Annotated in this window: 731 protein-coding genes, 7 tRNA genes, 15 pseudogenes, 3 CRISPR repeat arrays, 4 riboswitches and 1 other annotated feature (1 of these 761 running past the window's edge); of the genes and pseudogenes, 159 read left to right on the top strand and 594 right to left on the bottom strand. The window is 51.0% G+C overall.

What is annotated here, in order from left to right:
- Positions 1 to 264 precede the first annotated feature (264 nt).
- The 14 genes and pseudogenes from PBOR_RS10115 to PBOR_RS10055 form a co-directional block, all read right to left on the bottom strand.
- Positions 265 to 1,884: a cobyrinic acid a,c-diamide synthase CobB gene (locus tag PBOR_RS10115; RefSeq protein ID WP_052429795.1), complete on the bottom strand. Its 1,620-nt coding sequence runs from the start codon at positions 1,882 to 1,884 to the stop codon at positions 265 to 267.
- A 36-nt stretch (positions 1,885 to 1,920) separates the two neighbouring features.
- On the bottom strand, positions 1,921 to 3,057 hold the full coding sequence (locus PBOR_RS10110) for a cobalt-precorrin 5A hydrolase (protein ID WP_042211563.1): 1,137 nt from the start codon (positions 3,055 to 3,057) through the stop codon (positions 1,921 to 1,923).
- Entirely contained in the window at positions 3,023 to 3,817 is a 795-nt protein-coding gene (gene cobM, locus PBOR_RS10105; protein ID WP_042219197.1) for a precorrin-4 C(11)-methyltransferase, read from the bottom strand. The genes PBOR_RS10110 and cobM overlap by 35 nt, the downstream gene beginning before the upstream one ends.
- Before the next feature lie 5 nt (positions 3,818 to 3,822).
- Positions 3,823 to 4,572 (bottom strand): precorrin-2 C(20)-methyltransferase, encoded by a 750-nt coding sequence (cobI, locus tag PBOR_RS10100; RefSeq protein WP_042219196.1) that lies wholly within the window; start codon positions 4,570 to 4,572, stop codon positions 3,823 to 3,825.
- A gap of 209 nt (positions 4,573 to 4,781) precedes the next feature.
- A complete protein-coding gene (locus tag PBOR_RS10095; RefSeq protein ID WP_042211562.1) occupies positions 4,782 to 6,005 on the bottom strand; it encodes a bifunctional cobalt-precorrin-7 (C(5))-methyltransferase/cobalt-precorrin-6B (C(15))-methyltransferase in 1,224 nt (407 codons plus the stop codon).
- A complete protein-coding gene (locus tag PBOR_RS10090) occupies positions 5,998 to 7,299 on the bottom strand; it encodes a cobalt-precorrin-5B (C(1))-methyltransferase (protein ID WP_245648115.1) in 1,302 nt (433 codons plus the stop codon). The genes PBOR_RS10095 and PBOR_RS10090 overlap by 8 nt, the downstream gene beginning before the upstream one ends.
- Positions 7,300 to 7,758: 459 nt before the next feature.
- Positions 7,759 to 8,424, bottom strand: coding sequence for a precorrin-8X methylmutase (locus PBOR_RS10085; RefSeq protein WP_042211561.1), 666 nt, complete (start codon positions 8,422 to 8,424; stop codon positions 7,759 to 7,761).
- A 2-nt stretch (positions 8,425 to 8,426) separates the two neighbouring features.
- Complete coding sequence (cobK, locus tag PBOR_RS10080; protein WP_081972351.1) at positions 8,427 to 9,257, bottom strand: precorrin-6A reductase; 831 nt, start codon at positions 9,255 to 9,257, stop codon at positions 8,427 to 8,429.
- Complete coding sequence (locus PBOR_RS38555) at positions 9,244 to 10,215, bottom strand: sirohydrochlorin chelatase (RefSeq protein ID WP_425415535.1); 972 nt, start codon at positions 10,213 to 10,215, stop codon at positions 9,244 to 9,246. Before PBOR_RS38555 ends, cobK begins: the two co-directional genes overlap by 14 nt.
- Positions 10,216 to 10,278: 63 nt before the next feature.
- Positions 10,279 to 11,943, bottom strand: a pseudogene (gene cobJ / locus PBOR_RS38550) (precorrin-3B C(17)-methyltransferase); the annotation flags it as partial.
- 29 nt (positions 11,944 to 11,972) lie between these two features.
- Positions 11,973 to 12,818 (bottom strand): energy-coupling factor ABC transporter ATP-binding protein, encoded by an 846-nt coding sequence (locus PBOR_RS10070; RefSeq protein ID WP_099052456.1) that lies wholly within the window; start codon positions 12,816 to 12,818, stop codon positions 11,973 to 11,975.
- Between the two features lie 254 nt (positions 12,819 to 13,072).
- Positions 13,073 to 13,843 (bottom strand): cobalt ECF transporter T component CbiQ, encoded by a 771-nt coding sequence (gene cbiQ / locus PBOR_RS10065; protein ID WP_281192347.1) that lies wholly within the window; start codon positions 13,841 to 13,843, stop codon positions 13,073 to 13,075.
- Positions 13,844 to 13,857: 14 nt separating this feature from the next.
- A complete protein-coding gene (locus tag PBOR_RS10060) occupies positions 13,858 to 14,154 on the bottom strand; it encodes an energy-coupling factor ABC transporter substrate-binding protein (RefSeq protein WP_042211559.1) in 297 nt (98 codons plus the stop codon).
- Positions 14,154 to 14,918: an energy-coupling factor ABC transporter permease gene (locus PBOR_RS10055; RefSeq protein ID WP_042211558.1), complete on the bottom strand. Its 765-nt coding sequence runs from the start codon at positions 14,916 to 14,918 to the stop codon at positions 14,154 to 14,156. The genes PBOR_RS10060 and PBOR_RS10055 overlap by 1 nt, the downstream gene beginning before the upstream one ends.
- Before the next feature lie 267 nt (positions 14,919 to 15,185).
- Positions 15,186 to 15,381, bottom strand: a riboswitch (cobalamin riboswitch).
- A 183-nt stretch (positions 15,382 to 15,564) separates the two neighbouring features.
- Here PBOR_RS10055 and PBOR_RS10050 point away from each other — a divergent pair.
- Positions 15,565 to 16,506 carry an ArsR/SmtB family transcription factor gene (locus tag PBOR_RS10050; protein WP_042211556.1) on the top strand — a complete coding sequence of 314 codons (942 nt, stop codon included), beginning with the start codon at positions 15,565 to 15,567 and terminating at the stop codon, positions 16,504 to 16,506.
- Between the two features lie 105 nt (positions 16,507 to 16,611).
- Here PBOR_RS10050 and PBOR_RS10045 read toward each other — a convergent pair whose 3' ends face one another.
- The 4 genes from PBOR_RS10045 to PBOR_RS36160 form a co-directional block, all read right to left on the bottom strand.
- Positions 16,612 to 16,887, bottom strand: coding sequence for a DUF6171 family protein (locus PBOR_RS10045; protein WP_042211554.1), 276 nt, complete (start codon positions 16,885 to 16,887; stop codon positions 16,612 to 16,614).
- Positions 16,888 to 16,903: 16 nt separating this feature from the next.
- Entirely contained in the window at positions 16,904 to 18,400 is a 1,497-nt protein-coding gene (locus PBOR_RS10040) for an alpha-N-arabinofuranosidase (RefSeq protein ID WP_042211553.1), read from the bottom strand.
- Positions 18,401 to 18,656: 256 nt separating this feature from the next.
- Positions 18,657 to 19,280, bottom strand: a complete 624-nt coding sequence (locus PBOR_RS10035) for a class D sortase (protein ID WP_218918895.1) — start codon at positions 19,278 to 19,280, stop codon at positions 18,657 to 18,659.
- 61 nt (positions 19,281 to 19,341) lie between these two features.
- The gene (locus tag PBOR_RS36160; RefSeq protein ID WP_167549530.1) at positions 19,342 to 20,862 is read right to left on the bottom strand and encodes an ice-binding family protein; all 1,521 of its coding nucleotides are present in this window, start codon (positions 20,860 to 20,862) and stop codon (positions 19,342 to 19,344) included.
- 233 nt (positions 20,863 to 21,095) lie between these two features.
- Here PBOR_RS36160 and PBOR_RS10020 point away from each other — a divergent pair, with 233 nt between their 5' ends.
- Positions 21,096 to 21,506 (top strand): peptide deformylase, encoded by a 411-nt coding sequence (locus PBOR_RS10020; protein WP_042211550.1) that lies wholly within the window; start codon positions 21,096 to 21,098, stop codon positions 21,504 to 21,506.
- Between the two features lie 121 nt (positions 21,507 to 21,627).
- Here PBOR_RS10020 and PBOR_RS10015 read toward each other — a convergent pair whose 3' ends face one another.
- From PBOR_RS10015 to PBOR_RS09950, 14 genes are all read right to left on the bottom strand, one after another.
- Positions 21,628 to 22,569 (bottom strand): 5'-3' exonuclease, encoded by a 942-nt coding sequence (locus PBOR_RS10015; RefSeq protein ID WP_042135106.1) that lies wholly within the window; start codon positions 22,567 to 22,569, stop codon positions 21,628 to 21,630.
- Between the two features lie 27 nt (positions 22,570 to 22,596).
- Positions 22,597 to 22,962, bottom strand: a complete 366-nt coding sequence (locus tag PBOR_RS10010) for an arsenate reductase family protein (RefSeq protein ID WP_042211549.1) — start codon at positions 22,960 to 22,962, stop codon at positions 22,597 to 22,599.
- A gap of 475 nt (positions 22,963 to 23,437) precedes the next feature.
- Positions 23,438 to 24,544 carry an RluA family pseudouridine synthase gene (locus PBOR_RS10005; protein WP_042211548.1) on the bottom strand — a complete coding sequence of 369 codons (1,107 nt, stop codon included), beginning with the start codon at positions 24,542 to 24,544 and terminating at the stop codon, positions 23,438 to 23,440.
- Entirely contained in the window at positions 24,541 to 25,107 is a 567-nt protein-coding gene (locus PBOR_RS10000) for a cob(I)yrinic acid a,c-diamide adenosyltransferase (protein WP_042211546.1), read from the bottom strand. Before PBOR_RS10000 ends, PBOR_RS10005 begins: the two co-directional genes overlap by 4 nt.
- A 101-nt stretch (positions 25,108 to 25,208) precedes the next feature.
- Positions 25,209 to 25,973 carry a class I SAM-dependent methyltransferase gene (locus tag PBOR_RS09995; RefSeq protein ID WP_245648111.1) on the bottom strand — a complete coding sequence of 255 codons (765 nt, stop codon included), beginning with the start codon at positions 25,971 to 25,973 and terminating at the stop codon, positions 25,209 to 25,211.
- A gap of 113 nt (positions 25,974 to 26,086) precedes the next feature.
- Positions 26,087 to 26,821, bottom strand: a complete 735-nt coding sequence (locus PBOR_RS35380; protein WP_052429412.1) for a phosphotransferase enzyme family protein — start codon at positions 26,819 to 26,821, stop codon at positions 26,087 to 26,089.
- A gap of 15 nt (positions 26,822 to 26,836) precedes the next feature.
- The gene (locus PBOR_RS09985) at positions 26,837 to 27,034 is read right to left on the bottom strand and encodes a hypothetical protein (RefSeq protein WP_042211545.1); all 198 of its coding nucleotides are present in this window, start codon (positions 27,032 to 27,034) and stop codon (positions 26,837 to 26,839) included.
- Positions 27,031 to 27,927, bottom strand: coding sequence for an alpha/beta fold hydrolase (locus PBOR_RS09980; RefSeq protein WP_042211541.1), 897 nt, complete (start codon positions 27,925 to 27,927; stop codon positions 27,031 to 27,033). Before PBOR_RS09980 ends, PBOR_RS09985 begins: the two co-directional genes overlap by 4 nt.
- Before the next feature lie 32 nt (positions 27,928 to 27,959).
- Entirely contained in the window at positions 27,960 to 28,694 is a 735-nt protein-coding gene (locus tag PBOR_RS09975; protein WP_052429411.1) for a TetR/AcrR family transcriptional regulator, read from the bottom strand.
- A gap of 1,255 nt (positions 28,695 to 29,949) precedes the next feature.
- Positions 29,950 to 30,204 carry an aspartyl-phosphate phosphatase Spo0E family protein gene (locus PBOR_RS09970; RefSeq protein WP_245648109.1) on the bottom strand — a complete coding sequence of 85 codons (255 nt, stop codon included), beginning with the start codon at positions 30,202 to 30,204 and terminating at the stop codon, positions 29,950 to 29,952.
- A 193-nt stretch (positions 30,205 to 30,397) separates the two neighbouring features.
- Positions 30,398 to 31,588, bottom strand: coding sequence for an aminotransferase class I/II-fold pyridoxal phosphate-dependent enzyme (locus tag PBOR_RS09965; RefSeq protein WP_042211538.1), 1,191 nt, complete (start codon positions 31,586 to 31,588; stop codon positions 30,398 to 30,400).
- Between the two features lie 13 nt (positions 31,589 to 31,601).
- Complete coding sequence (locus tag PBOR_RS09960; protein WP_042211536.1) at positions 31,602 to 32,102, bottom strand: Lrp/AsnC family transcriptional regulator; 501 nt, start codon at positions 32,100 to 32,102, stop codon at positions 31,602 to 31,604.
- Between the two features lie 205 nt (positions 32,103 to 32,307).
- Positions 32,308 to 32,703, bottom strand: coding sequence for a spore coat protein (locus PBOR_RS09955; protein ID WP_042211534.1), 396 nt, complete (start codon positions 32,701 to 32,703; stop codon positions 32,308 to 32,310).
- Positions 32,704 to 32,766: 63 nt separating this feature from the next.
- Positions 32,767 to 33,003: a hypothetical protein gene (locus PBOR_RS09950; RefSeq protein WP_042211533.1), complete on the bottom strand. Its 237-nt coding sequence runs from the start codon at positions 33,001 to 33,003 to the stop codon at positions 32,767 to 32,769.
- A 187-nt stretch (positions 33,004 to 33,190) separates the two neighbouring features.
- On the opposite strand from PBOR_RS09950, the gene PBOR_RS09945 reads away from it, so the two are divergent.
- A complete protein-coding gene (locus tag PBOR_RS09945) occupies positions 33,191 to 34,429 on the top strand; it encodes an NAD(P)/FAD-dependent oxidoreductase (protein ID WP_042211532.1) in 1,239 nt (412 codons plus the stop codon).
- A 112-nt stretch (positions 34,430 to 34,541) separates the two neighbouring features.
- Here the strand turns inward: PBOR_RS09945 and PBOR_RS09940 are convergent, their stop codons facing one another.
- Complete coding sequence (locus tag PBOR_RS09940) at positions 34,542 to 36,101, bottom strand: flavocytochrome c (protein ID WP_042211531.1); 1,560 nt, start codon at positions 36,099 to 36,101, stop codon at positions 34,542 to 34,544.
- A 179-nt stretch (positions 36,102 to 36,280) separates the two neighbouring features.
- Here PBOR_RS09940 and PBOR_RS09935 point away from each other — a divergent pair, with 179 nt between their 5' ends.
- Entirely contained in the window at positions 36,281 to 36,739 is a 459-nt protein-coding gene (locus PBOR_RS09935) for a hypothetical protein (protein ID WP_042211530.1), read from the top strand.
- Positions 36,740 to 37,147: 408 nt separating this feature from the next.
- On the opposite strand, the gene PBOR_RS09930 is transcribed toward PBOR_RS09935, so the two are convergent.
- The 6 genes from PBOR_RS09930 to PBOR_RS09905 all read right to left on the bottom strand — a co-directional run bounded on the left by PBOR_RS09930 (position 37,148) and on the right by PBOR_RS09905 (position 44,323).
- Positions 37,148 to 37,870 carry a response regulator gene (locus PBOR_RS09930; protein WP_042211529.1) on the bottom strand — a complete coding sequence of 241 codons (723 nt, stop codon included), beginning with the start codon at positions 37,868 to 37,870 and terminating at the stop codon, positions 37,148 to 37,150.
- A complete protein-coding gene (gene dcuS / locus PBOR_RS09925; RefSeq protein WP_099052455.1) occupies positions 37,867 to 39,516 on the bottom strand; it encodes a DcuS/MalK family sensor histidine kinase in 1,650 nt (549 codons plus the stop codon). The genes PBOR_RS09930 and dcuS overlap by 4 nt, the downstream gene beginning before the upstream one ends.
- A gap of 39 nt (positions 39,517 to 39,555) precedes the next feature.
- Positions 39,556 to 40,758: an MFS transporter gene (locus PBOR_RS09920; RefSeq protein WP_042211528.1), complete on the bottom strand. Its 1,203-nt coding sequence runs from the start codon at positions 40,756 to 40,758 to the stop codon at positions 39,556 to 39,558.
- Between the two features lie 78 nt (positions 40,759 to 40,836).
- Positions 40,837 to 41,382, bottom strand: coding sequence for a hypothetical protein (locus tag PBOR_RS09915; RefSeq protein WP_042211527.1), 546 nt, complete (start codon positions 41,380 to 41,382; stop codon positions 40,837 to 40,839).
- A 131-nt stretch (positions 41,383 to 41,513) separates the two neighbouring features.
- Positions 41,514 to 41,933 (bottom strand): DUF350 domain-containing protein, encoded by a 420-nt coding sequence (locus PBOR_RS09910; RefSeq protein ID WP_042211526.1) that lies wholly within the window; start codon positions 41,931 to 41,933, stop codon positions 41,514 to 41,516.
- Between the two features lie 23 nt (positions 41,934 to 41,956).
- Positions 41,957 to 44,323: an endonuclease MutS2 gene (locus PBOR_RS09905; protein ID WP_042211525.1), complete on the bottom strand. Its 2,367-nt coding sequence runs from the start codon at positions 44,321 to 44,323 to the stop codon at positions 41,957 to 41,959.
- A 152-nt stretch (positions 44,324 to 44,475) separates the two neighbouring features.
- Here PBOR_RS09905 and PBOR_RS09900 point away from each other — a divergent pair, with 152 nt between their 5' ends.
- Positions 44,476 to 44,823: a phage holin family protein gene (locus PBOR_RS09900; RefSeq protein WP_042211524.1), complete on the top strand. Its 348-nt coding sequence runs from the start codon at positions 44,476 to 44,478 to the stop codon at positions 44,821 to 44,823.
- A gap of 96 nt (positions 44,824 to 44,919) precedes the next feature.
- On the opposite strand, the gene PBOR_RS35375 is transcribed toward PBOR_RS09900, so the two are convergent.
- Positions 44,920 to 45,975 (bottom strand): GGDEF domain-containing protein, encoded by a 1,056-nt coding sequence (locus PBOR_RS35375; RefSeq protein ID WP_052429410.1) that lies wholly within the window; start codon positions 45,973 to 45,975, stop codon positions 44,920 to 44,922.
- Between the two features lie 309 nt (positions 45,976 to 46,284).
- Between PBOR_RS35375 and PBOR_RS09890 the strand changes: the two genes are divergently transcribed.
- Positions 46,285 to 46,674 carry a cupredoxin domain-containing protein gene (locus PBOR_RS09890; RefSeq protein WP_042211523.1) on the top strand — a complete coding sequence of 130 codons (390 nt, stop codon included), beginning with the start codon at positions 46,285 to 46,287 and terminating at the stop codon, positions 46,672 to 46,674.
- A gap of 116 nt (positions 46,675 to 46,790) precedes the next feature.
- Here PBOR_RS09890 and PBOR_RS09885 read toward each other — a convergent pair whose 3' ends face one another.
- The 10 genes from PBOR_RS09885 to pheS all read right to left on the bottom strand — a co-directional run bounded on the left by PBOR_RS09885 (position 46,791) and on the right by pheS (position 61,879).
- A complete protein-coding gene (locus PBOR_RS09885) occupies positions 46,791 to 47,984 on the bottom strand; it encodes a sugar ABC transporter permease (protein ID WP_081971980.1) in 1,194 nt (397 codons plus the stop codon).
- A 2-nt stretch (positions 47,985 to 47,986) separates the two neighbouring features.
- Complete coding sequence (locus tag PBOR_RS09880; protein ID WP_042211522.1) at positions 47,987 to 49,498, bottom strand: xylose ABC transporter ATP-binding protein; 1,512 nt, start codon at positions 49,496 to 49,498, stop codon at positions 47,987 to 47,989.
- 88 nt (positions 49,499 to 49,586) lie between these two features.
- Positions 49,587 to 50,642, bottom strand: coding sequence for a D-xylose ABC transporter substrate-binding protein (gene xylF / locus PBOR_RS09875; RefSeq protein WP_042219184.1), 1,056 nt, complete (start codon positions 50,640 to 50,642; stop codon positions 49,587 to 49,589).
- A 29-nt stretch (positions 50,643 to 50,671) separates the two neighbouring features.
- Entirely contained in the window at positions 50,672 to 50,839 is a 168-nt protein-coding gene (locus tag PBOR_RS37675) for a hypothetical protein (protein WP_157764006.1), read from the bottom strand.
- 41 nt (positions 50,840 to 50,880) lie between these two features.
- Positions 50,881 to 52,461 carry a helix-turn-helix domain-containing protein gene (locus PBOR_RS09865; RefSeq protein WP_042211520.1) on the bottom strand — a complete coding sequence of 527 codons (1,581 nt, stop codon included), beginning with the start codon at positions 52,459 to 52,461 and terminating at the stop codon, positions 50,881 to 50,883.
- A gap of 38 nt (positions 52,462 to 52,499) precedes the next feature.
- Positions 52,500 to 53,933 (bottom strand): sensor histidine kinase, encoded by a 1,434-nt coding sequence (locus tag PBOR_RS09860; RefSeq protein WP_042211519.1) that lies wholly within the window; start codon positions 53,931 to 53,933, stop codon positions 52,500 to 52,502.
- The gene (locus PBOR_RS09855) at positions 53,930 to 54,919 is read right to left on the bottom strand and encodes a sugar-binding protein (protein WP_042211517.1); all 990 of its coding nucleotides are present in this window, start codon (positions 54,917 to 54,919) and stop codon (positions 53,930 to 53,932) included. The genes PBOR_RS09860 and PBOR_RS09855 overlap by 4 nt, the downstream gene beginning before the upstream one ends.
- Positions 54,920 to 55,691: 772 nt before the next feature.
- Complete coding sequence (gene zapA, locus PBOR_RS09850; protein WP_342671124.1) at positions 55,692 to 57,857, bottom strand: cell division protein ZapA; 2,166 nt, start codon at positions 57,855 to 57,857, stop codon at positions 55,692 to 55,694.
- Positions 57,858 to 58,061: 204 nt separating this feature from the next.
- A complete protein-coding gene (gene pheT, locus PBOR_RS09840; RefSeq protein ID WP_042211514.1) occupies positions 58,062 to 60,506 on the bottom strand; it encodes a phenylalanine--tRNA ligase subunit beta in 2,445 nt (814 codons plus the stop codon).
- A 338-nt stretch (positions 60,507 to 60,844) separates the two neighbouring features.
- Complete coding sequence (gene pheS / locus PBOR_RS09835; RefSeq protein WP_042211513.1) at positions 60,845 to 61,879, bottom strand: phenylalanine--tRNA ligase subunit alpha; 1,035 nt, start codon at positions 61,877 to 61,879, stop codon at positions 60,845 to 60,847.
- 58 nt (positions 61,880 to 61,937) lie between these two features.
- Positions 61,938 to 62,225: a binding site (T-box leader), on the bottom strand.
- Between the two features lie 271 nt (positions 62,226 to 62,496).
- Between pheS and PBOR_RS09830 the strand changes: the two genes are divergently transcribed.
- The 5 genes from PBOR_RS09830 (at position 62,497) to PBOR_RS35370 (ending at position 70,747) form a co-directional block, all read left to right on the top strand.
- Positions 62,497 to 65,127 carry a hypothetical protein gene (locus PBOR_RS09830; RefSeq protein WP_052429408.1) on the top strand — a complete coding sequence of 877 codons (2,631 nt, stop codon included), beginning with the start codon at positions 62,497 to 62,499 and terminating at the stop codon, positions 65,125 to 65,127.
- Positions 65,128 to 65,189: 62 nt separating this feature from the next.
- On the top strand, positions 65,190 to 66,713 hold the full coding sequence (locus PBOR_RS38335) for an efflux RND transporter periplasmic adaptor subunit (RefSeq protein WP_042211512.1): 1,524 nt from the start codon (positions 65,190 to 65,192) through the stop codon (positions 66,711 to 66,713).
- Complete coding sequence (locus tag PBOR_RS09820; protein ID WP_042211511.1) at positions 66,710 to 67,411, top strand: ABC transporter ATP-binding protein; 702 nt, start codon at positions 66,710 to 66,712, stop codon at positions 67,409 to 67,411. Before PBOR_RS38335 ends, PBOR_RS09820 begins: the two co-directional genes overlap by 4 nt.
- On the top strand, positions 67,408 to 68,580 hold the full coding sequence (locus tag PBOR_RS09815; protein WP_042211509.1) for an ABC transporter permease: 1,173 nt from the start codon (positions 67,408 to 67,410) through the stop codon (positions 68,578 to 68,580). Before PBOR_RS09820 ends, PBOR_RS09815 begins: the two co-directional genes overlap by 4 nt.
- A 562-nt stretch (positions 68,581 to 69,142) precedes the next feature.
- Positions 69,143 to 70,747, top strand: coding sequence for a sensor domain-containing diguanylate cyclase (locus PBOR_RS35370; RefSeq protein WP_052429407.1), 1,605 nt, complete (start codon positions 69,143 to 69,145; stop codon positions 70,745 to 70,747).
- A 79-nt stretch (positions 70,748 to 70,826) separates the two neighbouring features.
- Here PBOR_RS35370 and PBOR_RS09805 read toward each other — a convergent pair whose 3' ends face one another.
- Both PBOR_RS09805 and PBOR_RS09800 read right to left on the bottom strand, forming a co-directional pair.
- The gene (locus tag PBOR_RS09805) at positions 70,827 to 71,771 is read right to left on the bottom strand and encodes an alpha/beta hydrolase (protein ID WP_042211508.1); all 945 of its coding nucleotides are present in this window, start codon (positions 71,769 to 71,771) and stop codon (positions 70,827 to 70,829) included.
- A gap of 37 nt (positions 71,772 to 71,808) precedes the next feature.
- Entirely contained in the window at positions 71,809 to 72,663 is an 855-nt protein-coding gene (locus PBOR_RS09800) for an SDR family oxidoreductase (protein ID WP_042211507.1), read from the bottom strand.
- A 171-nt stretch (positions 72,664 to 72,834) separates the two neighbouring features.
- On the opposite strand from PBOR_RS09800, the gene PBOR_RS09795 reads away from it, so the two are divergent.
- Positions 72,835 to 73,212 (top strand): MerR family transcriptional regulator, encoded by a 378-nt coding sequence (locus PBOR_RS09795; RefSeq protein WP_042211506.1) that lies wholly within the window; start codon positions 72,835 to 72,837, stop codon positions 73,210 to 73,212.
- Between the two features lie 137 nt (positions 73,213 to 73,349).
- Here PBOR_RS09795 and PBOR_RS09790 read toward each other — a convergent pair whose 3' ends face one another.
- From PBOR_RS09790 to PBOR_RS09700, 17 genes are all read right to left on the bottom strand, one after another.
- Positions 73,350 to 73,940 (bottom strand): hypothetical protein, encoded by a 591-nt coding sequence (locus tag PBOR_RS09790; protein WP_042211505.1) that lies wholly within the window; start codon positions 73,938 to 73,940, stop codon positions 73,350 to 73,352.
- Positions 73,941 to 74,444: 504 nt separating this feature from the next.
- Entirely contained in the window at positions 74,445 to 76,844 is a 2,400-nt protein-coding gene (pulA, locus tag PBOR_RS09785) for a type I pullulanase (RefSeq protein ID WP_042211504.1), read from the bottom strand.
- Between the two features lie 328 nt (positions 76,845 to 77,172).
- Complete coding sequence (locus tag PBOR_RS09780; RefSeq protein ID WP_042219181.1) at positions 77,173 to 78,447, bottom strand: MFS transporter; 1,275 nt, start codon at positions 78,445 to 78,447, stop codon at positions 77,173 to 77,175.
- A 149-nt stretch (positions 78,448 to 78,596) separates the two neighbouring features.
- Complete coding sequence (gene ptsP, locus PBOR_RS09775) at positions 78,597 to 80,309, bottom strand: phosphoenolpyruvate--protein phosphotransferase (RefSeq protein ID WP_042211503.1); 1,713 nt, start codon at positions 80,307 to 80,309, stop codon at positions 78,597 to 78,599.
- On the bottom strand, positions 80,302 to 80,577 hold the full coding sequence (locus PBOR_RS09770; RefSeq protein WP_039309348.1) for an HPr family phosphocarrier protein: 276 nt from the start codon (positions 80,575 to 80,577) through the stop codon (positions 80,302 to 80,304). The genes ptsP and PBOR_RS09770 overlap by 8 nt, the downstream gene beginning before the upstream one ends.
- Positions 80,578 to 80,675: 98 nt before the next feature.
- Positions 80,676 to 82,733 (bottom strand): glucose-specific PTS transporter subunit IIBC, encoded by a 2,058-nt coding sequence (ptsG, locus tag PBOR_RS09765; RefSeq protein ID WP_042211502.1) that lies wholly within the window; start codon positions 82,731 to 82,733, stop codon positions 80,676 to 80,678.
- 339 nt (positions 82,734 to 83,072) lie between these two features.
- Entirely contained in the window at positions 83,073 to 83,951 is an 879-nt protein-coding gene (gene glcT / locus PBOR_RS09760) for a glucose PTS transporter transcription antiterminator GlcT (RefSeq protein WP_042211501.1), read from the bottom strand.
- 143 nt (positions 83,952 to 84,094) lie between these two features.
- Positions 84,095 to 85,714, bottom strand: a complete 1,620-nt coding sequence (locus PBOR_RS09755; RefSeq protein WP_042211500.1) for a hypothetical protein — start codon at positions 85,712 to 85,714, stop codon at positions 84,095 to 84,097.
- The gene (locus tag PBOR_RS09750; protein ID WP_042211499.1) at positions 85,707 to 86,414 is read right to left on the bottom strand and encodes an ABC transporter ATP-binding protein; all 708 of its coding nucleotides are present in this window, start codon (positions 86,412 to 86,414) and stop codon (positions 85,707 to 85,709) included. The genes PBOR_RS09755 and PBOR_RS09750 overlap by 8 nt, the downstream gene beginning before the upstream one ends.
- Positions 86,415 to 86,503: 89 nt before the next feature.
- The gene (locus tag PBOR_RS09745; RefSeq protein WP_042211498.1) at positions 86,504 to 88,078 is read right to left on the bottom strand and encodes a flotillin lipid rafts scaffold protein FloT; all 1,575 of its coding nucleotides are present in this window, start codon (positions 88,076 to 88,078) and stop codon (positions 86,504 to 86,506) included.
- Positions 88,078 to 88,614, bottom strand: a complete 537-nt coding sequence (locus PBOR_RS09740) for an NfeD family membrane protein (protein ID WP_042211497.1) — start codon at positions 88,612 to 88,614, stop codon at positions 88,078 to 88,080. The genes PBOR_RS09745 and PBOR_RS09740 overlap by 1 nt, the downstream gene beginning before the upstream one ends.
- A gap of 226 nt (positions 88,615 to 88,840) precedes the next feature.
- Complete coding sequence (locus PBOR_RS09735) at positions 88,841 to 90,004, bottom strand: iron-containing alcohol dehydrogenase (RefSeq protein WP_042211496.1); 1,164 nt, start codon at positions 90,002 to 90,004, stop codon at positions 88,841 to 88,843.
- A gap of 501 nt (positions 90,005 to 90,505) precedes the next feature.
- Positions 90,506 to 91,327, bottom strand: a complete 822-nt coding sequence (locus tag PBOR_RS09725) for an IS3 family transposase (RefSeq protein ID WP_042211494.1) — start codon at positions 91,325 to 91,327, stop codon at positions 90,506 to 90,508.
- Complete coding sequence (locus tag PBOR_RS09720; protein ID WP_245648107.1) at positions 91,233 to 91,655, bottom strand: transposase; 423 nt, start codon at positions 91,653 to 91,655, stop codon at positions 91,233 to 91,235. Before PBOR_RS09720 ends, PBOR_RS09725 begins: the two co-directional genes overlap by 95 nt.
- A 456-nt stretch (positions 91,656 to 92,111) precedes the next feature.
- On the bottom strand, positions 92,112 to 93,695 hold the full coding sequence (locus PBOR_RS09710) for a UDP-glucose--hexose-1-phosphate uridylyltransferase (RefSeq protein WP_042211492.1): 1,584 nt from the start codon (positions 93,693 to 93,695) through the stop codon (positions 92,112 to 92,114).
- A gap of 93 nt (positions 93,696 to 93,788) precedes the next feature.
- On the bottom strand, positions 93,789 to 94,775 hold the full coding sequence (gene galE, locus PBOR_RS09705) for a UDP-glucose 4-epimerase GalE (protein WP_042135011.1): 987 nt from the start codon (positions 94,773 to 94,775) through the stop codon (positions 93,789 to 93,791).
- 1 nt (position 94,776) lies between these two features.
- On the bottom strand, positions 94,777 to 95,955 hold the full coding sequence (locus PBOR_RS09700) for a galactokinase (protein ID WP_042211491.1): 1,179 nt from the start codon (positions 95,953 to 95,955) through the stop codon (positions 94,777 to 94,779).
- A gap of 229 nt (positions 95,956 to 96,184) precedes the next feature.
- On the opposite strand from PBOR_RS09700, the gene PBOR_RS09695 reads away from it, so the two are divergent.
- Complete coding sequence (locus PBOR_RS09695; protein ID WP_245648106.1) at positions 96,185 to 97,042, top strand: AraC family transcriptional regulator; 858 nt, start codon at positions 96,185 to 96,187, stop codon at positions 97,040 to 97,042.
- Positions 97,043 to 97,141: 99 nt separating this feature from the next.
- Here PBOR_RS09695 and mgrA read toward each other — a convergent pair whose 3' ends face one another.
- The 4 genes from mgrA to PBOR_RS09675 all read right to left on the bottom strand — a co-directional run bounded on the left by mgrA (position 97,142) and on the right by PBOR_RS09675 (position 100,585).
- On the bottom strand, positions 97,142 to 98,146 hold the full coding sequence (gene mgrA / locus PBOR_RS09690) for an L-glyceraldehyde 3-phosphate reductase (protein WP_042211489.1): 1,005 nt from the start codon (positions 98,144 to 98,146) through the stop codon (positions 97,142 to 97,144).
- A gap of 97 nt (positions 98,147 to 98,243) precedes the next feature.
- Entirely contained in the window at positions 98,244 to 98,984 is a 741-nt protein-coding gene (locus PBOR_RS09685) for an NAD-dependent protein deacylase (protein WP_081971978.1), read from the bottom strand.
- Positions 98,985 to 99,019: 35 nt separating this feature from the next.
- A complete protein-coding gene (locus PBOR_RS09680; protein ID WP_042211487.1) occupies positions 99,020 to 99,790 on the bottom strand; it encodes an HAD family hydrolase in 771 nt (256 codons plus the stop codon).
- Positions 99,791 to 99,835: 45 nt separating this feature from the next.
- Positions 99,836 to 100,585, bottom strand: a complete 750-nt coding sequence (locus tag PBOR_RS09675) for an alpha/beta hydrolase (protein ID WP_042211486.1) — start codon at positions 100,583 to 100,585, stop codon at positions 99,836 to 99,838.
- Between the two features lie 261 nt (positions 100,586 to 100,846).
- Here PBOR_RS09675 and PBOR_RS09670 point away from each other — a divergent pair, with 261 nt between their 5' ends.
- The 3 genes from PBOR_RS09670 (at position 100,847) to PBOR_RS09660 (ending at position 104,314) form a co-directional block, all read left to right on the top strand.
- Positions 100,847 to 101,827 (top strand): acyltransferase family protein, encoded by a 981-nt coding sequence (locus PBOR_RS09670; RefSeq protein WP_245648105.1) that lies wholly within the window; start codon positions 100,847 to 100,849, stop codon positions 101,825 to 101,827.
- 389 nt (positions 101,828 to 102,216) lie between these two features.
- Positions 102,217 to 103,902 carry a dihydroxy-acid dehydratase gene (gene ilvD / locus PBOR_RS09665; RefSeq protein ID WP_042211484.1) on the top strand — a complete coding sequence of 562 codons (1,686 nt, stop codon included), beginning with the start codon at positions 102,217 to 102,219 and terminating at the stop codon, positions 103,900 to 103,902.
- A gap of 226 nt (positions 103,903 to 104,128) precedes the next feature.
- Positions 104,129 to 104,314 carry a hypothetical protein gene (locus PBOR_RS09660; RefSeq protein ID WP_042211483.1) on the top strand — a complete coding sequence of 62 codons (186 nt, stop codon included), beginning with the start codon at positions 104,129 to 104,131 and terminating at the stop codon, positions 104,312 to 104,314.
- 115 nt (positions 104,315 to 104,429) lie between these two features.
- Here the strand turns inward: PBOR_RS09660 and PBOR_RS09655 are convergent, their stop codons facing one another.
- Positions 104,430 to 105,815 carry a polysaccharide deacetylase family protein gene (locus PBOR_RS09655; RefSeq protein ID WP_042211482.1) on the bottom strand — a complete coding sequence of 462 codons (1,386 nt, stop codon included), beginning with the start codon at positions 105,813 to 105,815 and terminating at the stop codon, positions 104,430 to 104,432.
- A gap of 253 nt (positions 105,816 to 106,068) precedes the next feature.
- Between PBOR_RS09655 and PBOR_RS09650 the strand changes: the two genes are divergently transcribed.
- Positions 106,069 to 107,280, top strand: coding sequence for an AI-2E family transporter (locus tag PBOR_RS09650; RefSeq protein ID WP_042211481.1), 1,212 nt, complete (start codon positions 106,069 to 106,071; stop codon positions 107,278 to 107,280).
- Here PBOR_RS09650 and PBOR_RS09645 read toward each other — a convergent pair.
- The 3 genes from PBOR_RS09645 to PBOR_RS09635 form a co-directional block, all read right to left on the bottom strand.
- Positions 107,241 to 109,046, bottom strand: a complete 1,806-nt coding sequence (locus PBOR_RS09645; protein WP_042211480.1) for a peptidoglycan D,D-transpeptidase FtsI family protein — start codon at positions 109,044 to 109,046, stop codon at positions 107,241 to 107,243. The two genes, PBOR_RS09650 and PBOR_RS09645, sit on opposite strands and share 40 nt — an antisense overlap.
- A 147-nt stretch (positions 109,047 to 109,193) precedes the next feature.
- Positions 109,194 to 111,263 carry a methyl-accepting chemotaxis protein gene (locus PBOR_RS09640; protein ID WP_157764005.1) on the bottom strand — a complete coding sequence of 690 codons (2,070 nt, stop codon included), beginning with the start codon at positions 111,261 to 111,263 and terminating at the stop codon, positions 109,194 to 109,196.
- A gap of 170 nt (positions 111,264 to 111,433) precedes the next feature.
- Complete coding sequence (locus PBOR_RS09635; RefSeq protein WP_042211478.1) at positions 111,434 to 112,456, bottom strand: glycoside hydrolase family 130 protein; 1,023 nt, start codon at positions 112,454 to 112,456, stop codon at positions 111,434 to 111,436.
- A gap of 262 nt (positions 112,457 to 112,718) precedes the next feature.
- On the opposite strand from PBOR_RS09635, the gene PBOR_RS09630 reads away from it, so the two are divergent.
- Genes PBOR_RS09630 through PBOR_RS09620 form a run of 3 tightly spaced genes read left to right on the top strand, consistent with a single transcriptional unit; the run spans position 112,719 to position 116,116 of the window.
- Positions 112,719 to 113,681, top strand: a complete 963-nt coding sequence (locus tag PBOR_RS09630; protein WP_042211477.1) for a glycoside hydrolase family 113 — start codon at positions 112,719 to 112,721, stop codon at positions 113,679 to 113,681.
- 45 nt (positions 113,682 to 113,726) lie between these two features.
- A complete protein-coding gene (locus PBOR_RS09625; RefSeq protein WP_042211476.1) occupies positions 113,727 to 114,941 on the top strand; it encodes an AGE family epimerase/isomerase in 1,215 nt (404 codons plus the stop codon).
- Positions 114,941 to 116,116: a glycoside hydrolase family 130 protein gene (locus PBOR_RS09620; RefSeq protein WP_042211475.1), complete on the top strand. Its 1,176-nt coding sequence runs from the start codon at positions 114,941 to 114,943 to the stop codon at positions 116,114 to 116,116. The genes PBOR_RS09625 and PBOR_RS09620 overlap by 1 nt, the downstream gene beginning before the upstream one ends.
- A 99-nt stretch (positions 116,117 to 116,215) precedes the next feature.
- Here PBOR_RS09620 and PBOR_RS09615 read toward each other — a convergent pair whose 3' ends face one another.
- From PBOR_RS09615 to alaS, 11 genes are all read right to left on the bottom strand, one after another.
- Complete coding sequence (locus PBOR_RS09615; RefSeq protein WP_042211474.1) at positions 116,216 to 117,166, bottom strand: alpha/beta fold hydrolase; 951 nt, start codon at positions 117,164 to 117,166, stop codon at positions 116,216 to 116,218.
- Between the two features lie 415 nt (positions 117,167 to 117,581).
- The gene (locus tag PBOR_RS09610; protein WP_042211473.1) at positions 117,582 to 118,646 is read right to left on the bottom strand and encodes a LacI family DNA-binding transcriptional regulator; all 1,065 of its coding nucleotides are present in this window, start codon (positions 118,644 to 118,646) and stop codon (positions 117,582 to 117,584) included.
- Between the two features lie 250 nt (positions 118,647 to 118,896).
- Positions 118,897 to 120,867: a methyl-accepting chemotaxis protein gene (locus tag PBOR_RS09605; RefSeq protein WP_245648104.1), complete on the bottom strand. Its 1,971-nt coding sequence runs from the start codon at positions 120,865 to 120,867 to the stop codon at positions 118,897 to 118,899.
- 758 nt (positions 120,868 to 121,625) lie between these two features.
- On the bottom strand, positions 121,626 to 122,948 hold the full coding sequence (locus PBOR_RS09600) for a peptidase U32 family protein (protein ID WP_042211471.1): 1,323 nt from the start codon (positions 122,946 to 122,948) through the stop codon (positions 121,626 to 121,628).
- A 258-nt stretch (positions 122,949 to 123,206) separates the two neighbouring features.
- Entirely contained in the window at positions 123,207 to 124,139 is a 933-nt protein-coding gene (locus tag PBOR_RS09595; protein WP_042211470.1) for a peptidase U32 family protein, read from the bottom strand.
- A gap of 47 nt (positions 124,140 to 124,186) precedes the next feature.
- Positions 124,187 to 125,233: an endolytic transglycosylase MltG gene (gene mltG, locus PBOR_RS09590; protein WP_245648103.1), complete on the bottom strand. Its 1,047-nt coding sequence runs from the start codon at positions 125,231 to 125,233 to the stop codon at positions 124,187 to 124,189.
- A 134-nt stretch (positions 125,234 to 125,367) separates the two neighbouring features.
- Complete coding sequence (locus PBOR_RS09585) at positions 125,368 to 125,676, bottom strand: DUF1292 domain-containing protein (protein ID WP_039295631.1); 309 nt, start codon at positions 125,674 to 125,676, stop codon at positions 125,368 to 125,370.
- A complete protein-coding gene (locus PBOR_RS09580; RefSeq protein WP_036696606.1) occupies positions 125,669 to 125,977 on the bottom strand; it encodes a DUF1292 domain-containing protein in 309 nt (102 codons plus the stop codon). The genes PBOR_RS09585 and PBOR_RS09580 overlap by 8 nt, the downstream gene beginning before the upstream one ends.
- Positions 125,978 to 125,990: 13 nt before the next feature.
- On the bottom strand, positions 125,991 to 126,407 hold the full coding sequence (gene ruvX, locus PBOR_RS09575; protein WP_042219175.1) for a Holliday junction resolvase RuvX: 417 nt from the start codon (positions 126,405 to 126,407) through the stop codon (positions 125,991 to 125,993).
- Positions 126,407 to 126,682, bottom strand: coding sequence for an IreB family regulatory phosphoprotein (locus PBOR_RS09570; RefSeq protein ID WP_036696603.1), 276 nt, complete (start codon positions 126,680 to 126,682; stop codon positions 126,407 to 126,409). Before PBOR_RS09570 ends, ruvX begins: the two co-directional genes overlap by 1 nt.
- A gap of 319 nt (positions 126,683 to 127,001) precedes the next feature.
- Complete coding sequence (gene alaS / locus PBOR_RS09565) at positions 127,002 to 129,635, bottom strand: alanine--tRNA ligase (RefSeq protein WP_042211469.1); 2,634 nt, start codon at positions 129,633 to 129,635, stop codon at positions 127,002 to 127,004.
- A gap of 512 nt (positions 129,636 to 130,147) precedes the next feature.
- On the opposite strand from alaS, the gene PBOR_RS09555 reads away from it, so the two are divergent.
- Positions 130,148 to 130,224: transfer RNA gene (locus PBOR_RS09555), tRNA-Pro, on the top strand.
- A gap of 267 nt (positions 130,225 to 130,491) precedes the next feature.
- Entirely contained in the window at positions 130,492 to 131,637 is a 1,146-nt protein-coding gene (locus PBOR_RS09550; protein WP_218918894.1) for an MFS transporter, read from the top strand.
- 36 nt (positions 131,638 to 131,673) lie between these two features.
- On the opposite strand, the gene PBOR_RS09545 is transcribed toward PBOR_RS09550, so the two are convergent.
- Positions 131,674 to 132,090, bottom strand: a complete 417-nt coding sequence (locus tag PBOR_RS09545) for a MerR family transcriptional regulator (protein ID WP_042211466.1) — start codon at positions 132,088 to 132,090, stop codon at positions 131,674 to 131,676.
- 91 nt (positions 132,091 to 132,181) lie between these two features.
- Here PBOR_RS09545 and PBOR_RS09540 point away from each other — a divergent pair, with 91 nt between their 5' ends.
- Together PBOR_RS09540 and PBOR_RS09535 are read left to right on the top strand one after the other, a co-directional pair.
- A complete protein-coding gene (locus PBOR_RS09540; RefSeq protein WP_042211465.1) occupies positions 132,182 to 133,027 on the top strand; it encodes an SDR family oxidoreductase in 846 nt (281 codons plus the stop codon).
- 41 nt (positions 133,028 to 133,068) lie between these two features.
- Positions 133,069 to 133,659, top strand: a complete 591-nt coding sequence (locus PBOR_RS09535; RefSeq protein ID WP_052429404.1) for a Gfo/Idh/MocA family protein — start codon at positions 133,069 to 133,071, stop codon at positions 133,657 to 133,659.
- 104 nt (positions 133,660 to 133,763) lie between these two features.
- On the opposite strand, the gene PBOR_RS09530 is transcribed toward PBOR_RS09535, so the two are convergent.
- The 4 genes from PBOR_RS09530 to PBOR_RS09515 all read right to left on the bottom strand — a co-directional run bounded on the left by PBOR_RS09530 (position 133,764) and on the right by PBOR_RS09515 (position 141,999).
- Positions 133,764 to 137,795: a glycoside hydrolase family 10 protein gene (locus PBOR_RS09530; protein ID WP_042211464.1), complete on the bottom strand. Its 4,032-nt coding sequence runs from the start codon at positions 137,793 to 137,795 to the stop codon at positions 133,764 to 133,766.
- Between the two features lie 284 nt (positions 137,796 to 138,079).
- Positions 138,080 to 139,501 (bottom strand): flotillin family protein, encoded by a 1,422-nt coding sequence (locus tag PBOR_RS09525; protein WP_042211463.1) that lies wholly within the window; start codon positions 139,499 to 139,501, stop codon positions 138,080 to 138,082.
- A gap of 22 nt (positions 139,502 to 139,523) precedes the next feature.
- Positions 139,524 to 140,060, bottom strand: coding sequence for an NfeD family membrane protein (locus PBOR_RS09520; RefSeq protein WP_483823613.1), 537 nt, complete (start codon positions 140,058 to 140,060; stop codon positions 139,524 to 139,526).
- A 169-nt stretch (positions 140,061 to 140,229) separates the two neighbouring features.
- Positions 140,230 to 140,415: riboswitch (cyclic di-AMP (ydaO/yuaA leader) on the bottom strand.
- Positions 140,416 to 140,613: 198 nt separating this feature from the next.
- The gene (locus tag PBOR_RS09515; RefSeq protein WP_425415534.1) at positions 140,614 to 141,999 is read right to left on the bottom strand and encodes an MATE family efflux transporter; all 1,386 of its coding nucleotides are present in this window, start codon (positions 141,997 to 141,999) and stop codon (positions 140,614 to 140,616) included.
- Between the two features lie 210 nt (positions 142,000 to 142,209).
- Between PBOR_RS09515 and PBOR_RS09510 the strand changes: the two genes are divergently transcribed.
- Positions 142,210 to 142,389: a hypothetical protein gene (locus PBOR_RS09510; RefSeq protein ID WP_042211460.1), complete on the top strand. Its 180-nt coding sequence runs from the start codon at positions 142,210 to 142,212 to the stop codon at positions 142,387 to 142,389.
- A gap of 130 nt (positions 142,390 to 142,519) precedes the next feature.
- On the opposite strand, the gene PBOR_RS09505 is transcribed toward PBOR_RS09510, so the two are convergent.
- Genes PBOR_RS09505 through PBOR_RS09490 form a run of 4 tightly spaced genes read right to left on the bottom strand, consistent with a single transcriptional unit; the run spans position 142,520 to position 147,148 of the window.
- Entirely contained in the window at positions 142,520 to 143,179 is a 660-nt protein-coding gene (locus PBOR_RS09505; protein WP_157764003.1) for a metallophosphoesterase, read from the bottom strand.
- Between the two features lie 34 nt (positions 143,180 to 143,213).
- Positions 143,214 to 144,347: an ABC transporter ATP-binding protein gene (locus PBOR_RS09500; RefSeq protein WP_042211459.1), complete on the bottom strand. Its 1,134-nt coding sequence runs from the start codon at positions 144,345 to 144,347 to the stop codon at positions 143,214 to 143,216.
- On the bottom strand, positions 144,344 to 146,029 hold the full coding sequence (locus PBOR_RS09495; protein WP_042211458.1) for an ABC transporter permease: 1,686 nt from the start codon (positions 146,027 to 146,029) through the stop codon (positions 144,344 to 144,346). Before PBOR_RS09495 ends, PBOR_RS09500 begins: the two co-directional genes overlap by 4 nt.
- Before the next feature lie 6 nt (positions 146,030 to 146,035).
- A complete protein-coding gene (locus PBOR_RS09490) occupies positions 146,036 to 147,148 on the bottom strand; it encodes an extracellular solute-binding protein (RefSeq protein ID WP_042211457.1) in 1,113 nt (370 codons plus the stop codon).
- A 172-nt stretch (positions 147,149 to 147,320) separates the two neighbouring features.
- Here PBOR_RS09490 and PBOR_RS09485 point away from each other — a divergent pair, with 172 nt between their 5' ends.
- Entirely contained in the window at positions 147,321 to 148,232 is a 912-nt protein-coding gene (locus PBOR_RS09485; protein WP_042211456.1) for a LysR family transcriptional regulator, read from the top strand.
- Positions 148,233 to 148,394: 162 nt separating this feature from the next.
- Here PBOR_RS09485 and PBOR_RS09480 read toward each other — a convergent pair whose 3' ends face one another.
- The 8 genes from PBOR_RS09480 to PBOR_RS09445 all read right to left on the bottom strand — a co-directional run bounded on the left by PBOR_RS09480 (position 148,395) and on the right by PBOR_RS09445 (position 160,081).
- Positions 148,395 to 149,591, bottom strand: a complete 1,197-nt coding sequence (locus PBOR_RS09480) for a rhamnogalacturonan lyase family protein (RefSeq protein WP_245648237.1) — start codon at positions 149,589 to 149,591, stop codon at positions 148,395 to 148,397.
- A gap of 107 nt (positions 149,592 to 149,698) precedes the next feature.
- Complete coding sequence (locus PBOR_RS09475) at positions 149,699 to 150,499, bottom strand: polysaccharide deacetylase family protein (protein WP_042211454.1); 801 nt, start codon at positions 150,497 to 150,499, stop codon at positions 149,699 to 149,701.
- A gap of 81 nt (positions 150,500 to 150,580) precedes the next feature.
- On the bottom strand, positions 150,581 to 151,276 hold the full coding sequence (locus tag PBOR_RS09470; protein WP_042211453.1) for a DUF1961 family protein: 696 nt from the start codon (positions 151,274 to 151,276) through the stop codon (positions 150,581 to 150,583).
- Positions 151,273 to 153,948 (bottom strand): exo-rhamnogalacturonan lyase family protein, encoded by a 2,676-nt coding sequence (locus PBOR_RS09465; protein WP_425415519.1) that lies wholly within the window; start codon positions 153,946 to 153,948, stop codon positions 151,273 to 151,275. Before PBOR_RS09465 ends, PBOR_RS09470 begins: the two co-directional genes overlap by 4 nt.
- 164 nt (positions 153,949 to 154,112) lie before the next feature.
- The gene (locus PBOR_RS09460) at positions 154,113 to 156,479 is read right to left on the bottom strand and encodes a helix-turn-helix domain-containing protein (RefSeq protein WP_042211452.1); all 2,367 of its coding nucleotides are present in this window, start codon (positions 156,477 to 156,479) and stop codon (positions 154,113 to 154,115) included.
- A gap of 89 nt (positions 156,480 to 156,568) precedes the next feature.
- Positions 156,569 to 158,176 (bottom strand): extracellular solute-binding protein, encoded by a 1,608-nt coding sequence (locus tag PBOR_RS09455; RefSeq protein WP_042211451.1) that lies wholly within the window; start codon positions 158,174 to 158,176, stop codon positions 156,569 to 156,571.
- 35 nt (positions 158,177 to 158,211) lie between these two features.
- Positions 158,212 to 159,096 (bottom strand): carbohydrate ABC transporter permease, encoded by an 885-nt coding sequence (locus tag PBOR_RS09450; protein WP_042211450.1) that lies wholly within the window; start codon positions 159,094 to 159,096, stop codon positions 158,212 to 158,214.
- Positions 159,097 to 159,112: 16 nt separating this feature from the next.
- Positions 159,113 to 160,081, bottom strand: coding sequence for an ABC transporter permease (locus PBOR_RS09445; RefSeq protein WP_039306775.1), 969 nt, complete (start codon positions 160,079 to 160,081; stop codon positions 159,113 to 159,115).
- Positions 160,082 to 160,325: 244 nt separating this feature from the next.
- Between PBOR_RS09445 and PBOR_RS09440 the strand changes: the two genes are divergently transcribed.
- Positions 160,326 to 162,359, top strand: a complete 2,034-nt coding sequence (locus PBOR_RS09440) for a beta-galactosidase (protein ID WP_042211449.1) — start codon at positions 160,326 to 160,328, stop codon at positions 162,357 to 162,359.
- Between the two features lie 484 nt (positions 162,360 to 162,843).
- Here the strand turns inward: PBOR_RS09440 and PBOR_RS09435 are convergent, their stop codons facing one another.
- Entirely contained in the window at positions 162,844 to 163,959 is a 1,116-nt protein-coding gene (locus PBOR_RS09435) for a methyl-accepting chemotaxis protein (RefSeq protein WP_052429402.1), read from the bottom strand.
- Between the two features lie 17 nt (positions 163,960 to 163,976).
- Positions 163,977 to 165,008, bottom strand: a complete 1,032-nt coding sequence (locus PBOR_RS09430; protein ID WP_042211448.1) for an FIST signal transduction protein — start codon at positions 165,006 to 165,008, stop codon at positions 163,977 to 163,979.
- 298 nt (positions 165,009 to 165,306) lie between these two features.
- Between PBOR_RS09430 and PBOR_RS09425 the strand changes: the two genes are divergently transcribed.
- Positions 165,307 to 165,492, top strand: a complete 186-nt coding sequence (locus PBOR_RS09425; RefSeq protein ID WP_042211447.1) for a hypothetical protein — start codon at positions 165,307 to 165,309, stop codon at positions 165,490 to 165,492.
- Positions 165,493 to 166,814: 1,322 nt separating this feature from the next.
- On the opposite strand, the gene tyrS is transcribed toward PBOR_RS09425, so the two are convergent.
- The 4 genes from tyrS to licT all read right to left on the bottom strand — a co-directional run bounded on the left by tyrS (position 166,815) and on the right by licT (position 173,317).
- Positions 166,815 to 168,074 (bottom strand): tyrosine--tRNA ligase, encoded by a 1,260-nt coding sequence (gene tyrS, locus PBOR_RS09420; protein ID WP_042219166.1) that lies wholly within the window; start codon positions 168,072 to 168,074, stop codon positions 166,815 to 166,817.
- 427 nt (positions 168,075 to 168,501) lie between these two features.
- Positions 168,502 to 169,956, bottom strand: a complete 1,455-nt coding sequence (locus PBOR_RS09415; RefSeq protein WP_042211446.1) for a glycoside hydrolase family 1 protein — start codon at positions 169,954 to 169,956, stop codon at positions 168,502 to 168,504.
- A 502-nt stretch (positions 169,957 to 170,458) separates the two neighbouring features.
- The gene (locus PBOR_RS09410; RefSeq protein ID WP_042211445.1) at positions 170,459 to 172,366 is read right to left on the bottom strand and encodes a beta-glucoside-specific PTS transporter subunit IIABC; all 1,908 of its coding nucleotides are present in this window, start codon (positions 172,364 to 172,366) and stop codon (positions 170,459 to 170,461) included.
- 117 nt (positions 172,367 to 172,483) lie between these two features.
- Entirely contained in the window at positions 172,484 to 173,317 is an 834-nt protein-coding gene (gene licT / locus PBOR_RS09405) for a BglG family transcription antiterminator LicT (protein ID WP_042211444.1), read from the bottom strand.
- 347 nt (positions 173,318 to 173,664) lie between these two features.
- Here licT and PBOR_RS09400 point away from each other — a divergent pair, with 347 nt between their 5' ends.
- Positions 173,665 to 174,519, top strand: a complete 855-nt coding sequence (locus PBOR_RS09400) for a CPBP family intramembrane glutamic endopeptidase (protein WP_042211443.1) — start codon at positions 173,665 to 173,667, stop codon at positions 174,517 to 174,519.
- 59 nt (positions 174,520 to 174,578) lie between these two features.
- A complete protein-coding gene (locus PBOR_RS09395) occupies positions 174,579 to 175,160 on the top strand; it encodes an LOG family protein (RefSeq protein ID WP_042211442.1) in 582 nt (193 codons plus the stop codon).
- Positions 175,161 to 175,224: 64 nt separating this feature from the next.
- On the opposite strand, the gene PBOR_RS09390 is transcribed toward PBOR_RS09395, so the two are convergent.
- From PBOR_RS09390 to PBOR_RS09365, 6 genes are all read right to left on the bottom strand, one after another.
- Positions 175,225 to 176,862 (bottom strand): extracellular solute-binding protein, encoded by a 1,638-nt coding sequence (locus PBOR_RS09390; protein WP_042211441.1) that lies wholly within the window; start codon positions 176,860 to 176,862, stop codon positions 175,225 to 175,227.
- A 29-nt stretch (positions 176,863 to 176,891) separates the two neighbouring features.
- Positions 176,892 to 179,213, bottom strand: a complete 2,322-nt coding sequence (locus PBOR_RS09385; protein ID WP_245648102.1) for a helix-turn-helix domain-containing protein — start codon at positions 179,211 to 179,213, stop codon at positions 176,892 to 176,894.
- 233 nt (positions 179,214 to 179,446) lie between these two features.
- Positions 179,447 to 180,571, bottom strand: coding sequence for a glycoside hydrolase family 88 protein (locus PBOR_RS09380; protein WP_081971977.1), 1,125 nt, complete (start codon positions 180,569 to 180,571; stop codon positions 179,447 to 179,449).
- Positions 180,572 to 180,609: 38 nt separating this feature from the next.
- A complete protein-coding gene (locus PBOR_RS09375; protein WP_039306819.1) occupies positions 180,610 to 181,491 on the bottom strand; it encodes a carbohydrate ABC transporter permease in 882 nt (293 codons plus the stop codon).
- 9 nt (positions 181,492 to 181,500) lie between these two features.
- A complete protein-coding gene (locus PBOR_RS09370) occupies positions 181,501 to 182,457 on the bottom strand; it encodes an ABC transporter permease (RefSeq protein ID WP_081971976.1) in 957 nt (318 codons plus the stop codon).
- A 69-nt stretch (positions 182,458 to 182,526) separates the two neighbouring features.
- Positions 182,527 to 184,173, bottom strand: coding sequence for a type 2 periplasmic-binding domain-containing protein (locus PBOR_RS09365; RefSeq protein WP_042211439.1), 1,647 nt, complete (start codon positions 184,171 to 184,173; stop codon positions 182,527 to 182,529).
- Between the two features lie 72 nt (positions 184,174 to 184,245).
- Here PBOR_RS09365 and PBOR_RS36900 point away from each other — a divergent pair, with 72 nt between their 5' ends.
- The gene (locus tag PBOR_RS36900; RefSeq protein WP_157764002.1) at positions 184,246 to 184,440 is read left to right on the top strand and encodes a hypothetical protein; all 195 of its coding nucleotides are present in this window, start codon (positions 184,246 to 184,248) and stop codon (positions 184,438 to 184,440) included.
- A 151-nt stretch (positions 184,441 to 184,591) separates the two neighbouring features.
- Here PBOR_RS36900 and PBOR_RS09360 read toward each other — a convergent pair whose 3' ends face one another.
- A complete protein-coding gene (locus tag PBOR_RS09360) occupies positions 184,592 to 185,581 on the bottom strand; it encodes an aldo/keto reductase (protein WP_218918914.1) in 990 nt (329 codons plus the stop codon).
- A gap of 5 nt (positions 185,582 to 185,586) precedes the next feature.
- Positions 185,587 to 186,615 (bottom strand): oxidoreductase, encoded by a 1,029-nt coding sequence (locus PBOR_RS09355; protein ID WP_042211437.1) that lies wholly within the window; start codon positions 186,613 to 186,615, stop codon positions 185,587 to 185,589.
- Positions 186,616 to 186,833: 218 nt separating this feature from the next.
- Between PBOR_RS09355 and PBOR_RS09350 the strand changes: the two genes are divergently transcribed.
- Positions 186,834 to 187,808 (top strand): AraC family transcriptional regulator, encoded by a 975-nt coding sequence (locus tag PBOR_RS09350; RefSeq protein ID WP_042211436.1) that lies wholly within the window; start codon positions 186,834 to 186,836, stop codon positions 187,806 to 187,808.
- A 217-nt stretch (positions 187,809 to 188,025) separates the two neighbouring features.
- Positions 188,026 to 189,531 (top strand): amidase, encoded by a 1,506-nt coding sequence (locus PBOR_RS09345; protein WP_042211435.1) that lies wholly within the window; start codon positions 188,026 to 188,028, stop codon positions 189,529 to 189,531.
- Positions 189,532 to 190,085: 554 nt separating this feature from the next.
- Here PBOR_RS09345 and PBOR_RS09340 read toward each other — a convergent pair.
- The 13 genes from PBOR_RS09340 to PBOR_RS09280 all read right to left on the bottom strand — a co-directional run bounded on the left by PBOR_RS09340 (position 190,086) and on the right by PBOR_RS09280 (position 201,121).
- Positions 190,086 to 190,472: a hypothetical protein gene (locus PBOR_RS09340; protein ID WP_157764001.1), complete on the bottom strand. Its 387-nt coding sequence runs from the start codon at positions 190,470 to 190,472 to the stop codon at positions 190,086 to 190,088.
- Positions 190,448 to 190,903 (bottom strand): GNAT family N-acetyltransferase, encoded by a 456-nt coding sequence (locus tag PBOR_RS09335; RefSeq protein ID WP_042211433.1) that lies wholly within the window; start codon positions 190,901 to 190,903, stop codon positions 190,448 to 190,450. Before PBOR_RS09335 ends, PBOR_RS09340 begins: the two co-directional genes overlap by 25 nt.
- Positions 190,904 to 190,944: 41 nt before the next feature.
- The gene (locus tag PBOR_RS09330; protein ID WP_042211432.1) at positions 190,945 to 191,220 is read right to left on the bottom strand and encodes a hypothetical protein; all 276 of its coding nucleotides are present in this window, start codon (positions 191,218 to 191,220) and stop codon (positions 190,945 to 190,947) included.
- Between the two features lie 400 nt (positions 191,221 to 191,620).
- Entirely contained in the window at positions 191,621 to 192,532 is a 912-nt protein-coding gene (locus tag PBOR_RS09325; RefSeq protein WP_081971975.1) for an ABC transporter ATP-binding protein, read from the bottom strand.
- Positions 192,533 to 192,561: 29 nt separating this feature from the next.
- A complete protein-coding gene (locus PBOR_RS09320) occupies positions 192,562 to 193,698 on the bottom strand; it encodes a taurine ABC transporter substrate-binding protein (protein ID WP_052429400.1) in 1,137 nt (378 codons plus the stop codon).
- A 36-nt stretch (positions 193,699 to 193,734) separates the two neighbouring features.
- A complete protein-coding gene (locus tag PBOR_RS09315; RefSeq protein ID WP_081972347.1) occupies positions 193,735 to 194,634 on the bottom strand; it encodes an ABC transporter permease in 900 nt (299 codons plus the stop codon).
- Between the two features lie 307 nt (positions 194,635 to 194,941).
- Positions 194,942 to 195,256, bottom strand: a complete 315-nt coding sequence (locus PBOR_RS09310; RefSeq protein WP_042211431.1) for a DMT family transporter — start codon at positions 195,254 to 195,256, stop codon at positions 194,942 to 194,944.
- Positions 195,256 to 195,759: a DMT family transporter gene (locus PBOR_RS09305; RefSeq protein ID WP_245648101.1), complete on the bottom strand. Its 504-nt coding sequence runs from the start codon at positions 195,757 to 195,759 to the stop codon at positions 195,256 to 195,258. Before PBOR_RS09305 ends, PBOR_RS09310 begins: the two co-directional genes overlap by 1 nt.
- A 21-nt stretch (positions 195,760 to 195,780) precedes the next feature.
- Positions 195,781 to 196,689 carry a LysR family transcriptional regulator gene (locus PBOR_RS09300; RefSeq protein WP_042211430.1) on the bottom strand — a complete coding sequence of 303 codons (909 nt, stop codon included), beginning with the start codon at positions 196,687 to 196,689 and terminating at the stop codon, positions 195,781 to 195,783.
- 107 nt (positions 196,690 to 196,796) lie between these two features.
- Entirely contained in the window at positions 196,797 to 197,141 is a 345-nt protein-coding gene (locus PBOR_RS09295) for a thioredoxin family protein (RefSeq protein ID WP_052429399.1), read from the bottom strand.
- Positions 197,142 to 197,143: 2 nt separating this feature from the next.
- The gene (locus tag PBOR_RS09290) at positions 197,144 to 199,255 is read right to left on the bottom strand and encodes an alkaline phosphatase family protein (protein ID WP_081971974.1); all 2,112 of its coding nucleotides are present in this window, start codon (positions 199,253 to 199,255) and stop codon (positions 197,144 to 197,146) included.
- 246 nt (positions 199,256 to 199,501) lie between these two features.
- Positions 199,502 to 200,269, bottom strand: coding sequence for a helix-turn-helix transcriptional regulator (locus PBOR_RS09285; protein ID WP_245648100.1), 768 nt, complete (start codon positions 200,267 to 200,269; stop codon positions 199,502 to 199,504).
- 123 nt (positions 200,270 to 200,392) lie between these two features.
- Positions 200,393 to 201,121, bottom strand: a complete 729-nt coding sequence (locus PBOR_RS09280; protein WP_042211428.1) for a DsbA family protein — start codon at positions 201,119 to 201,121, stop codon at positions 200,393 to 200,395.
- A gap of 297 nt (positions 201,122 to 201,418) precedes the next feature.
- On the opposite strand from PBOR_RS09280, the gene PBOR_RS09275 reads away from it, so the two are divergent.
- Positions 201,419 to 203,968: a glycosyl hydrolase family 95 catalytic domain-containing protein gene (locus tag PBOR_RS09275; RefSeq protein ID WP_052429398.1), complete on the top strand. Its 2,550-nt coding sequence runs from the start codon at positions 201,419 to 201,421 to the stop codon at positions 203,966 to 203,968.
- Between the two features lie 146 nt (positions 203,969 to 204,114).
- On the opposite strand, the gene PBOR_RS09270 is transcribed toward PBOR_RS09275, so the two are convergent.
- From PBOR_RS09270 to PBOR_RS09260, 3 genes are all read right to left on the bottom strand, one after another.
- The gene (locus tag PBOR_RS09270; protein WP_081971973.1) at positions 204,115 to 205,746 is read right to left on the bottom strand and encodes an extracellular solute-binding protein; all 1,632 of its coding nucleotides are present in this window, start codon (positions 205,744 to 205,746) and stop codon (positions 204,115 to 204,117) included.
- A 99-nt stretch (positions 205,747 to 205,845) separates the two neighbouring features.
- Positions 205,846 to 206,736, bottom strand: a complete 891-nt coding sequence (locus PBOR_RS09265) for a carbohydrate ABC transporter permease (protein WP_042211426.1) — start codon at positions 206,734 to 206,736, stop codon at positions 205,846 to 205,848.
- A gap of 27 nt (positions 206,737 to 206,763) precedes the next feature.
- Positions 206,764 to 207,720, bottom strand: coding sequence for an ABC transporter permease (locus PBOR_RS09260; RefSeq protein WP_042211425.1), 957 nt, complete (start codon positions 207,718 to 207,720; stop codon positions 206,764 to 206,766).
- Positions 207,721 to 207,938: 218 nt separating this feature from the next.
- Here PBOR_RS09260 and PBOR_RS09255 point away from each other — a divergent pair, with 218 nt between their 5' ends.
- On the top strand, positions 207,939 to 209,693 hold the full coding sequence (locus tag PBOR_RS09255; protein ID WP_042211424.1) for a cache domain-containing sensor histidine kinase: 1,755 nt from the start codon (positions 207,939 to 207,941) through the stop codon (positions 209,691 to 209,693).
- Between the two features lie 94 nt (positions 209,694 to 209,787).
- On the opposite strand, the gene PBOR_RS09250 is transcribed toward PBOR_RS09255, so the two are convergent.
- A complete protein-coding gene (locus PBOR_RS09250) occupies positions 209,788 to 210,702 on the bottom strand; it encodes an NmrA/HSCARG family protein (protein WP_052429397.1) in 915 nt (304 codons plus the stop codon).
- A gap of 165 nt (positions 210,703 to 210,867) precedes the next feature.
- Entirely contained in the window at positions 210,868 to 211,434 is a 567-nt protein-coding gene (locus PBOR_RS09245) for a TetR/AcrR family transcriptional regulator (protein WP_042211423.1), read from the bottom strand.
- 236 nt (positions 211,435 to 211,670) lie between these two features.
- On the opposite strand from PBOR_RS09245, the gene PBOR_RS09240 reads away from it, so the two are divergent.
- The 6 genes from PBOR_RS09240 (at position 211,671) to PBOR_RS09215 (ending at position 217,429) form a co-directional block, all read left to right on the top strand.
- Positions 211,671 to 212,546, top strand: a complete 876-nt coding sequence (locus tag PBOR_RS09240) for a transporter substrate-binding domain-containing protein (RefSeq protein ID WP_042211422.1) — start codon at positions 211,671 to 211,673, stop codon at positions 212,544 to 212,546.
- 77 nt (positions 212,547 to 212,623) lie between these two features.
- Entirely contained in the window at positions 212,624 to 213,337 is a 714-nt protein-coding gene (locus PBOR_RS09235; protein ID WP_042211421.1) for an amino acid ABC transporter permease, read from the top strand.
- Positions 213,334 to 214,041: an amino acid ABC transporter permease gene (locus PBOR_RS09230; RefSeq protein WP_042211420.1), complete on the top strand. Its 708-nt coding sequence runs from the start codon at positions 213,334 to 213,336 to the stop codon at positions 214,039 to 214,041. The genes PBOR_RS09235 and PBOR_RS09230 overlap by 4 nt, the downstream gene beginning before the upstream one ends.
- The gene (locus PBOR_RS09225) at positions 214,038 to 214,790 is read left to right on the top strand and encodes an amino acid ABC transporter ATP-binding protein (protein WP_042211419.1); all 753 of its coding nucleotides are present in this window, start codon (positions 214,038 to 214,040) and stop codon (positions 214,788 to 214,790) included. Before PBOR_RS09230 ends, PBOR_RS09225 begins: the two co-directional genes overlap by 4 nt.
- A gap of 12 nt (positions 214,791 to 214,802) precedes the next feature.
- Positions 214,803 to 216,167: a lanthionine synthetase LanC family protein gene (locus tag PBOR_RS09220; RefSeq protein ID WP_042211418.1), complete on the top strand. Its 1,365-nt coding sequence runs from the start codon at positions 214,803 to 214,805 to the stop codon at positions 216,165 to 216,167.
- A 5-nt stretch (positions 216,168 to 216,172) separates the two neighbouring features.
- On the top strand, positions 216,173 to 217,429 hold the full coding sequence (locus PBOR_RS09215) for a metal-dependent hydrolase family protein (RefSeq protein ID WP_042211417.1): 1,257 nt from the start codon (positions 216,173 to 216,175) through the stop codon (positions 217,427 to 217,429).
- Between the two features lie 205 nt (positions 217,430 to 217,634).
- Here the strand turns inward: PBOR_RS09215 and PBOR_RS36895 are convergent, their stop codons facing one another.
- The 12 genes from PBOR_RS36895 to PBOR_RS09155 all read right to left on the bottom strand — a co-directional run bounded on the left by PBOR_RS36895 (position 217,635) and on the right by PBOR_RS09155 (position 239,841).
- A complete protein-coding gene (locus tag PBOR_RS36895) occupies positions 217,635 to 217,949 on the bottom strand; it encodes a carbohydrate-binding protein (protein WP_167549529.1) in 315 nt (104 codons plus the stop codon).
- Positions 217,950 to 218,385: 436 nt separating this feature from the next.
- Entirely contained in the window at positions 218,386 to 219,924 is a 1,539-nt protein-coding gene (locus PBOR_RS09205) for a response regulator (RefSeq protein WP_042211415.1), read from the bottom strand.
- 212 nt (positions 219,925 to 220,136) lie between these two features.
- Positions 220,137 to 222,470: a glycoside hydrolase family 95 protein gene (locus tag PBOR_RS09200; protein ID WP_042211414.1), complete on the bottom strand. Its 2,334-nt coding sequence runs from the start codon at positions 222,468 to 222,470 to the stop codon at positions 220,137 to 220,139.
- Positions 222,471 to 222,488: 18 nt separating this feature from the next.
- On the bottom strand, positions 222,489 to 224,543 hold the full coding sequence (locus PBOR_RS09195; RefSeq protein WP_042211413.1) for an alpha-galactosidase: 2,055 nt from the start codon (positions 224,541 to 224,543) through the stop codon (positions 222,489 to 222,491).
- A gap of 185 nt (positions 224,544 to 224,728) precedes the next feature.
- Positions 224,729 to 226,573: a right-handed parallel beta-helix repeat-containing protein gene (locus PBOR_RS09190; protein ID WP_052429396.1), complete on the bottom strand. Its 1,845-nt coding sequence runs from the start codon at positions 226,571 to 226,573 to the stop codon at positions 224,729 to 224,731.
- Positions 226,574 to 226,592: 19 nt separating this feature from the next.
- The gene (locus PBOR_RS35365) at positions 226,593 to 227,771 is read right to left on the bottom strand and encodes an SGNH/GDSL hydrolase family protein (RefSeq protein WP_052429395.1); all 1,179 of its coding nucleotides are present in this window, start codon (positions 227,769 to 227,771) and stop codon (positions 226,593 to 226,595) included.
- 145 nt (positions 227,772 to 227,916) lie between these two features.
- Positions 227,917 to 229,596, bottom strand: a complete 1,680-nt coding sequence (locus PBOR_RS09180; protein ID WP_042211412.1) for a type 2 periplasmic-binding domain-containing protein — start codon at positions 229,594 to 229,596, stop codon at positions 227,917 to 227,919.
- A gap of 94 nt (positions 229,597 to 229,690) precedes the next feature.
- On the bottom strand, positions 229,691 to 230,596 hold the full coding sequence (locus PBOR_RS09175; RefSeq protein WP_042211411.1) for a carbohydrate ABC transporter permease: 906 nt from the start codon (positions 230,594 to 230,596) through the stop codon (positions 229,691 to 229,693).
- A 15-nt stretch (positions 230,597 to 230,611) separates the two neighbouring features.
- Positions 230,612 to 231,496: an ABC transporter permease gene (locus PBOR_RS09170; RefSeq protein ID WP_039307795.1), complete on the bottom strand. Its 885-nt coding sequence runs from the start codon at positions 231,494 to 231,496 to the stop codon at positions 230,612 to 230,614.
- Positions 231,497 to 232,203: 707 nt separating this feature from the next.
- Positions 232,204 to 234,495, bottom strand: a complete 2,292-nt coding sequence (locus PBOR_RS09165) for a helix-turn-helix domain-containing protein (protein ID WP_042211410.1) — start codon at positions 234,493 to 234,495, stop codon at positions 232,204 to 232,206.
- A 257-nt stretch (positions 234,496 to 234,752) separates the two neighbouring features.
- Positions 234,753 to 238,676 (bottom strand): X2-like carbohydrate binding domain-containing protein, encoded by a 3,924-nt coding sequence (locus tag PBOR_RS35360; RefSeq protein WP_052429394.1) that lies wholly within the window; start codon positions 238,674 to 238,676, stop codon positions 234,753 to 234,755.
- Positions 238,677 to 239,334: 658 nt separating this feature from the next.
- Complete coding sequence (locus PBOR_RS09155; RefSeq protein WP_042211409.1) at positions 239,335 to 239,841, bottom strand: MarR family winged helix-turn-helix transcriptional regulator; 507 nt, start codon at positions 239,839 to 239,841, stop codon at positions 239,335 to 239,337.
- 203 nt (positions 239,842 to 240,044) lie between these two features.
- On the opposite strand from PBOR_RS09155, the gene PBOR_RS09150 reads away from it, so the two are divergent.
- Positions 240,045 to 241,679 (top strand): MDR family MFS transporter, encoded by a 1,635-nt coding sequence (locus PBOR_RS09150; RefSeq protein ID WP_042211408.1) that lies wholly within the window; start codon positions 240,045 to 240,047, stop codon positions 241,677 to 241,679.
- A gap of 87 nt (positions 241,680 to 241,766) precedes the next feature.
- On the opposite strand, the gene PBOR_RS09145 is transcribed toward PBOR_RS09150, so the two are convergent.
- Both PBOR_RS09145 and PBOR_RS09140 read right to left on the bottom strand, forming a co-directional pair.
- Entirely contained in the window at positions 241,767 to 242,234 is a 468-nt protein-coding gene (locus tag PBOR_RS09145) for a MarR family winged helix-turn-helix transcriptional regulator (RefSeq protein WP_042134894.1), read from the bottom strand.
- 82 nt (positions 242,235 to 242,316) lie between these two features.
- Complete coding sequence (locus tag PBOR_RS09140; protein ID WP_042211407.1) at positions 242,317 to 242,751, bottom strand: MarR family winged helix-turn-helix transcriptional regulator; 435 nt, start codon at positions 242,749 to 242,751, stop codon at positions 242,317 to 242,319.
- A gap of 118 nt (positions 242,752 to 242,869) precedes the next feature.
- Between PBOR_RS09140 and PBOR_RS09135 the strand changes: the two genes are divergently transcribed.
- Positions 242,870 to 243,325, top strand: a complete 456-nt coding sequence (locus PBOR_RS09135; protein ID WP_039309990.1) for a CBS domain-containing protein — start codon at positions 242,870 to 242,872, stop codon at positions 243,323 to 243,325.
- A 57-nt stretch (positions 243,326 to 243,382) separates the two neighbouring features.
- On the opposite strand, the gene PBOR_RS09130 is transcribed toward PBOR_RS09135, so the two are convergent.
- The gene (locus tag PBOR_RS09130) at positions 243,383 to 243,982 is read right to left on the bottom strand and encodes a TetR/AcrR family transcriptional regulator (RefSeq protein ID WP_042211406.1); all 600 of its coding nucleotides are present in this window, start codon (positions 243,980 to 243,982) and stop codon (positions 243,383 to 243,385) included.
- Between the two features lie 174 nt (positions 243,983 to 244,156).
- On the opposite strand from PBOR_RS09130, the gene PBOR_RS09125 reads away from it, so the two are divergent.
- From PBOR_RS09125 to PBOR_RS09115, 3 genes are all read left to right on the top strand, one after another.
- Positions 244,157 to 245,044, top strand: coding sequence for an ABC transporter ATP-binding protein (locus tag PBOR_RS09125; protein WP_042211405.1), 888 nt, complete (start codon positions 244,157 to 244,159; stop codon positions 245,042 to 245,044).
- Positions 245,041 to 245,853, top strand: a complete 813-nt coding sequence (locus PBOR_RS09120; protein WP_042211404.1) for an ABC transporter permease subunit — start codon at positions 245,041 to 245,043, stop codon at positions 245,851 to 245,853. The genes PBOR_RS09125 and PBOR_RS09120 overlap by 4 nt, the downstream gene beginning before the upstream one ends.
- 126 nt (positions 245,854 to 245,979) lie before the next feature.
- Positions 245,980 to 247,185: an ROK family protein gene (locus PBOR_RS09115; RefSeq protein WP_042211403.1), complete on the top strand. Its 1,206-nt coding sequence runs from the start codon at positions 245,980 to 245,982 to the stop codon at positions 247,183 to 247,185.
- A 660-nt stretch (positions 247,186 to 247,845) separates the two neighbouring features.
- Here PBOR_RS09115 and PBOR_RS09110 read toward each other — a convergent pair.
- The 14 genes from PBOR_RS09110 to PBOR_RS09045 form a co-directional block, all read right to left on the bottom strand.
- Positions 247,846 to 250,965: a glycosyl hydrolase gene (locus PBOR_RS09110; protein WP_042211402.1), complete on the bottom strand. Its 3,120-nt coding sequence runs from the start codon at positions 250,963 to 250,965 to the stop codon at positions 247,846 to 247,848.
- A gap of 9 nt (positions 250,966 to 250,974) precedes the next feature.
- A complete protein-coding gene (locus PBOR_RS09105) occupies positions 250,975 to 251,976 on the bottom strand; it encodes a glycoside hydrolase family 130 protein (RefSeq protein WP_174479810.1) in 1,002 nt (333 codons plus the stop codon).
- A 63-nt stretch (positions 251,977 to 252,039) separates the two neighbouring features.
- Positions 252,040 to 252,876 (bottom strand): carbohydrate ABC transporter permease, encoded by an 837-nt coding sequence (locus PBOR_RS09100; RefSeq protein WP_052429393.1) that lies wholly within the window; start codon positions 252,874 to 252,876, stop codon positions 252,040 to 252,042.
- Between the two features lie 13 nt (positions 252,877 to 252,889).
- Positions 252,890 to 253,792 carry a carbohydrate ABC transporter permease gene (locus PBOR_RS09095; protein ID WP_042211399.1) on the bottom strand — a complete coding sequence of 301 codons (903 nt, stop codon included), beginning with the start codon at positions 253,790 to 253,792 and terminating at the stop codon, positions 252,890 to 252,892.
- Positions 253,793 to 253,898: 106 nt separating this feature from the next.
- Positions 253,899 to 255,293, bottom strand: coding sequence for an ABC transporter substrate-binding protein (locus PBOR_RS09090; RefSeq protein ID WP_042211398.1), 1,395 nt, complete (start codon positions 255,291 to 255,293; stop codon positions 253,899 to 253,901).
- A gap of 204 nt (positions 255,294 to 255,497) precedes the next feature.
- The gene (locus PBOR_RS09085; RefSeq protein ID WP_042211397.1) at positions 255,498 to 257,129 is read right to left on the bottom strand and encodes a response regulator; all 1,632 of its coding nucleotides are present in this window, start codon (positions 257,127 to 257,129) and stop codon (positions 255,498 to 255,500) included.
- Between the two features lie 3 nt (positions 257,130 to 257,132).
- A complete protein-coding gene (locus PBOR_RS09080; RefSeq protein ID WP_042211396.1) occupies positions 257,133 to 258,941 on the bottom strand; it encodes a cache domain-containing sensor histidine kinase in 1,809 nt (602 codons plus the stop codon).
- Positions 258,942 to 259,681: 740 nt separating this feature from the next.
- A complete protein-coding gene (locus PBOR_RS09075; protein ID WP_042211395.1) occupies positions 259,682 to 260,680 on the bottom strand; it encodes an SGNH/GDSL hydrolase family protein in 999 nt (332 codons plus the stop codon).
- Complete coding sequence (locus PBOR_RS09070) at positions 260,677 to 262,101, bottom strand: FAD-dependent oxidoreductase (protein WP_425415518.1); 1,425 nt, start codon at positions 262,099 to 262,101, stop codon at positions 260,677 to 260,679. The genes PBOR_RS09075 and PBOR_RS09070 overlap by 4 nt, the downstream gene beginning before the upstream one ends.
- A gap of 37 nt (positions 262,102 to 262,138) precedes the next feature.
- A complete protein-coding gene (locus PBOR_RS09065) occupies positions 262,139 to 263,137 on the bottom strand; it encodes a glycoside hydrolase family 130 protein (RefSeq protein ID WP_042211394.1) in 999 nt (332 codons plus the stop codon).
- A gap of 36 nt (positions 263,138 to 263,173) precedes the next feature.
- Positions 263,174 to 264,076 (bottom strand): carbohydrate ABC transporter permease, encoded by a 903-nt coding sequence (locus PBOR_RS09060; RefSeq protein ID WP_042211393.1) that lies wholly within the window; start codon positions 264,074 to 264,076, stop codon positions 263,174 to 263,176.
- Between the two features lie 13 nt (positions 264,077 to 264,089).
- A complete protein-coding gene (locus PBOR_RS09055; RefSeq protein ID WP_042211392.1) occupies positions 264,090 to 264,989 on the bottom strand; it encodes a carbohydrate ABC transporter permease in 900 nt (299 codons plus the stop codon).
- 69 nt (positions 264,990 to 265,058) lie between these two features.
- Positions 265,059 to 266,480, bottom strand: a complete 1,422-nt coding sequence (locus PBOR_RS09050) for an ABC transporter substrate-binding protein (protein WP_042211391.1) — start codon at positions 266,478 to 266,480, stop codon at positions 265,059 to 265,061.
- A 117-nt stretch (positions 266,481 to 266,597) separates the two neighbouring features.
- Positions 266,598 to 267,845, bottom strand: a complete 1,248-nt coding sequence (locus PBOR_RS09045; protein WP_245648098.1) for a glycoside hydrolase family 130 protein — start codon at positions 267,843 to 267,845, stop codon at positions 266,598 to 266,600.
- Positions 267,846 to 268,071: 226 nt separating this feature from the next.
- Here PBOR_RS09045 and PBOR_RS09040 point away from each other — a divergent pair, with 226 nt between their 5' ends.
- Positions 268,072 to 269,577 (top strand): FAD-dependent oxidoreductase, encoded by a 1,506-nt coding sequence (locus tag PBOR_RS09040; RefSeq protein WP_042211390.1) that lies wholly within the window; start codon positions 268,072 to 268,074, stop codon positions 269,575 to 269,577.
- On the opposite strand, the gene PBOR_RS38010 is transcribed toward PBOR_RS09040, so the two are convergent.
- From PBOR_RS38010 to PBOR_RS09015, 6 genes are all read right to left on the bottom strand, one after another.
- Entirely contained in the window at positions 269,574 to 269,912 is a 339-nt protein-coding gene (locus PBOR_RS38010; protein WP_245648096.1) for a helix-turn-helix domain-containing protein, read from the bottom strand. The two genes, PBOR_RS09040 and PBOR_RS38010, sit on opposite strands and share 4 nt — an antisense overlap.
- A complete protein-coding gene (locus PBOR_RS38005; RefSeq protein WP_245648094.1) occupies positions 269,888 to 270,415 on the bottom strand; it encodes an AraC family ligand binding domain-containing protein in 528 nt (175 codons plus the stop codon). The genes PBOR_RS38010 and PBOR_RS38005 overlap by 25 nt, the downstream gene beginning before the upstream one ends.
- Entirely contained in the window at positions 270,412 to 272,049 is a 1,638-nt protein-coding gene (locus PBOR_RS09030; protein WP_042211388.1) for a response regulator, read from the bottom strand. Before PBOR_RS09030 ends, PBOR_RS38005 begins: the two co-directional genes overlap by 4 nt.
- A complete protein-coding gene (locus PBOR_RS09025; protein ID WP_245648092.1) occupies positions 272,039 to 273,802 on the bottom strand; it encodes a cache domain-containing sensor histidine kinase in 1,764 nt (587 codons plus the stop codon). Before PBOR_RS09025 ends, PBOR_RS09030 begins: the two co-directional genes overlap by 11 nt.
- A 1,821-nt stretch (positions 273,803 to 275,623) precedes the next feature.
- Positions 275,624 to 276,292, bottom strand: coding sequence for an SGNH/GDSL hydrolase family protein (locus tag PBOR_RS09020; RefSeq protein WP_042211386.1), 669 nt, complete (start codon positions 276,290 to 276,292; stop codon positions 275,624 to 275,626).
- Between the two features lie 57 nt (positions 276,293 to 276,349).
- On the bottom strand, positions 276,350 to 277,963 hold the full coding sequence (locus PBOR_RS09015; protein ID WP_042211384.1) for a GAF domain-containing hybrid sensor histidine kinase/response regulator: 1,614 nt from the start codon (positions 277,961 to 277,963) through the stop codon (positions 276,350 to 276,352).
- Between the two features lie 301 nt (positions 277,964 to 278,264).
- Between PBOR_RS09015 and PBOR_RS09010 the strand changes: the two genes are divergently transcribed.
- On the top strand, positions 278,265 to 279,239 hold the full coding sequence (locus tag PBOR_RS09010) for an aldo/keto reductase family protein (protein ID WP_042211383.1): 975 nt from the start codon (positions 278,265 to 278,267) through the stop codon (positions 279,237 to 279,239).
- A 211-nt stretch (positions 279,240 to 279,450) separates the two neighbouring features.
- Here PBOR_RS09010 and PBOR_RS09005 read toward each other — a convergent pair whose 3' ends face one another.
- Together PBOR_RS09005 and PBOR_RS09000 are read right to left on the bottom strand one after the other, a co-directional pair.
- On the bottom strand, positions 279,451 to 280,842 hold the full coding sequence (locus PBOR_RS09005; protein ID WP_042211382.1) for a helix-turn-helix domain-containing protein: 1,392 nt from the start codon (positions 280,840 to 280,842) through the stop codon (positions 279,451 to 279,453).
- A gap of 150 nt (positions 280,843 to 280,992) precedes the next feature.
- Positions 280,993 to 283,782: a YhgE/Pip domain-containing protein gene (locus tag PBOR_RS09000; RefSeq protein ID WP_042211381.1), complete on the bottom strand. Its 2,790-nt coding sequence runs from the start codon at positions 283,780 to 283,782 to the stop codon at positions 280,993 to 280,995.
- A gap of 265 nt (positions 283,783 to 284,047) precedes the next feature.
- Here PBOR_RS09000 and PBOR_RS08995 point away from each other — a divergent pair, with 265 nt between their 5' ends.
- From PBOR_RS08995 to PBOR_RS38330, 3 genes are all read left to right on the top strand, one after another.
- Positions 284,048 to 284,575: a hypothetical protein gene (locus PBOR_RS08995; protein ID WP_042211380.1), complete on the top strand. Its 528-nt coding sequence runs from the start codon at positions 284,048 to 284,050 to the stop codon at positions 284,573 to 284,575.
- Positions 284,576 to 285,123: 548 nt separating this feature from the next.
- Positions 285,124 to 287,730, top strand: a complete 2,607-nt coding sequence (locus tag PBOR_RS08990) for a beta-L-arabinofuranosidase domain-containing protein (RefSeq protein ID WP_342671107.1) — start codon at positions 285,124 to 285,126, stop codon at positions 287,728 to 287,730.
- 204 nt (positions 287,731 to 287,934) lie between these two features.
- Positions 287,935 to 288,069, top strand: coding sequence for a hypothetical protein (locus tag PBOR_RS38330; RefSeq protein ID WP_281192299.1), 135 nt, complete (start codon positions 287,935 to 287,937; stop codon positions 288,067 to 288,069).
- A gap of 197 nt (positions 288,070 to 288,266) precedes the next feature.
- Here PBOR_RS38330 and PBOR_RS08985 read toward each other — a convergent pair whose 3' ends face one another.
- From PBOR_RS08985 to PBOR_RS08970, 4 genes are all read right to left on the bottom strand, one after another.
- Positions 288,267 to 290,147 carry a beta-L-arabinofuranosidase domain-containing protein gene (locus tag PBOR_RS08985; RefSeq protein WP_042211379.1) on the bottom strand — a complete coding sequence of 627 codons (1,881 nt, stop codon included), beginning with the start codon at positions 290,145 to 290,147 and terminating at the stop codon, positions 288,267 to 288,269.
- Between the two features lie 15 nt (positions 290,148 to 290,162).
- Positions 290,163 to 291,068: a carbohydrate ABC transporter permease gene (locus PBOR_RS08980; protein WP_042211378.1), complete on the bottom strand. Its 906-nt coding sequence runs from the start codon at positions 291,066 to 291,068 to the stop codon at positions 290,163 to 290,165.
- Between the two features lie 27 nt (positions 291,069 to 291,095).
- Positions 291,096 to 292,052, bottom strand: coding sequence for an ABC transporter permease (locus PBOR_RS08975; RefSeq protein ID WP_042134843.1), 957 nt, complete (start codon positions 292,050 to 292,052; stop codon positions 291,096 to 291,098).
- Positions 292,053 to 292,163: 111 nt separating this feature from the next.
- Complete coding sequence (locus PBOR_RS08970) at positions 292,164 to 293,792, bottom strand: type 2 periplasmic-binding domain-containing protein (RefSeq protein WP_042211377.1); 1,629 nt, start codon at positions 293,790 to 293,792, stop codon at positions 292,164 to 292,166.
- 454 nt (positions 293,793 to 294,246) lie between these two features.
- On the opposite strand from PBOR_RS08970, the gene PBOR_RS08965 reads away from it, so the two are divergent.
- The 3 genes from PBOR_RS08965 to PBOR_RS08955 all read left to right on the top strand — a co-directional run bounded on the left by PBOR_RS08965 (position 294,247) and on the right by PBOR_RS08955 (position 297,101).
- A complete protein-coding gene (locus tag PBOR_RS08965; protein WP_042211376.1) occupies positions 294,247 to 295,101 on the top strand; it encodes an AraC family transcriptional regulator in 855 nt (284 codons plus the stop codon).
- Between the two features lie 142 nt (positions 295,102 to 295,243).
- A complete protein-coding gene (locus tag PBOR_RS08960) occupies positions 295,244 to 295,840 on the top strand; it encodes an RNA polymerase sigma factor (RefSeq protein ID WP_042211375.1) in 597 nt (198 codons plus the stop codon).
- A complete protein-coding gene (locus PBOR_RS08955) occupies positions 295,779 to 297,101 on the top strand; it encodes a DUF4179 domain-containing protein (RefSeq protein WP_042211374.1) in 1,323 nt (440 codons plus the stop codon). Before PBOR_RS08960 ends, PBOR_RS08955 begins: the two co-directional genes overlap by 62 nt.
- 734 nt (positions 297,102 to 297,835) lie before the next feature.
- On the opposite strand, the gene PBOR_RS08950 is transcribed toward PBOR_RS08955, so the two are convergent.
- From PBOR_RS08950 to arfA, 5 genes are all read right to left on the bottom strand, one after another.
- Complete coding sequence (locus PBOR_RS08950; RefSeq protein ID WP_042211373.1) at positions 297,836 to 298,798, bottom strand: glycoside hydrolase family 43 protein; 963 nt, start codon at positions 298,796 to 298,798, stop codon at positions 297,836 to 297,838.
- A gap of 65 nt (positions 298,799 to 298,863) precedes the next feature.
- Positions 298,864 to 299,697: a carbohydrate ABC transporter permease gene (locus PBOR_RS08945; RefSeq protein ID WP_042211372.1), complete on the bottom strand. Its 834-nt coding sequence runs from the start codon at positions 299,695 to 299,697 to the stop codon at positions 298,864 to 298,866.
- A gap of 1 nt (position 299,698) precedes the next feature.
- Entirely contained in the window at positions 299,699 to 300,592 is an 894-nt protein-coding gene (locus PBOR_RS08940; protein WP_042211370.1) for a carbohydrate ABC transporter permease, read from the bottom strand.
- A 90-nt stretch (positions 300,593 to 300,682) separates the two neighbouring features.
- Positions 300,683 to 302,014, bottom strand: a complete 1,332-nt coding sequence (locus tag PBOR_RS08935; protein ID WP_042211369.1) for an ABC transporter substrate-binding protein — start codon at positions 302,012 to 302,014, stop codon at positions 300,683 to 300,685.
- Between the two features lie 64 nt (positions 302,015 to 302,078).
- A complete protein-coding gene (arfA, locus tag PBOR_RS08930) occupies positions 302,079 to 303,602 on the bottom strand; it encodes an arabinosylfuranosidase ArfA (RefSeq protein ID WP_042211368.1) in 1,524 nt (507 codons plus the stop codon).
- Positions 303,603 to 303,967: 365 nt separating this feature from the next.
- Between arfA and PBOR_RS08925 the strand changes: the two genes are divergently transcribed.
- Both PBOR_RS08925 and PBOR_RS08920 read left to right on the top strand, forming a co-directional pair.
- Positions 303,968 to 304,927: an ArsR/SmtB family transcription factor gene (locus PBOR_RS08925; RefSeq protein ID WP_042211367.1), complete on the top strand. Its 960-nt coding sequence runs from the start codon at positions 303,968 to 303,970 to the stop codon at positions 304,925 to 304,927.
- Between the two features lie 152 nt (positions 304,928 to 305,079).
- Positions 305,080 to 305,238 (top strand): hypothetical protein, encoded by a 159-nt coding sequence (locus tag PBOR_RS08920; protein WP_042211365.1) that lies wholly within the window; start codon positions 305,080 to 305,082, stop codon positions 305,236 to 305,238.
- 137 nt (positions 305,239 to 305,375) lie between these two features.
- Here PBOR_RS08920 and PBOR_RS08915 read toward each other — a convergent pair whose 3' ends face one another.
- From PBOR_RS08915 to PBOR_RS38325, 17 genes are all read right to left on the bottom strand, one after another.
- A complete protein-coding gene (locus PBOR_RS08915; protein WP_042211363.1) occupies positions 305,376 to 306,146 on the bottom strand; it encodes a class I SAM-dependent DNA methyltransferase in 771 nt (256 codons plus the stop codon).
- 22 nt (positions 306,147 to 306,168) lie between these two features.
- Complete coding sequence (locus tag PBOR_RS08910; protein WP_042211362.1) at positions 306,169 to 307,086, bottom strand: CvfB family protein; 918 nt, start codon at positions 307,084 to 307,086, stop codon at positions 306,169 to 306,171.
- Entirely contained in the window at positions 307,083 to 307,430 is a 348-nt protein-coding gene (rsfS, locus tag PBOR_RS08905) for a ribosome silencing factor (RefSeq protein WP_042211361.1), read from the bottom strand. Before rsfS ends, PBOR_RS08910 begins: the two co-directional genes overlap by 4 nt.
- A complete protein-coding gene (yqeK, locus tag PBOR_RS08900) occupies positions 307,427 to 308,005 on the bottom strand; it encodes a bis(5'-nucleosyl)-tetraphosphatase (symmetrical) YqeK (protein ID WP_042211360.1) in 579 nt (192 codons plus the stop codon). Before yqeK ends, rsfS begins: the two co-directional genes overlap by 4 nt.
- Positions 307,977 to 308,579 carry a nicotinate-nucleotide adenylyltransferase gene (locus PBOR_RS08895; protein WP_042211359.1) on the bottom strand — a complete coding sequence of 201 codons (603 nt, stop codon included), beginning with the start codon at positions 308,577 to 308,579 and terminating at the stop codon, positions 307,977 to 307,979. Before PBOR_RS08895 ends, yqeK begins: the two co-directional genes overlap by 29 nt.
- A gap of 82 nt (positions 308,580 to 308,661) precedes the next feature.
- Positions 308,662 to 308,955, bottom strand: coding sequence for a ribosome assembly RNA-binding protein YhbY (gene yhbY / locus PBOR_RS08890; RefSeq protein ID WP_036697934.1), 294 nt, complete (start codon positions 308,953 to 308,955; stop codon positions 308,662 to 308,664).
- 37 nt (positions 308,956 to 308,992) lie between these two features.
- A complete protein-coding gene (gene aroE / locus PBOR_RS08885; RefSeq protein WP_042211358.1) occupies positions 308,993 to 309,889 on the bottom strand; it encodes a shikimate dehydrogenase in 897 nt (298 codons plus the stop codon).
- An 82-nt stretch (positions 309,890 to 309,971) separates the two neighbouring features.
- A complete protein-coding gene (gene yqeH, locus PBOR_RS08880) occupies positions 309,972 to 311,102 on the bottom strand; it encodes a ribosome biogenesis GTPase YqeH (RefSeq protein ID WP_042211357.1) in 1,131 nt (376 codons plus the stop codon).
- A complete protein-coding gene (locus tag PBOR_RS08875; protein WP_039308324.1) occupies positions 311,102 to 311,626 on the bottom strand; it encodes a YqeG family HAD IIIA-type phosphatase in 525 nt (174 codons plus the stop codon). The genes yqeH and PBOR_RS08875 overlap by 1 nt, the downstream gene beginning before the upstream one ends.
- 95 nt (positions 311,627 to 311,721) lie before the next feature.
- Positions 311,722 to 313,968 (bottom strand): transglutaminase-like domain-containing protein, encoded by a 2,247-nt coding sequence (locus PBOR_RS08870; protein WP_042211356.1) that lies wholly within the window; start codon positions 313,966 to 313,968, stop codon positions 311,722 to 311,724.
- Positions 313,965 to 315,215 (bottom strand): DUF58 domain-containing protein, encoded by a 1,251-nt coding sequence (locus tag PBOR_RS08865; RefSeq protein WP_042211355.1) that lies wholly within the window; start codon positions 315,213 to 315,215, stop codon positions 313,965 to 313,967. The genes PBOR_RS08870 and PBOR_RS08865 overlap by 4 nt, the downstream gene beginning before the upstream one ends.
- Before the next feature lies 1 nt (position 315,216).
- Entirely contained in the window at positions 315,217 to 316,173 is a 957-nt protein-coding gene (locus tag PBOR_RS08860; protein ID WP_042211354.1) for an AAA family ATPase, read from the bottom strand.
- 529 nt (positions 316,174 to 316,702) lie between these two features.
- The gene (locus PBOR_RS36885) at positions 316,703 to 317,023 is read right to left on the bottom strand and encodes a hypothetical protein (RefSeq protein ID WP_157763999.1); all 321 of its coding nucleotides are present in this window, start codon (positions 317,021 to 317,023) and stop codon (positions 316,703 to 316,705) included.
- A gap of 462 nt (positions 317,024 to 317,485) precedes the next feature.
- Positions 317,486 to 317,836 (bottom strand): stage V sporulation protein AE, encoded by a 351-nt coding sequence (spoVAE, locus tag PBOR_RS08850; RefSeq protein WP_042211352.1) that lies wholly within the window; start codon positions 317,834 to 317,836, stop codon positions 317,486 to 317,488.
- Complete coding sequence (gene spoVAD, locus PBOR_RS08845; protein ID WP_042211351.1) at positions 317,833 to 318,867, bottom strand: stage V sporulation protein AD; 1,035 nt, start codon at positions 318,865 to 318,867, stop codon at positions 317,833 to 317,835. Before spoVAD ends, spoVAE begins: the two co-directional genes overlap by 4 nt.
- Before the next feature lie 3 nt (positions 318,868 to 318,870).
- A complete protein-coding gene (gene spoVAC / locus PBOR_RS08840) occupies positions 318,871 to 319,335 on the bottom strand; it encodes a stage V sporulation protein AC (protein ID WP_425415533.1) in 465 nt (154 codons plus the stop codon).
- A gap of 166 nt (positions 319,336 to 319,501) precedes the next feature.
- Positions 319,502 to 319,630, bottom strand: coding sequence for a hypothetical protein (locus PBOR_RS38325; protein ID WP_281192298.1), 129 nt, complete (start codon positions 319,628 to 319,630; stop codon positions 319,502 to 319,504).
- Between the two features lie 279 nt (positions 319,631 to 319,909).
- On the opposite strand from PBOR_RS38325, the gene PBOR_RS08835 reads away from it, so the two are divergent.
- Complete coding sequence (locus PBOR_RS08835; RefSeq protein ID WP_042211349.1) at positions 319,910 to 320,983, top strand: M42 family metallopeptidase; 1,074 nt, start codon at positions 319,910 to 319,912, stop codon at positions 320,981 to 320,983.
- Between the two features lie 154 nt (positions 320,984 to 321,137).
- Here PBOR_RS08835 and PBOR_RS08830 read toward each other — a convergent pair whose 3' ends face one another.
- The 7 genes from PBOR_RS08830 to PBOR_RS08800 all read right to left on the bottom strand — a co-directional run bounded on the left by PBOR_RS08830 (position 321,138) and on the right by PBOR_RS08800 (position 328,924).
- Positions 321,138 to 322,283, bottom strand: a complete 1,146-nt coding sequence (locus PBOR_RS08830) for a mannitol-1-phosphate 5-dehydrogenase (RefSeq protein WP_042211348.1) — start codon at positions 322,281 to 322,283, stop codon at positions 321,138 to 321,140.
- Positions 322,283 to 322,717, bottom strand: coding sequence for a PTS mannitol transporter subunit IIA (locus PBOR_RS08825; RefSeq protein WP_042211347.1), 435 nt, complete (start codon positions 322,715 to 322,717; stop codon positions 322,283 to 322,285). The genes PBOR_RS08830 and PBOR_RS08825 overlap by 1 nt, the downstream gene beginning before the upstream one ends.
- Before the next feature lie 21 nt (positions 322,718 to 322,738).
- Positions 322,739 to 324,805 carry a BglG family transcription antiterminator gene (locus tag PBOR_RS08820; protein ID WP_042211346.1) on the bottom strand — a complete coding sequence of 689 codons (2,067 nt, stop codon included), beginning with the start codon at positions 324,803 to 324,805 and terminating at the stop codon, positions 322,739 to 322,741.
- A gap of 103 nt (positions 324,806 to 324,908) precedes the next feature.
- Positions 324,909 to 326,351 (bottom strand): PTS mannitol transporter subunit IIBC, encoded by a 1,443-nt coding sequence (locus PBOR_RS08815; RefSeq protein WP_042211345.1) that lies wholly within the window; start codon positions 326,349 to 326,351, stop codon positions 324,909 to 324,911.
- Between the two features lie 906 nt (positions 326,352 to 327,257).
- On the bottom strand, positions 327,258 to 328,121 hold the full coding sequence (locus tag PBOR_RS08810) for an aldo/keto reductase (protein ID WP_042211344.1): 864 nt from the start codon (positions 328,119 to 328,121) through the stop codon (positions 327,258 to 327,260).
- A gap of 121 nt (positions 328,122 to 328,242) precedes the next feature.
- On the bottom strand, positions 328,243 to 328,557 hold the full coding sequence (locus PBOR_RS08805) for a DMT family transporter (protein WP_042134787.1): 315 nt from the start codon (positions 328,555 to 328,557) through the stop codon (positions 328,243 to 328,245).
- A gap of 1 nt (position 328,558) precedes the next feature.
- On the bottom strand, positions 328,559 to 328,924 hold the full coding sequence (locus PBOR_RS08800) for a DMT family transporter (protein WP_042211343.1): 366 nt from the start codon (positions 328,922 to 328,924) through the stop codon (positions 328,559 to 328,561).
- Positions 328,925 to 328,981: 57 nt separating this feature from the next.
- Positions 328,982 to 329,094, bottom strand: a riboswitch (guanidine-I (ykkC/yxkD leader).
- Between the two features lie 160 nt (positions 329,095 to 329,254).
- Between PBOR_RS08800 and PBOR_RS08795 the strand changes: the two genes are divergently transcribed.
- The gene (locus PBOR_RS08795; RefSeq protein ID WP_042211342.1) at positions 329,255 to 330,184 is read left to right on the top strand and encodes an MBL fold metallo-hydrolase; all 930 of its coding nucleotides are present in this window, start codon (positions 329,255 to 329,257) and stop codon (positions 330,182 to 330,184) included.
- Positions 330,185 to 330,238: 54 nt separating this feature from the next.
- On the opposite strand, the gene PBOR_RS08790 is transcribed toward PBOR_RS08795, so the two are convergent.
- Positions 330,239 to 332,545 (bottom strand): glycoside hydrolase family 3 C-terminal domain-containing protein, encoded by a 2,307-nt coding sequence (locus PBOR_RS08790; protein ID WP_042211341.1) that lies wholly within the window; start codon positions 332,543 to 332,545, stop codon positions 330,239 to 330,241.
- 132 nt (positions 332,546 to 332,677) lie between these two features.
- Here PBOR_RS08790 and PBOR_RS08785 point away from each other — a divergent pair, with 132 nt between their 5' ends.
- Positions 332,678 to 333,967 carry a helix-turn-helix domain-containing protein gene (locus PBOR_RS08785; RefSeq protein WP_052429392.1) on the top strand — a complete coding sequence of 430 codons (1,290 nt, stop codon included), beginning with the start codon at positions 332,678 to 332,680 and terminating at the stop codon, positions 333,965 to 333,967.
- 138 nt (positions 333,968 to 334,105) lie between these two features.
- Positions 334,106 to 334,495, top strand: a complete 390-nt coding sequence (locus tag PBOR_RS37355) for a hypothetical protein (RefSeq protein ID WP_042211340.1) — start codon at positions 334,106 to 334,108, stop codon at positions 334,493 to 334,495.
- Between the two features lie 103 nt (positions 334,496 to 334,598).
- Here PBOR_RS37355 and PBOR_RS08775 read toward each other — a convergent pair whose 3' ends face one another.
- From PBOR_RS08775 to PBOR_RS08765, 3 genes are all read right to left on the bottom strand, one after another.
- Positions 334,599 to 335,039, bottom strand: coding sequence for a DUF5680 domain-containing protein (locus PBOR_RS08775; protein ID WP_245648090.1), 441 nt, complete (start codon positions 335,037 to 335,039; stop codon positions 334,599 to 334,601).
- 511 nt (positions 335,040 to 335,550) lie between these two features.
- On the bottom strand, positions 335,551 to 338,373 hold the full coding sequence (locus tag PBOR_RS08770; RefSeq protein ID WP_042211339.1) for a glycoside hydrolase family 3 protein: 2,823 nt from the start codon (positions 338,371 to 338,373) through the stop codon (positions 335,551 to 335,553).
- A gap of 180 nt (positions 338,374 to 338,553) precedes the next feature.
- Entirely contained in the window at positions 338,554 to 339,465 is a 912-nt protein-coding gene (locus PBOR_RS08765) for a helix-turn-helix domain-containing protein (protein ID WP_052429391.1), read from the bottom strand.
- Positions 339,466 to 339,601: 136 nt separating this feature from the next.
- On the opposite strand from PBOR_RS08765, the gene PBOR_RS08760 reads away from it, so the two are divergent.
- Positions 339,602 to 340,813, top strand: a complete 1,212-nt coding sequence (locus PBOR_RS08760) for a sugar efflux transporter (RefSeq protein ID WP_042211337.1) — start codon at positions 339,602 to 339,604, stop codon at positions 340,811 to 340,813.
- A 14-nt stretch (positions 340,814 to 340,827) separates the two neighbouring features.
- Complete coding sequence (locus PBOR_RS08755) at positions 340,828 to 341,247, top strand: LytR/AlgR family response regulator transcription factor (RefSeq protein WP_042211335.1); 420 nt, start codon at positions 340,828 to 340,830, stop codon at positions 341,245 to 341,247.
- Between the two features lie 74 nt (positions 341,248 to 341,321).
- Here PBOR_RS08755 and PBOR_RS08750 read toward each other — a convergent pair whose 3' ends face one another.
- From PBOR_RS08750 to PBOR_RS08700, 11 genes are all read right to left on the bottom strand, one after another.
- The gene (locus tag PBOR_RS08750; protein WP_042211334.1) at positions 341,322 to 342,020 is read right to left on the bottom strand and encodes an SDR family oxidoreductase; all 699 of its coding nucleotides are present in this window, start codon (positions 342,018 to 342,020) and stop codon (positions 341,322 to 341,324) included.
- Between the two features lie 30 nt (positions 342,021 to 342,050).
- Positions 342,051 to 342,503, bottom strand: a complete 453-nt coding sequence (locus PBOR_RS08745; protein WP_042211333.1) for a VOC family protein — start codon at positions 342,501 to 342,503, stop codon at positions 342,051 to 342,053.
- 566 nt (positions 342,504 to 343,069) lie between these two features.
- Positions 343,070 to 345,307 carry a helix-turn-helix domain-containing protein gene (locus PBOR_RS08740; protein WP_042211332.1) on the bottom strand — a complete coding sequence of 746 codons (2,238 nt, stop codon included), beginning with the start codon at positions 345,305 to 345,307 and terminating at the stop codon, positions 343,070 to 343,072.
- Between the two features lie 63 nt (positions 345,308 to 345,370).
- Positions 345,371 to 346,549 carry an MFS transporter gene (locus tag PBOR_RS08735; RefSeq protein WP_042211331.1) on the bottom strand — a complete coding sequence of 393 codons (1,179 nt, stop codon included), beginning with the start codon at positions 346,547 to 346,549 and terminating at the stop codon, positions 345,371 to 345,373.
- Positions 346,550 to 346,563: 14 nt separating this feature from the next.
- Positions 346,564 to 347,577 carry an ROK family protein gene (locus PBOR_RS08730; protein ID WP_052429390.1) on the bottom strand — a complete coding sequence of 338 codons (1,014 nt, stop codon included), beginning with the start codon at positions 347,575 to 347,577 and terminating at the stop codon, positions 346,564 to 346,566.
- 68 nt (positions 347,578 to 347,645) lie between these two features.
- Positions 347,646 to 349,352: a DUF8769 domain-containing protein gene (locus tag PBOR_RS08725; RefSeq protein WP_042211330.1), complete on the bottom strand. Its 1,707-nt coding sequence runs from the start codon at positions 349,350 to 349,352 to the stop codon at positions 347,646 to 347,648.
- A 25-nt stretch (positions 349,353 to 349,377) separates the two neighbouring features.
- Positions 349,378 to 350,250, bottom strand: a complete 873-nt coding sequence (locus tag PBOR_RS08720) for a carbohydrate ABC transporter permease (RefSeq protein ID WP_042211329.1) — start codon at positions 350,248 to 350,250, stop codon at positions 349,378 to 349,380.
- A gap of 36 nt (positions 350,251 to 350,286) precedes the next feature.
- Positions 350,287 to 351,189 (bottom strand): ABC transporter permease, encoded by a 903-nt coding sequence (locus PBOR_RS08715; protein ID WP_042219130.1) that lies wholly within the window; start codon positions 351,187 to 351,189, stop codon positions 350,287 to 350,289.
- 98 nt (positions 351,190 to 351,287) lie between these two features.
- A complete protein-coding gene (locus PBOR_RS08710) occupies positions 351,288 to 352,895 on the bottom strand; it encodes an extracellular solute-binding protein (RefSeq protein ID WP_042211328.1) in 1,608 nt (535 codons plus the stop codon).
- A 293-nt stretch (positions 352,896 to 353,188) separates the two neighbouring features.
- Positions 353,189 to 353,950, bottom strand: coding sequence for a metallophosphoesterase (locus tag PBOR_RS08705; protein ID WP_245648235.1), 762 nt, complete (start codon positions 353,948 to 353,950; stop codon positions 353,189 to 353,191).
- A gap of 161 nt (positions 353,951 to 354,111) precedes the next feature.
- On the bottom strand, positions 354,112 to 354,693 hold the full coding sequence (locus PBOR_RS08700; protein ID WP_042211327.1) for a TetR/AcrR family transcriptional regulator: 582 nt from the start codon (positions 354,691 to 354,693) through the stop codon (positions 354,112 to 354,114).
- A 234-nt stretch (positions 354,694 to 354,927) separates the two neighbouring features.
- On the opposite strand from PBOR_RS08700, the gene PBOR_RS08695 reads away from it, so the two are divergent.
- Positions 354,928 to 356,418, top strand: coding sequence for a DHA2 family efflux MFS transporter permease subunit (locus PBOR_RS08695; protein ID WP_042211326.1), 1,491 nt, complete (start codon positions 354,928 to 354,930; stop codon positions 356,416 to 356,418).
- Positions 356,419 to 356,552: 134 nt separating this feature from the next.
- Positions 356,553 to 356,843 carry a hypothetical protein gene (locus PBOR_RS08690; RefSeq protein ID WP_042211325.1) on the top strand — a complete coding sequence of 97 codons (291 nt, stop codon included), beginning with the start codon at positions 356,553 to 356,555 and terminating at the stop codon, positions 356,841 to 356,843.
- Positions 356,844 to 357,109: 266 nt separating this feature from the next.
- On the opposite strand, the gene PBOR_RS08685 is transcribed toward PBOR_RS08690, so the two are convergent.
- Positions 357,110 to 359,488 carry an ABC transporter ATP-binding protein/permease gene (locus PBOR_RS08685; protein ID WP_042211324.1) on the bottom strand — a complete coding sequence of 793 codons (2,379 nt, stop codon included), beginning with the start codon at positions 359,486 to 359,488 and terminating at the stop codon, positions 357,110 to 357,112.
- A gap of 249 nt (positions 359,489 to 359,737) precedes the next feature.
- On the opposite strand from PBOR_RS08685, the gene PBOR_RS08680 reads away from it, so the two are divergent.
- A complete protein-coding gene (locus PBOR_RS08680; protein ID WP_042211323.1) occupies positions 359,738 to 360,412 on the top strand; it encodes a response regulator transcription factor in 675 nt (224 codons plus the stop codon).
- Positions 360,409 to 361,452 (top strand): HAMP domain-containing sensor histidine kinase, encoded by a 1,044-nt coding sequence (locus PBOR_RS08675; protein WP_052429388.1) that lies wholly within the window; start codon positions 360,409 to 360,411, stop codon positions 361,450 to 361,452. The genes PBOR_RS08680 and PBOR_RS08675 overlap by 4 nt, the downstream gene beginning before the upstream one ends.
- Before the next feature lie 893 nt (positions 361,453 to 362,345).
- Here PBOR_RS08675 and PBOR_RS08660 read toward each other — a convergent pair.
- The 26 genes from PBOR_RS08660 to PBOR_RS08535 all read right to left on the bottom strand — a co-directional run bounded on the left by PBOR_RS08660 (position 362,346) and on the right by PBOR_RS08535 (position 391,408).
- Positions 362,346 to 363,302, bottom strand: a complete 957-nt coding sequence (locus tag PBOR_RS08660; protein ID WP_042211319.1) for an IS4 family transposase — start codon at positions 363,300 to 363,302, stop codon at positions 362,346 to 362,348.
- Between the two features lie 171 nt (positions 363,303 to 363,473).
- A complete protein-coding gene (locus PBOR_RS08655) occupies positions 363,474 to 364,154 on the bottom strand; it encodes a hypothetical protein (protein WP_042211318.1) in 681 nt (226 codons plus the stop codon).
- A gap of 280 nt (positions 364,155 to 364,434) precedes the next feature.
- Positions 364,435 to 364,827 carry a DUF4073 domain-containing protein gene (locus PBOR_RS08650; RefSeq protein ID WP_081971968.1) on the bottom strand — a complete coding sequence of 131 codons (393 nt, stop codon included), beginning with the start codon at positions 364,825 to 364,827 and terminating at the stop codon, positions 364,435 to 364,437.
- A gap of 286 nt (positions 364,828 to 365,113) precedes the next feature.
- Positions 365,114 to 366,211 (bottom strand): Gfo/Idh/MocA family protein, encoded by a 1,098-nt coding sequence (locus PBOR_RS08645; protein WP_042211316.1) that lies wholly within the window; start codon positions 366,209 to 366,211, stop codon positions 365,114 to 365,116.
- Between the two features lie 16 nt (positions 366,212 to 366,227).
- Positions 366,228 to 367,331 carry a Gfo/Idh/MocA family protein gene (locus PBOR_RS08640; RefSeq protein WP_042211315.1) on the bottom strand — a complete coding sequence of 368 codons (1,104 nt, stop codon included), beginning with the start codon at positions 367,329 to 367,331 and terminating at the stop codon, positions 366,228 to 366,230.
- Positions 367,332 to 367,377: 46 nt separating this feature from the next.
- Positions 367,378 to 368,982, bottom strand: a complete 1,605-nt coding sequence (locus PBOR_RS08635; RefSeq protein ID WP_042211314.1) for a response regulator transcription factor — start codon at positions 368,980 to 368,982, stop codon at positions 367,378 to 367,380.
- A gap of 96 nt (positions 368,983 to 369,078) precedes the next feature.
- On the bottom strand, positions 369,079 to 370,833 hold the full coding sequence (locus PBOR_RS08630; RefSeq protein WP_042211313.1) for a sensor histidine kinase: 1,755 nt from the start codon (positions 370,831 to 370,833) through the stop codon (positions 369,079 to 369,081).
- A gap of 101 nt (positions 370,834 to 370,934) precedes the next feature.
- Positions 370,935 to 371,780, bottom strand: coding sequence for a carbohydrate ABC transporter permease (locus PBOR_RS08625; protein WP_042211311.1), 846 nt, complete (start codon positions 371,778 to 371,780; stop codon positions 370,935 to 370,937).
- Entirely contained in the window at positions 371,777 to 372,739 is a 963-nt protein-coding gene (locus tag PBOR_RS08620) for a carbohydrate ABC transporter permease (RefSeq protein ID WP_042211310.1), read from the bottom strand. Before PBOR_RS08620 ends, PBOR_RS08625 begins: the two co-directional genes overlap by 4 nt.
- Before the next feature lie 207 nt (positions 372,740 to 372,946).
- A complete protein-coding gene (locus PBOR_RS08615) occupies positions 372,947 to 374,284 on the bottom strand; it encodes an ABC transporter substrate-binding protein (protein WP_042211309.1) in 1,338 nt (445 codons plus the stop codon).
- Between the two features lie 246 nt (positions 374,285 to 374,530).
- A complete protein-coding gene (locus PBOR_RS08610) occupies positions 374,531 to 375,388 on the bottom strand; it encodes a hypothetical protein (RefSeq protein WP_042211308.1) in 858 nt (285 codons plus the stop codon).
- Between the two features lie 32 nt (positions 375,389 to 375,420).
- Entirely contained in the window at positions 375,421 to 376,554 is a 1,134-nt protein-coding gene (locus PBOR_RS08605) for a DUF4367 domain-containing protein (protein WP_042211307.1), read from the bottom strand.
- Complete coding sequence (locus tag PBOR_RS08600) at positions 376,536 to 377,093, bottom strand: RNA polymerase sigma factor (RefSeq protein ID WP_245648088.1); 558 nt, start codon at positions 377,091 to 377,093, stop codon at positions 376,536 to 376,538. The genes PBOR_RS08605 and PBOR_RS08600 overlap by 19 nt, the downstream gene beginning before the upstream one ends.
- A 133-nt stretch (positions 377,094 to 377,226) precedes the next feature.
- The gene (locus tag PBOR_RS08595; protein WP_042211305.1) at positions 377,227 to 378,513 is read right to left on the bottom strand and encodes an N-carbamyl-l-glutamate amidohydrolase ErtE; all 1,287 of its coding nucleotides are present in this window, start codon (positions 378,511 to 378,513) and stop codon (positions 377,227 to 377,229) included.
- Positions 378,503 to 379,918, bottom strand: coding sequence for a dihydroorotase (locus PBOR_RS08590; RefSeq protein ID WP_042219125.1), 1,416 nt, complete (start codon positions 379,916 to 379,918; stop codon positions 378,503 to 378,505). Before PBOR_RS08590 ends, PBOR_RS08595 begins: the two co-directional genes overlap by 11 nt.
- 25 nt (positions 379,919 to 379,943) lie before the next feature.
- Positions 379,944 to 381,506 (bottom strand): HAL/PAL/TAL family ammonia-lyase, encoded by a 1,563-nt coding sequence (locus PBOR_RS08585; RefSeq protein ID WP_218918892.1) that lies wholly within the window; start codon positions 381,504 to 381,506, stop codon positions 379,944 to 379,946.
- Positions 381,493 to 382,596, bottom strand: coding sequence for a thiohydantoin desulfurase (locus PBOR_RS08580; protein ID WP_042211303.1), 1,104 nt, complete (start codon positions 382,594 to 382,596; stop codon positions 381,493 to 381,495). The genes PBOR_RS08585 and PBOR_RS08580 overlap by 14 nt, the downstream gene beginning before the upstream one ends.
- 14 nt (positions 382,597 to 382,610) lie before the next feature.
- Positions 382,611 to 384,254, bottom strand: coding sequence for a thiourocanate hydratase (locus PBOR_RS08575; protein WP_042211302.1), 1,644 nt, complete (start codon positions 384,252 to 384,254; stop codon positions 382,611 to 382,613).
- A 240-nt stretch (positions 384,255 to 384,494) separates the two neighbouring features.
- Positions 384,495 to 385,250: an IclR family transcriptional regulator gene (locus PBOR_RS08570; RefSeq protein ID WP_042211301.1), complete on the bottom strand. Its 756-nt coding sequence runs from the start codon at positions 385,248 to 385,250 to the stop codon at positions 384,495 to 384,497.
- 57 nt (positions 385,251 to 385,307) lie between these two features.
- Positions 385,308 to 386,012: an ABC transporter permease gene (locus PBOR_RS08565; RefSeq protein WP_245648086.1), complete on the bottom strand. Its 705-nt coding sequence runs from the start codon at positions 386,010 to 386,012 to the stop codon at positions 385,308 to 385,310.
- The gene (locus tag PBOR_RS08560) at positions 385,966 to 386,922 is read right to left on the bottom strand and encodes an ABC transporter ATP-binding protein (RefSeq protein ID WP_042211300.1); all 957 of its coding nucleotides are present in this window, start codon (positions 386,920 to 386,922) and stop codon (positions 385,966 to 385,968) included. The genes PBOR_RS08565 and PBOR_RS08560 overlap by 47 nt, the downstream gene beginning before the upstream one ends.
- A gap of 184 nt (positions 386,923 to 387,106) precedes the next feature.
- Positions 387,107 to 388,015 (bottom strand): ABC transporter substrate-binding protein, encoded by a 909-nt coding sequence (locus PBOR_RS08555; protein ID WP_042211299.1) that lies wholly within the window; start codon positions 388,013 to 388,015, stop codon positions 387,107 to 387,109.
- A gap of 20 nt (positions 388,016 to 388,035) precedes the next feature.
- Positions 388,036 to 388,680, bottom strand: a complete 645-nt coding sequence (locus PBOR_RS08550; protein WP_042211298.1) for an ABC transporter permease — start codon at positions 388,678 to 388,680, stop codon at positions 388,036 to 388,038.
- Between the two features lie 589 nt (positions 388,681 to 389,269).
- The gene (locus PBOR_RS08545) at positions 389,270 to 389,977 is read right to left on the bottom strand and encodes a DNA alkylation repair protein (protein ID WP_042211297.1); all 708 of its coding nucleotides are present in this window, start codon (positions 389,975 to 389,977) and stop codon (positions 389,270 to 389,272) included.
- Between the two features lie 103 nt (positions 389,978 to 390,080).
- Positions 390,081 to 390,476, bottom strand: a complete 396-nt coding sequence (locus tag PBOR_RS08540) for a hypothetical protein (protein WP_157763998.1) — start codon at positions 390,474 to 390,476, stop codon at positions 390,081 to 390,083.
- Between the two features lie 26 nt (positions 390,477 to 390,502).
- Positions 390,503 to 391,408, bottom strand: coding sequence for an ArsR/SmtB family transcription factor (locus tag PBOR_RS08535; protein WP_042211295.1), 906 nt, complete (start codon positions 391,406 to 391,408; stop codon positions 390,503 to 390,505).
- Positions 391,409 to 391,573: 165 nt separating this feature from the next.
- On the opposite strand from PBOR_RS08535, the gene PBOR_RS08530 reads away from it, so the two are divergent.
- Positions 391,574 to 393,064: a glycoside hydrolase family 43 protein gene (locus PBOR_RS08530; RefSeq protein WP_042211294.1), complete on the top strand. Its 1,491-nt coding sequence runs from the start codon at positions 391,574 to 391,576 to the stop codon at positions 393,062 to 393,064.
- A gap of 49 nt (positions 393,065 to 393,113) precedes the next feature.
- Here PBOR_RS08530 and PBOR_RS08525 read toward each other — a convergent pair whose 3' ends face one another.
- The 4 genes from PBOR_RS08525 to PBOR_RS08510 are packed head-to-tail and all read right to left on the bottom strand — an operon-like array spanning position 393,114 to position 402,197.
- Positions 393,114 to 394,400: a cellulase-like family protein gene (locus tag PBOR_RS08525; RefSeq protein WP_042211293.1), complete on the bottom strand. Its 1,287-nt coding sequence runs from the start codon at positions 394,398 to 394,400 to the stop codon at positions 393,114 to 393,116.
- Between the two features lie 22 nt (positions 394,401 to 394,422).
- Positions 394,423 to 396,777: a beta-galactosidase gene (locus tag PBOR_RS08520; protein WP_042211292.1), complete on the bottom strand. Its 2,355-nt coding sequence runs from the start codon at positions 396,775 to 396,777 to the stop codon at positions 394,423 to 394,425.
- A 16-nt stretch (positions 396,778 to 396,793) separates the two neighbouring features.
- On the bottom strand, positions 396,794 to 398,767 hold the full coding sequence (locus PBOR_RS08515; protein ID WP_042211291.1) for a glycoside hydrolase family 2 protein: 1,974 nt from the start codon (positions 398,765 to 398,767) through the stop codon (positions 396,794 to 396,796).
- A gap of 37 nt (positions 398,768 to 398,804) precedes the next feature.
- Entirely contained in the window at positions 398,805 to 402,197 is a 3,393-nt protein-coding gene (locus PBOR_RS08510) for a DUF5107 domain-containing protein (RefSeq protein ID WP_042211290.1), read from the bottom strand.
- Positions 402,198 to 402,542: 345 nt separating this feature from the next.
- Here PBOR_RS08510 and PBOR_RS08505 point away from each other — a divergent pair, with 345 nt between their 5' ends.
- A complete protein-coding gene (locus tag PBOR_RS08505; protein ID WP_042211289.1) occupies positions 402,543 to 403,439 on the top strand; it encodes an AraC family transcriptional regulator in 897 nt (298 codons plus the stop codon).
- A 73-nt stretch (positions 403,440 to 403,512) separates the two neighbouring features.
- Positions 403,513 to 404,529 carry an alpha/beta hydrolase gene (locus PBOR_RS08500; RefSeq protein ID WP_052429387.1) on the top strand — a complete coding sequence of 339 codons (1,017 nt, stop codon included), beginning with the start codon at positions 403,513 to 403,515 and terminating at the stop codon, positions 404,527 to 404,529.
- An 86-nt stretch (positions 404,530 to 404,615) separates the two neighbouring features.
- On the opposite strand, the gene PBOR_RS08495 is transcribed toward PBOR_RS08500, so the two are convergent.
- Positions 404,616 to 406,325, bottom strand: a complete 1,710-nt coding sequence (locus PBOR_RS08495; RefSeq protein WP_042211288.1) for an ABC transporter substrate-binding protein — start codon at positions 406,323 to 406,325, stop codon at positions 404,616 to 404,618.
- Positions 406,326 to 406,456: 131 nt separating this feature from the next.
- Here PBOR_RS08495 and PBOR_RS08490 point away from each other — a divergent pair, with 131 nt between their 5' ends.
- The gene (locus tag PBOR_RS08490) at positions 406,457 to 407,317 is read left to right on the top strand and encodes a helix-turn-helix domain-containing protein (RefSeq protein WP_042211287.1); all 861 of its coding nucleotides are present in this window, start codon (positions 406,457 to 406,459) and stop codon (positions 407,315 to 407,317) included.
- Positions 407,318 to 407,344: 27 nt separating this feature from the next.
- On the top strand, positions 407,345 to 408,355 hold the full coding sequence (locus PBOR_RS08485; RefSeq protein WP_245648085.1) for an NAD(P)-dependent oxidoreductase: 1,011 nt from the start codon (positions 407,345 to 407,347) through the stop codon (positions 408,353 to 408,355).
- A 92-nt stretch (positions 408,356 to 408,447) separates the two neighbouring features.
- Here PBOR_RS08485 and PBOR_RS08480 read toward each other — a convergent pair whose 3' ends face one another.
- From PBOR_RS08480 to PBOR_RS08435, 11 genes are all read right to left on the bottom strand, one after another.
- On the bottom strand, positions 408,448 to 409,971 hold the full coding sequence (locus PBOR_RS08480; protein WP_042211285.1) for a glycoside hydrolase family 43 protein: 1,524 nt from the start codon (positions 409,969 to 409,971) through the stop codon (positions 408,448 to 408,450).
- Positions 409,972 to 410,118: 147 nt separating this feature from the next.
- Positions 410,119 to 412,386 (bottom strand): helix-turn-helix domain-containing protein, encoded by a 2,268-nt coding sequence (locus PBOR_RS08475; protein WP_042211284.1) that lies wholly within the window; start codon positions 412,384 to 412,386, stop codon positions 410,119 to 410,121.
- Positions 412,387 to 412,487: 101 nt separating this feature from the next.
- The gene (locus tag PBOR_RS08470; protein WP_042211283.1) at positions 412,488 to 414,119 is read right to left on the bottom strand and encodes an extracellular solute-binding protein; all 1,632 of its coding nucleotides are present in this window, start codon (positions 414,117 to 414,119) and stop codon (positions 412,488 to 412,490) included.
- A gap of 201 nt (positions 414,120 to 414,320) precedes the next feature.
- On the bottom strand, positions 414,321 to 415,199 hold the full coding sequence (locus PBOR_RS08465; RefSeq protein WP_042211282.1) for a carbohydrate ABC transporter permease: 879 nt from the start codon (positions 415,197 to 415,199) through the stop codon (positions 414,321 to 414,323).
- Between the two features lie 11 nt (positions 415,200 to 415,210).
- Complete coding sequence (locus PBOR_RS08460) at positions 415,211 to 416,173, bottom strand: ABC transporter permease (RefSeq protein ID WP_042211281.1); 963 nt, start codon at positions 416,171 to 416,173, stop codon at positions 415,211 to 415,213.
- A gap of 306 nt (positions 416,174 to 416,479) precedes the next feature.
- Positions 416,480 to 416,857 (bottom strand): acetylxylan esterase, encoded by a 378-nt coding sequence (locus PBOR_RS34940; protein WP_052429386.1) that lies wholly within the window; start codon positions 416,855 to 416,857, stop codon positions 416,480 to 416,482.
- On the bottom strand, positions 416,760 to 416,963 hold the full coding sequence (locus PBOR_RS38450) for an acetylxylan esterase (protein ID WP_342671106.1): 204 nt from the start codon (positions 416,961 to 416,963) through the stop codon (positions 416,760 to 416,762). Before PBOR_RS38450 ends, PBOR_RS34940 begins: the two co-directional genes overlap by 98 nt.
- Positions 416,964 to 417,025: 62 nt before the next feature.
- The gene (locus PBOR_RS08450; RefSeq protein ID WP_042211280.1) at positions 417,026 to 418,129 is read right to left on the bottom strand and encodes a rhamnogalacturonan acetylesterase; all 1,104 of its coding nucleotides are present in this window, start codon (positions 418,127 to 418,129) and stop codon (positions 417,026 to 417,028) included.
- 63 nt (positions 418,130 to 418,192) lie between these two features.
- Positions 418,193 to 419,734: a glycosyl hydrolase family 28 protein gene (locus PBOR_RS08445; RefSeq protein WP_042211279.1), complete on the bottom strand. Its 1,542-nt coding sequence runs from the start codon at positions 419,732 to 419,734 to the stop codon at positions 418,193 to 418,195.
- Positions 419,715 to 422,318 carry an exo-rhamnogalacturonan lyase family protein gene (locus tag PBOR_RS08440; protein WP_042211277.1) on the bottom strand — a complete coding sequence of 868 codons (2,604 nt, stop codon included), beginning with the start codon at positions 422,316 to 422,318 and terminating at the stop codon, positions 419,715 to 419,717. Before PBOR_RS08440 ends, PBOR_RS08445 begins: the two co-directional genes overlap by 20 nt.
- 253 nt (positions 422,319 to 422,571) lie before the next feature.
- Positions 422,572 to 423,630, bottom strand: coding sequence for a glycoside hydrolase family 88 protein (locus PBOR_RS08435; RefSeq protein WP_042211276.1), 1,059 nt, complete (start codon positions 423,628 to 423,630; stop codon positions 422,572 to 422,574).
- Between the two features lie 156 nt (positions 423,631 to 423,786).
- Here PBOR_RS08435 and PBOR_RS08430 point away from each other — a divergent pair, with 156 nt between their 5' ends.
- From PBOR_RS08430 to PBOR_RS08415, 3 genes are all read left to right on the top strand, one after another.
- Complete coding sequence (locus PBOR_RS08430) at positions 423,787 to 424,647, top strand: AraC family transcriptional regulator (protein WP_042211275.1); 861 nt, start codon at positions 423,787 to 423,789, stop codon at positions 424,645 to 424,647.
- 258 nt (positions 424,648 to 424,905) lie between these two features.
- Positions 424,906 to 425,439 carry a hypothetical protein gene (locus PBOR_RS08420; RefSeq protein WP_042211273.1) on the top strand — a complete coding sequence of 178 codons (534 nt, stop codon included), beginning with the start codon at positions 424,906 to 424,908 and terminating at the stop codon, positions 425,437 to 425,439.
- Positions 425,432 to 425,899 carry a hypothetical protein gene (locus PBOR_RS08415; RefSeq protein ID WP_042211272.1) on the top strand — a complete coding sequence of 156 codons (468 nt, stop codon included), beginning with the start codon at positions 425,432 to 425,434 and terminating at the stop codon, positions 425,897 to 425,899. The genes PBOR_RS08420 and PBOR_RS08415 overlap by 8 nt, the downstream gene beginning before the upstream one ends.
- A gap of 57 nt (positions 425,900 to 425,956) precedes the next feature.
- Here PBOR_RS08415 and PBOR_RS08410 read toward each other — a convergent pair whose 3' ends face one another.
- The 4 genes from PBOR_RS08410 to PBOR_RS08395 form a co-directional block, all read right to left on the bottom strand.
- The gene (locus PBOR_RS08410; protein ID WP_042211271.1) at positions 425,957 to 426,592 is read right to left on the bottom strand and encodes a serine/threonine-protein kinase; all 636 of its coding nucleotides are present in this window, start codon (positions 426,590 to 426,592) and stop codon (positions 425,957 to 425,959) included.
- Positions 426,593 to 426,661: 69 nt separating this feature from the next.
- Complete coding sequence (locus PBOR_RS08405; RefSeq protein WP_218918891.1) at positions 426,662 to 427,789, bottom strand: sensor histidine kinase; 1,128 nt, start codon at positions 427,787 to 427,789, stop codon at positions 426,662 to 426,664.
- A 266-nt stretch (positions 427,790 to 428,055) separates the two neighbouring features.
- A complete protein-coding gene (locus PBOR_RS08400; protein ID WP_042211269.1) occupies positions 428,056 to 433,764 on the bottom strand; it encodes a HAMP domain-containing protein in 5,709 nt (1,902 codons plus the stop codon).
- Positions 433,765 to 433,768: 4 nt separating this feature from the next.
- Complete coding sequence (locus tag PBOR_RS08395) at positions 433,769 to 435,418, bottom strand: response regulator (RefSeq protein ID WP_042211268.1); 1,650 nt, start codon at positions 435,416 to 435,418, stop codon at positions 433,769 to 433,771.
- A 189-nt stretch (positions 435,419 to 435,607) separates the two neighbouring features.
- On the opposite strand from PBOR_RS08395, the gene PBOR_RS08390 reads away from it, so the two are divergent.
- On the top strand, positions 435,608 to 436,807 hold the full coding sequence (locus PBOR_RS08390) for an SAM-dependent methyltransferase (protein WP_281192297.1): 1,200 nt from the start codon (positions 435,608 to 435,610) through the stop codon (positions 436,805 to 436,807).
- 86 nt (positions 436,808 to 436,893) lie between these two features.
- On the opposite strand, the gene PBOR_RS08385 is transcribed toward PBOR_RS08390, so the two are convergent.
- Positions 436,894 to 438,180 carry a hypothetical protein gene (locus PBOR_RS08385; protein WP_042211267.1) on the bottom strand — a complete coding sequence of 429 codons (1,287 nt, stop codon included), beginning with the start codon at positions 438,178 to 438,180 and terminating at the stop codon, positions 436,894 to 436,896.
- 264 nt (positions 438,181 to 438,444) lie between these two features.
- Between PBOR_RS08385 and PBOR_RS08380 the strand changes: the two genes are divergently transcribed.
- Entirely contained in the window at positions 438,445 to 440,373 is a 1,929-nt protein-coding gene (locus PBOR_RS08380; protein WP_081971966.1) for an ATP-dependent DNA helicase, read from the top strand.
- Between the two features lie 52 nt (positions 440,374 to 440,425).
- On the opposite strand, the gene PBOR_RS08375 is transcribed toward PBOR_RS08380, so the two are convergent.
- Positions 440,426 to 440,878: a MarR family winged helix-turn-helix transcriptional regulator gene (locus PBOR_RS08375; RefSeq protein WP_042211266.1), complete on the bottom strand. Its 453-nt coding sequence runs from the start codon at positions 440,876 to 440,878 to the stop codon at positions 440,426 to 440,428.
- 126 nt (positions 440,879 to 441,004) lie between these two features.
- On the opposite strand from PBOR_RS08375, the gene PBOR_RS08370 reads away from it, so the two are divergent.
- The gene (locus PBOR_RS08370; protein WP_042211265.1) at positions 441,005 to 441,460 is read left to right on the top strand and encodes a GNAT family N-acetyltransferase; all 456 of its coding nucleotides are present in this window, start codon (positions 441,005 to 441,007) and stop codon (positions 441,458 to 441,460) included.
- Between the two features lie 58 nt (positions 441,461 to 441,518).
- Here the strand turns inward: PBOR_RS08370 and PBOR_RS08365 are convergent, their stop codons facing one another.
- The 9 genes from PBOR_RS08365 to PBOR_RS08320 all read right to left on the bottom strand — a co-directional run bounded on the left by PBOR_RS08365 (position 441,519) and on the right by PBOR_RS08320 (position 452,710).
- Positions 441,519 to 443,153, bottom strand: coding sequence for a type 2 periplasmic-binding domain-containing protein (locus PBOR_RS08365; RefSeq protein WP_042211264.1), 1,635 nt, complete (start codon positions 443,151 to 443,153; stop codon positions 441,519 to 441,521).
- Between the two features lie 58 nt (positions 443,154 to 443,211).
- On the bottom strand, positions 443,212 to 444,111 hold the full coding sequence (locus PBOR_RS08360) for a carbohydrate ABC transporter permease (protein WP_042211263.1): 900 nt from the start codon (positions 444,109 to 444,111) through the stop codon (positions 443,212 to 443,214).
- A 14-nt stretch (positions 444,112 to 444,125) separates the two neighbouring features.
- Positions 444,126 to 445,082: an ABC transporter permease gene (locus PBOR_RS08355; RefSeq protein WP_042211262.1), complete on the bottom strand. Its 957-nt coding sequence runs from the start codon at positions 445,080 to 445,082 to the stop codon at positions 444,126 to 444,128.
- A 230-nt stretch (positions 445,083 to 445,312) separates the two neighbouring features.
- Positions 445,313 to 447,580, bottom strand: coding sequence for a helix-turn-helix domain-containing protein (locus PBOR_RS08350; RefSeq protein ID WP_042211261.1), 2,268 nt, complete (start codon positions 447,578 to 447,580; stop codon positions 445,313 to 445,315).
- Between the two features lie 221 nt (positions 447,581 to 447,801).
- A complete protein-coding gene (locus PBOR_RS08345) occupies positions 447,802 to 448,287 on the bottom strand; it encodes a hypothetical protein (protein WP_042211260.1) in 486 nt (161 codons plus the stop codon).
- The gene (locus PBOR_RS08340; protein ID WP_042211259.1) at positions 448,265 to 448,810 is read right to left on the bottom strand and encodes a PadR family transcriptional regulator; all 546 of its coding nucleotides are present in this window, start codon (positions 448,808 to 448,810) and stop codon (positions 448,265 to 448,267) included. The genes PBOR_RS08345 and PBOR_RS08340 overlap by 23 nt, the downstream gene beginning before the upstream one ends.
- 222 nt (positions 448,811 to 449,032) lie before the next feature.
- A protein-coding gene (locus tag PBOR_RS08335) for an IS3 family transposase (RefSeq protein ID WP_099052451.1) occupies positions 449,033 to 450,210 on the bottom strand; the annotation gives its coding sequence in 2 pieces (ribosomal slippage) (positions 449,033 to 449,922 and positions 449,922 to 450,210; 1,179 coding nt in all).
- Positions 450,211 to 450,330: 120 nt separating this feature from the next.
- Positions 450,331 to 451,404, bottom strand: a complete 1,074-nt coding sequence (locus tag PBOR_RS08325) for an SGNH/GDSL hydrolase family protein (RefSeq protein WP_042211256.1) — start codon at positions 451,402 to 451,404, stop codon at positions 450,331 to 450,333.
- Between the two features lie 256 nt (positions 451,405 to 451,660).
- Entirely contained in the window at positions 451,661 to 452,710 is a 1,050-nt protein-coding gene (locus tag PBOR_RS08320) for an NAD(P)-dependent alcohol dehydrogenase (protein ID WP_042211255.1), read from the bottom strand.
- A gap of 120 nt (positions 452,711 to 452,830) precedes the next feature.
- Between PBOR_RS08320 and PBOR_RS34935 the strand changes: the two are divergent.
- Positions 452,831 to 453,125 (top strand): annotated as a pseudogene (locus PBOR_RS34935) (MerR family DNA-binding transcriptional regulator).
- A gap of 136 nt (positions 453,126 to 453,261) precedes the next feature.
- Positions 453,262 to 453,465, top strand: a complete 204-nt coding sequence (locus PBOR_RS08310) for a hypothetical protein (RefSeq protein ID WP_042211254.1) — start codon at positions 453,262 to 453,264, stop codon at positions 453,463 to 453,465.
- A gap of 64 nt (positions 453,466 to 453,529) precedes the next feature.
- Here PBOR_RS08310 and PBOR_RS08305 read toward each other — a convergent pair whose 3' ends face one another.
- Positions 453,530 to 454,195: a YczE/YyaS/YitT family protein gene (locus tag PBOR_RS08305; protein ID WP_042211253.1), complete on the bottom strand. Its 666-nt coding sequence runs from the start codon at positions 454,193 to 454,195 to the stop codon at positions 453,530 to 453,532.
- Positions 454,196 to 454,200: 5 nt separating this feature from the next.
- Complete coding sequence (locus tag PBOR_RS35355; protein WP_052429385.1) at positions 454,201 to 456,855, bottom strand: glycoside hydrolase family 28 protein; 2,655 nt, start codon at positions 456,853 to 456,855, stop codon at positions 454,201 to 454,203.
- Positions 456,856 to 457,038: 183 nt separating this feature from the next.
- Here PBOR_RS35355 and PBOR_RS36145 point away from each other — a divergent pair, with 183 nt between their 5' ends.
- On the top strand, positions 457,039 to 457,344 hold the full coding sequence (locus PBOR_RS36145) for an ATP-binding cassette domain-containing protein (RefSeq protein ID WP_342671123.1): 306 nt from the start codon (positions 457,039 to 457,041) through the stop codon (positions 457,342 to 457,344).
- 11 nt (positions 457,345 to 457,355) lie between these two features.
- Here the strand turns inward: PBOR_RS36145 and PBOR_RS35350 are convergent, their stop codons facing one another.
- From PBOR_RS35350 to PBOR_RS08285, 3 genes are all read right to left on the bottom strand, one after another.
- Positions 457,356 to 460,058 carry an S-layer homology domain-containing protein gene (locus PBOR_RS35350; protein ID WP_218918890.1) on the bottom strand — a complete coding sequence of 901 codons (2,703 nt, stop codon included), beginning with the start codon at positions 460,056 to 460,058 and terminating at the stop codon, positions 457,356 to 457,358.
- Positions 460,059 to 460,412: 354 nt separating this feature from the next.
- Entirely contained in the window at positions 460,413 to 461,534 is a 1,122-nt protein-coding gene (locus PBOR_RS36880; RefSeq protein WP_042211252.1) for a response regulator, read from the bottom strand.
- Positions 461,535 to 461,571: 37 nt separating this feature from the next.
- Positions 461,572 to 464,643 carry a hybrid sensor histidine kinase/response regulator gene (locus PBOR_RS08285; RefSeq protein WP_042211251.1) on the bottom strand — a complete coding sequence of 1,024 codons (3,072 nt, stop codon included), beginning with the start codon at positions 464,641 to 464,643 and terminating at the stop codon, positions 461,572 to 461,574.
- Between the two features lie 216 nt (positions 464,644 to 464,859).
- On the opposite strand from PBOR_RS08285, the gene PBOR_RS08280 reads away from it, so the two are divergent.
- A complete protein-coding gene (locus tag PBOR_RS08280; RefSeq protein ID WP_042211250.1) occupies positions 464,860 to 465,153 on the top strand; it encodes an S-layer homology domain-containing protein in 294 nt (97 codons plus the stop codon).
- Between the two features lie 50 nt (positions 465,154 to 465,203).
- Here PBOR_RS08280 and PBOR_RS36130 read toward each other — a convergent pair.
- The 16 genes and pseudogenes from PBOR_RS36130 to PBOR_RS08210 all read right to left on the bottom strand — a co-directional run.
- Positions 465,204 to 465,345: pseudogene (locus PBOR_RS36130) on the bottom strand (sigma factor-like helix-turn-helix DNA-binding protein); the annotation flags it as partial.
- Positions 465,320 to 466,513 (bottom strand): MFS transporter, encoded by a 1,194-nt coding sequence (locus PBOR_RS08275; protein ID WP_042211249.1) that lies wholly within the window; start codon positions 466,511 to 466,513, stop codon positions 465,320 to 465,322. The pseudogene PBOR_RS36130 and the gene PBOR_RS08275, both read right to left, overlap by 26 nt.
- A 71-nt stretch (positions 466,514 to 466,584) precedes the next feature.
- Positions 466,585 to 467,799 (bottom strand): M24 family metallopeptidase, encoded by a 1,215-nt coding sequence (locus PBOR_RS08270; RefSeq protein ID WP_042211248.1) that lies wholly within the window; start codon positions 467,797 to 467,799, stop codon positions 466,585 to 466,587.
- Positions 467,800 to 467,804: 5 nt separating this feature from the next.
- Positions 467,805 to 468,638, bottom strand: a complete 834-nt coding sequence (locus PBOR_RS08265) for an ABC transporter permease (RefSeq protein ID WP_042211247.1) — start codon at positions 468,636 to 468,638, stop codon at positions 467,805 to 467,807.
- A complete protein-coding gene (locus PBOR_RS08260) occupies positions 468,631 to 469,548 on the bottom strand; it encodes an ABC transporter permease (protein ID WP_042211246.1) in 918 nt (305 codons plus the stop codon). Before PBOR_RS08260 ends, PBOR_RS08265 begins: the two co-directional genes overlap by 8 nt.
- Positions 469,545 to 470,672: an ABC transporter ATP-binding protein gene (locus tag PBOR_RS08255; protein ID WP_042211245.1), complete on the bottom strand. Its 1,128-nt coding sequence runs from the start codon at positions 470,670 to 470,672 to the stop codon at positions 469,545 to 469,547. The genes PBOR_RS08260 and PBOR_RS08255 overlap by 4 nt, the downstream gene beginning before the upstream one ends.
- 42 nt (positions 470,673 to 470,714) lie before the next feature.
- On the bottom strand, positions 470,715 to 471,869 hold the full coding sequence (locus PBOR_RS08250; protein ID WP_042211244.1) for an ABC transporter substrate-binding protein: 1,155 nt from the start codon (positions 471,867 to 471,869) through the stop codon (positions 470,715 to 470,717).
- 73 nt (positions 471,870 to 471,942) lie between these two features.
- Positions 471,943 to 473,916 carry a hydantoinase B/oxoprolinase family protein gene (locus tag PBOR_RS08245; RefSeq protein ID WP_042211243.1) on the bottom strand — a complete coding sequence of 658 codons (1,974 nt, stop codon included), beginning with the start codon at positions 473,914 to 473,916 and terminating at the stop codon, positions 471,943 to 471,945.
- On the bottom strand, positions 473,913 to 475,958 hold the full coding sequence (locus PBOR_RS08240) for a hydantoinase/oxoprolinase family protein (protein WP_042211242.1): 2,046 nt from the start codon (positions 475,956 to 475,958) through the stop codon (positions 473,913 to 473,915). The genes PBOR_RS08245 and PBOR_RS08240 overlap by 4 nt, the downstream gene beginning before the upstream one ends.
- Positions 475,959 to 475,984: 26 nt before the next feature.
- Positions 475,985 to 476,773, bottom strand: a complete 789-nt coding sequence (locus tag PBOR_RS08235; protein WP_245648082.1) for an FCD domain-containing protein — start codon at positions 476,771 to 476,773, stop codon at positions 475,985 to 475,987.
- 327 nt (positions 476,774 to 477,100) lie between these two features.
- Positions 477,101 to 477,543, bottom strand: a pseudogene (locus tag PBOR_RS34930) (TetR/AcrR family transcriptional regulator).
- Positions 477,544 to 477,566: 23 nt separating this feature from the next.
- Entirely contained in the window at positions 477,567 to 478,646 is a 1,080-nt protein-coding gene (locus tag PBOR_RS08225) for an alkene reductase (RefSeq protein ID WP_042211240.1), read from the bottom strand.
- A 42-nt stretch (positions 478,647 to 478,688) separates the two neighbouring features.
- Positions 478,689 to 479,387 (bottom strand): SDR family oxidoreductase, encoded by a 699-nt coding sequence (locus PBOR_RS08220; protein ID WP_042211239.1) that lies wholly within the window; start codon positions 479,385 to 479,387, stop codon positions 478,689 to 478,691.
- Between the two features lie 143 nt (positions 479,388 to 479,530).
- Positions 479,531 to 479,611, bottom strand: a pseudogene (locus tag PBOR_RS36875) (TetR/AcrR family transcriptional regulator); the annotation flags it as partial.
- Between the two features lie 96 nt (positions 479,612 to 479,707).
- Positions 479,708 to 480,553, bottom strand: coding sequence for an alpha/beta fold hydrolase (locus PBOR_RS08215; RefSeq protein WP_042211238.1), 846 nt, complete (start codon positions 480,551 to 480,553; stop codon positions 479,708 to 479,710).
- Between the two features lie 59 nt (positions 480,554 to 480,612).
- Complete coding sequence (locus tag PBOR_RS08210) at positions 480,613 to 481,614, bottom strand: NADP-dependent oxidoreductase (RefSeq protein WP_042211237.1); 1,002 nt, start codon at positions 481,612 to 481,614, stop codon at positions 480,613 to 480,615.
- Between the two features lie 187 nt (positions 481,615 to 481,801).
- On the opposite strand from PBOR_RS08210, the gene PBOR_RS08205 reads away from it, so the two are divergent.
- Positions 481,802 to 482,350 carry a TetR/AcrR family transcriptional regulator gene (locus PBOR_RS08205; protein WP_042211236.1) on the top strand — a complete coding sequence of 183 codons (549 nt, stop codon included), beginning with the start codon at positions 481,802 to 481,804 and terminating at the stop codon, positions 482,348 to 482,350.
- A 144-nt stretch (positions 482,351 to 482,494) separates the two neighbouring features.
- Here the strand turns inward: PBOR_RS08205 and PBOR_RS34925 are convergent.
- Positions 482,495 to 482,807 (bottom strand): annotated as a pseudogene (locus PBOR_RS34925) (sigma-70 family RNA polymerase sigma factor); the annotation flags it as partial.
- An 86-nt stretch (positions 482,808 to 482,893) separates the two neighbouring features.
- Positions 482,894 to 483,370 carry a hypothetical protein gene (locus tag PBOR_RS08195; protein WP_042211235.1) on the bottom strand — a complete coding sequence of 159 codons (477 nt, stop codon included), beginning with the start codon at positions 483,368 to 483,370 and terminating at the stop codon, positions 482,894 to 482,896.
- 167 nt (positions 483,371 to 483,537) lie between these two features.
- Here PBOR_RS08195 and PBOR_RS08190 point away from each other — a divergent pair, with 167 nt between their 5' ends.
- The 6 genes from PBOR_RS08190 to PBOR_RS08165 all read left to right on the top strand — a co-directional run bounded on the left by PBOR_RS08190 (position 483,538) and on the right by PBOR_RS08165 (position 489,269).
- Entirely contained in the window at positions 483,538 to 484,143 is a 606-nt protein-coding gene (locus PBOR_RS08190) for a TetR/AcrR family transcriptional regulator (RefSeq protein WP_042211234.1), read from the top strand.
- Between the two features lie 186 nt (positions 484,144 to 484,329).
- Positions 484,330 to 485,094 (top strand): ABC transporter ATP-binding protein, encoded by a 765-nt coding sequence (locus tag PBOR_RS08185; protein ID WP_042211233.1) that lies wholly within the window; start codon positions 484,330 to 484,332, stop codon positions 485,092 to 485,094.
- 30 nt (positions 485,095 to 485,124) lie between these two features.
- Positions 485,125 to 486,195 carry an aliphatic sulfonate ABC transporter substrate-binding protein gene (locus PBOR_RS08180; protein ID WP_042211232.1) on the top strand — a complete coding sequence of 357 codons (1,071 nt, stop codon included), beginning with the start codon at positions 485,125 to 485,127 and terminating at the stop codon, positions 486,193 to 486,195.
- Positions 486,196 to 486,222: 27 nt separating this feature from the next.
- Positions 486,223 to 487,017 carry an ABC transporter permease gene (locus PBOR_RS08175; RefSeq protein WP_042211231.1) on the top strand — a complete coding sequence of 265 codons (795 nt, stop codon included), beginning with the start codon at positions 486,223 to 486,225 and terminating at the stop codon, positions 487,015 to 487,017.
- A 13-nt stretch (positions 487,018 to 487,030) separates the two neighbouring features.
- Positions 487,031 to 487,867, top strand: a complete 837-nt coding sequence (locus PBOR_RS08170; RefSeq protein ID WP_425415532.1) for an ABC transporter permease — start codon at positions 487,031 to 487,033, stop codon at positions 487,865 to 487,867.
- Between the two features lie 61 nt (positions 487,868 to 487,928).
- Complete coding sequence (locus PBOR_RS08165; protein ID WP_042211230.1) at positions 487,929 to 489,269, top strand: LLM class flavin-dependent oxidoreductase; 1,341 nt, start codon at positions 487,929 to 487,931, stop codon at positions 489,267 to 489,269.
- A 247-nt stretch (positions 489,270 to 489,516) separates the two neighbouring features.
- Here the strand turns inward: PBOR_RS08165 and PBOR_RS34920 are convergent.
- The 3 pseudogenes from PBOR_RS34920 to PBOR_RS34910 all read right to left on the bottom strand — a co-directional run.
- Positions 489,517 to 489,818, bottom strand: a pseudogene (locus PBOR_RS34920) (sigma factor); the annotation flags it as partial.
- A 134-nt stretch (positions 489,819 to 489,952) separates the two neighbouring features.
- Positions 489,953 to 490,204, bottom strand: a pseudogene (locus PBOR_RS36125) (hypothetical protein); the annotation flags it as partial.
- Positions 490,205 to 490,611: 407 nt separating this feature from the next.
- Positions 490,612 to 490,913 (bottom strand): annotated as a pseudogene (locus tag PBOR_RS34910) (sigma factor-like helix-turn-helix DNA-binding protein); the annotation flags it as partial.
- Between the two features lie 207 nt (positions 490,914 to 491,120).
- Between PBOR_RS34910 and PBOR_RS08145 the strand changes: the two are divergent.
- Positions 491,121 to 494,300, top strand: coding sequence for an amidase family protein (locus PBOR_RS08145; RefSeq protein ID WP_081971962.1), 3,180 nt, complete (start codon positions 491,121 to 491,123; stop codon positions 494,298 to 494,300).
- A gap of 178 nt (positions 494,301 to 494,478) precedes the next feature.
- Here PBOR_RS08145 and PBOR_RS08140 read toward each other — a convergent pair whose 3' ends face one another.
- The 43 genes and pseudogenes from PBOR_RS08140 to PBOR_RS07935 form a co-directional block, all read right to left on the bottom strand.
- Positions 494,479 to 495,594 carry a hypothetical protein gene (locus tag PBOR_RS08140; RefSeq protein WP_042211229.1) on the bottom strand — a complete coding sequence of 372 codons (1,116 nt, stop codon included), beginning with the start codon at positions 495,592 to 495,594 and terminating at the stop codon, positions 494,479 to 494,481.
- Positions 495,591 to 496,643: a hypothetical protein gene (locus tag PBOR_RS08135; protein ID WP_042211228.1), complete on the bottom strand. Its 1,053-nt coding sequence runs from the start codon at positions 496,641 to 496,643 to the stop codon at positions 495,591 to 495,593. The genes PBOR_RS08140 and PBOR_RS08135 overlap by 4 nt, the downstream gene beginning before the upstream one ends.
- On the bottom strand, positions 496,640 to 497,740 hold the full coding sequence (locus PBOR_RS08130; protein ID WP_042211227.1) for a glycosyltransferase family 2 protein: 1,101 nt from the start codon (positions 497,738 to 497,740) through the stop codon (positions 496,640 to 496,642). The genes PBOR_RS08135 and PBOR_RS08130 overlap by 4 nt, the downstream gene beginning before the upstream one ends.
- The gene (locus tag PBOR_RS08125; protein ID WP_042211226.1) at positions 497,727 to 498,833 is read right to left on the bottom strand and encodes a glycosyltransferase family 2 protein; all 1,107 of its coding nucleotides are present in this window, start codon (positions 498,831 to 498,833) and stop codon (positions 497,727 to 497,729) included. Before PBOR_RS08125 ends, PBOR_RS08130 begins: the two co-directional genes overlap by 14 nt.
- Complete coding sequence (locus tag PBOR_RS08120; protein WP_042211225.1) at positions 498,830 to 499,894, bottom strand: cysteine peptidase family C39 domain-containing protein; 1,065 nt, start codon at positions 499,892 to 499,894, stop codon at positions 498,830 to 498,832. Before PBOR_RS08120 ends, PBOR_RS08125 begins: the two co-directional genes overlap by 4 nt.
- A 126-nt stretch (positions 499,895 to 500,020) precedes the next feature.
- Positions 500,021 to 501,109, bottom strand: coding sequence for a radical SAM protein (locus PBOR_RS08115; protein ID WP_042211224.1), 1,089 nt, complete (start codon positions 501,107 to 501,109; stop codon positions 500,021 to 500,023).
- Positions 501,096 to 502,748 carry an ABC transporter ATP-binding protein gene (locus PBOR_RS08110; RefSeq protein WP_218918889.1) on the bottom strand — a complete coding sequence of 551 codons (1,653 nt, stop codon included), beginning with the start codon at positions 502,746 to 502,748 and terminating at the stop codon, positions 501,096 to 501,098. The genes PBOR_RS08115 and PBOR_RS08110 overlap by 14 nt, the downstream gene beginning before the upstream one ends.
- A 64-nt stretch (positions 502,749 to 502,812) precedes the next feature.
- On the bottom strand, positions 502,813 to 504,456 hold the full coding sequence (locus PBOR_RS08105; protein ID WP_042211222.1) for an ABC transporter ATP-binding protein: 1,644 nt from the start codon (positions 504,454 to 504,456) through the stop codon (positions 502,813 to 502,815).
- Positions 504,457 to 504,476: 20 nt separating this feature from the next.
- The gene (locus PBOR_RS08100; RefSeq protein WP_042211221.1) at positions 504,477 to 506,072 is read right to left on the bottom strand and encodes a B12-binding domain-containing radical SAM protein; all 1,596 of its coding nucleotides are present in this window, start codon (positions 506,070 to 506,072) and stop codon (positions 504,477 to 504,479) included.
- A gap of 42 nt (positions 506,073 to 506,114) precedes the next feature.
- Positions 506,115 to 507,275 carry a phenylacetate--CoA ligase family protein gene (locus tag PBOR_RS08095; protein WP_042211220.1) on the bottom strand — a complete coding sequence of 387 codons (1,161 nt, stop codon included), beginning with the start codon at positions 507,273 to 507,275 and terminating at the stop codon, positions 506,115 to 506,117.
- The gene (locus tag PBOR_RS08090) at positions 507,256 to 507,531 is read right to left on the bottom strand and encodes an acyl carrier protein (RefSeq protein ID WP_042211219.1); all 276 of its coding nucleotides are present in this window, start codon (positions 507,529 to 507,531) and stop codon (positions 507,256 to 507,258) included. Before PBOR_RS08090 ends, PBOR_RS08095 begins: the two co-directional genes overlap by 20 nt.
- Positions 507,515 to 508,978 carry a class I adenylate-forming enzyme family protein gene (locus PBOR_RS08085; protein ID WP_042211218.1) on the bottom strand — a complete coding sequence of 488 codons (1,464 nt, stop codon included), beginning with the start codon at positions 508,976 to 508,978 and terminating at the stop codon, positions 507,515 to 507,517. Before PBOR_RS08085 ends, PBOR_RS08090 begins: the two co-directional genes overlap by 17 nt.
- 11 nt (positions 508,979 to 508,989) lie before the next feature.
- Entirely contained in the window at positions 508,990 to 509,589 is a 600-nt protein-coding gene (locus tag PBOR_RS08080) for a YdcF family protein (RefSeq protein ID WP_042211217.1), read from the bottom strand.
- Between the two features lie 25 nt (positions 509,590 to 509,614).
- Positions 509,615 to 510,616, bottom strand: a complete 1,002-nt coding sequence (locus PBOR_RS08075) for a pyruvate kinase (RefSeq protein ID WP_042211216.1) — start codon at positions 510,614 to 510,616, stop codon at positions 509,615 to 509,617.
- A gap of 163 nt (positions 510,617 to 510,779) precedes the next feature.
- A complete protein-coding gene (locus PBOR_RS08070) occupies positions 510,780 to 512,351 on the bottom strand; it encodes a cysteine peptidase family C39 domain-containing protein (RefSeq protein ID WP_042211215.1) in 1,572 nt (523 codons plus the stop codon).
- The gene (locus PBOR_RS08065) at positions 512,335 to 513,153 is read right to left on the bottom strand and encodes a glycosyltransferase family 8 protein (RefSeq protein WP_052429382.1); all 819 of its coding nucleotides are present in this window, start codon (positions 513,151 to 513,153) and stop codon (positions 512,335 to 512,337) included. Before PBOR_RS08065 ends, PBOR_RS08070 begins: the two co-directional genes overlap by 17 nt.
- 69 nt (positions 513,154 to 513,222) lie before the next feature.
- Positions 513,223 to 514,251, bottom strand: a complete 1,029-nt coding sequence (locus PBOR_RS08060; protein ID WP_218918888.1) for a BtrH N-terminal domain-containing protein — start codon at positions 514,249 to 514,251, stop codon at positions 513,223 to 513,225.
- 70 nt (positions 514,252 to 514,321) lie between these two features.
- Positions 514,322 to 514,906 carry a nitroreductase family protein gene (locus PBOR_RS08055; RefSeq protein WP_042211213.1) on the bottom strand — a complete coding sequence of 195 codons (585 nt, stop codon included), beginning with the start codon at positions 514,904 to 514,906 and terminating at the stop codon, positions 514,322 to 514,324.
- A 29-nt stretch (positions 514,907 to 514,935) separates the two neighbouring features.
- Complete coding sequence (locus PBOR_RS08050; protein WP_042211212.1) at positions 514,936 to 515,658, bottom strand: thioesterase II family protein; 723 nt, start codon at positions 515,656 to 515,658, stop codon at positions 514,936 to 514,938.
- Positions 515,659 to 515,678: 20 nt separating this feature from the next.
- Positions 515,679 to 516,800, bottom strand: a complete 1,122-nt coding sequence (locus tag PBOR_RS08045) for a cysteine peptidase family C39 domain-containing protein (RefSeq protein ID WP_042211211.1) — start codon at positions 516,798 to 516,800, stop codon at positions 515,679 to 515,681.
- The gene (locus tag PBOR_RS08040) at positions 516,797 to 521,431 is read right to left on the bottom strand and encodes an SDR family NAD(P)-dependent oxidoreductase (protein ID WP_042211210.1); all 4,635 of its coding nucleotides are present in this window, start codon (positions 521,429 to 521,431) and stop codon (positions 516,797 to 516,799) included. The genes PBOR_RS08045 and PBOR_RS08040 overlap by 4 nt, the downstream gene beginning before the upstream one ends.
- 12 nt (positions 521,432 to 521,443) lie before the next feature.
- Entirely contained in the window at positions 521,444 to 526,108 is a 4,665-nt protein-coding gene (locus PBOR_RS35340) for an SDR family NAD(P)-dependent oxidoreductase (RefSeq protein WP_052429381.1), read from the bottom strand.
- 38 nt (positions 526,109 to 526,146) lie between these two features.
- Positions 526,147 to 528,402, bottom strand: coding sequence for a beta-ketoacyl synthase N-terminal-like domain-containing protein (locus tag PBOR_RS08030; protein WP_052429380.1), 2,256 nt, complete (start codon positions 528,400 to 528,402; stop codon positions 526,147 to 526,149).
- A gap of 14 nt (positions 528,403 to 528,416) precedes the next feature.
- A complete protein-coding gene (locus tag PBOR_RS08025) occupies positions 528,417 to 533,132 on the bottom strand; it encodes a type I polyketide synthase (protein WP_052429378.1) in 4,716 nt (1,571 codons plus the stop codon).
- A gap of 35 nt (positions 533,133 to 533,167) precedes the next feature.
- The gene (locus PBOR_RS08020) at positions 533,168 to 533,428 is read right to left on the bottom strand and encodes an acyl carrier protein (RefSeq protein WP_052429377.1); all 261 of its coding nucleotides are present in this window, start codon (positions 533,426 to 533,428) and stop codon (positions 533,168 to 533,170) included.
- A gap of 38 nt (positions 533,429 to 533,466) precedes the next feature.
- Complete coding sequence (locus PBOR_RS35335; RefSeq protein WP_052429379.1) at positions 533,467 to 538,275, bottom strand: SDR family NAD(P)-dependent oxidoreductase; 4,809 nt, start codon at positions 538,273 to 538,275, stop codon at positions 533,467 to 533,469.
- 14 nt (positions 538,276 to 538,289) lie between these two features.
- Positions 538,290 to 543,005: a type I polyketide synthase gene (locus PBOR_RS08010; protein ID WP_052429378.1), complete on the bottom strand. Its 4,716-nt coding sequence runs from the start codon at positions 543,003 to 543,005 to the stop codon at positions 538,290 to 538,292.
- A gap of 35 nt (positions 543,006 to 543,040) precedes the next feature.
- A complete protein-coding gene (locus PBOR_RS08005) occupies positions 543,041 to 543,301 on the bottom strand; it encodes an acyl carrier protein (RefSeq protein WP_052429377.1) in 261 nt (86 codons plus the stop codon).
- A gap of 38 nt (positions 543,302 to 543,339) precedes the next feature.
- Positions 543,340 to 548,148 (bottom strand): SDR family NAD(P)-dependent oxidoreductase, encoded by a 4,809-nt coding sequence (locus tag PBOR_RS35330; protein ID WP_167549527.1) that lies wholly within the window; start codon positions 548,146 to 548,148, stop codon positions 543,340 to 543,342.
- A gap of 61 nt (positions 548,149 to 548,209) precedes the next feature.
- Positions 548,210 to 548,818, bottom strand: coding sequence for a hypothetical protein (locus tag PBOR_RS07995; RefSeq protein ID WP_042211209.1), 609 nt, complete (start codon positions 548,816 to 548,818; stop codon positions 548,210 to 548,212).
- A gap of 12 nt (positions 548,819 to 548,830) precedes the next feature.
- Positions 548,831 to 550,099 (bottom strand): ACP S-malonyltransferase, encoded by a 1,269-nt coding sequence (gene fabD, locus PBOR_RS07990; protein WP_042211208.1) that lies wholly within the window; start codon positions 550,097 to 550,099, stop codon positions 548,831 to 548,833.
- A gap of 4 nt (positions 550,100 to 550,103) precedes the next feature.
- Positions 550,104 to 552,500 carry a non-ribosomal peptide synthetase gene (locus PBOR_RS34905; protein WP_052429375.1) on the bottom strand — a complete coding sequence of 799 codons (2,397 nt, stop codon included), beginning with the start codon at positions 552,498 to 552,500 and terminating at the stop codon, positions 550,104 to 550,106.
- A complete protein-coding gene (locus PBOR_RS07980; RefSeq protein WP_042211207.1) occupies positions 552,500 to 553,552 on the bottom strand; it encodes a BtrH N-terminal domain-containing protein in 1,053 nt (350 codons plus the stop codon). Before PBOR_RS07980 ends, PBOR_RS34905 begins: the two co-directional genes overlap by 1 nt.
- Before the next feature lie 295 nt (positions 553,553 to 553,847).
- Positions 553,848 to 554,300: pseudogene (locus PBOR_RS36120) on the bottom strand (sigma-70 family RNA polymerase sigma factor); the annotation flags it as partial.
- 49 nt (positions 554,301 to 554,349) lie between these two features.
- Complete coding sequence (locus PBOR_RS07970; RefSeq protein WP_042211206.1) at positions 554,350 to 555,006, bottom strand: hypothetical protein; 657 nt, start codon at positions 555,004 to 555,006, stop codon at positions 554,350 to 554,352.
- 30 nt (positions 555,007 to 555,036) lie between these two features.
- The gene (locus PBOR_RS38000) at positions 555,037 to 555,723 is read right to left on the bottom strand and encodes an HNH endonuclease family protein (RefSeq protein ID WP_245648230.1); all 687 of its coding nucleotides are present in this window, start codon (positions 555,721 to 555,723) and stop codon (positions 555,037 to 555,039) included.
- Positions 555,724 to 556,194: 471 nt separating this feature from the next.
- Positions 556,195 to 556,887: pseudogene (locus tag PBOR_RS37995) on the bottom strand (DUF262 domain-containing protein); the annotation flags it as partial.
- A 205-nt stretch (positions 556,888 to 557,092) separates the two neighbouring features.
- Positions 557,093 to 557,461: pseudogene (locus PBOR_RS07955) on the bottom strand (sigma factor); the annotation flags it as partial.
- Between the two features lie 52 nt (positions 557,462 to 557,513).
- The gene (locus tag PBOR_RS07950) at positions 557,514 to 558,113 is read right to left on the bottom strand and encodes an ATPase (protein ID WP_042211203.1); all 600 of its coding nucleotides are present in this window, start codon (positions 558,111 to 558,113) and stop codon (positions 557,514 to 557,516) included.
- A complete protein-coding gene (locus PBOR_RS07945; protein WP_042211202.1) occupies positions 558,106 to 558,285 on the bottom strand; it encodes a hypothetical protein in 180 nt (59 codons plus the stop codon). Before PBOR_RS07945 ends, PBOR_RS07950 begins: the two co-directional genes overlap by 8 nt.
- Positions 558,286 to 558,607: 322 nt before the next feature.
- Positions 558,608 to 558,901 carry a hypothetical protein gene (locus PBOR_RS37670; RefSeq protein ID WP_157763996.1) on the bottom strand — a complete coding sequence of 98 codons (294 nt, stop codon included), beginning with the start codon at positions 558,899 to 558,901 and terminating at the stop codon, positions 558,608 to 558,610.
- Positions 558,902 to 559,506: 605 nt separating this feature from the next.
- A pseudogene (locus PBOR_RS37990) lies at positions 559,507 to 559,682 on the bottom strand (sigma factor); the annotation flags it as partial.
- A gap of 132 nt (positions 559,683 to 559,814) precedes the next feature.
- Positions 559,815 to 560,522 (bottom strand): TetR/AcrR family transcriptional regulator, encoded by a 708-nt coding sequence (locus tag PBOR_RS07935; RefSeq protein WP_042211200.1) that lies wholly within the window; start codon positions 560,520 to 560,522, stop codon positions 559,815 to 559,817.
- A gap of 161 nt (positions 560,523 to 560,683) precedes the next feature.
- Here PBOR_RS07935 and PBOR_RS07930 point away from each other — a divergent pair, with 161 nt between their 5' ends.
- Positions 560,684 to 562,156 carry a DHA2 family efflux MFS transporter permease subunit gene (locus PBOR_RS07930; protein ID WP_042211199.1) on the top strand — a complete coding sequence of 491 codons (1,473 nt, stop codon included), beginning with the start codon at positions 560,684 to 560,686 and terminating at the stop codon, positions 562,154 to 562,156.
- Between the two features lie 77 nt (positions 562,157 to 562,233).
- On the opposite strand, the pseudogene PBOR_RS34895 reads toward PBOR_RS07930, so the two are convergent.
- Positions 562,234 to 562,593 (bottom strand): annotated as a pseudogene (locus PBOR_RS34895) (sigma factor-like helix-turn-helix DNA-binding protein); the annotation flags it as partial.
- A gap of 207 nt (positions 562,594 to 562,800) precedes the next feature.
- On the opposite strand from PBOR_RS34895, the gene PBOR_RS07920 reads away from it, so the two are divergent.
- Positions 562,801 to 565,974: an amidase family protein gene (locus tag PBOR_RS07920; protein WP_081971952.1), complete on the top strand. Its 3,174-nt coding sequence runs from the start codon at positions 562,801 to 562,803 to the stop codon at positions 565,972 to 565,974.
- 384 nt (positions 565,975 to 566,358) lie between these two features.
- Here the strand turns inward: PBOR_RS07920 and PBOR_RS07915 are convergent, their stop codons facing one another.
- Positions 566,359 to 566,781, bottom strand: coding sequence for a MerR family transcriptional regulator (locus PBOR_RS07915; protein ID WP_042211198.1), 423 nt, complete (start codon positions 566,779 to 566,781; stop codon positions 566,359 to 566,361).
- 183 nt (positions 566,782 to 566,964) lie between these two features.
- On the opposite strand from PBOR_RS07915, the gene PBOR_RS07910 reads away from it, so the two are divergent.
- Together PBOR_RS07910 and PBOR_RS07905 are read left to right on the top strand one after the other, a co-directional pair.
- A complete protein-coding gene (locus PBOR_RS07910) occupies positions 566,965 to 568,086 on the top strand; it encodes an NADH-dependent flavin oxidoreductase (RefSeq protein ID WP_042211197.1) in 1,122 nt (373 codons plus the stop codon).
- 443 nt (positions 568,087 to 568,529) lie between these two features.
- On the top strand, positions 568,530 to 569,495 hold the full coding sequence (locus PBOR_RS07905; RefSeq protein ID WP_042211196.1) for an NAD(P)H-dependent flavin oxidoreductase: 966 nt from the start codon (positions 568,530 to 568,532) through the stop codon (positions 569,493 to 569,495).
- 191 nt (positions 569,496 to 569,686) lie between these two features.
- On the opposite strand, the gene sigK (PBOR_RS07900) is transcribed toward PBOR_RS07905, so the two are convergent.
- Positions 569,687 to 570,244, bottom strand: coding sequence for an RNA polymerase sporulation sigma factor SigK (gene sigK / locus PBOR_RS07900; protein ID WP_081972339.1), 558 nt, complete (start codon positions 570,242 to 570,244; stop codon positions 569,687 to 569,689).
- Positions 570,245 to 570,346: 102 nt separating this feature from the next.
- Here sigK (PBOR_RS07900) and PBOR_RS07895 point away from each other — a divergent pair, with 102 nt between their 5' ends.
- Positions 570,347 to 572,464: a Piwi domain-containing protein gene (locus PBOR_RS07895; RefSeq protein WP_042211195.1), complete on the top strand. Its 2,118-nt coding sequence runs from the start codon at positions 570,347 to 570,349 to the stop codon at positions 572,462 to 572,464.
- A 204-nt stretch (positions 572,465 to 572,668) separates the two neighbouring features.
- On the opposite strand, the gene PBOR_RS07890 is transcribed toward PBOR_RS07895, so the two are convergent.
- The 10 genes from PBOR_RS07890 to PBOR_RS07845 all read right to left on the bottom strand — a co-directional run bounded on the left by PBOR_RS07890 (position 572,669) and on the right by PBOR_RS07845 (position 587,632).
- Positions 572,669 to 574,525: a hypothetical protein gene (locus PBOR_RS07890; RefSeq protein ID WP_042211194.1), complete on the bottom strand. Its 1,857-nt coding sequence runs from the start codon at positions 574,523 to 574,525 to the stop codon at positions 572,669 to 572,671.
- A 779-nt stretch (positions 574,526 to 575,304) separates the two neighbouring features.
- Complete coding sequence (gene sigK / locus PBOR_RS07885; RefSeq protein WP_038587424.1) at positions 575,305 to 576,006, bottom strand: RNA polymerase sporulation sigma factor SigK; 702 nt, start codon at positions 576,004 to 576,006, stop codon at positions 575,305 to 575,307.
- 130 nt (positions 576,007 to 576,136) lie between these two features.
- Positions 576,137 to 579,370: a DEAD/DEAH box helicase gene (locus tag PBOR_RS07880; protein ID WP_245648078.1), complete on the bottom strand. Its 3,234-nt coding sequence runs from the start codon at positions 579,368 to 579,370 to the stop codon at positions 576,137 to 576,139.
- Positions 579,371 to 579,426: 56 nt separating this feature from the next.
- On the bottom strand, positions 579,427 to 580,236 hold the full coding sequence (locus PBOR_RS07875; RefSeq protein ID WP_042211192.1) for a PP2C family serine/threonine-protein phosphatase: 810 nt from the start codon (positions 580,234 to 580,236) through the stop codon (positions 579,427 to 579,429).
- Positions 580,237 to 580,411: 175 nt separating this feature from the next.
- A complete protein-coding gene (locus PBOR_RS07870) occupies positions 580,412 to 581,695 on the bottom strand; it encodes a glycoside hydrolase family 27 protein (protein WP_042211191.1) in 1,284 nt (427 codons plus the stop codon).
- Between the two features lie 130 nt (positions 581,696 to 581,825).
- A complete protein-coding gene (locus tag PBOR_RS07865; RefSeq protein ID WP_042211190.1) occupies positions 581,826 to 582,431 on the bottom strand; it encodes a pentapeptide repeat-containing protein in 606 nt (201 codons plus the stop codon).
- 150 nt (positions 582,432 to 582,581) lie between these two features.
- Complete coding sequence (locus tag PBOR_RS07860) at positions 582,582 to 582,920, bottom strand: hypothetical protein (protein ID WP_157763995.1); 339 nt, start codon at positions 582,918 to 582,920, stop codon at positions 582,582 to 582,584.
- A gap of 2 nt (positions 582,921 to 582,922) precedes the next feature.
- Positions 582,923 to 585,790: an excinuclease ABC subunit UvrA gene (gene uvrA, locus PBOR_RS07855; protein ID WP_042211188.1), complete on the bottom strand. Its 2,868-nt coding sequence runs from the start codon at positions 585,788 to 585,790 to the stop codon at positions 582,923 to 582,925.
- A gap of 232 nt (positions 585,791 to 586,022) precedes the next feature.
- Positions 586,023 to 586,757, bottom strand: a complete 735-nt coding sequence (locus PBOR_RS07850) for a hypothetical protein (RefSeq protein WP_157763994.1) — start codon at positions 586,755 to 586,757, stop codon at positions 586,023 to 586,025.
- Between the two features lie 245 nt (positions 586,758 to 587,002).
- Positions 587,003 to 587,632 carry a YfbR-like 5'-deoxynucleotidase gene (locus PBOR_RS07845; protein ID WP_042211186.1) on the bottom strand — a complete coding sequence of 210 codons (630 nt, stop codon included), beginning with the start codon at positions 587,630 to 587,632 and terminating at the stop codon, positions 587,003 to 587,005.
- Between the two features lie 304 nt (positions 587,633 to 587,936).
- Between PBOR_RS07845 and PBOR_RS07840 the strand changes: the two genes are divergently transcribed.
- Together PBOR_RS07840 and PBOR_RS07835 are read left to right on the top strand one after the other, a co-directional pair.
- Positions 587,937 to 588,152, top strand: coding sequence for a PspC domain-containing protein (locus PBOR_RS07840; RefSeq protein WP_042211185.1), 216 nt, complete (start codon positions 587,937 to 587,939; stop codon positions 588,150 to 588,152).
- A gap of 48 nt (positions 588,153 to 588,200) precedes the next feature.
- A complete protein-coding gene (locus tag PBOR_RS07835) occupies positions 588,201 to 588,875 on the top strand; it encodes a PspA/IM30 family protein (protein WP_042211184.1) in 675 nt (224 codons plus the stop codon).
- Positions 588,876 to 588,985: 110 nt separating this feature from the next.
- On the opposite strand, the gene PBOR_RS07830 is transcribed toward PBOR_RS07835, so the two are convergent.
- The 9 genes from PBOR_RS07830 to PBOR_RS35315 form a co-directional block, all read right to left on the bottom strand.
- Positions 588,986 to 590,617: a glycoside hydrolase family 13 protein gene (locus PBOR_RS07830; protein WP_042211183.1), complete on the bottom strand. Its 1,632-nt coding sequence runs from the start codon at positions 590,615 to 590,617 to the stop codon at positions 588,986 to 588,988.
- A gap of 5 nt (positions 590,618 to 590,622) precedes the next feature.
- Positions 590,623 to 592,344, bottom strand: coding sequence for a glycoside hydrolase family 66 protein (locus PBOR_RS07825; RefSeq protein ID WP_052429373.1), 1,722 nt, complete (start codon positions 592,342 to 592,344; stop codon positions 590,623 to 590,625).
- Between the two features lie 43 nt (positions 592,345 to 592,387).
- Entirely contained in the window at positions 592,388 to 593,962 is a 1,575-nt protein-coding gene (locus PBOR_RS07820; protein WP_042211182.1) for an ABC transporter substrate-binding protein, read from the bottom strand.
- Positions 593,963 to 594,046: 84 nt separating this feature from the next.
- Positions 594,047 to 594,925 carry a carbohydrate ABC transporter permease gene (locus tag PBOR_RS07815; protein ID WP_042211181.1) on the bottom strand — a complete coding sequence of 293 codons (879 nt, stop codon included), beginning with the start codon at positions 594,923 to 594,925 and terminating at the stop codon, positions 594,047 to 594,049.
- A 12-nt stretch (positions 594,926 to 594,937) separates the two neighbouring features.
- Positions 594,938 to 595,867, bottom strand: coding sequence for an ABC transporter permease (locus PBOR_RS07810; protein ID WP_042211180.1), 930 nt, complete (start codon positions 595,865 to 595,867; stop codon positions 594,938 to 594,940).
- Between the two features lie 75 nt (positions 595,868 to 595,942).
- The gene (locus PBOR_RS07805; RefSeq protein ID WP_042211179.1) at positions 595,943 to 597,571 is read right to left on the bottom strand and encodes a helix-turn-helix domain-containing protein; all 1,629 of its coding nucleotides are present in this window, start codon (positions 597,569 to 597,571) and stop codon (positions 595,943 to 595,945) included.
- A gap of 3 nt (positions 597,572 to 597,574) precedes the next feature.
- Entirely contained in the window at positions 597,575 to 599,329 is a 1,755-nt protein-coding gene (locus PBOR_RS07800) for a cache domain-containing sensor histidine kinase (protein WP_245648077.1), read from the bottom strand.
- A gap of 71 nt (positions 599,330 to 599,400) precedes the next feature.
- On the bottom strand, positions 599,401 to 601,977 hold the full coding sequence (locus tag PBOR_RS35320) for a glycoside hydrolase family 66 protein (protein ID WP_052429372.1): 2,577 nt from the start codon (positions 601,975 to 601,977) through the stop codon (positions 599,401 to 599,403).
- Positions 601,949 to 604,531: a glycoside hydrolase family 66 protein gene (locus PBOR_RS35315; RefSeq protein ID WP_052429371.1), complete on the bottom strand. Its 2,583-nt coding sequence runs from the start codon at positions 604,529 to 604,531 to the stop codon at positions 601,949 to 601,951. The genes PBOR_RS35320 and PBOR_RS35315 overlap by 29 nt, the downstream gene beginning before the upstream one ends.
- A gap of 446 nt (positions 604,532 to 604,977) precedes the next feature.
- Between PBOR_RS35315 and PBOR_RS07790 the strand changes: the two genes are divergently transcribed.
- Positions 604,978 to 605,982, top strand: a complete 1,005-nt coding sequence (locus PBOR_RS07790; RefSeq protein WP_042211177.1) for a LacI family DNA-binding transcriptional regulator — start codon at positions 604,978 to 604,980, stop codon at positions 605,980 to 605,982.
- A 94-nt stretch (positions 605,983 to 606,076) separates the two neighbouring features.
- Here the strand turns inward: PBOR_RS07790 and PBOR_RS07785 are convergent, their stop codons facing one another.
- The 12 genes from PBOR_RS07785 to PBOR_RS07730 all read right to left on the bottom strand — a co-directional run bounded on the left by PBOR_RS07785 (position 606,077) and on the right by PBOR_RS07730 (position 617,267).
- Positions 606,077 to 607,315 (bottom strand): M20 metallopeptidase family protein, encoded by a 1,239-nt coding sequence (locus PBOR_RS07785; protein WP_052429370.1) that lies wholly within the window; start codon positions 607,313 to 607,315, stop codon positions 606,077 to 606,079.
- A gap of 5 nt (positions 607,316 to 607,320) precedes the next feature.
- On the bottom strand, positions 607,321 to 608,658 hold the full coding sequence (locus PBOR_RS07780) for an LLM class flavin-dependent oxidoreductase (protein WP_042211176.1): 1,338 nt from the start codon (positions 608,656 to 608,658) through the stop codon (positions 607,321 to 607,323).
- 29 nt (positions 608,659 to 608,687) lie between these two features.
- A complete protein-coding gene (locus PBOR_RS07775; RefSeq protein ID WP_042211175.1) occupies positions 608,688 to 609,179 on the bottom strand; it encodes a DinB family protein in 492 nt (163 codons plus the stop codon).
- Positions 609,180 to 610,358, bottom strand: coding sequence for an N-methyl-L-tryptophan oxidase (gene solA, locus PBOR_RS07770; protein ID WP_081972338.1), 1,179 nt, complete (start codon positions 610,356 to 610,358; stop codon positions 609,180 to 609,182).
- Complete coding sequence (locus tag PBOR_RS07765; protein ID WP_042211174.1) at positions 610,351 to 611,550, bottom strand: amidohydrolase; 1,200 nt, start codon at positions 611,548 to 611,550, stop codon at positions 610,351 to 610,353. The genes solA and PBOR_RS07765 overlap by 8 nt, the downstream gene beginning before the upstream one ends.
- Positions 611,547 to 612,569: an LLM class flavin-dependent oxidoreductase gene (locus PBOR_RS07760; protein ID WP_042211173.1), complete on the bottom strand. Its 1,023-nt coding sequence runs from the start codon at positions 612,567 to 612,569 to the stop codon at positions 611,547 to 611,549. Before PBOR_RS07760 ends, PBOR_RS07765 begins: the two co-directional genes overlap by 4 nt.
- 11 nt (positions 612,570 to 612,580) lie before the next feature.
- Complete coding sequence (locus PBOR_RS07755) at positions 612,581 to 613,333, bottom strand: amino acid ABC transporter ATP-binding protein (protein ID WP_042211172.1); 753 nt, start codon at positions 613,331 to 613,333, stop codon at positions 612,581 to 612,583.
- The gene (locus tag PBOR_RS07750) at positions 613,330 to 614,040 is read right to left on the bottom strand and encodes an amino acid ABC transporter permease (protein ID WP_042211171.1); all 711 of its coding nucleotides are present in this window, start codon (positions 614,038 to 614,040) and stop codon (positions 613,330 to 613,332) included. Before PBOR_RS07750 ends, PBOR_RS07755 begins: the two co-directional genes overlap by 4 nt.
- Positions 614,040 to 614,822 (bottom strand): amino acid ABC transporter permease, encoded by a 783-nt coding sequence (locus tag PBOR_RS07745; RefSeq protein WP_042211170.1) that lies wholly within the window; start codon positions 614,820 to 614,822, stop codon positions 614,040 to 614,042. The genes PBOR_RS07750 and PBOR_RS07745 overlap by 1 nt, the downstream gene beginning before the upstream one ends.
- A gap of 35 nt (positions 614,823 to 614,857) precedes the next feature.
- A complete protein-coding gene (locus tag PBOR_RS07740) occupies positions 614,858 to 615,739 on the bottom strand; it encodes a transporter substrate-binding domain-containing protein (RefSeq protein WP_042211169.1) in 882 nt (293 codons plus the stop codon).
- The gene (locus PBOR_RS07735) at positions 615,736 to 616,260 is read right to left on the bottom strand and encodes a GNAT family N-acetyltransferase (RefSeq protein WP_042211168.1); all 525 of its coding nucleotides are present in this window, start codon (positions 616,258 to 616,260) and stop codon (positions 615,736 to 615,738) included. The genes PBOR_RS07740 and PBOR_RS07735 overlap by 4 nt, the downstream gene beginning before the upstream one ends.
- A 110-nt stretch (positions 616,261 to 616,370) precedes the next feature.
- Positions 616,371 to 617,267, bottom strand: a complete 897-nt coding sequence (locus PBOR_RS07730) for a LysR family transcriptional regulator (RefSeq protein WP_042211167.1) — start codon at positions 617,265 to 617,267, stop codon at positions 616,371 to 616,373.
- A gap of 280 nt (positions 617,268 to 617,547) precedes the next feature.
- Here PBOR_RS07730 and PBOR_RS07725 point away from each other — a divergent pair, with 280 nt between their 5' ends.
- Positions 617,548 to 618,129 carry a GNAT family N-acetyltransferase gene (locus PBOR_RS07725; protein ID WP_042211166.1) on the top strand — a complete coding sequence of 194 codons (582 nt, stop codon included), beginning with the start codon at positions 617,548 to 617,550 and terminating at the stop codon, positions 618,127 to 618,129.
- A gap of 516 nt (positions 618,130 to 618,645) precedes the next feature.
- On the opposite strand, the gene PBOR_RS38320 is transcribed toward PBOR_RS07725, so the two are convergent.
- Together PBOR_RS38320 and PBOR_RS38445 are read right to left on the bottom strand one after the other, a co-directional pair.
- Positions 618,646 to 618,768, bottom strand: a complete 123-nt coding sequence (locus PBOR_RS38320) for a hypothetical protein (protein WP_281192295.1) — start codon at positions 618,766 to 618,768, stop codon at positions 618,646 to 618,648.
- Positions 618,769 to 618,944: 176 nt separating this feature from the next.
- Complete coding sequence (locus PBOR_RS38445) at positions 618,945 to 620,345, bottom strand: VWA domain-containing protein (protein WP_081971950.1); 1,401 nt, start codon at positions 620,343 to 620,345, stop codon at positions 618,945 to 618,947.
- A gap of 142 nt (positions 620,346 to 620,487) precedes the next feature.
- Between PBOR_RS38445 and PBOR_RS36110 the strand changes: the two genes are divergently transcribed.
- Positions 620,488 to 621,879, top strand: coding sequence for a TerD family protein (locus PBOR_RS36110; protein WP_081971949.1), 1,392 nt, complete (start codon positions 620,488 to 620,490; stop codon positions 621,877 to 621,879).
- A gap of 95 nt (positions 621,880 to 621,974) precedes the next feature.
- Here the strand turns inward: PBOR_RS36110 and PBOR_RS07710 are convergent, their stop codons facing one another.
- Both PBOR_RS07710 and PBOR_RS07705 read right to left on the bottom strand, forming a co-directional pair.
- Positions 621,975 to 622,931 (bottom strand): 3'-5' exoribonuclease YhaM family protein, encoded by a 957-nt coding sequence (locus tag PBOR_RS07710; RefSeq protein ID WP_042211165.1) that lies wholly within the window; start codon positions 622,929 to 622,931, stop codon positions 621,975 to 621,977.
- Positions 622,932 to 623,136: 205 nt separating this feature from the next.
- Positions 623,137 to 625,404 carry an FMN-binding protein gene (locus tag PBOR_RS07705; protein ID WP_042211164.1) on the bottom strand — a complete coding sequence of 756 codons (2,268 nt, stop codon included), beginning with the start codon at positions 625,402 to 625,404 and terminating at the stop codon, positions 623,137 to 623,139.
- Between the two features lie 488 nt (positions 625,405 to 625,892).
- Between PBOR_RS07705 and hemH the strand changes: the two genes are divergently transcribed.
- Positions 625,893 to 626,954 carry a ferrochelatase gene (gene hemH, locus PBOR_RS07700; protein WP_042211163.1) on the top strand — a complete coding sequence of 354 codons (1,062 nt, stop codon included), beginning with the start codon at positions 625,893 to 625,895 and terminating at the stop codon, positions 626,952 to 626,954.
- A 796-nt stretch (positions 626,955 to 627,750) separates the two neighbouring features.
- Here hemH and PBOR_RS37975 read toward each other — a convergent pair.
- The 16 genes and pseudogenes from PBOR_RS37975 to ggt all read right to left on the bottom strand — a co-directional run bounded on the left by PBOR_RS37975 (position 627,751) and on the right by ggt (position 648,299).
- Positions 627,751 to 628,677, bottom strand: a pseudogene (locus PBOR_RS37975) (IS4 family transposase).
- Positions 628,678 to 629,308: 631 nt separating this feature from the next.
- Positions 629,309 to 629,761 (bottom strand): IDEAL domain-containing protein, encoded by a 453-nt coding sequence (locus PBOR_RS07685; RefSeq protein ID WP_042219084.1) that lies wholly within the window; start codon positions 629,759 to 629,761, stop codon positions 629,309 to 629,311.
- Positions 629,762 to 630,132: 371 nt separating this feature from the next.
- Complete coding sequence (locus PBOR_RS07680) at positions 630,133 to 631,941, bottom strand: adenine deaminase (protein ID WP_425415517.1); 1,809 nt, start codon at positions 631,939 to 631,941, stop codon at positions 630,133 to 630,135.
- 146 nt (positions 631,942 to 632,087) lie between these two features.
- A complete protein-coding gene (locus PBOR_RS07675) occupies positions 632,088 to 633,320 on the bottom strand; it encodes a pyridoxal-phosphate-dependent aminotransferase family protein (protein ID WP_042219083.1) in 1,233 nt (410 codons plus the stop codon).
- Positions 633,321 to 633,385: 65 nt separating this feature from the next.
- The gene (locus tag PBOR_RS07670; RefSeq protein WP_052429369.1) at positions 633,386 to 634,720 is read right to left on the bottom strand and encodes a Zn-dependent hydrolase; all 1,335 of its coding nucleotides are present in this window, start codon (positions 634,718 to 634,720) and stop codon (positions 633,386 to 633,388) included.
- Entirely contained in the window at positions 634,684 to 636,078 is a 1,395-nt protein-coding gene (locus PBOR_RS07665) for an allantoinase (RefSeq protein WP_042211159.1), read from the bottom strand. The genes PBOR_RS07670 and PBOR_RS07665 overlap by 37 nt, the downstream gene beginning before the upstream one ends.
- A gap of 56 nt (positions 636,079 to 636,134) precedes the next feature.
- Complete coding sequence (uraH, locus tag PBOR_RS07660) at positions 636,135 to 636,512, bottom strand: hydroxyisourate hydrolase (RefSeq protein ID WP_042211158.1); 378 nt, start codon at positions 636,510 to 636,512, stop codon at positions 636,135 to 636,137.
- A 135-nt stretch (positions 636,513 to 636,647) separates the two neighbouring features.
- Complete coding sequence (uraD, locus tag PBOR_RS07655; RefSeq protein ID WP_042211157.1) at positions 636,648 to 637,166, bottom strand: 2-oxo-4-hydroxy-4-carboxy-5-ureidoimidazoline decarboxylase; 519 nt, start codon at positions 637,164 to 637,166, stop codon at positions 636,648 to 636,650.
- Between the two features lie 244 nt (positions 637,167 to 637,410).
- The gene (locus PBOR_RS07650) at positions 637,411 to 638,340 is read right to left on the bottom strand and encodes an ABC transporter permease (RefSeq protein WP_039301426.1); all 930 of its coding nucleotides are present in this window, start codon (positions 638,338 to 638,340) and stop codon (positions 637,411 to 637,413) included.
- A gap of 29 nt (positions 638,341 to 638,369) precedes the next feature.
- The gene (locus tag PBOR_RS07645) at positions 638,370 to 639,485 is read right to left on the bottom strand and encodes an ABC transporter permease (protein ID WP_099052449.1); all 1,116 of its coding nucleotides are present in this window, start codon (positions 639,483 to 639,485) and stop codon (positions 638,370 to 638,372) included.
- The gene (locus PBOR_RS07640; protein WP_042211156.1) at positions 639,482 to 641,014 is read right to left on the bottom strand and encodes an ABC transporter ATP-binding protein; all 1,533 of its coding nucleotides are present in this window, start codon (positions 641,012 to 641,014) and stop codon (positions 639,482 to 639,484) included. The genes PBOR_RS07645 and PBOR_RS07640 overlap by 4 nt, the downstream gene beginning before the upstream one ends.
- Before the next feature lie 107 nt (positions 641,015 to 641,121).
- Positions 641,122 to 642,294 carry a BMP family ABC transporter substrate-binding protein gene (locus PBOR_RS07635; RefSeq protein ID WP_042211155.1) on the bottom strand — a complete coding sequence of 391 codons (1,173 nt, stop codon included), beginning with the start codon at positions 642,292 to 642,294 and terminating at the stop codon, positions 641,122 to 641,124.
- 218 nt (positions 642,295 to 642,512) lie between these two features.
- The gene (locus PBOR_RS35310) at positions 642,513 to 643,136 is read right to left on the bottom strand and encodes an NTP transferase domain-containing protein (RefSeq protein WP_052429368.1); all 624 of its coding nucleotides are present in this window, start codon (positions 643,134 to 643,136) and stop codon (positions 642,513 to 642,515) included.
- A 41-nt stretch (positions 643,137 to 643,177) separates the two neighbouring features.
- The gene (locus tag PBOR_RS07625; RefSeq protein WP_042211154.1) at positions 643,178 to 644,752 is read right to left on the bottom strand and encodes a PucR family transcriptional regulator; all 1,575 of its coding nucleotides are present in this window, start codon (positions 644,750 to 644,752) and stop codon (positions 643,178 to 643,180) included.
- A 643-nt stretch (positions 644,753 to 645,395) separates the two neighbouring features.
- Positions 645,396 to 646,655 carry an amidase family protein gene (locus PBOR_RS07620; RefSeq protein ID WP_042211153.1) on the bottom strand — a complete coding sequence of 420 codons (1,260 nt, stop codon included), beginning with the start codon at positions 646,653 to 646,655 and terminating at the stop codon, positions 645,396 to 645,398.
- 66 nt (positions 646,656 to 646,721) lie between these two features.
- Positions 646,722 to 648,299: a gamma-glutamyltransferase gene (gene ggt / locus PBOR_RS07615; protein WP_042211152.1), complete on the bottom strand. Its 1,578-nt coding sequence runs from the start codon at positions 648,297 to 648,299 to the stop codon at positions 646,722 to 646,724.
- Between the two features lie 244 nt (positions 648,300 to 648,543).
- Between ggt and chrB the strand changes: the two genes are divergently transcribed.
- Complete coding sequence (chrB, locus tag PBOR_RS07610) at positions 648,544 to 649,122, top strand: chromate efflux transporter ChrB (RefSeq protein WP_042211151.1); 579 nt, start codon at positions 648,544 to 648,546, stop codon at positions 649,120 to 649,122.
- Complete coding sequence (chrA, locus tag PBOR_RS07605) at positions 649,122 to 649,661, top strand: chromate efflux transporter ChrA (RefSeq protein WP_081971948.1); 540 nt, start codon at positions 649,122 to 649,124, stop codon at positions 649,659 to 649,661. Before chrB ends, chrA begins: the two co-directional genes overlap by 1 nt.
- A gap of 46 nt (positions 649,662 to 649,707) precedes the next feature.
- Here chrA and PBOR_RS07600 read toward each other — a convergent pair whose 3' ends face one another.
- On the bottom strand, positions 649,708 to 650,085 hold the full coding sequence (locus PBOR_RS07600) for a PH domain-containing protein (RefSeq protein ID WP_039301572.1): 378 nt from the start codon (positions 650,083 to 650,085) through the stop codon (positions 649,708 to 649,710).
- Between the two features lie 426 nt (positions 650,086 to 650,511).
- On the opposite strand from PBOR_RS07600, the gene abc-f reads away from it, so the two are divergent.
- Both abc-f and PBOR_RS07590 read left to right on the top strand, forming a co-directional pair.
- Positions 650,512 to 652,443 (top strand): ribosomal protection-like ABC-F family protein, encoded by a 1,932-nt coding sequence (gene abc-f / locus PBOR_RS07595; protein WP_042211150.1) that lies wholly within the window; start codon positions 650,512 to 650,514, stop codon positions 652,441 to 652,443.
- 43 nt (positions 652,444 to 652,486) lie between these two features.
- The gene (locus tag PBOR_RS07590) at positions 652,487 to 652,960 is read left to right on the top strand and encodes an ASCH domain-containing protein (protein ID WP_042211149.1); all 474 of its coding nucleotides are present in this window, start codon (positions 652,487 to 652,489) and stop codon (positions 652,958 to 652,960) included.
- Positions 652,961 to 653,060: 100 nt separating this feature from the next.
- On the opposite strand, the gene PBOR_RS37345 is transcribed toward PBOR_RS07590, so the two are convergent.
- The 4 genes from PBOR_RS37345 to PBOR_RS07575 all read right to left on the bottom strand — a co-directional run bounded on the left by PBOR_RS37345 (position 653,061) and on the right by PBOR_RS07575 (position 655,569).
- Positions 653,061 to 653,216 (bottom strand): hypothetical protein, encoded by a 156-nt coding sequence (locus PBOR_RS37345; RefSeq protein WP_167549526.1) that lies wholly within the window; start codon positions 653,214 to 653,216, stop codon positions 653,061 to 653,063.
- A gap of 200 nt (positions 653,217 to 653,416) precedes the next feature.
- Positions 653,417 to 654,034, bottom strand: coding sequence for an NUDIX hydrolase (locus tag PBOR_RS07585; protein ID WP_042211148.1), 618 nt, complete (start codon positions 654,032 to 654,034; stop codon positions 653,417 to 653,419).
- Positions 654,035 to 654,112: 78 nt separating this feature from the next.
- Positions 654,113 to 655,063 carry a TRM11 family SAM-dependent methyltransferase gene (locus tag PBOR_RS07580; protein WP_042219075.1) on the bottom strand — a complete coding sequence of 317 codons (951 nt, stop codon included), beginning with the start codon at positions 655,061 to 655,063 and terminating at the stop codon, positions 654,113 to 654,115.
- Positions 655,064 to 655,107: 44 nt separating this feature from the next.
- Positions 655,108 to 655,569, bottom strand: coding sequence for a winged helix-turn-helix transcriptional regulator (locus PBOR_RS07575; RefSeq protein ID WP_042211147.1), 462 nt, complete (start codon positions 655,567 to 655,569; stop codon positions 655,108 to 655,110).
- Between the two features lie 114 nt (positions 655,570 to 655,683).
- Here PBOR_RS07575 and PBOR_RS07570 point away from each other — a divergent pair, with 114 nt between their 5' ends.
- A complete protein-coding gene (locus PBOR_RS07570) occupies positions 655,684 to 656,364 on the top strand; it encodes an SDR family NAD(P)-dependent oxidoreductase (RefSeq protein WP_042211146.1) in 681 nt (226 codons plus the stop codon).
- A gap of 159 nt (positions 656,365 to 656,523) precedes the next feature.
- Positions 656,524 to 657,879, top strand: coding sequence for a dipeptidase (locus tag PBOR_RS07565; RefSeq protein WP_042211145.1), 1,356 nt, complete (start codon positions 656,524 to 656,526; stop codon positions 657,877 to 657,879).
- Between the two features lie 144 nt (positions 657,880 to 658,023).
- Here PBOR_RS07565 and PBOR_RS07560 read toward each other — a convergent pair.
- The 3 genes from PBOR_RS07560 to PBOR_RS07550 all read right to left on the bottom strand — a co-directional run bounded on the left by PBOR_RS07560 (position 658,024) and on the right by PBOR_RS07550 (position 661,445).
- A tRNA-Gly gene (locus PBOR_RS07560) sits at positions 658,024 to 658,097 on the bottom strand.
- 77 nt (positions 658,098 to 658,174) lie between these two features.
- Positions 658,175 to 660,298, bottom strand: a complete 2,124-nt coding sequence (locus tag PBOR_RS07555; protein WP_042211144.1) for a putative bifunctional diguanylate cyclase/phosphodiesterase — start codon at positions 660,296 to 660,298, stop codon at positions 658,175 to 658,177.
- 187 nt (positions 660,299 to 660,485) lie between these two features.
- Positions 660,486 to 661,445 carry an aldolase catalytic domain-containing protein gene (locus PBOR_RS07550; RefSeq protein ID WP_174479809.1) on the bottom strand — a complete coding sequence of 320 codons (960 nt, stop codon included), beginning with the start codon at positions 661,443 to 661,445 and terminating at the stop codon, positions 660,486 to 660,488.
- A 246-nt stretch (positions 661,446 to 661,691) separates the two neighbouring features.
- Here PBOR_RS07550 and PBOR_RS07545 point away from each other — a divergent pair, with 246 nt between their 5' ends.
- The 4 genes from PBOR_RS07545 to PBOR_RS38315 all read left to right on the top strand — a co-directional run bounded on the left by PBOR_RS07545 (position 661,692) and on the right by PBOR_RS38315 (position 664,409).
- Complete coding sequence (locus PBOR_RS07545; RefSeq protein ID WP_042211143.1) at positions 661,692 to 661,934, top strand: FeoA family protein; 243 nt, start codon at positions 661,692 to 661,694, stop codon at positions 661,932 to 661,934.
- Positions 661,931 to 663,943 carry a ferrous iron transport protein B gene (feoB, locus tag PBOR_RS07540; RefSeq protein ID WP_042211142.1) on the top strand — a complete coding sequence of 671 codons (2,013 nt, stop codon included), beginning with the start codon at positions 661,931 to 661,933 and terminating at the stop codon, positions 663,941 to 663,943. The genes PBOR_RS07545 and feoB overlap by 4 nt, the downstream gene beginning before the upstream one ends.
- A gap of 43 nt (positions 663,944 to 663,986) precedes the next feature.
- A complete protein-coding gene (locus PBOR_RS07535; protein ID WP_042211141.1) occupies positions 663,987 to 664,169 on the top strand; it encodes a FeoB-associated Cys-rich membrane protein in 183 nt (60 codons plus the stop codon).
- Positions 664,170 to 664,277: 108 nt separating this feature from the next.
- Positions 664,278 to 664,409, top strand: a complete 132-nt coding sequence (locus PBOR_RS38315) for a hypothetical protein (protein ID WP_256704057.1) — start codon at positions 664,278 to 664,280, stop codon at positions 664,407 to 664,409.
- 114 nt (positions 664,410 to 664,523) lie between these two features.
- On the opposite strand, the gene PBOR_RS07530 is transcribed toward PBOR_RS38315, so the two are convergent.
- From PBOR_RS07530 to leuB, 5 genes are all read right to left on the bottom strand, one after another.
- Positions 664,524 to 666,068 carry a leucyl aminopeptidase gene (locus tag PBOR_RS07530; RefSeq protein ID WP_099052447.1) on the bottom strand — a complete coding sequence of 515 codons (1,545 nt, stop codon included), beginning with the start codon at positions 666,066 to 666,068 and terminating at the stop codon, positions 664,524 to 664,526.
- 144 nt (positions 666,069 to 666,212) lie between these two features.
- Entirely contained in the window at positions 666,213 to 667,316 is a 1,104-nt protein-coding gene (locus tag PBOR_RS07525; RefSeq protein WP_042211140.1) for an ATP-binding protein, read from the bottom strand.
- Positions 667,317 to 667,649: 333 nt separating this feature from the next.
- Positions 667,650 to 668,057 (bottom strand): hypothetical protein, encoded by a 408-nt coding sequence (locus PBOR_RS07520; protein ID WP_039301477.1) that lies wholly within the window; start codon positions 668,055 to 668,057, stop codon positions 667,650 to 667,652.
- Between the two features lie 229 nt (positions 668,058 to 668,286).
- Positions 668,287 to 668,826, bottom strand: coding sequence for a peroxiredoxin (locus PBOR_RS07515; protein ID WP_042211139.1), 540 nt, complete (start codon positions 668,824 to 668,826; stop codon positions 668,287 to 668,289).
- 238 nt (positions 668,827 to 669,064) lie between these two features.
- Entirely contained in the window at positions 669,065 to 670,147 is a 1,083-nt protein-coding gene (gene leuB / locus PBOR_RS07510; protein ID WP_042211138.1) for a 3-isopropylmalate dehydrogenase, read from the bottom strand.
- 335 nt (positions 670,148 to 670,482) lie between these two features.
- Here leuB and PBOR_RS07505 point away from each other — a divergent pair, with 335 nt between their 5' ends.
- Entirely contained in the window at positions 670,483 to 671,463 is a 981-nt protein-coding gene (locus PBOR_RS07505; protein WP_042211137.1) for an aldo/keto reductase, read from the top strand.
- A gap of 98 nt (positions 671,464 to 671,561) precedes the next feature.
- Here PBOR_RS07505 and PBOR_RS07500 read toward each other — a convergent pair whose 3' ends face one another.
- From PBOR_RS07500 to PBOR_RS07485, 4 genes are all read right to left on the bottom strand, one after another.
- On the bottom strand, positions 671,562 to 672,650 hold the full coding sequence (locus tag PBOR_RS07500) for a DUF4097 family beta strand repeat-containing protein (protein ID WP_042211136.1): 1,089 nt from the start codon (positions 672,648 to 672,650) through the stop codon (positions 671,562 to 671,564).
- A 19-nt stretch (positions 672,651 to 672,669) separates the two neighbouring features.
- Positions 672,670 to 673,167, bottom strand: coding sequence for a hypothetical protein (locus tag PBOR_RS07495; protein WP_042211135.1), 498 nt, complete (start codon positions 673,165 to 673,167; stop codon positions 672,670 to 672,672).
- 193 nt (positions 673,168 to 673,360) lie between these two features.
- The gene (locus PBOR_RS07490) at positions 673,361 to 673,825 is read right to left on the bottom strand and encodes a zf-HC2 domain-containing protein (RefSeq protein WP_042211134.1); all 465 of its coding nucleotides are present in this window, start codon (positions 673,823 to 673,825) and stop codon (positions 673,361 to 673,363) included.
- Complete coding sequence (locus PBOR_RS07485; RefSeq protein WP_042134488.1) at positions 673,822 to 674,364, bottom strand: RNA polymerase sigma factor; 543 nt, start codon at positions 674,362 to 674,364, stop codon at positions 673,822 to 673,824. Before PBOR_RS07485 ends, PBOR_RS07490 begins: the two co-directional genes overlap by 4 nt.
- Positions 674,365 to 674,639: 275 nt before the next feature.
- On the opposite strand from PBOR_RS07485, the gene PBOR_RS07480 reads away from it, so the two are divergent.
- Complete coding sequence (locus PBOR_RS07480; RefSeq protein WP_081971946.1) at positions 674,640 to 675,785, top strand: response regulator; 1,146 nt, start codon at positions 674,640 to 674,642, stop codon at positions 675,783 to 675,785.
- Between the two features lie 108 nt (positions 675,786 to 675,893).
- On the opposite strand, the gene PBOR_RS07475 is transcribed toward PBOR_RS07480, so the two are convergent.
- The 5 genes from PBOR_RS07475 to ilvB all read right to left on the bottom strand — a co-directional run bounded on the left by PBOR_RS07475 (position 675,894) and on the right by ilvB (position 687,932).
- On the bottom strand, positions 675,894 to 682,388 hold the full coding sequence (locus tag PBOR_RS07475) for a SpaA isopeptide-forming pilin-related protein (RefSeq protein ID WP_218918887.1): 6,495 nt from the start codon (positions 682,386 to 682,388) through the stop codon (positions 675,894 to 675,896).
- A gap of 482 nt (positions 682,389 to 682,870) precedes the next feature.
- Positions 682,871 to 684,412, bottom strand: a complete 1,542-nt coding sequence (locus tag PBOR_RS07470) for a 2-isopropylmalate synthase (RefSeq protein WP_042211132.1) — start codon at positions 684,410 to 684,412, stop codon at positions 682,871 to 682,873.
- A 106-nt stretch (positions 684,413 to 684,518) separates the two neighbouring features.
- Positions 684,519 to 685,511: a ketol-acid reductoisomerase gene (ilvC, locus tag PBOR_RS07465; protein ID WP_039301500.1), complete on the bottom strand. Its 993-nt coding sequence runs from the start codon at positions 685,509 to 685,511 to the stop codon at positions 684,519 to 684,521.
- Between the two features lie 184 nt (positions 685,512 to 685,695).
- Positions 685,696 to 686,175, bottom strand: coding sequence for an acetolactate synthase small subunit (ilvN, locus tag PBOR_RS07460; protein ID WP_039301592.1), 480 nt, complete (start codon positions 686,173 to 686,175; stop codon positions 685,696 to 685,698).
- Between the two features lie 5 nt (positions 686,176 to 686,180).
- Positions 686,181 to 687,932, bottom strand: a complete 1,752-nt coding sequence (gene ilvB / locus PBOR_RS07455; protein WP_042211131.1) for a biosynthetic-type acetolactate synthase large subunit — start codon at positions 687,930 to 687,932, stop codon at positions 686,181 to 686,183.
- Positions 687,933 to 688,553: 621 nt separating this feature from the next.
- Here ilvB and PBOR_RS07450 point away from each other — a divergent pair.
- Entirely contained in the window at positions 688,554 to 689,000 is a 447-nt protein-coding gene (locus PBOR_RS07450; protein WP_042211130.1) for a GNAT family N-acetyltransferase, read from the top strand.
- 22 nt (positions 689,001 to 689,022) lie between these two features.
- On the opposite strand, the gene PBOR_RS07445 is transcribed toward PBOR_RS07450, so the two are convergent.
- From PBOR_RS07445 to PBOR_RS07425, 5 genes are all read right to left on the bottom strand, one after another.
- The gene (locus PBOR_RS07445) at positions 689,023 to 689,376 is read right to left on the bottom strand and encodes a hypothetical protein (protein ID WP_042211129.1); all 354 of its coding nucleotides are present in this window, start codon (positions 689,374 to 689,376) and stop codon (positions 689,023 to 689,025) included.
- A 170-nt stretch (positions 689,377 to 689,546) separates the two neighbouring features.
- Complete coding sequence (locus PBOR_RS07440) at positions 689,547 to 690,497, bottom strand: ABC transporter permease (protein ID WP_042211128.1); 951 nt, start codon at positions 690,495 to 690,497, stop codon at positions 689,547 to 689,549.
- Positions 690,498 to 691,574: an ABC transporter permease gene (locus tag PBOR_RS07435; protein WP_042211127.1), complete on the bottom strand. Its 1,077-nt coding sequence runs from the start codon at positions 691,572 to 691,574 to the stop codon at positions 690,498 to 690,500.
- Positions 691,567 to 693,105, bottom strand: coding sequence for an ABC transporter ATP-binding protein (locus PBOR_RS07430; protein ID WP_042211126.1), 1,539 nt, complete (start codon positions 693,103 to 693,105; stop codon positions 691,567 to 691,569). Before PBOR_RS07430 ends, PBOR_RS07435 begins: the two co-directional genes overlap by 8 nt.
- A 173-nt stretch (positions 693,106 to 693,278) precedes the next feature.
- Entirely contained in the window at positions 693,279 to 694,358 is a 1,080-nt protein-coding gene (locus PBOR_RS07425; RefSeq protein WP_042211125.1) for a BMP family lipoprotein, read from the bottom strand.
- 303 nt (positions 694,359 to 694,661) lie between these two features.
- On the opposite strand from PBOR_RS07425, the gene PBOR_RS07420 reads away from it, so the two are divergent.
- Positions 694,662 to 695,204 carry an acyl-CoA thioesterase gene (locus PBOR_RS07420; RefSeq protein WP_042211124.1) on the top strand — a complete coding sequence of 181 codons (543 nt, stop codon included), beginning with the start codon at positions 694,662 to 694,664 and terminating at the stop codon, positions 695,202 to 695,204.
- Positions 695,205 to 695,284: 80 nt separating this feature from the next.
- Here the strand turns inward: PBOR_RS07420 and rplT are convergent, their stop codons facing one another.
- The 4 genes from rplT to PBOR_RS07400 all read right to left on the bottom strand — a co-directional run bounded on the left by rplT (position 695,285) and on the right by PBOR_RS07400 (position 697,956).
- Positions 695,285 to 695,644, bottom strand: coding sequence for a 50S ribosomal protein L20 (gene rplT / locus PBOR_RS07415; RefSeq protein WP_036649386.1), 360 nt, complete (start codon positions 695,642 to 695,644; stop codon positions 695,285 to 695,287).
- 31 nt (positions 695,645 to 695,675) lie between these two features.
- Positions 695,676 to 695,876, bottom strand: a complete 201-nt coding sequence (rpmI, locus tag PBOR_RS07410; protein ID WP_036696104.1) for a 50S ribosomal protein L35 — start codon at positions 695,874 to 695,876, stop codon at positions 695,676 to 695,678.
- Positions 695,877 to 695,933: 57 nt separating this feature from the next.
- Positions 695,934 to 696,431 carry a translation initiation factor IF-3 gene (gene infC / locus PBOR_RS07405; RefSeq protein ID WP_042211123.1) on the bottom strand — a complete coding sequence of 166 codons (498 nt, stop codon included), beginning with the start codon at positions 696,429 to 696,431 and terminating at the stop codon, positions 695,934 to 695,936.
- Positions 696,432 to 696,717: 286 nt separating this feature from the next.
- A complete protein-coding gene (locus PBOR_RS07400) occupies positions 696,718 to 697,956 on the bottom strand; it encodes a glycosyltransferase family 2 protein (protein WP_042211122.1) in 1,239 nt (412 codons plus the stop codon).
- A 410-nt stretch (positions 697,957 to 698,366) separates the two neighbouring features.
- Here PBOR_RS07400 and PBOR_RS07395 point away from each other — a divergent pair, with 410 nt between their 5' ends.
- A complete protein-coding gene (locus PBOR_RS07395) occupies positions 698,367 to 698,894 on the top strand; it encodes a phosphatase PAP2 family protein (RefSeq protein WP_042211121.1) in 528 nt (175 codons plus the stop codon).
- Positions 698,895 to 698,949: 55 nt separating this feature from the next.
- Entirely contained in the window at positions 698,950 to 700,065 is a 1,116-nt protein-coding gene (locus tag PBOR_RS07390; RefSeq protein ID WP_042211120.1) for a UDP-N-acetylglucosamine--LPS N-acetylglucosamine transferase, read from the top strand.
- Positions 700,066 to 700,155: 90 nt separating this feature from the next.
- On the opposite strand, the gene trmB is transcribed toward PBOR_RS07390, so the two are convergent.
- Positions 700,156 to 700,872 carry a tRNA (guanosine(46)-N7)-methyltransferase TrmB gene (trmB, locus tag PBOR_RS07385; RefSeq protein ID WP_042211119.1) on the bottom strand — a complete coding sequence of 239 codons (717 nt, stop codon included), beginning with the start codon at positions 700,870 to 700,872 and terminating at the stop codon, positions 700,156 to 700,158.
- A 299-nt stretch (positions 700,873 to 701,171) separates the two neighbouring features.
- Complete coding sequence (locus tag PBOR_RS07380) at positions 701,172 to 701,354, bottom strand: hypothetical protein (RefSeq protein WP_042211118.1); 183 nt, start codon at positions 701,352 to 701,354, stop codon at positions 701,172 to 701,174.
- A gap of 244 nt (positions 701,355 to 701,598) precedes the next feature.
- Between PBOR_RS07380 and mnmL the strand changes: the two genes are divergently transcribed.
- The 5 genes from mnmL to PBOR_RS07350 all read left to right on the top strand — a co-directional run bounded on the left by mnmL (position 701,599) and on the right by PBOR_RS07350 (position 705,738).
- Entirely contained in the window at positions 701,599 to 702,555 is a 957-nt protein-coding gene (gene mnmL / locus PBOR_RS07370) for a tRNA modification radical SAM protein MnmL/YtqA (RefSeq protein ID WP_042211116.1), read from the top strand.
- Complete coding sequence (gene mnmM / locus PBOR_RS07365; protein ID WP_042211115.1) at positions 702,555 to 703,160, top strand: tRNA 5-(aminomethyl)-2-thiouridylate-methyltransferase MnmM; 606 nt, start codon at positions 702,555 to 702,557, stop codon at positions 703,158 to 703,160. The genes mnmL and mnmM overlap by 1 nt, the downstream gene beginning before the upstream one ends.
- Positions 703,161 to 703,550 (top strand): VOC family protein, encoded by a 390-nt coding sequence (locus PBOR_RS07360; protein WP_042211114.1) that lies wholly within the window; start codon positions 703,161 to 703,163, stop codon positions 703,548 to 703,550.
- Positions 703,551 to 703,742: 192 nt separating this feature from the next.
- Positions 703,743 to 704,711: a type I phosphomannose isomerase catalytic subunit gene (locus tag PBOR_RS07355; protein ID WP_042211113.1), complete on the top strand. Its 969-nt coding sequence runs from the start codon at positions 703,743 to 703,745 to the stop codon at positions 704,709 to 704,711.
- Positions 704,712 to 704,775: 64 nt separating this feature from the next.
- Entirely contained in the window at positions 704,776 to 705,738 is a 963-nt protein-coding gene (locus PBOR_RS07350; protein ID WP_042211112.1) for an alpha/beta fold hydrolase, read from the top strand.
- Between the two features lie 676 nt (positions 705,739 to 706,414).
- Here the strand turns inward: PBOR_RS07350 and PBOR_RS07345 are convergent.
- The 6 genes from PBOR_RS07345 to recQ all read right to left on the bottom strand — a co-directional run bounded on the left by PBOR_RS07345 (position 706,415) and on the right by recQ (position 713,059).
- Positions 706,415 to 707,257: a P-loop NTPase family protein gene (locus PBOR_RS07345; protein ID WP_042211111.1), complete on the bottom strand. Its 843-nt coding sequence runs from the start codon at positions 707,255 to 707,257 to the stop codon at positions 706,415 to 706,417.
- A 296-nt stretch (positions 707,258 to 707,553) separates the two neighbouring features.
- Complete coding sequence (locus PBOR_RS07340; protein WP_042211110.1) at positions 707,554 to 708,021, bottom strand: histidine phosphatase family protein; 468 nt, start codon at positions 708,019 to 708,021, stop codon at positions 707,554 to 707,556.
- A gap of 105 nt (positions 708,022 to 708,126) precedes the next feature.
- The gene (locus PBOR_RS38545) at positions 708,127 to 708,303 is read right to left on the bottom strand and encodes a nucleotidyltransferase family protein (protein WP_425415516.1); all 177 of its coding nucleotides are present in this window, start codon (positions 708,301 to 708,303) and stop codon (positions 708,127 to 708,129) included.
- 5 nt (positions 708,304 to 708,308) lie between these two features.
- Entirely contained in the window at positions 708,309 to 708,842 is a 534-nt protein-coding gene (locus PBOR_RS07335; RefSeq protein ID WP_042211109.1) for a GNAT family N-acetyltransferase, read from the bottom strand.
- Between the two features lie 302 nt (positions 708,843 to 709,144).
- Entirely contained in the window at positions 709,145 to 711,217 is a 2,073-nt protein-coding gene (locus PBOR_RS07330) for a B12-binding domain-containing radical SAM protein (protein ID WP_042211108.1), read from the bottom strand.
- A 15-nt stretch (positions 711,218 to 711,232) separates the two neighbouring features.
- Positions 711,233 to 713,059 carry a DNA helicase RecQ gene (recQ, locus tag PBOR_RS07325; protein ID WP_042211107.1) on the bottom strand — a complete coding sequence of 609 codons (1,827 nt, stop codon included), beginning with the start codon at positions 713,057 to 713,059 and terminating at the stop codon, positions 711,233 to 711,235.
- A 188-nt stretch (positions 713,060 to 713,247) separates the two neighbouring features.
- On the opposite strand from recQ, the gene PBOR_RS07320 reads away from it, so the two are divergent.
- The 5 genes from PBOR_RS07320 (at position 713,248) to PBOR_RS07305 (ending at position 718,517) form a co-directional block, all read left to right on the top strand.
- The gene (locus PBOR_RS07320) at positions 713,248 to 714,897 is read left to right on the top strand and encodes a spore germination protein (protein ID WP_081971945.1); all 1,650 of its coding nucleotides are present in this window, start codon (positions 713,248 to 713,250) and stop codon (positions 714,895 to 714,897) included.
- A complete protein-coding gene (locus tag PBOR_RS07315) occupies positions 714,845 to 715,945 on the top strand; it encodes a GerAB/ArcD/ProY family transporter (protein WP_042211106.1) in 1,101 nt (366 codons plus the stop codon). Before PBOR_RS07320 ends, PBOR_RS07315 begins: the two co-directional genes overlap by 53 nt.
- On the top strand, positions 715,942 to 717,165 hold the full coding sequence (locus tag PBOR_RS07310; protein WP_042211105.1) for a Ger(x)C family spore germination protein: 1,224 nt from the start codon (positions 715,942 to 715,944) through the stop codon (positions 717,163 to 717,165). The genes PBOR_RS07315 and PBOR_RS07310 overlap by 4 nt, the downstream gene beginning before the upstream one ends.
- Positions 717,166 to 717,208: 43 nt before the next feature.
- Positions 717,209 to 717,394 carry a CLC_0170 family protein gene (locus PBOR_RS36860; RefSeq protein ID WP_157763993.1) on the top strand — a complete coding sequence of 62 codons (186 nt, stop codon included), beginning with the start codon at positions 717,209 to 717,211 and terminating at the stop codon, positions 717,392 to 717,394.
- Between the two features lie 82 nt (positions 717,395 to 717,476).
- Positions 717,477 to 718,517, top strand: a complete 1,041-nt coding sequence (locus tag PBOR_RS07305) for an RluA family pseudouridine synthase (protein WP_081971943.1) — start codon at positions 717,477 to 717,479, stop codon at positions 718,515 to 718,517.
- A 455-nt stretch (positions 718,518 to 718,972) separates the two neighbouring features.
- Here PBOR_RS07305 and PBOR_RS07300 read toward each other — a convergent pair whose 3' ends face one another.
- The 5 genes from PBOR_RS07300 to PBOR_RS07280 all read right to left on the bottom strand — a co-directional run bounded on the left by PBOR_RS07300 (position 718,973) and on the right by PBOR_RS07280 (position 723,376).
- On the bottom strand, positions 718,973 to 720,178 hold the full coding sequence (locus PBOR_RS07300) for a threonine synthase (protein ID WP_042211104.1): 1,206 nt from the start codon (positions 720,176 to 720,178) through the stop codon (positions 718,973 to 718,975).
- A gap of 194 nt (positions 720,179 to 720,372) precedes the next feature.
- On the bottom strand, positions 720,373 to 721,254 hold the full coding sequence (locus PBOR_RS07295; protein WP_042211103.1) for a transporter substrate-binding domain-containing protein: 882 nt from the start codon (positions 721,252 to 721,254) through the stop codon (positions 720,373 to 720,375).
- A 29-nt stretch (positions 721,255 to 721,283) separates the two neighbouring features.
- Positions 721,284 to 722,030, bottom strand: a complete 747-nt coding sequence (locus PBOR_RS07290) for an amino acid ABC transporter ATP-binding protein (RefSeq protein WP_042211102.1) — start codon at positions 722,028 to 722,030, stop codon at positions 721,284 to 721,286.
- A 22-nt stretch (positions 722,031 to 722,052) separates the two neighbouring features.
- Positions 722,053 to 722,730 carry an amino acid ABC transporter permease gene (locus PBOR_RS07285; RefSeq protein ID WP_042211101.1) on the bottom strand — a complete coding sequence of 226 codons (678 nt, stop codon included), beginning with the start codon at positions 722,728 to 722,730 and terminating at the stop codon, positions 722,053 to 722,055.
- The gene (locus PBOR_RS07280; protein ID WP_042219065.1) at positions 722,711 to 723,376 is read right to left on the bottom strand and encodes an amino acid ABC transporter permease; all 666 of its coding nucleotides are present in this window, start codon (positions 723,374 to 723,376) and stop codon (positions 722,711 to 722,713) included. Before PBOR_RS07280 ends, PBOR_RS07285 begins: the two co-directional genes overlap by 20 nt.
- 296 nt (positions 723,377 to 723,672) lie before the next feature.
- Here PBOR_RS07280 and PBOR_RS07275 point away from each other — a divergent pair, with 296 nt between their 5' ends.
- From PBOR_RS07275 to PBOR_RS07260, 4 genes are all read left to right on the top strand, one after another.
- Entirely contained in the window at positions 723,673 to 724,188 is a 516-nt protein-coding gene (locus PBOR_RS07275; protein ID WP_042211100.1) for a hypothetical protein, read from the top strand.
- A gap of 24 nt (positions 724,189 to 724,212) precedes the next feature.
- Entirely contained in the window at positions 724,213 to 724,608 is a 396-nt protein-coding gene (locus PBOR_RS07270) for a hypothetical protein (protein ID WP_042211099.1), read from the top strand.
- Positions 724,609 to 724,672: 64 nt separating this feature from the next.
- The gene (locus PBOR_RS07265; RefSeq protein ID WP_042219063.1) at positions 724,673 to 725,242 is read left to right on the top strand and encodes a TetR-like C-terminal domain-containing protein; all 570 of its coding nucleotides are present in this window, start codon (positions 724,673 to 724,675) and stop codon (positions 725,240 to 725,242) included.
- Between the two features lie 124 nt (positions 725,243 to 725,366).
- On the top strand, positions 725,367 to 727,013 hold the full coding sequence (locus tag PBOR_RS07260) for an oleate hydratase (protein WP_425415531.1): 1,647 nt from the start codon (positions 725,367 to 725,369) through the stop codon (positions 727,011 to 727,013).
- Positions 727,014 to 727,389: 376 nt separating this feature from the next.
- Here the strand turns inward: PBOR_RS07260 and PBOR_RS07255 are convergent, their stop codons facing one another.
- Together PBOR_RS07255 and PBOR_RS07250 are read right to left on the bottom strand one after the other, a co-directional pair.
- Entirely contained in the window at positions 727,390 to 728,112 is a 723-nt protein-coding gene (locus PBOR_RS07255) for a DsbA family oxidoreductase (RefSeq protein ID WP_042211097.1), read from the bottom strand.
- Between the two features lie 464 nt (positions 728,113 to 728,576).
- A complete protein-coding gene (locus tag PBOR_RS07250; RefSeq protein WP_042211096.1) occupies positions 728,577 to 729,860 on the bottom strand; it encodes a glycosyltransferase family 4 protein in 1,284 nt (427 codons plus the stop codon).
- A 270-nt stretch (positions 729,861 to 730,130) separates the two neighbouring features.
- On the opposite strand from PBOR_RS07250, the gene PBOR_RS07245 reads away from it, so the two are divergent.
- Positions 730,131 to 731,063: a glycosyltransferase family 2 protein gene (locus PBOR_RS07245; RefSeq protein ID WP_042211095.1), complete on the top strand. Its 933-nt coding sequence runs from the start codon at positions 730,131 to 730,133 to the stop codon at positions 731,061 to 731,063.
- 538 nt (positions 731,064 to 731,601) lie between these two features.
- On the opposite strand, the gene PBOR_RS07240 is transcribed toward PBOR_RS07245, so the two are convergent.
- From PBOR_RS07240 to PBOR_RS07230, 3 genes are all read right to left on the bottom strand, one after another.
- Complete coding sequence (locus PBOR_RS07240; protein WP_081972333.1) at positions 731,602 to 733,347, bottom strand: SGNH/GDSL hydrolase family protein; 1,746 nt, start codon at positions 733,345 to 733,347, stop codon at positions 731,602 to 731,604.
- Positions 733,348 to 733,612: 265 nt separating this feature from the next.
- Entirely contained in the window at positions 733,613 to 735,706 is a 2,094-nt protein-coding gene (locus PBOR_RS07235) for a YhgE/Pip domain-containing protein (protein ID WP_042211094.1), read from the bottom strand.
- A gap of 104 nt (positions 735,707 to 735,810) precedes the next feature.
- Complete coding sequence (locus tag PBOR_RS07230) at positions 735,811 to 736,383, bottom strand: TetR/AcrR family transcriptional regulator (protein WP_042211093.1); 573 nt, start codon at positions 736,381 to 736,383, stop codon at positions 735,811 to 735,813.
- A 246-nt stretch (positions 736,384 to 736,629) separates the two neighbouring features.
- Between PBOR_RS07230 and PBOR_RS07225 the strand changes: the two genes are divergently transcribed.
- Entirely contained in the window at positions 736,630 to 737,748 is a 1,119-nt protein-coding gene (locus tag PBOR_RS07225; protein WP_042211092.1) for an FAD:protein FMN transferase, read from the top strand.
- 67 nt (positions 737,749 to 737,815) lie between these two features.
- Here PBOR_RS07225 and PBOR_RS07220 read toward each other — a convergent pair whose 3' ends face one another.
- The 9 genes from PBOR_RS07220 to PBOR_RS07180 form a co-directional block, all read right to left on the bottom strand.
- The gene (locus PBOR_RS07220) at positions 737,816 to 738,526 is read right to left on the bottom strand and encodes an HAD family hydrolase (protein ID WP_052429366.1); all 711 of its coding nucleotides are present in this window, start codon (positions 738,524 to 738,526) and stop codon (positions 737,816 to 737,818) included.
- Between the two features lie 22 nt (positions 738,527 to 738,548).
- Positions 738,549 to 739,007: a GNAT family N-acetyltransferase gene (locus PBOR_RS07215; RefSeq protein ID WP_042219057.1), complete on the bottom strand. Its 459-nt coding sequence runs from the start codon at positions 739,005 to 739,007 to the stop codon at positions 738,549 to 738,551.
- A gap of 32 nt (positions 739,008 to 739,039) precedes the next feature.
- Positions 739,040 to 739,546, bottom strand: coding sequence for a metallophosphoesterase family protein (locus tag PBOR_RS07210; RefSeq protein WP_042211091.1), 507 nt, complete (start codon positions 739,544 to 739,546; stop codon positions 739,040 to 739,042).
- Positions 739,547 to 739,719: 173 nt separating this feature from the next.
- Complete coding sequence (locus PBOR_RS07205) at positions 739,720 to 740,925, bottom strand: anti-sigma factor (RefSeq protein ID WP_042211090.1); 1,206 nt, start codon at positions 740,923 to 740,925, stop codon at positions 739,720 to 739,722.
- Positions 740,918 to 741,421 (bottom strand): sigma-70 family RNA polymerase sigma factor, encoded by a 504-nt coding sequence (locus tag PBOR_RS07200; protein WP_042211089.1) that lies wholly within the window; start codon positions 741,419 to 741,421, stop codon positions 740,918 to 740,920. Before PBOR_RS07200 ends, PBOR_RS07205 begins: the two co-directional genes overlap by 8 nt.
- Before the next feature lie 249 nt (positions 741,422 to 741,670).
- Positions 741,671 to 742,957 (bottom strand): AAA family ATPase, encoded by a 1,287-nt coding sequence (locus tag PBOR_RS07195; protein ID WP_042211088.1) that lies wholly within the window; start codon positions 742,955 to 742,957, stop codon positions 741,671 to 741,673.
- Position 742,958: 1 nt separating this feature from the next.
- Positions 742,959 to 744,398, bottom strand: coding sequence for an RtcB family protein (locus PBOR_RS07190; RefSeq protein ID WP_245648074.1), 1,440 nt, complete (start codon positions 744,396 to 744,398; stop codon positions 742,959 to 742,961).
- A gap of 477 nt (positions 744,399 to 744,875) precedes the next feature.
- Entirely contained in the window at positions 744,876 to 745,949 is a 1,074-nt protein-coding gene (tnpB, locus tag PBOR_RS07185; RefSeq protein ID WP_042219056.1) for an IS200/IS605 family element RNA-guided endonuclease TnpB, read from the bottom strand.
- A gap of 142 nt (positions 745,950 to 746,091) precedes the next feature.
- Entirely contained in the window at positions 746,092 to 746,352 is a 261-nt protein-coding gene (locus tag PBOR_RS07180) for a YqkE family protein (protein ID WP_042211086.1), read from the bottom strand.
- Positions 746,353 to 746,443: 91 nt separating this feature from the next.
- Here PBOR_RS07180 and PBOR_RS07175 point away from each other — a divergent pair, with 91 nt between their 5' ends.
- A complete protein-coding gene (locus PBOR_RS07175) occupies positions 746,444 to 746,791 on the top strand; it encodes a winged helix-turn-helix transcriptional regulator (RefSeq protein WP_042211085.1) in 348 nt (115 codons plus the stop codon).
- A gap of 37 nt (positions 746,792 to 746,828) precedes the next feature.
- Here the strand turns inward: PBOR_RS07175 and PBOR_RS07170 are convergent, their stop codons facing one another.
- From PBOR_RS07170 to PBOR_RS07160, 3 genes are all read right to left on the bottom strand, one after another.
- Positions 746,829 to 747,332 (bottom strand): GNAT family N-acetyltransferase, encoded by a 504-nt coding sequence (locus tag PBOR_RS07170; RefSeq protein ID WP_042211084.1) that lies wholly within the window; start codon positions 747,330 to 747,332, stop codon positions 746,829 to 746,831.
- Positions 747,308 to 747,487, bottom strand: a complete 180-nt coding sequence (locus tag PBOR_RS07165) for a hypothetical protein (RefSeq protein WP_042211083.1) — start codon at positions 747,485 to 747,487, stop codon at positions 747,308 to 747,310. The genes PBOR_RS07170 and PBOR_RS07165 overlap by 25 nt, the downstream gene beginning before the upstream one ends.
- Before the next feature lie 285 nt (positions 747,488 to 747,772).
- On the bottom strand, positions 747,773 to 748,615 hold the full coding sequence (locus PBOR_RS07160; protein WP_042219055.1) for an SDR family oxidoreductase: 843 nt from the start codon (positions 748,613 to 748,615) through the stop codon (positions 747,773 to 747,775).
- Positions 748,616 to 748,797: 182 nt separating this feature from the next.
- Here PBOR_RS07160 and csaA point away from each other — a divergent pair, with 182 nt between their 5' ends.
- Together csaA and PBOR_RS07150 are read left to right on the top strand one after the other, a co-directional pair.
- A complete protein-coding gene (csaA, locus tag PBOR_RS07155; protein ID WP_042211082.1) occupies positions 748,798 to 749,127 on the top strand; it encodes a chaperone CsaA in 330 nt (109 codons plus the stop codon).
- Positions 749,128 to 749,187: 60 nt separating this feature from the next.
- Positions 749,188 to 749,988 carry an MBL fold metallo-hydrolase gene (locus PBOR_RS07150; protein WP_342671104.1) on the top strand — a complete coding sequence of 267 codons (801 nt, stop codon included), beginning with the start codon at positions 749,188 to 749,190 and terminating at the stop codon, positions 749,986 to 749,988.
- A gap of 512 nt (positions 749,989 to 750,500) precedes the next feature.
- On the opposite strand, the gene PBOR_RS07145 is transcribed toward PBOR_RS07150, so the two are convergent.
- Positions 750,501 to 751,832 carry a PQQ-dependent sugar dehydrogenase gene (locus tag PBOR_RS07145; protein ID WP_245648072.1) on the bottom strand — a complete coding sequence of 444 codons (1,332 nt, stop codon included), beginning with the start codon at positions 751,830 to 751,832 and terminating at the stop codon, positions 750,501 to 750,503.
- A gap of 252 nt (positions 751,833 to 752,084) precedes the next feature.
- Between PBOR_RS07145 and PBOR_RS07140 the strand changes: the two genes are divergently transcribed.
- Complete coding sequence (locus PBOR_RS07140; RefSeq protein ID WP_042211081.1) at positions 752,085 to 753,179, top strand: M24 family metallopeptidase; 1,095 nt, start codon at positions 752,085 to 752,087, stop codon at positions 753,177 to 753,179.
- Between the two features lie 67 nt (positions 753,180 to 753,246).
- On the opposite strand, the gene PBOR_RS07135 is transcribed toward PBOR_RS07140, so the two are convergent.
- Entirely contained in the window at positions 753,247 to 753,972 is a 726-nt protein-coding gene (locus PBOR_RS07135; protein WP_042211080.1) for a queuosine precursor transporter, read from the bottom strand.
- Between the two features lie 11 nt (positions 753,973 to 753,983).
- Positions 753,984 to 754,029, bottom strand: a riboswitch (PreQ1 riboswitch).
- Between the two features lie 366 nt (positions 754,030 to 754,395).
- Between PBOR_RS07135 and PBOR_RS07130 the strand changes: the two genes are divergently transcribed.
- Positions 754,396 to 756,084, top strand: a complete 1,689-nt coding sequence (locus tag PBOR_RS07130; protein WP_042211079.1) for a methyl-accepting chemotaxis protein — start codon at positions 754,396 to 754,398, stop codon at positions 756,082 to 756,084.
- A 385-nt stretch (positions 756,085 to 756,469) separates the two neighbouring features.
- Here PBOR_RS07130 and PBOR_RS07125 read toward each other — a convergent pair whose 3' ends face one another.
- The 13 genes from PBOR_RS07125 to cobD form a co-directional block, all read right to left on the bottom strand.
- A complete protein-coding gene (locus tag PBOR_RS07125; RefSeq protein ID WP_042211078.1) occupies positions 756,470 to 756,796 on the bottom strand; it encodes a YnfA family protein in 327 nt (108 codons plus the stop codon).
- A 2-nt stretch (positions 756,797 to 756,798) separates the two neighbouring features.
- Positions 756,799 to 758,352, bottom strand: coding sequence for a cobyric acid synthase (locus tag PBOR_RS07120; RefSeq protein ID WP_042219049.1), 1,554 nt, complete (start codon positions 758,350 to 758,352; stop codon positions 756,799 to 756,801).
- Positions 758,353 to 758,634: 282 nt separating this feature from the next.
- On the bottom strand, positions 758,635 to 759,444 hold the full coding sequence (gene cobS, locus PBOR_RS07115) for an adenosylcobinamide-GDP ribazoletransferase (protein WP_042211077.1): 810 nt from the start codon (positions 759,442 to 759,444) through the stop codon (positions 758,635 to 758,637).
- Complete coding sequence (gene cobU, locus PBOR_RS07110) at positions 759,441 to 759,998, bottom strand: bifunctional adenosylcobinamide kinase/adenosylcobinamide-phosphate guanylyltransferase (protein ID WP_042211076.1); 558 nt, start codon at positions 759,996 to 759,998, stop codon at positions 759,441 to 759,443. The genes cobS and cobU overlap by 4 nt, the downstream gene beginning before the upstream one ends.
- Positions 759,995 to 761,056: a nicotinate-nucleotide--dimethylbenzimidazole phosphoribosyltransferase gene (cobT, locus tag PBOR_RS07105; protein WP_042211075.1), complete on the bottom strand. Its 1,062-nt coding sequence runs from the start codon at positions 761,054 to 761,056 to the stop codon at positions 759,995 to 759,997. The genes cobU and cobT overlap by 4 nt, the downstream gene beginning before the upstream one ends.
- Before the next feature lie 203 nt (positions 761,057 to 761,259).
- Entirely contained in the window at positions 761,260 to 762,474 is a 1,215-nt protein-coding gene (locus PBOR_RS07100) for an aminotransferase class I/II-fold pyridoxal phosphate-dependent enzyme (RefSeq protein ID WP_081971939.1), read from the bottom strand.
- On the bottom strand, positions 762,471 to 763,433 hold the full coding sequence (locus PBOR_RS07095; protein WP_281192294.1) for a D-alanine--D-alanine ligase: 963 nt from the start codon (positions 763,431 to 763,433) through the stop codon (positions 762,471 to 762,473). Before PBOR_RS07095 ends, PBOR_RS07100 begins: the two co-directional genes overlap by 4 nt.
- 12 nt (positions 763,434 to 763,445) lie before the next feature.
- A complete protein-coding gene (locus tag PBOR_RS07090) occupies positions 763,446 to 764,906 on the bottom strand; it encodes an aminotransferase-like domain-containing protein (RefSeq protein ID WP_042211074.1) in 1,461 nt (486 codons plus the stop codon).
- A 310-nt stretch (positions 764,907 to 765,216) separates the two neighbouring features.
- A complete protein-coding gene (locus PBOR_RS07085) occupies positions 765,217 to 766,362 on the bottom strand; it encodes a histidine phosphatase family protein (protein WP_218918886.1) in 1,146 nt (381 codons plus the stop codon).
- A complete protein-coding gene (gene cbiB / locus PBOR_RS07080) occupies positions 766,341 to 767,306 on the bottom strand; it encodes an adenosylcobinamide-phosphate synthase CbiB (RefSeq protein ID WP_042211073.1) in 966 nt (321 codons plus the stop codon). Before cbiB ends, PBOR_RS07085 begins: the two co-directional genes overlap by 22 nt.
- Before the next feature lie 52 nt (positions 767,307 to 767,358).
- Positions 767,359 to 768,171, bottom strand: coding sequence for an adenosylcobinamide amidohydrolase (locus tag PBOR_RS07075; protein WP_245648071.1), 813 nt, complete (start codon positions 768,169 to 768,171; stop codon positions 767,359 to 767,361).
- A gap of 147 nt (positions 768,172 to 768,318) precedes the next feature.
- Positions 768,319 to 773,295: an S-layer homology domain-containing protein gene (locus PBOR_RS07070; protein ID WP_052429364.1), complete on the bottom strand. Its 4,977-nt coding sequence runs from the start codon at positions 773,293 to 773,295 to the stop codon at positions 768,319 to 768,321.
- A gap of 860 nt (positions 773,296 to 774,155) precedes the next feature.
- Positions 774,156 to 775,247: a threonine-phosphate decarboxylase CobD gene (gene cobD / locus PBOR_RS07065; protein ID WP_042211072.1), complete on the bottom strand. Its 1,092-nt coding sequence runs from the start codon at positions 775,245 to 775,247 to the stop codon at positions 774,156 to 774,158.
- 508 nt (positions 775,248 to 775,755) lie between these two features.
- On the opposite strand from cobD, the gene lplA reads away from it, so the two are divergent.
- Positions 775,756 to 776,760, top strand: coding sequence for a lipoate--protein ligase (lplA, locus tag PBOR_RS07060; RefSeq protein ID WP_042211071.1), 1,005 nt, complete (start codon positions 775,756 to 775,758; stop codon positions 776,758 to 776,760).
- A gap of 166 nt (positions 776,761 to 776,926) precedes the next feature.
- On the opposite strand, the gene PBOR_RS07055 is transcribed toward lplA, so the two are convergent.
- Positions 776,927 to 777,649, bottom strand: a complete 723-nt coding sequence (locus PBOR_RS07055; RefSeq protein ID WP_042211070.1) for a metal-dependent hydrolase — start codon at positions 777,647 to 777,649, stop codon at positions 776,927 to 776,929.
- A 229-nt stretch (positions 777,650 to 777,878) separates the two neighbouring features.
- Between PBOR_RS07055 and PBOR_RS07050 the strand changes: the two genes are divergently transcribed.
- The 3 genes from PBOR_RS07050 to PBOR_RS07040 all read left to right on the top strand — a co-directional run bounded on the left by PBOR_RS07050 (position 777,879) and on the right by PBOR_RS07040 (position 780,193).
- The gene (locus tag PBOR_RS07050; RefSeq protein ID WP_042211069.1) at positions 777,879 to 778,790 is read left to right on the top strand and encodes a DMT family transporter; all 912 of its coding nucleotides are present in this window, start codon (positions 777,879 to 777,881) and stop codon (positions 778,788 to 778,790) included.
- A 117-nt stretch (positions 778,791 to 778,907) separates the two neighbouring features.
- Complete coding sequence (locus PBOR_RS07045; protein ID WP_042211068.1) at positions 778,908 to 779,711, top strand: Cof-type HAD-IIB family hydrolase; 804 nt, start codon at positions 778,908 to 778,910, stop codon at positions 779,709 to 779,711.
- A 116-nt stretch (positions 779,712 to 779,827) separates the two neighbouring features.
- Positions 779,828 to 780,193 (top strand): hypothetical protein, encoded by a 366-nt coding sequence (locus PBOR_RS07040; protein ID WP_042211067.1) that lies wholly within the window; start codon positions 779,828 to 779,830, stop codon positions 780,191 to 780,193.
- Positions 780,194 to 780,239: 46 nt separating this feature from the next.
- Here the strand turns inward: PBOR_RS07040 and PBOR_RS07035 are convergent, their stop codons facing one another.
- The 8 genes from PBOR_RS07035 to PBOR_RS06995 form a co-directional block, all read right to left on the bottom strand.
- A complete protein-coding gene (locus PBOR_RS07035; protein ID WP_052429363.1) occupies positions 780,240 to 782,072 on the bottom strand; it encodes an ABC transporter ATP-binding protein in 1,833 nt (610 codons plus the stop codon).
- Between the two features lie 14 nt (positions 782,073 to 782,086).
- Positions 782,087 to 782,668 (bottom strand): GNAT family N-acetyltransferase, encoded by a 582-nt coding sequence (locus PBOR_RS07030; protein WP_042211066.1) that lies wholly within the window; start codon positions 782,666 to 782,668, stop codon positions 782,087 to 782,089.
- Between the two features lie 711 nt (positions 782,669 to 783,379).
- Positions 783,380 to 784,102, bottom strand: coding sequence for a 5'-methylthioadenosine/adenosylhomocysteine nucleosidase (locus PBOR_RS07020; RefSeq protein WP_042211064.1), 723 nt, complete (start codon positions 784,100 to 784,102; stop codon positions 783,380 to 783,382).
- Positions 784,099 to 785,304: an iron-containing alcohol dehydrogenase family protein gene (locus tag PBOR_RS07015; protein ID WP_099052446.1), complete on the bottom strand. Its 1,206-nt coding sequence runs from the start codon at positions 785,302 to 785,304 to the stop codon at positions 784,099 to 784,101. The genes PBOR_RS07020 and PBOR_RS07015 overlap by 4 nt, the downstream gene beginning before the upstream one ends.
- A gap of 61 nt (positions 785,305 to 785,365) precedes the next feature.
- Positions 785,366 to 786,025 (bottom strand): methionine ABC transporter permease, encoded by a 660-nt coding sequence (locus tag PBOR_RS07010; RefSeq protein WP_039296489.1) that lies wholly within the window; start codon positions 786,023 to 786,025, stop codon positions 785,366 to 785,368.
- A complete protein-coding gene (locus PBOR_RS07005) occupies positions 786,025 to 787,044 on the bottom strand; it encodes a methionine ABC transporter ATP-binding protein (RefSeq protein ID WP_042211063.1) in 1,020 nt (339 codons plus the stop codon). Before PBOR_RS07005 ends, PBOR_RS07010 begins: the two co-directional genes overlap by 1 nt.
- Entirely contained in the window at positions 787,037 to 788,251 is a 1,215-nt protein-coding gene (locus tag PBOR_RS07000) for an aminotransferase class I/II-fold pyridoxal phosphate-dependent enzyme (protein WP_042211062.1), read from the bottom strand. The genes PBOR_RS07005 and PBOR_RS07000 overlap by 8 nt, the downstream gene beginning before the upstream one ends.
- Before the next feature lie 124 nt (positions 788,252 to 788,375).
- On the bottom strand, positions 788,376 to 789,233 hold the full coding sequence (locus tag PBOR_RS06995) for a MetQ/NlpA family ABC transporter substrate-binding protein (protein WP_042211061.1): 858 nt from the start codon (positions 789,231 to 789,233) through the stop codon (positions 788,376 to 788,378).
- 240 nt (positions 789,234 to 789,473) lie between these two features.
- Here PBOR_RS06995 and PBOR_RS06990 point away from each other — a divergent pair, with 240 nt between their 5' ends.
- Positions 789,474 to 789,929 (top strand): S-ribosylhomocysteine lyase, encoded by a 456-nt coding sequence (locus PBOR_RS06990; protein ID WP_042134385.1) that lies wholly within the window; start codon positions 789,474 to 789,476, stop codon positions 789,927 to 789,929.
- 21 nt (positions 789,930 to 789,950) lie between these two features.
- Positions 789,951 to 790,721 carry an SDR family NAD(P)-dependent oxidoreductase gene (locus PBOR_RS06985; protein WP_042211060.1) on the top strand — a complete coding sequence of 257 codons (771 nt, stop codon included), beginning with the start codon at positions 789,951 to 789,953 and terminating at the stop codon, positions 790,719 to 790,721.
- Positions 790,722 to 790,893: 172 nt separating this feature from the next.
- On the opposite strand, the gene PBOR_RS06980 is transcribed toward PBOR_RS06985, so the two are convergent.
- The 3 genes from PBOR_RS06980 to PBOR_RS06970 all read right to left on the bottom strand — a co-directional run bounded on the left by PBOR_RS06980 (position 790,894) and on the right by PBOR_RS06970 (position 791,804).
- Entirely contained in the window at positions 790,894 to 791,241 is a 348-nt protein-coding gene (locus PBOR_RS06980; protein ID WP_042211059.1) for a VOC family protein, read from the bottom strand.
- Between the two features lie 90 nt (positions 791,242 to 791,331).
- Positions 791,332 to 791,547, bottom strand: a complete 216-nt coding sequence (locus PBOR_RS06975; protein ID WP_042211058.1) for a hypothetical protein — start codon at positions 791,545 to 791,547, stop codon at positions 791,332 to 791,334.
- A gap of 2 nt (positions 791,548 to 791,549) precedes the next feature.
- Complete coding sequence (locus PBOR_RS06970; RefSeq protein ID WP_042211057.1) at positions 791,550 to 791,804, bottom strand: Cif family virulence factor; 255 nt, start codon at positions 791,802 to 791,804, stop codon at positions 791,550 to 791,552.
- A 226-nt stretch (positions 791,805 to 792,030) separates the two neighbouring features.
- Between PBOR_RS06970 and PBOR_RS06965 the strand changes: the two genes are divergently transcribed.
- A complete protein-coding gene (locus PBOR_RS06965) occupies positions 792,031 to 792,345 on the top strand; it encodes a MazG-like protein (protein ID WP_042211056.1) in 315 nt (104 codons plus the stop codon).
- A gap of 103 nt (positions 792,346 to 792,448) precedes the next feature.
- On the opposite strand, the gene PBOR_RS06960 is transcribed toward PBOR_RS06965, so the two are convergent.
- From PBOR_RS06960 to cysT, 5 genes are all read right to left on the bottom strand, one after another.
- Positions 792,449 to 793,231, bottom strand: coding sequence for an MBL fold metallo-hydrolase (locus tag PBOR_RS06960; protein WP_042211055.1), 783 nt, complete (start codon positions 793,229 to 793,231; stop codon positions 792,449 to 792,451).
- Positions 793,232 to 794,375: 1,144 nt separating this feature from the next.
- Entirely contained in the window at positions 794,376 to 795,443 is a 1,068-nt protein-coding gene (locus PBOR_RS06950; protein ID WP_042211053.1) for a sulfate ABC transporter substrate-binding protein, read from the bottom strand.
- A gap of 52 nt (positions 795,444 to 795,495) precedes the next feature.
- Positions 795,496 to 796,560 carry a sulfate/molybdate ABC transporter ATP-binding protein gene (locus PBOR_RS06945; RefSeq protein ID WP_042211052.1) on the bottom strand — a complete coding sequence of 355 codons (1,065 nt, stop codon included), beginning with the start codon at positions 796,558 to 796,560 and terminating at the stop codon, positions 795,496 to 795,498.
- A 2-nt stretch (positions 796,561 to 796,562) separates the two neighbouring features.
- Positions 796,563 to 797,360, bottom strand: a complete 798-nt coding sequence (locus PBOR_RS06940; protein ID WP_042211051.1) for a sulfate ABC transporter permease subunit — start codon at positions 797,358 to 797,360, stop codon at positions 796,563 to 796,565.
- Positions 797,357 to 798,172: a sulfate ABC transporter permease subunit CysT gene (gene cysT, locus PBOR_RS06935; protein WP_042211050.1), complete on the bottom strand. Its 816-nt coding sequence runs from the start codon at positions 798,170 to 798,172 to the stop codon at positions 797,357 to 797,359. The genes PBOR_RS06940 and cysT overlap by 4 nt, the downstream gene beginning before the upstream one ends.
- Before the next feature lie 195 nt (positions 798,173 to 798,367).
- Between cysT and PBOR_RS06930 the strand changes: the two genes are divergently transcribed.
- On the top strand, positions 798,368 to 798,769 hold the full coding sequence (locus PBOR_RS06930; protein WP_042211049.1) for a secondary thiamine-phosphate synthase enzyme YjbQ: 402 nt from the start codon (positions 798,368 to 798,370) through the stop codon (positions 798,767 to 798,769).
- A gap of 152 nt (positions 798,770 to 798,921) precedes the next feature.
- On the opposite strand, the gene PBOR_RS06925 is transcribed toward PBOR_RS06930, so the two are convergent.
- The 3 genes from PBOR_RS06925 to PBOR_RS06915 all read right to left on the bottom strand — a co-directional run bounded on the left by PBOR_RS06925 (position 798,922) and on the right by PBOR_RS06915 (position 801,623).
- Complete coding sequence (locus PBOR_RS06925; RefSeq protein WP_042211048.1) at positions 798,922 to 799,503, bottom strand: TetR/AcrR family transcriptional regulator; 582 nt, start codon at positions 799,501 to 799,503, stop codon at positions 798,922 to 798,924.
- A 3-nt stretch (positions 799,504 to 799,506) separates the two neighbouring features.
- Complete coding sequence (locus PBOR_RS06920) at positions 799,507 to 800,139, bottom strand: YigZ family protein (protein WP_042211047.1); 633 nt, start codon at positions 800,137 to 800,139, stop codon at positions 799,507 to 799,509.
- Positions 800,140 to 800,267: 128 nt separating this feature from the next.
- Positions 800,268 to 801,623 (bottom strand): glucose-6-phosphate isomerase, encoded by a 1,356-nt coding sequence (locus PBOR_RS06915; RefSeq protein WP_039296447.1) that lies wholly within the window; start codon positions 801,621 to 801,623, stop codon positions 800,268 to 800,270.
- Between the two features lie 264 nt (positions 801,624 to 801,887).
- On the opposite strand from PBOR_RS06915, the gene PBOR_RS06910 reads away from it, so the two are divergent.
- The gene (locus tag PBOR_RS06910; protein ID WP_042211046.1) at positions 801,888 to 802,790 is read left to right on the top strand and encodes an NAD(P)-dependent oxidoreductase; all 903 of its coding nucleotides are present in this window, start codon (positions 801,888 to 801,890) and stop codon (positions 802,788 to 802,790) included.
- Between the two features lie 348 nt (positions 802,791 to 803,138).
- On the opposite strand, the gene ppnP is transcribed toward PBOR_RS06910, so the two are convergent.
- Entirely contained in the window at positions 803,139 to 803,456 is a 318-nt protein-coding gene (ppnP, locus tag PBOR_RS06905) for a pyrimidine/purine nucleoside phosphorylase (protein ID WP_042211045.1), read from the bottom strand.
- Between the two features lie 34 nt (positions 803,457 to 803,490).
- Positions 803,491 to 805,542, bottom strand: a complete 2,052-nt coding sequence (gene tkt / locus PBOR_RS06900; protein ID WP_042211044.1) for a transketolase — start codon at positions 805,540 to 805,542, stop codon at positions 803,491 to 803,493.
- A 332-nt stretch (positions 805,543 to 805,874) separates the two neighbouring features.
- Between tkt and PBOR_RS06895 the strand changes: the two genes are divergently transcribed.
- The gene (locus tag PBOR_RS06895; RefSeq protein ID WP_174479808.1) at positions 805,875 to 806,519 is read left to right on the top strand and encodes a hypothetical protein; all 645 of its coding nucleotides are present in this window, start codon (positions 805,875 to 805,877) and stop codon (positions 806,517 to 806,519) included.
- An 82-nt stretch (positions 806,520 to 806,601) separates the two neighbouring features.
- Here PBOR_RS06895 and PBOR_RS06890 read toward each other — a convergent pair whose 3' ends face one another.
- The 14 genes from PBOR_RS06890 to PBOR_RS06830 form a co-directional block, all read right to left on the bottom strand.
- On the bottom strand, positions 806,602 to 809,997 hold the full coding sequence (locus PBOR_RS06890) for a hypothetical protein (protein WP_157763992.1): 3,396 nt from the start codon (positions 809,995 to 809,997) through the stop codon (positions 806,602 to 806,604).
- Positions 809,998 to 810,372: 375 nt separating this feature from the next.
- The gene (locus PBOR_RS06885) at positions 810,373 to 812,631 is read right to left on the bottom strand and encodes a hypothetical protein (protein WP_042211042.1); all 2,259 of its coding nucleotides are present in this window, start codon (positions 812,629 to 812,631) and stop codon (positions 810,373 to 810,375) included.
- An 11-nt stretch (positions 812,632 to 812,642) separates the two neighbouring features.
- Positions 812,643 to 813,275, bottom strand: coding sequence for a hypothetical protein (locus PBOR_RS06880; protein ID WP_042211041.1), 633 nt, complete (start codon positions 813,273 to 813,275; stop codon positions 812,643 to 812,645).
- 56 nt (positions 813,276 to 813,331) lie between these two features.
- Positions 813,332 to 813,829 carry a hypothetical protein gene (locus PBOR_RS06875; protein ID WP_042211040.1) on the bottom strand — a complete coding sequence of 166 codons (498 nt, stop codon included), beginning with the start codon at positions 813,827 to 813,829 and terminating at the stop codon, positions 813,332 to 813,334.
- A 20-nt stretch (positions 813,830 to 813,849) separates the two neighbouring features.
- Positions 813,850 to 814,230, bottom strand: coding sequence for a hypothetical protein (locus PBOR_RS06870; RefSeq protein ID WP_042211039.1), 381 nt, complete (start codon positions 814,228 to 814,230; stop codon positions 813,850 to 813,852).
- Between the two features lie 15 nt (positions 814,231 to 814,245).
- A complete protein-coding gene (locus PBOR_RS36855) occupies positions 814,246 to 814,389 on the bottom strand; it encodes a hypothetical protein (RefSeq protein WP_157763991.1) in 144 nt (47 codons plus the stop codon).
- A 5-nt stretch (positions 814,390 to 814,394) separates the two neighbouring features.
- On the bottom strand, positions 814,395 to 814,604 hold the full coding sequence (locus PBOR_RS06865) for a hypothetical protein (RefSeq protein ID WP_042211038.1): 210 nt from the start codon (positions 814,602 to 814,604) through the stop codon (positions 814,395 to 814,397).
- A gap of 61 nt (positions 814,605 to 814,665) precedes the next feature.
- Complete coding sequence (locus tag PBOR_RS06860; RefSeq protein ID WP_157763990.1) at positions 814,666 to 815,535, bottom strand: hypothetical protein; 870 nt, start codon at positions 815,533 to 815,535, stop codon at positions 814,666 to 814,668.
- 11 nt (positions 815,536 to 815,546) lie between these two features.
- A complete protein-coding gene (locus PBOR_RS06855) occupies positions 815,547 to 816,611 on the bottom strand; it encodes a hypothetical protein (protein WP_218918885.1) in 1,065 nt (354 codons plus the stop codon).
- Complete coding sequence (locus tag PBOR_RS06850) at positions 816,608 to 818,179, bottom strand: P-loop NTPase family protein (RefSeq protein WP_042211035.1); 1,572 nt, start codon at positions 818,177 to 818,179, stop codon at positions 816,608 to 816,610. The genes PBOR_RS06855 and PBOR_RS06850 overlap by 4 nt, the downstream gene beginning before the upstream one ends.
- Positions 818,176 to 819,240, bottom strand: coding sequence for a CpaE/TadZ family protein (locus tag PBOR_RS06845; protein ID WP_042211034.1), 1,065 nt, complete (start codon positions 819,238 to 819,240; stop codon positions 818,176 to 818,178). The genes PBOR_RS06850 and PBOR_RS06845 overlap by 4 nt, the downstream gene beginning before the upstream one ends.
- Positions 819,241 to 819,271: 31 nt before the next feature.
- Positions 819,272 to 820,051 carry a hypothetical protein gene (locus PBOR_RS06840; protein ID WP_042211033.1) on the bottom strand — a complete coding sequence of 260 codons (780 nt, stop codon included), beginning with the start codon at positions 820,049 to 820,051 and terminating at the stop codon, positions 819,272 to 819,274.
- A gap of 260 nt (positions 820,052 to 820,311) precedes the next feature.
- Positions 820,312 to 821,208 carry a formyltetrahydrofolate deformylase gene (gene purU / locus PBOR_RS06835; RefSeq protein ID WP_042211032.1) on the bottom strand — a complete coding sequence of 299 codons (897 nt, stop codon included), beginning with the start codon at positions 821,206 to 821,208 and terminating at the stop codon, positions 820,312 to 820,314.
- Positions 821,209 to 821,254: 46 nt separating this feature from the next.
- Positions 821,255 to 822,382 (bottom strand): deoxyribonuclease IV, encoded by a 1,128-nt coding sequence (locus tag PBOR_RS06830; RefSeq protein ID WP_042211031.1) that lies wholly within the window; start codon positions 822,380 to 822,382, stop codon positions 821,255 to 821,257.
- Between the two features lie 171 nt (positions 822,383 to 822,553).
- Here PBOR_RS06830 and PBOR_RS06825 point away from each other — a divergent pair, with 171 nt between their 5' ends.
- On the top strand, positions 822,554 to 823,018 hold the full coding sequence (locus PBOR_RS06825; RefSeq protein ID WP_042211030.1) for a DUF2621 domain-containing protein: 465 nt from the start codon (positions 822,554 to 822,556) through the stop codon (positions 823,016 to 823,018).
- Between the two features lie 50 nt (positions 823,019 to 823,068).
- Entirely contained in the window at positions 823,069 to 823,971 is a 903-nt protein-coding gene (locus PBOR_RS06820) for a TIGR01777 family oxidoreductase (protein ID WP_042211029.1), read from the top strand.
- A gap of 49 nt (positions 823,972 to 824,020) precedes the next feature.
- Here PBOR_RS06820 and PBOR_RS06815 read toward each other — a convergent pair whose 3' ends face one another.
- The 10 genes from PBOR_RS06815 to PBOR_RS06770 all read right to left on the bottom strand — a co-directional run bounded on the left by PBOR_RS06815 (position 824,021) and on the right by PBOR_RS06770 (position 834,785).
- Positions 824,021 to 825,721, bottom strand: a complete 1,701-nt coding sequence (locus PBOR_RS06815) for a DUF6382 and FHA domain-containing protein (RefSeq protein WP_042211028.1) — start codon at positions 825,719 to 825,721, stop codon at positions 824,021 to 824,023.
- A 41-nt stretch (positions 825,722 to 825,762) separates the two neighbouring features.
- The gene (locus PBOR_RS06810) at positions 825,763 to 826,275 is read right to left on the bottom strand and encodes an A24 family peptidase (protein WP_042211027.1); all 513 of its coding nucleotides are present in this window, start codon (positions 826,273 to 826,275) and stop codon (positions 825,763 to 825,765) included.
- 27 nt (positions 826,276 to 826,302) lie between these two features.
- Entirely contained in the window at positions 826,303 to 827,289 is a 987-nt protein-coding gene (locus PBOR_RS06805) for a TadE/TadG family type IV pilus assembly protein (protein WP_042211026.1), read from the bottom strand.
- Between the two features lie 15 nt (positions 827,290 to 827,304).
- Positions 827,305 to 829,464 carry a hypothetical protein gene (locus PBOR_RS06800; protein WP_052429362.1) on the bottom strand — a complete coding sequence of 720 codons (2,160 nt, stop codon included), beginning with the start codon at positions 829,462 to 829,464 and terminating at the stop codon, positions 827,305 to 827,307.
- 265 nt (positions 829,465 to 829,729) lie between these two features.
- A complete protein-coding gene (locus PBOR_RS06795) occupies positions 829,730 to 830,401 on the bottom strand; it encodes a TadE/TadG family type IV pilus assembly protein (RefSeq protein WP_042211024.1) in 672 nt (223 codons plus the stop codon).
- Positions 830,398 to 830,586 (bottom strand): Flp1 family type IVb pilin, encoded by a 189-nt coding sequence (locus PBOR_RS06790; protein ID WP_042211023.1) that lies wholly within the window; start codon positions 830,584 to 830,586, stop codon positions 830,398 to 830,400. The genes PBOR_RS06795 and PBOR_RS06790 overlap by 4 nt, the downstream gene beginning before the upstream one ends.
- 12 nt (positions 830,587 to 830,598) lie before the next feature.
- Positions 830,599 to 831,471 (bottom strand): type II secretion system F family protein, encoded by an 873-nt coding sequence (locus PBOR_RS06785; RefSeq protein ID WP_042211022.1) that lies wholly within the window; start codon positions 831,469 to 831,471, stop codon positions 830,599 to 830,601.
- Between the two features lie 19 nt (positions 831,472 to 831,490).
- Positions 831,491 to 832,234, bottom strand: a complete 744-nt coding sequence (locus tag PBOR_RS06780) for a type II secretion system F family protein (protein ID WP_042219037.1) — start codon at positions 832,232 to 832,234, stop codon at positions 831,491 to 831,493.
- Positions 832,235 to 832,356: 122 nt separating this feature from the next.
- Positions 832,357 to 833,628: a TadA family conjugal transfer-associated ATPase gene (locus PBOR_RS06775; RefSeq protein WP_042211021.1), complete on the bottom strand. Its 1,272-nt coding sequence runs from the start codon at positions 833,626 to 833,628 to the stop codon at positions 832,357 to 832,359.
- Positions 833,625 to 834,785, bottom strand: a complete 1,161-nt coding sequence (locus PBOR_RS06770) for a P-loop NTPase family protein (protein ID WP_042211020.1) — start codon at positions 834,783 to 834,785, stop codon at positions 833,625 to 833,627. The genes PBOR_RS06775 and PBOR_RS06770 overlap by 4 nt, the downstream gene beginning before the upstream one ends.
- 294 nt (positions 834,786 to 835,079) lie before the next feature.
- On the opposite strand from PBOR_RS06770, the gene PBOR_RS06765 reads away from it, so the two are divergent.
- Complete coding sequence (locus tag PBOR_RS06765; protein ID WP_042211019.1) at positions 835,080 to 836,282, top strand: copper amine oxidase N-terminal domain-containing protein; 1,203 nt, start codon at positions 835,080 to 835,082, stop codon at positions 836,280 to 836,282.
- Between the two features lie 69 nt (positions 836,283 to 836,351).
- Here the strand turns inward: PBOR_RS06765 and PBOR_RS06760 are convergent, their stop codons facing one another.
- The 3 genes from PBOR_RS06760 to PBOR_RS06750 form a co-directional block, all read right to left on the bottom strand.
- Positions 836,352 to 836,750 (bottom strand): thiol-disulfide oxidoreductase DCC family protein, encoded by a 399-nt coding sequence (locus PBOR_RS06760; protein ID WP_042219035.1) that lies wholly within the window; start codon positions 836,748 to 836,750, stop codon positions 836,352 to 836,354.
- 125 nt (positions 836,751 to 836,875) lie between these two features.
- Entirely contained in the window at positions 836,876 to 837,154 is a 279-nt protein-coding gene (locus PBOR_RS06755) for a hypothetical protein (protein WP_042211018.1), read from the bottom strand.
- A 283-nt stretch (positions 837,155 to 837,437) separates the two neighbouring features.
- Complete coding sequence (locus tag PBOR_RS06750; protein WP_042219034.1) at positions 837,438 to 837,857, bottom strand: organic hydroperoxide resistance protein; 420 nt, start codon at positions 837,855 to 837,857, stop codon at positions 837,438 to 837,440.
- 187 nt (positions 837,858 to 838,044) lie between these two features.
- Here PBOR_RS06750 and PBOR_RS06745 point away from each other — a divergent pair, with 187 nt between their 5' ends.
- The gene (locus PBOR_RS06745; RefSeq protein WP_042211017.1) at positions 838,045 to 838,524 is read left to right on the top strand and encodes a glutathione peroxidase; all 480 of its coding nucleotides are present in this window, start codon (positions 838,045 to 838,047) and stop codon (positions 838,522 to 838,524) included.
- A 126-nt stretch (positions 838,525 to 838,650) separates the two neighbouring features.
- On the opposite strand, the gene PBOR_RS06740 is transcribed toward PBOR_RS06745, so the two are convergent.
- From PBOR_RS06740 to PBOR_RS06730, 3 genes are all read right to left on the bottom strand, one after another.
- Positions 838,651 to 839,589 carry a polysaccharide deacetylase family protein gene (locus PBOR_RS06740; protein ID WP_042219032.1) on the bottom strand — a complete coding sequence of 313 codons (939 nt, stop codon included), beginning with the start codon at positions 839,587 to 839,589 and terminating at the stop codon, positions 838,651 to 838,653.
- Positions 839,590 to 839,699: 110 nt separating this feature from the next.
- Positions 839,700 to 839,782 (bottom strand) — tRNA-Leu (locus PBOR_RS06735).
- 118 nt (positions 839,783 to 839,900) lie between these two features.
- Positions 839,901 to 840,269: a helix-turn-helix domain-containing protein gene (locus PBOR_RS06730; protein ID WP_042211016.1), complete on the bottom strand. Its 369-nt coding sequence runs from the start codon at positions 840,267 to 840,269 to the stop codon at positions 839,901 to 839,903.
- Positions 840,270 to 840,415: 146 nt separating this feature from the next.
- On the opposite strand from PBOR_RS06730, the gene PBOR_RS06725 reads away from it, so the two are divergent.
- Both PBOR_RS06725 and PBOR_RS06720 read left to right on the top strand, forming a co-directional pair.
- Entirely contained in the window at positions 840,416 to 840,613 is a 198-nt protein-coding gene (locus PBOR_RS06725; protein WP_042219029.1) for a Rha family transcriptional regulator, read from the top strand.
- Positions 840,614 to 840,648: 35 nt separating this feature from the next.
- Positions 840,649 to 841,293 (top strand): PAS domain-containing protein, encoded by a 645-nt coding sequence (locus tag PBOR_RS06720; protein WP_042211015.1) that lies wholly within the window; start codon positions 840,649 to 840,651, stop codon positions 841,291 to 841,293.
- Positions 841,294 to 841,305: 12 nt separating this feature from the next.
- Here the strand turns inward: PBOR_RS06720 and PBOR_RS06715 are convergent, their stop codons facing one another.
- The 45 genes from PBOR_RS06715 to PBOR_RS06495 form a co-directional block, all read right to left on the bottom strand.
- Entirely contained in the window at positions 841,306 to 841,557 is a 252-nt protein-coding gene (locus PBOR_RS06715; RefSeq protein WP_042211014.1) for a hypothetical protein, read from the bottom strand.
- A gap of 276 nt (positions 841,558 to 841,833) precedes the next feature.
- Positions 841,834 to 842,178 (bottom strand): hypothetical protein, encoded by a 345-nt coding sequence (locus PBOR_RS06710; RefSeq protein ID WP_042211013.1) that lies wholly within the window; start codon positions 842,176 to 842,178, stop codon positions 841,834 to 841,836.
- Positions 842,179 to 842,224: 46 nt separating this feature from the next.
- The gene (locus tag PBOR_RS06705; RefSeq protein WP_042211012.1) at positions 842,225 to 843,181 is read right to left on the bottom strand and encodes a zincin-like metallopeptidase toxin domain-containing protein; all 957 of its coding nucleotides are present in this window, start codon (positions 843,179 to 843,181) and stop codon (positions 842,225 to 842,227) included.
- A 147-nt stretch (positions 843,182 to 843,328) separates the two neighbouring features.
- Positions 843,329 to 843,736: a hypothetical protein gene (locus PBOR_RS06700; RefSeq protein WP_042211011.1), complete on the bottom strand. Its 408-nt coding sequence runs from the start codon at positions 843,734 to 843,736 to the stop codon at positions 843,329 to 843,331.
- A gap of 11 nt (positions 843,737 to 843,747) precedes the next feature.
- Positions 843,748 to 845,013, bottom strand: coding sequence for a deaminase domain-containing protein (locus tag PBOR_RS37665; protein ID WP_218918883.1), 1,266 nt, complete (start codon positions 845,011 to 845,013; stop codon positions 843,748 to 843,750).
- A 266-nt stretch (positions 845,014 to 845,279) separates the two neighbouring features.
- A complete protein-coding gene (locus tag PBOR_RS06690) occupies positions 845,280 to 845,648 on the bottom strand; it encodes an Imm3 family immunity protein (protein WP_042211010.1) in 369 nt (122 codons plus the stop codon).
- A gap of 26 nt (positions 845,649 to 845,674) precedes the next feature.
- Positions 845,675 to 847,813 carry a deaminase domain-containing protein gene (locus tag PBOR_RS37970; protein ID WP_245648067.1) on the bottom strand — a complete coding sequence of 713 codons (2,139 nt, stop codon included), beginning with the start codon at positions 847,811 to 847,813 and terminating at the stop codon, positions 845,675 to 845,677.
- A gap of 107 nt (positions 847,814 to 847,920) precedes the next feature.
- On the bottom strand, positions 847,921 to 848,220 hold the full coding sequence (locus PBOR_RS06680; RefSeq protein ID WP_042134296.1) for a WXG100 family type VII secretion target: 300 nt from the start codon (positions 848,218 to 848,220) through the stop codon (positions 847,921 to 847,923).
- A gap of 189 nt (positions 848,221 to 848,409) precedes the next feature.
- The gene (locus PBOR_RS06675) at positions 848,410 to 851,106 is read right to left on the bottom strand and encodes a DUF5704 domain-containing protein (protein WP_157763988.1); all 2,697 of its coding nucleotides are present in this window, start codon (positions 851,104 to 851,106) and stop codon (positions 848,410 to 848,412) included.
- A 701-nt stretch (positions 851,107 to 851,807) separates the two neighbouring features.
- The gene (locus PBOR_RS06670; protein WP_042211009.1) at positions 851,808 to 853,031 is read right to left on the bottom strand and encodes an S-layer homology domain-containing protein; all 1,224 of its coding nucleotides are present in this window, start codon (positions 853,029 to 853,031) and stop codon (positions 851,808 to 851,810) included.
- A 40-nt stretch (positions 853,032 to 853,071) separates the two neighbouring features.
- Complete coding sequence (locus tag PBOR_RS06665) at positions 853,072 to 854,022, bottom strand: hypothetical protein (protein ID WP_157763987.1); 951 nt, start codon at positions 854,020 to 854,022, stop codon at positions 853,072 to 853,074.
- A 16-nt stretch (positions 854,023 to 854,038) separates the two neighbouring features.
- Positions 854,039 to 854,590, bottom strand: a complete 552-nt coding sequence (locus tag PBOR_RS06660; RefSeq protein WP_042211007.1) for a hypothetical protein — start codon at positions 854,588 to 854,590, stop codon at positions 854,039 to 854,041.
- A 15-nt stretch (positions 854,591 to 854,605) separates the two neighbouring features.
- Positions 854,606 to 854,968 carry a hypothetical protein gene (locus tag PBOR_RS06655; RefSeq protein ID WP_042211006.1) on the bottom strand — a complete coding sequence of 121 codons (363 nt, stop codon included), beginning with the start codon at positions 854,966 to 854,968 and terminating at the stop codon, positions 854,606 to 854,608.
- Positions 854,965 to 855,501, bottom strand: a complete 537-nt coding sequence (locus tag PBOR_RS06650) for a hypothetical protein (RefSeq protein WP_042211005.1) — start codon at positions 855,499 to 855,501, stop codon at positions 854,965 to 854,967. The genes PBOR_RS06655 and PBOR_RS06650 overlap by 4 nt, the downstream gene beginning before the upstream one ends.
- A 24-nt stretch (positions 855,502 to 855,525) precedes the next feature.
- A complete protein-coding gene (locus tag PBOR_RS06645) occupies positions 855,526 to 856,026 on the bottom strand; it encodes a hypothetical protein (protein ID WP_042211004.1) in 501 nt (166 codons plus the stop codon).
- Positions 856,027 to 856,085: 59 nt separating this feature from the next.
- Positions 856,086 to 856,589 (bottom strand): hypothetical protein, encoded by a 504-nt coding sequence (locus PBOR_RS06640; protein WP_042211003.1) that lies wholly within the window; start codon positions 856,587 to 856,589, stop codon positions 856,086 to 856,088.
- A gap of 13 nt (positions 856,590 to 856,602) precedes the next feature.
- Positions 856,603 to 858,684: a hypothetical protein gene (locus PBOR_RS06635; protein ID WP_042211002.1), complete on the bottom strand. Its 2,082-nt coding sequence runs from the start codon at positions 858,682 to 858,684 to the stop codon at positions 856,603 to 856,605.
- Positions 858,681 to 860,528, bottom strand: coding sequence for a Flp pilus assembly complex ATPase component TadA (locus tag PBOR_RS06630; RefSeq protein ID WP_042211001.1), 1,848 nt, complete (start codon positions 860,526 to 860,528; stop codon positions 858,681 to 858,683). Before PBOR_RS06630 ends, PBOR_RS06635 begins: the two co-directional genes overlap by 4 nt.
- Complete coding sequence (locus PBOR_RS06625; protein ID WP_167549523.1) at positions 860,521 to 861,354, bottom strand: hypothetical protein; 834 nt, start codon at positions 861,352 to 861,354, stop codon at positions 860,521 to 860,523. The genes PBOR_RS06630 and PBOR_RS06625 overlap by 8 nt, the downstream gene beginning before the upstream one ends.
- 1 nt (position 861,355) lies before the next feature.
- Positions 861,356 to 861,934: a hypothetical protein gene (locus tag PBOR_RS06620; RefSeq protein ID WP_042210999.1), complete on the bottom strand. Its 579-nt coding sequence runs from the start codon at positions 861,932 to 861,934 to the stop codon at positions 861,356 to 861,358.
- Between the two features lie 5 nt (positions 861,935 to 861,939).
- Entirely contained in the window at positions 861,940 to 862,986 is a 1,047-nt protein-coding gene (locus PBOR_RS06615; protein ID WP_042210998.1) for an SAF domain-containing protein, read from the bottom strand.
- A gap of 21 nt (positions 862,987 to 863,007) precedes the next feature.
- On the bottom strand, positions 863,008 to 863,361 hold the full coding sequence (locus PBOR_RS06610; RefSeq protein WP_157763986.1) for a WXG100 family type VII secretion target: 354 nt from the start codon (positions 863,359 to 863,361) through the stop codon (positions 863,008 to 863,010).
- Positions 863,362 to 863,381: 20 nt separating this feature from the next.
- The gene (locus PBOR_RS06605; protein ID WP_042210996.1) at positions 863,382 to 864,833 is read right to left on the bottom strand and encodes a ribosomal eL19 family protein; all 1,452 of its coding nucleotides are present in this window, start codon (positions 864,831 to 864,833) and stop codon (positions 863,382 to 863,384) included.
- Between the two features lie 27 nt (positions 864,834 to 864,860).
- Positions 864,861 to 865,112, bottom strand: a complete 252-nt coding sequence (locus PBOR_RS06600; RefSeq protein WP_042210995.1) for a hypothetical protein — start codon at positions 865,110 to 865,112, stop codon at positions 864,861 to 864,863.
- Positions 865,081 to 865,707, bottom strand: a complete 627-nt coding sequence (locus PBOR_RS06595) for a hypothetical protein (protein WP_157763985.1) — start codon at positions 865,705 to 865,707, stop codon at positions 865,081 to 865,083. The genes PBOR_RS06600 and PBOR_RS06595 overlap by 32 nt, the downstream gene beginning before the upstream one ends.
- Before the next feature lie 156 nt (positions 865,708 to 865,863).
- Positions 865,864 to 869,853, bottom strand: coding sequence for a type VII secretion protein EssC (gene essC, locus PBOR_RS06590; protein ID WP_052429359.1), 3,990 nt, complete (start codon positions 869,851 to 869,853; stop codon positions 865,864 to 865,866).
- A gap of 556 nt (positions 869,854 to 870,409) precedes the next feature.
- On the bottom strand, positions 870,410 to 871,222 hold the full coding sequence (locus PBOR_RS06585) for a carbohydrate ABC transporter permease (protein WP_042210993.1): 813 nt from the start codon (positions 871,220 to 871,222) through the stop codon (positions 870,410 to 870,412).
- On the bottom strand, positions 871,219 to 872,148 hold the full coding sequence (locus PBOR_RS06580) for a carbohydrate ABC transporter permease (RefSeq protein ID WP_042210992.1): 930 nt from the start codon (positions 872,146 to 872,148) through the stop codon (positions 871,219 to 871,221). The genes PBOR_RS06585 and PBOR_RS06580 overlap by 4 nt, the downstream gene beginning before the upstream one ends.
- 75 nt (positions 872,149 to 872,223) lie before the next feature.
- Positions 872,224 to 873,576, bottom strand: coding sequence for an ABC transporter substrate-binding protein (locus PBOR_RS06575; protein ID WP_042210991.1), 1,353 nt, complete (start codon positions 873,574 to 873,576; stop codon positions 872,224 to 872,226).
- 141 nt (positions 873,577 to 873,717) lie between these two features.
- Positions 873,718 to 875,448 carry a histidine kinase gene (locus PBOR_RS06570; protein WP_042210990.1) on the bottom strand — a complete coding sequence of 577 codons (1,731 nt, stop codon included), beginning with the start codon at positions 875,446 to 875,448 and terminating at the stop codon, positions 873,718 to 873,720.
- A 2-nt stretch (positions 875,449 to 875,450) separates the two neighbouring features.
- A complete protein-coding gene (locus PBOR_RS06565) occupies positions 875,451 to 876,989 on the bottom strand; it encodes a response regulator transcription factor (RefSeq protein WP_042210989.1) in 1,539 nt (512 codons plus the stop codon).
- A gap of 246 nt (positions 876,990 to 877,235) precedes the next feature.
- Positions 877,236 to 877,318: transfer RNA gene (locus PBOR_RS06560), tRNA-Leu, on the bottom strand.
- A 56-nt stretch (positions 877,319 to 877,374) separates the two neighbouring features.
- A tRNA-Glu gene (locus PBOR_RS06555) sits at positions 877,375 to 877,449 on the bottom strand.
- 172 nt (positions 877,450 to 877,621) lie between these two features.
- Positions 877,622 to 878,758: an alanine dehydrogenase gene (gene ald, locus PBOR_RS06550; RefSeq protein ID WP_042210988.1), complete on the bottom strand. Its 1,137-nt coding sequence runs from the start codon at positions 878,756 to 878,758 to the stop codon at positions 877,622 to 877,624.
- A 168-nt stretch (positions 878,759 to 878,926) separates the two neighbouring features.
- Complete coding sequence (locus tag PBOR_RS06545; RefSeq protein WP_042210987.1) at positions 878,927 to 880,123, bottom strand: ABC transporter substrate-binding protein; 1,197 nt, start codon at positions 880,121 to 880,123, stop codon at positions 878,927 to 878,929.
- Between the two features lie 78 nt (positions 880,124 to 880,201).
- Positions 880,202 to 880,903: an ABC transporter ATP-binding protein gene (locus PBOR_RS06540; protein WP_042210986.1), complete on the bottom strand. Its 702-nt coding sequence runs from the start codon at positions 880,901 to 880,903 to the stop codon at positions 880,202 to 880,204.
- A gap of 4 nt (positions 880,904 to 880,907) precedes the next feature.
- The gene (locus PBOR_RS06535; protein WP_042210985.1) at positions 880,908 to 881,690 is read right to left on the bottom strand and encodes an ABC transporter ATP-binding protein; all 783 of its coding nucleotides are present in this window, start codon (positions 881,688 to 881,690) and stop codon (positions 880,908 to 880,910) included.
- On the bottom strand, positions 881,659 to 882,600 hold the full coding sequence (locus PBOR_RS06530; protein WP_042219019.1) for a branched-chain amino acid ABC transporter permease: 942 nt from the start codon (positions 882,598 to 882,600) through the stop codon (positions 881,659 to 881,661). The genes PBOR_RS06535 and PBOR_RS06530 overlap by 32 nt, the downstream gene beginning before the upstream one ends.
- 39 nt (positions 882,601 to 882,639) lie before the next feature.
- Entirely contained in the window at positions 882,640 to 883,545 is a 906-nt protein-coding gene (locus PBOR_RS06525) for a branched-chain amino acid ABC transporter permease (protein WP_042219017.1), read from the bottom strand.
- A gap of 451 nt (positions 883,546 to 883,996) precedes the next feature.
- Entirely contained in the window at positions 883,997 to 885,079 is a 1,083-nt protein-coding gene (locus PBOR_RS06520; protein ID WP_042210984.1) for a Gfo/Idh/MocA family protein, read from the bottom strand.
- 18 nt (positions 885,080 to 885,097) lie between these two features.
- Positions 885,098 to 886,015 carry a helix-turn-helix domain-containing protein gene (locus PBOR_RS06515; protein WP_042210983.1) on the bottom strand — a complete coding sequence of 306 codons (918 nt, stop codon included), beginning with the start codon at positions 886,013 to 886,015 and terminating at the stop codon, positions 885,098 to 885,100.
- A gap of 36 nt (positions 886,016 to 886,051) precedes the next feature.
- Complete coding sequence (locus PBOR_RS06510; RefSeq protein ID WP_042210982.1) at positions 886,052 to 887,056, bottom strand: Gfo/Idh/MocA family protein; 1,005 nt, start codon at positions 887,054 to 887,056, stop codon at positions 886,052 to 886,054.
- Between the two features lie 330 nt (positions 887,057 to 887,386).
- Positions 887,387 to 887,475, bottom strand: a tRNA-Ser gene (locus PBOR_RS06505).
- A 6-nt stretch (positions 887,476 to 887,481) separates the two neighbouring features.
- Positions 887,482 to 887,557 (bottom strand) — tRNA-Asn (locus tag PBOR_RS06500).
- Between the two features lie 104 nt (positions 887,558 to 887,661).
- Complete coding sequence (locus PBOR_RS06495) at positions 887,662 to 888,414, bottom strand: MBL fold metallo-hydrolase (RefSeq protein WP_042210981.1); 753 nt, start codon at positions 888,412 to 888,414, stop codon at positions 887,662 to 887,664.
- Between the two features lie 127 nt (positions 888,415 to 888,541).
- Here PBOR_RS06495 and PBOR_RS06490 point away from each other — a divergent pair, with 127 nt between their 5' ends.
- The gene (locus PBOR_RS06490) at positions 888,542 to 888,970 is read left to right on the top strand and encodes an Lrp/AsnC family transcriptional regulator (RefSeq protein ID WP_042210980.1); all 429 of its coding nucleotides are present in this window, start codon (positions 888,542 to 888,544) and stop codon (positions 888,968 to 888,970) included.
- Between the two features lie 894 nt (positions 888,971 to 889,864).
- On the opposite strand, the gene PBOR_RS35305 is transcribed toward PBOR_RS06490, so the two are convergent.
- On the bottom strand, positions 889,865 to 896,815 hold the full coding sequence (locus tag PBOR_RS35305; protein WP_052429358.1) for an S-layer homology domain-containing protein: 6,951 nt from the start codon (positions 896,813 to 896,815) through the stop codon (positions 889,865 to 889,867).
- A 227-nt stretch (positions 896,816 to 897,042) separates the two neighbouring features.
- On the opposite strand from PBOR_RS35305, the gene PBOR_RS06480 reads away from it, so the two are divergent.
- Positions 897,043 to 897,684, top strand: a complete 642-nt coding sequence (locus PBOR_RS06480; RefSeq protein WP_042210979.1) for a pentapeptide repeat-containing protein — start codon at positions 897,043 to 897,045, stop codon at positions 897,682 to 897,684.
- Here the strand turns inward: PBOR_RS06480 and PBOR_RS06475 are convergent.
- On the bottom strand, positions 897,681 to 898,166 hold the full coding sequence (locus tag PBOR_RS06475) for a SprT family protein (protein ID WP_042219013.1): 486 nt from the start codon (positions 898,164 to 898,166) through the stop codon (positions 897,681 to 897,683). The genes PBOR_RS06480 and PBOR_RS06475 overlap by 4 nt on opposite strands.
- 122 nt (positions 898,167 to 898,288) lie before the next feature.
- Between PBOR_RS06475 and PBOR_RS06470 the strand changes: the two genes are divergently transcribed.
- Positions 898,289 to 898,648, top strand: coding sequence for a hypothetical protein (locus tag PBOR_RS06470; RefSeq protein WP_042210978.1), 360 nt, complete (start codon positions 898,289 to 898,291; stop codon positions 898,646 to 898,648).
- Between the two features lie 121 nt (positions 898,649 to 898,769).
- Positions 898,770 to 898,907: a cortex morphogenetic protein CmpA gene (gene cmpA / locus PBOR_RS36605; RefSeq protein WP_099052445.1), complete on the top strand. Its 138-nt coding sequence runs from the start codon at positions 898,770 to 898,772 to the stop codon at positions 898,905 to 898,907.
- Positions 898,908 to 899,017: 110 nt separating this feature from the next.
- On the opposite strand, the gene PBOR_RS37335 is transcribed toward cmpA, so the two are convergent.
- Together PBOR_RS37335 and PBOR_RS06465 are read right to left on the bottom strand one after the other, a co-directional pair.
- Positions 899,018 to 899,185, bottom strand: coding sequence for a hypothetical protein (locus PBOR_RS37335; protein ID WP_167549522.1), 168 nt, complete (start codon positions 899,183 to 899,185; stop codon positions 899,018 to 899,020).
- Positions 899,186 to 899,309: 124 nt separating this feature from the next.
- Positions 899,310 to 899,804: a DinB family protein gene (locus PBOR_RS06465; RefSeq protein WP_042210977.1), complete on the bottom strand. Its 495-nt coding sequence runs from the start codon at positions 899,802 to 899,804 to the stop codon at positions 899,310 to 899,312.
- Between the two features lie 183 nt (positions 899,805 to 899,987).
- On the opposite strand from PBOR_RS06465, the gene PBOR_RS06460 reads away from it, so the two are divergent.
- Positions 899,988 to 900,563 (top strand): CGNR zinc finger domain-containing protein, encoded by a 576-nt coding sequence (locus PBOR_RS06460; protein ID WP_042210976.1) that lies wholly within the window; start codon positions 899,988 to 899,990, stop codon positions 900,561 to 900,563.
- Between the two features lie 3 nt (positions 900,564 to 900,566).
- Here PBOR_RS06460 and PBOR_RS06455 read toward each other — a convergent pair whose 3' ends face one another.
- From PBOR_RS06455 to PBOR_RS35300, 10 genes are all read right to left on the bottom strand, one after another.
- Positions 900,567 to 901,700 carry a GGDEF domain-containing protein gene (locus PBOR_RS06455; RefSeq protein WP_245648065.1) on the bottom strand — a complete coding sequence of 378 codons (1,134 nt, stop codon included), beginning with the start codon at positions 901,698 to 901,700 and terminating at the stop codon, positions 900,567 to 900,569.
- Positions 901,701 to 901,990: 290 nt separating this feature from the next.
- A CRISPR array of direct repeats spans positions 901,991 to 905,138; the repeat unit is 32 nt; unit sequence ATTTCAATCCACGCTCCTGCACGAGGAGCGAC.
- A gap of 167 nt (positions 905,139 to 905,305) precedes the next feature.
- Entirely contained in the window at positions 905,306 to 905,596 is a 291-nt protein-coding gene (gene cas2 / locus PBOR_RS06450) for a CRISPR-associated endonuclease Cas2 (protein ID WP_042210974.1), read from the bottom strand.
- Between the two features lie 9 nt (positions 905,597 to 905,605).
- Positions 905,606 to 906,637 carry a type I-C CRISPR-associated endonuclease Cas1c gene (cas1c, locus tag PBOR_RS06445; RefSeq protein ID WP_042210973.1) on the bottom strand — a complete coding sequence of 344 codons (1,032 nt, stop codon included), beginning with the start codon at positions 906,635 to 906,637 and terminating at the stop codon, positions 905,606 to 905,608.
- Positions 906,634 to 907,293, bottom strand: coding sequence for a CRISPR-associated protein Cas4 (cas4, locus tag PBOR_RS06440; RefSeq protein WP_042210972.1), 660 nt, complete (start codon positions 907,291 to 907,293; stop codon positions 906,634 to 906,636). Before cas4 ends, cas1c begins: the two co-directional genes overlap by 4 nt.
- Positions 907,283 to 908,146: a type I-C CRISPR-associated protein Cas7/Csd2 gene (cas7c, locus tag PBOR_RS06435; RefSeq protein WP_042210971.1), complete on the bottom strand. Its 864-nt coding sequence runs from the start codon at positions 908,144 to 908,146 to the stop codon at positions 907,283 to 907,285. The genes cas4 and cas7c overlap by 11 nt, the downstream gene beginning before the upstream one ends.
- Positions 908,147 to 908,149: 3 nt before the next feature.
- Complete coding sequence (cas8c, locus tag PBOR_RS06430) at positions 908,150 to 910,093, bottom strand: type I-C CRISPR-associated protein Cas8c/Csd1 (RefSeq protein WP_042210970.1); 1,944 nt, start codon at positions 910,091 to 910,093, stop codon at positions 908,150 to 908,152.
- The gene (cas5c, locus tag PBOR_RS06425; protein ID WP_042210969.1) at positions 910,090 to 910,812 is read right to left on the bottom strand and encodes a type I-C CRISPR-associated protein Cas5c; all 723 of its coding nucleotides are present in this window, start codon (positions 910,810 to 910,812) and stop codon (positions 910,090 to 910,092) included. The genes cas8c and cas5c overlap by 4 nt, the downstream gene beginning before the upstream one ends.
- 115 nt (positions 910,813 to 910,927) lie before the next feature.
- Positions 910,928 to 911,146 carry a hypothetical protein gene (locus tag PBOR_RS06420; protein ID WP_042210968.1) on the bottom strand — a complete coding sequence of 73 codons (219 nt, stop codon included), beginning with the start codon at positions 911,144 to 911,146 and terminating at the stop codon, positions 910,928 to 910,930.
- 269 nt (positions 911,147 to 911,415) lie between these two features.
- Positions 911,416 to 913,863 carry a CRISPR-associated helicase/endonuclease Cas3 gene (locus PBOR_RS06415; RefSeq protein WP_042219011.1) on the bottom strand — a complete coding sequence of 816 codons (2,448 nt, stop codon included), beginning with the start codon at positions 913,861 to 913,863 and terminating at the stop codon, positions 911,416 to 911,418.
- A 255-nt stretch (positions 913,864 to 914,118) separates the two neighbouring features.
- Positions 914,119 to 916,582: a CRISPR direct-repeat array (repeat unit 33 nt; unit sequence ATTTCAATCCACGCACTCCACACGGAGTGCGAC).
- A 291-nt stretch (positions 916,583 to 916,873) separates the two neighbouring features.
- A complete protein-coding gene (locus PBOR_RS35300) occupies positions 916,874 to 917,515 on the bottom strand; it encodes a hypothetical protein (protein ID WP_052429357.1) in 642 nt (213 codons plus the stop codon).
- Positions 917,516 to 917,669: 154 nt separating this feature from the next.
- Between PBOR_RS35300 and PBOR_RS06405 the strand changes: the two genes are divergently transcribed.
- The gene (locus PBOR_RS06405) at positions 917,670 to 917,903 is read left to right on the top strand and encodes a helix-turn-helix domain-containing protein (RefSeq protein ID WP_039301959.1); all 234 of its coding nucleotides are present in this window, start codon (positions 917,670 to 917,672) and stop codon (positions 917,901 to 917,903) included.
- A gap of 128 nt (positions 917,904 to 918,031) precedes the next feature.
- Positions 918,032 to 918,668: a CRISPR direct-repeat array (repeat unit 29 nt; unit sequence ATTTCAATCCACACACTCCACACGGAGTG).
- A 384-nt stretch (positions 918,669 to 919,052) separates the two neighbouring features.
- On the opposite strand, the gene PBOR_RS06400 is transcribed toward PBOR_RS06405, so the two are convergent.
- The 4 genes in view from PBOR_RS06400 to PBOR_RS06385 are tightly spaced (at most 26 nt apart) and all read right to left on the bottom strand, a layout consistent with a single transcriptional unit that may run on beyond the window.
- A complete protein-coding gene (locus tag PBOR_RS06400; RefSeq protein ID WP_042210967.1) occupies positions 919,053 to 919,859 on the bottom strand; it encodes a hypothetical protein in 807 nt (268 codons plus the stop codon).
- A 12-nt stretch (positions 919,860 to 919,871) separates the two neighbouring features.
- Positions 919,872 to 921,170 carry a radical SAM family heme chaperone HemW gene (gene hemW, locus PBOR_RS06395; protein WP_042210966.1) on the bottom strand — a complete coding sequence of 433 codons (1,299 nt, stop codon included), beginning with the start codon at positions 921,168 to 921,170 and terminating at the stop codon, positions 919,872 to 919,874.
- A gap of 4 nt (positions 921,171 to 921,174) precedes the next feature.
- On the bottom strand, positions 921,175 to 922,458 hold the full coding sequence (locus PBOR_RS06390; protein ID WP_042210965.1) for a B12-binding domain-containing radical SAM protein: 1,284 nt from the start codon (positions 922,456 to 922,458) through the stop codon (positions 921,175 to 921,177).
- A 26-nt stretch (positions 922,459 to 922,484) separates the two neighbouring features.
- Positions 922,485 to 922,746, bottom strand: partial view of a B12-binding domain-containing radical SAM protein gene (locus tag PBOR_RS06385; RefSeq protein WP_042210964.1) — the 3' portion only. The gene runs 1,022 nt beyond the window's last position; 262 of the gene's 1,284 nt are visible here — the last part of the coding sequence; its start codon lies off the right edge, out of view; its stop codon occupies positions 922,485 to 922,487.

Raw genomic sequence — 922,746 nt, 5'->3', positions numbered from 1 at the left:
CTGCCAGGCTGATTGTATTATGTACATCAGATTCCGTTAAAAACGTCCCATAATTGGACTCTAATGTATTTACTGCAATAGATTTCGAGCAATCTCCTATTTTACAGAAAAAATCCAAAAATCAATTGCAGGAAATACAACAGAATGTAGAAAATGGCGGATTTCCAGCCGTTTGATTGCACGAAAACCAACAGATCATTGTTGACATGATCCGGGTATCCGCGCCGCTTCCATTTGTAGTGCCAGAGAGGCTGCGACCGATGTTCAGGGCCGCTGCGCGGTGTGCTTCTGTTCCCGATACGTACGGCAGGCTTCCACCAGCCGCCCGGCAGCCGGGAGGTGGGAAGCCAAATGAATATGCGCATAAGCAGCCATAATGTTGCCACTGATGTAGCCCTCAGGATGACTGCCCCCTCTGCCTTTGCTCTCATAGGCATACGTCCGGGCTTCACCAGGAGTGTAGCTCATGCTGGAATAATGGAATTCATGGCCGCGCAGACGCCCGCCCTGCTTCAGCAACAGGCAATCGTGGAGTGCTGTCACCTCACGGTATCCGAGAGCGGCACGGCGCTCCTGCATTACGGTATGTGCCGGAATGATTCCGGCCATCTCATGCACAGCGCCGGAGCGGTCGGTCAGGCTGCGGGCCAGAATCATATAGCCGCCGCATTCCGCATACAGCGGCATTCCGTCTGCAGCTGCAGCTCTTAAGCCGTCCAGGAAGAGCGAATTCGCTGCAATCACGGCTGCGAATTCCTCCGGAAACCCGCCGCCGATATAGATTCCATCGGCTTCCGGGGGGATTCCCTCTCCGCTCAGCGGGCTGAACGTAACCAGCCGCGCACCCGCCCGCACGAGCAGCTCCAGATTATCAGCATAATAGAAATTGAATGCCGCATCCCGGGCAATGGCAATGACCGGCTGCATGGGAGTGGACGCCGGCCCGTTCGTATCCGCTAGCATTTCCAGTACTGCCGGAGAAGGCAAAGGAGATCCCGCTGCCCGCGGCTGCTCATATGATGCAGGGTCTATTGCTTGCGGACAGCTCAAACCTGAAGTATCAGTTCCCTTACACGCCTGCTCTGCTTGCTCCGGTATACCCGGGCAATTCAGCCGAGCCCCTTCTGCCTGCAGCACCGTTTCCAGTACCGGTGGGTACTGCAATGCAGGCGCAGCAGCAGCAAGCTCCAGCAGCCGCTCCAGATCGGTGCCTTGCGCCAGCAGACCGGCGGCATGTTCGAACAGCGGCTCCAGCTCTCCGCGCTCTACTGCCGGAAGCAGCCCCAGATGGCGCTCCGGGATATCAAGGCCGCCGTCCCGCGGCAGCCAGCCGATGACCGGAATGCCGCAGGCCGCTTCAACCGCTGCCCGGACCATCCGGTAGTGCCCCTCACTGCCGCAGCGGTTCACGATAACCGCAGCTATCCGCACCTGCGGCTCCAGCTGCTGAAAGCCCAGGACAATGGCCGCAGCACTGCGTCCCATACTGCGGACATCGACTACAAGCAGCACCGGACTGTCCGTCAGGATGGCGATTTCGGCCGTTGATCCGGTGAGTGCAGTGTCCTCTTTGCCGTCATACAATCCCATTACGCCTTCAATGACCGACAGGTCCGCCTCCTCCGATGTGCTCAGGAAATACTCCTGCATATAGCTGCTTGAGGTCATCCAAGAATCCAGGTTGCGGGAGGGGCGGCCAGTAACTGCACTATGATATGCGGGGTCGATATAGTCAGGTCCGCATTTGAAGCCCTGAACCTTCAAGCCGCGCCGGGCAAACGCCCGCATCAGTCCCAGCGTGACTGTCGTTTTGCCGGACCCGCTGCCTGTGCCCGCCACTACAAAGCGGGGGCGTTTCTGCATTAAAGGCTCCCGGTCCTTCATTTCATTCCATGTCTCACTCACCGCTTCTCCCCCGCTCTAATCCGCAAAGACAACCCGCGCTACGGCGATTGTCACATTTCCGTTTTTTTGCTTACTCTGCAGTAGCGCCTGCGCGCCTGAAGACAACAATGCAGCAGGCTCACAGACTCCGTACGCTCCGGTCGCTCTGAATACTACCTCCGAAGGATTGTCCAGTACGATTGTATTCAGCTGATCCGGTGAGTACAAAACCAGCTCCCAGCCGTATTTGGCACACAGAGCCAGCAATCCGGCCTCGTCGCCCTTTATTCCGGCAGTCGCCACATTCCGCACACTGTATAGCGATAGCCTCAGTTCTGCCAGCGTATGCAGCACTACAGCTTCAAGCTCCTCCGCAGAGGTTCCGCGGTTACAGCCCAGCCCAAGCACCAGGCTGCGCGGACGATACACTACAGAGCATTCAGCTAGTGCAGCTTCCTCCGGCTCCTCACCATCCGTCAGCCGGTCACTCACCACAATTGCTGCGCTGAAGCTGAAGCCGCTATTCCGCAGCTCATCCCTGCTGGCGAATAACCGCACATGCTCCGGCAGCACTGCATCCGGCGGCAGCCAACCCGGCTCTCCGCTCTCCTGGACAAAAGCTACCGGTTCCCCGTTAACGAGCGCAGCACTGACACTTTTCATACGGGTAAAGCTGTCCGCGCGCCAGCCGTATTCCCGGCCCAGCAGATCCACAGCGAAGGTGCCCTGCACATCGGAAGCCGTCGTAATGACCGGATGACTGCCGAGCAGCCCAGCGATCTGCAGCGTCAGCCTGTTGGCCCCCCCAAGATGGCCGGACAGCATGCTGATGACATGCTCCCCGCGCTCATCGGTGACGATGACGGCGGGATCAATTCTTTTATCCTGCAGCAGCGGAGCAATGAGCCGGACCGCAGCGCCCAGCGAGAAGAATAGAATTACCCCTTCATAGTTACGGAAGAGCTCCGGAAGTAATTCTTTGACCGGCCCGTCAAAAATCGTAATCTCCCCAGGCCGCGCCTCCACCCCGCCGCTATACTTGGCATAACAAAAAACCTCCGTCTCCCCAAGCCCCGCCCCCAGCTTCAGCGCCAGCCCGATGCCATTTCGCGTGATGGCTACAGCTGCATACCGCCGCTTACTCACCAGAGCCTGTTCCTTCCCGGCAGCCATGGGTAAACGCCTTATCATAGAGCTTGGAGCGGTGCTGATCGCGGTCCGTCAGTCCGGGGTCCAGCGCCCATCCGGCCAGGATCATGGCATGCATGGTGATGCCCGCATCACGCAGATCTGCCTCCAAATTCTGCACCGTTGTCCGCAGAATCTGCTGATCCGGCCAGGTAGCCCGCTTCACTACAGCAACCGGTGTATCCGGACTCCAGCCGGCAGCCAGGAATTCCCCGGCCGCATGCCCGGCCAGTGAAGCACTCAGGAAGAGCGCTACTGTACAGTGATGCTCGGCCAGCTTGCGCAGCTGCTCACGCTCCGGCACCGGTGTGCGTCCTTCCGCGCGGGTCAGAATCACCGTCTGCGTCAGCTCCGGCACGGTCAGCTCTGCGCCAAGCGCCGCTGCGGATGCAAAGACCGAGCTTACACCCGGCACGATTTCATAGCGGACGCCGCACAGCTTCAGCAGCGACATCTGCTCCAGAATCGCGCCGTACATGGACGGGTCGCCCGTGTGGACGCGGGCTACGCTTTTACCGGACTGGACTGCTGCCGCCATTAGCTCCACCTGCTGCTCCAGATCCAGTCCTGAGCTTCGCAGTATCTCTGCACCGGGCTTCGCGCTGTGGATCAGCTCCTCACTGACGAGTGAATCGGCATAGAGCACCACGTCCGCCGAGCGCAGAATCCGGCTGCCTTTTACTGTAATCAGCTCCGGATCTCCGGGACCGGCACCCACAATATATACTTTAGGTTCAAGCACGATATCTGTCATTTGCTCACCACCATCAGACTTAAGTACTCCAGTTCCTTGCCCCGCAGATCCCGCGCATCGCGCCATACGGTTTCATATGGAGAGGTTACCTTGGTAACGACGGATGCTTTGCCGGACAGCCCCAGTTCATCCAGCACATCCAGCACCAGATCCAGCACCTTGGCCACCTTAAGGAACACCACCGTATCGTGATGCAGCAGCGCTTCCTTCAGTGCGTCTCGGTCATCAGTCGCCGGAATAATTCCCACCCGCTGATCTCCGTCCGCCAAGGGCTGCTCCAGGGCAGCCGCCGCGCCAAGGACCGAGGAAATCCCCGGAATGGAGACGATTGGCACACCGGGATGCAGCTCCTGCATCAGCCGTGCCAGGTGAATGAAGGTACTGAAGAGATTCGGGTCCCCCTCCGTTACAAAAGCCACATCCCGGCCCTGCTTCAGCTCACCCCAGCACAGCTCCACGGTGCGGTTCCAGCCGCTGGCCAGCAGCACCGGATCCTTCGTCATCGGGAAGATCAGTCCGAGCATGATTTTCTCATCCGGATTCACATGCATCTCGATGATTTCGTGGGCGTAGGATTTGCCGCCTTTTTTGGTTGCCGGGTAGGCAATCACCGGACATTCCCGCAGCAGCCGGCAGGCCTTGAGCGTAATCAGCTCCGGATCACCGGGGCCGACACCGACACCGTACAACGTCCCGACCGCCCGGGGAGTCAGTCTTTCCTCCAGCTTCAGCTCTTCCTCATCCATCGCATCATAGAGCGCACTCGCGGCCTGCATCGCCGCTTCTGCCAGCTGCGTTTCAGCGGCAATCCCTTCTCCTTCGCATGCTTCCTGCCCGTCCACAGCCTGCACAGCCTGCTGAACCGCCTCCGTTACATGGGTCTTCATCACGTATTCCTCCTTTGTTTCTGCTCGCTTCTTGTTTCCTTATATCTGAATATCTGATCTGGTCTGCCTCAGCTCTTCCGTCCACTAACCACATACACGGGATTCATACCCTCGAACCGGGTCATGCCGAGAATCGGCTTGCTGCGTGACGCCTGAAGCATCGTTACCGCGCAATCCAGGCCTGCCTGCTTCAACGCTTCCATGCTTCCATATAGCGTCTCAATGGTGATCGCTCCCACGACAATCCGCCCTTCCGGCCGGAGTCTCGCGGCGCAGAGCGCGATAATATCCGCCAGCTCCCCGCCGCTGCCGCCGATGAACACTCCATCCGGATCAGGCAGATTCTCCAGCCCCTGCGGCGCTTTTTGATGTATGATCCGGAAATCGGCGCGGAACCTCCGGCGGTTTGCTTCCATGTTCGGCAGATTCTCCGCTCCCTTTTCCAGAGCATAGACCTTGCCGAGCCGGGCAATCCGCGCACATTCCGCCGCAACCGCTCCGGAGCCGGAGCCGATGTCCCAGACCACTGCATCCTCGGACAGATTCAGCTCCGACAGGACCAGAGCCCGGACCTCACGTTTCGTAATGAGGCCTTTCTCCGGCTTCCGCTGCTGGAACTCCTCGTCCGGATAAGCGAAGCCGCGCCGCAAAGTTGAGCCGGTTCCCTGCTTTCTGCGCAAGATAACTACATTCAGCGCCGCAAATTCACTGGCCTCCATCTCATCCAGCGTCCAGAAGCGGCAGACTTCCTCCGCTCCCCCCAGCCGTTCGCACACAAACGCTTCATATTCCGTCATCCCGAACTCACGCAAATAAGCGGCAATCACCGCAGGCGTATTGCTCTCATCCGTTAGCAGAGCCACCTTGTGCTTGCCGTCTATGCGCTGGGCCAATCCCTGAATGGGACGCCCGTGCAGACTGATCAGCTCAGCATCCTGCCAGCTGTCCCCCAGCCGGGCAAATGCGAGCTGCACACTGCTGTAGTGCGGAATAACCTCAACATGCTCCGGCCCGAACTTGCGGACAAGATACCCGGCGATGCCAAAAAAGAGCGGGTCCCCCGAGGCCAGAACCACGGTCCGCCGCTCCCTCCACAATCCCTCCAGCTTATCTGTAAAAGGCTTCAGCCCGCCTTGCAGAACGATTTTCTCACCGGTATATCCGCCAAAAAAATTCAGTTGCCGTTCTCCGCCGAGCAGCACCTCACTGTTATTCACTTTGCTTAAGCTATCCGGTGTCAGGCCGCCGGCGCCATCCTCACCGATACCGATAACATAGATCAAATTACCCACGGATTTCCGCCCTTCCCAGCACTCGGCCCTTCATTGTCATCAATACCATTTCCACAACCATGCCCCCGTTCATATGCTTCAGACTTTGTTCACAGGCATGCCGGCACAGGCTCTCAAAAAAAGCGGAATTCCCCGCCTCGGTCATCATATCCACCACTTGCGAGGCGGTATTGGCGGCAGCAATCTCCTTCACCTGCTTATGATCTGCCCCGGCCTCCGCCGCCACGGCTGCCAGAAATCCGAAGTCAACAGGTGCGTTCTTCGAGTGGATCAGCATGGCACCCTGTGCTACTTTGGAGAATTTACCGGCCATCCCCACAAAGGTAACTTTCTTGATCCCATAAGCTTTGGCATGCTCCAGAGAGAAGCCTACATACTCCCCCATCTGGATAAAAGCTTCCTCCGGAAGCCCGGCGAACATCACCATCGCATATTTCTCACTGCTGCCGCCGGTAGTCAGAATGATCTGCCCGTTCCCCGTCGCCGCCGCAACCGAAATCGCCTGGACCACACTCGCCTTGTAGGCCTCGGTGGAGAACGGCGTAACCACGCCCCGCGTGCCGAGGATGGAAATGCCGCCGAGGATGCCGAGCCGAGGATTCAGCGTTCTTAGGGCAATCGCTTCGCCTTCCGGCACGCTGATGACCACCCGCAGCCCCCGCGCCGCGCCATGCTCCTCCAGCACACCGGACACTGCCTCCAGAATCATCCGCCGCGGCACCGGGTTGATCGCCGCTGCTCCGACGGGCACCGGCAGCCCCGGCTTCGTCACCCGGCCGACCCCACGGCCGCCGTCGATCTCCACACCGGGATGATCCAGCCAGCTCACCGTTGCTTCAATCCAGACCTGATGCGTGGCATCCGGATCATCTCCGGCATCTTTGACCGTGGCACAGACTGCAGAGTCCGCCCCTTCGCGCTGCCAGCCCGTAAGTTCAAAGGAGTGCCGGAAGCCAGCCGGAATATCTATCTCTACAGCAGGAAGCCTGTCACCTGTAATCAACAGCAGTGCCGCACCTTTGGCTGCGGCGGCGGCACAAGCACCTGTCGTGTATCCCCTGCGCAGAGGGGCAGCAGGGGTTGAGGAGGCAGGAGAAGCACAATGTGACGATGATATTCCGCTTGGGTTGGCAGCGTACTCAACAACATGCTCAGATTCTCTTTTTGCTGCATACTCTGCATTCTTCTCAGACTCCCGCTTTGCAGTGTACTCTGCTGCGGACTCATTATCATGCCTCACCTCCGTTTTCCTCCTATTCTGATCTGCCCGGTTGTCCGCTGTTTCCTCGGTCATGGTAATCCCTCTTTGTGATGAGATATGCTATCTATTTGGAGCATCGTAGATATTACTAGACACACTAATAACTAAAGAAGTGAGTTCATTCAAGAATGCAGCGATTGATGCACTCAGTTTTCCAGTGAAAATTCCGTGAAATCTGTGATAGTTGTATACTGTGCAATTAAAATCAGCCAAAAGGCAGGCTAGCATCTTATAACTGTAGTCTGTACAACTAAATCTGCCCCAATGGGTGAGAACAAGCCAAAAACGGTAGTTTAATTGTACGAAATACAACTAAACGGATAATTGGTTCTAAATCAGACGTTTTAGTTGTACAAAATGCAGTTAAGCATACCTTATAAGCCTAAGCATATGGATCAGAACTTGTTCATATCCTGTTCAAACCCCGCTCCTATAGAGTTTTGAGTTTTTTTCCCGGCGTTAACACAGTTCCCGTTTTTTCCTTGCGCAGATCTATTTCAATTCGCCCGCTGCCCGGCGGACCGCCAGCAGACTCAGTGCGTTGACGGCCGCAACGACGATCGTGCTTCCGCCCTTGCGGCCGACATTCGTGATGTAAGGAATGTCGAGCTTGCACAGCTCGTCCTTGGATTCCGCTGCCGAGACGAAACCGACCGGCATACCGATGACAAGACCCGGCTGGGCTGCGCCTTCTTTTACCAGACGTATCAGTTCCAGCAGTGCGGTCGGTGCGTTGCCGATCACATAGATTCCTCCCGGAGCCTGTGCACATGCTTTGCGCGTAGCTATGATGGCCCGGGTAGTCCCCAGCGCCTTCGCTTCTTCCATCACATCCGGATCGGAAATATGGACTCTGACTTCCCCGCCGTACCGCTCAATCCGCTCCTTGGCAATGCCCGCCTCCACCATCCGCACATCGGCAATAATCGGCTTGCCCTGCAGAATGGCGCTGATCCCGGCCTCAATCGCCCGCGGGTGAAAAACAAGACTGCGCCCCAGCTCAAAATCGGCAGAAGCATGAATGATCCGCTGCACTATTTTGTACTCCAGCTCGCTAAAGGAATGTTCACCCATCTCTTCTGTAATCATCTGAAAACTCAGACCCTCTATTTCCTGCGGCTGTACCGTCACCGGCTTGAAATCCGTACCAAAATCCACAGTTATCCCTCCTTGTTCATTTGCAGCGCAGTTCTCACGGCCTCCGTAATCTCGTCAAATGAGTCAAACACCATCCCGCTATCTCTAGGCCGCATAATCAAAATGACGTAAAGCCCCATATCCAGCGCGGCGTGCAGCTTCTCATCCACCGAGCCTTCCGCCCCGCTCTCCTTGGTAATCATCACCTGTGTCCCATATTGCCGGTAGAGTGCCTCGTTCATTTCTCTGCTAAAAGGGCCCTGAAGCGCGATAATATTCCGCTGCTCAATACCAAGGGCTAGACATTTCTCCATATTTTCCAGGCAGGGCAGCAGTCTGACCGTCAGCCGGATATCGGGATCTCCCAGCAGCTCCTCTGCAAACACCTCAAGCGTCTTGCCGCCGGTTGTCAGCATAATGGAGCCCTTCAGTTCCCTGGCCTTGCGCGCAGCCTCTTCATAGGAATGCACTACGATCAGCCGGGGGTGGCTGTCATAGATAAGACTTTGCCGTTCGTAGCGAAAATAGGGCAGGCCCAGCGCTGCAGCTGCTCCCATAGCATTGGCATGTGCCTCCAGCGCAAAAGGATGGCTGCCGTCCACCACGGCACGATAGCCGCCATCCTGCAGCAGAGAGATCATGGCCGTCCTGTCCAGCCTGCCGACACGGGTGCGGATAGCTGCGGCTTCTAGACGTTCCGCAGCACTGGGCGTCACGACAGAAGCCTGCACCGGCAGGCCTTGACGTGACAGGTTCAGTGCCAGCTCCCGGGCATCGCTAGTGCCGCACAGCATGAAGATCTTCGCGGCTGATGCGGCTCCCGGCTGTCTGCTGTCCCGGTTACTGCCGCCCATGATGCCCATGCCTGTGATGCACACGACCGTGATGCCCATGTTCGTGATGCCCATGCCCTCCCTCACCATGGTGATGGTGATGATGGTGGTGCAATGCCGCTTCATCGCGGTACTTGCAGTTATCGCAATTACTGAAAGACTGGCCCTCCATTGTCTCCTCGATGCGCTCTGTCAGCATATCTACAAGCAGCGGATGTGTGCCGAGCTGGCGGCCGATTTCCACCTCAATCTCAGGATGCTCCGCGGCGAAGCGCGAGACCATTTCGGCAAACTGCTTCATCAGCACGCCGGTGAACAGCAGGTACGGCACAACTATAATCTTACGCGCACCCAGTGCCAGGCAGCGTTCAAGTCCTTCCGGAAGCGACGGCTTCGTGATGGCGATGAAGCAGCTCTCAACGCTCAGGTAAGGCGTTCTTTCCCATAGCAGCCGGCCCAGCTTATAGAAATCACTATTGGCATCCGGATCACTGCCCCCGCGCCCCATAAGCAGCACGATAGTATCCTTATCCTCTACTTCGGATGTGCGGGCTTCCTGTAAACTTAAGGCCGCAGCTCTGTCTTCATTACCGCTGTGTCCCACTGAACCGGAGAGCAATTCAGCTTCACGGATCCGGTCCAGCACAATATCAACAGCCCGCTCCTGAACACCCAGCGGACGCCCGTATACAAACTCTACCCCCGGATATTTCAGCTTGGCTTCATCAATTGCCATCGGAATATCCAGCTTGGAATGGCCCGCCGCGAACAATATAATCGGCACAATATAAATTTGCGTTGCGCCTTCCTCCACGCATTTGGCAATTCCGCCCGCGATTGAAGGTGAGGCTAGCTCTATGAAGCAGGTCTCAAACTTAAGCTCCGGCTTGCGGGCGGCAAGCTGGCTGGTGAACTGCAGCAGCTCATCATTTCCCGCTTGAATCCGGCTTCCGTGTCCAACCAGTAATACGGTTCTCATCATGCGTGCTCCCTCTATGCTGTCATTATTATCTATACTTCCTGCAGTGCTGTTCACCTGTTCTTCAATACTGCCCATCCGTTCAAAAAAAGCATGAAACCGCTCCTTCTCCCGGCCTTGCGCAGTATAATGCTCCACTGCTGCAGCTACAGCTGCCACTGCCTCATCTTCGTCCATACCTTCCCGGACCAGAGTGCCGGCATGCGCTCCCCGGCCCGACTTCTTGCCGCCCAGATATAGCTCGAAGCTTCCCTTCGAGCAGACCAGTCCGATGTCTTCCAGAACGGCCGAGCTGCAGGCCATGCCGCACCCCGCCACGCTGATATGCAGCTCTTTGGGTACAGCGAGCCCGTGCAGCAGGGTATGCAGGCGGACCGCCGCGTTTAATGCGCTGCTCCTCCGCAATTCACAGAACCCGCAGGTTTTCACTTTCACATAATCTCCTGGGATGCTCACGTTCAGTTCTGCCTCAGTCAGTCTCGCCGCCAGCTCAGCCCGGTCTCCCGGATGGCTGCGCAGCAGAAAATGTCCATCCTTCGTATAGATCAGCTGCCCATCATCGCCTGCCAGCTCCGCCAGCAGCTTCATCTGGGTACCGCTGAATCTGCGGCTGCCGATGACAGGAGAAACCTCAAGCTCGAAGGTATCATCAGCGTGTTCCGCCAGCTGGACGGCAGGAATACGCGGCCGCTCCACGCGAGCAGACGCGGCCAGGCTCAGTGCTGCTGCGCCTTCCGTCCGTCCCGCCTCAGCAGCCTCACTCTCCGCCGCCAATCGCTCTCCCCGTCCGGTTTCACCCGCAGCTGCACTCGGTGTCACTGGTCCATCTGCCCGCCCTGGCTCAGCCGCTGTCACACTCTCCGCCGCAGCACCTTCTACCTGTCCCGCCTCAGCCGCAGCCAGCGACCAGGGCTCGGCCGCGGTGCGCAGCCGCTCATGCGGCTTCAGCGCCTGCGTCTGTGCGGTGAGGTTGTACTTACGCTCATATCCGCGCGGCGTAACCATAAGCCCCTCATATACAACTGTCGCCGAATTGCCGACGACAACCGTAGAGAGCATGCCGATCTCATGCTCCAGCATCTCCTGCAGCGTAGTTACGATCGTCTGCTGACGGTCACGGTAGGCGCTTTTGACAATGCCGACCGGCGTGGAAGGATCGCGGTAACGCAGCAGAATATTGCGCGCTTCTTCAATCTGACGCGTACGCTTGCCGCTGCGCGGGTTATAAAAGGCGATCACGAAATCCGCAGCACCCGCCGCTTCCACACGTGCGGCAATGCTCTCCCATGGAGTAAGATGATCGCTGAGGCTGATTGTGCAGGAATCATGCATAATCGGCGCTCCCAGCAGGGAAGAACAGGATTGAATCGCCGATATTCCGGGGATCACCTCGACCTCGACACCGTCAGCCCGGTTCCAGCCCCGTTCAATCAGCACCTCGTAGACGAGACCAGCCATTCCGTATACACCGGCATCGCCGCTGGATATTACGGCAATCGTCTGTCCTTCCTCTGCTCTGCGGACGGCCTCCTGCGCCCGGCTGACCTCTTCAGTCATACCGGTGCCGACAATCTCCTGATGCCGCAGCAGCGGTCTGATCAGGTCGACATAAGTGTTATAGCCGATTACAGCCTCACTCTCTTCGAGAGCAGCCAGCGCCCGGCCGGTAATATGCTCCAGCGCTCCGGGACCGAAGCCGATAATCAGCAGCTTTCCTTGTTTCTTCATCCTTCTTCCCCCGTTCGTGAATGCCTGTATTAACTGTTCAGCAGCCTGTTTAGTGCGGCTTTGAAATCTCCCGCCGTGCGGGGGGCCGGCTGGCCGGCGGTGAGCCGTGCAGGCAGGCTGTGCCATAAGTCAGCCAGCAGCGGCAGATCGAGGCCAATGGCCTGCAATTCTTCCGCCCCGGCAAAAATCTCCTCCGGCGTCCCCTCAGCCCGGCACCTGCCCTGATCCAGTACAATGATCCAGTCCGCCCAGCGGTACGCCAAATTCATATCATGCGTAGCCATAACTACGGTTGTGCCCTTCTCATGTATAACATCAAGACCCTGCAGCATCTGGAGCTCGGATAACGGATCCAGATACGAGGTCGGCTCATCCAGCAGGATCAGCTCCGGCTCCATCGCCATTACTCCGGCGAATGCGGTGCGTTTTTTCTGCCCCAGGCTGAGCTGATGAACCGGTTTGTCACTCAGCTCCGTCAGGTTCAGCAGTTCCATGACGCTGCGGCAGCGCTCAGCGATTGCGGCTTCGTCCATCCCCGTTCCCCGCAGCCCGAAGGACACATCCTCCAGAGGTGTGCTCAATATGAGCTGCTGCTCAGGGTCCTGAAATACAAGGCCGATACTGCGCCGCAGCGCGGCCAGCTCTTTTTTGGCATAGGACAATGTCTTGCCTCCTTGCTGAACCGTACCCTTCTGCGGGCGCAGAATGCCGACAGCATGCAGGAACAGGGTGGATTTGCCCGAACCATTGTGGCCAAGCACCGCCGTTTTGCGGCCTTTGGGAATGGAGACGGTTAGTTCACGCAGCGCGGCTTCCTTCGTATCCGGGTAATGAAACACCACCCCGTCAAAAGCCAGACTATATTCCATGTCCATGGCGTACTCCTCTAATGTGATTTAGCAAATCGGATAAATGTTGTACATTTTGCAGCTTTGATTCCTGGATAATCCGGTCTTCGGGATGATTGTTGTATGAAATACAAGAATTGTCCCGCGAAGCCGCCTGGAGAAGGCGAAATGCTGCCTTTTGTACAACAATATTGGCCTGCGTCCGATATCTCGGGGAAATTGTTGTATTTTGGGCATGATTTCAAAAAAGCCAGCAGATTTCCTGCACTAAAATCTTAAATTCACCCCCGCAGCCACAGCCAAAGCTGCGCCAGCACCAGCACAGCGATCCCGGCATACGCCCGGACAGTGTAACGCCGCGGCACAGGGCGCGCAGTATACGGCGGCAGAATAATCTCACCCGTGAACCCGCGCGTCAGCAGCCCCTGCGACAATCCGTAATAACGGTGCATCGTATTGCCGAAGAGCGCCCCGGCCATAGCTGCGGTCTCGCGCAGCCTCGCCTTATACCCTCTGCGGCCTCCACGCAGCTTCCGGGCCAGCATCAGCCCATGGGCTGCATCTGTCAACAGGAACAGGAAGCGGTACATGATCAGCATCAGCTCCAGCACAATCTGCGGCATACGCAGCTTGCGCAGCACCTGCAGAAGCTCGCTGAACGGGGTGGTGAACATCAGGAAGAAGAAGCAGCTCATGCAGGCCGAGACTCTGGCCAGCAGTTCACCGGCCCGCTCCAGTCCTGCTGCTGTGATATACATCGGGAGCGGCGGCCCCGAAATCCGGAATACGCCAGCTTCCCCGGCAGCCGGACGGCCGAATTCCACGAGCAGTGCCGGTACACTCAGGCAATAGAACAGCAGCGCCGTGCCAAACAGCAGCCCGTAGGCGCGACAGGGAATTTTGGCATGCAGGGTGCACCAGAGCATCATCCACACCGTAATCCCAATCTGCAGCACCGGATGCACTGTATAGGAGAGCAGGAACATCAGTGCCGCGAACGAGCTTTTCCACATAGGGGACAGCTGCCGCAAGGCATTATTATAAGAAAGCACATCAATACGTCTTATCACTTGCTGATGCTGTTCTGCTTCGGCTGGCCTTGCTTCCCTTTCAGCAGCCCCAGTGAATATCCGATCACGCCGGCGCCAATCGCCGCCTGAAGTGCGAACAGCATACTCTCCGTCTCACCCGGGAGTTCGGTCAGCGGCTTGAACCAAGGTTCATATTCCGGGTTAATCTCTGTGATTACCCCTTCGGCCGCATCATCGGCCCCGCCGAATTCACCATTAACGAACAGCAGCGGCAAGACACACAGCAATACTACGGCCAGCAGCATTAATCCATTTTTCCATTTATTGCTCATTATGCATTTCCCCCTTTGACCTTGCGTTTCAGGAGCGACATTTCATTCGGACTATACGATTTCAGCCAGTTCCACAATAATACGGTCAGCAGCCCTTCGCTGATAGCCAGCGGAATCTGCGTCACGGCAAAGATCCCCCCGAATTTGAGAAAAGACGCCAGGACCCCGCCATCCGCAGCCGGAAAAGCCACCGCAAGCTGAAAGGAAGTCACTACATAGGTCATCAGATCGGCAACCGCTGCCGCACAGAACAAGGCCAGCTTCTCGCGGTCAGGCAGCTTCATCATCAGCTTATACACTGCATATCCGGCAAAAGGCCCCGCGACCGCCATCGAGAACGCATTCGCCCCAAGCGTAGTGATTCCCCCGTGCGCCAGAAGCAGCGCCTGAAACAACAGGACGACTGAGCCGATTACGCCCATCGGGAGCGGCCCCAGCATAACTGCGCCAAGTCCGGTACCTGTTGGATGCGAGCTGCTTCCTGTAACGGAAGGCATTTTGAGCGCCGATAGAACGAAGGTGAACGCCCCTGCCAGACCCAGCAGCAGCTTCAGCTCCGGATTCTCCTTGGTCATCGATCTAAGCCTGATAATACCGAGCACAAAGAACGGTAAGAACGCCACCCACCAGAACACAGCCCAGCCTACCGGCAGAAAACCTTCCATAATGTGCATAGCCTGGGCCGTTCCCGGTTCATTCAGCATAAAGTACACTGTAAATCCGGCAATCAGCGCCGCAAAACTCCAAAATCCGCGTTTCTTCATTCGTCAGCCTCCAAGTTTCTTAAATTTAGCAAACCAAAAAACTCCCGCCCTTCAGGGTGGGAGTGTATGTACGCAGGTATGATTCGATAGAGAGCACTGCCGTGCGCCAACAAGGGGTTCTGCACCCGGTCTGCTCCGCATGGCCGCTCAACGCTGTGTCTGCATAACATTGAACCGGCTCTGATCTTCAAGATTCCCTCCGGTCCTGCAGGCACATCGCCTCATCTCATTAACCTATCCGTACACCGCTCCTATCCGCGTAGAGTCGTGGTGTGCGTAATCAAGGTAGGTCTCCTGGCTTGGAATACGGGCGCTACATCCTTCGTCTTCCCCGGGGATTTCCCCAAGTGACTTCTTGAAGTTCAGCTCTTCCTTACAGTGGCGGGACCGCTCGGGACTTGCACCCGATTCCCTGTTATCCCTTGCCTGATCCGGCAAGAGCACCTTGTTACATCGCTAATCCATCCTACATCATAGCGGAACAGGCTCTGCATGTCTGTGATAAAATTGGAGCGGCTGCGATGCGCAGTGTTCATTTGCTTGTAAGGCAGCTTCATTTATTTGTGAGGCAATGTTCATATGCTTGTAAGAATGTCATTTGAGTAATATAATTATTAACTATATAACCTGAACGTGGAGGCATCGCATGAAACTTGATCTAACCGAACATTCCTTACCCGTGTACGAAGCGTTATCCAGTACTGTGCGCCTGCAGATGCTGCGGCTGCTGTCTGAACAGCCCATGAACGTCAAGGAACTGGCCGGCGCGCTGAAGCTCAGCAGTGCCATTATGACGATGCATGTGCGCAAGCTGGAAGCAGCCGGGCTGATCCGCAGCCACATGGCTCCCGGACGGAGCGGACTGCAGAAGATTTGTACACTGGCCACCGAGGGGGCAGAGATTATTTTTCCCGGACAAGCCAGAACACAGCGCCGGGGCTACCGCAAGGAGATACCGGTCGGCCACTACTCCGATTTCCAGATTGAACCGACCTGCGGCTTATCTACGACCGAGCGGGTAATCGGCAACTTTGACGATCCGCGGTATTTCTGGGATCAGGAGCGGGTGAATGCGGGTATTCTGTGGTTCGGCAAAGGATTCGTGGAATACAAAATCCCGAACTTCCTGCTGTCCAGCCAGAAGCCTGAGGAACTGGTCATCACGATGGAAATTGCCTCCGAAGCCCCGTCCATCAATAATAACTGGCCTTCTGACATCACCTTCACATTGAACGGTCAGCGGCTCGGCTTCTGGACCAGCCCCGGAGACTACGGGGACAGTCCGGGCAAATACACTCCAGCCTGGTGGCCTGCGCTCACCAATCAATATGGACTGCTTAAGCAGCTGCGGATTACACCCGCAGGCACATTCATGGACGGGCAGAAGCTGTCAGAGGTTACGCTGGAGCAGGTCGGCATCCGTGATAAGCAATGGACGTTCAAGGTCTCTGTGGAAGAGGATGCGGAGCATATCGGCGGCCTTACCTTGTTCGGCAAGGGGTTCGGCAACTATAACGAGGATCTTGTGTTTGAACTATTCTATACAGATGCAGTTGAAGCTTCGGCAAGTCCCAGCCGGACGGAATGACCCGGACAGGATGGGGCAGCAAACAGCGGCAGCGGGAGACCTTAGGCTCAGGTCCCCCGCTGCCGCTGTTTTGATTACGGGTATATTACAGGCCAGCTTTGCAGTTTAATCCGTCAACGGCTGCCACAGGCCGCCGCCCGGCAGCGGACAGCCGCGCGCCTTCAGCCGGGCCACAACCGGTATAATACAGCCGCAGGCAATGCAGGTTACACCATCCTGCAGCTTGGGACAAGCTTCGCATAGCGCAACCCGCTTGGCATAGACTTCGTCCGGGGCTGTATTCTCCGGATTGAACATGGAGGAGGCGAGAATCCGGGCAATCTGCGCTTCCGTCACTTTGTAATCCTCCCGGCATCCTTTACACGCTGAAGTTGTAGTCATGCTGCTTCCCTTCTCTTTAAGCTCCCGGAGTAATTGCCAGTACTGTCACCGACATTGGCGGCAGTTCAACTGTAAGCTTATTTCCTTCAAGCTTGAAGGCGGTGAACGGCTGCGGCACTACCGCTTCCGGCTGCTCGAAGGTATTGTGGGCATCGATGGAAGACCCGGCAAGTGTAGTACCGCTTACGGTTGCAGGTTGTCCGGCAAGGCCCCGCAGCTCCAGCGGTAATGCAGCCGATGCTTCATGATTCAGGTTGCACAGGCTGACATGAATCACGCCCTCTGCTGTTACAGAAGCCGAAGCAGATACTTCAGGAATCTCCGCACCCTCATAGCTGTATAACGGGCTATCCACTGTCAGATCCAGCAGCTGCGCATCCTGGTGGACCTTGTACATGTTGAATACATGATAGGTTGGAGTCAGCAGCATTTTCTCGCCTTCGGTCAGAATGACCGCCTGCAGCACGTTAACGGTCTGGGCAATGTTCGCCATCCGCACACGGTCGCTGTGCTTGTGGAAGATATTCAGGGTCAGACCGGCAACCAGCGCATCGCGGATCGTATTCTGCTGGTAGAGGAATCCAGGGTTCGTACCGGGTTCCACATCATACCAGGTGCCCCATTCATCAACGATCAGGCCCACTCTTTTGTCCGGATCGTATTTGTCCATAATGACACTGTGGCGGGTAACCAGCTCATCCATGAACAGCGCCTTCTTCAATGTGTTGAAATATTCATCCGTTCCATAGCCGGTAGCTGCACCTTTATTCGCCCAATCCGAAGTCGGCAGGGTGTAGTAGTGCAGGGTAAGCGAATCCATGAACCGGGTCGCTTCACGCATCAGCACTTCGGTCCAGTTATAATCATCCGAATTGGCGCCGCAGGCGATCCGGTGAATTTTGTTATCCCCATAATTGCGCACATAAGTCTGGTAACGGCGGTACAGGTCAGCATAATATTCAGGACGCATATTGCCGCCGCAGCCCCAGTTCTCATTGCCCACGCCGAAGTAAGCTACACTCCAGGCCTCTTCCTGGCCGTTCTTCTGGCGCAGCTCAGCCATTGGCGATACACCGTTAAAGGTCAAATACTCAACCCACTCGGACATCTCCTGTACCGTTCCGCTCCCTACATTGCCGTTGATGTACGGCTCACATTCCAGCATGGCGCAGAGCCGCATGAATTCATGTGTACCAAAATGATTGTTCTCAACCGCACCGCCCCAATGGGTATTGATCATCCGCTTGCGTTCTTCACTCGGTCCAATGCCGTCCTTCCAGTGGTATTCATCGGCGAAGCAGCCGCCCGGCCAGCGCAATACGGGAATCTTCATTTCCTTAAGCGCTTCCACTACATCGTTGCGGATCCCCTTCGTGTTCGGAATCGCCGAATCTTCCCCTACCCAGATGCCTTCATAGATACAGCGTCCCAGATGCTCAGCGAAATGTCCATAGATGTTGCGGTTAATTGTGCCTTTGCGGATGTCAGTGTTCAGTACGATGCGTTCTGCCATTTCAGTTAACGCTCCTCTTTAAGTTAATATATTTGTTAATCATTTAACACTTATATTAATATTATAGTCAGGCTTCCGCCGGTTCGTCAATCTTTAAATTATGTGGCTCGTGCTACCGTTTCTTAAGAATCTTTCCATCCTTCGCTGAGGTGGCACATAGGATAAAGTACCGCTTTGGGTTGTCAGGCCCGTTTTCCCTCCAAAAAAAATCCTTTGACACCAAGATGTCAAAGGATAAAGGAAAGCCGAAAGGTCTTCATGTTTGGGGGGAACGGACTTCATCGATCAGGTCTGCGATGAGAATATAACGGTCGGGAGCTGCGCCGATAAAGTGAAAGGGATAGCAGGTGCTTACGGTTAGGACAGCGTGGTCTGTAGGTACAATAATCGTTTTATCGTCTTTATGAACAATCCGTATAGCACTTATCTTATAGGTGAAAGAACCGGCTGATGTATCAACGACAAGCTCGTTTCCTATTTCCAGCTCGCCTAATTTGGCAAAGACTGTATCCCGGTGTCCGGAGAGAACCGAATTGTTATTCTCACCCGGCAGGACGCTTTCCGGGAAATGTCCAATTCCTTTCTCCAGCTCATCCTCGTTCGTCCCGTGAATAATCGGAAGAATTTGCTGTAATGCCGGAATTATCAGCTGTCCGATAACATCGCCTTCAAGCGGCCTAATAGGATAAAGGATATCATCCTGCGGCGGCAGGCTGCCGGAATCGCCTGCTTCTGCCGGAACGGCGATGCTGCTCCTTGCACTATTACGCAGATCAGCCTGAATTGGGATAAGATCAGTATTCTCATTATAAGCAACGGGAACGGCTTGCGCCTGAATATGAATCAGGGCCCAAGAGATAGACAGGATCCCCAGAAGCATTGATCCCAGGGAGATCATGTATATTAGTTTTCCGGCTTTTACTTTATGCCCAGTGTGCCGTTTATTCACGAAGCTTTCTCCTCCATAAGATTACTCCTCCCATTATGGTTAATAGAGATCCGGAGAGAAGCAAGTTGTACCACGGCGTCGCGGTAGCCGGAAGCTGGCCTCCGTTGACTGTAGGTACAGATACGGGAACCGCCTCAAACTTAAACACTGTTCCGTTATGGGAGGTGAATGTCACCAGAATATTATAAGTCCCTACCGGTGCTTTAGCGATCCTATACTTGACACTTTCAGTTCCTTCTATATTGTATACCTTTCCCCCCAGATCGAAATTCCACACACCAGTTTCTTCTTGATGATCAGGAAGCTTTGCATCAATAACTATATCCCCGTCTGGAAGTAAGCCTACTTTAAGCCATTCCGTTGCAACAATCCAATCAGGCACTGCAGGCAGCTCCGCAGGAGATGAAGCGGCAGGAGTATTGGCAGATGAAGCAGCGGGGCCAGGCGTTGCTGTAGCCGGCATTAGCGTTACTGTTGCTGGCGTTGGCGTGGCCGGCATTGGTGTTACTGATGCTGATATTGGCGTGGCCGTGGCCGGTACTGGCGTTGCTGTGGCCGGTACTGGCGTTGCTGTGGCCGGTACTGGTGTTGCTGTGGCTGGTACTGGTGTTGCCGTGGCTGGTACTGGCGTTGCTGTGGCCGGTGCTGGCGTGGCCGTGGCTGGTACTGGCGTTACTGTAGCCGGTACTGGCGTTGCTGTGGCTGGTACTGGCGTTGCTGTGGCCGGTATTGGCGTTGGTGCATCTGTTACTACAGGCGGTTGTACCGGTGGTTCCACAGGCGGCTCCTGTACACAAACCGGAACAGTAATGTTAGACGGGCCCGGGCCAGTGAATGTAACTGCATTTTGTGACAGAATTCTGCCATTTATAATAGTATTAATACCAACCGTGGTTGCTGAAGATTGACTCAATAAACTGCCTTTGAACTCCGTATTGGCCGCGAGTGTCGTGGCCCCGTTTACCACCCAATAGATATTACAGGCTTGTGCCCCGTCTGTTAATAGAATTTTCGTACCGGCTGCTGTATCCAATGTCCCTGCAATTTGGAAGATAAAAATATCATCACCGCTAAGAGTTACATCTGCACTGATATTAACTGCACCTGGATAATTATATATACCGGGCAGCAGGATTTCGCCTCCCAGATCCGCTCCAGCCGTTCCATTAACAGTAGGCACCTGTGAATTTGCATACCCAATGGCATTTCCCAAATCAATATCAGCAGCATGATAAATACTATCATCTAAATAATTATTCCCGTTCGTTATATGTGGAATTACGGTCTGGGTAATAGCTCCCGTATCTCCGGAAACGGAAGTCTCAACCGTTGTCATCGTCTTGGCGAGTAGCCCGAAAGTGGCCGCTGAACCCAAATTCATGTCTATTACCGCAGCTGAAGCGGGCAGCAAAATCCTTGAAAACGACAGCGTGAAAACCAGCACAATTACGGTGATTCTTAGATATTTCAGTTTCATACGCATGCTCCCTTTTTTGTTGCCAATTTTTACCATTATATACTCATTAATTCTACAGTAGTTTTGTCGAATAAGCAAAGTTAATCTGTAATTCCGCTCCACACACGGTATACGGCCCCTCCCGTACCCCACAATACACCGCAAAAAACCATCATATCCCCGAAAGTGTCTGACGGCTTTACATGTTTGTTCGGCATGATTCATTTCATTGTCGATGCAAAAGATGATATTATGGCAGTGGCATCCAAATAAAACACATGGAGAGTACTATGATCAGACCTATTTGCAAAGATATGACGATTTTAGGCCAGAAGTCCACTCCGGCTACTAAAGAGGATCTGCCGGTGTTGGAGGATCTTCTGGATACCTTGCGGGCGAACGCAGACCGCTGTGTCGGCATGGCAGCTGACATGATCGGTGTCAACAAGCGCATCATAGCGTTCAGTATCGGACCGGTAAATGTCCCTATGATCAATCCGGTCATCAGCAAGCGTAATAATCCCTATGAAACCGAGGAGAGTTGTCTGTCACATGATGGCGTACGCAGAACTGTGCGTTATGATTCCATTGAGGTAGAGTTCCTCGACCGTAATTTCAAGCCGCAGAAGCAGACCTTCACCGGCTTTACTGCGCAGATCATTCAGCATGAGATTGACCATTGCGACGGAATTATCATCTGAGCCCGGCATGATCGTATTTCAAATTAGTTGGGAAAATACAAAAAGACCCCTTACGCGAGACTTTCGCGAGGGGTCTTCTGCTATATAAGGAGTCTCAGGCCTGCCTAAGCCTAAGCTCTTGTCAGCCCAAATCTCCGAGTTCAATCTGTACGATTCCCCGGTCATCCCGCACCTCGGCGATTCCGCCGATCAGGTGCATCAGGCTGCCGAACTCCAGCTCGTTGAACTTACGTGCCGCAGTATCCCGCTGCAGCGCCCACAGGCAGTCCGCCAGTTCACAGACTACCGGCACATCGCAGCGGATTTCCGCCAGCTCCCGCGAGAGATGCAGCATATCGAGGTCAGCCTCGATTTTGGCCCGCACGCCTTTGGGCAGCAGATGCAGATTCTCGATCACGCCTTCTACAGTGCCATATTCGGTCAGCAGCTTGGTTGCTGTCTTCTCGCCTATGCCCTTCACACCGGGATAATTGTCGCTGGTGTCGCCCATGAAGCCCTTCAGGTCAATCACCTGTGCAGGGGTGAGGCCACGTTCAGCCAGGAGCTCCGCAGGATCATACACTTTATAGTTGGAGCGGCCTTTTTTCATAATCACGACCTTGACGCTGTCATTCACCAGCTGCAGCATATCGTGGTCACCTGTTAGAATATAGACCTCCGACTCCCCGCTGTAGCACGAAGCCAGTGTACCGATGCAGTCATCTGCCTCATAACCCACCAGACCGATATTCGGCACGCCCAGCTCGGCCACTACCTCTTTCACGAGATCAAACTGCGGGATCAGCTCCAGCGGCGCGTCAATGCGGTTCGATTTGTAACCGTCATACTTCTCCGTACGGAACGTACCCTTGCCCATATCCCAGCAGCAGACCACGTGTGAAGGCTCAAACGTACTCACCGCGTCGAAAAAATACTGCAAAAATCCATACACCGCATTCGTCGGAAGCCCGGCGCTGGTCTTGCGGATATATCCTCCATAAGAGGTAGCATAAAAAGCCCGGAACAGCAGAGCCATTCCATCAACGATCATTACCCGGCCCTTAGTTTCTGTTACTGTGCTCATGTGTAACCTCTCCTTGTGTTCCGTAATTTAGGTATTACTCCAGGCTTCAGCGTACTGCTCTTCTTTGTAGCCGACTGTAACCTTCTTGCCGTCAGTGACAACCGGACGCTTGATCAGCATTCCGTGGCTGGAGAGCAGCTCAAGCTGCTCGTCTTCGCTAAGACCGGTCAGCTTGTCCTTAAGATTAAGTTCCTTGTACACCTCACCGCTCGTATTAAAAAACTTCTTCAGCGGCAGTCCGCTGTTCTTCAGCAGGACGCGCAGCTCCTCCACTGTGGGCGGCTGCTCGGCAATATGCTGCAGCTCCAGCTCATGCCCCTGCTCCTTCAGCCATTTCACCGCGCTGCGGCAGGTGCTGCATTTCGGGTATTGATACACTTTCAAGTCACTCATCGGGTTCTCCTTCTATTATATGCGCAGCGGCAGTGTTGCAGTGCGCTGATTATTAGGGCTGTCGGCGCGCAGCCATATTCGTGGGCCGGATGGGCCGGAATATTGGCGCTCCTGCGCACCTGCGTTCCTACGTTTAACCACTCCTCTAGCCGCCTATTCCGGTAAAGGCGTCCGGGCTATGTGCGGAGTGATTCAGTAAAATTATAATAAGTGGAAATTGTTCATTTATTCAGCGTGAATTCGCAGGTTAACAGGAATTAGTTGGATTTTCAACACTTAATTTGAGCGCGTTCGATACTTTTCAGCCAAACCTCTGAAATTAGTTGTACTTAATCCACTTGTTGGCCTTAGAGTGACTAAAGAGCTGAGAATAAGTGCAGTCTCGCACTTATTTCACAATCTCACGCTGGCGCCTGGCTGTACCGGCCTGCGGAATCCTAAGCGGCCTTCATATAACGGCTGGCAGCTGAGACGGTTATTCCAAGGCCCCAGTCTCACGCAGCTTCGCCTGCAGCAGCGCCATATCCGGCGGCAGCGGAGCTTCGAAGACCAGTTCGGCATGCGTGACCGGATGCCGGAAGGACAGCCGCACCGCATGCAGCGCCTGGCGCGGAATGGACGCGTCCAGCTCCGCGATCTCCGCCAGCTGCGCCGCTTCCTCCGGCGACAGCTCTGCCTCTTGCCTCTCTCCGCCCAGCAGCGTCAGCCCGGCTTCTTGCGCCTCACCGCCCGGCAGCACCAGCCCAGCCTCCCGCTCTCCGCTGACCGGCGGAGCCAGCCCGCCTAACGCCTGCACGCGGGCGTACAACGGGTGACGGTACATGCCGTCACCGATCAGCGGACAGCCGATCGAGCTCATATGCACCCGGATCTGATGGGTGCGCCCGCTCTCCAGCTTCAGCTCCACGCGCGAAGCCGCGCGCGGATAGACCTCCTTGACCTCGTACCGGGTCAAGGAAGGATAACCATCCGGCGTCACGATCCGCCGGTGCGGCTCCAGCGGGTCGCGGTCGATCGGACCGTCGATGTCGCCGCTCTGCACAGCCGGAACGCCGTGCACAAAAGCAGCATACCGCTTGTCCACCGTTCCGGCGATCATCTGCTCGGAGATATGCTGGTGGCTGTACGGGTTCTTGGCAATGACCAGCACACCGGAGGTCTCCTGGTCCAGCCGGTGGACCGGGCGGAAGCGGACCCGCTCCCCCTTCTCCGCCCAGTAATGAACCACTCCGTTGGCGAGTGTCTCTGTATAATGACCGTGGGTCGGATGGACAATGATCCCCGCGGCTTTGTTCACGACGAGCAGATGCCCGTCTTCATATAGAATCTCAAAAGGAATCGGCTGCGGCAGGATATCCTCTGACGTTTCTTCCTCCATCCGGATCTCTACCCGGTCTCCGCTGCTTACCTTAACACTAATATACACACGCTCTCCGTTCAGCGTAATTCCGAGGTCTGTCATCTTCAGACGGGACAGCAGCTTGCGGGAGACATCCATCCGCTTCTGCAGAATGGTTTTGAGCAGCCAGCCGTCTTCATCCGGCGGCACAATATAGGTAATCGGCGGATAATAGCTGGTCATTTGTTCCGGAACACCTTTTTACTGCGCACATACTCAACGTCAGCAACTTCCAGCCGTGTATTGGCAACACGGGCCAGTGCGAAGAAATAATCAGACAGTCTGTTCAGATAGATGACCGCCTCCGGGTTGATGTCCGCACTCCGTCCCAGGGTCACAGCCCGGCGCTCCGCGCGGCGGCAGACGGTCCGGCAGACATGCAGCACCGAAGACAGCTGGCTTCCGCCGGGCAGAATGAAACGCTCCAGCACCGGATTCTCCGCCTGCAGCACGTCGATCCAGCCTTCCAGACGTACGGCCATTTCGCTTTTCACCTTATATTTGTTCTCGCTCAACTTCACGAACGCCAGGTCTGAGCCGCAGTCAAACAGCTCATGCTGAATCTCCAGCAGCTGCTCCCGGACATCCGCGAACCGCTCGTCTTCCATCAGGCTCCGTGCCTGGCCGACGAAACAGTTCAGCTCGTCTATGGTGCCATAAGCCTCGACGCGGACATCGTCCTTGCCCACACGGCCGCCGATGACTGAGGTTTCCCCTTTATCCCCCGTACGCGTATAGATCGCCATAGTATTTCCCTCCTAAGTTGCAAATCACATAGTAATAGTGTAATCGTTCTTATGTATGTAGGCAAACAAAGATCATCATTTCTGACATGTAAATAACTCCCTTAAGGCTTGCGGAAGGTGATGCAGTACATCAGGCCTTTGCACACTTCCTTATACCCTATCTCCAGCATATTGTGCGGGATGAGTCCAAGAACCCCCGGCAATTCCTCCCCCTGCTGAAAATACCCCTTAACCACCGGCACCTTCCCGTACGTTCCCTTAACCAGCTTCTCCGTCTCATCGGCAATCATCAGTCTGGTGCCCGGCTTCGCCACCCGGATCATCTCCAGTACCGCAGCTCCCGGATCACTGAAATAATTGATGCCGCCGACATGGTAGACACAATCAAAGACGTTATCCCGAAAAGGCAGCTTCTCCGCCTGTCCCTGGAACAGATGTCCCTTAAGCTTCCAGCGCCGCAGATTGCGCACCGCCTGCTTCAGCATTCCGCTGGAGATATCCAGCCCGTACAGCTCTGCCTGTACACCCAGATAGGGGAAATTATCGCCGCTGCCCACCGAGGTTTCCAGTAGCCGGTCACCGCCATGCAGCTCAAGGGAAGACAGGAACTGCTCTCTGTAGCTGCGTTCCCCGCCGAATTTCAGGGCGAAATAAGCTTTGTTGGACAGCCGGTAGAAACGGGCGATTCTGTTATATAGCTCCAGGTATTTTTTGTTGCTGCCTTCGGCATCCGCTTCTCCCAAAAAAGCCAGAAATCCGTGCTTCAACGGATATTCCCGCCCGCTCTCCAGATTAACAGCTCCGTTTCCTTGCAGCTTCAGTTCACCATGGGTGTAAGGGTCCTGCAGCATTTGTGCCTGTAACATGAATATCATCCTCTTTCTGCTTCAGATTCGTGAATATTCATTATATGCCTGCGGCAGGAGTCCGCCATCGGGCCCCGGGTCCACCACTTCCTCCGCCCCGGGACGTACAAGCATTACAGCAGTCTGAATCCCAGGCAAGGTTCCCCGGCTTCGATCGTCCGCCTCATTCGGGCAAGATATGTCTTCTGGCCTTCCGTAAGCGCGCCCGGGTCTGTGTGCACCATATGATAGGTATAAGAATAAAGATGCCTGTAATCTATAAAGTAGCCGATCTGAGCCATGAATCCGGTATCGGGGTTCCCCCTGCGGTAGCCTTTCATAAAAGCGTGATAAAATGCCAGCACAGCATCCTTCTTGCCGGCACCTTCCGGCACAGTCTGGGCCATATGATAGACGGCAATGGCAATATCATACGCAAACCAGTGGTATTCCGCATCCCCGAAATCTATCACTGTCAGCGTGCCGCCATGCAGCAGGAAGTTATGCGGGTGAAGGTCGCCATGAATCAGGCCGAATTCATTCCCGGAGGTGCCAAGGCGGCTGAATTCTTCCTGGTATACCTTCCACTTTTGCGACAAAAGAGGGGCTGTTTCTATCCTCTCTGCCAGCAGAAGTATATTCTCCTGCCAATGCGGATGCGGATGGACTGCCTGGTAGCTCCGGGCACAGGAATGCAGCCTTCCCATCGCCTCTCCCCAGTGCTCGAATAACAGCGGATTCCAGACCGTCTTGTCTTCCCGGTTCACATGTGTACCTTTAACCTTATGGAACAGAATATAATAAAAAGACTCTGACACCGGGTAAATATACTTCCCGGGCTCCAGGCACAGCGGGCGGATCGCATTCACTTCATTCTCCTGCAGCTAGTTCAGCCATTCCAGCTCCGGCAAAGTGTGTTCCTTGGGGACCACGGTGTGATCCAGTATTTTGACGACTATATTCTCCGCTCCTGCCCGCTCAAGCTCAAATACATTGTCGTTATACCCTCCAAGCGGCTTGACCGCTTCAGGAGGACAGCAAAGCTCTGTGAACACCTGCTGCCGGATACTCTCTGGAATCATTGCACTCCCCCCTGTATCTGCAAAAATTCTATCAGCTCCCGGTTGACCCGCTCCGGCTGTTCCATATTGATGCCATGGCCTGCCCCCCCGATCACCCTATAGCGGAATTCCCCGTCCTGAAGTATGCCTATAAAATCCTTCTTATGCTGCAGCCTGTAATCACCGATCAGGAAATACAGCTTATCCCTGACTATAGCCGCGCGGGCCTTGTCATAGAGCTCAATCCTCTGGACAAACATCGCCTGCTGGTTATGATTCTTCATGAGCAGCACGACATGCTCGGCCAAATTAGGATGTTTTTCCGCAAGCCGTGATTCCGGCGAACTGAGCTTATTAAATACCTTAAGCAGATTTTTGCGGGTGGGTACCATGATTTCCGGGAACATCATCAGCAGCGTCTGGATCATGCTTTTTAACGGGGCAGTGACCATTCCTCCTTCCATACAGACCGCCTTCAGCACCCTTCCTGGCTCGTTAACCGCATAATTGAAGGCCATGTACGCTCCGTTCGATACACCTGCCACATAGAATTGTTCCCGTTTCAAACCGTCAGCGACGCTGTTAATCCAATCCACCTGATTGAAATTCTGCTTATTGAACCTGGCACCCGGAATACTCTTTCCCGGCCCTCCCAGCGTATCCACTGCAATGCAGAAGAAATGCCGTGACAACTCCTTCATGTTCAGCAGCCACATCACCGCCGAATTATCGCCAACCCCATGGAACAGCAGCAAGGGCGGTAAGCCGGCCTCTCCCGCTGTTATACAATGTGTTGTCCCGTAAGGAGTCTCAATATCCAGCTCCTGAACCTCTGTCCCCCAGCCCCCGAGCAGTTCATTATAGGAACGGAGAACCTGTTCTTTGCCGGCATCGCTTTTAAATACCTTGACCATGGCTGACTCCACCTTTTCGGATATAGAATGGGCTAACGCTCCCTCTTCATGAAGCGCAGAACCAGTTCTGTAGATGGAAAAGGAGCAGCGGACGTGGTCTGCAATCTCGCAATACCAAGCCCTTGTATGAATGAAAAATACGCGATGGCGATTTCCACGGGATCTCCCGGAACAATCTCTCCCGCCTGCTGCCCGGCAATAATCAGGGGAACGAGATGCTCGAACGGCTTCATAATCTTCTCCTTCGCTACACGCTTGGCTTCCTCCGGAATGGCTTCCGAAGTGGCCGTCTGCAGCAGAATGAGCCGGAAGTGCTGCAGGGCAATACTGTCCGGTGAGAGGAAGGCCTCCGTCAGCCAGGTGATCCGCTCCATCGGGCTCCCCTCTAATTCTGCTGCATATTGCACCGACATTCCGGCTCCGTCTGAAGCCAGCTCAACGATCCTGGTGAAGATATCGTCTTTGGATTTGAAATACATATAGACATACCCCTGGCTGAAGCCTGCACTGGCGGCGATATCCTTGATTTTGGTTCCCGCATAGCCTTTCTTGGAGAATACCTCTACAGCATGATAGATAATCTGCCGGATCGCTTTGTCCGGAGCTAATTGCTCAAAGCCCTCAATGAATTTACGTTCCAGCAGCTTGCTATTATCACTCTTGCTGTTATCATTCTTGCTGTTATCACTCTTGCTATTATCACTCTTGCTGTTATCATTCTTGCTGTTATCATTCTTGCTGTTATCACTCTTGCTGTTATCACCCATGATTCCCATCTCCCTCAAAATGAATGACTGTTCATTCATTATACTGTGAAAGGATATTTATGTAAATTAAAAGGTTGACTACTTTGCCGCCGGCAAGTTATAGCATGCAGCCTATCATTTCATTCATTCAGCATAAAATCACCCTCACGGGTGAATCAAGCTGGAGCTCTTATGCGGTCTGTGCAGCTTTGGTAGTATTAAGGTTACCTCTCATCTCAATGCTTCCCTCAGACTACTTCCGGGCCAGTCCCCGGCGAAATCACATGCCAGAGCTCCTCTTTCCCGCTTCCCGCACACTTTTGGCGTAATCAGAGGGATTTATCCTTTTAATTTTCCTCCTGCCGCCCACTTTCGGCGGATTCAGAGGGATTTATCCCTTTAATTTTCCTCCTGCCGCCCACTTTCGGCGGATTCAGGGGCACTTTTGCTCCTCATTCACATATCCCGTCCATTTTCGGTGGATTCAGGGGCACTTTTGCTCCTCATTCACGCCTGCCGGTCATTTTCGGCGGATTCAGGGGCACTTTTGCCCCTCATTCACGCATCCCGCCCACTTTCGGCGGATTCAGGGGCACTTCTGCCCCTCATTCACGCCTGCCGCCCACTTTTGGCGGATTCAGGGGCACTTTTGCTCCTCATTCACGCCTGCCGTCCATTTTCGGTGGATTCAGGGGCACTTTTGCCCCTCATTCACGCATCCCGTCCATTTTCAGTGGATTCAGGGGCACTTTTGCTCCTCATACACGCCTGCCGGTCATTTTCGGCGGATTCAGGGGCACTTTTGCTCCTCATTCACGTATCCCGTCCATTTTCGGTGGATTCAGGGGCACTTTTGCCCCTCATTCACGCATCCCGTCCATTTTCGGTGGATTCAGGGGCACTTTTGCTCCTCATACACGCATCCCGTCCATTTTCGGTGGATTCAGGGGCACTTTTGCCCCTCATTCACGCATCCCGCCCACTTTCGGCGGATTCAGGGGCACTTTTGCCCCTCATTCACGCCTGCCGGTCATTTTCGGCGGATTCAGGGGCACTTTTGCCCCTCATTCACGCATCCCGCCCACTTTCGGCGGATTCAGCGGGATTCCTGATACAAGAATAATTCCGCCTTTCGGGCGGATCAGTTCCAAGTACAAAGCGACTCATCCACAACAGACGAAAATCATAATCACCTAGATTGTGCAACTGTGTGGCGCAATAAAAAACGGATATCCCCCGCAATGGAAGATATCCGTTTCAATATGAATTAGCCGTATTACTCGCTCTTGCGGCGGCGGCCTTTCATGTACTCATTAATCTTCAGATCCAGCAAGCTGCTGATGGCAATCACATTATCTGAGGTAAAGGAGTTCTCCTGCAAAAAAAGCTGTTCCATTCTGCTGCGGAGCACCTGAATTTCATTCTCCAGCGAGAGCCTGTGTGCATTTGCATCACCCCTGGGAGGATGTTTCCCGCTTCCGGAACTACATTCCCCGCCATAGGAAGGTAAGTAATAATCTGCGCTTAGCACAATCATCCCTCCTAATGTATTATTGCGTGATCCCCGGATATTGAGACTGAATTCTTCCTGCCCGGACCCTGCGCCCTATTCCAGAATAAGAGTTCCATGTAAGTGTATTACAGGTGTTTCTTGTCCTTAGAGTAAAATAATACCATATAGAAAGGTGATAGGCTATAGTTCAATTTACTTCATTCTGTGTGCATTACTCCGTCCGCTCGCGGGCCAGTTGTGAGACAAATGCCCCAATCCGTTCTACGGCTTCGTTCAATTGGGACACCGAGGTTGCATAGGAGCAGCGCAGGTATCCTTCTCCGCCCAGACCGAAGACACTACCCGGAACTGCGGCAACCTTATATTCCAGAAGCAGACGCTGGGCAAATTGATCTGAGGTAAGTCCGGTGCGCTGAATACTCGGGAATGCATAGAACGCACCTTGCGGCTCATGGCAGTCCAGCCCGGCATCGCGCAGCCCTTTGACGATCAGCCGGCGCCGCTGATTATAGGAATCCGCCATCCGGTCCTTCTCTTCCATTCCATTCGTCAACGCTTCAAGTGCAGCCACCTGCCCCATCGAAGGTGCACACATCACCGTATACTGGTGAATCTTCAGCATCGCGGAGATCAGATCGGGATGGCCGCAGGCGTAGCCCATGCGCCAGCCGGTCATGGCGAAGGCCTTGGAGAATCCGCTGACCAGAATGGTCCGGTCGAGCATACCCGGAAGGGAGGCAAAGCTTACATGATTGCTTCCATACGTCAGTTCAGCATAGATCTCATCCGAAATTACAATAAGATCATGTTTCTCTACCACTTTGGCAATGGGCTCCCAATCCTCGCGGCTCATAATTGCGCCAGTCGGATTGCTCGGATAACAGAGAATGAGAATTTTGGAGCGCGGAGTAATCTTGGCTTCCAGATCAGACGCGGTAAGCTTGAAGTTATTCTCTCCGAAGGTCTCAATGCCGACCGGAATCCCGCCGCCAATTGCTGTTATTGGTGAATACGAAATATAACAAGGCTCAGGAATCAGAATCTCGTCTCCCGGCGAGATCAAGGCGCGAAGCGCCAGATCAATCGCCTCACTGCCGCCGACGGTGGCGATAATCTGATTCGCCGGATTGTATTCCACCGCGAAGCGGGTCTGCAGATATTCGGCAATGCCCTCACGAAGCTCCGGCATGCCGGCATTTGAGGTATAGCCGGTGAAACCGCGTTCCAGCGAGTAGACGCAGGCTTCCCTGACATGCCAGGGAGTCTTGAAATCCGGTTCGCCGACACCGAGTGAAATAATATCCTTGCTGCCAGCAGCCAGATCAAAAAACTTACGGATGCCCGATGGCTGAATCTGCTGGACCAGCGGGGCCAAATAGGAATTCATCGACTTCGTAATCATGACATTACATCCTTCACGGAGATATCATCAGACGGTTGTCTTCTTCATGCTCTTCAAAGATGATACCGTCCTGTTTGTATTTTTTGAGCGTAAAGTTAGTTTTGGTAGAGAGCACCGCATCAATCGGCGACAGCTTCTCGGAGACGAAATTAGCAACTTCCCGCAGATTGCGGCCTTCCACTTCGACCAGTAAATCGTAGGCACCGGACATCAGATAGACGGATTTGACTTGCGGATACAGATAGATCCGCTCCGCAATGCCTTCGAAGCCCCGGCCGCGTTCCGGTGTAATCTGAACCTCGATCAGCGCCGTCACCCGTTCGTCGTCCACCTTATCCCAATTGACCACAGTCGCATATTTAACGATGACATGGTCCTGTTCCATTTGTGCAATCACAGTTTTGACATTTTCTTCTTCCGCACCAAGCAGGGTCGCCATAAGCGCTGTCGAGCTTCGCGCGTCCTCCTTAAGCAGTTCCAGCACTTTCCTCTTTAATTCATTCATTTCCTTCATGCCTTCCCTCCGGATAGTTCGCCAGACCGGTACCCTGCTTCAGGGCAAAGCGCCTGCGAAAAGAGTTTAGTATTAATATGACACGAAAATGACAGTTCTGCAAACAAAATAACCCCGCCGGGGCGGGGTTAAATGGATCTTTTTATTTGTGTTTCTCCACACCAGCGGACGGGCAGTCCTATGCTTCATCCGCCCCGGGTGAGGGTTACATATAGTAGGAACCGTTATTATGCTGCACATTGGGCTGATGCAGCGGAACATTGGAAGCCTGATTATAAGCACCGGCTCCGCCAGTTTTCTCACGCACGAACTGCTGGCATTTCTGCTGGGTCTGCTGGGCAGTCTGAATCTGCTTGTCGATATCCTGGCGCAGGGCTTTGCCCGGAGGCGTGTACATGTTAAGCTGCGACATTTGGGTATACAGCTCACCCTGAATTCTAAGCGTGTCCATCGTCAAATCGTTGAACACACGGCGTACCGCCGGACAATTCGACTCTGTGGCTGCTGTTGTATATTCCCGTACCGTCCGCTTCAAATCGGCCAGCACAGTGTTTAATAAATCCTCATCCGCCATGAATGGCGTTCCATTTTGTGCGTACACAATAAAACCTCCTTAAAGTTTGTGGAAACAAATTCGTGAGCTTCTGCCTCCTGCGCTCATCAACTATTGCTGCGGCTGAGTTGGTGCATATTGCTGGTGCTGATGCAGCAGCTGTACAAGCATATCCATATGGTGGGTATGACTTTGAATTTGCTGTACACAGATTCCGTGCACTGTGGAGTTCTGGGTGTTCCCGGCTGTAGCAGCCAGCTGCTTAATCAGCAAATCTTCGTTGGAAATGGAATCAGCGATGTATTCCAGTTCTTTTCCGCTAAGTGCCTGCATTTGGTTGGATTGCATGTTCGGTATTCCCTCCTTCTGGATGTTCAAGCGTTCCTTAGTATGCCGCAGAGTGAAGTTCTTTATGTGCCAAAAAGCGCAAAGACGCTTCTGCAACATTGGGATTCAAACCATAAAATCAGCGCATGAGCGGCCGTAAAATTGCAAACAATACCTTACCTTGATTATAAAAAGGAGCGACCAAACCATGAAACTCATCAGCGGGCAGCTGCCCTGGGAAAATACACTGCTTCATCCGCCGGTTTATCCGGTGCTGGATGGGGATATCACCTGCGACTGTCTGATTGTAGGCGGCGGTATGGGCGGGGCGATGATGTCCTACCGCATGTCCCTCAGCGGAGCCGATACCGTACTCATCGACAAAAGGGCGGTAGGCAGCGGAAGCTCCCACGCCAATACGGGACTGCTGCAAATTGCAAATGACAAGTCGCTGACCGCCTGCATAAATACCTTCGGGGAAGAGAACGGCGTGCTGTTCTATAAGCTGTGCCAGCAGGGCGTCCGCGCGATTCTCGACCTGCCGGCCAAACTGGAGATTGATCCGCAGATTATAGAACGCAGCAGTCTGCTGTATGCCAGCGTACCTGAGGATGTGCCCGCGCTTAAGCAGGAGCATGAGAACCTGATCCGGCACGGGTTTGATTCCGAGTTCTGGGAAGAGGATAAAGTACGTTCGCATTATTCCTTCTCCAAACCAGCCGCACTCTTCTCCCGGGGAGATGCAGAGACCAATCCGTTCCGGACCGTGCACAGCCTGATTGATAAAGCCTACTCCGGCGGAGTCCGGGTCTATGAGCATACTGAAGCCCTTAATTACGAATATAGTGCTGACGGCGTGGTCTGCCATACGGCGAACGGGCGGATCTATGCGAAGAATGTTGTGTTTGCTATGGGGTATGAAACCCAGGAGATGAAGAAGGACCGGGGGGCGGAGCTGATCAATACATATGCCATTATGACCAAGCCCCTGACGAGCTTTCCCAAATGGCATGAACAAAGTCTGCTCTGGGAAACCGCGCGGCCTTATCTGTATTTCCGCACCACGCCGGACGGACGGATTATTGCCGGCGGCAAGGACGAGCAGCTTACCAGTCCCGAGCGGCGCGATATCCGTGTGCTCTCGCAGTGCCAGCGGCTGCTGGAGGAGCTTGTGGCCCTGTTCCCGGAACTTCAGGGAATAGAGGCTGAATACTCTTGGGGAGCAGTCTTCGGCTCTACCCGTGACGGCTTGCCTTATATGGGGCCGCATCCGGAGTACCCGCACTGCTACTTCATTGAAGGCTATGGGGGCAACGGAACCGTCTACAGCATGATCGCCGCCGAGCTGCTGGCAGATACTCTTGCCGGCAAACAGCGCCCGGAGCTGGAGCTGTTCTCACTGACCCGGACGGCCAAGCCTGCACCGTCTCCGGCAATTCAGGCGTAAGCGGCAGAGGATACCGGAGAAGCAGAGATTATATGCAAAGAGGGATGCCGCCAAAGCCAGCAGCTTCGGGGCATCCCTTTATCAAGATAACAATGAGTTATGGAATAATGGCTTATTGTGCTTTTACAAATTCTGCAGATTTGATCCCTGCCTGGCGTCCAAAGATAATAATCTCAGCTACAGAGTTACCGCCGATACGGTTCTGGCCATGTAATCCGCCGACTACTTCACCTGCTGCAAAAAGTCCTGTAATCGCGTTGCCGTCTTTATTCAAGACTTCTGTATTGGTGTTAATAACCACACCGCCCATGGTGTAGTGAATTCCCGGGCCGATTTGAATGGCATAATACGGAGCGCCGGACAGATCATTGTCCATGCCTGTAGTTCTGCCGAATTCCGCATCCGACTTATTCTTCACTGCGCTGTTCCAGGTATCCACTGTCGTCTTCAGCTGATCCGCCGGAACGTTCATTTGTTCAGCCAGTGCCCGGGTGGTATCTGCTGTTAAGACCACACCCATCTTGATGTACTGGTCCACCGCTTTGACGCGGGATTTCACGCCGGAATCAAACACCAGATACGCTGATTTCTCCGGAAGGGTATTGATGGAAGCTGTAACTTTATCACGGGTATCCATTTCGTTGCCGAAACGTTTGCCCTCGCTGGATACGAGGATAGCCCCTTCGCCCCGGACTGCTTCACCGATCAGGTAGGATTTCTCCTGCTGTACTGTCGGGTGCACCTGAATCTGATCCAGATCTACCGTTGTGCCGCCAACCTGTTCAATCATCCGGATGCCGTCGCCGGTGCTGCCGATCTGGTTCGTGGTCACATAACCTTCGAGATCAGGTCTGACTTCGGTAATCATCTCCATATTAGCCCCGAAGCCGCCGGTTGTTACGATTACTGCTGATCCGGTGATTGTTTTCTCATCGGCCTGGTTGAACAGTACCTTAACGCCGTTGACCTTACCATCCTGTACGGTAAGTTCCTTCACATCCGCATTTACGAAGAGGGGAATCCCTTGCTCCTGAACGTTTCTCACGAGTCCTGCAACCAGGTATTGTCCGACTGCAGAGCCGTCTTCCGGACGGTGGGTACGCTTCTCTTTCATTCCGCCGGTGATCGTAATATTATTCAAACGGATTCCGATTGAATCCAGCCAGTCAATGGCACTTGCGGAATTGTCCACGAAAAAGCGGAGCAGCTCCTTGTTGTTCGTATCATGGCCGCCTGCCATAGTCTCTTCATAGAACAGATCATTGGTGTCCTCGATGCCCTGCTCCTTCTGGAACTTCGTCTGCGAAGCGTTCATACCCGAGGAGGATTTGGTGGTGTTACCGCCGGCAACCGGCATTTTCTCCAGAACGACCGGGTTCATGCCGTTTGCTTTGGCTTCCAGCGCCGCAGACATTCCTGCCCCGCCCGCACCGACAATGATGATGTCATATTTATCTTTTAACTGATCGTACGGTGTATAGCTCGCTTCGGACGCTCCCGATACGGCTTCAGCTGTCTCTTTAGGTGCAGTGGTTGCTGCAGGTTCTGTGGTTGCGCTGTTCTTGCCCTGGCTCTCATTGACACTTCCGTTAGCATTGCTGTTACCGCAGCCTGCGATAACCAGCATGACGGAAAAAACGAGTATAAGAGTCGCTGCTAATCTCTTTTTCATAGTAACGCTTGCCCCCTTGTGCATATTTTCACAATAATCATAGCGGCAAACAGGCCGTACTTGGAAGCTTACGTAATTAAAGAAACCGTTTAGTAATTAAAGTAACTGAATTTGCGTGGACGAGTCTATAGATTTATAATTGGGACTTACACAATCGTATGACTAGGAGGAACAGAACCATGGAAAAAAGCAAAAAATATATGCTTGCCGGCGCAATCCTGACAGCAGCAGGTGTTTCTCTAATGACCTATACAGCCAACCGCTACACTTCATTCAAAAAAGTGGTGGCCAGAACCATCCGGCTGGAAGACATCGCCTCACTTGAAATTACCCGTCTGTCCTCTGTTCCCGGCGAACAGAAGGATATTGTGGTTACTGAACCTGAGGCTATCAAACAAATATGTGAGGATTTCGCTGACGTCAAATTAATGAAATCAGCACGGAATGTAAGCACCGACAACAAATACAGCTATTATATTACCATCGTACAGGCTGACCGGAAGCAGCGGTTTGATATCATTCTGAAGGGCAAGCAGCATATGATTATTTACGATAACGATATGAACAACCCGCATTTAAAGGCTTATAAGATTATGGGTTCATTCCAGCCGCAGGCGTTGAAACTGGCTTTTGCCTAATTAGTGCAGCTGCATGCGAAACGGTATAACTGATGCTGTAGATAGCGTGCCCTGGTCAAACTATCAGGCGTACGCTATCGCTCCAGCAGTTCTTATCCTTAAAATCCTGCTCAAAATACAACATTTCATTTATATTATCTTCCATAATCGAAAAATGTTGTATAAAAGGCAGCAATTCTCCTCTTTTAAGTGTTCTAGCAGGTCAATTCTTGTATTTTGTACAACATTCCTCCCTAACACCCTGGTATACATAAACCCAAGTTGTAATTCGTACAACATATCGGATACATCGCTTCACTAATGATGAATGAAGTGAATTCTATTCTCCCGCCAAGCAACTGATTGGTTAGTGGGGAGTAAAGTGTGGTCAAAAAAAGGACCCGAAGGTCCCCCTAACGCTCTGTCCGCTTATAAATATCTACTTATAAGTTCATGTCCCTCCGGCTTCACCTTGTACATATACACCGGTCTGCCTACCGCACCGTAGCTGAGCTCCATCTCCAGAATGCCTGCCTCAGTCAGAAAAGCCAGATATTTGCGGACGGATATCCGCGAGATCGGTGCGTGGCTGCTGATATCTTCAGTGGAGAATACCGGGCTCTGCAGCCGGTTGATCGTACTCCAGATACTCTCTAGCGTGCCTTCTGTAAGACCTTTCGGTAAAGTTAGCACCGAAACTTTGTCTTCTTCTGCCTCGTGAACGGAATGGCGCAGCAGCTTATCCAGCTGTTCCTGGCTCAGATGCTCCTTATGCATTAGCTGAAAGTTCTCACGGTATGCCGACAAAGCCGCTTGAAAACGGGCAAACTCAAATGGCTTGATCAGGTAATCCACCGCCCCGTTCTGCAGCGCTTTACGGATACTGGCATTATCACTGGCCGCGGAAATCACAATAATATCCACCTTGCTCCCCTGCTCCCTTAGAGAGGACAGCAGCTGCAGACCGCTTGTATGGGGCATATAGATATCCAGCAGCATGAGATCGATGTCCTGGCCGGCCAGCATCTTCAAAGCCTCATCTCCTGAAGCGGCCCAGCCCGCGAACTCGAAGCCCTGAATCTGTTCGAGATAATGGCGGTTAAATTTCGCAACCATTGGGTCATCTTCTACAATCAGCACTTTAATGTTCATAGATTCTCCTCACCCTTTGCAGCGTATGGCACATCAACGATAAATGTGGTTCCCGGTCCGTCATTGGCGGCAATGTGCAGATGTCCCTGCAGTTTGTCCACGCTCTTCCTGACCAAATACAGCCCGATTCCCCGGTGTTCCCCCTTGGAGGAGAAGCCCTGGGCAAAAATCTGTTCCCGGAGCGCTTCCGGAATCCCCGGGCCGTTGTCGCTAACCTCACACAGCAGCCGCCCCTTTTCATAGTGAAAAGCAAGTTCAATCTGCTTGCTGTTGTGTTCACCTCTGTTATGTTCGCCTCTGCCATGTTCACCCGGCCCGGACCCTCCCAGCGCTTCCATCGCATTATCCAGTAAATTACCGGCAATGGTTATCAGCTCATGAATCACCTGAGGATCTTCAGGCTCCGGCAGATAACATTCTTCCGCCAGCAGCAGTTCAATTCCCGATTCGCGCGCCCGGCTCAGCTTCCCCAGCAGAAAACCCGCCATAACCGGGTCCTTAATCTGTCTCGTGATGGCCCCGATCTCCTTCTGGTAGTTACTTGCTGTTCCCAGAATATACTGCTGCAGTTCATCATACAGGCCCATATGCGTCATGCCCATAATGACATGGAGCTTGTTCATGAACTCGTGGGCACCCGCCCGCAGAGCATCTGCATAGACAGAAATACCCGACAGCCGTTCCGCCAGCACTTCCAGTTCAGTCTTGTCGCGAAACGTCGCTATGGCTCCGGCAATCTCACCGTCCACGCGGACCGGCAGGCTGCTTACGAGCAGTGAGATGCCGCCCAGCTCCAGTTCCTGGTCCTGCCTGCCTTCCCCGCTGGCCAGCACATGCTCCAGACGCAGCTCCGGCCAGTAATCGGCGATCTGACGGTTTACGACAGCTCCGGTAATCCCTGCCGCCTTGAGGAGCCGGTGCGCCTCCATATTGATAAGTGTGATGCGCCCTTCCTGGTCAATTGCAATAATCCCCTCGCGGATCGATTCCAGCATGGCGCTGCGTTCCTGCAGGAGCTTAGAAATATCCGCCGGTTCCATGCCGAACATCATCTGCTTGATTCTCCTGGCCAGAACAAACGCCCCACCGGCTCCAAGCAGAGCCCCTGAGACCAGAATGGCAATAATCGTCCATTCGTTCTGCCGGACCAGACGCTCGACCCGGTCCATAGACAATCCAGCTACCACGACACCGAGCTGATGTCCTCTTCCGTCATAGACCGGCACAAATGCCCGCAACGAGTTTCCGAGCGTCCCCGTTCCTTCAGAGATACTCTCTTGTCCGCGAAGCGCAGCCTCCTGCCCGCCTCCTACAAAAGGCAGCCCGACCTTGGAGGCATCCGGATGCGAATAGCGGATGCTGTTCATATCCATCACCACGACAAACAAAATATCATTGCGGCGTGTAATCTTGGAGGTATAGGCTTGAATCCCCTTGCTGTCCCCTTCGCTTAAGCCTTCTGACAGCAGCGGCATTAATGCAATCGTGCGGGCAATCGTAACTGCTTTATCCTCCAGTGCATGCCGGGTCTGCGGAATAATCAGATTACTGAATATAATATATAAGACCAGTAGAACCAGAAATACTACAGCAGATACCATCACCGCTACCGTTGTCCTTAGGCTGTAGTTTTTTTTCTTGGCCAAGGGTATAGCTCCCTCCTCTTCCATGAACCTTAAGAATGCTCAAGCCCCGCCCCCCTGCTTCAGCAACCGCCGCAGCACCAGCCAGCCGCCCAGCGGTGCCGTACCCAGCAGCAGCATAAGCAGAGTGACAGCCTGCGGGGACTGATTGACCGAGAGCACTGCGATGAACATAAACAGGCCTATCAGCCGCCCGGTCATCAGGCTCAGCTCTCTAAGCACAACCAGTTCCACCCGTTTGGCGGCACTTTCTTCGGATACACCCATCAGGTCGAAACTCGTAGAAGTCATCGGCAGCATGTAGAGCGGGATGCACAGCGAGGTTCCAATACCCATAATAAGCAGAGTGGTGTAATTCACCTTCCACAGAAGCGGCAGAATGAAAGCGACCAGCAGCAGACTTCCGGCCAGCATCCCCTTGAAACGGGTACCGGGCTTGAACCATTTACCCGCCGCATAGTAGCTGATCAACGAAACTGCCGAGGTTATCAGCGCGAACTGCCCAAGCTTACTCTCCTCCCGGGCCGCAATGTAGACCAGCAATCCGATCAGGAACGAAAATACGCCCTCCCGTACTCCCTGGAACATTAGCGCAGCCGCAGCCGGCCGCCATGGGCTCTCCTTGCGGCTAAGCTCGCGCCATGGCTCCAGCCACAGGTAGGTTCCGCCGCGCGGCCGCTTCTCCAGCCCGAAGCTGAGTACAGCAGCCACTCCATAGATGCAGAGCGATAGAATAAATACGATACGATATCCGCGCTCTCCCTGCCAGTGGGAGATCAGCACCCCGGACACCCACGGACCCACAATGCCCGTCAGCGAACCCAGCAGCCCCATCCAGCCGTTGAAGAAATCACGGTTGCCCGCCTCGGTAATCTCAAAGAAAACAATATTAAAGGCCAGCCAGTAGAACCCGATCGAGAGTCCGAGAATGAGTCCCAGCGGCCAAATATAATGTACAGCGTCTCCGCGCAGCCAGAGCACCAGCAAATAAAAAAAGCCCGAAACGGCAATTCCCAGCCGCAGGGCATTCATTTTGTTATGCTCCTTCACCCATTTGCCGCCCAGCCAGAAGCTTAAGCCGACTGCGATTTGCTGGGCAACCGTAAACCAGCCGATCATCGTGAAGTTCTGACGGCTTTTCCACAAATACACATTCAAAAAAGTACCTGCCAGCACTGTAGCCAGCAGGTAGAGCCCGCCCACGGCAAGCAGCAGCGCTGCCTGGTTCCGTAATAAACCTCTCATGCTATACCTCCCTGCTATTCTGGACACCTCATGTATAACTAACATGTCCAAATCGCAGGGAAAGCATGAATCCGAAGCTTACTGAGGTGCAGTGCTAAGATTGCGCACAAGCTGGATACGGTCTTCCTGCGCCAGACTGTGCTGCACATGGAAGCAGGAAGGACACACGAACAGATTCAGCGAGAAGGGCGGTTTCAGTACGGCTCCGCCGCCCAGCGCTTCCGGCGTTGCCGGGGTAAATCCGCTTACCTGCTGCGTGCCGGAGTGGATCATCAGCTCATGGCATTGCGGACATTCCGGCGCTTCCAGCTGTGCAGCCAGAATGGACGAGACACTCTGCTCATAACGCGTCAGATCATAATCGTCGCCGAACTGGACCAGGGTGTTGAAAATAGGTACGACACTATCCTTATCGTCGTCATCCCATAAATTCTCGTCACCGGCCTCTTCCTCGCCGGAAGCATCCTCAGCCACCAGCTCTTCATCTTCCAGATCATCCGCCCCGATAGTAACCGTGCGGTAACCGCTAAGCTCATTATTGCAATGAGGACAGGTATCCTCCGGACCAAATTCCTCATCCCATACAATCTCGGTATGGCACCAAGGACATACTGTCGTTTCCATCTGTATAATCTCCTTCGTTCCTCACATAAGGTTCAGTTAATTGTTAAATAAATGATGCCGGCCGCTATAAACGCCAGAGCGGAAAAGAACAGAACCCGAACGAGAATCTTCATAATTTCCTGCTCCCTATTTCAAAATATAGCGGCGCCGATGACATAGGACAATGAAACGGAGATCAGCAGCGCTGTCAGTCCCACGGCCCGGTTATCCGCGGCAATCTCGTCATCAATCGAAAATACGGGGGTGAGAAATTCAAACAGAAAGTAAGCCAGCAGCAGCAGCAGGAAACCTACAACCGACCATTTCATGGTCTCATAGATCGATGCTCCCGCTTCAATGCTGAAGCGCAGAATATTGCAGATTCCGAAGATTTTGCCTCCGGTTGCCATGGCTACGGCCACATTCCCCTTGCGGATTTCTTCCCAGCAGTTATATTTAGTCACCATTTCAAAGAAGGACAGGAATACCACCAGGCCCAATATGGCCACAGTGAAGTAGCCGAGCAGCGCTCCCAGCGGGTGATCCAGCAAAAGATCAATATTTTCTTGCATAACTCTCCCTCTTTCTGCCGGATCTACTGCAGTTCAGCTACCGTCACGCCTGCGCCGCCTTCGTTGTAATTCCCAAGCCGGTAGCTTTTGACATGCTTATGCTTGCGCAGATACTCCTGTATCCCTGTCCGCAGGACTCCCGTACCTTTACCGTGAATGATCGAGATCTGCCCAAGATTACCGAGGAACGCTTCGTCGATGAAGCGGTCGGTCTCCATGATGGCTTCTTCCAGATTGGCCCCGCGCAGATCGAGCTCGGTGCGGACATTCTCATCGCGCGTGCGTTTGACTGTCGTGGCCCGGCGCAGTGCCGGCGGAGGTGCATCCGGTGCGGAGGCCAGGAACTCCAGATCACTAAGGTTGACCTTCATCTTCATGATGCCGAACTGCACAACGGCTTCCTTGGCACCGCTCAGCTCTACAACTAGGCCCTTCTGGTTCACATTCGCCACCTTGACTTCATCCCCGGGCTGAATCTTCCGCGGCGCCTTAGTGGCAGTGCGGGTGACAACCTTCTTACGCGGTGCAGGCTCCGCTTCATCCAGTCTCCGGCGCGCTTCGATCAGCTTGTGCTCCTTGACGGACGCCCCTTCCTCCATCGCCAGGCGGCGGAGGTCGCTGATGATCTCCTCGGCCTCCTTACGCGCCTTGGCGAGGATATCGCCGGCATCCTTCTCCGCCTTCTCCAGGCGTTTGTCGCGCTGGCCTTCCAGCTTCTCCAGCTCCAGCTGCTGCCGCTTGCGGAATTCTTCCGCTTCACGGCGCAGGCCCTCGGCCCGTATACGCTCATTCTCGGCAGTGAGACGGTTCTCTTCGAGTGACGCAATCATGTGCTCCACGCGCATGTCTTCTTCCTTGACTTCGCCGCGCGCATGCTCAAGAATAGCATTCGGCATCCCCAGACGCTCGGCAATGGCGAACGCATTGCTTCGTCCCGGCACGCCGACTAACAGCCGGTAAGTAGGACTCAGACTCTGCACATCAAATTCCATACTGGCATTGATGACACCTGCACGTTCATAAGCATAAGCCTTCAGTTCACTGTAATGCGTAGTTGCCACCATCCGGCATTCGGTACGGTGGATATTCTCCAGAATGGCAATTGCCAGAGCTGAACCTTCCGCCGGATCTGTACCTGCTCCAACTTCATCGAGCAGGATCAGACTCTTCGGAGTCATCCGCTTCAGAATGGAGATAATATTGGTCATATGGCTGGAGAAGGTACTCAGACTCTGCTCAATGCTCTGCTCATCGCCAATGTCGGCATAGATCGCATCGAAGACACACATCTGGCTGCCTTCCTCTGCCGGAATGAACAACCCCGACATCACCATCAGGCTGAGCAGGCCAATCGTCTTCAGCGTAACCGTCTTACCGCCTGTGTTCGGACCGGTCACAATGATTGAGCTGTAGTGGTTCCCCAGCTCCACATCTAGCGGCACGACCTGCTCTGCAGGGATAAGCGGATGGCGCCCTTTGCGCAGGCGCAGATATCCGCGGTCATTCATACGCGGCTGGGTAGCCTTCATATCGCGTGCCAGACGCGCTTTGGCGAAGATGAAATCCAGTTCGCCGAGAATATCGATATCATAAGCCATCTCTTCCGCAATATCGCCCACGAGTGCGGTCAGGCGGTGCAGGATGATCTCGATCTCCCGCTCCTCCCGCAGCCGTGTCTCGCGCAGCTTGTTATTCATCGCCACAATCGATTCCGGCTCAATGAACAGCGTCGCCCCGGAGCCGGACTGATCATGCACAATGCCGCCGAAATGGGCACGGTACTCTGCTTTGACCGGAATGACAAAACGGTCACCACGGATCGTCACAAGCTGATCCTGCAGCATCTTCGATACCGAAGAAGAGCGGATCATGGAATCCAGCTTCTCGCGGATCCGGGTCTCACCGCCGCGAAGCTCACGGCGGATAGAGGCCAGTTCCGTACTGGCCGAATCCATGACGTCCGCATTCTCGTCAATACACTGGCGGATGGCATCCTCCACATGCTTCTGCTCAGACAGCAGATCGCTCTGTGCGAACAGCATAGGAATCTTCTCATCCTCATGCATCGCCCCGAGGAACCGTTTCACTCTGCGTGCTCCGCCAATCGTATTGCCGACAGAGAGCAGTTCAGTGGTACCCAGCATCCCGCCGATCGAAGCGCGTTTCAGCGCGGGCTTGATGTCAGTCACACCGCGGAAGGAAGGAATGCCCTTCAGCCGGTCGACATTAGCAGCTTCATCCGTAGCCTGCAGGAGCAGCTTCACCCCTTCGAAATCCCCGGAAGGCTTCAGCAGCTCAGCGGTGAGCCGGCCCATCGGCGTCTGTGTATACTGCATCAATTTATTTAAAATCTTGCGATATTCAAGCGTATGCAAAATTTTGTCGTCCAATTACCGTCACAGCTCCCTTCATAGATGGTTACATTATACCTAATTTATCCCGGTTTCGCTATTTGGGTATGATTTCTGGGCATAGAAAAGCGGCTGAGGGCCACAATAACAACGCACATATCCTTACGCGAACGCCAAAGGAGGTTAGTTAGGTGAGATTCTTAGGTCATGTGGTACGTTTCGTGGTCGCGGCAATCGTTCTGATGGTGGTCGGCTGGATTGTCCCGCAATTCACGGTTGGAGGGTTCTGGAGCGCACTCATGCTTGCGCTGGTTATCGCTCTGCTCGGCTGGGTTGTTGAGGGCATCTTCGGCAAAAAAACAACGCCCTTCGGCCGCGGTATCGTCGGCTTCCTGGTCAGCGCCCTGGTCATCTGGATTGCCCAGTTCATTGTGAGCGGGGTCAGTGTCACCATTCTCGGAGCGCTGCTCGCAGCCCTGGTCATTGGTATTATCGACCTCTTCCTGCCGGTATCCACTCCATTTGAAGCGGGTAAATAACGCTCCTCTGCCGCGCGCAGACAACGAAACCCCCAATCCCGGATTATACCGGACGCTGGGGGTTTTTTGTAAATAAAAAATTTTTAAAAATAATATTTACGCATAGGACACAATCGGACCGCCGTCATGGGTGACAGCAGCAGTGACGACAGCATTTTTACCGCCCCGTTTGGCCGTATACAGCGCATCGTCGGTCTTGCGGAACAGCATCTCCTTGCCGTCCCCAAGCTGATAATTGCAGAATCCGATACTGACCGTTATCGGCTTACCTCCGGCATAGGGATGCTCCATTGCGGCAATGTTCACCCGCATCTCCTCGACGGAAGCGTAGGCTTCCTGAAGGCTTTTTTCCGTAAAAATCACCGCAAACTCTTCACCGCCGTATCTTGCCGCGAAATCATTCAGCCCGATCAGACCGTTCACCTTCGCAGCCACCTCCTTGAGCACGAGATCGCCGACCCAGTGTCCGTACGTATCATTCACACGCTTGAAGTTGTCGATATCAAACAGCGCCAGCTGCAGCCTGAGCCCGTTGCTCTCGCATTGCTCCAGCAGGGAGTCGAGATATTCATGAAAGGTTTTGTGATTGTACAGGCCGGTAAGCGCATCGATCTTCAGCAGCTTGTCAGAAATCGCCCGTTCCACCATCAGCCCCTGCTCCGACTTCGTCAATTGCTCTAGATACTCGCGGGTCTCACGGGCCCGGATAATGACCGCCTGCGCCATCACGGCGAACACAATAAACACACATTCCACCATCAGAAACTCCAGCAGCGGCTTGTCCAGCAGCGGCCGCTCAAGCCCGAAATAAATCCCGCTATAGAATATTGTGCTGAATACCCCCAGATAGTACAGCAACCGCTGGTCGAAATAGATCAGGGCAATCATAATCGGCATCATAAGGGTCATCTGGGCACCGTCTACAAAAGGCTCCAGCACAAAATACATCAGATAAGAAACAATGAATCCGCAGATCACGACGGCCTGCTTATGATAATGAAGGGCCATACGCAGCCAAATCTCGGCAGCAGCCATAGCTGTAATGATCATCAGATTGCAAGCAATGAATAAGTGGCCCTTACTGGGGATGAGGATGGTCTTAGTCTCAGCGGAGTGGGAGGACAGCATAAAAATAAATTGGGCAGCCAGCATACAGAGCACAATAATCCAGTACCCGTTTAATATTCTGCGGTGCCATTTCTCCGAACTTATCGATTCATGGGCTATAATAATGTGGATCCCCTACTTCTAACCAAATAATATGAGCTTTCATTATACTAGCTTTAATTATAATAAATTTTAATTGTTTTTGCATCATATTTTTGCAATTTTCGACAAACTTTGGAGTGAGCTTCGGGTCAAACAAATTCTCACAGATTATCCAAGACAACCATCCGGATTTGAGCTATGCTATGGTCACCTGTTATCCAAACTCATTACACAACTTTTAGGAGGATGCATATGATCAGGAAGACGGCTATTCTTTGTTCTATTGTGTTTGCACTTATACTTACGGCTTGCGGATCTAACAGCAGCAGCAATTCTGACAGCGTTGACAACGCAGCGGCCGGGACCAATCTTACGGCGGAAGAAGAACTCGTTATTACAGCAACTAACTACAGCTTTGACCAGAAAGAATACCACCTGAAGAAGGGCGTACCTGTCAAAATCACCTTCAAAAATGAGAGCGGCAACCACGGCATTCTTGTGCCTGAGATGAAGCTGCGGCTGGACGCCAAGGATTCCTCCCGGGTCATTCTCCCCGAGGAGGCCGGAACCTTCGAGGTGACCTGCGCGATCATGTGCGGCTCCGGCCACAGTGAGATGAGCGCCAAGATTATTGTCGAATAAGCAGCTCTATATGTACAGCAAAAAGCCGGCCAGGGACAACCATGGGACTGATCCCATTGTCCTTGACCGGCTTATTGGTTGTTCTGCTGAAACTTGTTGCCCGGCTAAAGCTGCTGCTACTTCACACCCTTGCTGCGGCCGGAAATATCCAGCCAGACGGCAATGACCAGAATCGAGCCTTTGACGACATATTGCCAGAAGGATTCCAGTCCCATCAGCGACATCCCGTTATCAAGCGAGGTCATCACCAGCGCCCCGATAATGGCGCCGATGACTGTGCCGGCTCCGCCCATCAGTGAGGTGCCCCCGATGACACAGGCGGCGATAGCGTCCATCTCCGCCATATTACCGGCAGTGATGGTAGCCGAAGCCAGGCGGGAAGTCAGCACGATGGCGGCGATCGAACCGAGCAGTCCGCTCAGCACGAAGATCAGCATCGATTTGCGCTTGATGTTAATGCCGGAGAGGCGCGCAGCCTCAATATTGCCGCCTATCGCATAGATATGACGGCCGAAGGTGGTCTTGGTCGAGAGGAAATAGAAGATGGCCGCCAGGACAATTACGAATATAATCGGGAACGGAATGCCCTTATAGTTGTTCATTACGGCTACAAAAACCACTACCAGCAGAGCGAGTCCTGTTATCTTGGCGATGTCGAGGCCTAGCGGGGCGATGGCGAAGCCGTATTTCTTGCGGGAGCGGCGTTTATTGAATGCGCTCAAGAGCAGCAGAGCCACCGCGATTACACCCAGAATGATTCCGAAGCCCGGGGCAAAATAAGCATTGCCGAGCAGGGCCAGCACCGGATCGGACACCGGAATGGTCATCGACTCGGTCACGCCCATCAGCACGCCACGGAACACCATCATCCCCCCGAGGGTGACGATGAAGGCGGGAATCATTTTATATGCCACCAGCCAGCCCTGAATCAGGCCCAGCACCGCACCAGCAGCCAGTGTGCCAAGAATGACTACGATAGCCGGCAGCTCCAGCCAATTGCTGAGTATAGCCGCCATCCCGCCGGTCAATCCGACAATGGAGCCGACCGACAGATCGATATGCCCTGCCACGATGACCAGCACCATGCCGATGGCCAGAATAGAGGTCACCGACATCTGTGTGAACAGATTAGACAGATTCCGTGAGGTCAGGAAGGTCGGACTCAGCACTCCGAACAAGACCCAGATCAGAATCAATGCGCCAATCATCGTGTACGCACGCATATCCATTTTGCCGAACAAGCCGCTTAAGCGCGATCCTCCGGCAGACGGAACCGCTTCAGGTTCCTTAAGCTCTTTTTGCAGCTGCATCTCTATCTACCTCCCGTAGCGGCCAGCATAATATTCTCCTGCGTTGCTTCCCGCCAATCATATTCCCGCACAAACTGCCCTTCACACATCACCAGAATCCGGTCGCTCATGCCGAGCACCTCCGGAAGCTCCGAGGAGATCATAATAATGGCCACTCCCTGCTCCACCAGTTGGTTCATCAGATTATATATTTCGTACTTCGCCCCGACATCGATTCCCCGGGTGGGTTCGTCCATAATCAGAATTTTGGGGCCACTCATCAGCCATTTGCCGATGACCACCTTCTGCTGGTTCCCCCCGGACAGTGTGCCTACCTGCGTCTCCAGCGAAGCTGTTTTGGTCTTCAGATCCTGCACATACCGTTCTGCCCACTTGATTTCCTCATTCTCATTGATGACTCCCAGCTTTGCGACTTTGCCCAGTGTGGCTAACGTGGTGTTTCTTTTGACATCCATCCCCATGACCAGTCCCTGGCGTTTACGGTCTTCCGTCACCAGGGCAATGCCCGCCTTGATCGCATCGGCTATGGAACGGATCTTAATGGGTTGCCCTTCGATCAGTACAGTCCCTTCGGCCCGGCCTCCATAGGCACCGAACAGGCTGCTGACAAGCTCCGTGCGTCCTGCCCCCATCAATCCGGCAATCCCCAGAATCTCACCCTCACGGAGTGTAAAGTCAATATCACGGAGCACCTTCTGCTGGCGCTTCTCCGGGTGCCACACATTATAATCCCTGACCTCAAGCACCTTCTCCCCGGGCGAATGCTCCACCCGCGGATATCTCTCCGTAAGCTCACGTCCAACCATTAGGGAAACAATCTGGTCGTCATTTGTCTCCTTGCGGTCAAGTGTAGCTACCGTCCGCCCGTCGCGCAGCACTGTGATGGAGTCAGCCAGCGCGAATACTTCCGGCATTTTGTGGGAGATATAGACACAGGTAACCCCCTCCCGCCGCAGCTGGTTCAGAATGCCCATCAGGATGGACACCTCACTCTCGGTCAGGGCTGCCGTCGGTTCATCCAGAATAAGGATCTTGGTATGCTTGGAGAGTGCCTTGGCGATCTCCACCAGCTGCTGCTGGCCGATCCCGAGATTGCCGATCTTCGTGTCCGGCGGCAGATTCAACCCGACCTTCTTGAGCCACAGTGAAGCCTGATGGTACAGCTCATTCCACTGGATCGCCCCCCGCTTCACCGGCTCTGCCCCCAGAAAGATGTTCTCGCCGACCGTCATTTCCTTCACGAGCGCCAGCTCCTGGTGAATGATCGCAATGCCGGCCTGCTCCGCATCCGTTATTCTATGAAAAGACTTCTTCTCCCCATTGATCAGTATTTCCCCGCCATACGTCCCCGCAGGGTACAGCCCGCTCAGCACCTTCATCAGTGTGGATTTACCGGCGCCGTTCTCACCGCATAATGCGTGAATCTCCCCTTGCTTGACCTTGAAGTTCACATGGTCCAGCGCCTTAACACCGGGGAAGGTCTTGCTGATCTCCACCATTTCAAGTACATTCATGCCTGCCGTTCCTCCTTCCGGCCCTTAAACCTGCAAGCAGATGCGGTAGCGCCACAGGCGCCGCATCTGCTTGCAGGACAGGCCGCCCTTATTGTTTCGGCCACTGGTCCTTCGGAACATTCTTGTAGACATCCTCAAGCTTGTGGAAGCCGTCCTTGATCAGTACATCCAGGTTATCCTTATTGACCGCCAGCGGATCGAGCAGCACTGAAGGAACATCAATTTTACCGTTGTTAACTGACTTTTCAGTCGAAATACTTTCGCCTTTAGCCGCTGCTATTGCCATTTCCGCAGCTTTCGTTGCAATCGCGTTGATCGGCTTGTAGACCGTCATCAGCTGCGTGCCTTCGGCGATGCGCTGCACAGCCGCAAGGTCAGCATCCTGGCCGGATACCGGTATTTTGCCGGCCATGCCCTGTGCTGTGAGTGCCTGGATAGAACCGCCGGCAGTCCCGTCGTTGGCAGCTACCACTCCTTGAACATCATTATTGTTCGCGGTCAGCGCATTCTCCATATTCTTGAGCGCTTCTTCCGGCTTCCAGTCCTTGGAGAACTGGTCGTAGACAATTTTGATGTCGCCTTTCTCTTCAAGCGGCTTCAGGATATTCATGGCCCCTTCTTTGAACATATGGGCATTGTTATCCGTATCTGCACCGCCGATATAGACGATATTGCCTTTAGGAGCCTTATCAATGACCGCCTGAGCCTGGAATTCTCCGACACGCACGTTATCAAACGAGATATAATAGTCTACCTCGGCATTATTGATCAGACGGTCATAGGCGATGACCTTGATGCCTTCCTTGTGAGCCTTCTCAACGATCGGAGCCGTTGCTTCCGCGTTATGGGCAATAACCACAAGCACATCCACGCCTTGAGAGATCAGCTGTTCCGCCTGGCTTAGCTGGGTAGCGTCATCGCCGTTTGCAGCCAGCACCTTCACTTCACCGCCAAGCTCCTCCACTTTTGCCGTGAAGATATCCCGGTCCTTCTGCCAGCGTTCTTCCTTCAAGGTATCCATCGACATGCCGATGACAATTTTGTCCCCGTCCTTCGCAGCGCCGGATGTCTCCTGCTTCTGATTGTCACCGTTTGAGACCACTCCGCAGCCCGCCATTGACGCTGCCAGTACTAATGCTGCCATCCCCAGTGAAATTGCTCTTCCGTATTTTCTCACTCTGCCCTACGCCCCTTTTCATTAGCCATATATTTGATTGCGCTTACAAAAAAAGTGTAGCACGGATCATCCGCCCCAGGAGCCGCTATTCCCAGCACTTTCTTGCCTTCCGCCTGCATTCCGTTATCCTCTGCTGTAATGTAATTCTTCCCGGCCGCTTTCATAGGATAATCCGGGGATGAAGCACAAAAAAGTCCTTGCTCTATCAGCAAGGACCCTGCTTCTCATGCTGCTGCCGGAATTCGCTTGGCGTCATGCCTGCTGCTTTTTTGAAGACCCTGCTGAAGTAATTCGGGTCCTTGTAGCCTACCTCATAACAAATCTCCTTAAGGTTCAGCTGATCTCCGGCGATCAGGCGCTTCGCTTCGTTAATTCTTAGCCGTGTGATGTAATCAATGAAGGTTTCGCCCGCATGCTGCCGGAACAATTTGCTGAAATAATGCGGGCTTAAATTCACATACTCAGCCGTCTGCTCCATGGAGATATCCTCTTTATACTTCTGGCTGATGTAGAGCAGCGCCCGCTGATGGACATGGGAACGGTTATGCTCCTGTTCTTGCTCCAGACTGTGGAGCAGCCGCTCCAGCCAGGATTCTGCGCTCAGCCTGAGGGAGGCCGGGTCTTCCGCCGCACTTAAGGAAGCGAGGATCTCCGCTCCTGCTGCAGAATGAACCCCTCTGGCGAGGAACAGCAGCAGCCCGGTCACCTCTCCCCGTACCACGGGCAACGGCCGCTCGCCGTCTTGCTCGAAATAGGCATACAACATACTGAAACGCTCTAACGCTTCCTGCTTGCTCCGCTGCAGCAGGGCATCCAGCAGCCGCTTCTCCTCATCCAGGGATACGGCCGTCTGCCCGGAGCTATGGATGATATCATCATAGTGGTGCACGCTGAAGGAATCATGGTGATCCGCACAGACCCGGACCGCTTCCCGGTAGGAACGGCTGAGCCCGTCCCAGCCCTCACGGATCGAGCCGATGCCGATGCTGACCGGCAGCCCGAACCGCTGCTCCATCAGTGTACGGAGCCGCTCCCCCCAATCCATGGAGCTGACACGCTGGGAGTAACCCGTCCGCCCGGGCGGCAAGGGGATGAACAGCGCCAGCTGATGGCCGATCAGCGGCCCTGCCAGACAGCCGAGACCCGCTTTGGCAAACTGCTTGACCGTCTCATAAATTTCGCGCTTGGCCTGCTGGAATTCCTCCCAGGCTGCACCCGAATGCCGGGGGAACGACAGCACCATCGCGTAGCCTTTGCTCCACTGCAGCTCCAGCAGGCCGGCCAGCTGTTCCAGCTCCAGACCCTGCACATGCTCCAGCATGAGCATCAACGTCAGCTCGTTCTCGGCCAGCGGCAGCAGATGCGCCAGCTTCTCCTGCAGCTCCAGCTGCTCATTCCGGCGGCGCTTCTCCTCCTGAATCACAGCAATCGCCTGTTTCAGTACATCTGCCACTTCCTCCCGCCTGGCCGGCTTTAGCAGATAATCACGCACCCCCAGCAGCAGCCCTTCCTTGGCGTAGGAGAAGTAATCATGAGCGGTAATCATCACAATCTGCGCGGACGGAAGCTTGGAGAGAATCTGCCGCACGGCCTCCAGTCCCTGGATGCCCGGCATCTTAATGTCCATGAATATAATATCAGGCCGGTGCTCCTCCGCCAGCTGAATGGCTTTCCGCCCGTTCTCGGCATGCAGAAATTCAAATTCATCCGGGAAAATATGCCGGATCATCAGCTCCAGCCCTTCCCGTTCCAGCGCCTCATCATCGGCGATAAGCAGTCTGTACATGTTATCTATCTCCTTTCTTTATCTGTGGATCAGGCGGATCAGGCGGACGGGCGGAATGGTACTTTGAACAGCACCGCCGTCCCCTGCCCCTCACTGCTGTCGATCTCGATCAGCTGCTGCCCGTCAAAGAACAGATGCAGCCGTTTGAATACATTATGTGTACCCAGTCCGGTGGATTGGCCTTTGCCGCTGAAATGCGGAGCTTCCTCCTGAATAGATCCCATCAGCCTCGCTACGGTCTCCCGGTTCATGCCCACACCATTATCGCTGATCTCTATCTCTACAAGTCCGTTGCGGTAGCGGATCGCCAGTGAGAGCACTGCTCCTTCCTCCATTTGCTCCAGCCCGTGGACAAAAGCATTCTCGAAGATCGGCTGGAGGGTCAGACAGGGAATCATTCCGCCGAGCGCCTGCTCATCAATATCCATCACGAAGGCGATCCGGTCACGAAAGCGGGCCCGCTGAATGTTAATATACTCGTTCACATGCTCTACTTCCTCACGCAGCGGTACAGCCTGGTCGAGCTTCTGGAGGTTATACCGGAGCAGGCGGGATACCGATACGGTCAGATCGCTGGTCCTCGCCGCCCCTTCCAGATAAGCCAGCTTGGCGATGGAATTCAGCGTGTTGAACAGAAAATGCGGATTGATCTGGCTCTGCAGCATTTTCAGCTCCAGCTCTTTAACCAGCCGGTCCTTCTCTACGCTCTTGATATTCTCCTTCATCAATTCCTGGATATTGTCAATCATCCCGTTGAAAGCCCGGCACAGAATGCTGATCTCATCGTTGTTAACACTCTCCGGCGCTTTCGTATCCATCCGCCCCTTGGAGATTTGCTTAGCGGTTGCCACAAGCCGGCGGATAGGTCCTGTAATGCTCCCGGACAGCCAGACCGCCATACAGATACTAAGCAGCGCAGCTGTAATTACCAGCAGACCCCCCAGCCGGTTCAACTTGTCCGTTGTAGACATAATCTCCGCATATATCGGCTTATACTGGTCAAGTTCAAGGTCAACCAGCTCCTGTGCTTCCTCGCGGATGAAGCGCTGCGTCTGCTCCGCCTCGATATAGGCACCGGCCAGTGTGTTGGAGTCCTGGCCGTCTATCTCAGTAATCATCTGCCCGGCCTGCTCCAGAAACGTATCAATGATATGGCTGTAGTTCATCAGCGGGAGGTTGTTTCCCCCGATTGTTGCCATCCCGTCCAGCTTGCCCCGCAGCTCCTGCACAGCATTCAGATGCTTCTCCACCTCCGGGAAGCTGCCCGCATCCACCTGCATAATGAATCGGTTCAGGGAGCGCATATTCTCCCCTACCTCATAGGATACTTCCTTGTACAGCATGATCCGGTTCATCATCAGGTGGTAGCTCTCCTGCACATTCTTTCCGCTCTCAAACAGCACAAAAGAAACCGAACTCATCAGCAGCACAAGCAGCGGAATGCAGATGAGCAGCTTATGGCGGATACTCATAGGCTCTCTCCCTCCTGCACATTAGACTTGTCCAGCACCTTCACGCTGGTGAAATACTTCGTCTCCAGCTGCATTCCCTGAAAATGCTCATGGAGCAGCCGTACGGACGTAGCCCCCATAAGATAAGGCTGCTGCGCCACTGTGGCCGTGATATCCCCGCGGCTGATGGCAGCCAGGGTCTCTGCCTGGTTATCGAAGCCGATAATCGTCATCGGAAGACGCTTCAGGCTCTTCGAGGCCTGCAGCACACCCAGCGCATCCGTTGAGCTGGTGCCGACCATCACATCAATCTCCGGATGCAGCCGCAGCATGTCGGCGGCCTGCTGGATCGCCTCCATATGCGAGATGTTGGAGCTGCGGACATCCACGATTGCGAGGCCGCTGTAGTTCTTCACAATATTGCTGAGGCCGTTGAGACGCTGAACCTGATTCTTGGCCTGGTCGCTGCCGATGATCACACCTATCTTCCCTTTACCGCCGGTTGTCTGCACCACCATGCGGCCCAGTGCCTCACCAGCTGCGACATTGTCGGTGCCTACATAGGCCAGCCGCCTGCTCGCCGGAGCATCGGTATCTATGGTGATGACCGGAATCCCCCGGTTCACGGCCTTATCGATCACGGGGGTAAACTTCTCGTCGTTCAGCCCCTGCACGATGATCGCATCCGCCTGTGCGGCAATCGCTTTTTCCAGCAGGCTGATCTGCTCCTCCATGTTATTGCGCACCGGCCCGGTGAACTCGATATCAATCCCGTATTTCTCTGCGGCCTCCTTGGCCCCCTTCTCGACCATTTCCCAGTACGGATGGTACCGCTCCTGCTCGATCAGTACAATATGATAGCCGGGGTTATCCCCGCCGGGATGGCCGCTCAATTCCTTGACGATACTGCCCATTCGTGCCGAATGATTGGCAAAGTCTATAAACAGATATGCCAGCAGCAGAAAAAGCACAATGACTCCCGCGCCGCTGACCCATTTTTTATCCATCACGTTCACCTCAATCCACATCCTAACCCGGGCTGTAAACGGTTGCAATACTTAATTTATGAATAAGTTATCATATGAAAACTATGAAACCTATAAATCCTTAATTGTTGCAAGAATTACGTAATCGCAGCCAAAACCACCCGATGGCGAATTAAGCGGCACACCAGTGTTTGAATTGTCTCTACTTGCCTATTACGAAAATCCAAAGGGATTTATCCTTTTGATTTTCTCGTTCTGCCTGCTTCTGGCCGTTTCAAAGGGATTTATCCTTTTGATTTTCTCGTTCCGCCTGCTTCTGGCCGTTTCAAAGGGATTTATCCCTTTGATTTCCTCATTCTGCCTGCTTCGGCGGATTCAGGGGCACTTCTGCTCCTCTTTTCCTCCTATCGCCCGTTTTTGGCGGATTCAGGGGTACTTCTACTCTCTCGAAGGCACATTGTACTCAGTTTTTCGCATACATTCGGCTCATCTACCCTCTCGGAGGCACATTGTATTCGGTTTTTCGCATACATTAGGCCCATCTACTCTCTCGGAGGCACATTGTATTCGGTTTTTCGCATACATTCGGCTCGTCTACCCTCTCGGAGGCACATTGTACTCGGTTTTTCGCATACATTCGGCTCATCTACGCTATCGGAGGCGCATTGTATTCGGTTTTCGCATACATTCGGCTCATCTACTCTGCCTGCCGCTCACATCCCCCTAAACAGCAAAAGAGCTGTTCCAAGCAGCATCCTGCTTACAACAGCTCTTTCGTTAATGCATCCGCCATTCAACTGTCCTGTTCGATCAGTTGAATCCATTCATTATATTCACTCTGCAGCTTGGCATATTCCGCCTGCAGGCTGCGGTGCTCCTGGGAGAGCTTATCCAGCTCACTCTGCTGCAGCTCGAACTGCGCCTGAACCAGACGCAGCTGGCCCTGGACGAGCTCGTAGCTCTCGCCGATCTCCCCAAGCTGCTGCGCGGTCTCACTGCGCGAGCGGCTCACGGATTCCGCCTGAGCTTCAGCTTCCCCGGCTTCCTGCTGCCAGATCTCAATCTCCTCTCGCAGCTTCGCTTCCTGCTCGATCCACTGCTGCTCACGCTGCTGCAGCTCTTCGTACTTCTGCTTCCATGAAGCTTCGTACTCTCGGGTCTCGCGGAGCGCTTCCTGCTGCTCCACCGCCGCTGCGGCAGCTTCTCGGCCCGCTTCGTACAGCTCTTCCAGACGGCGCGCGGATTCCTCGCCCTCGGCTTCCAGCAGTTCATAACGTTCCTTCAGCTGTTCGCCATCCTGCAGAATCTCATCATACTGGGCGATCAGCTCTTCATAACGGCCGCGCAGCGCCGCCAGTTCCTTGCGGGCTGTCTCTGCCTCTTCCTGGTGAAGCTTGCCTTCCCGCTCTGCTTCGGCACGAAGCTGAGCCTCCAGGTCCAGCTGCTGTACCATTCCATCCGCCTGTCCGCGGAGGGTCTCGACTTCACGCTGCAGCGCCGCAGACTTCTCCCCGGCTTCCAGAAGATTCATCTCCAGCTCGCCGATATCCTCCATGTGCTTGTTCGCCAGCTCCTGCCAGGAGCTGGCTTCGAGCGCGGTCCGGTCAAATTCCGCCTGTGTCCGGCTCAGATTGTCCGTCGTCTCCCGCAGAGATTTGCGGAGAGCCGCCGCTTCTTCCTGCGTCAGCTCATAACGCTGGCGCAACCCTTCCAGCTCATCATTCAGCAGACCGCTGAGCTCATTGGCAGTCTGCAGTTCTTCCAGCGCCGCGCTAAGCTTGTCCGCTGTTTCCTGCAGCGCACGGTTAAGTCCCGCCGCTTCTTCCTGCGCCTGCACGTAACGCTGGCGCACTTCTTCAAGCTCTGCGCTATGCAGCTGCCTTTGCTCTGCCGCCAGGCGCAGCTCTTCGCCCAGCTGCTCTTCCCGCTTCAGCACAGCTTCGTACTGCGCAAGCAGCGTCAGCCGCGCATCGCGCTCGCCCTTGAGCCCTGCTTCCGCCGCGCGCAGCCGGGACTGCAGCTGCCCGGTTCCGCCGCGCAGCTCACCAAGCTGCTTCTCCAGCTCCTGAAGCTGCTGCTTGTGTCTGTGCTCCTGCGTCCCTTGGGACTGCCGCAGCTCCTTGTTCTTGGCCAGCTCCTTCTCAAGCGCTTCGCGCTCTCCGCTGAGCTCACTGGTGAGTGCTGCCTTGGTATCGGCGAGCTCCTTGCTCAAGGTTGAACGGATCTCAACAATCTCATTGCCCATAGATTCACGGGTCTGGATCAGTTCCTGCTCCAGCCCCGACAACGTCTCTGCTTTCTCCCGGGTCAGCGTCTCGCGGAGCTGCTCCAGCTCCTGCAGGTGGGCAGCCTTCAGCTCTTCAAGCTGCTGCAGCCGTAACGCTTCAGCGGCTTCCATCTCCTGTCTTGCAGCTTCCCGGCTTGCCGCCTGTTCTGCTTCGTAAGTCTCCCGCAGCGCTTTCAGCTCCGCTTCGCGGGCCTGCAGCTCCTCCGTCAGCTGCCCGCGGCTGGAAGCAGCAGACTGCTTCTCTTCCTCCAGCAGTTGTGCGTGCGTCTGGCGCTCCTGCTCCTGCAGCTCCAGATGTCTTGCGCGTTCTTCTTCCACGGCGGCAATAAGACGTGCCGCTTCTTCCTTGGCAGCCGCTTCAAGCTTCTCGTATTCTTCCTGCCGTTCGCGCTGCACCTCCTGAAGGCGTGACACCTCCACGCGCAGCTCGGTTCGTTCACCGGTCAGCATATTCAGTTCATTCTTGAAATCCTGAACCTGGATAGCCTGCTCTGCCATATGTACAGCTGTAAGCACCGCGATCCGCGGGGTATCCAGTCTGGAATGTGATTTGGATATTGCACGCATATGCTCGTCGACATAACGGGCAACCTGCTTCATATATTCAGTGCTGCTTCCGACAAGTTTATAGGAAGTTCCGTATATCTCCACGGCGACACGGGTCCGGTCCATAGCCACAGTTGTGCCCTCCTTTGTATGTGTGCGGATTCTAAGCTGATTTCCTTACTTCTTATTGTAGCGTTATTCCTTAACCTTTGGCAAAAAAAACGTGTTCATTTCATAGAATTAAACCGGCCTCCGTACTTCACAAGGGTACAGCAAAGCCGCAGCGAATCGGTTTCTAAATGGATTCGCTGCGGCTTTGCACAATTCCTGCTATTTTCTTAATTCTGCGCCAAAAGTTTGCTCCAGGGCAGAAACGACTCTGTCATGTACTTCAACAACCTCTTCATCAGTAAGCGTACGTTCGGTATGACGGTACAGAAGCGAGAGGGCAACGCTCTTCTTCCCAGCTTCCATTTTGCCGCCGGTATAGACATCGAACACTTGCACATTCTGCAGCAGCGTTCCGCCATGTTCACGGATGGAAGCCATCAGATGGCCTGCAGGAACTTCAGCATCTACCACTACCGCAATATCCCGTTCCATGCCCGGGAAGCGGTGCAGCTCACTGTACTGTAATTGGGCGCGCGCCGCATCATAGAGCGGCTGCAGCAAGACTTCAGATACATAAGTATCCTCCAGATCCATCTGGCGCTGAAGCTCCGGATGCAGCTGTCCGATGGTACCGATCTTATCGCGGCCTTCAGCCTGCAGCAGGTAGACGGAAGCGGAGCGTCCCGGATGGTAACCTTCAGGGGCATCCCCTTCATAGATTATGCGGTCCGTAAGGCCAAGATGGGCAATTACAGTTTCAAGCGCCCCCTTGAGATCGAAGAAATCCACCGGCTCCGCAGCTACATTCCACTGCTTGGCAGCACGCGTGCCGCTCAGCAGCAACCCAAGTACCGGCAGCTCGTTCGGCTGGCGGGTAAGCACTTCTTCATCGGTGAAGAAGACATTGCCGATTTCGAACAGCGCCAGATCGCCTTGACGGCGGTTGGTGTTATAGAGGGCAATGTCCAGCAGCTGCGGCAGCAGGCTGGTACGCAGCACGCTGCGTTCCTCGCTCATCGGCATAGCCAGCTTCACGGAGAGCTTGCCTTCCGACAGCGCCGGGAAGAGCTTGCTCTGTTCCGGCTGGATGAAGGAATACCCCATAACCTCCTGATATCCGCCAAGGGACAGCAGGCTGCGGAGCTCACGGCGCAGGAACTGCTGTCTGGTGAGTGCACCCGGAGTAGTAATCCCTTCAATCAGGGTTGTTGGGATGTTGTCATACCCGTACAGGCGGGCAATCTCTTCAATGAGATCCACATCATAGCTGATGTCGCCGCGCCGCGTGGGAACCTGAACTTCGACGATTCCCTGGGCAGCATCACCGCACTTGAAGTGCAGACGGCCGAACAAGGTCTTCACTTCCAGCAAAGACAGCTCGGTACCCAGGAATTGATTCAGCTTCTCCAGTGACAGGGTCAGCACTTTCTCCCCGACAGAGGCACTGCCTGCCTGCACAATGCCTTCATGCACGGAGCCACCGGCATAGCGGGCGATCAGTGCAGCTGCACGGTTAAGTGCAGGAATCACGGCACTCGGATCTACTTCCTTCTCGAAACGCTGGGAAGCTTCAGAACGCAGACCCAGCTGACGCGAGGTCTTGCGTACGGTTCCGCCGTCGAATTTGGCGGATTCCAGTACGATATTGACAGTATTTGCTGTAACCTCTGTTGACAACCCGCCCATTACCCCAGCCAGGCCGATAGCCCCTGACCCGTCAGCAATGACCAGCATCTGCGGCTCCAGCTTGCGCTCCTGGCCGTCAAGTGTAGTCAGCAGCTCGCCTTCACGGGCGAAGCGCACGCCAATAGTACCGCCTTCCAGCTGTCCGCCGTCAAACGCATGCAGCGGCTGTCCGTATTCCAGCATCACGTAGTTGGTAATGTCAACGATGTTGTTGATCGGTCGTACCCCGGCCGCCATCAGGCGGTTCTGAATCCACAGCGGGGATGGAGCAGTCTTCACTCCGGCAATATAACGCACTGCATAATGACTGCAGTATTCTTCATTCTCAATATTAACAGTGATGGAATCCGATGCCCGTCCGCCTGCTTCCACAAGCTCAGCTGCCGGATCAGCCAGCTGCAGTTCACGTCCCAGAATTGCACTCACTTCATAAGCAGCACCGATCATGCTCAGACAGTCGGAGCGGTTAGGGGTCAGGTCGAAATCCAGGATCTCATCGTTCAGGCCAAGCACCTTGAGGATATCCTGGCCGACTTCTGTATTCCCAGGCAATACGAGAATGCCTTCCTGCAGCTCTTTGGGCAGCAGCTTGTCGTTCAGCCCCAGCTCTTTGGCCGAGCAGATCATTCCCTGCGACAATACGCCGCGCAGCTTGGCTTTCTTGATTTCCAGTCCAGGCAGCTTAGCGCCTACCAGTGCGACCGGAACCTTTTGGCCGGCAGCGACATTCTTGGCTCCGCAGACGATCTGCAGATCCTCTCCCTGTCCCGCATCTACGATACAAATATTCAGCTTATCTGCATCCGGATGTTTTTCTTTGGATTTCACATAGCCGGTTACAATCCCGGAAATTCCTTTGTTTCGGCGTTCGACTCCGTCAATCTCAATGCCGGCGGTAGTGATTTTGTCCGCGAGCTCATCAGCGGTCACTCCGTCCAGCGATATATAATCAGAGAGCCAGGCGGTTGATACTTTCATTATGGCACACTTCCTTTTGTTTCAGATGTATTTATCTCCATGCCGTCTGTGCTTGACGCGCTTGCCAGTAAGCCGTTGTGCGATCTTTCCTTCCCGCTTCAAAACTCTCTGTTATTAGTGCCCCTGCAAGGAATATTTGGACTTCCGGCCGCTGTTGTATTTGGATTTCCTGATTCAAACCGCTCTTCGCGGTAGAAATCCAAATACAAAGGCGGACGCTGACGCTCCTACAGTTCCAAAATTCCTCTCCGGTTCATTGTTAACAGTTAATTGAAACAGTAAATCAAAATCCACAGCAGCCATTTCTGCCCCGCTCACCCCGCACACCCGCCAAATCTCTAAATTCCCTTGAACTGCTTCACAAAACCCATATCATTGGTGTAGAAGTAGCGGATGTCGTCGATGCCGTACTTCAGCATTGCGATCCGCTCGGCGCCTACGCCGAAAGCGAAGCCGCTGTAGATCTCAGGGTCGTATCCGCCCATCCGCAGCACATTCGGGTGAACCATACCGGCGCCGAGAATTTCCAGCCAGCCGCTCTGCTTGCAGAGACGGCAGCCTTCGCCGCCGCATTTGAAGCAGCTTACATCTACCTCAACACTCGGCTCGGTGAACGGGAAGAAGCTTGGACGCAGGCGGATGCCTGCCGTAGGACCGAACATCTCCTTCATGAACTGCTGCAGGGTGCCCTTCAGGTCGCTCATGCGGATATTGCGGCCGATAACCAGACCTTCAATCTGATGGAACTGGAAAGAGTGGGTCGCATCGTCGTCATCGCGGCGGAATACTTTGCCCGGACAGATGATTTTGACCGGAGTTTCGCCCTTCATGGCCTGCATGGTACGGATCTGCACCGGAGAAGTCTGTGTGCGCATCAGAAGATCCTCCGTTAAATAGAAGGAATCCTGCATATCGCGGGCCGGATGGTTCTTCGGCAGATTCAGAGCCTCGAAGTTATAGTAGTCTGTCTCCACCTCCGGACCTTCTGCAATCTGGTAGCCCATGCCGATGAAAATATCCTCAATCTCCTGAATTACGCGGTTCAGCGGATGAATTCCGCCTTGCGGCAGGCCGCGGCCCGGCAGCGACACATCGACCTTCTCCGCATTCAGTCGGTTCTGTGTCTCCTGCTGCTGGAAGATCTCCTGCTTTGTGCCGATTACCTCTTCAATGGCACTGCGAACCAGATTGGCCACTTGGCCGATCACCGGACGTTCTTCCGCGCTGAGTCCGCCCATACCGCGCAGAACCTCTGTAAGCTCACCTTTTTTGCCAAGGTATTTGACGCGCAAATCATTCAGAATCTGCGGATCGGTGACCTCCTGCAGCTTAGCCAATGCCTCGGCCTTCAATGCTTCCAATTTCTCTTTCATGCCTTGTACTGCCCCCTTAAATCTCGTATTGTCAACAAAAAAAGGCCTTTCCTCCCGGTAAAGGGACGAAAAGACCGTGGTACCACCCTTGTTAGACGGCTGCGACGCTTCCCTTAAGAGCAATATTCCCTCTTTCGGACCGGCGGAGACCTGTCTCACTTTAACAGAAATAACGGTCTGCGGCCGGTATCCCCTACTGTGTCCCTCAAGGAAGCCTTGAATGGAATTCAGGGAACTGCTCCGGAGTGAACTTCGGCAGCTCTGCTCTCTTAGAAACGCTCTCAATCTGCGGCGCTTCCTCCCTGTAAGCCAGGCACTGCGTACTTTTCTCCTTCAATGCATTTATGCGGATTGTGTCAAATATACTCGATCTTCCAGTTCAGAAGATATGTCTATTTATTATATGCAAAAACAGCGATTTTGACAAGTTGCATAATTTTAGGTTAATTTTTATCTTCTTTTAAGCTTCCTTTAAGCTTCAGCGCGGTTTAAGGGGTCTTTTTTCAGCGAACGTTCAGCCAATTTTGATATTTTCCCTTTTGAGATAAGCCTGGCTGTCCTCATTAGAACAGGGCGGCTTTAGGATAGTATCGGCTTTTATACAGGGAGGGAAATTCATGCTTAAACGAAGAAAAGCATTTGTTCTGCTGTTACTCAGTACATTTGCTGCAAGTCAAATCGCGGGGATCGCGGGAACCACGGCTTTTGCTGCCACAGCCAGTACAACCACTGCCAAATCAGCTGCCACAGTAACGGAAATTTCCACACTCACAGGCATCAGCGCAATCAAGCTCGGCACTACGCTTAGTGTGAAGCTGGGCAATGTAGGCATTCAGAGCCAAACCGGCGGAAATATTCTTACTTATACACTTACCTATACTAACAATGCAAGCAGCAGCGTCAACATGGTCAATTATTTCTCCAAAATCGTGACTGCCGGAGGAAGCATCATTAAGGGAATCCCGGTCAGCGCAGACAGTGCTGTTAAAAAGATCGCTGCTAAGCAGAGCACCAGCATTACATATTATGCGAATATCGGAACAGCCGCCTCGGCCAAAGGGCTCAAAATCAACATGTACGGCTGGAACTTCAGTGCCGCCAATTACGAACAGCGCATCGGTACTTTCACCATTCCATCTAATTACTCGCTGTCCTCCCTTACCGGTGAGACCCGCAAAATTGAACTCGGCAGCATTCCGGTCAACACCAAAGCTGAGTCTGCACAAATCTACAAATATAACGGCAAGGTCTACGCCAAGGTTGGACTCAGTATAACGAATATGGGCACCAAAGTACTCACAGACCCAGGCTACAGCCTGTACCTGAAATCCTCGGGCGGCTCTACCTTCACACTTACGCTGGATGACAGCAGCTCCGAATACAGGATTCAGCCTCAGGAGAAGAAGACGCTCTACTATATGACTGAGATTCCATCCTACATGAACGTCACCAAGATGACGCTGCAGATCGCTAAGCTGGATGAAGGACTAAAGCTCTATCTGCCGGTCTCCTCCTATTCACTGCCTGCTGCGGGTACAGCTGATTTCACCGTGGCGGCTGGTTATACCAAGAAGATCTCCATCGACAGCAATATTGTAGATATGAAGCTCGCGGACGCAAGTGTCCATGCAGACAATGGCAATGCCGTCTGGAATTATCAGCTCACAATAAAGAATGCAGGGACCAAAGCAGTTACTTTGCCTGCGTATGAGCTTGCTGTCAAATCCGCTGAAGGCTATACCTTCCCGGTTACAACTACCGCGTTCAGCTCCCTTACCTTGAAGCCGCTGGAAGAGAAGCTGATTGAGCTGACCGCCAGCGTTCCGCTGGAACTGGGTCAGGATAAGCTCGAACTGCAAATGGTGGCCCCTGCAAGCAGTAGCAGTAACAGCAGTAACAGCAATAGCAGCAGTGAGACCAGCACCAGTTCAAGTAAAGTAATACTGCCTGTAGCCTATTTCAAAATCCCTTATTCCCTGGCGGGCAATACTCACATCGCTACAGAGAACAGCATTACCAACAGCTACGGCACCTTCGGCGTCACACTGAATTCCCTGCAGCGTCTGCCATGGGGCAGTGAAGATATCGTACAGGCTAAGGTCACCATCAGCAATCATTCCTCCAAAACGATTACTTTGCCTGCCCTTACCGGTGTTCTGAAAGTTGACCAGACGGATTTGAGCTCGTCCTCACAGCTGTACACGGAGAGTACCAGCACAGTTCTTGCTCCTGGAGCCAGCACACAGGTCTCGGTTCTTGCCCGTGTGCCTTATACGCTCGATTTCAGCCAAGCCCAGATCATTCTTCAAGAAACATCCGGCACCAGCACTACCCAATTCCTCTCCCTTGGCACAACGGACGGGCTTAGCAGCGGTATTACGCCTCTGGCTGTGGGTGAATCGTTCAAGATTACCTCGACCGGCAAAAAAGCCAGCGTGAAGGAACGCTCAACCCTTGTGTATAGCGGAACCAGCAATAACCTCGTCTATAGTGAAGTCGAAATGAACAGTGAAGAAACCCGGCAGACTGACCTGGCCCGTCTATATGGACAATTCAAAACCGCCGACGGACAGTATTTCGAGGCAACCGCAGTCCAGTCGGAGAGTTCCACCAGTCCGGCAGGCAAGACCCTGGTCGCCTTCTGGGCTAATACACCGGCTGCCGTGGACACAAGCGGCCTTCAGCTGTATGTCAGCCAAGAGATTGCCGGCGGCAAGCTGACTTCAGCCGGAACTGCGGCTACAGCCTATGTGAATACCTCAGCATTGACTCTGGCTCCTACGGTGCCTACACCTGCTGCTAACCTGACTTCTGTGACCCTGTATCCTTACACACTGGCCATTTCAAATTCCACAGGCACAATTACATCAGGCACCACCAGTCTTGTATTGGCGTTTAATTATAATCTTACACGGGATACGACTTACCAGATGGGGGCATTCGACCATAAGCTGATTCTGCACATCACTGACCCGTACGGACAATATTTCGAGAAAACCCTGTCACTCGGGACTGATTTGGCGGTAGGGAATTATAGCTCCTACACCACAACCATTACCAATACACTGTTCAAGAACTTAAGCGGAGGCACTTACAAGCTTACCCTGTACGATGAATTCCAAGGCCAGCGGACAGAGCTTGGCGGACAAGTCTACTCCATCGATGTTGTGACCAAAGCAGCTTCAACTGCGGATACCGGCACTGCAGCGGCCGCAGCCACGGGCAGCACCGAAGAAAGCGGTTCTTAAGCTCCTGAGATTCTTAGGTACACTTAACCCCTTATATCATTTGAGTAAGATGGAGGATCGGAATGAAAAAGAAGAAGAAAATTATTATCGCCTCAGCGGTTGTTGTCGTTGCTATTGCAGGTATTTTGAGCTATGTATTGTGGCCGGAGCAGAACCGGCAGATTAATGCCGCTCCAATGAACACGTCTGTTGTGACCAAGGGAAATATCCTCGTTGGTGTCTCAGGCTCCGGTTCAGTTTCGGCAATCAACAGTGAGAGCATCCGCACTAAAGAAGCCGGCGAAGTGGATACAGTCATGGTTAAAAAAGGTGATGTCGTCAAAAAAGGCGATGTGCTGATCACCTTTGTGGCGGGCGATTTCGATGACAAGCTGAAAGAAGCCAACAAATCGCTGGAGAACCTCAAAACCGAGCTTACAAACAAGCAGGAAAACTACAAAACGATCGCGATGAATAATGCTACAGATGAAGAGCTGGAGTCGGCAAAAACAGCCATTGATAAAGCCAAAAGCGATATTGCCGATCAACAGGATTCCATTGCTGCCATCCATGAGGATATGGTTCCCCCAGATCCGTTAACCGCTCCTATAGACGGAACGATTACAGCTGTAAATATTACAGACGGCGAACAGGCTCAGAATGGTACAGAGCTGTTTACCATGACTGACTACGTCAACCTGAGCGTAACGGTACAGGTGGATGAACTTGATATTCCCCAGATTAAGCTCGATCAGGCATCAACCATTACTCTTGATGCGCTTGAGGATAAAGAGTTCGCCGGTAAGGTTATAGATATCGCCAAGGAAGGAACCTCTTCTAACGGCGTCTCCCTGTTCAATGTTACTGTAGGCTTAAATGACTCTGAGGGGGTGCTGGTCGGCATGTCCGCAGAAGTGGCGATTACCATTGAAGAGAAAAATGATATTCTGACCGTGCCGATCGAGGCGGTATCCGAAGTGAACGGCAAATATTACGTGAATGTGCCTGTGACCGAAGGCGGGGAATCTGCGGCAACTGATATCGGTGCGGCAGGCGGGCAAGCTCCGAGCGGTGACGCGGCGGGTGGCCAGGCTCCGAGCGGTGACGCGGCAGGCGGGCAAGCTCCGAGCGGTGACGCGGCGGGCGGCCAGATTCCGAGCGGCGATGCGGCGGGCGGCCCTCCTAGCGGTGAATGGCAGGGCGGAGAAGGTCAGACAGGCGGCCGGGGCATGCGCAGCGGCGGTTACGGCGGCGGTGGTTACGGCGGCGGTGGTTACGGCGGCGGTGAATTCCCGGGCGGCGCATCCGGCGGTAGAAATGCAGCAAGTTCAGCATCCGGCATGAAACGGGTGGCCGTAGAGGTCGGCATCCACAATGAGAGCAGCATCGAAATCGTGAGCGGCTTAAATGAAGGTGATGAAGTGGTCATCCCAACCGTGATCTCCAGCGGCAGCAGCTCCTCCCAGCAGACCATGCAGCAAGGCGGTATGGGCGGCATGGGCGGCGGATTTACCGGCGGCGGGTTCACAGGCGGCAGTACCGGCGGTGGATTTACCGGCGGCGGTGGTGGCGGTGGCGGCTTCTCCGGAGGCGGTGGCGGACGATGAGTGCCTCCGAACCATTAATCCGGGTTCAGAATATGCAGCACAGCTATACGATGGCCGGAGAATCGATGTCGATTCTCAAGGGCCTGACCTTCAACATTGATTACGGCGAGTTTGTTGCGATTATCGGCCCCTCCGGTTCGGGCAAGTCGACCCTGATGAACATGCTGGGATGCCTTGATGTAGCGAATGAAGGCGATTATTTCCTGGACGGCCAGGAAATCCGCAAGCTGTCAGACAACAAGCTGGCCCAGATCCGCAACGAGAAAATCGGCTTTATCTTTCAGAACTTCAATCTGCTGCCGAAATTATCGGCAGTAGAGAATGTCGAGCTGCCGCTAATTTACCGGGGAATGTCTCACCGGGAGCGCAGAGAAGTTGCCCGCAACGCTCTGGTCAGGGTAGGTCTTGAGAGCAGGATTGATCATCGTCCGTCTGAGCTGTCAGGAGGTCAGCAGCAGCGTGTGGCTATCGCCCGCGCGCTTGCCGGCACCCCTCCGATTCTCCTTGCCGATGAACCGACCGGCGCGCTTGATTCCAAGACAGGCAAGGAAGTTCTGGAGATGATCAAGGAGCTGAATCAACAGGGGCATACCATTATATTAATCACGCATGACCTCGAAATCGCCGAGCAGGCCAAACGGATTATCCGGATTCAGGACGGGGATCTCGTTGAGGATCGGAAGGTGTCGCAATCATGATGCTGTATCAGAGTATGAAAATGGCTTTTAAAAGTATTCTCAGCAGCAAAATCAGAGCTTTCCTGACGATGCTGGGCATTATTATCGGTGTATCCTCCGTTATCGCACTCGTCTCGGTAGGGCAGGGAACGACTTCACAGATTACGGAGTCCTTAAGCTCCCTCGGAACCAACCAGCTGACGGTTAACATTATGGGACGCGGGGCGACGACTTCTTTAACCTATGAGGAAGCTCTGGCACTTGGAGAAATTGAAGGTGTAGAGAATGTGTCTCCCGTAATTACAGGGAATGTTACCGCCAAGAATGGCACCGAGAACGTTTCAGTATCCGTAGAAGGAATAACACCTGCCTATGAGGAAGTCCAGGATTTCCATGTGCAGTCCGGACGGTTTCTGCTGGAGATTGATACAGAATACCGGCAAAAGGTGGCTTTGATCGGATCAGATACGGCAGAGGATCTGTTCGGCACGGATAATCCTGTAGGCCAAAAAGTTCAGCTTAACGGAAGCAGCTTTAAGATCGTCGGGCTTCTGGAGAGCAAGGGTTCAACCAGCGGCGGGTCCAGCGATGAGAAGATTCTGATTCCTATTTCAACCGCTGAACGGTTCCTGCAGAGTAAGGGGGTCCGCTCGATTACCATCACAACCACTTCGAATGACAATGTAGAGGATGTAAAAACCGAGCTGGAGTCTACACTTGATGCCAAATTCAGCGGTGCCGAGAACTCCTACTCTGTATTCGATTCCCAGGAGATGCTGGAAACAGTGAATGAGACCAGCGCTACTCTCTCTATGGCGCTGGGCGGCATTGCCGGCATTTCACTATTCGTCGGCGGCATAGGCATCATGAATATTATGATTGTCTCCGTTAACGAGCGGACACGGGAGATCGGGATCCGCAAAGCTATCGGGGCCAAAAAAATCAACATCATGATGCAGTTCATGATTGAGTCTGTAGTCTTAAGTGGAACAGGGGGCCTGATCGGAGTCGGGCTGGGACTTGGCGCCAGCTGGGCCGTGGGGAAATACACGACCATGAATGTGGCGACATCCTGGAATATGGTCCTGATCTCCTTCACGTTCTCCTTGATCATCGGGGTTGTATTCGGAATGATCCCGGCAAACAAGGCAGCCAGAATGCGGCCTATCTACGCGCTCCGTAACGATTAACATTCTTGTATACCCGTAGATTCACACTTTGTTTACTCTATCCGTCCGTCTCAGATTTGCTTGAGGCTGGCGGATTTTCTTGTTCCATCCATCTTTTCCATGTTTCCCGGAGCAGTTGCAGCAAATTACCTTTTAAATGATGCCGGGGGAGTATCGTTTGCTTTAAATGTGGGTAATAGGTCTCACAGGGTAGAATACTTATAATAGTAGGTTATACATAATTCTTCGTAATAAGCAGCAAAGTGATACGTCTCAGGTACTCTCCTTCCCGGTCCTGGTTCGCTTGACGACCCGTAAACCCGGCAGCAGGAGAAGATGAGGCTTATTATTTATTTCAGCAATTGCTCTGCATGAAGGATGTCCTATATACTGGTGAAAAGAAACTGCGGTTAACCGGGAGTTTTTCTTTCATTTACCTCCCTCTTCCCCAACTTATAGGACCCGCTTACATACTCTCTTTATCATGCCAGCAAACAGCCATTTGCCGCATAAGGATAAGATCCGCATGCACCCAAGGTACACCAATGAGATTCGTAAAGTTCTATGCGGGGAGAGGATGACAGTGGCAGTTTTTTCCGAAATCACAAACACACGCAGATTAATCCTATTATTCACCTCCATCTCCGTTCTTCTGGTTGGCGTCAGCGTTGCCTCCCTGTTGTATCTGAATCATACGATGAATAAACTGTCGGACTCCCTATACAACGATGTATACCAGAACTCCGAGCTCGTGCTGAATGCCGACCGTGATCTGCATCAGGCGGCCATTGCGCTTCAGACTTCCCTGGGCGGCAATATAACCGATGCGCAGCGCAGCGCGTTCTCGCAAGAGTTCGAGGACAATAATGCCCAGGCGCAGCAGCGGGTGAGTACCGCCCGCTACAATCTGGATTCTGTAGACAGCCCATACAATGGAATGAAGCAGAGCGAACTGCTGCTGGGTGAGCTCAGAAGCGAGCTGGAGCAGTTCGAGACCTCAGTTGAGCTCTGGAAGGATAACGGAAGGGAACTGATCTCACAGCGGGTACAGAATAACTGGAACCCCGCGGTCTACTCCCCGCTGGCGGTTCATACCCAGCTCAACCAGGTAAGGGGGACGCTGGATACCGCGGAGGATCTGATCGACAGCTATGCCCGGCAGGTTATTCTCGAGTTCCGGAACTTGAAAAGCTCGCTGTTCGCTGTCTATTCAGTATTCCTGTTCCTGCTGGTCCTGGTTATTATTTATCTCTGCCGCAGACTCATCTCATTGCAGAATGAAATGCTGGAAGAGAAATCACTGTACCAGCTGATCGGTGAAACCATGTCGGATTTCATTATATTGACCGATCATAACGGCCTGATCCTCTACGCCTCCCCTTCACATTCCAGTGTGCTTGGTTATGTTCCAAGCAAGGGAGTACCCCTCTCCAACTATATCCGTGAAGCCGAGATCTCCTGGGCTAAGCTGAAGAGTGTAGTTCAGGCTTCACCGCGGATTTCCGAGCTGCGTATGCGTTCGGCAGAAGGCCACTGGGTATGGCTGGAGACCAAAGTAACACCGATTCCCGGAAGCAGAGCGTTCCCTGCGCAATTCATGCTGGTATCCCGCGAGATTACCCAGCGCAAGCAGTATGAGGAAAGGCTGCACAAGCTGGCCTTCTATGATCATTTAACCGCCATTCCCAACCGGGCTCATTTCAAAATGTATATGGAGAATCTGATCAATCAGCCGGAGGAACGCCGGCAGGAGATTGCCGTGGCTCTGCTCGATTGCGACCGGTTCAAACAGCTTAATGATACTCTGGGCCATCTGGCCGGGGATGAATTTCTGCAATTGCTCTCACGGGAGCTGCAGCAGACCGTCAAGGGCTCAGGCCAGGCATTCCGTATCGGCGGCGATGAATTCGCGGTTGTGCTGCACCGGTTCACAAGTCCGGAGATGCTCGATGAAATGCTGGCACGTCTGCTCCAGCTGTTCAATAAGTCCTGGTCGGTCAACAAAGGCTCCAGCTTCCATACCTCTGCCAGCATTGGTGTAGCCCTTTATCCGCAGCATGGAAGCAGCATCAATGATCTGCTCCGCGCAGCCGATCTGGCCATGTACCGTTCTAAGAATCATGGCGGCAATGAAGCCAATCTGTACAGCGAAAATGTGGATGAAAAATACACCCGCCAACCGAAATAACGCAAGGCCTGCAGATAGAGGGCGCGCATTCCTTAGCGAATGCGCGCCCTCTATCTGTTTTGCTGAAGAAATCAGCCGTTTATTTGTATAAGGCCCGTTTTAAAGCTGTTTGATATTCTTTCACCACTCTTTGGCTGACCTCCGCAGAAGGAAAGTATTCTTCGAAACCATGAAAACATCCGGGATACAAATGAAATTCTGTCGGCACACCTGCCTGCGTAAGCCTTGATACATAATTAATGGTTTCATCGCGAAACGGATCTAAATCACCAACGCATGTGTATGTGGGCGGAAGCCCTGACAAATCAGCTGCCCGGGCCGGAGCAGCATAAGGGGATTCCTGGCCTTTTTCTCCTAAATACATTTCCCAACCCAATTGGGATTTGGCTTTGTTCCATACTCGGTCATCCGTTATTTCATTACTGGACTTTGTAAGGAGCTGATCATCAAGCATCGGATAGAGGGGCATTTGAAACATAATCGGTGGGCCATTCCTATCTCTGGCCAGCAAGGAGACAGCTGCCGTTAATCCGCCGCCGGCGCTTGGGCCGAAGACTGCGATTCTGGATGAATCGCTTCCCAGTTTCTCTGCGTTTCCGGAGAACCAGGTGAGTGCAGCGTAGCAATCTTCGAGAGGAGCTGGAAACGGATGCTCAGGGGCCAACCGGTAATCCACAGAAACGATAACACATTCGAGTTCCGATACCAGTTCCTGCAGGGTATAATCCATCATATCAGCGGAGCCCAGAATATATCCTCCGCCGTGAATATATAAGAGCCCAGGTAGAGTATGATTCTTCACTCTAGGCTCATATATTTTGATGCGGACATCCGGATCTCCTTCTGCCCCCGGAACAGTTCTTTCTGAGATCAGGACTTCATCATTAAGGGGCAGCGCTGCGGCCATTCCGGCAGCAAATTCATACATCTCTTTCCTTTGGTCTGCCAAATTCTCTCGGGTATATACAACCTTTGGCAGGGCAGCAAACATATTTTTAAGTTCCGGATGTACTTTTTCCTCCATTGTCCAACCATCCTTTGTGAAGCAGAATTATTATTCTTTATTGAATGCCGGCTTGTCTATTTCGCCACGCCGTTTGCCCCAACAGCTCCCGCATGGTACTCATGTACTTCTCTTCTGACTGGGACCATCTCAGTTTGGCTGTTTCTTCTGCGTCCGGACCTGCCAGATAGCGCAGCCGGTCAGACGGATCGCATGCCGCGGCATACACCTGATCTGCAGCCTGATTCTCATCTGAACTCTCAAACGGATAGTCCAGCATGCAGTTCATCATATGTTCAAAGTAAGGCTGGTACGCTTGCGGAACGGACAGGTTTTGAGTTGCGGCCATGGTGTTTGACGAGAAATTCGTTGTAATCATGGCTCCGGGTTCCACAAGCTTAACGGAGATATTTTGCGATTCCAGCTCGTACGCAAGAGATTCGGACAGCCCCTCGATGGCATGCTTGGTTGAGACATATACGGCCAGAAGAGGATTGGAGGCAAAACCAACGTTTGAAGTGATATTGATGATAGTGCCGCCGCCTTGCATTCGGAAATAAGGGGTGATTGCCTGAATGACGTTCATGACACCGAAGACATTAGTCTCGAAGATCGCGCGCGTAACGTCCATGGGTGTTGCTTCAAATATCGAGAGGATACTAATTCCGGCGTTGTTCACGACGGCGTCGATCCGGCCGAATCTGCTGATGCCTGCAGCTATAGCCGCTTCGATGGAAGCGGGCTTAGTAACATCAAGTTCTGTTACGAAAATCCGTTCGGGATTGTCCTCCGTCAAGCTCTGGTCCGGTTTGCGCATCGTCGCAACCACATTCCATCCTTCCTTCGCAAACTTCTTCGCAGTTGTATTTCCCAGTCCGGTCGAACTCCCGGTGATTAACACTGTTTGAGTCATTGAACATCCTCCTTATTATTTGCTGTTCTCACAGCTTACCGGATTGAAGCGGCTCTAAGTCAAATCTATCAATTCAAGCCTTTTATATAGGGATCTTATGGACTGGAGGCAACTCTGGATTGTAGAATATACTAGAGTCACTCTAACATTCAATAGGCGGTGAAACATCTTATGGCTTATACGATTAGGGATATCGTTGAGAGAACGGGCATTACCGCATATACATTGCGTTATTATGAGAAGGAAGGCGTATTGCCGACGGTTGAACGGGATGCAAACGGGGTCCGGCAATTCAACGATCACTACATCGAGTGCGTGGAGACGGTTCAGGCTCTTCGTTCGACAGGGCTGCCTCTGTCAGAAATCAAACAATACGTTGAGTTGTACAAGCGTGGAGCTCCTACACTGCACCTAAGAAAATTGATGCTGTTCACCCAAAAAAGCAAGGTAGAGGAACAATTAACAAGAATGTTAAAAATGCTGGAAAAAATCAATTACAAGCTCGCCTTAATCGATGCCCAGGAAAACAAACTAAACAGACTCCCCTAATGAAAAGAGCTGATCTAACTGGTGGAATAAGAAAAGCAGTTAAGGATAATCTACAAACTACAAAAAGCCCGCACTGGTATGACCAACTTGGATCATCCACAAATGCGGGCTTTTTATAGTTATGATTATAGTTAAGGTTATTGTATACTCAAGGAACCACCATTAGCAGTATTAAGAAACTCTCCCCCTGCATTAACGAATATACTCTCATCTTCATTTATAGGAATATAACGTTCATCATTAAGCCTTTTTAAGAATAATGTCACCTCTTGATCCTTTAATAACTTGGTAGAACCCTCTGCAACGACATTCACACTTCCGTCAGAACCTCCCATTTGAGATACTCTAATGGCTTTTTGATCCTCAGCTGGATCACCTTTGATTACCTTGGTGACTTCCAAGCTAACATCTGTGTAATAAGAATAGTAGGCTCCCTTATTGTCAATGTTACTTCCCAGATCCTCCTTAACGATCCCTTGAACCACTAGATCTGCAGCATCAGCCAACTCATTGTCATCCTTATAGTAAACTGCCCAGTTAGGATGCAAATGAATTGTTTTTTCGCTAGAAGAATTTACTGAATTAGGCTCGGCAGTTTCACTATTGCTATACCATTTAGCAGCGCCGGAAGCCCAAGCAGTAGTAACAGCTGCAAAAGCAAGCGAACCGCCAACAACTAATAATAATGCGGCAATAGTAAAAAGTTTGGAGAGCTTATTTTTTTTCATTTCCTTCCTCCCTGTTACTTATTATGATTTTATTTGTTGTAATGAAAGTCCGCTTTGCTTTAACTCTAAGATATGAAGGCTACTTAGGAGGTACAATAGACATAAATGTTGTACATTTTGCAACTTAGATTCAATGGTAACCGGGCGTTCGGAAAGATTGTTGTATAAAATACAAGATTAATCCTGCTAAGCCGCTTGATCAAGATAAAATCCTGCCTTTTATACAACAATTTTGGATTTGGGCCGGAATGATGGCGGAAATGTTGTATTATGGGCAGGATTATATAAAAAGTTACCAGATCTCTGCCACAGAAAGCCGAATGAATCAAGGAATTCCTGCGACAACAGCAGCCGCCCGGAAGTCCAAATATACATTGGGTGAAAGATTGGTTTTATGTTAAAATCTTAAGTTCAATAAAAGCGAAAACAAGAGTCGGAGCATAAAGAAGCTATCCTGCGACTCCCACTAAGGGGAGATATGCAGGACAGCTCTTAATTTATTGCTTAACTACTCCGTTGAAGTGGTCCTTCTGTATCTCCCTCATGCTCGTGCCGGCGGTCACTGACCCTTACCTTAACCGGATCCGCGCTGCCGGAGCAGTCGATGAAGCGGTCACCCATGCTGTCTTTTTCTTCCCAGTCATTCAGCCGCAGGATATATCCGATAGACGCTGTGCCTGGCAGCACCTCGATCCGCGCTACTGCGTGACCGTCCTCCATGTGCTGGAAGTCCCGTTGTCCATCCTGAATGCCTGTACCCCATACCCAGAGATTCCAGCCCCGGTAATCGCCGTCCGGCCGTTCATAATGAACCTCCACTACCTTCGATCTCGGTTCGGGTTCGCCGTATTTATCGTAGAGCACCATCATCGACAACCCGGCAACTTCGATACTGCCGTTCTCTGTCTGCCGGAAGGCCTCCGGTCCTGCATGGGTATGATCAACGACGATATTCCAGCAGCCTGAGGATTCAGGGAGACACTGGGTTACCGGTCCCATATTAGCATTGAAGATCACAACAATATTATTCCATACATCGCCGCCGGCATGATTCTTCAGCACATAGGCAACCACTCCGTCCTCACAGCGCAGGAACTCAAGACTGCGCTCAATCTCCTGGCGTCCATGCAGCCGGAAAGCCGGATGTCCCCGCCGCAGCTCAATCAGACCTTTGTAATATTGAAACACGGGAATGAACTTCTTCTTGTTCTCCCAGCGGATGGCATTGATGCAGTCAGGACTTCGGTAGCTGTTATGGTCCCCGTATTTGCTGCGCAGCAGCTCATCCCCGGCGTGCAGGAATGGTATTCCCTGCGAGGTCAGGATGATCCCGTTAGCCAGCAGAGAACGCCGTACGGTCTCATTCTCCAGCACATCCAAGGTATCAATCGCGAAATACGGGTCAGCCTGCTCCACGGCGGTTTCCAGATCCCCGCCGCCCCGCAGCTTACCATTCTCAAGCTCCAGCAAACGCGCTTCCTTGCGCAATCCCTGAGTGGCGAGAATTTTGTCCCACAGATTCAGATTATCATGCGCCGTTACATAGTTTACTGTCTCTACAGGCGAATCAGTGAACTCATGTATCGCTCCCTTGATCCCGGAAGCAACCGCGCCTTCTTTACCGTATTCTCCGGTAGCGAATCCCTTGCCCCAGCCGTCACTGTCTCCCTTGATGGCAGAGCGGAAGTTATCGTTGAAGACGGCATACCCTTTGCCGCGCTGCACACCCTTGAGCGTCTTAGTGGCAAGCGGAGAGTCTCCGCCCGTCCAGGGCTCACCGTAGAGCAGCAGGGCCGGATTGATCTCCAGCCGCAGCTCTTCCGTGATCTCGCGCATGGTCACACTGTCCATCAATCCCATCAGATCAAAGCGGAAACCGTCGATATGATATTCCGAAGCCCAGTAAGACAAAGAGTCTTTGATATATTTGCGTACCATCGGCTGCTCGGTAGCCAGTTCATTGCCGACACCCGAGCCGTTGGAGAGCCGGCCGCTATAGTCGTGGCGGTAGAAATAATCCGGCACAAGCGGCTGGAAGGGGCCTTGTTCAATAGAATACGTATGATTGTAGACCACATCCATAATGACAGAGATCCCGCGGCTGTGCAGTGCCTGCACCATCTCCTTGAATTCACGGATCCGGACAGGCGGACTGGCCGGGTCTGTGCTGTATGAGCCTTCAGGCACATTATAGTGCTGGGGGTCATAGCCCCAATTGTAGTCTGTGAATAGTGGAGACCGCGGTGCTTCACCGGGAACCTTCAGCTCATCCACCGTCTGGAAGTCGAATACCGGCAGCAGATGCACATGAGTAATCCCCAGCTCAGCCAGATGGTCAATGCCCAGCGCATGACCTGCAGAATCCCGCAGTCCTATCTCAGTGAACGCCTTGAATTTCCCCTTATGGGTAAGACCCGAGCTTTCATGAGCCGAGAAATCACGTACATGCAGCTCATAGATTACAGCATCGGCCGGATGCGGCAGAACAGGAGAAGTATCCTGATCCCAACCAGCCGGATGGGTATCCTGCAAATCGATTATCGCCGTCCGCAGTCCATTAGCAGATACGGCCATTGCATAAGGATCTGCAGCTTCATTAATGCTTCCGTCCGCAAATACAGTCCGGTACATATAGTACTTACCCTTAAGATCACCGGAAACCCGGACTCCCCAGATCCCGCCGTCTGAGCGCTGCATATTGATAATCCGGCCGCTGTCCCTGTAATCTCCGGTATGACCGGCGGATATGCCATTGCCGCCGGTAGTATACAGCACCAGCGACACTGCGAACGCAGTCGGCGCCCAGACTTTAAACATACTGTACTCCGCTGAATACGTTAAGCCGAGGTCTTTGCCTTCATAGGTCTCCATTACTGACTCTGCATTTATATAATTGCTGCTCATTCATATTCACCATCCTAATGCTCTCTGCCATCCGGCCGAAAACTGATCACTCTATTACAACCAAGCTATTTCCACATATCACCAATCTAATACTTGCACAGCTCTGCAAGCGGGTATTGCTGAGAATTCTTACTCACGGTTCATCTTATAATATGTAACATTATGTTCACAGGTTTGGGTTACGGGGTAGAATTGCATCTGCTTGCTATATCCTATATCGGCATGAAGTCCCGGGTATTTAAGCCCATGAGGTGACAGCTGCGAATCTACCCGGAAGTATACTTGTCCTGCTGCCAAATAACAACTGTTAAATGTTGTTTTGCTTCCTTTAGCGCTTACGCATGACCTTTCCGAACAACGCCATAACTGGTAGCAGCAGGAAGCCTGCAGCCAAAAGTGAGGCTCTGATGGAGAACCGGCTGCCTATATAACCTACAACCGGACCGCCTGCGGACTGGCCAAGTGCATCCGATTGACTGATCATGGACAGGACTGTGGCCCGGTTCCGGCTTGGAAGCTTCGAGTTCAGCCAGGTAGTGTAGATAGGATCGCTCACGGAGCCGGCCACCCCCAGGAGAAGCACCGCAAAGATCGCGGCCGTGAAATTCGGCGCAAGCGCAAGCAGCAGGATGCAGCCCATGCGGATACAGGTCAGTATGAACAAAGTGGCAGAGACCTTTCGTTCCAGGAGCAGGTCCATTCTTTTCCCGGCAAAACGCACGGCCAGCATCCCCAAAATTGTAGCCGCTGCGCTGATCAGGCCGAACCATACCGCCATTGACACGGAGGCTTCCGGGAAGCCGATTTCATCAATCAGGTGGATTTGCCACAGGCGGTCATACCCTTCAGACGCAGCCCCGTTAAATAATGTTACAACGGTCAGCAGCAGAAGCAGCGGGTGATGTCTGAGTACGGATACGCCGCTTACCCAGGTCTTGCCCAGTTCACGGATTGGTGAGGTGTGCGGCTCACGCTCACGCCGGATAAAGCCCGTTTCCTTCATATAACGGATCAATACCAGCCCAAGTATAAAATAGACAGCGCCTCCTGCCAGAAACGGCATATTAGGCGCAAGCAGTGATAATCCTACACTGACAACGATGCCCAGCAGAGACGCAGTTAGCGCAAATATTTTGGAACGCATAAAAAGTCCACCCGTCTGCTCCTCATCCAGTTCGTCAACAATCCAGGCCGTGTCCGCCCCGCTGACAAACGTCCAGCCGATACCATACAGCATCTGGGACATAATCAGCCAGGCAAATGCAGGCAGCATGGAGGCCGGATGCATCATCCAGACAATACATCCTTCCAGCACAAAAGCACTTCCCAGTACGAACATTCCGATAATAACCGACAGCTTACGGCTATATGTATCCGCAACAACACCTGTAATTCCTTCGGACACCAACACTGTTATCTCCAGAACCGTTCCAGCCAGTACCAGCTGAAACGGGCTTAGTCCAAGCTTGGTAACATAATAAATACTATACGTTGTAAATATAATGCTGCCTGCTAAAGACATCATAAAAACCATAAACAAATAAAGCTGTGAGGCACTGAACTTCTGCAAAATGGTTCCGCCCTTCGGAAGTAATGGCCTCATTATATAAAATGCTGCAAGAAAAGGCGGTTCCGTTCTTGCTGAAGTACATTTGTTCTTATACATCAAAAAAACCGGCCCCCTATATCGGAGACCGGCTAAAGTAGTTGGAAAAGTGGAATTGCCTCAAACAGATTAAACCCCTAAACGAATTAATTCACACGGCTCTGCACAAGTGCTGCTACTTCCTCGGCAGTGCCGAGCTGCAGCGCCTGGCCAGCCATTTCCTTCATGTCAGCAGCAGAAAGCTTGGAAATCTGGCTGCGTGCCGGCAGAATGGAGGTTGCACTCATACTGAATTCATCCAGGCCAAGACCCAGCAGCAGAGGAATAGCCGTTGAATCTCCGGCCATTTCACCGCACATGCCGGTCCATTTACCTTCGGCGTGTGCAGCATCGATGACGATTTTGACCAGACGCAGAATCGCCGGGTTATATGGCTGATACAGGTAGGATACCCGTTCATTCATACGGTCCGCAGCCATTGTATATTGAATAAGGTCATTGGTACCGATACTGAAGAAATCTACTTCTTTGGCGAACTGGTCAGCCAGCACAGCTGTCGAAGGAATCTCAACCATGATGCCCAGCTGGATGTTATCGGATACTTCCTTGCCTTCTTCACGCAGCTTGGCCTTCTCTTCCAGCAGCAAATCACGGGCTGCACGGAATTCACCAAGCGTAGCGATCATCGGGAACATAATACGCAGATCGCCGTGGGCACTGGCTCTGAGCAAGGCCCGCAGCTGGGTGCGGAAGATATCCTGACGGTCCAGACACAGACGGATGGCACGGAAGCCGAGGAACGGGTTCATTTCCTTCGGCAGATCCAGATAAGGCAGCTCTTTGTCGCCGCCGATATCCAGTGTACGCACAACTACCGGCTTGCCTTGCATGTTCTCAAGCACGGTACGGTAGGCATTGTACTGAATTTCTTCGGAAGGCAGCTTGTCGCGGCCCATATACAGGAATTCAGTACGGTACAGACCTACGCCTTCTCCGCCGTTCTCGATAACACCCGTTACATCATTTGGTGTACCGATATTCGCAGCCAGCTCAACATGCTTGCCGTCAGCGGATACGGTGGGTTCATCACGCAGCTTCTTCCACTCGGCAATCTGCAGGTTATAAGCTTCCTGCTTCGCGGTGTATTCTGCTACCTCCGCTTCCGTCGGGTTGATCAGCACATCACCGTTCAGGCCGTCTACAATAATCAGATCGCCGGCTTTCACCAGGGACAATACATTCTTGGTTCCAACTACAGCCGGAATCTCCAGGGAACGGGCCATAATCGCCGAGTGGGAGGTACGTCCGCCGATGTTAGTCGTGAAGCCCTTAACGAAATTACGGTTAAGCTGAGCGGTGTCCGAAGGCGTCAGATCCAGTGCAATTACGATAACCTCTTCACTGATCTCTGCCGGGCTCACGTAGTGAATGCCAAGCAGGTGGTTCAGTACGCGTTTGGTTACGTCACGCATATCCGCAGCACGTTCCTGCAGGTACGCGCTCTTCATGTTCTGGAACATTTCTACAAACTGGTTAGCCACTTCATTTAGTGCATAGTCCGCATTAACCGATTCCTCACGGATTTTATCCATTACAGGCGTGATCAGCTCGGGATCATCAAGAATCAGCAGATGGGATTCGAAGATCTCCGCTTTCTTCTCACCAAGCTCAGCCAGGGTACGCTCTTTGATGCTCTGCAGTTCGCCTCTGGATTTATCCAGGGCGTCATTCAGCTTCGCAAGCTCAGCGTCTACATCAGTGACTGCTGTTTTGGTAATGGTGTAGTCCGGATGTTCCAGGATAAAGGCACGGGCTACTGCAATACCTGCGGAAGCCGCGATTCCTGAAATTTTACTCATGAACTTCTCCCAGCCCTTCTTTAACCATAATCTCCTGCAGTGCGCTCAGTGCTTCAGCTTCTTCACTGCCTTCAGTAATAAGGGTCAGGGTATCTCCTGCTTCAAGGCCCAGGGACAGAACGCCCAAGATGGATTTAAGAGTTACTTTTTTGCCTTTGGCTTCCGCGAAAGCCTCAGTGCCTTTGAATTTTGTAGCTGTATTTACCAGCGCTGTTGCCGGGCGTGCGTGAATTCCATCTTCGTCAATGATTCTGAAAGTTGTTTGCATAATAATATCCAACTCGCTTTCTATTAATTAGGATAGTTGCTTATGGTGAAGGCCGCGCTCCCTTTGATTATAATGGAAGCGCTTCGCCTTTGCACATTTTACTGAATGGTGATGATATCCTTATCACCGATGGTTACTTTGCCCGGCTTCTTCAGTGTGACGGAAGAACCTTCAGGCAAGTTGGAGAAGATGACCGGAGAGATTACCGAAGGTGCATTGGCCTTCACATACTCCAGATCCACTTCCATAATCGGCTGTCCGGCAGCTACCAGATCGCCTTCTTCTACCAGAACCGTGAAGCCCTGGCCCTTAAGCTTAACGGTATTGACACCGATATGCACGAGCACTTCCTTGCCGCCGTCGGACATAATGCCGATCGCATGTTTGCTCGGGAAGACATTGAACACCTTGCCGTATACAGGCGAAGCAATCTTGCCGTCATCCGACAGGAAGGCGAAACCGTCACCGGTCATTTTTTGCGAGAAGACCGCATCAGGAACCAGTGTAATATCCATCAGCTCACCGTTTACCGGGGATACGATATCCTCAGCGATAATAGCCTCACCCTGCTCGCCGGCCTGCTTCTCAAGCTCAGGCTTTGGCGCTACAGGAGCAGCAGTTGGTGTTCTGCCGTTCATGACATCCTGAATCTGCGATTTGATGGTGTCCGAACGGGTTCCGAAGATCGCCTGTACGTTGTTACCCACTTCCAGAACTCCAGAAGCACCCAGCTTCTTCAGCCGGTTCTTATCAACACCTGCTTTATCCTTGACTTCAACACGAAGACGGGTGATGCAGGCATCCAGATGCGTGATATTCTCTTTACCGCCCAGGGCGGACAGAATGTTGCGCGGCAGATCGTCGCCGGTCTTGGATACACTTTCTGTGCTTACTTCTTCCTCGTCGTCAGTTGCATCTTCACGGCCTGGAGTCTTCAGGTTAAACTTGCGGATAACGAAGCGGAATCCGAAGTAGTAAATCACCGCGAGCACCAGACCTACCGGGATGACCAGCCACCAGGCTGTACGGTTTGGAATAACGCCGAACAGCACGTAGTCAATGAAACCGCCGGAGAACGTCATACCGATTTTGACATTAAGGATGTGCATGGTCATGAAGGAAAGGCCTGCAAATACAGCATGTACAGCGAACAGCAGCGGAGCCACGAACAGGAATGAGAATTCCAGAGGCTCAGTAATACCTGTCAGGAACGAAGTCAGCGCTGCGGAAATCATCAAGCTTCCGACAACCCGTCTGTTCTCAGGTTTGGACTCATGGTAGATCGCAAGCGCGGCTGCCGGAAGTCCGAACATCATAAACGGATATTTACCGGTGGTAAATGTACCGGCTGTGAAATCCACACCGTCACGAAGCTGCTGCATGAAGATCCGCTGGTCACCACGGACCAGATCTCCTGCCTTATCCACATAACTTCCGAATTCATACCAGAACGGCGAATAGAAGATATGGTGCAGGCCGAATGGAATCAGGGAACGCTCAATGACCCCGAAGATGAAGGCCGACAGCGTAAGGTTGGTGTTGATCATACTCTGCGATACATAGTTCAGACCGTGTTGGATCGGCGGCCATACCAGTGTGAGCGCAAGACCGAGAATCAGGGAAGTTACCGCAGTCATGATCGGTACGAAACGTTTACCCGCGAAGAAGCCGAGATATGACGGCAGTTCGATACGGAAGAACCTTTTGTACATGGAAGCGGCCAATATCCCCACCAGGATACCACCGAACACCCCTGTCTGCAACGTAGGGATCCCCAGCACGCTGGAGTAGGCGAAATCTTTCCAGGTCAGCACGTACGCGTTAACGCCGACAACCGTTCCCATGGTTACGTTCATAACCAGGAATCCGATGATAGCCGCGAGACCCGCTACACCTTCGCCTCCGGCCAGCCCGATGGCTACGCCGACTGCGAACAGCAAGGAGAGATTATCAAATACAATTTGCCCCGAATTCATCAATACGGTAGCAATAGCTTGAACTACATGATTTTCCAGTGCAGGCACATACTGCAGGAAATCCGGATTAACGAGCATGTTCCCGATACCGAGCAGCAGCCCTGCTGCAGGCAGAATGGCAACGGGCAGCATAAGCGCTTTACCGACTCTCTGCAAAACGCCAAACAACTTTTTGAACATTGAGGTCACTTCCTAATCCTAAATTTCATTCAAAACAGAAGCCAAAAAAGGCATGAGCAATACAGCACACAGATTGTCGTCTAACGCTAACGTTAGAGTACCCCGAGATGGGGCAAGACAACCATAATACTGTAAATCACTCATGCCTGATCGTATCAGTTACACGTTTGTATTCTGTTTTGTTAATAACAGGGATCATTGTAGCACCGATGATTTGAAGTTGCAAGCACAAGTTGAAACGGCTTTGCCGTCCTTTTAAGGGACGGTACCGTTTCAGCGAGAAATATAAGGATAATTTATAGCGCAGAGGACACAAATTCTTATATTTTTAATTATGACCTAAATGCTGTCCTGCTGTTCCATACCGGATTCATCTTCCTTCTTCTGGGCAAGACGCTGCAGATGAATGGTCAGATAGCTTACCTCGGCAGGATATACGGGAATATGCACGCGCTGTTCTATGACCTTGGTCAGCTTCCAGGCAAGCATGTACATCTCGGGATATTCACGCTTCATCAGCCCGTCGAGCGACGAAGTCTCACGTACAGTCTCCCCCCGGCGCAGCCTCTCCAGCACAAACCGCAGATGAGTCACCAGACGTGAATAGTCCAGGGAATCACGCGGAATGCGGTATTCGAGATTATCCTCCACCAGTCCGACCATATCCCCGATCAGCTGGGAATGCTGCTTGACCTCTGAGATATGCCGGTTGCTGAGCGCACTGACAATATGAAGCGCCACGAAACCGATCTCATCCGGTGGCAGCGATACCTCCATAGCTTCGTTAATCCGGTCCACAGCATATTCCGCCAGACTGTATTCCTCCGGATAAATCTCCCGGGTCTCGTACAGAAAGGGGTTATGTATGGCTATATGCTGCTCGCTTCTGCGGATGGCAAAGGAAATATGGTCTGTGAGCGCGATATGAATATGTTCATTAAGCGCCTGCCGGCTGCTCTGCATAATATGCAGTACTATCTCCTGGACAACCTCAATCAGCTTCTCGTCCACCTGGGGCACCAGCTGCTTATACTGCTCCTGCTCCTCCTGGCTCCGCAGGATGAACATTTTCTCTACAGAAGAGAGGTTGATCCGGTCCCGTGTCTTACGGTTGAAGCCTATACCCTTGCCAATGACCACTACCTCGGCATACTGGGGATGCTCGGCAATGATCACGTTATTATTGAGTACCTTGGCCACTGTTATGCTGCTGCTCACTTGCGACACCTCTTTTAATTCTGAATACCCGATCTATTTGGCAGCACGATACACGTATCAGCATGTGAAGATTAACCTTGAGCTACTATCATAACATCAAGAATCTCAAATTAGAAGTGTGCGGCGCAGAGGGACAACGCGGGTCATTTCACCCGGAAAGTCCGGCCCGAGAACCTGTATACCAATATGAGGGCGGTCAGCATGTAGACAACGGCAGAGAGTACTACGACTAGAGCAAAAATTCCGGGTTCGCTATTGAACTGCATTGCTATAAAACCGGCTGCCAGCACGATACTATTCACAATGGTAAAGAACGGATTCTTCACATTCAGCTCGGTACTGTAAGGCTGGAAGATATAATACATGAACAAATGATGCACCGAGAAGAACAGGGACAGTGCCAGAATTGTGACGCAAAAGATAACCGCATCCGCCGCGCCCCAGCTCTGATCCGACAGCAGAATCAGCAGATTCACTCCCAGGCAGATTGCTGCAGCCGGAATCAGATTAAGCAGGCTGATGCGCAGCAGCCGGATCCGGAAGTTGCTCAGAATGGCTGACTGTTCGCGGTAGAACCCGTAACGCAGCAGACTGAGATCACAATTGTAGAACATAGCCTTACATACACGTTCGCCGATGGAAGTGTAATTCATAAGGATCAGGAAGGTAGGCAAGGCGCTGATCAGATAATGGGCCAGCCTGGTAAAAGCCGCTTGCGAGAACAGCATTGTCAGCAAAGCGGCTGCGAAGAGTGCCCCAATAATTACCAGACGACGCTGTACTGGATGAATGAGCAGCCGCCGGTGGCGCGAGAAGAAAATCGCGTTGAGATAAGCGTATCCGCTTTTGCCGGCGAATTGTCCGTGGTCCAGCTGCTCCGCCGTGTATTGCTGCTCCCGGGTTGCAACGTCCTTCACCCGTGCCTCCTTCATCATGCGTCCCATATCCAGCAGCGGATCATCAATCTTGGTAACGGCATCCACTGCATTGCGGTAATCCGGGTAACGGGCGATATAGACCGCACAAAGGGCTCCCAGCACAAGCACAGCAAGCACCAGAGGCATAGTAAACACCGTTTGACTATCCACCACCGCAAATCCCCGAAGCACAGGTACATAAGCCAGCAGAAAACCTGCCCCAATGGCGGTCCAGACCCAGCCTGTTTTTTTGACAACCACAATGTCATATTTAGCAAAAATCCATAAATGCAAAGCCTCGCAGGCAATCCGCCAGAACGTCAGCAGCAGAGCAAGAACGCCCCCCTGCCATAGAGGTGCACCCAGAAGACTCCCGAAGACCATCATCGCCGGGACAAAAGTAACCGCGAAGCTTATCCCGCGAAGCGCCAGCGTTGTACGCATATATTTCTCCGCAGGCAGCCTCATCAGCTTCACAAATATGTATTTGTCCCGTTTAGGCTCAAGAATAACCGCACTCGAAACTGCAGCAGCCAGAAAACTTAAACAGAGCAGTATCTGCAGATATAGCTGGTACTGTACAGAAAGGGTTAAGTTTAACTCACTGCCAGCAAGCTTCACCGGCAAAAAGACCATAAGCCCCAAATAGGCAAACTTGGACAAGAAGGCCCAGATGGCTTTGAGGATATAGACGATTACCGATAAAGTCTGCTTAAGCGCCGTCTCAGCATAGACTGAGGCCGGTACCAGCTTGCCTATAACAGGAATTTTTCTGTAATAGAACATAAGCCGGTTGGCGCCGGACATCCCGCGAATCTCCATGATCGCCTTCAGCGTGCTAAACATGATCCTCATCCTTCAGCAGCGCGATAATCTGCTCCTCGAATTCCGGACTATGCAGTGTTTCAGCGGGAATCTCACGGAGCGAGCCGTTATTCAGAATCACCAGCTCATCACAGAGGTCGGCGGCCAGCTGCAGAATATGAGTGGAGAAAATAATAATGTGATTCTGCTTCATCTCACGCAGCAGCTTCTTGATCTCCAGCGCCACCACTACATCGAAGGAGGTCAGCGGCTCATCCAGCAGAATCAGCGGCGGGCGGGAAATGATGAAGCAGAGCATCTGGATTTTGTTCTTCATCCCGTGGGAGTAGCCTTTGATCAGGCGGTGGCGGTCCTCCTCCTCAAAGCGGATGATATCAAAATAATCTTCGATACTCCGGCCCTGCTCGATCTTATCCCTATTGATATCCATGTAGAACTTCACAAACTCATAGCCGGTTAAGAAATCCGGCAGAATCGGCAAAGAAAAGACGTAGCCGATCTCCTCTTCGCGGAGCGGAAGACTCACTTCCTCCCGCCGCAGAAAAGCCCCGCCGCTGTCCATGCGTATCTCACCGCTCAGGCAGTTGAAAAGTGAGGTTTTGCCGGCGCCGTTGCGGCCCAGAAGCCCATAGATCTTACCTTGCTCGAAGGTGAAATCAATTCCTTTCAGCACTTCCTTACCGTCAAAGCTCTTGCGTATATTATCCAGAATGAGCTCCATGCCTGCACCTCCATTTCCTATTGGGGTAAATCTATAAAAAAGGTATGACAGGCGGTTAAACGTGCCGGCCATACCTCGGTAATTCGCTATTATTCCTCTGGCTGTTCAACCGGGGCGGCCGGTGGTATTACGGCCGGTTTCGGTTTGCCCGGGAGCGCGGTTACTGGCGTTCCGGTATACTCGGCAGCTGCTGACAGCTCCGGCTTGCCTTTGGTCTTGGTCAGTCCTTTGATAAGTGCCTCGACATCAATGCCGGACACGCTTTTCAGCATCTCAGGGGCTGTCGCCATCAGCTGGGTCACATAATTGCTGACCCGGGCCGCACCTTCACCGTTGCCGGTATCCACTACAGTCAGCTTGTCGATAGAAGCCAGCGGCTCGGCGATCTTTCCGGCCAGCTCCGGCAGCATTTTGACGATAATATCGAGCACCGCCGCTTCGCCGAATTTCTGGAACGCTTCCGCCAGCTTCTCCTTGGCTTCCGCTTCGGCCAGACCGCGCAGGCGGATAACTTCCGCTTCCGCTTTACCTTTGGCCAGCTCGGCATCGGCAACCGCTTGCCCTTCCAGACGTTTCTGCTCGGAGGTTGCTTTAGCCTGAGTCTCAATACTGTACTGCAGCGCATCTGCTTCACGCATCCGCTTGGCCTTGTCGGCTTCCGCCGCCTGCTCTACCGCGTAACGGTCAGCTTCCGCTTTCTTCTTCACTTCAGCGTCATACTGCTTCTCGCGCACCTGGATCTCCTTGGCCTGGAGGTCAATTTCACGTTCCTTTCGGACCAGTTCAACCTTCATCTGCTCTTCAACCACTGTCTGCTTGGCACGCGCCTCCTGGATATGGTACGCCTGGTCAGCTTCCGCTTTGGCGGTATCCTGATCGCGTTTGAAGGCAGCTACCTTCAGCTGGTTCTCCTTCGAGGCTTCGGCGATGTTGGTATCACGCAGCAGCTCCGCCTTCTGCCCCTGCTCTTCGGCATTGGCCTTCTGAATCCGCGCGTCACGCACAGCTTCGGCTTCGGCAATCTCTGCATCCCGCTTCACTGCGGCAATCCGCGGTTTACCGAGAGCTTCCAGATAGCCGTGCTTATCACGTACATCCTTAATGGTGAACGAGACGATCTGCAGCCCCATTTTCTTCAAATCACGGGCCGCCACGCCCTGAACCTCCTGAGCGAAGCGGTCCCGGTTACGGTAGACCTCTTCAACAGTCATCGAGCCGAGAATCGCCCGCAGATGGCCTTCGAGCACTTCCTGGGCCTCGCTCTTCAGTGCCTCAATCGGCTTGCCCATGAACTGCTCGGCTGCCGTCGCCACATCCTCGGTGGAACTCCCTACCTTGATGATCGCCACTCCATCGGCAATAACCGGAACCCCCTGCTCGGTGTAGACCTCAGGGGTCGTCACGTCTAGCTTGTGAGAGAGCAGGGACATGAATTCTGCCTTCTGGAAGACCGGCAGGATGAAGGCACCGCCGCCGCGGACGATTTTGATTTTGCGGCCGGAGCCGTCATCTGAGATGTGATTACTTCCCAGGAAGGAACCGGTGACGATCATGCCTTCATCAGGCCCTACCGTTTTGTAACGGGCCCAGAATGCAATCCCCAGTACAAATAATACAGCCACAACGACTGCGGGAATAAACAAAAAATCAGGAATACCGAACATTAAGAATCCACTCCTCTTCTGTCTTCGAATTCTGACACAAGGGCTACGCCCTCCCTGACCTCTACCACCACAACTTTAATACCGGCCGGCAGCGGATGCTGTTCGAAGCTGGCTGCGGTATGCAGACTGTTGCCTGCACCGAATTTCACCATAATCTCACCATAGCCTGCTGCTGGAACCGGAACCATAACCTCGCCGATTCTTCCCGGCAGATCGTTCATGGAGAACCCGTTCGACATTTCGCTGTTCTTCATCGGCTTCACTACAACAAGATGCAGCACCACACCCATAAACGCCGCAATCAGCAGGGACAAGGCAAGAATTGCGCCATCTTCCAGTCCGCTGTAGCGGCTGAGCAGCACCCCCGCTCCGCCGAACACCGTCACACCTCCTGCCAATATGGCAGGATTGAGGAAATCAAAGGATACGAAGTCAAAAACCCCGTGCAGAGCGCCTCCGATCAGGTCGCCTACAAGTACGCTGACCACGGCAAAGATAATACCCAGCGCCAAACAGCCCAAATACAGCGTTTGCATGTTTGTCTCCTCCCGTCTTTACTTCCGGACTGTCATACTAGTATAAACGCAGAAACCATGTCCTTGGTTTCACAAACTTGGGTATTAATCTCATTATTGTATCACTGGAGAGAATTTTTTAGCAGCTGTTCAAATGAAAAAGCCGCCCCTGCGAACGGGAGCGGCTGAATAATTTGTGCAGCAAACGTGTTATACGCTGCTGGTACGTTATACGCGGCTGGCTGGCTTACAGCGCCAGCTTGTAGATTTCTACAACATCCTCACGCTGCAGCTTGCGGAAGTTGCCGAACGGGCCGAAACGCACGGCCTTGTCAGCCATATTGCCGATTTCGCTGTCATCGATGTCATAATCGCCGAGCGTCTTCGGAGCTCCGATGGAATCCCAGAAGCTGCGAAGCGCTTCGATGCCTTCAAGGCCGACTTCTTCATCGGTTCTGCCAGCCGGATCAATCCCGAATACGTTCACCGCCAATTGGCGGAAACGGGCAGGATTCGCGCTAAGATTGTATTTCATCCATTGCGGGAACAGAATGGCCAATCCGCCGCCATGCGGAATATCGTACACTGCGGATACGGCATGCTCAATATTGTGCGTCGCCCAGTCTCCGGCAAAGCCCATGCTGACCATACCGTTCAGTGCCATGGTGCCGCAGTACATAATAGTCTCGCGCAATTCATAGTTGTTCAAATCTTCGATCAGCTTCGGCGCAGTCTCAATCACTGTACGAAGCAGAGTCTCGCAGAAGCCGTCCTGTACCAGCGTATTGCCGTCTGTGTGAAAATAATGCTCCAGCGTATGGGACATGATGTCCACCATGCCGTAGACCGTCTGGTCACGCGGCAGGGAGAAGGTGTTCTCAGGATCAAGAATCGAGAAGGCCGGATAGGCATGCACGCTGCCCCAGCCCATTTTTTCCTTGGTCACTTCATTCGTAATTACCGAGCCGTTGTTCATCTCCGAACCGGTAGCGGCCATAGTCAGCACTGTACCAAGCGGAAGCGCTCCTTGCGGTGCCGCTTTGCGCTCCACGAAGTCCCACATATCTCCATCATATTTCGCACCGACAGCTACAGCCTTGGCACAATCCAGCACACTGCCGCCGCCGACGGCGAGGATCAGTTCGATCCCGTTCTCGCGGCATAAATCCACGCCTTTATGTACGGTGGACAGACGCGGGTTAGGCTCAACTCCGGCCAGTTCAGTAACTACAGCGCCGATGGCATTCAGCTCAGCAATTACGTTGTCGTACAGGCCGCTACGCTTGATGCTGCCGCCGCCGTACATCAGCAGCACGTTCTTGCCGTATTTCGGCACTTCGGTGCGGAGTGCCTGCAATGTCCCTTGTCCAAAAATCAGCTTGGTAGGGTTGTAAAACTCAAACTTACGCATATGGGTAAACCTCCATGAGTATATGAATGTGACGCACTTGTATATTATAGACCTCCGGCTTGCCGCATTCAAATGGCTGCGAAGAAGGGGCAAAAGGTCGGTATCGTGTTTAAAAGACACGGCGTTCCCTTAACGCCTGCCTAGCACAAATTCAAAGGGATTTATCCCTTTATTTTCCCCGTACCGCCCACTTTCGGCGGAATCAGAGGGATTTATCCCTTTAATTTCCCCCATGCTGTCCACTTTCGGCGGAATCAGAGGGATTTATCCCTTTGATTTCCCCATGCCGCCCGCTTTCGGCGGAATCAGAGGGATTTATCCCTTTATTTTCCTCATGTCGTCCACTTTCGGCGGAATCAGAGGGATTTATCCCTTTATTTTCCCCGTACCGCCCACTTTCGGCGGGATCAGAGGGATTTATCCCTTTGATTTCCCCATTCCGCCCACTTTCGGCGGGATCAGAGGGATTTATGGACCTCTGTCAAGAAAGTAGACGTGAACCTAAGCGGTTTTCCGCTTAAATGTTGCTGCAAACTGAACCGGAGATACGTAACCCAGTGCCCCATGGATTCGTTTACAGTTGTAGAAAAATTCAATGTATTGGTAGATGGAATCATAGGCCTGCTTCTTTGTTTTAAATCGAGTCCAGTACACAAACTCTTTTTTCAAGAGGCTGTGAAAAGATTCGATACAGGCGTTATCATAACAGTTCCCTTTGCGGCTCATACTTGCAGTCATCTGGTACTTCTCCAGGCGTCCCCGGTAGTCTGCAGAGGCATACTGCGAGCCTCGATCCGAATGGTGAATCAAGCCCTTCCCGGGGCGTTTCGCTTGGTAGGCATCGTCTAGAGCGCCCTGTACGAGGTCTGTGGTCATCCGGTCGCCCAGCCGCCAGCCTACGATCTCCCGGGTGCATAGGTCCAGCACGCTCGCCAAGTACATCCGCCCTTCCCGACAGGGAATGTAAGTAATATCTGCCACCCACGCCTGGTTTGGCTTTTCGGTTTGGAATTGCTGGTTCAGCAAGTTAGGGGCAATGGGCAAAGGATGGTTAGAGTCGGTCGTGTGTACGCGAAACCTCTTCGCGACACAGGAGCGCAGGCCCAGTTCTCTCATGTACTTTCCTACTGTGCGTTCGCTTACCTTGTACCCCTCACGCTTCAAGAGAACCTTAATTTTGGGGCTACCGTAACGACCATGCGAGTCGTGAAAATGATAGGTAATCCGCTTAAGCAGTAACGCTTTGCGGGCGGCTTGGGGGCTGGGCTTCGCTGTTCTCCATTTGTAATAACCGCTCCGTGATACCTGAAAGACGTTGCACATCTTCTCCACTGGGAACTCGGAGCGATGATCTTCTATAAACTGGGTTGCTGAAGATGTGCACTGCTTTTTTTAGGATGGCCATTTCCTCCGTCAGGTCTGCCACCTGTTGGTCGCGTTCCTTCAGTTGACGTTCCAACTCTCTGACTTTGTCTGGGGTGGCTATGGGCTCACTCTGAAACGACCGGTACTTCCCCAGCCATTGGTGCAGGGTTTTGGCGGGGATGTCCAGTTCCAGGGCGAGTTCCGCCACCGTCTTGGTTTGCTCCTGAATATACTTTACGGTCTGTTTTTTATATTCTTCATTGTAGCTTCTCCGTGTTCCACTCATGTGGGCACCTCCTCGTTAATTTCATTATCCCTATTCTCTTAACGGGTGTCCACGATTAATACTAACAGCATTATCCCTTTAATTTCCCCCATGCTGCCCACTTTCGGCGGAATCAGAGGGATTTATCCCTTTATTTTCCCCATGCCGTCCACTTTCGGCGGAATCAGAGGGATTTATCACTTTAATTTCCCCATAACGCCCACTTTCGGCGGAATCAGGGGCACTTCTGCCCTTCATTTCCTCCCATCGCCCGATTTCGGCGGAATCTGGGGCACTTCTGCCCCTCATTTCCTCCCGTCGCCCACTTTCAGCGAAATCAGGGGCACTTCTGCCCCTTATTCCCTCCTGCCGCCCACTTCCGGCGGACACATCATTGCATCGTAGTTTACCGCTCAATAAAAAAATGCCCCCGCCGACACTCCGGCAGGGACATCTCATTTACAAGACACAGCAGTCTTAGTTAAACCCGCTGCTGTTCACGAACCGGCGGAATGCCGCCTGGCCTTCCGGTGTGCGTTTGTATACTCCCGCATGCTCCAGAATATGCGTGAACTTGGTGCCTACCTCGTTCTGCACCGTCTTCACCGCTTCCTCGCGGCTCAGGGAGGTGCCGAAACGGCCGGCCAGCTCCGCAATCCAGGCAGCATGAAGCGCGAGCGGATGATCAGCGCCCTGGCTCTGGACGGCCTCGAGCAGCGCAGTGTCACCGGCCAGAACGCCAGCGACAGCATCGAGCTCTTCCTTGAGGCGTCCCGGCAGAATCGCCAGGCCCATAACCTCAATCAGGCCGATGTTCTCCTTCTTGATGTGGTGCATTTCCCGGTGCGGGTGAAAAATCCCTTCCGGATATTCTTCGCTGGTCCGGTTGTTGCGCAGCACCAGATCCATCTCATAGCCGCCGTCTTCTGCCCGGCGGACAATTGGTGTAACCGTGTTATGCGGCACGCTCTCCCCGGCCTCTTCACTGAAAGCCAGCACATCGGCCTCCGGATCGCTGTAAGTCTTCCAGGCTTCATAGATACTGTTGCCGGCTTCCAGCAGCACGGCAGGATCTCCCCCTTGCATGCGCAGCACAGACATCGGCCATTTCACAGTGCTTAGGCTAACGCCTGGATATGCAGCATGGGTGAAGCTATCCTCCTTGGGCGCCTTCTGGATCGGGAAGGTGTGGCGTCCGCCCTGGAAGTGGTCATGGGTCAGAATTGAGCCGCCGACAATCGGCAGATCTGCATTCGAGCCGATGAAATAATGCGGGAAGGATTCAACAAAGCTGAGCAGACGCTTCAGCGTATCCTTCGTCAGCTTCATCGGCACATGATCATGGTGGAACACGATACAATGCTCGTTATAGTACACATACGGCGAGTACTGGAAGAACCATTTCTCATTGTTCATCGCAAGAGGAATTACGCGCAGGTTCTGGCGCGGCGGGTGATTGACCCGTCCGGCATAGCCGACATTCTCGCGGCAGAGCTGGCATTTCGGATAGACCGGCGGCGGAAGCAGCCGGGCCATGGCGATTTCCTTCGGGCTTTTCTCCGGCTTAGAGAGATTGATCGTCATCTCAATATTCCCGTAAGGCGACTCCTGAAGCCAATATACATTCTTGGCTACACGGTCCATACGGATATAGTTGGAATCAATACTGAGCTTATAAAAGCGGTCGGTAGCCGCCTGAATTCCCTGCTCCGCCTGAATCGCGGCGAATTCAGCATTCACCTCGGACGGACGGGCCATCAGAAGGCCCATGATCTTGGCATCCAGCAGATCGCGGTACGTATCCGTATTCTCCGGGATCAGCCCGATCTCTACCCCGTAGTCGATCAGTTGATCGAGCGGTGCCTGCGGACTTTCAAGCGGGTCTTCGGTGAACTCACCGGCATACGGCTCGCTGAAGCCGAACTGGTCAAGCAGTTCATTGCGGCTGTAATCAACGTCAGCGGGCTGAATCAGCTCCTTGTGCTGCGCGAACAGGACCAGCTGTTCAATCGCATACAACGCCTTCTCCCCGGCCCCAGCCGTAATATTATCGTTCTGCATTTCAATTCTCCTTATGTGCTGCAACCTAAATTGCTTTATTTCAATTCCAATTGCCTTTCATCCGTCCACAATATCATCAATTGCGAGCTAGGCTTAGCCGCCGTATCCTTCCGGATTCGCGGAATGCCAGTTCCAGGCGCTTTGGATGATGCCTTCCAGATCAGCATGCTGCGGGTCCCAGCCCAGAATCGTCCGGGCTTTGGCGGAAGAAGCGACCAGTACTGCCGGATCGCCGGCGCGGCGTTCCTGGATTACAACCGGGATGTCCAGGCCGGTTACCTTCTTCGCAGTCTCAATTACCTGCTTCACGGAGAAGCCCAGGCCGTTGCCAAGGTTGAAGATATTGCTTGCACTGCCGCTGCGCAGGTAGGTTACGGCACGGACATGCGCATCCGCCAGATCGCTGACATGGATGTAGTCGCGTACGCAGGTTCCGTCTTCTGTCGGGTAGTCTTCACCGAAGACCGCGATGTTCTCCCGCTGCTTAAGTGCAGCCTGAAGTACCAGCGGAATCAGGTGGCTCTCCGGACGGTGGTCTTCACCGATCTTGCCGCTGGCATGTGCACCTGCAGCATTGAAGTAGCGCAGCGCTACATATTTGATGCCAAGCACCTTGTCGAACCAGGCCATCATGCGTTCCATGGTCAGCTTGGTTTCGCCGTAGACATTCGCAGGTTCAGTGCGGTCGGTTTCTTCGATCGGCACCTTTTCCGGTTCGCCGTAGGTTGCGGCGGTGGAGGAAAAGACGATTTTGTCGACTCCCGCATGCTGCATCGCTTCCAGAAGACATTGTGTTCCGTACACGTTGTTGTCGTAATATTTCACCGGATCCTTCATGCTCTCGCCCACCAGGGAGCTGGCTGCGAAATGGATTACCGCTTCAATCTTGTTCTCGGAGAAAAGCTTGGCCAGCAGTGCCTTGTCGCGCAGGTCTCCCTCATACAGCTTACCGCCAAGCAGCGCCTCACGGTGCCCTGTCAGCAGATTATCGATAACTACAACCTCTTCGCCCCGGTCCAGCAGCTCCGCCACTGTGTGGGAACCGATATATCCTGCTCCGCCCGTTACCAGAATCGCCATCTTATTTCACTCCTTTCAGTTCTTCCACGCCGTTGCCGATCGTGCATACATAGAACTCGCCCGTCAGGCCGGATCTCTTCTTGTAAGCTTCGCCGACTTCAGCAATGAACCGTTCCACATCATCCTCATGCACCAGAGATACTGTGCAGCCGCCGAAACCGGCGCCTGTCATCCGCGAGCCGAGTGTTCCCGGAATACGCTGTGCTTCTTCGACCATGATGTCCAGCTCTTCGCAGCTGACTTCGTACAGGTCACGCAGGGAGACATGGGAGTCGTTCATATAGAGTCCGAATTGCTTCAGGTCATTGTTCTTGAGCACTTCAACCGAGTCAAGCACACGCTGGTTCTCTTCCACCACATGGCGGGCCCGGCGTCTGACGGTTTCGTCTGTAATTTTATCCTGATGAAGCTCGAATTGTTCAGGTTTAAGCTCGGCCAGGTAAGACAAGGTCGGCACCTCTTGCTTCAAAATAGCCAGAGCCTCTTCGCATTGGCTGCGGCGCTCATTGTACTTGGAATCCACCAGGCCGCGTTTCTTGTTCGTATTGCCGATAACCAGCTTATAAGAACCGGTCACAAAAGGTACCAGGCTGTATTCCAGTGTGTCACACATCAGCAGGATCGCCTGATCGCGTTTGCCGTTGGCGACAGCGAACTGGTCCATGATGCCGGAGTTTACGCCGACATACTGGTTCTCCGCGCGCTGGGACAGCAGAGCGATCTCTACAGTATCCGTGTCGCCGCCAAGCAGTGTCAGGAAGGCATAACCTGTTACTACTTCGATGGAAGCGGAAGAAGACAAGCCCGAACCGTTCGGAATCTCACCGTGGAACAAGAGGTCGTAACCTCCGGATACCGGAAGATCCTTCTTAGCCAGCTCCACCATTACACCAACCGGATAGTCAACCCACTCGCCGGTTTTGGCTTTGCCGATTTCGCTGTAGTCGATAGAGGCTTCATAAGGGAAATTCGTCGATGCGAATTGAACCTTGCCGTCCGAACGCGGACGCACGATAAGTGTGGTTCCGAAGTCCAGTGCTGCCGGGAACACGTAACCGCCGTTGTAGTCCAGATGCTCTCCGATGAGATTCACACGGCCCGGTGCGTAGAATACCCGCGCCTCTTCGCTGCTCTCCCCATATTTCTCGATAAATTTACTGTTAAGTTCCTGTACGCTCATTATTGCCACTCCATCCTTTCGCTGCTTGTGCTTGGGCTTGCAACTTGCTTCCTTCATGCTTACATTATAATAAAATCAGACTTGCCCTGATAATGCAATCATGTGTGCAATGTATGGACAAATGTGACTTCCAGCTACCGGGAAGATATACTGGAGATAATGATTCAATTCTGCGCTTTCCCGCATGTTAAGCTATGATAGCGTTATATTCAAGAAAGGCGGATGCCCGTTGGAACATACCTATTCCGTAGGATCAAATCCTGTGTATTTCGATCAGCAGCCTCTGCATGTGCTGTTCGCCGGGGAGAGCCAGACGCTTCCGCTGCATCAGGCCGGTCCCAAAATCTACGATTATTATCTGCTTCACTACATTGAGTCCGGCTCCGGTGTTTTCCGGACCGAGCAGCGCAAATATGAACTGGGGGCTGGAGACTGCTTCCTGATCCACCCGGCCCAGCTGGTCAGCTATATCTCGGATCAGCAGCAGCCCTGGCGTTACCGCTGGGCTGCCTTCACCGGAACGGAGGCGGAGCAGCTCGCCATGCAGGCCGGATTCACTCCGGAGAAGCCGGTCCTGACCACGGCTGAAGGCAGTTTGATTCCGGGGGCACTCGCCGGGATGATGTCCGCCTTCTATGCGGGCAAGGAGAGCGCGCATCTGACCTCGCTCGGATATCTTTACCTGATCATAGGCGAAGCATCCGGCCTGCTGATCTCCTCCTCAAGGTTGCCCGGGGCAGAGTCCCAGGTCAAACGTACAGTGAAGCAAATGATCAACTATATGGCTTCCCAATATGCCCATCCGGTCTCTATTGAACAAATGTGCGGCAGCCTGGGCTATAACCGCGCTTATTTGTCGCGCATCTTCAAGCAGGAGACCGGCCTCTCGCCGGTGACCTATCTGCTGAAGCTGCGCATCGAGAAGTCCCGCCAGCTGCTGCGCGAACGCCCGGAGCTGTCGGTAGAGCAGGTCGCAGCCTCCGTCGGCCTGACCGATGCCCTCTATTTCTCCCGGCAGTTCAAACGCTTCTGTGCACAATCACCCAGCACATACCGGCAGGCGACTGCGAATCCCGGGCCGAAATAGGCTCAGGAGAACATCCGGCGTTCTACCAGAACTCTGCTTAAGCCAACAGCCCGTCTCCTGTTCAGGAAGCGGGCTGTTCATCTCAATTCTATAAATTACTCAGGCTTCATCCTCTGTTCCAAGGATCGTCTCAATCCGTTCCAGCTCTTCCTGCGTGAATTCGCCATGAGTCAGAGCGGCGATATTCTCCTCAATTTGGCTTACCCGGCTTGCACCGATCAGCGCCGAGGTCACCTTGCCGCCGCGCAGCGTCCATAGGAGTGCGAACTGGGCCAGGCTCTGGCCGCGGGCTACCGCCATCTGGTTGAGCGCGTGGATCTTGCGCAGCACCTCCGGCGTAATCCGGCTCTCGTTCAGGAACGCGGAGGGTCCGGCGGCCCGTGAATCGCCGGGAATACCGTTCAGGTATTTATTGGTCAAGAGACCCTGGGCCAGCGGGGTAAAGGCGATACTGCCGATGCCATGCTCCTCCAGCACATCCTGCAGCCCTCCTTCAATCCAGCGGTCGAGCATGGAATACCGCGGCTGATGAATCAGAAGCGGTGTACCGAGCTTCTTCAGGATTGCAATTGCCTGTTCGGTCTGCTCAGCGGTATAGTTGGACAAGCCGATGTAGAGCGCTTTGCCTGAACGTACGGCATAATCCAGTGCACCCATGGTTTCTTCCATCGGTGTTTCCGGGTCCGGACGGTGGGAATAGAAAATATCCACATAATCCAGTCCCAGCCGTTTCAGGCTCTGATCCAGGCTGGACAGTATATATTTGCGTGAACCCCAGTCCCCGTAAGGGCCGGGCCACATATAATATCCCGCCTTGGTGGAGATTACCATCTCGTCACGGTACGGAGCCAGATCACGGGCAAGAACCTTGCCGAACAGTTCCTCTGCCGAGCCTGCCGGAGGGCCATAGTTGTTAGCCAGATCGAAATGGGTAATACCGAGATCGAAAGCGCGGGTTATCATCTCGCGGCCATTCTCATAGGTGTCGATGCCGCCGAAATTATGCCAGAGGCCCAGTGAAATTGCCGGAAGCTTGAGGCCCGACCTGCCGGTGCGGTTGTAACGCATGACTTCATACCGTTTATCGCTAGCCACATATACCATTGCTTATCCCTGCCTCTCGTTTCCTCAGTTAATGCATTACCCTAATTTAAACTCCGGACAGACTTTGTAATCTTCTCACGAGAAAAAGCTTGAATCCTCATCCGAGCAGCCCTTGTATTCTGCCCATCACATCGCCGATCCGGTCCGTAATAATCAGATCTGCCTGGTGGTCATAAGGGGTCGGATCGCCGTTAAGCAGTACCGTATGCCTTCCGCGGAAATAGGTGATCAGACTCGCCGCCGGTTGTACGGTAAGTGAAGTGCCGCCAATAATCAGCAGATCCGCCGCCGCAATCGCCGCCACTGCTTCGACCAGTACATCGTGATCAAGCGCTTCCTCATAGAGCACCACATCCGGTTTGATGATGCCTCCGCACTCCGGGCAGGCCGGCACAGCACCCGTCTGCTCCAGTATCTGCTCCAGACCGTAATAGGTATTGCAGTCCATGCAGTGATTGCGGTGAATCGAGCCGTGCAGCTCCAGCACCCTGCGGCTTCCCGCCAGTTGGTGCAGACCATCGATATTCTGTGTTATAACCGCCTTCAGCTTGCCTTTCGCTTCAAGGTCAGCCAGCAGCTTATGTGCCCCGTTCGGCTTCGCCTCCGGATGAATCATCTTGCTGCGGTAGAAATCAAAAAAAATGTCCGGCGAGGACATGAAAAAGCTGCGGCTCAGCATGACTTCGGGTGGATAAGGAGAGTTGTGCTGAGTCTGGTAAAGACCGGCAGCCGAACGGAAATCCGGTATGCCGCTTTCTGTTGATGTTCCGGCTCCGCCGAAAAAAACAATATTTCCGCTCTCTTTGATCCAGGAAGCCAGTAGCTGTAATTGATCCATAGTCTCCACACGTTTCCTCTCTGTGCGTAATGAAATCAGATAGTTAACCGGAGCTGCGCATACCCGGAAACAACGATATCCGCATCCAGCAAGTGGGCTGCGGCCCCGTCTGGAGACAGACCCACAGCGAGGCGCAGGCCTGCGCCTTTGCCCAGCTGCATATCCGCATTACTGTCACCGATAATGACCGTTTCTCCAGGCAGCAGTCCCAGTTCCCGGCAGGCTGTTTCAGCCATCTCTGGCGATGGCTTGCCGTGCTTCACTCTGTCTCTGGTGACAACGGAGTGAAAATACCCGGATAACCCAAGCCACTCCAACTGCTCACGGGTAGTGGCCGCATTGTCTGAGGTCACTACACCGAGTTTCAGGGAAGCGGCCGCACACTGCTCCAGAAAAGCATGCAGCCCGGGCATCGCTACCGCCGTCCTCCGCCGGCACAGCTCTTTCATAGCTTCCTTGGAGACCGCATTCACCACCGTTACCGCTTCATTCCAGGGAACGCCGGCAGCATACAGCTGCCAGGCCAGAATCCCGGTCGTTTCTTCGGCGGTCGCCATGGAGAGTGGTCCGGCGGGATCATACCCGGTCACCTTGCCGCTTGCATCATGAACCGTTCCCAACACTGCGGCAAGATCCGTCCCTGAACCCGGACCGTTGCCGATTAATGCCAGTTGGCTGCCCAGCCCTTCGAGAATCAGATCGGCCCAGCTTCCCCAGGTCGCAAGCAGATCCAGCAGCGTTCCATCCTTGTCGAACAAGATGCCCCTGCAGGGAACGGAAAGCTCATTAATATGCAATTCAGGCATTCAGACTCTCCTCTCCGCCAGCGGCGTTACTTCGTGATTCCGGCCTCACTTGCTCTGGCGCAGATTGCCTATCCAATCCAGCATAGCCCGCGCAGTGCGTGTCTGCTGTTCTTCCTCTGTGATAGTGGCTGTCCCGTCACCCTTTTGCGGGCCGTAGCTGCCGAACTGGGCATGATTGCCGCCGTTGACCGGCGTATATACAGTGTTGCCAGGAAGATAGGCCCGGCCTTCGTTATAGCTCTCCTGATCAACCACCTTGTCCTCCGTACCCAGCACCGACAATACGGACAGCGTCGTATCCTTCAGGCTGCCTTTCTCATCCGGATAGGAAGCCAGAAAAAAAACGCCTTCCAGCTGGTCGGCATGATCTGCGGCGAAGCGCGAGGCCATTACCCCGCCAAGCGAGTGCCCGCCAAGCACAAAGGATTGCTTCGGATGCACGCGGATAATCTCTTCAGCTGCATCTCCCTTGATCACGGCCAGATTGAGCGGCATTCTGGCGATATAAAACGGGTGGCCGGCTGCTGCAATTTTTCTGGCAAGCGGAGCATAAGCTTCTGCCTCGACCAATGCACCGGGATAAAAGATTACGCCGGTGCCGAGCACAACCGAAGGTTCAAACGAGATCCAATTGTCATTCTGCTCTACGGTAACTCCCCCGGCAGAGACAAGCGCCGATTCAGCTCTTTCAGCAGGCTTATACGGAGTCAGATACTTCCATATAAACAACCCTGCCACCAGCAGAATCAATACAATTCCTATAAGCACATAGCGTTTGGTATTCCTTCTTCTCAATAGAGTTCACTCCCGAGTACTGCATACAGAAAATTATAGTGTAATCATTGAAATCAAACAACCTTCAAGACTTCGCCACATCTGCCTGTCGTGAGAGCGCTTACCATTGTGATGTATTTCACAATTTATTTACCGGAAATCATGTATTTTAAAATTAAAGTATTAAACCGCACGCAAACCGCATTTATTGGAGGTAACGTCATGACCCGGGAAAGCTCGCTCGAAACGCGTGGAGAAACTTTTTTTCTTAACTTGCGCTTCATGCTTATTGTAACTGTCTTTGTGGCCAATGCGATCGAACCCCTGATTCTTGAAATGAGCGGACTCCACACCCTGTACCAGTGGATCTTCAGTTTTCATATGCCGCTGTTTGTGCTCGTGACCGGTTACTTTGCCCGTAAAAGCTTAAATGGCGCTGCCGGCCGTAAGGTGCTGCTGCAAATCGGACTGCAATATATTATTTTTCAAAGCTTATACTCAGCATTGGACGTTTCTGTATTCCATGTAAACAACATACATTATTCCTTCTTCGCTCCTTACCTGCTGCTGTGGTTCCTGGCCAGCCACGCCTTCTGGCGTCTGCTGATGCTGGGCATGAGCCGCTGGAGCAAGAGCGCCCAGTTTGCCTTCGCCATTGCCGCAGGTGTGGCTGTAGGTTATCTGCAGCTGGATGGAATCTGGTTCAGCATCAGCCGCACCTTTGTATATCTGCCATTTTTCGTTATCGGGTATCATTTCTCATTCGGAGCTTTCGTCAAGCTGTACCAGCAATATGTCAAAACCGCTGCCGCCGCTGCTTCACTCCTGCTGCTCGTTGGAATGGGAGTGCTCGGACATTATCTCCCGCTCGGCTGGCTGTACGGAAGCATGACCTATATGCAGCTTGGCGCTCATGAATGGTATGCAGGTGTGTTCAGGCTGGCTGTCTATGGCTTGCAATTTGCCGCATCGCTGGCATTTCTTGGCCTGGTTCCATACGGGTTAAGCCGGATGACAGACCTGGGACGCCGCACACTGTACGTCTTCCTGCTTCACGGCTTCATTGTCCGGGCGGCAGCCGTCTCCGGCGTGTATGCCTATATCGGAAATGCTGCCGGTGCCGCTGTTCTTCTGGTCTGCGCTGTATCCTGCACGTTGTTGCTGGCCCAGCCTGCGGTCAAACGCGTGCTGAATCCGCTGGTTGAGCCGTCTGTAGACTGGGTGATTTCGCTGCGGCGCGCTGCCATCAGACGCTCACTTTAGCATCATTGCTATTGAAACAGCCTCTTCACTTATTAATATGTAGAAGCCTGTCCTGTCCGGGATAGGCTTTTTGGTATAATTTCCTTTAATGATCGATGTAGCCGTTTCCACCTGTCTGCCGGGAGATGACTGCGACAAACTTCACATTGCCCGGTAGAAAAATGAGGTTTTTTGTGATAGACTCTCTATTAACGTTCGTATCCAATCCGCTTGTTTTTTATAGAAACGGCTCCGCCCTACTTCTGTTTACTGCAAGAAGCTGGACCTTGTTCCTTCTATAAACCGCAGACACGCAGCTTTTGGGATTGCAATGCGTTAATGCGGCACTATATTTGTTCTCACCGTTCCAAGAGGTTAGGCTCACAATACTTTTAGGGGGAAATGTCATCATGGCAAACAAAAAAATGCGTTCAGACATGATCAAAAAGGGCTTTGACCGCGCACCACACCGCAGTCTTCTGCGTGCTGCCGGCGTTAAGGAAGAGGATTTCGGCAAGCCGTTTATCGCAGTCTGCAATTCCTATCTCGACATTGTACCGGGTCATGTGCATCTGCAGGAATTCGGCAAGATTGTAAAGGAAGCCATCCGTGAAGCCGGCGGGGTTCCGTTCGAATTCAATACCATCGGCGTAGATGACGGCATTGCCATGGGACATATCGGAATGCGTTATTCATTGCCAAGCCGCGAGATCATAGCCGATTCTGTGGAAACGATGGTTTCCGCTCACTGGTTCGATGGAATGGTCTGCATTCCCAATTGTGATAAAATCACCCCGGGTATGATGATGGGCGCACTGCGCGTCAACATCCCGACGATCTTCGTCAGCGGCGGACCGATGAAGGCCGGCGTAGACAGCAAAGGCAAGAAGCTATCTCTGACTTCCGTGTTTGAAGGCGTTGGCGCCCATCAGGTCGGCAAGATCAATGACGCTGAGCTGCTTGAACTGGAACAATTCGGCTGTCCAACCTGCGGATCATGTTCGGGTATGTTCACAGCCAATTCCATGAACTGTCTGGCTGAAGCTATGGGCCTTGCTCTCCCGGGCAACGGCACCATTCTGGCAGTTGCGGAAGAACGCAGAGATTTCGTCCGCAAATCAGCTACCCAACTCATGGAGCTGATCAAGCTGGATCTGAAACCGCGTGATATCGTAACCCATGAATCACTGGACAATGCCTTTGCGCTGGATATGGCGATGGGCGGCTCCACCAACACTGTGTTGCATACCCTGGCACTGGCTCAGGAAGCTGAAATCGACTATCCGCTGGAGCGCATCAATGAAGTAGCCAACCGCGTACCTTACCTGGCCAAGCTGGCTCCTGCCTCCGATATCTTCATCGAAGATGTGGACCGGGCGGGCGGCGTCAGCGCTGTGCTGAACGAGCTGCTGAAGAAGCCGGGCGCCATCTTCGGCGACTGCATGACCGTAACCGGCAAGACTTTGGCCGAGAATGTCACCGGTCATGAGATTCAGGATACGTCAGTTATTCATACAATAGACAACCCTTATTCCCCAGTAGGCGGATTGGCTGTACTCTACGGCAACCTGGCTCCGGAAGGCTCCATCATCAAGGTTGGTGCCGTAGATGCTTCCGTTGGCGGCTACCACAAAGGACCTGCCATCTGCTTCGACTCCCAGGAGCAGGCGCTGGAAGGGATCGCGAACGGCAAGGTCAAAGAAGGCCATGTCGTTGTTATCCGGTATGAAGGTCCGAAGGGCGGACCGGGTATGCCGGAAATGCTGGCACCGACTTCGCAGATCGTCGGTATGGGTCTTGGCGCCAAGGTCGGCCTGATCACCGACGGACGGTTCTCCGGAGCTTCCCGCGGAATCAGTATCGGCCACATCTCGCCGGAAGCGGCTGAGGGCGGACCGATTGCTTTTGTCGAGGATGGCGACATCATCGAACTGGATCTGATCAACCGCAAGATCGAGCTGCTGGTTGAAGAAGAAGTCCTGGCTGTCCGCCGCAGCGGCTGGAAAGATTTCGAGCCGAAGGTGAAGACCGGTTACCTGGCCCGTTACTCCAAGCTGGTTACCAATGCAAGCAAGGGCGGCGTGCTGAAGATCTAATCACTGATCCGGCTGCCGCAGCCTGAGATATAAAGAATGAACTGGAAGAGCAGTCACGTCCGCAGATGCGGCGGGACTGCTCTTTTTTTGCATATTAGGGCCCGTTAATGCAGGTGGCGCAGATAGCAGAGATCACACAAATGGTCTCTGTAGCTGGTCGCTAGGAAATGTTGTACGCTCTGCAACTTTGATTCACCGATAAAGGGTTGTTCAGAAGGATTGTTGTATGAAATACAATAATCTTCCTGCTAAGCCGCCGAAAGAAGGCGAAATGCTGCCTTTTGTACAACAATTCCGGATTATGGCGGTTTTGATGAGCAGAATGTTGTATTTAGTGCAGGAATTTGAATCTGACAGCGGTCACGGTATCTGGGATCTCCGCCGCAGGCAGTGGACATATCGGCGGGAATAGCTGCCGGATATATAAAAAGCCCCGCCAGCCATTCAGGCCAGCGGAGCATAGGAAACAGCTTCGGTTACAATCCGGATAAATGTCAACTTATAAGTGCTAAATAGCCTGCTGCAATTCAATGAACAACCGTTGCTCCGGGCAGTTCTAGTTCAGCTTCAATCGACCGTTCCTCTTCCCGCACACGTTCCCGTTGCTTCACCGGCTTCTGCGGCCGCTGCTGATTCATCTGATCAAGCAGCTGCGACACGGGCATCAGCATCATTTTGGGTACCAGCAGCTCACTGCGGACTTTAAGCCTCGCTCCGCCTGACGGATGAATAACGCTGAGCAGAATACTGAGATAGAATTTGGTAGAGCTTGCGAACAGGCCGCTTGGCAGATCCAGAACCATGAACCCGAATTTCTCGGGCCCACGGTTCAGCAGGCTTACACCATAGAGTGCCTTGGCTTCAGCCAGATCCACATCACCGGCAATCCGCTCCGCCAGCACCGGCAGATCCTTCTCCATGCGGCGGATCATGCGGATCGCGAGCTGTGCCGACGAACGGGAATGAATGCCCAGCTCGAACAGCTGCCTGTTGTCGATATGCAGCTCAATGATCTTGTCGCCTTTGCTTAATGTCTCACCGTTATCCATCTGCACGGGATTCCCCTGATATTTACGCAGCCTGTAATGCAGGAACGGATCGGCCGGAGAGATCGTCTTGATCTGGAACATTAGCTGGAATACCTGTTCCCAGGCCAGCCATAAGCCGACAACCAACCGTTTGCCGAAAGACAGCCTTGTGATCGGTGAGCTCTGCACCGCCTTGATCATCTCATCAATCCGGATACTTCGCAGCCCCCGTCTATCCGCTTCCTGCAGCATCCGCTCCAGGGCAATCAGCATATGCTCAGGGGCATGCGGATCGGCACCGAGCGTTGTACCGCAGTCATGCAACAGCATGACTTCACCCGGATCCAGCTTGGAGATCAGCTTGTCGGTCAGGCGTTCCGCTCCAAGCTTCTCCTTCCAGTCGCCGAACATGGCCGACCATAGTACAATCTGCACCTGACGGCGCTTGGAGAAGTCAAACAGGTTCACAATTCCCCACGGCGGACGGTAGTAGGTGCTGCGCTCGCCGGTTATTTTGAAGATAATATCATCGGTCCGCTGAATCTGCTTCCTCACCGTTGCCGGACGCATCAGCCAATTCGTCTTGTGCACATAATTGTGAATTCCGATAAGATGCCCTTCATCGTGCATACGCTTAATAATCTCCGGATGCGCTTCAGCGTGGGCACCGACCACGAAGAATGTCGCCTTAGCTCCATAACGCTTAAGCAGATCCAGCAATAACGGTGTATAATGCGGGTCAGGTCCATCATCGAAGGTCAGGCCATAATCCGTACGCCCGATTCCTTTGCGAAAGACGCGATAACCAAATATACGGCTGATCATTCCGGGAATAAAAGCATAAAAGGTCGAGATGTAAAATAGCCAGAGCAGCAAAGTCTGCATGTAAATTCCCCGCTTTTCCAGAGTTGACTTTGGCTCGTCTTACGTGTGATACGGCCAAGTAGAGTAAGTAGAAGCGTCTGCTGTCCTGCAAGAGGACAATAACCGTTGTGGCAACAAGTAGTACATTCAAAAAAAACGTTACCCCCTATTTTAACACAGCTGCCAAAGAAATAGACGCTTTTTTATTAAAATCGTGTACAATGAATTGAAGTGAATATTGTAAATTTATCTAGAAAAGGAGTCGTTTATCTCTATGCTGCCGCTGTACAAAAAATATTGGCGCACTTTTTTCGACATCGGATTGGTTATTCTGACGCTATATCTCGTGATGCTGGGATTCAGTAAGCTGTATCAGCTGGCCGCTCCTGTGTTCCTGTCCTTTTTTGTTTTCCTGCTGATTGAGCCGCTGGCCCGGTTCCTGAACCGCAAGGGAATGGCTAAGCCTTTCGCCTCCGCTATCTCCGTGGTACTCTTCTTAGTGATCCTGCTTGGCGCATTATTTGCTGCCGGACTGCTGATTACGACTCAGGTCATTCAATTCCAGGAAAATCTGCCCAGATATACATACATAGTCCAGCAGCATTTTACTGAGGCTACCACCTATCTCCAGCAAAAAATCGATGCGCTCCCGCCCGATCTCACAGATAAACTGAACGGTTATTTCACTGATGCGACTAATGTTCTCTCGACGTGGATGGTCACCTTCTTTAAATATATGATCGGTGTGCTTGGCTCCTTCTCTTCCTTTATGGCTAATTTCGGCATTGCGATTATCCTGGCCTTTTTCCTCAGTATGGAGATTAAGGACTGGCGCCGGATCGCCCATGACAAGCTGCCCAAGACCTTTAAGACGGCTTACGCTTTCCTGCAGGGGAATGTGTTCAAGGCTATCGGTTCTTATCTAAAAGCCCAGCTGATTCTGATCAGCATTACCTTCGTGATCGTTCTCGCCGGACTGCTGATCCTGCAGACTGGAAATGTCATTACCCTGGCTCTGATCTGCGCCTTGTTCGACCTGCTGCCGCTTCTTGGAGTACCGGCAATTCTGATTCCCTGGATTATTTATTTGTTCATTGTCGGCAATACCTCACTTGCCATTGGTCTAATCATTCTGCTGGCAGTGGTAATGGTGATCAGACAGCTGCTGGAGCCCAAAATCACCGGAAATTCAATCGGCGTCTCCTCCGCCTTCCTGATGCTCTCGTTCGTGATTCTGTCTTCCTCCGTATTTGGCATCGCCGGACTTATTCTGTCGCCGATCCTGCTGATCCTGCTCAAGGAGCTGATCCAGCAGGGGTATCTGCAGCGCTGGATCTATCTGCCGCAGGAGGAGTTCATCGTGTCTCCGTTTGCCGCTTCCGGACCCTCCACAGCAGGAGGTACCGTTTCGGGTGATACTGCTGGTACAGCAGACAGTGAAGTGACTCAGGCCCCCGCTGACCCGGACAACAGCTCGAATACTTGACCGAATAACTTGGCAGCTGCCTGCGGACTGCTTGGAGCCACGTTCTCAACAGCAACGGACACAGCATACCTTGGATGGTCTGCCGGGCCATAGCCGATGAACCATTGATTGTTGCGGGCCACGCCTTTGACGAGCGTCTGCGCTGTACCTGATTTGCCGGCAACCGGCCATTCAAGGCCCTGCAGCGTCTTGCCTGTTCCTTCTGTCACCACTTTACGCATCATGGACAGCAGCATGCGGGCGGTTGCCTTGGATATTCTGCCCTGCGGGGCAGGGGCCAGATGTCCCGGGAGCTCCTTAAGCGTCTGCCCGTTGGCAAAAGCAACCCGCTGCAGAATACGCGGCGCTCTAACCTCGCCGCCATGCAGCAGCGTGACTACGAGATTCGCCGCCTGCAGCGGCGTAATCCGCACATCGCGCTGGCCGATCGCGGTCTGCACCCTGGCCCCGCCATCATCCGGCAGCAGCGTGGTGAAGATCGTCCCCGTCTGCTCCCCGGAGAGCGGCCGGAGCAGCGGCAGACCCAGCGTATTCTCCGCCTGCCAGCCGATATCCCGGCCAAGGCCCAGTGCCAGAGCAGCAGCATTAAGCTGTGCTCCACTAAGCCGCTCGGCAAGCGTGGCGAACACGGTATTACAGGACACGGCGAACCCTTGCGCCATCGTAAGGGCGCCGTGTCCTTTGCCGTTCAGGCAGGTTAATCCGTACTTCCCGTATTCCCCTTTACAGTAGAACGGTTCCTCCGGTGAAGTTAATCCGGCTTCCAGGGCAGCAGCTGCGGTGACAATCTTGAAGATGGATCCGGGTACCGCAGCCTGCAGCGCCCGGTTGTTCCATTCTCCCCCTTGAGGCGAGACCTGCTCCGGATTGTAGAATGGCAAGGATACCATTGCGGCGATATCACCGCTCTGGCTGTCCAGGACTACAACCGCGCCTTCCTTCACCCCCGCTTCAGCCGCCAGCTGCTCAATGCGCTCCTGAAGCTTCTTATCAATCGTGGTATATAACGACAGCGGGTAATACGGATTACCCGGTGCCTTGACTATAATCGGACTGCCTGGAACACGGTTGCCGCGGGCATCCACCTGGGCAACCGCCTCCGTATGCCCCACTCCCTGCAGCAGCGGCTCCAGTGTCTTCTCCAGCCCGTCTGTACCTGTCCGTGGAATCCGCAGACCTGTCGGTGATTGCCGGAGAGCTTCACCCGAAGCTTCAGACAAGTAGCCGAGCCATTGCCGTCCTGAAGCGGAGCCATCATATCTGCGGGCAAAGGGCAGTGCTTTAACCCCCTCAATCCCCAGCTCTTCCACTTCCCGGGCCTGTGACAACGACAATGCCAGCGGAATGTTCCCTTTGCCGGAGGGCCAGAGCAGCGGTTCCTTAAGTCCTGTGCGTTTCGCCTGCAGCTGGCCATAGCTGACACCTAGAATTTCTGCCAGACGGTGCAATTGCTTATCTCCGGCAGGCTCTCCGGTAACCGTATGCAGCGGGAGTGACTCTTCCAGCGGAAACAGTACCGCTGTCCATACAGTCTCTCCGGCCAGCGGTTCTCCGTTCTTGTCATACAGCCGGCCCCGCCCGCTGTCCAGCACGGTCTCCCGCTCACTCTGAATTTCGGCCATTTGTGCCATCGTATACCTTGTTCCGCTTACCGCCTGATTCTTCTGCAGCAGCTGAACCCAGGCCAGTCTGATGATCAAGCCTGCAACGAGCACAGACAGAATCAGCAGACTCCAAAATATACGTTTATGAATCAGCTTCTGCAAGTGTTATTCCTCCATCAAGTGGGCTACGGAACTCTGGGTTATATTATGCCCAACCGAAAAGGCAAAAAACCGCCTTTCCATGGAGGAAAAGCGGTTAAAATGGCTGTTCTGCCTCTACATTCCCGGCAGGAGCAGCACAGAAGCGTGCTACACGCTAAATTTAGACAATCGTTCATTAAGCTTGGACGAGGCGTTCTCCAGTTTGGCGGAGAGATTGACCAGATATTCGCTCACACTCTCCTGCTCGCCGGTGAGGGATGCAACCTCCTCGGAGGCGGCGGAGGATTCTTCCGCGAATGAGCTGACATTACCTATCGTCTCCGACAGCACTCTCTGCGAATGGTTCAGTCCGTCAATGGATGTTGACACGGAATCCAGCCGGGTGATCAGATGATTCATTTGACCCTGTACACTGACGAAGATCTCGCTGGTGTTCTGAACATACGTCATCTGTTCTCCAAATAACGGAGCCACCTCAGATAATGCGGCTACGGTCTCATGCATGTCATTCATGATTCTATCGGTAATCCCGGCCACTACTGCAATGGAACGCTTGGACTGTTCAGCCAGCTGACGGATTTCATCAGCGACCACGGTGAAGCCTTTGCCTGCTTCGCCAGCCCGTGCTGCTTCGATAGTAGCATTAAGCGATAAAATATTGGTCTGCTGGGTAATGTTCTGCATGACCTCCAGCACCCGGATGACAGACGAGGTGGTATCCTTGAGTTCATTGACCTTAATCACGAGCTTACCCGTCATATCACCGGTCTCATGCGTTCTGCCCAGCAGCTCCTGCAGCTTGACGACACCTTCCCTGCTGGACTGCTCCACGCTATGTGCGGTCCCGCCAATCTCCTGGGCGGCAGCAATTACCGCATCCATCCGCTCGGAGATCTGGGCGGTCATTTCATTTCCGCGGTCTGCCTCCAGCGCCAGATTTCCTGCCCCGCCGGCAATCTGTTCAGTTGCTGCAGCGATATCCTGTGCGGCCACAGCCGTCTCACGGGATGCATTGCCCAGGGCATCTGCTGTCTCCAGTACTTCACGGGCGGTCTCGTTAGTATGTACAACCAGTTCTGTGATCCGTTCCATCATCATATTGAAGGAACCGGACAGCTGGCCAATTTCATCATGCGAGACTACCTTCGTCCGTACACGCAGGTCACCTTCTGCACCCTTAAACATGAGGTCCCGCAGGCGCGACAGCGGCCGGGAGACCATCCGTACCATCCAGAGGCCAATGAGAATGGCGACAACGGCAGCGGCAGCCACTGCAATGTAAGTCGTATTAAGGATACTTCCCGCATCCTTGATCAGATTCTCGGAAGGGACAACACCAAGCAGTCTCCAGCCCGAGCTTTCCAGCGTACCATATACAGCAAGAATGGATTTGCCCTGCTCATCCTTGGTCGGCAGCGAACCCGAACTCTCGCTGAGCCCCTTGAACAGGGTGCCGCCCAGGCGTAAGTAAGTGTCTGTCTCCTGATGCTGGGAAGAGGCAATCATCTCATCTTTGGTAGTCAGCAGCTGGATATAAGAGTCCATCCCTAGATCGACTTTGCTGAGCTGGCTGGCCAGCTCCGTTGTCTTAATGTCACAGACCGCTATGTACCCTAAGCTTCCGGCATCCCCCGCTACTGATTTGGCGAAATGGACCACGCCTTCTGCTTCACCTTGCTTCAGAGCCTCGGTAATCCATAAGCTCTGCGGCTTCTCCTGCAGCTGCTTATACCATGCAGCTCCGCGGATACCCGCCAGGAATTCATTGTCCACAGCTCCCGCTGACGCGGCAGGCAGTGCTTCATTCAGCGGAATCAGATAAACCGCTTGCACATTTGAAACCGCTGAGAGCCAGTGCTTCAATTCAGCGCTGATCAGACCGGCCTGTTCCGTGCGGTTCGCAGTACCTGCGGCAGCAGCACTCCCTTGTGAGACTGCCTGCTGAATATCCTTGTTGTAGAACAGCTGGCCCAGATTATCTTCAAAGCGCAGCAGAGTTACATCAAGCTTCTCTGCGGTTTGCTCGACTGTCTGCTGGTTAGCGGACAGCGCATTGTTCTCGATAGTTTGTTTGGCAACAGAATAGGATGTATAGCCCAAAGACAGAACGATTCCCATCGTCGCAACGAAAAACACGAGAAAGAGCCGCACCCCCAGCGACTTGGAGGGATGCAGCCGAGTAAGAATACTTTTATTGCGAACTGTTGACTTGCTCAAAAAATCACCGCCGGATCTGCTGTATTCTTGCAGGGAATGAATCCGCACAAGGCCAGTATTAATAATATACCATCAGATCTTGTAACGCTGTGATTTTGTTGTACGAGACGAATCGTGTCAAAAGCAGACTAACGGTATCAGGTCAAAAGGCAAATGCTGCCGTGTCCGACCTAGATTTTACCCAAATCCGCATCATCGCCAACCTCTTCATGGGTGTCGATCACGTAGTTGACGATTTCCTGCACCGTTGTATATGCAACACCTACATAAGTGTCAGCCGCCCCGTAGTAGATGGCAATGCGGCCCGTTTCTGCATCATTTAAGGTTGCGCACGGGAAGAGCACATTGTTCACGAAACCTCTCTCCTCATACCATTCTTCCGGTGTAAGCACGAAGTTCCGGGAGCGGTATTTGACTCTCGACGGTTCGTCTTTATCCAGAATAACCGCACCCATGCTATACACCAGCCCGTTGCAGGTTCCAGTTACACCATGGTAGAACATGAGCCAGCCTTCGGAGGTTTCAATCGGGGCCGGGCCGCCGCCAATCTTGGTGCTCTGCCACCAGCCCTGACCGCCTCTGCTCATCACATGGCGGTGTTTGCCCCAGTAGACGAAGTCAGGACTCTCACTCAGGAATACATCGCCAAACGGGGTATGACCGCTGTCGCTTGGACGGGAGAGCATCACGAAGTTACCGTTAATTTTCTTAGGGAACAGCACGCCGTTGCGGTTGAACGGCAGGAATGGATTTTCCAGGCTGATGAAGGTCTTGAAGTCCTGTGTTCTGGCAACACCGATAGCGGCACCGTAGAAATCCGTACACCAGATGATGTAGTACGTATCTTCAACCTTAACCAGACGCGGATCGTAGGCATATCTCGGCATATAGGAATTGCCTTGTTCATCAATGAACGGAATGGGAGCGTCTTCAATTTTCCAGTCCAGTCCGTCTTGGCTATGGCCCATCCGCAGATGCGGGCGGGTTGTATTATCCTCAACGCGGAATACGCCGAGGAAGCTTCCTTCATAGGCAATTACCGCACTATTGAAAATACGTGCAACCCCTTTGGCAGGATTGCGTTTGATCACCGGATTGTCACTGTGTCTCCATACCGGGTTCTCGTTCCCCTCGGGTCTGTCCTGCCAAGGCATATTAGGAATGTTAGCTCCAATCAGTTGAATTTCCTTCATATCAATAAGTCTCCCTTCAGGTTTGCGCAGCGCAGGCTGCAGTGGATAGATGATTCCAACCATTCCGCGGAATGGACATACATAGAGGCCGTTTCAGGCTTCCAGCTCAATTCCCCCTTGAAAACATTCATAAAAAGCGTTATAACTTAATTGTATTCTTGTTATCTTTAAATAACAATAACATAATAACAAAATACAAATAAATTATTATTTTTGTTTTTGCATTATATTTATTCATTCCATTGTAAAGCGAGGTAACCGCATGTCACTGCTAGACGAGTATGTCGGAGGCGTAACCTGGGGGTTCATGGGCAGACGGGGAACCTGGGCTAATGAAGCAGCGGAATCTTCCATGGAGCTGATGAAATCAGCTACCGGTGCCAACTGGACCGCCATTGCGTTCAGCGCGCTTCAAGCTACCCCGCAATCCACAGAGATTCCCTATTGGGCGGAACCTACGGTCAGCGATGAAGAGGTATGCTGGGCCATCCGCAAAGCAAAGTCACTTGATCTGAAGGTCTGCCTGAAGCCGATTGTGAATTGTGCAGACGGCACGTGGCGGGCTCATATCAACTTCTTCGACAAGGATGTTCCCTGCGAGCCGAAATGGTCGGAGTGGTTCCGTTCCTATACTGCTTTTATCCTCCATTATGCTGTGCTTGCCGAAGAAAGCGGTTGCGAGATGTTCTGTGTCGGCTGTGAGCTGGTGCAGGCGGACCGGCGGGCCGCAGAATGGCGCGTCCTGATTGCCGAGGTCCGCAAAGTGTACAGCGGTGTAATCACCTATAACTGCGATAAGTATCAGGAGGATAACGTGAGCTGGTGGGATGCCCTTGATGTAATCTCTTCCAGCGGCTATTACCCCGAGCAGGACTGGGAAATGCAGCTGGACCGGATTGAAGCGGTGGTCACAAGCCATGGCAAGCCCTTCTTCTTCATGGAAGCGGGATGCCCCAGCCGGACCGGAAGTGCCGCCATTCCGAATGACTGGAGTCTCAAGAGCGGCCCGGATCCTGAAGAGCAAAGCCGGTTCTACCTTGCCATGTTCGGCGCCTGCCGGAAGCGTGACTGGGTACAGGGCTTCATGCTGTGGGATTGGCCGGCCAAGCTCTATGCGCTGGACGAAGCAGCAGACAACGATGATTACTGCATGTACGGCAAACCGGCGGCAGGCATTATAGAAGCGTATTACAGCTACAAGACGAAATCTTCGCCTTCCTTGTAGACGGTTTTCAATATCTATCATTACTTTATAGGAGTGAACCACCATATGACGAAATCGCCCCTGATTTGGCGGAATGAAATGGAAGCAGAGCTGAAAGACAATATCCTCAGCTTTTGGATGAAGCATACCCTGGACGAAGAGCATGGCGGATTTGTAGGAGAAATTGACAACCAGATGAATATCAATCCGGAGGCCGGAAAAAGTCTGGTGCTGAACGCACGGATTCTGTGGACCTTTGCGAGCGCTTACCGCATATATGGCGACGCTGAATACCTGACTATGGCGGAACGGGCCCACGCCTATTTGACTCAATATTTCACCGACAGCGAATATGGCGGCTATTACTGGATGGTAGATGCGCTGGGTGCTCCTTCCGAACGTAAAAAACAGATCTACGGGCAGGCTTTCGCCATCTATGCCCTGGCAGAGTTCCATCATGCTACCGGACGCCAGGATGCGCTTGATCAGGCTGTGGCACTGTTCCGTCTGGTTGAGCAATATGGCTATGATCCGCTATATAAAGGTTATATCGAAGCCCTCTCTGAGCAGTGGCAGATGACAGAAAACTTAAGTCTGAGCAGCAAGGATATGAACGAAAAGAAATCGATGAACACCCATCTGCATGTGCTCGAAGGCTACACCGGCCTGTACCGCGTGTGGAAATCCGAGGAACTTCGGGTCCGGCTGGCTGAGCTGATTGAGGTCATGCTCCTCCACATCATTGATAAGGAAGGCAAGCATTTCCATCTGTTCCTGGATGAAGAGTGGAATATCAAGTCAGACCATATCTCCTATGGCCATGATATCGAAGGCAGCTGGCTGCTGGTCGAAGCGGCTGAAGTGCTTGGGGATGAAGAGCTGCTGCACCGGGTGCGGGCAGTTGCACTGTCCATGGCCGAAGCTACATTAGCTGAAGGCATTGACGCTGACGGCGGCATCTGGAATGAAGCCGATCATAACGGGCTGCTGGATAAGAATAAAGACTGGTGGCCGCAGGCTGAAGCCATTGTCGGCTTCTATAATGCTTATCAGCTATCCGGAGATGCGCGGTTCCGTGATGCTGCCGAGGCCGCCTGGACGTTCACTAACAGTTACATGGTCGATCATAAGCTAGGCGAGTGGTTCTGGGCTGTTGATGAGTCACTGCAGCCGCTTGCGCATGCTTCCAAGGTCAGTGCCTGGAAATGCCCTTATCATAACAGCAGAGCCTGCTTTGAAATGATCGGAAGACTGACAGCAACCTCAAAGGAGACTAAATAATGAGCACATTATTCACAGAACGCAAGGCGCAGTTGACGGAACGATATGAATCACTGATTGCCCGCAAAAATGAGAAGGTATCCTTTGGCAACGGCACTTATGACCGTTATCAATACCCGCTGCTCACAGCAGAGCATGCGCCGCTGATCTGGCGTTATGACTTCAACCCCGCAACCAATCCTTATTTCGCTGAACGGATCGGTGTGAACGGCATCTTCAATCCAGGGGCCATTGAGCTGGACGGCAAGTTCTACATTATTGCCCGTGTTGAGGGGAATGACCGTAAATCCTTCTTCGCTGTAGCCGAGAGCGACAGCGGTGTAGACGGCTTCCGCTTCTGGGATCATCCGGTTGTCCTGCCGGAAACTGAAGATCCGGATATCAACGTCTATGATATGCGTCTGGTGAAACATGCCGACGGCTGGATCTACGGCCTGTTCTGCACCGAGCGCAAAGATCCCGCTGCCCTTCACGGTGATCTGTCCAGCGCAGTTGCCCAGTGCGGCATCACCCGCACCAGGGACCTGAAGACCTGGGAACGCCTGGCCGATCTCAAGACCGGCTCAGCCCAGCAGCGTAATGTGGTGCTGCATCCTGAATTCGTAGACGGCAAATATGCCTTCTACACCCGCCCGCAGGACGGGTTCATTGATGCAGGCTCCGGCGGCGGCATCGGCTGGGGACTGTCCGATACCATTGAGAATGCTGTAATTACCAGCGAAACCATTATGGATCAGCGTTACTATCATACGATCAAGGAAGTGAAGAACGGCCAGGGCCCTGCACCGGTCAGAACACCTCAGGGCTGGCTGCATATCGCCCATGGGGTACGCAACACTGCTGCCGGACTGCGCTATGTACTGTATGCGTTCTTATCCGATCTGGATGAGCCTAACAAGGTTACCCATGCCCCCGGCGGACACTTCATCGCTCCGGACGGCGAAGAACGCGTCGGCGATGTATCCAACGTTGTCTTCTGCAACGGCGTAATCGCCCGGGACAACGGGGACATCTACATCTACTACGCTTCCTCCGACACCCGGATTCATGTGGTCACCACTACTGTGGATCAAATGCTTGATTATGTGCTGAATACTCCTGAAGATCCGCTCCGCTCTTATGCCTGTGTCCAGCAGCGCATTACCTTGATCGACCGGAATCTCCAGCTGCAATAGCAGTCTGTGTACAGGTTGTGCAAGCCGGCTGTACCAGCAAAAAGGCAGTACCTGCAGAATGTTCTGCGGGTACTGCCTTTTATTCGTCTGATCCGCTGGCTATAATGTGTTCAATAATTCCGTGACATATTTAACGACAGTCTCCGGCTTGTGTATGGGGATGGAGTGCCGGGGGTCTTCTTCGGTAATATGCTGTACGTTTGGGGTCAACCTGGCTAAGCGCTGCTGCCCCTGCTGCCATTCTTCGTCCGGATTGCCGGCACTAAGCACCGTAATAGGCAGCTTACTGCTAAGCGGCTCTGCCTTCTTCAGCTGCAGGGCACTCTCTTCCGCGCAGAGCAGCTCGGCATATGCGGCCCGGTATGCACTCTTGCGGTATCCCAGACTCGAGGCGTTTTTTTGGATAGCTGCCGGGAGTCTCCGTCCTCCTACAGGCCTCCTAAGCAAGCGGGGAATCCCCGCAGGCGCCAACAGATAACCCAGCTTATATTGCCGCCTGTTCGCCTCCCGCTGCTGTTTCCGGCGGTTGCTCATTTCATCCGTAAGATAACGGCTCTCATGTACAGCATCAACCAGCAGCAGCCCCTCCACTTCATCCGGATATTCCCCCGCAAAGCATCTCACAATCATACCTCCATAGGAATGGCCCACCAGAATATATGGAGGCTTGCAGTCCATTGCCTTCAGCAGTTCTCTGAGCTCCCTGACGTATTTCCTGCAGGTTGCGCTTTCCGGCTGGCTGCTGCTCCCGCTCCAGCCCAGGCCTGCGCGGTCATACGAGACCACCTTGGCATACAGTGACAGCTCCGGCTGCACCAGCGCCCAGTCCAGCGATGATCCCCCCATACCCGCTTCCAGAATTACGGTGTGCTCTCCCTTCCCCATGACATGGGCATGAAGGCAGGCATCCTGCACAGGAATCAGTTCTCCCGGAGGCTTGTATATTAGAGCATCACGCTTCGTAAGGACATATTGAACAATGGACAGCGGTGAACAAAGGACTGAAATGAACCGGTGCAGAGTCTGCTCGTTCTGCGGAATCGCGGCCATGTAACGTCACACCCTTCCCTGAACTTATGTCCAAATTATATAGGCATGTGCGTAGGGCAAAAAGAGAAACTATAACCATGCCATTTCCTATTTTAAAAGCAGATTATTTGAAATCCTGCACGTAATACAACATCTCCATCATAATCTCGGCCATATTTCACAATTGTTGTATAAAAGACAACATTTTCCTCCTCCAAAATGCTTAGCAGAACAATTCTTGTATTTCATACAACAATCCTCCTCCACACCTGGTTATCCGGGAGTCAATGCTGCACAATGTACAACATTGTCGCCTACGCCGCTTACCTAAGAGTACCTTATGCGGGCAACGAATCAATTGCGGGGAATTGACATCACAGCAGCATTTAGCGCGCGGATAGCGGACCCACCAGCTCAGCCAAATTAATAATTCCTGTTATCCTCTTGGTCCGGCCACCGAATCCCGGTGGACAATGTCGGCAGCAATCAGGATCTTCTCCAGCGGTGCGGAAGGATTATGGATACGGTTCAGCAGCTTCTCTACCGCCGCCCGGCCCATGGCCTCCTTAGGAACATGCACAGTAGTGAGTGGAGGAACACCCCGCGTAGCATCCTCAATATTATCAAAGCCGGTTACCGAAACTTCACCCGGAATCGTAAAGCCTTCTGCCTTGAGCACATCACTGATGGTGAGCGCAATGAAGTCATTGGCACAGACTAGTGCGGTTGGCAGACTTTTGGCTTTCTTACGTCTCTGCATCCATTGCTTAAAGCTCTCATCAAAAGTTCCATCATCCATTCCCTCCAGCTGGAGCATTTCATCATCTCCGGCAGGCGTCTTCATTGCATTCTCTTCCAGGGCACTGCGGAAGCCGATCCAACGGTCTCGGAAGCTGCGGGAGTAGCGGATATTTCCGATAAAATGCAGCTCTGTATGTCCCGTGCCCATCAGGTGATTGCTGAGCCGGGTCATGGAATCCGTGTTATTGGCGAATACCGTATCACTTGGAATAAGCGGATCTTCATGGTCAATCAGCACCATCGGCAGGCCGATGCGGTGCACCTCCAGCAGCAGTGAGGTAGAGATCTGGCCCACGCCAATCAGCCCGAGCAGTCCGTTAGGGTTGAGGATATTGATGAAATTATCCGTCCGGTGCTCAGACACTATGACCATGCCCAGACCTTCCTGGTCCAGTGCAAGTGCAATACCGTCTACAATCTTCCCCCAATACAGGGAATCCTGGGTTTGTGAACGGATATTAGGCATCAGAACCAGGACAGACTGTTTGTTCCGGTCACTGTCCGCAGGCTGCAACGGGCGTTTGATACTCTGAACATAGGCATTCTTCTGAGTGAAATAGCCTAATTGCGAAGCGGCCTGAATGACCCGCTCCCGGGTAGTTTCGTTGACACCGCCTTTGCCGGACAGGGATTTGGACACGACAAATTTGGAGACACCGAGATGGTCGGCGATTTTTTGCATGGTGACTTTCTTAGCCATTTATAAGACCTCCAGATACTATTCACGGATTAACATAGCGAGTCTTTATTCAGTGTTGCTAACTTTTTAAGAAATCATAACATTTAGCTAACAAAATAATTATACGGGGTCGTGAACTGTTGTACAAGCATAAAGAAACCGCTTCTTCCCTAAAGGAAAGAAGCGGTGGAATGTAGCATTTATATGCCCGGATATATGCCCGGATATATGCTCGGAACGGTTTAATTTGTTATTGTATGTTACCGCCTGCTTAAATCTTAAACAGCGACAGCTTGCTCTCCAGCTGGGTCGAAGCACTCTGCAGCTTGCCGGACAGCGATACGAGCTGATCACTGACATTCTGCTGCTCATTGCTGAGGGAAGCAACTTCTTCAGAAGTGGCCGAAGACTGCTGCGCAACCGCACTTACATTGCTCATGGCATCAGACAACACGCCTTGGGAATGATTCAGGCTGTCGATCGCACCGGTGACCGATTCCAGGCTGGTAATGAAGTCTTCCATTTGTCCCTTCACCGATACGAAGATATCGCTGGTACTCTTGACTGAACTCATCTGTTCCTTGAACAGCGGGGCCACTTCTGACAGCACTGCTACGGTCTCATCCATTTCAGCCATAATCTTGTCTGTGATGCCGGCAACCAAGGCGATAGACTGCTTGGACTGGTCAGCGAGCTGCCGGACTTCACCAGCTACGACCATGAAGCCTCTGCCCGCTTCACCCGCTCTTGCCGCTTCAATCGTCGCATTCAGCGACAGGATATTCGTCTGCTGTGTAATATTCTTCATTACATCCAGCACCTTAATCACGGAATACACCGTTTCCTTCAGGTTGTTGACCCTGTTAACCAGCGCACTTGTCATTTCACCAGTGCGGCCCGTCTGTTCCAGCAGCTCTTCGAGCTGGCTGGCACCGTGTCCGCTGGCTTCCCCTACTCCGCGGGCAGCCTGATCCATCTCGGCATTAGCAGCAATAACACTCTGCATCTGGGTAGCAATCAGATCCGTCAGTTCATTGCCGCGTTCCGCCTCCTGCGCCAGACTTCCGGCTCCGCCGGCAATCTCTTCTGTAGCAGCAGCAATCTCTTTGGCAGAAATTGCCGTCTTGCGGGAAGCATCACCCAGCTCATTTGCTGTTTCAAGCACCTCACGCGCAGTATCCGTGGTCTGGGCAACCAGTTCGGTGATCCGCGCCATCATCAGATTGAAAGAGGCAGACAGCTGGCCAATCTCATCCTTCGAGACGTACTCTGTACGGACGCTAAGGTCACCCTTAGCCCCCTGAACCATAAGATCCTTCAGACGTGCCAGCGGCTTGGCAATCATCTGCACCATCCAAAAGCCGACTAGAATAGCAAGCAGAGCTGCAGCTCCAGCCGCTATAAATGTTGTGAACAAAATCGGAGTTGCGGCTTTAACCAGCTCGCCGGTGGGAACGACTCCGGCGAGCTTCCAGTCCGCCTTCTCCATCGGGTTGTACACAGCCAGAACATCTTTGCCATTCGCATCCTTAGCTTCCTGGCTCTCGCTGTTCTTCTTGCTCTCCATAATAAAGTTAAGCTCCGATACCTTGCCGTCCTCTGCCGGTACGGAAGAGGCAACAACCGTTCCTTCCGGTGAAACCAGCTGAATCCGCGAACCGTCTCCAAGCTTCACACTCTCGAAGGCTTCTTCAAGCAGAGTGCTCTTAAGCTCAAGCAAAACAACATAACCTGCATTCGAACCCAGATTCTTGAGCGATCTGACCATAGCGATATTCTTGCCGCCATCACCTTCAACGGAAGTCGGGAACCAGTAGTTCTGTGCGGACTTCGCTTCCGAGGAATAATAAGGCTCATACGAAGTTGAATTTTTGACAGCAGTTTTGTACCATTCCTGGTCTCTTAAGCCGTCCATGGTAAGACCGGAGCTCCCGCTCGAAATGATCGTCATCGCCGGATCCTCTGGAATCAGCGAGATCGCTACGATATTCGAATCTGTTGTAGTCTGGCTGGAGAGCTTCTTGCTGATAGCGTCTGTAGCCACAAATTTATCATAACTGCTCGCAGCAGCGGCAAGCTCAGTCAGATTCGATTGCATTTGCGTATCGAAATACAACTGAAGCGCCAAATTTTCATACTGCTTCAAGGTAATATCAAGCTTCTCGGAAGTCTGAATAATCGTCTGCCGGTTGGCTTCGGAAACATTGTCCTTAATGGTATTCTTGGCTTTGTTGTAAGACATAATCCCCAGGAACAGCACAACAATCACAATAGAAGATAAGAATATCAGGAAAAGCTTAACACCAACTGACTTGAGCGGGTTAACTCTCTTTACCTGGCGTACTGAACCATTCAGCACATTTTTTAAAGTTAGTTTTTGAACTGCCGCTTTACTTGCTGTCTGGGTATCACCTGTTTGGCTTGTCTCAGCCTTTTGTACAACTTTAGGCTTTTTACTGTTCTTTCCCACTTTAATCCTTCTCTCTTTCGGTTTGTCTCTGTCGCTCTCCGGATTTGGAGCCCCCATTACAATCACCTGCCAATTAGATTAGAAGACGTATGTAAGCGTTACCTGTGATATATATCGGCACAAAGGCTCATTTTTCTTAGTATTTTATAGAAAACACTTCAGATTTTTTATATTTTTGTCGAACTGCATAAGTATTTTGGTCTAGAACAAACCTCCCCCCTGCGTGTGAATCAAAACGGAACTCAAGCAGCTTATCGGTGAAACATTTTCCATTTGTAACTTGGTGAAACTTGGTTGACTCCTCATGACACATCAGCTTGCGAGGAGGACTGAGATTCCGCTATTCGGCCAAATCTGGCGAAATCCCGCGACTATCGGACTGAGATTCCGTTAATTGTTCTGAATCAACTCATTTTAGGCTCAAAAGAACAATATAACGGATTCTCAGCCCACTTCCGGCGGATTCAGGGGGATATACGCCAAAAAGGACGCCCTTCTGGAAGAAGGACGTCCCTTTAAATCTGATGGCTCTATTTTCTTTTACGCATCATGTCAAAATAAGCTACAGGCTGATCCACCTTCATGCGCACCCGCTGCAGCGGATGACGGGCAACATCGAGCGGATTTCCCGCCTCGTCCCACAGCTCGCCGACGGTCTGCTTGAAGAAGGTATCGTCCGGTCCGAAGAATTCCACTTCCTGGCCCGGCTTGAAGTTGTTGCGCTGCTGAACGAGAGCCATGCCGCTCTCCGCATCATACTCAAGCACTAGGCCGGCGAAATCATACGGGGCTGCTTTCTCTTCCGGCTCATAGATATGATCCTCATGATCCGGCGTATCGTAGAAGAAGCCTGTATTCAGCGGACGGTTAGCAGCCTTCTGCAGCTCCTCCAGCCATTCCGGCTTCAGGACATAACCTTCCGGGTCCTCCATATAAGCATCAATCGCTTTGCGGTAGGCATTGACCACAGTTGCAACGTAGTGAATCGACTTCATCCGGCCTTCGATCTTGAAGCTGTCAATGCCGGCTTCGATCAGATCAGGAATGCTCTCCAGCATGCACAGATCCTTCGAACCCATCGAGAACTGATTATCCTCAGGCTGGTGCAGCGGCAGCTGGGTCACACCAGGCTGCAATGCCTGAGGCGCCTCAGCCTGATCCTCTTCAGATACCCACGTTCCTTCCGGGCGGGCATCTTCGAACAGATCATATTTCCAGCGGCAGGACTGGCAGCAGCCCCCGCGGTTGGAGTCACGGTCTGTGAAATGGTTGGACAATACACAACGTCCGGAATATGAGGAGCACATCGCCCCGTGGATGAAGCTCTCGATCTCAATATCCACATGCTGCTTGATCTCGGCAATCTCCTCCAGGCTGGTCTCCCGGCCAAGCACGACCCGCGGCAGCCCTTCCTGCTTCCAGAAAGATACTGCCTGCCAGTTAAGCGTGGACTGCTGGGTACTGAGATGCACCTCAAGTCCCGGTACCAGGCGAAGCGCGGTATCCACAATCACCGGATCAGCTACAATAATGGCAGCAATGCCGGCTTCATATAAGTTACGCAGGTATTCTTCAATCCCGGCGATGTCTTCATTGTGAGCATAGATATTAGTCGCTACGAATACTTTGGCGCCATACTTCTTGGCAAATTCAACACCTTCGCGCATTTCCTCAAAAGTGAAATTATCCGCCCCCGAGCGCAGGCCGTATTTCTGTCCTCCGATATATACTGCATCCGCACCATAATGCACGGCGAATTTCAATTTCTCTAAGTTTCCTGCCGGAGCCAGGAGCTCCGGTTTGTCCAGACGGTAACGTTTGCCCTTGAATTGGGGCTTGGTCATGGTTCCCATTCCTGTTCTCCCTCCTAATCTTTGCTGTCAAAACCGACCTAAAAACTTCCCTTTTAGATGGAACGTAACTGCGGGAATTGTTTGAACTTCCGGCCGCTGTTGTCTCCAGATGTTTTTGATTATACCGCTTTGCGGATAACATCCGGAGACAAAGGCGGACGCTGCCGCTCCTCCAGTTTCAAAAATCCCCTCCGTTACTTCATCTTTAAGGTTAAGCTTTAAGTCCAATTTAAAACAGCAAATTAAATATTTTATATTTTAATATACCTGTTCTTTGTAGAAGAAGCCGAACGACAGTTCACGCTCAGGGTCCTGCAGCGCCCGGATCTCATCCATCCAAGCCTCATCGTAAGCATATTCAGCCGGATCTGCAATAAACATGTCAATGGCATGGCGATACGCCTTAACCACAGCAACATTGTACGACACCGGCTTCAGCAGCCCTTCAATCTTCAGGCTGTGCACGCCGGCCTTCAGCAGGAAATGCAGATCCTCAAGGATACAAATATCGTCCGAGCTCATGATATGCGTTCCGTTCTCATCCTCATAAATCGGGAATTTCTCGTTCGGACGTTCCGCTTCGATCAGGAAGAGTCCGCGCTCTCTGCCAAGACTTCCGCCATCACCCGGACGCCCCTGATGGGACATATAGCTGGCTACCAGCTTACGCTTGGAATGATAAATATTCGTCATGCCATGCACCTGCACCTGGGCCTCAACTTGCAGATGGGGCACCATTTCGGTCATTTCATCCATATTCAGCTCACGTGCCAGAACGACCCGCGAAGCTCCCTTGCTGCCCCAATAGTTAGCTGTGGCATAATTGGTAGAAGTCATCTCTGCATTCCAGTGCAGCTTAAGTCCTGGCGCTTCTGCCTTCACGGCTGCCAGGACAGCCGGGTCTCCGAAATCAACCCCGTCTACACCCAGTTCGCCGATTGCCTTCACATAAGCCGGCAGCTCCTCCAGCATCTTATTGGAGATCAGCCCGTTTATGCTTACGTACACCTTGGCGCCTTTATCATGAGCAAGCGCTACAGCCGCTGCAGTATCTTCAAGCGAGAAATGCCCGGCGAGCCGCATACCGAAACGGTCATCTCCGATCAGCAGCGCAGTTGCGCCTGCCTCAAGCAAAGCCGCCGCTTCTTCCAGCGAGGCTGCTGTCGCCAGCAGCTCCGGTTTGTTATTCATTGTGTTACCTCCTGTGCCTATCGCATCCATACTATTGTAGCTCGTTCCTACTGATTTTGTTTGCTTTTTTCGATATTGGCTAAATGTTCCTTATAGGTCTTGGCGAATAAATGCCCCTGGGAACCATCCTTCTTGGTCACATAGAAGAAATATTCCGATATTTCCGGAGTCATCGCGGCTTCAATGGAGGCAAGCCCCGGGCTGCTGATCGGTCCAGGCGGAAGTCCCTCCTGCTTGTACGTATTATAAGGGCTCTCCACCTTCAGATCCTTCTCGTAGAGCCGTTCCTTCTGCTTGTCCAGCAAATACTGGACCGTAGCGTCAATCTCCAGCTTCTGCCCCTTGTCCAGTCTGTTATAGATGATTCCGGCGACCAGTGGACGTTCCTCGTTCACTACAACCTCACGCTCTACGAGCGAAGCAACAGTCATGAGCTCATGCAATGTAAGTCCGCGGTTTGCCAGCTTCGCCTTCCACTCAGGAATCGTATCCAGCTTCTTCACCAGCTGCTCCAGCATAGCCTCGATGACCTGCTGAGGAGTGCTGTCCTTGGCCAGCTCATAGGTTTCCGGGAACAGATACCCTTCAAGACGGTGCCGCAGCTCCTTATTCTCCGGAATCCCTAAAGTTCCTACTGCCTCAAGCCCAGCACCTGAATCTATCAACTGCAGGAAAACCTCAGCCTTCTGACCCCACGCTTCAGCCAGCTTATCTGCCACCTGAACCGCCGTGTACCCTTCAGGGATCGTGAATACAACAGTCTCTTCCTTCACAACATCCCCTTCGTTCATCCGGCTGATCAGGGTATCATATGAGTCGCCCGGACTCACGTTATAGGTTCCTGCCTTGAAGCTGGAGCCCTCCTGGACCCATTTCAGATACCCTTTAAAAAATAATCCGTTCTTGATAATTCCCTTTTCTTCGAGCAGGTCGGCAATTTGCGAGCTTCCCATACCCTTCTCTATCGTAACCGTTACGGCCGGCCCTGCGGGCTCTACCGGCTGCATTCCATTCCAGATGTACCATGCTCCTCCCCCTGCGGCAGCTGCCAGGACAAGAATTAAGATGAGCACAGTGCGGATCACGGCTTTCAAATGTTACGCCTCACTTTCCGACTATAAAGTATAAAATTGTATTGGTTTAAATTCAACACTTTTTTTATTTCCTGCATTCCAAGCAAAAAGAGCGCGGAAAAAAATCCGCCCTCTTCCGTGCTAGTGCTATGGTATTATTCGGTGTCTTCAGCAGGGAAGGTGAGCTCATCATACAGCTCGGAAACATCCTCCCACTCTTCATCGTCCATAATGCTCTCCAGCTCAGGAAGCCCGTCAGGGGAAACCACGATCCGCAGAATTTCCTGCTCCGCAGCTCTTCCTGAACCGGCCAAAACAGCATAAGCACGGTCACCGACAGCAAATTCAGCAATAATATCGTAAACGGAAGACTTCCCCTGCTCATCTTCCAGTTCTACTGTTTCTCCGTATACCTCTTTGAGCTTCGAAGTCCATACCGCTTGATCAGCGGAAAAATCAGTCATTCTCCGCTCCTCCATCCAGCTCATCTACCAAAGTATTGAAGGTTTCTTCTACAATAGCCCATTCCTCGTCATTCTCGATCATGAAGAGCTGCAAGTCATCGCCGTCTTCTTCGTAACGGAACGCATAGACCTCATCGGTCTCTTCATCCTCGGAATCGAGTGGAACCACCATCATATACTTCGCATCCGATCCGTCGACTTCAAACTTCATGATGACCTCAAATTCCTCTTCATTACCTTCCTCATCAGGGATATAGATAATTTCCGGTTCTTCTTCTTGGCCGATCTGCTCGTTTGTCATATCCGCACACCCCTCACCTTTTACTGTTAGCATCCAAAAAATTTTGCAAAATCAGGGCTGCGGCCATTTTGTCCACAATCCCTTTGCGTTTCTTCCGACTGACGTCCCCATCAATCAGCACCCGCTCAGCGGATACCGTCGTCAGACGCTCATCCCAAAGGTGTACGGGTAAATCAAGTTGCTCCCGCAGCTGGTCTGCGAATTCGATGCATATTTCGCCACGGGGTCCTACTGAGCCGTTCATATTCTTCGGCAGTCCAACGACAATCTCACCGATTTCGTACTCCTTGACCAGTTCACGGATACGGTCGAATTCGTTGCCGTTTCCGCGCCGCTCAATCGTCTCCAGAGCCTGCGCTGTCCATCCGAAAATATCGCTTGTGGCAACACCGATTCTGCGGTCGCCGTAATCCAGTCCCAGCTTCTTCATCATTTCGGCTGATCCACCCGATGATTGGCCAGATAGAAACGGACCAGTTCCTCAATCAGCTCATCACGTTCTTTTCTCCGGACCAAACTTCTCGCATTGTTGTGGCGCGGAATGTAAGCCGGATCTCCGGAAAGAAGATACCCTACGATCTGGTTGATCGGATGATATTCCTTCTCCACCAGCGCGTCGTACACGGCGAGTAAAATTTCCTGGGGAGAAGCTTCCTTTTCGTCGCCCTTCACATTGAATTTGACCGTTTTGTCCATGGAGTCCATTTGTGACACCTTCCTTCTGCAAAATCACCCCTATTCGGGCGGCTTCGCAAAGTTGCTGCTGTACAGCTTACTTGCTGCCTTCATCATAACATATTCATGGCCCAACGAGGAAATCCTGCCACTGTAAAAGCGCTTTTTTTGGCATTTTATCTACAAATATAGATGTTTTTTTGGTTTTTAAGCTATTGCAAGCCCCGGGTCAATAATGAATAACCCAAAAAATTATACATTTTGTGAATAAAGCAGCGGCACTGATATGTTGCCCTCAGTACCGCTGTATCTTCATCCGGGTGGTTTCTAAGCTATTTCAGGCATTCCCTTAAGCCAATGCAGCTACAAGCTCTTCGGCCTTCTTCAGTGCTTCGCCCAGCTTGGAGGCATCCTTGCCGCCAGCCTGTGCCATGTCCGGACGTCCGCCGCCGCCGCCGCCGCAGACAGCAGCGATTTCTTTAACCAGCTTGCCGGCGTGGAAGCCTTTCTTCACCAGGTCCTGCGGCACAGCAACCACAAAGTTCACTTTGTCATCCATCACTGCACCGAGTACCAGTACGGCATCCGGAAGCTTGGATTTCAGTTCATCTGCGGTCGAGCGCAGTGCATCGATATTGCCGGCTTGGACGGATACCGCCAGCAGCTGCGTACCGCCGCCTACTGTAATCACACTGCTGGTCAGCTCAGCTGCAAAGGTCGCGCTCAGCTTAGACTGCAGGGATTCATTCTCGCGGCCCAGCTCACGAACCTGGGCATGCAGGGCTTCGATCCGCTTAGGCACATCCGTAAGCGAGGACTTCAGCAGTGCTGCCGATTGCTTCAGCAAGTCCAGCTGGCTCTCTGTGAACTGGTAGGCATAGCGGCCGGTAACCGCTTCGATCCGGCGCACACCGGAACCGATGCCGCTCTCGCTGAGCAGCTTGAAGATTCCGATCTGCGATGTATTGGCTACATGGCATCCGCCGCACAGCTCAAGGCTGTAGTCGCCGACCTGCACGACACGGACGATATTGCCGTATTTCTCTCCGAAGAGTGCCATCGCTCCCATAGCTTTGGCTTCATCAATCGGCTTGTTCTCAATGACTACGTCCAGGCCGCGCCAGATCTGGGCGTTCACGCGCTGCTCAATGTCGCTAAGCTCCTCCGGCGTGATAGCTCCGAAATGCGAGAAGTCAAAGCGCAGGCGCGAGCCTTCTACTAACGAGCCTGCCTGATTGACATGGCCGCCAAGCACTTCCTTCAATGCTTTGTGCAGCAGGTGGGTTGCCGTATGGTTCTTCACGATATCTTCACGCTGTGCACGGTTCACTTCGGCACGGACTGTATCTCCAACCTTCAGGTCTCCGGCCTCGACAGTAACAAGGTGCACATGCTGGCCGTGCGGAGCTTTGAAGAGTCCGGTAACCTTGGCAGTCACAGCGCCGCCGGTCAACAGTCCGGTGTCGCTGACTTGACCGCCGCTCTCAGCGTAGAACGGAGTCGTTGCAAGAATAACCTGGCATTCAGCGCCTTCGCTGACGACATCTACAAGTGCGCCGTCAACAACAATTGCCAGCACTTTGGACTCGGTTACCGTGTCATTATATCCAACAAATTCACTTTTAACCGTCAGCTCGGCCAGTGCGCCGCCCTGGATCTTCATGCTGGCACTGTCCTGGCGTGCTGCTCTGGCACGGTCGCGCTGCTCCTGCATCGCGGCATCAAAGCCTTCACGGTCAACCGTAAGCCCTTGCTCGGAAGCGAAGTCTTCGGTCAGGTCAAACGGGAAGCCGTAAGTGTCATAGAGCTTGAATGCGTCGGCTCCGGCAATTGCACTCAGGCCGTCAGCTTTGGCTTTGGCGCTGATCTCGCCCAGGATAGCCAGACCGTCGGACAGTGTTTCATGGAAGCGTTCCTCTTCCAGACGGATGATTTTGGCAATATATTCACGGTTCTCCACAACGGAAGGATAATATACTCCCATAATGTCGCCAACGGTCTCTGTCAGCTCATGCAGGAACGGACGATCCAGTCCCAGGGTCTTGCCGTAACGTACGGCACGGCGGAGCAGACGGCGGATAATATATCCGCGTCCTTCATTAGAAGGAAGTACTCCGTCACCTACTGCAAAAGTAACGGTACGCACGTGGTCAGCAATGACTTTTAGCGCGATATCCTGTTCAACATTATCCTTGTAGGTTACACCGGCAAGACCGGCAGTCTTCTGGATAATCGGCTGGAACAGATCGGTATCGAAGTTGGAGTCCACATCCTGCAGGATGGAAGCGAAGCGCTCCAGACCTGCACCGGTATCAATATTCTTGTTAGGAAGCGGTGTGTAGCTGCCGTCCTTATTATGGTTGAACTGCGAGAACACGAGGTTCCACACTTCCAGCCAGCGTTCGTTCTCGCCGCCCGGATACATCTCAGGATCACTCATGTCATTGCCGTAAGCTTCGCCGCGGTCATAGAAGATTTCCGAGCAAGGGCCGCAAGGGCCCTCGCCGATATCCCAGAAGTTCTCGTCGCCCAGCTTGATGATGCGTTCTGCAGGCAGACCGACTTTTTCATTCCACAGCTTGAACGCTTCTTCGTCCTCTGCATACACGGTAACGGAAATCCGGTCGCCGTCAAAGCCGATCCATTCCTTGCCGGTCAGGAATTCCCATGCCCAGGTAATTGCTTCTTCCTTGAAGTAATCGCCGATGGAGAAGTTACCCAGCATCTCGAAGAACGTGTGGTGACGGCGCGTCTTGCCTACGTTCTCAATATCATTGGTACGGATACATTTCTGTGAGTTAGTCAGGCGGGGATTCTCAGGAATCTCCCGTCCGTCGAAGTAGGCCTTCAGCGGCGCCATGCCTGCGTTAATCCACAGCAGCGATGGATCGTTGTGAGGCACGAGCGATGCGCTCGGCTCAATGCGGTGACCTTTACTCTCAAAAAAATGCAGCCATTTGGAACGGATTTCACTTGCTTTCATCATGTACAGCTCCCGTCTCATCATTAGTGCGGCACTTTGGCCGGAAATCTCATTGTTACCCGAAAAAGTTACCCGAAAAATCAAAAACAAAAAACGCCCCTGAATTAGATTCAGGGACGATGATTATCGCGGTACCACCCTGGTTATCGCCTTGTTCCGTGAGAACACGGACTATTGCAGACGATCGCCTTGTGCGGCTGTTAACGGGTGCCCCCCGGCGGGATTGTCCCCGCACTCCGAAACTAGCTTTCTGCCGGCCTGCCTTCAAGGTTCTCACAGCCAATTGCGGGAAATCCGCAAAGGAACCTGTTCTCTGATGGAGCCATTCTCCGGCGTACTTGTTTTCATCAACGTTTTGTCCGATTTGCATTTTAACATTTTCAGTATAGCCAGCGGCCTGATATCTGTCAATCTCGGGCAGGGAAATTGCCTGGGTGAGGGCAGTAAACTGTACTAAAAAGGATATTTACAGCGCTTACATACAGGCGTATAATTCGAATTGTTCCACACGTCGAGACGTAGCTCAGCTTGGTAGAGCGCTTGCTTCGGGAGTAAGAGGCCGCAGGTTCGAATCCTGTCGTCTCGACCATTCTTAATAATCCATTGAGACAGTCCCATAAGTTGACGTCCTATGAATACCCGCAGCCGGATGGCTTGCGGGCTTATTTGCGTTCAAAGGCCAGGCTGGAATTCGTGTAGGATCGGGCAACAAGTGAAAGGGAACGGGCAAAGGTCACGATGAAGCGCAGATTATAATGAGTGCAGAGCAATACTCTATAACGAATACACATAAGAATGGATGATACTTTTGGCAGAACCTGTTCAGAAACAGATTGATTCGCCTGCACGGTATTCTATGATAACTGCCGTTCTGGTCCTTTGTTCACTTGTTGTCGTATCCGGCATCTATGTTACGCTGCCGTTAGGCTCCTTATTGGCTGATGCCTTTCAGGCATCGCCGGCCAGGGTGGCATGGGCAAGCAGTGCTTTTACGTTCGCTTACGCCTTGGGATTCCTGCTGTTTGCTCCACTGTCTGAGCGTTTCGGCCGCTGGCCTCTGATGCTCTCAGGTCTGCTGGCTCTTGGTCTTATCACCCCTATGCTGGGGCTGGCGCCGGGCCTATCTGCTCTGATTGCGCTCCGCGCAGTACAAGGACTGGCCGCAGCAACCTTTGCGCCGACGGTTATGATCTATGTCGCCGAGAGCTTCCCGCAAGAACGCAGAGTTGCCGCCATGGGCTTTGTAAGCACCGGATTTCTTGTTTCGGCCATCGCCGGGCAGCTGTTCAGCAGTGCGGTCAGTGAAAAATGGGGCTGGAGTTATGTATTTTATATTCATGGGGGCTTATGTCTCGTAGCCACAGTGTTGTTCAGCATCTTCATTCCGCGGGGTGAAGAGATCAGGACAAAGGCAGGGCTGGCCGCACTCTACAAACAGCTGCCCGCCTTATTCCTCCAAAAACGGCTTGTGCTGTGCTATCTGATCTGCCTGACGATTCTTCTCACGTTTGTCGGCATGTACACGATATTTCAGGACTATTTGACGAAGCTTTCCTTTGCTCTTACTGCCGCTCAGCTCATGCAGGTAAGAGCCGCAGGACTCGCGGGAATGATCCTGGCGCCGTTTGCGGGACGTCTGGCAGCCAAATTCGGCTTCAAGCGAACGCTCCAAGCCGGACTTCTGCTCGCTGCCGCAGGCCTTGGCGCAGTCGGATTAAGCTCCAGCCTGCCCGTACTTGTCGTAATGAGCATTGTTTATATTTCCGGCATCTCCGTCATGATACCTGTACTGATATCACTGATAGGCTTGCTCGCAGGAGAGAGGCGCGGCCCGGCAATCACCGTATATTCGCTTATGCTGTTCATTGGGGCCTCAGCGGGTCCGCAGGTTGCACTGAATCTGTTAAAAGCAGGCAGCAGTCTGTCGGCGTTTGAAGCACTGGCTGCACTTTTACTTGTTGCCTTCGGGTTATCCTGTTTCATTAAGGCGCCTGAAATATGATACAGGCGCTTGAAGCGTGTGGGAACTGTCATACGATCACACTGATGAGCCCGCCTGCCAGCTCTTCATCATCTCTTGCGCCCGCTGCGGATCTGTCATCAGCAGCGTCCGGTACTCCAGCATCCAGTTAAGGGTGACCAGCATTTGCTCATACTCTTCCTTCTTGTGTTCAATCACCAGCTTCTTGCTGTGAATCCAATCAATAATCTGCAGGTTGGTCCGGCCATTGGTATCGTGGTCCTGCAGAGCCTCTTTTAGCTCAGCCAGCGAACAGCCAATCGACTGAAACTTCTTGATGAGCTTCAGCCGCCGTACAGCCTCTTCTGAATAATTGCGGTAATTGTTGCTTTCCCGGCGCACATGCCGTTCATCGAGCAGGCCTTCCTTTTCATAAAAGCGGATCGTATGGATCGTGAGTCCCATCCTGTCCGCCAGTTCCTGAATTTTCATCATTAATTCTCCTTTGGACCGCTTGCCCTAGAGTTCACTTCATAGTTTATGCTTAATTTGATCAGGCAGTCAACTTATGAAGGAGGATATCATTATGCATGTTTTTGTTACAGGAGCAACGGGGTACATCGGTTCTGCGGTCGTCCGGGAACTGACCGGCGCGGGACATACCGTGACGGGTCTTTGCCGTTCTGAGGAGAAAGCCGCAGGATTAAAGGCGGCTGGGGCTGAAGTATTGTACGGCACACTGAAAGACCTTGATACTCTGCGCAGCGGCGCCGCTGCTGCGGATGGCGTGATTCATCTGGCGTTCACCAATGATTTCTCTGACTTCGAGGGGGCGCTGGCCCTGGATTTGGGGGCCGTTGAAGCTATGGGAGCGGTGCTGGAAGGCTCCGGGAAGCCGTACATTACCACGGCGCACGCGAACGGGCATGCCATAGATGCAGCAGTGATCGCAATGGCTGAGCGGGGCATCCGGGCATCCGTCGTCTCGCTTGCACCGTCCGTGCACGGCGAAGGCGATAGAGGTTTTGTGCCGATGATGATCCGCATCGCCCGGGAGAAGGGCTTCGCCGCCTACATCGGCGATGGAACGAACCGCTGGCCGGCGGTTCACCGCCTGGATGCGGCGGTGCTGTACCGCCTGGCGCTGGAATCCGCCCCGGCGGGCTCGCGGCTGCTGGGCGCCGGCGATGAAGGCATTCCGCTCCGCGGGATCGCCGCGGTCATCGGGCGGCAATTGAGCGTGCTGGCGGCCAGCATAACCCCTGAAGAAGCCGCAGACCACTTCGGCTTCCTTGGTGCTATCGCGGCCTTCGACATCACAAGCTTGTACAACACTGCGCAGGCAAGCGCGGCAACACGTGAGCTTCTGGGCTGGCAGCCGGTACAGCCCGGACTGATCGACGATCTGGAAGCAGGCCATTATTTCGCATAAACTGCAAGATTTCTCCTGCCAAGCCGCCTGGAGACGCGACAATGCTGTCTTACCGGAGAGGGCTTCCGCGCTTCCGCAAGGTCAAGGAGTGGCTGGATACGGGAGCGATCGGCGAAATCAGATTCGTGCGCACCCTGCATATGACTAAACCGCTCGCGGCGGTATGTGAGGAGAACTGGCGGGTGGACCCGGCCATTTCCGGCGGCGGCTTATTGCTGGATGTGGGCAGCCATACGCTGGATCTGCTCGATTTCCTGCTTGGCCCGATTAAGGATGTCAGCGGACATGCGTCCAACTTCGGAAGCCCTTATGCACCGGAAGATACGGTTTCCGGGCGGTACCTGTTTGAATCGGGCGTCCATGGAATGGGCATCTGGTGTTTCAATGCCTATTCAAACGAAGATGTTACAGAAATCGTCGGCAGCCGCGGCAGCATCACCTTCTCCACCTTTGCTGACCAGCCGGTTATTCTCCGGACGGAAGACGGGTCGCACCCTGAATCCATTGCCCACCCGCCCCATATCCAGCAGCCGCTGATCCAGTCCATTGTAGATGAGCTTCTGGGACGCGGCACCGCTATCCGCACCAGCCGCGTGATGGATGAGCTAGTGCGGAATTACAACGGACGCTGATCTGCTATACTTGAAAATAAACCTGCAACATAAACAGCCAGCCTCCGGGAATCCGCCCGGCGGCTGGCTGTTGCTGCGCTCAATCAGAAGACTCTAAATCCTAATTACAGCTTCCAGATCCGATACAGAATGACCGCAGCTTCCGCGCGGGTGAGTGTATCATCCGGGGCAAGCTTGCCGTTCCTGCCGTTCACCACCCCGTATTTCAGCAGAGCTGCCAGGCTGTCCCGGGCGTAAGCGGAGATTTGCTCTGCATCCGCATAAGCATCCAGAGTTCCGCTGCCGTGAGCCGCTATCCCGGCTGATTTCAAGGCGCGTGCTGCAATCACCATCATCTCCTGGCGGGAGACCGGATTGTCCGGTCTGAAGGTGTTATCTGCATAGCCGCTGACGATCCCCAGCTGCTTCGCGGCAGCAAGCTCCTTGCTATATTCAGCACTATTCCGGATATCGCTGAATCCCGCACCAGCTTCACCTGCGCCCTTGAGCTCAAGCACTCTCACTAGAGATGCGGTGAAATCTGCTCTGCTCATGGATACCGCTGGTGAGAAGCTGCTGCCGGAGGTTTCCGTGATGATCCCTCGGGCCGCCATGGCAGCGACAGCCTGCTCAGCCCAAGACAGGTTCCCCAGATCCGTGAACGTCAAGGGAGCATAGGCTGCTGCAAACGTGCCGGACTCTGATGTCTGGAATACAAGGGATCCTTCCGCCGCATTATAACGGCTGTTCACGACGGCTGTTATGTGTCCCTTCTCATTGAGATGCCTGACCACGAGTGAATCTGAATAGCCCAGTTCTTCTACTGCCGGCTTGTAAGGAATAGAGACCGTAATAGGTGCATCCTTGTTGTTCCAGGCAATACTCTGGCCGCCGGCCGACAGATTCAGCCCGATCACCGGACGATTGCCGGTCAGTCTGCGCGCTGCCGCGTCCAGGCTGGAGGCAGGGGACTCTTGTATACGAATGGATACGTATTCTGTAGTTGCTGTAAGGCCAGCCAGCTGCCCGCTAGGAATCGCGAGTGTTGCTTGGTCTGTCTTAATCACCAGCACGAAGCTCCCCTGCCCTTTCATGCTCTGCACCGGCAATTCTACCTCATAAGAGGAGGTACCCGTCTGCCCGGGTATGTCGATGACGATTTGTTTTCTGCCGTCTGCTGCCGGGACTGCCTGCTCCAGCGCTTTCCCTAGAATATCGCCCGTAACCGTGGCCTTCGCCACTCCTCCCTCGTTCTTAACCTCCGGTCTGATCGTAACCACGCCATCCTTAATCTCTGCGGTAACAGGCTTCGGGGTAGCTGCACTGCTGCTGAAGTTGTCCGTAACGCCGGGTGCCGGGGTTGGTGTAGCTGTTGGTGATGGTTCTGCGGTTGGTTCCGCAGTTGGTTCTGCTGTTGCAGCCGGTGTCGGCGTTGGCGTAGGTGTAGCTGCCGGTGGTTCCGTATCGCCATCTTTCGCCTTAAGGGTTAACACGCCGTATACAGAGGTATCCTGATAGCCGTTCCCGCTCGTATCATTCCATGCGGCAACACTTTGCCGGGCGCCGTCTTTGGCATCGTTGATCTGTGCGTCGAAGCCGATTTTGGCGCCGCCGGCTGGCGTTACCTTTTTGAACGGAATCTTCATTTCAACAGTGTAGCTTGTTCCGGATACCTTGGTTGCCGACTCGAAGCCTTCCCCGATAGCGACCGGACTGAAAGAAGTTTCGTTGTCATAATTGATTCTGAACTGTCCGTCATCGTCCTGGTAGAAGGAGGTCTTGCCATTATTCTCATCCAGGAAAATCTCGACAGAATCCTGCTCCCATGCATTCGCATTGCTCTTGTCGAGCTGCGCATCGCTGACCTGGATCAGCACATACAAATTCTGCTCATCCCACAGGGTACGGGCAGTTCCGCTTGCGCCCTGCCAAGCCAGCTGATACCGGTTAACCGCCAGCTCAGGAGCCGTGGTCCAGACTGTATCCGCCGTCCCGTCAATGACAGGTGTGCCGTAGACCGCCTCTGACACATTGGCATCTGTCTGATCCGGCTGATGCTCTGCCATATATTTAGCAGGATCAATGACACCGTAGTATGCCGGTTTGGCCTGCAGGTTCTTATCGAACAGCAGCGGATTCGCGGAAGCTCTCCAGCTTGTATGATCGTCCAGGCCCCAGAAGGTGACACGCTTAATATTGGCGGAGTGGGACTTGAAAATATCCATTAACTGCGCGTATAAGTACCCTTGGGCTTCCGCAAGCTTGTCAGGCAGCTGATTATTGCTTCCGGCCTGAATATCAAGCTCGGTAATGCTAACTTCCACCCCGGCGGAAATAAACTTCTCGAGGGACATTCTGACGTTGTCGGGATTCGTGTTAATACTGTAGTGCCCTTGCATTCCGATGCCATCAATCAGCAGCTTGCCGGGATGTGTAAGCGCATACGTATCATTGATGCCCTTGACCATACTGTAGATCGCCTGGGCTTTATTCTGGTTATCCTCGTTGTAATCATTGTAATAGAGCTTGATATTCCACTCCGGATGTTCATCCAGCACTTCTCTTGCTGCCAGGAAGGCCTGCTCCACATAGTCTGCCCCGATGGCATTATACCAGGGAGATTGACGCAGCGCCCCTTCCCAGTTCGCAGGATTGGCGGGATTATCATTCATCGCTTCGTTGACCACATCCCAGGAGATTACTTTATCAGCGAAATGCTCCATGACGGTCCGGATATGCGTTCTCAAATTCGTGAGGGCTTCCTCCCGTCCCAAGGGGATCGTCTTCCCTTCAGCATCTGTTGCCGTATTCATCCACACCGGAGACTGCTGATGCCACACCAGTACATGCCCGTGCATCTGCATGCCGCCGGCCAGAACTTTGTCCACCATGTCATTCGCCGCAGCAAAAGTGAAATTCCCCTTTGTCGGCTGCAGTGCATCCGGCTTCATGGCATTACCGGCTGTAGCGACATTGTGATGCATCGTCAGCAGCTCCTGCCGGACACCTTCCAAATCCTCCGCAGTAATGGCGTTGCCGATCAGAAAATCATGCTGATAAGCCTCTTTTACAGGAATCAGATCCTTCTGTATATCAACCGGGCCTGTGCCTGTCTGCTCAAAACGGATATCGTCGATATAAAAGGAGGCTGATGCGTTATTAGAGCTCTCCACATAAAGGGTCAGATACTCGCCGCCCACACTGTTGTAACGGTAGCTCCCCGCATATTCAACCCATCCGTCAACGGTGCTGATCGTCTTGGCGGACAGAGCCACATAATTCGCGCTGCTGCCATTGCCCACCTGCGTAGACAGCTGAAGCTGCGCGCTTGCCGGATCAATCAGCTTCACCCAGGCGGAGATATTATACTCACTGCCCTTGTCCACGTACTTCTCCACACGAAGGGATGGCCCATGCCAGGTAGAGGTTCTGCCTTCCACCTTCAGCGCGTAGGAACCGTCCACCGTATGATTCTCCTCATCCGTTACGGTAAGCTGCTCTGTTCCGGCTCTGCCGGTGAATCCGCCTGCCGTCTGATCTTCAAAGGTAATCGCAGGGAATGGCAGAGCCGGGTCCCGGGCAGGCTCTTCCCCGTCATCCGGTGCTGCCTGTTCTGTGAAGAGAATATCCCCCAGGTAAAAGGGTACTGCTGCTCCGGCTTCGTTGGAATTAATGCGCAAGGCCTGATCCTTGCTGGTATCCACGGTGAATTCTCTGGTCAGCGTAACGGATTTGCCGGCTTCATACGGCACTTCTGCATAATTCCCGTAGCTGTTCACCGTTTGCAGGGCAGCCATTGCACCTGCAGGCAGACTCACTCTGGCGTCAACATAGACGACAGCAGTCACGGTGTATTTTTTACCGTTCTCAAGACCGAGATCGCTGAATTTGAAATCTGCCGCATCCCAGTTGTTCACTCTGTTACTTACATATAACGCTGCCCCATCGGCATTCCCGTCAAAAGAAATACCCGTGGCTGCACTCAGGCTGGCGCCTCCTGATGGAACGGCGATGCCTGCACCACCTGCAAAGGTTTCGTGATATACCGTTCTAGTGACCTCTGCCGCCGCTTGTGCAGCCGGAGCATACCAGCCTGCCGGAAGAAGCAGGACCGCTGCCAGTAACACCAGAAAGACTTGCTTGATTATTCTACTCATGCATTGCCTCCTCTGTATGAATTTGGGTTCATTTTAGTTAAGCGCTTACAAGATTTGAAGACTGCCCCCTTTCTTAACCCAAATCGTAGCATAATGCCATAAACGCGTCTTACCCGAAACTAAAGATTGTACCGTGCTTTTTATAGATCATTTTCAATCAGGATGATACGAAAAAAGTTCTCTTTCCACGTTTCAGCTGCGCATGCGGACAAGCTAAACCAGCCCCGTACAGGGCGGAAGGCTCTTGCCGCTGTACGGGGCTGATTGAATACACTGCTGCAGACCTACTGCTCATTCCCCCGGCCGAGCAGACCGCTAAGCGCCTCGGTCACGTTCATACCGGTAAGTGTCTGGGTCAATTCAGGAACCTGAGCCATGATTTTGGCGATATCACCGGTAATTTTGTTCACACCGGTTGAGGCTCCATCCTGGGAAATCACTGTAATCTTATCGACCTTGGCCAGCGGAGAAGCGATCCGGTCCGCCAGCTCAGGCAGAATCTTCAAATATTCTGCAGTAAGTGCGGCCTGCGTAAACTGTTTGTAAGCCTCGGCCTTCTTCTGCAGTGCCCCGGCTTCTGCGGCTCCTGCCAACTGGACAATTTCTGCATTCGCTTTTCCCTTCGCCAGCTCTGCTTCCGCCGTGGCCAACCCGCGCTTGGTCGTCATGGCTGCCTCTGCTTCCGCCTCAAGAATTTGCCGCTGCTTGGCTGCTTCCGCTCTCATAACCGTAGCCTGATTCTCCGCCTCGGCAGGCTTGATCACCGTTGCCTCCAGCTCCTTCTGTTTCAGCTCCACTTCGATTTCCCGTACAGTCCGGTTCGCTTCCGCTTCCATCTGCGTGATCTTGACCTGTTCGGTAACCAGCGACTGCTTGATTTTGTTCTGCTGTAATTCATAGGCAAGATCCGCCTGTGCCTTCTTCACTTCTGTCTCCAGCTTAAAGTCCGCCTGCTTAATGTTCAGTTCCTTCTCGAACAGGGATTCCTTCGCGCGGGCGGCGGTTTCCGCTTCAATGGTGGCCTGGTGAGCATTGGCTTTGGCAATGGAGGATTCCTTCTCCGCCTCGGCCTGCTTAATCTGAATATCGCGTTCCGCTTCAGCCTTGGCAATACTGGCATCGCGGCGGATACGCTCAATTTCCGGAACCCCCATATTATCGATGTACCCTTTGTCATCCGTAATTTTCTTAATGGTGAAGCTGACCACCTCAAGCCCCATCTTATCGAGATCCTCCGAGCAGGTCTCCCGCATCTTGCTGTTGATTTCGTCAGGTGTCTTGAGAATGGATTCTACGGTCAGTTGCCCGATTAGGCCGCGCAAATGGCCTTCTACCGAATGCAGAATAATGGTCTCGCGGTCCTCTTCCGGCCGGTCGATAAACTGCTCGCTGGCCGTTAGGATCGCGGTCGGATCACTTTTGATCTTAATCTGGGCTACCGCCTCCAGGTTGAGCTTGATGCCCTGCCGGGAGAACATCGCCTGCGCGGGGATGACATCGAAGCTCATCAGCATCATGGAGATGGTCTTATTATTCTGGAAGCCGGGGATGACGAATGTCCCGCCGCCCTGTACTACTCTTTTTCCGCCTAGACCGTAGACAATCATTGCCTGATTGGGCGGAACCTTTTTATAGGAGCTCACGATACTGAACAAGGCCAGCAGGATGACAACAACAATAGCTGCGATTACATAAAGAATAACCATATGGTTAGACACTCCCCGTTATTTATAATTGTCCGGTCTCCCGCTCGAAGAGGGTTACGGCCGCCATTCCTTTATTCACCTTCAAAATAATGACCCGGTCACCTTTCCCGAGCTGCTGGCCGGCTTCTGCCCGTACACCTATGGAGCGCATCGTGCCGTGAAGCACATATTTCATTTCCCCGACCGCCCCGTCCGAGGCAGCAATACTGATGTATCCCAGCTGTCCCGCCTGCTCATAATCCATTTCTTTCATGCTGCTGTCATACCGGGTCATTACCCGGGCCAGCACCGTATACATCAGACAGCCCAGCAGCAAAGCCGTCACGGTGCAGATCAGTATCACTGCAAGCAAGTGCATTCCGCTGAACCGGGTAAAGACATAACCAGTAGCTCCCCAGACTGTGACAAACACCATCAGCGGGAGGAGCGGCACAAAGCCCGGACCTCCGGCATCAACGCCCCCCGCATGCAGATGACCCGCCAGGCCATGCCCATGAATTCCGCCGCTGAGGAGGAGCAGCAGCCCTACCCAGAAGCACACGATAAATACAGTAACGATAATAGTTCCCTCCTTTCAAGCAGTAAAGAACCGCGCCAAACCTTCTAATTATCGTTGTTATAAGATTTATTCCTCCTCATCTATACCGCTTTCCCTGTCCTGCAGGCGCAGCAAAAAGACCACAGAAGCGGCAGGGCTCTCCGTGGTCGGTCATTCGATCATGGCGCTCATCCTCTCTCTTCGAAGCTTACGGGGTTAGCTGACGGATTCGGGCATCGAGATTGCCCTACCTTGCCGGAGCGGCTTGTTGGCCCGCTGCAAGGATTCACCCCGGGTGAATGTCAGCATCTGTACGAAAGCCGCATTCACCATTGGTTCCCCCGTTCCCGCTACCGGAATTCAGCATTTGAGAACAGTTCAATTTCATTCGGTTGTTGATTTGAATCTTACGCTTATGGCCGTTTATTGTAAAATGTTCCAGATGGCAAAAGAAGCCAAAGAATGCTGTCCAATCACGAATGAAAGCGCACTCTTTGGTCCTGCTCTTATGCAGCCGGTGATTTGCTCATTAATGCGCCGTTTCTCTTACATGAAGCCTCCGGCAGACAGCTGATTAAATCAGCTTGTGCGCATACCACTTCTTGCCCCTGAAGCGCCACAGAAAGACAGCTCCGCGGACCGCCCACTCGCAGTTCATTGCCAGCCAGACGCCCAGGACGCCGTAGCCAAGCACTATCCCGAGAATGTAACCGAATACGACCCGGAACAGCCACATTGACAGCATGGAGGTGATGGAGGTGAAGCGGGAATCCCCCGCTGCCCGCAGCGCGGACGGCAGAATGAAGCTGACCGCCCATAGCGGAACCTGGGCAATGGCATTCACCAGCAGAACCACGAACAAATCGTCAATGATCTCGGCAGGCGGCGAGAAGATCGACACCAGCGGATGGAAAAGCGGCATCAGGATCAAGGCAACCAAGGCATAAGAGGCTGAGCCGATCCAGAGGAAGGACTTGATGAACTTCCTGGCATCGGCAGCATCCCCCCGCCCGATACATTGACCGACCACCGTCACTATCGTCAGTGACAGCGCACTGGCCGGAATCTGAAACACCATCGCCAGTGAGCCGGCGATCGCATTGGTCGCAATGGCATAGGTGCCAAGACTGACAATGAAGATCTGGGTCAGCAGCTTGCCGCCGTTGAAGAACATCTGCTCCGCTGCAAACGGCACGCCGATGAACATAATTCTGCGCAGCATGGAGATCGGGGTATGAAACAGGTCGCGGACACGGACACGCAGCACAGTATCCAGCTTGAACAGATACACCAAGGCACAGACCATGCCTGCATACCGAGCGATGTTGACCGCAAGCGTCATTCCCAGCACACCCATATCCAGCAGGTTAATGAAGACTACGTTCAGGAGTACATACAGCAGATTCATGATCAGCGACAGCATCAGCGAAGCCCGCGTCCTGCCGACGCCACGCAGCGCACCGCACACGGCCTGAACCACGGCGATCCCCAGATAAGAGATACTGCTGCCGATCATATAGATCCGGGCATTATCCAGTACCTCGGCGGAAGCGGTTCCGAACAGCAGGTTCAGTATCGGCGTGTGGAAGCCCATGAGCAGGAGGCCAATCCCCACGGCGATCAGCGATACCGAGGTGACCGAACCCGCCGTAGCCTGGGACACCATCCGGTCGTTCCCGCTGCCTTTGTACTGCGCAACGACCACCGTCCCGCCGGTCGCAATCGCAACAAACACGTTAATCAGGAATATATTCAGTGAATCTACCATATTCACCGCACTGACCGCCGCCATGCCGGAGGAGCTGATCATCGCAGTGTTTACCAGATTAAGCCCGATAATGAAGGCCTGGTCAATCAGGATCGGAATAAATAAAGCTATAATTTGCCGGTAATCCATCCCTTCCCCGGAAAGGTATTTCTCCAGCCATTTCCTGGCCGGCAGTCGAGCCTGAAGCTGCATAAACATATCACATTCTTTTCTGTAGAATAATTGCGAGCAGAATTTACATTCATTCCAGTTTACTACAAATCGGGGATCATGTCTGTGCCCATAGTTAAAAGCAGGAACATGAATTGCGGAAGCACATAAATTCTATTCTTTCAAAGAAAAACTCCAGTCTCAGCCGAAATAATATATTGTGACTATCTTTTGGGAGAGGAGGAGTGCACTTTGAATAACGAAATCGTCAAGAATCTCATCAGCCAGGTAACAGAAGAGGTCTTCTCAGAGAACAGGGTTGCCTTGGAGAAAGACGGAATCCCGGAGAAAAGCATGGAGCTGGCCGTCCAGCTGTCTGCCTTAACAACGATTAAAATCCTCGAAAAGCTTGAACTTATCGATAAAGACTAGCTTCGCAAAAAACATTGAATCTACATACCAATCGGCATAGCGCTTGCAATGCAAACAGCCCGCAATGTGGAGCAATCCACATTGCGGGCTGTTATTATGCTGTCTAATGAAAATGCAGCATGGTGAATGCTCACCAACAGTCCAGATAATCAACACAAAAATCTGTATACCTCTGTCTGCCGGATTCCGTTGAACACGAATAGGCAATGCCATTATGGATATCAAGCAGCGTCAGCCGGCAGCCATGCTTCGCTCCTGTATCTATGCCTATCTTCCCGTCTCTTCTCCAAATCTTCCCCGCTGCCGACCCCAGCTTGAAGGTCGGGGTATGTCCGAACACAATTCCCCGTCCGGCAAAGGCGGGAAGCTCCGCTTCCCAGAAATCCTGGCGGATCTCGGTCATATCCAGCAGCGTCTGCTGCTCCAGGGGAACGCCGGGACGGAACCCGGCGTGTACAAACAGATATCCGTCCGCCTCCACATATGTAGGCAACTGACGCAGCCAGCTGCGGAGGGTTAATTCCGCCGCTGTGTGCTCCCCGGGCTGGCTCAGCAGGCGTGTCTCCATATTGCCGGGAACGGCAAGTGCGCCGTCCCGGGTCAAGCTTCGTATCAGTTCAAGCGTTGAGCGGCTTTGCGGATCCTCATCTATGTAATCCCCTACCAGAATCAGCTGGTCTGTCCTGGGATTATATGCGGCGGCATCAAGCAGCTGCTGCAATCCTGCGGCATGTCCATGAATGTCGGAAACCGCAAGCAACCGGTAAGCTTTCTGTAGTGTATGCGGCACAATATCAACGGCCTTTCGGGTAAAATCACCTTTCTTACAGCCCATACAAATAAGCAGCGTGGCTGGGGAGCGCCATACGGATGACCCCGCCTGTCTCTAAGTGTTCTTCACTGAACAGATAGAGCCGCTCACTTCCTGAGGTTTCGGCCAGCGTCCGCCACTTCGTTCCTTCAAAGGTACAGTGGATAACTCTGGCCTCCAGAATATTAGTTTGCCCGCCCTTCTTCTCTACGGCTGCATCTGCGGTTTCCGGCAGGAGTGCCAGTGCTTCCGGGCGGAAACGCAGCTCTGCGGGCCCGTCCACCTTCAGCTTCCCTCCGGGCTCACATAAGATTCCGGAGAGAAGTCCGGCTGAGCATCCGATAGCCGGCTCCTCGGCCGTGCCGGCAAAATGCCCCTGCAGCACGTTGACCGCTCCAAGCAATGAGGCTGCCTGCCTGCTTGCCGGCTTATGATAACAGGCGAACGGCGTGTCGAACTGGTCAATTGCACCGCTGCGCATCAGCAGCAGCTTATCCGCCATTGCGAAGGCTTCCTCCGGATCATGGGTTACATGGAACACACTCATCTTCAGCCTGCGGAAGAGCACCGACATTTCCGTCCGCATCTCAACGCGCAGGCGCATGTCCAGATTGGAGAGCGGTTCATCAAGCAGCATCAGCCGCGGCTCTGTTACGAGCGCACGGGCAATCGCCACCCTTTGCTGCTGTCCGCCGGACAGCTGGGGCGGCAGACGCCGTTCGAAGCCTTCCAGCTGCAGCAGGGCAAGAGCGCCTGCAACCTTGTCTTTAATCTGCTGTAACGGCATCCGTTTCTCCTTCAGACCGTAAGCAACATTCTCAAACACATTCATATGAGGCCATAATGCATAATCCTGAAAGACCATGTTGATGCCGCGTTTTTCCGGCGGCAGCATTTTGGAGGCGGTGGCAATAGTCTGCCCGTGCAGCAGAATTTCGCCTCCGTCCGGGCGGCTTAAGCCTGCCACAAGCTGCAGCAGCGTCGATTTGCCACAGCCGGAAGGGCCCAGCACACTGATGATTTCGCCCTCCTGAAGTTCGAGGCTGAGGCCACTTAACGCCTGATAATCGCCGTAGCTCTTCAGCAGATTTCTGACCTCAAGCAGCGGCGGCCTGCCGGTCCCGTGAACCGTCTGTGCCTGTCTCATGCTGTAGCCCCTTTCTTCTTGAAGACCGCTTCAATCACGGTCAGAATCAGTACAATGATGCCGCCTCCGGTAACCGTTGCTGCGGAGGCGTAGCCAAACCGCATATCCTCGAATGCATCATCGATTACGATCGGCAGCGTCACAAAGTTCGGCGGGAACAGAATGGAATTGACCGCCAGATCGAACACACAGGAGCCGAACGCGGCAAGCGCGCCGGAAACCAGTGCCCCGCGGATCAGCGGGATCAGAATCCTTCGCACCCGGCTGATCAGAGAGGCTCCCTGCATCTGTGCAGCATCGAGCAGCTGCTCCGGAACTTTAGCCATGGAGCCGGTAATAATCCGGGTAATCACCGGGATAGCTCCGGCAATGGCCGCCAGAACGAGAATCGATGGCTTGCCGTAGAGCCTCAGGCCCAGCACTTCGAGCCATTTTTGATTCCAGACAAAAATATATCCGATACCCAGCACCACTCCCGGCACAGCAAATGAGATCAGCGTCGCGGCTTCAATGGCTTTTTTAAACCTGAACCGGGAATAGGATAGGACAAACGCAGCACCCAGCCCGATCAGCAGCCCGATTAATGAAGCCGTAGCTGCAATCGCCAGCGACCGGCCGATTCCCGGGAACAAGTCCGCTCCGTGACGGAACAGTTCGGCATAATGCTGAAGGGTCAGGTTGCTCCGGACCAGTCCGTCCGACTGTACTTGCAGGACAGACATCACAATGCTCGATCCAATCGGAATGCCAATCACGACAATCAGCAGCAGAATGACCGTGCCGCTGAGCAGCCAGTTATATCTGCCGGATGATCCGGGGACCAGACGCTCGGCCCGTCCCGACAAAATGTCATAACGGGATCTGCGCAGGATGTAGAACTGGACAGCGATTGCAAGTGTGATGAGCAGAACCAGGTACAGCGACAGCACCCCGGCCATATCAAAACGGATGGGTGAAGTATAAATGGCAGAATAGATGGAATACGGTAGCGTGGGGAAGCGGTATACCACCGCTATCGCCGAAGGCAATCCGAAATCGCCTATGGTGTCCATGAATACCAGCAAAGCGCCCGAGCAGATCGATGGCAGCAGCAGCGGCGCCTCAATTGTAAGCCATACCCGCCATGGACGGGCACCGCATAGCCGTGCTGCCTGGGACAGCATATCCATTTTCCATTCCATTGCCGCTCTTACGCTCAGATAAGCCAAGGGAAACTTGCTGAATGTCATCACCGCAATCAGTCCCCCGGGCGTGAATACCGCACCGCTGACCCACTTCCAGCCCAGCAGTGAAGCTGCGAGACCATTGCCTGCCGAGAACATGATCCAGCCCTGGGCAAGGATGAAGGAGGGCATAATGAACAGGATCCAGGCTGCCGCATCAAGCGCAGTGGCGCCAGCGAACCTCCAACGGGAACGGATCACTGCCAGCGCCGTCCCCAGCAGGGTTCCAAACAGCGTCGTTCCAATTCCCAGCAGGAGAGAATTCTCCAGGGACTTCCTCCACAGCGGACGGTTGAATACATCCAGCAGCAGAGACAGATCCCCAATATTCAGCTCTCCAAAGAATACCCCCGGCAGCAGCACCTGAATGATTACCGCCGCTAACGGGCACAGGACGAGTACTGCCAGCAGGATGCTGACCATCCAGCCCAGCCGGTTTACATTCAGAAGTCTGAGCATAACCGTCTATTGTACAGCCTGATCAGCGAACCACTGCTTGATCTCGGCTTCATGCTCACTTGAATATGCGGCATCCGTGAAGTTCAGCTTGGCTTCCTTGGCCCGGTCAGCTTTAGGAGCTGCACCTTCAGCGGAGGGTTCGAAATAGCTTTCATCGCCGCTGTCGATCAGCTCCTGCTGCACTTCAGGCTCCAGCAGGAAGCTCACGAACTGCTTAGCTGCATCGGCCTTCCCGGTATTCTTCTGAATGGCTGCAACCCGCACTGAGGCCGGCGCGCCGTCTTCAGGCCATACCAGCTCCACCGGTTCTCCGGCTGCCAGCATGGAGTAGGCATTCGATTCTTGGAGGGCGGCGATATCAATCTCACCGGAGGTCAGAGCTTGTACGACCTGGGGATTCTTCGGATAGACGCGCAGCCCCTGCTCCAGTAGGCTGTTGAAATATTCTTTTCCCCCATCAATCCCTTTATCTTCAAAAAAGTTTGCCACAAACGGATACGCCGGTGCCGCGATTGCCGGATCGGCCATGCCCAATTTGCCCTTGTAGACGCTGTTTTTCAGATCTTCCCAGGTAGCAGGGATATCCGCTCCGCTGATTTTATTCTTATTGTAGACGATGATCCCCGCTGCATGGGCTCCGGTCGGATAATAGGAACCATCCTCCGGGATCAGCGATTCATAGTTGTCTTTCAGTCCGGCCACATTCTCCGGAGTCCAGCCGGTCAGAAGCTGGTCTTTGGCATCCAGCCCGTAAATGGAAGGCATCGCGTCGATCCATACGACATCCCACTGCGGATTGCCCTGCTCCGCTTCGATGCGGGACATAATTTCCGCCCCGTTCCCGGATACGATGTTAAGCTTGATCCCGGTCTTCTTCTCGAACATCTCTCCGATGACCGCATCAAAATCATTCAAATACACCGTAAGGCTCTCTGTACCTCCGCCTGCACTTGTGCTTTCGCCCGCACCAGCAGTGGCACCTGCAGCTTCGGCAACCTGATTATTTCCGTTTGCGGCAGTACCCGCAGCGTTCTGATTTTGTCCCCCGCAGGCCGTCACGGCCAATAGTGATAATAAACCTGCTACAACACCCGCTGTTCTCTGCCACTCTCGTTTCACGTTGAATAATCCCCCTTGGAAATACTTTTCCGCCTTCGCGTTACTTCAAACTTTAACAAGATAGTGTAAGAGCCACGTTAAGCCGGATAACTAGTTTTATTAAATATATCTATGTGTATTGAATGTTTAATAGATAAGATCTATATTCAAGAAAAGAGGGAGAGTGAATGATATGAACGTGCAGCAGCTTAAGGTGTTCGTGGAGGTCATGCGCAGGGAGACCCTGCAGGAAGCCGCCGATCAGCTGGGACTCACTCAGCCTACCGTCAGCTTTCATCTGCGGAAGCTCGAGGAGAGCCTGGGAACCCAATTGTTCCGTAAGCAGTCGCGGAAGCTGATTCGGACGGAAGCGGCAGAAGAACTGCTGCCCTATGCACGCCGCGTAGTTTCACTGATGGAGGAAGCCGCTGAACGGATGCATGCAAGGGCAAAGCATGGCCACAACAAATTGAAGCTCGGGGCCAGCTACACACCGGCTACTTATTTCCTGCCCCCGTTCCTGGCGGATTACAAGCATGAGCATCCGGCTACCGATTTATTGCTGACTGTCAAAAAGGCTGATACCGTCCTCTCCCTGCTGCGGCATCATGAAATTGATGTGGCGATCGTCTCGCTGCCGGATGAGCCTGAAAAAGGACTGCAGATCGTGCCGCTCATCGAAGACGAGCTGCAGCTTGTCATGAATCCGCGGCATCCCCTGGCCTCAGTGGAGACACTCAGCACTGACCAGCTTGAGGGTGAAATCTTCCTGCTGCATGAACAGGGCTCTACCTCCCGGCAGCTGGCTGAGGAGTGGGCAGCATATATCGGGCTGCAGTTCCATTCGGTAATGGAGCTTGGGGCCATTGAGACAATTAAGGAGACGCTGAAATTCAATTCAGGCATCGGTGTGCTCCCGCTGCGAAGTGTGCTCAAAGAGACCGCTGCCGGTGAGTTAATCCGGCGTCCCCTCCCCGGAGAAGGCTACTCCAACCGGAGACATATCTGCCTGGCGTACCGGGACGAGCCCATCTATGCTGCACACATCCGCAGTTTCGTGGACTTCATCCGTATCTCCGGCGGCCAGGGTCCATGGGCAGAGTGATACGCGGATTATATGCACATGATCCTTGCTCCGTATGCTGCTATTGCGTTTGCGGCTATCAAGTCTCACTGCGTTCTGAGCTCTACTGCTGCACAAAAAAGCTGCCTATTAAGTAATGAATCTACTTAATAGACAGCCTCAGCCATCATAGCCCCCCGCCTATTACAACGCCACCTCACCGCCGGGATACAGGGTGGAGCTGTACAGCCGTTTGGGCTGCGGCAGCTGCCGCCCGGGATGTACCGCCTCCAGCGGGAGCGGTTCGCCGGCATAGACGGCCGCCAGCTCATCCGTATAAATAATAACCTGCTCGGTCCCGCTGCCCAGCAGATCACCGTGTACGGCATAGCCCTGCTCAGCAAACCGGGCAACGACATTCATGTAGCCGTCATAGAGCGCGGGAAGCACAGCTTCACCCCGGCGGTAAGCCAGAATGTAATCCGGTGCATCCTTCCAGAAATGACTGACCGCTTCGACGATGGTCAGCCAGCCATCCGTGGTGCGCTCTTCCTTCCACAGCTCCTGGCCGGACTGGTCCAGCAGGAACATGGCGTCTTTGCCCCGGAGCCCTTTGCCGTCATCCTCACGGACCATACGGTCAAGACCGGCAATCTGCAGACCGGGCAGGTCGGGGCGGAACCGTCCGAGCGCCAGATGCTGCGACTCAATGGAGCCTTCGTACCGCCATAGCTCGTGCCCGTCACGGTCATACATCACCGTCACACTGCCGCCGATCACCAGCTCCGGCACTCCGTCTCCGTTCACATCACCGACCCACAGGCAATCCGCATGATCCTCCAGATCATGGCAGCTCCATAGCTGCTTACCATCCGCATCCAGCAGATCGTATCCGGCCATAACCTCATCACGGCCGTCTCCGTCAAGATCAAACACCCATGGATAATGCCCCACATTGCCCTGATGGGTCCACAATAACCGGAAGCTGGAATCCAGCGCCCACAGCTGATGATAGCGGTCTTTGAGAATAATGTCGGAAGGATGGCTGCTGCCCTTCAGGTTGGCAATGATGATGCAGTCGTGGGCTTCCTTGCCCGGCAGCGGATGTACCGACTTGACCTTGCCCGTCGCCCCCTCCAGAATCTGCAGCCGGTCATCCATCACACACAGCACCTCAAGCGCGCCGTCCCCGTCAATATCGTAGATTTGTGCCGGATAATCCGAACCCGAACTGCCTGCACCATTATCCGGCTTGCCGGTCTGCCACAACAGGCGGCCCTCCAGATCATAGGCAGTCAGGCACTGCACCTGATGCGGAATATATCGGACATCCTGGCGGTTATCCGGCTGAACCAGCAGCAGCTCAGCCCTTCCGTCCCCGTCCAGATCACCGATCAGCATTTTACATCTTGGACCGGCGGCTGAAATATCGATGCCGGCCAGCCGGTGCAGCGCTTGATTAGTATTTGCCACAGTAATTCCTCCTTATCTCTATCCCTGTCCTGTAATCAGCCCAGATCCACAGTCTGCCCTCCAGGCACCTCAATCACAATTCCGTCAACCTCCAGCCAGACGGCAGCAGCTCCCGGATTGCAGACAAAATCCCGCGCGGCCGAGAAGATCAGCCCCCGGCAGGCCTTCATATAATGAACCAGCTCCAGATTGGTCACGTACCAGACGTCATCACGGCCGCCGGCCATTGCACAGAAGCGCTCCATCAGCTCCCAGTTGTTGTCATTGTCAAATTCATAGCTGTGGCCCCACACATACATCAAGTACAGGTACTGACGCTTATGCAGTCCTATAAAAGTCTCCCCGTGTGCCAGCAGATCCCGGTTATGGTGACAGGTGGCCTGCCACTCCAGCCAGTCCTCCGGCAGGGCGAAGCCGCCTGTGGTCTGTACAGTACGGGCATATTCGATGCCCAGATGCGGCAGCAGCCCTTTGATCTCTGACGTATAGGACCCGTTCGGGTAGGACATTCCACGGGCCGGCTGGCGGATCAGCCCTTCCAGTACTTTGCGGTCCTCCATAATCTCCTCGACGATATACTCCTGCGGGCAGCGGGCCATCGTAGGATGACTCCGCGTATGCGCGCTGACTTCATGACCGCGGTACAAGGCGGCGACTTCCTCTGCCCTAATACGGTCGCCTTCTCCAAGCAGCCCTGAATTCAGGTGAAAGCTGCCCTTGATCCCGTGCTTGTTGAACAGGCCGACCAGCCGTTCATCCGCCCGTCTGCCGTCGTCATAGCTCATCGTCAGCGCCTTATGCCGCCCTTGCGGATAGCAGTAATACACTCCGGACATTGCTGTTATGCCTCCTTTGAATATCAAATGAATGATCTATACCGCTATCGTGAATCCGGACAGCCGGGAAAATCCAGTCATTCACGGAGCATAGACAGTCAGATCACTGTATTCTGCAATCAGCGGCGCCATCTGCCGGAAGCCGATTCGGCCGCCTGCGAGCAGCGGACCGAAGGACGAGCCATCATCCACCCAATGCAGCAGCGGTAACCCGTCCACGGCAAAGGTCACGGCAGGCCCGTGCTTCACGACCAGCATCCGGTAGGCTCTGGTCATATCAGCCACATCCGGCAGCGGATCAGCGCCTTGCGCGGCAAGGTGGAAGCCGTAGCTTTTACGCAGATTACAGGTATGAAAGGACCGCTCCTCTTCCCACATCCGGCGGAAATAAGAAATGTGAAAAGCGTTCATCTCCCCATGATGGTACTGGTCATATTCCCCCGTGCGGACCGGCAGGGACGGATCAAACAGATCCTTGCCCCCGCTGCCTGCAGCAGCGAAGAACAGAATGGCCAGTCCCGGTTCCCGCAGCGGGCGGAACTTCCACGATACCGCAAGCTCCGCCGGGAAAACCTCCGGGCACCAGAAGACCACATTCGCCTTCTGCCCTTCTTCCGCCCCCCGCACACTCTCCAGCCTTAGACGTCCCAGCGGAAAGGTTGCTATGCCGTCACCTTCCATCCGGAAATCCGCCGCTTGCCCGGGCTCTTCCAGGGGATTTCGGTAGATCTCCCGCCAGCCTTCCGGGATCAGCGCCAGGTCCTTCTGCGCAGTCATTCAGCCGCCACCGCCTTCCCTGTATCCGTCCCTGCTCCCCGCTCCGGTAGAGCTTCAGCAATCAGCTCCAAGGCAATGATCGTGTTCAGCGACCACTGTGAAGCTTCATTTGTATTCATCCAGCCGATCTCATTAAGAGGTTCCATGTAGGTAACCCGGATCTGCTCTTCCTGGAGATTAACGGCTCCGAACGGATTCTCCAGCAGGATGCTCCAGCAGCGTTCAGCAGTGGCCCGGTCATCCCTGTACCATGCGCCATAGGCGGCGATAGCCACACTCAGGACCGGATGCTCAAACCGCAGCTTGCCTGTAATCGCACCTCCGGCAATGACATCCTTCTCTTCCTCGGGCAGATTGTAGAACACGCCGAACTCTGCAAGCATATCCTCCCACTCCGGGTCCTCCAGCATCATCGCCAGCTCGAACCACACCTGCGGCCCGCCCATGCTGATCGCCAGATGCCGTCCCCAGTTATCATCACCCATGGCGCTAAGCATTCCCGTCTTAGGATCATATCCATAGGTTGGACCGGAGATCAGCCGCAGATTGGCCGCTTTAATACAATCAATTCCCGTTATGATTTTGTCGCGGTACGCCGTATCTTCATACCGTTCCCAGCGGGTCATCCAGTTGGAGCTGAATGCCGCCCAATCCGGACCTACCCGCACATGTGTCGGAAACTCATCCTTCGGAAAATAAGCCCGCATCGGGTCCAGCGTCACCGTGGAATAATCCGCATCCTTCACACTGTCCATGATGCCACCGGTCCGCTCATCGCCGGTCAGATAATAGAAGTAGCGGTGCAGGCCGGCCATGGCAATCCGCGCTTCCTTACAGCCGCAGCCCCAGTGCACGACATTATGCCGCGAGCCAAGACCTGCGTATTCCCCGAAATGATAGACATCCACCTCGCTGGTGTGCCGGGTCATCGCTTCCGCCATACGGAATATATCTGCACGCCCGGTCCGCAGGAAGCTCACCCACAGCCACATGTTCGGCACCAGCTCGGCATTCTGCCAGGCGCAGCCGCCCAGATCATAATTCCAGACATGACGGACCGGATCATAGCTGTGCATGAAGTCACCGTAATCCCAGAGGCCGTACCATTTCCGCTGTTCGATCTCGGACTGGTAAAAGCTGATAATACCGTCCAGCCGGTCCTCCAGGCAGGCCTTAACCGCTGTGCTCCGGTCCGGCAGGCTCCAGAGTCCGAACGCCCGGCTGCGGTGATAATACTCCGGAGCGCAGACCAGCAGCGCCGGTTCATCCGCTTCCTGCTGCATCCGCAGCAGCTGTGCAGTTTCCGGCGTGCGTGCGGTGCACCACAAGGTCAGCTCGTTGGTGCTCGCAATACCGTAGGGCGTAGCGCGCAGTTCATCCGCGCCTTCATAGGAGGACTCCACATGCGTCTTCGTATCATAGTGGCGCAGGTCCATAGCCGGGACTTCCGGCGACCAGAACCAGACTGTTAATGCTGCTTCACTGCCGGAGGTGCCGGTAATCTCCAGCCCGGACGGGTGCTTCCGCCAGAAGTTCTTCACTGCGGCGGCCAGCCCGCCGCACTCCGACCCGACATAGCTTAGCCCTCCTGCCCGCCGGCCTTCTGCCCCCTTAATCCAGGTGCAGCCCGCCCCTGTCCGCTTATGTATCCCATAATGCTCGGACGAATCCTGAACCAGCCGGAAGCTGTCCCACACCGCCGAATCCTGAAGCAGCCCTGTAAAATAAGCATCCTCCTCCAGGTCAAACTGCAGGCTCTTTCCTTCCAGCTGCCCGGCGAACATGTCAGCGTATTTGCCTTTAGTTCTGCGGGTATGAAGCGTCTTCGGAGACTCGCTGAAGATGCCTTCACTGCCCGCCAGCCGGACATGGCGGTTGTACAGCGGACCGCTTAGCGGCACCTTGAACACAATGCCCAGCCCCTTGATGAAATCCTGCTGCGGATTACCGTCATAATGAAAGGTATGCACCAGCCGGATGGATTCCAGTCCGGCGTAGAAGTACAGCCGTAAAGTATAAGGAAGCCATTCTCTGGCTCCCCTGATGTTTCTATGCCTGCCTTCCAGACAAATCACAGCACGCAGCGGTCCGGCTTCTTCCAGACTGGCCTTGCGGGTCACACCCGTAAAGCGTTCCTGCAGCAGTGTCAGCTCACCGCTGAGCGTATCCCGCTGCTCACGGAGGCAGACCAGCTCACTTCCGCTGCACAGGAGCTGCTCTTCGGAACCTGCAGATGCCGCCTGAACCCGGCGGATGATCCGGGAGATCAGTCCCGTACCCTGCTTGCCCACAGTACACAGGATAGTGCCGGTATCGACAATATAGGCTTCTTCTGTTTCTTGAACGGACACCTGCAGTGCTGCCGGCATAGCCACCGGCTCCGCAGACTGTTCCAGCGTATAACCATCCGTACTCCCTTCCGGGCATACGGCTGAATGAAACGACCACTTGATGCTGCCGTCCGGCCAATAGGCAGCCGGGCGGCTCTGCAGAGGCAGAGCGGAACCGTCCGCAGCTCCGTTAAGACATAGGGCGGACAAGTCTCCGCGCTTCAGCTCTCCCTTGGACCAGGGTACACCCCAGGTAACCCCCGCAGCAGCTGCAGGCTGGTTCAACCACCGTAAATGTATCGGCATGGCTGAGGACAATACGGTCATCTCCTTATGTGACATCACCGATCACAGAGACTAATGATCCGGGCCGGAGAAAGCTACTTATTATATAAGACACACTTAAGTCAGTTCCAAATTTCCCCTCCTCTCCTTTCGCTTTTTGTTCATTTCTTTAGTGCTTCTTATATAGGAACACGGTAAATGAGAAATCAGTTGGTACCGTCTCACCTTGTTCCGTTCTCCTTCTCTCCTTCATGCCGGCTCAGTTCACGGTAGCGTGTCGGAGTGATGTCCTCCTGTTTTTTGAATATCCGGTTGAAATAACTCTGCTGATAGCCGACCTGCAGGGCGACATCGTTCATTTTCAGATCGGTGTCGCGCAGCAGCTCCTTGGCTTTATCCAGCCGCAATTCCGTTAAATAATCGATAAAATTAATTCCGGTTACCCGTTTAAACGACTTGCTGAGCAGAAAAGGGCTGGTGCCCGTATAATCCGCACAGCTGTCCAGCGAAATATTGTCCATATAATGCTGCTGGATGTACAGCATGGCCTGATCAATCGTCCGCCGGATCCCGGCGTCCGAACGTTCGCACAGCTCCTTCAGGAAAGGGGCCACCACCTGCACGCGGAACCAGGACAGGATCATTCCCGGCTCATGGATCTGTGAGAGGCTTGCATACAGGTTCTTGCCTTTGAACAGCTGATTCGGGGCAATCCCTGCCTCAAGCACCGCATGCAGGATCGCGCCGAGCAGATGCAGCATGCCCTGCTGCACGTCAATGACCTTCGCGCCGCCGCCAGACAGCGTCTCCAGGAACTCCTCCAGCAGCCGGTCTGCTTCTTCCGCCTCACCGGTACGCAGCGCCTGAATGAGGCCGCGCTCCAGCGCGAACGAATACTGCGGCAGCTGTGCGCCTTGCCCTTCCCGCTCCAGCTGCTCCAGGCTGACCACCTGATTCCCGCCCCCATACCTGCAGTGGCTGGCCGCCTGCTTCGCGGCTTCGAATGACCGGGGAATGCCGGAAATACTGTCTATAGGCGCACTGTACGCCACAGTTGCCTGCAGCTTGAGCATCCGGTTGATGGTGGCAGCCAGTTCTTCGCCAAAAGCCTGGACCCGGCCTTGCTCCGGACCGCTTCCCGGCTCAATCAGCAGGATGCCCGACGTAAGATCATGGAGATTGACGGTCTCTGCCCGCCCGAAATGCTCAGCGGCCATTTCGCCGATAATGTTCACCGCCGCGAAGGATACCAGGCTCTCATCACCGCTGCGGAACTTGCCCTCCAGGCTGGAGATCCCGGTCAGCTGGATATACAGCACCACAAAAACGCAATTCTCCACTTCCCATTTGTATTGCTTCATCCGGCTCTGCAGGTCCTGCTCGGAATATGCGTACAGGTACCCCTGGAACAATTGGTGTAGGAAGCTCTGCTGCACATGCGGAAGCTGCTCCGAAAGCGTGTACTGGAGGGCATGCCGCTGCCCGTGCAGATTCTGCCAGTGCCGCTCAATCAGCGTCATCTCGTCCACCCGGCTTCCGGAGACCGCATGCTCGGGGAGCAGCGTCTGGAGCAGGCGGCGGACGGGTGAGTAGATTTTGCGTGAAGCAATCCAGGACAGCACTGCCGCAAGCAGCAGTGCACACAGGCTGACCAGGATGATCATCCGGGACAGCCTCACCACCGGAGAGGTCACACTGGATATCGGAGAAGCCGACACATACATCCATTCACTGGCAATCCGTGAGAAATCACCGTAGGTCACCGCGAAGGTAACTCCATCCCAGTCATACAGAAACGAGGTGCTGCCCTGGCTGCCTCTGTCTGCTATCGCCTTCTGCAGCGCAGCAACAAAGGGCGTAGCGGCATCAATCCCGTTTCCGGAGATGAACAGGCCGCCGGACTTCTGCTGCATGAATACTTCCCCTGTGTTGTACGGGGTCATGGTCCGCAGCATGGCGGATACCTTCTCCGTGTCCATCCGCAGCAGCAGCGCCCCGAAGGGCTCCAGGCTGCCGCCGGGAATATGATGCACCAGCGTCAGCTCCTTCTGCTCCGGCTTGGCCGGATCAAACGCCCACTCCGTCCAGTAGGTGCTCCGCTCCTGCTCCAGCAGCTTCCCGTACACTGCGTCCTCTTCGGGGGCCAGTGTCCCGTATTCTGTGCTGAACAGCACCGGCTGATCGCCTGCCAGATACAGCTCCACCTGCCGCGCCATCGAATTCGAGCCCTGCATGACCACCAGGGTTTTGGTAATATCCCAGGCCCGTTCATGATTCAGGGTGAAGTCCATGTTGCTCAGGCTGTAGTCAAACTTCGGCTCGAACGCCCAGTGGGCCAGCATCAGCTCCAGATTGGACAGCTGGTCATTAATGTTATCCGCACGCTGCTCGATCTGCCTGTTATGCATCTCAAGCAGCTCCTTCTCCAGATTGCCTCCTGCCATAAAGTACACAAGTGACCCGATGATCAGACCGGGGATGGACGAGACGATCAGCACAATAATAAGATTATTGCGGTAATACCGGCCTTTCCGGCCACCCCGTCTCCTTGTATAACCGTTCCGTTCTCCTGCCGTTCCATTCTCCATTTCATTCACCAGCCGAATCCATAGTTTAGAGTTGCTGTCACGCAGCTTTAACGGGATAAACCGGCCGGTGCCTGGAGAGGGGCCGGATTTTATTTGCCCGTTTTTGCGTACAATTCGTTCATTTCAGTCACAAGCTCGTCTCCGCCGGTCTTCCGCCATACCTCAAACGCTGATTTCAAGCCCGCTTCATCAATCTGGCCGACAATGAATTTGATGCGCGCATCATTAATTACGTTATCCAGCTGCGAGCCCTTCTGGGTATACACTGCAGAGATCAGCGCTTCAGCAGGATTGGTCACAATCGTCGCTTCATTGGCCTTCTGCACTTCGGTCTGTTTCAAGCGCAATGCCGTTTGCTTCACTTGCTTCGCCTTGTCCTCCGGAATGAACGGCAGCATCTGGTTCAGCCCTTCCACTTCCGATTCCAGCAGAACTGTGTCACTTGAGCGTTCAATATAACCGTCCACCAGATTGTAATGGACACCTTCAATTCCGTAGTTCAGCATCGTCTGAAGATCCTCTTCATTCAAGCGGTCCAGGAACGTCAGCACCTGCTTCAGCTCTGCCTCGGTTTTGACCGAAGACTTCGGTATGGCCAGCATGCCGGAGAAACCGGAGGTCGGAAGGGTATGCAGTGCGCCGTCCGTTCCTGTCACCCCGCCGATGACATCCATATAATGGCGGTCAGGCTCATCTGTGCCTTCCTTCTGGAGTGCGGCATGAATCTTGTCGTCGAGCCGTGCCCCGTTATCCACCACATCAACAATGACCCCGGCTTTGTTGTTAACGACCGGATCATTCCATTTGGAGCTGTCCATCACCGCGAAGTCTGAGTTGATCAGCTGCTCATCATACAGCTTTTTCATAAACTTAAGCGCTTCCAAGTACTGCGGATACTCATGCTCAGGAACCAGCTTGCCATCCTGTACACCCCATTTGTTCGGGGAACCGAACCATAGCTTGATCGTATCGAAGCCGCTGGCCCATCCGCCTGTCCACTTCACCAGCACCATGCCGTACGTGTCGGCTTGACCGTTGCCGTCAGGGTCCTGCTCCTTGAACGCTTTTAGCATATTATAGAAATCATCCACAGTCTGCGGAGTCTCCAGCCCCAGCTTCTCCAGCCAGTCCTTGCGGAAAACCACGCCGTTGCGGCCCAGTGCCCGCCCTCTGTAGACACCATAGTTCTTGCCGTCGATGGCTGAGTTGCTCAGAATAACTTCCTTCGCTCCGCTCAGATTCGGATAATCCTTCAGGTAAGGACCTACCTCCCAGAAAGCACCCGATCTTGCCGCATTGACGAAGCTGGATGCCTTCACATCACCAACATAGATAATGTCAGGCAGCTTGCCTGAAGCCAGTGTAATATTGAATTTGTCGGTATAGGAAGCATTCGGCACCCACTCGAAATGAATCTTGGTGTTAGTAAGCTCCTCCAGCTTGGCGGCAACCGGACTGCCGTCCTTCGGATAATTCGTTTTGAAAATCGGCAGCATCAGCGTCAGATCCAGCGGTTCTGCAGCTTCTGTTCCGCCCGCAGCATTCCCTTCACTGCCGGCCGTATCCTTCTGCCCTGCTGCAGCGTTCTCCCCATTGTTCCCGCAGGCGGTAAACACACTTAAAATCATAATAACAGCTAGTAACATAAACAACCATCGTTTCAAATGTATGGAACCTTGTTTGCGCTCAATCTTCATTACTTAGCCTCCCTTTGTATGTTGGCATAACTTGTTTACCCCTTAACCGAACCGAGCATCACCCCTTTGGCGAAATGTTTTTGCAGAAACGGATAGACGCACATAATCGGCAGTGTGCCGACCACGATAACTGCCATCTTGATCGACTGCTCAGGCGGCTGTACGAAATTCGGGTCCATCGAGCTTAGATCGCCGGCTGCCGACTGGGACAGCATAACGATCTGGCGCAGCATCACCTGCAGCGGCCACTTGGACGGATCATTAATGTAGAGCAGCGCCGAGAAGAAGTTATTCCAGTGTCCGACCGCATAAAAGAGGGTGAACGTCGCCAGCACAGGCTTGGAGAGCGGCAGTACGATCTTCCACAGCAGACCCAGCTCGGTACATCCGTCGATGCGGGCCGCCTCCTCAATCTCGACCGGGAGCTCCTGGAAGAAGTTTTTGACGATAATCAGGTTGAAGGCGCTGATCGCCCCCGGAAGAATCAAGGCATTCAGCGTATCCAGCAGCTGCAGCTCGCGGATTACCAGATAGGTAGGAATCATCCCGCCCCCGAACAGCATGGTGAAAATAACCAGATTAAGGATTACATTTCGGCCCATCAGATAACGTTTGGCCATCGGATACGCCATGGTAACCGTGAAAAACAAGTTGACCGCCGTTCCGATCACCGTTACATACAGCGATACCCCGATACTTCTCACAATGGTATCCGTGGAGAAAATGAACCGGTAGGCATCAAACGAGATGGTAGTCGGAATCAGAAAGACAGCGCGCTTCGTAATTTCCGCCTCGGTTGCGAACGAACCGGAGACCACAAACAGAAACGGCAGGATTGCGGCGATTCCGATAACTCCCAATACAAAATAATTAAATACGTCAAAAGTAATTTCTCCGGCACTCCGGTAACGTTTAGCCACGCACGCAGCCTCCCTTTCAATAAAGTCCCGATTCGCCCGATTTCTTGGCGAGCCAGTTGGTGCCAAGCACCAGTACAACCCCGATAACCGACTTGAACAGTCCGACTGCCGTACTGTAGCTGAAGGCTCCCTGCGTTATGCCAAGTGCGTAGACATATGTATCAAACACCTCGGCCACTTCACGGTTCAGCGCGTTCATCATCAGATAAATCTGCTCAAAACCATTATCCAGAATGGTTCCCATCCGCAGAATCAGCAGGATGACAATAGTGCTGCGGATCGCCGGCAGTGTAATATGCCAGGTCTGGCGCCAGCGGCTGGCCCCGTCCACTACGGCTGCTTCATATTGCTCTACATCGACACCGGCCAGTGCCGCCAGAAAGATAATCGTTCCCCAGCCGCATTCCTTCCAGATGGTCTGGAGAATGATCAGCGGGCGGAACCAGTCAGGGCTGGCCAGGAAATCAATCTTGCTCCCGGTTACCGAGTACAGGAATTCGTTGACAGCACCGCCCTGTGTAGTCAGGAACACATACGAGATGCTGGCGACAATGACCATGGAGATGAAATGCGGCACATAAATCATCGTCTGAATGGTTCTTTTGTAGAAGGACAGCCGGACTTCATTCAGCAGCAGCGCAAGTATAATCGGGGCCGGAAAAAAGAACACCAGATTATACAGCGACAACACGAGCGTATTGCGCAGCAGCATGAAGAAGTCAGGATTCTGGAAGAACGTGCGAAAATGCTCAAGACCGACCCAATCACTTTTCCAGAAGCCCAGAAAAGGCTGATAATCTTTGAACGCGAGCAGCACTCCCCACATCGGTACATATTTAAATACGAGAAAATACAGGAGTCCAGGGGTCAGCAGGATGTAGAGCCATTTGTCCCGCTTCAGACGTCTGAAGCGCAGCTCCCGCCTGCTGCGGTAGGTTGCAGCAGCATGTATATCCGCTGTCCCTATTGCCGCTCCTTGCTTCATTACATTCACCTCCATATAGATAAGCAGCCTTGCACTGCCGTGCCTTGGCTGCGATTCCTATTATGGTTTCAGCGGAATTTTCCGGCAATCGGACTTTTTGGACAGCGACCTGCTAGCCTTGATACACCCCGCTACAATAAAGTCCAAAGCCGGCAAAACTTTACTATTGCCTGCTGCACGGGGGACAACTATGATGCCGGAAGACAAAATACGCTCATACCGGGCTCCTTAGGAGGTCAAGCAAGTGAATCATAAGCTATATTACGGCGCTGCATGGTACCCCGAGCTGTGGGGAGAAGAGGTCCGGCAGCATGATCTTCAGCTCATGCAGGAAACCGGCATTAATCTCGTCCGGATGGGCGAGTTCATCTGGTCGGAGCTGGAGCCGGAGGAAGGCTCCATTGATATCCGCCCCTTCGCTGAGCATATCCGGCTGCTGCATGCCCGCGGCATCGATACCATAATGTGCACCCCGACGGCAACCCCGCCGGTCTGGCTGACACACGGGCATCCGGAACGCCTGATTATCAGGGCGGATGGAGCAGTCATGAGCCACGGGTCCAGGCAGCATGTCTGCACGAATCACCCCTATTTCCGGCAGCGGGCTGCGGTCATCGCCGGACATCTGGCCAGAGAGCTGGGCCGGCTCCCGGGTCTTGTCGCCTGGCAGCTCGACAATGAACTCAAGGCACATGTGTCAGAATGCATGTGCGGGACCTGCAAGTCACTGTGGCATGAATGGCTGGAGAACCGCTACGGCAATATCGGGAAGCTGAATGAAGCCTGGGGAACGGGAGTCTGGAGCCAGACCTATCAGCAATTTGATCAGGTGCCGCAGCCGGTGGCTACTCCCTTCCTGCATAACGCCTCCCTCGTAACCATGTACCGCCTGTTCCAGATGGAGAAGACTGCCGAATTCGCGGCTGAGCAGGCGGCTATTCTCCGCCGCTACTCACCAGCTCCAATAACCCATAACAGCAGTGTCGCTTTCCATGTGGACAATGAACAGCTGTTCCGGGAGCTTGATTTCGCCTCTTATGACACCTATGCCTCACAGGCCAATAAGCACGCCTATCTGCTTAACTGTGATCTGTGGCGTAATATCAAGCCCGGACGGGACTTCTGGCTGCTGGAGACCAGCCCGGCTTATGCTGCTTCACTTACAAGCTACGCCGAGCCCCATCCGGACGGCTATCTCACTGCTGAAGCCGTGTCTGCCTATGCCTTGGGAGCCGGAGCTTTCTGCTACTGGCCGTGGCGGCAGCAGCGCTCCGGCAGCGAGCAGACGCACAGCTCAGTCATCAGCGCCTGGGGCCAGCCCGCGCTCGGTTATGACAATGTGCTTGAAGCCTCCGCAGCGCGGCTGCTGATCGAGCCGCACATCCTGGCTACCCGGCCGGTGCAGGCCGAGGTCGCAATTACTTATTCGGACCGGACCAAGGCGTACCTGGCGACAGAGCCGCACCGGAAGCTGAGCTACCGCTCACTGCTGGGGGACTTCTATAAACGGATTCTCGATATGGGCATACACCGTGACCTGCTGCCCGAAGGCGGAGAGCTCAGGGGCTACAAGCTGCTGTTCACCCCTTTCGTGCATTATTTGTCGCCGGAATATATGCAGAAGGCTCTCAGCTTTGCAGAGGCTGGCGGCATCTGGATCGCCGGTCCGCTGAGCGGAGGCCGCACGGCCGACCATACCCTGCATACCGGTGCCGCACTGGGTGTACTTGAGCGCATCGCCGGGGTGAACACCAAATATGTCTACCCGATGGAGAGAACGGGCAGCATGGGCGAGGCCTTCGGCCTCTCCGCGCCGCTGTCCCTGTGGAGCGCGGCATTCGAGCCGCTGCCGGGCGGAGCAACCGTGACCGGCAGAATCACGGCAGGCCGGACACCGGGCCTGGCCTTCCTGACCGAGCAGCCCTATGGCAGCGGAGCCATCGTACTGCTCGGCTCTCTGCCCTCGGGAGAAGCGGGCGACGGGCTGCTGCGCGCGCTGATTGATCATTATGCCTCCCGTGCTGGTGTATCGCTGCGCAGTGATGTCACCCGGGGCACGGTCGTCTGTCCAAGACGCGGGGCCGACGGGGAATTATGGACTATCGTTAACATGGACGGACTCGGAGGCAGTGTAACCCTGCCGCGGGCCGGACAGGATGTATTGAGCAGCGAGCCCGTGCCAGCCGGTCCGTTGCCGCTCGGTGCTTACGAATACAGGCTGATTGCCCTGCAGCCGGGCCGGCAACTAGCAGCGGGCCATTTCACTGAGCTTGTATAGCGCGAAGCATATAAGCAGCTTCATAGAATGGTGTTCATAGGTCGTATCCCTCTGGCTCTGCGTTGCATTGTTAGTTGGATAAACGTATCTTATTTCGGATGTTTTGGAGCGTCTGAGGTAATTAGTTGGATAAACGTCATTTAAATTTGAGCGTTCCCTCTACTTTGAGCAGTTTCTGGAGTATTAAGTGTTGTTTATCCAACTATTCCCTGACAAGGACTCCTCCGTTCATGTGTTAAGTGGAGAAAATCCAACTATTTCCTGCCTTAGCGCAGTCACCCCCTTGTACTTGCTCTTGCCAATGCTGCTCCCGGCTTTTTAGCCGCTTCTTCGGAGTTATCTGCATTTTTTTACAGTGTATAATTTCCTAAACCGCAAAAAAGCCAACCACAGTTTCTGGCTGGCCTAAATCAGGCAAAAGACTGCACCGGCAGCAATTCCCCCTGCCGGATGCAGTCTTTTGGTATCGGATACCCGCTTCTGCTTATACGCTGGTCTTCCGGGCTTCATCAAGCTGCTGCAGCAGCTCTATCTGATGCAGATGATTAAGCAGCTGCTGATAGTGATCGGCTTTTTGCTGGACGGTCAGCACCATCTTCTGGAACTGCCCTGCATCCTGCCCCGATTTCTCCAGAATACGCAGCAGATCGCTATTGATCTGCTCTACATCCTCCATGCTGCTCTCCTGCGACTCTTGAATCTTCTCCAGATGCTGGAATACCTCTTCCTCCGCTTCCACGATCTCGTTCATGTATACCGTGGACTGGCTGATCTTCGCATTCGTCTCTGTCATCGCCGTTGTCCCGTCATCGGACTTGCTGCCCAGCAGTTCCATCACGTTCGTCATCCCGGAGAGGGAGCCCATAATTTCCTTCACATGACTGCGGGTGCTGTCGGCCAGCTTGCGGATTTCTGTAGCAACCACCGAGAAGCCCCGTCCATGCTCACCGGCCCGCGCCGCCTCGATAGCTGCATTCAGCGACAACAGATTCGTCTGCTCAGCAATATCCGTAATGATCTTCGCCAGCTGCTCGATGCTCCGGAAATGCTCCCGCAGCTCCGCATTTAAGTTGACAAATTCAGAGAATACCGCCGAGGCCTTCTCCATTTCAGCGGAGATCTGGATATTAGCCTCCTTGGCGAATTCTATTTTATTGGAGGAGAACGAGAGGCTGCCATACATTTCATTGATGAGATCTTCGGTCTGTCCGCTGTTGGTCTTCAGATGCTCCAGCAGCTGCTGGGTCCCGCCAATCTGGCTGATCAGCTCACCGCTGCCCGCCCGTAAAGCTGCAAACTCCTCTACCATCTGCGCCTCTTCCTTAAGGATCTCGTCAGTTTCGCGGCGGATCTGTGCGGCCAGGGTATAAGCGTGAATTCCATAGGGTTCAGCGGCTGAAGCGGAGGCAGCGGCAGCCGTCCCTCCAGTATTCTCTTGAGGTGCAGGAGCCTTAACCGCTGTTTCATCTGCTTTTGCCGTCCCGTCCGACTGTCCGGAGCTGGCCGGTTTATCAAGAATGGCTAGTGTACTGTGACTTTGAACACCTCCGGCAGAGGTGCTTTTGCCCCATGAAGTGCGTAATCTGGTTATCCACTGCATAATCAATCTACTCTCCCTTATTCAACCAGCAGCAGAATCATGGTCTGGTTGGCATGCTTTTTATAATATTGCTCTCCGTAGCTGATGAAGCCTGTAGTGTTGCCGCAGAATCCGAGCATAATCCCGTCAAATGCCGCCCACAGACCGTCCCGGATAAACAGCTGATCCCGCAGCGTACAGTTAATGTTGAGCACAAAAGAAGGCTTGTACGGACTCCCGCCCAGCGTCTCCTCCAGCACGGCAAGCGGATCTGCTGCACTCAGCACCTCCACATAAGTACTAGACATAACCTGGCTGTAAAATGTGACAGAGCCATCCGGATTAATCACCATCGGCGAGGCGATGATCAGATCGTCTTCGTATCTTTTGCCCAGCGGGCTGCTCAGGAAATGCTCTGCCAGCTCTGCTTCCGGGACACCAAGAACACGCGCGTACTCTTCCGCAGCAGGACGTCCGTTGAAGGAATACACCGTTCTGCCGAACACATCGGCTTCCGTCACCAGCAGCGTCTTCCCGGTGGTAACATAAATATTCTCTTTAACCAGTGCGGTACGGCCCGGCATATTGAAGAAAATCCCCAGATTCCGCACCCGGCGACTTCCTATGTAAATATAAGTCTCCCCATGCTCATCATCCGCTGCACTTCCCCCGACGATTTTAAATTCCGGGGCAATGAAGAACAGTGAGGAGAGGATCGTCTCCTCCATCGCGCCTGTACCGTCACATAGCAGCAGCATAAAGGCGTTAGCGTTGGCTTGGACTTTGTGATAAGAAGCACTTAGTTGCCCGACGCTAAGTACGGGCGGATGCAGAATCTCTACAATATCGGCTATCCCTGATTCGTATTCGAATCCTGTGACTACGCCGCTGCGGTAGCCCTGCGGGGTATATTCGCCTTTGGTTGAGCACAACACCGCCCGGGAAGGTGCATGCCGGGACAACTCGCTGACAGCCGCAGCGGAAGCGAACAGCACTAAGCCTCTGCTGCCGCCCAGTTCCTCCAGATACCGCCTGGCTTCGTCTACTGTGTTAAAAGATAAAGCTTTCATTATGTATATCAACCTTCCTTCGCGGGATCTCCCCTTGCAAACGTTACTGAAAAAATAAGCTTTAATTTTCAATACTTCTTATGGTAAAACCAGAACCGGGCTTACTGTCTGTGAGTAATGTCGCAATTCGACGGGCAAAGCCTTATTTCGGGCGCAAAAATACTGCTATCACGGGTGACCAAGGTTGAGCCGCTCACAGAAAGGCTGTATCATGAACATACTGTAGTTACGAGGGATACGATGGACACGATGCCCATAGCCGGGCATCACATTATTAATAGAAAGGAAGTGCGAGACCATGACTTATTCACAGCGTTCCAGCCACCCTGCCGCCGCATCGGATTACACTTATCTGGAATACCAGATCGGGATTGCTGCAGAGGAACTGGCCAAGGCCATAGAAACACAAGATGAAGTCCGGGCAGAAGCTATCCGGGAGAAAATTGCCAAACTCGAAGATGACCTGGCGCTGCTTGAGGATTAATCCTGATTAGATCCGTTAGTTCCAGTCCTGTCTCATTCTCTTCTATCCCTAACAATAGATCATATGATAATGATTATCAATGACAAAAAGGTGTAGATTCCAGCAGCCCCGCAGAAGACACCCGTTCTCTCAAGCGAACCGATAGTCATTCGGTACAGAGCCGGGCTTCTGGCTGCTGCGGGGATTATGGCGTTGTGCTGGATGTGTGCTGGATGTGTGCTGAGTGCGTGCCGGGTTTATGCTGGGTGTGTGCTGAGCGTTGGGTGTGCGCTGGTTGTGTGCTGGGTGTTGGTTGTGTGCTGGATTTGTGCTGGGTATGTACCGGGTTTGTGCTGGGTTTGTGCTGGATGTGTGCTGAGCGTTGTGTGTACCGGGTTTGTGCTGGGTTTGTGCTGGATGTGTGCTGAGCGTTGTGTGTGCTGGGTTTGTGCTGGGTTTGTGCTGGGTTTGTGCTGAGCAATGGGTGTGCGCTGGGTTTGTGCTGAGGGTTGTTCCGAGTGTTCTGCCGGCAGCGAATGAGTTTTTTGAGCAAAGATTAAGCTTTACAGCCTGTCCAGGCAGAAATGTTGTACTTATTACAACTCTGCCCCTAGTTTCCAAGGAGTTTGAGGGGATTGTTGTATGAAATACAACAATTGTCAGGATAAACCACTTTGATGAAGTAAAATGTTGCATTTCATACAACAATTCGCAATTTGAAGCGGATATAGGAGGAGAAAGTTGTATTTTGTGCAGGATTCTCGTCCAGGAGGCCGAGTCCGCCCGGCGATTCCAACCAAATAGCCCCAAAAGAGCGGAGCTTTCGCTCGCTAACTGCCTCGCTCACTATCACACTGATTACTGGTTACCTCCTCCCTACCACGCTGACCACTGATTACTTGCCCACTACCGCACTGACTACTGGTTACCTCCTCCTTACGACGCTGACCACAGATCATCTCGCTTACCACCACACTGACTACTGTTTACTTCGCACCACGCTGACTACTAATTACCTCACTGACCACTATTCCCTCCTCCCTACCGCGCTGACTACTAGTTACCTCCTAACTACCACACTGACTACTGATTACCTCGCTCACTACCACACTCACTTCCTTGCGACTATTGGTTACATCCTCACAGCCACGCTGACAACTCAGGTCCTTTGCAGACACCCTAAAACAAATTAATCACCTTATAAAAAAGAGGCTATCCCCGTCATTGCTGACACAGCGGGATAGCCTCTTATAGTTTACTTAATTCGCCCATTTGCCTGTTTACTATTTGCCTGTTTGCCTGTTTACTTGTTTGTCTATGGACTTCTCAGCCAGCAGCTACAGTTAGCCCAATTTCACCAGGCTGTAGTTCTTCTTGCCTTTGCGGACGATGATGAATCTGCCGCCGATGGCAAGCTCAGCCGTAATCTCTGTCTCCAGCTCGTTGACGCGTTCGCCGTTAATGGAGATTGCACCTTTGGTAATATCCTCACGCGCCTGGCGTTTGGATGGCTCGATGCCCAGGTCGACCAGCCAATCGACAATGTTCTTCGATTCCTTAGTGGCGGTAAAGGTCGGCATTTCCTTGAATCCTTCTTCAATTTCATCGGCGGTCAGGGAGCTGATGTCTCCGCTGAAGAGAGCAGCGCTGATGCGTTTGGCCTGCTCCAGCAGCTCTTCACTGTGCACGAAGCGGGTCATCTCTTCGGCAAGTGTTTTTTGCGCCTCGCGTTTGTGCGGTTCCGTCGCAACCTTCTCCTCCAGCGCCTCGATTTCTTCTTTGCTCAGGAAGGTGAAGTATTTCAGGTATTTCACCACATCGCGGTCATCGGTGTTCGCCCAGAACTGGTAGAACTCGTAAGGCGTGGTCTGCTTCGGATCCAGCCATACCGCGCCGCCGGCCGATTTACCGAACTTGGTGCCGTCTGCCTTGAGCATCAGCGGGATCGTCAGGCCGAAGGCTTTGGCATCGGCACCTTCTTTTTTACGGATCAGGTCCAGGCCGCTGGTGATATTGCCCCACTGGTCCGAACCGCCGATCTGCAGCTGCACATCCTCATGCTGGTACAGATGCAGGTAGTCCATAGACTGCAGGATCTGGTAGGAGAACTCGGTGAACGAAATCCCGCTGTCCAGGCGGCTGGAAACTACGTCCTTGGCCAGCATCGTATTGATGCTGAAGTTTTTGCCGATGTCGCGCAGGAATTCAATGACATTCATGTCCTTGGTCCAGTCGTAGTTGTTAACCATCCGCACCTGATTGTCGCCTTCCGTAATGAACAGCTTCTTCATCTGGGCCGTCAGCGCATCTACATTCTCCTGGACCTGCTCCAGCGTCTGCAGGGAACGCTCGCTCTGGCGTCCGCTCGGATCACCGATCGTTCCGGTAGCCCCGCCGATCAGAATGACCGGACGGTGCCCGGCCAGCTGGAAGCGTCTAAGCATCATAAAAGGAATCAGGTGACCGATATGCATGCTGTTGCCTGTCGGGTCCACGCCGCAATACAGCGATACAGCCTTACTCTCTGTTAATTCGCGCAGTCCGTCCGCATCTGTCTGCTGGTTAATGGCGTCGCGCCACAGCAACTCGTCGATAATGTTCAACATGTACAGCCCCTTTGGTTTGTTTTGTGTGTAATTGGTATGCATTGAAAAACAGCCAGCTTACCGGGTAACTCTGCAATTCCCGAATTTGGGCAACAAAAAATCGCCCCTTGTCTATTCAGACACAGGGACGATTATTATTAACCGTGTTACCACCCAAATTGCACAGACATCACATTCAAACATGTCCGTACCACTCTTCCGCGAGTTATCGTTCGCTTAGCTCCGCTTGGCATTACCCAAGATACTCCCGAGGTGTAATTCGCAGTCCATTGTATATACCGGGTTCCATCAACCCCCGGCTTTCTGGGAACAGGGACAAGTCTGCTACTGGCTCGTTCAACGTATACCAACTATAAGATTACAGAAAGTATAGCCGCTTCTAAAATCGTTGTCAATGCGGAAGGCAGCGCCAGCCAGGAGCTGCCTACTCCAAATCCGCTCCATTGCTGGCAATCGCCTTCTGGTACCAGTAGAAGCTCTTCTTCTTCTTCCGTTCCAGCGTACCGTGTCCGTCATCGTCCTGGTCCACATAGATCACGCCGTAACGCTTGGACATCTCCGAAGTCGATGCGCTGATAATATCAATCGCCCCCCAGGCGGTGTAGCCCATGACTTCGACTCCGTCCAGAACCGCTTCCTTGACCTGGGTAATATGCTTGCGCAAATAATCGATCCGGTAATCATCCTGGATCGAACCATCCTCTTCGACCTTATCCTTCGCTCCCAGCCCGTTCTCCACCACAAACAGCGGAAGCTGGTAACGGTCGTACAGCTCTTTGAGCACAATCCGCAGGCCAATCGGGTCCAGCTGCCAGCCCCACTCGGTAATCTTCAGGTTGGGATTCTTCACGGTACTGAACAGATTGCCGCCGGTCACACCATATTTCTCAGGAGTAACTGTGGAAATAAGCGACGTATAGTAGCTGAAGGAAATGAAGTCCACCGTGTTCTCACGCAGCAGCAGCTCATCCCCAGGCTCAGTCACAAGCTGAATATTATGGTCGGCAAAATAACGCTTCATGAACGGAGGATAGCTTCCCCGCGCCTGCACATCGGTATGCATCAGGTTAAGCTGATTATCAATCTGGGCCTGCAGCACATCCTCCGGATCGCTGGTTGCCGGATAATGGATCATACGCGCGAGCATGCAGCCGATGCGGAATTCCGGATTAATCTCCCGCCCTTTGCGGGTCACCAGACTGCTGGCCACGAATTGATGATGCAGCGCCTGATAGGACGCCTCGCGGATGTTATCGACTGTATCCTCTACTACCCCGCCTCCGGTAAACGGCTCGATGACGGTCGTATTGATCTCATTGAACGTCAGCCAATATTTCACTTTATCCCGGTATCTGGTCATGACAGTCTCGGCATATTTCTCATAAAAAGCAATCACCGCACGGTTCCTCCAGCCCCCGTAATTCAGCACCAGCGACATTGGCATCTCATAGTGGGAGAGCGTAACCAGCGGTTCAATACCATATTTGTGCATCTCATCGAACATGTCGTCATAAAACTGCAGGCCCTTCTCGTTCGGCTCGGCATCATCCCCATTCGGGAAAATCCGTGACCAGTTGATCGACATCCGGAACACTTTGAAGCCCAGCTCGCCGAACAAGGCGATGTCCTCCTTGAACCGGTGATAGAAATCAATTCCATACCGTTTCGGGTAGCCTTCCGCTGAGGTATGCTGCATCCCGCGCTTGATTGTTTCACTGGTGACATGCATCAGCTCTTTGAGGTTGGTGTAATCTTTTTTCTTATAATACGGCACCATATCTGCCGTGGACAATCCTTTACCGTCTGCGTCAAAAGCGCCCTCCGCCTGGTTAGCGGCGATTGCGCCGCCCCATAGGAAGCCATGTGGAAAAGTGGTCATTTTGTCATCTCCTCATTATTAATAATTCACGGGCCAAAAGGCAGGCCGTAACTGCGGGAAAGTTTGGACTTTCGGCCGCTGTTATGTTTGGATTTCCTGAATTTATTCCGCTGTCAGCGGTAGAAATCCAAACATAGCTTATGCTTCCGATGCGAGCTTTCCTGCGGAAAGCTTTCAGGCGGACGCTATCGCTCCTACAGTTCCAAACTTCCCTCCGTTACTAATAGCCTTTTGTTAGAATGAAGCATTCGGAGGTGACAAAATTCTAAGCCAACCCGATCGCTTCGTTCCGAAATCACTAAGCTCAAACTCAGGCTAAGACCGGAGCTGGCGCCTAGCAAATAACTTAGGCTAAGCTCCAAATCGAAGGTCAAAACTAAGATCCAAATTAAAGACCAAAAACTAAGACAAAAACCAAAGACCGAAAACTAAAACCAAAATCGAAGATCCAAGCTAATCCCCATAAAAGATCGAAGATACGACCAAACCTAAACCGGCAACCTCACAACTCCGCCTTCAGCACCGGCTCGCCGAAAGCAACCTCACCCAGCTTAAGCGGCAGAATCTGCTTATAGTCGGCCGTATTAGTCACGACCATAGCGGTCGTAATATCATAATTCTGGGCAATTTGCGCCAGATCGAAGGTGAGCAGCTTGTCGCCGGCCTGTATCGGATCACCGGCCTGTACATGCGCTTCGAAGAATTGACCGCGCAGCTTCACGGTGTTGATCCCGACGTGGATCAGGAGTTCCATGCCGTCAGTATTGCGGATAACCATAGCATGCTTGGTTTTGAAGACATTCATTACGGTACCGCTGACTGGAGATATGAGCTCCCCGATTGTAGGCACAAACGCAATGCCTTTACCCATCAGCTCATCGCCGAAGGTAGGGTCATTGACTTCTTTTAACGGAATCGCCTTGCCGGTCATTGGTGCATAAGCGGTGCTGTCTGCGGTAGCGGATGCCGGTTCAACTTCAACCTCTACCGGTGCCGGTGCTGCCGGAGTCACATCTGCCGGTTTAGCGGCGATGCTGCCGGAAATCTGCTCCGCATCATCAGCTTCTTCGTGGAAACCAAGCAACACTGTAACAACCGCTGCAACTACAAAGGCTATGACCATCCCGCCAAAAGCGTACCAGAAGGTCTGTCCAACCAATCCCGGCAGACCCGGGATACCGCCGTTACCAGCCAGCGCATAGGCCTTGGCGCCGAACGCCAGCGCGAAGCCGCCGCCTGCCGCACTACCAATCATCGCAGCGATGAACGGCTTTTTGTATTTCATATTGACACCGTACATGGCCGGCTCCGTTACACCCATGAGTGCGGTGAAGCTGGTGGACAAGGCGACGGATTTCAGTTTCTTATCTTTGGCCCGGAAGAATACGCCGAGTGTAGCGCCTGCCTGTCCCATATTGGAGATGAAGGTCAGCGGCAGGAACTTATCGAAGCCGAGTGTAGCCAGGTTGCTGATAATCACCGGAACCAGTGCATAGTGCATACCCGTCATAACAATCAGGGACATCGCCCCGCCAAGTACGATCCCGGAGATCAGGCCGCCTTCATTCAGCAGCCAGTTAATGCCGCCGGACAATCCGTCTCCGACGAAGGTTCCCAGAGGTCCAATCGCGATCAGCGTGACCGGAACCATCACCAGTAAGGAGATCAGCGGCACGAGCAGCAGCTTGAGTGACGGTATGATGAAGCGGTCAACGGTTTTTTCCACGTAAGAAAGGATCCAGATTGCTAACAGAATCGGAATTACGGAAGATCCGTAGGAGACCGCTGTTACCGGAATACTAAGGAAGGATACAGGGTTCCCGCTGGACAATAGTGCGCCCATATCCGGGTACATCAGCGCCGCGCCGACACCAACCGCAATATACGGGTTACTGCCGAATTTACGTGCTGCGCTGAAGGAGATCAGCATCGGCAGGAAGTAGAATACGCCATCACCAATCGCGGACAGAATACGGTACGTATCGGTTCCCGCTGACAGCCATTCCAGGGTCACAAATAATGCGAGCAGTCCCTTGAGGATACCGGCAGCCGTGATTGCGGGCAGCATCGGTGCGAATACACCGGCAATTGTCTCAAAAATCTTCAGAATCACATTCTGTTTCTTCCCGTCAACCTGCTTATTTCCTTCCGCTGTCTGCTTGAGCGCCGGGTACTCTTTAACCATTTCGTCAAATACCTTAGGCACATCATTGCCGATAATAACCTGGAATTGCTCACCCGAGATGTTGGTGCCCATCACCATATCCAGCTTCTTGAGCGCGGCCTGATCCGCTTTATTGTTGTCCTTCAGCTCGAAGCGCAGACGCGTTACACAGTGGTAAACCGACTTCACATTGGATACTCCGCCCACCGACTTGACGATTTGCTGCGCTGTTTCCTGGTGTTTCATTCGTCTTCCTCCTAATTATTGTAATAAAAAAACCCGAATGAACACGTGCATACGCGATAGAAACGCATGCCGGTTTTCATTCGGGTTTTGCCTGATTGAACAGTAACAAGCCCCTTGTTATTTGGTTTTCATCAGCCGTTCCAGATGCAGGGTCAGATAGAGCTGCTCGGAATGGGTCATGACGTACTCGTAGTTCTTCAGGATAAAGGACTCAATCTTGCGGATGCATTTGAAGGTGTCCGGATAATTCTTCTTAACCACCTTGTACAAATACTCCTCGGTATCGTCGTGGCTGGAATGGGTGATGACCCGCTGGCAGAAATATTTGAGATGCGTAATGAACCTGAAATAGTTGACGCTGTCCTCATCCAAATCCACGCCAAAATGATATTTGATAATGTTCATAATTTCCTGCAGCAGCTGCATCAGATGCGTCACATCGTTCATCGAGTCATTGACTTCGGCATTGATGAAATGAAGCGCGATATTGCAGATCTCATCCTTGGGAAAATCAATCCCCAGCCGCTCCCGCAGAATCGTCAACGCTTCCTTCGCCACATCATACTCGGCTTTGTAGAAATGCTGCACCTCCCAGGATAACGGGTTACGGACAATCTGCTCCCGCTCCAGACGCTGCACTGCAAAATGAATATGATCCGAAAGCGACACATAAATGCCGTCACTGATCTGCTTGCCCAGCTGCATCCGCGCCAGACTTACAATATCATCTGTCACCTGCAGGATTTCAATCGGCATTTCTGTAACAATTGCCTTAAAGCGCTCGTAAATGGAGGAATCCTGAAGCCGGAAGACTTTCTCAATCCGCGCCTCGTCAATCGGGTCGCCCGCCCGGAACTGGAAACCGATACCCCGGCCGAGGATAAGCAGCTCCTGATCCTTATCGTCCACGGTGCTAACGATATTATTGTTAAAAATCTGTTTGATTATCACTTTCGACCCACCTGCTTTTGAGGAATAAAAAAGGGCAAAACAACAACGGAAACGAATCAATCATTCCCATTGTGGTTTTGCCCGCATTACCGGTAACAAGCCTCGGAAACAATTTAACATAAGCTGAAAACGGTGTCAACCGTAAGTATCAGAAATCCGCTTTGCTAATTATGCCCATAGCAGCGCTCTTTTTATGACTGGTTGGATCGTGGCAGTGCAGCGGTGTGACTTTAATGACTTCTGTGACTGTTGTGACTTCTGTGACAGTGAATCCTATTCATAGCCAATATAGTAATGGAGAGGGATTAACTGGTAAATTTTTCTTCATCCAAAGGAGTGTTACTTAGGTGCAGCTTGAGACAGGGGAACACGCAGGAATTTATACCGGAAAACGTATTTCAGCCTGGTTTATCGTCGGCCTTATCATTCTTGAGATTATCTTCGCGATGACAGTGAACCTCTTTTTCTTTGAAAAGGGGACCTTCGATGGCATTAACCGGCTTACCCGCGGGTGGATGAATGCCACGTTATGTGCGGGGCTGCTCGGTCTCATGGTCATCGTCGTTATTTATTTATGGGCAATGGTCCGGATTCCGCTGCGGGATCTGGGACTGAGACGGGAGAAGCTGCTGGCCGGATGCTTGTGGACATTCGTGTTCTGGCTGGCGGTCAATGTAATAAGTGCCTGCATCAATCTCATTGCCGGTACAGCACTTACATGGAATCAAGACCTTGCCGACTTTCCGAATCTGCTTCTGGGCGCTTTGCTCGGACAATTGTTCGGCAATGCCTTGCTGGAGGAGATCATCTTCCGCGGCTTCCTTTTTGTGCAAATCCAGCATTGGTTGTCTGGAACGGTCAAGCCTTCTTCCCGCATAGTTAAAGCGATGCTCATCTCACAAACGATCTTTGCCCTCATGCATATCCCGAACCGGATTTACGGCGGACTTAGCGGAATGGAGTTTGTGTATGATTTTATCCAGCTGGTCATTCTCGGGATGCTGTTTGCACTCCTCTATGTGTTGACCCGGAATCTGTTCATCGTAGTGGGCATCCACTCGCTGCTGAATGTGAATCTGATGATCTGGACGGGCAGCTACGCTACAACCGCTTCGCTTACCTGTATGGGATTTGCTATTGGAATTCTGCTGCTGCTGCGGAGAAACAAATTACATAGCCGGAAATCCGTGATACATTATTAGGGAAAACCTTCGTTCACTTGAAGGTACATTACCTTTAGGCAAAGGAGAGTCAGCATAATATGAAGAGTATCGCTGTTTTCTGCGGTTCGAATGACGGCGCTTCGCCCGTATACAAAGAGTATGCTGTTGCTCTGGGCAAAGAGCTGGCTGCACGGGGCATCACGCTGATCTATGGCGGAGCTACTGTCGGCTTAATGGGCGCTATTGCAGATAGCGTCATGCAGGCGGGGGGACGCGTGATCGGGGTTCTGCCCCATTTTCTCAAAAAAAGAGAAATCGAGCATACCCGTCTGACCGAACTGATTATGGTGGACTCCATGCACGAACGGAAGCTGAAGATGTCTGAGCTTGCCGACGGATTCATTGCCATGCCGGGCGGGCCGGGCACGATGGAGGAGTATTTCGAGATTTTCACGTGGGCGCAGCTCGGTCTGCACCAGAAGCCCTGCGGGCTGCTGAACGTCAACGGTTATTACGATCCGCTGATTGCCCTGTTTGGCAACATGGTCCAGGAGAAGTTCATGCAGGAGAAACAGCATTCCATCATGCTGAACGATACGACTGCGGAGGGAATTCTGCAGCAATTGGCTGATTATAGCCCGCCTCCGGTGAAGAAATATCTTACGGATGAGCGGACTTGATTGACACATATTGTGATTGAGCATAGTAAACCCCCTGCGAGAGCCTCTCTGCAGGGGGTTTGTTCTACCGTTCCATATACCGGGTAAGCGCCGCTGTCTGAATCTCAAGGGCCCTGTCAATACCCAGCGCCTTAATCTGGGCTACATAATCATCAAAGCTGTCCAGCGGCTCAATGCCAAAAATAATCTTCAGGGACATCTCATCCACAAGCGTCGTCACATCCAGCATGATGGCGGAGAACTCGGTGCTCTCCTTCTCCGTCTTGGAGATTTGCGGAAGCATGGTGTTCCTGGCATCAGTGTCCGACCAGATCTGCACCGCCTCCTTCTGTTCCGGCAGGAAATAGTATTGCTCCAGATACCGGACATCCTGGACGAATGGCCCGAAATAGCTGGCACGGGTATACATGGCAAGGGCTTGCGACGGAGCCAGCTTATCCGGGTTATGCATAATCAGATCCGTATATTTCGGGTAACCGTCCTTCATGGCATAGCTTGTGCCTTCCATTCCGAAGTTGAAGAGCAAATGTCCCTCAGGGCTGTAGCCATAATCCAGCATCCGGACGGCTTCCTCCACATTCCTGCTGCCGCTTGAGATCGCTACGCCTCCGCTGCCCATATAAGCGTTAGCCCTTTGACCAAACTTCGGCTTCTCTCCCTTATGCAGAACCGGATAAGGTGCCGGAACAAACTTCGCCTCCGGCCACAGGTCCTTGATTGCAGGCTGCCACATGCCTATTCCGGCTCCGGCATTCCATATACTGGACCCGCTTCTGCCGGAGATCATATTGGCATCGAGCGTCTTCGTATCCACGGTCGCGATATTTTTATCAATCAGGCCCTCTGCATACCAGTTCCGGAATAAGGCAAGAAAAGATTTATAGCCGGGCTCGACGGGTCCATACTTCACTTCTCCCTGATCAAGATAGAATCCCTTCTTAATCCCGTAGGCGCCGACGAAAGCACCGCTCTCAATTCCGAATAACGGATTCGGCACTCCCAGGAACGTAAGCGGGGCGGCAACCCCCTTCTTGTCCTTGAACGCCTTCAGCACCGTATGCCAGTCATCAATGGTAGCCGGGACCGGGAGATTCAGTTCATCCAGCCAGTCCTGGCGGATAATCGGCCCCTGGTAGGTAAGCAGCGGATCATCTCCCTGGATGAACGGGAAGACATAATAGCTGCCATTGTCCGTCTTCACCTGTTTGTCGATTTCCGGGTGCTGGCTCAAATACCGCCGCAGGTTAGGCGCATACTTCTCGATTGCATCATTCAGCCGCAGAATATATCCGTCGCTGATCGCCTTCTCGGGGCCGCCCGGGAAGCTGGCCCATTCATATTCCAGCATATCCGGCAGTTCACCTGAAGCCAGCAGGACATTGATCGCCTCCTTGGCCTGATTCGCCGGAGGCTGGATGAAGTCCAGCTTCACCCCGGTGCGGCGCTGCCATTCCTGGAAGAAGGGCACCTCCTGGAAGGTAGGCTTAATGTTCCCGGCGTTGCCGTTCAGCTCCGCCCAATAGGTCAGCGTCTTGTCCGTCTGTAACGGATAACCGTCTGCTCCGGGAAGGACCTCCGCTGCTGACGGCGGTGGTCCCTGCTGCGTCTGATCTGCCTGTGGACTCCATTCCCTGCAGGATGTCAACAGCATCAGACTCAGAAGCAACAGCAGGACAGATTTGCTACTTCTCTTGATCCGCATTAGTTAATCCCCCGTCCCGCTTCGTTAATTTATCCATTGATCTCTTTGTATTTGCCCGGAGTAATCCCTTCATATTTCTTGAATACCCGGATAAAGGTCGCTGCCTCATTATAGCCTGCCAGCTTGGCAATGTCGGCAATTGATCCCTGTCTGGCCCGGATCATGGCCTTGGCCTGTCCGATCCGGTACTTGTTGATGTAATCCAGAACGCCTTCACCCGTCTGATTCTTGAACAGCTTGGACAGATAGCTGCCCTTCAGATTGAAGTGCTCGCCGATCAGATTAACACTCAGATTCGAGTCGCTGTAATGCTCTTCAATATGCTCCGTTACCTTCACCACCAGATCACGCAGCGATTCGGCCCGTTCATGGGATACGTTCTGCTCCAGCCGGGCCGCAGCGTAGGCGCAAACCTCGGCGAGCAGCGTCTGAAGCTCTGCCTTCATCTCCAGAATGGTGTCACAGGCAATAATCTTGTCCAGCCACAGCGGATTGTCCCCGAGCAGGCTGTTGTCCCCGCCGCCTAGCTCATTGACCGCCTTGACCATGGTTCCGGCCAGATTGAAGATCAGGCATCTGGCCAGGGTAAGCGAGGTGATGGGCTGATTGAAATTGCGGTCTGTCACCTCGCTGATTAGCCGGGTCGCCTGCTCAAAGTCGCCAACCTTGATCATATTAATAATCTGCTGCTCGACCTGAAGCGGGTAGTAGTATCCGGTCTGCGGATGATCCGCCTGTTCACTGCGGATCTCGTCATAGGTTATGATCTCCTGCTTGCCGAGCACCATCTTATACGCCATGGCATCGACGGCTTCACGATAGGCTTCGGCAATCCCGGGCAGAGAGGAATGGATGCCTCCGATGGATACGGTAAGATCCATCTGATAGCTGCTCAGGAACCGCTGTGCTTCAGCGGCGATGGTGGCCAGATCCTCTCTGAAGAGGACGGATTCCGGCTCTCCGCAATTCACCAGGCATACCATCATCTCATCCACTTCGACCATGTAACCGGCGTGATGATAATGGCCTGCAAGCTCCTCCACCACATTGCTGATGATGAACTGGACCAGCTTGTTCTTCTCATTCAGGTCAATGCCCGGCAACTGGGCCGACAGGCTCTCGCTATTCTCCACCACGAACAGGATCACGGCGAAGTCATCCGAGCGCAGCTGAATATCGAAGGACTTCAGGGCTTCTTCGTAAGGAAGGAGGGTATCCATCTTCCCTTTCAGCAGCCGGTTGAGCATATTGGAGCGCAGCACATGCTGATGGATCTGCATTTGCAGCGCGATGGTCTCCTTCTCTCTCCTCGTATTCGAGATGGCCCGTTGAATAAAGCTCAGCTCATTCCAGTCGGTCCGTTCTTCATGGGAATTCTTGTCGGTCAGCAGCTGGACGAGCTTCTGGATCGGCGAATAATTGCGGCGCATGAAGAACCAGGTTAAGACTCCGGCGCTCAGCAGACTGATGAACAGGCTGATATAGGTGAATCTCCGGACATACTCCGCCTTCTCCCAATAAATGCTGCTTGGAATCACCAGCACATATTTCAGTTTGGACACAGAGGACTGAATATAGAACAGCTCCGAGTCACCGTCTCTCGCCGGCATATTGACCATCCGGCTGCCGTCCGGCGGCAAATGCTTCAGCAGGCTGTCCTGATTGATCGATACCGGCAGATTGGAGAGCAGCACTTCATTCTCTTCATTCAGGATGAGCACCTGTCCGCCGCTGAAGCCGGAGATACTCTCAATCGCTTGTTGGAACCTGCCGGTATCCGCCATAACCACAACCGTCCCCGTCTCCCGCCCGTTCAAATCCTTAGGCAGATGGATCAGATAGGCGATTCCGGTCCGGGGTTCAGCGGAATCGAGATGCGGCAACAGCAGAAAACGGTTATTGGCCGACTGATGAATATTCTCCAGCCACTGTCCAACATTCATGGTTCCTGTGTTATGAATAGTGTTGAAAGCGGTTGCGAAATCGCGCACATTGCCCGGCCGGATGACAGCCGCTTCCTGCTCCCAGGTTACGTAGAACTCATCAATTGACGCGTAAGAGGTCTGGTACATCCGGAATTCCTTGGCCAGCTGATAGGCAGTGAACTGGGCATCGCCGGAGGATTTGCTCGAATACATCAGATCCTGAAGCTTGGTGTTCCAGGTAATCTCCATATTCAGCCGTTTCATTAAATCAATCTGGGTATCAATCGTATACCGGACCTGCCTCAGCATGGAGTCGTTGGCACGGTGAATTTCGCTCTTCAGTGCCTGGCTGGACTGCATGTACACCAGCAGGCTGACTACCATTGGTACAACCAGCACAGCGCTGTAGGAAACAAGCCAGGTCACTATAATACTCTTCCGTTTTTCCCACAAATATTTAAAATTCAAGAAGACCCCTCATATCTGTATGTTTTGGATTCAGCGTAACCTTATTATAACGGCCATCTCTGAAGAGGGAATGGTTAAAAAGTAGAAACCGATAGACAAAATCAGAAACAACCCGAATGGCCGGTGCCATTTCGGGTGTTCTGATAGATTGCCTGACAGGCTGGTACACACATGGGCAGAGCGGGCCCGCACTAGAAAATACGGTGCTTCCAGCCCGCGAGCCTGGCTATACTCTCGACAAAGAAATAGTCTCCGTAGATCAGCGACACATCCACATTGTCTCCGGCAGGCTTGTGCCCCGTACCATGCAGAAGGATCGCTTCATGCTCTGCATCTTCCCACGTTCCATAGTGCTCATACAGGGACTTCAGTATCCGTTCTGCGGATTCCCGGTAGATTCTTCCGTCTACAGCGGACAAGCTCTCTGCCAGCTCCAGCAGCCCTGATGCCGCACAAGCTGCTGCGGAAGTATCCCGTGGTTCACCGTCCAGGCTGCTGCCTGCCCTGAAGTCCCAATGGGCCACATGATCCTCCGGCAGGTGGGCGAGGAAGAAATGGGCTACACGCCGGGCCGCATGCAGGAAGGTCTTGTCCCCCGTATGGCGGTAAGTATTCGCCATGCCGTAGAGTGCCCAGGCAGTTCCCCGGCTCCAGCCGGAGTCCGGTGCATGGCCCTGGCCGCCCAGCACCTCCAGGACTTCGCCGGAATGCGGATCGAAGCTGACGATATGATTAACCGAGCCGTCTTCGCGGATGAAATGCTTCAGCACGGTCCCGGCGTGCGCCTGCGCGATCTGGGCGTACCGGGGATCGCCGGTCTGCTGCGAAGCCCAGAACAGCAGGGACAGGTTCATCGAGGTGTCGATGATAGACCAGCCCGTCTTGTCGCCGTTCCAGGCCCGGATGAACCTGCCGTTCAGATTGTAGCGCCCCGCCAGGAAGCTCGCTGCGGCCAAGCCGCGCCGCAGGGCGTCCGGATCACCGGTCAGCGTATACTTGATTACGGCCGTCGGCAAAAACTGAAAACCGACATCATGATCGAAGGAATTCGGGGCCAGCGTTAGCCGTTCGAGCCGTTCATCCCAGTTCCAGGCTGCTTCGCGGTAAGCGGCTCTGCCGGTCATGTCATGCATAATCCACAGGATGCCAGGCCAGAAGCCCGACGTCCACCAGTCCAGCCGCTGATCGTCATATTTGCCGTTATCCTTGGCAACATGCGGCGATTTACCGCCGATTAACGTCAGCATCCGCTCTGTTTTATGTTCAAGCTTCTCCCATATGAGAGGAATATCAAGTAACTGCTGGATTGCTGCCATAACCAGTCTCCTTTTCAATAGTGGATTTGGGATTGCCGTCAGCCCTTAACAGAGCCGACCATGACCCCTTTGACAAAGAAACGCTGTACAAAAGGATACACGCACAGGATCGGTACCGTGGCGACCATAATCGTCGCGTATTTGATCGTCTCGCCAATCTGCTGGCGGTCGCCCGCACTGGCTCCCGCTGACATGCTGTCCGTAGAATTCGCGATCAGAATTTCCCGGAGCACCAGCTGAAGCGGGTACAGCTCCCTGCTCCTGATGAATACAGAGGCATAGAACCAGCCGTTCCACTTGTCGACGGCATAATAGAGGATCATTACAGCAATCACCGGCATGGAGAGCGGAATAATAATGCGGAACAGAATCGTAAAATGATTAGCCCCGTCGATTTTGGCCGATTCCTCCAGGCTGTCGGGAATGCCCATGAAGGCCGTACGCATGATAATCAGATTGAACGTGCTGATGGAGAAGGGCAGAATCGTAGACCACAGTGAATCCAGCAGACCCACTCCCTTGACCACAAGATACATGGGAATCAGCCCGCCGTTAAAGAACATCGTAAAGAGGATCAGCAGCATAAACGTATTGTTCCAGAGCACATTTTTGCGGGACAGCACGTATGCGCCCAGGGCCGTCATCACCAGATTCACGGCAAGTCCGGCCACGACGATAAACAGTGTATTGCGGTATCCGGTCAGAATGCCCGAATTGGCCAGCACGCTCCGGTACGCATCGAAGCTGATGCCAAGCGGACGCCACAGGATGCCTTTATGCACCATCAGCTGGCCGGCATCACTGAAGGATGCGAACAGCACATACAGCAGCGGATAGAGCGTAACGATGATCAGAAAGACCAGCAGCACATAGATGCCGGCATAGAAGATTTTATCGAAAAGAGAGCTTTGTTCCTTCACGGGTTCACCTCACCACAAGCTATTTTTGTTGACTTTGCGGCTCACGTAATTCGCGGTAATCAGCAGGAACAGGTTGATTACCGAATTAAACAAGCCTACGGCAGAGCTGTAGCTCCAGCCGAATTCAAGCAGCCCTTTGCGGTAGACGAAGGACGAGATCACATCGGCTGTCTCATAAGTAATCGGGTTGTACAGCAGGATAATCTTCTCGAAGCCGACATTCAGCAGATTCCCCATCCGGAGAATCAGCATAATGGAGATGGTCGGCAGAATGCCGGGCAGCGTAATATAGAACATCTGCTTGATCCGGCTGGCTCCGTCCATCCGCGCCGCCTCATACTGCTCCACATCAATGCTCATCAGGGCGGCAATATAGATGATCGACTCCCAGCCGATCCGCTGCCAGATCTCGGACAGGATGTAGATGGGACGGAATAACTCCGGCTTCTGCAGCATGGCCTGCCCGTCATAGCCGAAGAACGTAAACAGCCCGTTGATCACACCGTCAGCGTTCGTGAAGTCGGTAATGATTCCGCAAATGACTACGAGTGAAATGAAATAGGGCATATAGGTGATCGTCTGGGCCACCCGTTTGAATGACTTGCTGCGGATCTCGTTGATCAGCAGGGCCAGAATGATCGGCGCGGGAAATTCAAAGATCAGGGAGTAGAAGCTGATGACCAGCGTATTTTTCAGAATCCGCCAGAAGTAATAGCTGTTGAAGAAATCGTGAAAATGCTTCAGTCCGACCCAGTCGCTCCCGAGAATGCCCTTCATCGGCGAATATTCCTTGAAGGCAATCAGTGCGCCGTACATGGGGGCATAATGAAAAATAAAATAATAGGCGATGACCGGAATCATCATCAGATACAGGTACTTATTGATCCGGAAATCACGGAGGAAGCGGTTTGTTGTCCGCGCAGGTGCCAAAGCTCTTTGTCCTGCGCCGGTTTGCGTTTTTGCCATGCGGCAGTTTCACCTCGAATCCAGGGTTGGGCGAGGGCCTCCGCCCTCTGCCCCTTGATCATCCTGCCATTATCTTGCGTTATAGCGGTCCAGTGCTGCCTTCTGGATTTCGATCGCACGGTCCAGTTTCAGCGACTTCATCTTGTCCACATAGCTCTCGTATTGCTCCAGCGGCTCCTGGCCGAGGATAATCTTCAGTGTCATTTCATCCACCAGCGTATTGATATCATTCATAATCGTCGCATACTCGGAGCTCTCCTCCGGAGTCGGTGTAATCGGCGGCAGATTGTATTTGTCCGCATCCGTGTTCTTCCAGATGCCCACCGCGTCACGCTGGGTCTGCAGGGCGAAGAATTGCTCGGCATAACGCTGATCCTGCACAAACGGACCATTGTAGCTGCCGCGGGCATACTTCGAAATCGCCTGCGCCGGAGCCAGATTATCCGGATTCTTCAGCAGCAGGTCGGTGTATTTCGGATAACCGTCCTCCATATTGTAGCTGACGCCCTCCGTACCGAAGTTGAAGAACAGATGCCCTTCCTCACTGTAGCCGTAATCCAGCATTTCCACAGCGAGCACCGGGTCCTTGGCTGAGGTTGTGATCGCTACCGTTCCTTCGGAGGCGTAAGCCTGGCTCTTCTGTCCGAACTTAGGCGTTTCGCCTTTGTTCAGCACCGGATAAGGTGCGGCAACCAGCACAGCCTTCGGATCATTGCCCTCCACCAGCGGCTGCCATTTGCCGATTCCGCCGCCCGCATTGCCTACGGATGCGCCGGTTGCCCCTGAGGCCATGTTGCCATCCAGCGCTTTGGAATCCGAGGTGGCGATATTCTTGTCCAGCAGGCCGTCCGCATACCACTGGCGGAACAGCTTCAGGTATTCCTTGAAGCCGCTTTCGGCAGGGCCGAACTTGATCACGCCGTCTTCCTGATAGAAGCCGCGGGTCACGCCGAAAGCCCCCAGGAAGGCGCCGTTGCCGGATTCATTGAAGAAACGCGGCTTGCTGACTACGGAGAACGGTGCGGCTGCCCCTTTTTTCTCCTTAAAGGCGGTTAGGGTCTTGGTCCAGTCATCAATGGTCTCCGGCACCGGCAGGCCCAGCTCATCCAGCCAGTCCTTGCGGATAATCGGCCCCTGGAACACGCGCAGGAACTCATCCCCCCGGATAAAAGGGAACGCATAATAGCTGCCGCTGTCCGTCTTGACCATCTTGTCAATGTCCGGATGATCCTGCAGATATTTCTTCAGATTCGGCGCATGCTTGTCAATCAGATCATTCAGCTTCAGAATGTATCCGTCATTGATCGCTTTCTCAGGCCCCCCCGGAAAGTCGCCCAAAAAGTTGTACTCAATCATATCCGGCAGATCGCCCGAAGCCAGCATGACATTAAGTGCTTCTTTAACCTGACCGGTCGGCGGGGCCGTGAATTTCAGCGGAACGCCGGTTTGCTTTTGCCAATCCTGGAAAAAAGGAATTTCATCATGCGTCGCCGCTACACTGATCAGATTGCCGTTGATTTCTCCCCAATAGGAGAGCTTCTCGTCCGTCTGGATCGGATACGTGACCGGCCCGCTTGCTTCGGTATCATTTGCCGTGTTACCTGTATTGCCTGTATTGCCGTTGTTGCCCGCCGCCGGATTATTATTGGAAGAACAGGCGGAGAGCGATGCTGCGAGCATCATAAGAATCAGTGCAGAAGTTAAGCGTCTTTTCATTACATGACCTCCGAATAAGGTGTGGTGAGATGCATCTCTTCCACAGATTAACGAATGGGCAGGGCTTACGATATGGGCGAAAACAGGGATTCCATGCTGATTTCCGGCTGCGGCAGTGATAATTTCTCCAATGCAATGGGCAAAATCGCTCTGAGGGTGCCATTTTTGGCGAGTTCCGGCGAAATTAGAGGGATTTATCCCTCTAATTTCTCCATGCGGGGTCTATTTTCAGGAACAAAAGATGAGTTGGTACTACGTATAAAATAAGAGCTTGGATTATCACCAAATGCTCAGTAATTTTTGCTCAACTGTCAGATTTCTTAAATTTCACGAAAAAACGCCCTGCATAATGAAGGCATCAGCTACCATCATGCAGGGCGTTTCAAGTGGGTATACGGGGTTAGGGTTAAGATTGTGCTCAGCGGTCAATCGTTGACATAATCCAATCGGGATAACGCTGCCCGGAGATTGTCCCCGGCGCCAATGCATCGTCCAGCCGCTTCATCTCGGCCGGATTAAGCGCGAGGCTGCCGGCAGCCACATTCTCTTCAAGGTATTTCCGGCGTTTCGTGCCGGGAATCGGCACGAAATCTGCGCCCTTATGCAAGACCCAGGCCAGGGCGATCTGCGCAGACTTCGCCTGCTTCACAGCAGCGAGTTCGTGCACAATCTGCGCAGCCTTCAGGTTAGCGTCATAATTAGCCCCCTGGTAGCGGGGATCGGCACGGCGGGTATCGCCTTCGGCATACTCTTCCGAACGTTTCACCCCTCCTGCCAGGAATCCCCGCCCCAGCGGGCAGAACGGTACGAGCCCGATGCCCAGCTCGCGCAGCACAGGAATGATATCCGCCTCCAGATTACGCTCCCATAGCGAATATTCACTCTGCAGCGCAGACACCGGATGAACCGCATGGGCGCGGCGGATGTTGCGGGCACCCGCTTCGGACAAGCCGAAATAACGCACCTTGCCCTCTCTGACCAGATCACCTACTGTTCCGGCTACCTCTTCGATAGGCACAGCCGGATCAATGCGGTGCTGATAGAGCAGATCAATATAGTCGGTGCCCATCCGCAGAAGCGAGCCTTCTACCGCCTCGCGGATCTCCTCCGGCCGGCTGGCTCTCTCGGCACCGACCTGCTTGCCGTCCTTGAACCGGAAGCCGAACTTGGTTGCTAAGATGACCTCGCTGCGGCGGCCCTTGAATGCCCGGCCGAGCAATTCCTCATTCGTAAGAGGACCATACCCCTGGGCCGTGTCGAAGAAATTACAGCCGAGTTCAATGGCCCGGTGCAGTGTGGCAATGGACTCACCCTCATCCGCCGGTCCATAGGATTGGCTCATTCCCATGCAGCCCAGGCCGATGGCGGGTACCTCCAGCCCCTGACTGCCAAGCTTGCGTGTGTGCAGTGTCATTATTCCTCTCCTCCAATTGTGAATTCTACATTCGTCAGCTGCTCGCTCAGACTCCAGAGGCGGTCCGCCGCTTCAGGGTCGACTGCGTGCGGCATCACGCCAAGTGCCATCGAGCCCAAACGGCGGGCTGCCTCGTTACGGGTGACAGCTTCGGCATTCTCCACCAGCGGGGCAATATCGCAGTTCTCGCAATAGACGCCGCCCTTACCTTCCAGCTGCGGACTTACCGCACACCAGACACTGGTCGCTGCTCCTTGCACTGCTGTCTTCAGATTCCGTGAAGGATCAAGGACCGGCTTGCCCTCTCCGTCAATAACACCGGCAGCCTGAAGCTCCTCGAAGGACAGATGCTCTTCTAGGCCTGTACCGGCGATACTGCCCGGATGAACCGAGAAGGCGCGCACACCTTCGTCCCGGCCGCGCTTGTCCAGGGCAAGCGCGAACAGAATATTGGCCGTCTTCGACTGGCCGTAGGCAGACATGCGGTCATAGCTGCGGTGTTCGAAGTTCGGATCGCCGAACACGACCGGGGATTGCCGGTGTCCCCATGAAGATACGGATACGACTCGCGCCCCGTTCGCCTGACGCAGCGCCGGCCACAAACGGGCCGCCAACTGGAAATGTCCCAGGTGATTGGTAGAGAAATGCGACTCATATCCCCTCGTGTCGCGCATCAGGGGAGCAGCCATAATGCCTGCGCTGTTAATCAGCAGATGCAGCGGCTGGCCGGAAGCAAGAAACCTTGCAGCGAATTCATCAATTGAGGCCGGGTTCATCAGGTCCATACTCTCAATTCTGATATTAACGATACCGGCAAGTGCAGCACCCGCTCTGGCGGTATCCCGCGCCGGGACGATGACCTTTGCACCGGCGGAAGCCAGTGCACGCACCGTTTCAAGGCCGATCCCTGAGTATCCGCCGGTAACAATGGCATTGACGCCGCTGAGGTTTGTGCTGCGCAGAATCTCATTAGCAGTTGTGGAGGCTCCGAAACCGGAGCCGATAGGTTGTTGCAGGGTAACCGTCATGATTCAGGACCTCCTTGAATAACATCTCAAGGTTATTATCGCTTGACTGCCACCCGAGTTAATAGGCTATTCCTGCCTAAAACTTGCCTAAAGCTGCAAATCCTCTTTTCCCATTCGATTCTGCCCTATTGCTTCCGGCCAAGATACGGCTATACTGTACAGTAACAGCACAGGCAAGAGCGGAACGAAACCAGACAAACCGAAAGGCGGAATGAACAATGACAGAGCAACGGCTTGAAACCCGCGCCGTCCCTGGAGAAATTGCTAATGATCACAAGGAGCAGCTCGCCCGGATCATCGCGCAGACTGAGAAGATTACCCTTGCCGATGGCCGCCATCCCACAGTGATCCCGTATCTTTCGGTTTCCCGCAACAGCCGGCAGACCCCACTGATCCCAAGTGTCTTGACGCCTTCCTTTTGTCTGATCCTACAAGGCCGCAAGAAGCTGCACTACGGCTCAACCAGCCTTGAATATCTGCCGGGAGACTATATGGTATCGATGATTACTCTGCCCGCCTTCGCCCAGATAGCGGGGGTTACCAGAGACACGCCTTATATTGGTCTGCGCATTGACATCACAACGCAGGAAATCGCTTCGGTCATGACGCAGGCAGGGATCAGTGTGAAGCCCAGAGACAAGAAGCTGAATACCGCCGCTTTCATTGGCAAGGCCGATTCCGGCCTCCTGGAGCTGTTCAGCCGGCTGCTGAAGCTTGCCAGCACGGGCAGCGCCAGGGAAGCCGGATATCTGTCCGGACTCATCAAGCATGAGCTGATCTTCAATCTGCTGTCCGGCGATTACGGGCATTTATTCTTTCAGGAGGTATTTTTTGACCAAAAGGCTGACGGTATCGGCAAGGCCATCGAATGGATTCATCAGAATTACACCCGCTCCTTCACCGCCCGGGAGCTCGCAGAGGCCAATAATATGAGTGTGTCTGGCCTGCATCATAAGTTCAAAGCCGTTACAGCGATGAGTCCCTTGCAGTATCAGAAGCAGCTCCGCCTCCAGGAAGCCAGACGCCTCATGCTCAGCGGTTCCATGGACGCGACGACTGCCGCTATGGAAGTCGGTTATGAGAGTGCCTCCCAGTTTAGCCGCGAGTACCGGAGACTGTTCGGCCTCCCGCCGCTGAAGGATATACAAGCCGTGCGCAAAAGTATCGACACGGGTGAATTCTATATAAGCTGAACTTAAGAATGATAGCAGCTGACTAACGAACCCCCTGTAAATCGGCGATCTCGCCAGTGCAGCAAGTTAGATTCTAAAGTTCACTCTGTAAAGCAGTGCATTTGGGAAGTCTGCCGCTCCGAAGTATACTAGAGAAGCTGGTCCCGTCTATTACTATCCGCAGACTGCGGCTATAGCTATATAGCCTGCTTATCCCTGCCAGAAAGAGGTTATCCACATGCCGTTGTCTAATTATTCCGCTTATGATGCTCTGGGGCTTGCCGCCCTCATCAAGGCACGTGAAGTCTCCCCCCGTGAGCTTGTGGAAACAGCCTATGCCCGGCTCGATGAAATGAATCCGCTGCTGAATGCGGTGGTACGTACCCGACGGGAGGCCGCGCTGAAGGAAGCGGATGAGATGCCCGTCCTTGATGAGGACACTTCCAGGCCGTTTGCCGGAGTTCCCTTCCTGCTGAAGGATATCTCCCAGGCGATCGGAGGAGAACCGCTAACTTCCGGTGCCATGCTCATGAAGGACAATATCGCCAAACGGGACTCTAATTACGTTGCCCGTATCCGCCGGGGCGGCTTCATTCCGCTGGGACACACGAATACGCCTGAATTCGGCCTCAAAAATATTACCGAGCCGCTGCTTCACGGCCCGGCACGCAACCCGTGGAACCCCGCCTATTCACCCGGCGGGTCCAGCGGCGGTGCTGCGGCGGCCGTTGCCGCAGGGATCGTTCCGGCCGCCGGAGCCAGTGACGGCGGCGGCTCCATCCGCATACCGGCCTCGTTCACCGGCCTGTTCGGGCTGAAGCCGACGCGCGGGCGCACGCCGGTCGGCCCGGGTATCGGCCGCCAGTGGCAGGGCGCGTCGATCGACTTTGCCCTGACGCGGACTGTGCGTGACAGTGCCGCGATGCTTGATCTGCTGCAGGTGGTGCAGCCGGAAGCGGCTTTTCAGACCCCGCTGTATCCGGGGGTCTATCTGGATGATCTGCTGAAGCCTGCGCAGCGGAAGCTGCGGATCGCGTACACTACAGCTTCGCCGGTAGGCACACCGGTATCGGAAGAAGCTGTACAAGCTGTGCTTAACACTGTAAAGTGGCTGGAATCGGAAGGCTACGCGGTCGAGGAAAAGCTGAGTCCGGTTAACGGGGTCAGGCTGATGGACAACTACTATACGATGAATGCCGGAGAGGTATCCGCAATGTTCCTGTCACTTGAGAGCGGTATGGGCCGCACGATTGCGGCAAGCGAAGTGGATATTGTCACCTGGGTGCTGGCTGAAGCCGGCAAGCAGGTCTCGGCCGCAGAATTCGTACACAGTCTGCATGAATGGGATGTGGCTGCCGCGCAGATGGCGGCGCTGATGGACCGCTTCGATCTGTATATCACACCTGCGAATGCGGATTCCGCACCGAAGATCGGGGAGCTGACTCAGACGCCTGAGGAGATTCAGCAGCTACTGGAAGTCAGCAGGCTGTCTAAAGACGCTCAGCGGCGGATGATTTACGAGATGTTCGAGCCAAGTCTGACCTATACACCTTTCACCCAGCTGGCCAATCTGACCGGTCAGCCGGCAATGAGCGTCCCTGTGCACCTCACTCCGGAAGGCTTGCCAATCGGGGTTCAGGTCATGGCTTCCAAAGGACGCGAGGACCTGCTGCTCCAACTGGCCGCTTGCCTGGAACAATCACCGCTGTGGGTAGGTATGAAGGGGAATCCGCTGTTTGCCTGACAGCTTTTGCTGAGGCTGAGGGCGGTTAAAGCCGGGAGAGATGCAGACTGACGGCGGCTGCGTGCGGTGTACGCTGGCGGAACGAGGGCTATACGCCTAATAAGTGGCATAACAACACTTAATTTCCTGGAAATTTCCGAATATGAGATTTTAGTTGGATAAATGACACTTAATTCCATGCATATTGGCTGATATGAGCATATTGGTCACAATTAAGTGACATAAATCCATCTAATCCTGATTCAGCAGATGGTGCGAAAAATGAAGTGACATAAATCCACTTATTACAGCTTCCGGCTGTAAATTATCATATTTCTGTCTATGAACGGATTAGCTGAGTATTGTGAATATGCAGATTAGCCTAGACGCAGTTTCAGGTTGCTCACCGTGCATATGAATTGAAAGGTTACTCTTATTAGCAAAGGGTGTCCCGGCAGGAATACTATACATTTCATAATTCACACGCATCATGTAGGCTTGCCTGCCGGAACAACCTTATAATTGAAGCACTTAGCGGCAGCCTGCGCAGGGGTCTTGACACGAGCTGCGCTCATTCAAAAAAATGACGGGGCAGGCGGATCTTTAAACGGATTCTCAAAAATAATATTTAGAGAGATCTGTACGAGTACACCAATTGCCAGATAGATGAGAAACTGTCTAATAACTATTTTTCCATCCAGCCCTTCATTCCTCGCCGTCCAGTACTTCTCTGCAAAAACAAGTCCTACTATGAAATGAATGAACATGATTACAAGGCAGATTAGTCCCTGCAGCAGGCCTGTCAGAAATCCCCTTTGATAAAAATCAGTAAAGATCAGATAAAACAATACGAGAATTCCCGCAGGCAGCGCCACAGCTCCTAGAACAACCGGAAGACTGATAAGAAACTTTCCCAACCCTAAATTTCTGTTCTCCATCACTTCACCGCCAGCCGCAGACATCTCATATTAGAGTACCCGTAACCCGCAGCTTCATAAAAATGCAGCGCCCGCGCGTTCTCGGCATCGGCCAGCAGAGTGATCCGCAGAAATCGGTGCTCCTTGGCGTAGGCCACAATGCCGTCCATAAAAAATCGGCCGCTGCCCTGTCCCCGCTCTTCAGCCGCAATGATGAAATCCTCCAGCGTGATCACCGGCCCGCCTTCAAACGTGCTGAACGTAAATACCAGATTCACCATGCCTGCTACCTTATCTCCCCGTTTGAGCAGCAGCAATTGTCCGTGTTCCGGATGCTCCAGAATCAACCGCAGTCCCGCTCTCTGCTTGTCCAGGTCAGCCGCTCCTGTAAAATCCTGTTCCATCCCAAACAGCTCCTGCAGCAGCAGGCACATTTCTTCCAGATTCTCTGTCCCCGCTTTGGCTATCGTCAGCATTGTCCCATCTCATCTCCGCTTCCATTATTATTCCGCTTGGCTTAAGCCTCTAATGTTGATGATGCTGATGCAACCGTGATGACCGGCCTCTGAATCTCATCATAATTGATCTCTGACGTGTTCAACTGTGACTTTTCCCCTGCGCGCACAATATAGATTGAACATAAGACTTTTAGAGAAACGAACAGTCGCCATTGCAGTGAAAATTTGGACTTCCGGCCGCCGCTGTCAACCAATTTCTTGATCCATAGCGATGTTGGCGGTAGATATCCGTAGATAAAGACGGTCTCTGCCGCTCCTACCGTTTCAAATTTCACCTCCTTCTCCTTCTCCTTCTCCTTCTCCTTCTCATTTCTAACATTTCCAGTTCAATCTATATAATTGGCGATTAAGCTATAAGATGTTCCCGAAAGAGCAACGGCAGGTTGATTGTATAATGTACAACAGAATAGGGGTAAAAACGGCCCCAAACCACATTCTATTGTATTTGCTGCAGCAGAATTCAGGAAATGCACCAAATATGGGCTGAAATCCAAAATTCTAATGTACGAAATGCATTAGAACGCTACCAACAGAGCCATTCCCCCTAATTCAAATGTACAAAATACAACAGAATTCTGCCGAAACTAAAAACAGCGGACGCTATAGACTTTGTATCGTCCATGGCGCCCGCTGTTTCTTAAATCGGGGTCAGTCTGCTATTATATTTCCCTTGGGCTACTGCACATCCATCCGCGAGACCAGATACTCGCGCAGACTGCTGTACTCCCCGCCGCTGCGGATGTCATTGAAGGAGCGGCTGATGCTGCCTTCAGTCAGCGGATTGGCGAAATCTTCGACAATTCTTCCCGGTCCGGGATGCATGACAATCAGGCGGCTGGACAGCAGCAGGGCCTCATCCACATCATGGGTGATGAAGAACATGCATTTCCCGGTCTTGCGCCAGATCTCCCGCAGGTGAATCTGCATATTCTCGCGGGTCAGGGCGTCCAGCGCGCTGAACGGCTCATCAAGCAGGACGATCTCCGGCTCGGCGGCCAGGGTGCGGGCGATTGCCGCCCGCTGCTTCATGCCTCCGGAGAGCTGGTGGGGGTATAGTCTGGCGGAAGCCGTGAGGCCCATCAGCTCCAGAAAATAAGCGACACGCTCCCTGCGCTCAGCCTTGGGCTGATTCTTCATCCGCAGCCCGAATTCGATATTTCGGGCAAGCGTCAGCCAGGGGAAGAGGTTCGCCTGCTGGAACACCACGCCAACCTCGGAGTCAGGCCGGGTATGGCGTTTGCCGTTAATGGCGATGCTTCCCTGCGACGGCTTTAAGTACCCGGCGATAATGTTCAGCAAGGAGGTTTTACCGCAGCCCGAAGGTCCAAGAACTACAACGAATTCACCCGGTGTCAGCTGCAGATCAACCTCCTGCAGCACTTGGCGTGCATCGGCCCCTCTGCCATAAGTGAGGCCGATGCCTTCCAGCAGAATCCCCTTCCCGCTGCCGGAGGAGGTTACCGGTACCGCAGCTGCAGCAGCTCCGCTCAAGCCGGAAGCTTCTGCAGTGCGTCTGCTCTCCCCGTATCTCCCGGCGCTGAGTACACCTGTACCTCCGGGACCGTCCAGTTTTTTCTCAAAGATCATCGTGCCCCCGCCTCCTTGTCCAAGTTGATTTAATTACCGGTATACAAATCGCTCCGCAGCGCCTGCTGGTAGACCGAGAGGTCCGGTGAATCAGTGATCGACTTCTGCTCCACTAGGAAATCACCCGTGTCCTTCAGCAGCTGCCCGAATGCGCCCGGCTGATCCGGCGTGCCCATATATTCAGGGGCCGATTGCTGTGAGGCATCCAGCACGATGATTTCACTCATCGCCTTAAGCGTGGCTTCGGCGCTAAGACCAAGCTCAGCCGACATCGCTTCAGCCGACTCCTGCGGATGATCCCGGTAATATTTCACCGCTTCATCCAGCACTGCGATATAACCCTTAACGGCATTCGGATACTTCCCGATGAAATCCTTGTGCACCACGCCGAACTCTCCGGTAATGCCGCCTTTGGCCGCCACATCGGCTGAGGTGATGATGACCTTGCCGCCATCCTCGACCAGCTTCGACTGGCTCGGCTGCCAGGTATAAGCACCGTCGATATCGCCTCTCTGCCAGGCGGCAACGATGTCGGGAGCCTGCATATCAAGTATGGTAATGGATGCAGGATCAATGTTCTCCTGCTTCAGTGCTGACAGCAGACTGAAATGGGAGGTGGAGCCGAATGTGGTAGCGATCTTGTGACCTTTGAGCTCGGCGAGGGAGCTGATTCTGGCAGCACTCTTGACTACCAGCGCCTCACTCTCGCCGATGACATCATGAATATAATAGATTTGATCCGGCAGACCTTGGGCCACACCGGAAGCTCCCGGAGGGGTGCCCAGCAGGCCGAAATCGATACCGCCGCTGGCAATCGCCACGTTCACATCGCGGCCGGAATCGAACTTGAGCCATGATATCTTGATATCAGGATATTTCTTCTCCAGCAGACCGAGGGACTTGGCCAGCAGCTCGCCGTTTGGCGAGACCTGATAGCCGATGCGGATTTCCTTCGGCAGCTCTTCCGCCGCGGCAGGTGCTGGCGTAGCTTCCTCCGCCGCAGCTGCCTCTGTAGCGGCGGCTGTCTCTGTAGCAGCAGCCACTTTCGCTGTGTTTCCGCTGTTCCCGCTATTACCAGCGGAATTGCCGCAGCCGGTTACCATCACCAGCAAAGCGAATATTGCCAGAAGGGTTCCCAAGTGAAACTTCGAATGAAGCTTGTTCATATACTTCCAACTCCCCTTATTATGAATTCATTCTATTTATTGTTCCGTCCACGGCGATACACGCCGGATTAAACTGCGGATAATCAAATCAATAACGATGGCGATCAGCGCCATGATGATAATGCCGAGATACATAATATCGCTGCGCAGGAACTTGCTTGCATCCAGTACAAGCCAGCCGACTCCCGAGACGGCAGCCACCATCTCTGCCGCGACCAGCGTGGAGTAGCTTACCCCTACTGCCGTCCGCAGTCCGGTTAACAGCTCCGGCAGCACCGAGGGGAAGATCACGAAGGCATACAGCTTCCAGCCCCGTGCCCCCAGCGATCTGGCCCCGTTGATCCGGTCCGGACTCAGCCGCTGGACACTGAAGACAGCCGTAATGAAGAGCGGGGCGAATGCTCCGAGGAACAGCAGCAGCACCTTCGAAACATCCGTAATGCCGAACCAGAGGATGAGCAAAGTATAGTAGGCAAGCGGCGGCAGCGGCCGGTAGAATTCGATAAAAGGATCAATGACCGCACGCAGCACCCGGTAACGGCCGCATAGAATCCCCAGCGGCACTGCGGTAACGAAGGCAGCGGCGAGGGCCAGAAACAGCCTGCGCATGCTGGTACCGATATGGTTCAGCAGCGTCTGCCCCTTGTATCCTTCATGCAGAACATCGGTGAAGGCTGCCCATACGGTCTGCGGCCCCGGCAGGAACAGCGGGTTTACCCACTCCCTGGCACTAACCAGCCACCACAGCAGCAGCGCGGCCAGCAGGGAAGCGACAGAGATTCCCCGGTACAGCCATTCTTTGGACCACCCTGCTGCTGCAGGTTGGATCGCGGAAGCTGTTGATACATCCTGCTCCCTGCCGCTGCCCTTAGGCCCGCTAACGCTAATCCTCTGTTCTTCCTCCGGACGCACTGTCTTTGGTGTGTTGCTCTGCATATTGCGTTCTCCTCTCTCTTGCCGGCATACAAGCGGAAACGACACGCCGTCCTCCAAAATGCGTATGCTCTCGAAGCAGCGATACTGTGTATCGCTTTCAGGCATCTGTTTCAGCGTGAAATACAAGGATAATTTATGGCGTAAAGCATATAAATTCTTGGATTTCAAAAAGGCCTGACTCCACCAAGCAGGGCAGTTCCCGCCCTTGCTCTGAGGAAGCAGGCCTCCGGCTGTCCGGTAGGCTTGTATTGAATTGAACTGTTTCTGAACTGTATTGTATTGAGTTGTCCTATGTTATTCTGAACCGTTACGCCGTCAGCCTTAAACCGATCATGCCGGTAATAATCAAGGCCAGACATATCAGCTTGGATGGTCTGACCGATTCACCATAGACAATGGCTCCGAGCACGATGGCTCCGCAGGAGCCGATGCCTGTCCACACGGCATATGCCGTCCCGACAGGTATGGTCATTACCGAGCGCGAGAGGCAATAGAAGCTCAGCGCAAGCACGGCGATGGAGGCAATGGAGGGCCAGAGCCGCTTAAGTCCCTGCGAAGACCTTAATAGTGGAACACTCGCGACCTCCGACAATCCGGCAATAATCAGCAGCAGCCAGCCCACTACTGCATACCTCCCCGATTCCGGTCTGAAGATGATGCTGCTGGTGTATTTAACACCTCGCCGCCCTTAAGCACCGAATCCGGTCCCCCGCCCCGATGCGCCGCTACAATTTCTTCGCAGTGCTCCTGCGCCTCACCCTCATCCCCAGCCGTCAGCTTCAGGCCAATCATCCCGCCCAGCAGCAGTAGAATGAAGAAGATCCGCCAGAACCCGGCGGGCTCATCCAGCAGCAGCATTCCGGCAGCGGCAGTGCCTGCCGCTCCGATGCCGGTAAATACGGTATATGCGGTTCCTGCGGGCAGCCGCATCATGGCTTTTATATATAAGGTATAGCTTATTCCAATGCAACACAGGACGAACAGGCTAGGCCAGAACAAGCGGAAGCCTTGACTGTATTTCAGCCCGGTGGCCCAGAGTATATCCATCAGACCGCCAACAGCAACATAGAGCCAGGCTGAAAAGCTGCGGTCCTGCATTGCAGAAGTCTGTTTCAGTACATTCATATTCTGCTTCTCCTTAACCGTCTAGCCGATGAACTGGAGCATGGAGCTGAAGGATTTGATCGTTTCCATCATTTCTTTCTCCATTAAAGAGAGATGATGGCGCTTGGTCCAGGCCAGGACAATCGACACATCCAGCTCCGTATCCGCAATATCAACCGGCACAATGCTTCCCTTGTTCAGGAAATAATCACTCATGAATTTCGGGGCAAAAGCGGCGCACAGATTCTGGCCGATCACATTCTCCAGCATCGGGAAGCTGTCCAGCCGGTAGGCTACGCTGTAGTCTCCATGCTTCTGCAGCAGCTCAGAAACCCAGCAGTCGGTAGCGAACTCCGTATTATACAGAACCAGCGGCTGGGCCAGCGCTTCCTGCAGGGGAACTGCCCTCCGGCCTGCCAATTCTGAATCCTTGCTGACAAGCAGCACCAGCCGGTCGCGGAACAGCTCTTTGATGCAGAGATCCTTCTCCTCTTGTTGTCCGCAGGTCTTCATAACGACACCGAAGTCAGCCTTGCCGGCCGCAATGTCGCGCAGATTATTGTTCGATTCCCCGACCTTCATCAGCACATTGACACCCGGATGCCGGTATTTGAAGGTAGTCAGCGCATTGACCATAATCGTGTTGCTGATGAACGGCTCCACCGCGAGATGAATACTCCCGGTCATCGCCTGTGTATTCTCCTCGGCCAGCGCCTTGATATCTTCCAGCAGGTCGATAGCTTCCATCGCCTTCTGAATCACAGCCTGACCGACATCGGTCGGCTGAACCCCCTGATTGGTCCGCTTAAACAGCAGAATGCCGAGTTCAACCTCAAGCTTGGACACCGATGAGCTCAGCGCTGGCTGGGAAATGTAAGAGCGCTCGGCAGCCGTCGATATGGAGCCCGTTTGGGCTATCGCCACAATATGATAGAGCTGTTCCAGACGCATGGCTTCTCCCTCTTGATTCTTAATAGCCTCATTATATAACTATAAAACCAATGTGACTACTAGGAAAAGTCTGCTTCATCTCCTGCTGCGTCCTGCTGCGCCGGTGTTCAAGGCACCCATTGCTCTAATTGATCCACCAAGACCGGATGCGGGTGAAACCCGCCAAGGCGCAGCTTGACCTCACCGTCCAGGAACAACACCAGCTGCGGGATGCCCCGCAGGCGCAGACTCTGAAACAGCAGCCGGTATTTGCCGGCATCTACGCCGTACACGTTCATCCTGCCCTGGAAATCATGGGCTATGGCCTCGGTGACCGGGAACAGCTGCCTGCAGATTTTGCAGCGGCGTGAACCGAAGAAGACAAGTACAGGGCGTTCGCTGCCGAAAGCCAGCGCTTCAAATTCCGTGTCCGTAATATGGGAGACCGGCCTGCGCGGAATTTCCGGACGCATGCTTACGCTCCGCCCCCCGTTCCTGCTGTCACTGGCTCTCCCGTCTCTGCGGGTTGTCCTGTCACCGGGATTTCTTCTTCCGCAGAATCGGCCAGAATCTGATAGATGATCCCGCCCTCAGCATTCTCCGGTACCGGCGAACCTGTGAGATGGCAGATGGTCGGCACGATATCAACGACTTTGACTTTGCGGTCGATGACTTCCCCGCTCTTCACCCCGGCTCCCAGGGCAATAAACAAAGCTCTCATGGAGTACCCCAGCAGAGTGTGGTTGCTGAGGCCGTTCCCGTGGCAGCGGGTGAAATCAGGCTCAAGGATGTAGAAAATATCGCCGGAATTCTCTCCTCCCAGCCCAACAACCTCCATATCATTGCGGTTCAGCGCGAAGCTGATGACTCTTCTGCCTGTCTTGGGATCACGGTAGCTGTACAGATCATCGATGATCTTCGCTACCGTGCTGTCATAGTCTGCCGGGTCAACAATCCCCTGCGGATCACGTCCTTTTACATTCAGATAGATGAATGTGGCGCGCTGGGCAACGGCCGTCGTGCGGCTCCAGTCGATCTCATAGCTGCCTCCGCTTTCCTTAAGCTGCGTGTACCCTAGATCACCGAGAATACCGACATTTATGCCCCACATATCACCGATCAGCGGATGATCCGTCTCGGGGTTCTTCGCTACTCCGGCATGGTCCGAGACAATAAAGGCCGCCGTCCCGCCGTCCAGCCGGTCTAAGAGAGCGCTGATGAAGCGGTCGCTGATCTCATAGATTTTGTAGATAATCTCCTGATAACGTTCATACTCCGCCGAGGCAGCGGGCAGGGTATGGTCAAGATAGAAATGATTGAACATATCAATGCCGTGCATGTGAGTGTAGAACAAGTCCCACTCGTTGTTGTCCAGCAGATGATTGATCGCATCCACATGCCAGCTGTACATTTCCTCGATCGATTCCAGCAAAACCTGATCCGCCTGCGGATTCAACCGGCTGTAGTTGGAGGGCTGGAGCATCGGGCCTACCTTGCTGTACAGCTCCTCTCCGATATTTTGCGGATAGAAGTATTTGCCTGTCTTCAAATCGAGTACATATGAGGAATAAAACTTGAAGCTGTTACCGGCGGGGTCCAGCTCCAGCACACGGATTTTGTAGGCGACAGGAATAGCTGCTCCGTCAATGGTGTAATGGTCGTAGATCCAGCCGCTCCACTCTCCGGGTCCGGCTTCCCCAAGAGGTACTGCTGCCGTTTTGGAGGCATAAATCTGAATTCTGCTGTACTGCCCTTGCTCGTCGGCAACAAGCAGACCCACCCGTCTGGCCTGGCCGTTATTCACCGGAAGTATAAATTCACGCGCACCAGCCGGAGCGGAAGTCCAGCCTTCAGCAGGCCCCAGCGGTGTAAAGATCTGATCCGCAGTCGGTACATCCGCAGACAGCTCACCATCCTGGGTCGTCGTGACCAGCCCCGGCTGGGTATAGCCATAACCTTCGTAAGTATCCTTACTGATCTCCGCCTTCTGCGACGTTTCTTCTCCTTCAAACCGGCAGTTGGCACCGGTATTATCCACGACATGGGGGATTTCAATCAGCTCGGCATATTCCGTGCGGCCTTCATATACTTTCTCATAATCAATGTAGCCGCGCAGGTTAGTGTATATGCTCGTTCCATCGACATAGATTGCATCCTCCACCTGCGGCGGCCAGGACGTCGGATAGTTGAAGATAATACTCTTTTTGCCCGCCCGCGCATAAGCCTGCCAGATGGTCTCCGCCTTCAGCAGCCCCGAGTCAAACCCATAATCCAGCACATCCAGCTCATTGCCGAGTGTATGGTTCCAGAAGCAGGTAATGCCGTGGGTCGCCGGATACGCGCCCGTAGCAATGGATGCCCAGTTCGGCGGCGTTATCGCCGGAAGCACGCTCTGCATACCCAGATCGCTGGTGGTTACACCGGCATCGAGCGCTCTTTTGAAGCCCGGAAGCTTGCCTTCTGCCACATATTTGCGGATGACAGCCGGATCTGCACCGTCAAGACCCAGCAGCATTACCTTCTTCGCTTTGCTGTTATTGTTGCTGCTGCCACCGTTGCCGGGGGCACCATCCTTACCATTTGCCATAATCTCACTCCGTCCAGTGATATTTAGATATTCCAATGAGATAACTAGGAATTAATCTCTGTGGTTATTATAGACGGCAGCCCGTGCGCTTGTTAAATAGACGTTGCTTATACTGGTATAAGCGGTGCTTATCCCCGCAGAACATTAAAAATCCCCCGCCCCATTGCGGGTGCAGGAGATCCTTCTGGTTCTGTATGCTCTTCTGCAGCTTCTGCTCTATCTCCTCTGCAGCCGGGAATGCTTCCCTTAGCGTGTGCGGAATTCCCGCGGAGTCTGGCCGGTCTGGCGGTGGAAGAGGCGGGAGAAGTAGTGGAGTGAGCTGAAGTGGTATTTCTCGGCAATCTCAGTAATACTCAGCGGGCTATGCAGCAGGTCTTCCTTGGCCCGGTTGACCCGGAAGCGGTTCATATACTCCACAGGTGAGGCCCCGGTAGATTTGCGGAACAGCTCGAAGAAATGCCCCCGGCTCAGCTGAAGACTGCTGTAATATGCCTCCAGCGGCTTCGGTACATCATGCAGCAAATCCTGCTCCATCTGTTCCAGCAGCGAGCTGATCCGCCTGTCCGGGATGGGCTGGCCGCTCAACAGCAGATGCAGCAGATCATCAATGAACTCTTGGAAATGACGCTGAATGGTCAAATTGCGGATGAAGGTCTGCTCATTGTCGAATTCCCCTGCCTTGTAGAACCTCTGAAACCGCTCTGTCCACCCGCGCAGCAGCCCCACATCCACGGACAGCGGAAGCGGATACGGGAAAAGAGGCCCCAGCATCTCCTCCTTCAGCTGCTCCGGCTTGTAGCAGATCGGGCAGGCCCAGTCGAAGACGCCCTCCCGGTCCACAGGATGCCAATCGAAATAGCAGCACAGATGAATCATGGGTTCGGCAGCGTCAGCCCGCCATTCATGAAGCTGTCCGGGCGGAACATGGATCAGCATCCCCGGGCTAACCCGGAGAGTCTGTCCGCCGGTCAGGAGCAGCCCGTATCCTCCGCTGATCAGGTAAACCGAGCTCATGTAGCAGATTCTCGGGGAGCTGGATTGCCCTTTGGCAAAAGGATAGCGGGTAGCCAGATAGACATAAGGGTGTATCGCGGAAAATTTCAGACCGGCTCCCCTCCCTTCCTTTCGTTGGTGCGGTTACTCTGTAACGTTCGAAGCCTGCGCGGCTTCAATGGCGGCAGCCAGCTCTTCGTAGGATGAGCCCGGCAGCAATTGGCCGTTCACCATAAACTTCGGAGTCCCGTTCACCCCATAATTTCCTGCGGTTTTGAAATCCTCCTTGACCGGAAGCATGTACGTATGCGCCTGCAAATCCTTCGCGAAGCGTTCATAATCTATGCCGCTGATATTATCCTTCACGAAATCAAGCATGAACTGCGGTGTAGCCCAAATCTTCGTCTCATCCCCCTGGTGGTCATACAACTTGCTCATGAATTCCCAGAATTTATCGTTGTCCTGGGCAAATACCGCTTCACCTGCGCTGGCTGCCATAATCGAATCCCGGTCGATGAAGGCAAAGTTGATGAAGAACAGCTCTGCTTTGCCGGTATCGATGAAATCACGTTTAAATTGTTCAAAATAAGTCTCCTTCCACTTTTTGCAGGCCGGACACTTGAAATCTGCGAATTCAATCACCTTGGCTTTGGCTGTGCTGCCGCCCAGATGCGGCTGCTTCTCATATTTCAGGCCATTCGCATCGAAGTCTCCGCGGATTTCCGTATAATTGGGCAGTCCGTCCAGCCCGCCCGCTGCCTTGGTCCGGGTCAGGAACACCACGGATACGGCCAGCACCAGCACACAGATTACAATGACCGGAAATGCGAAACCGTAACTTTTCTTTGTTTGTTTTACCTTCGATTTAGCCATCCCTATTTATCCCCCTAGAACAAATTGACACCGCTTATTGATAGCGCTTTCTATGCTGAATATAAGCCGGAGGATGTTTCAGCGTAAAGGTACACTTGCGGCTGTTGGGTACCTTTTGCCCGTTCAGGCGTTGCACAGAGACTCAGCGTCAATTCACCCGCCGATCGTGCAACAACCGGACCCTCTGCTAAATACTTTCCGGCGGGAATCGCCTACGATTTATACAGGCAAATCATATAGACGGTTTAGTGTATCTGGAAAAACAGTTCAATACAGCTTAGAGGAGGCCTAACTATTATGAAAAAAACTAAGATATCTTCGGTGACGAAGGGTGCGGAGGCGGCGGAACCGGGATCAGCAGCGGGTTATGCAGCGGCAAGCGGGCAGGTTCATACCCAGGAACAGGCCGGGCGGCATAATATTACCTTCAGCGGCCCGGCCGCGGATTTCTTCGAAGGGGCGCTGCTGGGCAACGGCGGACTGGGTGTAGTGGTGACCACCCGGCCGGATGCGGTTATGCTTCACTTCGGCCACAACAATGTCTGGGATATCCGGATTGCCGAGCATCACGCGGAGGAGATTCTGACCTTCCGGGAAGTGTATGACCGCTTCGCTGCGCTTCCTGATGATCTCCGCCAGCTTACGGACAACCCGTGGTACCGCGAATACTGTGAAATGGCCGGAGATAATTACAGCAAGCCTTATCCGCGCCCGATGCCCTGCGGCTCACTGCTGCTCCGGTATGACCGGCGCCGCGCGGAGGTGCTGGGCCACACGGTGCATATTGGTGATGGACGCTGCACGGTTGATTTCCTCATCGGCGGTAAACCGGCGGTGTTCGAGCTGTTTGTGGAGGCGGAACAGGACCGGGTGTGGATGTCGGTGACAGATACAGCGACCCGTTCGCAGGTTCCGCTGTTCCATGAGGCCAGGCTCATCCCCGATCCCAAGACACCGCAGGAATTCCCTCCAGTGCATTGGGAGAACGAAGCTGCGGCTGGCGTACTGTCTTTAACACAAATTCTGCCGCATCTGGAGTTTCCCGCTTCGCCGTACATTCCGCATAAGCAGGACAAAGCCTTCCGGCTGGCGGTCCGGCTGGCGGGGGCAGAAGTAGTCAGCGGCGGAGACAAGGCACGCCTGGACACCTCCGGGAAATCCGGCGGCTTCCTGGCTTGCGCAGAATTATGGGAGGGCTTCGCGGCGGAGGTGGCGGCTGGTGGAGTTATCGCTGACACAGGAACTGTAATCGGTGCTCAACCCGGACCTAGCGCATCTGCTGGGATGAACGCGCCGACACGCACCGGTTACGACCACGCGCTGGCGCAGACCCGGGAAGCATGGCGGGAATACTGGGGACACTCCTTCGTCGCCTTGGAGGATGAATTTCTGGAGCGGGTCTGGTACCGGAATCTCTACTTCCTGAACTGCTCTGTCAAGGCGGGAATAACCTGCCCCGGACTGTTCGCCAACTGGAGCTACGGCTCCATCGGAGCGGAGTGGCACGGTGACTATCATATGAACTACAACACGCAGCAGCCGTTCTGGGTGACATTCTCCAGCAACCACCTGGAGAAGCATCTGCCTTACGCAGACATGGTGGATCATGTACTGCCGGTCAGCCGCAAATGGGCACGCGAATATTACGGACTGCCCGGCGCCTATTTCCCGCATTCTGCCTACCCTGTAGAAATGAGCATGATGCCTTACCCTGTTCCGCATTGGGGCTGGGAAATATGCGAGACTCCATGGACAGTACAGAGTTTATGGTGGCATTACTTATATTCCATGGATAAGGAATTCCTGCGCAGCCGCGCCTTCACACCCATGAAGGAAGCCGTTCTGTTCATGACTGCTTATATGAAACGTCCCGAAGCTTATGGTCAGCCTTGGGAGGACGGCTGCTATCATATTTTCCCGACAGTGGTGCCTGAATTGTATGAGATCACGCCGGGATTTGCCCGCAACAGCGATTGCCTGATCGATCTTACGCTGACCAAATTTCTCTTCCGGGCGTTCATCAGCGCCTGTGCCGTTCTGGGAGAAGATGAAGCAGAAGGGGCCCTGCTAACAGAAGTACAGGACATCCTGAATCACTTCCCGGAGTATCCGGCAGCAGAATCCGCTGCCGGCCGGGTATTCGTATCCGTGGCAGATGAAGACCCGGAGGTCGTCTATAATGTGCCGGTTCCGCTGACTACGGTCTTCCCCGGGGAAGAGCACGGTCTGCATTCTCCGCCCGCCGAGTATCAGACTGCGGTGAATACTTACCGCAATCATCTCAATGAAGGCGGCAATGAGCTGGTGTTCCAGCCCCTGGCCGGAGCCCGGCTCGGCATCCTTGATCTGGAGCGGTTCAAGCGGCAGATCTCCTATTGCCTGCTGCCTAACGGCACCTGCACAGATAAAGCGCTGATGAGCGGCGGGCGCTACTCCGATACGGACGACTTCAGCTTCATGGCACGCATGGGCATCTGGTTCGAGAACTTCGCACTGCCCGCCGTCATCAACGAGTGCCTGCTCCAGAGCTATAGCGGTGTGCTGCGCTTTTTCCCAAACTGGCCGGAGCAGCAAAGTGCAGAATTCCGCACTCTGCGAGCGGTAGGCGGCTTCCTGGTCAGCGCGTCCATCCGGGCAGGTGAGGTGCAGCGAATCGAGGTGTTCAGTGAAGCGGGAGCCCCGCTGTCCTTCTACATTCCATGGGAGCAAGGAGCCGAATGCACCCGTTCCTCCGGAGAGGTACAGGTGCACACAGGACAAACCGGTGATATTCAGACTTTTGCCGGGGAGACTATCATCATCGTTAAGCAGGATCTGACTAGATATCAAAGACAGAACGGAGGCTGAGCTGACCGAGCAGCTCTTCTGCTGTCCTGGAACTGCTGAGATTCTTCTTGGCAACTGTAACGGTTCCAGCCCGCAATCTGCTGCTCACCATATAACAAAAAGGGCTTCCCTCCACATGCATGAGGAAGGACGCCCTAAAGTTCAGTTTATTTGGAAGCCCACAGCTCCATACGTTCTTTGTATTTCTGATTAATGATCTTCTCCACTTCCTCATCCCCGGCCTTCTTCATATCGGCAAGCATCTTGTCGAAGGTGGCGTTTGCAGCTTCCTCGGACGCGGCAATAATCGTTCTTGTGATGCTCTGGTCCATAATATCCTTAACCTTCTGGGCAGTCAGTGCTTCCGGTGTTCCGCCGTCAGGGTTCAGATTGTCAAATTCCGCTGTATCCCACACGGAGTCCCCCAGGCTCTTGATCGCCAGCTCATCGCCTTCACTGCGCTGATATTTGACGGCCAAATCGTAAGGCTGGCCATTAGGGTCCAGTCCGTTTTTGATGAACCACAGCCATTTACGGACACCGCTCTTTTTCACCGTATCATCCCAGTTGTCCTTGAAGCTCTGCAGGAACGCCGGTTCCGGCTGTCTTTTGCCGTCTACCATAGTGTATTGCTGACCTTCCAGCCCCCATAACAGCAGATGCTGCCCTTCGTCGCTGGCCAGGAAATTGAACAGCTTCATCGTTTCTTCCGGATGCTTGTTGTTCTTGGTAATCCCGATGGCATCCCAGCCCAGGGAGCTTCGCGGTCCAAAGGTTGTCTGTGCCGGATCGACCCCAGGTGCCACTACCTTGTAGGCGAACAGCTGGTTCTTCACCCCGCCGTCTTTTTTTAGTGCTGCATTCCCGTTCCCCGGATCCCAATATGCTGCCGGTGTGGCGAATACCGCACCTGTAGCAAGCTTCTGAATCCATGTTTGGGTTTTGCTGATAGCAAATTCCTTCTCAATCAGACCTTCGCGGTACAGACGGTTAATGTACATCATCATCTCACGGTACTTCGGATCCTTCACATCATATTGCAGCGTTCCGTTGTTATCGTAGTAGGTTTTGAGGCCCCACATTCCCTTGAACGTTCCCAGAATAGCCCCCATGTTCTCACCGTTCATCGCCATCGGAATGGATTCCTTGCCGTCAATGGTCGGATATTTCGCTTTGAAGCTCTTGAGCAGGGCTTCGAATTCATCCGTAGTGAACGGAGTGGAGCCGTCTGCCTTGTCCGGTGCCAGCTCCTCCAGCAGGTTCTGTCTTATATTCATCCCGAAAACGGGGTCGCTGTCCAGTCCGTACCAGTTCGCGAAGTAGTAGTTCTTGCCGTCTTTGTAACGGGTTTTCTGCAAGGTGTCGCCGTACATGGCTTTCAGGTCCGGGCCGAACTGTTCAATTAAATCATCGAGCGGAATGAATGCGCCGCTTGTAATATATTTATCGAGGGATGCATCGCCGCGGCTCATGAGCACCACATCCGGATAGTCGCCGCTGGCAAGCATCAGGCTAAGCTTCTCCGTCGGATTTCCGGTTGGCTGCTGAATAGAGACCTGTATGCCGGTCCGCTTCGTAATTTCCTGGGCCACTGTATCCGTGAACGGTTCTCCCTTGGTATTTCCGTCAAACCAGGTTAATGTGATCGACTCCTGCGTGGTCTCTTCTCCGGCTGCTGTATTTGTATTTGTATTTGGTTCAGCATTTTCTTTCCCGCCACCAGAAGCGCAGCCAGCCAGCAGTCCGGCAATAAGTGCCGCAGAGATCCCCGCATTCATCCATCTGTTTTTGTTTATCATTGACACCCTGATTCCTCCTATTAAATAAGAATTCATTAGTGCATTAAGCAGCAAGACACAAGCTTCCGCCCACCTCCCTTCAGAATCTGTTTAACTATATTAACTTTTTACTGCCCCCAGTGTCATACCCTTGACAAAGTACTTCTGCAGGAAGGGATACACGAGAATAATCGGCAGGGTTGCCACCATCGTCGCCGCCATCCGGATTGTATCGCTGGAGACCGCATTCCGCTTAGCCGAATTGGCCAGCATTTGCGTCTGCGACACCATGCCTCCGGTCTGGAACTGGCTTAATATTTTGACGAGTACGGCCTGCAGGGTCTTCAGATCAGAGCTGTAGGTGAACGCATACGAATCGAACCAGGAATTCCAGTGCCCGATGGCCTGAAACAGACCCACTGTCGCCAGTACAGGCGTGGTCAGCGGCAGTACGATCCGGAAGAAAATCGTCAGGTCATTCGCCCCGTCTACCCTCGCCGACTCTTCGATCTCACCGGGCAGCTGTTCCATAAACGTGCGGACAATGATCATATAGAAAACATTCATCAGGCTTGGCAGGATAAATACAGAGAACGTATCAATCATGTTAAGCGCTTTGAGCACCATGTAATAGGGAATCAGACCGCCGCCGAAATACATGGTAAAGACGAAGTAGAGATTCCAGCCCTTGCGGCCTACCAGATTACGCCGGCTCAGCGGATACGCCAGCATCGTAATGACAAGTACCGACAGCGGAGCACCAACCACGGTCCGTTTGACCGTTACCCATAAACCGCTCATAATCTCGCTGTCTTTGAGTATCTGATTATAGCTGTCCAGGGTGAGGACTCTGGGCCAGAAGTAGACGCCGCCCCTCACTGTATCCTCCGCGCTGTTCAAGGAAAGAACGAGAATATTCCAAAAGGGCAGAAAGGTAACCAGCAGGACAAGGATAAGAATGGAATATACAATGAATCTGAAGATATGATCACCGAATCTGTCTAAAATCATTACAAGCGCTCCTCTCTATTCTTGTATTTAGAACAACGCCTGGTCGTTCACTTTACGGGAAATCCGGTTCACAATGACAACTAGGATGAAGGCAACTACAGATTTGAACATTCCCACGGCAGCCCCGTAAGAGAACATGCTGTTCTGCAGCCCGTATTTGTAAGCATAAATGTCGATAACCTCCGAGTATTCGAGCACGGTGTTATTCTGCAGCAGGTATTGCTGTTCAAAGCCCGCATTCAGTATGCCGCCGACCGCCAGGATTCCCAGAATTACAATGGTTGGGCGCAGCGCAGGCAGCGTAATATGCCACATCTGCCGGAACCGGCTGGCCCCGTCGACCCTCGCAGCTTCATATAATTCGGGATTCACCGCAGAGATTGCAGCAAGGTACATAATGGCGCTGAAGCCCATCTCCTTCCACATATTGGACAAGGCGATGATCCACCAGAACAAGGGTCCATTTTGCAGAAAAGCAACCGGTTCCTTGACGATTCCCAGCAGCACCAGGAGATTATTGAACATGCCGTCCGAAGCAAGCATGGTTATCACAATGTTGGCTGCGATAACCCAGGAGATGAAATGCGGCAGGTAGGAGACCGTCTGCACGAAACGCTTGAAGAATCCCTGCCTTGCCTCATTCAGCATAAGCGCCAGGATGATCGGAGCCGGGAACCCGAACAGCAGGGTCAGCAGGCTTGTCGCCAGCGTATTGCGCATGATCCGGTAGAAATCACCGGTGGTGAAGAAGTATTCAAGCCATTTGAAGCCCACGAATTCGGCCCCGAAGAACTGGTGCAGAAATGTGCCTCCTCCCGGCTGATAATTCGTAAACGCCATATACATCCCAAACATAGGCCCGTAAGAAAATAGCAATGTCGCAATAAACGCAGGCAGCATGAGCACAAATAACCACTTCTGCTCCTTTAACCTGTTCCACAGGCTGTTGCCCCCGGCTAATTTGACAGCGCTTGCTTTATACATCAAATTCCCTCCCTTTTCCTCCGCAGCAGCATATATCGCTGCCTCTCTGTTCAACTTCCACATATTTATCTTAAGTCCGCAGCCCGGGGCTTTCTATATCGCGATCCTCCGAATGATAGCGCTTTTTAAAGATATTTAGGCACATCCGGTGATTGGATTTCATGATTCCGTCTGCTAAGATGAACTAGTCAATAACCGGTAAAGAAGGGATCTCTCTGATGCGCCAACTGTATAGAAAGTATATTTATCTGCCTTTTGTCGACCTGAGCTTCCGCTCCAAGCTGTTCCTGGTGTTCGTTCTGGTCACCATCATTCCGATGATGCTGCTGGTCTATTTCTCCTATGAACTTACAAAATCCAAACTAACCGAGCAGATCTATATCAATATGATGAGTTCAACGGCGCAGATTAATAAGAATCTGGAGAATAAGCTGGACAGCTATGAACATATTTCCGCTTCCATCTATCTGGATGACAGGCTGGCCAGTTATCTGACTGCTGAATATGTAGATGATCCTTCCTATCTGGATGTCTATAAGTACATCGGCAACCGTATTGATACGGTTATGGCGGCTTACCCTGATTTTGATAGCGCATTCATCTATTCCGACAATCCTTCGCTGCCCAAGGATAATTACTATATCAAACCCGTTACGCCAGAGGTTCAGGACACAGAGCTGTACAAGCAGCTGCAGCAGTCCCATGGCAATATCATCTATCTGACCTCTCCGCAAAGCGAAGACAGTCCCGCCATGTTCACTCTCGCCAGACTGCTGAACAACAACCGGAACCAATATCCTTACGGAACGCTGGTCTTCAGTGTGTCCGAGTCGGTCATTTACTCTCTGATGGAGAAGGAGGCAGGCGGCAAAGATATCTTCATTATCAATGACGAGGGCATTATTCTGTCATCCGCCGACAAGCAGCTTCTCGACACAAGCCTTCCCGGACTGCTCAATCATAAGTTTGAAGGGGAGGCTTCCGGCCGGTTTGATACTACTTATCAGGGGGTTAAAGCTTTTGCGGTCTACAACACCCTCGCCAACGGCTGGAAGACGGTGTCGATTGTACCTTACGAGAGCATTATCAAGGATGCCAAGTCCCTGTCACAGCTCATTATCAAAATCTCGCTCGCCTTCATCGGCGTAGCCCTGCTGCTTATCTATATTACCGCTTCGCTGTTCAGCAACCGCATCCGGATCTTAATCCGGATGGTCCGGCGCATTGAACGGGGCGATTTCAACACGGCCAGGGAAGAGCAGCTCGGCAATGACGAGATCGGCCAGCTGCACTTCGCCTTCAACCAGATGACAGGCCGCCTGAGCGGTCTGATTACCGAGGTGTCCCGGAAAGAGCTGCTCGGCAAGGAAGCGGAGCTGGACCTGCTGCAGGCCCAGATCAATCCTCATTTCCTGTATAATACGCTTGGCTCCATCTCCTCCCTTGCGGTTAAGCACCAGGACAGCCAGATCCAGGATATGGTGCAGAATCTGGCCAAGTTCTACCGGATCTCGCTTAACAAAGGAAAGAGCATCCTAACGATCAACGAGGAGATCAGACTGACCCGGAGCTATAATGCCATCCAGCTGATCCGCTTCAAGGGGCAGCTGAATATCACCTACACAATTGATGAGGCGATTCTCCCCTACTCTACTGTGAAGCTGACTCTGCAGCCCTTTATAGAGAATTCGGTGATTCATGCCTCGTGGAATCAGGACAACCCGCTGAATATCCATATCAGGGGCATCATTCAGGACAATGACATCATTCTGTCCGTAATCGATGACGGAATGGGTATGAGCCGGGAGACGCTGCAGACGCTGCTGGGAGAGAAGCCCGGCCGCGGGTATGGCATTATGAATGTGGACCGGCGGATCAAGCTTAAATTCGGTGAATACTACGGGGTAAAAGTATACAGCCGGCTGGGCATAGGTACTGCCGTACAAATCCGGCTGCCGCAAAAAGCTGTCTAGTCCAGCAGCTAATGAGGCGCGGCGCTGGTCTGCAAGTCATTTTTACGCATAAAAAAGAAGCCATAAAATCAGGCTTCTTGAGTTTTTCCGTATTTTAGTTAATTTCAAACCTATGTCTGTTCTCCTCAACCCATTCCGCAAAAGTTTTAAGCTCAACGCCGTACTCTCTTGTTTCCTGAATATCGAAGCCGTAACCGGGCACTTCTTCTAACCACTCCATAAAATAAACCGTTCCTTCCAACATTCCGCGTTTCCGGGTTTCCTCATCGCCTGCGGTTTCGAAGACCACCTTTTTATCGAGAACGTGACTCAGCGTTTGCGCAATCTCCGTCATGGAAAGTTCGTCGCTTGCGACATTAATATCCTTTCCATGGAACTTCTGCGGATTCTCAAAAGCTGCGCGCGCAAATTGGGCTGTATCCTCCCCGGAATTCAATTTTAGAGGAGTATCTCCCTTCAACGTGCCAAACAAAACCCCGTTTTTCAATTCCGGCGCCATAATGGCCGAGTGGGGCTCTACAAAATTCTCCATAAACCAGCAAGGATGCAAAATCGTCCAAGCCTGGAAACCTCCATTGCGGATAAGCTCTTCGATTTCGTATTTATTCTCCCAAGTCTGAGTCAGATACTTGTATTTATCCCACCGTGGAAACACATTGCTGCCAGCGACCGAGGTATGCACGACTTGTTCAATTCCGGCTTTTCTTGCCGCCTCTACCATATTTGCGGCATTTCGCGGCTCAACTGTCTGATCGTAGGGATCGGCGTACTGTACTGAGAAGATTGCCGATACATTGTCCATGGCAGGCTCAAGCGATGCCACATCGGCCAAGTCTCCGTGGATCAACTCCGCACCTTTAGCCGCTATCGCTTGAGCAGCAGCCGAATCCGGGGTCCGGGTCAAGATTCGTACACGATGACCGTGCTTCAACAACTCGCGGGCCACGTTGCCTCCTTGTGTTCCTGTACCACCTATAACCAGTATCAATCTTGCTTTGCTCGGTTCCATATCTAATCTCTCCAATCCGAAGGAATATTCGAATTATATTACAACGGTAATTTAAAAACAATACCTTGGTAAAGTTTTATTGAACTTGAGATAAAAAGAAAATAGAAATGCTAAAAAACGCCTCCTCTTTTGAGCGAAGCGTTACCTTTTACAACCCTATTCGCTTTACAAGACCAGCAAAATTTCAAACCTCTTCCTGGTTTCTTCCAGAATATCGAAACTACCGCCCATAATGGCCCAATTCAGAATGACTCCATTGGCTATAATACACATCGAATCAAGCAGATCCTCTGCGCTCGCCGGATTTTTGATTTGTCCCGCGTCTTTGGCCCGTTTAACCAACGTGGGAATAACGCTGCTGAGTAGTAATGACTTACCTTTATCGAGTGGAAGAGTCTGGTTCCGAAGGTGGACCCTGTAATTTTCCTTCGTCATTTCGACTCCCAAACGCACCATGTGCTTCACGTAAATCTCCATGCCTTTTATCGCCTGATCGGCATAATCGGTGACGGACAGAATGTCCAGTACATCATTATTGGAGATCATATTGTCAAACGAAAAAACCTCGGAAATCAACTCATCCTTGGATTTGAAATGATAGTAAAATGCGGTTTTGGTCACATTGATCTCTTTGCAAATTTGATTAATCGTGACTTGATCGAATCCATATTTATTAAATAACTGGATGCTTGCGGTCAAAATAGCTTCTTTGGTTGCCCCTCTTGTGCTCATTTCTTACCCCCAACTCCTTTGCCATTATTATAAATCATTTTACTAAGAATTAATATTACATTACTCCGGTAATGTTTATTGTTATTTAAGTATTGACTTTGTTTTGTCATGGTAATATTATGATCCTAGAATCGCAAATCGGTATGAGCTCATAAATAAAGATACTCGCGCATTCTAAAACCAACTAATTAGATAAGAACACTGAGTTAAATAACAACATGCGGAGGAATTAGACAATGGAAATGAAAAGGAAAAGGATTATTTGGCTTGCTCTTACGATGGTATTGGCGCTATCCATCACCGCTTGCGGTAATAACAGCAGCAACAAAAACGAATCTGGCGCTGCAGATCAGGAAAGCGCATCTTCCGCACCGAAGACTATTAAAGTGGGTCTCGTCAATGGCATTCCCAAAATCGCTACTTTGGATGAATCCGGGAAGTGGCAAGGATATGATTATGAAACGCTTGTCGAGATCGATAAGCTTCTGCCGCAGTATGAATTCAAATATGAACCGATAACGGATTTCCAGGCCGCTTTTGTCGGGCTTGATACCAAAGCGTTCGATATTCTTTCCATCCATGCCAGTTGGACGGAAGAACGCGCGGCCAAGTACCTGTTGGGCGATGAAAGCTATTATGAGAATACCGGATACACCTTGAAGGTCAAGAAGGGCTCCGGTATTGTCGTCAAAACGGAGGATGATCTTGGGGGCTTGAAGATCGCGCTTTCTCCGGGTGTTGCTGTTGCCTCCAGCGTAGAGAAATATAACGAAACGCATCCGGACAATAAAATAGATATTGTTTGGGATTCCGGTACGGTCGAACAGCAGCTGGCCAATCTGAAAAGCGGTGCGGTTGATGCGCTCTTCGGCGAACGGTTGAATGATAAAGCTCTTCTGGAAGCGTACGGCGAGGACGCATTCGATGTGGCCGGCGACAATCTGTTCTACGACCCGAGCACGAAGAACGGCACTTATCTCTTATACAACTATGGCAGCGAATCCCTTAAGAATGAAGTGGATGCGGCGATCAACAAGCTGTTAGCAGACGGAACTTTAAGCAAGCATTCCCTGGAGATTCTTGGCATCGACGTTACTGTCAAACCTAATTAATCGGCTCTACGCGCGGTTCGCCCGCGTTGCGAAGAGATCCTCTTCGCAGCGTGGGCGAACCTGAAGGGAAGGCTCCTATGAACGACGATTTTTTTTCAATTGAACGGATGATGGAGTATTTCCCGAAAATACTGGCCAAGTTCCCGATTTCGCTGTATGTGGTCTTCGTTTCGACTCTATTGGCTCTTATTCTGGGAACCGTATTGGCGGTCATTCGGGTCAAAAAGATCCCGGTTTTGCATCAATTCGCCGGCATTTATATTTCATTTTTCAGAGGGACTCCTATATTGATTCACATCTTTTTGGTCTATTACGGAATCCCGCTGCTCCTTAACGTCATTTTCGGCAGCAATGTCGCTTCGGGCTGGCCTAAATTGATATTTGTGTTTTTGGCGTTCGGTATGAACGAAGGTGCATTTCTGGCGGAGCACATCCGTGCGGCCATCCTGTCCGTTCCGCGCGGTCAGACGGAGGCGGGACACATGGTCGGACTTACCGGTTTTCAAACCTTTCGCAGGATTGTGCTACCCCAGGCCTTTCGCGTGTTGTTGCCAGGGCTTAGCGCTATGATTGTGGGGCTACTGCCGGCCACTGCGCTTGTTTATATGCTTGGTATCATCGATATGATGGGGATGATTACCGTCATCAGTTACAGCACGCAGCATTCTCTCGAAGGATATGCGGATGCCGCCCTTATTTTTGTTGCTGCCAGCATCGTTCTTGAGAAAGGGTCATCAATCCTGATTAAGAAATTGAACTACGGAAGGAAACCGGTGGATGGGTCCCTATGAATATTAAACCGCAGTTTATAGTAGAAGCGTTTAAGAGTGCCGTATCCTACATCCCCACTACGCTGCTTATCACATTCGTGGTGGTCGTGATCGGATTGTTTTTCGGAGTCATTTTCGCAGCACTTCGGACATACCGCATTCCGGTGTTTTCGCTCGTTGCCGATGGTTTCGTTATTGCTTTCAAGGCGATTCCGATCAATTTAATTTTAGTCGTATCCAGCATTCTATTTGTTACGCATTTTGATAGTATTGCAAGATTATTGCACTTGACCGTTACGATACGGGATGTCAGTCGCATTTATGTCGGTATCTTTGCGCTTTCTTTGCCTTCTATTGCCCACATGAGCGAATATATTAGAGGCTCGCTCTTATCGGTTGACAAAGGCCAGTATGAAGCCGGATATACGGTCGGATTAAGTTTTTTTAAGACTTTTCGGCGAATCATCATTCCACAGATGATGATTGTGTTTGTACCCTCACTAACGGGGATCGTCATTGCGCTGATGAAGGCAACCTCCCTTGTTATCTTGATCGGAGTCGTCGATGTTCTTAATGGGGCATTAAAATACGCAAACTTGTACTTTAGTTACTTTGAAGCTTATCTGGCAGCCGCATTGGTTTACTGGGGACTCAGCCTCATTGTTGAGTTTTTGGGCAAAGCATTGGAAAAAAGCATCGGAAAATACAGGGGTGAAGCCGCATGATCGAAATAAAAAACATCCACAAATCCTTTGGGAAAAATAAAATTCTTAAAGGTGTGGACGTTCATGTCGATAAAGGCGAAGTTGTTGTCATTCTAGGCGCAAGCGGCTCGGGTAAAACGACCCTTCTGAGAAGCATCGTTTTTTTGGAAAAAGCCGATCAAGGCACGCTCACCATTGGAGAGAAGACTACCGAGTTTAAGAAGGCGAAAAAACGGGATATTCTTGAATTTCGTCAAAAAACGGCGTTTGTATTCCAGAATCACAATCTGTTCAATAACAAGACCGCATTGGAGAATGTGACTGAGGGTTTGATCATCGGGAGAAAAATCCCGAAAGCCGAAGCGATTAAAATCGCTAAGAACGCATTGGTCAAGGTGGGACTGGCCGACCGGAACGACTATTATCCGTCGCAGCTTTCCGGCGGACAGCAACAACGCGTCGGCATCGCCAGAGCAGTTGCGCTAAGTCCGGAAGTGATCCTGTTTGACGAGCCGACATCGGCTTTGGATCCGGAATTGATCGGCGAAACCTTGTCGCTGATCAAGAAGATCGCGAGTGAAGGCATCACCATGATTATCGTCACGCATGAAATCTCGTTTGCCCACGATGTGGCCAGCAAGGTCATTTTTATGGACGGCGGCGTTATCGTGGAGCAAGGAATTCCGAGCGAAGTGTTGGTCCGGCCAAAGGAAGAACGAACGAGGCAGTTTTTGAGAAGAATTTTGGAGCCAATTGAATTCAATATCTAAGGAGTTGCCCGAATGAAAGACCATACTCATGCCATTGGAAAACCCTTTACCTCCTTCAAACAAGTGGAAGCGACCGGTCTTCTCGATACGATTGAAAAGGCGCATCGCTATATTGAACAATATCGCGTATCCGACCCGGACGGCTTTTATTGGATCGACAGGCCGGATGCTGAGATAGACCTCGGATTTGAAAACGGTGCGGCGGGTCTTTCCTATTTCTATCTGGAGCTGTACAAGTCTACTCAAATTAGTGGCTATTTGCGAATTTCGCAAGAGGGTTTTCGATATATTGGCCGGCACTGGCGGAAGCAATTGCGGATTCAGAATCCGAATGCAAAATATATCGAGCTGAATGTCAATTCAGGTATTGGAAGCATAGCCAGTGCGCTCTTGACGTATTACGAAGAAACACGCGACGAGGGCACCTTGATCGCCTTGCGGGAAATCGCCCTGTATTTGGCCGCGTCCGTCGAATGGGATAACGGCGATGCGGGCTGGACCGGACTTCCTTATTACGCCTTAGGAGATTCCGGCCTTGCCCTCCTCATGCTGAAGCTTGCCGCCGTGCTGGACGACAAGCAATTGCATGCGCTGGCAGTCACCTCGGCCCGCACGATCGTAAAGAGCCAACGCCCGAATTCTCGGGGAGGAGCGGCGTGGGATGTAAAGCCCTTCGGTTATCCGTACAGCTTTCCCAATTTCGTGATCGGAACTTCCGGTATCGGTTATGTGATGTCGGTATTCTATGCCTATACCCAAGACCAAACTTTCCTGGCTTCTGCCAGGTCGGCAGCGGATTATCTGAATGCGATATCCGTACCGCTGAAAGACGGGGCGCTTGTTCCTCTAATGGATGACCCTCAGGACAGAACTTTTTATTTAGGCGCCTGCCATGGTGCGGGCGGAACCTCCAAAATATTTTATCAGCTGTATCTGTTGACGGGAGAAACCCGTTATAAGAGCACGGTCGAGAACATGAGCAAAGGAATTCTCAGCTTCGGGGCACCGGAAATTCAATCCTCCGGCTACTGGAACAATACTTGCGTCTGCTGCGGCACGGCGGCGATTCTTCAGTTCCATCTTGCTTTGTTTACGGCGTTCGGGGATCGGCATTACCTCGATGTCGCGAAGCGCTGCGCCGGTGTGCTTCTGGGCGAAGCGGAAGACGTTGGACATGACAAAATAGCTTGGCCTCTTGCGGAGACTCGCTTAGAGCCAGAGAAGCTCACCGTGAACAAAGGGTATATGCACGGCGCGGCGGGAATCGCAAGTACACTGCTCCAGCTGTACCAAGCGCTAAACGGAGCTTTTCATTGGAATCGCTTGATGGACGACCCCTATCCAAAGCACTTCGAACCTAATCCTAATGTGAGGTGAAAGCCTTGAAGGTTCTAATTAAAAATGCCAATGTGTTTGACGGCAGACACGCCGAATTGCAGGAGAAAGTGAACATTGTCATCGAGCACAATCTGGTCAGGGACATCGTCAGCGGATCGATTCCGGAAAGCGGATTTGCAGCGGTGTACGATGCGGGAAACCATACCGTCATACCGGGCTTGACCGATGCGCATGTGCATTTATCCATTACCGGCGACTCTCTGTCGGACGGCTGGCGTATTGACGAGAAAGCGGTCCGTTCGGTCCGATTTGCCAGGGAAATGCTGCTTCGCGGCTTTACAACCGTGCGCGACGCGGGCGGCATCACCTTCGGCTTGAAGAAAAACATCGACAACGGTTATCTTGAAGGCCCCAGGATCCTGCCTTCCAACTCCATGATCTCGCAGACCAGCGGACATGGCGATATTCGGGCGAATCATGCAGAAGAACGAATCACCGATAGAATATATGCCTCCGCCGATTTGAACAGCAAGCTATCGGTCATTGCCGACGGTGTGGACGAAGTGATTCGTGCAGTAAGGGAACAGTTGTTTTTGGGAGCGTCCCAAATAAAGCTGATGGCGGGAGGAGGATTCAGCTCCGCTTACGATCCTCTTCCAACCGTACAGTTCAGTTTGGAAGAAATGAAGGCCGCCGTCTGCGCAGCCGCCGACTACGGCACCTATGTCATGGCGCATCTGTATACGCCGCAGTCCATGCGCCGCGCGGCCAATGCGGGTGTAAAGTGCTTCGAGCACGCCACGATGCTCGATGAAGAAACTGCCAGAATCGTTGCCGGTCAGGGCATTTGGATCACCCCAGGCCCGCAATTGGGAAGGGAGTATCCGCTGGAAGGGCTGCCGAAATCCGTTATTAAGCTCATTGAAGATTTTCGCAGGGGCGAAAGAATTTCGACCGAATTGATCAACAAATACAACCTGCCCATTCTGTATGGAACCGACGCCTTCGGCAATACCGATAAAGCCGCAGAAATCCAGCTTGACGATTTCCGCTTATACAAAGCGCGGTTCGGCAGTTATCGCGGCCTCGTCGCGGCGACAGGAAATGCGCATGAGCTTCTTAAGTTATCCACCTATCAGAATCCCTATCCAGAGGGCAAAATCGGGGTTCTGGAGGAAGGCTCGTTTGCGGATTTGCTCATGATCAGGGGTAATCCGGTTAAGGATCTGGCTATTCTGTCGGATGTAAACAATATTCGGTTCATTATGAAAAACGCAGTAGTGTATAAGAACATGCTCTAAGCCAATCGAAAGAATGCTTCGATTTTTCGAATGACAATTAATCTTCAACGAATCTGCCTGCTATCTTATTAATGGCATCGCCAGTCTACAACTTTATTTTCTTTTGCCCCCGGCGTGCCAAACAGGAGAGTCTCGGCCAGCCGTTCATGGCTGCGGGACTCTCCTGTTACGTTAGCGTACAGCTTATTGGACAGCGAATAGCAGGTTATGGATCACCTGGGCCGCTTCTGCCCGGGTAGCCTTCCCTTGAGGGGCGAACTGTCCCGGCCGTGATCGCCCCGTAGCTGTGCGAGCTGACCAGTGTTCCGAGATTGTCATCTTCTTGACCCGGATTCTCCGGTCCGGTATGCGCCAACGGCTCCACGATAATCCGGTCAATATCGGGCGCATACCAGTTACCGTCGGCAAAAGTAATGGTATTCCCGCCTTCGTTCAGCGGCAGCGTAAGCTCGTAGGTCCCCACTGTATCCCATCTTCGGCAGTTCATAGTACTGTTCAGCGCCGCCATTGCTGCTGACATAGAAGCTGCGCGGATCGCCGGAGATATAGTACACCGTAATGGTATAATCCCCTGTCTCGCCTACCGTTACATGATTGAACTGCAGGGAGCTGCCCTGATACATGCCGCCGACCTTCATGCCGCCGGAAGCTGCGGTGCTGTCCGAAATAGATGCGTTCCCGCTCAACGTATTCCCGTCAGCCTCTCAGCTTCATAGGCATTCGCTTCATCGGCGTATACCGGCCTGATGAACTGGCTGCCGCCGGCCCCTGCCAGACAGATGATGATAAGAAGCAGAAACCCTTTTTTTCATAAAATGTCCAAGCATAACATCCCTCCGTTTGGTGTGCTCACTAGCTCTTGTAATCGCTTTCTAAGCTAATTGTAGAAACCGGGAGGGAAATGTCCATATCGCATTCTTACAATTCATAAGGCAAATCATCTTTCTTGGTTACCCTCAGATACTCTTGCGGAACTCATTCGGAGTGACGCCCAGATTCTTCACAAACAGGGAGATGAAATAAGACGTGCTCTCATAGCCGACACGCTGTGCGATATCCTGAATCCTGAGCGAGCCGTCGGCCAGCAGCTCCTTCGCCTTGCCGAGCCGGGTGCGCGTCAGATAGTCGTGAATCGTCATGCCGGTCTTGTCCTTGAAGATGGACCGTAAATAGTTAGGCGACAAATACACCTGCTCCGACAGGCTGTTGATGGTAATCGGCATATCATACTGCTGATCGATTACGGTACGGACCTTATGGACGAGCTTATCATTTTTGTCCATGAAACGTTCACCCAGCATGCTCACCGCAGTCCCGGCCGTACCCAGTATCAAATCCTCAATCTCATGCAGGGTCAGCGCATTATAGATGGAATGATACAGCTCCGCGCGCTTGAAGCCTTCAGGGGCAGGCTTGTGCAGCTCCAGCAGCTCGCCGGTCAGCTCAATGGCCCAGCCGCAAATGTTTTTTTGCTTGACCCGCAGTGCCGCGAGTCCCCTGAAATACCGGTGGAGCTGCTGTGCAGCCTGTTCGAAATCCAGCCGGTTAATCAAATCGAACCATGCCTTGCGTTCAAACGGCGGGAGATGTTCGCTGTAGAACTGCTCACGCACCGCTGCGCCATGAATGACTTTGCCCGCTCCTTCATAGAAACGCTCATTCAGGATCACACGCGTCTGCTCATACAGCTCATGGATATTGGGGAGAGCGGTCTCCTGCCCGCCGACTGCAGCGGTTACCGTGAAATCCAGCGCCCTGCGGATCGATTCGGCGAGGTCCTCCCAGGCATAGTGGCCCGGCTGCTTCGCAGCTTCCATATACACGCCTATCTCCCCTTCCTTATAAGGGACAAAGACCGTTTCCAGGTTCTTCAGCTTGAAAAAATGGCCCAGATAAGCCGTTAATCTGCTCATCCACTCCTCCAGACTCTGCTGCTCCCCTTCCGCCTCCTTGGGATCGACACTGAATAAGGCCAGCGCATAACGGGCTGTCTCCGGCTGGCGGGCCAGCAGGCTGAAGCTGTGCGCAAGTCCGGCAGCCTGTTCCGTATTTTTTTCACCGGAAAGCTCCTTGAGAATCTTGGCTTTGGCAGCCTCTATGGAACGAAGCTTCATCCGCGATTCCTCGCAGAGCTGCTTCACTTTGGTGATAACGCTCTCAATTTCATTCAGATCCAGCGGCTTCAGCAGATAACCGACAGCTCCGGCATGGAGGGCGGATTTCACATAATGGAATTCATCGTGCCCGGTTAAGAACATCACCTGAATCCAGTCATAACGTTCGTTTAGATTCCGGGCAAGGTCAATACCGTTCATAATTGGCATCTGCACATCCGTAAGCACAATGTCCGGCCGGATAGCCTCTATCTTCTCCAGGGCATCCCTGCCGTTGCCGGCGGTGCCGACAACATAGATCCCCATCTCTTCCCAGCGTATATAGTCTCTCAGCGTTTCAAGCTCAAGCGCCTCATCGTCTACCAGAAAAATACTGTACACCGGAGTTCCTCCTCTTTGCTGCCAGCTTCTACCCCAATTATATTCTTTTCCCGCCATTCAACGAAGGTCCGGATCAAAGAAAGGCATTTTCAGGCATCATTCGTTATTTAGGAGTATACCGCTCAGGATCTATAATCGTCGATGGAAGCCATTCTCAGGGCTGCTATCTTGATTTATACGACAAAAGGGGGCGGAATCCGCCCCCGTCTTCATTATGGCAACAGCTCCAGCCGGCTGCCTAATCTGTAGCTTCCTCCTGCTTCCGCCTGGAAGGAGGTTCTTTGCTCTCCCCAGCGCACCGTCACCGTTCCCGGAGAGAAGGTGCGTATCTCGGCTGACGTCAGCTGTCCATTATTCCAGACAGCATCCACCTCTGTATTGCCCTTGGCCCGCAGTCCGGATACCGCTCCGGTGCTCCAGGCCGCAGGTAGTGCAGGCAGCAGATGAATCTCATCTGCATGGCTTTGCAGCAGCATCTCGGCAATCACAGCCGTACCGCCGAAATTCCCGTCGATGACGAAGATATTGCTCTCCGCTCCGGCAATGCCCGATTTGGAATAGGTGAACAGATTATCGAAGCACAGGCCGCCAATCAGGTGGGAGATATGCTTGTAAGCCTTCTCCCCGTCATGCAGTCTGGCAAAGCCAAGCCCGAACAAAGCCGCGGTGAATTCCACATCCTCCAGCTCATTCTGGAGCATACGGTTCTCCAGCGTCACTCTGGCCGCCCCGCTAAGCTCCGGTGTCCGGCCGGGAGTGATCCCGTTGCCGGGATACAGCGCGAACATATGGGACAGATGCCGGTGCTCCGGCTGGGCTTCCTCATAATCCTCCAGCCATTCCTGCAGCTGCCCTTTCTTGCCGATCTGAAGCGGCGGAAGCATAGATATAGCTTCCTGCAGTACCCGCTGGAAATCCTCATCCCTGTCCAGCAGCTCTGCCGACATCAGGCAGAATTCAAACAGCTCCCGGACCAGAATCTGATCCATCGTCGGCCCCATGGACAACTGCTGCGCCCCCTCCCCGGGGTCACCGGGATAGAAGCTGTTCTCCGGCGAATTGGCCGGGCCGGTAACCAGCCAGCCGTATTCGGGATGGACGCACATATAATCCAGGTAGAAGGCTGCGGCCTCCTTGAGTACAGGATAAGCCTGTTGCTCCAGGAATTCACGGTCCAGGCTGTATTCATAATGCCGGATCAGATGTGTAGCAAGCCATAATCCGCCCGTAACATTGAGTCCCCATGAAGTCTCCCAGCCCGGAAGTGTGAAGCCCCAGACATTGGAGAATACATGGGCGACCCAGCCTCCGCTGCCGTACAGCCGGTTTGCAGTCGGTCTTCCCGCCTGTGCCAGCTCTTCGATATAGCGCATCAGCGGAAGATGGCTGTCCCCCAGATTCGTAATCTCCGTAGGATAATAATTCATCTGGGTGTTGACATCCAGATGATAATCGCAGCTCCAGCCCATCCGGCAGGCCTCGCCGTCATTCCAGATGCCCTGCAGATGCAGCGGCAGCGGCGAATCCGCCCGGGAGCCGGCGATTGTGAGATAACGCCCGTACTGCAGGAACAGCGCGAACAGCTGCGGATCCTCCACGCCGTCCCTTCCCAGGGATTGAATACGCTCATCGGTAGGAAGATCAGCCTTATCTGAGCGGCCCAGCTGGATACTCACCTTGTCATACTCCCGGCGGTAATCAGCAATATGCTCCTCTCTCAGCTGTTCGTAGCCTTTGCCTGCCGCCTGCTCAATGGTGCTGCGGCTTTCAGATTCCCATTCCGGACCTGTACGGCGGTAATCGGTGCTGACTGCGAAGTATATCCGGGCCTCATCGGCTCCGGTGACTGTCAGCCGGCCGTTTCCGCTATGAATTGTTCCGCCGGAAATTTCCACTTTGACCAACCCTTTGGCATGGACCCCGCAAGCGCCGTTGCTGTGTATATGTTCTGTCGCCTGACTCCTGAATTCCAGACTGTCGCCATCCGCAGCTGCCGCTGGGAACGGCTCCGTCCCGTTCACCAGACTCAGCGTAAAGGACACTTCGCCAGGCAGGCTGCTCCAAATTCTTGAAGCCACCAGATTACCGGCATGCGAAGCGAAGACCTCACGGTGCAGCACCGCGCTCTTGCCCTGATACACCGCTCCGGCCACCGCATTCGTCAGATCCAGCTCGCGCCGGAAGTGCCCGGCTTCCCCTGACACCTGTTCCTGCTTCTGCTCCTCGAAATCTATCACTACCTCGCATAATCCGAGGTTCGTACCGAAATTCTGCTTCGCCGGCTGCAGATGCTGCTTGGCAAGACGGTCGCCCCCTTCGTAATCCCCGCTGAAGAAATGCTGGCGCATCTCTTCCAGCGCAGCCTTGCCTCCTCCAGAAGTTGGCGCCGGATCGGTCTGTCCGGACCAGTAGGTGACCTCGCTCATGCTCCACACTTCACGGTGCGGAGCAGCCATTACAACGGCTCCTAATCTGCCGTTGCCCAGAGGCAGTCCCTGGGCCCACCCCGCTGCGGGGGCCGAATACCATAATCTATAGTCGTTCATCCCTCATTCTCCTGTCTGTCATGACTTCACACTCAGCTTGTAAATTTTCGACTCTGCCGGTTCCAGTGTTACTGTGAGCACCCCATCCGGCACTTCCCCTCGTGTACCTTCCCATAGATCCTGAACGCTGTAAGCTGTCTTGGCATCGAGCCCGGCACGCCCTAGCGAAACGGATTTATGCGCAGCCTGTGCATTATCGAAGTTGAAGACGGCCAGATAGAAGGCTTGCTCTTCCGCAGCTTCAAGCACGAAGATATCGGAAGCGCCCTCGCCCAAATCGCCTTCAACCGGCCGGAAGGTCTTCCCGAGACGGGCCACGTCCATGATCCCTTTATTTCCCAGCCATGCCTTGGCCCGTGTGGCCGCCTCCTCCTTGCGGAAATCATCGCCCAGCAGCAGCACCGTGCCTGCAATGACCGAAGCGGTCAGCCTGCTTCTTCCCTCATGCCAGCCGGTCGGCTCCTGATTGAAGCTCTTGTACAGCACCGAATGGTCAGGATCGTTATAGCGGTATAGCGTGTTATTCATCCACCAGCCATGCGTCAGCGAGTTAAGCAGGTACTCCGTATCCTTAAGCGTGCCGAAGACGTCGCAGGATACGCGGCGGCTGTGCGCGAAGGCATACGGGAACAGCGGAGCAATAGACAGGTTGATGAAGAAAGGACGGCCAGTGACTTCCGGTGAGAGCTTGTGCTGCAGGTACGACATCCCGTAATGATAAGCTGCAATTCCGGTGGTGATCTCCGGATGGTAGTGCCGACCCTCCAGCGCACCATGCGCCAGAAAATCCAGCTTGATATACTCAAATCCCTCCGCAATGAATTTATCCGTGAACCAGTCCATTCTCAGCAGGCTGCCCGGATGTGTCGGATCAATGGCCAGACCGCCGTCCACATCCGGCAGAACCTCGCCTTCGCTGTCGCGCAGAAGGATATCGCCATACGTATACTTACCGTCTGTCCCTTCAACCTCCTTGGCGAACTGGGCCGGGCTGCCCCAGAAGGCAAAAGGCGTCCAATAGGTTCCGGGCTTATGTCCGTTGCTCCTCACCCGGTTCAGTGCATCTGCCATTTCGGCCGCTGTCAGCTGGTCCCAGAATGCGTCGAAGTTGATGTACAGCGTGTCCTTATTGTGGAATCCGAGCGGCTGCACCTCTTGTCTCAGGAAATCGCTGGTGGAAGTGTACAGATTATAATCCAGATTGCTCATCGCGGCGGACCAGCTGTTCCAGCCGACCGGTACCCCGCCTGTCCACGGAAGCGGAGCTTCGATCCAGGTGTTAGCCCGTCCGTAAGCTTCCAGGCCCTCTCTGTAATCCTCATAGAAGCCCAGCCAGACCAGCGGCGATTCTACCCGCGTCCCCTTAACATAACCGTGTGGCTGGAAGTCGCGGGTCATCTCGCCTGCGGCACCGCCGTACAGCTCCAATCCGACTTCTCCGGCCTGCCCGCCTGTAACCTTAATCCCGGTCTTCCATACCTTATGGGTGAGGGACCCGAGGATAATCCCGCGGCGGCTGTCCTGCCGGAACAATGCCGCCACTTCGTAGCTCTCCGTCTTCAGCGGCGGCTTCTCCACCGTATATCTGACCCATTTATCATTGTCAAACGGCACACGCAGCACACTTACATCCGCCGGCCCGGACTCCGCGTCCAGTGATACTTCCCCTGATTGAATGACGGCCAGACGGTTCGTCCTGATCCCCGTATCGCTTGCTACTACGCTCTGCAGCAGCACAAATGCAGACTGCTCATAAATATAGAAATGCTGCTCCAGCTGCGGAAGCTCTGCCGATTCGTGCAGGACCATAAGATGTACGCCTCTGCCGAATCCGTCCTGAACAGTTTCGTTCTGCTCTTTCAGCTGATGGCTGGCATAGCTCCCGGTATGATATTCCCGGCCGTTCCAGCGGTATGCGCTGCGCATTCCCTTCACTGCCGAGGAATGCCTGCCGGTGCAGGAAGCCTCCCCTGTCGCCAGATCAATGTCCAGCTCCAGCAGGCCATTATTTATACGGACCAGAGCCCCTTCTTTGAGTTCTACTTGTACGGCAATTTCGCTGTCAGTTCGCATGATTTGCCTCCCTTTTAAGCTTGATGAACCTTGCAGCGGCAGATCCGTTGACCTGCACTCCAAGTCTGCTCTCATTATAAAAATAGAAGCCAACGGTTGCCATGCAGCGATCTTCCGATCCATAGCGCGATCTGACGCATTTTGCTCCTAGACTCTGCGGTCAGCGCAGCAACAGCTCCGCGCCTTCATCGGTCAGCGTGTTTCCGCTGTCCAGAAAGACCACCAGCTTCTTCTGCGTCCCCACTGTTCCTCCATGTAAAAGAATTCTCTGTTACGTCCACCCCGCTACAGGCTGTAAGCCGGATCGCCTTCTCAAGGCTTGAGAATCTGTCTTTGTCCATGCTCCTGTCGTTGTCCATGCCCATTTCCCTGTCTCTATCTCCCGCATCTGGCGCCGCAACAACCACACGATTATGCCTGAATGTTAATCCCTGCGTGCTTCTGGCACTGAGAACGGGGGCATCCCCAGTCTCAAAGAGGTTGTGCTCTATACGTATATTCCGGTGCACAGGCACTCTGCTGTCCGCATCCTTATTCTCCGGGGCTATGTGAATGACAGGTGCATCGCTGCTGCCGCAGGCAATGAACCGGTTCCCGGTAATGGTTATGTCACTGACAGCACCAGACTCATACCAGGACTCCGCATCGGCAGCAACCAGAAGGGCGCTCATCTGCATCCGCTCGAATAAATTGTCCGCAATCACCGTCCTGCGCCTTGTAGTCACCAGAATCCCCCTCGTCGGAATCCGCTTGAAAACATTGCCCCTGATCTCCACCTCCGGAGTCCAGGTGACATTCTCAATGACATCATTTCCGCCTATGCCCGGCGGGACGGGCCCTTCCAGCGTTAACTCCAGTTCACGCGGGTTCAGCTGCAGGACACCGGCAACCCGGCTGGCTGCATATGCCGTCAGGGATTCCGCACGGACGAACTCAATCTCATCGCCCGGGTGAAAGGCCATAAAGCCGTAGGTTTGCGGATGCATGAACCTGACCTTCAGCTTATTTCCGGCAGGCTGCCCGGTAATCCGCAGGTAAGTGCCATGCACATTAATGGCATCATCATGTGCTCCGGCAAAGCGGCTGTCTTCGATCAGAAGCTGTCCCCGGCAGCCGGACAGATGAATGAAATCGGCGAATCCGGCAACGGTCCGCCCGGTCTCTGGGCGCGGCGACAGATCCAGCTGCCGGAAGATGAGATCCCGGCTGAACTGGCCGACGATCCCCAGCCCGTGCATGAAATGTATGCCTGCGTTCTGAAACGTCACGCCGGAGCTCTCCGTGATAAAGACTCCGGCCTGATCCCGGATGCCGTCCCGCACCTGCAGGACCGTCCCCGGAGCAGCATCCGGCCGGAAACCGAAACTGAAACGCAGCCTGTGCGGGCTGAGCTCCTCGACAAGCCGCGCTTCCGCCAGCCAGTTATCCGTCCGCCAGGTTATGTTCTGCACGGGATCATAGACCTGCATCGGACCTTCACGGAACCGCCAGCCCTCGCCTATCCAATCCAGCCCGCCGCCGTTCAGCTCATACCGTGAATCCGGATGAACGGTTACTTCGCAGAAGTCAGCACCGCATTGTTCCACGGTCATCTCGGCTACTGTCGGCTGGACATAATCCAGATGCAGGTTGCGGATCTCGATGTCCGTGCAGCTATCCAGAATCAGCATCGTCTGCTTCCCGTGGAAGAGAAACAGCGAGCCGTTCCCTTCCAGTGTCAGCTGACATTGCCCCTTCAGCAGCAGACCGGCGGTCTTGGTCACATCGGGAAGCTCTTCCTCGCTGGCTGTGTTGGTAATGTAATAAGGAACCCGGAGCGCATGGTCCGGGTAGAAATGATAGCTGCCCTGCGCGCAATCCAGCAGCACCGGACCCTCCAGCCTGCCAGCGGCTTCAATCGCCCGCTGCATCGCAGGCCGGGCATCCCCGCCCGAGTCGGGAATGGCCCCGAAATCGGTCAGCCGGAGCACAGTCCGGTGAACCGGACGGTCATCGTCTACGGGATGAACTTCGTGATGAATATCAAACACCTCCCGGATGAATGGTTATTCAGTTATAGAGCAGTTTAAGCACCCGCAGACCGGTTCCGGTACTCCGGCTGTCCTTGTGCCCTGTATTGCGGACAGTAACCTGCAGCACACCGCGCTCCGCTTGAACCGGAAATAATGCCAGGATGGGCCGGTAAGCATGCAGGCACCAGTCATCGAACAGATTGATTTCAGCATAAGGTCCGCCGTTCAGCGAATATTCCACAATACCCGAGTCCGGCCCGTACAGCAGCACCAGCCCGGCACATTGTCCCGTCACCGTGAAGCTGAAATCGGCCTGCGGATCATTGGTATGGGCATGCTCTGTAGAGAACCGCCAATTCATCAGCGGCTCGCCGGGCTGAAGCTCCTGGATGCGGAAGGCCGCAGAGTATTCGGCGGCGCTGTACTCCAGCAGCCCGCCGTATTCATAATTCCGGCTGTCCAGCGGAGCGGGCAGCACCGCCTTCTCTTCCGCTTCCTTTATCAGCACCGCCGTCTCTTCCGCGCCTGCTTCCTCCAGCTGAACGCCGCCCGGTACAATCGCCTGCCGCAAGTACTCCTGCACCAAGCCGGCATAAAGCGCATGTCCGGCATCGAGCGGATGGTAACCGTCCGGAGCGAACCTCCTCCAATCCAGCTCACCCGTGTGGATCATTGTGTACACCTTGGCCGCACAGTCAACCGAAGGGATACCGTAATGATCGGCCACCTCCTCATGCACGGCGATATTGAAAGGCTTGTAGCCGGTCAGATTCTTGTCGGCTGCCGTGTACACGAAGATCAGCTCCGTCTCAGGAGACAGCCGCCGGCACTGGCGGACAATTCCCTCCATGCCGCGGATCGACTCCCCGCGGTCTTCCCCGTCATTGACGCTGAATTCAACAAACAGCAGGTCCACCGGACCTTCCCGCAGCACATGCTCCTGCAGCCGGTGTGCGCCGAAGGTGGAAGTGGTTCCCCCGACTCCGGCGTTAATGCAGCGCACGGGATGGCCTGCGTATAACCTTTGCAGGTACGCTCCTGTCAACGTGCGCCAGCTGGTGGTATCCGCATCCGAAGCGCCTGCCCCCTCCGTAATCGAGCCGCCCAGAAAAGCGGCTGTAAGCGGGGCATTCCCCGCAAGCTTGCTTCTCATCCCGGGCAGTCCCCGGCGCGGCGTAATGCTTGGATTGCCCCCGCTGCTGTTCTGATTACGCATAATTCCACCTCTTTACCAATGAATCGGCCTGAACCTGCCCCATGCGGTGAATGTTTGAACTTCACTGCAAACAGCAATGCCGGCCAACGAGGCCGGCATCCGTTTTGCAGCGTTCAGACTGCCCGCACTTCTGTGCTAGCTGGCCTTATTTTGCTGACACATCATAAGCCTTCTGTAGAATCTCCAGATAGCGGTCCAGCTTCAGGTCCTTCAGACCTTTCACATAAGCATCCCAGTCCTTGTTCAGATCCTTGTTGCCTGTTATGAACTGCAGCTCGTTCTGCTCAATGTAGTTTCTGAGGTTCGTCTGCAGCATGCTGGCTTCGTCGATGTCACTCGGGTCAATCCAGATCGACCAGAGCGGGAACAAGTCCTTCGGTTCATGGCCCTCATACAGCAGCGTAGCATCATAGAGTCTGCGTTCATATCCGTTGGAAGCATAGATATCTGTTCCCTGGACAAAAGTATCGCGGTATTCCTTCGGCATATAGAAGTGGCCCATTCCGCTCCAGCCCGCATTGCGCGGCGCTTCGCCTTCTGCCATCGGAATCTGCTTGATCACCGGCTTCGAATCCTTGCCGAGCGCCACATCGCCTTCACCCGGATCGGTCCAGTCAATGCCCTTCATGCCGCTGGCCGAATTGGTCTGGCCTTCCGGTGTGAACATGTAGTCCACCATTTTGATTAAGGCGATTTGTGCTTCTTCACTCGCTTTGTTGGTAATGACAAACTTGGCTCCCGGCGATACACCGCCCGCATCATGGGTGGCGAACGAGACTCCGGAAGGACCGGTAAGCGGAGCAAGCGGGTTGTAATGCGCTGAACGCGTGTTGCCCGGGTCAATGTTGATGAAGATGGCAGGGTGCATGCCCGCACCGGCGCCAAGAATTTCCGCATCGGCATTCTCGCCGATTTTCTTGAAGGCTTCAGCATTCTGGGTGAAGGCCCCCGGATCAATCAGCCCTGCATCGAACAGGGACTTGATATAGGTCAGGCCCTCTTTCCATTCCGGCTTGATGGCTGCCGATTCGACCTTGCCGTCCGGCGTCAGGTTGAGATAATTGCGGTCATCGTCATAGACGAAGCTGTTCATCAGATAAGGAATAATCCGTACGCCGAAATCTTCGGTGGAACCGCTGAGCGGCACTTCATCCGCTTTACCGTTGCCGTTCGGGTCCTGTGTCTTGAAGGCTTCCAGCATCTGCTTGAACTCTTCGGTAGTTTTCGGTGCTTCCAGATTCAGCTTTTTGAGCCATTCGGTGTTGATCCACATCTTGTTCGGATAAGAGCAGTGGAAGCATTCCGTGTAAGCCCCCAGCCCGTAAATATTGCCGTCCGGCGCTGTGTTCAGCGTCTTCAGCGCAGGTGTCTTTTCCATCGCTGCCTTAATGTTCGGTGCGTACTTGTCAATCAGATCATTCAGCGGCACAAGAACACCCTGCTGGCCGTATTTCAGCACATCGCCCTGCGAGAATTCATCAATATAAGCGGTGAGCAGATACGCATCAGGATAGTCGCCGCTGGCCAGCGAGATCTGCCGTTTCTCTTTAGCTCCGTCAGACGGATTAATCTGCCAGTCGAACTTGATGTTGAATTTGTCCTGAAGGAAGGTGGTGAATTTATTGGTTGGAATATCAATGCCCGATTCCTGGACGGCGAAGACGCTGACCTCAACAGGTGCTGTTGCCGCAGCTGTATTTCCGCCTGCATTACCACTGGTGGCCCGGGCGCCCGAAGGACTGTTTGTATTTTTGCCCGAGCATCCGCTGATCACAACTGTAAGTACCGTTACCAGCATTAACAGACTAATAAGACTTTTCTTCAAAATGAATCACTCCCTTTTTTTGAGTTGAACAGGGTGGATATTTCTTGCTGCCGGCAGATAGCCTCACCCCCTTTGCAGGTGCACATGCCAGGCCTCAGCCCTTAACGGACCCGACCAGCATCCCTTGAACGAAATAACGCTGGACAAAAGGATAGATTACCAGCACCGGCAGCGTAGCCACAACAATCAGCGCATATTTCAGAAGCTCCGCCATCTGCTGCCGTTCCACCATCGCCATCGCATCCATCGCTCCGGAGCTGTTGTTCTGGATAATGATACTGCGCAGCACCAGCTGAAGCGGGAACAGATCCGCCGTCTTCAGATAGATCAGTGCGTCGAAATAGGAGTTCCACTGGCCGACGGCGTACATCAGTACCAGTACCGCGAGAATGGGCTTGGATAACGGAAGCACTACGCTGCGGATGAACCGCATGTCACTGCAGCCGTCAATCTCACTGGCTTCAAGCAGCTCCTCGGGAATTGAGGCTTGAAAAAAGGAACGGGCGATAATGACCTGCCACACCCAGATGGCATTCGGAATGAGAAGCGCCCAGCGGGTATCAATCAGATGCATCTGCCGGACCACCATATAGGTGGGGATCAGCCCGCCGCTGAAGATCATCGTGAACGTAATTACCATCATTAACACATTCCGTCCAAAAAACGCTTTGCGCGACAAAGGATAAGCAATCATAACCGTCAGAGTGACGCTGATCAGTGTGCCGGCCGCCGTATAAAAAATCGAATTGGCATAGCCGGAAACAATCTCATGCGTGCTGAACAGTACCTTGAATGCCTTGAAGGAAATATCGACGGGCCAGAGCCACACACGCCCTGAGGTTACAGCCGCCGGACTGCTGATGGAGCTGCTGATAATGAAGATAAGCGGATACAGCACGGCTATCACCACAAGGATGAGCACCGTATAGACCACAGTGAGGAAAATCCGGTCACCGGTGGATTCTTTGATTTTTTGGGAAACTGCTGCCGAAGCGGCCATACGAGCACTCCTTTCCTACCAGATGCTGTTGTTGGTGATTCGTTTGGCCAAGCCGTTAACCGTAAGCAGCAGGACCAGATTAATCAGGGAATTGAATAAACCGACTGCGGTGGCGAAGCTGTAATTGGCATTCAGCAGGCCGATCCGGTACACATACGTAGCGATGATCTCGGAATTGACGATATTCAGCGGATTCTGCAGCAGATATACCTTTTCGAAACCGATCGCCATCACGTTGCCCACATTCAGGATAAGGATAATCACGATCGTCGGGACGATGCCCGGAAGGTCGATGTGGCGGATTTTCTGGAACCTTGAAGCTCCGTCCACCTTGGCGGCCTCGTAGAGCGTAGGGTCAATACCGGCCAGGGCGGCCAGATAGATAACGGCGCTATAGCCTGCGGTCTGCCAAATATCGGACCAGACATAAATCGAGCGGAACATGCCGGGCTCCCCGAGGAAATTCACCGACTCCAGCCCGAAGAAATTCAGGGCAATATTGGCGAAGCCGAGGCGCGGAGCGAGAAACAGCATAATAATCGATACCATGACCACCGTCGAGATAAAATAAGGTGCGAAGGAGACCAGCTGGACAAACCGTTTGAATCGTCCGCCGCGGATTTCGTTGATCATCAGTGCCAGCAGGATTGGAATCGGGAACCCCGCCAGCAGCAGGAAGCCGCTCAGCAGAATGGTATTCTTCACCAGCGTCCAGAACATCGGATTCTCGAAAAAGAGTTCAAAGTTCCTGAAGCCTACCCATGGACTGCCCCATATGCCTTTGATGACGTTATAATCCTTGAACGCCAGAACCGCATTCGCCATCGGATAATACTTGAAGATCAGAAAAAACAGCAAAGGTGGAATGACCAGCAGATGGAGCTGCCAGTGCTTCAGCATGCTTTTTCCGGCGTTTGACAGCCAGCTCTGGCCTTTGCTCCGGGGCGCCGGCTTATTGTTTAATATCAGATTCTTCTCCAGATTAATCCCCCCTAAAGTTGTGCCAGCGTTTACTGCGTTGGAGTGCTTCATGATTGTACTTCGTGTAAAACTTGCTTCGGGAGCGTGTGATTGGTTTCCATGCTTCGTTGGTTCATTTTGCGTAAACTTGCTGCGGAAGCAGGTGTTTAGTCTTGCCAGCTAAATTGTGTGATAGCGCTTTCTCCACGACTCGATCATAAGGTCCGGCGGCGGGTCTTGAACAGGTACATTTCCGTATTTTGCGTACAGTTCACCCGGATTCCAGGGTCCATTGCATGCGCTTACATCCCGTATTCCAATTATCCCCTGTCCTAATCAGGGGCACTTCTGCCCCTCATTTCCTCGTCCCGCTCATTTTTGGCGCATTCAGGGGCACTTCTGCTCCTCGTCTCCTCCTCCGAACGTATTCAAAGGGATTTATCCCTCTCATTTTCCCCAACCAGACCACTTTCCGCCCTATTTCCGGCTAACTCAACTTGGGACTAATTTAAAATGAGGAAATTTGTTTTATCAACAGTTATCTGAATGGTGCTCTTTTCTAAACGATGTACTTTACCAGAAATAAAAAACGGCCGCCCTGTCCGTACCATGGACAACTGCAGCCGCTTAAGCATGTGAAATCAGTTCTATTCGTTATGTGATTGTCGGTAGGTGCTCGGCGAAATGCCCGTCAACCGCTTGAATGCCCGCCGGAAAGAATGCGAGCTGTTGTAGCCGACTCTGGCCGCGATCTCATCCACCGTGTACCGGCTTTCTCTCAGCAGGATGGCCGCCTCATCCATCCGCACCTTAATCAGGTGATCCGAATAATTCACCCCCGTCACTTCCTTGAACAGCTGCGAGATATATTTCTCAGGCCGCTCCACATGCTCGGCGACGCGGTACAGGGTGAGCTCGGTATCGGCGTACATCTCCGCGGTATACTTGTACATCTGCTTGATGATCTGGGTGTGCGCATCCTTCTTTTTGTTGGTGATGAATCCGCACAGCTCTCCGGTCAGCTCAAGGAATTCCGCCTGAATACTCTCCAGCGGCGCCGAGGTGTCAATGTCGATAATCTGCCGTTTGGCGCTCTCCCCGAGCGGGGACTCCATGAATATTTTTTGATCCAGCAGCTTGAGGAAGGTGCCTTTCATCTCTCCGACCAGCTGATGCTTCATTTCCATCGACAGCTCGCGGGGTCCCAGATTCTGTGCAAAAGTAGCATCCATAATCCGCCCTGCCTCGGCCAGCTCACCGGCGCGGATCGTGCTGATCAGGCGCTGCTCGGTCTCCAGCGGATAATAGTAGGTCGTATTCTCAATCTGCACCTCCTGATGGCGCATGACCCCTTTACGGTTCGTATAGACGGCGTATTCCAGCGCTTGTCTGGCCTGCTCGAACGACTGGCTAACCTCAGTAACCGACGAGAAATACTCCCCGAAGCCGCCCTGCACCGAAATGCGGTATTCCTCAAACACCCGCTGGACCCACTGATCCATCAGGCGTTCCATCCCGCCTTCATTGCCGGCCGGGCCACCGTCAGCAGTGCTTGAGAAGAACAGGATGACTATTTTGTCCGAGCCCATATCTGTCATCGGGAGCGGACCCGCCAGCTCGGCAAATGTCTGCTTCAGCAGGATCCGGGCCGCATTCAGCTCATTCAGGATTTCAACGCTGTCCATACCGGTATACCCTTTGATCTGCAGAATCCCCGCATATCCGGTTCCTTCACCCAGTCCGATATCAGCCTGCTCGGCTGCCGAGACAATCTCTTCCCTGGATTCGAATTCCCCGGCAATCAGCCGTTTGAGGAAAGCATCCCGGACCAGCGGCAGCTGGCGGTTCAGCTCGGTCTCCAGCAGCTTGTTCTTGGTGATCATATCGGCGATATTCCCGCTCAGGAAGTCGAATTCATTGCGCTCCGGGCTATCCTCCTTGCCGAACTGCTCCTTCATCACAGCCAGCAGCCGGTTAATCGGCATACTGTTTCTGTAGGCAAGCACCAGCCCGGCCAGCAGGCCGAGGAACAGGGCTCCGGCTGTAATCAGCCAGGTCATATGCTTAATCTTATTGGCGTTCTCCATCAGCACACTGCGGGGAATCCCCGCCTGGTACACCCAGCCATTCGTGCCAGAGCGGGTCGTTATGACGAGATCATCCCTGTAGAACTGGCTTACCTTATTCGCGTCAAAAAAAGAATCGGCAGCCAGCTTATCTATATAGGCATTGTCTTGCCCCTGCAGCACTATGGTATTGCCGTCCGCATCGCTGATATGCACCCAGCCGCCATCACGCTCGGTCAGCCCGGACAGCAGACTGGCGATGATCTTCTCGTCAATATTAACCACTACGACAGCCGGAGAAGAATTGTTGAAGCTGTCCAGCGGCAGCGACTGCATGTAAGTAATCACCGACGTTGACGTACCTTTACTTACGTATGCGCTCAGCGGTTTAATCTCACTCCGGTGCGTGCGGTCCAGAATCTCCTTTTTCCATTCCGCAAGCGGGAGATCCTTGTAGTGGTATATCTCGTAGTAATGATCCGGGCGGTAGGAGGAGCCGGCAGTGAGCACCAGATCATAATTGGCCAGATAAATATAATAATCCTGCAGAAAATCATTCGTCTGTCCGAAGGTCAGGACATTGCGCATGGCTCTCCAGATCCCGAACACATTCGTTTCCCTGCCTTGTTCATTCATCAGAACATTCAGCTCCTGATTAATGGCCAGCTGCCGGGTAAGTCCTTCAACCTCAGCCATGCGGCGCTCCAGAATCTCCTGGCTTTTCTCCAGCTGGGTTACGCTGTTCTCAATTGAAATGGACTGGGTTACAGATATTGAGGTTTGGTACGACATATAGCCCCCAATGCTGGGAATAATTAAAATGACCAGATAGGAGATCAGAAATCTGCGGAACACCTTGGAGTACTTGGGCATGGAAAGATTCTCCCCTCTATTGGTAGCGCTATCATAATATTAGCTTAAAACAAATTGCCGTCCAGTCAAGCTTTACTCCTGCACCCTCCGCGCGGCGGCCATCGGGAATTTAATAAAAAGCAGCGATGCAAGCCGGCATCACTGCTTTTTATTAGTAATTCCGATTTCGCTGCAAACCACTGCCACCCGGCGCGAGATTCGCGAGCGGCAGTGCAAGCGGGATGATTAACATGAGTCAGATGTTAGAAATCAAGGAATCAGGAGCCGCTGAACTGCTCACCGCCTCCGTCTGCAGGCTTCCAGTCATGATTCACTGAAGCCTCCATGATGTCCGCATAAGCCCAGTGGGTGAGTGGAACATCCCGCCACGGGGTAACTGCAATACCATGCAGCGGGCCCCTGCCGGTAAGTCTATTAATCACCGTAACCGCCTCTGCCCGCGATAGAGGATTACCGGGCTTGAAGCTGCCGTCGCTGTAGCCGCTCAGCACTCCGGCACCTTGCGCCTTCAGAACGGCTGCCGCCGCCCATTGTCCGGCAATATCCGGGAATCCGCGGCCTGCGGCCGTGTCTGCCGGAATCAGTATGGATGCCAGACTCGCCAGCTCGGCGCGGGTAATGAGCTGCGCCGGTTTGAAGCTACCATCGCTATAGCCAGTCATCATCCCGGCTTCGGCCACAGCAGATATTGCCGCCGCTGCCCAGTAATCTGCGCTTACATCACTGAACGATACCGTTGCTCCGCCCGCCTTCGGTGAGAGGGCAGCGAACAACAGCGACGCCATCTCGGCGCGGGTAATCTTCTGGTTCGGCTTAAACAAGCCGTCCGGGTATCCTTTGGCATATGCGGAATGATGTTCCTCTGCAATGCCCGGCGTAGATGTCGGCGATGGTGCTACAGTTACTGTAGGCGAAGCGGTTGCTGCCGGAGCCGGATTCCCTCCGCTTTGCGGCGTGGCTGTAGCTCCCGGCGTTGCACTTGGATCTGGTGTTGCACTTGGAGCCGGTGTTGCACTTGGAGCCGGTGTTGCCGTCGGCTCTTCACCCGGACCGTCATCAGCGGCCGGCAGGGTGATTCTTAATTGATCGGCCAGCATAAGACTGCCTGATTTCTTCACTGCCTTCAATACATGCGGGCTCGCTTCCAGCCCGGTAATCACGGCAATACTCTGCAGGATCTGCCGGTTCGCGCTATAGGCGCTGGCTGTCTGCCGCAGTTCGCCGTCCACGTACAGTTCAATGTCTCCCAGTTCCGGGCCAGTCGGCCCTACCAGCGAAATCCCGCTACCCTTGAAGGCATATTCGACATAATCACCATCACTCTCCGTGTAATGCACATCATTCTGATAATCACCGCTGAATTCAAAGGTCAGCGTAAGTGTACCAGCCGGCTGAGCGGCCAGATAGGACTTCGCGAGCGTGACAGTACTGCCGGAGAGCGTATAATCCGTACCCTCCACCAACGTGTAAGACCCTTGGCGGATACTCCCGAACAGTCCAGGCTGCCGGAGCAGCGTCACATCTATATCGGCCTGGGCCGCAGCTGCCTTGTCGAAGACAGCTTCCACAGGATTAACGAGGTCGGGAATTTCCACCTTCAGCATATCCAGCAGCATGAACCGGCCCGACTTCTTCACTCCCCGGAGCGTATGAATGCCTTCCGGAAGACCCGAAATGCTGTACAGATTCTGCTGGGCCAGCCGCCCGTTACGGTACGCGCTTACCGTTTCCTTAAATTCTCCGTCGATATAGATATCCATATCTCCCTGCGAGCTGTCTACTTCGGTATATAGACTGATCCCTGTCCCGTTGAAGGCGTACTCGAAGGAATCGCCGTTAAGCTCGGTGTACTGCACATCATCCTTGTAATCCCCCATGTTTCTTCCTGTACTGCGCGACCAGGAGCCATTATAGGTGATTCCCGGATCATCATTGTTGATCTGTTCATAACGTACAGTAGAGGAGCCTGTTATCTGGACAGTAAACAGCTCGCTGCTTCCTCCGTCGAAGCTGAGTGTCAGTTCTGTCCGGCCGGATGGCTGGTTGAACAGATACTCTTTTTTCAGGATGACTGTGCTGCCGTCAGCGGTGTAATCTGTGCCAGGCAGCAGGGCAACGCCATTATTCGTGATTGCCAGCAGCGAGTCGCTGCCGGCTGCCAGTGCAAGCTCCAGATCCGCCTGGCTGCCGGGGGTCTTGTCGAAGCTGCCTGCCAGCGGCTGGACCAGCTGGCCTGCCGTAATCCGCAGCGCATCGAGCAGCATATATTGGCCGGAGTCCTTGACCACCTTCAGGGTATGCTCACCCTCCGCCAGCCCCGAAGCGCTATATACGATCTGCTGGGCTTCCTTATCCCCGGACGTATACGTGCTCACCCGGTCCGGAATTGCGGCATCGTCCAGATACACCAGCATATCGCCTTGCGCCGGGTCCTTCTCCGTCAGCAGCTCAATTCCTGTACCGCTGAAGGTATACTGGAAATAGTCGCCGTTCTGCTCCGTATAGTGCACATCCGCCCTGTGGTCTCCGGCAGATCTGCCGGTCGAAGCTGACCAGGAGCCGCTGTAGGAAATAGCCGGATTGCTGTCGTTGATATAGACTGAACGGGTAACCGAAGCTCCGCCGCCAGTCCCCGGACCACCCGGGTCTGTTCCGCCGCCGCCCTGTTGTCCGCCTTCTCCCGGCTCTCCTTCACCTGGAGCCGGGGAGGAATCCGTGATGCTGATATTTATATCCTGGCTGCCGGGGACCTGCTCCTTCCCGCCGTTTCGCTGCCAGGAGCCGGTATAACGCATTCCGGTATCATCATCATTAACAATCGAGGTGCCTTCCTTGGCGGTCACCTTGAACATCCGCGAAGCATGCGGTTCAAGCGCACCTGCGCTGTAGCCGTCCCCGAAGGTTCCAAGCTCGGTGTGGCTCCACAGATCGCGGACAGAAGCGGGGCCTTCGAGTCCGATATCGCTCCACTTCACATCCACTGCCGCACTGCGGCTGCCGAGATTGAACAGGGCCACATTATAGGTACCGTCGCCGTTATTCGCGTACCAGACCTGCTGTTTAGTATCCATCGACACCGGATGGGCCGGACGCCCGGACTGGTTGACGGCAATGACCTCGTCATTCGTCAGCAGCTGCAGGCCATAGTCGTCAAGCCGGGTCATGTCGTTGCCGATATAGAGCTGCGCCGCAGATACGGCCCAGAAGGTCATGGCTGTCTGCCGTTCATCCTTGGTCAGACCGTCCATTGCCCCGTTTCCGACATTCAGCGAATCGAAGTCATTCCACCCGCCGGGACCGGCATCCCGCCACCATACGGCAGCATCCGGGAACAGCCGGGCGATATTGGCCCACTGGGTGAGACCTACATTACTGTCGTAAGCTTCCACATCCCACTGAATCCGCCAGCCATTGGCGTATTTCTTCCAGAAGTCCACATAGTTATGATCGAGCGCCCAGGAGAGCTCGAACCAGATGTCATGCCGGGCCAAGGCCTTGGACCAGGCTTCCACATCGCCGCGTGCATCAAGGCTCAGATTGTTGATTCCCGACCCTGGAGTCACGCTGTCAAATTTGACGAAGTCAATCCCCCATTCGCCCAGCATATCGGCGATGGAATCAATATACTTTTGCGCGCAGGGGTTGCTGAAATCGATCTTGTAGCTGTAGGCATTCCAGGCATCCACGATCTTGAGCGGCTGCACGGCAATGTCCTGCATCCGGCATTCACCGGCAGTTCCGTAGATTTCCAGATTCTGATTATAGGCATCGATGGACAAGCCAGGGATCAGGTAGATTCCGATCTTCTGCCCGTTGTTGTGGACATAGTCGATGACCTCCTGGAACCCGTTCGGGTAACGCTCAGTACTTGGAATAGGCCTGCCGTACTCATCCATACTTCCGTTCCAGCCTGCGTCAATATTAATATACTCATAGCCGTGCGACTGCAGCTTCTCATGCATGGCATCCGACTGCTTCTTGATGCTCTCCGCCGATATCCAGTTTCCTGAAGGCTCATACACTTGCATACTGAAGCTGCTCCAGCCCATATAAGGCTTCTGTGCCCGCTCCTTGCCGGCTGCCTCCGCCACATTCTGCCTGGTTCCCGCAAGTCCGGTTTGCGCTGCCGTCATGATCAGCATCAGCAGGCACAAGCCGATTTTCTTACCCAAAGACTTCAAATATCCCAGCTCCCCTCGGCAATTTATAAAGCGCTTTCTATTCCTGCCGCAACTTGCTCATTGCATGCTTATTGCATGCGCACTGCTTGCTCATGATGGGACGGCAATGAATGGCAGCGCTTTCCATACGAGTTGATCATAGGGGGTTTCCGCTCTCCTTGGATAGGTACATCTGCGGTACTTGGCGTACAGTTGCCCTTGTTCAGGGGGGACAAAGCTCAGGCGGGCATCCAGATTTCCTGCAGTCTTGCCCTTCCTGATCCGGCGGGTGAATGCGGAATCCTCTTTCATTCCACGTCAAAAAAACCGCGCAAACCACATCATGTATGGTCTTCACGGTTCATTAGACTATCCATATAAGCCGCTGCTCAGAGTGGCGATCACATCAAACCCCTGATATCCTGCACATAATACAACATTTCGCTCATTATTTCGGCCATAATTCAAAATTGTTGCAGAAAAGGCAGCATTTCCTTAACTCCCAGCGGATATGCGGAATAATTCTTGTATTTCCTGCAACAATCCTCCGCAACACCAAGGTAACTGGGCTTCAAAATTGTAAAACGTACAACATTTTGCCTGTAGAGCATGGATTTAAAACTCTCTCCATTCTGTCAGCATCAAATCAGCTATGAGGAATTGAAATTGAAAGATCCCGCTAATCCACTGACGCATTCCCCATCACCCGCGGCCGCACCTCGTTCACGGCTTCCATCAGGCGTCCGCAGGTGGAGATCAGCTGATCAATCTCCTCACGGCCTACCTTATCGATAATCTCGGCCAGCACATCCGAATAACGGTCCATTATGCTGCCGAATACCGCCTGGCCTTTGGCCGTCAGGCAGATATAGATGACCCGGCGGTCTGTTTCGGACATCACGCGTTCTATATAGCCTTTCTCTTCCAGCGTACTGACCATTTGTGAGGCTGTAGGCCGGCTGACCTGCAGCAGTTCGCTTAATCTGGAGACCATCAGGCCGGGACACGGACCTCCCCGTTCCTGTTCATCCGCCTCCTGTTTCTTCATCGCTGCATGAATGACAAACATCGTTACAAATTCTCCATGCGGTACAGAGTCATTGCTCTGCTGCTGACGGGGGGTTAGGCGTTTTATATTTTCCAGTGTGATAAGCAGCTGCTTTTCCTGGCTATCCTGGATATTCATGAGACACCTCCGTTATACATAATAGATTACCTACCTAACATGTGAAAATCAATACAAAGCGCTGATCTCCGCTGATAAAAATAATTTTATTGTGATGTTTCAGATTGTTGTGTATTATACATAAAAGGTAGTTTGGCTACCTAATTAGAATATCATATCATGCCAAACTATAATACGCACAGGATTAAAGGAGAGTATCTGCTATGGAGCATCTCACGCAAAAAAAGAAAGTGACCATTATGATCGCCTTAATGGCGGCGATGTTCTTCGCGGCGATCAATCAGACGATTGTCGGCACCGCGATGCCCCGGATTATTGCTATCCTGGGCGGAATTGAGCATTATACCTGGGTTATTACCATCTATATGCTGACCTCCACCATTGCCACGGTGCTGGTCGGTAAGTTATCCGATATCTACGGCCGCAAGCCCTTCCTGCTCGCCGGGATTGTTATTTTCATCATCGGGGCCTTCCTGTCCGGCTTGTCTGACAACATCTATCAGATGATTACCTACCGCGGGATACAGGGCGTCGGCGGCGGGATACTGATGTCAGCCACCGTCACTGCCGTAGGCGACCTGTTCGCTCCCCGGGAAAGGGCCAAGTGGACGGGAATTATGATGGCCATGTTCGGATTCTCCAGCGTAATCGGCCCGACCCTCGGCGGATTCATGGTCGATCACATGGATTGGCGCTGGATCTTCTGGATCTTCCTGCCGCTCGGTATTGTAGCGTTCATCATGATTTGGAGAATGTTCCCCAAAGGAACACGCGCCGCATCCGAAACGATTGACTATCCGGGCTCCATCTTCCTGTCCCTCAGCATCGTTGCCCTGCTGCTCGGCTTTTCCTGGGCCGGCACCAAATATGCCTGGAGTTCACCGGAAATTCTCGGACTGTTCGCGGCAGCCATTGCCGGTGCAGTCATTCTGATATTGATCGAGCGCAAAGCCAAAAGCCCGGTGCTGCCGCTCTCCCTGTTCAAGAATTCGATTGTCACCATCTCGATGATTATCGGCTTCCTGATGAATGCGGGCATGATGGGTGCCATGATCTATCTGCCGTTCTTCGTCCAGGGGGTAGAAGGCGTGTCCCCGACCAATTCCGGCTTCATCAACATGCCGATGTCGCTGATGATGATTGTGCTCAGCACACTGGCCGGACGCTGGATCTCTAAGTCCGGTAAATACAAGCGCTACGCCATGATCGGCATGCCGTTTATGGTTGCCGCCATGATTATGATGGCCTTCATGAACAGCATCATCATGGCTGTAGCCAGCATGATTGTGTTCGGGATCGGCCTCGGGCTGGCGATGCCGGTATTCACGCTGACCGTGCAGAACGCCGTGGCTCCGCAGATGCTGGGCGTAGCTACAGCTACCACCACTCTTTTCCGTAACCTTGGCGGTACTATCGGGATTGCCGTTATGGGTACCGTGATGAACACATCTCTTACACATAAGCTGGAATCTGCGGTGGCCTCCGGCAAAGGTCCCGACCTGTCCAAGCTTGATCCGGAAGCCGCGGGGCAGCTTACAGCCTTCATGAATCCGCAGCTGCTGCTCGACCAGCCCAAGCTGAAAGAGCTGCATACAACGCTGCCGGAGCAGATCCGGCCGCTCTTCAATCAATTGATTGAGATGCTGCGCGGGGCGCTGAGCGACTCCCTGACGGTAGTGTTCCTGAGTGGTACTGCGCTGCTCGTGATAGCAGCCGTGCTTGTTCTGTTCCTGAAGGAGATTCCGCTGCGTTCCAGCGAATCCAAGACAGAGACTGCTGCAGAGGAAGCCGGTACGGCGGGCAAGCTGCGGAAGGAAACTGCGCCGGCAGGGCATTAACAGATTCGCAAATTATTCCTTATAAATAGCAAAGAGATGTCCCGTAACAGCTGCAGCTGCGGGACATCTCTTTGCTATACTCTGCGATCAGAAGTCATTCTGCTGGCTGTTCAGCTGCTCGAAATATTCGTATACCCCGTTCAGCAGCTCGCTTAAGGTTTCGCTTCGTTCTTTGCCGAGATGGTCAATCATCCCCTGAAAGGTCTCCCGGGATTTCGCCACCGCCATATCCGCAAGATGCGCACCCTTGTCCGTTAGCGTAATGTCGCTGATTCTGCGGTCCTGGCTATCCGGTGTGCGGACAGCGTACCCTTGGGCAATCAGGCTGTTCACCATCTGCGTGACTGTCGGAGAAGTCACTTTGAGAAGCTTGCTGATATCGGAAACCGTCCGCCCCTTGTTGCCTTCCTGCTCCATGCCCTTCTTGATCGAGACCAGCACACGGATTTCACTCGGCTTCAGTCCCCATAACGTCGTCTTGCGCCAATTCATCCGGGCAAACTGCTGAAAAGCCTCTATTAAGTCATCGATATGTTCATATTTGTCTTCGTTCATCGGTACACCCCATAAGCTTTATTAACTTAAGTATAGCCCAAAATAGCCCAAACCCTCCACTCAAGAAACGGATCTGCCCTGTTTAATCCTCTTCCAGGAAAGTCGCATTGAATTTCCGCAGCAGCTCCCCGAAGGAATCCCCCTCTTCATCCGACCAGTTCGCCAGCAGCTTGCCCATAATTTCCTGCCGCACCTGCCGGTTCTCATCCAGGATCTCTTCGCCAAGCTCCGTAATTTGCAGTGTATAGGCCCGTCCGTCCACAGGGTCCGGTACACGGATGATATAACCCTTGTTCTCCAGTGCAGCTGCCTGCCTGCTGACGGTGGAGATATCCAGCTGGAATTCATCGGAGAGCACCTTCACTCCGGCAGTTCCGTTATTAAAAGCAATCTGATGCAGCAGCAGGTAGGCCGCCCGGTCGAGATTGCCGATTTTTTTGTACGTGGTAAGTGAAGTCAGACGGCGGACAAGAACCGCCATTTCCAGCTCTATCGTCTCTATTGAACGTTTCTCCATGCAGTTCCATCCTCTTCTCTTTCTTCATTGACATCGTTCACTCCACTTGTATAATACAAGTATATACTTTCATTATGCAACTTATTTGTGCATGAGATACTTTTCAGGGGGAACCGCTATGAAAGCCCATGAATTTATGATCCGCCAGGTCTACAAGGTCAAGCAGGAAGACACTGTACGGACTTTTATCGAGAAATGCATCACCCACCGGATCAGCGGCATGCCTGTAGTCAATGACCGGAACGAGATTGTCGCTTATCTGAGCGACGGAGATATTATGCGCTATATCGGCAGGCATGAGGATCTGATTGTGGATTCCTTTTTCCAGATCAATGTATTCGTCGGGGATAACGATGAGTTCGAAGAACGGACACGCAAGCTGCTCAATCTGAACGTCATGGCCATCGCCAAGAAGAAAGTGGTCACTGTGCACTACGAAGAGGACATTGAACAGATCGCCACCATTCTCGGCAAAAAGCAGATCAAAAAAGTCCCCGTTGAACGAAACCGTGTGCTGGTCGGCATCATCAGCCGCGGCGATGTCATCCGCCATTCCTTCAAGGCTCTCCTCTAGCCTGCTGTTGTGTTCTGCTATGCAAGCTGCCTTACCGGACTGTTGCCGGCGCCGCGTCTATTGCGGCTCCCGGCCGCACAGCCCATAGAAGAAGATATGGATTAACTCCTCCAGAAACGCATCCTTATCCTCATGTCCTGCCAGGCTGCCCAGCATCTCTCCCGAGCTCCTAATATACAACTGTATGGTTAGCAGAACCGCCTTCACTGACACTTTATCCGAAATTTCTCCCCGGGCTTTGCCTTCTTCCACCATCTGTACCATCAGCGGTACAATTTGCTCTTCATATTGCCGCTGAATATATACGTACATCTCCTGATCATCCACCATAATCTCCTTGATTGACGCCGGCGGTAAGCTGGAATACGTCTCCTTCTCCTTAAAAAGGCTATAGGCAATCAGTTCCTTGAGCGATTTCTGCCGCTGCATTTCTTCCCGGAACTCATCAATGGCCTGCTGGATAAAATCCTTGAAAGACTCGCTGATCAGCGCTTCCTTGCTGCCGAAATAATTGTAAATCGTCACCTGTGACACTCCGGCTTCCCGGGCAATGTCCGCAATTCTCAGCCGCTTCGGCTCCCAGGTATTCAGCATGGAGATCGTTGTCTTCATGATTTTGCCCTTGATTAGCGCCGCCCGCTTCTCAAAACCGTTCATTTCTTCACCCTACCTTGATGTTGTAGCCGGGCTGTATCCCTACCCGAAAAAATAATGAAATATATCAATATTTTCATTTCATAATTATATTGACTTAGGCGTAGCCTGGGACTATTATAACATCTGAAATATCCATTCAATACTATTTCATTATTTTCTGTCGGGGGTGGCAGCATGCTGCAAGTGGAAGGTTTAACGAAACAATTTTCAAACGGCAAGGGGATTCGCGATGTCTCATTTACCGTGAATAAAGGTGAGGTATTCGGGTTCCTCGGCCCCAACGGCGCCGGCAAATCCACAACGATCCGGCATATTATGGGCTTCATGCGCCCAGACCGCGGCTCGGTAACTATCAATGGCCTGGATGCCTGGAAGGGACAGGGCCAGGTGCAGCGCCATACCGGTTATCTGCCGGGCGAGATCAGCTTCATCGACGGCATGACCGGAGCAAGCTTCCTGCAGTTCATGGCCTCCATGCAGGGCGTGAAGGACACAGCCAAACGGGAGATGCTGATCCGGCGCCTCCAGTTTGATGCGGCCACCCCGATCCGCAAGATGTCCAAGGGCATGAAGCAGAAGGTCGGTATTGTCGCCGCCTTCATGCACAGCCCCGAAGTTATTATTCTCGATGAGCCCACCTCCGGCCTGGACCCGCTGATGCAGAAGATCTTCATAGAGCTGGTGCTGGAGGAAAAAGCAGCCGGAACCACCTTCCTGATGTCTTCACACAGCTTTCAGGAAATTGAACGGACCTGCGACCGCGCAGCGATTATCAAAGACGGCAGCATCGTGGCCGTGAAGAATATTCATGAGCTGCAATCTATGCAGCGCAAGCTGTTTGAAGTCATATTCGAGACACCGGAAGACGCATTGCGGTTCGCCGCCTCCGGTCTGATCGTAGATTCTATAGCAGGTAACCGGGTGAGAATTGCTGTTCAAGGCAATTATAATCAGTTCACCGCCGAGCTTGCGAACTATCCGGTCCGCAGCATGGATATCTCTACCCAGAACCTTGAGGATATCTTCATGAACTATTACGACCGGGAGGCGAAGGTGCAATGAATCTGGCCTTATATAAGGAAATGATGCGCGTCAACCTGCGGGGAATTATGAATTATGCCGGGGGTTCGGCTTTTTATATTCTGTTCATGATCTGGCTCTACCCTGGGCTGGCAGATAACACGAAGGCGCTGAACGACCTGGTGCAGGCGATGCCGGAAGGCGTAGGCAAGGCCTTCGGGCTGAATAACGGCTTCTCAAGTGCGGAGGGCTTCATCTCGGGCGAATATTACGGGCTGATTCTCGTATTGATTCTGGCTATAGTATGCGTACAGATGTCTACGCAGCTGGTGGCCAAACTTGTAGACCGCGGCTCGATGGCCTACCTGCTGGCCACACCGACAACACGGAGCAAGGTGGCCTTCACCCAGGCGATGGTGCTGGTTACCTCCTTGTTCATGATTATGGCTGTAACCACACTGTCCGGCTTCGCAGGCAAAGCCTGGTTCCTCGGCAGCGATTACGAGTTCGGAATTGCCAGGTTCAGCCAGCTTAACCTGGTGGCTTTTCTGCTATTCTTCGCCATCGGCGGATTCTGCTTCCTCGTTTCCTGTGCCTGCAATGACGAGAAGAAGGCGCTCGGGATCTCCGGGGCGGTCACTTTCGGGTTCTTCACCCTCGATATTCTCGGCAAAATCAGTGATAAGCTCGATGTGCTGCGCTTCTTCACCCTCTTCAGCTTCTACCGCCCCGGCGAGATTGTCCAGGGAACTGCGGCCTGGGCAGAGGTCTCCATCTGGCTGCTGCTGATTGGGCTGGCCTGCTTCACGATCGGCATCCAGCTGTTCAGACGGCGGGATTTACCGCTATAACCGGTTGGAACCCTGCAAGTCTATTCTCTCCTTGGGATAGTTGCGGCACCCTGCTTTTTGTGTCATTGTAAAAGCAGGTTTAGTCTATTCATCAGGTTTAGTATATTCATAAGGAGAGAACCGTCTTTGCTGCTTATTCATGAACTTATCGCCAATCCCAAAGCCAGGGAAATCTATTTCACCGTAAGGAAACACGGCACCGTCTCCAAACAAAGTCTGCTGGACGAAAGCGGACTGACCATAAGCACGTTAACACGCATTCTGGATGAGCTGCTGTCCCTGGAGCTGCTGGTTGAAGTCGGCTTCGGTGAATCTACCGGAGGCCGCCGCCCCACACTCTATGAGACCAATCCTTCCTACGCCTATCTGTTGGGGCTGGAAATCTCCCGTACCCATGCCAAGCTAGTGCTGACGGACTTTCATCTGCAGCTGTTGGGCGAATATACCTGGAACATGGATGCCGTTCTTACCCCGGAGCTCCTGATGGAATCCCTCCATGATCAAGTACAGCAGATGCTTGCCGCAGCTTCCATTGACCTTAGCCGGGTGGCTGGACTTGGCATCGGCGCAGTCGGTCCGCTGGACCGCAAAGCCGGAGTTATCCTGAATCCGGCCCGGTTCGCGGCACCGGGCTGGTCACAGGTACATATTAAGGAGCAGCTGGAGCAGCGGCTGGCTGTGCCCGTCTATTTGGACAATGGAGCCAATACGGCACTGCTCGGTGAATACTGGGCCAGCAGCAACCGGATGCAGCATCATCTGCTCTACCTCCATGCCGGAATCGGCCTGCGCTCCGCCATCATGAATGATGGACGGCTGCTCTATGGCATGATCGATACCGAGGGGGCTGTCGGGCAGATGATCATCGAAGGCTCGGGGCTGCCGCCGCATGTTCCCGGCGGCAACGCCGGTGCGTGGGAGAGCTATGTGTCCATCCACACTCTGGAAAGACAGGCGCGTGAAGTCTGGCGGCTGGGCAGCAGCGGGCTGCTCCGCAGCCTGGCCGAGAGTGCAGAGCAGCTGGAATTCACCCATTTAATAGAAGCGCTCCATGCCCGTGATCCTGAGGTTGTCCGGTTGTTTCACGAGATGGCCGTTTACTGCGGCATCGGGCTGGCGAATCTGATCAATATCCTCCACCCCGAGGAAGTCATCCTCGGCGGCCCGCTATTCCTCGCGGCAGATGATTTCTATCAGGAGGCGATCCGGATCGCCCTTGAGCGGACCTATTACCGCGAGCAGTATAACGTCCGCTTCACCCGCAGCAAACTGGGTGAACGTTCAGTGGCAGCAGGCGCCTGCGCCATGGTGCTGCATCAGTTGACGAACTAGGGAAACGCAACGGTAAACACATTAATGCATCTATAGTCAATGCACCAGTAATCACAATTATGGATCGATAGTCAATGCACCAGTAATCACACTTATGCATCGATAATCAACGTACCGGTAACACTATAACGCATCGATTATCACTCTAACGCACTGATTATTACTCTAGCTCGCCGATCATCACTCTTGCACACCGACAGTCACTCGTAACGGTACATCAAGGTAATATCGGGGTGGGGCCTATCGGGTGCGAATGTTCGCTGTGAGTGCTTGGCGGGCCTTGGAGAGTGCCGATGTTCACAGAGTACCTGGAAGCTCATCAAATCCGCCTGCCCGCCGGTTACGCGGACTGAGATTCCGTTATTCGGGCAAATCAGGCAGATTTGCGGGACAAGCGGACTCAGATTCCGTTAATTGAGCGAATTCACCTCATTTGTGTCGCGAATCCGCAAGATAAGCGATTCTCAGTCCGCTTCAGCCTCATAAAGAGGTTTTTTGGAGATATAGCGTCTTCTCAGTCCGCTTCAGTTATTGAAGCATGGAACTTTTGTTGCATGCAGCAAATATATTGGAGCTAGATCTTATTTTCTAAAAAAACACCTCCGGATTCCGCTTAACAGCGAATCCGGAGGTGTTTCATTTTGTTGCTTCCTGCTGCCCTTAGCCTCCGAGCACAGGAGCCGAAGATAATCCAAAACGGACAAAAGCGTACCGCTCCTGATAGACAAGCGTGTCCGGCTCCAGGTCTTTGTCGGTCCAGCCCGGCTTATCCTTGAAGCTGTCCGGCCCTACTTTGTAGACCTCACCTTTGATATGGTGATGCGGTCCGAGCAGATTGCGGCAGCTGCCGGTCAGTTCCAGCCGTATCCGGTTCTCTCCTGCATGCAGCAGCCCCGAAATACCGGCTGTATACGGCTCCCACAGGAACCGCCGCACCTCTGTACCATTGATGAACAGCCGGGACACAATGGTGTCCGGCGGCGACTGAAAGGACCAGCTTGCCGGAAGTGCTGCGCCTTCATTAATATGAACGCTCTGCTCAAGCGTGAGGGTGCCGGCAAAGAAAGGGAAGCCCTGCGGGACCAGATCACCGGCTGTTACGGATTCGGGCAGTGCCGTCAGCTTGAAGGGTCCTTCCGTGAACACTGCACGCCGCTCACCATACGTATAGGGCGCAGCGGATTCCACGCCAAAAGCGCCAACGATATAGATACTCTCGAACTCCTGGCCAAACGTCAGGTTGTTGCCCTCCGCCTCAAACAGCTTCGCTTTCTCCAGCTTGGCAAGCAGCTCGCTGCTGGGACTGAACCGGGTGCTCAGTTGCAGAATATTCTCGCCAGCAACCACCATTCCGGCTATAGGGAGGGTACGGAAGGAGATATCCCGCCACCAGCCGCAATCCGCCGGAGACAGCGGCTGTCCGTTCAGCAGCAGTTCCATCTCTTCCGGCTGCTCCAGAGCCAGATAAAGCTCCTGCAGCTCCAGCAGACTGGAATCCGCCCGGAAGCGGAACTCCAGCTCAACGGCCGCTGCCCGGCCATGCGCCAGCAGCTGCTCCTGAATAAAGATGACCGGCTGTTCGGCGGACCACTCGCCGCCATCCAGCCGCATGCGGGCAGTATCCAGCGTCAGGCTGTTCAGCTCAGCGGCTGCAACTGTCCATTCAGATCCCAGCTCAAGGATAGCCGCCTGCTCCCGGCGCTCTGCTGCCTTGTCCCAATCTGCACCTGCCTTGCCATCCTCTGTATCATCAGCTTCACCAGCACCATCCGCAACTGCAACTTCACCGGCATCCGCAGCCTCGTCCTCATCCACCTTCAGCAGCAGGGAATGTGCTGCATAGAGCGGCAAGGTTACCCGTCTTCCTTGCGCAGCAGCTTCGCTGCCCAGTGCAGTAATGCTCCCGGTTTCCGGATCAATCAGTGATACCCGGCCCCGCTGGCGCAGCTCAATGTTCACATTGCCGCAGCTTTCCGTCCCGGAATTAACAATATAATAGACCACCGAATCTTCCAGAGTCACCGACCGCACATTGAGCGTATCGGACGCAAGCTTCTCGCCCTTCTCATTGGTAATCTGCACGAAGGGAGCAGAGACCGCTGTTACCGCGCTGCACAGAGACTCCGCATTCCACTCCGGCTGAACTGCATCCTTCAGCAGCCCTTCCAATCCCCTACTTTCCTCTCCGCTCACCAGTGCCGGAGCAGGTCCGCAGGCGACCAGATGACCGCCCTGCTCTACGAACTCCTGCAGCAGCGCTGCCGTCACCCGGTCCAGTGTCAGGCTCGGCGGAATAATCACGGTGCGGTATGCCGCCTCCCCGACGATGAACTGTCCTTCGCTTACGCGGCCATGGCGGGCAATAATACTCTCACTGCCATAATCATGTTCGATGAGCGCCTGGCAGAGCCAGCGGGTCAGCCGGGCAAAAGCCTCATGATAAGGCACAATAGCGGAAGTGTCCTCCCCGCATTGAGCCAGCCAGGCGGATCTTACCGGGTGAAGCAGGAGTACCTCCGCGCGGCCTGTTCCTTCCGCCAGAATCATCGACAACCGGGCGAAATAGTCGTTGAACCCCCGGTAATCCTTCCACCACGGCTGCTGATAGAACAAGGACGGCGGATAATCGCGCTTGCGCAGCCCCCGGAGCGAATAGCCCTGCAGATGCTGGCAGAGGAAATTGATGCCGTGGACGAACTGCCACTCCCCAATCCGTTTCAGATCCTGGAAGCTGACATTCCAGCCGGAGCAGCCGAAGCTCTCCGTTATCGTCCGCTTTTTCCCGGTCTGGCGGGCCGCCGAGCTAACCTGCTTCGGAACCAGCGGCTCCTCCCCTACGAACCGGCCCAGCCAGTCGCAGCCGGGGATCTGCAAATATTCGTAGAAGGCCATGGGATCTCCGACGGAAGTAACCTGATGCATCAGCTCCTGCTCATCGACTACATGGCCTGTGGCCGCCCATCCCTTGGCGGCACAGAAGTCGCCGATCTGCCTGGCATAGGCTTCTGTGAACATGGCGGTCACCGTGCCCCAGTAGTCATAACGCGCTTTATTTGATCTGCGCTGGCTGAAGAACAGTGCAGGCAGAATCTCCTGCACCGCATAGCCGCTGCGCGTGAAGAACGCGTCCTCCAGCTCGAACGACCACGGCAGTCTGCCTCTGGCGAACTGCGGCTCATCCGTGAAGATCCCCGGCAGCGCAGCACCTTCCGCTTCCAGCTGGCCGAACTCATCCCAGTACCGTTCGTAAGCGGCTGTTATAAACTCGCCCACGGCAAGCTTGCTCAGTGTATCGGTGTAATACGGGTTCACTTCATAATACATGGCGAGCTCCGCAGCGCCGCTGTCTTCCGGCGGCAGCAGACGGTACTCGCCGGAAGCTGATTCAAGCGAATAGCAGGCAATTGCCCTTTCCACCGGATAACGGAACGGCGGCTTCTCCCAGGCCAGCATCTTCTGCTGATAGGCAATCCCTTTAGCCGGAACCTCACCGTCCGCGAAGCCGCTCGGCCAGCCGTTCTCATCGTAGAACCAGGCGTTCATGCCCAGTTCCCTGCCCTTAGCAATCGAGGCACGGACTGCCTCCATCCAGGCTTCGCCCATATAAGGTGTCTGTAGTCCGCCGCGGGCGTGCATGAAGAACCCGCCGATTCCGGCTGCATGCATCTCTTCGATCTGCCGCTCCAGCTCAGCCTGCTCCAGCTTGTCATTCCAGGACCAGAGCGGTGCGGACCGGTATTCTGCCGGTGGACTGGCCAGCTTCTCCCATAGCTTGCTCATCGCCCGCCCTCAGCCCTTCAGGCAGTAGCTGATCAGATCGTCCACATGGGCTGTAGCCAGGCATTCAATCGTATCCGCTGAGCCGTAATAGATTTTGACCTCACCGTTATCCTCAAGAATCATCCCGCCCGGAAAAATAACATGATTGCGGAAGCCCCCGTCAATCTCATAATCCGTCTCCGGCGCCAGCAGCGGCTGCCTGGCCATGCCGATAATCTTACGCGGATCGTCCAGATCCAGCAGCATGATGCCTGCCGTATACCGTTTCTTCCAGGTGGGCTCCCAGCCGTGTTTGCCTCTCGACGGATCAATATCCACCGCATGGAAGGTGGTCAGCCAGCCCTTGTCCGTTCGGACCGGAGGCGCAGCGGGACCAACCTTGTCATTGGCGAACGGCACATGCTCGACAGCAAGCAGCAGGCTGGAATTCCCCCAATACTTGAGATCCGGGGACTCGGATATCCAGGCATCGAAGCGGTCCTGTCCCCCGCGGCTGTATACGGTGAAGGGACGCTCCAGCCGGACATAATTGCCGCCGATCTTCTCCGGGAACAGCACCATATTACGCAAATCCGGAGTAGACAGGCTTAGCACCTCGAAATGCTCCAGATCATCGGTCACGGCAATTCCGCCGCGGATGCCATGCTTCGTATCTACCGCAAAACACATATAGCAGCGTCCTTCGATCACGGTCAGGCGCGGGTCGTAGGCGCGGATAATCTCTTCGTCATGCATTTTGAACACCGGCTTCGGGCCTGCTGTCCAGGTCAATCCGTCATCACTGTAAGCAATGCCGAGATCGGTCGTGTGATGAGGTTCAATGGTCTGCTCAGCCAGCGAGCCGTAATCGTTGCGGAAGATCATCACATATCTGCCGTTAAATTTCGTTACACCGGCATTGAACACCAGTGCGGTAGGATAAGGAACCTTAGATGCATCCAGCACCGGATTAGCCGGATAACGCTGAATGAACGGGGCGGATTGCAGATTTGCGGGAACCTGTAAAGTCATGGGGTGTACCTCCTTGAAATTGAAGATGATTATGGATAAGTCCGTACAGATGATCTCAGGCAGTTACCCTTTGAGGGAGCCCGCCGTCATCTGCATAAAGGACTTGTTGGCAAACAAATAGGCAACGAGAATCGGCAGGATGGACAAGCAGGCGCCCGCCATCATGTAGTGGGTCTGGGAAGCCGCCGAAATCCCGTATTTCAGGTTCGCGAGGCCAACGGTCAGTGTCTGCAGCTCCGGCTTGGTCATGGTGAACACCAGCGGCAGCAGATATTCGTTCCACGCGCCCCGGAAGGTGAACAAGGCGCCTACGCCGAGACCCGGTCCCAGTAGCGGCAGAATAATTCTCCAGAAGGTCCGCCCGAGGGAGCTGCCGTCAATCAGCGCGGCCTCATCCAGCTCCCTGGGAATTCCCTTCATGAAGCTGAACAGAATGAAGAAGATCGAAGCATGCGCGGAGATCAGGATCAGAATGACGCCCCAGAGGCTGCTGTGCAGATGAAGCTTGACCATCAGATCGAATTGCGGACGCAGCACCACTGCCCCGACGGCAACGAACATGGTGAAGGACTGCAGGCCGATATATAATTTTTTGCCGAAAAAGTCCATCCGGTCCACCACATAAGCAGCCATGGATGAAACCAGCAAAGTGCCGGCCACCACCGACAGGGAGACGATCAGGCTGTTCAGGGTGTACCTGGAGAAGTTCGCCTGTTCCCAGGCTTCGGAATAGTTCGAGAAATGCCAGCTGCCAGGCAGGAAGGTCGCCCCGGTGGTCAGCTCGGCATTGGTTTTGAAGGAGCCCAGGATGGTAATAACAACCGGAATCAGGGTTATAAAAGCAAAGACCAGCAAAAATATCCAGAGTACAGTGTTGCCCAGTATGTTTCTTATTCTCATCTCGCGTCTCTCCTCAATCGGTCTGATTCATTCGTCTGGATGCGTAGAAATAGAAGAGTGATATCATCCCTACGATTAGCGCGGATACGAAGGCAACCGCACTGCCGTATCCGAACTCCTGCACCTGAACCGCTGCACTGCCCCCGCCGACAGGGAAGAATAATTTGTACAAGTACAGGAACATAACCTCTGTCTTGCCTACCGGACCGCCTTCAGTCAGCACCATGATACTCTCGTAGCCCTTCAAGGCTGTAATGATGGCCAGCATGATAACCATCTGCATGACCGGCCCCAGCATCGGCAGCGTCACATAGCGGAACTGCTGGATTCTGCCTGCCCCGTCCAGGGAAGAGGCTTCATACACATCCTCGGGGATGTTCTGCAGGCCGGCGAGGAAGAGCAGCATATAATTTCCGACCGCCCCCCACGCCGCGACCAGAATAACCGTAAGCATGGCATGCTTCGGACCCAGCCAGTCAATGCCGGATTCCGACAGATTGAACTTGATCAGGAACTGATTCAGAATCCCGTTGTACGAGTTGAATATCGTGAAGAAGACTACAGCCATAACGGCGGTACTGATGACAGTCGGCATGAAAAAAATTCCCCGCAGCAGCTGTCTGCCCCGCAGCCCGCGGTTCAGGATGGCGGCCAGCAGCAGAGCCAGCGGAATCGTGATCAGCAGCTTGCCGCCTGCGTAGACGAATGTATTTACAACCGAATCCCAGAACTGGGTGTCCTTCAGGATGCGTGTGAAGTTGTCCAGTCCGGTAAACCGGGCTGTTCCGTAGCCTTTATAGTCATAGAACATATAGCGGAACGCCCAGGCAATCGGGTAGATTCCGAGCACAAGTGTCAGAAAGGCACTTGGAAAGATAAAGCTGTATGAGAATAAGGCTTTTTTTGTTTTATTCATAGGTCTCTTCCGACTCCTTTCCTTTGCGGTCAGAGCAGAGGGATGGAGAACGCTGCTTCCCCATCCCCCGCTATCGTGACCTGCTTCTGTCTATTAAGCCTAAGGTTTATTTGGCGAACTTGCCGCCCAGGCTGGCCGGATCAAAGCTGGCATCCGGTTCAGCCTTCACACCGTCATTAGCAATGGCGCTGTCCAGCGCGGCGTTGTAGCGTTTATTCAGATCAGCGATAACCGCTTTCAGATCGCCGCCGTTGAGCATGTACTTGAAGAAGGCGTCATCCGATTTCATGCCCTCGGGAGCAACCGTCGGATAGACCGGCCATACCCCGTCATACTTGTTCGGCAGGAAGCCTTCAATCCCGTTCACATCCGGGGTTTTGGCGACCGCGCTGACCGATGGAACCATGGAGATGCCGAAGCCTTTTTCCTGATAATCGGTCAGCACCTGATCTTCGTACATGAACTGCATGAACTTCCATGCCGCCTCCTTGTTCTCCGATTTGGAGCTCAGCCCCAGCCATTGGCCGCCGAGGAAGCCGGAAGCGCCCTTCACATTGCCGTCAATTGTAGGTACCGGAGCTGCTGCCCAGTCAATCTTCGCCGGGAACTGGTTCTTGTAGACACCCGGCTCTGAGGAGAAGGACATATACATCCCGATCTTGCCCTCCGCGAACTGTGCCCGCAGCGGATCGATATCCAGGGATTCCACACCCGGAAGCATACTGCCGTCATCCTTGATCTGCTTGAACGCATTGATAATAGGCTCGAACCCGCTGAAATCATAGCGGGCAGTCTTGAAGTCATACCCGAACCCGCCGTAGCCGCTCATCTCCGCAATTACCCGCGCCGAGCGTCCGAGCGCACTGCCGGGACTCTTGAAATTCTGTGCAAAACCATACGCGCCATCCGCCTTGCCCGCTTCTGTCAGCTTCTTGGCTGTATCCACCAGCTCCTGCAGAGTAGTCGGTGGATGCTCGATGCCCGCTTTGGCGAACAAATCCTTGTTATACACCAGGCGCATCGTGGTTCCATAGTTTGGAAGACTGTAACGCTTGCCGTCAAATTCGTTCAGATCCGGCATGGCCGGGAACTTCGCCTTAAGCTCATCGGTGAGGAATTCATCAATAGGAGCGAGGAAGCCTTTTTTGTAGAACGTCTGGATGGTGTTCTCCTTCACCCGGATCACATCCGGCGCATCCGAGGTCTGGAAGGACAGATCCAGCGCCGTGTCGAAGTCATCGCCCTTGACGACCAGCTCCACCTCAATCCCGTCGGTGTTGGTTTCGTTGAACTCGGCAACCTTCTCCTTCACGAAATCGGCATCATGCCGGTCGCCCGTCCAGTAGCTGATTTTAATCTTGTCGCCTGAACCTGAACTGCCTGTTGCTGCATCTCCTGTGCCTTCCGCTGCATTGCCGCCATTGCCGCTGCCGTTGCCGCAGGCTGCCAGGCCAAGTGCCAGAATCAGGCTTAACGATGTCATAAGCATACGCTTCATCATTGGTAGTGCCCCCTTATTTATCGCTGCTGAATTTAACTTACAACCTGATTATAGATGGGGTAACGCTTACACATAAGGCGGGTAAGCCCACATTGAGGGCAGGTTTCTGCGGGAGTTGCTGAAGAGGGGAAGGCTCCGAAAGCTGCCCTATATACAAAAGGGAGCGAATCTCCGCCATGGCGAAAATCCCTCCCTTGTTATTCCTTATTCTTTTCCAAGATAATGCAGTTTAAACTCCGACGGGGTCATGCCCGTGTACTTCTTGAACACCTCGCTGAAGTAGCGCCTGTGCTCATACCCGAGATCCAAGGCAATCTCCTGTACCTGCAGGCCGTCAATCAGCATCGCCTTGGCCTTCTCCATCTTCTCATGCATCACATACTGCTGGAACGACACCCCCTGCACCTTCTTGAACAGGTTGGAGAAATAGCCCTGGCTGAGGCTGATCTGCTTCGCGACCTGCTCCAGCGACAGACTTGTATTCAGATGCTCCCGGATATACGCCTTGGCCTGTTGAATAATCCGCGTGGATTCCACGGAACGGGCTTCCTCCACCAGGGAGCAGGCCTCCCGGCATAGATCATCGAGCAGGCCGCGGATATCCTGCAGTGAAGGATGCACCCGGTGCTTCATAACTTCAATACTGCGCTCCAGCGGCTCTACCTGTTCATAGGGGAACTGCTCCAGCATGACACGGCAGATCCGGAAGCTCAGCTCGTAGCCTACGCTTTCGACATAACGCGGCTCGGGCAGGAGATCATTATCCAGCAGCTCTGCGAACAGCTGATCGAGCACCTGCAGGCTTTTGCCGGTATTCCCGGAACGCAGGGCGAACAACAGCTCCTGCTCGGCCGCTGCTGAATAGCTGTGGAGCGCGAGCGGCTTATTCTCGATATCGCCGTAGTTATATACACCGTTGCCGCCGGTATAGAAGTGATACCCCAGGGCACTGAGCGCCTGCCCGTATGCAGCGGCCAGCTCATGAATCGAAGCTACCCCCAGCCCCATGCCTATTGAAAGTGTATTGCGGGAGAATCGGCTTACATTCGTGCAGCAGGCCTCCGTGATCAGCGCCGCGGTATCCGGGTCCGAACCGTTAATAATGCAGACATAGCGGTCTGTCGCCTCACGGATAATCACCCCGCGGGTCCAGGCGGAAATCGTCTCTTCGAGAATATTATGCAGGCTGAACCTCAGCAGCTCAACCTCCTGTACAGGCTGACCCTGAAGCTTCTCCGCGAAATGGTCAATCTCCGCAACGAACACGAAGAAATCATGCTGCGCCAGCGGAATCTCGAGATACGCCCATCTGGACCGGGCATCCGCCTCCGTGGTCTGGTGATGGAGCAGGAAGGTCAGGTACTCCTGGCGGAGTATGGGCATGCTCTCTTTGATCCGGGACTCCATTGCTGCAAGTCTGGCTGTCTCGTGACGCTCCTGCAGGCACAGCTCCTTCGCCTTCAGCACCACCTTCACAATCTCATCCAGGGAAAAAGGCTTCTTCACGAAATCAAGCGCTCCCAGCCGGATCGCTTCCTGGGCATAGGAGAACTCGGAATAGGCGCTAAGAATAATTATCTTGCAGCCCGGCAGGAAATCCAGAATCGCCCGGGTCATCTGCAGCCCATCCATTCTCGGCATGCGGATATCGGTCAGCACCATATCCGGCCGGGTCTCACGGATCATCCGCAGCCCCTCTTCACCGTCAAGCGCCGTGCCTGCGACCTCAATGCCGTGTTCCTGCCAGGCCGGCTTACGGGAGATCATCTCCACTACACTTTTGATATCGTCGATAATACACAGCTTGAACTTCCCCTGCTCCTGGTCCTGGTCCATTCTCTATCTCTCCTCCCATAGCGGAATCCACAGATCCGTCCGCGATCCCTTGCCTGGTTCTCCGTCTACTTCCATACGGGCGTCCGCCCCGTAATACAGCATTAGCCGGTGCCTGATGTTGAACAGGGCGTAGCCTTTTTTGGATAAGGGTGCGGTGTTCATCCCCTGCTTCACGCTCGCGGCATCCAGCCCCCGTCCATTGTCCGCAAGTGAAATATGCAGCATCCCCTGCTCCCTGCCCACCGTAATGTCAATCCGTCCACCCCCGGACCGGTCGCTGAAGCCGTGCTGGATACTGTTCTCCACAACCGGCTGCAGCATGATCTTCGGAATCTGGCAGGCCAGCAGCTCCTCATCCTCCACGGTCACGGTATATTCGAACAGATCTTCATAACATTTCTGCTGAATCGCGAAATACTGCCGGACATGGGACAGCTCGTCCTCCAGCGAAATCAGATCCTTGCCTCCGCTGAGGCCGATCTGGAACATCTGTGACAGCGCCAGAATCATCTCATTCACATCGTCGTTCTCGCCCATAACCGATTTGCAGTAGATTGTATTCAGTGTATTGTACAGGAAGTGAGGCTCCATCTGCGCCGTAAGCGCCCGGATCTCCGCATGCCGCTTGTCCTCCTCCTTGGATTTCACATCCTCGATCAGTGCCTTGATCTCCGACATCATCCGGTTGAACTGGAAGCCAACCTGGGCGATCTCATCATCGTACCTGCTCTCATACACCACACTGAGCTGGTTCTCCTCCACCCTGCGCATCAGCCGCCGGAGCTTGAACAGCGGCTTCAGCAGGGCTGAAGTCAGCTGATTGGAGATCAGCCAGGTCGTCAGCAGAAAAACACCGATGACATACAGCGTTGTTCGCTGCACCCGCTGCAGCTTGCCCAGCAGCTGATCCCGGGACTGCATGCCGGAGATGATCCAGTCCGGTGAGGCTGCCGATCTTTTATAATTCACCAGATACTCTTTGCCGTCATAGCGGTAGGTGTGTTCCTGCTGAGCAGCCTCATCCCCGGACTCCGCCAGCACAGGCTTCCAGGGGAACCTGCCGCGGAACGGCCAACGGGATTCTACCACCGCATCCCCTTCTCCGCTCAGCAGGTAATAATTCCGGCCGGGCTGCTCCCCGCCCTGATTCAGCAGGCCGTCAATCCGGCTCTCCTTGATGTTCACCACGATATACACATTGCTGATCGGCGTATACGGGTATTCATAGATTCCCCGGACCACGAAGGAGATCACCCGCTGGTTCCCCGTGAACAGCCGGTCATAATGCCCTTTGGCCCAGTAGCCGCCCGGCTGCTCCTTACTCAGATCATTTAATTCCGAGCCGTAGAACGAGTTGTCCTGCGCACGGATCTGGGTGGTGGAGTAGAAATCGCCGATCGGCGTAACGATCAGCACATTCTCGATAATCGGCTGATTGAACGTTGCCTGGGAGAGCACATATTGCAGATCTGACAGATGCACATAATAATTCGACACATCATGGCTGAACACATCGAGCATCATCTTCCGGTAGGCATCGCTCAGCATCAGCGACTGCACGGACAAGGCCACATCGTTCAGCCGGGAATCGAGCAGCTGTGTGGTTTTGCTTACCGTTTCCTGGCTGCTGGCATAGGCATTATCCTCAATCTCCTGCGCGGCAATCCAATACGAGAAACTGCCCATCGCGCTGATTGATAGCGTTATCAGAACAATGAAAGAGAACAGAATCCTCTGCTTGATCGATATCCGGTAATATCTGCCTGCGAGCTGGCGCCAGACTTTGCTCCCAATCGCTAAGAATATCCCCATACTCTACCCTTCCTCCGCTTCGTCTCTCTGACCTGCATAATTACACCTGAGACTTACGGCACTTGTCCCTTGTACAATACGGCGCGTCCCCGCCCGGCGTCAAGAGGAACGGATCTGAGAGCGTTGTAGGAAGAGTCGCAGGGACAGTGGCGGAACCCGCTCCATGCCGATCCTTCAGGCGTCCGGAACCGCTGCATTTAGAGGATGGCCTGCTGATAAGATGGGGATTAGCGAGTCAGGACGGGCAGGTAGAGAGGCAGGTGGAGGAGCAGGTGGACGAGAGGTGAACAAGCAGAGGGCAACAGCCGTAAACTTGGATAAGTTCATATCCACTCAATAAGAATATATGGAATTATTTAGAAGTATTATAACTTTAGCGACTATTAAGGCCTCAGGTGTATGCTGTAACCCATCCATAACGTTTTTAATTGAAGGTCCAAGAACATTTAGTGGAAATAGTACACCTAATTTCATGATGCCAAGCGATCATATAAAATTAGATGGATAAACGACACTTATTCAAGACAATTCACCCGAAGCAAGCCAATCTAAGGAAACTAAATGTATTTTTTCCAACTAATTCATGAGAATAGTCAATTTCAAGGAAATTAAATGATCTTTTTCCACTTAATCTCCGCCAGTCGAACTGGATCGGTAAAATTAATAAAAGCAGCAGGCCCCCGGTTACAAGAGGGCCTGCTGCTTAACACAATCCTTTCCATCAACGCGCCACCGCCTGGCTACAACCGCCCGCCCTGAAGCGCAGCCTCCAGCCTGCCGCCGAAACGGCTTCCCAGCAGTTCGTAGCCTTCGGCTCCCGGATGCAGGCCATCCGTCAGCAGCCTGCCATCCTCCGGGCCGAACCATTCGAGGCCGTCCAGGTAATGCAGATGACGGTCTCCCCGTTCCTGCAGCAGCTTCGCGGTTTCCGCAATCTCCCGGCGCATGAGCGGCAGGGTGAAGCCGAGCTTGTTCTCCTCCGTCTCCCGCTCCGTCCCGTAGATCGGAGAGATGACGGCCAGCGGCGTCTCCTTATGCTTCTCACGGATCGTCTCCAGCATGCCGATCAGCAGCGGCTTGAACATCCGCGGGCTGGAGGCTGCTGCACCGTATATATTCACTCCGACGCACAAGGTAATCAGCTCAGCCGGCAAATCGCGGATCAAGCGGCCCGCCATCGGCTCCATCAGGCAGTTGCCGGAGAAGCCGAGATTGGTCAGATGAAAGCCGCACTTCCCGGCGGCAATGACCGGCCAGGTGCGCGAAGGGCTCGACGCTGCCACACACTGGGTGATGGAGCTTCCATAGGTGATCCACCTTGGCCGGTTATCCGGCAGCGGTTCAGCAGCCGCTTCATCTTCGATCTGCAGCCCGCTTAGCGTAATGCCGGTATTCTGCGGCAGATAGATTTCCAGCTCCTTCATACCGGACGGAAGCCCGGTGAATAAGGCTTCCGTGCCGCCCGCAGCAAGCCGGAGCGTCTGGAGCAGCACGCCGCCAATAAGACAGTCCAGTGCGGCAGCCTCCGCAAGCGGACTGAACGACAAGGCCAGTATCCGGGAGCCGGTGGCCAGCCGCAGCCGGATACCGGAGCAGATCTCCGCCTTGCCGTTGATCCCGTCCGGCGGATACAAGTCATAATCCCGGTAAGGAATACGCCAGGGCTTGATCCCCTCCTCCCGGTGCTCCAGCGAAACCGCGCCGTGGAACCACTCATCCGTCAGAGGAAGGCTCTTCACCGCCGTTCCCCTGCTTCCCTGCTGTCGGCCGCCCCGGTGCCCGGAACGAAACCCTCCCCCAGCCACACATCCTGCTCCAGCAGACGCTGCTGAAGCTCAGGGATCGAGATGCTGCGGGAATTCGCGCCGTCCCGCAGCGCCAGCGATGCTGCCGTCCCGCAGGCCTGGCCCATCGAGAAGCAGTTCGGCATCACCCGCAGAGAGCCCTGAACCGCCCGATCCGAGGACACGGAGCGCCCGGCTACCCACAGATTGCGGATGCCTACGGGAAGCATGACCCTGTAAGGCACGCCGTGGGAGACTCCCGGCGGCAGATGATTGAAGGTCATATCACTCTTGCTGGTAGCCAGGTGGATATCGATGTAATAGGCATTGCGGGCGATATCATCCGGAAAAGAGCGCGCCGCAATGAAGTCGTCCACGGTCAGCATATAATCGCCCTGGATACGCCGCGTCTCTCGGATGCCAAGCTGCTCACCGCTTGCCACCAGATGTGCCGCCCCGAAGCCCGGCACATACTTGCGGAAGAATTCCAGCTGCCGCAGCACGGTCCGGCGGCCTTCAATCGCTCCGCGTGTCAGCTCCTCGGCCTTCGTTCCATCCACCCCGAACACATGGCCGAAGTTGACGCCGACCAGATAATCACTGACCCAGGCCAGGCCGGAAATCGATTTACGGCCTTCCGGCAGCGCCCCTTCAGCCATTGCCAGTTCAACCGTCCGGTGCAGCTGACCCGTATCTCCCGTTTCTTCCAGGAAGCGGTTGAACTCCTTGCGGTCCACATTCGCCAGCAGATAACACATGCTGCCCGGCTGAAGCTCTCCTTCCCCGCCGCCTTTCTGGAAAGGAACGCCCGACAGGGCAGCGATGTCCCCGTCACCTGTGCAGTCAATAATATATCGGCAGCGGATGAAGGACCGCCCCGATTTGTTGACAATAATCACGCCCTCGACACTCTGTCCATCCGGTGACAGCACAACATCATAGACAAAGGTATGAAACAGCGGCGTCACACCGCTCTCGAGAATGGCATCGTCGTAGACGCGCTTAAGTACTTCCGGATCAATGGGCACCCAGTCCAGCATTTCGCGGTATTCCTCCTGATAGCCCGGCTCGCAGGACTGCTTCATCCGCTCCATCAGCTTCAGGCCGAGGCCGCGGATAATCGGCTTGACCTTGTCCGTGTAGGGACAGAAGGCAGGTACAAGCGCTACAGTTCCCATGCCGCCAAAATAACCCCGCTGCTCCACGATCATGGTGCTTGCGCCGCCTTCGGCAGCGGAGATGGCGGCGGCAATGCCCGCCGCCCCGCCGCCGATCACCAGCACATCTACCTCGCGGGAGACCGGCACAGCTGCAGATGGCAGGGTAATCTGTCCATATTTCATATCTCCGTAATTAATATGTCCGTGATTCATCATCGTCCTCCTTGTAAGGCCGGTTTAGTTATTCAGTACCCTACTCCAGACAGAGCCGGAGCAGGTCATCTACATGCGCAGTCGCCAGACATTCCACCGTATCCGCAGCACCGTAATAAATTTTGACCTCCCCGGTATCCTCCAGGATCATCCCGCCGGGAAAAATCACATCGTTGCGGAACCCGCCCGAGGTTTCATACAGCGCCTCCGGTGCCAGCAGCGGCGCTGCCGCCCGGCCGATAATCCGGTTGGGATCTTCAAGGTCAAGCAGCATAATTCCGGCAGTATAGCGCTTTTTCCAGCTGTCTTCCCAGCCGTTCTTGCCCCGGCTGCGGTCGAGATCCACGGCATGGAATGTCGTCAGCCAGCCCTTGTCCGTCTTAACGGGAGGGGCGCCGGGACCCACCTTGTCATTGGCATACGCCACATTCTCAACAGCCAGCAACAGCTTGTGACTCCCCCAATACTTCAGGTCCGGGGAATCACTCATCCACATGTCGAAGCGGTCCAGTCCTCCCCGGCTGTAGACGGGCAGCGGACGCTCAAGCCTGACATATTTGCCGCCGATCTGTTCCGGGAACAGCACCATATTACGGTTATCCGGCAGCGACAGGCTCAGCACCTCGAAGGAGCGGAAATCGTCCGTCACGGCAATCCCGCCGCGCAGGCCGTGAAGCGTATCGACGGCGAAGCACAGATAGCAGCGTTCGCCAATCACAGTCAGACGCGGATCATACACCCGGACCACTTCCTCATCATGCCAGGACCAGCAGGGCTCCGGCTGCACCTCCCAGCTTACTCCGTCATCGCTGAAGGCCAGTCCCAGATTCGTTGTATGATGAGGAGCGACGATCCCCGTACTCTCATCCCCGTAGTCATTGCGGAATACCATTACATATCTGCCCTTGAATTTCGTCACCCCGGCGTTGAATACCATAGCCGGCCCGTACGGGACATCCGCAGGCTTCAGAATCGGGTTAAGCGGATGCCGGACCATTACCGGACTTGAAGTAAGTGTTCCTATCGTCAGATCGTTCATTATGGAAGATTCTCCTTTGCACATACAAGATTATAGCTACCCTTTCACCGAACCGGCCGTAACCTGGATGAAGGTCTTGTTCGCCAGAATATACGCCAGCAGCATCGGCAGAATGGACAGGCAGGCCCCGGCCATCATCAGATGGATCTGCATCGCGGCCGAGGAGCCGTAGCGTAGATTCGCCAGCCCGACAGTCAGCGTCTGCAGCTTCGGATTGGTCATCGTGAATACCAGCGGCAGGATGTATTCGTTCCAGGAATGGCGGAAGGCGAACAATCCGGCTACACCAAGGCCGGGAGTCAGCAGCGGCAGAATGATGCGGAAGAAGGTGCGGATGAAGCCGGAGCCGTCGACCATAGCAGCTTCATCCAGCTCACGAGGGATCGCTTTGAAGAAGCCCTGCAGCATGAAGAAGGTGCTGGAATGGGCACTGACCAGAATCAGGATGACTCCCCACAGCGTCGTATTCAGATGCAGCGCAACCATCAGATCGAACTGGGGACGCAGCACAATCGCACCAACCGAGATGAACATCATGGACGCCTGCACCGTGACATATATCCGTTTGCCGGGGAACTCACGCCGGTCCACCACATAGGCAGCCATCGAAGCTACCAGCAGCGTCCCAATCGTAACCATCACACTCATAAAAGCACTGTTCCAGGTATAACGGGCAAAGTTGGCCTGCTTCCAGGCTTCCGCATAGTTCGCAAATTGCATCTTTGCCGGAAACAGGCTCCCGCCGGTCATCATTTCCGCTCCGGTCTTCAGCGAGCCGGTCAGCGTCATCAGCAGCGGAAACAAGGTCAGGAGCGCTGTTGCCAGCAGGAACAGCCACATCACCGTCCGGGCCGCTATTCTTCCGGCATGGCCGCCGGGCTCCCGGGGGACGGACTGCTTCAGCCCGGCCGGCTGCTTGGATATCACATGTTCGTTCATTGGGATCAACCTCCTAATACACCTTGTTCATTTTGCGGCTGAAGAAGAAATACAATCCAGTAACCGCGCCGACAATTACGGCGGACGCGAAGCCCACGGCACTGCCGTAGCCCAGCTGCTGCGCTACCGGCGAACCGGTGGATACAGGGAACAACAGCTTGTAGAGATAGAGATACATGACCTCGGTTTTGCCGATCGGTCCGCCTTCTGTAATGACCATGATGCTCTCATAGCCCTTCAGGGAAGCGATAATCGCCAGCATAATGACCATCTGGGCAACCGGAGCCAGCATCGGAAGCGTGATATTCCAGAAGCGTCTTCCGGCGTTCGCCCCGTCAATGGCCGCGCTCTCGTACAGATCCTGCGGAATGCTCTGCAGCCCGGCGAGAAAGAGCAGCATATAGTTGCCGACCGCACCCCAGACCGCCACGATGATAACCGTCAGCATCGCATGCTTCGGACCCAGCCAGTCGACCGGCGCTGAGACCAGGTGCAGCTTCATCAGAACCGTGTTAACCATCCCGTTATAGGAATTGAAGATGTTATAAAAAACAACGGAGATCACTGCCGTACTAATCACGGTCGGCATGAAATAGATGCCCCGGAGCAGACTCACCCCGCGCAGCTTGCCATTAAGAATGACAGCCAGCAGCAGGGACAACGGCAGGGTCAGCAGCAGCTTGCCTCCGGCAAAAACGAAGGTATTGCGGACTGACTCCCAGAACAGGCCGTCCCGCAGCAGCCGGCTGAAATTGTCCAGCCCGATGAACAGCGCCTCGCCATATCCGGCATAATCATAGAACATATAGCGCAGCATCCAGAACAGCGGATAGATGCCGAGGGTAAGCGTCAGAATAATGCTTGGCGCAAGGAACAGGGAATTCTCCCCGAGCCTTCTCCATTTGTAAATCATATGTTGTCCTCCTTCGGGGAAAGCAAAGGGGCTGCGCCGGGAATCCCGTACAAGCCCCTTCCTAACCTGTTATTCTCCCTGCGGTTTCAGCGGATCAAAGGCGGCATTTGGCGTAACGGTAACCTCGCCCTTCTCTACCGCTTTGGACAATGCGGCATTGTATCTTGTGTTCAAATCTTCGGTAATCGCCTTGGCGTCTCCGCCTGCAAGGATATATTTGAAGAAAGCATCCGCATAGGTAGAGCCTTCCGGAGTGACACTTGGCACTGCGGGCCAGAGAGAGTCATGCTCGCCGACCAGGAAGCCTTCCATGCCGTTAATTTCAGGGTTTTTGGCCTGTTCCACAATGGTTGGCACTACGGCAATCCCGAAGCCTTTTTCATGATACGTCTTCAGAATATCGTCGCCGTACATGTACTGCATGAATTTCCAGGCCGCTTCCTGATGCGCTGATTTGGCACTGATGCCGAGCCAGGTACCTGCGGACACGATTTCAGAGGTTCCTTTAATCTGTCCATCCAGCGTTGGGGCCAGGGCGCCCGCCCAGTTGATTTCTGTCGGGAACTGGTCCTTGTACACGCCCGGCTCTGTCGAGAAGGAGAGGTACATCCCGATTTTGCCTGCCGCGAATTGGGCGCGCAGCGGGTCGATGTCCAGCGTCTCTGCCCCGGGCAGAATGCTTCCGTCTTCATACATCTGCTTGAAGTACTCGATGGTCTGCGAGTAAGGTGCGAAATCAAACTGGCCTGTCTTCAGGTCGAAACCGAGGCCCTGATAGCCGCTCAAGGAGAGAATCTCCCGGATCGAACGGTCAAAAGCCGACTTCGGACTTTTGAAGTTCAGCGCGAAGCCATACACGCCTTCTCCTTTGCCCTGCTCGGTAATCTTCTTGGCATCATCGACCATTTCCTGGAGCGATACAGGCGGATTCGCGATGCCCGCTTTGGTAAACAGATCCTTGTTATAGATCAGACGCAGGGTGAGGCCAGTATTAGCTAATGAGTACACCTTGCCGTCAAAACGGTTAACATTGTCGATGATTACGCTGCCGAATTTCGTTTTGATGTCATCGGTAAGATAACCGTCAATCGGTGCCAGATATCCTTTTTTGACAAATTCGGCTGTATTGCCGCTCTTCAGACGGAGCAGATCCGGTGCCTGATTGCTGGTAAAAGCGATATCCACGCTCTGCGCGTAGTTCTCGGACATCACCGTCAGCTCCACCTGGATATTCTCGCCGTTCGTCTCATTGAACTTGTTGATCAGCTCTTTGATATATTCCTGGTCATGACGGTCGTCCGTCCAGTATTTAAGCTGTACAGGCTCGCTTGCGGCAGTATTGCCGCCAGCAGCAGCCGTTGCTGCCGGAGTTGCCGTGCCCGCTTCAGGTGCTTCAGTTGCCGCACCCTTGTTGCTGTTCCCGCCGCCGCAGCCTGCGATTCCGGCCGCCAGCATAAGGCTCAGGCTGAGACCCAACCATTTTTTCTGCATACGTGTTCTACCCCTTTGATTAACATTTGTATTGTGAGCTCGTTTTTTATTATAAGCCCCCTCCCCCGCAAAAGGAGTGCGGCAGACTCACTCTCTAGGGACAGAAATCTATGGTTCTTATCTACCGGATGCTCCTTGTCCGGTCAGGTTTCCAGCCTCATCGTATTTCCGGAGATACGCCAGCAGCTCTTCAAAATTAACCCGGGATATCCCCGCCTTCTGATCTGCCGCGCCATAAGACATGATTAAATCCTCGCCCATGACAATTCCTCCGGTTGTAAACAGGCAAGGGGTAGGGTAATCTCCTGGAATTTCCCAGTCCCGCTCGGCATACATCAGACGGTCGGAGCACCGGTGAATCACAGCTGGGAAATCATTATCCTGCTCCTTAATGATCATGAAGGATTGCGTATAGCCGAACTGTACATTTTTCTTCGCGTGATAGGATACCAGCCATTCTCTGTCCCCCAAGGCTACCGGCGGCCAGCTTGCACCTACACGATCCTCCTCCCAGTCAAAGACCGGGTAAGCCAGCAGCCTGTGCACCGCCTTGGGCGAGGCAAAATCCGCTATGGATTCCGCTGCTGCCATATAAATCGATGGCTTACCCGCCTTCTCTCCCCCTTCAAAGGGGAGGACATTCATCGGCCGGTGCAGCATAAGATATTGCATTTTACCGGCAATCTTCATCTTCCGGGGAAACAAAAACACGTCGCGGTTATCGCTGACATGTCCCTCGGTAAGCGGGCCTACATACTGAAAAGCGCTTTCATAGTTACCCTGCTTCATCTTATCCAAATTCAGCCTGTAGAGCACACTGACCGTGTCGTTGGCCCGGGCCGATTGAATGAACGGGTCTGCCCCATCTCCGGCAAAGATCCAATCCGGAACATATTCAAACCGCGTCTGCACCGGAGGCTGCTGGCTGCTTAGCCAATAGGGGCCGGGGGGAAAAGGACGGCAGGCCACCGTGACATACAACTCATCCTCAATATAAAAGATACGCGGGTCCTCCACACAGCCGTTAGCATAATTCCGCACTTCATTTCCGTAAATATCCGTGATGTACAGCTCATGCTCCTCATACCCCAGTGCAGGCGCCAGAGCGGGTCTTGAAAAGTCTGCCTCCCAAGATTCTCCCGCATCCCTGCTGCTCGCATAACCCAGAAAAATCGGATACGGATCGTGACAGCCCTCTCTTCTTTTGTGTCGCCATGGCCCGGTTGCCCGGAATAGCATATGGATTTCATCAGAATCAGGGTCTTTAATAATCGCCGGATTCAGAACCATTTTATCCGCCCAATCACAGCCTGGTACAGGCTCAAGAGCGGGTCTGTCCAAATAGCGGAATTTCGGTTTCATCATTTCATATTCCTCCTGTTTCCCATCCTAGAATAAGAGCTTTTGCCGTTTTCAGGAATCACCTTATCATACGAAACCCCTGATTTCAAAAGCCTTTTGCCATAAAATCAGCTTCTAAACTAAAACAGTAAGATCCGTCAAATCAAAAAGGAAGATCCATCATTCCCGCCTGGCCGGCAAGCGGTTATGATAATTTCTGCAGGTGAAATCAGGCTCAAGGAGGCGTACTATGAACCGGGAAAAAGTGCATGATATTGTCATTTACGGCGGAACGGCTGCTGGGATTATAGCTGCTGTCCAAGCCGCAAAAATGGGCAAAACCGTGGTAGTGATCGAGCAGGGACAGCGTATTGGGGGCTTGACCAGCGGCGGTCTGGGAGATACGGATGTAGGGATGAAGCACGCGGTCGGCGGCCTGTCCCTGGAGTTCTACCGGCGGGTAGCCCGGAAGTATAATGAAGACGGGGCACGCTGGCTGTTCGAACCCAAAGTGGCGCTCGAAGTACTGCTGGACCTGGCGGCCGAACACCATATCGAAGTCGTCTGCGGAGACAGGCTTGAGCTTCAGGACGGGGTGGGCAGACAAGGCGCCACAATCACTTCAATCCGCATGGAATCCGGGAACACCTATCGTGGCAGGATGTTTATTGACGCTACGTACGAAGGCGATCTGATGGGGAAATCCGGCGTATCCTATATTGTCGGCCGGGAGCCGAATTCAGCGTACGGAGAGACATTAAACGGCATTCAGCCCGGGGATGAGCTTAATGAGCTGCCCAACGGAATTGATCCTTATGTCATTAAAGGAGTACCCGCAAGCGGCTTGCTCCCGCGTGTCAATGCTGCCCGCGGCGGCAGCACCGGCGACGGTGACAACAAGCTTCAGGCGTATAACTTCCGCATGTGCCTGACGGATAATCTGGACAACCGCCTGGAGATCGGCAAGCCGGAGGGGTATAACGAGGCCGATTATGAAATTCTGTTCCGGGCTATCGAGCAAGGACAGCGCTCCCGTTTCTTTAAATTAAACCGGGTTACTGCCGAGAAGACGGATTCCAATAACAACAGCGGCATTTCTACGGATTACAACGGAATGAACCATAGCTATGCAGAGGCGGATTATCCGGCAAGAGAACAAATCCGGGAGGCCCACCGTATCTATCAGCAAGGTTATGTCTGGACCCTGCAGAATCATCCGCGGGTGCCGGAGGACATCCGGGCGGTCTACAAGCCGTGGGGGCTGCCGCTTGATGAATTCACGGACAGCGGCCACTGGACGCCGCAATTATATATCAGGGAATCCCGCAGAATGATTGGCGATTATGTGGTTACAGAGCATGATGTCAGACTGGACAACCCGGTGCCGGATTCCATTGGAATGGGCTCCTTCGCCATGGACTCGCACCACACCCAATATTATGTGAACGAAGAAGGACATGTAAGCACAGAGGGCGGATTCTATGTGAGATTGGCTGCACCTTACCCGATAAGCTTCCGGGCTGTTGTGCCGAAACGGACGGAGTGCACCAATCTGATCGTACCGGTATGTGTATCTGCAACCCATGCTGCCTACGGCTCGATCCGGATGGAGCCCGTCTTTATGATCCTGGGGCAATCGGCTGCGGCTGCTGCAGCACTGGCGCTTGATGGGGATGGCATTGTTCAAAACGTACAGGTGGAGCAGCTGCATTCCATACTCCTTCAGGAAAATCAGGTTTTGTATGCAGAAGTCTAATCTGTGTATCCATCCGGATGGAACCGAAGCCCGAATTTGCGCCGGTATTCACCCGGAGAATGTTCAAAGTGTCCGCGGAACATCCGGCAGAAGTGGGCATAGCTCTGGAAGCCCGTTTTGTCGGCTATCTGTTCAAGCGTCAGATCACTGTACATCACCTGCTGCTGCGCAAGCTTCAGTCTGACGCTGATACAGTAGGCGAACATGGATTGGCCAAAAGAAGCGTTGAACAGATAGGAGCAGCGGGAGACACTTAACCCGGCGGAGGCCGATATCTGCTCCAGGCTAAGCGGTTCATGGGCATGGTTGTCTATGAATAACTTAAGCTTGTACACGGTATCCGCTCCCTTGGTGCGCGGATTGACCCAATCACATGCTCCAGGGTCAGGCAAAACGTTCTCAGAAGATAGTCCATGATCTCGTCCAGGTTTTGCATCATTTTTTTCTTCTCGCTGATGATATGCTTCCATAGCGTAAGCACCGTATCGTCAAAACCGATATTCGTTTTTACGGGCAGGCTTGTGTTAGCCCACCACGAGTCCAGCCACTCCCCCTTGCCGGCCAGGAAATAGTCCGAAGCAGGCTGAGTCTCACCCGATGCTGTTAGGTTTCGGGGCTGAACGTTTAGTCCGTAGGGCTGACCGGGAGGATAAATGAGCAGGTCTCCGGGGATGATGGTCTCGTAATTGCCCGCCACCAGCGCCCGGCAGGTACCTTCCGCCTGAAACCGGAACAGATAGTAGGTCAGCCCCTCTTCGTACTTAACGGAGTGGGGCTTCGTGTGTGCGAAATAATTAGCATAAATGACGCCGGAACGATGCGGATCTGGCTTCGTCATCGGTAAGGTTTCTCCTCCGGACGGTCAGGATGATAGCCTGCCCTGAATTCCGAAGGTGTCTGCCCGGTGATCTTCTTGAACATTTCGCTGAAATACCGCCGCTCCTCGTAACCTGCTGCAAGGGCGACCTCCTGCACCGGCATCCCTTCTACCAGCAGCGCTTTGGCCTTCTGGATCTTCTCCATGGTCACATACTGGGTGACCGTCATACCGGTCACCTTCTTGAAAAGACTGGAGTAGTAGCTCGCGCTGAGATGGACGTGAGCGGCGCAATCCCCTACCGTTATATCCTCAGAGAGATGGCTCTGAATATAATCGAGTGAGGCATAGATAACCTTCTGCCCCTCGGACAGGCTGTTCTTGCGTACCAGTGCGGCCCCTTCCACGCATAACTCCAGCAGCTGCCGCTGGAGAGAAGCCAGCGGCAGTCCGGCTGTTCCCTGAACAGCCCTGAATCTCTGGATCAGCGGCTGGATATCCGCATACGGAATCAGCTCATAGAAGCTCCGGATCGCCGAGGCAGCCAGCTCATCGTACAGGCTGAGCAGATAATCCGGATTCTGCCGGGAGACCAGACTCTGGAGGCTTGTCGAGATATCCTCCAGAATAGCCGCTGCCTTGCCGGTATTCCCGGAGCGCAGCGCCAGCAGCAGCTCGTCCTTGTATTCCAGGGACAGCGGCTCCTGGCTGCCGGCCGGGAGAATATCGTCATAGCGGATGGCTGCATTGCCTTCCGTGAACAGATGATAGGCCAGCGCCCGGTTGGCCTGCAGATAGGAATCGGGCAGCTCACTCGTCTCCTCCACTCTGCCTCCGACCCCGACCGAAACCGTGAACTTGGTGTAGCGTTCAATATTCCGGCAACAGCGTTCGGCGATCTCGACCGCACTGGGCGCGCTGCAGTCATTCATAACCGCCAGATAGCGGTTATGTCTGGCGCGGAAGACTACGCAGCGCGCATATTCGGCAATCGTCTCCTGCGTGATATTGAGCAGCGAGAAGCGGATCAGCTCCACCTCGCGGATGGACAGCTCGGCTGCCCGCTCCTGAAAGTGATCGATCTCAAGCAGCATCACCACAAACCCCTGCGGGTTCAGATCGATATTCAGGAATTCCCAGCGGGCCGCCGCCTGCTCCCAGGCTGTACGGTGGCTGACCAGCAGGGCGAAATATTCCTGCCGCAGCACCGGCAGACTCTCCCGCAATCTTTTTTCCATCTCCCGCAGGGTAAGCAGCTTCGACCGTTCTTCCAGAATCTCCGCCTTCGCCCGCAGCACCGCCTTCATAATATCCTCTTCGGTAAACGGCTTGACAACAAAGTCAAAAGCGCCAAGCTGGACAGCCTGCTGCGCATATTCAAAATCGGCATAGCCGCTGATCAGAATCACCTTACAGTCCCGGTGGCGTTCCAGCACGGCCCGCAGCATGGACAGTCCATCCATCCTCGGCATCCGTATATCCGTAATGACAAGATCCGGGCGCAGCTCCGAGATCATGTCCAGCCCATCCTCCCCGTTGGCTGCCGTACCCGCCACCCGGATACCCTGGTCCGCCCAATTCATGCAGGTGAGTCCTGCGACTACGCTTTTGATATCGTCTATAATGCACAAGCTGATCACACCATTATCGTCCATCCTGATGCTCCTCTCTCTTGGGTAAAGAAATGATGACCGCCGTTCCCCTGCCTGGCCCGCTGTCCACCCGGAACACCGCACTGTCCCCGTAATACAGCTGCAGCCTGCGGATCAGATTGGACACGGCATACCCCTTATCCGATTCCCTCCAGAAGAGTGCCCGGACCTGATCCTCCTCCATGCCTGCTCCATTGTCGCGGACCGTAAGGCACCAGCGTTCTCCCTCTTCCAATATCTCTATATCAATAACTCCGCCGCTCTCCAGATCGCAGAAGCCATGCAGGATGCTGTTCTCCACCAGCGGCTGCAGCAGAATACGCGGAATAGCGAGTGTATTCAGCGATTCATCCTCTACGTGGATTTCATAACGGAACAACCCTTCATAGCAGCTGCACTGCAGCTCCAGATACTGGCGGACATGCTCCAGCTCCTTGGACAGCGTGGTGATCTCCTGCCCCTTATTCAGCCCCAGCTGAAACAGCCGGGACAGCGACACTACCATTCGCTGCGACTGCTCCACCTGCTTCAGATTCAGCTTCCAGTAGATCGTATTCAGCGTGTTGTACAGGAAGTGGGGGTCCATCTGCGCCGACAGCGCCTTGATCTCCGCCGAGCGTTTATTCGTCTCTGCCTCGGTGACTTCCCCGATCAGCACCACAATCTGCTCAAGCATCCGGTTGAACCGGATACCGACCTGAGCCAGCTCATCCCCGCTGCTGCTCTCGAACCGGGCGGTCAGATCGTTGCTTTCCACCTTTTTCATCACCTTCATCAGACCCTGCAGCGGCCTCAGCAGATAACGGGTAAATGCGCCGGATACCATCATTGTGACCGTGAAGGCGGCGAGGGCCACCACCACAAGCATCCACTTGACATAGATCATATCCTTCAGCACGCTGGCTTTGGACTGGATTGTAGTCATCGTCCAATCTGCGATGCCCAGATGAGCATAGTTCAGCAGATAGGATTCACCGCCTAGCTTAAACGTATTGCTGAGATCCCGGCTGCTGCTGATCCTACCGGTCAGATGACCGCCCTCCACCGCCTGCCGGACCAGCGGGTCCTTCACAGAATACACAGGCTCACCTGAAGCGTTCAGCAGGAAGCTGCGCGCCCCGCCCCCGGTACCTCCGCTTACCAGCTTGCGGAAGCCGTCTTCGCGGATATTGACTACGATATAGACACCGCTGACCGGAGTATCGAATATGGGCTCCAGAATCAGTGAGATCACCCGGTCCTTGCCGGAGAACAGCATATCCTCATGGCCCTCGACCCACAGGTTCCTCTTCTCCTGTTCAATGCGCTCATATAGAAACGTATCCTTGAATTCCGTCAGCCGGTTGCGGTTCATCGACGACGGGTAAAACTCCCCGATCGGCGTGGACACATAGATGGACTGAATCAGCGGCTCGGCAATCCGCGCCTGTGAGAAAACGTTATCAAGATCATTCAGATGGGTATAATATCTGCCTGTGTCCCCGGAGACGACATCCCTCATCATATCGTGAAAAGGCTGGCTGATCATAAAGGTCATCATAATCAGTGTCAGCTTGTTCAGCTTCTCGTCGATGATCTGTGCCGATTTGACGACGGTATCCTGGGTGAGCTTCAGCGCATTCTTCTCCAGGATCGCCGCCGAGATGGAATAGGACAGTCCTCCGGTCATCAGCACAGAGAGGAGAATCACGGCCAGGAATGCGGTTTTTAATTTACTGCGGAACGATTGCTTCCGGAAATAGTCCAAGCTCTTCACGCCTTCCTGTGTACATGCCTGCTCTTCGATTATGTCACCCGGACCCGGGGCCGGGCAATAAGCGGCTTAAGATACAGTGAAATCACCGTATGCGGAGCATGGATTTACCGTATATACAGGGGGAGGGGGCAGTTCCCCGCTCCAACCCGATTCAAGGGGATTCCCCCTCTCCTTCTGCCAGTTCCCCGTCCCAGCCGGATTCAGAGGAATTTCTCCCGCTCATTCCGCCAGGCAGCGTCTTAGCTGAAAAATAAAGTCGAGTTGGCGCCTTCATGGATGAGGCCTTAATGGATGAGGCTTTATGGCTGAAGCGGATTTGCAAGTTAGCACTTCCCGCACGTTCTCTGCGAGTGCTTGGCGGAGCTTATCATAGCCTAGCTGCCCGGACCATCAGCTAATCAAACGGACTGAAAATCCGCTATTTGCCCAAATCCGGCAGATTTGCTGGCAAAGCGGACTCAGATTCCGTTAATGGGCCCGCCGCAGCCCGTTTCACGCCCAAATGAACACAATAGCGGATTCTCAGTCCGCATAAGCCTCAAAAAAGGGGTTTTCCGGGAAATAAGAGCTTTTGAGTCCGCTTCACTCTGCTGACGGTACGCTCACCTGCTCCAGTAACCTGTACCGTGCACCTAGCAGACAGCAAGCAACAACCAGTAATCAATAATCAGTAATCAGTAATCAGTAATCAGTAATCAGTAATCAATAATCAATAATCAGTAATCAGTAATCAGTAATCAGTATCCAGCAGCCATGAGCCAGTAACCTGCAAACAGCAGCCAGTAATCAGCAACCAGTAACCATGAGCCAGTAACCTGCAGACAGCAGCCAGTAATCAGTAACCAGCAGCCAGTAACCTGTAATCATGAGCCAGTAACCTGCAAACAGCCAGCAAGATGCACATTATTGCGCCAGCCTCTGCCCGGCAAAGATAAAAACACCCGGATGGCTAATCACGCTGCAGCGGATGCGGCCTGTGCAGCTTATATAGATTATAAGGCCACCTCACCCCACTCCAGGCAGACTACTTCCGGGCAGCCCCGCTGAAATCAAGCGCACTTTTGCCCCTCTTTCCCGCCTATCGTCCGCTTTCGGCGGATTCAGGGGCACTAATGCCCCTCATTCACTCCTACCGCCCAATTTCGGCAGATTCAGGGGCACTAATGCCCCTCATTCACGCCTATCGCCCGCTTTCGGCAGATTCAGGGGCACTAATGCCCTTCATTCACGCCTATCGCCCGCTTTCGGCAGATTCAGGGGCACTAATGCCCTTCATTCACGCCTGCTGCCCGCTTTCGGCGGATTCAGGGGCACTAATGCTCCTCATTCCCGACTGCTGCCCGCTTTCGGCGGATTCAGGGGCACTAATGCCCCTCATTCACTCCTACCGCCCGCTTTCGGCAGATTCAGGGGCACTAATGCCCCTCATTCACGCCTATCGCCCGCTTTCGGCAGATTCAGGGGCACTAATGCCCTTCATTCACGCCTGCTGCCCGCTTTCGGCGGATTCAGGGGCACTAATGCCCTTCATTCACGCCTGCTGCCCGCTTTCGGCTTTTGTCTGACAGATCCGCCCCACATCCCAATGAAACTTATCCGCAACAGACGAAACTCATGATTCCCTACAGGAACCTGGCCAAAAAGCCTGTTTGAATTCCGGAAACATCCCGGCTTCAAACAGGCTCTAGTGCTGCGGTATTTATATACTTTGCTGCAAATGCTTTGTATTTGCTTTTACTTTTACTGTTGTTAATCTTATTTCTGTTGTTGCAGTGTTACTGTAATCCGAATTTGTCTCAGAAGAGCCGGGACGGGGGCAGCTTACCCTTGCAGAATCCCGCTCTGCCCCACAATTCTCAGCCACTCCCCGGCGATCAGATCATGCCCGGCTGCTGTTGGATGCACGCCGTCCCATATCCAATACACGGCATCTGTTCTCAGCGCAGCCGCTTCAAACACAGCCTGAAGCGGTACATGCACAGCCTCGAACTCCTCCGCCAGACTGCGGACCACTTCCTGGTAATGAGTCAGGATCTTCAGCCATTCCGGCCATTTCTCTGCCGTTGCCCCTACCTTCAGGAGAAACGGCTCACAGAGCACAAGTCCGGTATGCGGCAGCGCCTCACGTGTCTCTTCCAGCACATGACGGTAAGCGCGTTCGAAACGGTCTGTTATACCGCCCGGGTCGCCCATCATGGTTCTCCAGATATCATTGGCCCCTGCCAGAATGCTGAGTACATCCGGCTGCAGATAGATGGCATCCTCGTTCCAGCGTGCATACAGATCGGAGACCCGGTCTCCGCTCACCCCGCGGTTATAGAATACCGGCCGCAGCTCCGCCAGTTCATTGCCTAATCTGCTTCCAATTATGTATGCATAACCATGACCGAGAATATGGTTAAGATCATTACCCCGGTCGCGGTTGCCATCGGTAATGGAGTCGCCTTGAAACAGAAATACCTTGTTTGCTCCGGAAATTGAGATAGACATGAATACTCACCTTTCACCATTTATTTTAATTCAATTATATCAAAGGAGCAGGCTAAATTAGGATTCAGGCTTGCTGTGCTTCAGCAAAGCCAATATGTTATTGAGCAGATGCACCTTGCGGATGGGCTTTATAATGATGGAGGCAAACTGCGCTTTGGTCTCCTCGTCCAGATTCATCCCCAGGGGAGCAAGGAGAATTACGGGCAGCTTCCTGTCCGGAGCAAGCTGGCGCATTTGCTTGGCAAGCGCGGTAGCTTCTGTCCCCGCAATATCCTTGTCCATAAGGATCAGATCATAATCGTTGTTAGCCGCCATAAAGTCCATTGCCTGATTGGCCGTCTCGGCGGAAGTAACTGCCACACTCCAGTCCTCGAGTACCGAAGAGATAACATGCAGACTTGTCAGGTTATCCTCAACAACCAGGATCTTAATTCCGTCAAGCACATCTTTCTCGAAGGGGATCGAGGGCAGGCTTGTATATTTCTCGAGATACAGAGTGACCTCCAGCTTCGTCCCTATCCCTTCCTTGCTTTCAACGGAGATCTCTCCCCCCATCAGCTCCACCAGCTGTCTGCAGATTGCCAGCCCCAGTCCGGTTCCTCCATAATGATGAGTCTCGCTGCTCTGGTGAACCTGCGTATATTTGTTGAACAGCAGCTTCAGCTTGTCTTCCGCTATCCCTATTCCAGAATCCTGCACCGTGATCCTTACCCCTATTTCTTCACGATGAACAGGCAATGATTTCAACTCGATGAGGATCTCCCCTGCGTGGGTGAACTTTAGGGCATTGCTTACTATATTCATGATAATCTGGCGCACCTTGGGGGCATCACCCAGAACATACAGGGGAATTTCCGAATCTACATTCAGAATCACTTCCAGATTTTTCTCAAAAGCCTTGGTGGAGAACAGATAGACACTCTCCTCCAGTGCGGTGATAATATCAAACGGTTCCTTTTCAATGACCAGCTTGCCCGCTTCCATTTTGCTGAAATCCAGAACATCATTCAGAAATTGCAGCAGCTTGGCATTGCTCGATTCAATGATCTCCATGTAATACTGCTGCTGCTCGTCCATTTCAGTCGTCATCATCAGATCGGTCATGCCGATAATGCCGTTCATCGGGGTACGGATTTCATGGCTGAGCATGGCAAACAGGTCCATTTTGGATTGGCTTTGCCGTTCTAGGAATTCAAATTTCCGCTCCAAATTCATAATATAGGTGAAAAAATAGGCTATAGCGCTTAATATATCCAGGTCTTCCTTCGTATGCAGGCCGGCTGCGGGGTCCATCAGACAGATCGTACCCACAGATTCACCTTGCTCCGTGATCAGAGGCACGCCAACGAACGAGTGTATGCCCCGTGTGTATATTAATTCAAGGGCAGAAGAGCCACAGGGATGGTCATGCGTGTCAGCGATCAGTGTCGGCTTATTGTCATTAAGAACAATCAGACTGCGAATAGGATCAAGAAGCGCTAAAGTGTCTGCCTCCTGCACAATACACTCTTGCCGGTTGAAGGTCCGCAGCAGTGGAGCCAAGCCTAGACCGTGAATCGTAATCATAATCGTATTTGACGTAAAAATCTGGCTTAGCAGTTCAATCATCCGGTCTGCAGCATCCTCTAAATTGGAAATGACCTGACCCCGGGTATTCATCTTGTCCATCATCTTTCTATAACCCCATTCCAAAATCGATATTTATCCATTTATTCCTATTGCGTAATTTCCGCACTGTATTAACTTTGTCCGTCATTCCTAATTTTTCCACGTTCACATTGTACTGCCCGATAGTCCTGTCTGAGCCGGCATAATAAGCCATTTGGATAAATTAGAAAGGAAACTATCTGTATTCTTACACTTAATTAAGAGGATATGTTACGATCAACTGGACTGGTCCTCATCATAACAGAAAAAAACACAGAAATAACCTAAAAAGCGTACAAAAAACTATGGAAGGAATGGAAAGAAGATGAAATACAGAAAACTCGGCAATACCGGATTAAAAGTCAGTGAAATCGGCCTTGGCAGCTGGCTCACTTACGGCACGGCGGCGGAGCAGAAGGCTGCGGATGCCTGTGTTGCCAAGGCTTTTGAATGCGGTATCAATTTCTTTGATACAGCTAACGCCTATAACCGCGGTGAAGGTGAAAAAGCAATTGGTGCCGCTCTCCGCTCCTATACGCGTTCGGATTATGTGCTCAGCACCAAGGTGTTTTTTCCGATGGGCGATGGTGTGAATGACCGCGGACTCTCCCGCAAACATATTATGGAGCAGTGTGAGGCGAGTCTCCGCCGTCTGGGTACAGACTATATCGATGTGTATTTCTGCCACCGGTTCGACAATGACACCCCCGTGGAAGAAACGCTCCGCGCACTCGACGATCTGACCGCACAGGGTAAAATCCTCTATCCGGCTGTCAGCGAATGGACCGCTGCCCAAATCTCGAATGCAGCCGGCATCAGCCGCAGGCTGAATCTGCGTCCGCTTGCGTCCAATCAGCCAATCTATAATATGTTCGAGCGCTATATCGAGAAGGAAGTGCTTGAGGTTTCCGCACGCGAAGGATTGGGACAAGTCGTCTTCTCCCCGCTTGCCCAGGGTATTCTGACCGGTAAATATAAGAAAGGACAGCAGCCTCCGGCCGGAACGCGCGGCTCAGACGATTCGGTGAATGGTGTCATCCGCAGCTACCTCCGGGATGATGTGCTGGATGTGGTCGCCAAGCTGGATACAGTGGCCGCAGAGCTAGGCCTTAAGCTATCCCAGCTGGCACTGGCCTGGGTCCTCCGGCAGCCGGGAGTAAGCTCGGCGCTGATCGGGGCCAGCAGACCGGAGCAGGTCGAAGAGAATGCCGAAGCCGTCAATGCTGTGCTGCAGCCGGATACACTGGAAGCCATTGAAGGCATTCTGCGTGAGGTTGCTGATTTCGCACCTGCGAGATAACTATGAGCCGGATTGCTTAAGTGAAAGTCTTGCAGCTATCAACCTGTAATTCAAGCAAGTCATCCGGTCCGAGTCCAAAGAAGATTCATAGTTCCAGCTATATAGATTGTACCACTGTTTGCAGCAAATACCTGCACTTAAAAGCACCGTCCGGGAATGGGGACGGTGCTTTACTAGAGTTGCAAGCCAATAGTGAATGTTAATTCTGTTACTACGGTCCTGCTGGCGCAACGTGCCTGCCGGCATGGGCAGTCTGTACGGTATTGATCAGTTGCTTATACGCCTCTTGATCTGCGGCTGAAGCCAGCGGCCGGTATTGCTCGAACAATCTCACACAACGGATGACACAGGTCTCATTGCCCAGTTCTGCCGAAGCCTCCAGACTTTGGAATAAATACCGCATTCCTTGCTCCTGCCCTCCGGCATGCAAGTAATATCCAGCCAGTTCATAGAGCAATTCGGGGTATTTATCAGGGAGGTCCGCTCCCAGCTTGCCATGTCCCGGGGCAGACCACTCCTGCTCCACCAGCGGCTGGAACCGGCCGATAAGCTCATCCATATTCCAGTGATACCTGTTGGCTGCCTGAACGGCCTTCAGCATTCCGGGGAGCAGGCCTATCCCGCCCGTACCGATATACTCCGCATAGTTATGAAGCACTTCCAACTCACCGCACATTAAACGGAACAGATAGGTGTTGACTACTGCAAGTCTGCTGAATTGCTCTTTGATTCCGCGGACCTCCTCTGTATCTTCCACAATCCAGTCCATTTCTGAATATAAAGTTACATAATGCAGAGCACGCTCATATTCGCCGCGCCCGTCGCATACAACCGACTGCAGGTAGTAGGCGTATAAAATATAGAAGCATAGCGGCCGCGGAGGTTCCTTCAGCTCTTGCTGCTTTCTGACTTTGTAGTGCTTAATTTCATATTGTATCGCTGTCTTACGGTGTAGCTCCTCGGCCAGCAGCCACGCCTTATCCCAGTAATGCAATGAAAGATAGACATCCGCCAGCTGCTGCAAAGCGCCTAATTGATCGCTCTCATCCAGACGCTCCACGAAATATTCAAACCGCGTAGCTGCCCTGAAGTCCGCCTCTTTATCCTGTCCGACCCTGATCGTGAACAGACGGTACTGGCATAAGGCCAGCCGCTCCGAATGCTGGTATTTCTCACTGTCGGCTACGCCTTCATAGAGCAGGGCTGCCGCCTGATAGTTGCCTTGCCCGTAGAATTGTTCCGCGGTATCAAACAGTACCGGGGCATATGTAATATTGTCCATTATAATTAGGACGACCTGCCGGATACAATCCAGTTTGCCAAGCTCCGCGCAGCGGTGGAGGAAGGGCCCCAGACGCCGCCAGTCAGGTGTGGAATGAACGACACATTCATCTATATAGAGTTCGTAGAACGCCCCTTCAGGAAGCCCCATCCCGGCTGTAATCCGGTCCAGCTGCTGCATGGCAATGGGACGGTTGCCGTTAATAATACTGCTGAGTGTTCCGGAGTTAACGCCGGATATCCCTGCGAATTGATTAATCGTCTTTCCTTCTTTTCTTAAGAATGCGGCCAGTTCCGCTTGAATTGTAGTCTTGTGATGCAAACCAATACCGCCCCTCAAAAAACCATATATTCGAATATTACTCCAGATATTCCTATATAATAAGTCCCTTAAATAGACAGGTCAATCCGGTTTGAACGGTTCAAAATAGGTTGACAAAGACGGAATAAATGTTATATATCCCCATTTTATTTATGAAATCAGTTTCGACTCTTCGGCCTGCCCGGCCGCTTTGCGGATGAATCCCTGCAGCGGCTTCTGCAGCGTAAGACCCAGCAGCAGCGCAAGCACGCCGAACGAAGCCAGCAGCAGCGCATCACGGACCGCCACCTCCGGCAGCAGGCCGCCTACAGCTTCACGCAGCAGGCTGATCGCATAGGTAAAGGGCATAAACGGATTCAGCACCTGAAAGAAATGCCCTGTGGTACTAATAGGAAAGGTGCCGCCGGAGCTGGAGAACTGCAGCACCATGAATACGATGGCAATCCCTTTGCCGATACTGCCGAACACCGAGACCAGCGTGAAGACAATTGTCACAAATACCACGCTGATCAGCACGGCAAACAGGACAAACCATACCGGATCAGCGACATAACAGCCGAGCAGGAAGATATTGCCGAGCACCGCTACCAGTGCCTGAAGAATCCCAACCGTAAGGAAGGTCAGCAGACGCCCGAAGTAGAGCTGATACCCGTGGTAGCGGATTCCGCCGGTATCCACAGCTGTGCGCAGCAGCGAGATCAGCAGGGTACCGCCCACCCATAGTGACAGCACGACATAAAAAGGCGTCATCGCCGATCCATAGTTGGGAATCGGATATAAAGTCTGCTGCTTCAGCACAACCGGATTCGCCAGGAAATCACTCTGGCTCTGGATATCCCCGCCCAGCAGCTGGGCAATCTCCTCCAGATCGACCTCCTCCTTGATATCGCGGAGGGTTGCTGCCGCCTTGCGGACCGCTGCCATCAGCGCAGGCAAGTCGCTGCGCACCAGCTCTGCCGCATGTTCCACTCCCTTGTCTGCCCGCGGCAATCCGGCGGTAATGAAATCCGCAGCCTTGCGGAATTTCACCTCCGCCGCAGGCAGACCGGTTCTGGCAAATTCGGCCGCTTCGTGAATCTCCTCCCCGGCCCCGGGCAGTCCCTCCTTAATCCGCGGAAGCACGTTAGTGACCAGATTGCTGAATGCCGCCATCTTCTCTGTCACTCCCCCTGCTGCGTTATGCACCTCTCCGCGGATTGCCGGCAGATCCTGCCGCAGGGCAGCCAGGCCGGATTGACCATACTGGATAGCGGTCCCCGCTTCCTCCAGTATCGTGTCCAGTGCGGCCAGCCGCTGCGGAATATGCTGCAGCGCCGCCGCAGCATTCCCTGCATCCGCAGACAGCTGCTGCAGCACCTGCTCCGCCGCGGGGAGAATCTCCGCGTTGTAGCGCGGGATGACCCCGTCCAGGGCAGCGCTCGCCTGCCCTGCCGCCGTGCTGAGCTGCACCAGCTCAGCATCCGTGGGCTGCGCGCCTGCCAGCGCAGCCTCTGCCATGGCCGCCGCCTGCGCAGCTGCGGCGGCATAGGGCTTCCGCGCCGCTTCGACGGCGCGGAGATCGCTTGCGCCTGCGGTGCCGGGCGCAAGGGTGTTCACGGCGCCCAGCAGCTGCGCTGTGTGGGCGAGCCCTTCGCTTGCCGCGGCCAGCCGGGCCGAGGCAAGCTGCAGTTGCCGCGCAGCGCTCTGCTGCGCGAGCTGCTGCTGCACCGCCAGCGGGTGCAGCTGTTTGGGTGCACGCTGCACCGTGCTCTGGTGCAGCCCTTCGCTTGGCTGCGCAGCCGGTTGCCGCAGCTCTTCGCTTGACCGCGCAGCCGATTGCCGCAGCTGCGCGGTCAACTGCACGGCCGCGTCCCCGGCCTGCTGCAGCAGATACAGGTTCTGCTGCAGGACCCCGGGGACAGCCGCGAAGGCTGTGCCGTTCCCGGCGAGGAACTGCTGCAGCGCGAGCCCGAAGCTGCTGCCGGCAGCAGCGATCCTGTCCTGCTGCGGCAGCACCTTGGCCGCAGTCTCCACTGTGGCTGCGGCTTCCTCCAATCGGGCGGAGGCCCGGTCAAGCACACCGTCCACCTTGCTGAAGTTCGAGTCCAGCTCGGACACCAGCAGGGCAGCACGTTCAATCTGGGGCAGCTTCTGCTGAAGCTCCTCCAGATGTCCGGCAGCGGCTGTAATCTGCGGCCAGTATTCGTCGATCTGCTCCACGGCTTTCCCCGCCTGCTCCACCTCCGGAAGCCTGGAAGTTAATCCGGCGATCCGTTCTGCAGACGAGGAGATCTCCGGCCAGTTCTCCTGCAGCTTCAGCACCAGCCTGCCGGCTTGCTCAATCTCCGGCAGCTCCGCCTCCAGCTTGAACAGTCCGGCCTCCACCCTGCGGATCGCCGGCAGCTCGGACTGGAATTCCTCATCAATACCGCGCAGGGCGGTCAGGACCGTACTGCTGATCGTTTCCGTGAAGTGCTCGGTGATCTGCGTGGTGATTGTGGAAGCACCCTTGGCGGTGATTTTCGGGGCAATCGCATTGATTTTTTCATTAACGGTATATTCAATCTCAGGCTTCTCCAGCTTCCCTTCAAGAATTCCGGTCATCCGCTCTGAGAAGTCTGCGGGAATTACGATGCTGGCATAATAATCCCCGCGCCGCACCCCGTCCACTGCAGACTCCGCATCTGTAAACCGCCAGCCGAGTGTCTTATTGCTCCGCAGGCTTTCCAGCACCTCCGCACCGATATTAAAGCTTGTTCCCTGCACTGCCGCACCTTCATCCAGACTGGCGACGGCGATTTTGATGCCGGAGGTGTTGCTATACGGGTCCCATACGGCCGCCACATTCACCCAGTCATAGACAGAAGGCAGCACAACAAGTGCTGCAATCAGCAGCATGGCCACAGGTATTCTGAACAGCCTCAGCCAATCCCTCTTGTATATTTGCCAGATCTCCGTCAATTCCAGTCACCCCTCAGCCGATAGTTGGATAACTTAATATGCCCCGGATTAAGGCTTTTTACGACGATGATTGGCAACGGGATGAGGATAGAGGTAAGCAATCCAATAATTGGGGTGCTGCGGCAGGAGATTCTGAAAATATATTTGCAACATTTCTTGAAAATCAACGTTATTAGGGTATAAGCACGTTTGAGAACTATACCGCAGGGTAATTAGGTATATAGACTTATACCGTGTCATATTATACCAAGGGGGAAATTCCACAATGTTAAAGAACAAAAATGTCTATCTGTTTCCTGTATTGGTCCTGTTGTTCCTATCCCTCGTGACTACGGCAAGCACGACCATGAAGACCGCGGAAGCCCAGAGCAGCGATCATATCCAGCACTTGACGGTTTACATACACGCACTCGAAACCCTGAAGGGTCAAACCACCCTTACCGGGGATGAAATTACATGGTACGAAGGCGCAGCGGCGGATGCTGTCTTTGCCGAACGTGAGCCGGAAGCCGCAGCCGAAATCGGCGGTGTACCCGACGGTTACTATATCGTGAATGACAGCGATTCGCTGACTGCCTACCCGGTAGCCCCTGATGCCAAAGTAACTATGCAGATCTACGACCACACCGGTAATATTGAGGAACTGGACATTAACTGGAACGAAGCCCTCACCCTGCAGCAGTTCATTCATGAATTTGCCAAAACGAATGTTTTCGATTTAAGCCAGTCCCCTTACCACCTTACTATTGAGAATGGCCAGATCGTCTCGATCGTGCAGCAGTATACACCTTAAGTAAATTGTATTGTCCTGATAACCTCATCTTTTACCTCCCACAAGCCACAGTGTGCTGCAGCAAGCAGCCGCGGTGGCTTTTTTGCGCCTATAGCGGGATTCCCTGTCTGCGGCTATTTCTCTTCTGCCGGGCGGCTGAACTGCCGGAAGTAAGGTTTGAGCCCCAAATCTTTCGCCCTATGGATTCACGATTCTATCAGAAAGATATGAACGTGAAGCGTAACGGACTGAGAAGCCTCTATTCGGCTGAATTCCGTTGTTTTTACCTCCATGCGGACTGGAGAGCCGTTATTGCCCCTGAGAATAGGGTAACCGGGCGCGGTTTTTGAAAATAAAGGAACTGGTGTCCGCTTCAGGCTGAAAACGGGTAGTTTCGAGGAAATAACGTCACTGATATCCGCATGGAGTTATCGATGTTTCTATTCTAACCTTTTCACACATATTCGAACCTATCACTATTTACCGTCAAGTCCTTTAAATATAAGCTTATTCATAGGATACTAACCCTGCATTAACACTATAGATTCCATAGGAATGGGGATAAAAAAGTGACAATTACACCCCGGCCGCAGCCTGCGGCCCAAACTCCCGGCAAACCCATGTACCAGGAGTTCCGCTTGGACCAGGTTTCCATCTCCGATCCGTATATCGTCAACGCCTTTGCCAAAGAAATAGATTATCTCACCAGCTTCGATCCTGACCGTCTGCTGGCCGGCTTCCGTGAGAACCGGGGACTTCCGAAGCGGAGCGAGAAGTATCCCGGCTGGGAGAATACAGAAATCCGCGGGCATACGCTGGGCCATTATCTCTCTGCGTTGTCCCAGGCTTATGCCGCTACCCTGAATGACGCGCTTGTGCTCAGACTGAAATACCTGCTTGGTGAACTGGCGTTATGCCAGCATGAGAGCGGTTACCTGTCGGCCTTCGATGAGCAATTGTTCGATAACGTCGAGAATAAGCAGCCTGCCTGGGTGCCCTGGTACACGATGCACAAGATTATCGCCGGACTTACCGCGGCCTATTCTGCCACTGGAAATGAAACAGCCTATACCGTAGTGAACAAGCTGGGGGATTGGGTGTACAGCCGTACAGCCTCCTGGTCAGATGAAATCCGGCAGCGTGTACTCTCTGTTGAATATGGCGGAATGAATGACTGCCTGTATGAGCTGTACACAATCAGCGGTAACGCGAACCACTTAAGCGCCGCTCATAGCTTTGACGAGCTGACTTTATTCACACCTGTGAGCGAGGACCGGGACATTCTCAAAGGTAAACATGCCAATACGACCATTCCCAAGTTCATAGGAGCGCTGAACCGTTACCGGACACTTGGAGACAGTGAAGTCTTTTATCTGGAGGCTGCCAAGCAGTTCTGGGATATGGTTGTGCATCATCACAGCTACATTACCGGCGGGAACAGCGAGTGGGAGCATTTCGGCGATCCGGATATGCTGGACCGGGAGCGCTCCAATTTCACAGCGGAAACCTGCAACACCTATAACATGCTCAAGCTGACACGAGAATTGTTCAAAATCACCGGAGATGTCAAATACGCCAACTTCTACGAGAATACATACCTGAATGCGATTGTGTCCTCACAGCATCCGCATACCGGAATGACGATGTATTTTCAGCCTATGGCAACAGGTTACTTCAAAGTGTACAGCTCCCCCTTTGAGCATTTCTGGTGCTGCACCGGAACCGGCATGGAGAGCTTCACCAAGCTGAATGACAGCCTGTATTTCCATGATGCTGCAAGCATTGTGGTCAATCAGTATTTCAGTTCTACCCTTCAAGCCACTGAGCATGGGCTGAAGCTGACACAATCGGCTAATTTGCCTTACAGTGATACTGTTACGTTTACCGTATCCGTCTTGCAGCCTCAGGTTCATTCCCTTGCGCTCAAGCTTCGTCTGCCGGACTGGCTGGCTGGTGAACCGGAGCTCCTATTGAACGGGGAACCGGTCCATGCTGTATTCAATGAGAGCGGAACATATGCTGTAGTCGGCAGAATATGGGAAGACGGCGATACCCTGCAGCTCCGGCTGCCGATGAAGCTTGCTTACTTCAATCTCCCGGATGCCCGCCAGGTTGCAGCCTTCAAATACGGGCCGGCAGTGCTCAGCGCCGCACTGGGCCGGAGTGATCTGGCTGTGTCCGCGACAGGTGTTGCCGTCAGTGTTCCGACCCGCAATATGCTGGTGAAGGATTTCATCACCACGGTGAATGAAAGTCCGGAGATGTGGCTGGAGCAGCTTGCGGACCGTGTTGTCCGGCTGGAGCAGGATGAGCTGGCCTTTGCGCTTCAGGGAACGGATGAAGACAACCGCCTGGTATTCACCCCGCACTATAAGCAGCACAGCGAGCGTTACGGCATCTATTGGCGGCTGGTGGAGGCCGATTCGGCAGAGCTGCAGCAGCATATTCTCCAGGGCAAAATCCGGCAGCGTATACAGGAAGCAACGCTGGACAGCCTGCCTGTCGGCAACGACCAGTATGAGCTGGAGCATGGAATTCAGGGTGAGAATACCACCGTGGCTACATGGGACGGATACAATATACGCAAGGCAGAGAACGGCGGCTGGTTCAGCTACCGGCTGAAGGTGGCACCGCAGAGTGACAACTACCTCTCGGTTACCTATTTCTCCGGCAGCAACGGCAAGGAGATAGCTATTTATGTGGACGGTGAGCGGATCAGCAGCGAAATTCTGCACACCGATCAGGCGCGCAGCTTCTATGACCGGAGTTATCTGATACCTGCTGAAGCCATCGGCGGCAAGACCGAAGTGGAAGTCAGATTCGTCATTCCGGGGCAGGAAAATGGCATATTCAATCTGCTGCGCATGATGACCGGCTACGACACTAACGCTGGGCTGAGCCAGCTTTCTTTTAGCGGAGGCACGCTCTCGGCTCCCTTCAGCAGCGGCGTAACTGCTTATACCCTATCCGTTCCGCAAGCGGCCGGCAGCGTACAGTTGAAGGTCACACCGGAGCATAAGAATTCCCTGGTCTATGCGGACGGGATTCTGATCGAGGACTCGCTCCCGCGTCAGGTTAAGCTGACTGGGCAACGCACGACGCTGAACCTCACGGTTAAGGCCGAGGATCATATCACGGAGCGAGAATATATGATTACAATCGTGAAGAAGGAATAAACACGCTATATAAGCTGCACTTTAGACAACACCCCTGCAGGTTCCCGGTCAGTCACAGCGGGGCTGGCGGAATACGTCAATGCCCTGCACTTAATTCGTGACCTGCAGAAGAAAGGAGACCTCTTCGGAGGCACTGTAGACATAAATGTTGCACGTTTTGCAACATGGATTGATGGATAGCCGGGTATCCGGGAGGATTGTTGTATGAAATACAAGAATAATCCTGCTAAACCGCTGGAAAAAGCTGAAATCCTGCATTTGATACAACAATTGTGGATTTCGGCCGATAAGACGAGGGAAATGTTGTATTATGTGCAGGATTTGTACAGGATTTTATAAAAGCCAGCGGATCCCCGCCACAAAAAGCGGATGAATGAAGAATTTGCGGTTCAAATATTCACAAAATGAAGGTTAGTTTTATATTTAAGTTTTATGTTCTGGTCTTATGTTAAGGCTTATGTTAAGGCTTATGTTCAACTTACTTAACAACGCTCGTATTACGGTTCATAACCACAAACAAACAAAGAATCCAGCCGCTAACGCGGCTGGATTTCGTTATACATATAATACCACTGCATTTCTCCGATTTTGTAATAAGGCTTGAAGCTGCGGGTCAGGTGGCTGTATCCTGCCACATGGCCTTTGTCCGTCTCGAAGGTATACGGCTGCTGCCCTTCTACCGGATGAATCCATTCGGCGGGCTCGGCGGTGTCACCAATGAACCGGGTCATTTTGTCAGCTGCCAGCACCAGCGGGCCGTAATTCAAAGCGGCAATGCCGGGATTCGCAGCATCTACGGCTCTGAAATAGAGCGGAAACGGGAAATCGATCTCCACGATGTCCCCATCGCTCCACTCCCTGCGGACTGAAGCCCACTCACCGGGCACAACCGCCGTCTCCACCTCTTCCCCGTTGATCTTCAAGCTGTTCAATCCTGTAGCCCACGCCGGAACGCGCAGCTTCAGCCCGAATTCCGCACTGCCCTCCAGGCTGATCCGCAGCTTAACCGGACCCTCGGCTTCCGGATATGGCGAGTAGTTCTCCAGCCTAATCTTCACTCCGTCTTTGACCCAATCCACCTTGGAGGGCAGATACTGCGATACATACAGACTATCCCCGCTGTGATAATAGAGCATATTGCTATACTCCGCGACATCCTGCGGGAAGGTGCCTGTGCAGCATTGCCATTCGAAATTATGCCCGCCCTCCTGCAGTCTCCGGTCCTCCACCGTCTTGACTGCACCGTCCAGAAAGTAGTTGGCATAATACATCACTCTTCCGTCCGGCTTCACCGGGAGCTGCGCGCCCGTTCCGTTATACAGCAGCTTCTCCACCCATTCGCCGTACTTGGCTTCCCCGGTATACTGCAGCAGGTAGTTGCAGAATTTGAACACCGCCCAGGCACAGCAGGAGACCTCGCAGCTGCCCCAGGTGTCATTGCGGGTGACTTCCGTCCCGGAGAAATTGGTATAGGTCAGGCTGGACAACGTAGAATCCCAGGTTGATTTCAGTGAATCCCCCAGATAACCTTCCTTCTCGGTGAACAGGCATTCCGCAGGCCCATAGCCGCCGGTGGCAAAGATATGATGGGTCGTAAGCTCATCGTAAGCAATCTTCATCGCCGACAGATAACGCTCATCCCCGGTCACTTCATAGGCGCGCGCTGCGCTGGATAGACTGTTCACCTGGCTGTAGGCGTGACGCGGGCCGATTGCGAAATCCCTGCTGTTCAGCTTATCCCACAAGTAATCGTAGTCCCATCCCTTGGCGAAGTCCTTGAACTTCTCCTCCCCGGTCAGCTGATACGCACGGTACAGATTCTCCGGCAGCGTGTACCATTCGATCATATGGTTGGACCACAGCCCATGGTCCTGCAGCCCGTCGCGGGCAATATCCTGCTTGAAGCGGGCCATTGCCGCCTCCGTCAGCTTCAGCACATAAGGGAGAATCCGCTCATAGCCCAGATACTCATACAGGTCGAGGAAGCCGCCAAGCAGCTTCTCATAGACATAAGTATCATTGTCGAATAATTCAGCGGACTGCTCGGCGCAGGCGATCCACTCCCCTGCGAGCAGCACCGCTTTCTCATGCAGTCTGAAATCTCCGGTCACCCGGTACAGCTTCGCATACGCCCCCAGCTTCTGGCCGAAGGTGCTTGCCCCCGCCCCGTACCAGCCGGCTAAACCGTCAGCCTCCGAGGGCACACCCGCTTTGACCCGGAAAATATGCAGCAGATCCTCATCCGGGATACCGAGATACATCTCGATGGTCTCATCCTGCTGCTGTTTCCAGTGGCCGGGCTTAAGCGCAACATGGCTGTAGCCGAAGGCCTGCATGGCAGGGGCTATTTTCACCGTACCCGGCCGGTACAGCATACCTGGGTTTACTGTCGCATTATTCTTAGTACCTGTGTTCATCACTCATCCTCCTCATTAACCTTTGACTGAGCCGATCATGACCCCTTTATCGAAGTACTTCTGGATGAACGGGTACACAATCAGAATCGGCAGGGTAGACACGATGATGACTCCATACTTCACCTGATCCGCATACTGCTGGGCATAACCTCCGGCTGAACCGCCCGCTCCCGCACCTTGCGAGAATACCTGGTTGGACAGCAGAATATCTCTCAGCACAATCTGCAGCGGCTGCAGGTTATTGCTGCGGATATAGATCAGTCCGGTGAAGAAGTCATTCCAGTGGGCAACGAGATAATACAGCCCGATTACAGACACCACCGCTTTGGAGAGCGGCAGGGCGACCTTCAGGAAGAATTTGAAATGCGTACACCCGTCCATCGAAGCCGCCTCAAACAGCTCTTTGGGGATCGAATTCTCGAAGAACGAGCGGGCGATAATCAGATTATAGACATTCACGCAGAACGGGAAAATAAACACCCACATCGTATTCGTCATGTGCATATCCTTCATCAGCAGGTAGGTTGGAATCAGTCCGCCGTTGAAGAACAGTGTGATTACAAAGGTCAGCATCAGAAACCGCCGGGCCCGGAACTCCTGTCTGGACAGCACATACGCCGCAGGCAAGGTGAACAGTAGGTTCACGGCCGTCCCGAGCACCGTATAGAGCAGCGTGTTGCTATACCCTGTCCAGATCCGCGAATCCTTGAAGATTTCACTATAGCCGAAGAAGCTGATATTCTTGGGAAAAATCGTTACCTGGCCCGTCGACACCAGCGTGGAATCACTGACAGAGGCGATAATAACGAAATACAGCGGGTATACAATGCTCAAAAAGATGAGCAGGCACACCAGATAGACCACGGCATCGAAGAGGATGTCGGTTTTATTTTTACCTTTACTGTTAGTGATTAGCTGCATGCTACTCCACTCCTTCCGTAAGCTCTGCTACCACAGGCTGATATCCGAGGACTTGCGGGCAATCATATTCATCGCGTACAGGAACACAAAGTTGATCACGGTATTAAACAGCCCGATGGCGGCGGAATAGCTGAACTGGTTGCTGATAATCCCGATTTTGTAGACATAGGTCGCGATGACCTCGGAGACCGGAAGGTTCAGGGCATTCTGCATCAGGAATACCTTCTCGAAGCCTGTGCTGAGCACATTCCCCATACTGAGCACGAACAGAATGATAATGGTCGGAATCAGCGCCGGGATATCGACATGCTTGATCGTCTGCCAGCGGCTGGCCCCGTCGATTTTGGAGGAGTCATAGAGCTGCGGGTCCACAGTAGACAGTGCGGCCAGATAGATGATGCTGTTCCACCCGCAATGCTGCCAGATCTCCGAGAGCACATAGACCGGAACGAACGTCCCCGTCGAGCCCAGCAGGTTGACATCACCCAGTCCGACCGAGCTGAGAATATGTCCGATTACCCCCGAATTCGGGGAGAGCAGTACGTTCAGCAGACCCACCATAACGACGATGGAGATAAAATGCGGCAGATACACGGTCGTCTGGAGCGTTTTTTTGGCGCGCTTCCAGCGCACCTGGTTAATCAGCAGCGCCAGAATAATCGGTGCAGGGAAGCTTAGAATCACTGTGGCGAGACTGATCGCTACCGTGTTTTTCATCAGATCGGCAAACATATAGCTGTCAAAAAACTGCCGGAAATAGAACAGCCCTCTCCACGCGCCCCCGGTCAGTCCTTTGCTGAAATCATAATCACGGAACGCCAGCTGGATGCCGTACATCGGGATATAGTTGAAGATAAAGATCACGACAATAGCCGGAAAAATCATAATCCACAGCTGATGATCCCGCTTGAAGGTATTCAGTACGGTGGGCTTCTTATGCGCCCTTGGCTGAGCCGGATGCTCATACAGATTCTTGGATATCATCAGAACCACCCTTCCATCAAGGAGCCGGAACAAGCGGTCTCAGCCCTGTACCCCGCTGACGCTTCTTCCGGTCCCGGTTTCTCTTATAGCACTTACGGTGCTTATCTGCGCTTATTGATTCTTTTTGTAATCGTCATAATACTTCTGGATGATCTCAATATTCTTGTCTACCCCGGTCTTCCCGATATTCTTCACATAGTCGTCCCACTCGGAATCAATGCCGCCCTTGGTAATCCATTGCGACCATTTCGACAGGGCGAGAGACATCATGCCGGTGTTATTCAAGCTCATGGTGTTGTTATCCGCCGCACTATACTTGATGAACATGCTCGGCAGCACATCCGTATCCTTGTTGATTCCGTCCAGCGCCGCTTTGAGCGGCTCGGTCTGGCTGCCGACAGACTGCATATCCGTACCCAGCGTCAGCTTAAGGGAATCGGCAATATACATGGCGCCGTTATCCGCCCAGGAGGAGGTCCACTTCCAGGTCCCAGGGTCCATCGCGGGATCCGCAGGAGGAAGAATACTGTAGCTGCCGTCTCCGTTGTCACCGATATTCGTGCCGAGGGAGCCGAACAGCACCTGCATACTTACGGTAGGATCATATAATTCATTGATGAACTTCATGGCCGCTTCTTTATGCTTGGATTTGGCGGACATTTGTATCGCATTGACCCCATAGTTCAGGGAGTTGTAATCATAGCTCCAGGAGATCTTGCTGGTGGAATCAGCAGAGACCTTGAGCGGGGACATCGAGGTATACTGCGGAGCCAGCGCGTTGCCGACTCTGTCTGTTACCTCCCAGCCCCAGGTGAAGCCGACGGCTGCTGTGTCACCGTTGCCGCGGGCAACGGACTGGTATTTGGTATAATCCTGGGTGAACACTTCAGGATTGATCAGTCCGGCACTGAAGCATTTGTTCAGGAACGCGACCAGCGTTTTGTAGCGCTCATCCGTGAAGAAGTTCTTCACCTTGCCGTCTTCGACGAAATAACCCAGTCCGCTGTTATCCGTCAGTGTAATCCCTTCGCTTCCCATCAGCACGGTCGGCATAAAGGCTCCGAACGCCACAGTTCCTGTAGGCGCAAAATCCATCGGAATTTCGTCATTCTTATCGCCATTTCCGTTGGCATCTTCATCCTTGAATGCTTTCAGCACATCGAACAGCTCATCCCAGTTCGTCGGCATCTGCAGGCCGAGATTGTCCAGCCACTTCTGGTTGATGAACTGGCGTGTCGTTGTTTCCGGCCAGAATCTCTGGTATTTAGGCAGGCCATAGATTTTGCCGTCCAGCTGTGTGGCAATCACTTTGGTCTCCGGTTTGGCATCGAACATCGCCTGCACGTTAGGGCCGTAATCCTTGATCAGTCCGCTCATATCCTCGAAGAGGCCCGGGAACTGCGAGAAGTCAGCATCCGTAATGGAATTCACACCCACAATCAGGTCAGGAATATCGCCGCTGGCGAGCAGTGTACCTTTTTTCTGATCCCAGTCCGCCGTGACCTCCTGCCACTCAATTTCAACGCCGGCGCGTTCCTCAGCCTCCTGCAGCCATTGCATTTTGGAGAATTCCTGGGTCAGCGGATGTTTGGTCATAATTGCTGTAAGCTTCACCTTCTTGCCCGTATCTCCGCCACCGGCAGCATCTGTATTTGTATTTGTATTGTTGCCGCCGGAGCATCCCGATAACGCCGCCGCACCGAGCACAAGCGCGAGCATACCCGTTAGAAACTTCTTCATTTTGTATCCTCCCTTTTTCTTTCCGCCTCTATGGTAAAGCAAGATATATTTCAACATTTGCTAAAATTAACCGAAACCGCTTCTGTATTTCCGGATTCTTCCTCACACATTTCTGATCCAATTTGTTTCCGGTTTTTTGCCCGCACAAAAATGTATACGCTTACATAATAATCTAAAAAAATATCCCCTCGCCATTTGTAGCGCAAATGCCATATTTCACAAGCTTTTTAGCCTCATCTCCTTTGCCTGATTATAGGTTTAGTTTGTCTGTTTGGCTTATCTACAGCTTACCCTTATTTCAAATTCGGATAAATAGTTTAATGTTCGAATATGTGTAAAAAGGTTAGTCTTTACCTAAACATTTAATTTAGGAAGCGCTTTACTTCATACCGTGATTAAGGAATAATAAAGGATAGAAGAAGTGTATTAAAGTCAGAAAAAAGGGGACATGCAAATGACTGCCTTCGAGCTGATTGTGGATAAACCAGTGAATCTGGAGATTACCGGCAAGTTTGTCGCCCCCTCTGCAGAATGGATCCATCTGAGCAGGATTTTGCAGGATTATGAGCTTATCGTTATGACCGAAGGGGTGCTCTATCTGGCCGGTGACAACAAGCAATTCACGGTCTCCAAAGGAGAGTATCTGCTCCTCCCCCCGCTCACCAAGCAATACGGGTACAAGTCCTCTGAATGCAGTTTCTACTGGCTGCACTTTCATTCCACAAGCGGGATTCAGGTTACCGATCTCTCCTCCCGCACCTATGACAAGGAAGATAACCGGATTCTATTGCCCCAGTACGGAACCCTCCGGAGCCTGGAGAAAATTATCGTAATGATGAAGCAGCTGCAGGATTCGGTGCGGGGTTACAATCAGACTACACTCAACAACTACATGACTACTGTGATTCTGTGCGAGCTCTACAACCAGACCTGTGATACCGATGCTGATCCGCTCAAGAAAACAAAGCAGGAGCAGCTGTATAACGATATTGTGGACTACATCAAGTGGAGCCGCAGTGAACACATCAAGGTATCGCAAATCGCCGCCTACTTCGGCTACAATGAGAAATATCTCTCCCATCTGTTCACCGTTATCTCCGGGATCTCCCTGAAGCAATATATTCTGCAGCAGAAGATGGAGCTGGCGAAATTCCTGCTGGCCGATACCAACCAGAATGTCAGTGAAGTCTCGCTGCAGCTCGGCTATAAGGATTGCCATAATTTCATGAAATCGTTCAAAAAAATCGTCGGCCTCACCCCCACCGACTTCCGTAACGCTTATGCCAAACGGCTGCTCTTCTACGAATGAATGAAGAAAGCTCATCATACTGATTCCTCCGCGGCTTCCAGGGGCTACTCATTTCCCCCCGGAACAGGCTGTGGAGATTTTTTTTGTGCATAATGAACTTTTAGGACCTCCGGGAACTCTTATTTATGAAAGAGGTGAGAACATGAATGTAAGCCGTCTTGTGAGACAAGCCCAGCGGGGTAACAAGGAAGCCTTATTACAATTAATTTTAGCTGAACAGGACGCTTATTACCGGCTTGCCTACAGCTATATGGGCAATGAGCACGATGCCATGGATGTCATGGAGGATATGATTGTTACGCTTTACGAGAAGCTGGAGCAATTGAACAAAAGGGAGGCCTTCTACAGCTGGAGCAAAACGATACTTGTGAACCGCTGCAAGACCGTCCTCCGCAAACAGGAGCGTTATCTTCCTCTGGACGACGAAGACGACCGGGAGCCTCCACTTGCCGCATGGACTGCAGACAACCCTTATAGTACTACGGAGTCTGAGCTGGACATGTCGATGCTGCTTGCTCACCTGAACCCGCGGCAGCGGGAAGCGATTGAACTCCGCTATGTTCACGATCTTCCCTATCAGACGATTGCCGAGATGACCGATTCACCGGTCGGGACGATCAAATCAAGGATTTCGCAAGGGATACAGAAGCTGAAAGCTATGATTGGAGGTGACCGTTATGAGAACGATCGAGGAGAGATTACAGGAGCATCAGCAGATCATGACCCCGTCAGAACTTGAGGGCAGACTTCGAACAGCGCTTGAGCGTGTTCCTGTGAAGACAAGAACCCGGAGTAGAGTGAGAACCTGGGTTGCCTCAGCAGCGGCAGCATTTATTCTGACGGTGGGCATCTATCAATATCCTGCATTTGCTTATTACGGCGGGAAGCTGTTTAGTAAAAGCGAGCTGGATACCATGGCCTTTTCTGAATTGGCGGGCCACGGATACGGTCAAAGCGTCAATAAAAGCAAAACGTTAGATGACGGAACGGTTATTACCATTAACGGGGTAATTGCGGACGACAACGCCCTGACGATGTATTACAGCATTGATCCGGCTTCAGGCAGTGTATATACTGGCGACTTCCCTGACGGCAACTATTCACTCCGTTACGGAGTAGATAAACTGGAAGGGTTCCTGACGGATTCAGATCCCCTGGGGGGGAGCGGCGGCAGCAAAGACGGTACCCGTTTCGAGGGAGTATACAAATTTGAGCCGGCCAGCCCCTTCTCCAGAACATTGACCGTTACATTCAGCGAGTGGCTGGAGAATGGGACAGTGGCACACTATCCTGTCTCCTTCAAATTTGAAGCGAACAAAGCCATGAAAAGCCTGCTCACAGCGGATATTTCCCAAGCTGTTCCGGTGGATCAGGGAACTGTCCACTATGACTCTATTACAGCTTCACCAACATCAACCATTGTAAAGGGACATTATGAACTGGAAGACGGGGAAACTCCGAGATTCTCGGCTGTAACCAAGCTCTATGTGAATGGGATTGAAGTAAATTACTGGTCCATGCGGTCGGCCCGTTCCGGCAAAACGGGACTCTCGGAATTTGAAATCGAATACGATGTACTCCCGACAGACAAGCTGCAAAGTGTTGAACTGGTACTCGATAATTTCACCGGATATCAGCAAATAGAACAGCCTGTCTCCCTGGCTTCACCGTCTGACCGCTCTATTCAGCTTGGCGCGGAGAAGCTCTGGATTCGAAGCGTCACCCGGACCGGTTCCGGTTATGATATCGTGATCGCCGGAAAGCAGTTCACCTTCCTCGACACGGAGACTTTAGCTGTTCAAGCCGGAGGAACCACAGTTCCCGTTGCTTCTATATCCCAGTCCCGTCCGTGGGACTTGAAGAACGGCAACATCCTCTGGGAGCGGACCTATTCGTTCAATACGGAGGAGGCGCCGCAGTTCCTGCTGCTGGATGGATTCCATTATATTAAGACATATGACAAGACCATTACAGTTCCTATAGATGGCAAGAAACATTAGGAATACACTATTGTCCCCGAAGTGCCGCGCCGGGCAGCAGGAGTGGAGTGACCTTCCTATGTTCTGTGTTCTGTGTTCAATGCACAATTCGCGGCACAGAGCTTCACCTAGGCATAAATGTTGTACGTTTTACAACTTGGCTCCCTGTATATCCGGCTGTTCGGGAGGAATGTTGCACAAAATACAAGAATTGTCCGGCTAAACCCGCCTGGAGGAGGAGAAATGCTGCATTTCATACAACAATCTTGGATTAGGGCCGACATGATGAGGGAAATGTTGTATTTTGTGCAGGATCTCGCATGAATTCAATAAAACCACTCAGAGCTCCCACACAAACGGCGGGTTAATCGAGAAGATCGTAAATTTAGCTTCTCTCACCGATAGTTGTATTCCGTACACTTAAAAGACGGCCAGCAAGCAAATCCGATCTCTTAATTGTATTCTGTACAACTAAAAGTAGCGAAAAGTGCTCCTTTGCCGCACGAAGGTCAATATAATTGCAGAGAATACAACTATAGTACTTACCACGCAATAACTGGTCACTTTAGTTGTACCAAATACAGTTATAACCCGTCTGATAAAAGAAGACACAAAAAATCCCGCCCCCTGCCAGGGGAGCGGGATTTTTTGTGTCTATATAAGCAGAACTTAAGTTCACTCTAAATAGCAGGGCTTTCCGCATCTTGCAGGCCAGTCATCTGCCATTGCGGCTCCGGGTCACGGGAACCGGTCTGTTACTTCCCGCCGTCCTTCACCGGCACGCCGAAATCCGGTGTGCCGTCTTCATTCCAATGCAGGCGCTGGGCCCGGGTGTGGCGGTTCGGATCGTACAGCGGGTCTCCTGTAATCTCCTTATAATTGCGGGCATGGTAGATCAGCACATCCTCACCGTTCTCATCCACTGTGAAGCTGTTATGCCCCGGGCCGTATTGCCCGTTCTCCTCACTGGTCTTGAAGACCGGCTCAGGATGTTTGATCCAGGAGGCGGCGTCCAGCAGATCACTGTCCTCGTCTGCGGTAAGCAGTCCCATGCAGTAATTGTAGTCGGTCGCGCTGGCCGAGAAGCTCATGAAGATCTTGCCGCTGCGTTTCAGCACCGCAGCGCCCTCATTCACCCGGAAGCCGATAATTTCCCACGGATACTCCGGCGTAGCGATCATCGTCTGCGGACCTGTTAACGTCCAGCCGTTAGCCATGGCCGAAATGTACAGGTTGGAGTTCCCCTCAATCTCAGGGTCCTTCTGCGCCCATACATAATACCGCACTCCCTTGTGCTCGAATGAAGTGGCATCCAGGGCAAAGGATTCCCAGGCCGTTTTCATCTGCCCTTTCTCCACCCACTCCCCTTCCAGCGGATTTGCCGACTCATTCTCCAGCACGAACATACGGTGATCGAACAGCCCTTCCTTCGTCTCGGTGGTCCGGGCAGCAGCGAAATAAATATACCATTTACCATCGATGTAGTGGAGCTCGGGAGCCCAGATATTGGCGCTGAGCGGACCCGTCTCATATTTGCGCCAGACTACAACTGGCGTAGCCTCTCTTAGCCCTTCAATTGTTGCGGCTCTGCGCACTTCAATCCGGTCATATTCCGGTACGGAAGCCGTGAAATAGTAATAGCCGTCTGTATGTTTGTACACCCAGGGATCTGCGCGCTGCTCCACAAGCGGATTGCTGTACTCTCTATTTGTACTCATCATGGTTTCTCCTTTGGTCTGAGCTTTTTATCTAAGAAATTATCTGGGAATAGTACAGGCAAGCTTTACCCTTTTACCGCTCCGGCGGTCATCCCGTCGATGAAATACTTTTGGAAGGCCAGGAATAAGGCCAGAATCGGCAGAATGGAGAAGAACGAGCCGACAATAAGCAGATCATAGTTGTTGCCGTACGGAGTCAGGAGTGTCTTGAGTCCGATTGGCAGGGTATATTTGTGCTCGCTGCTAAGCACCATGAACGGCCAGAGGAAGTTGTTCCAGCTGTTCATACCGTTCAGAATCGCCATCGCGGCGAAAGAAGGCTTCATGATAGGCAGGATCAGGCGCAGATAAATCCCGTATTCACTGGCCCCGTCGACTCTGCCGGCCGCGATAATTTCCTTGGGAATTCCGCTTAAATATTGTCTGAAGAAGAATATCGTCGCTGCACCGGCTATCCCCGGCAGAATAATTGCGGAGTAGCTGTTCATCAGCCCCATATTATTGGTCAAGGTATACAGAGGCAGCAGCAGAATCTCAAACGGAACCATCATGATAAGAAGCACACATATAAAAAGGAAGTTCTTCCCTCTGAATTCATATGCCGAGAAACCATAAGCCACTGTGGCGCTTACCAGCAAGGTCAACGTTACCTGCACCAGCGTAAGCAGCACCGAATTAAAGAACCATGTAAAGTAGGCATGATCGCCTGTAAACAGGTACACGAAGTTATCGAAATTCATTACCGAAAGGTCGAACTTCAGATTCAGCCCATATCTGATCAAATCTTCACCAGGCTTGAAGGAGGCAATCGTCACCGCATAGAAGGGTATCAGGATCAGGAGGCATACCACCGTAAAGAAGGCAAAGAGGATGATTTTGACTGCAGTTTCTTTTTTCATTCTAATCCTCCTTCTTAAACATGCCGCTAAAGGCCAGTTGTGTCAGGTTGATCACCATGGTAATCAAGAGCAGTACAATGCCAACCGCAGCCGCATATCCAAGATTGTTCTTTTCAATTCCCTGGCGGTACAGATACCCGACAATGGTGAGGCCTATATTCTTCGGGGAATTATTGCCGTTCCACAACATCATGCTCTCAATGAACATGGCCAGACCGGCGTAAATACTGATCGTCAGTACATATATGGTTGTAGGCTTCAACAAAGGCATAGTGATTCTGGTGAATTTCTGAAAAGCTGACGCTCCGTCAATCGATGCCGCTTCATAATAATCATCCGGAATATTCTTCAGGCCGGACAGGAAGTACAGCATATTGACCCCCATCCATCTCCAGCTGGCCAAGGCGACCAGGGCGATAAATCCTGTGACCTGCCCTTTCAGGAATTTAACCGGCTCTACGCCGAATAGGCCCAGAAGGCTGTTGATCAAGGACCCCTCCATTTCGCCGAACATTAATCTGAAGATCGTACCGGCTACAACCACCGAGGTCAGTGCCGGAAAGAAGAAGGAGGATTTGAAGAATTCCCGTCCCCACATAAATTTATTGTTGATCAGGACCGCGAACAGCATTGGAAAAGGAATGAGAATAAGCAGGGTCAGGATCATATATACGCCGCTGTTGCGGACGGCTTTGAAGAAGATCGTGTCACTCATCAGCTTCGTATAGTTGTCGATTCCTACCCACTGCGCCTCCTGGCCGAGCGTTACCTTTTGAAAACTCATACCGAACGAGCTAAGCAGGGGATATACCCAAAAAATGAGGAACACCAGCACAAAGGGCAGCACGAACACGTAAGGAGCGACCTTTTGCGAGTACAGAAAGTTTTTAAACATTGCTCTACTCCTTTCATGGTGAAACTTAGATAGTGCTTTAAAATAGAGCTACTCTGCCCGCAGAGTAGCTCTCCCAGTTTAACTATCCGTTTATTTCAACTCCTGTTCAATTTGTGCCTGCGCGTCATCGAGCGCTTTTTGCACATCCTTGCCGTCCTCGAAGATTTCATTCAGGGTAACTGTGCAAAGAACATTATTGATCGTCGGTGAAGCAGAGGTGGATTTGATCAGCTGGATTTCTTCTTTAATTTCATTCAATACATCAAACGGGTTGTTGACAAAATACTTCACGAACTGATTCTCAGGATTATGAGTCACGTCTTTCATATCCCATACGCTCATATTGATCGGGTCAAAGCCAAGCGTGTTCCAGATTTCGATATTGGCATCCAGGGAAAGTTTCGCATAAGCAATGAAGTCTTTAGCCAGCTGTACATCTTTGGCTGTTTTGGTGACTACAGTACCGGTTCCGCCGCCGCCATACGATCTTGGCATCCCTTTCTCAAACACTGGAAGCGGAGCAATGGCAATCTTGCCCTGCAGGTCAGCCATATAGTTGGTGTATCTCGACATTTGCCATAGCGGCATGAAGGCTGTTGCATAGTTACCGGAGTTGAATTCACCATAAGCTTCTTCTGTATCCGGCTGTCCTCCGGCGATGGTGGAGATTACATTGTTGTCCTGCAGATCCTTGAGCATAGTTAGGGCTTTCACCATCTCCGGTGAATTCACCTTTGGATTGCCGGCATCATCGGTGAGGTCAGAGCCTTGCTGCGCCAGAAGGAGCGATTCTTGCCAGATAGCGCTTGTGTCAGCGGTGCCCATGTATTTGCCGGTTTTTTCGTACACCTGCATGCCGGCTTTCTTGAAGTCGTCCCAGGTTACGATCGTCTTATAGTCGACTCCTGCCTGTTCGAGAATCTCTGTGTTATAAAAGGCAACGGTTGCCCCTACGTGAGTAGACAGGCCGTATATATTTCCTTCTTTGCTGTACAAATCCAGCTGGGATTGCACAACAGTACCCTTATAAGGCTCAGCTACATCATTAAGCGGTTCCAGCTGTGGTGTTCCGGCCAGGAAGTCAGGGAATTTACCCAATTCAATATCGGCAATATCCGGCGCGCCTACCCCCGTCTGTACAGCAATGGACAATTTGTTGTGCATGTCATCATAAGGCATTACTGTAACGTTCAGCTTGATCTGACGGTCAGGATTGGCCGCATTCCATTTCTCAAGCATTTTCTCAAAATGCTGGCCGTGTAATTCAACGAATGTCCAGTAGGAGAGCTCTGTCGCATTGTCGCCGGCACCGGCATTAAGTACCGAGCTTTCACCGCCCTCTTCCTTGGATGATCCTCCACAGCCTGCCAGGAATACTACCATTGCCACTACCATTAATGCGAGAAACCCCTTCTTCTTCATCCTTAAACCTCCCTTATTTGTGTAGAAAATATAAGTTATATAAGAACTGCTTTTACAGTCCGGCTCACAAGCCTGCGCTTTTCTTCAGCCGGATTACGTTCCACGAAGCTTTGGAGAGAAGTGTGTCTACGTAACCATCCTTGCATACGGTACCGGCAGCCTGCACCGGCTGTACTCTCTGTTCTGCGGGCGTATTCACAGCCTTCAGGTCATCATGCTTCAGAACGATATGCTCAAGCAGGGTATACCCCTCGAAGCCCCGGATATCGGCCTTCAGATGCAGGCCTTCCTCCAAATGACGGTTCACTGCAAAGATTGTCAGCTCACCCTGCTCCTCATTATGTACAATCGCACTGTCGAGATAAGGAACATCGGTGTAATCCTGTGCATCGTATTTCGGAGAATTGACAATCGGCTGAAGGGAAACCCCGCGGCCGTATTTGGAAGCATGCAGATAGGGATAGAAAATCGTCTGCTTCCAGGCGGCACCGCCTGCTTCTGTCATGATCGGTGCGATAACGTTGACCAGCTGTGCCAGACAAGCCATCTTCACCCGGTCCGCATGTCTCAGGAAGGTTATCAGCATGCTGCCGACCAGCAGGGCATCCTCGAAGTTGTAATGATCCTCAAGCTGCGGCGGACCGATGGTCCATGGATCAATCTTCGTATCTGATTCGTTCGAGTGGTACCATACATTCCATTCATCGAAGCTGAGATACATCGTCTTCTTGCTGCGTTTCTTGGCCTTGATATAGTCACAGGTGGCTGTAACCGTCTTGATGAAATGCTCCAGGTCCATGCTGCGTGCCAGAAAGTTCGCCGAATCGTTATCACGGTTGCCGTAATATTGATGCAGTGAAACATAATCGGCTACGTCGTAGGTATGATCCAGAGTAACAGCTTCCCATTCAGGGAAGGTCGGCATCGCCGAGCTGGAGCTTCCGCAGGAGACAAGCTCAATGTCCGGGTCTACCAGGCGCATTGCCTTACCTGTCTCATAAGCCAGCCGTCCATATTCCACAGCCGTCTTCTGGCCAATCTGCCAGGGGCCATCCATTTCATTGCCCAGACACCAGGTCTTGATCTTATGGGCCTGCTCTACCCCGTGGCTTCTCCGCAGATCACTCCAGTACGTTCCTCCGGGATGATTGCAATATTCCAGCAGGTTACGTGCTGCATCTACTCCGCGTGTTCCGAGATTGACTGCCATCATAACCTCTGAACCCGCTTCTCTGGCCCAGTTCATGAATTCATTGGTACCCACCTCATTAGGCTCGACCGTCCGCCACGCCAGTTCAAGACGTCTGGGCCGTTGTTCAACTGGACCTACACCATCCTCCCAATTGTAACCGGATACAAAATTACCTCCGGGATATCGGATAATGGGCACATTCAGTTCCTTCACCAGTGATTTCACATCGTCCCTGAAGCCGAGAGCGCCTGCAGTCGGGTGTCCGGGTTCGTAAATTCCCCCGTATACCGCCCGACCCAGATGTTCTATGAATGAGCCGTAGATCCGCTTATCCACTTCAGCGATTACAAAGGATTTGTCTACAACCAGCGTTGCCTTTAATGCTCCAGAAGTCATATAACCACCAACCGTTTCATATAATTGTGAAATAATTAGAAAACATTTGAATGTATTCGCTTACAGGTATAAAATAACATATATAAGGACCTCTGTAAACATAAAAATATAAAACTATTCATACATATTCAAAACAAAAGCGATAAATGGCGTGTTTTCTGAAATATAACCTCTTTTTTTGTAATAAAACGCCCCTTATCATTCGTATAAGTATAAAGTAAATGGGTATTTTAATTCATATTTAGCAGGTTTTCAATTATAACCTACAAATAAAGGAAGAAATCTTTCCTTTTTAACTCAAATGGTTTATAATTTTATAAAATAGTTTTTTTCTAACGACCACACTGGAAGAAGGTACCCTAAATATGATTTATATCAAAGACCTGATGAGCGGGATCGACATTTTCAAGGCGCTCAGCTCCGAGATCCGGATTCAGATTCTCGAACTGCTGGCCACGAACCAGGCGCTGAACCTTAATGAAATTGCCAAGAAACTCAATCTCAGCAATGGCGCAATTACGATGCATATCAAGAAGCTGGAGGAGAGCGGCCTGATTGAGATTAACACCTCGGTAGGCAAGCACGGCATCCAGAAGGTCTGCTATCTGAATAAAGATAAACTGATGGTGGATCTGCGCAGCAAGGATGTCGACAATCTGTACGAGGTCGAAATCCAGGTGGGACATTACAGCAATTATCAGGCGGTCCCAACCTGCGGACTGGCCACCAAAGACAGCATTATCGGTGACTTCGACGAGCCGCGCTATTTCGCCGATCCCCAGCGGATTGATTCGGAGATTATCTGGATGGCCGAAGGTTTCCTGGAATACCGTATTCCGAACTATCTCAAGGCCAACCAGACCTTCCGGGAGATTCAATTCTCCATGGAGCTTGGTTCTGAGGCTCCAGGGTTCAGCGACAACTATCCTTCGGATCTGTATTTCTATGTGAATGGAATCGAAATCGGTTTCTGGACCAGTCCCGGCGACTTCGGAGATGCCCGCGGCACCTTCAATCCCGACTGGTGGCCGCCTCACCTTAACCAGTATGGAATGCTGAAGCTGATCCGGATCAACAATGAGGGAAGCTTCATTGACGGCTGCCGCATCTCGGACATCACCCTTGACGATATCAAGCTGGATTACAAAAGCGAGCTGACCTTCCGCATTGCCGTCACCGACAAGCCGGTCAACAAACGCGGCTTAACCATTTACGGCAAGCATTTCGGCAATTACAGCCAGGACCTGCTGGCGCGTGTGCTCTATAATGTGCATGAGGTTGACGATCCCTCCTGCAAAGTATCAACCGCTGGAGCCATTGACTGATATAGGTTCAATAAACAGCAAGACCATCCTCCTGAGCTGAGGATGGTCTTTTATTTATGCGGACCGGCCGGGTAAGGAACTCCCTGCATAATTGTTCCCTCCTTAACCCACACTAACGATGTCTTTCAAACTACCGTGAGGGAGTGTTTCGAATGCGTGAAGGTATAATACCCGCCGTTCTTGGAACCGTAGTAACTGCTTCCAGCGCAGCTTTTCTAGGCAGCAGATATAAGATGGCTGCAACAGGCATTCTTGGATTTGGTCTGGCGCATATTGTACTCGGCACCATCGATTTGTTCGAACACAGGTAAGGATATTGGAAGATGGCCGGACCGTACGGATGTACGGCCCGGTTTCTTTGTTCAGACTACAAGTCCGTCGGGAACAGTATCAGACAGCAAAAAAGGCCCCCACCCTCCTGCGGGTAAGGACCACTATTACATAAAATTCATTTCACAGCTACATAGAACAGCCGCTGCGCGGAATCGTCAGCTTCGATCCACTCGAAGTCCGCATAGATCTTAACGTCCTTGAATCCGGCCTTCAGCAGCTCCTGCTTCATCCAATCCGGATCATAGGCGCGCTGGGTGTGCGTCTCTTCAAACCGACGGTACACATCCTGGCGGCCCTCTTCACGGGCGAAGATGGACAGGTGATGCTCAATCTCACGGCGCGGCACATCGAGCTCACAGGTCCAGATATACGATACGTTCGGCTCATCCTGCACGAAGGGCTGCTCTTCCTCATACCGGATCAGGGTATTCGGATGATGTACATCGAACAAGAAGGTCCCGCCCGGCTTAAGCCCCGCATAGGTACAGGCGAATACGTCCCTTACGTCCTGCTCCTCCAGCACATAATTGAGGCAATCGCAGAAGGAAATGACCGAATCCACGGGCTCCGGCATCTCCCATTCCTTCATGTTCTGTCTAACCCAGCGTACACTGCCTTCCCGCAAAAAACGCCGTCCCTGCGGCTGCTGCTCCAGCTTGCGCTGCGCTACAGCCAGCATGTCCGAAGAGAGATCAATCCCCGTCATATGATAACCTGCCGCAGCCAGCGGAATGGTCAGGCTTCCGGTACCGCAGCCGAGTTCGGCTACCGTACGCGGCTTGCCGTATTTGCTCCATGCCGTCTCCGCAAAGGTCAGCCAATCCGGATACGGCATATCCGCCATAAGCTCATCGTATACATAAGCAAATTTCCCATAGGAAGACACTGCGTACACCGCTTTCTATAAACTATTGGTTGTCAGTTTCCGGCTCAGCAGCTGCTTCTTCCTTACCGGCCAGATAGGTCCAGTTTTCTTTCTGGGTAACCAGGCCTTCCTTCATCAGCTTGCCCAGCGCACGCTTGAAGGCCGACTTGCTGATGCCGAAACGCTGCTTGATAATATCCGGAGGCGTAGCATCCGAATAAGGCATTCCGCCGCCCGGACGGGAAGCCAGGAAATCCAGCAGTGCCGCTGAATCCACATCACGGCCCACTTCCTTGCGGTGGCCCATGCTAAGGTTAACGCGGCCATCCTCACGGATATGGGCTACCCGTGCTTCAATCACTTCACCCAGGCGCAGGAGCCGGCTGCGCTCTGAGGAATGAACCATGCCAATGATGCCGAAGCCGAGTACACCAGCATCTACAAGCACAAAGGTACCCATCTGCAGAGGTTTGTACACCCGGGCAGTTACAGTCTGCCCCTGCCATGATTCAGGTGCGGGCAGCGCCAGGGGCGCAAGCTCCTGCTCTCCGGCCAGCTTGGCACGAAGACGCCCCTGCTTGTCATGCTCCATAATGGCGAAGACCTTGTCACCGATCTGCGGACGCAGCTCTATCAGCTCCGGAAGCTCGCCGATCGGCAGCAGCAGCTGGCGTCCAAGCCCCATCTCCAGGAAGCAGCCGAGACGCGGATGAATATCAGCTACTTCGAGCAGCGCCATTTCACCCAGCGTCAGGTAAGGCTTCTTCATTGTAGCTGCAGGGCGGTCCTCGGTATCGAAGAAGATGAACACTTCAACCTTGTCACCGATCTTCGGCTTGCTGCCTACCAGCTCGGTATAGTGAAGCATGATATCCTGGTCACCGGCGCTCAGGAAGTACCCGTAAGGGGAGACTTCCCGCATCACTTCAAGCGTAACCGTAGTTCCAGCTATCAGACTCATACTGTTTCCACAACCTTGGCATCAGACCACAGACGCTCGATGTTGTAATATTCGCGTTCATCGCGGTGGAAGACATGGACGATAACATCTCCAAGATCCATCAGCACCCAGCGTGCTGCGTCCATCCCTTCGATGCCTTTGATCATTCCTCCGGCTTCATGAACTACCTTGCGTACCTCAGTGGCAATCGCCTGTACCTGGGTATCGGAATTACCGTGGCAGATAATGAAATAATCACTGATCGGCGACACGCTGCGCAGATCCAGTGCGACCACGTTCATTGCTTTTTTGTCCTGAACGGCAGCCAGGGCCAGTTCCAGAAGCTTGTTTGATTGTACACTCATATTTTATCCTCCAGTATTCTTACTAAATCGTTGCGCGCCAGCACCGTAAGCGGAAACACAATCCGGCGCTTTTCCAGCAGCAGGCTGATGGTAGAATCCAGTCCCGCTACCAGCCCTTCCTCCAGGCTGACCTTAGCCAGCCTGCGTATCTCATCCACACCGGGGAAATCCCGTCCAGGCTCAATATAATCGGCCAGACAGACGATTTTTTCCAGCAGGCTCATGTTCTCCCGTCCCGAGGTGTGGTAGCGGATCGCGTCCAGTACCTCAGAATCCGTAATTCCATAATCATGCTCAGCGACGTATGCCCCTACTTCGGCATGCCACAGCTGCTTGTCGTATTTCAAAAGCTCAGCGGAAAGCCCGTTCTGCTCAATGATCTCCCGCATCCGCTCCACAGGCCAGTACTTGGCGACATCATGGAGAATCGCGGCTGTCTCCGCCCGCGCAGGATCAGCGCCATAGCGCTGCGCCAGCTTCACAGAGGATTCCATTACACCGAGTGTATGCTTCCAGCGTTTGTCCGGCATCTGGTCCGAGACCTCTTCAATCAGCGCTTCGCGGCTGTACTCCATACAATCCACTCCTTTGAACATAATCAAACACAGCGTCCGGCACCATGTAGCGGATGGATTTCCCTTCGGCAGCCCGGGCTCTGAGCATCGTGGAGGAGATATCCACCAGCGGCATATCCGCCAGCAGTACCCGGCCGGCGATGAAGCCTGGCAGCAGCCCAAGATCGAGCGGAGTCCCCGGACGTCCGACACCGATGAAGGTCAGTCTCTGCACCAGCTCTTCAATCCCCTGCCACTTGGGCAAATACTGAACCATATCCGCTCCGACGATGAAAAAGAACTCATACTGCGGATATTCCTCCTGCAGGCTGATCACCGTCTCCAGTGTATAGGACACTCCGCCTCTGACCACTTCCCAGTCGAGAATGCCAAAAGAGGGATGGTCCTTAACCGCTTCCTGGACCATAGCCAGTCTGTCCTCACCTGTTGCTCCGGCCTCATGCTTATGAGGCGGAATATGCGAAGGCATAAACCAGACCTCCTGCAGACCGTAGCTCTCTCTCGCAGTTTCTGCCGCCATCATATGGCCGATATGCAGAGGATCGAAGGTTCCTCCCATTATTCCTACTTTCAAGAGGTCTACCTCCTCCTATTATCCGACGAACTTCATCCCGCTGCAACCCTCGCACAGGTGCGGGAGCTGCGGCATCAATCCTTTAGCGGGGAAGCTCAATCGTTTTGTTATCGCGTGATTCCTTGTACAGAACGATCGTCTTGCCGATAACCTGAACAAGCTCCGAACCGGACTGCTCGGCAAGCGCGGCACCAATTTCCTTAGGATCATCGGCATTGTTGTTCAGCACGCTGATCTTCATCAGCTCGCGTTTCTCAATAGCCTCTTCAATGTGACGGATCAGATGATCGTTGACGCCGCCTTTGCCGACCTGGAATACAGCATCCAGATGATGAGCCAAAGAGCGGAGATAGCGTTTTTGTTTACCAGTTAACATAAATGAACAAACTCCTTAATTAACATATATTATTACCTTACTTGGACGAAATCATTTCCCCGGCACTCCCGCCGAGGCAATCCACAATAGTCTGACGCATGATATCTACAGGTGCTGCGAGTCCTGTCCAGTACTCCAGCGCATAGGCACCCTGGTATATGAACATTCCCAGCCCTCCGTGAATGATGCAGCCCCGCTGCAGGCTCTCCGTAAGCAGCCGGGTGTGCAGCGGATTGTATATCAGATCGCTTACGATCATTCCCTTATGAAGGCACGCCGGATCTATCGGCATTTCCTCCATGTGGGGGAACATGCCTACCGAGGTTGTATTAATCACGATATCCATGTCGCCGGTAACGGAGGGAACGGCTTCCATGCCGGTTCCGGCTACGTTGCCTCTGTTCCGGAAGCTGTCTGCCAGCTGATGTGCCCTGTCCTCATTACGGTTGGCGATGAGAATAGACGCCGGACGCTCCTGCAGCAGTGCCGAGACAATGCCTCTGGCTGCCCCTCCGGCCCCGATCACCAGGATGCGGGCACCGGACAGCTCCGGCGCGGCTTCCGCTTTGAGCGAACGGACATATCCGATGCCGTCCGTATTGAAGCCGGTCAGCACACCGTTGTCGTTAACAATCGTATTGACCGCGCCGACATCCACCGCGCTGGCATCCAGCTTGTCCAGATAGTCCATCACCGCAACCTTATGCGGAATGGTTACATTCACTCCGCGGAAGCCGAGGGTCCTGACCGCCTGCACGGCATCCCCCAGCTTGTCCGGAGTGATATGCAGCGGCACATAAGCACCGGACAGTCCAAGCGCCTTCAGTGCCGCACCGTGCATCAGCGGAGATTTAGACTGGGCAATCGGGTCGCCCATCACGCCCAGCAGAAGCTCCGGTTGTCTGTCTTTACCGTTCAGGCCTGTCTCAGCCATAATATCGTCCTCCTGCAAGTTTTGTCCGCATCTGCTTCATTGTTTTCGCTTCGCAAAACTCACTCCGGGAGCATCTGCTTCATTAGATCAGCGAAGGACGGGTAAGCACCTTAACGCCGCGCGGCACATGTATGGCTACAACCGCACCTGCCGTACCGTTCACCTTGATCCAGCCCAGGCCGGAGATGAACAGATCCGTCTCACTATTCCTGGCGATGCGGAACTCATGACGCTGCCACTGCGGCAGCTTATCCATATCCGCCGTTCCCGGAGGCGACAAAAGCTCTCCGCGGTGATCCTGATACAGCGAATCGGCGCGCTCAAGCTTCGTGCGGTGAATCTTCAGCGTACCACTGATATAGCAGGTAAAGGATTGGCGTTCGCCCTGAACGAAGTCGAAACGTCCCAGTCCGCCGAAGAACAGCGACTGGCCCTCATTCAGCTGATATACTGCAGGTTTGAGCGGATTCTCCGGCATTACAGCGCCCAGATCCTTACGTTCAACCAGTTCACTGTACCGCCAAGGATAGACAATCCCCGGAGTATCAATAATATAATGTCCGTCATCCAGCGGAATCTTGACCATATCCAGCGTCGTACCCGGATAACGTGAGGTGGTCAGCTCCTCTTCCAGATCGCTGTAATCGGAGATCAGCCGGTTGATCAGCGTAGATTTGCCTACATTGGTCGCTCCGACGACATAGACATCACGCTGTCCGCGCAGCTCGGTTACGGCCTCCAGCAGTCGGTCGAAGCCCTGATTGCGCTTCGCGCTGACAAGCACTATCTCCGCCGTGCGCAGCCCCTCTTCCTTGCATCGCTGCTGCATCCAGTTGCGCAGTCTGTTCCAGTTGGTCACCTTAGGCAGCAAATCGCTTTTGTTAACCGCCAGAATAACCGGGTTATTGCCGACAAACCGCTGCAGCCCGGAGATCAGACTGCCTTCGAAATCGAAAATATCCACAATGTGAATTACCAGTGCATTCTTCTCGCCTACTCCGCTGAGCAGCTTCAGGAATTCATCCTGATTCACCGATACGGAAGAAGCTTCATTATAGTTCTTAATCCGGAAACAGCGCTGGCAAATGACAGGCTCCCGTTCAAATGCGGCCTCCGGGATATAGCCCGGAAGTTCCTTGTCTACAGTCTGGAGCTTGATGCCGCAGCCGCTGCATTTCTCAGGCCGTTTCTTGTCGTCGTTCAATACATTCATTAAGATTTATCCTCCTCTTGCCACAATCCTTGCTTGCGCAGACGTGTCAGAGCAATCTGCTCCACCCTGCGGTTGATTCTTGTACCCACGCCTTCATCCTTGACGGAGATCGGCAGCACGAGTACCGTGTACAGTCCGAGCCGGTTGCCGCCGTATACATCTGTAAGCATCTGGTCGCCAACCACAACCGTCTGCTCCGGCTTCAGATCCATCAGCTTCATCGCCTTCAGAAACGGGGCATTGCTCGGCTTGCGGGCCTGATGCACAAATTCAATATTCAGCGGCGTTGCAAAGCGCGACACCCGGTCCATATTGTTATTTGAAACAATGATCAGCTTGAAGCCAAGCTCCTTCACCTTCGTGAACCAGAGCAGCAGCTCAGGCGTGGCCAGAGGCGCTTTGGCGCCGACCAGCGTATTATCCAGATCCGTAATAATCCCGCGGTAGCCTTGACGGTACAGCTCTTCCAGATCAATATCAAATACCGTATTTACCCGGAGTTTGGGAACTAACCTTTCAAACAATACTTTCACCTCATTTTCATACGTAAAACTTGTATTCAGCGCTATATCCAACTGCCAAAATCCACCTGTTAGCGGTACTTTATGATACTGGAGCATTACTTGCCGGATTTCATGCTTTTTCGCAGCCGCAAAGCTTCAGTATACACGCTGTGCCAGTCTTTGTCTTCAATAACCTCCGGGCTGTAATTCGCCCGCTCGAACATGCCCAGTAATGTGGACAGATTCCCCGCCGCGGCAGGGCGTTCCAGGCTCCAGCGTTCCACAGATTCGCGCAAAGTTTCATGCTCTTTCTTCAGCATACCCTTACTTCGGACATACCTTACCCAGCGCTGTGTTTCTGCTACAACTTTTTGTACCGGAGTCAGCTGATGGCCGATGCGCAGACGCGTGATCAGGAACCGCAGACTCATGCGCCGCTGCCAGAGCAGGAATCCGGTCCAGAGCAGAAGAACAACCGCCGCTCCTGTCACTACCCAGACACCCGGATGGAAACCGTCAGTTCCGGCGGCCATATTTGCCGCTTCCTGTTCAGGCTCCGGTTGCTCTTCCTCCTGCACTTCAGGTTCTTCTACGCTGTCTTCCTCAGTCTGGGTCAGCACCGGCACATTGAAGCCTGGCGTGGCTTCCACCGGAACCCAGCCGTAGTCACCGAAATAGATCTCCGCCCAGGAGTGGGCATCTGCGTTCGTGATCGTATAGTTATTATTCACTAGGCTGGTAGTCCCTTGCTGGAGCGCCAGATTATCCGGGATTTCTGCCTGTTCGCCGGGCGCATAACCCTTTACCCAGCGGGCCGGGATATCCAGGGAACGCGCCATAGTAACGAGTGCAGTGGAATAATAATCGCAGTAGCCTTCCATAATCTCAAACAGGAAGCTCTCGACCATATCCTTGCTTTTGGCGCGCGAGACATCCGGCTGGTTCGTATAAGGGAAGGTTTGCTGGAGATATTGCTGCAGCAGCATGGCCTTCTCGTACGGCGTCTGTGCTCCGGCAGTAATCTCCTCCGCCAGCGCACTTACCCGCTCCGGAAAGTTATCCGGCAGCTGAAGATACTGCTCGTCAATATCCGTTCCCCCGTACAGCTGCTCATACGTCTGTGTGCTCAGCTCCTGAAAAGGAACAACCGGCACCTCTGAAGTCACCACATAGGTCTGCGGATAAGATCGTGTGCTGCCTCCGGAATCCCATAACAGCTCATTGTCTGCGCTCCGCCACGATAATCCGCTGCTTCTCTCTTCGCCATCAACCGAATCAACGGCTGAGATGGAGTAACCGCCGAACAGGACCGGATAACTGTTGCCGCCCAGCAGCTTAACGGTCTGCTTGAGCGTCCGGGTTTCTGTTTTGGGGGCTACAGCACGTTCCAGCGGCTCGCCCACCTGCACCTCGCTATGTGGTCCCCGTTCAAACGGATCATCGTCACTCCAGCCTTTTCCGGAATATGTACTCCGGATCTCTCCGCGCATATAGGTACGCAGATCGGAAGTGACTGTCATTACGGGCGAATAATCAAAGTTAAAGCCTCCGCCAAGATTATCATCATTGAGGCTGTATCCAGAGGTAGTTCCGCCTGCCGTCCCTTCACCGCTTGCACTATCGCCGCTGCCGCCTGCAGAGGTGCCGGAGGAAGGTGTATTACCGCTCCACTCCTGCCAGACCGTATAGGGGTCGGTTAACGTAGGGCGTACATCCGGCATATTCACTCCGGCAATAATAACAAAGGAGAAGATGATCGCAATATTAAGGGCTACTTTGAAAGGATATTTGAGCAAATAGGTCCAGCCCCGCGGATAGTGCAGCTGAAAACTTCTTAAGTGCCTCGTGACCAGCCAGCCCATTCCGGCAAATACGGTCCAGGCCACTTCCTGCCATAATACAGCTGTTGTAAAAGAGTCCAGCGCGGCGAAGGCCGTAATATTCATCCCGATGAACATTAGAATGCGCGCCTTGCCATTTACCCACCAGGATGACAGCAGCATCAGCACCCATGCGCCCAGGGCAAACCAGATAAATGGATTCATATGTGCTATGATATCCGGCAGCCGTTCACGAAGTGTCGGCAGCCAGGGATTCGGAACATATTCCCCGTAGTGCAGAAGAATACGATATACGAGATAAACTGCCGCCACACCTTCAAGCATGAGGCGGTAGATCCATTTAACAGGTACAATTATTTCAATTAAAGCGACTGCAACAAGGGTCAGCAATACAGCTGCTGTAGTCTCCTCCAGCCAGAAAGGCTCAGTGTAGGAGAGCCACTGTAAGGCGATAATCATCAGCCAGAGCAGTGTCAAAGCGTGATGCCATGAGGATTTGACTCCGTTCATCCAATGCTTCATCGTACAGGATCACCTCCAAGTACCGCAGGGAGTTCATGAAGCAAGCTGACATTATAGCTGGTAATTCCGCTCGATTTGAGCACCTCCGCCCATTCGTCTCCCCGGTTCTTAGCGGCAGGATTGCGGACATGAATATGCGAAGGGGTCAGTCCCCGGCTGTCTGCCCAGCGCAGGGTGTCCATCACCGGCTTGCCGCTCTGCGGGCTTATCAGCACGAAGTATGCGCCTTTGGGGAACATCCGCTGAGCCTTTTCCAGCCTCGTAATCAGTGGCCCGCGGCCTTCCGCATTAATATCAATCAGATACTGGATCATCTTCTGCCGCTCGGCACTGCCTTCGGCCGGGCTGAACACTTTCGTATCCTTGTCCAGGCAGCATAGGCCGATCCCGATTCTCTCGCGTATACCGAATCCGAGCATTGACGCGGCAATGGAAACCGCCAGCTCGAACTGTCCTGAGCTGTAATATGCGCCCGCACTGCCGTCGAGTACCAGAATGGTCCGGGGAACCGATTCATGCTCGAATTCCTTGGACTTCCAGGCCCCTGTCTTCGCGGTAGCATTCCAGTGAATCCGTGTCAGCCGGTCTCCGTAGACATAATCACGGACACCGTTGATTTGCGTAGTCTCACGCCGGGACTGGAGCAGCGAGGCTTGAGGCCCGGCCAGGCGGGCTCTCCGCTCATACAGCTGCCAGCGCGGTATTACGACTGCCCGGGGCAGCACGCGGAACCGCCCTTCGGCCTTGAAAGTGCCTTTATGCTCCATAAGTCCGAAGATATCCTCACTGAGGATATCGGTGTTCTCGAAGGTGTAGCAGCCCCGCTCCAGCACCGGTGTCTGGAACAGCAGCTCTCCCCACCCTCTCAGGCTGGGGACCAGACTCTCCTCGAACACCCAGGATTCCCCGTTATGGCGCTTTAGAATTTCCCGCACCACCACATAAGGCAGAGGCAGAAAGCCCGGAATATTTACACTCAGCTTCACCCGCAGATAACCGCCTGCGTAGAGCAGATCAGGCTTGTCCTGCTCCGAGTAGAGGCTGCGGGTACCTTTGGCCCGCCGGACGCCGCCCAGTCCCCCAATGATTAGATACAGAATCAGAACCGATACCATAATGAACAGCATGAACGAGGTTTTGCCGCCCTGAAACAGCACATAGAGCAGTGTGATGACCCAAATCGCAAGCACGCCCATGAATTTCCTTGGCTGAATAACAGCGGCCGCCCCCGCTAGGATGCTCCTCATCTTATTGCCTCATCGTTACAGGCACATGAATGCTCTGCAGCAGCTTCTGCAGCAGGGAATCCACGCTGACATTATCAAGGCGTGATTCCGGCCGCAGCAGAATGCGGTGTCCCAGCGCATACGGGGTAAGGGTCTTCACATCATCAGGCAGAACATAATCGCGGCCTTGCAGGAAAGCATAAGCTTTGCATGCCATCATGAACGACAGGGATGCCCGGGGGCTGGCGCCCAGGAGTACAAGCGGGTGCTCCCGCGTCTGCCGGACTACATCCAGCAGATAGTTCAGAACCGGATCGCTGATATAAACATCCCGGATCTCCTCCTGGATAGCGGCAATGGTATCCATGCCAGTAACCGGAACCAGCTTGTCCACCGGTTGACCCTGCTGATGGGTAATCAGCAGATTCTTTTCGGTCTCGGCATCGGGATAACCCAGGCTGATCCGCAGCATGAAGCGGTCCAGCTGGGCTTCAGGAAGCGTATACGTGCCTTCGAAATCTATCGGATTCTGGGTGGCGCAGAGCATGAACGGATGCGGCAGAGGGTAAGTCTCCCCGTCGACCGTCACATTGCGCTCCTCCATGACCTCAAGCAGTGCGGACTGGGTCTTGGTGGTCGCCCGGTTAATCTCATCGGCAAGCAGGATATTGGTCATGACCGGCCCCGGGCGGAAGTGAAACATCTCATCCCGCGGATGATAGACGGATACACCGGTAATATCACTCGGAAGAATATCGGGATTGCACTGAATCCGGCGGTATTCACCGGACATGGAACGGGATAACGCCCGGATCAGCTGCGTCTTGCCTGTACCCGGAACATCCTCAATCAGGACATGTCCGCCGGCAAGGAGTGCCGTGAGCAGCAGTTCGATTTCGAAGCTTTTACCGAGTATACAGGATTCCAGATTAGTGCGGACAGCGTTCATAATTTGCGTAGATTCTTGACGTACGGGCATATATGGTAAACCTCCTATGTCAGAATAAGCAGTAATATATACATTTTACATGATTGGAGTAGTGAAAGTACATGTCAGGGCCCGTGAAATTATAGAGCGGCTTACGAGATTTGTCAAAAAGAAACTCCTATGGGGCGCAGCAAAATAATGCACCGCCTGTAACGCCACTTCGCTGTGCCTTGGTGCGTCTCATGATGAGACTATTAGTGGCAGGGGCGGGCGCTAATAAATCGCGCTGAGTGGAGCCATCTCGGATGATTGAGTGCTAATCTATCATTTATGTATCATTTATTTGCTTGTGTGGCTTTCATTTGCTTGTAATCGCCGCTATGGATCAATTCGTAGGAAGTTACACTTCCTCTGGTGGCAGGAGTAAGTAGGAAATCTGGTGGAGTTGGCGGGAATGGTGTGTTTGATTCGGGCTGGGGTGACAAGACTGGTGCGATTATTCGAGTTTGTGGCTGGTGCGTTCGGTGAGTTGGTGCGATTATTCGAGTTTGTGGCTGGTGCGCTCGGTGAGCTGGTGCGATTATTCGAGTTTGTGGCTGTGCGTTTGGCGGGCAGGGGGCTGGCTTGTCAGATCAGGAATTGTTGTACTTTTTGCAGGATTTCGGGCGGCTGGACGGGTTAAATCGGGTATTGTTGTACTTTTTGCAGGATTTCTGACGGTTTGGCTGCTGAGAACCCTGGATTGTTGTATTTCCTGCAAGATTTTTGCGTTTCGGCAGATTTGATCTCTGAAATGTTGTAATTTGTGCAAGATTTCTGCCGGTTCTTCAACAGTTCCGCTAACCGGCCGGCTCAGAGTTACTTCTCCCCTCATTCCCACACTTAGCTCACTTCCAGCCATTCAATAACACCTCATTCCCACACTTAGCCTACTTCCAACCCATTCAATAACACCTCATTCCCACACTTAGCCTACTTCCTGACCACTCAAATGCACATCATTCCCACACTTATCCCACTTCCTTCCCATTCAAAGGCACCTCATTCCCACACTGAGCCCACTTCAGCCCTTACAATAACATCTCATCCCCTACACTCAGCCTGCTTCCAACGGATTCAAGACATTACCTTATAATGCCCGTCTGTCACAAATTCAGGTTACTCCTACTCCGCCCAAATTTCCGCCCACTATCCCACCGCAATCGTCTGCCACAACTTTAAAGTTACGATGCTCAAAACCAATCCAATTGACCTTGCTCGGGTTTACAGGTAATCACAAAGAAAAAAGACCGCCAAAAGCAGTCTTTTACTGTTCCATTAGTTTCCGTTTTCCGTCCCTCATCCTATAACGGTTTCCCTCACCCTATCCCTTCGGCCGGACGACAAGCGCCGCCAGGAATGAGAAAACAATTGCGGATGATATCCCCGCACTAGTCACGTCGAAGATCCCCGTGACAACCCCGACCCACCCATCGCGCTCCAGCTCCGTGAGTGCGCCATGCACCAGGGAATTACCGAAGCTGGTAATCGGAATGCTCGCTCCGGCTCCGGCGAATTTCACCAGCGGATCATAGATCCCGAAGGCATCGGCTACCGCACCGAGTACGACCAGCGTACTCATAGTATGAGCTGGGGTCAGCTTAAGCACATCGAACATCAGCTGGCCGATGACACAGATGGCGCCGCCGACCAGAAAAGCCCACAAATAAATCATGCTTCTTCACCTCCGCTCTCCAGGGCTACCGCATGGGCCACACACGGTATGCTCTCCCCCTGCTGATAAGACAGCGGGGACAGCAGTGCTCCGGTTGCCACAATCAGCACCCGCTTCAATTCACCCTTTTTCAGCCGGCTCAGAATATGGCCGTAGGTCACAACAGCCGAGCAGCCGCAGCCGCTCCCTCCGGCAATAACATATTTCTGCTTGTCCAGGTCATAGATCATGAGGCCGCAGTCATTGAACACTGTCTGCTCCATAGGAATCCCTTCTTTGGCCAGCAGTTCTTTGGCAATCGGCAGCCCCACCGAAGCAAGGTCTCCCGTCACGATCAGATCGTAATGGCCGGGTGATAGCCCTGTATCCCTGAAATGTGCAGTAATCGTATCCACAGCGGCCGGGGCCATGGCGGTTCCCATATTGAACGGATCCTTCAGCCCAAGGTCCATGATGCGCCCGAGCGTAGCAGACACGACATACGGGCCTTTTACAGTACCATCATTGACACCAACCACTGCACAGCCTGAGCCGGTAACGGTATATTGGGCCGTTGGCGGTTTCTGTGAGCCATACTCTGTAGGATAGCGGAATTGTTTCTCCACGGTACAGTTATGGCTTGATGTGCCTGCCAGCGCATACTTGCCGCCGCCGGAGTCGACAATCATGGAGGCGATAGCCAGACTCTCCATGGAGGTGGAGCAGGCGCCGAATACGCCAAGATAAGGCACGCCGAGCTTCCGCGCGGCGAAGGAGCTGCTGATGATCTGATTCATCAGATCACCGCCGACAAAGAACTCCAGCTTCTCCTGCTCCAGATTCGCGTTCATGAGCGCGAGCTTGGAGGCTTTTTCGAACAACGCACGTTCTGCCTTCTCCCATGTCTTCTCGCCCATTTCCAGTGAATCGTAGATAAAATCAAAGCTTGAAGCAAGCGGGCCCTCTCCCTCTTCCGGGCCTACCACTGCGGAGGAGCCGAGAATGACCGGACGGTTCGTGAATTTCCAAGTCTGACTGCCGAGCTGCTTCATCGTTTAATGTGCACCTCCCCAGCCCATAACGGCATATACCACACCTACAACAAATGCGGCAACGACACCAAAAACAATGACAGAGCCGGCCAGCTTGAACATATTGCCGCCGACACCGAGCACTAGTCCTTCAGCCCGGTGTTCAAGAGCAGCGGAGCACATACTGTTGGCGAACCCTGTAACGGGCACCGCTGTACCTGCACCGCACCACTGGGCCAGCTTGTCATAGACACCGAAGCTGGTCAGAATGACAGAGAGCAGAATCATAATGGCTACCGTCGGGCTTGCTGCTTCGCGGGAAGTCATATCGAATATTGCCATGAATGCTTCCTGGATGCCTTGTCCAAGCACACAGATCAAGCCGCCGGATAGGAAGGCTCGCACACAATTCTTGAATACAGGACGGGATGGCACATAAGGCTTGGCCAATTCCTGATAACCCTGAGGGGTCAAAGTATCAAGCCGCAGCTTGACGCCTGATTTCTTTGTTTTCGCCGGCAATACAGACACCTCCTGTAGAATACGAAAGGGAGCGGGCAGCGGGATACGCTTTTCCCGTCCCTCCGGGTTGTGCTTCAATACAATGTTTTTCCTTATTGTTCACTATAGGCGGCCCCGTTATGTCCCCTTAAGCTCAGGAAAAATAAAGCAGCACAACAATCAGCAGCATAAACAGCACCAGTATCAGCACAGCTTCATTGTCCCGCCGGTACCGGCGGGGGTACCGCTTGTGCAGCCCGCGGGTCTGCACCTTCCTGGGCACTCCCTGATTGCCAGTTCGGGTTACGCTTCCTGAGAGCCACATTCTCCTCGCTTCCTTTCCCGGCTCCTGCCTGCAGAGCCCTCACAATATAGTATTCGCCTACCGGGTCACTGTGTTCGTATGCCTTCCTGACATGGACAATCGGCGCAACAATGTTCATACTAGACAAGATGAACTAAAGAAAATAACCATATACGGGAAGGACCTTAGATAACGCTGATCCTAATATCTAATAACTTAAGTTCATCCTCTATAAGTGTAAAAAGGAGCGATATGTATATGAATCCAGAAACACTCGACTTGTTCAAAACATTGACTGAATTCCCTTCGGCCCCCGGCTTCGAGCGCGAATTGCGCGCTTATGTCAAGGAGGCGATGACACCTTACACCGATGAATTCGTGCAGGACCGCCTGGGCAGCCTGTTCGGCGTGCTGCGCGGTGAGGCGAACGGCCCCAAGATCATGGTCGCCGGACATCTGGATGAAGTGGGATTCATGGTTACCGGCATCACGGATAACGGCATGATCCGTTTCACGCCGCTGGGCGGATGGCTTGCCTCGGCTGTGGCTTCACAGCGGCTGCAGATTATCACCCCGAAAGGAACGCTGAATGGCGTTGTCGGCAGCACACCGATCCACTTGCTTAGCGCGGAGGAGCGGGGCAAGACCGGCGATATCGGCAAAATGTACATAGATATCGGTGCGGACAGCCGCGAGGAAGCGCAGAGCTTCGGCGTTGCTCCGGGGCAGCAGGTTGTGCCGGTCTGTCCGTTCACACCGCTGGCCAATCCGAAGAAGATTATGGCTAAAGCCTGGGACAACCGCTATGGCGTAGGTCTGGCGATTGAATTAATGAAGGAATTGCATGGCAAAAAATTGCCGAATACCGTCTATTCCGGCGCCACCGTCCAGGAAGAAGTCGGACTGCGCGGTGCGCGGACCGCGGCCAATCTGCTTCAGCCGGATATTTTCTTCGGCCTGGATGCCAGTGCCGCCGCCGATATGACCGGCGACCGCCAGGCCTTCGGCCATCTGGGTCAGGGTGCTCTGCTGCGCATCTTCGATCCTACGATGATTACGCACCGCGGGCTGATTGAGTACGTTCAGGATACAGCGGACACTCACCGGATTAAATACCAGTATTTCGTCTCCCAGGGGGGAACGGATGCCGGTCAGGTGCATGTCAGCGGAATCGGCATTCCTTCAGCGGTTATCGGGATCTGTTCACGTTATATCCATACGGCTACTTCCATTATTCATAGCGACGATTATGCAGCGGCCAAGGAGCTGCTGGTCAAGCTGGTTGAAGGCCTGGACCGCACTACACTGCAGACGATTCTGGAGAACAGCTAAGCAGAGCTTTAATTCGGCGGGTATGGTTATGCCAGCCTTACTACGGTGCCTCTCTTACAAATGGGGCGCCGTATTTGTTATGCCGACATCATACGCACCGGAACGCAAAAAAGCCGCAGGGATAGGTTGCCCCTGCGGCTGTACTTCTATAGATTTATTTCAGCTTCGCATATTGCTCCATCGCGGACTTATGAACCGGATGATCAGCAGCAATGCCGGTATATTTCGCCAGGGCTGCTTCTGCGCCAAGCTCGGCAATCGCTGCCTGCAGATCCACTGCTTCCGGGTCATCACTGACCTTGAACAGCATCGCGCCGGCCATAGAGCGGGTCAGGGCAGCATAGCTGAGCCCTCTGTCGTATGCCTGCAGAGCAGGAGACACCAGACGGTCATTCGGCGACAGCTTGCGCAGCGGCGAACGGCCTACACGTGACACTTCATCGGTCAGCGCCGGATTGCGGAAGCGCTCAAGGATTTTGTCGATATACTTGCTGTGTTCTGCCTGATCGAAGCCATGCTTCTGAATCAGCACCGCACCCGTTTCTTCCAGCACTTCACGGACCTGTGCAGTCAAAGCTTCATCCGCCATAGCCTGCTGGATGGTTTCGTACCCGCGCAGGAAGCCAAGATAAGCTGCGGAGCAGTGTCCTGTATTAACAGTGAACAATTTACGCTCGATATAAGGCTCCAGGTTATCCACGTAGTGCACACCTTCAACCGGTGTATAGCCCGGGATCATCTGGGAGGAATCTACGACCCACTCATAGAATGGCTCTACGACCACCTTCAGAATATCCTCATGCTGCTGCAGCGGAACAATCCGGTCCACAGCCGCGTTCGGGAAGGCAACAGAAGCGTCCGCTTTGGCGCGGGCTGCTTCATCAAGCTTGGCATAGACCAGCTCTTTGAGCTGGGCACTGCCGCCAATCGCGTTCTCGCAGGCAATTACATGCAGCGGTGCGGAAGAGACCGCTACCCGTCTGCTGATGCCATCAGCCAGCACACCTGCAATATGCTTCAGAATCGACACGCCGACAGCGGTGGTAACCAGATCGGCTTCAGCAATGGCAGCTGCAACTTCTTCACCGTGAGTTACGCTGCTGAGTGCAGTTACATTTTTGACGATTACCGTTTCCTGACCATCGCTGGCCAGCGTTACCGGATACTCGCCGCGCTCCTGAAGCTGGGATACAAACGCCTCATTTACATCCACGAAAGTTACTTGATACCCTGCCTGCGACAGCAGCAGTCCGATGAAACCTCTGCCGATGTTGCCCGCGCCGAAATGGACAGCCTTCATTATTCCATGCCTCCTTCGAAGATCGCGATCACATCAGCGGCAGTTGGAGCATTCATTACGCGCTCAATGGCATCATCTTCTGTGAAAATCATCGCCACGTTGGTCAGGACCTCCATATGCCCGTCGCCTGCGGCGGCAATACCGATCACTACAAATGCCGGCTCATCCCCGCCGAAATCCACACCGTCCGGAAAACGGATTACAGACAGCCCTGTGGATTTGATGAACGGCCGGGCTTCCTTGGTACCGTGGGGGATAGCAAGCCCTCCGCCCATATATGTCGACACCACTTCCTCGCGCTCCAGCATCTTGGGAATATATTCTTCGGTTACATGTCCTGCATCGACAAGCAGCTTACCCGCCATAGTGATCGCTTCGTATTTATCTTTAGCGGCACCGTGCATAATTACTTTATTCTCTGACAGTATACTCATATGGTTTCTCTCACTTTCAAATTAAATTTTGGTTTGGAAAAAATGAAGCAGCTCCGAGGACAGATATCCCCGGATCTCAGGCTCCGTACGCTCCTCCAGCAATTGTACCAGTTCGGAATTAAGCAGCAAAGCGCTGATCTCGCTGAGCACCTCCAGACTCTCCTTGGACAGTCTGCGCGGAGCCAGCATAAGCAGAATCACTCTAACCTCAGTGTCTCCCTCCAGAATCACAGGCTGACGCAGCCGGTACAACGTAAGCGACGACAGATGAATGTGGCTGCTCCGGGTATGGAAAAGCGCCAGCCCTGTGTCCGGGATCACCTGGCTGGTCATCCGCTCCCGCTCCAGCAGGCGCTCCAGCACAATGTCCGCATCCCCAATTACGCCGCTTCCATTCAGCAGAGCCAGCATTTCCACCAGTGTTGCAGACAAATCCATACCTTTGTTGTCAATCGGATGGAACCGGAACCGCTCCAGCAGGCTGACCATTTCATCAAGAATCCCCTTGTAGCTCTTCAGCCGTTCAAGTGAAGCTTCATCCCGCATAGTCCGGTCCTGCTCACCTAATGGGCCTGTTTCCCGCTCACGCAGCGTTGTGTTCTGGATATAATTCAGCAGTTTCTCTATCTCTTCCCCTGTGAGCAGGGGGCTGATTTTGATATAACGTTCCTTATCAATCGGCAGATCAATGGTAGAAATAATCAGGTCGTAGTCCACATCCGGCAGCCGCGCGGCTTCATACCAGGAAATATTGCCGAGAATCTCAATCTGCGGCATTTCTTTGGTCAGCCGGGTGGCCAGCAGACGGGATGAGCTAAGTCCGCTGGCACAGACCAGAATAGCTCTGACATTACGCCTTAGCTGATTAAGCCGCTCTACGGAAGCCCCGAAATGCATCACCAGAAATCCGATTTCTTCATCCGGAATTTCAAGCTCAAGCTGCATATCCTCTACGGAGGCACGGACGATGTTGAACAGATACTCATAATCCCGGCGGATCGGTCCAAGCAGCGGATTGCGGATGCGGGTGCCTTCCCTAATCCGCTTCAGGGCAGGATCGATATGCTCCAGCAGCCCTTCGCGCAGGGAACGGTCGCTCTGGAAGGGAAGCCCGGTCCGCTTGACCACGCTCTCTGTAAGCTTATAGACGATCTCCATTAATTCGATATCGCCGTAGGCAAAGCCTGCAGAAGAGAATGAATCCTGTACCCGGTCGAATAATCCGGCGATATACAAGACCTCTACCCGGGGAATTTCCATTCCAAGCGCCGCTCCGAGCTGCTGGACAAAGCTCTCGGCTCCGGCAATGTTGCGGTGATCAGACATTCTGGAATAACCCGCTTCTTCTCCGCTGTCAATGCTCCGGCCAATTTCGATCCGCCTGGTCGTTACGGCAAGACCCAGCAGCATTTCCATGTAGACAATCTCCGGAAGCTCGGCGGTCCATTTCCATTCCATATCCCACAGGGTATTCTCTACCTCCATGAGATTGGATTTCCCTACCGTAGACAGCAGAACACGGAAGACCGGGTTGCTCTCAGTCTGGGTGCCATGGCCTACCAGATCAGACAGATCCAGATGCTCGGCGGCCAGCCGGCCAATCGCCCGGCGCTTATCGATCTCGCTGCCGGTGATTTCAACGCCGTAGCCTCTTCTGCGGACCAGCTCCAGGCCAAATTTACGGACCCATTGTTCCAGTTCGTCCAGATCGTAGCTTACAGAGGCGACAGTCACCTTGAGTGAATGCGCGAGCGTGAACAGCTTCACCGGCTCTTCCGCCTCCAGCAGGGCGCAGAGCTCATACACCTTGCGGTCTTCTCCAGAATACTCCGCCGGCTTCTCTTCCCGCAAAAACAGGCGCAGCTCCGCAAGACCGGCCTCCGGGCCGCTCAATTGTATGCCTTTCCCCGATTTTTTGATCAGATTCAGACCAAAATTCTTCAGCGCAGACTCTATGTCCTCCATCTCCCGGTGAACGGTTCTTACACTCACACCGGTAGCCTCGGCGATTTCAGCGGCCGTAATTTCTCCGCTGACTCCGAGCAGAAGCCATATGATCTGGCGCTGTCTGGCGGTAATTTTCCTCATATTCCGCGAACCCTCGCCCTACACGGAGACAAACGCTGGCTTTGGCGGCCAGCGTCTCCTTATTTGACATTATGCTTATTAATTTATCTTACACTTCTGCGTCTTACTTCAAACGTTCCACGAGCTCATCGTATTTCGGGCTCTTCAGGAAGTTGTCGATCGAGATGTGCTCTGCGTTTGGATTCACGGCAATGGCACGGTCAGTAAGTGTCTTCTGGGTAACTACGATGTCGGCATCCGCAGGAATTTCACTGACAGCAGAGTTCACAACCGTAATGTTAACCCCTGCGCCTTGCAGTTTCTTGCGCAGTACGGAAGCGCCCATCGCACTGGAACCCATCCCTGCATCACAAGCGAAGACGATTTTGTTCACATTGGCTTTAGTGCGTACATTAGCAGCTACAGTAGTTGCAGTTGCCGCAGTTTGAGCTGCAGTTCCGGCGGATTTCATGTCTTTAACCTTGGCTGCTGCTTCCTCAATATCCATTTCTTCTTCGTCGTTCTTCTTAACAGTCTTCAGCAACAGGGCCGCAAGAGCGAAGGACACGACGGTGGCAACGATAACCCCGGCCAGCATTGGAAGATATCCACCCTTAGGTGTCATCGCGAAGTATGCAAAGATACTACCTGGAGAAGGAGAAGCTACGAGACCTGCACCCAGCATCTGGAAGGTGAATGTACCGGATACACCACCACCGATAACGGCAAGGATCAGACGCGGGTTCATCAGGATGTAAGGGAAGTAGATTTCATGAATACCGCCCAGGAAGTGAATGATGATTGCGCCCGGTGCGGAAGATTTAGCAGAGCCTTTACCAACAAGCCAGTAAGCAAGCAGGATACCAAGACCTGGACCAGGGTTCGATTCAAGCATGAATAGAATAGATTTGCCTACCCGTTGTGATTGTTCAAGCGCGATTGGTCCAAGTACACCATGATTGATAGCATTGTTCAGGAACAATACTTTGGCTGGCTCAATGATAATATTGATGAGCGGCAGCAGATTATGATTTACCAGGAACTCAACGCCATTAGACAAGATGTTGGTCAAGCCTTCAACCAGAGGTCCGATACCTTTAAGAGCTCCGACGGATAATAAGCCACCGATAATACCGAGTGAGAAGTTATTAACAAGCATTTCGAAGCCGGCTTTAATTTTGCCGTCAACCGCTTTGTCAAATTGCTTCAATACCCAGCCAGCCAGAGGACCGACCAGCATAGCTCCAAGGAACATCGGAATAGATGATCCGACAATAACCCCCATTGTAACTACTGCCCCGATAACACCGCCGCGTTTGCCGTGAACCATCTGCCCGCCGGTATATCCGATCAGCAGCGGAAGCAAATATTTGATCATTGGATCAACCAGAGCTGCAAGGCTTTCATTTGGAAGCCAGCCTGTTGGAATAAATAATGCTGTAATTAACCCCCATGCGATGAATGCGCCGATATTCGGCATAACCATACCGCTGAGCATGCGTCCGAATTGCTGGACTCTAACCCGTGCACCACCGGATGAAGTTTGCTGAGTTGCCGTTGTGGCCATTTAAAATGCCCCCCTAATTAATTGAATGAGAACCCTTCATTTACTTCTTCTTGAAGGTTATCTCCTATGAACACATCGTAAATCAAAGCGCTTTCTTTGTCACCAAATTGAAAACACGGTTTCGTCATGAATGTTGTTGACATCATTTAAGAGTTCCTGCCAAGGGGCTATAGTATGGTGTTTCCACTACTCCGAATGGCCTATATCAGGCCTATTGGCAAGGATACTCCGCTTTGTTTGCAACCCTTCTGCCGCCGCACTCCCCCTTTAGAATGCACCCGAATACCGTTATTTATCATATCCGCCAGCCTCGCCGCACAAAATAACCCACAAAGTTCATGGATAATCCAGTTGCTACTTATGCTCCTCATTTCTCCCAGGGATGCAAATTGTATTCGGTTTCTCATACACATTTGGCCTGATTACCCTCGCAGCGGCTCATTGTATTCGGTTTTTCGCATACATTTGGTCTGATTACCCTCACAGCGGCTCATTGTATTCAGTTTTTCGCATACATTTGGCCTGATTACCCTCGCAGCGGCTCATTGTATTCGGTTTTTCGCATACATTTGGCCTGATTACCCTCGCAGCGGCTCATTGTGTTTGGTTTTTCGCATACATTGGCCTGATTACCCTCGCAGCGGCTCATTGTATTCGGTTTTTCGCATACATTTGGCCCTCCTCTGGCCAGCCTACCGGGGGTTTCTGCGGGATTGCTGATGCAAGAACAAATTGGTCCTTCCAACGGTTCTGCTTCTTGTTCCAATGAAGCTTATCCACAACAGACGAATATCATGAGTTCCTATACAACAAAAATACAACAAAAAAACTGCCCCCTGTACGGGGACAGCCTTGTCTTGTCATGCTTGTCATGCTTATCATGCTTATGATGCTAAATGCATATCATCAAATCATATCCAGCGGAACCTTCCACGACGGCTGCGGAAAAGCATCGTCCAGCTGCCACAGCTCATCTGACGTAAGCACAAGCTTGCCGGCGGCCGCATTCTCTTCCACATGCTGGCGGGTGCCCGCCTTGGGAATCGCCAGCACATCCGCTTCACGGATGCTCCAGGCGAGCAGAATCTGCAGCGGAGTCGCTCCATGGCCCCGGGCAATCCTCTGCACGGTTTCATTCTCCGTCAATCCTTTTCTCAGCGTTCCCGCCTGGGCCAGCGGAGAATAGGCCATTACCGGAATCTTGTGACCGCTCAGCCATGGCAGGAGCTCATGCTCGATGCCTCTGGAGCCGAGATGGTAGAGCACCTGATTCACAGCGCAATGATTGCCGCCGGGAATGCGCAGCAGCTCCTGCATGTCGGGTGTATCGAAATTGGATACGCCCCAGCGGGCGATTTTGCCGGAAGCCACCAGTGCCTCCATTCCCTCTACAGTCTCCTCCAGCGGGATGGTCCCCCGCCAGTGCAGCAGGTACAGATCCAGATGATCGGTGCCCAGCCGCTTCAGGCTTGCTTCACAGCTGCGGATTAGTCCGGCTCCTGCAGCATTATGCGGATAAACCTTGGAAACGAGGAATACGTCATCGCGGATTCCTTTCACCGCTTCACCGACAAGCTCCTCGGAGCGGCCCTCCCCATACATCTCAGCGGTATCAATCAGATTCATTCCCAGCTCTACGCCAAGGCGCAGAGCTGCAATTTCTTCAGCCCGGTTCGCTGCATGCTCGCCCATGAACCAGGTTCCAAGACCCAGTCTGGGCAACATAGCTCCGTCCGGCAGAAGGATTTTATCAGATACAGGTTTGCTCATAATAATGGAAGTCTCCTTATAGGATGAATGGTGTGACTTGTTGCTTACTACTTACTATACTTACCATATCCGCTCTCCCGAAACATCCGGCAAGTGTCCAAATCATAAACTTTCAGCGGAATCAGCCGATCAGCTTCAGCCCGGCTACAGCTCCCAGAATCAGCACGATGCAAAAAATACGCCGCGGATCGCGGGCCTCACCATAGAACACCATACCCATAATCGCCGCTCCAGACGCGCCAATCCCTGTCCAGATTGCGTAAGCTATCCCCATCGGCAGGCTCTCCATCGCCAGTGAAAGCAGCAGGAAGCTTGCACCAAAACCCAGCACAAGCAGACCTGCAGACTGCCAGTTGCGGTTCTTATGCAGCTTGCCAATCATCGCCACCCCAAACATCTCACATAACCCGGCGGCAATCAACATTACCCATGCCATATTAATTCATCTCCTTCGCTTGCTTATCCGCACTATCCGCAGGCGTAGCCAGCTTCAGACCGACGACTCCGGCCAGCAGCACCAGTATCAGTACCAGCTTCAGCGGACGCAGCGGCTCTCCGAACAGGATTCCGCCGGCCAGAACAGTTCCCGCAGTCCCTAGCCCGACAAATACTGCGTAGACTGTACCGACCGGCAGCCTGCCGCTGGCCCATATGAGGGCGCAGAAGCTGACCAGAATTGCCACTATCGTTATCGCCCATTCCCAGGGAGCTGCAGCATGCTTCAGCCCGATTACCCATACCACTTCAAAACAGGCGGCACCTGCAATCATTGCCCATGACTTGCTGTTCTTGCTTATGTTCATTTCTCTTCCGCCTCCTGAAAATAAAATAAGCCCGGAAGGTTATCGTCGTATGACGATACCTCCCGGGCTTTTATCCCTCCGTGTATACACGGCCATGGTTCACTCCGTGCGTTCCCCCTCGGACCAGACCAGCATCGTACAACTGCTGCGGAACCCTAGAGAACATATAAAGCACTATTAAGTTACATCGTATGTTAGCAAATTACGCTGTGAAAAGCAACCCCTATATTCTTCCGGATGAAACAAACGGCGGTATAATCACGTATAAATAAACTGGAAATATTGGGATATTAGGATTTATATTCTTCATTTTGGGAAAGAGGTCATGCTATGTTCCATTCCAGACATTTCAACATTATTGCATTAGCTGAGGGCATCTATGCCCTAGAAGCTACTGATCAGGGCGGCGCCATGAGCAATGCAGGGATTATTGACCTGGGCGGATTCACTCTTATCTTCGACACGTTCAATACTCCGCAGGCGGGCAGGGATCTTCGTCAAGCTGCAATGAGCCTGCTGGATCAGCCTATCCGCTATGTTGTCAACAGTCACTGGCATGGAGATCATGTCCGGGGCAACCAGTGTTTCGCGGAAGAAACGATAATCGCCTCCAGCAGAACGCGGGCGATGATGGAGCAGACCCAGCCCGGGTGGCTGGCCCGTATGACTCCACTCTTGCCGAAGCTGGAGGCTGATCTTGCCGGGCTCGCCGCCAAGATATCTGCTGGACCCGAGGAAGCCGGGCGGCTGCAGCTGACTGCCGAGCAGGCCTATCTGCTGGAAATCCGCGAATCCATAGAAACGCTGATGGTAACCTACCCGGTTCTCACCTTCGGACATCAACTAACTCTTCACGGGACCAAAAGAAGCGTAGAGCTGCTGTCTCTCGGCCAGGCGCATACGGTATGTGATACCATCCTCTATTCACCCTCTGATTTCATCGTCTTTGCCGGGGATGTTATTGCCGTACATAACCACCCGCTGTTCACGGACGGCAATCCGCATAGCTGGCTGCATGCTCTTGAGACACTCGAGAAGCTGGATGCACAGCAGATCGTTCCCGGCCATGGTCCGGTCAGCGATGCCAGCGCAATCGGCAGTATGAGACAATATATCACTGACTTATTGGCTATCAGTGCTGATTACCACATGAACCCGGCTCAGCCGGACATTTCCTGCATTCCCGTTCCTGAAGCGTATCAGCGCTGGAAAGCCCCTGGTGTATTCCAGCGGAACCTGGAGTTTCTCCTGCGCAAATGATAAAGAAGCAGCGGACCTTAACGGCCCGCTGCCTTCTTCATTGTTCTCCCGGAATCACTTGTCGCCCGGCTGATTCACTTCCTCCTGTCCGGCCAATGCATTCAATTCACGCAAATCCTCAGCCAGGTCAGCTTCGGTATATTTGCCCTGGCCGAAGCCGATCAGCGCGCGCAGCGGCATGTATTTCATCATGGCCAGGAACATTTCGGGATTATCACCCATCGCCTCTTCCATCCCGAAAATGCTGCCGTAATTCTTCGCTTTGCCCTCAGTCAGCGGATTTGCCAGCAGATCACCCACGGTAGAATTACGGTGGAACTTGGCGGCCTGCTTCGCTGTCGATACTACCTCCAGCTCTGCGGTGAGGCGGATATCCCGTGAGGATGAACCTACGGCGACATTGAACATTCCGCTCTCCACATGCCAGTCGGCCAGCTTCACATTGTAATAGGCAAAGGAGCGCTTATTCAGTGTAAAGGTTACCTCGCGCTCTTCCCCCGGCTGCAGTTCAAGCTTGTCGAAGCCCTTCAGCTCCTGGAGCGGACGGATTACGCTGCTCTCTACATCGCTGACATAGAGCTGCACAGTTTCTTTGCCTGTTCTGCTGCCGGTGTTCTTAACGGTAACCGAAACCTGTACGGTGTCCGTATCCTTGATGCTGGTCTGATCCAGCAACAAATTGCTGTACTCGAACTCTGTATAGCTGAGTCCGAACCCGAACGGGAACAGCGGCTCGATTTCTTTTTTATCATAATAACGGTAGCCTACAAACAAGCCTTCCTTGTACTCCACAGTATCGCCTTCCCCGGGGAAGTTCAGGAATGAAGGATTGTCGCTCAGCTTCTGCGGGAACGTCTCCGCCAGCTTGCCGCTTGGGCTTACTTCACCAAAGAGCAGATCGGCCACCGCGCCGCCAAAAGCCTGCCCCCCGAGATATCCTTCCAGCACGGCCTTCGTCTGCGGCAGCCAAGGCATTTCTACAGGAGATCCGTTGCTGAGCACCACGATAATGTTACTCTGAACCTCAGCCACAGCATGGATCAGCGCCAGATGGCTTGCCGGAAGCGACAGATGGCTGCGGTCATACCCTTCCGACTCATAGCGGTCAGGCAATCCGAGGAACAGCACGGCAGCATCCGCCTTCACTGCTGTATCCCGGGCTTCCTGCAGCAGCTCTTCATTAACCTCATCGCTGGCCAGCTCATAGCCCTGTGCGTAGAGGAAGCTTGCGGCATCTCCGGCAACCGCCTGCATCTCGATGAAAGCATCATCCAGCTTCGTCGGATTCACATGCGAGCTGCCGCCGCCCTGGTAACGCGGGGTCTTGGCGAATTCGCCGATGATTGCAAGTGTGCCGCTCTTCGCGAGGGGCAGAATTCCATCCTCATTCTTCAGCAGCACCATGCTCTCACGGGCCACTTCACGCGCGAGCGCATGATGTTTATCCTGATCGAAGACTGCCTCTTCGCTGCGGCTGTCCACGCTTTTGAAGATAAAGGTCAGCATCCGCTCTACAGCCAGATCCAGGGTCGCTACGGGCAGCTCTCCGCTGTTCACTGCAGCTACGATCTTGGCGTCGCCGATGCCTCCGCTTGACGGCATTTCCAGCTCCAGACCCGCCTGCAGCGCCTTCACCCGCTCATTGACCGCGCCCCAGTCCGACACGACAAAGCCTTCAAAGCCCCACTCATCGCGGAGCACTTGAGTCAGCAGTTTGTGGCTCTCTGAAGCATACTCACCATTCACCTGGTTATAGGAACACATAACACTCCAAGGCTGGCTCTGCTTCACCGTACCTTCGAAGCTGGCCAGATAGATCTCGCGGAGGGTCCGCTCATCAATAATGGCATCCACGGACATCCGGCGGTGTTCCTGATTATTAGCGGCAAAATGCTTCAGTGAAGTGCCGACCCCCTGGCTCTGCACACCCTTCACATGATGCGCGGCCATCTCCGAAGCCAAATAAGGATCTTCCGAGAAATATTCAAAGTTCCGGCCATTCAGCGGTGAACGTTTGATATTATTGCCCGGTCCGAGCAGAACAGCGACATTCTCCACCTGACATTCCGCCCCCAATGCCTCGCCTACCCGGGCAATCAGCTTACGGTCCCAGGAAGAAGCCAGACCCGCCGCTGACGGAAAACAAGTCGCCGGTACGCTGTTATGCAGGCCCAGATGGTCCGCATTTCCCTGCTGCTTGCGAAGACCGTGAGGCCCGTCCGTTACCATCAGTGAAGGAATGCCCAGCCGTTCAATGCCTTTGGTATTCCAGAAATCCAGTCCGGAGCAAAGTCCGGCCTTCTCTTCAAGTGTCATTTGCGAAATAAGCTGCCGGATATCCGCTGTTGTTGCCGTTGCCATAGTGTTGCCCTCCTAAGAATGCGTTTTCTTTTCTTTATTTTAACCAACTTGTTCCGGCATTTATGGCATTTTAATTGGATTTTTGGTAATTTGGTTATATAAGAAAAGGAAGTGTTGGATATACGCGAGGACATGGAAGAACGCGAAGGAATAGAGTATATCTGCAAGCTGATATACGAGGCTTACCGGGTTCCGGTCATGTGGCTGGATGCAGCAGACACTCCCCGGCTGACCCTGCCTCCGGCATTCGAATGCCGCCAGGCCGTTCAGGGAGTTCACGGCCTGCTTCACGAGGTCATGGATATGGCACGCAGGAGCAGTCCTGCGGCAACGGCTTCCACGAAAGCTGCCGGCACTGCTGCTCCGCCGTATCTGCATACCACCGGCTTCCTGGAGAATTTCATCATTCTCCAGCTGCCTGAAGCAGATCGCACCGGCGGAGCCATCGTCATCGGACCGGTGCTAAGCGCACCGGTCACCGGAGATAACGCAGCCAGCCTGATGCGCGATTACAGCATTCCGCCGGGGCAACAGGAAGGATGGCTGCAGTATTACCGCAGCTTGCCTGTACTCAGCCGGATGCGCTGGTATCATGCTGCGCTGCTGCTTTACACCCTTGCCACCGGTGAGGCGTTGTCCATTACGGAGCTGCTGCTTGCTGCGGGCAAGGCGCAGGCGCCTGTCCCGCAGCCGGATGACAGCCCGGACCTGGACCTGTCCTACCGCCGCGAGAATACCTGGCTGCACCATGATCCGATGCTGGAGCGGGAGATGTTCCGCTATATCAGGAACGGGGACAAGGCAGGATTGCTGCGGACCCAGGCTTCTTTTTCGGAAGAGAGCTACGGACGGTTGTCGAAGAAAAGCCAGCTGCGCAGCAAAAAAAATCTGGCCGTCTCCTCCATTACACTGGCGACACGCGCAGCGATCGAAGGCGGGCTGTTCTGGGAGATTGCCTATACCCTCAGCGACTTTCACATCCAGCATATTGAAGAGCTTCACGATATTCCGGCTGTGGACCGCGCCCAGCTTGCCGCTCTCTGTGACTTCGCCGATCAGGTACTGGGCAGCCGCAGTTCGAAGCTCTCCCGCATCTCCGCGCTTTGCCAGAATTATATTTACAATCATTTATATGAAGAGATTCCGCTCAGCAGGCTGGCCGAATTCACCGGACTGAATGCCAGTTACCTGTCCAAGCTGTTCAAGCAAGAGACCGGAACCGCCATCAGTGATTATATCCGGCAGGAGCGGATCGAAGAAGCCAAGCGGCTGCTGGAGCTGCCCGGCATTACGCTGTCGGACATCGCCTCCCGTCTGCATTTCAACGACCAGAGCTATTTTACCAAGGTATTCAAGAAATACACGGGCCTCACTCCCGGACAATACAAGCAGGATTCAGAGCGGTTCTCCCGCTTCACCTAAGCAGGCAGCTGGTTCTAAGCTCCTGATTATTCCCGGTTGCGCCAGCCTTGCGGTACAATCACAACATAAATTTGCAAAATTATGGTATGATCCGGTTATGAGCACTTGTATACTTTCTTTTCAAAGGAGCGATTCAGCATGGGAGCCATTATTATTATTGGAGTGGTTGCGATTATCGTGGTGCAGGCAATTAATTACGGTAATGGCTTTGAACGCAGGAAGAGGCAGTACGGGAACAGAGATAACTCTGCAGACAGTTACTTCTTCACGGGAGCTGATCCGAACAGCTCTGCCGGAGACAGCCGCAGCGATGATCACCGTCACAATGGCGGGCACAGCGGAGCCAGCCATCACCACGGGCATCACAACCACAGCCATGGCGGCAGCAGCTGGGATAGCGGCAGCCATCATGGCGGCCACGGCGGCTGGGACAGCGGCGGTCATGGAGGACATGGCGGCGGCGATTTCGGTGGCGGTGGCGATTCCGGCGGCGGCGGGGATTCGGGCGGTGGGGGCGGCGGCGATTGACAGAATAACAGAGCCTCCCGTATGCCGTGAATGGGCTGCTCGGGAGGCTCTTGCGGTGACAAGGATTCTGGCGGGCGGCAGGCAGGGAAGGACGTTCCGTGCGCTACCCCTTAATCAGGCCGCCATGAAACATACATTCATATACCTTCGTATCCCCGGACCAAATCTCCTCTAATCCGCTGAACCAGGAGAATTCCCCGTCTACTGAACATTTATAGATGAGATGTCCATCCTTATAATACTCCGGCCCGCGGAAGGGTTTATCCTCCGGCACCAGGAACAATGCGGCTTTCAGGAAGTCTCCGCTGAACCCTTCCGCAGTTACACGTCCGGTGTAATTCATCGCCCACAGCGGCTGGTCATCCTCCCACAGGGCTTCCTCTCCGGCAAATTTCTCCGTACCCAGGTAGGTGTCAATGTACCTCAAGTTCCCGCGCACAAATTCCAGATCATGTGACGCCGGACGGGACGGGAGTAACTCCGGACCTTTACCCGCGTAAGTTGCTTTCTTGGCCTCCATCAGAAACTTAATCTTGTCCACCATAATGTTCATCCTCCCGGAAGATTAATACATCTCATTCATAATAGAACATACGTTCTTAACCGGCAGTGATTTATCTCCTAATATTAGGTTTCTATATAGCGGAAACATAAAAATGTACTCGGCATGTTTGACAGTCCCTTAGGCAGCAAGGTGTACTTGAGCTGGCAGTACGGGGCGCATAGCGGATAGTTGTATTTCGTACAACTAAAAACGGCGTAAAACCGGATGAGCAGGAATAATTGTATTCTGTACAATTAAAAAAGGGAAAAGTGTCCTTTTATGGCATAGGAGAGTTAAATAAGTGTACAGAGTGCAATTAAACCTCCACCTGCACAAAAATAGCCTATTTTAGTTGTACAAATTACAGTTATCCCATGAACGGGAGTACCCTAAGGAAGGAATCACTATCAAATTAAAAAGCCCCCGAATTGCACGAAGGCAATTCAGAAGCTTTTTGGACATCACATATAATAGTGAGCTTAAGCTGTAATAATCTGCTAACCGCTACCTACTACAAAGTAAATTGAAAGCGGCTGAGCAGTACATCCCCTGTGAATACCAGATACACATCAGCAGTTCCGGCATCTACCCCCGCAATCGCGGACTGGCTATGCCATTTCTGGGCCTCGCCTGCCGGGATTTCCACCGTTGCCGCCAGCTTGCCTGACGGACTGCCGGTTCTGACTTCAATGCTGCCGCCCTTCACGGAGGACACCAGCGCTTCGACACCAGCTGCACCTTTGGCGAACTGTACATTATTGAAAGCAATCCAGGCCCCATCCTTCACCGGATGTACCGAAGCTCCGCCCGCTTTGCACTCATCCAGGAATACCGCTTCATAATCATCGTAGTTCTCGGCTTTGACGGCTGTGTACAGGTCACGCGCCGGTACAGTGTCACCATGTACTCTAATCTTGGCGGACAGCTTGATGTCGCCAGAGGAACGGCCCACAAGAATGTTATATTCTCCGTCTTCCACACAATATTGCTCACGGCTTACATCCCAGAAAGCGAGATCAGACACCGGCAGAGTGAAGGCTACGGTCTGCGATTGTCCTGCGGCCAGATGGATTTTGTCAAAACCCTTCAGCTGCTTAAGCGGACGTCTGATCCGGGTCGACAAGGACTGCACATACACCTGAACCACTTCAGCGCCGTCTACATTTCCGTTGTTCTCGATCTCTACAGTCAGGCTGATCGTGCCGTCCTCCTGCACTTCTTCTGCTGCCAGCGACAGCTTGTTGTAAGCCACCTGTGCATAGCTCAGACCATGGCCGAACGGATACAAGGGCTCCCCGTCAAAGTACAAGTAGGTTCTTTTACCTTTGATGATGTCGTAGTCCATGAATTCAGGAAGCTGATCCACGGAGCGGTACCAGGTCATATTCAGTCTGCCGGACGGGCTGTAATCGCCGAACAGGACATCTGCCACCGCATTGCCGAGCTCTTGCCCGCTGTGGGAGGTGTACAGCACCGCCGGGATATGTTCATCGATCCAGGTGGAGGAGATCGGGTAGCTGCCGACGATTACAACCACCGTATTCGGATTAGCAGCATAGACGGCCTTAACCAGATTCTCCTGCCCTTCAGGCAGTACAATATCCGGCCGGTCGATCTCTTCCTTGCCGTTCAGCAGCGGATGGTTGCCGACGAATACGACCGCAACCTCGGCAGCTTTGGCCGCTTCTACCGCAGCTTCCACGCCGTTCACTACAACTTTCTTATGGAATAGCTCAGCTGCGGCAGACGTTTCTTCTTCAGCAGCGCGAATGGTTCCGTCCTCACCACTAATAAAGAGCGGCTTATTATTCCAGGTGCGCAGCGATACCGAATCTCCCGCTTCCGGCACCAGATTCAGCGATTCCTTCACATACCAGCCGTAGATTTCATCAGCTGAAGCTGTCAGTGTGCCGGCATCCGTCAGGGTGACATATTGCCCCAAGCTTGTAGCCTCCAGCGTATTAGCGGTCCAGCCCCAAGCCGTATGGCGGAACAATTCGCCGCGCTCCGGCTTGTCATGCAGCGCCGCCAATCGTCCGTCTTCACCTGTGATGCCCACCGTCCGGCCGCTGGCCGCTGAGGTTAAGACGATCCGGTCATCGCCGCTCTCGAAGGAAACCTGCTTGCCTGCCAGCTTCTTGGTCACTCCCTGCAAAGGTGTCACCGCATAAGGCAGTGTGCCCGAATACCAGTCTCTGAAGGCTTCGTCCCCCAGCGGGCCGATGATGGCTACCTTGGACAGTGCAGATGCACTCAGCGGGAGGGCTGCGTTGTCATTCTTCAGCAGGACAATAGATTCCTTGGCCGCTTCAAGAGACAAGTCGCTATGCGCTTTACTGAGAATGACGGAATCATCAATTGCCGCATAAGGATTACCTTCCTCCGGATCGAATTCACCCAGACGGAAGCGGATGCGGAAGGTGTTCGCCAGCGCGCGGTCCAGATCTTCCTCGGTCAGCAGGCCTTCACGAAGCGCCTCATGGATGACTTTAATGGTCTCCTCCGTTTCTTCGGTTACACTGTCAATCCCGTTCTTGATCGACTCAGCCATCGACTGGGCGAATGAATCGTAATACTTATGGTCCTTCACAATCCCGAAGAGATCTCCGGCATCGCTTACAATGAACCCGTCCATTTCCCATTCGCCCTTAACAATCTCCATCACGGCCGGGTGCAGGATAACCGGCACGCCATTCACGGAGTTGTAGGCGGTCATCATGGATTGTGCTCCGCCCTCCTTGAAGGCCGGCTTGAAGGCTTCCAGATAATATTCACGCATGTTCCGCGGATCAATGCTGGATGAAGCCACACCGCGGTCGATCTCATTGTTATTGCCGAGGAAATGCTTAAGGGTTGCTACCGCTTTCAAATACACCGGATGATCGCCCTGGATGCCTTTGACCAGCGCGGTGCTCAGCTGGCCCGTCAGCTCAGGATCTTCCCCGTAGGCTTCCTCTGTTCTGCCCCAGCGCGGGTCCCGCTCCATGTCCACGGTCGGTGCCCATAGGGTCAGGCCGTTAACGGTTGGATTCTTCCGGTAGAACGCTCTCGCCTCATCGCCGATCGCTGAGCCGATCCGCTGCAGCAGCTCCGGGTTCCAGGTACAGGCCAGTCCGCTTGGCTGCGGGAATGAGGTTGCTTTGCCCAGCCACGAAATTCCGTGCGCCCCTTCCGTACCATGCTTGTAACCGCCTACACCAAGACGGTCAATAGCCGCCTGATATTGCGGCATCAGACTTACCTTCTCCTCCAGCGTCAGCCGGGAGAGCAGGTCCTGAACACGTTCATTCAGCTGTACTTCAATTTGCTGAAACGGATATGTAGCTGTTTCCATGAATAATCGCTCCTTTAATCTATATGATAACGGTTTCATCTCAACCAAAGCCAGGCGTTCACATTCCTCCGCACAGCCCGGTTGTTCTATCCTTCCTCATCATAAAAGATTAGCGCTTACAGCAACACCTGAACAATTGACATAAAAATCAGTTCATAATTAGAGAATCATCAGCTGAATTCAGGAGTTGCCGGGCTGCGGGGAATCTCCATGCGGATAATGAAACTTCAGCGCATCGGCCGACAATCCGGTAAATTTAAGGTCCCCGCTTGTAATTACATAATCCCCTTCCGGCTTGTTCTCCAGCGGCCGCTTGCGGATCTCTTTGGGGGAGATGCCGTACCTGGCCTTGAATACTTTGTGGAAATAGGAATAAGTCGCGAAGCCGCAGGCATTCGCAATATTCTCCAGACTGAAGTCGGTATAACGGATACGCTCCAGAGCGTTCGACAGCCGGATTTCCTGCGTGTATTGAATAATGGTATACCCCGACAGCTCCTTGAAAAGATGCACCGCACGCGACACGCTGAGCCCGGCATGATCCGCAACATCCTCTACCCGCAGCGGACTGAGCGCATGCTCGTTAATGTAGCGGCGCATTCTCATCACCATTTCATTGGAGCGCTTCGGCGCATCCTCGACAGAAACGGCCTCCACCGACAAGCGGTCAAGCGACAGGCAGAGCGCACAGAGCAGATGGCGGATCAGCTCCGGGCTGTCCTGGACGATCCGGTGCTGCTCCATGCTGAGCTGCTGCCATAGGGACAGCATGCCTGCATCCAGATGGATCCGCTGATGCAGCAGACGGGGCCGGGATTCCCACCACTGCTGAATCCACGAGCCTTCACAGAGCAGGTAATAATCGCCGCTCTCAATCCTGCCGTCCATCTCCTCCACCACCAGATGATAGGGCTCTCCGGGCTGGTAGATGAGCAAATCCCCGGGTTGTATTCTTGTCATTCTCCCGTTGACCAGCGCCTTGCAGCTGCCCACCACCTGCAGCCGGAAGAGGAAGAACGGCGGCGGAGTGAAGGAGGTTTTGAAGGGCAGCGTATGAAAAGAATACGCGCAGGCATGCAGTCTCACGTCCACAATCGTCACCATCCCAGCCAAATAGTATATTTTTATAATCAAATAAAACATTCAATATTCCCAAATAATTAACTATACTATAACCAAATCAAAGATAAGTCTGCAAGCTTATGCAGAAAGGAACTTCACTGCCTCCATGTTGAAAAGAACCTATGCCCTGCTTCTCATTCCAACCTATCCGATATTCATGCTCTGCATGCTGCTGCAGGGAATGGCCATTTCGATCAGTGCCCCGTTCCTGGCTGTCTACTTCACAGAAGAGCTTGGCGTATCCGCCGGAACGTTCGGAATCTTCACTGCCGTCACGCTCATCAGCGGTGTCGCTCTAAGTATGCTGATTGCCAAACACTCGGATGCCGGCCTGAACCGCCGCAAGCTTATGGTCATCTGCATGACATTTAATGCCATCGCTTTTGCCGGATATATATTTATTCATGACTTCTATCCGCTGCTGATCTATATGACTGTATTCACAGCCGTCGGCGCTCCCGCGATGCCGCAATTATTTGCTAGTAGCAGAGAAGCTGTGAATGCCAGCGCGTCTGCTGACCATGCCTTTGCCAATTCCACCTTGAGATCTATGTTCTCACTCGGATTCATCAGCGGTCCGCTGGCAGGAGCCGTTCTGCTGGGCCATTTCGGATATCAGGGCGTGTTCCTGTCTACCACTATAATCTTCTTAATTAATGCTCTGCTTGTATATAGTTTCGTACGTTCATCCGGAGCCGCCAGGCAGATCAGCAAGAGTGCACACAAGCCGGTACGGCTGCACCGGAATCCACGGGTGCTGGTGCCTTTTCTCGTCCTGACCCTGCTCTATGCCGGACACTGGGCCAATAACCTGAACATTTCATTATTCATCGTCAATACGCTTGGTGGCAATACACAGAATGTAGCTTCGGTTGCGAGTATTTGCGCACTGCTGGAAATTCCGTTCATGTTCATGCTTGGTTTGTTATCCGCCAAATATTCCAACAAGCTGCTGATGGGCTGGGGAATCGCGACCGGCGCAGTCTATTACCTGTTCGTGCTTGGAGCAGGAGAGCTATGGCAGCTCATTGCCGGACAGGTGCTGCTGGCTTTCTTCGTAGCTGTAATTTCCGCAATTGGTATCAGCTATATCCAGGACCTGCTGCCGGATCTCCCGGGCTACGCATCGACGCTGTATACCAATGCTACCACGATCGGCAGACTGACCGGGAGCCTGGCAGGCGGAGCAGCCGCCCAGTGGGTCGGCTACCGGCATTCTTATTGGCTGTGCCTGATTCTTATTGTATGTTCACTGGGACTGCTGCTATGGCCGCAGCGTTCCCCGGAAGAGAAGATTACCCATCAGATGGCATCCTGACAGGAGGCATTCCTATGAAAATACTACTCATTGACGATAACCCTCATGTGCGTGATCGCCTGAAGCAAATGCTAGAGCAGCTTATCCCCGAGGCGGTGAATATTCTGGAATCCGGCTGTGACCCTTCTGCCCTGCGGCTTATCCAGAAGCATAGACCTGAACTCATTATTACAGATGCCAAGCTGCTGCTGCAGAGCGAAGATATGCCGCTTGACCAGTTGTATGATCAGCATACAAACGGCAGAATCATTGTCACCAGCAGCCATGAATTTGTCCTGAAGGCCTTCTGCCAGGGCGGCATTGATTCTCTCCTGAAGCCCATTGGACTTGGGGAGCTGGAAGAAGTGCTGTTTGGATCAGCAGGCACCAGCAGCGGCTACGGCAATGCATATCTGGAACAAGCCGGGCTTGAACGCTCAGACCAGATGATATGACCTGAAATTACGGCAGCACGCAAAAAGAGACCGGCGATGAACGATCCGCTGATCTCTTTTCAATATATATATGATTAAATCTCCATGTCTTTACCCGTATAGTCCACGAACATGAAGTGCCCCTCCGGCGCAGTGCGCTGCTCAATCAGGCTGATAATACCTTCGGCACTGGTCCGCGGGCTCGTTGGCGCTTTCGCGCCGCCCATATCAGTGGGCATCCAGCCGGGATGTACGCTGAGCACATGTACTCCGCGCTCCTTCAGGGTAACATGCAGCTTTTGCGTGAACATATTAAGTGCGGTCTTGGAGATCGTGTACGGATAGCTGCCGGGGTATGCATTTGTAATGCTGCCCGCCTCGGACGAGATGTTGATGATCGACGCATCCGGCTCTGTAAGCAGCGGCAGGAGGTGTTTGACCACCCGCATCGGTCCATACAGGTTAATGTCGAGTGCAAGCTGCATCTCGGCAATATCCAGCTCTTCAAGCGGGGTATCCGAGGCATTCAGCACGGCAGCATTATTAACAATGGAGCCCAGCGTCCGCCCCTCTTCCTTCAGACTGGCAGCAAGCGCGGCGATCCCCGCTTCGTCCGTAACATCGAGCGCAGCCACCGTCAGCTTGTCTCCATAATCTGCGCTAAGCCCGGACAATGCGTCTTGCCCTCGGCTCAAATCACGCACACCGGCAATAACTGAATGCCCGCGTTCCAGCGCGATAGCAACCAGATCCATCCCCAGTCCGCGTCCGGCTCCTGTAATCAGTATATTCATACGATAATCCCTCCTCTATGGCACTCTTAATTATTTATCGTTCTCCAGCAGCTCCAGGATCACCTTCAACTCTTTGAACGTATCCATATAAGCATAACGTCCTCCGGTGTACTCCCCCTTCTGCTGAAGCGGGAAGCCTTTGCCTTCGAGCAGCATAATCTTATCCTTCATTCCCTCCACTGCAAAAGCAATATGGTGAAGCCCTTCCCCGTGCTCATTGAGATAATCGCGCCATGTGCTCGGCTGATGATCCGGTTCAATCAGCTCCAGCTGCAGGGAGCCCATATCGAAAAAAGCCAGCTTCGCCCGAGCCTCCGTCGCCTCACCATTATAGTTAGTCTGAGCAATATCGGCCGTATCTGTAATGCCAATCTCCGGTTTCTCGATGCCAAAGAAGTCCGCATACGCCGCGCTCACCTTCTCGATATCGTTCACCAGAATTCCAATCTGCGTAATGAAATGATTCCCTAGCAATCCTGACATTCAGCTGAACCTCCTTCTATTCTGACCAGACTACCATACCCAAACGGTGAAAGGGCTGTCAAGGCCGTCACAGAGAAGTCTCCCGTTAAATGACAACAGACTTTACTCTTCAGAGCAGCGAATACTTGGGCTTTCCATAGGCTATTGCCGCAAGAATCCCCGATTCAACTCACTTTCCCCGATATCCCCCCTCCTAATGTGCTTAAGATAAGGTGACTGCTGACTAAAATAATGAGCTGATGCCGCAATTCCTGCACAGAATACAACATTCTGCCCGTCAAATCAGCCGTAAGCAGGAATTGTTGTACGAAATGCAGCAATTCTCGCCATCCAAGCCGATTATTGGAACAATTCTTGTATTTCGTACAACAATCTGCTCAAATACTCCGGCATCTGCGGACTAGAGTTGCAATATATACAACAATTCTCCAGTCGTTAACTTGAGAGGCCCTCATTATAAGCTAATTAGATGCCGGCACACGACTTCTCCCATTCCCTATGGATTGGCACTTGGCTGGCTGGTTATAGTCTTAAGTGTTATGCACCGGACACCCTCATCCGTTGTCCTAATCCTCCGCTCCCGGTTTCATCCGGTGCTTGCGGTAGTCACCCGGTGTAACCCCGACGACCCTTTTGAAGACCCGGCCGAACGTAATCGAACTGGTATAGCCCAGCTTCAGGGCGATGTCCTGAAGATTATCGCTGGTTGTCGCAAGCAGATATTCCGCGCGCTGCATCCGCAGCTGGGTCAGGAAATCGACGAATTTCATATTGAATTCCTCTTTGAACAGATGGCTGGCATATTTGCCCGAAATTTGGAACCGGTCGCTTAGATGCTTAAGGGAAAGATCGGGATTATCGAAATTCTCTTCTATATATACCTTCATCTCGCTGATCATCGCCCGGTAGCTTTTCGATTCATTGACGGAGACATAGATCCGGTAAATTTCCGCCAGCCACTTCAGCATTACTGTGTGCACCTGCTCCAGCGTGGTCTGCGCCTCGATCTCACTGTAATAGCCCTGTAGACTCGGCCCGGCAAAAATCCGCCGCAGGCTGTCCGACAGCTGCCCCAGCTCCCGGTCAAGCATCTGAATCAGCATGTGCAGCAGCATATGAATCTCTTCATCCCTGATCTGATCACCGCTGAACCAGACGAACAGCTCGTCCACCCGCTTCCGCCAATTCTCATCGGCGATCCGGAATTCACGGACAATCTCGCTCAGCATCTGCAGGTATTTGTAGGAATGCAGTGTGGAACGGTCCGGCAGGCTGTCGCTCAGCACCACCATATCTTTGCCGAGCGACAGCTTATGCTGCAGTGCCGTCTCCGCTGCCTGGCAGGACTCCGATATGGCCTCCAGACCGCTAACAACCGGGCCTACTCCAATCGCCAGCGACAACCCCAGGTTGTCACTGACCCAGCGGAGATAACGTTCCGCGAGTTTACGCAGAGTGATTTTGTCATCCTTCAGACCGGCACCGCTGCCGATGATGAGTCCAATCCGGTTGCCGCTCACCCACTCGGCCCAGCCCTGCAGGCCTTCTTCCGCCGCCAGCTCCTGAAACAGATTCATCAGCGTCAGCTTGAGCATATTCTGCTCCTTGGCCGGATATTTGCGGCGGAATTCGTCATACTGATTCATTTCGGCTGCAATAAACGCGTAGGCTTCAGCCTCTTCCGTGAACGGCTTGAACCGCTCCAGCTTCTCATCCGGGGAATCGCCCCGTTCCCCCTCCATCAGATCCAGGAACAGCTGACGGCGCTGCACCAGCAGGTTCTCATCATACTGCTCCTGATAGCTTACCGTCTGGTTAATCAGCGTCTCCAGTGCCTGGTCGATCAGCACCAGCTCGCTGCGAGATTTGCTGTCCAGGCTCTCCTCGCGGAACTGCAGCGCCTGAATCCGGTTCATCATCGCCTGGATCGGCCGGTAGTTCTTGCGGGTGATATATAGAATATAGAGCGTGCCCAGCACAACGGTCAGGATGCCGATAATAATCCAAAGATAAGACACAACTGACATCCAGGCGAATAGCTCGCCCGCACGGATGCCGCTCTCAAAAGTCCAGCCTGTGTTATCCGAATAGATGCGGGTGAGCACACTGCCTTCCTGTATATTATTTTCCCGGTGGGCGGTATAAATCAGTTGTCCCTGACTATCGACCACACGCATGAAGGACACCTGGCTGTTCGTCATGCTGTCAATCATCTGTTCCACCCGGTACATGCTTAAGTTGACGACGATCATCCCCTCGGCCCCGAAGGGAAGCGGCAGCTTCTTCGGCATACTGATCACCCGCACCGGCTGGTCAGAGCTGAATATTCGCAGCGTACGCACATCACTCCAGTTCCGCTCATTATTCCCCGCAAGCGCCTGGTTCAGATATTCCCGGTCTGCGAACACATCCCTGTCCACCAGCCCGCTGAGTGTCAGCACCTTATCATCCCACTTACGGTATATATAGATCGAGTCAATCAGCTGATTGCGGTAGAGGACAGCACTCATATCTTTTACAGTATTATAGAGCCGGGTCCGGTCACCATCATCGCTCAGCCCGTTCAGGAAATCGCCGTAATCATGATTGGTCTCCATCTCCTGGAGCACGGATAATTCCACATCACTCAGAGCATTCTGCAGGGAATCTACTACGTAGCCGGTAGAGATGCGGTTGGCTTTGTTCGTTTCACTGCGTGAAAGCTCGCCCACAATCAGGAACGACAGGAAAATCAGGATCGACACGGTCAGCAAAAAGATAGGGAAATAGGAGAACATCATTCTGCTCGACCAGTTTCGCTTCATATGTACTCCCGCCCTTCTTGAAATGGAATCCGAAACTTTCCGCCTGCGGGATGAAAGAAAAGCTCACACAGGTGCCTTGGCCATTCGGTTTATCCAATATAGCATGCCGGCGCCGATAAGTGCACTAACCGTGCAGGCCAGATACATCATCTGTGCACCGCCGGAATAGAACAAATAACCGTTCAGCAGGTTCCCTACAATCCCGCCAAGACCGGAAAAAACCATATTGAACAAGCTTTGTCCGGTCGCCTGCATTCTTTTGCCGGAAGCCTCTGCCACATATTCAACCGCAGCCACATAGAAGAGCCCGAAGGACAGTCCGTGCAGCACCTGAATCCCCACCATAACTGCCGGCACAGGGAACAGCCATTGGATACCCCAGCGCAGCGCATAAAAGAAGGCAGCCAGCAGCAGCGTCCGCTCATGTCCGATCCGCTTCAGGATTCTGGCGGCCAGCAGCATCGAAGGGATATTAGTTAATGAAGCGAGCAGCAGCGCTGTTCCGACCAGGGAGTAGCTGCCCCCGGCTTCCTGAAAGGCCAGGACGAAGAAGGAATTATAAGCCGTAAGCGTCTGGTTTACGAAAAAGCAGGCAACCAAAAACAGGACAAACAGCCGGTTCCCCAGCAGCTCCTTCATTCCCTGCGACAGTGAAATGGCCGCTGCTGTCCGCTCCGTACTGCGTGACAGTGTTAGTACTGTTGCCGCCCCGCCCAGGCTCAGGAACAGAAACGGCATCCAGAGCTGAGTAATTTCAAAATGTGAAAGATAGAATCCTCCGGCATAACCGCCAATCGCCGTCCCCAGGCTGCCAAGACTGCGGATCGTTCCGTAGGAGGTGCGTCCTTTGCGGGCCGCAGTAACAGCATAGGAGTCAGCCACAGGACTTTGGGTAGCCTGAAAGACAATGGAGAGTATATAGACCATTATAATTATCGCAGTGTACTTGAAGCCGTATAAGCAAGACAAAACAGCCGGTACAGAAATACTCAGCAACAGCACCAGCTTCGTCTGGCGGTACCTGTCAACCATCAGGCCCCATACCGGCTGAACTACGATGGACAGCAGCGTGCCGATCGACATGAGCACCCCCACAACATTGGCTCCGATGCCCTGATGTACAAACAGGGTCGTTAGATAGGGATTAAAGAGTCCGCCTGCAAGACCCGAGAGCAAGTATAACAAGCGGAGCTTCAGCAGCTCGGTTCTGGCTTCCAAGGGTATTATCGCCGTATTGTTCATGGTGCATTCTTCCTTTACCACAGGATTGCCGCAGCGGCCGCAGCTGCTCCAACCGCCCCGGCGGTGTTACCCAGCCTAGCCGGTTCGATATTGACCGGAAAAGGTAAATATTTGCCGGCCCGTTCCCGGATTTCCTTCATATAATAGCCGCCGGATGCAGCAACCCCGCCGCCCAGCACGACCAGCTGCGGATTCAGCAGGACGGCCGCGCTGGCTATCGCTGCCGCCAGATGCTCGAGCGGCCGGTCCATAAGACTGAGGGCAGCGCGGTCTCCCTCCTCTGCTGCCTGAAGAACATGACGGGCATCGATCTTCGCCACGCCGCCCCCGGCCAGCTCCAGAATCCGCGAAAAGGTCCCGCCTAACAGTTCAGCCTCGGCGAACCACGCCCGTGCCCGCGCCGTGATGCCGCTGCCAGACGCTACCGCTTCGAGCGGCCCAAACCCTGCCCGGGAAGCCGGCAGGCGATATCGGTCCTGAGCGGCATCAACGATCATGTACCCGGCCTCACCTGCCGCAAAGTCCGCCCCCTTATAGAGCCGTCCGTTCAGCAGCATCGCACTGCCGATGCCTGTGCCGACCGTGATCATCAGCACATGCTCCTTCCCCTCCGCAGCGCCCTTCCAGCATTCACCCAGCAAGGCCAGATTCACATCATTGTCCAGATAGATCCGCCCTGCATAATAACGGCGGATCAGCGGGCGGATATCCTCCGCCGGCCAGGGCAGCGACGGAGCCTGAGTCAAGCAGCCCTCCGTGTCGCCTATTACACCCGGGAAGCCGATGCCGATGCCCGCGAGCTGTGATACCTCCAGTTGAATCCCTGCCAGCAGCTGCGCTAATTCACCAAACAGCCAAGCCATAAAGGGTCCGGGGGCTTCATGTGCCGCCGTATCTCTCCGCTCCAGCAGCAGAATTTCTCCGCTGCCGCCGGTGACGCAGAACATCGTCTTCGTGCCGCCGACATCAATACCGGCGTAAACCCGGGTTACTCCCGCCTCTGTCATCGCTGTATGCCACCCTTTCATATTCAGTCTCCCATTGTAGACAAAGATAGACCCCACCGCTTGCTTGAGGTCTATCATCACAGGCCTTATCAATTTTCAGAAGCCGGGTCTAAACGCAGCGTAAAAGACATCTCCTGCACGCCGTCTTCGGGACGGTGCAGATAAATAATCTCCAGCTTTTCACCCTGCTCATCCCATACGATCGACGGCTCCGGCGCAGCCGCGTCTACACTGCACTCCAGACCCGGCAATGCCCAGCGCTCCGGCGTTATCCGGCAGGCATCCAGCCCCGGCCCGGTAATTTCAAACAACACTTCAATTGGAACCTCTGTGTCCAGGCGGACCGTGGCCGTCAGCAGATCTTTGTCAACCGCAGCCTCGAAGATCATGCCCCGCAGATGGCTGTTCCAGCTCTTGCCCTGTTCCCTGCGGATGAGGCGCAGATAATAGCGGGCGCCGCCGGCATCCTTCCAGTGAATGGTCGCCGGATGCATCTGGCCGTTCGTATTGCGGCTTCCCGACATCGCGCCGATCATCCGGCTCTCTTCAATCCAGGCCGCAGCAGTACACAGATTGCGATTCCCTCCCGGCTTGTCCCGTTCACACAGCTCACGGAACTGCTTCTCCACTCTGCGGCTCCCGCCAAAGCTCACGAACTGCTGCAGTATTTCAGCCGGGATGCTGACACCAGCCAGCGCGATCAGCGGATCATGGGTCGTTTCGCAGTTCGGTGCAGCCAGATGCTCATAACCCGCCCCCAGCGCCAGATAGAGGAACACACCGATGGAGCTGTGTCCGGTCATCTCCATCTCATAAGCCCGGGAGAACGGTCCCGACAGATTCTCCAGTACCGGATTATAGAATAAGGCAATGTTATTCCACATGCCCCGCTCCAGCGTCCGCCCTATTTCCCTGAAAGCGGCAGAACATCCATAGGTTCTCCATAACCCCAGCACTGTAAGATCAACGCCGTAATAGGTCGTTGTATTGAACTCGGCAATCGAGCCGAATTCGGCATATGCCGCGAGGAATGCTTCCGCTTCACGGTCCGCATGCCGGACCCACTCCGCCTGCGCGAACCGGTGCCCGTAATAATGGACAATAAAGATATGCATCAGCTCAATATTAGAATTCATCGGCACGGCATCGGATAAACGGCGGTCGATGGAAGCCGAGACCGCCCTCTTCATGGCCTCGTCCATCCGCCGGATAAGTTCTGCGGGCAGACCCTCACCGAACTCCTCCAGAATCACCGCGAAGGTGCTGGCGATGAACTCACGCCAGTTCGGATCATAGCTTTTCCATACCGGGGGCAGTACCGCATCCACTGCGGACTGCAGATATCCCCTAATCGCCAGCTCATCAAATTCCGGCAGAACATGACTTATTTCCCGGGAAAGTGCGGTGCCGAGCCGCTTGCCGATTTTGTCAGTAGTTTCACTCAGAAAGTACGCAAACCCCGGCGCAAATTCCTTCCAGTTGTAGTTCCCGGCCGGTGGCAGCGCTGCCTGGGGCGACACGCGGAAGGTGCCGTGATAAATCTCATCCGGGCAGTCAAACTGCAGGTCCATGACCTTGTTCAGCAGCCCCTCTGCCCGATCCAGGTCGCCTTCTCCGCCGCGGATCAGCAGTCCCAGCGCATAGTGCGCACTGCTGCGCGTATTATGCCGGTCACTGCGCTCCTCATCAATCAGCAGCTCCATCTCTGCGTCATAGAACGAATCCATCAGCGCCATCGCCTGGTCTACCAGATGGCGCTGTCTTTCCGTAAGCCTGCCGATCATCGCTTGTGTCACAGTATTCTCCTCCTTTTCGTCTTCGTCAGCCTTTGACTGCACCTGCCATCATGCCGCTGATGAAATAACGCTGCAGGAATGGATATACAATCAGAATCGGCACCGTGGAGAAGACTACGCTTGCCGCCTTCAAGCTCTCCGGCATCAGCTGTGCCATACCCAGACCCTCCTGCTGCATCATCTCGCTGACCTGATTGTTCTGGATCATCTGATACAGCTTCAGCTGCAGCGGATAGAGATCCGGACGGTTGATATACATCAGCGCATCCTGGAATCCGTTCCAGCGGCCTACGGCATAGAATAAGCTTAATGTGGCCAGTGACGGCAGTGACAACGGAAGTATAACGCGGAACAAGGTGCCCAGATGCGTCGTCCCGTCAATCTCCGCTGCCTCTTCCAGGCTCTTCGGAATACTGTTGAAGAAGGAAATGAGGATAATCATATAGAAAGGGCTGATTAAACCGGGCAGCACCAGCGCCCAGACGGTATCCAGCAGGTGGAGGTTCCGGATCAGGATATAATCCGGAATAATGCCTCCGCTGAAGAACATCGTAACGACGATAATCAGCATGAACCATTTTCGTCCGCGCAGCTCCTTCTTGGACAAGGAGTATGCAACGGCTATTGTCATGGCCATCGACAGCACGGTAGCCAGAATAGTCAGCATAATCGTGAAGCCCAGTGATCGGATCATCGACATATCGGAGAAGACCTTGGTGTAGGCCTCAAAAGTGAATTCCCGCGGAAAAAAAGTCACCAGGCCCGACATGATCGGACGGCTGGAACTGAGCGAGATCGCAATAATATGAACAAAGGGCAGCAGACACACAAGAATTACGACAATAATGATCAGGACATTAAGGATATCAAATATCCGGTTAGATGCGCGTTCGCTCATAGTTGTTCCCCCTCGTCTCTATTTGCTTTGGACTGGCTAGAGTATGCTCTCATCCGCCAGCTTCTTGGATGCATAGTTCGCACCGAGCAGGAAGATCAGGCCTACCAGCGCCTGGAACAACCCGACTGCAGTCGCCAGAGAGATTTGTCCGGATTCAATGCCTACACGGTATACGAAGGTACTGAGCACCTCGGAGTAATCGCGGACGGCTACATTGCCGACGATAAACGGCCGGTCAAAGCCAATGGAGATCATATTGCCCAGGTTGATAATGAGCAGGGTAGCAATCGTTGTTTTGATGCCCGGCAGAGAAATATGGAAGATTTTTTTGAAGCGTCCGGCGCCATCCACCTCTGCAGCCTCGAACAGCTCTTTGTTGATGCCGGTTAATGCTGCCAGGTACAGGATCGTTCCCCAGCCTGCGCTTTGCCACACCCCGACCAGCAAATACGTGATCAGCCAGTAATGCTTATTCGAGAGAAACGGAATAGCGTCCAGCCCCATACCGGTCAGCAGGTTGTTAATGAAGCCTGACTCTGTGCCGAATACCTGCAGCACGATGCCGCCGATAATGACCCACGAAATGAAATGGGGAACATACAGAATGGTCTGGGCGAATTTCTTGAACCAGATGATCCGCAGTTCATAGAGCATAACCGCCAGGATCAGCGGTGCGGGAAAAGAAATAATCAGATCCAGCAGATTGAGCAGCAGCGTGTTGCGCAGCGCTTTGAAAAAATCATTGTTCTGAAAGACTTCGCGGAAAATATCCAGCCCGACCCATTCACTGCCGGCGATACCTTCAAAGAAGTTAAACTCTTTGAACGCAATCTGTACCCCGTACATCGGCCCGTATTTAAAAATCAGGAAGTAAATGACCGGCAGCATAAGCAAAGCATACAACTGCCAGTTTCTGCGTAAGTAAGTCGTGTTCTTCACTGCCTTCACTCTCCTCTCCTGCCCTTGGTCTGCGGCAGCGGCTGGAGGCCATGACCGGCCTCCATAACGCATACCGGCCTCTTTCTATACTCCGTCCGTTATTTGGACGTCATTTCCTTATAAGCCGCCGTGCGTTCATCGAGAATCGCCTGACCGCCGCTCGCCATATAATCTTTGATCATTGAATCATAAGTGCTCTCGAACTGCTCCGGTTTAATCATGGTCATCTTCACGATAATTTCCTGGAACTTGTCGGCCAGTGCTGTTCCGTATTTCGCTTCAGCCTCAATCGGATGGCCGAACCGCACCGGCTGAATGGTATCGACATTAGAGATTTCAACCGATTTCTTCATATCTGCCTGGAACTTCTCCGGAGTCTGGGCAATGTAAGCCGCTTCATTCTTGGCATCATCACCGGCGAATTTGCCGTTAACAATAACTGCAATATCCCCAAAGTTATACAGGCGATCCGTTATTTCAGGGGTTGCATCCGGCTTAACAACCGGTACACCGTTCACCAGAGTATAGTTCTCATTCTCCACACCAAACTGGATATCGAACAGGTTCGTGTCCGAAGCCATCCAGTCGAGATATTTCAGCGCCGCTACAGCATTGCTGCTGGATTTCGGAATCATGACATACATAGCATTGGGTGCATAGGCCGGTTTGGCATGCTCACCTGCAGCATTCGTGAAGGTATCGACCGGTGTGATCGAGGCACCCGGCACATTGGTCTGCAGATTCTCATAGAAGTCATTCCAAGTGAAGTACGGCTCACCGGCATCCTCTGTATAGAAGCCCACCAGACCATTCTGCAGACTCTGCCACAGCTGCTTTTTATCTTTATCCAGACCGAAGTCCTTGCTCATCAGCCCTTCATTATAGAGCTTATTCATGAATTTCAGCGCATCCTCGAAGCCCGGAAGCAGCGCCGGGTAATCGCTTGAGCCCAGCTGCTGGGTCAGCGTATACCGCTGCTCATCGGTAAGCGGCTTAATGAACGACCAGATCAGCGGCTCATACTGGGCGGCTGCGAGACTTACTCCGAACGGAATCACCTTGCCGCCGGTCCCGCCCGGATCTTTATCCTTAAAGGCCTTAAGTGTGGTGTAAAGCTCATCGGTCGTTGTCGGTACCGGCAGGCCCAGCTTATCCAGCCAATCCTGGCGGACATATCCGGCGTATTTGCCTAGTACAAGCCTTCTGCCCGGAAGTGCAAACTGCTTGCCGTTATATTGTCCGTAAGCGAGCGTATCCTCGCCGAGGAACTTCTCCAGGTTCGGGGCATATTCGTCAATAAGCTCTGTAAGATCCGTAAGCCCGCCCTGCTCGGCATACCGGTTGAACGTTCCCGAATCATAGGTGAACACGATGTCAGGTACTTCGCTTTTACTGGCCATCAGTACATTCAGCTTCTGGATTTCTTCTGAACGGGGAACAGGAACGAACTCTACATCAATATTGTTCGGATCACCGAACCGTTCCTGCACAAGTCTGGTCAGGTAACTGTCAGAGATCGTATAACCGGAAGGCGTATTCCCGCGGTCGAACACCTCTACCTTTAATGTAGCAGGCTCTGGAGAACCGGAACCGGCATTCCCGCTCGCCGTATCCTCCTTCGAAGAACACGCGGATAACAGCATTGTGGAGGCCATCAGCACCGCTATTGCCGGGCTTGCCCATTTCTTAGACCCTCTTGTTGTCATTCTCTCATCACCTTTCCCCTTGTCAATGTTAGATAACCTATCTCCAGTTGCCACTTAACTTGTTGCCAGCACCTTCGATGTCATTAAGTATTACATGAGTTAAGTGAAGCACACAATAAACCATTTTCCACCCTACAACGCACGTTATATATGTAAGAAAAGCTCAAAAACAAACAATTATCGTCCAGACAAACTGCTTTCAACTTGCTTATCTGCCCTATATTTGCAAAAAAAAGAATGCTCCCGCAGGAACACTCTTTCCTCTACTAAATATAACCGGAGCCGGAACAGGCTCAGTGTGCAGTATACGCATCGACTTTATATCCGGACCCGCTGCTGGTTAATGTAGCATTATAGTAACCCATATTTCCATTCGGCTTGCATTTATAATCCCCCGAGCAGCCGCATACGAAGAACTTCGTCTTCGGATATCCCGGATTAATATTGCTAAGCTTCCGGTAGAATTTATGTCCATGATGTGTGAAGATGGCCAGAACCTTGTCTCTCGCTTTTACCGGAATCGCCGAGAAGAACCTGGAGGTTTCTGTTGCGCTGAGCACATGGCTGGATTCAACCGTAATTCCCTGCACTCTTAGCGGCCAGTGGAAATCAATAATATAGAAATACCGGTCATCCAGATTCCGCAGCAGATTGATACTTGCCGGAGTGAATTGTCCCAGCGCACAATCAAGCCATACATATTTCACCTTGCCCTGTGTGCCCGGGAAATTCATCTGTCCGGCAACAGCCCCTAAGTATTGCGTAAATAAGGCCCGGGTGCTTGCTTCCCAATTTCCTATAGAGGCTTTGTAAGGGATGCTTCCAAGTGTACTTGTTACTGTATCCTTGAATTCTTTGTAATATGCGTTCGCATTATTCCCATGATCCGCTCCTGCCTGTGCATTATCTCCTCCAAAGATGAAAAAGCGTTTATTGCCGCTGCCCACTGCTTTGGGCAAAAGACTTTTAAAAATACTCAAGCTGTTTCCGTATCCTACATGGCTGTCGCCAAACACCGCAAATTCGACGGTCTGAGCCTTTACTCTGCGCTTCACCCCGGGCACAGCCTGGCGCTTTGCAGGAAGCACTCTTTTCCGCTTTGGACCTGCCTGCCTCTTCACCTGAACCACCTCATATCAATAGATTCGCAATGCACAGTGATATCTACTATTTATATGCGGGATGAATTGGCAATTCTTGGACCGATGAACCTTCCCTAGCTCGAACGCAGCGAAGTAATCTGTTTGGCCAGATACTGCGGCGAATATGGCATATCCTCCCGGAGCCAGGCGATGATCGTACCGATAAGGGCTGCTGAGCCGTACCACACGGCAATGTCCTTCTGAACCGTTACTTCCGAAGCGGCGCGGGTAGCCAATCTTCTCTGCACACGGGTTGCGATGATATCCGCCATCAGCTTGAACAGACGATCGGTGAATATTGTACTCTTCCGCGAAGTAAGCACAATTTTATAGAATTTGGCATTCTCCGCAATATGCGTCAGCAGGCGCTCCAGCATCGGCCATTGTTCTCCTTCTGCCGCTTCCGGATTCTCCATATAACCGCTTACCACTTGAAGCACATCCTCAGCCATGTCATCCGCCATCTTCTCCAGCATATCGGGGATATCCCGGTAGTGCAGATAGAAGGTCACCCGGTTAATTTTGGCCCGCTCCGCGATGCGGTTGACCGAGATTTTCTCTATGCTCATTTCTTCCATCAGATCAATTACAGCATCTCTCAGTAATTGGCGTGTACGCAGGACACGCGGGTCCGTGTGCGGGGGAGTTTTCGTCATTTTAACCACTCCATTCTTCAACGATTAAATTGCAGACTACACTTTTCGTTAAAATGTCGTTTATCACCTATATAAACTACAGTTGTAGCCTAATCGTAAACTAATATACAGTTTTTCAGAAATCGTTGCTTGATTACATGAAAATTTCATCTATAATCTACTTTATACATTGTAAACTATACAACACACTGTAAATTTAGTCCATGATTCGGCGATTTGAAAGGATGGAGAATAGTGAGTAACAAGACAGACATTAAAGACAGTTCCATCAAAAAGGGACCTATTCTTTTCGTAATGATTCTCGGGGCTTTTCTGGCCACACTGAATCAGACGATAATGAGCGTTGCCACACCGGAGTTAATGCATGACTTCAATATTACGGCTGCAACGGCCCAGTGGCTGACTACCGGCTATATGCTGGTTAACGGTGTACTGATTCCAATCACAGCTTATCTGATGCAGCGTTTCACTACGCGCGAGCTGTTCCAGGCATCAATGTTTATCTTCTTCGCGGGTACGGTCGTTTCAGCTATGGCGACAAGCTTCCCGATTCTGCTTACCGGACGTATGATTCAGGCAGCCGGTGCCGGTATTATTATGCCGCTGCTGACCAATGTCATCTTAACCCTGTTCCCGCGTGAGAAAAGAGGCGCCGCCATGGGTATGGTCGGGCTCGCCATTATCTTCGCCCCGGCGATCGGCCCTACGCTGGCCGGATACATTATGGAACACTATTCCTGGGAGACTATGTTCTATGGCATGCTTCCACTCACGCTTATTGTCATCGTATGCGGATTTATTTATCTGAGAAATGTAGCAGAGCGTTCTTATCCAAAAGTTGACTTAACCAGCGTGGCCTTGTCCACCATCGGATTCGGAACCCTGCTGTACGGCTTCAGCCGAGCGGCCAGCGCAGGCTGGTCGAGCGCAGAGGTGCTCTTGTCACTTGCTGCAGGTGTGATTTCCCTCGGTTTGTTTGTATGGAGACAGCTTGCTTCGGACAGCCCGCTGCTGGATCTGCGGGCCTTCAAATATAATATGTTCTCCCTAACCACTGTCATCAGTGTCATGGTTACAATTGTGATGTATGCAGATATGATGCTGCTGCCGCTCTACCTGCAGAACGCACGCGGCTTCACAGCGATGGAATCCGGCCTGCTGCTGCTTCCCGGCGCAGTCATTATGGGCTTGCTCATGCCGGTTACCGGCAAGCTGTTTGACCGCTTCGGTGCGAAATGGCTGGCGATTATCGGTCTCCTGATCACGATCCTCGCTACCCTGAGCTTCGTGAATCTGACAGACTCAACAAGCTATGCCTATCTGATGCTCATGTCTACAGGCCGCCGGATTGGGATGGCGCTCTTGCTCATGCCGATTCAGACCCTGGGCCTGAACCAACTGCCATCCAAGCTTAATTCGCATGGTACAGCCATCTCCAACACAGTAAGACAAGTGGCTGGTGCCGTAGGGACTTCCCTGCTGGTCACTGTAATGACCAGCCGCACCACTACCCACATGAAGGATATGATGGTAAGTGGTATACAGGATACCAAGGAGCATATGATTACAGCAGCTACTATCCAGGGTATCAATGATGCGTATCTGGTCATCGTGGGTATCGGCATCATCGGGCTGCTGCTCTCCTTCTTCATCAAGAAGGTAGGCCAGGCATCGGAGAAAGAACCCGAAATGAAGCTGAAGACAGCCGTTGCCAAGGAAGTCTAAGCTCTATATAGTTAGCATAAAGAGATCAGCGGGATCACATCCGCTGATCTCTTTGTATTCCTCGCATAAACCAAACGCTTGTAGTACAATGATATCTTGGCTGTACACTATGAAGAAGAGTAAGAGGTGCCCGAATGGCTATTAGCTTCACGAAATCTATGCTTAGCCGCTTAAATCAGGAAATTACCGAGATGGAATTAAATATAGCGGAGCTGCAGAAGAAGACCAACAAAACAAGGCTCAAAATCAGCCAGCTGGAAAAAGACTGCAAACTAAGCTCTTCCCCCAGCTCGCTTAGCAGTAAGATGAGCCGGATCACTAAATTACAGGCAGAACTCAAAAAAATCTCCCAGCAGCATTTAGAGCTGTCCAAGGAGATCAACAAAAAGAAATCCACGCGTGCCCAGCTGCCTCCTGCGGAGTAATCCGCTGTTGCCGGCTATGTCCGTGAAGCCATGCCGGTATTATTTTTGCGGGCCAAAGCGGACACGCAGCCAGATTAATAAATAGATTACGCATAAGAAGCCCCAATAGATGACGGCTCCTGAATGGTACTTCTTGTCAACTCTCATTTCTGTTATTTTATCCCATACCTCCCTATACTTCTGTGATCAATGACAAAGAAACCCAAAGGGATTAGCTCCCTTTGGGTTTCTTGAAATTCCGTCCGGATTGTCAGGACTACGGTCAATTACTCACTGCGCAGTGCAGCAACCGGATCCTTCTTCGCCGCCATTTTGGCCGGAATCGCACCGCCAAGCATAGTCAGCAGGACGCTGATCACGCCTAGAATGAGCGCATGCAGCGGATTAAGCTGAGCGACATTCTTCAGCTCAGTCAGGTTATACAGGACCGCGTTAACCGGAATGGTCAGCAGGTACGTAATGCCGATCCCCAGAATCCCCGAGCAAGCCCCGATAATGAAGGTCTCGGCATTGAAGACCCGCGTAATATCCTTCTTACGGGCACCCAGTGCACGCAGTACGCCGATCTCCTTCGTCCGTTCCATAACGGAGATGTACGTGATAATTGCGATCATAATCAGCGACACTACGAGGGAAATCGCTGCAAAAGCAATCAGCACCATCGTAATCCCGTCCATAATCCCGCCGGAAATGTTGGTGACAATCGCCGCCAGATCGGTGTACTGCACCTGATCCTCCGCAGCTTTTCCTTCATTCCATTTGTCCAGATAAGCTGTTACCGATTCTTTGGCACTGAAATCAATCGGGTACAGCGAGACCGCACTTGGAATATCGGTTGCCCCCAGAGCGGCAAGCGCATCTGCTTTAGTCAAGGGCGCCATACTGCTTGCTGCCGCCATACCGGCGTTCATGAGTGGTGAACCGCCCATTGCGCCGCTCGAACTCATGCCAGCTACCCCATCGGATAGGGCTTGCCCTGTCAGCACATTGATATCTGAAGCCTCCTGTGCGAGGACAATCTCAGATTTCTGGGCATCGGCAATGAACGTTGCAGCCAGCTCATCGGAATAGACAATGCCGGGAGACAGCGTAGAAATGCTGGAACCTTCCTGCCCGCGCAGCACACCAACAATGTTGAGCGTCACGGCATTAGGACTGTTGTAGAGAGCGGTCAGATCAGCAGCTGTTCCATTGACAACAAACTGCTCGCCATTTTTCTTATAATAATCATTGTTCATTACCAGCTTCAATTGAGTTCCGACAAGATCGCTCAGATTGATGCTCTCCGCTTCATAATCCAGCCCCAGAGCATCCACTGCAGCATCGGTCAGACGGTTGTATTCATCCACGATGAGCACAAGATCGGTCTTCTCTGTAGGGAATGATCCTTCCAGCAGATCGTAGTACTGCTCCAGATAGCTTCCCGAGGCACTGCCCTGTTTGCTTGGATATGGGGCTACAGTGATATTGCTTTTATCCAGCGTGGTCGCCTTGTCCCCATCCGAAACCAGCCAGTTCATATTCACGGTTCGGGTATAAGAGACGCCGTCAATCAGCTTCGGATCGATTCCATCCAGATATTCGATATACTCGGGGGTCAGCACATTCGTATGCATGGCTGAATTCACAGTCGGATCATACGGATAGAGCTTTTTCTCTGTGGGATACGAAGTGAGTTCTGTTGACCCCTGACCCGGAGGACCTGCATTCTGCAAATTAATCGCCGTCTGGTTAATCGAGATCGGGAAGTTGGAGAGCGCCCCTGTTTCATACGAGCTGATCTGCTTATCGAAGCCGTTGGACAAGGACAGGATCAGGGCAATACCAATAATGCCGATACTTGAGGCAAAAGCGGTCAGACCCGTGCGCCATTTCTTGGTTGCAATATTTTTACCGGATAATTTCAGTGCTGTGAAAAAGCTCATGCTCGTTTGTTTCAGCTTATAAGCACTTGAGGCCTTCTGCGTGGGCAGAGGATTGCTGTCCGAGATCGAATGACCGTCCTTGAAGCGGATTACACGGTCAGCATAACTCTCCGCCAGCTCCGGATTATGGGTAACCATGATGACCAGCTTGTCTTCGGCAATAGTCTTGATCAGCTCCATGATCTGCTCACTTGTCTCTGTGTCGAGTGCTCCCGTAGGCTCATCGGCCAGAATAATGTCCGGATTGTTAGCCAGCGCACGGGCGATCGCTACACGCTGCATCTGTCCGCCTGACAGCTGATTCGGCTTTTTGTGCACATGATCCTTCAGTCCAACCTTCTCCAGTACTTCAAGCGCCTTACGGTGCTTCTCGGCTGAAGCTACCCCGCTGAGCGTCATCCCCATCTCCACGTTATCCGTGATGCTCAGATGTGAGATCAGATTATAGCTTTGAAAAATAAAGCCAACACTATTATTGCGGTACGCATCCCACTCACTGTCTTTGAAGCGTTCTGTCGATTGGCCGTTGATGATCAGCTCTCCGCTGTCATACTGATCCAGCCCGCCGACGATATTCAGCAGCGTGGTCTTCCCCGAGCCGCTTTGGCCCAGAATTGCGACGAATTCGCTTTCCCTGAAATTGAGATTCACTTTATCCAGTGCAACCTGTGTAAATTCGCCGGTCTTGTAGCTCTTGGTGATGTTTTTTAATTGCAGCATTGTCCAGTCTCCCTTTCCATCCCTGTAATCATTAGTCTCTCTGAAATCTTCTAGTCTTACTGTACCCAAGTATAGCCGCTCAATATAAACTAAACCTAAACTCCCAGTTGAGCTTGGCTTGATCTTGATGAGGTATACTAGAACAAGTACTTTGGCTTCGAGGGTTACTCCGGTACTTTGCGGGGAACCCATAACCATATAAACAAGCTATACGTTGAATAACATGGAACCGTTCCGGGAGGAGACCTTATGTTTAATATTCTTGTGGTTGAGGATGATGCCAAGTTACGCCAGCTCTTCTGTACCGTGCTAACCAGAAATGGATACCGGGCCATGCCGGCCGTGAATGGCGAGGATGCGCTGGACGTGCTGGATAAGGAATATATTGATCTGATTATCTGCGATATTATGATGCCCCGGATGGATGGCTTCGAGCTGACGCGGACGCTTAGGGACAACAATCAGCAGCTTCCCGTTCTTATGGTGACCGCGCGGGAGAATTTTGCCGATAAGCAGCAGGGCTTTCTCGTTGGCATCGACGATTATATGGTCAAGCCGGTCAACGTAAATGAAATGATCCTGCGTGTCGGAGCGCTGCTGCGCCGGGCCAAAATCATCAGTGAGCGTAAAATCGAATGGGGAGAAACTGTGCTCGATTATGATACATTAACCGTAATCCAGGGACCGGAGAGCATCCTGCTTCCGCAGAAGGAATTCTATCTCCTCTATAAAATGATCTCCTATCCGAATAAAATCTTCACCAAACAGCAGCTGATGGATGAAATATGGGGGATGGATTCCGAATCCGATGAGCACACGGTGGTGGTTCATATTAACCGTTTGCGTGAGCGTTTCAGGGAAAGTGAAGATTTTGAAATCGTTACAGTCAGAGGGCTTGGCTATAAGGCGGTGAAACGGGGATGATACGGAGTAAAAATAGGGGGCTGTGGTGGTATTTTGTATCCATGGTATTTATCATCATTCTGTCGTTTGTCTTCATTATGGCTGTGCTCGCCCTCCTATACTTCCGGGTAGGGAATAACACCTGGGAGCACGGCAACCCGTTCCCGCCTATTCTGACTATGATGTTATTCAGCCTGGTCATCGGGACCACCATCAGCATTATGGTAGGCCGGAAAATATTAGCCCCCATTACAGACTTCAGCAAGGCGGCCAAGGAGATCGCCGGCGGCAACTTCGACATCTATCTGAATGAGTCACACCGCGTCAATGAGATCAGTGAGGTGGCACATCACTTCAACCTCATGGTACAGGAGCTGCGCAGCATTGAGACCCTGCGCAATGATTTCGTCGTCAATGTGTCTCACGAATTCAAGACACCTATTGCGGCTATCGAAGGCTACGCCATGCTCCTGCAGGAAGAGAACCTGAGCAAAGAGGAGCATGATGAATACACCGGGATGATCCTCGAAAGCTCACGCCAGCTGTCCAATCTGTCCGGCAATATCCTCAAAATATCCAAGCTCGAAAACCAGGAAATGCTCACAGAGCAAACCGAGTACAGCCTGGATGAGCAGCTCCGCCAGTCACTGTTGCTGCTGGAGCCGTTCTGGGCTCCTAAGCAGATCAGCCTTAACCTTGAGCTGGAGGAACAGCGCTACTATGGAAATGCAGAGCTGATGATGCAGGTATGGCTCAATGTGCTCGGCAATGCGATCAAATTCACGCCGGAGGGCGGGGAGATCTCGGTCTCTATCCAAGCAGACAGCTCCTGGATCTCCGTAATCATCTCCGATACCGGGATCGGGATGACTCCGAAGGTGCGCAAGCATATCTTCGAGAAATTCTACCAGGGCGACCCCGCCCGCGCGGCCGGAGGCAACGGCCTTGGCCTGCCGCTGGCCGCCCGCATCATCAGCTTAAGCAAGGGAAGCATTGAGGTGCGCAGCGAGCCGGGTCAGGGCTCGGCGTTTACGATCAAGCTGCCGGTTGGCGGGGAGTGAGCTGGGGGCGGCTTGTGTGGGAAGCAGAGGCTCGAGACGGAGGTAGCTGCAGAGCAGTTGCCTTAAGTGCCGCCTGACGCCCGCTTTCGGCGGATTCAGGGGCACTTCTGCCCCTCATTTTCGCTTGCCGCCCGCTTTCGGCGGATTCAGGGGCACTTCTGCCCCTCATTCCCGCTTGCCGCCCGATATTGGCGGATTCAGGGGCACTTCTGCCCCTCATTCCCGCTTGCCGCCCGCTTTCGGCGGTGTTCAGGGGCACTTCTGCCCCTCTTTTCTGCTTGCTGCCCGCTTTTGGCGGATTCAGGGGCACTTCTGCCCCTCATTCCCGCTTGCTGCCCGCTTTTGGCGGATTCAGGGGCACTTCTGCCCCTCTTTTCCGCTTGCTGCCCGCTTTTGGCGGATTCAGTGGCACTTCTGCCCCTCTTTTCCGCTTGCTGCCCGCTTTTGGCGGATTCAGGGGCACTTCTGCCCCTCATTTCCAGTACACTTGCAAGAAACCTAACATTAGATCAACGGAAGATATCGGAGAGTGAACAGACTCGATTTTATCTAAAAAAGGCCGCACGAAATCCACACCAGCCACAGCACATTTTTTTAAAATGGATTTGGAATTGCTTATTCACTTAAAAAACAACGACTATTCGCTTGGCTTTGGGCACGAGTGGGTGTTTCCGGGGGCGACCGATCTTTGGCTTCTTTCGCCTGCCCTTACTCGTGCGGGTCTTTTTCCCCTCTAACGCTTCCCGAAAGTCACAAGGTTCGGCATCGGCGTACAAGCGGAAGAGCTGTAAGACCCTCTGAATTGTTTGTTCGGGAGCCCCAATCACTCGTATCAATTCCATAAACGCATAAGCAATCAGGCTAAGCAGTACTTGACGCGTCACGCCTTCTGCTTAGTTGGTGTACAAATGGGCCCCATTCATCCGGTGCTTAAAGGTCTTGAAAAACGTCTCTATTTGCCAGCGAAGCTTATAAATCTGTGCAATTATTGGTGCCTCCACATCCCACCGGTTCGTGAGTACAACGCTGGTACACTCCTGTCCCTTCCGGTTCACATACGGATAGGTCACTCGCCGCATTCGATGGGGTTCTCCCTTCGAGCTTGGGACCAGTACCTCTGCGTCTTCCACAATCCCACACTCTGGAGGCAGTGGACGCAGGCGCGTCACCGTCAGTCGGCTGTTCTGTTTTATCCGAACGGCAAACCGAATGCCCGCCTGGTCCCATTCACAAAACTGGTTGTATCCGGGATAGCCGCGATCCATGACATACGTAGGGTTCTCCCGATCGGGTTGAAGCAGCCGATCGAGCACTTCCGGATCGTGATCCGCGACGCCGGCAGTCGAGAACACCGCTCGTCCAGGGTGCACATTCTGCTCATTGTAGACATGCAAACCAAGATGAAGCTTGACCTTAACCTGCCCCTTTTGGATAAACGCCCAGTGCTCCCCGTGAGCCGTAAGCGAAAGTTGAGTGGAGTCGATGACGGTTAACGCCCCAATGTCCGGAAAACGATCTTGCTTAAGCTGACACTGAATCAGCGCCTCCATCAGGTCGGTATAGAACTCTTGAAGGAGAAAAAGAGGGATGCGCTGAAGCCGTCGGTTGAGCGCCGAGTCACTAATGGAAGAGAAGCCCACGATCTGCTGTAACCATTTTGCTTTACGAAAGTAGGCAGAAAACTCAGACAAAGACGGTTGATTTTGGAGCAAGGCGAAAAGAAACAAGAAAATGGTTCGGTACGTTGTTAATTTGGGGACACGATGGTCGTGCACCGGATGCCTTTTGTCCACCGGAATCCAATTTAAAAGTTGACCCGCCACGGTCTTGAAATTTATAATTTGATTCAAGGTTCCTCCTATTTCATGTTGTGGCTGTGGTAATTACAACTTTAGGGGGAACCGATTTTTTTGTGAAGGGTTATTTTTCCATATCTACTCATGTCAGGTTTGGTGCAAGTGTACTGCCTCATTTCAGCTTGCCGCGAGCTTGGAGCGGATTCAGGTGCTCATACTAATCTTCTACCATACCTCTGAATCTAAAAAAGAATGAATAAGCTCATACCGGCAGACTCGATTACTTCCCTGCTCCAACACAGGTTTGAATTTACCTTTTTCGCATAAAAAATTTATATATTTTCTCGCTGTACGCCGATTTATCCCCAGCTGCTTCACCACATCCACTGGCCGGAGGAACCCGTTCTTACGACTCGCAATCCGCAAAATGTCGCGTTCAATGCTCGTAAATTGCCGGCTTCCTTCATCCTTATTTTTCAACAAACATGGAGTAAGCAAAGCTTTCAACAGAGAAATTATCAGCTCCGGCGATGATTCCAAATCATCATAAGGGACCGCAACCACACGGTACCCGGCAATTTGCAGATACGTTTCCCGGTTTAGCTCCTGGCGGTAGCGGGTCCGGTCTGTATTCTGAACATGCGGCCCGTACCCCTTCACCTCAATAGCTACCTTAACCTGACCCGGCTTCCATACAAAGTCAACAAAATAAGGTCTTCCCCGCCAATCTGCAACCTCGTACTCCGGGTGGAGATTGTCCATATTCCCGAAAATCGGCCACCAGACCCGCTCCAGAAACATTTGCTCGCCATGCCCGTGTCCCCGCTCAAGCCGGTCCAGACGTTCCCCGGTTCTCCGTTTCTTGTGGTACTCCAGCCATTGATGATGCTCTTCAGCGAATCCCATTCCTCTATTCCTCCTCTACCAACTCCCCCTATTCCGCGCATAGAGGGGCTTTATTTTCTTGGATTGCCCTGCTGCTTGACGGAGACTCCAGAACCCATAGTTTTCCGGTGTAATAATGCACAAAAAAATCCCGCACCCCAAAAAACATGGGTACGGGATGTGCTTCATCCGTTTTATAGATTATAGTTCTTGCTGCTCACCAGCGTCAATGATATCGTCGGCCTCCGGCAACTGGCGCGGCGGGACCAAGACCCCTGCTGTTGTATAATGGGTTCTAATATTAATCCTGCGTAAAGGTCAGCGTTGTTATAAACCCTGCCGGAATGTAATTCACGCTGTCTCCCGCTATCCGCACCAGCACCGTTACCGCACCGTAGAAGACCGGCGGGTTGCCTGGATCATAGGCGGTCCAATTCAAGCCCCCATCTGTAGAGTACTCCATCCTTGCGTCCGCACCTGTGATGGTGTTGGCAACATCATCTGCTGTTACATTGGGCGGCCATGGCGGCTGAGCGAACAGAGTCACGGATAACGCAGAGTTATTCCCTGCTGCCAAGGTGAAGTTATCCGCTGCATAGGCCTTCGTATTACTTACACCCAGACTGGCTGCACCCGCAAAAAGAACTCCGATTAAAGATAGACGGATGCAATTATTGACAGTTCGCCTCATCATTTCTACCTCCACATATCATTAAATGAGAAACATAACACAGATCATATTATATCTTATTTTGGATAATTATTCCTTAAAATTGTAAATTTAATATAAAATTTTCTATTAAACACAGATTACTCTTCAGTCTCAAGCATTTTGCTAAAAATGAGGCATCTTACCAGTGTTAAAAACACAAAAAATAGGCCAACCAGAAGTTTCTGGCTGACCTAATAATACGAAAGAGATTCCCGCAGGGTGGAAATTGCTATGACACCCGCGCAAGAAAATCTCTTATTGGGTTGAATTAAGTTAACTCGTGCTGCCTCTCAACCGCCCACCACTGGCGCTCTGCTCTTACGGTCTCCCCGGTCTGTATCGCCTGCTCAATCATCAGTCCGAGGTACACGTCCTGCGAGGCCTGCTCCAGTCCGTAGAATCCGGGGCCGCCGGCGGCATAGGTTGCCATCTTGTCCAGGCAAGACGCAATCGCGATCTCATCATCATATAATCTGGCAGGGGTGAACGGATTGTTGTAGAGCCATTGTTCCCCGCAGATTATCCCTTGAAGATAATAGCCTTCGGCATTCTCCTGTTCCCCCTTGTTAATGCGCTTCAGCTCCAGCTGAAGCGGAACCAGGTTGTCCTGCTGAATCAGCACACGGTTATCGAAGATTTCTCCCCGCTCTCCGCGCACGGAGAGGTGATTCGACCGGGTCCAGGAGCGGTGCTGATCCTTGGTGAAGTCGTAAATCCCCAGCCGGTCTCCGAAATCCAGCCAGGCCAGGTCTCTTTGCAGAGGAATCAGCTTGTCCTCAGCCGGAGGGCCGCTGCGGGTAGGGCCGTTAACCCAGCGGGACCCGAACCGCATGGCCCTAATATCAGCTTCCTCGAACTCAATGCCGAGCATCCTGCGGATCAGGCTTGCTCCATGATACATTTGCGAAACAGACACCGTCGTTTCCGTGATCCGTCCCAGCCTGCCCGACCTGATGAGCGACAGCCGCGCCTCTTGCACCGGATGATACGGATACTGCTCGGCTACCTGAATCCGGGCTCCGTGCATAGTCAGTTCCTTGTGCAGCTGCTCAAGCTCCGCCAGACTTGCGGCTGGCGGCGTCTCCGTCAGCGCCGGTATACCGCGCTCTGCCAGGCGGTACAAATAATTCAGAGAAGCCCGGCCGCTGACCGAGACAAGTACGAAATCCGGGGTTTCGCCGGCAAGCAGCTCTTCAAGGGAACGGTAAGTCTGAACTCCCCATGCTTCTTCCATGGCTCTGCCTTTGGCGGCATCCCTCACCACAAGCCCGCTAATCTGAAAGCGGTCTGGCATGGAACGGGCGATTCTCAGGAAATATTGGGCGCGGAAGCCAGCGCCGCCGATAATACTGAACTTAACTGTCATATTCTTACCTCCCTTATCAGCTGCCGAGGGGAAACCTTGGGGCATGGGCGAGTATACCGTCCCTCGTGTACAGCATACTGTCCTTAGTTAATGGAAGAGTTACCGGCCGCCCGGTAATCGAGGCTTCGTAGATGGCGGTGACCAGCTCCAGCGTCTTCCTTCCTTCATGCCCGTCAATCAGAACACGCCGCGCCGGGTCCTCCATCGCCTTCAGCATATCGTCAATCTGTCCGGCATGCCCCGTATATTGCAGGGGTTCTATGCTGCTGTAGTACTGCCCGAGCTCTTCCTCCAGCCCGGCATTCCGCTCCGGGAATCCGTCGTCACGCGAAGAAGTGGCATACACCTTCCAGGGCACTGAAATACGCGCCTTCTCCCCCTGGAATACCAGCTGCTGCTCTTCTCCATGATGGACGATGGAGCTGGTTACCTGGGCCAATCCGCCTCCCGGATAAGACAGAATGGCGATCGACAGATCCTCCAGCTGCGAATTGTCATGCAAAGTATTCCGGATAACCGCCTGAACGGTCTCCGGCATGCCTATCATCCACAGCAGCAGATCCATTTGATGTACTCCATGGCCCAGAGTACTGCCTCCTCCTTCTGTCTCCCAGGTTCCCCTCCACCATACATCATAGTAGCTCTGTCCTCTCCACCAGAAGGAATCCGCCTGGGCATGCACAACCCTGCCCAATAATCCGGAGTCCAGCGTAGCCTTCAATCGTCTAGTGGAATCCAGGAACCGGTTCTGTCCGACGACGGACAGGATACGGCCCGATTCAGCTGCCGCCGCCAGCATGCGGTCGCACTCTTCAAGCGACAGTGCCATAGGCTTCTCCACCAGCACATGCTTGCCAGCCCTCAGGAAGTCGGCAGCAATCTGCGCATGGGAATGGGGAGGTGTGCAGATGGACACCAAATCCACTTCCTCATCGTTAAGCAGTTCGCGGTAATCCTCCACAAACCTGCTCTCCAGCCGGAATTGGTCCCGGAGCGCATTAGTCCGCTCTTCCTTGTTGTCCGCCAGCACTGTCACTCTGCAGCGGTCTGCAAACAATGCGAAGGCCTGCAGGTGAACAGCCGCAATGGAACCAGTGCCGATGATAGCTGCACGAATCATAATCTCTCACGCTCCCGAATTTCTGAATGTTATTTTCACTCTTTATTCAGTTGATCAGCTCTGTAGGGTTCATGCCGGTAATTTTCTTGAACAGTGTGCTGAAGTAAGGGATGTTTTTGTAGCCGACCCGTTCCGCCACTTCGTAGACCAGCATATTCCGTTCCAGTAACAGCTCCCTTGCTTTCTCAATCCGCACCCGGGTCAGGTAATTGTTGAAGGTTTCGCCGGTAATATTCTTGAATATAATCGACAGATGATTCCGTGAGATATACACCTTGTCTGACAGATCAGCCAGCGTAAGCTCTTCCGCATAGTGTTCATGAATGTAGCTGGTCATGAAGTCAACTACCTGCCTGTGTTTGCTGCTGCCTTTCCATTGCCGGCTGGCGCAGATCGCGGTTATTTTGGCCGACAGCCAGCCTGCCAGCTGGTCGGGCACTGCCAGATTGCCGATCTCTTTGGCAATCTGGTCATTGGTGAACAGATCATCAAGTACCAGCCCGGATTCATACAGCGAGTAGGTGATGATTCCCCACAGCTCACTGCCAAGCATCTGGACGTAGCTGGCGGAGACCCCTTGCTGCTTCTGCAGCTCTGTCACATATTCGAATACAAGCTGCTGCGCTTCAGCCTCCTGTGTAGCCTTCATCGCGGCGGCCAGCTTGTAGGAGAACTTGACCGGGAATAGGGCCCCCTTCTCCTGTCCGCTGCTGCTGCTCTCCCGGTATCGATACACTTCATAAGCCGGATTCATCCGCAAAGCCCCCTGATCCATCGCGCGAAAGGCCTCTTCCGTCGATTCGGGGATCTTCATCCACGTATCCTTCAGGCTCCCGATTCCGATGCGTATCACCAGCCTCAGGTATGAGCTGATGCTGTCGATCAGCCGGGTTCCAAGCTCTTCCAGCTGCTCCGCACATTCTTCCCAGGGATGAATGATCAATAATGCCCTATTGCTGCCCAGCTCCGTATATTCCATGTCCGTGAAGCGCTTGCGCGTAACCTCACAGGCAATGTTGCTGACCGCGAAGCGAAACAGATTCCAGTCGGAGACCGAGAAGGAACTTGCCCGGTCATCGCGGATCAGCTCAATTCCGATGGTGGCATGCTTGCGTTCCAGCCAATACTGATAAGAAGGCGGCAGATGAGTATTGCTCCGGTATGAATGGTCCAGGGTTCCAACTGCTGCGGCACGAATCCATTCTTTCTCGACAAAGGGCTCGTATAGCAGCATCTTCAGCTCCAGCTCCCCCTGTCTGATCCGCTTCTCCTCCTCTTGGATAAGCTCCTCAATGACCTTGCCCAGTATCGTTCTAAGTGTCGGCAGGCTGATCGGCTTGGAGACATAGTCACTTACTTGAAGCCTGAGTGCCTGTCTGGCATGCTCAAAGTCTGAATATCCGCTCAAAATAATAATTTTGCCCTTGAACCCTTCCTTCCTTAAATGCTCCATCATCTCCAGGCCGCTCATCACCGGCATATAGATATCGGTGATCACTATATCCGGACGGGTTGCACGGATAATCTCCAGCCCATCCTCCCCGTTATGGGCTTCCCCGGCCCATTCTGCATCCAGTTCATCCCATGGAATCGCCCGCTTCATCCCCTGAAGGACCTGGCGCTCATCGTCAATAATAGCGATTTTCCACATCTTCTCTACCTCCTTAAGCTTCCTTGCTGTCGCTGTCCGCTGCAACAATATCTGCCCCTGCACGGCGGGGGAAGCGCTTACCGCTTGTGTATTCCACTAGCTCTTTCTAAGCACGCTTAGCTTCTGTGCCGGAGCCTCTGTAAGCAGAGGCAGAATAACCTCTACTCTGGTGCCGCCTTCTTCCCGTTCCCTCAGCGTAACCCCATAGTCACTTCCGAAATATCCGGCAATTCTCTCCCGCACATTGCGAATGCCGTAGCCGCCGGTGTGACGTTTACGCGGCCGCGCTTCCGGCTGCTTCAAGCCCGATCCGTTATCATCAATACTAATCAGCAGCGCCTCTGCTGCTCTGCCTATATAAATAGAAACAATGCCGCTGCTCTGCTTATTAAATCCATGTACGATTGAATTCTCCACGAACGGCTGCAGGGTTAGCTTCGGGAGGAATAAATCCTGAACCTCCGGAGCAGCCTCAATCCGGTATTCCAGTCCGGTTCCCCAGCGGAGCTGCTGGATTTCGAGATAACACCGGATGTGCAGCAGCTCTTCAGAGATCTTAATGAAGCTGGCCCCGTTGGATAAGCCGATCCGGAACATCTGTCCCATCAGCTCCAGAATCCGGCTGAGCTCTTCCTGCCCGGCATCAATCGCCATCCAGTTGAGCTGGTCCAGCATATTATAGAGAAAATGGGGATTGATATTCGCCTGCAGCGCCTCAATCTCAGCTTTCCGCTGCTGCTCATAACGCCGTTCCAGCGAGAGGTACAGCTCCTCAATGCGCTCGTTCTGCTTGCGGTAGCCGGAGAACAAATAACCGAATTCATTCTCATAATCTGTGGGCAGCTCCTCTTTATGCCCTCCAACAGAGTACATCTTCATAGCGCTTACAAGCTGCTTGATAGGTTTGGTAAACTGCTTGCTCAGATAGTGTGTCAGCAGCAGCACCAGCAGGATCGCTGCGATACCAATCAGGCCAATCCACTCCGCCAGCTTCAGACTGCTTGCCGTAATCTGCTTCCATGAGGTGAATTCGATCAGCGTCCAGATGGAGTTATCCATTCGGGAATAGACCAGCAGAGTGTTGCCGGAACCTGCTTTGCCCGGAATATGCACATACCCCGACTTCTTACTCTTGAGATCGATCCACTTAGACCACTCGTTCTGTTCGAGCGTCTCCCCGATCCTCAGAATCTGCTTCCCTTCGCTGTCGGCCATGATGCGGTTCGACCCGGAGGAATTGCCGGTCAGCAGCTGCCGGATTTCCTTGGCTTTAATATGGACGACGAGCACGCCCAGATAGTCATTCTCATACATGATTTTCCGGGCGAAGCTAAGCACCGGGACCTCCCCTTGAAAGCTGGGAATGGTATATTCCCCGGACCAGGCGAAATCGCTTTTCAACAGACGCTTGGACCATTCCTGCTTATCCAGATCAACAATATTCCGGAACTGGATGTAGCTTTGACTCTCACTCGGCATAGGTTCATTCATATACAGATCAATCCCTTGAATTAAAGGAATCGCATAGGTCAGATTGGCGAGCGCACTTTCTACACTCACACGCCTGCGGTACCGCTCGAAATCATCCTGCCTGTTCCGGAGAAAAGTGGTCAGTTCGTTATCCCTTGAGCTGGACAGTGAAATCTGCTCAATCATATCCAGCCGTGTTGTGATTTCATTATTCAGTTCGTCCAGCAGCCGCTGCTGGTAATGGGAGGTCGTCTGCACGAGGGCTTTGGATGAATTGCTGTAGCTTGTCCATGCCGTAACCGCGATCACCAGAATGAGGACGATAGCGAAGCTATGGAAGAATAGCCGGTCGATTCTGAATTTTTTAAAAGGATTGGTCAAGTCCTTACCTTCCTTCACTTCCGGTTCACACGAAAGAAACGGTAAAGCTGCGAATAAGGCTCGGGCGCTTTACCGTTATGTGACGGATGTTTTTTTACATCTTATCCCTTTATACCTGTTGTCGCAATCCCGTCTACGAAATACTTCTGCAGGAACATGAAGACGAGCGTAGCCGGAAGAATGGATACAAGCGACATGGCAAGCAGCTGACCCCACTCCGCCGCAGACTGGGAATCGTTGATCATGCGCAGCGCAAGGCCGACCGTATATTTATCCACCGTGTTGATGTACAGGAGATGGCCCAGGAAATCATCCCAGTTCCACAGGAAGCAGAAGATGGTTACCGTAACGATCGCCGGGAAAGCCAGCGGCATAACGACTCTCCAGAAGATGCCGAACCAGGAGCATCCGTCGATTTTGGCCGATTCGTCAAGCTCTCTTGGAACCCCGCGGATGAACTGAATCAACAGGAAGACGAAGAAGCTCCCGCCCGCCCCGCCCGCCAGCAGATGGGGAATGATAAACGGCAAATACGTATTGACCCAGCCCAGCTGATAAAATAAAGCATATTGCGGGATAATCAGCACCTGCCCGGGCATCATCAGGGTCAGCATCAGAATCGAGAACCAGAAATTCTTCAGCGGAAAATCCAGTCTCGCGAAACCAAAGGCAACCAGTGTGCAGGATAACAGGGTTGCGATAATTACAGCAATTTCAAGCCCGAAGGTATTGAGATAGAAATCTGTAAAAGTATGGCCGGGAACCGAATTCCAGCCCTTGGTGAAGTTGTCCCAGTGCTGGACCGCCGGGAAGATTCCGGGTGAGCTAAGCTCGGTGCTGTCTTTCAGCGATGCTCCAATCCACCAGACAATCGGATAGACCATGACGAAGCTGAAGAGAATCATGAACAGATGACGGATTGCCGGCTTCCATTTCAGAATGGTCATTTACGTTGTTTCCCTCCAGTGTCTGTTTCATAGAATACCCAATACTTCGAGGTATAGGAGATCACGACCGTTGCAGCAACGATGGCGACCAGCATAATCCAGGCCAGTGCGGAAGCGTAACCCAGCTCGTAACGGCTGAAGGCCCTCTCATACAGATACATTGCATAGACATAGGTGGAGTTCATCGGCCCTCCGTTCGTAATCACAAAAGCCGAAGTGAACATCTGGAAGGCGCCAATGACGGCCATGATCAGGTTGAAGTAGAGGATCGGCGACAGCATCGGCAGGGTGATTCTGAAGAATTGCGTTCTCTTGCCGGCCCCGTCAACCGAAGACGCCTCGTAGAGATCATTCGGGATCTGCTTCAGTCCTGCCAAAAAGATTACCATGGTGGAGCCGAATTGCCAGACGGTCAGGAGAATCAGTGTGCCAAGAGCGGTGTCCGGACTGGTAATCCAGCTTTTCCCTTCTATGCCAAAGACAGCAATCAGCTTGTTAAAAATCCCCTCTACCCCGAAGATGTTGCGCCAGAGCAGGGAGACCCCGATGCTGCCCCCGATCAGCGAAGGGAAATAGATCGCCGTACGGTAAGCACTAATTCCTCTCACCGCTTTGCTGAGAATCATGGCAACGAATAGTGCGGCTGCCAGCTTCAGGGGCACGGATGCAAGCACATACATGACGGTTACTTTGGCAGATTGAATAAATTTCGGGTCTGCCGTAAAGATCCGCTCATAATTGCGGGACCCGATCCATTGCATCGGCTGCATCAAAGTGTAGTCGGTAAACGAATAGTACAGCGATAAGAATAACGGATACGCCGTCAGCGCCAGAAACCCGATCAGCCAGGGCGCAATAAACAAATAGCCCGCAAGCGGAGCGTTCCATCTGCTGCGAAAGTAAGAGCTTTTTCTCGGCAATGGAGCGGCTTCGGCTAAAGTCGTTGTGGAACGGTTCATCTGTGGTCACCTCTTGTGGTCAATTTGGATAACTCAAGTATATAATTGGCCCACACCCGGCTAAATGAGGGGAATGCTCGAATTCTTTCAAAATATAACGATAAATTCAGGAGCAAAATAGTTCTGAATAAAGCCCGGAACATGGCTGTCCCGGGCTTTGGCATTCAAATATAAGTATTTATAAGATTTACACTACAAATTATCCTTCTATTTCTCGTAGGATTGCGCTGCTTCCTTAAGCTGCTTATAGGCTTCTTCCGGCGTGGATTTCCCGAAGCTGAGCTGGTCACGGACAAGCACCCAGTCTTTATCCACGAAGTTCGTCCAGCCTCCGGCCCCGGCCGACCAGGTCTGGCCATCCGGCTCCGTAGCACGCAGAAGGCCTAACCCTATTTTATCCAGTTCGCTCATGTTTGCTTCCAGAAGGGCGGCATTATCCTTATTGGCAGGGAGGCCGCGGAAGGTTTGGGTAACTTGGGCCGCTTCCGGATCATTCACGAACCAGTTGATGAATTTCTTGGCTTCTTCCGCATGCTTGGAATTCTTGGAAACGGCCAGGAACATCGACGGCTTCAGCCAGCCTCCGGCTTCTTCGGCACGCGGCATTGTTACAAGGGCGTAAGCCCCAGGTTTAATACTGTCCCAGGTTCCCAGATTGTTGGAGAAGCTGTACCGGAACAGGACTTTGCCTGCTGCCAGCAGGTCCATTTGCGGATCATTCTCCTTATCGGAGGCATTCACATCCGCCGGAGGAACCAGGCCTTCTGTACGCAGCTCCTCAAATTTCCGGGTCCATTCCAGGTACGTGGCTTCATCCACATTGAAATGACCGTCATCCGTGATAACCTGCCCTTTCCCTCTGGCGTATTGGTAAGCCGAATACATGAAATAGTTCCCCGCATAGTCCAGGGTGAAATACTGGCCGTCCGGCAGCTTTGCTTGGGATTCCTTGGCTAATGCGAAGAAATCATCCCAGGTCCAGCCGTTGGCCGGATTGGCAATGCCCAGCTTATCCATGGCGGCTTTATCATAAACCATACCGAAGGCTACCGAGCCCAGCGGAACAGCATACTGTTTGCCGTCCAGCTGGCCGCCGGCCAGCAGCTTCTCATCGAATTTGCTGACATCCACCTCAGGCGCCAATTCAGTGAGTTGTTTGCGGGCCATCCAGTCCGGCATCCAGCCCGGGTCCAGCTGCACAATATCGGGAGCGTTATTGGCTGCAGCCTGGGTAGATAATTTGTCCAGATATCCGTCCATCCCGGAATACTCCGGCTCAAACGTTACATTCGGATTATTCTTCGTGTACAAGTCCAGCGCTGCCAGCGTTGCCTCATGACGCGGCTGGGAGCCCCACCACATAATCCGGAGTTTGACAGGTTCACCGCTGCTAGGAGCTGTAGTTGCCGCAGCATCAGTACTGGCAGGTGCCGCAGTAGCAGCTCCAGCATTGTTTGCTCCATTCCCTCCGCCGCCGCAGGCAGCCAGTGTACCCAATATAGCTGTCATGGCCAACACCGAAAGAGAACGCTTCCATTTCAACATCTTTAACCCTCCTGTATAAATCTGTATTCTCTTACTACATTGTTATAGTAACAATTAGGAAATGAAGTTCATATAAGAGCAATGCACGATTTATTATAAAATCTCCCGGAAATGAAGTCTGCGTGCACACAAAAACACCTCCAAGGCTGCCCCCTATCTATAGATAGAGGCCAATTTCGAAGGTGCTTTACGGCCGGTCTTCACGCTGCGGACCGGGTGATTTCAAGCAAGCAGAATCTACGGTTATTAGGATGCGTCGATAACCTGTCCGGCCACAGCTATCATTTCTTCCTTGGTCAAGTGCCCGCGGTCTTCCCGGACAGTATAATTGACACGTGTCTTTGCATTCATCCATACAACCTGCTTGCTCTCCTGCTTGTCGTTAGCTGTATAGACCACTTCTTGCCCGCCCACTTTCAGCTTCTCCGACTGCGGTTCAACCGGCTGGCCCGCAGCCTCTGCTGGCTCGGCTCTGATAGCGAGGACTCCTGTTATTCCATTGACCGGAGCGGCCATAGTATAGAGCAGCTCTATAGAAATACGCTTCTCCTGCAGCTTCTTCACATATATTTTCTTACCGGACGCCTTCCCCTCGGCAATCACCTGGTTGAATATCTTCTTCTGCTCGGACCATGTTTGATAAGGGGCAATTCTTGCCAGAGTAAAGTTGTAGCCATCCGGGAGCTGCTTCAGCTCCAGACGCATTGCGGTCTTCCCTGCTGCATACTTCTTGATGTATTCATCATAATTTCTGAACATAAGCGAATACGAGTTACTCGCATAAGGCGAGCCGATAGGACTGGCCTGGTATTCCTTGTCATTAATGTACACATACCTGATCTCTCCGGGCTGATAAGTGCCGCTTAACGCCTTCTTCTGCTGATCCAGGAGACTCTTGAATTTCTTCAGCTCCTGCTCTGCTTTCGCTCTAGCCTCTGCCTCGTTGACCTGCGCTATATATTTAACGTCCGTCCGGATGCCAGGCAAGCCTGCTGCGGATTGTATCCCGTATGGGGCAGCGAACGCCTCCCCGGAAGCCCCGTACCCTGTACCCAGTAATAGTGCCGCACTTGTCACAGCCATGAACATTTTTCTGTAATTCATTGAGTTTCCACCTTTCTCTATGTGCAAAATATTTAATTCATCATACCGGCAGCAATATGGATAATGTCATCTTTGGTTATTGTGGTATTCTCAGGAGGGGCAGTCACATCGTAGATCATCCGCGCTTCCGGATCAGCCCAGATAAGTCTGAACTTATATCCTATTTTGAAATCTTCGTTATTGGAGGGTTCGAGATAAATCAGCTGCTTACCGTTAATATCAATATTTTCCACGCTTGTGGTTTGGGTCCACATCAGAGTCTCTACCGGCCCGGTATTCTGCTTCATACGTTTGGCGCTAATTCTCACCTTACTTTCACCATTCTTATACTCCAATGCAGCGGAATCAAAAGTAATGTTATCCGCAGGCTCCCTTCTCCAGGTCACCCGGAAGCCGCCCTCAAGCTCTATTCCGCCGGTCAAGGCAAGCAGTTCCTGTTCATCGATATTTGTAAATAAGGGCTGAATCCGCGCTTCGTCAAAAACATAACCTTCCGGTATATAATCCGGCTGCATCAATCTTGGAGCTGCATACTTCTCCGCTTTGGTCAAATAGCTGGAATAGTCTGTAAATGTCATCGCAGGGCTGATTACTCCACTGCGGTGTTGTCCTCCTCCACCTTCCTGTCTCAGTACGAATGAAGCGAACTCTTCGGGAAGCAACATTTCTTCTACTGCCTTGTAGGCCTCCGCAAATTTGGTATTGAGCTGTTCTTCTTCTTTACTAGGCTCCGCCTGGGGAAGATCAGGCCCGGGGGTTAAGGGCACTTTCGTTATTTCTATAGTTCCGCCTTCCTCCGTCGCCTGAAGCGGCTCATAGGGCAGCACTTCGTATTGGAATTTGGCTGCCTGCCGGGGAACGGAGGAATACAGGGAATAACCGCCTCCCAGTAAAACAATCAGGATTAAGACTGCTGCCCAGCCCCTAACCGGAATCCGTAATATCCGTTTACGGCTGCGTTTCATCCCGGTTACCGTCTCTATCCTCTGCATAATCTCAGGAGCGTCCCCATCATGCAGCGATGCCTGCGGATCAGCAGTAAGGCGTGCCTTACCGAACCCGATGGCTTCCATCACAGGGTCATGGACATCAACGGGCGGAAATTCAGCAGAACGATCTCCATCTTTTACAAACTGCTCTTCTGAGGTCAATTCGCCCTTGCCCATAGTTGTTTCTCCCTCCGTTCGATAGCTTTTTTAAGCTTGCCTCGTGTCCGTTCATATCTTTTCCGTACCGTAGCCGTGCTGACACCCAGAATCTCTCCGATTTCCGCAAAGGATTTATCTTCAAAAATACGAAGAATCAGCAGATTCCGGTCTTCCATATTAAGCTGCTCCAAAGCGGCTGAGACCGGCTCACTGAACAGGCGGTTCTCCACCGTTTGTTCGGCGCTTTTCACCGTAACCTCCTGCCTGAGTAATCTCCGCAGCTGATGCTGAAATTTCTGCCGGCGCAGCTGATTTAAGCAATGATGGTAAGCCACTTTGTAGAGCCATGAGGTGAAATCCGCCTGCGGCCTGAACTGGCCGATGTTCTGATAAGCCTTGATGAAGACATCCTGCACTGCATCCTCGGCCTCTTCCTTGTTGTTCAGCAAGCGGAAGCAGTAAAGGTAAATCCGCTGCTGGTAAAGCCTGATAATATCTGAAAAAAGGCAGGCTTCCCCAGCCTGTATCCGCTTGATCTTCTCTTCTATAGAGTCCACGTTTGTCTCCTTTCTGCTATTAATATAGATATAACACTTGAGCAGGGGATAACGTGACATTTTTTTCCGTTTCAGGCATTAAAAAAGAGACCAACAGTTAGTGCTCTGTTGATCTCTTTATGTAAACTCTAGCTTACAGCTCGCGGTCCAGCCGGAGCACCGCACGGGCAAGCGCACCGGCCCCCTGGGCAATCGGCCCGATGTCCGTCCATTCTTCCGGACAATGGCTGCGGCCGCCGAGGCTTGGCACGAATACCATGCCGATCGGAGCGATGCGGCTCAGCTGATTGCCGTCATGCCCGGCTCCGCTCGGGATTTGCGGTACCGCCTCAGCGCCTTGATCGCCAGCGCCACTCACCAGCAGCACTTCTCCGCAAGCTGCCACCAGCGCTTCCCGGACCCGATCCGAAACTGCCACCGGCTCTGACCGTGTCAGAGGCGTGACATGAAGCTCCAGCCCTCTCGCTTCAACCAGCTGCCGGGCACTCTCCAGATACCGGCTGCATACAACATCGATCAATTCCGGATCGACGCTGCGCACCTCGAACTTGAAGGTCACTTCGCCGGGTACGACATTAGCCGCATTCGGGCTGACATGGACGACACCGACCGTTCCCACGACCGGAGCTTCATACGGCTCGCGGCAGATCCGCTCCAGCTCTGTGAACAGCTCGCCCGCTGCGGTCAGCGCGTCCCGGCGCATCGTCATCGGAGTTGTTCCCGCATGATCCGGCTGGCCGGCTACCCTCAGCTCATACCGGCCGATGCCGACAATGCCCGTCACTACGGCCAGCGGCTGGCCGGATTCAATCAGCACAGGCCCCTGCTCAATATGCAGCTCCAGGTACGCAGCGACGGAGCCCGGCTTGCGCAGCGGTTCCGCCAGCCGCGCCGGTTCTCCGCCTGCTGCGGCGATGCAGTCCCGCAAGATGCGGCCTTCCTGATCGCGGCTGGCCAGCATGCTCTCCGTAAGCGTGCCGACCATGCCCCGGCTGCCCACCGTGGAGACTCCGAAATCTGTCGGTTCTTCCGCGGTGAAATCCACAATCTCCAGTGTATGGCGCAACCTCAGACCGGAATCACGCAGAATGCGTACAATCTCCAGACCTGCCGCCACACCGGCGATGCCGTCGAAGCGGCCGCCGCCGGTTACGGTGTCGGTATGTGAGCCGACCAGAATCGGCGGCAGCTCCGGCTGTGTACCGGGGAGCCGTCCGATCAGATTGGATGCCGCGTCCAGATAAGTCTCAAGCTCCAGTGTTTCCATCTCCTGCCGGAGCCACTCCCGGCCCTCTGCGTACAGCGGCGTAAACGGCCGCCGCGTCCACGGCCTGCCGTGATCTGTAATCCGGCTAAGCGTCTCGATATCCTTCCATAGACGATCTTCATTTGCCGCAGTCATGATGCTATTAGCTCCCATCCCTGCTTCCCCCTTCATTCACCGGAAGGACCGGTGCATAGGCCTGATGTGCAGGCCGCACAAACTGCCCTTCCAAGCGGTCAGTGATATGTTCTCCGTCATATACTTCCTGTCCGCGCACCAGCACCGAGCCGATCTTCCCCTTCATCGCCCGCCCGTGATAGAGGCTCCAGCCGGCAAAGCTGTGCTGCCTGGCTTCGTCCAGCACCCACTGTGCAGCCGGATCGAGAATGACCAGATCTGCATCCGCGCCTATCTTAAGCGAGCCTTTGCGGTCCGAGAGGCCGTAGACACGCGCCGGATTCTCGCACAGCAGCCGGACAAGGTCGTGAATACTCAGCTTCCCCTCGGCTACCCCTGCAGAATACAGATTCGGCAGCAGCGTCTCGACGCCCGGTGCGCCTGAGGCATTCTCAAATATATTTGCGCTCGACTTGCGGTCGATCTGCCATGGCGCATGGTCTGAGGTAACAAGTCCGATCTCTCCGCTGCGGCATAACGCCCACAGCTGATCCTGTGCTTCCCGGGTCCGCAGCGGCGGATTAATCTTCGCCCGTGCTCCCAGCGTGAGCATATCCTCCTCGGTATAGATGAGATAATGAATACAGGTCTCTACGCTGACCTTCGTCCCGAGCTTCCGGTAGATTTCCGCCATTTGAACAGCGTGAGGAACAGTCGTATGGTGAAAATGCACATGCGCCCCGCTCCAGTACGCCAGCTCCAGTGCCGTCGCCACCGCTGCACTCTCGGCCGCTTCGGGCCGCGCCCGGCAGTGCAGCAGCGGATCGGAGCCGTCTCCCGTCTCCAGTTCCGCATTAAGCCGGCGGATGATCTCGTCATTCTCGGCATGCAGCCCGACCGCACAGCCAAGCTCCCGGATGCGCCGGAATGCTGCCAGCATCTCCCCGTCTTCGATACGCGGGAAGCGGTAGGCATTCGTATTGAAGGTAGAGAGCTTGAACCCGCAGGCTCCCGCTGCATAGAGGCGCGGGATCTCGTCCAGACCGCCGGATGGACGGATCGTCGCCAGCAGCGCGACATCCACTGCCGCCTCGCCGGGAATACGTCCGGCCTTCCTGCGGAGCAGCTCCGCCGTCCAGACTGGTTCGTCCGCATCGTACGGCATGTCGATCACAGTGGTGACGCCGCCCGCCGCTGCGGAGCGGGTCGCCCCTGTGATGCCTTCTCGCGGCTCGCTGAAGCAGTGCACATGGGCGTCGACGGCGCCCGGCAGTACAAATCGCCCTGTGGCGTCGATGTGCCGCTCTGCCTGAATACAGGCATCTTCTCCGGCAATGGCGGCGATGCGGCCTTCCCGCACCGCGATCGTCCCGTTCTTAAGCAGGACGCCGCCGGGTAATACTAGATCACCGCGAACGGTAAGTTCGTAGGCTGGTATACTCACGCTTGACACCTGTCCTTCCTATCATTCAGTCAGCCATCGCTGCCCTTGCTGCCCGCAGCAGCGAACCGTCACAGATCAGGCGGCCTACACTGCGGATATCTGCAGATACCGCACGGTCTTCAGCCATGAAGGAGGCTGCTGTCCGCACGCTGCGGTAGACGGCCTCCGTTCCCCGGCCAAGCCGCAATCCGCCGCGCAGGTCGACCGCCTGGGCCGCGTGCAGCAGTTCAACGGCAAGCACATCGCTAAGCAGCCGGATAATTTGGCGGGTCTTGGCTACTACATACGGAGCGTTCGTTGCGTGATCCTCAATATCGCCGGCCAGCGACAGGAAATCCCCCGATGCAGGCTGGGCCAGATGGCGGATTTCCGCATCCAGTGCAGACACTGTCTTCTGGACCGTTCCAAAGCCGATATACCGCTCCTCATCCGGTGACAGAAAGCGGGAGAGCCCGGTAAATGCCGGATTCCCCAGCTTCAGCATCCGGTAGGCGGAGCTCCGCGATACATGCTGGAGGGCACCGCCCAGCATTTCGAAGCCGAGCACCCAGACGAGCGGATCGAAGTTGGCACAGGAGACAATCCGCCCTTCTTCCGGAAGCACGCACGGATTATCGTCCGAGCTGTTAAGCTGCAGCTGAAGCAGCTCTTCCGTATACGCCAGCGCATCCCGCGCCGCGCCGTGGATCTGGCAGACATCGCGGAAGCTGAGCGGGTCCTGCAGTGTCTCCGCATTCCTCCGCGCTTCGAGATCACTGCCTTCCAGCGCGGCACGCAGCAGCCGCATGCTTGCCATCTGGCCGCGGTACGGCCTTGCCCGGTGCACGGCCGGATCGAGCGGCCCGGTCTGGCCGCCGAGCGCTTCGAGCGAGAGCGCGGAGGCCAGATCTGCCAGCTCCAGGATGTCCGCTGTGTCGGCCAGGCCGAGCGCTCCCGTACCTGCAGACAGGGCGTTTGAGCTGACGATGGCCAGCGCATCCTTGGGTCCGAGCGTCAGCGGGGCCAGGCCGGTGCGGCCCAGCGCTTCCGCGGCGCTCATCCGCCGCCCGTCCAGCCGCACCTCGCCTTCCCCGATCATCGCCAGGCCAACCGGGGACAGGCTGGTAATGTCAGCTGCCCCGACAGAGCCCCTGAGATGCAGGACCGGATGAATGCGGAGGTTAAGAAACTCCGCATACCGTAAGGCAATGGCAGGCTCCGTACCCGCATGGCCGAGCAGAAGCCCGTTCAGGCGGGCCAGCAGAACCGCCCGGACCTCATCTTCCGACGCTTCCGGACCCGTGCCTACATCATGGGACAACAGCAGATTGCGGTTATAATCAGCGAACCGGGTCGCGTCAATCCTGCGGTCCTTGTTCCAGCCGACGCCGCGGTTCAGCCCGTATACAGGAACATCCTGCTGCGCCAGCTCGAAGACGAGCCGGCGGGCGGCAGCCATCCGGTCTACCGCCGCAGCTTCGACTGCAACCGGCAGGCCGTGCCGGGCAACTGCACGCACCGCCTGCACAGTCAGCCCTGAACCGGTAAGCATCAACGGCGCGCTGGCGGCAAGGTTAGGATCGCGGCCCGGCATCTTACTCCGCTGCATCCGGAAGATTCAGATAGCGCAGCAGTTCGATGCCCAGCGCCTGTTCAACCTCCGGATACACGCTCGGGTCCTTGACGCTTGAGCTAAGCGGAATCAGGGAACGGTCGATGACGAAGACACCGATGTTCATCCCTCCTTCAATATGGCCGACACTGACCGGACGTCCGGTATCCAGCGAAATCGTCGTAATTACATCCGGGAATGTGCTGAGGCGCACTCCTTCATGACCGTCAACCGCCATATATTCGTTCATGACATGCAGCAGGACGCGGCTGCCATCCGCTTCCGCAAGCTCTATAGTGCCGATATCGAAGGCACCGGAATACTGCACAGCCTTGCGCGCAATCTTGCCGCGGGCAATCAGGCTGCCGCCCGTATGCGAGCAGATGGCCTCGATCACTTGCGCCGGACCATCCGGCTCTGCGGCGAGAATCGCCTGTCCGAGCCCGATGGCAATCGAGATGCCGCCGATGGCCGCATGCTCGCGGATATATTTGGCCGGCAGCGGATGGCGCGCTGCGGCGATGAAGCCGCCGGCCATATCTGCTGCCGTGCGCAGGATGTTCGAGGTGCGCGCCGGAGAACCCTTAACGACCAGTTCCAGATAAGTACCCAGCTCCGGCTTACCGCCGGCAACCGCCTGGATCGTTTCGTATTCGATGCTGGAGGCAAGGCCGAGCGAGCCCATTTTCCCCGTGGGATGCGCCCTGATATCGCCGGTTGCATCTACCACGACGAGTCCGAGCGCCGCCGCCGGCAGCCAGCCGTTGATCGTGCTCGACATCCCGTTCTGCGGCGTCATCACACCGGTGATTGTCCCGTCGTACTTCTCAATGATCAGTTCTACCGCCTTGATGTAATCCTTGCCGAGCATCTGCCAGTCTGTTCCGGCCGGTGCCCCGATGGCGGTGCAGGTCAGGATAATCGCATCATCCGGCAATTCGTCAGGTGAAGCCAGCTTCGGCTTCCCGATCGCAAGCGCCGCACCGCCAATTTCCAGGCCATGGTCCACCCATCCGCCCCCGCCGCTGGCGAAGACCGATCCGCCGCGGACTGCGGCAAGCACATCTTCTTTGGTCAGTTCCCTCATGTCCGTTCTCCTCCTTAAATGTCGGCGTTCACGCGCCGGATACCCTTGCGTTCAATTTCATCGAATGATTGCTCATAACCGGCGTCCGCGTAACGCAGGACGCCCAGTGCCGTATCATTGTTCAGCGCCAGTTCAAGGCGCACATCTGTTGCAGCAGAACCGTCAGCCACGATGGTAATACCCGCGCTAGTCATGTAGCCTGCATACCCGCCGCCGCCCGAATGGATGGCTACAAGATCCGCCATGGAGGAGCAGCTCATCATCGCATTGAGCAGCGGCCAGTCGGATATCGCATCACTGCCGTCCTTCATTCGCTCCGTCATAATATTCGGATGCGCCATCGCCCCGGCATCCAGATGATCGCGGGAGAAGGCCACCGGACCGGACAGCTTCTCTTCGCGTACCATACGGTTGACCGCCAGCGCCAGCTTCGTCCGGTCCCCGTGGCCGAACCAGCCGATCCGCGCCGGCAGGCCTTCGACCGGAACATAGGCATTCGCCAGGCGTATCCAGTTGACTGCGATCTCATTGTCCTTGAATTCATCCAGGATGTATTCGTCGATCTTGCGGATATCTTCCTTATCTCCGCTCAGCGCGATCCAGCGGAACGGGCCGATGGCCCGGGCAAACAGCGGACGCAGGAAGGCTTCCGTGAAGATATCGATGTCAAAAGCGTCCGGAACCCCGTACTTGACCGCCTGTGTCCGGATATTGTTGCCGTTGTCAAAAACGATCGCCCCGCGTTCCTTGAAGGCCAGCATCGCCCGGATCTCTGCAGCGATCGATTGGCCTGCATCATCCTGCAGGCGCTGCGGATCAGCTACACGGACCTCAGCTGCGCGCGCGGCACTATAGCCGCTTGGGATATAACCGTAGAGCAGATCATGTGCAGAAGTCTGGTCAGTGACGATGTCCGGAACTACGCCTCTGCGCAGCAGTTCGGGGTAGATGTCCGCCGCATTGCCAAGCAGGCCGACAGACAGACTTTCGGCAGCTGCTGCCGCTTCGCCAATCCAGGCCAGCGCCTCATCCAGATCATCCGTTTTGCGCTGCAGATAGCCTGAAGCAATCCGTTTGTCAATACGCTCTTCCGATACCTCGACACAGAGAATCGCCGCATTTGCCATCGTCCCCGCCAGAGGCTGCGCTCCGCCCATTCCACCAAGCCCTGCGGTCAGGATGACACGCCCGCGCAGATCGCCACCGAAATGCATGCGCGCAATGCTCTGAAAAATCTCATACGTGCCCTGAATTACGCCTTGCGAGCCGATGTACTGCCAGGCCGCAGCGGTCAGTCCGCCCCATATAATAAGCCCCTTCTCCTGCAGCGAATAAAAGTTCTCGCTTGTCGCCCAGCGTCCGACCAGATTGCAGTTGGCCATGACCACAAGCGGAGCCTGTGCATGGGTCTTGAAGATACCGATCGGCTTGCCGGACTGGATCACAAGTGTCTCATCTTCTTCCAATTCCTTAAGCGTCCGCACAATCGCATGATAGGAAGGCCAGTTGCGGGCAGCCTTGCCCAGCGAGGCGTATACAATCAATTCCTTCTGATTCTCCCCGTTCTCCAGCACATTCTCCAGCATCCGGAGCAGTGCTTCCTGCCGCCAGCCTTTGCAGCGCAGCTCTGGTCCTCTTGCTGCCGTAATCCGTTCCATCCAGATCTTCCTCCCTGTGCTCCTATTCGGCCTCATTTTATTAAATTATTAAATATTGATAACTAATTCCTTAATATTAATAATATAATCCCGATAAACGTACTGCGTCAATCATTAATTCTACCTTTTTTGTCGGATTTATAATGAAGATAAAAGCAGCCCCCTGTTACAGGAAAGCTGCTTTTACCGGTGCTGCTTTTAACGGTACTGCTCCTATACTTGTCCGCCCGCGCGCGGGCCTCAGGCCTCGCCTTCGCCTCCGACCAGCTGCGACAGCTGCCTGGAAGCGCAGACCACCGCTTCGATCAGCACCTTCTTGTTGTCTTCGGTACAGCGGAAATACGGCCCGGCCACAGCCAGACTGGCTACGATCAGGCCATAATTGTCCAGAACCGGGGCTCCGATAGCAAACACATCTGGATCCGCTTCGCCTTTGGTATAGCTGTAGCCCTCTTCCCGGATATGCCGGAGGCCGTTAATCAGCTCTCCGCGTTCCTCTTCAGGTACAAGCAGCGCGGCGAGGCGCTCAATCGTTTTCTCCGTCTCAAAGGCCAGAATGCACTTGCCGGAGGCGCCCAGATGCAGGGGAAGGCGCCGCCCGTTCTCAATTGTGAACTGGATCAGCCCCCGCCCTTTGACATGCTGGATGCAGACCGCATCCAGTCCGGCGCGGACGAACAGGATCGACGTCTCCCCCGTCTTCTCGGTTAGTTCAATCATGACAGGCAGTGCAAGCGACAGCAGATCCCGCTGGATCTGCTTGTTGAGACTGCGGGCCAGATCCAGAATGCGCAGACCCAGGCTGATCTGATTCTTGCCCTTGCGCTCAATGATTCCGTTCATTTCCAGCGTCTGCAGGAAACGGTAGGTGGAGCTCTCCGGTATCGAAACCTTCTCCGCGATTTCACTGACCGTCAGCGTACCGTTCGCTTCGGACAGGGCGAACAATATATCGAGCGCCCGGCTTAACGTATGCGTTCCGTTTTTGCGTTCCAACTCCGGGTTTCCTCCTCGATTGTGATTCGATTCCCCCCTATCATATAGCAAAGGTGCTCAAAAATCATCCTTCGCCCGGCCCTCTCCCCGGGCTCGCTGCAGGGATCGGCGCTCCGCGATAAGCAGCGACTGATTGACGGCAACGGCAAACACGGATACCAGCAGCGTGCCCCAGATCATCTTCGGATAATGGTTCTGGTAGAGGCCTTCAAACAGGATGACGCCAAGACCGCCGGCATTGATCCAGGCCGCAATGGTCGTAATGCCAATCGTCGAGACGGCCGCCACACGAAGCCCGCCAAGAATAACCGGCAGCGCAAGCGGCAGCTCAATGGAGTAGAACAGCCGCCAGCGGCTCATCCCCATTCCCCGCCCGGCTTCGGTTACTGAGCGGTCGACGGATTGAAATCCGGTGGCAACGCCGCGCACCAGCACCAGCTGGCTATATAGAACCAGTGCGATAATGGCAGGCTTCACGCCGATCCCCACAAGCGGAATCAGCAGCGCGAACATGCCAAGGCTCGGAATCGCGTAGACGATACCGAGGACGGACAACACCGGTACAGAGATCCGGCGGTGCCGCGACAGGAAGTAGCCAACCGGCAGCGCGATTGCCAGTGCAATCAGCAAAGACAGCCCGGACAGATACAAATGCTGAAGCAGCCGCTCCAGCAGATCATCGTAATGACGGGTCACATAATCGATCATCGTCAGCTCACCCGCCGTTTCTTCGCCGCAGCTGAGCAAGCGAAATGCCGGCAAGCGGTTCCCCGCCATCGCCTGCAACAACGGCCAATGCTTCACCACTCTCCAGGAGAGCCTCCAGCACTGCCTGCAGATGGTCGCGGCGGCTAACGACTGGCGCATTCAACGGAACCGGACTCTCCAGCGGAACCATGACGCTTTCAGCCGATGCCAGCCGCAGCCACTGGAACAGGTCATCTGCCTGCACGAACCGCCGGACGAAATCATTGGCCGGGCGGCTCACAATATTCCTAGGAATGTCGAACTGCTGCACTGACCCCTCACTCATAACAATCGTCCGGTCTCCCAGCTTGAAGGCCTCCTGAATATCGTGGGTCACGAACAGAATCGTTTTGCCGAGTCTTCGCTGAATCACCAGCAAATCGTCCTGCAGCTTCTCCCGTGTAATCGCGTCGATGGCACCAAACGGCTCATCCATGAGCAGAATGTCCGGGTCGCCTGCCATTGCTCTGGCAATCCCGACCCGCTGCTGCTGCCCGCCGGATAATTGCCGCGGATATCTCTTCCGGAAGTCTGACCGAAGGTCCACCAGCGCAAGCAGTTCGTCGATCCGTGCACTCGTCTTCTTCCGCTCCCAGCCTAGGATGTCCGGCACGGTCGCAATATTCTGTTCAACCGTCATATGCGGGAACAATCCGACTTGCTGGATGACATAACCGATCCCGCTGCGCAGCCCGGTCAGCGGCAGCTCACGTATATTCTTGCCCTGAACGGAGATAGTTCCCGATGTAGGCTCGATAATCCGGTTGACCATCTTGAGCAGGGTGGTTTTGCCGGAGCCCGAAGTGCCTAGAATTGTAACGAATTCTCCTTGCTTAACAGCCAGGGTCGTCGGGTAAACCGATGGCTTGCCCGCTCCGGGATATGTTTTGGTGACGGCGTCGAATACAATCGCCTCTTCGTTCATTATGCAGATCAGCTCCCGTTACATAACCCCACACAGCGGGGCCTTGGCTTCGATGTTTACTCAGTTACTTTGCTGGCCCCCCCAATTCAAACCCGCAAATCAACTTTTTATTAAAAAGGGCTCACGCTTGTCGTGCAGCCCCTTCCTTCATTCACATATGAGCCGACGCGGTGTCAGGCCAGCGTTATTTCAGCAAGCCTTCCTTTTCCAGGAACTCCTTGGCTACATCGGCATATTCCTTCTTATCAATATCCACCTCGGCGTTCAGGCCCTGCACCGTTTCGCTGTCGATCTTGGCTGACACTTCGTTTAGCACTTTAGCAATTTCCGGGTCCTGCTCATTCAGCTCTCCGCGAAGCACAGGTGCAACATAATACGGCGGCCAGAAATGCTTGTCGTCTTCCAGCAGTACCAGATCCTTATTCGTCAAATCGCCGTCCGTCGTGAATCCGACAGTTACATCAGCTTCGCCGGCAAGGATCGTCCGGTATTTCACGCCATAGTCATACAGCTTGATGCTCTTGAAATCGGATTGCCCGTAGAACTTGTTCAGTCCGAGCAGACCATCCTCCCGCTCTTCAAACTCAGGCACAGCGGCAAGTCTCAGCTCAGGAGCAAGCTTCGGCAAATCGGAGATTTTGTACAAATTGTATTTCTCGGCTACAGCCTTCGTGGTGACCAGACCCTGCGAATCGTTCGCATCCGTCGGTTCCAGCCAGATCAGATTGAATTTGTCCTTATAACCTTGCGCCACTTCGTCGTATACTTCCTGTGCATCCGACTTTGGAGGCAACTCCAGAACGTTGATCAGCCCGGTGCCCGTATATTCGGGATACAAGTCGATATCGCCGTTCTTCAGTGCCTCGTGGGCCACAAGCGTACCGCCGAGGTTCAGCTTGCGTTCCACCTTATACCCGGCATTCTCCAGCGCAAGGGAATACACTTCCCCGAGGATCAGGGATTCCGTGAAATTCTTCGAACCAACCTTCACCGTCGGCTTACCGGAAGCACTATTGCTGTTACCTCCGCAAGCGCTGAGCGTAAGTGCTGCTCCGAGCACGATTCCTGTTACGACTAGCCATTTCTTATTCATCTTTGGTTAGCTCCTCTCCATTAGACCCTTTGATATTTGGTGACGATTCGTTCAATACCCGACAATCCGACTTCAGATAAGACCGCCAGGAAGGCGACCGGCAGTGCTCCTACCAGGAGCAGCGAGAAGTTATACATACCCAGTCCGTTGATAATAAAAGTTCCCAGTCCGCCTCCGCCGATGAACGCCGCAAGCGTTGCGCTGGCGACTACTTCGACGACGGAGGTTTTGATTCCCGACAGCACCAGCGGCATCGCCAGGGGCAGCTCGATCTTGCGCAGCATCCGGCCCGGTCCCATTCCCATTCCCGCTGCCGCTTCCAGCAGAAACGGATCAATCTTGCGGAAGCCCAGGTAAGTGGAGATCAGGATCGGCGGACACGCGAGTACGGTCAAGGCAACCAGTGCAGGGGCAAAGCCTGTTCCCATAACCGGGAGAATAATGACGAGAATCGCCAGGCTGGGGATGACCCGCAGCGAGTTGAAGATCCCCATAACCGTGCCGGACAGCCACTGCTTCTTGGCGCACAGAATGCCGAGCGGGATACAAAGTGCAAGCGCAATGAGCATGGCGTACAAGCTGATTGTCAGATGGACGCGCACCGCTTCCCGGAACTGCTCGCCGTGTTGTCCTATATATTCGTACGCTCCGGTCAGAATGGCCAAGCAAAGACACCCCTTTCCGTTATGTAATTATCAATAATTGATAATGAATTATTATAAATAATAGACCACTAATCACATCAAGTCAATCGGAATTGTAACATATTTCTAAGAAAATTTCGTCAGCTGATGCTCAAGGGCAAACCGGTCTATTTAAACCGATTTCTACCTACGGACAAATAAGTAAACAACCTATCAATCGCTTCGCTTGCGGAACAAGCAGAATTCTTTCATACCTTGCTTAGTTCCCTGCTGGCAGCATCGTGATTCTTACCCCACACTGCATTGGCACGGAAATGTTGTACGTTTTGCAACTCGGGCGCCTAAATACCAGGGGGTTCGGGAGAATTGTTGTACGAAATGCAGGAATTCTCCTGATAAACGGCCTAGCGGAGGAGAATTGCTGCATTCTATACAACAATTGCCGGTTATGACCGGGATCGCGAGGAAAATGTTGTATTTTATGCAGGATTTTAATAGCAACCGGCTTTCGGCAAACAATCAATCGTGAACTCCTTACCAAACAAAAGAAACATCCGCCCCCGATAGGAGACAGATGTTCCGTAATAGAATAGATTCAGCAGATACCCGGTTAGCATCTTACATGCCGGCGTTTGAAACCAATCTGCCCTTTGCCCACGGCCTTTTGAATAGTGTCGTAAGCATTGATGAATTTGCTCTTGGGCTTGTCCTTGCCCACCTCTACCGGACCTACCTTCTTCGCAGTCTCAGTTGCCAAGTCATGGAGCGGCGAAAAGGATATGCCCACGGTGTATAAGAAGTTGTTCATCGAAATCCTGGTGCGCTCCGGCGCGTCATGAATCGTCCTGCTCACCAGTTCCAGCATACCGGCCAGTTTACTCTCAGAGAACTCTTTGTCCGGGCGGCTCCCCAGCAGCCAGCAGTAACAGCTCCAGCCCGCCGACATTCTCAGGTCCTCCCCGCTCGCGATCCATTTATCGGCAACCTGCTGGGCAATATCCGCCTCCGCCAGAGTTACGGCCACCACGAAATCAGACAGCATATAGAAATAAGCCCCGTCCATCCACCGGTCATAATCGGCTTCCGTCATCCCATTAGGGTCGGCAATGATTCCTGCAAAATACATCGCGTCATAATTTCCCGTCGCATATAGCTCTTCAGCCAGCGGCTGGTTGATTTTAGTTTTTTTGAAAATCGGCTTCATCGCCCCGGTAGCTACACCAAAAAGCGGTTCCTGCGCGCCATTCGAGCTGTATATTTTCTTGGTTCGTTCCTTACCGAGCTCTTCCAGCTCCTGCATGACCATTTCTGCGTTCATCGTGCGGCCCCCTTGTGGTAAAGTATTCTCTTCAAAGTGCCCCCTTAAGCATCACCGGATACAGAAATTGTACTGTACGGTTCGCGCAGCCGCAAGCTTAGTATCAGGGCTCCGAGGGTCTTTTGCCCATCGCGGCCAGAACCCGGTATCCATCGGAAGGACGGCCGGCATAGGGCCCCGCCGAGTACACCACAGGTGTTAAGGTTACGCATAGATTAACGAGATTGAACACACCGGACGCAAACACCAGATTCTCAAATAACGGCTGCATGGGCACCCAAAGATACATCACAAGCATAGCAATAACCAGCAACAGTGAAACCAGCGGTCCGCCGAGCGGAATCCCGATTTTCTGATATTTTAAAAGAAGCTCATCATCCTCTTTCGTAGCCACCCTGCCCGTTAATCCCCAGGATAAGCAGAATTGCAAACGCCCCAGTACCAGGGTCGCATGGGGGCCGGGCCGGTCTGAGCCCATACCCAGCATTGATATCATCACTGATCACTCTCCATCGGTCACAATATTTACTGAAGATACACCCGGACCACAATATCCTGGTCGTGATTGCCGAAGCCGGCTCCATACAGAGTCAATCCGCCTACATGTTCAGCCTGCTCGTCCACCGCGAAGCGGAGCGTCCAGAACGGCTCCTCCAGCTTAAGATCCCGGATGGTCACCTCCGACATCTGCACCCCATCTATAAATGTGCCAGAAGCGTCGATGCGGATCGTCTTGAGCAGGCCGTACTGATTCACATTCCGGTGCCACCATTCCGGCGTGTATCTGCCGCGTGCCGCTCTTCCGAAATCCGCCGGACTCGTCCAGGTTCCAAGGAACACTCCGTTAAACGTGAAGCCGATATCCGAAGGCCAATCGTCTCCCAGGCCGGGCGCCTCCGAAGCCAGCTCCATTGAAATTTCAATGAAGTCCGCAGTCTGGCCGGCAGCCAGATAGTTGGGCATTTTATACTCCACATATCCCCGGCCAAACCATAGAATAGCGGCGTTAACCCGCTCCGGATCCAGAAAATAACGCGGATCATCCCACACCCCGATCTCCATCTCATGTGTACCCAGCCCGCAGGTAGGATGGACTTCAAACGCCGTATAATGACCCACAGATATACTCTGCTCCAGCATCTTCGCATCCCGGCGGGCAGCCGGCAGCTGGATATCAATGCTTGTGGCTTTGAGGAAGCACAGCTTATGCGTCCCCCCGTTCAGCCGGACCCGGCGGCTCCCGGTCAGCCCGGCGGCTTCGAGCTTCCGGATGTGCATGGTGACGATGGACGGGCTGAGCTCCAGCTTATCCGCGATATCCTTCACATTCATTTCATTCTCGGCAATGAGGCTCATAATTCTCCACCTGACTTCACTGGCCAGCGCCTCATATAAAGGCATGAACTCCGGTTTCCCGTCCGCTTTTATCATAATGATGATCTCCTGATCCTTGAATTCATATATCTATTAATTTAACTGATTTATTCTCCTCACACAAGCCTAATCTATTGCTATGAATGACAAGTTGGTGTTTAATTTTCTTAGTACTGATCATATTGAATTTATATATATATGAATTTATAGAAGAGGTGGATTATGAAATACAATAACCCGGTGATCAAAGGCTTTTATCCTGACCCCAGTGTATGTAAAGTGGACGGCATCTATTATATGGTCTGCAGCTCCTTTCAGTATTTCCCTGGAGTGCCCATCTTGGAGAGCACGGACCTGCTTAACTGGAAGCAAATCGGCCATTGCCTGACCCGCGGGAGCCAGATTCAGTTGGGCACGGTGAGCAGCTCCGGCGGCGTGTTCGCCCCTACCATCCGGTACAATAACGGCCGTTTCTACATGGTGACTACCAATGATACTACCCACCAGAACTTCTATGTCTGGACCGACGATATTTACGGCGAATGGTCTGAACCGGTCTATGTTGATCAGGGCGGAATCGATCCGGATTTGTATTTTGAAGACGGCAAGACTTTGTTCATGAGCAACGGGTTTGACGATAATAACACCCCGGGTGTGATTCAGTGTGAGATCGACATTGAGACAGGCCGCAAGCTGTCGCCGAGCCGGTCTATCTGGCAGGGAACGGGCGGACGTTATCTGGAAAGCCCTCATCTCTATAAAATCAACGGGTACTACTACCTGCTCGCCGCTGAAGGCGGTACCGAATATGGACATATGGCGACTTATGCCCGGGGGACTTCTGCTTCCGGCCCGTTCGAGGCCTATGCGAAGAATCCTGTCCTGACCAACCGTAATCTGGGCGGTTACGAGCTGCAGGGGGTTGGCCATAGCGACCTGATCCAGGATGATCTGGGGAACTGGTGGCTCTTGCATCTCGGCTTCCGGCAAACCGGACGCTGGCTTACCTATCATCACCTGGGCCGCGAAGTGTTCCTGACTCCGGTAACCTTCGGCGAAGACGGCTGGTTTACAGCAGGGCATAACGGGACAGTCCTCCTGAGCTTCGAGACGGACCGCATCCCGGATACGGTAATTCAGCAGGAGAAGAAGAGCTATACTTTTGCGAACACGGACTGGAATCTGGACTGGGCTTACCTCCGCCATCCGGCCACAGAGAATTATCTGCCGGAACCGGACAAGCTTACGCTAAAAGGCACCGAAGTAACGCTGGATGCTCCCGCATCTCCGACCTTTATCGGTTTGCGCCAACGGGATTTCGCCGCAGTGATTTCCTGCAACGTAACGCTCACAGGCGGAGAAGCCGGCATCACGCTGTATATGGATGAGAATCATCATTATGATCTGGCGATCCGTAAGGACGGGGCCGGGTACAGGGTAGTTGAGCGCCTCAATATCGGGGATATCAAATCCATCCAGCATGAAGTGGACCTGGGCAGTGACAATCAGGCTACGCTGTTGATCAAATCTAATAATGAACGCTACAGCTTCTTCATTGGTAGTGAACACGGGGAAATCCCCCTCGGCACAGCCCAAACCAGATACCTCTCTTCCGAGGTGGCCGGAGGGTTCACGGGTGTGCTGATCGGACTGTACGCTTGCGGAGAAGGTTCATCGGCGGAGTTCACGGAGTTTAAGTGCGAGTATTTGTAAAATAAGCAAACCAGCAGCCTTGGGCTGCTGGTTCTTTATTTATGAACTATTATTCCGCCTCCAGAATAAACCGGTTCCACTTCTGCTGCCAGGCGATATCGTTCCAGAACGGATGATGCGGTGCACAGTTAGAGCACAGCGTCATTCCCCAGAAGCCCAGTGCCATTCCTTTGCGCAGCGCATACTCGGCAATGAATTTGCCGACTGGGCCCTCTTCAAAACCTGCATGCAGCGGGGTATAACCTACATAACCTTCTCCGATAACGACCGGTATGCCGGAATGCGCGGCCCACTCATGAGCTTCTTCGAGCCGCATATCGGCCTTTTGCAGCATCGCCAGCTTATGGGCACCGTAGCGGTCATATAAATAGAGATCCCACTGGTCCGGGTCGGCCCAATCATGCAGATAGATGAGCTTCATCCCGACCGGGTTGCCCTCCATCCGCCATTCCTGCCCTGCCGGTAGTGTCCAAGCCTCGAACGGAGGCGCATCGTCCCTCAATAAAGACTGGACAAAGGCATTCGGAAACGGAATTTGCTCATCATTTAACCCGGCGGCATCCATGAGTTCATTCAATACACCCTTGATATAGAGATGATAGTGCGCTACCTGCATATTGCGGGCCACATAAGCCTTCGGATAGGCTTCGTTCAGCGTATAGCTGGCTGTCATCAGAATATCGGGATGCTGCGCCCGCAGGTAATCCATCGCCTCTTCTATATAAGGCTGCATCGCTTCAACCAGCTTAGGTGTATCCGTTTCACTGATTCCCTGTTCCACGCCTACAGCGGTAAGCTGTCCGAATTCCACCTCGTTATGCAGCTCGGCATAGACGATCTGACTGCCGTAGCCTTCAGCTTTAACATACCGGACGAGCTGATGCATGGATCTGGCGATCGCCATGAACCGTTCCTTGGGGGCGATGGCGGCCAGTTCGTCGCGCAGCGCAGGAAAAGCAAGGAAGCTCGGGCTCTGCTGATATTCCCACGAAGACAGCATGATATAGATGCCGTGTGCCTTCGCCTGCCGGAAGAGCTCCAGCAGATGGGCATGCCCGTCCAGCACGGCGCCGCCGCGGCAGTTATACCAGCGCGTCCGCTGCCCGACCTCTCCGAGGCTGCCGAAATGCAGCGTACCCGGCCGTTTGCCCTCCGCCGTGAACAATAAGAACGGCATCGCACAGATACGGACCGTATTGTACCCTCTATCCACCGCCTCCTCGAAGCGTGCGGCCAAATCGTGATATGGCTCGCCGGGCAAGGTCATCGTATACCAGGAGAAATCCCACATCGTAATGGTTAGTTTGCGCGGCAAATGTTCAAATACAGAATCCATTGTTGTCACTCCCTCCCTTATGTTATCTGATCACAATCTCATATACAGGCACAGCCCGGACCGACGCAATCTCGGCAATCAGCTCGGCAGCGGTCTCGTTCCAACCGGCCATCGTCGTATTGCTGTTCACGACAGTCCCTTTACGGATCGGCGACACATAGAGGTACATCCCCTTGTCGTACAGCCGCTCTTCAAACCGCTTGAGTCCGATTTCCCAGGTCGAGTTGTTGCAGAAGTTATCGTTAATCAGATCCCCGTCAATGAAGGCGTAGCCGATATCACCCGAATAATCAATTTGCAGCAGGGCTTCTTTCACACCATCGAGTGATCCGGTTGCGAATTCCAGAACCGCCCGTTCATTCTTGACCTTCGTCCATGTAAAAGCGATCTCTTGCTTAGGTGCACGCAGCTTGTAGGTCTTAAATAAACCGTCGTCTGAAGTAGCCTCCAGCTCTCCGCCCGATACCGAACCTAAACCCGCTTCAAAATCAGGGAACACGCTTAGCGTGACTTCCTCCAGATTTGTCGATTCCAGCTTGATGTCCTCCCCGGATACCAGCAGATTCGCGTCCGTGAACAGCACACGCTGCTTGCCGCGAACTTCGGTTTTCCAGAACTCAAGGCTCTGCTTATCCGTCATGGTATAGATCACGACTTTCTTGCCTGCTGCGGATACAAGCCGCACGGTGCTCGAAGTCTGCTCACCTACTTCAATGATTGTCATATCATCATGCTGCTTACTATGACCGCCTTCGGTCTCAATACCCGCCACATCATCCGTCTGCAGCGCGTAACTCCCTCTCATGCCTTCCGGCACGAAGAAGAAGTAATACACGATATCTTTCACATCCAGCTTCGTGATCAGCTGCGCGGTTGCATATTTCAGCGTAATTCCGGCCAGATCGAAGTTATACGGCAGAATCGCAAAGCTCTCCCTGCCCAGCGTCAATGCTCCTTCAGCCGGGATGGTTAGCGTCTCACCGGGAAGCTCAATGCTGACGTTCATATCCTGCAAATCGTGATTCTCCACATGATCCTGGAAATTGTTCAGGAACAGGAAGCCGGAGCCGTTATGCGACCGCACGGCATAATGTAATTCACTTACATCATACGGATCTTGGCCGGAGGTGTCTCCCGGCAGAATCGTCTTGGTCAGGGCGAACTGGCTCTGAAACTCCGTGAACAGATAGTGTTGCAGCTTCGTCCGTTTATAGGATTCCCGTACCTGTCCGAACTCGCCGATCATCGCATTGAAATCGTATGAAATTTTCGGCGTCGCGAGATCATTCGTAAAGGGATTTACTTTGCCTTTCGGATTGCTTCCGCCATGGTACATATAGTACCCGAGCATATTGCAGCCTTCGGCTGTCTTCATGACAGACATGGCCGGAACACTTTTATAAGGAAACTCGAACCGGTATTTATAGAACTGGACCATCCCTCCGCCCATTTCACAGCAGGCATACGGATAATCTTCCGGCTGGTAGAAAGGCTCGAAATTATAGCTCCCCGGAACATCATTATTATGTTTATCACGGAAAATATACTCCGGTGTTGCCGGATGCTCCTTAATGCCGTCGTAGCGGTCCGTCTCATAGTAAATCCATGGCCAGTAGGCATAACCGCCCCATAGCGGAAGCATATCCGGTACCGGAGTCGTTGCACCGCCCCAGCCTGTACATGTATAGATAGGGGTATCTATCCCTAATTCAACTGCCAAATCCCGCAGCCGCAGCATATGCTCATTGCCCCCGCTGCCGCCATTAAGCCACATATTATTTATGCCCGTCGTCAGGCCCCACTGCGCGGAAGAGTGGTTATGCTCATTCTCGATTTGGGTGCCGATGATCGGACCTCCGTCTTTATACAGTAAGCCCTGCACCTGCAGGCCGATTTCCGTATACAGCCTCCGCACATACGTCATATAACCCTCATCATTAGAGCGGACCTCAAACGGACGGCCGAACAGCCAATCCGGCATACCGCCATTGCGCATTTCCCCGTGACAGAAAGGGCCGATACGGATCATGACATACAGATCATGCTGGTCACACAGCTGAATGAACCGGCGTAAATCCTTATTGCCTTCCCATTCAAATACGCCTTCAACTTCCTCATGCAGATTCCAGAATATATAAGTCGTGATGATGTTAACGCCGCCCATTTTCATCTTAATAATCTCATCTTCCCAGTACCGTTCATCATAACGGGAGAAATGGAATTCACCGCACACGCCAAAAAACGGCTCGCCGTTCTTCTCCATATAGTAGTTCGTAAAACTAATCCGCTCACCGGAAGGATTCACGCCGCCAAGCTTGATATGTCCTGCAAAAATATTCTTTTTGTCATCGCTTACTTTGATCGGGTAGTTCTTCATAAAGGTCTGTCTCCCCTTAGTTCAATTCCAGTTCCAGTTCCAGCTCCACAACACTAAACCCGTTCGGCCTATACACAGTAAGCACCTGCTGCTGTCCGGGCGCTGGTTGCACAGGGATGTTCAAGGTCAGGAGATCTCCCGGCTGCATAGCAGGAATCGCTTGGCTGACTGCCGCTTCACCTGCCCAAGACACCGTCAGATAATAGCCGTATACGGCATAGCTGGGAATATCCTTCCGGCATTTCAAGGTCACCTCAAGCTCACCTTCGTGCCATACAGGAGCTTCTGCCAGCAAGAGCGGTGAAGAAATCTCACGCAAGGCAGCAAACGACGGCTTCACCTGGTTATAAATATCTACAGAACCATGAACCCGCTGCTTCAGCTTCCCTTCCCCCTCTTCGCCCATTTGCGTACGGTAATCATTTAGGCTGAAGAAGATTAACGCCGCGAACTGGGGATACTGACGGTAGATTCCTGTTTTTTCGATAAGCACTTGAGTTCTTCTGGCGTCCCCGCCTTCAAAAACCGGCTCACAAAGCCCGTATTCAGCCACAACAATGGGCTTATCAGGATAATCGGCAATAATCTGCCGAATGACCTTATGCTCATCCAAATCGCCATGCCATGATCCGATGTATTCATTCCACATCAGCATATCTCCAGCACCAGTCGCATCCCTGTCAGGCTGATAGAGAACACTGTTGCTTACATAATTGATCAGCCGGCTCGGGTCCAGCTGCAGAAGCTCTGCTTTGAGCTGCTCCATATAATGCAGGGTCACGGCAGACTGGCCATCCAGCTCATTCCCCATCCCCCAGGCAAAGATACACGGATGATGCATATGGCTACTGATCATTTCCCTGGCTTGCGACAGGGCAAGCGCAAAGGTTTCCTTCCCCGGCTCTGCCGGCTGCTGCCAATGCGGAATTTCCTCTTGAACGAGCAGTCCATTGCGGTCACACCAGTCGAGCAGATCATTTCCCTGCTGCCAGTGGAAACGTGTAATGACGCAGTTCGCTTCCTTCAACCGCTCAAGCATCGCAAACAAATCTTCCTGCTGCTCGGCCATTCCGGTTAGCGGGCTCGAACCGGGCATCCACTCCACACCCATCAGCCGGACCGGTTCACGGTTCAGCCACAGCTCATGTCCCTTCACGACAATCTCCCGGAACCCAAACGAGCGGACTACCCGGTCCTGGAGCTGATCCCCAGTGCGCAGTACAATCTCAAGCTCATATAAGTCCGGATGGTCAAAATGCCACAAATCAACCTCCGGCAGCAGGATGTCTGCGAAGCTCCAGGATAAGGCTCCGCCTGTGAGCACTTCAGTCCCCTGCCAAATGCGGATATCATTGCTGTAGACGGCAATGTCTGCACTGAGCGCTTCAGCGGATGGTTCGCAAAGCTTAATAGCGGCGGATAGTCTGCCGCCTGTATTTCCGCCTTGGTCAGCGAAGCAGACCAGCGGTTCCACCTTGAGCTGCTGAATGGATGCCATTCCTGTGACGACAAGCGTTACCGGCCGGATCAGCCCGCCGTCATCCGCCCAGTCAAAGCTGTTGCCTTGGGGCAACGCGGTATCACTGTTACTGTTATTCACTCTAATAACAAGCCGGTTATCTCCAGCCGTATGAACATACGGAGTAATATCCACTTCAAATGGTGTATAACCGGAGTTGTAGTGGCTGCCGGCCTTTGCGCCATTCACCCAGATATCCGTATCGCGGTAAGCCCCTTCAAAGGAAAGCCGTATCCGGCAGTCCTTCCACTCGTCAGGGACTGTTAATATTTGTTCATACCAGCCTGCCCCGCGGTATTCCTCAAGGCCCTCCTGCACATTCCAGGTATGCGGCACAGAAACCGGGGACGGGGACGGCAAACCGTCAGCCTGCCACCCCTTCCGTTCGCCTTCGTTCAGAGGGTCAGGCCGGAAAATCCAGCCCTCTTCCAGTCTTGTAGTGTAACGCCCTTCATTGATCAAGATATCCACGTCCTCTCGCCTGTTGTGTATTGTTATCCTGTCCCGATCAGTTCACTTCTGCACCACCGCAGAAGCGGCGGTGAATGATGGCCCCTTGATGATTAGACTCCATAGATAAAGCAGTTTCCAGCTCCTCAGCAGCTTCTGTGGTACGTCCGAGTCCAAGCAATCCCAGTCCGCGCATATACCGGCAATGAATGACATTGCGGCGGTTCAGGTCATCCTCAAACACCAGGAAGTCCGGCAGCGATACGGCAAAGTAATCCATTCTGATCTCATCGAAAATATGCTGCTCGGCATAATCAATCAGTTTGTTGAAGCGGCGTTTCGCTTCTTTATCGTTATGCAGCTTCAGCCAGGCCAGCCCTTGGTAGAAGATCATTTCCGGCGGCTGATCATTGTAGAACATCGCACTTGTCGGCTCAGCCAGGCCTTCTGAAGCTATAGTGTAACTGTTGATGGCTTCTTGTTCCTGCTGCAGAGCTTCGTAAGCCATGCCGAGATGATAGTAAATATTATTCTCTTGAGCACCTTCCAGCTTGCCTTCACCCAGATTCAGCGGATAGACCAGACCTTGCTTGAAGTGGGCAATCGCCTCCCCGTAATTTCCAGCCTGCAGATGCTTTTTGCCAAGCTCCGTATGGGCGAGTCTGTATTGTCCGGTTACTTTGCCTTCCCCGCCTTCCCAAGGGTGGAAATTCCGTGAGCTTAAGGCTGCGAGAGCTTCATCATACCGTTCAAGATTGTTAAGCAGCGTAACATATTCAACGAAAAGATCATCCCGCCGCTCCACCTGGCCGCGCTTCGTTTCAAGAATGGTGAGGCGCTCCGCTGAGGTCCAGGCCAGCTTCTTGCGGAGCTGGTCCAGTTCAAACAATATCCGCACATCTTCCGGTGAGCAGGCGTATGCTTGCTCAAGCGAAGTCATGGCCGCCCGCGGATTACCCTGTTTATTGAAATAGGCCAGTCCGAGGTTACGGTGAACCGTTGCATAATCTTTGCGAAGCTCCCGTGAACGCTCCCAGCTTGCGATGGCCTCCCCGTAACGTTTCTTATCATAAAAGAAGTTGCCCAGATAATAGTGCGCCTTATCATCTTCCGGACTGGCCCCGACGGTACTCTCCAGCAGTGTCAGCTCGAACAAAGTGTTAGGGAAGCAATAGGCCGGATCAGCGGACTGGCCGGCACGGCGCTGCTCTTCCGCCTTCTGAAGCTGACCCGTACGTGCATACAGCTCTCCAAGAGCGTAATGCAGCACCGGATACACGGAGCTTCCGGCAGGAACAGCTCTTTCGCCAATCTCAATTGCTTCTAGCAGCAGGCCGCTGTCCATATAGTCTGAGATCAGATTGAGATAGTTGTGTGCGTCACTGCGCATAAGCAGATGCAGTTCGGCCAGAACCTTTTCTGCAGCAGCAGTATCTTCCAGAGCACGAAGTGCCAGCGCCAGCTCGTTATAGGCTCCGAAATCAGCGATATCCTGTTCAAGGGTCTCCATCGCGTAGCTCTTGGCTGCATCCAGCTGGCCAAGCTTACGCAGCATCGCAGTCTTCAGGTTACGCGCTTTGTAATTGCGTGAATTGCGGATCAGCGAACGTTCCGCCTGGCCAAGCGCTTCCGCGTACTCTCCCTTGTGGCTGGATATTTGCGCCAGAGAGAAGTACCCGGCATCCTGCCAGGCTGCCGACCATACCGCCTTGTGGAACGCTGTAAAGGCTTCGTCCAGACGGTGTTGGCCGCGAAGCGCTACTCCCAGCTGATAGTAAGCCTCGCTGTCATACGGGTTAGGGTTGCGCCAGGTCAACCGCTCGATCGCTTTGCGGAAATGCTGCTCACTGTCCTTGTAAAGTCCGCGGCGGAGCAGTAAGGTTCCATAAGCTACATTCAGCCGGATATCCCCGCTGTCCCGTTTCAAGCCTTCCAGATAGTAAGCTTCAGGTTCAAACGTAGCATGCCGGTATTGCTCCAGGTGCAGACCCGCCAGATACAGCTCCTCTGTCGAACGCAGTTCTTCAGGCGCTGCCAGTGGTTTGGCAGCTTCAGGAACACGCTCAATATCCGGACGTTTCGGCTGATAGGAGATCAGCACTCTGCCCTTCCTATTTCGCACAGACAGCTTCAAATTATGCTCCTGCTCCCCGCTGCTAAGCGATACAACGGTCTGGAAAACATCCACAGGGGACAACTTCACCGTTTCCTGCAGATACCGGCCGGCTGCTCCGCTCAGTTCCACGACTGCCTGCTCAAGTACAGAAGTCGCATACACTTTGATTACTGCCTGACCGGCATCCGCATCAACCTCCAGATTGACGGCTGCCTCAATGGAAGCATTCTTCACGACACCAATGTTCTTGTAAGGCATGAAATACTGGGTGAAGTTCTTCTCCTCGTAGGGCTGCAGCCAGGTGAAGTCAGGCTGGTTGTCTGTGTATACACCCGTCATGAGTTCAATGTACGGGCCGTCTTCATCCGTCAATTGACGGTCCCAGGCCTTACCGAACTCTCCGTTCCCCCAGGTCCATTGCTTCTTGCCGGGAGAGATATGATGATTCGCCACATGCAGCAGACCGGCTTCTACGCCGTGATCATAGCCGCCGACGAAGTTATAATCCGATTTATAAGCCATATACGAAGTCGGAACCGGAATGTTCTTATAGCGTGAGATATCGACGCCTTCCGAATAATCCTGTTTGTAATAGGTTCCGGTAGCGATAGGAAAGCGGGATACATCGCGCTTTCCATGGTCAAATACCGCTGTTACATCCGGGGGAAACACGGATTGAGTATGATCGTTAACTGCTACGGCCGGATTTGCCCACCACAGGAAGGTCTGCGGCTCAGGTGTCCGGTTGTACAATTGAGCATTGATTTCCAGATATGCCTTACCCGGATACAGCTTGAAGCCAGCGGTAACCTTCGTACCGTACATCCGGTCAATTTCACTCACCCACACTGTAGCGCTTCCATTATCTGTTGCTTCGTATTTGTATTCAACAGGACCGAATGTATTCGGGCGGTGATGCTGCGGCCAGTTGAATTCAATGCCCCCGGAGATCCAGGGTCCCGCCAGACCTACGAGTGCCGGCTTGATGACCCGGTTATAATAGACGAAATCGTAATTGTTCGTTTTGTCGAGCGCCCGGTAGATTCTGCCGCCGATTTCCGGCATGATCTCAATGCGGACATATTCATTCTCCAGAATAACCAGTTTGTAATTCTTATCATGCTTCACATCCGAGATGCTCTCGATGACCGGATGCGGATACACACGGCCGGAGCTTCCCTGATAGACCCGTTTCTCCAGAAACATAGGATTGGGGTCCGCCTCACCCGCTTCATAGGTTGGAATCAACACGCTGGTCTCCCATACCTGAACTTGGATTTGGCCAGATCCGGCTGGAGACGCCTCGAATGTATTCTCTACAGCTTCTTGCTTCATGCTTAAACTGCCTCCCTAGTCTTGATAGTTATACTTTAGCGTCTGCCGGGGAAGGTTCCAATTGACGAAATGCGGGAAGTGATGGATTATATTCTTATTCGAAAATATATGAGAATCCTAAAAGCATTAAACTTAAAGCGTGTTCGTCACTGCGGTGAACATTTGGACTTCCGGCCGCTGTTGTCACCAGATTTCTTGATTATTGCCGCTGTTCGCGGTTGAAATCCGGTGACAAAGGCGGACGCTACCGCTCCTACAGTTCCAAATTTCCCCTCCGTTCTTATTCGCTTTTCGTTGATTGCTTAGTTCTTCTATATATTTTCTTAACAGGGGGAGGGTACCAAAATGAGTCATGACCATATTCGCAAGCCTGAAGGGTTTGTTGAGGAGAAATTATATGTACTTCCGGAATACTGGATGAAGGAACTGGAGCAGGAGGAGCTGACGTCTTCCTTATTTATTACGGATATCGGCTACTTCCCCAATGCCCAGTATCATTACAGGGAACGCCCCGAAGGCAGTCCATCGCATATATTCATTTTTTGTGAAGCAGGAGAGGGTTGGGTTGAGCTGAATCATGGAGAACGAATGAACCTGCAGCAGGGAGATATGATGATTATCCCCCCTGAAACCGCACACCGTTATGGCGCAATGCAGGAGAACCCCTGGAGCATCTACTGGTTTCATTTCAAAGGCAGCCACGCGAATAGACTAGTGCAGCTGTTCGGTTTATCTAATGCTCCCCTCTCATTATCACCAAGCGGTAAAGCCCGTTTAATTGAATGGTTCGTCCCTGCCTTTGAAATGCTGGCCGAGCGGACTTATGCGCTAACTACACATGTACATGTTGCGCAGACCGTAAGGCAGCTGCTCTCCGGAATTGGCTTAAATGCCGGGAAATCTGCACAGGAGAAGAAACGTGAAACTTATCTGGAGCAGGCGACTCAATATATGAATGGACATATGAACGGCTCCATTTCACTTATCGAACTGGCTAATCATGTAGGGGTATCGAAGCAGCATCTGATCTATCTGTTTAATGCTGAAACCGGAATCGCTCCGATCGAATATTTCCTGCGGCTCAAAATTCAGCGGGCCGGCCATCTTCTGGATCTTACTGAACTGAGCATCAAAGAGGTCAGCTCAGCTGTGGGTATCCATGATCCTTATTATTTCTCCCGGCTCTTCAAGAAGATATCGGGGGTCTCCCCTTCAAGCTACCGGAAGATTCCGAAGGGCTGATATTTCCTTCACAACGATTAGTGTTTCTTTTAAAATCAGGTTCGACCCAAAGAAAGCTCATTAGGAGGGAACCATGAACAAATCAATTCAAAAATTCAGGATCGGCAGGAAAACCGGAATAACACTAAGTATTATCGCTTTCCTGATTATCGCAATTATCGTTGTGAACCAGCTCACACCCCGTCCTTTTGTAGCCATTTTCAGAGCATTAATTAGCACCCAGGAGAATGCTGTAAATGCGGGTCCGTATGCTGAACAAATCAAGGATGTTGAAGTTAGTGACTTAATCAGTATTCCTGTCGAGGGTTTACCCGATGCTCAAATAACCCTGTATACCTCTGGTGCTGAATCAGACACGCCTAAGCCCCTGATTTTATTCATACATGGTGGCGGCTGGACCGCAGGGAATGCGAAACAAGTAGGATCATTCTCGAAACTTCTAGCGTCAGAAGGATATGTTGTGGCTTCCCTGGATTATTCGCTCGCTCCTGAGTACAGATATCCGGCTCCCATACAGCAGGCTGCAGCAGCAATCCATTATCTGCAGACTCATGCTGAGGAATATAATGCAGATCCTGCAAAGCTCTTTATAGGCGGTAACTCAGCGGGTGCGCAAATATCAAGTCAGCTGGGAGCGATGATTACCAATCCCGCACTTGAACAGCAAGTCGGAGTAAATTTGGATATACCGGCTGCAAACGTGAAAGGCTTACTGTTATTGAATGGTGTATATGACTTTGATACTGTAGCACGGGATAAATTTCCCGGGTTTAGAAAATATGCCTGGAGTTACACTGGACAGAAAGATTACGAAAACTACTCCAGATTAGACGAGCTTTCAACTGTAAAAAATATCACCTCCGAGTATCCTCCCTCCTATATAACAGCTGGTGATGCCGATCCTCTGGAACCACAAACCTACGAAATGGATGCTATTCTCAGAGCCCATGGTGTTGACGTTACGAGCGTCTACTGGACAGGCAGCGGAAATAAATTGCCTCATGATTACATCTACCAGCTGGATAAGGAGCCTGCACAAACCGCCTATGAAGAGGTTGTCAAATTTCTAAACGATAAATCGCAGCAATAAAAGTTGAGAGCGGCAGCTAAATAAAACAACGGCAATCCTGGACGAGAAAATAAGGTCCCGGATTGCCGCTGTTTCTTCATATGCTCCTACTCAACATCCTTCCCGGTAAACAGCTCCACTCTCGCCTTTACCAGCTCGGTATATTCCTTCTCCATCTTCTCTGCTCCCGCTTTGTTCAGCTCGGCAATGAAATCATCGTAGATTTTATCGAAATCGGCTGTGCTGGCGAGGATGGCTTCCGGAATCCGTTTGTGGACGATATCCTGTGTTTTTTGATAGATTACCTGATAGTCTCCATCTGTCGGTACCGGCATGTTGTACAGCGCGCCCCACTCCTTGACCGGAAATTCATCCTCTGCAGGGAAGAGATCCTTCCAGGTTGTCGCGTTATACGCAGCCAGGCTCTCCTTCTCCGCATCCGAATATTCGGCCAGGATCTGTTCCGGGAAATTCGTAGTATAGTAATTATCTGTGGAATCCTTCACTCCATCACCGTAGCGGACACCCAGGATGGAGTATAAGCCAATCCCTGTATTCTTGGTGAAGTTCGCGGCATCGTTAACCTTCTGATCGAGAATCTCAGCAGGAATGACACGTTGTCCATTGTCCACATTGTATTGTTTGCCTTCGATGCCCCAGTTTCTCAGCACCTGGCCTTCTTCCGAGGATAGCCAGTCCAGGAATTTAATTGCGCGGACCGGATCCTTGCAGGCAGTGGTGATGCTGATGCCATAGCCGTCCACTCCTACAGACTGCATCGCATGATCCTTATACTCCTCACTCAGCGTCACCGGAAAGTGGGCATACGTATACTCATCTTTGCCAGCCGCTTTGAGGGCATTCTCCGCATCCTGATATTCCCATTCTACAGAAGTGAGACCCAGCACCCGGCCGCTGGCGATTTTAGCTTTATATTGATCATCCTTTTGGACAAAAGAGTCCTTATCAAGCAGCCCTTCATTATACATATGGTTCAGCCAGCGGAAGTACTCCTTCTCCTCCGGTTTCTTATAATGCAGCATCGTCTCGTACGTTTCCGGATTCACATAATATTCGCCGTCATTGGTTCCGCCTGTTGTGACATCCCCCTGATTGGTGACGGTAATCATAACCTTCCAGCCGTCCGCATTCACCGTCATCGGGATGGTCGGCTGCCCGTCCGTGGTCGGATGCTTGGCTGCATATTCCTTAAGCACCTTTTCATAATCCTGCACCGTTCTGACTTCCGGATAACCAAGCTCCTTCAATACGCGGTGCTGAATCTGAAAGCCGTTGGTCGCATCAAAATTCTGGTTATCCACACCGACATTGGTCGGGATCGAGTAAATGGCCTGGTTGTCGTTACTGTATTTCATCCGGTTCATGTTATCGCCCATGACTTTTTTGATATTTGGCGCGTATTTGTCGATCAGCTCGGTCAGATCAATAACGGATTCCGCATCGACCAGCTTGCCCAGCTCGCCTTTGGCATAGATGAGTTCAGGATAATCTCCGCTGGCCGCCATCATTGAAATTTTGTCCTGTCCTCCGCCGCTGCCGACATCAAATTCCGCGTTCAGGGTAACCCCTGTTTTGGCGGTAATCTCTTTGCCGATATCATCCTGCATCTTGTTCCAGTTCGGGCTGGCATCGGCACCAAAAAAGGTAAACGTGACCGGATCTGTATCATTTCCGCTGGTATTCCCGTTCGCAGCATCCCCGGTGTTATTGCCCGCATTACTGCTGCAGCCTGCCGAAATGAGCAGCGTGCCTGCCAGAAGCGCCGTGCCTAATTTTCTTGATACTATTGCTTTCATCTCTCTCAGCCCCTTTTTTCTGAATGCGTTTACAGTTTTTATTCTAGCGCCGATTATGGCATAAAACCTTGATATTCAGGTCATATACTAGCATTATATAGACAAACACATCTTTCTTAGGCGGGAATCCAATGAGCAATGTATATTTGAACTGGTTTACAACCGATGAGCAATTCCCTTTCTTTATTCAATACGGCGGCCATGAGGAAGATATGGATCTGCATATGCACGCGGATTTTTCGGAGCTTGTGATTGTGCTGAAGGGGCATGCTTCGCATATCGTCAATGATGAAGAAGCTTTTATTAAGAAAGGCAATGTATTTGTCATTAACGGCACCACCCCGCATGCCTATAAAGACCCGCATGATTTCAAAATCTGCAACATTATGTACAAGGCTGAGATGCTGAGGTTAGCCGGACCGGACTTGAGAACCCTGAACGGGTATCAGGCGCTGTTTGTGCTGGAACCCTTTTACCGCAATATCAATGCCTATAAAAGCAAGCTGAACCTCCCGATTGTCAGCCTGGAATATGTCTCCTCACTTGTTGCAGGCATGATTACGGAATATGAGCAGAAGCTTCACGGCTATCAGACCATGCTCGCCTCCCGGTTCATGGAGCTTGTCGTCTATCTGTCGAGACATTATGACCAGCAGGAGAAAGGCGTGGACAACAGCCTGATGCATCTCGCGAATGCGATCTCTTACATTGAGGATCACTATCATGAGCAGGTTACCCTTGAGGAAATCGCCGCCAGATCAGACATCTCTGTCCGGCATTTGAACCGGATCTTCCAGGCGTATTATCAGACCACACCGATCGCCTACATTCAGCGCCTCCGTCTCGAACAGGCCTGCTCCCTGCTCAAGCGGACCAAGCTTTCCGTTACGGAAATCTCCTACATGTGCGGATTTAATGACAGCAACTACCTCACCCGGCTATTCAAAAAAACCTACGGCAAGTCCCCGAAGGTTTACCGTAATCAGCAGTAATATTTGAGTTTTACAGAATTATTCATTATGTTTAAAATTATTATTAATATTAATGCCGATCCTCCAGGGGCTAAGAAAGGCGGTTTAGTAATGAAGATTCTCATAGTCGGCTATTTTAGCGAGACCTCAAAATCAAATATTGTAAGGTATTTCCCGCAAGACTGGAACGTTGTTATTGTCCCGCCCGGAAAAGAAATGCTGCATCATATTGAAGATTGCCAGGTACTCATCCCTGAACATATTAAAGTGGATCACAGCCTGCTTTCTATCGCAAAAAAATTAAAATTGGTACAGACGGGTGCAGGATTTGATAATGTAGATGTCCCTGCCTGTACACAGCTCGGCATTTGGGTGGCCAATGCTGCAGGAGTGAATGCACAGGCAGTGGCCGAGCACGTAATGGCACTGATATTGTCTTATTATAAAAACATACCATTTCTTGATACTTTCATGAAAAACAAGAGGGATGAAAATCAGTTGGACTATACAGGGAGTGAATTAAAGGGCAAAACGATTGGGATTATCGGTTTGGGTGCTATCGGAAAAAAGGTAGCTGCGTTTTGCAGGGTTTTTGATATGAATGTGCTGGCTTATGCGAGAAATGCTGCTCTTCAATCTGACGGTTTAGTGAAAATGACAGATTTCGATACTCTTGTAAGCACATCGGACATAGTCAGTGTACATGTACCCTTGAATCAGCAAACCAAACAACTAATCAACAAAGCGGTATTCAAGAAAATGAAGAATACCACTCTATTTATCAATACAGCCCGCGGCGGGATCGTCAACGAAAGAGACTTGATTGATGCATTAAAAAACGGGGATATTTCAGGCGCATGCCTGGATGTGTTTGAATCGGAACCGCTTCCCATGGACAGTGAGCTCCGGAATTTGGGTAATGTGATCCTTACTCCCCATACAGCAGGAATGCCTGATGGCCGAAAATTTCATAAAAAAAGATACGATTTCTTTATAAATAATATAAAACGTGTAGAAAATGGTGAAGAGCCTGAAAGCAAGCTCAATCAGTTAGTATAGTTTAAATCCTAGCGGGGACGGGTGATGCTGCCGCCAGGCCAGCAGTTGCAGCGGGCCATACAACAGATCTGCATGAACCGCTGCTCCATACTCTATACCCCCGAATTCTCCAGCGGCTCATAATCGAACCAGTCAAACGACGCCAGAGCGGCTTGCCCCGTAATGGAGGTCGCATACATGGCAACAAACACTCCTGTAAATCCGCCTGCAATTTCTGTACTGAGATAATGCGTCTCTCCCCAGCCCATTTCGATCACCGCTGACTCCCCAGACTGAACTGATGCTGCAATCTTATCAGGGTGCGCATGGATGCTCAGCACCACCGGTCCGGCAGGACACTCTTCTGTGTGTTCCACTAGCAGGGAGCCAACGGTCCGCCGGAAAATAACTAATCTGCGCCCGTTCACAGACCGTACGGCAAGATCATAATGATGCCTCTCGTTCTTGTACACGGTCAATCCTGCTTCTTCTCCTTCATGCTGCGGCTCATAATCCAGCTCTGCTGCTATAATGGCTGTGAAATGACTAAGCCGGCGGCCTACAAAAGCAGGCGCGGCAGCTTCATTCAGCGTGGCCTGATGACCGTGCAGCACCAGACTCCCCGGCCGTTCCTGGAGCGACCAGCTTCCTGCAACTGGATTGCGCAAAAAAGTCCAATCCAGCCCAAGCCGGGTGTCGTCGAAGTGGTCCCGTACAGGTTTCTCCGGCCACCGGACCTCCGGCAGCTCCGGCGAATTCATGACAGCTTCGATGTGGCTGCCATTCCCGATCACCGGCCAGCCCTCAGCCGTCCAGGTCACAGGTGCCAGAAAGGTTTCCCGGCCCAAATGATGTCCCATCGGATAGGACACCGGTCTGATCCCCAGGCACACCGCCCACCAGCTGCCGTCCTGCGCCTCGATCAGGTCGGCATGGCCCGTGGCATGTATGCTGCTCTGCATACTGCGGTTGGACAGAATAGGATTATGCGGACAGGTTTCATAAGGTCCGTAGGGCTGTTTGCTCCTGGCAACCGTCTCCATATGCCCGTATTCTGTTCCGCCTTCGGCGATCATCAAATAATACCAGCCGTTAATCCGGTAGACATGTGGAGCTTCGGGATAAGCACCGCCGGTGCCCTTCCAGATCAGCACGCTCTCTGTCAGCATGCTCCCGGTTTCGATATCAATCTCACACTGGTAGATTCCGTTCCCCTGCTCACCGTCCCGGGCGGACTGAAAGTATACGCGGCGGTCCTCATCAAATAGCAGGGAGGGATCGATGCCGCTCTGCGCAACAGGGTACGGCTGCGACCAGGGACCCTCCGGGTTCCGGGTTTTGACGAAGAAATTCCCCATTGCGCTTACATTGGTAGTCACCATATAGAACCAGCCGTCATGATAACGGATTGTTGGTGCGTATATTCCCCCGGAGCTTCCTGCATTCCCCAGAGGCAGCTGTTCTACTGTTGTAAGACAGTGTCCGATCTGACGCCAATGGACAAGATCCCTGCTGTGAAATATTGGGACTCCCGGATAATATTCAAATGTGCTGGTTACCAGATAATAATCGTCACCTGCCCGGCAGATGCTGGGATCGGGATGAAATCCGGGTATTACGGGGTTGGTATATTGCATTAGCCGCGCTCCTGTCCATTTTCTTGTACTGTAACGTTTCTCTTATTGTAGATGGAAACAGCTATACCGAACCTTAATATTCAAGTCACCCGATTAGGAGGATCTGGACATTGCCCGCAGTTACCTCAACCTTCATGCCCTTATGAATTACTTATCCGGCATCCCTTCATCTTCATTAGACTGTCCGGAAACGGCCCCCGCCCTGGACTCCCGGTATTGTCCCGGAGATACCCCCACGATTCGTTTGAACACCCGGATAAAAGAGGTTGGATTCGCGTAGCCCAGCGTATTGGAAATGTCCTGCACCGTTTCATCGGTTTCCCAGAGGCTTTTCTTGGCGTGTTCGATCCGCAGGCCAATCAGGAAATCACTGAAGTTCTGGCCGATGCTTTCTTTGAACAGCTGGCTCAGATATTTCGGGCTGATCTGGAACTTCTCACTAAGCAGCGTAAGCGACAGGTTAGGGTCCATGTACTGCTGTGCGACATAATCACGGATTTCCCGCATCAGGCCATTATGGCGCCGGCTCTGTGAGAGCTCCGTAATCCGGGCCGACAAGCCGCTGATGATTTCCAGGAAGTCTCCTTCCAGCTGTGCCAGCGTATCCGACTGCTCGACAGAGGTCAACAGGCCCGGCTTCACTTCCTGAACCCAAGGCTCCGTAATTTCGGGAAGCATCCGCTCCAGTTCATATTCCAGGTGGAAAATAAAATAATGCAGCAGACGCTCCACATCTTCCTTGCGGAGATGATACACCGCCATTTCGCCAAACAGCCGTTTCAGCTCAGACAGCCATTCAGCTTCGGACATGCGGATCTGGCGGACCATCGAGCGGATCATCTCCAGATAAGCGAACCATTCCCCGTCCTTATTCTCCTTCACCTCCACCGAATCAATCACCCGGTTGAGGCCAAGCGAGACTTTGCGGCTGACGGCAGCCGCCGCCTCATCGAAGGAAACGGCAATTGCCGGTTCGTTGTCCACCGCTGTGCCGATACCAATGGTCACCGTGAATTTCAGGTGACCTTCCACCCAGGAGCGGATCTGCTCGGCAATCTGCAGCATATGATGCTCCAGCGGTCCGCCGTGCTCCTCGATAAGGAGAAGCACCAGCTGGTTCTTCGTCATCCATTCGGCAACGACCCGCAGGCCGCTCTGCTGGGAGACTTCCACCGCAACGCTGCTGGTAATGAACTTGAACAGGGATTGATCGCCCGGGCTGTATTTCAGCGCGAAATCCACATAATGATCCATCTCCAGCAGGCCAACGATATATTGGCCCCCGGCAAGACCGAAATGCTGCCGCTCCTGCTCCCAGGTCTCCCGGTCATCCTCATATTCGCCCTTGAGCAGCGTCTGCAGAAACTGCTGCCTGCGGATGACCAGATGCTCCTCCTGCTGCTCCTGAAACGCCATATTATTCGTAATTAAACGCTCTATGGCCTGATCAATGAAGGCGAACTCATTCTCCTTCTCTTTGGAATCCGCAGGCATGACGGCCTGCGAGAACCGCTCGATCCGGTGCAGAATGGTCTCAATGGGTCTATAATTACGCCGGGTGACGTAGAATGTCGTTCCAATGGCAAAGGCGATAACCCCCAGACCCAGCATGATCCAGACTGTGCTTCCATGGAACAGGAAGCTCAGCAGCTGGCCGCCCTTGATCCCTACCCGGTACGTCCAGCCCGTATAATCCGATTCAATATCTACACTTAGCCTGCTCTTCGCAGAGAGCGAGGCATTCTCCCCGAAGAATGCCTGTCCCTTATTATCATAGATTTGCGCTTCGGTAATCGTACGGTCGATGGCCTGACCGATATACGAGTTCAGTGAAGCGGTCTTCACATTAATAATCAGATAGCCGAGACTGCCGGAATTGCGGGGAATCTTGAAGCCAAGGGAAGTCACGTTCACTTTGGAAAGCTCGTCCGTCCCTTCACTCTGCTTCAGCCGCGGTGAGGACCAGACTCCGGTATAGGCCTGATCCAGCGCTGTCCGCACATAATTCTGGTCCGGAAATTGGCCCAGAGGCCGTATCGTGCTCTGATCGAGCACCATGCCATCCCTTGCCCGGTACAAATAGACGGAATCAATCAGCCCGGAGCGGACCATCATTGCGCTTAGCAGGTTGGAGGCATCGAAGCTCAGAGCCCGGTCTGACGGTTCGTCCAGAAACTGCTGCAGTGTACCACCGGTTTCAATAGCTTCTTGCGCTTCGAAGGAAATCGCCTTGAGCGAGGTGTCCGTCATATTCACCACATATTTTGCCGTCAGACGGTTAGCCTGCAAGGCGTTGCTGACATTGAACTGATTCATGATGGAGAAGAAAATAAAAGTCAGAATGCTGATCGTGACGAATAGAATAGGCAGGTATGATAGGAGCATCCTCATAATATAGCTGTTATTGACTTTCATTTTCTCCGCCATCCTTTGTACATAGAAATATCGGCAAACCCCATGGGAAAATATGGGGCTTGCCGTTGCTTTTCTTGATTAATGGTTTAATTATGAGTTGATTACTTCTTCATTTCGGCATAGGCAGCCTTACGTTCATCCTGTACCTGCTGGCCGCCGATCTTCAGATATTCCTTCACATAAGAATCATAAGTCTCACTGAATTTATCCGGGCTCGATACAATACTTTTCACAACACCTTCAGTTGCCTTGGATTTCAAGGTATCGCCGTATTTGATCTCGGATTCAATCGGACGCTCAAAGCGCGGCAGTGTGTATCCATCCTTGAGGGCGTTAAGGATCGTCTGCTTCGACAGCTCTTTATAATCCGGCGTCTGAAGCGCTGCAGCTTCGATGTTCTTCTCATCTGATCCGAAATCTTTACCATTGGAGAGGATAGCGATGTCGGTGTTGTTGTAGAATGTCTTCTTGGCCTCATCCGATGTAATCGCTACCGGGAATCCGTTCTCAAGCGTATAATGCTCGCCTTCATTCCCGTTCTGGAGCGTAAAGAGCACATCGCTCTGAGACATCCAGTCCAGATACTTGATGGCTTCAGCTGCATGCTTGCTTGTCTTGGGAATCATGATATGCATACCGATCGGGTCGTAAATGGACTTCGGTGTTTGGCCTTCTTCATCCGTGAACGGGTCCATGGCTACATATTCAGCGCCGGGAACATTCTGCTTCAAGGTGTCGAACACCTTGCCCGGTGCCATCAGGTTGGGATGGGCCGCGAGTGCGGTGAATGCGCCGACATAACCATTGGCTACATCACCTTCAAATTGCTTGCCGTCTTTGTCCAGTGCGAAGTCCGAATTAATCAGGCCTTCAGCATTCATGGTGTTCAGGAATTGAACACCTTCCTTGTAGCCCGGCTTCGAAATTTCCGGAATGTAGCTGGCTGACGTATACATATACGTTTCTTCTTCCGTTAACTTCTTCACGAACGAGTTGACCAGAACCATTGGGCTTGTAATCGTCGTGCCGTCGATGGCGCTGAAATCGTATGGAATCAGCTTATTGCCGACCTGGCCCGGATCTTTCTCTTTAAACGCTTTCATGGTTTCATAGAATTCATCGGTTGTTGTTGGAACCGGCAAGCCCAGCTTATCCAGCCAGTCCTTACGGATATAAGAAGACTGGGCATACTGCAGCGGGCGTTTGGCAGGAATCGTATACTGTTTGCCGTCGAATACACCATAAGCCAGAACTTCATCACCCAGAAACTTTTTCAGGTTCGGACCATTCTCCTCGATCAGCGGGCCGACTTCTGTTAAACCGCCATCCTTAACATAGTTATATATGGTATTCATGTCATAAGTGAAGACAAGATCCGGAGCGTCGCCGGTGGCCATAAGTACATTCAGCTTATCGACTTCCTGATTACGCGGAACGGGTACAAATTCCATCTTGATATTGTTAGGATCGCCGAAGTTCTTCTGGATCCATTGTGTCCAGTAGTTATCGGTGACCGGGCCTGCACCGGCAGGTGCGTTACCGCGGTCGAACACCTCTACCTTCAGGGTAACAGGGTCCTTGCTCTGCGTTGCCGCCGCTTCTCCCCCGGAAGCCGGCGATGCATTAGACGCTGATGAGCCCTCATTTGAATTGCCGGAGCAGCCTGACAGCATACCTGCCAGCAGCAATGCCGCTGCAGGTGCCGCGAACCATTTCTTATGATTTGTTTTCATGTTTGTACTCCCCTTTATTGTGATATTGTGCTATATGTCTTTCAACTCCGCAAGTGCGAAGTGATCAACCTCTGCTTGTAATCGCTTCCATTTTTGAACCTTACATTAGTTCTAAAAAGTACAACAGCGGTGTATTTACGGGCCGGGCCTTGGCTTGGCCCGTCCCATAAATTCCTGTTCATGGCCGGCAGGCCAGTCCGCTTATTCCTTGACAGCTCCGACCATGGCGCCGGATACAAAGTACCGCTGCAGCCAAGGATACACAATCAGAATCGGGATGGTCGCAAACATGATGCTTGCAGCCTTGATGCCTTCGGCAATGACTTCGGTCTGCATGGCTCCTTCCTGCGCCGTGAGATCCGTTACCATACTGTTCATAACAACCTGATACAGCTTCAGCTGTATGGGGTACAAATTCGAATTCGTAATATAAAAGAGTGCATCCATGTAGGTGTTCCATCTGGAGACCGCATAGAACAAGCTAAGTGTAGCCAATACCGGCAGTGACAGCGGAAGAACAATCTTCGTCAAGGTGACGATATGGGAGCTGCCATCAAGATACGCTGACTCTTCCAGACTTGGCGGAATGGAAGTGAAGAAGGTCCTCAGGATAATCAGATTGAAGGCGCTGATCATGCCTGGAACGATGAGTGACGTTAAGCTGTCCAGCATGCCGAGCTCCTTCACCAGCAGGTACTCTGGGATCATCCCGCCGCTGAAGAACATCGTGAAGATGATCAGCATCGAGAAGAAGGACCGGCCCTTCAGATTGTCCTTGGTCAGCGGGTAAGCTGCGCATATGCTCATGATCATACTTAGAACTGTATAGATCAGTGTCAGCACGATGGTAAGCCCCATCGACTTCAGCATGCGGATATCCGCGAACACCAGCTTGTAGGATTCAATGTTGAAGCCCCGTGGAAAGATGGTCACTTTGTCGGAGATAATCGCTTCCTTCGAGCTCAGTGATACCGCGATAATATTCAGGAACGGCAGGATACTTATAATCACTGTGATTCCGATAAAAATCATGATAAGCACGTCGGAGAGACGCGGGTTTTGTCTGATTTTGTTATTCATTGCTTTGCCTCCTACCATAGCCCGGGTTCCCCCATCTTCTTCGCAATCGCATTAGACCCGATGACGAAGACGAGTCCGACCAATGCCTGGAACAAGCCCATCGCGGTGGCCAGCGAGAATTGCGCCGATTGAAGACCCACTTTATAGACAAAGGTACTGATTACCTCCGCGTAATCCATGACCAGCGCATTCCCCATTACGAACGGCCGTTCAAAGCCGATGGTCATAATTTTGCCGAGGGCCAGAATCAGCATGACCACAATGGTTGAGCGGATTCCCGGCAGGGTGATGTTCCACATCTTCCGCCATCTGCCGGCTCCGTCTACTTCAGCAGCCTCATACAGCTCCTTGTTGATGCCTGTAAGTGCAGCCAGATAAATAATTGTGCCCCAGCCTGCGCTCTGCCAGACTCCAGTTCCCAAGTACACGAGCAGCCAGTGATTCTTCTCTGTCAGGAACGGCACGGTATCGAAGCCTAGCGCTACGATCATATTGTTGACGAGGCCGCCTTTGTTGGAGAAGATTTGGTATACGAGACCGCCGATGATGATCCAGGAAATAAAATGCGGCAGATACAGAATGGTCTGCGATATCTTTTTGAACCAGACGATTCTGAGCTCATTCAGCATCAGTGCCAGAATAATCGGTGCCGGAAAGGAAACAATCAGATCCAGCAGGTTCAGCAGCAGCGTATTGCGGACGACCGTGTAGAACTGGCTCATAGCGAATAGTTCCTTGAAGTTTTCGAACCCGATCCATTCGCTTCCGCTTACCCCTTTGAAAATGCTATAGTCCTGAAAGGCAATCCCCGCACCGTACATCGGTACGTACTTGAAAATAATGAAATAGGCGATTGGAAGCAGCAGCAGCAAATATAATTGATAGTCCTTCCAGATCCCCTTCGCGATCCGCTTCGGTTTAATGGTCTTCGGCGGTAACCCCTTCGTTTTTGACTCTGCAATACTCTGGTTCATAACATCCCTTCCCTTACGGTTGCTTGACGTATATGTCTGCTTAATGTCCCTGGCCTGTGCTGCCGGCCGGGTCGAATAACCACACTATACCCGGGGGTGCAGACCCGCACAATAGACTCATTTCAGGCGGCTTATCCGATTTCCGAACCCTTATACAGCGCGGTATGGCGGGCTTTCCCTCATCCTTGAAGGCAAAAAAAAGAACGCTTCCCGGTGCAGGACAGCGTTCTTTGCTGAGTGTATTTTTGCTGAAATTATGGCATTAATCCGCTTAAAGCGGAATGCGGTTCATCCGGCGGAATGGTGTCAATCCGCCAGAATGACCTGATCAAACCCAGGCTTTATCAAAAAACTGATAGATCTTATCATTGATCTCCGGCAAGCCCTCATGTCCGAAGGCCAATTGAACCGTATCCAGAAAGATATGGCGGACCAGCAAATTCTCCGGCGCATCATCGAGCCCGCGGATGAAATGCCCAGACTGGTGAAGGCAAGCTTATCCGACCAGTCGCCGGCATTGCCGGAGTATCCATGGAACTGCAGGATCGCAGGATGCGGGCCGCCCGCTTCCTTAGGCCGGAGATACTTAGCATGAATTCTTGCACCGCGCACTCCGGTGAAATAGATAGAGATGATAGCAGTCTGCAACAGGGGAATGAAACTCTGCGGGGAACAGTTCCACATTCGGCTCTCCCCCTCTCAGCTCCTCAAGCGCTTCTTCCAAGTAGCGGTCGAAATCCTCCGGCTTCGGGGTGCTGCCCGTATAATCTTTAAGTTTGTCTAATGGCATATCCAGTATGGGCATGCTTATCGCCTACGTAGTCGTATATCTATAGCTGGCGTTGCAAGAGTCTATCTCAAATACATAATGAGCGTCTGCAGATCATTCTCGCGGATGCCCTGGACCACCAGCTCGGCAATTCTAAGCCCGCCGCGCTCCTGGAAATGGGTATTGTCCCGTACCCCGCTGGAATAATTGCTCCACTCTCCCCGCTCACCCCAGAGGAAGATAGACTTCGTCCCGTCAGGCCCTTCCGCCTCGAACAACAGCTTACTCTTCGCAGCCAAATCGATGAGCACTATGCCTTCCTCTTCAGCCAATTGCTTCACCGCATCCAGATAAGCTCCATGGGTATCCGTCAGCTTCCCGGAAGCATCAAAGTAACGGCGGTGCACAGAGGTAATAAGCACCGGAGTCGCTTGTCTGGAGCGTGCAGCTTCAACGTACTTGCGCAGATACTCCACATACGTCGTAGACGGGTCGGTATGGCGCTCCTCATCATTCTTCTGGTCGTTATGTCCGAACTGGATGAACAGATAGTCGCCCTCTTTAATATCCTTCATAATTGCGTCAAGCCGTCCCTCGGAGATGAAGCTCTTGGTGCTGCGGCCGCCCTCTGCATGATTGGCTACAGCAACATCATGCTTGAAGAACCGCTGCAGCTGCTGCCCCCAGCCGGAGAACGGAAAGCCGCCCTCGCTTGCGTCTGTAACGGTGGAATCTCCGGCCAGGAACAGGGTGACCTGTTCTTTGGAAGGAACTATCTCCAGCACGTTCACTCTTGGAGCCAATCCCCCGAAGCTAAGCTTCAGCTGGCCGCCCCGCACATTCACGGCAAACATTTCGCGGGCATATTGCCCCGCCACCGTATGAATATCCGGCAGGACAGAACGCTCCCCGTTGCTCTTCAGTGTAGTATGGGTTGGCGCATACGCATCGCCTGCCGTTAGGGTGACAATGTAATTTCCGTCTGCCACATCAGCAAGGAAGGTGCTGCCAAACGGAATACAGAAGTCACCGGTCAGTGCTTCCTCATCTCTTTTGAGTGCAGAAACATGACTACTCTCAGTGAAACCGTATCCACGTTCCGGAGCATAAAGATCCTCCGCCGTTACCTTCGTGTATCCATTACTCACTTCCGTGCTGTCAGGTCCAAAATCATAATAATACGCCATTATTCTATTCAATCCTCCACGGGTCCAGGTTACTTACATTTTATTGTTCTGCGGCAAGCCGGTCTATACCTGCCTGGTATTATGAAACTGATAGTCTTCATCCATCCGTGACATAACGGACACATTCCTCAAGGCCAGACCTTCAATATTGTAAGCCTTCAGCCCATATCTCCCAATTGCCGATACATTCTCCAGTACGATATTCTGCAGCGGACTCTCCGGCAGCCCGGCCATGAACACCGCATTACCGGCATACGTATCGAGGACGATGTTCCGGAAGCTAATGTTCCGGATGATGGACGTCCCTTCATTGACCACTTCCCTGAGGTCCGCATCATATTCGATATGGCTGTAGAACTGGTCGATGTTGATCGCCCCTCTGAACCACTCGCAATCCTCATGCTCCAGACTGTAGTTCTTCAGCGTACAATTCTCATACGAGATATTCTCGATGACAGCGCCCCGGCCTCTTGGCGCTTTGACCGTCCCGATGCTGTATACGTCTTCGAACGAGCAGTCGATGACCTGCACATTGCTTACCCCGCCGGCCATTTCACTGCCAATCGCCACACCGAAGCCGCTTTTGAACAAGCAGTTGGTAATCCTAATGTCCCGGGAGGGTATGCCCACCCTTCTGCCTTCTTCATCCCGGCCGGACTTAATGGCGATACAATCATCCTGGCTGGCAATCATGGAATTGAAAATATAGATGTCACTTGAGGAATCAGGATTCAGCCCGTCTCCGTTGAAAATATTCTCGTATCTCCGGCCGTACCCGTCATTCTTCGTATAGATGCTGATCCCATTCGCGCTGACATGATTACAGTAGATGAGATGAACGCACCAGGCAGGCGACTGCCGGACGGTAATATCCTTCAGATATACATAATCCGTGTTCCGCAGACATACCGCTCTGCCGCGGTATCCCTTCTTCTCAGCCATTTCTCCCTTGAAAAGCGCTGCGCCGTTCGCATCAATCGTCCCTTCGCCGGCAATCGTAATCTGCTCATGCCGCTCCCCGCCGCTGTCTTTAGTGTTAACCAGACTCGCATAGCAGAGCTGCTCCCGGCCTTCCCATCTGTAGGTCATGACCGGGTAATCCGCAGGATTGCCACTGCCCAGCAATACGCCGCCTTTGGCTACATACAGGGTCATATGGCTTTTGAGATAAATAGCGCCGGTACCAAAAACGCCCTCGGGAACATATACCGTACCGCCAGGAGTACACGCATCAATAGCCGCCTGGAACGCTGCTGTGTTATTAGTGCCGCTGTCCGCTACTGCCCCGAAGGAAGTAATATCAAATCTCTCACTTCCCGGTTTGGTTGAAGCGGTTAGGGCTGGGCCCGGCCGGGACACAGCTCCGCTTCTGGAGACAGCGCATACCTGCACCTCATACACCTGCGAGGGTTCAAGTCCTGTTAAGGTATAGTCCGTAGCGGTGCAGATCCCCTGAATCTTCCCATCCACATACACTTGGTAACAGGCGACATCATCTGCAGGCTGTGGCTTGTCCCATACAAGGGCAATTGTTGTATCTGTCTGTGATGCGGGAGGTGATACAAGATTACGCGGTGCAAACCCGTTAACGTCTGTTGTTGTCATCTGATGGATCCCCTTCTTCATTCATCTGCTCAAGCAGCTTGGCAGTTTCCATATAATTAAGACTCCACTGGGAAATACCGTTGGTATTCACGAACGGAACCTCCCGGATCTCGCGGATATATTCTGTCTTTGGAACATTCGTGTATATCAGATTGCCCTCATCATCCGTCTGTCCGGGTGTATTCGAGCTGATGTCCGCTTCACTTCTCAGCATATTAAGTGCCTGCTGCATCCGTGCCGGATTCTGGTGGCGGTAACCGGTGTACGCCGGCATCCGGATCGCAAACCGCAGGCCATCCCAAGCCTGATCATTGCTATCATTAAATAAGCCGCCCGACTTCAGGTTTCTTTCTTCAGGTGTCATGGCGAAATAATCACCAAACTGTGCCAGCATATCCTTGAACTCTTCATCGTGAATCCACTCGGCCAGCTCGAACCAGATTTCCGGTCCCCCGAAGCAGATCACCATATGATACTGGTAGTTCCCTTCACTCAGGTAATGCAGCTCACCGGTTTCCGGATTGTAGTGAAAGTGGGAGCCGGAGGACAGCCGGTTCGGTGCCTGCTTCAGGCTCGCTATACCGGTCAGAATCTTGTCACGGTACTTGGTATCCTGATATCTCTCCCACTGCACCATCCAATTGGACACATAAGAAGACCAGTCAGGACCGGTGCGGACGGATGTGTAACCTTCTGCTGTAACAACCTGATCCCTCGGTTTGGCATAGTCGGCATCCTTCACAGAGTCCATAATATCCCCGGTCCGCTCATCGCCCGTCAGATAATAGAAGAAACGGTGATGCCCGGCCATGGAAATACGCGGCTCCTTCCATCTGCAGCCCCAATGGCGCACATTGTGGCGGCTGCCCAGCATCGCATAAGCGCCAAGATGATACATATCTACCTCACTCGTATGCCGCGTCATCGCCCGGGCGAACCGGAAGATGTCATAATCTCCGGTACGCAGGAACAGCAGCCAGTTCACATAAGTATTGCACAGCTCCGTATTCTGCCAGGCGAACCCGCCGACATCATAACGCCAGGTGTGCCGCACATGATCGTAGGTATGCATCACATCGCCGTAATCCCAGAAGCCGTACCACTTGCGCTGCTCCACCTCTTGAATGTAGAAATCCATGAACCCCAGCAGTGCCCGCTCATGCTCAGGCGCAGTGTATTGCTCCAGCTTCGGCGGAAGCCAGTAGGTACCGAATACCTTAGTCTCTTCATAGACCTGCGGATCAGCAATAAGCAGCGAATCGGTCTGTACATCTCCGGCAAAATCAAGAATCGCCTGCTTGCCCGGCATCTGCCCGAACAGCTTGAGCGTAATTTCATTCGTATTGGCGATCCCTTCCGGATGATTATCGATATCCCCATAGGAGAACGTATGCGAAGCCGTATCATATGCCCGGAAATCGAACGCTTCCGCGTATCGGCTCCACAGCCAGACCGTCAGGGCAGGCTGCTCCCCGGCGGCATCCGTAACCTCAAGCGCCATCGGGGATTTCTGCCAGAAATCCTTAACCGCCGCGCCCAGAATAACACTCTCACTACCGAAAAAGGCAGCACCCAGCGAGCGGTTCCCCTGGGCGGCGGGAATGTAGGCGCACTGCCGGTTCGTGCTTTTGAGAATACTGTAGTGATCACAGGAATCCTGCTGCAGGCGGAAATTCCCCCAAGCCGCATTATCCCGCACATTCTCCAGCAGACCCGCTTCTTCAACCAGATGGACCGGGACAAATTGCCCGCAGATCTGCTGCTGTTCGTAGACCGGATGGGCGGCGCCGCTATACGTATACATCGGCTGTACCGCTTCATAGAACATGCCCGTATCGCCGGTAAAACCGACATGACGGTTCCACAGCTCTCCGGTAGCCTCCATATTGAACTGTACCGCAAGCCCCTTCAGATAATCGGTATTCTCATCCGCATCGAAGGCGAAGCTGTGCACCATGCGGACCTCATCACTGCCGGCATAGAAGTAGAGCCGGATGACAAAAGGGAACCGCGAAACCTCACGGTTCATATATTCATGAATGCCTTCCAGCTTGACGACTGCCCGGAGCGGCCCTGCTTCTTCCAGGGTAATCTTCTCTGTAACTCCGTTCAGCTTATGGATGGAGATCGTTTCGATTCCTTCCTGCTCATCCCTGTTCTCGATCAGAGCCGTCAGCTGCGCGGATACCGGCTTGTGATCCGTCTGCTTGCGCCGCAGTGAGGAGATCAACAGGCTTCCCTTCTCAATCCGGCAGGAGAGCAGACCGCTTTCAACCGTTACTGAACCATCCGGAGATTGGGAGGCTGAGATAGTAGCGGCGGCCGTTGGTTCAGCGCTCTCACCTTTGCTTACACAGTATGCCTGACGCGTATCCAGCACCCCGCTGTGCAGCAGCCATTTCACGGACCCGTCCGGCCAGTAGGCATTAATCCGGGTCTGGACGGGAACGCCCGTCCCTGCTTCATCCTGAAGCGAAACGGCTTCTCCCGGCAGCAGAGCCCCTTGGCTCCAGGGTGTACCGAAGCTTACTGGCGCCTGTTCCGCTTGTCTTGCTGTCAACCAATGTAACTGCAGCTTGGACATGCTGATCTTCTCCTCCATTTCTATTTGTTAAAAAATCAGAATAAACTTCAAAATATCAACTAAAAGCTCAGTCGTCACTCCGGTGAAGTTTTGGACTTCCGGCCGCTGTTGTTCCCAGATTTCCTGATTTAAACCGCTGTTCGCGGTAGAAATCCGGTAACAAAGGCGGACGCTAACGCTCCTTCCAGTTCCAAAATTCCCCTCCGATCCTTTTTGCTTTGCGTAATGATTTAGTACATCTTACTGAAGCCTATCAGCAGTGATGCGCCAGCGCCTCACTGAACAGCATCATTACAACCCCGGTTGAGTATTGTCTCGGGGCGTAAGGTACCCGCAAGTATCCTGCGGCATCCTGGCAGTCTGTACCGCCGGAGGCATGCAGCACCGTGCCGTCATCGGCAAGATGATTGTTCAGGATTTCCACGGCAATCTGCGCTCCCCATTCACGGTACTTGTCATCCAGAATGCCAAGGCGGTGGCCCTTAAGCGCTGCATAAGCGAACAAAGCCGAGCCGCTGGTCTCAGGGTAAGATTCCTCCACATCCAGCAGTGTCCGCAGCAGACCGTCCTTCATTCTGAGAGCGTAAGCGCTCTCCATCTGCTGCCTGAACACTTGTTCATACTTCTCCGTAGGGTAAGGCTGCCCGTTCATAAGGCCCAGCAGCTCAATTACACTGACCGCCGCCCAGCCGTTGCCGCGTCCCCAATGCTCCCCAAGCCGCTTTTCCGCAAGGCAATGATAACCATGGCTGTACAGCCCGCTGCCCGGATCAAACTGGCAGCCGATATGAATATCGAATTGATTCAGCGCTTCTTCGGTGCAGGCCTGATTCTGGTCTTCGAGACCAAAGCGCAGCATGTAAATGCCCGCCATGAACAGAGTATCAATCCATAGCTGGTTCTTATAATCCTCAAGGCCCCCGGCTCCCGGTCCCCAGACGTGGGCGAACCCTCCATTCGTTGTGCGCAGCGCGCCGTGAACGCACCAGTCCGCCACTTCCCTGCATAGCTTGCCAAGCAACGGATCACCCGTTTCCCTGTAGACGCTGAGCAGCGCATTTGCAGGCGCGACCCAGTTGACCGAACCATGCCTCAACAAATGTACATTGTCCGCAGTCCATTGCTTCAGGAATGCCCCGTACCGCTCCTGCCCTGTCTCCTCATAGGCCTTGATCACTCCGTACAATGCGACCCCCTGAACCCATTCCCAATGGTCCAGGTTGTCATGTTCATCTGTGCCGTGCAGCTTGTTCCAGAGCTTATCCATCCCTTGTTCAAGCCTCTCTTGCTGCAAGATAACGTTGGTCTTCATATCTTCCTCCCGTGACTGGCTGTATGGCTTGCTTCGCGTAAACAGACTAACACAATATAAATGGTATTACTCCGCAAATAAGCGCAATAATACGAATATTCCATTTATTTTGCTATAATCAAGGTATTAGTCAGGTGAAAACGAAAGGAGCTCCCTATGTCTGTCCAGTCCCTTCCCGGCATGCTGCGCTTCGGCTCAGATGATGACCCTTTCAAGGTCGAATTTGACCGGCGCATCGGCTATTATTCCATGAGCAATAATCACTACCATGTTCAGCATGAGCTCTTCTATCTGTTCAGCGGAGAACGGAAATATTTTGTTAAGGACAGCATCTACCATATCCAGGCGGGGGATCTTGTAATCGTGAATTCCAACGCCCTGCACAAAACCTCCGAGCTCGACAAGCCTAATTATGAACGGATTGTTGTCTATTACGATCCGTCCTTCTTTGACGGGTTCACAGCGGAGGAGAAGCAGCTGCTCCAGACCCCTTTTATCCATAACCATCCGCTGATCCGCTTCAATCTTCAGGAACGCCTGCATGTGGAGGGCCTGATGTTCTCGCTTATGAACGAAATCATCGAACAGCCGCCGGGTTATACGCTGCATATCCGGAATATGGCCGTTGAGCTGCTGCTGTATACCGCCCGCTCCATTCTGAGACGAGGCTCGCAGGCGGCTGATGAACCCTCACCGGTCCAGGATAAGATTACGGATATCGTACGCCATATCAATCAGCGTTATGGTGAAACCCTGCAGCTTGAGGCCATAGCCCGCAGGTTCTATATCAGCAAAAGCCATCTCAGCCGCGTGTTCAAGCATATTACCGGCTTCGGGTTCGCCGAATACGTGAACATCACCCGGGTCCGGGAGGCCGAACGCCTGCTGCGGGACACGGACCTTAGCGTCACGGCGGTGTCGGAAGCCTGCGGCTTCGAGAGCCTCACACATTTCGGCAAAGTATTCAAAACAATCTCCGGCCTCCCGCCCCGGGATTACCGGAAATTGCAGCGGTGAAGAGGCGGGATTAAGAAGTTATAAGACTATCCTGCCCTCAGTTAAGATCCCGTTAAGAACGTAATAAACTAACGTATAGAGAAGAAAAACCATGCCGGCACCAAGATTAAGCAGGATTATATTCACATTCTGGCGGGATATGTGCCATAGCAGACTTTTAACGGCGGTTGCGTTTTTTACAAGGAATAGAACTGCGTGTATGATTCCCTTTAACAACTATGCTGAGTTCCTGTAAGCAGCTGGAGGGAGTCTTGAAGAGTGGCAGAGATACAGACCGCGAAAACCTATTATTTGGGCGTTCATCCCCGCAGGCTGGATCCGGTAAGTCTGGAGTTTTCGAGCTTTGGGGTGCTGTGGTACGAAGAGGGCAAGCAACGGTATGTTGTGGGTTACGGATTTGGGACAGACCAGATCGAAACGCTGTATCACTTTTGCAGATCCTCAGCCTACTTCACCTGTTCGAATGAACAGATACTGGACGATATTTACACAAGCATCCGGAACAAACAGCAGGAACAGGACTGGCGGACACGCAGGAGATTAGCTTTTTGGACAGCCTTCAGAGAACCGTGGAAAAGCATGCATAGCGGCTGGTATGTTTTCCGGTCCCGCAACAGCTTCCCCTTACACCTGTCTGTTGTCCGTAAAACTAAATTTAGCATCTGGCTGGAGCATTCAGCCGTTTGCGAGAGCGAAGCCCAGCTTACGGGGTATCTGGACCGGGCGAAACAAACCCATCATCTAATATCAATAGTTCCTATGGAAATTCAGGAGGGCATCCTCTATGAATAGTCACAAGCTGTCGCATATTGAACTCTTCGCTTTTGATACTACCCCTTCGTTCACTGACAGACCGGTCCGCGCCGGCTCGTTATATCTGCTATTGAGACTCACCTGGGGGGAACAAATCTGCTACGGGGAATGTCTAATTCCGCTAGATGGGCAATCATTTGATCTAACGAAATGGGGTGCTCCGCTGCGGTGTATTCACCATTCTACAGTTGAGGAAATAGAGGTGACTCTGCGCCGCAAGGAACAGGAGTGGACAACAGGCCAGCTCGGATTGCTGCAATCCGCCTTATCCGGCATTCTTCAGGCCAGAGTCCCTGTTACCGCCGGATACACAAGACATGAGCAACAGGTAAACTCTCCCGCCCTCTTCATCCCATATCCGGGGAACCGGCGCTTCCGTGAGTTGACGTTATCCCGGTTAATCGACGAATCAGTCGCTTATTATTCCATTCTCCGGTAAGCGAACAAGCGGCAGCCCCGGTGGCGAAAATAACGTCCTGGACTGCCACTTGTTCGATTATTGCTTCAGCCGCCGCCACAGCCGGTAACCCTTGCGGACGGTCTCCAGAATGGGCCGGGGAACCGGAAACATCCAGCGGGAGGCCACCGGCTGGTACAGATGGTAATAGGCTTTCTTGTAATCCTCCCACATGCTGCAGTCCTCTTCCTTCAGGAAATCAGAGATATCTACAATCAGGCCACGGCCGTCCTGAATCATTACATTCTTGGCGTGGACATCATGCGGATGAAGCCCCCGGGAACGGGCATAGTCAAGTGCATTGTCAATATCCTCTACAGCCTGCCCGGTGATGAGAATCCCCCGTTTCATCGAGTCATAGAAGGTAACTCCTTGCAGCCGTTTCAGGATCAGAAAGTCAGGTCCGCTGTAATAGCATTCGGAGAACGCCGGATGACGGCCGAGACGGCGGTATACCTCTGCTTCTTCCGCAAGCCCCGGCCTCCCCGGGGCATATACCTTCACTGCATAATCGGGAGCTTCCGGATGATAGAAAACGGCAGCGTAATTCCCGGTTCCGAGCACCTTCCAGGGCTTTGGCACGCTGCGGACCTTCACCGGTTCCAGCGGATCAATACTCTCTATCGTTGCTTTTGCCAATAACTCACCCTTGATCCGTTCTATCAGCTTCTCCATTCTACTCACCCCGCAGCCCAGTTCATACTAACTCTATCGTTCTAGTGTACGTCAAAACACCAAAGCTGCCTATTGAGCATTCAGCAAACCGCCCTCTACAAGCTCATTCGGTTCACACACCCAGGGCAAAGTAACCCTCACGCTGGTTCCTGCCTGAAGCTCTGAATCCACCCTGATCCGCCCGCCGTACATTTCAATTAATTGTTTACAGATAGACAATCCGATGCCTGTCCCTTTTTGTTTGGTGGTAAAGAACGGGTCGAAGATCCGCTTCAATTTATCCGGCGATATCCCTTCGCCATTGTCTTGGAAGATCAGCATAATTTCGTTTGTCTCAGCGGCGGTGGTAACTGTAAGATCTATCCGGCCTTTGCAGGCTGTAAAGGAATCAATGCTATTCTTCAAAATATTCAGGAAGACCTGCTCCAGCTGTGAGGCGCTGCCAAATGTTAATATCGTATCATCGGAATAATCCACGGCCAGAATAATATCGTCACTAAGTATGAGCTGATTCACAATGTTGTTCACTCTATGTATAACCTCGATCACATTAAAAACTGCACCGCTGTTCTTCGCACTATCCCCTTTCCGCGACAGCATCAGGAAGTCCGTGACTAAGCCGTTCAGCGTATCGATTTCTTTAATTGTAATATCCATATAGGCACGCAGTTCATTAGCTTTGATCTCAGGCTCTTTCAGCCTATTATTCACAAGCTGGGCGAAGCCTTTGATCGAGGCCAGCGGATTACGGATCTCATGTGCCATGCCTGCGGCCATCTGTCCCATCACCGCGATTTTTTGTTCATGCAGATTGTCGATCTGCTGGTTTTTATTAGACAAATACCCCTGGGCAAAGCCGGTAAACCGGGTCCAGTTGGATTCCATCAGCCGGTTATAGAAAAACAGGCGGTTCGCCGGATCATCCACGAGCTCTTCAATGATTCCGAACATCCTATTCTGGGCGGTTAAGTTCAGGTCCTTGCTCATTTCAAGCAGGATATCAAAATGGTCACCAAATATCTCTGCAGTATAGACCCCTTGCGCAAACCCCTCTTGCTCCTGTGTGTGCAGGTACTGCTCATAATCAGAAGAACCCAGGAACAATGCTTCTATTATAGACATTAAGGTCATAGTGAAGGTAGCATCTAATAATTCCTTATGCGTCTCTATGAACCAGGCGAATTGGGGGTTTTTCATGATTACAGAGTGATAATGACTGTTCAGAATGCTAGAAACTGCCGGGGCTAATGACGACCGCAACTGATTTTCACTGTATCCCATTTCCATCCTCCCTCTTTGCTTGATGTATTCAATATATGTTTATATTTTCCTGCTTAAAAAATAGAGTAAATCCATATTTATTTTAATTTTAAAATATACATTATATATAACAGAACACCCCAAGCCTTCCGCTTATGCGGAGTGGTTTGGGGTGCCAGTAAATCACTTATTCTTATGATCTCTTATTTATCCAGCCATGTACGCATCATTGATAGCAGCTGCGCACTGTTGACCGGTTTGGTAATGTAATCCGAGCAGCCTGCTTCGAGGCACAGCTCCCGGTCTCCCTTCATCGCTTTCGCCGTCAGCGCAAGAATGGGGAGGTCCTTGAATTCCGGCTTGAGCCGGATGGCACGGGTCGTTTCGTAGCCGTCCATCCCCGGCATCATGATATCCATCAGGACAATTTCGATGTCCGGTGTCTGTTCCAGAAGAGTGATGGCATCCTGGCCGTTCTCCGCAGGGATGACTTTCATCTGATGACGTTCCAGAATGGAAGTGAGTGCGAAGATGTTCCGGATATCATCATCCACTACAAGCACTTTTTTAGACTCAATCATTTCATCCGACTGATGCAGCTTAACCAGCTTGTCTCTTGAATCGGACGGCAGGTTCTCCACCCTGCGGTGCAGGAAGAGGGTTGTTTCATCAATCAGCTGGAGATTCGATTTCACCTCTTTGAGCACCGCCATTTTGACCAGCTCATCCCACTCGCCTTCTTCAGCCGGTGTCAGCTTCTTGCTCATGTGAACCAGGACAGGAACCCTTTTGTTCTTGGCGTTCTTGTACATATCCCGGATAAACCGGATGAGATTCATATCCGGCAGGCCGCTGTCCAGTACGATACAATCGAATTCTTTGGTGTTGATCTGGTTCAAAGCTTTGCGTCCCGTGTCCACTGCAGTGATGCTGAGATCAGTGTTGCTTAGCAGCTCGGCGACTTGTTTGCGCTCCTGCTCATCCTGGACGGCCACCAGCAGATTTCTGGATTTCTTGTCCGTGAATTGATTCAGACGGTCGAGCGCATTCTCCAGCTCCTCATTGGTCACCGGTTTCCGGAAATAATCATGTGCTCCCCTCTGTAACAGAAGCACCTCGTCCTCGTCAACTGTCATCACACAAACCGGAATATGCCGAATCCCGATATCGTTCTTCAGCTGCTCCAGCACCAGCCAGCCGTCAGTGTCCCCGCCTAGATGCAGATCAAGCGTGATAGCTATCGGCTGGTACTTATGAACGAGCTCCAGCACATCCCAGCCGCTGGAGGTAATCACCGCTTTGATTCCTTTTTTATGGAGCAGACCGAGAATAATTTCATTGAACTTCTGGTCATCCTCAATAATCAGGAATACACGGTCTCCCGGCACGATCTGATCCCGGTCGTCAATGAACATGTCATCAGCCGGCTTGGCCAGATTACTTCTGCGTTTGGAAGGGGTGATATCAATCACTTCCGGAACATGTGCCTTGGGGATCTCCGGTTCCGTGAACTCCGCTTCCGTAGGCAGGTACAGATTAAATACGCTCCCCTTGCCCGCTTCACTGTACAAGGTGATTTCTCCGCCTAACATCTCGGCGATCTCGCGGGATATGGCAAGACCCAGACCTGTCCCGCCATATTCCCGGTTCGTACTCCCGTCCGCCTGCTGGAAGGCTTCGAAGATAATCTGCTGTTTCTCATGCGGAATGCCGATTCCCGTATCGCTCACGGAGAAGCAGATCACCGTTTTGGCCCGCGTCAGCGATTCATTATCCGGATGCCAGCCCTCGCCCGCCTTCCGGATCTGCAGCATGATCTGCCCTTGCTCCGTGAACTTAAAGGCGTTGGAGAGCAGGTTCTTCAGAATTTGCTGCAGCCGTTTGAAATCTGTTGCTATTCTGGCCGGCACACCGGAATCAATGATGATCCGGTAGTCGAGCTTCTTGGCATCCACCATATGGCGGAAGGTACGGTCAAGCCCGTCTGTCAGCTCTGTCAAAGATACCTCGCTGTAATCCGGCGTAATCGTGCCCGATTCGATTTTGGACAGATCCAGAATATCGTTGATAAGGTTAAGCAATTCGAGTCCAGAATCCTGAATCGTCTTCGCGAACTTCACCTGAATCTCATGAAGATTCTCATCCGGGTTCTCGGCCAGCTGTTCTGCCAGGAGAAGCAGGGAATTCAGCGGAGTACGCAGCTCATGCGACATGTTGGCCAGAAACTCGGATTTGTACTTGGACGTGAGGGCAAGCTGTTCCGCTTTCTCCTCCAGATAACGCTTGGCTACCTCTACCTCGTGGTTCTTGCTCTCCACTTCCGCCTTCTGCAGCACAAGCAGCTTCGCTTTATCCTCAAGCTCGTCGTTCGTATTCCGCAGCTCCATCTGCTGCTTCTGGAGCTCCTCGGTGAGGGACTGGGATTGGATCAGCAATTCCTCCGTACGCTGGTTCGCCTGCATGGTGTTGATCACGATGCCGATGGATTCCGTTAGCTGGTCCAGGAAGGCAATGTCGATATCACTGTAAGGACGGAAGGTAGCCAGTTCCAGTATCGCCAGCACCTGATCTTCGAAAATAATCGGCAGCAAAATAATATTAAGCGGGGTAGCTTCTCCCAATGCGGACGAAATCACAACATAGTCGCCCGGCACATTGGTTAGCAGAATCCGCTGTTTCTCGATTAGACACTGGCCTACCAGCCCTTGCCCGGCCCGGAATTCATTCGCCAGATGCTTGCGGCTCTGGTAAGCATAGCTGGCGAACAGCTTCAAGACCGCCTCCCCGCCGGATGGTTCATTGATGTAGAAGACACCATGCTGCATAGATACAAGCGGAGCCAGCTCGGACAGGATCATGCGGCTCACTGCATACAGATCTCTTTGGCCCTGCAGCATTCTGGAGAACTTGGCCAGATTGGTCTTGAGCCAGTCCTGCTCTGTATTGATGCGGGTCGTTTCCTTCAGGTTCCGGATCATTTCGTTAATATTATCCTTGAGCGTCGCGACTTCACCGGAGGCAGATACGTCGATTGCCCGTGACAAATCGCCGTTCGTCACCGCCGTTGCAACGTTGGTAATGGCACGCACCTGCGTGGTAAGCGTGCTCGCCATGTAGTTAACGTTGTCGGTCAGATCACGCCACGTACCTGCTGCTCCAGGCACACTGGCTTGTCCGCCCAGCTTCCCTTCGGCGCCTACCTCCCGCGCCACAGTGGTCACCTGGTCGGCGAAGGTAGCCAGCGTCTCGATCATATTATTAATCGTATCGGTCAGCTCGGCGATTTCACCTTTAGCTTCCACGGTCAGTTTCTGCTTCAGGTTACCGTTCGCTACCGCGGTCACAACCTTGGCGATCCCGCGCACCTGATCCGTCAGATTGGTCGCCATAATGTTAACGTTATCGGTCAGATCCTTCCAGATCCCCCCGACGCCGCGCACCTGGGCTTGTCCGCCCAACTTACCGTCTGTACCAACCTCGCGCGCAACCCGCGTAACCTCGGAAGCGAATGAATTCAGCTGATCCACCATCGTATTAATCGTATTCTTCAGCTCGAGCAGTTCGCCTTTCACATCTACTGTAATCTTCTTGGACAGATCGCCGTTCGCTACCGCGGTCGTAACACCGGCAATGTTGCGCATCTGAATGGTCAGGTTACTGGCCATGTAGTTAACTGTATCGGTCAGATCCTTCCAGGTCCCGGAAACATCCTTAACTTCCGCCTGCGCGCCGAGCTTACCATCCGTTCCGACCTCGCGTGCTACACGCGTAACCTCGGAGGCGAAGATCGACAGCTGGTCCACCATAGTGTTGATCGTATTCTTCAGTTCAAGAATTTCGCCTTTTACATCTACCGTAATCTTCTTGGACAGATCCCCTTTGGCTACCGCCGTCGTAACATCTGCAATATTCCGCACCTGGTCGGTCAGATTCCGGGCCATATTATTAACGCCTTCGGTCAGATCCTTCCAGGTTCCGCCGACGCCTTTCACCTGCGCCTGCCCGCCCAGTTTGCCGTCTGTACCTACCTCGCGTGCCACACGCGTAACCTCAGAGGAGAACATCGAGAGCTGGTCCACCATCGTATTGATCGTATTCTTCAGCTCCAGGATTTCGCCTTGGACATCGGCTGTGATTTTCTTGGACAGATCACCATTCGCTACCGCCGTCGTCACAACGGCAATGTTACGCACCTGGTTAGTCAAGTTCGAGGCCATATAGTTTACACTCTCGGTTAAATCCCGCCAGGTACCCGCAACACCCTTCACCTGCGCTTGTCCGCCCAGCATACCTTCGGTACCTACCTCACGCGCCACACGCGTAACCTCGGAAGCGAAGGTAGAGAGCTGATCCACCATCGTGTTAATCGTATTCTTCAGCTCAAGGATTTCTCCGGTCGCATTCACCGTGATCTGCTTGGACAAATCTCCTTTGGCAACCGCCGTCGTCACTTCGGCGATATTACGCACCTGATCGGTCAGGGTACCGGCCATAAAGTTAACGCTGTCCGTTAGATCCTTCCAGGTGCCGGATACTCCCTTCACATCCGCCTGACCGCCGAGAATGCCTTCTGTAGAAACCTCCCGCGCTACACGCGTTACCTCGGAGGCGAAGTTGCTGAGCTGGTCCACCATGATATTGATGGTGCTCTTCAACTGGAGGATTTCGCCTTTCGCATCAACGGTTATCGTCTTCGATAAGTCGCCCTTAGCGACAGCGGTTGTCACTTCAGCAATATTGCGCACCTGGTTGGTTAAGTTAGAAGCCATGTAGTTTACGCTTTCCGTCAAATCCCGCCAGGTACCGGATACGCCTTTGACATCGGCCTGTCCGCCAAGGATCCCTTCCGTACCTACCTCACGCGCCATCCGGGTAACCTCGGAGGCAAACGTCGACAGCTGATCCACCATCGTGTTAATGGTGTTCTTGAGCTCCAGGATTTCGCCCTGGACATCGGCGGTAATCTTCTTCGACAGATCGCCGTTTGCGACGGCTGTGGTCACAACCGCGATGTTACGCACCTGGTTGGTCAGGTTGGAGGCCATGTAGTTTACGCTTTCGGTTAAATCCCGCCATGTGCCGGATACATCCTTCACGTCCGCCTGCCCGCCAAGTTTACCTTCCGTACCGACCTCACGTGCTACACGTGTAACCTCGGAAGAGAACATAGAGAGCTGATCCACCATCGTGTTAATCGTATTCTTCAGCTCAAGGATTTCGCCCCGTGCATTAACTGTAATTTGCTTCGACAGATCACCGTTCGCCACAGCAGTCGTTACCGCCGCAATATTACGCACCTGATCCGTAAGGTTAGTCGCCATGTAATTCACGCTGTCGGTTAAGTCCTTCCAGGTACCCGATACCCCTTTGACATCTGCCTGGCCGCCCAGAATGCCTTCCGTACCGACCTCGCGCGCCACACGTGTAACCTCAGAGGCAAACGTGCTGAGCTGATTCACCATCATATTAATATTGCTGGCCGTCCGCTGGAATTCACCGGTGAGCGGCCGTCCTTCGATCTCCAGCTCCACCTTCTGGGACAGATCGCCTTTGGCTACTGCGTTAATCACCCGGACCATTTCGCTGGTCGGTTGTATCAGGTCAATGACCATACCGTTCAGCGAATCGGTAATCGTCTCCCAGGCTCCGCCCAGATTCTTCTGCACGAACCTTCTCGAGAGATTACCTTCTTTACCTACTACCCTGGCTACTGTCTGGACTTCAGTCACCAGGCTTTCCTGAATGTCCATGATCTCGTTAAAGGTATCTGCAACCTTACCGGCCATACCTGTGCGGTCATAAGGCATTCTATGGGAAAAGTTCCCTTTCTTCATCGCCATTAAGGCGTTGAGCAATTCGCCGGCGTCAATCTGATCCCCGTTTATCTCTTTGATTTGGTTGTGATCGCTCATAGTATCAACCCTGCCCCTTATCCAGCACATTTTTGTGAATGATTTGTTCCATAACATCCATGCGTACAGGTCTGGCGATGAAATCATCCACGCCCGAGATCAAGCACTGCTTCATGATTTCCTTCGAGAAATCGGCCGTCATGCCAATGATCACAGGCTGCTTGTCCTTACCCTCCGATTTCATTGCTTGTACAGCTCCCCAGCCCTCTCTGCAGGGTATCCGGAGATCAAGGAATAGCAGATCATACGATGTATGTTCCACAGCTGCCCGCAGCTCTGTTCCGTTCCCGGCCAAATCGGCGGAGAAGCCGAGTACTCCCAGCATTTGCTGCATCAGCCTCCGGCTTACGTTATCATCTTCCGCGACCAGGATACGTACCGGTGCCAGCACACCGCTGTTGTCCGCAATTTCCAGCTTCACCGGCTTCCGGCCGGTCTCATCCGGAGGCCGGTGAAGCTCTATACTCCTGTCTGTCTTGACAACAATTGTAAAAATAAAGGTGGCGCCGGGTTCATTCGACGGCTCTACCCGGATGTTGCCGCCCATTAGCTCCACTAAGGATTTGCTGATCGATAATCCAAGCCCGGTGCCTCCGAACTTGCGTGTGGTAGAGGCATCCAGCTGGGAGAAGGGCTGAAACAGTTCATTTATCTTCTCCGGGGGAATTCCAATCCCCGTATCTTTAATTGTAAATTCAAGCGTAAGCGCATTCGCCTGTTCCGACAGCTTGTTAACCATTATGTATATACTGCCTTCATGGGTGAATTTCACTGCATTGCCCACCAGATTATTCAGGACCTGACGGAGGCGGTTCATATCTCCCGTTAAATAACGCGGCACCGAAGGATCAATGATCACCACCATTTCCAGCTTCCGTTCCCTGGTTTTGGCTGTAAACAAATCAATCGTTTCTATCAGGCAGTCTTGAAGGGAGAACGGAGCCTCCTCCACTTCCATCTTTCCGGATTCAATTTTGGAATAATCGAGAATAGGATTGATGACCGACAGAAGCGCATTGCTGCTTGTGTGGATAATCCCTGCCATCTCAGAATATTCTTCCGGCAAACCGGAGGCGAGCAGCAGATCAGACATGCCGATGATCCCATTCAGCGGAGTCCGGATTTCATGACTCATCATGGCCAGAAATTCCGATTTCACACGTGATGCAATCTCCGCCGCTTCCTTAGCCTCTCTCAGCTCCTGATTCGTTTTCTCCATCTGCTTCGCTTGCTTCTTAAGCATTTCGCTTTGGATCTGCAGGGTTTTGTTAGCTTCATACATGCTGACGTAACCCTCGATTTTGGATTTGAAAAGTTGCGGAATGAAGGGCTTCGTCATATAATCCATGGCGCCGACGGAATAGCCGGCGAAGATATCCTCCATGGTGTTGCTGAATGCTGTCATAAAGATGATGGGTACGTAATTGTTCTTCTCCCGCGTCCGGATGAGGCGGGCCGTCTCTAGCCCGTCCATTCCCGGCATTTGCACATCCATAACAATGACGGCGAATTCTTCTTCCAATAAACAGCGCAATGCCTCAATCCCGGAATATGCCCTAAAAAGATGATAAGGTTCTCCGGAGAGAACAGCCTCAATGGCAAGCAAATTTTCCGGGTGATCGTCTACGAGCAGGATGTTGACTGGAAAATCCATGAGGACCCTCACTTTCCAACTTGTGGCTTGCATACGTTTATATTTCGAAAATATAGCTTATATACCCATAATTCGAAACAGCGAAACTCGGATTTCATCATCTTTTGTCACCTGCCCGATGTATTTTTCCCGGCATTTTGACCAGACTATGGCTAATCAACCTACATTCCCAGTAAAGAAGGGACTTCCTTGAATATACCCTTGGAGAAATCTATCTATAAAAAAATATTAAAAAACATCTCATCCGATCCCTTTACGGTGACCTTCTGGGATGGCACTACGGAACAATTTAATGAAGGAACTGCTCCAACTGCTCCCCTATTCCGACTGACCTTCCATAAGCCACTGAATAAGAGCGAAGTGCTAAGCAGTGCGATGAATGCTTTTGCAGAAGCTTACATGGACGGAACGCTGATCATCGAAGGCAATCTGGAGAAGATTATAGAGTCTGCTTTCAACAACAAGGAGAGCTTTCTGAACCGGAGTAAGCTGCTGACGAATCTGTCTAAGCTCAAGGGAAATTCTGCGAAAAAATCAAAAGCGGACATATCCTATCATTATGATCTCGGAAATGAGTTTTACAGGCTTTGGCTCGATGAAACGATGAGTTATTCCTGTGCCTATTTTAAGACACCGGGGGATACTTTATACGAGGCTCAGTTAAACAAAATTCATCATACTTTGAAAAAGTTGAGCCTGCAGCCCGGACAAAAGCTGCTTGATATCGGCTGCGGCTGGGGTTATCTGATTATCGAAGCGGCGAAATTATATCAGGTTCAGGCACTGGGCATTACACTCAGTGAAGAACAATATAAGAAGGCGAAGCAACGGATCGAAGAAGAAGGGCTGACAGGCCAGGTGGATGTGCAGCTTGTTGATTACCGGGAATTAAGCAAGAAAGAGCTGAGCTTTGACCGGGTCGTCAGCGTCGGAATGCTTGAGCATGTCGGCCGGGTTAACATTCCGGTATTTATGGATGAAGTGGATAAGCTGCTGACAGAAGGCGGAGCAGCCCTGCTTCACTGCATTACCGGCCTTGTTGAAACGGAGGGCAACGATTTTTTGATGAAATACATTTTCCCGGGCGGCTACATTCCCTCCATCCGTGAATTAGTGGATCACATGTCCCGGCATAATTTCCGGATCAATGATCTGGAGAATCTCCGGCTGCATTATCATAGAACGCTGCAGTTATGGGTCCACAACTTCGAGGCAAATCTTGAATCCGTACGCGAACAATTTGATGAAAGGTTCATCCGGATGTGGCGCTTATATTTAAATGCCTGTGCTGCAAACTTCACCGCCGGCATCACGAATCTCCATCAGTTTGTAATCACGAAGGGCGTCAACAACACACTTCCGCTGACCAGAGACTATCTGTATAAATAAATCTGTAAGTTAAATCAAAGAGCAGTGAGGCCTATTCCTGGCCTCCCTGCTCTTTGATGCTGCTGCATAGATATTTAGTAATCCATCTAAGTCTGCTGATAATTCACAGCTGTAATCAGGCAATCCCTGCACAGAAATGCATAATAGATTCCCTCGCTGTCTTCTGCTTGTTCCATATCCATCTGCGCGACAAACTTCATCGTCTCTGAGCAACCGGGGCATGCGGGATAATCCGCATCCTGGATCCAGGACGGATGCCCCCCGATCTGTGATGCCGGCGCCTCAAGCGTCCAATGTGCACTTTCATAGCTGCCCGCCGGATGTTCCGACAGCTGCATAGAATGCCATACCGGTTCTTCTAACTCTCCTTCGTTATCCGGCAGGTAGTCAGGAACAATATTATATTCACTCCATTCATAACCGCCGTCCAGATCTGCTTTCATAAATACAGTGCCGTAACAATTACAGTGCATACAAGCGGCAATTCTCAATCGCCGGCCGGGAAGCTGCATAAACTGAACTAATGAATTCTGCAAATCGTAATCAAATAAGACGGTCAGTTCACTTCCGCACCATGGGCAGGATTGGGTTCCTGTCTGCAGAGCCATTACGGCGGTATGAGCCGTGGATGCTCCCTTATTCTCATCCCTGTGCACTTTGAAATGATAACACTCCGGGTGAAACAGCAGCCTCTTCCCGCCCCCGGCATCTAATTCCCAGCCCGCTTCGTGAGCATAGGTTTCCGGCGCCTGGTATAACTCTGAGGCCCACTCCGGCGGGGACTGCCTCCATTTCGCGAACAGCCTAACTACCTCTTCATCGTAAGTCCAGGCCAGCGCAAGCAACAAATGATTACGATTTGCCGGATCACACTCCACCAGCTCAATTAGCCTATCCCGGATTTCGGCTCCAGCGTCTTTGTAGAGAATCGCAGGATAATATTTGCCTTTGCGGAAGAGCTGCTCCAGCCCCCGTCCGATCCGGGTGTCTGTGAAACAGACCAGCGACAATAGAATGGCTTCCGCCTGGTCCCAGTCCTCCTCTTCCATCAATGCAATCGCATAAGTCTCCAGCCGCTCCCGCCCGCTCTCCGTCAGCTGATGGTACAGCTCCTGCGCGGTCTTCGGATAGGACACTTCTTGAATAAGCGGGTTGTATTTCCGCGGCTGATGCATGATTTTAAGGATCTCAACCGGATCCTCTACACCTGCGTACAAATTGACCTCTTTGCGGTTTTGCTCAATATATGCCTTCTCCGCAAGCACAAGCTTCCTCTGATGACATGGCATGCAGATTCCGCCTGTTCTCAGCGCCGTTGCAGGAAGAATGGTCGCTTGACAGCCCGGAGTTTGACAGGGCAGACGTTCGCTCATCTTATCTCTCCTGTTCTGTGAGTCCGTAGACAAGTTGTTTTGATCGGGAATTGACCCTACCAAGGCATTATATTACATTTTCCCCCTTGACTGTCAGTGCCTCTATCTACGATAATTACAACCTCACCCCAAAATGGGGACAGGAACATCATTGATTACAGAAAAGGGGCGGTCGTCATCAGCTGGTTAAATGATCTCTATAAATTACAGAAGCGGGAGCAGCGAAAGGACACCGAACCGGCTCTAATCAATGCCATCTTCCGGATGTATGACAAGTTTCCCAGGATAGGACTCACAGAGCGGCTCGGCCAGCAGGATATGTCGCTGGATATCGCGGATGCTTATGTTCACGGCCGCAATGCGATGATTGAAGCGGGTGTCGGTATCGGCAAGTCCTTCGCCTACCTTATTCCCGGACTGCTCATTAACCAGATCTCCCGGCAGCCGGTTATTATTGCCACCTCCTCCATCCAGCTCTCCGAACAGATCCATAAGGATCTGCGGTTCATTGGCAGCCGGCTTGGCTTCACTTCGGTCCGCTCCGTAGTAGGCAAAGGCATGGGGCAGTATGCCTGCCGGTATAGGGCAGCTGAACTACTCAAGCCGGATGCTGCAGCTTCTCCCTTGACTGCGCTTGCCGAACGTATTGTAAATTACGGGATCGATGAACGGGCGGATATTAAAGGCGGAGTTAGCGATGCGGTATGGTCAGGTGTGAATGTGAATGATTGTAAGTTTGAGCAGTGCCATTATCGAACCACGTGTTCGTTCTATGAGATGAGAGCCAAAATTAATGCCGGCGCCGGCGACATGGATTTCATTATCGTCAACCAGGATCTGCTTATCCGTGACCTGATTAAGAAGAAGGAAGGAACCAAAGGCTTAATTACAGAACGGCCGGCGCTGATCGTTATCGATGAAGCGCATAATCTGGAAGCAAAGGTCAGAGATGCAGGAACGCTTGAATTCACCTTCCGGGGAACCAGCCGTCTTCTGGATGACGCCCTGCAGATTCTTTTCAGGCAGTCCGCAGATAAAGGGCTTATGGCACAATTCAAATTTGTTAAACGATGCGCCGGGGATATTTTCAGACAGATCGAGGCGGATCTGCTGCACACCGCCAAGCAGGACAATGACCGGATCAGAATATCAGAGATTACAGGCGTTCCGTTACAACGGGGAGCACAGGTGTTGAAGGAGTTCAGTCTCAGCCTGTCTGTCTTAACTTCCCGGCGCGAGCGGGAGATTGACAATGCTTTTGAAGCCATAAACGGACTTATCGATCTCTTCGATGTACTTGCCGGTCTTACGGACAGCTATCTGGTCTGGGCAAGCAATACCCGGGGAGAGAGTACCGTCAGTATCTGTCCCAAAGGTATAAGCCAGTTCCTGAAATACACCTTATTCAACGGGAAGACCTCTGTGATCTTAACGTCAGCCACCCTGTGCCAGACCGGAGATACGCTGGAGGAACAATACGCTTATCTGACGGAGTCTCTCGGATACCGGGGAGAATATATGGAGCGCCAGCCTTCACCGTTTGATTACGATAACCACACAATGATGTACATTGCCAAAGACGTTCCCTACTATAACCACACCAACAGGGAAGCTTATCTTGAAGCGGCATACAAGGAGATGCTGAGACTCTGCAATTTAACGGACGGGCGGACCCTGGTGCTTTTCTCGGCAAAAGAGGATATGAAGTACATTCATAAGAAGCTAAGCACTGAGAAGCTTAACTGGGCGCTGCATGTGCAAAGAGAAGGCTCGTCCCAGGACGGGGTAATTGCGGAATTCCGGGGCAGTAAAGGCGTCCTGCTGAGTACGGGGGTATTCTGGGAAGGCGTGAATATCGAAGGCTCCGATTTATCACAGTTAATTGTTTTCCGGCTGCCTTTCCCTGTACCTTCCGATCCTGTCTATGAATATAAAGCCTCTCTGGCGGAGAACCCCTTGAAAGAGGTGTTTGTACCGGACATGCTGCTCCGGTTAAGACAAGGCACCGGTCGTCTGGTCCGCAGTGAAAGTGACCTGGGTGTACTCAGCATTCTTGATTCCCGCCTGTCCGCAGACGCCCGCAAGGATTACCGGGATAAAGTGCTGGGGGCCTTGCCCTTCAAGAAGGTTACCGAGGATTACAGGGTGCTGGAGAAGTTTGTCCAGGATAAAGGGATACATCTAAAGAGTTAACAGAAAAAAGCCTGATGAGCTTCTGCTCCAGGCTTCTTAAGGTTTATACCTGCTAGTACTCCCGCTTATTTCCCTTCTTCACATATTCCCATTCAACCTCAACATTTTTCCGGACTCTCTGCAGAAGCTGAAATAATAGCTCTGATTCTTTGCCGGAGAATCCGGCTAACGCCACACTATCCGTATGCTCCCCTTCCCTCTTCAGAAAAGAGTAAGCCTGGTCTCCTTTGTCAGTTGTATACAGCCTGTTTATTTTTTTGTTCATTTCATCGTCTTTCTTCTCAATGAAGCCTTGGACTTGAAGCTTCTGAACCGCACGTGCCGCCGTGGTCCGGTCTACCTTTATCATTTCCGACAGCTTTTCCTGAATGATCCCCGGATTCTCATAGATACGGACAAGATACAAATATTGCCCCTTCGTAAGCTCTAACTCCTTGAACTCTATATTACTTATAGAATCCAGCGCCCTCGCGATCATTCCAACTTCACGAAGTATCTCCTTCACTTGATCACCTGCCCGTCCGTTAATGTTGTATTTACTACAATAATAAATTTATATATACTTATAAACACCATAAATTTATTATGACGTTTTTCATTCAAAAAACAAATATAGACTGGAGTGGGCAGGATGGAGATTAGAATCGATCATTTGACCGGAGCCGAAATCATAGCACTAATCAGTGAGCATTTAGAGAGTATGTTTGAACAATCTCCGCCGGAGAGTGTGCATGCACTGGATTTGGATAAATTACGGTCACCAGAAATCACCTTCTGGAGTGCCTGGGAACACGGCGAGCTATTAGGTTGCGGGGCGCTTAAAGATCTGGGGGACCATCATGGTGAGATTAAGTCCATGCGGACTTCTGCCGGACATCTCAGGAAGGGTGTCGCCTCTACAATGCTTGCCCATATCATTAAGGAAGCTGCGCAGCAGGGCTACGGGCGGCTGAGCCTGGAAACCGGGTCGACGGAAGGCTTCGAAGCGGCCCGCAAATTATACGAACGATTCGGATTTGAGGTCTGCAGTCCGTTTGCGGATTACATCGAAGATCCATACAGTGTTTTTATGACGAAGGCATTGTAGGACAATCAAAAGCAGCTTATCTAAGGATAAGCTGCTTTTTTTACGTTATATCTTGAAATTAACGGAACTGGCCCGCATCGATGGCTGCCTGCTTCTCATCGAGGATTTCCTGATATCCTGCATTAAGGAAATTCTTCTTGGCCTCTTCATAGGCTGCATCGAATTCAGCTTCCGGAGCCAGGACGGTCTTCACATACAGATCCTGGAACAGGGAGTTCAGATCCGCTTTGTATTCATTGACCTTCTCAAGCACAACAGTGAACATGGCATCCGGTGTACGGAATTCCGCAACTTCGTCATAATACTTAACCATATCCTCGGCGAGATATTCATAGCCGGCCGGTGACCAGTTACGCAGATTCGATTTGAGCGTCTTCTCGGCATCCGGGTATTGCGCAATTTCCGTCACAAGTCCCCAGTAATCTTTGTTGTTGTTAGTGGCCAGGACAGATTCACCCTTGAAGTCGGGATTCTTCACAGCGATGCCTTCTGCATCCAGTGTATAGTTCTCCCCTTCAACACCGTTCTGGAACTTGAACAGGTTCTCCGGCTGGCTCAGCCATTCCAGGTACATCCACACGGCAGCACGTTCTTCATCCGAAGTTTCATAGTTGATGCCCATGATGAAGCCGAACGGCCAGTAAGCGCGTCCCTGAGGCTCATACCCTTCCGGAACCATTGCTTTAGGAGGAAGTACCGCAAATTCAGCATCCGGGTTATTGGCCAGCGTAGCTGCGAAGACATCTGCATTGTTCGTCAGATAAAATGCGTAGTTACCCGTTTTGCCGGCAACGAATTCAGATTTCACCTTGTTATCATCGCTGCGCAGATAGAACTCTTTATCCACCAGACCGTTATTGTACTGATAGTTCAGATTGCGCAGGAAACGCTCTGTATCGGCGCTGGTGAAATCAGCAACACTCACATCCGAATAGAGGGCGCGGTATGCCTGATCCACCGGCCATTCACGGAAGGCATAGTTGTAGCTGTAGAAGTCCTTAATCAGGTTGCCGGCAGTCACACCCAGTCCGGCCTCTTTCCATTTCGCGAGCATCTCATTGTACTTCTCCAGGGAAGTCAGATCTTCCACCTTCATGCCAACCTGTTCAACCCAGTCTTTACGGATGATGCTGACGAAGTTGTCAGCTTCAGGGCGTGCCGCGAAGAAGAAGGTATTCTTGTCGTCCACTTTACCGTATTGCTGGATGGTTTCGCCCAAATTCGCCCAGTAAGTTGGAGCATAATTTTCTATTTCTGCATAATTAAGCGTCTGCATTACATCTTCACCGTAATAAGTAAGCGCTTGAGGCATATCGTAGTGGAAAATAATATCCGGTGCCTTATGCGACGCGAGCAGCTGCTCGTAATCCGTTACTTCACTGCTGCGGGTGATCGGTACGAAATTAACTTCGATATTGTATTTGTCACCGAATTCCGATTGAACCCAGCGGGTGTAATAGTTGTCTGTTACATTCCAGCCCTCGAAAGCGCGCTCATAGACCGGAATATCAATGGAGACCTTCTCTTTGAAGCCTTGTGAATAATCTGCAAAGCCCTCAGTCTGGTTGCTGGAAGCTGCTGGAGTGTTAGTCCCGGCACTCTGGTTATTGTTATTTCCGCCGGTGCACCCGGCCAGCATGCCGGCTGTCATGACCGATGCCATCATTAATGAAGCAAAACCTTTTTTGTTCATCGTAATTCCCCCATTTTTAATTTTCGGATGGTAGCACTGCTGCTTGCAGAACCTGCGGCTACTCCTTGACTGCGCCGAGCATAACACCTTGCACGAAGTATTTCTGAACGAACGGATACACGCAGAGAATCGGCAGGGTGGCAAACACTACGACGGAAGCTTTAAGCACTTCCGGATTGCTGAGCGATACTGAAGTTGCTTCCAGCTGGAAGCTTTCACTTGCCTGGATGACCAGATAATACAGCTTCAGCTGCAGCGGCCGGAGCGAAGTCTCATGCTTGATGTAGAACAGCGCATCCTGATACGCATTCCAGCGGCCAACCGCATAGAAGAGTGCAAGTGTCGCCATAATCGGTTTGGACAAAGGAAGGACAATACTGAACAGGATCCGGAAATGCCCCGCACCGTCGATCCGCGCCGATTCTTCCAGACTTACCGGAATACCATGCGTTAATGAAGTCTTCATAATCAGCAAATTGAAGGCACTGAATGATAAAGGCAGCACCAGTGACCATATCGTATCCATCAGTCCCAGGTTGTTAATGTTCATGTAGTCCGGGATGATCCCTCCACTGAAGTACATCGTGAACAGGAAAATGAAGGTGATCACCCGGCGGCCCTTGAACTGGGCTCTCGACAGCGGATATGCGGCGCATATCGTCAGAATCATCCCCAGAATCGTGAATAATACGGTTACAATAACTGAGATATACAGGGAACGCAGAATACTGGCATCCGCGAAGATTTTCTTATACGCTTCGATGGTGAAGCCCTGCGGCCACAGAAAGACCTTATTGGCAATGACAAAGGAGTCAGAGCTCAAGGATTTCGACACCACATGCAGAAACGGCAGCAGGCATACTAGTGATACTACAATTAAGACGAAGCGGATCAGCAAATCCCAGATGTCCAAACGTTCTCTATTCCGCGGGGCAGGGCGGATTGTTGATGCTCTCATGTTTTCCCTCCTTTCTATAATATTCCATCTTCACCGAGTTTTTTAGCGACGCGATCCGCCGTTATTACAAGAATAATTCCGATAACAGACTGGAAGAGTCCAAGGGCTGTCGCCCGGCTGAAATTACCGGATTCAATCCCCCAGCGGTATACCAGCACCGGTATGGTCGTTGTGTACTCTGTGGTGGCCTTGTTCTGCAGCGCGAAGATTCGCTCGAACGAGCCCTCCATTACTTTTCCCAGGTTCATGATCAGCAAGGTTACGATGGTTGCACGTATTGAAGGCACGGTAATATTCCATACCTTTCTCCAGCGTCCTGCACCATCGACCGTAGCCGCTTCATACATCTCCGGGTTAATTCCGCTCATAGCTGCCAGGTAGATAATCGTGCCCCAGCCCATACTTTGCCACACACCGATAGCCAGATAGCTGATCAGCCAGTTCGTGTCTTCCTGCAGGAACGGAACACGTGTACCGCCCATGAGTTCAATCAGATTGTTAATAACGCCTCCGCCTTCACTAAGAAGCTGATAAGCGATAGCTCCTATAATGACCCAGGACAGGAAATGCGGCAAATACAGCAGCGTCTGATTGATGCGTTTGAACCGGACACTTTTGACCTCATTCAGCAGCAGCGCCAGCAGTATCGGCATCGTGAAGCTGAAACACAGATCCAGAATATTCAGCAGCAGCGTATTGCGGACGGCAGGAGCAAAGTCAGGCTTGGAGAAAATATCCTGGAAGATTTGGAGGCCCACCCATTCACTGCCCCAGAAGCCTTTTGCAATCTTGTAGTCTTTAAAAGCGATTACAAGTCCGGTCATCGGCAGATACTTGAATACGATTACAAAAGACAGTGGAATCAGAACCAGAAAATAGAGCTGCCAGTCACGCTTTAAAAAATACCCGGGCCCCTGTTTCTTTCTTAATAGAGCATTTTGATTTGTCTTTGAAGCGTTTGCAACTTTCAAAGTCTCACCTCCTACATCAATTTATCTCTGTACCAGTTGCATCAACCGGCCTGAGTTCTATGCTATCTCCATTGGCCGGTTTTGAATACGATGAGTAATGCTGCTGGACATTAAAACTGACAACCGCGCGGTTTATAAGGCTTCAACAGCAGCAATATGATCAAATATGATAGGCTAAAACGTTTTCATTAAGAGTCGTGAATTGAATAATTACGGCCAGAAGCAGGCCCTTAGGAGCTTTTGGTCTTCGCTGATTTATAACTGCTTGGCGGCATGCCTTCGTATTTGCGGAAAAACCGGTTGAAGCTCTGTACATTAAAGTAGCCTACCTCTGCTGCGATCTGTTTGATCGTCAGGTCGGTATCCAGCAGCAATTCCTTGGCCTTCTCTATGCGCAGCTGGTTCAGATAATCAATCATACTCTTCCCGGTCAAGTCATACACAATCTTGCGCATATAGGAGTAGCTGATGCCAAATTCATTGCTCATATCCTTCAATACAATCTCTTCACGGTAATGATCCTGCAAATATTGAATGACCCGTTCCCCATGATTGATTTCACTCGTACCCCGGTCCAGATCCTGCACGATTTCATGGAAGAACCCGTGCAGATATTCCTCAAGCTCATCAAGCGTATCCATAGAAGCCAGAAGGGTGTATATGTTGCCTTTACCCATAATCATTCTTCCGGTACTGATATGGTTCTCACGGAGATGCTTAACGGTCGCGCCCAGCAGCTGGTGATATATGAACATGATATTATCGTAGGAAATATTCCCTGCTGAACCGATCTGGCAGCGGATGACCTGGAGCTCTTTAAGGATCCCGTTCAGATCGCCTGCATCCAGGAAGTTGAGAATCCGCCGTTCGCTGCTTTCGGAATCCATATATTTACGGCTGTTCTCCTCTTCGTCCTGCCAGTACATAATGCTTCCGGCACCCTTAATCATCCGCTGCTTAATCAATTCCATCGCTTCGAACAACCGCTGGGCAACCATTTCGGGGGCATCCGCCAAGCCGCTTACTCCGATCGTGACCGAATGGCCCAGCAGCTCAAGCGACTCCTCCCGGATTCTGTCCAGCGCTAGCTGGATACGGTCACAACTCTGCTCATCCCCGCCCGGAGCAAAGTTAATCACAATCACGATACATCCGTCACTGTGATAGACAGAACGGGCCAGAACTCCCTCCGGGAACAGGCTCTCGTACTTCGTATTGAGCAGATACCCGTGATAGCTGCGTGTCTCCAGATTGGTATTGCCCACATATACTCTATACTGGTCGATGGATACAACAGCTATCCTGTAATACGCTTCAGGGAATACCTCCGTAATCCGGGGAGGAATCTCCCCACGCAACAGGCGGTGAACAGCGAAGCTGCGGGTATCCTGCTCGCGCTCCTGCAGCAGCTGGAACAGGCCTTCCTCTTCTTCCTGCATCCGCTTAAAAGCTACATTCAGAAAGGCAAGCTCATTCTTATTCCCTACCTGAAGATCACTTTTGGAGCGTATCATCCGGACTAATTCGCGGAGCGGTCTGGACAACCAGGTAGCGAGAATGACAGCCAGCACAGTTCCCAGCACGATCATGGCGCCGGTAAGCAGAATAATATTCTCCTGCATATCCCGTGATTTGGTCATCAGCTCATCCATCGAGCTCCAGCTTACATTCCACCATCCGGACAATGCCGAGCGGCTCCATGCGTAAACCATCCGCTTGCCGTCCAGCTCGCGGAACGTATAACCTTCACTGAAATCCTGTTCCAGGATTTCCTGCAGAAAAGGCTGCTCAGAGCCGTCAGTAAGCAGCAGCGACTTGTCACTGTGTGAAATTACTTTGCCGTCAGCTCCGAGAAGCAGGGAGTGACTGTCCCCGCCCTCTGCCGTATTCAGATATTTGCCGATCTGACTCTCCCGCATATTGACGACAATCAATCCGTCCGTAGTGGAGGAGAGACGGTTGAGAGGATACACATAGGACACCACATGATCGCCCGAGCCCAGCTCGCGGGGGACCCATACACCGCTGATTCCTCTGTGATCTGCCAGAGCTTCGGTTGTCCAGCCCACCTGCTCATACCGGTCCAGCTTCGTAACCGCATTGTCGGTAGAAATAACATAATCGGAGTCATTCAGATAAAAGTATGAGGAATATACACCATCTACACGGCGGTTCAGATTCAGCAGCTCATTCATCACGGACAGGGCTTTGGTCACGTTAGTATAGCTTGCGTTCACCTCGTCGTATGTCTCAAAGCTGCGGATGCCTTCAAATACATTAGTCGCAGCCAGACGCGCTGTATCCTGTGCGAGATTGGCCAGAGCATTCTCGTTCAGCTTGCGGTTGGCATTCAGCCCGGCCAGTGAAGATTCCCCGATGGCTGTCTCTGAGTTTTCTATAATTTGTGCCCCGCTATACCACGTCAGGATAGCTGTCGGAATGGCCATGATACAGAATAGAATCAATGCCAGCTGTAGCATCATCGGTATTTTCTTCATGGTATGCCCCCTATTTCTACGGTAGATTTACTTAAAATAAAGAAGCCCCGCATACACTGGGCTTCTCTGCTTATACCTATTAATTGATGAAGAGTAGCTTATCTGCGTGAATACTGTTCTATGATAATACCATAAAGTATAGTACCTAGTCTGGTAATTTGCTCATAGTTTGTCGAACATTGTATGTGTACATCCGCATATAAGTTGCTTGATCATGAATATCAAACGGTAAATTTCTTTTCAATATCTTTAGCAAATTTCACGCCCTCACCAGCCAAATGTTGTCTCATAAAGAACCCGCCAAGACCATTTATCCATGCTGCCAACGCCAGTAACCGTGAGGGGAAGTCTGCTCCAATTGTACAGCTGAATTCACAAGAGCTGCTGTCAATAGGCGTGATTTTCATTTCCCATGGCACTCCGACAATGGCGGGGATCCACCGCAATATATAGGCTTCTGTCCGGTCAGAGTAGAAACGCAAATGATCCTCTGCATGCTCTTTTAACTGATAGTGCTGAACAATCATCTCATTCCCCATATTCTCCACATTAACCATATAGAACTTGCCCTCTTCAAAATAACTGCCCATTGCCTTATGCCCTTTGGAGAATGATTCATATTCGCCTGGAGTCATCTCCGTTACCCATTTATACAAATCCACCTTTTCCGCTGCAATCTGTAATTTAAATTTCTTGGTCATTCTCATTGTCATTCTCCTTCTTTCCTGTAATTTCATTAGTAATTTCCTCATGCCAATTCATAATCATCTGATAATATTCTTTGCCAAACCTCAGCGTCGCGTGTTCGTATACACCCATCTCTTGAATGTGCTTCTCTTCTATTGAGGTAAGCTTGTTATATTCACCGGCGACAGTATTGCGGAAGCTGGCAATCAGCCGGACAACCTCCTGCTCATCAAGATATTTATAGAAGAACAGCTTATTCAAATACTCATAATTGAACGGGGAAAACGTAGAGGGTGTCTGTAGCCATGCCATAAATTCACTCTTCCCCTTTTCCGTGATCCGATATGCTTTCTTGAATCTGCCCTCTTCTACCCCTTCTTCAGCCTGGATCAGCTCTCCCTTCTCCATCTTCTTGAGCATCGGATAAATGCTGCCGAAGCTGGCATCAATAAAGTTGGAGGTGCTTAACGTCATCTTCTGCTTGATTTCATAGCCTGTCATATCCTTGTCGCAGAGAAACCCGAGTATTACATAAATCAGCATTCAATTATCTCCTTCGTTGCGCGACATATAGCGAGGTTATATATAATAATTTGATATATATCGTTTCGATATATTGAATATATGACTTGTTGGCTGGTTTGTCAATAGCATTTGTCTGAAGTATTAGTTCCGTATTAGTTCTAAGCAGTTCAAAAAAAACAAAAAAGCCAAAGGGATATTATCCCCTGGTCATACCCCTGTCAAGTAGACAGATGAAAAAAGCTATGCAGCCAGCGCGTGCCGATACTCAATCGGTGCGCGCTGTTTGAGTTTGGCCTGAAATCGCTGGTAGTTATAAAAGTAGATATATTCCTCGACGGCTTGATGGATCTCCGCTTCTGATTTACACTGGTGAAGATACAACTTCTCTGTTTTGAGATGCGAAAAGAAGGATTCGATGCATGCGTTATCTAGGCAGGTTGCTTTGCGAGAGTGGCTGCCTTTGACGCCGAATGCCTCTAATCGTGTGTTGTACGCCTGAGACGTATATTGGAAGCCTTGGTCCGAATGGAGTACGGCTTCCGAGACGTCTCTTTTTCGTGTCCACTGCTCCACCGTATCTAGGACCAATTTCACATCGTTACGGTCGGAAATTTGCCAAGCGACAATCTCATTGTTAAAGAGATCCTGAATGGCGGACAGATAATAAAATTGGGTGCCATCTGAGATATACGTAATATCGGTGACGAGCTTCTGTTGAGGGCCAATGGCATGAAACTTACGCTTCAATCGGTTCGGATACACCACGGATGGAGTATAGCTGGAACGATTTCGTTTCTTTCGGATCACCGATTGGATTGACAATTCTTTCATCATTCGTCCTACCTTTTTATGATTGACGAGGTAACCTGCTTCCCACAGAGCTGTCCGCATTCGAGGGTATCCGAAAAAGGGATGTGCCAGGTGAATGGCTACCATGTGCTCTTTAATTTCATGATCCCGCGCGCGTACTTCGACCTGTCGTGATCGTGTGGCGCGCCACTTGTAATAACTGGCCCTAGGGAGTCCTGCAATGGCCAATAGGCGTGTAACGCCGTGTAGGTCACGCAGCTCCTCGATAATTTGGTAATTGTCCTGTGATTTCAATTTCTCTCCTTTACTAGATTTGGATACCGCTTTTTTAAGTAGTCGACCTGCGCTTTCAAGTAATCCCGCTCTTCTTCAATGCTGGCAAACGTCGTACGGGAGCGTCCTTTTATAGGACTGGATATGCCCTTACGGGTATCGAACGCTTCCCCATTTTGGTACTTCCTCACCCACACTTTCAGTTGGGTCCTGTTCCGAATCCCCAACATTTCTGCCACTACATTATAACTGGCGGATCCCTCCAGATACTCCCTGACCGCCGCCATCTTGAAATCCTCCGTATACTGTTGAAATACTTGACCTTTTCTGGCCATAAAAATATCCCCTCCAAGTTTACTCGTTCCTAATCATAACATTAGGTTTTTTACGAGTGTCTACTTGAAGGGGATAATACCACCCCTTGGCTTTAATATCCCTTTGGCTTCATATCTGTGTCACCACCCCATAAGCTCCCTGATATGCGCAGCCAGTTTGTCCGCTGCCTTACGGTGTGTGGACTGGGACGGGTGGAAGTCTGCAGCGTAGCCGTCCGCTTCCAGCTGAACATCAAACTTCATTGCCGATATATTGCTGTCCCCTGTCTCCCGGGTATAGCCGTTAACGGCTTGTTCAACATATGGATACAGCCTGTCACCCATGATCCCCAGCGTACACAGAATGGGAGCATGCGGATTGCTGCGTCTGACCATTTTCAGAAATTCAACATACTCCTGCTCATACTCCGTTTGCTTGTCTGTATCCTCTTTCGTGTAGGAATCATCGTTCGTCCCGAGGTTAATGACAATCAGCTGAGGCACGAACTTGCTGAAATCCCAGCGCACGTCCTGAGGCAGCAGTGTATTGTCAAACCGCCCCTCAGATTTGCCGACCCGCTCATAATAATCCGGGATCAGATGTGTAGTAAGCTTCTGGTCATTTTCCGTGTAGCCGGTAATGATGCCGTATCCGCTGTAAGAAACCATGCTGTAGTCTGCCTCCAGCTGCTGAGCAGCCAAGAACGCATAGGCTTTCATGACATCCTCGGTAGCTGTGGAAAAGGAATGCAGCCCATGCTCATCATCCACGCCATAGCCGCAGGTAATGGAATCGCCGATGAACTCAATGGTATGTATTTTATCCGGAGCGGGCTTAATCCCCCCTGCAGCATTCACTGAAATCTCCTGAATTCCTGCGGTAGACATCGCCGCCTCTGATAGTTTGATGACCGTCACCGTAATCTCCTGTTCCGTATCGCTCTCAAATACAGTGTAGGTTGTACTCGGATTATTCAGCTGATCGTCGATCACCCGCTTTCCGTTGACGCTGATGCCGATCCGGGCCAGGTTATTCCCGGTTAAGGCAATAGCATCCCCTACGATAGTTATCTCCGCTTTGGTGCCATAGAACGAGAATTCCACACCGCTGCCCGAGAGCGCCAGCCATAAGACGTCATTATAATAGTGGGTCCGTCCGATGATTTTGACATTCTTCTCAATTGCTGTGAACACTTGGGTTGTTGGTACCGGCATTGTTGCACGACCTTCCTTCGCTGCTTTTGTATTCTACTGCTGCTAACAGCAATGTACTCCCATTTCCGCCATTTTGGCAATAGCTCACGTACACACAACAAATTCCCTTTTCCGGTCCTGCAAGTGCTACGATGAAGTATTGTTAAATTCTTGTTGAGGTTCATTTAACAGCAAAAAGCAGCTTATCTGTAGATAAGCCGCCAGTTGTAAGCGTCAGTCCGGTAGGTTGTATTGCTGGTTCAGGCAAGGACGCCCCTTATTCCTTACCCATCGTGCTGATATCAATGACAAACCGGTAACGGACATCGGAAGCGAGTACACGTTCCCAGGCTTCATCAATCCGGTCCGCAGAGATAACCTCGATCTCAGAGGCAATGTTATGTTCCGCGCAGAAATCAAGCATCTCCTGCGTTTCGCGGATTCCGCCAATCATCGATCCGGCAAATGAACGGCGGTGGCCGATCAGCGAGAAAGCGTTGACTGCCAGGGGGTCAGCGGGCGCACCAACATTGACCAGGGTACCGTCCAGCGCCAGAAGCGACAGATAGGCATCGATATTAATCTGCGCGCTTACCGTATTTATGATCAGGTCGAACGAACCGGCCAGCTGCTTGAATGTCTCCGGATCGCTGGTTGCATAATAATGGTCCGCGCCTAATTGCAGGCCGTCTTCCTTCTTCTTCAGTGACTGTGACAGAACCGAAACCTCAGCCCCCATGGCATGAGCGATCTTCACAGCCATGTGTCCGAGTCCGCCAAGACCTACTACAGCTACTTTTTGACCCGGAGCGGCTCCCCAATGACGAAGTGGTGAATATGTTGTGATTCCGGCACACAACAGCGGGGCAGCAGCGTCAAGCGGAATAGCGTCAGGAATGCGGACCACGAAGTCCTCTGTGACCACAATGTGGGTGGAATACCCGCCCTGTGTATAGTGGCCGTACCGGTCGGTAGCCCCATAGGTACCTGTATTTCCATGCAGGCAATACTGCTCCTCGCCTTTCTGGCAGCTACTGCACTCTCCACAGGAGTCGACCATGCAGCCTACCCCTACCCGGTCACCAACGGAATACTTTGTAACACCGGAACCGACCTGGCTGACAATTCCGGCAATCTCATGGCCTGGAACGAGCGGATACTTGACCGGCCCCCACTCCCCGCGTGCGGTATGAATATCCGAGTGGCAGATCCCGGCAAATTTAATCTCAATCAGAACATCCTGCGGCTGAAGCTCCCGGCGCTCAATGGTGGTTAGCTTGAACGGGCCTTCCTGGCTGAATGTAGCACGTGCATTAACTTGAATCATAGTGTAACCTCTCTTCTAGTTCATAGTAGAATCCGTAAGGCCAGTTTTACAAACCATATGATATTACTTAAAGTTAACTCTAAGTCAAGCACAAAATACATTTAAGACTGGAGAACCATGATGAAAACTTACTCTATAACTGAAGTTGCGGAACACTTCAATATGACAGCACATACCCTGCGTTACTATGATAAGGAAGGTCTGATGCCTTTTAATCGAAAGGACCTCCAGCGGGAAACGCGTGTTAATGGAATCGGATATAGAGTTCCTGGAGCGGAAAGCCTCAGTAGAAGCGCAGATGGAAGAGCTGAAGAAAACGATGGAAGTCATCGAACATAAATGCTTGTATTACAAGACTGCCTTGGCTGGCGGTACGGAAGATGTTCACAAACAGCAGAAGGTGAATAGCTTTTAGCTATTAGCGGGACGGATGGGAATGAGGAAAAGCAGGCCTTTGTGGTTCACCCGGCCGGGCGGCGGTTATCGTTACATAGAACAGATTTTTTGACGCATTCTAAGACAGATGCTGCATATACAAAGGAGATGATCAGATGAAGGACAATAAGGAAGCTCCGCTTGACGGGCGCAGCCCGGGCGTTCACCCTATACCTGAAGCCGATGCAAGCCTGGACGACGGGACAGGCGCAACTGGCAAGCTGGACGAAATCGTGGGTGCCCTGATGGGTGATGAACCGGAAGTATCAGCTCCCGGTATTGCACCGGATCATAAGAAACAAGGGGAAACGAAGGACTGAGTAGAAACAACAAGGTAGCCCGGCCTGCAATATGTTGCAGATTCCGGGCTACCTTTGTTTAATACTAAATCAGCGAAATGGAATCTTCCTCCGCTTGCGGACCTTTTTTCGCCAAAAGCTTGTTCGTAAAACTCACATTAAAGAAATGAATGATGGGGCCAAGGCCCAGTGCGGACACCAGCGTCCCCAAACCGATGATGCCTCCGAACAGGAAGCAGATCAAAGCACAGAAAGCGTCTGTAAACATCCGGTGCCAGAAATAAGAGATTGCCGGAAACTTATTTCTCATAATCAGGGACAGGCTGTCATAGGGAGCGATTCCCACATCCGACGTCTGATACATGGATACCCCGAAGCTGCAGATGACCACGCCAATCGCTACAGTGACCACCCGCTGCCACAACAGCTGAGGTTCGCCGAGCAGATCCAGCCAGGTACTATGAAAGAAAGTAGCGATGTAGCCCAGTAAAATGGCATTCACAAAGGTTCCGGCTCCAATATATTTCCTTCCTGTGATAAATTCGATTACAAACAATACCACGTTCAGTAGGATTAGAAAATTCGCATAGGCGAGCCCGCTGGAATCTGCAAGTGCCATCACCATGCCGCTGAAAGGATCATTCCCCATTCCGGACAGCTTAAAAATACTGATGCCCATCCCCAGAAACACATTCCCGATAAGCATAATGATCAATCGTTTGGGATCTACGGAATTCATATATCTCTTCATATAGTTCATCCTTCAACCTTAATGCTGACATTCATCTTAACCGGGATAAACCCGTCATCAGCAATAAAAGTGGCAGTATAAGGTTCATCACGAACCGCATCAGCACCAGGAGTCCAGCTAAACATACAAGCCTGGCCTGGTACAAAAGAGGAGGTGTCAAAAGTTGCCCCCTCAGGCAGATTGCCCGTTGTTAAAGTCATCGGCTCCGTAATCCCCTGTACTGCCGGATCCTTGCTGGAGCTGGTTTCATTATAAATCCTGCCATCCGTTTCCCGGCTGGAAGCCTCCCAAGCAGGCTGTCTGGCCACAACAGCAAAGGACAGGGTCTCACCCGCATGCACGCTCTGTGCCGGAACAATTGTGAAGAAGGGCCGGAAAACTGTCTGCGGCAAAGGATAATTCCCGGTCTCAACCGGGTATGTATATCCAGTTGCGGGAATCGCGACCGTTTCATGCGCAAACAAGCTGTCCCTTGGCGTACCGGGAGCAGGCGCCCCGACTTCAATCCTTTTGACGGACAGATTGCTATCCATTGTCACATTCTCAACTGCCGTCTGCTGATACGGATAATCCGGTACATATTCGAGACCTGCAGGCCGCTTGAAGCTGCTGCTTACCAGTACGACTTCTTCTACACCCTCCGCATGGCGGGCATGGATATGCTCAAGAGTGCCACTTACAACATCATCGAGCACAATGGGATACCGGGTATCTTCCGTGAGATAATTCAGCTGAATTTCATTCAGATACAGGTTGTCCACATGTCTGGCGTACAGACCGTAAGCCGGCAGAATTCCCCAGTTGCTGGGCTCAGGATACACCTCCGGCAGCTCCGGCACATTGAACGGCGCATCCTTCCACGCTCCTGCTTCCGGATTCCATTCCACCCGGGGCAATAACCCTTCATTTTTCAGGAAAAAGGTGTTCACCAGCCATGGCAGCGACTGAATGCTGCGCTTTGATGTTCCGTACCGGGTATATTCCCAGTTCGTATTCAACTGGCGCTGTTCCACCGCATGCTCCAGACTTAGACCACCGCGGTACTCCACTTGAATATTGCTGATTGAGACATTCTTAATCCGGTTGCCTATCAGACCCATCAGTTCAATGGGATAGCGGGGGTCGACATTCTTGGCCGTAATATTGCGGATAATGATATCGTGAACATTGGCAATCCGGCCGCTCCCGTTCGCATTGGCGTACAGCGGCAGCTCGCTTTCCTGTAATTCCTTATTATAGTCAGGCACATACTTCTTCGAGTGCTCATCATAGCGGACCGCAAACCATCTGCCGCCCTCTTCATGATAGTTAGCAGGATTCAACCGGCAAGGCTGCTCAGGGTCGACAACATTAAAAGCAGACACACCGTCCGCAGAAACCTTGCGTGTTCTGTTATAGGCTGGCAGATAGCGCCTTGCCGGATACACCTGATACGGTTCCTTGGCCGGCAGCACCCAAATTGGCTGGTCCAATCGTACATTTGGCGCCGTATCTCCGGCCGGTATATAGTCTTCCCCCTCACTATTCCCCGTGACAGGGAAACGTCCCCGGTCTCCTATTTTGATGAAAATAGGCGCGCTGTTGATATCCTCCATCGTGGAGTCCTCAAAAATAATATGGCTTAAGTCCGCCCCGTCGACGGCCTCAAGGGCAAAACCTCTCGACCGTTTAAACGCTACTCGGCGGACCGTGACACAATCATAACCACAGGTAGACTCCGTACCGAGCTTGACGCGGGCGGTTGGACCGCAGCGGTCTGTTGCTATCAGCTTGTCCTGTGTATACGTTCCCGCATAAACGGAACCTGTGTCGTAGCCGCAAACCACGCAGTCTTCAATCAATACATTGCGCAGCGGCATAAAGATCCCGCCGCCATAGGAGGCCTTCAGCACAATAGCATCGTCGGTTAATGAATTGAAGGTGGAATGAACAATCGTCACATTCTCACAGCAGTCCACATCAAACGCATCCCGGTTCGTATCCACGAGAATATGCCCGACATGCAGATTCTTCACACAGGTTGCTATGATGGCAAAATGGCCGCCGGCCAAGATGGAAAAGTCGCAGAACGCGACATTCTCACAGTGTACCATCGCGATTGCCTTATTGCCGAACCATTCGCCGCGGTGACCGGGCTCATCCCTGCGCAATGGCTCAAGCGGATCCCCGCCCATCAGAATCTGCTCCAGTTCTCCCTCATCATTCAGAGAACTTCCATCCAGCAGTCCGGGTCCGTAAATCATTACATCCCGGATATCCGTGCCATAAATCAGACTGTTGGCAAAATAGGTATGACCGTGATCCTGCAGACCAACATATCGATTAACCTCAGGCTCTTCATAATTGCCGCCTTCCCCGATCTGCTGCTCATAGGAATGGCGGATATCCGTTCTTGCTGCAGAAAGTACGCTGCCTGCCGACAAGTACAGATTGACACCGCTTAAGAGACAAACCGTGTATACTCTGAAGCTGCCTTCAGGAATAACCACTGTGCCGCCTTCTGCAGATGCTGCCTGAATGGCGCTGTTAATTGCCTTTGTATTATCCACAGGAGTATTCTCCGGATCCGCCCCATAGTCGCGGATATCAAATGTATGCGTTTCCTTCATTAAATAGCCTCTGTCAAAAGGACAGCCTGTTGCTTCCGTTACTTGAAACATAATAGCCTCCAATGGATTAGGAACAATCCGAACCGGACCATCCCCCGCAGTTTCCTCTTATTATATCTTGTTGCTACCGGATCTACAGCTTCATTCTTCATAAATCTTACTAGAATCTACAGCATTAGATACATCCCTTGAACTGCAGGGGGTGGGTGCAATTCATCGTCTAACAATTATCAAATTTCCTTAGGAGGCAAGACCCTGCTGCTCGAAATCCAACAGCTGAATAAGCAATACAAGACACGCTCATGGGCATTACAGAACATTAACCTGCAATTCAAGCCGGGAATTGTAGGTTTACTGGGGCCGAACGGAGCCGGCAAATCTACTCTAATGCGAATCCTCGCTACGATCTCTCAACCTTCAAGTGGAATAGTGCTCTGGCTTTTATCCGACCTGTCCGGAGATAGAATTATTACCTGTCCACGCACAACAAAAAGAACGGCATCTCTGCCGTTCTTTCAATCGCCCGATTCAGGGCTATAATTTTATTTTATTTATTTCAAAGTATCCAGCATCGTCTTGATTTGTCCGTTCAGGTTCAAGGCGTTCAGAATCATCGTTAACGCTTCCGCACGTGTAGCGTTACCTTCCGGCGCAAAGGTGCCGCCGCTGAAGCCGCTGATGATTCCGGCTTGTGCCGCCTGCTGGATGCTGACGGCCGCTTTGGCTCCTTGAATATCGCTGAAGCCGCCTTTCGCAGCATCTGTTGCCAGGCTTTCCAGGTTAATCACCCGGCTAAGCACGATCACCATTTCTTCCCGTGTAATCATCTGGTTTGGCCGGAACTCACCATTTGCATAACCATTAATGATGCCCGCAGCTGCAAATTGCCCGATTGCCGCTTTGGCCCAGTTGCTGCCCGTTACGTCCTTGAACGATACAATGCTTGTCCCTTCCACTTCAAAGATGCGGGACAGGATACCCACAAATTCGGCGCGGGTAATGGCCTGATTAGGCTTCACCAATCCGTCTGTGTAGCCTTTAATGATATTAAGCTTGAGGAATATGTCGATTGTTTTCGCTGCCCAGTTCCCTTTAACATCTGCCGGTTCTTGGAATCTGGCAGCAGGTGTAGCCGCAGATACTAGGTTTCGTACTTTGCTGACCACCGCTTCAGGACGTAACACCTTTGTGTTAAACACTTCGGTCACTGATGGAGTGGACGGCTGTACAGGCATAGTGGTGACTGGTATGCTGCCAGTGATGATTGTTCCGGTTGTAGTATTTGCATTCGTTGCGGTGTTGCCGCCCGTAGTATTCCCACCGGAGGTATTCCCACCGGAGGTATTTCCCCCTGATGATTCGTCAGGTGTGCTTCCTGCTATGACAGTGACCTCATAATTGGTTTCTCTACCCGCATAGTAGAGCTTCAGTTCCGCCGTACCGGGAGATATCCCGGCTACAACCCCATCCGTAACCGTACACACAGCCGGATTTGAACTGATCCAAACCGCATCTTGCGTTACATCTTTTTGAGAGTTATCGGCATACGTCACAGACGCCGTCAAGGCATACGTACCGTGTACCGGCACCGTGCTGGAACCGGAGGCGCCGGCAATCTTAAATGCCGTAATGTTTCCTGTGTCTGCTGTATACACGATTACAATGATTTTGGCTTCGAACTTATTATGCTTTGCCGTAATAACCGATACGCCTTTGGCTACCGCAGTAACCGAACCTTCTTCATTAACCGTAGCGACGGATTCATTAGTGGACCACCATTGTACGTCTTCAGCTGAAAGCGGCTCTGTCGTATCATCGCTGAATTCCTGATAAGCAGCTATAGACTGTGAACTTGCTGCTGCAAGCAAATACTTATCCTTTGGAAGGAGCGCAATCCCCGTTTCAGTCTTAGATGGCTGCTCGGTGCCGGGATCAGTCGGCGTTCCCGTACCGGGATCGGTCGGTGTTCCGGGACCGGTGCCTCCGCCTGAATTGTCGCCTGCTGCCGTAACGGTTACATTAAGTTCAGCTTCATAGCCATTATACAGGGTTTTGATTGTGGCTATACCCGGGGCGATAGCTGTAATAGTTCCAGTATCATCAACCTCAGCTATATTTGAATCCGAGGTATACCATCTTATTTGTGATAATTCAAGTGGAACTTTGGAGTCATCTGTATATGTTGCATAGGCTTTTATACTTCGTGATTGACCTGCTTCCAGTGTGAAGTCGTTATCACTCAGAGATAAACCGTTCTCTGCCGCCGGAAGAATCGTTACCGTATACGTCTGCGGTGTAAGCTCTTTTCCTTCTAACGTTGCATTGTAGATTGCAGTACCTTCTGCAACGGCGTACATACTCCCGTCTCTAAGAGCTACGAGTGTAGTGTCGCTGTCCAGGTTAATAGTGCTGGTTGTAATTATTGAATTTCCATTATCATAGATCTCATATGCCTCGGGAAAAGGTACCTTCTCTCCAACATGCACCGTTACTTCCTCTGGATCCAGTTCAAAACCTGTAACTGACGGTTCTTTAACAGTAAAGGTTAAAGAATCATACAGCTCTCCGTATGCTGCTGTTATCTGGGTGGTTCCTGCTGCAACAGCAGTCAGTATCCCCTTATCTATAGTCGCCACCTCAGGGTTTGTAGAATCCCAGGCCGCATCTGCTCCTACATCCCCATCCTTGCCTAATAATCCGAGACGGACCTCGTCTCCGACAAACAAATCTGTTGAAGCTGCCTGCAGTCTTAAGCCGGTATTCACCTTGACATTTAACGCCGGGAGTCTAAGATTAGACAAATGCACCTCGGTATTGTTCCCACCCCTAACAGATGAGTGCCCGGAGTTGACACTGATTTTTGACGCAGGAGAAGGATTATAAGCATCGTTTACCTTCAGCTGAAAAGTTATCAGTTCTGCATCTGCCTGTATAAGTGCAGCATTAATTTTGCTGGTCAGGCTGAATTTAATTTCATGAACACCCGTAAGCTCATCCTTAACAATATACGGGTTCCCAATCGAGTAGTTATTTTTAGTTGCCGCAGGTGCCGTATTCCTAACAATCTCCGAGCCATTAAATATTGCAGTGACCGGAGTAAACACAGTTTGGTCATACTGAACCGCAAATTCCATGTACTTCACACCGCCGTTCAGCGGCTCCAAATCTTCTGCAAATTCCTTTAGGGATACCGTTACCGGGACAATGTCACCCGCATGATACACCTTATCCTGTGCAGTAGTCAGCTTTACCATAAATAAAGGTTCATCGGCATGCACTCTCGCAACCCCTACGTTACCCCCTACTAAGGACGCTAACAGCGAAAATAGCGCCAGCCCTGATATCATTCGCTTGGCTTTTCTTTTAAATAAACTCCCCATCCTGTTCCCTCCAAAATAAATTATACGAATCCCCCGATCCAATCACCGAATCTCCCAATCATTCGACAAAAGGCTCCAACACTCATTCTATTCGACAATTCTTACAAAACGCTTACAGGAAACCTTTCATAAACACGCATTGCCGGGTTACACAAAAAAACTCTGAGCGTCCTTCCGGGTACGAAAGGTCTCAGAGTTATTGAAGAGCAGTGAGTATGGAGTTCCTCATCAGGAGTCCTTCATGAGTTCCTGGAGCAGCGATTCAAGATACGCGGGCGGCTCAACGCCGACTTCCTGCTGCAAGACTGCTTTCATTTTATCGTAATGCTTATAAAAAGCTGCCCGGTCCTTCCAGTGCAGATAGATGCGGAGGATCAGCTCATGTGCCTCTTCATCGTAAGGAATAAGGGACAGCATAAAGTTCAGGAAGTCGTGGGCCAGCCGGAATTCTCCTGCCTGCATATAGGAACGTGCCAGAGCTTTGGACATCTCCCTAAAGCTCAGATCCGCCTGCTCCCTTGCAGCCTCACACCACGGGTAATCCTTGTATCCGAATAAAGGCCTTCTGTACTGCCTGAGGATATGTTCCGCATCTGCAGCCTTGCCGGTAAGCCGTATTGTCCCTTCCTTCTTCAATTCCTCGAACCGGATATAGTCACACTCTCCAAGCAGTTGAAAATAATAATGGCCTTTTTTGGAGGTCAATTGGATGGAGAGTCCGCTCTCAAGCAAGGTCTTCTTCATGCGAAATACTGTCGTATGCAAATTCTGCTCCGCCTTATGAGGATCATGCTCCGGCCACAGGCTCTCGCATATGACCCATTTGGAAACATTCGTATTCCTGTGAATCAGCAGAAAAGCCAGCAGTTCCTCCGCCTTAGCGGTCGGAAAATCTACAGGACCGTTCCCACTTGAAGGGTGAACATAAAAATGTCCGAAACATTCTATTTGCGGAGCGGAACGGCCAATGCTTTGACTAACCCGGGTGTGGCCTTTTCGCCTATTGAGCCGTTGAAGGGTACGTCCCAAAGCATCTTCGTCAACCGGCTTGAGCAGGTAATCGACAGCATTTACGCGGAAGGCCTCCAGTGCATATTGATCATAAGCCGTAATAAATACAATTTCCAGGTGCTCGTCAAGCTCAATTAAGGATGCGGCCAATTCCAGCCCGTTCATTCCGGGCATATCAATATCCAGAAAGGCCGCATCAGGTCTTAGACGGGTGAATTCCTGCAAAAGGTCTGTATATTTGGTAAATGCCCCAACCACTTCGGCATCGTCACGGCACTCCAGGATTTGCACAAGCCGCTGGACCGCCAGCCGTTCATCGTCAACAATTACAACTCTCATGAATGTTCCTTCCCTCTTCAGAAGCTTGCACGCAAGGTTAAATTTTGAACTGAAACCGAACGCTTGTCCATTCTCCTTCTTCACTGGATACCTGTAATGCTTCTCCATAAAAATGCTTGAGTCTCCGCTGAATATTTACGAGTCCAACTCCCCGTCTTTCGGAAGAAGCCCTTTCGCTTGTCCATAAGGCTTGGATTCCCGTCTCACTGATACCGCCCCCGTTATCCCACACTTCTACATAAACCGTATCCTTGTCCAGGGAGATGGAGATTCTGACCGTTCCTCCCTCCATTTTCTTCGTTACCCCATGCCGGATTGCATTCTCTACCAAAGGCTGTATCGTCAGCGGCAGAATCTTTTTCTTCAGAACCTGCGGGTCCACATCATATACAACAGTAAGCCTCTCCTCAAACCGGGCTTCTTCGATCTGCACGTAAGCATCAACCAGCTGTAATTCGTCTTCAATCCAGACAAAGCTGTCAGGTTTCGGGTCAAAGCTTCTTCTTAAGTAATTGCTTAAATGCATAATCAGCTTCTCCGCACGAGCGCCGTCTGTCCGGCATAAAGCAATAATTGAGTTCAAAGAGTTGAACAAGAAATGCGGTTTGATCTGCGACTGGAGAAAATCCACCTCTGCTTTCAAAGCGTCTTCCACGGACTTCTTAAGCTTCAGGAGCGTTTCCGTTCTGGCCCTGACCTCTGCAGCATCAAACGGCTTGATAATAAAATCATTCGCCCCTGCCTTAAAGCCGGTGGCAATATCGCTATTTCCGTTACGAGCCGTCAGCAATACAACCGGCAGCTCAAACAGGGAAAATTGCTTGCGGATCTCTCTGCAGACTTCAAAACCCGACAATTTGGGCATCATCACATCCAGCAGAACCAGGTCAATATCCGAACGTTTCTGTAACATTTCCAGGGCCTCCAGCCCGTTTGTCGCCCAGAGCACCTCGTACGGTTCATTGGCGAAGACCCGGGACAGAACCTGAAGATTGGACGGTTCATCATCTACGGCCAGCAGCGTGAATTTACTCTTGCTGCGGCTTGGTAATTCTGCCATGCCCCACTCTTCGTTTATGGAAGGTGATTCCTTGGATGCTTCCATTAGCGTGAGCGAATTGCGGGCTTCTTCGGCAATTGGAAGTGTAAAAGCCATGCAGGTCCCCTGCTCCGGTTCTGACCATTCCACTTTGATGGTTCCGTTCATCAAGTGCAGCAGCTTCCTGCTAATGAACAGCCCCAGTCCTGTTCCTCCATACTCCTCCGGAGAGTGCGCTTGTTCAAACGGCTGGAATACCGCATCCCAGTCGGATAAGTTCATCCCTACGCCGGTATCCTCAACCCTAACTTTGATCTGCCCTTCCTCCACCTGAGCCTTAATTGTAATCATGCCTTCATGAGTAAACTTCACCGCATTGCCGACCAGATTCTGGAGGATTTGCCTGAGCCGGTCCTCATCCGCATAGACAAGGGGCAGATGCTCCGGCACGGCATTGACAAATCTGATTTTTTTACCAGTAATCAGAACCTGAAATAAATCGAATACAAGAGAGACGGACACACGGACATCAACAGCTGACAGATGAACGTTCAGCTCGTTGCGCTTGATTTTCTCCAGATCAAGAATGTCGTGAACCAGTCCCGATAGCCTTCTGGAGGTATCCCTGATCAGGAACAGATTCTGGATATGGCTTGCGCTCAGTTCTCCTGCCTCTGCTTCTGCTCCAGCTCCTGTCTCAAGCATAGATTGGGATAAATTAATGATTCCGTGAAGCGGAGTCTGGAACTCATGTGAGGTATGCAGCAGAAACTCATCTTTCTGCTTATCCGCCTGCTGCAGCTTTATAGCCATTCCTTCTATCGTCTTATAGGCTTCCGAATACCGGTAAGACAGGAGGAACGATGCCAGAAAACAAAAAATCAGGATGGAGCAGTATCCTAGGGTGTAATTAGGCGTCATGCTGCTCAAATACAACCCGTAATCGAACAACCCTACTACATATCCGCCTAAGGCCAATATAAAGAGGAGCAGTGTCCGCTTGCTGAAATCTCCATACCTGCCCTTCAGGTACGAATGAAGCATCAATCCCAGAATGATGACATAGATGACTAATTGCAGATAGCTGAATACCGCATTGAAACGTGAATACCATTGAAACGGAGTGAGCAGCACAAAGCTGATATACAGGGCAGTGACGCGGACAACGCTTTTAATTAACCACTCAGGAATCATGGTTGTACACATATTCTTGATAAACATAACCATCGTGATCAGCGAGAGATACAGCGATACGGCTTGAATCTTATAATAAATCTCATGCGGCAGATCCACATACTCAACCAGAATCCGGTCACCGTTGCTGGCAAAAGACCAGGCGATAATAATGCAGCTGAGTCCGAAATAGAGCAGCCCTCTTTCCTCTCTCCGTATAATAAATACACTAAGCTGATAGCACCCGAGCATAAGGAGAGAGACAATCATAATTAAATTCAGAATGGTCGTATGGGTATTCAGCTTATGAATTCCACCGGCGCTCCCGAAATAAATGCTATAAGGAATCCCGCCCTGCGAATTCTCATAATTTGCCGCGTGGATGATGATCTCCGCCGTATCTCCCTGTACCGTAAAAAAGGCGTTGTACGGTTTATTCTCATACCTATACAGGCTTTCGGATTCCGCGGGCTTACCGCTGCCGGCAACCCTGTTCCCGTTCACGTAGATCTCGCTTGCCATGCGGATGTTGGATATTCTAAGCCCATACATCGTTGCCGAAGGCTCAAGCTTAACCTTTAGGCGGTAGGTAACGGCTCCTTGGCTATTTAGCCCCCCGTCTTCATTCGCATGCTTCCAAAAACCGGGTACCTGCATATATCCAGGAGAAACAGAAGGTGCTCCCCCCGGCCTGAGCAGCTGATCCCAATAAAACTCCCATTGTCCATCCAGCGAAACGACCTGTTCTCCTTGAAAATCCCATGCGCTCAAATCGAGCACACCATGCTGCGCGGGAGTGCGGTTCTGGGCTTTATGATCAGAGGCTTTCACTAAACCGAATAATAAAGCAAAGCAACCGAAGCCTACCAGTATCAGGCCCATTAGCATTTTTCTCATCTTGAGGTTCTACTCCATTTCTCAGCCTTATCTTTATTCATTTCAATGCAGGTTTAGTTCCATCATATCATCTGTAACATTTAGAGGCATGCCCTTTTCTTGCGCATGGTCTATTACGATTCTCCTAGAAACAATTCGTAGAAATTGTAAAGATTATGTAGAATTCTGTTGGAATTATCAAACCATTTAAATATTCAGAGGAGACCGCGAGCAGAAATGGTTACATTGCTGATGAGAATGCTCAACAGCAATATCCAGGATAATAGCGAATCGTTCCCTGATATTAAAGGGAATTGGGCTGAAAGAGCCATTTCCAAAGCAAAATCCTCGGGCATCATCCAAGGTGCCGATGACAATGCTTTTAACCCGATCCATAATGTAACCCGCGCAGAAGCAGCCTTAATGCTGGTTCGTGCATTGAAGCTGGATGCTGAACTCAAAGTATTGCTTGATCCACAGATTAATGAATTGAAACAAGCCCAATATTATTGTCATACAAATAACCAGTAGGATTGAGACTTCAATCTCTCATTCCCGCTGGTTATCTTTTATTTCTCCAGTTAACGCTTCGCCTTATAAAACTCATGATAGCTTCATGAGCGCCCTTTTCTCTATCCGCGACACATAACTCCGCGAGATCCCCTGATCCTTCGTAATCTCCCGCTGTGTCTGCTCCTCACCGCCGGTGTCCAAGCCAGCTCTTACGCACCAGGAAACTGCATAGCAACAGGCTTAAAGCCACATAAGCTGCTATCATACTGATGATGCCGCCCCAGCCGAAACTGCCATACAGCACCCCGCCGCCCGTACCGCTCACGCTGGAGCCCACGTAGTAGAAAAAGAGATACAGCGCGTTGGCCTGCGACTTATGCTCATCGGCCACCAGGCCCACCCAGCTGCTGGCAATGGAATGTCCTCCGAAGAAACCAAAGGCGAACAGCGCCAAACCGATGATTTTGACCCATAGGAGGGGATGCAGTGTGCAAAGGGCTCCCGTTAAGATAATGGCCAGCGCAAGCATGATGACACCGGTACGTCCATACCGGTCAGCCAGCCGTCCCATCCAAGTGGAACTGAAGGTCCCCATCAGATAAACGACAAAAATGCTGCCGGCCAGTGACTGGCTAAGGTTGTACGGTTCACCTGTCAGTTCGAAGCCTATATAATTGAATAACGTGACAAAGCTGCCCATCAGCAAAAAGCCCAGCCCATACAAGCAAAGGAGCCGAGGGTTGCGGCATTGTGACCATAGCAGCGGAATAACCCGATTTAGCTTGCCTGTCTGCTTCACGAAATGGCGAGAAGCCGGAATCACCAGCCAGAATATCATAGCTGCGGCCAGACCCAGCAAGCCAATCGCACCGACCGCCGCCCGCCAGCCGAACCAGTCTGTGAGTAACCCGCTGATGATCCGGCCGGCCATCCCTCCGATGGAATTGCCGCTGATATATAATCCCATCGCATAACCCAGACTGGCAGGATCAATCTCTTCCACCAGATAGGTCATTGCAATAGCCGGCAATCCGGCCAGTGCAATCCCCTGCAGGATGCGCAGCAGCAGCAGCACAGGGAAATACGGGCTGAAGGCGGAGATAATGGCGATCACGGAAGCGGCGACCAGCGACGCTGTCATAATCGCTCTGCGGCCAACGGCATCGGATACGGAACCGATGAACAGCATGGTCAGTGCCATGGAAATAGTTGTGACGGACAGTGTTAAGCTGGATTCTGTCGGCGTGATTCCAAACGCTCCGGTAATTTCCGGCATCAACGGCTGCAGGGTGTAAAGAAGCGCGAAGGTGACAAACCCTCCGGCAAACAATGCAAGGCTAACATTGCGAAACGATTTTGAACCCTGCTGAATCTTCATTGCTTCCAACCTTCTTCGCTGGAGAAGCTCCGGTTGTCGGAACAGGACCGGTTGACCGGAACCTTCCCTTGTTATTTGCGGAACAGCTTGCGTTCCATCTGTGTCAGAAACTCATAGCCGTCCGCTGTTACTACGATGGTGTCTTCAATCTGAAATCCGCCTGCGCCCAGTTCATAATAAGGAACTTCCACACACAGCACCATCCCAGGCTCCAGAACACGGTGATCCCCGGGCGACAGGGTGATATCGTCGTACAATTCCAGGCCGATGGCATGTCCCACATGCTGGCGCCGGTAATGGGGAATACCTTCCTTCTGAACTCTGGCTACGGCTGCCTGGAAGACATCGGACGCTTTCACGCCGGGACGGACCATTTCAAGTGCCTGCTCCCAGCCGCTGCGTACCGCCTGAAAGTGATGTTCCATCCAAGGGGTGGCTTCTCCTAGTACAACGGTTCTGCCGGTATCTCCCCAATACCCGTCCAACTGGAGACACAGGTCAAATCGGATCTGATCCCCAGGCTCGATGACGCGGAAATAATTCTCGATCAGCGGAAGAGCACTGCGCGGCCCTGCACCGACCGCCGTCATTGCGGGGGTGCCGCCTGCTCTCATCACGGCAAGCCGGTAATGTTCGGCCAACTCTTTCTCGTGCACACCTGCGGCGATCAGATCGATTAGTTGCTGCTCGATAGCTTCATTCAGAACCGCAGACTGCCGCAGACGTTCGATTTCAAACGGTGTTTTGATCTGGCGGATTTGACGGAACAGTTTATACGCAGGCATAGCTTGTCCTCCGGGAAGTCCACCAGCAAATTTGGCAAGCAGATCCGGAGCAATTCTCATCTCATCCACGCCGACCGCTTGTCCTTTGAGGCCAAGCTGCTCAAGTGCCGCCTCCAAGGCTTCAATCGGTCCCGCATGGGTTGTCGTATTCTGCAGCAACGAGTAAAAGAGATCAATATCCGGCGTGGATGGCTTGCCTTCGATAGATCCCTCCACAAAAAAGTCGCTGTACACATATAAATCCGCGCCGGTAATCCCCATCTGCGCGATTACACCCAGCCGATTGGTTGGAATAATGACACAGGGACGGGCATCCGGTTCCTGTGGCAGCACCGCATAGATTTGCATGGTCCAGTTGCTGGCCCGCAGCTGGGATCCTAGAATATAGTTGATATTTTCCGGCGTGGTCGCTACGAGAGCAGCCAAACTGCTGGCAGCCATCAATTCAGCGGCACGTGTCCGGTTCACTCCTGAAACAGGCATCGAAATTGGCTTGTCCATCAGGTTCAAGACCTCCTTTTATTCGTTCTGCTGCCGAGCATGTTTTCCACGCCCGGTGCGGAACGGATGACCAGCTTGATTGCAAAGAACAGGGCAAGTGCAAAGGCAATCAGCACCACGGACACAACGGCGACCGTAGGGTCCTGCCATTTTTCCATATACAGAAAGAGCTGAATAGGCAAGGTATAACTTCCCTGACGCAGAATAAGCAATGCCGTCTCAACCTGATCGAAGGTGAAGACAAAGGCAATGGAGCCTGCCAGAAGAAGTGAAAGCTGCAGCTGCGGCAACGTAACCGTGAAGAAAATGCGAAATGGACCCGCACCCAAATCCGCAGCAGCTTCGCGGTGGGCCGGATTCAGATTGGCCAGAGCGCTTCCTACAATAGACAGGACAAACGGCAAGACGATGACCGCCTCCCCCAGGATCAGGGCAAACAGTCCTCCGGCGATGTGCATCTTTGAGAACAGAATCAGATATGCCACGCCCAGTGTAATCTTGGGCATTACCATTGGCGACATAAAAAAGGCGCGCAACAGCCCTCTGCCCGGAAAAGGATATTGTACAATGGCCAGTGCAGCCAGAGTACCTGTAACCAAAGCCAGCAAAACTGCACCCGCCGAAGCAAGAATACTGTTCCGGAAGGCTTCCAGGAATTGCTTCTGATCCCCCAGACGGCTGTACCATTCCAGTGTCAGCCCCTCGGGCGGAAACTTGCTGGAGGCACCGCTGCTCACGGAGGTCAGCAGGATCATCAACAGCGGAAGAAGCAGATACAGCCCGACCGCACCGGCACATACATAGAGAATCCACTTGTAATCCCGTGTTTTTTTAGGCATGGCTCTGTCCTTCCTCCCGGGTACGCCGGAACATCAGCCAGTCGGCTCCCTTGTTCACAATCATTGAGACGAGGATTGACGAAACAAATAAAAAGAGGCTCGCTACGGCTGCCATCGGCCAGTTCGTATCCAGTGTGCGCTGATAAATCAGTACCGGAAGCGTCATGACGCGCCCGCCTCCGATCAGCTGCGGGGTTGTAAATGCGGTCAGGCAGAGTGTAAAGACGATCTGCACTCCGCTGGCAATCCCCCGCGCGGACAAGGGCAGTGTAATGGTGAGAAACGTGCGCCATTTGCCTGCACCCAGATCATGGGCCGCCGCCTTCAGCGTGTCGTCAGACTGGGTTAGCACATTCAAGAGCGGAAACACCATAAACGGCAAAAAGATATGTACCAGTGCAACGACCACACCGGTCTCATTGTACATCATCTCAAAACCGCTGTCCGTCAGGCCGAGGTGTACAAACAGCCAGTTCATGAAGCCCTGCTTGGACAGCAGCAGCTGCCATCCGTATGATCTGACAACAGCGCTGACCAGAAGCGGAAGAAACGTGAGCAGCAAGAGGGTCTGCTTCAGTCCCGCCCGCTTCAATCCGGCAATGCAGTAGGCCAGCGGATAGGCAAGCAGCAGGCTCCATAAGGTAACCTTGGCGGCGACTCTAAAGGTGGTGCCAATCAGGGTCCAATAATAGGGATCACCAAGGAAAGCACGGTAGGAATCCAGATTCCAGCCCCTGATCAGCCGCCCGTTCTCATAGAGATCAAAACTGTACCGGCCGAAGATCAGCAGACCTCCCAGATAGACGACACCCATCAGAACAAGTGCCGGCAGAAGCAGCAGCAGCTGTGCCGCCCAGGTACGCTTCCCTGGGGAGAACAATCCTATGAGCTTGCCGGTTGCCCGCATCATAAGGAACTCTCCCTGTGAACGGATGCCTCATTGGGCAGAAGCAGTCCGTCTTCGGGATTGAACCCGATTAGCAGCGAATCTCCTGGCGCATACCGGGCATCTCCCCGCTGATACAGACTGCTGGCCTGCAGCTGGATATGGCCGCCCATATCCAGCGTGTACCGGATGCTTGCACCGCCATACACACTCTCGGTGACTATGCCTTCCAGACGGTTGACGCAGCTATTTGCCGCTTCTCCGGTCCGGAGGTACTCGTAACGGATGGAAAGCGAGGCCTTACTGCCCGCAGAAATCGCCGGGAGTCCTTCCTGCGGCCGTACGGCAAGCTTCAAGCCGCCCGCTTGAACCCAGACCCGGCCCTCTTCCTCAACCAGCATCTTAACCTGCAGCAGGTTCGTATCGCCGATGAATTTGGCTACAAAGCTGTCGACCGGCCGTTCGTAGATTTCATCGGGCGTCCCGTATTGAAGCAGCTTGCCGTCACGCATGACACCAATGCGGTCCGACATGTTCATCGCCTCATTCTGATCATGGGTAACGAAAATGAACGTACCGCCGAATTCGCGCTGTATCCGTTTCAGCTCCCGCTGCATATCCAGCCGCAGCTGCATATCCAGTGCTGACAACGGCTCGTCCAGCAGGAGAACTTCCGGCTTGTTAATCAAAGCGCGGGCAATAGCAACACGCTGCGCCTGCCCGCCGGACAGCCGGGAAATGGCACGCCGGCTGTAATCACCGAGCTGTACCAGTTCCAGCATGTCCTGAACACGCCGTTTGATTTCGCTTTTCGGCGTTTTTCTGACCTTCAGGCCATAAGCGATATTGTTGAAGACATCCATATGGGGAAACAATGCCAGCTGCTGAAAAATCATATTCGTATTCCGGCCATAAGCCGGAATACCCGAGACATCTTGTCCTGAGAGCAGCACAGCACCCTCATCAGGCTGCTCCAAACCGCCGAGAAGCCGGAGCAGCGTGGTTTTCCCGCAGCCGCTAGGCCCGAGGAGAGAGACGAATTCTCCCCGTTTCACCTGTAGCGACACCTGATTAACGGCAGTATTTCCCGCATAACGCTTGATCACGTCCCGCGTCTCGATTGCAATCGGCCCCACTCCGCCGCTCATTGTGCTCATCTCCTATCTATTCGGTTGATGACAGCTGCCGGATTATAATTCTGTTTTGACCAGACGATCCCATAGATCCTTCCAGGCAGAGCTGTTCTTGGCCAGTGAATCCCAGTCCGGATTAATTCCCTTGCTCTGTTCTTCAACGGAGAAGGATGGATCATCCTTGTATTTATCCGGGATAGCTGCAGCTGTGCTTGTAACAGGAGTTCCTGTTACCTCGGCATAACGGGACAGCGCTTCTGCGCTAAGCAGCTCATTAATGATCTCGTTGGCCGCTTTTTCCTGCTCTGGTGTGGAGCCTTTGACAACCTGCAGGGAATAAGGGAAGGAAATCGCGCCTTCCTCAGGGTAAGCTACAGCCAACGGGGATCCGCCATCAATCCATGTCTGTGCTACCTGTGCACTGAATGGAGCAATCAGAGCGTCGCCTGAATCCAGCAGACCCTTAAGCTGATCGTTCGAGGTAACCAGCGTTCCGATCTGATCGCTGTTGTCCGCCCAGAACTGGAAGGCCGGTTCCGGATTCTCGTAGGATGCGCCGAGCTCTTCCCCCTTCACAGCCAGAAGCGGGGACAGATAAGAATAGAACATGTAATCCCACAATGCAGTTTTGCCTTTGAACTCTTCGCTTCCCCACAGATCGTTCCAGCTTGTCGGCGGTGTCTTCACCAGGTCCTTGTTGTAGACCAGCGCAAAGCTAGACACTCCCCAGACGATGCCCTTGTTGTCTGCGGTATGGAAGGATTCGGGAATATCCTTCATATTTGTCACAATGGCCGGATCCAGCGGCTCCCACATATCGTCATTGAGGCCCTTCGCCGAAGCATCCGCATTGAAATACCCGAAGTTTACAATCGGATTGTTAGCGTCAGCCTGCTTGCCTGCCAGCATTTTCGGATACATTACAGAATTGGAGGATTCTTCGAAGGTCACCTCAACGTTCGGATGGTTTTTCACATATTCAGCTACGACTTCCTTGGGAACCACATCCTGATTGGAGCCGGCCCAGATAAACATGGTCAGCTTTACTTTTTCTCCACTGCCGGCTGCCGGGGAATTGTCCGGGTTCCCCGCAGCATTGTTTCCGGCAGCGTTATTCGCATTGTTTCCCCCTCCGCAAGCCGAGAGTGCCAGCATCATGGCAAGCGACACGGCAGGTAAGATATAGGAACGCTTAGGTTTTTGAATACTCATTGGTTTCTCTCCTCCAGGTTGTTTACTATTAGTTGTAATTTAGTTTCCATATGGTCACCAGCGGCTGAAGTTATCAGCGCAGCCCTATTCCCCCGCGCAATTCTTCCATTATTCCTGGAACTGCTGAAGGTGAAACCGGATGACCTGCGGCCACCATACGCTCGGCTTCAGCCATTGTCTGTCTCTTCAAATAATCCCGAAGCGCCAGTGGATAGCTGCTCAAGGCAGCATTCACTGCGAGCTGCATCTCATCCGTCCACAGTGTTTCAAATTCGGTCCGGGCTTCCCCGAAGCTGAATGCCTCCCCATTGTTATGAAGCCCCACACGCAGCAGTCTGGTGAACACTTCATCTATGGTATTGCCATTTATCACTACACCGTAGCATTCACGGGCCTGCTCTACTGACAAAAGCCCTTTCTGCACATCGTTCAGTACGAGTGCCGGGTCCCGCTCATACGGACTGCCATATCCTCCGCCGCCCTGGGAGAGGAAGGTCACGGTATCCCCCGGCTGGAGCAGAAGCTCATCAATCCGGCCAAGGTTGCGTTCATCTGGCCGGCCTTCATTCAAAATCGCTTCTCCATGCTCTCCTACACCGCCTCCCAGGCGGCCCCAGGGCTGAAATTCCATCCGTTCCATATTTCTTGCGGTCATCACGGTATCCGGACTGAGGATCCTAACGCGCAAGTCAATGCCGCTGCCGCCTCTGAATTTGCCGGCTCCGGCTGAATCCGCCCGCAGACCGTACTGTTCAATCAGCACCGGCATCTCCGCCTCAACGGTTTCAGCCGGGATATTCCGCAAATGGCCTACGGCAAAATCCATCCCGTCAATTCCGTCTTTCATCGGTCTGGCTCCCGATCCGCCGCAGACCGGCTGGATCACGCCGACCTTGCTCTTGCCGTCGGAAGCATCCGTCATCGCCATCATGACAATACAGGCTTGACCCGCACCCGCAGCCGGAACTTTACTGCTCTGCGCCTGGCTCAGCGCACCGGTAATGACATCCATCACCCGGATAAAGGTCGCCGCTCTAGCACCTACCGCCGCCAGCGGTTCCGGATTAAGCACCGATGCCGGGGGCGCGTAGTTGCGCACCATCCTAACCATGCCTGAATTCCAGGGAATCGTCGGATCAAGGGTCCGGAAGTAGCGGATCAAAGCAGGCACAAGCATATAGTGACCCTGCTGGTTATGCGTCGGAATATTAAACGAGGCTCTAACCTGCGGGTCGGTTCCGCTAAAGTCCAGATGGATATCCGTGCCGGTGATCGTCATGCGGCAGCGCAGCCGGATCGGATAGCCGCCGGGGCCCTTCTCCAGGTAGTCCCAGAAGTCATAAGAGCCATCGGGTATGTCCTGAATGATCGTCCGGGCTTTAAGCTCCGCATATTCAAGCAGATTCTCAATGCCTTGTTCCACCTGCTGAGCACCATATCTGACAATCAGCTCCTTCAAACGCTGCTCCCCTCTATTCAGCGCTGCCATAAGCGCCTTGAGATCGCCAAGGTTCTGCTCAGGTATCCGGCTGTTATCCAGCAGCAGCCGGAGCACCTGCTCATTAAGGCGGCCGGCTTCATACAGCTTGACCGGCGCAATCCGGATGCCTTCCATATGAATGTCATAAGCGCTTGGCGATACGCTGCCCGGAACCTTGCCGCCGACATCCGAGGAATGCACGAAGCAGAGGCCGAAGGCAATAATCCTGCCATCATGGAAATAAGGCTTGAGCAAGTGGATATCCGGCAGATGGGTAACCATCCCTCCTGTGGTGTAGGGATCGTTGCAGATAACCATGTCGCCTTCCTGCCAATGGTCGATTGCCCGGATGGCGGTAGCCGCAGGGATTCCCAGCGACAGGTTGTATCCCGTATCCAGCGGGGAACCAAACGTCTCGCCTTCCGGCGATAACAGGTAGGTGCCGAAATCGCCGGTTTCTTTGACAAAAGCGGTGAATCCGGTGCGCAGCACGACATTAGCCATTTCCTCTACGGCAGCCTGAATCCGGTTGTTGAAGATTTCCAGGAAGACTTTATCCGCAATCATTGATCTGCCTCCCCGATAATATTTCCGTTAGCATCTCCGTGTATCGTGTAGCCGGGAGGAATAAAGACTGTCGTATCGTATTCCTCAAGGATAGCCGGACCGGAGATTTCTTCATCTGCTGTCAGATGCTCCCGGCTCAGCACCTTTGCCTGATACTCCAGTCCGTCAAACGTGATTCTCCGGGTCTCAACAGGTTTTCCAATGCCCTCTGCCTGCGGAAGAGCTGCCGTGATCTTGCTTGGCAAAAGCCCGACGATGCTTGTTCGCAGATTGACGAACATGACTTCCGCCTCCGGCTGGCTGATACCGAAGACAGATTCATACTGGCGGTGGAACTTATCCTTGGCTTCTTCAGGGGCGGAAATCTCGGAATCCGAGAGCATAACCTCCAAATCAAATGCCTGTCCTTCATACCGCATATCAGCACTGTAAATGACGTAGGTACCGCCCAGCTTCACTCCGCCCCGGGCTTCTTCCCCGATCCAGTGGCGTCCTTGTTGCTCAAGCGCAGAGAACTGGGTCTTAAGTTCACCGGCGGCCAGTCCACGGCTGCTCTTGTGGAGCGTGAAGACAAAGTCATTGCGCAGATTGGCAACCGTACAGCCCATTGCACAAAGAGTTCCGGGAGACGGTGGAATCAGCACCCGGCGGATGCCAACCTCGCGCGCCATCAGAAAAGCGTGCATGGGGCCCGCTCCGCCATAGGCTAGCAAAGTGAAGTCGCGGGGATCGACTCCCTTTCGCGCCATCAACGGCGAGAATTGGGCATACATATTCGCGGTGGCCACATCCAGAATGGCCTGCGCAGTCTGCGTGGCATTCAGCCCTAGCTGGTCGCCTAAACGCGTAAGCGCATGTTCAGCCAGTTCCGGAAACAGCCGCATCTGACCCCCAAGAAAGCGGTCTGCCTGCAGAATGCCCAGATGGAGATAGGCATCAGTAGTTGTTGCCTGCTCGCCGCCCCGGTTGTAGCAGGCCGGTCCCGGCTTGGCGCCTGCACTGCGCGGCCCTACCTTCAGTACCCCTACCGAATCAACCCAGGCTATGGAACCTCCGCCCGCTCCGATGGCAGTCACATCTACTGCCGGAATAATGACCGGGAAATCACCCACCTGATTCTCCGTAGAGTAGGCCGGTGCTTTGTCGATCAAGGCGACATCTACGCTTGTCCCGCCCATATCGAAGGTAACGACCTGACTGATCCCTGCCTGTTCCGCGATATAGGTTGCGCCGATTACACCGGAGGCCGGTCCGGACAAGAGCGTCCTTACCGGTTCGGCCGCAGCGCGGGCGGCGGTCATCATGCCACCGTTGGACATCGTGGACAGCAGCGTCGCCGCTACTCCGTATTGTCCGATTCCGGCTTGCAGACGGTTGAAATAAGAACCCATCCGTTCGCCTACATAAGCATTCATCACCGTGGCCAGCGTCCGCTCGTATTCACGCTGCTGGGGCCAGATTGCGCTGCTTCTGCAGATGAACAGCTGCGGATAACGCTCACGGATCAGCTGTTCGGCCAGTTGCTCATGCCCGGAATTGGCATAAGAGTGCAGGAAACTGATCGCCAGTGCCGTAACTCCCTCCTGCACCAATTCGTCCACGGCCTGAACCAGATCCTCCGGGTCCAGCTCCGTCAGCACTCTGCCGTCTGCAAGCTGCCGTTCATCGATTTCTTTTACAAGCTGGCGGGGGACAAGCGGCTGCGTTTTATCCCCATAGAGGTTGGTTGTATTTTCAAGCCGCAAGCGGCGTATTTCGAGTACATCCCGGAAGCCTTTGGTCACCAGCAGCCCGGTTACAGCACCACTGCGTTCGATCAGCGTGTTTACCCCGAGTGTAGTACCATGCACGAAAAGTTCGATTTTGCGGGTATCCACCCCCCTGGACTGCAGTTGCTCTAATGTATGAAAAATCGCCTGTTCCGGAGCATCGGCTACTGAGGGTGTTTTGAGCGTAACGACAACCTGCCCCTGTCCGTCTGTTACGATGGCATCCGTAAAGGTTCCGCCGATATCGATGCCTAAGCGGTAATTGGTCTCCACAAATTCCACTCCTTCATATAAAGCATTTACGAATGGCGTTGTTCCTGATTTTGTATAGCATAATAACGTTTGACATCCTCAATCATTTGATTGATATGCGTAACCATAGCCGCTTCCGCCTGTTCAGCAGAACCCGCAGCAACAGCATCCAGAATTTTACGGTGATCAACAACAAGCTCACTGCCCACCTTACGGCGGATATAAGCGGTTTCCAGGAAATCCCTGCCCGTCTGCCATACCAGCTGAGCCGCATGGAGCAGTACCTCATTACGAGCTGCAAGCGCAAGTAAAGTATGAAATTCACGGTCCTCTTCATACGGAATGATATTTTGTGATAACAGCTCGTGCTGGGCGGCAACAGAAGCCTCCAGCAGCTTGATTTCTTCTTTTGTCGCCCGCTGTGCAGCCAGTGAGGCAATCTCCCGCTCCAGCGCCCTTCTGGCCACAAGCACATCCAGCAGCGCGGACTCTCCCGAATTATTCAATAGCTGCAGGAGCTGGGAATTCACATTTTTCTGCTGCAGCACTTTTTCCAGATAAGCAACGCGCCCGCTTCCCTTGTCCGTCAGAATACGCCCTTTTCGGCCTTCAAGGACCGTGTAGCCCTCGATATCGAATTCCATCAGCTTGCGGCCGATGGTCGCCTGGCTGAGATCATATTTCTTCCCCAGTGTATGTACCAGGGTGCTGGCGCCAAGTGGAGCTTCGGCATTCCCCAGGGCCTTTAAGAATTCATACTCGAGCTGTAGAAGTTGCGATTCCAGTGCCACTACATTCATCCTTTCAGTGATGCCTGAATTTTCGTTGTTACTCATTGATGATTAATAGGATTATAACTGCATGAAGTCAAAATATCAACTATCCATACCAAATTAGTATGAATAAATTTTATAGTCTAGCTGACTATAGGCTACCTAGTTTAAAATAATAAAAGCAACTCATCCGCAGACAAGTCGCTTTTTGAACTCTCTATTGTTATCTTCTGCGAATATGTGATATTGCTATTAAAAGAATTGAACATTTCTTATTTTCATATCCAATTTGAACTTATGGACCATTGAATTGGGGTATCACCATAACATGATGCAAATAAAGCAGTTCTCCGACCCTAGAGAAAAGTCGTGTTTTTCACTGAGAACTATTCAATCCAGAGTGTTCAGTATGGTATGCATAATACTTGTTAATTTCCTTTGCTCTGTTGCTGTTTTCACCATCGTCCCAGTCCTAACCAGGCATTCATCAGATAATGTGAAATGGCCTCCGGCTCCAGTGAGGCTCTAACAAGAGATGCAACTTCCGGATCAAGCACTCCCAGCTCAACACCCGAATTAACAATGAAGCATCCTACAGGTTCTTGCCTTTCAACTAACAATCTCAATTTCTTGTCTTGAGTAGACTCATACCGCTTAAGTGCCCTCATATACAAAGCGTGCTTATCGCCAAAAGTATCATAGATACTTCTCCTGTGAATTCCCATAAAATCTACTAAATCCTGCATGGAGGTTTTCTCATAACCTTGCTTCCAAAATAACTGTACCGCTTTATCTAACACTTCATTAATTTCAAATTCTTTGGTTCTTCCCAATGTAATCACCTCAAGCAAATACCTTAGCCCTTCTGCGATTCCAATTCTTTCAACGTAGGATAGTCCGTATAACCCTTGCTTCCACTACCATAAAATGTTGCAGGATCTGCTTCATTTATTGGAGCGCCTGCTTTAAGTCGTTCCACAAAATCCGGATTAGCCAATGACCATACCCCAATAGGTGCCAGATCAGCAACACCACTCTCGATATCAACACCAATATTCTCCAGTCCCCGTCCAGCCCGATTGACTAACAACGGATTCGTCCATAAGGAACGAATATCTTGAAGCAATTCATCGTTTCCGAGGTGCATAATATGAAGGTAAGCTAAATTCAATTTTGCTAATTCCTGCGTAAGATAACGATAAAGATCAGGACCTTGTTCACCATCTTGAATCCCGCCAAGAGGGGTCCCTGGCGAAATGCGGAAGCCAGTTCTCTCTGCCCCGATCTCGTCAATGATGGCTTTTGCTACTTCAATCGCGAAGCGAGCTCGATTTTCTATTGATTCACCATATTCATCCGTACGTTTATTGGAATTTTCACCGATAAATTGGTTGATTAGATAGCCATTTGCTCCATGAATTTCAACGCCGTCAGCGCCTGCTTCAATAGCAGCGGCCGCAGCTTTACGATAATCTGCAATGGTTATTTGAATCTCTTCTTTACTCAACTCACGCGGTACGGGGATAGCCTGCATGCCTGTAGCCGTAAACGTTTCTACTCCTGGTGCAATTGCAGAGGGTGCAACGGGCTGCCGATGATGAGGAGTATTGTCAGGGTGCGACACACGACCGACATGCATTAATTGAATATAAATATACCCGCCTGCTTCATGCACGGCATCAGTAATCTTTTTCCACCCTTCAATATGCTTTTCCGTATAGATTCCAGGTGTTCTTAAGTAACCTTGACCATCATCAGAAGGTTGTGCACCTTCTGTAATAAGAAGTCCCATCGATGCTCTTTGAGCATAATACAGGGAGCTTAATTCTCCCGGTGTACCATCTTCCTCTGCTCTGCTGCGTGTCATTGGTGCCATTGCTAAACGATGCGGTAACTCCACATTGCCAACTTTTATTTTAGTCCACAGTTTTTCCATTATTAACACTCCTCTTTAAATTTGTTTACCAAGAAAATATGATTAAGTAAGATGTGGGTATAGTGCAGAAATGCCACCTGCAAGTGCGCCTTGTAACATCCGGCTGGTATCATCAGCAAGAATTTCAAAGCTGCCAGATTCGATGCCATCAATAGCTATTTTTGCGATATCTGAAGGGTTCGATTTGGGGGCATCTATACCGGTTGTCATGTCTGTCTCCATAAAGCCTACATGTAATCCTGCTACTCTAACATTATGAGGATACAAGTTTAAACGTAAATCGTTCGTCAATGCCCATGCTGCAGCCTTCGCAGCTGTATAAGCCCCCGCTGTTCCCGAACTAAACCAAGACAATGCGGACAGAATATTCAAAATCGATCCTCCCCCGTTTTTTTCAATGATTGGTGCAAAAGCACGAACCATGGATAGCGTACCGAAGAAATGCGTATCAAATTCCAACTGTATTTTTCCCACATCCCCTTCCAGCAAAGAAGCGCCTGTAGATGATCCTGCATTGTTGATTAAAAGTGTAACATCTTTAGCAAAGAGTGCTGCTGCTGCAACCTCATCTGGTTTTGTAACATCAAGCTTTACAGGTGTAGCTCCAGGAATATCAATGGTCTCCGGATTTCTTGCACCAGCGTATACTTTAACCCCTCTGGACAGAAGTTCAAGAGTGAGCTGACGGCCAAGACCCCGGTTTGCTCCAGTGACAAATGCTACTTGTTCAGAAATGTTCATTGTATTAGCTCCTTTTGTTTTTGATTACAATTCTTCATAAAATTCAGTAAACTGTGACTCATTATAAAAGCTTCCGGGATAGAAGGCTTCTTCATTCTAGAACGATCATACTAGAATAAACACAGGAAATTATACTAATATATCTTCTCGTACCCTTGTTCCCGAAAGAGCTTTATCGCCTTTTCTACTACCACGTTCTCCTCGAATTCTTTGCTTCTTGCCATTCTATTCCCTCCCTGTTGTTCAATATAACATATTGAGAACGATCGGTAAAGAAAATCCACTCACATACTGTTTTTGGGCATTTTCATTTCCCAGTGTTATTGATCTAAAAAGGCTATTACTGATTTCACAAATTCATCATGATATTGAAAAATCCCACCGTGACCGGAATCTTTATAAATAATGAGCTTGCTGTTTGGAATCCGTTGAACTAAATCATAGGAGTTTGATGTAGGTACCATTCTGTCATCGTCACCGTTTACTACCAGTGTAGGTTGCGTAATTCCTGACAAATCAGCAGGTTTTGCCATTCCCCATTCGTGGATGGCTTTAAGTTGTCTACGATATCCTTTGATACTTATCATCTTATCCCGCGCCTCTTTACGTTCTTTGATACGAGCCAAAAATTCTTTTGCTTTCTGTTTGCCATTATCTGTTCGCGTGAAGAATAAATAGGTTTTAATATCTCTCAACGTGAAGATGGCACGTATCAGATCACGGTCAGAAATTTTCGTAACCTTTTCAATGCCTTTACCACCACGCGGGCCAGTTCCTGACAAAATAAGTTTACGAACAAGTCTTGGTTCGATGGCCAAAAGTTCTTGTGCAATCATACTACCCATCGAAAATGACATAATATCGATTTGCTCAAATCCCAATGTATGAATGAACATCAACGCATCTTTTGCCATTTGTTCAATCGTATCTGGAACTTTCCCGCTAGAAAGTCCAACACCTTTATTATCAAATGTAATGACCCAATGTTTTTTGGCAATCCCATCCACTACGCGTGGGTCCCAGTTGTCCAGATTAGCAGATAGATGAGTGAAAAAAATGACTGGGATACCCGCTTTCTCTCCCAGTTCACGGTATGCGTAAACTGTTCCCTCAGCCGTCTTAACACTTAGATTTGGTGCTTCTACATATGAATAGTTAGTTGTCATTATTTAGTCCCCTCCATCTTCTACCGCGAAATTTGTGCAGCCTTCATGGGGTGCTCTCCTTAGAATCGGATAATGACTTTTCCTTTGGGATGACCTGTAGCAACAAGCTTTAGTGCTTCATTGATATCTTCAATATGGAATTCTGTCGGGTCCACCGCTGGCACAATCCCGTTATCTTCAATAATCTTCGTAATTTTCTTTAATTGATCGCCATCGCTGCGAACAAAAATGAAATGATATTGAATCTTCTTTTTCTTCGCTTTGTGATCATACTTGGCCCCGGCAATGGTGAAGAGCTTTTGTTTCCAGCCTGGTAAGCCCATATGCTCGGCGAAACGTTTGTTAGGGCCGGTCCGCAGGGAAAGAAGGCGACCGCCTGTTTTCATAATCGAAAGTTCATGATCAAATTCGCTTGGTCCCAAGGTATCCATCACATAATCGACATCACGAAGTTGTTCCCAATAGTTCTCCGTCGTGTAATCCATATATTGGTCTGCTCCAGCCGCCATTGTCCGTTCACGTGCTTGCGGACTTCCACTAACGATGACCTTCAGCCCCATGCTTTTGGCGATAGGAATGGCCATTTGGCCAAATGAACCAGAACCCCCGGGAATAAACACGCTTTCGCCAGCTTTGGCAGCCAATTCTTCATGCAAACCTTGATAAGCAGTCAATCCTGTTAATGGCGCAGCAGCACCGCTCACAAAATCAAGATTAGCGGGCAAGTGCCCGATGGCATCCGCATGAATCGCCGCGTATTCCGCAAAGGCACCGATTTTTTGTAGTGGCAGGCGTGAATAAATGGCATCGCCAACTTCAAATCCCCGGATGTTCTTACCGACTTTTTCAATAACACCCGTCAGCTCATTACCGAGTACTAATGGAAACTCATAATCCTGGATCAGCTTGACGCTTCCGGTCCCGATGAGCAATTCCAAATGATTAACCGCCGCTGCTTTCACCTTGACCAAAACTTCGTTTTCACTTATTTCCGGGACTGGAATATCATTGACTTCTACCGTGAACTTTTTTGAATACTTGGTAATCTGCGCCGCTTTCATAATTAATAGCCTCCTATGCGCTGAATAATAAGTAACAATTTATTGTTTTTGTAACTTATGTTTCAAGCATAATATCAAAGGTTACAAAAGTCAATAATTGTTACCTGTTGTTTTATATGATAAAATTGAGACAGGTGTATAAACGATTGATAAGGAATTTATCGAAATAAGAAGGGTTGGAAGCGCGGTGGCTAAAATCACACAAGAGCTCATTATTGAAACAGCGGAGGCATTAATTGAACGCACGGAAAAATCCGAAGTGACCCTTTCACAAATTGCGGATGAATTAAGTATCACCCACGCCGCGCTTTATAAACACTTTAAGAATAAGCAAGAGCTCTGGGCAGCCGTGTCTAAAAACTGGTTCAACCGGATGATTTCAGAACAAATTAAACTGGATAAGACAAATTTGATGAATGCACAGGACCTGCTCCATGATTGGCTCTGGGCATTTGCTAACGCCAAAAAACGCGCCTATAACGAGAATCCCAAGATGTTCGCCTTGAATACGCAATATGTTGATAGCAATCCCCTGGTATTACGCGATGTTCTGTGGGATTCCTATCAAATTATTGACGGCTTCATGGACTATCACGATTCCCGCTTCGAACGGGCAGAGGCAATTCTCTCCGCATTTGCGGTGTTTAGCCTCCCGTCCTTCAAAGAATCCTGGAATCTTCCAGACTACCAAGACAGGTTCGAACGCATCTGGAGTTTAATCAAAAAGGGTCTTTAAATCCTCTAGTTGGATTCAAAGACCCTTTTCACCGTGATCCCCAGGCTTTAATTTTCCTAATCAGGTGTTCAACGTATTAAGAAGGTCACAGCTATTATTAGGCTCTATTGTTAACAGTTCCAACTTTATATTGTTACATGATGCTCACCGCTCCGCCTTATAAAACTCATGATACAGCTTCATCAGCGCCCTTTCTCTATCCGCGACACGTAACTCCGTGAGACCCCCAGTTCCTTCGCAATCTCCCGCTGCGTCCGCTCTTCCCCTCCGGGTCCAAACCGAAGCGGCCGACGACGACTTCCTTCTCCCGTTCATCCAGAATATCGAGAATATCAATCAGCGTGATCTCGTTGCCCTCTTTGTCCGTACTAATCGGCTCGTGGAGAGAGACGTCTTTACGGGTCTTTTTCAGCGAGCGAAGGTCGTTTTCAATACAGCGGGCCGCAATAGTTGCCAAGTTCTGTTTCCCAGTTATGATCTATTTGATGCTGCATAGTAACTTCCAGTTGGGTTAGATCTCAATAAATGTATGTATTTAATAACTCATGCTTCAACAGCTTGCGGTAACGTTCTTTCGTATTCCTTATGTAACACATAACGCTGGATGCCTCTCGAAGCGTCTACTGCTTCCCTGGCATGCTTGATAGCGGTTTCGCTGTTGCCTGCTTTGAGTTCAATTTCTGCCAGCAGCGCTAATCTCATCCATTGCTTCCTGATTGACTCAAGATGTTCCCGCGCCTGAGCAGCTTTCCCGTCCTCCAACAGCAGAACCGTTTCGTAGTATGCCCGGTAATCAGAATAGCGGATATGCGGCACGGCTTCCTGAACAGCAGCCATATCTTTGCGGTAAAGTCCATACGCCGCCTTGTACGTTGCCTGTACCGTTACCCGCTTATATTTGCTCATCAGCTGCTCCATAATCGCTCCTGATTCATCCTCAAGTCTGTTCGCAAGAATATACTGAATATAAACGGCAGGATTGTTTTTCTGGCTGCGTAAAAAGGAGTCTACCCGGTCCACACGTTTCTCCAGAGCTGCAGGATAATAGAATTGGACTCCTTCGCGTCAAACATGCTGTTCTTTATTCATTCCACTTCTATGAGTTATACTTCATTATAAATATAAGAAAGTTTATTGATCTATCTCCTAAACGAAGCAGTTTAACAGTATGGAAAGGAGAAGCTGGAATGGCAAGAAACGCCGAGAAAGACCAAATTTCACGAGAAAAGCGACTTAATCAAATTCTGGATTGTGCTTTGGAAGTGATAGCCCTGAAGGGAATCGGGTCTGTGAGCATCAATGATATTGCAGTTGCCTCCAAGGTTAGCGTAGGAAATATTTATCACTATTTCAAGTCAAAGGACGAGATATTTGACGAAATTTTGAGACGAGGACAAACCGCTTACGGCCAATTCGTATCTGAGACAGAGGCTTTGGAATTACCCGCGTTAGATAAACTGTCCTTGATATGTTCGGGCTGGTTATCCACACGAAACCACTGGGCGCATACCCTTCTAATACATAGTGCCCGGTTATCCGAAACCTCCCTTCCCAGCACGCGCAGCCAGGTAACGGAACGTTTCACACGCAACTTGGTTCCTATCACGAACATTATCAAGCAAGGACAGAAGGAAGAGACCATTATTGATGGTGATCCGTTGGAGTTGGCCTTTTATTTCGTCAGCCTGATCCAAGGTTTGACCTTACAACGGATGCCAGGCGCTGAAGTGCCGGCCCCTATTCGTGTTGAAGGAGTCATGCATCTGCTGGATAAAAGAAAACGGATGGATTAAAGAAGATGTCAAGATGGAAAAATCATCTTGACATCTTCTTTCTTATTGAGTAATAATACGTTATGACAAACCGATTGATCATTCGGTTTGTGAATAAGGCTGATTCGTCCAGTCCACTGGAGAACAAGCTTTTTTATTTAAAATTAAATCCAAGTAAAACTATGAGCATAATAAGGAGGGGTCTACCTGCTGACCATTGAACATCTAAACAAAACATTTGAATCACCAACCGGTAATGTCGTAGCTTTGCATGACATCGGGCTGAACGTTCAAAAGGGGCAGTTGGTGACTTTTATTGGCCCCAGCGGCTGCGGAAAAAGCACGCTTCTAAAAATCATTGCAGGCTTAGACACTAGGTACCAGGGCAAAGTGGAACTCAACGGTAAAGCCATAGAAAAACCAGGAATCGAAAAGGGCTTCATTTTTCAAGAACCCCGGCTCTTCCCATGGTTCACCGTGGAGAAGAATATCGCCGCTAACCTGTCGCTCCACAAATCCGAAGTCCGCAGGCGTGTTGACGAGTTAATCGATTTGGTCCGGCTGCAGGGCTTTGAAAAGGCATATCCGCGTGAGCTCTCCGGCGGGATGGCACAACGGGTTGCCATAGCCAGGGCATTGCTGCGGAAACCCGATGTTCTGCTTCTTGACGAGCCATTTGGCGCGCTGGACGCTTTTACCCGATCCCATATGCAAGAGGTTCTGCTGGAGATCTGGGAACGCAACCGGACAACGATGCTCTTTGTCACACATGATTTAGATGAGGCGGTTTTTCTTGGGGAACGCGTTGTGATCATGAACCCACGCCCGGGACATATCCGGAGTATTATCGACATTGATCTTCCTCATCCTCGTAAACGAAGCAATCCTTCGTTTCAGGAATATCGAAGCCTGGTGCTGAATGAATTCGAGAAAATTGATGGTCCGCCGTTTGATAAAGGTGCCGGAATATAAAATAGATTCTTCATGATAAGGAGATCAAAAATGAAAACTAAAATAGTTACCTTCCTGGCGTTAATCACATTCCTTATAACAGTTTCAGGTTGCGGCAGCAGCAACACTAATAACAACAGCGACACCTCGTCCCCGACTTCTTCTTCGCCTTCTGCATCTGGAAGTGAGGTTGCGAGCCCTTCCTATGAAGGCGTCACGGTTCGTATTGGCTATCAGGGTAAAGGTGGATTGTTCGGTAAGATCCAAGAGATGAAATGGTTAGACGAGGCTTTTAGCAAATATGGGGCAAAGGTTGAGTTCTCCGAATTCCAAAGCGGGCCGCCGATGGTCGAAGCAATGGCATCCAATCACCTAGACTTTGCCGGTATGGGCAACCTGCCTCCGATTGCGGCACAAGCTGCGGGCATTGATTTCACAATTATCTCGCAAACCCTAAGCGGCAAGAACAACGTGGCTCTGCTCGTTCCTAATAACAGTACCATTCAGACCGTGGCCGATCTAAAGGGCAAGAAAGTAGCTGTTACTAAGGGAAGCAATGCCTTCAATTTCCTGTACCAGCTGCTGGAAAAGGAGGGGCTTAAGGATTCCGATCTACAAATTATTCAACTTCAGCCCGACGAAACCCAGGCCGCTTTCGACGCAGGCAAAGTAGATGCATGGTCTGTGTGGGATCCGAGTATAACGTTGAACACGATGACGGGCAAGGCGCGCATTATTGCAGACGGGGAAAGCGCTGGCCTGCTGTCTCCATCCTTTCAGCTGGTGCGCAGCGAATTTGCGGATAAGTACCCCGAGCTTATTGTGGCTTACCTTAAGGTAATTGAAAAGGCAATTCACTGGCAGTCGGAAAACAACGAAGAGGCGTTGAAGCGTTATGCCGACGAGAATAAAATTCCCGTAGAGCTGATGAAAGGCTTTTTGGATCGTTCAACCTATATTAATGTGCCCGTAAGCCCTGAGACGATCAGCCAACAGCAAGCTACGGCAGACTTTCAATATAAGCTTGGCACCATACGTAATGAGGTAGAAGTTAGTAAAGTATTCGACAACCGTTTTATCGAGGAAGCACTCAAGCAGTATGCCGAGGAGAGTAAATCTTAATTCAGTTGTGAAGGAGAGAACGAAATTATGTCTGTTCCCAAACGCAAGCTATCGATTTCCTTCGCCAACAGACTGATAGGCATGCTTGTACCTTTGTCTATTCTGGCAGTGTGGCATTATGTCACCTCACAGGGCATAGTGAACGCTGTCCTTCTCCCTCCTCCTATGACGATATGGAAGGCATTTACCGACATGGCTAGCTCCGGTGAACTATGGAGCAATCTGTTAATATCCGGGCAACGTGCGACCTTAGGTTTCTTGCTGGGCGGCGGGCTTGGGCTCGCGGCAGGACTTTGGATCGGCTTCTCACTAAAGGCGGAGCGGCTGCTGGACCCTGCTATCCAGCTCCTTCGCACGCTTCCCCATTTGGCGGTGGCTCCTTTGTTTATTCTCTGGTTCGGCTTCGATGAGACATCGAAAGTCCTTCTAATCGCCAAGGCGGCATTTTTCCCCCTCTATGTAAACACTTTTCTCGGGGTCCGTTCTGTGAATAATGACTTGTTCGATGTCGCCAGTGTACTACAATTTTCAAAAGCTCAAACAGTCCTTAATCTCATTTTGCCCGCTTCTTTACCGTCCATCTTTCTAGGGATAAGGCTATCGATTGGCGTCAGCTGGCTGGCACTGGTCGTAGCAGAACTAATGGGCTCCAGCTCGGGGATCGGTTACATTATTAATGATGCAAGATCCTTCTCGCTCACAGCGGTGATTTTTGTCGGGATTATCGTATTTGCCGCTATCGGTAAGCTCACTGACTCCATAGTGAAGCTATCGGAATTGCGCCTGCTGCGCTGGCAGGATCATCGAAAGGGAGGATTCTGATTTGAACGAGCTGATTAAAAAGACACCGCCGATCACAGTTCAGAAGGATCTGAGGCAAAGGTTGCGCAGGAAGGGAACCGAACGGAGCTGGAACTGGTCTACAAGACTTCAAGGGTTGATCGTCCCTCTTGGCCTAATTATGATCTGGCAAGCTGTCGCTATGCTCGGGCTTGTCTCCGCAACGACTTTGCCCGCCCCGTCCCGGATTGTTCAATCCTTCTTCCGGTTATGCGCCTCCGGCGAGTTACTGAAGCATCTGGAGTCCAGCGCATTTCGGGCAGCCGCAGGCTGCCTCCTTGGATCTATCACCGGTTTAATGCTGGGTCTGTTCACAGGGCTTGGCAAATGGGCTGAACGTACGTTCGATCCTTCTCTGCAGATGCTGAGGACCGTACCACTGATGGCTCTTATCCCGTTGTTTATTCTTTGGTTTGGTGTAGGAGAATTCTCCAAAATCCTGCTCATCGCACTGGGCTCTTTCTTCCCTGTCTATTTCCATACTTTTTTAGGGGTACGGGTGGCGGACCGCAAGCTGCACGAGATAACCCTCGTACTGCAGTTCTCGCCTTGGCAGAAGCTGACGGCTCTCGTCATTCCTGCGGCAATGCCGAATATTCTTCTTGGCATAAGGCTTGCAGTCAGCGCATCGTGGCTGATTCTGGCCATCGCTGAGATGATGGGGGCAAGCTCCGGAATCGGCTACATGATTCAGGATGCGCGTGTATTCAGCAATACAGATATCGTTTTCGTCGGTCTGATTGTATTCATGACGGTAGGTAAGCTATCGGATGTTAGCGTCCGGAGTGTCGAGCGCCGGTTGTCCAGGTGGAGTGGCGCCTATAAAGGCTGATTCAGACCACACCCGCTATTCACTACTACTACCCATCTTTAAATAACGGAGGCGACCTACTATGACTACTAAACGAAACGGACAGCTTCATCTAGGAGCCTTTCTGTATTTCACCGGCCATCACCATGCGGGCTGGAGACATCCTGCCTCAGGTGTTGAGCAGATGTTTGACATCAAGCTATATGAGCGGATGGCTAAGACAGCCGAGCGCGGAAAGTTTGACATGATTTTCTTTGCTGATCTGCTTCATCTTATATATCCCGGCCGCGCTGCTGCGGGGATGCTCGATCCTGTATCCCTGCTCTCCGCCTTGTCGATGGTCACCTCTCAGGTTGGACTTACAGCGACTATATCAACGACTTACAATGATCCCTTCCATGTCGCACGCAGAATGGCAACACTTGATCTGCTCAGCGGGGGCCGGGCGGGATGGAATATTGTTACCTCTCAGGTAGATGCCGAAGCACATAACTTTGGCAAGGAGAAGCATCCGGAGCACAGCCTGCGATACAAAATGGCTGCGGAGTTCGTTGAAGTCGTTACCCGCTTATGGGACAGCTGGGATGATGATGCACTTGTCCTAGATCGTAAGGCAGGTATATTTGCGGATGTCTCCAAGTTGCATACGGTAGATTACGAAGGAACGTGGTACAGATCCAAAGGGCCACTGGTTACCCCCCGTCCGCCGCAGGGCTATCCGGTATTGATCCAAGCCGGATCTTCCGAGCCGGGCCAAGCCTTCGCCTCACAGGTTGGTGAAATTATATTTACCGCCCAGCAGTCGCTCACAGCCGCCCAGTCCTTTTATCGCACCTTAAAAGCGAAGATTGCTGCGGTTGGTCGTGAATCGGACAGCCTCCTTATTATGCCGGGCTTATCCCCTATTCTGGGGGGAACGGAGGAAGAAGCACGCCGCCGGGAACGGGAACTGCTGGAATTAATTGATCCAGAGGATGCCGTTATGATGGTTTCAGGAATCCTCCAGTTCGATCTGAGCAGCTATCCGGCAGATGGCCCTCTTCCGGAGATTCCCAATCCAGTTGAAGCGAGCAACGGAATGAAGAGCCGGGTACAGCTTATTATGGACTTAGCCCATACTGAAGGCCTGTCCATCATTGAACTGGGCAGGCGATTGCTGGGTGCGCGAGGCCACATGCAATTCGTCGGAACACCTGAGCAACTGGCGGATCTGATGGAGGAATGGTACGTCAATTTTGGTTGCGATGGCTTTAATATTATGCCGCCCGTTCTGCCGGGTGACTTAGATGAGTTCGTCGATCACGTCGTGCCGGTACTCCAACACCGTGGATTATTCCGCAATGAATATGAAGGTTCCACGTTACGTGACCACCTTGGCCTCAAACGTCCTTCTCCAGGACATTTTATACAACCCATCGCCTAGATCACTACTTCTAGTTTAAGGCTGACTTTCTTCTGCACAAGAGGATAATCAGTCTTTTCTTCATGCTCATAATTTTGAATAGAGAAACGGCCGCTGATGAAGGCCTATGAATCTCTTTCTAACGCGACTTCGCCATGTTTGTTCAAGGCTGCCTGTTCCCCATGTCTGAAGAGATTGATGTTTATGCAGCTGAACAGGAGAGCGCTATACGTGTAAAGGACGGCAAAATAGAAATAATGGGTCCTGTATCTGCGTCAGAGCCGAGGATATCGACCATTGTGATCTCGTTACCTTCTTTGTCCGTTCGATGGGATCATGCAGAGACACATCTTTTCGGGTCTTTTACAAGCTGCGTAAGTGCATCAGGATTTCGTTTTCAATACACCGGGCGGCAAAAGTAGCCAGCTTCGTGCCCTTGTTCGGGCGGTAGCTCTCGATGGCCTTGATCAGCCCGATGGTTCCGATGGAGATAAGGTCCTCCATGTCATCGCCTGAGTTGTCGAATTTCTTGAGGTTGTGGACACGATATGATGTAAAAAAATAAACCAATTGCGATCGATCTTGATTCGAATTTGTTTATTTTTGCGTTTTATATTTAATTTGTAGCTTCCGATTGATTTCTTGTGTCCATTCAGGCAGTTCATTTAAATAATATTTTATCCCGCTTTTATCTGCTTCAAGAATACAATATCCTCTGTTTCAATATGATGACCACCATTCTTCACTCGCAAAGCAACACGTTCAATATTTAGCCGAACATCCCCTAGTCCCACATAAAACATAATGATTTCAAAGCCCTGTTCCTTTGCATCTTTCATCTGCCTAATAACGTTACCACCCGCCAATGTAGTTTCTACGGTGAAGTCCCGCTTATTCACACTTACTCCAAGCCGGTCAACAATCAGGTTGCGGATTGTGCTCTTTGTCTCATTCATGTGTGAATCCTGATCATTCATTTTCTCGATCTTACCGGTACTATATTCTCTAACAATTTGCCCCTCATTTGTCTTATAAACTATATATGTTCCATTTGCTTTAGCATCCATTTTCGCCCGGTCACCCGTTAACCGGATCAATTTAGCAAGGTCCTTCGTAAGATTCATCATTCCACAAACACCTCACTTCCCACTTATAGTTCGAGTGTACCACAGTACAGCGCATTTTATCTCTGCTTCAAGCTATACAGATAATACAGTGATTTTGGAATTTCTTATCAAAAAACACAAACAACCTGCAGGATCGAGACATCTAATGTCTCTTTCCTACAGGCAAATTTCCTACCTCACCTCTTCACCTTATAAAACTCATGATACAGCTTCATCAGCGCCCTTTTCTCGATCCGCTACACATAACTCCGACTAATGCCGAGGTCCTTCGCAATCTTCCGCCGCGTCCGCTCTTCCCCTCCTGTGTCCAGGCCGAAGCGCCCAACGACGACTTCCTTTTCACGTTCATCGAGAATATCAAGATTACGATAGATCTTACTCTTCTTAATCTTCAGATCGCCTCCTTAATCACATCATCGGCCTCGGAGGCGAGGATATCGATCGGCGTGATTTCGTTGCCTTCCCTGTCTGTCCCGATGGGATCGTGCAGGGACACGTCCTTCCTAGTTTTTTACAGAAAACGGAGGTGCATCGGTATTTAGAACCACACATATCATAATATGTTAGTTAATATATCTGATAGTTACCAAATATATCATAAATTTTAATTAAAATAGTATTTAATCTATATCAAAACTCTAAAAATATATTAAATTTTTAATATTCATTGACTGAAAGAAATAACGATGTTATATTTCCTAACATAAATTAATAAATATACATACAGGAAGAGGAGATTACTGAAATGAATAAGCTGAAACGTCTAAGTAAAACTAAAAGAAATCATTCTGGTTCCCCCCGCTCCGAATATTCACCAGCAAAAAATAATTGGAGTAAAAAGCAATTTATAGCTACGTCCATTGCGTTATCTGTTATCGCTTCGAGTGTCATTCCGTTTCAGACCGCTGATGCTTTAACCCGGGTTACTTCAGCAAGCGGCACAGTATGGGAGATTCATGATGTCTTTGCGCCTAGCTTAGACACAGGAAGTTTACGTACCGTTGGGACTACACAAGTACAAGGCTTCGGTAATATCTTCGTTAAAGTGTCCTCCCCTACAGCTTCACTGATGAATGGTCAAATGATGCGCGGGTTTGACTTGAAATACGATGGCGTTAATAAGTTTACTTCGACTCAGTCTGTAAATCTGGGAAATGTAACTGTTACTCGTGATGTGTATGTCGATACTATAAATAATCGCACGAGATTCTTTGATACTTTTACTAATAAAAATGATATAAACGTAAAGGTTGATGTCTCTTTCGGCGGCTCTCTGGGATATGGTACAGCGGCAAATGCTTCAGTAGTCAAGGCAACATACTCCAATGATCTGGAGGTGACTACGGATGATTCATGGATTGTTGTAGACAGCAGTGCCAAAGACAATAAGCCGCTGGGCGTTGCAGTCGGGTCTCCACATCCATTTGAGAATGGATTAACCAGCCTAGGCAATCAGCAGCAGAATCCATTCACCACCCCCCTAGCTAAGTCCGGTAATGATGCGAATTTCTATGGATTCATTAATACATTACACATTGAGCCGGGAGAGTCGAAATCCCTGGTACATTATGTACAAGTTGGAGAAGCGGGTGAAGAAGGCCTGAAGAATCTGGTGACCATGCTAAACGGACTGAATAGCCAGCTGGATGTATCCGGATTAACAAACGCACAAATCCGTTCAATCAGTAACTGGGATGTCTCTGCTATAGAGGGACTGGATACTGGAGATACCCTGGTGATTCCGGATGCTCCAGCAGCTAAAGCATTCATCACTTCTTCCCCCTATGATGTTACGAATAAATCCATTGCACAAATGCAGCAGGATATGATTAGCGGTAAAACTACTTCCGTACAAATTACTCAGGCTTATTTAGATCGAATCAAGGTATACGATGAAGGCCAGCTTGGCTTCCATGCCTTCCTGCATGTCTCTGAAACTGCGCTTACCCAGGCACAAGCTGCTGACAATGCCCGCGCACAAGGTGCAAAGGGGGATTTGCTCGGTATTCCCATTGCAATAAAAGATATCTATGATACCAAGGATATGCCTACTACAGGCGGCAGCAAAGCGCTTGAAGGCTGGCAGCCTGATTCAGATGCTTTCCAGGTGAATAAGCTGCGGGAAGCTGGAGCTGTAATTATTGGTAAAGTAAATACTTCCGAGTTCGCCAACAGCGGAAGCTTTAGCGAGAGCGGCTGGCAGCAGACCTGGAATGCCCTGTATCCATCGAAGACCTCCTTTGGCTCAAGCGGCGGCTCGGCCGTATCGGTTGCAGCTGATTTTGCAGCAGCAGCCATGGGATCACAAACAGGGGTCTCTCTCTATGCACCTACTACAGGCGCCAGCTTAAAGAGCTTCCGTGGTACAGACGGAATGGCAAGTACTACAGGTGTACTGCCGCTCACTTGGGGACAGGATTATGCAGGTCCCATTGCTAAGACAGTAACGGACCTGGCCATCATGTTGAATGCTACAACGGGGACGGATCCGCAGGATATCTTCACAGTGACTGCCGATGCAGATCATAAGCGTCCGGCTGACTGGAAGGAATCTCTGGATACTAATGCATTGAAAGGAAAGAAAATCGGATATATCCCTGCTTCCTTTGTCTCCAGTTATGCCGATGATGATACCGGACAAGCCGTAATGAATAAGTTCTCCGAGCTTCAGGCAGCGGGGGCGACAATGGTTGAAATGTCAAAAGTACCGTCAGCACCTACCCGTCCAGCAGGCATTAATGGATCTACAGAAGGCTGGGCGCGCTATATCGAGCTTCATAAAGCCTTCCCTTACGCGGATGGAGCAAGTGTACTCGCTTCGGATAAGGTGCTTATCTATAATCAGAGAGGCTATACAGAGCCTACCCGCATGACTGAACAGGCTGTACAAGATTACATCAAATATAGAACTGACTATAAGGAAGTTATTAAAGGCTGGATGGACGAAAATGGCGTGGATGCTATTGTTTATGCAGGTTTTATCAGTGACGTATATAACAATGACTCAGCAGCCTCTCAATTAAGCTCTGACCGAAACACGGGCGTATTAACGTCTAACGTCGGCCTCCCTACGGTAGTTGTTCCTGTAGGAACGAACGACAGCGGATATTCTATCTCCATGCAGCTTGTTGGCAGAGCATGGGACGATGCCAAAGTTCTGGGTATGGGCTATGCGCTTGAGCAGCAAAGTCAAGCCAGACTGCTTACCGCTTTTGCTCCAGCACTCCCATATGTTCCAACCCCTACTGATCCTGATCCAGTAGATAATGAACCAAGCAATCCAAGTCCTGGAGGAGGTACCGGAACTCCACCGGTAACAGCAACGCCTACACCTACAGCGACACCGGCTCCTACAGCAACACCAGCACCAGCAGAAACAACAGCACCAACACCTGCGCCGGAAGTTGCCAGTTTCGTAGATACCCTTAATCACTGGGCAAAAGCTAGCATTGATGTGCTTATAGCCAAGGGATTACTAACGGGTTATTCCGATGGAACCTTCCGTCCGGATTCAGGGTTGACCCGTGCCGAAGCCATCAAGGTCATTGCAACGTACATGGGGCTTGAAGGACAGGCTAGCAGCTTTACAGATGTATCTCCAACGCATTGGGCTAATACGTATATCGGCGCAGCAGCCGGAGCAGGCCTGATGAACGGATATAGCGATGGAACCTTCCGTCCGAATGCAAAGATTAGCCGCAGTGAATTAGCAACTCTAATCACCAGAGCCTTTAAGCTGACTGGTACCGGAACCACCTCATTCAAGGATGTTAAAAAAGACGCCTGGTATTATAACTCCATTGATGCACTGGCATCGAATAAAATTATTACCGGATATGAAGATAGTACCTTTAAGACTGCAAAGGATATTACCCGGGCAGAATTCGCTACTATGGTGGCGAGGTTGCTGGAGAGTGGGAAGTAAGAGGAGTTACAAGCATTTGTAAAGAAACAGGCTGTCCCAAAATCGTGAAATGACTGCTTGGGGCAGCTTTTTATTTTGAGTAAGATACAAGATAGCACTTGGGTGTATGCTCCGCTAACAGAATGTCCAAAAGGAGCGATGTCTTTGTACATCTAATGTATCTTTGTTTCAATAGTTTCTAACTCTTTTTACATAATAGAAGCAGACTTTCTGCTGCACTCCGCTCCAACTCAATTATACTTTCCAGTAAAAAACGCAACTTTTCAAGATCATTGTGGTTATGGTTGACACCATTCATTCTTTTTATTTCTAACAAGTAATAACTTCTATTTTTAAATGACTCCCATTTTCTCTGAAGTTGTATAAAAATTTCATCAATGTCGGAGATATCTATTCCATAGCTTTCTGAAATAAGCTGAGTTAACCTTCGATTACGCTCATGAAGCTGACAGAAAGAAAGAGTCCGTGCCTTAAATTGATTTTCATCTTTTAAATTGAAGAATAAATATTCAAATTCTTCCAAATAATTTGTTAGTGCATCGATTCCGCTGTGATAATATAAATCGTAATTTTTATTATAAATCTGACCTCCATATAATGTGATTTCCAGTGACTTTATTACCTGTGATAGTTCTACATGATGTTTAAAACTCCCATCTGACTCATTCACCCTGCAATAAGAAACATCCACATTTTTATCCAATTCTTTAAAATATTTTATAGATTGGTCTAAAGAGGTGAACGGAATGTTGTAATAGTCCATTTTCCCCATAGTAATACAATCTTCAATAGAATGATAACAGCCTTCCTCATCGTTATATCCATATATAAAAGCGGGGTGTACCATATGTGATATTTTTGAATTCACACCGGAGGGATAAAAAAAACGGTCAACTGTAATAAACACAAAAAAACCATCATCAAGCTTTTCTTTTATAGCAGTATGTATTTTTTCACCTAATATATCTTGTTCTCCTGAAATTCTATAAATTAAGTGAGTAAGTAAGTGTTGTGAATATTGGATTTTAGGAAAATACGCGCCATGATCGACCAAACCTCCCTGTATATCTTCAGAACTATAAGATTGATGTAGAACTTTTTTTAAATAAACTGCATCCATATAGCATGGAATATTTATGAATGATTCATTTTCATAGATGAGCATAGCTATCAAATTGTTTGAGACACAGTCTAACCAAAGGTCATTATAAGGTTTAATTGCTCTATGTATAACCACAAATACTCCTCCCTGAATGTTACTTAAAATATTGCCTTTAATTATCTTTATAATCAAATCGCATTTTCATTTAGTATTCGCTTTAGTATTTCTCCAAAATAACTATTCTCAGGGATAAACATTTTAAGATAATTCATATCCCAGAAATATTTCAATATTGTGGCTGCATACGGAATGATCTGCTCATAATCCAATTCCACACACTCAATTTGATACAACTCTTCCATTTTGTAATTCTCGATATCTTGAGAAAAGTGTTTTTGCTCAAATTCAAATAATTCAGCTATATTAAAATCTTTGCATAAAGGACTATCCTTAAATTGCCCTTTTTCCTGGACACTCTTAAAAAAGCTTAATATTATATATCTGGTGATTTTGGAGTACCAGTAATGATGAACAGTACAATCTGTGCTGCAGATCCTGTATTGTTGTCCATAGACAAATGACAGGGCAAATTGCTCTAAAACACGGTAATGAAACTTCTCATAAATCGTATCTATCATTTCCAGAACCTCATCCAGTAAAAAAAGATGCGGTTCATTAAGTCCAACCACACCCGAATTCCACATTTCCATAGAAAGAGGTACTTTAATTTCATTAGCGCTCTTAGTCATAAAACTGTTATCTTTAATATACTTCAACAAACTTAGTTCAGCGTTCTGCTCATTAGGATCCATGACCATGTCCTGATGAATTCGCATTCTTTGCTCGAGGGTATTTTCCGAAGCATACAAATGAAATTGGCTTTGATTTATTCTTGAGAATAGCTCACCTAGATTATCATTAATGAAGATCGTATCCGTATCTACTAATAATAGATTACCTGGATATTTCTCCATACAGTCTTGGAGTAATTTTATTTTTGCTCTATGGACGTATCCCCCTTCCATCCAAGATTCCCTCAGTGTTTCTGTGAACTCCTGATAGATAATTCTGTCATTCTCCCCAAAAACACGTGTGAAAAAATCGATTTGATCTGTATAAATTATAATGCTAATGTCTTTATGGAATTCAAAGCCGGCAGCATAATAGAGTGACAGAATTGAATAAATTGCTTCCTGAGCAAATTCACGTCTTCCGTAAGCCAAATAGGCAATATAGTTCATTTCTCCCCTCCAGCCAGAACATTGCTAGTGATTCTTTTAGACATTGGGAAATATTTGATAATACTCTTGGTCTCACCAAGCAATTGAATCCATATGTCCAGATCTGTAGTTTCAACATCATCGTACACATCCAATTCCAAGCCTTCTTCATTAAGACATTTTATAATAACCTGCTTGATTTCTTGTAATTCCTCAGTATTTTTGAGATTAAGTTCTATTCTTCTGAGAATAGCATGAGCAGGAGAAAACAACTTTAGCATTTGGTCATTCATAAAATAGTCAGCTAAATTTGCAGGCAACTCAATCAGAGCATCAGGGTGTTTCATAAAAAAAAGGCTGATATTGTTTGTGAATTCATTTACTTTTACGCTCTCAGGTGTATCTCTTATCTCGTTGTGAGGCTGATGCAGGACTTCGATTTTATGATTAATAATAAATTTGGCGCCCTCTTTAAAAAGTCTGTACATCAATTCCGACTCGTCAAAACCCCAACCTTTTATTTCTTCACTGAAGAGCCCTACCTTGTTGATATATTTTTTAGGTATAGAAACAATATTTGTATGCGCCATAAGCCAGGAGTGCTTCATAGCATTGGAGTTGTAGGATAGAACATTATATTTTCTGTAGCGGTCATCCAGAGAATCATTATTACTGCCGTCAAATCTATGCTTCATGAATATACTTTGATCATGCACCGCTTCATACTCCACATCCTGCTCCAGCATAATCCGTGCTCCAGCGACTACAATATTACTGTCCAGCGAATAGCATCTATCAAATTCACTCAACAGATTTTTTTTGGCTAAAACGTCTCCATCCATACAAATAATAATCTCACCGCCGGCCTCCTTGATTCCCAAATTTCTTGCCCTATTTCGGCAGGATAACTTGCTTCTTTCCGTAAAGATATACTTCATTTCATAATTTCTGTTAATCCCCCGTACATATTCTTGCGTTCCATCTGTAGATCCGTCATCAGAAACAATAACCTCATACTCATCTCTTCGGAATCCTTCCATATGATTTAATGCCTCCAGAGTATTTCTCAAGGTTTCTCTCATTTGGTATGTAACGATGACAATGCTATATTTCCTCATATATAACCTCTCCTTTCTCAAAGATACATTTCATTGTTATAGGAAAGTATTTTATCGAACTTTTTCTTTTTCCCAGCAATTGAATCCAAATATCTAAATCAGTATCCTCAATAAAATCATAGACTTCTAATTCGAGCCCCTCCCAATCAGAGGTTTTTTCAATTACTTCTTTGAGCATTTCCAGATCCTGTTTTTTACGGAAGTCGAACCTCAATTTTAAAGGAATATCTTCACGGGACTCTAACATAGTATACCTGGTGGCTATGCTGCTAAAAAATGCTTTCACTTCTTCATCCGACAGTGGCAGCACACCGCGGTGCTTCCGCAGGAATACATCAATATTTTTATATAGCCCCTCTATTTTATCTTCTTCGACAAAGGTGCCATGATTGCCATGTAATTGATGCAAAACTTCCAATTTACTATTTATTATTATTTTCACACCTGCTTCATACAGTCTGTAAGATAACTCAATGTCCTCTATCCCCCAGAATATTAACTCTTCGTCAAATCCGCCAGTCAATTCTAATTTACTTTTAGGTACGGCCAGATTGCATGTTAAACCATAGATATATGGGAACTTCATCGCAGAGCTGTTATATGAAAGTTTATCAAAGATAGGAAGACGAAAATCAAACATTTCCGGTTTACCCGCTGTTAATGAAAATTTATCAAAAACATTCTTATTACATAGATCCTGGTATGTAACATTATCCCTAAGCATTAGTCGTGTCCCAATGATCATCGCTTCCTCTTCCATCCGGAATACACGATCAAGTTCGCTCAAGTAATCAGGTTTAACAATGATATCTGCATCAATAAAAACAATATATTCTCCTTTAGCTACCTTCAATCCGTGATTTCTGGCTCTGGATCTGCTGGATAACTCATCTCTATTAAGATATATATAATCCAAAGAATAATTTTGGTTTATATTTTTTATAAAAGGATATAACGGATAATTTGAACCATCATCTATCACTATAACCTCATACTCGTCTCTCCCGTATCCCTCTTGATAATTAAGCGCTTTCAGGCAATTAAGAAGGAGATTCCTATTCTGGTAAGCAGGTATAATAAAGCTGAATCTCATTGCACAATCTCCTTCCATTTCCTCAATGCATTATTCTGTTCGATTTTCTTCAACAGCTCGGATAAAATCATTTTTTCTTTTTGAGCAATGTCGTCAAGAGAATTAATAATTTTATCTATGCATGCTCTTTTCCCCGTTACCCTATATTTAATCATAAGTCCTTGAAAAGTAATGAATGTCTTCTCCACTTCAACATACCGCTCATAGAGAGGTTCTAAACCCTGGAGGTATCCTTTTTCGTGTATGTACTTTATCCTTCCCAACATACTTCTTTTATGCTCAACCAAAATACTAGTAATTCTTATATCAAATTCAATTTTGCGGTTCAGCAGATGCATAAAATACATTTTTAAATATTGATACACCTCCATTCCGAAAGCTTTGTTCTCATTTGGCCATGGATTACTTGAGGCCCGATGTTTCTCAGAAGTATTTATACCAAATAAATAATCATGGAGCAGTTCTTCTACCAGCTTCAAATCAAAGTTGTACTGCCCGTGGTTATTGAATTTGAAAAGATAGACCCAATCGTACCAATATGGTTTATTTGTAGTCATAGAATAATCCAGCGAAAATCCCTGTTTAAATGTATCAAAACTAATCTCGAAGTGACCAAAAAGCGCATTCTTGTCATACGCCATTACCAAAAAAACATTTTCTTCCTCATCGTAACCATAGATCATCAGATCATGTAAATAATGAAATGTTCGATAGCCCATTCTGAAGGGGACATAAAAATCATCTAAATGGCCATAAAAATAGTAGCCAAGATCAATATTGTCTATAATAAACTTTATAATGTCCTGCTGTGTCTTGACTAATGCATATCCTGACAAATGTTGATTCTGAAGCCAAGGAGAGGTGAAAGCCTGATTTTTCCCGTAAAACTCAAGAAATAAATACCCATCCTCCAATATATTTTTACTGCAGAATAACTGAATATAGTTACTATAGAACCATTCCAGATAATCTTCTGTATTAGCCAAGATAGATAGTGGACAGGCATCATACAGATAGCATTTTACTAAAGGCTTCTTAATTGGCAGAACTTTTCGACTCATCAATTCTCTCTCCCAGCTATTTCAGGATATAAATGAAATGAGGTTACTTAACTATCTTTTCGCAATGGGTGAGGATGATTTTGGGTGAGTGATATTCCGAGTTTAGGGGGCCTGGCTGTTATTACCTCAGATAAACATATGATGAGGATCATTTACTTTTTTAACTTTCTTCGAGCAAAAATATCGATCAAGTTCCATCCTGGTACTTGCATTCTTGCAATATGAGCATACATTCTCGCAAATCAATTGATTTTTTTCATTTAAGTTGGCCGGATTATAAATCTTCGTTAAGTCTTGGTCGTTTACGTTCCCTAAACTTCTATCGTTGTCGATGGCTGTATACTGACCCAAGCAAGAAAAAACCCGTCCATCTGGCACAACAAGTCCAATTAGATTTTTTTCAATAATTGAACATTTCTCATTTGGTACCTTATCAATGTATGGTTGGCTTTCAACCTGAGTAAATTTTCTTATATTGGTAACAATATTTCTCTTTTCTGCATGTTGTATTACTGAATCTATAATGCTTCTATAGTAGTCTTTGTTCATTTTAAATTCTCCAAAGTCGTCCAACATTTCCGTGAAGAACACTTGGTCAACTTTCAATTTTGAAACTACATCAAGGTATTCAATAATAGAATTATAATCCCCATATTCACTACTTAACATCATCGTAGTACCCAAGATCATGTTTTGCTTGCTATCGGCCAATCTGGATAAATTCCCTATAACTTTATCAAATTGTTCTCTATTGAATTTCATGTACCTGCAATATTGATCAGCATTTCCGGCCAAAAGTGAAACTCTAACCCAACTACATTTATTAATTGTTTTTTCTAGTTCTTCACTAAAATGCACTCCATTTGTTATAAGACCTACCTGTATGCCATGAGTAACCAATTTATTTATTGCTATGGGTAAGTATTGATGTAGTGTGGGTTCTCCGCCTCCTGATATAGTTACAGATTTTACGCCCATCTCTATGCAGGATTCCACAACTGATTCAAATATATTGTTATCCAAATGCTCCCCTTTCCGTTCGTGAAAAGCGCAGAATTTACAACTGGAATTACAGATATTTGTCGGAAAAATTTCCATTGATATAGGAGGGATATATAAGCTTTTTAAATTGTACTTCTTATTGATTCGACTTAAATGTGCATAAATTCTCATCCGCTTACTGGTTCGATTATTCAGTTGATCATACGTATTCATAATATCCCCCTTGGCGTACTTCAAGATCTTTTCCTGCAATAACCCTTATATATTCCTCAGACGTAGCAGACAACTCTGCATGTGAACCCCTATTTAATATATTGCCGTCCTTCAGAACAAAAATAGAATCGGAATCTTTAACTAACGTTAGTCTATGAGAGATAATAATTATAAGGTTTGTTTCTCTCAACAAATTTAAACTTTGTCTAATTATAATTTCCGCCTCTAAATCAATGTTAGATGTTGCTTCATCAAGAACATAGATTAGTGGTTTCTTCAAAAAGAGTCTTGCTAAAGCTATTTTTTGCCTTTGACCTCCTGATAATAAAACTCCTCTTTCACCAATTTCTGTATCCCAGCCGTTCGTCAATTCATTTACGAAATTAAATAAATCTGCTCGTTTGCAACATTCTAAAACAAGTTCATCATCAGCTTCTGGATTTGATATTAAAATATTTTCCTTTATCGACATATCAAATAAAACTGCATCCTGAGTCACCACGCCAATATGCTTATATAAAGAATGTATTGGAATTTTATTTATATCTTTATTACCGATCCGTATATTACCTTGCTTCAGTTCCAAAATCTTCAACAATAAATTGACTAATGTAGTTTTACCAGAGCCACTCTCTCCCACAATGGAGTATATCCCATATTTACCCATCTCTAAATTTATCTTCTCTAGCACTTGTTTAGATTCATAACTATAGCTAAGGTTATCGACCAGTATAGATAATTCTGAGTTCTCCAGGTCTATGCTTTGTATCGGCTCATCCCTGTTTAATACAACTAATATTCTATCAAGTGCTATTTTCTCAATTTCACCCTTAAGATAGAGTTCATTCAATTGTACAATACCCTCAATTATTTTATCATTAAATGAAAGTATAACTACTAAGGTTGCTACGTCCATTTTTCCATATATAATGAGTAGTCCCCCGACACAAAACAGCATAATTCTCGATATGATTTTTTCCTTTATTTCAAATAAACTGATATCCAAACACCAATAAAAAAATTGTTTTACATACAGCTTGTTCAGTATATCCCAGTTTTTTTTGAATTTAGTTTGCATGAATACTTCAGCATTGTTTGATTTTACATGTTTAATATTACCGAGTATGTCTGATGTATCTCTTTCATAATCAGCAAAGATTTTTTTATAATCTCTATCAAGACTTCTTACTCTGCGAGCTAGATATGCTGATATCATGATTGAAAATGGAATGAACATTAATATCAATATTGTTAAAATCCAGTTATGAAACATTAAAAGAAAGAAATAAACAATCAGCGACAATACGAGCATTATTATATCTATTGATTGACTAATAAACCCTTCAGTACTCTTCACATAATCGAATAAGATTTCTTTATTATCTTTTTCTTGTATATTGTTATTGTAAATCTTACTCAATAACCTACTACGCATATTGTTACTATATTTTGTTATAATCAAAACTTCATTTTTACAATTTACCATTTGAGAAATAGCAGAGAGTGCCACTAATGACGAATAAAATATGAGTATAACGGTTATGGTGCTGAATTGTGGGGTACCTAGTAACTCATCAATGAATATCTTGTAAGTATAGGTAATACCAATCCCTGAAAGTAACATAATAAATTTATTCATTGTAAGGTTCATCATGTTCCGTTTAACATTTAAATAGGGCAGGATACCCCGCAGATACGATACTCTATTCATGACCAACCGCCTTAATATCAACTATCTTATTACATAGATGTGCATTTCTATTATAGTGTGATATCCAAATAATCATTTTATCCTGATATATATTTAACAACTCATTCAATACACTATTTTCGGTATCCATATCTAATGCGGATGTAGCTTCATCGAGAACTAAAATACTTGGTTTATTTAATAATACTCTTGCAATCATTAATCTTTGAAGCTGGCCCCCCGATAAAGACTGACCATCAGTACCCAGTTTCGTATTTAATCCATCAGGTAAAGAGGATATTACTTTTTCAAGTTTAACTTGCTTTAATAGCGTATTTAATTCCTCATCACTGACATTCTCTTTTCCGAGTAATATATTATCTCTTATAGTGTCATTGATCACAAAAGACTCTTGCCAAACAACTCCAATATTGTCTCTTATACTTTTAAGAGTAAATTCAGTTATACTAACATCATTGATTGTAAGGATGCCGTCTGTAGGATGATATAAGCCTATCAGCAATTTTAGTAATGTTGTTTTCCCTTTGCCATTATCACCTTGTAGCCCCACCCATCCTTTCTCATTCAGCGTTAATGAGAAGTTATTTATAATATCTTCATTATCTTTATAATGAAAGCCTAATTTTTCTGCATTTATTGAATGCACATTTTTTAATTGCAATTCAGAGCTATGTACAATTTCCGATTCCAGCATAAGAATGTCTAATACTCTTTCAATGGCCAATATATTTCGTGCGATTAAATTCCTTCGCTGATATAAACCTCTGAACAAGCTTTTACAAGTGTTGAAGTATGCAATCAATGAAACCAACTGACCTACCGTAGAGGTACCCGCAATGATATAATAAGATGCCATAAAAAAAATAATAACATTGGCACCCTGTAGCAAACATTCTGTAATTACATCATGCTTATTGGTTAATTGCAGTAAATTCCCATCATTTTGTTTAACTGTTTTGTTAGTTTGTAGTATGCGTTTACGAAAAAAGTCACCAGCTTGTTGGAGGATTATTTCATTTAATGAATACGCGTACTCCAATAATTGGGTGTTTAACTTACTTTCATTTTCATGAAAGCTTGCTTGTTCTTTTTTAATATTTTTTTTAATTTTTGATGTTAGTATAGTTATTATTGGTATAATGATTATTGAAACAATCCCAACTTCAATATTCAAATAACACATCATACCAATACCAAATAATAATTTGGTCGTATTGGCTAACGTATAAAATATATTATGATAAATCAATGAAACAATCTCACCACAATCATAATTTATACGTTTCAGTAGATCGCCTGTATCATATCTCTCCGATTCGGCTAATTTGCTGCTTAATATTTTATTGAACATGTTTAGCCTTATGTTGTACAGAAAGCCCATTTGTAACTTAGCCCAAATATAATTAATTCCTAGATGCATGGCTTGACCCAACAAAAAAACAAGCAAATATGCTAAAATGATCCATAAAAAGACATCGATTTTTTTACTGTAATATAATTGATCAATTAAAATCCCAAACACATATTGATGTGACATATTTATAAAAGAAACTAAGAATATCAGAATAAATGCTACAATAAGATATGCTTTATATCCATAAATGTGGAGCCTTAATATAGAAATCAATTTTCTCATAGTTGTTTAGCCTTTCACCATTAAAATCTGCTTAGATAATATGGGTCATGACGGCATAAGTTTTTATATAAATTATTTCTAGCAGCCATTAAATCTGAATAAATGCTGCTGATATTTTGATGTATGAGATATTTTTCCGTTATAGCATCTGCTTTCGTATCCAGCTTATCAGTTTCCAATAATTCCAACATCCACTCACTAATTTTTAGATTCAACTCGCTTTTTAGCTTTTCCATTTCCACATTTGCGTTACTAATGATTTCCATAGCTGTCGTATCATTATTATTCTTGGCATCACGCATGAGAAATACTAATATTGTGGGGAAGACCCCACATAAATAACTCGATTGTTTTAGGATCTTATTTGTTTTCACAACATGATCAAGATATTTATAAACACTTTCCACTTGATCATTTTCAAATTTAAATGAATTCATTCCAATATGAGGACCTTTTATTAATAGTCCATCAGATTCTATTTTTTCATACAATGAAGTTCCTTTAAATGGAATTAGACAACTGCTAAAATTCGACAAATCACATGCATACCCAATCTCCCTTAAGAAAATCACATTTTCTTGGAGAGTTTCAACACTCGAATAGGGACTGAAGTTTATGAATCCAATCATGAGCGCTAAATCCTCAAATTGAGAAAAAAATCGTACAGCATTAAAGCAATCATCCGTCGTTGTTCTTTTGTTGTACAATATTAAATCTTTATCATTTCCAGACTCAACACCCAAAAATACGGAACATAATCCAGATGAAATTAATAGTGACATAAACTCTTCTGATGCTTTTTTATAGAAATTAACTCTATAATTAACATTATATCCAATTTTAATATTCCTCTTCATTAATTCATTTGCAACCTCAATTTGTCTGTTCATCCCGGAATCTTCATAACTATTATCATTGAATACAAACCTATTTTTATTGTATTTATCTTTCAAGTATTCAATTTCGTCAACCACACGCGTTGCTGACATTTTACGAAAGAAACGTCTTCGTTCTCCATTTCTCCAGAAATTATTGGAACAGCAGAAAGTACAAGTAGAGCTACAGCCTCTTGTTGTAGTAATATTGACTAGATTATTTTTTTGTTCTAAAAGCATGTCCCTATTAGTAAATGGTAATTCGTCGAGGTTATCAACCACAGAGCAACCTTCATTAACAATTATTTCACTGTGATATCGGTAACATAATCCCTTGATATCCTTGGTGCTACTTTTATTTTCAATACTCTTTATTAGTTGAGTGAAAGAAATTTCGCCTTCACCAATAATAATGTAATCAACAAATTCATATTCTTTCATTATATCCATATAATGATATGTGGCTGTATATCCCCCCATACTTATTACAACGGAAGGTAAAATTTGTTTCAGTTTCTTTGCATATTCAACCTGGTGATGGAAATATCTATCGTATGTTGTAATCCCAATAATATCCGGATTAAATTCCTTTAGGTATTGTTCATAATCAAGTTCATATGCAAATCTTTTTACTTTCACTTCATGGCCCTCTGCACCTACTGAAGCTGCTAAGCTACCAAGGCCTGGTTCTTCGATAATTTCATTCCCTTTTCCCTGAATAGATAATAATAATACCTTCACAACAAAAGCACTCCTTTTTACTGTGTTCATTCTTGAAGAAAATTAATAATTCACTGAAAATATAGCCATTTTTCCATTATTGCTCACAATTCTATCCTCGTAAAAAATATTAATGACTACTTCTTCCCCCATCACTTTTCTGAACTCATCCTTTATTAGTACTTGTAATCCATCATAAAATTCTACACCCCTGATAATAAATACATCAAAGTTATTAGGAGCTATTTGTACAACACGAAATCTTTTCATGATCTTTTGATTTTTACGGACAATACGATTGTATATTCCTTTCATTACAATATTGCCATTTAGTTTGGTTCCTTTAATTAGTGTGGATATTCTTCCGTCAATCATTTTTAATGCACTATTATTTCCGCACGGACAATCAACCTCAATCAGACATCCAAGATCTTCTGTATCATATTTAATAATTGGAAGGGTTTTCAATTGTAAATTCGTGGTTACAATATTTCCATATTCATTATCCGGGTCATTATTCCTGATTTCTATGTATACTGCATTACTATTGAGATGTAGCGTTTGATGCTTACACTCATAGGCTATGGTCCACATTTCTCTATTTCCATAATGTACAACGCTTTTGACCTTAAAGATGTCTTCAATATATTCTCTCTTCTCTTGGTCAACATATTCACCCTGAAACTCTATATAACGCAAGCTGTCAATATTATGATGTAATTTACCATTATCGATCTCTTGAGCATAATTATAAAAGGCAGATACCGAACCGCATAACCAACGAGGCTGAATATGTGATAAATATTTAAAGCAGTTGTTTAGATTCTGGATATCATAATCAAAAAAGTTGTATACTTTTCTTGCATTAGAACCATATAATAAATAGAAATTATTAGGCGTTATTTCCCGGTCTATTGATAGCCTTTTTTTCCAGATATCGAAAGCCAGATCTGTACGTTCACGAGTATTTTTAGGACATCGTAAGGGTACTCCTGTAGTCCCAGTAGTCATTTCAACAATAATTTCTTCGTTAGTAGATGTATATATGGTTTCACCTAATTCCTGCAAATCCATTCGTTCTGTATACGGGAGCATTTCATATAACTGATCAGGATTAATATTGATTAGATCTAAGCTAGATAACTTGTCTTTGTAGTATTCATTCTTCGATTTCAAGCTTCGCATCAAATCTAAAAAGCGGTTGTCAAGACGATTGAGAATCATTTGTTTTCAACTCCGAGACCATTAGACATACATAGGCCAGTAATAAAGAATACTGATCGATTTTATCAATGGAAAGGTATTTGTCATCGAAATTAATTAAAAACACATTTTCTATATTCACTATGAGCGCAATAAAACGTATTGAATCAAAACCTAAATCCCGTGTTAAGACAAAGTCTTCCCCCAGTAAATCTAAATCTTGATTCGTCATTTCACTAAGGATCGTTCTAATTTTTTGATCAACTTCTTTTCTCATCTGCAGATCTCCTCAATAACTTTCCACTATAGGTTTTCGTTATTTTTTCTACAATTTTTATTGTGTGTGGGATTTTATAGTCTTCTAAATGTTTCGTACAGAATCTAATTATTTCTATGACTGATATAGTTTTGTGTACAGTTACACTAGCTTGGATATATCGTTTATCTTCAGTCTCGATAAGTTCCACTAATGCTTCTTTTATTCCATCATATGATAATAATGCGCTTTCAATTTCTTCAGGATATATATTCCTGCCATTCATAATAATCATATTATCTTTTCTACCCACAATATATAGATAACCTTCATGATCAACATAGCCTAAATCATCAGTATGTAACCAATCCTTTATTAACCCTTTGTTATTCTTATAATAGCCTTTCATAATATTCGAGCCCTTAACAAGTACTTCTCCAATAGTAAATGGTTTGCATTTTTCGCCATTATCATCGATAATGCTTACCAATTGGTCACCAATAGGTTTACCTACCGAGTTCTCTTTGCTTAACATATCTTCTGTAGAAATTTGTGTAATTCGTGGAGCTGCTTCTGTCAAACCATATCCCTGAATTAATGTAACACCAGAGAAATGTCTCATTATTTCAAGGATGGTATGAAATTTAATTATTTCACCGGAGAAATGAATCATTCTCAAGGAATGACCATTTATTTCTATATTACTTTTCATTATGTCATTGAGTATGGTCGGAGTCGCGAATACTACTGATATATTTTCATTAGTGATTTTTTCCGAAAAATAACGCGGTGTTAATAGTTTATTAGACAAAAAGAAGCTACATTGATTATAAATACCAACAAACAGTTCCCCGACAAGCGTAGATATGTGAACTGGATTTTTGATAATTAAAAGCTTATCCAATTCATTCAAATTCAAAAATCCGGAAATATTATTAATCGAAGCTATTACGTTAGCATTTGTAAGCATTACGCCTTTTGGTCTACTTATTGTTCCAGATGTTAGTAAAATTAATGCAACATCTTCCATTTCGTCATCATCACTGAAACTACCCCTTCTTTTTTCCAGAATATCAATTTCAGATGATGTGCAATAAAATCTATGCTTGTATTCAAATTCATTTTTCAATAACTCGTTACATAACCTTGATGAATTCGTAAGCAGGAAATTTATATTTAGATCATCATTAATTTCCTCCAACTTAGATATACCGAGATTAAAATAAACTGGAATAGCTACTGCCTCGATACTATTTAATGCTATTATTGATGAAAGAAACTCTATGCAATTATCAAAAACCAGTACTACCTTCGTCCCTTTTGTGATTCCCATTTCGTTAAAAATAGCAGCAAGTCGAAATATTTCTTCATATAATTCTGTATAACTTATATTTCTATTATTATCTTGTATACGGCAGAATTGATTTTTTAATACTCTTTGAATCAACATCTCAGAATATAATGACATATAAACTCCTATTATTCTAATTTAGAAACTAAAAAATCCGAAAAATATTTCCCGCATTTCTCCAACTCACCCAGTACCCTATTGACTCCTGTATGACTTTCATGCCAATTTTCATTTGAAATGCTTTGAGTTTCACTCGGGACTACATAGATAATCGTATCTGGAAACCAATGAATATAAGTCATAAGTGCTCTACGGGCATGGAATGCTTGACAACATAGAATTGCCTTTTTAACCAAAATATTATTAATATTCAATATATCCCTAGAATACTGGGCATTTTCCGATGTGTTAGTCGATTGGTCTTCACACAGAATCGCCTCTTTTGGAACTCCATTCTTTATTAATACACTAGAACAAAATTCAAAATCTGTCTTGAACTCTCCAGCATAAAGTTCATTTGTTATTCTCTCATTTGGAAAACGCCCCAACTTGGAGGTGTACTTTCCAGCTGGGAGTATATATTTTGCATAGCCTTGATTATATAAATCGGCTGCTTTTTTTGATATTTCCCATTTCGATGAACCTGGTATTAAAATAACGTCGCTAATTTGAGGTTCATCTTCAACAAATATAAAATCGGAAATGTCCTTTATTATTCTGGATGACATAGATAATCCTTTCTTATTCTTATTTTCAATTATAAACGCGATCAACTTTCCGAATAAACTCAACAACATTTTTATACCTTGAAGATCTGGATATCGAATCGGTAATAACTATATTATCTACTCCTTCTTTAACCATGTGTGCTAAATCACATATATCAGCGCGATTAGGCGCATATGACGAAGATAGCGATTTCAAAATATTCGATGCTATGCAACATCTTTTATTTTTCTCAATACATTTACTTAGCGTTAGATCCTGTGCGAACAATAGATTCTCAAGACCAACATTAACAGCAAGACAACCCCTCGCTATCATAATTTCATCGCTGACATCAATGATAGCATCTATATTTTTAATCGCTGAGTAACATTCTATCTTCGACATAATAATCGGATTGTAATTTATATGTTTTAACAACAACTCTTTAAACTCAATGACATCATCACTTGTTTCTATATAAGATAGAACTATACATTCAGGTCTAAGTACATCGATTAATTTTACACACTTCTCTTTAATATCAACAGCTGAAGGTTTAATAAAGCCCTGCTTCGAAGCTATACCTAGACCAGACTTTAATAATCCATCATTATTCGCAACGCATTGTAGATAATTATCACCAATTTGAGTGACAGTTAAAATTATTTCTGCATTACCCAGGTATATCTCTTCGCCAACATTAAATAATGAACAATCAAAGTCAACGATAATTTTTTTGTCATTGGAAATTTCATTTTCACTTATACATATATAAACTGTTTCTCCACCAGTGATCTGTTGTTCACTTTCAATCCATATTCTTTTCTTGTCCTTAGGCCATGCTATATCCAACATTAATTGTAAGTCTTTATTTGTATGTTTTTTGAATTCATTCCGTACATAATTAACAGCTTCAACGTGCTCATCATATGATGCCTTTGATACACAACAACGAACTATTTGAGTAGATGAATTCATCAAGTTCTCCACTAATGTATTATGACTTTCGATTGTGTCAACATTTCCCATAGTAGGTATAATATTCATATTTTTCCTCCTAAATTTAATTGATTTTCTTTAAAAAGTCATTTATTACATAAATAATATTCCATTTTCTTTTTTTGAAATAGGAAATATGTCACACATGAGTAATTTTAAGGAATTATTTACATTCTATTTCTTTGCCTAACAAGGAAGCGGAGTGTGATGTTTAATTTGAGATTCCTAAAGTAATTGAACATATATGAATCTTCCAGCAATTTGGGAGAGTTATGCTTTTTAGTTTACCTTTATTTTTGATACCCAGACATAACCCAAACAAATAATATTTAAATACACCATGACTGTGATATCTTTTTCCGCTTAGTATGATCTCCTCACCAAATAAAGTACGCGGCCATCTGCAATCACTAAATCCAAAAAATATTTCTTCTTTAGTTTGATCCTCAAAATTTAGAATGATTGAATTGTAAAAATCTCCGTTTTCACTATACCCCATTAACATAATGTGAGAATACGAATCTTCAGAAATTAACAGTGTCTGATTCAAACACACAATATTATCATATCTTTTTGGGGAGAAGTCTAATTTAAATCTCATATTTCCTTTCTTAATAGTTCTTCCAGAAAACACATCGTTCTCTATAATAAATCTTCCGTATATTCCCTCTAAATTATGCGGTACTTCATCTGGTGTGAAAAAAACTGCATCATTCGTATATTCTTGTATATCTATGTAATAATAATTCGTTATGTTTTTATTCATCTCTGACCTTTTTTGGGATTCGGTCTCATTAATTGAATCTTGCTTTATGTGTTGGTTTATACGTACTAACTCAGCAATCAATTCTTCCTCTATTGCACATATATTTAATATTAGTTCCCCCAATTTGCGGTTAACCGATTTATTAACATGCGGGCTATAAATAGCTTTTTGTATTATGTGATTAACAGTAAACCATTTAGTTCCCAGCACTCTATATCTTTTTGTAATATCATCCATACATTTACTTTTGCTATTTTCTGCGTACATTTTAAGGGTTAGGCAAAAGAGATTTCTTGAATTAGCAATACTTTTGATTGAATCTACTAAAGCCATGCTTTCAGCAGTACCTTCGTTATCTAAATCCAGAGAAGCTAAAATATCGTATGCCAGGCACTTTATTCCATGAAAAACATTATCCTGATACTCTCTCTTTTTGTACAATCTTTGTTCAGTAAGGTTTACAAATTCACCCATAGAAGGTAATAATTCATTCTCTCTTGCTAAGGTGAATGTAAGAAACATATTTGACAAAGTGCAACCCTGAATGAAATTGTAGTACGGAACATGCCCCGTTTGTCTGGTGCCATGTACATCTAAACAATACATTCCGTTCTTATCAAAGCCTGTAGCCATTACGAATCCTCGATAACGATTGGGTTCTTTTCTTCGTGATTCCGATGCCCAAGGGAGATAGTACTGATCGAACCCTAAGGAAACCGGGCGTCCATTGTACAGTTCAAATTTAACAGTCTCAACCAGCTCTGAGGGAGTATTAAACATAGCTTTCATCGCTCTCACCCCATGATATGCTTCCAGGTTATTAGGGTCACTTTTCAATGGGAAAATTCGTTTCCCTATTATTGGGTCGTTAGGGTTACAATATCGAAAGTCCCAAAGATCCGAAAACATTAATTCATACTTCCGGGAAAACCAGTTTGCAGCTGTTGCAAGTGAACTTTCTATACATGTCATTGAATTTTCATGTATCAGTTTAATGGGATTAATCACTTCTTTCATTACCTAGTATCTCCTCCCGATCAGGTAATGTACTGAAATTTGTTTCTTCATGGAGCCGAGAATATTGAAAGTACTTACCACCGAAAGGATGCTCTGTAAGCCAAGGCTTTTTGGGACCAGTGAAATGGTATATTTTCGCATCAATAAAAAGTTTCAAATTTTCAAAATGTCCTGTAGTATAATTCCATACGGGGCTAAGTATATACCGTTTATTGAATAACACAGCATTCAGCGCGTCTTGATCCATATGCCTTATTTTCTCAGAATTGTTTTTAATCCAATCAAGAACTATCTCTGAGATATTGTTTTCTCTCCACTTACTCATATTGATTAATAATACGCCAGCATTAAAATACCCAAACAATTCAGGGATGCTAAGTATCTCCATCCTGTCTTTATAGGCTCCTTCAACAGCTCCGATGTAATAATCCCCTAATTCAATATTCCACAATTCGGTGATATCACCGTCAATGATCAGATCGCAGTCGAGATATATTACCTTGTCCACGTGTTCTATTAAGCTTGGAACAATGATTCGATAATAAGATTCCAAGGTAATATACGGTTTTTCAATGAATCCATTAAAAATATCACGATTTACTAATATAAAATTGATCGCTGCCCCGTACCGCTGGGCGATCTCATCCAATTTATTCATATTTTTTATAGAGAGATTGTCATACAGTAGGTAAAGATGGACATATTTGTCAGATGCTTTATTGATAAACATAGAGTTTAGCATTACACATAATTGATTAGCATAGTTATCATTTGTGGCAGTAACTATATGAATCTCACTCAAGTCTGACACCTCACAAAAATAAATAATTGATATTTCTATAACTCTCCCGTGATTTTTAGTTCTTAAACGCTAATTCTTAATGTGACTTAATATCAAAGAATAAAGTCCAACTTCAGTTTCAATCAATTCATTAATTTTTTGGGCCAACGGGATCAGATCGCCCGTTCTTTTGGACATGCCAATCTTCATTAGCATTAAGCTAAGTGTATTCCAGCTTCGAATCAACAACCGGACATTGTTATTCACTTGCTCGTCAAACAAGTGCTGCTCCTCCGATAGTTTTGCAATTGTTTTCTCAAGAAGGAACCGGCTCCCCATAACCCCCCACATCCGAATCTTTTTATATAGCATAAGCATGTGCTCTGTAAATTGTTCACCATAATAATCAGGCAACAGAGGCAAATCCTGAACTAACGCTTTGAGAGCATTAACCCCATAAAATGTATTTTCAGCAGTAGTTCTTCTCTGATTTCCTTCTCCTGATATAAATAAAGCGAGGCTCACGGCCAATTCGTTTATCAGCTGATCAGTAGCTTCCTTCTTATTCCAACTCTTAGATAATTCCGCTATATGTTCTTTTGAGAAGACGATACATTCATTTCCCCGTGCATTCCTACCTCTAGTAAATTGTTCTCTTCCGAAAGCTCCCTGATAAATAGTAGCGGGGACCGTTGGCACAAATCCGTCGCTGACCAGAAAATGGTCATTGAACTCATCAATTACAACAACAAAATGGCTCAATCCAAGCCCAAAGGCATTCTTAAAAGCCGCATTATAGTCAATACAGCCAGAATCCATCTTGACAATGATCGGAATATCCTGATGGATACAAGTATTAATCAGCTTCTCAGCGGATGAAGAGTCTAAATCTTTATATATCTCATATTTAAAGTTGTTTTTCTCACAAAAAGTTTCAATAGACTCATGAACAAATGAGCGGATGCTGATATCCACAACATTCCCCTTGCTCCTTTTCTCATAGCAGGTTGCGAACCCCTCCCCCAAAAAGAATATTTCAGTTTCATCGATATCTATGCCCGAGTTCCGCAATACATTTTGAAAGCAAGCTATATAGCATTCACTTCCCTGATGCGTCACAAAATCCTGCAAAAAATCAACCCTTTTCTATTTTTAGTATTGCGATGCTTCTCATGTGAGTTTCGCTCGGTTAAACCCAAGTAACAAGCTGGTGGTCCGGTCTTTGAATCGGTTTTGGGATATGATCGGGATAGCCAAAGGCAACTGCTGCAATGAGCTTTTCATCCGTTTGTAGAATCTCATTTATTTTTTCGTCGATTAGTAATACATCCCCCAGCCAAAGAGAACCCAACCCCATGTCTGTAGCTGCCAATAGCATATTCTGAATGGATGCACTGATAGACTGAATGTCTACCAGCAGTAAATCCTCCTCTTGCTCTTTCTTGGATATACCGTTTGTGGGCAGAGATTCAATGTTTCGTCGATAACAAAATACGATTATAGGGGCTTTAAGCATCAGTCTGCATGTAAGAACTGCACTACTTGTGTTGATCCCCCTTCTATTCATAACCAAAACCTCTTCCAGCAACAAATGAACCATCTCATTCTTTTTTTCGCCTTCCACCACATAGAACCGTCTAGGCTCTCTATAAGCTTTTGGGGTTGGCGCATTCAAGCCCAACGAAATAATTAGTTCAATCAATTCCTTTGGCGGTACTTCCTTTTTGTATTTCCGTATACTCCTTCTCGCAATAATTGTTTCAATGGTTTCCAAGACAAGCACCTCCAATCGTAAGGTTCATTTCATCTAAAAATGTACGGTTTAATCCCGTTATTAATTACATCAACAATTTTCTCCGTACACTCATTTAGGTAAAAATGTCCACCGTCAAAGTGATGGATGCTACACTTTCTGTCTGTACACTCCTTCCAACTGGATAAATCATACTGATTCACTTTTTCATCCTGCTTTCCTACACATATGGTAAGATCGGAAGCAAGCTTTCTTCTTCTGAAGCCAAAATTGTATTGCTCAAATAACTTGTAGTCCGATTTAATTATAGGAATGAATAATCGTTGTAAATTGATATTATCCTGAAGTTCTTTCGGTGTTCCTCCCAGCCTATAAATCTCTTCAAAAAAAAGAGCGTCGGGTAACGTGTGCAAATAATTGCTCACATTTTCTATGTTCGATTGGGGAGGATACATGCCTGAAAAGAAGATGTGAACTGGTTTATAGTCAGCTTCCAGAAGCTTAAGAGCTGCCTCATAGGCTAAAAGGCTCCCAAAGCTATGCCCAAAAATACAAAACTCACTTGAATCAAATCTGTCTTTCATAAATCCAGTAATGTCTTGGACGGCCTGTTCAAGGCTTTCGTAGTGCATCTCTTTGAAACGGCTGCCTCTGCCGGCGAGTTCAACCGGAATTAGTTCAATTTCAGCATCAAGATATTTCTTCCATTTCAGATATACTGAGGCAGAGCCGCCCGCATAAGGGAGACAAAATAGTTTAATTCTTTTGTCCATTTGGAATGAAAACCACCTTCTCAATGGAGTTTGCAGAGGGAAGTGAATTTGGAGTAATATTCGCATTCCGCTTCTAATATACCGGTTAGAATCGATAGGAGTGACTCCATTTTTTGTTTATCATAGACCTGTGAAAAGGTGAATTTCGTTATAACCGACCTCACAGTCTGATACAGATTAACAATCTGCCCGACTTTTAAATATAGGTCTGACTGTGGACCGAATAGATGGTTATTTTTATATTGGTCAGCTAGCTTTGCATTTACAATACCGTTTATATCCATCACGATCTGCTCACTATATTGTCGTAGCAGACATTCACTTAACAAAATTGGTTTCAGCCATTGAACATATTTACTTAAATCAAGTAGTCCGTGAGATATAAGTTCAAAGTTCTTCTCCATGTTGGTCAAGTACATTTGTAAACACCTTTCCCCGTTAAAATGACCATTATCCTTTTTACTTATATCGAAGCTCATATAAGAAGGAATATCTAGCTTATTGGAAAAGTTATTGTACTTAGGAAACCCGCATCTCAATAAGTAATCATCAGTATTATAGTATCCACATTCATTTTGACATTCATAAAACCGCGGCATTCCACATGTTTGTTTGTTGAGTACTATATATCCATCGTAACAATTAATAAGATCCGATAAACTGATTGTTCTTTCCTCATAGGACAGACTGTCCCGATAAATATGCTCAATAATGTGAGCTACCCTGTCAATTTTGTTGTATCCGTGAATAAGCCATGTATGAGACAGATGTTTTTTCAGAAATGTGTCGTTCCTGATTTTCTCGTAGTAACAATCGATCCATACAATCACAGGACGGCCTTCATCAATATCTTCGACAATAGCCTCTACAACGTCATCGCAGACTGATTTTTGGTGAAAACCGATACCATGCAGCTCCAGCAATCGTTCTAAGCTCAAGTCAGAATTGTATTGAACCTCAAGCCTGGGTAATACCTGATCGCGATCCATGGCAAAATTGTAAAACGGTACATCGTTGACCAGAAAAGATAAACAGCTTCCTCCCCTCTCATTTAAAATCGGAAAAAGCGAGTTGTTCAAACAATATCTATAGAACAATTCATTAAACGGCTTAATGTACTCTATTTTGTTTTCATATCTCATTTTCTGTTATTCACTCCTGCAGCTTCTGCCCCAAAAACACCTTTTAAAAAGGTGGACAGCTCTCTGATGGTGCTATGCTTATAAATATCTGTTCCGGTTACGGGAATATCATATTTCTCCATCTCAGCTTCAAGCTTCAAAAGCAGTACAGAATTCCCCCCAATATCGAAATAACTTTCCGTGACTCCTATTACTTCAACCCCAAGGTCACTGCCCAGTGCTTTCACCCAAATGTCATGGATTTTCTTCTCCAGCTCATCATTGGGTTCTTCATAGGTTCTTAGAGACCCACTTCTATTTAATGCCTTGTATTCATTTGTATCATTCGCTCCTTCAAGTAAATGATCCGAAATCTTTAGGGGTAACGAGTCTTGGCTGTTCCTCATTTCCCGCTTATTTATTGAACCCACAAGAATATGGCTGATCCGGTGATCCAGCAACTCATCGAATACCTGCATAGCTTGAGAAGTAGATATAGAGTCAAACAACCAGTTGTCCTGTACAGATACTCCATAATCCACTGCCATCCCCACTTCGTTCCAGGCAGGCCATCCGATGGATAACGTTCGTTTACCTTTCAAATTCCGGTCTGCAGAGAACGAATCCATGAAGGCATTTGCTGCTGTATAATCTGCAGACCCAGGCATGCCAAAGGTACCTATGACAGATGAACAGAGGATGAAGAAGTCCATCTCATCCTCCTTGGTCAGTTCATCTATAACTAGAGTTCCATGGATCTTGGGCATTAGAACATTAGTGATTTTCGCAACGCTTTTCCGTAAAAAAAGGCCATCACCCGCTATTCCTGCGCTATGAACGATCCCATGTACAGCGCCATAACGCTTCCTCAACTGTTCTAACACCAGCCGCAGCTCATCCCTGTTCGCAATGTCCGCACTAATCGTTACCACGTTTGAACCCGTCTTTTCAATTGCTTGGATCAATTTTATTTGATTGCATAGTTTCTTATTTTCATTCTGCTGAATGATATATTTCCATTCTGTCCGTTCAGGAAATACAGAACGGTTCACAAGTGCAAGGTTAATCCTATTCTTCGAAGCCAAATATCCGGCAACTTCCAACCCGACTCCACCGATGCCGCCGGTTATCAGATAAATACCGTCGCTCTTTAGTGTCAGCTTATCCGTTGGGAGCTTGTTCAGGTCACAATCCACAAGCTCCTGAAGGTACCGCTTGTCATCACGAAGCGCCACAAGATAAGGGACTTCCGTACTCTCAAGTTCTCTATATAATTGTTCACTGCTGGTAGAGCTATCAATATCTATGCATCGCACCTTTAGTCCAGGATTCTCCTGTAAAATGACTTTACCTATTCCTTGGATACACGCACCAAAAGGATGAAGAACGGCTTCCTTGCCTGTAACTGCATTCACTGTATGGGTAACCAATACAACTTCCAGGTTACGCAGGCCGCCGCGTTTTGCTAAACCTTTCATAATGTCAAGGAAAATGAACACATTCTTGTTTAATTCCGTCTCAAGGATTGTTTCCATAGATGATTCATTGCTCTGATATAAAGGCCAGAGGTAGTAGAGCTTTTTAAACTTCTTATTGCTCAGACAATCCAGCAGCTCTGAACAGTCCGGCTCATGCGAAGCTAACTCAAAGGTGTTTGGATCAAGCTGTTTGAATTTATCGCCCAAGCGTACCTCAGTTAGCCGATGACCATCCGCTTCCATGCATTCTCTCAGGCCTTCACCCACTCCATATTGATCAGTAAAGAGCAGAATCTCCTCGTTTGCTGCATACTCTGAATTCTTGGGTGCAGGGAAGGATTCTTCTGACCAGACCGTACGGGTATACATTTGCTCTCTGTCAGCATTCCTTATATCTGCAATATTATTTATTGATTCCACTTTCTTAAGACAATATTGGTCGACAACAGCGAAAACTTTCCCATTAACATCTGACATCTCAACTCGGTATATCAACTCATCTGTCGAATCCCTCTCTAATTTATATATGCGGCTGATCATTTTCTGAGGTGTTCTTCCAAAAATTCTTAAGGAGCGGTAGGAATGAGGCAGGTATATCCCGATTTCACCTTCGGCCAGCCTCGCAGCAGAATTGACTGCGACGTCAACTAATGCCGGGTGAAGATAATATTGTAATAAATCCGTAGCATACTTGTTATGTAATTCGATTTCTGTAACGAACACGCCATCGATATGAGCCGCCTGTTTCGAACAATTCCACCGGGGACCATACTCGAAAGTATCATCATTAATGCTGATTAAATCAGAGCCCACTCCCAGGCTAATATTCTTATAATCCGTAAAACTAGAAAATTCGTACGTTTGGTCTTCTTTGTGTATCTCCCCTTTTGCATGCTCTAACCATTTTCCGGTCTCCAAGCTGGATTTGCTCACTATACTAAAATTGAGCTGCTCATCCCAATGGTTGAGGATCATATGTACTTCTCTCTCTGCCTCTGAGTTATTCAAGGTCAAAGGCTTAAGAAACTCTATGTCGATCTTGATCTTCTCACAGTTGAAATGCCGGCAGCCTGCTTCTCTCGCCATTTCAACATAAGCCGCTCCCGGGACCGCAAACACACCCATAATTTTATGCTCGCCGGCCACCCATTGACTTTTTGCACTAAAACGGGCACCATAAATAGTTTGACCCTTCGTGGTCAACAAGTGGCTCTCCAGCAGCGGATGGCCCAACCGATACCCAATGGTTTTGCTATTTTGCATTAAATTCACATTGTCGGGCCAATAACGTTTCCTTTTTAATGGAGTTGCAGGTATAGTAACCTTCCTAACGTTCATACCGCGATATAGTTCACTCCAATCAAGCTCAGCCCCGGAAACAAAGAACTTGCAAACCTCTAATAATAGAGAATTGTCACCCGACTGTTGGACGGCCCGGATAAGCTCAAAAGCCTTTTTCCTCTGCTCTTCCTTCTGCAAGTTGTCCTTCGGGTAAGAATAAGCATAAAATATGTCCTTGTCCTGAAGTTTCTCAAAACGACTGGAACAGGCAATGTTGATTTTTTCTTTAAAATCAGCCACACTTCTTATTACTACCGCAATCCGGTATGCATGGTGAACACGTCCCGTGTTGGATGTATAACAGATGTTATGGTAATCAAGGTTAAAGCTGCATTGGGACAGATAATCTTTATAGGCATTCAATGCAATCTCTAAACCTTCTTTCGTTTCAGCCGTAATGGTCAGAATGCTTGGCTGATTATTGACCGACTCTCCCTCTGTCCGCAAGGGCGCCTCTTGAATAACTACATGACAATTGGTTCCGGTAAACCCAAAGCTGTTGATACCCGCTGTCAACAAATTGTCATTTCCCTTCCACTCTCTGGTTCTATCATTGACAAATAGCGGCGAGTTGTAAAACTTAATATAACTATTGGGCTCGCTGAAGTTTATGCTAGCGGGAAGAACACCATGTTTAATGGATAACACAACTTTAATCAGGGAGGCCATACCAGAAGCCGCTTGAACATGGCCGATGTTTCCTTTTAACGATCCAAGGGAACAGAATTGCTTTTTCTTCGTGAACTCATCAAACGCCGATGTCAAACCCTTCACTTCGATTGGATCGCCCAGCTTCGTGCCTGTTCCGTGTGCTTCGATGTAGGAGATCATTTCCGGATTGATTTTTGCCTCTCTCCATGCACTAACAATAACTTCTCTTTGAGCATCGGAATTGGGAGCTAGGATACCATTAGACTGGCCATCGTTATTCATCGCTATTCCTTTAATTATGGCCTGAATATTGTCCCCGTCTGCCAGCGCTTTATTAAGCGGCTTTAGAAGGACTGCACCAACCCCTTCTCCCCATATAGTGCCATTTGCTTTTCGGTCAAACGTCTTCACTTCTCCGGTCAAGTTTTCCACAAAGCTTTCGATGGCTGCGCCGCTCTTCCCGGGATAGTAATCTAGTGATATACCGCCTGCAATGGCCATTTCTATTTTGCCTTCCCTAAGCTCCTTGCAGGCCATATACAATGCGACCAACGCTGACGAGCATGCCGTATCCACAACCAATGCAGGACCTCTTAAGTTGAAAACATAAGATACTCGGCTTGCCAAAATACCCGACCAGCAGCCAGCCTCCGCTTCTAAGGACTTTTTCCCCAACAAGGTCTCATAGACAGAATTGTTTGTATGGTCTCTACCGACAAACAACCCGGTTTTAGTTCCCTGAATGTCATCAAATAACATCCCTGCATCCTCGATGGCTCCCCAGGCTGTCTCCAAAAAAATTCTCTGATAAGGATCCATTGCGATTGCTTCTTCATCTGTTATACGAAAAAACTCTGCTGCAAATAGGTCAATTTCTCTTAAAAATCCGCCCAATTTCGAAGCATTGGCTGAAGGCACCTCTGTCACGAGGTGTTGGATATCGTCCCATCTTTCTTTAGAGATTGGACTAATACAATTTCTCCCTTGAACCAAGCGATTCCAAAATTCATTCAGGTTAACCGCATTGGGGAACCTTCCGGATATTCCTATGATAGCTATGTCCTGATCGTGTTCGGGAGCAACAGGTTTGCGTTCCAGCTTTTGCAACATTTTTTTTGCAACATTTTTGTCAATGAGCTTGTCTGCAAAAAGCTCCAAAATGTATTTTCGAAAGTCCTCCATGTCTTCTCCCCCTCAACTGAGTCTGTCTAACGTAAGCTCTCCTTTTTCAATACTGTCTAAAAGTTTATCAAGCTCATCGGCTTCTTCTGTTATTTCTGTTTCTTCAGGCAATTCCGGTTCTGATGCCCTCTGTAAACATTCAGCCATACCGCGAATCGTTTGATAATTAAAAATATCAGTGATATCAGCCATATTAGGAAATAATCGATCCAGTTCCCGATGGATTTGAATAGCTTGTATCGAATTACCACCATAGCGATAGAAGCTGTGATGAATATTAATGTCATCGAGACCCAATATATCGCTCCAAACCTCACCTATAGCGATCTCCCAATGGGTATATTGAGCGGTTTCGCTCCCCGTCAAACTGATCTTTTTAGTATTTCCCCCTCCAAAATCACCCGTATTACTTTTAGTTTGAAGCTCCTGCCGCATTTCAGCCTTCATGTCATTCGGGTTCCTTCGGCCGACGATCACATGGGCCGCTCCAAACTCAAGGATGGTTCGGAACGCGAATAAGGCCTGGTTAATATCGATCGGCATAAAATAATCATTATCCGTCTTCTTTCCGTGGTTAACGGCCATTCCAACTTCATTCCATGCAGGCCAATTTATTGATATAAAATTCTTCCCTTCTCTGCTCTTGCTTACAGCGTACATATCTAAATAGGCATTAGCTGCAGTATAATCCACCTGTCCTTCATCTGCTAAAAACGAAGCGACTGAAGAGCACATTATAAAAAAGTCCAAGTGGTCTTTCTTGGTCAACTGATCTAGAATCCAAGTTCCATATATTTTGGGGGCGATGACTTGGTCAAAGGATTCCAGCCTTTTGGTGAGTATTATTCCACTAGCAGCAACACCGGCAGAATGAATCACTCCATTAATTTGCCCATATTGCTGACGGATCCGATTAATAGCAGCCTTCATTCCGTCGTAATCCGTAACGTCCGCTTTGCAGATTTCGACGGTTGAACCTGATGCTCTGATAGTATCGAGTATATGAGCTGATTCTTCATGCACCATCCCCGTACGACTGATAAGAATTAACCTTACTTGCTTAGACATGGAGAGTTCCCTCGCAAGGTGAGGTCCGATACCTCCCGTACCGCCGGTAATGATGTACACGCCCTCTTGCTTTATATTTCCCTGAGAATCTTCCCCGCCGGTTTGGTTACGGTTCATTGCTGCTCTAATTATCTCTCGTTCATATCTGATACCTTTCCGGTAAGCCACCTCAACGGCTTCCACCTTGTCATGCATCATCTCTGATACAACAAATTCCGAAGGTGTAGCATGATCCATATCAACGGAAATGCACTTGATCTTTGGGTTCTCCAAGCTCACTACCTTCCCCATGTTAAACAGCGCTGCGTGTTGAGGATACACAGGAGAGCTCACACTGCCGATAAAGTTGGCGTAGTGGGTAACGACAACAACTTTAACCATGTCCTTTAATTTTCTGTTGTTTAATGCTTTGGCGATATGGAATAAACTATAAATTCCTAGCTGAAGCTCGCCTCTTAGATGCTCAAAATCTTTGTGTTCACCGTTCGTATGGTCTGCTAAGGTATGGAGAATATAATCCGGTTCTGATTCTTTAATATCTTCAAATAACCGGTAATAATCCTCCTGGGATGCAGAAATGGTGTATTTCAGGCTACTCCATTTGACATAGGTTTGTCCTATCACTACTTCAATGATTTCGGCACCTTTACTTCGCAGCACCCGCTCAAGATCCTTAGACCTTTGGTCTTCCCCCTTGAAGAACAGTACGCGCTTCCCTGATAAAGCCGTCTGGTAAATGCCGGAGTCTGTTTGGCTCCATTTCATTTCATTGAAGAAATCGCCAGCAGCTTTTCTGCCCACATCCAGCTGAATCATTTGTTTTACGGTATATTCGTCTATCCGCACAATGACATTTCCACTTGGATCAGTGATTGTAATGTTGTAGCTGACCAATTCCTTCGTTTCGCTTTTACCGTCAATTTCTTTTAAGTAACAACATATTTCCGACGGAATCCTGCCATAAATGTGAATCCTTTTATAACTTAGAGGTAAATACAGGTTATGCTCGGTATTTGGACTCATTATGTTTACGGCGATATCCATTAAAGAAGGATGCAGCCGATAGAGGAGGGTATCCGTTGAAAAATCATCGTGCAGCTTTATGTTTGCTAATAGTTCACGATCACCCGTATTCATATGGACTTCGTTCCACCATCTTGGCCCGAAACTGAAATTTCCCTGAACGGAGCCCGTCTGGCTTTCCACCCGTTCTTCTTTACACCTGGCTCTGATTGCATGAATATCCATAGACGGCGCTGGGTCTCCGGCGTCCAGCAGAATTTTCCCCGCCGCATAGGTTATCCATTTTCCCTTATCAAAATATTGGCTAGGCTGTATCTTACTCGCTATCGTAAATTCGTAAATACCGTCATTATTAGATATCTTTGTATGTATAGTTTTAGATTCCCCTTCTTCCAGCATCAAAGGGGTATAAAAAACAACATCCTTTAGCTCAAAACGGTCACTTCCGGATAGCATTCCGGCAATCGAACTGATCATTTCCAGGTAGGCGGTTCCCGGAATAGTATGTTTACCAAGAACCTTGTGATCAGCTAGTATCCAATGCTTCTCAGCGGAAACTTTGGTTATAAACACAATGAGATTTTCCGACAGTTCCTGACACTCGTCCAACAGGGGGTGAAGGATCGGTTTGGTTTCTTCTTTACTATTAGCATCTGCCAATTTGTCTCTGTTGACCCAATATGACTTGCGCTCAAACGAATATGTGGGAAGATTCAATTTGCGGCAATCGTATTTCCTGTACAATTCCTTCCATATCACTGTTGCTCCCCGAATATAGAGACTGCAAAGCTCCCGCATAAGCTCCTTATGATTCCCGTCTTCCATCTCCAAACCACTAATTATTTGATTTGCCTGCCTGCTGATACGGATTTGCTCTGCTTCACTGATATACCCGGATGGCTGGACCCGATCATTACCCTGAATCACCTCGTGATTCATATAATATACATCTTCACTCCGGTCAGTAAGACCGGCCGAGTAGATGCGAGATAACTTTGTCTTTAAATCTTCTAAGCTATAAAAGATTACTATTATCCTATGCTCGTAATGCCCTCTGCCAACGCTGGATGTAAAACAAAAATCAGTCAAATTCAAATCTGGTTTGTTGCATACAAAATCCCGATTTTTCTCCACCAAGTTCATTAAGGAATTTTTGTTTTTTGCTGACAACGTAAAAAGCCAAAGCTTATTAGTATCTGGGGGATCTTTAAGCGCAATAGGAGCTTCCTCAAGAACAAGATGGCAATTGGTACCGCCAAATCCAAAAGAACTGATGCCTGATCTTCTTGGGCTGTCCTCTACTGGCCATTTTCTTGGCCTGTCATTTATGTAAACAACTGATTTGGATAAATCAAAATGGGGATTGGGTTCATCAAAATGCAAACTGGCCGGAATCATCCCGTGTTTCATGGAAAGCACCGATTTAATAAGCGAGGCAATGCCCGACGCTCCTGCTGTATGGCCAATGTTCGATTTAACCGATCCAATACCACAGAACTGGCTTTTATTAGTGAATTTTCTAAACGCATTGGTAATACCCTTGATTTCAATTGGGTCTCCTAACAACGTACCGGTTCCATGTGCCTCGATATAGGCGATGGTTTCCGGATCAATTCCTGCGGCATTCCATGCAGCTGTAATGACTGTAGTTTGGGCCTCCACATTCGGTGCGGTCAGCCCGTTCGAGACCCCGTCACTGTTCACAGCGCTTCCTTTAATAACTGCATATATTGGATCCTTATCCTGAAGCGCCTTATCTAATAACTTCAGAATAACAACTCCGGCACCCTCACCCCATACGGTCCCGGCAGCTTTTTTATCAAATGCTCTTAGAATCCCATCCGCAGCCTCAATGTCATTTCTGTCTAAGGAGCCTTCGGGCAATAAAGAAATTTGAACCCCACCCGCCACAGCCATGTCACACTCATGATTCAATATTGCCTTGCAAGCCGTATGAACGGCCACCAAGCCCGAGGAGCATGCTGTATCAATAACCATATTAGGACCTTTCAAGTTAAAGATATAAGAAATTCGGCCTGATATGATCCCCGTAACCGCGCCGGTTAAAGCCAATATGTCTTTATTATCCATATGTTGATAATACTGCGAGGAAAAGGTAGAATCCATACCGATATATACTCCTGTACAGCTTCCATCCAATGTTTCCCATGAATATCCGGCATCCTCCAGCGCCTCATAAGCCTTTTCAAGCACCAACCTTTGTGCAGGGTCCATTAATAATGCTTCTTTGGGTGATATTCTAAAAAAAGATTCGTCAAATAAATCAATATGATTCAAATACCCGCCTGATGCCGAAGAAAGTGTACCCGCGTTGTCCAAAAGCGCCTGCCTTTGAACAGGGAATGGACCCACGCAATTTTTCCCATGCAATAGATTCTCCCAATATTCCGCGGCATTATCGGCACCGGCAAAAGTACACGCCAACCCTATAACGGCTATATCCTGGCTTTCCGGCGAATGAACCGACTTCAAGTGATTTAAAATGGTGTAAGCGGTTTGTTCTGATATATTCGAGGCCTTCGTTTGCTCTAATATATATTGAAAGAGTTTGTTTGTGTTTTGCAATTACGACACTTCCTTTCCACCGCAGTAAACAAAGTTGATCATAACCTTTTTATTCCTTCCTCTATGGTTACTTTTCCGTTTTTCACACCGCGAATGAGATTCATCAGATCATCTTCCCCATCCTGATGAACAAAGCCTGCATCTTCCTCATCTTTATCCAAGTAAGCTGACATCAATTCCAAGGTCGGATAAGTGTACAAGTCCGTTACATCTATCTGTGAAGCTAACGTTTGATTTATTTCATTTGTCAACTGAATTGCCATTAATGAATTTCCACCCATATCATAGAAATTGGCCGTTGAGTCCAGTTCGCCAACTCCCAGCGCCTTCATCCATAATCGTCTCAATTTTTCTTTCAGCATTTCAGGAGGAGGCTCCAGGGAAGCTTCATTATCGCCCTCATGACCAAGCCAGAACCGTTTTTTCTCAAAGGGATATACAGGTAAGCTAATTTTGCGCCTGCCCTGCCCCTCGTAATAACCTTCCCAATCTACTTCGGCGCCCTTTACATAACAGGTGCACATTTCCTTCAGCTTCTTGGGACTGCAGTCTCCATGTTTCATTTCCTCCACTAGCTGTTTCGCCAGTTCCGTGAGCCGCTTCTTTTCTTCTTTTGCCGCATCTCCCGCTGCTTCATAGAAAATGCCTTCTTCCACGTTTCCCCTCAGACCCTGCTGCACCAACCCGGTTACTTTCTCCTTCAATTCCTTTGTTTCTTCATAAGTAATCGCAATTCTATAGGCATGATGCTCCCTGCCCGTGTTCGCTGTGTAGCTCAGCGCTTCTTTGCTGACCCCTTGATTGCGCTCTAAATACCCTTTATATGCTTCCAGCAGCTTAAGCAATGCTTTCGTTGTTTTGGCTGACAGCATCAGTCCTTCCAGCCCGCCCGCTTCTGATCCTGTCTCCGGCCCACTTGCTTCTTCCAGTACCATATGGCAGTTGGTCCCGCTAAAGCCAAACGCACTGACCCCCGCCCGTCTTGGCCCCTTCTCTTCTGTCCACTCTCTTGTCTTGTCCACCATATACAGTGGACTGCCGGGAAAATTAATGTACCGGTTGGGAGTTTCAAAATGCCGGGTTCCAGGTATCATTCTCTTTTGAAGCGACAGCACCACCTTCAGCAACGAAGCCATTCCCGACGCTGCCACCGTATGACCAATGTTCGTCTTGACCGACCCGATTCCGCAAAATTGCTTCTTGTCCGTGTACCGGGAAAATGCGCTGGTCAGGCCCTTTACTTCAATCGGATCACCTAACACCGTTCCCGTTCCATGCGCCTCTATGTAGGATAGACTTTCCGGATGGATCCCCGCATCCTCCCAGGCGCCCATCAACACTTCTTCCTGGGCTTCTGCATCCGGCGCTGTAATCCCGTTGCTCGTCCCATCATTGTTGACTGCACTCCCCTTGATTACCGCATAAATGTGGTCCTTGTCCTCCACCGCTTTCCTCAGCGGCTTCAGGACCACCACTCCCACTCCTTCGCCCCATACAGTTCCGTTGGCATTATTATCAAACGTCCTAACTTTGTCATCCTTGGATGCCACCATGCTTAGTGCATCCTCTTCGAACGCCGGTTCCAGCTCCAGGCATATGCCGCCTGCGATAGCCATGTCGCATTCGTGGCTCTGTATCGCTTTGCATGCCCTGTGTACAGCCACTAACCCCGATGAGCAGGCCGTATCAATCACGATGCTCGGCCCCCGGAGGTTAAACACATAGGATACCCGGCTGGCCAATATTCCCGTCCACGCTCCCGTGATCGCCAAGGGATTGTTCTTGTCTTCCCCGAATGGGTATTCCGGCTTCGAGGTGTGGTCGACTCCGACGTAGACACCGGTTCTCGTCTTTCTGATCCGTTTCCCTTCATAGCCCGCATCCTGAATCGCTTCCGTTGCCGATTCTAAAAATACCCGTTGCAACGGATTCATATACTTCGCTTCGCTCGGCGCGATGTTGTAGTAGCCGGCATCGAAAGCGTCGATACTGGATAAGTACCCGCCCCTCTTTACCCTGATGTTCCCCGTCCTTCTCTGGCCTTCGGGTATATCCATTAGCCGTTCCTCCGGGAAATCCTTAATGCTAATGTTGCCTTCACAAAGATTTGACCAGTATTCTTCTGGAGAATCGGAATCGGGGAAACGCAGCCCGATTCCGATGATGGCCACCCGGTCCTTAATTACCGTTTTTTCCGGGTGCACCTGAAGCTCCATCAGCATCTCTTTTGCTGCTTCCTTCGTCAGCTTTTGAGCCGCAACCTGCCTATATATGTATTTCTTAATTAAATTCATCCCATCGCCCTCTGTTACATCAATTCATCAAGCTGATCTTCAGTAATTTCTCCGTTCGCCAATTTTTCCAGCAATTTATCCATATCATACTCGTCTTTGAGCAGCTCAGGAGACGGCTTATAAACAGCGGGCTCCAATTTACTTGTAATATACTGCACCATATCCTCGATCGAGGAGTGTGTAAAGATATCCGAAATATCAATCACATCCGGAAATTCCTTATTCAACTCCTTCCACAAATGGGTAGCCAATATGGAATTCCCGCCTTGATCATAAAAGCTTTCAGAGAGGTCGACTTGTTTCAACCCCAGTACACGGCGCCAAATGGAATGGACCACATTCTCCGTGTCAGTTGGAAGCCTGCTTTCTGTTAAGAGTAGATTGGTTTTTACGGGTGAGTCTATGTTTTCCTTGATATTATCAGCTTGCTGCTTTACGGCTCCCTTGATCTCAAACGGCAGATGGTCTTCTTGTCGGGCCAGCTGCTCCAAATTAAGTTGACCCAGGATGACCCGCTCCACTTCACTTTGAATAGCTTTTTCAAATACACGCAAAGCATCTTCCGTACTAACCGATTTGAAAATTTCGCTTTCCATATCAACTCCATGGTCCACCGCCATGCCAACTTCGTTCCATGCCGGCCAATTAATAGACAACACCCGTTTTCCTTTCTTTGACCTATAACTTGAATATGAATCCAGGTAGCTGTTAGCTGACGTATAATCGCCTTGTCCAACCTCTGGACAAATAGCTGAAATGGAAGAAAATAAGATGAAAAAATCCATCTTTTCATCCTCTGTTAGTTTATCCAAAACCCATGTTCCTTGGATTTTCGGAGCCAACACATTACAAAAATCCTGATGATTTCTGGTAATCATGAACCCATCGCCAGCCAGACCAGCCCCATGAATCACACCACGGATATTTCCGTACTGCGCTTTTATCAAATCAAATACTGCCTTTGTCTCATTAATATTCGATATATCTGTGCTATAACAGCGTACTGTTGAACCGTTTTTTTTCATTTCGCGGATCATTTCTATTTTTTGAATTAGCCTTTTATCCGTACCTTCAGACACAATCGCATCCCATTCAGATGAGTCAGGCATTTTCGTCCGGTTCAGGAGCACAACGTTGACTTTATTTTTTGAAGTTAAATATTTCGCAAATTGAAGACCCAGCCCTCCAAGACCGCCCGTGATGACATAGACCCCGTCTTCTGAAATTCTAAGCTGAAGTTCAGGCTTATCCTTCAACTCCACAGGCTGTAATATATTTCTATACCTGCTTCCATCCCTAAGGGCAATCAATTTATCGTTGCTCCCCATAATCTCAGCCAACAATTGCTCAGTGGTTGTAAACGGATCAATATCTATGCATCTACAATTAAGTTTGGGATATTCCAAAGGAATAACCTGACAAATCCCGAACAGCGCGGCATGATGCGGGAGAATAGTTGGTTCATTCCCCGTCACTTCATTTGCTAAGTCCGCGGCAACCACCAATTGCAGCTTGTCCATCCATTTTGCTTTCAAGATAGCCCTTGCCATGAAAAACAGGCTATGAACTCCTCTCAATAAATGGTCTTCAAGATCGGAGAGGTTCTCTGGTTCTTTCTTCTCCACGAGGGACAGGAGATGGACGATTTGCTCAATCCTCTTATTCTTTACACTATTAAAAAGCTTGACGTAGTGTTCTTCGCAGCCTTGTATAATGTATCGTTTATCGTTTTCATTAACATAAGAATCGCCTAAGCTAACCTCAATTACTTCTAGTCCCTTAACTTTCAATGAATCAATGATCATTTCCGATGCTGCTGTCGTTCCTTTGAAAACCAAAACTGCTCCGGAATAAGAATCTTCCACCGGGATTATATCCTCTGCTTTAACCCATTCCAACTGATATGCTTCTTGTCGTGATCCTTGAATCAAGGCCTTATCTGTAACCTTCTTAATGGAATAATCATGGATTTCCACCAATACCTGACCATTCACATCCAACAGCAAAACATCAAATACTGCTATTTCCCGCTGCACAAGATCTGAAGCTTTTTTCTTAGTGTAGGCATAAAAGGATTTGGGAAGTTTCCCCATAATACTCATGGCACCGTAAGAAAAAGGAAGGTACAAATCTTCTCCGATGCTTCTCAAAGCCAAGTTAACTGCCTCATCTAAAAGCGCCGGATGAAGAGTGTACAGGTCAACCTCACCGGCATATTCTTCCTTCATACTGATAAAAGCCAACAGCTCGTCGGTTCCATAGTAAATATTCTTCACACAATTCCATCTATCACCTGTTTTAATGCCTTTCCCGGTTTGATAGGAATAAGTAGGAATACTCCCCCCCGAACATTGCAGTTTAAGCTCATCCAGCTTCCGCTTTGAAGGTTCCGTTACTCGCTCAATCTGAATCACGCCTTCTGCATGTGTGGTCCAGACGGTGTCCTCATTACTTCTACTGGCAATAACGAATTCAAGCCCTTCTCCGTCTCGTCTAATAATCGTGTGAACAATTTTATTCTCATCCGGGCCTGCGATTAGCGGAGACAGGAAAAATATATGTTTCAATTGAAGCAGCTTCCCCGGGAAATTTTGTTTTACTGCTTCAGCAATCAATTCCAGGTATGCCGTACCAGGCACAACATATAAACCATTTACGACATGGTCATGTAAAATCCAGTGGTCTGCTACAGTAAACGTGCTTTCATAGATAATTCTGTCCATTGAGCTAACTAAGCGCTTATCTAATAGAGGATGCATCATACCACTTCTCATTACATTGGAGTGGTCTTGTCTTGTAATCCAACATGAGATGGAGTTAAACGCATATCCGGGGAGACTAAGCCTTCTATGGTTTGCTTTCGTATATATGTTCGCCCAGTCCACATCAGCCCCTTCAACATACAGGTGGGCAAGCAAAGGCAACAAATGGTCATATTGGAGATTCTGAAACTCACCAATGATTCTGTTTGATTCGTCTGTCAATTTTCTAATCTGTTCCTGTGTTTTTTCACCGTCTACCTTCACTGCTTTCCCTTCTGGAACCAGCCTATGGACACCGTGAAATATCCTGCCCTCATAGAGGCTATTCTTATCATCAATAGAGAACCGACAGAGCTCCTCACTCAGCTCAACGAAAGTATCACAAAGTATGGCCAATCTGTATGGAAAATGTTCTCTGCCCGTGTTAACGGTGTAACATAAGTCCTGTAAGCACATATTCTCCATATTTTTGTTCAGGAAGAGCACATACTGCCTGGCTGTGTCTCTTAACACCTTTTCATTTTTGGCCGACAAAATGAATAAAGAGGTTGTTGCCTTCCGTTCTTTGGACAACTCCACTTTAGGAAGAGGCGCTTCCTCAAGAACAACATGGCAATTTGTCCCACTTAGTCCAAAGGCGCTGACCCCGCATCTTCGTGGCCCCCCTTTTGTTTCCCACGTTCTCAGGGTATCGTTTAAAAAAACGGGGGAATCCACGAAATTTATTTTTTTATTCGGCTTATTAAAATGAATGGAAGGGGGAAGCTTCTTATTTTTCAAACAAAGGACAGCCTTAACTAGACCAGCTAATCCCGCCGTATGATCCAAATGTCCAATATTGCTCTTCACAGACCCAATTCCGCAAAACTGTTGTTTATTTGTATATCTTTTGAAAGCTCTCTCTATTCCATTTATTTCAATCGGATCTCCTAATTTAGTGCCTGTTCCATGGGCCTCTATGTAAGAGATGGTTTCAGGATCGATTCCAGCATCTTTCCATGAGCTGACAATAACCTCCTCCTGAGCTGCAGAGTTCGGCGCTGTTAACCCAACCGAGCTACCGTCCTGATTCATGGAGCTACCCTTAATTACGGCATAAATGAAATCCCGATCAGCTTCGGCTTGGTCTACCGGTTTCAACAAGAGAGCAACTACCCCTTCTCCAAGTCCCGTTCCTTCAGAATAATCATCGAATGCTCTTGTTCTCCCGTCAGATGAAGTAATGCCCAGCTCGTCTTCCTTATTCCTTATACTGAGCAGTGGAAGAAGATCAACCTTGACGGAACCGGCAATTGCCATTTCGCATTCCCGGTTTCTCAAGGCTTGGCATGCGAGGTGAACTGCGGATAAGGAAGATGAACAAGCTGTGTCCACCACAACGCTGGGTCCCTTTAGATTTAGAAGATAGGAAATACGGCTCGCAATAATCGAATTGATATTACCGGGAATGGCAAGACTACCCATGGAAGGGTCAATCACTTCAATTACAGCCTTATAACTCTCTCCAAAATCCGTGCTATGGCCTAAATAAACCCCGGTCTTGGAGCCTCTTATTTGCTTCCCCGCATACCCCGCATCCTCTAACGTATTCCATACCGCTTCGAGAAAGAGGCGCTGGCTTGGACTCATTAGGCTGGCCTCTCTGGGAGAAATGGAAAAGAGTTCGTAATCGAACTTATCAATCTGATCTAAGAATCCGCCTTTATAATAGGCTCTTTCATCTAACTGTATCCCTTTACGGTCCATATAACTTTCATTCTGAGAAACTCTGGCTTCCGGAAGCGGCCTGATACTATCTTCGCCCTTACACAACATCTCCCAGTACTCATTTGTATTGTTCGCCTTAGCAATCCTGCAGGATATACCAATAATCGCAGTGTCTCTGCTAGTCAGATTTTCTACTCCGATGACTTCATCCTTAATTTCATCGGACATAAATTCTCTCATCAGATCTTTTACCCCGTTCACTGTCATCCCCCTTTATACAAGTGGTTTCCATTTTTTTATAAAGCGGAATTAACCTTACGTTCAACATGGTCTGTCAAGCTTTTCAAATCCGTAAAATTAGCAACGTTCAAATCGCTATCATCAAATTCAATATTGAAATCCAGTTCAATCATCACAACTGTTTTGATAAAAATCACTGAATTGATTCCCAGCTCTTCGAACTTGTCCTCCAGATTAAGATGCTCCAGAGCGATTTCGTCCTTGAGAGTATCAATAATAATCTGCTTTAATTTCGCTTCAATCTCACTTCTAGTCATGGAATCTCCTCCAATTTATAGTTATGTTTCCCCGGAGTTCACTTGAGAATGTCTTCCATCTCCGATAAAACTAAGATGTAATATTCCTCTTCCCGCTTTTGTATATCACGAAGGAGATATTTTACATTCTCAATTTTTTCCGGATCATATTTTCCTGAGAAATAATATTTTGTAATAATCGATTTCATTTGTCCCCACTTAGCTAATATATGATCTGCCTGGACCGTTAGCGGACTCGAGGCCCCCCATAATATACGGGAGCGAAAGGCTTCCATGCTTTTCCCGTCTGACACTCCGTTCAGCTTCTCGATTAATTCCTGCGCATGAATTCTGAATTGACTTTCTATAGATACGATTTCTTCAATTTTGATGAGAAACCTATTTAAGTCACTTAATCCCGTATATATCTTCTCACTAACCTTTAATATATTCTTCGCATACGTCACCTGACTTAGGTTCAATTCACTTTCATAATCTCCCAGCTCTTTAAGCTCGTAATGAAACTCAAAATATGTCGGAAGCTTCGTATGAATCTTATAATTCGCCAAAAAACCCTCATAGGCTTGAAAAACATCTTCGTATCGGGTGTAACGTTTTTTATAATTGAGGCTTCCTCTTTTGTCATGATCAATGATTAAAAACCGGCGGTTTTCAGAATCATTTTCCAATATTAACAATGCATGCGGCCAATGATGCTTTTTGTAAGTATCCTTTCGGTTTGAATCATAAAAACAATCGATCCATATGATAACAGGACGCTTATTTCGCATTGCATCTTCCAAGGCTCCCAACAACTTAGAGACCGGACGCATATTAGATATTCCCGTCCCGATGTCTTCATAATAATTATTTAACATAACAATATCGGACTCAGAGATATTGAATTCAGCCTGTTTATTTGAAAAATGGCTTTCTGCATATACGTCAATTTCCATCAGGGCAGCAAGCTGCCGCACGGAATGACTGGAATGGTAGCTTACGAAAAAGTCAGCCAGGCTTTCCGTTTTTCCGTAAGTATAAAGCATAAAATCATTTGCCAAATAAGGAAATATATTACCTCGCGCGTGAAATACTATTGAAAACAGAGAATTGTAAAAGCAATACTTATAAAACACATTGTTAAATGGGAACCATTGATGAAGTAATACCTCCCTTTGTACAAGCGTCCCTTTTTCAGGTGTGGCGATGAATTCGTTTCCGTCGATATAAGCTGCCAATTTTCTTATCGTATTATAAATCTCCAAATCCAGTTCCTTGATTTTCACACCTGAATGTTGCTGCATTTTGACCTCGATATTCATGGAAAGTATGGAGTTGCCTCCTACTTCGATGAAATCATCATCCAATCCGATCAGGTCCGATTCCAATACTTCTGACCATATTTTCCATATTTTAGCTTCAGTTCCGTTACATTCCTTCGGTGGTACAGATTGAACTATAACCTCACTTCCGTGACTCCCATGGTCAGATTCATTCCCAACCCCAAGCCTATCCGTCCAGCCCTTTTTAGACCGATCTACCCTTCCTACGACTACATTTGAAAGAGATTGATGTAACAATACATCAAATGCCGTAATGGCCTCATCAATGCTTATGGCTTCAAAAACACCTGTCTGCAATTCGGTACCATGTTGTACCGTCATTCCTACTTCTCTCCAAGCCGGCCAATTAATCGACAGCGTGCGCTTGCCTTTCTTGTTCCTATAAGCCGCAAACGTATCCATATATCGGTTGGCTGAGGAATAAGCGCTCTGCCCTGCATCACCGGCTATGGAAGCAACAGACGAAATAAAGATAATAAAATCAAGACAATCGTTTTCAGTCAATTTATCAATGATCCAAGTCCCCTGAATTTTGGCAACCATTTCTTTTTCAAATGATGCAGCAGCTTTTTTAATGATGAATTCATCTGTGCCGGCAATCCCTGCTCCATGAATCACCCCATGGATTCTTCCATGTTTATTTCGTATCTTATGTAATGCCTTACTCATTTCCTCCAGATCGCTTACATCTGCACAATGTAATTCTAGTCGCGAGCCGGAATTTGTAATTTGTTTCATTTTTTTGATTTTACTACAAATCTGCTCGTCTCTGTTTAACCCTAGAACACTGTCCCATTCAGAAGGTTCAGGAAAGGAAGAACGATTAATCAGTACAATCCTAACCCTATTCTTCTTGGATAAATAATACGCAAGCTCTAGCCCAATTCCGCCAGTTCCTCCGGTTATTACATATACCCCGTCATTTTTGATCTCGATTTGCTGGTCACTTTCACCGACCATATGCAAACTTCTGAAATGTTCAACATATCGGTGGCCGTCCCGGTAAGCAACCGCATATTCCCCGTGCTCCCGGTCTATATCCTTCCATATTTCCTGTACATCCGTAATCCCGTCAATATCAATTATTCTGCACTGAATTTGAGGATGCTCCAACCGGATCACCTTTCCCATTGCAGACAGTGCTCCCCCATGGGGATTAATATACTTCTGTGCTTCTGTAACGGGGTTAGCATACGGGGTGATTACATTGAGTAATATTTTCCCCGTATTATGCGATTTGAGAAGAGCTCTTGTAAGATTAAATAGACTATGTAACCCTCTAGCGTTGTATTCTTGCAACTCGGTAAGACTCTCAACTTCTCCAGCTCCGGGAGTCAAGGTCTGGAGATGGAGAATCTGCTGAATATCGATTTCACCTATCTCTTTGAAAAGTCTGGTGTAATCTTCCTCAGATCCATTTACAATAAAGCTAGTCGTGCTTGAACAGCTATACCGGGTACCTAAACATACTGTAATAACTCGTTTGCGCTTGGAAATAACCTCTCTTAATATGAAATCAGACATGTTGGAGTTACCTTGAAGCACTAGTGTGATTGCACTGGATGCTATCCTATCCGATTCCCTTAAATTTCGTCTGCCCCATGATGACTGGTGATATAAACCATTATCTACAAGATCAAGCCAGAACCGTTTTTTCTCAAAGGGATATACAGGTAAGCTAATTTTGCGCCTGCCCTGCCCCTCGTAATAACCTTCCCAATCTACTTCGGCGCCCTTTACATAACAGGTGCACATTTCCTTCAGCTTCTTGGGACTGCGGTCTCCATGTTTCATTTCCTCCACTAGCTGTTTCGCCAGTTCCGTGAGCCGCTTCTTTTCTTCTTTTGCCGCATCTCCCGCTGCTTCATAGAAAATGCCTTCTTCCACGTTTCCCCTCAGACCCTGCTGCACCAACCCGGTTACTTTCTCCTTCAATTCCTTTGTTTCTTCATAAGTAATCGCAATTCTATAGGCATGATGCTCCCTGCCCGTGTTCGCTGTGTAGCTCAGCGCTTCTTTGCTGACCCCTTGATTGCGCTCTAAATACCCTTTATATGCTTCCAGCAGCTTAAGCAATGCTTTCGTTGTTTTGGCTGACAGCATCAGTCCTTCCAGCCCGCCCGCTTCTGATCCTGTCTCCGGCCCACTTGCTTCTTCCAGTACCATATGGCAGTTGGTCCCGCTAAAGCCAAACGCACTGACCCCCGCCCGTCTTGGCCCCTTCTCTTCTGTCCACTCTCTTGTCTTGTCCACCATATACAGTGGACTGCCCGGAAAATTAATGTACCGGTTGGGAGCTTCAAAATGCCGGGTTCCAGGTATCATTCTCTTTTGAAGCGACAGCACCACCTTCAGCAACGAAGCCATTCCCGACGCTGCCACCGTATGACCAATGTTCGTCTTGACCGACCCGATTCCGCAAAATTGCTTCTTGTCCGTGTACCGGGAAAATGCGCTGGTCAGGCCCTTTACTTCAATCGGATCACCTAACACCGTTCCCGTTCCATGCGCCTCTATGTAGGATAGACTTTCCGGATGGATCCCCGCATCCTCCCAGGCGCCCATCAACACTTCTTCCTGGGCTTCTGCATCCGGCGCTGTAATCCCGTTGCTCGTCCCATCATTGTTGACTGCACTCCCCTTGATTACCGCATAAATGTGGTCCTTGTCCTCCACCGCTTTCCTCAGCGGCTTCAGGACCACCACTCCCACTCCTTCGCCCCATACAGTTCCGTTGGCATTATTATCAAACGTCCTAACTTTGTCATCCTTGGATGCCACCATGCTTAGTGCATCCTCTTCGAACGCCGGTTCCAGCTCCAGGCATATGCCGCCTGCGATAGCCATGTCACATTCGTGGTCCTGTATCGCTTTGCATGCTGTGTGTACAGCGACCAACCCCGATGAGCAGGCCGTATCAATCACGATGCTCGGCCCCCGGAGGTTAAACACATAGGATACCCGGCTGGCCAATATTCCCGTCCACGCTCCCGTGATCGCCAAGGGATTGTTCTTGTCTTCCCCGAATGGATATTCCGGCTTCGAGGTGTGGTCGACTCCGACGTAGACACCGGTTCTCGTCTTTCTGATCCGTTTCCCTTCATAGCCCGCATCCTGAACCGCTTCCGTTGCCGATTCTAGAAATACCCGCTGCAACGGATTCATATATTTCGCTTCGCTCGGCGCGATGTTGTAGTACCCGGCATCGAAGGCGTCGATATTGGATAAGTACCCGCCCCTCTTTACCCTGATGTTCCCCGTCCTCCTCCGGCCTTCGGGTATATCCATTAGCCGCTCCTCCGGGAAATCCTTAATGCTAATGTTGCCTTTACAAAGATTCGACCAGTATTCCTCTGGAGAATCGGAATCGGGGAAACGCAGCCCGATTCCGATGATGGCCACCCGGTCCTTAATTACCGTTTTTTCCGGGTGCACCTGAAGCTCCATCAGCATCTCTTTTGCTGCTTCCTTCGTCAGCTTTTGAGCCGCAACCTGCCTATATATGTATTTCTTAATTAAATTCATCCCATCGCCCTCTGTTACATCAATTCATCAAGCTGATCTTCAGTAATTTCTCCGTTCGCCAATTTTTCCAGCAATTTATCCATATCATACTCGTCTTTGAGCAGCTCAGGAGACGGCTTATAAACAGCGGGCTCCAATTTACTTGTAATATACTGCACCATATCCTCGATCGAGGAGTGTGTAAAGATATCCGAAATATCAATCACATCCGGAAATTCCTTATTCAACTCCTTCCACAAATGGGTAGCCAATATGGAATTCCCGCCTTGATCATAAAAGCTTTCAGAGAGGTCGACTTGTTTCAACCCCAGTACACGGCGCCAAATGGAATGGACCACATTCTCCGTGTCAGTTGGAAGCCTGCTTTCTGTTAAGAGTAGATTGGTTTTTACGGGTGAGTCTATGTTTTCCTTGATATTATCAGCTTGCTGCTTTACGGCTCCCTTGATCTCAAACGGCAGATGGTCTTCTTGTCGGGCCAGCTGCTCCAAATTAAGTTGACCCAGGATGACCCGCTCCACTTCACTTTGAATAGCTTTTTCAAATACACGCAAAGCATCTTCCGTACTAACCGATTTGAAAATTTCGCTTTCCATATCAACTCCATGGTCCACCGCCATGCCAACTTCGTTCCATGCCGGCCAATTAATAGACAACACCCGTTTTCCTTTCTTTGACCTATAACTTGAATATGAATCCAGGTAGCTGTTAGCTGACGTATAATCGCCTTGTCCAACCTCTGGACAAATAGCTGAAATGGAAGAAAATAAGATGAAAAAATCCATCTTTTCATCCTCTGTTAGTTTATCCAAAACCCATGTTCCTTGGATTTTCGGAGCCAACACATTACAAAAATCCTGATGATTTCTGGTAATCATGAACCCATCGCCAGCCAGACCAGCCCCATGAATCACACCACGGATATTTCCGTACTGCGCTTTTATCAAATCAAATACTGCCTTTGTCTCATTAATATTCGATATATCTGTGCTATAACAGCGTACTGTTGAACCGTTTTTTTTCATTTCGCGGATCATTTCTATTTTTTGAATTAGCCTTTTATCCGTACCTTCAGACACAATCGCATCCCATTCAGATGAGTCAGGCATTTTCGTCCGGTTCAGGAGCACAACGTTGACTTTATTTTTTGAAGTTAAATATTTCGCAAATTGAAGACCCAGCCCTCCAAGACCGCCCGTGATGACATAGACCCCGTCTTCTGAAATTCTAAGCTGAAGTTCAGGCTTATCCTTCAACTCCACAGGCTGTAATATATTTCTATACCTGCTTCCATCCCTAAGGGCAATCAATTTATCGTTGCTCCCCATAATCTCAGCCAACAATTGCTCAGTGGTTGTAAACGGATCAATATCTATGCATCTACAATTAAGTTTGGGATATTCCAAAGGAATAACCTGACAAATCCCGAACAGCGCGGCATGATGCGGGAGAATAGTTGGTTCATTCCCCGTCACTTCATTTGCTAAGTCCGCGGCAACCACCAATTGCAGCTTGTCCATCCATTTTGCTTTCAAGATAGCCCTTGCCATGAAAAACAGGCTATGAACTCCTCTCAATAAATGGTCTTCAAGATCGGAGAGGTTCTCTGGTTCTTTCTTCTCCACGAGGGACAGGAGATGGACGATTTGCTCAATCCTCTTATTCTTTACACTATTAAAAAGCTTGACGTAGTGTTCTTCGCAGCCTTGTATAATGTATCGTTTATCGTTTTCATTAACATAAGAATCGCCTAAGCTAACCTCAATTACTTCTAGTCCCTTAACTTTCAATGAATCAATGATCATTTCCGATGCTGCTGTCGTTCCTTTGAAAACCAAAACTGCTCCGGAATAAGAATCTTCCACCGGGATTATATCCTCTGCTTTAACCCATTCCAACTGATATGCTTCTTGTCGTGATCCTTGAATCAAGGCCTTATCTGTAACCTTCTTAATGGAATAATCATGGATTTCCACCAATACCTGACCATTCACATCCAACAGCAAAACATCAAATACTGCTATTTCCCGCTGCACAAGATCTGAAGCTTTTTTCTTAGTGTAGGCATAAAAGGATTTGGGAAGTTTCCCCATAATACTCATGGCACCGTAAGAAAAAGGAAGGTACAAATCTTCTCCGATGCTTCTCAAAGCCAAGTTAACTGCCTCATCTAAAAGCGCCGGATGAAGAGTGTACAGGTCAACCTCACCGGCATATTCTTCCTTCATACTGATAAAAGCCAACAGCTCGTCGGTTCCATAGTAAATATTCTTCACACAATTCCATCTATCACCTGTTTTAATGCCTTTCCCGGTTTGATAGGAATAAGTAGGAATACTCCCCCCCGAACATTGCAGTTTAAGCTCATCCAGCTTCCGCTTTGAAGGTTCCGTTACTCGCTCAATCTGAATCACGCCTTCTGCATGTGTGGTCCAGACGGTGTCCTCATTACTTCTACTGGCAATAACGAATTCAAGCCCTTCTCCGTCTCGTCTAATAATCGTGTGAACAATTTTATTCTCATCCGGGCCTGCGATTAGCGGAGACAGGAAAAATATATGTTTCAATTGAAGCAGCTTCCCCGGGAAATTTTGTTTTACTGCTTCAGCAATCAATTCCAGGTATGCCGTACCAGGCACAACATATAAACCATTTACGACATGGTCATGTAAAATCCAGTGGTCTGCTACAGTAAACGTGCTTTCATAGATAATTCTGTCCATTGAGCTAACTAAGCGCTTATCTAATAGAGGATGCATCATACCACTTCTCATTACATTGGAGTGGTCTTGTCTTGTAATCCAACATGAGATGGAGTTAAACGCATATCCGGGGAGACTAAGCCTTCTATGGTTTGCTTTCGTATATATGTTCGCCCAGTCCACATCAGCCCCTTCAACATACAGGTGGGCAAGCAAAGGCAACAAATGGTCATATTGGAGATTCTGAAACTCACCAATGATTCTGTTTGATTCGTCTGTCAATTTTCTAATCTGTTCCTGTGTTTTTTCACCGTCTACCTTCACTGCTTTCCCTTCTGGAACCAGCCTATGGACACCGTGAAATATCCTGCCCTCATAGAGGCTATTCTTATCATCAATAGAGAACCGACAGAGCTCCTCACTCAGCTCAACGAAAGTATCACAAAGTATGGCCAATCTGTATGGAAAATGTTCTCTGCCCGTGTTAACGGTGTAACATAAGTCCTGTAAGCACATATTCTCCATATTTTTGTTCAGGAAGAGCACATACTGCCTGGCTGTGTCTCTTAACACCTTTTCATTTTTGGCCGACAAAATGAATAAAGAGGTTGTTGCCTTCCGTTCTTTGGACAACTCCACTTTAGGAAGAGGCGCTTCCTCAAGAACAACATGGCAATTTGTCCCACTTAGTCCAAAGGCGCTGACCCCGCATCTTCGTGGCCCCCCTTTTGTTTCCCACGTTCTCAGGGTATCGTTTAAAAAAACGGGGGAATCCACGAAATTTATTTTTTTATTCGGCTTATTAAAATGAATGGAAGGGGGAAGCTTCTTATTTTTCAAACAAAGGACAGCCTTAACTAGACCAGCTAATCCCGCCGTATGATCCAAATGTCCAATATTGCTCTTCACAGACCCAATTCCGCAAAACTGTTGTTTATTTGTATATCTTTTGAAAGCTCTCTCTATTCCATTTATTTCAATCGGATCTCCTAATTTAGTGCCTGTTCCATGGGCCTCTATGTAAGAGATGGTTTCAGGATCGATTCCAGCATCTTTCCATGAGCTGACAATAACCTCCTCCTGAGCTGCAGAGTTCGGCGCTGTTAACCCAACCGAGCTACCGTCCTGATTCATGGAGCTACCCTTAATTACGGCATAAATGAAATCCCGATCAGCTTCGGCTTGGTCTACCGGTTTCAACAAGAGAGCAACTACCCCTTCTCCAAGTCCCGTTCCTTCAGAATAATCATCGAATGCTCTTGTTCTCCCGTCAGATGAAGTAATGCCCAGCTCGTCTTCCTTATTCCTTATACTGAGCAGTGGAAGAAGATCAACCTTGACGGAACCGGCAATTGCCATTTCGCATTCCCGGTTTCTCAAGGCTTGGCATGCGAGGTGAACTGCGGATAAGGAAGATGAACAAGCTGTGTCCACCACAACGCTGGGTCCCTTTAGATTTAGAAGATAGGAAATACGGCTCGCAATAATCGAATTGATATTACCGGGAATGGCAAGACTACCCATGGAAGGGTCAATCACTTCAATTACAGCCTTATAACTCTCTCCAAAATCCGTGCTATGGCCTAAATAAACCCCGGTCTTGGAGCCTCTTATTTGCTTCCCCGCATACCCCGCATCCTCTAACGTATTCCATACCGCTTCGAGAAAGAGGCGCTGGCTTGGACTCATTAGGCTGGCCTCTCTGGGAGAAATGGAAAAGAGTTCGTAATCGAACTTATCAATCTGATCTAAGAATCCGCCTTTATAATAGGCTCTTTCATCTAACTGTATCCCTTTACGGTCCATATAACTTTCATTCTGAGAAACTCTGGCTTCCGGAAGCGGCCTGATACTATCTTCGCCCTTACACAACATCTCCCAGTACTCATTTGTATTGTTCGCCTTAGCAATCCTGCAGGATATACCAATAATCGCAGTGTCTCTGCTAGTCAGATTTTCTACTCCGATGACTTCATCCTTAATTTCATCGGACATAAATTCTCTCATCAGATCTTTTACCCCGTTCACTGTCATCCCCCTTTATACAAGTGGTTTCCATTTTTTTATAAAGCGGAATTAACCTTACGTTCAACATGGTCTGTCAAGCTTTTCAAATCCGTAAAATTAGCAACGTTCAAATCGCTATCATCAAATTCAATATTGAAATCCAGTTCAATCATCACAACTGTTTTGATAAAAATCACTGAATTGATTCCCAGCTCTTCGAACTTGTCCTCCAGATTAAGATGCTCCAGAGCGATTTCGTCCTTGAGAGTATCAATAATAATCTGCTTTAATTTCGCTTCAATCTCACTTCTAGTCATGGAATCTCCTCCAATTTATAGTTATGTTTCCCCGGAGTTCACTTGAGAATGTCTTCCATCTCCGATAAAACTAAGATGTAATATTCCTCTTCCCGCTTTTGTATATCACGAAGGAGATATTTTACATTCTCAATTTTTTCCGGATCATATTTTCCTGAGAAATAATATTTTGTAATAATCGATTTCATTTGTCCCCACTTAGCTAATATATGATCTGCCTGGACCGTTAGCGGACTCGAGGCCCCCCATAATATACGGGAGCGAAAGGCTTCCATGCTTTTCCCGTCTGACACTCCGTTCAGCTTCTCGATTAATTCCTGCGCATGAATTCTGAATTGACTTTCTATAGATACGATTTCTTCAATTTTGATGAGAAACCTATTTAAGTCACTTAATCCCGTATATATCTTCTCACTAACCTTTAATATATTCTTCGCATACGTCACCTGACTTAGGTTCAATTCACTTTCATAATCTCCCAGCTCTTTAAGCTCGTAATGAAACTCAAAATATGTCGGAAGCTTCGTATGAATCTTATAATTCGCCAAAAAACCCTCATAGGCTTGAAAAACATCTTCGTATCGGGTGTAACGTTTTTTATAATTGAGGCTTCCTCTTTTGTCATGATCAATGATTAAAAACCGGCGGTTTTCAGAATCATTTTCCAATATTAACAATGCATGCGGCCAATGATGCTTTTTGTAAGTATCCTTTCGGTTTGAATCATAAAAACAATCGATCCATATGATAACAGGACGCTTATTTCGCATTGCATCTTCCAAGGCTCCCAACAACTTAGAGACCGGACGCATATTAGATATTCCCGTCCCGATGTCTTCATAATAATTATTTAACATAACAATATCGGACTCAGAGATATTGAATTCAGCCTGTTTATTTGAAAAATGGCTTTCTGCATATACGTCAATTTCCATCAGGGCAGCAAGCTGCCGCACGGAATGACTGGAATGGTAGCTTACGAAAAAGTCAGCCAGGCTTTCCGTTTTTCCGTAAGTATAAAGCATAAAATCATTTGCCAAATAAGGAAATATATTACCTCGCGCGTGAAATACTATTGAAAACAGAGAATTGTAAAAGCAATACTTATAAAACACATTGTTAAATGGGAACCATTGATGAAGTAATACCTCCCTTTGTACAAGCGTCCCTTTTTCAGGTGTGGCGATGAATTCGTTTCCGTCGATATAAGCTGCCAATTTTCTTATCGTATTATAAATCTCCAAATCCAGTTCCTTGATTTTCACACCTGAATGTTGCTGCATTTTGACCTCGATATTCATGGAAAGTATGGAGTTGCCTCCTACTTCGATGAAATCATCATCCAATCCGATCAGGTCCGATTCCAATACTTCTGACCATATTTTCCATATTTTAGCTTCAGTTCCGTTACATTCCTTCGGTGGTACAGATTGAACTATAACCTCACTTCCGTGACTCCCATGGTCAGATTCATTCCCAACCCCAAGCCTATCCGTCCAGCCCTTTTTAGACCGATCTACCCTTCCTACGACTACATTTGAAAGAGATTGATGTAACAATACATCAAATGCCGTAATGGCCTCATCAATGCTTATGGCTTCAAAAACACCTGTCTGCAATTCGGTACCATGTTGTACCGTCATTCCTACTTCTCTCCAAGCCGGCCAATTAATCGACAGCGTGCGCTTGCCTTTCTTGTTCCTATAAGCCGCAAACGTATCCATATATCGGTTGGCTGAGGAATAAGCGCTCTGCCCTGCATCACCGGCTATGGAAGCAACAGACGAAATAAAGATAATAAAATCAAGACAATCGTTTTCAGTCAATTTATCAATGATCCAAGTCCCCTGAATTTTGGCAACCATTTCTTTTTCAAATGATGCAGCAGCTTTTTTAATGATGAATTCATCTGTGCCGGCAATCCCTGCTCCATGAATCACCCCATGGATTCTTCCATGTTTATTTCGTATCTTATGTAATGCCTTACTCATTTCCTCCAGATCGCTTACATCTGCACAATGTAATTCTAGTCGCGAGCCGGAATTTGTAATTTGTTTCATTTTTTTGATTTTACTACAAATCTGCTCGTCTCTGTTTAACCCTAGAACACTGTCCCATTCAGAAGGTTCAGGAAAGGAAGAACGATTAATCAGTACAATCCTAACCCTATTCTTCTTGGATAAATAATACGCAAGCTCTAGCCCAATTCCGCCAGTTCCTCCGGTTATTACATATACCCCGTCATTTTTGATCTCGATTTGCTGGTCACTTTCACCGACCATATGCAAACTTCTGAAATGTTCAACATATCGGTGGCCGTCCCGGTAAGCAACCGCATATTCCCCGTGCTCCCGGTCTATATCCTTCCATATTTCCTGTACATCCGTAATCCCGTCAATATCAATTATTCTGCACTGAATTTGAGGATGCTCCAACCGGATCACCTTTCCCATTGCAGACAGTGCTCCCCCATGGGGATTAATATACTTCTGTGCTTCTGTAACGGGGTTAGCATACGGGGTGATTACATTGAGTAATATTTTCCCCGTATTATGCGATTTGAGAAGAGCTCTTGTAAGATTAAATAGACTATGTAACCCTCTAGCGTTGTATTCTTGCAACTCGGTAAGACTCTCAACTTCTCCAGCTCCGGGAGTCAAGGTCTGGAGATGGAGAATCTGCTGAATATCGATTTCACCTATCTCTTTGAAAAGTCTGGTGTAATCTTCCTCAGATCCATTTACAATAAAGCTAGTCGTGCTTGAACAGCTATACCGGGTACCTAAACATACTGTAATAACTCGTTTGCGCTTGGAAATAACCTCTCTTAATATGAAATCAGACATGTTGGAGTTACCTTGAAGCACTAGTGTGATTGCACTGGATGCTATCCTATCCGATTCCCTTAAATTTCGTCTGCCCCATGATGACTGGTGATATAAACCATTATCTACAAGATCAAGCCAGAACCGTTTTTTCTCAAAGGGATATACAGGTAAGCTAATTTTGCGCCTGCCCTGCCCCTCGTAATAACCTTCCCAATCTACTTCGGCGCCCTTTACATAACAGGTGCACATTTCCTTCAGCTTCTTGGGACTGCGGTCTCCATGTTTCATTTCCTCCACTAGCTGTTTCGCCAGTTCCGTGAGCCGCTTCTTTTCTTCTTTTGCCGCATCTCCCGCTGCTTCATAGAAAATGCCTTCTTCCACGTTTCCCCTCAGACCCTGCTGCACCAACCCGGTTACTTTCTCCTTCAATTCCTTTGTTTCTTCATAAGTAATCGCAATTCTATAGGCATGATGCTCCCTGCCCGTGTTCGCTGTGTAGCTCAGCGCTTCTTTGCTGACCCCTTGATTGCGCTCTAAATACCCTTTATATGCTTCCAGCAGCTTAAGCAATGCTTTCGTTGTTTTGGCTGACAGCATCAGTCCTTCCAGCCCGCCCGCTTCTGATCCTGTCTCCGGCCCACTTGCTTCTTCCAGTACCATATGGCAGTTGGTCCCGCTAAAGCCAAACGCACTGACCCCCGCCCGTCTTGGCCCCTTCTCTTCTGTCCACTCTCTTGTCTTGTCCACCATATACAGTGGACTGCCCGGAAAATTAATGTACCGGTTGGGAGCTTCAAAATGCCGGGTTCCAGGTATCATTCTCTTTTGAAGCGACAGCACCACCTTCAGCAACGAAGCCATTCCCGACGCTGCCACCGTATGACCAATGTTCGTCTTGACCGACCCGATTCCGCAAAATTGCTTCTTGTCCGTGTACCGGGAAAATGCGCTGGTCAGGCCCTTTACTTCAATCGGATCACCTAACACCGTTCCCGTTCCATGCGCCTCTATGTAGGATAGACTTTCCGGATGGATCCCCGCATCCTCCCAGGCGCCCATCAACACTTCTTCCTGGGCTTCTGCATCCGGCGCTGTAATCCCGTTGCTCGTCCCATCATTGTTGACTGCACTCCCCTTGATTACCGCATAAATGTGGTCCTTGTCCTCCACCGCTTTCCTCAGCGGCTTCAGGACCACCACTCCCACTCCTTCGCCCCATACAGTTCCGTTGGCATTATTATCAAACGTCCTAACTTTGTCATCCTTGGATGCCACCATGCTTAGTGCATCCTCTTCGAACGCCGGTTCCAGCTCCATGCTTATACCGCCTGCAATAGCCATGTCACATTCGTGGTCCTGTATCGCTTTGCATGCTGTGTGTACAGCGACCAACCCCGATGAGCAGGCCGTATCAATCACGATGCTCGGCCCCCGGAGGTTAAACACATAGGATACCCGGCTGGCCAATATTCCCGTCCACGCTCCCGTGATCGCCAAGGGATTGTTCTTGTCTTCCCCGAATGGATATTCCGGCTTCGAGGTGTGGTCGACTCCGACGTAGACACCGGTTCTCGTCTTTCTGATCCGTTTCCCTTCATAGCCCGCATCCTGAACCGCTTCCGTTGCCGATTCTAGAAATACCCGCTGCAACGGATTCATATATTTCGCTTCGCTCGGCGCGATGTTGTAGTACCCGGCATCGAAGGCGTCGATATTGGATAAGTACCCGCCCCTCTTTACCCTGATGTTCCCCGTCCTCCTCCGGCCTTCGGGTATATCCATTAGCCGCTCCTCCGGGAAATCCTTAATGCTAATGTTGCCTTTACAAAGATTCGACCAGTATTCCTCTGGAGAATCGGAATCGGGGAAACGCAGCCCGATTCCGATGATGGCTACCTGGTCCTTAATTACCGTTTTTTCCGGGTGCACCTGAAGCTCCATCAGCATCTCTTTTGCTGCTTCCTTCGTCAGCTTTTGAGCCGCAACCTGCCTATATATGTATTTCTTAATCTTATCCATAGACATTCCTCGCATAGAAAGTAATATTTCTCTTTTAATTATGGATATCAGTCACTTGGTTTTATTGAAGAGCCAGTATTTCTTTGAGAATAATATGTGCATTTTCATTTTTATCCATTGACAATTTCTGATCGGATCTCGGCTTCCGGATAGCCAGATAGTAATCCTCCACAGGAAAGCCGTTTTTACTCAATAGAGCAATTTCACTCACTGGTATGGCATACACATGGGCCTCATTAGTATCTTCAGCTTTGACCCTAACCTCGGGAAATAACTTCGTGTCCAGCTTGTAGTCAAGAGTGTAACTATCCAAACTATCGAAGGCTCCAAGACCAGCAAATTTATCGAATGTTCCTAGGTTCATCAACATGATTTGCGTACCTTCAGATGTGAATTCAAGATCAATCCTGAGGCCAGTAAGAGGGATAAATCTTATTTTCTTCTTACCATCCCCTGTAACGTCATCTATTAAAGGAAGAATAACTTCCTTCAGTCTTTGCTCCACCTCATGAGGAATAAGTTGGCCACCTGTTACATATCCAATCTCCACATCCGGCTTTTTAGTATCTCTGGCATTCATTACATTAATCAAAACGATAATGAACACTAGCACTAATGCTGAAATTAGGACTAATATATATCTATTTTTCAGAAATTCGATAAACTTCATAATTCCTGCTCCTTATCCCATAGAGACTGTAATCACACCGGTAATAAACTCTTCCATACCAAGCTCACTAATTAATTGATTGAATCTCTGTTTTTGCTCTTCGATAGGTGTACGTTTTGTACGAAAGACTGAGAGCAACATCTCCAGCGCCTCACTCATTTGTTCTGTTGTAGGTTCTAACATGTTCTGCTCTAAGTCCTCTACCATTCTTTCAATCCGTTTATACGGCTCAATAACACCTTGACGATATTCCATATCATCCCAATTCTTATTCGGTGTACATATAGCTATAGCCAGGGACCTGGTTAAGAGCTTAATTTTGCTGAAATTCTTCGTTTGAGGCTCATCATCGCTCAAACTGCTGATTTGATCCATATCCTCCGGTTTATCAAAAGAATAAGCTTCCAGTTTAGGTGTATTTACCATCGCTAATTTTTTTAATACATCCTTAGGTCCAAGCTCAATGAATGCTTGCACTCCCTCCGATGCTAAATAATTCATTGTGTAAACCCACTGTACCGGCTTGGACATTTGTTCAGCGAGAAGGTTTTTAATTATATGCTCATTCTGATAAGGTAGAGCGGTTACATTAGAAATTACGGGCCACTTTAAAGGATGATAGGTGTACTTTTCCAATTCATCTCCGAGTTTATCCGCTGCTGCAGTCATCAATTGACTGTGAAATGGCGCGCTAACATGCAATGGGATGGCTGTCGCTCCATGTTTAGTTAACTCTCTACTCGCTTCTTCGACCCCTGCCGCAGTTCCTGAAATGACAGTCTGGTCGGGAGAGTTGTAATTGGATATTACAACCGCTTTCCCTTCATGCTGTAATAGCAAACATTGTTTCTTTATGCTGTCCAGGTCAATCCCACTTATCGCAGCCATAGCCCCTGCTCCAAGTGACACTGCTTCCTGCATGAATCTTCCCCGTTGTCTTACAATTCTCGCAGCATCACCTAACCCGATTCCTCCCGCACAGACTAGAGCAGAGAACTCTCCCAAGCTGTGGCCGGCAAGGTAATCAGGCTCTGCGCCAACCCTATCCATAAAGATTTGAAACATGGCTACACTTACAGTAAGGATTGCAGGCTGAGTATTCTCGGTCTTCACTAATTCTGCAGGGGTACTTTCAAAACAAAGCTTGGCCATATCTATGCCCAAAGAATCACTGACTTCCTCAAATACTCGTTTTACAGATTGGTTACTTTCATAAAAACCTTTTCCCATACCCGGGTATTGGGAACCTTGTCCTGGAAACAGAAAGGCTATTTTTTTCATATGCTCACCTATTCTCATTTAAATTTGCTATAGCTTTAATTGCTTTAATATAGTTCTTAAAGACTTCCTTCATCTTAGGGGCCTGCATCCTGCCATCATGCCTAAAAATCAATTCAATTTGTCCATTTGCTTCTTTGATGCAACCAACTAAGCCAAACAACTCCGTAAATTGCTGTTGCATTAGACTAAACTTGCCAAAAACCGGATGTACAACTCCGCCCTGCCAGGCAGCGTTGCTTAGTTCCTCAATCGAAAATTGATTCCTCGGGTTAGCCCCCCGTTGACTGTAGTGCAGGTGCTTAAATATCTCTTCGAAGGCATCGAATTTATCGAGGTTGGTTTCAATTGAAATAAAATTAACACCATCATTTTGGGGAATATTCAGGATAATATCACTACTGCTGCATGTTTCTGAAAGAACATAAGCGAATGCACCGGCGAAGATATCCTCCAGATCGATTCCTTCTCCACATATTTGTGTTAATGTGTGACAAATATCCTGATTAAACGTATGGGTTAAACCCACCGTATCTCCCGGAAAACGTGTGCACGTTAAGAAGTCAGTTGGAAATTGCAGCCCTTCAATCGGTTTGGAGGTAACGGAATTAACGGCCTTAGAAATATATCCGGCCAATGTGGAGACCGTTGGATTAGAGAATAAATCCGGTAGAGCAAGCTCGTGGTGTATATTTCTTTTAATCTCGGCATGTGCCACTGACAGAAGAATAGAATTACCGCCCAATTCAAAAAAGTTATCATGTATACCTACTAAATCCATCCCTAGGATCTTCATCCATATTTCAACAATTTTCTTTTCAACTAGAGTAATAGGTGTAACATAGTTAGTCTCAAGCATTGGGCGGCTGTTATCCGGTTCCGGTAACGACCGTCTGTCCAATTTACCGTTTGGTGTTCGTGGGATAGAATCAATATGTAAATAAAAACCGGGAATCATGTATTCCGGAATGAAGTCAGACAGATACCTAATGAAATGGGACGCTTCATACTGCTTTTCTGCGACATAGTAAGCAACCAAGTAGAAGTCTCCCGACTTGTTCACCTTTGCTGTAACAGCACATTCCTTCAATCCATCGAATTTGCTGAGATGCTCTTCAATATCTCCCAGCTCAATTCGGAAGCCTCTGATTTTTACCTGATTATCTACTCTTCCGTGAAAGGTTAATTCACCGTTACCGTTCCGCCTGACTAAATCACCGGTGCGATACATCCTTGCCCCTGGGACCTCAGACGAATTCCTTATGAATCTTTCGTCCGTCAGCTCAGGCTTATTCAAATATTCCCTGGCCAAGCCATCGCCGGAAATAAACAATTCACCAATCTCTCCATCGCGTACTGGAATAAGAGATTCGTTCAGCACATGAAGTTTTGTGTTGGCTATAGGATTTCCTAATGTTATATCATTCGTATGAGTCAAGTCTTTGACAGAGGACCAAATCGTTGTTTCGGTAGGACCATACATGTTATATATCTTTGCAGAAGTTTTTACTTTTAGCTTATCAAGCAAAACAGCGGGAAACGGTTCACCCCCAAGCATAATTACTCGAAGATTCATGATAATGTCTTCATTCGCAGGATCATTTAGTAAAAGAAGCATTGTAGAGGGTGTAGTCTGAATTATGTTGATCTCGCTGATACCGATACTGCTGTACAATTCTTTTGGATCCGCAAGAACAATTTTTAGACCACGAGTTAAGGGCAGCAGGGTTTCGAAGATAAATATATCGAAAGACATCGTTGTTACTGAAACGATAGTGTATACAGGGTCTAAATCAATTGCTTCTGTCATACCTATAATGAAATTGTGCACGGATTGATGTTCAATCATAACTCCTTTTGGCTTTCCCGTAGAACCGGAGGTATAAATCACATACGCCAGATCGTTTCCGCTTCCGGTATGCGTTAGATTGGAGTCATCTTCATGAGACCAAGTATTTTGATCCAAAGAGAGAATCTCACCATCATATGAAGCACAGATATTATCACTGAGACTATCCTGTGTAATCAGGAGTTTAGTTGTGCTGTCCAAAAGCATGTATTCGATCCGTGACGCTGGAAAGTGGGGATCGATGGGCAAGAAAGCTCCACCGGCCTTTAGAATAGCAATTACAGCTATCAGCATATCCATAGATCTCTCAACCATTACCGACACAATACTATCCGTTTTGACCCCTTTTGATCTTAAGAGACGGGCCAGTCTATTGGCTTGCTTATTCAGTTCCTCATAAGTTAAGCGCTTTCCTTTAAACCCAAGCGCAGTTTTGTCAGGCGTTCTTGTCACTTGTTCTTCAAACAGCATATGTATTGTTTTCTCAAGCGGATATATGCGGTATGTATCATTCGGATTAACGAGTGTTCCTTGGTAATCATTCTGCAACGCCATTAATTTGCTGCTCCTTTCGTTCTTTGTAAAACTGATTTAATTCCTTCAGCAATTTCTTCCTCGTATTTTGCAAGACTGTATAAGTTACCGGAAATTTTTTTAAGCAGCGGCCCTGCATGTTCCAATAAATAGCATGCCTTCAGCAGCATGAAGTTGATATTCTCCCATTTTTTCGCCCCCGTCTCAAATTGATTCTCAAGCTCTAGTAATTCAACATGGGGGTGTTGTGAATAGAAACTTCTCAATAACCTAGCAAAATTCAACCTTCCCCAGGCAATATGCTCCAATCGTCTAAATATCCACGAATGATGCGGGTCCACTTCTGATAATTTGGGAAGTTCCGGCAGAATATTCTCCATCTGCCCAAGTTCATCTGCAAACGCTCTCATATAATGAAAGTCTGATTTCCCTCCACTCCCCTTGAACACTGCAGCCAAAGCTTCTTCCAAGATACTTATATAGTTGATTTCCTTTTCACATCCACCAATGAAAAAGGAGGCACATCCCCCGAATCCATCTACAATCGCTTTACCATACTCCTGATTTAACCGTTCCTCTTCGTAAAAACCCTTCTCGAAATTATAAAGAGTCAATTCATGAATCTGTGCCGGATATTGAGGATCTGTACAGAAGTAGTTTCCACTGATATCATCTTTACCGACAATAAGAAAATAATGGGGCGTATCATAGATTTGATATGACGGGACCCATGGACACCAATAGGAGTCCAGACAAATGCAGGTTGGAAGACATTTGTTCAAATTCTCATCGACAATTCGTGTTAACTCTTCAAAATTTTCCGTTTCGTGCCAAACCACTTTTATACCGTAATATTGCTCCATATACTGGTCCTGCAAAGTATTTCTCCAAGCTCCCCCTCTATCGTTAGAAAGTCTTGTTCCAAAAATACTATCGGTCTCTTCCAGATAGAAGCTCCAGGAGCCAGCAAAAAGCAATTCATATCTCTTTTGGTTCCACAACAGAAATGTAGCGTATACACTCTCCAGACAGGTGTGGTTCTTATCCGAAACGGGGGCGATTTCTAATAACATTTATAACCCTCTTTCACGTGAATTACACTAATATATATTTCAAAATTCCCTATATAAACCTAATGGCGATTTTACACTATTTAGTAACATTTTACAATAAAGCCCTTCACATCTTTTTTATTAAAAATATGCTTTTATTTTCATATTCAATTCTTCGTTTAGTGTAATATCTTTGATCCATAAAATGCCCCCCCATATAGCAATTTCACAAACTTAGTATATGGGGAGCATATTAGATTGGCTGCCTTCTGAATGTTATATGTTATAATAAAAGCTTCCATATTCTTTATCTGAGCTATCGCTTCACCTTATAAAACTCATGATAAAGCTTCATGAGCGCCCTCTTCTCAATCCGCGGCACATAGCTCCGCGAGATCCCCAGCTCCTTCGCATCTCCCGCTGCGTCCGCTCTTCCCTGCCGGTGTCCAGGCCAAAGCGCCCGACCACGACTTCCTTCTCCCGGTCATCCAGATTGCGATATATCTTGCTCTTCTCGATTTTTAAGGTCAACTTCGTGCTGGGACACGTCTTTCCGCATCTTTTTCAGCAAGCGAAGGTGCATTATGATTTCGTTTTCAATACAGCGGGCGGCAAAAGTCGCGAGCTTCGTGCCCTTATTAGGCCGGTAGCTCTCGATCCCTTTGATCAGTCCGATGGTGCCGATGGAGATGAGATCCTCCATGTCTTCGCCGGTTTTGTCGAATTTTTTGAGGTTGTGGACACAATGCGATGTCATTTTTATATTATATAAGGAAGAAATACAGACAACTCAACTAAAAGCAATATTTAATTGTTACCTACCCATTCAATTCTTTATACGTTTGAGGAATGTGATAAGCAATTAGCGCTCTCCGGAATACATCCAGTTTGCTCACTTCTTGGTCCAATTTCAGTCTCTGTAATGCACTCTCAACCTGTCCCCGGACTCTAACCTGTAGATTGATGAATGATACATTTATATCACGTATGTCAAGAATCTTTGCGATTTTTTTCAGATCATTATTATTCGCGACCGGTGTCATAATCTCCATAAACATGCAGCATATAAACCGGTTAATATACTGATTTGGCGCATTGCCAAGAAGACTCGGATGTGAATTTATGGCGTGTTCAATCTCCACATCCTTAATCCGGTTTGTTAACCTTTCATCCAGTGGACCAGTTTTACGAAGCAACATCAGCTCAACTATTTTCTTCTGAACAGATGGTTCCATTGTCATTAATCGGATAAATTCCTCTGTGCTGCCGGTAGCACTTCCCCTAGCAATTATTTTATTCATATGGATTCCGACCAGATAATCACCGACAAATGACAGTCTTCCAGTTGCCCCATCCCAATCCTCTATATGTTTATATAATTGCTGGAGCGTCTCGTTTGCCTCATCGTCGTTTAACTGATTCCGCTGCTTCATTTTCTGAAAAGCTAATTCTACAATACAATCATAAGGCTCCATCGTTTATTTCCCTCCATTCCACTAAATCTCTTAATCTTCAGTCTCATCATCTACAACCGTTAATGCAGCGTCGATGTCATCCACATGCCACCGGCTTACAATCCAAGTGGAAATCTTCTGCCTCCGGTTTTCAAACTCCGAATAAGTCCACTCACCGTAAGTGGCCAGCTCACGTTCAGAAAACAGGCTAGATCCGGCATAACATCCATTCTCTCCAGCTGAACCTCTCTTCTTGTCAAAGCCATTGTTGCTGTAAATACTATTATCAAAGGTCATTACCAGATTTCCTATATCATGCGTCGCTTCTTCAATTTCTTCTCCCGTCCACCTGGACTGCCAGTATGACTTAGTTGGAGTCTGCGGCAAAATATGTTCAATCGAGTCTTGCTTGTCCTTCTTTTGCAGGTAAACCCAGTCCATAAGAACCGGTTTGCCGGATGCCAGATGTAACTCATACTCATACAACAAATATTTAAGACCATACCATCCGTACCAGTCTGCTCTGGCATTTGTCTCTTCATTGAATTTCTTATTAGGGGAATAATACAGCAATAATTGATGAACACAGATGAAAGCATCCTGATATGTGACTATCCCATGATACAAGTCGTATGCAAGCTTTAACAGATTCGATTGCCCTGCATTTGATCTTTTACCCGCATAACGGTATACACGGAATGCAAACTTTTCACATAGCTTTAGAAGATCCAAATACATCTCCAGATTATCGCTATATTTTAGCCGGCTGGCCATAAGAAGCGGAATAAAGGAGGCGATGACACCGATGCGATGCAGTTTAGCTGTATAATCTTCTAATGCCTTCCTTGTTACTTCTTTCGTTCCAAAGAAAGAGCCTGACCGTTTGGCGTGAATGATATCGCAATATACCGTGCAACATTCTTTGAGTGTATTCACGCAAGCCCGTAAATCATTACGAAGCTGAGTATGCTGATCCTTGTAATTTTTCAGATTATATACCGTCTTGAACGAATTGCTGCCATCCCATTGCTTGGAGTTGTAGTTATGATACATAAGCCAGAAACTCCGGAGCAACTGGTTCTCGTCAGAATCCGAAGCCTTCGATGACATCAAGCTTTCGTATATGTATTTCCACGTCCGATTAATGTCTTCCCCCAACTCCTTGCCACCGTCGCATGTTAACTTAGAGGATAGGTATAATAAATAATTTTTGGTCTTTTCCATCTCAGTCAGCTTTTTGCCGCGATTGTTCATGACCTCAAAGATGACGCCCACATCCGTAGCCTTTGGAACCAAATAAACGGTCAGTTTCATCTTATTACTGATCTTGTTGTACATCTTATTGAGCCATGTTAAGTAATCCTCACTTAGCTCTTCTGATCTCCGAGCTAAGTACTGTGCAAAATAGCGCTTGGCATCAAGCAATCTCTGCTCCGAAGTAATTTTGGCAGACATTACGGCTTCACTTTCAGTAATTATATATTTTTTATAAAATAAGTTCGTGTCCCGATTGAGTGACAACTTAGGTAACTTATCGTCATTTTTGGTTGTGGCAATGTACTTTTTGAGAATGCCGTCAGCAAAGATTCTACTTCCATCAAGCCCTCTAAATTGAGAAGCAATTTCATGAAGCAGGATCGATAATGTTGTAAGTCTTTGCTATCCGTCAACAACATCATATACTCTTAAGGTGTTACCTTCGTCGTCGTTGATATCCTCTTCATTCTCTGCCTCATGAATGACCAATGTTCCTGTATAATGTTCCTGGTCGTCCTCCAGCAACTCAAGGTCTTCCAGTAAGTCGAGCCACTGATTCTCCTCCCAAGCATAGCCTCGCTGGTAATCCGGGATTCGAAACAGCTTATGCTGAAAAATATCCTGTATCGACTGTAAATGCTGCAAATGTGATACCTCCATATATGAAATAGTTTTCAAAATTCATCCAGCGCAATTTAGTTCAGAGGCATTACTCCGTGAATACAACCTAGACATTTATCCAAATTATAACATCAATATTCAAATATTTTATACTTTTTACATAATTTTTTTGAACAACAGGTCTAAATTTCGACAAAAAAGAGCCTGTCAAAAGACAGACCCAATACATTCACCGCTTCACCTTATAAAACTCATGATACAGCTTCATGAGTGCCCTCTTCTCAATCTTCAGATCCACTTCCTTGATCACATCATCCGCTTCCGAGCCTAGGATATCGATCAGGGTGATCTCGTTGCCTTCCTTATCGGTTCCGATCGGATCGTGGAGGGATACGTCCTTGCGGTTTTTTTTCAGCGAGCGTAAGTGCATCAGGATCTCATTCTCGATACAACGGGCGGCAAAAGTAGCCAGCTTCGTGCCCTTGTTCGGGCGGTAGCTCTCGATGGCCTTGATCAGCCCGATGGTGCCGATGGAGATCAGGTCCTCCATGTCTTCGCCGGTGTCGCCCGAATTTCTCGAGGTTGTGGACACGATGCGATGTCAAAAAAATAAACCAATCAAAATCATTTCCGATTCAAATTGGTTATTTTTACGTTTTGAATTTAATCTCTAATTGTTTATCGATTATTTTGACCCATTCAGGTAATTCAATTAAATGATATTTTATCCCGCTTTTATCTGCTTCAAGAATAAACTCGCCATCAGCTTTACTATTATCAACAACAATTAATTGATCAATCAGATCTAAGTGAGATAACAGATTATTCATACTGGTTATATTGCGTCTAATAATATCCTCGGTTTCAATATGATGACCACCGTTCTTCACTCGCAAAGCAACACGTTCAATATTTAGCCGTACATCCCCTAGTCCCACATAAAACATAATAATTTCAAAGCCTTGTTCCTTTGCATCTCTCATCTGCCTTATAACGTTACCACCAGCTAAAGTAGTTTCCACAGTGAAATCCCACTTTTTTCGAATACATTCCCTAGCTATCCTTATAGCTTCTTTCCCGGCAGATACTTTACTCTTTTCAGGATGCCCGCTATTGATCTTACGTGCTAGTGCATCCGGATCAATATTCACACTTACTCCAAGCCGGTCAACAATCAAGTTGCGGATTGTGCTCTTGCCACTTCCATTATTACCGGCAAACACAAACATCGTTGCCTTTGTCTCATTCATGGATGAAATCCTGTTCATTCATTTTCTCAATTTCACCCGTACTATATTCTCTAACAATTTGCCCCTCATTTGTCTTATATACTATATATGTTCCATTTGCTTTAGCATCCAACTTCGCCCGGTCACCCGTTAACCGGATCAATTTAGCAAGGTCCTTCGTAAGATTCGTCATTATACAAACACCTCATTTTTCACTTATAGTTCGAGTATACCACAGTACAATGTAATTTATATCACCCTAAGCTCTATGCATAAACGCATAGGTAACCTGCATGGTCGAGACCTTTCATGTCTCTTTCCTGCAGGCAAATTACCTACCTCACTGCTTCGCCTTATAAAACTCATGATACAGCTTAATGAGATGCATCAGGATTTCGTTTTCAATACATCGGGCCGCAAAAGTAGCCAAGTTCTGTTTCCCAGTTATGATCTATTTGATGCTGTATAGTAACTTCCAGTTGGGTTAGATCTCAATAAATGTATGCATTTAAAACTCAAGCTTCAACAGCTTGCGGTAACGTTCTTTCGTATTCTTTATGTAACACATAACGTTGGACGCCTCTCGAAGCGTCTACTGCTTCCCTGGCATACTTGATAGCGGTTTCACTGATGCCTGCTTTGAGTTCAATTTCTGCGAGCAGCGCTGATCTCATCCATTGCTTCCTGATTGACTCAAGATGTTCCCGAGCCAGAACACTTTTCCCGTCCTGGAGCAGCAGAACCGTTTCGTAGTATGCCCGGTAATCAGAATAGCGGATATACGGCACTGCCTCCTGAACGGCATCCATATCTTTGCGGTACAGTCCATAAGCTGCCTTGTACGTTGCCTGTACCGTACCCGCTTATATTTGCTCATCAGCTGCTCCATAATCGTTCTTGATTCATCCTCAAGTCGGTTCGCAAGAATATAATGAATATAAACGGCAGGCTTGTTTTTCTGGCTGCGTAAAAAGGACTCTACGCGGTCCACACGTTTTTCCAAAGCTGCAGGATAATAGAATTGGGTTATAAAAGCAATAAAGCCGGCCACCACAGTTACCCCTACTATCAGGATTGGTGAATAGTCATTGAGTGCCAGCAATAAGACAACCACGAACAGCACGGAATAAATAAAAATGCTCCAGCGAAGGCGCTTCATTATAATTCTCCTTTGAATATCATAATTAACAAGCAAGAATCCCATTTCAAATATTGTATCACAATCCATAATATAGTCAGTAGGAACCATCAGATAATTCTCCTGTCTCATAAGTTTGGCAAGAAAACATCTCTGCCCCCAATGTCTTCGATGTTCTTTCCCACTTCGTTTGTCTGAACTTTAGATCATCTGCTCACCTAAAAAGTCAAAAAGCAACTCATTGTAGACAAGTCGCTTTCTATTCGCTCGTCTGCCTCCCAGAACATCAATGAGAGTAATCTCGTTGCCTTCCTTGTCTGTCCCAATGGGATCTGAGGGACACATTTCTCCAATACAACGGGCGGCATAGATCGCGAACCTTGTCCCCTTATTAGGCCGATAGCTCCCGATAGCCTTGGCAACCGGATGGTGCCGATGGAGGTGAAGTCCTCCCTGGAAGTGCTATACCCGCCTCAACCGGTTGCTGGTACATTGCAAATGTAGTGATCATAATAAAAAACGGCAGCTGGCTTAGGACCGGCTGTCGTTTTTCGTTATCATCTCGCTTATCCAAGCTTGTCTCGTTATTCGTAGGAGAGCTTCTCCATGATTAACTTGTCCAAGTAGGCTTCAAAGCCGGAATCATCTTCACGAATCCACTTTTCGTAAAAAATCTGGTGCTTCATCGCTTTATAGAAATCCATGAGCACTTGCTTGAGCGTCATATTTTGCATCATCAGCCACTTAGGATCCAGCAGTTTTCTTATCATTAGATCCATTTGCACCAGATAGATTTGAGTGCTCGCGATGGGATAAAATATGCCAAACTCAATGCCGCTGTCGAAGTAGGCAACGAGCTTTTTCTGAAATTGGTCCAGAGCTTGGGCAAGTTTGACGGACAATTGTGGATATGACCCGTTTAAATCCTGAAGCAGAATATCCGTCAGGAAGAACGTCTGCTTAATCATAAGCCTAAATGCCTTGGCGAAAGATTCGTTGTAAACCTTCAGCTCTTCTTCGGACGGCCGCGATATCTTCTCAGGCGACAGCTTTGAGGGAGCTTCCAGCAGGATCAGATTGGAAAGAAATCGGACATATTGATCAAGCAGACGTCCCACAATCTCATCTTTGGAGTCAAAATATTTATACATAGTTGCCTTGCTGATATCCATACATTTGGCCGCATCTTCCATCTTCATCTGGCTGATGCCCTGTTTTTGGATATAGGGGATTAAACGTACGAGAAGCTTTTCTCGTTTCGAGGACAACGGATCGCAATCTGCCTCCGACATGTTCCAACACCTCCTGTGTTGCCAATATCATTATAAAGCAATTCGTCAATATTTTAAACACCCTTTACTATTTGAACTTTTTTAGTATAAATCGTTTACTTCGTTTATAAACTATGCTATTTTAATGGTAGCCAAATTACGAATAGTTAGGAGAGAGTTATATGCCCGCAGATTCCACAGTAAGTGAGTCCGCATCACTCCGTTCACTCATTGCTCCGTTGATCGCGATTATCGTAGGGTTGTTCATGGTTATTCTGGACAGCACGGCGGTTAACGTCGCCATTCCGGTTATTTCTGAAGACTTTCAAAGTTCGTTGACCCTTATTCAATGGACCATTACTGGTTATGCGCTAGCCCAGGCTTCCGTTATTCCGTTAGCTGGGTGGATGTCCGACCGGTTCGGTGCCAAGCAAATTTTCATTATTTCCATCATCTTGTTCGTCGGCAGTTCAATCTTATGCTCATTCGCGGGCTCGGCCGAAATGTTGATATTCTTCCGCATCTTGCAAGGCCTGGGTGGCGGTATGGTTACTCCGATCGCCTTCGCGATGATCTACCGGATCAGTCCCGCCGAATCGGTAGGCAGAATCATGGGTATCATGGGAGTGCCAGTTCTGCTTGCACCTGCACTTGGTCCAATCGTATCCGGGTATTTGGTCGACTACGTCAGCTGGCGGTGGCTGTTTCTAATCAATATTCCGGTCGGCATCGTTGGGGTTGTCTTAAGTATCCTATTACTGCCGAATCTGCCGAAGAAGGCTTTTGCTCCGCTGGATTCCTTAGGATTTATGCTCGCTCCGTTAGCATTCGGCGGCCTTTCATATGGGTTAAGCGAAGGCGGAGAAGGGTGGACTACGGTGAAAACGATCACTGGTCTTACCGTAGGTGCAGTCGCTTTGATTCTGTTTGTCATCGTTGAACTCCGGAACAAGAAGGAGCCATTGCTGGAGCTGAGGGTTTTTCGTTCTATGCAATTTACCCTAGGGATTCTGGTACAATGGGTTTTACAGCTCGCTTTGTTCGGCATGATTTTCGCTGTTCCGTATTTCATGCAGCGGCTTATGGGAATGAGTGCTTTTGAAGCTGGCTTCTGGTCATTGCCCCAGGCCATCGCTTCCGGTATCATGATGCCGTTCAGCGGACGTTTGTTCGACCGGGTCGGCGCACGTCCCCTGGTGGTCGGCGGCTTGATTCTCATAACGGCTGGCGCCTATATGTTCTCCATGATCGATCCAAGCGACAGCTCGTGGGCATTCCTGCTTCCACGCATACTGCTCGGACTCGGTTCCGGCATGTCTTTCATCGCATTGAATACCCACTTGATCCAAGCGGCGCCTAAGGAGCTGGTCGGAAGAGTCACTTCACTGACAAGTGCCGCCCAGCAAGTAGTTTCATCCTTAGCTATCGCAGGATTGACAACGTTCCTTGTCAGCCGTACCGATCATTATGCGAGCAATGGTGAGGCACCAGTGCCTAATGCAATGACGCATGCATTTCACAACACCTACCAACTACTCGCCATTATTGCAGTGGCCGGGTTATTGCTGGCACTCACCTTAAAGCGTCCCGCTCCTAAGGATGCAGGCCTTACGCCTGGTGAAGCAAACAAAACCCCTGTGATTGTAATGGAGTAGATATCAGGAAGGACTTTATTACAAGCTGCAAACGAAATGAACAGGAGGACTGCGCTTTGTGCGGTCTTCCTTTTTGATTATGAATATCGGTTTGCCGCATAAAGCTTCATTAGCACCCTCTTCTCAATCCGCAGCACATAACTCCGCGAGATCCCCAGAACCTCCGCAATCTCCCGTTGCGTCCGCTATTCACCTTCTGTATCCAAACCAAAACAAACCGCCCGACCACGACCTCCTTCTCCGTTTCATCGAGAATATCGAGGTTGCAGTAGATCTTACTCTTCTCGATCTTAAGATCCACCTCTTTAATCACATCGTCGGCTTCAGATCCGAGGACATCGATCAGCGTAATCTCGTTCCCTTCCTTGTCTGTCCCCATCGGATCATGGAGCGACACGTCTTTCCGTGTTTTTCAGCGAGCGAAGGTGCATCGCTATATAGAACTAAACATATCATAATATGTTAGTTAATATATCTAATAGTTACCATTTATATTACAAATTTTAATGAATATAGTATTTACTTTATATCAAAACCTCAAAAATATATTAAATTTTTAATATTTATTGACTGAAAGAAATAACGATGTTATATTTCCTAACATAATTTAATAAATATACATACAGGAAGAGGAGATTACTGAAATGAATAAGCTAAAACGTCTAAGTAAAACTAAAAGAAATCATTCTGGTTCCCCCCGCTCCGAATATTCACCAGCAAAAAATAATTGGAGTAAAAAGCAAGTTATAGCTACGTCCATTGCGTTATCTGTTATCGCTTCGAGTGTCATTCCGTTTCAGACCGCTGATGCTTTAACCCGGGTTACTTCAGCAAGCGGCACAGTATGGGAGATTCATGATGTCTTTGCGCCTAGCTTAGACACAGGAAGTTTACGTACCGTTGGTACTACACAAGTACAAGGCTTCGGTAATATCTTCGTTAAAGTGTCGTCGCCTACAGCTTCACTGATGAATGGTCAAATGATGCGCGGGTTTGACTTGAAATACGATGGTGTGAATAGATTCACTTCGACTCAGTCTGTAAATCTGGGAAATGTAACTGTTACTCGTGATGTGTATGTCGATACTATAAATAATCGTACGAGATTCTTTGATACCTTTACTAATAAAAATGATATGAACGTAAAGGTTGATGTCTCTTTCGGCGGCTCTCTGGGGTATGGTACAGCAGCAAATGCTTCAGTAGTCAAGGCAACATACTCCAATGATCTGGAGGTGACTACGGATGATTCATGGATTGTTGTAGACAGCAGTGCTAAAGACAATAAGCCGCTGGGCGTTGCAGTCGGGTCTCCGCATCCATTTGAGAATGGATTAACCAGCCTGGGCAATCAGCAGCAGAATCCATTCACCACACCATTAGCTAAGTCCGGAAATGATGCGAATTTCTACGGGTTCATTAATACATTACACATTGAGCCGGGAGAGTCGAAATCCCTGGTACATTATGTACAAGTTGGAGAAGCGGGTGAAGAAGGCCTGAAGAATCTGGTGACCATGCTAAACGGGCTTAATAGCCAGCTGGATGTAACCGGATTAACCAACGCACAAATCCGTTCAATCAGTAACTGGGATGTCTCTGCTATAGAGGGACTGGATACTGGAGATACCCTGGTGATTCCGGATGCTCCAGCAGCTAAAGCATTCATCACTTCTTCCCCCTATGATGTTACGAATAAATCCATTGCACAAATGCAGCAGGATATGATTAGCGGTAAAACTACTTCCGTACAAATTACTCAGGCTTATTTAGATAGAATCAAGGTATACGATGAAGGCCAGCTTGGCTTCCATGCCTTCCTGCATGTCTCTGAAACTGCGCTTACCCAGGCACAAGCTGCTGACAATGCCCGCGCACAAGGTGCAAAAGGGGATTTGCTCGGTATTCCCATTGCGATAAAAGATATCTATGATACCAAGGATATGCCTACTACAGGCGGCAGCAAAGCGCTTGAAGGCTGGCAGCCAGATTCTGATGCATTCCAGGTGAATAAGCTGCGGGAAGCTGGAGCTGTAATTATTGGTAAAGTAAATACTTCCGAGTTCGCCAACAGCGGAAGCTTTAGCGAGAGCGGCTGGCAGCAAACCTGGAATGCTCTGTATCCATCGAAAACATCCTTTGGCTCAAGCGGCGGCTCGGCAGTATCTGTTGCAGCTGATTTTGCAGCAGCAGCCATGGGTTCACAGACAGGGGTCTCTCTCTATGCACCTACTACAGGCGCCAGCTTAAAAAGCTTCCGTGGTACAGACGGCATGGCAAGTACTACAGGTGTACTGCCGCTCACTTGGGGACAGGATTATGCAGGTCCCATTGCTAAGACAGTAACGGACCTGGCCATCATGTTGAATGCTACAACGGGGACGGATCCGCAGGATATCTTCACAGTGACTGCCGATGCAGATCATAAGCGTCCGGCTGACTGGAAGGAATCTCTGGATACTAATGCATTGAAAGGAAAGAAAATCGGATATATCCCTGCTTCCTTTGTCTCCAGTTATGCCGATGATGATACCGGACAAGCCGTAATGAATAAGTTCTCCGAGCTTCAGGCAGCGGGGGCGACAATGGTTGAAATGTCAAAAGTACCGTCAGCACCTACCCGTCCAGCAGGCATTAATGGATCTACCGAAGGCTGGGCGCGCTATATTGAGCTTCATAAGAACTTCCCTTACATTGATGGAGCAAGTGTACTCGCTTCAGATAAGGTGCTTATCTATAATCAGAGAGGATATACAGAGCCTACCCGCATGACTGAACAGGCTGTACAAGATTACATCAAATATAGAACTGACTATAAGGAAGTTATTAAAGGCTGGATGGACGAAAATGGCGTGGATGCTATTGTTTATGCAGGTTTTATCAGTGACGTATATAACAATGACTCAGCAGCCTCTCAATTAAGCTCTGACCGAAACACGGGCGTATTAACGTCTAACGTCGGCCTCCCTACGGTAGTTGTTCCTGTAGGAACGAACGACAGCGGATATTCTATCTCCATGCAGCTTGTTGGCAGAGCATGGGACGATGCCAAAGTTCTAGGTATGGGCTATGCTCTTGAGCAACAGAGTCAAGCCAGACTGCTTACAGCCTATGCTCCAGCACTTCAATACGTCTCTAATCCTACTAATCCTGATCCAACAGATAATGAACCAAGCAATCCAAGTCCTGGAGGAGGTACCGTAACTCCCCCGGTAACAGCAACGCCCACACCAACACCGGCTCCTACAGCAACACCAGCACCTGCAGAACCAGCAGCACCAACACCTACGCCGGAAGTTGCCAGTTTCGCAGATACTATTAATCACTGGGCAAAAGCAAGCATTGATGTGCTTATAGCCAAGGGATTACTAACGGGTTATTCCGATGGAACCTTCCGTCCGGATTCAGGGTTGACCCGTGCCGAAGCCATCAAGGTCATTGCAACGTACATGGGGCTTGAAGGACAGGCTAGCAGCTTTACAGATGTATCTCCAACGCATTGGGCTAATACGTATATCGGCGCAGCAGCCGGAGCAGGCCTGATGAACGGATATAGCGATGGAACCTTCCGTCCGAACGACAAGATAAGCCGCAGTGAATTAGCGGCACTGATTACTAGAGCCTTTAAGCTGACAGGTACTGGAAACACATCCTTCAAAGATGTTAATAGAAATGCATGGTATTATGATTCCATTGATGCACTCGCATCCAATAATATTATTACTGGCTACGAGGATAGTACCTTTAAGCCTGGAAAAGATATTACCAGAGCAGAGTTTGCAACAATGGTCTCCAGATTACTGGAAACTGTGAACTAAAAGACAGGGCCATCCCGAAAAGGATGGCCCTAATTCTTGCCGTAACAGAATTTATCGAGCCACTTTCAATTTTGCGGACCGTCGTATTATGCATAGCCTGACGGGAATAAATAAATTCGCAAGCAGAACCTTTGTAGCCTCCACTGTGCTATTCCTCTATAAGCATCCCTTAGAGGCCAGACGCTGCATTAAGAATTCCCTCCAACCTTCTCATCTTTTACAAGTTTATGTCGCCTGTAACTCTTCACTTGGATAATGATCCCTATAGTAAATAAAGAAAACAATACGATACTCACCACCAAATAAAAACAGAGGCAGCCATTAGACGAATGAAAGTCCTAGACTACCTCTGTTTTATTGAACCCTTGATAGAGCTTAAGTACATTAATTCGCTACCTTAACCTCCAAACCGTGACATCTAAAAATATGATTGGGATTTTTTATGACTTCTTCTTTCTGAAGGTCGTACATAGCTATTTTATAATTTATTTCCTCTAAGTGTCTGAAGCTTTCATCAATCTTCTTCTGCACATCCAATTTGTGCTGAATTAACATTTCTTCTCTTTGTAAAAAGGTAGAATTGCCTAATTCATAGAGTTCCTTGTATTCTTTTATTTTCATAAGAGGCATTCCTGTCTCTTTGAGGCAACGAATAAAAGAAATCCAATCTATTTGTTGTTCGCTATACACTCTACGTCCTTTTTCGTCACGAGAAATATCTGGTAATATCCCTTGCTCTTCATAAAATCGAAGTGTCTTTGCAGATACATTATAATTCTCCACCACATATGTCATTGAATACGTCATCTACTTATCCACCTTTAGTTATAGTTACTGTAACTAAATATATATCATAAAAGAGAATAATAAAACAACATTCCTATATATAATCACACAAATATGCAATCAAATAAAAAAATCCTTTACTTACCGTAACAGGAACCAAATATACTGAAGTAGAAAATAAACTGTGATAGCGAGGTTAATGAAATGAATCAGAAATATAGCCGGTTATTTGAATCCTTCACCTTCAGAAGCGGAATAACAATGAAGAATAGAGTGGTTATGGCACCCATGACAACCTGGTCAAGTAATGACGACCTTACCATTTCGGATGACGAAGTAAAGTATTACAAACAAAGAGTGAATGGAGTAGGACTCGTCATTACAGGGTGTACTCATGTTACACCTAATGGGCAGGGCTTTACGAATGAATTCGCTGGGTACAATGATGAATTCACTCCAAGTTTACGAAGATTAGCTGAGGCAGCAAAAAGTGGAGGCTCTCCTGCGATACTACAGATTTTCCATGCTGGAAATAAAGTCCTGCCTGGATTGGATGCAGTTAGTGCGAGTGCATTGCAACCCGAAGTTACTAATTTAGGTTCAACTCCAGAAACAAGAGAACTATCTCATGAGGAGATCTTGTCGATTGTACGTGCTTTTGGAGACACAACAAGACGAGCGATCGAAGCCGGATTTGATGGCATCGAAATCCATGGAGCTCATGGATTTTTAATTCAGAATTTTTGGTCGCCAGCAACAAATCAACGAATGGACCAATGGGGAGGATCACTTGAAAATCGCTTGCGTTTTCCGTTGGCGATTATTGAAGAAGTCAAAAGCGTCATTGAAAAGCATGCTACAAAACCATTCATTATTGGATACCGGCTTTCCCCTGAAGAATCTCACAAAGTGGACGGATTACGTATGAAAGATACGTATGAATTAATTGATTTCCTAGTTGAACAGGATTTAGATTATATTCATGCTTCACTAGATAATGTGTCTTCAAAGCCAGTAGATAGTCAAGATGGGAAAACACGGCTTGAATTAATTCTTGAGAGAGCACACGGTAAGGTACCTGTGATGGCTGCTGGATCCATAGTAACACCAGATGATGCTCTTAAAGCTGTGGAATTAGGATTGCCGCTAGTCGCCATTGGGCATGCGTTAATTATAGATCCTAATTGGGTTGAGAAGGTCGCAAATGGACGTGAAGCCGAGGTGGATTCTGAGTTGAACGTTTCGAAACTCGACCAGCTTAATATTCCGGAAAAACTTTCAAATGTAATTCAAGCCATGCCAGGTTGGTTTCCTATTAGTAAATAAAAAGTAGTCCTACAGACTACTCAGGTTGACGAGAAACCCAAGTCTTTTATGAGACTTCGGGTTTCTTTTGCTAATTCCAAGAACTTTCATCTATCTGGTTTATCCAAGTTTAACACTTTACAGTATATGCAATTCCCACTCATCCTTTCCCTCGAAAAAAGAGAGAACTCTCGAACTAATCCCACGAGTTGGCTGAAAACTAATCATTTGGACCTCCGTCAAGAAAAATAAAAAGCAACTCATCCACAGACAAGTCGCTTTACTGCTGTATTGTTAACGGATACTTCGTTTCTTGAATTTTCACTTGATATCAACACCTTAAAGAAAACAGTTGAAAGACATGATATTTAACATAGTTTGAGCATGTTTACAGTCACATCCAGGAAAGACTTAACTGTGTTACGATATATCTTATTCCTTCAACTTGCGAAAGAGGTGTGTAATTGAAACTTCCAACAATCCAATTCGGACATATTAAATCGAGAGTTCCTGTTATTCAAGGTGGAATGGGTGTAGGCATATCCTTAAGTGGACTCGCCGCTGCTGTAGCCAAGGCGGGTGGGATCGGCACCATCTCTGGTACAGGGATCACTGCTGAAGAGCTGAGAATGCATATTCGCAAAACAAGAGAACTCTCTAAAGGGATTGGCTATATCGGTGTGAATGTACTATTCGCAGTGAAGGACTTTGCCGAGAAAATGAAGGTTGCTTTAGAAGAAAAGGTTGACTTTATTATTTCCGGAGCCGGAATTTCTAGAGATATTTATGCTTGGGGTAAAGAATATGGTACTCCTGTAGTAACTATTGTTTCATCCGCCAAATTAGCCCGAATTTCCGAAAGACTTGGTGCCTCCGCAGTCGTTGTGGAAGGGTTCGAAGCCGGGGGCCATTTAGGTACAGACAGACCCATGTTTGATATCCTTCCTGAAGTCTTAGAGGCCGTTTCGATTCCGGTTATTGCTGCGGGTGGAATTTTGACAGGGGATGATATCGCAAAAGCCCTTCGGATTGGCGCATCTGGTGTTCAAATGGGTACCCGTTTTGTGGCAAGCCATGAGTGTGATGCTCCCTTAGCCTTCAAGCAAAAGTATGTAGATGCTCAGCAAGGAGATACTGTCCTAATCAAGTCTACTGTGGGTCTAGAAGGAAGAGCGATTCGAAATGAATTTACGGACCGCATCAGTAATGATGCCAAATTAAAGATAGTCAAATGCTATGATTGTCTAAAGGTTTGTTCACATCGCTTCTGTACAATGGAATCCCTGCTCACTTCCCTTAGAGGAGATGTTAAGAACGGATTGGTTTTTGCCGGGGCCAGAGTTCATGAGATTAAAGAGATTTTGTCCGTACAACAGATTATCGACAATCTAATGAATGAGTATCAAGGGGCATTGAACCCGACAATTTAAGGTTGTTCTAAAATTCAAAAGCACGATTAACCACTTAAGCAAGCTTGGGATTTCCGAGCATAAGTGGTTTTTTTTGCTTGATACTCAAATTTAGTTATATTTAATTAGCTTTTGTGTTTTATAAAATAATAAAAGCAACTCGTCCGTAGACAAGTTGCATAGTAAGCAGATACTACTTTGTAATTTCAAGTTCACCGCTTCGCCTTATAAAACTCATGATACAGCTTCATGAGCGCCCTCTTCTCTATCCGCGACACGTAACTCCGCGAGATCCCCAGATCCTTCGCTATCTCCCGCTGCGTCCGCTCTTCCCCGCCTGTATCCAGCCCGAAGCGGCCAACCACGACTTCCTTCTCCCGTTCATCCAATATATCCAGGTTCCGATATATCTTGCTCTTCTCGATTTTGAGATCAACTTCCTTAATTACATCATCCGCCTCAGAGCCGAGGATATCAATCAGCGTGATCTCGTTGCCTTCCTTGTCTGTCCCGATCGGATCGTGCAGGGACACGTCTTTACGGGTCTTTTTCAGCGAACGGAGGTGCATCAGGATCTCATTCTCGATACAGCGTGCAGCAAAGGTCGCGAGCTTCGTGCCTTTATTCCGGCGGTAACTCTCGATGGCCTTGATCAGCCCAATCGTGCCGATGGAGATCAGGTCCTCCATGTCTTCGCCGGTGTTGTCGAATTTTTTGATGTTGTGGACACGATACGATGTAAAATCATCTGGTTTTCTTAGAAGTCTTATTTCAAGATGCTTGTAGATGATGCATGGGATATATTGTATAGTTAAAATATGCCATATAGATATATCGGTATAGGCCAATAGGGAGAGTGAAAAGAACAGATTATGAATACACCACTAACACACTACGTACTTACAGAATGGGAATCAGACACGAACACAAATGTTCTACATATTCATTTATATACGCTACCAGTGCGTAATGTATTTGAACAGCATAAAGAAAACGGAAATGCTTGTTTTGACCTTAGAAAATTAAACAGATCGCTCATTATCGATTTTTATGATCAATATATTGTAAGTTGGCAACCTATTGAAAATTGGGGTGAATACACATTCACTCAGCATGAATATCGCTCAATTAATCCCACCATCTTAGCAGAAAGAGCTATCTTGGAACGATTACTTTTAAGAACTATAGAAAGCGTTCAGCCAAAAAAAGAAATTGCTGCTGGAAGTCGAAAATTCACGTGGTTAAAAGCTGAAAAAGTCGTAGAAAATATTTCAATACACAGGGTTATACAATGTGATGTTACTGTAGATTATGCGGGCAAAATTTCCGTTGGCTTTGATTTAAATCATAGTTATCGTACAAATGAATCGGTATATGATCTCATGAAATCAAATGCTATTTTTAAAGGCGATCGAGTAATTGATATATATAACAATCTTCATTATGAGTTTGTGGAAATCTCCAATTCCACAATCAATGATTCAATTCCAGAACTTAATCAATCTGTTGTTAATTATTTTACTAAAGAACGAAAGCAAGCTTGGAAAGTTGATAAACTTGAACAGAGTATGCCTGTTGTCTATCTAAAAGCGTTTAATGGATCTCGTATTGCTTATGCACCTGCTATGCTACAAAAAGAACTTACTTTTGAGTCGCTTCCTACTAATGTAGTACGTCAAACATCAGAAATTTTTAAACAAAACGCAAATCAAAAAATTAAGACATTGCTGGATGAAATACAAAAAATATTAGCACGCACTGATAAAATTAAATTTAATAAACAAAAGCTCCTAGTCCAGCAAGCTGGGTATGAAATATTGGAGTTGTCAAATCCTAATCTTCAATTCGGAAAAAATGTTACTCAAACACAGCTTAAATATGGACTTGATAAGGGCGGTGTTGTAGCCTCAAAACCTTTATCAATTAATTTGCTTGTATACCCAGAACTGATAGATACAAAACTCGATGTCATAAATGACTTTAATGATAAATTAAATGCGCTATCCCATAAATGGGGTGTACCATTATCAATCTTAAAAAAATCAGGAGCATATCGGAACAGACCGATAGATTTCACAAATCCACACCAACTTGCCATCCTACTGAAAGAACTTACAAAAAATTTATTTCAAGAGTTGACGCTCGTGATAATTCCGGAGAAAATTTCAGGAATGTGGTATGACTTGGTAAAGAAGGAATTCGGAGGAAATTCCTCAGTACCAACTCAGTTCATAACTATAGAAACTCTTCAAAAAGCTAATGACTACATTCTAGGCAATCTATTATTAGGACTCTATTCTAAATCTGGCATTCAACCGTGGATCTTAAATTCTCCTCTGTCATCTGATTGTTTTATTGGGTTGGATGTATCTCATGAAGCTGGTAGACACTCTACAGGAATTGTACAGGTCGTAGGAAAAGACGGCAGAGTATTGTCTAGCAAGGCAAACACCTCTAATGAGGCCGGTGAAAAAATCCGTCATGAAACTATGTGTCAAATTGTATACTCAGCTATAGACCAATATCAGCAACATTACAATGAAAGACCAAAGCATGTTACTTTTCATCGGGATGGTTTTTGTAGAGAAGATTTACTTAGTCTAGACGAAGTAATGAATAGTTTGGATGTACAATATGACATGGTTGAAATCATCAAGAAAACGAATCGTCGCATGGCTCTAACCGTTGGTAAGCAAGGTTGGGAGACCAAGCCAGGATTGTGTTATCTAAAAGATGAGTCGGCATATCTTATCGCCACAAATCCTCATCCACGTGTCGGCACAGCACAACCGATTAAAATTATCAAGAAAAAGGGATCACTACCGATTGAAGCAATAATTCAAGATATTTATCATCTTTCGTTCATGCACATTGGTTCATTATTAAAATGTCGCCTACCTATTACTACGTATTATGCTGATTTAAGCTCTACATTCTTCAACCGGCAATGGCTCCCGATCGATTCTGGCGAAGCCCTACATTTTGTATAATAAATAAACCTCCCGCATATGGGAGGTTTATTCTGTTCTTACCATTACTCGGACGCAACTCATAATTGACTTGACTAGACCTGTTGTGCCATTAAGAGAAGGCCTGCATATTTCACCTTGTGCTGTTGATTTTTAAGTTGCTAATACAAGTCAATCAAAAATATATCGGATACATATTGCTTGTCAATCAGACCAACCCAGGTATTAAGCCTGATCAATATTCACTTTTAATATAAGCGGGCCCTTATAGCCTTCTTTTTCAAGGATTGATAACAAGTCATCTGTACCATAATACTCAGGAATTATTAAAAGCAGCACATTTGCTATACAGTTAACTGTGACAGTTTCGCCGTTAATATCAAGCTTGTCATTTATTGCTTTTAATTCAGGAATAACAAGTAATCGTTTACCAAAATTAAACTCTTTTCCGAGAGTCGTAATTACATAATCTTCGCTTTCTTGCATTCTAACAGAGTACCTATTTTTCATACTGTCACGAATCAATTGATGTGCTTCAACGTTCATTTCAGTTTTTCTAAAGTCTAAATTTAATTGGACATTCTTGATAACCGATATACCAGTTCTGACATTTCGAATAAGTTCGTACATGTTATCAATATCGGATGTCTCTATTATTTCGGGAATCTCAAACTGATGTCCTAATCTACGTTCTACATATAAGACATCTTTCCAAAAGTCTCTTTGGGCCATAGATTCTTTTACTGTAGCTTCAATTTTTACTGTGTTGCCAGACATTAGTTCACTACCATTGCTTAGGTTAATCAATGTTAGCTTTTTTGATTTTGTTAAAAGATATAGTAAATCTGAATACTGATAAAGTTGATAAGCAGTAGGAACCTTTCTTTGAGAAAAATTAAACGAAACGTCTTGTGCTTGAACGAGCCGGTTTTCTACATTGACTTTTTTAGGTAAGGAAACGACCATTTCAAATATATAAGGGGATTCTGTTTGGTGAGAATTTGATACAGTAAACACGATATGATTTTCACTTTCATTAATTTCTTTGGTTTGCAGGCTTAACATCATTATAAATATTTCATCTATTTCTAGATTTACTAGAAAAGGATCAGACATTGAAGGTGGATAGATTACAATATGATCTGGTAACTTTGCCCCTTCTTTATCCATTTTTTCAACTATGATTTCTACAGGTTGTTCACTAAAGAACTCGACAGTTTCGATTTGTTCTGTTTCAAACTCATTATTTGTTTTAGTTCTTTTGATTAATTGCTCACCTGAATACTGTTCAACTTCCTGTACAATTAGTTCTGCTGTTATTTGCTTATAATATAAGTGCTTTAAAAAATCACCAAATGAAGCGAATTTTCGAATCTCATCAGTAACAACAAAATGAATTTTTGTTCTTATAACTCCTGTTGGATTTTCTTCGGTTTTTCTTGGAGTAATCGTAAAGTTACCTGGATTTTTTAAATCTGGAATAACTTCCAAATTGCTGTTAACGTCAAACATTTGAATCATGTCAGTTAACTGTTCGGTTGCTGCTCCAAAGTCGAGATTCCTAAAAGAAGAATGAATACGTTCAAAACTACTGATAGCTTTTTCAGCATCCATCGGTATAGATAAGTGTTTTTTCCTCAAATCTTGATTCTCAGGGGCGTCAAGAAGCTTGCAAAGCAATGTATTATTGTACATTTTAAAGGTGGCTCCAATTTCATTGCAGAGAGTGATACACCTAAATACTTCCTCATGTTGCGGGTCATAAGTCATAAAAGCCATAATAATTGCACTTTTATTTGCATTAAGTCCTACAAGCTTATCAATACACTTTTTCACATCTTTTTCGAGTTTACCCAAAGAAACATCTGTGCTTATTTGAACGTAAGCTGTCTGATTTCCCTTCAATATTCCCCAAATGTCTGGAGTACCTTTCCGGGTCTTATCAGCGCCCTCAACCCCGCCGCTGTGTACTGGACCAGTTTCCCATTGAAATGGTAATCGATTTAAAAGATGAAATACAAGCCATTGAAGTGCCCCCGGAGATGTTGCATATCTAAGATTTAGTCCAGTTTGGTTATCCATTTTTCTCCTACCTTATTAATTGATTTATATTCCATTTATTTTATCACGTAAGGGTTATATAAACGAACAGCAATAGCAACTAAAAAAGTAAAACAGAAAGCTCCGCATTCAATCCAGCGTAACTCCTGCTCAATCAGTTCATTAGCAACCATTCATTTTGTAGGTGAGCACCTCGTTGACAGTAATCGTCGTTTTACTAATGGCCATCTGAATGTTCTTCCCTACTCCAAGAGATACATCTTAAAATATTCAATCCAAAAAGTTCCCTTACACGACGTAAAGAGAACCAGGCTCATTTTATCGGGAATCAAGACATAGTTAAGAACTTTAAAAGGCATGTTGCAATTTTGAAGTAATTCCGTATTCTTTAGGTTTCTCTTTAACTAGTAACACTAGAACATATATACCATATTTATAATCATGAGATCCGGGTGGCAGGCAGGTTTTGAAGTTCTATCCAGTTGATCTTAATAATAACTTCAAGTCCATCCGCCTCAGTCTTAAATTTCTCTCCTACTCACGAATAGCAGCATTCCTCGGAATTTAAGCAGCACGTTGCGCTTTTGCAGTTTCTTTAATCATTTTATTCACTGTACTTCCAAAATTACGAGCCACCTTTTCCATCCAGATTATGTAATAATAGTATTATGATTATCCAAATTATAACATTAAATTTCAAATGTTTTACACAGAAATCCTACTTTTCACATAATCCTATCGAACTACTTGTCCAAATTTCGACAACAAAAAGAGCCTGTCAAAAGACAGACTCACTCCCCCTACCGCTTCGCCTTATAAAACTCATGATACAGCTTCATGAGTGCCCTCTTCTCAATCCGCGACACATAACTCCGCGAGATCCCCAGATCCTTCGCAATCTCCCGCTGCGTCCGCTCTTCCCCGCCAGTATCCAGCCCGAAGCGGCCGACGACGACTTCCTTCTCCCGCTCATCTAATATATCCAGGTTCCGATATATCTTGCTCTTCTCGATTTTGAGATCCACCTCTTTAATCACATCATCCGCCTCAGAACCGAGGATATCAATCAGCGTGATCTCGTTCCCTTCCTTGTCTGTCCCAATCGGGTCGTGCAGAGACACGTCTTTGCGGGTTTTTTTCAGCGACCGGAGATGCATCAGGATTTCGTTTTCAATACAGCGGGCCGCAAAAGTAGCCAGCTTCGTGCCCTTGTTCGGGCGGTAGCTCTCGATGGCCTTGATCAGCCCAATGGTGCCGATGGAGATCAGGTCCTCCATGTCTTCGCCGGTGTTGTCGAATTTTTTGACTATATGGGCAACGAGCCGCAGATTATGCTCAATTAGCAAATTTCGTGCTTTAGCGTCCCCCTCGGCCATCATCCCTAAGTATTTGCTCTCATCCTGCTCCGATAGAGGCTGGGGAAAAGCATTGTTCCTTACGTAAGATACCAGCAGCGTCAGTTCTTTGATCAGCAGCGCAATCGTGCTTATGATTCCAGGCAACTTGGCGACACCTCCCGCACATGTACAATGAAACCGATCTGCAAGCGAGAACTACGGGTTCATGGTCCTTTTATTGTATGTGGGTAGATGCCTAGAAGTGCATGTACGGGTAAAATAGGTACGGGCTTACTTACATTCTAAGCAGCTCACGGATATCCTCTTCCGACAGCCGAGTGTTCTTATTTTCTCCTGCTTCAATCACTTCTTCTATTAAATCCTTTTTGCGCTGCTGCAGCTCCAGAATTTTCTCCTCGATGGAACCTTCTGTGATCATCCGGATCACCTGAACGACATTTCGCTGCCCCATGCGGTGCGCTCTGCCAATCGCTTGCTCTTCCACTGCCGGATTCCACCACAGGTCATATAAAATAACAGTATCTGCTCCGGTCAGATTAAGGCCCGTTCCGCCTGCTTTGAGCGAGATCAGGAATACTTCTCCTTCTCCCTCATTAAAACGCCTGCAATGCTCAACCCGTTCCCTGGCCGGAGTTGAGCCATCAAGATAGAACGGCTCCAAACCCGCGTGGATTAAGCTCTGCCGGATCAGCTGCAGCATGCTGGAGAACTGCGAGAACACCAGCATTCTTTTGCCCGAATCGCGGCATTCCTGCACGGTTTCCTGCAATTGCGCAAGCTTGCCTGAGCCGCCCGTATAATTCTCCATGAACAATGACGGATGGCAGCAGATCTGCCGCAGACGGGTGATTCCCGCCAGAATCTTCATCCGGCTCTTTTGGAAACCTTCGGCCTGCAAATCCTGTTCGGTATCAGCACGGAGCCTGGATAAGTATGCGAGATACACTTGCTTCTGCTCATCCAGCAGCTCCGTGCGCTGCACGGTATCGATGCGGTCCGGCAGCTCCTCCAGCACATCTTTTTTCAGCCGCCGCAGAATAAAAGGAGACACGATACTCGCGATCCGCCCTGCAGGCAACTCCTTAAAGGCTGATCGTCCGGCGAACAGCGACGGGAATACTGTACTGAAGATAGCCTCCAGCTCATCTACCGAGTTCTCAATTGGTGTTCCTGTCAGAGCGAATTTCCGCGCAGCCATAATAGATTTAACGGCCTGGGCCGTTTGGGAAGCTGAATTCTTGATCGCCTGGGCTTCATCCAGGATTAGCGCATGAAAGGTGGTGCCGGAATACAGGTCAATATCTCTCCGGAGCAGCGGGTACGAAGTAATAATCACATCCGCTTCCTCCATGGCTTTACTCTCCAGCAGTCCGCTTCGCTCCTCCTTCTGCCCTGCTGCCACCAGTACCTTTACCTCTGGAGCAAACCGGGCAAATTCATCCCCCCAATTATAGGTCAAGGATGCCGGACAGAGAATTAGCACCGGAGCTTTCACCTGCGCCTCAGTCTCCAGCTCAGCCAGCTCGGAGCAGATATAAGCGATACTCTGAATGGTTTTACCCAGTCCCATATCATCCGCCAGAATCCCGCCGAATCTGAACTTCGACAACGTCTTCATCCACTGGAAGCCTCTGGCCTGATAGTCACGGAGCACAGGTTTAAGCTCAGCCGGCAGCTCGAACTCCAGACTGTCCGGTTCCCGCAGCTGCTCCAGGAATACCCGGAGAGACTTGCCCCACTTTGTATGCTTGAACCCCTGTCCACGCTCCGGAAGCTGCAGCGCTTGAACGGAGGGCAGGCGTATCACGGATTGCTTCAGCTCTTTCCGCTTTAGATTCAGCCGCTCGGCCACGTTACCGAATTCGCTGAAGCTTTCATCTGCAAGGGACAGAAAGGCCCCGCTGCTAAGCCGGACATATTTCTTTTTCTCCACAATAGCCTGCATGACGCGAACAGTCTCCTGTTCATCCAATCCCTCCAGCTCAAACGAGATATCCAGCCAGTCCAGGCCCTCATTTAAATTTGCTTTGACTTTGGGATACGATTTACGCGCCAGCACAAGTCCCTGAACAGCAGGAGTAACCAATAGTTCTGCATAGTCTTCCAGAACTGGAATAACCTCATATAGCGCCTCATAAAGGACCAGTTCACTTACTGAAGCCCAGTGCTGCCGCTCCCGCCTGAGTGGAGAATTGTCCAGAACAGCAATGATCTTATTTTCCTGCTGAACATTTCTGATAAGGATCTTCTGCTTGCGGACTGCGTCATCTGGTTTCTCTTCCAGCGGGTTGATAATAATCTCTTCATAATGGAATTCCAGCCGAAACGTCAATATGCCATCCGCATAATCCAGATACAGCTTGGCCTGCATGTCCGGTTCTACAATCCGCTCGCTTACTGCCTGCTCCACCCTTACTTTCCCTAGCTTTCTTAGGGCTGGCAGTACCTGCTGAACGACCGATTCGATTTGTCCGGGAGCGATCTCAATGTTCTGCGATGCCGCAAACTGCTGCTTTAATAGTGAAAGCATGCTTATAACAGCACTGTTTATTGAATATATCTTCCCGTTCATGATTACAGTGGAGTAGTCCGGAAACAGCATCAGATGATCCAGTGCTGAAGCTGACAGAACATAGTCCTGTCTTTTCCCTGGTCCAATCGTAAATTCAAGCGGAGGCGCCTCTTCTGCAAGCTCAGCCCGAATTCCCGGGTTCCCCGATCCCCCCATAATGACATTCACCTCCGGAAAAAGCAGTTTAAGCTTGTCCCAGGCCAGCGGGTTCACGACAATTGTTTTCCCGTCCTTTAAGGAGTTATTATGATAGCTGGGGAGATCATTTCTATAAATTTTCTCGGTGTTTTTCATTAGAATCAGCAGTTCAAGGAATTTCATATCCGCAGGATTAATATGCTGGTTTTCAGCATCAAAGGTAAATATACTCTTGAAGTATAACGGCTTACGCTGCTCGAAATGCTCAAGAAACTCGTTTATTTTGGACACTACATACAGACGTTTGATTCCCACACGCATTTCAACGGAGAATCGCGGACTGCTGCTGTAACCATTAACGTTAAGCGTGAACTCAAACTGCAGCGGCTCTGCATGACCGAATAGCACAGGCTCACTCTCACGGTTAAGAACCGATTTCTGAAAAGAAGAAATAAGCTGCTCCGTCTGGTTGTATTTGGACTTGTTTACGCGTCTGGATGGAGCAGCTTGTGCATCGGCAGGCTCCTTCATCTGCTGCATGTGTATAGCAATAAGTGTTGCCGCTACATGTTTACAGCAGCTATAGTTCTCATAGGCAGGACAAGAACAGTCTGCTTTGAAGGTATCAGTACGGTCATAAATATCAATATTTACCTCGTATACTTTCCTTCCCTTCACCTGTGCTTCATAGCTGCTATCGCCCGGGTAAAAGGTAAGGCTGCGGACACACCCCTGTTCATAATAAGACTTCCCCCGGTTATAAAAGTCAGTCCCGCAGAAGTCTCTAATTGCTCTCATAGTAATCTTCATAATAATCACCTTCTCAATATAAAATTCACCTTCATAATATATAGCTAATCACTAGGCATAGCACCATTCCTGCCATTCTCATAACTCCAGGCAATAACCGTAGCGCTGTCCCGGCCTAACTGCTGGTGTACATCCGCCAATACATCTTTTACACACTTCTCCATCTCCTTCTCACCTGCAAAAGCAAGATAAAGCCTGCGCGGGTCCTCAAGTACTCTTGCTCCCACCTCCAAAATACCGTCCGTAGTTATCACGATCACGTTATGGCCCTGCCGCAGCTCACGGATTCCTGAAGAATAGCAGGCAACCGGCTGGTCGAAGGTGTTCACGAATCCGATCCATTCATAGTAATTGCGCTGATTCAAAGCATATTGCCCGCGGGCGGCCAGATCCGGATGAAGCAGATACAGCGAATTATCTCCTACAGAGAACCACCAGATGTAATTCTCCATACGCACGCTAATCAGACACGCGGTCTCCCCTGTAACCTGCCTGCACTTACTTTTGAAATCCTCCGACTTGAAAATAGACAACAGAAATTGTTCCAGCGCATGAAACGCCTGATGAACCGGCAGCGAGAGCAGCCTGATAATTTCACCTGCTTCACTGTCGATCGTGCGGACCAGCAGTTCAGCACTTTCTGCAGTTTTATGCGCATCCAGAAGCATGACGAATTCCCAGCTGCCGCCTGGTTCATTTAATACGTAGGCACCATCCTCATTCTTATCAGCACCTGCTGCTGTGTTCCCGCCGTAACGGCCGATCACCATACTCTTATATGTAACTGTCGCCGGATGATCGAGATACATCTCATCACTGCCGACCCAGCTGAACTTAAATATCTCCCGTTCCATCGTGACTCTCCCCGCCCTTCCTAGCAGATTCTATGTTTATATGATTATACACTTTCTGCAATGTCAGCTGACTTAAGAATTCTCCTATTCTATCTAACCCGGTCATACAAAAAAAGAGACCAGCACCCTGCTGCGTCTCTTTGTAATGTGAACTCTTTTCCTACATAAGCTAAGCCTACTCTGCTGCCGAAACCCGGAACAACGCTGCTCCATGGGGTGGAATGGCTGCACTCAGCGTATCCTTGAGCAAGCCAGTTTGCTTCCCGGTCCACAGCTCCTTGGCCTTAACCCCGCTGCCTATTCCCAGATCGGCAATAGCTACAGACACTTCCGCCAGAATCTCGCCAGTGTTGAATAAGGCTACGAAATGCCCGCCTTCAGGACCTTCAGCTAGCCACACAACCTGATCACCGTCACGTCTGAGCTGCCGGGCGCCATAACTGTGACGGTGCATATTCAGCACGTCCTGGTTCGTCAGGAGTGAGAGTGTCCACTCATCATTGTCCCGCATCTCGCCCCCGAACATGAGCGGGGAACGGAAGATGGTCCATAAGGTCATCATCGTTACTTGCTCGTCCTTCGTGAAGTTCGTCCAGCGGTCATGCTGTACACTGCGTATTCCGATACGCCCAAGCGGCAGCATATCGCAATCCGGCCAGCAGCCGGGTTTAGGCCGGCCTTCCCAGGCGGAACAGCGGTCGAACATATCCAGCAGAAGCGGCCAGCGGTCCCAGAAATCATCCGTCATTCTCCATACATTCGCGTGGTTCTCCAAGAAGTCAGCATGCTTCACAGGTGCTGGTCCCGGCGACAGGCTCAGCACAATGCTGCGGCCGGCATGGTCAATGGCTTTGCGGATCAGTCCGATCTCGGCCAGATGCGGGCCGCCATGCAGCCAGGAATCAGCGATATCATCCACCTTGATGTAATCTACACCCCAAGAAGCGTACAGCTCGAACAAAGAATTGTAATAATCCTGCGCACCTTCCTTGGAAGCATCCACACCATACATATCCGTATTCCAGCCGCAGAAGGAACAGGTATGGGCGATATCGCGTGCAGTCACCACCGTTCCCTTGAGGGGTGTATTGTCGTGAACCGCCTGGCGGGGAATACCTCGCATAATATGAATCCCGAACTTCAGGCCAAGGCTATGTACATAATCTGCAAGCGGCTTAAATCCAAGGTCACCTTCTGCCGAAGGGAAACGGTTCACCGCAGGAATCAGCCGGGAATACGCATCCGTCTCCAGCCGGACAAAAGGACGGTACTGGTCCGACACGGCCTCGGGCTCATACCACTGAATATCAACCACTATATATTCCCAGCCATGCTGCTTCAGGTTGCGGGCCATATAATCAGCGTTTCCCCGCACCTCCTCCTCCGTCACTGAAGCGCCATAGCAATCCCAGCTGTTCCAGCCCATTGGCGGAGTAGGGGCGAATTCCCAATGATTCATAAGTTAATGTAACCTCCATTTGTGAATGAATTGTAATTTATTGTGGATACAGAATTATTGTATCGGCAATTCTTTTCTGTTTCCACCGTAAAATCGATTCACAAATAGCACAAAATTGCTGTCCGCTATCTCAATCCACCTTCGCCCCGTAGGAACGCATGAACAGAGCAGCCTGTTCCAGATCCATCCGTGCGCCTTTTACATCCAGTGCCTTCAGGTCAACACCCTGCAGATTCGCTCCCCGCAGGTCGGCCCCTGCAAGCTTGGCCCGGCCCAGAGATACCCGCTCCAGATTGCAGTCTCTGAGATCTGCCTTCGTCAGGTCGGTATCGGTGAAGTCGGCCTCGAAGAAACGTACTCCGCGCAGGTCCTGTTTACTCAGATTGGCATGCCGCAGATTTGTGTACGACCAGTCTCCACCGTCAATGGTAATGCCGTCCACCTGGGCGCCGGAGAAGTCCGAGCCGGTCATTTTGCAGGCGATAAATTTGGAGACAAAGAGATTCGCGCCGTTAAATTTGCAATTCTCAAAAGCGGACTCGTTATGAATCGAGGAGTTCAGGCTGACACCCTTGAAGTCGCATTCAATGAACCGGCAGTAGCTGGTATCGATTTCTTCCATAGAAGTGTTCATAAACGTACATTTCTCAAAAGTGCAGCTGATCAGCTCACCATAACGCAAATCCTGCCCGTCAAAATGGACACGGGTAAATTCGCGGTCTTTATATTGATACATGGGTTAACCTCCGGTATATAGTATTTATTGTGTACAAAAAACTTGGCGGCCCTCACCAGAGAACTCCCCGGGAAAAGACCGCCGACACTTATTAAGCTTATGTTCCATCTCTATTATAGTACGCTTTTAGCCTTCCTGGTTAGTCTGGCCCTATCCCTTGTTCTTCGCCTGAGCAGCCTTCCGCCGCGATTTGCTCTTGTCATTCTTTAATTGAAGCTTCTCTTCAGCAAGTCTTGCATGCTCTGCCTCCCGCTGCTGTTCCCGCAGGAGCTGATCTGCTGCCCGCTGCGCTGCTTTTAACTGCACTTCCTTACCGATTTGTGCCTGCAGCGCCGGATCAAGAATGCGCAGATGCTGCTCAAAAGCCTCCGGGTACAAGAAGCTTTTCTCGCCCGTATCTCCGGAGAAATCAATGATAATCCGCTCTTCCACTTGACTTACGACAGTTCCCGCTCCATATTTGCTATGCTCAACCTGCATATGGATCAAGTTCATCTTCTCCCCATCTCTTTGTTCAGATATTTGCCAGTATAACTCTTCTCATGCACCGCAACCTCTTCAGGAGTTCCTGTACAGACGATCTCTCCCCCATCCGCGCCGCCCTCCGGGCCGAGATCAATAATGTAATCAGCATTCTTGATCAGCTCCAGATTATGTTCAATGACCACTACGGTGTTGCCGGCATCGGTCAGGGAATGCAGTACATCAATTAACTGGTGCACATCGGCAAAATGCAATCCGGTCGTCGGCTCATCCATCACATATAGCGTGGAGCCGGTAGCCGGCTTAAGCAGCTCTGCCGCCAGCTTCACCCGCTGCGCCTCGCCGCCTGACAAGGTCGTGGAGGATTGGCCCAGCTTGATATAACCGAGGCCAACGATGCAAAGAGCCTCAAGCTTTTTACGGATCTTCGGAATATTGCCAAAGAACTGGACGGCTTCCTGAGCGGTCAAGTCCAGCACATCCGCGATGCTTTTACCTTTATAATGCACCTCAAGCGTCTCCCGGCTGTATCTCCGTCCCTTGCAGATGCTGCACTGCACATACACATCCGGCAGAAAATGCATCTCCACCTTGATCAGTCCGTCCCCCGCACAGGCTTCACACCGGCCGCCCTTGATATTGAAGGAGAACCTCCCCGGGCCGTAGGCACGAACCTTGGCCTCATTCGTCAGCGAGAACAAGGTACGGATATTATCGAACACCCCTGTATAGGTAGCCGGATTAGAACGCGGAGTACGCCCGATCGGCTTCTGATCGATATTAATAACTTTGTCGAGATGCTCTATCCCGTCGATACTCTGATGTTCCCCGGGAATCGTATGAGCCCGATTAAGTGTAGAAGCCAGCTTCTTGTACAGGATTTCGTTGACCAGACTGGATTTGCCTGAGCCGGAAACCCCGGTCACACAGGTTAACGTGCCTAAGGGAATAGATACCGTAATCCCCTTCAGATTGTTGGCGGCAGCTCCGGTAATAGTCAACTGTTTGCCGTTCCCGCTCCGCCGCTCTTCCGGGACGGATATTTGTTTACTGCGGGACAGGTACTGGCCAGTGATCGAGTTGGATTCAGCCAGTATATCTTCAAGGGAACCCTGCGCTACAACCTCACCGCCGTGTATTCCGGCATTGGGACCTATATCGACAATCCAGTCCGCCTGGCGGATCGTATCTTCATCATGCTCCACTACAATTAGTGTATTGCCGAGGTCGCGCATCTTCTTCAGCGCCAGCAGCAGGCGGTCATTATCCCGTTGATGCAGGCCGATCGACGGCTCGTCGAGAATATAGAGGACACCCATAAGACCGGAACCGAGCTGTGTAGCCAGACGGATACGCTGGCTTTCACCTCCCGATAACGTTCCGGCGGCTCTCGAGAGCGTCAGATAATTTAGTCCGACATTATTCAGGAACTGGAACCGGGCATCAATCTCCTGCAGGATGGTACCGGCAATCTCCGCATCCGCAGCAGTCAGGCTAAGCCCGGCAATAAAGTCTACCGCAGCCTCCACCGGCAAATGGCAGAACTCTGCAATACTTTTACCGCCGATCTTCACACCAAGCACAACAGGTGACAGACGGTCACCATGACAATGGGGGCAAGGCAGGACGGACATATATTCCTCCAGTTCCTTCTTCATCGCTTCGGATGGAGTCTCCCGGTAACGCCGCTCCAGGTTGTTGACAATGCCTTCGAAGGCTTCTTTGACATATTTCCGTAGCGCATCACTTGAATGGTGCACTTCAAGCTTCTCGCCGTTAGTCCCGTACAGCAGCGCGTTCATAGCCTCTGGCGGCAGCTCCTGCAGCGGAGTGTCGAAGTCGAAGCCATATTTTTCACCCAAGGCCTCATAGTACATTTTGCAAAAAGAGTTGGTCTTCACATTACTCCAGCCGTTCGCGATAATCCCGCCGGAATGGATGGAGCGGCTGATGTCCGGCATAATTTTATCCGGATCAACCTTCAGATATGACCCCAGACCTGTACAGGCCGGGCAAGCCCCTTCATGGTTATTGAAAGAGAACATGCGTGGGGATAGCTCCGGCAGAGACACTTCACAATGCGGGCAGGCGTAGCTCTGCGAATACGTTACCTCTTCACCGCTGGCACTCTGGTGAATGATCACCAGATCCCCTGACAGGGCAAACGCATGCTCCAGAGAATCGGCCAGCCGCTGAACATCCATGTCTTTCACGATCAGCCGGTCGATAACAATTTCGATGGAGTGCTTTTTATTCTTGTCCAGGGAAATGGGGTCTGTTACATGATTAACTACGCCGTTCACCCGTACACGGACATATCCGTTTACCTTAGCCTGCTCGAATATATGCTGATGCGTACCTTTTTTGTTCCGGACCATTGGCGCCAGTACCTCATATTTAGTTCCTTCCGGAAGCCCCGCAATTTGTTCAACAATCTGGTCCACGGATTGCCGCTGAATGATCCGCCCGCAGGACGGGCAATGCGGGATTCCGATCTTGGACCATAATAAACGCAAATAATCATAAATCTCTGTTACTGTTCCTACGGTGGAACGCGGATTGCCCGAGGTGGTTTTCTGTTCAATGGCGATGGCTGGTGACAGCCCGTCAATAGCATCCACATCCGGCTTGCCCATCAGTCCCAGGAATTGCCGGGCGTAGGATGACAAAGATTCCACATAACGCATCTGTCCTTCGGCGTAGAGCGTATCAAAAGCCAGGCTTGATTTACCCGAGCCGCTCACTCCGGTGAACACTACAAACTGATTACGCGGAATGTTAAGGCTGATATTCTTCAGGTTATTTTCTCTAGCTCCGCTTACCGTTATATATTGATGCAATTGTAGTCCTCCAGTATTGACCGGAAACCCGGCCATTTCAGTTCATCTGCTGCTCCCAGGCCATTTGATAATTATCACCTATAAATAAATTGTAGCATATGCCTGTCAAGTCTTTTTACCATATAATGTTATAAAATCAATAATTATTTCCCCCTCCTGTACTTCCCCCTGCTCTGTATGCCAGTACAATCCAGCGCCCGCTTATGAGTGGATAGGATCACAATAAAGCGGCCCCCGGCCGTCACTACGGTCCGGGGGCCACTTTAGGTTAGAGGATTGAATCAACATCCACTGCCGTCTCTCTCTCCATGTACTCTATTTTCTCCCGGCTGATTCTGTAGAGCTTATCGTCCGGGCCCGGATTCAGGCAGTCACTCGCTGCCACGAACCTTCTATCCGTATCCCGCAGCATATACACTCCGGTTATAATCTCTCCGCCGGTCAGCTTAATGTTCATTCTGGAGGCCTGGTAATAATTCGCGGCATACCAGCTGTACAGCGGCCGCATCAGCAGTTTACCGATTACGAAATAGAGTGTAACCATGACCAGCAGCAGCGCATACACTACTGCCCGGTCCTGCCCGTAGACGAAATAGAGGATATCGAACTGATCCGTCATATTCAGGTTATACGTAACAATCAGCCTCCCCATCAGCAGCATGCCGAAAAGCAGATAGAAGCTTAAACCAAGCAGCACGTGTATCAGCAGGAACCAAGGGCGGTTAGGCGAGGGCTGCCTGCGCATACCGCATGTCAGAAAATACGTAACGAGCAGTCCCGCAGCAGCCAGCGAAATCAGTAGCGGATTGCTCAGCGGATGAAGAACGTACAGAAGCAAGCCGTTAATCCCGGCAAAGATAAGAATATCCGCCAGTATGGATTTGGCCCGCTCTCTGGGACTGCCCGCCGAAAGCCGGACCGGGGAGCCGCCCTGCAGGAAGTCTACCGCCCACACGATCAACAGCAGCAGGCTAAACCAGGTTAGCGTAGTTGAGAACGGCATAAGGTTAAGATATTGCAAGGCCGAAACACCTTCCTTATTTTTCCTTTATCGTAGCATTTCGCCGGTCTTCCTGCCGTAACATTCATCTCCTTCATTATTGTAATAAATGTAATTGATTTCATACTACAGAACTGCAAGAATCAGAAGGAGCTCTGAACTTACTATATGCGAGGGCTTCCGCAAGCAAGCACCTTCAGGCCTGACTTACTTCTATATGTACATAAGAAAAAAGAGCCACAGCTCATCTACAGAGCCAGCGCCTCTTCCGTAATGCGTTTGATATCAATCGGGGACAGCGTTTCCTCATTCACCATATCCGGCAGAATCTCTGCCAGGAAATACTCGACACACTTAAGATCAATGTTCTTGATCTTGATCAGGGCGTTGCGGTACATCACCACAAATTCCTTCTCCGTGTTCCCTCTTTGCAGCTCGGCAAAAGCTTCATACACCTGATCCATCTTGTCGGCAACCTCCAGAATCAAGCCTTCAATCGACTCGTCCTTGCCCTCGCGCAGCTGATGGTAGAAGATACTTTTGAACTCATCCGGGATATGCTCCTTGATGAAGTTGTCGATCATGCCCTCCTCAACCTGCTGAATCAGCGACCTTAGCTGGAGTGAGGAGTGCTTCACCGGAGTTTTGATATCCCCGATAAAAATCTCCCCGTAATCATGGCTGCTCGTAATCTCGTACAGCTTCTTCCAGTCGATGACCGCACCGTGTTTCTCTTCAATATCAGCCAGTGTTTTGGCATATTGTACGACCTTCCAGGAATGAGCTGCTACGCTGTGCTCCTCGAATTTGAATTTGCCCGGACAGCGGATGATGCGTTCCAGTTCGTTCAGAGAGCGAAAATACTTGTGAATTCCCATGAGGCCAGTCCTCCCGTATGTTTATGATAAGCTCCGCTAGAGTACAGTTTAATCCTCCAGTGTCAGCTCCGGATGAACAACAAGACCTCTTTGTGTAAAAAATCCGTATTTCCCCTGGATAAATCTGTGTTTTCCCGGCCCCTCCCCGCCCTATTGCGGTCAGCATCCCCGACTAAGGTCGGGAACAAAGAACAGTCTGCAGGCTGTTTTGCCGCGCGGGATTAATTCGTACAATACATACATAGACAACGCAGTGAACACGCCGTGAACCGGCGATCACCATATAAGAGAGGAAGATATTCATATGAAAAAATTATACCGTTCCGTAACTGACAGCAAACTTACAGGCTTATGCGGAGGATTGGCGCGCTGGCTGAACGTTGACACCACCCTTGTTAGATTGCTCGTAGCCGCCGCTGCCGTTTTTAGCTTCGGTACCGTCCTGGTCCTCTATGTCATCGGCAGTGTCATCGTGCCCAAAGAATCCTACGGCGGCTTCACTGACGGTTTCGACTATTAATCACTCGTTCCAGACTACCCAACCCCAACTAAAAAGGAGATCATAACCATGAGTATATTCCAAAGAATCACCACGCTGACCAAAGCTGCTATCCACGAGGGACTGAACAAATTGGAAGATCCGATCCTGCTGACCGGTCAATATCTGCGGGATCTGGAGGATAAAATCACGGACGCCGAGAGCAAACAACGTGAATTCAAAGCCGCTGCCAGTGTGCTGGAGCGCCGCATCTATGAATATCAGGTGCTTGCAGAACGCAGCGAAGCGGAAGCTGTTCAAGCGATGAGCGAAGGCAATGAGCCGGCAGCACGCGCTGCGGTAATGGCTAAACTGCGCTATACAGAGAGCGGGCAGGAATGCACCGCCGGACTGCAGGAGACCCAGGCCACACTTGCTTCGCTTGAGGTGCAGCTGGCTAATGTGAAGGAAGAGCATAAACGTCTCAAAGCCAAAAGAGCCGAGTTGGCTGAACGCGCCCGCAAAGCTGCTGAAATCAAGCATTCGGCTCAAGCCAGCGCCTCCAGCACCCCCGGTGGATACCGCGGTCAGGTCTTGAACGCCGGCAGCGCATCCCGCGGCTTCGAACGGATGGAAGACAAGATTGCCATGCAGGAAGCACTTGCTGAGCAATCCGGGCTGGCGGCAGCTGCCGCTTCCAACCCGGAATCTCCACTGAATAGCGCGGTTGAAGCCGAGCTTGAGCGCCTGCGTAACCGCAAATAAGCCGGCAATGAAAAACCGGCAATAACAACAAGGCTGCCTCCCTTTTCATAAGGGCGGCAGCCTTGTTTTGGTGCAATAAACCTTTTTCAGCTAGGACTGAACAGGTTAGCCTAGGCAAGTACGACTGCAAAAGCTTCGTAAGGCCGTAATTGCAGCTGCTTAAAGTCCACATCATCTCTGGAATAGTTGCAGATAATGAATTCTCCGGCAAGACCCAGCTCCGGCAATTCCAGCGTGATGGGCTCCCCGCTGAAGTTGGCCGTCACCAGCCAGGTCTGCCCTTCATAGCGGCGGAAGTACATGAACACCTGATCCGGTACGCCGGTCACCAGTTCGAAATCGCCCCATACCACAATCGGGTTGTTCTTCCGCAGTTCAATCAGCTTACGGTAGCAATGGAACACTGAATCCGGGTCGTTCAGATTTGCTTCCATATTAATTTCCATATAATTCGGATGTACAGGCAGCCATGGCTCTCCGGTTGTAAATCCTCCGTTACTTGTGGCATCCCATTGCATCGGAGTCCGGGCGTTATCTCTTCCCTTCGCATTAATGGACTGAATGATAGCTTCCTTGGCATGTCCTTGCCCGATCCGTTCATGATACATATTGATGGCCTCAATATCCTGCGCTTCGCTGATATCCTGAATCGGATAATTGGTCATGCCGAGCTCCTCGCCCTGATAAATGTACGGCGTGCCCTTCATCAAATGCAGGAGAATGGCGAACATTTTGGCGCTCTGCACACGGTACTGCTTGTCATTGCCCCAACGGGATACAATTCTCGGCAAATCATGATTGTTCCAGAACAGACTGTTCCAGCCCTCGTCCCCCAGCTCGGTCTGCCATTTTGCCAGCACCTGCTTCAATTCACATACATCCAGGGGCTTCAGATCCCACTTCTCTCCCCCGTCCTGCTGATCCAGACCGATGTGCTCGAACTGGAACACCATCGACAGCTCCTTGCGGTCCGGATTGGAGTAGAGCTTGGCTGCTTCCGGAGTCGCCCCCCAGGTCTCTCCCACCGTCAGAACATCATGCGCTCCGAAGGTCTCCCGGTTCATCTCCTGCAGATATTCATGAAGCTTCGGACCATTTCCTGTGATCTCCTGATCGGGAATTTTGCCGACCAGATCAATGACGTCCATGCGGAATCCGCCGACACCCTTATCCAGCCAGAAATTCATCATGTCCCATACCTCTTGGCGGACCTTGCTGTTCTCCCAGTTCAGATCCGGCTGTCTGCGGCTGAACAAGTGCAGAAAGTACTGGCCGCTGACTTCGTCGAGCTCCCAGGCCGGTCCGCTGAAGGTGGAACGCAGGGAGTTGGGAACCCCGCCGTTGACCGGATCACGCCAGATATAATAGTCACGGTACGGGTTATCCTTTCCTGTGCGGGCTTCAATGAACCATGGGTGCTCGTCCGAGGTATGATTGACAACCAGATCCATAATAATCCGGATATTGCGCTGCCTTGCCTGTTCAATTAATTCATCCATGTCATCCATGGTTCCGAATTCGGTCATAATATCCTGGTAATCGCTGATGTCATAGCCGTTGTCGTCATTGGGTGACTTGTATACGGGACTAAGCCAGATTGCGGTAATGCCAAGCTGTTCGAGATAGTCCAGCCTGGTAATAATCCCCCGGAGATCGCCGATTCCATCCCCGTCGCTGTCTTGAAAGCTTCTGGGATATATCTGATAAATTACAGCGGTCTGCCACCATTTCGTATTGTTCAAACCATTCACTCCTGTAAGCTAAATTTAACTACAACCATGGACCAGATGCGCAGGGACGGCAAAGTGAATCTGGCCGCAAGTCCTTGCCCGTGAGGAACCACCTCGTAATCCAGGACAATCACTTCCTGGGCCTGATCATCCGGGCTGGCCGTGTAAATGCATTCAATCGGCTGTTCGATCAGCAGTGTGCACACCACATCATTTTGAGCTTCAGGCCGCTGTTTCTTGCCATGCTCCCAATAATCATCTTCAAGACCGGCAAGGTTAATCAGCTGCAGAATCTGATAGCCCGGCTTTCGCTTAATGATCGTCCAGACGGAATCAATATCTCCACTCGGTGCAAAAGGCACATTGCCTTCGAAGGTAATCTCGGTGTTAACCCCGGCGGTATAGGTATAAGACACATCTTCCAATTGCGCATCTTGTATCAGCACACCAAAACGCACGATGAAATCATAGTAACGTCTAACCTCAACGGCAAATTCAGGCCGCATCACTGCATAATCGGGATAGTAGGGCATAGTCAGCATTCCATGATCCTCACCCAGCAAGAGGTGATATCCCCCGCTGGCGAATATGGAGGCCATCGTCAGCAGCGCCCCGTTCTCAGCCCATTCCTTGTCATGTCCGGCTTCCGGGTAGAAGGAGGGCAGATAGGCGGAGAGGATAACCGGCTTGTGCGGGTCCAATGAACGCGCATGATCGATCAGCCCTTTAAGCTCACGTAACCGGACTACAGGGGGCCACACTTCAATATAAAGCGCCTCCTGATCCGACGAGGCCGTCTTACTTATAGGGTAATTGCCCACATTATTGAAAATAACCCCAGCCTCTGCGTTGATTTCCTTCACGGCCGCATGGGTCCGATTAATCAGTGCCGGATAACATTCCGCCAAATCGACCAGTTCTTCTTCCCCCCCGATCCGGCGTACGGCTTTCTTGGGAAAGCCGTATTGATCCATATGAATTCCGTCGAATCCGGCCTGTACGGCCTGACGGAACTGTTCAACAATATGATCGGTCCAAGGCGAATCCGGTGTAATATCCATAATATAGAATAGATCTATTAAGTGAAACGGATCTCCCTGGCGGTTATACAGTCCCCATTCCGGACGTGCCTGCAGGAAGTCCTTAAGACCTGCATATACCGCCCCATAGGCCATGGCAGCCATTCCTTTACCGTGCACGGCTGCGACCTTCTCACGGACAACCTTATAGGACATCGTCCGGCCCATCGGATCAATAAATTCATCCTCTTTCGGAACCAGATCATCATGCCGGTACATCCAGTCATAGAACTGAATGACATTCAAGTGGAACTTGTTCATGCTGTCGACGTCACGGGTGTCTCCGGATTCTTCACTCCGGAAATCGCTTAGAAATCCATACCGCGGCGCCCGGCCCCAATGATCGGCAATATCGTAGGAGGTATAGGCGGTTGACACTACAGCTTCATTGCACAGAACTGTAGCCTTGACCCCATAACCCGCCCACTCTGTAGCTTCAGTGAACAAGGGACAGGGTACTCTCTGTCTCAGGCCTGGTTCCGTACTGATGCTAAGTCTTTCTTCAGCAACCTGCTGCTCCAGCTTGTAGAAGCCGACAACCAGTTGCAGAGCCGCTTTCTCCCGGGTCTCCACTTCAATGATAATACTGCCGGATTGACCGGTTTTGTACTGGGCTTGATCCGGATATATATCTATATGTGTCAATATTCTATTGTCCATATGAATTCTCCAATGCTTGTAGATTGAGCTTAGTCACTTCCGCTTATTTCTTGCCGTTTTCCGCCAGCCAGGCATCCAGCTGCTTTTGCGCTTCCGCGATGACTTTATCTGCTCCTGCCACTTTTTGTTTTTCCAGCATTTTAGGAAGAGACTCTTCCGGATCGAGCTGACCGGACTTCAGACCGTCAACAAAGGTTTTGTTGGCGTTGTCGATCGAGATCAGTTCATTTTTTACCGGCTCCGGATCGAAGACAAATCCAAAGATCCGCGAAGGATTAGAAGAAACCTGTTCGTTGAACTTCTCGTAGTTCTGGTATTTATTCGGATCTTCGCCTACACGGGTATAGTTGAGCATTTGATTGCCGAGCTGCCACATAATATCGTGATAGTAGCCGACATTATCTGTAGTTTTGCCTTCCGGCAGCGCAACTTGACCGTCTTTGAGCACATAATGGGTTCCTTCAATCCCGAAGTTGAAGAGGGTCAGCAATTCCTTGTCCTTATAGAAAAGGTTAAGCAGCATCATGGCACGTTCTGGATCTTCAGAGCTTTTTGAAATCGCATACATAGTTGCTGTCATTTTCCCTGTCTGCAAACGGTCAATATTAAGCGGAATTTGCAGCATCTCACGGCCCGCTTTAATCGAACCATTCGGTGAAACGGCTGCCTTGCCGATCTCCATATCCGCGATAATATCCATATCAGAGACAAAGGCGAAGCCTTTACCCGCTTGAATCTTCTTCCAAGCGTCCAAACCGGGTGTCAGTGCATCCTTGTTAATGTATCCTGCCTTGTACCATTTGTTGGTAAGCTTGGCAAGCTCCATATACCGCGGAGTCGTGTAGGAATTGATGACTGTATAATCATCTGCCGCTGTTCCCACGGTGTTAATCGCTGCAATACTCACAATAGAATCCAAATTCGTGGATGAATAGTACGCTTCGAGAGGAAAGCTTGGTGCCACTAAAGGCGTAATCCCCGGTTCGTTCTCCTTGATGGTCTGGAGCATCGGCTCCAGATCCTCGACTTTACCAGACTTCAGTGCAGTCAGGTCAAAATTGTACTTGTCCACAAGCTCTTTGTTCAAATACACCCCTTGTGCACCGCCCAGCTCCTGGTGGGTATGAATACCGTACAGCTTGCCGCCGCGCTTAGCCGGGCCGTGATAGTCCTTCTCCACAGCTTCGATGTCCGGGCCGTATTTTGCGAGCAAATCATCCAGCGGCAGCAAGCCCCCTTTGGTCACCTGTTGCTGGAACCCGAGCCAATCCGCTGTAAACAGCAGGTCCATTTTGTCGCCGGAGGCCATCATCAGGTTCGTTTTATCACTCCAGGCGCCCCAGTCGATGGGATTCAGCTTGACCGTCATGTTCATCTCCGGATAGGTCTTTGCCAGATAATCATTCATCGCATCCTGTACCCGCTGATTATCATTTTGCGGCGCATCGGGGAATACCATTACGACTTCGTAAGGCTTCAATCCGGAGCTGGCCGCGCTTCCCGGCTGGGCTGTGCCCGCCGGTGAATTTGCAGCATTATTCCCGCCGCAGCCGGCGGCTACAACTGAAGTCAGCACAAGCGATGACAGTACAACAGAACTCTTTTTCAACCACTTCATAATTAATAGACCTCCCTGGAATCCTTCTGTATTATTGCCTCATCATTCTGGACTTGCTTATACTAATCCGGTCATTTACCGGGATCAGCCTTTCACAGCGCCTACGGTAAGGCCTTTGACGAAATACTTCTGCAGGAAAGGAAATACCAGCACCAGCGGTCCGATTGCAATCATCGCCATCGCCATCCGGATAGATTCAAGCGGCGTTGTGACCTGTGCGGTTGAGCTGTATGCCTTATTGGCAATCGTCTGCAGGAACGAAGCGTTCATTAAGGTTTTGGTCAAAAGATATTGCAGCGAGAACAGCTTCTCATTCTGGATGAAGACCAGGCTTGTAAACCAGTCATTCCAGTAGGATACGGTGGTGAATAACCCGATTGTAGCCATTACAGGCAAGGACAGCGGCAGAATAATGCTGAAATATGTCCGGAATTCACCTGCCCCGTCGATCTGAGAGGAATCAATTAGGGAAGGCGGTATGCTGTTCGTGAAGAAGGTCCGCATAATGATAACATTGAAGCCGCCGATCAGACCCGGAATGATAAGCGCCATCAGCGTATCCTGAACATGCAGGAACCGGGTGTAGACAAGATACCAGGGCAGCAAGCCGCCCGAGAACAGCATGGTGATCAGGATGTAGAAGCTCAGGGCACCTCTGAGCGGGAACTCTTTCCGCGACAATGCATAGGCCATGGCCGAAGTCACAAACAGACTGACGACAACTCCAATGAGCGTTACCGAGGCAGACACACCGTAAGCCCGCAATATTTTCCCGGCATCTTCAAATAAATACTGATAAGCGACAAGGCTGAATTTGCCGGGCCAGAAGCTGTATCCATTCGCAGTTACCCAGTCTTCATCAGCAACCGATATCATAAATACAAGCCAGAACGGGATCAGGCAGGCAAGACTGAACAATGACAGGACGATAAGGATAATGGGATTGGTTCGTTTTTTCTCCATGGTGTCCTCCTTCTAGAACAAAGCATTTTCTTTGCTGAATTTACGGACAGCCAGGTTGACGGTAATGACAAGTGTAAAGCCAACCACCGATTGCAGCATCCCTGCCGAGGAGGCGAGTCCCGTATCACCGGTAACCATTAACGCCCTGTATACATAGGTATCGATAACATCCGTTGTCTCTTTGATCATGCCGGAGGCCATGGTTGCCTGATAGAACAGACCGAAGTCAGCGTTGAAAATCCGGCCGATCGCCAGCAGTGTCATGATGATAATGATCGGTGCAATCAGCGGAATCGTAATTTTCGTCATTTGCTTCCAGCGTGTGGCCCCATCAATGACGGCTGCTTCATAATATTCAGAATCTATTCCGACAATGGCTGCCAGATAGACGACGGCCGAGTAACCCACACCCTTCCAGGTGTTAACAAGGGTCAGGATATAAGGCCAATGCTCTGCTTCCGCATACCAGTTTCTAGGATCTATCCCGAAGGGCTCCAGAATGAATCTGTTGATGAATCCCAGCTCCGGATTCAGAAATCCATAGACAATATAGCCGACAATGACCATGGAAATGAAATTGGGCAGGATCACTGTGCTCTGAAAGAACTTGGAGGCGAACTTATTTTTGACCTCGTTAAGGAGAAGTGCCAGCATCACAGCGAGTATCGTATTGATGATCAGGAAGCTAAGGTTGTACAGCAAGGTATTCCTGATGATCAGCCAAGCGTCGTTCGAAGCAAACAGAAACTTAAAGTTATCCAGTCCGATCCATTTGCTGCCCCATATTCCTGCCGTATAATTCAGGTCCTTGAAGGCCAGGAAAATACCGAACATGGGCAGGTAGTTATTGATCAGCATCAGCAGCACACCAGGCAGTGCCAGCACGACCAGTGCCCTGTACTTCCATATCCTTTTCCATTTTGAGTTGCTTTCCGAAGCCATAGTTCCACACCTTCTTATTGGGTTATGGCTTTATTATAAGGAGTTGCCTGCAGCTGCTCTGCCGTTTTTATAACCTTAGTCCAGTCGTTTTGTGACATTGCGGTACTCCTGGGGATTGACATCGAACTGCTTGCGGAACATTTTGGTGAAATGTGAGAAATTGCTGTAGCCCACCTGCTGCGCGATCGCGCTGACCGGCATATCCGTGGTGTCCAGAAGCTCGCGGGTGCGGTTCAGCTTCACCGAAATCAGGAAATCGATAAGGTTCTGGCCGGTCTCTTTCTTGAACAGCCTGGAGAGATAAGCCGGGTTCAAGCCCACATAGTCAGCGACACTGGCCCTGGAGATTTCTTCCTCCACATGCTGCTGGATGTAGCGGATGGACCGCTCAATCACACCGCCCTTCTCCTGCCGCTCGAATTCCGCTTCCATGACCGCTGATACGATCCCTTCCGCCCAATGCCTGTATTGAAGCAGTCCCCGGATCCGGGCGGTTGTCCAGTCTGTAAACAGGGCGATGCTTCCCGCATTGATTCCTCTGACCTGCAGGAAGTGGTAGATAATCTGCAGGGTATCCTGATGCAGGGCGTCCAGATGTCTTCCCTGAAAGCAAGGATCGGCTTCCAGCTTCGCTGCCAGATTATGAATGAACTGCACAGCGGACTCACGTTTGCCGTTCAGCATATAAGAGATCAGATCACCCAGCAGGATATCCTCCGAATTAGAATCAGCTGATAATAATATCTGGTCCTGCGGTAAGTATAAAAGCACGGATTGGGTCCGGGAGATATTGTCACGCTCCATGATCTTTAGACTTTCACACATTCCCGGCAGCTCCTGAAGGGGTTTGAACGAACCGACATAGCAGGTAACGATGCTGTAGAACAACTCTTGACATGCCTGGATGAAACGTTTACCTATGGCAGTGAGCCTCTGAATGCTAAGCTTCTTAGTCTCCCGTTCTCCCTCCGCACCTCCGGCATACAGCAGAATGAACAAAACCCCGCTTTTATCGGTGACGGCCTCCCCCGGATACTCTTCTGTGAAACATTCCTCCGCCGCTTTCTTCACCGCATATTCCATGATTTCCTGATCACGCGGGCTGAGCGGTTTGGACCACTCCTCAATACTGATTAGAATCGGGAGCACCTGATCGTCAGGATTTAACCCTACCCCCGCACCCGCCAGCTCCCGGTCAAAGAAATCTCCGAACGACAGGATGCTGCGGGACAGCAAATCCTGCCAGAAACGTTCTACCCGCTTCGGCTGTTCCTGTTGCCACAGATTCAGATACTTATGATACATTCGGTTGTAGGACTCATACTCTTCCTTCTCGCGGATGGCCGCCATCATCCCCGATACGGCAGACAACAACTCATCCGTGTCAACAGGCTTCAGCAAGTAATCAAAGCTCCCGAGGTTAACGGCTTTCTTGGCATAGGAGAATTCGGAATGGCAGGTCAGAAATATCGATTCCGTCCAGGGAGAGTGCTCCCTCACCCAGCCGACCAGTGAAAGTCCGTCTTCATCCGGCATCTCAATATCGCAAATCAGCAATTCTATTCTCTGATCATTCAGCAGCGCTCTGGCCTTGTCGGCCCTGTTCGCCGTCAAGACCTCTTCAATCCCATACGCCTTCCAGTCGCAGCAGTAGAGCAGCCCCTCCACAGCGAATTGTTCATCATCTACAATCAATAATTGCATGGCTCATCGTTCTCCTTCTGTATATTCAATGGGCAGGCTAAGCCGCACACGGAATCCGGACGGCTGATTGCCGCTGAAGTTAATTCCGGCTCTCCCCTGATAGATCATCGCCAGCCTTTGCTTCACATTCCAGATCCCGATATGCCCTTCATCTGTGACCGGGTTGTAATCCGGCGAATTCAGCTCCTGCAGCTCCTCTGCGCTGCTGCCTTTTCCGTTATCCGAAATTTCAATGATCATGGTATCGGCCGCTTCTTCTGAGAGACCAGCCGAAATCTCCAGATGAAAAATCTCCTCCTTCAGACTTATGCCGTGAAGCATGGCATTTTCTACAAAGGGCTGTACGATCAAGGACGGTATGGAGGCAAGGCTAAGCTCTTCGGCTATGGTGATCTGGAACTCAAACGACTGCTGGTAGCGCATCTTTTGAATTTCCAGGTAATTGCGGAGATGTTCCAGCTCTTGGCCCAAAGTAATGCGGTTATCCTTGACCTGAAGCATAAAGCGGAAATACTGCACCAGATGCCGTACTGTCTTTTTGACCAATTCGAAACGTTTCAGATCGGCAAGCTGAAAAATAATATTGAGCGTATTCAGAAAGAAGTGCGGATTAATTTGCATTTGCAAATGTTTCATTTCTGCCTTTTGCGCATTAATCCGTTCCTCGTAGATATCAATTCTCAGATCTTGAATTTCCACAACCATGTTATTAAATGCTTGGTTCAGCGCCTGAAACTCCACCAGGTTAGAACCGGGAAGCTTGGTTTCCATGGCGCCGTTGCGGATCCGGTGGATGCCGCTCAGCAAATCCAGAATCGGACGGATGACCATACGGCGGAAATAATATAAGTAAACCAATAAAATGAGCAAGATGAAAAAGGGAAGTATATTAATAATCATTTGGAAGGTATTCAACCCCTGAAGCAGCTCGGAAGCGGGGATGACCACAGACAGATTGATTCCCAGGGCGGAGGACTGGCTGGACACCACAAACCACTTCAGGCTATCATGCGTAAAAGAAAAGGAAGAATTCAAATTCATCTTCTCACCCGGCAGCTTGAAATCGTAGCCCATGGATTCCGAAGGACTGGTTAAGATATTCCCTTGATTATCCACAATAAGCACATCACCGCCCGATTGCAGGTTCAGATTGTCCAGTGGTGAACGCATAGAGTCGATTCGGATCAGAGCGCCAATACAAGCGGTATTGCCCAGATTATTGCTGACTGTCCGGTTTAAATAGTACTCTCCGGCAATATTAACAATCGTCCATTTGTACTGAAGCGGCTCCAGATTATCTTCAGTTTGAACCTTTTCCGTAATCCACTCCCGCATCTGGTCCATATAATCCTCTGTAGTTCCTAATACGTTGGATAGTGTCAAGGTATCATTAACGCCGGAGTACAGATAGAACATGTCCACGCTATGGTAGTAGGCCTGGTAGGCTTGATTTCTCTGCATAATCCCCATCCGGGCAAAATAATATTCGGACTCTGTCAGCCCCGGCTGATTCAATTGAAGAAAATTCACATCATGATCGACAATATCGACCAGATTAATCGTAATGTCCTCCAGACTGCTCTCCATCATTTTAAGATTGGAGTTGACCAGATTCTGATAGGATCTGGATACCTGATCGAGCACAATTCCCTTGGCATAATATCCCCCGGCAAAAAGGACGGAGAGGAGCGGAATCGTTATCGCCGCAGACAGCTGAATCAGTCTTACACCCAGCGAATTTTTTCTGTTTTTCATCATGTATCCTTTCTACAACAGAACATAAGAAAGAGTCACCTCAGTGACCCTTATCCTATGACCTTATTTGCGGATTAATCTATCAAATGCTCTATGACCACTGCGGCTTCTGCCCGGGTTGCGCCGGATTCAGGTGCAAAGGTTCCATTCGCGTATCCGTTCATCAGACCCGCTGACTTCACCTGCTGAACTGCTGACTGTGCCCAGGCAGAGATCTCTTTGCTGTCCCTAAAGGTTAGGTTCACGTCTTCGGTCTGCTTAATGCTCCCATGGATGGCTGATGCTTTGGCAAGCATCACCGCCATCTCCTGGCGGGTTATCGCTTCGTCAGGTGCAAATCGCTTCCCGTTTCTTCCGTTCACCAGACCTGCCTGATAAGCAGCGGCAACATCACCGGCATACCAGCTATCCGCAGTTACATCCATAAATGGAGCCGGTCCTTCGGCTGTTAACCGAAGCGCTTTGACCATCAAGGCTGCATACTGCGCGCGGGTGATCTTCGCCGCTGGAACGAACGTGTTCTCTGTCATTCCGTTGATGATATGCTTCGCGGTCAAGCGGCGGACAGCCTTATATGCCCAATGCTCCGCAGGCACGTCAGCATATGTTTTGTCATACGCAAACACGGTATAACGGCTAAAGTGACTAAGCTCTGCTGTAATCTCCTGTTCAGCCGTGTTGGCTCTGCTGCCGGTATATTCCCATTTCTTCAGCGGCTCAATGAAAGCATAGATGCCCAGCAATTCATTCAGATCTCCTTGCTCCAGATCATCAACCTTTAAGGTAAGCTGCACCGGGCTTCTAAAGGAAACAAGCCTGGATAATCCTCCGTCTGCCGTCGTTACTGCGAATTCAAATTCATAGGTCGATCCAGCGGGAACCCAGGGCTTCACACCCGGAAGGAAAGCTGCCTGCGGCTCGATTCTGTTGAAGGTAATTTGAATTTGTGACTCGGCTGTTATTTTCCCTTTGTTCTCTTCCAGAAGCTGAAGAATATGATCATGGGTGAAATTCAGGCTGAAATGACTTCCTTGAAGCTGCAGCTTCTTCCCCTGCAACCCTTCCGCAACAGAGACAGGAAGCTGAATCCGGTTGTATTTATCCTCATTGACCGCAATTGTGATTGTCCCATCAACCGCCGGATTCAAATCCTTCGCCTGCAAAACTAGAACATCCCTTTCCGCCGCTGCCGGAGTAGGAGCAGGTGTAGGTGTAGGTGTGGCCGGGACCGCCACTGCACTTATATCTGCTCCTCCGGGAGCAGTAGTTGCCCTTTCCGGTGCAGGAGTTGCAGTTGCAGTCGGTGACGGGCTTGGAAGGCCCGGTTCATCATCACTGAAGATCGGCTGAACCAATGCTGTCCCCGGCGCCTTGTCGATATAAATCATTGTCCAATACTGCAGGGATGGCAGTTCAATCTGCAATTGTTCCCCATCCCAAATATACTTCAGCTCTTGTGACAGACCATGCCCTGCGTCAGGACTGGCGGCATAGACCTTCAGATCCGGTGCCTCCTTCTCGGTGATGCCGATATCGTAAGACACTTTCAAATGGTTAAGGACAGCTGGCTCATTGGCTGCATTTCTCCAGTTGTCATCATTGTTAAGCAGATTGATCAGATGCAGTACATCATACCGCTCAAAGCCTGTATTAGCCTCATTTTTCCTGACTGTTATCCAGAGCGTATTCTCCGTTCCGTCTTTGCTTGTTGCCAAATTGCCGCCGTCCGCTTCCACGGACACAACAGCAGCTGAATCGGCCTTGCTGCCGAACAGCAGGTTTTCATAGGCAGCATTAAATTTATAATATTCCTGCATGGATTCCTTGGTAGATTCCAGCATTTTTTTACTGCGGTTCGGATAATATTCATGGGCAAGCATGTTCGGGCCTTCCGACTGCTTCTCGGCGGTTCCCAGCTCAATATGGGTTGCACCCATCGATGCCAGCCCGGCATCCATCAGCCGCACGGACGGCTCGTTGAAATAGCCAGCCGTTACCCCGCGCAGCCGGACACTTCCGGCAATATCATCCGCTTCCATCTTCAATGTAACGGTATGGGTTCCCGCCTCCATGTGTGGAATAATCACGTATCCGTCCCCGCTGTACTTCTCACTGCTCTCTGTGCCATCCAATCCAATCTTCAAATCGTTGCCATGTTCATCCTTGGCGCGCACACCGTCGATATAGACCGAACGGGTGGTCATGCCGCCTGCATTGGAATAGGTGAAGATCAGGCTCTGTTCCCCCGATTGAGGGATGTTCACCGGATAGGTCACCTGCTCTCCGATTTCACCAAAGTTCAGCACGGTATCCTTGTAGAGAGAGAACGGTGATTCCGTATCCGTACTCTCGGCTTCATAGCTGCGTGTTACCGGGTCCGGATCACCGGATAATGCAACGTTCAGCTTATCCAGCCTGATTCCGCTGTCCTGCCCCTCCGGCATTTTGATGACTATGCGGTTTACGCCTTCCTCCATTGGAATGCCGCTCATTGCCGCTTCTCCCCATTCGGAGCCAGTGGTTGGTGCAAAGCTTACAGGAGTGCCCGCGCCATTGTTAATATACACACTGCGGCTGACGGTCGCTGCCCCCTGGGCATTATTTTGATAGACCCAGCCGAGATCATAGTTGCCTGATTGCGCTGTATTCACTGTAAAAAGCCAACCGGTCATTGACATTATTGAATTCGGAGGCATATCCGATGATAGGGACAACTCCGCCTGTTGGTTCAGCGTTGCCTGTACTGTATTCATACCCTCCGGCAATAATCCCGCCCACATTGATATATTGTCCGCTTGATTCCATTCGCAGCGTAACCTTATGATGTCCCGCCTGGACAGGAACAGATAATTCACGGGGCTGCATGGAGCCCTCCCAGCCGCCGGCTGTTTTAGCAAACGTGATATTCTGGGCATGTGGAGCTGGCTCACTATCCACCAGAACCGACATTACAGGATCATTATCACCATGATACAGGACCGTAATCGTGTCCAGCGGATGTTCTGCATATACATCGTAGGTAACAGTCTGTCCTGCCTGCCCGAAATTGTCTGTCTTGCTCTGGCTGTAATTCAGGCTGCTGGTCTGCGGAACATCCGCATACAGTGCATAGCTTCTCTGTGTGCCAACCGTCATATACCGGAGCTTAATACCCAGATCATTTGCAGACGCCCTTAGCGTTAGGGTATTATAGCCTGCGTTCAGATGAACCTTATGCAGATTGCCAAGCTCCGAGAATTTATCCCATGTCCCCGTGCCGGCAAACGAGACCTCTCCCTGAGGTACATCATTCACAAGCAGCTCACGTGTCACCTCCTGCCAATCCGAAGCGTAGCTGAATCCGAGCGGATATTCTCCTTCAACAGGGACATTTACATTGAATTTCACATAATCACCTGCGGTATCAAAATAATACACATTGCTGTATTGATCCACAATTACCGTATCCAGCTTGGCATCTGCCGCCTCGTAGCGCTCATTGATCCCCTGCCCTTGGACCTCCAGGCCCGCCAGATTGAGCCAAAGGCTGTTGGTATTCAGGGTAAGCTTGACGGAATTTTCACCTTCCTTTAACATTGCCGTTACTGCGGCTTGAGCTGTCGGGTTCCCCCACCCCGTATTGGCCTCAAAGGGAATTGCCGCTGCGGCAATCTCATCATTAACCATCAGCTTGCCTTCCGGAGAACCGGAGCCATTGCCCTGGCCATAATTCAGGACAAGCGTATACATTCCGTCTGCTGGAGCATTTACCGTAAACGTCACCGAATCCGTATCTTTGCGTCCAAAGTTGCCGACCCAGCCGTAAGCTTTGGCAATCCGCGATTGGTAATCCACGGTTACCGGAGCATCCTGTGCTTCCGTGCCTCGTGTCTGCAGACCTGTAGCCTCTTTGTAGTTCATATAACCGGCGATCACCATCGCCTTACCGCCATCCTTCTCCCGGGTATCTTCCACGACCTTTTGAATATCCCGGTAATTGTTTCGGTCCTGCCAAATCTCACTATAGTCAAAATCGGTTTTCGTACCCGGATCAGGTACAGCGCTGTATTCGGCATTGCCTCCCACCATATTGAACGTAACCTTGCTCTTTAAGGGATTATTTGCGAGCAATGAGTCCTTGACGGAATTAATGAACCGGGCATAATCCAGGGAATAATAACGTTTATTGCCGTTATAGTCATACAGGAAATTGTTATCATTGGCTCCCCACTGATCCAGGTGAATGCCGTCAAACCCGAATGTATTAATGGAACGCTCAAACTGTCTGGTGATATAGTCCTGCCAGAACCTGCTTCCCGGGTCTTGCAGGAACAGGGAGGTCGTCTTCCCGTTCACTTCGAAGGTATACCCGTTCTGGTCTTTCTGCGGATTGTTCAAATCAAGCTGGGCACTGTTATAGAGTCCCCACTCCGGACTGACGCCGAAGTCCTCATAGTTCTCACGCGCTGCATAATTCATCTGATAAGCCATAGCTGCGGAGCCGTATTTCTGTGCAGCCTCCACCTGCTGCTTAACGCTGAGCGGATACAGTGAACGCCCCAGCAGATCCGAATAGTGTGTATCCGCGTTAATGTCTTCATCAATGAAATTACCGTCTGCATCTGTGACCGGCTGTCCGTTCCCGTCGGTCTTGGAATACACCGAAACATCATGCCGCCACATCCAATCGTAGAACTGGTAGGCATTAATGTAGTAGTCCTGGGACAATTCTCGGAGCTTGGAGTCACTCTCCTCTGCCGTCTCCTGCGGAAAATCAGCGACATATCCGTATCTTGGGAATTTCGACCAATCGCTGGAAACCTCGATTGCTGCGGTCACATACTCCGATGGCGCATCTCCCTCTATCCACGCTTTCGCCGTGTAGCCGCGGAAGTCCTCAGCCGGAGGCGTCCACCCCACGGTTAGCTTGTTGCTCCCTTCCTGCAATACTGTCAGCGCTTTGTCGCCTTCAGCAACCAGAGTATTCAACTGATAAATTTGCAGATGCAGCTGGCCGCTCCAATCCGCAGATTGATCCAGGGTCATAATCAGCTCTGCGGCTTCACCCGGAGCGAATCGTGCCTTTGAGGGTACCTTTTTCAGTATTTTGGGATTCGCCGTCCCCATCGGCTCTGCCTGAGCTGTTCCTCTGCCGCCATAGCCTGTTGTACAAATTTGAACCAGCAGTAATAAACAGAGACAGATAACAGCTTGCTTCTTTAGCATACAGCATCTCCTTTATATCCATTTTGTTGAGCATACATATTGCTGAAAGACTGAATAAGGATGTTAGGTTTGGCAAAGGTATCGAAGGAATAATAGATTTCAAGGAATTCTATTTTCACGTAAACGTTTACTCAAATAGGCAAAGAGCATCCCTTTATTAAGACCCCCTCCTTCCCCCCAAAAAAATCTATTGTGTGAATTTATACGTTTACTCGAATGAAAGTTATGTATTTTTGCTTCCACAACCTTAAATTCGTATAACGTAAACGTTTACCATAAAAGTTATCCTGTTTATTTTTCCTTGTCAATGCTTATTTTTCGGAATTTTTAATTCGGTTGACAAAGAAAAAGCAAGGCCTTATATTTTCAGTAAGCGTTTACCTTTTTAACTTTAGAAATGAGAATGAGAATGTTAATTTACTGCTAAGCGGTAGGTAGGAGATTATATGAATCCCACAATCAAAGATGTTGCCCAAAAGGCGAACGTATCCATTGCCACCGTCTCACGGGTTCTGCATAACCTGGGCGGATATTCAGATAAAACGAAGCAAAAGGTAGATCAGACCATCAAAGAGCTTAAATATCAGCCGAACGCTATCGCCCGCGGACTGATTAACAAGCGTACCCAAACCATCGGCGTATTATTTCCTGATGTGTCGAGCACCTTCTCCTCTGATCTGCTCCACGGAATCGACGAATTCGTCCATGACCGCAATTATAGTGTGATGGTCTGCAATACCGATCAGGACGGTAAACGTACGCTGAAGTATCTGCAGCTTCTGCGCGAGAAGCAGGTTGACGGGATTATTTTTTCCAGTGAAGTGCTCAAGCAAGAGTATTATGACATGCTGGAGAGCATGAAGGTTCCAGTGGTACTGGTCTCTTCCCAAACGGATTATGCCAATGTCCCTTATGTGAAGGTTGATGATTATCAGGCGGCCTATGACGCTGTCGATTATCTGATCACCAAAGGCCACTGCAGCATCAGTATGATCAGCGGAACCAAGGGCGATCCCATCGCCGGAACTCCGCGGGTTGAAGGATACCGCAAAGCGCTGGAAGCACACGGCATTCCCTTTGCGAGCCGTTACCTCGTATACGGAGACTTTTCATACGAAAGCGGCTGCAGAGCCATGGAAGCCATATTACGGAGAACGCCTGAGATTACTGCTGTCTTCGCTGCCAGTGACGAGATGGCGATTGGTGCCCTCTCGGTAGTTACGAAGCATGGAATGAATGTCCCTGAAGATATCTCCATCATGGGATACGACGATCTCCGGTTAGCCCGGATGGTTAATCCGCCATTGACTACCGTGCGTCAGCCGCTATATGACATTGGAATGATCGCTTCCGAGAAGCTGATCAGTATGATTGAAACGGGAGAGCCTGCGGAGAGTCAAATCTGTACCCACTCCATTGTGGAAAGACAAACCGTCCGGGCAATTACCTGAACAAGGACGCTTAACTATTCTTACTGAACAATAAAAGGTTGTTCCCGGTGCCTTTATTGGCCGAGGAACAACCTTTTTCTGTACTATTTCTGCTTTAAAAGTCCTGTGCAGCAAGCCTCACCAATACTCTGGCGCCATGTACCAGCACGGCCTCATCAATGTTGAACAGGGGCTGGTGGAGCGCATGCGTAATTCCCTGTCCCGCATTGCCGCAGCCGATAAAGGCAAACGCTCCAGGCACCTGATCGAGATACCAGCCGAAATCCTCCCCGGCCAGGCTCGGCTGCTCCAACAGATACGCCTGCTCATCTCCCAGCACCTTGCGCGCTGCCGCAAGCATCTGCTGAACTGCGAAGGCATCGTTCACCACAGCGATACCTTCGCGCAGCTCCAGGCTGCTGCTGCCGCCATAGGCTTCAGCAATTGCTGCCGCGTGACGCTTCAGCCCTTCCGTAATCCGGCTGACGGTTGATTTCGAGAAAGCCCTGAAGGTGCCGGTCAGCTCACTGTGCTCAGCAATGACATTGATCGCCGTACCGGCCCGCAATGTCCCGAAGGCCAGCACCGCTGCTTCCGACGGATTAATCCCATTGGCCATCAGCCCGTTGGCTTCGGCCACAAACCGTGCTGCCATCTGGATAGCGTCGACCGCTTCATGCGGCGCGCTGTGATGTCCGGCGGTGCCCCGGAACTTCACGGTGAAATGGCTGGAGGCAGCCATGGCATACCGGGGATGTATACCCAGCGTTCCAACGGCAAGCTCCGGCATCACATGCAGCCCATAACACTGATCCACTCCCTCCAGGATGCCGTCCTCGATCATATCTCTGCCGCCGGAGAGGAGGCGGCCATCCAGCGGACTGCGGCTTGCGCCTTCCTCCGCCGGCTGAAAGACGAAGATCACCGTGCCGCTCAGCTGATGGCGGAATGCCGCCAGCGTCCGGGCGGCGCCCAGCAGCATTGCCGTATGGGCATCATGTCCGCAGGCATGCATTACGCCGGGATTCCTGGACTTATAGTCCAGCTCATTCAGCTCACTAATCGGCAGCGCGTCCATATCCGCCCGCAGCAGAATCACCGGCCCGCTCCCTGCCGTTCCCCGGAGCGTCCCGGTAACTCCCATCCCGAAATGCCGGCCCACATTCCGCCGCACCTCAATTCCCCATGACTCCAGCAGAGCGGCAACCTTGCCTGAAGTACGGGCAACATCGTAGAGCAGCTCCGGGTGGCTGTGCAGATCACGGCGGATCGCAATCAGCTCCGCCTCCAGTTCACCGGCATACTTCATCATGGCTTCAATATCCGGTTCCGGATTCACTGCACTGTACCGCATTTCTGTCACACCTGCCCTGCCGGTTCGGAAGCCTTAGTATAACGGTTCTCTGGAATAGGCAGACCGAGATTCCCCCGCAGCGTATCGCTTTCGTATTCGGTACGGAACAGTCCGCGTTCCTGTAGAATCGGAACGACCAGATCTACGAATTCCTCCAGACCATTTGGTACAGCTGCCGCCAGCATGAAGCCGTCCGCTGCACCGGCCTCGAACCAGGCCTGAATCTGATCGGCCACCTGCTCCGGAGTTCCGATGAAGCTGCTGCGCGGTGTTGCAGACTGCAAGGCCACCTGCCGCAGGGTTAAGCCCTGTTCCCTGGCATCCTTTTTGATTTTGTCCGTGCCGCTCTGGAAGCTGTTCCGGCCCAGATCACCGACATCCGGGAAAGGCTCATCCAGCGGATACTGCGAGAAATCATGATGCTCGAAGAAGCGGCCCAGATAGTTCAGCGCATTCTCGATCGTCACCAGACCGGCAACCTCCTGGTATTTGCGTTCCGCTTCCTCAGGGGTAGCTCCCAGAATCGGTGCTATTCCAGGGAAGATCAGCACTTCTTCGGGATTGCGCCCGAATGAAGCTACGCGGGTTTTCACATCCTTATAGAATTCCTGAGCGGACTCCAGCGTGTCATGACCCGTGAAGACAGCATCCGCTACGCCTGATGCATAATCTTTGCCGACCTCTGAGGACCCTGCCTGGAAAATAACCGGCTGCCCCTGCTTCGAGCGGGCGATATTGAGCGGTCCCTTTACAGAGAAGAATTCACCCTGGTGATCGAGCGTGTGCACTTTCTCCGGATCGAAGAAGACGCCTGTCTCCTTATTGCGGACAAACGCATCATCCTCCCAGGAATCCCACAGCCCGCGCGCTACCTCCAGATATTCAGCAGCGATACGGTACCGTTTGCCATGGTCCGGATGCTCCTTCTTGCTGTAATTGAGCGCAGAGCCTTCGAGCGGTGAGGTCACCACATTCCAGCCGGCCCGCCCCCCGCTGATGACATCCAGTGAGCCGAATTGCCGGGCCACAGTAAACGGTTCACTGTAGGAGGTGGACAAGGTTCCCACTAGACCAATGCGGCTGCTGACCGCTGCCAGTGCACTAAGAATCGTCAGCGGCTCGAATCGGTTGAGGAAATGAGGGATCGATTTCTCGTTGATGAACAGACCATCTGCAATGAAGATCAGATCCAGCTTGCCTTCCTCTGCTTTGCGCACCCATTCCTTGTATAACTCAAAATTCACACTGGCATCAGGCTTCGCATCGGGATGTCGCCACATGGAGGTGCTTCCTCCAACACCGTGCAGCAGTGCTCCCAGCTTCAATTGTCTCGGTTTAGTCATGTTCATTCCTCCTCAAGATTGTGTATTAATTACAGAGCGGCTTGCTGTGCAGAGAGTACGGCCTGCGCTCCCCGCTTAATCCGCTCGATCTGGGCCAGATGGGTCTGCACATGGGCGGTGAAGCTGCGGACGATATCGGCAATCCTCACCGTTTCCCCCTTAAAGTTAATCCCGCTTTTCTCCCAATCACCGGCACTCAGCCTTCCGAGCAGAAGACTATTGTATTGCAGCAGGCTGCGGAACAGCTCCAGGCTGTCTGCGGCGTTCCCCTGATTACTGTGCTGTCCGCTGACCCAGGCATCCTGATTGAACGCCGGGAGCTGCACCTTCGTATCTGCCAGAATATCACGGATACGGAAAGAGACCACGATGCTGTGGTCAGCCAAATGTGCCAGTACCTCGGTTACACTCCAGCTGGACGGTTCTGCCTTCCACTTCAGCTGCTCATCGGATAAGCCTTCCAGCGCCTGCACCAGTTGACCGTGCGTATTCAAATAGTCCGTCAGCTCCACACTGCTCATTTAGATTCCCTCCAATGTAAGTTTCGATGGTGGCTGGTCAGGCCCGGTATTGAAGCGTGACAGCGCAAACGGCGCAATATTCTGCCTCGTATTTCCCTGCACAGCCAAATCTGCGAGGATCTCTCCGACTACACTGGAGAACTTGAAGCCATGCCCCGAGAAGCCTCCAGCCAGCAGCACATTGCTGTAGACCGGGTGGCGGTCAATAATGAAATCCTCATCCGGCGTATGCTCATATTTACAGACGGAGCCTTTAAGCAGCTTCCCTGCTGCGCCAGGCATATAAGCCTCCAGCACGCGGCGGAGGTCGCCTTCATCGCTCTCCAGACTGCCGAACGGTTTCAGCGGTTCGCCAGGCTTCCATTCCTCGCCAGTGTCATGACGGCCGATCTTCAGTCCCGACCCGCCAATACCGGGGAAGCCGTAGAACCCGCCTTCTTCAGCACCCAGCGTGAAGCCGGGGAACTTCCCGGCCTCGAAATCCGGCGTACTCCCAAACCAGCCTACTACCTTGCGGATGGCCTTAATCGGCAGGCTGACAAAGGGCGACAATGAACTAAACCAGGCGCCGGCGCTGAGAACAGCAGCCGCTCCATGATACTCACCGTTCTTCGTGTGAACGGTGACACTGCCTTCGCGGGCCGTCACATTCAGCACGGGTGTATTCGTCAGCAGCTCCGCACCATGAGCCAGCGCAAGCTGCCGGTAGGCTGTTACGCACCGCTCGCTGTAGAGGTAACCCGCATCCGGCTCATACATCGCCTCGAAGGATTCCGGGAGCTTCAGCGCCGGCCAGCGGCGGAGGATCTCCTCCGCATCCAGCTGCTCGGCCCGGACCTTCCGCTTCTGCGCTTCCGCTAGGCGGCCGGCGAAGGAATACACGCCGCTGTCTGCCAGATTGAGCACGCCCGAAGGAACAAGCAGCTCCGTCCCGCTCTCCGCTTCTGCCTCTTCCCATAGCACCTGGGCACGAAGCGCCAGGTCAATATAGGCCGGATCTCCGCTGTAGGCATGCCGGATCAGCCGGGTCTCCCCGTGATGGCTTCCTTCGGTATGCGGCGGATCAAAGGCATCGATCAGCAGCGTCCTCACGCCGCGCCGGGCCAGATGATAGCCTGCACTCATGCCCATCGAGCCTGCGCCGACAATAATTACATCATATACGGGATGGTCAGCTATGATCCGCACCCCCTTCAGCCGAGAGATGCTCAAGTACACGTACCGCCAGATCGCTGAAGAACGCTGCTCCCACAGGCAAGGCCGCTTCGTCCAGATCGAACGCCGGATGATGCCATTCCCGGCTTCCGGCCGTGCCGGTGAAGACAAATAAACCGGGAACCGCCTGCTGGTAGAAGGCGAAATCCTCCCCGGCCGGTGAGGGCACCGGCTTCACGGAGGTATAGCCCAGGTTCGCAGCCGTTTCTTCTCCCAGCCGGGCCAGCAGCGCATCATTGATAACCGGCGGCGGTCCGCCAATCCAGCGCACGCTGGCCTCGGCACCCAAGGCGGCTGCAACGCCTGCTACTACCTCTTCAAACCGTTTCAGCACCGTGCCGCGCACCGTTTCATCGAAAGAGCGGATCGTCCCTTCCAGCACCGCTGTTTCCGGAATGATATTCCACGAGTTCCCGCTGTGAATCTGCGTAACGCTGATGACGGCACTGTTCAGGCTGCTCACATTCCGGCTGACGATGGATTGCAGCGCCGTAACGATATGCGAGGCCGCCACTATAGGGTCTATACCGGCCTCCGGCACTGCCGCATGGGTTCCGAACCCGCGGACCTCCGCTATGAAACCGTCAGCGGCAGCCATCAGCGGCCCTTCCTTAATGCCGAATGTTCCTACCGGCAGATCTGGCTTATTATGCATCCCGATGACCGCGCGGACATTCTCCAGCCCTCCGGCAGCGATGATCTGCTGCGCGCCTTTGGCCTTCTCCTCGGCAGGCTGGAACAATAAGCGCACGGTTCCTTTCAGGCGGCTCTCCTGCTCCTTCAGCTGATAAACCGCCCCCAGCAGCGCCGCGGTATGAAAGTCATGCCCGCAGGCATGCATTCTGCCGTGATGCAGCGAGGCATAAGGCAGCCCGGTTTCTTCCTGAATCGGCAGTGCATCAATATCGGCCCGAAGGGCAATCACCGGACCGTCCTGCAAGCCGCCGATCTCGGCAATCACTCCGGTCTTCAGCCCGTAATCCACTATCTTCACGCCCGCCTGCTTGAGCAGTGAGGTTATATATTCGCTAGTTTCATATTCTTCATTAGATAGTTCAGGATGCCGGTGCAGATGACGGCGGATCTGGGCCAATCTATCTTTCCATGCTAGTTCATGTACTGCCTGTGCAGCGGATTCTGCGGCTTCGCTTGTCATGATGAGGCCTCCGCCGGCACTTCAGCCAGCGCCTCACTCAGCAGCTCGAAAGAACGCAGACGCTTATCGAAGGGCTGCACGTTGGTTGTGACGATGAACTCCTCTACGCCGGAGGCCTCCGCCAACGCCAGCAGCTGTTCGCGGACCGATTCCTTCGTTCCTTTCGTAACCTCAGGCTCCCGTTCTTCCAGGGTGTAAGGCTCCGTGCTCTGCCGCGTGAACTCCTCTGCCTGCTCACGGGTGGCTACTGTCAGCTTCTTCCCGCTGGCCAGCTGAATGCGGATCAGCTTATGCGCTCCGCCCAGCTCTTTGGCCTCCTCTTCCGTATCGGCCACAATTACAGCCAGTGCGATGATCACCTGCGGCTCTTTGCCGCTGCTTGTATTGAAGCCGCTGCGGTAAGCACGCACCGCTTCCAGGGCCACGGCCTGATCGCCGCCGATGAACAAAGAGAATACATACGGCAGCCCCAGCTCTGCTGCGATTTCGGCACTGGCGACACTGGCCCCCAGTACATACAGCTGCGGCGGAGTTCCGGGCAGCGGGCCAGCCTTCAGCCCGGCGAGCGGATGATCCTCCTCCAGCCGGTTATGTACATATTTCTCCAGCTGTATGATTTTATCGGTCAACGAAGGGGCTTCGCCGTCTCCCTGCTGCAGCGCCTGCGTACTGCGCGGCAGCCCGCCTGGAGCGCGCCCGACGCCCAGGTCTACACGGCCCGGCGCCAGCGAAGCCAGCACGTTGAAGTTCTCCGCAACCTTATACGGGCTGTAATGCTGAAGCATTATTCCGCCGGAGCCGATCCGGATCTTCTCCGTCTTAGCCAGCAGATGCGCGATCAGCACCTCCGGGGAAGAACCGGCCACCTGCTCGGAATCATGATGCTCGGATACCCAGAACCGGCGGAAGCCGAGACGCTCCGACAGCTGCGCCAGCTGGACCGTATGCTGGAAGGCCTCTTCCGGCGTCTCCCCGGGATAAATCGGACTTTGGTCCAATACGCTGATTGTAATTGCCATAGTTATGCCTCCTAGATGGAATAGTTCAGCTCCGGTGTAATCCGCTTCAGGAACTGCTTCGTTCGTTCTTCACGTGGATGGTTGAACACCTCGGTGGGTGTGCCTTCTTCGACAATCACGCCGCCGTCCATGAACACCACATGATTCGCCACATCGCGGGCAAAACCCATCTCATGCGTCACCACAATCATCGTGATGCCTTCCTTGGCAATTTTGCGGATCACCGCAAGCACTTCGCCTACCAGCTCCGGATCGAGTGCAGAGGTTGGCTCGTCGAACAGAATCACTTCCGGCTCAAGCGCCAGCGCCCGGGCAATGCCAACCCGCTGCTGCTGGCCGCCGGACAGCTGGCTTGGATAAGCATCCAGCTTGCTTCCTAAGCCGACCTTTTCCAGCAGTGCGATGCTTCTCTTCCTAGCTTCCTCCTTCGGAAGCTTCTTGACGATCAGCAGCCCTTCCATTACATTCTCCAGCGCTGTTTTGTGGCGGAACAGATTGTACTGCTGGAAGACCATAGCCGTTTTTTGCCGCAGCTGGTGAATCTCCTTCTTGCGGGCATGCCGGCAGTCCAGCTTGAACTCACCGATCGAGATTTCACCGCCGCTTGGCTTCTCCAGATAATTCACACAGCGCAGCAGGGTTGTTTTGCCGGAGCCGCTGGGGCCGAGAATAACCACAACCTCCCCTTTGGACACCTTAAGATCAATATTGTTCAGCACCTGATGGCGCCCGAAGGACTTCGATATATTCGCCAGCTTAATCATGCGACTCCACCCCGGTTATACAGATTTATCCGTTTCTCGATCAAGGCCGTTACCCGTTCAATAAGGAAAGTCAGCCCCCAGAAGATCAGTGCCGCCGCCAGGTAGGCTTCGAAGAATTTCCAGTTCGTTGAGGCTACAATTTGCGCCTGGGCATTAATGTCCACGACCGATACGGTAAAAGCAAGCGTAGACCCGTGCAGCATTCCGATCACGGAATTCGACAGATTAGGCAGGCTCGCCGCCAGCGCCTGGGGGAATACGATCCGCCGGAGCGCCTGGGGAGTACTCATCCCTATGGAATGGGCAGCTTCGATCTGACCGCGGTCCACCGCCAGCAGGCCGGAACGGACCACCTCGGACATATAGGCCCCCGCCGTGATCGAGAAGGAAATATAAGCGAAGCCGATCATCGGAATCGATACCGAGCGGAAGCTCCACCCGAACTGTACAGCAAGCCCGTCGATAATCATTGGCAGACCGAAATAGATCAGCAGCAGATGGGTCAGCATCGGGGTACCGCGGATGAAGGTGACATACCCCACCGCGATAGGATACAGGACAGGTACTTTATAAATCCGGATCAATGCCACTATAATTCCAATTACGAAGCCGGCCAGTACCGAGACTACCGTGATATACAGCGTCGTAGGAATGGCTCCCAGAATCTGCAGGAACGCCGTCCAGATAAACGATGGGTCCAGCTTCATTACGCGCCGCCTCCTTTACCCGGTCCCATGTCCGCAATGATATGGCGGTAGGACGCTTTTTTCTGCAGACTGAATTTCCGCTTCACCGGACTGCCCTGGGCTTCATGCCTGAGGAGCCGGTGCTCCGCCACCAGCAGCAGCTTCTCGATAGTAAAGCTGATTACGAGATAGATAAGTGCAAGTGCAATATAGGTTTCAATAAAATGCTGGGTCACGCTGCCCAAAGTCTGCGCCTTACCCGTCATTTCCATCACGCCAAGCGTGAACGCCAGCGAAGTATCCTTCAGCAGCGCAATGACCAGGTTCGAGAATACCGGAATCGCAATTCCCAGCGCCTGGGGCAATACGATACGGGTAAAAGCCTGATAAGAGGTCATCCCCGTGGCGTAGGCCGCTTCCACCTGGCCTTTATCGACAGCCGTTACCGAAGCGCGGATCATCTCCGACATGAACGCCCCCGTATGCAGACCGTAGGTCAGAATCACGAATACAAGCACCGGCGTCCGCGTCATATCGACATTTACCAGCTTCAGTACCTCAGGCAGACCGTAATAGAACAGGAACAATTGAATCAGAATCGGCGTTCCCCGGAAGAATGAGATGTACACCTCGGCTAAGGTCTTCAGGACCGGCACCTTGTACAGGCGGGGAAGGGCAATGATAAATCCGACAATCACACCTGCCAGCAGCGAGCAGGCTACGATCAGCAGTGTTGTGCTCAGCGTAGTCAGCAGCTTAGGCAGAAAAGAGAATACAAAACTAAGATCAAACGGTGCACCCATCCTGCCCCTCCTTCTCCGCTATAACAGCAGCCTCGTCATTGAACTGCTGATGAAGTGACGTCTGCTCCGAGCCACTGCGTGCTTATTTTACCCAGCGTGCCGTCTGTCTTCAGCTCCGCAATGACTCCGTCAATCGCATCCGACAGCTTCTGTGACGGGGCATCATCCTTGCGGAACACATACAGAATGTCAGCAGAGGACAGCTCGCCGCCAACCGCCTGCAGCTTGCTCTGCGGATCAATAATCGGCAGTACGAAATCCGCAGCGAGTGTTGCATCTACACGCCCAGTCTCAATCTGATTCACCGTGTCATTGGCCGCACCGTTCTGATAGACAATTTTGATCGAATCCGCGCCGTGCTCCTTATTGTAATTCTCGAGAATTTGCGCTTGTGCGCTGGTTGCGCCTGTCAGCACCTTTTTACCTTGCAGATCGTCCAGTGTCTGGATCGAATCATTGCCTTTGGCTACAATAATGCGGTTTCTCCAGTGGGCATAAGCTTCTTTGTTAAAAGAATACTTCTGCTCCCGCTCCGGGTTCTTCTCCATAACATGGGCTACCAGATCGATCTTCTTGGTCTCAAGGCTCAGCAGCAGGTTGCTGAAGTCCATCGTCTGGAATTCGAACTCATACTCCGGCAGACGGGTATCAATTTCCTTCAGCAGCTCAACGTCGAACCCGGTAAGCTTGCCATTCTCATCGATGAAGCAGACATTAGGAAAAGCGGTGCCTGTACCGACCACAATCTTAGTGACCTCTGCCGGTTCTGCGGCTGCAGTTGTGGCCTCCGCACTGCTCTGCGGTGCAGCTTCCGCTACATTCCCGCCGTTGCTGCTGTTCGCAGCGTTATTGTTACCGCAGCCGGCAATCACCAGTGTCAATGCCAATGCAGTTGTGAGCGAAATGGTCTTCTTCATCTCTCTATCCCCTTTAGGTTGTAGTATGGTTGAGCGGTAAGTGTCTTTCTCATCAAATACATAATGCCGTCACCGTTCTGCGCGTCCAGCTCCAGAATCCGTTCATACCCCCGGCGTTCATACATCGGAACCAGCCAGGGATGCTTCTGCGCCGTAGCCAGGGTCACAGCAGAAGCACCCAGCTTGCCGTGAATAATATGCTCCTCCACCCAGTCCAGCAGCTTGCCGCCATACCCTTTGCCGCTGCGCTCGGGATTCACCGCGAACCATTTCACAAAAGGCAGATCGGTTACCGCCTTGACCTCTCCACTCTTCGAGAGTGTGATCGTCGCCTCCACGTTGCCGTCAATCTCCAGCACATAACACTCATTGGTGGCGATGTTATCCTCAATTAAAGCCAGATCCGCTGTTGCCGCCGGCCAATGCAGCCCAAGCTCGCGGATCAGCTGATAGGCACGATAGGTTACGTCCAGCAGCTGCTGTGCATCCTTCCCTTCGGCCTGCCGGTATACCTCGCTCATTTCGTGCCCCCGTTCTCAATTTAGATAATCCCTATGTGTTTAGTGGTGATTACATGCAATTAACTTTATCACTGCATGCTGCCATGCGCTAATAGAGTTTTTTAATACTGTTATACAAGAAGTCGATCCGGCTTGCTGCGGCCCACCGCCAGTTCCAGCAGCGACTCAATGAACTCCGCATTCTCCCCATTCAGGGAGATCAGGCTGGTCCGCAGGGATATGCCTTCCGTCTCAGCGATATCCACCCTAATCAGCGTTCCTGCCTCCACTTCCTCCTGCACACTGAGGGCGGGAAGGAAGCAGATCCCCGCTTGCCCCAGCACCAGCTTCTTCGCCGTCTCCAGATTATCCACCTGATACACAATGTCCGGCGGCTGCTCCATGCTCTCGAATACCCGGTGCAGGCGCATCCAGTCCAGTGAGCCGCACTCGAAGAATACAAGAGTCTCCTCCCGGATCTCCTGGATGGAGGCAAGGCCTTTGCGGGCCAGCGGATGGTTCTTGTATACGTATAGTGAGATCGGATCTTCACAAAAAGGAAATGACTGGATGGCCGGATTGACCACTTTGCGGATAAAAGCGAGATCTATCTCCTTGGCCTTCAGCTTCTCAATTAATGAATCGGTCGATGAGGTTGTCAGTTTAAAGTGGATGTGCGGATATTTCCGCTTCAGATGCTGCAGGAGCTGAGGCATCAGATAATTGGAGACCGATACCGTACTGCCGATTCTCAATTCATTCGGAATCTGGCCCTTCGACTGAATCTGATGTTTACCGTTCTGGTAGACCTGCAGAATTTGCTGGGCGTAGGGGAGGAACTGGCGGCCTTTATCCGTAAGGTTAATCTGCTTGCCCAGCCGGTCGAATACTCTGCAATCCAGCTCCCGTTCAAGCGACTGGATACGGGCAGTCACGGTCGGCTGTGAGATGTATAAGACATCTGCCGCTTTGTTGAAGCTTCCGTAATGGTTGATGTAGACAAAGGCTTCAATGTTCTCGATGTTCAAGCGTAGTCCTCCTCCACAACTTTATTTAAATTAACTATTCCAATTGATTAACATGGAATTATTGCCGTACGGATGTATAGATTTTGTTTATATCTTAGTCACCGGCCCTTTTTTTGTCAACTGACTTATAGCGTTATATTCAATAAAAACCATTACAAAGATCACAATTACAGATAGAACTTTTCTATTCATTTATCGGAATTGTTAAATTCCTCTTATGTTCATCGGATTTGTCGATTATAATAAGCGCCATAGTCCATTTCTGCATAGGAGGTACCCGATGAATCATTCAACAGAAATTGTAATCCGCGAAGCCGCAGATTCTGACCGCGAGGCGATTGCCGGAGTATTACTTGAGTCCTATAGCGAATATTCAGCCGTGCTGCCCGGGCCTTACTGGGCGGAGTACCGCGACTCCATTCTTGATTCCGTCCACGGTAATGGTCCGGTCGCCCGGATTGTAGCTGAACTGGATGGACAAATCGTGGGGAGCGTGCTGCTGTTTACCTCTTCAGAGTCCGCATACGGCAGGCCTGAAATGGATATCCACACACCGATCATCCGTCTGCTTGCCGTTTCTCCGGCTGTCCGGGGACGCGGGGTTGCCAGACTGCTGATCCGTGAAGCCGCCGAAAGATCTCTTGCGCTGGGAGCAGCCAGCCTGAATCTCCATACATCGGATATGATGGCATCCGCAATCAAGCTGTACGAGAAGCTCGGTTTCCGGCGGGCCTATGAAACGGATATTAAGAACGGGGATACGCTGGTCAAAGGGTATCGGCTGGAGCTTCCGCTCTCCGCCAGTCTGCAGGCGCAAGAAACCTCCGCGGCCCAGGCAGGAACGGGATTAACCGTCCTTTAAGGGACGGAACCGCTCCTGCGGGAAAAATAAGGATAAAGTATGCGGAGCTTATGCTGAAAGAGACCCGCCTGCAGGAAGGATATAGAGCAGGAGGAGTAGATAGGCGGCAGTGCTGATAGGCTCGGCGCTGATAGGCAGCGGCGCTGGTAGGCAGCAGTGCTGGTAGGCGGCGGTGCTGGTAGGCAGCAGTGCTGGTAGGCGGCGGTGCTGGTAGGCAGCGGTGCTGGTAGGCAGCGGTGCTGTAGGCGGCGGTGCTGGGAGGCTGCGGTGCTGGTAGGCAGCGGTGCTGGGAGGCTGCGGTGCTGTAGGCTGCGGTGCTGGGAGGCTGCGGTGCTGGGAGGCAGAATTTTATTTGAGTAAGAGCCTATAGCTCCGCCTAGGCCGGGAGGTTTGGTTTATTTTAGCCGCTGATTGTGGTGGAGATCCACTGATAGCAGTGGATCTCCGGTGATTATGGTGGAAATCTGCTAAGTATGGCGGTAATCCGCTAAGTATGGTGAAGATCTGGAGATTATTTTAATAATCCTGCACTAAATACAACATTCCTCTTATAATCTCGGCCCTAATCCAAAATTGTTGTACAAAATGCAGCATTTCTCCTCCTCCAAGCCGCTTAGCGGGAAAATTCTTGTATTTCATACAACAATCCTCCCAAACGCTCCCATATCAGCGGGTCAAAGTTGTAAAACGTACAACAATAATGCCTATATAGTGTGAAGGTCATATTGGTGAGTGCCATAGCGGTGATTACTACTATATATGAACGCTATACTGTGTGAACACCATACCGGCGTAAGCCATACTGGTGAACGCCGCTACAGAATCCGCTTCGCCTTCGCCGCCTTCAGCCACTGCGGGAATTCATTCAACAGCTGGTCGTAGAGCTGCTCATCAGACACCTCTTCTATGCGGTCCAGATGGATGAAGTTCGCGTTATCCACCAGTCTGCCGCCCATCGTATCGAGCTGCTTCAGCACCTCGAAATCGGAATCTCCGATTCCGACAAACTGCCAGAAGATAGGCAGCGGGGAAGCCGCCATAATTACTTTTTTGGTTGGCTTCACTACGCCCCCGTCATTAATAAAAATAATGAACACCGGGGTCGTCTCCTTCTCCTCCCGGGTATATTTCTGAATCACATCCTCCATCACCGGCGGCTCATTATTGCGACCAAATTTATGAATAGAATCGTTGTTCATAATATGAGTGAAGACATAGCTTCCGAGATCCTGCTGCGTTACCGGCGGCAGCCTGCTGAATTCCGTATCATACACCCACACGTCCAGCGATCCGTTGTCATCCATGAGGCTGGCTACGGCCAGAATACGTTCTACCACTTCCTGTACAACACCGCTGGAGTAGAGGTTTCTCATTGAGCCGGTGATGTCCAGTACAATTCCTACTCTGGCTTTTACATCCGTCAGCTGTTTCTTGACCAGAGTGTACCCGACTATTTTCTTGCGCAAATCTATCGATGATAAGACGTTGACAGGGACGGCCGATGCAGTCTGCGGGAGGACATTCTCTGCCTTTTCTGCCTTTTCTCCCTTCTCAACCTTATCTCCCCTATCTACCCTATCAACCTTCTCTACTTTATCTGCCTTCTCTACCAGCCCAACCCTCTCCGCCAATTCCGCCGTCGCAGCTGCTTCACTGTCCGTCTCCTGCTCAACCTCAAGCCCATAGTTCTTGCATAATGCTGCCAAGCCTCCGTCAAAACCGCTGCCGACCGCGCTGAATTTCCATTCTCCCTGATGGCGGTACAGCTCCCCGGCCACCACTGCTGTCTCGTCGGACAGATCCGCTCCATAATCGAAACGGTATAATTCTTCGCCGTTCTTGCGGTCCATCAGTAACAGCTGCAGTCCGGACAGCTCCTTCATCCGCAGATTCTGCTGCTCCCCCTCGTAGATCGTCAACGTCACCGCAATCCGGGCATATTGCTCCGGAATTCCGGATAATGAAATCGAAAGACTCTCAACATTCTTCCCCGCTGCGGCATGTGTTACCGTTCCATCCCGTGATTCCGGATTCCCGTAGAATATGAAATCCTCGTCCCGTTCGCACCGGTTCTGAGCCGACAGCAGAAAAGCGGCAGCATCAACACTGATTCCGTTATGATCCGTATCCCAGCGTAGCAGGATTTTTATATCGCGAACGCCATTTCCCTTGGTGATATCTACTTTTTGGCCCTTTAACAGCTGCAAGTCTCTCATCTCCCCGTTATAGCAGCATATTCCAGCAGTTCATAGATAAGGCATACCATATCCGCCGCTTTTTGTACAATCTACTGGATTGTAATTCTCTCTGCGCTCCTTTAATATGAACCTTATAGATGACAGATAAGGGGCTTTACCTATGGATTTTACAGCAATAGACTTTGAAACGGCTAACTCCAGCCGCTCCAGCGCCTGCGCATTGGGGCTTGTTCAGGTTAGGGATGGTGTGGTCACAGCGGAATATGACTGGCTGATTGACCCGCGGCAGCGGTTCGACGGGATGAATATCGCGATACACGGAATTACACCCTCGATGGTCAAAGGCAAACCGACCTTCGCGGAGTTGTGGCCCACTATTGAACCGCTGCTGCAAGGCGAGATTGTGATTGCGCATAATGCCTCCTTCGATATGAGCGTGCTGCGTTATTGTCTGGATGACTCGTCCCTCAGCTATCCGGATTTCAAATATATGTGCACTTACCTGCTGGGCAAAAAAATGCTCCAGGAGCTGCCCTCCCATAAACTGAATGTAGTCTCGGAGCATTTCGGAATCCGTCTGAAGCACCATGATGCGCTGGATGACGCCAGAGCTTCAGCACTCATTCTATTGAAATTGATGGAGCAGTGGCAGCAGTTCGATCCTCTGCTGTTAGCGGACAGCCAAGGCTACAAGGCCGGCACGATGTATGCGGGCGGATATACTCCCTTCAAGGCGCCGCCCAAGAAGGCCGCCAAGAAACCGGCGGTTCCGAAGGCTGCTGCAAAGACGGAAATTCCCGTAATCTCACCTATAGCGGATAGCGGAATTCCTGCTGCTGGAACTCAGCAGCGTCCATCTTCAGCAAGTCTTCCGGCTTCAACACCATCTGCCGCTAAGGTTCAACCTGTACCCGAGCTGGTGAGAGGACAGCGCGTGGATATAGGCGGCAAGCTCAGTGCTTCCAGACTCCTGGTGTCTGTGGAATGGGATTCACCAGATCCCTCTCTCGAGCCGGACACCTCTGCTTTCCTGCTCCGGGACACAGGACGCTGCGGACAGGATCAGGAATTTGTTTTCTATGGCAACATGGAAGACCCGACCGGATCTGTATTCTACTCGAAACCTGCGCCAAACGCAGGACATCTGCATCTTCAGTTGGCGAAGCTGCCTGCGGCCACTACACGGATCGCTTTGACCTTCACTGTTTCTGAAGACGCCTCCGGCCAGAATCTGGGCCAGCTCAGTAACGCCACCGCTTCACTAATTGATTCCCAGACGGGTACCAGACTGGCCGTTTTCCCCTTTGGCCGGGGGTTAAGCCTTGAGACAGCGACAGTCATAGGCGAGTTCTACCGGTACAAAGACAAATGGAGATTTGCTGCCATTGGAGAGGGATTCCCGGGCGGACTCCATGCCCTGTGCAGCCATTACGGTCTTGAGGTGGAGCCTCCTGGAGCAGCGGCCGGGTCTGCAGCTGAATCCGCAGCAACAGCCGAAACAACAGAAACAGTACAAACAGCCGGCAGGTTTTCTCCGGCTACCCACAAATAGAATTCATGCCCAATACAAAATGGCATGAACAAACACCCCCAAGCCGCGGTTGCAGCTTGGGGGTGTTTTATATTATTCAGCGATACAGTACAGCCTCAAATTTTCATCCGGTATACTGCCTTATTCTCCAGCCCGCGGATGAACGGTGTCCATTCCTCCGTCTCCGGAGTGGTATCAAGAGCATCCTCCACCATCTGCAGCTTGGCATCCATGGCATCTATATGATGCAAAGCGACTGCTTCTGCGGTCTGCGGCTGCACCGGACTTCCCCATTCACCCAGATTATGATGTGATAGAACCAGATGCTGCAGGGCCAATACCTTCTCCGACTCCAGATCAATGCCGGTGCGGATTGCTGCCTCTGTAATCCAGCTTGACGCCATCGATATATGCCCGATCAGCTTGCCCTGCACACTATAATCCGACACTATGCCGAATTGTGAGATCATTTCTTCCGGTTTAGCAATATCGTGAAGGATGATGCCTGCACGCATGAGATCAGGATTCAGGAACGGGCGCTGCTTGCACAGGAAATCTCCGATCTCCAGCATCCGTACCATATGATATGCCAGTCCGGCGAAATAAGCGTGATGATGTGTTTTGGCCGCCGGATAGTGCATTAGCTTCTCTTCAACCTTGCCCACACAGAAGGATACGATTGACGCGATCTCCTGATCCGTTATACTAGCCATCGCATTCTTAATCGTATGGACCAGATCCACAGGACGCACAGGAGCTGAACGGATGAACTCGGTAAGTGACACTCCGTCGGACTCATCCGCCAGTCTGATTTTAGTTATTTTGACCTGCAGCTTCTCCCGGTAAGTATGGGCAATCCCGCGGACCTTCACCAGGGCCATAGGGAAAAAAGTTTCTTTGTCCGTTACACTGACATCCCAATATTTCGCCGACAGCTGGCCGCTGGAATCACCAAGTACAATATCGAAATAATCCTTTGGAGGAGTACCGTTTGTCTGTTTAAGCACCAGTTCCCTAAGCAGATAGAAGCCGGTGAATTCATCCTGAGGGGATAGCTGTTTAATTAATGTCATTGATGAGCCTCCTATTACTTACAGGCTTTGAACCTGCCGTGTATATTAAAGTTTAGACATTCACATCCGAAATCCCTTTAAATTACTATACGATCGCCATCCTTAATTATGTCCGTCCTCACTGCAACCCGTCCATGCGAAAATAAAAAAGGGATGCCCCCAACCATTTGCATGGTCAAGGACAGCCCTTTGCGGTTAATACAAATTATTTACCAGCTGCTTCTAGTGCTGCTTTGATAGCTTCGACAGCTTTGGCAGAGATAGCCTTCTGAGCATCATTCGTTCCGAATGCTGCTGCACGGTATCCGTACTTGTGCAGCCCTTTGCCGTTAGAAGTATTCTCGATTTCGTACTTCACGAGCAATTCGTCATCAGTCAGGTTGTATCTTACTTTACCTTTATCATCAAGGAAGTAAACAACCATAGTTACTGGAACATTGAATTTAGTAGTAACCATTACATTAACGGATTTGTCTGCACTAGCACCAATGAAGATTCCGTCAAAGTATGCGGCTTTCTCGGTTTCAACAACTTCAGCTTTACCATAAGCTCTGTCAACGGCAGCTTTAAGTGCATTGCTGCTGCTGGTAGCGCCGGATACCGCATCAACCTGTGCTACGCCTTCTCTTGTACCTGCAGCAAGGAAGTTAGCTGTCAGCACAGGAATTGCTTTTTGAACTTCAGCATAAGCGGCTTTACCCAAGTCTACCATGTTCATTCCTACACGGGAAAGAGCAACATTCACGATCTTGCCGTTACGCAGGGTAACGTCAGCTTTGTTTGTACCCTTGTCATAAGCGTCACCGTAAGCGGTGAAAGTACCGTCTTTATAAGTGCCTTGTACTTTGGAAGCATTGGCAAGAGCATCTGCCAGTGCTGCTTTTGCTGCAGCAGATACAGCTTCTTGGCCAGCGATGTCAGCGGTGTTCACGCCATTTGCAAGCAATCCGGCGGTCAGTTTTTCTACAGCAGATTTCTGATCAGCGGTAAGCTTGTCGTTAGCAATGATCTTGCCGTCTGTGCCGAACAGGCTCATTGTAATGCCAGTAACTTGATCAGCATCAACATCTACCAGCAGAAGAACTTTGGACTGGTTATCCACACCGGCAAATTTACCGTCGAAGTATTGGCCTTCAGTTGGAACTTTCAATGCTTTCTCGAAAGCTCTTTCTACAGCCTGGTTCCAGCCGTGGCTGCTCTCAGTGGCGCCGGAAATTCCGTCTACCTTCTCATCATAATTAGCGATATAAGAACCGTTAGCAAGTAATTTAGCAGTCATAGGAGCATTTGCTTTCACTACTTCAGCATAAGCAGTTGCGCCTCTGTCAATCAGGTTAGTGCCAAGTCTGAACAATTTCACGTCAACCAGCTTGCCGTTACGGATAACCACATCTGCTCTTTCAACGCCTACGCTTCTTGCAGTACCGTAGGAAGAGTAGAAGCCATCAACATAAGCGGAAGTGTTGTTGATGCTGGCATTTTGTTCAGCATCCCAGAAAGCGTTGATGGCAGCTTTGGATTCAGCTTCGAAGCCGGCTACAGGCTTTGCAGCAGAACCATTGGCAAGCAGCACTGGTGTAATGGCTGCAATAGCTGCTGTTTGTTCAGCAGTATAAGTCTTCTCATCTACGAAATCTCCAGTTGCAGTCAGCGGATACAGTTTAACTGCAGTCAGCTTGTTTGCATCGTAGGTTGCGAATACAGCATACTTAGCTTCAGGGTCTACACCCATGTGGTCGCCGGCGAAATAAGTGGCATCAGCCGGTTTATCCTGCAGCGATCTTTCGAACGCTCTGTCAACCGACAATTTCCAGCCGTTGCTGGAACGGGTTGCGCCGGATACAGCATCAACAGCTGCTGCGCCGTCTCTGGTTTTGCCAATCAGTCTGTCTTTCATCAGACCGTATGCAACCCATACGCCGCTGTAGTTGTCGCGGGCGTTGCGGTCGATAATTTTCGGGCTGGTTCTCAGCAGTTCGATGTCGGCGATTTTACCGTCTTTAATTGTAACTTTAGCGCCTTCAGTACCTTTGGAATACGCGTCGCCATAAGCTACATATACTCCGTCTTGATACACAGCTTCTTTAACAGCAACTGGTACTGCAGTTGCAACAGGCTTAGCTGTAGCTGCAGGCTTAACTGTTGCCGCTGGTTTAACGGTTGCAGCAGGCTTAGCAGATGCTTTCGCGGATGCTGCAGGTGCAGCGGTTGCTGCCGGTTTAGCAGTTGCTTTAGGTGTTGCTGCCGGTTTAGCAGTCGCCTTAGGCGTTGGCGCAGGTTTAGCAGTTGCTTTAGGTGTTGCTGCAGGCTTAGCAGTCGGTTTAGGAGCTGGTTTAGCAGTAGCTGCCGGAGCTTCTTCCGAAGCTGCCGAAACCGCATCCACCTTCAGGTTCAAGGCCGGTGCGTTAATGGTGTAAGCAATTGGCGCGAGCAGCAAGGCTGCGCTTACAGTCAAAGCAATTAGTTTTTTCAAATGCGTATTCTCCTTTATTATATCCCCAGTAGTATGTAGCTCTTGTAAACCGTTTTTCCCGTTCATTCCATTCCTTCTTACAAAGAGTACCCTGACTCTTCATAAGAGGTCATCCCCCCTTTCCCGTTCCTTGCGCGACCCATCCCGTGTGCGAAAAAGATGCATCAATTTATACAATCTTTCAAAAGGTGAAACAATTCACATAAAAAGGTGAATAAATTCACATAAGAGGATTTCAGGCTGCATTCGGTAATTTCTGGCTTGATGGTATCAAAATTGATACACTTTTCTCTGTATATAAAATCACACACCCTATAAGAAACATCACTATTTCGCAATTAACTTAAAAAGTACATTTATTATTACTCTCAAATTCTCCCATTTACACCGCCATATGATAATAATGTGATAGATTATATTGTATTTGTGCGCCTTCATGTGATATTTTTAAACGATGTCATGTTCATGGAAAGGAGCCGCTACTGCTCATGAATCAGCCTCCCATAGGAGTTATTCTTGCTCAGATCGGAACTCCTGACGCTCCCAGCGCCAAGGCGGTTCGTCCATATCTTAAGCGCTTTTTGTCTGACCGCAGAATCATTGATTACCATCCGCTGCTCTGGCAGCCTCTGCTGCGCGGCATTATCCTTCGTACCCGGCCGCGCCGGTCCGCGAAGCTGTATCAGGAGATCTGGATGAAGGATGGTTCTCCGCTGCTCGTCCACTCCAGAGCTCAGCAAACTGCGCTGCAGTCCCTTCTCGGCAGCCGCTACCAGGTGGAATTAGGCCTTGCTTACAGTGAACCGGGCATGGCTCAAGCCTTCCGCAAGCTGGAGGCTGCAGGCATTACACGAATCATTGTACTCCCGCTGTTCCCGCAGTATTCCTCCACCACAACTGCATCTGTCTATGAAGCCGCAAGCTTCGCCGCACTGGGGCGGCATAGCCGCTCAGGACAAGTCACCAAGCGTTTCGTGCCGGCTCTGCGTTTCATCGAAGCCTACCATGATGAGCCCGGCTACATCTCAGCGATGAAATCGCTGCTGCTCCGGAAGCTTGGCGAGCTGGACGAAGAACCGGATTACTATATTCTGTCCTTCCATGGAATTCCCCGCCGTTATGCCGAGACTGGAGATCCGTATCCGCAGCAATGCCATGAGACCGGCCGTCTGCTTGCCGAGGCAATGAATTGGTCACCGGGACGCTGGCAGGTCACCTTCCAATCCCGCTTTGGACCCGAGAAATGGGTAGGCCCTTCCACTGCGGATACACTCAAAGAACTCGGCGGACGCGGAATACAGATGCCGCTGATCTTCTCGCCCGGACTTGTCACCGACTGCCTCGAAACCTTGCATGAGCTGGCAGTGGAAGGCCGTGAACTCTTTGCTTCAGGCGGGGGAGTACCAGGGAATTTCAATGTCGCCCCCTGCTTGAATGACCACGAAGAATGGATGGTCTTCCTCGCCCGGATGGTTCGCGGATCAGCGCAGGGCTGGCTCCCAGCTGCAGAAGCTGCGGAATCATCCACTCCGGAGACATTCATTACCTAAGCGGAAGCGGCTATGCCGTCCTTCAAGGGACGGCTTCTGTTCCAGCGGGAAATATAAGGATAAAGTATGGCGTAAACATATACTTTCTTCTATATTTAAAGAAAAACACCCTAATGGGTGTATCAAGCCGGGGCTTATGCGGCCTGTGCAAGTTTATACGACCTGAGCAGCTTATACAGATTAATGGCCGCTTCGCATTGCTCCATTCAGACTACCTCTTGGGCAGCATCCGGTGGATTCAGGGGCACTAGTGCTCCTCATTTCCTCCTTTTAGCAGCATCCGGTGGATTCAGGGGCACTAGTGCTCCTCATTTCCTCCTTTTAGCAGCATTCGGTGGAATCAGGGGCACTTTTGCTCCTCATTTCCTCCTTTGGGCAGCATCCGGTGGAATCAGGGGCACTTTTGCTCCTCATTTCCTCCTTTGGGCAGCATCCGGTGGAATCAGGGGCACTTTTGCTCCTCATTTCCTCCTTTGGGCAGCATCCGGTGGAATCAGGGGCACTTTTGCTCCTCATTTCCTCCTTTGAGTAGAGAGACGGATGAACAGAGGGATTAATCCCTTTAAGTTTCCCCTAATCGCCCACTTTCGGCGGAATCAGAGGGATTTATCCCTTTAATTTCACCCTACCGCCTACTTTCGGCGGATTCAGCAGTACACTTGCAAGAAACCTAACATTAGATCAACGGAAGATATCGGAGGGTGAACAGACTCGATTTTATCTAAAAAAGGCCGCACGAAATCCACACCAGCCACAGCACATTTTTTTTAAAATGGATTTGGAATTGCTTATTCACTTAAAAAACAACGACTATTCGCTTGGCTTTGGGCACGAGTGGGTGTTTCCGGGGGCGACCGATCTTTGGCTTCTTTCGCCTGCCCTTACTCGTGCGGGTCTTTTTCCCCTCTAACGCTTCCCGAAAGTCACAAGGTTCGGCATCGGCGTACAAGCGGAAGAGCTGTAAGACCCGCTGAATTGTTTGTTCGGGAGCCCCAATCACTCGTATCAATTCCATAAACGCATAAGCAATCAGGCTAAGCAGTACTTGACGCGTCACGCCTTCTGCTTGATTGGTGTACAAATGGGCCCCATTCATCCGGTGCTTAAAGGTCTTGAAAAACGTCTCTATTTGCCAGCGAAGCTTATAAATCTGTGCAATTACTGGTGCCTCCACATCCCACCGGTTCGTGAGTACAACGCTGGTACACTCCTATCCCTTCCGGTTCACATACGGATAGGTCACTCGCCGCATTCGATGGGGTTCTCCCTTCGAGCTTGGGACCAGCACCTCTGCGTCTTCCACAATCCCACACTCTGGAGGGAGTGGACGCAGGCGCGTCACCGTCAGTCGGTTGTTCTGTTTTATCCGAACGGCAAACCGAATGCCCGCCTGGTCCCATTCACAAAACTGGTTGTATCCGGGATAGCCGCGATCCATGACATACGTAGGGTTCTCCCGATCGGATTGAAGCAGCCGATCGAGCACTTCCGGATCGTGATCCGCGACGCCTGCAGTCGAGAACACCGCTCGTCCAGGGTGCACATTCTGCTCATTGTAGACATGCAAACCAAGATGAAGCTTGACCTTAACCTGCCCCTTTTGGATAAACGCCCAGTGCTCCCCGTGAGCCGTAAGCGAAAGTTGAGTGGAGTCGATGACGGTTAACGCCCCGATGTCCGGAAAACGATCTTGCTTAAGCTGACACTGAATCAGCGCCTCCATCAGGTCGGTATAGAACTCTTGAAGGAGAAAAAGAGGGATGCGCTGAAGCCGTCGGTTGAGCGCCGAGTCACTAATGGAAGAGAAGCCCACGATCTGCTGTAACCATTTTGCTTTACGAAAGTAGGCAGAAAACTCAGACAAAGACGGTTGATTTTGGAGCAAGGCGAAAAGAAACAAGAAAATGGTTCGGTACGTTGTTAATTTGGGGACACGATGGTCGTGCACCGGATGCCTTTTGTCCACCGGAATCCAATTTAAAAGTTGACCCGCCACGGTCTTGAAATTTATAATTTGATTCAAGGTTCCTCCTATTTCATGTTGTGGCTGTGGTAACTACAACTTTAGGGGGAACCGATTTTTTTGTGAAGGGTTATTTTTCCATATCTACTCATGTCAGGTTTGGTGCAAGTGTACTGCGGATTCAGAGGGATTTATCCCTTTAATTTCACCCTACCGCCTACTTTCGGCGGATTCAGAGGGATTTATCCCTTTAAGTCCCCCCAACAGACGAATATCATAATTTCCTATACAACAGAAAAGCCGTCAGGTCCGCAGGTTGACTTCCTCCCTGCGACCCGGACGGCTTATTTATATAATGTGTATTCAGGCAACTTACCCTTCCGCATGATATTTAAGCGGTCAGCTGTTTATATTTGGCAGTCAGTTCCTCGAACCACTGTTTATCCTGCAAAGTTAACGCAAAATCAATCAATTCGGCAATCTCACCCGGCTGCAGTTCCGGCGAATCGTTGAAGCTTATTTCAGCCGTAGCGACCGCTGCCCCGTCCGCTCCATCCGCAAAGTCATAAGAAAACATCAGCTTGATGTCACTCTCCAGAAACTCATTCCGCAGGAAGTAGAGCACCTCACACATCAGGACAGGTCTGACATGAGTATCGAAGACACAATCCATTACCTTTGCCCAATAGTGCTGGTTGCTGAGATGCAGCTTATCATTGGTCAAAAGATACTGCTCACCCTGAAAGTCGTTAACAAACCTTACTTCAACCGGCTCCATTTTAAAAATCCCGGTAATTTGCTTCTTGGTGATATTCACGATGTCCTGTGTTTCTAATCTCATCATCTCATACACCCCGTTCCTCATATTTGGACTTTCAGTATTTTTCTGCAAATTCACGATTTGACAATAATTTTAACTAATTTAAAAGTATTATCGTCTATTTCTCACCTTTTGTTAATGTTTTTCATTAAAATTTTAAAAAATATGTTTCTAGTTGTGATGAAATGGTTAATTATATGCCCCATACCGGATTAATGTCATTATTTCACCAATAAAAGGTAATTCCCAACCGAATCATACCTTCCGCTTCTTATAGACTACATACAAAAAACGGGATGCTGCCCAGGCTCCATAAAGAGCGGGCGGCATCCCGTTTCCGGTGATGTCTTCTATGAATGTCCGGCAAGTCCTTTGCCGGTTTCTAATAGTAATATCTAGCTCACAAACAAAGGAACCAGCTGAATTCCTTCTTCCGGCGAAATCCGCACCAGACCTTTATCCGAAATCCGCAGTGTCGGAATGACCGCCAGCGCAAGCAGGGATAAGGTCATAAAAGCATAATTCAGTGTGCAGCCGGCATCGTACAGCGCTTTGCTGATGGCGGCTGACTGGGCTGCAGCTATTTCAAACGGCTCTGCCGACATCAGTCCGGCAATCGCCAGCGGGAATAGAGTTGTTCCGGACGCGGTAATCACCGCCACACCGCCCTGAGCTTCAGCCACTGCGCCTGCAGCCTTAGCCATGAGGACATCATCGTTGCCGATGACCAGCACATTATGGCTGTCATGGGCTACAGTCATGGCAATCGCAGCAGGCTCGCGGAAGCCGATCCCCTCAACCACGCCAACCGATTTGTTGCCGGTTGCCTTATGCCGCTCCAGGACGGCGATTTTGCACAAGCCTTCCTGGACCTGCAGCTTGGATTCAGCGACAGGCAGATTGATGATCAGCTCACCGGTCTCCACATGATTCTCGATCACTTTGATGACACGGGTAGCCAGAACACCTTCTGCAACCGGTGCGTGGATGACAAAATCCTCCGGAGCCGGGGGCTGCAGCAGATGCACGGAAGCCAGTACTTCATCCGGGTAGGTGTACGGATTCAGCTCAGCCGTCATGATCCCGTTCTCCGCTACGACAACTCCAGCCACAATTGTCATGACAATATGAACATCCGCCAGATTGCCGTCCAGCAGGATGATATCTGCACAGGAGCCCGGAGTAATTGAACCGATATCACGGGCCACCCCGAACCGTTCAGCGGTATTGATCGTTGCCATTTGAAAAGCCGTGACCGGCTTAAGGCCCTGGGAGATGGCGTGCCGCACGACAAAATCCATATGGCCTTCATCCCGCAGCGATTCCGAGCTGCGGTCGTCGGTCACCAGCATCATCCGGCGCGGGTCGAGCCCATGCTCGGTGTGCGCGGTGATGGTCTTCGCCACATCATGCCAGGCAGAGCCGCGGCGCATTTTGGCATACATTCCGAGACGTACACGTTCAATTACATCCTCCGCCGTCACACACTCATGATCACCGGTTACACCCGCTGCGGCATAGACCGGGAGTCTCCAGTCATCGGATGGCCAGGTGAAATGACCGTCTACATAACGCCCTGCACGGAGGGTAGCCTGAATCTCTCCAAGCATCTTCTCATCACTGTACACCACGCCGGGGAAATTCATCACTTCGCCCAGGGCAATGACATCCTCCCCCCAGGTATAGGCCTCGGCTACTTCCTCCGGCCCGATAGAGGCGCCTGTGGTTTCGAATTCGGCACCTGCCGAAGGTACGCAGGAGGCGACTTGCATATAGGCAGCAAGCGGTGTTCCGCGCATCTCATCCAGCATCAGCTTAATGCCCTTCAGCCCGAATACATTGGCGATCTCATGGGCATCGAAGAAACCTCCGGTCGTGCCCATAGGAAGCACAGCACGGGCAAATTCAGTCACCGTCAGCTGCGTACTCTCAATGTGGCAATGCCCGTCAAGCAGGCCCGGGGCAATGTATTTGCCTGCAGCATCAATGATCCGGGTCCCCTCACCAATCGTATGCGAGACATCCTTGCCGACATAGGCAATGCGTCCGCCCTGCACTGCTACAGACATGCCATCCAGAATCTCACCGGAGCATACATTGACCAGTTTGCCGCCTGTAATCACCAGTGTAGCCGGCTGGTCCCCGCGGGCTGTAGCCACAAGCCCGGGCACGCAGTCTGCGAGTGGTTGTCTCATATAAGTCATAATACACACTCCCTTCCGATTCATTGGTTTCTTATTATATCTATTCTATTTAGCAAAAACGGCCCTGACGCCCCTCACGGGTCGCAAGCCGTCATTTGAACAAAACGCCAGTGGGATAAACCAGGCAGATTGACACATTTTAATGATTATCTTACTTTTGACTCGTATACGTCAAGTGCCGCCTGGACCCCCCGGCCGGCCGAAACTGCGAATCCGTGGCGTACAAGCGCCGCCTCCAGTGCTCCAAGCAGACGCAGCACATTATTCTCCCGGCAGCTGAAGCCCATTGTGCCGATGCGCCAGATCAGGCCTTTTAACGGACCGAACGAGCTCGCAATCTCTATCCCGAAATGGTTCAGCAGCATGGAACGTACTGCTTCCCCGTCTATCCCCTCCGGAATAAGCACACAGGTGACGACCGTCAGCTTGCTCTCCGGATCGCCGTACAGCTCCAGTCCCATAGCGGTCAGGCCGGCTACAAGGGCACGCTCATGGAGTCTATGCCGGACATGCCGCGCTTCCAGCCCTTCTTCCAGCACCAGCCGCAGCCCCTCGCGCAGAGCGTAGAGCATGGAGGTCATCTCCGTGTGGTGATTCAGCCGCTGGGGGCTCCAGTAATCCTGCAGCATGCCAAGGTCGAAATAATTGCTGCGGACAACCGGCAGCTCGCTTGCCTCATCGCTGCCGGTTCTAAGCCCCCGTTCTACCTGTTTGCGCTTCAGCAGCTTGGCTTCAGCACGTTCATTATACGTAACCGGAGACATGCCCGAAGGGACAGACAGACACTTCTGCGTTCCGCCGACTACGGCATCCAGCATCCAGGCATCCGTCTCTACAGGCACTCCGCCAATCGTTGCCACAGCGTCTACAATCAGCAGCGCATCCTGCTCACGGCAAGCCCGCCCGATCTCGGCTAGCGGCTGCACACGCCCCGTGGAAGTCTCCCCGTGGACGATCGCCACCACATCCGGCTTGAAGCTGCGGATCGCCGCAATCACATCCTCCGGCGGAAATACGCTGCCCCAGGTCTGCTCAATCGTAAATACCTCAGCCCCGCAGCGCTCGGCAATCTCATGCAGCAGATGGCCAAACCGTCCGAAGACCGGAATCAGCACCCGGTCTCCCGGAGCAATCAAACTGACCATCACCGCTTCAATTCCGGAGCGCGATGTGCCGTCCACCGGATAGGCCCACTTATTGCCTGTGGCAAACAGCTCCCGCAGCATCTCCATCGTCTCATTCATAATATCCGTGAATTCAGGATCGAATTGACCCAGTACCGGATAAGACATGGCCCGCAGCACCCGCGGATCAACCTCCACCGGCCCCGGTGTCATAATACACCGCAAGGATGGTGACAAATCTTCGTAGCGCTTCATCATTCTCTCCCTCTCTTCTCTCTCTCAATCTCCTGTATCTCCTGAATCTTTAGAACCCTTAATCTTCAGTTCTCTGTATAGGCTAATTTATATAAGATAGCCGTCAATACTCCCAGTCCCGCTGCCAGCTCTTCCGGTGACGTATATTCATCAGGCGAATGGCTGATCCCTCCCCGGCTGGGCACAAATATCATAGCCGACGGGCAGCGTGGCGCGAACAGCTGGGTATCATGCCCCGCGCCGCTGACCATGCTCCGGTACGATCGCCCCTGTTCCTGGCAGATTTGTTCCAGCAACATGCACAGCTCTGTATCCATAGGCGCAGGAGTGGTAGCCAGCTGTGGCAGCAATTCCAGAATCAGACCGCGCCTTCCGGCAATGTCTGCGAATTCATCAAGCATCCTTGAGCAAAAGCGCTCCAGCATCACGGCTTCACTATGCCGGATATCCAGCGTAAACTGCACTTCTCCCGGAATGACATTCGGCGTACCCGGATAGACTTCAAGCCTGCCCGTTGTAGCCACCAGCGGATCCCCTTCCGCCACAGCGGAACGCTCCAGCGCCAGCAGCATCTCTGCACTGCCAGCCAGCGCATCCTGTCTGAGCCCCATCGGCGTTGTTCCGGCATGATTGGCTGTCCCGCACACCTTGACCCTGTACCGCCGCTGGCCGGCGATCGCCTGCACTACACCGATCTCCAGGGACGACCGCTCCAGAATAATGCCCTGTTCAATATGCAGTTCAATGTAGGCGGCAATATCATTGCGGACCGGACTGTGTAAGAAGGCAGTGCCGCCACTCTCTGAAGTATTATAATCGCCTGCTCCGGAGGCTTCAATGCTGCCCCCCAGACCGCAGGCAGCCATCGCCGCCCCGAGCGTTACCCCTTCGGCGTCAGCACAATTCTCACGCTCACTCCCGTCGTACAGTCCGGTAACATTGCCCGAACCCCAGAACGTCAGCGGAAAGCGGCTGCCCTCCTCCTCGCAAAAGGACACCACCTCCAGAGTCCGCAGCGGCTGGCCGAAGGTCATCTGCAAGTAATGGAGTGCAGTGACGGCAGCGGCTACTCCGTAGGCACCGTCATACCTTCCGCCGCTCACCACCGTATCGATATGTGAGCCGGTGAGGATGACTTTATCCGTGACCTTTGATCCGGTCAGCCTGCCGAATACATTCCCGACCTCATCCGCTCTGACCTCAAGCCCGAGTCCGGCCATTCTCTCCTGCAAAAAATGCTGGACCCGGTACCACTCCGGCGTGTACAGCAGCCGGGTAACTCCCGGCCCGGGAGCACTGAAGGCTGCTAGTTCATCAAGCAGCTTCAGCATCTCTCCGGCTGGAACATGCCGGACCGGCTGCTTCATCGGGCCGGCTGGCGGCTGGAGATCCGCAGCCATTCACCGCCATCCGCTGCAACAATACCATCCCCGGCCGTATAGACCACATTGCCGCGGCTGAGGGTTGTCGTTACCTTGCAGGATAAGGTCATTCCGACATAAGGGCTATGCTTGTGGCGGTAGAATAAATCGTCCGCCTGCAGTGTATAGTTTGTATTCGGGTCCAGCAGCACCAGATCGGCATCCAGCCCCGGTGCGATGGAGCCTTTGCGCTGCTCCAGCCCGAACCGCCGGGCAGGCAGCTCCGACAGCAGCGCGGAAATCTGAGTGACCGGCAGGCCGCGCACCCGTACACCTGCATGAAACATCAGCTCCAGACTGCTCTGCGCTCCAGAGATTCCGCCCCAGGCTTCAAAAAAAGACAGGCCGGGTGCCAGCTTCAGTTCCGCCGGACATGGGGAATGATCCGAAGCAATCAGATCCACCTTGCCCGCCGCCAGCGCAGACCACAGCTGTTCCCGCTCCTCACTACTTCGCAGCGGGGGAGCACATTTCGCCAGTGGCCCCAGTTCCTCCATACTGTCCTCATTCAGAATCAGATAATGGGGGCAGGTCTCCGCCGTCACATCCAGCCCCCGCTTCTTGGCCCCGTGAATCATCTCGAGGGCTGCGGAGGTGCTGATATGCACGAAATGCAGCCGGCAGCCGGTCCGTTCGCTATACAGCAGCGCCCGGGCAACAGCCTCCAGCTCCGCTTCCGGCGGGCGGGAAGCGGCGAAATCACGCGCACTGCTGCGCCCTTCGCGGAGTGCAGCCACGCCTAGCGCCGAGGTCATCTCTTCACTCTCCGCATGCAGGGCGAGAATGCCGCCGATTGCGGCGATGCGGACCATCCCCTGATACAGGGTGTCATCATCCACCTCGCGGAACCGGCCTTCGCCTTCACCGCCGGGATTAGAGATAAACGCCTTGAAGCCGGTAACCCCCGCAGCCGCCAGCTCTTCCAGATCCTCCAGATTGCCCGGCACGAGTCCGCCCCACAGGACATAATCCACCGCCGAATTCCCGGCTGCAGCTTCAGTCTTCATGCGGAGCGCTTCTATATTTACTGTCGGCGGGTTACCATTCAGCGGCATATCCGCGTAACAGGTACAGCCTCCTGCGGCAAGGGAAGCCGATCCGCTGCGGAAGCCTTCCCAATGGCCGAATGCCGGCTCATTGAAATGAACATGCATATCTATCATACCGGGGAGCACATATTGTCCTGCTGCATCAATAATTGCGGTATTAGGCGAACCCTGAAGTGCTTCACCCAGAGCAGCTATTCTGCCGTCCTTCACACCGATATCCAGCTTGCGGACTTCTCCAGGGAGTACAACATCCCCGTTCCTGATAATAAGCTCATAGGATTCCTCCATGAAAGTGTCACCTCCGGTCTATACGTATAGGTATGCTACATTTAACATCGGTACATTTAACTGCCTCGGTATGTGCTGTACCCTCCCGGCGCAACCAGCAGCGGTACATGATAATGCTCTGCAGGGTCCAGAATATTGAAGCGGATCGGAATGTGTTCAAGGAACATGTTGCTGGTCCTGCTTCCCGGCTCACCGCCAGCCGCCGCCTGAGCCCCCCTGAAGTAATCACCGGCCATGAAGACCAGCTCGTAACTTCCGGGCAGCAATTCTTCACCGGCCAGCAGCGGGGCATCCAGCCTGCCGTCACTGTTCGTGACCGCCTGGCGTAAGAGCTTGGGCACCCCGGCACCGAATTCCCATAGCTGAAGCGACATTCCGGCAGCAGGCTTCCCTTGCGACAGATCCAGCACGTGAGTCGTCAACCGCCCGCTCATAATCTTGTATCTCCATGCCGGGTATGAGCATTCATCCATCTTCCGTCCCCGGCAGCCGCGCATCTCCATTTTACAATCACATCTATATTTCTAGGCACGAGCGACACCTCCAGCTTATTCAATATTTATCGTATTCTATTCCTCCGCCAGCAGATCCTCCAGCCGGAAGCGGGTAATCTTACCTATCTCCAGCAGCGCCTGATCCCATTCTTCCTCCAAGCTGCGATCCACCCGGTCACGGATGGCATTAATGATGTCATCTTTATTTTTGCCGCGCACAGCCAGAATGAACGGGAACTGGAATTTCTCTGTATAGGCGGCATTCAGCTCCGTAAGCTGCTTGAATTCTTCAGGCGTCAGCCGGTCCAGCCCGGCCCCCTGCTGCTCTGCCGCCGATAGCGGAGTGACCTGCAGCCTTGTGGCCAGATCAGGGTGGGCTCTAAGCAGAGCAAGTATCCGGCTATGATCCGCATTCCGCGCCGTTTCCACCATACTGTCATGCAAATGCTGCACAGATTCAAAAGGCCGCTCACCATATGCGCCTTCCGCAACCCAGGGCGAATGTTCGAATATCCCCCCAAGGCTCTCTACGAATTCCGGTTGTTCCATGCTGTTGATCTGCGCCAGTGTCACAATATCCGCTGGTGTATTCATTGCCCCGCCTCCATCCATCTAATTTGCATAGTTTAAATTCAAACATTATTTTGGGTAAAAAAAGCCCATTTCCGCATTCAAGCCATCTACTTTGCCATCAGCACCTGAAGCGCCGATCTCGCCGATCTCTCAGTGATTTAAGATGTTCGAACTGCATGAAATGGACCGTGTATCGTGCCCTGCACTCTGCAAATCTGTATCTATACATTCTGATTATACTACCTTCTAAGCGTCAGGCGTCAGCTCAGAACCGCTGTTCACGGACATAAGGGGTTCCCAGCGATTCCGGCGTTCCGGAAGGCTTGTTGCGGTTACGGTATCCCAGATACATCAGGACCAGGATCGTAACGACATAAGGAATCATTTTGAGAAAATAAGACGGCACTACACTGCCCAGCAGCTGTATACGGAAGCCCAGTGAATCGAGTGCTCCGAAGAAGTATGCGCAGAAGAGCGCGCGCAGCGGATTCCATCTGGCGAAAATAACCAGCCCGACGGCTATCCAGCCTCTTCCGGCCGTAAGGCCTTCATTCCAGGTCGGTGCATAGGCCAGCACCATGTCTGCCCCGGCAAGACCGATGAGTGCAGCTCCGGCTGTAACGTAGCTATAGCGGATCAGCTGTACACGGATACCCATGACGTCCGCAGTAGCCGGATTGTCTCCGACTGCCCGCAGATGAAGGCCCCATGAGGTATGGTGGATCAACAGATGCAGTACCAGTACCAGCAGCAGGCTGAACCAGGTCAGATAATCCATCCGGCCAAAAATATCCCCGATCACCGGAACCGACTTCAGCGCTCCGAGATCCAGCTTGGGTGAAGTGCCCGGAAGCGGAATGCCGCTGATCGACTTGCCGAGATAGGCGCTGAGCCCGCTGCCGAACAGTGTCATGGCAAGACCTGACATCGTCTGGTTCGCCCGGAGGGTGACTGTAAGGAAGGAATGCACCATACCCAGAAGCGCAGTAATAGCTACGGCTGCGAGCAGAGCCAGGATAAGATTCCCGCTGCGGATGTAGACGATACAGGTCGTCACCGCCCCCATCAGCATCAGCCCTTCCGCGCCGAGTTGGATAATTCCGGCCCGTTCGGTCAGAATGCCTCCCAGAGTAGCCAGCAGCAGCGGTGTTCCGGCGGATATGGCGGCTATTAATAACTGTGTTGTGAAATCCATGGGTAAACTCCCTTCTATAGCGAATGCTGTTATGCGCTCCGGCGGATGCGGAAACGGTGAATCATGTCGCCGGCAATCAGGAAGAACAGGATCGCACCCTGCAGCATTTCCGATATGGACGAAGGCAGTCCGATGGTCTGTACACTATACCCGCCGACGATCAGGCCGCCGAACAGAATGGAAGTGACAATCAGACCAAGCGGGTTCAGCTTAGCAAGCCAAGCCACGATGATTGCCGTATAGCCATAACCGGGTGATATCCCCTGCATCAGCTTATGTGTAACCCCTGAGACCTCAGCCATTCCGGCAATGCCGGCGAGACCGCCGCTGATCAGCATGACGATGATGATATGTTTCTTGATATGAATCCCCGCATAGCGGGCAGCAGTAGGGTTGGCACCGATCAGGCGCAGCTCATATCCCCAGCGGGTAAATTTGATCATCAGATAATAAATAAGTACAGCCACCAGACCGAAGATCAGCCCGATATGCAGCCGTGTGCTGCCAAGTACCGGCAGCGACTGGGCAGCCGTGAACATCGGCGAACCCGGGAAGTTGAAGCCCTTAGGGTCTTTCCAGGGGCCGAAGACTACATAATCCAGAGCCAGCAAAGCCACATAGTTCAGCATCAGGGACGTTATCAGCTCGTTAACACCGAAATGCGTCCGCGGAACGGCGGTCATCAGGCCCCAAAGCGCCCCCGCAGCCGTTCCGAACACCAGCATCAGCGTGATCGACCAGAACGAAGACAGATCAGGGAAATAAATCGTAACCGCTGTAGCCGCCATAGCACCTACAGTCAGCTGGCCTTCCGCCCCGATATTCCAGACGGAAATCCGGTAAGCCACCGCAATACCGAGTCCGCAGAGCAGCAGCGGGATGGCTTTAACCATCGTTTCCGTGAAGCCATAGGACGTTCCGAAGGCTCCGCGGAACATTTTTTCGTATACCACAAGCGGACTCATGCCATTGGCGGCAATAAATACTGCACAGAGCAAGAGCGCCAGAATAACCGACAGAATAGGTGTCCACCATGGTGAACGGGTACGGCTTGAATCATATTCCAGCCTGAGGGAGTACCATTTCCCGCTTTTGCCCGGTGAGGGTTCCAGCACTGCAGCATTGCTTCCAGTATTCGGACTCATACGGCGCTTCCCTCCACGTTCCGGATTCCAGCCATCATCAGTCCGATTTGTTCCCGGTCCGCATGCTCATGATCGCTCTCACCTATAATTGAACCGTTGTAAATAACCAGAATGCGGTCAGACAATTGCAGCAGCTCATCCAGATCCTCGGAGATCAGCAGCACGCCGCTGCCGGAGCTCCGCAGCTCCATCAGCAGTTCATGAACACCTGCCGTTGCTCCCACATCCAGCCCCTGGGTCGGATGGACGGCAACCATCAGCTTCGGCTGGTGGCTGACCTCGCGGGCAAAGAGCAGCTTCTGCTGGTTCCCGCCCGACAGCTGCTGCACCGGGGTATCCAGCTCCGGAGTCTTCACGTTGAAGCGGCGGACCAGCTCCTGTGACCAGGAACGGTTCTTCGCAGCCTTCAGGAAGCCGAATTTCGAATGCTCCTCACTGCGGTAAGACTTGAACAGCAGGTTGTCGACCGAGCCCAGACGCCCGGCAAGGCCGCTCTTCATCCGGTTCTCCGGCACATGCGAGATCCCCGAGTCAATGGCACCTCTTACCGAAGCTGTTCTGACGGGACTGCCGTCGAAGATAATCTCGCCTGTCTTCCACGTTCTAAGTCCGGTCAGCACCTCAGCCAATTCCTTCTGCCCGTTGCCGGCCACACCGGCCACCCCAACGATCTCGCCTTCACATACGGTGAGCGACAGGGCATCCAGCGCTTTGCGCCCGTGATCGGCAGCAACATCCAGGTCCTTAACAACCAGCAACGGTTCCCCTGCCGTAGCCTCGCGCTCCTGACGGCTGATCGTGACTTCCCGGCCCACCATCAGCCGGGCCAGTTCCAGCTCATCCGTCTCTGCTGTTGCCAGAGTGGCAATCATTTTCCCTTTGCGCATCACCGAGATCCGGTCGGAGGAGGCCATGACTTCCTTCATTTTGTGAGTCGTCATGATCACCGTCTTCCCTGTCTGCTTCATCACCTGGAGGGTTTCGAATAACTGCTCGGCTTCTCCCGGCGTCAGCACCGAGGTCGGCTCGTCGAGAATAATGATATCTGCCCCGCGGTACAGTGTTTTGACGATTTCAACACGCTGCTGTTCACCGACAGACAACTGCCAGATCGGCCGGTCAACCGGGAATTTGAGGCCAAACCGTTCACCCAGCGCCTCGATCTCTTCGTGTTTGTTCTTAATCCACTTGCTGCCACGCCAGAAAGACGACTTTTCGCCAAGCACGATGTTCTCCGCTGCCGTGAGACTTTGCACCAGTCTGAAGTTCTGAAATACCATGCCTACCCCGAGGAGTGCCGCATCTTTCGGGGAACGGATCTTGGCTGGTTTGCCATGAATGAGGATGTCCCCCGCATCCGCCCTGTACACACCTGACAGCATACTCATGACTGTGCTTTTTCCTGCTCCGTTCTCCCCAAGCAGCGCGTGAATCTCACCCGCATTTGCCGAAAAATCGACTTGATCGCTGGCCGTTACAGAACCGAACTTCTTCACTATCCCGCGCATTTCAACCGAATGGTCCTGCATTGTGGGACGCTCCTTTCCTTATAGTTGTAGTACGGGTGGGGAAGATTCCGACATACGGAACCCGCCCCACCCATAAGGCCGTGCTGTATTCAATTACAAAACTGCCATTATTGCGGGATGGTACCTTCTACACCTTTAACCAGCCAGTTCATGGAAAGCACTTCTTCAAGTGTCAGCTTTTGGCCGTCTTGAACCACTACATTTCCTTTGTTGTCCGAAATCGGGCCGGTGAATACATCCAGCTCACCGCTGATGATCTTGGCTTTGGCATCTTCCACTAATTGCTTCACATCATCCGGAACCTTGTTGCCGAACGGTGCAAGCTCAACCATACCATCTGCCATGTCACCGGAGTATTGCTCGCTCTTCCACGTTCCATCCATTACGGACTGAACAGCTTTTACATAATAAGGGCCCCAGTTCCATACAGGGTTGGTCAAATAGTTGTCTGGTGCATATTTGCTCATGTCAGAGTCATTTCCTCCGGCAAAAGCTCCGCGTTCTGCAGCAGCCTGCAGCGTAGCCGGTGAATCCTGATAAGCCAGCAGGACATCTGCACCTTTATCGAGCAGGCTGATTGCCGCCTGACGTTCAGTCGCAGGGTCATACCAGGTATTGGTCCATACTACATCCACTTTCACATCAGGGTTTACCCTTTGCGCTCCCAGGGTAAAAGCATTTAGGTTATAAATAACTTCGCTGATCGGGAAGGCTCCAACATAACCAAGATGATTCTTCGTAGTCATTTTGCCTGCCGCGATACCGGACAGATAACTTGCCTGATAGTTTTTGCCGAAGTAAGTACCCATGTTATCGGCTGTTTTGTAACCGGAGGCATGAAGGAACTTCACGTTAGGGAATTTACTGGCTACGTTCAGTGTGAAATCCATATACCCGAAGCTTGTAGTGAAGACAATGTCATGGTTCTGGGCAAGTTCAGTGATGATGCGTTCAGCATCGGCGCTTTCCGGTACATTTTCCACGAAATCGGCTTTGATGCCCAGTTCCTTCTCCATGTACAGACGGCCTTGATCATGCTGATACGTATATCCGCCGTCACCCGGAGGCCCGATATAGACAAATGCAACCGTCGGCTTCTCTGCTGCCGGCTCTGTTGTTGCTGCTGCCTCGGTGGCTGCTGCATTCGTTGCCGCAGGTGCCTCAGTGGCCGCCGCGTTCGTGTTCGATGCCGTATTGTTGTTGCCGCACCCCGTCAGAACCACCGCTAACAGGAACATGGTTACCAGACTGAATTTAAATCCCTGACCCCTTCTTTTCATAATTCTCCTCCTCCAGGATATCTCTCCTAATGGCTATAGCCATTAATGTATCTCTACTATACTGAGACACAGCAGTTACGTAAAATTATATAACATAGCTTTGTGTCATTTTATAAGAATACCTGTCGTTTTTGTGTTCAATGCACTAGGATACCTTGAATTATGCTTAAAATATGTGATATTCCCTAACATAATTTTGGAAAATAGCGATTTTGCTGTCAGTTGTCCCTCTGCACGCTCCATTCCCTGCGCAGCTCCCCGAATTTGCCCGATTGTTCAACATCCATGAAATTCCGGCCGGAATCACTCTGCAGTATCATTCCCTTGTAGTCCGGAGAACGAAAAATATCACCTAACCCCCTATCGCTGTCCAGTGCCTGAAGCTCCGGAAACACAGATTTCGCGAATAAAACAGGGGGAATCATCATGCTTTCATTTACGCTTGCTACATAGTCGAGTCCTGGATTATGCGCAAAGGCATCCGTCAGCCGGTTCACCAGCGCCGCAGGAATGAACGGCTGATCCGCAAGAGCGATGACTACGGCATCCGGCTGCAGGGATGAAATGGCATTGAGACCGCAGCGGAGAGAGAAGGACAGCCCTAAATGAGCCGTCAGGCAAGTCTCCGTACGTCTGCTGCTCTGAGGACTAACGGCTGGCGGCATCCATTTCAGAGGATCATCCGCCCGGACCACCACAATCAGCGGATCAAGCCCGCATCTCTCCAGCTCACTTAGCGTGGCTGCTCCCGCGGGTATTCCACCCGGCTGCTTCAGAGAACCGCTAGAGGCGGCCGCCCCTTTACTCCGGCTTGCCGCCAGATAGATTCCGGCTACTTTCAAGCGCGTTCACTCCTTCCCGTAATTTGCTGAGGCAAATCCAGCTATTCACGTTCCAGCATTCTGCGGAACAGGAATACCAGCTTCAGCCTCATGAGATCATTGATTTTCTTGAAATCGACATCCAGCAGTTCACTAAGCTTCTCTATCCGGTAAGTGGCGGTATTGCGGTGAATAAACAGTTTCTTGGCGGTTTCATTCACATGCCCGTCGTTATCCAGATAGACCTCCAGCGTATGGAGCATTTCCTTGACGTATTCCGGCTCACGGCTGAGCAGACCGCGCAGACTGCCGGTGCAGTATCTCTCCATCGTCTCCGCCGGGATCTGATTCAGCAGCAAATGGAGTTCAAGCTGCCGGTAATGCACCACATTTCCGTGCGCTCCCCATTGCTGGACCATCCCCATACATTCCTTGATCTCGCCAAAAGCTTCTTTCAGCCCTTCCGGCTTCACCTTCACCCCGCTGACAGCGGCCCGCGGAAAATAGCCTTTATCAAACTTTAGATTGTGAAAACATTCATTAACCAGCTCCCGGAACTGCTCCGGAGTATACGGCGCTGCCGGATAGAGCGACAGCAATCCCTCTTCCATAATCAGATGAATCGCCTGCAGCCCATGCAGCACCGGATGCTCCAGATATTCCTCTTTCAGGCGCAGCAGTTCTGCCTGCCTTGCTTCTCCTCCAGCAGCCACGTCGGTTAGCAGAAGCTGGAACGGGGCTTGCAGCAAGTGTACTTCCAGCTTAATCGCCGCCTGGGACAGCTCTGCACACGACAGCCCGTCATTCAGGCAGCGCCGCAGCAGCCCGCTGAATTCCCTGTGCTCGGCATGCTCGAAATAATCCTCAAAGCCGGCATGGATATGATATGAAATAAGTTCAGCACCCTGGATAAACAGACTCTCCTCTACCGGCAGGAGTAAAGGATCAATATCACAATATACAAGGTAACCCGAGCATTTCTCGCCTTGCATTAGAGGAATCCGGTATCCGGAGCTTTCGCCGATGCGCACGCGCTGGTTCCGGTTCTGCCAGGGCCTGCCTTCCAGCAGCTCTGCCTCCGGATAGTCAGAATTATTAAATAAGACCGCTCCCCGGGCGCCGATGACTGCCAGAGGATAACCGATAACCTCAGATACGGAGTCGAGCAGCGGACGGCTGCGCCCGGAACGCAGGGCAAAGCGCATCAGCTTGCGCTGCTTCTCCATAATGCCCTGCAGCACACTTGTGCTGCGCGAGAGCTCGGCACGGAACAAGCCGTTCATCTGATCGGAGAAGGTGAATTGGAACGGCAGTTCGATCAGCGGGAAATTCAGCGTTTCCGCTTCGGCAATCAGCTTCTCCGGCACAGCGTCCCAGAAACGGCCCAGTTTAATGCCAAGACCTGCCGATCCGCGCCGGTTCAGCGTCTGCAGCAGTGCCGAGGCATCCTCCAGGCTGTCTTTGATCAAATAGGCAGTAGTCAGCAGCATCTCCCCTTCTTTGATCCAATCCGAAATATCCGGGGCATCCATCACGTTGATGGATTTGACAATCCTGTGTTTCCCCTTGGAACCTGCAATGAGTCTTGCTTCAGATAAAGGATAAATGGACAACGCTTCTTCAACCGTAAGATGCATGCCATCCCTCCTTCTATAAGTTCATCTTTTTTCAATTCTTCTTTATGTTACTTTATGTAACATTATAGATAAAATGACCCTTCATGGAAAGAGAAATGTGAAAATATAAACCTGTTATGTAAGGTAATATTACGCATGTCACAGAATTTTAACGATTGGGTTGCTGGTGAAAAAACAAATTATCGGTGAATGGCAATCTGTAAGGCCTCAGTAAAGATTTTGATAGGATGTTCAATATGTGAAAAAAGCCCTGATTCTCCGTGCAGGGAGAACTAGAGCTTGCTGAGTTTAGTGTCATATTAATATGGCTTATGTTTGGGCTGTACGCAGCAGCTGGCGTTGCCTCCAGGACGATCCGGCGGCAATAGCACCGGTTTGGCCAATCAGCTGAAGGGTCTGAACCGATAGCCGTGAAGCGTTACGGACTGGAGAGCCTTTATCGGGACGGATTACAGCATTTCACAGGTTATGCGGACACAGATGCCGTTAAGTAACCACTTTCTCCTCATTTTGAGCTCCAAATCAGAGTATAAGGGCTCCTGAGTCCGTTCCATTCTGCGGCTACCCGTTTGCTCAAGTTTCGTCCACATGGTCAGCACATTCTTCCTTTTACTCTCTTACTCTCTTCCCGGTACTCAGCGTATCACTGCTTCCATGTCTCCTGCACCCATTCCAGGAGTTCGAGATCCTGCCCATGCCCGCCGATAACGGACAATCCAAGCGGCAGGCCGCCGGGACCGGCCACCGGCAGCGTAACCTGCGGCAGCCCGGCCAGTCCGGCAATGCAGCTGAGCATCATGGCTCCGCTGCGGTTCAGCTCCAGCTGCGCCGGTTCTCCGCCGCGCAGCGGTGCCGGGCCGGGCACGGTCGGAATGACGAGACAGCCGTCATTCCCGAGCAGCGTCCGCAGCCGTTCCGTGATCTCTCTGCGCAAGGAACGGGCCCCGCTGTGATCCGCTCCGGCAAGTCCTGCCGCCCAACTGAACCGGGCGGCAATATCCGGTCCGAAGACCGGCCGCTCCTGCTCAATCCACGCGCCATGCGTTGCCCATATCTCGGCACCCTGAAGCTCACGGAAGACATCCATCCATGTCTTCAAGCCCTCTGGGGCAATCTCCATTTCGGCAGCTTGCAGTGCAGCCCCTGCCTGCAGCCTAACCAGCCCCTGCTTTAGATAGCCGCCACACTCTTGTCCGGCTAATGACCAGCATTCCGGCGGGATGAACATGGTGGACATCATACGCTGTCGCTTATGCTGTTGCCTATGCTTTGCCTTGTTATGATCCCTAGCCTGATCCATATTGCGATCCCAGTCTGTATCTTCATTGCCGTCCGCAGTTCCGAGCAGGACCCGGCCAACCTTCAGCAGCAGTTCCGTGCTGCCTGCGATCCACCCTACTGTATCAAAACCCGGAGCCAGCGGAATTACTCCCTCTATATCCACTACTCCATGAGTTGGACGAAAGCCGAATACGCCGCAATATGCGGAAGGGACACGAATAGAGCCTCCGGTATCTGTGCCCAAGGCAAAATCCACACTGCCTGAAGCCACCGCCACCGCTGAGCCGCTGGATGAGCCGCCGGGAATCCGGCCCTCCCCGTGCGGATTCACCGGCGTGCCGTAGTGATAATTCTCGCCGCCCAGGCTGTACATCAGCTCATCGGTATGAGCCGCCCCGCGCAGCGCGGCTCCGGCCTGCAGCAGCCTGCCCACAGCCGGTGCATGGGCAGAAGCCGGTTCATGGCTGCGCAGCCAGTCCGGGTTGCCGGCGGAAGAACGGTGTCCGGCCACCGCGAATACATCTTTAACCGTGAAGCTTAAGCCCTTCAGAGTTCCGGGTCCGCAGCCGGGAATCTCAAGCTCCGGAACCCTGAACGCACCGTGATGATTATGTAGAGCCATGTTGTTCCCACCTTTCTCCCCGGACGGACCGGGTACTTCTGTTTCCCTGCAGTTACCGTTAATCCGTTACCACCCGATGGCCGCACCGTCACAGCGCGGGTCCGTTCCCCCGCTGCGGTAGCCGTTGCCGTCAATCGAAATGGCGTGGGCATGGCCCATAATGCCATCGTAGCTTCCGACCGCACGGACCAGATGACCGGCCTCCGCCAATTCAGCCTGCACATCTCCGGCTACCCGATTCTCTATCTTCAGCTCCTGGGTAGGCTCTCCCCAGGTTCTGCCCCAGACGAAGCGGGGTTCATTCACTGCCTTCTGCGGATCCATGCCGTAATGAAGCATCCGGGTCACCAGCAGGGTCTGGGTCTGCGGCTGTCCTTCGCCCCCTTGTGTGCCGTACAGGTAGGCGGGTTTGCCGTCCCGGCAGGCCATCGCCGGCATCAGCGTATGGAAAGTACGCTTATGCGGCTCCAGCGTATTAATGTGAGCAGGATCAAGCGAGAAGAAAGACCCCCTGTTCTGCAGCAGAATCCCCGTATCTCCGGCCACAACTCCGGAACCGAATTCGAAATACAGGCTCTGAATGAAAGAAACCGCGTTGCCTTCCCCGTCCACAACCGCTGCATAAGCCGTATCCCGGCCGACCGGTTCACTGCGGGATACCAGCGCCTGGCGCGGGGAGATGGATGCCGCCAGCTGTGCTGCATACCCCTTATCCAGCAGCTGATCCAGCGGAATTCTGCTGAAAGCTGGATCAGTGAGCACCCGGTCCCGGTCGCGGAAGCCCAGCTTCAGCGCCTCCGCCAGCAGATGATAATATTCATACGAGCCATGCCCGATGTCGGCGAAGTTATAACGCTCCAATATATTAAGCGCCATAAGCGCGGTGAAGCCCTGCGAGTTAGGCGGCACCTGGTAAACCGTATGCCCGTGGTAGTCCGTGGACAGCGGTTCTTCCCAGTTCCCATGATGATCGGCGAAATCCTCTCTGGTGAGATATCCGCCTGAAGCCCGCATATACTCACTTATCTCTTCCGCAATCTCCCCTTTATAAAAAGCGTCCCGGCCTCCCGCAGCCAGGGTCCGCAGCGTCCCGGCCAGCTGACGCTGCACAAACCTCCCGCCCGCCGCCGGAATCCGGCCGCCGGGTAGATAAATCGCCGCCGCTTCAGGAGACAGCGCGGCTCCCGCCAGAACGCTGTTGCCGTGCTGGTCCGGCGACAGCGGGAACCCCCCGGCGCAGTAGCCGATTGCCGGCTCCAGCACCTCGGCCAGGGTCAGCCGTCCATACTCCCGCTGGACGGCCTCCCAGCTATCCGCCATTCCGGGTACCGTAATGGCGCTGCTCACACCCCGCCGCGGGATGGCCATCTCGCCCGCGTAACAGTCCCTGCGGACGGCGTAGCCCGATCGTCCGCTGCCGTTGTAGGCCCGGACGCGCCCTTCACCGGCGCTGTAAGCCAGCCAGAAGGCGTCGCCGCCGAGCCCGGTCATATGCGGATAGACTACAGCCAGCGCAGCGCTGACTGCAACCGCCGCATCATAGGCGTTGCCGCCCCTTTCCAGCATCCGCGCCCCCGCGGCGGATGCCAGATAATGGGGACTGACCACCATCGTTTTCGTGCCGATCACTGGTCCTGTCGTCATGCTGACCATCTCCCATTCCGCTGTCGTTCAAGTTAGTGTCATTTAACAGTACGCCCGAAACCTTTGTCAATCGGTTCCGGCAAACCGCAAATTCGCTCAGCCATTTTTGTGAGCTGTGCACAAACTTTGTGTTAATAAGGGCCTGTAATATAGAACCGGGCATATGAATTGTATAGAATAGGCGACAAACCGGTCATGCACATACGGCCTGCGGACTCCACTCAAGAGAGAAATGGGGCTTTCAATGAAAACCAAGGATAATGAATATCTCCAGATTGCCATCTCCATGTCCAGAACAGGCATCCTCGGCTATGGCGGCGGACCGTCCGTTATCCCGCTGATCCGGCATGATGCCGTAACCCGCTATGCCTGGCTCAGCGATGAAGAATTCGGTGAGACCCTTGCCATTGCCAATGCGCTTCCGGGACCGATCGCCACCAAAATGGCCGCCTACCTCGGCTACAAGCTCAGAGGCACCCGGGGAGCCATCCTTTCTGTGCTGGCCCACATCTTCCCCAGTGGAATTGCGATGATTGCGTTGTTATCTGCCGTAAATTACTTAAGCGGTTCCAAGGTTGTTGCCGGTATGATCACCGCCGTATCCCCAGTAATCGCGGTTATGCTGGGAATGATGGCTTATGAGTTTGCCCTGAAGGCTTTTAAGGGTCTCGGCAGAATCATCGGAGCCGCATTCCTGCTGCTTGCACTGGTTCTGCTTGAGGGGCTGCATCTGCATCCGGCCATAGTCATCGTGCTGTATCTTGGCTACGGAACGGTCCATTACCGGATACTCGCCAAACAAAAGAAAGGGGGTACCGCTTAGTGGAGTGGCTCAAATTGTTCTATGGTTTTTTCATGGCTAATCTGCTTGGCTATGGCGGCGGCCCCTCCTCCATCCCGCTGATGTATGAGGAAATCGTGCCGCATTACGGCTGGCTGACGGATGAGCAGTTCTCCAATGTGCTGGCGCTCGGCAATGCGCTGCCCGGACCGATTGCAACCAAAATCGCCGCTTATGTCGGCTACGACGTCTACGGCTGGCCCGGACTGGCCGCCGCACTGCTGGCAACGATTGTCCCTTCCGCTGCCGCGTTGATCATCCTGCTGAACGTGATGCAGAAATACAAGCAGTCGCCTGTCGTCAAAGGCATGACGCTGCTTGTCCAGCCGGTCATCGCTATTATGATGGTTGTGCTTACCCTCAAAATGGCCAGAGGCCCGGCAGATTCCATCGGCATCTGGCAGACCCTGATCATTGCCGCAATCGCTTTTTGGGCGCTGAAACGGCTTAAGCTTCACCCCGCGCTGGTCATTCTCGCTGCTTTTGCCTATGGCGGGCTGGTGCTGCAGTATACGGTCTAGCGGACCATTCCTGTTCCCTGGCTGATCACGTCCCCCAAATCGCGGCTTATTTCAAAATATATTGCGACAGCACCGCCTGCACCTCATAGATATTGACGGACTTGTTGAAGGTTTTCTTCAGCGGCACCGCCGCACCGGACACATAGAGGCACAGCTCCGCATCAAGATCGAAATGCCCGGCCGTTTCCACCGAGTAATGGGTGATGCTTTTGTATGGAATCGAATGGTATTCCGTTTTCTTGCCGGTCACGCCCTGCTTGTCTACGAGAATCAGGCGTTTGTCCGTAAAAATGAACATATCCCGGATCAGCTTGTAGGCGCGTTCGATCGTTTCCTGCGGGGCCAGAATCTGCGCATATTCCCGCTTCACATCCTCCAGCGGGACCTGGGAAGCATTGCCCAGCAATCCGTTAAAAATCGCCATCATAATCCCCTTTTCCTATAATAGATTGGCAGCAATTCCTCCTCCGCCATAGTCCATACTACTTGCGGATTTGCAGATTTATACCAGGGCATATAGAATTCCCCCTTGCTTATTCGCGGCTTATTAGTTAAAATGACTTTAAATTTAGAAGAAGGAGGTGTAGGAGAAATGGATCACAATCGGACCAATAGTGTTAGCAGCCGGCTGATTAATATTATGGCTGGCATCGTTCATGTAAATGCCCTGGGCGGGAGAAGTCTGTCCATTTACACGAACTTAATAACACTACAACATTGTGAAATGCCTTTCTCGCCTACACTTCAACGGATCTCATAAACCGGAGAATACTCAGGCCGCAGGGAAATTTCCCTGCGGCCTTTTTATGTTGTTTTGTAGTCAGGGCATTCCTATAAAAGGAGAATAATTATGATCATCTCATGCCAAAATGTCCAAAAATACCACGGTGCCCAGCTTGTCCTGGAGAACATCACCTTCGATATCCGCCAAGGCGAAAAAATCGGCCTGATCGGCCGTAACGGCTGCGGCAAGACCACCCTCTTCCACCTGCTAAGCGGGGAAGAACGTCCCGATCAGGGACAGATCTCCATCCGCCGGGGCAGTATCATCGGCCTGCTCGCACAGATTCAGGAGGTGGGTGACAGCGAAACCATCTATGCAGTCCTTCAGCGCAGCTTCGCGGAGCCCTTGCAGTGGCAGCGCCGCCTGCGGGAACTGGAGCAGGCAATGTCCGCTTCCGGCGCGAGTGACGACGAACAGGCCTGGAACCGGCTGCTTAAGGAATACGGCACCCTGCAGGAGAAATTCGAAGCCGCAGGCGGATATGAAATTGAATCCTCCATCAGCCGTGTAGCCGCTGGTCTCGGCATTGGAGTCGGCCAGTATGACCGCCGGTTCTCTTCCCTCTCCGGCGGGGAGAAAACCAAGGTCGGCCTTGCCGAACTCCTGCTGCGCCGTCCCGATATTCTGCTGCTCGATGAGCCGACCAACCATCTCGATATGAAAGCTATCGAATGGCTGGAACAGTTCCTGCAGAACTATGATGGCACTGTGCTGGCCATTTCCCATGACCGTTATTTCCTCGATGCCGTCGTTAAGAAAGTCATTGAGATCGAAGACGGAGAAGCCTTCACCTTCCATACGAATTACAGCGGCTATCAGGTCGAGAAGGAAGCCAAACTTCTGCAGCAGTTCGCCGATTATCAAGAGCAACAGAAGAAAATTAAGCAGATGCAGGAGAGCATCAAGCGGTTGATTGAATGGGGTAAACTGAACCCTCAGAACGTTTCGTTCCCCCGCCGCGCAGCTTCCATGCAGAAGGCGCTGGACCGGATGGTCAAGGTCAAACGTCCGGTTCTGGAGCGCAAATCCATGGATCTGCAGCTGCAGCAGGATGACCGGACCGGCAATCAGGTCGTCATCCTTGACCGGATTAGCAAAGCCTTCGGAGAGCGTAAGCTCTTCTCGGCAGCCAGTGACATTCTCAGATATGGAGAGACTACGGCACTGATCGGCGGTAACGGCGCAGGCAAAAGCACGCTGCTGCGGATGATTCTCGGGCAGGAAACCCCGGACAGCGGCAGCTGTACGCTGGCTTCCAGAGCCGTTGTCGGCTACCTGGCCCAGGAGGCCGTGCCGGAGGAGAACGGCCAGTCCGTGCTCCGTTATTTCCGCGAGGAAGCAGGTCTTGAAGAAGGTGAGGCCCGCGGGCAGCTGGCCCGGTTCCTCTTCTACGGCAGTGATGTGTTCAAGGACATCACCAATCTCTCCGGCGGAGAATGGACGCGGCTGCGCTTCGCGGTGCTGATGCACCGCCGTCCGAATCTGCTCATTCTTGATGAGCCGACCAACCATCTCGATATCGATTCCCGCGAAGCGCTGGAAGAGGCGCTGGAGGAGTTCCCCGGCACCGTGCTGGCGGTATCGCATGACCGTTATTTCATTAACCGCTGCTTCGGGAAGCTCTGGAGTATTGATGACGGGCGTTTCTCATCCTTCTCCGGGAATTACGAATACTACAAGGAGAAGCAGGCCGAGAAAGCCGCGGCTGCCGAACGGCAGGCTGCAGCCGGGTATTCAGCAGCTGCCTTCAGTAAGCCCCGCCCATCCGGCGGTGCCGCATCCGCAGCTCCTTCGCGCAAGCCGCGCCCTGCCGTCTCCTGGGAACAGGACATTGCCGCCGCGGAGGCACAGCTTGCTGTTATCGACGGCGAAATGCTGGATCCGCTGTATGCCAGCGACTTGGAGAAGCTGGCAGAGCTTATGGCGGCGCGGGATACTGCGCAGCAGAAGCTGGATGACTTGTACAGCGGCTGGTTAAGCGAGACAGATCACTCTTAAATTTCTATACCTGAATTCCAATCCTATAACAGAGGTGAGCAGGATGACATTAACCCCGGCAATAGCACAATACTGGGAGACTTATCTGCAAGATCATCCAGAAGCGGCGGAGAACTTCGACAGCGCCTGGGCTTTCGGCGACAATCCCCGGCTGGCCGATGAACTGCTGGAGCTGGTCCTGACAGGAATCAAGACCGGAACAGCGCAGAATTATGAGCTGAATGAAGCACACGGTACGCCTCTGCCCTTTGCGGGCGGGCTATCCGTGCTGCTGGACAGTACGGGGCAGCCGCGCGGAATCATTGAGACTACGAAGGTTGAGATTATCCCGTTTGCGGAAGTAACAGCTGAGTTCGCGTATTCTGAAGGGGAGGATGACCGCAGCCTCGAATCGTGGCGCTATAATCATGAAGTATTCTTCACCAGAGAACTTCAGGGCGAAGGCAAGCCCTTCGACCCGGAGATGCGGGTCATCTGCGAGACCTTCCGGCTGGTGCATATCAACAAAGAGCTGTAAATCCCGGCACTTTAAAAAGGCTGCTTCTTCGTAACCGAAGAGGCAGCCTTCATTGTATAATTGCAAGTTAGTATAAGGTTAAAAGCTTCAGCGTTGAATCTTAAAAGTTCCAGATGCCCATAATCCAGCCGATAACCGAGATCCATAATGGAATACTGATTAGGACGCCCCATACCAGGCCGGTGGCAATATTACCTTCTGCAGGACGTGTTACACCTTCCTGCGTCAGCGGAAGTCTTAACTCTTCTTGTTCCATGCGATCCCCTCCTAAAATTGTTATCGACACAGCAGAGGAAAAAATGTAGACCGCCTGGCCCAAAAAGTTGTGTTTCTGATAAATTTTTAGATATAAAGGCTCAGCGGATTGTTAATGCAAAGGCTTACATAAATAATATTAACCAATTTTTGTCTACTTTAAAACTTATATACTCCTAGTCATCTATTATATGCAGTACTTTAGTCCAATATTACTGCCTTTTCAGGATGATGTAAATATTGGAACAGTGTGTGCAGCTGCTCCGCCGTATTGCGCTCCTCTGACAGTTCAGGCAATGCATCCTCGGCAAAGAAACCTACCCCGCTTGTCTCCACACCCGCTTCCGCTTCCCCGCCGGTAATCCTGCAGAGGATGAACATTTTGTAGACATGGTAAGGCTCCGGAGGATGCTGGTGAAACTTCTTGTCCAGCACAGCGAGCAGACGCACAGCCTCTGCCTGATAGCCGGATTCCTCGGCAATCTCTTTAACAACTACCTCACTCGGAGACAAGCCGATGTCCGCCCAGCCTCCGGGCAACGCCCATTTCCCGTCCAGCTTCTCGTGTACGAGCAGAATCCGGTTATCCTGAAAAATCACTCCGCGTATATCCACTTTCGGGGTGCTGTATCCGCCCTCTCCCGCGAAGGAGAGCCGGATGCGCTCCTTGCTCTCATACGTATAATTAGCCAGAATATCAACACTCAGCTCTCGCAGCGCCTGATAACGTTCGATATCATATACATCCTTGGCATACGTCAGACCGGTCTGGGCAATACCCTGTATTTCCTTCGCCCAGGTTAACCATTTCGCTTCCACAAGCACACCGCCTCAATCAGATATTGGATATAGAATACTAATTACAGAACTCCGGCAGCTTCATTCGTGCTATCAGCTCTACTCGCACAGCATCAAATGACGGGAGAACGCGCCTTTCTTCGCTATACAACGGTCGATAATCGTGAAGCCTGCAGAATGAATCATCTCATCCATCGCTTCAATCGCCACAATCACAACCCGGTCAGCAATCCGGCGGGTATTAGTGAGAATGGCAAACTGCTCCTCAGGGGTTATCCGCGAATACAGATTATAAGGCATATCCACTATAGCGACATCGTAATGCTCCTCAATGTCGGCGATATCCCCGAGCGTGACGATGCTCTCGAAGCCGAAATGGGCGATATTCGTCCGCGCTCCCGCAGCAATAAGCGGATTAATATCACGTCCTACAATATCGATTCCCATAGACAAAGCCTCAACCATTACCGTGCCAATCCCGCAGCAGGGATCTATCATTTTCACTCCGGCTATATGGGGAACCGCCATATTGACCGCCGCCCGGGCCACCCGCGTGCTGAGTGCAATGGAGTAGCTGCGCGGCTTTTTCATCTGCCGGAACCAGGTTGCCTTATTCTTATGATACGTGCCGAAGTACCAGCGTCCGCCCAGCGTTACAATCCCGTAGGTCAGCTCCGGATGGTTCACATCCGCCTCACCCTCAATCCGCAGGCCGATTTCCCGCTCAATCACTCTGCGTTCATCGTATTCAATTTTATGCTCAGGCGCCAGATCATTCGTCTTCACAAAAATAACCTTAAAGGTCCGCCCTTCCAGCTCCACCTGCTCCGTTAGCTTGTAGATTTCCGGGAGCGTGTCCCCTTCGTACATCACATCAATCCGCTCTTTAATAAAAGGGCTGCGGCTGACGTCCACCTGGACTTCGCTTGCGAATATAGCCGGCGGAATCTCCCGGCCAAACAGGCAGCGCAGCTCCATGCCGCATAAGGATGTCTCATCCTCAGAATGGGCGTAGGTATAGATATAAGACCGGTTTCCGCCCTTGGGCAGTTGTACTTCATCTTCAAGACTTGCAGGTACATTCGCTGACACTATTATTCCGCTCCTATCGCTTCCGCCGCTGGCGGCGCTTCTGTTTCTACTTCTGTTACAACTTCAGTTTCGTCGCGGCCGCTATCATAGCTGATCCTTGCCTTGGCGATTTCGCCACGGTTTCCATTCACCCATTCTACCAGTAACGTCAACGGGCCAAGAAGAGATTCGCCCAGCGGTGTAAGACCGTACTCTACAGTTAAAGGGACTGTAGGCGTAGCTTTGCGCCAGACCAAACCATCACGTTCCAGATGGCGAAGTGTCTGGGTCAGCATACGCTGCGAGATGCCGCTGGAACGGCGCTGCAGTTCCTTGAACCGCAAAGACTGCGCACCAAGGTTCACAATAATCAGCATACTCCATTTATCACCAACACGGTCCAGGATCTGCCGGGTAACCGTGCAATCCTCCAGCATAGTCAGTTGAGAGACTGCTTGTAACCCATCATTCGATTGATTGTTCAAGGTAGTTACCTCCATGTAACCTAAGCAGCTAATAGTGCCTTCTTGCCGCTTAAGCTAACTAAGTCTATCATGGTTACTGTTAGTAATCAACAACCTGAAAGGAACTGGTGAACCATGAAAACAATCGCTATCGTAGGCGCAGGACCGGGTCTGGGGTTATCCATTGCCAAGAAGTTTGGCGCACACGGCTTCCGTGTCGCGTTGATCGCCCGTAATGCAGACAAATTAAATACCCTAGTAGAAGAACTTGCAAGACTGGATATCGACGCTGCTGCCTTTCCTGCGGATCTCTACAACAAAGAGCAGCTGAACGCTGCTTTTCAGGATATCAAAGATAAATACGGCTTCATTGATGTGCTTGAGTTCAGTCCGGCCAGCGGCAGCTATCCGCCGACTCCGGCAACGCAGGTTACGGAAGAAATAGCACTTGACGCGTTCCAGTCCCAAGTCATCGGCGCGATCCGCAGTGTGGGGCAGGTACTGCCGGAGATGCTGGAGAAGAAGACCGGCGCTCTTTTATTCACAACCGGCCTGTCCTCCCTGTACCCGATCCCTATGATGGGCAATATGGGAATTGCACTCAGCGGGCTGCGCAACTATGCGATGAATTTGCACTCGGATCTGGCCCCGCAGGGCATTTATGTAGCTCATCTGGCTATCGGCGCATTTATAAAGCCGGGAACTGCAGCCGATCCGGATCTGATTGCCGATGCTTGGTACGATCTGTACGCTAACGGCACTGAGGCCGAAGGTACATTCCCCCAAGGTGTTACACCGGCCACCATCCTCTGGTAAGGGGCTTGAACAATCCTTTTTGATCCCATTTGATATCTCCAGTATAATGGATGCATTACACTGCCGAACCTAAGCCGTCCGGGACCTCTCGTCTTGCCTTTGCTCGATACGGGTCCCCGCGGTATTAGGCAGCGAATTCCAAGGAGGTACATAACTACTATGTCTTACGAAACTTATTTCCAGACTGAGCGCGAGGCTCAGCTGACCGAACTCAAGCAATGGCTGGCCATTCCAAGTATTTCGGCTATTTCCACCCATAAGGAAGATGTGAACGCCGCCGCAGGCTGGCTGGTAGAGACCCTGAAACGCGCCGGACTGGACAATATCGAGCTGCATCCCACTGCAGGCCATCCTGTTATATATGCAGACTATCTTCACGCCCCGGGCAAGCCGACTATTCTGGTATATGGACATTACGATGTACAGCCGGTTGATCCGCTGAACCTGTGGACTACCCCTCCGTTTGAACCGGAGATCCGTGACGGCAAGCTGTACGCCCGCGGAGCTACTGATGACAAAGGCCAGGTGTTTATGCACATCAAAGCCATCGAAGCCATCCTCAAGCAGGAAGGCACCTTGCCGGTCAATATCAAGCTGTGCATCGAAGGCGAAGAAGAGATCGGCAGTGTGAATCTGCCTCCATTCCTGGAAGCCAACCAGGACAAGCTGGCGGCAGATGCAGTACTTGTCTCGGATACCTCCCTGCTCGAACGCGGACGCCCTGCGATCTGCACCGGACTGCGCGGACTGTGCTCACTTGAAGTCACTGTGAACACCGCACTGACAGATCTGCACTCCGGCTCCTACGGCGGCGGCGTACCTAATGCTCTACATGCCCTGGTATCTCTGCTCAGCTCGCTTCATGATGACAAGGGCCGCGTGTCCGTTGAAGGCTTCTACGAAGGCGTGCCTACGCTCTCCCCGCTGCTGCGTGAGGAATTCGCCAAGCAGGGTGTGGATGAAGACAAAATCAGAGCAGGTCTTGGCCTGGAGCAGTTATACGGCGAGGAAGGCTACAGCTTCGTAGAACGGGTTGGCGCACGTCCAACGCTTGAATTGAACGGCGTATACGGCGGCTTCCAGGGCGAAGGCAGCAAGACTGTTATTCCGAAGGAAGCTCATGCTAAGATTACCTGCCGCCTTGTCGGCGACCAGGACCCGCAGCATATCCTGGATGCCGTAGAAGCGCATCTGAAGGCTAATATCCAGAGCGGCGCGAAAGTACATGTGAAGCAGATGGAGAAAGCCCGCGCCTTCAACATCGACCCTTCTCATCCAATTCTGCAGACTGCCGCGGATGCTTACGGCAAAGTGTACGGCACCCGTGCCCTCTTCACCAAAGACGGCGGCTCGATCCCGATCATGGAGAGCTTCTCCCGCATCCTGAAAGCTCCTGTAGTACTGATGGGCTTTGGTCTGGACGACGAGAACCTGCATGCTCCGGATGAGCATTTCAATCTGGAGAATTTCGATAAAGGTCTGCTGACCATTGTAGAATTCCTGAAGACCGTATAATCCGGCACAGCATTTTCCATGTTGGTCCACAATAGCTATAACAGCAAAGCCAGGCTCCCCGTGTATAGGGAAACCTGGCTTTTTGCGGTTCAAAATAAAACAACAAAAAAAATCCTTGCGGACAAGGATTTGGAATTTAAAATATGGAGCGGGTGATGGGAATCGAACCCACGCTATCAGCTTGGAAGGCTGAAGTTCTACCATTGAACTACACCCGCAACTCAAATTGAGTACAAAAAATATTGTAGCATTACTACGAATAAATTGCAACCCTAGCAGGATTGCCTGCATTATATTACGACGGCATTTCCAGTAAAGGCTTCAGAAAAGACAATTCGAACTCCTCTGCTTTGACCGGCTTGCTGAACAGAAATCCCTGCGCTTCATGGCAATGCTGCTGGCGCAGGAAATGCAGCTGCTCCTTGTTCTCAACGCCTTCCGCAGTTACCTTAAGCTTCAAGTGGTGGGCCATGGAGGTTATCGTGGAGACAATCGCCGCATTGTTGCTGTCCTCCATCACTTCTGAGACAAAGGAACGGTCAATCTTCAGCCGGTCAATCGGCATGTTCTTAAGATAATGCAACGAGCTGTAGCCAGTGCCGAAATCATCAATACTGATACATACGCCAAGTCTCTTCAGGCGGTTCAGCTGGTCAAAGGCGGTCTCCTTGTCCAGTGTCATACTCTCTGTAATCTCCAGATCAACATAGCTGGGATCGAGACCAATCTCCTGCAGAATCGCCCCAATTTTTCCAGCCAGATTCGGCTGCAGGAACTGGCGCATCGATAGATTAATAGAGACACAAATCGGCCGGTAACCGGCATTTTGCCATGTTTTGTTCTGCTGGCAGGCGGTTCTGAGCACCCATTCCCCAATCGGAACAATCATTCCGCTCTCTTCTGCGATTGGGATGAAATCTACGGGAGAGACGAGTCCCCGCTTGGGATGATTCCAGCGCAGCAGCGCCTCCATACCGACAATCTCTTCGGTCTCCAGCAGGACCTGCGGCTGATAGACGAGATAGAACTCACCACGCTCCAGTGCTCTGCGCAGATCATTCTCCAGCTTGAGGCGTTCCTTCGCCTTCATCTGCATAGCCGGTATGTAGCGGCGGATATCCACCCCTTGCTCTTTGGCATTGTGCACGGCAGTGTCCGCGTTCTGGATTAACTGCTCTGCCGTATCCCCGTCTCCGGGATAGATACTCATCCCCAGACTAAGGGAGATATGATATTCCCCAGATTCAAGGCTTACCGGTGTCTCAAACAGCCGCAGAAGCTCATTCGCCCGGACCAGACAATTCTCAAGACCCGTCCGCTCCGTCATCAGAAAAGCAAACTCATCCGCTCCCATGCTGTAGAGCTCTTCATTCACTCTAACCTCACTCCCGATCCGCTGGGAGACCAGCTGCAGCAGCAGATCTCCTGCATAGTGCCCGAGAGAATCATTGATATTCTTGAAATGATTGATGTTCATGATGACCAGACCCGAGAATCCGCGGCTTTTATCCTTCTCACTCTGGATGACGATTTCTTCCATACGCTGCATCAGGCGGCGTCTGTTCGGAAGACCTGTCAGATCATCGTGGAAGGCCAGGTAATTAATCCGGGCCTCTGCCTGCTGGTTCTCCTGAAAGGGCTCCTCGATCGTCAATCTGTAGACTCCGGTCAGCAGCAGATAATAAGCCACTCCGCTGCTGAGCATCCCGAAGAGGTAATCCAAATCTCCGACACTGAACAGATTCATGAAGAAGACCTGAGCCAGCGCAAAGAATACAAGAGAGCGTATAATAATCAGCAAAGAGGCCGACTTCTCAATTTTGCCCGGATATACAATTATGCCTACCCCAAGCAGATAAACAAACAGCACTGCCATATTCATCAGATCTCTTACTGTCTCCACCCACGGATAACCCGCCAGTCCAGGGACAATCAGGTTCCCGAAGCCAAACAGTGCCGCAGACAGCAGAATCACCAAAAAAGAATTCCGGAACACTTTGTGCTTGCTGTCAACCGACACCGGCTGGTCTGCCCTGCAGAAGATAAACACGATCCCCAGCGCACTGGCAAGCCGCGAGAAGGTCAGCAGCCATAAGGATTGCTCATAACTGATGTAAGAGGCAATTCCGGGAATGCCTGCGAAACTTAGTACATGCAGGAAATCAAAAATACATACACCCAAAAACAGTGCGGATGTATAAAGTCTTGCTTTGGATAATTTATTGGAGAATAACAACCAGCCCTGGGCGAAAATCGCAAAGCCAAAAGCCACAGTGCAGCAGCCCAAAATTAGATAGAATGCCAGAAGTACATCTTTATCCTCTATATGGCCCAGCGGTGTACGAAAAATCTGGATCAGAAGGAACAGCGCAGCCCCTATTATCGCCGCATGAATGGTCTTTCTCTCTTCTTGTCTCATAAGTCCCTCGCGTCTAAAAATGATATCTATAATAACTGGTCGGTGTGTATTATGTCCTATGTATAAATATCGGTTGAATCCCCCCGTAAAGTTACATCGTTCATCCTACAATATGAAAAGAAACCACTTTGGCAGAAAAAAAGCACCTTCCTCCAAATAGAGGCCAGTGCTTTCTTCTTCCGGACGTTTATTTATCCCCGAAATTAACCTCAGGTGTTGTCAGCTTGTCATAGAAGTCAACCGCCTTGTCTTTATCGGCTGAAGATCGCAGCGCCATCGCCGAGCGAGGATGCTCATCAAGTGTTCCTGTAATCATATAAGGGATGATATAACCCCATTCTTCCTTCTCACGCAAAGGAATCATCAGGTTCTCAATGATATCCAGAACGGGACGCAGGGTGTATTTGGTATTCTTCAAATGGGTAACCAGCAGCTCTGTAGGGCAATTGCCTGCAGCACGGCCCATGCCGTAGCAAGAAGCGTCCAGCAGCTCGACACCTTTTTCCGCAGCAATCAGTGTATTGGAGAAGGCCAGCTGCAGATTGTTATGTGTATGTACACCCAGGCGTTTATCCGGCAAATGTGTTCTGAACTTCTCTACCAGGTAATGGATGTCATTGTGATCCAGACTGCCGTAAGAATCAACGATATATACAACATCAACGACGCTCTCACGGATCTGTTCGAACGCTTCAAGCAGTTCATTCTCCATGACATTGGATAGAGCCATAATATTAATCGTAGTCTCATAACCCAGATCGTGGAAGGTCTGAACCAGTTCAAGCGCCTTGTCCACATCTTTGCTGTAGCAGGCTACACGAATCAGATCCAGCATACTCTCGCTGCGGGGCAGGATATCATTCACGTCTACACGGCCAATATCGACCAGTGCCGACAGCTTGGTATGGCCTTTTTGCGGAATCACCTTGCGCAGGAAATCATCATTCAGGAAACGCCATGGACCTGCACCCTCGGATCCTTTTAGCAGCTTCGGTGAGTTTTTATATCCGATTTCCATATAATCAACACCAGCTTCATTCAAACCGGCGTATAATTTCTGAACAAATTCAATACTGAAATCCCAGTTATTCACCAATCCCCCGTCACGGATGGTACAATCGACAATCTTGCTCTGATTACTCTTCACAATCTGTTCTCCCTTCGGGCTTAGCTTCATATTATGTCCTCATAATACGGGCACAAAATTACTATGCTTACATTATCGTTCAATCATACTTTAATGAAGAATAAATTGTAAAGAAAATTTCAGGAATTTCCATATCGATTTCAGGCGATCGAAACAATGATATTAGTCACGGCAATATTTCTAACAAAATGCTACAGTACAAGAAATAATTGAGATTGATTATCAGTCTCTCTTGGAGGGATTACAATGGCTTCTGCATCCTGCTCCTTGCTGCGTTTACAACCAGGCTCTACTGGCTCTATTTATAGAATCGAAGGCATGAACCCCATCCTGCGCCGCCGTCTTGCCGATCTGGGAGTATCTGAAGGTGTAATGATCCGCCTGAAGGGTAAAGGACCTTTTATGGGCCCGATTACGCTGGAATGCAACGGTCAATTATTCGCTATCCGCCGGAAAGAAGCATCGATGATAGAGGTGAAGGTTTCATGAGTTCCATCGCACTTGTTGGGAACCCCAACACCGGAAAAACCTCGCTTTTCAATACACTCACATCTTCGTATGAATATGTAGGGAACTGGGCAGGCGTTACTGTTGAGAAGAAGGTCGGCAGCTTGAAGAATGGGGCCGGCAAACTGATTGACTTACCCGGAATCTATTCACTTCATCCGCTCTCCCGCGACGAAGGTGTAGCTGCCCAATATCTGATCGAAGAAACACCCGAAGCTCTCATTAATATTGTCGATGCGTCGCAATTGGAACGAAATCTGCTGCTTACCCTGCAGCTGCTGGAATACGGCAAGCCGATTGTACTCGGACTGAATATGATTGATGTTGCCAATGCCCGCGGAATCCAGGTTAATCCTGAAGTGCTGCAGGCACAGCTTGGAATAACCGTGCTGCCGCTGATTGCCCGAACAGGCAAAGGAAGCAGCCAGGTACTGAGCGCACTGGAGAAACCGGCGAATATTCGCCCAGTGAGCTTCCAGCTGGATTACGGTGAACTTGTTGAAGAGGCGATACTTTCAATTACTAATAAACTGCAGCAGATCGCCGGGCTGCCTAACCTGCGCTGGGTTTCGCTGCAGCTGATGGAGCAGAATCCGGTAGTACTCGAGCTGCTCAAGAAACGTATGGATACTTCCGAGCTGATGCTTATCTGCGATGCCTGTCAGACCAAGCTGCAGCAGCAGAAGCTGGCGCTTACCCTTCCGCAATGGATCCGCTCCATCCGTATGGACCACATCCGCAGTGTATGCGCAGCAGCTATCGATGCAACGAAGCAAAAGCCGCATAATCTGACGGAGCGGCTGGATTCCATCCTGACTCACCGTTTTCTGGGGTTGCCTCTGTTCATCGTCTTTATGTATGCCATGTTCAAAACGACCTTTGACTGGGTTGGCGGACCTTTATCAGATCTTGTGGACGGCTTCATTGGCGGCCCCCTTAGTGACGGAGCCAACTCACTGCTGCAGACGATTGGCGCATCAGGCTTTACTCATGCTTTGATTGTCGATGGTATTATCGGAGGTGTCGGCGGCGTGCTCGTCTTCGTTCCACAGATTTTCATCCTGTTCCTGATGATCTCCTTCCTGGAGGATTCCGGTTACATGGCACGCGTCTGTCTGCTGATGGACAGCACGATGGAGCGTATGGGTCTGAACGGCAAAGCCTTCATTCCTTTCATTATCGGCTTCGGCTGCAACGTGCCGGCGATTATGGCCGCCCGGAGTATCGAACAGCCCAAGGACCGCATGCTGACAACGCTGCTTTTGCCGCTGATGTCCTGTTCAGCAAGGCTGCCGGTGTACCTGCTGTTTGCAGCGGTCTTCTTCCCGGCCCAGCAAGCAACTGCGGTGCTGGCGATGTATGTGATGGGAGTAGTCTTCGCCCTGATTCTGTGCAAATTATTCTCCAAGCATCTGTTCAAGAATGAGTCCTCCATCTTCATCATTGAGCTGCCTCCTTACCGGATGCCGCAGTTCAAGACACTGGGCCGCAGTACCTGGGAGAAGGGCAAAGGCTTCCTGCGTAAAGCCGGAACGATCATTCTTGCCGGTTCGGTTATCATCTGGCTGATGTCTTATGCGGGCCCTTCCGGATTCAATGTGGAGATGGACAACTCGTTCCTGGCCAAATTCGGCGGGCTGATCGCACCGCTGCTGCAGCCGCTCGGCTTCGGAACCTGGCAGGCTGGTTCAACACTGGTTCCCGGCTTCCTCGCCAAAGAGGTTGTTGTCTCCACCATGAATATCATCTACCATGCGCCGGATAGTGCAGGGCTGGAAGGTCAAATTGCTTCGGTCTTCACACCGCTTAGTTCGGTCAGCTTCATGGCCTTTATCCTGCTCTACATTCCTTGCTTGGCTACGGTTGGAGTTATCAAGAAAGAAACGGCATCCTGGAAATGGACCTTCTTCTCCATGGGATATTCACTGGTACTGGCGTATGCCGTGTCACTGGTTATTTTCCAGGGCGGCCGGTTGTTAGGATGGTCATAAAGGCAGCAAGTCCAAGATTTACTGAGAGGAAGCGAGAGCAGCAATGATAGTCAATATTCTGATTGTAACGCTTATCTTCGGGTACTCTGGCTGGATGCTGTACCGTCATGTTCAAAAGGGTAAAGAGGGCGCCTGTGCCGGTTGTGATAAAGGCAAGACCTGTTCAGCCGCTTCGATGGATTCACCCCTGTCATGCTGCGGAAGTACAGCCGACAGCAAACATTAGACCCTCCTGTGCCTCTAGAGAATAGATTACATTTCGTTTAGAATCCTTGGCATGCGGGTATGTTACTAATAAGCAATTACAGCCAGACCACACCAAGGAGGAATTACCATGAACACCAAAAAGACATTGTTTACTACGGTAGCATTGGGAGCAGCCTACTTGCTGAAGAATAAGAATACACGGGACAAGATCATGAACGGTGTCCAGTCCTTCACTGCGCAGATGAAAGCCAGAAAATAGGGTGTAACCCAGGCTCTCCTCATCCGAATCCGAAAAATAACTCAACCATAAACAGCCGCAGTCCCGGGAATCCGGAGACTGCGGCTGTTTAGCTTCGTACAGGTCATAACAGGTTCATGAAGAAGATCCAGCAGTATCTGCCTGGCTTCCAGGGTCAGAAGCTAAGCGGAACAAATATTCAAGCAGCGTACGCACCATCACACCCGTTGCCCCCTTGGGGTTCACTCCCCGTTCTTTGGACAGGAATGCCGTTCCGGCGATGTCCAGATGAATCCAGGGCAGTCCTTCGGCAAATTCGCCGATGAATAATCCGGCTGTAGAAGCTCCTCCGTATCTTCCTGCAGCATTGCGGATATCGGCAACCTCACTCTTCAGCATCTCACGGAACTCCGGATAGACGGGGAGGGCCCAAATCTGCTCGCCTGACAGCCTGGAGGCTTCCATTAGCTCCGCCAGGAACCCTTCATCATTCGTTACAGCACCCGTTGCCACATCGCCCAGAATGGACAAGACGGCCCCGGTCAGCGTGGCGACATCAATAATCCGTTCCGCTCCCCACTCCCGCGCATAAGTAATTGCATCGCCTAGAACTACTCTGCCTTCCGCATCGGTATTCAGCACTTCTATCGTTCTTCCGCTAAGTGAAGTTATAATATCGCCAGGTTTAAAAGCGCCGGCTGACGGCATATTCTCAGCTGATGGAATAAGCATCACCACATTAATCCGGGGACGCAGACGCCCTAAGGCCTCCATAACTCCAAGTACAGCAGCTGCACCGCCCATGTCACTAATCATGTCCTCCATGCCCGGGGCTCTTTTGAGCGAAATGCCCCCGGTATCGAAGGTGATGCCTTTGCCGACAATCCCCACCACGTTCTCCCAATGATTGGTTCCCTGATAGCGAATGGCAATCATACGCGGCGAATTCACACTGCCTTTGCCGACCGCCAGCAACCCGCCCATTCCTTTGAGTGCAATCTCACGTTCATCCAGCACCTCAGCCGGAAGGCTGTGACGTTCGGCTACTTCAATAGCTGCTGCCGCAAGCTCTGAGGGTGTCAGCAGGTTCCCCGGGAGATTGGTCAGGTCGCGGGCCAGATTCGTCGCTTCACCAAAGGCCTGGCCGCGCAGGATGCCTGTCTTCCAGCGTTCGTCTTCTGACGGCCCGCTCTGACGTTCTATATGCAGCCGTACGGTGTTCAGGCCGGCATATGCCGGCTGCTCCAGCTTATAATGTCTGCGGCGGTATGCCCCAAGGACCAAGCCTTCTGCGAGGGCCTGACCCGCGGTCTCCGCCTCCACTGCCCCGGGCAGCTGATTCCACTCATCCGGTATCTGCACAATAAGGGCAGCTGCCTTCAGTCTGTGAGCCGCCCTTGCGGTCTGCGCCATCAGCAGCCGCAGGTCATGGACTCCTGCGCTGCCATTCCCGCTCCCGGCCAGAATGACAACCGGCCGCTCCGGACGGCCAGTCACAGGCAGCAGATACACTTGCCCCAGCTTGCCGCTAAACAGCCCTGCCTTGGACAACAGGCTGATTCTCTCTGCCCACTCCGCCGGAAGCCCTTCTCCCTGCGCCTGTGCCTCCGAGACTATGAAACATAAGGCATCGCCTTGCAGCGAAGCTGCCTCTGAACCGCTGCTCCATTCAATAATCAAGCTGCACCCCTCCACTTACTATCTGTATGATTCATATAACGCAGACAAGGCTGATCTCCCGCACTTGACCGTGCACTGCAGGAATCAGCCCTTAATATATTGATTATAACCCGGCAGCTAAGAAATACCGAGCCTATTGTTTGATTAATGAATGAGCGGAAGCGAAATCACGAACCGGGTACCTTCATTCAGCCGGCTGCTGACAGAGATGCAGCCGCCATGATTCTTGATGATACGGTCACTGACGGATAATCCTAATCCCGTACCATTCTCCTTCGTCGTAAAGAAAGGATTGAACAGCCTATCCAGTGTGCAGATATCCATTCCTTTGCCATTGTCAGAGATGAAGATCCGCACCTCCGTACCCTCTTTACGCGCTCCGACCTCTATTCTGCCCATGGAATCATCCGCTCTCTCCGAGATCGCTTCCATAGCATTCCGAATCATATTTAAAACAACCTGCTTCATTTGTTTCGTGTCACCGGAGATGAACAGGTCTTCCTGAAGCACCTGCAGATTAATCTGGCAGCCCTTCATCAGAGCTTCACTCTCTGTAAGCAGGACAACTTCCTTAAGCAGCGCCGAGACAGGAATCATGCTGACCTGTGGCACAGAAGGCTTGGAGGAAGTCAGAAATTCATGAATTATGTCATTGGCACGATCAATCTCAGCTAATATAATCTTCGCATACTCTTCCTTGCCGAGCAGGTGAAGATGAGGATGAAGTAATTGGATAAACCCCCGGATCGCGGTCAGCGGGTTACGGATCTCATGTGCAATTGAAGCCGATAATCTGCCCAGCATTGCCAGACTGTCGTTCTGGTACGCTGTCTGTTCAATCAGTTTGAAGTCTGAGATTTCTTTGAGCGTGAACAGGTAGCAGCCCTTCATCTGCTCACCGCTGCAGAGAGAGGCGCGCCAGTACCGGCCATATTCATCTACAAATTCATAGCTTGGCTTACCTTTGACCACCATTTCACGGTAACTCCGCAATACCAGTTTCTTCTTAAAACGGCTTAGTTGAATATGGGTTAACAAATGACTCAGTGTGCAGCCCAGCAGAGAATGGCGGTTAAGTTCCAGAATGCCGTACATCTGCTTGTTTACGAACGTCAGAACTCCCTCTTCATCAAAAAGCAGAATCCCGCTGTCGATATGCTCCAGCACATCCTCATATGTAGTATCCATCGGTCCGGATTGAAACGTTCTTGCCGGTAACAGCAAGCTTTCCTGATATTGGCTTATCACGATACGAAGTTCCCCCTTTTACTGCAATTGACGAAGACGCTTAAGCGACATCAAATTACTATGTATATGAGTATATGACGAAGCCGCCAGAACATTCGGAAATCGTATTATATTATCCAACCGTTTCAACTATATTCCAATCATATCCAAGAGAAGAAGACAACGCAATCGGAGAAACTGTCGAATGACAAAAATATTCTTAAAATGATTCTTAAGACACATTAAATATCGTTAGAATGTTTCGTTTCCTGCAAATACAATGAAAAGAGCCTCCGCAAATCGCGAAGACTCTCTTCTTTCTGACATTCCGGAGCAGCATCCGACCTTAGATAATTATGCTTTCTGCTGCAGCCGGTGGCGCCGCTGGCTCATCACGGCCAGACGCTTTTTCAGTTCACGTTCCCATTTGGTATCGCCAATTTGTTTGGCCACAGCCAGCAGGTCAAGCGACATGTCAATCTGGCTGCGCACAATAGCGAGCGGATCCTCGCTCTCCATATTTATCACATTCTCGAAGATCGCTTCCTCATCTTCCATTACATAATCCTGGAAATCAACATCCGTAACTCCGTCGCCATGGGCATATTCTGCCAGGATTTCATATTCATTCTCGACTTTATAATGTACCTCTACCCGGTGGCATACCGGACAAAAAAGCAGGGGAACATTATGGACTTGCGTGCGATAATGCTTTAGGGTCCCCTTAGTTCCAACCATACTCGCTCCACAGCAAAAGCTCATTTTTGTTCACCCTCCTTGATTTTTTCCGTTGAATTCCTATTATTATATTACACAATGGCAGGAGAGATTCCTCTCCTTGAAGCTATATATTAACCTTCACGCCCATTTTTAAACGGCTTGTCCGGCAAGGAGCAGGCCATTTGTTACAAAAAACCCCCTTGCCGGGAAATACTCCCGCAAGGAGGTTCTCTTAGTATATCAAAGATCGCAGCTGATACGGACCGGCAGCTTACAGATTCTTGTCGCCCGGTTTCCAGTTCATAGCGCACAGCCCGCCGGATTGCAGGGCCTGCAGCACACGCAGAGTTTCTTCTACACTGCGGCCTACATCGTTGTGGTTAACCACTTGATATTTCAGTTCACCATCAGGATCGATAATGAACAATCCGCGAAGAGCTACGCCTTCTTCTTCGATCAGGACGCCATAATCACTGGCAACCTTCTTCGTGATATCGGACGCCAGCGGGAAGTTAACCGGTCCAAGACCGTTCATATCCTTAGGTGTTGTCAACCAGGCTTTGTGGCTGTGGATGGAGTCGATGCTCACACCAAGAATTTCTGTATCGAGCTCTGCGAAATCAGCCGCAGCATCACTCAGTGCTGTAATTTCGGTCGGACATACAAATGTGAAATCAAGCGGATAAAAGAAGAATACAAGCCATTTACCGCGATAGTCGGACAAGCTAACCTTACCGAAATCCTTACCGTCACCCGTTACTGTCTCCATGAAGAAATCAGGGGCTGGTTTACCTACCAAACGTTCTGCCATTGCTTAAATCCTCCTTTGATTATGTAAGAAAAACAACTACTAGGCTGTTAGCCGGGTGCAATATGCTTTTCTTGATTTTGATGGATGGTTACGTTCTTGCTGCTACAGAACAAATGTTATCATCGTACAAAATCAAAGTCAATATTACACTCATTACTTTTTTATAATTATTATAAATAAGCAACATTTTGTGAAGTTTTTCTTCTTTCTGCGTCAAAGAATGGCATATGTGGTAGAACTAGGCTTTGCGGATAGCGGCAACGATCAGGTCACCCATCTCTGTAGTGCTGATTGCCTTGCTCTTGTCTACAGCGATATCACTGGTCCGGTGACCGGCATCCAGCACTTCAGCCACAGCCGCTTCGATGGCTGCCGCTGCCTCTTCGTAGCCGAAGGTCATGCGGAACATCAGCGCAAGCGACAGAATCGTTGCGATCGGATTCGCCAGTCCCTGGCCGGCAATGTCAGGCGCAGAGCCGTGTACCGGCTCATAGAGGCCGTAGCTGCCTTCTCCCAGTGAAGCCGAAGCCAGCATACCGATGGAACCGGTCAGCATCGCTGCTTCATCACTCAGGATATCTCCGAACATGTTCTCAGTGACGATAACATCGAAGCTCGAAGGACGGCGCAGCAGCTGCATTGCGCAGTTGTCTACCAGAACATGCTCCAGCTCAACCTGCGGATATTCCGGTGCCAGTCTGTTCACCACCTCACGCCAGAGGCGCGAGGTTTCCAGCACATTGGCTTTGTCGACACTCGCCAGCTTATTACGGCGTTTGCCGGCAATCTCGAATGCCTGGCGTACAATCCGCTCTACTTCCGTTACATTGTATACGCAGGTATCGACAGCCTCTTCCCCGTGTTCACCCTGACGGCGCAGCTTCTCACCGAAATAAATACCGCCCGTCAGCTCACGTACCACCATCAGGTCCGTGCCTTCCAGCACTTCCGGTTTCAACGTGGAAGCATCCTTCAGGCAATCGAAGACGACCGCGGGACGCAGATTGGAGAACAGCCCCAGTGCTTTGCGGATACCCAGCAGTCCGGTTTCCGGACGCAGCTCCTTGGGATTGTTATCCCACTGTGGCCCGCCAACAGCCCCCAGCAATACAGCGTCTGCACTTCGGCAGATTTCCAGCGTATCCTCCGGCAGCGGTGTTCCTCTCTCATCAATGGCAATCCCGCCGAAGAGGGCATGCTCCGTTTCAAATGCTAAGCCGAACACTTCTTCCGTTCTTTTCAATACTTTTTCCGCTTCTGCCACAACTTCAGGTCCGATACCGTCCCCGGCAATTACGGCGATTTTTTTAACCTCGCTCATTCCTGTCACTCCTTAGGTAGTCCTGCTGCTCGCAGACATAGTTCTTCTGTATATTGTTGTATCATAACAACAGACAAAGGACAAAGATATAGATACTATTGAACTGATAGGCAAAGCCTATAGGAGTAGACCGGTACCTTGGTAGTCCTTTTTATATTAGGATGTACTGCAACATAAAAAGAAACAGATACTAATCACATTAGTACGTTCATATCAGAACCTGGCACTAATATAAGCTGAACCGCGGTTTGCTCTTGTTTCTTAAGTTGTTTACAATTAGTATGCAATTGTTCAATGTATCCGTTAGTCCATCTTGAAGAAGGAGTGATACTAAGGTGCAATATACTAAGCTTGGCAAGTCTGGCATGAAGGTTAGCCGCCTCTGTCTGGGAACGATGAATTTCGGACCGATTACCGACGAGAAGGAAGCCTTCCGCATCATGGATGCAGCGCTGGACGCTGGAGTCAACTTTTTTGATACCGCTAACGTTTATGGATGGGGTGAGAATTCCGGCCTAACCGAAACTATTATCGGACGCTGGTTCAAACAGGGCGGCGGACGCCGGGAAAAGGTAGTGCTGGCCACCAAGGTCTATGGCGCGATGAGCGACAGGCTGGATGGTCCGAACGATGAAGCGGGCCTCTCTTCTTATATTATCCGCAGGCACCTGGAAGCCTCCCTGCAGCGTCTGCAGACCGATCATGTTGAACTTTACCAGATGCACCATATCGACCGTAACGTGTCGTGGGACGAGCTGTGGGGCGCCTTTGAGCTTGCTGTCAGCCAGGGCAAGATCGGCTATGTCGGCTCCAGCAACTTCGCCGGCTGGGATATTGCCATAGCCCAGCAGGAAGCGAAGGCCCGCGGGTTCCTCGGTCTGGTATCGGAGCAGCATAAATACAGCCTTACCTGCCGTCTGCCGGAGCTGGAGGTCCTGCCTGCGGCCCAGCATCTGGGTCTTGGAATTATCCCGTGGAGCCCGCTTGACGGAGGGCTGCTCGGCCGCAATGCACTGAAGAAGATCGAGGGCAGCCGCAGTGGAGGCAACTCTGAACGTGTAGAGCAGCATAAGAGCCAGCTGGAAGCCTTTGCTGAACTGAGTCTGGAGCTGGGCGAGCCGCAGGATAATATCGCCCTGGCCTGGCTGCTGGCGAATCCTGCGGTGACGGCCCCGATTATCGGACCGCGCACGCTGGAACAATTCGAAAGCGCATTGCGCAGCCTGGAGATCGTCCTGGAAGAGTCCGTGCTGAAGCGTCTGGACGAGATTTTCCCAGGACCGGGCGGTGCTGCTCCGAAGGCTTACGCATGGTAAACAGGCTTTTAAAAATCCCCGTAAAACATTAAATTCTTATATTTGCACAAAGAGCTGCTTACCGGCTGAAATTTCCGGGAAGCAGCTCTTTATGCAATTTATTGTGCCGTGTCCACCGTCACAGAACCATTGCTGGTGGATAAAGTAACTTCATGGGTTCCGCTGCCAAGCACAGCTGTGCCATTGCTATCATCGCCATCCCAGGTAACATTACCCTTAAGCGAACCATTGCTCGTATCCGCATTAATTGTAGCATCTGTTACAGCCGGCAGGCCCACTACAATTTTGCCATTGCTCGACTTCAGCTCCCAGTCGCCTGTTACTGCAGAATTGACAGTAATCTTACCGTTGCTGCTCTTCGCAGACAAAGCGCCGTCGATATTGCCCAGTGTAATCGCCCCGTTCGAGCTGACCAGCTCCACTTCACCCTGTACATTCTGCACAGTTACTGTACCATTGCTGGTGTGAGCCTCCACGCCTCCGGTAATATCATGGATGTCCATAGTCCCGTTGCTGGTGTCCACATCAATGCCTGCTGTCAGACCAGCAGCTTCGATGGATCCGTCGCTGGTCTCTACTTCAATAGCTAAATTCTGCGGAATGCTGACATTCAGATATGGGGCTTTGACATTGATCCCGAACTGGATGTTCGAGAGCCAGCCCGAATCACCCTCCAGCTCCATGACAATCGTGTCGCCTTCAGTCGTTACTTTCCATTTACGCTCAAGTGCGCTTGCTGCTTCACTGTCCGTATTGCCCGGCAGCTCCAGCTTCCCTTCATATTCCAGCGTGTTTCCTTGCACGCCCTCAATCTTCACCTTACCGTCAGGCAATTCGATCTTCACATTCTTAATTTCCTGCTGCACCTCTAAAGTACCGCTTACCGGAACAAGCGTTGTATTGCCTAAGATGCTGCTCAGCGAACCGCCGGCCAGCACGGTCTGTGCCCCGCTTGCCGCTACAAGCACGATAATCAGTACAATTGCCCAGCCGCTCACACGGCTCTTAGCATCCGATTTAATGAAGAGCCTAAGCAGCATCTCCAGGCCGAACAGGATAAGCAGTGCCGGCCAGATGTAGCCCAGCGCCTCGTAAGTAATTACATCGTACTGGGCGAGTACGACTATGCCCCCCAGCACAATGCAGCCTATTGCGGCCGTAAAGCTGCCGATTTTCCATCTCCCCATAGTTCATTTCCCCATTTCACTATACTTTTGAATTATTCTTCAGCATTCTCAGTCCATATCCGATCAAAGCAAGAGACAACAGGATCGCCCCGATGTTCATATCATTGAGTATTCTCCAGAGCGTTGGGAATACCGTAATGAGCATTAGCATAATACCCGCTATGACACAGCCTATGCCTACCCATACCGGATTCACATCATCATGCGGATACACCGGAGGTGCCGGCATCCCCATAGTCCAAGGTGCCCCGAAGCTGTCCGGATGGAACATCATCCGCTCATGCTCAGCCGCAGAGAGTTTCATCCAGGCCGCTTTTTGCAGCGCATCGAATAGTTGATAGAACCAGAGCGCTGCCAGCGCGAACGGAAATACAGTGGGCATCGACGGAATGAACATAATACACAGCGATGCTCCAAGCATATACTCAAGACCCAACTTTTTGAAGCCTAAATACATATGGCCCAGTCCCGGAACCATCGCCAGGAGAAAAGTGAGCCAGCGTCTTTTCTTAATCATATAATACCCTCCTAAAAGTTTTGCGGAACATCCGCTTCCCAGAATTCTCTTTACAGCAAAACTGCTTCGAAAGCATACGCTGAGTTTTGCGGAACATCCGCTTCTTAGAACTCTCTTTACAGTAAAACTGCTTCTATCGTACACAGGCTTTATTAGCATGAATTAGCCGGTAAAGCCGCTGCTGATTTACGGATTATTTGCCTTGAGGACCGAACCAGGCGCTGACTGAAGTGGACATTTGCCCATTAATTTCGGTAATGCCGTAGGCAAGGTGTTCAAACACACCGAACTGCAGCAGGAGAAAAGTCAGCCCCACGGCAACGCCATAATGCATCCAGGAGGTTCCCGGGGCGGTGCGCCGTCTGGACATCGTTGCTTTAATCACCCGTTCCCTGCGGCCATTCTCCATCCGGTCAATCTGTGCCATCACATCCGCTGTAAGATCAGGGAAGTCCATAGGCTGCATTGCTTCCTGGCCAAGGCCGTCCAGCCCGGCTTCCATCTCACTCCACAGCGCTGCGAGCCCGCGTGCCTCTTCCAGCCACTCCGCGCAGCCGGGACAGGACTCGATATGCAGGCGGATTGTCTGCTGCGCCTCAGGCGGCAGCTGGCCATCGATATAATGCGGCATCCATTCTTTTACTGTTGCACAATTCATCGCCATTCCTCCCCGCTTTTGCGCATCATCTGTCTGGCCCGATACAGCTGCGATTCAACCGTTTTGACCGAAATGCCTTTCTGATCGGCAATCTCCTGATACGAGTGTCGCTGAAAATAGTACAGCTGCACAACCGACCGGTACGGCTCTGTCAGACTGTTCAAATTCTCACCGAGCTCCTGGGAGGCTTCCTTGCGGAGTGCCGCCTGCTCAGGCGTTTGCGAAGTCACCCAATCATTCTCTGTGTAATCCGCTGTGCTCCGGTGCCGCCATTCCCGGTCATTGGCCCGTTTCCAGTCCAGACAGGTCCGGTAAGCAATCCGGTACAGCCACGTGGAGAATGAGGACTGTCCTCTGAAGGAGGGAAGAGCCTTATAAGCCTTGATGAAGACTTCCTGGGCCATATCCTTGGCCGACTCGGCTTCTCCTGTGATTTTGATGCACACACTGTATACCATGCCCTGATAACGCGTCACCAGATGCCCGAAGGCCTGATGCTCTCCGCTGAGCACAGCAGTAATCCACTCCGTCTCTTCCAAGTAATTCTCCCCTCCTTCAGTTACATAACGTTAGACGCCGGGCAAGCAGATCCCCCTGCACGGCATACGAATTTTTTTCAAAAAAGTTATCCGTATTCTATTTTACAATAATATATCCGATATAAGGCTTAATCCTCACAGAAAGGGAATTCCTTTTTCTTGGCGAATTCATTTATCATTATGGTTAAATGGCATACCAAAATAGAAACGGCTGCGCCGTCCTTAAGAGGCCCCTATCCGTTTCAGTAGAAAGATAAGGAAAGCGGTGGACCGAAATGATTCGAGCTATGCTAGTGGATGATGAACGTCTTGCACTTATAAAACTTCAGCTCATGCTTGAGGAATTAACGCCAGTACAGATCATTGCCGCTTACACTGATCCTTATGAGGCGCTCAAGGCAGCACCGGAACTGGACCCGGAAGTGATTTTTCTGGATATTGATATGCCCGAGATGAATGGGGTTCAGGCTGGTGAAATGCTGCAGAATCTTTGCCCCCGTGCCAAAATCGTATTTGTCACTGCGTACAATAATTACGCTGTCGACGCTTTTGAGCTGAACGCTCTGGATTATGTATTGAAGCCGGTAAGCAGAGCCAGGTTACTGAAGACTTTTCAGCGTCTAGAGGAACGGATAGAGCTGGAGCCCGATAAGAATATTACAGATCATCAAATCATGATCCGCAGTCTCCAGTCACTGCGTTTCGAGCGCGGCGGACAGCCGTTAAGCAATATCCGCTGGCGTACCTCGAAAGCCCAGGAGCTGTTTGCTTATCTTTTTCATAACCGTAACCGGTTTGTCAGCAAGGACAGCCTGATTGATCTCCTATGGCCTGATTTCAATCTCAAAAAAGCCTCAACGCACCTCTACACCACCATTTATCAGGTAAGGCAGTGCTTGAAGCAAGGAGAAATTGATCTGCTCATCAATAATGTCAGCGGCGGAGAAGGGTATACCCTGGAGACCGGGAGCGCGCTAATCGACAGCTACGAATGGGAGAAAGGCATCCTTACTCTGGAGCCGGCCAGTACTGACAATGTTCAGGAACATCAGCGTTTGCTGGATTTCTACACTGGTGATTATTTAGGCGACTACGATTATTTGTGGGCCGAGAGTGAGCGTCAGCGGCTCCGGACAATCTGGCTGCATCATGCACTGAGTCTGGCAGCGTACTATATAGAGACCAGCAAAATCCCAGAGGCCGTTACAATCTATCAGCGTGTGGTCCGTCTTCAGCCTTATTCCGAACAGGGATATTTCGGGCTTATGAAAACTTATGACATGATTGGTGAGCGCTCCGGCGTTGAGGAACAATATAATACTCTGACAGCTCTTTGGAATGGAGAACTTGGCATCGGTCTATCGGCGAATATTACCCGGTGGTACGAGGAATGGAAGCAGCATAATTTCAGAAGTCTGTGAATCAATCTTATTCTTCTGCTGAATATAAGAACAAGAAAACCCGCCCGTAACATTTGCTTCGGGCGGGTTTTCTGTATACCAATGTAACCTTGTTTATGCTGTCTCTGATTACTCCGGTTTCTTGCCTCCCTTGAATCTCCGGGCCAGGAGTATACCCAGAACTACCAGTCCCCCACCCATCAGATACAGCGGAAGCGGACTCTCTTCGCCTGTCTTAGGGAGATCTCCAGGCAGACCGTCATCATCAGAGTTAGTGTCAGTTACCGTACCTGTCGGCACTTCATCAACACCCACCTCAATAATTATATCCTGATCATTGCCGTCTTCATCCGTTACCGTAATGGTGAACTTATCCTTGCCGGTATAGCCCGGATCAGGAGTATAAGTCCATTTGCCATCCGGTGTAACAACTACTGTGCCATGTGACGGTTCCACACTGATGCTTGGAATGCCGCCCAGCGGAATTTCGCCATCGATTGGAATATCCTCAACAGTAGTTGCTGATGTAGCCTGTGGCGTCGGTGCACTGCTTACTGCAGGTGTAGTAGGACTTAAGGTTGCAATTGGTGTAGGTCCCGGTGTAAACGTCACACCAGGTACTCCTGTTGCCGATGGTCCAGGCGTACTTGTTACGCCTGGCGTCACAGTGCTAACCGGAGTAGGTGTTGGGGTAACCACAGGGTTTGTTCCGGGCGCTCCTGTCGGTGCCGGTATGTCTTTATTCGTGATAGGCTCCAGAACCTTCTGTACCCCCGAATCAATTGTGATGCTGCGCTCCGTTGAATCCAGATAATATCCGGTTGGCGCCACGGTTTCTTGCAGTGTGTATACTCCAAGCTTCAGATCCTTAAATTCAATCTCACCATTCACGTTGGTAATAGCCGTTGCAACTACATTCTTGCTGGAATCATAAAGCTTAAATTCAGCCCCTGCAAGCTTTCTAGCTGCGTTACCTTCAGCTATTTTAACAAGCTTGATTGAACCCAGGGTTTCTTTATTCGTGATAGGTGCCAGTATCTGCTGGGCCTTTGAATTAATCGTGATAGTGCGCTCCGTTGAATCTAGATCATATCCTGTTGGCGCCTTAGTTTCCTCCAGCGTATACGTTCCAAGCTTCAAATCCTCGAACACAATTTCGCCATTCACATTGGTAGTCTTCGTTACTACCACATTCGTGCTGGAATTAGTGAGCTTGAACTCCGCTCCCTTAAGCTTTTTGGTGGCGTCAGCTGCATCTACCTTCACGAGCTTAAGCGAGCCTAAGGTTTCCACGTTCTTAATCAGAGGCAGCACCTGCTGGGCTTTCACAGTGATTGTAACGTCCTTCGGCGTTGAATCCAATTCATATCCGGCTGGTGCCTTTGTTTCTTCCAGCGTGTACGAACCCAGCTTCAAATCATCAAATACAATTTCACCACTGGCATTGGTAGTCTTCGTTATCTCAACATTGCTGGAATTAGTGAGCTTGAACTCTGCTCCGGCAAGCTTCTTCGTGGTATCAGCTGCATCTACCTTCACGAGCTTAAGTGAACCCAGAGTTTCCACGTTCTTAATGGGAGCCAGCACCTGCTGGGCTTTCTCGCTGATTGTGATATTACGCACCGACTCATCCAGATCATATCCGGCCGGAGCTTTGGTTTCCTCCAGTGTGTATTTGCCTAGCTTCAAATCATTAAATACCAGTTCACCATTAACATTGGTGGTGCCTGTTACTATAGCACCGCTGCTTGAATTCGTGAGCTTGAATTCAGCACCTGCAAGCTTCTTCGCTGTGTCAGCTGCATCCACTTTCACGAGCTTAAGTGAACCTAAAGTCTCCTGGTTTTTAATCGGATCCAGTACTTTCTGTACATTAGAATTAATCGTGATATTCTGAGGCGTTCCATCCAAGTCGTATCCGGCTGGAGCCGCAGTCTCCTCCAGGGTATAGACTCCAACCTTCAAATTATCGAATACAATTTCACCATTCGCATTGGTTGTCTTTGTTCCTACCACGACCTTGCTGGAATTCGTGAGCTTAAATACAGCTCCTTCAAGCTTCTTCGTCCCGTCAGTTGCATCGACCTTAACAAACTTAATCGAGCCTATGGTTTCTTTATTTGGAATAGGATTAAGAACCTTTTGAATATCTGAAATAATTTTCACGTTACGCACTGCTCCATCCAAATCATATCCGGTTGGAGCTTTGGTTTCCTCCAGTGTATAATCTCCAAGCTTCAAATCATCGAACACAATTTCACCATTGGTATCCGTGACGCCTGTCGCTGCTAACACATTGCCGGAATTATAAAGTTTGAACTCAGCTCCGGCAAGCTTCTTATTCGCATTATTATAGTCCACTTTCACCAGCTTGAGCGAACCAAGCGTTTCTTTATTCTTGATTGGATCCAGCACTTGCTGCACCTTGGAATTAATAGTGATGTTACGCACCGCTCCATCCAAATCATATCCGGCCGGAGCCTTGACTTCCTCCAGTGTGTACGTTCCAAGCTTCAAATCATCAAATACAATCTCACCATTGGCATTGGTAGTCCCTGCCGCAACCACAGTATTGCTGGAATTGTATAATTCGAACTTTGCTCCTGCAAGCTTCTTCGTTCCGTCAGCTGCATCCACCTTTATAAGCTTGAGTGAGCCTGTGGTTGCTTTATTGGGGATAGACTGCAGAACCTGCTGTACCATCGAATCAATCTTGATATTACGCACCGTTCCATCCAATTCATACCCGGTTGGAGCTTCGGTCTCCTTCAGTGTATAGTCTCCGAGCTTCAAATTATTAAATACTATTTCACCGTTGGCATTTGTAGTCGCCGCTGCCACCACAGCATCGCTGGAATCGTACAGCTCGAACTTCGCTCCGGCAAGCTTCTTCGTTCCGTCCGCCGCATCTACCTTAACAAGCTTGAGCGAGCCCAAGGTTTCTTTATTCGTAATTGGAGCCAGCACCTGCTGTACCTTCGAACTAATCGTGATGTTGCGCACCGTGGAATCCAAATCATATCCGGCCGGAGCCTTGGTTTCTTCCAGTGTATAAGCTCCAACCTTCAAATTATCAAATATAATTTCACCACTGGCGTTGGTGGTTGCAGCTGCCACCATGGCATTGCTGGAATTGTACAGCTCGAATTTCGCTCCGGCAAGCTTCTTCGTACTGTCAGCTGCATCTACCTTAACGAGTTTGAGCGAGCCCAGAGTAGCTGTATTCTTGATCGGTTCCAGAACCTTCTGCACATCCGAGTCGATCGTAATAGTCTGCTTTGTTGAATCCAATTCATAACCGGCAGGAGCTGCTGTTTCCTGATAGGAATAAGTTCCGAACTTCAAATTACTGAATACAATTTCCCCGCTGGCATTGGTAGTAGATGTTGCCACTAGAGTATTGCTGGAATTGTATAACTCAAACTTTGCTCCTGCAAGCTTCTTCGCCGCATCATCTTTATCTACCTTTATTAGCTTAAGCGAACCTTGAAGTGCTTCATTAGTAACCGTCACAGCCTTTTGTTGAGCCGGATCTATAGTTACGGAAACACTATTACCATTAAGCTTATATCCAGCCGGTGCTTTAGTTTCTTTGTATGTGTAGCTTCCTCCCATTAATTTCGTAAATAATACTACGCCGTTTGCATCGGCAGTTCCCGTTCCAACCAATGTATTCGTAGCATCATACAGTTCAAATTCTGCACCTGCAAGTTTTCTGGACGAATCATCCTGAGCAACCTTAGTCAGCTTGAGCGAGCCGTTAAAATCATTCGTAACGGTCAGCAGAACAGGTGTAGAAGAATTAATGGTTACCGTCCGCGCTGTAGTATCCAGTGCATATCCAGTCGGTGCCTTTGTTTCCTTAAGAACATATTTACCGGCCCGCAAATTAGTGAATTCCAGATTGCCAGCTGAATCGCTGGTTGCTTTCACTGTATCCTTCAGTTCTGTGCCTACAATACGCCCCAGGGAGAACTCGGCACCTTGCAGATTTTTAGTTTGGTCTGCATTTGTTTTCAGCACTTTAAGCGAGCCTTTTACACCGCTGCCCGTGCCTCCGGTATCAACAATAGTGAAGCTTTGGGTGAATGAAAAAGGTTTACTTACCAGTTGGGATCCCACCCCACTGAAAGACACAGCATTGGTTATAGGTACGGTCCCAACTGCCGTAATCACTGACTTATAGGTGAGAATGTATGGTTTATCAATGGTGTCCGTAAATGCCAGCTTGAATGTATCCTTGCCGGTACTGTCCGTGATGAAATCCAGCGTATAATCCTTGTCACGCTCAAGCTTGTTAGCCGTTACATTTACTGTCCCGTTCGCAGGGTTAACAGTGGTCTCAACGAGCTGGAAGCTTTCAGGCAGCAGTACCTGATTACTACTCGGAGTATCCACGATTTGAACATTGCTCACGTTTGACTGGTTTGCATTAATCGTTACTGTCCAGTTAATGATAGTTTGATCAGAGCTATCCCGGGATCCGGTTTTTGTTACATATTGTCCGCCATTCGTTACACTTGCACTGCCGGATAATACTTCCGAGACTGGCTTATCCTCCGAGTTATTCAATATGGCGTTATTAGTAACACTCGAAAGGTTAATATCACCGTCTATGAACTCCGTTTTAAAAACTACATAGAAGGCATAATCCACACTGTCTTTGAATTTAACCTTGAGTAATTTATCTGTTACAGTAACTGTGTAATCTGTACCCTCAACCAAAGGAGGATTTACAGAGTAATGTGCTCCATCAGCACCATAATTCAGCTTATTAACAATTACAGTACCCGCAACTACCTGCTGACCCGCCGGAAGCGTATCAACCAGCTCCGCACCTGCAGCGAGCACTCTTTTATTATAATTCGCTCCAACAGTCCAGGTGATTTTCTTGCTGGCTATATCATACTTTCCAGTCTTAAATCCATTCTTTATGACTTTAGCATCTGGAGTGAATGTTGAACTTGATGTCTGAGCACTGCTTGATGTCTTTTCATCCCACAGAATGGATGCAGTATTAATGAAATATTTTGAAGCAGTGATCAAAGAGTAATAATCAAATTTAGTACTGTAGGTAATCGTGTAAGCCTTAGTAATTGGCTTTAAAAATTTAATCACAAAACCTTCATTCACCTTAAATTCACCAGAGCCTAAATTGGTGATCTCATAATCCGTACCTTCAACAAGCGCAGGCGAAATAGCCGGTTTCCCGATCAGTTGCAATCCTGCGTTAGTAAATTTATCGGTAAGTACCAGGTTTGTCATAGTTCTACTATCTTCATTAACCTTAATAGTCCATTTCACGGTCTTGTTCAAGTAGTCTACATCCGTACCATTATTTACAGCCTGCTTGTTCAAAATACGTTGGGTAGTCGAAGTACTCGCTTGAACAGTTTGCCCGTTATAAGTCGCCTTATTTACGATGCTCTCACCAGTGTATACCCGCTCAGCTACCTTTGTCTTATAGACAATCCGGTAGGCAGATTGAATATCATGGTTGAACTGAAGCTTAAATCCAGCTGTACCTGATACGTCAGGTAGTTGGGTCAGCGTATAATCCGTATCCGCAATCAACGTTCCGTCATCTGTTCCAGATCCATTTTGATCCAGCTTGACTTTATAGATAATCATTGAACCAGCAACATAGTCTTGGGTTATATTGAAATAGTCAGTCAGTACAGCATTATTCGACGTTATTGGCTTTTCATTATAATTGAACCTAATCTCCCAAGTAATGGTCTCATCTGATGAATTATAACCGCTTGTAAACTTTTCCAGCGTTTTGCCCAAGTTAATATTAACCTCTGCGGATGCAGATTCAGGTGAGCCATTAGCAGTCAGTGTAGCCGTATTATTAAATTTTGTCTGCTCTCCAGTACTTATATTCTTGGTCGTAAACTTCACCCGGTAAGCTTCATTTATTGAATTTTTGAATTTCAGATCCAATTTGGTAAGATCACTTGCGGTCGTGTCATAGAGTGCCGGACTGACCTGCCCGCCAAGGGTTAAGTTTCCTTTGACATCCACCGTCAATGCATATACAGCAATAGAAGCCGGGTCCAGCTCCAAGCCTGTCTGCATGGGGTCCGTAATTACAGCATTATCAAGTTTATTCAAAAGCGTATTTACATCAACCGTCCAGTCAATACTGCTGGCGTTATATTTTTGCGGCATTGGTGTTCCGGTTTTGGTGATGGCCTTTCCGTTACTGGGTTGAACCTGGAGCGTAATTGAGTTATTCGCATTTCCCGCTATTGGAAAATAAAGCACCTGCGTCGTGCTGCCGGTAACTGTAGTTGAGCTTAGGGTGGATTCAACCCAAAAAGTTCCTTTTATATCTAATAGCCCTTCAATATTTTCATTAAAAACAAAGACGACTTTATTATCAGCCCCTACAGTATAAGTACCAATCCCATCGGCAAATTCACTGTTAACCAGCGTACCAGAATACGTTTGATTAATTTTTAATTGGGAAGGAAGAGTGTACGTGTAAGTAGCGCCCTTGTCATACTTTGCATCCGGAAGCTCATAAGTCAAATTCAGCTTAACTGTAGAATCCAGCTTGTACACATTATCCGTAACCTGCGTCCCATTCTCGTATACCGAGAGTGTTACAGTTTTCACAATATCTTCTGTGATTTGAGTATCATTTGCATCCGCATTAACATTGGTAAAGAAGCCCATTGCATGGGCGAATAGTGTTACAAACAGTAATATTCCGAGCCCCAAAGCCCATTTTTTCTTTTTCATTAATCTCAAGACCTCTCCCTCTTTCTTATGTATGATTTGTTCTTGCAACAGTCGTGGAATGATCAGCTATGACTTTAGAGCAGGGACCTGTACAATTTCTGAACAGCTATGTAATTACTCCATTTCCCACACCATTTTCCTAGAAAACCCTATCCATCGACAAAGAAAGTGCCAAAAGGCGTAATTATGACTAGATAAATTGTAACTAAAGTCACTGATAAATCACTGACAAACCCCCTGAAAATATTTCAACATCTCCTAAGAAAACAAAAAAAGCCATTGGGCCAGCAAACGTTCTGCTGGCCCAATGGCTTAAACCTTGGTTTTATTTCATGTAAAACTACTATATATACTGTTTACAGGCTGGCGTGGTCAGCCGGGAGCAGCGTTTTACGCTTCTCAATCAGCTTGTTCAGTGCATCCAGATAGGCTCTGGCACTCGCTTCCAGAATATCGGTACTAAGTCCGCGGCCCTGCGCTGCGATCTCGCCTTGGGACAGCACAACATGAACCTCACCCTGCGCATCTTTGCCTCTGCTGACTGCCTTAATCGAATAGTCGCCTAATGTGACTTCTTCACCAGTAGCCTGATCAATGGCGTTATAGATCGCGTCTACGGAACCATTGCCCTCGGCAACTGCCACAATTGGCTGCGGCTCCTGCCCGTTAATAATAACTTTGGCCGTTGGCGTAGCTTCATTACCATACGTAACATAAATGGTCTGCAGGCTGAAGGTCTCCGGCGTATCGATCAGCTTCTCTTCCAGAAGGGCTAAAATATCCTCATCCGAAACTTCTTTTTTCTTGTCCGCCAGATCCTTGAACTTGACAAAAGCGGCATTCAGCTCTTCCTCAGAGACATCATAACCCAGATCACTGAGCTTATCGCGGAAGGCATGACGTCCGGAGTGCTTACCGAGCACCAGCTTGCTCTCTTTGAGGCCGATTGTTTCAGGTGTCATGATTTCGTAGGTCGTCTTCTCCTTCAGCATGCCATCCTGATGAATACCGGATTCATGGGCGAAGGCGTTGGCCCCGACGATGGCTTTATTCCCTGGCACTACCATCCCGGTCAGCTTGCTGACCAGGCGGCTGGTACGGGAAATTTCCGACAGGACCAGTGAAGTTTTGGCGTCAAAAAACTCACTGCGGGTCTCCAGCGCCAGCGCCACCTCTTCAATCGCTGTGTTTCCGGCACGTTCACCAATACCGTTAATGGTCCCTTCAATCTGATCCGCACCATTCTGAATCGCAGCCAGCGTATTGGCGGTCGCCATACCCAGATCATTATGACAGTGTGCACTAAGCTGCACCCGTTCAATATCAGGCACCGTGTCCTTCAGGAATTTGAAAATTGCGCCGTACTCCGAAGGGTTCAAATAGCCCACAGTATCGGGAATATTCACTACATTGGCACCTTCACGGATTGCCATCGACACCATCTCAGCCATGAAGTCACGTTCAGTCCGGCCGGCATCCTCCAAAGAGAACTCCAGCTTGGAGAAATATTTCTTGGCATAGCGGATAGCCGACTGCGCGGTTTCCAGCACCTGTGCCTTATCCATACGCAGCTTGTGCTGGCGGTGAATCGGGGACGTGGCGAGGAAAATATGAATGCAAGGATCCTGTGCCCCCTGCAGCGCTTCCTTCACCGCATCGATATCACTCTCTCTGGAGCGGGAGAGGCCAATCAAAGTGACGTTCTTCACGGCTCTGGCCACTGCGTTAACCGCAGCCAGATCTCCGGGCGATGCCGCAGGGAACCCGGCTTCCATCCGGTCGATTCCCAGCTTCTCCAGCTGATAGGCGATTTCCACCTTCTCGCGCGTGTTGAGGTTCACACCCGGTGACTGCTCTCCGTCACGCAGCGTCGTGTCGAACACATAAATTTTCCGCATGCTGAGCACCTCCTGCAAATTGTCCATAAACCCTCAAATGCGGCTCGCAAAATTACGGCCGCATCTGAGAATCACATATGGTTCATTGTAGTCTTAAGTATATGACCTATTTCTTAATCCAGTGCATCATTTCACGCAGCTGGCTTCCAACCACTTCTACCGGATGAGCAGCTTCATTGCGGCGGGTAGCTGTCAGGAAGGCACGGCCGGATTGGTTCTCAAGGATAAAGTCGCGGGCGAATTTACCTTGTTGAATATCGGACAGCACTTCTTTCATTGCTTTTTTGGTTTCATCAGTGATGATGCGTGGTCCGGTTACATAATCACCGTATTCAGCAGTGTTACTGATGGAATCGCGCATAGTCGCAAGTCCGCCTTCATACACCAGGTCCACGATCAATTTCATTTCATGCAGACACTCGAAGTAAGCCATTTCAGGAGCATAACCAGCTTCTGTCAGTGTTTCGAATCCGGCTTTGATCAGTGCAGATACACCGCCGCAGAGGACAGCTTGTTCACCGAACAAATCTGTTTCTGTTTCTTCACGGAAGGAAGTTTCGATAACTCCTGCACGCGTACAGCCGATACCTTTGGCGTATGCAAGTCCGATAGCCTTAGCATTACCGGTTGCATCCTGTTCAATGGCGATCAGGCCGGGAACTCCGAAGCCTTCAACATAAGTACGGCGAACCATGTGTCCAGGAGATTTCGGTGCTACCAGCAGCACGTCTGCATCCTTAGGAGCAACGATTTGGCCAAAATGTACGTTAAAGCCATGGGAGAACATCAGAGCCGCGCCGTTCTTCAGGTTCGGTTCAATTTCATTCTTATATACGGATGCCTGTGTTTCGTCCGGCATGAGAATCTGCACTACATCTGCACGGGATACTGCTTCTGCGACAGACAATACTTCAAAACCGTCATTCTTGGCAGTTTCAAAGGATTTGCCTTCACGCAGGCCGATAACAACCTGAAGTCCACTGTCACGCAAGTTCTGTGCCTGAGCATGCCCTTGGCTTCCGTACCCGATTACTGCAATTGTCTTTCCTTTCAAAACGCTAAGCTCTGCATCCTGTTCATAGTACGTTGTAACTGCCATTGTCAATATCCTCCTTTAATTTGGACCCATCGTAAAGAGCGGGTGCTTCAAGAGCGCGGTGCTTCTTTAACTATACATTAAACGTGCTCTTCAAGCCCCCGCTCTTTAGCGGGAAAAGCCTAACCATATCTTAATAAATTAATGCAAGCAAGCAGTAATTCGTTAAAGCTGTAAATTGTGACGATCACGCATTGCCGCGGATCATCGCCGTTACACCTGTTCGTGACAGTTCCTTAATGCCATAAGGCTTCAGCAGCTCAATCATAGCATCAATTTTCTGGGTCTCTCCAACCACCTGTACTAGTAAGCTTGTTGTTCCGATATCCACTACCGAGGCCCGGAAGGTTTCGACAACACCCATAATCTCAGGCCGTTCAGCCGGATCAGCCTTGACCTTAATCAACGCCAGCTCACGGGCAACCATGGGCTTGGAGCCAAGATCAATAACCTTGATGACATCGATCAGCTTGTAAAGCTGCTTCTCAATCTGCTCAAGCGTATGCTGGTCTCCAAGAGTTACGATGACCATCCGGGACAGCCCGATCTCTTCAGACTGGCCTACAGTAATACTCTCAATATTGAACCCCCGGCGGCCGAACAGTCCGGATACCCGCTGCAGCACACCTGGTTGGTCATTCACAAGCACGGAAATCGTATGCCTCATCACCGCTATTCATCCCCCATCAGCATTTGATCAATGGTTGACCCTTGGGTTACCATCGGGTAGACATTCTCGTCTTTAGGGACAACGAATTCTACCAGGACGGGTCCAGGTGTTTCCAGGGCTTCTTTCCACACGGCTCCGGCTTCCTCTTTATTCGTAGCCCGCAAACCCTTAACTCCGTAAGCTTCAGCCAATTTTACAAAATCCGGACTGCCGGCAAGATCAGTATAGCTGTAGCGCTTCTCATAGATGAGATTCTGCCATTGACGGACCATTCCGAGCACCTGATTGTTGATTACAACGATTTTGACTGGAATCTTATTAATTGCACAAATCGCAAGTTCCTGCGAACACATCTGCATGCCGCCGTCACCATTAATGGAGACTACCAGCCGTTCCGGATGTGCCATTTGCGCTCCGATTGCTGCAGGGAAGCCGAAGCCCATTGTACCAAGACCACCTGAAGTAATCCATGCACGCGGATGATTGAACTTATAATATTGCGCAGCCCACATCTGGTGCTGTCCTACGTCAGTAGTAACAATTGCCTCACCTTTGGTGGTGTCATTAATCATTTGAATAACCCATTGCGGTTTCAGTTCGGTCTCCGAATCTTTGTAGCGCAGCGGCTGGTCCAGCTTCCACTGGGCGATTTGCGTTCTCCAGGCATCAGCATTCGAAGCACGCTTAACATCAGGAATCAGCATTTCCAGCACGGTCTTCACATCGCCAACGATCGGAATATCAGGCGATACATTCTTGCCGATCTCCGCCGGATCAATGTCAATATGCACGATCTTAGCTTTAGGGGCAAAACCATCCAGTTTGCCGGTTACACGGTCATCGAACCGGGCGCCGATATTAATCAGCAGGTCGCATTGTTGAATCGCATTGTTCGCTGTGTAGGTACCGTGCATTCCCGGCATTCCCATCCACAGATCCTCCGCACTCGGATAACAACCCAGACCCAGCAGTGTTGTGGTAATAGGAATCTCTGTACGCTTCACGAATTCATACATTGCTTCATGCGCCCCGGAGTATATAACCCCGCCGCCTGCAATAATAATCGGACGCTCTGCAGCAGCAATCGCCTTCACCAGCTTATCGAGCTGAAGCTTGTTAGGCACAGTGCGCGGGTTGTAGCCGCGAAGGTTAACGCCTTGCTGCTGAACCGGATTGAACAATGTCTTCGCAGCCGATACATCCTTCGGAATATCAATCAGTACCGGACCCTTGCGTCCCGTATTCGCGATATGGAAGGCCTCATGAATAATTCGCGGCAGGTCTTCAACATCCCGTACCAGATAGCTATGCTTCGTAATCGGCATCGTTATACCGGTAATATCCGCTTCCTGAAAAGCATCTGTGCCGATCAGGCTGGAGAATACGTTCCCGGTGATTACCACCAGCGGAACAGAGTCCATGAATGCAGTAGCTATTCCTGTTACCAGATTGGTTGCCCCCGGGCCTGAAGTGGCGATACATACGCCTGCTTTGCCGCTCGCTCTGGCATATCCGTCAGCCGCATGAATCGCTCCCTGCTCATGGCGTGTCAGAATATGTTTGAAATCATCGAATCCATAAAGAGCATCATAGATATAGAGTACAGCCCCGCCCGGATATCCGAATACAGTATCCACACCTTCCAGTACCAGACTGCGCAGCAGGACTTCGGAACCTGTAATCACCTCAGGATTTTTCCATTTCTCACGTAACTGCTCTATAGACCGCACTTCTTCCGGTAATTGCGCGCTCATCAGTATTCCTCCCTTCGACTGTTCACATTCATTATTCAAATGACAGGACGTCTTTTATACAACATTTAATATTGGCGAACAGGCCGTAAATCCTCCCTATTCAACAAAAAAACCTCTCGCCTCCCACGCGCAGAATTAGCGCGTGAGGGACGAAAGGTTTAGCTTCCGTGGTACCACCCATGTTTGCATTACATCTCACGATGAAATGCCTTATCAGGATACAAAAATCCATCGATGTAGGCAGGGCCCAAATCTTTGTAACCTGAAGTCCCTAACGCGGACTAAACGATTCCCCCTAATAATTCCACCGCTCTTGCTGATGGACCTTTCAGGGAAACAGCTCCGAGGTGAGCTCGTATATAAGGGATTTTGGTGGAGGTTGCAGCAATTCCTCTCACTCTCTGAACAAAAGAGCCCTTAAAACTTCGTCCTCTTCATCGCCGATACATGTATGTTCGTTAAAATGTTTAGACACATTATATGATTTCCTCACACGGTAAGTCAATACCCATCTTACTGATATATATTAAATTCTTCACAAAATGTTGTTCTACCCTTTCCGGAACGCCCACACCAGGCAGGGCATATGATGTACGACAATGCGTGGAAAGGGGGCATTTTATGATTCGTTACCGCAGACCCAAGCAGGATGACACCGTCATTTTTGACTTGATTGAAAAGCAGCTTGTCCCGCTATCCCATCTTCCACAAACGATTATCAATCAGGTCAGAAAAGATCTGCCCCGCCGTCTGGGGCAAGGCGTCACTCTTGTGGCTTGTCCTGACTATGAGAGTGATCCGCTGGGGTTCGTACACTTTATGCTGCATGGCGATTTGTTATACATCGATATGCTCGCCATTGCGCCTGGCGCCAGGCGTAAGCGTTACGGAAATATGCTGATGGACAGGGCGGAGAGGTTTGCACTATCACGTGCATGCCGGCGGGCAAAGGTCTCTGTGGATACCGGGAATACTGCCGGTCTTGCCTTTTATGAAAAACTGGGCTACAGCGTAGCCCGTTATCAACCGCAAAACTACTGTTATGAGCTTGAAAAGCAATTCATTTGATGAACCCAGGCCGCTCTACAGCTTAAAAGAATCCAATGGGCGGAACACCATAACCGGGACCGGGACCATAACCGCCGTAAGGACCGGGAACAGGCCCAGGGCCGTAACCATATCCGCCTCCATAAGGGGCGCCTCCATATCCATAACCTCCGCCGCCATAAGCGTAAGGAGCCGTACCGACTGCCAGCAAATCAAACAACACCAGCGGAATCAATGCTTTGGTTTGTACTTTTTTACCACCGATACGCTGTAGAACAAGACGGTTGCCCGAAACGCGGAGTAACTTACCCATCACCCTGGAGCCGTCTTTTTTTACTGCAACGATATTTTTGCCCACCAGCTTCAAGACTTGTTTTTTCGTAACCGGCTGTGCCATAGTATCCCTCCTAATGAGTTTCTTAAGCAGTCTATTCGCCCCAGCCGTTCTTTGCCTGTACATCTGTCCTGCATGAAGGTGCGGCGTCACCGTTAAATAAAAAAAGCGCATTTCCGGAAAACCGGAAATGCGCTCTGCAGCATAATAGAGGTAAACAAAGAAATGCTGATCTAGCGTTTGCTCGGATCGTAAGGTTCGCCCAACGCCTTTGGTGCCGAAGAACGTCCGACTGCGCTGACAAGGACAATAATGGTTAGTACATAAGGAATCATGAAGATGAATTCCTGCGGGATGCTCTTGGACCATTCGAACAATTGCACATAGTTACGGATGGCCTGGGACAGGCCGAAGAATACGGCTGCTCCGAAAGCGCCAAGCGGATTCCACTTCCCGAAGATCATCGCCGCGATGGCAATGAAGCCTTGTCCTGAAATGGTATTATGCGCAAACGTACCTGTAGTTGTCAGCGTAATTGTGGCTCCGCCAATACCAGCCAGCAGACCGCTCAGCATTACGCCGATATATCTCATCTTATTTACATTTACACCCAGTGTATCTGCAGCACTCGGATGTTCACCTACTGCACGCAGACGTAGTCCAAACGGAGTTTTGAACAGGACGAAGTAAATAACAATTACTAATATAATCGCTAAATAGGTAGTCGGATAGGAATTAAAAATCCCTTCTCCGATTACTGGAATCTTGGAGAGTCCGGGAATGGCCACTTTGCTGAAGCCGTCGATCAGCGGAGTTTCACCGGATCCGTCGAAGATCAGCTTAACCATATAGAGCGTACTCCCTGCGGCGAGGAAGTTGATGACCGTACCACTTATGGTCTGATCGGCCTTAAAGGTTATCGAGGCCACCGCATGTATAAGTGAACCTATCACACCTACAGCCATGGCACTAAGTACACCAACCCATGGAGCCCATTCACCCATTCCTGCTTCCTGAGCATAGTACCCGCCCACTGCTGCAGCAAATGCACCAAACATCATCAAGCCTTCAAGTCCGATGTTGACGACACCGGATCGTTCAGAGAAGATGCCGCCAAGGGCGGCAAATATTAGCGCCGTGGAAAAAACAAGCGTCGTATTGAGCAATTGGCCTAAGACTTCCATCTATAACACCTTCTCTTTCTTGCGCTTGAAGTAAAACGGTTTGAGCACCCAGCGTACAATGCCTTGCGCAGCAATGAAGAATATGATCGAACCGATGACAATACGGATCAGTTCCGGAGGTACATCAGCACCAAAGCTCATTCCTGCAGAGCCGTATGTCAGCGTGCCGTATAGAATAGCAGCCAGAATGACACCCAGCGGATGAGTCAGTCCGAGCAGTGCAACAGCGATACCGTCGAATCCATAACCAGGAGAAGCCGCGAATACGGATTGATAATGGAATACACCCAGTACTTCACCTGCTCCTGCTAATCCGGCGAACACGCCACTGATGAACATCGCTTTGATAACATTACGTCCTACATTCATCCCTGCATACTCTGCAGCATGCGGGTTCAGACCCACCGCACGCATTTCGTAACCCTGTTTGGTCTTCCACAGGTAGATGTAGAAGAAGGTAGCAGCCGCAAGGGCAAGAACCGTCCCCCAGTGCAAGCGGGCATTGTCAAATGTTGAGAACAGGAAGGTCATCGACAGCGATGCCGGGTTATCTTCTGAACGGTTCTGCCCTTGTAAGAGCAGGAATGTCCGAACGATGTAGTTCGACAGGAAGAGCGCTATCCAGTTCAGCATGATCGTAGTAATAACTTCATTAATTCCGCGTTTGGCCTTCAGGTAACCGGCAATGCCCGCCCAAAGTCCGCCGCACACACCTGCTGCAATCACTGCCAGCGGGACAAGCACGAATGACGGCAATACGCCGCCAAGCTTAATGCCGATTACTGAAGCAGCCGTCATACCGATCATTACCTGGCCATCTGCACCAATGTTAAACATCCCCGAGCGGAACGCAAAGGCTACTGCTAGACCTGTGAACATTAGCGGAGTCATCTCGCGCACAGCTTCACCGAAGTCGTAAGGACTGCCGAATACGCGTTTGAAGAGCGCGGAGTATGCTGCAATCGGATCGTATCCGCCAATCAGCATAACGATAGCTCCGACCAGGAAACCCAAGAGAATCGCAATAAGCGGAATAATGTAGGTGTCTGTTGCGAATATTTTTTTGATTCTAGACATCCGCGTGGCCTCCCCGCTTCAAGCTGCCCGCCATCATCAGACCCAGTTCCTGGTCATTCGTATCCTGCGGGAATACTTCTCCGACAATCTGTCCTTCGTAAATAACAGCAATTCTGTCGGACACATTCATAATTTCATCCAGCTCAAAAGAGATCAGCAAAACAGCTTTACCCTGATCCCGCTGGGCAATCAGCTGCTTTTGAACGAATTCAATAGCTCCTACATCAAGACCGCGTGTAGGCTGTGCTGCAATCAGGAGCGTCGGATTTTTGTCTATTTCCCGCGCAATAATCGCTTTCTGTTGATTACCGCCGGATAATGACCGGGCTTTGTTCTCAATTGAAGGCGTACGCACGTCGAATTGCTTCACCAGGTCTTCTGCATGCTGGTTAATAACATCCTTGTTCAAGAATCCGTTCTGATTGTACGGGCTCTTATAATATGTTTCCAGAACCATATTCTCACTCACGGTGAAATCAAGCACGAGTCCATGCTTATGCCGGTCTTCCGGAATATGGGAGACGTTCATTTCAGACACTTTACGCGGAGAAAGATTGGCAATCTCCTTTCCTGAAACGGTGATTGAACCGGAATCAATTTTGCGCAGACCGGTAATTGCCTGAATAAGCTCACTTTGTCCGTTGCCGTCGACTCCTGCAATTCCAAGAATCTCGCCGGCTTTCACTTCAAAATTGAGGCCATTCAGCACAGGTACGCCGTCCTTGCTTTTGCTTCTGACATCGGACAGCTTCAAGATGCTTTCGCCAATATGCGCAGGCTGCTTGTCCACTTTAAAGGTTACACCGCGTCCAACCATTTTTTCGGCCAGCTCGTTCGGATTGGTCCCGGAAGTCTTAACGGTATCAATTACCTTCCCGCGCCGGATGATGGTTACACGGTCGGAAATCTGCATAATTTCTTTCAGCTTATGTGTAATTAGAATAATGGACTTGCCTTCGGCAACGAGCCGCTTCATAATCGCCATCAGTTCGGTAATTTCCTGTGGCGTAAGTACAGCGGTAGGCTCGTCGAATATAAGTATATCCGCTCCGCGGTACAGGGTTTTCATAATCTCTACCCGTTGCTGCATGCCTACCGAAATGTCATGGATTTTGGCATTTGGATTGACTTGAAGACCGTACTGCTCCGATAGCTTACGAACCTGCTCCGCAGCGGATTTATAGTCGATTTTAAGACCTTTTTTCGGCTCCATTCCAAGAACAATGTTCTCGGTTACCGTAAAAGGCTCTACAAGCTTGAAATGTTGGTGAACCATACCAATGCCAAGCTCAATAGCCTTATTGGGGTTATCGATAATAACCGGTTTCCCGTCGATTTCGATGCTGCCTTCATCGGGCTGGTACAGTCCGAATACGATATTCATCAAGGTTGATTTACCTGCCCCGTTCTCACCAAGCAGTGCATGAATTTCACCTTTTTCCAGCGTCAGACTGATAGAGTCATTCGCGACAATACCGGGAAAGCGTTTTGTGATTTGCTTCAACTCTACGACAGGAGCCGCAGCACTCATGGAATCACCCTCATCACAGAATATATAATACTGCCTTATAGACACGGCTGTACCGTCCTATTCAGGACGGTACCGCTGTGTATACCTATAATAATGTTGTAACAGAGAACAAGGCCAGCTCAAGTAACCGGCCTTGTTTCTTGTGTTAAATCCAGTAAAGGTGAGGCAAAGAATTACTCGGAAGGAACAGTGATGGTTCCGTCGATGATTTGTTTGCTGTACTCGTCAACTTTAGCCAGGATTTCAGCAGAAACGTTAGCTTTGGATGTTTCAGGAAGGCCTACGCCGTTGTCTTTCAGACTAAGAACAGTTGTAGTGCCGCCTTTGAATGTTCCGTCAACCACTTGTTGGGAAACCTTCTTAACCGCTTCGTCAACACGTTTGATCATGGAAGTCAAAGTTACATCGTCGCCAAATTCCAGGGATTGGTCTTTGTCTACGCCGATAACCCATACTTTAGTGCCGCCAGCTTTGTTGCGGGATTTAGCTTCATTGAATACGCCGTTACCTGTTGCGCCTGCAGCAGGGAAGATGATGTCGTTACCGGCATCATACAATGTAGCAGCCAGGGATTTACCAGTATCAGGCTTGTCATAAGCACCTGCATAAGTAATCGTTACATTTGCAGTTGGGTTAACTGCCAATACGCCAGCTTTGAAGCCAACTTCAAAACGTTTGATAACCGGGCTTTCCATACCGCCGATGAAGCCAACTTTGTTAGTTTTGGTTGTCAGACCTGCAACAACACCCACCAGGAAGGAACCTTCGTTCTCAGCAAATGTAACAGATTCAACGTTAGGAGCTTCTACTACGCTGTCGATGATCGCCAGGTTAGCAGTCGGGTTCTCATTAGCAACCTTCAACACTGCATCGCCAAGGTCAAAACCGATACCCCAAGTCAGATCATAGCCGCCTTTAACGAATTGGTTAAGGTTTGGCTCATAGTCTGCATTGGATTTACTTTGCAGATATTTGATTTCAGCGCCGGATTCTGTTTCCAGAGCCTGCAGTGCTTCCCAAGCGGATTGGTTAAAGGATTTGTCATTAACGCCACCCACGTCAGTTACGAGACCAAGTTTGACAGCCTTAGGAGCCTCAGTTGCTGCTGGTGCTTCTGTTGCTGCTGCATCTGTTGTTGGTGCAGTGGTTGCTGCTCCAGCATTGGTGTTTGTGTTGTTATTGTTTCCGCATCCTGCCAGAACGACAGTGAATGCCATAACCATAACTAAAGACAGTTGGTAAAACTTCTTCATCGAATGTGATCCCCCTTAGTAAATTGGATGTCTTCTGTTTCTGCTTGGACATACCATTGAACAAATTATAACTGCAAAAAAAGCTAAAATCCAGTCTATTAATGACCTCAGGTCAATAATAATTTGCATTTTTCAACAAGAAACCGCTTACCATGACATAGCATGTAATCATCATGTATGATACGCGTCAGAAAACCTCGAAATCCCTCTTGTGGCGCCAGCGCATTAACGTTATTATTGCACAGTGAAGGCTTTTCTATTATCATGAATGTTTACATATTGTTTGCAAAGGGAGTTACTGAAATGGATCTAGAAAACACACCTCAAGCTGTACCGGCCTCTAAATACTGCCACGAATCCCGTGTGTTCAAAACCGGCCGCGTCTTCCCGAATGATGTCAATAACCACAAAACACTGTTCGGCGGCAAACTGATGAGCACCATTGATGAAGTTGCATCCATCTCGGCTATGCGCCATTGCCGCGTCAATGTGGTTACCGCATCCGCTGATTCTGTAGACTTCCTTCTTCCGATCAGGCCTACGGATTCTGTCTGCTTCGAATCCTTCGTCTCCTGGACAGGACGCACCAGCATCGAGGTATTCGTCAAAATCATCTCAGAGAATCTGTACACAGGGGAACGCGCCGTTGCTGCTACTTCATTCCTGACTTTCGTAGCCGTCCATGAAGATGGCACTCCGTCTCCGGTACCGGCTATTATTGCCGAGACTGATGAAGAGAAGCTGATCTGCCAGTCTGCCGACGAGCGGTCGGAGCAGCGCAAAGCGAGACGCACCAGAAGCAAGCAGCTGGCTTCCCAGCTGAGCACAACAAAGTACTGGGAATAGCAGCAAGTCCGGCTTACCACACAAAAAAGCACCGTCACGCGGGACTTCCCGCAGGCGGTGCTTTTCGGTTTATATCATTCTTACGCGTTGATCTTCTCTTTGGCTACTACAGCCAGGGAGTTGAATGCGTTCAGATCGTTCACTGCCAGATCAGCCAGCATCTTACGGTTCACTTCTACTCCAGCCAATTTCAGGCCGTATACAAGCTTGCTATAGGAAAGACCGTTCAAACGCGCTGCAGCGTTGATACGAACGATCCACAGTCTGCGGAAGTTACGTTTAGTCTGACGACGGTCACGGTAAGCGTAAACCATCGATTTCATTACTTGCTCTTTAGCTGTTTTGAAAATGCGGTGCTTGGAACCGAAATAACCTTTTGCCAGTTTCAATACTTTTTTATGTCTACGACGAACTACAAATCCGCCTTTAACTCTTGCCATATTAATAAACCTCCCAAAAATGTGTAATTAACTATTTCAAGTTAGCAAGTCCTTGTTTCAAACGTCTTACATCCCCAGGGGCCATAACTGGATTGCCGTTCAATACGCGTTTTGCGCGTTTCGATTTGTGGGACAGCAAGTGGTTCTTGTGAGCTTTGTAACGCAATACTTTACCAGTTCCAGTGATCTTGAAGCGGCCTTTCAGGCTGCTATGTGTTTTCATTTTAGGCATGGTGTTTCCTCCTTGAATATTATGCGGCGCCAAATTGCTGTGCAAGTGACTCCAGGATTATTGGGCTTTAGGAGCCAAAATCATAATCATGCTGCGGCCTTCCAGCTTAGGCTGGCGCTCAACAACAGAAATATCTTCCACTTCGTTCTTCACACGCTCCAGGATCTTCTGGCCGATATTCGCATGGGTAATCTCACGTCCGCGGAAACGAACGGAGCACTTCACTTTATCGCCTTCACCCAGGAACTTGATCACATTGCGGAACTTGGTCTGATAATCATGTTCTTCAATGTTAGCGCGGAACCAGACTTCCTTGATATCCACGATCTTCTGGTTCTTGCGCGCTTCCTTCTCTTTCTTCTGCGTTTCATAACGGAACTTGCCGTAATCCATGATGCGGCATACCGGCGGTTTCGCCTGCGGTGCTACGTTGACTAAATCCAGATTAAGATCGATCGCCATCTGCAACGCCTCGCGGATCGGTTTGATCCCGATTTGTTCGCCTTCCGCTCCAACCAGCCGAACCTCTTTGGCCCGAATTTCATCATTGATCATATGTTCCTTACTGATAATACTCCACCTCCGGATCTTCTTGTAATGCGGTTCTCCATAAAAAAGGGATGCCGGTAACTCCCCGACACCCCGTTTGATCAACGTTCATGAATTATAACCATTCATAAAGCATTGAGATCAAAACCAGCCGGCAATTTAGCCGTTCAGGTGAGAAGCCGGTGCTTCTGCTTGCAATCCCTATGTTTTGCATACTTGAATACTATACAACACTGAGCAAACAGTGTCAACATGTTCCGAAAAAATATTTAGATAACAATCAGGTATTATACTACACTTGCTTGCTCTGTACTTCCTCAAGCCGAACTACACGCGTGTGCTTGGTATGGCTCCACTGCTTGTTGTTCTGCGTGAAAAACGCATAGAACGTAATGGGATACCATGACAGCAGATAGACCGGGAAGGCAAGCAGGTACAGATATACCTTCTTGAACTTCACCTTCTCAAGCGCCATGGCCAGCAGGAAGGTCAGAATGTTGGCGCCAATGGCAAAGTAGCTTAGCCAGAGCGGCAAATGACCATAAATATTAGCAATATGCGGCCCATCGAACATGGAGTTGTCGATCCACATTACGGCCGTCATCAGGAACGTCAGCAGCACAATGTAGACATTCGCTCCATAAAGCGCCAGGTCAAACTTCGTCAGGCTGCGTTCTTTGATACTCTGCCACAGCAGAGGGAAGAAATAACGGCGGGCAACTGTGAAATGCCCCTGCATCCACCGCAGACGCTGTCTGGAGGAAGCCTTGAACGTAAGCGGCTTCTCATCGAAGACTTTGGCATCATAGTTAAATCTCGGATACACACCCTTCGATGCGCTCCGCATGGTGAATTCCAAATCCTCTACCAGACTTGTAGCACCCCAGCCCATCTCTTTGAGCAGGTTGGTCTCGAAGCACATGCCTGTTCCGCCGAGGAAGTTGGCCATCTTCAGGTTATGGCGCGACAGCTGCCAGAGCCGGTTGATATACCAGTAGGATACGCCATAAGCAGCGGTAATCCATGAATCCTCCGGGTTCTTGGTATCGATATAGCCTTGAATGACACGTCCGCCTGAACACAGATCATTGTTCATTTCGGTCAGGAATTCGGTATGTGCGAGGTTGTCGGCATCAAACATTACGACAGCATCATACTGGCGGGGCAGCGCCCACAGTTCCTTAAGCATCCACTCGATGGCATAACCTTTTCCGCGAAGGTTCGTGTTGGTGCGTACACAGGCATTCATCCCGTGCTCCCGTACGATGGCTGCTGTATTATCCGTACAGTTGTCGCAGATGACAAATACATCGTACAGTTCCTGGGGATAATTAAGCTGCTTCAGGTTTTCCATTAATGCGCCGACTACTTCTTCCTCGTTGTGCGCGGCAACCAGTACTGCAAATGACTTTTGCGGCGCATACTTAACCTTGTTCTTTTTCTTGTGCAGTCCAAACAATGAGAATGCAAACTGATAAACTGCAATTGCCGCCAAGATCACTTGGAGCGTAACAAACAATGCGTCTGTCATGATCTTTTGATGCCCCCTTTTTCCAAGTCTAGATGTTCTCTTTCTCTCTCAGGCTTGTTAACGTTCTTTCTGACCCTTTTGTTGCATCCCTTACAGTAGACAAGAATTATCCCTTTTTTCCGGGCAGGCTTCCGGTTATGTGTTAGCCCCGTTTCTAAGATATGAATCCGATATTCCGGACGATGGCCGGATCCTTATTTCTCTGTTACCTTATAAACGGGATCTTCCTGCTTGAATCATTGTAGACGCAATGGGGTTCCCAAGTCAAAACTGGCATTTTTCGATTGAATCCGAGCTTTTTCTTGAAATGGACTGCCTTAAAAAAGTATGATAAAGACAGCTTCAGGTCTTGGAACCTGCTGCTTTAGCTGCGCCAAATATCTTTAGCCGGACTATCGGAGGGACAAGATATGAGACCTTTTTTCAAGAAACTGCATCTCTTGGAGCGGCTTCTCTTTCATTGGATTAACGGACGGCTGCACAACCGTTTCCTGAACTTCTGGCTCTTCTATCTCACTCATCTCGGAGGAGCTACAAGCGCCATCGGTATCAATGTTCTGATCTGGGCACTGTGTCCACAGCCATGGAGAACTACAGGATTGCAGGCACTGACCGCACTGGCTGTAAGCCATGTGCCCGTCGCCGTTGCCAAAAAGCTCTATCCGCGCATGCGGCCTTACCTGGCGCTGCCGGGCACCAATACTTTTCACAATCCGCTTAAGGATCATTCTTTTCCTTCAGGCCATACTACAGCTATCTTCGCCTCTACGGTTCCTTATATGATGGCTTACCCTGCCCTGACCTTTATCCTGCTTCCGCTCGCCTGCACGGTCGGCTTCTCCCGGATTTATCTCGGGCTGCATTATCCGTCCGATGTCATCGCAGGTGCAGTGATCGGCTCCGGCGTCGCTGCTGGCACGCTTGCGCTATGGGTCTGACGCCCTCCCGGCTGCCGGACCACTGAATACCACTAGAGAACAGGTGAATTATACATTGCGCAAAAAAAGAGTATTATTGCTGTCGGAAGGTTTCGGCGCAGGGCATACCCAGGCAGCATATGCGCTGTCGAGCAGCCTGCGCAAATTGTCGCCTGATGTGCAGACGAAGGTGCTGGAGCTCGGCAGCTTCCTCAATCCCAAGATGGCGCCGATCATTGTCTCTGCCTACCGCAAGACAGTGATCTCCCAGCCCCGGCTGATGGGGTATGTGTACCGGCACCAGAAATCTTTCAATCGTCTTACCACACTTGCCTTGCACCGCATTTTTTATACGCATACGCAAAATATTGTGAAGCAGCTGAAGCCGGACATCATCGTCTGCACCCATTTCATTCCCGGTGCCGTCGTTTCCCGCCTGAAACGGCTGGACCCGTCCCTGAAAGCGCCGCTGATCACGGTCATTACCGATTACGACGCCCATGCCAGCTGGATCAGTCCCGAAGTAGACCGCTATCTGGTTTCTACTCCGGAGGTCAAGGCCAAGCTTCGCCGCCGCAGCGTGGCCGCCGCCAAGATTAAGGTCACCGGCATGCCGGTCCATCCGAATTTCTGGGAGCATCCCGGCCGGGAAGAAATCCAGAAGCAGTTCAGCCTCCGGAACATGCCCACGGTTATGGTCATGGGCGGCGGCTGGGGCATGATGAATGATGAGGTTGTGAATGAGGCCCTGGCCGGCTGGCGGGAGAAGGTGCAGCTTGTGTTCTGCCTCGGACAGAATGACAAGCTCCTGCGCGGGATGAAGGAAGACCCGCGCTACAGCCACCCCAACATCACGCTGCTGGGCTTCACCCGTGAAGTCGATAAGCTTATGGAGGTCTCGGACCTGCTGGTCACCAAACCCGGCGGAATGACCTGCAGCGAAGGATTGGCCAAGGGCATCCCCATGCTCTTCCATTCACCGCTGCCGGGGCAGGAAGAAGAAAACTGCCGTTATTTCACGGCAGCCGGCTTTGGAGAACCGATAAGCTCCCTCGATGTGGTCGACCGGTGGATGGAACGGCTGCTGGGCGATTACGGGGATGTGCGGGCCAAACGTAAAGCCCATCTGGAGGAAATATCCCGGTTCAACCCGCTGCAAAGTGCCCAGAGCATTATTGATATGCTGGAATAGCCTCACAAATTCTTATATTTAGATTGGATGAGAAACGGCAAATGGCAGTCCGGGGAACTTCCCCGGACTGCCATTATTGTTATACAGAGATTACAGGCGGTATTTGTCCAGCCGGGAGGCCTGATACTGCTTCAGTGCCTCTTCGCCGACAATCGCTTCGCAGCGTTGAATGTTAACACCGCGCCCGTAAAATTTGGTTTCGTATTCCGTCATGACATGCTCCTCATTAATCACGCCGCCTTCATGCAGATCAAGGGAGATGTTCTTCATCTGCAGACCATAGTCGGCAAAAGCATTCAGGGAGAATTCAAACAGGCTGCGGGAATCCGTCTTCAGATGGATTTCGCCAAGCGGACTAAGCAGCCCGCGGTATTTGTCGAGAAAACGCGGATGCGTCAGACGGCGGCGGGCATGCTTGCTCTTCGGCCATGGATCGCTGAAATTCAGATAGATCCGCTCCAGTTCACCCGGAGCAAACACTTCCTCCGCATAATCGATATTGGCAAGTGCCACCTTGAGGTTCGGAGGTGTCTCTTCCCCTGCCGGCTCCCACACATTTCTGGCCTTTTCGGCTGCACGCCGGACCAGTTCATCGTACATATCAACACCGATAAAATTGATTCCGGGATATTTGAAGCTCATCTGACTGATGAATTGCCCCTTACCCATTCCGAACTCCACATGAATCGGATGATCATTGCCGAACAGCTCCGACCACCGGCCCTTCAGGCTGCGTGGATCAAGGATGACCAGATCCGTCTGCTCTTCCAGGCTTTCACGTATTCCTTTTCTTCCGCGTAAACGCATTAGGTATTCCTCCGCTTATCTCTTATTGCATTATCTGTGAATAGGATAACTGCCACTTGCAATATTGTGCCGAACTTGCCGTCAAAAGTAAAGGGATTTAAGCAGGAAACTGAAAATATCACCGCAAAAAAGGGATCTTGTCTTCAATGGATTATTCAGGTGCTGTACGGAGACCTCAGGAGCGTATAAATACTTATATTTAAAAAAAAGGATTTTCCGTCCTGCCTGGATAAGGCCGGTCGGAAAATCCCTTTTTTGTTGTATTTGGAATTGGGGTCCACTTTTCAACAGTACATAGTCTACCTTGCCGGAGCGTTAAAATCAAATGTCTTCTCGAATGCGCTGCGGATCTTGCGCTGCGCTTCGGTCTTAATCTTGTGGTTACCGTTAAATTCCACACCTGTCAGGGCAAGGGCTTCATCGGGAGTCAGCTGCACATCAATCGAACCTTTATTATCGGGAAACACTGTTGAAGAATTCATCGTTATCACCTCTATGGTTTATTATGGACCGGACGACACGAAATTATGAATTCAAGAATGTGATTGTGGTTGCTGCAGCGGCTTTTTTACACTTTAAATATAACATAATGTGTAAGCATTTACAAGCGGAATCCCGCCTGTTTCCTGCCTATTTCCGTTCTTTTTCCGCCGGATTCCCGGGAGTAATTGTTACGCTCTTCTTTGATTTTTGATACAATGGGAAGGTTAATGAAAGGAGCTGCACATGTCTAATCTTCTACAGACCTCCTCTCCGCTTCTGTGGGGGGATAAACGGTTCCATACCTGGAACTATGAAATGCGTGACCAGATGGATACCAAGGTGTTCAAGGTCATGCTCGATGCCGGATTCACCTGTCCAAACCGTGACGGTTCCATTGCCAAAGGAGGCTGTACGTTCTGCAGCGCCAGAGGGTCTGGTGATTTCGCCGGAAGCCGCCGCGATGATCTGGTTACCCAGTTTAACAAGGTACGTGACCGCCAGCATCTGAAATGGCCAAACGCTAAATATATCGGCTATTTCCAGGCCTACACCAATACGTACGCTCCGGTTGAGGAGCTAAGAGAATATTATGAGGTCATTCTGCAGCAGCCGGGTGTTGTCGGCCTCGCCATTGCCACCCGGCCGGACTGTCTTCCCGATGATGTGGTTGAATACCTTGCGGATCTGAACAAGCGCACCTATCTGTGGGTGGAGATGGGACTTCAGACCATCCACCAGTCTACCTCTGATCTGATCAACCGTGCGCATGATACAGCATGTTATACCGAAGCCGTTGCTAAGCTCCGCCGTCATGGCATCCGGATCTGCACCCACATCATTCACGGGCTTCCGCAGGAAACGCATGAAATGATGCTGGAGACTGTATCTGCTGTGGCAAACATGGGCGTGCAGGGAATCAAAATCCACCTGCTTCACCTCATGCGCAAAACGCCGATGGTGAAGCAGTATGAAGCCGGCCTGCTGCGCTTCCTGGAGCAGGACGAGTATGTGAAGCTGATTGCCGACTCGCTGGAGATCCTGCCGCCGGACATGATTGTCCACCGTCTGACCGGTGATGCTCCTCGCGATGCCCTGGTCGGCCCGATGTGGAGTCTCAAGAAATGGGAAGTTCTTAATGCCATCGACCATGAGCTGATTGCCCGTGATACCTGGCAGGGTAAGTACTGGAGGAAGAGCTAATGGGCTTCATGTCCGTCCTTAGCTTTGCTCATAAATTAACCGCCGAGCGGCTCGCTCCCGGCGGCCGGGCCATCGACGCCACCGTGGGCGCAGGTAGCGACACCCTGTTCCTCGCCAAGGCGGCCGGGCCGCGCGGCGGGGTCTACGGCTTCGACATCCAGCACGCGGCGCTGGCTCTTGCCGGAGAGCGCCTGCGGCTGGCACGGGAGGAAGCGCCTGCCGCGCTGTCTCCCGTGACGCTGCTGCAGCGGAGCCACGCTGCAATGGCTGAAGCCGTTCCGCCCGAATGGAGCGGAACGGTCTCGGCGGTGATGTTCAACCTCGGCTATCTGCCCGCGGGCGATGCCGACAAGACCATCATCACCGAGCCGGAGAGCACGCTGGCCGCGCTGGAGGCCGCGCTGCAGCTACTGCGCCCGGGAGGGATCATCACGGCCGTGCTGTATCCCGGCCACGAAGGCGGCGGCCGTGAAGCTGCCGCCGTGGAAGCCTGGGCCGCCGGACTGGCCCAGCCGGACGCGCAATCGATCGTGTACCGCCAGCTGCAGCGCGATTCCGCCCCGTATGTTGTAGCCGTAGAGAAGAAAAAAGGAGCTGATCACTAAATGGCAGTAACCAAAATGGAGCATGTCGGCATTAAAGTGAACCATCTTGAGCGTTCGCTGCAATTTTACCAGGAGGTCATCGGATTGACACTTCAGGGGATTCTGGGCCAGCCTGGAGATGAAGTCCGTCTTGCGTTCCTCAGTTTCCCGGGGCAGACCAGTGTTGAGATTGAACTGATTGAACGTGCATTCGAGGGTCTGCCGCAGGAAGGACGGGTAAGCCATACCGCCTTCACGGTCGATGACATTGAGGAAGAGCACAGAAGAATTGCCGGACTCGCCATCCCGGAGCTGACCGGTATTTCAGAGCTCGCGAACGGCAGCCGCTATTTCTTCTTCGAGGGTCCGGACAGCGAGAAGCTCGAGTTCTTCCAGCCGGCGCATAGTTAGGCTTACGCCATAGTTTCAGTGCATAGCCGACTTCTTGCTGGCTGATCATAAGTGGTCGGTGAACTTAAGCGTGCCATAAATGATCCGGCTTGTTTGACCAGCGTTTGACCGGTTACTTATTGGGTTATAGTCCGATGTACCGTTTAAATATTCAGTCTTAAACATTCTATTATCAGGAAGGAAGATGTTGTAATGACGAAACCATATCCTCTGAAATTTCAGCCGGAATTCAAAGAACGTGTCTGGGGAGGCCGGGCGCTGGAGAAATTCGGCCTCGATCTGCCGGAAGGCCATATCGGCGAAGGCTGGATGATCGCTGACCACCCGAATGGCACCTCTTCCGTAGTGAACGGCGAGCTCGCCGGACAAGGTCTGGATGCCATCCGCGAGCAGTTCGGACATGAATGGTTCGGCAGCAAGGGCATTACGGAAGACGGCGGAAGATTCCCGCTGCTGATCAAGCTGCTCGATTGCAATGACAACCTCTCCGTGCAGGTACACCCTACCGATGATTATGCCGGATTGCCAAAGGGCGAACTGGGCAAAACAGAAATGTGGTACGTGCTGGATGCCAAGCCGGGCGCCAAAATCATCTACGGCCTGAAAGAAGGCGTAACCCGCGAGGTGCTGCAGGATGCACTGGAGAACGGTACCGTTATGGACAGCCTTCAGGAAGTGACTGTAGCCGCAGGCGACTCTTTCTATATTCCCGCAGGCACCGTTCACGCCTTGTGCGCAGGTGTCGTTGTAGCCGAAATCCAGCAGAACTCCGACACTACATACCGGATTTACGATTACGACCGTCCAGGGCTGGACGGCAAACCGCGCGAGCTGCACATTGAGGATTCCCTAAATGTTACTGCCTATGAAGGTGCAGGCGCGACCTCGATGAAAACAGACGGCGCAGTGGCCGGTGAATGGCTGCAGATTGCCTCCTCCCCTTATTTCATCGTTGAAAAAGGTGTGGTCGCCGGTGAATGGCAGCTCTCCACAACGGATGACAGCTTCACCATTCTGGTGATCTGCGAAGGCAGCGGCCACCTGATCTGGGAAGACGGCTCCCAGCCTTACGCAGCGGGCGAATGCTACCTGCTCCCGTCCAGCCTCGGCGCTTACAGCATCGAAGGCATGTCCACAGTGCTCCGCTCTTATCTGCCTTAAGAAGCAGCCGGGTTGCATCCATTCATGACTCTTATCATTGAACTTAACTTTCAGGAGGACGGCGATGAAAGAGAACACCTTTACGATGACGGATCCATTAGGTGTCAAAATCCATGTCTATGAATGGCTGCCGGAGGCTGGCGCTGACGTCAGAGGGATCGTGCAGATCTCCCACGGCATGTGTGAAACGGCCGCGCGTTACGCCCGGTTTGCAGCCGCACTCACCGCAGCCGGTTATGCGGTATATGCCAATGACCACCGGGGCCATGGCCTCACCGCCGGCAAAGTCAATCTGCTCGGCGATAGCGGGGAGAACGGCTTCTACTGGATGCGCCGCAATCTGCTGCAGCTTGCGGGAATTGCCTGCTCCCGGCATGAGCATGTGCCGATTTACCTGTTCGCCCATAGCATGGGTTCATTCCTGGCCCAGAAGCTGATGTGCGAAGAAGGGAATGAGATTTACAGCGGCTTCATTCTCAGCGGCACGAACGGTCCGCGGAGCATGCTGCGGCTGGCAGAATCCCTGTCGGCAATGCAGTTAAGGCTGCAGGGTGACCACCACCGCAGCGTACTGTTGAACGGCATTGTATTTGGCGCTTATAACCGCGCCTTCTCTCCTGTCAGGACCGCCTTTGACTGGCTTAGCAGAGACCCGGTGGAGGTGGATCACTTTATCTCCGACCCGTTCTGCGGGGCGATCTGCACTACCCGCTTCTTCCGCGATTTCTTCCATATGCTGCGGGAGCTTCATACCAGGACCACGCTGCTGACCTTATGCAGAGATAAACCTGTCTATCTGTTTGCCGGGGAGAAGGACCCTGTGGGGATGAACGGTCAAGGGGTCAAGCGTCTGGCTGAATTGTACCGCGGGCGGGGAATACAGGATGTAGAATGCAAACTGTACCCTGAAGGCAGGCACGAAATGCTGAACGAAGTCAACCGGGATGAGGTCACTGCCGATGTGCTGGACTGGCTCGCCCGCCACCTCCCTGCAGAATCCATGCGGCTTCAGCCTACGGCGAATTAGCTTCAATAGAGCGTTGACTCTGACGCCGTGGTTGAACTTTATTGTAACCCGCAGGGAAATGATGAGAAATGTTAGCAACTTAAGCTATGTCTTACAAATAAAGCGAGGCACCCCGTACCTGACGGAGTGCCTCGCTTTCGGTTGTGCTGCCAAAGTTCTGCTGCTGCCAGGGTCTCCACCTGATTGACATCGCAGCAGCAACTATTGCTGTATTTTCTGCTGGATCCCCCAACGGGATTGCGTGCTTTGGTATGAGACTCCCCCTCAAGCTCTAACTGTAAAATGTACAACTAAAACGATCTATTTCTGCGCAGAAGGAGTTTTAGTTGCACTCTATACACTTATAAAATGCTCCTATGCCATAAAAGCGCACTATTCTCTTATTTAATTGTACAGAATACAGTTGTCCCTGCTCATCCGGCTTTTCGCCGTCTTTTAACTGCACGAAATACAATTATCTGCTAGGCTCTCTGCTTGAGAACGGTATCGGTCATCACTGATCGCACTTTCTGCAATAGATTTTGCATTAGCGTACGCTAAAACCAGTTCTGTTGTATTTTATACAATTGATCTCCAGATATCTGCTCAAAATTACCCATTCTACAGAATTCTACTGTACAAAGTGCTACAGATACTATTATTCAGCGGAGTGAGCTTAAGAATTCAACTTGCTGCGCTAAAAATATTCCGATACAATCCCCGCTAAAATCTGCTTGTAGGCATTTAAATCATACGAAGAGTTATTTACTTTTTTCTTGGCGATAGTCAGGCCGTTAAAGATCCTTTCTTCCAATTCCCTTCTTGCCTTAAGCACCTGCACAGTTCCTTGTAACCCGGTGTACCCCTGTTTTTTGCCAAAGCCTTGCCCGGTATAATATTCAATAAACCCTTCGGACCATTCCCGGGGGCGCTCATTAACAGCTTTGCCGAAGGAATGATCAAGATCGTTCTGATCAACGTAAATCAGCAATGGATTCAGCGCTTCCACAATTGCTGCCAGTTCACTAATAAAACTTGTGACGTCTTCCTTGGCAGCATCATGTTTGATCATCCCCATGGTTACAGGATTCTGTATAAAACAACAATCAAAAATATAGATGTCAGAGCCATTTAAGGCACTTGCCGTAAACTGCTTCCATCTCGCTGTAATCAGTTCCCTGTTCCGGTCAAAAGGCAGTTCATACACATCATTTTTAACAAAAGCATTCTTCCATCCATCCGGAATACTTGCCCCGTGTTCATTTAATAGCTTCCGGTATTCCACAAAGTAACTGCTATCTCGGTTAGTTGTATATTGACTTAATAAATCTCTACATTCCCCACGGGTATTCCACAGCTCATCGTAATCACATTTACTGAAATAAGCGACTCCATCATAATCAGCAGGATGATCCAAATTTCCTTCCAGGAACAGCAGGGACTTAAGATTCTTCTCCGTCAAAATGTCATGAACCAGTTGAGCCGTGGTTGATTTCCCGGAGCCAGGTAAGCCCTCGATTAAGACCAATTTAGGTTGCATAAAGTAGTTCCTCCATTCATTATCAGGAGGATAAGCAGGTAAGGATCAAGGGAGATGCGTTTTTCCCGCGACACGACAATAAAACGGATACCAATAGGTATCCGCAGAAGTAGGTTTATGATTCACCTTATCCTGCATACCCTGTAAGATTAAAGAAAGACATGCCAAATAGAATAGTGCGGTCACTATTACAGGCATTCTTTAGACTTGTTAGTCTCTACAGAGTAATCCACATGATACGGTTTATGCTCCTTTATATGCATCTCATTCCTGATATTAACACCAGGTAACGACAATTACAATCGCGTAGTTTCTATTACAGCCTGCGTTTTTTTATACTCGGTAATGGAAGCATGCGGTATTTCTCCCACCTCTCCCACCAGGGTACGAAAGGCCATGCCGTGTCCGGTAATGATCACCTTTTGAAATCCAAGATACCGGTCAATTACCTTCTCCACGCGGTTCTTCAGCAGTTCTTTGGACTCCCAAAGCTTGGTTCCCCCTTGAGGATATACTCCTTCATTAGCATCATAATCGTTCCCCAGCTCCTTGGATAAAATAGCCGCCGTTTGAAGTGCCCGCGGGTAAGGCGACGAGACAATCAGTTCCGCTTCTTTCAGCCGCTCATCCTGAGCTGTCCGATATACCTGGTTCACCCCTGTATCCGTGAGAGGTACCAGATCCCGGCCATGCCCCTTCAATTTGTACTGTTCATTGATGTTCCACTCTGGTTCACCATGGCGAATGAGATAAAATTGCGTCATTGAAATCCCCCATACATCATTTTGGTACTAAAATCTATTCGCCTCTTGTACTACTCAATCCTGCGAAGTATACCTGAGTCCTGAACACAGCAAAAAGCCGAAGCTTCACTGCCCCCATGGGACAACTGTAAGCTCCGGCCATTTCAACTTCCACTTCCGCGTCTTATTCAAGTAGACATCCTCGCTGATCAGCGCCTTATTCGGCCTCAAGATTAATTGAAACATACCACTGATGAACCCGGGCCTGATTCTTGAGATCGTCCGGGATCGCCAACAGTACATTCCCCTCATCCATGGACAGTAGGAGCCACGGGCTCAGTAACCAGCTCATATTGTAAAATCAGCTGCGTTCCCTTGCTCCCACTGCGCCGCAGCCCGTAATCCTGAAAACCCGCGCGGGCGTACAGCTGTCCGGCAGGGATGTTGCGCTCATTCACAGCAAGCACAATCTGCTGTGCTTCCGGGTAATGACGGCGGACGAAATCAGGCAGCAGGGCCATCGCTGCTTTGGCGAAGCCCTGTCCCTGGCAGGCATAATCCATCAGAAAGGCGCGCAGAAGGACCGCGCCGGAGTAATCCTGGAAGAAGTCAGCAATGCCTTCTCCGGTATGAAGAACGAAGAAACCAACTGCCCGGTCTTCCCGGGCAATAATTACGCCCATTTTGCCGTGATCATCGCAGGCATCCTGCAGCGTCTCTTCCGGCAGCCCGGTAAACACCGCCTGCTCAGGAGGAAGCTGAAAGTTCAGCAACTGGTCCTTGAATTTCTCCTCATGCTTCTCCTCATACATGAACAATGTAATGCGCTGATCCAGACTCATCCTTACATCCCTCTCCCCCAAACGGTATCTTTCCCATGAGCCAAACTTAAGCTGTTTACTAGTACTTTCTCTTAAAATGCTGCCCAAAATACAACATTTCCCTCATGATTCCGGCCCCAATCCAGAATTGTTGTATAAAAGGCAGCATTTCTCCTCCTCCAGGCTACTTACGGGGAAAATTCTTGTATTCCATACAACAATCCGCCTGAACACCCTGGTATTTAGGAATCCGAGTTGCAAAACGTACAACATTGTAGCTTAGAATGATTCCGCTTGTCCTGCAAGCGAAGCGACTGATAGGTCTAAATAGGCAACGCGTAATACTGCGCCCGCTGGCTCTCGTCCTGCTGATAGAGCACGATCAGCAGCGTACTGCCATCACCTGAACCCGGATGCGCACCAGCCAGAGCCGGGGCTGTGCCCTCAGCCACGGCTACCGCAGCATACGGTGGCGCTGCCGGAGCAGCCGCTCCCTCTGCGGCTTCTGCTACAGCAGTCCCCCCTGCCCCTTTATCCGCAGAGCTGCCTGCCGTTTTCGCTACAGTTCCCGCACCGTTTTCCGCCAGGCTGCCTGCCGTTTCCGTTGCAGTTCCCGCATCTCTACTCGCCTGACTGCCTGCTGCTTCACTTTCTGCTCCCGGCTCCTTGCTGTCCACTGAACCCGCGCCAGCCGCCTCGCCTTCAGCACCAGCCAAGCCGTCAAACCGCAGCCCGCTGATCGAATCCAGCACCGGCGTAAGCCGGAACGGCAGCACATCCAGCACGATGTACTTCTGCAATTCACGTTCGCTTAAGCCTGCCTCGGCCAGCTTGGCCGAAATAAGCTCCGGCTGCCCGGCAATCTGCTTCAGATACTTCGCCCACTCTGACTTATCGAGTACCTCATCCCACCAGATTTTGCGCGGCTTGTACTTGTGGCCGAGGAAATAATCCAGCTTCATCAGTCCGGTGATGATGTCCATTGAGCCAGTGCCCCGGTCCGTCAGGAAATCATGCAGCCGGGTGAACAGATCCTCCAGCTGATGCCCGATCTTCTGCCAGCCGCGCGCTTCCCAGTAGTCGCCGAATTCCTGGAAGAAATCGAACGGTGAAGGGAAGACATGGCGGATCAGATATTTGACCGAATGTGCCAGCCGCTGGCTGTTCCAGTACTTCTCCAGCACATCCTCCAGCCGCTTGAGGCGGATAATATCGGAGAACGGCATGACATGGCTGCTGAGAATTTCGTACGGCGCATGCTCCATGTACGTATAGTCGTATTTGGCCGCCTGGGCGCGCAGCCCGGTGCCGCGGAGCATTTTGAGGAATCCCAGCTGCAGCTCCTCCGGCTCCATGGCGAATACATCATTGAAGGTCTTCCGGAAGGTCGAATAATCCTCCATCGGCAATCCGGCAATCAGATCGAGATGCTGGTCGATATTGCCGCTGGCCTTAATCTTCATAACAGTACGGGACAGCTTCGTGAAATTCTGGCGGCGTTTGACCAGCTCGTTGGTCTCGTCATTGGTCGACTGCACACCGATCTCGAACCGGAAGACTCCGGGAGGCGCGTTCTGCGCCAGGAAATCCAGCACCTCCGGACGCATAATATCCGCTGTAATCTCGAACTGGAACACACAGCCCTGGTGATTGTCTATCAGGAACTGGAACATCTCCATCGCATAATTGCGGTTGATATTGAAGGTGCGGTCGAGGAATTTAATCACCTTGGCTCCGCCTTCAATCAGATAGAGCAGATCGGATTTCACCCGTTCAATATCATAATAACGCACGCCCACCTCGATGCTGGACAGGCAGAACTGGCAGTTGAAGGGACAACCCCGGCTTGTCTCAAAATACACAATCCGCTTGCTGAGCTCCGGCAGATCCTCCGCGAACCGGTGCGGTGTCGGCAGGGTATTGAGATCACTTTTGGGACGCGGCGGGTTGACGATCAGCTCCTCACCTTTGCGGTAAGCAGCCCCGTATACGAAATGGTACTTGTGCTCATCCCGGATCTCCTGCAGCAGATGATGGAACGTCTCTTCCCCGTCCCCATTGACAATGAAGTCGATTCCGGCTTCCCGTTTCATCCAGTACAGCGGTTCATAAGACACCTCCGGCCCGCCAAGTACAATCTTCACCTCCGGCATCACCTGCTTGAGGATAGCGACCAGCTTGACCGTTTCTTCGATATTCCAAATATAACAGGAGAAGCCGATTACGTCCGGCTGCTTCTGGAAAAGGTCCGACACGATATTCATCAAGGGATCTTTGATGGTGTATTCCGCCAAAAGGATATCTTCGAATTCATGCTCGCTGTACGCCTTCAGAAGCCGGATCGCCAGTGAGGTATGAATATATTTGGCATTTAATGTGGCCAGGATGATTCTCATGCCTTATAACCTTCTTTACATTTCATTTTGAAAAAACTCCAGGAATGCCCTGCCGTATTTACGGTATTTCACTTCGCCGACACCCTTCACCCTCAGCATCTCCGCTTCCGTCTGCGGACAAACCACACTCATCTCGCGCAGCGTCGCATCATTGAAGATGATGTAGGACGGCACATGCTCGCGCCCCGCGAGCTCGCGGCGGATCAGGCGCAGCTGCTCGAACACCGTCTCGTTGACGGCCGACGGCGAAATGTCGCGCGAGCGGCTGCGGTCCCGCGTGCCCGAGGTGACAAGCGTGCGGGCTACGCGCTGGTGAACCTCGCGCTGGCCGCGCAGCACCTCGGCTGCCAGCGGCTGCAGCCGCACGACCGGATACTGGCCTTCGGACAAGGCCAGATAACCCTCCGAGATCAGCACATTGATGCTCTCGGTAATCTCTTTCTCGCTGCGGCCGGACATCGCCCCGTGGGTCGGCAGCTTCTCGAAGCCGTACTGCAGCACCTTCTGGTTGCGCGAGCCCTTCAGCACCGAGGATACCAGTGCCACACCGTAGCGTTCACGCATGCGGTGGATGCAGGAGAAGATCTTCTGCGCATCCACTGTCATGTCCACCAGCTGGCGGTCATCGGTACAAGAGCTGCAGATGCCGCACGGATCGTCGTCATGATTCTCGCCGAAATAATCCAGCTGTGCACTGCGCAGACAGCGGGTGGTATAGCAGTAATCAATCATCTGCTGCAGCTTGCGGTATTCATTGGCTTTGCGCTCCGTGTCCTGCGGATTCTGTTCAATCAGGAACTTCTGCGTCATGATATCCTGCGCACTGAAGAGCAGGATGCAATCGCTCGGCTCCCCGTCACGCCCGGCACGTCCGGCTTCCTGGACATAAGCCTCCATGTTCTTCGGCATATTATAGTGGATGACATAACGGACGTTAGATTTGTCGATCCCCATCCCAAAAGCATTCGTGGCAACCATGACACGGATATCGTCATAGAGGAACCCTTCCTGGCTCTCGGCCCTTTCCTGATCGCTCATTCCGGCATGGTAGCGGCCCGCAGCGATTCCCGCCGCCTGCAGCCGCTGATAGAGATCATCCACCTCTTTGCGGGTGGCGGCATAGACGATTCCCGGCTGATGCGAATGCTGCGCCGTGTAGTCCAGCACGAACTCGCGTTTGTTCTCCCCGCGCAGCACTTGCATGGCCAGGTTATCACGGCCAAGCCCGGTCATGAACACGCCCGGATCGCGCAGACGCAGCAGCCGGACCATATCCTCCATAACCTCAGGTGTAGCGGTAGCTGTGAATGCGGCCAGAATCGGCCGTTGCGGCAGCTCATCCACAAACGGTGACACCGCCAGATAACTGGTGCGGAAATCATGGCCCCACTGTGATACGCAGTGCGCCTCATCGACGGCAACACAGGAGATAGACAGACCCGCCATCTCCAGGCGGAACCAGTCCAGCTCCAGCCGTTCGGGTGCCACGTAGAGCAGCTTCAGCTCACCCCGGCGGGCGGCGCGGATACGGTCATTTACTTCCTTGCCGCTCAACGTGCTATTGATATAGGCAGCAGGAATCCCCGCAGTGGTGAGCGCGTCTACCTGATCCTTCATGAGTGAGATCAGCGGGGATACGACAAGTGTAAGCCCCGGCAGCAGCAGTGCCGGAACCTGATAACAGATCGATTTACCGCCCCCGGTGGGCAGAATGCCCAGCGTATCGCGGCCTTCGAGCAGATTGTTCACGATTTTCTTCTGGCCTTCCCGGAAGTCGGGGTAGCCGTAATATTTTTGCAGTTCAGCCTGCGCTTGTTCCATAAGTGATCCTTGCATCTTCATATCTCTCTTAACTCCTTAAGACTTTCTACCTTTAGTTTACCGGGCAACAGGGCACTTAAGCAACCATCTGAAGCAGATATCATAACACTCCTTTTGGACCTGTTACATAAAATTTACATAAAAAACACGCAATCAAGCAACACTTTATAGAGATACGTTTAATTTGCCAAGCTGAGGAGGTAGCCGTTATGCAAGGCTGGAAAGATAAATATGCCTCTTATGTACACAAGCAGCAGCAGGCTTCTCCGCCGGAGCCGGCAGGACGTCCGCTCACAGGAAATCTGCAGGGAGATTTGCAGGAGCTGCTGGCCCGGCTTGGCGGTAACGGTGACCTCGTGGTCCGTAATTTCCAGCTTTTCGGAACGCATCAGGCCGCGATGATCTTCTTCTCTTCACTTGTAAATATGGAGCAGGTACGCGAGCATGTGCTGAAACCTTTGATGGCTCCGCCCGCCGGGCAGCAGGAAATTCCGGAACCCGTGGCTGACTTGATCCATTATATCTGGAGTACAGCCGTCCAAGTGACCCAGGGAAATACCGCCGCGGATATTTCCGAACTGCCGGAAGCCGCCGTGAAAGGTGAGCTGATCCTGCTGATCGAGGGTGTGCCGCAAGCCCTGCGCATGGAAATGCGCCAGATTGATATGCGCGGCGTAGAACAGCCGCAGACGGAGCAGGTGATCCGCGGGCCCCGTGAAGGTTACGTGGAGAAGCTGGAGAATAATCTCTCCCTCCTGCGCTACCGGCTCCAGAGCACAGATTTCCGGATTGAGATCAGTCCGATCGGAACCCGCACCCAGTCAAGGGTGGCACTCTGTTATATCGAGAGCATCGCGGACAGCGGACTCGTTGCCGAGGCGCTACGTAGAATCTCGATGATTGATACCGACGGAATTCTCGATGCCGGGTACATTGAGCAGTTCATCGAAGACCAGCCCTTATCTCCGTTCCCGCAGGTGCAGAGCACAGAGCGGCCGGACAAGACCGTTGCTGCTCTGCTGGAAGGGCGGGTGGCCCTCCTTGTCGACGGCTCTCCCTTTGCCCTGATCGTCCCGGCTCTGTTCAACCAGTTCTTTCAGACCGTGGATGACTACACGGAACGTTTCATTATGGGGAGCCTGATCCGCATCATCCGCCTGATCGCGCTGACTTTCTCACTTTTTTTCCCGGCGTTATATGTTTCTGTAATCTCGTTCAATCCTGAGTTAATGCCTACAGATTTCGCTGTGGCCATCTCGGGCGGAAGAGCGGGTGTACCGTTCCCCGCGGTTCTGGAGGTGCTGATCATGGAGGTATCCATGGAGGTGCTGCGTGAAGCTACGATCCGTCTGCCGCAGATGATCGGCGGTGCCTTATCCATTGTAGGCGTTCTCGTTATCGGCCAGGCGGCAGTAGGTGCCGGACTCGCCAGTCCGATTACCGTGGTGATTGTGGCGCTGACGACCATCGGCTCTTTTGCCACCCCCGCCTATAATGCTGCAATTGCCCTGCGGATGCTCAGATTTCCGCTGATTATACTGGCCGGAATGTTCGGTCTGTACGGTGTAATGATCGGTACGATTCTCATTCTGAACCATTTGCTGTTCCTGGAATCCTTCGGCGTTCCGTATATGTCCCCTTACATTCCCGGCAAATGGCGTGACCTGAAGGATACGCTGATCCGTGTGCCGCTGTGGTGGATGCGCCGGCGTCCGAGCTTCCTGCATACCAGGGATAACAACAGACTGCCCGGCAGTGTTCCTTCTATATATACAGATCAGATTCTCAGGCAGGAAGGTGAACCTAGTGAACAATCCCCGGCAGATCACAACGCTGCGCGCAGCAGCCGTGATCAGTAGCACAATTATCGGTGTCGGAATTCTGAGCTTCCCCCGCTATATGACAGCAGCCGGCAACAGCAGCGCTCCGTTCATCGCGGTTTGCGGTGTGGCTTTCTCTTTTATCAGCTACTGGCTGCTGGTTTCCCTGTGCCAGCGTTTCCCCCGGGAGTCCCTGTTCGTCTTCAGCCGCCGCCTGATCGGACGGCCGCTTGCCGCTGTCTTCACAGCAGTGCTATTGATCCTGTTCATTGTGTTGACCGGACTCACCGTACGCCAGTTTGGAGATGTTGCAACAACGGTACTGTATAAAAAAACTCCGATCGAAGCGACGATCTTCCTGATGCTGTTCGTATGCCTGCTCTCTTCAAGACGCAACATCGTTAAGTTCTCCTATATCCATTTCTTTTACCTTCCGCTGATTGTCGGCTCTATAGCATTCACGGTTCTGATCTCGCTGAAAAGTGTTGATCTGCTTAATCTGCAGCCTGTTCTAATGCCCCCCACCCCTGTATTCTGGAAAGGCGTGAGAGATGCCAGCTATCTGTTTCAGAGCTCCTTCGTAGTGGTATTACTTATCCCTTTCATGGAAAAGCCAAAACAGGCCGTCCGCGCGGGAGCCCTGGCTATCACTATGTCCGGCGCCGTCTATGTGCTGATTGTAATCGCCTCATTAGGGATGTTTGGTGCCGAGGAAACCAAGCTTCTGATCTACCCCACGCTGGAAATGGCCCGCTCGGCAGCATTTGGCGAAGGATTTCTGGAACGGCTGGATGCTATCTTCATAATTATATGGGTCATTTCCGTCTACACGACGGTATATACCACCTATTATATATCGGCTTATCTGCTGCAGAATCTGTTTGCCTTCCGCGACCAGCGGATGACTTCAAGCATGCTGCTGCCGCTGATGTTCATTATCTCCCTGATGCCTTCCAATGTATTCGAATCCTACCGGTGGTCCCTTCAACTGGGCGAGGCAGGAATGATTCTGATGTTCGGTTATCCGCTGCTCCTGTGGCTGATCTACCTGATCCGCCGCCTTACCGGGAAGGAGGCTTCCTCATGAACAAATGTCTTCCGCGTTCCCTCGCCCTATTCATCCTGCTGGCTGTCGCCGCCCCTCTGCTCAGCGGATGCTGGGATCAGGTTGAGATTGAAGACCGGGCACTTGTACTCGGTTTGTCCATTGACAAGGTGTCCGCAGAGGAGGCGCAACAGGAAGAGAAGGTCACCCATATCCGCAATGACAATCTGCCGGCAGAAATGATCACTGTCACCGCACAGATTGCTGTCCCCGGCAGAGTCCCCCTTGGCCCCGGCAGCGGCGGGAGTTCCAGCGACGGCAAGGTCAGCCCGGTATGGGTAGTCAGCGTACGCGGAATATCGCTCGACGATGCCATGAACAATCTGCAGCAGCAGATCGCCGATCCGCGTTATCTGGTTCATCTGCGGATCATTATCATCAGTGAGGATATCGCCCGGGGCAATCTCGAAGAACTCAATGATTATCTGCGTCGCAATCCTGAAATCCGGCGCAGAACCTGGCTGCTCGTATCCGAAGGCAGAGCTTCAGATTTCATGGATGTAAATCCGCCGCTGCAGCGCGTGCCTACGCTCTATATTTTATCCATGATGGAGAAATCGGTCTCCTCCGGGAAATTCCCGCGCGATTATATCGGCACCTTCTGGTCAGCCCATACCAAATGGGGGCAAAGCGCCTATCTCCCCTATGTCGCCCTGCGGAACAAAGATAATATCCTGATCAAGGGACTGGCCTATTTCAGCGGCGGCAAGCTGGTCAACAAGACTGAACCGATTGAAATCGGGGGATTTATGGCGATGCAGGGGATGGACCCCGGCGGATACTCCACTCTTTTCAAAACAAAGGAGCTGGGTATCGTCATGACCAAGATTAATGAGCGCTTTACCCGGACACGAAGCACCATTAAGAACGGCAAACCGCATTTGTCCTATCAGGTATTCCTCGAGGGCGATCTGGATGAGCATTACGGCAGCAACATTCCGGTTAACTCATCCGGTAAACTGCGTGAGATTGAACGGGATTTCGAGGAACAGATTCAGAGTGTGCTGACCGGACTGGTTAAGAAAACCCAGAAAGATCACTCCGATATTTTTGGCATGGGGGAAATGATCCGCAGTCACCATCCCGCTTACTGGAAGGAGCATATCCACGACAAAAGCGACTGGGAGAACCTGTACAGCAGCATTGACGTAGACATTAAGATGAGCCTTCATATCCGCAGAGTCGGACTTAAAGACCAGTAGCTGCGAGTAAGGCTGGCACTTGTTCAAAAAGGGGATGATCCGTATGGTGCGCGTGTTAGGAAGTACTGCAATGATTCTGTTAATCTCCGCCCTGCTGCTGCTCACTATTGACAGCCGTATTTACAGCAGCCGGGGATGGGGACGCGAGAAAAAATATGCTTTGGTTCTGGGCTGGACCTACAGCGTCATCTCCCTGGCTATCCTTATCGGGCTGGTGATTTATGTCTAGCTGTCCCGGCACCCTCCGTAGTATTTCTTCACGGCCCATGGTATATTGAGGAGTACAATATTACAGGACGGAGAATGAAGGCATGAATACAAGACGAAATCCCAAAGAGGGCTCCAAGCGGGGCGTGAAGCCCGCAGCAGCTTCCAAGGCACAGCCCAAATCAGGAACCAGAAATCAGGGGAACAAGACCCCTAACCATAAACCGGGCGCTAGATCCGGGGCACCTGCCAAAACAACGGCTCAGTTAAAATCTTATACGGTGTCCGAGCCCGCAGAGCTGCTGCCTTATCTGCTGAAGACAATTACGAACAAGGGCCGGAATGCGGTCAAATCCATGCTGTCCCGGGGACAGATTTCGGTGAACGGCAAGCCGGTAACCCAGCATAATCATCAGCTCCATCCCGGCCAGACCGTGACGATTGATCAGGAGAAGCATGCGGAAGCCAAAGAAATGCTCGGACTGACCATCGTCCATGAGGATGATGATATCATTGTCATTCAGAAGGATGCCGGACTGCTGTCGATTGCTACCGGAGAAGACAATGAACTGACGGCTTACCGCCAATTGATGGAGCATGTGCGTCTGACGAATCCGAAGAACCGCGTCTTTGTGGTCCACCGGCTGGACCGCGATACCTCTGGAGTCATGATGTTTGCCAAAAGCGAGCCGATTCAGCAGGCCCTGCAGAACAGCTGGAAAGAGACTGTCAAGGAACGTTCCTACGTAGCTCTGGTGGAAGGCGCAGTCAAGAAACCGGAAGGCACTATCAGTTCATGGCTGAAGGAGACCTCTACGCTGAAGATGTACTCCAGTCCGCATGAAGGGGACGGGCTGCACGCCGTAACCCGCTATAAGCTGATTCAGGCCAACCGGCATTTCTCCCTGCTGGAAGTGCATCTGGAGACCGGACGGAAGAACCAGATCCGTGTACACATGTCAGACATCGGGCATCCGATCGCCGGCGACAAGAAATACGGCGCAGAGACCAAAGCGGTGGGCCGTCTCGGCCTGCATGCCCGTGTGCTCTCGTTCGTTCATCCGACTACAGGAGAAGTCTTGACCTTTGAGAGTCCGATTCCAAAGACATTCCTGAAGTATACTGCACCTGCCCCGACGAACTGATTAAGTCTGTGGAATTTCCAGGTCAGATTCTAAAGTTCGAGTCCGCTCCAGACACTTTTATCCGCTATCCGCGTAATTATAAGCAAAATGAGAGGCATTTATGCCTCTCATTTGTCGTTGCGGGAATTCTCCCCGATTCATCCGCTTTCTGTGGCAGAGATCGGGCACCGTTCTATGAAATCCTGCACATAATACAACATTCCACTCCTCCTACCGGCCCAAAAACTACTATTGTTGTACAAATTGCAGCATTTCACCTTATTCAAGCGGCTCAGCAGGATTATTCTTGTATTTCATACAACAATCCTCGCAATCACCTGGCTATCCATCGATCAAAGTTGCAAAACGTACAACATTTATGTCTACATGGTCTCCATGCTTCCCACGAGACTCCACTCTGCCGCTAAAGAACAGCGGATTCACAGATATTTGCACCTCTCCCGCAATCATCCGGCTTAGATAAACTCCCCGATCTCCAGCAGCGGCGGATCGGTCTGCACGGAGTCGGGATACTTAATTCCCGCGCCTGTGTTCAGCACGACCACCCGGTCCTCCGGCTGGATCCAGCCGGACTGCGCCAGCTTGCGCGCGGCGGCGAAGGCGGCGGCACCTTCCGGGCAGATGAACGAGCCTTCCAGCCGGGCGATCTTCTCCTGCTCGGTGCTCATCTCTGCATCCGAGACAGCAATGGCGACGCCGTCCGTCTCATAGACGGCCTTCAGCACCAGGAAGTCGCCCAGCGCCTTAGGCACATTGATGCCGAAGGCGGCGGTGACGGAATCCGGCCAGAACTGCGAACGTTCGGCCTTCTCTTCCCAGGCCTTGACGATCGGTGCGCAGCCATCGGCCTGCACGGCAACCAGCCGCGGCAGCGGACCCTGCACCCAGCCGAGCTCCTGCAGCTCCTGCAGCGCTTTGTAAATGCCGATTAATCCGACTCCGCCTCCGGTAGGATACAGGATGACATCCGGCATTTCCCAGCCAAGCTGCTCGGCAATCTCCAGCCCCATCGTCTTCTTGCCTTCGATGCGGTAAGGCTCCTTCAGGGTGGAAGCATCATACAGTCCCTTATCCGCCACCTCCCGGGCCACGATCGCACCTGCGTCGCTGATCAGGCCGTTCACCAGATACAGCTTCGCGCCGGCAAGCGCCACTTCGCTGCGCGTAATCTTCGGTGCGTCCTGCGGCATCACAATCGTTGCCTCAATGCCAGCCCTCGCCGAATAGAGCGCCCATGCCGCTCCGGCATTGCCGTTCGTCGGCATAGCAAGCCCCGTTACGCCAAGCTCCTTCGCCTTGGACACACCAACCGCAGCCCCCCGCGCCTTGAAGCTGCCACTCGGCACCAGACTCTCATCCTTCATTAGCAAAGTAGAGATGCCATAATCTTCTCCGAGACGCGGCAGCGCAAGCAGCGGCGTCATTCCTTCCCCGAGAGTGACCACATGCTCCTTCTCCACTACCGGAAGCAGCTCATGGTACCGCCATAAGTCAGGATTCCGGTTGCTCAATTCTTCTTTCACCCACTCCGTCTTCAATCGTTCCAGATCATAACGCACCAGCAGCGGCGATCCGCATGTACAGAGCTGGCGCACGACCTCAGCGCTATAATGTTCTCCGCATTGCGGACACTCCAAATGTGATAAATAGCTGTAACTCATCCGGCACTCCCCATTCTATTATGGCTGTCAATCCATTTTAAACTTAGTATATAGGATTAGTCTGCTTAACACTATTACTAACCTGTGAAATCCTTTTTTCACCTAAAAAAGACACCCGCAGGGGTGCCCTTTAAGCTTTGCATCTAATCTCTTTCCTGCTCCTCAGACCTGATGCCGGAGCCGCACGGGCGATTTTACTCTACCTTGCCGCCTTCGACTACCAGCTCGTCAGTATAACCTTCTCCATAGACCTCATTTAATGTATCGTTATAGGCCTGATGAATGAACTTCTCTTTGCCCAAAGTCTCAAGCTCTGTATTGATCCAGTTCAGCAGCTCCGTATTGCCTTTGGCTACCGCTGGAGCAATCGTATCCTGACCACCAAACGCCGGGATGCTTACAGTGAAGCCGGGATTAGACTTCGCCCAGGCGATCAGCTCGGTGTTATCGTTGGCAATCGCCGCGCCGCGTCCGTCTTTAAGTGCTGCAAAGATCTCTGTGTACTGGTCAAATTTCAGCAGCTCAATGTCCGGGTACTCCTTGGTGAAGTAAGTTTCAGCCGTGGTTCCTTTGGCAACGATAAGCTTCTGGCCTTTCACCTTCAGCTGGTCAATCGAAGTAATCGGTGCACTGTCAGGAGATACGATCCCGAAGGACAGCTTCATATACGGATTGGCAAAATCCACTTTTTCTTTTCTTTCATCCGTAACGGTGAAGTTAGCCATAATGATATCTACTTTGTTCGACTCCAGGTAAGCAACGCGGCTCGCCGCATCTACCAGAACGAATTCTGCCTTGGATTCATCCCCGAGCAGATCCTTAGCAAATCTTTTGGCGATATATACATCAAATCCCTGGTTCTTGCCGTCAGCATCCACATATCCAAATGGCGGTTTATCCGCGAAAACACCTATCCGGACCTTGCCGTCCTTCTTCAGCTGTTCGATGGAAGCAAACTTGGAGGATGCCGATCCCGCACTATTCTCCTTGTTATCCGAATTACCGCAAGCGGTTAAGCCCACCAGCAATAAACCCGCTGCCATAAATGATACTGCCCATTTCATCCCTTTTCTCATTCCTCTTCATCCCCTGTTTTCTATGATTTTTAATACTGAAATATATCCAGAAAGTGCTGTGCACGCTCTGTCGCTGGTTGGGTGAAAAATTGCTGCGGCTCCGCGATCTCACAAATGCTGCCCTGATCCATAAATACGATCCGGTCACCTACAGACTTGGCAAAGCCCATTTCATGGGTCACGATAATCATCGTCATGCCCTGTTCGGCAAGCCCTAGAATAACATCCAGCACTTCGCGCACCATTTCAGGATCGAGCGAAGCTGTTACTTCATCGAATAACATGATCTCGGGGTTCATACATAACGCCCGTACAATCGCAATCCGCTGCTTCTGTCCTCCGGACAGCTGCCGGGGATAGGCATCCTTGCGGTCCAGCAGCCCCACCCTGTCCAGCAGCTGTTCTGCCTGCTGCCGCGCTTCTTTCGGCTCCCGCTTCTGCACCTTGAGAGGTCCGAGCAGAATGTTGTCCAGCACTGTCATATGCGGGAACAGCTCATAATTCTGAAACACCATCCCGATGCGCTGCCGCACTTCCCGCCAATTCACCTGCGGCCCGGCCAGATCCTGGCCGCTATAGCTGATTCTTCCGCCCTGCACAGGCTCCAGGCCGTTAAGACATCGCAGGAGCGTGCTTTTTCCGCAGCCGGACGGGCCGAGAATTACAGTTACTTCCCCTTTGACCACCTGCAGATCAATGCCGTTTAGCACCAGCCGTTCTCCGAAGCTTTTCTGCAGGCCTTGTACCTCCAGCAACAGTTCGCCGGTATTTGTCATGATTATCGTTCCTTCCTAACAGCTAGTTCTGCCATCTGCGTTCCACTCTCCGGGAAATACGGGACAACGGAAAACATACGGCAAAGTACAGGATAAAAATAAAGCCATACACCCAAAATGATGCCGTTGGCGCTTTGATCACCCCAAGCTCAATGATCTGCTGCCCGATCTTCACGACCTCTATGACTCCAATCAGTACAACGAGTGAGGTGGTCTTGATCATCCGTGTCGCCAGGTTAATTGCGCCAGGCACCATTCTGCGGATAGCCTGAGGAATAAGAATATACCGGTACAGCTGCACCCGGCTGAGTCCCAGCGCCGCACCCGATTCCTCCTGATGCTTCGGCATGGACTGCAGCGCCCCCCGCACAATGTCGCCAATCTCGGCCGCTCCCCACAGGCTGAACACCAGAATGGAGGTGGTCTCTCCACTAATGTCGATGTTTAATAGGGGCGTGAAGCTGAAATGCACAACGTAGAGCCAGACCAGGATCGGTATGATCCGGAAAGCCTCCAGGTACAACCGCAGCAATGCCTGCAGCAGCTTCACGTTCAGCGTCCGCAGCAGCCCCATCACTATGCCCAGTACCGTCCCGATCACAATGGAAACAAACGAAATTTCAATGGTAACCAGCAGACCACCGAGCAGACGCTCGAAGTTCGAGCCTTCAAACAGTACCTCAATCCCCGAATTCTGCATATCTTACCTTCCTTTCCAGCCAGCTCAGCACAACCGACAGAGGAAGCACCAGAATGAGATAAGCGGCTACCAGCAGCAGCAGGGATTCCGCTGTTTTGTAATGCATGCCGATCAGATCCTTCGCCACGTTCATCAGGTCCATTAAGGCGATCGCTCCGACAATGGAGGTTTCCTTGAGCAGGAAGATCACATTCGCTCCCAGTGAAGGAATGCTGATGGCAAAGGCCTGCGGAAGAATAACATACCTGGCAAGCTGGGTCCGGGATAATCCGATGCTAAGTCCCGACTCCACCTGTGTCCTGCTTACAGCTTCCATTCCGCCGCGGAAAGCCTCGGTCATATAACTTCCCCCCAGGAAGGTCAGCCCGACAATGGCACAGGTGACCTCGCTCATCCGAAGACCGACCTTAGGCAATCCATAGTATAGGAAGAACAGCTGTACCAGCAGCGGGGTATTCCTCGACAGCTCGATATAAGCTTGAATGATGAAGCTGATGCCCTTCACTTTGTAGTACAGGATAACGCTGAATATCAGGCCCAGCACCAGCGAGAACAGAATGGCCCAGAAGGCCAGCTTCAAGGTCAGCCACATCGCGTCACCATACAGCGGCAGGCTCTCGGCGATAAACTCCCAATCCAAATTCATAACCATTCACAACCCTTTGTCTGTAAATAAATATCCCCCGTGATCGCAGATAATACTAACTATTCAAATGTAAAAACCCCACTTTATGGGCGGCTTAAGACGCCTTTGGATTTTAGGGAGCAAATATGATTGCCCTATGTACAATTCTGCCAAACTATTTAAAATTCTTACAAAAACCTCACATGCTGTGGTAATCATCTTATTCACATAATGCCTACTTGTCAACTATGTTTTCTTAATTTTTACTCTTTTCCGCATCATGGTACAATACAGAGAAACGTGAGAAGGTGCCGCTCTTGTTCCATCCTACTGTCTTTGACAATATTAAAATTGCTTTTGAGAACCAGATCTACGACTATGATAATCTGGATGGAATCCTTGTCGTGACGGACCGGTCGGATTTGCTGAACCTCGCACTGATGTCACGGGAATTCAGTCTCGCGTTCAAATTGACTGAAGGCAATAATGTAACCTCCGAAATTATGCTGCAATCCACGGTGAAGGATCTGGGCGACGAAATTCTGGAAACACCGGGGAGCGATCCCGGCTGCACTCTTCTATTACGCTTTTATATGGAGATTGATGATGTGAACGTGCAGTGTCCGGCTATTGAGAAGATTCTGTCTACGATCTGGGGGCCGGATTTCCAGCCTGTCCAGTCCCTCAGCTTCAGCTACGGCCAGGAAGGCGATACGTACAATAACTGCATCGAATTGCAATTCAAACGACAAATCACCGAAGAACAGATGGAAGATATTCCGAACCTTTTGAAGTTCCTGCTGCAAAGTGCCGGGGAACTGGAGGAGGTATAATTCTTAGGGCGGGGTGAACTGCATATGAACTTTCTGCCTCCTGCAAGGACGGGCCGCTGGCTCTGGTGGTCTATCAGTTACGCGCTGATTGTGTGGCTGCTGCTGGTTCTGCACCGGTTCGTGCTGCTCGGCGAGGGCTTCGATCTTCTGATTCTACTGCGCTGGGCTGCTCTTTCCATCGTGCTCTCCGGCATTATTAACAGCTTCGGCTGGTATGGCGCCAGGCTGGTATGGGTCTTCTCGACCGCAGGAATTGTGCTCGGGATCAGCCTGATGCTCATCTACACTTCCCGTGACATGTCGGGCTGGGAGGATCTTGCGGGCTTTCTGTCTTTTCTCTTGTTCACAGCGGGTGGTTTCGTCCTGGGTTTAATTGTGGAAGGCAGCAGACTGCTGGTTCAATATTTGCGCAGACGCTGATCTGGAAGCTGTCCTTTGCCGGACTACACCCAATACAGGATTACAAGAGGAGCTGATGACCCTGATGTCCAATTCCTTGCTGACCAAGAATGCACTAGCGCATTCCCTGAAAGACCTGATGGCACATATTCCGCTGAACAAAATCTCCGTCAAGCACCTGGTCGACGACTGCGGTGTGAACCGGCAGACCTTTTATTATCATTTTCAGGATATCTTCGACCTCCTGGGCTGGATCTACAAGACGGAGGCGGTAGAGAGCATTGCACAGTACCGCAGCTACAGCACGTGGACGGACGGGTTTTACCGGATTTTCTGCTATATCGAGAGCAACAAGGCTTTCTGCTGCAATACACTGGATTCCCTGGGACGGGCGCATCTTGATGCTTATCTGTATGAGGTCACGAATGATCTGATTATGGGTGTCATCAACGAGCTGGCCGCCGGGCTGGAGGTCAGGCTGGAGGATAAGCAATTTATCGCTAACTTCTACACGCTGGCCTTCACCGGACTTGTGATTCAGTGGATGCGGGACGGCATGAAGGATCAGCCGAAGCATATGATTGAGAAGCTCAGCGTGCTGATCGAAGGGAACTTCCTCAAGGCGCTGCATAAATACGAACAGACGACGTCGTAACCTCCGGGTTGCGGCTTTTTTAATGAAATAATATGTTTCGGGGGTATTTCCCTGTCCAAAAACTATACACTTTGCACCATATGACCAAATTTTATACACTCGCGGACTTTTGATGATACCTTCCATAACGGGCCTATATTACACTCGGGTCAGGTACAGCAATCAAGCAAACCTATGGAGGCGACAATCAGTGAAAAAAGAGTACGGTAACGAGCAGGTGTATTTTGTCGGCGGCGGAATTGCATCACTTGCGGGTGCGGCATACCTCGTCAGAGACTGTGGTTTTCCCGGACAGAACATTCACATTATTGAAGAGATGAAGATCCTCGGCGGCAGCAATGACGGTGCAGGCAGTGAAGAGCACGGCTATGTGATCCGCGGCGGCCGGATGCTCAACGACGAAACTTATGAGAACTTATGGGAACTTCTAAATACAATTCCATCCATCGATCAGCCGGGGTTGACGCTGCGGGAAGAAATCACCCAGTTCGATGATGCCAATCCAACCCGCTCCAAGGCCCGCCTGGTCGACAGCAAGGGTGAGATTCAGGACGTCAATTCGATGGGCTTCGATATGGCTGACCGCCTGGCCCTGGGCAAGCTGATCATTACTCCGGAGGCCAAAATGGGTAAAGCACGGATCAACGACTGGTTCGGACCGCATTTCTTCACCACCAACTTCTGGTACATGTGGGCGACCACCTTCGCCTTCCAGCCTTGGCATAGTGCGGTGGAGCTGAAACGCTATATGATCCGCTTCATTCATGAATTCCCGAGAATTCAAACGCTCGAAGGTGTAACCCGCACCCCTTACAATCAATACGACTCGATTATTCTGCCGCTGCACCAGTATCTGGAGCCGTTCGGCGTAGATTTCACGCTAAAATGTACGGTAACTGATCTGGAATTCAAAGAAGGCGACGGCATTACGGTTACGAAAATGAAGGTCGTCCGCCAAGGGGTGGAAGACGTAATTGAGATTAACGAAGGCGACCGTGTGATTATCACAAACGGATCGATGACCGAAGGCTCCAGCCTCGGATCGATGACCTCGGCGCCGCGCCTGAACGGCAAAGGCAGCTCATGGAAGCTGTGGGAGAACATCGCCGCCAAGAAGCCGGGTCTCGGCAATCCTTCGTCCTTCGACGATCATGTGGACGAGTCCAAATGGGAATCCTTCACGGTCACCTTCCAGGACTCGAAGTTCTTCGACCTGATGGAAGACTTCACCCGCAACCGGGCGGGTACCGGCGCACTCGTGACCTTCAAGGACTCCAGCTGGCTGATGTCCGTCGTCCTGGCCTTCCAGCCGCATTTCCGCAACCAGCCGGAACACGTCAAAGTATTTTGGGGTTACGGACTGTATCCGGACAAAGTCGGCGATTATGTGCACAAGAAAATGTGCGACTGTACCGGCGAAGAGATCATGCAGGAGCTGATTGGCCATCTCCATTTCGAGGCGCATAAGGAAGAAATCATGGCTACCGCCAACTGCATCCCTTGTATGATGCCGTACATCACATCCCAGTTCATGCCGCGGTTGAACAGCGACCGGCCGCAGGTTGTGCCTGAAGGCTCCACCAACCTTGCCTTTGTCGGCCAATACTGCGAAATCCCGGACGATGTGGTCTTCACGGAAGAATATTCGGTCCGTGCAGCCAGAATTGCCGTCTACACCCTGTTCGGCATAAACCGTCCGGTCGAGCCGATCAAGGAATACCAGCATGATGTGCGCACGCTGTTATCGAGCCTGGTGACTTCGTTCAGATAACAGACTCGCCGAGTGTCCGGGGTTGCTGGCCGGACAGGGAAGCGGGCTGCTGCCGGTGATGCCGGGTGAAAGCTGACTGATCTGCACATCTTACAATCGAAATAAGCCGCTGCATGGAAATTCCATGCAGCGGCTTATTTATGTGCTGCCGTGTTGTTAGCCTGGCGGGCAGCTTGCTGCAATCCGCAGCGGGCCGGATAGCTGCTGGAATCTAAGCCATGCGGACACCAGAGCTCTTAATTCGTGAAAAGCTGCCGTTCGCAGCGGCGTAACGGACACCAGCGATCTTATTTACCGGAAATGCTGTGCTTTTGCCCGGCTTGGGCGCTCTATTTACTGCGGACGCAGGATCCAGCCTAGCTCACAAGACTCCTCCTCAGATGCTGCAGGAGTCGTCATCACAGCCGTCAGCATCTGCTGCCTTGGACTGCGGCTTGCCGACTACCTGAAGCACAGGAGTATTCTGCTCTTCAGCCCATACGGTGTCCAGAACTTCAGTGAATACCGGACCCGGCTGTGCGCCGGACACCGCGTATTTGTTGTTGAAGACGAAGAACGGCACGCCGGTGATATTCAGCAGCCGGGCCGCATCAATATCTGCATTCACCTGATCACGATAAGCATCGCTCTCCAGCACCGCAGTAACTTCAGCCTGATCGAGTCCGACCTCTGCGGCCAGCTCAGCCAGCACCTTGCGGTCACCGAGATTCAGCGAATCGGTGAAATAGGCACGCAGCAGCCGTTCGGTCATTTGTGGGGCTTTTCCCTTGGTAGCAGCGAAATGGCTTAAGCGGTGGCCGTCAAACGTATTGGTCGACTGGACCGTATCAAAGTTGAACTCAAGGCCTACACCCTGCGCCTGTTCGGCAAGCTGCGCATTCGTAGCTTTAGCCTTGTCACGGGTCATGCCATATTTGGCAGCCAGAATCTCGTGAATATCTCTCGTTTCATCGGTGCGCGCATTCGGATCCAGCTGGAAGCTGCGGAATACGACCTCTACCTTGTCACGGTCCGGGAATTGGCTCAGCGCGTGCTCCAGCCGTCTTTTGCCGATATAACAGAACGGGCAGGCATAATCAGACCATATATCTATTCTCACGGGAATTCCTCCTGAAATGTAATGGATGCAAAAAATGCAATACTATAAATTGACGTTTCGCATGTCACTTACTATTATATAGTTAAAAACCGAAAATTACAAACAAACTTTCTGCCGGGACAGCAAATGGCGTTCTGCCCATGCTCACGGATCATTCCGTTATTTAGAAAGTGATTAGAAGACAGGTTTATATAGTGGAGATGAGCGGCATTTTCAAGAGGGGGAGGGCGGATAATACGCAGATCGGTTATGTACCGCGCTTACGGCGTAGCTATTTATGTATTCACTTGCTCAGTATATCGGCGATATGCTGATGGAGAAACTCCGGCGCTGAAACACGGCGCCAGCTATTCCATAAGTTGCCCTGCTCCGCACCAAGCTGCTTTTGATGCGGTGTGCAGGGCACTTATGCCGCTGTTCTTAGGCCTATCCTCAGTCGCAACTGTTCAGGCAATAAGCCCCCTTTACAAAGGGGCCGTTAATTCCGGAGCATACCCGTCACCGAAGAGCGGTGCGGACGGATCAAGCCCCAAACTCTCCTGCAGCAGATTGTAGAGTCGGGCTCCGATGATCTCCTCAGAATAATCGGAGCGGACGATCTGCAGCGCAGCTGCCCCCATCTCCCTGCACATATCCGGATTCACGAGCAGCCGGTCAAGAGACGCAGCAAGTTCATCCGGACTAAGCCCCTCTGCGAGCAGTCCACTCTCCCCGTGACGCACCAGGCCTCTGACCCCCATCACATTAAAAGCGACTGTCGGGAGACCGCATGCCCCGGCTTCCAGGATAACCAGCGGCAGCCCTTCATAACGCGAAGGCAGCACAAACAGCTCGGAGACGCTGTAATAGCTGGCCAGCATATCCTTATTGCGGATGGTGCCAAGCATAATGAAGCGGTCCTCCAGTCCTTTGGCCCGAATCAGGTCCTTCAGACTCTGTTCATCCGGCCCGCCGCCGGCAACCAGAATCCGGAGATCCGGATGCTGCTTCAGCTGCTCTACAGCCTGCACCAGCAGCGAATGCCCTTTCTGATGCTCAAACAGCCGTCCGACGGTAATGATATATCTGCAGCCGGGGTCCAGTCCCAGTGCCGCCAGCGCCTCATTCTTATCCCGGCGGTAAAAGATTTCCGAGTTTACGAAATTCGGCAGCAGCCTGATCCTCCCCTCCAGATGCGGAAAGTGGCGCACCATGCTCTTCTGCTCATCTTCATTAAGTGTAGTCATGAATGCTGCCTTATGAAGCGTATGCTTCTTGATCGGCAGAATCCACTTATGTATACTGCCCCCGTGATAAGCGGCAATGATCGGGATGTTCAGCTTCTTCGCAGCTGCTGCCAGGCGCTCAAAGCGTCCGGAAGCATATTCCTGGGCATAGATCAGGCTGATTCCGTCCCCGCGCAGAATATCACACAGGTCTCTCTGAATCGTGGATACATATTGGGAGACAAATTTGCCGATCGGTGTCCGGTGGGATAAGGGAATGACCGAATACCACTTATACAGCATGCCGACCGGGATAAACTTAATCGTACAATCCACGATTCCATGCTGATAGGTGCGGACCTCACTCCCGGTTCTGGTGAAATTGTAGATGGTTGTGCGGATTCCCTTAGTTTGCAGAAGACGCGCATAGTCGAAAGAAAAATCGTTATGATACGAATGTACATATTCCTCTTCACTGAGACCCAGACCCTTTACGAAGAAATCTTCAAAGTAATTGGTATGCATAAAGATTCCGACATGCATAACGTCCCCTCCTAAAAGTTTTGTAAGCGTTGCTTCTTCAGATGTTACTTCGTACAAAACTAGCTTCGGAAGCTTACGCTTAAGTTTTGTAAGCATATACATTCTGAAATTAATACTATTATAAGCGCAACTGTGCTAAATAAAAGTAAACCAAAGTGGTATATACGGCCTACAAAAGGGGGAGTAAAATTAGATTAACACGTACTTTCGGTGCATCTTGTATTGAAAATTAAAGCGGACGGTCTAGGCGTCCCGGGAGGAGTCAGCGGTATGCATGATCTGTCAATAGTAATCCCTACACGCAACCGGATCAGCGATCTGACCCTGTGCATAGAATCCATCGGCAGGCAGACCGAGCTGGAGGATGTTTCCATTGAACTGCTGATTGTGGATGACGGCGAGATTGAGGAGAAGGTGCTGGAGTATTTCCGCAGAGTGCTGGGGCGTCTGCCTCAAGCTGAACTCAGGTATTACCGCAAAACTAAGCCCGGCGTCTGGCTCTCCCGCTATGAAGCCCTGGGTCTTATTGATGGTGAAATTCTGCTCAGCTTCGATGACGATGCGGAGCTGGATGATCCGCTCTACATCCGCCGGATGCTGGACACCTATGCTTCGGACCCGTCCATTGCCGGAGTAGGCGGCATCGCCAAGGGCCTCTCCAGCAGCAGGTCCGGCAAACTGCTCGGCAGGCTGACCTGCCAGATGTCGGCTTCACCCGGCAGGCTGTCGGCAAGCACACTGGCTGGCTCCCTGCTGCTGTGGGGGGAGACCGAGAATATTTTTGAGACGGATTTCTTCCATGGCTGCAATATGTCCTTCCGGACGTCGGCACTGCAGGATATGAAGCCTTATCCCTGGATGACCAGCTACGCGGTGGCTGATGATATCTATATGTGCCATCTGGCCAGCCGGTACGGCAAGCTTGTGATCAATCCGGAGATGAAGATTATGCATCATGAGTCACCCAGTTCCCGCGACAAGGCAGGCCGGGTGGCCCGGGCTACTGCAGTGAATCATTATTACCTGCTCAATCTGCGCAAGGCCCCGGTGAAGAATTACGCCGCGCTGCTATGGACGCTGACGTATCTAACCGGCAAAGCTACCTTGAAGCGGAATTTCAACGCCGTCTCCGGCTACGCCAGCGGAATTCTCTTCGTACTCAACCCCCGTAAGGATAAATACAGGGAATTTATGCTGGACTAGCATAGCGTCAGATTCAACCTATATAGTTTGAACTTGTATTTTTTCTATTATGGGATTGCCGTGACTGCAAAGAATGTTTGGCCCTCCGGCCGCTGCTGTCTACAGATTTCTTGAATCTAACCCGCTGTTCGCGGTGGAAATCCGCAGACAAAGGCGGACGCTGTCGCTCCTACAGTTCCAAAATTCTCCTCCGCCACTTTTCCCTTTTAGTATATTTTCAAGTTCAATCTATATAGAGAGAACCACTTGGGTAATTCAGTACTGAAGGTTTGCGGATCGGATTACGGTGATCGGATTACGGTATACCCGATATGCTTAATTGCACTTTGTACAACTAATTCGTCTGATTTACAACCAATGATCCGTTTAGTTGTATTTCGTACAATTAAAATGCCGGTTATAGCGGGTTCTGTCCGATTCGGGCGGATTTAGTTGTACAGACTGCAGTTATAAGACGGAAGCACCCCTTTTCGCAGTTTTTAATTGTACATAATACAACTATCACCGAATTCCACATGACCACATGGAACTTAAACCCTCACGCAGTATAGCCAAAGCCCAGAATCGTAAAGCATTTGTCCTTATCTTCCGGCGCCATGCGGATCTCAATAACATGCTGCTGGCTCTGCTCATTCTGATACAGAATGACCGGATTGCAGTGCGTCCAGCTGTTGACATGCGGATCAGCAGTCAGCACAAGGTTGCCATCGACGAAGATATCTGCCCGGCCAAAATCACGACTGCCAGAATCCTTATATACCAGGATCAGATTGCGGCTTGTGAGAGTCAGCTTGAAGCTGTCCTCACCTGATGCTGCCGGATGCAGCCAGTTATGCGGAAATTCCGGGGTGCCGAAGGGATCGGCATCGAGCTCTACCCGCTGCAAATCCGTGTCGGTTGCCTGGAAGCTGCCTGCTTCCACCCGGACATCATTGAGATCAGCCAGGCTCTTGCGGTCAAGCAGCCGTATAGTCGCGTAATCGTTCCCGAGCACCGGCCGTTTACCGGTTGTAATATCCTCTCCGTCCCGTGGCGAGCGGCAGGCTTCGGAGAACAAATTACCCAGGCAGTCGGCCATGACCCGGTGCCCGTCATTAGCGGGATGATAAATATCGTAGAAAAACTGCCGTTTCGATATGATGTTCCCCTCAGCCTTGCTCAGACGGAACTGCTCTGTTACCGCATCCTTAATGCTGACCATCGGGAGATTATAGTGCCTGCCCACAGGAGCAAGCCGTTCCTGCAGATTCCAGTCATTCACAAACACGCTGAACAGGAGAATCACGGCGGGCCGGCCCGGGCCAGACAGGATTTTTAGACAAAGGCTCTCGAAGCAATTCCCCTTCGTTTCATCTCCCTCGTCGTTCACTGCGAACTCCACCACCACGATATCCGGCGTTACAGCGCCATCCCGCAGAATATCTCTATCATAGCGGATCACCCCCAGCTCTGAGGGCGTCCCGCCTACTCCGGCTTTCACATAATGAATGTTCTCTCCCCCGTCCTTGCCGTACAGCTCCTTAAATCTTAAGTACGACTGGTAGGCATAACATCCGGTATGGATCGGCTTGGCCCCTGCGCCCTGAGTGATCGAACCTCCAATATAAGCAATCGTGACCTCCTCACCTTGTAACGCCTTGTCTATAGCCGCTCTGAGCCGGTAATTATTGCCGGAATGCAGCAGGGAGCCCGCAACCATCCCTTGGTATTCCAGCGAATCGAAGACCACCGGAGGTTCAATTGTCAGTTCAGGTGCAGCGTAGCCGTCATTCAGATAGAAAAGAATACTCGCCGTTGCCAGCTCACCTTCACGGCTGAATTCAAAGGCGAATTTGCCTGCAGCCGCATCGTCCCCGGACCACGTAACCTCCTCCAGCTTCAGCAATACTTCTGTCCCGTCACCCGGACAGTCGATACGCAGCTGCGTTCCTGTCTCATACTTGCTCTGTCTGCCCCAGTTCTGCATAAGAAAAGAGACCTCTGCTTCTTCACTGCCGGTCTTCACGGACACTCCGATACTATGCACTAACTCACGGAATCCGGCCCAGGTGGTCAGAAGCTCCAGCATTCCCTCATCCGTAATCCCGCCTATGTATCTTGCCTTATCTGTCAGATAACTGCCTTCCAGGTATATCTCCTGTGATGGACGGCCTTCCGCACGCGCTGTCGCCTCTATCGCTGTCTCGAACATAATGAAGAAGCCGCCCTTCCGCTCCTCCGGATCTTTGGGTGCCGCCGGACCTTCAACCTTGCCGCCGGTAATATAATTGTTATTGCCTTCCACTTTAATCAAGCCCCGCTTTCCGATATGTGCTTTATGAAGACGCTCTCATTATAGTCGGGGTACAGAATCAGCTCAACCTGTAAAGCCGGTCATTGTTAAGTTATTACAATAATTCTCTAGTTTGCCCATGGGAGGCGGACAGGAAGACATGAAATCCGGAGCATTACATACCAAAAAGGATGTCCCCGGCAGTCCTATCGCAGCTGCCGGGAACACCCCGGTTCACAGGAAGGCTTGAACCTTCCTGCCGTTATATTGTTATTAATTATGCCAATTGTTCTTTGGAAGCGGAAGCAGGGCGTTCGCTCTGACGCAGGAAGTACAGGAAGGTCAGGAACAGGAAGACAACCGCATAGCTGATCAGGTAGAAGATTTGCTCCCTCATCAATGCATAATCTCCGCTGGCAATGATCGCCTTGAAGCCTACGATACTGTGCGTCATCGGCAGCCAAGGGTTCACCTTCTGCATCCATTGCGGGAGCAGCTCCAGCGGGAAGGTCCCCGCACTTGATGTCAGCTGGAAGATCATCAGCACAATCGCCAGGAAACGGCCGGGATTATCCAGCCAGGTTACAAGCGCCTGGACGATCAGCGTGAAGGTTAAGCTCGTAATCAGTGTGAATAGATAGAAGAGCGGCACGCTCTGTACCTCCAGCTTAAGGCCATGCAGCAGCACCAGATCTGCAAGCACAGATTGGATGATGCTGACCATGACGAAGGTCAGCGTACGGCTGACAAATCTGCCCATCGCCGTTGCCCCGGGCACATTCGATTCCCGGAGCGAGAAGACCGTCGTAAAGACGAGCGCCCCCATAAACAATGCCAGTGACAGGAAATACGGCGCAATACCTAATCCGTAATGGTCCAGCTTGTAATCCGTCTTCTCCACCAGCTTCACCGGCTCGGCGAACATATTCACCGTGCTGTCACTGGAGCTTACGCCAGAAGTTTCGGCTGCAGCGTCGTTCAGCTTCTGTGCCAGCTCACCGCTGCCGTCCATTAGCTTGCCGGCTCCGTCCTTCAGTTCTCCGGCACCATCTGTCAGCTTGCCGGCGCCATCCGAGAGTCCGTCCACACCGCCGGACAGCTTGGTCAGCCCCTGCTCCAGCTGCGAAGCCCCCTTGTCCAGCGCAGCTGCGCCGGCGGCGAGCTTGCTGCCTCCGGCCGTCGCCTCCTTCAGCTTGCTGCCGAATGCGTCCAGCCCTGCTGCCAGCTGAGTCCCGCCAGCTGCCAGCTGCGCTGCGCCGTCATGCAGCTGTGTCTGGCTGCCTGCCAGCCGGGTGCTGCCGGCGAGCAGCGAGGTCTGCCCGGCATGCAGCTGCTCGCTGCCTGCTGCCAGCTGCCGGCTTGCCGCCAGCAGCTGCTTGTACTGCTCGCTCTCGGCAAGTGCCGGGCTCGCAGCCAGCAGCTGCTCCAGCCCGTCTGCCAGCTGCTGTGCACCCGAGGCAAGCTGGCTGCTCGCCGCTTCAGAGGCCGCCAGCCCGTCCTTCAGCTGGCTGCTGCCAGCCTGGGAAGAGAGCAGGCCCTGCTCCAGCTGTGAAGCGCCGCTCTGCGACTTCACTGCGCCGTCCTGCAGCTGCTGCTCTGCCTCAGCTAACTGGCCCAGGCCGCTGGCCAGATCCGCAGTGCCCTGCGTCAATGTGCCTGTACCCTGATTCAGCGTGTCTGCACCATTGTAGAGCAGCTTCAGTCCGCTTTGCAGCTCAGTCGTCCCGCTGGCCAGCTTGTTCAGATTGGTCTTCAGCGTAGCCAGCCCGTTCGTGAGCTTGCTTGCCCCATCCTTCAGCTCCGTGGCGCCGCTGCCGGCATCGCCGAGACCGGTGGAGATCGTATCCACCTGTTCAAACATGCTGCGGGTATAAGCTTCTGTGATCTGAGCAGACAGCTTAGCCTTCAGCTTATTGACCGCACTGTTGCCGATCTGTCCAGCCACAAAGTTATAATCGCTGTTCGGCTCAAACATAATCTCCGCCTGCACCGGATGCTCCTGTGTCAGGGTTGTAGCATTCTCTGAGAAATCCGCCGGAATGGTGATGGTCATATAGTAATGGTTGTGTGCCATCCCCTCCTCGGCTTCAGCCGCATCTACGAATTCCCATTTGAAATCATTGTTATCCTTCAGCTCATCGACGAAATCCCTGCCTACCTGCATGGACTCGCCTTCATAGTCCGCACCTTTATCGAGATTGACCACAGCAACGGGCAGCTTGCCTGTATTGCCGTAAGGGTCCCATGATCCATCCACGAGAAAACCGCTGTACAGCATAGGCAACGCAGCGACACCGAGTATAGTGAGCAGCAGCATCGGCTTGGTCACCAATATTTTTAAATCCTGTACAAAAACTGAAATGGCTCTCATCGCCCGCACCTTCTATCTCTTGTTTGTTTGTAAATGCATGAAAACTTTCATAACCGTTCATAATAACCGGAAAAAAATAGCCTTTACAGGCCAGAATACTCACGCTATAGCAGAATCCCCGTTGAGATGAAGAGGATCATATGCTCTTTAATCCGGTTTTTGTCCAGCGGCTCATGGGATTTGTTCCATTCCGTGGTGAGCGCCAGGTACATACGCAGAATCATAAATGCCGCAACACTGGAGTCACAGGGCTTCACTTCACCGCTGCCGATGGCTTCCTCAATCTGCTGTCTTAAGAAATCCAGCGCGTAGGCCTCCATCCGCTTCACACCTTCCAGCGCCTGGGCTGTACCGATGTCCCGCACTTCCTGGGCCAGCTTCACGAACAGCTCATGATCGGACCGGAATTCCAGAATGGAGTCCAGCAGATTGAGCAGCTTATGCACGAAGGTTGCTTGTTCCGCCGCTACACGGTTCATCACAGACATTAATTCCTGCGAAGCCTTGTCCAGAATTTCCTCAAACAGTTCTTCTTTGGTTTTGAAAAAAGTATAAATCGTGCCTTTGCCCACATTGGCGATTCTGGATACCTGATCCATGGTCGTGGCTTTATAGCCGAATTGTACAAAGGACAGGGTTGCTGCCTGCAGGATCAACGCCTTGCGGTCAATGGACATAGGTAAAACTCCTTTCTTCCTGTACGACCATAAATTGACTAAATTTAATTTTCGGTCACTCAGTCACAAATCAATTTACCATGTCCCCGCGAAGAAGACAACATTTTAATGAAAATTTCATTTGATTATCTGTTCTGCAGGCTGCTCTTCTGCACAAAATGTCATGAAATGAGTACCCATTGCCATTCTTTCTGGGGTATGATAATAAAGATGTGATCAAGAAACTAACTTTATGGATGGTGGAATATGTTTAAGAACAAGAAATCTGGCGTTATTCTGGCCGCTCTCGTCATTGTTATCGTCGCAGCTGTGGCCATCTGGCTCGTAGTGGGCAACAAGGGAGAAGACAGCACGGCTGCTACTGAAACCCCCGGTGGTGCAACGGTCACCAAGGATGGCGATACGAAGTCTCTGGAACAGACGTTTTATATTTATGATACGGTCGTGAATATCAAGGTCTTCGGCAATACTGTAGAGCAGAAGAACATGGATGATATCCAGGCGATGCTGGAACGGATGGACATCGAGTTCAGCCGCACCAAGGAGAACGGGGAATTATACGCTGTGAATCAGGCAGCCGGTAAAGAAGCCGTAGCCGTGTCCGATGAAACGCTGGATATCGTGAAGCTTTCCCTTAAATATGCCGAAGAAATGGACGGGCTGTACGACCCTACCGTTGGACCGCTGGTAGACCTCTGGGCGATCGGCGAAGGCGGAGAACATGTTCCCGATCAGGCGGCGATTGATAAAGCGCGCAGCCTGACCAATTACAAGGATGTTATCGTGGATGATGCCGCGAAGACGGTGAAGCTGGCCAAGGAAGGCATGGTGCTGGACATGGGCGGGATCGGCAAAGGTTATGCCGCTGACCGGATCGCCGACTACCTGAAGGCTCAGGGCCTTGACAGCGCGATGATCAATCTCGGCGGCAGCAGTATTATTGCCCTTGGCAACAAGCCGAACGGTTCGCCGTGGAATATCGGCCTGCAGGACCCTGATCAGAGCCGCGGTACCCAGCTGGGTACGATCAAAATCTCTGACGAGGTTATTGATGCCTCGGGGGTATATGAACGCTTCTTCATGCAGGACGGCGTGCGTTACCATCATATTCTTGACCCGCGGACGGGCTTCCCGTCCCAGAACGGGCTGAAGAGCATTACCATTATGAGTCCGAACGCAACCGATGCGGATGCCTTGTCAACAGGTGTATTCCTGATGGGCCTTGAAGACGGCATGAAGTATCTTGAAGCTCTGCCGGAGAAGGTTGACGCCTTCTTCATCACAGACGACAATAAGATTTATGCCACCTCTTCACTGAGAGAACGGCTGAATCTGACCGACCCTACGTACAGCTTCGCTGATTAATACCGCCTAGCATATAGCATACAAGCAGAAAAGGTGCCTTCCTTTGGGGGAGGGCACCTTTTCTTTGTTACACCAGCGGCAGCTCGCTGAACTCTTTATAATTGGTGAAAATATAGCTCGGCGTGTGATCCGGTCCCGGCTCCCGCCCGCGCGGGTTGTACCAGCATACCTTCCAGCCCGCCGCAAGCGCTCCAACCACATCGTTAGCCCATGTATCGCCGACATAGAGGCTGTTCTCCGGTGTGGTTCCCGTCATCTTATTGACATGGGCGAAGATAGCCGGGTCCGGCTTGGCCAGACCGACAGCATCCGAGATGAAGATCATCTCCGGCGGAATGAGCTTATCTATACCCAGCCCGCGCAGCTTGCCCATCTGGTGATCCAGCGGGCCGTTGGTGATAATGCCTACCGGATGCCCCAGGCTAATAAAGCGCTGAAGCTGCTCCGCTACGCCTTCGATCATCTCGATCGTGTACTGGCGGGCAATATAGGATGCCTGGACTCTGGCCGCCTGCTCCCGGTTCAAGGGCAGACCATATTCTTCAAAAGCCAGCTCCAGCCGCATCACCCGGGTCTCCTCCAGCTCAAGCTCCCCGCTCAGATACTTCGGCCACAGCAGATCACTGTGATGCCGTACGGTGTAGAACAGCTCCGCGTAATCCAGCTTGTCCTCATCAGGTGCCAGCACTTCGCGCACCGCTTCCCGGAAAGGCACCAAATGGTCGTACAACGTATCATCCAGATCAAAAAACACGGCCAGCTTATTGCTTGTCTTCACGTAAACTCTCCTAACTATCGCTTCAAAAATATAAATAATAAGTGAAAAAACCTTCGTCTCTGATGTAGCCTTGAGCTTCATATAAACGCTGCGCACCGGTATTATGCGTCATCGTTGAAAGCGTCAGCCCCTTCGCACCTGTACCCTGCGCGAATCCGCGTACGCCTTCCAGCAGCAGAGAGCCAAGTCCCTGTCCGCGCTGCTCCTCCGTTACAAATAAGTCGTTCAATATCCATACCCGCTGAACCGTAATGGAAGAGAAGGAAGGGTAAAGCTGGGCCATTCCATACGTCCGCTTGTCCGCACCCTCACCGGCTACAGCCATGAAGATTACAGATTCTTCGCCTTGCAGTCTCGCCTTCAGGAATTCCCGCGCAGCTTCCAGGTCCGAGACTTGGCCGTAATAGCTGCGGTATTCATCAAACAGCGGAGCAAGTTCCTCCACATCCTCAAGACCTGCCCGTTCAAAACGAAAATTCAACAAGGCTCTCCCCTCTTTCCGCCCAGCTTCATTTATTCCTTGGAGTCGTAAAAGACATGACGGGCCGTAATCTTACCGTCTTCAATGTCCATCAGGCCGAAGGAATACTGCTTCTCCCGGCGCTTGTCCGTAGGTGATCCGGGGTTGAACAGCAGAATACCGTTCTCCCGGCGCATCAGCGGCTGATGGGAATGGCCAAAGAGAATACAGTCTACATCCTGGCCTTCAAAAGCGAGCAGAGCGTTTCCATCCGTCCCTTTGCGGGAATAAGGCGCATGTCCGTGAATCATTCCGATGCGCATGCCTTCCAGTGTAACGATCTTGCTCTCACCAAAGCGCTGAATAATCTCGGCGCCATCATTGTTGCCGGCGATACCCTCCACCGGGGCAAGCCGGGCCAGCATATCATAAATCTCCAGCGCTACCCAGTCTCCCAGATGCAGGATGATATCCACATGGCGGAATTCTTCCGTAAGCGCCCGGGGTAAACCCTTTGCCGTCCGTGACAAATGCGTATCCGATACTACTCCAATCTTCATCTGCTTCAGCTCCTAATTCACATCCATAATGAACCCGAGGGACAGGTAGTAAAAAAGCTGAGAAGCGCTGTAAACTGCGATTCTCAGCCTTTTCACCTTAACATACTCAAGTTTACGTACTTATAATTGTACGATTTGCAGAACTTAGAAGCAAGCCGTGCCCGGCCTCCGCCTCATTCCCGCCAATTCCAGAGCCGGACTTCACCCACCCGCATATAGCTGACCCAGGAAACCTCGCGCAGCTTCAGCAGTTCCTTGACCGGTCCTGTGGCTACAGCTCCATAGAGCTGAACCCCATGCTCCTGCAGATAGGAGAGCGAAGTATCCAGTTCAATAAACGGCGCTGCCTTCCTGGCCAGTGACTGATGCTGCTGCAGCAGCTTAAGCGTTTTGATGAAGTTCGCATCCCGCAGTGCCCCATCCCCATAAGGCTTAACAGCAGGCGATACGCTGCCGTAGGAGGAGACCGAGCTGAACCAGCCTGTTTTCTTAGTGGTGACCTCTGATTTCAGCATATCATCGTCATGCCAGATCGGATCATAGGGAAATCCCAGCGGATTCGTAACCACCTCATCATGGGTAGAAGGGCCGGTATCCGCCCCGAACCAGACCGGACGCAAATTCAGCACTTCAAACTCCTTCAGCAGCTCATCTGTCGTAAATAAATGGTCGAACGACAGGTAGGCTTCGGCAACCGTACCCTCGGGTAGCTTATCCAGCTTGTTCCACTCATCGCTGTCATCCCCGCTGCTGACGGAACCATCTGCTGCCGGATAGTAGAAAATGTAATTACCCGCATTCCGGTCATCCATCCAGTTGAACACTCCGGGATAGGATAGCCCCAGGAGAAAGGTCTGTTTGTAATCACCCATCTGAACCTTCTCCCCGCCTACCTGCTTCAGCAGTTTACCGGTCAGATTCATCCGGAAGAACGATTTCGCATCGCTGGAAAGATATGTGGTTGTGTTGGGACGGGTCACGGCAATCGCCGAGGATACAACATCACTGTAAGTCTCACCACGGTTTCCGGTGCTATAGAATACTATAGTAATAATATTGCTGATGATCATGAAGATAATGAAGGCCGCAAATACAGTAATGGTGTTCACGAGCCGCGCCTTCCATTTGCCGCGGCGGATAATTTTCTTCTCCCGCTTTTCCGCCTTTTTCTTTACCTTCTTGAGTCCCGGAGAATCGGTGCCTGCGGGGTCTGCCTTTGTCCACTGCCCGTTTGTCTGCTCTTCCCGCTCCATTTGCTCCTCCAGATACAGCTGATAAGCCTCCAGCTTCTCCATTTCACTCTCCAGCGCCTCCCGCTCTTCCTCCGGAAGTGTTCCCTCACTGTATTTCCTCAGCTGTTCTTTGAACTCCTCACTCATGCTCATTCCTCCTCCGGTCCGCCTCACGCAGCTTCTGCCTGGCGCGGAATACCAATATCTTGTATTGGGACAAACCTACGTTCATGATGCCAGCAGCTTCCTTGTAGGTCAGCCCGTGATAATCATGCAGCAGCAGCGCATGGCGCTGCACCTCCGGAAGGCGGCTGAATGCCAGCGCTGTCTCTTCCCAGCGTTCCTGACGCAGCAGAGTCCCCTCCGTGGTCTCGGGATGGGGCAGCCCGCTGAAAAACCCATCTTCCTTGGATACACTCCGCTTTTCCTTGCGCTTGTAATCCACGAAGGCATTGTAAGCCACGCGGAACAGCCACGGCTTAATCCGCTCTTCCCGGCAGTCCTCCAGATACAGATAAGCCCGGTAGAAGGTCTCCTGCATTAAGTCTTCGGCCGCATGGTGGTCATGGCAGAGGGAGCGCAGATAGCGGTAGATGTCCGCAACATAATTCTCATATAGATCATCCAGCGAATTCGGCTCCATTTCCTCCCCCCTTAATCCATCCACGTCTGAGTACGCCAGAAGTTACAGCTTCCAGCCAGAAATTTCCGGAATCATCCATCTTACTATAGCAGACTTATCTTCATCCCTACGCAAAATAACCCCACAAAGTGGGGCCTTATCTTCGATGATTACTCTGGTACTTTGCGGGGACCCCAAAACATATAAATTCTTATCTTTCAAAAAAGGGAGCCTCCCGGCTCCCCATTTCTTTCCCTTTTCAGTTACTTCTCAATAAAACCCGATGCTGGATGAAGCGTCCTTCATCCATTCACGCTTGCGGCCTTTGTCCAGTTCGCCGCGCATGCCGCGCACCAGCGACTCCACATCAGCCGTACCGTTCTCGTGCCATTCCAGTGCCGCACTGACATACAGCTCGCCAAGCTGGGTCAGGGAGAAATCTCCTGTCAGACGCGCAGCAGTGGCAGTACCCTCTTCCCCCGCGAAGGCAGAGAAGCCCCGCAGCTGCAGATATTCGAGGCGCAGTGCCTCATTTGGCATCTTGATCTCATACGCCCGGTCGAAGCGCCCGGCGCGGTTCATGAGGCCGGGGTCTATTTTCTCCGGATAATTGGTGGTGCCGATCAGGAAGATGCCTTCCTTCGAAGTAGCCCCGTCCAGCGTGTTCAGGAAAAAGGAGCGGACCTCCTGCGGCATCGAGTCGATATCCTCAATCACCAGCACCATCGGCGCCAGCCGGGCCGCGGCCTCAAACACCTCGTTCACCGATTCGCTGCTCGTATATTCAGTGATCTGCCAATAAAGCACAGGTCCCGGGACGCTCCCGGCAATGGATTTGACGAGCGTGGTCTTGCCGTTGCCCGGATGCCCGTAGAGCAGAATCCCCCGCTTGTACGGGATGTCATAGGTGACATAGAAGCTGCGGTCCGAATCGAAGAACTGGTCGAGCGAACGGTAAATTTCTTTTTTGATCCCCGCGTCCAGCACGACCTCCTCCCGCCCCACAGAACGGGTTATCGGCTCATCCTCACGCAAGATTCCGTTACGTCTGTCGGTGAACACTGTCACCTTGTTAATATTCTGCTCCCGCTGACGGGTGCGCACATTGCCAAGGAAGAACTGCAGCTGCGCGTCGGATGCCGCAAACACGTAGTCCTGGAAGTTGATGCCGTTCTCCTGGAACACAGGCACCCGCGCCAGCGCAATGCCCATAGCCGGATAAGCCAGCACATTATTGCGGACCGACAGATGAATATTGTACTCCGGCTGCTCCTTCTCATCGTCGAACACGAAGGTCCGGTCCTCCAGGCGGTCAAAAATCCGCGCCACATGCTCCACCCCCGCGTTCCCGCTCTGCACATCATTCTCCAGCAGCTTCCAGTATTCACTGTTCGGATCATCGCTGGCATACAGCTCATAACGGACGCCGTAACGGTTGTAAAGCGCTTCGAGTATACCGTCAACCAGCCGCGCGTAGACATCATAACCTTTGATAATTCCGGCTTTGTCTTCATCGTACTCGTAGATTACAGTAGGTTTCTTAATCTCCTGCTCCATCCTATTTTGTCCCCTTTATCGCTGCGAGCGGCTTGCATTTGGCCACAACAGCAGCCAGGCCGGCACCCGTAACGCTTTCTATAATCTCATCTACATTCTTATAGGCCTGGGGAGATTCGTCAATGATAGATTCCAGGGAATGCTGATTCACTACAATCTCATCGGGTGTCCCCACCTTCAGCGACTGTGAGAATTCATGAACAGATACCAGCCGTTTCGTCGCTGTGCGGGAGCGGATGCGACCTGCACCATGGCAGATCGAGTAATAATTTTCTTCCCCGCCGGGCTGGCCAGCCATGATATAGGAGGCTGTGCCCATCGAGCCGGGGATCAGCGCCGGATGTCCAGTCGCCGCATAAGCTGACGGATTATCCGGATGGCCTGCGGGCAGGGCGCGCGTCGCCCCTTTGCGGTGCACGAATTTGGTGCCGGAGGAGGTTTCCTCTTCCCAGGCATAGTTGTGCATCAGATCGTAGAGGGTGCGCAGCTCGCATTTCGTGCCAAAGACGTCACGAAAGCCCTCGCGGACCCCGTAAGCGATCAGATGGCGGTTCACCACCGCGTAGTTCAGCGCTGAGTACATCAGATTGACGTAACGCCGGGCCTGCGGATGTGCCAGAGGAGCATAGATCAGGCGCGGATCAGCGCTGCCGAGTCCCAGCTGCCCCATCACCTTGGCGAAGGCGGGCGTGCAGAACTGGTTGACCATCCCGCCCCAGGCCCGGGAGCCGGAATGGATCATCACGGCAATCTGCCCGTCCTTAAGTCCCCATGCTTCAGCCACTTCCCGCTGCTCTTCAGCGATTTCAACCGCCTGGATCTCGACGAAATGGTTGCCGCCGCCGAGTGTCCCCAGCTGGCGGTGGCCCCGGTGCCAGGCCATATCTGGCAGCTCATTCAGAATCTCCTCGTCAAAGGCAAGCTTACTGATCTCTACATGGGACAACGCGCTTGATTTCTTCGGTGTATAGCTGTCCGGAACATATTTGCCGGGCAGGCCGTGCAGTCCTTTGCGTACGATATTCTCCAGCCGGATATCGCTGTAATGGCCGCGCTGCTGCGCCTCCATCGGCAGATATTTCTCAATTGCCCGGACCAGCTTGCGGCGCAGCTTCACATCGCGCAGATCATCCGCATGCAGATTGGTCAGATGTACGCGCATGCCGCAGCCGATATCGCTGCCCACGATGGACGGCGACACATAGCCTGACGCGGCATCCCAGACCGCGGTGGTCCCGATGCAGGTTCCGACGCCAACATGTACATCAGGAGTATAGCTCATATATTCAATATTCGGGATTTGCAGATTGTTATTAGCCATTTCCAGGACCTTGTAATCAAGTGAGCCAAATAATTGCTCGCTGGCATATACCTTGAGGTCGCCGCCCGGAAGGGCCACCTCATGTTTATAACGGGGCATATCCCCCGCTTGCTGCTTCATGCTATTCATAAAATTGTTCAATTCCTCTCAGGTTGTTAAAGTAAATTCCGTATTTCAGGTACGCAAAAAGAGCCGCAGATCAGTTCTGATCATGCGGCTCCCGGAGCATTGGGTGCAGCTTCGGATTCAAGCTGCTGCAGGTTCAAAGCACACCCGTATACAATTGTGACATAACAAGCAGGCTGCGCATTATGTCTTCCGGACAAAGGCGATGAGATCAGATTGTTCATATGCGGTTGTATAGTGACTGTGCGGCGTTCTCGAAGCAGTTGTTCCAATCATGACCCATCGGCCTCCCTTCTCTAAATGATAAACCCAATAATAAATGGCGCTGCTGCAGATTGTCAACCCTGAATCTGGTAAAGTTTGTTTTATGTGAACTACACACCACCTATGAGGTGGGTGCTTCTTGGTCAATAGAGCTAACACTCCAAGTTTACCCAAGCTTGCTGGCTCGTTCCTAGCCCATTGTGCCATTTACATGGCTAGTTTCAGAAGATTGGCAGCCGCATTCCGATCTCGATCGTGCTCCGTATGGCACTCTGGACAAGACCATTCCCGTACAGCCAGATTCTTGACTTCTGCGTTTTTGTAGCCACAATAGGAACAGAGTTGACTGCTTGCATAGTTTGGAGGGGCAATGATCAACTGCCGATCATACCATTCCGCTTTGTAGGTCAGCAGTTCTCGGAATAATCTCCAGGAGACTTCGGATATGGCCTTCGCTAACTTATGATTCTGCAGCATGTTCTTTACACGCAAGTCCTCCATCACGATCACTTGGTTTTCGTGGATCATTCGGGTGGACGTTTTGTGCAAGAAGTCTTTCCGCTGGTTTGCTATTTTTTCATGCAGCTTCGCCATTCGGAGTTTGGCCTTGGTTCGGTTGTGGCTTCCTTTTTTCTTTCGGGATACGCTTTTTTGCAGCATTATTAATCGTTGTTCCGATTTCCGCAGATGTTTCGGATTCGCAATCACTTCACCCTCTGAGGTCACCGCAAAGCTTTTCAGTCCTAAATCGACGCCAATTTTCTGGGCTGCTATAGGCAATGGCGTGCTTTCTGTTTCAACTCGGATGGACGCAAAGTATTTGCCGGATGGTGTTTTAGAGATAGTACAGGATTTGACCCGTCCTGAGAAAGGGCGGTGCATCCGGATTCGGATTCTGCTCTTTAGCTTTGGGATTTTAAGCATACCGCCTTCAATTCCAATCGTTCCTTTTTGATTGTTTGTTGTAAAGCGGTCTGTATGTGTTTTCTTGCTTTTGAATCGGGGGAAGCCCATAGTCTTCTTCTGAAAAAATTGTTTGTACGCTTGGTCCAGATGGAGCTGGACATTGGCCAGGGCGAGGCTGTCGATTTCTCGGAGCCACGGGAATTCTTTCTTGTAACCCGCAGGTGTTGTATGGAGCATCGTCGCTGTGATGTGGTAATGTTTGATCTTATCCGATAACATTTTATTGTAGATAAAACGGACGGCCCCGAATACGTTAGCCAAATAGTGTTGCTGCTCACGGTTAGGATAGATACGGTATGTATACGCTTTATAGATAAGCAAACGATGCACCCCATTTCCAAACATTCACAAAAAAATTATAGCACATACGTTCTTATGATAGGAAACTTTTTTCCATATAAAGGAAAGACCGTAGTCATTCATCCCGCCACTTTAGAAGTCGGGGAATTCTGACTACTTATTTAAATTTCGACCAGTCCTGGCTGCTGTTCTCCAGCAGGTGGCCGAAATCATTCTCCAGACGTTTCTGCTCCGCCTTGCGCTTGTCCTCCGCTTCCTTAATCGCGGCGTCTTTCTTGCCTTGCTCTTCGGCCTTAAGCGCATCGGACTGCGCCTTCAGCTTGTCCAGTACATCCCTGCTGAGCAGGTCTTTGAGCGTTGCCGGAGCATCCGCCGCCGCAGGGCGCGGAGCCGGGGTTATTTTCTTCTTTTTAGCCAAGTGAAATCATCCTTTCAAGCCTTGCATATAGTTCAAATTTGTTTTAGTTATAGGTCTTTTCGTTTATAATGTACAGTAAGAGGTGAGCCTAATGAAATCCACAGAGTTATGTCCAAGGTTACAAAAAAGCATGGATATTATCGGCAGACGTTGGACGGGCTTAATCATCTATCAGCTTCTGCAGGGACCGCAGCGCTTCGGCGCCATCGAGGCTTCGCTGCCCGTCAGCGGCAGGCTGTTGTCCGAGCGTCTGAAGGAACTGGAGCAGGAGGGCATCGTCCTGCGCGAGGTTTTTCCCGAAACCCCTGTAAGAATCCAGTATTCGTTAACTGACAAGGGCCGGGCCCTGGAATCCGTCATCCGTGATTTGCAGGTATGGTCGGAAGACTGGATCACAGAAGAGGAATGCCGGTCTGAATCATCCGCTTCTCCGCAATAATCTTTACGCTCAGCTTCTGTATTAGCCTTATATAAATTTACAGCTTGCGGCCTATGATAACAAGGTCACGCGCAATGCCGTCCAGCACAGCGACACCCGGCAGCAGGCCCCACTGTTCGAAACCAAACTTCCGCAGCAGGGCGAGACTTGGCTCATTGTGGCCAAACACAAAGCCGACAAGATTCTGCAGACCAAGACGCGGACATTCTTCGACCGCCTTGGTCAGCAGAATACTTCCGGCGCCGCTGCCGCGGAATTTCTCATTTACATAGACACTGATCTCTGCCGTTCCATTATAGGCCGGACGCCCGTAGAACGACTGGAAGCTGAACCAGGCCGCAATTTCACCGCCTTGTCTCAGTACCCATAGCGGACGATGATGGCTGTTATGCTCATGGAACCACTTCACTCTGTCCTCCACGGCCACCGGTTCCAGATCCGCTGTCACCATTCTTCCGGCAACCGTCGTGTTGTAAATCTCCACAATCGCCCCCAAATCCTCAATTGCTGCATCCTCTATGCTGTAACCTTGCCAATCCATCTGTTATTCCTCCTAAAAGTTATATCTGGTATGTGAAATAAATCCGGGTTATTCCCAATTTCCCTCATCCTATCGGCCCAACTCCAAAATTGTTGTACAAAAGGCAGGATTTCAGCTTGTTCAAGCGGCTTGGCAGGACAATTCTTGTATTTCATACAACAATCCTCCCAAACACCTGGCTTTCCATGAATCAGAGTTGTAGAACGTACAACATCTATGTCTCATCTAAGTCTACAGTGCTTGCTAAAAGTCCCCGTTCTGCCGGTAACGAATCAAATATAAGGAATTGATTGACGTGTGCTTCCAGTCCCACAGCAACTGACCAGTAACTTGTATGGTTGTTGTCTAGAGTACGGCTTATTTAGCAAGACATTTACAGAGATTCGCTCATAATCAGTTGACGTTTGTCCACTAGTTTCATTGCATTGCGGAAAACGAGGCTACTTCAGTCCTGTCTGTTCCAGACTCCACTTCCACAGACGCGCAGCGTCTTCTGTATTCTTCGCCCGCGGTGACAATTCCTTGATCTCACGGCGGTAATAATATTGCCCGCTTACTTCGCTCAGCTCAGGCGCAGTCGCCAGATAAATAGCCGTGTCCGCGCCCTTCTCTGGAGTCAGGAAGAAGTAGGACAGCAGCTTCAGCAGAGAGCGCCCGAAGCCCGTCTCCCGGTTCACTCCGATGCTCGTTCCCACCGCGCCCGGATGCACACAGTTCACAGTAACTCTGGTGTCCTTCAGGCGTGCAGCCAGCTCCCGGGTGAACAGGATGTTGGCCAGCTTGGAACGGGCATAAGCCTTGGCCGGATTGAAGCCGCGTAACAACGTATGATCCTCCAGATGCAGTTTACCTATCTTGTAGGCACCTGAAGCCACTACCACAATCCTGCCTTGCTCCGCCGCCTTCAAAGTACCCAGAAGCAAATTCGTGAGCAGAAAATGACCCAGATGATTCACGCCCAAATCCTGCTCGTACCCGTCGGCCGTAAGCTCACGTCTGATGGCGACCACGCCGGCATTATTGATCAGAACATCAAGCACAGGATAGCTGGCCGTAAATTCCGCGGCAAAAGCGCGGATGCTCGCGAACGAACTCAGGTCGCACAGCATCAGCCGGATTTGATCAGAGCCGCTCTGGCGCACCGCTTCCGCAAGAGCTTCCTCCCCGCGTTTGCGGCTGCGGCAGGCCATAATTACACTGGCCCCTCTGCGGGCCATTTCCACTGCCGCAGCCAGTCCCATGCCGGAATTCGCACCGGTTATAAGCACGGTCTTTCCTTTCATGGACATCTTCCCCTCTCTTGCGGGCCAGCCAGCCTGGGGCATGACGTAGCCTTTTCAGAGTATATGTTTTATGATAATGTTACATCATTTCACAGGGTTAAAATAGCCCCTGGGCGTGGAATAGCTTCTCAAGAAGTGTATTCCCGGTTAGAAGCAACTTATCCAATACAGGGGGCAGGTATATGGCTACTATTGAAGACTTCTTAAAGCTGGACATGCGTATAGGAACTATTCTGACCGCAGAACCGTTTCCTGAGGCGCGCAAACCGGCGATCAAGCTGCAGATCGATTTCGGGGAGATTGGCATCAAAGCCTCCAGTGCGCAGATCACCAAACGCTACACTCCGGAAGAGCTGATCGGCCGGCAGATTGCCGCCGTCGTGAACTTCCCGCCCAGACGGATTGCCGGCTTCCTCTCGGAAGTCCTCGTCCTTGGCGGTGTGCCGGAGGAAGGCGATGTGATTCTGCTGGCTCCCGGGCATAGAGTTCCGGACGGGACGCCGGTTGCTTAAGGTTGTACAGGAAGCGGATGCTCGCAAAACTTAAGATTATGCTTCCGATGCGAGTTTTGTATGATGATGATTCAGGAAGCGGATGCTCACAAAACTTTTAAGGAGGTGAATCCGGAGGCTTTCCGGAAGAATATGAATTTTGGGCCTAATGTTACCGTATTGACCGTACCTATGCTGTCCCCGGTTATGGGACCGACCGTAATTTACCCGGTGCTGCTGAAGGACGGTGACGGGCTGACGCTGATCGATACCGGCATGTTCGGCCAATATGATTCGCTGGTTCAGGCCATCCTGCAGGCCGGCGAACAACTCTCCAGCATCAAGCGCATTATCCTAACCCACCAGGATATTGATCATATCGGCAACCTTCCGGTGCTGGTCCGGGAGATTCCCGGTGTGCAGCTGTTCGCGCATCCCGGCGATATTCCGGTCATCTCCGGCAGCGAGTCCATGCTCAAGATGACACCCGAGCGGATCACTGGGATGCCGCAGGCTTTTCAGGAGCAGATCAATGCTTTTCTGGAGCAGCTTACACAGCTCGGTGAAATCACGGAGCTGCATGACGGTGATCAGCTGCCTTGGGGCGGCGGGGCCGAAGTGATCCATACCCCCGGCCACACTCCGGGTCATATTTGTCTCTACCTGCCGCAGGAGAAGCTGCTGCTCGCCGCCGATGAGCTGCGGGTCGCAGACGGCAGGCTGGCCGGACCGGCTGAATCGGCCACGCCGGATATGCCGCTTGCACTGCGCAGTCTGCGTAAGCTCGATGGCCTGCCTGTACAGAGCATCGTCTGCTACCATGGCGGACGGTATGACGGCAGCCCGCAGGTGCTGATTGATTCACTTGCGGGCGGACTTTAAGCGAGATTGTCCGGCTGCGTATAGTACTAGTGTGGCTATAACCTGGTACAGATACACAACAAAGGCTGTTCCCTAAGCAGAATTGCACTATAGGGAACAGCCTTTGATAAATTTATGATCAGGTCATCCAGAAACTTATGGCTGGCCTATTTTTAATGCGGAATTACAGATCGAAAGAATTACAGAGTGAACGGACACAGATGACGTTATTTTGCTAAAAATGTTACTCTTGACGTTTATGCGGACTCAGGAGCCCTTATCCGGCATATTTCAGACCAAAATACTGGAAATGAATGTCATTAAGGTCATCTGAGTCTGCAACCGACAGAAAGCGGGCTGTTATCCGAAAACAAGGGCTCTCCAGTCCGCATAGTTGCCGGATGGCCATGAAATCCCGGTGCCCTTATGCTTAGAACTTGGTTAAGACTTTGATTAAGACCTTGATTAAGACCTTGATTAAGACCTTGGTTAAGTGCCAAAGGAAATACGCGACAGATGCAGCTGTCAGTCCCTCACTTCCAGTCAGGCCGCAGCGCAATCAGCTTATCATCCTGCGCGCGCGGGCTGCCTCTGCCATCGCGGTTATTGGTCATAAGGTACAGGGTACCGTCTGGCCCTTCCGCCACATTGCGGATCCGGCCATACTTCTCTTTAAATAAAGCCGTAATCGCAGGCTCACCATCCGAAGGAGACAACGATACCCGCAACAGCTCCTGCCCGGCCAGACCGGCAACCAGTAATTCGCCGCTCCAAGGCCCTTGCGTGATAAAGGTCATGCCCGACGGTGCCCAGGTCTCCTCCCCGCTGTGTGCCAGCGGAGTCTTCAGCTTCAGCTTCGCGGCTCCGGTCTCATCGCCTTCAATCAGCGGCCAGCCGTAGTTTGCCCCGGCCTGAATGATATTAAGCTCATCATGGCGGGACTGGCCGTGCTCGGAGCTGTACAGCACACCGCTCTCCGGCTGCCAGGCCAGACCCTGCGGATTGCGGTGGCCCATACTATAGACCGGAGATCCGGGCCACGGATTATCTTCTGGGATGCCACCGCTGGTGGTAATCCGCAGTATTTTCCCGCCCAAACTGGTCTTATCCTGCGCCAGCTCAGGCTCATAGCGTTCACCTGTGGTGATGTACAAGTAGCCGTCAGGGCCAATTTTGATCCGCCCGCCGTTATGATTGGTGTCCCCCGGTATATTGTCCAGCAGGACCTCCTTTATCTCCGCTTTGCTGCTGCCAATCTTGATCCGCAGTACCCGGTTCGCCACTCCGCCTTCGGCATTGCGGTAAGAATGATATACATATGCAAATCCGTTGCTCTCAAACTCCGGATCAAGCGCAAGTCCCAGTAATCCGCCTTCTCCTTTGCTGACAAAGGGGGCGAGAAGTTCCAGCAGCGGAGCCTCACGAAGCTTGCCGTTCTCTATAACGCGCAGGCTGCCGGGCCGTTCGGTGAAAAAAATCCGCCCGTCCGGAGCGAACGCCATCTCCCAAGGCACATTCAGTCCGTGCGCCAACGGTTGAGCGGTATAAGGGAAGGCAGACGAAGCTGGCGGCTTCGTAGCGGCAGCAGTTACTTCCGGTGCCTGTGTGCTTCCAGATGCACCCTTACCTACACTGGCAGACGCTCCCGGGGTTCTTGTCACCGGTGTTTCGGTCATCGTAGTCATTGAAGATGGAAGGGCAGTTCCGGCAGGCTGTGCGTCAAGCCGCGGATTCTCAACTGTCAGCTGTTCTTGCATACTATCTTGTTCAGAAGAGGTGCAGGCTGACAGCAGTCCCATCAGCAGGACCAAAGCTCCGCGCAGCAGAAATGTACGGGAGAGGACCGTTGTTCTTGTTCCGGACATATTCATAACCTCCTGAAAGTTTTTGTGAGGCCAATCTCAAAGAATTTGCTTCATGCAAAACCCGGTTTGGAAGTATACCATTTGGTGTAAATTGGAACGTAAACCAGAAATGATTTTGGCAACTATTACCCGGTGCTTAACTTCACTAAACTCCCTTTAGCATCCTCACCAGGAACGTGCAGCCTCCCGGATTATGAATTATAATGAGAATATTGCTGTTTCAAGCGTGTATATGAAAGGGGAACTATTGCAATGAATGAAGCTCTGCTCAAACTGGAGCGAGGACTTACAGGCGGGGGCCTGGATGCTCTGCTCGTAACTGATCCTAAGCATGTATACTATTTGACCGGCTTCGCCAGCAACCCGCATGAACGTTTTCTGGGCCTGCTGCTGATCCGCGGCGAGGAGCCCGTGCTGATCGTTCCGGCGCTGGACGCTGAAGCGGCGCATGCCGCCTCCTCGGTGAAAACTATCCTGACGCACAGCGATACGGACAACCCGTACGAACTGCTTAAATCCCGCTTCGGCGGTGCGAATCCGGGCAGCTTCGGCATCGAGAAGGAGCACTTCTCCGTCAGCCGTTATGAGTTGCTGGCAGACGCCATCCCGGCGGGGTCATTCAGCGACATCGGCCATCTGCTCCGGGCTATGCGCGCCGTCAAGACACCTGAAGAAATCCGCATTATGAAGCATGCCGCCGAACTTGTCGAGGAGGTTCTCCGCCGCGGCCTGTCGCATGTCAAAGCCGGTGTCAGCGAGAATGAGCTGGTAGCGGAGCTTGAATATCTGATGAAAAAAGTCGGTGCCTCTGGCCCCTCCTTCGACACTATGGTGCTCTCCGGCCCGAACACGGCCCTGCCGCATGGCGTACCGGGCGAGCGCATCATCCAGCCGGGCGATCTGCTTATGTTCGATCTTGGCGTATACGCCGGAGGATATGCTTCCGACATTACCCGCACCTTCGCTGTAGGCGAAGTCAACAGCAAGCTGACCGATATCTACAACACTGTGCTTGCTGCCAATGAAGCCGGTATTGCCGCCTCCGTTGCAGGAGCCACCTTCGGTTCTGTCGACAAAGCAGCGCGGGATGTTATTGAAGCCGCCGGTTACGGGGAATACTTCATGCACCGCGTCGGACACGGTCTCGGCATGGATACCCATGAATATCCTTCGCTGCATGGACTCAACACGGATATCATCGCAAACGGCAACGTCTTCACCGTAGAACCGGGAATTTATGTTCCAAATCTTGGCGGCGTGCGCATTGAGGATGATGTGCTCGTTACGGCAGAAGGCCCGCAGACGCTGACCAGCTTCCCCAAAGAATTGACAGTGCTGAGCCTGTAATTCAGCAATTGCAAAAGCCCCAATCTCCGGTTCACTGGAGTTTGGGGCTTTTTTATATAAGACTATTCTATGAAATATTGCGCTTGGTCTCCTGGGGCCTGACTGTCTGCTCTTCTTCAGCGAATTTAAAGGAACGGGCAAGGTAGAGCACCGGTGTGCCTGCGCCCGTGAGAAGGAATTTGGCCAGATAGGTGGTCAGTAGAATCTCTGTCCATACCTTCAGGTCATAGGTTCCGGCAAACGCAATCGTGCAGAAGATCAGAGTATCGACAAAAGAGCTGATCATTGTGCTGCCGTTAGAGCGGATCCAGAGCTGCCGCGAGCTGCCATAGTACTTGCGGATCCATGCATACAGGCGCACATCCAGAAACTGGCTGATGAAATATGCGGTGAGACTGCCCAGTGCGAGCCTCGGCATCAGGCCGAAGATCGTCTGGAGTGAAGACTGGGCAATATCCGTCTCCTGCGGCTCAAATATAAGCACCATCTGCATAATGACGGTAGTCATCAGCAAGGTGAAGAACCCGAACCAGACAGCGTTCCGCGCTTCAGCCCGCCCGTATCTCTCATTCAGCAGGTCACTGGTCATATATAACGTGACATACATCGTATTCCCCAGCGTCATCACGATATCGAAAGGCATCGCAATCGTCTTGGCTACTTGTATATTGGCGACCACGGTTGCCATACCTACCCAGGCATAGAGCCCTTTTTTACCGAACAATCGGTAGCAGAGCAGAAAAAACACAAAATTAACGACAACAAACAAAATACCCCATAACAAATTGAACATATTACTGATTACTCCTCCTAGTTTTGTTTACGCGGGATGGTTACGAACCGCGGATATCCACTTTTAGAACTCTTTTAGAACTCTTGTAGCACTCTTATAGAAACAAAACAATAACACTCTATCATAGAAGAAGCTAACATGCTATGAAATTTTAAATTTTCATGAAAACAGCGTGTAATTCACTTTTTTCGGTAAATTGGTGATAGACTCGTTAAATATTCAAATTTTTCTGAAAAATAATGCACAATAGAGCAAACTTTCACTATTCAACCTGAGGTTAATTCTATAGAATAGTTATCAATCACATTTCCCGTTAACGCTAGCTTCATATATGACCTACACCAATGGAATATATTGCTGCTTGCCTGGCTCTTTGTCGGGCTGGGGATTTCAGATGCAATTGACAGAAAAGGAGAGAAAGAAATGTTCCGTTTCAAAAAATCAATTAGCCGCAAGTTTACGCTTCTGCTGTTTGTCGTTCTGTTACTCACTTCTCTTTTGCTAAGTATCAGCTTCTACTTCATATCCACCAACATCATTAACAGTTACGTTCTGCCACAGATCAATAAGTCTCTGACGGCCTCAGCCCAGGATGTATACAAGAACCTGAATGCTACAAGCGCGCAGCAGGCCCTTAACAAGAATGAACAGGCAGGAACTAATGTAGAATTCTATTTCGAGGAAAAGCGGAAGCAGCACGATGTGGAGACCATCTTCCTCATCGATCTGAAGGAAGGCAAAGCCACTGTCCTGGTCGCTGACCATAGCGCCAAGCTTAAGCGCGAGGAATCCATTGAGGTATTGCCTGCCATGGAGCAAGCCTCCAAGGGAAAAGCAGGACTTAGTGAAATCTATAGTGATAGCCATGGTATACATAAGAGTGCATTTGTTGGCGTTCCCGGCACCACAATGCTCGTTGGTGTAAGCTCGGATGTCGGCTTTATTCAGGAAAAGATGAGCAACATTCTGTGGACCAGTGCGGGAATCACCCTGCTGGCACTTATTGTCGGACTCTCCGGCGCTACACTGATGAGCCGCAGAATCATCCGTCCGATTAAATTGCTGGCAGCCTACAGCAACAAGCTGGCCGGCGGCGATTTCACCGAAGCACTCACGATTAAAGGCACCGATGAAGTAGGCCAGCTCTCCGAGAGCTTCCGGATCATGAGCGAGCGGCTAAAAGAGATGATCGGACATGTGCTGGATACATCAGGTACCGTAGTTGCCGATTCCAATGATCTGAAGGAACGCGTTCAGATTCTGAACAATATGGCCGAGCAATCCGCTATTTCCGTAGAGGAAATCGGTAAAGGCAGCACCACGATTGCTAGCAGCGCACTGGATAATTCCCGGGCTATGGATGAGATCAACATCGGCATCCAGCATATCGCTTCCGCTGCCGGTGAGGTCACGGAGCAGATCAGTGAAGCCTCCGCCGAAGCCATGGGCGGTAATGATATTGCCCAGAGTGCTGTGCAGCAGATGCGCCAGGTGGAACAGGCCTCGGTGCAGTCGCTGGAGCAGTTCCGCATCATGAATGAACGCTCCCTGATGATCGGGGAAGTTGTGCAGGGGATTACCGAAATTACGAAGCAGATTCAGATGCTGTCGCTTAACGCCTCGATTGAAGCAGCACGTGCAGGAGAGCATGGCCGGGGATTCGCGGTCGTGGCCGGAGAAGTCCGCAAGCTGTCAGAGCAATCCAAGGAATCCAATGAGCAGATCCGCGAATTCCTGCTTGGGCTTCAGGAAGATATGAACCACTCGGTATCTGAGATGAACCACGTGAATGCAGAAGTGGCTTCAGGTGTGAACAAGGTTGTTGAAGCGGGCAATGCCTTCAATCATCTGCTGATTCTTATTCAGAGCATCAACCATAGCATTCAGTCCGTATCTGCCGCTACCCAGCAGATTTCGGCAGGCACCGAAGAAGTCAGTGCCTCGGTGGAAGAAACGGCACAGATTACGGCCAAGTCGCAGCAGAGCGCCGATACGCTTGGCGAGAACTCCGCACGCCAGCACCAGGAGCTGGAAGGACACGCACTGACCGTCGAGCACCTGCACGAGCAGGCTGTGAAGCTGCAAAAGGCTGCCCAGCAGTTCAAAATTTAGCTGTAAAGCTGCTTAGCAGCAAAAATAAAAGCAGTTCCAAAGGCCACGCGGCTGTTGGAGCTGCTTTTTTGTATCTATTCTAATTCGTTGCTGGCAAATTGGGATTCTTAAGGCCGCGCTGTTTCAGCATAAATGTTGTTCGAAATAAATGTTGTACGAATTACAACTTCGATTCATAAATACCCGGGTTTTTAGAAGGATTGTTGTATGTAATACAATAATTTCTCTGATTTTCCGCTTGGAAAAGGAGAATTGCTGCAATTCGTACAACATTTTTGAATTAGGACCGATGTAATCGGCAAAATGTTGTATTTTGGGCAGGATTATAGGCTAATAGCTTAAATTCAGCTTATACAGATTATAGCAGGAGATGATTAGGGCATGTTCAGTGTCTTGGTGCCCAGAGGATGACCGAGACACCGATCACGCAGATCCCTGCGCCGATCCAGTCGTAGAGATCCGGTGTTTTCCGGTCCACCAGCCAGCCCCACAGCACAGCAAGCACGATAAATACACCGCCATAGGCTGCATATACCCGGCCAAAGGAAGGAAACTTCTGCAGAGTCGGGATAATGCCATACGCGATCAGAATTACTGAGCCTACCAATCCGTACCACAGCGGCCGCGATTCCCGCAGCCAGAGCCAGACCAGATATCCGCCGCCGATCTCGGCCAGTCCGGCAACAATAAACAGCAGAACCGCAGCAGCCACCCCTATTCCCCTCTTCCTCGCAAGCCCATAATGTTGTACACGGCATTCATATCCAGATGCGCTCTTACGGCATCCGCCAGCCGGTCAAACTCCTGCTCACGGAGCGCAGCTGCCGAGAAGGTTACCGTTAGCGGCGCCAGCCCCTTGGCTGTCCGTAATCCGTCCAGCCAGCTCCGGCGCAGCTTATCGTTGTGGAACAATCCGTGCAGATAACTGCCCCAGATTCTGCCGTCCGGGGTCCCCCAGCCTTCCGGCACAGCCTGCCCTTCCGGCCCGGCCAGCATGAACAGACTGCGCACGGAAGCAGCATCATGGTTCGTCGTCGTTCCCATATGTATCTCGTATCCGGTAATGGGCATCCCACCGATTGAGGCGAGCGCCTCGGTGCCTAGTTGCAGCGGATGATCCGCAGCCAGCGTTCCGCTGACGCGGACCGTGGTCTTCTGCTGCAGGAACGCCGTTGACAGCGGCAGATACCCGAGGCCCTCACTCTCACCCGGTTCAGTACTCTCAACCGCATGAGGATCAAGCAGCTTCAACCCCAGCATCTGATACCCGCCGCAGATTCCGGCAAGCTGCTGCGTCCCCTGCTCCAACGCACGCTCTATTGCCTCCGGGAACCCCTGCTCCCGCAAATACTGCAGGTCGGCCGCCGTATTCTTCGTACCCGGCAATATGATGACATCCGGCGTTCCCAGCTCGTCTGCTGACATGACATAGCGCACGGCAGTATCCGGTTCATCCGCAAGCGGATCGAAGTCCGTAAAGTTAGAGATCCGCGGATAGCGGATAACCGCGATATCAAGCTCCCTGGCGGATTCTTCGCGCAAACGTCCCGACGTTCCTTCCAGAACTACGGAGTCCTCTGCCTCAATCCGCAGCTGCGGCAGGAACGGAAGCACACCCAGTACCGGAATGCCTGTACGCTCCTCCAGCCAGTCCAGCCCGGGCTGCAGCAGCGATACATCGCCGCGGAATTTATTGATAATGAAGCCTTTGACCCGGGCCCGTTCATGCGGCTCCAGCAGCTCCAGCGTCCCGACGATGAAGGCAAACACGCCGCCCCGGTCAATATCGGCAACCAGCAGCACCGGCGCATCCGCCCAGCCGGCCAGATTCATATTGACGATATCCCGCGCCTTGAGGTTGATCTCAGCGGGGCTGCCTGCGCCTTCCATCAGTACAATATCATAGGCCTCCCGCAGACGGCCAAGCGCATCCATCACCGTCCCTTTGGCTTCGGGGAGAAACTTCTCACGGTATTCTCTCGCACTGAGCGCGGCATGCGGCACACCATGCACCACGATCTGCGCACTCATCTCACCGGACGGCTTCAGCAGGATCGGATTCATGTCGCTGGTAGCTGTAATGCCGAAGGCTTCCGCCTGCATCCCCTGGGCGCGGCCGATTTCTTTGCCGTCCGCTGTAACATAGGAATTCAGCGCCATATTCTGCGATTTGAACGGTGCCGTGCGGTAGCCGTCCCGGGTCATAATCCGCCCAATGGCGGCGGTGACGAGGCTCTTGCCGACATCGGAGGCGGTTCCCTGCAGCATCAGCACGGTGGCTGGCCGCTGCTGGCCCGCTCCATCTGCAACTCCCGGCGCTGCCTGGGTGGTATCTGGCTTCAGCTTATCCGCTCCACCCGCAGGCCCCGGTGCGGCCTGGGCGGCTGCTGGCTTCAGCTTATCCGCTCCACCCGCAAACCCCGGCGCGGCCTGGGCGGCAGCCTTACATGCAGTTGTATCTTCCATGTTCATCTTCCTCGCTTTCTGGCTGCTGCCGGAGTTAAGAACGGCACAGTTGTAGTAGATCGCTGAGCCGGGCGGCGCTGGCCGCTACAGGTTGTGCTGCAGCAGCACCAGCACAAGCAGAACCACCGTCTCGAGCAGCTCTCCCAGCGCGCCGTAGACGTCGCCGGTGAGCCCGCCGAGCCGGCTGCCGATCCGCCGCGCTGCGAGCATGCCGCAGGCTGCCGCAGCCGCCGGCGCCAGGATGGCCGCAGCCGCCAGCTGCGGCCAGGCCCCGCTGCCCGCGCCGAGCGCCAGAGGCGCCGCGGCAGCGGCCAGCGTAAGCAGCGCGGCGCTTAGACGCGCGCGCCGCTCCAGCCGGGCAGGCAGCCCGCCGAAGCTGGCGGCCAGCCCTTCATTGCCGCGGGCCAGCGGATAGCGGGCCATGGCCCGCACCATGTACCAGCGGCTCCAGACCGGCGGCAGCAGGAGCAGCGGCAGCATGCTGTAGCTGCCGCCTTCGATCAATGCCGCCAGCAGCGAGGCCTTCAGCAACAGCAGCAGCACGCAGGCCAGCACACCCATAGCGCCTACGCGGCTGTCCTTCATGATCTCCAGCATCCGCTCTCGCGAGCGGTAGCTGAGCAGCGCATCGGCGCAGTCCATCCAGCCGTCCAGATGCAGCCCGCCGGTCAGCCCCACCCACAGGATGAGGGTGATGACCGCGGCAGGCCAGACCGGCAGCAGCCAGGCTGCAGCTGCCGCGCCTAATGCGGCGCTGAGTCCGATCGCTGCGCCGACCAGCGGATAATAGACCACGCTGCGGCGCAGCAGCTCAGGCGAGAAATCCGGGCTGTATTTGACCGGAAACCGCGACAGGAACTGAAAAGCGGCAGCAGCATCCCCCCGCGCGCTCACAGCAGGTACTCCCGGCTCTTCAGCTCTAGCGGTATCCCGGCCGTAACCAGAAATACCTGCTCACACTGCCGGGCAAGCCGCGCGTTCATCCGTCCGGCCAAATCACGGTACAACCGGCCGAGTGAATACTCCGGCACAATGCCGTCACCTACTTCATTGGTAACAAGAATTAGCGTCCCCTGGAAGCTGGAGACACTCTGCTCCAGTCCGGCAATTGCCTCTTCCACCAGCTGCTGCCGGTCACTGCGCTCCTCTACAGCCAGCAGCTGATTGGACAGCCAGAGCGTCAGGCAGTCCACCAGCACAGCCTGACCGCTGCCGGACTGCCGCTCCAGCAGCACCGATAGTTCAAGCGGCTCCTCCAGTGTCTCCCACCGGAAGCCGCCCTCCTCCCGTTGCTGCCGGTGCAGGGCAATCCGCGCCTTCATCTCTTCATCGAATGCTTGTCCGGTCGCCACATAAACCGCCTGCTGCGGGTCCGCCAGCTTCCGGGTTAAACGCTCGGCGAAGCCGCTTTTCCCGCTGCGTGCGCCTCCGGTTACGAGGATACTCATACGCTCTCCGACCCGGAAACCCCCGCGCTCTCGAAGGTCGCCATCTCCCGCATGATGCGGCAGACCGCTTCAATGAAATGCAGGCACAGCGCACCGCCGGTGCCTTCGCCGAGGCGCAGTCCGAGATCCAGCAGGGCCTCCAGACCGAGGCGGTCCAGCATCAGCTTATGCCCCTGCTCGCCTGAGACATGGGAAGCAATCATGTATGCCGTCGATTCGGGCGCCAGCGCCTTGGCTACCAGGGCTGCCGCACCGGAAATGAAGCCGTCCAGAATGACCGGAATCCGCAGGGCTGCCGCACCGAGAATCAGACCCGCCAGACCGGCAATCTCAAGTCCGCCTACCTTCGAGAGCACATCGATCGGATCTGCCGGATTCGGCGTATTCACCTGAAGGGCGCGTTCGATTACCGATATTTTGTGGCGCAGCCGCTCGTCGTCGATGCCTGTCCCCCGTCCGGCTGCCGTCTCTGGCGGAATACCTTCCAGTGCACATAACACTGCAGCACTTGCTGTAGTATTGCCGATCCCCATCTCACCGGTAATAAAAATCTCCGTCCCGTTCTTCACCGCTTCCTGAGCCACCTGAACCCCGGCCAGAATCGCGCGCAGCGCATCATCGCGGCTCATGGCCGGACCTGCCGCCATATTGTCCGTCCCGCGGCGCACTTTGCGGTCGATCAGCTGCGGATGGGTAATATCACCATTGATGCCGATGTCCACGAACTGAACTTCTGCACCGCCCTGGCGGGCCAGCACGTTCACTGCCGCGCCGCCGCTCAGGAAGTTATAGGCCATCTGCATCGTAACCTCCTGCGGAAAAGCACTTACTCCCTCACAACAGACCCCATGGTCCGCAGCCATTACTACTACTGTACGTTTGCTGTAACAGGGCTGTTCTACTTTGGAGATCCCGGCCAGCCGGACGGCCAGCGCCTCCAGCCGGCCGAGGCTTCCCGGCGGTTTGGTCAGACTGTTCAGGCGGAGCACCGCGCGTAAGGTAGCTTTTTCATCCGGCGGAGCGATCCGTCCGGTTACTTCTTGTATGGCTGTGATCATGATATTACCTCCTGTTTTCTATTATATATTCTATTGAAAACAATCCGCTTCCATCTGCTCGGCCTACCTCCACCAGAACACAAAAGAAGCTCCCCTGCTCTGAAGAAGGGAGCTTCCACTGACTTGGCTGCAAGCCAATTGACTTCGATCATATCCCTATTTCTTCCTTAAAGGATTATAGGTGATATAGATTGATCTTACAATTAGATTTTTACCTTCATGAAGCCTTCCAGCCGCTCCAGCGCTTCGGTCAGCTTCGCTGTAGAAGCCGCATAGGAGCAGCGGATATACCCTTCCCCGCCAGCCCCGAACACATGGCCCGGGACAACTGCGACCCCAGCCTCCTTCAGCAGCCTTAAGGCGAATTCCTCCGAGCTCATGCCGGTACGGGCAATGGAGGCAAAAGCATAAAATGCCCCCTGCGGCATATGGCAGGGCAGTCCCGCAGACCGCAGACCGTCCACAAATAATGTCCGGCGGTCTTTGAAGCAGGCCTTCATCCGGTCTTTATCCGGCAGCGCACTGCGCAAGGATTCAGCTGCGGCAATCTGTCCCAGCACGGGTGCGCACATGGCTGTGTATTGATGAATTTTGAGCATAGCCGCCAGCAGTTCGCGGTTCCCGCAGGCATACCCGACCCGCCAGCCGGTCATGGCAAAAGCCTTCGAGAATCCGCTGATCACCACCGTCCGCTCCTTCATGCCCGGGAGTGAAGCAATACTCACATGTGTGCTGTCATACGTCAGCTCGGCATAGATCTCATCCGAAATCACGATTAGCCCGTGCTCCTTCACCACTTCAGCTACCGGCAGCCAGTCCTCGTAAGTCATTACCGCCCCCGTAGGATTACTTGGAAAGTTCACCATCAGCAGCTTGGAGCGAGGTGTAATCGCTTGGCGCAGCGCTTCAGCTGTGAGCTTAAAGCCCTGCTCAGCCGTTGTCTCAACTGTGGCCAGCGTCCCGCCGTTCAGATAAGCGATAGGTGCATAAGCAACATAACCCGGAGAAGGAATCAGAATCTCATCACCCGGCGCGATGAAGGCACGCAGCGCCAAATCCACGGCTTCACTGCTCCCAACGGTAACCAATATTTCGTCCGCATGATCATACGTCAGTGCGAAGCCGTTCCGCAAATACCCGGAAATCTCTTCCCGGAGCTCCATCCGTCCTGCGTTGGGCGTATACGCTGTTTCCCCCTCGTTCAAAGCGCGGACACAAGCCGCTCTTACCTGTTCAGGAGTAGTGAAGTCAGGTTCACCAACCCCAAGTGATATAATATCGTTGTTACCCGCAGCCAGATCAAAAAAAGCGCGGATGCCCGAAGGCGGAATCTCCCTTAAGCGCGGAGTAACAGGGTCATTGTGCACGGAGATACGAGGGAGACGGTTTAGCGGCAGCGCGGATTGTACTCTTTTCATAACCTGACACCTCCCTGCTGTACCTGCTGTGCTGCCGCTGCCCCATCAAGCTCCCCGCGCTCCCGCATTGATCCGGTGATAATCTCATCCAGCAGCCGGGTGAATGAAATACCAGCCGCCTTTGCACTCTGGGGCAGCAGACTGGTTGCGGTCATGCCGGGCAGTGTATTCACTTCCAGCACATAAGGAATCCCGTCTACCAGCAGCATATCCACCCGGGCATACACCGCGCATTTCAGAGCCCTGTAACAGGCAAGTGCCGCCGTACGCACCCGTTCCTCGACCTCCGCAGGCAGCTGGATGATCTGCTCCTTCGCCCCGCCCTGCTCATATTTGGCGCTATAATCGAACCAGTCGGCACCGAGCGACTGAATCCCGATAACCGGCAGCATCTCTCCTCCGAGAATAGAGCAGGTAATTTCCTGCCCTGTGGTGTAGCGCTCGATCAGCACCGAGCAGTCTGCGGCAAAAGCCTTCTCCACCGCCCCGCGCAGCTCCTGCGGATGATTCACCTTGGTCATGCCGATGCTTGATCCGCCGGAATTCGGCTTCACCATTACCGGGTAACCCAGCCGGTCCACGGCTTCCGGGTCATATTCGTTTATGCTGTCCCAGCACAGCCAATCGGGTGTGGGAATGCTTTTGCTGCGGATGACCGTCTTGGCCAGCCCTTTATCCATGCAGAGACTGCTGGACAGCACGCCGCTCCCGGAATACGGAATGCCAAGCGTTTCAAGCGCACCTTGTACGGTGCCATCCTCGCCGTAGGTCCCATGCAGGGCGAGCAAAGCGAAGTCCAGCCCCGCGACTCCCTCCAGCAGCTCTTTCCGCGAGGTGATGGGGACCGGAATCCCGATGTATTTTGCCGGATCCAGCGCCTTCAGCATCTCCCTGCCGGTATTCATTGACACCTCATATTCAGACGATACGCCGCCCATAATGACACCTACTCTGATCATATCCGCACCTCTTCATCTCATTAGTTGCCGTGCTGTCCTGCCTATAATTTCAATTCCTCTGCGTATATCCTCATCCGCTACTCTGGAGAAACCCAGCCGCAGCGTATTCTGCCCTGTGCCGTCTGTGAAGAAGATGTCCCCCGCCGTAAAAATAACCCCCTGCCCGTGGCACGCCGCCAGCAATTCCCTTGTGTTGAAGCCTTCAGCGAACGTTACAAACAGATGCAGTCCCCCGTCCCCCGACAATGAGGCATAAGGAATATGCTCCTTGCAGCACGCCAGCGTCAGCTCGTATTTGCGTTTATACTCCAGCCGGGCCTTCTTCAGATACTTCTCCAGATTGCCGCCCAGCAGATATTGGTACAGGATCGACTGGTCGAGTGTCGAGGTATGGATACTGCGTGCCCTTTTGACACTTTCGAGATAATAGATCAGCTCCTGATCCGCCAGCACCCAGCCTACCCGCAGCCCGGGGAACAGCACTTTGGAGAAGCTGCCGAGGTAGACGACGCTATTCCCGCCGCCCGCCGCCGCGATTAACGGAGCCACATGGGCACCCGAATAACGCAGCTCCTCGTTGAAGCCATCCTCAATAACCGGCACCTTGTAGTCCTGCATGAGCTTCATCAGCCCTTGTCTTTTCTCGGGAGACATGACAATTCCGGTGGGATTGTGGTAGGAAGGGACCAGATACGCACAGTCATATTCCCGCTCATCGAGCGCACGCTTTAGTTCGCCGAGGTGGATGCCGTCCCGCTCCATCGTTACCCCGTGAATCCCGAAGCCGTGCAGCTTCAGATTCTTGACCGCCGTATGATGCGTCGGATTCTCACAGATTACAGCGCCATGCCGCTTACCGAGAGCAGTCAACACAATGTCGAAGCCCTCCGTGAAACCGTTCGTAATCAGCAGATCCTTCCCGCGCATATCCACGCCCTTGTGCTCCATATATTGCCGCAAATAATCTATTAAAGGTTTATATCCCTTGGCATATCCATAATTCAGCAGAACGTTGCCCTCTACGGACATGCGCTCCAGAAAGGCTCTTCGGACATGTTCCAGATCGAAGAGGCTCTCATCCGGCGCGATACTGGTAAAAGAAATCGTTCCTTTCTCTGCGCGGATCCCCCGCTTCATAATATCCAGTTCTTCCGCGAGCAGCGCATGGCCGCTGATCCGCTCTTTCCAGTCCATGCTCCAGGAGGCCGCTTCCGGACCTCCGTGCCCCGCCCCTGCGCCTGGTGAGACATAACTCCCCTGGCCCTGTACCGTATACGCGAAGCCGTCATCCTCCAGACTCTCATAGGCCGAGATAATGGAATTACGGCTGACCTTGAGGAGTGTACTGAGTTCCCGTGTTGAGGGGAGCTTCTGGCCGCCCTGGAGCGCGCTTTTGATAATAAGATGCTTCATGTAATCCTTCACCTGTATATATACCGGACGTCCGGCAATAAGCTTGAAATCCTTAAACATACCGCTATCGCCCCCATAGCTATCATGGCACAGACTCCGCCGTAAAAAAAGAACCACAGCCCCGGGATTTTCTTCCGGCTGTGGTTCTATGGCGGGACAATGTGTTCGGTTTTTCGCATACATTGAGCTCGTTAACCCTATCGGCGGCTCATTGTAGTCGGTTTTTCGTATACATTTGGCTAATTAACCCTATCGGCGGCATAATGTATTCGGTTTTTCGCATACATTTGGCTTGTTAACCCTCTCGGCGGCTCATTGTATTCGGTTTTTCGCACCCGAGTTATAGCGGTCCTTATTCCAGCCGTGGGAGCTACACTTCGCGCGGTATCATGCGCCAGGCTCCTTCATCCTTCCGAAGTTTTAGTACAGTGACTTCACCCGGAGCGGGTGCAGCTGCTGTATAGAAGGTTACTCCTTTGGTCAGACGTGCCAGCAGCAGCCGGATGATGCCGCCGTGAGTCACAATCAGCACGCGCGGAGGCGGGGGATTGGGTGATGAGTCTGGCACTAGTGGAATGGCCGCAAATGGAATCGGCACTCGTGAATCTGGTGCTGGTGGAACTATCACAGATGAAATGGGCACTGGTGAATCTGCCACTGGTGGAACGGCCGCTGGTGGAACCACCCTTGGTTCGCTGGTTTCAAGCCAGGGCATCCCCCCGTTAATGCTTGTATACTCCAATTCCTGCTCCTGCTGAGCCCAGAAATCATCCACCCGGGCTTCAAACTGCTCCCACGATTCCCCTTCCGGCGGTGTCACCAACTGTGGATGGTCAATCCAGCTGCGGTAATGCCCGTTATCCTTCAGTTGCTCATAATTGCAGCCTTCCCAGGCGCCGAAATCCAGCTCGCGCAGGCGTGGATCATAGACTGCCTGCTGCTCCAGGTGCGGAGCCATGGCTTCCAGTGTCTCCCTGCATCTGCGCAGGTCACTGCAATAGACGCGCCAGAATTCCCCGCCGAGTACAGGCTGGTCGCTTAGTGCGGACAATTGCTGCCGCGCCTCCGGCAGGAGCGGTAGATCCGTACTCCCTAAATAGCGCCGTTCCTTGTTCCACTGCGTGTGACCATGGCGGATAAGCACCAGCTCCAATTCCCGTTGAGGTTCCTGCTCCTGCTCCAACTCCAGTTCTAACTCCTGCTCCAGTTGAGGCTCCCGCGCCAGCTCCTGCTCCAACTTCTGCCCTAGCCCCAGCTCCAACTCCTGCTCCAACTCCCGCCCCAGCCCCAGCCCCAGCCCCAGCTCCAGCTCCAACTCCTGCTGCGGTGCCGGGCTACTTAGAGCGCTGCAGCCAGCCGGAGCCGAATCCTTCAAGCGGCTGTCCTTGTCCTTATCCCTGTCCGTATCTTTGCCCTTATCCTTGCCCTCATCCTTATCTTTACCCTTGCCCTTGCCCTCGTCCTTGCCCTCGTCCTTGTCCATCTGCACTCCGCTCAGCCTCCAATCCCGTTCCATAACAAGGCAACCGCTGCACATAGACAGACAAATATGGCCGAAGACAGCATCATCATCCGCGAAGTCACAATAATATCCTCCGGCTCCATCGTCCGCAGCGGATCGCCCATGTAAGCGCGGAAGGAGGTTACACCGTGGTATACATTCTCTCCGCCCAACCGGATGCCTAGCGCTCCGGCGACTGCTGATTCCGGGTAGCCGCTGTTCGGGCTGGGATGAAGACGTGCATCCCGCCGCACGGTACGCCAGCATCTCCGCCAGTCCAGCCGCAGCAGCGCCGCACATAAGGTTAATAATAGCGCTGTAATCCGTGCCGGTATGTAATTCGCGACATCATCCAGCCGGGCGGATGCCCAGCCGAGGTCGCGGTATTTGTCGTTCTTGTAGCCGACCATGGAATCCAGCGTGTTCACGGCACGGTAGGCCATAGCCAGCGGAGCCCCGCCCAGCAGGGCGAAGAACAGCGGCGAGATGATCGCGTCGACGATATTCTCCGCCACTGTCTCCACTGTGCCGCGGACGATTTCCGGGCTCTCCAGGCGGGCCGTATCCCGGCCGACGATCATCCCCAGCGCTCTGCGGGCAGCGGGAATATCCCCTTGGCGGAGTTCTGCGAATACCGCCATCCCTGCATCCTTCAAGCCTTTGGAGGCAATCGTTGTAGAGATCAGCCACACTTCGGCCGCCCCGGCCAGCCAGGGTGATATCCGGTAGAGCAGCATGACAAGCAGCGCTGTCAGTGCCCAGGCGCCTCCTGCTACCAGGAGCGGAAGCAGGAGCCCTGCCCGCTTCAGGGCACGGGGCCTTGCTGCGAAGCGGCGGATAAGCCGCTCTATCGCGCTGATGGCCTTCCCCATATAGATAACGGGATGGGGAAGATTACGCGGATCACCGACAATCCGGTCCACAACATAAGCGGCCAACAGTATGATGGCGAGCTTCACCTTGGCTCACCCCGCTGCAGTTCCTGGCGGTCCATCTTCATCATTCCAGACATTATCCCCGGCCGCCTTTCGATTGCTGCCCAGGCTGCCCTTGCAGTTCTGGCTGTGCTGCTTGTGCTCTCAGCACCGCTTCCGCCGCTTTCACCGAACGCAGGCTTTCCGTCACCGCACTGTACACCAGCCTGCCGATGGCTCCGCCCAGGTCGGTCGCTGTTCCGGCGTAGACATGCTCCGCTGCATAGCGATGGCTTCCGCTCACCGCGAGCACGATCGCATCCGTGGTGGTTCCGGTTGCGGTTAGCCCATTCTCGGAATCCGTGATTCCGAGATCTGCCAGTGCGGCAGCCTTCGCTTCCGTGGCCGTCATCACGGCGTTAACCATGGCAGACGGCGACAGCCAGCCGTCAATGCCAAGCATGATGTTGATCGTGCCCGGGCGGTAAGCCGCCAGCACGCTGCGCTGCGACCCGGCCCGGGCGGCATTGCCCGCAGCCGCTGTCACGCAGCACATTATCCCCGCAGAGCCGGTATCCTCCTCGGCAACAGCAGCATGCTCAAGCGGAACTGCCGTCATCAGTCCGGCACAGCCTTCCAGCGGGTATCCCCATTCCTGCAGCTTATTCTCCATATCCCGTACCGGATTGCTGCATTCGTAGTCCCGGGTGACATATTGATTCACCGCCCGCTTGAGACGGCCTGTTCCCCCGCCATACACCGCGCTTGATATACTGTCCGCTTCAGCCGGAAATTCCAGCAGCAGATGGCCTTCCCGCCATTCCAGTGTTAATCCCTGCCAGACCCTGCTCCGATACACCGTCAATCCACCGTCAAGATTAAAGGGTAGTTTCACCTGCACTTCTTTCACGTTCCATCCGCTCCTCTCACACAATAGACTATTCATAAACCGACTATATCATTATATAGTATCTCGTTTTCTCTGTATCAAAGTTTGTAGCCTGCAAGCAAAAAGCTGGCATCCGCAAATCCGGACGCCAGCTTGCTCTGCCGCATGTTACTGCTGTTCAGTTTTGTCTAACAGTCTTAGAATCAGGGTCACTGCCTCTGCTCGCGTTGCCTGATCATTCGGAGCCAGCCGGTTATTCTCTTGGCCTTCAACCAGACCCGCTTCATACGCGGCAGCTGCATATGGCTGACCCCATGAAGGAATAAGCTCCGCATCTGCAAAAGCAGCCTTAGCCTGCGGGTCTGTCTTCCAACCCAGCGCCCGGACTATCATGGCAATCATCTCCAGGCGGGTAATGTTTCCGCCCGGCCGGAAGGACTGGTCCGTATAGCCTGTAATCCAGCCGGAGTTAACCGCTGCGGCAACATACGGCTTCGCCCATGACGGAATGCTGCCTGCATCCGTGAAGGTAAGTCCGGATTGCGCAAAATCCGCCTGTAAGGCACGCCCCAGGATCACCGCGAATTCACTGCGCGTAACCGCTCCGTCCGGACGGAAGGTTCCGTCTTCATAACCGTTAATTAGCTTGCGCTGCGCCGCAGTTATAATGTTTTCTTTGGCCCAGTGCTTCTCTACATCCTTGAACGCAGGCTGAGTGGTAATACCGCCATCGCCTGTATTTCCTGTGCTGCCTGTGCTGCCCTTATTGTCGGTGGTTACGATAGTTCCAATAGTACCGGCATTCCCCGTGTTGTTGCCCGCATTCCCATTATTGCTGTTATTGCTGTTATTGCTGTTATTGCCATTATTGCCGTTGTTGCCATTATTCCCTGTATCCGTGCCTCCGTCAGGCTTGGTGTCTGCCTTTAGCACCGTCAATACAAAGCTCTTCTGCGCCTCTGCCCCGTCTTTCTTCAGGATGGCCGTCAAAGTCACCACGGTTGTGCTCACCGGACGCTTAACCTCTCCTTTACTGGAGATGATATCGGGACTACTTGAGGTCCAGGTAATTTCACTTCCATGTTCACCTGCTGCCGGCAAAATAACGTCTTTGGTAACCGAGGTCTGGAGGTCTCCTTCGGCATAAACAATTTCAAGCTTATCCTTATCTAAGTTAACAGCCAGCGGTTTCGGTAAGTCACCTAAAGTTATCGTTACTGAGGCTGTATTTAACGGGACCGTAACGATACCTTTGCCGTTATCCAATATGCCTGCAGATACATCCGTTATATTGTTCACCATACTCGGCAATTGGACACTAAAGCTGGCCCCTCCGGCCTCTACCTTCGACTGGTTCAAATCGCTGCTGAAGGTCACCACGAGCTGGTTGTCTTGTCTTACAATACTGTACCCGACTCTGCCGCCTTGCAGGGCGGGGTAATTCTGCACACTGGCCACCACATTATTGTTCCTGGCAGCGTCCTTGACCCACTCCTTAGGGATACCGCGGCCTACAATAATCTCAGCCTTCTGATTCTGATCATAAATCCGCTCGGCAATCAAGGAGTCAATGAGTACCTTAGAGTTCACCGATTGTCCCCACATATGCTGGGCTGATCCGCCGCCGCCCGGTGTATTCTGAAGGTTCAGCTGATCATTCGTCTGTGCCCAAGGGCTTCCTGCGACAGGATAATTGATCCCTTCCCACCAGCTGAACGGCCCGCTCATCGAATTTTCAATCATGAATTCATACGCTTTGATTCCCATATCCCGGTATTCTTCTCCGCGCAGTGCAGCGCTTCCGTAACCGGCATTATATGCGCTTGAGTAGAAGCCATGCGGATAACCCCCGAAATTGTACGGAGAATCTGTCGTATCCTCCTGGATACGCCGGTTGATTCCATAGGAATACGTATCATCCAGCAGCTTCAGGTTGATATTATCCTCGGGCTGCTCTGCCCCATACAGATACCCGTCCCAGTGCCATCTGCCGAACAGGAACATGGAGGCCCAGTTCGCATCTCTGGAGTCACTCATCCGGTTCTCATCATTGGTCTCAACGACCGAAGCCGGAATGTAATCAAGCCCTTCTTCGGTTATCGTCTGCTGCAGCTTGGCTGTGAATTTGGCCAATAAGTCGTCATACCTTGCTTTTGCCCACTCCGCCTCTTGCAAATAGGTTTCATCATTTTTTAAACGGTAGAGTTCGCGGGTTACATATTCATAAGCGGTCAGACCGGTCAGGGCAGAATAATTGTCGATCGTCCAGTTGCCTTCGGAATCAATTGCATACGTTTTTTTCATAATTCCGTCAGCGTTGCGGTCACTCTCAATGGTTCGCGCACCGAATTTAACCCGCTTCTCAAAAACGGTGCCGGTAGACCCGTCATCGGCGGTCATCTGCTCATCAAAAATAGAGGCGTCACCGGTTTTACTTAAGTAAACCGCATAGGCCCATGGTATTTTCCAGTTGGTATCCCAATACAGATTGCTGTCCACCTGACCCGTCTCAATGTTGATTCCGCCAGTCAGCGGGATACTCTTCAGATAATCCTGCGCATGAGCGAAATCCCCGCTCTGAATCAGATTTACCAGAATGCCCAGCGTATCATGGGAGAATAACCGGGCATAGCCGTTTTCACCCACATGCAGATACGTATCATCTTTAATAATCAGCGTATCAATATAGCCGGATTTGAACGCATTCTCAAGCTCCTGGTTCGGCAAGCCAATATCAACTATTGTGGAGAGTCTCGTCAGCCAATAAGCCTTCATCTCAATGTAGTTGGCTTCGAAGGTTCCCAGACCCGCCACCTGCTCTTTGGTCAAGGAAGTAAACCGGGTCAAGTTCTTGTCAAAATATTCATATTTATCAGCTTCAATCGCATATTCCCTGACAACGCTCCCGCCCGGCTGAACGGTGTACGTATTTACAGCGTCCGCATTGATTGGAACTAGATTGCCCGAGACGACCGGCAGCAGCATGAGCTCGCCTGAATGATTCGCAGCCGTGACTCTGGAATAGTTGACGACATAATCCTTCTGGTCCACCGTATGCTTGTTGGCGAAGGTCTCAATCTTGTAGTCTACTTTATTCTTCGTATATTCACTGATCATTACAGGTAAATAACCTTCCCCCTTGGTCCATTTGATGTTGCTTGTATCTGCAACTCCGAACGTGACCATTTGCTTAGGGGCTACCGGACCATGCTGCTCCGGACGGCTTCCGCCGATTTGATACGATCCGTCCAGAAAAGCGAGCGAAGCATTCTTGTCGCCTTCGAAGCCGAAGGCTGCTGTCATTTGCGCATGGGTATCGTACTGGTATTTGCCTGCGGTCTTCAAATTATGAATCGCTTCCAAAACAGCGGAGAAGGCGGTCAGCTTCTCGTTATCCGGAGCGTTTGCATCCAGCGCCTTGGCGGCTTGCACAGCTTCATTTAATGTATTCAGGGAACTGAGGGTGTAGCCTTTGATGACGGCCCGGCTAATGAGATCGATCTGCCCGGCAATCGCCGCCATATCCATATTAATTTCCAGCTGGTCACTTGCCTCCTGTAAATGGCTGAGTGCTGCATCGATCTCCTCCTGGTCAGCGTCAAAATCGTTTAAAACCAGGCCGGCATTAGCCAACGCGGCTTCCAGTGCAGACCACGACGGTATGGTGTACAGCCTGCTGTTGTAGTTAGATTTGGCAATATCATCAATTAAGGCCTGCAAGGCGGTTCTGTCCACATCCGTATTCTTAATAATTCTTAAGATGCCGGTGCCCAGATGTGCTTCGGATTGGAAGGCTCCGGAGACGTTTTTACCGAAAAATTCACTTGCCGTTTCCCCGTTCTTCTTCATGACCATCCAGCGGTATTTGCCGGCGGACAGATTCTTCTGTGATACAACCAGAGCATACCGTGTATTTCCTGTGAGACTATAGCGGAGCGGGATTGTGGTCATTTCACCATCCGCAACACGGTCCCTGCCGACCACCGTTTCTGCAAGAGGAGCACCTGCCGGGAAGCCGGAAGGGTCTGTCCCATATAGCTTCACGGTCAAGTCGCTTACGTTATTGGACATTTTCCTCACATTTACTTGTGCGTACTGCATCTCGAAGCTCTCCTGAGCTGTAAAGGTCTGATATCTGTCCTGCTGATCCCCATTACTGCCGAATTCGTATTCATTCTCCGCAGCACCTGTGTAATCGATCATCAGATTGGTTTCTCTTCTTACCAGAGCCGCTTGCTTCTGCTCTAGAAGAGACAGGGCCGTGTCAATTTCCGCCTGGAGGGCATCCGGCTTGTCCAGTACCTCCTTGGCTTGAATCCTTGCCTTGGCAAAGTCCTGCCAGGACGCATCCGTGTATACGCCTTGGAGCTTGTCCTTCACTTGATTATAGGCAAGCTGGAGCAAGCTTTTGTCGGCTACCTCCTTGCTGCTTATCGCCAGTCCTGAGAAGGACATATTACCGTACCGTGAAAGGGTTTCTGCCTGCAGACCCTCCACTCTTAGTTGCACATTGGCTGGCACCTTAATCTGATACTTGTATACTTCCGAGGTTCCCCCCGCACTGATTTCCTTCGTCTCCATGAGGTTCATATCCGCATAGATCTTCACAGCAGCTTTAGCCTGCCATAGCCCGATGCCAAAAACGACCGTTGACTCCTGCGGCTGCGGGGCAATCTTGAAGGTCCAGCCTACATTCCCGTATATTCCCGAATCTCTGTTCTTGGGGAAAAACACGCCGAATCCGGTATCCTTGACAGCCCTTTCATAACCAGCCATGCCGTCATTCCAGGAATAGGACAAATAGTTCCCGTCACTGCCCCTATCCGGCTTTCCTTCAGTACCTGTCGTATCGTTCCCGTACACGCTGAAGGTTACAGAGCTGGGAACGGCCTTTTTAATCTGAATGATGTCATCCGGGCCGTTGCCTTTCAGATGCAGCCAGTCTACATTCCCAACCTCCGACAGATCCAGCGCATACTCACCTTCTACTTTACTTTGGGTAATATCAAGTACGGCGGAGCTTACAGCGGCAGCTGTGCCTCCTGCTCCATAAGCGGCCGGGGGCTCTCCAAACGGAGCTGAGGATAAGACCAGTGAAGCCAGCAATATCAAGACGGGGATTTTTCGTAAGGGTATTCTGAGCATTCTTTAACCTCCTTGTGTATTTGATTTAAGCATATAAAAACCCGGTAAATTTAAACATACGAATATCTTTACATCCAGCCGACTTTTTTTACCTCTTTACGGCCCGGTCATTCGGGTAAACGTAATGTTTGGGTTCATGCACGCTTAGCAACAAGTCTGCGGGGTGAACACGTGGCGAATTAACTTTCCGGTAACATACATACTTCAAAACAACACAAAAAAACCGTTCCTGTAATTAATGGAGGTACTACCCGCCATTTCAAAAGGAGCGATTTCTTTGTACATTAATAGATGATGGACCCTTCTGGTAAGAGACGGGTTCTGTTCGGTGCTAATTCCGGCCTAATAAGTGGATTTATGACATTTAATTATATGATTTAACCGTGCATGCGTTTATTAAGTGGAAAAATGGCATCTAATTCTCTTAATTCCGCCTCCAAACGTGGATGAGGGACGAATAGATGTACTTTTTCCAACTGCTTACCCGAAATTGGGTGTTTCAGGCTAAATAAATGCTCTTTTTCCACTAATTTCTTGTGGAGAGGCCGCGTGCACACCTGCAGCGAAGTGAGCCGAAGAACCGTTGGCGGCTGGAACGTGACAGCTGGCGGCTGGAACGTGACAGCTGGCGGCTGTCACGCTGACGCTGGCGGTGGCACGCTGACGCTGGCGGCTGGAACGCTCTGACGCTGGTGGTGGCACGCTGACGGCTGGTGGTGGCACGCGAACGCTGGTGGTGGCACGCTAACGGCTGACGGTGGCGCTTAACGGCTGGCGGCTGGCACGCTAACGGCTGGCGCGGCACGCTGACGGCTGGCACGGCACGCTGACGGCTGGCACGCTCTCCATTGCTGCAGCTCTTAGATCCCCGCCCGCAGCAGCGTCCCCATCTCCCGCAGCAGCCGGGCATTGTCCGCCCGGCCCTTCACCGCGACGCGGATGTGCCCCGGCTCAAGCCCGGGGTACATCGCGCAGCTGCGGACGAGTATGCCGCCCGCGCCAAGCCGCTGCTGTATCTCCTGCGCGCTCCACGGAGCGGGCAGCCGCAGCAGCAGGAAGTTCGCTTCGCCCGGCGGCACTTCGCAGCCGAGCTCAAGCAGACCTTGGCGCAGCAGCTGCCGCTCTGCTGCGATCAGCGCGCGCGTCTCCTGCCCGTAGCCGTCGCCGCTCTGCAGACAGGCTTCCCCGGCCAGCAGCGCCAGGCCGTTCACGCTCCAGGTCACCTGCTTGCCGGTCATCGCTGCGGCAAGCTCCGGGTGCGCGGCGGTGAAGCCCAGCCGCAGCCCGGGAATGGCAAAGAACTTCGTCATCGAGCGCACCAGCACCGTATGACGGTAAGCCCCCAGCTCCGGCAGCAGGGATTGCCGGTCCGCCTCCGGGATGAAGTCGGTGAACGCTTCATCTACCGCAAGCACGGTCCCGCTGTCTTCCGCCCGCTGCGCCAGCAGCCGGAGCTCATCCAGCGGATACTGGACGCCGTTCGGGTTATTCGGCTGTCCGAGGAACAGCAGATCGGTCTGCTCCAGCAGGCCGGAGATCTCGTCCACGGAGGCCCGGTAATCGCTGGCGAGGGTCCCTTGAACGGACAAGACCTCTGCACCGAACTGCTCCGCCAGCTGGCGGTACTCAGAGAAGCAGGGCTCGACGATGCCCACGCGGCGCGGAGCCGTTGCCAGCAGCAGCAGAGCCATCGACTCGGCGGCTCCATTGGCAACGGTAATCCAGTCCGTGCCTACGCCCAGGCTCTCCGCCAGCAGCGCCTTGAGCCTGCGGTGCCCCGGATCGGGATAAGCCGTAATCGCGGACACAGCATCCCGCAGCAGCGCCAGCACCCCCGGCGGCGGGCCCAGCGGATTAATATTGGCGCTGAAATCCAGGAAACCGCCGCTATTCTCACCGTATAGCTCGGCCGCTGTCAGCAGATCGCCGCCATGGCCATATTTTTCAAGCATGAGTACACTCCCTTTACGCTCAATCATTACTTCATTAATTTAATTGAACTACACTTATTTGAGTAGCAGATCATCCGCTGCAAAAACCCTGCACATAATCCAACATTCTCCTCACGATCCCGGCTATTATCCAGAATTGTTGTATAAAAGGCAGCATTTCGCCCCCTCCAAGCGGCTTAGCAGGACAATTCCTGTATTTCATACAACAATCTGTCCGAATACTGAGGTATACCCTTCTCTCAATTATCGGCCCAGAGCCGGAAGTACGTCAATGCTCTTACAACAGCGCACGGGTACGCCCGGCATGATCATGGGCACTCATCCCGCTGAGAAATACCGGGCGAAGCTGATTCTGCCGGACTAAGTCCGTTTACAGCCTCAGTGGAGGATAAACTGGCGGCCCTTGCGTAACTCCGGCCGGATAAGTTATGCTTACGCTTTTGTGGAAATCTCTCTTTTAGTTTAGAATAAGTACAGCAGTTTACTATGGCCAAGCGGAGGAATCACTATGCTTTTTATCGATAATACCGGAATTACAGACGCATCGATCAATCTGGCAATTGAGGAATTTGCACTCAAAAACCTGCCGATGGACGAGAGCTACCTGCTCTTTTATATCAACAGCCCGTCCATTATTATCGGCAAGCATCAGAATACCATCGAAGAGATCAACCAGGAATATGTGAAAGACAACAATATCCAGGTCGTTCGGCGGTTATCCGGCGGCGGCGCGGTCTATCATGATCTCGGCAATCTGAACTTCAGCTTCATTACCAAAGACGACGGACAGTCTTTCCATAACTTCCTCAAATTCACCCAGCCGGTGATTGATTATCTGCAGGCGATGGGAGTGAATGCCGAGCTGAGCGGACGCAATGATCTTCAGGTCGGGGAGCAGAAAATCTCCGGCAACGCCCAGTTCTCCACACGCGGACGCATGTTCAGCCACGGCACCCTGATGTTTGACCTTAATCTGGACGATGTGCAGGCTTCACTGAACGTGAATCCCGAGAAGTTCAAGTCGAAGAGCACCAAGTCCGTACGCAGCCGTGTCGCCAATATCAAGGAGCTGCTGGGCAATCCGGAGATGACGATTGAACAGTTCCGCGAAGGCCTGCTGCGTTCCATCTTCGGCATGGAGGCGTCCGAGGTTCCCCAGTACAAGCTGACCATGGACGACTGGGTGCGCATCAACGAAATTTCCAAGGAGCACTACCAGAACTGGGATTGGAACTATGGTCTGTCGCCGAAGAGCAATGTGAAGCACACCCGCAAATTCCCGGCCGGGCTCGTCGATATCCGTATGGACATTGAGGATTCCATCATCCGTGAGATCAAAATCTACGGGGACTTCTTCGGCGTCGGCGATGTCGCGGATGTGGAGAATGCGCTGCGCGGCAAGCGTTATGCGGAAGCCGAGGTCAGAGAGGCGCTGGCTGATCTGGACCTTAAGCATTACTTCGGACGGATTGAGCCGGAGGATTTCATTGGATTGGTATTTCTTGAGGAATAGGGTTCTGCACCGCAGACACCACTCCGGCAAGCAGGTACTTATACAGTAAAAAGAACCCCGCTATCCTGCCGCATCCTGCGCAGCTGATCGTGGGGTTCTTGTCTTGCCGTTCATCTCTTATCTCGTTGTTCATCTCTTAAGCTGCTGCCCAGCTCTTGCTTGCCTTTTACACCAATGAAGGCGTAAGCACAAAAACATACACAACCAGCGCCAGTGTAAGCATCACGCAGACCTTCTCCACCGCATTGCCTTTCTTGGTGCCGGTGCTCATCAGCTTCAGCCGCAGCTTGACCGGCAGCGGGGGCAACGGCGTAATGCCGCGCTGGGTCAGGGAATCGGCCAGCAGATGCAGGCCGTAGGACATACTCCCGGCAATCCATAGACTGCCGCCGTCATTCATGCCCGGTGACACAAAGTACAGCAGTGCCCCCCAGCCTGCAACGGCATACAGTGTATGTGTGATTCCCCGGTGCGGTACGACGGAAGCTACGACCAGCACACAGGCGGCAATATAGTTCCATGGATCATAGGCATCGGCAAAAGCAAACAGCGCCAGCGCAATCAGCAGCATGACCAGATGCCGCAGCCTGCGGCCCGGCAGGAAGGATACACTGCCGACCAGCAGAGCCAGCGCAATATTCCACGGCGGTGCAGCAATTCCGGCAAAATAAAGGTAGATAGCCGCCCCGATTAAAGATACCTGCAGGATACGCAGCAGAAACTCGGGGACCGCCTTGCGTACCAGCAGGGAATTCGGCTCGTCGATATCGGGCAGCAGTGAGCTGACCACCGCAACAGCGACAGCCGGAAGAGTGATTTCAAGCCCAAGTAAGCTCATGGCGGACAAGGTAACCCCGGTGCTGATAACTAAATGGGATTTGCCCATCATGGTGAATCCGCTCCTTCATATGAGAGTATAATGATTCTGGATGCCCGAAATAAGAACAAGTGTGCGGTTATCGAAGTATACCAAGGCTTTCCTTTTTTGTCCAGCCTGTAACGGTTTCGCGGCCCTTCCAGCCTTTGCGGCCACGCGGACAGCGCAGTTTCGGCTTGTCCTGCCCCCTGATTTAGGATACAATTTGGACAACTCATACGGCCCTGAAAGGATGAAATCTGTGAACCGCTCCCGAATCGCCGATCTAAGTCTGCTGCTGGTGGCGATGATGTGGGGATGTACGTTTCTGATTGTGCAATCTGCCGTCCGGATGCTGCCGCCGCTCGCCTTCAACAGCATCCGGTTTACAGGTGCTGCCATGCTCCTTGCACTGATTACCGCTGTCTTCTACCGCCAGGAATGGAAGAAGCTAAGCTTGCGCATGGTCCTGCATGCTCTGCTGCTGGGCCTGCTGCTCTTCCTGGGCTATGGCTTCCAGACCATGGGACTGCTCTACACTACCACCTCCAATACAGGGTTCATTACCGGATTGTCGGTGGTGCTTGTGCCTTTCCTGTCCTTGGCTCTGCTGAAGCATGCGATTTCCCGGTACACCTGGTTCAGCGCCGGCCTTGCAGCGGTTGGCCTATATCTGCTAACCTTTACCGGATCAGCGTTCTCCCTTAACAAAGGCGATGGCCTGATCCTGCTCTGCGCCGCCTTCTTCGCGTTGCAGATCGCGTATACCGGCATATATGCGCCGCGCTACCCGGCCCTGCCGCTGGCTGCGCTGCAGCTGGCCTTCGTGGGCTTGTTCAGCATTCTGGCCTCCCTTCTGGTGGATGGCCCCGCACCGCTTATGCACAGCGGGGAGCTGCTCGCGAAGCCGGAAGTACTCTGGGCCATGCTGATCTCCATCGGTCCAACCAGTGCCTTCGCCTTCTGGATTCAGACCGCCTGCCAGAAATACACCACCCCATCGCGGGTGGCGATTATTTATGCCACAGAGCCTGTATTCGCTGCTGTAACAGGCCTGCTCTTCGGCGGAGAGACACTTGGCCTGTCCGCCGCACTCGGCTGCGGCTGCATTCTTGCCGCCATGCTGCTGGCGGAGCTAAGTCCAGAACCGGCGCGGACGCAGGCGGAGGGCTAGCCGCATTTTTAAAGTTTCACTGTTAATGCTTCAGACAGAAAGCCGTGCTTCCGTTACCTTGTTAACGAAGATTCTGCGGAAAGCCGGACTACAACTTACCATTAGGAGAGAACCCGAATGTACAAATTGATTGCGATCGATATTGACGACACCCTGATTAATGACGACAAGGAAGTTACCCCTGCCACTCAAACCGCGCTGGAGCAGGCTGTTGCCGCAGGCGTAGTGGTTACCCTCGCTACCGGACGTGCTTATGCTTCCGCCCAGGCGATTGCCCGCCAGACCGGACTGAATGTGCCGATCATCACTTATCAAGGTGCGTTGGTCAAGAATCTGCTGGACGAAGAAGTGCTCTATGAGCGTTATGTGCCTCAGGATGCAGTACGTAAGCTGTTCCAGTACTGTGTGGAGCATGACCTGCACCTGCAGACTTATATTGACGACAAGCTGTATGCCCGCGAGGAGAACCAGAAGCTGATCGATTATGCTGCCTTGAACAAGACCCAGTACTACATTGAGCCTAATTGGGAAGAGAAGCTGGTCCCGCAAAAAACACCTAAAATGCTCATCATCGATGATCCGGCCTTCCTGGATGAGCTGTCCCCGATCCTGCGCAACCTGCTCGGTGATTCTGTTCATATCACGAAGTCCAAGCCGCATTTCCTGGAAATCATGCACCATGAAGGCACCAAAGGCCTGGCGCTTGAATTCCTGGCTAAGCATTTCGGCTGCGACCTGTCCGAGACCATTGCCGTCGGCGATTCCTGGAACGATCATGAGATGCTCGAAGCCGCCGGTCTGGGTGTCGCTATGGCCAACGCCATTCCTGCCCTGAAGGAAATCGCTGATTTCGTAACCCTCAGCAACAATGAGGACGGCGTGAAGTTTGCAATTGATAAGTTCATCCTCGGTGCAGAATAACAGGCATACCTCCCTAACCGGGACATCATACATGACAAAGGTGGCTTACCGCCGGTTCAGTTTATTGAACCGCTGTAAGCCACCTTTTATAATCCAAGAAGAAAGGAAGGTCATCCATGGAAGAAGTATCTGCTGCGGACCAGCTCGAATCCATTAAATCTTGGCAATCGACCATCAAAAAACTTGAAAATGCCTTTGCTCAAATGACTCAAAAGGGCACAAACATTACGCTGGTAAAGAAACGGCTCAATGCTTCACACATCGGCTTAGCGGTTCTGGAGAACGCCTGGAGTCAAAAACCTCATCTGTACTCCCATGAAGATATAACAGAAGCCGGCAAAATTCTTAGCGGACTAGTCTCATCTGTTGAACATAGTTACGCTAAATCCAAGGCTGGCAGTCCACAACAAACTCTTTTAGAAAGAAGACTCAAGGCCTTGAATCTGGCTGTTCAAGCGATTGACGGCCTCTCTGCCAAGTAGCGTCGTAGCGCATGCTGAAAGCCAACAACTTAACTGAAGAAGACTACTATAACGTACCTGCTGTTGCTGTCTCCTGCTTGAGGGAGGTCGTTCCGCCGCTGCACAAGCTCTCACCACCCAAAGATGAATATTGCCCTTCCTCCACAGCCTCCTGCTCCAGCTGGGAATTATACAGATCGGAGTACCGCCCTTCCGCAGCAAGCAGCTCTTCATGTCCGCCCCGCTCCACAATCTCCCCGTTCTCCATCACCAGAATAATGTCGGCATTCTGGATGGTCGAGAGGCGGTGGGCGATGACGAGCGTTGTTTTATCCTTCATCAGCTTGCGGATTGCCTGCTGGACCATTTTCTCCGACTCATTGTCGAGTGCCGCCGTAGCTTCATCCAGCAGCAGAATGGGTGCGTTCTTCAGCATCGCTCTGGCAATGGACAGACGTTGTCTCTGCCCTCCTGACAATCTCGAACCATGCTCGCCAATATCCGTGTGTATACCTTCCGGCAGCTCCATCACGAATTCATAAGCGTTCGCCTGCCGCAGCGCTTCTACAATCTCTTCTTCCGTAGCACCCGGCTTGCCGTTACCGATATTGTCACGGATGCTTCCTGTATACAGACCCGACTCCTGGGGTACATAGGCGAAATAACTTCGCAGCTGCGCCAGCGTCATCCCTGCAATCGCTCTATTATTAATTGAAATCTCACCTGCATCCGGTTTGTAGAAACCGAGCAGCAGCTTGAACAGTGTGGATTTACCGCCGCCGCTCGGACCCACCACCGCCATCTGCTTTCCGCGCGCTAACTCCAGGTTAACTTTGCTTAGACTCTGCTTCTCACTTTCGGGATATCCGAAGGACAGATCTGTGAGGCGCAGCACCCCGAAGTCCGGCTGCTCTGCCTGCTGGTCAGGCAATACCTCAACCTCGGGAGCAGCATCCATGACTTCGAAAATCCGCTCCGCCGCACCCAGCGACTGCTGCATGGAAGCGACCAATCCCGGCAGTACCGAGAACGGCCCCACCAGATAATTCATCAATTGAATGAATGCAATCATCGCCCCGACTTCAAGCGACCCTTTAGCCACGAACCACCCGGCAATGACCAGCGCGAGCAGGAAGGTAAGGTTGCCCAGCACAGAGGAGATCGCCCCCGTTGCTCCTTCGATTCTCGCCTTCTTCTTCTCCCCGGACGCAATGCTCTCACTATATTCTATATACTGCTTCTGCAGCCTGCGCTCAATCGAGAACGCTTTGAACACCATGCTGCTGCCCAGGATATCATTCAGAAAAGCCGTCGTTCTGCTCATATTCTCTTGTACCCGCACGCTGTTGGCACGCATGGCGTTGCCGAATATTTTGCCGGTCAGGAACAGCAGCGGTCCTACCGACAGACAGATCAGTGCAAGCAGCCAGTTGATATAGATCAGATAAGCGAAAGAGGCCACCGCCAGCAGCGGATTGCGCAGCAGATCCATCATCACATGTCCGCAGGCTTCGCCAACCGACTGATTGTCGTTCGTGAACCGGGACAACAGATCACCTGAATGATTGCGGTCGAAATAGGACTGAGGCAAAGTCAGCGTATGTCCCATCATATCCTGGCGTAATTCATTTCTGATTTTGGCCGAAATATTAGTTTTGAGATACACACTTAAGAAAGTATTAATCCCGGCAACCGTCAAGAATATAACCCCGAACCAGGCAAGTCCTGTGAAAGCCTCCACATCCAGACGGACCGCCGCATCTGTAATCCGGGACAGGAACCAGGCCATCGTCAGATCAAGGACAATACTAAACAGGGTAACGAGCAGCAATATGGTGTAAATCAGCTTATGTCTGAGCATGTATGTACTTAATCTGGCGAAAGCGCCTTTTTTCTTCAACTCATCATCTCCCTTTAGAATTCAACACCCCGCACCTTAGCGTATACCTTGCTGTCGTGGAGTTCCCCGCCCGCCTCGCGAGTGCTCCGGCGCAGAATGCCGTCCAGCGTAAACCCGGCACGTTCGGCGACAGCAGCACTTCGCTTATTCCGCCCGCTGCAGCGGATTTCAATCCGCTCCGCTCCAAGCTCTCTAATGGCAAAATCCGTAATTCCTTGCACCGCTTCTGTAATATATCCGTTGCCTGCGCAAGAGCTTCTGATCCAATATCCCGTCTCGAAACGGCGGCACTCCCAGTCGATATGATGCAGGCCGATGTTGCCGATATACTTTCCGTCCGCCTTTCTGAAGATCAGCATATTCAGCGTCGAACGCTTCAGATACGCTACCCGTGACTCCCGGACATATTGCTCGGTCTCCTCCACCGCCGGCATGCTTTGGGCAAAAGGCATCCACGGCTTCAGCTCGTTCAGACTCTCTCCAATGGCAGCATTCATTTCTGCACCGTCTCCCGGCCGTGCAGCACGCAGGAGCAGGCGCTCTGTTTCAAAGCTCTCCGGAATATCCAGCAGAATCGGAACCAAATTCTCACTCATACCAAATTCATCCTCCACTATAATCGAATATCGTTATATTATAGTGCGTCCTCCTTTTCCTGGAAATAATGAAAAATTCACATTAGTTGCTTAAAATTGTAAGGCGGGCTAATTGTTTATTTACATTCCGTGCTTCGATGCCTTTAGTTTACAGAGCTTGCGGGAAAGCGCCCAGCGGCGGCAGGCGGATTCGCGGGTCGGTCTTGGGGCTGAAAAATGTAACTATTACACAGCAAAAACCGCCTTCAAAGCCATGAACAAAGCTCTTCAGCAGCTCCATTCAGTACTCACAGGCGGTTCCGGATAGATTGAAATTGAAATACTTACACATACTTAGCTTTCCTTAGTGAATGTTGCACGAAATACAACAATTCCTCCCTAATATGGATCATAATCCAAAATTGTTGTATAAAAAGCATCATTTCCGCTCATCCAAGCGGTTTAAAGGGACAATTCTTGTATTTCATACAACAATCTGACCAATCAGGTTAGTATCCAGGGGACTAAGTTGTAATACGTACAACAATTGCTAGTGTTGATCGGTTACTTGTTTAGTTTTGATCAATAGTGCGGTTTATATAGTAGTTGTTCTTCTTAGTTAAATGGCCGATAGTAGTTGCTCAGGCCGGTTCTCACTGTTAATGGTCTGTCCACTTAGTATTTAGTCATTAAGTATTCTGTCACTTAGTATCTAGTCACTTATCAGGTACTTCACTTAGCACCACGAGTCTCCACCGCAGTGTACAGCGCCAGAATCTCCGTAACGATCTCCGCCGAGTTAGTGGCGGCGAGCTCCAGATGCGACTTGAATAATCCGGCTGCTTCTGATCCGGCAATGTCGGAGACCGCACGGACAGCAAGGAACGGCACACCGAATTGGTAGGCGGTTTGCGCAATCGCCGCACCTTCCATATCTGTAGCCTTAGCCGCAGGGAAGCGGCTGAGGATCTCATCGGCCCGCTCCGGCCGGCTGATGAACGAATCCGCCGTAGTAATCAGTCCGGTGACGACTGCCTCCGCCCTGGAAGTGCGGGCAATCACCTGCTTCGCCGCAGCCAGCAGATCGCCCGCGACCGGATAACGGTCCGGCATCTGCGGCACCTGTCCATATGCATAGCTGAAGGCCGTTGCATCCACGTCACTGTAGATCAATTCCTCGGCGATGACCACATCGCCAACCTTAAGCTCCGGAGCCAAGCCACCGGCAGCACCGGTATTAATAATGAGTTCACAATGGAAACGCTCCAGCAGCAGCGTTGTAGTTACTGCCGCATTCACTTTACCGATGCCGGACTGCAGCAGAACCACATCCAGCCCGTTCAGCCTGCCGGAATGAAGCCTTCCGACGCCGGCCTTCAGGCTGCGCACATCCTCCATCCGTGACAGCAGCAGCGCCACTTCCTCTTCCATTGCGCCGATAATGGCAATGCTCATGATGTTACTACCCCCTGATTCTTTGCTTTCGCTTGAAGCTCACTGGTATCCACCTGTCCTAATCCGCCGAAATCATCCGTATGCTCAATACCTCCGGCGAAATCAAGCCGCCGGCTGCTGACGAAGCGCTCCAGCTCAGCTGCCGCATCCGCAATCCGCGCGGCAGTAATCACGCCGTGCATCCTGTGAATGGAAGCCTCCGGCACCGCTGCCCGTTCTCCCAGCTCCAGCAGCTCGCCAGGCGTCAGGAAATCCAGGCCCATATCTGCAAGACTGGCTGGCAATCCAATCTGCCGGTAGAACGGCAGCAGCTCTTCGATCTCTGCGAAGTTATCCTCCAGCGCCAGCTGAACCAGCACACCGTAAGCCACCTTGCTGCCATGCAGCAGACTATGGGCCTCCGGTATGGCTGTAAGCGCATCGTGAATGGAGTGCGCCCCGGCAGTGCGGCCGTAATCCTCGCCGAAGCCGCCGACCAGACCGCCGACCATAATGATTGTCTCAATCGTCCGCGTCAACGCATCATCCAGTACTCCCGCCGAGACTGCTGCCAGCGCCGCTGCGCTGTACTCCAGCAGGTGATCGCGGCATTTGCGCGCCGTGAACCAGGCCAGCTCCACTTCAACCGGAGGTGCAGGCAGGTGCCGGATGATGGCGTCAGCCTCATACCATTTGGCCAGCGTATCACCGATGCCGGCCACCAGCAGCTCCGGCGGTGACGCGGCGATGACTGCCGGATCGAGCAGTACCAGTGCATTGCTGCGCGGGAACACGTCGAAGCGGAGGTAAGCGCCCTGAGCATCGTACATGACGCTCAGCGAGGACCAGGCTGCACACGTAGCGGCCAGCGTCGGCAGAATGACCGCCGGCAGATTCAGCTTGGCTGCAGCTGATTTGACCACATCTGTGATCTTCCCGCCGCCTACGGCGATAATTGCCTGAAGCTGATGCTCTGCCGCATAACCGGCTATGGCATCAAGCTCCCCGTAGGTGCACTCCCCGCCGTAGACATGATAATGGACTTCTGTCCCGTCAAGCTGCGGCCAATACCGCTTGGCCGCCGCCCAGGACTTCACACCGCGCACCACCAGCACCCGGTCAATTCCCCGTCTGCGCAGATGCTCCTCCAGGTCATTCCAGCTGCCTTCCCGGCAGACGAATTCCTGCGGTGCCGCGCGTACAATAAGACTCTCCGCCATCATGGTCCCTCCTTCAAATTTGTGTAAGCCTACGCTCATCCTAACAACCGCCTCAGCCTCATTCCTAGTCCCGCCGCGCCTTACGAGCAAGACGGTTCCCCGCAGACTGAATGCCCTGAACGAAGATAATCAGAATGGCTACGGTAACGATCATAACGAAGGTGTCGAACCGCTGGTAGCCATACGAGATTGCCAGATCGCCGATCCCGCCGCCCCCGACCGTTCCCGCCATTGCTGTGGCCCCGACGAGTCCGATCATCGCCGTGGTCATCGTCAGGATCAGCGACCCGAACGCCTCCGGCAGCAGGAAATGCCAGATCACCTGAAACGTAGTCGCTCCCATCGCTTCTGCAGCTTCCAGAATCCCCGGGCTAACCTCAAGCAGAGAGTTCTCCACCAGACGTCCGATATAAGGCGCTATGTATACAACCAGCGGTACAATCGCGGCGCTGGTACCAATCGAAGTGTGCACAAGCAGCCGCGTGAAGGGAATAATGGCTACGAGCAGAATGATGAATGGCAGCGAACGGACAATATTAATGATCGGATTAAGCACCGAATAGATAATTCTGTTAGGCAGAACACCGCCCGGACGTGTAATAACAAGGATGATGCCGATAGGAATCCCCAGCAGCGCTCCAAAAAACAACGAAACCCCAACCATAACCACCGTTTCCCTCAGCGCCTGAAACAGCTGCTCCGAGGTAATCACTGTATCCAGCATTAAACCTCCACCTCCTGAATGTCCACACCCTGGCTGACGATAAAAGCCGCCGCCTGATCGATCACTGTATGCTCGCCGTGCAGCTGCAGAATCATTGTCCCCAGCGTGGTCTGCTGGATTTCCGTCATGTTGGCGAACAGGATATTCGCATTGACTTCGAATCTGCGGATCAGGCTGTTGATAATCGGCTCCGAGGCTGTGCCTCCGACGAATTTCAGCCGGAACAGCCGCCGCCCGGGCTCTGCCTTCAGCGTATTCAACACACTCTGCGGCACACTATTATGAATGACCGTCTGCACGAAGCTCTGTGTAGTGGGGTGATGCGGATTGCCGAATACATCCAGTACCTTGCCCTGCTCGATGATCTCCCCCTGCTCCATCACTGCAACCTTGTTGCAGATCTGCTGGATGACGGCCATTTCATGCGTAATGATCATGATGGTGATGTTGTACTCTTTATTTATTTTTTTGAGCAGCTCCAGAATGGATTTGGTCGTCTGCGGATCAAGCGCCGAGGTCGCTTCGTCACATAGCAGGATCGACGGGTTGGTAGCCAGTGCCCGGGCAATGCCCACCCGCTGCTTCTGTCCGCCGGACAGCTCCTTCGGATAACTCTTCGCTTTATCTTCAAGCCCGGTGAATTTCAGCAGCTCCGTTACCCGGTCCTGGATTTCCTTCTTGCTACGTTTCAGCAGCACCAGCGGAATCGCGATGTTATCGAATACAGTCTTGGACTCCAGCAGGTTAAAATGCTGAAAGATCATGCCGATTTTCTTCTTGGCTGCGCGCAGCTGCGCCGGATTATACGCCGCCAGCGGTTCACCTTCAACGAGCACCTCTCCGCCTGTCGGCCGCTCCAGATAGTTGACCAGCCGGATCAGGGTGCTTTTACCTGCTCCGCTGTAGCCGATGACCCCGTAAATATCGCCTTTGCTTACATGCAGGCTGACTCCCCGCAAAGCTTCAATGGATTGGCCCTTCCGTTCAAACGTCTTATAAATATCTCTTAGCTCAATCATGCTGAGCTGCCCCCCTCAGGTCCGTGACCACCGTCTGCTTGAAAATACCTGCCGCATCTATCCGGTCTACCGCTTCATTCAGTCTGTCCTCGCTGTTCACCAGGCTGAGCCGCACGTACTGCCGCCCCTGTTCTCCGAAGCCTTCCCCCTGCGCAACAGCAACCTGCGCTTCATCCAGCAGCCGCTGGGCGAAGGTTTCCGCTGTATAGCCTGAAGGCACCTTGAACCACGCGAAGAAGGTGCCCGTCGGAGCCGGAACCTCCCAGCCGATGCCTCTTAGTCTCTCTACCAGCACATCGCGCCGCCGCTGATACAGGCTTCCCAGCTGCCTCACCGCATCCTGCGGTCCGAGCAGAGCCGCCGCTGCCGCATCCTGCACTGCACCGAACACGGTGCTGTACGCCTGCGTATGATAATGCTTCAAGGCAGCTATAATCGAAGCGTTGCCGGCGGCGAAGCCGAACCTCCAGCCTGCCATGTTGTAGGTTTTGGACACAGTATAGGTTTCTATTCCATAGGCTTTGCCGTCCGCATGCTGAAGCAGGCTAAGCGGCTTGTGGCCGTCGAAGCCAAAAGCGCCATAAGCGAAGTCATTCAGCACCGGGAACCCATAACGTGTAGCCAGCTCCAGCGTACGTTCCCAGAATCCCCCCGTAGCCACCGCCCCGGTCGGATTATTGGGATAGTTCAGCATCAGCAGCTTCACCTGCCGGAGAATCTCTTCAGGAACACGCCCGTAATCCGGCAAGTAGCCGTCCTCTTCATAGACAGGAAGGGTATGAACCCGGGCTCCCGCCAGCTGGGCAGCAGCATGATAGGCCGGATAAGCCGGATCGGCGGTAAGCATCAGATCCCCCGGATTCAGCAGACTCTGCGGAATGCCGACCACCCCAATGCCCGAGCCAGTGAACACAGCGATCTCATGCTCCGGGTCAAGCTCAACGCCATATTCCCTTTTATAGAAGACAGCTATGGCTTCAAGTGTGCTTTTTTTACCGTAAAACGGCGGGTAGCCCTGATTCTCCGGTTTGTCGATCGCCTCTTTCAGGGCATCAATTATAGGCTGCGGGGTGGGCTGATCCGGGTTACCGCTGGCCAGATCGATCACGTCAATCCCTTTGCTGCGGTAATCGGCGATTCTGGCTTTCAGCGCATTGAAGTAATTCCCGGACAACTCTTTTACAACGTTAGCAGGTTCAAAATCCATAATACTTACACCTCTTCACAAGATCTCTGAGACTTCAGGCTTCGGGCTGGGATATACAAAGGCGATCTGCCACTACTCCCAGACAGGGAAATGACAGATCACCGGGCAGAGCTATGATGGTTTGTTATTTCGTAAAGTAATCCGGCAGCTTGTAGCCCTCATAGTCCGGATTGGACGTGATATATTCCTGGAACTCAGCAGAGTGGTAACCTTCGATGATATCTTTTACAAATTGAGCGTCCTTGTTCTTGCTGTCCACCGCCACGATATTCGTGAACGGGTCTGTCATATTCTCCAGCTGCAGTGCCGTGGTCAGCTTAATATTGTTCGATACGGCGAAATTCCCCTGGATAGCAGCGTAATCCACATCCTCCAGTGCGCGCGGGCCCTGGGCCGGCTCAGTGGCGATGAACTTCAGATTGTGGGGATTGGATGTGATATCAGCCAGTGAAGTCTGCAGCGGATCAATATCATCCTTCAGTGTAATCCAGCCCACATCCTTCAGGACGTTAAGCGCACGGAGCATATTTACCGGTTCGTTCGGCAGATTGATCTGATCCCCGTCGCTGACTTCATCGAGGCTGGTGTGTTTTTTGGAATAGAGGCCCATCGGCGGAGTAGGCACCTTCACCACACCTACCAGGTCGATCTTCTCACGCTCATTGATAGATTCGAGATACAGCGAATGCTGGAACACGTTGGCGTCAATCTCATCATTCGCTACAGCCACATTCGGCTGGATACCATCGGTGAATTCTTTATAAGTTATGGTGTAGCCCTTGCTCTCCAGGTAGGGTGCAACACCGTTCTTGAACTGGTCGCTGTAAGGTCCGGGATTGAAGCTGATGCGCAGTGTCTTCTTCTCTTGTCCGGAGGAATTACTGCCTGAGCCGGAAGCATCACTGTTATTACCGCAGCCTGCGATAACCAAAGTGGTTGCGATGACCAACAGCGCGGAATGAAACCATTTTTTCTTTAACATGTAATTTCTCCCCCAATGTATATATTTCTGTACAAATCCAACCCAGATGCTCCGGCAACAACAACCGACAATTAAACCTAGTAAAAGCATCAGAATTAAGTTGATTCATATGTTACAATGCATTATTATTCATGTCAACACATTTAAATTAAGATGATTGGATTAATCGGCTTTATCTATTTACTTCTTTAATACGTTGTGATAGTTTGATATGAAAAGCTTGAAAGGAAGAGGAATATCATGGCGAAGGTTGAAAGTTTCCAATTGGATCATACGAAGGTAAAAGCCCCTTATGTACGGGTTGCAGGTACGGAGAAGAACGAGAAAGGCAGCACCATTCAGAAATATGATTTGCGCTTCCTGCAGCCGAATGCGGATGCATTGCCTACTGCCGCTGTCCATACCCTGGAGCATCTGCTGGCCACTTATTTGCGTGATGAGCTGGAAGGCATTATTGATATCTCCCCGATGGGCTGCCGGACCGGCTTCTATCTGATTATCTGGGATGAGCATAACCCTGCCGATGTCGCTGCCGCGCTGACCAAAGTTCTGCATAAAGTTCTGGATACAGAAGTTGTTCCTGCGGTCTCTGCACTGGAATGCGGCAACTATAGAGATCATTCCCTATTCAGCGCCCAAGAGTACGCCAGACAGGTCCTGGATGCCGGAATCAGTGATGATCCCTTCAGAAGCTAGAGTGAGAGGAAGCCTGCTGCCATGCTGAACATCGATATTACGGGAAAAACGCTGGTAGTCACCGGAGGGCTGACCGGGATCGGCAAAGGCATTGCCGATTTGTTCCTGAAGGCTGGCGCGAATGTTGTAATCGGTGATATCGCCTGTAAGCCGGGGGTTACGCTGATCCATGAACGGCTGGTGCAGATCCGCATCGATGTTACGTCAGGTGAGGATGCCGCGCGGCTAATTGAATGTTCGGTGGATTCTTTTGGCCGGATCGACTTCCTGGTGAATAACAGCGGAACGTCGACGATGGACTTTGCCGTTGACATCAAAGAGGAAGATTGGGACAAGGTGATGGATATCAACGCCAAAGGCGTATATCTTGTCTCCCAGGCCGGGGCGCGCCAGATGCTCCGCCAGGGCGGCGGCGGCCGGATCATCAATATCGCCTCACAGGCGGGCAAGAACGGCTACCGCTGCATGGGCAATTATGTGGCCTCCAAGCATGCGGTCCTTGGTTTCACCAAGGTGATGGCGCTGGAGCTGGCCCGGGAGCAGATTCTCGTGAATGCCGTCTGCCCGGGCATCGTTGAGACAGACATGAAGAAGCGCGAGCGTGTCGAAGGTGCTGCCCTGCGCGGAATGACACCGGAGGACATTCTCGCCGAGGACCGCTCGCAGGTTCCGCTCGGCCGTACGGCTGAACCGGAGGATGTAGCGAACGTAGTGCTGTTCCTCGCCAGCCCGCTGGCCTCCTACATGACCGGCCAGGCAATCAATGTCACCGGCGGCATGACGATGAACTAATGCAATAATCCCACAAATTGAGGCTCTCATGAATGCTGACTCAGGTACTTTGCGGGGACCCCGATAACTTTTAAAATCTATAATGAACATAAAGGGACTTCACCTGCGGCAAGTACCGCCGGGTGAAGTCCCTTTTTAATGAATTCGCCAAGTTAGATTGCCATTCAACCAGTTATTTCTCCCACAGCTCAATCAGCCGGCCGTCAGGATCTTTAATCCACACAAACTTGCCGAATTCGCTAATCTCAGGTTCTTTGGCAAGCGGTACGCCTATATCTTCAAGATGCTTAATCGTTTCGTTTAGATCATCCACCTGAAAATTTAACATCACTTGTTGTTCTGCCGAGAAATAGCTGTCCTGCTCGGTAAAGAAAGAAAAGATCGTCTCATTACCCGATTGGGGCTTGATCACAGTCCCATTCCAGTTGTCGATTTCAAGCTTCAGCACTTCGCTGTACCATTTTTTAGTAGCCTCAAGATTATTAGTTCTCCAGAATATTCCTCCGAAACCTTGGATCATCGTATCCGACTCCTCTCCATCCTCACATTGTCAGCTAGCCAATTACGTTAGATATTCGAGTTCCGAATCGGAGTTCCTTCTGTTCAATCCTTAAATAAAGTCTATTTTAATTTGCGGAGGCTGCGTAAGCACAAAAGCTGAGGTATGCCGCGAATGTTTCCGTCCGCCGACCACTACCTCATTTTCGTCATACCCGTTCACACGCCCTCCGCCTGTCATCTCCCCCTCTGTTATCACCAGAACATAGCTGCCGAAAAAAACTGCATTATCCAGCTCAAAATCATGCTGCAGCGTTCTTATGCTCATGTTCATCCGCGCCGCATATCTATCACATTATGTTTGGAAGTGTAGCTGATCATCTCTGTGCGGGTGTTCATTTTAACGAAATAAGTCACGAAGTAGTCCTCAATTTCCGCTCTGCTGGTGAGATCGCTCCCGATGGACTCTTCCTTAATGACCGCTCGATCCGAGAAGGTATTCATATAGGCCTCGGCGTCGTGTGCATTGGAGGCATTAATATAATCTATAATAACCTGTGGCAATGATGATTCATTTTGACTCATCCGTATATTCACTCCTGTCTGTCATCTTCGCTGCCAGCCGGGCTACCGGCCAAGCTCACAAGTCCACTATACGCCCTGTAACAGGACTACATTATGTCATATTAAGCAGGAGCAACTTTAACAGCGGTTTTCTCCGCATAATTCTTCTGCCATTCTGGTGATTCTAACATGACATAATGCCGTCTAATTAAGAGTGCTATATTGATAATGAAAGTAGGGATGATACATGAATATAAACGAGGCAACTCAGCGTTCAGCACAGATCAGAGCGCTTTACCATCAACTGGAGCGGAAGCATCACGGCAAGGAGTGGACAGTAGAAGAGGATGCGCTGGCATTCTTGACGGATGCCGGATTAGTGGGCCGGCTGACCATGTCCCAGCAGGGGCGCTGGCTGGCTCAGGGGGATACTGCAGCCGAGCTGGAGCATAAGCTTGGTGAATGTGCGTGGTGGCTGATGGTTTTGGCTGAACGGATGAATATCGACTTCGATGCAGCACTGGATACCTTCTTATCCAAAACAGAGAAGCTGCTTGGATAAGAATAATTAGGATTGAATGTAAAGAAGCTCCGGGGGATCCGGAGCTTCTTGGTTTGTATATGCGCACATCGTTCAGGCCGAAGTTATCCACTGGTCCGGCTGCTCAGGATTCCTCACGATAAAGCGGAAGCTTCATTCCGGTAACGGCAAGGGTGACCTTTTCCGGCAGGATGTAATCCTTCTCCAGATTGACATCATGCGACATATGCGTATAGACTGCCCGGCGCGGCTGTACAATCTCCAGCAAGTCTGCCGCCTCCGTCATATCATATACAGAACGGGTAGACAATTCTGCCGCCTCATAATAAAAGCTGGTTCCCAGCACCAGCAGATCTGCTCCGTGCATATGTTTGGTTTCCTCCGGTGTGAGGGAGATGGAGTCCGGACAGTAGACCCAGACATACCCCTCTTTCTCCAGCCGGAAGGCGTAAGAGTAGCCGTTCTTGCCATGGTTGACCCGCCAAGTGCTGATCTGCCAGCCGTCCAGTGTAATGCCGTCATCGCAGGGAATCATGTCGATATGTCCGCTGAGCCACGGGTACTGGCGCTGGATCACAGGAATCACCTCTGCCGGAGCGTAAAGCTCCCCCCTTATGCCCATCCAGCGGCAGCTGTCCGCCCATTCCGGCAGCCCGCCGATATGGTCGAAGTGCGCATGCGTCACCAGCAGCCGGTGCATGCTGCGGTAGCCCAGCAGCTCCATCTGTCTGCGCCAGTCTGGTCCGCAGTCGATCGCCAGAAAGCCGCTGCCGTTCTCTATAAAGACAGAAGAACGCAGCCGGTTATTACGGCCGCTTGTTCTTGCTTCCGTGCAGGTTTCACAGTCGCAATAGACCCGGGGTACGCCCATGGCATCCCCTGTTCCCGCAAAAATCAATGTATCCATAAGCCCGCCCTCCTTCATTGTGCAATATTTCAGAGTGTTTCAATCTGTATATTATAAAACAGCAGCCGTCCCTTTGCATCCCGCGCCCGAATCCCGCCTCCCCGCCCCGTCTGCAACACGAAGATGAACAAATTTGCTCCTCATTCACGCTGGCTGCCCGCATCCGGCGGATTCAGGGGCACTTGTGCTCCTCATTTCCTCTTGCCGCCCGCTTTCAGCGGATTCAGGGGCACTTGTGCTCCTCATTTACGCCGGCCGCCTACTTTCAGCGGATTCAGGGGCACTTGTGCTCCTCATTTCCTCCTGCCGCCCACTTTAGGCAGATTCAGGGGCACATTTGCCCCTCATTTCCTCCTCCCGACCACTTTCGGCGGATTCAGGGGCACTTCTGCCCCTCATTCCCTCCTGCCGACCACTTTCGGCGGATTCAGGGGCACTTCTGCCCCTCATTCCCTCCTGCTGCCTATTTTTGGCAGATTCAGGGGCACTTCTGCCCCTCATTCCCTCCTGTCGCCCACTTTCGGCGGATTCAGGGGCACATTTGCCCCTCATTTCCTCCTGCCGCCCACTTTCGGCGGATTAGGGGGCACTTCTGCCCCTCATTTCCGCTTCCCGCCCGCTTACGGGGTTTCAGGGGCACTTCTGCCCCTCATTTCGTCCTGCCGCCCACTTTCGGCGGATTCAGGGGCACCTCTGCCCCTCATTTCCGCTTCCCGCCCACTTTCGGCGGATTAGGGGGCACTTCTGCCCCTCATTTCCGCTTCCCGCCCGCTTTCGGCGGACTCAGGAGCACTTGTGCCCCTCATTTCCTCCTGCCGCCCACTTTCGGCGGATTCAGGGGCACTTTTGCCCCTCATTTCGGCCTGCCGCCCGCTTTCAGCATAATCAGTGGGATTTATCCCTTTCATTTCCTCATTTCGCCTGCTTTCGGCGGATTCAGAGGGATTTTTCCCTTTGATTATCCAAACGTCCGGTTTCTGGAGATTCAGTGGGATTCATGATACAAAAATAAAGAGCCCTCCGGGGGCATCCAGCCCCTGAACAGCTCTCCAAATTACTCGCACTTTACCACAAGCGGGAATCACGAAGCACCCGATTACTTTAAGCAATCAACCGTCATTCCGCATCCTCCCGAACTCCCCAACTAGATCCCGGCCAGCACCTGATACCAGATACCACGCTTGGAATACAGGGTCGTGCGGACTTCTTCCCAGCCTCCAAGGTAGTTAATATCGAACAAGCCGGCAGGAACCGGATACTGGCTCTCATGCTCCGCATAGACCTGCTCGTTCACCGGACGGAAGCCGAATTTGGCGAAGACCTCCTGCGCCTCCGGTGTGGTCAGATAATCCACCAGCGCCTCCGCTGCCTCACGGGTGCCATGCTCATCCGCATATTTGTCCACTACCGCAGCAGGGTTCTCGATCAGGATTGTATTCTGCGGGATGATGACCTCATACTTCACCCCTTGGGCTATCCGCGCGAGCAGCTCATTCTCATAAGTGACGATTACATCGCCTACCCCGTATTCGAAGGCCGCCATCGAAGCGCGTCCGCTTTTATCCAGAGACTCTACGTTGGCGTGTATGCTCTCCAGAAAAGCTTTCGCGGCTGCAGGGTCTTTCGCCCCCTTCTGTTCCTCAGACAGCTTCAGACCCGCCCCATAGATGGCATTGATGTCCCACTGTGCACCGCCGGAGGTCTTCGGATTGGGATAGAGCACCTTCACATCCGGCTTCGCCAAGTCGGCAAAATCACGAATGCCCTTGGGATTGCCTTCCCGTGTGCCCAGAGCCACAACCGAGCGCGTGACCATTCCGGCCTCGCCGCGTTCCTTCCAGCTCTTCTCCACTAAGCCCGCTTTGACCAGCTTCTCCACATCGCCTTCCATCGCCAGCAGAGTGACATCCGCCTCGAATCCGCCGGCAATCGCCCGCGCCTGGGTTCCGGAAGCCTCATAGGACTGCTGGAATACGATTTTTTGGCCGGTCTTGGCCTGCCATTCCTCCGCGAACAAGGGCAGAATCTCGCCCATCGCATCCTTCGCTACACTGTACGCACCGACCACAAGAGTCAGGTCTCCCTGCTGCGCAGCAGCTGCTGTTGAACCTTCCTGCTCATTTCCGCAGCCGGCGGCGGTCAGTGTGAGCACCGCCAGCATTAAGACAGCCAGCCATCCGTGCAGTTGTCTGCTCCTTCTGATAAGCCTCATACCGGCGACACATCCTACATCTTATATTTTTAAATAAATACGGGTTATATTATTAAATAAATACAGGCATTGGATCTTCCTTCAGCCCATTCTCCTGAATCCAGCTCCGCTCGTCATTGAACAGGTAGGCGCGGTGCACAAGCACGGAAATTTCCTGCCCGGGAGTCAGCGTATCCTTCTCCAACGAGCGATAGGTTACCAGCTTATGCCCGTTTACCTCAACCTCCACCAGCCATTCGCTGCCGCGGAAATGCAGATGCTTCACAACACCCTGCTCTGTGGCTGAAGCCATTTTGAATTCATGCAGCTGGCCCACCTCGATATACTCGGGACGGATCAGCGCCTTGGTCGGCTTGCCGCCGCCTGCCCCTTTGAAGCCCTTCAGCTCGGAAGCACTTTCAATCAGCGTCGATTCCCCGATAAAGGTGGCCACGAACGGAGTTTTCGGCTCCTTGTAGATATCCCACGGCGTACCCTTTTGCTCCAGGCGGCCCTGGTTGATGATCATAATCTCATCCGCCACCTCAATCGCCTCATCCTGGTCATGGGTAACGAAGATGGAGGTAATGCCGACACGCTCAATCAGCTCCCGCAGCCAGGAACGCAGCTCCTGGCGGATCTTGGCATCAATCGCCGCGAACGGCTCATCCAGCAGCAGCAGCTGCGGCTGAGGGGCAAGCGCCCGGGCAAAAGCCACACGCTGGCGCTGCCCGCCGGACAGCTGATGCGGATACCGCTTCTCGAAGCCTTTCAGTCCGGTAAGCTCCACCAGCTCGGCCACGCGGTCACGGATGGCATTTTTCGAAGTCTTTTTCACCTTCAGCCCGAAGGCAATATTCTCAAACACGGTCATGTGCTTAAACAGCGCATAGTTCTGGAACACGAAGCCGATCTCACGCTCCTGGGGCGGTAAGTTATTCACGGTCTTGCCATGGAAAATAATCTCCCCGCTGTCCGGTGTCTCCAGTCCCGCCAGCATACGCAGGATGGAGGTTTTGCCGCCTCCGCTGGGGCCGAGCAGCCCGATCAGATGACCTTTGGTAATCCCGAAATTGACGTCCTTCACGGCGTGGAAATCTCCAAAATGCTTATTAAGTCCCCGGACCTCTACATGCATAACTAGTGCACACCCTTTCTTCTCTTGCTCCATTCCATCAACAGCAGCAGACCCGCGGAGAATGCGGCCAGCACCAGCGCTATACCGCCCGCAGCCGTAACATTGAAATTCTCGACATCCTGATAGACCAGCGTGGTCGCGGTCTGGGTTTTGTTCATAATATTGCCGGATACAACGAGCACCGCCCCGAATTCACCAAGCGAACGGGCCACCGTAAGAATCACCCCATAGATCACGGCCCAGCGGATCGAAGGCCAGGTCACCTTCCAGAAGGTCGTCCAGCCATACGCACCAAGCGTCGAAGCCGCTTCCTCCTGCTGGGAGCCAATCTCCTGCAGCACCGGCATCACCTCACGCACCATCAGCGGGAAGGTCACGAACAATGTGGCAATGACCATTCCGGGAAAAGCATATACAATCTTCACTCCGATTTGTTCAAACAACGCGCCCAGCGCACTATCAGGCCCCAGCAGCAGGACAATCATCAGGCCGCCGATCACCGGCGATACCGCATAAGGCAGGTCAACGATGCTGTTCAGCAGGCTTTTCAGGCGCCGTCCCAGCCAGTTCGCCCGTACCAGATATAAGGCCATCATAATGCCAAACAGCGTATTCAGCAGTGTAACTACAACCACCACAAATCCGGTCATCATCAGCGCGTGCAGCGCCTCCGGACGGGACAGGGCATTCCAGAAGCCGCCCCAGCCTTCGCTGAAGGCACCGATCGTCATTTTACCCAGCGGCGCGGCAATCAGCAGGAAGAATACGAGATACGTCAGTGTAATCCAGAGTTTTCTCATGATCTTCTCCCCCGCATCTGCAGCAGACTAATCAGCCAGAGAATAAGAAAGGACAAGGTCAGAAGAATGATGGAGACCGCTGCGGCCCCGACCGGATTATCACTCTCAACTTCACCGAAAATAAATACGGAAGACACCAGCGTCCGCCCCGGAATATTGCCCGCCACCAGCACAACCGCTCCGAATTCAGCGAGCGCCCGGGAGAAGGCCAGCATTCCGCCGCCAATCATCCCCGGTGACATCGACGGCAGAATGACCTGCAGGAAGACCCGGCTGGGCTTAGCCCCCATCGTATACGCCGCCTCTTCTTCAGAAGCGTCCAGCTCCTCCAGCAGCGGCTGCACCGCCCGGATCACGAAGGGAAAAGTGACGAAGACCATAGCAATGACAATCGCCGGCTGATGAAAAACAATCTCAAACCCCAGCGACTCCGCCAGACCGCCGATCAGGCTTCCCGGACCCAGCAGCAGCAGAATCATTAAGCCTCCAACGGCAGTAGGCAGGGCAAACGGGAGATCAACCAGGCTGTTCAGCAGCGCTTTGCCGGGAAATTTATAGCGTATGAGCACCCAGGCAATCATCGTCCCCAGCAGTACATTAATGAGTGTTGAGATAACCGCCAGCTTAAGTGTCAGTAAGACCGACTTCCAGGCAATCGGATCCATAATACTCTCGACAAAACTGCCCAACCCGAGCGAAAATGAATTGTAATAGACACCGAGTATCGGCAGCACAATCAGCACTACAAAATAAAGTAAAATAGTTGTTCGGAATCCCCAAGTCCAGCCCTTGTGTCTAATCAACGAATTCAATGGTTAAGCCTCCCACCTCCGGCTATCCGGTCGGTATACTCGCCTTTAAAGCTGTAATTATTCCTATTAATATACTTGGTTTAAAGTTATCACTACTTTACCAAAGACCGCTTGCTGCCGTCAATTACTTTCGTAGCTTTTGGGTTAAAGTATATATAACATAAATTTATCTTATGTAAGAGAGGGGAGTTCATTATGCTTCATACTTTGGAGATCAGCACCAGTAAACGGGATGAGCTGCGGGATATTACCCGCGAGGTTCAGTCTTTTGTGAAGAAAAGCGCAGTGCAGAACGGAATTATAGTAGTGTATTGTCCGCACACCACAGCGGGGATTGCGATTAATGAGAACGCCGACCCGGATGTGAAACATGATGTGCTGATGCGCCTGGATGAGGTATATCCCTGGGAGCATCCGAAATACCGTCACGCCGAGGGCAATACCGCTTCCCATCTGAAGTCGATCACTGCAGGTCCTTCCCAGACCCTTATTATTCATGAAGGAGCCTTGCTGCTGGGCCGCTGGCAGGGGATCTATTTCTGTGAATTCGACGGTCCAAGACACCGGCAGTGTTATCTGAAAATCGTCGGGGGCTAGTCTATTATCCCTTATAGAACTTATAGAAAAGCAGCTTCGCCGGTTCCTGCGGAGCTGCTCTCTATATTATTTATAGCTTCTATAACACTTTCACCAATCAATGTTATACCAATGCAACGCTCTAAAGTGCGGATTGTTAAAAAAAACAGCTATTATAAACTGCGGCTTAGTACTTTGACATGAGTAAGTGCAGCTTGCTTCACATCTTCGAACAGTACCTTATCTTGAATATAATATGAAATAAATCCGTGAGCAGATAAGAACAGGGTCAGCGGCACACTTTGCCAGTCTTCCGACACATATCCCTCTTCCTTCATATGACGGCGGACAATACTAGCAAATAACTCGAAACATCGGCCCTGTTCTGCTCTACAATAAGCAAGCAGCTCTTCATCGCGGATCATGAACATGATCTCGTACTGATACGGATGATTCAGCCCGAAGCGGATGAACTCCATGATCAGCTGCTCCACCCGGGTCATTCCCTCTTCCGGAGGCATGTTCATCGCCTGATTCAGCAGTGTGGCCACATGATTGAAATCCTCGACTACGATCGCATAGAACAATTCAGCCTTCTCTTTGAAATGATAATAGAGGGAACCGTGGCTATATCCCAGGTGCTGGCCGATGCTGCGCATCGAAATGGCACGATACCCTTTGGTTATAAAAAGATGCCTCGCCGCCTCCAGTATCCTTTCCCTCGACAACTCCTGCTCCACTGCTCTTCTTGCCATAATTTATTCCCCTTCGCTGTAGTAAAGCCGCCGCCCTTCCGTAACCTGGGCTTGCGCCCCGGTAAGATCGGTTATCCATGCGATAAATGCGTCACCTTCATCATTACGCGGAAGACATAGCAGTGTAACCTTATCCGTAAATAAAGTTTCACCAGTCTGGATGCCTCTGCCCCGCAGCGCGTTCTCCACCTTGCCCAGCCAGGTGTATTCGATTTCCACGAATACCTCCCGCCTCAGTACACGGGTGATTACCTCTCCGGCTTCAAGTGCCAGTACTGCACCGTCCGAGTAGGCACGAATCAGTCCGCCTGCGCCCAGCATAATGCCTCCGAAATAACGGGTAACTACAATAGCGACATTTTTAACCTTTTGGCTGCGGATTACCTCCAAAATCGGTTTCCCGGCCGTTCCACTCGGTTCACCGTCATCCGACTGTCTTTGGATCTCATCCCTCTCGCCGATCATATAAGCAGAGCAGTTATGTGTAGCGTTCCAATGCTGCTTCTTGATATCTTCTATGAATTGCACGGCTTCTTCTTCGGTCTCCACCGGCATTACATGTCCGATGAAGCGTGATTTACGGATTACGACTTCCCGCGAACCGGGAGCACGCACCGTCCGGTATTGTTCCAGCATTTGTTGTCCATTCCTTAATCTACATGTGATAACTTGATATATATTAGGAGCAGTCCCGGTAATGGTTACCTATGGACTGCTCCCTGATGACTTACATTAGTATGAATGATCTGCGCGTATGGTTACAACTACTCGGTAAGTCTGGCTTCCAGCTCTGCCTTTTCTTTCTCGTAGCCCGGTTTACCCAGCAATGCGAACATATTCTTCTTGTATGCTTCAACGCCCGGCTGGTCGAATGGATTCACACCCAGCAGGTATCCGCTGATGCCGCAGGCTTTCTCGAAGAAGTACACCAGATAGCCGAAAGTATAAGGCGTCTGGTCAGGAATAGTGACGATCAGGTTCGGCACTTGGCCGTCTGTGTGCGCCAGCATGGTTCCCTGGAAGGCCTTCTTGTTCACGAAGTCCATCGTCTTGCCCGTCAGGAAGTTCAGTCCGTCCAGATCATCAGGATCAGACTCGATCGATACATGGTGCTGTACCTGTTCTACCTGGATAACCGTTTCAAAGATATTGCGGTTACCTTCTTGAATGAACTGACCCATGGAGTGCAGGTCTGTCGAGAAGTCAACGGAGGAAGGATAGATTCCTTTGTAATCCTTACCTTCGCTTTCGCCGTAGAGCTGTTTCCACCATTCAGATACAAAGTGCAGGGATGGCTCGTAGTTCACGAGGATTTCCGTAGTCTTGCCTTTGCGGTAAAGTGCGTTACGTACTGCAGCATATTGATAGCTCTGGTTCGTAGCTACATCCGGATTGTTGAACTCATCGGCAGCAGCTGCAGCCCCTTGCATCATTTCTTCAATGTTGATTCCGGCTACAGCGATGGGCAGAAGGCCTACCGGTGTCAGTACGGAATAACGTCCGCCTACATCATCAGGAATAATGAACGACTCGTAGCCTTCTTCATTAGCCAGCTTCTTGAGTGCGCCCTTCTCCTTGTCTGTAGTTGCGTAGATACGTTTGCGTGCCTCTTCCTTGCCGTATTTCTTCTCCAGTGCTGCACGGAAGATACGGAAAGCAATGGCCGGTTCAGTAGTTGTACCGGATTTGGAGATCACGTTCACGGAGAAGTCTTTGCCTTCTACAAGATCAAGCAAATGCGTGATGTAGGTAGAGCTGATGTTGTTGCCGGCAAAATAAACTTCCGGAGTCTTGCGTTTGTCCTTGGACAGGTTATTGTAGAAAGAATGCGAAAGCGCCTCAATAGCTGCGCGTGCTCCCAGGTAAGATCCGCCGATACCGATAACGATCAGTACATCGGAATCACTCTGAATCTTCTTGGCAGCCTGCTGGATACGGGCGAACTCTTCCTTGTCATACGCTGTAGGGAGATCAATCCAGCCCAGGTAATCGGAGCCGGCTCCGCTCTTGTTATGCAGCTGTTCGTGGGCCAGTTTCACCGGAGCGGCGAAATAGTCAATCTCAGTCTGGCTGAAGAAGGAAAGGGCTTTGGTGTAGTCAAAATTAATCTTCTTGGACATCGGTAATGGTAGCCTCCTGTTTATCTCTTTAGATTTGACACCGTTTGTTGCAACATTATTATCTAGGATACTTTAATTTGCCTTGACTGGCAAGGTCTTAAGGCATATCCCCGGCTTTGGAACCATGTTTATGAAAGTTTCATGGAAGCGGTTACTGTACAGAACTGGAAACCTGTTCTGTGGAACATGCCAGGACCTTCTGATAGAATGTAGACAAACTTAGTTTCAATAATTATGATCTCAAAGAGCAAAGGTGGAAATGAAATGAAACAGATCGGCTTTATCGGACTCGGAACGATGGGAGCGCCTATGGCGTCGAACCTGCTGCGCAGCGGCTTTGAGGTTACGGTGTACAACCGCACAGCAGAGAAATGCAGACCTCTGGAGCAGGAAGGCGCGAAGGTTGCCGCTACCCCGCAGGCTGCGGCTGAAGGCAAGAATGTTATTATTACCATGATCAGCAATGATGATTCGATCCGGGAAGTCTTCTACGGTAATAATGGCATTCTGGCTACCCTTCAGCCCGGAACCACCGTTGTAGATTCCAGCACCATCTCACCCGGCCTCGCGAAGGAAATTGCCGCGGCCGTAGAAGAACGGGGCGGCAGCTTCCTCGATGCTCCGGTAACGGGCAGCAAGCCTGCGGCCATCGAAGGCACTCTCGTCTTCATGGTTGGCGGCAGCGCCGCAGTTATTGAAGAGCATCGTGATATCTTTGACTCCATGGGCAGACTGCTGCTGCATATGGGTGCTAACGGCAGCGGTGCCGTAGCCAAGCTCGCTCACAATGCCATGGTCGGCATTCATAATGTCGCACTCGCCGAAGGCTTCTCCATCGCCGTGAAATCAGGCGTTCCCGCAGACAAGTTCCTCGAGCTGGTGAAGAACGGATCGGCAGGCAGCAAACAGGCTGAGCTGAAGGGACAGAAGATTATTGATAATGATTTCAGCAACCAGTTCTCCCTTGCCCTGATGCTCAAGGATCTCAAGCTGGCATCCTCGCTCAGCGATTCCACCGGCGTACCCTCCCCTATGCTTGGTGTAGCCAAGAGCATGTTCCAGGCGGGCTTCAACCACGGCTACGGCGACGAAGACCTATCCGCTGTGGTGAAATCCTACGAAGACTGGATCGGCCAGAAGATTGGCGGCAAGGCTGACCAGGAGTAGTTCACTTTACTCATATGCAATTACCGCAGGCGCAGCCGGATTGAGGCTGCGCCTTTTAAATGCAGCATTATAAAATATACTAAGTACAGCGCTCGCCCTCTCCGAAGTTCCCCATAGTTACAGCTTATGTAATTATCCGAATGCAGCCTATAAATTTCACTTCTCTGCACCTCTGAGCACCTAAAATAACAAACATACGTTCTTATTTAATGGTAACAAATTTTCGGTCATATGGCAACACTCTCCTCATTTACCCCTCAATCGCCATTTCAATTATTATCTGTATACAAAGAAATCCCCCGGCAGCCGAAAGCTCCCGGGGGATTTCTACATTTCTATACTTTTGAATTACACAATCGGGTAAGAACAGCAATAATCAGTTAATGCGAAGACTTCCAGCGCAAATTTGGAGTTGCCGGGAACATGGAACGTTTCTGTTCCATCGATGTCTTTCCACACGTCAGTACCGGGAAGCAGTACTTTAAGCTTACCTGAGAGGATTTCCATCGTCTCCGGACCTTCAGTGCCGAATTCATATACTCCAGGCAGCATAATGCCGAGTGTCACCTTAGTACCATCCTCTAAAGTAACTGTACGGCTGGTAACTTTTCCGTCGTAATAGATGTTCGCTGCTTTTTGAATTGTCGCGTTGGTGAACTGACTCATATGCTTATTCTCCCCTTTGTCGTTAATCCGTCTATTATAGCAGGGCTTTCACGCGGCTGACTACATTTTCCACGGTGAAGCCGTACTCTCTGATTACTGTATCGCCAGGGGCAGAAGCGCCGAAGGTAGTGATACCCAGGATGTCGCCTTGATCGCCTGTATAACGTTCCCAGCCGAAGGTCTGCGCCATTTCAATCGCCAGGCGGGCTTTCACTTCAGGCAGAATAACGGAGTCGCGGTAAGCCTTATCCTGTTTCTCGAACAGATCCCAGCTTGGCAAGCTGATTACACGAACATCGATACCTTCTTCAGCAAGAGCAGCCTGAGCCTTAACAGCCAGCTGTACTTCAGAGCCTGTAGCAATGATCTGTGCCTGCGGGGTACCGTTCTTGGAATCAGAAACTACATAGCCGCCGCGTTTGATGTTATCACGTACGCCGTCCACAGTTCCTGGCAGGATCGGCAGGTTCTGACGGGTCAGTACCAGCGCTACCGGATTGGCTGTGTTCTCCATAGCATAAGCCCAAGCTGCTGAAGTTTCGTTGCCGTCAGCCGGACGAAGCACCGTAAGGCCTGGAATGATACGCAGGGAAGCCAGCTGTTCAATCGGCTCATGGGTAGGACCGTCTTCACCAACAGCGATACTGTCATGTGTGAGCACGTAGGTTACCGGCAGCTTCATGATGGAAGCCAGACGGACAGCCGGACGCAGATAATCCGTGAATACGAAGAACGTACCGCCGAATACTTTGAGACCGCTGTGCAGTGCAATCCCGTTCATGGCCGCAGCCATCCCGAATTCACGGACGCCGAAGTAAATGTTACGGCCGTCATAAGATTCCGAAGTGAACTGGGACAGACCGTTCAAGTGAGTCATTGTCGAGCTCTCAAGGTCAGCAGAACCCCCAACCAGCTGCGGAATACCGGCAGTCAAACCGTTCAGCGCATTACCGGAAGCTACACGGGTGGATACGGCTTTGTCTTCTGCTTTGTAGAATGGCAGATTAGCATCCCAGCCTTCAGGAAGCTCGCCGCTGAGTGCAGTCTCAAGCTGTGCCGCAAGCTCAGGATAAGCTTTCTTGTAGGCTGCAAACTTCTCATCCCATGCTTTGTTAGCTGCAATCCCTTTGGCTTTCACTTCAGCAAAGCTGGCGCGCACTTCATCCGGTACAAAGAAATCTTCTTCATATACCCATTTGTAGAAGTCCTTCGTAAGTTTGGCTTCATCAGCACCCAGCGGGGAGCCGTGAGTACCGCCATGGCCGCCTTTACCTTGTTTGTTCGGGCTGCCGTAGCCGATAACAGTCTTCACTTCGATCAATGTTGGCTTGCTGCTGTCAGCTTGAGCCTCAGCAAGAGCCTTACCCAGTGCAGGAAGATCGTTGCCGTCTTCTACGCGCAGAACCTGCCAGCCGTAAGCTTCGAAACGTTTGGCCACATTCTCGGAGAACGCAAGGTTCAGCTTGCCGTCGAGGGAAATATCATTGGAATCATACATTACAATCAGTTTGCCCAGCTTCAGATGGCCAGCAAGCGAAGCTGACTCGGAAGAGATCCCTTCCATCAGGTCGCCGTCGCCACAAATTGCGTACGTATAGTGGTCGATCACATTATGTTCGTCTTTATTGTAAGTAGCACCCAGCTGCGCTTCAGCCATTGCCATACCTACAGCCATACCGATACCTTGTCCAAGCGGACCGGTTGTCGCATCTACACCTGCAGTGTGGCCGAACTCCGGATGTCCCGGTGTCAGGCTGCCCCATTGGCGGAACTGCTTCAATTCTTCCATCGGCAGATCATAGCCGCTCAGGTGCAGCAAACTGTAGAGCAGCATGGAACCATGTCCGGCGGACAATACAAAACGGTCACGGTTGACCCAAGTCGGGTGATCCGGGTTATGATTCATCGTCTTGGCGAACAACTGGTATCCCATAGGTGCGGAACCCATCGGCATGCCGGGATGTCCGGAATTCGCTTTTTCAATCGCATCAATAGCAAGTGTACGGATCGTAGTGATGGCCAGGTTGTCCACCGTCGAGTTTTCTTCTTTATGAATGGCTTGATCTTTTTTTGCTTGTTCAGTCATTAAAATAATCCTCCTCAAATCAAGAATGTCATTTTGACTATTATTGTATCACGTAAGTGGAAGCATTTCCAATTGTTTTTGCTAGCCTCAGTTCCAGACAACTTATATTTAGCGGCTTCTGCCAAGTCTATGCACTCTACCGCGAGCTTTACCGAGTTTCAGGAGGGTTTTGGAGGATACAGCACTGGAATGGAAGGACTTAGCCTTAAGTCTAGTTTCTATCTAAGACTAAAGTTTGTTTTACAAAGCTGATTTATACAGTAAGATGGAAGTACCTCAGCAATATTTTTTACCGGATTATCCATTACTTCCAGCAGAAAGGGATTTCGAAGATGACTGCAAATAGAGATATCTATATTGTGCTTACCGGAACGGGTACAGCCTTCAGTGGAATTATTAAATGGTTCACCAAAGCAGAGCTGAATCATGCTTCGATCGCCTTTGACAGTGAACTGCGCGAGGTCTACAGCTTCGGGAGAAAAAGAGTGCACAACCCGTTTATCGCCGGACTGATCCATGAGAACTTCATTCATCCGTTCTATAGCAGTGCAGACTGTGCCATCTATCAGCTCAGAGTCAGTGCCGAAGAGTATGACACCATGTACAATCATGTTCAAGGTATGATGCAGAATCAGGAGCGCTATAAATATCACCTGCTCGGCCTGGTGGGTGTGCTGCTGAATATCCGGATCGACCGGGAGGATGCTTTCTTCTGCTCACATTTTGTAGCGTCTGTATTTGAAGAAACGGCCGTACATCCGGTAGCCAAGCCCTCATGCTTCGTCACTCCGGAGGATTTCGCCTCGTCCCTGTGTGCCCACAAAATTTTCAGCGGCAAACTCTCCTATTATATGCACCGGAATAACCGCGTGGCTCTCCTTACATCCAGTATGCATAACGCCAGTTCACCTGTTCCTGGTGCTGTCGCCGCACGAATGCTCCGCTTAAATGAAGAACGGACTGAGGAAATCGTCTGAACGATCTCCCTCCGTCCGTAGGAAGCTGCGTGAATGGACATTTAAGAATAGGATACCAGTAACGCAGGACTGAGTTTCCCCGCTATTTAACGCGATGACTCTGATAATATTCTGACCAATCCCCCAAGATTGTTACTGTAACCGTATCAACTTTTGTATGGAACTCATTGGTCGCAGTGAAAGTGAACGTAACCGGGCCATCCGGCAGCTGTTCGAACGAAGGATCTGCCAGTTCACCTGTCCACTTGGTCTTGTCACTTCCGGTTGGACTCAGCTGTGCTGTGTACCCCCCGCTCATTGTAACCTGAACGGTGTCCGGCAATCCGGTTGCCGTGCCTTGCAGTACGAATTTCTCCCCCGCCCAATAGACAGTATACCCCCGCGGACTTTCCGCATCCCCGCTCTTCTTCAGATTGTAAGCCTGACGGTTGCTGTTCCATTCCTCAGTGTGCTGGACTGCCCCCTTAATGCTGAGCAGATTGACCATCATATATTTGCGCGAAGATACATTGCTCCAACCGAACCCGTCATACCCCTCAACTTCCACTGCATATTTCTCATTTTCGGCAAGCGTGCCGTTAGGAACCTGCCACTGCTTAGCGCCGGATACCTGTTCACCGGACTGGATCTTCACGGCTCCGCTTGCCAGATTAATAATACGTACGTTGAAGCGCTGCTGCACATCGCCGTCTTCATCCTGATAATCCCACTTAATCACTGGGGTGAGCGTACTAACAATTGTAGGATTAGCTGCGCTTGTGCTCGTTGGATATGTGATGGTGACCTGCGGCAGCCGGTTCACAACCGTAATATTCTGCGACAGCTCCCGGTATAGTCCCAGACTGTCCGTAACGACTTGCCGCAGCGTAAAGATTCCGTTTGAGGTGAACTGCTTGGTGAAGCTCTCCTGTACGCTGGCCATCCCTTCCGTCCCGCTTGAAGACTTCAGGAAGTATTGATGTTTAATACTGTCGCCCTTCGGGATATCCTGATCTGTTGCAGTGCTGGTGATCTGCAGTACATCCGTCCGGTAAATGGGCACCGCTGCTGCATTGCGGCCCGTATCCGTCATTAGGGTAAACCCGGCCTGCGGCGGATTATCGATGATGAAGGCTTTTTCATTGGAGACTTCTGACCAGGAGCCTTTTGAATAAGCCCGGGCGTATAGGCTGAAAATCGCGAACCGTTCAAAGGTGGGATTAGGCACCTGATACTGCCGCAATCCGCCGGTCGAATCTGTATTCTCGACTGTTTTGGCCAACTGCCCGTCTTTCGAGAAGAACTCCAGCCGGTATTTCTCCTGCGGATCGTTCTCCGGATCACTGTAGTTCCACCTAATGAGAGGATCTCCCTGCAGCTCTGCATCCAGAATAGTTGGATTTGTAACCGTACCTGCCGGAGCCGTAAGCGTGATAGCTGGAGCCTGGTTTTCTATGACATCAACCTTCAGCTTAGCTACGTTTGACTTCGCACCGATTTGGTCCACTACCCAATGTTCTAAGGTATATGTCCCGGTGTCCGGGAAATCTATATTTATATTGGCTGTGCGGTACATTGCTGTGGTTCCATCGCTATCGGTTATTTTCCAGTAATACTGCAAACTACCCGCATCGGATGAATCTTCATCAACATCAATACCATAGTAGGTTTTGCTGTCATGTTGGTATACAATCGTTGGCCCATTGATTTCAGCCGTTGGAACATGATTTTTGACCGTAAACATACGGGTGGCATTAGAGCTTAGCGATCCATCCGATGCTGTAAGCCGCATTTCCCAGCCATCAGAGATAGCCTGCTGCTGTGATATCCCATAGTTTGCAATTAAATCACGGATCGTCATAACTGGACTCCGATTACCGCTGGTATAATAATAGCCGGAGTTATTGATCCGTGCGTTCCAGCCATAACTCAGTGCGTCCCCATCCCCGTCCGGATCGGGTGTCAAATTTTCTAGCGGAATTACCGTATCCCGGTACACTTCAGATGGTATATTGAACGCAGCTGCAGGTGGATGGTTCATGACCTGAACGATCTGACTGTAGGGCTCTGACCAAAGCCCCCTATTATCGTGGACCTGCAGGGTTAATTGATATGTCCCGACTCCATAAGCAGCAATATTCGGAGGTGTAGCCGCCCCGCCCCAATGGCTCCATACCTGCTGCCAACCGTCCTTAACCACAGTCCAACTATAGACATCAAGTGGATCATTATCCGGATCAAAGGACTTGTCTGTGACTGTCGTAGACTTACGATAGGATACAATGTTGGGATCTACCGTAAAGAGCGCAACCGGTGGAAGGTTTCCGGCACTGCCTACGGTCCGCACACACCAGTCACTCCAAACTCCTGCTCCGTTTTCTCCGTCCACATCACGCACCCGCAGCCGGATATCATATTGCTCGGCTGTCGGCAGCTGCGCAGGCGGTTGACCGTCCATCCACATTTCGGATCCGGTTTTTTTATACTGCCATTGCCAATCCATTAATCCCTTATTATAAGCCTTAATATGATCAAGGTCATAGGAGCTGTCTGTAATTTGGAGCCATCCCCCCGTTAGCTTCGCACTAAATAAAGCTATTGGCTTCCGGTGTACCATAAACGTCATGGATGATAAATTATCGCGGCTCCATAGCCGGTATTCATCGAACCTATCATCATTTCTCGGATTATCCCGAGCCTGGAAGGTGGCCGTATACACCCCGCTGTACGGGAACGACTGGTATTGGGAAGTTCGCCATAGACCACTGTCACCAATGATCCCCATCGAATTGTCAAAAAAGTTCGGGTCATGATCATACCGGTACCTGTCTTGATACTTCGGGTCCCCCTCATAATCTGTGTAGGATGTAGTGATGTCTACAGGTGTATTGATTAAGATAAATGACTTATTCCTTAACCTGTAGGATACATTTACATTTAGCGTCCTTTCGTCTTTAAAGTTGTAGGGATCGACGACTTTGACAGTGATCGTATGCCGTCCAGGAGGTATACCGTCTGCCAAAACGTCTATGGGTATGGAAAATGGTTTATTATATAATGCCTGCGGAATGGTTACTTTCTTATAGAACACATTCGGGATCTCCGCACTGACCACCAGATCGTTATTGTCCACATCGCGTACATATCCTTCAATGTTCATCCCGCTGAAGCCCGGCTCGTTGATGAGCTGTTGTTCGCTCGGAGTCGTTACGGTTAGACTTGGTGCTGAATTGATAATTAACGGCACATCGTAAAAATAACGATTAGTGCTATTCGACCAACCATTGGATAATGTGTATAGATAATGATAATCAGCTACTCCAACGGAGACTGTTACTTTAGTTGGTATGTCGATGTTCGATGGCCATGATTGATACCACTTGCCTGTAGGGGGGGTTGATGGATCAAAAGAGATTGTATTAACAGTTGATGTAGCCGGGAATTCATCAACCATCCACTGGCTAAACTGTGAGATTCCGCTATACGTCGGTGAACTCATATCGGTATATATTTCTAATTTTCTAGCTCTAGAGTTAGAACTATACCAATTCTGATTTGAAGATTTCATAACAATCGGCCCATCCGGGACAATATCATACTCCAAGTGACGAGTGGTCAGATCAAAACGTAGATTTTTAAGGGTAAAACCCGGCATGTCAATACTTACATCACCGATCCCCCCCATAGCGGGTTCCCATTTTCTTGTTTGACTGAAGGCTTCAATATGAATATCAATATAGTTGATTACATTGGAATCACCGGCAGCAGCTACCCGAACCTTTCCCGGAAAAGCTTCAGGCCAGGTTAGAAGCAATAACACAGCAGCCATGAATATTGAGAGTGCCTTGTTAAATTTCTGCATATTCTTTCCTTTCTACCATGACCAATCCACATCTGGCGCCTGATTTTTAACCTTAAAGATTCGTTCAATAGCATTCTGTGTAACGTCTGAGTTGTTCGATTGGCGATCATCCTGGGTAACAAATTCATCAATCGTGGGCTGGCCAAATTCTTCAAACACGGTGAGCCTTACCTGGTACTGCCCAACATCCCGCACTTTAAGATTGAGATGATCTAAATTCTCATTACTAAAGATCACCCAGCTCTCATCTGCAAAATTGCCGTTGTTATTCGAATCGATGCGATATTCCCATAGCCTCCGGGCCACAATATCCTTATCTGGAGAATAGGACATGTCATCGATGGAGATCGTCGCCTGATTGCCATCGGCCGGATTACGGTACGCGGATCCAGGAAGTGTGAAGTAAGCAAAGGGCTTCTCATCCGGTACAATATCAAATGACACTTCGCTGCTCGCAGACAGCCCCAGAGTATTCTCAACATAGATTGTTGCTTTATACCTGCCTGGCTTTTTAAATAGTACATCCATAGTTTGCACACCATTCAGCGCCCCGCTGTATTTAATGTCTGCGTTGGTACCGCCAGAAACGGCTGTAATGGTTATTTTTGTTTTAGAATCAACCAACGGGTAATGCGTGGGGCTGCTGCTATAGCTTCTAATAATGACCTTCCGATTCTGCTTCAATGTGCCTTCAGCGTAAATGGATGCATTAGGCACCGGTTCAATGACCGTAATTTCAGTACTGGTGCTTCCTGCCATCGAATCATCATCCAGAACCGTGAGCGCTAACGACTGCTCGCCCAAATGCTCCTTATCATACCAAAGAGTCCCCCGCGCCCGGTCCGTCAATTCTCCTATAGCATTGGGAGTGTCCCAATAATAGCTTTTGATAAAGCCATCCGGATCATAGGAGCCAGCGCCGCTGGCTTCAAACTCCTGTCCTGCCTTAATCGTCTTTGGCGCTGAAATAAGAGCCACAGGCGGCTTCATTTCTCGCGGAGGATTCGGCGGAGAGGTTGGCCCTGGAAAGTCCCCGCCTGGAATTGGATTCGTAGTCCCATAAACCCCGGCCTTAACGGTGTAGGATTCCTTCAACGATGTGATTGTGCCTGTCTTTGTTACAACAGGTTTCTTAAACCGTACGACTACGCTCAATTCGTACTCCTGTGTAATACTAGGGAGTTTATATTTAGACTTAGGAATCGTAAAATCAATTTTCTTTGAGGACGTAAGAGTTTTAGAATAATCCTTTAGCGTTTTCAGCGTACTTTCATTTCCCTTTTCCTTAGCATAAAACACCCATTCTTCGATGTTAGACGAATCTTTGTAGGCCAACAGCTCCCCTTTCAGGTTGATCTGCACCGGTACATCCTTATCCTCAAATTTTGCCGGGTTGGGTGAGGGCTTTTCAAGAATTGCTGCACCGGTTAGGGTTGCTTCATCGGAGAGGCCGTAGTCGAAGGTGACTAGGCCTCCGTAGCTATAGGTGGTGACTCTAGCATCAGCAGTGTAATAATAGGAGGCGAATGCTTTATATTTGCGTCCTTCCGCTTTACCTGAAAGACCATTATTGGATTCTGCATCCCATGGAACTCCTTCTGGAATCATATAATTCAATATAACTCTTCCATTTTTAAATTTAGGTTCGTTTGCATATGATGATTTTTTGTAAGGCACAACTTTTATAGTAGATTGGATAATGTTTTGATTATCAACAACCTCATTCACCGATCCGTTGTACCATTTTAGATACGACTGGTCCTGAAGGGGACCAGCTGTTACTATTGTGCTTGGAGGATTTAATGAAGGATACCCATCAGCTGCCGGTACATCTTTTGTTTTCATTCCATCATTACGCTCATCATATTCATTGATTTGCCAGCGTCTTCCGTCTGAATATAACCAAATCGAGTTATATATTTGCGTTTCATACATCTCTTCCCAAGAAGCTCTATATCCCTTTACATTACTGAGATATTTCTGATTTGCGACTCCTTTAAGTGTAACTTTGATCTTCCCGTTTTCTGACAAAAGGTTTACTATTTCATTTGATCCTGCATATTTAAGAGTTCCTGTCTTTATTGAGGAACTAGTCACACCATTAGGAAGATCTAAATAAAATTCTTTCGCAGCATTGCTAGACCCAAATAAGCCAGTTGTAACAGGAACAGAAATCGAGATTGACTTTGTTTCAGCAGCAAGTACAGATTTAGAATGAATAAATGGAATAAGCAATGCACCGCAGAGAAATAATAAAATTATTTTTTTCATATTACTTCCTCTCAATAACTTACTACTAATTTTTCATCAAATCCTCCAGCATGAAACATACGAATTGCAAAATATTGAAAATCTTCATCATATAGAAATGCCTGATATGAGGGTAACTGTTCTCCTGGTTTAAGCGTATAGTAGTAAAATGCGCTTTTATTATTTATTTTCCCCTCGTTTACCTTTGGCCAGATCGGATCTATTTTCCCTCCTTTTTTTAGAGTTATAGTCCACTTGTCCGTTTGATCATACAGAGATCTTTTCACAGTGCTTTTACTGTTATTCATAATTGTGATTTTAGTCCAAATAAAATATTTAGGTTTACTCACCAAAACTCCAAATGAGTCATATTTAAATTGTTTTATAAGATTCTGAGCATCTTTAGAATTAAAATCATAAATCATAATCTTCTCCAGCGTATAACTAAGTCCCCCAGCCTCAAGCGTCACCGGCAATTCCACATCCTTCACCAACCCATACTTCGAAAGATTATCTCTCATAATCGGAGCCGCCGTCGGCTTTGCTGCTGTTGCACTGACAGGCCCAACTTGACCTACAATTAAACCGGCTAACAATGCAGTTGCTAGAAAAGCTTTCACTGCTGTTCTCCCCACTAATGCTTTGCTGATTATTGTCTTTTTCATAATTGAACTCTCCCTTAATTGTAGTAGTTAGTAAGGACCTGCCGATGCTAATATAGCTAATGATTCAGCTTATACTCTTGAACTGCCGGTACGGTAATTGCTTCTTGTACTTTGTTTCTTGAGATCAGGACCGGATGCTCCGTTTCAATAACTGCGATGACCGAAGGTCCCTGTATGTATTTGGTGATACCGTAAGCAGGGTCTTCATAGAGCATGGGAAATGTATTTCCCGTTGCTTCATCCACAATGTCGAACTTGACGATCCTCACTTGAGCCTGGAGCCGGCTCCCCGCTATGGGGGATAAACCGTCGTCCAGTCCCAGATTACTTTGCAGCGTTTGGCGGAAGGTCTCGTAAGCCGCAGATGGGTCAATAACCAACCGTCCTTGTGCACGCGCTGCTTCGTTCAATTCCTGTGAGGCATCATGAACTGCCATATTGTTCGCATCCTTGAGCATACTGCGCATAATATCCCACTCCTGATTCTGAATCTGAAAAAACCAGGAGTAGATAAAGATCAGCAGGACAAATGCCAGCTTAATAATATAATCCATTGGTCAGCTTCATCCCTTAGTTAATCGAGATATTCACTCATGATCGAGCCGTGTCCATAATACCGTGTCGGCTGGGATACGCCGGAGAAATTGTAGGGAAACAGGTTCACCCGCGGCGCTGTTACGTACACATCAATCCGCTGCTTGCGCTCAAGAATCATTTCTGTACTGCTTGTAATTTCAATAGAGTTCTCTGGAAAACCGACCGCCCTCAGGTTAGAGATGACCTCGCTTCTCATAGAGGCTGTAACCATCCCTTCCGTTGCGGCCTTTTGCGTGATATAGGATGTGTTGGCTTTGACCTGCAAGTCCAGCAGATAATCGATATACGTAAAAATCGGCTGCAGGATAATGAACAGCACCAGCCACATAAACAATGCCCGGAGGACGGTTGCCTTCAAGCGCAGCGCCTCCTTTTAATACTGTTCAACCGCTTTGACATGGGTAATGATATCATCCTGGCTGCTGCCGATAATGCTTGTTGCCCCGGCGATAAAAATCCCGGCAATCACAAAACCAATAGCCAGAAACAGCGCGACGGAAATCGAGTCCTTCTTCATCTCCGTTAAACCAGCAAATCAGCTAACTTCTGTCCTGTCCCCTCCACACCCGAACCTGCCGGTTGAACCAGGCTAACCGCCGGAATGACCGGTCTGTTATCATCTGCATCGTCGATTACGTCCCGTACGACAGGAATCAGAATTGCAATTACGATAGCCACACACAGGAACCCGATAGCGATAAACAAACCAGTGGAAATAGCGTCTTTTTTCATTGTTAATATCCCCCTTTTTATTTTATATTTTTAAGTGCTGTTTGAATATACAAAAATTCACTTACTGAAACATCCCCACACCGCTAAAATTGCCCTTAATCAGCATAATGTACTGCATAGCCAGACATACAATCATCAGGAAGGTCGCGATGGACGGAATTACATTAATGATGGTGGAAATATCACCGATAAAGGACCACTTTTTCAGATATTGGTCGCTCGATATTTTGGTGATAATTTTGCCCTGCTCCCGCAGATAATTCGCCGCTTCCGTGTTATCATCCATGCCCTCCGTCGCCAGCAGTATTGAACGGATATCATTAATAAAAGCGTGGTTCTCCGGAAATTTGCCGCAAAACCATTCAATCGCCCGCTCGGTTCCCTCATCCACCGCCCTTTCCGAGAGCTCATATAGATCCTGGCGGATGTAATTGAAATGGCTGGCTGTCCCTGCACAAAAAGCTCCAAACTCCACATATCCCCGCTTACGCAGCCGGTTGTTCTCATAGAGACGGATGAAGGAAATCAGCTCCCCGTCTTTTTGAATAAGCGTCTTCTGATGCAGCCAGACCAGCAGCCAGCCAAGCGGCAGAACCCGCTGCGGACTGGTAACAAGCAGAATAAGCGCAGCAATAAGCGGATCATAAATAGACAAAGGCTCTGAACGTACGAAGTCACCGACCATCTGAACCAGCAGATAAATCAGAGCCGCCGAGTACCGGAACAGTGTGATTTTGGCTGCTGATATGGACAGACCGCTCTGATTCAGCAAGTGCTGCAGCCGTTCATTTTGCACTTTTTCCCCGAAGGCCTTCCACTTCACGCCGAGCCGGAGCACATAACGTTCCTGACGGCTGCTGCTGCTGACAAAAACCAGTATGGCGAGATACACAATACCTGTTACAGCTATCAAAAGTAGTAATCTATCCATTATTCATCACCTTAGTGGTAGTCCAGCTTGGGTCTGGCGAGGATGGTACTGATCATGAACGAGATGAACATCCCCGTGATGATGACCATCATAAATGTAAGACCAACGGTAGTCTCAAACTGCAATTTGAAATAAACATCAGGCTTCAGCATGTACATGAATGTTCCAACCGAAGAAACCAGCACAACCAGATTTCCGTACAGCCCCAGGCTGATCGCATCCCTGCTGCTTGCTTTGACCGTCAGAATGGTTTCTCTTTGCTGTTCCATTGAGCGGTTAAGCATCATGAGCGAGCTTTTGAGATAACGTGTGCCTTCCTTCTCGCAATAGAGCAGATCGGAGACGAATTCTACGGCAAAGGTCGTTCCGATCGCTCCGGCAAAACGTCCCGCTTCCTCATTCAGCTCCCGTTCGTTACTGTAATTGGCAAACGCCGCTCCAAGCAGCTTCAAGGGGGTCTTCAGCACATTATCACCGGCCAGCAAATCACTGGTCCTCGACAGGATGGAATCCGCAGATAAATGAGTGAACTTGGTGGCGATTTTGATCACATCGAGCAGATCGTAGCTCCCGCGCACTTTCCTCTGTGCATAGGTATACCTCATCCGTAAGTATGGAATGCTTGCCGAGAGAACAGCCAGAAACAGCGGGAGCCGCCAAGCATCCTGTGCAGGTGTACCGTCATTTAATACAATTCCCTCCAGAAAAGGATTGTTGAAGCTCATATGTCCCGGCAGCTCCCGCAGAGTCAGCAGACCCGATAGAAAAACCCCGGTGAACAGCATGCCAGAACGGGTGACAAAACGCATAACACTGATTCCCGGCTCATACCTCCTATGGCCAAAATACAGTAAGTCATCCAGATGACGGTACAGCCACATTCTTCTGTTAATCATGCTGACTTTTTTGCCGAACAGACTCATCCTCAGGTTCATCCGGAAATCCATCTTTTGCCCCCACTGCGATAAATGCCGCTCAATAAGCGGCTTCACCAATAGCCACATTCCGCCCGCGACCAGTAAATGAAAGACAAACTGGATGATATAGTACAGCAGCGCCACAGGCTCCCCCCTCATTCGTTCAAAACAATCTTAGATTTCAAGCTTTCCTTCAGCGGGTCCACCATCGGTTTCTGGGCGGCGAGATGTCCAAGCTCCTGCTGCATAAGCCGCGTAGCCCGCGCATTCTTCTTCTTCATCTTCAGCATCAGCCCCGGCGTCAGCTTGTCATTATAGCTCCAGGCCGACTGCTCCTGTTCCCAGCGCATCAGATCATTAGCGAATACCGAGTTACTGGCTTCCTCATAAAAAACCTCGGAAATCCGTGCGAGCCGCTTCTTCCCATCGGGCACACTTTCCAGAATAAATACCAGCTCACAGGATTTCAGCGCTGAAATTAAGTGCCCCTTCAGGCTGCCGCCAATCCGAGTAGATACGGCAAAAGCACCCTGGTATGGGATATCCTCCGAATCCACGGTATGAAAGGTTCCGGTGATGCCGTCATAGCCCTTCTCGCCGCTCCACAAATAGAATTCCCATTCGTTATAACGCATTTCGGTCATATAGAGAATGTTCGGATCATGCCGCAGCGATTCCACGCCGACCTCCATCAGTTCCTCATTGGATGCCTGGATCGGAATGATCCGGTGGCCTTTGATCTGATACGGCAGAATCGACTCCGGATGCTTCTCAATCATCACCACTCCCATGCAGGAAGAGGAACCGAGCAGCTGTTCACCGACAATTGTATTGGCAAAAGTGGTTTTGCCCGAGCCTACAGCACCTGCGATAATCGTATTACGGAATGTACCCGTAAGCGCACGGATCAGTTCAACCGCTTCTGCAGGAATACATTCCGTGCCGGCCTGATCATCCAGATCCAGGAACTCGACGACCTGACGGCGCAGCGATATGGTGGTGAAGCCTTCCCAGACACGCGGCGACACCCAGATGGCTAAACGGATGAACCGGCCAGGCCACAGCGGGTCGTCCATTTTGAACTCTACCGATGGATTATCCTTGTTCAGCTTTTTGTTGGGATCGCTCTTCAGGAGAGAACGCTTGAGCTGCTCTACCCGGTCCAGCGAAGGCATCTCATACGGATAAGCTACAAACCTGCCCTGGTGGTTATAAAAAATTTGCCGTCCGATCATCTGCAGCCCGGTCGATTCACTATAAGCCCGGTCCGTGAACCAGCGGTAAGCGGGTCCGAACCCTTTCCATTCATGAAACAGTGCTTCAGCGGCTGTACGGTAAGCTTCCGGCACCTTGCCTGTAAACGGGGTACGGCGCAGATACTTCTCGATCTCGTTCATGAAAAAGCTGACTGCCTGCGGATCACCAATCAACGCCTTGGCATTTAGCTCGAAATAGCTGTCATCCTCACGCTCCAGTCCGGCATTCATTTCGTTTTTCATTTTCTGCAGAAAGCCGAAGAAGTCTTCTTTGCCGGGTTTGCTTGTACGGAGCACGCTCTGCTTCAGAGAGAAGAGCCGCCTGTTCTCAGCAGCCTCCGGCACTCTTAGCAGCACCTGTCCGCTCCCCTCCACTTCCTGCCGCCTTCCATGCTCAGGGTCCAGCGGAGTCCATCTTGAGGGAAGCCGCCCCTGCTTCAGCGGCCACGCTTCATCCAGAGATTCAATCATTGAAATATCCCCTTCTTTCGGACTTCCAGTGCGAGACCCAGCGAGACCAGCAGCGCATGGACCTTGTCGTCGACATGCTGGAGTTCTTTTTTGCCGAGTGGCAGACTCTCCAGGAAAGGCTGGTAATATGGAAGCTCCAGCAGGATCTCGCTGCCAAAACGCAGCGCCAGATTCTTGGAAGAGGTCAGCTCCTCCACATTGCTGCGGTTGATGATCCACTGGAAATCCTGCGGATGCAGATCCATATGCCCGGCCAGCTCCATCAGAGGCTGCAGCCTATACTCATGACGGGGATGCGTTACGATCATCCGCAGCACGGATTTCTGCATGCCTACATACCACGCGGCACTTTCCGGAATGGACCCGAAATCAGCCACCACTACATCTGCACAGTCACTTGCCCTGGCCAGCAAATATTCAATCTCCTCCTCCTGATAGTCCTGAGCACTTAAATAATCGAAGTTGCCCGGCAGATACGAATATCCTTCCTGCTGCACAAACCCGGCGAAATCCTCATCGTGAAGCATTTTGCCGGTAATCCGCGGCCGCAGCCTGTCCAGGCTGACTGTTGTTTTACGGTCATAGCCCGGATCGTACAGATCAAGACCCAGCACAATTACCCGCAGTCCCGAAGCCGCGATCCTCCTGGCGAATAGCTTAGCTGCACTTGTACAGCCAATGCCCGGTCCGGAGCCGAAAAATCCGATCAGATTCCCCCGCTCTGCCTGCTCATCCTCCAGCATGTAGCGAAGCTTATCGATAATTGCTGATGAGGTCGAACGCGGGGGCATGAAGAAAATCCCCAGACTCTCACATTGCATATGAATAGCCTGATAACCCCGCACCCCTTTTTGCAGATATACATACAAAATGTTGGAATCCAGATACCTCCTGCGCAGCTCACCCAGCTCCTGCACCGCCACCTGTTCACTGGTAACCATCAGCAAATGTCCTCCCGCCTGCGCCGGCTCTGGCAGCACACTTTGGGCTATGACTGTAAATCCGGCAAGCTTAATTTCATTAATTGTCAGCTGATCCATACCCAGACTGAATATTTTCAAGCCCGTTCTTCCTCCCTTCTGCTCCACTCTCCTATTCCACTCTTACAATCCACAGCTTCTTGCCCTGTTCCAGATAAGTCCCCAGCAGTTCACCGTCTCTTTTCTTCAGCTTCAGCTCCGGCGTCGCTACTTTCCCGGTCGAAGTGAAGCGGTTATTGTTGTTGCCATTCTCCGAATCGAGCACATCATTGTTATCTTCAGTGCGTACATAATTCACTGTTACTCCGCTGAGAAATACTTTGCTGGCAGGTACTGCCGGCTGACTCTCCTCTTCCGCAGCAGCTTCCGGCCCTGAAACAGCCAAATCTCCGGGAGCACCTGCAGACGCATCTGTAGGGCTATACCCCGTCTGGTTTTTTGAAGGTGAATCTCCTTCTACCAGATAAATATCCACCTTATCTCTGCTGCGGAGAGAGCCGTTAATGGCATAGATCGCCTCTTTGGGTATGGGAAAAATCCCTTCGTCCTGCTGCGGCTCCAGATTGCTCACATCAATCAGCGATTCGGTCAGAATACTGCCATCCGTCAGATTCACATTCGTAATCTTCCGCTCCACCTGCTCAATGCTGCGGATGACACCTGCCGGAATGTCTTTGGTCTGCACGGAATCCAGATAGAGGTCTTCCGTTTTCAGCTCATAATTTTTGGGCAAAAAGCCGCCGCTGCCTACCTTGATCTTGACCACTGTCTGCGAGAGTACATAAGGCTTGAAGTAGAGATCGTAGCCGAGCAGCCCACCGAAGCCGATGGTCAGAATGAGAAAGGCAAAGATATAATTGCGTTTTAATAAATGTCCGCGTTGCGATGACAAGCCTTTTACCCCCTTTGAATGTGAAATCTGCACATAACAAAATACATTTTGGCTTAAGATCCAAAATGCCGGTAAAATGCTTTTTTACCTGTAATGGTGAGAAGTGTATTAGATTATTACTGTGAGGTTGTTTGTATAGCTAGAGGCTGCGGGAGAAGCTCCCGGCTGAAGATGGGTTCCGGTAAAAATCAGGCCGGAAGGATGTCATGAACATCCGCGTTCCGTTTGTTTCCTGACTTTTACCAGAGTGGTTAAAAGAATTAATTAAACACAACCGTCTTATTATGATGCACGAGGATCCTGTCCTCAATATGCCATTTCACCGCACGGGCCAGAACTACCCGTTCAATGGTACGTCCAATGCGCTTAAGCTCGTTCACATCATCGCTGTGGCTGACCCGCTGCACGTCCTGCTCGATAATCGGACCGCCGTCCAGCTCTTCGGTTACATAGTGGGCAGTAGCACCGATGATCTTAACCCCGCGCTGATACGCCTGGGCGTACGGCTTGCCGCCGACGAATGCCGGCAGGAACGAATGGTGGATATTGATAATCCGGTGCCGGTAATGCTCGATGAACGAAGGGGAGATGATCTGCATATACCGGGCCAGAATGATCACATCGATGTCATCACCGATCACCTCAAGCTGACGTTTCTCGGCTGCTTCCTTCGTATCCGCTGTAACCGGGATATGATGGAATGGAATACCGAAAGACTCAACATAAGCCTGCATGTCTGTGTGGTTACTGACCACCAGAGCGATGTCCGCATCCAGATCACCGGCCTGCCACTGCCAGAGCAGCTCTACCAGACAGTGATCCTCTTTGGATACAAAGATCGCCAGACGCTTCTTATGGCTTACATTGAAGATCTGCCAGTTCATCTTGAAGCGCTCGGCAACGCCGCCGAAGATCGTACGCACCTCTTCCAGCCGTTCATCCAGCTTAGGCAGGTCAAACTCCACTCTCATAAAAAACATTCCGCCGTCCGGGTCCATCGTATATTGATCCGACTGCACAATGTTTGCACCGTGCTGGTACAAGAAATGTGACACCGCCGCTACAATCCCCGGCCCGTCAGGACAGGAAATGAGCATACGCGCCCGGTCCGGATATTGCCCGCCTGATGAATGTTCCCTTTTCACATGTAATTCCATAATTCTCCGTCCATCCTCTCATCTGCTTGCGCAATCTGTTGTTTGATTAAGCGTTCACCAGCAGCTGTTTGCCTGCCAGCCAGGCGATCAGCCGGTGATTGACGGCTTCCTCACTAAGCTGAGGGAATAATCCGGCAGCAATTACTTGATCATAGAGACGTTCGAGCGGTTCACGGGGATCGGCTTTTTTGGCTTTGGCGTCATTCTTCAGCAGTTCCCATACATCAAGCACATAGCGGCGGGAATCCAGCTCCTGCTTGGTAAAAAAAGCATGCAGCTCTTCCAGCTCCGACAGGAATTCCGCCCCGAAACGTTCAGCCACATTGCCGCGCAGCAGAGCAATCTCTACTTCATACATCGGACGAAGCTTCTTCGCATCCTTGCCAATCCACGGTGTCTCCAGAATGAACGGCAGACCTGCCAGTGCTTCATGGTGTACGACATTATTGATCGTCTCAAAACCAATATAACCTGAGCCGATTGGAGTATGGCGGTCTTTGCCCGCTCCGCGCGGGTTCTTGCTGTCATTAATGTGGATAACGCCTAGACGTCCCAGGCCGATAGTGTCGTCAAATTTCTTCAGTACACCATCCAGATCGCCCACGATATCGTATCCGGCATCATGAATATGACAAGTGTCGAGACAAATGGACAAGCGCTCATTATGTACGACCTTATCGATAATGGAAGCAATCTCCTCGAAGCTGCGCCCGACCTCTGTTCCCTTGCCGGCCATCGTTTCCAGGGCAATATGCACTTCCGTCTCGTTCGTACCGCCAAGGACCTCATTTAGTCCGTCTGCAATACGCTGAATGCCATATTCGGCATCCTTATCGGTAAATGCACCCGGATGCAGGACAATATGCTTAACGTCAAGCGCATGGGTACGGCGGATCTCCTCCTGCAGGAAATCAACTGCCAGCTGGTAGGTGCTTTCTTTGTAGGAGCCCAGGTTAATAATATAAGGAGCGTGAACCACGATCTCCTCGACACCATTCTGCGCCATAGCCAGCTTCCCTTCCTCAGGGAACATCGATTCAATCGGCTTACGGCGCGTATTTTGCGGCGCTCCCGTATATATCATAAACGAGGTGGATCCGTACTCATTTGCTTCATTGGCCGCGCTCAGAAGACCCTTGTCCGCGCAGGACACATGTGAACCTATTTTCAGCATGCCTATTTCCCTCTTTCCTTCACGAATTAACCCTTATTCTACCGTGATCGGGAAAATAAATCTAGGCAAGCCCCAGAAGGCCGCTTCCGCTTCGCAAAACTTTACAAATACGCTATACTCTAGATAAGTAAATGGAAAGTGACAATCATCATTGTCAAAGGCGGTGTATCCATGCATTTTCATTCACCCTCAAGCTTATTATCTGTAGCTCCGAGCAACTGGTTTATGAATTCCATCGCATTTTGGACCTTTTTACTGCTGGGCTGTATGTGCATCGGCGGCTATTTTATGTTCCGCAAATTTCTGAAGGTGCTGCCCAAGGCTGACGGCAAATCCAAGCTAGACTGGCAGAATTACTGGGTAGAACGCAGCCGTCCGCTCTGGAGCGACGAGATGAAGGCTTTTCTGGACCAGCTGGTACAGCCGGTACCGGGCCCTTTCCGCGACATTGCCAAACATTCGATTGCTGCCGAGATCGGCAGAATTGCCGTGGAGAGCAATGCTTCAGAGGTAACCCGTGAGCACTGCATTAAAGGATACATTGTGGCCACACCACGGCGCGACAACCGTTTCCTGGTCACCTTCCTGGAAAAGAACGGCATCGACTACACACCTTACAAGCATCTGGTCAAATAAACAGTAACAAGTAACTTCATCACCGGGCGTCCAGAATAGGAGTTATCCCTATGAAATATATCATTTGCGGAGGCAGTGGCTTCATTGGCAGCGAGCTGACCGAATACTGGCTGCAAAGCGGACATCAGCTTATCAGTGTCGGCCGCAAGCTTCCGGAGAATCCATTGTCTCATCCGGGTCTAAGCTATCTTACCTGGGACAGCCTCGAATCAAACCCTGAAGCTGCCGAGGGCGCGGATGCATTGATCAATCTTGCCGGTGCTTCACTCAGCCAGCGCTGGACACCTGACGGCAAGCAGGCAATTATGAAATCCCGGCTTGAAACCGTTGCCGCGGCAGGTAATCTGCTGAACTCACTGCAGCATAAGCCTCAGGTGGTCGTCCAGTCCTCTGCTGTCGCCATTTACGGCACTTCACTGCAGGATACCTATAATGAATCCTCACCAACCCGTGTCGTGGACTTCCCTTCAGAAGTCGTCAAGAACTGGGAAGAAGCTGCCGATGAAGCATATTCCGGCTTACGGCTGGTCAAACTGCGCACAGGCGTTGTCCTGGGCAATGAGAGCGGCGCTTTTCCCAAAATGAAGCTGCCTTACTCCCTTGGCTTCGGCGGCAGAATCGGCAGCGGCAAGCAGTGGCTGTCCTGGATTCACCTGACGGATATCATCCGGCTAATTGAATTCTGCATTCTTCATCCCGGGATAGAGGGTCCTGTCAATGCCACTGCACCGCAGCCGGTAACGAATGAACAGTTCGGAAGAATGATCGGCAAAGTCTACCGTCGTCCGCATTGGTTCCCCATTCCGGCATTTCTGCTGAAGACCGCTGTAGGCGAGCTGTCGGAAATTCTGCTTGAGGGACAACGCGTGCTTCCCTCCAAAGCTGTTAATAACGGCTTCACGTTCACCTATCCAACCCTGCAGCCCGCGCTTGAACAGCTGAAATCCCAATAGGCTGACTGATGTTGTCACACAACTTCTTCGGAGACCCGGCCAGTCTTAGTCAGGCTGTACGAAACGTATAGCAGCCCTTAACAATTGTAAACATAGTTCCTTCAGTCAACGGATACTCTTTATATGGAACCATAACCTCACCAGCAAGCAGTGTACCGTTTCTGGAGTCCAGATCCTTGAGGATATACCCGCCGGAGCTTCTGGATATTTCAGCGTGTACCCGCGACGCCCCTTCAGATTTCTCTACATACTGGGCCACCTCAGAAGAGCGGCCAATAATGAAGCTGGGGCGGTTTAGTTCAATTCTTTCAGGAGTTCCGCCGTCATCCGGATCACGCCTCTCCAGATAAGGTACTGCCCGCCCGGTTAATGGGGGCGCGCTCCCATTAACCTGTTCCGGTTCCCGTATAAGCAGCGCTGTGGCTGCAAGCGGTTCTTTCACCTGAAACCGGCCCTCGGCAATCCCCGGGTTTGTACCTTGTCTGCCTGCCGTTGCCCCCCTTGGATAAGGGGCTTCAGCAGATAATTCTTGTTCTGAACGCAGGGGGGCTGGAATAGAGGGCCGGAGAGAAACTACCGGATTTCTGCCAAAATCCCATTCCAGCTCATTTCTCAGCTTCCGGCTTGCCCCCTTCTTGTTCTCCTCCCCCTCCTCCGGAAATTCCTCTTCTTCCTCAGATCCGCCCCGGGCAATCCTTCCGCTCCACACCATCCAGCATATCGCTGCCAGCCCCAGAGTTGCTGCTGCACAGACAGTGAGCCAAAGCATGCTGGGATTATTTAAATAGAGGAACTTCCATAACACCGCATCGCACAGCACTGCACCAAGTACAATATACGTTCTGTATGATGACGCTCTGTCCTCAGCTTGGAGGGCTTGTTCAGCTATATCAGGCACCGGTTGTTCTCCGGTTGCCCCTCCCTCCTTCCGCTTAAGCCGCGGTGTACCGCCTCTCCACGGAACCTGATCCGGGGTCTGTCCAGGAGCAGGAGACACTGTATCCTTATCCCCCTGATCCCAAACGAAGGCAGATCTCCCCGGGATAGCCGTCTTCGGCTCTTCCAGAATACGGGGCAGGGGCTGTTCCATTCTGTCTGCTGACGGAGCAGCCGCCCCAGCCAGCTTACCTTGTGGAGCCAGCTCCATGGCTTCAGGATGAACCCTGTGATTTTCTGCCCCAGTCAGCAATTCTGCCAATAGTTCCTTGAGCCCCGCAGGAGTGAAAGCCTCCTCCCCGCAGTATTGCATCAGCCTCTGCATTCCATCGCCGGACAACTCATGGATGGCAGCCATAAAAGTCATGATCAGCGATCTCAATGACTCCCCCGGACGTGCAGCTGCTTCTGTGTACTCCAGTGGAAGGTACGTCAGGAACACTTTTCCACTGCTTAGCGGACCCTCAATGAAGATGTAGTCTTCATGCAATACGTATTGCTCTGCACGCAGCATATACAGGCGCCCTTCCTCCATTCCTACAGCGATCTGCAGCAGCAATCCGAAGAATTCCAGCATACTTAGCCTTTCACTTTTGAGCAGAGTCCCTAGCATTTTTCGTCTTGCTACGGTATATTCCAGCGTCACCTGCAGGTCTATCTCTCTAAGCAGCAGCCGCAAATGATGCGGAATACCGGTGTTCATCAGCATGCGGGCCTGTACCATGTTAAGCTCCCCCGCCGCCAATCCCTCAGGCTTACCAAGCAGCATCGTTATCCCGTCCTGCTGCACGAAATCACGTTCCAGTCCAAACAAGTTACCTTCACCTCCAGAGCTGTAAAACTACAAACCTCAAGTCAGAAATAATAATACGCACAGATAAATCCCGGGAAAACAGCCAGCATAAAGGGAAACCTGAGCAGATCACCCCCCGGCCCTTTATGGAGCATATCCGCATTACGGAGCAGCAGAAATCCCGCTGTTCTGCTTATCAAACCGCGCACCCTCCGGCCTGCTTCCCCTCTGAAAAGAATAATAATCCAGCCGACAACCGCTCCTAGCAGCACGGAATACACAATTACCTGCAGTGAGAACAATACACCAGTCCAGGCACCAATTCCGGCAAAAAGTTTAACATCTCCGGCACCCACCGCCCCGATGAAATACATGATCAGCAGCAGCAGAAACCCTGCCCCCGCACCGCACAGGGATAATAGCAGTCCATGCCAGCCACTCATGATCATCTGCAGAGTAATTCCCGCAATCAGTGCCGGTAATGTGATCCAGTTAGGAATTCTCATCCAGCGGATATCCGTGAACAATGCTGCTGTCAGGAACGGCAGACAACCCCAAAAAGCCCATTCTGTCATCCGCACTCCCCTTCCCGTAAACTTCAGTCATTTCACAACTGTAAAACTAGCCTCCAAGCTGGTGCCGTCAGCCAGACAGATCACGAAAGGCCAGGTGCCCGGCGTAGTATTTACGCCTATCTTCCATTCCCATTCGATATATCCGTTCTCATCCGCCTGCTTCCAGCCCAGATATTTGGCCGTGCTCTGACCGCTTTTGTAAAAAATGGATAGGTTCGCCGAAGCACCGGGAGGCACCTTGACCTTTATCCTGCCCTGATGATTCGCCACGCCCGGATTAGGCTTCTCCAAGATGATTATGGTGCCGGTTTCTTCATCAGGTCCGGCAGCATTGCCTTCTCCGGATACATCTGTGTTGCCGATCCACAAGCGTTCGACTGCACTGGCCTCAAGTACAATCTTTTGGTTCAAGAACGGGACCTTCATCGGCAAATCATAGCTTACTACCAGTCCGAAGTAGGGATGCGTTCCTTTATTCAGATCAGGGACGGTAACATTGGACACATGAATCCGGCTGTATTCAAGCCAGTCCGAGGAAATATACGGCTTCAGCATAGGCTTAAGTCCTGCATCCAGTACGGTCTCGGAAGCCCCGGCCTGCAGCTTCTGCAGCGGCCCTTCTCCCTTCCGGATTGCAGCGCTGACCCATGATTCCATAGGTTCCGGAAGCTCCTTTACATAACTCTCGCTCCATTCGGTAAGCGACAGCCGCGGAATACTCCACACACTGGAGGAGGCAGAGCCAGCAGAGCTGTTTTGACCCGCACCATCATCTCCCTCATTACCTGCATCATCCCATTGCTCTGCAGCCAAAGCTGCAGGATACATATGCGTCGAGACGATTTTAACCGTATCGGAAACCGTGCTCTGCAGCGCCGTGGAATAGAGTGTCATTTGCACAATGAAGATCAGGAATAGAACAAATAACAGAAACACGGGCAGAACCAGCGCCGCTTCTACAACCATGCTGCCTTCATCACGCGGGCCCGGCGATTTCCGCAGACAGAGTTTCATCCGCCCAATCCTCCTTCAGTAAGAAAAGTCGGCCCCTACTTTCCTGAAATAGTTCTTGCCCCGGACATCACCCGGGAGCCCTGCACTATAATCCACCAGCTTGACCACTCCAGGGAGAAACCACAGCGGCAGGCCCATTGTGAGTTCCGCTGAGGCATACGTGAACTTACCTGCCGGATCAGTGCCGGTATTCAGGCGGATAAGTGCAAGCATCCGGGCCAATTGTTCTTCTCCTCCTCCATGAAGCAGAAGGAACAGCCGCAAATGATCACGATACGTAAGCTTCGCGGTCATATATTTGGAAAGGGGTATCTCCCCGTTCCTGCAGAGCAGAAGCATGTCCTGAACAGCCTGTTCTACTCCATACAAAAGTGCAGCAGCCAGGACTGCCAGCGGATTGCCCAGACCGGCTTTCTCTATCATCCCCTCCATGGTCCGTACGGCAAGCCGCAGGGCAAATATCTCCCCGTATGCCGCCGCTACATTCCCTGCAGGATTATAGAAGCCATACAGAATATACTCCAGCTCCTGAGCCTGAGGATCAAGTTGTTCCCCAAGCTGTTCTCCGAATCCTTCAGCAGAACCGGAAGCCAGCGGAGTCAGCGCGGATAGATCAAAATGACGGAAATACATTGCTGAATATTCTGTTTGATACAATCTATCCCTGGCCCCTTCCATAACACTGCTCATCGCTGTATACAAGCTGTCCATATTCTTCATCGATGACTTTCCGGCAGTATATTGATCGGCGCTATTCCCGGTAACTGCTGCTTCCTGCTCAATACCCTCATTGAAGGAGACATTCTCCTCGTAGTATTGGCGCAGACTACGGTACTGCTCCATGGCTTCTCCCGCACTTTCACCCAGACTGCGGATCTGATCAAGCAGATTCATGGCCTCCCCAAGCTTGATTTTGGCCTGTTGCTCCGTTTGTCTGCGCTGACTGTCCGAGGTCCGGCGGGCGTCAATCTGCGTAGCCTCAGCTGTAATGATGGACCCATACTCGCCATAATTCTGCATATAACCGTTAACAATCCCTGAAGCATTCAGAACACCTGAAACCATACTTGAATACTCTGCAGATGATTCCGATAATGCGCTCAATATGGCTGGCAATCCGGATACTGCAGGCTCCAGGGCCATTGCAGCCCGTTCCTGTCCCTCTAAATTACTGTCCATAGTAATGAACTCGGATGATGTGAGAATAAGGCTTGCTGCTTGTTCCCTCAGCTTCATGAGAGGTTCTGAATTCATTTCTTCCGCACTCCCCGGGATATCCCAGTTCCGCGCAGGATCATTCCCGGCAGTATCTGCGGCGGCAATTGACTGATCGAGCATGCTTTTCATCTGCCGGTTTAAATCCTCGGCCTTCGTAAGTGCTGCTCTGGCCTCCTGTAAGAGGGAGTTATTATCTGTCTGAACCTCGGCCAGAACACCAGGTATCCGGCTTATCAAATCAGATTGCTGATTTCTATACTGCGATAGAACAGCTGAGTACTTCGGCGGTTTTTTAGTATCACGGAATAAGTCCTCGTAATACTTGGCGAAATAATCGTTATACATTGCCGGGATATCCGCAGCAGAAGCAATGGAGCCCAGCCCAGTTGGATATATATTATCCGCAGGCGGATTCATCAGAAGCTTCTGCAGTTTCACTGCGCTGCCAGCCGCTGCCCTTCTCTTCTGCAGCATAAGTTCCAATGCTTCCTCCCGCTGCTCGTATAAGGGCTGCAGGTCTGCCAGTATCTGCGTGCTCTGTGACGCCTCCGTCATTGCCGCAGACAGTGGTTTAAGCTTTCCTGCCAGCTCCAGTGCGAAATCAACAGGCGCTTTATACTTCATTTCTTCGATAATCTGCCGCCGGAAGATGTCATAGCTGCCCAGCGGGCGGCTCCAGTCCAGCGAAGAGGAATCTACCATTACCGGCAGCAGATTAAAAGCATCTGCCCGTCCACTCTCATACAGATTATCGTTCAGCATCTTAGATAGCAGCTGGTTACCATCGCTTCCGCCGAAGGCGAACAGACCGTATCTATCCCGCAACGTAATATCATAAGATGACATCACCGAGCGGACCCCGGCTCTTGCCAAACGTTCCTCCTGCACATTTACAGCCGCAATCCGAGCGTAATCTATAAGCACAGTGGTGAACAGAAATACGAAAGCCAGTACCATGATCAGAAAAATAGAAACAGATCCTTCATTTTTATGCAGACATCTGAAAATGCACCTCACTAAACCTCCGCATGTATTACTATCACTACTCCTGTTGTTACTCCTGTTGCTACTTCTGTTACTAGTTCCGCACCGCCATTCATTATCCAAACACCGGCTCCGCCCGGGAAGCTTGCAGAAGAATTTGCTGCCCTTGGAATGTATCATTCGATCACCTCCCTCCGGCCCCATCCCCTGAACCGGTCTCCGCTGATTAATTGGCAGCTTAATGCAGTGTGTCCAGCACGATGGCTGCATTCTTCTTCTCCATGCCAGTGCCCTCCTTGCTGCCGGATGAAGTATCTTTGAACTTGGACCCGTAATAACGCATGAGGTCCACAGTTCTAATAAACTCAACAGGCTCAGTAACATAAGAACGGGCAGACACCTCGGGAACAGCCCCATCAGCCAGCAGTTCATCCAGGACAGGCAAACGCAGCATCTTCTTTAACTTCGCACTGATCTTGCGGCTTGTGAGCCCGTAAGTGTAGCTCATTTCTCCCGTCAGATTTGCCGGGACAATCTGCGAAGCGTGCCACAGCTTCACTAATGGCAATTGGCCCCCGGCTTCATCCCCTGCCTCTCCAGGCAGTTCAATTGCCGTACTGCCATTCTGCGCACCCGTTCCGAACAAGGACCCCAATAATCCATCCTCGCTAATCCTCCAGTACAGCGGATCATAATTACCTGCTGCGAATTCCCCATCCACTGCCCTGTTGCTATTCTCCCAATTGTAGGCTGCACGTTCGGCTGCAGCTGAGCCCACCTGCAGCAGCATCGACTTCTGATAGCTGTACAGGGAGAAGAACAGCAGCAGCATCGTGATGCACATAATGACCGGCAGCAGCAGCGAGGCTTCGATTGTGAAGCTTCCTTCATCTTGCTGCAGGGGGATCACTCAAAGACTTCCTGACTCTTATCCCCGGCAGTACTAATCAAGTCTTTAACTACCTTTACTATCTCTTCACGGAACACTAGTACTACCGCAATCAATACAGCAATAATCAGTATCATCTCGAGCGTTCCCAGTCCATCCTCATCCTTCCAAAAGTTCCTCGCACCTTCTGCAATCAGCGTCATCATAACTTCTACCTCCTACATTTTTAACATCATCAGCGCCGGTGTTCCCACCAGCACAATCACAATTAAGAAGATAACCACCATCGGGAAGACCAGCTTCGAGGAAGCCTGTTCCCCGTGCGTCCGGCTGATGGCCTTCCGTTTCTCCCAGAGCATCCGCGACAGATCACGCAGCGACAGGACAAAGTCAGCTCCGCCTCTGCGGTAATTAAGCAATACTGCAGTCGTGAAGATGGAAACTTCCTGCACCGCGCAACGCTTGCTGAAGTTCTCAAACGCCTGCTGGAACGAATAGCCGCCTTCCCAATCCGCTGTCATCTTCAGCAGTTCAGCATACAGCGGATGGGCGCTGTCTCCCAGGCGGCCGTTGACACAGCGGAGGATTGCCCTCTGTACCGTCTCGCCGGCACCAACAAGCAAGACTAGGCTATTCAGCAGCTCCGGCAGCTCAAGCAGGATCCGCTGCTCCCGCAGCCGTACCTTCTTGTGCAGGTCACTGACCATCGCAGCCGGAAGTACAACGGCCAAGAATCCGCCCACAGTTATCCCCGCATGCTCGCCCGTAAACAAAGTCAGCAAGCTGCCACCTACGATCAACAGCCAGCTGTAGCTAAGCATCTCTCCCATTAAGAGCAAAGTTCTTTCTGCGCTGTAGCGCATGCCGTAGATCCGCTGCAGCGAGCGCTGTATCTTGAACATCACGGCCGGGATAAGGCTAACGACCTTTCCCTTCTCCACAAGCAGCAGGATAGGCTCACCCAGCCACCGCAGCCGAAGCCCTTCCATTGGCAGCTTCCGCAATCCTGCGTAACGGCCGCCACATCTGAAGCGCAGAAATAACCAGCCTGCTGTGAAGAGAAGAGTGATTACAGCGCATACCAGTGACATGTCATTCCGGCCTCCCCCTTCAAAGTGGAATATCCATGATCTTGGAGGTCCAGAGATAACAGAGAAGTAAGGCGATCAGCGCTATTGTGGAGACAGCTATTCCTGCACCCGTATACATAGGCTCCATATAATCCCCCGCTGTTAAGCTCATGAACATGACCATCATCAGCGGAGAGACGAGCAAGGCCTTGGCCTCAAATTTCTTCTGGGCAATACTGACCGCAATATCCTGCTGAATATCCAGCTTCTCTCCAATAATTGTGGAAGTGCGGCGCACGATCTCTACCAGATCCCCTCCCGTCCGCTTGCAGACCATGAACACATCTGCAAAACGTTCCACATCCTCCATGCCTGCTCTTTTGCTGAAATCATACAGCGCTTCTTCCACCGGCTCCCCGTACTCCATACGGGTGCAGATAATATTCAGCTCCGCGATCATGTCACCGCTGCCCTCCGGATCAAGCATCCGCAGATCTATCACCGCCTCTCGAAAAGCATTCTCCACTGACCGTCCGGCAGATAGCGATGAAGAAAGTGAGAACAGCATCTGCTTGAACTGCAGATTAAGCGCTGAACGCCGCCGCTGGAGCAGGTATTTGCGCAGCTGGCGCGGACCGGCAGCACTGCCCGGCACAAGCAGTACAGCCAGGAGCAGCTGGTGATAGAACAGGTAACCAAGGCCGAACAAAAGTACACTCCCCGTCAGAATGACCAGTATTCGTTGCAGAGCGTTCAATTCGTACCGGGTATAATCCGGAAGCACTGCTTGTTCGCCCGCAGCAGAATCAACAGCAGAATCAACAGCCGGCTGAACCGGCTTTATTCCTTTCACGGATGTTCTTCTATCCGCTTTGGTTACACGCCGGCTTCTGTTCTTCAAGGCTTTCAGGACACAACCTCCTCTGACTTCCTGCTGGCTGCGCTGAAACGCAGCAATGCATAATCTCTGATTCCGGCCATTCGCAGCTTACCAGTATGCAGTAACGGATTGCCGCAGGGAGCAAGGCTGCCCTGAACCCGGCCATCCCGTTCCCCGGTTTCCTGAAATTCATATAGCGGATTCAGCTCCACCTCACCGTTCCGCAGACCGTTGACTTCACAAATCTCCATGACTCTGCGCGAACGGTCCCGCAGCCGCGAGAGATGTACGAATATATCTATCGCTGACCCGATCTGCTGACGGACTACAGCTACCGGCAGCTCCGCGGCACTGAGGACCATAGTTTCCAACCTGCTGACCATATCATGTGCGCTGTTGGAATGCCCCGTTGATAAGCTTCCATCATGACCAGTATTCATCGCCTGCAGCATATCCAGACACTCTGCTCCACGCACCTCACCGACAACGATGCGATTCGGCCGCATCCGCAGTGAAGTGCGGATCAGATCGCGGATGGTAATCTCGCCCCGTCCTTCCGTGTTGGCATTCCTGGTCTCCAGCGAGACCAGATTAGGTACCGTTATAATCTGCAGCTCTGCGGAATCCTCTATCGTAATCACACGCTCCTGCGGCGGTATAAACTGTGACAGAGCATTCAGAAACGTAGTCTTGCCCGAGCCTGTACCCCCGCTGATGAAGATGTTATATTTCGCAGCTACCAGAATCTGCAGCAGCTCTGCGGCTTCCTGGCTGAGCGCTTCACGCTTCACCAGTTCGGCCATGGTCATAGGTGTCTCAGGGAACTTGCGGATGGTCATTGCCGGTCCCCTTAGCGCAGCAGGCGGCAGTACGATATTGACACGCGAACCGTCCTGCAGCCGGGCATCGACAATCGGCGAAGATTCATTCACCACCCGGTCAACGCCGGAAACTACAGTCTGGATGATATCCTCCAGCCGGCTTCTGGATTCAAAAGCCAGCGGCAGTCTGCGGATCATGCCGTCCTCCTCCACAAAAATCTCCTCATGGCTGTTGATCATAATCTCGGTAATGGCCGGATTATCCACCAGCGGCTGCAGGATATCCAGTCCCCGGAAGGAGTCAAACAGCTTCTTCACCAGCTCGTGCTTCTCCTTGGCCGTCAAAAATTGCAGATTATCCCGGCCGAGAATAATCCGTTCAATGAAAGCAGCAAGCTCACGGTTTCCTATGGCCGAAGTAACGTCCAGCCCTGCCCGGATGTCGCTGCGCAGTGCTCTGAACATTTCTTCATTCATGCAGTACTCCCGGTAAATACGCCTGGCAATGCCGGTTCAACAATACTTCTGCAGAGCTGCTGCACACCGGCTATGAATTGCGGTGAGCTCAGGCACAGCTCTCCGTAATGCTGCATCCCCCAGGAAGGAATATACGGAAGTACACCCGCCAGCCCGCTCCCGGTATCCGCCGGGTTGTCATTCACCGCTTCCCTGCAGCAGTTCATCACGAATCTGCTCCTGCCCTTCAGTTCCGGGGGCATGCCGGAGTGCATACTGTCGAAGTAGGTAAGCCAGCGTTCCGTCTTGTGCAGGCTTACCTGCTCATTCTTCAGTACCCACACCAGAACACCGCATCTGTACAATACCGCCTGTGCCCGCTCCTCCTCAATGCTTCCGGTATCCGCAATGATCACATCATAGTTTCCGGCCGCAGCCAGCCCCTCCAATATATCCAATGTGTCCTGCCGCGACATCTGGAGCATTTCCTTGAAATTCTCCACAGGTCTGAATGCATCACACCGCAGGCTATCATGCCTGAACGCATAATCCTCCCATACGGGTTTGCCCCTCCCTCCCTTGTTCTCTCCTCCTCCAGCCTTAAGTTCATAGAGCAGACGTTCAAGGCCCGGAACGTTGCCGCCCGGCATCCGCAGATATAATCCGCTGCTGTCCACACTCTCCAAATTGAGGTAGAACACGGATAGGCCCAGTGCACCAAGCTGCTTCGCCATATTCAGGGCGACCGTTGTTTTCCCGCTGCTGCCGCTTGCCGAGACTACACCCAGCAGCAGCGTTTGCTCCTTAGGAGCAGCGGCAGTTCTGACCCGCTTCAGATCACACAGCTGGAGAATGGACTCCAGCAGCGACGGAAGTGCCTGGTATTTGGCAATCCTCATTCCTCCTGCCAGATTACCGGCATTCGCCAATTCTCCGCTTTCACTCAACACTGCCCACGGAATCGTGTTCCTTCCTTCCACCAGCCAGGCTTCAATGAAGGAAGGGTCTCCTGCAACGGCATCCGGAATCTCGTCTCCTTTCATAAATTCCACAAAAGTATCCAGCCTGCTGAACGCCGTGATCCGCAGCATTTCGCCATACTCACTATGGTGCAAATAATGCAGCAATGGTTCAATGTACTGGCTCTCCCGGACTGCAAGCACGATTCTTGCCGTCATGAAATCACTCTCCTCTCAGAATAATGGCAAAAATGGCAGCAAAAAAAGCACCGCCAATAACCGTGGGATACGGTCATTGAACGGTGCTTCCGTTACTATTCCTCTAATTTACAGCTATAGTAGCACATATATAGAAGCTCAGCAATAGCTTTTTTACCAATATCCGAGAGAACCTCCCATAATCCCCCTTCCTAACATGTCCTGCGAGGGATATGTGACCATTCGCCCTGCCCCTTTATAATACATATGTACATAAATAAGTTAGTCCAGAATATTGAGAGGGGTTTTAGATTCATGAAAATAATTCCCGGATTCCTTGCCGTTCTTGCCATATCCGGTGCAGTCAGCTTATCCGCTGCCGCAGCAGAACAGCCTATTACGGTCCTGATCGATCAGCAGAAGCTGAACCTGAGCTCCAGCTCGCCGGTCAAAGACAACGATTCTATTCTCGTGCCTATGCGCCCGGTCTTCGAGAAGCTGGGCCTGGAGCTAGCCTGGGATGCCAAGACCAGCACTGTCACCGCCAGTAAGGAAGGCCTGAGCATCACACTTCAGATCGGCAGCAAGAAAGCCAGCGTCAACGGAACGGTCAAGTCTCTGGCAGCCGCTCCCCGGATGATTAATAATGTGACGTTTGTCCCGCTGCGCTTCGTTAGTGAGGCTACCGGAAATCAGGTGAGCTGGGATGCCAAAGCCAATACCGTCGCGATCACCAGCACCATAGATACCGTTACAGCCACCAAAGAAATAACAGCCCTGTTCGATAAATATGAGGACTATTCCAACTACGAGGATGCCAAAGGTTTCGTATCGCTCATCGATCCGCAGTCTCCGCTAACCGCGATCGGTACACAGCTTGCAGAGCAAATGGCGAAGTATGATACCAAGACCACGATCGAGCAGATGAACATTATTGATGTGCAGAAGAGTGAAGCAACTGTGCAGACAATCGAAACCATTAAGAAGCTCGGCGGTGCTTTTATGCTGAACAGCAAAGCTGAGTACATCTATTCCTTGACCCGGAGTGCCGGCAGCACGCAGTGGCAGATCAGCAATCTGCAGATCAAGGCTATAGAGTATTCCCTTCCGGAGGGAACTCTCGAAGCTGCAGTTTCGGTCCCCAAAGCTGACGAAGATCTGATCAATGCCGTGGTCCAGGCTAATTTTGATTATACCAACAAAGAGAATCTCGACGGCCTGCTCACTACCATCGACGAGACTTCGTCTGCATACGCCCAGACCAAGCAGCTCTATGCCCAGATGTTCCAGGTCTATGATCTGGAGTCGGCTATTGAGTCTTCGAAGATTATTGATTATACAGCCGATGAAGCCTCCGTATATCTGGTCCAGACAACCAAGAAACTAAGCGGGCCTGCGTTACCGGATAGCCGCTCCACGACTGTAACAACCCTGAAGAAGTCCGCTGACGGCAAATGGAAGCTTGTCCAGAGCTATATGCTTAAGACGGAACCTTTGAATTCATCTGCGTCAAAATAATCTGCAACCCAAAAAGCAGTGCCGCCCCTCAGAGGACGGCACTGCTTTTGTATTAAATCCGGCTTCCCGCTACAGGAATCTCCGCTTCAGTTCCGGCGACGGGAGCAGACACTGCTCATCCCGGCCGAACCAGCGGTAGCGGTTCCTTGCCACGAGCCTGTACAAGGCGTTACGCAGCGGTTTCGGCACCAGGATTAACACATATGCGGCCGGCCATGGAAACCGCAGCCTGCGGGCAATGCGCAGCACTGCAGCGGACTCTGTATAATAGCTGCCGTTCTCCACCAGCACCACTGTGTTCAACTGATGGTCAGGCAGGCCGCCAGCCCTCAGTAATTCCTTGCCAGCCTCACTCTGCAAGGAGGCGAACATGAAGTTCGCCCGGGGATCACGCGGAATAATGAACCGGACCAGCCCCTGGCACAGATGACAGACTCCATCAATCAGCACAATGGACTCATTCTGCATTTCCCTGCACTCTTCAGCCACTTCGCCGCCCCCTTCCTCTTAGGTATAGTGTACCCCTCAAATCATCTTCTGAACAAAGCAAAAACGCGGGATAGCTCCCGCGCCTACAATGTCCGTTCTTTTAATTATTCAGCAATTGCCTTGTTAATCCACTCGTCGCCAGTCATTTGCTCTTCGAAATCAGCTGTGAAGGATTCCATGCATTTGCAGATGAAATCTTTGCGGCATACCGGACATGGTGTCTTGAGCAGGCGGCTGATGTTCGTCATTTTCCATTCCGGAAACCGATTGTAGAACGCGCGGCACTCCGTTCCGTCAGCAAGCTTGATAATGAACTCGTACAATCCTTCCTTATCGTTGCTGCTGGCTTTGGTCACATTCGTAATATTCGGTCTGTAAGACATCTTCATCACCCATTATTTAAATTTTTGGTAGTTAATTGCACACGCGACATTAACAGATACTTAGACATATTAAAGAATTTCCGGGGTGATGTCAACCAAACTGCAAGCTACCGCCCGCTATTTATTGCACTTCTAGCCTTCTCCGACTCTATTTAGCCATTATTCCCAGCTTTGTTCATTCCTACCCGTTGCCTCTGCGGCTCTACACAGTATAAGACCGGACATCGGCTGTCCGGCCTTAGAGAGGAACACTTCATTTCCATTGATTTAGCTTCACCATTCTCTACAGTACGTTCAATTCTACCTCAATATTTCCCCGGGTCGCCTTCGAGTACGGACAGAAATCATGGGCTTTCTTCGCCAGGTCTTCCGCTACAGACCGTTCAATACCCGGCAGTTTCACATCCAGTCTAACAGCCAGCTTGAAGCCTCCGTCACTCTCATCCTTGCCGATCAGCACGTTGGAAGTGATCTCCACATCCTGCAGCTTCATTCCCTCTTTACGGGCTATGTTGGCTAGAGCACTTTCATAGCAGGCACCATAACCTGCCGCGAACAGCTGCTCCGGATTTGTGCCTGCACCGCCGGGACCGCCAAGCTCCTTCGGAATTTTGAGGTCATGCTTAAGAGCTCCATCGGATGATTCCACCGAACCCTCGCGGCCCCCGCGAACCGTTGCTGTAGCTGTATATAACGCCTTCAGTTGTACTGCAGTCATGTTTGATCTTCTCCTTTTTCAAGCGGATTTTGTACAAACACCTACCTTTTACTTAAACAACCCCTGCATTTTGAAACGATTATGCAATGTTGTCACAACCTGGAGGGTTGCATCTGGCGGTGAATGGTGTACAATTAAATTGTGATAAATCAATGTTCGGGAGGAATTATCCATGAGTGTCTATGATTATAAAGCCAACACCCTTAAGGGCCAGGAAGAATCACTCTCCAAATACAAAGGCAAAGTACTGCTCGTCGTAAACACAGCCAGCAAATGCGGTTTCACTCCTCAATATAAGGGTCTCCAGGAAGTGTACGATAAATTCAAAGACCGCGGTTTTGAAGTCCTCGGGTTCCCGAGCAACCAATTCGCCGGACAGGAGCCGGGTGAGAGCGAAGACATCGCGGAGTTCTGCGAGATTAATTACGGTGTAACCTTCCCTATGTATGAGAAAATAAATGTTAACGGCAGCGAAGCTCATCCCCTGTTCAAATATCTGTCCAAAGAAGCACCCGGCGTACTCGGCTCGAAGAGCGTGAAATGGAATTTCACCAAGTTCCTGGTGGATCAGGAAGGCCGCGTGCTCAAGCGGTTCTCACCGCAAACCACACCGGACCAGATTGAAGCAGATATCGCCAAGCTGCTTGACTAACGCAACCTAATTCATCCATTTACCGCAAAATACAAACACCCTTCCTACCCGAATGAACGGGTGCAAAGGGTGTTTTTTATTCTAGTCCCGCAGGTGAACTGTCTGTAACCAGCCCCGCCGCAAATCTTACCTTACCAGGCGCATTTCGTCACGCACGTCCTTCCAGGAGATCAGCCGGATTTCCTCGTTCTCCAGCAGCTGTCTGAACTCCCCGTCCATGCACAAGTTATATTCCATTTCTCTTTTGGCGGAGGAGGGTGTGAGGGTGCGCATTTCTGCAGTGTCCCGTGACGGGTGGATGACCAGCTCCGTTATTCCTGCTTTCATTCCTTGAACAGCCTTGAATACTTTACACTTAACATCGGGATACTCCTCCCCGTCCTCGTATTCATAAGGCAGAATGATTAAATCATCAATCAGCGTAATTCCCCGGCGGTCTGCCGAATCAATCCTCTTCTGGAACAACTCCCGCATCTGCGGAGTTAAAAAAGGCTGGTTGACAATGTTCCGGGGCAGCTTGAACGGTAATCCGTATTCCTCACACAAATCGAAGGTCAGCTCCAGAAAATCACGTCCACCCGCCAATCCCAATAGACTGCCCTCATGGCTGTCCAGATGTGTCGGATCAATCCCCATCCTTATGGCAGCTTCGAGCTGATTGCGTACTTCAGTCCTGACCGCTTCTTCAGCAGCGTACCGCTCCACCTCTGCCGACTTTTCCCAAAAGTAGCCATGTGCCGTAATCAGCGACTGAACACTTCCATCTCTTGTTACAGGCCCCCACTTATATTGCGGGAAACTGGAAGTAAGCGTGAGATGCACACCGATATTCGCTTCACGGTTATGTACGGTATAATCAGCTGCCTGCTTAGCCCAGGGCCCCGGCATCATAATCATAGCGGAAGTAATGGCCCCCGTGTCCCAAAGCTCCATAATCGCCTCATTCATAGAGTTGCACAGGCCAAAATCATCCGCAGTTATAATCAAATAGCGCCCATTCGGACACCGTCGCTTATTCAAGTCTTCACTCCATTCTTCACTCCGTCCGGTATACAAAATCCCCATCTCCTTCATATTTGCATCCCATTCCGTACAGCAGCAAACACAAATAGACAGCAAAAAACCTGAAGTCCCTTATGAACAAGGAATTTCAGGTTTCTGCTGCTTACATGTTATGCGGTAGAGAGGACTCGAACCTCCACGGGTATACACCCACTACCCCCTCAAGATAGCGTGTCTGCCATTCCACCACTACCGCGCGGTGTGTACAATATTGAAGCTTTGTTTGAGGCCAACATTCAATATTATAAATCCATTGCTTCGAAAAGTAAAGATGCCCTTTTAAGAATTTTCACTCCTGTCAGAGCATCCCTTACTCAGATAGAAATATCGCCATCCGCCTTGCGCTTACGGTACTCCGTAAATTCAATATATTCTTTAATAAATTCCTTCTCTTTCGGCAGCAATTCGTCCGTTTGGCAATTCAGTTGCCCTATTTGGCCAAAAAAATAATCCTCTCCGCTTTCTTTCAGAGTGTCCGGATTCCGCTTGCCCAGTACCAGCCAGTCAAGGCTGACATTAAAAAACGAGGCGATCTCAACCAGCTTATGCGTACCGGGTGTCGACTTGCCCCGCTTCCAGTCCCCCATGTTGCCGGTGCTGATGTTCAGCTTCTCACCGAAAGCTTTCTTCGTAAGTCCTTGCCGTTTGATCAGATATTCAATTCGCTCGTAGATGGAGTGCATCGGCAACCCGCCTTCCGCCAAAATAATTAATACGTAAAAACGTTATTTTTATTGTAAAATGACGTAAAAAAGTATATAATTAACTATTATTATCTCTTTTCATTATTATATCATAACGGCTGGATAGTCGATAAGAGGTGAGCTACCTGAACAGCAAACGCCCCATTACTCCATTCGGCTGGGCTATCAAGCAGCGTCTGACCGAACTGCATCTGGACCAGAAGAAATTCTGTGAGTTACACGGCATCCCGCCCTATCGGCTATCCAACCTGATTCACGGCACACGCAAAGCCGACCGTTACCGCCGCCAAGTCGCCGAACTGCTGAACCTCCCGCCATCCTAGCTTGTCATTCCTGCATACCCAAGGAGCGATTACAATTGCCGGACAGTATCTCCTCTTCCATCACCCAGTCCCTCAATGCCATGAAGCATAACTCGCTGGTTATTATCAGCAATGGAGACATCCGGTTCGCTAGCGATCACTGGGGGGATTTTAATCGGCTGTACGGCTTCTCAGGAGCAGGAGACTGGCGGGGATTAAATGTTCTAGAGCTGTTTCGGCACAGGCTGGCTGATACGGACGGGATGGTGAAGCTGGAGCAGCTGCTGCGCGATATTTTTGAAGGAATCCGCCTTGCCTCCAGTGTTGAAGTAACTCTCCTGACTGGCAATGGCGGCAGCAGAATATTTCACCTGGATATCTTCCCGCTCATTACTGAACAACAAGCACCCGCGCATCAGACTGCCGTCCTTACACTGCGAGATATCGGCCCTTCCCCTAATGCAAAGGAATCTGCCGGTCCTGCCCATGTAACCCAGAGCCACAGCGTCGTCCATCTGCATCCAAGCCCCCAGCTCGTGCCCATCTGTGCGGGCTGCAAATCAGTCCGGAACAGCCAGGAGGAATGGATCACCATCGAACGTTTCCTGAAGCTGCAGCTCTCTTTACAGTTCACCCATGACATCTGCCCGGACTGCATCCGCGAGCTGTACCCTAAATATGCTGCGGCTCTGAAGTGGTGATCCGGCCGGTTGTTATGGTCTGGCAATGTCGCCTCGGAGTCGGCAAAATTTTCTAAATATCAACACTAGATCAACTAACAAACCATCGAGCGGCTTTTCAAAGAAATCTTTCTGTAGTGCGTCCCATTCATGATCAATAAAAGTAAACCAATTAGGGCTTACCGATGAAATATCAATTATCCCAGGTTTTGATTGTTCGTATAAATCTCTTTTCAAGCCGTTTTCATCATTATTTGAAAACACTATAACCCCCTCCAAGTTCATTAGCTATTCATCCTCCCTATCGGAGCCAACTATTCTACAATTGTGTTACATTTTGAAAAAAACGAGAAAGCGAACATAACAAAAAACAGGTCAATCAAGGTAGTATATAACCATAATCGACCTGTTAATGTAACTATACCGCGTTATATAGGTTATACTATCCAAGCATTATTGTACAAACAAACCGGCATCACATGGGTTAAGCATGCTATTGATTAAATGATGAGTTCATTTGGCACCGGGTCACCCCTAAAAAGCGAACAATATTCATTCAATTCAATCATCATTAAATGTCTCTTCAAACTCTTCAATTGTATATCCTCTATTGCTAGATAAATGGTAGCGTTGAGGTATCCCATTATGGTCTAAGACATGGTCAACAACACCATCAACATCAGAAATAACAAAAGTAATTTCATCATCGCCCTCATATTCCTTCGGTGTTATATCAGCCAACACAAGCCATGCACTTCCTATTATTCTATAAAATTCTTCGTGAAATTTTACACTTTCATCAAAATCATCATTTATAGTACCATATAGATTGTGTTTTTTCTGATAGTCCTTTGCTATTTGTATCGCTTGACTAGCTGTTAAGTTTGTTTTTCTTTTTTCTCTCATTATTCATCAAATCCTTTCCAACTTGGTGGAGGCCATTGTCCATTTCTTAATTTGAAGATGTATCTCTGTGCTTCGTAAATCTCTTCGGCACTAAATCAGGTCTTAAAACAATTTGTCCAGTATTAGGGTTAAAGCCACCCACGGCTTTTTGGGGTAAAACACTACCATTTTTGTCTATAATAACTTTAATATCATTTGCATTCATTTCACTCTTAAATTTTTTCAAGTCTCGTATACTCATAATTCTTAGTCCATCTGGAGTTAGTCGAGCTTGACCACTAACAGGCATATCTTCCCATTCTTTAAGATCAAATTCCCCCGTCCCCCCACTCCGAACCTCCTCAAGCTCCTTACCCTTCCCATCCATCTCCGCCTTGGCCTTAGCAGTGCCATCCACTTCTTTAAACTCCACTTCACGAATAGACCCGTTCACGAGCTTCTTTACACTGGACAGCCCTTTGCTCACGGCGGTGAATAAGGCATCTCCCGCTCCGGCAATCGTCGTGTTCACGCCTACCGAGATTAACCGCTTTCCCACGCTTTGCTTCCCATCATCCCGGTAATCGTTGATCGCGTCCATGGTTTCTTCAAGGGTTCCGCTGAGGGCTCCGGCTACCATGGATTTGAGTAAGGTGGGCGAGAACTTGCCTACCACGCCTGGCGTCTTCACTGCGCTCAGAAACTTCCAGGGCAGGCCGATACTGATAAAGGTTCCGGCTACTTGTCCCGCTTTTTTCCCATACGGATCGTCCATTGGGTTCACATAGCCTTCCGGCGCTGGCCCTGCAATCCAGTCCCCCAGCGTCCTTGGCAGTCCAAATGCGGCCGTGTTAATGGCTTGGACAATCATATTGCTTCCGCCTACCAGGATATTCGCCACTGTCTGGTTCCCGACTCCGCTTCTCGCCAATCGGTCTTGGTCTGCTGCTTCCTTATCCAGCTTCTCATTGCTAGGAAGTTTTGATAGTAATACGGAAATGAATAGCAGGCTAATCATGGCCATATCTAACCATAATTAGCCTGCAAAATTAGTAAAATCCTCATACGACAATACATGGGTTTATATGTTATTTGTTGACTGATGCTTTAATTCGCACTGGATGGCCTACACATAATTATGTTTGTAGTAACCACCTTTACAATACTAATATTAATCAACTTTCAAACCTAAGATGTATTCAACTCTTGACTTAGTAGCAAAGCTTGTCTCCCTAATTTTATACTCATCTATACTATCAATTAATTTTTTACAAACTTGAATGTCTTGCAACAGCTTTTCAATGTCGTTTTTATCTATATTTTCTTCGAATTCAGCGTTTTCAAGGTAAATATCCAGCTTGTAATATATAAAATCAGCAATTTCTTTATATTTTAAACTCTCTAGGGCAATAGAAATAAAATATAATGTTTTGGTAAATAAACTATCGTTTACTCTTCTCCATTCTTCTTCTAACATTTTCGCTGAAGCCTGCGCTACATTTAAACCCTCTTCTTCTATATATTCCTCAAAGCCGAATACTACAGAATCTTTTATTCTTTCATAGCCCATAATGTTCATACTATTACACCTCATCTCATACTTTTTGAATAAACATTTACTTGAATATTCGGGAACTTACGTCTAAATTCCATAATTAAATTCGAGCAACTTTGACATGCATCCAGTTCGGTAAATAAATCTATTTGACCTTTAACATTAGGGTCTTTTATTTGAGAAGCAATATCTTCAAGAATCTTTGCCTCCGTGTCATTAAATCTTGGAAATTGATCATCAACATAGGTTTCCAATGATTTATCCACCTTAGAATAACTCAAATCTCCAACATTACTTCCCACGCTATCAGAAGAATGAATTTGACTATGTGCTTGAAATTCTTTCTTAATGCCAGGAATGTTTACATCTGCTACAGCAACATTTCCAAAAGTTAGATTATCTAGTTTCCTATCAAGTTTTTTTCTTTGTGTACTTGAAAGGTTCTTGTATTCGTCAGAATTTCTTATTTTTTCAATTTCTCGATTAATTTCATTTCTGATATTTTGCGTTTTCTCATAAAGACTGTCAATTGCCGTCCCCCCAACCCGAACCCCCTCAAGCGCCTTAGCCTTCTCATCGATCTCCGCCTTGGCCTTGGCGGTGCCATCCACTTCTTTAAACTCCACTTCACGAATAGACCCGTTCACAAGCTTCTTTACACTGGACAGCCCTTTGCTCACGGCGGTGAATAAGGCATCTCCCGCTCCGGCAATCGTCGTGTTCACGCCTACCGAGATCAAACGCTCGCCTACGCTTTGCTTACCATCATCCCGGTAATCGTTGATCGCGTCCATGGTTTCTTCAAGGGTTCCGCTGATCGCTCCGGCTACCATGGATTTTAGTAAGGTGGGCGAGAACTTGCCTACCACGCCTGGCGTCTTCACTGCGCTCAGAAACTTCCACGGCAGGCCGATACTGATAAAGCTTCCAGCTATTTGTCCCGCTTTTTTCCCATACGGATCGTCCATTGGGTTCACATAGCCTTCCGGCGCTGGCCCTGCAATCCAGTCCCCCAGCGTCCTTGGCAGTCCAAATGCGGCCGTGTTAATGGCTTGGACAATCATATTGCTTCCGCCTACCAGGATATTCGCCACTGTCTGGTTCCCGACTCCGCTTCTCGCCAATCGGTCTTGATCTGCTGCTTCCTTATCCAGCTTCTCGTAATACGCCTTAAGCTCTTCATATCGCCGGTCCTGCTCCTCAGGCGGTAAGGTGAACCAGTAGGTTCCCTTCACATTCGGCACTGTGTGGAGTTGAGAAAGGGACAACAGAAAACCACAATACAGGTGTGTAGCTTGCATTGTGGCTTGGCAGAATGTATTGCACGATCTTGTTGTTTGGTTTGTAAATAAGTTTATGATTGATATAGGGATTTTGATTTTATTAAAATATTCACTTGTCTTTGGGTATCCTCATCTAAAACATCAAAAACAGATTTAAATGAATCTGAATTTTTTTCGAGATACTACAGGTCTGCCCTTTTAGGCCCCAATCAATTGAAATTCGCAAGACTCAAGTTATATGTTCATTTGGCACTGGGTAGCCCACCATCAGAAGTAAGAATCTATTATTTTTCAACCCTAGAATTATAATCAATGGGCATTTCTTTAAGAGAAATTAGAACATTTTTAATCCTAGTAGTCAAATCAGCAAGGTCTTCGCCTGATATCAGTCCAAGTAACTCATCAGGGTTAAATTCACCTAGTAATTCCTCAATAGAATTCAAATTGCCGATAAAAACACTTTGATGTGAAGAAATTATTTCTCCCAGAGCTGCAGAGACTATAATATTCTCAACTTTCCCTTCATTTCGCACCGTCTCAAAATCATATGACGTTCTTGCAAGTGCATGTTGATTATTCAATTTTTTTTCAAGATAAGTACTGTAGTTTCTATTTACAGCTTCAAATAGCTCTTGATATTCCCAGTCATCCATAGAGTGCCGCTCCTTTCAAGAAATTTTTATTTAATTCTATTTCCATTGTTATGAATAACTTCCACTGTTATATTTTTGTACTTTGCAGTGAATTCAGCGATAACTCTATTACAACTCAAACAAGTGTCAAGTTCTGTAAACAATTTAATTGTACCAATAGTCTCTGTTTTCTCCTTCAACTCAGATGCAATTTGATTAAGTATTTTATACTCAGTATCTGAATCTCTAGGATACCATACACCTTCCTTATTTGGAGCGTCAGTAGCCTTAAAAACTGGATTTGTTGGTTGTATTGATATGTTCGGAACTCTTTCACTTAAAGAAGGACTCAACTCATCAATACTGCTATGTGCAAAAAACTCCTTTTCTTTGATAGTTGCTATATTAACCTCCGCTAATGCAAAGTTTCCTGATTTTTTATAATCACTTGTTAATAATAATCTTAATTCTTTCACCTTACTGATAATATGAGCTTCTTTTATAGGATCGATTGCTCTAGTGGGATACAGATTCCCTGTCCCCCCACTCCGAACCTCCTCAAGCTCCTTACCCTTCCCATCGATCTCCGAATTGGCCTTGGCGGTGCCATCCACTTCTTTAAACTCCACTTCACGAATAGACCCGTTCACAAGCTTCTTTACACTGGACAGCCCTTTGCTCACGGCGGTGAATAAGGCATCTCCCGCTCCGGCAATCGTCGTGTTCACGCCTACCGAGATCAAACGCTCTCCCACGCTTTGCTTCCCATCATCCCGGTAATCGTTGATCGCGTCCATGGTTTCTTCAAGGGTTCCGCTGATCGCTCCGGCTACCATGGATTTAAGTAAGGTGGGCGAGAACTTGCCTACCACGCCTGGCGTCTTCACTGCGCTCAGAAACTTCCAGGGCAGGCCGATACTGATAAAGCTTCCAGCTATTTGTCCCGCTTTTTTTCCATACGGATCGTCCATTGGATTGACATAGCCTTCCGGCGCTGGCCCTGCAATCCAGTCCCCCAGCGTCCTTGGCAGTCCAAATGCAGCCGTATTGATCGCTTGGACAATCATATTGCTTCCACCCATCAGGATGTTCGCCACTGTTTGGTTCCCGACTCCGCTTCTCGCCAAACGCTCTTGATCTGCTGCTTCCTTATCCAGCTTCTCGTAATACGCCTTGATTTCTTCATATATCCGGTCCTGCTCCTCAGGAGGCAAAGTAACCCAGTACGTTCCCTTCAGCCGCTCAATCACCTTCGGATCGTCTCGGTTTAGGATATCCGCTTCTGACACGCTGTTATGCGGGTCTACCGGCCCTATCGTTGCTTCCGGTTGGATCAGGGCCAGCTGCTGCTTCGCCCACTCCCCCTGCAATCCCGGTTCCATCGCCATCCGCAGCAACAGCGCATATTCTTCCTTCTCTATCAGTGGTACGCTTTTGTCAGTAATGGTTGGATCGTAGTCACAGGCTTTGATGGCGGACTGCTTGTAATATCCGCTGAGGTCTTTACCGGGCTGATACTGGACTTCGCTGATTCCCATTGACTTCAGCTTCTTGCGCGCTTCTTCTGCCTGCTGATGTGCAGCCTCCATTTGTGCCTGATTGCCAAAGGTCTTGTACACCTCGTAGGCGGTCTGTGACTTTCCAATCTGCTCCCGTGCTTCGTAAATCTCTTTCAGCTTTATCTCCGCGGCCAGTCCATCGATGCTTACCAGGCCTGACTGCTGAATCATTCCCCGCAGCTTCTGCACCACCGGATCGCTGCTCCATTCATCCCTGGCACTCAGGATCGTTAACGCACGAATCAGGCTGGTCACGGCCTTCTGTGCCAGGAAGGGGATAGCAAGTGGACCGAATGACCCACGGCTGCCTGCGCTTCCGAATAGTCCTGCCAGTACACCCAGCTGCTGGCTGAGCTGAGCTGCCTTCCGCTTATTCTCGGCTTGAACACTCTGGACTCCCTGGACGGCACTGCGTATAAGATCCTCCAGTTTCTCCGCTTCGCTGGTTAATTCCTTGATGAGCACTTGAGCCTTTAACAGCTCCTGCCCCAGCGGGATGCCGCTCCAGTCCGAGGCGTTTCCCTTGAACTGCAGATACAGCCGGTTGGTGTCCTGGCTGACCAGTCCAATCTTCGTCCGCAGGCGCTCTACTTCATCGACATTAAACAATAGTTTCGTCGTCGCCATAGCTTCCCCCTGCCAATTTCTAATAAAATCAGCTATGCAGCATGCTGCATAGCTGATTGCATTCTTATGTAGTGGGGCTCTTGCTGTTTATTGGATAAAGAAAATTATTAGAAGCTTTTGTTCTGAGCAGCTTTAATTTCTTTAGAAAGCGTTTCGTAACTGTTCGAAACATTTCTCATATGAATTCCAATATTCTCAAGAGCTTGGCCAAATGCAGTAAAGGTTTTATCCATTCCTTTCACCTTTTCCGCAAACTCTCTTGCGGCGGTATCCTCCCATATACTGTTCAACGTCGTAGCTGTAGTCGTAATTTTTTTCATTAAATTATCGTATTCTCCTTTTTGTTTTATAATATTCTCTGCAAGTGTTTTCAAACCATCGTAATTTACCGTTACTTTGTCTGCCATTATAAATCGCTCCTTATAAATCATATTTTTATATAAAAATGAACTTGAAAAACACAGTTATAAACTTGCGGAAATTTCAAGTCCATTAGTATAGCTCTGGTTCTGCATAATTTATTTATCGGTCTAAAGCGTTGATAATTTTATATTTTATTCCTTTTAAAGAATTTTTTACCTTATCTTAATTTAGGTTTATTTCCCCTGACCCTGATAGTCATTGCGCACAGAAAAGTCTGATTCGAACAGAATAATATCGCCGGAGGAAAAAGAAAACGGATGTCCCATTTCATCAGTGTCAGCTGTCATCTGGCCTTCAATCGCCCACATATTGGCTTCAGGCGCTTTGTAGCCCAGAATGCGGGTGCCGGCATCACTATTTTTGACCGTATAAATTTCGAACTTCACCAGGATATAGCCGCCGGTAATGAACTCCTGTTCATGGCCGTCCAGTGCGCCTCCATAATGATTCGCCAAAGTCACAATGTTAGTTCCCTTGGGCAGGATGTAAGGAGCTATCGGCAGGTTGTATTCCCCGTACCAGTGCTGCACGCTGCGTACTGCGGCAATGGGGTTTACTCCATTCGGAATATTCGTAGGACCGACTAAGGTACGCGATGTATAAGGCAGAATTTCCAGGTTATAGCCTTCGGAAATCTCGGTTTTGCGCTTTATATACTGCTCGTAGAACTTCAGCCAATTCGTTTGTCCCCGCTCCGCCTCCGTGAGGATATAGTTATACTCATAGCTGGCCGCAGTGGATAACTCACCGCCTGATATATTCCGCAGGCCATCGGCTAAGCGGTAGGTGCGGGTATAGCTCAGCTTGTCCTTCGGTGAGCCTACTCCGATCATCTTATTGCCCGAACCCGAGACGTCATAATACAGATCTACGGGCGCTGCACTTCCTCCGGTTTTCGGAATAAAGTAGAAGCTTGGCTCAATGCGAGTTCCCTCTCCCGGCTGCCACAGATTCCCAATGGTCCGGAAATCGAACAGAAACGAGTAGCCGTTATGCGGAACCGTTATTTGCTCCGTGGGATGTGAACCTTTGCGGATAGGGAGATGCCACTGTCTTTGTCCGCTTAAAGCCGTTGGTGCACCATTCTCATCGTTCCCGCCCGTATAATACATTGCGCTGCTATGGTCCAAATTGCCCGTTCCCGTGCGGAATACTTTTTCAAACCGGAAATCTCCGATATCCCAGATCCGAAAATCGAACAGCCGCCCGACCACACCGACATTGAAGCTCTCTGCTGCGCAGTAATTCGCCAAATTACCGTTCAGATTAACCTGACACAACTCCGCCCCGTCTGAAGGTGTATTGATTGCCCAGGACTGTGTATGAATGGTATAGTCCCCTTCGTTAACCCAAGTCGGCATGGTAAAGTTCATGTACGGTGTCCCGACAGGGATGTTGATCCAGGTGTTTTCCGGGTAATACTGCCCTTCTTGGAACACACCGAACGGAAACTGGATGCGTTTGTTCTGCGTGTACTTGCCATAATCCCGGTTGCCGTAGCCGGGGATGTTCAGGTGCTGCCCGCTCTCTGTGAAATGAACAGTAAAGGGCCGGTCCAGAATCAGTACCGTCCGTTCGTAATCCGGGTCCATCCGCTGGTCGTAAGGACGGTTATCGTCAGGGAGAAGCGAATAGTTGACGACTGGTGTGTGTACGGTGATGGAGTTAATTCCATTGATTGGATACGCCCGGTCCCCCTGTCCCTCCACATTCTCCGGCAGCATCGTGTAATATATTGAGCCAGAACTGGCCGCATTTGCCCGGTTGAGCAGACTCCGGTTAATCATCAACTGGCCTCGATAAAGTACATCGCCTCCGGTATCCTGCGGATCGGCAATCCTTCCCGGAACGGGCCCGGTCTTTGGAGAGACAGTGTCATCCATAATTATCTGTCCGTTAAATACCAGCCGGTCATTCTGCACCTTGGGATCTTGCGTTTGCGATTCTGCAAGACTCTTAAGCTCCGCTGAATCATCAACATCGCCCGGACCTGGTTCATGGTCCCCGCCATCGACCACCTCCGGCGTAAACGATAGGGTTCCTGTCTCTTGGGGAACAACATGCTCCTCCACCACAGTGCTGTTGGCAAGTTCAAGCGCTGGAGGATTATAGTTATTAGGGTAAAGTGTGACTGAACCTCCCGGCAGTGCATAGTTCTCCATCAGCGCCCGGTCGATTTGATATACGGATAACTGGTCGATCTGCCAGTACGCATATTCTCTTGGTGTCAATTCAAAGGTGTAGGTTTTGTCAAAGGATGACGTTTTGGGAAGCGGGTCTTGGGGGATCGGATCTCCTCCATCCTCTCCCGGAAGATCCGGCTGCGCTTCCTCCCATTTAGTAGGATATGTAACATCCACACTGCAGGAATAGCGTATCTGCCCTGCCATATTGGCAAAGGTATGTTCAAACAAATAATTCTTTCCCCAAGCATCGGCGTATAAATGATCTGAGGTAGGAATTCCGGTCGGTGCATCAAAATGTACTCCATTCGCTGCATCATCACCTAGAATTACCCCGCTCGCTGACGGGTCCATAAATGATGCTTGCGGAGCCGCGATCTTGTTCGGAGGTTGAATGGTGTAGGTGCATTCGCCTGAGCCTGAGCCTTCTCCCCCGCCGCCTACGGTTATGGTAGCAGTTCCATATAGAAAATAAGGTCCCTTTTTCCATTGTGCCGTAATATGCGCTGTCCCCGCTGCATTGGCCTTAACCTTTCCATACTGGTCTACACTCGCAACCGATGAATTATCAGAACTCCATACTGTGCCTTCTTTTTTATCTTCGTTAAATGGGAAAACCGTAACATCAAACCAATTGTTGGTAAATTGGGACATGGTTACACTCATCGTTCTAACTTGCGCTTGCATATTTTTTGTCTCGTTAACTTGTAAGGTAGCATTTTGGAGTACACGCATTTGTTTCTTTTCAACCACGTATCCCTTGAAGGCCACATCCATAAGAATTTCGTATTCAGCAATATATTTTGCGGGACCACTTCCTTCATTGTAGCTCTCTCTATTGGTGTAAGAATTCGGGAAGCCTGTAATAACTTTTATATTCGCATTCAAGGATCCTGCTTGAAATTCCGGATTAGCTCCTACAGCCTCATAACTATGCAGGGTCCTCCAGCGCATCTCATAGATACTGAGGTTACTGATATACTCTTTCTGAAAGGCATTTCCTAGTTCATCTTGCATTGAAACAGGAGCATAAATACCCATATCTAAAGAAAAATCGGTTCGTTTCTCATTAGGAACTTTCTCACCTGCTGAATTAACTGTACCAGTAGTAGTAACAGTTGTAGTTCCTCCGTTATAACTAGCTGTCCACTCACCTGAATCATGCTGTACCCATACAACCTTTGGATTTGCCTCAGCTAGCCCCTTGACCTCAACTTTAACTGCTTGCATACTTGCCGGTCCTTGTGGTGTAATCTCAAACCCTTGTGCCACTGCCGGATAACCACTCGTAAATTCATTATTTTCTGCTCTTGTAGAAACAGGATTAAAAAAACAAATAATAATAACCAGAGTAAGTAGTGGTAACCATCTTCTCACTATTCACCCTCCTAATTATTTCTAACTTCAATGTCGAGCTTGGTACCATCGTCAAAATCTACCCATCTGGGAAATTCATCTATTTCCCATAATAAGTTAACCCATAAGGTTACACCGCTCTTTAAATAGAAATCATATGATGGAGTTCTCGGTATCATTGTATAGCCGAATTTCTCAGGCAACTTATTCTCGCTGTACATTCCCACGAGTAAAGAAGGTGCCCCCTCATAATAATTACTAGCATAAAATTTTTCTTTAACGGGGTATATTGTAATTTCAGCAAATACTCTATACATACCCTTAACATCTATCCGTTGAAATTTATAATTCTTATCTACAAATAATGGCCCATAAATCCCCTTAATATTTGTAAAGTCTTGTGAATCGACCACTAAAATATTTTTCACAGTCATACTTCCGGATTTGTTACGGAAAGTATACTTCTTCCCTATGATTCCATTGACCGAGGTACCAGCACGAGTTCTAAACGGACTAATGCTCTCCATATTGGTCCGCTCGGTTCCGACTTCCCGCAATTCGTTTAATCCTACAAAGCTGCTTGCCTCCTGCTGGCTAACCTCATTCAGACGCAGCAGAATAGCGGATGCTTCGGCCCGGGTCGCCTGCTTCGTTAATCCAAATGACCCGTCCGGATAGCCGCTCATCAGCTTGGTTCCCAGAGAAACCGCAATGTAAGGAGCTTGGGACTGTGGGATACCCGGTTTAAAATATTCTTTTACCGGAAGTACCGTTGTAACCGTGTCCTGCAAAGCTTGCTTATAATCTGCGTCACCAGCCGCAAGTCCGGAGGTCATCCATTTGGCAATTTCCGCACGTGTGATAGGTGTGCTTGGCTTAAATCCGTTAGGATAGTCACTCGGATTAACGTAACCCAGCGAAACCGCCCGATTGACTTCTGCCTCACTCCAGTGGCCTGCCAGATCCGCAAAAACATTCGTTTGAGCATTCTCTGCCTGTGTCTTCGTTGCCCTAGACAATAACGCCGCGAACTCTGCACGCGTTACAGTTCCATTCGGTTTAAAAGTGCCGTCGGCATATCCTTTGAAGTAACCACTTTTCACTGCCGTATCGATAGCGGCTTTAGCCCAGTGCCCTTGAATGTCCGTAAATGTAGCAGACTGCTCTGCTGCTGCAAGCACTGGACGACTCTGCACCAACAAACTTGTGCATACCATAGAAACAATTAATAGGCTGTTAAGTATTATTTTTTTCATTATGTCCCTCCTCTATTGAATTGAACTCATTCATTTTCTTTCACCTGACCGCACAATCCTCCACAAAATACCCTTTCCTCGCAGCCTCCTCGGGATCGAACAGGCTCTCAATCACATTCGCTCCGGCAGGCAAGCAGCTTTCACCGTAAGCCGTGCGCCGGCCTGCTGCATTCCGGGTTCCGATCAGCACCTTGCGCCGCATGACCGCGCCGCTACCGAGGGAATAAGCATCCAGCAGCTCCCCGCCGGGAAGCGGATAGCCTTGTATAAAAGCCATCATCCCCACATCCTGTATCGACTGCTCCTGAAGACCGCGCGGGAGTGTGAACTGGATGGACAAGCCCATCCGCTTCACCAGCTCCAGGTGCCGGTTAATGGCCGTGGCCATATCCTGTTCAACCAGTGTAGTGATCGTGCTCTGGCGGATCTCACGGAATAGCTCAAGTGAGTTGATAGGTGCGAGACTCGTTTCTGCAGCCAGTTCTACATAATCTCCCTCATAGAATTCATTGGTCCCAGTATCATACACCCGTGCATTGTCATCCAAAGTGAAATAGAGCAGATTGCCGTTCTGAAGTTTGTAGTAATAGGGCCGCTCAGGCCAGCTGACAGGCTTAAGCTCCTTCTCTCCCCCGTTACCGGCTGTATCATCAAGCGTAACCAGCGTATATCCGCTATAACCGAACATCACAAGGGCTGGCATATGCATTTTCAGATTGTTCAATTCAGCCCTATTATTCTCCAGTCCGAATTTCAACGCCAGGTTACTGTAGAACACACTCAGCACATCCTGATCCAGCTTCAGCTGGCGCTCCCGGCCATAATGGACCGCCGTTATCGTCGGCTGCATTTCCAGCCGGGACAGATAGTCTCCGGCATCATCCACTGCGGCCTGAAAATCATCGGAATAACGTTTGTACTGGTCTTCATTAAAGACCCGGAGGTCTTCTCTAGTATCATTAATAAGCACTAGCGGTATTACTATAATCAAAAAAATAAGCACTACACTAAGGGGCTTCACTTCGTACCATTCCCCCGTACTTCAAATTGAGCGGAATCCCCTCACTCTGGAACAACATCGACCGCATCCGCGAAGCCAGTGTCGTTCCTGCGGATTCCAGCCGGACATTGAACAGATCACCGACATGCATGGTGAACCTTCTGCCGGGAGCATCTGCAGCAAGTGAAGCTGCTGACCCAGGATACAAGACTCCTAATATATCCTTGTTAAAATATCCGTCATACCTGACACTGAAGCTGTTCTGAAAGGTGGAATAATCATCAGGATTGGTGTACAGAGGCTCCAGATTCTTTTTGTAGTATTCCATTTGAACATCGAATACCGCATATGAAGCATCCAGCGTATGAAGAAACCGCTCATAATCTCCGACATCCACATACCCTTTGGCACGAACCGTATCTACGAACTCCACCACAGCCGCATTCGCTGCAAGCTTCGTATTCCTCTCTACTACCTCTGATTGGCGGAAGGCCGGGTAGACTCCAAACACAAAGGCCAGCAGAATCACGATAATTACACCTTTTAGCGCATCTGCCATGAGGCTCCTCCTTTCTCAGCGGGCAGCAGAGATTTCCGTAACCATCTCATTAGTCCGCGTAACCCTTAGCTCATAAGCAGCGCCAGGCACTCCCCGCAGATCCACTGCATCAAGGTCTGTTTCTTCATTAAATACAATGCCGTCTATCACTAAAATGTAATCCCCTTCGAGTGCCTGAGGAATCATACCGATTAGCTGCTCTCCTGAGACTTTCTTCAAATCACCGGTCCCTGTATATGGGGCTAATGCAACTGTAGGCTGCTCCGGCCGACTGGCCTGAACATTGCTGTCAGCTTCCAGGCGCAGAAACGTAAAGCCGCCAATTACGAACATGATCCAGGCGAATAGGGTTAGCAGGAATTGGGTGGCGGTTCTCATTTTCCGGCTTCATTTTGATCAAATACAATTAATCGAACTTCACCGTTCTTGTCCCTGAATACGTTAGCTTTAAATGCAGACTGTGTGTTCACATTGCAATTTTTATCATTAGCTACATCGTTATCGCTTAGGTCCAGCATTTGAGATACGCTTTTATTATCTAATTTAGAGTTTTCAAAATGAAACTTAGTTTCGGTTTCCCCCTCTTTTACATATGGAGGATCATAGTACGTTTCGTATGTATTTTGCGCAAAGAAGCCTGCCGTATTTACCCCTGTTCTAATCAATATGGAGAATTGCGGCCGTCCTTTATATTTCATAGCGGCATTAATTACATCCTGTCCTGAGACATCCTTATTATCATAGCTGTTGAACTCTGCCTGATTAATCATTTGGGTCTGGGCCAAGGTCTGTTCTTGCGCGCGTATGAAGTAATTATTAATCACCAGATAAATACTCACTCCTGCTGCGACGATCAGAATAGTGACAATAATACCAATCACCCATTTCAGCCCGGTTGAAATATTCTCCATGACATTCTCTCCTCACCTTGGTTTCTAGTTTTGAGTAAATACAATCAGCCTGACTTCATCATTCTGATCCCGGTAAATAGTAGATTTGAATCGGCCAAGTGTATTGACTGTACAATTATCTTTATTTGTTATGTCCAGCATTTCAGAAACACTTTGCGGGTTACTCCCACCCGGGTCTGATAAATCCACTACACCACCTTCTGAAGCAGGCTGTTTATAGTAAGATTTATATGTATTCTCCGCATAAAACCCCGTTGTATTTTCCCCGGTCTGTATCTTAATCGCAAACTGCGGACGGCCCTTGTACCGCATCGCCGCATTGATTACATCCTGGCCCGACACATCCTTGTTGTCATAGCTGTTAAATTCCGCCTGATTAATCATCTGGGTCTGGGCCAGCGTCTGCTCCTGGGCGCGGATGAAGTAGTTGTTAATGATCAGGTAAATACTTACACCTGCAGCGATAATTAGAATGGTAACAATAATGCCGATGACCCATTTTAGACCGGTCGAAATATTCTCCATGAAGTTCTCCTCCTCACTTTATATTGAAAGGTTGCTTCTATACTGTCAGTCCAACAACACTACTGTGCCTGAAAATAAATAGCCGCAATCCGCTCGTTCTTGTCTTTGATCAGCTTAGCCCTGTACCTGGATTGGGGGCTGATGTAAACCGAACCGGATGCATTTGATATATCCTCATCTGTCCAGCTAGATCTGGTGCCTTCCTTAAACTTCCCGCTTGTAAAATCAAACTCACGGCAATAGCCCTCACCGCTCGGATTCATACTAATTTGTCTATTGGATGCATCCTGACCGTAGACATAAGGCCGTTCAATATAAAGGCAGAAGCCCGGCTGTGACTCATAGCGGCGGTATGCTGTAAGAATCTGCGAGCCGCTGACCAGCTGATTATCGAAGGCGGAATATTGCTGCTCCGACAACGCCCTCGCCTGTGCCGCTGCCTGGTTGTTCGCAAGCTCAACTACAGGCTGCGTTTTCCCCCACAGGAACAGGCCGGAGGATATAATGGCCAGCGTGATCAGAATCGAAATGGTTGTTTTTAAAAAGCTTGCTATATTCTCCATGCCTGTAGCTCCTTCACATTTTGCCGGTCACAACAGTCAGGTCGCCCAGCTGCTGGAAGGCCATATAGACGAAGGGAAGCAGTAAATATAAGGTGAACGTTGCCTGCATCGGCAAGAACCCGAACATTTTACCCAGTGTACTTTTCCTGCTGATTACCTTCTCGTAGTGCTCTTTCCGCTGATCCATCGCGAATGCCCTTTCGGCATCCATATCATCAAACGCTTTTTTAACCGGAATCAGATCAGCGGCAACCTGCAGGCGGTCAGCCAGCCGTTCCAGGGGAACAAAGCGCGCATCCTCCTTCAGCTTCTCAATGGCATCCCAGCCTCCCGCTTCATAATCCAGCATGCAGCGCAGCAGCTGCCGCTCAAAGATATAACTGTAACGGTGCAGCCACTCTATAATTTCATACACGCTGATATTCGGAAATTGTGACAGCATCATCGACAGCGTATTGAAGCCGTCCACCTCATTCTGCATTTCCCATTTCCGCAGCTGGGTACGGATGATCAGGTATGCATCCGGAAGGAAGAAGCCTGCCGCAGCCAGCCCGAATGCCAGCAGCAGCTCATACCATTTGTAATATTCCCGGTGGTACTGCTCCACTCTGTTCATCAGCTGCAATGCATAGGCATTCTGGTCCAGGCTGGACTGAAGGAACGGCTTATGCTCTGCCTGCTCCTGAATATACAGCAGCATCTGGTCCGGTGTGATATCCCTCGCTACCAGCTCTCCGATCAGCGACTGCTCGAAGGCATAACGTTCCTCACTGAGCATCTTCTGGGATTCCGTCTGATTCCCTCCCGTCGTAATCAGTACATTGGGATGGAGGAGGTTATGCCTGATGTTCGCATGGATAGAGAACTGAATAATCACAACCAGCAGGAATATCCCTACTGCAGCCAGGGCCTTCTGTAAATAGTAGGCATGATGGGACAGGCCGGAGTTGGCATCCTTCAATACACCCGCTACCTTAAAGTGGACGGGTTCATGCTCTTCCGGAGTAATCCGGTCTGTTAACCTGTAGACCCACTTATTCTTCAACAGCCGGTTTAACCACTTGCCCTCATCCTTAATAGCCTGTGTATCCTCGTCAACACCCTTCAGAATCCGCAGGGCAACGAACGATACAATAAACGTAATGTACAGCAGAATCAGTGAATACAATCCCCACGCGGAATTATAGTAATTAGTCACAATCGGAAACATGCTCTCTGCCCATTTGCGGATCGGGTCCAGCATGAATACCGGTGACACCGCTACAAAAACAATCCCGTACAACAACCGGTCAATCCGCTCACGGCGGTTGATATCCATATGGATCTCTTCTCTGATATTGCCAAGCATGGACAGATAGATGGAGCGCTCGCCCTTATGAATATCCGTATCGCCATATTCACCTATCTTGTAGCTCACTCCGGCCAATTGCTTCATGTACCGGTTAGGTGCAACCTCATAATACCGCTGCAGCTCATCCTCCGGGTCCACCGCTGCAAGAATGCCGGCAATCTGTCTGGCATGCATAGCCACCATAGGCTTGGAACGCTCTGCAGAATTCTCCAGGCTGACCTGCACCATATGCGTCTGATGATATTCATGACGGATATCCAGAATCATAGAAGACTGGTCATACAGCATCTGCTTCGCCAGACGGCCAATGAACAGGTCGCTTAGAATTCCTCCCAGATAAATGGAGACCAGCATAATGGTTGCCCGGCTGACCCAGGAAGAAGTCCATAGGAAGGACAGCAGTGAGATCAGCAGAATACAGGCAACGATCATTAGAGTCAGTGCGGCTGCACGGCTTCTGATCATAATTTCATTTCCGGCATGAATTAAGGTGAGGCGGGACCGCATCCGGTGGAGCAGTTTTTTGATGACCGGAAGCTCATCGAGTACCGGATACGCCTTATGAGCCTGTTCCAGCCATCTTTTGTCCTTGGTACGTGTAGGCAGCAGTGCCTTCAGGCGTCTTTGCTCCTGATATTGCGTACCCTTCAGCTTACGCTGCACAATGCTGAGCAGGACAAGCAGAAGTGCCAGCAGGATGACGGATGTAATCAGAACAATCAGCATCATATTTTGCAGACTCATGCGGATTGCCCCCAGTACTTTTCAATAAATGCAGTAAACTCCGCTGCATCATCCTCATCCATATTTTTGCGCATTTCATCAATTTTCCGGCTGCTGATCGGATGCTTGACCACGTATTCTCCGGCTTCCCAGACGATGATATCCTGGTAATCATAAGAACGCCTGTCTGTCATCCGCCCGAAATATTCAGTCATGGTATCCATAAAAGCATCCAGCTTGTCCGTAATTTCCTCCCGCTCCGCGTAACTCCGCGGATATTCGAACTGAGGGTCGGCCGGAATGATCTCTGTAATCCGCTCAATGTAACGTTTGCCGGCTCTGAGCACCAGATGCACGTTGAAGCCCAGCGCCTCCACCACCTGCACCTCGGCAATTTTCTCATTGCTGAACGCTCCCGAGGCAATCAGGCTGTTGCGGAGTGCACTGACGAGATTCGCCAGTGTTTTGCCGTGATGGGTAAACAAAGTATACTCAGAGGCCACCTGGGCGGCCTGAATGACATAACTGACCACACTGTGAGTGGCGGCTTCGCCGACAATATTAACCGCGCCATCTGTTTTCTTTTGTACATCCAGCCCGTCCTGCCCGCTGACCGAAGGTGTTTCCCTAAAAGAAAGGATGTTTTTTCCCGGATACATTTTTCTCGCCCAAATTTCAAAAGAGGTCTCCTGAATCCGGATATTCTTCGCATCAATATATTTAATCAGTGCCTTGAGCAGCGTTGTTTTACCCGAACCCTGTCTTCCTGTGATTGCAGTTACCTGATGACCAAGGATGAGGTAGACCAGCATATGAATAGCAAGCGGCGCACCCGGATCTTTGATCTGCTGGTCCAGTTCCACCAGTGAGTCATTGAATTTGCGGACGAAGAATGCCCAGCTCTCTGCCATTTTGGGCCTCACCACCACGACACGGCTGCCGTCAGCCATATCGTTGATGATATAACCCTTGGATTCATTCAGCTGGCCCGGATTGCCGAAGCCGTAAATGTTCTGGCAGACCCGTTTCAGCTCCTTCTCGGAACCGAAGCTCAAGAATTCCAGATGAAGCGATTTCCCGCGGTAGAACGTCCATACCGCATCATAGGATTGCGGAATGAAATGTTGCTGTTTGGTATATTCCAGAAAATCAGTGGTTTGCACGACATCCGGAGGCATGCCGCTTGTTCCGCCATTCACACCGTCGATATTCTGGTCCCGCAGCTCATCAATGACCCCAAGACCTTTATAAATTTGATAGGCCCGTTGTACAATAATTTCAATCTTGTCCTGCATAGACAATCTCGGCTGCTCCGATTGATAGATATGGCGGATTTGCTCTTCTGTAATCTTGTATCCCCGGGAACCGTCAGGCAGTCTTTGAAGAGTATCCAGACTATATTTGCTTACCATTACATTGAATGCATCCTGCCCGTGTTCTTTCTTGAAGACATGGAGCAGGATGTCGAAGCAATCCTGTGAAGTCAGGCGGCCCGTATGACCGAAGCTGATGATCTTGTCCACATTTCCTTCATCCAGACCATAGGTCTGCACCAGCAGATCCTTCATGTACAGCTTGACGTATTTCTTGGCGGATAAATCCCCGTGCATGCAGCTTCTAAGCGCCTTCTGCAATTCTCTGCGCCGTGCTTTGCGGCGGTTATATTCTTCTTCGCTGGGACTGCCTTCATAGAGGGAAGAGGCGATAATCTCCTCGAACGCACGTCTCAGAAACAGCACAATTTCATTCATGTCGTATTTCAGCTGCACGGATGGCGGTGCCGAGTTTTTACGTCTGCCCAGCCATAAGAACAGGAACACTCCAATAATAATCAGGACTATGAATATCAGGATAAGATTAATCATTTGCAGCTTCCAATTCCGGCAAAGCGGATATTTCCAGCGTCTGAAGAATAAGCTGGCCCATCCCGCGCACTGCAGCAGTGAAAGATCCGTCTTCGCTGAATTCCAGGAAACGGGTTCTGGCCTCCCTTGCTTTCAGCAGGAACGGCACGGTCCGGCGCTCGTTCTGTGCATCCATGAAACCGGTATGATATGGAACAATGCCGACTGCTGATTTCTTCAACCCGTACTGCCTAATAATTCTTTCTTTATTCATCCTTGCGCTGCGCTCGTAGGCACCCAGGCAATAGAGCACTTGCTTGTGGCCTGGCACAGGCAATCCTCCGTTTGTCTCAAAGTAAGTGTTCAGGCTTACCTGATTTTGGCTCAGATTCACAACAACCAGATCCGCTTGCTCCATTACCAGTGATACCACCTCCGGGTCGTCTTCGGCCGAGAGGTCCACAAACAGCAAATCATAAAATCTTCTATAATCTTTGAAAATGTGTGGAAGCAACAGCTTGGCCGTGTGCTTCTCTGTATTCAAAGAGCCGCTTAACAGCTCCAGGCGGTCTTTAAGAATAGATTCCGCATGATCTCTTATCCCCTCGGGGGTAAGCATCCCGCACTGCACCAGCCGTTCAATGGCATCCATCCCCGCGGAAGTACCTGCCGCCTGAGCAGCCGTTCTTGTCTGAGAGAATACGTACTCAAGTAACCCTTGCTTCGAATGCGTGTGCGTCATCAGCACCCGGATATGATGATCCAGTGCAATCGTTGCCGCCACAACGGCCATATTTGAAGTTGTTCTTCCCTGCCCTCGGGCAGGGCCCCAAAATGCTACCAGCACCTTACTCCCCCCGTTTCCTCGCATACTGCCACAGCTTCTTGATCTCATTCTTAGGCACATTGCCGATTTCAATTAAAAAATCATTTACAGCTCCGGCAAAATCCTTATCCACCTTAAGATTCACCCGTCCGTCATGAACCCAGTCAATTCTCCGCTCTGCGCTGGTAATATAACTAATCTTGGAGGTGATGACCGGATAATACCGGTCTACATAATTCAGTCCAAGCCCGCACTCCTCTTCGATAACAACCAGAAGGGCAGGCATATGCTTTTGATCCAGCAATTCATCGACATGTTCCATAGCCTGGCGCTCATAGCTGGTTGCAAAAACAATCTGTTCATCCTCCAGTCCTTCCGGATAACCATGATGCCAGTCATACAGGACAATATCCGGTCTGTCAGCCACATCCGGCTCAGCATCCCGTATCTGTATACCGGATACTTCTCCATCGAAATATTGATAATGCCTGCGATTGTCCGAAATGATCATGACGTCATTGTTGTAATAGCCTTTTAATAGAATAGCGGCTACCAGGATGAAATCATGTTTCTCGCAATCTCCGGCGACAACAATATTCAAATCTGTCACTCTCCTTCCAGCAGACTGTCTTCGCTTGTAGCTTCTGTATTCATCCCGCCTGCCGAACTCTGGTCTGCGCTGGAATCCACAGGTGCCTGATTACTCTGGTCAATGATTCCGTTAACCGATTGGCTGTTGTCCACTTCGGCAGCTTCAGCGGCTGCAGCTCCCTGCTCCGATTTCCGTTTAATCACACCGCTGCCGCTAGGGGCGTCTGCTCCGACACGGATGTTATCTTCATCTTCAAGGGCTTCAAGCCGTTTCTCCAGCTCTTTACGCAGATCCTCAGCCAGGCTCCACTTAGCCTGATCAATAATAAAGGGATTGCTTTTAATGACTTTCAATACATCCAGGTTAGGCACATAATTTACTACCGGCTCAGGCTGTAGCTCAGGCTCTACATACTGCTTCATATACAGCTCAGCATTGTTAATATAAGCATCCACTAAGGCTGCCTGAAGCAGCTGCGCTTCTTCTTCACTATCGTTGAAGAATGTATACTGATTCGCCAGATCAACATCCTCCAGCGATTTCTTTCCAACAACTATGTAATCCTCACCGTTAGGAAATACGATTCGGATATCGACCACATCCCGTTTGGTCAGCCGCAGCGGAAGCTTGATATACTCCGTCTCTTCCTTACGTTCCGAAGGCTCAAGTCTCGCCTCATCACGCACCATCTCAGTAGTCACCGCTGTCCCGGGCATGGCATTGATCTTAAGGTATTTACCGACAATTCCCTTGGAATCACTGATCAGGTTGTCCGGAGAAGAGAATTTAGGAAGCTTCTCTGCCATTACATCCTCTGCAGTAATTGCTTCACCGGCAAGCTTGGCAGAGACGAGAACATAGGCAGTCTGGGATTGGTCCATATACCGCTGCAGGACATCATCCTTGTCCGCCAGCTGTGCTTCATAAGCGGCCCGCTCATCAATTAGCCTGGCATTGTAATGACGGTAGGTTGCGAACCATACCCCGGATGTAGCGACGGCAACAAGACAACCTGAAATTATCGTGTATCTCAACATTTTTTTCCGCTTGCGTACTGCCACTTCATGACCTCATTTCCATCCCTATTTGATTTTACCTGTCTTTTTTGCCGCAGCTGCTGCCGCTGCTTCAGCCGCAGCCCTTTCACTGGCTTGCCGCTGGGCTTCCTTCACTCTTGCAGCCTCTGCCTCTTCTGTCCGCTGTAATTCAGTTGCATAACTCATCATTTCAGATTCAATCTGCGCAATGGCGGCCTTGAATTGATTCATCTTCTTAATCCATTCTGTGCAATGCTGCTTAAACTCTTCACCGCCCATATCTACCCAATAATCAGAGATGCCTAGGGTTGCAGCACTCATCTTGTCGCTGCAATCCTGGGCAGGAGCCAGCAGCTGATGGCAATTAGAAGCCATACTTCTAACCAAACCTGAATTCATAGCAGCCTCCTAGTTATGAATTAACGGCTCTCCGGAACAAACGAGAAGCCGATACCTATTAACAGCAAAGTCACAAATAATACCGTTCCTGCGATGATCCAGAACAGCGTTTGCTTGCGGATAAGTTTCTTCTGAACGGTCAACAGCTTCATAACCCAATCGACAGCCGCCTTATCTGGATAGAGCGGATCCTGATGCGCCGGCATCAACGTCGTCTCAATTTCCGGGAAATCCTTCTTCAGCACTTGCAGCACTTCCTGGTGCCCGTTCTCCAGCAGCAGTCTGCAACGCTTGCGTTCGAACGGATTCAGCGTATTCAGCTTTTCTTTCAGCAGCTCATATTTCCACATAGCCCCATTACCGACCATCATTGGAATTTGCGAGTTCCACCACAGCTCCAGCCCGCTGGTGCCCTTCCTTTCACGGTGAATATCGAGCCACAGAATGATATGTGTGAATCCGCTGGCCAGAAGCTCGGACATATCCCAGGAATAGCCGCGGCGGTAAAAAGTAACGCCTTCATATTCAAACATAGTGGACACGGAATCTTCCTTCTCGCCTTTAAATACGATCTGTTCAAGTGAGCCGATCTCCGGCCGGTCATCTCCGCAGACCAGCGGCTTCCAGCCCAGCTCCGCCAGTCCTGCCGCAACCAGAAAAGCAGCCGCACCTACATCCTCTTCTCCGCCGACACCGCACACCCCAATAACAAGGGGGACATGGCTTCCCAGTATTCTCTGACCCGTTACAGGCGCAGTGTGCTCCTCAACCGGAATGGATTGTTCCAGGCTTTCCAGCGTTCCTGCTTCGGAAGGTGCCGGAGACTCTGCCCGGACTGGAGGTTTCGGCCTTGACGCGGTAGCTGTTGCGGCAGGACGCACAGCATTAACCGGCCTCCCGGCGTTGCCTGCCGGAGCTTGTTGACCGGGTGCGGGCTGCGGGCGGGTAAGCGACTGGGCCGCTCTCACGGGAGCAGGCGGCAGCTCTTCCCTTACCGGTGCGGGGGGAGTAGCTGCCGCTTGGCCTTTAAAGGAAAACAGCCCCTTCTTTTTCCCCAGCACATGATAATAATCCCTTGTAGTTTTCTTTTCCTTAATCCAGTTCAGCAGATCATCGCCCCGGAATTCCGTGGTGAACTGCAGATCATGAATGTTCATATTTACCATGGACCGGATGAACTCAACATCTGTACGCAGCGCTGGGTCCAGCTGAACAATCAGTCTTGTATGTTTGAGATATTTGCGGATCAGGGTCATGAACCCGATAATATCGGCAGCCTTAACGGGTGTACCCAGACCTGCTCCGCCCTCCATGATTACGATGGATGAAGGATCAACCTCTTTACTGCTGAACCCGCTGATAAAGCTATGTAAGGTAGAATGCTTACCCGAAATCACGTAACCTTCATGCTCCAGTGACCTTGACAGAAGCATGATGAGTTCAGGGGAGCAAACTAAATGTACACTTTTCATAAGATACCTCCTTGATAATCCACCCGTTTAGTAAGGTAATATCCGGATGATTGACCCGTCCCCCTGAATTACCTCTGCAAGAAGCACCTGCAGTCCAAGCTCTGACCATACCTCTCCGGTGCTGCTGACCTCACATTTGAAGTCCCAATTATCCGGCAGCCAGTCCGCCTGCTTCAGAAGCTCCAGGCATTCTCCTGCCGCAAGGGACAGTGACACCTCCAGATCCAGCTCCTTCGCCCCTTTTCCTTTAAACTGGAATGTTGTTATTGCTGTCGACATATACGGCCTCCTCTGAGCGATCTGTCTGTTGCAGCCAAGCTATTATTTCCTCTACCGCAGCCGCAAAATGAACAGGAGTTCTCCTAACCTGTTCCTCCGTTCCGGGTTGCAGCAGCGACATGTGATCCTCGTAGATCAACAGATTTAGCTCACGTTGTACCTGCGCTTCCTCACCGGTGCATTGGATTTCGGCCAGAGAGAGCACAGATGCCCCATTCAATAGCAACCGCTCCGCCCACTGTGCAGGATCAGACTCTTCAGCTTCAGAAAGCATTTGTCCTGAGTTATCATCCAGGCCTTGCACTAACGGAGTTCTGTTCACCACCTGGAATACCAGCTCATGCCAAGCATAAATTTCCTGCACTTTATATCCATTGCCGTCCGGCTGATGTTCAAGTTCAAACCAAGTCCCGTCCCTGAAGAAATAGTAGACTTTAAGCATCTGCTGATGCCTTTGTATAATCTGGCAAAGATAAGACGTACTGCCTGAGGCGATACGGATAAATTCATGAAGCCCTTCCTTCACTTGCGCGTTCCCCATAAAATCAGTCTCCAGGTACCCTTTCCTTTCAAGCGACCTCATCTGTGCATCCATAAGGGAGCGCAGACTGCGCTCAGACTCCGCCTTGAGATCCGTGTCCAGTCCCGGGAAGCTGCTTCCTCCCGTTAATGCCGTCAGATAGATAATTTCCAGAGCATGCAATTCAAACACTTCACGAGCTGGTTTCATCGCTTCTTTTCACCTGCTTATCTAAAGTTCTGTTATCATTTTGAGCCGCCGGATTACCCCTTCTGTAAACAGCATTGCCTCACTGGCGTCCATTCCCCGGTTAAGCGCATCGTAATCCAGGTGTTCCATCTCGGCAGCATAGCACGTATGATCACTTGGAGCTCCGCCCGACAACAGCGCATTTCCGCTGTTAATCAGTTCACCCGCAAGTTCAGTGGTAAATTGCATTTTACTCAGTTCAACAGCATTACTGCCGACCATCAGTAGCACACCCAGCCCGCCGCCAAATCTAGCAATCCGCTCTAAGTGATCCAGGGATTCATTGTCCATCAGATCAAAGGCTGATTTGAAATGCGGCATCAGAATTACGAGAAGCGGGTATTTGGACAAGATATAACCAGCTTCGTCAAATGCTCCCGGCTCCGGAGAATCGGCCAAGGCCTGCCGGGCATCATTTTTCCGCAGCTGCAGCTGTTCAATGAGTGATTGTGTAAGTTCCAGGAACGCTTCAGCCGTGTCCATATAACGGGTAAGCACAGGGTTGGACCTCAGGCCTGCTAAGTTGGCCGTACCGCTGTCGAGCAGATAGAACTCCTTAGTGACCTGGTCCGCCGAATCATGCAAAGCTTGCACTAGTGAGTTGAATCTGAAATCCACCTGCTGCAGGCCTGTGTACGATACAACAAAGTTACTGACATGCTTGATATTGATCGCTGCCGGGAGTGTGGTGTTCCAATCCAACCCTGCCGGTACAAGATATTCTCCATCCTCCGTATCCGCCTTGGAGGCGTGCCCGAGAAGCTCGGCCAGCGAAAGCTTGTCCGGAATTACTGCAATGCCTGCCGGCTCATTCTCTCCGGCCACAGCCTTCATCTCTGCACTGATCCTGCGGAGTGAGGCGGCAATCTGATCATCTGAGCTGCCTTCCCCCGGAAGTGCAGTATGGAATTCCAGAATCCGGTTATCTTTGAGCAGCCCGCGTCCCACAGTACCCGTTGGCTCCATCCCGTCCGTCCGGCCCAGAATGCTGCTGTAATCCATCCTGTCAGACATTTGGAACACCAGAGCCTGCTTGACATTCTGGCTGATCCGGTAAGGATAGGAGCTGACAGCATTGGCTGTAAATACAAAATAAATCCCGTAGTTTCCGCCTTCGCGCACCAGCTTCGCCAGATCTAATACATGATCATCGTACGCTTCTGCAAATCCGGTGTAGTTATCGAGGAGAATAACAATGTATGGAACCTTGTCACCTGTTGCCGCGCAGTAAGACACCAGATTGCTAATGCCAAGCTGAGAGAATTTACGTTTACGCTCATCCAATTGGGAGAGCAGCCAGCTGATCAGTTTACCAAGCTTCTGTTCGTCCTCAGGATAAATAATATCTCCCAGATGGGGCAGCTCATGAAAGACGCCCAGTGTCCGTGTACCGAAATCCAATATGTAAAAATGCACGTATTCAGGATCGTATTTCAGGGCAAGCGACATAATAATGGTCTTCAACAGCACGGTTTTGCCGCTGCTCGGTGCCCCGTACACAAGCAAATGTCCATTCTGGTTAAAATTAATGTCCAGATTGTATTGATCCTGATCCGCAGGGTTATCTACCCGCCCTACGGTTGCCGTCAGATTATCAGCAGGTTGCTGCCAGTGGACTCCATTCCAGATTCGCTGCGGCTCCAGCACTTCCGTTAGCAGGAGAGTCTCCGGAAGCGGAGGAAGCCACAACTGGAAGGCTTCCCGGGTGGAGTGTTCTGCCGAGAGGGCTGCAATGTGATTGACCACTGCCTGCAGCTCGCTTAATTGCGAGGCCCCGTCACTGCTCTTCACCTTCGGCAGCAGGGATCTCCGCTCACCGCCCAGGGTGACAATATCCATTTGCGGTCTTCCATCGCCGGCCGAATCACCGGTAGAGTACGGTGCTCCGCTCCAGGAGGACTGGAATAGGGTAAAGACTTCATTGTTGCCGACCTGCAAATACCCGCGGCCCTTCTCTTTGATCTCTGCAGCTTCAGGACGTTTCAGCATTTCCTGGCTATCCGATGGTGTCTGCACCTTCAGACACAGCTTGAACCGCGAGTTACTCCAAATCTGATCATCGACCACTCCGGATGGCTTCTGAGTTGCCAGTATTAAGTGAATACCCAAGCTTCTTCCGACCCGCGCCGCACTGACCAGCTCTTTCATGAATTCCGGCTGATCCGATTTCAGCTCCGCGAATTCATCCACGACTATGATCAGATGCGGCAACGGAAGACTGACTTCCTTGTTGCGGTACAAGACGATGTAATTATCAATGCTGGTTACACCGGCATCACTGAACAGCCGCTGTCTGCGCAGCAATTCGCTTTTGATGGATGCGAGGGCGCGGTTAATCTGGTTGCCGCCCAGGTTCGTGATTGTTCCTACCAGATGGGGCAGCCCCTGAAAAGCATTGGCCATTCCCCCGCCCTTGTAGTCAATCAGCACAAAAGCAACCTCATGAGGATGGTAATTCACCGCCAAACCCAGCAGCAGGGATTGGAGCAGCTCACTCTTCCCTGAACCGGTGGTCCCGGCAACCAGTCCATGCGGGCCGTAGCTTTTTTCATGCATATCGAACACCAGGGATTTCCCTCCCGCCCCAAGCCCCAAAGGAATAGACAGTGTCCGGTTCGCCTGATTTTTAGACCAGCGCTGCAGAACATTCAGTTCCTCAACCTGCTCTACCTCAAAGCTCTCCAAGAAAGTGACCATTGGCGGAATATAACTGTTATTTTGCCCCTCCTTGATTCTAAGCGGAGATAATGAACGGGCAAAAAACTCTGAATGCTGCTTATCCAGAGAATCAACTGTGAAATGACCTGCTAAATGATTTAAAAGCTGCTTCGTATCTTTGCGGACCATTCCTTGGCCGTCCCTGATTTCAAGAATGGCCTGGCAATTCAGCGGCAGCGCAACATCTATCTTCTCAGAGATAAAAATGCTGGTTGCGCCCAGCGCAGAATTATTGGACAGCAGAACCTTCATCATTTCTGTGCTATCCCACAATTCAGGAGCAAACACCAGGAATACATAATGCGGGGTCTGGAGCATCTGCATGCCATAACCGTTCTGGTCGTCTCCCTCTCTCTTTCTAAGTACCGGGAGGAGTTCATCAGCAAAATTGGAGGCTTCGTAAGAGGTCGTAGCCAGGCTTCTGAATCTCCAGCTTTTGTCCCATGCATGGGGCAGCCATTTCAGCCATTCCCAGTGTTCCAGATCCTCAGGCTGCATCACACACACAATTCTTACGTCATCGTAACCCTGATGTGTAGTCAGATGAACGATAGCTGCATTCAGAAATTCGCTGACCTCCCGCTTTCTGCCGAATATGCCCAGCGTATTAATATTTCTAAGCGGAATGTACACGGGAATGTCTCTTACGAAATACATTTCTTCGCAAATTTTGGCAGCAATCTCTTCAAGCGGATTCTCGTCGTCGATTGCTTTGGTTGTGGGGCTGTATGTAGGCACCAGAGAAATGGGCTGTATCCCCACTCCGATCCGGGTATTCAGGAAATCATCTTCAATTGCAGTTCTCTCCCATAGCTGCTTGCTTCTGCCGCGGACAATTTTAATACAGCCTGTAATGTCCGGATGGATGTATGTATAAGCCTCACGCTGCGTACTGGCAGCATTTTGCAGCTCATTGCGAACCTGAAATAAATAATTCAGATATTTCTTCTCCAGCTTCTTATTTTGTTCGAGATGTTTCTTCACACTGGATTTGTAATTCATCACCGAAATCATAACCGTTAGTAAGGTCATACTCATAGTCGAGATCAGCATCGTATACGACCTGGTCAAGGTTGACATGAATATTGCAATCAGCATCATCCCAATCGGCGGAACAATAATCGTCAGCCAGGAGAAGGCCGGTTTGCCCGAAGGCTTGGCAGGATCCTCCAGAGCCAATTCGCCTTCCGGATAGCCAGGTTTGATTCTGGGGGTTCTTTGTACCTGATTGGTTAGCATTTCTTGTACGCTCATTTTTTCTCATCACCACTGGATAGGAATTTTGGATTACTAAGCTTATTTAATTTAAAATTTTGAATAAAAAAATATAAAATTTCATTAATTTGGGATTTATATTTAGCATTATCGGCAATCTTCAACAATAGTTTATATTTTCCATAACATTTATTGTTAATATAGTTCATTAATCCCTAATAAGTTATCATTCTCTTTAACGCATTAAAATTAACAGAGTATAAAGATATAGTTCCATAGCCACTCTGCTCATTTCCGCAAACACAGGATTTGTGCATAATGGCATATTTACATTTTTATAGCTACCAGATTTTCCCTTTGCAACTAATTTATAAAATTTACTCATTATGCAATTTTTTTGTAATTACATACCGCCAAATCTTATTATTAAGTTACCAGCCACTGCCGGCTCCTCTACTTCAGGACTTCAATACTATGAATAATGACTGTGCCAAAAGTGCTCCATAGAAATAAAAAAGCCGCCAAATGGCGGCCTATTCTTCTGCTGCTGAACTAGTTCAGGTATTCTGCTTGGTTTCATATCTGTTTATTGGTCTTACCCTTTAACCGCACCGCCGGTGAGTCCCCGGACCAGTGTTTTGGAGCCGAACAGGAAGAGAACGATCAGCGGAAGCGTGCCCAGGGTCAGACCCAGGATACTCGCCGAATAATCCGTGCGGAAGACTGTGGACAGATTCGCAATCCCCAGCGGCAGCGTATACAGCTCCGGCTTGTTGATCGTTACCAGAGGCAGCAGATAGCCGTTCCAGGAGCCAAGGAAGGAGATCAGCCCCAGGGTACTGATGGCAGGCATCAGGAACGGAACTACAATTTTTGTGAGAATTGCCGGCTCGGAGCAGCCGTCGATCCGCGCGCTTTCGATGACCTCCGTCGGAACGGAGGAGCGGATAAACTGGGTCATGAAGAATACGCCGAAGGCATTGTTCAGTCCGGCCAGAATCAGCGGCGCATGGGTGTTGTTCAGGTGGAACCACTTCATCTCCATAACATAAGCAATCAGGCCCAGGTGGCCGGGGATCATCATCGTCAGCAGAATGAAGCCGTACAGTGCATTTTTACCCTTAAATTCATATTTCGCAAAAGCAAAGCCGGTAATGGAGGCAACCCCAACAGTCACCAGGGTGAACAGTACAGCAACATAGAAGCTGTTCCAGTAATTCCGCAGGAAGCTCGCGGACATAATCGTCTTCAGATTCTCCAGCAGATAGTCGCTCGGCAGAATCGGCAGCTGCTTGAACAGATCCTCGGAATAATAGGTTCCCATCACAATCATCATGTAGAACGGGAACAGGAAAGCGATAGCGATCAGGCTAAGCAGCAATACGGTAAAGAACTTTTTGGCTCTCATTTATCGTCACCGTCCCTGTTGATCCATTTCATGCCGACCACCGAGAATAAGGCGATGAACAGGAAGGTACCATAAGCGATCGCTGCCCCTTTGCCGTACTTGAACGCACTGCCGTTGAAGGAAGCATCGAACATGTACCAGATCGGTGTGAAGGTCGAACCGTCAGGCCCCCCTACCATGCTGGAGCCGGAAGCCCAGCCGCTGAACAGCAGCATCGGTTCTTCCACCAGCTGCAAGCCGCTGATAATGGAAGTAATAATCAGAAACAGGTTGATCGGCTTCAGCAGCGGAATGGTGATGCGCGTGAACACATCTTTGGAAGAGGCTCCGTCAATGACTGCCGCCTCGTAGATGGACGTATCAATGCTGGCCATCCCTGCAGTGTAGAACATGACGAAATATCCAAGGTTTTTCCAGAAGACCATCAGGATGACTACCCAGCGGGAAGAGCTGGCTGAGCCCAGCCAATTAATCTTCTCCTGAATGAGGCCCATCTCCATCAGCATATTGTTGAAGAACCCGCCCTGCCAGTCGAACAGCAGTGAGAAGATAATTCCCACAGCGACCGGAGTTGTCATGTAGGCACTAAATACACTGAGACGGAAAAAGGTTTTGCGGCGGATCAGCTTGCTCTCGATCAGACTGGCCATCAGCATGCCCATGAGGACAAGGGCCGGAAGGTAAACTGCCATAAAGATGATGACGTTGAGCAGGGATTTCCAGAAGAATGCATCATGAAAAAACAGCTGTGTATAATTGCTGAGTCCGATAAAATTCCGGTTGCCGTACAAATCCCAATCCGTAAGGCTGATGTAGAGGGTGAAGAGAATCGGGAACAAGCTTAGTACTGCATAGGACAAGAAATAAGGTGTAATGAACAGATACGGCCATTTATTTTTACTGCTGATTCCTTTCGCTTTCTGCATGATCTTTCACTTCCTGTCCGTTAAAACGGCAGCCTGTCCTTGCGGGCGGCTGCCGCTTTTTATATAGTATATTTCTTATTCAAATGTCAGCTCAGGGTGGTTCTTCTTCAGCTGTTCTTCCCACTTGTCCAGCGCCTGCCGGGCATCAAAGCTCTTATCCTGTGCCATGACCTGGAGCACCAGCTCGGAAGAGCTGTAAATATCCTGGTCGTATTTGGTCACCGCTTTGGATTTCATGTTCGGGAATACCTTCTCTACCCAGAACTTTCCGAGATCCTGTCCCCCGAAATATTCATCCGCCCCGGAAGATAGCTTGGAGGTATCCTTGAAGAAGGATTTCAGCGGCAAAATGTAATCGGAGGCTGCGAAGTTCGCTTCAGCGCCTTCGTCTGTGCCTAACAGCCAGTTAAGATAAGCCCATGCGGCATCCTTGTTCTTACTGTCTTTCCAGATACCGATGGTTGTACCGCCGTACGGATATCCGCCTTCCGGAGGAACCATCAGGCCCCAGCGGCCGGTGCTGGCCTTGTCGTTGGGCTTAATTACGAATTCCGGAGACCAGTTCGCTGCCGGATAGAAGATTACGTTATCCTGCGAGTACGAAGCATTCCAGGTCGGCGACCACATCGCCAGCTTGCCCTCTGCGTTATTGTCACGGATGGACTGCAGTTGAGTGAAGATCCGCAGCACCTCTGCGGTGTTCACTTTGGTTCCGTCAACAACTGCGGTTGTACCCTGATTGGAGAGGATGGTGTAGGCATCCATCAGGCTTCCCAGCATGAAGGTTTTGCCGCCGCTTTTCTCATATACCTCCTTGCCTTTGGCAATAAAGGTATCCCAATCGGTGAACATAGCTGTTAATTCATCAGGATCATCGGTTCCGAAGTATTGCTTCGCCAGGTCACGCTTGTAGGCCAGTGCTCCGGGAGAACCGGATTGCTCCAGACCGACGAGTTCTCCCTTGCTGTTGGTCAGCAGCGGAAGCTCGAAGTCGAGCAGATTGGAGGTATCGAAGTTGTACGGCTCTCCCGATAAGCTCTGCAGGACGTTAAGCTCATACAGAGCCCCGCGGAACGCAGCCTCCCCCCAGATGATATCCGGCAGGTCGGAGCCGGAGGCGATGGAGGTCTGGATTTTCTTCAGATAATCGCCCGCTGATACTTCGACGAAATCCAGCTTTACATTCGGGAACTTCTCGTTAAACTTCGCTCCGGTACCTTCGAACCAGGCTTTGTCCCAGCCCCATACGGTCAATTTTCCGGAAGCGTTTGCAGGATCGCTTGAGCTATTCGTGCTGTTCGTGGTGCCGGCGTCCCCGGAAGTGGCGTTGTTACCCTTGCCGTTGCCGCAGCCGGCTAGCACCATGGTGAAGCACAGTGTTAGAACAAGCGCTATAACGGATGCTTTTTTACTGAATAGATTGTGCAAATTATTGTCCCCCTTGCCTCTGTTGTGACAGCCGGCGGTTTCTCTCATGCCCTGTCCGTCTGTATAGTCTTACTATAAGCATGACGGCATCGCCCAACAATTAGACGATCCGATGATTTTGTATAAATAATGATAGTGCTTTCACTCTACCGGTTGCTGCCCTGATGGCAGGAGAACGGATATTTTGGTGCCTTCCTGCTCACTTGAGCGGATGACCAAGCGGCCTTCCTGCCCGTACAAATACTCGATGCGTTCCCGGATATTCCACAGCCCAATCTGTTTCATAGCCCCGGAAGGAAGGCGTGCCGGCGGCAGCGTTCCGTTCATAATGGCCTGTGCCTTCTCCTGGCTCATGCCGCACCCGTCATCCCTGACCGAGATTAACAGCCGTCCGCTGCGCTTGCGGATAATGATCTCAATACGCCCGATTGACTCCTTCTCTGAAAATCCGTGAAAAATAGCATTCTCCACCAGCGGCTGAATCAGGCTTTTGGGAATAGAGTCGCCCAGTACCTGCTCTTCTACGTTCCAGACCAGCTCGAAGCGGTCCGCATATCTGTATTTTTGAATACGTACAAAGTGATCGATAATGTTCATCTCCTGCTCCACCGTGACATACAGACCGGCATCGCCGATATTGACGGCATCATGCAGAATGCCAATAAAGGATTCAATCATTTCTTCGATAGCCATGTAGTTTTTTTTGCGGGCCAGATAAACAACAGTGTTCAAGGTATTGTAGATAAAATGGGGGTTGATCTGTGCGAACAGCAGCTCCGCAGACATCTTACGCTTCCAGCGTTCCTGCTCCACCTTCTCGCTCATCTGCCGCTCAATATCGCCAAGCATCATCTCAAAGCCATTCTTCAGCACAGAGAGCTCGTCATTGCTGCGGAACGACAGCTGAACATTGTAATTGCCCATCGATACCTGCTTCATCGCTTTGGTCATCTGCAGAATCGGACGGATAATACTGGAGATAATCGGAAGAAACAGCAGGAAGCAGAGGATGAGGCATAACGCGAGGAAGACCGCCCAGTACCGCACAATATATCCTACCCACTCGTAGAACCGGTCGTTAGAGGTAAACGTGAAGACAGACCACTCCGATTTATCAAAAGCACTGGCCAGATAATATCCCTTGTCATGCTTGGTGACTTGAATTTCCGGGCCGTCTGCGGTCAGCACTTGCGCAGGGAACTCTGCTGCGTTGCCTTGCTGATATAGCAGCGATTGATCCGGCCCGATCCAGGCCACCTGGTCGAAGGACTGGCCCAAATACTGGAACAGACTCTCAAAAGCTTCATAATCAATATTCAGAAGCAGCACACCGCCGTACTCGGGATCGAAACGGATAAAGAAGCTGACAATTTTTTTGCTGTCGGGGTCCAGAATGATGTGGGGAGCTGAAAATCCGCTTTTGGCGTTGCTGGCCAGCGCCTTCTGGTACCAGTCTTCCTGAAGCAGCCGTTCAAAATAAGGATCAATATACAGTGATGACCAGAAGACCTTGCCGTCAGAGCGGACGATGGCCGAGCTTTCGAGGTAGTCACGCAGCACATTAAATTTGGTCAATTGGGTGACTACATCCCGGTAGGCACTCAGCTCATCGTACGTCGAGGGATATTGCAGCTTCGCTGCAAACTGCTGAAGCAGCTCATCGTTGACCATATTGGCGGCATATTTCTGCACGTCGTCAATCAGGTGATTCATCTGATTCGTTGTCTGCTCCAGATGAATAGTGTCTTCACGCAGCGCCTGGGTTTCGAGAATCGAAGAGAACTGCTCATAGGCCAGCGCACTGATGGCAGAGACCGACAAAGTGACGATAAGAATAACGCTGCCAAGTATTTTGTTCTTGATTTTGCGCATAGCTATTCACCTTCCTTCTGCTGCAGGAAGTCCTTGGGCTGCATGCCGGTGGTTTTTTTGAATACCTGGCTGAAATACTGGCTGGTTTTGTAGCCCACCTTCTCGGATACCTCGTAAATCTTGTAATCACCGGTCTGCAGAAGCTGCTTGGCCAGTGAAATCCGGTATTCCGTTGTATAGTCCAGCAGAGACTGGCCGGTCTCCCGTTTGAAGGTGGTACGCAGATGGATGCTGCTGATCTGCAGATGGCCCGCGACCGTCTCCAGGGACAGGTCCGGATCGGCATAATTGCCGGCCACATAATCCATTGCTTTGTTCACCCAGCGGGAATAATGATTCCCGGGCTGCCGCCGCTGCAGACGTTCTTCCAATAGCCGGTACAGGGCGCTTACAATCTGCCGTGCGTCCGTGCCTAGCTCCAGGTCAGAGCCGTCTCCGTCCTTGCGGCATTCGGCACCGACCTCACCTATGGCTGCGCGCAATTCTCCCAGAGAGGCCAGGGCGGTTATTTTCTCCAAGCTGACTTTCAGCCCGTCCAGCAGGCTCCTGTCAGGAGACAGCAAGTACTGCCTGATCTCGCCAGCAATAACGGAAGCTCCGCCGGCAGAGGAGGCTTGTTCCAGCAGAAATACGGCACCAGGCGGCAGCAAAAACGAATAATCATACGCCTGTCTCATCGCCGCATATCTCCGGTCCGGCGATTCTGGGCTGCCGGCAGAGATGAGAATTCGGGGCAGCCCGCCCTCATAACAGGTTCCCAGACTGGTCAGCACCTGGCCGGCAATCTGCCGCAGGAGATAATGCTGAAGCAACAGACTGCTCGAAGAAGACAGCTTCAGCAGCACAGTGTAGCCGCCTTCATCCATCTCCATAATATGTATTTCCTCCAGCTCTGCGGACTGGTGGCGGATCTCTTCCTCAATCTGCTTCCAGGCGGAAGATACAGGCAAGCGGCTGCTCCGGCGGCTGCCGTCCAGCAGAATTGCAGCGCCCAGCTCGAAATACAGCAGTGCCGGCTGCCCCTGCTGATGTTCTGTAACGAGCCGGTGCAGCCGGGACTCCTGATTCCCCGCAGGGACCTGATATTTGCCTGCTAACATATCCTTTAGCAGGATTTGGAGCGCATGTCCGCGGCCTTCTTCCTCGGCTGCTTCTGCTGCCAAGCCTTCCTTGAGCAGCTTCAGCTGCTCCAACAGGCGGTTGCGGCTGATTTCATGCTTAAGCAGATAATGGGCCGCACGCATTTCCAGTGCCTGGCGGGCATAATCGAAATCACGGTAAGCGGTCAGAAAGATCACCCGGGTTTTGGGAGCAAGCTGGACAACCTGCCTGCCCAGCTCCAGGCCGTCCATAGGAGACATGGAAATATCGGTAATAACAATCTGCGGCTGCAATTTCTCGAATAACCGCAGCGCCATACGTCCGCTCGTTGCCTTCGCGACCACTTCAAAACCATTTTCTGCCCAAGGTACCATTTGATATACATTATCAAGTGCAAGCGGCTCATCATCCACAAGCATGACCGGAATTAAAAAATTCATTGCAGACCCCCCCGTTCCTGTCGATTTCTGATATATATGCAGGTATAACGGAACATGAAGGCGCCGTCAATGGAAATGACTCCCTAAATGAGGGGATGGGGATAATTCACATGCAACAACAAAAAGCAGCCCGTCCGGAGACAAGCCGCTATCTGCAAACTCTTTTTAAATGTTTTTTACGCCTCCGGCAAAAATAAAAAAACAAAAAACCCCTGAATCATCAGGGGTTTCAGCCATTACATGTTATGCGGTAGAGAGGACTCGAACCTCCACGGGTATACACCCACTACCCCCTCAAGATAGCGTGTCTGCCATTCCACCACTACCGCATATTGAGGCTTCAACGAACCCAGGGAATTCTCATCCCATCAATCGAAGAAGATTATGGTGACTCGTATGGGATTCGAACCCATGTTACCTCCGTGAAAGGGAGGTGTCTTAACCCCTTGACCAACGAGCCATATGATAAGTTTGTGTGTTTGTCACAACAAAAATGAGTATATCAAACCCCGGTGAATTTGACAAGCTTTTTTTCTAAAGAAAATATCGGGGAGAATTGCGGTGTGCAGCTTCCGTTTCTCCCCATCCCAGCCCCGCCTTCCCGCGGGGACAGAAACGATATTCTCCCATTGTTAAATACGTCCGCCAGCGGCAGCTAGTACGCGGATTCCATCCGCGCATTCGTAGCCCAGACTCTGCGCCACCGCAAGATTCGTTACATGTCCAGCCACCACATTCAGTCCGCGCGCAAGCGCCGCGTTGTTGACCGCAGCCACATGAATGCCAAGATTGGCAATCTGCAGCGCATAGGGAATCGTCACATTGGTCAGCGCCAGTGTCGAAGTCCGGGCGACCGCCCCCGGCATATTGGCCACAGCGTAGTGCACCACGCCATGCTTCACATAGGTCGGATTCTCATGCGTTGTAATCCGGTCAATAGTCTCGATCGAGCCGCCCTGATCAATCGCAACATCTACGATCACAGAGCCCTCTGCCATTTGCCGCACCATATACTCTTTGACCAGCTTCGGAGCACGGGCACCGGGAATCAGCACAGCCCCGATCAGCAGATCAGCTCGGCGTACAGCCTGTTCAAGATGATAGGAATCCGACATCACTGTAACCAGGCGTCCGCCAAAAATATCATCCAAAGCCCGCAGCCGGTTCGCATTCAGATCCAGGACTGTCACCCGTGCCCCCATCCCCAGGGCAATCTTCGCCGCATTGGTGCCGACAATACCGCCGCCGACAATCACTACCTCTCCAGGCTGTACTCCCGGCACACCGCCAAGCAGGACACCTTTGCCTCCCTGAGGCTTCTCCAGCAGCCCGGCACCGATCTGAACAGCCATCCGTCCGGCAACCTCGCTCATCGGGATAAGGAGCGGCAGGGAGCCATCCTCAAGCTGGATTGTCTCGTACCCGACCGCTGTGACTCCGCTATCCAGAAGCGCCTTAGTCAGCACTGCTTCAGGTGCCAGATGCAGGTAGGTGAAGAGAATCAGACCTTTACGGAAAAAAGCATATTCCTCCGGCAGAGGCTCTTTCACTTTAATGATCATCTCCGCCTTGCCCCAGACTTCCGCAGCGGTCTCCAGAATCACTGCGCCTTTATCCAGGTATTCCCGGTCATCGAAGCCGCTGCCTGTGCCCGCAGAAGCTTCAACGAACACTTCATGACCCGCCTTCCGGAGCGCCTCCACCCCGGCCGGGGTTATTGCGACGCGGTTCTCATTATTTTTGATTTCTGCGGGTACGCCAACAATCATGCTGATTCCCCCTCAAAGTTTTGTGAGCATAGCCTTCCTGTGATATACGAAAAGAAAGGCTCGAAATTGAGCCTTTCTCTTCTCAGCTAAGGTGATGCAGGAGGCCGTGCGGCCTCCTGCGGTTTAGAACCCCAATTCCGTTCCCCTTAGTATATGCGGGTTTACTTCTTAAGGATTAACCTTTGTTTCGAATGTCTGTTTACCGTCAACGAATTTCAGAACGACAGCCGCTTTAACCGGGTCATGTGTTTCGTTCAGGGTAATTTTGCCTGTAGCGAGCTGCAGATCTTTGGTTGCTGCCAAAGCTTCTGTAATTTTGGCCGGATCAGCTTCACCTGCACGGGTGATTGCATCAGCAACCAGTTTCAATGCATCATAACCAAGGGCAGCCATACCGTCTGGAACTGCGCCGCCGTTAGCTGCTTTATAGGCTTCAACGAAGCTGGTTACTTCAGTAGCCGTATCTTCAGGCGAGTAGTGGTTAGACATGAATGTGTTCTCAAGAGCTGCTGCACCAGCAATTTCAGCCAGCTGCGGAGAATCCCATCCGTCTCCGCCCAGGAATGGAACGGTAATGCCCATTTCACGGGCCTGTTTTACGATTTTACCTACTTCTTCATAGTAGCCCGGCAGGTAAATTACATCCGGGTTAGCTGCTTTGATACGTGTCAGAACGGCTTTGAAGTCAGAGTCTTTCTGTTGGTAGGACTCTTGGCTCAGCACTTCGCCGCCTTTAGCTTTGAAGGTTTCTTCGAAGAACTTCTGCAGACCTTTCGAGTAGTCACTCGAAGTATCTGTATAGATTACAGCTGTTTTTGCTTTCAGGGAGTCGAGTGCAAAGTTAGCCATAACTTCACCTTGGAAAGGATCGATAAAGGCTGCGCGGAACACATATTCATTCACATTGCCACTGCGCTCATCAACAGTAACTTTTGGGTTGGTTGCACCTACTGCTACGAGTGGAATCTTCTTCTCGGTAGCAACCGGAACGATACCCAGCGTGTTGGTAGAAGTAGAAGCGCCAATGATTGTAACAACCTTGTCATTGGTAATCAGCTTCTGTGCTGCTTGCGTTGCTTCTTCAGACTTCGAAGCGTTATCTGCAATTACCAGTTCCAACTGCTTACCAAGAATACCGCCTGCTGCGTTGATCTCGTCAACAGCCAGCTTCGCGCCCTTCGATGCGGAGTCGCCGAAAGAAGCTTGACCGCCTGTGAGCTCAAGGTCAGCCCCGATTTTGATTGTGCCTGCGGCAGCATTTCCGCCGCTTGCAGAGTTACCGCTGTTCTCTGTGTTGTTGCCACAGCCCGATGCTAATACCGCAGTCAGTACTGTCGACAAAATAATGGCCCCAATTTTCTTCATTGTTTCTCCCAGCCTCCCGATTAATTGATTTTTATATGTTGTTTCTGTGATGCTGCGGTTTGGTGCGGCTAATCTCTCCTAGTGACCAAGATAAGCCATTTTGATTTCATCGGAATCGGCCAATTCCTTGGCGTCCCCTTCAAGCACTACTCTACCTGTCTCGAGAACATAGGCACGGTCAGCGATTTTGAGCGCCTGATGGGCATTCTGCTCGACCAGCAGTACAGTGGTTCCGGCGTCATTGACTTCTTTGATGATTTTGAAAATATCCTGGACCAGCAGCGGCGCCAGACCCATGGACGGTTCATCCAGCAGCAGCAGCTTGGGATGACCCATAATCGCCCGCCCCATGGCAAGCATCTGCTGTTCCCCGCCGGACAACGTTCCGGCTTGCTGTTTCTTACGTTCCAGCAGTCGCGGGAAAGTATTGTAGACTTTCTGGAAGTCGGCTGCCAGGCTGCCGGAATCCTGCAGATAAGCACCCAGCTCCAGATTTTCCTCGACGGACATATTCGCGAATACACGCCGTCCTTCGGGGCAATGAATCAGCCCTTCCTTAACAATTGCCTGGACACTTTGATTCACAATCGATTTATCCAGGAATTCAATACTTCCTGTTTTGGGTTTAAGCAGCCCCGAAAGCGTCTTGAGCAGCGTGGACTTCCCGGCGCCATTGGCTCCAATCAGTGTAACGATCTCTCCCTGCTTCACGTTGATGCTGAGATCCTTCAAGGCATGAATAGCTCCGTAATAAACATTGATTCCTTGTACTGTAAGCATAGTTCTACGCCTCCTGTCCCAAATACGCTTCGATAACCTTTGGATTATTCCGGATTTCCACCGGAGTTCCGTCAGCGATAAGGATACCGCGGTCCAGGACGTAAATCCGGTTGCAGACACCCATAACCAGCGACATATCATGCTCGATCAGCAGAATGGTAAGGTCGAATTCTTCACGGATCCAGGCGATCAGATTCATTAGATCACGTGTCTCATTCGGGTTCATCCCGGCCGCCGGCTCATCGAGCAGCAGCAGCTTGGGTCCGGCCGCAAGCGCCCGGGCAATCTCAAGGCGGCGCTGGTTACCATAGCTCAGATTGCTGGCTACCTCATGACTCTGATCGGCAAGATTGAATATTTTGAGGATATCCATCGCCTTCTGAGTGATTTCGTCCTCTCCCTTGAAATGCTTCGGCAAACGGAGCATAGAAGAGAACAATGAGTGTTTCGCATGCTGATGAAAAGCAATTTTGACATTCTCCAACACGGTCATAGCCGTAAATAAGCGGATGTTCTGGAACGTACGGGCGGCACCTTTATGGTTAATCTTATAAGGCTTCATGCCGCCGATGGATTCGTTATTCAGAAGAATGCTGCCCGATGAAGGGGGGTAAACCCCGGTCAGCAGATTGAACAATGTCGTTTTGCCGGCGCCGTTGGGTCCGATCAGCCCAATCAGTTCACCTTTATTAATATGAAGGGAAACATCACTGACTGCCTTAAGTCCGCCAAAGGATCGGCTGGCTTCCTTAACATCAAGGAGCACTGCTGCCTTCGATTGTGTCATTTGCCTTAGCCTCCTTTTTACCGAACTTGCCGAATGAGAATTTGGTTGTGCCAAGCAGGCCGCTTGGACGGAAGATCATCATCAGGATGAGCACGATGGAGTAAATAATCATGCGCCATTCAGGGAATTCACGCAGGTACGTGTAGAGCAGGGTAACAAATACCGCTCCGACGATGGAACCGGCCGTGCTGCCAAGTCCCCCGAGAACAACCATAACGATAATTTCAAACGACTTCAGGAAGTTGAAACTGCCCGGCGTGATAACGTAGAACGTATGAGCTGACAGCCCGCCTGCAATCCCGGCAAACAAAGCACCGATGGTGAAAGCGATAATTTTGTAGCGTGTCGTATTAATCCCCATAGCCTCTGCAGCAATTTCATTCTCACGGATAGCAATACAGGCCCGGCCGTGTGTAGATCTAATGAAGTTATTAATGAGAACAACAGAAATCAGGGTGAAGAAGAATAACATCGTCCATGTTGTTTTGGCAGGAATACCGCTGAGCCCCGAAGCCCCGCCGACGTATTCAGTATTCAGCATGATAATCCGGATGATTTCACCGAACCCCAGTGTGGCGATGGCCAGATAGTCACCGTTGAGCCGGAGGGTAGGCATCCCGATCAGTACGCCGAATACTGCCGCCAAAAGTCCCCCAGCTATAATTGCCGGTACGAATGGCACGTTGTAGTCAAGCGTAAGGATCGCCGAAGTGTAAGCACCTACGGACATAAATCCGGCATGACCAATGGAGAACTGTCCGGTAATCCCGGTAATCAGGTTGAGTGATACGGCAAGCATGATGTTAACACCGATCAGAAGGAGCATAGACTGATTAACATCACTAAGAACTCCGGTTGTTAGAAGAACTTTGATTACTCCATAGAATGCGAGGGCGACAATAATGCCCATCCAGAATTTTTTATTCAAGTTTTTCACGGTAATTCCCTCCTACACTTTCTCCCGGACATTCTTGCCAAACAGTCCGGATGGTTTAAAGATAAGGATCAGAATCAGTACCGCAAAGGCCACGCCATCACGCCATGAGGAGAATCCGAGTGAAGATATTTCCGTCTCTACCGTTCCCAGCAGCAATCCGCCTACAAGTGCACCAGGAATACTTCCGATTCCCCCGAGCACCGCAGCTACGAAAGCTTTGAGTCCAGGCATAACCCCCATCAAAGGATCGACTGAGTTATAGGTCATTCCAAAAATGACTCCGGCAGCAGCGGCAAGCGCTGAACCAATTGCGAAAGTAGCTGAAATGGTGCGGTCTACGTTGATCCCCATCAATCGTGCCGCTTCCACATCGAACGATACCGCCCGCATTGCTTTACCGGTTCTGGTATAACGGACGATATACTGCAGGACAAGCATTAGAATAATCGTTGTTAGAAGAATCATAATCTGATTAGATTCAACCTGTATGGAAGTTCCAAACAGATGATACTGCTTCTTATCCATAATATCCGGGAAGCCCTGAGCCTGAGGCCCGAGAATCAATACTCCGGTATATTCAAGCAGGAAGGATACACCAATCGCTGTGATCAGCGCGGCAATCCGTGTAGACTTGCGAAGCGGCTTGTAAGCCAGACGCTCTATTGTGATACCGAGCAATGCGCTGATGGTCATCGAAATGATCAGCGACAAGAGCAGGACAACGATGGGCGGCAATCCGGCATTCGCCAGATATTTGGCACTGTAGAGTCCGATAAACGAACCTACCATAAATACATCGCCGTGCGCAAAATTGATCAGTTTGATGATACCGTAAACCATGGTGTAGCCAAGGGCGATCAGAGCATAGATGCTGCCTACGGAAATCCCGTTTATTAGTTGCTGAATGAAGTACTCCATCGCCATCCCCTTTTCCCCATAATAATAAAAATCCCCTTTCTCTGCCTCACATCTCTTTTCTTCTTTATGATGTCATTTATATTAACACAAGGGTTGGGTGTCGTCACTAATTTTTATGTGAATTAATATAAAATTCAAGAATTGGTGTTATGTTACATAACATGGTATGTGTAGTATTCGGTAGGTTTTTGTCGGATTTTGAAAAACGCGAAGAAAACAGGAGTAATTCAGAGGATTTTGAAGCAGGATGGTTTTAGGATTTGTTTCCTTTTCTTATACAATACTTGATTTTTGCGCAATTAATATAACATTTGTCTCTTTACAGCATCAATCCTTCAATTTATTAAAGGGGTAACGGGTTGAACCGACAGACTTTTTGTCGTTATTTGATAAAAACATACAAGCCGGCACCTCTTACATCGAGGTCCGGCTCATTTGCCTGATAGGACGTTTAATTCAAATATACCGCTTTACCGGTCTGTGCAGATTCATAGATAGCCTCCAGAATCCGGGAGACCACATAAGCCTGTTCAGGGGTCACGACCGGATCCTTATCCTGTTCAATTGCTTCAATCCACTTTCTCAATTCTATATCCGTAGCTTTCTCTGCTTTTCCTTCATAGAAAGCCACTCCTCCGGCACCGAGCTCAATTTCCTTCATGTACAGCTTACTATGCTTTTCCCCGTTAATTCTGAGACCATCCTTCATATCCGCACCCGCTTCGGTTCCGCTTAAGCTGCACTTGGCTTCATCCACGTCAAGCGAATTCAGCGCCCAGCTCGCTTCCAGCGTAATCGTTGCACCATTCTCCATCACAATCATCCCGAATGCGGAGTCTTCCACGGTGAATTTCTCCGGATCCCATGGCCCCCAGGCATTGGCTGCCTCTTCTTTCCGGGAGAGCTCATGGTATTTGGTACCCAGTACGACCTTCGGTTTATAGTTATCCATCATCCAGAGCGTCAGATCAAGCGCGTGGGTTCCGATATCAATAAGCGGCCCTCCCCCCTGCTTCTCCTCATCCAGGAAAACACCCCAGGTAGGGACAGCTCTCCGTCTGATGGCATGTGCCTTCCCATAATAGATATGGCCCAGCTCACCGGATTCACAGACCTTCTTCAGGTATTGGCTGTCTTGTCTGAACCGGTTGTCATACCCGATCGTCAGCTTCTTGCCTGTACGTTTGGCCGCTTCGACCATACGCAGGGCATCTGCCGCCGTCTTGGCCATTGGCTTCTCACACATCACATGTTTTCCCGCTTCCAACGCCGCAATGGAGATTTCCGCATGCGCATCATTCGGAGTAAGAACATGAACAATATCAATAGAAGCATCCCTCAATAATTCCTGATAGTCAGTGTAGACCGCAGCATCTGCGCCTCCATATTGTTCAGCAGCTGCTTCAGCCCGTTCTTTAATAATGTCGCAAAAGGCAACTATCTGCACTTTGTCCTGTCTGCTTAAGGCCGGAAGATGCTTCCCGTTGGCTATGCCCCCGCACCCGATAATGCCCACACGATACACTTTGCTCATATCCTCTCATCCTCACTTTTAATTTAATTTTTTGGACTTACGGTAAGCAGCCGGAGTCATTCCGAGCCGCTTGCGGAAAACCGAATGCAGGTAGGTCGCATTGGTAAATCCTTCGGACTGGGCGATATGTTCGATCGGCAGGGTACCGGATTCAAGCTTGCTGCATACGGCCTGCAATCTTATATCTTCAAGAACCCGGCTGAAGGTTTTATCCGGATGGATATGCTTAAATATTCGCTGCAGCTGCCTGGAGCTGATATTCAGCTTCTCAGCCACATTCTCCAGAGTCACGGTTGCTGAAGAATTCGCTTCCATGTACTGAATGGCATATTGATAGCGGTAGGCCAGCATATCCCTGACCGGTGCGGAGGTTCCCATCCCGCCAGTATCATAAGTTCTGGTTACCTTCAGTAAAATACTGATCACGAGATGTTTGATGGAGGTGTAATACCCTGTAAGCTTGCCGTCACAGGCCTCATAGGCTTCGAGAAAGCATTTCATAGCCCGGTGATAATCTTGAGCAGGTATAGGCGGAAGCTTCCTCAGCTTCTCAACGCATTCCTCGGCTTCAGCGACCTCCCATGGATCTGCATCTTCTCTGAGCTTCTCCGTAATCTTGACATGCAGACATAACTCCTCCATCGATTCCTCCGGATCCGCCTCCTGACGATGCATGACTCCCGGTCCGGTTAAATAGAGCATTCCCTCCGATAAAGGATACAGCTGATCGCCAAGAATGACTGTCCCCTTGCCCCGCGGGATAAAATGAAATTCAAATTCAGCATGGTTATGGAAATCAATGACCTTTCCCGGCGGAAAAGAGGTCAAATGAAACCGGAGAACTGAAATTTCATAATGTCCCCACAGAATTGAAATATCCAGTCTTTCAAGCATATCCTGCTTCTCAAACATAATCCCGAAGGGAAAATGGCTCATTGTAATCCTCCTGCTAAGCTCTTATGAAATGAGTAATCAAGGATTCAATTCGGCTAACCGGATAACACGGCCTTCTTTCGCCGAGAGATTCGCCGCCTCCATTAACCTTGTAAGCTCGGTTGCGATTTGAATATTCTCGGCCGCAAGCGTGTTGTTCTGAATGTGGGTGACCCATTGTTCAAATGCACTTTCCCGGCGGGCCATCAGAGGAATATCGTTCCAGGAATCTCCTTTATCTGCCGCTTTGGCACTTCTAACGAGCAGCTTCTCTTCAGGCGTTCCATATAGCAGGGTTCCTTCCGTTCCATGCACTTCGATGGTAAATGGTGAGTAGCTATTCACGAACCCGGCTTCCACCACACCAATAGCTCCTGAACTGGTATAAAGTGTCGCCACCGCGTTGTCTTCCACTTCCTTGCCCGTTACATACCCAAAGCTCGCGCTTACACCGGTCACCTCTTGATCCAGAAACAGCCTTGCCAGGTACATGGGGTGACATCCAAGGTCAATTAAAGCACCGCCCTGGCATTGCTCCAAGCTAAAGAAATGTTCGGGCAGCCAGTTTGCAGTTGCGCCGTTATGGGATAAGCGGACTCTGACATACGTTATTTCTCCAAGCATTCGCTGGTTTAAAACGTCCTGAACAGATAGCGTATAGCCATCATTTAACCGGGGCAGGGAAACAGTTAGCTTGACCCCATTCTCCGAGACTTCTGACAGGATTTCATTGACCTCACTTAACGTTGACGCAATCACCTTCTCGGTGAAGATGTGCTTGCCGGCTTTGGCAGCCGCAATGATGATATCCCGGTGCATATTGGTTGGCGCGTCGACAATAACGGCATCGATATCCTTTTGTGCAAGCATGTCTTCCAACGAATCAAAAAACGGGACACTCAAGCTGTCTGCCGCCTTCTTGCCCCGCTCCGCATCCTCGTCCCACACCGCAGCGATTACAGTATCACCATGCTCCTGAGCCTGCTTCGTATAATCCCAGGCATGCACATGCCAAAAGCTGATCTTGCCAATCCTAATGCTCATTCGCCCGTACCTCCATATACATTATTCTGACATCATCTATAAAGTATCATATAATAAGCAGGTTTTTTAGTAGATAAATGCGACATGTATTATATGTAATTGCGACATCAAAAGGGACGCTGCATCGTTCAAGGATCCACTACGCCCGACTGGAAGCACGCAAAAAAGGAGCTCAAAATGAGCTCCTTACGTATTAATCCATATGAATCATTTCAAGAACGGAGAGAGAGGGATACTCTCACTGCGTGAGAGATTGCGGAGAATCCCTAACGAAGCTTATGCTCCAACGAACCGCTGAGGGTTCTCCTCCCTTGCAGGGAAGTATATCTACGGAGAGAGAGGGATTCGAACCCTCGCACCGCTTACGCAGTCTAACCCCTTAGCAGAGGGTCCCCTTATAGCCACTTGGGTATCTCTCCAAGTAATGGCTCCCCGAACAGGACTCGAACCTGTGACAACTCGATTAACAGTCGAGTGCTCTACCAACTGAGCTATCAGGGAACATTAACATGAACAAGGATTAATTTATCATGATTTTTTGGTATAGTCAAGCGTCGGGGTGGAGATTGTGAGATCGTTTTCAGATTATCCGATTTTCCCTTGGACTACACCCATTCTCCATCCAGGGGGATAGCGACACGGCCCAGTAGCCCTTCGGATTCAAGACGCTGACTCAGCTGCTCACGGGTAACATAGCAGTGGTTGATGGCATCCATATGAACGGCAATTACCGAGGCAGCAGGTGCGGCACGGCATAACTCCACAACATCCTGCTCATTCATGGTAATATGCCCCCCGCTTACGAAGCTTGCTCCTCCGGCATTAACGACAATAACTTCCGGCTGATGGCCGGCAAGCACTGGCTCCACCTCACTGCACCATATTGTATCTCCTGCCAGGTACAGAACAGGCTCACCTTCTGCCCGGAATACGAAACCGGATACCTTGCCCATTCGCTCTCCGATCTCTCCCGTCCCGTGTTGCCCTCCGGTCCGTGTCAAGGTTACTGCTCCGAAGGAAGCTGGCACACTGTCCTTAATCTCTGTGACACGGGCAAAGCCCTGGGCTGTGATCCTCTCCCCGTCCCCCTCCTGGCATAATACCGGCAGCTCATGTGATAAAAGCTCTGCCGCAGCAGCATCCCAGTGATCCTGATGAAGATGAGTTACCAGCACAGCATCCGGCTCCAGCCACTGCGCGGCAGGACCGGGTAAAGAAACCAGCGGATTCCGGTGCTCATTCGCAGTATTAATAATGGGCGGATTGACTCCCTGGGCACTCAGCATCGGGTCAACCAGAAAGGTTACACCACCGTATTCCAGCCAAAGGGCGGCGTGGCGGATAAGTTGGATTTTCATCATAAACACCTCTTCCTAATGCTCGTGTTCTGCTACAATTAATTATAAATCGACTGTGGATGAGAATACATTGTACTGTGAAAGAGATTAGCCTGTCCTACTTTCATCCGGAAAGGAATTTACGCTTATGAGTCCCTACCTCATTGACGATACAGATTACCGCATCCTCCAGCTACTAATAGAAGACTCCACATTAAGCCACAAAGATATCGGTGCAGAGGTCCACCTGACGGGTCAAGCCGTAGGCGCGCGTATCCGCAGAATGCGGGAGCTTGAGATTATTGAAGGCTACACTATCCGCTGGAACCCGCTCCGGATCGGGCAGAATATGCATGCTTTTATTACGGTTTTTCTCAGCACCAATGCTGCTCACCTGCCCTTTCAGAACTTTGCGAAGAACCATTCGAGTGTTGCCGAGCTGTACCGCATCAGCGGGGAAGGCTGTTATTGGATGCGCGTACGCACCGTGAATCAGGAAGCGCTGGCCGCTTTTCTCGACGAGCTGCTGGGGTACGGCAATTACCGGGTCAACCTGGACATGGGGCAGATTAAGTAGTCCTGTTGCAGGCAGAGGGCAAGGAGAGCGAACCTTTTGTGAGGATTGCCTTCCTTGCGGATTAGGATGCGGCTAATCTCTGTTTGCCCCGATCAGTCGACTTTGGGTGAAATTAAAGCTACACTCCCTGTATGTGCGCGATTACTGGCGGATTGTTACCTTCAAATCTGGGATTGTTGTATTTTTTGCAAGATTTTGGGCGGTTTGGCGCTTGTGAACCCACATTGTTGTACTTTTTGCAAGAATTCTGGCGGGTTAGCAGCTTCGAGCCTCAAATTGTTGTATTTTCTGCAGGATTTCTAGCAAATGGGGAGTTTTGAGCCCCACATTGTTGTATTTTCTGCAAGATTTTTGGCTGGCCTTACCTCTCCGTTCCTCCAAACTGCCGACTTTGGGCGATATTAAAGACACTTCCGCACTACTGCGCCTCCTTTACTCCATTCTGCCGACTTCAGCTAACTCCAGTACACTTCCACATCTACTTTCCTCCGTTCCGCTTACTTCGGCTTATTCCAACACACCTCCGCGCCTACATCCCCACCCTTCTGCCGACTTAGAGCGAAATCAAATACATTTCTGTGCTTCCTCTCCTTCCCTCCATTCCGCTTACTTCGGTTTATTCCAACACACTACTGTGCCTCCGTTCCTCCTTCTTCCGACTTTGAGCGAAAATCAAAGACACTTATGTGCTCCCTCTCTTCCCTCCATTCTGCCAACTTCAGCCAATTCAAAGACACCTCTGCGTTTTATTTCCTCATTTAGTCCACTTCCAGCGAATTTACAAACACTACCTCCTGATCTAAAAAAATAAGCCGCCGCGAAGGAAGACGGGGGAAATCCCTCATTCCTTTGCGGCGGCTTGCAGGTTGTTCGTGAAGCAGTTAAGACTAGCGCCTACTCATTCAGCAGCTTACCTGCGCGGAGCAGGCGGGTAAGAATAACGGCCGCTTCAGCACGGCTTGTGTTGCTGCCGGGCGCAAAGCTTCCGCCTGATCGGCCGTTCATAATGCTGCGGGCGGTTAATGTATCCACAGCTTCCTTAGCCCAACCGGAGATGCTGGCAGCATCATTGAAGCTGCCCGGCGCAGATGGTGCTGCTGGAGAACCAGCTTCATTAATCGCTGCATTGGCATGAAGCAGCTTCCAGGCTCTGGCGGCCATGACCGCCATCTGCTCTCTGGTGATCGGCGCATCCGGACGGAAGGAACCGTCCGCATAACCTTGAACCAGCCCCAGTAATACGGCAGCTTCCGCGTCGGCGGCGTACCATGAGCTGGCCGGCACATCACTGAAAGTGGCGGCAGCTGCAGGCAGCGTATCCGGCTGCAGGCCAAGCGAGCGGACCAGCATGGACGCGAATTCAGCCCGGCTGACGGTGCGCTGCGGTGCAAAGACGCCGGCCGACTGTCCGTTCACAATCAGCCGGCTCGCCAGCAGACTGATCTCATCCTTGGCCCAGTGGGCGGAGATATCTCCGAAGCTTACCGGATTCGCGGCAACGGCAATTACACCGCCGGCTAAACTGCTCTTCACCGTAACCCGGGTCACACCTGCCCCGGATTCGAACAATGCCGGAACGTAACGGAAGGTTCCGTCCTTGGCATTATAGACCAGCGCCACTGCTGTCTTGGCGTCCATTACTTCGTTAATGGTAAATGTACGCTCGACATATACAGTGCCGAAGCTTCCGGCCGGCACTGAGGTCTTGCCGTCCGTAACATTCAAGGTGAAGCCTGCCGGCGTTCCCTTCACCTTATAGTTCTGCTTGCCTGCAGCGGCAAGCAGCCCCGCAAGCTCCGCGCCTGTCTGCGGCGCGAGCTTGAACTCCAGCGTTCCATCAGGCAGCTTCGCGCCCTTCAGAACGCTGTCTGCCAGGGACAGCGGGAGACGGTAGGACGCATCCCCGCTCCGGACCACCAGCACAGCGTCTGGACTCGCCGCTGCCGCTGCCCGCAGAGCTGCCCCGCTGAAGCGTGCAGTACCATCTGCATTAGCCGCCACTTCAATCACTTTCTGTCCGGCGGCAACACTCTTGAGCTGCGCATCGTTATTAGCAGCAGGCACAATCACGGGCGCCGGAGTAGACGCAGAAGTTGGCTGCGGGTTCGGGTCCGGAGCCGGGGTTGAAGTCGGAGTTGGTGCCGCAGTCGGACTTGGAGTCGGCTCCAGGCTTGGAGTTGGAGTCGGAGTTCCCGGATCCACTGGATCGACTGGGTCTACCGGATCTACCGGATCTACCGGGTCAACAGGATCGACTGGGTCAGCGGCCCATATCACAAGATCATACACTCTTGTGCTGCCAAGAGCGGATACGCTAAAGGTTGTGTTCCCTTTAGCAATTGCCTGCAGCTTCCCGTCCTCCATAGTGGCAAGGCTGCCGTTTGCTATGCGGATGTCCGCCTGCGCAGTGATATCTGTACCCTTCTGATCCAGCACCTGCAGCTTGGAGCTGGTTCCCTCTTTTAATACCACAGGTCCGGTCTGTCCATCCCCAAGCTTGATCGAGAATGGCTTAATACTGCTTGCGATGCCCTGATTCTTCTCCAGAACCGTAAACGCTGACGAGCTATTCGCCACCTGATTCATCCGCTCTCCGCGGATAATCAGGTTATCGGCCAGCAGACCGCCTCGCATTTCCTTCGTAATCTCTACTCCGTTAGTGCCGGCTCCGTCGATCACGTTATCTGTTAGGGTGACTCCTTCCATATTCAGATTACCGTGGACGATGAGCCCGGAATAAGTGCTGTCCAGTGCAATATTATTGCGGATCAGCACATTGCTGTTGATGTTATTTTCCCCTGCATAGAGCCAGATAGCTCCCAGGTTCACACTATACCCGGAATCATAGCTTCCGGTCCGCAGCAGGGTATTACGTTCCACAACGGTTGTGCCCTGGAACGGCTCTGCGCTGAAGCGTGTAGATACGGCGATTCCCGCCCCGTTCGTCACGGTGTCCTTCACAATATTATCCTGGATCTTATTATCCTTGCCGCCGAACACAACGATATTATCAGCCAGCCACGGCAGAGATACGTTGTTGAACCGCGCTGTATTATTGAAGCTTGGCGTCCGCTCGCTGCCATTGACATCATTCAGCCCGGCATCGGTGAAGGACCACATGGCGATACCGTCATCGCCCGGATAGCGGATATCGCTCTGCTCCATCATGCTGTTCCCTGTGCCTACAGCGAAGTTGATCCCGTCCGCCATCAGGTTGCGGATACGCAGCCCGGCCATATAGAGTCCATTGGTGCGCGCTTTCTCCCCTTTGGGCTGGGTCAGCCATAAGCCTGCTTTGGTATGCTCTATCCATACGTTCTGAATGACCGAGCCTTGACCGAAGGCGCCGTGAAAAGCATTCGTAACCGCCTCATCGTCGCGCACGTTAATGCCGCCCTCAATCAGCAGATCGTATACGCCGATCTCGCCGCCATGGCCATAGAACTTGGCTCCGTTCAGCGTTGTGTACCACATGCCTGCACCGCGGATCTCCGCATCGTCCAGATCCAGCAGTCCGTTGCCGACATTGAAGCTTCCTGCCGGGAACCAGACGCCTGCATCCTGAGCTGCGGCTGCGGCAAGCGCCGCCTTAAATGCGGCAGTATCATCGCCATCATCACCGGCAACGGCTCCAAAATCAGTGACAGACAGGAACCCCTCAGGCTGAGCCAGCGCAGGCGCAACCTGCTCCATATCCGCCAGATCGATTACGTACGAGGCGGCAGTATCTTCTGCACCCTTTTCAAGCCGGATCACTGCTCCTGCCGGAGCATCACCGATCAGTGCATGAATCTCATCATAGAAGCGGTGTCCGCTGCCTTGACGCGGGTCATTCGACCATGGGTAGCTGCCGTATTCCCAGGCGTATTTTGACGTGAGATTAAGCTCCTGAAGTTCCCCATTCACGAAGAGCGACAATGTTTCCTCCGCTCCCGCACCATCCGGACTGTCCGGTATGGAGTAACGGAGTACGATTGAATTCGCAGGTTTGGCCAGCGTAAACTCCACATACTCGCCGGTGTTCTTCAGAATGACCGCCTCACGTCCTGAAGCCTCCGAAGCCAGACTGCGATATTTCCGCGAAGGCGTGACCAGAGTTCCATTCGTAACGGCATCCTCCGCTTCGTAGCTGATATAAGGAAGCGTAGCTCCGCGATAGGATTTATTAACGCTATCTTTGACAGTCAGGCTATCGATTGTGATCCCGCTCCATGATGCCTCTGCGCCACTGAATGAAATCGTATTGATTCCTGTCCGCAGCTCCAGCGTAAGCTCCGCCGTCTGCCAAACGGAGGCTGAGGCAGGAAGGCTTACCTCACCCTGCTTAAGACCATTGACCCGGGTTTCCAGCTTAGCCGCAGCGGCAGCAGTGTTCCGGTAACGGAGCACAACGTCGTATTCCCCCGCCACATCAGCATTCACGGCAAACCGCAGCACCCCGTCCCCGCGGAAAGCCTCTTGCCCGGCATACACAGCATCCTGAGCTACGGGAACGAAGCTCCATAGCGCAGCCTGTGCTCCAGCTGCTCCCAGTTGAACTCCCGCTTCCCCATGAGCAAGCGCAGATTGCTTATCCGCACTTAACAGCAGCCTGTATCCCAGCTTATCCTGGATACTCCACTGCGAGTCTACCTTGTCACCGGAATCAGTGAGGACAATAGCGCCCTCTTGATCGCGCGCCAGATAATGACCAGTCTGAACGTTCATCACCCGGTTCCGGCCATTGAAATCCTGCACCAGCCACTGCGCCTGGGCCGGCCCTCCGGAAGCATCGGCATACACCAGCTTGCCGTCCTTTTCCGCCACTAATGTGCCGTCCATTCCTTGCGGTGCGATGGTAATGATATTCGTGTCGTTCTGAACCGGTGTAGCCGTATCCGTGTTTCCGGCTTCGCCTTCCGGCAAGTTGAATTCTTGCGGTGCAGCTTCAAGTGTCCATTGCAGCGATGACTCAGTGTCCAGCAGCAATGCACGCTCAGCATACCCCGTCTTATTCTGCAAATTGATGTACTCATCGTTATATTCACCGTAGAGACTGCGGATGGTGTAATGCTTGGCATCTGCAGCGAGACTGACAGCCCATGCTGAAGCACCGGTATCCGCCGGATCACCGCCAGTGCTTTCCAGGAAGGAGTAATCACTATTTAGAGTAATATAGTGGCCCGTTGCTCTATTCACAATAAATTGCTGTCCTGCATCCGTAACGATATTCCAGTGCGAGTAGCCGTTATCTGAAGCAGGCTGGCCGTATAGGACCACGCCGTGTTCGTTCTCATACAGGTAATCTCCGGTGCCTGCATTTTTGAACCGGACAGGGGCGGCTGGAAGCGGCGGTACCGGTTCGTAAACCGGCTCAGCAGTAAACTGCGCACTGTCCCTGACGGCAGCATCCGCAGCCTTGCTGATCCGGATTACCGGATAGCCGTTATCATCAGCGGCGCCATACAGGTAATGGCCTGCCCAGGCACTTTTGAAGGTAGTACGTCCGGATTCCTGTATATCAACTATCCATCTGATGCTTGCCCAGACGTCATATACTGTCTGCTCCGTCCGGACGGGGCCCGGGGGCTCTTCCTGTTCAATGACCGCTGCCAGACTCTCCAGGGAAATGTACCTTCCGGTGCCTCTATTCTTCAGCTTGACCGCACCGTTACTGCCCGGTATATCGATCAGCTGCCAGACGAATGAATCGTCTCCGGGAATAAGCTCTCCGTACGTAGCCTGACCGACCGTGGGATCAGCAGCAGCACCGCCACCCGCACCAGCAGTTGCAGTATCACCTGCATCCAGAGCGAGCAATGCCTCTTCCTCTTTAGCAGCCTTCTTCGCTATATCCTCCAGGTCTCCGCCAGCCTGATCCTGCGGATCATACACATCCGCTGTAACTGTCCCGTCATTAACCGGAAGCGTTACCTTCAGCACAGGAGCAGGAACAGCATCATCCTTAAGATACTGATCTGCCCCGTTCACTCCATCCAGCTTAAAGCGGAACAAATCATGTTTCTTCTCGGTTACGGGTACGAACTTCCACTTCGGACTGCCCCAATCGGGATTGATCACCCCATATTCGGCATATTTGGTCAGATTCTGCAAAGAAATATACTTCAGCGGACGCTTATTCGGCTCCTTATCCAGCACACTCGCGATCACATACGTGCTGTCGCCGGTATTTCTGCCGGTCCAGATGTACGCCGGGTCCACATTATCCTTACCGTCAAGCGGAGTCACTGAAATATGACCATCCGGCATCTGCGCTACATTCATGTAGTGGCCTGTTTTTTTATTCTGAAAAAGCTTGCGGCCGTTGTACTTCTCAATCAGCCACTGGTCAGAGCCATCCTCCTGCATATTGCCGTATTTCAGCACACCGTCGCTGCTCTCATACCAGTAGAAAGACTGCCAGGTATTCTGAATCCGGTAATAATGAAGGGATCCGTCTGCGTGGAGGTTCGGGTCAAGCAGCTGCCACTGGGCAGACAGCGAGCTTGCATCAGAGCCTGCGCCGGCATGTCCGCCTCCCAGCAGGGACAGATAATTTCCCGTAGCCCCTACATTCTCAATCGTCTGGTAGTCATCATAATCATCCGATTCATTGAAATTCCACTGATCAGAAGGCAGACTCATATTCATCGTCACGGCAGCAGCGGTACCATCTGCATAGTTAAGGTAATGTCCTGTTGCTGCATTGCGGATGCGTTTATGTCCGTCATAGTCCTCTACAAACCACAGGTATTTACTCTCATCTGCTGCATCCGGGGCGATAACCCCATGCTGGAGCTCGCCGCCCGCAGCTTCATACAGGAAATCGGTTGCTACTTGTGCATCGGTATAAGTAGTAATCCGCACCGGCTGCAGCTCACTAACCGTGACGATCCGCCACTGGGCACTTGGATTGCCTCCCCAGCCCGGCCAATTATTGGAGCGTACATCGCTGTCACCGTCATACTGGGGGCTAAGCCATAATGCATTCCCGCCGTCGGTCAGACCCTGATTCCGGAAGGTTACAAGCCCTGCCTCCGGGGTGCCCGGTGCCGACTCTTGAATCCATTCGCTCAGATTTGCTTTGGCCGGATCAATCTCAGCGGAGAAGACACCATAGTTAGGATCTTCATTCTGCTTGATATAGTGTCCGGTCGCCCGGTTGCGGATCAGGAGTGTCCCGGAATCTGTACCCGGTTCCAGAAACCACTGTGCGGCCTCATTACTGAGCGGCTCTGCACCGTGCTGTACCTTCCCCTCATTCTCAAACATGACGTTGCCCGGACGCATCACACTTTCGATCCGCACAGGCGCTGCATTCAGACTCACAAAAGCCCACTGCGGACTCTCAAACGTAATGTTAATATCCGCACTGACCTGAGCATAGCCCAGCTGATTCTCCTCATGGATGACCAGCTTGCCCTCCGGAGCCGTCGCACTGCGAATGACCATATAGCCTGCTCTGTTTGAAGTATCAATCAACCATTGATCAGCAGTGCTTCCCCCGCCAGGAGCAGCGGCTGCCTTGAGTGAATCCTCTTTGCCCGTATTGCCTTCAAGCGTAATGAAGTGGCCGGTCTTCACATTCTGAATCCGTGATAAGCCACCCTCCGTGACCACATTCCAATGGGAAGAGGTATCCGCCGGGTTGGTCATTCCGTAGCGGACAACGCCTTCGCTTGTCTCATACAAAAAATTGTTCTTCCACTTGTTCTTGATCAGAACAGTGCCCGCCGGAATTTGCGCTGCACCTGTTCCCCCGAGGCCGTCTGCGTAGACAGAATTCCCGGCTCCCGGCAGACCCAGATTGGGAAAAATAAGCAGCAACGCCAGCAGACCCGCAATCACGGACCTGAATCGTTTCATAAGTGCGCCCCCTCTAACTAAAATGGACTTCTTTTCCATCTTAGTTTGGTAACGCTTACAAAACGATGTGTGATTTTATCCAGACAAAGGTGTATTTGTACGTACATGCTTAAGGCGGGCTGCAGCCGCGTCAATTGACAAAAGCACCGGTTCGCAGGATAGTTAACTCATTCATCCGCGAGGTTGTCCATACTTGAACGGGTGGAACTAATTCTACGGAGGCATTCATGAATAACAAGATTGAACAACCCAGAATCCCGGAACCGGAGCTATTGCTGCCGCAGCAGATTCATTCCCTGGCTTCCAAGGACGAATTCAGCCGCTGCCTCATTTCCGGAGCGCTAATTGAATACCAGGATGCTGCCAGAGTGTCCTTTGATAAGGTAATCTTCAAGAATGTGACGATCACTGAATCTTCCCTGCACGGCATTGAGCTTACCGATGTCATCTTCGATCATTGTGACCTGTCCAACGTGGATTTCAGCGAAGCCTTCATGCACCGGACAGAGTTCAGGGATTGCCGTTTGATCGGCACGGACTTCACGAGGGCGCGGTTTCAGAATGTATCGGTGACCGGGTGCATCGGGGAGTTTGCGGTGTTCCGGTTCGCTAATTTCAAAGCTGCTTCCTTCGAGCGCAGCTCCCTGATCAGCGCGGATTATTATCAGTCCGCCTTAAACGGCCTCTATTTCTCGGAATGCAATCTGGATCAGGCCACGCTGGCCGGGTGCAAGCTGAAGGATATCGATCTGAGCGATTGCGAGTTCACCGGCCTTGTGGTTGACCTCCAGGATCTGGACGGCTGTGTGATCTCTGCGGAGCAGGCGGCTTCTTTCGCCGGACTACTGGGCCTGGTGATTAAATATTAAGTAGCCGGACCCGCACCTGCCTCCAGGGTGACCAGCTTCAGCTTGCCCGAACATTTCCCGCAGCGGTAACGCTTCGGATCGGCTTTGCGTTTGCGCAGATATTCGGTGGCACAGGCCACGCACACCAGCTTATACCGGTACGGCTGCGGCTTCCGCGCCTTGGCTCCCGGCAGGGTCTGGCAGTAGCGGCTGCCCCCGACACGGGCGAGCAGTGTTTTGAAATCATCATCCCGGTGCATATACCCCCGCTTCGCCAGATGCAGATGGTAGTGGCAGAGCTCATGCTTGATGATTTTCTCCGTCTCCTCCCGGCCGTGGATGGCAAGCTGCTGGGGATTGATCTCTATATTATGGCTTTTGGTGAAATATCGTCCGCCCGTTGTCGTAAGTCTGCTGTTAAAGCTGGCTGTATGCCGGAAAGGCACGCCGAAGCTGTTCATCGACACCTGCTCGATCCACAGCTGCAGCTCTTCGTTGCTCATACTGATCATAGCGCTCCTTCACGGCTCCTCTCCTATAAGGAAATAAGATCTCTACTTGAATTGTAACTTGCCCATAGGCTACACTGTCAAGAAGGAAGACAAGTCCGGAGGGAGAATGAGATATGCCGAAAATGCGGTATGTAATTTTGCAGCAGGATCAGGAACTGCAGTTCGTGGAGATGCCGGAGGAGTATGCTTACCAGCTGAGCGCTCTTAATCTTCGCCTGAATAAAGAAATCGACAAGCTGACTGCGGAGAATGTTCCCGGTCTGCCGCGGGCGATTGCCGAGTGCGATTCCCTGGAGCTGCTGCGTGAGGAGCATCACCTGGAATCGGGGCTGGCGTATATCAACCGTCTCGAAAGTGCTTTTGCCTCAATTCAAGAGACGGAGTATCCGCTGATCTCGCTATTAACGGAAATCCGCGCGCTGCAGGCCCAGCTTGAGCAATGGTATGAAGAGGAAGAGGAAAGTGTGCACTAGCTGTATGGCTTGAGCTGCGCAGCCAATTTTTCAGCTTCAATTGAATGCTGCTGCCGCACCTTTGGGCGGCCTTCCCCATATGCTATCTGTACATAGGATGCATGCCAGAGGAGGGGTACCCTTGCCGCAGTGGCTTTGCCAACAGCTCATGAAGGCGTATTTCAAGAAAGACCGCCGTCAGATCAAACTGCTGAATGAATGCTGGTTCTTTTACCGGAATTCTGCTGAAACCCGTGAATTTATCACCAAAGACGTATAGGCCTAATTCCGCATCATATCCGTAAGCGCCAAAAGGGAGTGCCCGTGCAGCCGTAGAATTCATGGCTGTGGGCACTCCCTTTCACATATATCCGGGCTTGGTTCTGATTCTTAGAACATCGGGAATACATATTTCACCAGGAAGAACAGCAGTCCAAAAATGATGATGATATACGCGGCATATTTAATAAAGGTGGATGCGACGAGACTGGAATCCGATTTCTTGTGTACCTCTGTCCGTTCGACCTCAATGCTTCTATCCTTGGTATTCGGTTCCATCTTCAATCTCTCCTCTCGATTCAGTAGCTGTATGTCTTCCATTAACCCGGGTTTTTCGGACTGAAACAAAAAAGAAACGGCACCGTCCTAAGGGACAGCGTCCGTTTCTGCTGGAAATCAGCTTTTAGTCAAAACTGCGTTGGCCCGGCCAGGAGCCCTGCAGCTTGCGGACCAGTACGATCTGTCCGGTATGGTAGGAATCATGCAGAATCAGACTCATCACTTCTTCGCCCGGCGCATGTCCGGAGCCGCCCCATTCATAAGCGCCCTCCTCCAGGGCCACGATAATCTCCCGCAGGGAGGCATGAACCGACTTCAGCTTGGCAACTGCCTGGCTCCACGCTTCTTCACCGCTCTCCGTTACCGTAAACGTAGCATCATTGCTCTCTAAGTCAGGCAATTTCTCCAGTCCCTTAAGCTTACGCAGCAGACGTTCCTTATAATAAGTCAGATGATTGACAGTCTCCCAGATGGAATTGCCCGCTGCCCCCTCCGGCTTCCAGCTTGCCTGTTCACTAGTAACACCTTCAAGCGCGTCCTTAAGCGGCGGCTGCCAATCCTCAACATCCATTACATAATCCCAGTTCTCCACCAGAACATCGCTAATCTTATTCTGCATGTTTCACCCTCCTAAAAGTTTTACGGAAAATCCTCTTCTCTGACTTTGGTAACGATTAAACGACCCAAATAACGGTTACATTAGCAATGTAGCATATTTGCCGGAGCGCTTCAAGTAACTAGTAAAACTTATTTTTAACTGTTACAATCAAAGGAAACATCGCGGTGAAAGGAAAGATGAAGCTTGCTGTGGGAGGATTTCATTAACAGCTACTGGCGGAATTGGCGGACAGGCGACCGGAGCACGGACCGGGATAGGCTTGATGAACCGGAGTGGCTCACTAGATGGCTAGAGCAGCAGAAATTGCCTGCGGCAGGACCGATACTGCCGGTTGAACTGGAGCGGCTGAAGCAGCTGCGCGGATTATTATGGGACGAGGTGCAACGGCTGGTGCAGGGACAACCTACGGAAAGCGCTCTGCTGGAGCAGCTGAATGAATATATGAGCAACGGGCCTGTTATGCGGCAAGTGGTCTGGAGCCCCGGCGGCGAAGCCGGGATCTCATTGCTCCCCCAGCGTGCAGACTGGGAGCAGATTATGGCGGAGATAGCCGCTTCTTTTGCCGAAGCATTACTGGAGAAGGAATCCTCACGCTTCCGGATCTGCGGAAATCCCGATTGTCTCTGGGTCTATTACGACGATACCCGCAACCGCTCGAAGCGCTACTGCGACGACAAGCTCTGCGGGAATCTGATGAAGGTCAGACGGTTCCGGGCGCGGAGGAAGGCTGCGGAGGATGAAGGGAATCTGCCGGACTAGCTTTTAGACAGACTGCAAATGCCGGGTCTGCTGAAGGGGAGTTAATGTTGTGTTTTTGCCGGATTTTTTGGCAGTATAGAGCAGTTCGTCCACTTCCTCAAACAGTTGTTCTTTGGTGGCTCCTTCGGAGTAACTTTTGAGTCCGATACTGACGGTCACTGCTGTATTCTCCAACTCTTCATGCAAAGTTTCCGACAGTTGCTGACGTACCCTGTCTGCCAGCTCGTAGGCTTCTTCATAGCTCTTCTCAAAAAAAAGAATTGCAAATTCCTCGCCTCCATAACGTGAGGCAATATCCGCTGGAGAGATATTTTCTTTAATCACCTTCGCGACCCGCGCCAGCACTGCATCACCGGTACGGTGGCCGTATTTATCGTTAATCCGCTTGAAATTGTCAATATCAATCAAGGCCAGATGAAACGGCGCACCTTGATTCCCGTACTCCAGCGCTTTCTCGTAGAACTCGTGGAAGGAAATATGATTGTAGAGGCCGGTCAGCGCATCCGTAGTCGACAGCTTGCGGATCACCGCATTCTCGATCATCAGATTCTGCTTGGCGGTCAGTGTCGCTTCCAGATCACTGGCCAGCTCCCGCCCGTTAATAATAATAATGCCGGCTACCAGCGTGCCTACCAGCAGAAATAGCGGAACGGCAATCAGATCGAAATCATTCAGATAATATTTGAACCAGTAATCCCAGCGGTAGAGAATGAAGAACGCAGCCGCCTGCAGGGCAGACGTAAATAAGGTCAGATCCAGCCGGAAAAAGATCGCCGACGCAAAAATCGGCAGCAGCATCAGCGCCCCGATAATCCGGATATCCATATTCAGATGGATAATCATCATGGCAATAATGGTCCCGGACACAAACAGCAGGACAAAGGAATATTTCGGCGCAATAGCATCAACGAACTGGGTCAATCCGACAACCGCACTCATCAGCAGCGTCGGATAGAGCAGGACATCATAATAAAATTCATGCGGTCCCATGGGGTATGAAAGAAACAGAAAAGCCCAGAGCTGCGCAGCAAAATGCAGAGCAATCACGAGCCAATAGGTACGCAAAAAACGCTTGATCCACTTGGCCTGCCGCTGTGCGGAAGTATCCGAGGGGCCCATGAAATCTCTTAATCTCAAACCATTCACCCGCTGCACGTAGATTTGATCAATACATTTCTATTATTTTAACATGATTGGATCAGGTACGATACTCACTTGTGGGATATGTACTGGTTTTTTGGGGGTGTTAATGCTTCTACGTAGAGTGAGGCAAATCGCGGCATGGGCTACCGTCCCTTTTTAATTATACTCCCTAACGGGGAGTGCCAATCTAAACCAGAAAAGACTATAAGGTGACTTCGTTTCAACAAACACCCCTGCACGTGGAGTGACCAAGGTATTCATTGGGTTGTTCCTTTCTTTATGGGATTTCAATCCACGCTCCTACATGAGGAGCGACCAATTTACGACCGGCAGACCACAGACCAAATGATTTCAATCCGCGCTCCTGCACGTGGAGCGACCACGGAGATCAATTCCGAGGACAGGCGATTGATATTTCAATCCACGCTTCTGCACGGGGAGCGACATTGGACAACTGGTAGGCAGTGATAAACGATGTATTTCAATCCATGCTCCTGCACGAGGAGCGACTTTTCTTGTGAGATCAGCTAGTTTAGGCCAATCTAGATTTCAATCCACGCTCCTGCACGAGGAGCAACCAGACGGGCTACAGACGGCGTCGCGAAGATCTATTTCAATCCACGCTCCTACACGAGGAGCGACAGCAGCTCGTTGACCTTCAGAACCATGGATAGATTATTTCAATCCACGCTCCTACACGAGGAGCGACAGTTGAAAAGAGCTTTGATTTGGATGTGGGTAAATTTCAATCCACGCTCCTACACGAGGAGCGACCAGCCAGAGGCTCCAAAGGTTACCGTGGACAGTCCATTTCAATCCACGCTCCTACACGAGGAGCGACGTCCCGTTAGGTGCGGAAGAAGTGCCGGTGATCGGATTTCAATCCACGCTCCTGCACGAGGAGCGACGGAGATGATGATCAATTCGTAACCATTGAAGAGATTTCAATCCACGCTCCTGCACGAGGAGCGACGATGTTGTCCTGGTTGGATTGGAGGCACATTCTCAATTTCAATCCACGCTCCTGCACGAGGAGCGACGTACATGCGGAGCACTTCACGGGGAACATGAGTGATTTCAATCCACGCTCCTGCACGAGGAGCGACCAGCACGCCGACAACCAAATATGCATCTCGTATCATTTCAATCCACGCTCCTGCACGAGGAGCGACTGATCCGCGGCCCGCGCAGGGTCGCACGCACGCGATTTCAATCCACGCTCCTGCACGAGGAGCGACTCGACCTTCTTCAGTTTGTCGTCAGCAGCAGAAGGTATTTCAATCCACGCTCCTGCACGAGGAGCGACCCTGGATGCAGTGTAATACTTCCTTCAGCGTTCGATTTCAATCCACGCTCCTGCACGAGGAGCGACGTCGAAGGAATTCCGCGGGTTGCATCTCCTTGGATATTTCAATCCACGCTCCTGCACGAGGAGCGACCTGGAACACCTACAGCGCCCACAGCGTCGGCAGGTACATTTCAATCCACGCTCCTGCACGAGGAGCGACTATCCTCGGTCATGCTTACCTCATTCCCTATAAATTTCAATCCACGCTCCTGCACGAGGAGCGACGAGATCAAAGCCACATACAGCCGAGACAGCGAAATTTCAATCCACGCTCCTGCACGAGGAGCGACACCTGAACCATTTCGCATTCTTGTGTACCCTCATATTTCAATCCACGCTCCTGCACGAGGAGCGACGCTCTCTCCAGATATTTCATAGTTTGACTCTTGGTATTTCAATCCACGCTCCTGCACGAGGAGCGACAGGCTTAGTGCTGGATCCATGAGAGCAAGTTTCTATTTCAATCCACGCTCCTGCACGAGGAGCGACGTGGTACCGCAGGTGACGCGCTGCAACTGCAGATCATTTCAATCCACGCTCCTGCACGAGGAGCGACGTGGTCATGATGCCCAAGCACACGCCTACCGGAATATTTCAATCCACGCTCCTGCACGAGGAGCGACCGCGTTGTAATGCGCAAAGTCCGCGGTGAAACTATTTCAATCCACGCTCCTGCACGAGGAGCGACGGACTCGGTTGCTGGAATGTTCAAGGGTAAAAAATTTCAATCCACGCTCCTGCACGAGGAGCGACACCCGAAAGCGGTGCTGATTCACTGCGCAAAAGTTATTTCAATCCACGCTCCTGCACGAGGAGCGACCCAACCCCGATACAGTGCTGGTAACACTGTTGACGGATTTCAATCCACGCTCCTGCACGAGGAGCGACAAAAACCAACATTTAATGCAAACCTCCAACCGTAGATTTCAATCCACGCTCCTGCACGAGGAGCGACGGACCAAATCTGGGATGCTCCGGACGCCGGTGTTTATTTCAATCCACGCTCCTGCACGAGGAGCGACTTCATCTCCAACAGCCAACATATATCCCCCTGAACATTTCAATCCACGCTCCTGCACGAGGAGCGACTAGATCAACCTGACCAAGTAACGGTTCGCAGCTCAATTTCAATCCACGCTCCTGCACGAGGAGCGACGAAACATCCGGTCAGAGGCGGTCATCGTTTTAACATTTCAATCCACGCTCCTGCACGAGGAGCGACCTAGCGCCGCAAAGCAATTTAAGAGCGCTGGATGATTTCAATCCACGCTCCTGCACGAGGAGCGACGAATAGCATCATCCGCTGTGCACCATTCACCTGGAATTTCAATCCACGCTCCTGCACGAGGAGCGACAATTAGTGATTCCTGAGTCAAAAGTGATTCTATATTTCAATCCACGCTCCTGCACGAGGAGCGACTCTGGCGGTAGTTCCTCGTATTCCGACGACTTTCGATTTCAATCCACGCTCCTGCACGAGGAGCGACCAAATCGGCCGGATTAGCGGAATGCGCCTCTTCAATTTCAATCCACGCTCCTGCACGAGGAGCGACCATGTGTCTGAGACAAATCCCCACCCTGTGTGTAGATTTCAATCCACGCTCCTGCACGAGGAGCGACCAACATGCTTTCGCATGGCGTTTTAAATTATCAATATTTCAATCCACGCTCCTGCACGAGGAGCGACTTTCTTCGGTATCAATGTTATCAAAATAATGTATTTCAATCCACGCTCCTGCACGAGGAGCGACCTGGAAAAGCATCTACTAACTCCGGTGGGATCGATTTCAATCCACGCTCCTGCACGAGGAGCGACGCAAAGCAGACCATAGCCATTCAACAAGCGGCAATATTTCAATCCACGCTCCTGCACGAGGAGCGACTAGTAGTACTGCCGGTTCCCGTGATTCATGACCTATTTCAATCCACGCTCCTGCACGAGGAGCGACGGCGCGGGCAGCCGATCTAGGTCGCGGTCTCCTGGAATTTCAATCCACGCTCCTGCACGAGGAGCGACAACCCCGCCATTATTGTTTAAAAACTGACTACCGAATTTCAATCCACGCTCCTGCACGAGGAGCGACAGCGATTTTCCATCAAAAAAAGGAAATAAATCCTCTTTTTCGCCTGAAAATCGCAACAATTATCACTTTTCTATACAAAATCAATAAACATGAAAATATTTCATACAAATATTGTTAAAATATTGGTGCGAATCTCCCGGGAATTTCATGTGAGCTCCACATTCGCACTACAGAATTAGAGGGCCTTCGAGGTCCAAAGACTCTTTTATTCCCACATGCTCAACTTTGTTCTTATAGTTGTTTCCAAGCTGGTAAAATCGAAGGCTATCCTCCTTCAGATTAATGATATCCTTCAATTTTAGCTTCAGCTCGGTAAATTGTGCAGCATCTACGATACATTCAAATACCGAGTTTTGAACACGCTGACCATAATTCTGACAAATCTTAGCTACCCGCCGAAGCCTGCTTTGGCCTGCACTACTGGTTGTGCTTACGTCATACGTTATCAGCACTAACATTCTTTACACCTACTTCCACAAAAACGGCGGATATTCGTCCAGATCATTACGTAAATGACGGGCAAGCAGTAACGCTTGAGCATGTGGCACCAGACCCCAGGATATTTTCTCTCCCAGATAAGGATGTGTTATCTTTTCCTGCTTTCTGTTCTGCCAAGCTGTGAGGAATCTTTTACGCGCTTCATCTGTCATAATTACCGCACCATTCTCTTTTTTCACAAAATCCTCTTTACTCACAAGCTTCTTATTAATTTGAGTCAAAACAAACTTGTCCGCCATGACGCCGCGCAGCTCCTCCATCAAATCGAGGGCCAGAGATACCCGTCCCGGACGATCCCGATGAAGAAATCCCACATAAGAATCCAATCCAACAGCCTCTAGCGCAGATGCTGTATCATGAGCAAGCAAAGTGTACGAGAAGGACAACATAGCATTCACATTATCCAATGGAGGTCGTCGGGAGCGGAGATGGAATTGAAAATCCTCCTTTTGCTGCAAAATCATTGAATCAAACAGCTTGTTATACGTGATAGCAGCTTGTCCCTCGAATCCCCTCAAGCGATCCAACTGTTCACAGTTTCTAACCTCAAGAATAAGGGCAGACAGCTGCTGCGAAGCCTCTTTAAATTGCTCTACATTTACACGCAAAGGATAGTCTCTGGTCGTTCTTTCGAGTATCCATTTATGATTATAAATCTTGCCTATAATAAAATTCCGGGCGATCCTCGCAGACTTCGTCTCATCTTCCGATAGAGCATACTGCTTCTTGCGCAAAATAACATTCCCCCGGCTTTCGCCGGTTACCCTGGCCAGAAATCTTCCATTCATCGTTAAAAAGAGCAGTGAAACATTGTTATCTGCACAGTAACCCATCAACGCCGGACTTGCACCGGTATACCCAAAAGCTACAATAGACTCCAGATTATGCAGTGGAACTCTGCCCAGCTTCTCTTGCTCCTTCAATAGAACAACATTATCACCGTCAAGAGATAGATAAACATCCGGTTGAGTAATATAAAGAGTATTCTGCAGCTTTTTCATTCCCTGATTTTCCCTTCCACATAACTTTTTACTGTCTGCTTATTCATTAGCTTGGGCAGGCAAATATGCTGAAGAGAACAGCTTTCGCAAAAAGCCCCTGTCCTCACCTTCGGTGTATATCCCCGGCGGTAATAATCCTGCATTTCTTCCAGAATAGAACCTACTTTTAATTTCAATTCATCAGTAAGAGGTACTTCAATTCTATGTTTAATCTCATTATAAAAAATGTACCCAGTCCGCACATCGCACAGCAGCATTTCTTCCAGACACATAGCTTGGGCAGTCAATTGCAAAACGTCAATGTCTTCCAGCTTGGGCTTCCCTCGTTTATATTCAACCGGATAAGCCACATATTTCCCTTCTGCTCCGTTAATCTCAACCCCACTGTTATCCCTGATAAATTCCACCACATCACAGATTCCGGTAATCCCAAGTTGCCTTGACTTCACAGGCATTGCCCGGACCACCAGCTTATCTCCGCGCTTTTCACGTGTAAAAGGCTGATCTGCGTTGCGGTGCAGGTGCTGGCCCTCAATCGTTCTGAAATCCTCTGCCCATTGCTGCTCAATGTGGATTAAAGCCCACTGCCGTTTACAGAAATGAAAATGCTGTATCCCGGAGAGCATTAGCGCATCATCATCGTCACTATAGGCCATTCATAACCTCAGGCTGTAATCCCTCTAACTGATATACTTCAATCGAATAATCTTCAATAGATTTAGGCTCGTCCTTCAATGCACGAACGTCTAGAGAACGATGCACCTTGGCTGAAGAATATTGACCTAATTTGGAGTTATGCTCCCACCAGTAAACCTTATGTACCTCCATGCTGCCATCCGGTCTTGCGGAAGAGACGTCATTTGCAAAAAGTGTAATTAGCGCCTCTTTGATTTTATCTGCATCCTCGTTAGTAAAGCCTGTTTTCTCAGCTAGCTGCGTGTTAATACTTCCATAGAATACGTACAAGCCATAATCTACCCGATGCTTCATCCCCATCGTATCGGAGCCTCTATCTTTTCCCGGTTCGGAATTTACACTTTTGGTAATTTGCATACTTGTAATATCAATTGGACTAACACTTGTTGCCGTATGGATAGACACGGGACCTCTCACACCCACCGATACCCCGGAACCTTTGCTGTCCGCTTTAAAAGCAAACACCTGACCAAAGCTGCGCACATCAATCCACTCCTGACAAGCGATACGGGCAAACTCTTCGTTGGAACTTGTTTTTGCTTTCAGGATTTTATCCAGTTCGGGATTGGCATCAGCACGTTCTCTCAAGCTTCCGAACGAATCATTCTTCCGGTCATTGGATTGTACGAATATGGATTCTCCAGCATCCTGCAGGCGATTTCTTATTTTGCGCTTCAAGGCAACATCTGATATTTCACCATACCCATCATAGTTCTGACGTGGCCGATTTCCGTTCAACGGGTCACCATTAGGGTTGGCTTTTGTAACGGACACAATGACAGCAAAATCAATTTTATGATCTAGTGTGGTCATATTCTATCTCTCCTCATGATTAGATGTTGGAATTGTTGGATTGGAATCGCCTGATTTAGCCTTACCGTAATTAAGCTCATGCCGCTGAGAATAGAAGCCCAGCAAATATTTGCCCGTTAACGCCTTATTATCAAATTCTTCAATCTTAATCTTCGAAGCTACCTCATCTATTAAATTCGAGTAATATCTCACTCTCGTTCCTAGCCTAGCCTGATGGGGCAACAAGCAGGATTGAATAGTGCTCCATGTTCTTGCCGGATATCTTGAAAAAGAATTCATGTAACGGATCGCATTCGTCGAACGCCTCTCATCTGAATCCAGTGCGCGTCTTTCCAGTACATCAGCAATAGCTAACAATCTTCCAAACAAATAGCTGCGGTCATCATTCTCAGTGTCTAGTGCCACGTTGTATACCTCCCTAGTATTAATTAGCGCACAAGTAATGCTTAGAGTCTTTTCCCATTCCCAACTCTCCAGCGCAACCGGATTGGATGCCCGTTGAAAGGCACTTCTCACAATATCCTGAGGAATCTTATGCCCGTCAACGATGCAAGGCAGGACCCGTTCCATCATACCTTTGACAACCTTCTCATTGGCTTTGGGTCCATAAGCAGCAAAAGCAACATCCTTGGTAGACGGTGCCCCATAAAAAGTAGCAGTTTCTCCTTGCTCGTTCTTACGGTACTTATGCAGCCAGGCGCAGGTAGAATGCCACTTAATCAGCTGGTCTACATACAAATTTTTCTCCATATTGCGATAGTACAGGACAGCAAGGCGGCCGGTTGTCGCGGAATCGAGAATGAGAATATTAACATTCGATTTCGAACGTGACGCCAGTCTATTACGGTACCCGTCCAAGGCTTTAGCTACTTCCCGTGCATATTCTTTGTAGGTATGACTAATTTTCACGTCAGCAGCAACCGGTTTCAGTTCAGGCTCCATTTCCGGTTCCAGCTCCAGTTTCAGCGTGAAGGTGTCTGCATTAGGATCAGGGATATCCAAATCATCATTGCCCCAGACTAGAAATACCCGCTGATCAATGATTTTGCCTTGCCGGTTGATCAGCCATTTCAACGCGTTATGTGCTTTCTGGGAAACTTCATAACTGATACTGGCCGCATCACTGCTCTGAGCAAAACGTCCCCGGAATGTAAATCCGCTGGTATCATTAGCAGAGATGAGCTTTGCTTTGTCTCCGGCATTTCTGATTTTGTTCGCATGCCGGTCCGTACTGGGCAGAATTTCGCCGGTTACATAACAAAAATCTTCTTTGCCTAACAAGCTGGAATAATGCTGCACGAATGAGTTGAACATTTCAGAATCTTTCCAGACCATTGTATGATCATTCTGTTTCCGAACATTAAACCGGACAAATGCGCTCTCCTGCTCACCGGCGACTAATGTGAAGATAGGTGGTTTCTCACCGTGCAAGGCTTCATACTTCTTGTCCCATTTATCAATGAGCTTGTCATTCGCGTCCAAAAATATTACTCGCCAAGCTACCAGATCCTGTATCAGTCTCCTCTTGCTCAAATAAGTATAAATACTTTTCACTTTTGGTGATGCATAAGGTGAGTTAGCCCACTCCTCTAACTGCTTAATATAAGCCGCGAAAGGTTCTTCCTTCTTGATCTGCCCGCCATAAGCGACAAAATCGCCAGCCACATAGCTGAGTTTGTCATGGAGTGGATAAGGCGCAATCTTGGACCCGGCCCGGCTGGACGATTCTTCTGTGCAAGGAATCAAGGTGCTGATATCGCTTTTATCATTCACGATTGCCGAATGAAATTCTCCGGCCTCTGTAATCTCAACCGTGATATGGGCGTTTTGTGTCGTGTGGGACACCGGAAGAAGCGTATACTCACGATCATTATGTTTGGTTTCAATCTCACCGACACGGTCCACATTCGCCTTATAAGTCTCATATAAATTCAGTAACCAGCTCATGACTGCCCTCCCGCTTCGATCTCCTCAAACAGTTCATCCACCGATTGGACATTGTGATGATCAAAAAGCTTAGGTTGCATATCCGCAATTCTGCGCACCTTCGTGCAATCCTCCGGTTTATCGAACTTGATGTAACCATTCTTCATCACCGGATTCCACAGTCTGACCTCCATCTGGTCCCTGCCCGTCTCATCTGGATAGTTGATCCCATGCACCATGTTGCCAAAGTGAATTTCTCCATCATAGGTATCGTAATATCCTGGTGCTTCACCAAAAACACAAGGTTCCACATAGGCCTGGCATTCTCTTGCCCCCAGGAAGATATCTCTCCGGCCTCCCGCTTCAAGTGATCGCTTAAGAATATTGTGGTGCTTATGCTCATTGCGGTCATGCGCCAGATCAGGACGATTCTCATTGAACACAAAATGCGCCCGTACCTCATAGTGCGGTTCCTTAAGATACGTATAGTTCGCAAGCGTATTCCCTCCACCGTATTCCATAGGCCGTATCCCCTTGGACTCCATACGGATCGCATTCATCACTCGCACTTCATCAACAACAATTATGAGCGTGGGCTTCCAATAAATTGATTCCACAACTCCTTTTAGCGCCTGATACGTTGGCACACTGTACGTCAACTTCTCTCCGCCCAGCTTCGTTAAAGGGTCCGTGAACAGAGCGTATTTCCCGTATACCTTGAATTCAATTGAATTTCTCATAGTTACTCCTCCTTTCTCAGAATCAAGCTATTATATTGTTTAATGCCCTGCCTCCTATTGCGGAGGCAGAGGCAGTGCTGCCTGCTGTCTAAAGCCTTTAGTGAAGTCTACATCCTTACTTCGTTAATAAGTGCATCGCTTTTCTTAATATCTCATTCTCCTGTTGTAGCTCCCCTATCCTTAATCGCTGTTTCTTCAGCAAACTTTCTACGCTGAGTTCTTGTTTTGACGGCAACTCCGGGCTTCTAGAGAAAAATCCCTGTAACTTACTGACTGGTTTCTTCTTGTAGTAGTCTGGATAGTCTTCAACCAGGGAAAACGTTGAGTTGTTCACTTTTCGTTCCTCCTTCCATTGGCAGAATGTAGGCTTATGTTAAAAATATGCAGAATCCGGATCAGATATTCTTGAACTCGTTTAAAAAATCCTTCTGGTTATATTAGCATTCAATGTTATATGAACTTTTGACATGAATTACTTTAAAGAAATCCCAACCGCTTCAAATCAAAATAATATGCTATAATGAATCGTCGCTTCCCATGCGGAAGCGTGGATTTAAATATATATCTTTGTATGCGGAGACCTATCTATTTCAGATAGGTTTTTCAATATAAGCTCACTTCCATTACACTCTCGCCCTTCAAATCCAAACCGTATTCACTGGAATACGTACCCTCCTTTAGAGCAAATACCTTCCCATCCAGATAAGGAACGATTCCGTTAATCTTGCCGAGTGTATCCTTCTCAAAGTTAAAAAGATTGATTGTAAACTGCTGCGCCTCACGCAATAGCTTGGACAAATCCTGTATACTGTGCTGACCATTGAGATCAGCGATAATCTCTTTTCCTCTCTCATAAGGTACAATAACTGAAGTGGTATGGTTATCAATCACATGAAAATGCTCAGCAGCTGTCTTATAGCTATTATGCAGGTATAAAGGCACGCTGGCATTATGTTCGCTGCGGTACTCACTATGAAATGAATTGCTAACTCTGTCTGCCGACAATAGTCCGGTCATTTCTTTTTCCAGTTTAGGGATATTGTAGTTTAGACTTGACGCCAGTTCAGTATAGAACTCTTGGAAATATTGTTTCATCGCCTGTACCGACAGTAAATGACCTCCAAGACGTACCGGGTCCCGGCAGAAATCGACCAAGATCTTCCGTGTTTTATCTTTACCGACCCTGATTTCCTTCAGCTTCTTCAAATCCTCTTCTGAATGATCAATAACATAGACCTGCTGTATCTCATCTTCTCCATGTCTGTTGCAACGGCCTGCTGCCTGAGCAATGGAGTCTAGTCCTGCCAAAGAGCGAATAACACACTTAAAACTAACATCTACTCCAGCTTCAATTAGTTGAGTACTAATGCAAATTACTGGTAGCTTAGCTTCAAGAAGCCTTTTGACTTCAACCAAAATCTCTTTACGGTGAGCCGCGCACATAGAGGTGCTCAGATGATAAATAGGAATGGACAAATCCTGTTCTTGAAGCTTATTGTACAGAGCCTTTACAACCGATCTGGTATTAAGAATAACCAGTACACTGAGCACATCCTGAATCTTGTCCAGTACAAAATCAGCCAGTTTATCAGTGTTGAACTGTTCACCAGTAGCTCTATCTATAATATCCACACGTTTGAAGGCTTTCACCACATCGTCCAAGCTGCTAATCATTTCAGCCTCTGGACTAAGCTGCAGCTTATACCGAACATAATCCAGCTCCGGTTGTGTCGCGGTACACAGAACTATGCTTGAGTTAGCATATGTTTTCAGAAAATTCACTGCATAATTAAATAAGGAGATACATGAAACAGGAACCTTCTGTACTTCATCAAAAATAATCACAGCATTGCTCAAGTTATGCAGCCTGCGGATATTCCGGCTTCCATCGGCATAGAAAACATTCAAGAATTGCACCATCGTAGTGAAAATAACCGGAGCATCCCAGTTATCTTTGGCGAGCTTTAACTTTTGCCCAATTACAGCCTTCCCATCCTCCTGCTCATCATCTTCCGTCTCTGCCTCAACCACGTTCGAGTGATGCTCAAGGATATGCTCGTCATCCATGAGGATCTTTCGGACTTCCGCCGCGTTCTGTTCAATAATTGTGGTAAACGGGATTACATATATAACTCGTTGTTTGTTAAAAATCCTGGCATGCTTGAGCGCATACCGTACACTGGCAAGTGTCTTCCCTCCCCCTGTCGGTATCGAGAGGGTATAGATTCCAGACCCATTATTGGCGAAAGCATCGCACTGCTCCGACATCTCACGTCTTAAGCGATTGATCTCCGAATCAGCATTTTTATGAGTTTGAAAAGAATTAATTCTAGTAATCAGCCGATCATAATATTGCTCGAATAAAACCTTATGATCCACTTCATCGTCGTTTTTATTTGCTTCGAAGCTGCGTGTATTGGTGCGGTCGGCATCAATTAAAGCACTAAAAATGAATTTACTGAGCAGCATGGCTCTGTGCTCCAGAGTTACCTTGGGCTCTTTTTTTAGAAAAGCGATGAGCTCAAGCTCCGCCTGGTCTACATAGAGACGAAACTCCTGCTCATTTATCACCTGCTCGAAGAACATCTTAAGCGTTAGCGAAGAGAATTCTTCAAGATGCTTATCACGAACACGCTTTAAATAACTCGATTCCAAATCTGGGTTTAAAAAATCTTGTAGGTATGAGTGATGTGAAATAATAGCGTTGCCCACAATTTCAGCAAGAATAGCTTTAGTCTGACTAACTCTCTCATTCGCATATTCGGGCGACGAGGGATGAAACCAGTCAAATAGTAACTTCCCGCCTGCAGTTGAGTGATCAACACTTCCTCTTCTAGGTGGCGCATCGGGATTATTTACCGCTGCTAATATGTATTCTCTGAATTCTTCTGTGTATTTCCCAAGATCATGCAATACTCCAGCTAGTCCAGCAATATGCCGGACTCCTAATTTCTCTCCGAAGGCCTCTGCTAAAGCACGTACTTCCAGCAAATGCTCTGTCACCGTCTGAATGCGCCCATCGCTTTCGCGGATATGAGCAATGTAATCCATCCAATCGCCGCCCTCGTATAGGTCTTTTCCACTATAAGGAATTCTCTTATTCATCATAGCAATTTCTTTTTGAAAAGGGAGTCGAAAATTGGAGATAATTTGAACATTTCATCACATTTACCATAAAGCCCTAAAGAAAAAGCATCCAACATTGTTTCATGTTAGATGCTCTTTGTAATAGGAGTAGTAGTAACCCAGGGCACACTCTATACGGAGTGTGACGCTGCAAAGATACAACCGCGGCAACCTTTACTGATTTCAATACACGTACTCCACACGGAGTGCGACAAACGCTGAAAACTCAAGCGGCAGTAGATGGAGCATTTCAATCCACGCACTCCACACGGAGTGCGACAGGTCAGTAAGCATATTGCCAAGGGGTTTGTCTATTTCAATCCACGCACTCCACACGGAGTGCGACCCGCTGTTACTCCAAAATTTGCATACGCATAGAATTTCAATCCACGCACTCCACACGGAGTGCGACAAGCAATGGCAGGTACCCGCCGGCGCACTCGTTATTTCAATCCACGCACTCCACACGGAGTGCGACAGCAGCTGCTGCATCGGAATCCCACGCTCTACGCAATTTCAATCCACGCACTCCACACGGAGTGCGACTATGATAGGAGTCAGTGTACATCCCACTGGTAATTTCAATCCACGCACTCCACACGGAGTGCGACCAAGCAAGCTCTATATCGGCACTGCTTCAAGCGGATTTCAATCCACGCACTCCACACGGAGTGCGACCACTATGCGTACATTTGATCTGGACGAGCTTTGCATTTCAATCCACGCACTCCACACGGAGTGCGACATCGCAGGTACTTTTCAGGGCCTCTCTGCTACTTATTTCAATCCACGCACTCCACACGGAGTGCGACAGCCTTGCACCGGACGGCACTCTGTATGACGAGCTATTTCAATCCACGCACTCCACACGGAGTGCGACTTGAAGCCCAATTTTTCCTCATGCAGTATCTTCCATTTCAATCCACGCACTCCACACGAAGTGCGACTTTCCGTTAGCATCCCGTTCAAGTTCGTATGTCAGATTTCAATCCACGCACTCCACACGGAGTGCGACAAAAATGAGCATGTGCTTATCTACTATGATGATATTTCAATCCACGCACTCCACACGGAGTGCGACTCCAAGTGCCTGGCCTCCCAATTGCACAGCACCATTTCAATCCACGCACTCCACACGGAGTGCGACCTGCTGCCCCTTATCGCTGCAGGACTCGTCAGAGCTATTTCAATCCACGCACTCCACACGGAGTGCGACGGGGATGCCGAGCTTGCAATGATTGCCGGTGTCCATATTTCAATCCACGCACTCCACACGGAGTGCGACGGCCGCTGAATGATGACTTTGTTGTCTTCTGGATATTTCAATCCACGCACTCCACACGGAGTGCGACTCATACCACTTAGGTAATTCTGCACCGGCCTCGTTATTTCAATCCACGCACTCCACACGGAGTGCGACACGGAGATATCCCCAAGCGCGTCCAGTTCATCCTTATTTCAATCCACGCACTCCACACGGAGTGCGACCGTCCTTCACTTCGTATTTGTCAACACGCGGAAATTTCAATCCACGCACTCCACACGGAGTGCGACGATAATGCGTATCAAAACTGCTTGTCGTACCATCCGTATTTCAATCCACGCACTCCACACGGAGTGCGACGTACACAGGGACGTATCACATATAAGATGTGGTGGCGATTTCAATCCACGCACTCCACACGGAGTGCGACCTCCCAGCCATAAAATCACACTCCTTGTCCAATTATTTCAATCCACGCACTCCACACGGAGTGCGACATCACGGCTACCACGATTAAAAATAGCCGGGTCAGATTTCAATCCACGCACTCCACACGGAGTGCGACCGATCCACATAGTTTACATAGTTCTTGAGTAATCCATTTCAATCCACGCACTCCACACGGAGTGCGACGTACACTATCGCACTATTGACATGATTCTAAATAGGATTTCAATCCACGCACTCCACACGGAGTGCGACGCTGCTGACCATGGCGCAATGGTTGCCATCATGCGGAATTTCAATCCACGCACTCCACACGGAGTGCGACGCATTATCAGACTTGCCTAAAGGAGGCTTAATAATATTTCAATCCACGCACTCCACACGGAGTGCGACTCGTCAATGTAGTCGTCCGGTACGTCCGGGTGATTTCAATCCACGCACTCCACACGGAGTGCGACGCGGGATACATTGGTTTCGATCTGCTTGCCATCCAGATTTCAATCCACGCACTCCACACGGAGTGCGACCTATCCAGATCAAGCTGTTCTTGTAACTTCTACAGGTATTTCAATCCACGCACTCCACACGGAGTGCGACATCTCATCGTATAAAAGGTATAAGACCTCATTATTTCAATCCACGCACTCCACACGGAGTGCGACAATTTGGGTACTACGTGGTACGGTACAACTCCTGAAATTTCAATCCACGCACTCCACACGGAGTGCGACAATCTGACCGGATGGGATGCCGTCCAAGATATGACATTTCAATCCACGCACTCCACACGGAGTGCGACGGATATCCAAATGCTTTGTGGTCTCTTCAAAGGTATTTCAATCCACGCACTCCACACGGAGTGCGACAATTTTTCTGCAGGAAGTTCCTGCAGGAGATCCGATTTCAATCCACGCACTCCACACGGAGTGCGACAGCGAAAACCAGCATAACCCATGCTGTTTCCGCATCAATTCCCTGCATTTCCGCTAATACGATTCTAAAAAGAATATCGATCCACCATTGACTTTCTATAACTACTCTCAATCCCCTAGAGTTTCGACAAATTCTGAGGTGCGAAGGAGCCGGGGATTTCATGGGAGCTTGCCATTCGCACCAACGTCCGGCTCCTATCTAACTCTACAGAATATATTCTGCATAAGTAGTTTATTCCCTCTAAACCATACTAATTCTGCTTAATAAATGAAATCCTTTTATTTCAAGCACCTATGTAATATCTCGCATTCGCTCCAGCTTTTCGATAGCTTCAATTAGCGTTAAAGTGGGATTCGCCTTTCTGAAATTAACGGCCAGCTCAGCGGAGCCTCCAGCTTGTACCCACACCCAATAATCCAACGTATCTACATTCTCGAGATAGAATCGGGATAAGGCTTCAATTGGGTTAATATTATACATAGCCTCAAAGTCTGAAATGGGTATTGGATCATTTAGCAGATAATCATTTTTCAAATCATATAACACTGTAAAAATGCTATAATAATTTACGTTAACAATGACATTTATAAATTGGTTACATCGTACAGTTGTGTTTAATATAATTTGCATGTCATTTACTAATGCATTATCTTCACAATTTAACATCGCTATCAGTTCTCGCACGGTAATATGCGGATCATATGGTGCGCTTTCGATTATTAATGTCCAAGGCGGGTATTCCCCCATTTTAAAAACTTTAATTGCATCCGTAACATGACAACCAATGGTCTGCCATTTACGTCCAAGTGCATCAGTGAGATGATAGTAATGTATGGCATCTGGTAATCCTTTTAATTCCGGCCATACTAAATTCTTTTTAATGATATCCAGAATAGCCTGGACATTAAGTTTGCGAGGGCGGCGTTTGGACATATAGCTTCCTCCGTTTGATTGCTCTCAAGGATATTTGCAAAGCGTACCACTAAATTCTCACCTATAAACTGCACGTTTAAAGTTCAACTCCTATATCAACAATATACAATATGCACTTTAAAAGTGCAACTAATTTCGATTTTGGAGGAGCCATATGGAATTTAAAGACTATACTCTCTACTGCAAACTGGACACAATATTGAAGGCACATGATATATCTGTATTAAAACTGTCCAAGGAGATCGGGCACCGCAGAACAACAATAATGGAATTAATGCACAACACGAATATGGAAAAGAAGAAAATTTCAGCGGAGTTAATTATGAAGTTATGCCTCTATTTCGAAGTTACCCCTAACGATTTATTTGAAATACGCCGTAAAGAATAGTCTCTGATATGAAAAAGCACTGAATTTCTGCTGATTATGCGGAAGTTCAGTGCTTTTGTTTTGCTTGCATTGTCAATAAAATACGGTGTGCAACATGATCAAATTCCAGCAAAACGCCTTTTCGATGAATTCCAATCCACGCACTCCACACGGAGTGCGACAAGCGCAAGGCTCTTACTGAGCTCGAAGCATCCAAATTTCAATCCACACACTCCACACGGAGTGAGACCAAAGCCTGCCATGCAAATTCCTGCCATTTGAATCATTTCAATCCACACACTCCACACGGAGTGCGACCGGGTGTGAGACGGCGCGGGCACCGATCTACGGCTATTTCAATCCACACACTCCACACGGAGTGCGACCGAACTGGACGCACGGGTCGTGGTACATACGCAATTTCAATCCACACATTCCACACGGAGTGCGACGCCGTCGGCGTAACGAAGAATCTCAGCGTTATGCAATTTCAATCCACACACTCCACACGGAGTGCGACGCAGGAATTCATATTTCTTGGTTATTTCATCAGTATTTCAATCCACACACTCCACACGGAGTGCGACGATCCGCCCAACCCGCATCAATCTGCTTCTGTGTATTTCAATCCACACACTCCACACGGAGTGCGACTTCCCAGACATGTAGTGGCTCTTACTCCGTGGTGTCATTTCAATCCACACACTCCACACGGAGTGCGACCTGCTGAATCGTCATTGGATATACCTGCTGAAACATTTCAATCCACGCACTCCACACGGAGTGCGACTGCGGAAATCAGCATAACCTATCCCTCTTCCATATTAATTCCCTATTCTTCCGCTAATAAAATACTAGAAAGGATATCAATCAATTGTTGACTATATATAAACACTGCCTATTCCTTATAGTTTCCACAAATTCTGAGGGAGTTTGGCATTCGCACCAGCTTTTAGATCCTATCTTACTCTATCGCTTTTAATCTCCAGAATAATTAATTCCCTTTAACCGCTGCTGGTCCTGAAGCGACCGGAGCTAGTTATGAAGCCTGTATAGTTTTTCAGACAACTATTTCATTGAATTCCAAATCACAAACAGCCCAAACAGCCCAACCCGCGCATCGCGTACGGTCCGGCTGTTTGTGGTGTCTCGGCTTATTGATCAGTGTCCTCAGGCATTCATCAGCAGCTGGATACGCTCCACATCCTGGCTGTATTTTTTGGCCAGTCTGGCTTTGCCGAGGTTGGATTTCACGATTTTTTGCATCCGTTTATCTTCGGTCACAGCGAATTTGGCCAGCATCCGGAAGCCGGCCTCAGGGGCACGCTCGACGAATACACTGAGAGCATACTCCAGACCTTTGGACAGGACGCGGAAATCTTCCGTCCCATAGCGGGTCTTCCCCTCAGCAATCTCATCCAGGATGTGCTCCGACAGCTCCAGAGCATACAAGACATGGGCAGCATCCTTCAGCATAGGCGGGTGGGCCAGCGTCGCTACGAAAGCCCGCTTCTCCAGCGCACTGGCCTTGCCCATCATAGCATCGAACAAGCTTCGGAGCGCTCCAAAGTCCTGTTCCCCGATTCGCTGCAGCGCCATCGCTGCCGCTTCACGCATCCGCCAGCGGGAATCATTCATGGCTGCTTGACAACGCTCCAGAATGATCTGCTGCCTCGAAGAATCTGCATAGCGGTAATAGGTTCCCATCGCCTGCAGCGCACAGAAAGGCAAAAACTCACGGGGATCATCCGTCGGCGCATCCGCCTCCGCTCTGCTGCTCCATTCGACAAGCAGCTCCCAGGCATCGCCGGTTACCCAATCCGACCCGAAGGCATCCGCGAACGTGGAGGCCGCCCCCAGATTGGCCCGCGGACCCGGCAGATTCGACTCGCCGAGTAACCGCTTCTCAAGCTGCTTGAACTTCCCGGCGTCCTGAAGATCCTCATAGAAAATGTTCTTGGTCACTTTGCTGTTCATAGTACCCCTCCATCATTTTGGAAAAGCAATTTTGATATGTTCCTCGCAAAACTCCTTACATACATTGTTGCCCCAGAACAATCCTTCAAAACGTGTTAGAGCAATAGTCTCCTCACGAATATCCACCAGGCCCGCCTTGACAAACTTATCGAACAGCTCAGGAAAATGTTCCTCCGGGAAGCTGCCAAATTTACGGCGAAACAGTTGGCGGTCAATCGCAGTGCGGCGCAGGCCCATCGCCAGGAACTGGTTGGGCAGATCCTCCGGCGTCACTTGGTAGCCTAAGGAAACCGGCAGCTCTCCTGATGTAATTTTTTTCACATACTCCGGAAGCAGCTTCACATTCTGATAAGCATAGCCGCCCACTTCGCCGAATGCCCCCAGTCCGACAGAGAGCAGGTCCAGATGATCGTCAAAATGCTTGCGGCTGTAAATATGATGTCCGCCCGGCTGCACGAAATCATAGGTGGATTCGACCGCGTAGCCATGCGATTCCAGATAGCGGCAAGCCTCAACATACATCTGCTGCTCCAGCGCAAGATCACCGCAGGGCGGAAGCTCGCCGCTGGCAATGCGTTTGGCGAGGCCGAAGCCGGGAATGATCTTCAGCGGGAATAACGTGACATGACCGATTCCAAGCTCCACCACCTTCTCCAGATCCTCCAGCCATTCCTCCATGCTCTGACCCGGCAGATTGTACATCAGATCCAGGCTGACATTGGATATTCCGGCCTCCCGTGACTGCTGAATGGTCCGCAGTGAATCCTCGCTGGTCTGAAGCAGTCCGAGGCGTCTCCCCAGCTCATCATTAAAGGTCTGAACGCCCAGACTGATTCGGTTGACGCCAAGAGCATAGAGCAGCTTCAGCTTGGCCGCGGTAAATGAGGCGGGATTCCCCTCAAACGTGATTTCTTCAATATTCTGCATGGGGAGTGTGGCCTGCAGCTGCTCGAAGAGCGCCGTGATCTCTTCCTCGTCCAGAACGCTTGGAGTTCCTCCGCCAATATAGAGCGCCTCCACGGAGCAGTTGCGGATCTGCGGCGCCGAACCATATATCTCCAGTTCGCTGAACAGCGCGGTCAAATATTCCTGGCGGGCTGTCTGCTCATTGAACGCCTTGGGATACGGGCAGAACGGGCAGATGGAGTCACAGAACGGAATATGTACATATACAAGTTTAGAGCTTGGAGCGGCATGATTCAAGTTCATCATGGACGGCAGATGTTTGCTGTCCTCCGGGGTAACCGGAGAATTGCCCATGGGATAGTGGCCGATCCCTATCTCGCGGAACGGGTATACAGGCTTGTTCATTCGATCAAGTCCTTCCTCCAATTGAATTCATAAGCATATCCTTATAGATGTGGCGCGATGCTGCCAAGACCTTGTTGAGAAGAGCGTCACTGTAGTCCTTGGACTGATAGAACGCGGGAACCAGCAAGTTATCATTCTTCTGGATAACCTGCTCCTGAAGGGCGGTATGGTACAGTGCCGTATGAGGGTAGATACGAATCCCTTGACTGGCCAGAATATAGACGGGATTCAATTGGTTGACCAGTTGTACGGTCTCTGCCATGGTCTCTTCATGCTCTCCCGGCCCGCCGAACAGCAGCGACACCGAATACGGGATCTGATATTGCTCCAGGAGACGTCCCAGCTCCAGCAGCTGCTCCGGGTGGAATTGCTTGCCCATCCGCCTCAGCATCTGCTCAGAACCCGAATCCGCACCGATATCCACAAACCGGCAACCGCTCCTCTTCAGCAAGCAGACCAGTTCCTCAGTAATATTGGCCGGGGTCAGGGCACAGCTCCAGTCCAGTGATGCGCTTGTGCGGCCGATCAGCCCGCAGAACTCCATCGTCTCTTCCACATCATGATTGAAGACGCCGTCTACAAAAGTGATACTGTTCACTTGATAATCTGCCTGCAGGATCTTCATGTCTTCCATGAATTGTTCCGCAGGAATCCGGCAGCCGCCGGAATTCTTATAGCCCTCTGAGCAATAGATACAGTGCCTGCTGCAGCCTCTGGAGGCCTGATAGCCCATGGAGGCTTTTTTGATGCGGGGGTTCGGGATAAAATACTGCGGGGAGAACAGCGTCTTGGCGGGAATTCGGCTGTACACCGGATGATAGGCAGGAACCGCAGTAACTACCTTGTCTCTGCCTGCGGCCTGCCCCCGTTCAAGTTCATGGGCCAGCCGGACAGCCTCCGTCTCACCGCTTCCCTTAATTCCGTAATCCGCCCCCAGCTCTTCCACCAGCTCCTCCGGCATGACCAGCATCGCGGCTCCTCCAAGCAGAACCTTGGCTGAGCTGCATGTACGGCATACCTTCATTACTTCTCTTATAAAAGGCAGATAGCTCTCCGGCTGCTGGATCACCTGATTGTCGATGTTGCGCACAGACAGGCAGATCAGCTCCGGTTCAAATACCCGCAGCTCATCCCGGAGTGCCGCAAACGGTTCAGCCATAAAGGCCAAATCCAGAAAGCGGGTCTCGAAACCGGCAGCCGTCAGAGCCGAGTAGACCATCCCCGCCCCAACCGGAAGAACAGGCATCGGCTTCTTCAGGGTATTCGTAGACACTACCAGTATTCTCATGATTACGCCCACCCTGTCTTCCTATTTTAAATAAACATCCAGTCCGGATTCCGCTCCCGGTAAGGACGGCATATGCTGCTCGCCTGCTCCAGATTTAGCTGGGGGGACATGAAGAACTTCGGATGGAGCAGATCATCCGGCTCCGGGGAACCAACGTACCTGTACATATCTGTTGACGGCAGAATGCGGATGCCAAACAAACCGAAGATGTGCTGAACCTTCAATTCCTCCATCAGATCCAGCGTCTCCCTCAAGGTCTCGGGGGTTTCCTCCGGCCCGCCGATAAGC

Origin of the sequence: Paenibacillus borealis (assembly GCF_000758665.1) — a bacterium.
Classification (GTDB): domain Bacteria; phylum Bacillota; class Bacilli; order Paenibacillales; family Paenibacillaceae; genus Paenibacillus_AQ; species Paenibacillus_AQ borealis.
This window is presented reverse-complemented; position numbering and strand designations above follow the sequence as displayed.

Coding starts and splice junctions, on each gene's coding strand:
- PBOR_RS10115 (WP_052429795.1), bottom strand. CDS start 1,884: ATGAAGGACCGGGAGCCTTTAATGCAGAAACGCCCCCGCTTTGTAGTG.
- PBOR_RS10110 (WP_042211563.1), bottom strand. CDS start 3,057: ATGGCTGCCGGGAAGGAACAGGCTCTGGTGAGTAAGCGGCGGTATGCA.
- cobI (WP_042219196.1), bottom strand. CDS start 4,572: ATGGATGAGGAAGAGCTGAAGCTGGAGGAAAGACTGACTCCCCGGGCG.
- PBOR_RS10090 (WP_245648115.1), bottom strand. CDS start 7,299: ATGACCGAGGAAACAGCGGACAACCGGGCAGATCAGAATAGGAGGAAA.
- cobK (WP_081972351.1), bottom strand. CDS start 9,257: ATGGGCGGCAGTAACCGGGACAGCAGACAGCCGGGAGCCGCATCAGCC.
- PBOR_RS38555 (WP_425415535.1), bottom strand. CDS start 10,215: ATGAGAACCGTATTACTGGTTGGACACGGAAGCCGGATTCAAGCGGGA.
- PBOR_RS10070 (WP_099052456.1), bottom strand. CDS start 12,818: ATGGACATGGAATATAGTCTGGCTTTTGACGGGGTGGTGTTTCATTAC.
- PBOR_RS10060 (WP_042211559.1), bottom strand. CDS start 14,154: ATGAGCAATAAATGGAAAAATGGATTAATGCTGCTGGCCGTAGTATTG.
- PBOR_RS10055 (WP_042211558.1), bottom strand. CDS start 14,918: ATGAAGAAACGCGGATTTTGGAGTTTTGCGGCGCTGATTGCCGGATTT.
- PBOR_RS10050 (WP_042211556.1), top strand. CDS start 15,565: ATGAAACTTGATCTAACCGAACATTCCTTACCCGTGTACGAAGCGTTA.
- PBOR_RS10045 (WP_042211554.1), bottom strand. CDS start 16,887: ATGACTACAACTTCAGCGTGTAAAGGATGCCGGGAGGATTACAAAGTG.
- PBOR_RS10040 (WP_042211553.1), bottom strand. CDS start 18,400: ATGGCAGAACGCATCGTACTGAACACTGACATCCGCAAAGGCACAATT.
- PBOR_RS10035 (WP_218918895.1), bottom strand. CDS start 19,280: ATGCTTCTGGGGATCCTGTCTATCTCTTGGGCCCTGATTCATATTCAG.
- PBOR_RS36160 (WP_167549530.1), bottom strand. CDS start 20,862: ATGGTAAAAATTGGCAACAAAAAAGGGAGCATGCGTATGAAACTGAAA.
- PBOR_RS10020 (WP_042211550.1), top strand. CDS start 21,096: ATGATCAGACCTATTTGCAAAGATATGACGATTTTAGGCCAGAAGTCC.
- PBOR_RS10015 (WP_042135106.1), bottom strand. CDS start 22,569: ATGAGCACAGTAACAGAAACTAAGGGCCGGGTAATGATCGTTGATGGA.
- PBOR_RS10010 (WP_042211549.1), bottom strand. CDS start 22,962: ATGAGTGACTTGAAAGTGTATCAATACCCGAAATGCAGCACCTGCCGC.
- PBOR_RS10005 (WP_042211548.1), bottom strand. CDS start 24,544: ATGACCAGCTATTATCCGCCGATTACCTATATTGTGCCGCCGGATGAA.
- PBOR_RS10000 (WP_042211546.1), bottom strand. CDS start 25,107: ATGGCGATCTATACGCGTACGGGGGATAAAGGGGAAACCTCAGTCATC.
- PBOR_RS09995 (WP_245648111.1), bottom strand. CDS start 25,973: ATGTTACAGGCACAAATGCTGCAGGACCCTTACACCCATGGTGAACTG.
- PBOR_RS09985 (WP_042211545.1), bottom strand. CDS start 27,034: ATGATTCCAGAGAGTATCCGGCAGCAGGTGTTCACAGAGCTTTGCTGT.
- PBOR_RS09980 (WP_042211541.1), bottom strand. CDS start 27,927: ATGGTCAAGGTATTTAAAAGCGATGCCGGCAAAGAACAGGTTCTCCGT.
- PBOR_RS09975 (WP_052429411.1), bottom strand. CDS start 28,694: ATGGGTGATAACAGCAAGAGTGATAACAGCAAGAATGATAACAGCAAG.
- PBOR_RS09965 (WP_042211538.1), bottom strand. CDS start 31,588: ATGATTACGAAGTCGATGAATTCCTATTTGGCCCCGCTGGTCCAGCAG.
- PBOR_RS09960 (WP_042211536.1), bottom strand. CDS start 32,102: ATGAAGGAAATGAATGAATTAAAGAGGAAAGTGCTGGAACTGCTTAAG.
- PBOR_RS09950 (WP_042211533.1), bottom strand. CDS start 33,003: ATGCAATCCAACCAAATGCAGGCACTTAGCGGAAAAGAACTGGAATAC.
- PBOR_RS09945 (WP_042211532.1), top strand. CDS start 33,191: ATGAAACTCATCAGCGGGCAGCTGCCCTGGGAAAATACACTGCTTCAT.
- PBOR_RS09940 (WP_042211531.1), bottom strand. CDS start 36,101: ATGAAAAAGAGATTAGCAGCGACTCTTATACTCGTTTTTTCCGTCATG.
- PBOR_RS09935 (WP_042211530.1), top strand. CDS start 36,281: ATGGAAAAAAGCAAAAAATATATGCTTGCCGGCGCAATCCTGACAGCA.
- PBOR_RS09930 (WP_042211529.1), bottom strand. CDS start 37,870: ATGAACATTAAAGTGCTGATTGTAGAAGATGACCCAATGGTTGCGAAA.
- PBOR_RS09920 (WP_042211528.1), bottom strand. CDS start 40,758: ATGAGAGGTTTATTACGGAACCAGGCAGCGCTGCTGCTTGCCGTGGGC.
- PBOR_RS09915 (WP_042211527.1), bottom strand. CDS start 41,382: ATGGAAACGACAGTATGTCCTTGGTGCCATACCGAGATTGTATGGGAT.
- PBOR_RS09910 (WP_042211526.1), bottom strand. CDS start 41,933: ATGCAAGAAAATATTGATCTTTTGCTGGATCACCCGCTGGGAGCGCTG.
- PBOR_RS35375 (WP_052429410.1), bottom strand. CDS start 45,975: ATGCTGGCTGCCCAATTTATTTTTATGCTGTCCTCCCACTCCGCTGAG.
- PBOR_RS09890 (WP_042211523.1), top strand. CDS start 46,285: ATGATCAGGAAGACGGCTATTCTTTGTTCTATTGTGTTTGCACTTATA.
- PBOR_RS09885 (WP_081971980.1), bottom strand. CDS start 47,984: ATGCAGCTGCAAAAAGAGCTTAAGGAACCTGAAGCGGTTCCGTCTGCC.
- PBOR_RS09880 (WP_042211522.1), bottom strand. CDS start 49,498: ATGAATGTACTTGAAATGGTGGAGATCAGCAAGACCTTCCCCGGTGTT.
- xylF (WP_042219184.1), bottom strand. CDS start 50,642: ATGGCAGCATTAGTACTGGCAGCGTCAATGGCGGGCTGCGGAGTGGTC.
- PBOR_RS37675 (WP_157764006.1), bottom strand. CDS start 50,839: ATGAAAGCGGCCGGGAAGAATTACATTACAGCAGAGGATAACGGAATG.
- PBOR_RS09865 (WP_042211520.1), bottom strand. CDS start 52,461: ATGTACAGACTGCTTATCGCCGATGATGAGGCGCTGGAACGGGAAGGG.
- PBOR_RS09860 (WP_042211519.1), bottom strand. CDS start 53,933: ATGAGTATCCGCCATAAGCTGCTCATCTGCATTCCGCTGCTTGTGCTG.
- PBOR_RS09855 (WP_042211517.1), bottom strand. CDS start 54,919: ATGGATAAAAAATGGGTCAGCGGCGCGGGAGTCATTGTGCTTTTTCTG.
- zapA (WP_342671124.1), bottom strand. CDS start 57,857: ATGGACCGGACCCGTGTCGCCGTGGAGATATACGGAACTTCCTATAAA.
- pheT (WP_042211514.1), bottom strand. CDS start 60,506: ATGAAAGTATCAACCGCCTGGCTCTCTGATTATATATCGCTGGACGGA.
- pheS (WP_042211513.1), bottom strand. CDS start 61,879: ATGAAAGAGAAATTGGAAGCATTGAAGGCCGAGGCATTGGCTAAGCTG.
- PBOR_RS09830 (WP_052429408.1), top strand. CDS start 62,497: ATGCTTAAACGAAGAAAAGCATTTGTTCTGCTGTTACTCAGTACATTT.
- PBOR_RS38335 (WP_042211512.1), top strand. CDS start 65,190: ATGAAAAAGAAGAAGAAAATTATTATCGCCTCAGCGGTTGTTGTCGTT.
- PBOR_RS09820 (WP_042211511.1), top strand. CDS start 66,710: ATGAGTGCCTCCGAACCATTAATCCGGGTTCAGAATATGCAGCACAGC.
- PBOR_RS09815 (WP_042211509.1), top strand. CDS start 67,408: ATGATGCTGTATCAGAGTATGAAAATGGCTTTTAAAAGTATTCTCAGC.
- PBOR_RS09805 (WP_042211508.1), bottom strand. CDS start 71,771: ATGGAGGAAAAAGTACATCCGGAACTTAAAAATATGTTTGCTGCCCTG.
- PBOR_RS09800 (WP_042211507.1), bottom strand. CDS start 72,663: ATGACTCAAACAGTGTTAATCACCGGGAGTTCGACCGGACTGGGAAAT.
- PBOR_RS09795 (WP_042211506.1), top strand. CDS start 72,835: ATGGCTTATACGATTAGGGATATCGTTGAGAGAACGGGCATTACCGCA.
- PBOR_RS09790 (WP_042211505.1), bottom strand. CDS start 73,940: ATGAAAAAAAATAAGCTCTCCAAACTTTTTACTATTGCCGCATTATTA.
- pulA (WP_042211504.1), bottom strand. CDS start 76,844: ATGAGCAGCAATTATATAAATGCAGAGTCAGTAATGGAGACCTATGAA.
- PBOR_RS09780 (WP_042219181.1), bottom strand. CDS start 78,447: ATGAGGCCATTACTTCCGAAGGGCGGAACCATTTTGCAGAAGTTCAGT.
- ptsP (WP_042211503.1), bottom strand. CDS start 80,309: ATGAGTAAAATTTCAGGAATCGCGGCTTCCGCAGGTATTGCAGTAGCC.
- PBOR_RS09770 (WP_039309348.1), bottom strand. CDS start 80,577: ATGCAAACAACTTTCAGAATCATTGACGAAGATGGAATTCACGCACGC.
- ptsG (WP_042211502.1), bottom strand. CDS start 82,733: ATGTTCAAAAAGTTGTTTGGCGTTTTGCAGAGAGTCGGTAAAGCGCTT.
- PBOR_RS09755 (WP_042211500.1), bottom strand. CDS start 85,714: ATGTTTAGCACGCTGAAGGCGATCATGGAGATTCGCGGGATGTCCGGC.
- PBOR_RS09750 (WP_042211499.1), bottom strand. CDS start 86,414: ATGGAGCTCATTCTGGATAATATACGCAAGAGCTTTGACGGTAAGGAA.
- PBOR_RS09745 (WP_042211498.1), bottom strand. CDS start 88,078: ATGTTCGGTATTCCTGATTTTTTGTTTATTCCCGCAGTCGTTGTGGCT.
- PBOR_RS09740 (WP_042211497.1), bottom strand. CDS start 88,614: ATGCAAACGCTGTATTTGGGCTGTTTGGCGCTGGGTATTATCTTTGCC.
- PBOR_RS09735 (WP_042211496.1), bottom strand. CDS start 90,004: ATGCGTAAGTTTGAGTTTTACAACCCTACCAAGCTGATTTTTGGACAA.
- PBOR_RS09725 (WP_042211494.1), bottom strand. CDS start 91,327: ATGTGCAACGTCTTTCAGGTATCACGGAGCGGTTATTACAAATGGAGA.
- PBOR_RS09720 (WP_245648107.1), bottom strand. CDS start 91,655: ATGAGTGGAACACGGAGAAGCTACAATGAAGAATATAAAAAACAGACC.
- PBOR_RS09710 (WP_042211492.1), bottom strand. CDS start 93,695: ATGCAGAACGATAATATTACGGCTGGGGCCGGGGAGAAGGCGTTGTAT.
- galE (WP_042135011.1), bottom strand. CDS start 94,775: ATGGCGATTCTGGTAACGGGCGGAGCAGGATATATCGGTTCCCACACA.
- PBOR_RS09700 (WP_042211491.1), bottom strand. CDS start 95,955: ATGAGCGTACAGGAACTTAACAGTAAATTTATCGAGAAATATGGGGAG.
- mgrA (WP_042211489.1), bottom strand. CDS start 98,146: ATGGTATATGTGGCTAGCGATAAACGGTATGAAGTCATGCGTTACAAC.
- PBOR_RS09685 (WP_081971978.1), bottom strand. CDS start 98,984: ATGGATCAATTACAGCTACTGGCTTCCTGGATCAAAGAGAGCGGAAAT.
- PBOR_RS09680 (WP_042211487.1), bottom strand. CDS start 99,790: ATGCCTGAATTGCATATTAATGAGCTTTCCGTTCCCTGCAGGGGCATC.
- PBOR_RS09670 (WP_245648105.1), top strand. CDS start 100,847: ATGCTTATTGTAACTGTCTTTGTGGCCAATGCGATCGAACCCCTGATT.
- ilvD (WP_042211484.1), top strand. CDS start 102,217: ATGGCAAACAAAAAAATGCGTTCAGACATGATCAAAAAGGGCTTTGAC.
- PBOR_RS09660 (WP_042211483.1), top strand. CDS start 104,129: ATGAAATACAATAATCTTCCTGCTAAGCCGCCGAAAGAAGGCGAAATG.
- PBOR_RS09655 (WP_042211482.1), bottom strand. CDS start 105,815: ATGCAGACTTTGCTGCTCTGGCTATTTTACATCTCGACCTTTTATGCT.
- PBOR_RS09650 (WP_042211481.1), top strand. CDS start 106,069: ATGCTGCCGCTGTACAAAAAATATTGGCGCACTTTTTTCGACATCGGA.
- PBOR_RS09635 (WP_042211478.1), bottom strand. CDS start 112,456: ATGAAGGAAATTCAACTGATTGGAGCTAACATTCCTAATATGCCTTGG.
- PBOR_RS09630 (WP_042211477.1), top strand. CDS start 112,719: ATGTCACTGCTAGACGAGTATGTCGGAGGCGTAACCTGGGGGTTCATG.
- PBOR_RS09625 (WP_042211476.1), top strand. CDS start 113,727: ATGACGAAATCGCCCCTGATTTGGCGGAATGAAATGGAAGCAGAGCTG.
- PBOR_RS09620 (WP_042211475.1), top strand. CDS start 114,941: ATGAGCACATTATTCACAGAACGCAAGGCGCAGTTGACGGAACGATAT.
- PBOR_RS09615 (WP_042211474.1), bottom strand. CDS start 117,166: ATGGCCGCGATTCCGCAGAACGAGCAGACTCTGCACCGGTTCATTTCA.
- PBOR_RS09610 (WP_042211473.1), bottom strand. CDS start 118,646: ATGGCTAAGAAAGTCACCATGCAAAAAATCGCCGACCATCTCGGTGTC.
- PBOR_RS09605 (WP_245648104.1), bottom strand. CDS start 120,867: ATGTCTTACAACAAAGCCAAGAATACCATTAAGGACAATGTTTCCGAA.
- PBOR_RS09600 (WP_042211471.1), bottom strand. CDS start 122,948: ATGGGAACCATGACCAAGCCCCAATTCAAGGGCAAACGTTACCGTCTG.
- PBOR_RS09595 (WP_042211470.1), bottom strand. CDS start 124,139: ATGAATAACAAACCGGAGCTGCTGGCGACAGCAGCCTCGCTGGAAGAA.
- PBOR_RS09585 (WP_039295631.1), bottom strand. CDS start 125,676: ATGACTGATTTTTCCGCTGATCAAGCGGTATGGACTTCGAAGCTCAAA.
- PBOR_RS09580 (WP_036696606.1), bottom strand. CDS start 125,977: ATGACAAACGAGCAGATCGGCCAAGAAGAAGAACCGGAAATTATCTAT.
- ruvX (WP_042219175.1), bottom strand. CDS start 126,407: ATGAAGAAGCTGGGACTGGATTACGGCGACCGCAGAATCGGTGTTGCC.
- PBOR_RS09570 (WP_036696603.1), bottom strand. CDS start 126,682: ATGGACTCCATGGACAAAACGGTCAAATTCAATGTGAAGGGCGACGAA.
- alaS (WP_042211469.1), bottom strand. CDS start 129,635: ATGAAAGCAAGTGAAATCCGTTCCAAATGGCTGCATTTTTTTGAGAGT.
- PBOR_RS09550 (WP_218918894.1), top strand. CDS start 130,492: ATGATAACTGCCGTTCTGGTCCTTTGTTCACTTGTTGTCGTATCCGGC.
- PBOR_RS09545 (WP_042211466.1), bottom strand. CDS start 132,090: ATGATGAAAATTCAGGAACTGGCGGACAGGATGGGACTCACGATCCAT.
- PBOR_RS09540 (WP_042211465.1), top strand. CDS start 132,182: ATGCATGTTTTTGTTACAGGAGCAACGGGGTACATCGGTTCTGCGGTC.
- PBOR_RS09535 (WP_052429404.1), top strand. CDS start 133,069: ATGCTGTCTTACCGGAGAGGGCTTCCGCGCTTCCGCAAGGTCAAGGAG.
- PBOR_RS09530 (WP_042211464.1), bottom strand. CDS start 137,795: ATGAGTAGAATAATCAAGCAAGTCTTTCTGGTGTTACTGGCAGCGGTC.
- PBOR_RS09525 (WP_042211463.1), bottom strand. CDS start 139,501: ATGGTTATTCTTTATGTAATCGCAGCTATTGTTGTTGTCATCCTGCTG.
- PBOR_RS09515 (WP_425415534.1), bottom strand. CDS start 141,999: ATGCAGCTTCAGGCTCGACTGCCGGCCAGGAAATGGCTGGAGAAATAC.
- PBOR_RS09500 (WP_042211459.1), bottom strand. CDS start 144,347: ATGAGACAGGCACAGACGGTTCACGGGACCGGCAGGCCGCCGCTGCTT.
- PBOR_RS09495 (WP_042211458.1), bottom strand. CDS start 146,029: ATGCTCAGACTTCTGAATGTAAACCGGCTGGGCTGGATGGTCAGCATC.
- PBOR_RS09485 (WP_042211456.1), top strand. CDS start 147,321: ATGAACGTGCAGCAGCTTAAGGTGTTCGTGGAGGTCATGCGCAGGGAG.
- PBOR_RS09480 (WP_245648237.1), bottom strand. CDS start 149,591: ATGCTGATCGGTGATCTGGACGGGGACGGAAGGGCTGAGCTGCTGCTG.
- PBOR_RS09475 (WP_042211454.1), bottom strand. CDS start 150,499: ATGTCCGGAGTGTATTACTGCTATCCGCAAGGGCGGCATAAGGCGCTG.
- PBOR_RS09470 (WP_042211453.1), bottom strand. CDS start 151,276: ATGACTGCGCAGAAGGACCTGGCGCTGATCCCGGAAGGCTGGCGGGAG.
- PBOR_RS09465 (WP_425415519.1), bottom strand. CDS start 153,948: ATGTCACATAAGGAGATGACCGTATTGTCCTCAGCCATGCCGATACAT.
- PBOR_RS09460 (WP_042211452.1), bottom strand. CDS start 156,479: ATGGAGAATGGAACGGCAGGAGAACGGAACGGTTATACAAGGAGACGG.
- PBOR_RS09455 (WP_042211451.1), bottom strand. CDS start 158,176: ATGAAGATTGAGCGCAAACAAGGTTCCATACATTTGAAACGATGGTTG.
- PBOR_RS09445 (WP_039306775.1), bottom strand. CDS start 160,081: ATGAAGCAAGGAGCGGCAATAGGGACAGCGGATATACATGCTGCTGCA.
- PBOR_RS09435 (WP_052429402.1), bottom strand. CDS start 163,959: ATGCAGTGGATAACCAGATTACGCACTTCATGGGGCAAAAGCACCTCT.
- PBOR_RS09430 (WP_042211448.1), bottom strand. CDS start 165,008: ATGAAAGCTTTATCTTTTAACACAGTAGACGAAGCCAGGCGGTATCTG.
- PBOR_RS09425 (WP_042211447.1), top strand. CDS start 165,307: ATGACTTATTCACAGCGTTCCAGCCACCCTGCCGCCGCATCGGATTAC.
- PBOR_RS09415 (WP_042211446.1), bottom strand. CDS start 169,956: ATGACCACTTTTCCACATGGCTTCCTATGGGGCGGCGCAATCGCCGCT.
- PBOR_RS09410 (WP_042211445.1), bottom strand. CDS start 172,366: ATGAAACACCAGGAAACAGCGCAGCAAATCGTCAAGTCGGTGGGCGGA.
- PBOR_RS09395 (WP_042211442.1), top strand. CDS start 174,579: ATGAAGAGTATCGCTGTTTTCTGCGGTTCGAATGACGGCGCTTCGCCC.
- PBOR_RS09390 (WP_042211441.1), bottom strand. CDS start 176,862: ATGCGGATCAAGAGAAGTAGCAAATCTGTCCTGCTGTTGCTTCTGAGT.
- PBOR_RS09380 (WP_081971977.1), bottom strand. CDS start 180,571: ATGGCAGCAATCCAGCAGTTACTTGATATTCCTCTCATATGGGAGAAG.
- PBOR_RS09370 (WP_081971976.1), bottom strand. CDS start 182,457: ATGGCAAAAACGCAAACCGGCGCAGGACAAAGAGCTTTGGCACCTGCG.
- PBOR_RS09365 (WP_042211439.1), bottom strand. CDS start 184,173: ATGAAAAGACGCTTAACTTCTGCACTGATTCTTATGATGCTCGCAGCA.
- PBOR_RS36900 (WP_157764002.1), top strand. CDS start 184,246: ATGGGCGAAAACAGGGATTCCATGCTGATTTCCGGCTGCGGCAGTGAT.
- PBOR_RS09355 (WP_042211437.1), bottom strand. CDS start 186,615: ATGACGGTTACCCTGCAACAACCTATCGGCTCCGGTTTCGGAGCCTCC.
- PBOR_RS09350 (WP_042211436.1), top strand. CDS start 186,834: ATGACAGAGCAACGGCTTGAAACCCGCGCCGTCCCTGGAGAAATTGCT.
- PBOR_RS09345 (WP_042211435.1), top strand. CDS start 188,026: ATGCCGTTGTCTAATTATTCCGCTTATGATGCTCTGGGGCTTGCCGCC.
- PBOR_RS09340 (WP_157764001.1), bottom strand. CDS start 190,472: ATGTCTGCGGCTGGCGGTGAAGTGATGGAGAACAGAAATTTAGGGTTG.
- PBOR_RS09335 (WP_042211433.1), bottom strand. CDS start 190,903: ATGCTGACGATAGCCAAAGCGGGGACAGAGAATCTGGAAGAAATGTGC.
- PBOR_RS09325 (WP_081971975.1), bottom strand. CDS start 192,532: ATGATCTTTGAGAAAAAACTGGACGGTCCCGGAGGTACAGGTGTACTC.
- PBOR_RS09320 (WP_052429400.1), bottom strand. CDS start 193,698: ATGAACAAGCTTCATTCGAAGTTTCACTTGGGAACCCTTCTGGCAATA.
- PBOR_RS09315 (WP_081972347.1), bottom strand. CDS start 194,634: ATGCAGAGCAACACACCAAAGACAGTGCGTCCGGAGGAAGAACAGAGG.
- PBOR_RS09305 (WP_245648101.1), bottom strand. CDS start 195,759: ATGAATGTACTGAAACAGACTTCTGCAATGCAGGACCGCAGCTTTTCA.
- PBOR_RS09300 (WP_042211430.1), bottom strand. CDS start 196,689: ATGCGTCTGGAACAGCTCTATCATATTGTGGCGATAGCCCAAACGGGC.
- PBOR_RS09295 (WP_052429399.1), bottom strand. CDS start 197,141: ATGCGTCCGGAAATTCCGCGCAGGCCGGTCTCCCATATTACGGACACG.
- PBOR_RS09290 (WP_081971974.1), bottom strand. CDS start 199,255: ATGGCAAATGGTAAGGATGGTGCCCCCGGCAACGGTGGCAGCAGCAAC.
- PBOR_RS09285 (WP_245648100.1), bottom strand. CDS start 200,269: ATGAGCTCGGTTTACCTGATCAGCGGAGGATACGGGCTGCTCCTGACC.
- PBOR_RS09280 (WP_042211428.1), bottom strand. CDS start 201,121: ATGGCTAAATCGAAGGTAAAACAAACAAAGAAAAGTTACGGTTTCGCA.
- PBOR_RS09275 (WP_052429398.1), top strand. CDS start 201,419: ATGAAAAAAACTAAGATATCTTCGGTGACGAAGGGTGCGGAGGCGGCG.
- PBOR_RS09270 (WP_081971973.1), bottom strand. CDS start 205,746: ATGATAAACAAAAACAGATGGATGAATGCGGGGATCTCTGCGGCACTT.
- PBOR_RS09265 (WP_042211426.1), bottom strand. CDS start 206,736: ATGATTTTAGACAGATTCGGTGATCATATCTTCAGATTCATTGTATAT.
- PBOR_RS09260 (WP_042211425.1), bottom strand. CDS start 207,720: ATGTATAAAGCAAGCGCTGTCAAATTAGCCGGGGGCAACAGCCTGTGG.
- PBOR_RS09255 (WP_042211424.1), top strand. CDS start 207,939: ATGCGCCAACTGTATAGAAAGTATATTTATCTGCCTTTTGTCGACCTG.
- PBOR_RS09250 (WP_052429397.1), bottom strand. CDS start 210,702: ATGGAACCGAGCAAAGCAAGATTGATACTGGTTATAGGTGGTACAGGA.
- PBOR_RS09245 (WP_042211423.1), bottom strand. CDS start 211,434: ATGAGCACAAGAGGGGCAACCAAAGAAGCTATTTTGACCGCAAGCATC.
- PBOR_RS09240 (WP_042211422.1), top strand. CDS start 211,671: ATGGAAATGAAAAGGAAAAGGATTATTTGGCTTGCTCTTACGATGGTA.
- PBOR_RS09235 (WP_042211421.1), top strand. CDS start 212,624: ATGAACGACGATTTTTTTTCAATTGAACGGATGATGGAGTATTTCCCG.
- PBOR_RS09230 (WP_042211420.1), top strand. CDS start 213,334: ATGAATATTAAACCGCAGTTTATAGTAGAAGCGTTTAAGAGTGCCGTA.
- PBOR_RS09225 (WP_042211419.1), top strand. CDS start 214,038: ATGATCGAAATAAAAAACATCCACAAATCCTTTGGGAAAAATAAAATT.
- PBOR_RS09220 (WP_042211418.1), top strand. CDS start 214,803: ATGAAAGACCATACTCATGCCATTGGAAAACCCTTTACCTCCTTCAAA.
- PBOR_RS36895 (WP_167549529.1), bottom strand. CDS start 217,949: ATGTCAGCAGCAATGGCGGCGCTGAACAGTACTATGAACTGCCGAAGA.
- PBOR_RS09200 (WP_042211414.1), bottom strand. CDS start 222,470: ATGAACGACTATAGATTATGGTATTCGGCCCCCGCAGCGGGGTGGGCC.
- PBOR_RS09195 (WP_042211413.1), bottom strand. CDS start 224,543: ATGCGAACTGACAGCGAAATTGCCGTACAAGTAGAACTCAAAGAAGGG.
- PBOR_RS35365 (WP_052429395.1), bottom strand. CDS start 227,771: ATGCGTAATCAGAACAGCAGCGGGGGCAATCCAAGCATTACGCCGCGC.
- PBOR_RS09175 (WP_042211411.1), bottom strand. CDS start 230,596: ATGGCCGCTTCGGCAGCAGTTTCCCAAAAAATCAAAGAATCCACCGGT.
- PBOR_RS09170 (WP_039307795.1), bottom strand. CDS start 231,496: ATGCTGAAGCACTGGCAGCTCCATCTGCTGGTCATTCCACCTTTGCTG.
- PBOR_RS09165 (WP_042211410.1), bottom strand. CDS start 234,495: ATGCCCAAGTACTCCAAGGTGTTCCGCAGATTTCTGATCTCCTATCTG.
- PBOR_RS09155 (WP_042211409.1), bottom strand. CDS start 239,841: ATGAATATCCAGGATAGCCAGGAAAAGCAGCTGCTTATCACACTGGAA.
- PBOR_RS09150 (WP_042211408.1), top strand. CDS start 240,045: ATGGAGCATCTCACGCAAAAAAAGAAAGTGACCATTATGATCGCCTTA.
- PBOR_RS09145 (WP_042134894.1), bottom strand. CDS start 242,234: ATGAACGAAGACAAATATGAACATATCGATGACTTAATAGAGGCTTTT.
- PBOR_RS09140 (WP_042211407.1), bottom strand. CDS start 242,751: ATGGAGAAACGTTCAATAGAGACGATAGAGCTGGAAATGGCGGTTCTT.
- PBOR_RS09135 (WP_039309990.1), top strand. CDS start 242,870: ATGAAAGCCCATGAATTTATGATCCGCCAGGTCTACAAGGTCAAGCAG.
- PBOR_RS09130 (WP_042211406.1), bottom strand. CDS start 243,982: ATGAACGGTTTTGAGAAGCGGGCGGCGCTAATCAAGGGCAAAATCATG.
- PBOR_RS09125 (WP_042211405.1), top strand. CDS start 244,157: ATGCTGCAAGTGGAAGGTTTAACGAAACAATTTTCAAACGGCAAGGGG.
- PBOR_RS09120 (WP_042211404.1), top strand. CDS start 245,041: ATGAATCTGGCCTTATATAAGGAAATGATGCGCGTCAACCTGCGGGGA.
- PBOR_RS09110 (WP_042211402.1), bottom strand. CDS start 250,965: ATGAGCAAGCTATGGGAGAAGCTGGCCAGTCCACCGGCAGAATACCGG.
- PBOR_RS09105 (WP_174479810.1), bottom strand. CDS start 251,976: ATGACTTTACAGGTTCCCGCAAATCTGCAATCCGCCCCGTTCATTCAG.
- PBOR_RS09100 (WP_052429393.1), bottom strand. CDS start 252,876: ATGAGAATAAGAAACATACTGGGCAACACTGTACTCTGGATATTTTTG.
- PBOR_RS09095 (WP_042211399.1), bottom strand. CDS start 253,792: ATGAATAAAACAAAAAAAGCCTTATTCTCATACAGCTTTATCTTTCCA.
- PBOR_RS09090 (WP_042211398.1), bottom strand. CDS start 255,293: ATGATGAAGCGTATGCTTATGACATCGTTAAGCCTGATTCTGGCACTT.
- PBOR_RS09085 (WP_042211397.1), bottom strand. CDS start 257,129: ATGGACCAGGACCAGGAGCAGGGGAAGTTCAAGCTGTGTATTATCGAC.
- PBOR_RS09080 (WP_042211396.1), bottom strand. CDS start 258,941: ATGGGGATATTCTTAGCGATTGGGAGCAAAGTCTGGCGCCAGCTCGCA.
- PBOR_RS09070 (WP_425415518.1), bottom strand. CDS start 262,101: ATGATGAATCACGGACATATTAATTACGGAGATATGAAATATGGACAG.
- PBOR_RS09065 (WP_042211394.1), bottom strand. CDS start 263,137: ATGAACGATCTGACGATAGGAACACTTACTTCAAGTCCGGTAATGGTC.
- PBOR_RS09060 (WP_042211393.1), bottom strand. CDS start 264,076: ATGAACGAACATGTGATATCCAAGCAGCCGGCCGGGCTGAAGCAGTCC.
- PBOR_RS09055 (WP_042211392.1), bottom strand. CDS start 264,989: ATGATTTACAAATGGAGAAGGCTCGGGGAGAATTCCCTGTTCCTTGCG.
- PBOR_RS09050 (WP_042211391.1), bottom strand. CDS start 266,480: ATGCAGAAAAAATGGTTGGGTCTCAGCCTGAGCCTTATGCTGGCGGCC.
- PBOR_RS09045 (WP_245648098.1), bottom strand. CDS start 267,845: ATGATGAAACCGAAATTCCGCTATTTGGACAGACCCGCTCTTGAGCCT.
- PBOR_RS09040 (WP_042211390.1), top strand. CDS start 268,072: ATGAACCGGGAAAAAGTGCATGATATTGTCATTTACGGCGGAACGGCT.
- PBOR_RS38005 (WP_245648094.1), bottom strand. CDS start 270,415: ATGACGAAGCCAGATCCGCATCGTTCCGGCGTCATTTATGCTAATTAT.
- PBOR_RS09030 (WP_042211388.1), bottom strand. CDS start 272,049: ATGGACGATAATGGTGTGATCAGCTTGTGCATTATAGACGATATCAAA.
- PBOR_RS09020 (WP_042211386.1), bottom strand. CDS start 276,292: ATGTCTATCTCAATTTCCGGAGCAAACAAGGTATTTCTGTTTCAAGGC.
- PBOR_RS09015 (WP_042211384.1), bottom strand. CDS start 277,963: ATGATGGACAAGATGAATACCCGGGGTCAGGTCATTTCCAATTTAGAG.
- PBOR_RS09010 (WP_042211383.1), top strand. CDS start 278,265: ATGAAATACAGAAAACTCGGCAATACCGGATTAAAAGTCAGTGAAATC.
- PBOR_RS08995 (WP_042211380.1), top strand. CDS start 284,048: ATGTTAAAGAACAAAAATGTCTATCTGTTTCCTGTATTGGTCCTGTTG.
- PBOR_RS38330 (WP_281192299.1), top strand. CDS start 287,935: ATGAAATACAAGAATAATCCTGCTAAACCGCTGGAAAAAGCTGAAATC.
- PBOR_RS08985 (WP_042211379.1), bottom strand. CDS start 290,147: ATGAACACAGGTACTAAGAATAATGCGACAGTAAACCCAGGTATGCTG.
- PBOR_RS08980 (WP_042211378.1), bottom strand. CDS start 291,068: ATGCAGCTAATCACTAACAGTAAAGGTAAAAATAAAACCGACATCCTC.
- PBOR_RS08975 (WP_042134843.1), bottom strand. CDS start 292,052: ATGATATCCAAGAATCTGTATGAGCATCCGGCTCAGCCAAGGGCGCAT.
- PBOR_RS08970 (WP_042211377.1), bottom strand. CDS start 293,792: ATGAAGAAGTTTCTAACGGGTATGCTCGCGCTTGTGCTCGGTGCGGCG.
- PBOR_RS08965 (WP_042211376.1), top strand. CDS start 294,247: ATGACTGCCTTCGAGCTGATTGTGGATAAACCAGTGAATCTGGAGATT.
- PBOR_RS08960 (WP_042211375.1), top strand. CDS start 295,244: ATGAATGTAAGCCGTCTTGTGAGACAAGCCCAGCGGGGTAACAAGGAA.
- PBOR_RS08955 (WP_042211374.1), top strand. CDS start 295,779: ATGAGAACGATCGAGGAGAGATTACAGGAGCATCAGCAGATCATGACC.
- PBOR_RS08950 (WP_042211373.1), bottom strand. CDS start 298,798: ATGAGTACAAATAGAGAGTACAGCAATCCGCTTGTGGAGCAGCGCGCA.
- PBOR_RS08945 (WP_042211372.1), bottom strand. CDS start 299,697: ATGAAAAAAGAAACTGCAGTCAAAATCATCCTCTTTGCCTTCTTTACG.
- PBOR_RS08940 (WP_042211370.1), bottom strand. CDS start 300,592: ATGTTTAAAAACTTTCTGTACTCGCAAAAGGTCGCTCCTTACGTGTTC.
- PBOR_RS08935 (WP_042211369.1), bottom strand. CDS start 302,014: ATGAAGAAGAAGGGGTTTCTCGCATTAATGGTAGTGGCAATGGTAGTA.
- arfA (WP_042211368.1), bottom strand. CDS start 303,602: ATGACTTCTGGAGCATTAAAGGCAACGCTGGTTGTAGACAAATCCTTT.
- PBOR_RS08925 (WP_042211367.1), top strand. CDS start 303,968: ATGATTTATATCAAAGACCTGATGAGCGGGATCGACATTTTCAAGGCG.
- PBOR_RS08920 (WP_042211365.1), top strand. CDS start 305,080: ATGCGTGAAGGTATAATACCCGCCGTTCTTGGAACCGTAGTAACTGCT.
- PBOR_RS08910 (WP_042211362.1), bottom strand. CDS start 307,086: ATGAGTCTGATAGCTGGAACTACGGTTACGCTTGAAGTGATGCGGGAA.
- rsfS (WP_042211361.1), bottom strand. CDS start 307,430: ATGAGTGTACAATCAAACAAGCTTCTGGAACTGGCCCTGGCTGCCGTT.
- yqeK (WP_042211360.1), bottom strand. CDS start 308,005: ATGGAGTACAGCCGCGAAGCGCTGATTGAAGAGGTCTCGGACCAGATG.
- yhbY (WP_036697934.1), bottom strand. CDS start 308,955: ATGTTAACTGGTAAACAAAAACGCTATCTCCGCTCTTTGGCTCATCAT.
- aroE (WP_042211358.1), bottom strand. CDS start 309,889: ATGGCTGAGACAGGCCTGAACGGTAAAGACAGACAACCGGAGCTTCTG.
- yqeH (WP_042211357.1), bottom strand. CDS start 311,102: ATGAATGTATTGAACGACGACAAGAAACGGCCTGAGAAATGCAGCGGC.
- PBOR_RS08870 (WP_042211356.1), bottom strand. CDS start 313,968: ATGAAGCATTGGATGAACGGAGTCAAATCCTCATGGCATCACGCTTTG.
- PBOR_RS08865 (WP_042211355.1), bottom strand. CDS start 315,215: ATGAGGAGCATCCTAGCGGGGGCGGCCGCTGTTATTCAGCCAAGGAAA.
- PBOR_RS08860 (WP_042211354.1), bottom strand. CDS start 316,173: ATGCCCGTACGTCAAGAATCTACGCAAATTATGAACGCTGTCCGCACT.
- PBOR_RS36885 (WP_157763999.1), bottom strand. CDS start 317,023: ATGGCTGGAAGTGAGCTAAGTGTGGGAATGAGGGGAGAAGTAACTCTG.
- spoVAE (WP_042211352.1), bottom strand. CDS start 317,836: ATGATTTATTTGTGGGCTTTTCTGGTCGGCGGCGCCATCTGTGTCATC.
- spoVAD (WP_042211351.1), bottom strand. CDS start 318,867: ATGAAGCAGCTCGGCAGTCAGACTTGGAAATTCACGAACCGTCCGGTC.
- PBOR_RS08835 (WP_042211349.1), top strand. CDS start 319,910: ATGAATCCAGAAACACTCGACTTGTTCAAAACATTGACTGAATTCCCT.
- PBOR_RS08830 (WP_042211348.1), bottom strand. CDS start 322,283: ATGAAGGCTGTCCATTTCGGCGCGGGCAACATCGGCAGAGGTTTCATC.
- PBOR_RS08825 (WP_042211347.1), bottom strand. CDS start 322,717: ATGAGTATACTGTCAGAGAATAAAGTAATTATGCACGGTGCCGCTAAA.
- PBOR_RS08820 (WP_042211346.1), bottom strand. CDS start 324,805: ATGAGGAAAATTACCGCCAGACAGCGCCAGATCATATGGCTTCTGCTC.
- PBOR_RS08815 (WP_042211345.1), bottom strand. CDS start 326,351: ATGGCCACAACGGCAACTCAGCAAACTTCATCCGGTGGTGCACGGGTT.
- PBOR_RS08810 (WP_042211344.1), bottom strand. CDS start 328,121: ATGAGCAAACCTGTATCTGATAAAATCCTTCTGCCGGACGGAGCTATG.
- PBOR_RS08805 (WP_042134787.1), bottom strand. CDS start 328,557: ATGGCATGGGTAATGTTGATTGCCGCCGGGTTATGTGAGATGTTTGGG.
- PBOR_RS08800 (WP_042211343.1), bottom strand. CDS start 328,924: ATGAACATAAGCAAGAACAGCAAGTCATGGGCAATGATTGCAGGTGCC.
- PBOR_RS08795 (WP_042211342.1), top strand. CDS start 329,255: ATGTTCCATTCCAGACATTTCAACATTATTGCATTAGCTGAGGGCATC.
- PBOR_RS08790 (WP_042211341.1), bottom strand. CDS start 332,545: ATGGCAACGGCAACAACAGCGGATATCCGGCAGCTTATTTCGCAAATG.
- PBOR_RS08785 (WP_052429392.1), top strand. CDS start 332,678: ATGGAAGAACGCGAAGGAATAGAGTATATCTGCAAGCTGATATACGAG.
- PBOR_RS37355 (WP_042211340.1), top strand. CDS start 334,106: ATGGGAGCCATTATTATTATTGGAGTGGTTGCGATTATCGTGGTGCAG.
- PBOR_RS08775 (WP_245648090.1), bottom strand. CDS start 335,039: ATGGTGGACAAGATTAAGTTTCTGATGGAGGCCAAGAAAGCAACTTAC.
- PBOR_RS08770 (WP_042211339.1), bottom strand. CDS start 338,373: ATGGAAACAGCTACATATCCGTTTCAGCAAATTGAAGTACAGCTGAAT.
- PBOR_RS08760 (WP_042211337.1), top strand. CDS start 339,602: ATGTTGAAAAGAACCTATGCCCTGCTTCTCATTCCAACCTATCCGATA.
- PBOR_RS08755 (WP_042211335.1), top strand. CDS start 340,828: ATGAAAATACTACTCATTGACGATAACCCTCATGTGCGTGATCGCCTG.
- PBOR_RS08750 (WP_042211334.1), bottom strand. CDS start 342,020: ATGAATATACTGATTACAGGAGCCGGACGCGGACTGGGGATGGATCTG.
- PBOR_RS08745 (WP_042211333.1), bottom strand. CDS start 342,503: ATGTCAGGATTGCTAGGGAATCATTTCATTACGCAGATTGGAATTCTG.
- PBOR_RS08740 (WP_042211332.1), bottom strand. CDS start 345,307: ATGAAGCGAAACTGGTCGAGCAGAATGATGTTCTCCTATTTCCCTATC.
- PBOR_RS08735 (WP_042211331.1), bottom strand. CDS start 346,549: ATGAACAATACGGCGATAATACCCTTGGAAGCCAGAACCGAGCTGCTG.
- PBOR_RS08730 (WP_052429390.1), bottom strand. CDS start 347,577: ATGAAAGGGTGGCATACAGCGATGACAGAGGCGGGAGTAACCCGGGTT.
- PBOR_RS08720 (WP_042211329.1), bottom strand. CDS start 350,250: ATGAGCGAACGCGCATCTAACCGGATATTTGATATCCTTAATGTCCTG.
- PBOR_RS08710 (WP_042211328.1), bottom strand. CDS start 352,895: ATGACAACAAGAGGGTCTAAGAAATGGGCAAGCCCGGCAATAGCGGTG.
- PBOR_RS08700 (WP_042211327.1), bottom strand. CDS start 354,693: ATGACGAAAACTCCCCCGCACACGGACCCGCGTGTCCTGCGTACACGC.
- PBOR_RS08690 (WP_042211325.1), top strand. CDS start 356,553: ATGGCTATTAGCTTCACGAAATCTATGCTTAGCCGCTTAAATCAGGAA.
- PBOR_RS08685 (WP_042211324.1), bottom strand. CDS start 359,488: ATGCTGCAATTAAAAAACATCACCAAGAGCTACAAGACCGGCGAATTT.
- PBOR_RS08680 (WP_042211323.1), top strand. CDS start 359,738: ATGTTTAATATTCTTGTGGTTGAGGATGATGCCAAGTTACGCCAGCTC.
- PBOR_RS08675 (WP_052429388.1), top strand. CDS start 360,409: ATGATACGGAGTAAAAATAGGGGGCTGTGGTGGTATTTTGTATCCATG.
- PBOR_RS08655 (WP_042211318.1), bottom strand. CDS start 364,154: ATGGGATTCGCTGAAGAGCATCATCAATGGCTGGAGTACCACAAGAAA.
- PBOR_RS08650 (WP_081971968.1), bottom strand. CDS start 364,827: ATGATGAGGCGAACTGTCAATAATTGCATCCGTCTATCTTTAATCGGA.
- PBOR_RS08645 (WP_042211316.1), bottom strand. CDS start 366,211: ATGACAGTTAAGTTCAGTATTATCGGCGGCGCTGGCTTCCGCGCCCAA.
- PBOR_RS08640 (WP_042211315.1), bottom strand. CDS start 367,331: ATGATTCGTGCAGCTATCATCGGCACTGGTTCCATTGCGGCTGTTCAC.
- PBOR_RS08635 (WP_042211314.1), bottom strand. CDS start 368,982: ATGTGGAAAATCGCTATTATTGACGATGAGCGCCAGGTCCTTCAGGGG.
- PBOR_RS08625 (WP_042211311.1), bottom strand. CDS start 371,780: ATGACCATTCTGAAATGGAAGCCGGCAATCCGTCATCTGTTCATGATT.
- PBOR_RS08620 (WP_042211310.1), bottom strand. CDS start 372,739: ATGAACCGTTCCACAACGACTTTAGCCGAAGCCGCTCCATTGCCGAGA.
- PBOR_RS08615 (WP_042211309.1), bottom strand. CDS start 374,284: ATGTTGAAATGGAAGCGTTCTCTTTCGGTGTTGGCCATGACAGCTATA.
- PBOR_RS08610 (WP_042211308.1), bottom strand. CDS start 375,388: ATGAATTACAGAAAAATGTTCATGGCTGTGACAAGTGCGGCACTATTA.
- PBOR_RS08605 (WP_042211307.1), bottom strand. CDS start 376,554: ATGGGCAAGGGCGAATTGACCTCAGAAGAGCAGTTTGTAAAAGATGGA.
- PBOR_RS08595 (WP_042211305.1), bottom strand. CDS start 378,513: ATGGGAGCTAATAGCATCATGACTGCGGCAAATGAAGATCGTCTATGG.
- PBOR_RS08585 (WP_218918892.1), bottom strand. CDS start 381,506: ATGCAGCGGAGTAAGATGCCGGGCCGCGATCCTAACCTTGCCGCCAGC.
- PBOR_RS08580 (WP_042211303.1), bottom strand. CDS start 382,596: ATGAGGGAACTGACCAAAGAAGATGTGCTTGCCGCAGTCCGCGGCGGA.
- PBOR_RS08575 (WP_042211302.1), bottom strand. CDS start 384,254: ATGGAACGGATTACGGCAGCAAGAGGACCAGAGCTGCGCTGCAAAGGC.
- PBOR_RS08560 (WP_042211300.1), bottom strand. CDS start 386,922: ATGAACGAAGAGGCGATTGTATTCGACGCCGTCACCAAAACATATCCC.
- PBOR_RS08555 (WP_042211299.1), bottom strand. CDS start 388,015: ATGAATAAGAAATGGCTAGTCGTAACAGGAATCGTGCTCGGAGCAGCA.
- PBOR_RS08545 (WP_042211297.1), bottom strand. CDS start 389,977: ATGAACGCAGAAATGGTCATGCAGGAGCTGGAAGAGCTCGGTAAGGAA.
- PBOR_RS08535 (WP_042211295.1), bottom strand. CDS start 391,408: ATGATAAAAGCGGACGGGAAACCGGAGTTCATGCCTTTATATGAGGCG.
- PBOR_RS08530 (WP_042211294.1), top strand. CDS start 391,574: ATGAAATACAATAACCCGGTGATCAAAGGCTTTTATCCTGACCCCAGT.
- PBOR_RS08525 (WP_042211293.1), bottom strand. CDS start 394,400: ATGGATTCTGTATTTGAACATTTGCCGCGCAAACTAACCATTACGATG.
- PBOR_RS08520 (WP_042211292.1), bottom strand. CDS start 396,777: ATGAAGAACTACCCGATCAAAGTAAGCGATGACAAAAAGAATATTTTT.
- PBOR_RS08510 (WP_042211290.1), bottom strand. CDS start 402,197: ATGAAGCAAGAAGCTGTAGAGAATACATTCGAGGCGTCTCCAGCCGGA.
- PBOR_RS08505 (WP_042211289.1), top strand. CDS start 402,543: ATGAGTCATGACCATATTCGCAAGCCTGAAGGGTTTGTTGAGGAGAAA.
- PBOR_RS08500 (WP_052429387.1), top strand. CDS start 403,513: ATGAACAAATCAATTCAAAAATTCAGGATCGGCAGGAAAACCGGAATA.
- PBOR_RS08495 (WP_042211288.1), bottom strand. CDS start 406,325: ATGAAAGCAATAGTATCAAGAAAATTAGGCACGGCGCTTCTGGCAGGC.
- PBOR_RS08490 (WP_042211287.1), top strand. CDS start 406,457: ATGAGCAATGTATATTTGAACTGGTTTACAACCGATGAGCAATTCCCT.
- PBOR_RS08485 (WP_245648085.1), top strand. CDS start 407,345: ATGTTTAAAATTATTATTAATATTAATGCCGATCCTCCAGGGGCTAAG.
- PBOR_RS08480 (WP_042211285.1), bottom strand. CDS start 409,971: ATGCAATATACCAACCCCGTAATACCCGGATTTCATCCCGATCCCAGC.
- PBOR_RS08475 (WP_042211284.1), bottom strand. CDS start 412,386: ATGAAAGTCAATAACAGCTATATTATGAGGATGCTCCTATCATACCTG.
- PBOR_RS08470 (WP_042211283.1), bottom strand. CDS start 414,119: ATGAAAACAAATCATAAGAAATGGTTCGCGGCACCTGCAGCGGCATTG.
- PBOR_RS08465 (WP_042211282.1), bottom strand. CDS start 415,199: ATGAATAACAAAATCAGACAAAACCCGCGTCTCTCCGACGTGCTTATC.
- PBOR_RS08460 (WP_042211281.1), bottom strand. CDS start 416,173: ATGAACCAGAGTATTGCAGAGTCAAAAACGAAGGGGTTACCGCCGAAG.
- PBOR_RS34940 (WP_052429386.1), bottom strand. CDS start 416,857: ATGTGGAACTGTTCCCCGCAGAGTTTCATTCCCCTGTTGCAGACTGCT.
- PBOR_RS38450 (WP_342671106.1), bottom strand. CDS start 416,963: ATGCCATTAGACAAACTTAAAGATTATACGGGCAGCACCCCGAAGCCG.
- PBOR_RS08450 (WP_042211280.1), bottom strand. CDS start 418,129: ATGGCGTATTATTATGATTTTGGACCTGACAGCACGGAAGTGAGTAAT.
- PBOR_RS08445 (WP_042211279.1), bottom strand. CDS start 419,734: ATGACAACAACAGACGTTAACGGGTTTGCACCGCGTAATCTTGTATCA.
- PBOR_RS08440 (WP_042211277.1), bottom strand. CDS start 422,318: ATGTCCAAGCTGCAGTTACATTGGTTGACAGCAAGACAAGCGGAACAG.
- PBOR_RS08435 (WP_042211276.1), bottom strand. CDS start 423,630: ATGAAGACCAACGTTATCTTGCAGCAAGAGAGGCTTGAACAAGGGATG.
- PBOR_RS08430 (WP_042211275.1), top strand. CDS start 423,787: ATGTCTGTCCAGTCCCTTCCCGGCATGCTGCGCTTCGGCTCAGATGAT.
- PBOR_RS08415 (WP_042211272.1), top strand. CDS start 425,432: ATGAATAGTCACAAGCTGTCGCATATTGAACTCTTCGCTTTTGATACT.
- PBOR_RS08410 (WP_042211271.1), bottom strand. CDS start 426,592: ATGGAGAAGCTGATAGAACGGATCAAGGGTGAGTTATTGGCAAAAGCA.
- PBOR_RS08405 (WP_218918891.1), bottom strand. CDS start 427,789: ATGAAAAACCCCCAATTCGCCTGGTTCATAGAGACGCATAAGGAATTA.
- PBOR_RS08400 (WP_042211269.1), bottom strand. CDS start 433,764: ATGAGCGATCACAACCAAATCAAAGAGATAAACGGGGATCAGATTGAC.
- PBOR_RS08395 (WP_042211268.1), bottom strand. CDS start 435,418: ATGGATTTTCCAGTCAACATCCTGCTCGTAGACGATCACCCGGAAAAT.
- PBOR_RS08385 (WP_042211267.1), bottom strand. CDS start 438,180: ATGAGCGAACGTCTGCCCTGTCAAACTCCGGGCTGTCAAGCGACCATT.
- PBOR_RS08380 (WP_081971966.1), top strand. CDS start 438,445: ATGTATGACAAGTTTCCCAGGATAGGACTCACAGAGCGGCTCGGCCAG.
- PBOR_RS08370 (WP_042211265.1), top strand. CDS start 441,005: ATGGAGATTAGAATCGATCATTTGACCGGAGCCGAAATCATAGCACTA.
- PBOR_RS08365 (WP_042211264.1), bottom strand. CDS start 443,153: ATGAACAAAAAAGGTTTTGCTTCATTAATGATGGCATCGGTCATGACA.
- PBOR_RS08360 (WP_042211263.1), bottom strand. CDS start 444,111: ATGAGAGCATCAACAATCCGCCCTGCCCCGCGGAATAGAGAACGTTTG.
- PBOR_RS08350 (WP_042211261.1), bottom strand. CDS start 447,580: ATGAAGAAAATACCGATGATGCTACAGCTGGCATTGATTCTATTCTGT.
- PBOR_RS08345 (WP_042211260.1), bottom strand. CDS start 448,287: ATGAGAATGACCAAGAAATTTAAATTACAGATTGCAGCGGAAAAGGTG.
- PBOR_RS08340 (WP_042211259.1), bottom strand. CDS start 448,810: ATGCTGATTTATGTAATACTCGGGTTTCTCTGCGACAAGGATATGACA.
- PBOR_RS08325 (WP_042211256.1), bottom strand. CDS start 451,404: ATGCCGGTACCAACAACCCAAGTGTTCACAGCAATTGAGAAGAATGTC.
- PBOR_RS08320 (WP_042211255.1), bottom strand. CDS start 452,710: ATGATTCAAGTTAATGCACGTGCTACATTCAGCCAGGAAGGCCCGTTC.
- PBOR_RS08310 (WP_042211254.1), top strand. CDS start 453,262: ATGAAGGACAATAAGGAAGCTCCGCTTGACGGGCGCAGCCCGGGCGTT.
- PBOR_RS08305 (WP_042211253.1), bottom strand. CDS start 454,195: ATGAAGAGATATATGAATTCCGTAGATCCCAAACGATTGATCATTATG.
- PBOR_RS35355 (WP_052429385.1), bottom strand. CDS start 456,855: ATGTTTCAAGTAACGGAAGCAACAGGCTGTCCTTTTGACAGAGGCTAT.
- PBOR_RS35350 (WP_218918890.1), bottom strand. CDS start 460,058: ATGGTAAAGCTGACTACTGCACAGGATAAGGTGTATCATGCGGGTGAC.
- PBOR_RS36880 (WP_042211252.1), bottom strand. CDS start 461,534: ATGAGAGTTGTAATTGTTGACGATGAACGGCTGGCGGTCCAGCGGCTT.
- PBOR_RS08285 (WP_042211251.1), bottom strand. CDS start 464,643: ATGAGAAAAATGCTAATGGGCCTGATACTGGTAGGCTTCGGTTGCTTT.
- PBOR_RS08280 (WP_042211250.1), top strand. CDS start 464,860: ATGGTTACATTGCTGATGAGAATGCTCAACAGCAATATCCAGGATAAT.
- PBOR_RS08275 (WP_042211249.1), bottom strand. CDS start 466,513: ATGAAGATTCAGCAGGGTTCAAAATCGTTTCGCAATGTTAGCCTTGCA.
- PBOR_RS08270 (WP_042211248.1), bottom strand. CDS start 467,799: ATGGACAAGCCAATTTCGATGCCTGTTTCAGGAGTGAACCGGACACGT.
- PBOR_RS08265 (WP_042211247.1), bottom strand. CDS start 468,638: ATGCCTAAAAAAACACGGGATTACAAGTGGATTCTCTATGTATGTGCC.
- PBOR_RS08260 (WP_042211246.1), bottom strand. CDS start 469,548: ATGATGCGGGCAACCGGCAAGCTCATAGGATTGTTCTCCCCAGGGAAG.
- PBOR_RS08255 (WP_042211245.1), bottom strand. CDS start 470,672: ATGAGCGGCGGAGTGGGGCCGATTGCAATCGAGACGCGGGACGTGATC.
- PBOR_RS08250 (WP_042211244.1), bottom strand. CDS start 471,869: ATGAGTATTCAAAAACCTAAGCGTTCCTATATCTTACCTGCCGTGTCG.
- PBOR_RS08245 (WP_042211243.1), bottom strand. CDS start 473,916: ATGATTGCGGATAAAGTCTTCCTGGAAATCTTCAACAACCGGATTCAG.
- PBOR_RS08235 (WP_245648082.1), bottom strand. CDS start 476,773: ATGAGTAACAACGAAAATTCAGGCATCACTGAAAGGATGAATGTAGTG.
- PBOR_RS08225 (WP_042211240.1), bottom strand. CDS start 478,646: ATGGAAAAACTGTGGACTAAAATAAAAGTTGGCAATGTGGAGTTACCG.
- PBOR_RS08220 (WP_042211239.1), bottom strand. CDS start 479,387: ATGAACATTTCTGAACAAGTAGCATTTGTCACTGGAGCAAACCGGGGT.
- PBOR_RS08215 (WP_042211238.1), bottom strand. CDS start 480,553: ATGACAACTAACTATTCATATGTAGAAGCACCAAATCTAAGTGTTAAG.
- PBOR_RS08210 (WP_042211237.1), bottom strand. CDS start 481,614: ATGAAAGCGGCGCAGATTACCAAGTATTCAAAAAAGTTCACGGTAGAA.
- PBOR_RS08190 (WP_042211234.1), top strand. CDS start 483,538: ATGGCAAGAAACGCCGAGAAAGACCAAATTTCACGAGAAAAGCGACTT.
- PBOR_RS08180 (WP_042211232.1), top strand. CDS start 485,125: ATGAAAACTAAAATAGTTACCTTCCTGGCGTTAATCACATTCCTTATA.
- PBOR_RS08175 (WP_042211231.1), top strand. CDS start 486,223: ATGTCTGTTCCCAAACGCAAGCTATCGATTTCCTTCGCCAACAGACTG.
- PBOR_RS08165 (WP_042211230.1), top strand. CDS start 487,929: ATGACTACTAAACGAAACGGACAGCTTCATCTAGGAGCCTTTCTGTAT.
- PBOR_RS08145 (WP_081971962.1), top strand. CDS start 491,121: ATGAATAAGCTGAAACGTCTAAGTAAAACTAAAAGAAATCATTCTGGT.
- PBOR_RS08135 (WP_042211228.1), bottom strand. CDS start 496,643: ATGAACTATATTGCCTATTTGGCTTACGGAAGACGTGAATTTGCTCAG.
- PBOR_RS08130 (WP_042211227.1), bottom strand. CDS start 497,740: ATGAGGAAATATAGCATTGTCATCGTTACATACCAAATGAGAGAAACC.
- PBOR_RS08125 (WP_042211226.1), bottom strand. CDS start 498,833: ATGAGATTCAGCTTTATTATACCTGCTTACCAGAATAGGAATCTCCTT.
- PBOR_RS08120 (WP_042211225.1), bottom strand. CDS start 499,894: ATGAGTCGAAAAGTTCTGCCAATTAAGAAGCCTTTAGTAAAATGCTAT.
- PBOR_RS08115 (WP_042211224.1), bottom strand. CDS start 501,109: ATGAATACGTATGATCAACTGAATAATCGAACCAGTAAGCGGATGAGA.
- PBOR_RS08110 (WP_218918889.1), bottom strand. CDS start 502,748: ATGAATAAATTTATTATGTTACTTTCAGGGATTGGTATTACCTATACT.
- PBOR_RS08105 (WP_042211222.1), bottom strand. CDS start 504,456: ATGAGAAAATTGATTTCTATATTAAGGCTCCACATTTATGGATATAAA.
- PBOR_RS08095 (WP_042211220.1), bottom strand. CDS start 507,275: ATGATTCTCAATCGTCTTGACAACCGCTTTTTAGATTTGATGCGAAGC.
- PBOR_RS08090 (WP_042211219.1), bottom strand. CDS start 507,531: ATGAGAAAAGAAGTTGATCAAAAAATTAGAACGATCCTTAGTGAAATG.
- PBOR_RS08085 (WP_042211218.1), bottom strand. CDS start 508,978: ATGTCATTATATTCTGAGATGTTGATTCAAAGAGTATTAAAAAATCAA.
- PBOR_RS08080 (WP_042211217.1), bottom strand. CDS start 509,589: ATGTCATCCAGAATAATAAAGGACATTTCCGATTTTATATTTGTTGAA.
- PBOR_RS08075 (WP_042211216.1), bottom strand. CDS start 510,616: ATGAATATTATACCTACTATGGGAAATGTTGACACAATCGAAAGTCAT.
- PBOR_RS08070 (WP_042211215.1), bottom strand. CDS start 512,351: ATGAAAGAAGTGATTAATCCCATTAAACTGATACATGAAAATTCAATG.
- PBOR_RS08050 (WP_042211212.1), bottom strand. CDS start 515,658: ATGGACAAAAGAATTAAACTATTTTGTCTCCCTTATGCGGGCGGCTCT.
- PBOR_RS08045 (WP_042211211.1), bottom strand. CDS start 516,800: ATGAGATATGAAAACAAAATAGAGTACATTAAGCCGTTTAATGAATTG.
- PBOR_RS08040 (WP_042211210.1), bottom strand. CDS start 521,431: ATGGAGGACTTTCGAAAATACATTTTGGAGCTTTTTGCAGACAAGCTC.
- PBOR_RS08030 (WP_052429380.1), bottom strand. CDS start 528,402: ATGAATTTAATTAAGAAATACATATATAGGCAGGTTGCGGCTCAAAAG.
- PBOR_RS08020 (WP_052429377.1), bottom strand. CDS start 533,428: ATGACTAGAAGTGAGATTGAAGCGAAATTAAAGCAGATTATTATTGAT.
- PBOR_RS35335 (WP_052429379.1), bottom strand. CDS start 538,275: ATGAATTTAATTAAGAAATACATATATAGGCAGGTTGCGGCTCAAAAG.
- PBOR_RS08005 (WP_052429377.1), bottom strand. CDS start 543,301: ATGACTAGAAGTGAGATTGAAGCGAAATTAAAGCAGATTATTATTGAT.
- PBOR_RS35330 (WP_167549527.1), bottom strand. CDS start 548,148: ATGGATAAGATTAAGAAATACATATATAGGCAGGTTGCGGCTCAAAAG.
- PBOR_RS07995 (WP_042211209.1), bottom strand. CDS start 548,818: ATGAAGTTTATCGAATTTCTGAAAAATAGATATATATTAGTCCTAATT.
- fabD (WP_042211208.1), bottom strand. CDS start 550,099: ATGAAAAAAATAGCCTTTCTGTTTCCAGGACAAGGTTCCCAATACCCG.
- PBOR_RS34905 (WP_052429375.1), bottom strand. CDS start 552,500: ATGGCGTTGCAGAATGATTACCAAGGAACACTCGTTAATCCGAATGAT.
- PBOR_RS07980 (WP_042211207.1), bottom strand. CDS start 553,552: ATGTTATTAGAAATCGCCCCCGTTTCGGATAAGAACCACACCTGTCTG.
- PBOR_RS07970 (WP_042211206.1), bottom strand. CDS start 555,006: ATGGAGCCTTATGATTGTATTGTAGAATTAGCTTTTCAGAAAATGAAG.
- PBOR_RS38000 (WP_245648230.1), bottom strand. CDS start 555,723: ATGTATTTGGATCTTCTAAAGCTATGTGAAAAGTTTGCATTCCGTGTA.
- PBOR_RS07950 (WP_042211203.1), bottom strand. CDS start 558,113: ATGAATGAGACAAAGGCAACGATGTTTGTGTTTGCCGGTAATAATGGA.
- PBOR_RS07945 (WP_042211202.1), bottom strand. CDS start 558,285: ATGACGAATCTTACGAAGGACCTTGCTAAATTGATCCGGTTAACGGGT.
- PBOR_RS37670 (WP_157763996.1), bottom strand. CDS start 558,901: ATGGATGCCGTTCAGGAGGCAGTGCCGTATATCCGCTATTCTGATTAC.
- PBOR_RS07935 (WP_042211200.1), bottom strand. CDS start 560,522: ATGTCGGAGGCAGATTGCGATCCGTTGTCCTCGAAACGAGAAAAGCTT.
- PBOR_RS07930 (WP_042211199.1), top strand. CDS start 560,684: ATGCCCGCAGATTCCACAGTAAGTGAGTCCGCATCACTCCGTTCACTC.
- PBOR_RS07920 (WP_081971952.1), top strand. CDS start 562,801: ATGAATAAGCTAAAACGTCTAAGTAAAACTAAAAGAAATCATTCTGGT.
- PBOR_RS07915 (WP_042211198.1), bottom strand. CDS start 566,781: ATGACGTATTCAATGACATATGTGGTGGAGAATTATAATGTATCTGCA.
- PBOR_RS07910 (WP_042211197.1), top strand. CDS start 566,965: ATGAATCAGAAATATAGCCGGTTATTTGAATCCTTCACCTTCAGAAGC.
- PBOR_RS07895 (WP_042211195.1), top strand. CDS start 570,347: ATGAATACACCACTAACACACTACGTACTTACAGAATGGGAATCAGAC.
- PBOR_RS07890 (WP_042211194.1), bottom strand. CDS start 574,525: ATGGATAACCAAACTGGACTAAATCTTAGATATGCAACATCTCCGGGG.
- PBOR_RS07880 (WP_245648078.1), bottom strand. CDS start 579,370: ATGAGAGCAATTAGAGACTTCTGCGGGACTGACTTTTATAACCGGGGG.
- PBOR_RS07875 (WP_042211192.1), bottom strand. CDS start 580,236: ATGGAACGGGAGATATTTAAGTTCAGCTGGGTCGGCAGTGATGAGATG.
- PBOR_RS07870 (WP_042211191.1), bottom strand. CDS start 581,695: ATGAATCATTGGGAATTCGCCCCTACTCCGCCAATGGGCTGGAACAGC.
- PBOR_RS07865 (WP_042211190.1), bottom strand. CDS start 582,431: ATGTATCAATATAAAGACCGCGAATTTACCCGTGTCCATTTTGACGGG.
- uvrA (WP_042211188.1), bottom strand. CDS start 585,790: ATGGCCGGGTTTCCGGTCAATACTGGAGGACTACAATTGCATCAATAT.
- PBOR_RS07850 (WP_157763994.1), bottom strand. CDS start 586,757: ATGCCGTTCTCAACTACGCTAACCTGGTTTAGCCTGCTGCTGTTGATC.
- PBOR_RS07845 (WP_042211186.1), bottom strand. CDS start 587,632: ATGGGAATTCACAAGTATTTTCGCTCTCTGAACGAACTGGAACGCATC.
- PBOR_RS07840 (WP_042211185.1), top strand. CDS start 587,937: ATGAAAAAATTATACCGTTCCGTAACTGACAGCAAACTTACAGGCTTA.
- PBOR_RS07835 (WP_042211184.1), top strand. CDS start 588,201: ATGAGTATATTCCAAAGAATCACCACGCTGACCAAAGCTGCTATCCAC.
- PBOR_RS07825 (WP_052429373.1), bottom strand. CDS start 592,344: ATGGACAATAGAATATTGACACATATAGATATATATCCGGATCAAGCC.
- PBOR_RS07820 (WP_042211182.1), bottom strand. CDS start 593,962: ATGAAGTGGTTGAAAAAGAGTTCTGTTGTACTGTCATCGCTTGTGCTG.
- PBOR_RS07815 (WP_042211181.1), bottom strand. CDS start 594,925: ATGGAGAAAAAACGAACCAATCCCATTATCCTTATCGTCCTGTCATTG.
- PBOR_RS07810 (WP_042211180.1), bottom strand. CDS start 595,867: ATGGCTTCGGAAAGCAACTCAAAATGGAAAAGGATATGGAAGTACAGG.
- PBOR_RS07805 (WP_042211179.1), bottom strand. CDS start 597,571: ATGCAATTATTGATTGTAGATGATGAACAATTCGCTGTGGAGGGGCTG.
- PBOR_RS07800 (WP_245648077.1), bottom strand. CDS start 599,329: ATGATGAAAAACAGAAAAAATTCGCTGGGTGTAAGACTGATTCAGCTG.
- PBOR_RS35315 (WP_052429371.1), bottom strand. CDS start 604,531: ATGCTAAAGAAGCAAGCTGTTATCTGTCTCTGTTTATTACTGCTGGTT.
- PBOR_RS07790 (WP_042211177.1), top strand. CDS start 604,978: ATGAATCCCACAATCAAAGATGTTGCCCAAAAGGCGAACGTATCCATT.
- PBOR_RS07785 (WP_052429370.1), bottom strand. CDS start 607,315: ATGCGGTACAGTGCAGTGAATCCGGAACCGGATATTGAAGCCATGATG.
- PBOR_RS07780 (WP_042211176.1), bottom strand. CDS start 608,658: ATGACTAAACCGAGACAATTGAAGCTGGGAGCACTGCTGCACGGTGTT.
- PBOR_RS07775 (WP_042211175.1), bottom strand. CDS start 609,179: ATGAGCAGTGTGGAGCTGACGGACTATTTGAATACGCACGGTCAACTG.
- PBOR_RS07765 (WP_042211174.1), bottom strand. CDS start 611,550: ATGACAAGCGAAGCCGCAGAATCCGCTGCACAGGCAGTACATGAACTA.
- PBOR_RS07760 (WP_042211173.1), bottom strand. CDS start 612,569: ATGGCAATTACAATCAGCGTATTGGACCAAAGTCCGATTTATCCCGGG.
- PBOR_RS07755 (WP_042211172.1), bottom strand. CDS start 613,333: ATGATTAAGCTGGCGAATATATCGAAGTCCTTCGGGCGCCATCAGGTG.
- PBOR_RS07750 (WP_042211171.1), bottom strand. CDS start 614,040: ATGAAGCTGGACCCATCGTTTATCTGGACGGCGTTCCTGCAGATTCTG.
- PBOR_RS07745 (WP_042211170.1), bottom strand. CDS start 614,822: ATGGGTGCACCGTTTGATCTTAGTTTTGTATTCTCTTTTCTGCCTAAG.
- PBOR_RS07740 (WP_042211169.1), bottom strand. CDS start 615,739: ATGAAGAAGACCATTTCGCTCACAACTGCATTGGCATTGACACTGGTG.
- PBOR_RS07735 (WP_042211168.1), bottom strand. CDS start 616,260: ATGAGCGAGGTATACCGGCAGGCCGAAGGGAAGGATGCACAGCAGCTG.
- PBOR_RS07725 (WP_042211166.1), top strand. CDS start 617,548: ATGAATCATTCAACAGAAATTGTAATCCGCGAAGCCGCAGATTCTGAC.
- PBOR_RS38320 (WP_281192295.1), bottom strand. CDS start 618,768: ATGAAATACAAGAATTTTCCCGCTAAGCGGCTTGGAGGAGGAGAAATG.
- PBOR_RS38445 (WP_081971950.1), bottom strand. CDS start 620,345: ATGAGAGACTTGCAGCTGTTAAAGGGCCAAAAAGTAGATATCACCAAG.
- PBOR_RS36110 (WP_081971949.1), top strand. CDS start 620,488: ATGGATTTTACAGCAATAGACTTTGAAACGGCTAACTCCAGCCGCTCC.
- PBOR_RS07710 (WP_042211165.1), bottom strand. CDS start 622,931: ATGACATTAATTAAACAGCTATCCCCTCAGGATGAATTCACCGGCTTC.
- hemH (WP_042211163.1), top strand. CDS start 625,893: ATGAATCAGCCTCCCATAGGAGTTATTCTTGCTCAGATCGGAACTCCT.
- PBOR_RS07685 (WP_042219084.1), bottom strand. CDS start 629,761: ATGATGAGATTAGAAACACAGGACATCGTGAATATCACCAAGAAGCAA.
- PBOR_RS07680 (WP_425415517.1), bottom strand. CDS start 631,941: ATGACTTATATGAGACAACCACTCGCAGACTGCGTGCCCGGGCTTGTG.
- PBOR_RS07675 (WP_042219083.1), bottom strand. CDS start 633,320: ATGAAGCGCTACGAAGATTTGTCACCATCCTTGCGGTGTATTATGACA.
- PBOR_RS07670 (WP_052429369.1), bottom strand. CDS start 634,720: ATGGCTGCGGATCTCCAGCCGCCAGCCGGCCCGATGAAGCAGCCGGTC.
- PBOR_RS07665 (WP_042211159.1), bottom strand. CDS start 636,078: ATGGAGGAATCCTATGAGCTTATTATCAGGAACGGGGATGTTGTACTC.
- uraH (WP_042211158.1), bottom strand. CDS start 636,512: ATGAGCGGGCGGTTGACGACTCACGTGCTGGATCTGTCGCAAGGGAAG.
- uraD (WP_042211157.1), bottom strand. CDS start 637,166: ATGAATACACCAGCGGATATTGTGACACTGGCGCAGATCAACAGCATG.
- PBOR_RS07650 (WP_039301426.1), bottom strand. CDS start 638,340: ATGGATTTCACAACACAGTTATTAATAGCCGCCATATCCGCCGGAACA.
- PBOR_RS07645 (WP_099052449.1), bottom strand. CDS start 639,485: ATGAGTCCGAATACTGGAAGCAATGCTGCAGTGCTGGAACCCTCACCG.
- PBOR_RS07640 (WP_042211156.1), bottom strand. CDS start 641,014: ATGCAGGACCATTCGGTTGAAATGCGCGGGATAGTGAAGAAGTTCGGT.
- PBOR_RS07635 (WP_042211155.1), bottom strand. CDS start 642,294: ATGAAAAGAAGGGGTCAGGGATTTAAATTCAGTCTGGTAACCATGTTC.
- PBOR_RS07625 (WP_042211154.1), bottom strand. CDS start 644,752: ATGCATCTTACGGTTGAAGAAGCGTTGTCCATTTATCCTTTATCTGAA.
- PBOR_RS07620 (WP_042211153.1), bottom strand. CDS start 646,655: ATGGCTCTACATAATCATCACGGTGCGTTCAGGGTTCCGGAGCTTGAG.
- ggt (WP_042211152.1), bottom strand. CDS start 648,299: ATGACGACAGGACCAGTGATCGGCACGAAAACGATGGTGGTCAGTCCC.
- chrB (WP_042211151.1), top strand. CDS start 648,544: ATGAAAACCAAGGATAATGAATATCTCCAGATTGCCATCTCCATGTCC.
- PBOR_RS07600 (WP_039301572.1), bottom strand. CDS start 650,085: ATGGCGATTTTTAACGGATTGCTGGGCAATGCTTCCCAGGTCCCGCTG.
- abc-f (WP_042211150.1), top strand. CDS start 650,512: ATGATCATCTCATGCCAAAATGTCCAAAAATACCACGGTGCCCAGCTT.
- PBOR_RS07590 (WP_042211149.1), top strand. CDS start 652,487: ATGACATTAACCCCGGCAATAGCACAATACTGGGAGACTTATCTGCAA.
- PBOR_RS37345 (WP_167549526.1), bottom strand. CDS start 653,216: ATGGAACAAGAAGAGTTAAGACTTCCGCTGACGCAGGAAGGTGTAACA.
- PBOR_RS07570 (WP_042211146.1), top strand. CDS start 655,684: ATGAAAACAATCGCTATCGTAGGCGCAGGACCGGGTCTGGGGTTATCC.
- PBOR_RS07565 (WP_042211145.1), top strand. CDS start 656,524: ATGTCTTACGAAACTTATTTCCAGACTGAGCGCGAGGCTCAGCTGACC.
- PBOR_RS07555 (WP_042211144.1), bottom strand. CDS start 660,298: ATGAGACAAGAAGAGAGAAAGACCATTCATGCGGCGATAATAGGGGCT.
- PBOR_RS07545 (WP_042211143.1), top strand. CDS start 661,692: ATGGCTTCTGCATCCTGCTCCTTGCTGCGTTTACAACCAGGCTCTACT.
- feoB (WP_042211142.1), top strand. CDS start 661,931: ATGAGTTCCATCGCACTTGTTGGGAACCCCAACACCGGAAAAACCTCG.
- PBOR_RS07535 (WP_042211141.1), top strand. CDS start 663,987: ATGATAGTCAATATTCTGATTGTAACGCTTATCTTCGGGTACTCTGGC.
- PBOR_RS38315 (WP_256704057.1), top strand. CDS start 664,278: ATGAACACCAAAAAGACATTGTTTACTACGGTAGCATTGGGAGCAGCC.
- PBOR_RS07520 (WP_039301477.1), bottom strand. CDS start 668,057: ATGAGCTTTTGCTGTGGAGCGAGTATGGTTGGAACTAAGGGGACCCTA.
- PBOR_RS07515 (WP_042211139.1), bottom strand. CDS start 668,826: ATGGCAGAACGTTTGGTAGGTAAACCAGCCCCTGATTTCTTCATGGAG.
- leuB (WP_042211138.1), bottom strand. CDS start 670,147: ATGAGCGAGGTTAAAAAAATCGCCGTAATTGCCGGGGACGGTATCGGA.
- PBOR_RS07500 (WP_042211136.1), bottom strand. CDS start 672,650: ATGGGGAGATGGAAAATCGGCAGCTTTACGGCCGCAATAGGCTGCATT.
- PBOR_RS07495 (WP_042211135.1), bottom strand. CDS start 673,167: ATGATTAAGAAAAGACGCTGGCTCACTTTTCTCCTGGCGATGGTTCCG.
- PBOR_RS07490 (WP_042211134.1), bottom strand. CDS start 673,825: ATGAATTGTGCAACAGTAAAAGAATGGATGCCGCATTATATCGATGGC.
- PBOR_RS07480 (WP_081971946.1), top strand. CDS start 674,640: ATGATTCGAGCTATGCTAGTGGATGATGAACGTCTTGCACTTATAAAA.
- PBOR_RS07470 (WP_042211132.1), bottom strand. CDS start 684,412: ATGCGGAAAATTTATGTGTTCGACACGACGCTGCGTGACGGAGAGCAG.
- ilvC (WP_039301500.1), bottom strand. CDS start 685,511: ATGGCAGTTACAACGTACTATGAACAGGATGCAGAGCTTAGCGTTTTG.
- ilvN (WP_039301592.1), bottom strand. CDS start 686,175: ATGAGGCATACGATTTCCGTGCTTGTGAATGACCAACCAGGTGTGCTG.
- ilvB (WP_042211131.1), bottom strand. CDS start 687,932: ATGAGCGCGCAATTACCGGAAGAAGTGCGGTCTATAGAGCAGTTACGT.
- PBOR_RS07450 (WP_042211130.1), top strand. CDS start 688,554: ATGATTCGTTACCGCAGACCCAAGCAGGATGACACCGTCATTTTTGAC.
- PBOR_RS07445 (WP_042211129.1), bottom strand. CDS start 689,376: ATGGCACAGCCGGTTACGAAAAAACAAGTCTTGAAGCTGGTGGGCAAA.
- PBOR_RS07440 (WP_042211128.1), bottom strand. CDS start 690,497: ATGGAAGTCTTAGGCCAATTGCTCAATACGACGCTTGTTTTTTCCACG.
- PBOR_RS07435 (WP_042211127.1), bottom strand. CDS start 691,574: ATGTCTAGAATCAAAAAAATATTCGCAACAGACACCTACATTATTCCG.
- PBOR_RS07430 (WP_042211126.1), bottom strand. CDS start 693,105: ATGAGTGCTGCGGCTCCTGTCGTAGAGTTGAAGCAAATCACAAAACGC.
- PBOR_RS07425 (WP_042211125.1), bottom strand. CDS start 694,358: ATGAAGAAGTTTTACCAACTGTCTTTAGTTATGGTTATGGCATTCACT.
- PBOR_RS07420 (WP_042211124.1), top strand. CDS start 694,662: ATGGATCTAGAAAACACACCTCAAGCTGTACCGGCCTCTAAATACTGC.
- rplT (WP_036649386.1), bottom strand. CDS start 695,644: ATGGCAAGAGTTAAAGGCGGATTTGTAGTTCGTCGTAGACATAAAAAA.
- rpmI (WP_036696104.1), bottom strand. CDS start 695,876: ATGCCTAAAATGAAAACACATAGCAGCCTGAAAGGCCGCTTCAAGATC.
- infC (WP_042211123.1), bottom strand. CDS start 696,431: ATGATCAATGATGAAATTCGGGCCAAAGAGGTTCGGCTGGTTGGAGCG.
- PBOR_RS07400 (WP_042211122.1), bottom strand. CDS start 697,956: ATGACAGACGCATTGTTTGTTACGCTCCAAGTGATCTTGGCGGCAATT.
- PBOR_RS07395 (WP_042211121.1), top strand. CDS start 698,367: ATGAGACCTTTTTTCAAGAAACTGCATCTCTTGGAGCGGCTTCTCTTT.
- trmB (WP_042211119.1), bottom strand. CDS start 700,872: ATGCGTTTACGCGGAAGAAAAGGAATACGTGAAAGCCTGGAAGAGCAG.
- PBOR_RS07380 (WP_042211118.1), bottom strand. CDS start 701,354: ATGAATTCTTCAACAGTGTTTCCCGATAATAAAGGTTCGATTGATGTG.
- mnmL (WP_042211116.1), top strand. CDS start 701,599: ATGTCTAATCTTCTACAGACCTCCTCTCCGCTTCTGTGGGGGGATAAA.
- mnmM (WP_042211115.1), top strand. CDS start 702,555: ATGGGCTTCATGTCCGTCCTTAGCTTTGCTCATAAATTAACCGCCGAG.
- PBOR_RS07360 (WP_042211114.1), top strand. CDS start 703,161: ATGGCAGTAACCAAAATGGAGCATGTCGGCATTAAAGTGAACCATCTT.
- PBOR_RS07355 (WP_042211113.1), top strand. CDS start 703,743: ATGACGAAACCATATCCTCTGAAATTTCAGCCGGAATTCAAAGAACGT.
- PBOR_RS07350 (WP_042211112.1), top strand. CDS start 704,776: ATGAAAGAGAACACCTTTACGATGACGGATCCATTAGGTGTCAAAATC.
- PBOR_RS07345 (WP_042211111.1), bottom strand. CDS start 707,257: ATGCAACCTAAATTGGTCTTAATCGAGGGCTTACCTGGCTCCGGGAAA.
- PBOR_RS07340 (WP_042211110.1), bottom strand. CDS start 708,021: ATGACGCAATTTTATCTCATTCGCCATGGTGAACCAGAGTGGAACATC.
- PBOR_RS38545 (WP_425415516.1), bottom strand. CDS start 708,303: ATGTACTGTTGGCGATCCCGGACGATCTCAAGAATCAGGCCCGGGTTC.
- PBOR_RS07335 (WP_042211109.1), bottom strand. CDS start 708,842: ATGAGTCTGGATCAGCGCATTACATTGTTCATGTATGAGGAGAAGCAT.
- PBOR_RS07330 (WP_042211108.1), bottom strand. CDS start 711,217: ATGAGAATCATCCTGGCCACATTAAATGCCAAATATATTCATACCTCA.
- recQ (WP_042211107.1), bottom strand. CDS start 713,059: ATGAAGATGCAAGGATCACTTATGGAACAAGCGCAGGCTGAACTGCAA.
- PBOR_RS07320 (WP_081971945.1), top strand. CDS start 713,248: ATGCAAGGCTGGAAAGATAAATATGCCTCTTATGTACACAAGCAGCAG.
- PBOR_RS07310 (WP_042211105.1), top strand. CDS start 715,942: ATGAACAAATGTCTTCCGCGTTCCCTCGCCCTATTCATCCTGCTGGCT.
- PBOR_RS36860 (WP_157763993.1), top strand. CDS start 717,209: ATGGTGCGCGTGTTAGGAAGTACTGCAATGATTCTGTTAATCTCCGCC.
- PBOR_RS07305 (WP_081971943.1), top strand. CDS start 717,477: ATGAATACAAGACGAAATCCCAAAGAGGGCTCCAAGCGGGGCGTGAAG.
- PBOR_RS07300 (WP_042211104.1), bottom strand. CDS start 720,178: ATGAGTTACAGCTATTTATCACATTTGGAGTGTCCGCAATGCGGAGAA.
- PBOR_RS07295 (WP_042211103.1), bottom strand. CDS start 721,254: ATGAGAAAAGGGATGAAATGGGCAGTATCATTTATGGCAGCGGGTTTA.
- PBOR_RS07290 (WP_042211102.1), bottom strand. CDS start 722,030: ATGACAAATACCGGCGAACTGTTGCTGGAGGTACAAGGCCTGCAGAAA.
- PBOR_RS07285 (WP_042211101.1), bottom strand. CDS start 722,730: ATGCAGAATTCGGGGATTGAGGTACTGTTTGAAGGCTCGAACTTCGAG.
- PBOR_RS07280 (WP_042219065.1), bottom strand. CDS start 723,376: ATGAATTTGGATTGGGAGTTTATCGCCGAGAGCCTGCCGCTGTATGGT.
- PBOR_RS07270 (WP_042211099.1), top strand. CDS start 724,213: ATGAACTTTCTGCCTCCTGCAAGGACGGGCCGCTGGCTCTGGTGGTCT.
- PBOR_RS07265 (WP_042219063.1), top strand. CDS start 724,673: ATGTCCAATTCCTTGCTGACCAAGAATGCACTAGCGCATTCCCTGAAA.
- PBOR_RS07250 (WP_042211096.1), bottom strand. CDS start 729,860: ATGCATGTCGGAATCTTTATGCATACCAATTACTTTGAAGATTTCTTC.
- PBOR_RS07245 (WP_042211095.1), top strand. CDS start 730,131: ATGCATGATCTGTCAATAGTAATCCCTACACGCAACCGGATCAGCGAT.
- PBOR_RS07235 (WP_042211094.1), bottom strand. CDS start 735,706: ATGAGAGCCATTTCAGTTTTTGTACAGGATTTAAAAATATTGGTGACC.
- PBOR_RS07230 (WP_042211093.1), bottom strand. CDS start 736,383: ATGTCCATTGACCGCAAGGCGTTGATCCTGCAGGCAGCAACCCTGTCC.
- PBOR_RS07225 (WP_042211092.1), top strand. CDS start 736,630: ATGTTTAAGAACAAGAAATCTGGCGTTATTCTGGCCGCTCTCGTCATT.
- PBOR_RS07210 (WP_042211091.1), bottom strand. CDS start 739,546: ATGAAGATTGGAGTAGTATCGGATACGCATTTGTCACGGACGGCAAAG.
- PBOR_RS07205 (WP_042211090.1), bottom strand. CDS start 740,925: ATGAGTGAGGAGTTCAAAGAACAGCTGAGGAAATACAGTGAGGGAACA.
- PBOR_RS07200 (WP_042211089.1), bottom strand. CDS start 741,421: ATGGAGCCGAATTCGCTGGATGATCTATATGAGAATTATGTTGCGGAC.
- PBOR_RS07195 (WP_042211088.1), bottom strand. CDS start 742,957: ATGGAGCAGGAGATTAAGAAACCTACTGTAATCTACGAGTACGATGAA.
- PBOR_RS07190 (WP_245648074.1), bottom strand. CDS start 744,398: ATGAAGCAGCAAGCGGGGGATATGCCCCGTTATAAACATGAGGTGGCC.
- PBOR_RS07175 (WP_042211085.1), top strand. CDS start 746,444: ATGAAATCCACAGAGTTATGTCCAAGGTTACAAAAAAGCATGGATATT.
- PBOR_RS07170 (WP_042211084.1), bottom strand. CDS start 747,332: ATGGATTGGCAAGGTTACAGCATAGAGGATGCAGCAATTGAGGATTTG.
- PBOR_RS07165 (WP_042211083.1), bottom strand. CDS start 747,487: ATGAAATACAAGAATTGTCCTGCCAAGCCGCTTGAACAAGCTGAAATC.
- PBOR_RS07160 (WP_042219055.1), bottom strand. CDS start 748,615: ATGAAAGGAAAGACCGTGCTTATAACCGGTGCGAATTCCGGCATGGGA.
- csaA (WP_042211082.1), top strand. CDS start 748,798: ATGGCTACTATTGAAGACTTCTTAAAGCTGGACATGCGTATAGGAACT.
- PBOR_RS07150 (WP_342671104.1), top strand. CDS start 749,188: ATGATGATGATTCAGGAAGCGGATGCTCACAAAACTTTTAAGGAGGTG.
- PBOR_RS07145 (WP_245648072.1), bottom strand. CDS start 751,832: ATGTCCGGAACAAGAACAACGGTCCTCTCCCGTACATTTCTGCTGCGC.
- PBOR_RS07140 (WP_042211081.1), top strand. CDS start 752,085: ATGAATGAAGCTCTGCTCAAACTGGAGCGAGGACTTACAGGCGGGGGC.
- PBOR_RS07135 (WP_042211080.1), bottom strand. CDS start 753,972: ATGTTCAATTTGTTATGGGGTATTTTGTTTGTTGTCGTTAATTTTGTG.
- PBOR_RS07130 (WP_042211079.1), top strand. CDS start 754,396: ATGTTCCGTTTCAAAAAATCAATTAGCCGCAAGTTTACGCTTCTGCTG.
- PBOR_RS07120 (WP_042219049.1), bottom strand. CDS start 758,352: ATGCTGCAGGGAACCGCCTCCGATGTCGGCAAGAGCCTCGTCACCGCC.
- cobU (WP_042211076.1), bottom strand. CDS start 759,998: ATGAGTATCCTCGTAACCGGAGGCGCACGCAGCGGGAAAAGCGGCTTC.
- cobT (WP_042211075.1), bottom strand. CDS start 761,056: ATGATCACAGCCATACAAGAAGTAACCGGACGGATCGCTCCGCCGGAT.
- PBOR_RS07100 (WP_081971939.1), bottom strand. CDS start 762,474: ATGAAAAGAGTACAATCCGCGCTGCCGCTAAACCGTCTCCCTCGTATC.
- PBOR_RS07095 (WP_281192294.1), bottom strand. CDS start 763,433: ATGATCAGAGTAGGTGTCATTATGGGCGGCGTATCGTCTGAATATGAG.
- PBOR_RS07090 (WP_042211074.1), bottom strand. CDS start 764,906: ATGTTTAAGGATTTCAAGCTTATTGCCGGACGTCCGGTATATATACAG.
- PBOR_RS07085 (WP_218918886.1), bottom strand. CDS start 766,362: ATGGAACGGGATTGGAGGCTGAGCGGAGTGCAGATGGACAAGGACGAG.
- PBOR_RS07070 (WP_052429364.1), bottom strand. CDS start 773,295: ATGCTCAGAATACCCTTACGAAAAATCCCCGTCTTGATATTGCTGGCT.
- cobD (WP_042211072.1), bottom strand. CDS start 775,247: ATGCTTGAAAAATATGGCCATGGCGGCGATCTGCTGACAGCGGCCGAG.
- lplA (WP_042211071.1), top strand. CDS start 775,756: ATGCTTTTTATCGATAATACCGGAATTACAGACGCATCGATCAATCTG.
- PBOR_RS07055 (WP_042211070.1), bottom strand. CDS start 777,649: ATGATGGGCAAATCCCATTTAGTTATCAGCACCGGGGTTACCTTGTCC.
- PBOR_RS07045 (WP_042211068.1), top strand. CDS start 778,908: ATGTACAAATTGATTGCGATCGATATTGACGACACCCTGATTAATGAC.
- PBOR_RS07040 (WP_042211067.1), top strand. CDS start 779,828: ATGGAAGAAGTATCTGCTGCGGACCAGCTCGAATCCATTAAATCTTGG.
- PBOR_RS07030 (WP_042211066.1), bottom strand. CDS start 782,668: ATGAGTGAGAATTTGGTTCCGATTCTGCTGGATATTCCGGAGAGCTTT.
- PBOR_RS07020 (WP_042211064.1), bottom strand. CDS start 784,102: ATGAGCATTGCCATTATCGGCGCAATGGAAGAGGAAGTGGCGCTGCTG.
- PBOR_RS07015 (WP_099052446.1), bottom strand. CDS start 785,304: ATGATGGCGGAGAGTCTTATTGTACGCGCGGCACCGCAGGAATTCGTC.
- PBOR_RS07010 (WP_039296489.1), bottom strand. CDS start 786,025: ATGCTGGATACAGTGATTACCTCGGAGCAGCTGTTTCAGGCGCTGAGG.
- PBOR_RS07005 (WP_042211063.1), bottom strand. CDS start 787,044: ATGATTGAGCTAAGAGATATTTATAAGACGTTTGAACGGAAGGGCCAA.
- PBOR_RS07000 (WP_042211062.1), bottom strand. CDS start 788,251: ATGGATTTTGAACCTGCTAACGTTGTAAAAGAGTTGTCCGGGAATTAC.
- PBOR_RS06995 (WP_042211061.1), bottom strand. CDS start 789,233: ATGTTAAAGAAAAAATGGTTTCATTCCGCGCTGTTGGTCATCGCAACC.
- PBOR_RS06990 (WP_042134385.1), top strand. CDS start 789,474: ATGGCGAAGGTTGAAAGTTTCCAATTGGATCATACGAAGGTAAAAGCC.
- PBOR_RS06985 (WP_042211060.1), top strand. CDS start 789,951: ATGCTGAACATCGATATTACGGGAAAAACGCTGGTAGTCACCGGAGGG.
- PBOR_RS06980 (WP_042211059.1), bottom strand. CDS start 791,241: ATGATCCAAGGTTTCGGAGGAATATTCTGGAGAACTAATAATCTTGAG.
- PBOR_RS06975 (WP_042211058.1), bottom strand. CDS start 791,547: ATGAGCATAAGAACGCTGCAGCATGATTTTGAGCTGGATAATGCAGTT.
- PBOR_RS06970 (WP_042211057.1), bottom strand. CDS start 791,804: ATGAGTCAAAATGAATCATCATTGCCACAGGTTATTATAGATTATATT.
- PBOR_RS06965 (WP_042211056.1), top strand. CDS start 792,031: ATGAATATAAACGAGGCAACTCAGCGTTCAGCACAGATCAGAGCGCTT.
- PBOR_RS06960 (WP_042211055.1), bottom strand. CDS start 793,231: ATGGATACATTGATTTTTGCGGGAACAGGGGATGCCATGGGCGTACCC.
- PBOR_RS06950 (WP_042211053.1), bottom strand. CDS start 795,443: ATGAGGCTTATCAGAAGGAGCAGACAACTGCACGGATGGCTGGCTGTC.
- PBOR_RS06945 (WP_042211052.1), bottom strand. CDS start 796,560: ATGCATGTAGAGGTCCGGGGACTTAATAAGCATTTTGGAGATTTCCAC.
- PBOR_RS06940 (WP_042211051.1), bottom strand. CDS start 797,360: ATGAGAAAACTCTGGATTACACTGACGTATCTCGTATTCTTCCTGCTG.
- PBOR_RS06930 (WP_042211049.1), top strand. CDS start 798,368: ATGCTTCATACTTTGGAGATCAGCACCAGTAAACGGGATGAGCTGCGG.
- PBOR_RS06925 (WP_042211048.1), bottom strand. CDS start 799,503: ATGGCAAGAAGAGCAGTGGAGCAGGAGTTGTCGAGGGAAAGGATACTG.
- PBOR_RS06920 (WP_042211047.1), bottom strand. CDS start 800,139: ATGCTGGAACAATACCGGACGGTGCGTGCTCCCGGTTCGCGGGAAGTC.
- PBOR_RS06915 (WP_039296447.1), bottom strand. CDS start 801,623: ATGTCCAAGAAGATTAATTTTGACTACACCAAAGCCCTTTCCTTCTTC.
- PBOR_RS06910 (WP_042211046.1), top strand. CDS start 801,888: ATGAAACAGATCGGCTTTATCGGACTCGGAACGATGGGAGCGCCTATG.
- ppnP (WP_042211045.1), bottom strand. CDS start 803,456: ATGAGTCAGTTCACCAACGCGACAATTCAAAAAGCAGCGAACATCTAT.
- tkt (WP_042211044.1), bottom strand. CDS start 805,542: ATGACTGAACAAGCAAAAAAAGATCAAGCCATTCATAAAGAAGAAAAC.
- PBOR_RS06895 (WP_174479808.1), top strand. CDS start 805,875: ATGACTGCAAATAGAGATATCTATATTGTGCTTACCGGAACGGGTACA.
- PBOR_RS06890 (WP_157763992.1), bottom strand. CDS start 809,997: ATGAGTTCACCGACGTATAGCGGAATCTCACAGTTTAGCCAGTGGATG.
- PBOR_RS06885 (WP_042211042.1), bottom strand. CDS start 812,631: ATGAAAAAAATAATTTTATTATTTCTCTGCGGTGCATTGCTTATTCCA.
- PBOR_RS06880 (WP_042211041.1), bottom strand. CDS start 813,275: ATGAAAAAGACAATAATCAGCAAAGCATTAGTGGGGAGAACAGCAGTG.
- PBOR_RS06875 (WP_042211040.1), bottom strand. CDS start 813,829: ATGGATTATATTATTAAGCTGGCATTTGTCCTGCTGATCTTTATCTAC.
- PBOR_RS36855 (WP_157763991.1), bottom strand. CDS start 814,389: ATGAAGAAGGACTCGATTTCCGTCGCGCTGTTTCTGGCTATTGGTTTT.
- PBOR_RS06865 (WP_042211038.1), bottom strand. CDS start 814,604: ATGAAAAAAGACGCTATTTCCACTGGTTTGTTTATCGCTATCGGGTTC.
- PBOR_RS06860 (WP_157763990.1), bottom strand. CDS start 815,535: ATGGATAGATTACTACTTTTGATAGCTGTAACAGGTATTGTGTATCTC.
- PBOR_RS06855 (WP_218918885.1), bottom strand. CDS start 816,611: ATGAGGGGGGAGCCTGTGGCGCTGCTGTACTATATCATCCAGTTTGTC.
- PBOR_RS06850 (WP_042211035.1), bottom strand. CDS start 818,179: ATGATTGAATCTCTGGATGAAGCGTGGCCGCTGAAGCAGGGGCGGCTT.
- purU (WP_042211032.1), bottom strand. CDS start 821,208: ATGGAATTACATGTGAAAAGGGAACATTCATCAGGCGGGCAATATCCG.
- PBOR_RS06830 (WP_042211031.1), bottom strand. CDS start 822,382: ATGCTGAAAATAGGTTCACATGTGTCCTGCGCGGACAAGGGTCTTCTG.
- PBOR_RS06825 (WP_042211030.1), top strand. CDS start 822,554: ATGCATTTTCATTCACCCTCAAGCTTATTATCTGTAGCTCCGAGCAAC.
- PBOR_RS06820 (WP_042211029.1), top strand. CDS start 823,069: ATGAAATATATCATTTGCGGAGGCAGTGGCTTCATTGGCAGCGAGCTG.
- PBOR_RS06810 (WP_042211027.1), bottom strand. CDS start 826,275: ATGACAGAATGGGCTTTTTGGGGTTGTCTGCCGTTCCTGACAGCAGCA.
- PBOR_RS06805 (WP_042211026.1), bottom strand. CDS start 827,289: ATGAAACTCTGTCTGCGGAAATCGCCGGGCCCGCGTGATGAAGGCAGC.
- PBOR_RS06800 (WP_052429362.1), bottom strand. CDS start 829,464: ATGGTACTGGCTTTCGTATTTCTGTTCACCACTGTGCTTATAGATTAC.
- PBOR_RS06790 (WP_042211023.1), bottom strand. CDS start 830,586: ATGATGACGCTGATTGCAGAAGGTGCGAGGAACTTTTGGAAGGATGAG.
- PBOR_RS06785 (WP_042211022.1), bottom strand. CDS start 831,471: ATGTCACTGGTATGCGCTGTAATCACTCTTCTCTTCACAGCAGGCTGG.
- PBOR_RS06775 (WP_042211021.1), bottom strand. CDS start 833,628: ATGAATGAAGAAATGTTCAGAGCACTGCGCAGCGACATCCGGGCAGGG.
- PBOR_RS06770 (WP_042211020.1), bottom strand. CDS start 834,785: ATGACGGCAAGAATCGTGCTTGCAGTCCGGGAGAGCCAGTACATTGAA.
- PBOR_RS06765 (WP_042211019.1), top strand. CDS start 835,080: ATGAAAATAATTCCCGGATTCCTTGCCGTTCTTGCCATATCCGGTGCA.
- PBOR_RS06760 (WP_042219035.1), bottom strand. CDS start 836,750: ATGCAGAATGAGTCCATTGTGCTGATTGATGGAGTCTGTCATCTGTGC.
- PBOR_RS06755 (WP_042211018.1), bottom strand. CDS start 837,154: ATGTCTTACAGACCGAATATTACGAATGTGACCAAAGCCAGCAGCAAC.
- PBOR_RS06745 (WP_042211017.1), top strand. CDS start 838,045: ATGAGTGTCTATGATTATAAAGCCAACACCCTTAAGGGCCAGGAAGAA.
- PBOR_RS06740 (WP_042219032.1), bottom strand. CDS start 839,589: ATGGGGATTTTGTATACCGGACGGAGTGAAGAATGGAGTGAAGACTTG.
- PBOR_RS06730 (WP_042211016.1), bottom strand. CDS start 840,269: ATGCACTCCATCTACGAGCGAATTGAATATCTGATCAAACGGCAAGGA.
- PBOR_RS06715 (WP_042211014.1), bottom strand. CDS start 841,557: ATGAACTTGGAGGGGGTTATAGTGTTTTCAAATAATGATGAAAACGGC.
- PBOR_RS06710 (WP_042211013.1), bottom strand. CDS start 842,178: ATGAGAGAAAAAAGAAAAACAAACTTAACAGCTAGTCAAGCGATACAA.
- PBOR_RS06705 (WP_042211012.1), bottom strand. CDS start 843,181: ATGGCCATGATTAGCCTGCTATTCATTTCCGTATTACTATCAAAACTT.
- PBOR_RS06700 (WP_042211011.1), bottom strand. CDS start 843,736: ATGAACATTATGGGCTATGAAAGAATAAAAGATTCTGTAGTATTCGGC.
- PBOR_RS37665 (WP_218918883.1), bottom strand. CDS start 845,013: ATGCAAGCTACACACCTGTATTGTGGTTTTCTGTTGTCCCTTTCTCAA.
- PBOR_RS06690 (WP_042211010.1), bottom strand. CDS start 845,648: ATGGATGACTGGGAATATCAAGAGCTATTTGAAGCTGTAAATAGAAAC.
- PBOR_RS37970 (WP_245648067.1), bottom strand. CDS start 847,813: ATGGCGACGACGAAACTATTGTTTAATGTCGATGAAGTAGAGCGCCTG.
- PBOR_RS06680 (WP_042134296.1), bottom strand. CDS start 848,220: ATGGCAGACAAAGTAACGGTAAATTACGATGGTTTGAAAACACTTGCA.
- PBOR_RS06675 (WP_157763988.1), bottom strand. CDS start 851,106: ATGCAAGCGCAAGTTAGAACGATGAGTGTAACCATGTCCCAATTTACC.
- PBOR_RS06670 (WP_042211009.1), bottom strand. CDS start 853,031: ATGAAAAAAATAATACTTAACAGCCTATTAATTGTTTCTATGGTATGC.
- PBOR_RS06660 (WP_042211007.1), bottom strand. CDS start 854,590: ATGGCAGATGCGCTAAAAGGTGTAATTATCGTGATTCTGCTGGCCTTT.
- PBOR_RS06655 (WP_042211006.1), bottom strand. CDS start 854,968: ATGAGAACCGCCACCCAATTCCTGCTAACCCTATTCGCCTGGATCATG.
- PBOR_RS06650 (WP_042211005.1), bottom strand. CDS start 855,501: ATGGAGAATATTTCAACCGGGCTGAAATGGGTGATTGGTATTATTGTC.
- PBOR_RS06645 (WP_042211004.1), bottom strand. CDS start 856,026: ATGGAGAATATTTCGACCGGTCTAAAATGGGTCATCGGCATTATTGTT.
- PBOR_RS06640 (WP_042211003.1), bottom strand. CDS start 856,589: ATGGAGAATATAGCAAGCTTTTTAAAAACAACCATTTCGATTCTGATC.
- PBOR_RS06635 (WP_042211002.1), bottom strand. CDS start 858,684: ATGAGTCTGCAAAATATGATGCTGATTGTTCTGATTACATCCGTCATC.
- PBOR_RS06630 (WP_042211001.1), bottom strand. CDS start 860,528: ATGATTAATCTTATCCTGATATTCATAGTCCTGATTATTATTGGAGTG.
- PBOR_RS06610 (WP_157763986.1), bottom strand. CDS start 863,361: ATGAATTCAGGTTTGGTTAGAAGTATGGCTTCTAATTGCCATCAGCTG.
- PBOR_RS06605 (WP_042210996.1), bottom strand. CDS start 864,833: ATGAAAAGTGTACATTTAGTTTGCTCCCCTGAACTCATCATGCTTCTG.
- PBOR_RS06600 (WP_042210995.1), bottom strand. CDS start 865,112: ATGTCGACAGCAATAACAACATTCCAGTTTAAAGGAAAAGGGGCGAAG.
- PBOR_RS06595 (WP_157763985.1), bottom strand. CDS start 865,707: ATGGATGCACAGATGAGGTCGCTTGAAAGGAAAGGGTACCTGGAGACT.
- essC (WP_052429359.1), bottom strand. CDS start 869,853: ATGAGCGTACAAGAAATGCTAACCAATCAGGTACAAAGAACCCCCAGA.
- PBOR_RS06585 (WP_042210993.1), bottom strand. CDS start 871,222: ATGAGAGCCAAAAAGTTCTTTACCGTATTGCTGCTTAGCCTGATCGCT.
- PBOR_RS06580 (WP_042210992.1), bottom strand. CDS start 872,148: ATGCAGAAAGCGAAAGGAATCAGCAGTAAAAATAAATGGCCGTATCTG.
- PBOR_RS06570 (WP_042210990.1), bottom strand. CDS start 875,448: ATGCGCAAAATCAAGAACAAAATACTTGGCAGCGTTATTCTTATCGTC.
- PBOR_RS06565 (WP_042210989.1), bottom strand. CDS start 876,989: ATGAATTTTTTAATTCCGGTCATGCTTGTGGATGATGAGCCGCTTGCA.
- ald (WP_042210988.1), bottom strand. CDS start 878,758: ATGATTGTTGGCGTACCCGCAGAAATCAAAAATAATGAGAACCGCGTC.
- PBOR_RS06545 (WP_042210987.1), bottom strand. CDS start 880,123: ATGAAGAAAATTGGGGCCATTATTTTGTCGACAGTACTGACTGCGGTA.
- PBOR_RS06540 (WP_042210986.1), bottom strand. CDS start 880,903: ATGCTTACAGTACAAGGAATCAATGTTTATTACGGAGCTATTCATGCC.
- PBOR_RS06535 (WP_042210985.1), bottom strand. CDS start 881,690: ATGACACAATCGAAGGCAGCAGTGCTCCTTGATGTTAAGGAAGCCAGC.
- PBOR_RS06530 (WP_042219019.1), bottom strand. CDS start 882,600: ATGGGCATTATTGTCGCCCTCGCATTCTATGGAGTAATCAAAGTTCTT.
- PBOR_RS06525 (WP_042219017.1), bottom strand. CDS start 883,545: ATGGAGTACTTCATTCAGCAACTAATAAACGGGATTTCCGTAGGCAGC.
- PBOR_RS06520 (WP_042210984.1), bottom strand. CDS start 885,079: ATGAGCAAAGTGTATCGTGTGGGCATTATCGGGTGCGGGGGCATAGCC.
- PBOR_RS06515 (WP_042210983.1), bottom strand. CDS start 886,015: ATGAGCCATTTTCCCTTCGGGATTATGTTTGAGAAGCAGGATATGCTT.
- PBOR_RS06510 (WP_042210982.1), bottom strand. CDS start 887,056: ATGAGCATTAGGATTGGCAAGATCAGCTTTTGGCATGTGCATGCCTGG.
- PBOR_RS06495 (WP_042210981.1), bottom strand. CDS start 888,414: ATGAAAATCCAACTTATCCGCCACGCCGCCCTTTGGCTGGAATACGGT.
- PBOR_RS06490 (WP_042210980.1), top strand. CDS start 888,542: ATGAGTCCCTACCTCATTGACGATACAGATTACCGCATCCTCCAGCTA.
- PBOR_RS35305 (WP_052429358.1), bottom strand. CDS start 896,815: ATGAAACGATTCAGGTCCGTGATTGCGGGTCTGCTGGCGTTGCTGCTT.
- PBOR_RS06480 (WP_042210979.1), top strand. CDS start 897,043: ATGAATAACAAGATTGAACAACCCAGAATCCCGGAACCGGAGCTATTG.
- PBOR_RS06475 (WP_042219013.1), bottom strand. CDS start 898,166: ATGAGCAACGAAGAGCTGCAGCTGTGGATCGAGCAGGTGTCGATGAAC.
- PBOR_RS06470 (WP_042210978.1), top strand. CDS start 898,289: ATGCCGAAAATGCGGTATGTAATTTTGCAGCAGGATCAGGAACTGCAG.
- PBOR_RS37335 (WP_167549522.1), bottom strand. CDS start 899,185: ATGGAACCGAATACCAAGGATAGAAGCATTGAGGTCGAACGGACAGAG.
- PBOR_RS06465 (WP_042210977.1), bottom strand. CDS start 899,804: ATGCAGAATAAGATTAGCGATGTTCTGGTGGAGAACTGGGATTATGTA.
- cas2 (WP_042210974.1), bottom strand. CDS start 905,596: ATGTTAGTGCTGATAACGTATGACGTAAGCACAACCAGTAGTGCAGGC.
- cas1c (WP_042210973.1), bottom strand. CDS start 906,637: ATGAAAAAGCTGCAGAATACTCTTTATATTACTCAACCGGATGTTTAT.
- cas4 (WP_042210972.1), bottom strand. CDS start 907,293: ATGGCCTATAGTGACGATGATGATGCGCTAATGCTCTCCGGGATACAG.
- cas7c (WP_042210971.1), bottom strand. CDS start 908,146: ATGACCACACTAGATCATAAAATTGATTTTGCTGTCATTGTGTCCGTT.
- cas8c (WP_042210970.1), bottom strand. CDS start 910,093: ATGAGCTGGTTACTGAATTTATATGAGACTTATAAGGCGAATGTGGAC.
- cas5c (WP_042210969.1), bottom strand. CDS start 910,812: ATGAGAAATTCAATTGAATTCAAGGTATACGGGAAATACGCTCTGTTC.
- PBOR_RS06415 (WP_042219011.1), bottom strand. CDS start 913,863: ATGGATTACATTGCTCATATCCGCGAAAGCGATGGGCGCATTCAGACG.
- PBOR_RS35300 (WP_052429357.1), bottom strand. CDS start 917,515: ATGTCCAAACGCCGCCCTCGCAAACTTAATGTCCAGGCTATTCTGGAT.
- PBOR_RS06405 (WP_039301959.1), top strand. CDS start 917,670: ATGGAATTTAAAGACTATACTCTCTACTGCAAACTGGACACAATATTG.
- PBOR_RS06400 (WP_042210967.1), bottom strand. CDS start 919,859: ATGAACAGCAAAGTGACCAAGAACATTTTCTATGAGGATCTTCAGGAC.
- hemW (WP_042210966.1), bottom strand. CDS start 921,170: ATGAACAAGCCTGTATACCCGTTCCGCGAGATAGGGATCGGCCACTAT.
- PBOR_RS06390 (WP_042210965.1), bottom strand. CDS start 922,458: ATGAGAATACTGGTAGTGTCTACGAATACCCTGAAGAAGCCGATGCCT.